This window comes from Sorangium sp. So ce327 (assembly GCF_051530205.1).
GTDB classification, from domain to species: Bacteria; Myxococcota_A; Polyangia; order Polyangiales; family Polyangiaceae; genus Sorangium; species Sorangium cellulosum_B.
Genome location: NZ_CP150330.1, coordinates 4,795,413 through 5,718,158, shown reverse-complemented (window position 1 = coordinate 5,718,158; position 922,746 = coordinate 4,795,413). Strand labels below are relative to the sequence as shown.

The following is a 922,746-nucleotide window of genomic DNA, read 5'->3' as shown; positions in this document are numbered from 1 at the left end:
GCGCGCTCGGCATCGCGCAAGCCACGTACGGTCCGGATCACCCGGTCGTGGCGAGCATCGTGAACAACCTCGGGCGCGTCTTGCAGGCGCTCGGCGATCTGTCGGGCGCGTGGCAGCAGATCGAGCGCGCCTTGGCGATCGCCACGAAGGCGCTCGGGCCGTCGCACCCGTCCGTGCAGATCTTCTCGCGGAACCTGGCGCGCCTCGGCGACGCCCTGGGGAGCAGCGCCGAGGCGACCTGAGCTAGCCGATCAGGATCTGCGTCGGGTGCTCCAGGAGCTGGCGCAGGACCTTGAGGAAGGTCGCGCCGACCGCGCCGTCGACGACGCGATGATCGCAGGAGAGCGTCATGCTCAGGCGGCGGCCCGGCACGATCTGCTCGCCGCGCACGACGGGCTCCCGACGGACCTGGCCCACGGCGAGGATCGCTCCCTCGGGCGGGTTGATGACGGCGCCGAAGTTGTCGATCCCGTACATGCCGAGGTTCGAGATCGAGAACGTGCCGTTCGCCATCTCCTCGGGCCGCAGCTTCTTCGCCTTGGCGCGCCCGGCGAGCTCGCGCACCTCGGCCGCGATGTCGAGCACCTGCTTGCGATCGACGTCGCGCACCACCGGCGTGACGAGGCCCTCGGGGACGGCGACCGCGACCGAGATGTCGACGCGCTGGTGAACGAGGATCGCGTCCGGCGTGAACTGCGCGTTGCACTCCGGGACGCGCACGAGCGCGATGGCGCACGCCTTGACGAGGAGATCGTTGAAGCTGACCTTGGCCGGCTTCTCCCCCTCGGCGGCGGTCGCCGCGAGATCCGCGTTGATCTGCTCGCGAAGCGCGTTCAGCGGATCGGCGTCGACGTCGATCGACAGATAGAAGTGCGGGACCGTCTGCTTGGACTCGGTGAGGCGCCGGGCGATCGCCTTGCGCATCATGCTGAGCGGCCTCACCTCCGGCGCAGCGAGCTCGCCGGGGGCGATCGCCTTGGCCGCCCCGGCGGCCGGCGCCGGCTTCAGCCCATCGAGGTCGCGCGCGACGATGCGCCCGCGCGGACCGCTGCCGGCGACGCTGCTGAGGTCGAGCCCGCGCTCTCGGCCGAGCTTCCGCACGTAGGGCGACGCCTTCACGCGTCCGTTCGACGACGGCTGCGGCGCGGCCGGCTGCGTGGGCGGCGAGACCGCCTCGCCGCGCGCCGCGGGCGGCGGGCTCGTCACGGGCGCGTCGCCGCCGGCCGGCGGCGCGGGGCGCTCTCCCTTGGGCTGAGCCTCCGCCGCGCTCGGCTTCGCCGCGGCAGCGCCGCCACTCCCGCCGGCGAGGGCGCTTACGTCCTCGCCCGGGGTGCCGATGATCGCGACAGGCTGGCCGAGCTGAACCACGCTGCCCGCAGGCACGAGGATCTTGAGCAACGTCCCTCGATCGAAGGACTTGTACTCCATGGTCGCCTTGTCGGTCTCGACCTCTGCGAGCAGATCGTCGATGTCGATCGCGTCGCCTTCCTTCTTGTGCCAGGCACTGATCTGCCCCTCCTCCATGGTCGGGGACAGCTTCGGAAGTTCCAGAACCTTCGCCATGGGTCTATCAACCTTGATCGGGGATGTGGGTCCGCTCAGTCAGCTTTTGTAAAGAACGCGGTGAACATTTTCGATGATCCGCGACGCCTGCGGGATCACGTACTGCTCCAGCCGCGCGTTGTAGGGCATCGGGACGTCGAGCGTCGTCGCGCGCAGCACGGGCGCGTCCAGGTCGTCGAACGCGAGCCGCTGGATGCGATCGGCGATCTCCGCGCCGACGCCGCCGTACGGCCAGCCCTCGTGCGCCACGACCGCGCGGTGCGTCTTCGTGACGCTCTTCACGATCGTCTCCTCGTCGAGCGGGCGCAGCGAACGCAGGTCCACGATCTCCGCGCTGATGCCCTCTTTCTCCAGCTCCGCAGCCGCCTCGAGCGCGACGTGCACCATCCGGCTCCACGCGATGATCGAGACGTCGGTCCCCTCGCGCACGATCGAGGCGACCCCGATCGGCACGATGAAATCAGGGTCGTCGGGCACCTCGCCCTTCACGCCGTAGAGCGTCTCGCTCTCCATGAAGAGCACCGGGTTGTCGTCCCGGATCGCCGACTTCAGGAGACCCTTGGCGTCCGCCGGCATCGCGGGCGCGAGGACCTTGAGGCCGGGGACGTGCGCGTAGAAGTGCTCCATGGAGTGCGAGTGCTGCGAGCCGACCTGCTTCGCCGAGCCGTTCGGCGCCCGCAGCACGAGCGGGATGCTGAGCTGCCCGCCGGACATCTGCCGGAGCTTCGCCGCGTTGTTGAGGATCTGGTCGAACGCCACGGCGGAGAAGTTCCACGTCATGTACTCGACGATCGGCCGGAGCCCGACCATCGCCGCGCCGATCGAGATGCCGGTGAACCCGCTCTCGGTGATGGGCGCGTCGATCACGCGCTTGCTCCCGAACTTGTCGAGCATCCCCTCGGTCACCTTGTAGGCGCCCTGGTAGTGCCCGACCTCCTCGCCGACGAGGTACACCCGCTCGTCGCGCTCCATTTCTTCGACCATGGCGGCGCGAACCGCCTCACGGAATCTTAGGACGGTCATCGCGCAAAAGGTCCTGCATAGGTTGTGGGCTCGAGCACCTCGGGCCCGGGTTCGGGGCTCTCCTCGGCGAAGCGGATCGCGTCGGTGATCTCGTCTTCCACCTCTTTCTCGATCGCCTCGAGGGCGGCCTTGTGGCCCTTCTCCTCGAGCTCGATGCGCGAGCGAAGGAGCACGTCCTTCTTCTTGCGCTCGTCGAGCTCCTCCTTCGTCCGGTACTTGCCGGGATCGCTCATCGAGTGGCCCCGGAAGCGGTACGTCCTGATCTCGACAAGCGTCGGCTCCGAGTTCGTGCGCGCCCGCGCGACGGCCTCGGCGAGGCGATCGCGCACCTGGAGGACGTGCTCGGAGTTGAAGCGATCGCGCTCCATCCCGTAGGCGAGCGCCTTCAGCGAGACGTCCTCGACCGAGAGCGTCCGGGAGAGCGGCGTCCCCATCGCGTACTCGTTGTTCTCGCAGACGAACACGATCGGCAGCTTCCACAGCGCCGCGAGCGACATCCCTTCGTGGAAGTCGCCGATGCTCACCGCGCCCTCGCCGAAGAACACCATCGAGACCCGGTCCTCGCCGCGGTACTTCGACGCGAACGCGGTCCCGACGGCGATGGGGATGTGCCCGCCGACGATGCCGTAGCCGCCGAGCATGTTGTGCTCCTTGTCGAAGAAGTGCATCGAGCCGCCGAGCCCCTTCGAGCACCCGGTGACCTTGCCGTAGAGCTCGGCCATCGCGGCGCGCGAGCTCATCCCGCGGGCGAGCGCGAGGCCGTGATCGCGGTAGGTGGTCATCACGTAGTCGTCGGGGCGGAGCGCCGCGGAAGCACCGACGGCGATGGGCTCCTGACCGATGTACAGGTGAAGGAACCCGCCGATCTTGCTCTGCGCGTACGCGCGGGCCGCTTCTTCCTCGAAGCGGCGTATCTGGAACATCTTTCGGTAGAGCGACAGATGGAGATCGTCGCCGTTTGTCAGGGTAGTCATCGCGGGGATCTCAAGGGGCAGAACAGCAATTCAGACAGTCGCTAGGGCAGCGATCGGCGTGATTCCAGGGCCTCTCCGGAGCTTGCGACGGACCCAGCGAGGCGCTTGACGTCGGCCGTGCAGGACAGCGACGGTGCTTACTCGGGCTCCTTTACGGGAGTTTTTTCCGCGTGACAACGCATCCGCGATGTCACCCGTTCAACGCGCAGCAGCATCGGCACCACCGGCGTCCTGCGTGCCGGGCTCTGTGGTCTCTGGCACGTCGAGATCGTCGGTCTCCGGTGTTCCGGCGTCCGCGCCTTGCTCGTCCTCGGGGAGCGCGGTCGGCGCGGGCGAGGTCGTGGCGCTGCCCGGCGCGCTTGCGCTGGGCTCCGCGCTGACCGTCGCGCGCGCCGTGGTGTCGGCGGGGTCGTGCTTCGGGCGCGCAGGCCGCGTCGACGGCACAGGGCGCGGTCGGGGCGCGGTGGCGGCCGACGAGGCGATCGGCGCTGCTCCGACGGCGGGTTCCTCGGCGGGCGCGTCTGCAGATCGCAGCGCGGTGTGGAGGAGCAGCGCGGCCGTGGCCACGACCACGGCCGCGCCCACGGCGATCTGCCCCGCCTTCCGCTCGCGGGGAGGGAAGTCGGCGTCGAGCGGATCTGCGCGCACCGCCGCTGGCTCGGCGGGCGGCGCCGGCGTCGCCGTGACGGCGCTGTCCAGCATCCGCCTCGGCATCTGGCTGGAGGCGGCCCACTCGAGGCTGTTCGCGAACGCGGCGCCGAACTCGTCGCAGCTCGGGTACCTGTCCTCGGGTCGCTTCGACAGCCCGCGCGCGAGCACCTGATCGAGCGACGGCGGGAGGCCGAGCTCCTTCGCGATCGGCGGCGGCTCGTCGCTCGCGATCTTCGAGGCGACCGAGACCGCGTCGTCGCCCGGGAACGCGCGGCTCCCGGAGATCGCCTCGTACATGACGGCGGCGAGCGAGAACTGATCGCTCTCGGGCGAGAACTTCCCGACGCGGAACGTCTCCGGCGCGCTGTACGCGGGCGTCCCCATGAGCCCTCCCTGGTGCGTCAGCGTCGAGTCCGGGATCCGCGCGATGCCGAAGTCGGCGATCTTGCCGCCGTTCGCGGAGAGGATGATGTTCTCCGGCTTGATGTCGCGGTGGACGATGCCTGCCCGGTGCGCGATCGTGAGCGCCTCGCCGAGCTCGCACGCGAGGCGCGCCGCCTGGGACGCCGAGAGCGGCCGCTCGAGGAGGTGCTGCTTGAGCGTCGGCCCCTCGACGTACTCGAAGACGAGGTAGAGCCCGAAGTCCGGGTCCTCGCCGACGTCGTGGAGCGTGACGAGGTTCGGGTGGGTCACCCGGGCGGCGGCGCGCGCTTCGTGGCGCATCCTCACGATGAGCTGCTCGCGGACGTCGCGCGGGATGCGCAGGTCGTCGCGCAGGTGCTTCAGCGCGACGTCGCGATCGAGCAGCGGATCGTGCGCGAGCAGCACGCGCCCCATCGCGCCCTCGCCGAGGAGGCGCTGCACGTGGTAGCGGCCGAGGGCGGCGGGCAGCACGGAGCTATCGCTCGGCTGTGCGAGCGCGCCGCCGCCATCGGAGGACGAGGATCGAGGCACGTCGCGTCGGTTCTATCCGGCCGGCGGCCCCGGCGGAAGGCCTGGCCGGCGTCTCGCTTCCGGTTATGCTCTGCCGCAGCGCGCCCCGGGTCCACGAGCGGCGCTTGTGGTTCTGCGGAGGCGGTTCCCGCAGGGGCCTGGCGGCGCGCGGCATCCCAGAGAGGGCGCAGCGAGCACAGATGAGCACCGAGAGCGCGTCGAAGCCGGTCCAGGTCGCCGGAGCTACGAAGAAGCGAGGCAAGGCCAAGTACATCGTGCTCGTCGGCCTCGTTCTCATCATCGTCCTCGCCCAGCAGACCGGGCTCCTCGGCTTCGGCGTGGCGCACCTCCGCGCCGCGACCTTCCCGAGAGACGAGTCGCTGCTCGAATATGTCCAAGGCAACGTCCCCGGCGTGGTGATCGTCGACCCTCACCAGATCGACCTGCAGGCGCTCGGCGCGGAGGGGGGCGCGGTGCGCCTGCACATCGAGCGCACCCGTGACGACATCAAGAAGGCGACGGGCATCGATCTCGGGTTCGACGTCGACAAGCTGGTCGTCGCCCCGTCGCTCGTGGTCGCGCGCGGGCGTTTCAACGAGCAGAAGCTCGCGGAGCGACTGGCGACGCACAGCTACGTCCAGGCAGAGTACAAAGGCGTGAAGTACCTGCTCCGCGCCGGCGAGGACGCGATCGCCGTGCGCGACGGGTCGATCCTGCTGTATGGCGCCGAGCCGGACATCCGCGCGAGCATCGACGCCGAGGAGGCGGGGACGTCGCTGGCGAGCCGGGACGAGGCGACGTCGCGCCTCGCGCACATCGGGTGGGATCGTCCCCTCCTGGGCGTCGCCCTCCTTTCCGAGAGCAAGCCGAGCCTCCGCGCGATCCTGACCGGCTCCACGGGCCCGCGCGCCGTCACCGTCGGCGTCGCGACGAAGGGCGGGCTCTCGGCGACCGTCGCGATCGACGCCGCGTCAGCCGAGGCGGCCGAAGAGCTCCGGAAGCTCCTCGAGGAGAAGCGCGCGAACGTCGATGCGCTGAAGGCGCTCGTTGGCCCGGAGTCCGGGGCGGCGCTCGTCGAGATCGCGAAGCGCGCCACCCTCGCGGTGGAGCCGGGCGCCGGCCGGCTGACGGTGCAGGTGGAGGTGCGCCCCGAGGAGCTCGAGCTGCTCGCGAAGGCCGGCCATGCGGCGGCAGGCTCGCTCGGGGATATGTACAAAAATGTGCGGCTGCTTCAGCTCCTCGCGCCGGGCCCGTGAGGCCGTCGTCTGAGCGGAAGGCGCGCTCGGCCCGTATCGAGGTGGGCACAGCTGTGCGCGACGGCAGCGCCGCTCATGTCGAGCTGGAGCGGACGGCGGTGCGTCCCTGGTCGAGGCTCAGGGCTCGGCGCAGCGCGGGCACCGCGCCTCGACCCGGTCTGTCGCGCTCTTGACCCGGGCGCGTGCGGAATCGCACCGCTGGTCCGCATCGCCGGCGAGCCCGCAGAGGTGCTGCGCCGCGCGGCTCATGGACGCGAGCGCGCGGCACGCGGTTTCGCACGGCGGCGCGGACGTCGGCTCGGCCTCGATCTTCTTGGCCGGGGGCTCGCCGCCGGCGGCCGTCGCCCGCGGTGACGGCGCGGCGCGGCTGTCGGGTACGCTCGGACTCGGCGGTGAAGCCGCCGGCGGCGGCGCTCCCGGCTGCGCCGCTTCCGCCACGGCCCGGCCCTCGTCGCGCTGCGCGGGCGCGCCGATCGCCTGATCGAGCTCGTCCTCCGCGCGCTCGAGCTCCGCGAGCGCATCATCGGCGGTCTCGACGGCGCTTCCCTTGTGCGGCGACATCGAGGTCGCACTGGCGGGCTCCGGCGCCACCGGGGCTTGCGCGACGGAGGCCCCGCCGCAGCCAGAGAGCGCGGCGGCGCTGATCCACAGGGTGGCGGCGGCGGCAGACCAGGCACTGTGTCTGTTCATCGGTCCTCCTGCGCCTGACGCCCGGCGCCCGGCTTTCGGCTCATCGCGGCGCCGCGGCGTGCGCCACGGACCGCGACCGCGCAACGAGATCTTGCGCGCGGTGCGACGAGGTTGACCCCCTCGCCGTGCGCTATGCTCGCGGCGATGAATCTGCTTCGACCGATCGGCGCCCTCGTTCTGGCTCTCGGACTGGTCGCAGGCTGTCAGCGAGGCAGCTCGCGCCGGCCTGCGTCTCAGCCGTCGTACGGCCAGGCCTATCCTCCGTACGGCGCGCCCCAGCAGGGTGCTCCTCCACAGCAGCCCGGGTACCCGCAGCAGCCCGGGTACCCGCAGCAACCCGGGTACCCGCCGGCGCAGACCGGGCCTGTGTCGGCGCCTACCTTCAACGTGCCCACGATGCCGGGGCTGCCGGTGCTTGGCGATCCCATCAACGACATCAACGTCAGCTGGCTCCAGTCCGAGGCCGGCGTCGTCATGGGCGCGTTGATCGGCGCGCTGCCGGCGGCCTCGCAGCAGAAGGTGAGGGGCATCCCCTTCATCGCCGATCCGACGGTGGGCGAGGTGAACGCGTTCGCCGGCTGTGACGACCAGCGGATGCCGTTCATGGCGATCACCGACGGGCTGCTCGAGGTCGAGGCGCAGATCGCGCAGTTCAAGGCGACCGACGAGGTCTTCGGGACGAGGAAGCTCGACGAGTTCCTGCGGATGCTCGCGCAGCGACAGCGGCCTGGGCAGCCGATCGTCCGGCCGCCGGTGGGCTTCGTCGATCCGGTGCAGCACACGGACGCGCGCAAGGTCGAGCGGCAGCGCCAGCTCTACCACGAGCAGCTCGCGTTCGTTCTCGGCCACGAGCTCGGCCACCATCACCTCGGGCACACCGGCTGCGCGAACGGGCAGGGGGGGAGCCGGGGCGTCACGCCCGCGGATCTCGGGCGGATGCTGTCGCGCACGCTCCCCATCTTCAACCAGCCGAACGAGATCGCGGCGGACGTGGCGGGCGTGAACAACCTGCTCGCCGCTGGCGCGCGGCAGCAGGGGTACCGATGGACCGAGGGCGGCGCGATGCTCACGCTCGGCTTCTTCGCGTCGCTCGATCAGCTCACGCCCGCCACGATCCTGTTTGCCTTCGAGCAGACGCACCCGCACCCGCTGCTGCGGCAGCCCGTCGTCCAGCAGACCGCCAACACCTGGCGGATGACCGGAGGCGCGCCCGTGTTCACGTTCCCTGGTTTCGGCGGCTGAGCCACGATTCCCCGGGCGTCTTTGCGCTCGCGGGCGCTCGCCCGGAGGGCTCATCTGCTGCTTCGGCTTGACGCGACCGTGCAGCGCTCCTCCCATCGCGCCGAAAGGAGTCGACCATGCAAGCAGAGCTCGGGATCGAGGACCTCAAGGAAGGCACAGGCGCGGAGGCGAAGCACGGCCAGCTCGTGACGGTGCACTACGTCGGCACGCTGACCAACGGCGACAAGTTCGACAGCTCGCGCGATCGCGGCCAGGGATTCTCGTTCAAGTTGGGGGCCGGGCAGGTGATCAAGGGATGGGATCAGGGGGTCGCCGGCATGAAGATCGGCGGCCTCCGCAAGCTGACGATCCCGCCGGAGCTCGGCTACGGCGCTCGCGGCTTCCCGCCCGTGATCCCGCCGAACTCGACCCTCGTCTTCGAGGTCGAGCTGCTCGCGGTCAAGTGATCTGCCGCGTCGGCCCCGCTGCGTCGGCCGCTGCTCGCGACCGGCGCGCAGGCCGACGCCGCCGGCGCTCAGGTCGATGCCGATGCAGCCGCCCCGAGCGCGCCCGCGGCGCGGCTCACGGCTTGATGGGGGCGCCACACTCGACGCAGAACCGGTTGCCGATGAAGAGCTCGTGCTTGCAGTGCGCGCACCGCGCGACCCGCACCTCGGTCGCGCGTTTTGCGGGCTTCGATGGCGGGGCTTCCTTCGCGGGAGGCCTCGCCGCCGTCGTCACCGCGGTGTAGCGACCGGAGCCAGCGGCGGCCCGCGAGCGCCGATCCGTGAGCGGCGCGGCGGCCATGCGCGCCACCGTGCCTGGCGCGCTGTGGGCCTGGCTCCGCAGGCTGCTGTCCGCGATGGAGTGGACCTGCTGCGCCGCGACGTCGCGATCGACCTCGTCGACCTGGAGCTGTCCCTCGTGGACCGCCGCGGGCGGAACCGTCTCGCCGAACTCATCGACGTGGAGGGGCCGGGTGTCGTCGAGCTCGGCGCTGTTCGGTTGCCGCTCGTCCTGCGCGTCGAGCTGGATGCGGACGATCAGCGCCGAGATGTTGTCGGTCCCGCCCGCCTCGTTGGCCATCTCGATGAGGAGCTCACAGGCCTCGTGCGGATCCTGGGTGACGTCGAACACATCGAGCATCTGCTGCTCCGAGATCATCCCGCTCAACCCGTCCGAGCAGAGCAGGAAGACGTCGCCGGGCTGAGTGTGCTCCGAGCGGATGTCGACCTTCACGGCGTCCTTCATGCCGAGCGCGCGCGTGATGATGTTCTTCGGGAGCCTCGCCAGCTCGTCCTGGCTCAGGTCGGGCTTGAGCGCGAGGGCGTCGTTGATGAGCGAGTGGTCCTTCGTGAGCTGCTCGATCTCGCCGTGTCGGATCCGGTAGCAGCGGCTGTCGCCGACGTGCCCGACGTGGATCTGCTCCGTTTCGCACGACACGTAGGCGGCGACCACCGTCGAGCCCATGCCCTGGTGCTGGGTGTACGTGTTCGAGATGACGAACACATCGTGGTTCGCCTTGCGGATCGCCGCGACGACGCGCCGTGCTTCCGGATCGAGCTCCTGTTCGTCGGCCGGGACGGGGCCTGGCAAGCTGCCGGCGCGGGTCGCCTCGAAGAAGTTGTCGAGCGACTTGGTCGCGAGCGCGCTGGCAACGTTGCCCGCATTGTGCCCGCCCATGCCGTCCGCCACGACGAAGAGGCCGAGCTCGGACTTCACGAGGACGTTGTCCTCGTTGTGCTTTCGCTGGCGACCTACGTCGGTCACGGCAGCCGCGACGGGTCGGGTGCGGCTGCTCGTCCTGAACTCGCCCATTCGCGGCAGATTATACCTGCCCCTCGCTCTGGACCGCCCACATTCCGGCTGCTTTAGCGGCGGGCTGCTCCCTGGGAGCCGGTCGCTTGAGCGGCGATCCTCGGTGACGTACCTGCCGAGGCTGCCGGTGGTCGCGTGCCCCGGGGTAGGGGATCCAGCGCGAGGCGCACACCGAACTGGAAGAATCCGTAAGCCGTGGGGTCGGAACCCTCGTCAGGGCGGGAGAGGTAGGTGCCGGCGTCGAGCTGGGCGAACACGCCGACGCCAAGGATCGGGGCCGGGTAGAAGTCGGCGCCCAGCGCGATGCGGGCGACATCGAGACCGTGGAACATACGATCGGTCGCTGTCGAGCCGGCCGCCGAGGCCTCCGGCGATGTGAAGACCGTTCGCCGGTACCCCACGCCGTAGCTGATCCAGGGGTCTACCGCGATCCCCTGGGCGACGTGGTAGACGAACCCCAGACCCAGATCGAGGCTTCGGCCGGAGCAGTCGCTGCAGCCTGCCGCTGCCGGGAGCAGGGTGTAGGAGCCGCTTGCTTCCAGGACGGTCACGCGGCTCAAGCCGATGCCGAGGTTGGCGCCGAAGGCGAACCCGCCCGAGACCGTGTCGGTGACCGGTTCACCGGCGGCCATGCCGCCGAAGGGCTGGCTGTACCCGGCCCGGCCCTGGAGCAGGAGGTGTCCGCTTCGCTCGTCGGGCCCGGCGGGGCGCTTCACCCCGGCTTCCGGTCCGGACTCCTCTTCTTCCTCGGCTGCGGCCGTCTCCTCGGCTGCGGCCGTCGTCTGATCTGCGGGCTGGGCGAGGGCCTGGTTGGCCGAGAGCACCCAGCCTGCTGCCGCCACGCCGAGCATCGGCGCGGTCCACCTTGTCGAGCGCGATCTCACGAACGGCCTCTAGAACAGCGCGGTCCAGAGCGCAAAGGGGGCGCGTGCCGACGAGCAGGAATGTCGTCCGGGCGACGCAACTGCGCCTCGCGTGCCGACGACAAACCTCCTGGACATGGACGACGCACAGATCCGCAGCGACCACGACAGCCCTTTTAGACCCCTCACCTCGGCTCACGGCGATAGGGTGGCGTCCGCGCCGCCTGCGACGCCGGCCGCGCCCCTCGTGGCGCTGCCGGGAGCGCTCGTCGGAGGGCCCGGCGGTCGATCGGACCCCGGCGCGCGCGGCGGTGAGCCCCTCTCGATCCGGGACGTCACCGTGGAGATCGTGGACGATAGCGACGCGCTCGCCACGGTGTGGCTCCGCTGCGAGCATCCCGGCGGAGGCGCTCCAGTGCGCATCGCCGTCGCGCCGGGGGCCGAGCTCATCCTGGGCAGCGCTCCGGCTGCCGACGTGAGGCTCGACGATGCCGCGGTGAGCGCCCGGCACTGCCGCGTCGCGCACCGCGGCGCATCGATCGAGGTGACGGACCTCGGCTCTCGCAACGGCGTTCGCGTCGGCGGCGTCCGCGTGCGTCAGGCGATGCTCGTTCCTGGCGGCTGCTTCGAGATCGGTCGCACGGCGATGTGCGTCGAGGCGGCCCGAAAAATCCCGGTGATCGAGGAGGATGGGCCGCCGCTCCCCGGGCTCATCGGCCGCTCGCGGCCCATGCGGCAGCTCGCCGCGGCGGTGCGGCGGGTGGCGCCGCTCCAGCTCCCCGTGCTGCTGCGCGGCGAGTCGGGCACGGGCAAGGACCTCGTGGCCCGGGCGATCCACGCGGAGAGCACCCGGGCCGACCGGCCGTTCGTGGTCCTCAACGCCGCCACGATCCTGCGGGAGCTCGCCGAGTCCGAGCTGTTCGGCCATCGTCGGGGTGCGTTCACCGGCGCGGTTCGGGAGCGTCAGGGGGCGTTCGTCGAGGCCAGCCATGGGACGCTCTTCCTCGACGAGATCGCGGCGCTCTCGCTGGAGGTCCAGGCGAAGCTGCTGCGCGTCGTGGAGGAGGGGATGGTCCGCCCGCTGGGCGCGGAGAGGGCGACGCAGGTCAACGTGCGGCTCGTCGTCGCCACCTGCGAGCCCTTGGAGACCCTCGTCAGTGAGCGTCGCTTCCGCGCGGATCTCTACGAGCGCCTGGCGGTGTGCCGTCTTCAGCTCCCCGCGCTGCGCGATCGGCCCGACGACATCCCGCTCCTGGCCGAGCACCTCCTGGCGAGCTCCGAGATTGGCCGGCGCCAGCTGTCCCCTGGGGCGCTCGCCGCGCTGCGGGCGCACCGCTGGCAAGGCAACGTCCGAGAGCTCCGCAACGTGCTCATCCAGGCCGCGCTGCGCGCGCATGGTCGTGTGCTGCCCGAGCACATCACGGCGGTCATCGCCGATCGCGAGCCCCCGGTCCGCCGGAAGATCACGCCCGCCGATGCGCTCCGCGCCTTCGAGGAGGTGGGCGGCAACGTCAGCGCCGCTGCGCGGCTCGCGGATGTCCCGCGCTCGACGATGCGGGATCTGCTTCGTGCCGCGAGGGATACGTGAGCTCGATCCGCGGCGCGAGCGCACCGGACCTCAGCGCTAAAAGGCGCCTGCGACGCTGAGCGTGGCCTGACCTGGCGCCACGAACGGCGCGATCGCGGTGATGCGCGGCCCGTCGGCCGCGGTCTGCTGCTTCTGCGGGTACCAATCGATCATGGCGTAGGTCGCGGTGCCGACGACCCCGACGCCGAAGAGGACCCACCCTGTGATCGCCAAAGGGACCGCGCCGTCAAAGCGGTCGAGCTTCTCGCGGAGCTTTCCGCACGCGTTCCTGAAGTCGGGGAGGTCGCCCGACGGATCTTCGCGCGCGCCACAGGGCTGAGACCTGCGGTTCACGGGGATCGCGCTCTGGTGACCCGCGACGTACGTCTCGATCTGCTGCCCGATGTCGTCGGCGCTGCTGCGCGCGTCCACCGTGATGGCCGAGCCGACGATCCCCATGATCAGGCCGACCCCGGCGACGCCGGTCCCTGCCCAGGCGAGCGGCTTGCGAGCGTACCAGTGGAAGAACGGCTCGCGTCCGCCGGAGGCCTGCGCCGAGCTCATCGAGCCCATCGTGCTGCTCGTCGAGACGCTGACGGCGCCCGAGCTCGTCGGCGCTGCTGGTGACGGTGAGGGGCTCGGCGCGGCGGCGCCCGGAGCCATCGCGCCGGGAGCGGTCGCGCCCGGCGCTGGCGGCGCGGTGTTCGTCGCCGGAGGCTGTGCTGGCGCTGGCGGCGCGGCGCCCGGGGGTGCTGATGTGGGCGCAGCGGTCGGCGTCGCCGGGGTGGGCGCGCCGACAGGCGGCGTCGCGGGCGTCGCACCGGTCGTTCCGAGGGTGAGCGTCGCGGGCGTGGCTGTGCCGATCTTCGCGTCCACCTGCGTGGTCGCTGATCGGTCGAGGTAGGTCGCGAACAAGGTGTGCTTGCCGGGCGTCACGAACACCGGATCGAGCAGCGGCGCCTTGCCGATGAGGACGCCGTCAACGCTGATGTCCGCGCCATTCGCGTCAGCGGTCACGACGAGGAAGCCGGTCTTCCGTTTCACATCGGCGATCGCCTTCTCCGCTGCCGCGCGCTGCTCCGGCGTCGCCGCGGCGTGCTCGCGCAGGAACTGCTGCAGGTGCTTGCCGGCGTCTTGGAGGTGATTGGAGCGAAGCTCGCTCTGGCCGAGGTTGAGCAGCACTGCGGGGTGTCGCTTGAGCGCGTAGACCTGAAGGAACGCGGTGCGTGCCTCCTCGAACCGACCGGCGTCGTACGCCTTGACCCCTTCCTCGTAGCGCTGGCGCGCGACCTCGGTCACGGGATCGGACGGTTGCGCGAAGCTCAGCGGCTCGCTGAAGAGAGAAGGGGGGAGCCCGGCCTCCGTGAGCACGGCGGGAGCGATCAGCGAGAGCAGGAGGACTGGGGCGCAGGCGCGTGTTTTCATGGCTCCTCAGATCGGGCTTCGCCTCGTCGGCGTCCGCGAAAGGATACGATTGCAGCAGGCCTCGCTGCCGAGGCGAGAGAGAGGTGCGCTTCAGAACGGCGCATCGCGGATGATGCCGCCGCCCTTGCTGCCTCCTGTCGAGCTCGTGCCACGCTGCGCGGGTGCTGGAGGCGCGGGCCTCTGTGCAGGGGGGGCTGCCTTCGGGCTGGTCGCTGGCACCGCGGGCGTCGCTGCGCTCCCGGCGGAAGCAGGCGCCGTGGCCGATGCAGGCGCCGTGGCCGCAGGAGGCGTCGTGACAGAGGGAGGCGCCGCCGCGGCGGCAGATGCTGTCGCCGTCGGGGCCGGAGGCGATGCTGAGGCGCTCGGCGCCGGCGAGGCGCCGTCGTCCTTAGCGGTGGCGGCCGTCGCTGCCGCGGGAGGCGCATGCGAGGCGGCAGGGGGCGTGGTCGCTGCGGCGGGTGTCTCCGCCATCGACGATGCCGCTGGGGGCCCTGGATCCTCTCCGGCGTCGTCTTGACGCAAGGTGCGAACGACGACGAGCAGCAAGGCCACGCCCGCGAGCGCGAGCACGACCCGCAGCGCCGTCTTGTTCGGCGTGGACACGGGGATCTCGATCGGATCTTGGTCTTCCGTGCGGACGCCGGACGCGGCCACGGAATCAGCGCTCTCCCTCGCCGGATGCGCCGCGCGGGAGCCTCTGCGCGCCGGCCGTGCCGACGGCGGTTCGTTCTCCGGGGGCGGGGAGGGGGACCGGTCCACCTGCGGCTGCGGCTGCGGCTCAGGGGCGTGCGCGCCGGCCGCGGCCGCCGGCTCACCCATTCCTACCTGTGTTTTCCCTGCCGGCGCGGGCGGCTGGTTCCGCGTCACCGCGCCGCTCTCCTGGGCAATCGGGGCGCTCGCGTCCGCGGCGCCGCCGGCCGTCCGGGCGTCGATGAGCGGCTGAGGCGAGGGGCTGGCCTGCTCACCGGCCCCCGCCGCTCCCGCGTCGCGGGAGTTGGCCCCCGCCGCGGGCGGCCCCGGCGGGTCCTCGCCGATCGCGATGGTCGGGACCCCCTCGATCACGGTGTCGGACACGCCGGACGCGCCGGCTGGTGGGGCCTCGATGACGCGCGTCGTGGGCGCCGCAGGTGCAGCAGGAGAAGGCGCCACCGCGGGTCCAGGCTTCACCGCCGGCGCTTCGGCGGGGGAGGCCGCCTGGGCTTCCGACGATTTCGCAGCGGATGCGCCGGGCTCCTGACCAAGGGCGCCGCCGCGCGCGTCGCCTCGGGCGCCCGACAGCTCGTCGAACCCCTCCCAGGATGGCCGGATCGACGACGCGATCCGTTCCGCCTCCTCAGCAGAGAGGGAGCGCTCACCAGGTTCCGCGGTCGTCGGTTGCTCCCCCGCAGTCATCGCGGTGAGGAACTTACCACCCGCGTCTGCTGCACCGCAATCTCGCGACGGATCGGCGCATCACCAGCTGCCGCGTACGGCGGGAATGAGCACCCCCCTGGTGCCTCCGGAAACCATCGCGAACGGGTCATCCGCCGCGCGCCTCGCGCAGCAACGCGTCATCCCAGGTGTCGGCGACCTGGCTCACCGTCGTGACGATATCCTCGAACTCTTCGTACTCGAGCGCGCTGAGGCGCCGCAGGCAGCGTACCACGACCTCGTTGCGCGACTTGTCGATCGCGAAGGCCGCGTCGGAGGTGATGACGAAGCTGAGCTCCAGGAGACGCCTGTAGAAGGCCTCGCGCCCGCTCAGGGGGACGGCCATGATGGGAGAGAAGACCATCAGGACGCCCTGCGCCTCCAGCACGTTGACGCCGATCGTCGCGCTCCCGTGCTGAAGCTGCGCGTAGCCCGTCTCGTCGAGCGTGCTGTCGCCAGCGCCGCTCGGCGATCTGGCACCGCCTTGAGAGCTCGCGTTGTACCGGGCGAGATACGCGTTGACCATGCTCGTCGCGTCGGCAAACCTCTCCCCCGACGCGCGGTCCGCGTAGAGGGGTCCTGTGGATGAAGTGGGCGTGAGGTCGGGCACGTGAAACCTCCTGGACGCATCGCCAGTCGCTCGGCGCGCGGGGCTGAACTGGCGAACCGACAGCACACCAGCCCGGCGTGGTTGCATCGTAGCGCTCCGGCGTTCGCGGTGATCGCGCTTTTTGCAGTGGTGGCGCACGCCACCCTCGGGTGCAGCGCGGAGGGCAGCGCGCCGGCTGCGCCCGCCGGCGTCTCCGACGAGGAGCGCGCCGCCGCGCTGCTCGATCCGGCTGCCCTTCTCCCACCCCGCGCCGAGACGGTCGCCCTCGCCGATGCCGTCGCCATCGCGTCATCGCGGGCCGGGGCGCCGGCGCAGGCGGCCTCGCTCGCGGAGCTGGCCGGCGATCTTCGCGTGCGGCTCTTCCGCCTCGATCAGGCGGTCACCGACGCGCGCGAGGCGATGGAGCTCTACAGCGCGGCGGCGACGGCATTCCGCGCCTCGGCCGAGCCGGCCAACGTCGAGCGCGCGTGCCAGGCCGAGCGCCGCCGCGCGCTGCTCGCCGGCGAGCTCGCTCACGACGCGGCCGTCGCGTACCGCGAGCTCTACCTGGTCTCGCGGCGCTACGCGGCCCTCGCCCCGCCCGCGCCGTCCGGCGGCGCGCCGCGCTCGCAGTGCCTGGGCGCGCTCGCGCTCGCGCTCGCGCAAGCCGCTGCCTACCGGCCGAGCGGGGATGCGCTGCGCGCGCTGGAGCAGGAGGGACACCGCGTCGAGGGCGTCGCGCTCGCGCTCGCATCGAGCCCGGCGCCGGGCTCCTCCGCCGCGCCCGCCAGCTCCGCGGGCGCGGCGCCGGTGCAGGTGACGACCGCCGAAGCCACCGGCGATGTCGTCGTCGCCCCCCGTGCGCCGGCGGCGCCCACCGGCCCGGTGAAGATCACCTCGATCGAGCGGCACGGCTCGGACAAAGGGGCGCGCGTCGTTGTCGAGCTCTCCGCGCCGACGACGTTCGACGTCGGCACGCTCGCGGCGGACGAGAGCGCCGGCAAGGACGCGCGCGTGTTCGTCGACATCGCGAGGGCGACGTCGCGCGGCATCGCGAGGGAGATCGAGGTCGGCGGCGTCCTGCGGCGGGTGCGCGTCGGCGTCCAGCCGGATGGAACGCGCGTCGTCCTCGATCTCGCCGCCAACCTGCACCGCCGGATCTTCTACCTCCCCGATCCGTTCCGGATCGTCGTCGACGTGAGCACCCGCCCTCCGTTGCGCGATGACAAGGACAGCCCCGGCGGCGCGCGAGAGGTCCGGCGCGTCGCGATCGACCCGGGGCACGGCGGCAACGACACCGGCGCCGTCGGCCCCACCGGGTTGAAGGAGAAGGACGTGACGCTCGACGTCGCCCACCGCGTCGCCCCGCTCCTCGCGCGCGAGCTCAAGATCGAGACGCTCCTCACGCGGGACAGCGACACCTACGTCCCGCTGGAGCTCCGTACCGCGCGCGCGAACGCGTTCCACGCCGACCTGTTCGTCTCGATCCACTGCAACGCGAGCGAGAACGGCCGCGCTCGTGGGGTCCAGACGTTCTCGCTCGCGGCCCCTCACGACGGCGAGGCGACGTCGGCGCAGCTCGCGGCGCGCGAGAACGCCGCCCGCGCAGGGCGGGGAGGGCAGGGCGTGGACCCAGGTGATCCCGGCGCCCGCCTCGAGGTGGCGGCGATCCTGTCGAACCTCAACGTCGGCGACATGGCGGCCCGCTCGCGGCACTTCGCCGAGCTCCTCCAGCGGTCCTCGCTGGCCTCGCTCTCGCCCCGCTACCCCGACACGAAGGATCAGGGCGTCAGGGGCGCGGGCTTCTTCGTCCTCGCGGGCGCCGACATGCCGGCCGCGCTGTTCGAGACCGCGTTCATCTCGAACCCCGAGGACGAGGCTCGCCTCGCGACCGCCGACTTCCGGCAGAAGATGGCGGACGCCATCGTGAACGCGATCCGCGCCTACCGCGAGGGCAAGTGAGGGGCGCCGCTGGCCTGCGCGGGCGTCGCCCGCGCAGGCGTCACCCTCGCTCGAGGCCCATGAGCCGCTCGAGCGAGTCGCGCAGCTCGCCGGCCTCGCCCTTCTTGATGAAGTCGTAGGCGCCGGCCTCGGTCGCGTTCTTCTTCATGTCCTCGTGGTTCGAGTACACGATGCAGCGGATGTGCGAGGTCGCGTCGATGGAGCGGAGCCGCTCCAGGCAGCGCACGCCGTCGAGGCCCGGCATCATGATGTCCAGGATGAGCGCGTCGGGCTGGAGGTTGCCCACCGCGACGAGCGCGTCGAACGGATCCTGGAACGTCGTCAGGTCGAACCTCCGCGACAGCGTCTTGCGGAGCGCGGCGAGGACGGAGGGGTCGTCGTCGACCACGACGACCTTCGGCTTGCCCATCCGGAGGATCTCCGGGATCGGGTAGCCGTACTTTCGGAGGAAATCGAGCACGTCCAGCCGCCGGAAACGGAGGTGCCGTCCGGGCGTGCGGAAGTGGCGGATCTCCCCCTTGTCCGCCCAATTGTGGATGGTCTTGAGGTCCACCTGACAGAAGCGCGCGACGTCGCTCGCGGTGAACAGCTCGGGCTGCGTCGTGTTCTCTTTCGGGTTCGTTTCCATGGCTCACTCCTCGAGATCAGGCGTCGCCGGCACGGAGGGGGCATTCGTCTGGGGGGCGTCGAAGCTGGTCGGCACGGGTGGATCTGGCTCTCGTTCCTGTTTGATGTGGATCAGGGATCCATGTGCGCAGCATTCTTCGGCGACGAAGCGCCCGTTGCGCAGGACATAACGGGTCGGACCCTCGGCGCGCCGATCGCGCGTCTCGTGCGAAGGGTCACCTGGCAGCGCCAGGTAGGGCGGCTCGGCCCCATCGCCCGGGACGAAGCGCGGACAGATCGGCAAGAGCGACTGGCGTTCCGCGAGCGCCACGGCGCTGCGCACGTCCAGGGCCGCGGTGAGGAGCTCGAGCGTGCGTGAAGTCGGCGGAGCGAGAAGGATCTCCCCACGCGCGGCGCGCTCCAGGACCTCGGACGGCGCTGCCCAGAAGCTCATCGTCGTCTCGTGCCCGTCGTGTCGCCCGATCTGGCCTGGCGGTAGCGGTAACAGGAAGAAGCGCGCGTCGAAGCGCCGCTCCTCGGCGAGGGGCGTGATCCACCGCGCCCACGGGACGAGCGCCGCGAGCGCGAGCTTCAGGCCGCGCCGCGCGAGGACCGCATCGAGCGGCGCCCCGGCGGCGAGCTCCCGCCCCACCGCGTCGACCTCGTCGCCGGACAGCGGAAGATCGGTCGGCAGGATGCCCCCTTCCTCCAGCGTCTCGCGGCACGCGGCCACGCACAGCGCTCGCGCCGGCGTCTCGCCCGTCGCGAACGCAGCGGAGCGCGCCGGTGGCTCGGTCGCCCGATCCCTCCAGACTTCCGCGCCGTCCTGCGCGTCCACTTTCCCACCAGGGAACACCACGGCGCCCCCCATGAAGCTCGAGCTCGCGTGGCGGCGAACGCAGAACACCTCGATTCCAGCGCGACCGTCACGGAGGACGATCACCGTGGAGGCATCGCGGGGACGGACCGGGGTTCGGTTCTGATCGAAATCCAGCAATATGGGATAAATTTGTTCCACGTGAGCTGCCTTTCGTCAAACCGTCCGCTGCGTCTCATTTCCGGCGTGCTCTGGGGTGAGCATGCGGGTTTGAGGCCAAGTCCGCCGTCTTTTCCGGCGGCTCGGGGACTTCCCGCAGATGCTTTCCACGCTGTCCCGACAACCGATGCCGATTGATGCCGCAGCGTCCGGTCGGTCGCGGGCGTGATGGCGTTTGATAGCGACCGAGGGTGAATCGAGAGGCGTCGGCCGCAGTGAATTCGGGCGATCTCTGCCTGCGACGGAGGCGTCGTTGACGGGCTCGGCTCCCACGCCTAGAATCCCGCGCCTCGCAATTTCGGGGGGCTGTCTGGCCTCTCCGGACATGTCGCGGAGCCGTAAGTCCCGGCAGCCGGGGTCAGCGCCCCGCGGCTTGCATGCGCCAGGGAGCTCAGACGGCAGCGCCGAACGGCGCATTCGACGCGAGAGGACCTATGAACAAGGCCCAGCTGAAGAAGTTCAAGACCCTGCTTGAGACGAAGCGCGACGAGATCGTCAAGAAGGCCAAGCAAACGCTGACCGAGGACATGATGCTCGACGCGAACGATCTCCCTGACGAGATGGACCTCGCGTCGAGCGAGTACCTGCAGTCGTTCACCTTCCGGCTCCGTGGCCGCGAGAAGTCGTTCCTCGACAAGATCCAGAAGGCGCTCGTGAAGATCGAGGACGGCTCGTTCGGCAAGTGCGAGGAGTGTGAGGAGGAGATCTCGGCGAAGCGCCTCGAGGCGCGCCCCGAGACGACCCTGTGCATCCGCTGCAAAGAGGATCAGGAGCGGGTCGAGAAGGACTACGGCTGACGCTGCGCCGCGCGAGGAGGCCGGCCGCCGGTCGCCTCCTCGCGCGAGGGTGCCTCGGCGCCGTCGGGCGTGCGCTCCTGCTCCCGGTCCACGTCGCCCGGACCGGCAGGGGCCACGCCCGTTCTGCTATTTGCGGGCGGCCGCGCGGCTGCGCGGCTGCTGCGGGGTGCGACGCTTCGACGCCACGAGCACCTCGCGCAGGTACGCGCCGGTGAATGACGCCTCCTCCTGCGCGATGTCCTCCGGGGTGCCAGCGGCGACGATCGTCCCGCCGCGCTCACCGCCCTCGGGGCCCAGGTCGATCACCCAGTCGCTGCAGGCGATCACGTCGAGGTTGTGCTCGATCACGAGGACGGTGTTCCCGGCGTCGCGCAGGCTCATCAGGCTCGCGGTGAGCACCTCGATGTCGGAGAAGTGCAGGCCTGTCGTCGGCTCGTCGAGCACGTAGAGCGTGCGGCCGGTGGCCTTGCGCGCGAGCTCGCGCGCGAGCTTCACCCGCTGCGCCTCGCCGCCCGAGAGCGTCGTCGCGGGCTGCCCCAGCGTGATGTAGCCGAGGCCGACGCGCGCGAGCGCGGCGAGCCGCTCCCGGACGCGGGGGAGCGCCTCGAACTGGTCGATCGCCTGCTCGACCGTCAGGTCGAGCGCGTCGGCGATCGACATCCCGCGGTAGAGCACCTCGAGCGTCTCGCGGTTGTACCGGCGGCCGCCGCACGTCTCGCACGTCACGAAGATGTCGGGCAGGAAGTGCATCTCGATCCGGAGCACGCCGTCGCCCTGGCAGGCCTCGCAGCGACCGCCCTTCACGTTGAACGAGAAGCGGCCCGCCTTGTACCCGCGCGTCCTCGCCTCCGGGAGGCCCGCGTAGAGCTCGCGGAGCAGCCCGAAGACCCCCGTGTACGTCGCCGGGTTCGAGCGCGGCGTGCGGCCGATCGGGGCTTGATCGATCGAGATGACCTTGTCGATGTGCGAGAGGCCCTCGATGCCGTCGCACGCGCCGATCGGGGCGGAGCTCCTGTACAGCTCGTTCTTCGCGGCCGGCAGCAGCGTGTCGACGATGAGGCTCGACTTGCCCGAGCCCGACACGCCGGTGACCGTGCAGAAGAGGCCGACGGGGATCTCGGCCGTGACGTTGAGGAGGTTGTGGGCCCGCGCGCCGCTCACGCGGATGAAGCGCCCGTCGGGGCGCTGGCGCTTCGTGGGGATCGCCAGCTGCTTCTTGCCGCTGAGGTACGGGCCGGTGATCGACGCCGGATCGGCGCTCAGCTCCTCCGGCGTGCCCTGCGCCACCACGTTGCCGCCGTGCACGCCCGCGCCCGGGCCCATGTCTACGATGTGGTCGGCCGCGAGGATGGCGTCGCGGTCGTGCTCGACGACGACCACGGTGTTGCCGAGGTCCACGAGCCGCCTGAGCGCCTCGAGCAGGCGCGTGTTGTCGCGCGCGTGCAGGCCCACCGAGGGCTCGTCGAGCACGTAGAGCACGCCGACGAGCGCGGCCCCGATCTGCGTCGCGAGGCGGATGCGCTGGCCCTCGCCGCCGGAGAGGGTCTGCGCGGAGCGGTCGAGCGTGAGGTAGTCGAGCCCGACGTCGATGAGGAACCCGAGGCGGGCGATCACCGCCCGGAGCAGCGGCTCGGCGATCGCGCGCTCGCGCGGCGCGAGCGCCCCGTCGACGTGGGCCTCGCCCGCGGCCTGCCCATCGGCGGGGGCCCGCGGCGCGCTTCCCTTCGCGGCCAGCGGCGCCCCTTCCTTCGGCGGCATGAGGCCCTCGAGGAAGACGCGCAGCGTGCGCAGCGGCAGGGTGCCGACGTCCGCGATGTTGCGATCCCCGAGGCGCACGGCGAGCGCCTCCGGGCGCAGGCGCCTGCCGTCGCAGGCGTCGCACACGCGCGTGATGACGAAGCGGCCGATCTCGTCGGAGAGCGCGGCGCTGTCCTCGTCGGGATCGGCCTCCTCCTCGTCGGCGAGGGCGGGCTCGCCGCTGCTCAGCAGGCGCTCGAGCCGCGGGATGATCCCCTCGTAGGCGGCCTTCTTCTTCCCCCGGCCGCCGGCGCCCTGGGCGTCGCTCCCCTCGAGGATCGCCTGCCGCACCGCCGCCGGCAGCTTCGCCCACGGGACGTCCGGATCGCAGCCGAGCGCGCTGACGGCCCGCTCCGTCTCCGTGGCGAGCGAGAGCGAGCCGCGGCGCCCCCAGGCCACCACCGCGCCCTCGCGGAGCGTGCGCCGAGGATCGGGGACCACGCGGTCCGGATCGATGCGGGTCCTCGCGCCGATGCCGTCGCAGGCGGGGCACGCGCCGTGCGGGCCGTTGAAGGAGAACATCCGCGGCTCGATGGGCGGCAGCGAGATGCCGCAGTCGATGCACGCGAAGCGCTCGCTCATCCAGAGCGGCTCGATCTTCATGCCGTCGCTGGAGATGTCGACGAGCAACCTGCCCTCGCCCAGCTTGAGCGCGAGCTCGACGGAGTCGGTGAGCCGGCCCTTGATGCCGTCCTTGACCACGATCCGGTCCACGACCACGTCGAGGTCGTGCGCGCGCGTCCGGTCGAGTACGATCTCGTCGCCGAGATCGACGATCTCGCCGTCGATGCGCGCTCGCACGAAGCCCTCCCGGCGCAGCCGCTCGATGTCGAGCTTCAGCTCTCCGCGGCGGCCTCGCGCGATGGGCGCCATGATCGTGACCCGCGTCTTGTCGCCGAAATCCAGGATGCGGTCGACGATCTGCTGCACCGTCTGGGCCTCGATCCGCTTGCCGCACGCGGGGCAGTGCGGGGTGCCGACGCGCGCGAAGAGCAGGCGGAGGTAGTCCGAGATCTCGGTCACCGTGCCGACGGTCGATCGCGGGCTCTTCGCCAGCGCGCGCTGCTCGATGGCGATGGCGGGCGAGAGGCCCTCGATCGACTCGACGTCCGGCTTGGACAGCTGCTCGAGGAACTGCCGCGCGTAGGCGGAGAGCGACTCGACGTAGCGGCGCTGCCCTTCCGCGTAGATGGTGTCGAACGCCAGGGACGACTTGCCCGAGCCGCTCGGGCCGGTGATCACCACCAGGCGGTCGCGCGGAAGCGACACGCTGACGTTCTTGAGGTTGTGCTGCCGGGCGCCTCGAACGACCAGTCGATCCATAGGGGGAACCGGAGAGCTATCACACACGGAAGCGGGCGTGGCGCCGCTCCTGCTCGCCGCTCGCTGCTCTGTTGGCTCTGTTGCCCCCTGTTGCCCTCGTGGCCCCGCCCCGTCGCGCGTCGCGCGCCGCGCGCCGCGACGCGCCGCGCACGGCGCGCGCCAGGTCTTCCGGTTGTCTTGCAATTCTTCTCACGTCGCTGCGCTGCGAGCTGGACTATGAGAGGGCGCGCAGGTGGAAGCGCGTGCAAGGAGTGTCCTGATGGCGGTCGGCGCCGGCGCTGCGCTCGGCGTGGTCGGGCTCCTTGCGCGGTACGCCCCTGAGCTCGACGCGCTGCTGCTCGAGCCGCCCTCTCCGTCCGGGCGCTCCGAGCCCGGCCCCGCTGCGGCGCCTTCTGTCGGGCCCGCGGCACCAGCATCGTCCACGCCTGCACCCGCCACGGCCGCTGGTCAGGGGGAGGCAGCAGCGCCCGCTCCGGGCTCGCCTCCCGGTGCGGCCCCGGTTCCGCGAAGCGCGAGCCAGCAGGCCGCCGCGGCGGCCCCGCTGGTCGATCCCTTCGCGGAGGATCCGGCGGCGCGCGCTGCGTGTCCCGCCGACATGAGCCTCGTGGAGGGCGATTTCTGTCCATCCCTCCCGTATGTCTGCACCCGCAGCGGCGATGGAGCCGGCCATGGCTGCCCCGAGTACGGGCGCGGCGCCCGCTGCCGGGCTCCTTTGGATCACCGGCGCTTCTGCATCGACCGCCACGAGTGGCCGAACCGGGTGGGCGAGCTCCCGCGCGTCTACGTCGACTGGTACGAGGCGAAGTCGCTCTGCGCCTCGATCGGCAGGCGGCTGTGCCGGCGCTCCGAGTGGATGCTCGCTTGCGAAGGACCGAAGCGCCTGCCGTATCCTTGGGGCTTCGTGCGCACGCCCAGCCCTTGCAACATCGACCGCGCCGCGATCGAGTTCGACATCGACGCCATGGTGGACGAGGCGACCCGCGAGGGCGAGATCGCCCGGCTGTGGCAGGCCGATCCCATCGGATCGCACCCGAACTGCATCAGCGCCTACGGGGCGTACGACCTCTCCGGCAACGTCGACGAGTGGACCGACAACCTCGCCGACGATCCGGGCACGTCGCGCCCGGCCACGCTCAACGGCGGCTACTGGGGTCCTGTTCGGAACACCTGCCGCCTCACGACCGGAGGGCACGGGCCGACGTTCAAGTTCTACCAGGTCGGCTTCCGTTGCTGCGCGGACACGGTCGACGGCGTCGTCACGCCGCCGCCGCGGCCCTTCATCGAGCGCGACCGCGAGAAGGACGGCGTGTACGACTGACATGCGCGAGCGCATCGCCTTCATCGCCGCCCTCGTCGTCGCCGCCCTGGTGAGCGCGCTCCTCTTCGCCCCGCGCTTCCAGAGGTCGCCTGGGCCGCTCGACGCGGCGAGCGCGGCCCCGGCTGCGAGCATCGCCCCGCCGGAGCCGGCCCCGCCCGCGCCCGCGCTGGCGCCTCCGGCGCCTCCGCCGCTGCCTGCGTACGTGCGCGTCGACCCGGAGAGCCGCACGGCGTGCCTCGGCGGGATGGTGCTCGTCGACGGCATCTATTGCCCGTACGTCGGGCACCACTGCGCCGCGTACATCGACGAGGAGAAGGACATCTGCGCCCGGTTCGAGCCGGAGGTCCTCTGCGAGGGGCGCCTCCAGCACCGGCGCTTCTGCATCGACGTCTTCGAGTACCCGAACATCGAGGGCGTCCGCCCGGTGGTGATGGTCAACTGGCTGGAGGCGAAGCGCGCCTGCGAGATCGAGGGCAAGCGGCTCTGCTCCGGCGAGGAGTGGGAGTTCGCGTGCGAGGGGCCGCAGATGTGGCCCTATCCTTACGGGATCGCTCGCGATCCTGACGCCTGCAACATCGACAAGAAGATCTCGATGCCGGTGCTCGAGACGTTCGCTGACCCATGGAAGATCTCGGCGGAGGTCGAGCGGCTCGATCGCCGGGTTGCGTCCGGGGAGATGCACCGGTGCGTCAGCCCCTTCGGCGTGCGCGACATGACCGGCAACGTCGACGAGTGGGTGAACAATGAGCTCGGCACGCTGGACGAGAAGCCATTTCGATCGACGCTGAAAGGGGGCTACTGGGGGCCGATCCGCTCGCGATGCCGCCCGGTCACGTCGACGCACAACCGGTGGTTCCGCTTCTATCAGGTCGGGTTCCGGTGCTGCTCCGACGCGCTCGACGGGGGCAAGGCCGTGACCCCGGCGGCCAAGACAGCGCGCATCCCGCGCCGCAGCCCGATGGTCGATCCGGGCGGGCGGCAGGGGCCGTGAGGGGCCGCAGCCCGCGCGGGCCTGTGGCGAGGCCTCCGGCGTCGATTGACCGCGCACGCCGGCGCAATGTCCGTGCGCCATGCCCGGCGAGGCCTCCCTCGCGCTGCGCCCCGTCTGCGAACGGGCTTCCCTCACGGCCGAGCCACCCCCGACCGCCGTGGCGCCATCGTGGAACCCGGTCCGGCCGAACCGCTCCCCTTCCAACTGCGCGCCGCTTGGACTACGTTGTCCGCCGGTGCGAAAGTGGGCGGACCCGATCGGGGGTTCGCCCTTGTTCCAGGGCCTATAGCTCAATCGGTCAGAGCCCCCGGCTCATAACCGGGCTGTTCCTGGTTCGAGTCCAGGTGGGCCCACGAAAGCCACGAAACAGAAGGAGACAAGGAAGCACGTGAGCATCCGCGAGCAGATCGCATTCCTCGAAGAGCTGTCGGCCATCGACAGCGAGATCCGCCGCATCGATGAGCAGCTCGACAAGCAGCGCGGCAGCCTGGAAGGGATGCGGTCGGACCTGAAGCGGCTGGAGGAGCGGCTGAAGGGCGATCGGGAGACCCTGGCGGCGATGGAGAAGACGCGCTCCGAGCTCGTCGTCGAGCTCCGCCAGATGTCGAGCCAGATCGAGCGCTCGCGGGAGAAGCTGCAGCGCTCCCGGAACGAGCGCGAGTCCAACGCGGCGCAGCGCGAGATCGAGGAGCTGCGCAAGCTGCACCGCGATCGCGAGGAAGAGATCGAGCGGCTGAACTCGGCCTCCGAGGGGGCGCGCTCGGCGATCGATGTGGCGGAGGCGAAGCGCGTCGAGCTGGCGGGGGCGATCGACGGCAGCGCGCCGGGGACGCAGGCGTCGCTGGCTGCGCTCGAGGCCGAGCGCGCCCAGCGCGCCGAGGCGCGCGAGCAGGTGGTCGGCAAGCTGCCGGTCGTCCTGTACCGCCGCTACGAGTCGATCCGGACGCGCAGGCCCGTCGCGATCGCCCGCACGTACGACGGCACATGCCTCGGCTGCCACCTGTCCGTGCCGCCGATGATGTTCCAGAAGATGCGCCGCCAGGATGAGTTCGAGCGGTGCCCGAACTGCAACCGGATCCTCTACTACATGCCGCCGGAGCCCGCGTCGGGCAGCACGCCGGCCGCGGACCCCTCCCGCGCCTGATCCCGGGTGCGGCTTGAAGACGTGCTCCGCCTGTTTCAGGCTCTTCTCGCACGACAGCGGCTTCTGTCCGGTCGACGGGCAGCGCCTCATCCCGGTCGCTGAGGTAGCGCCGCCGGTCCACCCGGAGGACAGGCGCGTCGGCGCGACCCTCTGCGGCGGGCGCTACCAGATCTGGCGGATCGTCGCCGACGGGGGCATGGGGCGCGTCTACCAGGCGCTCGATCTTCGGACCGGCCGCAGCGTCGCCCTGAAGATCCTCCACCCCGAGGTCGCGCTCGACGAGGTGAGCGTCGAGCGCTTTCACCGCGAGTTCGAGGTCAGCGCGTCGCTGCCCCACGAGCAGATCGTCGACGTGCTCGCCTTCGAGAAGACCGAGGACCACAGCTTCGCGCTGGTCATGGAGTACCTCGAGGGCGAGGAGCTGCGGACGGTCCTCAAGCGCGACAAGGTGCTGCCCCCCGAGCGCCTGGTGCGGATGCTGTCGCAGATCGCGCTCGGCCTCGAGGAGGCGCACAAGCGCAAGGTCGTGCACCGCGATCTCAAGCCGGACAACATCTTCCTGGTCGGCACGCACGACGGCGACAGGGTGAAGATCCTCGACTTCGGCAGCGTGCGCGACAACAGCGAGGGCGCGAAGAAGCTGACCGTCGTCGGCACGACGATCGGGTCGCCCTTCTACATGTCCCCCGAGCAGGCGCAGGGGCTGCTCGCGCTGGACCATCGCGCCGACGTCTGGTCGGTCGCGGCGATCGTGTTCGAGTGCGTCACGGGGCAGGTCCCGTTCCACGCGCCGACCGGTCCGATGATCCTCGTGGCCATCATGGGCAACAATCCGCTGCCTCCGAGCGTGGCGGGCAAGGCGTACGGGGCGCCGGCCTCGCTCGATCCGGTGATGGAGGAGGCCTTCATGAAGAGCCCGGAGGCGCGCCTGCCCTCCGTCGGCCTGCTCGCCGATCGCGTGGGCCAGGCGTACGGCCTCGCGGGGTCGCACCGCGACTGGGCGCACCTGCCGCAGAAGGAGCTCGCGGCCCGGATCCGCGCCGCGCTGCCGTCGGTCCTGGCCCGCCGGCCGCATGCCTCGGCGAGCGTGGGCGCGGTCCCCGCCGGCGCGAGCGGCGGGTCGAGCGCCGCCGCGGTCATCGCGCCCTCGCCGGACGCTTCCGAGACGTTCGCCGAGGACATCGTGATGGGCGTGCCACAGCGCTTGCCGCGGTGGGTCATCCCCGCGGTGGCCGGCGCGGCAGTCCTGCTCTGTGCGCTCGTCGCGCTGCTGATTTCGCGCTGACGGCGGCGCCGGGCCGTGCGCTCGTGCGACGTTGCGCCTTACGCGCCGCAGCGGCGGAGGCGGCGGCGTATGGCGCGCGCGCTCCGGTTCAGTGCGCCATCGTCCTGGGCGCCGGGGCCCCGCGTTCGCGCTGGCGCTGCCGCTGTGTTATTTGTGTTGACCATGAGCACTCATCCTTCAACTCGGACCGGCAAGCCCCTCTCCGCCGCGATGTGCCTGATCGCGCTCTCCGGGCTCCCCGTCCTCGGCTGTAGCCAGAGCGAAGCGGCGACCTCTCGCGGCGCCACCGAGGCGGCACCTGCGGCCCCACCCCAGGGCGGAAAATCGAAGGTCGAGGATGCGGTCTACACCCTCGAAATGAAGCCGACAGGAACGTACAAGGCCGGCCAGGAGGGGCTCGTGGAGGTGTCGCTCCTGTCCAAGGGCGATTACCACATCAACGACAAGTACCCGATCAAGTTCAAGGTCACCGAGGCGGCCGCCGAGGGCGTTTCGTACCCGAAGCCCTTGCTCAAGCGCGAGGACGGCGCGTTCGAGGAGACCAAGGGCCTCCTCAAGGTCCCGTTCGTGGCGGCCAAGAAGGGCAAGACCAAGGTGGCAGGCGTGCTCTCCTTCAGCATCTGCAGCGCCGCGAATTGTTTGATGCAGAAGCAGGAGCTCGAGGCGGTCGTCGACGTGCAGTAGGCGGAACGGTAAACTCAGCCTCACGTGAACAACGACACCTCCGGTTGCCGGGGGGGCCAGCCCAGCGAGGTCGGCCCCAGCCAGACGGTCCAAGGCAGTGCGGCTGAGCGGGCTCGAAAGGCCCTCTCCGAGCTCGATGCCATCGCCTCCTCGATGGCCAGGCGCTTCAACGAAGAGCAGCGGGTCCTCTCGTTCCAGCAGTACCTGGAGCTCTTCGCTTCCAATCCGGTCCGCTTCGGACGCGACGCGGCTCGCTACGTCCGCGACATGTTCGACCATTTCGGCACGCGGACGATCAAGAAGCCCTGGGGGGAGCTGACCCGGTTCCAGCTCTTCGATCTGCCGTGGGAGTTGCCCGCAGCCGAGCCCGCACAGCAGGGCGCGCCGGCCGCGGCCTCCTACCACGGGCGGGACTTCGCGCTGATCGGCCACGAAGAGCTGCAGTCCGAGGTCTACCGGGTGCTCTGCAACTTCGTGCGCGAGGGCAGGGCCAACAGGCTCGTCCTGATGCACGGGCCGAACGGCTCGGCGAAGAGCACGCTCGCCGCCTGCATCCTGCGCGCCCTGGAGCACTACTCGACCCTCGACGAGGGGGCCGTGTACCGCTTCCACTGGGTGTTCCCGAGCCGCAAGACGATGCGCGGCTCGATCGGCTTCGGCGGCGACGTGAAGGCGAGCGCCGCGGACGGCACGAGCTACGCCCACCTCGAGGACGATCAGATCGACGCCCGGCTCGTGATCGAGCTCAGGGATCACCCGCTGTTCCTGCTCCCGGTGCGAGAGCGGCGGGCGCTCATCCTGAAGCTCTACGAGGACGCCGGCGCGACGGAGCCGCCACCCGAGTGGCTGATGAGCGGCAAGCTGTCCCACAAGAACCAGCAGGTCTTCGAGGCGCTCCTCGTCGCGAGCGGCGGCTCGCTCGTCGAGACATTGCGGCACGTACAGGTCGAGCGGTACTTCATCTCCCGCCGCTACCGCGTCGGCGCCGTCACGATCGGCCCGGAGCTCTCGGTCGACGCCGGCGAGCGGCAGATCACGGCAGATCGCTCGCTCGCCTCGCTCCCGACCTCGCTTCAGGCGACGACGCTCTTCGAGGCGCACGGTGAGCTGATCGAGGCCGCCGGGGGCGTGCTCGAGTTCAGCGATCTCCTCAAGCGACCGCTCGACGCCTTCCGGTACCTCCAGCTCACGCTGGAGACGGGGGAGGTCAGCTTGCCGCAGCAGACGGTGCAGACGAACGTCGTGATGATCGGCAGCGCCAACGACGTGCACCTCAACGCCTTCCGGGAGCACCCGGAGTTCCCGAGCTTCCGCGGGCGCTTCGAGCTCCTGCGCGCGCCCTACCTCCGGAGCTACCCCGACGAGCAGGCGATCTACGACACGCAGATCGTCCCGTTCGTGACCCGCCACGTCGCCCCGCACGCGACGCGCGTCGCCGCGCAGTTCGCCGTGCTCACCCGCATGCGGCAGCCGGAGGCGAAGCGGTACCCCGACGCGCTCGCGCCGCTCGTCTCGAGCCTCACGGCCGTCGAGAAGATGGAGCTGTTCGCGACGGGCACGGCGCCGGAGCGGTTCGACGCCGAGGCGCAGAAGGTCCTGCGCGCGGGCATCGAGGCGATCTACCACGAGAGCGATGCGTCCGTGGACTTCGAGGGGCGCCTCGGCGTCTCGCCCCGTGAGGTGCGGACGCTCCTGCTCGACGCGGCGCAGAGCGAGGATCACGCTTGCCTCTCCCCGTTCGCGGTGCTCTCGGAGCTCGACGCGCTCTGCAAGCGGCAGGCGGAGTACGACTGGCTCAAGGAGAAGCAGCTCGCGGGTGGCTACCACGATCACCGGCTCTTCCGCGAGGTCGTGCGCACGCGCCTGCTCGACACGACCGAGGAGGAGATGCGGACGGCCAGCGGCCTCGTCGACGAGACGCGCTACGCCGAGCTGTTCGATCGGTACGTCTCCCACGTCGGCGTCTGGGTGAAGGGGGAGAAGATCAGGAACCCGCACACCGGCGACTTCGAGAACCCGGACGAGCGCATGATGCGCGAGGTGGAGGGGCTCCTCGGCGTCCGCACGAAGCACGACGATCACCGGCGCGGCCTGATCTCGGCCATCGCGGCGTGGGCCATCGACCACCCTGGCCAGAAGATCGTCAACGCGGTCGTGTTCCCGCAGCAGATCCGCAAGCTGCGGGAGGCGGTGTTCACGGAGCGGCGCAAGGGCGTGGCGCTCCTGGTTCGCGATCTCGTCGCGCTCCTCCGCGACGCGCAGAGCGACGGCAAGTCCGAGAAGGGCTGGGGCGAGCTGCGCGAGGAGGAGCGCAGGAACGCGACGCGCGCGCTCGAGCGGCTGCGCGGGATGGGCTACTGCGACCGCTGCGCGCTCGACGCCGCGAGCGCGCTGCTCCGCGCGCGCTTCGCGGAGCTCGTCACCTGAAGCGAAGCATGCTCATCGACTCGCACTGCCACGTCGATCCGCGTCATTTCCGCGAGGGAGCCGACGCCGTCCTCGACCGCGCGCGGGCCGCCGGCGTGGACGCGTTCGTGGTCGTCGGCGTCGACGCGGATCTCTCCGCGGCGCGCTTCGCCGCGGATCTCGCGGCGCGGCGCGCTGACGTGCACGCCGCGGTCGGCGTCCATCCGCACGATGCCTCCGCCTTGGACGACCGGATGCTCGCGGAGCTCGAGGTCCTCGCGCGCCGGCCCGAGGTCGTGGCCGTCGGCGAGATCGGCCTCGACTACCACTACCTGCACTCGCCGAAGGACACACAGCAGCGCGTCTTCGCCGACCTCGTCGCCCTCGCTCGGAGGGTGGAGAAGCCCATCGTCATCCACACGCGCGAGGCGCCGGAAGACACGCTCGCGATCCTGGAGCGCGCCCAGGCGAGCGACGTGGGCGGTATCATCCATTGCTTCTCCGAGGATCGCGCGTTCGCCGAGCGAGCGCTCGCGCTCGATTTCGACCTCTCGTTCTCGGGCATCGTGACCTTCAAGACCGCGCGCGCGATCCAGGAGGTCGCCGCCTGGGCTCCGGGGGATCGGATCCTGGTCGAGACGGACAGCCCTTACCTCGCGCCGGTGCCGTTCCGGGGGAAACGGTGCGAGCCAGGGCACGTGCTGCACACGGCGCGCTTCGTCGCGGAGCTCCGGGGCGAGCCCTTCGAGGCGCTGGCCGCGCGCACCGCTGAGAACACCCGCAGGCGGCTGCGGCTTCCGCGGGACGGCGCGCTCGCCGGCTGAGACGAGCGCGCGCGGTTCGCGCCTGTGGGCTCGCCCCAGGCACGTTTCGAGGCATAGTGACAGCACGATGGCGCAGAGGTCTCGCGACGGCCGCCGGATCGCATCCGCGTGGGCGCTCTCCGTCGCAGCCCACGCAGGGCTGGTGGGCGCAGGCGCGCTGGTCGTCGCAGGCTCGTTCTCGGGGCGAGAGGTAGCGCGCGCGCGGACGGTCGGATCGCCAGCCGCGATGAGCGCGCCGATCGAGATCGAGCTGCCCGTCGTCACGGACGGCACGCTCGACCGCGCGGCGGCGACCGCGTCCGAGCTGGGCGTCCGCGTTTCGCGCGGCGGAGGGGAAGACGCACCGCGGCCGGACACGGGGACGAGCGGGCGTGGAGGTACCGACGCGGCGGAGCTGCCTGCGTTGAACCTCGCCGACAGGGACGACGCGACCTTTCTGTCTCCAGAGATCCGCTCGCGCCTCGACAGGAGCCAGATCCAGCGCATCCGCTCGTCGTCCCAGCGGGCATCGCGCGAGGACTGGCGCGCCAGCCGGGAGCCCATGGAGCTCACGTTCCTCGCGGGGGGGCGGATCGGCCGTCGGGCCGAGCGACGCACGTCGGCCGAGCGCGATCCGTCGCTCGGGGCGCGCGATGGCGGCGCGCCCGAGCGTCGCGGCGGTGTGCTCGGCGCTGCGGCCCAGCCTGCAGGCATCGACGGCGCGACCGACGTGTCCGCTGCGCGCGACGCGACGCTTTCCCTGGGGGCGAGCCCGCGCGCCGCCGGCGGCGCCGTGGAGGGAGGCGAGCGCGCGTCGGCGGGGCTGGGCGTTCGCGACGGGCGGCCCGGCGAGGATCATCGCGAGAGCGCGGCGGTTCCGCTGGCGCGGCCGATGGTCGCGGTGGGCACGCCATCCGTCCCCGCGGACGCCGTGGGGCGCCCGAACGACACGGTGGACAGCGAGCAGGAGGTGGCGACGGCGATCCAGTCGCTCGTTCACGCCAGCTCGGCCGGAGGGGCGCGTGGGCTCGGGCCAGGCGGACAGGCAGGACCGGGCGCGACCGGCGCGGGCGGCGTGGCGGGCCGCGGTGCGCGCTCCAGCGCGCTCGGTTCAGGGCGCGGCCGGCTGCTCGACAACGATCCGCTCGATGGCAGGCGCAGCCACTACATGAGGCAGGTCATGGCCAAGCTGCATCCGCTGTGGGCCGACGCGTTTCCCAAGTGGGCCGCAGGCGAGGGGCTTCAGGGGACCGTGATCGTGACCTTCGTGATCCGCGCGGATGGGACCGTGGGGAGCGCGTCGGTGACGCGGCCGAGCGGCATCCCCGAGTTCGATGAGAACTGCCGGCGCGCGGTGCTGCGCGGTTCGCCGTACCCCCCGGTGCCGCCCGAGCTCGGCGAGAGCTTCCGTTGGTCGATGCCGTTCGAGGCGAGGAACCCCGCGGTCCTGCCGAAGCACCGACAGCGCGAACGGTGATCCCGAGCAAACTTTGGGGATGACTGCGATGACCGGGATGACCGGGATGACCGAGGAGGCGGAGATGAGCGCGACGATCACGCGTCGTAACGCGCACGACCTCGCTTGACAGAGTGGAGAGGGAGCGGTACTAGTCCGCCCTCACTTTTGCCGAAGTAGCTCAGCTGGCTAGAGCAGGCGTTTCATACGCGCCGGGTCGGGGGTTCGATTCCCTCCTTCGGCACCAGCAATGGTGACAGTCGGCCGCTGGCCTCCCTCGGAGGGCCAGCGGTGGCTGCGTGAACATCAAGGCCGCACGTGGACGAGGGTTCCTTCCTCGTCGTTGCTGTACACAGCGTGCCAGCCTTCGGGGAGCTCCGGCTCGGCCCACAGGAAGATGCGCCGCGCATCGATGGGCGTCAGCGCGATGTCGTGGAAGCCTTGCGCTTCGCCGACCCCGGCGGCCCAGTACATGCCGGTGATCGCCTGGCCCGGCGCGAGGTCCATCACCCACGGGGCGTCGGTGACGTCGAAGCTGTCGGCGACCTCGCGCGGATCGATGTTGCGCGTGACGTGCTTGCTCCGAACGCGGAAGGTGCCGCGCGCGGTGGACGCGGTCGATTCAGGGTCGCGCAGCTGGTCGCGTCCGGACGAGATCAGCGTGGCGTAGATGGGCTTCTGCCCCTCGTAGGCCGTCAGGGTCTGGTTCACCAGGCTGACGTCGAGCCAGCGCTGCGCGCCTTTGGCGAAGTCGGGGAGCTTGGTGCGACGCACGACGACGACAAGGTCCTGCGCGCGCAGCCAGAAGCCGTCGCGCGCCTCCTCGAAGCGGACGCCGTCCACCGTCCTGAACCTGCCCGTGAGCGGCACGCCCGTGTGGCGCTCGAGCTCCTCGTCGTTCTCATTCGCCTTACCGCGGCCGAGCGACCACGTGTGAACGTCGTAGCGATGGACGAACGCCACAGGCAGTCCGAGCTTCTCGACATCGAGGCCGTGCCACGGTGATCCGAGCGCGGCCTGGAGCCGGTCGGTCGGGATGAGCCGTCCCTCCGGCGTCACGCCGAACCTGCGTCCGTCGGTCGCTCCCGAGGTGAACGTGCGGGTGATCGCGACCCCGCTGCCTTTGCGCAGCGCCACCGTCTTCAGCGCCGCGCGCAGATCGACGCGGGCGCCGTCCTTTCCGCCGATGTCGATGCCGAGCGCGGCGACGGGCGGGAGCGGCGCGATCACGTCGGCGATCGGGAAGACGAAGTATCCGGCCTCGGTCCTGCGCCCGTCCTCGCCGATGCCGTCGCCTCTCGGCAGCAGCACCGGGGGCCCGGAGGAGACGCCGCGCGCGTCCAGCGGGACGTCGTTGGCTGACGCGCCGAGCTGCGCGTCGCTGCGCTGCACACGCTCGAGATGGCGATCGAGATCCGGCTCGGCGTGCTGCAGCTCCTCGCGGCTGGGCACCCCGAAATACACCGGGGCGCCCTGGGTTCGCGCGCGGCCATAGCGGTAGGGGAGGGGCCGCGATGTGTCGGGCAGAGCCGGCAGGAGCGCGAGCACGTCGGTGTTCAGCGTCGCGCCGTCGCCCGCGCAGACGAACCCGCGAGGGCGGATCGCATACCAACCGCCGCTGCACCCCGCGCGTCCGTACGGCTCCGAGGACCTCACGACGGCGGCGCCAGGATAGAGCTCGCCGAGCTTGCGTGCGCCCGCCTGCGGATGCGCGAGCACCGGCGTCCCTGCGCGAAGCGCGACCAGCTTGGGGCCGTCCGCTGGCAGCGCGGCGACCTCGATCGCGTCGTCGCTCGCCCCCTCCTTCGACAGCTCCACCGCCGCGCCTCCCGGCTTGCATCCGCACACGGTCAGCGCGACGAGCAAGGTTGCGAGCCGCCCATCGACGCGTCGCGAGCGGGGGCCGCGGTCGGGGCGCCGCGGCGCGCAGGGCAGCGGCGTCCGGAGGCGCGGAGGCGAGGCCGAGCGGGAGAGATCCGTCGGCAAGGAAGCGAGCGGCATCTGCCGACGCATGCCCGGTTCGCGCGCGCTGGGCCAAGTTCCGTGGCGTCGCCTGCGCATCGTCGGTGCGCTCGGCGCGCGTGTCGTGGGCGCGCGTCGTCGGCGCGCGTGCCGCCCGGCCGCTGGCGTGAAGCGAGCGTCGACGCCATGAGGTGCGCGTGCGCTTTCGCCCTGCGGTGGTGTTCCTCCTGCTCGCGCCGTATGCCCTCGTTTTCTATGCATTCCTGGTGTTACGCCGCGCCTCCGCGTCGCTCCGGCTGCGGCACCCGTGGCGCACGTGGGTGAGCCCGAACCTCCTGATCGGGGGGTTCCTTCTTCCAGGCGACGTGGTCGAGCTTCGTCGCCTCGGCGTCCGCGCCGTGATCAACGTGTCGCGCGAGCTGTACGATCCGGTGCTCGCGCTGCGCGCGGCGGGGGTCGAGTACCTGCGCGTCCCCTGCTGGGACATGTGCGCTCCCACGCTCGAGGAGGCCGCGCGCGGCGTGGCGTTCCTCGAGCGGCATATCGTCGCTGGCCACCGTGTCCACGTCCATTGCGCGAGCGGCGTGGGCAGGAGCGTCACGCTCGCGCTCTGCTACCTCGCCACCCGCGGCGGTATCGAGGTGGGCGAGGCGCTCGCCCTGATCGAGCGACGGCGCCCGCGCGTCGCGCTGCGCCCCGTGCAGCGCGCGTTCGTCGAGCGCTACGTCGCGTGGCACCATGCGCACGCGGAGGGCCGTGCGCGCGCGGCGCCGCCCATGATCACCTCCGGCGCAGGAGGGACTTCAGGCTGAAGAGCCCGAGCGCCGGCGCCGCAACGGCGAAGGCACCGCCGCACGCAGCGAGGATGAGCGCGGCACCCCACGGCGTCGCGGCCACCGCCTCGGGCAGCGCCGCCTTCAACGCGGCGCCGCAGCCGACCGATATCGCCGCGAGCAAGGCCACGCGGCCGATCCGGAGCTGATCCAGCCCGAGCCCGCCGATCTCGCGCCGCACGCGGTACCCGAGGGCGATCGCCTCGACCCACCCTGCGATGACGGCGCCGAGCACCACGCCGAGCACGTCGAGCCACTGCATCAGGAGGAGCGCGACGGCGGTGCTGACGACCACGCGATAGAGCGCGTAGCGGGCCGGGGTCCTCGTGTCCCCCAGCGCGAACGAGGCGGTGATCAGCACGCGCCCCGCGGCGTTCCCGAGCAGCGCGAGGCCGTAGGCGCACACGAGCGGCTCGACCCTCGCCGTCGATTCCTGGTCGAACGTCCCGGTCTGCAGCAGCAGCGTGATGAGCTCCCGCCCGAGCACCATGAACACGGCCGTGGCCGGCACGGTCAGCACCGTGATCCGCGCGAGCGACGCCCCGAGTCGGCGCGACAGCGCCTCGTTGCGCCGCGCAACGTCGGCTTCGGCCGTGTCGCGCGCCATCTCGGGCAACGCGACCGCGGCCTCGCCGACACCGAGGATGCTCATCGGCAGGAGGTAGACCGTCTGCGCGTAGCTGAAGGCCGCGTTCGCGCCGGCGCCGAGGAAGCTCACGAGGAGCGTGTCGACGAGCCCGGACACCTGGATGATCCCGCGGCCGAGCAGCGCGGCGGGCAGCTTGCTGCCGGCCTCTCGGACGCTCGGGTCGCTCGTGTCGAGGCGCGGCGTGAGCCTGCCGAGCAGCGAGCGCGCCGAGGGGAGCAACAGCGAGAGCTGCAGCGCCGCGCCCGCGAGCGCGCTCCACGCGAGCGCCTCGGCGAGCGGCTCCCCGCGCATGCCGAGCCACGCGCCGCACGCGAGCAGCCCCACGATCTGGGCGGCGCTCCACGCGACGGGCGCCGCATACGGGAGGAAGAACCGCCGGTGCGCGTTGAGCACGCCGAGCCCCCACGCGGACAGCACGAGCAGGCCGGTCATCGGGAAGATGATCCGGACGATCCGGGTCGTGCTGGCAAGCTTGTCGTCGTCGAAGCCCGCCGCGACCAGGAAGGACAGCCACGGCGCCGCGAGCACGCCGGCGAGCGACGCGACCGCGGCGGCGACGAGCAGGATCCCGAGGGCGGAGAGCGCGAAGTGCGCCGCGCGTCGCGCGTCGCCGGCCGCGCGGAGGCGCGCGTAGACGGGGATGAAGGTCGCGGAGAGCGTCCCCTCGCCGAGCAGGTTCTGGGTGATGTTCCCCGCGCGGAACGCCGCGGCGAGCACGTCGGCGAGCTCGGATGTCCCGAAGAAGTGCGCCGTCACCCGCTGGCGGAGCAGCCCGACGAGCCGCGAGAGGATGATCCCAGCGGTGACCATCGCCGACGAGCGCGCCGCGCTGGTCGCCTTCTCCTGCCCGGCCGCCGGCGGGCCTGCGCTGGTCGCCGGGGGCGCGCCCGGGGCTGCGCTCGCCGGCGTGGTCCCCGCCTGTAGGGCGGCGGGCGGATGGAGATCGGGCGGCACGGCGGCGCTTCTATCAGACCTCCCGCCCCCGGGCGACCTCGGCGCCGGCTGGCCGGCGCCTCAATCCCTGAGCCTCGCCGTGCCGAGCCGCTCCGCGTGCGCCAGCACCCGCCGGGCGATGGCCGGACCCTCGTCCCGGCGATCGAGGTGCCGCGGGATGAGCCCGCGTTCAGCGGCCTCCCACAGCTCCGGATGAGAGATCCCGGACTCGGTGCGCGAGCGCAGCCGCGAAAGGGAGATGTCCATCTCGGGCAGCAGGATCGGCTCCTGAGGATCGCGGAGGAGCGCCGGATCGATGCAGCATGAGAGATCGTTCGCGCCGGCGGAGCGCGCGTTCAGCGAGGGGAGATCGAAGCGCGCTTCCAGCGTGCGGATCACCGACGCGTGGTCGAGCACGGTGCTCACCGCGCAGCCCCTCCGGACGAACGGGCCTGCCACGAGCGACGGCACCCGGAACCCGAGCTGGGTGAACAGGGGGTCGTCGTCCGTGGTCGACGGCGGCGCGACGTGGTCGAAGAAGCCCCCGTGCTCGTCGTAGGTGATCACGAGGAGGCACTGGCCCCACTGGGGGCTCTTCGCCAGCGCGTTGTAGATGCTGGCGATGAGCACCTGCCCGAGCTGCACGTCGTGGTCCGGGTGATCGTCGTTCGCGGTGGCGCCGAAGAACTGGGGATCGATGACGGAGAACGAGGGGAGGATCCCCGCGGCCGCGTCCTCGAAGAAGCGCTCGATCCCGGAGACGCCCTTGAATTTGAAGTACGCACCCGAGCACCACGGGACGTCGTGGAAGTAGTTCCTGCTCGAGATCCCTGCGTCGCTCAGCAGCTCGAACACGCTCGTGAAGCCGGTGACCGGCACGTTCCTCGAGACGCCCCTCGACGTGGCGCCGTGCAGGTAGAACCGGTTCGGCCAGGTCGGGCCGAGCACCGAGGAGAACCAGCGCTCGCAGATCGTCGACGCGTCTGCGAGCGCGTAGAGGACCGGCAGATGCTCCCGCACGTGATAGCCCATGACGTCGCGCTGGTGCGGCCCTGCGTGCGCGATGACGAACCCGTCGTTCATCCCTTGATTCCACTGCGTGTGGGCAGCGTCCCAGCTGTGCGGCGGGTCGGCGGGCGTGAAATTGTCGAGCTGGAAGGGCGAGATCCGCGTCCCATCGAGCGCTCGGTTCGACTCTGTGCCTGTCAGACCGTCGATCTGCCGGCCTTCTTTCAGCAGCAGCGAGCCGAGATAGTGGTCGAAGGAGCGGTTCTCCATACAGAGAACGACGATGGTGTTGATGGGCGCCAGCAGCTCCGCCGGGCTCAGACCTCCCGTCTCCGCGCAGCGATCCGGAGCGCCGCCGGCCTCGCCACCTTCCGGCCGTCCTGCGCCGACCGCGCCTTCTGAGCCACCCGCACCGCCGGCTCCGTCGCTCTCGTCAGCGCTGCCCGCGCTCGGCGGGGCGTTGCCGAGCAACATCGCGCCCTCTGGGGTGCTGCATCCGAAGGCCGAGGCGCCGAGCGCAGCGCCGAGCCCGGTCAGCACATGGCGGCGGGTCAGAGGATCACGGGTCGAACCATTCCGTTTGTTCATCACGCACAGGATTCCCACGAACGCGGGTCCGAGGAAGGAGTTTTGGTTTCCTCCAGAAGGTGACGAATCGTCCGCTGCGTGATCGATGAAGCGGACGTAGCGGACGTAACCGAAGCTGATGTAACCGCTGTAATGGACATACCTGGTGTGATGGACATAACAAGCGCTACGGATGTGACAGACATGACGGATGTGACGGATGTGGCTGACGTGAACGTAAAGGGATCAGCCGATGAAGTTGAAGTAGCGGGAGCAACCGGCGTAACGGGCGTAACCGGCGTAACCGGCGTAACCGGCGTACCGGAGAAGACCATTCTTTTCGCGAGGTCAGCGGGGTGGTATGGGTAAAAAACGTGGGGGTCTACGTCCGCAAACTGCCACCTTCCGATGAGCTCCAATCCACTTCCACCTACTCCCGGCCGGCAAGCTACCGTCGCGAACGGCCGGCCGCTGCGGTTGTGCATCGTGGACATGAACAATGGCCACGTGAACCAGGCGATGCGCTGTCTACGCGGGCTCGCCGCGGGGTTCTTCGAACGCGTTCAGGCGCGCAATCCGGGCCTCTCCTGCGAGGTCGTCGAGGTGTCTCCCAGAGACACCAACGCACCCATCCCTACGGACTGCGATCTGTACCTCGCGTCAGGGGGGCCCGGCTCTCCCTTTGATGGGGAGGGCGAGCCCTGGACGTGGGATTTTGCGCGCTTCGTGGACGGCGTGGTCGAGTCGGCGATCCAGGGGGGCGCGCACCGGCGTGCTCTCTTTGCGATCTGCTACTCGTTCGAGCTCGTCGTCCATCACTACAAGCTGGCCGACGTCGTGCCCCGCGCCGATCGCAAGTTCGGCGTCATGCCGATCTACACGACGCCCGTCGGCCAGCAACACCCGCTGCTGGCGCCGTTTGGGGACCGTCTCTTCGCGTTCGAGCACCGCAACTGGGAGGCGGTGAACCTCGACGAGCGCCAGCTGAGCTCCCTCGGCGGCCAGCTCCTCGCCCGCGAGAGCCGTGACGGCATCTCCAAGGGGCGGGCGATCCTCGGGTTGCAGATCGCGCCCGGCGTCGAGGCGGTCCAGTTCCACCCGGAGGCGGATCGCGCCGGCGTCATGAGCTGGTTGGCGCGCCCTGAGCAGGCGGCTGCCTTCAAGGCGACCTATGGAGAAGTGACCTACCTTGCGATGCTGCGCACACTGGACGATCCTCGACGGCTTGCGCGCACCTACGCGCTCGTCATTCCGGGCTGGCTCGGGCGCTGCTTCAACGAGATCGCCGGTCCCCGCGGTTATGCGGAGCTCCCGTCGCTCGAGGACCTCCCGTGCTCTCGCTTCAGCGCACACTGCAGCACCGAGCCATCCGCGCGATCGCTCGCCTCTGACGAGCGCGTTGTGCGCGAGATCTGAGCAAAGCGCCGAGGCAGCCTGCAGAGGATGCGTCCGAGGGCTACACTGCAGAAACGGAAGAGAAAGGACTGGGATGTAGAGGCAGCAAAGGCAAAGGCAGCGAGGGAGGGGAGGAAGCGGAAGCGGAGGAAGCGGAGGAAGCGGAGGAAGCGGAGGAAGCAGAGACAACAAAGCTTGCCGCCGCAGCGCCGACGAAGTGCTGCTCGCGCCTTGCGCGCCGGGCAACCTCTGGCTTATGGTCATAGGATTACGGGACGAGCGCGAGCAGGGCTCGCGGGCCAACATTTGGAGCCGGAGGCTCCTCGGGCACGCATGAGAGAGAACGCATGAATCACTCGCGTCCGGCCGCTCCGACGAGTCTATCTTCGCCGGACGTCCGCGCGCCGGGCGCGTCTGAGGAAGGCCACGCTGGCGTCGACTTGCCTGTGGAGCCCAAGGGCGTACGGCCAGCCATGCCGCACGACGACCTCGGAGCACAGGAGGTCCAGGTTGAGTCGCAGCTGGGCGTGACGGACCCGATGGCCATGTCGCAGGTCCGTGATGCGTTGACGCAGCTGAGCCGCGAGCGCGGGACGCAGCCGAACGTGCTGCTCATCATCTACCACCGGCAAGGCGCCGAGACGGTGCGGCTGATCGAGGGGGTCGGCGTCGTCATCGGCCGCGATCCGAGCGCCGATGTCGCGATCCCCGAGCGCAGCCTGTCGCGACGCCACGCGCGCTTCACGTTCCAGCGCGGCGACGTGCTCATCCAGGATCTCGGCTCCACGAACGGCACCTTCCTGAGCGGGCAGCGCGTCGAGCACGGCGTCTTGAAGCCCGGCGACGAGGTGATGCTCGGCGAGATCACGGCGTCGCTGCGCGTGATCGCGAGCGCCGAGCTGCCGGTGCTGAACCTCGACGCGCTCGACGGGCGTCGCGGCGCCTCGGGGCGGAGAAAGATGCCGAGCATCGAGAACCTGGTGGGCGGACCCACGCCGGTGGGTGGGCTGCGCACGGTCGGCAACGAGGGACTCGTGATGCGCAGCCCCGCGATGCGCCCGGTGCTCGAGACCGCGATGCGCCTCGCGCGCTCGTCCGCGCCCGTGCTGCTCCAGGGCGAGACGGGGACCGGCAAGGACGTGCTCGCGCGGCTGATCCACGAGGCTGGCCCTCGCCACAAGATGCAGATGATCCGCGTCGGATGCAGCGGCGTGCCCGCCCAGCTCCTCGAGAGCACGCTCTTCGGTCACGAGGTCGACGCCTTCCCCGGCGCGGTCCACGCGCAAGAGGGCGTCTTCGAGACGTGCGCGGGCGGCACCCTGGTGCTCGATGAGGTCGGCGACCTCCCGCCCTCCTGCCAGGCCGCGCTGCTGCACGTCCTCGACACCGGTCGCATGGTCCCCGTCGGCTCGACCAAGGAGATCGAGGTGGACGTGCGGATCGTCGCGACCACGTACCGCGATCTCGAGGCGATGTGCGAGGCGGGCACGTTCCGTTCGGATCTGCTCTACCGGCTCAACGCGGCGCCGCTGCGCATCCCGCCGCTCTGCGAGCGGCGGGAGGACATCGGACCGCTGGCGCAGCGCTTCCTCCGGCAGGCGAGCGAGCTGCACCGCCGGAACGTGCGCTCGCTCGATCCGGAGACGCTCGCGCTCCTGGAGCAGTACCCCTGGCCGGGCAACGTACGCGAGCTGCGCAGCGCCATCGAGCGCGCCGTCGTCATCGCGCGGGGGCATGTCATCACCCCGCTCGACCTGCCGGAGAGCATCCACTCGCTCTCGGCGCCCAAACGCTCCACGCCGCCGCCCGATCGGACCCCCGTCGAACTCGCAGGGCCGCCCAGCTCCGCGCCGACGATCGGGCTCAAGGCGCAGATGGACCGTCTGGAGACGGAGATCATCCTCGATGCCCTCCGCGGCACCAACGGCAACCTGGCGATGGCCGCTCGGCGGCTCAGGATGCCGCTGCGCACGCTCCAGGAGAAGATCGCGAGCCACGGCCTGAAGCGCTCCGACTACCGGGACGGCCCGTCGTCGCGGTCGAAGTAGCGAAGCGCGCTAGCCTTCGTCCTCCAGCACCGCCAGGGCTGCATTGCGCCCGCACGCGCCGTGGACGCCGGCGCCGGGGTGCGCATAGGACGAGCCCAGATACAGACCGCGGAGCGGCGTGCGGTAGCGGAAATAGGGGAACACCGGCCGGAAGATGAGCTGGTGCCGGATGTCGGCCGAGCCTCCGCCGAGATCGCCGCCGATGAGGTTTGCATCCATCGCCTCGAGATCGTCCGGCGCCCAGATCGTCCGGGCGATGATCCTCTGCCGGAAGCCAGGGGCGAGCTCCTCGATACGCGCCTCGATGCGATCGGCGAAGCGCTCGCGCGAGCCCGCCCAGCCGCCCTCAATGGTGGAGGGGACGCGGGAGTAGGCCCACAGGGTGTGGCGGCCGGCCGGCGCGCGCGTCGGATCGACCAGCGACTGCTGCCCGATCACGAGATAGGGGTGCTCGGGGAGCGCCCCGGCGCGCACCTGCCGCGTGAAGGCCGAGAGGTCGTCGAGGCTGTCGCCCGCGTGCACGACCGCCGCGCGCGCGGCGTCCTCGTGGGACCACGGCGTCGGACCGTCGAGCGCCCAGTCCATCTTGAAGGTGCCGAACCCCTGGCGGAACCGGCGCATTGCGCGCTGCACCCGCTCGGGAACCAGCTCTGACGCGAGCAGGCGGAGGTAGAGCGTCGGCGCGGCGAGGTCGGCGACGATCGCGCGGCGGGCGCGGAGCTCCTGGCCGTCCTCGAGCCGGACCGCGACCGCCCGTCCCTCCCTGGCGATGATCTGGTCGACGCGGGCGCCGCAGCGGAGGGCGCCCCCGCGCTCCTCGACGCGCCTGAGCAAGGCGCTCGTGATCGCGCCGGCGCCGCCCTCGGGCACCGCGAAGCCGCCGCTCGAGGCGAGCACGGTGAGCATGAAGCCGACGATCGCTCCGCAGGGATCGTCCGGGCCTACGTCGGTGTGGAGCGCGAGCCCGGGGACAACGCGCCGGGCCGCCTCTGTCCGGAAGGTCCGCGTCGCGAAGCCACGTCCGCTCGAGAGGGCCACCTGCGCGAGGCGGAGCAGGTTGAGGGGCCCGAGCCGGAGCAGCGGCCCGAGGGCGGGCGGCGTGGACAGGAGCGCGTTCAGCAGCCGCTCGCGGGTGGCCGCGTGCCAGCCGGCGATCCGGCGCCACGCGGGGCCATCTTCGCCGAGCGACCGCGCCGTCGCCTCGACGTCCCGCGCGATCGAGGCGCACGTCCCGTCGGGCGCCGGGTGAGCGCTGTCGATCGGCGCGTGCCGCCACACGAGGCCGGCCCCCGGCAAATCGAGCGGCACCAGCGCCGGGCTCGTCTGCCCGAAGGGGAAGAACGCCGCGCCGAGATCGTGGCGGAACCCCGGGAGGGTCACCTCGCGCGTGCGGACCGCGCCGCCCGGCTCTCGCTCGGCTTCCAGCACGAGCACCGAGAAGCCCGCGCGGGCGAGGTACGCCGCCGCCGTGAGGCCGTTCGGTCCCGCGCCCACCACGATCGCATCAGGGTCTCCACTTTGCATCGTCGTCTGCGGCTCCTCAGCCCACGAGCTGCGCGCTTGCCATGGTGCGGTTCGAGGCGATCGCCTGGCCGCTCCGCCCCACCACGAGCACGCCGACGGCGAGCACGTCGGGGAACATCGCGACGCCGCGCTGCGCGGCCCGCGCGGGCGCCACGCCATCGGCGAGCCAGTCATAGACTGTCCGCGCGAGGAAGCGGCGCGCGATCTCCTCGCCGACGCCGGTCGCCGCCACGGCGCCGTGCGGGCCGGCGTAGATCCCTGCGCCCAGGAGCGGCACGTCCCCGACGCGGCCGCGGAGCGAGTAGGTCGATCCGCCCGTCGACGCCGCGGCGGCGAACCGGCCGTGCGTGTCGCGCACGACGGCGCCGACGGTGTCGCACTCGATCGGCTCGGCGTCGAAGTTCCAGAACCGCGTCGCCGTGAGCGCATGGAAGCGCGCCGCGTCGTTCGTGGTCTCGTCGTCTCCGCCCTCGCCGCGCAGCGCGGCGAGGGCGCGGGCGTGCTTCCGGCGGGCCTCCTCGGTGACCGGATCGTGGTCGGCGAACCCCAGCCGGCGAGCGAACGCCGTCGCGCCGGCGCCGGCGAGGAGCAGGTGCGGCGTCTCCGTCACCTTCGCGGCGACCAGGACGGGGTTCTTCACCCGCTCGATGCACGCCACCGCGCCGAACCGTCCGTCGCTGGCCATCACGGCCGCATCCATCTCGACCGTCCGCCCATCGAGGCGGAGGTTCGAGCCCGTCCCGGCGTTGAAGCGCGGGTCGTCCTCGAGGCGCACGGTCGCTCCGATCGCCGCCGCGAGCGCCTCTCCGCCCCCGTCGAGCGCGCGACGCGCCTCGTCGGCGGCCTTGGCGCAGCTCTCCGAGCCGCTCTGCGGCGCGGTCACCCCGCCGTGCGTGAGGATGACGTAGTTCACGTCGTTCTCCTGCGCGTACCACGACGGCGCGCCGCCGCGAAGGCAGCCTGGCGCGCGGCGGCCGGCGAGGCGAGCGGCATCGCTCCAGCCAGCGGGAGGGCGGCGCGGCTCCGGCGCTGGGACCGCTGCGCTCGACACCCTGCCGCGCTCCTGATACGTCGCGCGCTCAGCCCGGAGCGGGGCCGGCGCCAGCCGACCGTCCGCAGCGGGACGAAGGCGGCCCGGTCGAAGGCCGCCGGCCAAGCCGCCCATCGAGGAGAGCAGAGACCGTGGCCAAGAACGAAGCGCAGAAGACCGCCATTACGCCCACCCGCAACGAGGACTACCCGGAGTGGTACCAGCAGGTCGTGCGCGCGGCCGACCTCGCGGAGAGCTCCCCGGTCCGCGGCTGCATGGTCATCAAGCCGTGGGGCTACGCGATCTGGGAGAACATCCAGCGCGAGCTCGACAGCATGTTCAAGGCGACCGGGCACAAGAACGCGTACTTCCCGCTGTTCATCCCGAAGTCGTTCCTTGAAAAGGAAGCGGAGCACGTCGAGGGGTTCGCGAAGGAGTGCGCCGTGGTCACCCACCACCGGCTCGTCCCCGGCCCTGGCGGCGGGCTCATTCCCGACCCTCAGGCCCGGCTGGAGGAGCCGCTCATCGTGCGCCCCACGTCCGAGACGATCATCGGCGCGGCGTTCGCGAGCTGGGTGCAGAGCTACCGGGATCTCCCCTTGCTGATCAACCAGTGGGCGAACGTCGTGCGCTGGGAGCTCCGGACGCGCCTGTTCCTGCGGACGGCGGAGTTCCTGTGGCAGGAGGGGCACACGGCGCACGCGAGCGAGGCCGAGGCGCGCGAGGAGACGCTGCGCATGCTCGGGGTCTACGCGACGTTTGCGCGCGACTTCATGGCGATGCCCGTCCTCGAGGGGCCGAAGACGGCGAGCGAGCGCTTCCCCGGGGCGGTCGACACCTATGCGATCGAGGCGATGATGCAGGACCGGAAGGCCCTGCAGGCCGGGACGAGCCACTTCCTGGGGCAGAACTTCGCGAAGGCGAGCGGCATCAAGTTCCAGACCAAGGAGGAGACCGAAGAGCACGCCTGGACGACGTCCTGGGGCGTCTCGACGCGCCTCGTCGGCGGGCTGATCATGACCCACAGCGACGACGACGGCCTGGTGCTCCCGCCGCGCCTCGCGCCCGCGCACGTCGTGATCCTGCCCGTTTACCGGGGCGACGACACGCGCGCCAAGATCGACGAGTACATCGACGGGCTCGCGAAGGAGCTCCGGGCGCAGCGCTTCGGCGAGCGCCGCGTCGAGGTCGAGATCGATCGGCGGGACATCCGCGGCGGCGACAAGCAGTGGGAGTGGGTGAAGAAGGGCGTCCCCCTGCGCATCGAGATCGGGCCGCGCGACGTCGACGCCGGCGTGGCCATGGTGATGCGCAGGGACCGCTCGCCGAAGGACAAGTCGAGCATGGCGCGCGGGGAACTCGTGGGCCGCATCACGGAGATCCTTGGCGACATTCAGGCGACCCTCTACGCGCGCGCGCTCGCCGTGCGCGACGGCAACACGCACGTGATCAACAGCCGCGCAGATTTCGACGCGTTCTTCGCGTCGACCGGGGGCAAGGAGGCGCAAGGCGGGTTCGCGCTGGCGCACTGGTCCGGTGATCCGGAGATCGAGACGGCGGTGAAGGATGCGCACAAGGTGACCATCCGCTGCATCCCGACCGGGGGGTTCGAAGGGGCGCCGTGGGCCGACGCGCTGACGGGTGAAGGGCAGTGCATCTTCACCGGCAAGCCCAGCCCGCGGCGCGTGGTGTTCGCGAAGTCGTACTGAGCCGCGGCGGTTCACAGGGCGCGCGCCGACGCGTCGGCGCGTTCCCTCACCGAGAAGGCGCCGCGCGCTTCTCGCAGCAGCGTCGCCTCAACGGCGAAGGGCGGGGAGCACGTGCTCCGCCAGGATCGCGGGGAGCAGCCGCAGCTGCGCGCAGTGCTCCCCGGGGCCCGCTCCGGCGTAGCCGCGCACGTAGAGGCTGCCGCCGTCGTACATCCGGGTGAGCCGCAGCGCGTCTCCTGCCTCCGCAGCGCGGTCGCCCGGCGCGCCGGGCGCAGCGGAGGGGGCCTCGTCCCCGCTCGAGGTCACCGCGATGGGGGTGGCTCCCAGCTCGCGAAGAAGGAACGTGGCCGCCTCTTTCGTGGACGCGTAGCCGCTGGTCGGGATGTCGGTGTGCGTCAGGTAGAAGACCGGCGCGCCGCGCGCGGCGGCGTTGGCCAGCGCGACGTACGGGGCGAGCTGCCCCTGCGCGAGCGACGTCTGCCCCGGCATGTAGGAGCCATAGAGGGAGTCGAGCAGGATCAGCGCATCCACGTGGCTGCTCCCGCGCTCGATGATCCTGCCGATCGCGCCGGACCCAGCGCTCCAGGACGACAGCACCAGGCGGCGCACGCGCGCGCCCACGCTCCCGGATGCGCTCTCGACCTCGCGGTCGATCGCCTGGAGCAGCGCGTCCCAGCTGCCGCCCTCGATCGCGCGCGCGTATTCGCTCGAGCGGGTCCCCACGTCGACCCCGGCGATGACCAGATCCATGCCCCTGGGAGCCAGCACCTTCCGGACAGGCTCGGCGCCGTGGAAGTGGATCAGAAGATCGTAGCCGCCATCCGAGCGAATCGCGTGCGCCGGCGGGACGAGGAGCTTCCCCAGCGGAAGCGGGCGCCATCGCTCGTAGACGCCGAACCCTTGGTCGGCAAAGCCGCACCCCGCTTGCGCTTCGTGCTGATCAAGCGCCGCGCGTTCGGGCTCACCGCCCCTGGGCAGGGGCGACGGTTCCGCGGGCGCGCTCGCCTGCGCCGGGGTCGGCGAGGCGCTGGACGTTCGGCTCCGCCGCAACAGCAGGGCGCCGCCCACGACGCCCAGGCTTGCTGCCAGGAGGAGCGCGTCGCGGAGCTGCCGCGCCCTGCGGCCGCTCAGAACCCGGGGTTGGTCACGGTCGGTACCCACTTCGTCGAGGGACGCTTGCCCGGGGTTGTTCTGCGCGCGCTGGGGGCGCTCGATCCTGCAGCCGTCGCGCTCGGCGTCGCGGCGGCCGTTGTGCCTTTGGCCGTCGGGTCCGGAGCGCTCGCCCCGCGCTCCTCCGGGTCGCTCGCCTCGGGGGCGGACCGAGCGCCCACGCCGCCGTGGTCGGCCAGGAGCGAGGGCGCGCCGTCCGGCCTCGGCGTTGCGCCCGTCGTGGCTTCGGTCGCCGCCGGGCCGGCGCCGTGGGCGTGCACCGTGAGCTCCTCGGACATGCTCTGCTGCGGCGCGGGCCGCCGGATCCACATCACCCCGGCGCCCAGCAACGTGATGAGCGCGAGCGCAGCGGCTGCCACCCGCGTCCCCGCGCGGCGGCGCGCCGCCGGGACCTCGATAGGGCCCAGCTGAGTGTCCTGGCCAGGCGAGCTCGGGATCAGCGACTCGGATGGCAGCGATGGCAGCGCCGGTCGCGAGGGCGCGGGGGTTCTCCGGCGGGGCGCGGGGAGCTGGGCGCTCGGGTGACCAGGAGGGAGCTGCGTGAAGAAGAGCTCGCTGATGCTGTCGCGCACGAGCATCACCTCGGGCGGGTGGGAGGCGCGCTCGTCGAGCATGCGGACCGTGTCGCGCAGCGCTGCGCGCCGGCGCTGGTTGCGCTCTCCCAGGAGCCCGCGCACGAACGCCCCGACGTCGTGGTCCGTCACCGTCGGCTCCTTGGCCAGCACGGCCTCCAGGGCGCTCTCCAGCTCGAGCATCGTCTGGTATCGCCGCTCCGGCTCCTTCTGCAGGCACTTCATCAGGACCTGGTCCAGCTCGGGCGGGAAATCCGGGTTCTTCAGGCGAGGCGAGAGCGCCGGTCGCGAGGTGATGTACTTGAGCGTGAGGAGGTCGTTCTCTGCGGCGAAGGGGTGCTCTCCCGTCGTCAGCTTGTAGAGCACGATCCCCATCGCGAAGACGTCGGTGCGCCGATCGACCCGCTCGCCTCGCGCCTGCTCCGGGGACATGTACGGCACCTTGCCCTTGATCTGTCCCGCGGTCGTGTCGTTGTGCGTGCGGTTGGTGGCCTTGGCGACCCCGAAGTCCACGAGCTTCACGTGGCCGTCGTACGTCACGAGGATGTTCTGGGGCGACACGTCGCGGTGCACGAGCCCGAGCAGCTGGTCGTCGTTCTGCGGGTCCCGGAGCTCGTGCGCGGCGTGCAAGCCGAGGCAAGCGCGGCCGAGGACGCGGAGCGCGATGCGCAGCGGGATGGCCACGCCGCTCTTGTTCGCCGCCTTCGCGATGACCGACAGCGCCTCGCCGTCGACCCACTCCATCACGATGTAGAGGACGTCGTCCTGCTCGCCGAGGTCGAGGATCTCGGCGACGTTCGGGTGATGGATCCCCGAGGCGAGCCTCGCCTCCTCGAGGAACATCTTCTCGAACTGGGGATCATCCGAGAGCGACGGCAGCATCGTCTTGATGGCGACCGTCTTCTGGAAGCCACGACGACCCTTGTGGCGCGCGGCCCACACCGTAGCCATTCCCCCCTGCGCGATGGGCAGGAGGAGCTCGTAGTGCCCGAGCTCCTTTCCCGGCAACAGCTGGGGTTGGGGGATCATGACGTCGTGCGGCGCGCTCCTGACCGATACGCGTGGACCTCGGAAGCTCGATCAAGTCTAGCCATCCGGACCCTGCGGTCACGATATGTGGTACTGATTACAAATTTTCCCAGCGGAGCTCCTCGCCGCGGGAGGGGATCACGCGCCGGGCGGGACCGCCTGTCCCCAGAGCTGCTGGTAGATCTCGCTCAGCTTCTTGTGGGTCTCGGCCGAGAAGCCGTTGGTCGCGTAAGGCCAGCGGAAGCCGTCTCCCATGGCCTGGTTGCACGAGAAGGAGATGAGCAGGTCGACAGGCGTGGGGTTGTTCGGCCGCACCATCGAGATGCCCAGGCCGGGATAGAAGCAGTTGCCGCGATCCGCGGTGAAGCTGTCCTCGTCGCCGAAGACGTCGAGGATCTGGTCCGTGAGCTCCGCGTCGGCGTCGCTGGTCGTGAGCTGACGCTGCTGGAGGATGACGAAGTTCTTGAAGCGCGGCTGCGCGGGCAGGACCGGCGTGCTGGCGGTCTGCCCCGGGATGAGGTTGGGCGGGATGAGCCCGGGCAGCGCCTGCTGCAGCCCCTGAAGGGCTGCCTGCCCCATCTGCTGGAGCTCGGGCGGGATGCCCGGGATGAGGGTGGGGGCCCCGGTCGTCGCTACGGGCGTCGGGGCCAGCTCCTGCCCCTGGAGGCGGAGGACCGTGATCTGCGCCTTGTCCATCTCGTCGAACGGCGCCGTACGGGCCGCGCAACCGAAGACGAGGGGGGCCAGCAAGGCGATGCCTGCGAATGTTCGGGTGGTGAGGTTCATGTTCACTTTGACGGTCGTCTAGCACGGCTATGCGCCGGAAGGTGAACAGCGACCGCACACGGCAGGCGCTCGGACCAGCGCCGCCCCCAGGCGGGCTTCACATGGTGCTTGCGCCGAACTCGTACAGCGCCCGGATCTCGGTCAGCCGCGCCGCGATCTCGGATCGAGTGACCGTCGCGATCCGCCGCGTGCCAACCGCTTCGACGCAGAACGAGGCCGTCGCCGTCGCATGGAGCATGCCGCGCCGGAGCGCGAGCGGCGTGATCTCGGGCTGGCACGCCAGGTAACCGATGAGCCCGCCGGCGAAGGCGTCGCCCGCGCCCGTGGGGTCGATGACGTCCTCGAGCGGGAAGCCGGGCGCGGCGAACACGCCCTCCTCGTCGAAGAGCAGCGCGCCGTGCTCTCCGCGCTTGATGATCAGCCGGCGCGGACCACGGGACAGGATCTCCTTCGCCGCGCGGCGGATATTGTATTTGCCCGAGAGCTGGCGCGCCTCCTCGTCGTTGACCACGAGCGTGTCGATGCGGCGCAGCATCGCCGCGACCGCCTTCGGCTCCCCCTCGATCCAGAAATTCATCGTGTCGGCGAGCACGAAGCGCGGCGCGCGGACCTGCTCGAGGACGTCGAGCTGGAGCGCGGGATGGATGTTGCCGAGCAGGAGGAAGGGCGTGTCGCGGTAGGTGTCCGGCAGCTTCGGCGCGAACGACGCGAACACGTTGAGCTGCGTGTCCAGCGTCGTGCGATGGATGAGATCCACGTCGTAGCGCCCGGCCCAGCGGAACGTCTTCCCGGGAGCGCGCTCGACGCCCTCGATCGAGATCCCTCGCGATCGCATCGCCGTGAGGGTCTCTTCGGGGAAATCATCGCCCACCACGGCCACGGTGCGCACCGGAGCGAAGCACGAGGCAGCGAACGCCGAGTAGGTGGCCGAGCCACCGACGACGTCTCTTTCGTTGCCGGAGGGGAGCTCGAGGTCGTCGAACGCCATCGAGCCGATGATGAGGATCGCGGATGAGGTCGTCACAGGACGCCTCTTAGCCAGGTTTGTGCGTAGCCGCTAGCCGCGCGTTTCGTTTCTGCGACAGCGCCGGTGCGCCGCGGCCGTACCCGACGCCAGCAGAGCCCGCCTTGCTCCTCGCGCCCGTCGCGCCTCCTCCCGCCCGCTGCGCCCCCCGCGCCCCCCTCGTGCCCGCTGCGCCCCCTCGCGCCCGCTTCGCGGAGGAGCGGGCGCGCCGCCGAGGGGCCCTGAGGTCAGCTCAGTCGGCCTTGCGCCGAGGGCCGATGAGCCACTCGAGCCGCGCCTCTGCGTCGGGCGATGACGCGCCGGCCGTGGTCATGATGCACTTCTCAAGCGCATGACGGGCCGGGCTCTGAGACACGTCGGGGAGATTACGGGCGAGGGATTTCGCGACGTCCCGCGCATACCCGATATTGCGGTTGAGTACGGCGATGACCGCCTCGACGCTCACCGCCTCCTCGCTGACGTGCCAGCAATCGAAGTCGGTGGTGAGCGCGAGCGTGGCGTAAGGGAGCTCCGCTTCGCGGGCGAGCTTCGCCTCGGGCAAGTTGGTCATCCCGATGACATGCGCGCCGAACGTCCGGAACATGCGGCTTTCGGCTCGCGTCGAGAACTGAGGGCCCTCGATGCAGACATAGGTGCCGCCGCGGTGGACGCGCGCGCCGGTGGCGAGCGCCGCGTCGTGGACCGCGCTCGCCAGGATCGGGCACACCGGATCGGCGAACGGCACATGGGCGACGAGGCCTTCATCGAAGAACGTCGAGATCCGCCGCTTCGTGAAATCGATGAACTGGTCGACGACGACGAGGTCGCCAGGCACGATGTCCTCACGCAGGGAGCCGACGGCGCTCACGCTGAGCACGTGCGTGGCGCCGAGCATCTTCAGCGCGCAGATGTTCGCGCGGTAGTTGATCGTCGACGGCGAGAAGCGGTGGCCGCGGCCGTGGCGCGGCAGGAAGAGCACGGTCGCGTCGCCGTCCTTGACCCGCCCGCGGAGCACCACGTCGCTCGGCAGCCCGAAGGGGGTGGAGACCGAGACCTCCTCGACGTCCTCCAGCCACCCCATCTCGTAGACGCCGCTGCCGCCGATGATGGCGAGTACGTCGCGCGTCGCGCCGGCGCTCATCGCTCGAACCTCCGCTCCGAGAGCAGCCGCTCGCAGAGGGCCGCGCGCCGCTGGCGGCGGCACCGCTCGGCGAAGACGAGCGACCGCAGCTGCTCGTAGGCGCGGTTGATCTCGTCGTTCACGATCACGTAGTCGAAGAAGCCGTAATGCTCGATCTCGCCCTTCGCGTTGCGGAGGCGGCGGAGCGTCGTGGGCTCGTCCTCGGTGCCGCGCCCGCGCAGGCGCCGCTCGAGCTCGGCGAGCGACGGGGGAAGGATGAACACGGCGACCGCCTCGGGCAGGCTCGCCTTGATCTGCCGCGCGCCCTGGTGGTCGATGTCGAAGAGCACGCCGCGCGCGGTGGCGCGTGCGATCTCGATCTCCTTCAGGCTCGTGCCGTAGAGGTGATCGTGCACCCTGGCCCACTCGGCGAACGCGCCGATGCGGATCATCTGCTCGAACGTGTTCGGGTCGACGAAGTGGTACTCCCGGCCGTCGACCTCGTTCGGGCGCGGGCGCCGAGTCGTGTGGGAGACCGAGAAGCGCAGGTCGGGGAACTCGCTGCGCAGCCTCCCGCAGAGCGTCGTCTTCCCCGCGCCGGACGGGGACGACACGATGAGGAGGAGGAAGTCGTCACTGAGTGCTTCGGTCGACATGCTCTCCTGTCACTCGATGTTCTGGACCTGCTCCCGCAGGCGTTCGAGCTCCACCTTCATCGCCACGACGTGATGGGAGATGGCGGCGTCCTGCGCCTTGGAGCCCAGCGTGTTCGCCTCGCGTACCATCTCCTGAAGCAGAAAGTCGAGCCTCCTTCCGCAGGGGTCGCCGCTCGGGGCCGCGAGCGCGCCGCCGAACTGGTCGAGGTGGCTCCGGAGGCGGGTGACCTCCTCGGTGATATCGCTGCGCTCGGCGAGCAGCATCACTTCCGCCTCGATCCGCGTCGCCTCGAAGCCGGCCTCGACCCCCTGGAGCAGGCGCTCGACCCGCTCGCGCAGGCGGCGCCTGAGCGCCTCGCGCGCCTCGTCCGCGCGCGCCACGACCTCGGACGACAGCGCGCGCAACGTGGCCACCCGCCCGCGCATGTCGCTGGCGAGCGCCTCGCCTTCGCGCAGGCACATGCCCTCCATCGCGTCGATCGCGCGCTCGATGGCCAGCTTGAGCGCCGCGCGGACGGCCGCGATCTCGTGGCCGCCGGCGGGCGCGAAGAGGTCCGGCACGGCGCAGAGCAGCGAGAGCGGCACGTCGGCGCCCGGCGCGAGCTCGTCGCGGAGCTCCGCCAGGGCGCGGAACGCCGCGCGTGCCTTCGATTTGTCGAGCGTGCTCGGGGCCAGCACCGCGCCCTCGGTGCGCACGATGATCTCGATGCGTCCCCGCCGCAGGCGCTCGCGCGCCACCTGCTCGGCGAACATCGTCAGATCGACGAGCTCGCGCGGGAGCCGCGCGCGCACGTCGAGGAAGCGCTGGTTCACCGAGCGGATCTCGGCGACGACACGCCCATCGGTGAGCGAAGCGTCACCGAGCCCGAAGCCGGTCATGCTCCGCACCAGCCGCCCCCGCTCTACCTAGCTCGCCTTTGGTCCGCCGTCCGAGGCCCCTTGGGCCTTGGGCAGCGGAACCTTGCCACAGGTCACCGTGGCCGACGCGGCCGCGGGGCCCTTCTCACGGAGCGTCCGCAGGTACGTGACCGTGGGGACGATGCCGTCCTCCCAGCGTACGCGGGGCTCGTACCCGATGAGCTCGGCCGCGCGCGAGATGTCGGCGAGCGAGTGCCGGATGTCCCCGGCGCGGGCGGGGAGGTGCTCGACCGCGACGTCCCGCCCGAGGGCCCGCGAGATCTCCTTGCAGAGCTCATTCAGCCCGATCCTGCGTCCGCCGGCGATGTTGACGACCTCACCCTTGAACTTCTTCGGCGACGTCGCGCCGAGGAGGTTCGCGAGCACGGTGTTCTCGATGAAGCAGAAGTCGCGCGTCTGCTCGCCGTCGCCGAAGATCGGGATCGGCCGGTTCTGCAGGGCGGCGTCGACGAACCGCGGGATCGCCGCGGCGTAGGCGCCGGCCGGGGTCTGGTTCGGCCCGAAGACGTTGAAGTAACGCAGGCTCAGGGTCTCGATGCCGTAGATGCCCGCGAAGACCTTCATGTAGTGCTCGCAGGCGAGCTTCGTGACCGCGTACGGCGACAGCGGCATCGGCTCCATGCCCTCGTGCTTCGGGAGGACGGGCGTCTCGCCGTACGCGCTGGACGACGCGGCGAAGAGCACCCGGCGCACGCCCTGGCGGCGCGCCACGTCGAGCACCGTGACCGTGCCGCCGACGTTGACGGAGTTCGACTCGATGGGCGACTCGACGCTGCGCGGGACCGAGCCGAGCGCGGCCTGGTGGAGGATGACCTCGACCCCCTTGGCCGCCGTCGCGACCGCGGCCGCGTCCCGGATGTCCCCCGTGATGCGCTCGATCAGCGACTGGTGGGGGAGCCCGTCGAGGTTCTCCCATCGCCCAGTCGCGAGGTTATCGAGGACGCGGACCCGCTCGCCGGCGGCGGTCAGCGCCGCGACGAGGTTGCTTCCGATGAACCCGGCACCGCCGGTGATCAAGTAGCGAGGCGTGGACATGTGCGTGCTCCCCCAGCGGGCGCCTACTTCTTCTTGAAAAGGTTGTCGAGCTTGGAGCGAGAATCCGCGATGCGCTTCGAGTTGTCTTCCGGTACGCCGTTCTTGAACGTGAAGAAAGTACAATAATTCGCTCTCTCCCGATCCGGGATGTACTCGGCGATGTGCTCCTTGCACTGGTTGTGCGCGGCCGGGTCCCAGTTCTCGCAGTTCCTGCAGCAGTGGAGGTCGACACCGCAGTGGGGACAGGTGTCCGCGCGCTGGAGCTTCACCTCGAAGATGAGCTCGTTCTTGCATTTATGACAGAAGTGGCGCTTCGCCTCGACCTTCGGAATCCAGCTCATGATGTCCTCCGGTACCACGACGACGCCCGATCTGGCAGAAGGAACGCTCCGCAGCGGGCATGGTCGCAGATGGTGCGCGTTTATCCCACAGGCGATGTCCCTGCGGATCGGGCGCCGAGGCCATGGGCAGACGGCGTCTCGCTGGACCGGCAAACGCCGCAGACGGTTCGCTTGCTCGGCTGAGAGCCCGCCTGCCTGGCGGCGATTACAGCAGCCCCTTGCGCCGCTGGATCTCGCCCATGACCCGCTGGTATTCGATTTCCCAGGTGCGGGATCCCTCCTGCACGTGGCGGAGCTTGCCGCGCACCTCGGTGTCGAGCGCCTCGTCCATCTCGAGGTACTTCCGAAGGATGGGCCTTATCCGGCGGCGCAGGTCGTGGTCCTCGACGAACACCTCCTCGACGTTGTTCGAGTGCATCAGCATCTCGAGCAGCTGGTCGAGGAGATAATCCATGGTTTCCTCGCCTGTCTTGATCCCTTTCTGCTCCGCGGCCAGGCGCTTGACCCGGTTGAACTCGCCCTGAGGCAGTCCGCGTGCCTGGAGGATCTCTTTCGCCCGCTCGGTCGCTTCCCGCTCTGCGTGCAGGTAGCTCGTGAAGACCGACTCGACGTCGAGCGCGACCTCTTTCTTCGATTCGCACTCGATATCGCGGTTGTCCACGAGCGCGCGGACGAGTTCTTCTGTGAGGGGAGTAATTTTGCCGCTAAAGAGGCGCATCCAACGTCCGTAGCTGGAGGAGCGGTCGAACTGGCTCCCCCGTGCAGGGGTTCATTCACGGGGCGTGCCCGGCTCGAACCGAAAGGTACGGGCCGGGTATCCAGGATGTCAACGCAAGTGGGAGGTTCCGGCACAAGTCGGGCCCCCCCCAGCCGGTGGGGCCCCCCGGAACAGTAGGACCGCGACACCGCAAACCGCAGGAGCAGCCGCGATGATGATGGGTAAGGATGCGATGGCACGGAGCGTCAGGGTCCAGCCTGGCGCGCTCGGGAACGACGGTGGACTCGACCTGGACTCCCGCAAACGGCGGGTTGTCCGGCGCGGCGCGATCGGCAACGCGGCCTCCCCGGCCACGCAGTCGGCGCTGGCGGACGGAGGGACGATCCAACGCGTCGCGAAAGGGCGTCACCTGGTGACGCAGGGCGACGCAGCGACCGCGCTTGCCATGCTCAGCCTCGGCCGAGTCCGGCTGGTGCGTGGGATGAGCGACGGGCGCAGCCTGTCGCTCGGCTACAGAGGGGCCGGCGACGTGCTAGGCGAGGCTGCGCTCGGGGGCGTCACGGCCCACCGGGAGAGCGCGATCGCCACGGAGGACGTCGAGGCGCTCCTCGTCCCCCTCGCGACGGTGCGCAACCTGATGGCGAGCGACGCCAACTTCGCCGCCGCCATCGTGACCACGCTGGTCGAGCGGCACACGGACACCGAGGAGCGCCTGGCGTCCATGCTCTTCCGCAATGTGGAGGCCCGCCTCTGTGAGTTCCTGCTCAAGGCCGCGACGCGCTGGGGCATCCCCGATCCGCGCGGCGTGCTCATCTCCGCGCCGTTCACCCATCAGGAGATGGCGAGCATGATCGGCTCCACGCGCGAGACCGTCACGCTTACCCTGGGCGATCTCCGTCGCAAGGGGGTGATCGAGATCGATCGCCGCCGGATCGTCGTCCTCGATCGCGACGCGCTGAAGGGCCGCATCTGAGCCCGCTCGTCCGGCGGTGTCGTTGAGGGGCCGGCAGGCCTCCTCGATCGAGCGCCGTCGGTCACCGTCCAGGCTGTTCGCTCGGCGGCCTCTGCTCCGATAGCCCGACTGCTCCCGGCGTCGCAGCGGCGTTCGCCGCCTTGCTCACGCGTGCCGCTCTCCGGGGACCCACCCCGGATGTCTCGCGGATCTCTCCCGTCTGCCCGCTCGATTACGGCGTCTGGAAGGCGACCCGCGCCGACCGCGGCGCCTAGCGATCCCGCTTGGGTCCGCCGCTCGCCGGGTCACGGGTGGAGCGGACCCCGAGCTTGAGCCTGCGCATGACGGCCTGCTTCTGCCGTTCCTTGTACCTGGCGTGGCTGGCCTCGCCGACCTCGTTCGCCGCCTCGGTCTCGCGGTCGATCAGCTGGAACTCGCACAGGACGAAGATGATCGGCCCGAGCGCCCAGGCCGCGGGCGGCGCCATGTCGAGGATCTCCGCGGGGAGCCGCACCGGCAGATCGACGACGAAGTGGATCACGCGGTAGCTCCGATCGCTGAAGCTGTTGTCGCCTGCCGTGAGCCCGTCGTCGACGTCGGTCTGCAACGCGTCGAGCATCGGCTGAAGGAAGGGCCGCGTCTCGCAGTAGCTCCGGAACCGCAGGATCGTGTTGGTGCTCTCGCCTGGCACGACGTAATTGAACGGAAACAGCCGCTCGGACAGGTACAGGAGCACCGGCAGCAGATCGTCCACGGTGCGGCAGACGATGCGGAAGCGGAGCTTGTCGTAGATGGCCGCCGCGGTCGTATCGGTCTTCGACAGGAGCTTCGTGTAGAGCGAGTCCTTGTTCTTCCGCCCGCCGATGAACTCGGTGATCGGGAAGCCCGCCGCGAGCATGCCGCCGATCACCCGGTACACCTTCTCCTCGACGAGGTGGAAGACGTCCTGGTCCGACATGGGGATCGAGAAGAGGAGCTCGCGCCCGGCCAGGTGATGGATGATGTGCATCGCCTTGAGGATCGTGCAGGCGCAGAGCTGGCGGTGGCCCTTGCCCGAGGCGAGCAGCAGGATCTCCTCGACCGAGGCGCGAGCGACCGGGCTCGGGATCGGGAACTCGAAATGGCGGCGCAGGTACGCGATCGCTTCGTTCTTGACGCTCTCGAGGTGGGCGCGATCCCCCGGCTCGTCCGGGCGGAACTCCTGCGCCAGCAGGAGGTCCCGCGCCGCCTGCTCGCCCTGCAGGTTGAGCCTCCTCCAGTCGATGACCGAGTCGCCGCGCAGGATGAGGTGCACGGACTCGAGGTCCATGAGCGTGAACTCTTCGAGCCGCTTGAGCCGGCCGACCGAGGCGTCTTGCGTCATGACCTCACGCTCTCCGAGCGTAAGCTCCAGCGCTGTCGCGCGCTCGGGAAACCCTCGCGTCGAGGTGCAGCAGGCGGCAGCTGGGCGAGAAAGTCAGGAGACAGGGGCGTTCGGCGGGGCCGGGCTCGAGCTCGGCGTGCGGCCGAGCGAAAGGGTCCCGAGGAAGATGCCGATCGTCAATGCGACGACAGCGGCGTGACCAAGGTACGCGCCACTGCAACCAATGGCGGCGAACGGGGCGAGCGCAGCCAGATACCACGGGGTGATCCTCATCGGTTCTCCTTCTCCGCCTCCAGCGGCACTGTACAGGCCGCATGGTCGCTCCCTCCGGGGGGGCACCACGATGCACCACGGTCGTCCCAGTCAGAGCGTGTAAGTGGTTGTAGGATAAGGTGCCACGCTCTGCTTCCGCGGGCCAAGAAGTAGCGGTTTCGGGGGGAACGCATCAAGGGAATTCGTTCTCACATTCCATTCCCACCCGAAACGCTGCCACTGGAATAAGAAAAACTTCAATAATAACAATGACTTGTATTTAAGTGCGAAGGTTTTTCATCAAGGGCTGCGTGCGGCTTGCCGGACGCGAGGTGGTACCTGAGGGACACGCCTCCAACTCACGGCGCTGCCTTGCTTGTCGGTTTCCGGGCGTCAACGGTCTCATGCGCCGGGCGACCGCAACGAGCACCAGCAGGTCTCCGGCAGATCCGGCTGCTGTTGGGCTCGCTCCAGGAGCGCCGGCCGAAGCGCGCTCCGCGAGGCCGGCGAGAACGCGCGGGGCGCCGTTCAGTGCACGAACAGCGTGATCCGGGACTCGTCCGCGAGCGTGATGGCCCGGCTCGTCACGTCGTGCCCGCCCTTCCTGCCGACCGTGATCTCCACCTGGTAGAGGCCATCCGGGAGCGACACCTTCGTGAGGACAGCCCGCGGGGCCGTGCCCTCGGCGAAGCGCCATGAGCTGTCGATGACCGTCGCCGTGTCGTCCGCGCGGTCGCTCGAAGAAGAATCCGTCCACGTCACGTCGAGCTGCACGACCGTCGCTGCATCGTCGAGCCGCAGCTCGATCTCCCGCTCTTCGGGCAGGCGCTTGACGAGGATGCTCCCCGCAACCAGCGCACCCAGCAGGAGGATCGCTGGCGCGAGACGCCGGAGCCACGGCGGCCGGGCCTCCGGCTCCGCCGGCCTCTCCTCCGGCGCCTCATCGAGATCGTGCTGCGAGGTCGAGCTCATCAGGCTTCAGCGCGCTCGGTTGGTGCGGACGCGCTTCACGAGGCCCTCGATCACCGGCTGCGGCAGGTCGAACGCGGGCATCTTGTTCTTGCCCTTCCTGATCGTGTCGGCCATCTGGGCGTCGGTCACTCGATCCTGCCATGCCGCGTCGGTGAGGTCCGGGGCGCGGACCATCGGGCCTTGCGGGCCGTCGCCTCGCCCGGCCCTGCCGTGGCAGGTGGAGCAGTTTCGCTGCCAGGCGAGCTCGATCAGCCCTGGATCGGTCTCATCGGACGCGACCGGCCGAGCGGCTACCTTGCCGCCCTGGCCCTGCCCCTCGCCGGGGTTCGGCGGATCGTGGTCGTCCCGCGTCCACGGGCGGACGTCGCCCGCCCCGGAGTTGCAGCCGAAGAGGCCGACCGAGAGGAGGGCGATGGAAAGGAGGCGACCCAGGGACCTGTCGTGACGTCTCCGCATGTCGTGGAGACGTACCGATAGTGAAGCTGGTGGGGGAGGCAAGAAAAGAAGGATCGCAGGGCGACGTCGGCCGCCGGCGCGCGGAGAACGCAGCGGCTCCGGCGGCCGGCGTGCGCCGGCCACTGAGCTCCGCCGTCAGCAGAAGGGGAGCGCCCCGACGTGCCCGGGCCCGCGGTGATCGCGGCGCGCGTCACGAAGCGCGCCCGGGCGCAGCGGCGTCACTTGCAGGCGTCGCCGGCGACCTTGCCGCCGCCGTCCACGGGCTGCTTGTCGACCGCCTTGCCCTTGATGGCCGCGATGAAGAACCCGGTGCGGCGGTTCTGGGCCTTGCCCTCGGGCGTGTTGTTGTCGGCGACCGGCTTGGTCTCGCCGAACCCGACGGCGATGAAGCGCTTGCAGTCGTTCCCCTTCGCGACGAGCCAGCGAGCGACCGCCATCGCGCGCTTCTCGGACAGCGTCTGGTTCGCGGCGTCCTCACCGTCCGAGTCGGTATGGCCTTCGACGCGGAGCAGGCTGACATCCTCCCGCTGCTTCAGGAAGTCGTCGACGAGGTTGAGGACCTCGTCGCTCTCGGGCAGGAGCTTGTCGCTGTTCGTCTCGAAGACCACCGGGCCGGGGAGAGAGACCTCGTTGCCCTTGAGCTTGAACGTCAGCTTGAAGCGCGGGCGGGGCTTCTTCTCCTCCTTCGGCTCGGGCTTCGGCTCCGGCGGGGGCGGGGGCGGGGGCTCGGCCACCGGCTCCTTGCCGGCGTTGAACGAGGCGCTGGCCGTGCAACCCGCCGTCGCGGCGGCAGCGCCAATCATCATCACGGCGCACAGAACGGAAGCGACGTATCTACGCATGGACCTTGTTCTCCTCTGAGGGGCACGAGCCAGAGCTCGCATCGGCGACCCGCCGGGCTGACGCCCTTGGACGGCAGCTCGCCATGAATCTTCACCGCCATCGGGTACTTGCGTGGTGGACGCTCGAAGCGATGCCGACTTCTAGCGAAAAGTCAGGACGAACGAAACCAGGAAGAGGGCGCCTCGCGGCCCGCCCACCAGCGGGCGGACCGAGAGAGCGCGCTGGCAAGACGTCCCTTGCCTCAGCGCGTACCCTGGACGGGTGGGGTCGCTCCTTGAGACGCTCGCGGGGGGCGCGACGGCTCAAGCGCGAGCACGATCTTCGCGGGTGGCCGGACCCAGCGGAGCAGGTTGCACGTCGCAGGCTGTGGGGATTGCGGCGGGCGCGGGCACCCGGGAGGTGCCCCCGGAGCCCAGGAGGCGTGCGCGACGCGGTGGCCGCCGGTGGATGCGAGTCGCGCGGCGATCAGCCTTCGTCTGCGGGCGCCGGCTGGCACGGCACGCCGGTCGTCTCGGCAGGCGGCGCGATCTCGCCCAGCTGGACCGCTTTCGCTGTGAACCCGATGCCGATGGAGATGGCGTCGCACTGCTTGCTCGGGTCCTGGCTGCCATCCTTCATGATGTCCGAGGCGCGGCGGACCTGGTCGAGGATCGTCTCCAGCGCGGGGCCTTCGCAGAAATTCGGCTGTACGGCGCCGATGACGCCGCGGAGCTCCTCGACGAGGACAGCCGTCTCGAGCACGCCCGCAATGGTCCCTTTGACCACCGATTTGTGATCGGGCGCGAGATCCATCGCGATCCTCACGTTGCGGATCGTGAGACCGATGATGGTGTCCGAGACCGTCAGGTTCAGCTGGAACGTGACCTGTGAATCCGGGCCCGAAACCCATGTGTCGTCGACGACGTAGCTGGCCGGGAACACCACCTTGGAGCTCTCGACGTCCTGAGCGTCGTCGAGGAGCTCCGGTACGACAGGCCACCGGTCGGCGCCATCCCACGTGGGCGCCTCGCCCAGCGTGGCGCCGCCGTAGAGCTTCGCGGTGAGGGGGTTGTAGGACGACCGCTCGCCGAGCCCGTCGACCTTGAAGATCACCGTGAAATCGCCCTTGCCGATGGCGTCGCTGACCCGGGTCGACGGGTCGGTCAGGAGGTTGGAGATGAGGCCGACGAGCTTGCTGCCAAAGGCGTTGTCGATCCCATCGGCGCCGTCCGGATAGACCTCCGAAGGAGCGGTGTCATCCACCGGCTTGCACAGGTCCTGTGATACGGTGCTGGACACCTTGCCGTCGAGGTTGAATCCGTACTGCTTCCAGCTGCCGGCCACCTTCTTCCCATCGCGATCCGTATCACCGAGGAAGAGCCGGTCGATCGCGAACGCGACGCCCTCGCCATCCCCCGCCTGCTCCGGCCCCGGCGCGGGCGGCTGACCGAGGTCGACGTCTTGAACGACAGGCGCCGTGGCCTCGGAGCCACAACCGGCAGCGGACACGAGCGCGGTCGCCAAATACACCGCGACGGCGATACGGGATTGACGCATCATCGACCTCACTTTCTGGAAACCCCACCCCGGATCAGGCAAGTGCTCTCGGACGGGCGCACATGCTAGCGCCGGCCTGCGCGGCTCATCAAGGGCGATCCCCGCTGCGCAATGCGCTATATGTGAGCCCGCCGGTGAGCGCTGGTGGATTGTCCCAGCGCCTCCCGATCTCGCTCTCCGCGCCCTCTCCCCGATTACCGGTCTTTCCCGACTACCACCACGATGAGAAGCCCCCTGGAAGCCCGCTGTGACAGCTGAGTTCATCCACCTCCACGTGCATTCGCAGTACTCGCTCCTCGACGGCTCGCTGCGCGTCAAGGACCTCGCCGCGCGCGCCAAATCGCTGGGGATGCGCGCCGTCGCTCTGACCGATCACGGGAACATGTTCGGCGCCATTCAGCACTACAAGGCCTGCAAGGACCAGGGCATCGGCGCGATCATCGGCTGCGAGGTCAACGTCGCCCGCAGCTGGGGCGCGGCCGCGGGGCAGGTGTCGCGCTCCGGCGTGGACGAGACGCCCGTCGATCACCTCGTGCTGCTCGCCGCGTCCGAGGAGGGCTACAAGAACCTCGTCCGCATCGTCTCCCAAGGGCACGTCGATCCCGCGAGCGGGCTCGCGCCGAGCGTGCGGCTCGACACGGTGGCGCAGCACAGCGCGGGGCTCATCGGCTTGACCGGCTGCATGGGCGGCGTCGTCGCCCAGCGGATCCTCGAGCAGGGCGAGGGGGAGGGGCGCGAGGCGCTCAGCCGGCTCAGGGACTGCTTCCAGCCCGGGAGCCTCTACGTCGAGCTGCAGGACCACGGGCTCGTCGAGCAGTCGGTGCTCAACGGCATCCTGGCGCGGGCGGCGGGCGATCTGGGGCTCCCGCTCGTCGCGACCAACGACGCGCACTTCGGCGCGCGCGAGGACGGCGAGGGGCAGCTCTACCTGTCGTGCATCGCGGCCAACCGCACGTTCGCGGAGGCGAGCGCCGCGCACCACGGCAGCTTCGAGATGTTCCTCAAGCCCGCCGACGAGATGATGCACCTGTTCCGCGACCACCCGCAGGCGGTGCGGTCGACGCTCGAGATCGCCGAGCGGTGCTCGACGCTGAAGCTCAAGCTCGGCAAGCCGATGCTCCCGACGTTCCCCCTGCCGAGCGGGTTCTCGGACTCGGCGTCGTACTTCCGGCACGTGGCGCACGACGGCCTCACGAAGCGGCTCGCCCAGATCGCGCAGACGGGCAGGAAGGTGGACGAGGCGACCTACCGCGCGCGGCTCGACGTCGAGCTCAACGTCATCGTCCAGATGGACTTCCCGGGCTACTTCCTCATCGTCTGGGACTTCATCAAGTACGCCAAGGACCACGGCATCCCGGTCGGGCCGGGCCGCGGATCGGGCGCGGGCTCGCTCGTCGCCTACGCGATGGAGATCACCGATCTCGATCCGCTCCCGTACAACCTGCTGTTCGAGCGCTTCCTGAACCCGGAGCGCGTGAGCATGCCCGACTTCGACGTCGACTTCTGCATGGACCGGCGCGACGAGGTCATCTCCTACGTCACCAAGAAGTACAGCAAGGAGGCCGACAAACCCTCCGTGGGGCAGATCGCGACGTTCCACGAGCTCAAGGCGCGGAGCGTGATCAAGGACGTCGCGCGGGCGATGGCGTTCCCCGCGAACGAGGCGCAGAAGATCGCGAGCCTCATCCCGCAGAAGAGCCCGGGGATCATGTACACGATCCCCGAGGCGCTCGAGATCGAGCCGAAGCTCAAGGCCCTCAAGGAGAGCGACCCCACGGTCGCGGAGCTCCTGAAGCAGGCGCAGAAGCTCGAGGGCCTGACGCGGCACGCGGGCATGCACGCCGCCGGCGTCGTGATCAGCGAGGGCCCGCTCTGGGACCACGTCCCCTGCTTCAAGAACGGCGAGCAGCTCGTCACGCAGTACTACAAGGACGACGCCGAGCTGGCCGGGCTCGTGAAGTTCGACTTCCTCGGGCTGAAGACGCTCACCGTCATCGACATCGCGGTGCGGCTGGTGAACGCGCGGCCCGACCTCGCGGGCAAGGAGGGCAATCGCTTCGACGTGAACACGGTGCCGCTCGACGACACCGCCACCTACGCGCTCCTCCAGTCGGGCGAGACCACCGGGGTGTTCCAGCTCGAGTCGAGCGGCATGCAGCAGCTCTTCAAGGACCTCAAGCCGGACGCCTTCGAGGACATCGTCGCCGCCGTGGCGCTCTACCGGCCCGGGCCGCTCGGCACCGGCATGGTGAAGGACTTCGTCGACTGCAAGCACGGCCGCAAGCCGATCGAGAAGATGCACCCGCTCGTCGACGAGCTCCTCCAGCCGACGTACGGCGTCATCGTCTACCAGGAGCAGGTCATGCAGATCGCGCAGAAGCTCGCGGGCTACACGCTCGGCGGCGCCGATCTGCTCCGGCGCGCCATGGGCAAGAAGAAGCCCGAGGAGATGGCGAAGCAGAAGGCGACGTTCGTCGACGGCTCGCTCAAGAACGGTGTGAAGGGCGAGGACGCCGAGCGCATCTTCGGGCTCCTCGAGTACTTCGCGGGCTACGGCTTCAACAAGAGCCACTCGGCGGCGTACGCGCTGCTGACCTACCAGACGGCCTACCTCAAGGCGCACTACCCGGTCGAGTTCCTCTGCGCGCTGATGACGGCCGACCGCGACAAGATAGAGAAGGTCGTCCGGATCATCGCGGAGGGGCGCGCGTGGGGGGTCGAGATCCTCCCGCCCGAGATCAACGAGTCCAAGACCGACTTCACCGTCGTCTACAGCGCGAAGCCGGCGACGAACGGCAAGCGCGTGACCGGCACCCGGCGCGGAGGCTCGCGGGTGAGGGACCCGTACGATCCGAAGATCCGCTTCGGAATGGGCGCGATCCGCGGCGTCGGCGAGTCGGCGCTCGAGGCGATCCTCGAGGCGCGCGACGCGGGCGGCGCGTTCGCGGACCTGTTCGACTTCGCCGAGCGGGTCGATCCGCGGCGGGTCAACAAGGGAGTGTTCGAGGCGCTCGTGCAGTGCGGCGCGTTCGACGCGAGCCTCAATGCGCGGGGCATCTCGCGGGCGCGGGCGTTCGCCGGCATCGACAGGGCGCTCGAGCGCTCGCGCTCCGCGAGCAAGGATCGGAACAGCGCGCAGATCGGCCTGTTCGCGGCGGTGGCGTCCAAGAGCGAGGTGAGGCTGGACGATTACCCGACGGCCGAGGACTGGGATCTGCGCGAGACGCTCTCGCGGGAGAAGCAGTCGCTCGGGTTCTACGTCTCGGGGCACCCGCTGGATCGGTACGGCGTGGATCTGAACCGCTTCGACGTGACCGCGGTGAGCGCGCTGGCCGGCATGGATGCCTGGGCCAGGGTGCGCGTCGGCGGGATGGTCGAGGGCTACCGAGAGCGCATCTTCAAGGGGGGCGGCGGCAAGATCGCGTTCTTCGTGCTCGAGGACACGACGGGCCGGGTCGAGGTCAAGGTGCGCGAGAAGCAGATCGAGAGCTACGCGGACCTCTTGAACCGGGGGGAGCCGGTCCTGATCTCGGGGAAGATCAGCTTCCCGATGGTGGACGAGGGGGCCGAGGAGGCCGAGGCCGCGCCGCGCGAGCCGACCCTGCTGCTCGACGAGGTGCAGCCGCTCGCCGACGCCATCCTCGCGCAGACCCGGAGCGTGGCGATCACGCTGAAGTCGCGCAGCGCCAGGCGCGAGCACATCGATCGGCTGGGGGCGCTCCTGCGGGCGAGCCCCGGGGTGTGCCCGGTGCAGCTCGTGATCCAGCTCGATGATGGTGCAGAGGCGGTGCTGTCGCTGGGGCGTGATCTGCGCGTCGAGCCGAACGACGCCATGCTCGGGCGGCTCGAGAAGCTGTTCGGCGAGAAGGTGGCCGAGCTCAGGTAACCGGCTCGTCCGCGCCCGCGTGCTCGGCGGCACGCACGAGGGTGCCGAGCTTCGCCTCCGCGTCGCCGCGGTCGCTCTGGTGCTTGAGCAGGACGCCGAGCGTGTCGCGCGCGAGCTCCGGCGTCACCGCGCGCTTGCCGAGCAGGAGCAGCGCGCGGGCCCAGTCGATCGTCTCGCTGATCGCGGGAGATTTCCGCAGATCCATGGCCCGCAGGGCGCCGACGAACGCCACGATCTGCGCCGCGAGGCGGGGCTCGATCCCCGGGAGGGCGACCCTCAGGATGGCGAGCTCGCGCGACGGAGGCGGGTAGTCCAGGAACGCGTGCAGGCACCGGCGGCGCAGCGCCTCGGTCATCTCGCGCGTCGCGTTCGTCGTCAGCAGGACGAGCGGCGGGTGCGCGGCGCGGATCGTGCCGAGCTCGGGGATCGTGACCTGCATGTCGGAGAGCACCTCGAGCAGGAACGCCTCGAACTCAGGGTCCGCGCGATCGACCTCGTCGATGAGCAGGACGACCGGCGCGGCGCTCCGCAGCGCCGCGAGGAGCGGGCGCGCGATCAAGAAATGCTCGCTGAAGAACGACGCCTCGCTCCCCGCGATCGCGCGCGCGGCCGCGGCGAGGCTCGCCGCGCCGGCGATCTCCTTCGCGACGGCGTCGCGCAGCAGCTGCGTGTAGAGCATCTGCTTCGCGTAGTCCCACTCGTAGAGCGCCTTCGCCTCGTCGAGGCCCTCGTAGCACTGGAGCCGTATGAGCCCTCGGCCGAGCGCCTCGGCGGCGGCGCGGGCGAGATCGGTCTTGCCGACGCCGGCCGGCCCCTCGAGCAACAGCGGCCGCTCCATCCGGAGGGCGAGCCAGAGCGCGAGCGAGGTCGCCGGATCGGAGATGTAGCGGGCCGCCGAGAGGCGGGCGTCGAGCTCGGCCGCGGTGGCCGGGGTGTCGTCGCGGGCGCCCCCATCGTCGAGCGCGCCGCCGTCGTGATCCGGAGGAGGCGTCACGGCGGGACGGTAGCACGCCGCGCGCGGGCTATCGGGCGTCGCGGCGCGGCGCGGCGCGGCGTGGCGCGCCAGAGCCCGCTAGCCGCGCGGCTCGGCGAGGATCTCGGCGGCGAGGAGATCGATGCGCGGCGCCGCGCGATCGGGGCAGGGGAGACCAGCCTCGCCGCGGAGCGGGCACAGCTCGCAGCGGCGTCCATCCATGACGAGGCCCGCCCGCATGCCCGCCGCGCGCGCGGCCGCCACGTCGCTCGCCGCGTCGCCGATCATCCAGCTCGCCGCGACGTCGAGATCGAGGTCGCGCGCGAGCGCCGTGAGCATGCCCGGCTTGGGCTTCCTGCAATCGCACGGGCCGATGAGCGCCGGATCGCCGCCCGGCCCGCCCTCGGGGTGGTGAGGGCACACCGCGAGCGCCGCGATCGCGACGCCGGCCTCGCGGAGGCGATCGACGAGCGCGCGGTTCGTGCGCTCGATCGCCCCCCACGGGACCTGGCCCTTCGCCGCGCCCGGCTGGTTGGTCGCGATCGCCAGCAGGAACCCCGCGTCCGCAAGGCGCCGCAGGCCCTCGATCGCGCCGGGGAGGAGGCGGATCTGATCCGGATGAAACGCCGTCACGACGACGCCGAGCTCGTGATCGCGCACCACGTCCATGAGCGTACCGTCGCGGTCGAGCAGGATCCCGCGCCTCGCCACGCGGGGCTCAGCTCTCGGCCACGAGCTGGAGGAGCCGCTCGCAGATGAGGTGGTGGTAGACCTCGTGGAAGCCCTCCACGTGCGGCGTCGACGTGTAGCCCGCCCGCGTCCTCGGCACGATCACGCTGGCGTCGGCCATCTGGCGCAGGGCGCCGCCGTCGTAGCCGACGAGCGCGACCACCTTGGCCCCCGTCTTCTTCGCGAAATCCGCGGCGGCGACGAGGTTCTGCGACCATGGGCCGGCGCGATCGGCGCCCGAGCCGCCGTGCACGCTCAGGCACACGAGCACGTCGCCCGCGACCATGCGGCCGTCGAGCTGCTCGAGGAAGATCCGGTTGAAGCCGACGTCGTTGGTGAGGGCGCTGAGGAGCGCTGCGTTGTCGCAGAGCGAGGTGCACTTGAAGCGCCGCTTGCCATCGACCCACGTGAACTTGGCGATGTCGCAGGCGAGGTGGCTCGCGTTGGCCGCCGAGCCGCCGTTGCCGCACGTGTAGATGGTGCGATCGCTCCGGTACGCATCGAAGAGGATCTCGATGACGCGAGCCATGTCGTCGGGGCTCGTCGCGAGGGCGATCTCGGACGTCTCGCGGAGGTACTTTTCGACGAAGTCGTGCGTGCTCTGAGGCATAGGGCCGATCTATAGCCAGAGTCCCGCTGAAATGCCCAGCAGGAGGGGGGCGCCGGCGCGCCCGCTCACGATCGGTGCAGGTTCGCGACGATGCGCGCGCCGTCGAGATCGAAGCGGAAGCGCAGGACGCGCAGGCCCTTCGCGGCGAGCGCTTCCAGCACCCGGCGCCGCTCCGCCGGCCGGACGTAGAACATGAAGAAGCCCCCGCCGCCGGCCCCCATCAGCTTGCCGCCGAGCGCCCCAGCGCCTCGAGCGAGCTCGTAGATCTCGTCGAGGACCTCGTCGGTCATCTTGGACGCGAGCTTACGCTTCTGGGTCCAGTGGGCGTGGAGGAGCTCGCCGTAGTCGTCGAGCCTGCCCGTGACGAGGATGCGGTGCACGTCGCGGCCGATCTCCTTGATGCGGTGCATCCGCTCGACCACCGCGGGCTCCAGGTCTTGCAGCCGCCGGCCCTGCTCCGAGAGCACAATCCTGGCCGGCCTTTCGACGCCGCTCCACACGATGAGCAGGTTGCTCTCGAGCTCGTCCAGCACCTCGTCGCGGACCGGGACGGGCTCGACGTGCACCGAGCCGTCCGGAGAGAACGTGAACGCCGTGACGTTGCCGTAGGCGGCGATGTACTGGTCCTGCTTGCCGATCGGCTCTCCGAGGCGCTCGATCTCGATGGAGCAGGCCTCGCGAGCGAGCTGCTCGGACGACACGAAGTCGCGCTTGTACGTGTGCAGGGCGTTGAGGAGGGCGACCGTGAACGAGCTCGACGAGCCGAGGCCCGAGTTCGCGGGGAGATCCGCGACGCTCGTGAGCTCGATCGAGTGCTCGATTCCCAGCATCCGGAGCGCTTCCCGGAAGATCGGGTGCTCGATCGCGTCGACCGAGGGGACGATCTCGGTCTTGGAGTACGCGAGGCGGATGTCCCGGTGGAAGCGCTTGTTGGCCGTCACATAGATGTACTTGTCGATGGCGGCCGACACGAGGTAGCCGCCGAAGCGGCCGGAGTACGCGGGCAGATCGGTCCCGCCGCCGCCGAGGGAGAAGCGGACCGGGGCGCGAGAGACGATCATCCCCGCTCCTCCGTCGCGGCCGCGGTCGTGAGGGTGGCCTCGAGATCGCGGAGGCCCTGCTCCGAGCCGATCTCGTGGAAGCGCGCCGCGACCGCGAAGGCCCGGAGGAGGCCGCGCGCCGCGAGGTCGCGCTGCACCACCTCGAAGCCGAGCGGCGCGTCGGCTGGCAGCGCCTCGACGACCTCACGGCGGAGCGCGGTGGCACCGTAATCGATGTGGTCGAGCGCAGGGTCGGGCGCCGCGCCCGCGCGCCGCTTCTCGTAACGCACCACCAGGTCGCCCGAGACCGCGGCGTTCGACGCATCGAACCGACCCTCGTTCCGGTACACGGCCATCGTGCCGAGCGCGCCGGGGTGTGTGCAGAGGTCCCGGAGCGGGGCCAGGTAGTCGAAGGGGAGGTAGGAGTCGCCGTAGGTCATGAGGAACACAGGAGCCAGCTGGGGCAGCGCGCGGCGCAGCGCGCCGGCCGTGCCCAGGAGATCGGGGCCGTCGTCGGCATAATGGAGCGGCAGGCCCGCGAACCGATCGCCCATCGCCCGTCGAACGGCGTCGCCGAGGTGACCCACGCAGAGGACCACCTCACCAAAGCCCGCTGCGGCGAGCCGCTCGAGGAGCCACGCCCCGAACGGCCGCCCGGCCACGGGCAGAAGGAATTTCGGGGTGCGCTCCGTCCGGGGGCGCATCCGGGTGCCGAGTCCGCCGGCGAGGATCACGGCTTGAGGAGGTGAGGCGTCGGCGTGCACGGGGAGGGCCTACCATAGACGACGGTCGCCTTCGGGGCGTCTCCAGCGCTCCCCGCAGGCGACCGGGAGAAAAACGTCGCCACAAACTGTACGGCCGTTCAGGAGGCGGTTTACGGTGCGCGCCATGACCAACAAGGACCTCGCTCCGCATCTCCTCCGGACGCTGGTTGCCCTCCAGAGCGAGGGCAAGACGGTGAACCTCGACACATTGACCACGGCCCTTCAGGTGCGTCGGACCGACGTTCGCCGGGCGATCACCGCCCTGCACCGCGAGGGATATCTCGACGTCCTTTGCACGCGGCTGACGCTCCGCGGGCTCGCCCTCGGCGCGGCCTTTGCGGCGTCGCAGCTCCGCCCGTTGCGCCGCGCGTCGCTCCGCGCCGTCAAGGCCGCTTGAGCATACCCACAGCGCCGCCACCCTGGCGCGGCCGTGAGCGGCGAGTCGACCTCTGCCCGAGCGCGAGGCCCATGCGTGCAGACGGAGGGGCCCGACATGATCTCTCGATGCGTTTCAGATCTTGCCAGCATTTCATTTGATAAAACGGCAAATTCACACTGGACGCGCGCGGCCCCAGCCAGGGATCCGGCGCCCGGTCGCGAGCGCCGACCGGCGCAGGAACACCTGGTTTCTACGGCCGGTGCGGGCCACTGTGCGTGGAAGACGTTGACATTCCGAGGGATTCATGAGACGGCGGCAGCGTGATATCCGATGTCGAGATCGAGAATGAGATTCGTGCTTCCGTGGCCGAGTTCCTGGAGGGCCTGAGAGCGCTGGTCCGTAAGGACGTTCTCCGGACCGCTGGGCGGTACCTGCAAGTCGACATCAGCGCCGCTGGGATATCGACCGGGCCGGCCGCGACTCCCGCCAAGCCGGTCCGGAAGGGCGAGCGCGCTCCGGCGCCGAGCCGCCCGGCCGCGCCTCCCCGCAGCGCCCCGTCGCCCAAGAAGCCGACGCGCGCTGCGCCGCGCAAGAAGGCAGCCGCGCCGCGGGCGAGCGGAGGTGGCGCGCGTGCGGCCGTCGCTGCGCCGAAGTCGCGCGCCGCGCGCACCCCGGCGCCCGCCGTCACGGCCCCCGCGAAAGCCGCCGAACAGGCCGCTCCGCCGAGCCCGGTGAACCCCGCGAGCCCGGCGAGCCTGTCGTCCGGGAGCTCCGGGGACGAGATCGCCGAGGCGCTGCTCGCCCATGTGGAGATCGAGCCTGGGCAAGGGATCGACGACCTTGCGCTGGCGATGGGGACCCCTGCGGCGGAGCTCCAGGAGCCGCTCAAGAAGCTCCTTGCGGAGAACAAGATCACCGAGGAGCTGCGTCAAGGCCAGGCGTCGTACTACCCGGCCTGAGCGACCACGGTGGGCCGGTCAGCCAGGCACGAGCGTTGCTTGGAGCCGGCCGTAGGCCGTCCGGTCGGCGCGGGCACGGGCCGGTCGACGCCCTGCGCGATGCGGGTGATGGACCGAGCGAGCCCTGCTGGCGCTGTCCGGCCGGAGCTCGGCGGTTTCCGCCTCACAGCTGGCGAACCCGGCGATGCCGTCGCCGCGCACTCGACGCGGACCCGGGGCCCCGGTACCCTGCCGGTCCAGGCGCTTTCCGGATGACTCCCGCGCACGAACAGATTCTCAACGTCCTGCTCGGCTATCTCTCGGCGATGAACGCAGAGGGAGTCCTGCTCCGGGCCATGCGGGAGGCGGAGATCCAGCCCGAGGCGTTCTCGCTCGACGACCTCCCCGACATCCTTCCGAGCATCGAGCGCCGAGCCCGCCTCTATGTGGATCCGACGCGACTCGGTCGGCTCCGGTCGGAAATTTCGGCGATTGGCGGCGAACGACCTTCGCGGCGCTCGAAGGTCATGGTCATCAACGTGGAGGCCGACATCAGCGAGGCGCGCCTGAGCGCGAAGGCCGTTTGCGATGCGGCCGGCGCAAAGAGCTTCACGTCGCACAAGGTCGCGACCATCGTCAGCGAGCTCGCGCGAAATATCGTCCATTATACCCCTGGCGGGACGATCGAACTCGCGGTGCAGCGCGACAGCCCGGTCCGCTTCCTCATCGTCGCCGTGGATGAGGGTGCAGGCATCCAGAACCTGCAGGAGATCCTCGCCGGGCGCTACAAGAGCAAGACCGGTATGGGGCGCGGCATCATCGGGGTCAAGCGGCTGGCCGATCGCTTTCATATCGACTCGGGGCCGAAGGGCACGCGGGTGGAGATCGAGGTCCACCTGTGAAGCTCTCCGTGGAGTACGCGATCCTCCCCAAGGACGGAGAGCTCGTGAGCGGCGACGCCGCGTTCGTGCGGGCCGGGGAAGACGGCGTCCTCTTCGCGGTCATCGACGCCCTCGGCCACGGCGAGCACGCGGCGGCCGCGGCGAACGTCGCGCTCAAGACGCTCGCCGACGCGCCGAGCGGCGAGGACGTCCGCGCCCTCATCGATCGTCTCCACGTGCGGCTCCGCGGCACCCGCGGCGCCGCCGGCATGATCTGTCGCTTCCGGGAGGGGCGGCTCCAGGGCTGCGGCATCGGCAACGTCGAGCTGATGTCGTACGGCACGCGCGTGCAGTGGCTCCAGAGCCCGGGCATCCTCGGCGCATCGCTCAGCAAGGTCCGGATCTTCGATGCGCAGCTCGCGCGGGGCGACCGGCTCGTCGTGTTCACCGACGGGGTGTCCCCTCGCTTCGATCTATCGCTGTTTCGTGGAATGAAGGCCGCGGATGCCTGCCGCGCCCTCATGAGCCGACACCGGCGCTCGCACGATGACTCAACGGTCTTGATCGCCGACATCGAACCTTAGGATGACCATGGAGCTCAAGCGCCTTCCCATCATCAACCTGTGGGACCGGATCCTGGTGCCCATCCAGGGGGACGTGACCGATGACCTCGCGGAGCAGCTGAACACCGAGGTGCTGCGGGCCATCCACGAGAGCGGCGCGAAGGGGCTGGTCATCGATCTCACGGCCGTCTGGATCATGGATAGCCACCTGTGCGCGGTGCTCTCGAACCTGGCCTCCGCCGCGCGGCTCATGGGCACACCGACCATCCTGTCCGGGCTGAGCCCCGAGATAGCGATGACGCTCCAGGCCATGGGGGTCGAGCTCGAGGCCGTGAAGACGGCGCTGACGCTCGAGCAGGCGCTCACGATGCTCGGGCTCGAGGTGCGCCGGGCCGAGGCGCGCGACGAGGACGACGACGACGAGGACGACGACGACCTGTTCGACGACGAGGACGAGGAAGACGAGGAAGACGACGGGTGGGAGGCGGACGACCGCGGCGACTCCCGCCGAGCGCCGACGAACGGGCGGTCCGCGCGGCCCACGACGAGCATCGATCGGCGGCAGAGCGCGAAGAGCCGGCTCAGGCGCCGCTGAGGACGCGCGTGCGCGTCTACGTCTACGACGACATCGACACGCCGAACGCGCCCTCCTGACGGCGGGGTGACGGTGATTGTCCGGGTGGGCAACGCCGTGGGTCCCTGGTATGCCTCACGACCGCTCTCCGGGCGATCACCATGGACAAGCTGGATTGCCTCGCCGCCCCGCCGCCCAAGCAGCGGGGGATCTTCTGCAACCGGACGCTGAATCTCCGTTCGATCAAGGCGATCGGATACGACATGGATTACACGCTGATCCACTACCGTGTGGAGGCGTGGGAGCGTCGGGCCTATGAGCACCTCCGGCATCTCCTGGAGAGCGAGGGCTGGCCGGTCGGGGACCTGACGTTCGAGCCGGACCTCGTGATCCGAGGGCTCATCCTGGACACCGAGCTCGGCAATCTGCTCAAGGTGAATCGGTTCGGCTACGTGAAGCGGGCCTTCCACGGCACGAAGCCGATCGACTTCGAGACCCAGCGCGCGACCTACGCGCGGACGATCGTCGACCTCGCGGACGGGCGCTACGTCTTCCTGAACACGCTCTTCTCGCTGTCGGAGGGGTGCATGTACGCGAAGCTGGTCGATCTGCTCGATCAGCGCCGGCTGCCCGAGGTGCTCGGCTACAGCGACCTCTATCGCCGCGTGAAGGATCGCCTCGACGCGACGCACATGGAGGGGCAGCTGAAGGCCGAGATCATCGGGGATCCGGAGCGGTTCGTGCTGCTCGATCCGGAGATCCCGCTCACGCTGCTCGACCAGCGGGAGGCGGGCAAGAAGCTCGTCCTGATCACGAACTCGGAGTGGGTCTACACGCGCGCGATGATGAGCTACGCGTTCGACCGCTTCCTGCCGGGGGGCATGACGTGGCGCGACCTGTTCGACGTGGTCATCGTCTCCGCGCGGAAGCCGGAGTTCTTCTCGAGCCGCAGCCCGCTCTTCGAGGTGGTCACGGAGGATGGCCTCCTGCGCCCGGCCGGCCGGTTGCGCGTGGGCGGGCACTACCTGGGCGGCAACGCGGGGCTCGTCGAGCACCACCTGGGGCTGTCCGGCGACGAGATCCTCTACATCGGCGATCACATCTATGGGGATGTGCATGTGTCGAAGAGCGCCTTGCGGTGGCGGACGGCGCTCATCATCCGGGAGCTCGAGGACGAGATCCTCGCGATCGAGGAGGCGCGCGGGGCCGAGGCGCGCCTCGATCTCTGGATGCGGGAGAAGGAGGACGCGGAGCGCGTCTATGCCAGGCTGCGCCTGGAGCTCCAGCGGATGCGCGCCGGCTACGGGCCGGTGGCCGGGGCGACGGAGGGCGAGATCCAGGCGAAGATGAACGAGCTCAAGGCGAGCCTCGCGGCGCTCGACGCGCGGATCGCGCCGCTCGCGAAGGCGTCGGCCGAGACGTTGAACCCGAGGTGGGGGCTGCTCCTCCGCACGGGCAACGACAAGAGCCACCTGGCCCGGCAGATCGAGCGCTCGGCGGACATCTACACGTCCCGCGTCTCCAATTTCCTCCTGGCAACGCCTCACGTGCTGCTCCGCTCGCACCGCGGGAGCCTGCCGCACGATCCCATGGGCGCGCCTCCGGGCGTCGAGCGGCAGAACGGCGAGCCCGCGCCGGTCGACGACGCGACGCCCGTGGGCATGTAGGCGGCGCCGCCGCCGGCCTGCCACGCCTCAGGCTGCCGCGCCTCAGGCCGCGAGCCGCTGCGCGGCGCTGTCGAGGATGTCGAGGCACCCCGACAGGCTGTCGCAGAAGAGCAGCTCGCGCCGGAGGGCCGACGCGCCGGGGAGGCCGCGGAGATAGCCGGTCAGGTGGCGCCGGGTCACGCGCACGCCGTGCAGCTCGCCGCGCGCCTCGGTGTTCGCGATGAGGTGCGCGCGGCACAGGGCGAGCCGCTCCTCGGCTGTCGGCGGCGGGAGGTGCACGCCGTCGTCGAGGAGGGCCCGGGCCTCGCGGAAGATCCAGGGGTGGTCGATGGCGGCGCGGCCGACCATCACGCCGGCGCAGCCCGTCTCGCGGAGGGCGCGGGCCGCGTCGTCGGCGGTCTTGATGTCGCCGTTCACCACGACAGGGATGGACACGACCTCGCGCGCCCGGGCGGCCCAGCTCCAGTCGGCAGCGCCGCTGTGCCCCATCTGGGCCGTGCGGCAGTGGATCGTGAGCGCGGCGACGCCGGTGTCCTCGAGGCGCCGCGCGAGGTCGACGATCGGCATATGGGACTCCGGTCCCCAGCCGATGCGCGTCTTCACGGTGACCGGGAGCGCGACCGAGCGCGTCACGAGGCGGGCCATCGCCACCATCGCCTCCGGATCGCGGAGCCAGCCCGCGCCCGCGCCTCGTCCGGCGATCTTCGGCACCCAGCAGCCGCAGTTGATATCCAGGAACGCCGGTCCGGCCTGCTCGGCGACGCGCGCGGCCTCGGCGAGGCGCTCCGGGTTGGCCCCGTAGATCTGGATCGCCGTCGGCTGGTCGCCGTCGGCCAGGTCGAGCTTGCGCCGCGCGGTCTTGCACCCGCGCAGCAGCCCCTCGACGTTGACGAACTCCGTCACGCACAGCTCGGCGCCGAGCTCCCGGCCGATGCGGCGGAACACGGCGTCCGTCACGTCCTCCATGGGCGCGAGGACGACGGGGCGGCTTGCGAACAGCCGGCGAAAGCTTTCGGGCGAGAGCGGCACAGTGGCGAGCTTTCAAGCATGGATCCGGCCGGTTGACCAGGGCGACCGCCGCGGCCCGAGGCGTAGGGGGCCCGCTGAGCTCGAGCCCGCGGCGCCGAGGCGCGAGCGGCGCCTTTCGCCTGACCGGCGCCGCGGGCCGGCGGCCAAGGCGACGAGCGAGACCCGAGGCCTCAGCCGCCCCGGTCACCTCGCCGCGCCTCGGCGTGCCGCCACGCCGCTCCCCCGAGGCGCTGACAGGATTCATGACCTCACGGGCATGTGTGTGCACGGCGGACGAACACGGCATGTGGGGCGGCGAACGGTCATGTTGGTACGACATCCGGGGTGGGAGACGGCGGGCAGCGCAGCCCGGCATCGTGGCCGAGGAAACCTGCCGCACGAGAAGCCAACAACGCTCGCTTGACGTTCGGCGTGGCTCTGGCGACCCTCGAGATTGCCATGAAGCGTGCGCTGCTCCGAGAGGCTCTCCGCGCTGAGCGCTCGGCCGCGGCGCGCACGCTCAGAGAGCGCGAGACTCGCCCGCTCGGCACGCGGCGCACCGCCCCGGGCGCCCACGACACGGAGAGCGTCCGGCGCGCGGTCCGGCGCGCTTTCCGGGTCGCGCTCTGGATATGGCCGGCGTTCACGCTTGTCGACGTGTTCATGGCGACCGTGCTGTACCCCGCGGCGCCGGTGTGGCGCTGCATCGTCCTGCGCGTCGTCGAGCAGGCGCTCTCCCTCGCCGTGTACCGGCTCTCGGGGCGCCCGACGCTCTCGGGGCGCGTCGTGCTCCTCGGGTACGAGGCCGCGTTCCTCACCGCCGCGATCTTCATCTCGCTGATGGCGCTCGATTTCGGCGGCCTGACGAGCGCGTACATGCACGGGCTCTCCATCGTCGTGCTGCTCCGCACGGCGCTCGTGCCCGCGCCGTTCAGCAAGGCGCTCCTCGCCTCTGCGACGATGTTCCTCGCCTTCCCGGCGACCATGGGCATCGCCGCGATCTTCTCCCCGTCCATCCAGGCGGCGTGGCTCGATCCGACGACGCTGCTCACGGCCGCGAGCCATTACATCTTCGTCCCTGCCTCGGGGGTGATCGGGGCGCTGTCGAGCCACGTCGTGTGGGCCGCGCAGCAGCAGGTCTATCAGGCGCGCAAGCTGGGCAGGTACCGGCTCGAGGCGCCGATCGGCAAAGGGGGGATGAGCGAGGTCTGGCTCGCGTGGGACGAGACGCTCCACCGCGACGTCGCCCTCAAGCTCCTGAGGACGCGGGACGCGCCGGACCCGGCGGTGCCGAAGCGCTTCGAGCAAGAGGCGCACGCGGCGAGCAAGCTCAGCGATCCTCACACCATCCGGATCTTCGACTTCGGAGCGAGCGACGACGGCATCTACTACATCGCCATGGAGCACCTGCGCGGGGCCGATCTCGCCGCGATCGTGCGTAGCTACGGCCCCATGCCCGTGGCGCGCGCCCTGCGCTTCGCCCTGCAGGCCTGCCGCTCGCTCATCGAGGCGCACGAGGCCGGGATCATCCACCGGGACATCAAGCCGCAGAACCTCTTCGTCACCCGCGTTGGCGACGATCACGACTTCCTCAAGCTGCTCGACTTCGGCGTCGCGCGGATGGTCGAGGGCGGCCGCGACGCCGAGCTCACGAACAGCGGCATGCTCTGCGGGACGCCCGCCTACATGGCACCGGAGGTGTGTCGCGGCGATCGGGCGGATGCGCGCAGCGACATCTACTCGCTCGGGGGCACGCTCTACTTCCTGCTCACCGGGGAGCTGCCGTTCGAGGGCTCGTCGTCGGGGCAGCTCTTCGCCGCCCACATGACGAAGGCGCCCCTCGCGCCGTCGGTGCGGCGCGGCCCGACCGTCCCTCGCGCGGTCGACCGCCTCGTCCTGCGGTGCCTCGCCAAGGACCCGCGCCACCGTTTCCAGAGCGCGCGGGCGCTGTCCGATGCGCTCCTCCCGCTGCTCGACGAGTCTGCCTGGACCGCGGCCGACGCGGAGCGCTTCTGGGTGACCGAGCGCGCGGAGAAGCTCGGCCGCCCGGAAGCGCCGCCCGAGCGCCCCACCGCGGCGCGCGGGGGCTCGACGCGGACGGCCTCCGCTCGATAGAGCCAGCGCGCCGTCGCGCCGCGCGCGCGGCCTCCTATCTCACCTGCATGGGGGGCACGTGGTGGTGCTACACGACGACTCGCTTCCTCGTGAGCCGCGTCCCGAGCCTCGCCGAGGCCGACGCCTGATCCCGGGTGCCCCGGGACCGCTCGCAGACCCGTGCGGGCGATCCAGGGGCACCGCGGTGGCGGTCGAGACCCCCTCCGCGGCCGCGTGAGGGAGCCTCGACCCGTCAAGGGGGCCCGAAGCGTCATCGTCCGCTCATGACCCCTTGCCAGCGTCTGCCGTGGCGAGGACCGAGCCGCGGCGGCGCCGCACCAGGGGCGCGAAGCGGGCGTCAGCAGGGCCTTCTCAAGCGAACCGTGCTAGCGCGGCGTCCTACCAGCCGCAGCCGCCGCCCCAGCCGCCCCAGCCGCAGCCGCCGCCCCAGCCGCCCCAGGGCCGGAAGCCCCAGCCGCCCCAGCCCCAGGGCCGGAAGCCCCAGCCGCCGCCCCAGCCCCAGGGCCGGAAGCCCCAGCCGCCGCCCCAGCCCCAGCCGGGCCGACCCCAACCCCAGCCGCCGCCCCACCAGCGCGCCGCATCGGGCTTCTCGCCGACGCCCTCCTCGCCAGTCGGGGTCGCCGAGCCGGGGTCCACGGCGCCGACATCGGGCGCGCCGGGGGCCGGCGCGCTGGCGCTTGCTGCGCTGGGGTCCGTGGCACTCTCGTCCATCGCCGGATTCGCGGTCGACTCCTGATCAGCGGAATCCGTCTCTTCGGCCTGGAACGCCTGCTTCGCCTCGTCGGTCTCGCTCATCACGTCGTCGGTGGGCGCGCCCGACGTCGTCGCCTCGGCCATGCAACCGGCCGCGGAGAGGGCCGTCGAGAGGGCGATGAGCGATGCGAACTTCGTCAATTGGCTCATGTTCCCGTTCTCCTGTGCACATCAATCCATGTCGAATGGAGTCATCGCCCGTCATGGCGACGAGCTTTGACACGCGGGGACCTGAGATCCCCCGCCGCACGATCATGTGTGGTGTTCGGGAGGTGATGTCGATTACCGCAGAAAGGACACCTGAGACACCATGGACGCTTTCTGCGGGGCCGTGCGCGCCGCGAGGGAAGCGTCACGCGCTCCTTCCGGGAGGGAGCGAGCCGCGGCCGCTCGAGAGAGCGCAAGCCGCGGCTGCGCGGCGCTCGCCGGCCTCCCACGTGCTCCGGGGGCTGCGCGCGCTCTTCGCAGATGCAGGGCGCCGGACGCGGCGCCGTCGCTCTGGTTGGCCAGCGCGGAGGAGCGCGAGCGCGCCGGACTGCGATGCTGGCGAGGACCGGGCGCGGGAAGGCCTGTCCTTATGAGGCTTCGGGAGCGGTGCCTCGAATGCGAACAGCTCGATCAACGGAGATGAATCGGATGGAGCGGAGCACCCAGGCGTCGGCCGCGAGCGTGGCGTCCCGCGGCGCAGGATGCTTCATGAAGGCGCGCGCGATCGTGTCGTTCGCCAGGATCTCCAGCGTGGAGCGGGATGGGGGGAGATCCACGCGATTGCGTCTCCTGAGCCCATGCTCCCGCGGTTCGACCAGAGATCGTCAGGGCCACCCTCGGACCCGTCCACGACACATATCGTCCCGTCCTGGTCGATGGCCGGAGGCGAAGAGCGATGGATTCGAGCGAGGAAAGCGGTGGACTGGACAGCCTGGGAGCAACGCGTAGGAGCGGCCCGCGAAGGGGCCTTGTGTCCACGCGTCGATGGCCGTGCAGGGAAGGGGGCGAGAAGAGCGCGATCGCGCCGTCGAGCGCGCCGTAGATCGCGCGCGGCGAGCCCCGGTGAGGGGCTCGCCCGAGGCCGCCTGGAGGGGGCGCTCAGCCCGCGAGCTTCGCGCGGACCGCCTCGCCCATCCCCTGGGTCGACAGCTTGCCGCCGAGGTCCGCCGTCCGTGCGCCGCCGGCGATGGCTTGCGCCACCGCGCGCTCGAGCACGGCCGCCTCCTTGTCGAGCCGCAGCGAGTGCCGGAGCAGCATCGCGGCGCTCAAGATCGTCCCGATCGGGTTGGCGAGCCCCTTGCCGGCGATGTCGGGCGCCGAGCCATGGATCGGCTCGTAGACCCCGCGCGTCCCATCGCCCAGCGACGCGCTCGGGCAGAGCCCCAGCGAGCCGGCGAGCACGGCGGCCTCGTCGGTCAGGATGTCGCCGAACATGTTCTCGGTGACGATGACGTCGAACGCCGCGGCCGCGGTGATGAGCCGCATCGCGCACGAGTCGACGAGCTGGTGCTCGATGCGGATCTCCGGGTGGCGGGCGGCGACCTCGGTCGCCACCGTGCGCCAGAGCCGCGACGACTCGAGGACGTTCGCCTTGTCGACGGACGTGACGAGGCGCCTGCGCGACGACGCGAGGCGGAACGCGAGCTCGACGACGCGCTGGATCTCCTCGTCCGTGTACTCGAGCGTGTCGACCGCGCGCCGGCGCCCGTTCACCTCCTCGCGGAGGCGCGGCTTGCCGAAGTAGAGCCCGCCCGTCAGCTCACGGACGACCAGGATGTCGACGTCCGCGAGCCGCTCTGCCTTGAGGGGAGAGGCCTGGATGAGCTCGGGGAACAGGCGGATCGGCCGCAGGTTGGCGTACAGGCCGAGCCCCTGGCGCAGCGCGAGCAGCCCCTGCTCGGGGCGGACGCTCGCGCTCGGGTTGTCCCACTTGGGGCCGCCGACGGCGCCGAGCAGGACGGCGTCCGCCGCGCGGCACGCGTCGAGCGTCTCCTGCGTCAGCGCCGTGCCGGTCGCGTCGATGGCGCACCCGCCGATGAGGTGCTCCGAGTAGCTGAAGCTGTGGCCGAACTGGGCGGCGACAGCGTCGAGGGTGGCGCGGGTTTCGGCGACCACTTCGACGCCGATGCCGTCGCCGGGCAAAAGAACGATATTGGCCTTCATGCGACCTCGCTGGCAGGCAACGTGGATGTGTACTGCTGTGGCTCTCTCGCTGCGAGCGTGAGCCCATACTCGATCCCGTCCGCGAGCGCATGCCAGGACGCATCGATGATGTTCGTCGACGCGCCGACGGTGCTCCACTGGCGGTGCGCGTCGCGGCTGTTGATGAGCACGCGCGTCGTGGCTGAGGTGCCGTCGCGCCCGTCGAGGATACGCACCTTGTAGTCGACGAGCTGGATGTCACGCACGGCCGGGAACACGGGCGCGAGCGCCTTGCGGAGCGCGCCGTCGAGCGCGTTGACAGGGCCGGACCCCTCGGCCGCCGTGATCACCACCTCGTCGTCGACCGCGATCTTGATCATCGCCTCGGCGAAGGTGCCGACGCCCTCGCGCTGGCCCGCGATGACCTTGAAGTCGAGCAGCCGGAACGGCGGCTTGTAGCCCGGCGCGCTCCGGCGGAGCAGCAGCGCGACGGACGCCTCGGCCGCCTCGAACGACGAGCCGCGCGCCTCGCGCTCCTTGATCTGCTCCAGCACCTCGACCTCGGCGCCCGTCGGCACCTCGAGCCCGAACTCCTCGGCCTTGCTGAGGAGGTTGCCGCGGCCCGACAGCTCGCTGACCACGGTCCGCATCGCGTTGCCGACGAGCGCGGGATCGATGTGCTGGTAGGACGCAGGCTCGCGCCGCATCGCCGCGACGTGCACGCCGCCCTTGTGCGCGAAGGCGCTCCGCCCGACGTAGGCCATGTGATCGTCGGGGGAGAGGTTCGCCACCTCGGCGACGTAGTGCGAGAGCTCGGTGAGCCCGCGGAGCGCCCCGTCCGGGAGCGCCCGGAGGTCGAGCTTCAGCTCCAGGTTCGGGATGATCGCGCAGAGGTTCGCGTTCCCGCAGCGCTCGCCGTAGCCGTTGATGGTGCCCTGGACGTGGCGGGCGCCCGCGCGCACGGCGGCGATCGAGTTGGCGACCGCGCACTCGCCGTCGTTGTGGGCGTGGATGCCGAGCGGGTGGCCCAGCGCCGCCTTCATCTCGGCCACGATCGCCTCGATCTGCCAGGGCATCGAGCCGCCGTTCGTGTCGCAGAGCGTGACCACCTCCGCCCCGCCGCGCACGGCGGCGCGCAGCGTCTCGGTCGCGTACGACCGGTCGAGCGCGAACCCGTCGAAGAAGTGCTCGGCGTCGTAGATCACGCGGCGGCCGTGCGCGCGCAGGAAGGCGATGGTCTCCTCGATCATCCGGAGGTTCTCGTCGAGCGTCGTGCGCAGCACCGCCGTCACGTGCTGGACCGAGCTCTTGCCGAAGATCGTGCAGACGCTCGTCCCGGCGGCGAGCAGCGCGCGCAGCCCGGGGTCGTCCTCGGGGGCCAGCGAGGCCCGGCGCGTCGAGCCGAACGCGGCGATCTTCGCGTGCTTCCACTCGATGTCCTTCGCCCGCTCGAAGAACTGCGCGTCCTTCGGGTTCGAGCCGGGCCACCCGCCCTCGATGAAGGCCAGGCCGAACGCGTCGAGGTGGCGCGCGATGTGCAGCTTGTCCTCGCACGCGAGCGAGATGCCCTCGCGCTGGGTGCCGTCCCGTAGCGTTGTGTCGTAGACGTCGACGCGGTCCGAGGGGCGGGCGCCCTGCTCCGCGCCGTTATGAGGCGGATTCATAAGGTTCGACTTCCTTGTGCAGCGAGATCGGGTCGCCGAGCTCGTCGCCCCCCTGGGGGGCCTCCTGCGCTCGGCGCACGGCCCTACCTCGCGGTCTCGACGGCGGCGCCGTGGCCGCTCTGGTTGCTCTCTGACGCCGCCGCGTCGTCCTTGGGCTCGACGCCGTAGGTCGCGAGGAGCCGGTTCAGGGCGGTGAGGTACGCCTTCGCGCTGGCCACCAGGATGTCGGTGTCAGCGCCGTGGCCGTGGAAGACCCGCGCCGCGGCGTCGTGCTGCGGGTGCCGCTTGCTCGACGTCGCGTCCGCCCGGACGCGGACGCTCACCTCGCCGAGCGCGTCGATGCCCTCGGTCACCGCGTGCACCGAGAACTCGAGGAGGCTGCTCGGCACGCGGACGATCTCGTCGATCGCCCGGTAGGCGGCGTCCACCGGTCCGGTGCCGATCGCGGCGCGGACGTGCAGCGCCCCGTCCGGCCCGCGGAGGCGGACGGTGGCGGTGGGCATGCCAGTGCTCCCGCAGGCGACCTGGAGCGCGTCGAGCGTGTAGAGATCGTCGGCCTGCGCCCGCGTGGTCGAGACGATCGCCTCGATGTCGGGATCGGTGACGTGCTTCTTCTTGTCCGCGAGCGCCTTGAAGCTGGCGAACGCCGCCGCCAGCTGGGCCTCGTCGAGGTGGTAGCCGAGCTCCTCCAGCCGGTTGCGGAGCGCGTGCCTGCCCGAGTGCTTGCCGAGGACGAGCCGGGTCTGCGTCACCCCGACCATCTCCGGCCGCATGATCTCGTACGTCTCCTGGTGCTTGAGCATCCCGTCCTGGTGGATGCCCGACTCGTGCGCGAAGGCGTTGGCGCCGACGATCGCCTTGTTCGGCTGGACGTTGAAGCCCGTGGCCGCGCTGACGAGGCGGCTCACGGTGGCGATCTGGGTCGTGTCGATCCCGGTGCGCAGCCCGAAGACGGCCCGGCGCGTGGCGAGCGCCATGACGATCTCCTCGAGCGCGGTGTTGCCGGCGCGCTCGCCGATGCCGTTGATGGTCACCTCGGCCTGGCGCGCGCCCGCGCGGATGCCCTCCAGCGCGTTGGCCGTCGCGAGCCCGAGGTCGTTGTGGCAGTGGACCGAGACGATGGCGCGGTCGATCCCCGGGACGTTCTTGCGGATCCCGGCGATGAGCGCGCCGAACTCGCTCGGGATGGTGTACCCGACGGTGTCCGGGATGTTGAGCGTGGTGGCCCCGGCGGCGATCGCGGCCTCGAGCACCTGGTAGAGGAACTCCGGCTCGCTCCGGCCGGCGTCCTCGGGGCTGAACTCCACGTCGGCGCACAGGTCGCGCGCGTAGGCGACCATGGCCCGCACGCGGTCGAGCACCTCGGCCCGGGTCATCCGGAGCTTGTGCTTGAGGTGGATGTCGCTCGTGGCGAGGAAGGTGTGGATGCGGGGGTGCGCGGCCCGGGCGACGCCCTCCCACGCCTTGTCGATGTCGACCTTGGTGGCGCGGGCGAGGGCGCAGATGATCGGCGGGGTCGCGGCGGGGCGGCCGGGGACCGCGGCCGCGCCCACGCGCTCGGCGATCGTCTGGACGGCGAGCAGATCGTCGGGGGAAGCGGCGGGGAAGCCCGTCTCGATGACGTCGACGCCGAGCTTCGCCAGCGCGAGCGCGATCTCGAGCTTCTCCGACGATGTCATCGTCGCGCCCGGCGACTGCTCGCCGTCGCGCAGCGTCGTGTCGAAGATGCGGACGTAATCGGACGGGGGCATCGCTTGATTCGCAATCATCTCAGGCATGGTGTTCTCCGCCGCCTCCCACGAGTGGAGAGGCTCAGTCGCCGGGCTTGATGGTGACGGGATCGATGAACGGCATCATCTTGCGCAGGTTGGCGCCCACGATCTCGAGCCGCTGCTCCCGCTCCTTCGCCCGCGTCGCCTCGAACTTCGGCCGGCCCGCCTCGTTCTCCGCGATCCACTTGCGCGCGAACTCGCCGCTCTGGATCTCGGCGAGGATGCGCTTCATCTCCTCGCGCGTCTTGTCGGTGATGACCCGCGGGCCCGACACGTAGTCGCCGTGCTCGGCGGTGTCGCTGATCGAGTACCGCATGTAGTTGAGGCCGCCGCGGTACATGAGGTCGACGATGAGCTTGAGCTCATGCAGACACTCGAAGTACGCGATCTCCGGCTGGTAGCCGGCGTTGACGAGCGTCTCGAAGCCGGCCTTCACGAGCTCGCTCGCGCCGCCGCAGAGCACCGCCTGCTCGCCGAAGAGGTCGGTCTCGGTCTCCTCCGCGAACGTCGTGAGGAGCACCCCGGCGCGCGTCGCGCCGATGCCCTTCGCGTAGGCGAGCGCCTGGGCCTCCGCCTTGCCGCTCGCGTCCTGGTGGACGGCGAGGAGGGCCGGGACGCCGCCGCCGGCCTCGAACGTCTCGCGCACCCGGTGGCCGGGGCCCTTCGGGGCGATCATCGACACGTCGACCGACGGGGGGGGCGTGATCGTGTTGAAGCGGATGTTGAACCCGTGCGCGAACATGAGCGTCTTGCCCGGGCCGAGGTGCGGCGCGATCTGCTCGTTGTAGATGCGCGCCTGCGACGTGTCGGGGGCGAGGATCATGATGACGTCGGCGGCCTTCGCGGCCTCGGACACCGTGGCCACCTGCAGCCCCGCGGCCTGCGCCTTGGGCCGGCTCTTGCTGCCCTCGGGCAGGGCGACGATCACCGTGACGCCGCTGTCGCGCAGGTTCAGCGCGTGCGCGTGCCCCTGGGAGCCATAGCCCACGATCGCGACCTTCTTGCTCTGGATGAGCGAAAGATCCGCGTCGTTATCGTAAAAAATCTTAGCCATCTCTCTCTCCTTACAACCGGGACCCGCACCTCGCGGCTCCCGTCCTTCACGTCGTTCACGTCTCGCGCGCGCTATTTACACCGTCTCGCGCCGTCAGGTGGCGCCGTTCTCGGCCGTGCGCACGGGGATCGAGTCGAACCTGGCCTCGGCCTCCTCGGCGCCGCGGGTCATCACGATCATCCCTGTCCGCACCATCTCGATGATCCCGAACGGGCGGAGCACCTCGAGCAGGCCCTCGATCTTGTCGCCGGTCCCGGTGATCTCGATGGTCAGCGCCTCTGGGGCGACATCGACGGTGCGCGCGCGGAACACCTCGCAGAGCTGGAGCACCTGCGCCCGGCTCGTCGCGTCCGCCTTCACCTTGATGAGCGCGAGGTCGCGCGCGACCGAGGCGGTGTGGGTGACGTCCCGGACCCAGAGGGTGTTGACCAGCTTGTAGAGGTTCGCCTCCAGGCGCCGCGCTCCGTCCTCGTCCGCCTCGAGGACCAGGGTCAGGCGCGAGATCCCGGCGATGTGGGTGCGCCCGACGCTCAGCGACTCGATGTTGTAGGCGCGCCGCCGGAAGAGGGACGCGACGCGGTTGAGCACGCCGGGGCGGTCTTCGACGTAGGCGATGAACGTGCGCAGGATGGGTCGATCCATGGATGCCTCTTGAAAGTCCCTCTTGTCTGTGGTGCGCCCGGCTCCGGCCGCGGCGCGCTCGGGCGCGCCCCGCCCGTCCGACGGGCGCACGCTCACGCTGGAGCGCGCGCCCAGGGCGCGTGGGTCTGCTGGCGCGTTCACGGGTCCTCCCCGGTCTCCACGATGGGGCTCGGGCGCCGGATCATGTCGTTCAGGTCGGCGCCGGCGGGGACCATCGGATAGACGCTATCCTCCTGCTCCACGCGGAAGTCGACGACCACGGTGCCCGGCGTGGCGCGGGCGCGCTCCACGGCCGCGGCGATCTCCTCGCGCTTCGTGACGCGGATGCCGGTCAGCCCGTGGGCCTCGGCGAGCTTCACGAAATCCGGGCTGCGCATCGGGGTCGCCGAGTAGCGCCGGTTGTAGAAGAACTCCTGCCACTGCCGCACCATGCCGAGGTAGCCGTTGTTGATGACGGCCACGTGGACCTTGAGCCCCTCCTGCGCGCAGGTCGAGAGCTCGCACGCGGTCATCTGGAAGCCGCCGTCGCCCACGACGACCCAGATCTCGTCCTCCGGCTTCGCGAAGCGCGCGCCGATCGCCGCCGGCAGGGAGAAGCCCATCGTGCCGAGCCCGCCGGAGGTGATGAGCTTCCGCGGGTGATCGTGCTTGTAGTACTGCGCTTCCCACATCTGGTGCTGGCCGACGTCGGTTACCACAAGCGCCTTGCCGTCGGTGAGCCGCCAGAGGTCGTGCATCACGTGCGCGGCGTACAATTTGTCGTTGTACGGCAATTGTTGAATGTCACGGACCGCCGAGTCGCCCTTCAGCAGGTTGATGCGCTCGACCCACGGGCCCCGGTTGCGCTGCTTGCACCCGGGGATGAGCGACAGCAGCGTGTCCCGGACGTCGCCGATCAGGCCGACATCGATCTTGACATTCTTGTTGATCTCGGACCGGTCGATCTCGACGTGGATCTTCTTCGCTTTGACGGCGTAGGTCTTGAGGTTGCCGGTCACGCGGTCGTCGAAGCGCATCCCGAGCGCGATGAGGAGGTCGGCCTCCTGGATGGCGGTGTTCACCCACGCCTCGCCGTGCATCCCCATCATGCCGAGGCTGAGGGGGTGTGTCGCCGGGAAGCCGCCGAGGCCGAGCAGCGTGGAGGCGACGGGGATCCCTGTCTTCTCCACGAAGGCGAGGAGCTCGCGCGTCGCCTCGGCCCTGACGATGCCCTGACCGGCCAGGATGAGCGGCCGCTCGGCCTCGTCGATGAGGTCGATCGCCTTCTCGATGTCCGTCTGGACGGCGTGGTGCGAGGGGCGGTAGCCGGGCAAGCGGACCTCGCCCTTCGGCGGCTCGAAGTCGATCGACGCCTGCTGGGCGTCCTTGGTGATGTCCACGAGCACAGGGCCCGGCCGGCCCGAGCGCGCGATGTAGAACGCCTCGCGCAGGGCAGGGGCGATGTCCCGGACGTCGGTCACGAGGTAGTTGTGCTTGGTGATGGGCAGGGTGACGCCCGTGATGTCCGTCTCCTGGAACGCGTCGGTCCCGAGCAGCTTGGACGGCACCTGCCCGGTGATACAGACGATCGGCGAGGAGTCGAGCATCGCCGTCGCGATCCCGGTGACGAGGTTCGTCGCGCCCGGCCCCGAGGTGGCGACGCACACGCCGACCTTGCCCGAGGCGCGGGCGTACCCGTCTGCCATGTGCGCCGCGCCCTGCTCGTGCCGGACGAGCACATGGCGGATCGGGTAACCGAGGATCGTGTCGTAGGCGGGCATGATCGCGCCGCCCGGATAGCCAAAGACCACGTCCACGCCTTCGCGGACGAGGACTTCCCAGATAATCTGTGCACCGGTTCGTTTCATAATTCCCGACTCCATCGAGTCACGCGGGTGAAGGTGGGGCCCATGGGGGCGCCTTGGCCGCGGGGTTCCGCCGTTTCTCAGAGGCTCAGCAACTTAGGCGATCGCGCGCTGCAGATCCTCCCGAGGGCCGCCGCCGCTGCTCTCCTCGCGGCGGAGCGCGTCGAGCACCCTGCGCGCGTCGTCGAGCGACACGACGCGCGAGCTGCCCGGCGCGCTCGCCGGCTTGGCGCGCTGATCCACGTCGGAGCGCGCGGAGGGCGGGTCAGCGTGGAACTCGAACGAGGCCTCCGCGGCGTCGCCGTGCGGGCGCGCGCCCTTGAGGTGCGTCGAGGATCGCTGGGGCGCGCGGACGGCGCCCCCGCTGGCTCGGGCGCGGATCTCGTCGACGAGCGCCTCGAACTCCTCTCGCACGGCGCTCGACGCGACGGGCACCCCACATCCCGCGGCGACGAGCTCGGCGAGCTCCGCGATGCGCTGGCCGACGGCCTCGATCGAGGCGTCCTCCCGATTTTTCCTCGAATGTTCCTTGCTCACTGATCCTCCTTCGACGACGGCTGCTCTCCGTGAACCCTCAGGCCGAAAAAAACGAAAGCCCCCGGACCATCTCGGTGCGGGGGCCTATCTCCATGCTGTCTCAGCTCAGAGCGGCGGCCCGCAACCGTTCCCGACGCGAATCAGCCCGACGACGTCAACTAGGCTGATGAGCGCAGGAATGGCTAGGCCCGCTAGGAGCCCGACAGACACGCCGCCTTCGACGACGACGAACGAACGCGCCGTCGAGGACGCCAACGAAGCATTGTGCACAACCTTCTCAGCGAGGGTCCCATCGCCGGAGGCGTGGGCGCTGGCGGTGTACATCGACTTCTGCATGGCGTAGATGCTTCTACCCTACAGAGCTGCTGCGTCGCGTCAAGTTGTTTCTTTACAGATCGCTTGTTTCTGCGGCATTTCGTGCAGTTTTTTGTTCGAGCGCGCGCACGTGAACCGCGTGATGTTCAGCACGGACCGGCGCTGTCCGGGAGGTCGGTCCGCGGTGGATCGAACGGCGATGCACTGCGCTCGATGTGCACGGCTGCGTCGCTCGAGCGCGACGCCGGGCGAGTCGAGCGAAGCGCGCCGAGCGCGTCGCATGGAGCGCGCGCAAGCGAGGGCGCGGCCAGGATGCTGGGGTGCCAGGGGAGAGGTGCGCAAACACCGGACGTCGGCTCATGCGCCCCCGAAGTGCAGACTGCTGTCTTGAACTGACTGTCGCCAGATCGCGCGACACACCCATGAACCCGGCATGCAAGCGCATCGCGTCGCGCAGGCGCGCCCTGCCGATCGGACGGTCTCGCCCTGGGGTCTGAAGCGCCGTCGCGTGGCCTCTCTCGGCACGGTCGGGCTCCTCGCGCTGAGCGGCGCCGCCGCGGCCCGCGCCGATCCTGCGCAGCCTGGGGATCCCACGGCGCTCGCCGGTGCACAGCCCGCGCGGCCGTCGCTTCCACCCGCGCCGCCTGCGCAGCCACCTGCTGCGCCGGAGCGGCCCGCCGCCGCGGCGCCCCGGACGCAACCGAGGGCGGCCGCCAACTTCAGCACGTTCCTCGAGCTCCGGGACGACTACTCGAGCGGCAAGAACGGCTTCTTCAACGCTGCGGTGCTCCGGGGGGACTACGCCTTCACCAGGACGTTCTCGCTGCGCGCAGACCTGCCGCTCGCGTACGCGGGTGACATCGAGGGCCGGCGCGACGCGGGGCTCGGCGACATCCTGATCCGGCCGCTCGTCCGCGTTGTGGGCACGCCGCGGTTCGCGCTGGTCGTCGGCACGGATCTCGTCCTCGACTCGGCGACGAAGCGCGCGCTCGGCGCGGGAAAGAACCAGGTGGCGCCCCTCGTCCAGGCGTACTTCCGCGTGGCGCGGCCCGCGCGGCTCGGCGCCCAGCTGCAGCACGCCGTGTCGTTCGGCGGCGACCCGGGGCGGAACCCCATCCAGAAGTCGACGATCAGGGAATTCGCGATCATCGAGCTGCCGCACGGGTTCTGGGTGAGCCCGGACCAGGCGTTCTCGATCGATCACCGCGGCGCGCACCGCGTCGTGTCGACGAGCGTGCTGGAGGTCGGCGCAGAGCTCAGCGAACGGGTGCAGGTGTACGTCGATCCCGGCATCCAGGTCGATGACCGGGGGGCGGTCGACTGGCTTATCACCGGGGCGGTGCGGTGGGCCTTCCCGCAGCGAGCGCGGGCGCGCGCGGTCGCCGCCGCGCCGGTGCAGCGCGCGGGTACGGAGCAAGCCGCGGGCGCGGGGCAGGCCGCGGGCGCGGAGCAGGCCACGGAGGAGTAGGCGGCTCGCGCCTCCGGCGTCCAGAAGGACGCCCGGCGAGGGCCGCGCGCGGCTCGCGCCCAGGATGGGGCGGGGGGCGATCGACGGATCCGGGGTGGCGGACCCTTGACCTGGGTCGTCGTCCCGAGCCTGATCCTCGGTCGCACGCATGCTGTCACGAGATCCGCTGCTCCTGCTCTCCGCGACCCGGCTCGCCGCGCTGATCCGCGAACGCGCCGTGACGTCGGCCGAGGTCGTGGAGGCCCATATCCGGCACATCGAGCGCGTGAACCCGACGCTCAACGCGATGGTGGCGGACCGGTTCGAGGCCGCCCGCGCCGAGGCGCGCGCGGCCGATGCTCTCCTCGAACAGGGCGGGCCCGCGGGCGCGCCGCCGTTCCTCGGCGTCCCGTGCTCCATCAAGGAGAGCTTCGCCGTCGCCGGCATGCCGAACTCCGCGGGGCTCGTCGCCCGCGCCAGCGTGCGCGCGGAGGAGGACGCCGTGACGGTCACGCGCCTGCGCGCGGCCGGCTTCATCCCGCTCGGCGTCACCAACGTGTCGGAGCTCTGCATGTGGATGGAGACGAACAACCGGCTCTACGGCCGGACGAACAACCCCTACGACCCGGCGCGCACCGCGGGCGGCAGCTCGGGCGGGGAGGCCGCGGTGATCGGCGCGGGCGGCGCGCCGGTCGGGCTCGGCTCGGACATCGGCGGATCCATCCGCATGCCCGCGTTCTTCAACGGCGTCTTCGGCCACAAGCCGACCGGCGGGCTCGTGCCGACCTCGGGCCAGTTCCCGCTGCCGGGCGAGCGGGGGCTCCGCTTCATGACGACGGGGCCGATCGCTCGGCGCGCCGAGGATCTCATGCCGGTGCTCCGCATCCTCGCCGGCCCCGACGCGCGCGATCCGGGCTGTGCGCCGCTGCCGCTCGGCGATCCGGCCTCGGTCGATCTCGGCACGCTGACGGTGCTCTCCGTCGAGCACGACGGCGTGCGCCGGGTGAGCGCCGATCTCGTGGCCGCGCAGCGGAGGGCGGCGGAGGCGCTCGCCGCCTGCGGGGCGAGGGTGATCGAGGCGAAGGTCGATCTCCTCGCGCGGGCGCTCGACATCTGGACGGCGATGGTGGGCACGTCCGGGGGCGTCACGTTCCGGGCGTTGCTCGGTGATGGCCGCCCGGTCAGCCTGCCGCGCGAGCTCGCCCGCTGGTCGGTCCGCCGCTCGCCGCACACGCTGCCGGCGCTGGGGCTCGCGTTGCTCGAGGACGTCGGCGGGCTGCTGCCGGCGCGCGTCGAGCGCGCCCTGGAGCTCGGCAAGGCGCTGCGCGCCGAGCTCGTGTCGCGCATCGGCGAGCAGGGCGTGATGCTCTACCCGTCCTATCCGAGCCCCGCGCCGCGGCACTACGCGCCGCTCCTGCCGCCCTTCCAGTGGACATACACCGCGGTGCTCAACGTCATGGAGATGCCGGCGACGCAGGTGCCGCTGGGCCTCAACGGCGAGGGGCTGCCGCTCGGCGTCCAGGTGGCGGCGATCCACGGCAACGATCACGTGACGATCGCCGTGGCGGAGCACCTGGAGCGCTCGTTCGGCGGCTGGGTGCCGCCGTCGCTCTCGTGGTGCCGGCGCTGACGTTCCCGCCCGCGGTCGTGGTATCAAGGCTGCCCCCATGACCAGCGACCGCGCGTACGACGTGATCGTCTTCGGAGCGACCGGCTTCACAGGTCGCCTCGTCGCCGAGTATCTCGCCACCAAGGGCAAGGACGCCTCTGCCCGCGGCGCAGAAGAGCGGCCCATCCGCTGGGCGATCGCTGGCCGGAACGCGGGGCGCCTCGCCGAGGTGAAGGCGGCGATGGAGGCGATCGATCCGGCGTGCTCCTCGCTGGGCGTCATCGAGGCGGCGTCGGACGACGCGGCGTCGCTCGAGCGCATGGCCCGGCAGGCGCGCGTCGTCATCACGACGGTCGGCCCTTACACGGCGCTCGGCGAGCCGCTCGTCGAGGCGTGCATCCGCGCGGGCACCGACTACGCGGATCTCACCGGCGAGCCCGGGTTCGTCGACCGCCTCATCGAGCGCCACCACGAGGCTGCCCGCGCGCGGGGCGTGAGGATCGTCAACTGCTGCGGCTTCGACAGCATCCCGCACGACCTCGGGGTGCTCTTCACGGTGACGAAGCTCCCCGCGGGCGAGCCGATCGTGGTGGAGGGCATCGTGCGCGTGCACGGCAGCTTCTCCGGCGGCACCTGGCAGTCGCTGCTCGAGATCATGGCGCGCCCCGGCCCCAGGAAGGGCGCCGCGCGCGGCGAGGACGCGCGCGGGGCGCGCAGGGTGCGGGGGCTCAAGACGCGCATCCGCTACGAGAAGGGGCTGCGCGCGTGGCTCTGTCCGATGCCCAGCATCGATCCGCTCGTCGTGCTGCGGAGCGCGCGGGAGCTCGACGCCTACGGCCCCGACTTCCAGTACAGCCACAACGTGCAGGTCAAGTCCGGGCTGCAGCTCGTGATGGGGATCGCCGGCTTCGGCGCGGTCACGGCGCTGGCCAAGGTGGGACCGACGCGGGAGCTGCTCCGCAAGGTGCGGAGTCCGGGGGAGGGGCCGAGCGCGGAGGAGCGGGCGCGCAGCTGGTTCCAGGTGACCTTCCAGGGGAAGAGCGCGTCGCGCAAGGTGGTGACGCGGGTGAGCGGCGGCGATCCCGGTTACTCGGAGACGGCCAAGATGGTGGCAGAGTCGGCGCTCTGCATGGCGTTCGACCGCGAGCGGCTGCCGGCGCGCGCCGGGGTCATCACGCCGGTCGTCGCGATGGGGGAGCGGCTCATCGAGCGGCTTCAGGCTGCGGGGATCCGGTTCGAGCTGCTCGAGGGGTGAGCTGCGGCGGCTGGCGGCCGGCGCGGTTTGGTACAATCGCCCCGTGCACCGCGAGACGTGGATCTTCGGTTACGGCTCGTTGATCTGGCGGCCTGCCTTCCGCTTCGAGCAGATGGTGCCCGGGTACATCACGGGGTGGGCCCGCCGCTTCTGGCAGGGGTCCACCGATCATCGGGGCGTCCCCGGGGCGCCTGGGCGGGTGGTCACGCTGATTCCGTCGCCTGGCGCGCGCTGCTGGGGGATGGCCTATCGCGTTGGCGTGGCCGAGCTCGACGAGGTGCTTCGCGCGCTGGACCACCGCGAGAAGGGCGGCTATGCGCGCCACGACGTGCCGCTCCACCTGGCGGACGGGGCGTCGGCGCGCGCGGAGATCACGGCCCGATCGGCCATCGTGTACCTGGCCACGCCCGATAACCCCGATTATCTGGGCGCCGCGCCGCTCCCCGAGATTGCCGCTCAGGTGCTTGCGTCGCACGGCCCGAGCGGCTCGAACGTCGAGTATGTCCTTCAGCTCGCCGACGCGCTCGTCGCGATGGGCGCCCACGACGAGCACGTGACCGAGCTAGCGGCCCTCGTCGGCCATCGAGCTCCCCGTCCGGTCGACCCGACAACCACCGTAGGCCCCTAGCTCCCCGCCCGGGGTCGACCTCTAGTTGACCTCGCTGACCTCGCTGCTCCCGTTCCCGCCCGCGTGATCCGCGACCCCGTTGGTCCCGTCCACGCCCGCTCCCGGCGGCGTCGACCCGCCCTCCTCGGCCTCGGCCGCGTCCGCCGCGAAGGCCTCGACGGCGACGACCCGCTCGTCCTGGCCGACGTGCATGATCCGCACGCCCTGCGCGTTGCGCCCTGTCTCGCGGATCTCGCTCGTCTTGGTGCGGATCATCTGCCCGCGATCGGTCACGATCAGCACCTCGTCGCTCGGGCTCACCATGGCGACGCCCACCACCGGCCCGTTCCGCTCGCTCGCGTCGATGAGGATGACGCCCTTGCCGCCGCGGCTCTGGAGCCGGAACTCCTCGAGCGGCGTCTGCTTGCCGTACCCGCGCTCGCACACCGCGAGCACCCGGTCGCGCCCGTCGCCGCTCACGCCGAGGCCCACCACCACGTCGCCCTCGTCGAGCTCGATGCCCTTCACGCCCATCGTCGCGCGGCCCGTCGGGCGCACCTGGTCCTCGGGGAAGCGGATGCTCATCCCGCTCCGCGTCGCGATCACGAGCTCGCGCTTGCCGTCGGTGAGCGCCGCCGTGAAGAGCTGATCGCCCTCCTCGATGCGCACGCCGATGATCCCCTTGTCCCGGTAGTTCTCGTACTCGTTGAGCGCCGTCTTCTTGATCTGCCCGCGGCGGGTCAGCGTCACAACGAACGTCTCGCCGTCGAAGCTCGGCACCGGCGTGATCGCCGCGACCTTCTCCCCCGGTTCCATCCCGACGAAGTTCACGATCGCCCGGCCCTTCGCGTTCCGAGGCGCCTGCGGGATCTCGTAGACCTTCTTGACGAAGACCTTGCCCTTGTCGCTGAAGAAGAAGACGTACGAGTGCGTCGACGCCACGAAGAGCTGGCTCACCCAGTCCTCCTCGCGCGCCTCCATCCCGACCATCCCCTTGCCGCCGCGGCGCTGCGCCCGGTACGTCGAGGTCGGCGTCCGCTTCAGGTAGCCGGCGTGCGAGATGGTCACGACCATGTCCTCTTCCTGGATCAGGTCCTCCATCTGGATCTCGGCCTCGGCCGGCACGATCTCGGTCCGCCGCTTGTCGCCGAAGCGCTCCTTGATCTCCTCGAGCTCCATCACGATCACGTTCATGAGCAGCCCCATGTCGGCCAGGATCGCCCGGAGCCGCTCGATGGTCTGCGACAGCTCGCCGTACTCCTTCGCGAGCTTCTCCCGCTCGAGGCCTGTCAGGCGCGACAGCCGCATCTCGAGGATCGCCTTGGCCTGCCGCTCCGACAGGAAGTAGTCGCCGCGCGTGTCGGCCTCGGCGCACTCGGGCTCCGGCCGGCCGGCCCGCCGGAGGAACTCGCCGAGCCCCCGGAGCGGCAGCTTCTGCAGGTTCTCTCGCGCGTCGTCCGGATCGCTCGAGGCCCGGATCGTCGCGACGATGCGATCGATGTCGCTCGTCGCCATCCCGAGCCCCTCGATGAGCTCGCGCTGCGCCTCGGCCTGCCGGAGCTCGAACCGACAGCGCCGCGTCACGACCTCGCGCCGGTGCTCGATGAAGTGCGAGAGCGTGTCCTTCAGGCTCAGCACCGCGGGGCGCCCGTTCGCGATCGACAGGTTGATGACGCCGAACGTCGCCTGGAGGTCCGTCAGCCGGTAGAGCTGGTTGACGACCACCTGCGGGAAGATGTCCTTCTTCAGCTCGATGACGATCCGCATCCCCTCGCGGTCGCTCTCGTCGCGCACCTCGCTGATCCCCTCGATGCGCTTCTCCTTCATGCACTCGGCGATCTTCGCGACCAGCCGGGCCTTGTTCACCTGGTAGGGGATCTCGGTGAAGACGATCTGCTCGCGGTCGCCCTTCATCGTCTTCTCGACCTGGTGGCGCCCGCGCATCGTGATCGAGCCGCGGCCGGTCGTGTACGCCTGCACGATCCCGCTCTTGCCGTAGATGAGGCCGCCGGTCGGGAAATCGGGGCCCGGGACGAGGTGGAGCAGCTCCTCCAGGGTGATGTCGGGGTTGCGGATGATGGCGATCGTCGCGTCGATGATCTCGCCGAGGTTGTGCGGCGGGATGTTCGTCGCCATGCCGACGGCGATGCCGCCGGAGCCGTTCACCAGGAGCTGCGGGAACTTCGCCGGCAGGACGCTCGGCTCGAGCTCCGAGTCGTCGTAGTTCGGGACGAAGTCGACCGTGTCCTTGTCGAGATCGGCGAGCAGCTCGACGGCCATCCGCGACAGGCGCGACTCCGTGTACCGCATGGCCGCGGGCGAGTCGCCGTCGACCGAGCCGTAGTTGCCCTGCCCGTCGATGAGCGGGTAGCGCAGGCTGAAGGTCTGCCCCATCCGGACGAGCGCGTCGTAGACCGCGAGATCGCCGTGCGGGTGGTACTTGCCGAGGACGTCTCCGACGACGCGCGCGCACTTCTTGTGCGAGCCGGAGGGGCCGATCTTCTGCTCGTTCATCGAGTAGAGGATCCGGCGGTGCACCGGCTTCAGGCCGTCGCGCACGTCCGGGATCGCGCGGCCGATGATCACGCTCATCGCGTAGTCGAGGTAGCTCGTCCGGAGCTCGTCCTGGATGCTGACCGGAACCTTCTGCTGGATGTTCGACGTCTCTTCCATGGGGGACCTGCACCCGAGGCGCGGGGGGCGGGCGCGGTGCGCGCTCGGCCCCCGTCGTAGAGGCCCATCCCAGCGCGGCTCGAGCGTCGAGCGGAGCAGCAGAAGCGGCCCTGACCTCGAACGACGAGCGACGAGGTGGAGTCCGGCCTTCGCCGCCCGCCCTATGACCCACGCTGTTCAGGGGATGCGACGGATGCGTTCAGGTACTCCAAGGGGCAGGCCGGCGCAAAGGGTTTGCCGGCCTCAGAGGGCGTTCCTGCCCGCGCGCGCGGGCGCGGATCGCGGCCTGCCGCCCGCTCCTCGGCGGACGCCGCGAGGCGCCGGCGAGGGCGCATCAGGGGCCGGACAGCGGGCGGGATCGCGGGAGCGTCCTGGGCGGGGGCGCTGGACAGCGCGGCGGGAGCGTGAGGCGGCGCAACGGGAGCGCCGGAAGGGTCAGGGCTCGACGCGGGTGGGCTTGGCGCACGTCCGGACAACGATTTCCACGTCCTTCTCTGCCACGATCGAGCCGGCGCCGCCCGGGGGGTCGGAGTCAGGGCCGGGGCACTCCCACGTCCAGGTCGGGTCGGCCTTGTCACCGTTGGGGAGCAGCATTTCGGGGTTCCCGGAGGTCTCGCCACCCTTGGGCGTGAGCTGATCGGCGAGCTCCCCCCCGTAGCCGTCGATCCTGACCGTGTACTCGTGCCCCTCGACGACGGAGGTGAACGACACGCTCCACGCACAGGAGATTGGCGGCGATGAGGCGAGGGGGGACGGCCCGCCCTCCGCGCTGTTGTCGGTGAGCGTGGCGACGTAGCTGCGGATGGCCTCCGGCTCGTCCGAGCCCGAGCACTGGACGTCGCCGCCCAGGAAGGCGAGCGGGTCGATGGTCACCGACGTCCCGAGCTGCAGGTCGTCGTCGCTGTTGGACCCGTCGGCGCAGGCCGTGAGCGCGAGGACGGCGAGCGCCAGGGCGCACCGGCCGGCCCGGGGTCGCGGGGAGCGCCCGCGCGCGCGATCCGCGGCGAACAAGGTTCCGAAACCAGCTCGAGCTCGGCCCATCGGCAGGGGGCACTAGTCCAAGCCGGAGAACGGCGCCACATGAAACGCGGCCCAGCTGCGCGCGCGGCGCGCGGCCGAGCGAGACCGGCCAGAGGGGACGCCGCTGGCGGCGGCGCTCGCGGGCGAGCTGCCGGATGCGCCGCTCGCGCTCGCGAGGCGGTGATGAGCTCGCGGAAGCCGCGGGCGCCCGCCCTCTACGGGAACCGACCCCGCAACGCCTCTTCACGTCGAATCTCGATGACGAGAGGCCGATTCATCCGGAGCAGCGCGACCGTGGCGCGGCCTGTCGGTGTCTTCCCGGCGATCGACAGCTCGCCCGTGACGTCGAAGTGGTCTTCCCAGCGACCCCAGCGAGGGTGGAAGAGGCTCGCGTGGTCGCCCGTGGTCGGGTCCTCTCCATGGGTCCGCGCTCCCTTGCGCAGGGAGCACGACACACAGGCGAGCGCCAGGTTCTCCAGGGCGGTCAGGCCACCTGCGTGCCGTGGCTGGATGTGATCGACATGGAACGTGGCCTCCTGGCTGACCTGGGAGAGCCGGCAATACTCGCATCGATCGGCAGCACGCTTGCGGACGCGACGCTGGAGCGGCGCGGGCACGCCGTCGCCGCTCATCGCGTCAGCGCAGGCTCCTTCCGCGATGCGCGGAGGCGCAGCAAGCTGAGCAGCTCGGCGAGATCGACGAGCCCCTCGGCTTCGATGGCCTCATCCGCCGATAGCTTCTCCCCGCGATCCTGCTTGTCCAGGAGCGCCTGCAGCCTGCGATCGACCCCCGCCGGGAGGCGGAGCTGTGCGAGATCGGAAGGGAGCTCCACATCAACGTGGACTGTTGCCGGCGTAGCCATCGTCGAAGTCCTCCCTGAACCTAGCAGGTTGGTGCGAGGCGGGCGATCCCTCAGTCCGAGGGAGCTTCCCGCAGCTGTATCAGGGACCGTCGGAGCCGCCGTTGCCCGCGCTGCCGCCGCCGGAGCCGCCGCTGCCTGCGTTGCCGCCGCCGGAGCCACCGCTGCCCGCGCTGGCGCCGCCGGAGCCACCGCTGCCCGCGCTGGCGCCGCCGGAGCCACCGCTGCCCGCGCTGGCGCCGCCGGAGACATCGCTGCCGCCGCCGTTGCCCGCGCTGCTGCCGCCGGAGCCGCCGCTGCCCGCGTTGCCAGAGCTGCCGCTGCCGGCGCCGCCGCCGTTCGGGGCGACGAACGCGCAGGCTTCGAGCGCCTCCGCCTGCGCGGTGATCACCTCGCAGGGGGTGATCGCGCGGTCCACGCCCGCGGCGAGCGGCGCTGCAGAGCACTCCGCCATGGACGCGACCTTGGCGCTGGCGCAGGCGCGCGCCTCACCGACGGCGGCAACGCAGGCATCGACCTCGACGGTCGTCGGATCTGCCACGGTCTGGCCGCCGCCGGCGCCGTTCTCGAAGCCGTGCAGGCACTGGTCCCAGTAGAACTCGACGCAGGTGTTCACCCGCTCTTCGGCGTCCCCGGAGCCGATCCACTCCGGGCACACGGCGGCCGCCTCGCACCGGGCCTGCTCGATCCGCCGGCAGGCGTCGACGCCCACAGCGTCGTTGCCGCAGCTCGGCGCTGTGATGAGGGTCACGGCGCCGAGGCCGAGCAACGCGGCCGCGGCCCAAAGCGCGGAGCTCCGCCTCGCGGCGGAGAGGACGGCGAGCGCAGACGAACCCACCCGGCGGAGCTACCACGCGGCCGCCGGAGGCGTCGAGTTTTCCGGCACACCAGCTGCCCGCCCCACCTCGGGAGGCGCGAACGGCGACCGGACAAGGCCGGTCCGATCTATGCTCCCAGGGCCGCGATCACCCCATGGATCCGCCGAGCCTCGCGCAGCTCCGACCCGACACGCCTTTCCATGGGCGGTACCGCGTCGTGCGCCCGATCAAGACGGGCGGGATGGGGGCGGTGTACGAGGTCGTGGACGTGGTCACGGACCGCCGCCGAGCGCTCAAGGTGATGCTCCCCGGCTCCATCCAGGACCCGGCCCAGCGCGCCCGGTTCGCCCAGGAAGCCAAGATCACGGGCGGGATCGAGAGCGACCACATCGTTCACATCTCCGATGCCGGCATCGACGCCGACTCGGGGATGCCGTTCCTCGTCATGGATCTGCTCCAGGGCGAGGAGCTCGCGAGCCTGTCGGCGCGCCGCGGCCCGCTGCCGCCGGCCGAGGTGGTGCTCTACCTGGGCCAGGTCGCGCGCGCGCTCGACAAGATGCACGCGGCCGCCATCGTCCACCGGGACCTCAAGCCGGCGAACCTCTTCCTGACGAGGCGGGATGACGGCTCCCCCTGCGTGAAGGTCCTTGATTTTGGGCTGGCGAAGGTCGTGGCGCACCGCAGCATGGCGGACCGCACGGCGATGGTCGGGACGCCCCTCTACATGGCGCCCGAGCAGATCCGCGGCGACGTCGCGGTCGGGCCGAAGACCGACATCCATGCGCTCGCGCATGTCGCCTTCGCGCTGCTCGTGGGCAGCCCGTACTGGCTGACCGAGGCCAACGTCCTGCCGTCGGTCTACGCGCTCCTCCAGCGGATGGTGGCGGGGTTGCCCGAGCCTCCGAGCGCCCGCGCCGCGCGGCGCCGCAGCAGCATCCGGCTGCCGCCCGCCTTCGACGCGTGGTTCCAGCAGGCGACCGCGATCGACCCGAAGGACCGCTTCGAGCGCGCGACGGCGGCCGTCACGCTGATGGCGGAGGCGCTCGGCGCGCCCGCCCCGTCGACGCCGCCCCCGCCCGAGCGGCCCACGAACCCGCCACCGTCGTCTCGCCGCGGGGTCGAGAGCCGCGGGGGCGAGGCGGACGACCGGCGCGCCGCCGACGACCGGCGCGCCAGCTCGCCGTCGGACCCCGGGCCGAAGCCTCCGGAGCCAGGGCCCAAGGCCGGCGAGTCACGCCAGCGCGACGACGACCTCGCCGCGGTCGTCCACGAGGAGCGGCTCCGGGCCTTCCTGAAGAAGGAGGTGCAGCGCGCCAAGGAGCAGCGGACGAGGAGGCTCTCGCTGCTGCTGCTCAGCGTGGAGGGGCTCCAGGACGTCGAGGAGACGCAGGGCCGAGCCGGGGTCGATCGCATCCTCGGCGATCTCGCGCGCATCGTCAGGATCTACGTGCCGGAAGGCGGGCTCCTCGGGCGCTACCGCCGCGACACCCTCGCGATCGTCTGCCCCGGGATCGGCCGGACGCGGGCGTCCGCGTTCGCGAAGGTGCTCGGCGAGAAGGTGCGCCAGCACCGCTTCCGGCGAGCGGCCACGAGGCCTTTTCGGATGACCCTCCGCATCGGCGTCGCGCACGTCGAGGAGGGGGACGCGACGGGGCACGAGCTGCTCGAGCGCGCGTCGCGGGGGCTGCTCGAGCGGGGGGAGTGAGCTGAACGAGGGATCGGGCCGATGGCCGCGATCTCCGCTGGCTCCGTCGCACGGCTGCGCGGTCGCGCCGTAGCGACCTCGATTTCTTGAACGTTCCCCGTGAAGGGGTGATCCTCGCGGCCATGGCCTCTGCCATGATCCTCGCGGCGGGGCTCGGGACCCGGCTCCGCCCGCTCACGGACGAGATGCCGAAGCCGCTCCTTTGGCTCGGCGATCGGCCGCTCATCGCGCACATCGCCGAGCGGCTCGCCGCGGGCGGGGTCGTCCGCGTCGCGGTGAACAAGTCCCACCTCGCGGAGCGATTCTCGCTCGATCTGCTCGCGGCGTTCCCGATGCCCGTCGAGGTGCTGCACGAGCCGGAGCCCCTCGGCACTGCCGGGGGCCTCGCGAACGCGGCGGGCGCGCTCGGCGAGGGCGACGTGGTCCTCTGGAACGGCGACATCCTGATCGATCTCGATGTGGCGGCGCTCTCGGCGGCGCACGGCCATCACGGCGCGGGCGCGACGCTCGCGGTCGCGCCGCGGCCGGCCGGGGAAGGGACGGTCGGCGTCGGCGCGCGGGGCGAGGTGGTGCGGCTCCGTGGCGAGCGCTTCGGCGACGAGGTCGCGGGCGGCGATTTCGTGGGCGTGCACGTGGTCGGCGGGGCGCTCCGGCGAAGGCTGCCGCCGCGCGGGTGCATGGTGGGGGACGTGTACCTGCCGTGGCTGCGCGAGGGGTGCTCGCTCGCGACGTTCGCGGCGCCCGCCGTGTGGCACGACATCGGAACGGTGGCCGCGTACCTGGCGGCGAACGCGCGCTGGCTCTCGCAGCGCGGCCTGCGGAGCTACGTCGGCCCGGGGGCGTCCGTCGCCGAGGGCGTGGACGTGGCAGGCAGCGTCGTCGGGGCGGGGGCGCGGGTCGAGGGGGTCGGCGCGGCACGCGGGTGTGTGGTCTGGCCGGGCGCGCAGGTGGTCCTCGGCGTCGGCGCCCCGCTCGAGCGGGCGGTGGTGACGGCGAAGGGGACGGTCGCGCGCGCGGCCGGGTGAGCACGTGGGTGGAGAGGTCCGGAGAGGTCCCTGCGACCAGGGAGGGGCGAGCTTCACCGCGCTGGTGCATCGGGGCGATTCACGTACTCGGTCGCAAACCTGCGGATCTCGTCCGCCTTCCGGTGCTCGGACAGCTCGGGATAGACACCCCAGAGGACGTCCTTGATGAAGACGCCATACGCCGGAGTGCCAGGCCGGATGGCTGGATGATGTCGCTCCAGATACTCGCGCAGGAGCACCTCCGCCTCGCTGATCGCCGGCGCACCCGGCGGGCCGCCTGGAGACGGCGGCTCCCTGCTGCACCCGGCCACCACGGCGAGCGCTCCCATCGCCACGAGGTGCCGCTTCATCTGCCGAGGTCGGCGAGCGCGGCCTTCGCGGCGTTGTGCCCCGCCGCGCCGATGACCGACCCGGCCGGGTGCGTGCCCGCGCTGCACGAGTACAGCCCGGCGAGCCCGAACCGGTAGGGCACGCGGTCGGCGAAGCCGAAGCTGTTGTCGATGTGGTGGATGTGCCCCTTCGTGATCCCGAAGTGCCGCTCGATGTCCGGCGGCGCCAGCGTGAACGTCTCCAGCACGAGATCGCTCATCCCGGGCGCGAAGCGATCGCAGATCGAGAGGAGGTGCTTCACGTAGCGCGGCGCAGCCTGGTCCCACGTCTCGCCGCCCGCGAGCGCGTAGGGCACCCACTGCACGAAGAGCGCCGCGTTGTGGTGGCCCTCGGCGTCGCGCAGGCTCGGGTCGATCGGCGTGTGGAAGTACCACTCGATCGCGGGGAACTCCGGGAGGCGCCCGCTCATCGCGTCGCGGTGGGCCTGCCGCAGCGTGTCCATCACGACGTCCTCGTCCGGCAGCAGGTGGATGGTCGGCCCGAACTGACCGCGATCCTGCGGGAGGCACGTGAACGTGGGCAGACCGGTCAGCGCCATGTTCACCTTGAGCGTCGAGCCGTCCTTCGCGAGCGCGTCGAGCCGCGCCGAGAGCGAGGCCCCGATCGCCGCCTCGCCGGCGAGCGCGCGGGTGCGGTACGGATCGGCGTTCGAGACGACCACCTTCGCGGCGATGCGCGTGCCGTCCTCGAGGAGCACGCCGGAGACGGCGCCCCCGGACGCCTCGATCTGCGCGACGCGGGCGCCGGTGAGGATCGTCGCGCCCTCGGCCCTCGCCTTCTCGGCGAAGAGGCGGGAGATCGTGCCCATGCCGCCCTCGACGATCATCCAGGTCCCGTCGGCGCCGGGGAGGCGGCACATGTTGTGGATGAGGAAGTTCATGCCGGTGCCGGGCGATTCGAAGCCGCCCGCGAGCCCCGAGAAGGCGTCGGTCACGGCGTACATCGCCTTGAGGAGGTCGCTCTTCCAGCCGAACCGCGCGAGGTAATCGGAGATCGTGCCCCGGCAGAGCGCCACGAACGTCTGCCGGAGGGCGGGCCGCACGTAGCGCTCCGCCGTCTCCTCGATGGAGAGCGGCTCCGCGAGCCACGTCGGGGCGATGTCGTCCCGGAGCGCGGCGAGCTCGGCCTGGAGCGCGCTGTTCGCGTCCCAGTCCGCCTGGGAGAAGAACTCGAGGAACTGCCGCTTCATCGCGGCCTGATCCGAGCCGAAGAGCAGGTAGCGCCGGTCCGTGGTCGGCAGGAAATAGTGCGGATCGCGCCGCCGGAGGGGGAGGGCGACGCCGACCTCGCGGAGCAGCTCGGGCGGGGCGAGCCCGAGCAGGTAGGCGCCGCTCGAGACGCCGAGGCTCGGCGCCTTCCGGAAGGGGTGCTCGGTCTTCACCGCGCCGCCGACCGCGTCCTTCTCCTCGAGCACCACCACGTCGAGCCCGCGGCGGGCGAGGAGGACGGCGGCGACGAGACCGTTGTGGCCGGCGCCGACGATGACCACATCGGCGCGGGCCGGAGCTTCACTGCGTTTCACTGGGCACCTCCAAGCGCTGTGCGCGTCGTCTGCCGCGGCCGGCGCGCCGGCGCTCGGGCCATGGCGCACGAGGTGTTGCACGGATGGTGGGGCGAGGAGAGCCCTTTTCGCGCGCGGTAGCGGGGAGGGGCGCGCCGCGCCGGCCCCGAGGCCGCCCGCACGGCGACCCTTTCCAGCCTGTCCTCTCCGCGGCGCTGGCGCGCGCGTCGCGCCGGCCCGCTCCGTCCTGCCCTGGTCGGGCTCACCCGCCGGCGGTCGTCGTGGGCGCCGTGGGCGCGCGCCACGCCGCGGCGACCTCCTCGGCGATGGCGCGCACGGTCAGGGGTGCCGAGCCCTCGGCCTTGTTGTTCACGAGCGTGAAGCTCTCGATGCGCAGCGCCGCGGCCTCGCAGAGGATCCGCGCGACCTCCGCGCGCATCTCGGGATCCGGCTCGACCACCCGGTTGAACGGGTGGAACCGGCGCTTCTCCGCCTCGTAGCGGCGACCGGGCTTGAGCGAGAGCCGGACGACCGCGAACGGGGCGTTCGAGACGGGCACCACCTCGGCCTGGGCGCCGGGAGACGGCATGTTGCGCCAGTAGCTGTAGGCGTGGGCGACGCCGTGCGCGCCAAGGATCTCCCGGTACTCGCCGGTGAAATAGGCGCGCTCCCTGAGCTCGACCGCGCAGGAGAGCTCGCGCGGCAGCGCGCCGAGGAACGCGTCGAGCCGCTCGAAGAACGCGCGCGGCGGGAGCCGGTGCGGCGGGCCGACCGGGGGAAGCTCGAGCAGCACCGGCCCCGCGTGCGCCCGGAACACCGTGAGCAGCGGCGCGGCGACGCGCGAGAGGAAGAGCGGCACCGAGAGGAAATCCGGGTTCGGCTCGAGGCGAGCGGGGCCCGCGCTGCGCCCCTCGTCCTCGTTCGGCGGGGTCTGCGATCGCTCGAGCGTCTGGGACACGACGGCGTGCAGCGCCTTCGATACGCAGCGGAAGCCCTCCGGCAGCTGCGCTGCGTAACGGCGGAAGTCGCTGTCGGGGACGGGGGCGTAGAAGCTGCGGTCGATTCCGACCGTCGTGAGCAGCGGGTGCCGGGCGTACTCGGCGAGGCCATCGCGCGCGAGCTCCTCCGTGCTCTGCCGCGCGGCGTAGACGAGGCCCTGCCAGCCGGGGAAGCTCCACGAGCTCGTGCCGAGGTGGAGCCCCGGCGGCAGCCGCGCCGCCAGGCGGGCGGCGTCGTCGTAGACCGCCACCATCGCGTCGCGCTCGCGCGCCGCCTCGGCAGCGGCGGGCTCCGGCGCTGGACCGAACAGCGAGAGCTGCGATGGGTCGGGGCCACGGCGCCCAGGGGAGCGGCTCACCCGGTCGAGTCTACTGCTTCCGGCGCCCTCCGCGACACCGGCCACGCGGCCGGGGACGGCCGCCGCGCTGGCCATGCGCTTCCGCGGGGAGCATCCGGCCGGCCGTGCGGTACAAGCACGTGACGTGCTGCGCCGCTTCGCCCTCGTCGTGCGCGTCCTGGTCTCGACGGCCGGGAAGGACGCCTTCGCGCGCGCCATGCCGCTTTACATGGGCATGGGCCTCGTCGCGGCGGTCGTGTTCGGCGGCAACGGGATGCACCCCTCGCAGCTCACGGGCATCGCGGGTGAGTCGCCCCTGTTCCGGGTCGCGCTCTGGGGGGCGTGGTTGCTCGTCGGGACGCCGGCGGCGCGCGCGCTGCTCCGCGCTCCGGCGACGTTCTTTCTCCGCGCGCTGCCGGTCCCGCGCCGGGAGCTGCTCTCGGCTCACGCGCTGCTCCTCGCCGTCGCGGAGCTCCCGTGGGTGGCGCTCTGGACGGTCGGCGCCGGCGCGCTCGCCGGATGCGCCGCCGGCGCCGCGGCGCTCGCGGCGCGCTGCATGCTCCTCGCCCGTCCGCGCGGCGCGCGCGAGCTCTCGGCCCTCGCGCTGCTCGCGGGCGCCATCGCGCTCGGGGCCCCGGCGTCGGTGCTGCTCGCGTGCGCCGCGCCCACGCTGGCCGTCGGGCTGCGCGCGGCCGTCGCCCGCGCGCCAGAGATCCCCGCCGGCCGCGAGCGCTCGATGATCCCACCGGCGGCGCCCGCGCTCGTCGCGCTCGCGCTCGTCTACCTGGCGGCGCTCGTCCGTGGCCACCGCGCGGTGCTCGTGCGGGGCCTCGCGCTCGCGGCGATCGGCGCGCTCGCCGCGGCGGCCTGGGCGCGGAACAGCGGGCGGCTCGGCGGCGGGCCGCTCGCCGCGGCGTCGCTCGTCGCGCTCGCGCCGGTCGCGCTCTGCGCGGGCGCTGGCCTCGCTGGTCCGGTCCTGCGCGAGGAGCGGCGGCTCGCGTGGCTCCTCGACGCGTGCGGCGCGGCGGCCGGGCTCCGCGCGGGCGCCGTCGCCGCGGCGGTGGCCGCGCCGCTGGTGGCGCTCGCGCTCGGGCACGGCGCGGTGGTCGGCGCGCTCACCGGCGCGGCCCCCTCGGTGACGTTGCGCCTGGTCGGCGGCGCGGGGCTCGCGGGGCCGCTCCTCGCCGCGATCGCGCTCGGCTGCGTCCGGTGGTCCGCGCGGCAGGACGGCCGCGACAGCAGCCGGGTGCTGCTCTCGGTGCTCGCGGCGATCGTGGCGTCGACCGCGGCCGCGTGGACGCTGGGCGATCTCGCGCTCGCGGCCTTCGCTCCGGCGGCCGCGCTGCTCGCGGGGCCCGCCGGGGCGCGCTGGCTCTCGCCGGGTCGCGGGCGCGGCGCGGCGGCAGGAGTGGGGAGGGCGCTGTGACGCTGGAGGCGACGGGGATCCACAAGCGGCTCTCGGGCAGGGACGTGCTCTCGGGCGTCGAGCTCCGCTGCGGACCTTCGGAGGTGGCGGTCGTGATGGGCGAGAACGGCGCGGGCAAATCGACCTTGCTGCGGGTCGTCGTCGGGTTGCTGGAGCCCGATCGCGGCGCCGTGACGCTCTCGGGGGAGGCCGTCCACGGCGCCGCGGCCTCGGCGCGGCGCCGGCTCGGCTACGCGCCCGACGCGACCGATGCGCTGCCCGATCTCCAGGTCGCGGAGCTCTGCGCCCTCGTGCGCGCGCTCAAGCAGGCGCCGCCGCTCGACGGCGCGTGGCGCGCGTGGATCGAGCGGCTCGGCGCGGCCGCCTTCTACCGACAGCGGCTCTCCGGGCTGTCGTTCGGTCAGCGCAAGCGCGCGCTCCTTCTCGCGGCGCTGGTGGGCGATCCTTGGCTGCTCGTGATCGACGAGCCGACCAACGGGCTGGACGCCGAGGGGGCGCGCACGGTGCTGGAGCTCATCGAGCAGCGCCGCGCGGAGGGGAAGGCGACGCTCCTCACGACGAACGACGCGGCCTTCGCGGCGGCGATCGGGGGGCACGTGCGCCGGCTGAACGGAGGGCGGCTCGGCGCGGAGTAGGCGGCGCCTCGGCCCGTGAGGCGCCACGCCTCCGGACGCCGCCTACCGGCCGGGCTGCCCCTCGTCGCGGCCCGGAGGGTGCGGCAGCAGCCGCAGCACCCGCGTCTCGCGCTGCTCGCGACCTTCGAGATCGAGCGACGTGGGGACCTGGTACCGCGCGAGCTCCTCGACCGCCTCCGAGGGGCAATAGGCGCGCCCGGGATCGCCGACGATCACCGCGGTGGCGCGCGCGGCCTTCTGGCGCAGCCACGGGAGCACGCGGTCGACCATCGCGCGCTCGTAGCAGACGTCGCCCGCCACGATGACGTCCCACGCGGCCGTCGCGGCGCTCGCCGTGAGATCCTCGGTGATCACGTCGACGGTGACGCCGTTCAGGGCCGCGTTCAGCCGGAGCGCCGCCGCGGCGAACGGATCGATGTCGGCGGCGCTCACGCGCGCGGCGCCGGCGAGCACCGCGGCGATCGCGACGACGCCGCCGCCGGAGGCGAGGTCGAGGACGCGCTTGCCCGAGACCGTCGCGGGATGATCGAGGAGGTACCGCGCGAGCGCCTGCCCGCCCGCCCACGCGAACGCCCAGTACGGCGGCGGCACGCCCGCGCGCGCGAGCGCCGCCTCGGTCGCGTGCCAGAGCGGCGTGACCTCGGTCGCCAGGTGGAGCTTGACCTCGGGGACGAACGGCGGGCAGGCGACGGCCGTCTCGCGCGCGACGAACGCCGCGGCGCGCTCGGGGGCGGAGGCGGCGTCCCCGTCGGCGTCGGGCTGCGGCGCGGGCGCGAGCCCCCTCGTCACGGCCATCGTCACCGCTTCGCGACGCGCGCCTCCGCGGCGCGCAGCGTCGTCTCGAGCAGCGAGGCGATCGTCATGGGGCCGACGCCGCCGGGCACCGGCGTGATCCAGGCGGCCCGCTCCCTGACGGCGTCGAAATCGACGTCGCCCACCAGCTTGCCCGCGTCGTCGCGGTTCATGCCGACGTCGATCACCGTGGCCCCTTCCTTGATCCAGTCGCCGCCGATGAGCTTCGCCTTGCCCGCCGCCGCCACGAGGACGTCGGCCTCGCGGCAGAGCGCCTTCAGATCGCGCGTGCGCGTGTGGGCGATCGCGACCGTCGCGTTCCGCGCGAGCAGCAGCTGCGCCATCGGCCTGCCGACGAGGTTGCTCCGCCCCACCACCACCGCGCGGGCGCCGGCGAGCTCGACGCTCGCCTCCGCGAGCAGGCGCATGCAGCCGACCGGCGTGCACGGCGCGATGCCGCCCGGGCGGCCCATCGCGAGCAGCCCTGCGTTCACCGGGTGGAGGCCGTCGACGTCCTTCGCGGGATCGATGGCGTCGAGCACGGCGTGCGCGCGGACGTGCGCCGGCAGCGGCAGCTGGACGAGGATCCCGTCGACGGTGTCGTCCGCGTCGAGCTCCGCGATGCACGCGAGCAGCTCGACCTCGGTCGTCGCGGCCGGGAGCGCGCGGAGCCGTCCTCGAATGCCGACCTCGTTCGACATCCGCTCCTTGCTCCGCGTGTGCGTCACGCTGGCCGGGTCCTCACCGACGAGCACCACCTCGAGGCCGGGGGGCCGACCGTGGGCGGCCACGAAGCGCGCCACCCCCTCCCGCACCTCGTCGCGGACCTTCTGCGCGATCGCCTTGCCGTCCAGGATCTTCGCCGCCATGGCCGCGGAGCTTAGTCCAGCCGCGGCCGTCGCGGGGGGGCTGCCCGCAGCGGCCCGGGGAACGATCGTGAGGATGGCCGTCGCACCGCCTCACGCCACGCGATCTTCCGGTTGACCCGTACGTCCAGCGTCTCTAGCCATGATCTGTGGACGCGCTGCACACCGATCTCTACCAGCTGACCATGGCGGCGGGCTATTTCCACCGCGGCATGGCCTCGCGCGTCGCGACGTGCGAGCTCTTCGTTCGCCGCCTGCCCCGGCACCGGCGCTTCCTTGTCGCGATGGGCCTCGAGCGGGTCGTGCGCTACCTCGAGGAGCTCCGCTTCACCGAGGAGCAGATCGCCTACCTGAGCGCGCTGCCCGCCCTCGCGGACGCGATGACGCCGGCGTTCTGCGGCTACCTGCGGGACTTCCGCTTCCACGGCGACGTCTGGGCCATCCCCGAGGGGACCGCGTTCTTCGCGAACGAGCCGGTCCTGCGCGTCACGGCGCCGCTCATCGAGGCGCAGCTCATCGAGACGTTCGCCCTGTCCGCCATCAACCACGCCACCGCGATCGCGTCGAAGGCCGCGCGTGTCGTCCTGGCCGCCGGCGACGCGGGGGTCATCGAGTTCGGCAGCCGCAGGGCGCACCCGGAGGCGGCGATCGACGCTGCGCGGGCCGCGTACGCGGTCGGCTGTGTCGGCACCTCCAACGTCGAGGCCGGGATGCGCTTCGGCATCCCGGTGCTCGGGACGGCCGCGCACATGTGGACCATGGCTCACCCGACGGAGCAGGCCGCGTTCGAGGCCTACGTCGCCGTCTTCCCGAGCGCGGCGATCCTGCTCGTCGACACCTACGACACGCTCGTCGGCGCGGCGCGCGCCGCGGCGATCGCGCGCGACAAGCTGAAGGGGGTCAGGCTCGACTCCGGCGACCTCGCCGCGCTCAGCGTCGCCGTGCGGAGGATCCTCGACGACGCAGGCTGCGCGTCGGCGAAGATCGTCGCCTCGGGCGATCTGAACGAGCACCGCATCGCCGAGCTCCGGCGCGCCGGGGCGCCCATCGACCTCTACGGCGTCGGGACGGATCTCGTGACGTCGATCGACGCCCCGGCGCTGGGCGGCGTCTACAAGCTCGTGGAGATCGGCGACGTCGAGCGGGGCGCGGGCGGAGAGCGCACGCCCATCGCGAAGTTCTCGGAAGGGAAGGCGACCCTGCCCGGCGCGCACCAGGTGCACCGCTTCCGCGATCGAGCGGGGAAGCTCGCCCGCGACGTGATCGCGCTCGAGGGCGAGCCGATGAGCCCCGACGCCGAGCCGCTGCTCGCGCCCGTGATGGCGCGCGGCGCCCGGGTCGCGCCGCCCGAGGGGCTCGACGCCGTCCGGCTGCGCGCGCGCGCGCAGCTCGCCGGGCTCCCGGACGCGCTCCTCTCCATCGACGACGAGCCCGAGCAGGGTGCGCCCTTCGCGGCCGACGTGTCGCCGCGGCTCGGCGCGCTCGTGGAGGCGGTGCGCGCCCGCGTCGTCTCTGGCGCAGGACAGCGGTAGCGAGCGAGACCCCTGGCGAGCGCGGCCGCGAGAGGCCGCGCGCCCCCCACGACAGGAGACGACGACATGGCGAGCGGTAAATGGCCCCGACAATCTTCGCCCCCGAGGGTGTTCGTCGACGTCGACGTCCAGCGGGACTTCTGTGACGAGACCGGCGCGCTGTACGTGAAGGGCTCGCCGAACGCGCTGTTTCGGCGGCTCACCGAGCACGCCGTCGCGCACGGGATCCCCATCGTCGGCTCGGTCGACTCGCACGCGTGGGACGCGTGGGAGTTCGCGTCGAACGACACGCCGGCCCCCGAGGGCGGCAAGCCGGGCTTCCCCGACCACTGCGTGAAGGGGACGCCGGGCTGGCTGAAGGTCGAGGGGACGCTGCCGCCGCGCTACCGCTTCCTCCCCAACGTGGAGCGCGCGCCGATCGACGCGGCGGTGCGCGAGCTCGCGGCGCGCAGGAGCCACGCCGTCTACTTCGAGAAGGAGGTCTACAGCCTCTTCGCGAACCCGCTCGCCGAGGCGTTCCTGCGCGAGCTCGCCGCGGCGCTCGGCGACGCGCCGGAGCTCGTGGTCTACGGCGTGGCGACCGACTACTGCGTCCGCGCCGCCGCCCTCGGCCTCGCCCAGCGCGGCTATAGCACGGTGCTCCTGACCGACGCCGTCGCCGGCATCACCGAGGCCGGGGTCGCCGCCGCGCTCGCCGAGATGCAGGCCGCCGGCGTCACGCTCACGACGTCGTCAGCGCTTCTCTCCTAGGTAGGCGCCAGCGGATCGCGCGGCGAGCCCGCGCGGGCTCCCGCCCCGATCGCGTCAGCGGCCTTCCGGCGAGCCTGTCGTGTCCGGGATGCTCGGCTCGCCCTGGGCGCGCAGGGACCCGCAGAGGTCCACGAGCGGCTGCGGCTTGTCGAAGTGCCACCCCTGCGCGTAGTGGATGCCCATCGACGTGAGCAGCTCGGCGATCTCCTGGTTCTCCACCTGCTCGGCGACGGTCTTGATGCCGAGCGTGTCGCCGATGCGGTGCACCGACTCCACGATCGCGCGGTGGAGCGAGTTGTCCTTCAGATCGCGCACGAACATGCCGTCGATCTTGACGTAGTCGACCGGCAGGCTCTCCAGGTAGCCGTACGACGCGTGCCCGCTGCCGAAGTCGTCGATCGCGAACCGGCACCCCATGGCGCCGAGCTCCTGCATGAACCACAGCACCTCGCCGAGGTTGGCGAGCGCCGCCGTCTCGGTGATCTCGAAGCAGATCTTGCTCGGCGGCACCTGCGCCCGGTGCAGCTGCTCGACGATGAAGTCGAGCAGGCCCTCGCGCAGCAGCGACACGCCCGACAGGTTGATCGAGCACGTGTCGAGGCGCCTCAGCGCGTGCTGCGGCAGCGCGCCGATGAGCCGGAACGCCTGGCGCGCGACGTAGCGATCGATCACGTGGATCAGGCCGCTCTGCTCCGCCGCCTGGATGATGCCGACCGGCGAGTAGAACCGGCCGTCCTCGCCGAGCTGCCGCACGAGCACCTCGAAGTGCGCGCCGCGGGGCGTGTGCGCCGCGCCCGGCTTGATGAGCGGGTGGATGCCCTGCGAGTAGAGCCGGAGCCGCCCCTCGGCGAGGTGGCGCTGCAGGCTCGCGACCCACTGCATCGAGCGCCGGCTCGTCGTCATCTGCTGGTCGTCGAGGTAGACCTGCAGCCTCCCGCGCCCGTTCTCCTTCGCGATGCGGCACGCGTGATCGGCGGCGCCGAGCACGTCGACGGCCCGCTCGAAGTGCGGGGTCAGCACCACGAGCCCGATGCTCGCGCCGATCGAGAACGTCTTCTCCGCCCACCCGAACCGGAACTCGAGCAGGCAGATCTGCAGGTCGCGCGCGATCCGCTCCGCTTCCCGCTCATTCTTGTCCGCGAGCAAGAGGACGAACTCGTCGCCGCCGATCCGCCCGGCCGCGTCCTTCGGGCCGACGATCTCGTGCACGCGCGTCGCGACCCACTGGAGCAGATCGTCACCCGCCTCGTGCCCGCACGTGGCGTTCACGAGCCGGAAGCGATCCAGGTCGATGTAGCAGAGCGCGTACGGCGTGTTGTTCGCCCTGCAGTCGTTCAGCGCCTCCTCGATGCGATCGATGATCGCGTACCGATCGAGGAGCCGCGTCAGCGCGTCGTAGCGGGGCTTGGCCGGGTGGATCGGCAACGGCCCCGGCGCGCCGAGCTCGCGGAAGAGGACGAGCTGCCCGGGGGCGGGCGGCGGCGGCCTCGAGTCGCGCTGGCTCTCGCGCGTGGGTCGCCCCGCGAGCGTGCCGATCGTGTGGACGACGGGGATGACCGAGCCGTCGCGGCGCTCGAGCAGCGCGGTGTACCGCGCGGACGTCGGTCGACTCGCCGTGGCCGCCTCGGGCGCGGCGAGCGGCGCGCCCGGCGTGCGCAGCGCGCCCTCGTCGATGATCACCGGCGCGAGCGGCGCCACCGGCTCGCGCCGCGGCGTGAGCGCGGGCGGCGCAGCGGCCTTCGCCGGCGCGCCCTCGTCGAACAGCTCGGTCATCTCTCCGACGTCGATGTCCGGATCTCCGCTCGTCGTCCCCGCCGCCGGGATCAGCCGGAGCACGCGATCGAGCAGCGCGCCGCGCGCCTCGACGATCGACCAGCCGGTCAGCCGCTCCGCTGCACCGTTGACGCGCACCACGCGCTGCTCGGCGTCGACTTCGATCACGCCGACGTCGAGCTCGGACAGCCACGCGGCGACTTGCTTGTCCGGCGAGCCGCGGTGCGCGTCCGAGCGATCGAACGCGGCGTGCAGGCTCGACTCCGGCCGGTCATCGATCTTTGCCACCACCCCGTTATGGTAGTTGCATTCCCGGAGAAGCGGACTTCTTAAGCGCCGACGGCGAGGAAACTCGACGGTCGCAGACCCCCCTTGGAGGTAGGCTCGGGTCGTGGTGGTCACGAGGCGAGCAGGCGCTCCGGGCAGACGTGGGCGCCGGCGCAGGTCGCACCCTTCTTCCGGCGCCGGCCGCGCTCGACCGCAGGTGCGACAGAGGCAGGTGTTAACGCAATGCGTTGTGATGCTGGGTCGAGATCAGGCAGCGGAGAGGCGTGCTGGTCGCTCCAGGTAGGGGGTTGAGGCGGCCATGGGGATCGTCCTGTTCGGGCTCACCGGCGGCCTGGGCTCCGGCAAGAGCACGGTGGCGGCTCATTTTCGCGCGCGGGGGCTTCCGGTCATCGACGCCGACGCGCTCGCCCGCGAGGTGGTGGCGAAGGGAACCGAGGGGCTCGACGCGGTGGTGCGCGCCCTGGGCCCGGAGGTGGTCTCGCCGGACGGCTCGCTCGATCGCGCGCGCGTCGCTGCGGTGGTGTTCGCCGATCCGGACAAGCGCCGCCAGCTGAACGCGATCGTGCACCCGCGCATCACGGCGCTCACGCTGGAGCGCGCCGCCGAGCTCCAGGCGCAGGGCGAGCCGCTGGCCTGCTACGAGGCGGCGCTCCTCGTCGAGAACGGGGTCGCCGATGCGTTCCGCCCGCTCGTCGTGGTCGCTGTGCCCGAGGCGGTCCAGATCGCCCGCGCGATGGCGCGGGACGGCGCGGCCGAACACCACGTGCGCGCCCGGCTCGCCGCGCAGCTCCCGCTCGCCAGCAAGGTCGCGGTGGCCGACTACGTCATCGAGAACTCCGGCGATCGCGCCGCGACCGAGCGGCAAGCCGACGAGGTGCTCGCCTCGATCCGGGCGAAGCTCGGCGTTGGCCCCAGCGCCGCGCGGAAGGGGTCGGGCCAGGATCCCTGACGCGGCCTCCGCTGGACCACTGACTTGATGCGCAGTGCCCGGCGTGGAAACCTCGTGACCGGCCGATGACGTCGTTCAAGTCGAAGCTCGCGCGGCTCGGACCGCTCCCGGCGGAGCGCCGCGGCGCTCCGCCGCTCGCCCCCGCGCAGGCGTCGCTCGATCGCGGTCCCGCCGTGGACGGCGTCGGCCCCTCCGAAGCTCCTCCCGCACCGGCGGCCGCGGCGCCTGCTCCGACCGACGCGGCGCCGGCCGCGGCGTCTGCATCGCCCTCGACGGGCGTCGCTCGACCGTCGCTCGACGATCTGCGCGAGCGCATCTCCCGCATCGTCGCCCGGGGCGCGCCGCCGACCCCCAGGGCCGATCCCGCGCGCGGCGAGCTCCCCTTCCATGTCGAGCAGACGCCGGGGGGGCCGCTCTATGCGAGCCGCACCCGCTCGCTCGCGGCGGCCCGCGTCGGCCGCGCGCCGCTCGTCGCCGCGCGCGACGCCGACCCGGCCATGCTCGCGCTCCTCTCGCTCGATCCGGGGCTCGCCGGCTGCGACGTGCGGCGGGCGCTGTTCCTCGATACGGAGACCACGGGCCTCGCGGGCGGCACGGGCACCGTGCCGTTCCTGATCGGCCTCGCCTGGTTCGACCCCGGGGCGGACAGCGCGGGGCCGCTCGGCGAGCCTTCGTCCGACGGCTTCGTCATGGAGCAGCTCCTCCTGCGCCGCCTCGGCGAGGAGGAGCCCATCCTGCGCCGCCTCGCCGAGCGCCTCGCCGGCGCCTCGATGATCGTCACGTACAACGGCAAGGCGTTCGACATGCCGCTCCTGCGCACGCGCTACGTGATGAACCGCCTGCCGCCGCCGCCGGAGCTGCCGCACCTCGATCTCGTCCACGTCGCGCGCCGCATCCACAAGGCCCGCCTGAAGAGCCGTACCCTTATCGCCCTCGAGCACGACGTGCTCGGTCGGGTGCGCGTCGGGGACGTGCCCGGCGGCGAGATCGTCGCGTGCTACGCCCACTTCCTGCGCACCGGCGACGAGGAGGCGCTGATCGGGGTCGTCGAGCACAACGCCGCCGACGTCCTCGCGATGGTCGCGCTGGTCGGCCTCTACGGCGAGCCGCTCGGCAGCCTCGCCGCCGGCGATCTCGCCGGGGCGGCCGCGACGCTGCGGCGGGCGGGCGCGCTCGAGCGCGCGGCCGAGCTCGCGGACGCGGCCGTCGAGCGCGGCGGCGGCGCGGTCGCGTGGCGGGCGCGCGGCGACATCGCGAAGGCGCGCGGGGACAAGGCGCGGGCGCTCGCGGACTACGAGGCCCTCGCGGCCGAGATCGACGATCCCTCGGTGCGCCTCGAGCTCGCGAAGCTCTACGAGCACCACGTGCGCTCCTTCGCCCGCGCCCTCGAACTGGCCGACCAGGGCACCGCGGAGCCCGAACCTGCGCAGGCCCGCCGCCGGGCCCGCCTGCAGCGCAAGGTCGATCGCAGCGCCGCGGCGCTCGCGCTGCCGTTCGGGCAATCCGTTGGCGCTGGCGCTGGCGCGGTCGACGGCGCTCCTGCGCGCCCGTGCTCCGAGCCAGCGGCGCCGCGGCGCCGCGGCGCGAGGGGGAGGGAGGAGTGAGCGGGCATGCACTGCCTCCACCACGTCCTCACGCCCCCGCGTCGTTCGGGCGTCCAGGCGAGCCGATCGAGAAATCCATCGGTCTGGCTTCTCGCCAGCGCGCGCGTGGGCTAGGGTGGGGGCGATGATTACCGTCGGCTGCGCCGGTTTTCCCGTCCCAGCGACGCGCTATTTCCGCGAGTTCATGTTCGTGGAGGTGCAGGAGACCCATGTGTCCCTCCCGGGACCTGGAACGATCCGGCGCTGGCGGCGCGAAGCTCCAGGCGGCTTTCGCTTCGCCCTCCTCGGTCCGCGCGAGATCGGGCAGGAGGGTTTTCGGGACGGCAAGGTGATCGAGACGGCGCTCAAGAGCATCGAGGCGGTCGCGGATGAGCTCGAGGCGAAGCTCGCCGTCTTCGTCGGCCCCCCGGAGTTCACGCCGACGCGCGCGAACAAGGCCATCCTGCGCGAATTCCTCGTCAACGTGAAGAAGCGCTTCGAGCGCGTCGTCTTCGAGCCTCCGCCCGGGTGGGATCCGGACGAGTGCGACGAGCTCACCCAGGAGGTCGGCGCGCTCGCCGCGCGCGATCCGCTGAACGCGGGGCTCTCGCGGCTGAAGGTGGCCTACTACCGCCTGCACGGTCCCGCGGGGCACAAGTCGCGCTACGAGGATCCGGCGATCGAGCGGCTCGCCGAGATCGCGCGCGGCGCGAAGCACGACGACGCGACGTACGTGTTCACGAACGTCGACATGTTCGCCGACGCGAAGCGCTTCAAAAAGGCGATGAAGCTCTGAGCGACGGTCGCCCGCTTCGGATACGGACCCATCTCGACGTTTTCTGTGCTCAGCGTACGTGAGTACGCTTCCGCGCAGAAAACGCCGATCTGGGCCCGTCTCCTGTGCGGGCGACCGCCGCTCTTTGGGTGCTCCAGCGTCAACCGCGCTGCGCGCGCGCGGCGTCGGCGTGTGCCACGCGAATGCGCTGGCAGCTCAGCCTTCGGCGCGCCCGAGCCGCCAGCGCTTCGGCCGCGTGAACAGCGCCATGGCGGCGCTCGCGGCGGCGGCGACGTACCACGGGATGTCCTTCACGGTCCCGTAGACGGTCTTCGCGCGCATGAAACGGGCCTCGCCGAGGAGCGACTGCTCCTTGAACGTGTCGCTGTGCGTGACGACCCGCCCGACCGGGTCGACGATCGCGGAGACGCCGCTGTTCGTCGCGCGCACGAGGTAGCGGCGGTGCTCGATCGAGCGCATCTTCGCGAGCGCGAGGTGGATCCAGGGCTCCGTCGAGTCGCCGAACCAGGCGTCGTTCGTGAGGTTGACGAGGAGGTCGGGGTCGCCCTGGGCGACCAGCTTGTTCACGAAGTGCGGCAGGATGTCCTCGTAGCAGATCATCGTCGCGAGCCTGTGGCCGTCCCACTCGAGCGGAGCGAGCGACGTGCCGGAGCTGAAGCGGCCCGAGTTCGGCGACAGCTTGTAGAGGTACGGGAACATCTCGCCGAACGGGAGGTACTCGCCGAACGCGAGCAGGTATTGCTTGTCGTATCGACCGAGGATCTCGCCGTCCTTGCCGGCCATGAGCGCCGTGTTGAAGCTCACGCCGCGCTCGTTCCGGTCAGCCGGTAGCCGGTGGATGACCGTGCCGACCACCGTGGGGACGCCGAGGCGGCTCGTGAGCGACCGCTGGACCTCGCGCTGGTAGGCCGACTCCCGGAACGCTTGCGGCACGCCCGCCTCGCTCCACACGACGAGCTCCGCGCCCTGCTGCGCGAGCTCCCGGGTCCGGCTCACGTGGATCTTGAGCGCGTTGCGCCGGTCGAAGAGCGCGAGGTTCGGCTGGACGATCCCGATCTTGATCGGCTCGGCCGCGGCGGCGGCCGCGTCCACGGCGCGGATCCGGAGGACGCCATACACGGCGGCGAGGGCGGGGGCGGCGATCCCCACCGCGACGACCGCGCGGTTCAGCTGGCGACCGCGTCGCGGCTGGCCGGCGTCGCGGCCGGCTTCGCCCGGCGCGAGGCTCGCGCGATCCAGCCGGAGCATCACGAGCTCGGCGATCGCGAGGTTCGCGGCGACCAGCACCAGGCCGACGAGGTAGGGGCCGCCGAGCTCCGCGACCTGGCCCATCACCGGCGCGTTGTGGACCGAGGCGCCGTAGTACCAGGGGAAGAGGAGCGGAAAGACGAGCTCGCTCGTCACGAACGCGAGCGCGAAGGCCACCGGGCCTGGCCATCCGCGCGCCTCGGCCCGCCCGTAGAGCCAGCCGCACAGGGCGATCCTCCCGGCCTGGTAGCCGCAGAGGATGGCCATGAAGAGCGCGCAGAGGATCGTGGGGAATCCGCTGAACACCCGCAGCATCTCGAGCAGCCAGTAGAAGCCGGTCATCGTCATGACGAAGCCGGCGATCCAGCCGAGCAGCGCCGCGCGCCTGGGCGTCTGTCCGCGCAGCGCGACGATCAGCGGGACGAGGCCGAAGAACGAGATCGGCCAGAGATCCATCCCAGGAAACCCGAGGAAGTAGAAGAGCCCGCTGAGGGCCGCGAGCGCACAGGCGAGGCGCGCGGGCAGCGCGCGCGCTGCTCTTCCCGCGCTCGCCGGGGAATCTCCCGCGCTGCGCGGCGCGTCCGGCAGCGGGAGGCTGGCGGTCTCTCCACCCCCGGCGTCTGCGACGGCAGCCTCGCTCTCTTGCTGATGCGCGGTCGTCATCGGGAGCGCCCGAGGAAGGGAAGGCAGCGCGCCGTCGTGACGGCGTCGCGGTGGAACCTGGAAGGGCCGAGCATGGCGGCCCCCGTATTGAAGGGACGCTGTCGCTCCGTCAACCCGCTCGGCGCGAGCCAGGCAACCCGCTCGGCGCGAGCCAGGCAACCCGCTCGGCGCGAGCCAGGCAACCCGCTCGGCGCGAGCCAGGCAACCCGCTCGGCGCGAGCCAGGCAACCCGCTCGGCGCGAGCCAGGCAACCCGCTCGGCGCGAGCCAGGCAACCCGCACCGCAAACGAGCGCTCCGAGCGGACGACCCCGGCGCAGGACGCGCCCGCGCAGCCTGGCCGGGCGGTGGAAGTTCGCGCAGAACGTGCCTGAACCCCCACGATCGCGACTACTATGCGCCCGCAGAGCCCATGTCGAAGATCCTTCACATCGAGGACGATCCCGCGAACCGCCTGCTCGTCCGCAAGCTGCTCCAGAACGCGGGCTACGAGGTCCTAGAGGCCGCCGACGGGCTCGAAGGGGTACGTCTCGCCTGTACGCAGCACCCCGACCTCGTCCTCGTCGACCTGAACATCCCCGGCCTCGATGGATTCGAGGTCACCCTGCGCCTGCGCGGCGAGGCGTCGCTCGCCGGCGTCCCCATCGTGGCGATCACCGCGGAGGGCGACCGGGACACGAGCCTCGCCGTCGGCTGCGACGGCTTCCTCCAGAAGCCGATCGACGCGCGCTCCTTCCCGTCGATCATCGCCCGCTACCTCAGCGGCGCGCGCGAGGAGCTCCCCGCGTCCCAGGGGCCGCTCCGGCTGCGCGAGCAGAGCCAGCGCATCGTCGCCCACCTGGAGCAGAAGGTGGCCGAGCTCTCGCGCGCCAACGCCCGGCTCCGCGAGCTCGACGCCGCGCGCACCGAGTTCTACCGCAACATCTCCCACGAGCTCGCGACCCCGATGACCCCGATCGTCGGGTACGTGAAGCTGCTCGCCGACGAGGAGCTCGGCCCGCTCAACAAGGCGCAGAAGAAGGCGCTCCTCGCGATGGAGGACTGCGTGCGCAGGCTCCGCTCGCTCATCGACAACCTCCTCGACGTCACCGGCATCGAGACGGGTCGGATGCGCTTCATGCACTCCGAGTACGATTTCCTCGACACCACCCGGCGCGCCCTCGCCCAGGTCGCCGACCGCTTCGCCGAGGGGAAGGTCCAGCTCGTCGAGGATCTGCCGCGCGGCCCGCTCCCCGCGTGGGGCGACGCAGGCCGCCTGCAGCGGGCGATGATCCAGCTGTTCGAGAACGCGGCGAAGTTCACGCCGGCCGGCGGCACCGCGGGCGTGCGGGTCACCGTGCTCCAGTCGGGGCACTACGAGCTCTGCGTCGCCGACAGCGGGCCCGGGGTCAAGGCGGACCGCCAGTCGCGCATCTTCGAGCCGTTCTATCAGGTCGACGGCTCGGCCACGCGCGCCTACGGCGGCGTCGGCGTCGGGCTCGCGATCGCGCGGCGCACCGCCCGGGGGCTCGGCGGCGACGTGCGCGTCGCGTCTCCCGGCAACGAGATCATCGAGGGGGAGACGCTGACCGGGGCCGCGTTCTACCTGACGGTCGCCCGGCGAGCGCCCTTCCAGGACGACGGCAGCTCCCCCGGACGGCTCGGCCCGCCCTCGTCGCCTCCCACCGATCCCTCGTCCATCTGATGCACCCGGCCGCTCGCGCCATCTACCTCGACTGGAACGCCACGACGCCGCCGCACCCCGAGGTCCTGGCCGCGATGCAGTCCGCGGCGGAGGTGGCCTGGGCCAACCCCGCGAGCGTCCACGGACCCGGGCGTCGGGCGCGCGCGTTCATCGAGCAGGCGCGGGAGGCGGTCGCCCGGCTGACGGGCTTCGACGCGCGCGACGTGATCCTCACCTCGGGCGGCACCGAGGCCAACAACCTCGCGCTCTGCCACGCGTTCGACGAGCGATCCGGGGCGCTCGTCGTCTCGCGGATCGAGCACCCGTCGGTGACCCGCGCCGCCGAGGCGCTCGCCGGCCGCGGCGTGCACGTCGCGTGGATCGATCCCGAGCCGTCCGGCCGGGTCGCGCCGGAGGCGATCGCTGCCGCCGTGGATCGAGCGGCGGCCGTCGCGCCCGTGCGGCTCGTGAGCCTCCAGGCGGTGAACCACGAGACGGGGGTCGTCCAGCCGATCGCCGAGGCGGCGGCGATCGTCCACGCCCGCGGCGCGCGCCTCCATGTGGACGCCGTCCAGGCGGTGGGACGCCTCCCGCCGGAGGCGTGGGCCGGGGCGGATCTCGCGTCGATCGCGGCCCACAAGATCCGCGGGCCGAAGGGGATCGGCGCCCTCGCGGTCCGGCCGGGCATCCGCCTCCGGCCCGTCCTGCTCGGAGGCGCCCAGGAGCGCGGGTTGCGGCCCGGGACGCAGGACCCGCTCGCCGCGGCCGGCTTCGCCGTGGCCGCCCGGCGCGCGATCGGAGGTCCTGCCCGCTACGCAGCGCTCGCCCCGCTCCGCGATCGCCTCGAGGCCGAGCTCGTCGAGATCGGGCGCGCGGCCGGCGCCGCGCCGATCCGCAACGGAGACGGCGACCGCGCCCCCCACATCACGAACCTCTCCTGGCCCGGCTGGCGCGGCGACGAGCTCTGCGCCGCGCTCGACCTGGAGGGCGTCGCCGTGTCCAGCGGATCGGCCTGCAGCGCCGGGACCGCCGAGCCTTCCCCGGTCCTCACGGCGATGCTCGGGCCAGAGCGCGCGGCGTCCGCCGTGCGCTTCTCGATCGGCGAGGACACGGCCGAGGCCGACCTCATCGAGGCCACGCGCCGCGTGGCCCGCGTGCTCTCCCGCCTGCGATCGCTTCGAGCCGGAAGCTGAGCCGATCCCGTCGCTTACCGGGAACCCGTCGATTCTTGAACCATCCCTCGAGCCATTCGGGATTAGCGCGCAGAGAAGGGTGAGTCCACAGGGGTATCTCTTCGCAGTGATTGAGCTTTTTGAGGGGGCTGTGGATTCTTTAGGTCGATCCATTGAATGGATCGAATCGGTCATCTCGCTGTGAGCCTGTTCAGCGTTCGGCGAGGTGCTCGACTTCGCTTCAGGTTCTGATTGTATCCATTCGAATTTATTGTCAATTTTGTTGATGTAAGGAGTCGGCCTGCGGCGCTGCCCGGCGATCTCGCGGCGCGCGATAACGCCGGCTCCGGACGCATCGATCGAGGGCCGTCCAGGCCAGCTCTCGGATGAGCTCGCGCTCGACGTGCGGTGGTGCTGCCAGGCCACGTCGCGGCGCGCGAGCGCGCCGGTGACCGGACCAGCGAGGCGCGCCGCGAGAGGCCGAGCGCGCTGTCCGGCTACGTGCTCGATGCGCGGCGCTGCCGGACGACTTCGTAGAGCGCGATCGCCCCTGCGACCGAGGCGTTCAGCGAAGAGATGGGGCCGGTCATGGGGAGCCGGGCGACGTGCTGGCAGGCGCGGCGGACCGAGCGGCGTGTGCCCTTGTCCTCGGCGCCGATGACGATCGCGACAGGGCCGGTCAGGGGCAGCTCGCCGAGCTCCACCGGACCCTGGGCGTCGAGCGCTATCGCGGCGACGCCTCGGGCGGCGAGCGCCTCGAGGGCGTCTGGCAAGGAGGGGACGCGGCACAGCCTCGCGTGCTCGATCGCGCCCGCGGACGCACGGAAGGTCGCCGGGGTGAGCGGCGCCGAGCTGTGCTCGGGCCACAGGATGGCCCGGGCGCCCAGGGCGACGGCGCTGCGGATCACCGCGCCGAAGTTCTGCGGGTCCATGACGCCGTCGAGCGCCACCGTGATCGTGCCGGCGCCGGGCTGGCCCTCCTCGACGACCGGGATCTCGTCGACACCGACGATCTGGAGCTCGGGCGCCGAGGCCACGGCCCCCTGGTGACGCCCGCCGGCGCTGCGGCGATCGAGCTCGTTGCGAGGCGCGCGCTCGGTCGGGATGCCCTGGCCCTCCGCGAGGCGCGCGAGCGCGTCGAGCTTCGGGCCGCCGTCGCGCTGGACAAGGACCCACCCGACGCGCGCGCCGTGCGCGCGGATCGCCTCACGAACCGGCTGGAGACCGTAGACGAGGCGGCTCACGGGCGCGGAGGGTGGAGCGTGTGCGCGATCTCCTGGACGATCGAGCGCGCCGTGGCGAGCGGATCGGCCGCGTCGCGGATCGGCCGGCCGACCACGAGGAGATCTGCGCCGGCCGAGATCGCGGCCGAGGGCGTGGCGATGCGCCTCTGATCATCGCCTTGTGCGCTGCCTTCGCCTGCACCGAGGCGGATGCCGGGCGTCACGATGAGCTCGCCCCGCCCGAGCGCCTCCCGCAGCACGGGCACCTCGTGCGGCGAGGCGACGAACCCGTGGACGCCCGCGCCGCGCGCGAGCTGCGCCAGCCGGACCACGTGCTCGGACGCGCTCCCTTGCACGCCCTGCGCGGCGAGATCGCCGTCGTCGAGCGACGTGAGCACGGTGACGGCGAGCAGGATCATGTCCTGGGAGCGCGCCGCCTCGCTGGCCGCGCGCCTCAGCATCTCGGCGCCGCCTGCCGCGTGCACCGTCAGGTACCGGACCCCGAGCGCGGCGGCGCCCGCCACCGCCCGCGCCACCGTCTCGGGGATGTCGTGCAGCTTCAGATCGAGGAAGACGTCGAGCCCGAGCGAATTGCCGATCTCGACCGCCTTCGGTCCCTCGCGGACGAACAGCTCCAGACCGACCTTGAGCACGCCGATCGAGGGGGCGATGCGGGTCGCCGCCGCCCTGGCGTCGTCGAGGTTCGCGTAGTCGAGCGGGAAGACGAGCCTGCGGCGCGCCTCGTCGAGCGAGCCGCTGCCGAGGCTCGTTCTCTGCCTGACGGAGCTGAAGTTGGCCATTCAGGGACCCTGTTCCGCGTCAGAGGCAGCTGCAGAGCGGATCGCCAGGGGCACAGTTGCAGGGCGCCTTGGCGCCGCCGCCGCTCGCCGGCGCGCCGCCCGCGGCCGGGCGTCCGCCGCCGCCGCGGCGCAGCTGCTCCTGCTTCTGCTGCTCGGCCTCGAGCTGCTTCTGCAGGGCGAGGCGCGTCGCCTCGTCCTTGGCGGTCGCGAGCTGATCGCGCAGCCCGGCCATCTTGCCCTCGGACTCCTTGAACTGCGCCTCGAGGCGCTTGTTCGCCTCCTCGAGCTCGCGGGCCCTCGCGGCCTCGGCCTGGATGCGCGCCTCGTTCTTCTGCGCCGAGTCGACGGCGACGACCGTGACGATGCCGATCACCAGCACGCTGGCGATTGCGCCGCCGATGAGGAGCTTGCGCAGCTTCTTCTTCCCTTCGTCCTGCTGCAGCGCCGCGAGCGAGCGCTCGTGGTGCTGCTGCGCGGCCATCGCCTCGAGCCGCGCCTTCTGCTCGGCCTCGACGCGCGCCTTCTCGATCTCGGCCTGCCGGATCGCCTCGAGCCGCGCCGCCTCCTCGCGGGACCGGCGCTCCTCGTTGCGACGGCGCTCCTCCTCGGTGCGGATGCGCTGCTCCTCGGCATCGCGCGCGGCGCGCTCCGCCTCGACGCGCGCCTTCTCGGCGGCGGCGGCGGCGGCGGCCTTCTGGGCCTCTTCGCTCTTGATGCGATCCTCCTCGAGGTTCATCAGCTCCTTGAGCGAGAACAGGACCGAGCTTTCCTTCTGTTCCGACATGACCTCGTGGCTCCTTCGATCGAGCGCGTGCGGTTTGGCTACCAAGGGGCGGTGCGGGGACCTGCAGGTCGCCCTCGGAGGGCCACCGAGCAGGACGATTCTGACCCGCAGAGCGGCTTTGACGCAATTATTCGCGAACGCCACGACCCTCGTGATGTCGAGGCGCCGCGGAGTCGCCAGCCAGAGTATCGCCGTGGTGCACCGCAGGTACCAGCGGAAATCGTTGCGCTCCGTCCCTTCCACCTCACCTCCACGTGTTCACCTCGGTCACCTCGGCCACCTCGGCCACGTCGGCCACCTCGTTTACCTCGCGTGCCCTCCGTTCTCCTTGGTTCGCCTCCGTTCCCCCCGGTCGTCACCGCGCGCCTGCGCCGCCGGACGAACTGGTCCGTCGCCGAGGGCGCCCAGGGCATCACGGAAGAAGGTGCCGCCCGAGGGCGGGCTCCTTCGCTCACCACGGCCCCGTTGGATTCTCGGTGGCTCTCCGGTAGCGTCGCGCGCCCATGGCGAAACTCATCAAGGCGCACATCACCGGTACGGTCTGGAAGATCGAGGTCAAGCCGGGCGACGAGGTCGAAGAGGGGACCGTCGTCGTCATCCTCGAGTCCATGAAGATGGAGATGCCCGTCGAGGCTGAGGAAGCGGGGACGGTCGAGGAGATCCTCGTCACCGAGGGGGCCGCCGTCACGGAAGGCGCCCCGCTGGTCAGGCTGACCTGATCGACCGTCAGGGCCGGCGGGGACCCGACGGCCCACGGACGTACATCGCGCTCACGCCCGGATCATCGGCCCGGCGCGCGGGGCGCGGTCGTGCGCCCTCGCAGGACGCGCGCGGCGCCGCTCACTCGCGCCAGAAGAACTTCCAGGGGTTGTGCTTCAGGTCGCGTGCGAGCTCCTGCAGGTCGTCGAACAGCTGCTCATCCATCACGAGCGCGCCGACCGTCCCCTTGCCGCGCTTCACGTGGGCGAGGACCGCCTGGGCGTCGGCGGTCGCAGCCCTCGCCCTGCCCGCGATCTCGGCGATGTCGTCGAGCGTCTTCCTGATCTTGACCTGCTCGGTCTCGCCGCCGACGGTCGTCGAGAGGCGGCGCGCGTTCGCCAGCGTCTCGCGCGCGTCCGCCATGAGCGGCGGCAGATCGCGCGCGGCCGTCCCGGTCAGTTGATCGGTGTTGGCGAGGATGCGGTCGATCTGCGGGTTGTTCACGTACCGCTGCCGGGCGTCCTTCACGAGATCGGTGCCGTCGACGCTCATCTGCTCGACGTTCTCGGCGATGCGATCGAGCCGATCCTGGTTTCGGTGCATGAAGTCGCCGGTGCCCTTCAGCGTCTTCCGGAGCCCGTCGAACGCCTCCCCGACCTCCTCGCGGTGCTCGCGCATCGCCGAGACCGTCGCGTGCAGGAGCTCGTAGCCCTCGGCGAGCAGCATGTCGAGGCGCGGCGGATCGAGCCCCCGGACGACGGCGTTCGGCGGGATCACCGGCCTGTCGGTCGAGCCGGGCTCGATCGCGAGGAACTGCTCGCCGAGCACGCCCTGCGTGGTGACGTAGAACGTGGCGTTGTCGTGGATGCTCTGCTGGTAGCGTTCCTCGAGGCGCACCTGGATGCGCACGAGCGGCTCGCGCTTGCCGTCCTTGCCGAGCTTGCCGCCGCTGAAGTGGATCGCGCTCAGCTTGCCGACCTCCACGCCGGCGATCTTCACCGGCGCCCCGGTCTGTAGGCCGCCCGGGTTGTCGAACTCGACGTAGATCGAGTACTTCGGCTGGAAGTTGACCCCGCCCATCACGAGGATGAACGTGGCGAGGAGCCCGAGCGCCGTCAGGATGAGGATCCCGACCTTGACCTCGATCGATCGCGGGCTTGCCATGAGTTCGTTATCTTCTCCGATCTGGCGGCGGCCGGGTGAGGGAAATAGGCCAGGATCCACCTGCCGCAGCGCGATATTCCAGCGGGCGGCGTGACGCTTCGCGCAGCCATTGCTTTGACGCAACCGCGCTTCTCGCTTCTTCTCTCGCCTCTTCTCTCGCTTCTTCTCTCACGTCTTCCCGGAATTGCCAGGTCCCGATGATTTCGTTCCGAAATGTCCGAAAATCCTTTGGCCCCAAAGATGTCCTCAAGGATGTCTCGTTCGACGTCGAGGACGGCGAGGTGTTCTTCATCATCGGGCAGTCGGGGGTCGGGAAGAGCGTGCTCATCAAGCACCTCGTGGGGTTGCTCTATCCGGACGGCGGGGAGATCTGGCTGGACGGAGAGGAGGTGAGCCGCTTCGACGAGGCCCGGATGTACCCGGTGAGGATGAAGTGCGCGATGGTGTTCCAGCACTCGACGCTGTTCGACTCGATGACGTGCGCCGAGAACGTCGCGCTCCCGCTCCGCAAGCACAAGGGGCTCAGGCCGAAGGAGGCGCTCGCGGAGGCGCGGCGGCGGCTCGAGCAGGTGCATATGCGCGAGTTCGGGGACCGCTTCCCGCCGGAGCTCGGCGACGGGATGCGCAAGCGCGTCGCCATCGCCCGCGCGCTCACGCTCGACCCGCGCTACGTGCTCTTCGACGAGCCGACCACGAGCCTCGATCCGGTGAGCGCGCGGCGCGTCGACAAGCTGATCCGCGAGCTCAGCGACACGCTCGGCGTGACGAGCATCGTCGTGAGCCACGATCTCGTGAGCATCTTCACGATCGCCGACCGCATCGTCATGCTCTATCAAGGTCTGGTGCGCCTGCTCGGGGATCGCGCGGCGTTCCAGGGCTCGCCGGATCCGGTCGTGCAGCAGTTCATCACCGGCAGCGCCGAGGGGCCGATCGAGTGAGGCGCCGGCGCGGCGCGGCGGGGCCGCCCGCCTAGCGGAAGATCAGGAAAGCGGCCGCCGAGATCAGCATGTTGAGCACGATGACCGCGAGCGAGGAGTTCACGACCGCGCGCGTCGTCGCCCAGCCAACGCCCTCGCTGCCGCCGAAGGTCGACAGCCCGGAGTGGCCCGAGACCACCGGGATCGCGGCGCCGTAGGCCACGCACTTCGCGAGGCCGGTCGCGAGATCACCCGCGTCGACGAGGCTGACGTTCATGAACGTCTCGGGGCTCACGTCGAACATGCTGTACGCGGTGACCATGCCGGTGGTGAAGGAGACCGCGGCGCTCCAGACGATGAGGCACGTGGTCATGAGGAGGCTCGCGATGAACCGCGGCTTGATGAGGTAGTCGATCGGATCGGCCGCGCACATGCGGAGCGCGTCGACCTGCTCGGTCACCACCATCGAGCCGATCTCGGCGGCGATGCCCGCTCCGACCCGCGTGGCGAGCATCAGCGCGGCGATCGACGCGGCGAGATCGCGGACGAGCAGCTCGAGGTACGTCGCCCCGAGCATGGTCAGATCCGGGATGACCCGCTTCGCCTGCTGGCCGGCCTGGAAGACCATGATCATCCCGATGAAGCCCATCACGACCGTCAGGAAGAACAGCGATTTGTTGCCGATCTCGTACATCTGCTGGAGCACCGCGCCCGGCTCGCGGCGCCCCTTCGCGCAGTAGTAAAGCGTCCTCACAAATACCGAGTAGAGCTCGCGCGCCGACTGGAAGAGGGACAGCGCGGCGGCGCCGATCGCGGCGACGCCGGACGCCTCCGGCGCGACATCCCTGAGCTCGCTCGAGGGCGGGCCGGCGCTCGGGCGATCGGAGGAGCTCTTGTCCGGGGAGGGCATGCGCGGCGCCGCCGATCAGTCGAGCGTGAAGGAGACGAAGTAGTCGAGGATGAAGATGCCGGCGGCCGAGGCGACGACGGTCGCGTTGACGGCGCGGCCGACGCCGGGCGCGCCGCCGGTCACGCCGAGGCCGTACTGGCAGCTCGAGAGCGCGAGCACGACGCCGAAGACGACGCTCTTGACGAGGCCGCTCATGACGTCGCCGATGTCGAGGAGCCCGCTCGTGAGGCCGTTGTAGAAGACGGCCGGGGCGACGCCGAGGAGGAGGTCGCCGGTCAGCGCGGCGCCGAGCAGGGCGAGCGCGTCGGCGAAGATGACCGAGAGGAGCAGCGTCAGCACCATCGCGAGGAAGCGCGGGGCGATGAGGAAGCTCACCGGGTCGATCGCGAGGACGCGGAGGGCGTCGATCTGCTCGGTGACGACCATCGTGCCGAGCTCGGCGGTGTTGTTGGCGCCGACGCGGCCGTTGATCATGAGCGCCGTGAGCAGCGGGGCGATCTCGCGGAGCGTGCCGAAGCCGGCGCCCCAGCCGAGCAGGCCGTGCGCGCCGAAGCGCTCGACCAGCGGCGCCGCCTGGATGACCATGATCGCGCCGGTGAAGAGGGCGGTCACGACGACGATGGGCATCGACTTGACGCCCATCCTGTAGAGGTTGCGCATGAACTCGGCGCCGTCGACGCGGAGCGTGGCCACGCGCGCCGCGATCTTGCCCGCGAGCACGGCCATGCCGCCCACCGTGGCGGCGATCTGGAGGAACGAGCCGCCGAGCTGGTGAACGCCGGAGGGCTCCTGCGGGATCGGCGCCCGCGGCCGCTTCACGGGGGGCGCGGGCGGCGCGCCGGACGAGGCGAGCGCGCCGCCGCCGTGAGCGCGCGCGGCGGTGCCTGGGCCAGCAGGAGACGTCATGGGAGACGGGAGCTTAGCCCAAGGCTCCCGGGGAGCGCGGCGCGATCTGGCGTCCCCAGAGGCCGACGCCCGAGAGGTCGAGACCGCTACCCAAGCAGGAGATCGTCCTCTACCTGAAATGTGCCCGCCTCACTTCGAGGCAGCCTCGTGCGGTGGCAAACGCGCGCTCCTGCGCGCAATGCCGGCGCGCCTCCCGCCGGAGGAGCGCGCCGGCCCGGAGGCGGGCTGTCGGCGACGATGTCCGGTCCCCTGGTGGAGCGAGCCTGGTGAAGAGCAGAGAAGCAGATGGGATGTCCCCTCATGAGGGCGTGGGCGCGTTGACGGGCGAGATCCGGGCTGGCCTCCTCGACGACGGCCGGACGTTCGCCGTCCTCTCGGCGGCGACATTCGCGCTCAAGGCGATCTTCGTGAAGCTCGCCTACGCCGCGCACCCCGTCGACGCGGTGACGCTGCTCGCGCTGCGGATGGGCATCGCGCTGCCGTTCTTCCTGTGGCTCGCCCGGAGGGAGCGCGGCGCGGTCGAAGGGCCGCTGACGCCTCGCCTCTGGGGAGGTGTGCTGATCGTCGGGTTCATCGGATATTACCTCTCCAGCCTGTTCGACTTCATCGGGCTCACGTACATCAGCACCGGCCTCGAACGGCTGATCCTGTTCGTGTATCCGACGCTCGTCCTCCTGATCGGCGCGGTGTGGCTGAAGCAGCCAGTCCACGGGAAGGCCTGGGGAGCGCTCGCCGTGTGTTATCTCGGGCTCGGGGCGGCCGTCTGGCACGATCTCGAGCAATCCGGGGACGTGCGGGCCGTCGCCATCGGCGGAGCGTGGGTGTTCGCGAGCTCGGTGACTTACGCGCTCTACTACATCGGCGTCGGCAAGCTCGCCTCCAGGGTCGGCTCGACGCGCCTCGCCGCGTATTGCGGGGCGGCATCGTGCCTGATGGTGCTCGCGCACTACGCGGCGACGGGGAGCCCGGCGAGGCTGGGCGAGCTCCCGGCGTCGGTGTGGGGGTACGCGGCGGCGATGGCGACGATCAGCACGGTGCTCCCCATCGTGCTGCTCGCCGCCGCCATCCGGCGGCTCGGCGCGGGCCGCGCGGCGACGTTCTCGACGCTGGGCCCGGTGCTCACGATCGCGTTCTCGTGGGTCATCCTGGGGGAGCCGGCCACGTGGCAGCAGGTCGTCGGGCTCACGCTGGTCGTGGGCGGGGTGACCTGGCTCGGCAAGTCGAAGTGAACCTGCGCCCCGCTCGGGAGCGCCGGGGCCGCGGGGCGCATGCCCGCCGCGAGGTCAGGCGTCGTGCACCGCGGGGCGAGGCCCTGGTGAGCCGCTGCCGAAGAGCTCGCTCCGGACGCGATCGCGCTCGCGTTCGAGCTGCTCGGACGTCGCGCCCAGCCGCACGAGGAGGCGCTCGGTCATCGAGAACGCGACCTCCGCCTCGCCGGTCACCACGACGTCCGCGCCCGCCTTCTTCAGCGCGGTCACCTCGCGCAGGTAGAAGGCGCGGGCGAGGACGAACAGCCGCGGGTTCACGCCCTTCGCCTGCTCGATCACCCCGTCCCCGGGCGCGCCGGCCGCCGTGAACAGCAGGCTGTCCGCCGTCCCGACCCCGGCCCGCTCGAGGATCTCCCGCTGCGTGGCGTCGCCGTAGATCGCGCGGATGCCCTGGTCCTGCAGCTGCTTCACCGTGTCGAGGTTCAGCTCGACGACGGTCGGCGCGATGCCGTTCTCACGGAGCAGCCGCGTCAGCGTCTTCCCGACGGGGCCGTAGCCCACCACGACGGTGCGGTGGGCGTGCTCGTCCAGCGAAGCGGCCTCGGCCTCCGCGAGGGCGGCGTCGCGCTGCTGGAAGAGCGCGGACGTCCACCGCGCGAGGCGATCGCGGAAGCCGAAGAGCATCGGGTTCAGCGTGATCGACACGATGGCGGCGACGACGAGCGCCTGCTCGGCCTCGACGGGGAGCACGCCGAGCTTCTTGCCGAGCGCCGCGAGGATGAACGAGAACTCCCCGATCTGCGCGAGCGAGAGGGCCACGGCGAAGCCGGTCTGGAGGGGGCGGCGGAGCAGCGTCGTCACCACGAGCGCGGCGAGCGGCTTGCCGATCAGCACCACCGCGAGCGTCGCCGCCGCCAGCTGCCAGCCCACGGCGAGCTGCGCCGGGTCGAGGTGCATCCCCACCGAGACGAAGAACAGCACGGCGAACGCGTCGCGCATCGGGAGCGCCTCCGAGGCGGCGCGCGAGCTGAAGTCGGACTGGCCGACGACCAGCCCGCCGAGGAAGGCGCCGAGCGCCATCGACGATCCGAAGAGCATGGCCGAGCCCACGGCGACGCCGAGCGCGACGACGAGCACCGTCAGCGTGAAGAGCTCCCGCGAGCCGGTCTTCGCGACGTACCCCAGCAGCGCGGGGATGACGCGCTGTCCGACGATGAAGATGAACGCCACGAGCCCGGAGAGCTTCAGGACCGCGACCCCCACGGATACGGCGACGCCCGCCGCGCCCGCGCCCGCGGCTTCGCCCATCACGGCGGGGAGCAGCACGAGCACCAGCACGGTGAAGACGTCCTCGAGCACGAGCCAGCCGATGGCGAGGTGGCCAGCGGGGGTGTGCAGGACGTCGTTGTCGCTGAGGACCCGCGTGAGCACGACGGTGCTCGCCACCGAGATGGCGACGCCGAAGACGACCGCCGCGCCCCACGTCCAGCCCGCGGCGCGGCCGACCAGGGCGCCGAGCGCTGTGGCGACCGCGATCTGGATGAGGGCGCCGGGCACGGCGACCTTGCGCACGGCGAGGAGCTCGCGGACGTGGAACTGCAGGCCGACCCCGAACATCAGCAGGATGACCCCGATCTCCGCGAGCTGGTCCGCGAGCCGCTTGTCCGCCACGAACCCCGGGGTGAAGGGGCCGACGAGGATGCCGGCCAGCAGGTAGCCCACGATGGGGGACAGCCTTAGGCGCTGGGTGACGAAGCCGAGCGCCAGGGCTCCGGTGAGTCCGCCCGTGATCGTGAGGATAAGATCGAGTTCGTGCGGCATGTCCCCGTCTAGCGCTTTCCGTCGCCGTCCGCCGCGTCGCGGTGCGGCGCCGTGGGTGATCCCGAGCGCGGCGTGGGCCGCGCTCGCCTCTATTTACTTGTTTACGTGTTACACGCCCACGACGCCGATGGCCTCGTACTCCTCGATGATGTGTGGCTCGTCCTTGGCCTTCGCGATCCACGCCTGCATCGCGGGCAGCGCGAGGATCGACGCCACGTAGCGCCGGGAGACCGCGTCGAGCTCGACGCCGTACGTGTCGAACCGCGTCGCGACCGGCGCGTACATGGCGTCGGCCACGCTGAAGCGCCCGAACAGGAACTCGCCTCCCTGGCCAAAGCGCGATCGGCAGTCGTTCCATATCGCCTGGACGCGCGCGACGTCCTGCGACGCCGCGTCGGTGAGCGCCACGCCCTGGATCTTCCGCCGCACGTTCATCGGCAGCGCGGTGCGGAGCGCGGTGAAGCTGCTCGCCATCTCGGCGCTCACCGATCGCGCGACGGCGCGCGCGTCGCGCGCCTCCGGCCAGAGCTTCGCCGCGGGGAAGAGCTCCGCCGCGTACTCGGCGATCGCGAGCGACTCCCAGATCGTGAGCGCCCCGTGCTGCAAGGCCGGCACCTTGCCCGACGGAGAGTAACGCTGGATCTCCAGGGTGCGCGTGCCGGGCGCCTGGAGAGGGATCACCACCTCTTCGAAATCGGCGCCAGCCTGCTTCAGGACGAGCCAGGCCCGGAGCGACCACGACGAATAGGTCCTGTTCCCGAGGTAGAGGGTGAGCTCAGACATGCGCGGACTCTACCACCGCGGCCGACCCGCGCGGCGGCGGCCGCGCCGACGGCGCGCTCACTGCGCTCGTCGCGCCAGCTCGCCCCCGAACACCTCGCTCGCCAGCGCCTCCACCGCCCTCCGGACCGCCTCGTCGCTCGTGTGGCGCACGCGGAAGCCCAGCGCCGCCAGCTTGCCAGGATCCATCCGCGATCGCGGCACGTCGCCAGGCCAGCCGCGCTCGCCTCCCTGATACCGGATCACCGCGTCCGGATAGGGCGACGCCGCCACGCACAGCTCCGCGATGCGCGAGACGCTCGTCGCGTCCTCGGGCGCGAGGTTGTGGATGTTGAGCCGCTCCCTGGCCTGGTCGAAGCCGAACAGGATCCCCTCCGCGCAGTCCCGGACATCGAGGTACGGCTTCGACTGGCGCCCGTCGCCGAGCACCTCGAGCTCCGTCCGCCGATCGCGCAGCTTCTTCAGGAAATCGAGCGCCGCGCCGTGCGTCCCGCGCGGCCCGACGACGTTGCCGAAGCGGTAGATCCACGCCGTGAGGCCGAAGCACTCGACGTAGGCGCTGATGAGCGCCTCGCCCGCGAGCTTGCTCGCGCCGTAGAGCGAGATGGGAAGGGCGCCGAGATCGCCCTCCGCGCACCGACGCGCGGTGTCGCCGTAGACCGTCCCGGAGGACGAGAAGATCAGCCGGCTGACGGCCGTCCGCCGCATCGCCTCGAGCACGTTGTACGTCGCGATGGTGCCCTGATCGAGGTCGAGCCGCGTCCGCGCGAGCCCCCAGCGCGCCTCGGGGTTCGCCGCGAGGTGCACGACGAGGTCGTGGCCCGCCATGGCCTCGGTGAGCCGCTCCAGATCGAGGGCGTCGGCCTCGACGAGCGTCGCGCGCCCGGAGGCGAGGTGCGACGCCACGAACGCGCGGCGCCCGACAGAGAGGTTATCGTAGATCGTCACGGGGCCGCGCTCGACCAGGCGATCGATAAGGTGGCTCCCGATGAACCCGGCGCCGCCGACGACGAACGACCTGAGCTCCGTCATCGCGCGTCTCCCGTGGTTCCGGTGATCTCCGCGGCCAGGCGCTCGATCCGCGCCGCGAACTGGAGCCGATCCTGGGTCACGAGGCGGAACGGCAGGTCGTGGATCCGGAGCGGCCACTCGAGGCCGGTGATGCGCCCGCCCGCGCCGCGCGCGAGCGCGACGAGCTCGCCCGGCGTGAAGTACGTGCCCCGCACCTCGACGTCGGGCGCGGCGTTGCCGGCGAGATCCATCCAGAGCAGCACGCGCTCCGAGACTGGGCCGAACCGGAAGTGATCCTTGAGCGCGACGACGCGCGACGCGACCCGGAGCGCCTCGGCGAGCAGCGCGTCGGGGCGCGCGGCGTGGTGCAGCACGTCGGAGAGGAGCACCGCCTCGAACGCCGCGTCGGGGAAGGGGAGGCGCTCGCCGTCATAGCCGATGACCGGCAGCGCCGCCCCGGGGCGCGCCTTCACGTCCACGCCGACGACGCGGAGCGCCCCGACCAGGCGCGCGACCTCCAGCGCGACCGTGCCGTCGCCCGCGCCCACGTCGAGCAGCGACGCCGCGGGGCCCACCTGCGCGGCGAGCGCCCGCGCGACGCGGCCCACGCGCGGCACGTGGACCAGGCGATGGTGCAAGGAGAACAGGGCGCGCTCGAGGACCGTCATCGTGCATCCGAGCCCCGGCGCGGCCCGCGCCGGAGAGCCGCGCCACGCTAGTCGAGCGCTCGAGGACCGGCAACGTCCGGGGCCGTCCCCGCGCCGCCGGAGGCCGAGGCGGCGTCCTGAGCGCGACGAGCTCGTACGCCGCGGCATGGCAGGACAGCGACGACATCGCGAGATAACGACCTCTCGAGGGCGCCTCTCATGGCGCCCTGGGCTCCGTGGTCGTCGCGCCACCGCGCCACCGCGCCACCGCGCTCCGTCGCGCGTGGCAGGGCCGCACAGCGCAGCTCTCGTTACGCCCTACCCGAAAGGGCGGCTGCTCTGAAACAACCACTCTTCCATGGTCTGCGACAATGACGGTCTGTGGCGCGCGCCGCCCTCCGTTCTCGCGCCGCTCGCGCTTGACCGATTCGCGTCATCGAACATAGCTGAATCGATGATGGGAGCGCGCGGGAAGGGGCGTGTGAGGTGCGGTGGTTGTCGGCTCGTTCTGGCATCTCTCTGGTTCGCCATTTCAGGGTGCAGCGGAGAGACTGGAGACAAGGAGGCGGGCCAGGACACTGTCCCTCCGGACGACTCGGAGCCAGGTGAAGCGACGTTCGCGCCGGAGGAGGCCACGGAGCTCTGGTTCGTGGAGTTCGAGCGAGCGCCGGCCGCGAGAGGCATCGGTGGCGCCAGCGTCAAGGGCCTTATCGACCAGGAGCGGGATCTCTTCCGGCGAGCTGCCGCGGCCCGGGGGCTCCGGTACAAACAACGATTCTCGTTCGAGGAGCTCTGGAACGGCCTCTCCGTCCGGGTCGCGCAGGAGAGCTCGGCTGCGCTCGTGGACATGCCCGGGGTCAAGGCCGTCTACCCCGTGGCGCCGGTGGAGCTCGACACCACGCGCGCCGCGCCGACGGTCGACCCGGACCTCGCCGTCGCAGGCGAGATGTCGGGCGCGGACGTCGCGCGCCGGGAGCTCGGCGTGACCGGCGAGGACATCCGCGTCGGCGTGATCGACAGCGGCGTCGACTACCATCACCCCGATCTCGGAGGCTGCTTCGGCCCGGGCTGCCGCGTGGCGTTTGGCTACGATTTCGTCGGCGACGATTTCGTCGCCGGTGACGCGACCAAGCCGCCCGTGCCCGACGGAGAGCCGGACGATTGCCTGGGCCATGGCACGCACGTCGCCGGCATCATCGGGGCGAACGGGGTCGTGCAGGGCGTGGCCCCGGACGTGACCTTCGGCGCGTACCGCGTGTTCGGCTGCCGCGGCGGCTCGCGCGCCGACATCATCCTCAAGGCGATGGAGCGGGCAGCCAGCGATGGCATGCACGTCATCAACATCAGCATCGGAACGCCGTTCCAGTGGCCTGACTACCCGACGGCCACGGCGGCGAGCGCGCTCGTCGCGCGCGGCGTCGTGGTCGTCGCGTCGATCGGCAACAGCGGAGAGAAAGGGCTCTGGGCCGCGGGCGCGCCCGGCGTGGGTGAGGCGGTCATCGGCACCGCGTCCGTCGACAGCACGCGCGTCACCACCCTGTCGTTCACCGTCGCGCCGGGCAACGCCGTGATCGGCTACACCCGCGGCGCCGGGAGCCCGCCCGCGCCGCTCTCGGGGAGCGCCGCCCTCGCGCGCACGGGGACGACCACCAGCGCCCGCGACGCGTGCGCCGAGCTCCCCGCCGGCAGCCTCGCGCGCCAGATCGCGCTCGTCCGGCGCGGCGGCTGCTCGTTCCACCAGAAGGCCGCGCACGCGCAGGCCGCGGGCGCCGCCGGCGTCCTGTTCTACAACGACCGGTCCGGGGCGATGAGCCCGTCCGTGGAGGGCGACCCTCCGATCACCATCCCGGTCGTGGGGATCGCGCAGGCCGACGGCGAGCTGCTCAACGCGCGTCTCGACGCGGGGCCCGTGACCCACAGCTGGACGCACCAGGCCGTGGCCGCGCGGAACAGCACCGCGGGCCTCGTCTCCCGCTTCAGCTCGCACGGCCTGAGCGCGGCGCTGTCCTTCAAGCCCGATCTCGCCGCGCCCGGCGGCACGATCTACTCGACGGTGCCGATCGAGCAAGGTTCGTACGACACGCTCAGCGGGACGTCGATGGCGGCGCCGCACGTGGCCGGGGCCGTCGCGCTCCTGCTCGCCGCGCGCCCTGAGCTGTCCGCGGCGCGCGTGCGCGACGTCCTCCAGAACAGCGCGGTCCCCGCGCCGTGGAGCGGCGATCTGGGCGCCGGCGTGCCGGAGAGCGCGCACCGGCAGGGCGCAGGGGTGATCCGCGTCGACCGGGCGATCCGCGCGACCACCGTGATCAGCCCCGGAAAGCTCTCGCTCGGAGAGAGCGAGGCCGGCCCCGCCGCGCGCACGCTGACGCTCGAGAACTCGAGCGGGCACGACGTCACCTACGACCTGTCACACACGCCCGCGGCGTGCGCGACCGGGGGCGACCACTGGGCGCCGGCGAGCGCCACGACCGGCGCCGCGCGCGTCGATTTCAGCGCCGCGAGCGTGACGGTGCCCGCGGCCGGGAGCGCGACCGTCTCCGTCACCGTCACGGCGAGCGACGCGCTCGCGGAAGGCGGCCTGTTCGGCGGCTACCTCGTGTTCACGCCGCGGGGCGGCGCGGCCGACGGCCTGCTGCGGGTGCCGTATGCGGGCTTCAAGGGCGATTACCAGAGCCTGCCCCTCCTCAAGCCGTCGGGTTTCGGCGCTCCGTGGCTCGGCAAGCTGAGCGGGACGCGCCTGACCCAGCAGCCGCGCGGCGCGGTCTACACGCTGGCGTCGGACGACACGCCGTATGTGGTCGTCCACCTCGATCACGGCGCGGAGCTCCTGACGCTGGACATCGTCGACGCCGCCACGGCGAAGCCGTGGGGGCGCGCGTTGATGCTGTCCCACGTCGGTCAGAGCGCGTCCGCGACGGCGGTCACGCGGTATGGATGGAAGGGCACGACGAAGCTCGACGGGAGGCACACCGTCGTGCCGGACGGGGATTACCTGATCAAGCTCCGCGCGCTCCGGGCGCTCGGCGATCCGGACAACGAGGCGCACTGGGAGACGTGGACGTCGCCCGTCGTCACCCTCGACCGGCCGTGACGGGTCCGCTCATGGCGCCTTGTAGACGAGCACCGGCCAGAGCCGGCGGACGACGCGCACGAGGTCGCGTTGCGCCCGCATGACCGCGCCGATGTCCTTGTAGGCCGAGGGCGCCTCCTCGCGCAGCCGGTCCGCGAGGCGGTGATCGAACCACACGCCCTCGGCCTCGCGCAGCAGCTGCCGCGCGCCGATGCGGCGGCGCGCCTCGCCCCGCGGCAGCGCGCGCCCGGCGCCGTGCGCTGACGAGCCGAGCGCCTCGGGGTGGCCGCGCCCCTCGACGTGGAAGCTCGGGCTCCCCATCGACCCGGGCACGACGCCGGGCTCCCCCTCGCGGAGCCCCATGGCGCCCTTGCGGTGCACCCACAGCGCGCGTCCGCCGTGCTCCTCGCGCCGGACGTGGTTGTGATCGATCTCGATGCGCGACGACGCGTCGGCGTCGACGCCGAACAGCTCGGCGAAGAGCGAGAGGGCCTCGGTGACCATCCGCGCGCGGCTCGCCCGCGCGTACCTCGCTGCCCAGGCTGCATCATCGAGGTACGCGCGCCCGGCCTCGCTGTCGGCGTCGAGGAAGCGGACGCCCGACGGATCCCGCGCCGCGAGCGCCTCGTGGTGCTGCCGGATCGCCGGGCCCATGGCGCGCGAGCCGCTGTGGAGGAGCAGCCACAGCGCGCCCTCCTCGTCGCGCTGCACCTCCAGGAAATGGTTGCCCCGGCCGAGCGTACCCAGCTCCATCCGGCCCTCGCGGTGCTTCATCGCCTCGAGGCGAGGCGCGCCGAGCCGCGCCTCGGCGAGATCGCCGGGCAGCGGCGGGGCGCCGGCGGCCGGGCGCAGCAGGTGCGGGACGCGGCCCCGCAGCGCGGAGAGGAGCTGCGCCGCGCGATCGCGATCCGCGAGCAGATCGGCGTCCGCGCGGAGCCGCAGCGCGACCATGCCGCAGCCGATGTCGCCGCCGACCGCCGCCGGCAAGAGGCGACGGGTCGTGGCGGTCACCGTGCCGACGCACACCTCGTCGGCCACGTGCGCGTCGGGCATGACCGCGATGTGCGCGACGTCGTCGGTGCGCGCGAGCCGCGAGAGCGACGCGCTGAGCGCCGCGCTCGCGCCGTCCGGGAGCCACGCGGAGATGCGCGCGCTCACGGCTCTCCCTCCGGCGGCAGCACCTGAAACGCGAGCGTCGGCGCGCGCTTGCGGGTGATCGCCCCGGCGACCTCCGCGCGCACGTAGCCCGTCACCTTCTCCAGCCGCGCCGCCGCCACCTCCGGCGGCGTGCCAGGCCTGACCTGCACGACCACCGCGAGCCGGCTGGCGTCGGGCGCCGGCTCCACACCCATCACCCAGACGTCCTGGAGGACGTCGTCGCGCAGCGCGGCGAGCGCGTCGCTCACCGCCTCCTGCACCTGACGGCAGAGCTGGCGCTCCTTGCGCTGCGCGCTCCGCGCCGCCGTCCCACCGAACAACGAACCTGCATCCACGACGGAGCGCGCGCGTTCGCGGCTCCGCGATCGATCTTTGCCCATGCCATGCTCCCGAGAGCGCAGCGACGCACCTACGCGTCGGCCGCGCAGTTCCAGCGACACGCGAGATGAACTCGGGGATGTGAGCCTCGCCGGCGCGCTCAGCGGCGCGTCAGGCCGAGGCTCGTCGATGCAATGGGGTGCATGGCGGGCCTCCTTCGCCGCGTAGGGTGCACGAGCGAGGGCCGCGGTGCAAGGCGCGCCCGGGCAGCGCTCCCGGCGGGGGCGCTGCCCGGGCGCCCGCTCGTGGCCGGCGCGCGGCCTGCGGCCCGCGCCCGGCACACCGAGGGGATTACGTGGCCTGGCGGTACGTCGGCTCGGCGCACTGGCGCTCGGCGGCCCTCGCGACGTCGCGGAGCATCTGGGGGATGAGGAACCTGTTGAGGGGCCTCATGAGGGCGTCCCAGAAGAACAGCCCCCGCCGCGTCCGCGTGTCGGTCGCGCGGATACGCAGCTCGTACGAGAGCATCGTCCGACGCTGGCCGTAGGGCGTCACGATGTAGCCCCCCACCATCTTGATGTGCCCGGGGCAATCGAACGCCTTGAACTCGGCGGGCGTCCGCCTCGTGAACAGGCTCTCTGCGTTCTTCAGACGCCCGATCGAGCCGATGGCGATCTCGGAGCCCTCCTTCTCTGCCAGCTTGATCTCGCCGTAGTCCTCGACGTTCAGGAGCGTCATCCGCGCGCGCGCGGGCAGCGGCGTGAGGCGGAGCCGGCGCCGGGCGCGCCGGATCTCGGCCACGCGGAGCGCGAGGGCCGCGCGCAGCAGGAAAGAGCGGCTCCTCGCCAGATCCAGCCGCTTCAGCGCGGCGTACGTCACCTCCGGCGTCGCCATCACCACGATCTCGTGGTTCGCGACGATATCGGCCTCCGGCAGGAAGTACTCGAGCAGCGTGGGGCACGCCCCGGAGCGCTGCTGGCCCTGGGACGAGGCGCCCGTCATGGACTGACCCGCTCCCTGCCGGAGCTCACCCTGTTCTCTCGATATGCTTTGCATGGCGAACTACCCCCTGCGGTGATTCATTGGGGTAGTCTCGACGGATCGCCAGTGATCGCGCTACGTGGCCTGCTGGCGATGATGATGCGCCGGCGCCGCGCACTGGTAGTTGGCGACCCTGGCGACGACGCGGAGCATCCGGCGCATGACGAGCCTCCCGAGCGGCGCCGTCAGCGCGTCCAGGAGGAACAGCCGCCGCCTCGTCCGCGTGTCGGTCGCGCGGATGCGCGTCTCGTACGCGAGCAGCGTCCGGCGCTGTCCGTAGGGCATCACGACGAAGCTCGCCGCCGCCTTGAAGTGACCCGGGCAGTCGAACGACTTGAACTCGGCGGCGGTCCGCCTCGTGAACAGGCTCTGCACGTTGAACAGGCGCGCGATCGAGCCGATGACGATCTCGGAGCCCTCCTTCTCGGCAAGCTTGGACTGGCCGTAATCCTCGATGTTCTGGAGCGACATCCGCGCGCGCGCCGGGAGCGGCGCGAGGCGGAGTCTGCGCCGGGCGCGCCGCACGGCGGCCAGGCGGAGCGCGAAGACCGCGCGCAGCAGGAGAGAGCGGCTCCTCGCGAAATCCACCCTCTTCAGCGTGGCGTACGTCACCTCCGGTGGCGCCATCACCACGATCGCGTGGTTCATGACGATATCGGCCTCAGGCAGGAAATGTTCGAGCAGCGTGGGGCTGGCGCCGGAGCGCTGCGGGCACTCGTGCGAGGCATCCGTCGCGGCTTGCTCTCCGCCCTGTCGGCTCTCACCCTGTTCCGTCGAGATGGTCTGCATGGCGAACTACCCCCTGCGGGTGTTCATTGGGCAGTCTCGACGGAACGCCAGCAGGGGACTCCTGCCTTCGACTCAGCCCTTCGCGCGCCGGGAGGCCTCCGCCATGCGGTGGGCGATGCGGAACGCCATCTCGAGCGACTGGCGGTAGTTCAGCCTCGGATCGCACAGGCTGGCGTAGCGCTGGTCGAGATCGGACTCCGTGAGCCCCGCCCCGACGCACTCGGTGACATCGTCGCCCGTGAGCTCGAAGTGGACGCCGCCGAGGTGGGATCCCATGGATTCGTGCACCTCGAAGCTCGCCTCGATCTCGGTGAGGATATCCTCGAAATTCCGTGTCTTGATCCCGCTGGACGTCGTCTGGGTATTGCCGTGCATCGGGTCGGACATCCAGAGCACCTTGCGCCCCGCGGACCGGACCGCCTCGATGAGCGGCGGGAGCCCGTCGCGCACGCGGCCCGCGCCCATGCGCACGATGAGCACGATCTTGCCCTGCTCGTCCGCCGGGTTGAGCCGATCGAGGAGGCGGATGACGTCATCGCGGAGCGTCTTCGGGCCGAGCTTGATGCCCAGCGGGTTCTCCACGCCGCTGAAGAACTCGACGTGCGCGCCGTCCGGCTGCCGTGTGCGCTCGCCGATCCAGGGCAGGTGGGTCGTCAGGTCGTAGAAGCCAGGCCGGCGCGCGACCTTCCGCGTCTGCGCGGACTCGTAGTGCAGGTTGAGCCCTTCATGGCTCGTGAAGAACTCGACCCGAGAGAGCTCCCCGACCGGCACCTCCGCGAGCGCCTCCATGAACCGAAGGGCCTCCCCGACCTGCTCCGTCATCCGCTGGTATCGTTCGCGCAGCTCCCCGGGCAGATCCGCCCGCTCGAGGAAGCTCAGGTCCCAGTACTCGGGGTGGTGCAGATCGGCGAAGCCGCCCTCCGACAGGGAACGGATGAAATTCAGGGTGATCGCCGCGTGCTGGTATCCCGCGATCATCAGGTTTGGATCGGGGCGCCGGGCGGAGGCGTCGAAGGGAGCGCGATTGATGAGATCCCCGAAATAGCTGGGCAAGCTCACGTCATTGCGCGTCTCGACGGGGCTGGAGCGCGGCTTGGCGTACTGCCCGGCAAAGCGCCCGAGGCGCACCACCGGCCGGCGGGCGCCGTGCACCAGCACGAGCGACATCTGGAGCAGGATCTTGAGCTTGTTCGTGACGATGTTCGGGCGGCAGTCGTCGAGCGTCTCCGCGCAGTCTCCCCCCTGGAGCACGAACCGGCGGCCGAGCTGCGCTTCGGCCAGATAGCCTTTGAGTCGCTCGACCTCCCACGAGGTCACGAGCGGCGGCAGCGCCCGGAGCTTCTCGACGGCCACCTGGACGGCGTCGGGATCGTCATAGGGGAGCGGCGCAGCGTTGAACCGTTCACGCCATGAATCTGGAGACCAGGGTTGAGCAGGAACGTACATGAGTTGAGCCCTATTATGGCAAGGCTCCCACCTGCGCAACCCTCGGTCAACGTCATCGATTCGAGCGTGAGGCGATGGGCTCGCAGGCGCGGTCATCGGCTCGCAGGCGCGGTCATCGGCTCGCAGGCGCGGTCATCGGCTCGCAGGCGCGGTCATCGGCTCGCAGGCGCGTCGGCCGCCCGGGGCGATGGCCCGGTGCGCGCCTCGATCGCCTGGATCGCCGCCTTGATCTCTCCCGCGATCGAGGCGCACGCCGCCGCGCACCGGCTCATGCCCAGAAAGCCGCAGCCCTTGCCCTTGCTGGTGACGAGGGGCGCGAGGACATCGACGGCGCGCCGATCGCCATCGGTCGTCGCGCGCGCCAGCAAGGCCTGCCTCGCCTTGCAGGAGGGCGCGATCCGGAGCTCGTGCGCGATGCGCAGCGCGGGCGTCGCCCGCCCCAGGACCGCGGCCTCCGCGAGCCGCTTCGCGGCGCGCTCCTTCAGCGCGGAGCTGCCCACCGCGAGCTCGTAGAGCAGATCCGCCCCGTGGCTCCCCATGCCGCTCGCCATCAGGTCGAGCGCGGCCGAGGCCGCCTCGGGCGGTCCGCCGGCGGCGCTCGAGACGATGCGCTTCACGTCGTCGTCGGCCGCCGCCCCCGGATCGAGCTCCAGCAGCCGCTTCGCCGCGGCGAGCGCGGCGGCGTGGTAAGGCGGCGGGAGCGCGTGGCGCAGCATCAGCGCGCGGAAGATCACCGGATCCTTCGGGTAGCGCGAGGCGAGCGCCTCCAGCGCGAGCACGCCGCCCGCGGTCGCTGTGGCGAGCTCGTCGGCGGGGACAGCATCGGAGGGTCGCGGCGCGACCGGACGCCGGAGGCCGGAGCTCGACGGCGGCGCGCGCTCTGCGAGCGAGGCCGCCTCGAGCCGGGAGAGCGAGACGCCGTCGCGCAGCAGCGCCGCGGCGAACACGACGGCGACGAGCGCAGCCGCCCCCGTGACCAGCCAGAGCGCCGCGGGCGGCGTCCGCGCCAGCAGGGAGGCGCGCGAGCCCGAGGCGTTGCCGCCTGCGCCGAGCACGGTGGTTGTTCCCGCCTGTGTGCCCGCCCTGTCGGGGCTGCTGGCCTGGCGGGCGCTCGTCCCAGGTGCCTGCGCTGGCATGGCCTGCTCCCCCTAACACACGCCCGGACAGCGGCCCATGGCCCACGTCCGGCGGCCCAGCCGCGGGCTCATCGCCGCTGTCCTCGCCACTGGAACAGGGCGGCAGCGCCCGCGGCGAGCACGCTGATGAGGAAGAGCAACGCGTCCCAGATGGGCCATGCGATGCCGATGGCGCGCTGCAGGAGCACGGCCTCGACGAGCCGCACGAGCAGCGACGCCGACCCGTAGGCCACGAGGGCGATCACGACGGGCGTCGTGAGCCGCGGCGCGAGCGCGCTCATCCGGGCGTCGTCCCGCCAGACACGCCGGAAGACATAGAAGCCGCCGAGCAACCCGACGCCGAACAGGGCGCACAGGATCCCGAGCGTGAGCAGGGTGGCGCCCTGGCCCGACAGCGCGGCGGCATCGCCGCGCGCCGCGCGCGCGAAGCCGGCGAGGCAGCTGACGAGGCCCGCGCCGAGCCACCCGAGGCCGAGGCTCACCGCGAGGAAGACCATCTGCCGCGTCAGGTACGCCTCCGACGACGCCGAGCCGGGAAGGCCGAAGGCGTGCGAGAGCGCGTAAGGCCGCCCGAGCACGACCGACGCGCGGGCGAGCGACGCGCGAGCGCTGGGCGGCCCGGGCGCGGCCGCTTCCTCGTAGGGCGCGAGCTCGCTGGCGAGCTCGCCCATCGAGGCGTGGCGGCCCTCTCTCTCCTTCGCCATGGCGCGCTGGACGACGGCCTCCAGGCCCGGCGGGATGTCCGGGTTCAGCGATCGCGGCGGCGGGGGCTCCTCCGTCATGACCGCGAGGAGCACTGCCGTCGGGTCGCTGCGCTCGAAGGGGCGCTGCCCGGTGAGCGCGTGGTAGAGGACCGCGCCCACGGCGTAGATGTCGGCTCGAGGGTCGATCTCGTCCCCCTTCGCCTGCTCCGGGGCCATGTACGCCGGCGTTCCGAGCACCATGCCCGTCCTCGTGAGCGTGGACGGCGCGGAGGTCTTCGAGATGCCGAAATCGAGGACCTTCACGGTCGGACACGCAGGGTCGCCCGTGAGGAAGATGTTCTCCGGCTTGATGTCCCGGTGAACGATGCCCGCTGCGTGCGCGGCCGCGATGCCGTCGCACACCTCGCGCGCGATCCGCACCGCGGCGCCGGCCGGCAGCCGCCCTCCCGACCCCGCGAGGAGCTCGTCGAGGCCCTTGCCATCCAGGTACTCGGCGATGATGCACGGCCGGCCGTCGCTCAGCCGGTTCACGTCGAAGATCTCGACGACGTGCGGGCTCCGGATCGACGCTGCGGCTTCTGCCTCGCGCTGGAACCGCGCGAGGACGGTGGGCTGCTGGGCGAGCTCGGGGTGGAGCGTCTTCAGCGCGAACCGCTTGCCCGGGATGCGGGTGTGGTGCGTCTCGTAGACGCGGCCCATGCCGCCTTCGCCGAGCAGGCGGATGACGTGGTACGCGCCCGCCACCGTGGTGCCGACGAGCGGGTCTGCCTCCGCCGGCTGCCCGTCCGCCGCGCTGTCCGCAGGGCTCGCCGCGCTCGCCGTGGGAGGAGCGGGTGGACGGACCGTGTCGGCGGTCGCGTCGTGCGCAGCCGCCGCTGCGAGCCCCTTGGGGAGCGCAGCGGGGCGGACCGTCTCGGCGGCCAGCTCGTACGCCGCCGCGCCCGACGCGGAGGGAGGGGGAGCCCCCGCGGGAGGAGGGGGCGGCGGAGGGCGAACCGTCTCCGCGGTCGTGGAGGTGACCGCAGCGGCGGCGGCCGCGGCCTGCGCTCCGCGCACGGCGGCAAGCGCGGCCTGCCGCTCCGTGTCGCTCATGACGCGGGTGGGTCCGTCGCCCTCCTCGCCCCCTGCAGAGCGAGACGAAGGCACGGCAGGAGTGCCCGAGCGACCGGGCGAAAAGCTCGAATCCGACACGCTCAGGGCCTCGCTCCCATGGATCCGGGTCGAACCTCACCAGAGGCGAGGATCGACGAGTCGTCGCCAACGCGCGGGCGAACACCGCGAGGCGACGCTACCACGGATCGCGCCGCGCGAGGGCGCCGACCTGCGGAACCGCGATCGGCACGTGATGTCGAGGTGTTCGCGCGGCCGGGCTGGCAAGTGTCGCGCGGTGCGTAACGGTGGTCAGCCGGTCAGCTCGCGGGCTGCTCGACCTGGACGGGCTTCTGCTTGGCAGCCTTGCGCTGCTCCGCATCGAGCAGGCCGATCCGCGCCTTCTGGCAGCGCTTCAGGCGCTTCTTCTTGAGCGGGGTGGCGAGCCATTCGTGACGCAGACGGACATTCCACTTCGGAGTATTGGCCATGATCGTAGGACTTTCTCTGCGAGGGCGGCGGAGACTACACAAACGTGCGGGGGCGTCAAGCTGTCAGTGGGGTCGCCCGCTTCGTATTTTTCGCTCTTGTCTTGCCGTTTACCGTGTGTGCCGTCCGCCGTCGCGTGGTCGCGTGGTCGCGTGGGTGTGTGCGGCGCCGTGTGTGTTGCGTTCTGTCCCTATCGTCTGTGCGTTGGTGGCGCTGGCCCGCAGCTCCTTACCACGGCGCCGGCGGGGCGGTCCTGGCAATGGCAGCGCGCTCGTCGATCCGCTGCTGGAGGTGGCGCCAGAGCGCGCGTGCAGCGGGCGCGGGGACGGGAGGGAACGCGCGCACGGTGTGGAGCATGGTTGCGGCGCTCGTGTGGAGGGGGCGCTCCGACGCGGTGAGGGCGCACAGGGCGCTGCGGCGCTCGGCCGACTGACGCGCGACGGCGGCGCGGAAGTCCTCGCGGGCGAGGCGCAGGCGGGAGCGGACCGTGTTCTCGTTGAGCGAGAGCTCGCCGGCGATGTCGGCCACCGCGACGCCGAGGAGATCGTACATGACGAGGATCACGCGCCGCTCGGGCGCGATCTTCAGCAGCAGCGCCGTCACGATCTCGGCGCGGTCCGCGCCCGCGAGCGACTGCTCGGGCGTCGGCGCCGGGGCGCGCCCGTCGAACGGCCAGGACACGCCGGCCCCGGAGGGGATCTCGCGACGCCGGTGAGCGCGCGCGTGGTAGTGGCTCGTCTTTCTCCATGCGATGCCGAACAGCCATCGATGCAGCGCCGCCTCGGGCGTGATGCGAAGGGGTGGCGGTCCTTCCGCGGCGAGCCCGCCCGCAGGGGCCGCGTGGAAGCGCCATGGCTCGTAGCTGGCCAGGCCACGATAGGCCGCGAGGAAGACCTCCTGGAGCATGTCGTCCAGATCGTTCACCGAGACACCCAGCCAGCGGAGCGCGTGATGAAGGAACGGCAAGCCCACGGCGTAGACCGTCTCGAACGACGGGCGCGCCGGCGCGGACGGCGAGGAACGCGGCGGCGTCATCCGGAGCCTCGTGGCGCCGGGATCTCCGCGCCGGCGCAGGTGGGGTAGGGGCGCGGCGCAGGCCGTCCGGATGGCACATCGAACGCCGGCGTCGGCCGGAGCCAGCGCTCGACCGGCTCGAGCTCCACGAGCATGTCCAGAGAGGTCCGGAGGGAGAGGCGGAAGTCGTCGTCCTCGGCGGCTCGAGCGCTGTGGAACGCGACATAAAACAGCACGGTGCCCAGCTGCATCGCCCGCGGATCTCCCCGGCGTTGCAGGAAGCGATCGGCGAGATCGCACAGGGCGTGAAACAGGCGGCCTCCCGGACGACAGCTCTCGGGGCCGCACACCTCGAGGGTGGCGCACCGGCGGGCGCGCCGAGCTGATTTGTTCATCGAAGGCGCGCGCGTCTTCGTCACGCGCGCCTTCGGACTGCTCCGATTCGGCATGATGCGGTCCCCCGTAAAGTGGAGATCGGGATGGATGCCGCGTGCATCCACCCCATGGATTACGGAGACCGCGTGGAGATGATTTCGTCCTGTGCTCTCGCGCGTGCGCCCCGGTGAGGGGGCGGCTGCGCCAGGCCCAGCCGGCGCCAGCCCCGCGAGATCGTCAATCCGGCACGGGCGTGAGCTGCACCTGGAGGTGGATCGGCGGGGCGCCGCTCCTGGCCTCGACAAGGCGGTCCCAGGCGAAGTAGCCGGCCTTCTCCACGGTGATCCGGTGCGCGCCGGGCGGCAGCGCGACGCCGTGGGCGGCGACGTAAGCGAGCGCGCCGATGTACTGGTCGTCGATGGTGACCGACGCGTCGGGCACGTTCCCCTTCACCCGCAGCGAGACCGTCGCCGGAGCCCGCGCGACGCACGCCGACAGCCCGAGCATCAGGAGCGCCGCCGTGGCGCGCGTCCGCTTCGCGCTCGCGCTGGCCATCGTCACTCCCACTCGATCGTCGAGGGCGGCTTCGAGGACACGTCGAGCACCACGCGGTTCACGCCGCGCACCTCGTTGATGATGCGCGAGCTGGCCCGGGCGATGAGGTCGTAGGGCAGCCGCGCCCAGTCGGCCGTCATCCCGTCGGTCGAGTGCACCGCGCGGAGCGCGATCGCCTCGTCGTAGGTGCGCTCGTCGCCCATCACGCCCACGGAGCGCACCGGGAGGAGCACGCAGAAGCTCTGCCAGAGCGACTCGTAGAGCCCGGCGGCGCGGATCTCCTGGTCGAAGATGGCGTCGGCCGCCCTGAGCACGCGGAGCTTCTCCGGCGTCACCTCGCCGAGGCAGCGCACCGCGAGCCCCGGGCCGGGGAACGGCTGGCGGTACAGGATGTCCCGCGGCATGCCCATCGCCTCGCCGGCGGCCCGCACCTCGTCCTTGAACAGCTCCCGCAGGGGCTCGATCAGGCCGAGGTTCATCCGCTCGGGCAGGCCGCCGACGTTGTGGTGGCTCTTGATGACCGCGCTCGGCCCCTTGAACGAGACGCTCTCGATCACGTCGGGGTAGAGCGTGCCCTGGACGAGCCACTTCGCGCCCTGGACCCGCTTCGCCTCCTCCTCGAACACCTCGATGAAGAGGCGGCCGATCACCTTGCGCTTCTGCTCGGGATCCACGACGCCGCGCAGCCCCTCGAGGAACCGCGCCGACGCGTCGACGGCGTCGAGGTTCATGTGGAAGTGGCCGCGGAAGGTCCGCTCGACGCTCTCCGCCTCGCCCTCGCGCAGCAGGCCGTTGTCGACGAAGATGCACGTCAGCCGGTCGCCGAGGGCGCGCTGGCAGAGCACGGCGGCGACCGAGGAGTCGACCCCGCCCGAGAGGCCCAGGATGACGCGGTCGCTCGGCCCGGCCTTCTCGCGGACCGCGGCGATCGCCTCCTCCACGAACGACGCGGGCGTCCAGGTCGGCGACAGGCCGGCGACGTCGAACAGGAAGGACTGGAGGATCTCCTTGCCGCGCGGCGTGTGGACGACCTCGGGGTGGAACTGGAGGCCGTAGAGCTTGTCGCGCTCGCGGGCGACGGCGCAGAGCGGGCTGCCGGTCGTGGTGCCGAGCGACACGAACCCCTCCGGCATCGCGGTGAGCCGATCGCCGTGGCTCATCCAGACGTCGATGGAGTCGCCCTCGGCGAAGCGCGAGAAGATGCCCGTCGGGCGCTCGACGCGCACCGCCGCGGGGCCGTACTCGCCCCCGGTGTGCGCGCGCTCGACCTTGCCGCCGAGGTGATACGCCATGAGCTGGAGCCCGTAGCAGATGCCCAGCGTCGGGACGCCGAGCTCCAGCACCTCCCGGGAACAGCGGGGAGCGTTGTCTCCGTACACGCTGGCGGGGCCGCCCGAGAGGATGAGCGCCCGCGGGGCGAGCCGGCGCAGCTCGGCGACGGGCACGTCGAAGCGGTGGATCTCGCAGTAGACGCCAGACTCGCGCACGCGCCGGGCGATGAGCTGCGTGTACTGAGAGCCGAAATCGAGGATGACGACGAAGTCCCGCCGGGGTGAGAGCATGGCTGCCGCTAGCATGGCGGGGCTGGATCCGCCAGAGTCGCGCGGCCCAGGCGCTCGCCGCACGCCCGCTCGCGGCGCCCTGCGCTACGGCTGCGTGGGCGGCGGCGGCGGCGTGGTGGGCGGCGGCTGCGTGGACGCGGGCGGCGCGCCCGGCGACGGGGCGAGCAGCGGCGCGCCCGGCGTCGCGTCGGTCGCATCCGGCTCGTCCGGCGGCGCGGCGGGCGCGTCGCCGACGCCTCCGTCGTACTCGCGCGGGCGCTCGTACTCGGGCGGCGGACCGGGCGGGAGCGGCTTCGGCGCGGCGGAGGAGCACGCCGCGGCGAGGTGCGCGGCGAGGATCGCGGCGAGCGCGGCGATCGGCGAGGCGTGGCGGGCGCGTGTCATAGCTCCACTCCGCTCCCCCCGGTGTTCCCGGGAGGAGCACGATACGGCGGTATTTCGGGAGGGCTGGCCGGATCGGGCGGGACCTGGAGCCCCTCCGGATCGGCGAACGGCAAGGAGGGGACGGAGGGGGCCGCCGGCGGCGCGTCGAGCGGCGCCCCCAGCGCGCCCGGCGCCGCGAGCGGGATGCCGGTGCTCGCCGTGGCGGGCGCGTCCGCGCCTGCGTCCGAGCCCCTGCACGCCGGCGCGATCACGGCGAGGAACGCCCCCGCGAGGAGCGCCGCGCCGCGCCGCGGGCGGGCAGCGGCGCTCCCTGTGCGGGCGCGGCGGGCGTCTCGGGAGCGGGGTGCGAACGACGCCTGGCTCGAGCTTCGGAGATCGCCGGACACGGCGGGTACGCTAGCATGGACGCGCAGGAGAACGGTTGGCCCGCGCAGGGAGGCGAGCTAGGTTCCCGCTGTGGAACAGAGCAACATCGATCTAGAGGGCACGCTTCGCGCGCTCTGCCAGCGCGCCCGGACGGCTGCCCGCGCCCTCGCCCCGCTGGACAGGGCCCAGAAGGACCGCGCGCTGCGCGCCATCGCCGAGCGGCTGCGCGCCGAGGCCGGCGAGGGCAAGCGCTCCCCGGTGCTGGCCGCGAACGCCGAGGACGTGGCCGCGGCGCGCGCCGCCGGCGTCTCCGAGGCGCTCGTCGACCGGCTCGTGCTCGACGAGGCGCGGCTCGCGGCGATCGCCGGCGCGGTGCTCGAGGTCGCCGCCGCCAGCGATCCGGTCGGGCAAGTCGTCGGGATGGAGCGGCGGCCGAACGGGCTCCTCGTCGGGCAGGTGCGCGTCCCGCTCGGCGTGATCGCGATGATCTACGAGTCGCGCCCCAACGTGACGGTCGACGCCGCCGTGCTCTGTCTGAAGAGCGGCAACGCCGCGATCCTCCGCGGCGGCAAGGAGGCGGCGCGCTCGAACGCGGCCCTCGGCGAGCTGATCTCGGACGCGCTGCGCTCGGTCGGGCTGCCGGCCGACGCCGTGCAGAGGGTCCCCTCGCTCGACCGCGAGGCCACGCGGGTCCTGCTCGGGCTGACCGGCATGATCGATCTGGCCATCCCGCGCGGCGGCGAGGGGCTCATCCGGTTCGTCGCGGAGAACGCGCGCGTCCCCGTGATCCAGCACTACAAGGGCGTGAACCACCTCTACGCCGACGCCGGCTGTGACGTCGAGATGGCCTGCCGCCTCGTCGAGAACGGCAAGCTCCAGCGCCCCGGCGTCTGCAACGCGCTGGAGTGCCTGCTCGTCCACGAGAGCGTCGCGGCGCCGCTGCTCGGGCGCGTGGCCGCGCTCTCGGAGCGCGGGCTCGAGCTGCGCGGCGACGCCGCCACCTGCGCGCTCGTGCCGTCGGCGCGCAAGGCCGCGGAGGACGACTACGGGCGGGAGTTCCTCGCGCCCGTCCTCGCGGTCCGGGTCGTGCGGTCGCTCGACGAGGCGATCGAGCACATCGGCCGCTACGGCTCGATGCACACCGAGGTGATCTGCACGCCCCGCTACGATCACGCGCAGCGGTTCCTGCGCGAGGTCGACGCGAGCTGCGTGCTCGTGAACGCGTCGTCCCGGTTCAACGACGGCGGCGAGCTCGGCCTCGGCGCGGAGATCGGCATCTCCACGACGAAGCTCCACGCCTACGGCCCGATGGGGCTCGCGAGCCTGACGACGCTCAAGTGGATCGCGTACGGCGAGGGCCAGACCCGCTGACGCGGGCGAGACGAGTGGCGCCGGTCATCGACCGGGCGCAAGAAAGCGAGAGAACGTTGGCGAGCAAGAAGGACGCAGGCGAGGGGAGCAGGAAGCCGCGGGCGAAGTCGGGGCCTTCGGCGAGCGAGGGCGCGGAGCCGCGCGCGCCGGCGCGGAAGAAGGCGACCACGGCCAAGGCGGGCGCGGCCGGTCGAGCGTCGTCCGCGGCGAAGCCGAAGCGGCCGGCGTCGCCCCGGATCCGCGCCTCCCACGCGGGCGTCGGCGAGCCCGGCGCGAAGAAGGTGGTCCGCGCGCGCCGCGCGGGCGGCGAGGCGGAGCCGCTGGAGCGCGCGGCGCGGCCGATCCCGGCGGATCGGCCGGCCTCGAGGGCGCGGCGTCCGTCGCGCGACGACGGCGACGCGCCGGCCCCGCGGGCCGCGCGTGGCGGCGGCGAGGGCGGCGCGAAGGCGGCGCTGCCGCTCGCGGGGCGGTCGCCCGCGCGCGCCAAGTCGCCGCTCGCCGGCCCGAAGCGCGCCGGCTCGCGCCGGAGCACGCCGCCGCCCGTCCCCGAGCCTTCGGCCCCCGCGCGCGAGCTCGCGCTGACGCTGGCCGCGGCGGGGCTCGACAAGAAGGCGATCGGCGTCGAGATCCTCGAGGTCGTGGGGCGCGTCGACTACGCGGACTACCTCGTGATCATGACCGGCCGCTCCGACAGGCACGTCCACGCGATCGCGACGGGGCTGGAGGAGGCGGTGCGCAAGCAGAAGCTCGCGCCGCTCTCGATGGAGGGCCTCGCCGCGGCGACCTGGGTGCTCATCGATTTCGGCGACGTGGTGGTGCACGTGTTCCAGGAGGAGACGCGCCGCCTCTACGACATCGAGGGGCTCTGGATCGACGCGGGGCGCGTCCCGGTCCCGGAGGAGAGCCTGCCGCCGGGGGCGCAGCCCGCCCCGCGGTTCGATCCGAGCTGAGCGCGCCGTGCGACTCGTCGTCGCCGCCGTCGGGCGCGTGAAGGACAAGCCGCTGCGCGCGGCGATGGACGAGTACCTCGGCCGCATCCGCCGCTATGTGGCGTGCGACGAGATCGAGATCCAGGACGGCCCGCCGGCGAAGGTCGGGCCGCTCCTTGCGCGCGCGTCGGCGGGGGCGAACGTCATCGCCATGGAGGTGGGCGGCAAGGCGCTCGGCAGCGAGGCGTTCGCGGCCGGCGTCGAGCGCTGGGGCTCTCGCGGCAAGGGCGTGGTCGCGTTCCTGATCGGGGGCGCGGACGGGCTGCCGCCGGACGTGTCCGCCGCGGCGGACGACCGGTGGAGCCTGTCGCCGCTGACGTTCCCGCACCGCCTCGCGCGGCTCGTGCTGATCGAGCAGCTCTACCGCGCGATGACGCTGCTTCGCGGCGAGCCCTACGCCCACTGAGGCGGCCGCGCCGCCCCTGCGGCCGCCGCCCCGGTCACTCCTTGGGCCAGTCGGGGCACGCGAGCTCCATCGGGCCGTTGAACCAGCTCGCATAGGCCGCCTCGCCGGCCCTGTTGTACCGGCCGAGGTGCCGCTCGAAGTACTCGCCCCAGTGGGGCCTCCGGCCGTCGGCGTCGGCGAACCCGTACTCCCTCGCGAGATCCCACGAGCTGAACACGCGGCCGGACTTCGCCGCGACGCGCGGATCGGCGGCGAGCGCCGCGACGGCGCGGCCCACGTAGAACGGGGTCTCCGATTCGATGAAGTGCGGGTCCTTCTCGGCGGCGTCTCGCCAGTTCGCCTCCGTGACGCCGAAGTGGTCGAGCATGGCCTCCGAGCGCAGGAAGCCGGGCGTCACCGCGAGCGCCGTCATGGCGGGGTGGCGGCGCAGCTCCCAGGCCATGGCGAAGGCCAGGCGGATGACCGACATCTTCGCCAGGTCGTAGAAGAGGTTGCCGCGGTAGCCGAAGTGGTCGCCGTCGGTGATCTCGACGATGAGGCCGCGATCGCGCTCGAGCATGAGCGGCACCGCGTGGCGGCTCGTGATGATGTGCGAGGTGACGGCCCGCTCGAGCAGGACCTTCCCGCTGGGCAGGGAGAGCTTCCAGAACGGCTGGCCGAACTCGGTGAGCTCATCGCCGCCCCACACGTCGTTGACCAGGACGTCGAGCCGCCCTTGCTCCTGCCGGATCCGGGCGCAGAGCGCCTCGACCTGCTCCTCGACGGTGTGGTCGACCTGCGCGGCGAGGCCGCGCCCTCCCGCCGCGCCCACGAGCTCGGCTGTCTCCTCGATGGTCTCGGGGCGCTGGCCCGTGGCGGGCCGGCCGCGGACGCTGCGTCCTGTGCAATAGACCGTGGCGCCGGCCTCGCCGAGCGAGCATGCGATGGCGCGCCCCGCGCCGCGCGTGGCTCCGGCGACGAGGGCGACCTGTCCTTCGAGCGGTCTCATAGGGTGTCTCCTCCTTGGGGACCGGCGGCTCGGCGGGCGCGCGGGCTCCTGCGATGCGCGCGCCCTTGCATTCCGGCCTGCCCCGGTCGTCCTGCGACGCTACGGGACAATTCCTGACGTCTCCTGTCATGAATTGCGCGTAGCCTTGCGGGCAGGTCATTTCGGGGTCGGGAGCCACGGACGGTCATGCGCGCGGATCGGCTGCTCAGCTTGATGTTGCTCTTGCAGCGGGCGAAGAGCCGGCAGCTGACGGCCGAGGACCTGGCGCGCCGCCTGGAGGTCTCGGCGCGGACGATCTACCGGGACCTCGACGCGCTGTCGTCGGCGGGCGTGCCCGTCTATGCGCAGCGCGGCCCGAGCGGCGGGATCTCGCTGGCGGAGGGGTGGCAGACGAGCCTGACCGGGCTGACGCAGCCCGAGGTGCAGGCGCTCGCGGCGGTCGCCGCGCCCGGGGCGCTGGCCGACATCGGGCTCTCGGCGGCGCTGGAGAGCGGGCTGATCAAGCTCTCGGCGGCGCTGCCGGCCGTGCACCGGTCGCTGGCCGAGCACGCGCGGCAGCGGCTCCACGTGGACGCGTCGGGGTGGTTCCAGGGCAGGGAGGTGGTGCCGCACCTCGCCGTCCTGCGGGAGGGGGTCTGGCAGGATCGCAAGGTGTGGCTCGCGTACCGGGACTTCGACGGGGAGGCGAGCGAGCGGGTGGTGGAGCCGTATGGGCTCGTGATCAAGGCCGACCGCTGGTATCTCGTCGCCGGGACGGAGCGGGGGCCGAGCATCTTCCGGGGAGCGCGGGTGGCGGGGGCGCGGCTCCTCGACGCGGCGTTCGCGCGGCCTGAGGGGTTCGACCTGGCGGCGTGCTGGAAGGCCTTGAGCCGGCGGTTCGCGGAGCAGAGGGCGAGCTACGTGGTGACGTTGCGCGTGACCGGGGAGGGGGAAGAGGCGCTCCGGCGGGTCCGGCCCGGCGGCGAGCACGAGCGGTGGGGGCGGGGAACGTGCGGGCGCGAGGGGACGAGCGTCGTGACGGTCGACTTCGAGCGGGAGTCGATCGCGATCTCGCAGATCGTCGGGCTGGGCAGGGGCGTCGAGGTGCTCGAGCCGGCGGCGCTGCGGGCGCGCCTCCGGGAGATCGCGAAGGATCTACGAGCGGTCTACGGGGCGCGCCGCGCGGCGGCGCCTCAGCGTGGGGGCGGGAAGAGGTGAGCCGACACCGGAGGGATCGCGAACGTGTCCAGGCTCATTCCACGTCAGGACACGAATACCCGATCTCCCAGTCCTGCACCTGGACTCCGCCCGCGCCGTCACTCGTCGGATTCAGCGTCACCTGGAGCTCGAGGTAATCCGCTTGCGCTCCCGGCAGCGCGCCGAGATCGACGGCGCACGGCGGCGTCGAGGTGTCGTCGCACACCTGGGTATCGGCCGGCGTCGCGTGGGCGGTCGCGGCGAGCGTCACGGCCGCTGCGCCGAGATCGGCGGTGTCGTCGGCCGATCGCACGAAGAACTCGACGCTCGAGTCGCCCGGCGTGGTCGTGCTGTACGTGAGGTATTCCCACCGGGCCTTGGTCCCCGGCGGGCAGACGCCGTCGTAGCGCACCCAGCTCGTGGTGATGGGCGAGAGGGCCTCGTCAGCGCACGGCACGGTCGCCTGGACCTTGCTCCCGGGGTTCTCGCGGAGGGCGGAGCAGGTCTCCGGGCAGAGCTTCACGTTCGTGTTCCCGGAATCGAAGTACCAGCCCCCCGCGCCGCAGCTGCCGATACCGGCCCGGGGCGTGAGCGTCGTCTCCACGCCGGCGGCGTTCTCGTAGACGACGGACACCGACGCGGGATCGGAGACGCCCGCGAGGGGGACGGCGACGTCGCAGGGCAGCGCCTCTCCGCGGATCGAGACCAGCGCATTGAGGAGGTTACCTTGCAGCGTCGAGCCGGCGCTGAGGTTGTGCGCCTGCCCTCCGCCTTGAGCGGCGATGAGGTTGATGATCTCCGCGTTCGAGTTGCCGAAGCCCAACGCGTGCACGCGAACGCCGTGGTTCACGAAGGCGTTTCGCGCCAGGTTCCCGATGGCGTTGGGGATGGTGTTGCAGCTCGACGGGACGCCGTCGGTGATGAACACGACGGCGACCTCCTCCTCGGGATGGGCGTCCTTGTAGTTGTTCGCCCAGGTCGTGGCGCCGTCCAGCGCCGGGTACATCGGCGTTTCGCCGTTGGGCGTCGGAAAGTGGATGAAGGCCTGCATGAGCTTGATCTCTTGCTGGTCCCCCATCGCCGCAGACTCCTCGGTCAACCTGTCGGCCGCGGCGCCGTTGAACGGGACGAGCGGCAGCGCGCAGCCGCCGCCGCCGGCAGGCGGACAGGAAGGGTTGTCGTTGCAAGGGCCAGGGTTGTCGTGCGGCCAGAACCGGAACGCGACGCCGAGCCCCGCCGACGCTGGATCCTGGAAGAAGGACTTGAGCGCGTTCGTGGCCGGAATCCATCGATCCGCGCTCACGTCCACCCCCGACACCGTCTGCCGCATCGAGGTGGACCGATCGAGCGCCACGAACAGGGTGACCGGCCTCGACTGCGTGGCGCTGGCCGTGGCGGCGCAGGCGGGCGACCCGCACTCGCCCGATTGATAGACGCTCCCGTTGTTGCCGCACTGGCACTCGGCGACTTGCCCCGCGCCCGGCGGATTCACGATGAGCTCCATGCCGTCGGTGACGCCGGTGCAGCCCGCCACGCTGATGCACTCGCCCGGCTCGATCGGCTCCGCCGTCGTGCAGGCGAGGGTGCCGCCGGTCGGGCTGCAGGCGTCGAGGATCCGGCTCGGGGCGGAGGAGGGGAGCTGGCCCGCGCCAGCAGCATAGCGGTGGATGGCGATGCCCGCGGGCGCCTGCGTGGTGCCGCGGTTGCAGACGGGGATCGTCCCGCCGCAAGGAACGCCGATCGTGAGGTCCGGGAGAGAGCATTCGGGGTTCGTCTCGCCCGGCAGGTAGGCATTGCAGCTGCCCTGCTCCGGGCAGGTCTCGCCGCAGACGCTCTCCACGAGGTCGACGCAGCTCTGTGTCCACGCACCGCCCGGCGCGCAGCAGCTCGGCGACACCGCGCAGATGTCCGCCACGCACGAGTCGCAGCCCGCGTTCAGCCGCTCGCCCGTGTAACACTTGTCGTGCGCGCAGCCCGGATCGGTCTCGCAGGTGGTGCCGCACAGCTGCTCGGTGAGGGCCGCGCACGTCGCGTCCCAGACGGGGGAGGCCGCGGCGCATGTCTTGGGGGCGCACTCCGTGGCGACATAACCCGCGCAGGTCGCGTTCCAGGTCCCGACGCACCTGCCGCCTGAAAGCACCGTCCCGGCGGGACACACACCGCCGGGCGCCGTGCACCGGCCGGGGAAGACGCAAGTGCTGCCCGCGCCGATCATCGCAGTGCACTGCGCCGTCGTGCTGCACGTGATATCGCAGCAGCGCGGATGGTTCGCGCAGATGGTCGCGATGCACGCGTCGCCGCAGGTCGTGTTCATGTTGGTCGCCGGGCCGGGAGCCGCCACGCAGGCGTCGTGCGCGCAGTCGCCCGGTACGGTCGTCTCGGTGCAGCAGCTCGGCCGAGCGTCGCAGACCTTCGTGACGCAACCGCTGCACGTCGACAGCAGCGGGGTGCCCGTCGCGCAGGGAGCGTGGGCGCACGCGCCCTGCGCGGGGTTGTCGCAGTGCTGGTCGAACTGGCAGTCCTCGCCGGTCGTGCACGGCTCGTTCGTGCCCTGCGCCGCGATGGCCTCCGGCAGCTCGTCGAGATCGCCGACCGACCAGCCATAGGTCGCGCCGGTCCCCTCGAGGTCGACGGGGCTCCCGCCCGGCGGCCCCTCGAACGACGCGCCGCCGCAGGGCGCGCACGGGCCCCCGCAATCGACGCCGTTCTCGCTGCCGTTCTGGATCCCGTCGTCGCACGTGACGTAGCAGACGTCGAGCTTCGGCCGGCTCGCGATCTCCGGCCGCTCGCTGCTCTTGAACTCGCTCCTCACGACCGGATCTTCCTCGATGAGGACGCCGTGGTTCTCGGCCTCGCCGCTCACCCACGCGCGCGCGAGCGCGGTGAGGTCGGAGGAGCGGACGCCGGCCGCGCCGCCGCCGGTGAACGACGCGACGATCGCTGGATCGAAGGACTCTCCGAAGCTCCCCCAGGTCGCGGTGAACTCCGCCCAGGCGCTCGTGACGCGGTGGACGCGGACCGTGCTGGTGTCCGCCTTGTAGATCTGCGAGAGCGACAGGTTCGCCGACACGACCTCGGCGTTCGATGGGAGGCCGGAGAGGTCGAACCGGAGCAAGCTGCGCCGGATCCCGCCGCTCGCGCTCGTCCCCGAGCTGAGCGCCACGTTCGCGCCGTCGTTCCACGTCGGCGCGTTCTGCCAGAGCACGACGTCGGCCACGCCCGCTGGTCCGGCGCCGCGCTGGACGGTGGTGCACACCTGTCCTTCGGTCGATAGTTCCTGCGCGGCGCGCGCCACGCTCTCGTCGCCGTCGTCGCCCGCGCCGCCGGGATCGGCGCCGCACGAGGCCGCGAGGGCGCTCGCCAGACCAGCGCACAGGGCGCTGAGCATCTTCATTTTATCTCTCATGCAAAGGTTCTCCGTGACAGGTGTTGTGGTTCGCCGCGCAAGGCTTCGCCGCGCGCAAGGCCAGAGTCGTGTGGCCCCACGGTCATGAGCGCTGGGTACGAGGCGAGGTGCGGCGTGAGTCGCTGCAAAAGCCCAAGACAAATATCCATCCATGGTCCGCCGCTCACGCATGCATGTCAAGACGTGAAGGCGACGATTCCTTGGTTCGGACATGGGATGCGGGCTGCCGGCAGCGCGTTCATCGTTGAGGTTTTTGCAATTGTTTGCGTGGTCCGCAACAACTGCGTCACACACGGATCGGCCGAAAAATTTTGCGAATTGAATTGTTTGCGCGGTCTGCATCGACTGCATCGCATCTGCATCGCTTGCAACATTTTGCGAAGCTGTCATCAAGGCGGCGGCGGATGAGCCACGTGCGAGTCTCACCGGCCGGTCAATGCCGATCGATGGCCGGCCGGAAGGTCGGTTGTCCTTGGAACAGGCAATTCACGGCTTGGCCGTTCGCCAGGCACTGCATGGAACCTGGAGGGCAACACGGGGAGACACGAGCCGTGGGGGGCGCTGCCGCTCGGTGCGCGAGAAGGCGGGTCGCAAAGAGTGCCAGCGGCCACGCCAGGGCGGTTACGTTGAGAGTCAATTCCAGGGGCTCAGGTCGGGGCGAGCCGTACGAACCGGCGAGGACGGTGCGAGACGCGGGAATCGTGCGAACCGTGCGAACCGTGCGAACCGTGTGAGCCGTGCGAACCCGTGCGAGACCACCGCGCGGGCGCGACGATGGGCTTGACTTCCAAGGGGTCGTTTGCTCTTCCTAGTAGATTCCCCTGGTCGACTCGCCGCATCACGCGCCTTCCCGGCTGGCACCTCGGACGACCGTGCAGAAACCCATCGACGTATTCATCTCCTACGCGCGCAGGGATGAAGCCGCTCTCCGGGAGCTCGTGTCCCACCTGGCGCCCATGCAGCGACAGGGGATCCTGCGGGCGTGGCACGACCGGGAGCTCGAGGCCGGCGCCCGATGGGAGGAAGAGGTGCGCGAGCGCCTCGAGGCGGCGCAGCTCATCTTGCTGCTCGTGAGCGCGGACTTCATCGCCTCGCCGTCCTGCTGGGACGTCGAGATGGAGCGCGCGATGGCCCGCCACGCGGCCGGCTCGGCGCGCGTCATCCCGATCCTGCTCAGGGCGTGCGACTGGAAGGGCGCGCCGTTCGGTCGCCTCGCGGCGTTGCCGGACAACGAGCGCCCCATCCAGGGCCGGGCCGATCGCGACGAGGCCTGGACCGACGTGGCGCTCGGCATCCGCGCCGCGCTCGAAAAGAACGAGAAGAGCGACAAGAGGCGCCCGCGCGGGCAGAGCCACAGGCCGATCTACCCGGACGCCGAGACCCGCAGGCTCGCCCAGGAGCTGGAGCGCGCGCGCGTGCGGCTCGGGGCGCTGCAGCTCGCAGGCGGCGACACGGCCGAGGCGCAGCGCGAGGTCCTGGAGCTCCGGCGGCAGCTGCGCGAGGGAGGCCAGCTCCGCGCCGGCGACAGGCTGGGGCAGCGCGGCAGGTACCTGCTCCTCGATCGCGTCGGGCGAGGCGGCTTCGCGAACGTGTGGCGCGCGCGCGACGACGAGCAGGGCCACGTCGTCGCCATCAAGGTGCTGCACTCGAGCCTCGCGGAGGACGCGCTCCGGCGCGAGCGCTTCTTCCGGGGGGCCCAGCGCATGGCGGGGCTCGATCACCCCGGCGTCGTGCGCGTGATCGAGCCGCACGGCGAGGACGGGGGCTTCCACTTCTTCGTCATGGAGCTCGTCAGCGGCGGCGACCTGCACCAGGCGGTCCTCCAGCAGCGCCTCCCGGCAGCGCAGGTGATCCCCCTCGTCCTGCGCGTCGGTGACGCCCTCCGCGCGGCGCACGCGAAGGGCCTCGTGCACCGCGACGTGAAGCCGGCGAACATCCTGCTCGAGCCGTCGGGCGAGCCGCGGCTCACGGACTTCGACCTGGTCGCGGCCGCGGACACGACCGGCGGGACGCGGACGGGCGCGCTCGGCACGTACGTGTACAGCGCGCCCGAGTCGATGGACCGGCCCCAGGACGCCGACGTGCGAGCCGACGTGTACGGCCTCGGGATGACCGCGCTCTTCTGCCTCCACGGCGCGCAGCTGCCGGCCGAGGCGGTGCACGACCGGGCGGCGTTCCTGCGGGAGCTCTCGTGCGACGGCACGGTCAAGGCGGTCCTGGAGCAGGCCGTCGCGTGGAAGCGCGAGAAGCGGTACGCCAGCATCGACGACCTCTGCGCGGCGCTCAGCATCGCGAGCCGGCCGCGGGGCTCGCTGCAGCCCCGGCGCGGCCCGTCCGAGTCCCCTCCGGCCGCGGCGCCCGTGGCGGTGGTGCCCTCCGCCACGGCGACGCCGGCGACCGGGATCCCTGCCGTCGGATCCGCGGCCTTCACCGCGCCGGCGGGGAGCCAGGGGGCCTTCGTGGCCCGCGCCGTGGACGCCGAGGATGACGCCGGCCGCGCCGCGAGCGCGCCCAAGATCGAGATGGCCGTGATCGTGGGCGGGCGTTTCTGGATGGGCAGCGCGGACGAGGACGTGTTGGCGAAGCCCGATGAGCGCCCGCGGCGGCAGGTGCTGGTCGCGGCGTTCAGGATGGGCGTCCATCCGACGACGCAGCGGCTCTACCGCGAGGTGATGGGCACGAACCCGGGGCTTCCCGCGAGCGACGAGCTCCCGGTGAACAACGTCAACTGGTGGGACGCGATCGAGTTCTGCAACCGTCTGTCCGCGTTACGAGGGTTCGGTCCCGCATACCAGCTCGAGGGAGAGGGCGTGATCTGGAATCGCGAGGCCAACGGCTATCGGCTCCCCACAGAGGCAGAGTGGGAGTACGCGGCGCGGGGGACCCGCGGACGCATGTATCCGTGGGGTGATGAGCCGCCATCGGACCAGCTCGCCTGGAGCGACGCGCGCATCAGGAGCCCGGTGCTCGCCATGCGGGCCGGACCCAGCCCCGTGGGGTACTACCCGAAGGGGGCGTCGCCGTTCGGGATCCTCGATATGGCGGGCAACGTCTGGGAGTGGTGCTGGGACTGGTACGGCGATTACCAGGCCGTCGAGGGGCCGGTGAGCAATCCGGTCGGGCCTTCCATCGGCTACGGGCGCGTGCTCCGCGGCGGTTCGTGGCGGGTGGTCGCGAAGAACCGGCTGCGGGCCGCGGCGCGCCACTTCATGTTCGCGAGCGCGAAGAACGCCGACGTCGGCTTCCGCTGCGTCCGCGGCTCGATGCAAGCCCACAGCGCGAAGCCGCCGGCCGGGCAGCCCGCCCGCTGACGGCGGCGCCGCCCGCGAGGGCCCCTCGCGCCGGTTGCTGTCCGCGCCGACGGGCCGCGCCGGGAAGAGCTGCGCCAGAGCGATCGAGCGAGGCCTGCGCAGCGCCCGCGAGATCGTCCTGAAAGCGCCGCACCCTCCGGCGGACCGCTCACTCCGGGAAGAACGTCTCGATCGTCAGCGCCGGCGTCCCGTCCGCGTGGACCCCGCCGAGCAGCGCGAGCGTCCCGTTCGGCGCGGGCACCACGGCCGCGCCGCGCCGCGGCTCCCGCAGCGGCAGCTCCTCGACCTGCGCCGACGCGACGTCGACGAGGAAGCTCCGCGTCAGCCCGTCCTCGCCGGCCTCGGAGCCCACCGCGAGGATGCGCCCGCCGGGCAGCGCGAACGCGGCGACGCCCCCGATGGCCGCGGTCAGCGCGGCGCCCTCGACCTCCACGGCCGCGCAGGTCGCGGCGCTCGCGGCGCACCCCGGCGCGAGCCGCCGCGTCGGCGCCGCGGCGCCGCCCTGGACCCCGCCGACGAGCGTGATCTCCCCGGGACCGGTCACCGCGGCGCCCGCACCCTCGGAGGCGTCCGGCGGAAACGGCCTCGGCGAGAACTCGGTCGCGCCGTCGCCGAGCATCTCCAGCCCCTCGCCGTCCGCGCTCCCGCCCGCGACGACCAGGCCCAGGCCTTCCACCCACACGGCCGCGGCGCCGGCCCGCGCGTGGCGGAGCTTCGCCACCGAGAGCGCCCCGTCCGCGCCGACGACGAGCACCTTGTCCGAAGGCGCGCCCGCCACCCCCGCGGCCGCGCCCGTGCGCGTCGCGCCGACAACGAACGAGCGCCCGTCCGAGGCCTCGACCGTCCGGCCGCCCGCCACCTCCGCGAACGAGCCGAGCCCCTCGGGGAGCGACGCCTCGGCGCTCTGCCCCGCCGCGACGTCGGTCCAGCTCGCGCCCTCGTCGTCCAGCGTGAGCAGCAGGTCTCCCCGGACCACGAGCGACCGCGCCGCCCGCGGCAGCGCGCCGCTGGAGGCGCTCCCGCCCCACGCCGCGAGGTCGTACGCGTCGAGCCGCGCCGGGTCCACGTCTCCCGCCGCGGCGCCCTCGGCCGCGGCCCCGCCGGTGAGGATCAAGTAGCGCTCCGCGAGCGCCGCCCCGGGCGCGCCGACGCGCGACGCCGCGAGCTCGCCCGGCGGCCGCGCCCACCGGCCGGCGCGCTGGGCGAAGAGCGGCAGCACGTCGCCCGTCACCGCGGCGAGGTAGATGCCCGCCGCGGAGCGCCCCCGCACCACGGTCGCGCCGCCCGCGTCGAGGCCGCGCACATCGAACGTGTACGCCCGCTCCGCCGGGATCTCGCCGAAATCGAGCTCGCCGCCCGGCGCCGCCGCCGCCGACACGGTGACGTCTCCCTCGGCCGCCGTCGCGGTCACCTCGATCCGGGCGACGGGTGGGTCTTCCTGGAACGCGGTCGCCTCGTGCCCCGGCACGACCTCGACCGTGAGCGTCCGCGGCCCTTCCGCGCAGCCGAGGAGCGACAGGCCGAGCGCGGGAAGGACACGGCCCAGGAGCGGGATCTTCATGAGGGCCGAGTCATAGCGCCTCGAGCGCGCGAAAGCCCAGCGGAGGTGGGCCGATCGCGCCGAGCGCCGATCTCCACCGAGCGCTACAGGTCGACCTGCACGCCGATCTCCACCACCCGCTCCGGCGGCAGCCTGAAGTAGTCGGGCACGGCGCCGGCGTTCCGCGCCATCACCGCGAAGATCGTCTCCGTGATCCTGCCCATCCGGCCCCTGTCGGTGGCGAGGATGGTCTCGCGGCCGAGGTAATACGCCACGTCCGCGAAATCGATGGGCAGCGCGTGCGCCGCCGTGGCCCGCCGCAAGAGGGCCGGCACGTCGGTCGACTGCATGAAGCCGGATCGGATGACGACCTGGTGAACCCCCTTGTCGAGGCTCGTCACGTCGAGGCGCTCCCTGTCGGCGACCCGGGGGACGTGCTCCGTCACCACGGTCAAGATCACCACCGTCTCGTGGAGCACCTTGTTGTGCTTGAGGTGGTGCGTCAGCGCATAAGGCGTCTTGCCCGCGCGCGAGCTCAGGAACACCGCCGTGCCCGGGACCCGCGCGCGGCACTTCGCGTCGAGATCGCGAACGAAGGTGTCGATCGAGGGGGCCGCCCGCGTGAAGCGCTCGGCGAGGATCGCGCGGCCTCGCTTCCAGATCACCATCATGGTGAACAGGACCGCGGCGATGACCGCCGGCACGTACCCGCCGTCGAGGAACTTGATCAGGTTGGCCCCGAAGAACGGCAGATCGAACGAGAGGAACAGGATCAGCAGCGGCAGCGCCTTCGCGAGCGGGGCGCGCCACGTGTGCCGCATCACGACGAAGAAGACGATCGACGTGATCCCCATCGTGCCGGTCACCGCGATGCCGTACGCCGCGGCCAGCCGGCTCGACTGCTGGAAGATCAGCACGAGCGCGAGGCACCCGGCCGCGAGGGCCCAGTTCGTCAGGGGGATGTAGATCTGCCCCGCGGCCTCGCTCGACGTGTGGCGCACCTGGGTCCGCGGCAGGTACCCGAGCTGGATCGCCTGGTGCGTGAGCGAGTAGGCGCCCGAGATGAGCGCCTGCGACGCGATCACGGTGGCCATGGCGGCGAGCGCGACCAGCGCGTAGGTGAGGGGACCCTTCGGCACCATCGCGAAGAACGGGTTCGCGGCGGCCTCGGGCTCCTGCAGCAGGAGCGCCCCCTGGCCGAAGTAGTTGAGCACGAGCGCCGGGAGCGCGGCCGCGTACCAGGCGAGCCGGATCGGGCCGCGCCCGAAGTGCCCCATGTCCGCGTAGAGCGCCTCGCCCCCCGTGATGACGAGGACGACCGACCCCAGGATCGCGAACCCGTGGAAGCCGTGGGCGGCGAAGAAGCGCGCCGCGTACACGGGGTTCAGCGCGGCGAGCACCGCCGGGTTCCTGGCGATGAACACGAGCCCGAGCGCGGCGAGCGCGGTGAACCAGAGGACCATGATGGGGCCGAAGACCTTGCCGACGCGCGCCGTCCCCCAGCGCTGCACGCTGAAGAGCCCGACGAGGATCGCGCAGGTGAGCGGCACGACGAACGGCTTGAGCCCGCTCGTCGCCACCTCGAGCCCCTCCATGGCGCTCAGCACCGAGATGGCGGGCGTGATGACCCCGTCGCCGTAGAGGAGCGCGGCGCCGAGCACCACGAGCCCGGCGAGCCACCCGACGCCCTGCGTCCCGCTGGCGCGCAGCCGCTCCGGCACCAGCGCGAGCAAGGCGAGGATGCCGCCCTCACCGTCGTTGTCGGCCCGCGTGATGAAGGTGACGTACTTGACCGTGACCACCATCATCAGCGACCAGAAGAGGAGCGAGAGCAGCCCGAGGACGTTGTCGGGCGTCGGCGGGACGCCGTGCGTCGCGCTCACGCACTCCTTGAGCGCGTAGAGCGGGCTCGTGCCGATATCGCCGAAGACGACCCCGAGCGCGGCCAGGGCGAGCGCTGCCTTGCCGCCGTGGTGGCCGTGCGCCGCGGCAGCGTCGGCGCCACGGCGAGCAGCGCCGTGCTGCGTGGGACCATCGTCCGCGCGGGTCACCGCCCGCTGCGTCGCTCCAGGAGGGACCGGCAGAGCGCCGGGGGGAGGCTCGGCAGAGGCCGGGTCGTTCATGGGGCGGAGTCATAGCGCTCGCCGTCGTGAAAGCCCACCGCCGCGCAAATGGAGCCGAATCAGGCCCGGATCCTGGAGGCCATGGATGCGCTCGTCAACCGCGCCGACGCGAACAAGCAGAAAGGGCGGAGCCCGCGGAGGTGTAAGTCTCCTCCACAGCGGCTCGCGGAGGCTGGCGCATGATGCATTGAGGAGGTGAAGCGCTCGTCGCGAGACGGAGCTGGTCATCTTGGCTCAAGCTGCGCTCGTGGTTGAAGCTGCCACCGCGCTCGACGTTCTTCGTCCGGGCGCGGTGACATCGCGCGGCGCACGAAGACCAGGAACTATTGAATCGACCGGCGCCGGACCGGGAGAGGCCCCCGCCAGGACGGTCGCGCTCCGCGCGGGTCAGGCGGTGGGCTCAGCCAGAGGGCAGGCGATGGCCGGCGCGTAGAGCGCGCCGCTTTCGGAGCACGCCGAGGGCCAGCGGTGCGAGCAGCCAGAGGGAGGTCGATGCGCTCGACCTCGTCGTTCCGATGTAGGCGCACGAGCATCCTCCATCGTCCGACGGGTCCGCGTCGGCTGAGCCAGAGCCGCTCGAATCGGGGGGCGCGCCGCCTGTAGAAGCTCCGCCACCACCAGCCGAGCTGTTCGACCCATCCGTTGTGGCGCTGCCGCTCGTCGACGCGCCTTCCGCAGACGTTCCAGCGCCACCTGTGCTCGCAGCGCCGCTGCCCGCGCTTCCGCCGCCGCCGCTCGCGCCACCGGCGCCGCCGCTGGTCACCGCGCCTGCCGTGGCCTTTGTTTTGGCGCCCCCAGCGCCGCTCTCTCCGCCTGCGCCTGCGCTGGTCACCGCGCCTGCCGTGGCGCTTGTGCTGGCGCTGCTGGCGCCCCCAGCGCCGTTCTCTCCGCCGGCGCCGCCGGTGTTCGCACCTCCGGTGCCGGCGGCGCCCGCACCGCTCTCGCCGCCGCTGCCGCCGCTGCTCGCGGCGCCTGCCGTGACGCTCGTGCCGCCGCTGCCGGCTGCACCGCCGGTGCTCGTGACGCCCGTCCCTGCGACGTCACACGAGCCCTCGATGCAGATACCGCTTGCGCCGCAGCTGTTGCCGTTCGTGGGACCACAGATCCCGTCGACGGCAGCGCCCGCCGCCACGCTGCACGCAAAGCAGTCATCCGTCGCCGCGCTGCAAGTCGTTCGGCAACAGACACCATCGACGCAGTGCCCGCTCTTGCACTGGATGTCCAGCTCGCACTCCTGTCCTTGCGACGCGGCGTCCATTTGATTGGCATTGACGCGATAGTTCTGAACGCCAGTCGTCTGGTCACCGAAGACGTACGTGACGAGCGAGCTGCGTCCGTCCCCGACCGCTGCCACGGTCGGCGAGTGGTACGCCCCGGTCGACGACGACAGGAGCGTCGTGCCGAGGACCACATCGCCCGCCGGTGAGAGCCACGCCCCGTGGATCTTCTTCTCTGTGATGCCTCCGGGCCACACGATGAGCGTGTCGACGCCGTCGAAGGCGAGCTCCGGTCCCTGCCGATACCACGCGCCGGAGTACCCTGCGATGCTCGTCGCGGAGAGCTGGATCCAGCTCGGATCCAGGACGTTGCCCGTGCTCGGCGACACGCGGGTCGCCCACATCCGGTAGGTCGTCGAGCTGACGCTGCTGCTGGCGACCCGTCGCGCCGCGACCACGAAGGACGTGCCGTCGTAGGCGACCGCGGGGAACATGCCCGTACCCAGGCTGAGACCTGGGCTCGGATCGAGGCGCGCGCCGTCGGACAGGACGCGCGCGCCTCGCGTCCCGCTCGGCAGGAGGCTCGTTCCAGGCGTGTGCCAGACGATGAAATATTGACCTGCCCCATAGGCCATCGTGACGTGGCTCGCGCCCGTCCGCTGCGCCACGAGCAGCGGCGGGTCGTCGAGCACCGCGCCGTCCGCGCCGATACGCGACGCTTCGAGCTTGTCGTTGTCACCGCCAGCCGTATCCTGCCAGGCGACGAGGTACCCAGAGCCATCCGAGGAGACCGCCGGAGTCTTATCGGAGCCTCCCACCGAGATCGCGATGCCGTCCGGATCGAGCACCTGTCCGTCCGGCGTCACGCGCGCTCCAACCACGTCGCGGCGGGTGTAGTTGCTGCCGCTCCTGCGTCCGTCGAGCCACACCACGAAATAGCCGCTCTCGCTCGCCGCGAGGCGAGGCTCGCGCTGATCGTACGGCGCACTGTTGATCAGGATTCCGGCTGGATCAAGGACGGTGCCCGCCTCGCTGACCCGCGCGCCATAGAGGTCGGTGCGCGTCCCCTCGCGGTAGTCCTGCCAGACCACGAAATAGTGTCCATCCCTGTAGGCGATGGCGGGCATCGACTGTTCGCTCGCTGCCCGGCTCAGGTGCAGGCCTCCGGCGTCGAGGGCGGCGCCGTCCGCGATGCGGGTGCCAAAGACCTCCCCGTCGTCGTCGCCAGCAAAGCTTCCATTGCCGAACCGCCCATCCTCCCACGCGGCGAGACACCCGGCCGCGCCGCAGAACACGGTGGGTAGCGCCTTTCTCCCGCTGGCCGTGACGAGCGCGCTCCCGGCGCCGCCCAGGACCGCGCCGTCGGGGCTCACCCGGTTCACGAACACGTCCTGAGCGCTGCCGGAGCTCCAGACGACGACGAAGCTCGTCCCGTCGAACGCCGCCGAGGGGGCGACGTGCGTGCCGGGCTCAGCAGAGAGCTTCTGGCTCACCGCTCGGGCGACGCGAGCTCGCCTCCGCCGCACGGGAAGCCAGACGTCTCGAACGCGACCTGGACCGACGGGGCCGCGCCTCGAGCGGCTTTGCCGGCAAGGCCCAGCTCCACGCGCTCCTCGGAGACACGCGCCCGGTAGGCGCCAGAGCCGCCGCTGAAGGTGCTTCCGGGCGTCCGGCGAAAGGCGAGGCGCGCTCGACGCATCGTCTTCTCGAGGTCGAAGGGCACGGCATGAGGCGACCTGGCGCCGCTCTGGGCAGCCTTCGAGGCCTTCGCCTCGGCTCCCGGCTCCGGCGCGGAAGAATCGGAGCAGGCCGCCCCGCCGAGCGCCGCCAAGGTCGTCAGCAGCAGCGCGCTGGTCACCCAGCGGCTCGCGCCTAGCCCGGGGTGCGAAGGCCTTGTCGTAGGGTGCGAGGTGCGAGCGCAAGAAGGCATGTGCCCGCAATTTCTCACGCTCGAGCTCGCTCGCCCATGGAAAGCCGCCGACCACCCCGGAGAAAGTCGCCGCGTCTGGCGTTGGGTCGCCTCGAGCGTGCTCTTCACTCGGGGATCGTTGGAGGCTGGTTTGTGAGAAAATTTACGCCACTCGGCCAGCGCATCCAATGCGCCATGGAGGCGACGCCCGGAAGAAACGAGCGGGCTCTCCCCAGCGGGGCCAGGCTCGCCGACCTCCGCCTTCAGTCACATTGGTACTTCCACATGCAGAAGCCCTGTTCGTCCCGGAGGCCAGGCCCGTGGAACATGTGCCAGCACTCCATGCCGCTCGGGCACGTGGTGTTCGCGTCGCAGGGCAACTCGCAGACCGAGTTGCACACCGGCGTGGCGGTTCCGCTCGGCGGCCGCGGGCAGTCCTCCGCCGTTTCGCACTCGTAGTTGCATTGCGCCGCCAGATCACACCAGTTCGATCCATCGTCTTGTTTCTCGGCCACGTACGCGGCCCTGCATGTGCGCTCTGCGCCGTCCGGTTCACGATCCGGGCATTGCATACGGCCGAAGTTCCCGTCCTCGGGGGGGATGCAGGGAGCCCACGGCCCTTCGGTGGGCACCTCGACGGTGGTCGCCAGGTGGACTTCCACGATCGGATCGACATGGCGGTCGCCGCACGCCGCCTGTGCGGGCGCGAAGGCCGCCGACAAGCCAAGAGCCCAGAGCTTCGTAGCCGTGATCTTCATTGGGTCCTCCACGCCGCGCGCCGACGCGCCCGGCGTCAAGATGGTCTGCGCTGAGGTCACGGAAGCTGCCCATTTCGGCTCACGGCAACACGACCTCCACGCCGAGAGACGCGCCAAGGAACGGGCGACCCCACGTGTCGGTCGCGCGACCTGCGGCGTCGATCACGAGGCGCGGCACCGCGATCCCGGCGAGCAGGTGCTCGCTGATCCGCAGGTGTGGAGTCGGCGCGAACGAGAGCCCTGCGCGCAGGTACGTCGCGACCGCGTACGCGTCCTCCGACCTGCTGGCGTACCGGGGCGAGCGGCCTTCGCCCTCGACATGCAGCCAGGCGGCGGCGAGCCCTGCGCCGGCCGATGGCAGCCACGCGGCGTCGGTGGGGCCGAGCGGGACGCGCACCCCCAGGGCGGCGAGCGCTATTCGCGTGTGCCGCGTGCCCTCTTTGCCCTCACGGCTCGCGCTGGCGAGCGGGATCTGGACGAAGGTGGAGAGCCCCAGACGAGACCGGATCATCGCGTACCCCGACACGTCCAGCATCGGGGTGGCGGGCACGCCGCCTGCGCTCCACAGGATCGCCGGCGCCGCCCCGACGCCGAACGTCATCGGTGTGCTTCGGATTGCGCCTGGCCCGGGGGCCGGGGGAGGGGGCGGGCGGGAGGTGCCGTCGGCTCGCGGGCGCGCGGCGGCGACGGGCGCGGGCCTGGCGGGCGGTGGCTCTTGCATGTCGACGACGGCGCGAGCCTCGGGATCGGCTTCGACCTCGCCCTGCGACGGACGGGGCGAGCGCGCATCCAGGAGGCTCGCGCGCAGGAGCTCCACCGCGCGAACCGCGACCGTGGCTGGATCGTCGGCCATCACGGCGCTCTGGACCGATCGACCGGTCGCGCCACGGGCGATCGAGATCTCGACGCCACCCGGCACCTCCGTCACCCGGATCTCCGCCGCCGCTCCGGCCTCGCGCGCGCTCGTCTCGATCGGCCCCTGGGAGGGCGGCTCGGCGCCGCCCCTCACGACCACCACGGTGAATCCGAGCGTGGCGAGCTCGGCATACACGCGGGCCATGATGGAATCCGACCGGCGATCGGCGATCAGGACGACCTTCGTGCGTGGAGGCTCCGGCGGTGGATCCGGCGGCGCCGCGCGCGCTTCGGGTGCGACGAGGAGGCAGAGCCCGAGCGCCCAGCCTCCGCCGTGCGCCGCGCGATCCGGCCTTCGAGGCGGCATTCACTCCCCCTCGAGGAGATCCCTGGCGTGTGCGGCGTGGGGACCCGCCGGATACCGCGCCAGGTAGCGGCGCGCGGCGTCGCGGGCCTCGCTGGCCGACCCCATCGACTCCCGGCACTCGATGACCCTCCCGAGCGCTTCCTGCGCAAAGGAGCCGCCCGGTTGCTCTTCGAGGTACACGAGGAACCAGCGCTCGGCCTCGGCGTACGATCGCCGCTGGTCGAACGCCATCCGGCCGAGGTGGAAGGCGGCCTTCGCCGCCTCGCCCGAGCCCGCGAACCGGCTCCGCGCCGAGGTGAGCGCCGCCGCGGCGCGATCCGGCTTCCCGGAGAAGCGCGCGACGTCCGCGAGCGTCAGCAGATCCGCCGCGCTCGCGCGGGCGACGAGCCCGTCGAAGCCCTCGGCCTCGGCCGCCGTCATGGCCTCATGGTACCTGTCGCTGGCCACGAGATCGCGCCAGCTCGGCCGGCGAGGGGCGGCGTCCGCGGCCTTCGCCACGATCGCTCGCTCGCTGGCGCCGGTCGCCGCGGGGGCCGGCTCGGAGGCCGCCTGATCGATGCGCGTGGCGGACGGCGCAGGCGGCGCGGCGGCGCGCAGCTCCCCGCGCGTGAGCTCGAAGCGCTGCTCCTTGCAGAAGACCTCGAGCGTCTCTCCCGCGGCGACGGTGCGCCGCCCCCCCACGAGCGGCCCCGACACGGCGACCGATCCTTCCCGCAGCACCAGCTTGAGCTGCTCGCTCGCCGGGGACCAGCTCAGCTCGAAGCGCGTGCCTGTGACCAGCACGTCGAACGGGCCGACGTCGAAGCTCCAGGCGCTCGTCGCGGTGTGCGTCACCGTCGCGGTCAGCCGGCCGCCTTCCAGCAGCACGCGCGCGCCATGTGCGTCGGCGGCCACCACGCGCGCCCGGGCGTTCGCGTCCAGCGCCAGGGAGGTGCCGTCCGAGAAGGCGACCGCCAGAGGAGCATCCGCGCTGGCGGCGATCCACGCCCCGACCCGACCTCGCGCCGAGCCCACCGCGAACGAGAGCGACCGCGACGAGGGGAGCAGCACGAGGAGCAGCGCCGCACAGACCCCCGCCAGCGCCACGAGGGCCGCGGGCGCGATCCACCGGGGACGCTTGGGGCCGATGCGCGCGGCCCTGGGACGGGAGGATCCGCCGGCCGCGATCTCCAGGAACCGTCGGCGCGCGCCGTCGAGATCCTGCGCCGCGAGCTCCTCATCCTGGGCCCGGCGGAGCTCATGAAGACGATCGAACGGGGGACGATCGCTCATGACGCGCCTCCCTTCAGCCACCCCTCGAGGGCGGGCTGCTCCCGCGCCGCCTCGAGGAAGTGGACCTCCGCGCGGGCCAGCCTTCGCTTGATGGTCGCGAGCGAGACGCCGCACGCGTCGGCGACCTCCTGGAGATCCATGCCCTCGATGCGCCGCAGCGCGAACGCGATGCGCTCGTCGGCCGGGAGCCGCTCCAGGGCTCGATAGGTCGCGCGCAGCGCCTCGTGGGCCTCACCTTCGTACGGGGGCTCCACGAGGGGTGGGAGCTCGTCGGGGGCGAAGAAGAGGAGCCATTTCCGGCGCGCGCGTCGCTGGATGCAGGTCCGCGCCGTGAACACGGCGACCGAGGTGATCCACGCCTTCAGCGCCGCCGGATCGCGCAGGGTGTCGAGCGAGGACAGCGCGCGGACGAAGGCGTCGTGATGCGCGTCGGAGAGGTCGCGGCTGCCGCCGAGCACCCGGCCGAGGACGCGGAGCACGTGCCCGGAGAAGCGCTCGTGGAAGGCGGAGAGCGCGGCAGGATGCCTCGCGCGGAGGCCCTCCACGAGCGCCTCGTCGCTCGCATAGGCGACCACGCCGAGCCTTCGCGGGGGCGCGAGCGCGCTGGCGCGCATCACCATGATCGTGGGGCTCCGCTGGGAATGACCGAACGCCTCCTGCCGCCTCGTGATCCGATCGGCCCCCTTGAGTCACGGCAGCGCCGCGAGACGGCTCACAGCGGACGAATCTCACGGGGATCGGCCGGCCAGCGCCCGCCCGGCGCCAGCCGAGAACTTTCTCCGCGCGCGCCGCGCATGCGAGGCTGCCCGGCCCCGCCGAAGCGCGCGCTCACCCGAGAGCGCTCGTCCAGAGACCGGACCCATCCGGGAGATGTGGGATAAAGTAGCACACGAAAGTTGTGGGTCGCCGGCCGGGCAGGGTAGACGGGGCGAGGAGGACGCATGAGGCGCAGCAAGGGCGAGAGCATGGACACCGGGGCGGTGCGGAACCTCGAGGAGATCCAGGAAGAGGATCCCGGGGCTCGCCCGTCGCGCGCGGGCGCGCTGGTGCTGGCCTCGCTCGGCGGGGCGTGCATCGTCTTCGCCGCGGTGGCGCTCCTGCGCGCCCCGCAGCGCGAGCGGCCGGTCACCGCCGATCCGCTCGGCGATCTGGTCGCGCGCACCCACCCGGCCGGCGTGAAGCCGGCCCCGCGCCCTGCCACGATCGGGGAGGACGTGACCTTCCCCGCGGTCCTCTCGGACGCGGAGCACCCGACGACCGCGCTCGAGGCCGTGCGCGATCCGCGGGCGGCCAAGGCGGCCACCTCCGCCGAGGCGCCGGCCGCGGAGCCCCTCCCGCCGCCTGCCGCGGACCGGCTGCCCGTGGTCCCGCTGCCGGCGCAGCACGTGCTCGGGCCCTCCGGCGGCGAGGCCGCACCGAACGACACGCTCACGGCGATGGCTCGCCACGTGTCGCGCGAGGAGGGGCCGGAGACCGAGCGGGGAGGGCCTGGCAGCTACCAGCTCCAGGTGAGCTCGTTCAAGGACCCCACCGACGCCGAGAATTTCGCGGCGGCCCTGCGCCGGCGCGGGCACAAGGCGTACGTCGAGCCGGCGTACGTCAAGGGCCGCGGCCTCTGGCACCGGGTGCGCGTGGGCCCCTTCAAGTACAAGCGCTCGGCCGTGATCTACCGGCAGGAGTTCGAGGCCAAGGAGCGCCTCGTGACGTTCATCGTCGACCCGCCCAAGACCACGGTCAAGGTGGCTGACAGCTCCGGCGACGACGCGTAGATCGGGCGCTCTGGAGAGCCCTCCTCCATCGGCGCGCCGCCCCTCGCTACCGGCGCGCCGCCCCCGGGAGCGCCGCGGCCGGCGTGAGCGCGCAGGACAGGACCCCCTTGGCCCCGGCGAGCTGCCCGGCGAGCTCGGACAGCTCCTGCCCGCGGCCCTTCAGCACCATCACCTGGAGCAGCCGGGCCGCGTCGAGGCGGACCAGCAGGCTGGAGACCAGAGACCCGGCGCGCCGCTCCTCCAGCTCGGAGATCCGCAGCACGAGCTCCCGCACCTCGGGCTCGTAGACGAGCGTCAGCGTGGCCGCCACCTCGGCCCCCTCGTCCAGCGCGGCGCGCGTCAGGTCCGCGCGGACCAGATCCCGCAGCGCCTCCGAGCGGTTCTCGTAGCCCTGCGCGGTGATGCGCCGATCGAACTCGGCCAGCAGCGCGCGATCCATCGCCACGCCGAAGCGGACCAGGTCGCTCATCGCTCGTCCCCCGTTCAGCTCTTGCGCCGCTCGAGGTGCCGCCGCGCGGCGTCCTTCACCGGCGACGTCACGTTCTTGCTCTTCGCGATGCCCCGGAGATCGGACTCGCGCAGGTGCTGGACCAGCCGCGTCGCGACGAGCACCGGCGTCCTCGGGTTCTCGACGAGGTTCCGCTTCACCGTGTAGCTCTTCAGCCACTCGGGCGTCGTCGAGATGATCCGCAGCACCTCGTCCGAGATGTTCCGGTTGCGGCTGATGAGGACGACCTCCTCCTCCTGCATCTGCGGGCTGCGCACGGCGGCGCTGGCCACGAGGCGGTTCGAGTCGCGCACGAGCAGCATGCGCTCCTCGCGCGAGCCGAGCATCGCCCGCCGGATCCGCTGCGACATGGTCATGTCGGCGAGCCGCTTGTAGAGCGGGACGTACTGCTCCTTGATCGCCTCCTTGCCCTCCTCGTCCTCGACGTGGGTGTCGACCGGCTCGTCCGCGGCGAGCGCCTCCGCGAGCGCCTGCGTCTCGCTGAACAGCACGTCGTCCGGCGTGGGCTCGGGCGACGGCTCCGCGATGAGCTCGTCCTTGATCGCGACGCTGACCTCGCGCCACGCCGGGATGCCCGTGAGCTCGACCCCGTTGCGGGACGCGAGATCGACGAGGCGGTCGGCGGTCGACATCCGCGTGTTCTTGTTGAGGTAGAGCTTCTCGATGACGCGCGGGTTCTTGAGCAGCCGCTCCTCGTTGACGGCGATGAGCTCCGTCACCGCCTCGTCCCCGGTCCGCGCGAGCTCCTCGAGCGTCTCCGCGGCGACGCCCGGCATCGCGAGGAGCCTCTCGACGACCGGGAGGCGGTCCGCGTACACGCGGGCCAGCCGGTCGATGACCGGCGGCTGCAGATCCGCGCCGAGCGCCCCCTGGAGCAGCGGCTCGGGGAGCGCCGCCAGCGTCTTCTCCGCGGCCTCGCGGGCCGGCTCCTCCTCGCGCGACGCGAGCAGCACGAGCACCGTCACGACGTCGCCCGGCTTGAGCCCGGGGGCGATGCCGCGCGCCGCCATCTCCCTGAGCTTCTGCGGCGCGCCCGGCTGCGCCAGCTTCTGCGCGGGCGCCGAGAGGGCGCTGACGTCGATCGGCGCGGTCATCGAGGCGCCCTCGCCAGCGCGGCCCCGTGCCAGGAGGACGAGCGCTTCGGCTGCCGAACGGCGGAGCTCGGGATCCCGGAGGACGCGGGCGACGCAGGGGACTCGGGTGACTCGGATGACTCGGGTGACGCCAGCGGCTCGACCAGAGCTAGCAGAGCAAGCGGAGCAACGGGCATACGGTCCTCCCGGCGGGCATTGCTGCCCTGCGATCTGCGGATTATCCTGAGGCCGCTGTGTGCCTGAAAGGCGCGGCGATCGTCAACGGAGAACGAACGGCGCGGGCCCTGCGCGCCGTCTGCCGGAATGAAGCCCGAGCCCGGGGGGCAGGGGACCGGCAGGTCCGTCACACCCAGCACACCGAAGAGGAGCGCGACATGGGGATTTTCGATTTCGTGAAGAGCGGCGTCCGCGAGATGATGATCGCGCGCCCGGACGCGGCGAAGCATCTCATCGTCTACAAACATCCGGACCAGAACATCCCCTTCTGGTCGCAGCTGACGGTCGACAGCGATGAGTGTGCCCTCTTCTTCAAGGACGGCAGGTACATGGGTTACCTGCCCACAGGGCGCCACACGCTCCAGACCCAGAACATCCCGTTCCTGAACAACCTGGTCAACAAGTTCACGGGCGGGGACGTCTTCATCGCCGAGATCTTCTTCGTCAAGACGCAGCCGGTCCGCGGCGTGCCGTTCGGCGGGCCGCTGGAGTCGATGGAGGACCCTACCCTTTACGAGTTCGTGACGCCGCGCATCTTCGGTGAGTTCTCGCTGGTCGTGGTCGATCCGGTGCGGTTCGTCGTCGGGTACCACGGGCAGTGCGGCGGCAGCGGGGACAACGACGTCGTCCTGAGCTGGATCAAGGGCAAGTTCTTCATGAGCGTGAAGACCGTGATCGGTCAGGTCTGCGCGCAGCAGCAGAAGAGCCTGCTCAACCTCGGCGGCATGAGCATGGAGCTCGGCGCCCGCATCGTGCAATCCGCGCCGAACCTCGAGGAGATCGGCTGCAAGATCCTCGAGATCGGCAACTTCAACATCAACTTCTCGGCCGAGGACCAGAAGCTCCTCCGCGAGGCGAACAAGGCGCGCGGCGAGGCGCGCCGCGGCATCGGGGTCGCGCAGGACACCGCCCGCGCGAAGCAGTTCGAGCTCGATCAGCGGTTCCAGCAGGACGCGCGGTACGTGCAGCAGCTGGCGGGCAACTGGCAGAACTACGCCGCCGGCCAGGCGATGATGGGCGCCGGCCAGGGCATGGCGCAGGGCGGCGACGGCAGCGGCGTCGCGGGGCTGGGCGCCCAGGTGGCGATCGGCGCCGGCCTGGCGCAGGCGATGAACCCCGCGCTCGCCGCGCAGGGCCAGCCCCAGTTCGTGCCGCCCCACATGCAGCAGCCGGGGGCGCCGCAGGGCTACCCGGGGGCGCCGCAGGGCTACCCGGGCGCGCCGCAGGCTGCCCCCGCCGCAGCCCCGTCGATCGAGCAGCGCCTGGAGCGCCTCGGGGAGCTCAAGAGCAAGGGCCTCATCACCGACGAGGAGTTCCAGGCCCGCAAGGCGAAGATTCTCGAAGAGATCTGAGTCCTTACCAGGCGGCGCCGGCCGCCGCGCGCGGCGACCCGCGGGGGGGGCGCTCCACGGCGGTCGCCAAACTGGCGCCATCTGATCCGAACCACTGAGCGCGCTTTCGGCTAGACTCGATGGGGTGCCAGTGACGCTCCGCATGGCCGGGGATGCTCAGCCCGAGATGACCGCCGGCGAGTCCGAGGCTGCCGAGCTGTTCCATCGGGAAGACATCCCGCGGCTGCACGGAGACGACTCATTTGCCCAGCCTCCGGCGCGCAGCGATGTGCCACCAGCGCGCAGCGACGCGCCGCTGCGCAGCGACGCGCCGCTGCGCAGCGATGCGCCGCCGCGCAGCGAGTTGCCGCTCCGCAGCGATGTGCCGCCGCGCGGGGAACCACTGCCAGCGCACGTCGACGCGCGCCCGGCGCTCCCGCCGCTGCCGGCGCTCCCGCCGCTGCCGGCGCGCTTCGACGGACCGGCCCGCCGGGGGAAGGTGAAGCAGACCCCCCGCGCGCGGCGCTGCCCGACCTGCAAGCAGACCTTCTCCGGCGACTCCCGCTTCTGCCCGTTCGACGGCGATCCGCTCGCCGACGCGCCCGACTGGAATCCATCGGCCGATCCGATGCTCGGGCGCACCATCGACGGCCGCTACGAGGTGCAGGCGGTGGTGGGGGAAGGGGGGATGGGGACGGTGTACGAGGTGCGCCACAAGTCGCTCGGCCGCCTCTTCGCCCTGAAGGTGCTCCGGCACGACATCGCGCAGGACGCCGAGCTCGTCGCCCGCTTCATCCAGGAGGCCAAGGCGGCCGCGGCGATCGGCCACCCCAACATCGTCGCGGTGAGCGACTTCGGCGCGATCGAGGTCGAGACGGGGCAGGCAGAGCTGCCGTTCTTCGTCATGGAGTTCCTCTCCGGGACCTCCCTCGCGTCGCTGCTGCGCACCGAGAGGACGCTGCCGGCCGACAGGGTCGGGCAGATCATGCTCCAGTGCGCCGCCGCGCTCGGGGCCGCGCACTCGGCGGGCGTCATCCACCGCGACCTGAAGCCCGACAACGTGTACCTCGTCCGCAACGGCGATCAGGAGTTCGTCAAGCTGCTCGATTTCGGCGTGGCGAAGGTGACCGGCGGCAAGCGGCTCACGCGCATCGGCATGGTGTTCGGGACGCCGCACTACATGAGCCCGGAGCAGGCGGAGGGGAAGCGCATCGACGCCCGCGCCGACATCTATGCGCTCGGCGTCCTCATGTACGAGTGCTTCGCGGGGCGCGTCCCCTTCGAGGCGGACACGTACATGGGCGTGCTGACCAAGCACATGTACATGTCGCCCGAGCCGCTCGAGCAGGTGATGCCCGACGCCACCGCGCTCGGCGCGTTCGGCCCGATCGTCATGCGCTGCCTCGCGAAGAACCCCGAGGAGCGCTTCTCCTCGATGGCCGACCTCGTCGAGGCCATCGAGCTCGCCCTCGATCCGCCGGGCCGCGTGACCTCCGTCGCGCCCCCGGGCGAGCTGCCTCGCCACGAGTCGGTACGGCCGCGCGCGTACGAGTCGATGCGGCCGCGCGCGACCGAGTCGATGCGGCCGCGCGCGACCGAGGAGATGCTCGCCCCGGTCCAGGCGCCCGCGGAGCCGTCCGAGCCGCTCTCGATGGCCGCGCGCGTGGCGATCGCGCTCGCGGCGGTCCTCGTGCCCATCGTCATCGCCCTCGGCGTCCGCGCCTTGCGCGCCTCGACGCCCGAGGAGCTGCCCGAGGTCGCCGCCGCCGAGGCTCCCGGCGGCGCCCTCCCGGCGGAGACGGCGCCCGCCAGGGCGATCGACGAGCCGCCCGCCGCGCCCGCGGCCGCGACGGCGGCGCCCGCGCCGACCGCGCAGGAGCCGCCCCGCACCCAGGGCACAGCCGCCCCGATCCCGGCGAAGCCGACCGCGGCGACGGCCCGTCCGTCGGCGACCGCGGCGCCCACGGCCTCCATGGTAAGGCCGCAAGCAACCGGCGATATCGTCGATCCCTGGAAGCGCTGATCGCCCGATCGGCGCGCGACGAAACCTGGCCTTCCCAGCCGTCCTGTGTGCACGATGGACGACGTCGATCACCGGGCCCGCGGCCGCGGGACAAGCGATCGACGGCAGCGGCGACGCTCAGGGCGGAGCGCTTGACAGCGTCCGTTCGGGCTCGCCATCCTTCGCGAGGCGGAAACCTCTAGTGGCCAAGCAACAGCTCCTCCTGGTCGACGCGGATCCGCGCAGCGTTCGGGTCCTCGAGGTCAGCCTGAAAAAGGCCGGTTACAGCGTGACCACCGCGAAGGACGGAGCGGACGCTCTCGCGAAGCTCGAGGTCTCCACGCCGGACCTCGTCCTCAGCGACACGCGCCTCCCCAACGTGGACGGATATGCCCTCGTCCGCAAGATGAAGGAGCGCGCCGACTGGGCCTCGATCCCGGTCGTCTTCCTGACGAGCCAGCGGTCCATCGAGGACAAGATCCGCGGGCTGGAGCTCGGCGTCGAGGACTACCTCACCAAGCCGATCTTCGTGCGTGAGCTCATCGCGCGCGTGACGCTGCTCCTCGCGCGGCGGACGCGCGAGGGGATCACGACGCGCCACTTCTCGACGACGGGGCGGACCAGGTTCTCCGGGTCGATCCTCGACATGAACGTCGTGGATCTGCTGCAGACGTTCGAGGTGAGCCGGAAGAGCGGGATCGTCCACCTGTCGCACGCGGACAACGAGGCCCAGGTCTACTTCCGCGAGGGCAAGGTCGTCGACGCGACGCTCGGCCGGCTCTGCGGCGAGGAGGCCGTCTACCGCGCGCTGCTGTGGAACGAGGGGACGTTCGAGGTCGAGTTCTGCAAGGTCGACAACCCCGACGGGATCGAGACGTCGACGCAGGGCCTCCTCATGGAGGGCATGCGCCGCGTCGACGAGTGGGGCCGGCTCCTCGAGGCGCTGCCGTCGCTCGCGACCGTGTTCGAGGTCGACAGCGAAGAGCTGCTGGAGCGGCTGAACGAGATCCCCGACGAGCTGAACGGGATCCTGCGCCTGTTCGACGGCAAGCGCACGCTGATGCAGGTGGTCGACGCGTCCCCGTTCGAGGATCTCTCGACGCTCTCGACCATCTCGAAGCTCTACTTCGAGGGGCTGCTCGTGCCCGCCGCCGCGCTCCCGCCCGACGACGTGGTGCCGAGCGAGCCGGAGGCGGCGTTCCACGACGAGTTCTCGCCGCTCTCGTCGCCGTCGAGCGCGCGGCGCTCCAACTCCAACTACCCCGAGGGGAGCCCGGGGAACGCCGGCCCCGACGACCTCGAGGACGCCGCCGTGGTCCCGGCGCCGCTCTCGAACCGGGTCTCTCCGGCGGTGCTCCCGCGCTCCCGGCCCGGTCACGAGCTGCACGCGCCGGCGGGGGACCCCGACGCGGAGTCCCCCGGGCGCCCCGTGACGACCCGCAGCGCGGTGCACGGGCCAGGGGCGGTCGGCCGAGCGGCCAGCGCGAGCGCCGCCGTGGCGCGATCCGCGCCGGAGGGGGCGCGCGCGCCGTCGGAGCCGCCGCGGAGCGCCGTGTCGGCCGCGACGGCGCGCTCCGGCGCGGCGGGTGGCCGCGCGCCGTCGGAGCCGCCGCGGAGCACCGTGTCGGCCGCGCCGGCGCGCGCCGGGGCGACAGCGGGCCGCGCGCCGTCGGAGCCGCCGAGGAACGCCGTGGCGCGCCCTGTCGCGGCGGGTGGCCGCGCGCCGTCGGAGCCGCCGAGGAACGCCGTGACGCGCCCTGTCGCGGCGGGTGGCCGCGCGCCGTCGGAGCCGCCGAGGAACGCCGCATCGCCTGCCGAGGCCGCCCGGGTCACGCGGCCGCGCGCCGAGGTCGATCTCGACAAGGACACCACGCTCGCGAGCAGCGATGAGGCCCCGCTCACGCGACCGCTCGTGACGCCGCGCAGCTTCGCGCAGAAGCAGCGCTCCACGAAGAGCGACAGGCCCGTGGCCGCGGCCGGTCCCGCCGAGCAGCGCGTTCGCTCCACGCCCCCCGAGGCGCCCGCAGCGGCGCCTCCCGAGCCCGCGGCGCCACCCGCGCCTGCGGCAGCGCCGCCTGCGCTTGCGGCGGCAGCGGGCGTCGCGCTGCCCGCCGGAGAGGAGCGCACCCCGGCGGCGTCGACGAGCCCCACGCTGCGCCCCCGCCCGCCGAGCGACGCGCCGCCGCCTGTCGCCGTCCCGCGCGCGCCGGAGCGTGCGCAGGCGCCGCAGCCCGTCGAAGCGAAGGCCGGGGAGGCGCGCCCGATCGTGGCCCCCCCGCCGCTGCCGGACGCCGCGCCGGCCGGCGCGGCCCCGGCGGCGAGCCTCGCGGCGGCGCCGGACGACGCGCCTCCTGGCGACCGCGGGCCGATCAGCGAGAGCGAGCGCTTCTTCCTCGGCGGCGGGGTGGACGCGCCGGAGGGGATCGCGGCGCAGGAGCATCCCTCGGCCGAGGACGCCGACACGACCGCCGGCGCGGTCGAGGCCACGCTCTTCGGGCCCCGCCACGAGGAGCGCCGTGCCCGCACCGCGCGGATCGTCGCCGGCCTGGTCACCGCGCTCGCGCTCGGGGCCGCCGGCGTGTGGCTGGTCGGCCAGACGGGGCGCCCCGTGCCAGCGGCCCCGGTCCATGCGCCCTTGCCGGAGGAGGGACCGGCGGGGCAGCACTCCGCGGCAGTGCCTGCAGCGGCCATGGCCGCGTCGGAGCCGGAAGGAGAGCCGGCGGCCGCCGCCGCGGCGGGGCTCTCCGCAGCGACCCCCGCCGACGCCCCGGCTGGCCAGCCGGCCGCGCCGGCCTCCGCGAGCGCGCGGGCGAAACCTGCCGCGGCGAGCCCCGCGCCGGCCGGAGCGCCCTCCGAGCGCGCTTCGCACGCGCCGACCACCGACGCGGCGCCGCCGAGCGCGGCGGCGACCGCGGGCCAGCCGGCCGCACCGGCGCGGGAGCCGGAGCCCTCGGCTGCCCCGCCCGCGTCCGCGCCTGCCGCGCCTGCGCCTGCCGCGCCGGACGAGGGCGGGCCCCTCTCGACGCGCGTGATGCGCGCCCTGGAGTCGGGGCAGACCGGCAAGGCGGTGCAGCTCGCGCAGCAGCTCACGGCCGCCTCCCCGGGGAGCGCCGCGGCGTGGCACCTGCGCGGCGCCGCAGAGCAGGCGGCCGGGCGCGGCGGGCGGGCCTCGTTCCGCAAGTGCGCCGAGCTCTCCTCGCCCGAGTCCTCGCTCGGCGCCGAGTGCCGCGCGCTCGCCGGCATGCCGTGAGCGTGAGGTCCGCGCTCAGCGCGACCGCGACCTGAGCCGGGGATCGAGGGCCAGGGCCGCGAGATCGAGCGCCACGGTGGCGAGCACGATGGCCGCCGCGGAGAAGAGCACCGTCCCGACGATGAGCGGGCCGTCCCGGTTCTGGAGCGCCTCGACCGCCATGCTCCCGACGCCGGGCCAGCGGAAGAGCTTCTCCGTGACGATCGCGCCGCCCGCCAGCGCCCCGAGGTCGAGCGCGGCGAGCGTGGCGAGCGGCAAGAGCGCGTTGCGAAGCGCATGGACGACGAGCGCGCGCAGGCGAGAGGCGCCCTTGGCCCGCGCGGTGCGGATGAAGTCCTGGCGGAGCAGCGTCCGGAGCTCCTCGCGGACGATGCGCGCGTAGAGGGCGCTGCCGAACACGCCGAGCGTCAGCGCCGGCAGGACGAGGGAGCGCAGGTGATCGGCCGCCGTGACGCCGTACCCGTCGTAGGGCAAGAGCTGGAGCTTGTAGGCGAGCACGTACTGGAGCGCGGGGCCGATCACGAAGGTCGGCGCGCTCGCGCCGAGCAGGGTGGCGCCGAGCGCCGCGTCCTCCCAGGCCGTCCCGCGGCGGATCGCCGCGACGATCCCGAGCGAGAGGCCGAGCAGGAGCTGCACCAGCAGGGCGGCCAGCGCCAGCTCGACGGATCGCGGCACCTTCGCCTCGAGCAGGTCCACGACCGGCTTGCGGTAATGGAAGCTGTAGCCGAGGTCGACGTGCAGGCCGAGCGGCCCCGCCGCGCAGCTGCGGTGCTCCGGATCGGCCCGCGCGCCCGCGCGGGCGCCAGGGGCTCCGCCGTCGCCTACCCCCGCGGGGCCGACGTGGACGAGCCGCCGGACGAACCGCGCGAACTGCACGGGGACCGGGCGATCGAGCCCGTGGATGGCCCGCGCGCGCTCGAGGTCCGCCGCCGAGGCCTGCGGCCCGACGAGCATCCGCGCGGCGTCTCCCGGGAGCAGGTACGCTATCCCGAACGAGACGGCGGTGACCCCCGCGATGACGATCGCGGCCCAGCCGAGGCGCCGGAGCAGGCGCGCGAGCGCGGAGCCCACCGCGGAGGCGCGGCCCGGGCGGGGCGTGGAGGCACGGCGCGCGCGCGTGGTGCTCATCGGGGGAGGGCCGCGCGCGCGAGCAGCGCGCGGAGCGGCGTCGCGGTTCGTGGCGCGGCGGCGCGCGGCCCTCCGCCGGCCGCGGGCCGCGCGGACGGGTCGAGCCAGACCTCGTGGAGGCGGGACATGAGCGCGGCGGCGCCCTCGTGGCCGCGCACGTAGGGGTGCCAGAGCTCGAGCTGCCGCGCCGTGTACGTGGGCACCCACGGCGCGCGATCGCGGACGATGCGCTCGGCGCGGTCGTAGAGCGCGAGGCGCCGCGCGCGATCCTGCTCGGCGTGGGCGGCGTCGAGCGTGCGATCGAGCTCCTCGTCGCTGAAGAAGGCGTAGTTCTGCGAGCCCTCGTCGCGGATGGCGCGCGTGGAGAGCGTCGGCTCGAAGACGCTCGCCGGGTCGGGGAAATCGGCCTGCCACCCGACCCAGCCCATGGGGACGGCGCGGCGCCGCGAGGCTTCGGCGAGGTAGGTCGCCCAGCTGACGAGCCGCAGGCGGACGCGGAGGCCGATCCTGGCGAGCTGCTGCTGGACGATCTCGCCGATCGCCTGCTCCAGCGTGTCCGGGACCGCGATGTAGTCGATGACGCCCGGGTAGCCGCCCCTCCCGGTCGCCGGGTCGTACGGGTAGCCGGCCTCGGCCATCTGCGCGAGCGCGCGCGGGAGGTCGTGCTGCCGCATCGGCGCGTCGCGCGGGGGGCCCGGGATCGACGGCGGCAGCACCCGGTCGAGCGCGAGCAGATCGGGGCGCACCTTCTCCAGCACGGTGGGGTCGAGGGCGAACGCGACGGCGCGCCGGACGGCGATCTGGTCGAACGGCGCGAGCTCGGTGTTGAGGAAGACGGCGTTCGTCCTGTCCCGCGTCACCCAGCGCCTGCGCCCCTCCCACCCGGGCGCGGCGCGGTAGGCCGCCGCGTCGATCGCGGTCAGATCGCGCAGGACGTCGAGCTCGCCCTCCTCGAACTTGTAGCGCTGGGTCGTCGCGCGCACGCCGGTCTGCCACGCGATGGCGTCGAGGTACGGCAGGCCCGGGCGGAAGTACCCCTCGTGGCGGGCGAGCCCGATGCCGCCGTCCTGGTCCCACCGCGCGACGCGGAACGGGCCGGCGCCGCACGGCGGCGGCGGGCTCGCCGCGTCGACCGTGGCCCCGGACGAGGGGCACACCGGCGCCATGAACGCGAGCGTCATGAGGGGCAGGAACGTCGCGTCCGGCGCGCGCAGATCGATCGCGACGGCGTGATCGCCGAGCACCCGCACGCCGGCGAGGTGCGGCGCCGCGCCCGCGTGGTACTCGGCGAAGCCCTCGATCATGTCGTACTGGCTCGCGCCCGGGCTCGGCGTCCTCGGGTGGAGCGTCCGCTCGATCGAGCGCTTCACGTCGGCGGCGCGGAGCTCTGCGCCGTCGTGGAACCGCACGCCCTCGCGCAGCGTGAAGACGTACGTCCGCCCGCCGCGCTCCACCTCGATCGCGCGCGCGAGATCGGGCGTGATGCGGCCGCCCTCGTCCCACGTGACGAGGCGGGCGAAGACGAGCTCCGCGACGGTGCTCGAGAGCTCGTCGTAGGCGATCGCCGGATCGAGCGCGCGCGCGTTGACCGTGGTCGCGAGGCGCAGCGTCCCGCCGCGCACGGGCGCGCCGGGCGCCGGCTCGCCGCCGAGGGGCGCGCGGACGCCGCCCGTCGAGCCGCCCGAGAGCAGGAGCAGCGCCGCGCCCGCGACGAGCAGATCGACCGGCAGGCGGCGGCCGCGCGGGAGCGCCGCGCCGGCCGGATCGAGCGCGTCGCGGAGCCCCTCGCTCGCGCGGTGGAAGCCGAGCACGGCGAGCACGATGGCGAAGCCCGGCGCGGCCACAAGCAGCGGCCTTACCCCGAGGTACGGCTCGGCCTCGTGCAGCATGCGGCCCCAGGTCGCGGTCGGCGGCTGCGCGCCGACGCCCAGGTAGCCGAGGGCGGCCTCCGCGAGGATCATCTGCCCGGCGCTGATGGTCGCGAGCGCGAGCAGCGTCCCGCCCACGTTCGGCAGGACGTGCCGCCGGACGATGTGCAGCGGCCCCGCGCCGAGCGCGCGCGCCGAGGCCACGAAATCGCGCTGCGCGAGCTCTGCGGTCTTGGCCCGGACGACCCGCGCCGCCCCGGTCCACCCCGTGAGGCCGAGCACGAGCAGGATCGTCCCCACGTCCGCGCGCCCCACGGCGACGCCGATCGCGGTCACGAACAGGAGGTACGGCAGGGCGAGGATCACGTCGACGAGCCGCATGAGCGCGCCGTCGAGCGCGTCCGCCCGCGTGCCGGCGGCCATGCCGGCCGTGACGCCGACGAGCGCGCCGAGCCCCGTGGCGAGGGCCGTGGACGAGAGCGCGACGGCGAGGGAGAGCCGCGCCCCGTGCGCGAGGCGCGCGAGCAGGTCGCGGAAGAGCGGGTCCGTCCCGAGCCAGTGGGCGGCCGACGGCCCGGGCGGCGCGCCGGAGGCGTCGCGGGCGAGGGTGAAGTCGCTCGCGTTCGGGTCGTGGGGGATGACGGCCGGCCCCACGGCGGCGAACAGCGAGAGCAGCGCGACGATCCCGAGCCCGAGCAGCGCCGAGCGGTCCCCGAGGAACCGCCGCGCCGCGTCCTCGCCGAGGACGGCGCGCCCCGCGCGCCCGGCCGCTCGCGCCGCGCCGCGCGAGAACCGAGCCCAGCGCGCCGCCGCCGTCACCGCTTCCCTTCGAGGAACTGCGTCACGAGCGCGACGAACTCCCCCGGCCGCTCCTCGTGGGGCGAGTGCCCGGCGTCCATGATCTCGAGCATCGCGCCGGAGATCTCGCGGGCGAGCCGCTGCGCGCTCGCCGCCGGGAAGATGCGATCGTCGCGCCCCCACACGACGAGGGTCGGCGCCGTGATCCGGGTAAGGCGCGCCACGACGGGGCGCGCGTCGAGCACCGCGCGCATCACCGCGTGGGCGCTCTCGCGCGCCGAGGGGGCGTTGAAGAGATCGTAGTGCCGGTCGACGCGCGACAGCGGCACGGCCGCGTCCGCCCGGAACACGTCGTCGCGGAAGTACGACCGGAACGTGCCGCGGCCGTGGAGCTGCTTGAAGACGATGCCGCCCACGACCGGCAGGAGCGGGAGCTTCATCTTGAAGCTCATCGGGAACGGGTAACAGAGCGCGTCCTCCAGGACGAGCCGCTGCACGAGCTCCGGGTGGTTGGCGGCCAGCGTGATCGCGACGGCGGCGCCCATCGCGTGGCCGACGAGGTGCGCGCGGCCGACGCCGAAGGCGGCGATGAGGTCGGCCACGGCCTCGGAGAACGTCTCGATGCCGTAAGCGTACCGCGCCGGGCTCGGCTTCTCGCTCTCGCCGAAGCCCGGGAGGTCCGGGGCGATGACGTGGAACCGCTGGGCCAGCGTGTCGATCACGTCATCGAACTCCAGGTGGCTGACGAGGAAGCTGTGGATCAGCAGCAGCGCCGGGCCGTTGCCCGCGCCGGCGACCAGGACCCGCATCCTGACACCCCGGGCGGTGACGTCCCTGATGACGCGTTCGACGGGTCGGGGGGCGGCGGGAGAGGCCGAGCCCCGACCCTCGCTGGCGAGGGCTTTGGCCATGGTGGCGGCGAGACTATCAGCCCTTTTGTCTGAAAGGACCGATGTGTGTCAGGGTACGGGGCATGCCGCTGCACGAGCCCCGCTGGGTGTCGGGCGCCCCCCTGCTCGCACCCATTGCACCGCGCGTCGTTTTTTTCCCACCCCGGCCCCCGACCCGCGCCGTGCCGGGCGGGCCGACGCGTCGCTCCTACGGACGAAAAATGTCCGAGGTATGTCAAGAACCCCGGCAAAGCACCGCGTCTCGCGACAGCCACACAATAATCGTAGTCGCGTCAATTGACTGTATTCCATTCAGTGGAATAGAGTCGCCCGCGTCGGTTGGGTAGGGCCTCCGGCGATCGATGGGAGGACCGGTGCAGAGGATCCCTGAGGAGGTGCTTGATCGCATCGAGCGGGAGCACGCCCAGGGGATCACTTCGAGCGATATCCTCGAGCTGTTCGCGGCTCATGGCATCAAGTTCAGCGAGGCGACGCTCCGGAAGTACGTGCAGCTCGGCTTGCTCCCGCGAAGTGTGCGGGTGGGGCGCAAGGGCAAGCACCAGGGCTCGCAGGGGATGTATCCGGCCACGGTAGTCCGCCAGGTTCAGCGCATCAAAGAGATGATGGCCCAGGACTACACCATCGAAGAGATCCAGCGTGAATTCCTGTTCGTGAGAGGTGATATCGAGGAGCTCGAGCGCACGATGACCAAGGTCTTCAATGCGCTCAGGGATGCCGCCAAGGAGAGGCGGAGCGAGACGAGCGGCAGGGCGATAGCCCAGGACCTCGCGAGCGCAGAGTCGCTCGCGCGGGAGCTCGTCTCCAAGCTGGCGTTGATAGAAGAGCGCTTGATGGCGCAAGCGCGGCTCACGAAACAGGCGGCTTCCTCTTGAGGGGCCGAGTCGCGGGGCTTTCGTCGTCGTGAAGTACATGGGGCCGCGGGCGCGGCCCCACCTGGGTTTGATGCGATCGACGGGACGGGCATCGGCTCGTTTCGTCGCAATTTTTTAGGGACGGCATCCGGCTTTACGTCGGGCTAAAGAGCGGATCCCTCTGCGTTCGAGCTGGGACTCGGACGTACGGGGAGAGACGCGCGCGCTTGAGAGCGGAGACGCTACCAAACGGAGGCAGCGCATGGCGACGGTGTCTGACAGCGAGCTCGAGATCTTCGGCCTGGACGGTGCGGATGCGGCGGAGGGCGATCGCGACCCAGCGGGCTCAACGGAGCCCGTCGTGGAGGGCGCGCTCGCGCTCCAGGCCGACCCCGCGGAGTCGGGGAACGCCATCACACGCGAGCAGCGCAGGTCGCGGCGCAAGCGCGAGATCCGGGCGCGGACGATCAGCGTCAAGCGCATGACCAAGCGCGAGCTCGAGATCGGCCGGATGCTCTACCCCGAGACCGACTATTACAAGCCGCGGGCCCGCGCCGAGTGCGTCGACGGTCCGAGGCCGTGCCCGTACGTCTCGTGCCAGCACCACCTCTATCTCGACGTCTCCGCCAGGACGGGCGCCATCAAGCTGAACTTCCCCGATCTCGAGGTCTGGGACATGAACGAGACGTGCGCGCTCGACGTCGCGGATCGCGGCGGCACGACGCTCGAGGACGTCGGGGCGATCATGAACCTGACCCGCGAGCGGATCCGCCAGGTCGAGGTCAAGGCGCTCGCGAAGCTAGAGGCGCTGAAGGACATGTCGGCGCTGCGCGATTACGTCGACGAGGGTCCGGTCGGCAAGCGCCGGCTCCCCGTGCTGACCCAGCCGGACGACGACGACGACGAGGATGAGGTCGACGAGGACGAGGACGAGGCCACGTGCGCGGACGGCGACGCTGATGACGAGGGCCTCGACGCGACCAGCGCCGGGCGGCCGGCCGAGCTCGAGGACGCCGGCGACTTCGACGGCGGGGAGTGATCAGTCGGGCCGGGCCTCGACGGTCACGATAGCGTCCGCGCCGAGCGCGCCCGCCAGGAAGGCGCGCCATGCGGCCAGCGTGATTTTCGGGGCGGCCGCGCGGGAGGGGCGGCCGTTGAACAGGTGGATGAGCCGGCGCCTGGGCTCCGCGAGCGCGTCGCGCTCCCGCCGGGTGAGGTGGGCCTCGGCGCGGCCGAGATCGGCGTCGGTCACCCGCTGCGCCAGGCCGGCGAGGAGCTCCTTCACGCGGGCCGAGGCCTCGCTCAGCTCGCCGGCCTCCGCCCTGAGCTCGACGGCGAGCGCCGCGGCGCGTGTCCCGCCGAGGACGCGCGCGCTCGCGCGGGCCGCGAGCGGCCGCTTCGCCGGCGCCGCGCTGGCTGGAGCCGGGGACGCCGTGCTCGCCGCGGGAGAGAGCGCGGCCGCGAGCAGTCCGCCTTCGCCGTTGAGGGCGAAGGCCGTGAGCTCGGCGAGCTCGCGCGCCGTGGGAGAGGCCTCGCGCGCCGCAGGGAGCCGCGCGCCGACGACGGCCTGCGACAGGGCCGCCCCGGCCGGCAGGCGGGCGTCGTGGTGACCGGGCCGGGGCACCACCGCGCCGTCCGGTGAGCCGCACCCGCGCGGGGTGAGCCGCGGCGCGAGCCAGCGCTCGGCGGCCTCCGCCGCGGCGGCCGCCTGGGAGGCGTCGGCGTTCGCGAGGACGGCGAGCCGGAGCGGGCCGGTCGCGAGGGCCTGCCAGCGGAGCTGCACGGTCTCGAGCGCGCCGCTCGCCACCCGGTCCCAGACGCCGAACGGCTCGATCCAGGACGGGTGGTCGGGCGCGATCGCGGAGGCGAAGGCCTCGAGCGCCGCGGCCCGCCCTCCGGAGAGGTGCTCCAGGTGCTGGAGCGCCGCGGCGCGCGCCAGCGTCAGCGCCTCGGGGCCCAGCGTCGTCGCCGCGACCGTGCGCGCGGCGGCGTTCGCCACCCGGCGCCCGAGCTCGGCCGGGGTCTCGCGCTCGTCGCGGAACGGCGCGTGCGCGATCACGCCGACGGCATCCGCCGTGACCCACGGCTCGATCGTGACGTCGAGCTCGCGCCGCCGGGTCTGCACGGCGGCGAGCGCGGCGAGCGCCGTCGCGCCGGCGTCGTACAGCCCTTCCTCGGCGACGCCGCACGGGCTCCCGAGCAGGACCCAGACCTCGCCTTGCCCGCGCTCGACCAGCGCCCGCCGCTCCAGGGAGGGCTGGGCTCCCGGCGCGAGCGCGCGCGAGAGCTCGGCCTCGAAGCGCCGAGCGCCGGCCTCGCCCGGCGCCGCGGGCTTCGGCGGGTCGGCGCTCGGAGGGAGGCCGAGCGCCGTCGCCCACCGCTCCGGCGGCGCGCCCGGGGCGCTCCCCGAGAGCGCCCACCACGCGGCGCGCGCGCCGGCGTCGCGAGGGTCCTGCGCGGTGAGGACCTGACGCGTGGCGACGTCGGGGTGCGCCGGCGCCGAGAGGCCGCGGCGGATCTCCTGCCGCGCCACCGCGGCCGCGAGCGCCGCCGAGGCCTCGAGGGGCGGGGCCGTGGGCAGATCGGCGGCCTCGATGGTCACGCTCACGCAGCCGCCGCGCGGGCGGGCGACCCCGAGCACCTCGACGGCGCGAAACGGGGAGGGGAGCGCCGAGAGGCGCGCGCGGAGCGGGGACCCCGGCGCGCCGAGCCGCTCCGCCGCGGCGACGGCCGCCTGGGGGCTCGCGACGCGCGCGGCCACGGTCACGCGGGCGGCGCGCCCTCCGAGCTGGTTCGTCGTGTACACGCCGACCGTGTCCGCTGCGGGCCAGGGGTCCGTGGGCGGGCCGCCCGCCGGCCAGGCGTCGATGCCCTCCGCCGCGCGCGCCGCCTCCTCGCAGAACGCGGCGGGGCCGACGGCGGCGATCGAGGTGCGCCCGGCGTGCAGCGCCGCGGCGCGCCACCCCTCGAGCTCCCGCGCGCCCGCGGGCGTCGCCAGATCGACCACGGGCTCGGCGCCCGCGAGGCCCAGCTGGCCGGTGCAGGCCGCGATCGGCGAGAGCTCCGGCGCGTCGAGCGGGCTCGATCGGAGCGCCTGCGCCCGCTCCGCGGCCCGGGCGACCTCCGGGCTGCCCGACGCGATGGGCTGCGTGAACGCCGCCGACAGCGCGCGCAGGAACGGCGCGACGCGCGCCGCGTCCCTGACGAGAAAGCGCACGCGGAAGGCGCCGCGGTCGATGCGCGCGTCCACGTCGAAGCCGGCGGCGAGCAGGCGCGCCTCGACCACGCTGGCGAGCGCCGTCGTCGCGACCGAGCCGAGATCGGTCGCGACCGAGGCGACGAGCGCGGGCGCGGGATCGCCGTCGCGCGAGACGAGCGCGAGCCGCGGACGGGCGTCGAGGTGGCGCACCTCGATGCGCCCGACGCTGCCCTCGGGCGTCGAGGCGAGGGCGTGCCCCGGCGCCGACGGGCCGCCGGGCGCCGCGCCTTGGCAGGCCGCGAGCAGGACGAGCGGCGAGAGGAGCGCGGGCCTCAGGGAGCGCATGCGTCGTCGGAGGGCAGCGGCGCGCCTTCCCGCTGGAAATCGGCCGGGCAACGCGGGGCGATCTTGAAGCCGTAGAAGTAGGTGAGCACGCCGGTGACGGACCGGAAGGAGGCGCCGTCCGCGAGCGGCGGCCCCTCGCGCTCGAGATCGTAGAGCTCGTTCGAGAGGCGCGGGACGTCGGCGGGGCGCACGCCGGTCCCGACGTCGATCGACGCCGCGTAGCGGCCGTCGCGGCTCGAGGGGTCGCCGGCGATCCTGACGCCCTCGACCCGCACGAGCATGCCGATGTACGGGCGCGCCGACGCGTAGCCCCTCAGGTCGTCGAGCGGCACGTGGATCGGGACGGCGGGGCGGTCCTCGAAGCGGAAGCTCATGGTCCCGCCGAGCTCGGGCAAGGTGCGGCAGCCGCCGAAGCGGCCGGCGGAGGGGCCGAGGAACTCGGTGAGCTCGCCGAGCACGTCGACGACGTCGCCGGGGATGAGCCGCAGATCCGGGGGGTCGAACGCGGGCTGGAAGACCGTCATCCCCGAGTAGGGGACGGGCTTGTCGGCGCTGTCTTGCACGTAGTGGTTGCCGCGCGCGCCCTCGCCGGTCTCGTCGAAGCGGTCGATGGCGACGAGGGTGGCGCCGGTGACGTGGGCGCGGCGAGCGGGCGGCGCGGCGCAGCGCCGGCTCTCTTCGTCCTCCGGGTCGAGCCAGCCGGCGTCGCCGACGATCTCGGCGACGCGCGCGCCGCCGCCGCGCTCGTCGGCGAGGGGGATCGCGGGGGCATCTCCGTCGCCGCCGCCGCACGCGCCGAGCAGCGGGGCGGCGGCCGCGATGAGCGGGAGCGCGGAGGAGGTGCAGGGCGGGCGAGCCATCCTCCCCGGCTCATACCACAGGGCCGACGGCCGCCGAGCCCCCTTCGGGGGAGGGACACGTCACGCCGCGAGGCTGACGCTGGACAGCATCGCCTCCAGGCGGCTCTGGATCTTGTGGCGCTTCGAGTACACCGTCTTCACGCTGATCCCCATCCGCGCCGCGATCTGCTCCGGGGGCAGGCCCTCGGCGAAGTAGAGCGCGACGAACTCGCGGTCCTTGTTGGAGAACGCGTGGAGCACCCGCCCCACGAGCGCGGCGCGCTCGCGGCGCTCGGCGTGCTCCTGCGGCGACGGGCGCTCGCAGGGGAGCTCGACCGCCGCGTCGTCGAGCGGGGCGCAGCGCGGCGCGCGCCTCCTCGATCGCAGATGGTCGTACGCGCAGTGGACGGCGAGCGTGCCGATCCAGGAGCTCAGCCGCGCGCCGCGGCCTGCGTCGAAGGTCCTCAGCTTGCGCATGTCGTTCGAGAGCAGCTGCACGAGCAGCGTTGCGTGGATGTCGCGGATGTCGTCCTGCGCGACCACAGCGGAGAAGCGGGCGATCACGCCGCTGATGCAGCGGTGGACGAGCCGATCGTAGCCGGCGTGGAAGGCGCGCCAGGCGCGCTCGTCCCCCGCGATCATCGCCTCCACCAGCGCACCTTCGGCGAGGTCGCCGAGGTCTTCGGAGCGTCCGTTGTCGCAGAGAAGCAAGTCGTTGGGCATGCCTCGCTCCTGTGCACCCGACGTGCCAGCGAGGACCGATGCGCGACGGCGCGGCGTCGCTGCGCGGCGTCCTCGCCCGGCGGCGGCCGTCGTCGCGCGATCCGCCGCGGAGCGCCGGCGCGGCGCGCGATCTCCGGAGCCGCGGAGCTCGGGCGACGAGCGCGCGTCGCAGGGGTCATCGCAGCGGCGGCGGGTCGCCGCGGACCTGCGCGTGCCCGAGGCGCTGTTAACGCGGGTTCACGCGCCCGGCGCCGATCTGGAGACCCCGCGCGCATCGGCTCGGCGCGCGGGCCTGTTTCGGGTTATGGACGGATCGTGCTCTCCGGTCGTGCCCTGGCCCTCGCGGTCCTCGCGTGGTCGTTCCTCAAGGTCGCGGTGCGCCGTCTCTTCGACGACGGTCCGAGCGGGCTCGCGCTCTTCCGCGAGAACTACGACGCCGATGGCCTGCCGCCGCTCTCGCCCGCCGAGCGCGCGGCCCTGCCCCGCTTCTCCCGCTGCATCGCGTGCGGGCGCTGCGACCTCGGGGAGGCCGAGCGCATCGCGGCCTCCAGGGGGGCCTACCGCGGCCTCATGACCGTGGTGCTCGCGTCGTCGCGGAGCATGCCGGACTTCGACGCCGCGGCGCTCGCGCTCGCGCACGTGCCGGAGGAGGTGCTCGCCGAGAAGGAGAGGATCTGCCCGACCGGCGTGCCGTTCCGCGAGCTGGCCGGGTTCGTGCGGGCCAAGGCCAGGCCCCAGGCGGCGCCGTCCGCGGACGGGGCGGGGAGCGGCGAGCCCTCGGCCCTGGCCCTGGTCGCCGCGGTGACCTCGCCCGCGGCCGACCTCGACCCCTCGTCGGCCGATCGCGCCGCGCCGGAGGCGACGTGATGACGCCCGGTGGACGCCGCGGCGTGGCGAGGACGCTCGCCTTCCTCCTCCTCTTTTGCACCCCCGCCTGCTCCGCTCACCAGCCTGCAGCGCCCCGCACGGGAGCCGACGCGCCGATCGCGCTCGGCGTCGCGCCGAGCACCCCGCCGGCGCCCCCGCGGCACCAGGCCGAGGACGACGATCCGGACGACATCGACGGCGTCTCCACGCCGATCGCGCCCGCGAGCGCGCGGAGCGCGGCGAAGGGGACGCCGATCCAGGGCGGGCGCGCCACCTACTACGCCGACAAGTTCACCGGCCGCCGCACCGCGAGCGGCGAGCGCTACAACCCGCGCGCGCTCACGGCCGCGCACCGGACGCTGCCCTTCGGCGCCGTGGTCGACGTGGTCCGCCGGGACGGCCGCCGCGTGCGCGTGCGGATCAACGACCGCGGCCCGTTCAAGCGCGGCAGGATCATCGATCTGTCGCGCAGGGCCGCCGAGCGGATCGGGCTCATCGAGGACGGCGTCACCCAGGTGACGCTCGAGCTCATCTGGAAGCCGGCGCGGCGGCCGCGCTGACGCGCGCCGCCGCGGCGACCGCTACTGGACGAGGCTGAGCCGCGGGGCCGCGGAGAAGGCCGCGAGGTGGCCGCTCTCCTCGGCCACGTAGACGTCGCACCGCTCGTCGACCCGCAGGAGATCCGGGATGAGGTCCGTCGGCACCTTGCCGAGCAGCGCGCCGTCGCGCGGCCGGACGACGTGCACCTCGCTCTGCGGCACGAACAGCGCGCCCGAGCGGAGCACCGGCTCGAGGCGCCGCGGCCTGTCGCCCTCGACGCCGCCCGCGATGACGTGCCGGTACCGGACCGCGCCGTCGTGCGCGCCGACCCCGACGATCTCGCCTGCCTCGCTGTTCACGACGACCACATCGTCCACCATGAGGCACGAGGCCGTCGACGCGCACGCGGTCAGGTCGAAGCGCGTCGCCCCGGTGCGGCGATCGATCCCGACGAGCCCCGTGCCGCGCCGCCCGTGGGTCACCACGCACACCGTCTCGGGCCCGAGCAGCGGCGCGCCGACCGGCGCCACGTGCTTCGGCAGATCGACCGTCCACCGCGCCTCGCCGGACCACGGGTCGAGGTGGTGCAGCCGCGCCCCGCCGCGGCCGACGAAGGCGCCGTCGCCCGCCAGCGCGAAGAGCGCGTCGTGATCGACCGCCACCGGCGACGCGAACGGGAGCCGGTCGCAGAAGCGCCACACGACCTCGCCGCTCAGCACGTCGAGCGCCGCGAGGGCCGGCTCGCCGCTGCCCACGAGGACGAGCTTGCCCGCGCGGCGGAGCCGGAAGTTCTCGCCGCGCCGCGCGGCGTAGCGCCAGCGCACCTCGCCGGAGTAGAGGTCCACGGCCGCGAGGTGGCGCGTCCCCTCGCTCACGATGAGCATCCGCGGCAGCCCGGGGCCGCTCACCACCGCGCCCGAGGCGTTCGCGCCCACGCGCGGCGAGAGCCGCGTCGACCAGGCGACCTCGCCGCTCGACAGATCGTGCAGCTGCAGCGTGCCGTCGGGCAGGAGCCGCCCGAGGCCGACCGGCGTCATCACCGAGACCGCGCGCGGCGCGGGCTTGCGCCACAGGCACTCGCCGGTGCGCCGATCGATGCACGTCAGCTCGCGCGTCGAGCCCACCACGAGCACGTCGCCGCAGAGGAAGGTGGCGCGGAGATCGAGCGACGGGATCGCCGCGATCCACCGGGCCGTGAAGCGCAGGCGCGTCCGCCCGAACGTGTCCTCGGCCGCGGCCTGCGGGCGCGCCGCGGCCGCGAAGGCGCGGTACGTCTCCGGGGCCACGTTGATCTTCGCGTCGTTGCGCGTGAGCTCGCGGAGCCGCTCGGAGAGCGCGCGGACGCGCGCCCGGAACTCGAACAGGCGCAGGTTCGACGTCTGCCCGCGATCGCGGCGCACCAGGCTGCGCGCGAGCGCCCGCCCGAACGCGACCACGCCCTGGGCGAGCGCCGCCACGTCGACGGCCGGGAAGGTCCAGGTCTGCGCCCGCTCCTCGGCGGCCGCGAACGAGGGGACGCGGCCAGCGCCGGGCGCTCGGGGATCCGCGGAGGGGACGCGGCCCACGCGGGGCACGCCGAGCGTGAGCGACAGCGCCCCCTCGCTGTGCAGCCGGACGCCGAGGATCGCGCCGCCGACGGTCAGCCGGCGGTGGTAGGGCTGGCGCCGCGCCCACGCGTCGAGCGACTCGAGCGACAGCGACGCGAGCTGCTCGGCGAACGGGAAGACGAAGACGTCGGGCAGCTCCCGCGCCTCCTCGCCCACGAGCACGCGGATCTTGCCCCGGAAGAGGAGCGAGAAGAGGTCGGCCCGGAGCACGGCCGGCTGCGTGAGCGCCGCGCCCTGCGACGTGCGCAGGAGCGCCTCGGCCGCGATGGCGATCGGGATCTCGCCGGTCGGCTCGACGCCCACGATCGCGGGCTCTCCTCCCGCCTCGTCGGGCGAGAACGGCAGGGAGGCCGCGAGGCACCGCCGCGCGGCCGGGAGCCGCTGCTCGCCGATCCCGCCGAGATCCGCGTCGTTCTCGGCGAAGGCGGCGTCGCGGCGCGCGCCCGGGCCCCTGCGCGAGGCGAACCGGTCGATGGCCGCGAGGAGGCGCGCGCAGAGCGCTTCGCCGTCGAAGCGCCGCTCGTGCAGGGCGACCTCGGGCACGTCCCCGCCCTGGAAGACGGTGACGAGGAGGTCGCGGCCCACGCGCTCCAGCCCGAGTTCCCAGGGGTCGGGCTCGAGGCACAGGCGCACGACCGCGCGCGCGCGGCGTCCGGAGGCGAGCTCCGCCGCGGCCTCGGCGAGCTCGCAGAGCAGCGGCAGCGCCTCGGTCTCGGCGCGTAGCGGCAGCGCCGCTCCATCGAGCGGAGGAGGCGCGTTGCGCGCCCCCTCCAGGACGAAGTCGAGCACATCGTGCAGCGACGTGCGCTCGGGCTCCGATGAGCAACGGGTGTTGTCGGCGACAAGTGACAGTCCGGGCATCCGCCGACGGATGCTAGGCAGCGCGCGGCCCGGTCCTAAGTTTTGTGCGCGGATCGCCGCGGAGTGGACAAGCACGTGCCACCTGGCTAGACGGCGCCGGCGCCGGGCGCGCCGCGGCCCCGAGGCGCCCCGCGACGCGAGGATGCGCTGCGAACGGCGACGCGCGCCGCGCAGAATGGTTGGCAATCGAACCGGACGTGCGACACTGCGCTCCCCGAGCGCCATGCCTGCCGAGAGACCGCCCCATTTCTCGATGCTCCGGTCGTTCGCGCTCGCCGACTTCGTCACGCTGGCGAACGCGGCGAGCGGCACGCTGAGCATCCTGCTTTGCCTGAACTACGTGGCCGAGCGCGAGCGCATCTATATTTGGGTGGCCTTCGGGCTCCTGCCGTTCGCGCTGGCGTGCGACGTCCTCGACGGCACGATCGCGCGCTGGCGTCGCAAGCACTCGCCGCTCGGGGCCGATCTCGACTCCCTCGCCGACGTGGTCTCGTTCGGCGTCGCGCCCGCGGTGCTCGGCTACGCGCTCGGCCTGCGCGGGCCGTGGGACGCCGCCGCCCTCGTCTACTTCGTCGCCTGCGGGATCAGCCGCCTCGCGCGGTACAACGTGACGGCGGCCGAGCTGTCGGACGAGCGCGGAAAGGTGCGTTACTACGAGGGAACGCCGATCCCCACGAGCCTGCTCATCGTGCTGCTCTTCGGGGTGCTCTTCGCCAAGGAGCGCGTGCACGAGCAGCTCTGGCTCGGGTCCATCGCGCTCGGCCCCTGGGCGTTCCACCCGCTCAGCCTGGTCTATGTCGTGAGCGGCAGCGCGATGGTCAGCGGCACGTTGAGGATCCCGAAGCCGTAACGGGGAGGGGCAGGCGCGCGCCACGCGCGCCGGGGAGGGGCAGGCGCGCGGCGCCGCGCGAGCGTCCAGGTTCGGCGCGCCACGCGCCTTGCCTCTCCCTGGGCGCCCAGGCAGGCTCCGGACATGGGCCAGCCCGCCGAGAAGCAGCCGCGCGCCACGTACGCCGACCTCGAAGCCGTCCCGTCGAACAAGGTGGCGGAGCTCGTCCGCGGCACCCTGCACGTGTTCCCCAGGCCGGCGCCGCGGCATGCGCGAGCCGCGTCCAGGCTTGGGGGGAAGCTGTCCGGCCCCTTCGACCTGGGCGAAGGCGGGCCCGGCGGCTGGACCATCCTGGTCGAGCCTGAGCTGCACTTCCCCGACCCGCACACGGCTGGTGAGTTCGACGCGCTCGTGCCCGACCTCGCCGGCTGGCGGATCGAGCGCATGCCCGAGCTGCCCGAGACGGCCTTCTTCCCGCTCGCTCCCGACTGGATCTGCGAGGTCCTGAGCCCGTCGACCGAGGACGTCGATCGCAGGGAGAAGATGCCCCTCTATGCGCGCGAAGGCGTGCTCCACGCGTGGCTCGTCGATCCGATCCGGCGCACCCTCGAGGTCTTCTCGCTCGTCGCGGGCAGGGGTTGGGAGCCCGGCCCCGTCCACCGAGACGCGGCGCGGGTCCGGGTCGTGCCCTTCGAGGCCATCGAGCTCGATCTCTCGGTGCTCTGGGCGAAGTAGCGGAGGCGAGTCCCCGGTCCGGCGGGCCGCGCACGGTGGCTCTCGATCACGGGTACCCGGCGGCGATAGACTGTCCGGATGCGGCCCTGCAGGAGCTGTGGTGCCTCGCTGGAGGCAAGTCGTGATGGGATCGCATGCCCGCGCTGCGGCGCTGACGCCCCCGGCGTCGCAGGCGCGGCCGCACCGCGGGCTGCGCCCGCGCCTGGGCCATCCCGGGCGACGAAGGTGCTCCTCGCCGCGGCGATGGCCGTGGTCGGGATCGGCTTCGCGGTGATGTTCTTCGCGCGCGTCGACCCGCCGCAGGAGCCCGCGCCGCGCGCGCGCCCGCTCTCCACCCAGCTCGACGCCCTCTGCTTCGTGGACGCGAACGGCGACGACGCGCCCGACCCGGTGCTGTGGCAGGACGGCAAGACCCGCGGGCGCGTGGTGGCCGTCGACGGGCGCAGCGGGCAGGGGATCTGGGCGTCGCTGGAGATCGAGGAGCCGGACGCGCTCGCCTGCGCGGACGCGAACACGGTGCTCGCGGGCGGGGGCGACGCCGCGCTGCGCGCGCTCGACGCCCGCACCGGCAAGGAGCGCTGGGTGGCGAACCTCCCCGGGGTCCCCGACGAGATCGCGGGGGGCGACGGCTGCGCGACCGTGGTGATGAAGGACGGCACGGCGACCGGGATCAAGCTCGAAGGGGGCGCGGCGGACGACTGCCCGACGGCGCCGCAGCCGTCGGCGATCACGGGGCACTTCTGGGAGCGCAAGAAGAACCCCCAGGTGGTCCAGGCCGGCGGCGTGGAGGTCGTGCTCACAGCGCCGGCCGGGGGCCCGCCGCGGCTCACCGCCGAGGGGCGGCGCGGCAGCGAGTCGCTCTGGAAGAAGGAGCTCGCCGCGCGCGCGCCGCTCTCCGGCGGGCGGCCCGACCTGTTCCTCGTCGCGAGCGGCGGCGCCGCCGTCGTCGTCGGCGTCGACGTGGTGAACGGCACCGAGCCGCGGATCATCGCCCTCGATCCGGTGTCCGGGGCCGCGCGGTACGAGCGCGCCGCGGCCTACCTCGGCGACCGGCTCACGGCGGCGAAGGCGTCCGGCCCCTACGTCTACGTCATCAGCGGCGCCGCGGTGAGCGGCGCTGCGCTGCGCGCGATCGACCCGGCGACCGGAGAGACCGCGTGGCGCGCGACCACGCCGCCGTGAGCCTGTCGCCGGCGTGGCCCGCGGCGCGCCCTCAGCAGAGGCAGCCCACGAACGTACCCGAGAACAGCGGTCGCTCCATCACCGCGGCGCCGCACGTCGGGCACGTATCGCCGAGCTTGAGCTCGCGGGGCTGCGGCGCCGGCTTCGCCGGCTGCGCGGAGGGGGACGTCCCCGCGACGGCGAGCGGCTGGAACTCCACGATCGACACGCGCGAGAACCCCTGCCTCGGCGTGGCGCTGCGCTGCGGCGACGTCAGGAGATCCTGCTTGCTGCGGACCGGCAGGATGGGTCGCGACATGTTGATGTAGGCGAGCTCGATCGTGTAGAGCGCCGGATCGAGCATGCGCGGGTCCTCCGGCTGGACGATCCCGTGCTGGAAGGCCTCGATCAGCATGTCGACGTCCGTCCTCGCGTTGCGGTTGCGCGCGGCGTCGACCAGGAAGAGGCCATTGCCGTAGTAGGCGGCGTTGAGCCAGAAGCCGGTGCCCGCGGTGTGGTAGCCGCCGGTCGCCCACTTGTACCCGCGCAGCGAGCGCACGTGGGTCGTCAGCGCGTTCGCGAGCGCGTACGACGTCATGCCGAGGGGCAAGAGGCTCACGAGCGCCGCCGGGTGGAAGTTCAGGCAATCGCTGCAACAGACAGGCACCGTCGGCACGAGCGCCTGCGCGGGATCGATGCAGACCTGGACTTCCGATTCGCTGCGATAGCAGCCGGTAAAACACGAATGCCGCTCGACGGCGGCCAGGAGCGCGGCAGGAAGTGCCATGCGGGGAACTATACCGTCCACGAGGGCGCATGGCTGCCACGAGGCGCAGCGCCGCCGCCGTTGTCCGAGGCGTGCGCGCCGCGGCGAGCCCAGGTGTTCGCGACGTTCGCGCGCACGTGTCCGCGTGGTCGCGTCTCGCATCTCGCCTGCTCGCACGATTGCGAGCAGACGAGCGCAATTGCGTCCTTCGTGCGCCTGTCACAGGATCGCTGCGTGCTGATCGCCGTACACCCTGAGCGCTTGCTCCGCTGCCCGTGCGTCCTCGATGGAGATCGCGCGGAGCGGCGTGGGCTCCGGTCCAGCGCGGGCGTCAGCGCCTCGTGTCCATCGGCGTGCCGCGCGGACGCACGGGCGGCGTGACGGGGCGGGAGCGTTCGGTGCTCGTTGCGCTCGCCGGCGCGCTCTCGGCGCTGCTCCCGGCGCTCGCGCTCTCGGGGTTCACGGTCGACGACGCCCTGATCACGGCGCGTTATGCGCACCACCTCGCCCGGGGGCTGGGCTACCGCTTCAACGCGGCCGGCCCGGTGACCGACGGCGTGACGCCGCTCGGGTGGGCGTTCGTGCTGGCGCCGTTCGCGGCCGGCGGGCCGCTCGCCGCGCTCGCGGCCGCGAAGGCGCTCGGCGCCCTCGCGTGGACGCTCGCCGCCGGCGTCCTGGCGCTCGCGATCGATCGGGCGTCCGATCGTCCCATCCGGTTCGCGGCGCTCGCGCTCGTGCCGGCGTCGGCGCCGCTCGCCGCCTGGAGCGTGGCGGGCATGGAGACGGGCGTCGTCGCGGCGCTCGGGGCGCTCGCCGTCGCGTTACCGACGCTCGGCCGCACGCTCGCCGGCGCGGCCTGCGCCGGGGCCGCGGCGGCGCTCCGGCCGGAGCTCCTGCCGTTCGCGCTCGTCGTCGCGCTCTCGGCCCAGGCGGCTCCGCGCCGCGACGCCGCGGGGGGCGCGCCGCCGCGGCCCGCGTGGGCGCGAGCGCTCGCCGCGCTCGCGCTCGCGGGCCTCCCCTTCGTCGCCGTGGCCCTGGCGCGCCTCTCGATCTTCGGGCGGGCCGCGCCGCTCGCCGCGCTCGCGAAGGCGCCGGACGCGGCGCTCGGGGCCCGGTACGCGCTCGCGTGTTTCCTCCTGACCGGGCCTGCGGCGCTGATCGCGCCGGCCGCGTGGCGCGCGCTCCCCGCGTGGCCGCGCGGGCTGCTCGCGGCGGTCGCTGTGCACTTCCTCGCGGTCGCGGCGGCGGGCGGCGACTGGATGCCGCTCTCGCGGCTCGTCGTCCCGGCGCTGCCCGCCGTGGTGCTCGCGGCGGCCCACGTCGCCTCGGTGGCGGATGCGCGCGCCACGGCGCTCCGGCTCGCGCTCGCGCTCGCGGGGGAGCTCTTCGTGATGGTCCGGGTCGGGCCGATCGCCGCGCGGGTGGGCAGCGACCGGCTGCGCATCGTCGAGGAGCTCCGCGGCGCGCTCGCCGGGGCGGAGGTCGTCGCGGCGCTCGACATCGGCTGGCTCGGGGCGGCGACGGGCGCGACCCTCGTCGATCTCGCGGGCGTCACGGATCCGGCGATCGCGGCGCTGCCCGGCGGGCACACAACGAAGCGGATCCCCGGGGCGCTGCTGGACGCGCGCCGGGTGGACGCGCTGGTGCTGCTGCTCGCCGAGGGCGAGGCGCCCGCGTCGCCGTGGCCGGCGTCGCGGTTCGCGCGCGGGGTGGAGCAGCGCGTCGCGCTCCTGCCCGGCGCTGGCGAGGCGTTCGCTCCCGTGGCGGTGAGCGGCCTCCCGCACCTCCGCTACGTCGTGCTGCGGCGGCGCGCAGGCGACGCAGAGGCAGGCCAAGCGCCCCCTGACGCGGGCGCGCAGCGCGACAGGTAGGTGAGCCGGCGAGGCGCGCCGGTGCGCCAGCGTGTGCGACGCGCCGACGCGAGCGCCTGCGCCGCGACATGGGTCCCTGCGGGGTGGCTCGGCCAGGGGATCGGCCGCGGTGAGCCGGCGCGCACGCCGCGCGGCGTCGAGCGAAGTGACAGTGGACGGACGGCGCGCGCCGCTGGCACGCTGTGCAATAGCGGCAGAGCGCCCGCCAGGAGCGCGTCAGCTCGATGCAGGCAGGAGAGGTCGTCGACGACCGGTTCGAGATCGAGGAGCACGCCGCCTCGGGCGCGACGGCGCGCGTGTACCGCGCGCGCGACCTCCGGTCCGGCGAGCTCGTCGCGCTCAAGCTCCTCCAGACCGCCGCGACCGCGTCGCTGAGCGCCCTCGCGCGCGAGCACCTCGCCCTCGCGACGCTCGCGATCCCCGGCGTCGCCCGTTACGTTGCGCACGGAGCGACGGGCGGCGGCCGGCTCTACCTCGCGATGGAGTGGCTCGATGGCGAGACCCTCTCGGAGCGGCTCGATCGCGGCGCGCTCACGCTCGCCGAGGGCCTCACGCTCGCCGCGCGCATCGCCGAGACGCTCGCCGCCGTCCACCAGCTGGGGTTCGTGCACTGCGACGTGAAGCCGGGCAACCTCATCCTCGAGGGCGGCGACCTCCAGCGCGTCCGGCTCATCGACTTCGGCGTCGCGCGCTTCTCCGGGGATGACGAGGAGGAGTTCCCGACGCTCGGCGACATCCGCGGCACGCCCCAGTACATGGCCCCGGAGCAGGCCCGCGGCGAGCCGCAGATCGACGCGCGCGCCGACGTGTTCGCGCTCGGCAGCGTGCTCTTCGAGTGCCTCACCGGGCGCGCCGCGTTCGGCGGCAGCGACCCGCTCTCGGTCCTCATGAAGGTCCTCCTCGAGGAGCCGCCGCGGCTCAGGGAGCTCCGCGACGACGTCCCGGCCTGGCTCGATCGGCTCGTCGCGCGGATGCTGTCGAAGGCGCGGGAGTCCCGGCCGCGCGACGCGGGCGTCGTCGCGGCGGCGCTCGCCTCGGAGGCGCTGGATTCACGCCTCGACGCGGGCCCGCCGTCGCTGCAGCCCCCGTCGTCCCACCCGCCGGGGCAGCGCGGCCGCGAGATCACGACCAGCGAGCGGAAGGTCATGTGCCTCCTGCTCGCCCGGGAGGGCCAGGCCGACGCGGAGGCGACGCTCTCCGACGTCGAGGACGAGGCGAGGGCGCGGGCGATCCGCGAGATCGTCGAGCGCCACCGCGGCCGGATCGAGCTCCTGGAGGCGCGGTGGCTGCTCGTGACGCTCTCGGGATCGGCCGCGCCCACCGACCTCGCGGCGCAGGCGGCCCGCTGCGCCCTCTCGCTCAGGGAGCTGCTCGGCGGCGCCCGCCTCTCGCTCGTCATCGGTCGGGCCGAGGTCGCCGCGCGACTGCCGGTCGGCGCGGTGATCGATCGCCTCGTGCAGCTCGTCCAGGGCAGTCGAGAGCCCCTTCATCCGGCGGCGATCCGCATCGACGACACGACCGCGGGCTTGCTCGGCGCGCGGTTCGACGCCACCCGGGACGCGTCGGGGTGCTGGCTCCACGGCGCGCGCGAGGAGCCCGAGACGCAGCCCTCGCTCCTCGGCCGGCCGGCGCCCTACGTCGGGCGCGAGCGCGAGCTCGGGCTGATCGAGGCCGAGATCGACGCCTGCGTCCGCGGGGCGGCCCCGGGCGCGGTGCTCGTGACGGGCGCGGTGGGGTCGGGCAAATCGCGCCTCTGCTACGAGCTCGTCCGCGCGCTCCGGTCGCGCAGCGAGCCCCTCGCGGTGTGGCTCGGCCAGGCGGACCCGATGAGCGCCGGCTCCGCCTTCGGCCTGCTCCAGCGCGCGCTCCGCCGCGGGCTCGGCCTGCGCGACGGCGAGCCGATCGACTCGAAGCGGCGCAAGATCCGCGCGCGCGTCGAGCGCCGCTGCGGCGCCGCGGCGGCCGCGCGCGTCGCGCCGTTCCTCGGCGAGCTCGCGGGCGCGCCGTTCCCGGACGACGACGACGTGCAGCTCAGGGTGGCGCGGCGGCACCCGCTCCTGATGAGCGACCAGCTGCGCCTCGCGTGGGAGGATTTCCTCGACGCCGAGTGCGCCGCGCAGCCGGTGCTCCTCGTGCTCGACGACCTGCACTGGGGCGATCTGCCGACCGTGACGCTCGTCGAGGCCGCGCTGCGCAACCTGAAGGGCAGGCGGTTCGCGGTGCTCGCGCTGGCGCGGCCCGGCGTGCACGAGCTCTTCCCGGGGCTCTGGGGGCCTCACCTCGTCCGGGAGGTCCGCCTCTCTCCGCTCGCGCCGTCGGGCGGAGAGCGGCTCGTGCGGGAGGCGCTCGGCGCCCGGGCGAGCGCGGAGCTCGTGAGGACGCTCGTCGAGCGCGCCGACGGCAACGTGTTTTATCTGGAGGAGCAGATCCGCGCCGCCGCCCGCGGCCGGACCGCGGCGCCGCCGGAGACGGTGCTCGCGATGGTGCAGGCCGGGCTCGACGCGCTCGACCCGGAGGCGCGCCGCGTGCTGCGCGCCGCGAGCGTCTTCGGCGAGGCGTTCACCGAGGCGGCGGTCGCCGCGCTCGTGGGCCGGTCGGAGGTCGCGCGCGAGGTCGACGAGCTCGTGCGGCACGAGGCGATCGTGCGGATCGGGCCGCGGAGCCCGGCCGGCGACGCCGCGCTCCGGTTCCGCCACGCGCTCATCCGCGAGGCCGCCTACGGCATGCTGACCGAGGGCGATCGGCGGCTCGGCCACGCGCTCGCGGGCGGCTTCCTCGCGCAGCGCGGCGAGGCCGATCCCATGGCGCTCGCCGAGCACTTCGAGCGCGGCGGCGAGCCCGCGCGCGCGGCCACGGCGTACCTCGCGGCCGCGCGGCAGGCGCTGCGGGGCAACGACCTCGGCGCGGTGCTGGCGCGCGCGGCGCGCGGCGTCGCGTGTGATCCGGCGCCCGCCACCGTGGGCGAGCTCCGCCTGCTCGAGAGCCAGGCGCACTTCTGGCGCGGCGATCTCGCGCTCGCCGAGGAGCGCGCCGCGGCCTCCGCGGAGCACCTCGCGGAGGGATCCGCCGCCTGGTTCGCGGCGCTGACCCGGATCATCATCGCCGCGGGCGCCACGGGCGGCCTCGAGCGCGTCGAGCGCTGGGCCGCCGTCGCGCGGGACACGCCTGCGCCCCTCGAGGACGGGAGCTCCGCCAAGAGCGCCTGCCTGAGCTCCGCCGCGCTCATGTTGATCTTCGGCGGCCGCTATGCGCTGGCCGACGCGCTGCTCGAGGGCGCGGAGCGCGCGATCGAGGGCGCCCCGGCGCCGGATCTCGAGGCCGTGGCGAACCTCCACGAGGCGCGCGCGATCCGCGCGCACGCGGGCGGGGACCCCGGCGCGAGCCTCGCGGGCATCGCGGCGGCGCTCGCGGCGTTCGAGCAGGCCGGCGACGTGCGGCGGGCGTGCATGGCGCGCATGAACCTCGGCTACTCGTACGGCCAGGTGGGCCAGCTCGAGGCGGCCGAGGCGGCGCTGAGGCAGGCGCTCGCCGAGTCGGAGCGCATGGAGCTGCGCGGCACCACGGCGTACGTCCTCCAGAACCTCGGCCTGGTGCTCTCCTACCGAGGCCGGCTCGACGAGGCGAGATCGGTCGAGGAGACCGCGTGCGCGATGCTGGAGCGCCACGGCGACGTGCGGATGGAGGGCTGCGCGCGCGTCTACCTCGCGAGCATCCTGCTCCTCGCGGGCGATCCCGAGGCGGCGGCGCGCGAGGCGCGGGCCGCGGACGCGATCCTCGAGCGGGCCCCGCCGATGCGCGCCTACGCCGTCGCGGTGCTCGGGCGCGCGCTGCTCCACCTCGGCAGCCCTGGCGACGCGCTCGCCGCCGCCGAGCGTGCGCGCGCGCTGCTCGACGAGGTGGGCGTGGAGGAGGGCGAGTCGGTGGTGCGCCTGGTCTACGCCGAGGCGCTGTCGGTCTGTGGGCGCGGCGCCGAGGCCGCGCAGGCGATCGCCGAGGCGCGCGATCGCCTGCTCGCGCGCGCCGAGAAGATCAGCGACGGCGCGTTCCGGGCGCACTTCCTGGAGCGGGCCGTGGACAACGCGCGCACGCTCGAGCTCGCGCGGGCGTGGCTGGGCGAGGCGGCGGAGTAGCCGAGCGCGCTCGCCGCTCCAGGCGAGGAGCGCTGCGCGGTCCGCGCGCCCGCGCCGCTGCGCCGCCGGGGTGGCCTGCGCCGTCGTTCTCCGGTCGATCCTACCGCGAGCGAGCGGGCGGCGTGACCTCCTGACCGCGAGCGAGCGGGCGGTGCTACGCCCCGTCGGAGGGCGGTCGGCCAGGTCGTTTACACTGCGAGGCGGCGATGAGGAGCCGCCCTTTCATCACGCTGCGCCTCCCCAGGGTCGTTCATCCGGGCGAGGCGTTCGACGTCGGGCTCTCGCTCGAAAGCGCCGCGAAGACGCCCATCAACTTCGTGCGCGTGGCCCTGCGGCACACGCACGAGCAGCTGGTTCCGGGCGAGGGGACCTTCGAGGTTCGCGACCTGCTCCTCCTCAGCGAGGAGGTGGCCGGGGAGGGGCGGCTCGGCGAGGGGATTCACCGCTACCGGGTCTCGTTCGCGCTGCCTGGTGATCTCCCGCCGACGTTCGCCGGCGCCTTCCAGGCGTGCCGGTGCGAGGTCCGAGCGCACGTCTCCATTCCGTGGTGGCTCGACGCCCGGGAGAGCCAGGAGGTGGTCGTCCGGCCCAGGTCCGCTCAGCGGCCGGAAGACGGGCCGTTCATCGACGCGAGCCGCCGGGGGCGCGGCGCCTTCGTCGAGGTGTCGCTCCCGGGCCGGACCCTCACCCCGGGCGCGATCGTGACGGGGGCCGTCGCCTTCGGGGGTCTCCCGGGGCGCTACCCCTTCGGGCTCCGCGTCGCGCTGGTCGGCAACGGGGTGGAGCAGGTGAACGCGCGCAGCGGTTCGTACGAGAGCTGCCCGAACGTGTTCTTCCAGGATGTCACAGGGATCGCCGAGGGAACGGAGGTGCCTTTCCGCATCTCTCTGCCGGGCGATCTCGCGCCGTCCTTCCGCCTCCGCGAGGTTGCCCTGGAGTACGCGCTGGAGGTGACGATCGAGCACCTGGCGGGTGGGGAGCTGGTGCGACACCGCGTGCCGGTGATCGTCGGCCTGTTCGAGCCGCGGACCGGGCGCGATGGAAAGCGGCCCCGGATCGGCGCGGATCGCTGGCGCGCGGTCTGGGCGCGCGCGGGGCGGCGGGTGGGGCTCTCGCTGGAACGGGGGCTCCGGCTCCGCGGCGTGCGCGCGGGGTGCACCGTCGAGGTGGCCTCTGCCGTGAAGGGGCTGAGGGCAGGCCTGGGCGCGACGGTGCGGTTCGCGGAGCCCTGGGGGTTGCGCCTCGACGTGCAGTGGCGGCGCGTGCTGGAGCTCGATGGGCTGGAGACGGGGGACGAGGGCTTCGATCGGCGCTTCCGGGCGGCGGGACGGGAGGAGGCGCAGGTGCGGGCCGTGCTCGGGCCTGCGCTCCGGCGTGCGCTGCGTGCTTTCCATCGGGCCGACGTGGACGACAGGGAGGCGTGGGTGTGGAGCGCCGCGGAGGCGTCGGATGAGCAGGCGCTCGGCGCGTTCCTGGCGCAGGTCAACGCGCTCGCGCAGGCGCTCGCGGAGGCTGGCGCGGCGCTGCCGCCGCCGGCGGCGATGGCGGCGTGGCTGCCCGCGTGGCGCCGCTTCGCGGAGGAGAGCGACGGGGCGCTCAGGGCCGGTTCGATGCGGCTCTCGGGGACGCTCGAAGGGGCGCGGTTCGAGCTGGAGACGCTGTTCAAGGGGGCCGTTCCTGCGAGGACACGGGTCTCGTTGCGGCTGGATCCGCCGATCGAGGGCGCGGCCAGGCCGAGGAACGCGGCGGAGCAGGGGATCGCAGCGGCGATCCTGGAGCAGGCGGCGCGCCTCGGGGCGGGTGCGGATGCGGAGGAGGGGGTCGCGGTGGCGCCGGGCGCGATCGCGGTGGTGATCGGGGCGCCGCTCGCGGATCCTGCGGCGGCGCGGGAGGTGCTGCGTCCCATGCTGGCGCTCGCGCGGCAGATGCGGGGGGAGGGGCGGGGTGGGCCGTACCGGTGAGGGGGATCGAGGGCGGGGGCGAGACATGGCCGGGGGCTGGCCAGCGGGGCAGGCGGGGAGGTGGTGAGATGGCTGGCGGCTCGTCGGCGGGGCGAGCGGGTAGGTCGCGATCTGGGCGGCGGCTCGTCGGCGGGTAATGGTCAAGGTGCCAGTCGGTTGATCAACGTGAGCAGTTTGCGATAGCGGCTGTCCGATGAGGAGCTCGATGACGCCGAGGCTTCGGTCAGCGGAGAGCACGAGGCCCAGGCCGCGAGGGGACAAAGCCCCGCCGGAGTCGTCGCTCTCCGCCACCTCTCCGCGGCCTTCGACCGTGACAGGTACGAGCTGTTCAAGGGAATGGAGGAATGCTAGAGGACCGATCAGTTTGATTTTGTGATAATCCCGAGCGTTTCGATGGAAGGCTCGACGGTCTCGCCGAGCCATGATCTCGTCCGCGCCCGGAGGTGCACGGATGGAACGATGGTCGCCGCCGGTGGAGCTGTCGCGGCAGGAACAGGCGCTCATGAAACGGTTGACCCGGGTGCGAGCCCTGTTCGGCTTTCTCAGGCTGCACCGGCACGAGCTATTCGACGAGACGTTCCAGGAGCAGCTGGAGAGCATGTACCGGACCACGGGAGCAGGTGAGCCGCCGCATCCGCCGGCGCTGATGTGCATGGTCACGCTGCTCCAGGGATACGTCGGCGCATCGGATGCCGAGGCGGTGGAGCTGTCGATCGTCGACCTTCGCTGGCAGATGGTGCTCGGCTGCCTGGGGGCGGCCACGCCCGCGTTTTCGCAGGGCGCGCTGCAGGCGTTCCGAGAGCGGATGGTCGAGCATGAGATGGACCGGGTGCTGCTGGAGCGGACCGTGGCGCTCGTTCGGTCGGGCGCGATGACGGAGAGCGAGAGGCGTGCGGTGTCCAAAGCGCTGCGCGTGGCCATCGATAGCCGCCCTTTAGCGGGAGCCGGGCGGGTTGAGGACACGATCAACCTGCTCGGCCATGCAGCACGCACCATCGTCCGCGTCGTGTCGAAGATCACGGAGCGCCCGCCCGAGGAGATCTGTCGCAAGGCGGGCATCCCGCTACTTCTGGCTCCCAGCATCAAGGCCGGGCTCGACCTCGATTGGAGCGACCCGAAACAGAAGGCGGCGGCGATTCAGATCCTGGAACGGCAGGTCTCGTCCCTGCAGCAGTGGGTGGACCGCCATCTGGACGACGTCGTCGAGCAGCCGCTCCGCTTCTATATGGATGCGGTCACACAGGTTCGGGACCAAGACCTGGAAACGGCTGAGGATGGGACCGTTCGCATCCGTCAAGGTGTTGCACCTGACCGCCGTGTCTCCATTGAGGACGCTGAGATGCGCCACGGAAGAAAGAGCCGCTCGAAGAGGTTTGATGGCTACAAGGAACACATCGCACGCGACCTGGACCTTCCCGTCATCGTCGCCTGTGCGGTCACGCCAGCGAATCGCCCCGAAGAAGAGGGGGCCGCACCGATCGCCAAGGACATCCAACGTCAACGGCTGCGCCTCGGCGAGCTCCACATCGATCGCGCCTATGTGAACAGTCCCGTCGTTGACGACGTGATCCGCGACGGTGGCCAGGTGTTCTCGAAGCCTTGGGGACAGCGTGCTCGCAGCCCCAACCTGTTCAGCAAGCGCGACTTCAAGATCGACCTGCGCGCCAAGACGATCACCTGTCCGGCAGGACAGGTCGAGGTATTCGAGCCCGGCGACACGGTCGAGTTTGATCCTGAGGATTGCGGCGCGTGCCCCCTCCGAGCCAGGTGCACCCAAGCCGCCTCGGGACGGGGGCGGACCGTGTCCATTGCGGAGGACGAGGCTCTGCAGCGCAAATTCCGGAAGCTGCAGCAGACGGGGGCAGGTCGCGCCGTGCTCCGCCAGCGGGTGGCTGTAGAGCATGCGCTCGCCCACATCGCGGCACGGAAGGGCCACACTGCACGCTACATCGGCGCCAGGAGAAATCTGTTCGACCTCCGGCGCGCAGCAGCGATCCAGAATCTCGAGGCAGCCCAACGCCTGCTGCAGCAGGCAGCGTAAGCTGCCGGAATTAAATGGTTTTCAATATGTTTGTCACTCTAGAGCAGCGCGTGCCCAACTTCCTCCGCGAAGACTCAGAAGCATTGCTCTTCCTGCCCGGCGCAGGCGGTGACACGACGATGTGGAAGCCGGTCAGTGACGGCCTCTCGCACCGAGGTCGGCGGAGATTTTTCAGCTGGCCGGGGCTTGGTGGGGCAGCTGCAGATCCGGCGGTGCGTGGGATGTCCGACCTCGTCGAGCGCGTCGTGAACGAGATCACCGGCCCGGTGGTGCTTTTTGCGCAGTCGATGGGCGGGCTGATCGCATTGCGTGCGGCAATGGCGCGGCCGGAGCGTGTTCGAGCGATGGTTCTTTCCGTGACGTCCGGGGGCATTGATGTCCGTGCGTTGGGCGCGGTCGATTGGCGTCCACAGTTCGAGCAGCGGAACCCCGGTGCGCCACGCTGGTTCTTGGACGCGCGGGACGATCTCTCCCCGCGGCTGCATGAAATCTCCACGTCGGTGTTGCTGCTTTGGGGGGATGCTGATCCGATCAGCCCGGTGGCTGTGGGTCGTCGGCTCGCGGAGCTGCTGCCACGAGCCGAGTTGATCGTCGTCCCGGGCGGCACGCATGATCTGGTTTCCGAGCGCGCGGGCGAAGTCTCTCCGCATATCGAGCGGCACCTCGAACGAGCGCTGAAGTCCCCGGCGGGGTGACGCGCCGTTCGGCAAAATGATAATTGCCGGCTCGCGCAGGAGTCAGACCCTGCCGGCCTGGAAATGTCCCGCATGCGGCCGCACGTTTGCTCGCAAGGGCCAGCGTCACGCCGGCGGTACCGGGGGATCGTAGCTGCCCTCTCCGCATGATCCGGCGTGGGCCCGCGCACGTCACCGCGCCCTGGCCAGCTTCAGCGCGTTGTTCTTGAGGGGGACCTGCGCGAGCAGAACCGGGCCGCAGCAGAGCTCCCAGACGTCATCGGCGCTCGGAATCGGCTCCGCGGGCTCGCCGGCCATGCCGTGTGGAGACGTTGGACTGCGAGCCTCCGAACAGCATCCGTCCTTGCGCGTCAAGGCGTCGATCCCAGGGCAGTCTCTCGCTGTGAGGCGAGGTGGGGGCGCTACCTGCTCGAAAGAAAATGACCCCTAGAACAACGATCACGTTGAAACCCGGAGAATTTTCACAGGGAGACGGGGAGGGTGCGACCAGGCAAGGCTGGTCCCGAAGGAAAGGAGTGAGCGGTAGCTTCTGAAATCGGGTTTGCTGTCCAGCGGGTGCGAATCCCGCCCGGCCAAGGTCACGCCCGACCAGCCGGAAGCCAGCCTTGCGACGGGTCCCGTGAGGGGCTCGGCGATGCGTAGGCAGGCGAGCGAGCGAGCCGCAGCGTGTCAGCCACGAAATCCTCCAACGTCCGGGTGCCCAGGGTGTTCTTCCGCCTGAAGGCAACAGCGTCCTACCTCGCAAGGGCGGGAGGGGGACGCACCCGGCGGGGTATCTGGCTGCGGCGCGCAGCAAGAGGACGGCCCAGGCACCTGGGAGGCCCTCGTCTCTCCACGAGAAACGCCGGTACGACGGGGAGCCGGTGATCCGTCCCCGGGGCGAGACACGCCGCGGATGCCCGTGTCTCGCAGCCGAGCCCCAGCGGGCTCCGCAAGGAAAATGCGCATCCGCCTCGCGGTAGGCCCACAGCAAGGGGAACCGGAGCCGAAGCCGAAGGAGACGAGGGAGTCGGAGGGTCCCATACGAGCGAGGACGCGGGCGAACGGAGGGCACCGGAGCCCGTCAAGCAAAGGGGACCCGTGTCGAGAGGAACTTCAGGAGGGAACCATGAGCGCTGCCACGACGGCGAACACCATGTCACCGGGACTGTTGAAGGTAAGGGAGAGAGCGGAGCGAGACCCGGAAGGGGTCCTCCTCGCGCTGGCGCACCTCATCGACGAAGAAGCGCTGCAGCGTGCGTACCGCAGCCTTCGTAAGGACGCTGCGGTGGGCGTGGATGGCATCACGAAGGAGCAGTACGGGCAGGACCTGGAGCGCAACGTCGGCGATCTGCACGCGCGGATGAAGTCGATGCGCTACCGGCACCAGCCCATCCGGCGGGTGCACATCCCGAAGGAACGGGGCAAGACACGACCGATCGGCATCTCGTGCACCGAGGACAAGATCGTCCAGGCCGCGGTGCGGGAGGTGCTGGAGGTCGTCTACGAGCCGGTCTTTCGAGACGTCTCGTACGGGTTTCGGCCCGGTCGCAGCGCGCACGACGCGCTGCGAGCTCTGAACCGGATGCTGCTCGGCGGGGTGGAATGGATCCTGGAGGCCGACATCGAGTCCTTCTTCGACAGCATCGACCGCACGAAGCTGATGGAGATGCTCCAGGCCCGGGTAGCCGACAAGTCGCTGCTGCGGCTGATCGGCAAGTGTCTGCATGTGGGGGTCCTCGACGGCGCGGAGTTTTCGGCGCCGGAGGACGGGACGGTGCAGGGCTCGGTCCTGTCGCCGATGCTGGGCAACGTCTACCTTCACCACGTGCTCGACCTGTGGATCGAGCGCGAGGTCCAACCGCGGCTCGCGGGCAAGGCCACCCTGATCCGTTACGCCGACGATTTCGTCATCGGCTTCGACAGGGAGGACGACGCCAAGCGGGTGATGGAGGTGCTGCCGCGGCGTTTCGAGCGGTACGGACTGAAGCTGCATCCGGACAAGACCCGCCTGTTGCCCTTCGGCCGCCCGGACAACGGGGGACCTGGGAGCGAGGGGCCGGCGACCTTCGATTTCCTCGGCTTCACGCACTACTGGCGGCGAAGCCGATCGGGTCGATGGATGCCGAGCATGAAGACACGCAAGGCGCGCCTCCGACGGGCCATCACGGCCGTCGTCGACTTTTGCCGACGCCATCGGCACTTGCCGGTCAAGGAGCAGCACGCCGCGCTCACACGACGCATCGTCGGGCACTGCAACTACTTCGGCGTAAACGGAAACATCCGGAGCCTCGCGCTCTTGATCCGTGAGGCCGAACGGGCATGGCACAAGTGGCTATGCCGGCGGAGCCAGCGTGCGTACCTGAACTGGGAGCGATTCAAGGCCCTGCTGCGGGATTTCCCGCTGCCCAGGCCGAGGATCCGCGTCCAGCTCTGGGCGTCCCCCTGAGCCCTCTCGGCGGAAGAGCCGGATGGTGGAAATCTCCTTGTCCGGATCTGGCGAGGGCCCCCCGGACCCGTCGGTCCGGGGGGCTACTCTACAAGAAAAGAAAATGAACTTCTCCCTCTTGCCGTCTCTCACTCCCCGCCTCCCCGCCTCCCTGTGAAATTCCTGCTTTTTCTCGTGGCTTCAACCCGTTTGTCGCTCTAGAAGCCGTCCGCTCGCCTCGCAACCCCGCCCAACAACCCGGATCTAGGGCAAAGCCTGTCGGATATGGTGCGGCGCCTGCTCGGCACGGCAGGCAGGCATATCGCGAGTTGGCCGGGAGGCTGGTCGGCAGGGCGGGCGGGTATGTCGGGAGTCGGCCCGGAGGAGTTTATCCGAAGCGGGCTCGGAGCTCCGAGAGCGCGCGCCGGATGCCCTTCACCACGTCGGTCCAGGCTTCGTCGCGATTCTCCCAGAGGGTGACCGGCTTGCCGTTGTTCGGCAGCGCCTGGAGCCTGGCGAAGGGCGCGCTGTGCCAGTCGGTCGGCCGGAGAAGGACCGGGATGACCCGGGCCTGGCCGGCGTCGTGGCGTTCGAGGGCGCGCCTCATCTCGTGGTCGATGCAGGAGTCCGAGGCCAAGAAGCTGGCGCTGACGAGGAGGAGGACCACATCGGCCTCTTCGAGGTTCCTGTCGATCCGGTCGGCCCAGGCGTCGCCCGCGGCGACGCGGCGGTCGTGCCAGCTATCGAGGAGGCCCTCGCGTTCGAGGAGGGCGAGGTGGGTCTCGAGCTCGTCCCGGAGCGCCTCGTCCTTGTGGGAGTAGCTGAAGAAGAGGCGGGTGGGCCTGGGCGTCGCGGAGGCGTCCCGGGACGGGGTGGATGCGGAGCGCTCGATCAGCCAGAGGTTGCCGCTCGCGTCACCGGCGCAGACGAGCTCGCGCGACGCGGCCACGCACGCAAATGGGCCCATTCCATGCGCTGTGTCCGCGCGTGCTCCTGTCGCGGCGTCCCAGAACCTGAGCTTTCCGTCGTTGCCAGCAGCGATGATGTGCTGACCGTCGGAGCTCACTGCGCATGCGTTGACGCCATCGGCGTGGCCTTCGAGGGTGAAGTGGAGCTGCCCGGTCGCGAGCTCCCAGACCTTGAGCGTACCGTCCAGGGACGCGGAGACCACGCGCTGCCCATCGGGGCTGATCGCGCAGGCGTTGACCCACTTGGCGTGGCCTTCGAGGGTGGAGAGGAGCCGTCCGGTCGCGAGCTCCCAGACCTTCAGCGTCCTGTCGCCGGACGCGGAGACGATGCGCTGCCCATCGGGGCTGATCGCGCAGGCGTTGACCCAATCGGCGTGGTCTTCGAGGGTGGAGAGGAGCTGCCCGGTCGCGAGCTCCCAGATCTTCAGCGTCGTGTCGCCGGACGCGGAGACGATGCGCTGGCCGTCGGGGCTGATCGCGCAGGCGTTGACCCCATGGGCGTGGCCTTCGAGGGTGGAGAGGAGCTGCCCGGTCGCGGGCTCCCAGATCTTGAGCGTGCTGTCGTCGGACGTGGAGACGATGCGCTGCCCATCGGGGCTGATCGCGCAGCCCCTGACCCACCTGGAGTGGCCTGCGAGGGTAGCGAGGAGCCGTCCGCTGGACACATCCCAGACCTTGAGCGTCTCGTCGTCAGACGCGGACACGACACGCTGGCCGTCGGGGCTGATGGCACATGCGTAAATCCAGCCCGAGTGGCCGTGGAGTGAGGGGAGGAGCTGCCCGGCCGCGAGGTCCCAGACCTTGAGCGTCCTGTCGCCAGCGGCAGAGATGGCGCGCCGGCCGTCGGGGCTGACGGCACAGGCAGTGATCCAGTCGGAGTGACCTTCGAGGGTGGAGAGGAGTCGTCCGGTCGCGAGCTCCCAGATCTTGAGCGTCCTGTCGGCGGCGCCGGAGACGATGCGCTGGCCGTCGGGGCTGATCGCGCAGGACCTGACCCCCCTGGCGTGGCCGTGGAGCGTGGCGACGGGCTGCCCCGTTGCGAGGTCCCAGACCTTGAGCGTCCTGTCGGAGGAGGCGGAGACGATGTGCCGACCGTCGGGACTGACGGCACAGGCGTTGACCCAGTCGGAGTGACCTTCGAGGGTGGAGAGGAGTCGTCCGGTCGCGAGCTCCCAGACCTTGAGCGTCCTGTCGGCGGAGGAGGAGACGATGCGCTGGCCGTCGGGGCTGATCGCGCAGGACCTGACCCCCATGGCGTGGCCCTGGAGCCTGGCCAGGGGCTGACCCGTTGCGAGGTCCCAGACCTTGAGCGTCCAATCGGCGGCGGCGGAGACGACGCGCTGACCGTCGGGGCTGATCGCGCAGTCAGAGACCCCGTGGACGTGGCCCTGGAGCGTGGAGAGGAGCCGCCCGGTCGAGAGCTCCCAGACCTTGAGCGTCCCATCTCCTGAGGCGGAGACGACTCGCTGGCCATCGGGGCTGAGCGCGCAGGACTTGACCCCTTTGTTGACCCCTTTGGCGTGACCCTGGAGCGTGGAGAGGAGCCGCCCGGTCGAGAGCTCCCAGACCTTGAGCGTACCGTCGTCGGAGGCGGAGACGATGCGCTGGGCATCTGGGCTGATCGCGCATGCATTGACCCAATCGGCGTGACCGGAGAGCGTGCGCTCCTCGCCGGTCCACATCCGCACCGGATGGCGCAGCCGGAGCTTCGGCAGGCCGCGCGGGAACCGTACCGCCATCGCGATTCGGTGGGCTTCCCAGCCGGCCGAGCGCAGCCGGTTGTAGACCAGCTCTGGCAGCGCCTCCGGTGACTCACGGAGCCAGTGCGACTCGGCCCGCACCGCCCGGTAGAGCAGATCGAGCTCGCCGTCGTTGAGAACTCTCGCCGCCAGGCGCAGCGCATCCTCGATCGCTGCAGGTCCGTCTTCGCGACAGAGCGCCTCCAGCAGCCCGAGATCCCTGCAGAACCATCGCGCCTTCTCTTGCTCGCCCGCCGTGAGCGCGTGCGGGATCGCATGACGCACGGCGTATCGCCTCTGAAAATCGCTCGCATCTCCTGCGAGCGGCCACCGCGCCGTCGTCTCCAGGAGCCGCCGGTGCAGCTCGGCCATGCGCTTCGGCCCGAGCTTGTCCGCGACGAACGCGCGGAACGCCTCGTGGTACGGCCGGTACGCCCGCGCGCCGCGCCACGACGCTGGCTCCTCCAGGAGCAGCGCCCGCGCGGCGTGGAGGAAGTCCTCGCCGGCCTCCATACCCTGCCATCCCCACGCCGCCTCGATCTCCTCGAGCGGCAGCGCCTCGCGCGCCGCGCAGACCAGGCCCAGCCCGTTCGTGACCAGCCCGAACTGCTCGCGCGGCAGGCCCCGGAGCTGGCGCCAGATCTGCTCCAAGAACCCGCTCAGCCCGCGGGGCAGGCGCTCCACGCGGCGCTGCGCGATCGGCTGCTCCTCGAGCCATTCCCTGAGCTTCACCGCATAGAGCAGGTTCCCCTCCGCCCGCGCGACCGCCTCCTCGACGAGCCTCGGGTCGAGTCGCGGCGTGAACCGCGGCGCCTGATCGCCCCAGAACGCGCGGCAGGCCTGCTCGTTCGAGCTCGCCCACGCGGGCGCGTCGAGGTCGACGCGCCGCACGTTGCCGCGGCTCTCCAGCCAGTCGAGGTGCGGGTACTGCGGGCGCGAGGCGCAGAGCGCGTGCACGCGCGGCGGCAGCGCGTACGGCAGGAAGCCCGGCAGCGGGTTCTGTCCGGCGCCGTCGCTCCGCGCCTCGTCGAGGCCGTCGATGACGAGCACCAGGCGCTCTCCGCGGGGGGCGAGCTCGTGCTTAGAGACCTTCGCCAGGAGCTCGATCAGCCGGCTCTCGGGCCGCGCGTCGGGGTCCTTCTGCGCCGGGAAGAGCGCCTCGATCTGCGCCGAGAGGGAGCGCACGACCGCCTCGGGGCGATCCCAGTCCATGACGTCGCGCCGGAGGAAGTGGTGCGGCGCCCCGCGACCGCGCTGCTCTTCGGCGTCGAGCCATCGGGAGAGGATCGCGCTCTTGCCCATGCCGGGCCCGCCCGTGACGAGCACCCAGCGGCCCGACGCGCCGGCGCCGTCGAGGTGGCGATCGATGGCGGCGAGCACGTCCTCTCGACCGAAGAAGTGCTCGTGGCGGCTGCGCTCGATGCCGAAGTCGATGAGCTCTCTCGCCACCGCGGCAGTCTACCAGCGCGCATGCGCCGCCCGGCGAGCGCCGTGCGGCGCGGACCAGGGATTCGAGCGGCGTGTCCGCGCTCCCGGCCCCCGCTCCTCAGTCCCAGCGGTCGAGCTTGTAGGTAATCTGCCCGTTCTTCGTGGTGACGCGGAAGAGGTAATCCCACTTGCCGGCGCTCTTCTGGAGCTTGATGCCGCAGGCTGACGCCTCCTTGGCTCCCGCGATGGTCGCGTTCTTCGCGTACGCCTCCATGGTGGCGCGGATGCCGTGGTACTCGCTTCGCAGGTCTTCCGGAAAGAAGCCACCGCTGCGCTCGTGGTTCACGTCTCGCGCGCCGTCGAGGAGGAAGAAGACCGACTGGCCCTGGTGCGGGTACTTGTCCGGGCCGTCCCACATCGTCGGCTGCAGCGCGATCGCCGTGACGTCCTGGAACTGCCCGGCCTTCAGGTTCCACGCGCTCGCCAGCGAGCCCTTGACGTAGAGGTACCAGCTCACCTGGTTCCGCTTTTCTTCGCGATCCCACTGGAGGATGGGCGGCGAATCAGGGTTCGCGGCCGTCACCAGCGCCGCGTACGACGCGTTCTGCTCCGGCACGAAGAACTCGATGCGCTCCGCGCCCGCGAGCACGGTCCGCTGGAACTTCTCCCAGGTCATGACGACCGGCGGCTGCTCCACGGACGCTGCGGCCGTGGCGATCTTGGCCTTCAGGTGGCCGAAGACGCCGCCGCCCTGCTGGGGCGCACCCGCCTTCGGCTTCCACAGCGCCTGGATGTCTTCCAGCCTGGCGAACCGGCGTTCCAGCGCGCCGGCCGAGCCGAGCTTCTGCACGATGGCCTCGGCCTGCGCGATGTTGCCGGCGCTCGGCGCCGCCTGGGGGCGCTGGTAGAGGAGCGGGTGCATCTTGGCGTCGAACTTCGCCTTGATGTCGGCGAAGCCGAGCCCGGCCTGGATATCCTCCAGGAGGGTGCCGATCATGCCGCTGCGCACGTGGCAGAACCCGGCCGGCGCGGTCGCCGCGGCGAGCCATGTGATGTTGTCGCGGGCGACGGGGTTCTTCGTCGCCGCGCGCGCCTCATGCAGATCGACAAGCCACTTCGCCACGCCGATGCACTTCTCCGATCGGTAGAGGTTCCCGGTGGTCAGGAGGGTGTGCGCCTGCCTCACGACCTCGAGCGGGAACTCGGCGAGCCCTCGGCAGAGGGTGCCGTAGTCCTGGAGCTTCTCGGCCACGACCTGCGAGGTGGTCTGCACGGCGGACGGCTTGAAGACGAGCTCCCGCCCGGGCGCGACAGCCATGTGCTTCCAGGAGAAGGGCGGCTTCTGGCTCTTGTTGCTCGGCATCCCCCACGTGCGCTCGTCGGAGAGGAAGACGCCTGTCACCTTCGCGCGCGCGACGAGGAGCGCCATGGCCTCGACGGAGGCCCGGAAGAACGGCGGCGCTGCATCGGGGGCCCACGCGATTGACGTCGCGGTCCCATCGGGCGCGACCTTCACCAGCCCGCCGAAGCGCTCGACGAAGCGGCGGCACGCGCTGCATGTGTAGTGCTGGCGCCGATCCGCGCGGAGCCCGTCGAGGAACGCGTCGAAGAGGCCGGCGGCATCCGTGGTGAAGAGGCGCGCGCCGCCGGCGGTGACCTCGCCGAAGCGGGCGCGGATGGCTTCGAGGAAGGCCGGGTACCGTTCGTCGTCGATCGGCTCAGCCTGAGACGTCGTGATCGCGTCGGACATCGCGTGCTCCTTGAAGGGCGTCGATGCGCCCATCGTATCTCGGTCCGCTCCGTTTCCAGCGCCGTTCACGGCGGCGCTGTGGAGGAGGGCGAGTCGGTGGTGCGCCTGGTCCATGCCGAGGCGCTGTCGGTCTGCGGGCGGCGCGCCGAGGCCGCGCGGGCGATCGCCGAGGCGCGCGCGCGGCAGCTCGAGCGCGCGGCCAAGATCCGCGACGAGGTGTTCCGGGAGCACTTCCTGGAGCGCGCGGCCGACAACGCGCGCACGCTCGAGCTCGTGCGGGCGTGGCTGGGGGAGGCGGCGGAGTAGGGGCGCTCGCCCAGGGCGGCTGCGACGGCGGGAGCGCGCTCACGGTGCGCTTCGCGGAGCCCTGGGGCTGGATCTTCAGGTGCGGCCGCGGCGTTCCCTGGAGCTCGTCGGTGTGGTCACCGGGGATCCCGCGTTCGACGGGCGTTTCCGGCTGCGGGGGCGCGAGGACGCGCAGGTGCTGGCGGCGCTCACGCCTGCGTTGCGCGCCGCGCTGACGGCGTTCCCCAAGGTGGAGCTGGACGACGCGCGGGCGCGGGTGCGGAGCGCCGTGGGGGCGTTCGACGGGTCGGTGCTCGAGCTGTTCCTGCAGCAGGTCGAGGCGCTCGCGCAGGCGATCGCGGCCGCCGGCGCGGCGCTGCCGCCGCCGCCGGCGTCGATGGAGTCGTGGCTGCCCGCGTGGCGCCGCTTTGCCGAGGAGAGCGGCGGTTCGCTCCAGGTTGGCCCGATGCGGCTGACGGGTTACCTGGAGGGGGCGCGGTTCGAGGTGGCGACGTTGTTCAAGGGGGCAGCGGCGGTCGGGACGCGCGTCGCGCTGCCGCTGGAGCCGGCGATCGAGGGCGCCGGCGGCGGTGCGGCCGCGGCGGAGGCGCTTGCGGCGGCGCTCCGGGAGCAGGTGTCGTGGTTTCGCGATGTCGAGGGCGCGGTGCTCTCGGTCGGGCCGGAGGAGATCGCGGTGAGGCTCGCGGCGGTGCTTGGGGCTCCGGCGGCGGCGCGGGAGGTGCTGCAGCCGATGCTGGCGCTCGCGCGGGCGCTGCGGGGCGAGCGGCGAGGGGGGCCATACCGGTGAGGGAGGGCGGGCATGTCGCGACACGGCCTGCGGCCGGTCCGCAATCCACGTCGCTCGCGTGGGGTCCGGGATTCTCTGGACCGCGGTTCGCTGTGTTCGCGCGGAAGCGACCGCGGTGGACCCCGCGGCGCCGACCCTCCGCGGCGCCGCGAATCCTTGGCGCCAGGCCGCGCGTCCGGGCGATATTGGCGTCTTCTCACCCGACGGACGCCCATGAAAGACATCCTGTCCGCTCGCCTGGAGTCAGGCGCCTTCTCCGCCGACGCGGTCGAGCTGTACGAGCTCACCGGGTGCGAGGTCATCTCGCAGCTGTTCGAGTTCCAGCTCCACATCGTGTGCAAGAGCCCGGAGGGGCTCGACGAGGAGGCGCTGCTCGCGGAGCCCGCCGCCCTGGTGTTCCTCCGGGGCGACCGCGAGGAGCGGCGGCTGTTCGGCGAGATCGCGGTCGTGCGCGACGCGCTCCTCACCGAGGCGTCGCACATGGCATACACCCTCACGTTCGTGCCGCGCGCCTTCCGCATGACGCTCACCGAGACGTCGGAGATCTTCATGGACCTCCCGGTCCCGGAGATCCTCAAGAAGAAGCTCGAGCGCGCGGGCCTGTGCGAGGGCGACGACTTCGAGCTCCGCCTGGTCGGGTCGTATCCGCCCCGCGAGTACGTGGTGCAGTACCGGGAGACGGATCTCCAGTTCGCCTCGCGCCTGGCCGAGCACCTCGGCATCTCGTTCTTCTTCGAGCACCGGGACGACCGCGACGTCATCGTCTTCACCGACGCGAACAGCGGCTTTCCGCCCATCCCCGGCGGCGGTCGCGCGTACTTCCATCCCCGGGGCGAGCACGTCGGCGTCCACCGGATCGAGGGCACGACGCGCAAGGTCCCGGGCCGCTACGTGGTCAAGGACTACAACTACCGCACGCCGCACGTGCCGCTCATGGCGGCCGCGGCGGTCTCCGACGCGGCCGGCGGCGGCATCGTCGAGTACGGGGCGCACTTCAAGACGCCCGACGAGGGCGAGCGCATCGCGGCCATCCGGGCCGAGGAGCTGCGCGCGGGCCGCAAGGTCTTCGAGGGGGCGAGCGACGTGCAGGCCCTCGGCGCCGGGGCGCGGTTCACGCTCGAGGGGCACCCGCGCGGCGACATCGAGCTCTTGCTCGTCGAGGTGCGCCACAGGCTGCAGCAGGCGGCGATGAACGCGGGGACCGGCGGCGAGCACGCCTACGCGAACGAGCTGCGGGCGATCCCCTTCGCCACGACCTACCGCCCGCCGCGCGTCACCCCCAAGCCCAGGGTGCACGGGGCCATCACGGGGGTCATCGACGCGGCCGAGAAGGGCCAGTACGCGGAGGTCGACGAGGCTGGCCGCTACCGCGTGCGCTTCCAGTTCGACACGAGCGGCGCCGAGGACGGCAAGGCCTCCAGGCTGGTCCGCATGGCCCAGCCGCACGCCGGCGCCGGCTACGGGTTCCACTTCCCGCTCCGGAGCGGCGTCGAGGTCCTCCTCACCTGCATCGACGGCGACCCGGACCGGCCCATCATCACCGGCGCGGTGCCCAACCCGCAGACCCCGAGCACGGTCGGGGCGAAGAACGGGCGGCGGAACGTCATCCGCACGGGCGGCGGCAACGAGATCAACATCGACGACACCGAGGGGGAGGAGCGCATCAAGCTGTCGACGCCGTTCGGGGGCGCCACGTTCCAGCTCGGCTCGCCCAACACGCCCGAGGCGGGGGCGGCGCTCACGACGACCGAGGCCTTCACGGCGGTCGGCGCCGCCGGCGTCAACACGCTCACCTCGGTGAGCACCACGCTCACGGACGTGGCGTCCCTCTGGGCCTCGTCCAGCATCACCCAGTTCGCCAGCGGCGCATCGAGCATCGGGAGCGCGCTGCTCGGGGATAAAGGCGTGAAGATATTCAACGGGATCGCGAGCGTCGCGAAGGGCGCGCTCGACGGCTTCAAGAAGTGGGACGCCTACCAGCAAGCCCAGGCGGATGAAGCGGCCGTCGTCGAGGAGGAGCACATGAAGAGAGCGCTCGCGGAGGCCCAGAAGAAGGATCCCTATCCCGAGCTCGATCCGCCCATGAGGTTCGATCGTTACGGCGTCCCGAGGTCGATGACGAAGGAGGAATGGGAAACGGAGCGGCCCGCGTACGCGAAGGCGATCGAGGGGACCAAGCGCTTCACCGAGGCGAAGAAGCAGGCCGAGGATCTGAAGAAGACGCTCGCCGAAGAGGACCTGACACGGCGGCAATGGGCCGCGGGGGTCGATGTGGCCTCGGAGCTCGGCAAGGGCGCGAAGGGGCTCATCGATGGCTACAAAGCACGCGAGGACCTCATCAACAACAGCGCGCAGCGGGCCGGGAAGGCCGCGGACGCCGCGAGCGTGGCCACGGCGAAGAGCATGGCCGCGGCGGCCACCTCCTTCGCCGGCGTGGCCCGCTTCGCGGGCGTGGTGCCCGGCATGGGCTCCCCCCATTTCCTCGGCGGCGCGGTCAACTCGGCCGTGCTGATCGGCATGGTCGACGCCTTCGTCGGCGGCACCACGTCCGCCGCCCTGTCCTCGGGCGGGCAGGCGATCGTCGCTGGGGGTGCGGTGGCGATGCTGAAGTCGCCGGCCACCGTCTCGATCGGAGCGGGCGCCAGAACGCTCATCACAGCCGGAGAGAAGATCGACCTTCTCTCGCTCGGCAGCTACGTGTCCAAGTCGAGCGGCCCTTCACACACGCACAGCGAAGGGCCCATGCAAATTACGACATCCTCCGCACTCAATATCAGCGCCAAAAACACTCAAGTTAAGTCCAGCGGAGCCATCACAATCCAGTCCACCGACAAGACAACTATAAACGCTTCTGCAGATCTGGATGAGACGGGCGCCAACATCCACCTCAGAGCAAACGCCAAAGCGGAGGTCAAGGGCGGGAGCTCCGTGGAGGTCAAGGGCGGCGACTGGGGAATGAAAGCAGAGGCCAGCAAGGTCACCGTAGGTCACGGCGCCGATGGCCTCGAGGTCACCAGCGGGATGACCGAGATCCGGAAGGGCGCCTCCAAGTGCACCGTCACCGCGGGCGTCGCCAGGCTGGCGAAGGGAAACAACAGTGTCCAGTGCTCGTCGTCGAAAGTAACGGTGAACGGCAACCGGATCGACCTCGGTTAGCGCTCAGCGAACCATCAGCGAGACGACGAGCGCGAAGATCGCCACCATCACGAGCCCAAGGCAGAAAAGAAAGATGTTCCCAACGAGCATGTCCCTTCTTATCTCGAGATCAGTCCGCTTCTTGACGCGCACTCCCAGCGATTCCGTCGATTGCATCAAGAGGTCTTGGTGGCTCGGCTTCTCGGGTCTGGGCTGCTTTCCACTGTCGAAGAGCAACGCTCCGCCCGGATCGAACTTCCAGGCGAGCCCTTCCGTGCCGAAGAGCCAGAACGCGCCGTCGGGGCACACGGCGAGGCTCATCTCGGGTCGGGGCAACCTGTCGCGCTTCGATTCAAGGACGACGCGCTGCTCGCCACTCGCGTTGATTCGCACCAGCTGCTCGCAGCGAAGCACGTAGACATTGCCGCGAGCATCGGCACCAAAGATGCAGAACCCTGGCTCCGGCGGCTCGGAAGAGAACGCCACGCCGTAGCTCTTCCGCCCGCTTGCATCGAAGCGAGCAATCTCGTCCCGGCTCATCAGATAGATTGCCCCGTCCGGACCGCCATGAACGCGTGTACCGGCAGTACACATCCTCTCGGGGTGATCGGCGAGCTCGCACGGGGTCATCAGGGTGCCATCCGTGCGATCCCGTGAATCGCCGTGCGGCCACACGAGCGCCTCCACGCCGTTCGAGGCAGTACGCCGCATCTTGTCCTTTGTCAGGAACAACAACGATCCATCCGCGCAGCACGTCAGATCGTCGCAATCGCGGAGGAGGTCAACGATTCCCGATGACGAATGGTCCGCGACCTCCGTGGGTGTGCCGGTCTCGGAAGAGAGCCAGGGTTGCGGTGACTTGCCGGAGTCTGTCACGAGGAGCGCGCCCCGGGGGGAGAGCACGAGGCGCGCAGCCTTCAATCGGCCGCGCTGGATCCAGCGGACGTTCAGCGAGGGATCGATGGACCAGAGGATATGATCGCGCTTCTGGGACACGATGAAGGGCTTGCTTGCGACCCAGTGCGCTTGCGTGGCTGCGCAGTAGAGATTGCCCTCCGCGTCGACGGCCACCTGCGGCGGCTCTTCTTCCCAATCGAACAGCCCCGCCGAGACGGCCTCCGCGGCAGGGGCGCCGTCCGTGATCGACGGATCGAAGCAAAGAAACCAGCTCGCCGCCACCTTCCTCCGCCCGCGGAACACGAAGTCGTCCGGCACGTGCACGCTCGCGTTGCAGAACCTGCACACGCACGCGCGCGTCACGCCATCGAACGGCACCGGCGATCCGCACTGCGGGCAGGGAAACGTCGCCGCCTCGGCCGCACCTTCCGGCGCCATGGCGGCCGGATCCGGGTCTTCGCCGACCAGGTGCGTGATGCTCGGGAGCGCTCCGGCGAGCTCTGCGGGAACCGTTCGCACCCAGGTCCGCGTCGCGCACCGCGCGCACGTGACCGTCGCGTGCTCCCGCACCTCCCGGATGTCCTCGATGGGAATTTCCTTTTCGCAGCCCTGGCAGGAGGGCGCGCGCCGCGTGTAGGCAGCCGAGAGCTTGCCCGCGGACGTGGACCGCCCCTCCTGCAGCAGCATCTTCGGGCCGTCGTGGATCGGATGGCGGAGCAGCGCCTTCCAGAGATCATCGGCGAGCGCCGCGGGCCTTCCGCAGCTCGCGCAGCTCACCTCGCGGGCCAGCGTGTTCACCGGCATCGGCAGCCGGCAGGTGCCGCACTCCGTCTCCACCTTCACCGCGACGCAGATCATGGGTGTCTTCCGCTCCCCGATGCCTCTCGATCACCAGAGGGGCTCCCTCGGGCGTGCGCCGGCGAAAGCGCACCGGACGCGAGGCTATCGTGCCCGTTCTGGCGGGTCCAGCGCGGGGCCTGCCGGCCCGAGCGCGTCCAGGTGTCGCGCTGTCTCTCGATCCGAGCCTCGTGACTGCGGACAGCCGCCGCGCAGCGTGTGCGGCTGGTCGGCGAGGCGGGCGGGCATGTCTGGACATGATCGCGTGCTGAGCCTGAGGGTTGGAGCGGGACGTCGAGCGGAGCGCCGCGTTTACTCCCGGCGCCGGTCCTCGCGGCGGCCGCCGATCGCCACGGCGACGGTCGCGGCGATGAACACGATCTGCAGCAGCGTCCGCGGCACGAGCGGCGTCACCGGGCTGCCGCCCAGGGTGAGCCCCGCGCGCGCGGCAACCACGTTCGCAGGGAACATCGCCAAGAGCAGCACCGTCAGCCCCGCGGCCGCCCACGGCGCGAGCCTCGGGACGAGGAGCGCCGCCGCGCCGGCGATCTCCAGCACGCCCGTGGCGGTCACGAGGAGCTCGGGATACGGCAGCGCCGGCGGCACCATGGCGACGAGCTCGGCGCGCCGGCTCCCCCAGTGGGCCGACGCGGTCAGCAGGAACATGGCCGCGAGGGCGTACCTCAAGCACGTCACCCAGCGCGCGAGGTGTCTGACGCCGAGGCGCCCGAGCAGGAGGAACACCGCGAACGAGACCGTGAGGACAAGGACAGGTGCCATGCGTGCACCATGGCAATCTGCCCTTCACCGGTCTTGAACGAGCTGGCTACGGCGTCTCAGATCGGAGGGGCTCACCCCGAACATCCGGCGGAAGGTCCGGGTCATGTGCGCCGCGTCTGCGAAGCCGGCCGCGCTGGCGGCCTCCGAGAGCGCCGCGCCGCCGGCGATCGCCGCCCCGGCGCGCTCCAGCTTGAGCCACAGGAGGTACGGCCGCAGCGGCACACCGACGCTCTCCGTGAAGGCGTGCATGAACCGCCCCGGCGAGAGCCGCGCGATGCGGGCCAGGGCCTCGAGCGACGTGTCCGCGTCTCCGGCGCCTTCCCGCAGATGGCGCAGCACCCGCCGGACCCCCGGGTGCCTCGGCCTCGGCGAGGAGGGCGGGACCGCGATCCCCAGCGCCTCGAACACGCCGGGCAGCGCCGCCGAGAGCCCGGCCTCTCCACGCTCGGCGACGCACGACCGCAGCCGATCCGCGGTCTCGCTGCCCATGACCTCGATGGGCGACGCCCCGAACGCCTGGGCGAGCCCATCTCCGACGTCGCTCTCCGGCTCGATGAACACGATGAGCACACGGGCACCCGACGCGTCGATCGCGTGCGCGGTGTCCGGGGCCGTGAGGACGGCGCCTCCCGGCTGGAATGCGCCCCTGTCGGCCGTCTGGATCTGGAGCTCCCCGTCGAGCGCCAGCACGAGGTGCCAGCAATGGTGGGCGTGCAGCGTGCTCCGCTCTCCAGCGCCCCACGTCGCCAGCACGGAGGGCCACGGGCGCAGGACGCCCGCGGGCGCGGCGAGGCCTGTCGTTCTCGGCGGGAGGAGCATCGGTCCGGAGTCTACCCGGACGCAGCGGATGCCTTGGCTGGGCGCATCACGCAAGCGCCGTGCCCTTCGGGGGCGCTGCGCTGCTGGGCGTGGTCCGCAGAGCTGCCGCGCTACCGTCCGATGCGCGCGCGGTCGGCGGCGCACGTCTCCGCCGAGAGCGTGCCGAGGTACGCATCGGACAGGGGCGCGGCGAACCTCCGGCGCGCGCCGCTCGGAGACGAGCCACCCGCGTCCGCGCGACCACGCCCCGCTGGACAACCATCGCCGTCCAGGATTCTCTCGTCGCGCATGACAGCTCGCCGGTTCAAGCGCGGCAGCCCGGAGCGCGCCGTCGCCTACGTCCGCGTCTCCACGGACGCCGCGTGCGCCTCGGCTCCAGAGCAGCGCCAAGCGATCGAGGCCTGGGCCAGCCGGGAAGGCGTCGAGATCGCATCCTGGCACGAGGATCGCGGGGAGGACATCGGCGACCGGCCCGGCTTCGCGGCGGCGCTCGAGGCGCTCACCCTCGCCGGCGCCGGCCTGCTCGCGGCCGCGAGCGAGGACCGCGCCAGCATCGCGGGGCTCAGCGGCCCGTACAGGTCCGCCGCAGGCGAGCGCGGCGCGCGCCTCGTGACCGCCGACGGGAGCGGGATGCCGGACGGGACGCACCGATGCCCGATCTGCGGTGATCCCTTGGAGCTGTGGCCACGCCACCCGCGCGCGGTGTGCGGGCTTTGCAAGCATGAGGCCACGGACGAGGCCGGGCGGCCTCTCGAGTTCTTCAACACGTCGTTCGAGGGCGGCTTCGGGGCGCGCTACGCGGATACCGGCGAGCCTCGGGACAGCCACGCATGCGTCATCCGGGGCGTGAGGTGCCGCGCCGACGAGGGCCGATTCGGCGGGATCGTGATCGAGGCGATCGACGAGGCGCCGTAATGGATCGGGCTGGCAGCTCGGCAATCCGCGCTCAGCCCCGGCCGAGCGCAGGCCGCAAGGGGAGCACCGGCTCGTCGTCCGGGATGCGCAGGCCAGGGACCAGCACCTCGAGCTCGCCCGGCTCGAAGCGGCAGAGGTTCGCGGCGTGCCAGAAGCCTCCCGCGACGTTGCCACCAGCCTTGTAGCGGCCGTCGGGGCGGAAGGCGACCCAGCCCTCGGGGAGCTTGAGGAGCACGGCGAGGCAAGCGCCGGTCAGCACGTCCCAGAAGCGGACGGTGCCGTCGGTGGAGCTGGAGAGCAGCGTCTCGCCATCCGGCATGAAGGCCACGCTCACGACCTCGCCGGTGTGCCCCTGGAGGACGCGCGCCATCTCGTCGGCGGACACGCGCCAGAGGAGAACGCTGCCGTCGTCGGATCCCGATGCGAGCCAGGTACCGTCGGGGCTGAAGGCCAGGCCCATCACCGGGCCGGCGTGGCCGCGCAGCGCGCGTGGCTCGCGGCCCTCGGCGAGGGGCCAGAGCCGCACGGTCGTGTCGTCCGATGCCGAGGCCAGCGTCGATCCATCAGGGCTGAACGCCACACTCCTCACGGCGTGGCCATGACCTTCCAGCACACGCACCGCTCCTTCGCCGTCCGCCTGCCAGAGCCGGATGGTTCGATCGACCGATCCTGAGGCCAGCGTCGATCCATCAGGGCTGAACACCACGCTGCTGATTCCATCGTCGTGACCTTCCAGCACGCGAAGCGGCTCCGCTGTCTCGGTGCGCCAGAGTCGCACTGTCCTGTCGAGCGAGCCTGACGCGATCACGCCCCCGTCATGGCGGAAGGCGATATCCGTGATGCCATGATAATGCCCGCTCAAAACGAGCTCCGTGCGGTCTGCGCCGAGTCTCCGGAGCCGGATCGTGTGGTCGTAGTGCGCGAACGCCATCGTCGTGCCGTCAGGGCTGAAGGCTAGCGTCACGGTGGGGAGGCGGCGATGCATGGGCGGCGGCAGCGCATTCCATGTCGACATCCGCCAGAGATGAGCGCCAAAGTCCTCGGAGGCGAGCGCGAGCGTCGCACCATCGCTGCTCAAGGCCATGGCGATCGCCACGCTCGGCTGTCCTTTCAGCACGCGCAAGGCGCCGCCGCTCGACACTTGCCACAGCCGCACCGTGTTGTCCTTCGATCCCGAGGCGAGCGTGGCGCCGTCAGGGCTGAACGCGACGCTCGTCACGCCGGCAGCGTGGCCCTCGAGCGCGTGTAACGCGACGCCTGATCGATTCCACAGCTGCACGGCCCCATCTCCCGAGCCAGAGGCGAGCGTGGCGCCGTCAGGGCTGAACGCGACGCTCCTCACATGTCGCGCGTGGCCCTTCAGCATGTGCAGCATCTCGGCCGTCGATACGCGCCAGAGGCCAATGTCGTAGTCAAGGGAGCCGGAGGCCAGCGTCTCGCCGTCGGGGCTGAACGCAACGCTGAGGACGCCACCCCGGTGGCCGCTCAAGACGCGGAGCGTCTCGCCGGTCGCGACCTTCCAGAGCCGGATGACGGTGTCGTGGGCTCCGGAAGCCAGTGTCTCGCCGTCGGGGCTGAACTTGACGGCCATCACTCCATCCAGATGGCTGCGGAGCACGGCGATCTGCTGGAAGGTGGCCACCTGCCAGAGCCGGACGGTGCGATCAGAAGACCCGGAAGCCAGCGTCTCGCCGTCAGGGCTGAACGTCACGCTGTTCACGTTATGAGCGTGCCCCTTGAGCACGCAGAGCACGTTGCCAGTCGAGACGTCCCACAGCCGGACGGTGCAATCGTCCGAGCCGGACGCGAGCGTCTCCCCGTCAGGGCTGAAGGTGACGCTCGTAACCCAGGCGACGTGGCCGTTCAGCCTGCGCAGCGCGCTCCCTGTCGCCATGTCCCACAGCACGATCCCGTGGGCGTGACCCGATGCGAGCAAGGTCCCATCGGGGCTGATCGCCACGGCGTTGCACCGGCTGCCGTGCATCCAGGCCGGCTCGAACCTCGCCGCCTCCGGCATCGCCGCGCCGAACGTGTCGCACCCATCGAACCGCGCCCCCCGCGCCCCGACGAGCTTCGCTCCGCGCAGCCTCGTTGAAGCGAGCGTCGCCCCCGTCAGATCCGCGCCCACGAGGCGCCCCCGCACCGCCGTCACCCCCGTCAGATCCGCCCCGCGGAGCGCCGCGCCGGAGAGGTCCGCCCCGTCGAGCAGCGCCCCTGCCATCAGCGCGCCGCTCAGGTTGGCCCCCACGAGCTTCGCCTCCCTCATGTCAGCCCCGCGCAGGTCGCACCCGCTGAGGTCCTTCCCCGAGAGGTCCTGCCCCCGCAGGTCCGCCCCCGCGAGGTTCATCCGCTCGCCCACCCCGAGCCGCATCCGCCCGTCGATCCGCAGCGCGTTCGCCGCCGCCACCGTCCCCCACGCCCCGCCGAGCGCCGCGCGTACCCACGTCGCCGCCGCCTCCCTTCCCGCGAGCGCGCCGAAGAAATCGGCCATCAGGTCGCTCACCTCTCGCTGCGCGAGCGCCGCCGCCTCGCCGGCGCGCTGCACCTCCTCGGCGGCCTCCCGCGCCACGAGCCACTCGAGCACGGACTGGTGGATGAACCGGAAGTTCTCCTGGTCGTCCCACACGAGCAGCGTCCCCGATCCGATCTGGTGCGCCGTCACCCCGACATCGAGCTCGTGCCTGCCGAGCGCCTGCAGCGCCGCGATCAGCTCCGCCGGCAGCTCGCGCACGTTCACGCTCTGCTCCGTCCGCTGCCACAGCCGCGTCGCGAGCTCCGTCACCGCCCGCCACCGCTGCGCCACCGACAGCCCCGGCTGCGCGCCCTTCGGGTGCGCGCGCTCGTACTCCCAGACGAGCCACCGATCCAGGAGCAGCCTGTACAGCCCCGCCGAGGTGATCTCGCCGTCGCCCGACTTCGCCTGCCGCAGCTGCGCCTCCTCGATCTCGGCGATGAACCCCAGCATCCGCGGGTTCGCCGACAGGCCGAGCAGGTCCTTCACGTCCGCGAGCAGCCGCATGCGCGCGTCCGCCGCCTCCTCGCTGCCGAGCCGATTCACCAGGAACCGGTGGATCTGCCCCTCGGTGAACGGTCGCAGCCGCGCGAGCCGGTAGCCGGGCAAGAGCGCGGCCTTCTCCGCGAGCGCGGACCGCACCTGTTGCTCCGAGATGAAGTGCTGGCTGCGGCTCGTGACCACCACCTTCGCCGCCTTGCCCTGCGCCGCCTGGATCAGCGTGTCGAAGTGCTCGACCGCGCGGTCGTACGTCACGCGGAAGGCGAGCTCGTCGAAGCCGTCGAACAGGAGGGCGATCCGCCCCTCGCCAAGCATGTGCCGGAACGCGGGCAGATCGATCTTGCCGAGCCCCGCGAGCGCCAGGTGCTGCGCGATGAGCGCGTTCAGGTCGCGCGCCTTCTCCAGCGCGCGCATCTCGATGAGCACCGGCGTCAGCGGGCCGCCCGCCCTGCCCAGTCGCCGCGCGAGCTCGTGAAGGAGGAACGTCTTGCCCGTGCCGAAGTCCCCGAGCACCAGCACGAACCGGCTGTGCTCCGAGTCGAGCAGCTCTGCGACGGCGTCGAGCGCGCGCTCGTGCAGCACCTCCTCCTGGCCCATCGTGAGCGCGATGCGCTGGTCGACGTAGAGCGCAGGCGGATACGTGAGATCCCGCTCGAGGCCCGCGTTCTGCCACGCCAGGTAGCCGCGGAAGTCGATGAGGCCCTGGTACTCGAGGAACCGCACGAGGCGCACGCGCCGCGCGCTCGCGTAACGCACGAGCTCCTCCGGTGCGGGCTCGCCGCCGTAGACCAGCGTGGACACGAGGCCGGGATCCTCGCGCCGGTACGACGCGTCGATGCTCTCGATGAACGCGGAGACCGCCTCGGTCGAGATGCCGCTCTCGAGCGCCGCGAGCGGCGCGATCCGGACGATGCCGCCCTCGTTGACCGAGACGCGGAGGTAGACGCCGAAGGGGAGGGGCGCGTCGAACCACTCGATCTTCACGCCCTCGGGCTCGCGCAGCCTGCACACGCGCTCGACCCGCGAGAGGAAATCGTCGCTGCGCCCTTCCCCCGGCAGGAGGATGTCGTCGCCGTGCGGATCCGCGTGGCCGCCCCGCACCCGCGCCGGGAAGCGGCGCAGCCTCGGGCCTCGCCCGGCGTGATCGGCGCGCGCAGGCGCAAGAAAGCGCCTCAGAAAGGCGACGAGGAACTCCGCCGAAGCGCGGCACGCGAACGCACGGAAGCTGTCGTCCTTGTCGTGGTCGGCGTGATCCGAGACCGCCTTCGCGATGATCGACCGCCGCCCGAGGCGCTCCGCGACGTAGCCGATCGCCGCGGCCTCCATCTCGACGCCGAGCACCTTGCGCCCGATCGGCTTCAGCCGCTCGAACAGCCCCGCGTCCTCCTGCACCGCCTTGCCTGTGGCGATCGGGCCGATGTGCACGCGGAACGGCCGGGCCGACGGCGGGCCGTCCGGGTGGAGCAGGCGATCCCGGCGGACCTGCGCCACGCCCGCATCCGTGAGCTCGAGGCCGCCGTCGCCGATGCGGAGCGCGCCCGCCGCCTCCAGCTCGCCGATGCGCTCGGTCCAGCCCGGGCACCGCGCTGCGCGCTCCGGCCGCGAGACGGGCGGCGGTCCCCCCTCCACCTGGCTCGCGTAGAGCGCGTGCCGGAGCCACCACGCCTGCGAGGGCTTCGACGGCGGGCGCTCGGCCGCGAACGCGGTCTGCCGCTCGAACTCGCGCGCGAAGAGCGCGGCATCCATGTTCCACGTGCGCTCGAGGTTGTACGTCTCGATGTCGTGGAAGAACGCGCCCTCGCCGCCGTGGGCGACGCGCTTGCCCTCGTCGTAGCTGTAGACCCGGTCGGCGACGATGACGTCGCCGAGCGACACCTCGCCGCGCTTGCCGGCGCAGATGCCGCACATCGCGAGGCACCCTGGATCGAGCTCCTCGATGAGCCCCTGCGCCCTCGCCGCCGCCGCGCTCTCGCCCATCCGCCCCGACCACGCCGCGGCGATGCGGAGCGGCTCGCCGCGGTCGTTCGGGAGGTCGCGGACGAAGTACGGGAACCCGCCTGGATCCCGCGCCTCCCGCCAGCCGTCTCGACCGCCCTCGCCGAGCGCGAGGACCGCCTCGAGCTCGTCCTGCAGCGCGGTGACGATCAGCGCGTCGACGCGCCCTTTAACGATGTCTGCCGGCACAGGTCCACTCTAACAACAGGCGCTCACGTTCCGGGCTCGGTCCGATCGAGACCTGGCCGAGCGCTTGTGGTCAGATCCTGAAGGGGCCCAGACCTGACGGTCCCCCTCGTTTTCGAGGCACCCCCCAGGTCGAGACCTCCAGCGAGGCTCCCCGGGGGAGCCGCCGGCCAGATCGGAGCCCGGCCGCCCGCCGCTCCAGCGTTCGCTTCTTCCTGGACGACCGCCCTCCCGGGAGGCTTTCATCCCGCCCATGGCCAGGCTCGTCGAGGCGCTGAACCGGTTCTTCGGGCGGGTCGAGATCCTCGCCCTCGGCCTCGAGAACGAGCGCAGCGCCGCCGAGGCCGCGCTCGCGAAGGGCATGCCCCTCGAGGCCCGCGAGCACGCCCGCACCATCCTCTCCGTGCTGCCCGACTCGGCCGTCGGGCTGGCGCTCTGGGCCGACGCGGCGGAGGACGCGTGGCTCGACCAGGAGGTCGTCGCCTCGCTCACGGATCTCGCGAAGCGCGTCCCGTGGCGCGCCGACGTGTGGCTCCGCCTCGGCCGCGCGGGGCAGCGCATCGGCTGGGACGGCGCGCGCGACGCGCTCGAGCGGGCGACGTCGGCGCCGGAGGAGCGCGACGCGGCGCGCCTCGCGCTGCTCGATCTCTCGGACCTCGACCTCGCCGCGGGCGACCCGGCCCGCGCGCAGCGCTGGCTCGACCGCATCCCGGCGCCGCTCACGACCGTGCCCGACCGCGACGTGGCCCTCCGCCGCGCCGAGTGCGCGCTCGCGTACGGCGATCTCGACGGCGCGCGCACCGCCGCGGAGATCCTCGGGGAGCCCACCGCGATCGAGGGGCGCGCCGCCCTCGTGCTCGCCCGGCTCGCGCTGGCCGAGGCGAGCGCCGCGGCGGGGTTCCCCGCGGCGGGCTCCTCCGCGGCGGCCCTGCCGCCCGCCGTGGTGGGGCGGGCGCTCGACCTCGGGCTGCGGGCGCTCGTGCTCGACGTCCCCGGCGCGGCCGAGCTCTGCGCCGCCCTTGTCGCCGCCTCCCGCGACGTGCTCGTCGTCGACCGCGTGCGCCGCGTCGTCCGCGCCGCGGGCGCGCTCGACGAGCCGACCTGGGCCGCCGCGTTCGCCTTCGCCGAGGGGCGGCGCGACGACGCGCGGCAAGCGCTCGCGCGCGGGCTCTCCGCGGGCGACCGCTCGGCCGCCGCGGCGCTGCTCCGCATGGCCGTCGAGACCCGCGACCTCGGCGCGCTCGACGCGCTCGTCGCGCGTGGCAACGCCAAGGACGACGACAAGGCGCCGCGCGGCGCGGCCGCGCCCCCGCTCCCGCCCGACCTCGTCCGGCTGCGCGACGCCGCGGCGATGGCGTCCGCGGGGCAGGGGAGCGGCGCGCTCGACGCGCTCGACGCGGTGACCGGCGAGGGCGCGGCGTGGGCCGACGACATGCGCCGCGCGATCGCGCAGGCGTGGGTCCCCCCCGCGGGCGGCCCCGCCGGGGCCCGCGCGGCCGCCGCGTGGGGCGACGTGCTGCGCGAGCTCGCGCGCACGGCCAAGCTCCTCGACCGGCTCGACCTGCTCGCGGCGATCGAGGCCCTCGCGGTGGAGCGGGAGCGGCCGCTCCGCGCGGCCGTGGTGGGCGAGTTCAACGCGGGCAAGAGCACGTTCCTGAACGCGCTGCTCGGCGAGGACGTGGCGCCGACCGGCGTCCTGCCGACGACCGCGACGCTCCACTGGGTCGCCTGGGCGCCCGATCCGTTCGCGCGCGTCGTCGTGCGCGGCGGCCAGGACCGCGTCGTGCCGCACGCGGCGCTGAAGGACACGCTGCGCGCGCTCGCGGCGGCCGGGGACAAGGTGGCGCGGGTGTTCATCTACGCGCCGATCGAGCGGCTCAAGCGCGTCGAGATCCTCGACACGCCCGGCTTCAACGCGCCCGACCCCGATCACATCGCCGAGGCGCGGCGGGCGTTCGACGAGGCCCACGTCGCCATCTGGCTGCTCGACGCGCCCCAGGCGATGAAGGAGTCGGAGCGGCGGGTGCTCTCCGAGATCAGCGCGCTCGGCGTGCCCGTGCAGATCCTCGCGAACAAGGCCGACCGGCTCAAGCCCGACGCCCTGGAGACGGTGCTCGCGCACGTGCGCGACAGCCTCGCGGCGAGCTCCATCGCCTCGCTCACACCGCCGATCGGTTTCTCGGCGAGGCTCTCGCTGAAGGGGCGCCTCGGCGACGAGGCGGCGCTCGCGGCGTCGGGGTGGGCCGAGGTCGAGGCGCTCTTCGCCGAGCAGATCGTCGACGCGAGCGACGCGCTCCGCGAGCGCGCGCTCCGCCGCAAGGCGGGCCGCATCGCGGCCGAGCTCGCCCAGGCGGCGTCGGCGCGCGCGGCCGAGGACCGCGAGGCCGGGCGGAGGGCGCGCGCCGAGGCCGACCGGCTCCGCGCGAGCGCGGCGTACCTGCGCCGCGAGCGGCGCGCGCTCGCCGCGGCGATCGACAAGGCGCTCGAGCCGGCGCGCCGGGAGCTCGCGTCCGACCTGCGCCCGATCGCGGCGCTGCCCGAGGAGCGCAAGCGCACCGACGCGAGCGTCCGCGCCTACGTGCAGGAGCGGCTCGTGGCGCGGCTGAGCTGGCCGCTCTCCGCCGAGATCGCGAGGGCGGCGCGGGCCGGCGCCGAGCCGGCGGCGCGCGGCGCGCGCGGTGCGAGCGGCGCCGACGAAGCGGGCGCCGCGCCGTCGCCGCGGGCGGCGGCCCACGTGCGCGCCGTCCTGATGGGCATGGTGGCGGTCCACGACGCCCCCGACGAGCTCGCGGCGCGCCCGATCGAGGGCGTCGTCGAGGCCGCGATCGACGCGTTCGCGATGGCGCTGTCGGCCGAGGCGGAGGCGCCGGTCCCGCCGCCCGCCTCGGCGGCGGTCGAGCTGCGCGCGCAGGCGCTCCGGGCCGCCTTCGAGGCGCCGGTCACGCCGGCCAGCGCCTGAGGCGCGAGGCGTCAGCGGCTCAGGAAGAAGGCGAGCACCCCGAGCGCCAGCCCGATCACCAGCGCCAGCGGCACCACGAGCTTGACCATCCACAGGTCCGTCGGGCGCGCGGGCGGGCGGCGATCGCGCCGGACCGGCGCCGGCGCGATCTCGATGACGTTCTCGGCCGAGGACCGCGACGGCGGCCGCGCCGGCGCGGCGGCGGCGGGCGCGCCGGCGCCGCGCGGCGCCTCCGGCCTCGGGGACGGCGCGCGGGCGCCCGCGGCAGGGAGGAGCGGCCCGAAGTCCTTGCGATCGTGGATCACGACGTCGCTTGCCGGCGGATCGCTCGTCGGCGCGACGAGCCGCCGCACCGCCGGGAGCGTGCGCGAGAAGTCGTCCGACGTCGGTCCGGCCGGCGCCTCGCGCGGGAGGGCGATGCCGGGGAGCGTCGCGGCGAGCGACAGGATCGCGCTCGACGGCGGCCCGTCCGTCAGCGACGCCTCGCGGAACACGGACTTCGCCAGCACCTCGCCCCGCTGCGCCGGCGGCGGCATGTCGCCCTCACGCAGCGGCGGCGCGGCCGTCATGGAGCTCCGGAGCGACGGCGGCATCGCCACTTCGAGGGTCGGCGCGTCCTCGGGCGCGCTCGTCCGGGCGGCAGGGAGCAGCGCTTCCGACAGGTGGGGGAGGAGCCGCTCGAGCTCGTCGCGCAGCTCGGCCGCGCTCTGCTGGCGCTGGTTCGGCCATTTCGCGAGCGCGGTGAGGATGATCGCCTCGAGGGCAGGGTGGATCTGCGGCAGGAACTGACTCGGCGCGGGCGGCGGCTTCCGGAGGTGATCCATCGCCACCTCCCACGCGACGGGCGTGGGCGGGAAGGGGAGCCGGCCTGTGACGAGCAGGAACAGGAGCACCCCGCACGCGTACACGTCGCTGCGCCCGTCGATGACGTCGCCGCGGCACTGCTCCGGGGACATGTACGCGGGCGTGCCGACGACCACGCCGACCGTGGTGACCGAGCCCCAGACGCTGATGGGCGCGCTGTTCGGCCCGTCGTCGCCGCCGCCGCGGGTGTTCCTCTCGACCATCTTCGCGATCCCGAAGTCGAGCACCTTCACGCGCTCGACCGACGGATCCGCCGGATCCCGCATGACCATCACGTTCTCGGGCTTGAGATCGCGGTGCACGATGCCCCGCGCGTGGGCGGCGGCGAGGGCGTCGGTGATGCCGATCAGGAACCGCGCGGCGCGGGCCTCGGAGAAGCGGCGCTCGGCGAGCAGGACCTCGAACAGGTCCTGCCCGGCGACGAGCTCCATCACGATGTACGGCAGGTGCCCTTCCACGCCGGAGTCGAGGATCTGCACCGTGTTCGGGTGGTGGAGGCGCGACGCCGCCTTCGCCTCCCGGTAGAAGCGGGTGACGAACGTCTCGTCGCCGAGCAGCTGCGGGTGCATGATCTTGATGGCGACGTCGCGCGGCTCCGCGTCCTGCTCGCCGCGGTAGACAGCCGCCATCGCGCCTTCGCCGATGAACCCGGTGACGCGGAAGCGCCCTGCGATCGTCTTGCCGATGAGTTGCGGGCCCGCGCTCATGAGCGAGACTTCACCATAAAGTCCACGGAAAGAGCTACCCCGGCCTTCGCGATCTACGGCTTCGCCGGCGCGGGGCGGGGCGCGCCCTTCGCCCCGAGGATCGCCTCCAGGATCGGCCGCGACCCCTGCACGGCGGTGCGCTGCGAGTAGAAATGGAGCCCGCGCAGGCCGCCGAGCTCCTCGCCGCCGCCGGCGCGGCCCGGGCCGCCGTGGATCGTCTGCGGGAGGACGGTGCCCGGGCCGGGCGCCTGATCGGCGATCTTCTCGCTGCCGAGCAGGACGCGGCCGTGGTACGGCGCGACGCCGAGCAGCACCTCCGCCGCGAAGGCGCGGTCGTCGCTGTAGACCGAGCAAACGAGGCTCCCGCGGCCCCGGCGCAGGAGCGCCACCGCGTGCGCCGCGCCGCCGTCGTACGGGAAGAGCGTGGCGACGGGGCCGAAGACCTCGTGCTCGTGCGCGGCGGGCGCGCCGTCGGGGCCGCTCGCGACGAGCAGCGTCGGCGGCACGAAGTACCCCTTGCCCGGGGGCACTCCGATCGCCTCGAAGGGCCCAGCGCCGCCGAGCGCCACCGCAGCGCCCGCCGCGAGGCGCTCGATGCCCGCGCGCACGCCGCGGAGCTGATCGGACGTGGTCAGCGGACCCACCGTGACGCCCTCCTGCCCGGGATCGCCGACGCGCGCGTCGCGGAGGCGGTCGACGAGGTCGTCGCGCACGGCGTCGACGACGGCCGCGGGCGCGAAGATGCGGCGGATCGCTGTGCACTTCTGGCCGGCCTTCTGGGTGATGTCGCGCACGACGTCGCGCAGGAACATCGCGTACGTCTCGGAGCCGGGGACGGCGTCGGGGCCGAGGACGGCGCCGTTCAGGCTGTCGGCCTCGACGTTCACGCGGACGCCTTCCCGCACGAGGCCGGGCGAGAGCCGGAGCGCGGCGCCGGTGGCGCTCGATCCGGTGAAGGCGAGGACGTCCTCGCCGCCGAGGTGCGCGAGGAGATCGCCCGGCGGGCCGGCGACGAAGGAGAGCGCGCCGCGCGGCAGCGGGGCGCGCTCGGTGAAGATCTTCATCAGCCGGAGCGCGACGAGCGCGGTGCTGGTCGCGGGCTTCGTGATGACGGGCATGCCCGCGAGGAGCGCGCAGGCGGCCTTCTCCGCGAGCCCCCACGCGGGGAAGTTGAAGGCGTTGATGTGCACCGCGACGCCGGGGCGCGGGACGAGGATGTGCTGGCCGAAGAAGCGCGGCGAGCGCCCGAGCTGCACGCCGTCGCCGTCCGTGAGCAGCCGCGCGTCGCCGAGCTGGGCGCCCAGGTCGGCGTAGTAGGCGAGCGTGCCGATCGCGCCGTCGATGTCGAACTTGGCGTCGCCGCGGGTGTTGCCGCCGTTCCGGATGGCGACGTCGATGAGCGCGTCGCGCTCGGAGTGCGCGGCGCGCGACATGGCGCGGAGCACCTCGCCGCGCTGCGCGAACGTGAGCGCGCGCAGCGCGGGCCCGCCCTCGGCGCGCGCGAACGCCACCGCGGCCGCGAGGTCGAGGCCGTCCGTGCTCGTCTCGGCGAGCGGCTCCTCGGTCGCGGGGTTGACGAGCACGTGCGGCGCGCCCTGGCCGGCGCGCCACTGCCCTTCGACGTAGCTCTCGAGCCGCTCCATCGGGCGCGTAGCCTACTCGCGCGGTCGCTCGGCACAACCCCCGCGCGAGGTCGCGGCCGCGCTCGGCGGGCGCACGTCCTGCGCGCACCTCATTTGCACGAGGCGGACGCGAGCAGCGCGGTGATCTTCGCCTTCACCACCTGGAACTCCCGCACCGCGAGATCGAGCTCGGCCTCGCGCTGCCTGCGGCCGGACTCGACGAGATCGAAGCTCGTCGCGGTGCCGGCCTCGAACGCGACCTGCGTGAGGCGCGCGGTCTCGCGCGCGAGGTCGCGCGACTGCTCGGCGACAGCGCGCGACTGCTCGGCGACGGCGACGCCCCGGACCGCCTGCGTCGTCTCGAGCCCCGCGGTGCGCTCCACCGCCCCGAGGCGCACCCGCTGCTGCTCGACCGCGGCCCGGCTGATCTGGAGATCGCCGTAGCGCGCCCCGCCGTCCCAGATGGGGACGGTGAGCACGGCGCTGATGGACCACCCCCAGGACCGCGCCCTTCGGGTGGACTCGTCCCCGATCGAGGTGCGGGCGCTCAGCGTGCTCGACAGATCGACGTACGGGGCGAACGCGAGCTTCGCGTCGGTGAGGTTGCGCTCCGCGATCTCGAGCTCGGCCTGGGCGGCGCGGACGTCCGCGCGCTGATCCGAGCGCGCCTCGGCGCACTCCGACTGCACCTCCGCCGCGATCGCGTTCAGCGAGAAGCCCTGCGGGACGCCGACCTCGCCGCGCTCGCCCAGCACCGCCCCGAGCGTCTCCCGCGCCTTGCGCAGCGCCTCGTCGCCGGACACGAGCGTCGCGCGGGCGAGGGCGACGTCCTGCTCCGCGCGGACGACATCGAGCTTCGTGCCGGTGCCGAGGCGCTCGCGCCGCCGGGTCAGCTCGAGCCGCTCGAGCGCGCTGCGCAGCCCGACCCGGTTGATCTCGCTGACCCGCTCGGCCGTGACGATCGAGACGACGGCGTCCGCCACCGCGCCGACGGTGACGCGGCGGCGATCCTCCAGGCTCAGCTTGGCGACGTCCACCGAGCGCCTGGCGGTGCCGATGCCGTACCAGGCGCGCGGGGCGAGGATGGGCTGGCGGAGCGTGAGCGACGCCGACGCGGTCGTCGGCGCGTCCTCGATCGCCCCCGCGCCCGGCTCCCCGGGGGCGGGAGCGATGCCCGGCGGGAACCTCACGGCGCCGCCGCCCGCCAGCTCGTGCGTCACGTCGCCGCGCGCGTCGAGGCTCGGCAGCGCCGCGGCGAGCGCCCGCCGCGCGACCCCCTCGGCGCGGGCGACCTCCTGCACGGCGATCGCGAAGTCGACCGACCGCTGCTCGATCATCCCGCGCGCGTCGTTCCAGCTCGCCAGCGTGCGCGCGGGCGGGGGGACCGGCGCGAGCGCCGGGTCGTTCACCTCGATGCGCTGCGGCATCGCCGGCGGCGCTGCGGCCGCCGTCGTCGGGGCCGCCGCGGGCGCCTGCTGGCCCGGCCGCGGCTGAGCCTGCTGGCCCGGTCGACCCTGGGGAGGCGCCGGCTGCGCGAGGGCGACGCCTTGGCACAGGGCGAGGACGGCGAGGTGGCTGACAGCGACCATGCGGAGCCGGCGATGGGGCATGCGCGACTCGATGCGCCGGACAGGGCGCGACGACAAGCCCGAAGCGGGCAGAGGCGCGCTCACGCCCTGTGCGTGTGTGCGAAACCGTGCGCGCGGCGAGCGCGCGCCGTGGGTCAGGTCGTGGCGACGAACCGAGGATGCGCCACTATTCTGGACCACCGATGCCAAGCCGGTTGCCCCCGATCGACATCTGCCTCGGCTGCGGGACGCGGCGGCGATGCGGCGCCGCGGACCCCTGCGCTCGCTGCGGCGAGCCGCCTCACCGCGCCGTGTGGCGGCGGCCCGAGCCGCGCGGCGCGTCGCCGAAGATCGAGCTGTTCCTGAGCGCGATCACGAGCGGGCTGCTGCTCGCGTACACGGCGCTCTACGGGCTGCTCCTCTCGGGCCTGGCCGCAGCCGCGGACGACTCCCTCGCGGCCGCCGCGCTGTTCGCGGCGAGCGTCCTGCTCGGCGCGAGGCTCGCGCGGTGGATCACGCGGTCGCTGTTCGATCTCTGGGGCACCACGTGGGCGTACTGCTCGGCCGACGGCGCCCGCCGGGGGACCGTGCGCACGCTCCTCGGGTGGTACGGCGCTGGCGAGGGCGTGAGCCTGACGGGGTTCCACCCGACGAGCCCGGGCTCGACGCTCTTCTGTTCCTCGGACGCGATCGAGGCGGGGCTCCCCGTCGTCGCCGCGAACCTCTCGCGCATCGCGGGGGCGAAGGGCGGCGACGCGTTCTCGCCGTTCGAGGTGCTGATGCTCAGCGCCTTCACGGGCCTCGTCGCGCGCGGCGAGGCGACCATCAGCAGGGCCACGGCGGTGCGCTGGCGGAAGGGCTGGCTCGGCGCAGCGCGGCGCGGCGCGGCGACGCCGATCTTCACGATCGAGCGCTCCGGCGATCGCGAGGAGGGCAGCGCGATCGAGCGCGAGATCCTCTCGGCGCTACAGGCGAAGGCGGACGGCCTCGCGCTCCTCGCGGAGCCCTCGCCGCCGGGGGGCTACCGCGACGCCGCGTGGCGGCCGCCGCCCGCGCGGCTCTGCATCGAGGAGGTGCTGTGCCCCCGCGCGCTCGCGCTGGCGGCGAGGGCGCTCCGGAAGGAGCCCCGCGGCGGCGCGCCGGTCGCGGTCGCCGCGGCGCTCGACGAGTTCGGCAAGCGCGACCCCGCCCGGATGAGCCACCTCCGCGTGCTGCTCGCGGAGCAACACCGCCGCGCGCTGTCGGCGTGAGCGGCCGCGCATCGTCGGCGTGAGCGGCCGCGCGTCGTCGGCGTGAGCGGCGCTGGGGCGCTCAGTGCCAGACGCCGATGCCGGCGCTCACGCTGTCATAGCGAGGCGCGAAGTCCATCGACGCCTGCAGCGTCAAGGCGGTGTCTGGGATCAGGCCCCAGAAGGTCGTCGAGAGCACGCGGACGTCCGCGCCGAACGTGAAGTGCTGCCGGCCGACACGCCCGCTCCCCAGGCGGCCGAAGCGGTTCGGCTCGTAGTAGCTGCCGAACCGCGTGTGCACGCGGCCCGGGATCGGCTCGGTCTCGATCCCGAACCGCGGCGAGAAGCTCACGTGCGCGCCCGAGGTGCCCACCGCCGACGGGCCGTGCTCGCTCCCGGGCTGCTTCTGCGCCAGGAAGCGCTCCAGGCTCACCCCGTTCGACACCGGGCCCGTGACGAGGAGCTCCGCCGTGATGAGCAGGTGCTCGCGCGGCCAGTTCCAGTACCGCGCGCGCCGCTCCGCCTCGAGCACGGCCGGCCCCGCGGCGAGCTCGCGCTCGTCGTCGGCGCGCTCCCGCGCCCTCTCCGCCGCGAAGACGCGCTTGCGCCGCGCGCGCTCCTCCGGGTCGTCGATGGCGCCGAGCTCGCGCTCCCTCCGCTCTTCCCGCGCGGCCCGCCTGCGCGCGACCGCCTCGCGCAGCTCCCGCTCCTGGACGTGCGGGTCGATCCACGCCGGGTTGAGCGGGCGCGGTCCGACCTGCACGGCGAGGCCGATCTCGAGCTCCCAGGGGAGGACGACCTCGTCCGGCAGGATCAGCCCGCCGGCGCGGCGGACCTGCCCGTCCATCACCACGCCCTCGCCGAGCAAGCGGCCGCCGTTCACCGGGAAGCGGAACGTGGCGCCGAGCCGGTAGGACGCCCAGTCGGGGCGCACGAGCACCCCGAGCTCCGGGGAGATGCCCGCCATGGTCAGGTCGGTCTGCTCGGCCTGGAGGTTGAGCGTCACCGCGCGCGCGCCGGCGCCCAGCACGAGCGCGTCGCCGAGCAGGCGGACCCCGCCGAGGAAATGGTACTTGCCGATCACGACCGTGGTCTCGGCGCCGGCCTCGTCCGTCAGGGAGTACCGTTGCAGCTCGGCGTTGACCCCGGCGCCGAAGTCGCCCGCCTGGAGCTGGCCGCCGAGGGTCAGGTACACGAAATTCGAGTAATCGAGATCGATGTCGCCGCTGTTGTCGAAATCGTTGTTCTCGAAGAGCTCGATGGGCAGCGAGATCGAGGCGGCCACGTCCCACTCGAACCAGCGCATGCTGAACGGCTCGCGGAGCGCGGGCGCCGCGGCGTTGGCGACCATGCCGGCGATCCCCTCGGCGTAGCCGGCGTAGGCGCCGGCGATCCCGGTCACGCGCAGCGGCGCCAGGATGGGCCCCTGGAAGAGGTCGATGGTGTAGGCGTTGTCCTGGAGCGGCTGAGCCAGCGCGGCCCCGGGCGGGCCCAGGACGAGGGCCACCGCGGAGAGCGCCGCAGCGGATCGGCGGGCGATGATGCGGAGCGCCGCGGTCCTGTCGGTCACCTCGCGCTGCTCCCGTCCAACAGCATCTCGTCGCGCCCGCCGCGAGGTGATAGCACTGGCCCGCACGGAAGGGACCGTGGAAGCGGAGCCCGACCGTCGGCGGCCGCGCACCCCTGCCCGCCCTAGGAATCGCAGCTCCCATGCCCGCTCAAGCTCCCGCGCCCATCGCTCACCCCCCGGCCGTGCCGGGGACCGGGGCGGGAGCGCGCCCCCTTGGAGCGCCGCGCCGCCCGGGCGGGCCTCGCGCCCGTGGCCGGCGCATCGCCCTGGTCGCGTACTACAGCTTCGCCGCGCTCATCATCACCTCGTGCACCCTCCAGCTGATCCGGCAGGTCTTCTTTCTGCCGGCCGCCCCGTCGCCTTACGCGAGCTGCGAGGAGGGCCTCCTGGCGCTCGTCCGGGCCGTCGAGCGCGCCAGGGAGGCCGCCCCCGGGACCGACGGGGAGGACGCCGCCCTGGCCCGCTTCAGGAGCACGCTCGCTCCGGCGTGGACCTACCGGGACGGAGTGGCCGCCTCGTGCCGGGGCTCGGAGGACAACGAGCGCGCTCTCGACGCCATCGAGCGGCTCCGCTATGCGGAGGAGCACGCAGCGCGGCGCGAGGCAGGCGATCTGGCTCCGCTGCGGCGGCGGGTCCGGGCGATCGTCGATGGCCAGCTTGGGCCCGCGTCCCCGAGATAATACCCCGACGCGGCGATCACGCAGGACGATATGACCGACATGACCGTTCCTTCTCCCCCTGCCGCAGTGGCGGGTGAAGCGCAGACCGGCGACAAGCCCCAGCCGCCGCCTACCTTCGATGTGCTCCCTCTGTCGTCCGAGCTGCGCGAGACCCTCGCGGAGATTGGCTACGTCCACCCGACGCCGGTGCAGCTCGCCGTGTGGGAGCCGGTGACGCGCGGGCGCGACGCGGTCGTGCAGGCGCGCACCGGCACCGGCAAGACGGCGGCCTTCGGGCTCCCGATCGTCGATCATGCCGTGAAGCGCTCGCTCGCGCAGGCGCAGGTGCTCGCGCTGTGCCCGACGCGGGAGCTCGCGCTCCAGGTCTCGGCGGAGGTCGAGCGCCTCGGTAAGCGCAAGGGCATCAAGGTGGTCGCCGTCTACGGCGGCGCGCCGATGCAGCGGCAGATCGACGCGCTCGCCGCGGGCGCGCAGGTCATCGTCGGCACGCCGGGCCGCGTGCTCGACCACCTGCGCCGCGGGACCATCGTCGCCAAGCACATCCGGCTGCTCGTGCTCGACGAGTGCGACGAGATGCTCTCGATGGGCTTCGAGCGCGAGCTCACCGCGATCCTCGCCGAGCTGCCGCCGGAGCGGCAGACGCTGCTGTTCTCGGCGACGCTCCCGCCCGACATCGAGCGCATCGCGCGCAGCAAGCTGCGCTCGCCCGAGTTCATCACCCTCTCGGGCGACGCCGTCGGCGCGCTCCAGATCCAGCACTTCGTCTACCTGATCACGGGCGACAAGCTGACCTCCCTCGTCCGCATCATCGAGGTCGAGAACCCCGAGAACGCGGTCGTCTTCTGCAACACCAAGGACGAGACCGAGGCGGTCGCCGGGGCGCTGAAGCGCCAGGGGTACGACGCCGACTGGCTCAACGGCGATCTGCCGCAGTCCGATCGCGAGAAGGTGATGAGCGCGACGCGCGAGGGGCGCCTGCGCTTCCTCGTCGCCACCGACGTGGCCGCGCGCGGCATCGACATCTCGCACCTCACCCACGTCATCAACTACGATTTCCCGCAGGACGCCGAGGCGTACGTGCACCGCACCGGCCGCACCGGCCGCGCGGGCCGCACCGGCACGGCGATCGCGCTGATCACGCCGCAGGACGTCGGGCCGCTCTACATCCTCCGGCTGACGTACAAGATCCGCCCGCTCGAGAAGCAGCTCCCCACGGAGGGCGAGCTCAAGACGCGCGCCGAGGCCGATCTCGTCGCGATGCTCGCCGAGGCGTTCCTGTCGAAGGGCACGCACCGCGACGATCTCTCGCTCGCGCGCCGGCTGCTCACGCACGACCAGGCCGAGGCGATCGTGGCAGGACTCCTGCGCGATCACCTCGGCGCGCGGCCGACGGCGCAGGAGGAGGCGAGCGCCGCGCGGCGCGCCCAGCAGCCGCAGCGCGCGGCGGCGCGCGAGAGCGAGGGGCGCGGCACGGATCCGTCGACGAAGCCCGAGCCCGCGGCGCGCGGGCGGGCGGCGCGGGAGGCGCGGGAGGCGATCCCCCGCGCGGCCGACTCGGCCGAGCCGCGCTCGCCCGAGACGGAGCGCAGCGAGCGCGAGCGCGAACGCGAGCTTGCGCGCGAGGGCGATCGGGACCGCGGGCGGGAGCGCGATCGGCGATCGCTGCGCCTCCGCCGGGACGAGGGGCGGCGAGGCCCTCGCGGCGCGGACGCGCCCGGGGGGGAGGAGCCGCGCCGGCCCGAGGGGGCGCGGGCGCGCGACGACGGCCCCGTCTCGGTCGAGCCGCTCACGCGGCCGGAGCCGCTGATGCGGATCGAGCCGCCGCGAGGCGAGGGCGGGTCGGGCCGCGGCCCGGCGGAGCGCCTGCGCGATCGGCCCGCCGCGACGCTGCTGTCGGCGCGCCGCGGCGCTGGCGCCGCTGGCGCCGCGCCGGGCAGGCCCCAGGGCGGCGCGTCGGGACAGCCGTTCTCGCGCCACGCCGACTTCACCATGTGGCAGCCGCCCGAGGAGGAGGGCGACGACGAGCCGATCCTCGGCGAGCCTCCGTCTCCGGCGCCCGGCTCGCCGGTGTCGCGCGGCGGCGAGCGCGAGCGCGCGGGCGGCGCCCTGCCGTCGGCCACCGGCGAGGCCGCGGTCGAGATCGAGAGCGGCGAGGCCGGCGAAGCGCCGCGCGCCGAGCCCTCGCGCGACGAGGCGGACGGAGAGTTCGTCGAGGTCTTCATCAACCTCGGCCGCCGCGACGGCGCGCGCGCGGCCGATTTCCAGCGCGCGCTCATCGAGCGGGGCGGGATGGCCAAGGGGGACATCCGGCGCATCCGGGTGCGCGAGCGCAACGCGTTCGTCAGCGTCCCGAAGGCCGAGCTCGCGCGGGTCGTGGCGACGCTGAACGGCGCGACGATCGCGGGCAAGGAGGCGCGCGCGGAGCAGGCTCGGGAGCGCACGTCAAGCGCCGAAGAGGTGGCGGAGGACGCCTGAGCGCGGGTCGCGCGGACCGGCGCAAGAGCGTCTGTCCGCTGCCACATGGCGGCGGAGCGGGCTCCACGCGGGCGTTTCAAGCGGTTCCGCGCGGCGCAAGACACCGCCTGGCGGCGCAGGTCGATGGTACGTCGGTGGGGGCTTGCGTGCGACGTCGTCCAGGCGTCGCCGCTCGGCGCGCAACGCGCTAGCCAAGCTCGCCCACTGGTCGTATCACGGAAGGGATGGGGCGCAGTGGAGCGGAGGACATCGACCGGCTTCGACGGGACATCGATCGAGCGCTTGCTGACAAGCTCGATGCGGACAGGGTGCTCCCGCTGCTCGCGCGCTTGGCCCGCGCGACGGCGCCCGGGAGCGAGCCGTGGCTCTACGCGCACCGCCACCTCGCGGAGATGGGCGTCGAGCACGATCCGTGGCGCGCCGCGCTCTTCGCGCGCCGCGTGCTGCAGTTCCACGAGGAGGACGACGGCGCCTGGGCGGTGCTGGGCCTGGCGCAGTCGCTGCTCGGCAACTACCGCTACGCCGCGCGCGCCTACGAGCGCGCGCTGGCCATCGCGCCCGAGAACCCCTGGTATGCGCACAACCTGGGCCACCTCTACGACGTCGCGCTGAACCGCCCGCACGACGCCTTGCCGCTCCTGGCGCAGGCCACCGAGGCGCAGACGGGCGAGGCCGACATCGCCGCGAGCTACGCGCACGCGCTCGCCCGATGCGGCAAGCTGGTGCTCGCCAAGAAGATCTTGAAGCGCGCCATCCGTCACGGCGCGACCGCCGACCAGATGGCGCTGTGGCGCTGGCTCGACGCGGGCGCCCCGACCACGGGCGAGAGCGGTCCAGACCCTCAGCGCCCGGCCGACTCGAAGCGCAAGGCCAAGCGACGGCGCGCTCGCGAGCGTCAGAGCCTCGGCGATTGAGGTGGAGCGACCCGCGCGCGGCGGTGATCACGCAATCCGCGCTGGTGACCAGCGCGCGTCGCATGGGGGGAACCTCACGTGAGCTCCGGCCCTCTCCATCCGCACATCCGAGGAGCGGAAGCAGGAGGTGCGCGCCGACCGAGCTCGGCTGCGCTGCGGCGCGGCATAAGCTGCTGCTGGCGTGCTCGATCGTGACGCGGGGCACGGGCGCGGTTGTGCGGGCACGGGCTACCTCGGCTGGGCGACGGTGGATGCCGTCGCCACAAGCGACACGCATGGCTGACGCGAAGCTTGACGGTGGGTTGCCCGGTTGGCGATAAGCTGTGTTTCTCGACTGGTGCTGGACACGGTCCCCGCTTGGGACAGGGCACCCTGCGAGGAGAAGAAATGAGCGTCACGAGCGTGCAAAGGACGGACAGGACGGCGAAGAGCCACGCGCTCTCCGCGGCCGTCTCGTTTCGCCCGCGCGGCTCATCCTCCCGGCGCGCGCATCTGGAGCAATCCTGCGAGGGGATTCGCCGCGCCGCGCACCGGAGGGACGCGCTGCCTGGCGCCACGCACGGCGCGCGCGGGCTTACGACGGGGAGTTCGCGATGAGCGAAGAAGCTCTGCGGCAAGAGATTGCGAGGCTCACGGAGCGCGTCGCGACGCTCGAGCAGCAGATCGAGGGGCACGAGCGCGCGGCGAAGGAGCAGGCCGCGCAGCTCGACCGGGCGACGCGCGAGGCGCGCGAGCGCGGCGAGCAGCTGGCCCGAGCGGACGAGGAGCTGCGGCGACAGGCTGGCATCTTCAAGCTCGTGCTCGACAGCATGGCGGACGGCGTCGCCGTCGTTGACGACAGGGGCGAGCTCCTGATGCGCAACCCGGCTGCGGAGCACATGCTCGGCCGCGCGCCGCTCGACCTCACCTCGGCGGACGACGTGGGGCCCGGCGACGCCACGCTGTTCTTCCCCGATCGCGCGACCCCCTGGCCGATGTCCGAGCACCCGCTCTCGCGCGCGCTGCGCGGCGAGACGGTCGATCAGGTCGAGCTCTTCGCGAGGAAGTCCGCCGACCAGGACGCGCGGGTCGCCCGCCGATCCAACGGCATGGCGGGCGGCGCGATGCCGACGCTCGCGCCCACCGCGGGGCCGCAGGGGGACGACGTCGAGCCGCGGTCGGTCCGCGTGCCGCCGGTGTTCTCCGAGCCGCGCATCGAGACCGGCCCGGTGTCCGGCCTGTTCCTGACGGTGAGCGCCAGCCCGATGCGGGGCAAGGACGGGGCGATCTCCGGCGCCGTCGCCGTGTTCCGCGACGCGACCGAGAAGAAGCGCCTCATCGAGGATCTCGAGGCGAAGAACCGCGACCTCGTGGAGAGCGAGAGCGCCAAGGGCGAGCTCGTCGAGCGGCTCCGATACGCGATCGACGAGATCTCGACGCCCATCCTCGAGCTGTGGGACGACGTCCTCGCGCTGCCGATCATCGGCGTCGTCGACTCGCGCAGGAGCGCCCAGATCATGGAGCGGCTGCTCGACGAGATCGTCCGCCGCCAGTCGCGCTACGTCATCATCGACGTGACGGGCGTCGAGGTGATCGACACGCGGACGGCCGACCATTTCATGAAGCTGATGAAGGCGGTCGAGCTGCTCGGCGCGCGGTGTCGGATCACCGGGGTCAGGCCCGCCGTCGCGCAGACGATGGTGGAGCTCGGCATCAACCTCGGCACCGTGCGCGCCGCGCGCAACCTCAAGCATGCGCTGCGCGAGAGCATGGCGCTCGCCGGCCAGAAGCCGACGCCCGCGTCCCTCATGGGGACCCGCCGCGGCGCGGCCAAAGACAACGAGAAGCAGACAGGACAGCCGTTCACACCTGGCGGCCCTCGGGCCGCCTTCGATCCGTCGGGCAGCGGTGCAATGACCACGACACAGCTGCAGCTCAGCGCGAGGAAGGAGACGTCCACTTGATGCAAGCGGGTAGGGTCCCCATCGTGGGCCTCTTCGGGAACTTAATCGTCTCGGTGCAGGGCGGGCTCACCGACGGCCAGGTGGAGCAGCTGCGCGACGACGTGACCGGGTCGATCGAAGCGCGATCGCCCCGCGGCCTCATCGTCGACCTCTCCGGTGTCGAGATTCTCGATAGCTATCTCACCCGCGCCATCCGTGACATCGCGCTCACGGCCCGGCTGATGGGCGTCCGGACGGCGGTGTGCGGCTTGCGTCCCGCGGTCGCGATCGCGCTCGTGGAGATGGATCTCGAGATCCCTGGCGTGGTGACGGCGCTCAACCTGGAGCGCGCCGTCGAGATGCTCGCGCCGTCCGCGGAGGACGACATGATGCCGCCGGAGCTCACGAACGAGGTGTCGCATGAAGATCCCTCCTCGTGACGGACCGCCCTCCAGCGGCGGCGCCACGGGGCCGCCGTCGAGCCGGTCCAGCGGACCGGTGTCGACGCGCTTGCCGGGTACGCCTCAGTCGGGGCGCGGCCCCGTGCCGTCGTCTCCGCAGATCGTCGGCCGCTCGATCACCGATCAGATCGAGACGGTGCTGGCGCAGTTCCTCTCGCCCGCGGTGAGGAAGAGCGTCATCGACTGCGGGATCCGGCAGGCGAAGGTCGATCCGCTGGTCGCGCGCGAGGGTGATCTCCGGCGCCTCCTCGTCGAGGTCAAGCGCGGGGTGAAGCTGTTCGTCCGCGACCAGGCGCAGCTCGATCGGTGCATCTCCGAGCTCGGTGAGCTCGATCACGCTGCCCCTGCGCCGCGCGAGATCACCATCGATGTGCGCAACGAGGAGGACGTGCTGCGCGCGCGGTCCGCTGGCCGCGAGCTCTGCATCGAGCACCTCGTCAGCGACGTCCTGCAGACGAAGATCGTCACGGCGATCTCCGAGCTCGGGCGCAACATCGTCAGGTACGCGGGCAGCGGGCAGGTCGTCGTCCGCTCGCTCACCTCGCCGATGCGCGCGATCGAGATCGTCGCGCAGGACAACGGGCCTGGGATCACGAACCTGCCGGAGATCCTGAGCGGCAAGTACCGCTCGCGTCACGGTATGGGCGCGGGCCTCCGCGGCACGAAGGCGCTCATGGATGCGTTCGACGTCAAGACGGCGCCCGGCGCCGGGACGACCGTGACGGTCAGGAAGTACCTCGGATGACGGTCGCCATCGGGACCGCGTGCTGCGTCGCCGCCGGCGAGGAGATCGCCGGCGACGAGGTGGTGGTGGTCCGACAGTCCCCGTGGGTGCTGATCGGCCTCGCCGACGGGCTCGGTCATGGTCCCCACGCCGCGCAGGCGGCCTCCGCGTTCTGCCGCTACGTGGAGGACCACGCGTCGATGCCGCTCGAGGATCTCTTGACCGGGGCAGGGGAGCAGCTCGCGTCGACGCGCGGGGCCGCGGCTGCGCTCCTGCGCATCGACGAGAGCGTGGGCGAGCTCGAGTTCTCGGGCGTCGGCAACATCGCGATGAAGGCGATCACGCGGACGGCCATGCCGAGCTTCTGCTCGGCGGGGATCCTCGGGCGGCGCGTGCGGCGGCTCCGCAGCTTTCGCTTCCCCATATCGCCTGGCGACGTCGTCCTGCTCCACTCCGACGGGATCTCCAGCGGCTTCGATCTCGGCGCGTTCCGCGACTTCGATCCAGAGGAGATGGCGCGCCGGATCGTCGACGCCCACAAGAAGTCGTTCGACGACGCCACGTGCGTCGTCGCCGTGGTCCGCGACAGGGGCGCGGCGTGACCCAGCGGTCCCCGCCCGCGTTCAGCATCCCCGTCACGCGCGAGGAGGATCGCTTCGCCTGCGCGGCCGAGGGCGCGCACATCGCGCGCTGGGCAGGGCTCTCGGAGCGCGCCCAGCACGAGCTCGCCATCGCGATCGCCGAGCTCGTGTCGAACGCGGTGCGCCACGGCGGCGGCGGGAGCATCAGCATCCGCGCGATCCGCGATGACACGCAGACGGGCGGCGGTCGGTGGGGCGTCGAGGTGATCGTGCGCGACTCCGGCCCAGGCCTGGACCCGAAGCTGGCGCTGCTCGAGGACGTCGGGCCGAAGAGCGATCGCGGCCCGTCCTCGTCGAGCTCTGCGCGGCTGACGCCGAGGATGCCCGGTCAGGGGCTCGGCGTCGGGCTCGGCGCCGTGCATCGGCTGATGAGCTCCGTCATCATCCGTTCGTCGCCCGGCATCAGCACCGAGATCATCGCCGTCAAGTGGAAGTGAGCGGCGCCCCGCGCGCCCACGCAGCGCGGCGGTCGTGGTGAGGAGCGCCTCGCTCGATCAGTTGAGCTCTTTCTCGGTCCGCTCGTTCTGCTCGGCTTCGAGGAACGTCGCGGTGATCTCGCGCTCGAGCGCCAGGTTGATCTCGCGCTCCAGCGCCTCGATGCTGCCCGCGAGGCGGGCGACGTTGAGGGCGTAGACGAAGACCCGCGCGCACGGGTGGATCTCGGCGCTGCCGCGGAGGCCCCGCTCGCGCTCGTCGGCGTTGAGGCCGTCCAGGAGGACCAGCGCGCGGGGATCGACGCCCTCGGCGACGAGCTCCATCCCGGGCACGTCGGAGATGTAGAGCTCCGCGCCCTCGACGTAGCGCCGGAGCACGGGGTTGAGCGCGGCGACCGTCTTCTGGGCCAGCGTCACGAAGCCCTCGCGGCTCGGCGCCCAGGGGGGCATGCCGAGCTCGACGTCGAGCTCGCGGGAGCGCAGGAAGGCCTGCGTCGCGCCGCGGACATCGCCCCGCTCGTCGCGGATGAGGCCGAGGTAGTAGTGGGCCTCGGCGTGCCGCGGGTCCTTGAGCGCCGCCTCCTCGATGAGGGCGGCGGCCTTGTCGGCCTGGCCGATCTCGTAGAACGCGCGGCCCACGAGGAAGGTGTGGTTCGGGTTGTCGTAGGGGCCCTCGGGGATCCTCGCCGCGACCTGGGCCGCCTCGTCGAGATCGCCCTTGCCGAGGAGCGCGTCGAACTTCAGGAGGAGCGCGTCGATGATCTCCTCGTCGACCTCGGCCAGATCCAGCGCCTGGTCGCACATCTCGATCGCCTGGTCGAAATCGCCGAGCGGGTGGATGTACACCTCGGCGGCGTTGAGCATCGCCTCCAGGTAGGTGTCATCGAGGGCGATCGCCTGGCGGTACGCCTCGATGGCCTCCTCGCCCTCGCCCTCGAGGGCCGCGACGAAGCCGAGCAGGTTGTGAGCCTCCGGCGAGTTCGGATCTAGCTCGAGCGCCCGCCGGGCCGACGCCTCTGCTCCGCGCGTGTCCCCGCGCTGGACGAGATCCCACCCGCGGTCGAGGTGCGCCGAGAACTGGTCCATGGCGGCTCCACAAGTGTGCGAAGGGGAGCCCCGAGTCAAGAGGGAGCCCTGTCAAAGCGACCGTTCGAGCTGTTCCGAGCACGGCCCGCCCGGATTTCCAGCAACTGGCGCAGGCACGACGCCAGGCGGCCAGGCCCGCTAGGCAGGTCCAGGCGAGGCGAGGCGCGGCTCCGGCGCGCGCGGCCCGCTCACTCGTGGATGGACACGAGCGTGCCGCGGTTCTCCGGCGTGGCCCAGACCCCGTGCCAGCCGCGCGGGAGCCTGGGCTCGCTCCAGAAGAAGACCTTCTTCGCGTCGAGCGGCGAGAGGTTCACGCAGCCGTGGCTCATCTCCCGGCCGAAGTTTCCGTGCCAGAAGGCGCCGTGGAGGGCGTACGAGCCGTCGTAATACGCGACGAACGGCACGTCCTCGATGCTGTATGGCAGATCGCCCGCGACCGTGCCGTCGCCGTCCATCGTGGTCGCGATGTGCTTCTCGCGGATGCGGAACACCCCCGCGGGCGTGGGATGGTCCTTCTTCTTGTCCTTCGAGCGCCTCCCCGGCGAGACGAGCGCCGCGAAGACGGGCTTGTCGCCCTCGATCGCGACCAGCGTCTTGCGCGACAGGTTCACGTCGATCCACTTCTCGCCCGGCGCGAGATCCGGCGGCGGGGCGCCGAGATCGGTGTACGTCCCATCGGCGCCCTTCATCCACCAGCCCTCGGTGGTCTTCCGGTACACCGTCGACTTGTGGGTGTGGCTCTCGCCCGTGAGGCCGAACGCCGCGAAGCGCTCGAGCGAGCCGGCCACGGAGACGGACTTCTTCTCGGCGTCGAACTGGTACTTGCTCGCCGACTTCGCGAGGATGAAGCCGACCGACTTCGCGCCCTCGGGGAAGTCGATGCCCTGCGAGGCCGGCGGCTTGATGATGTACATGCGGTCGCTCGGCGCGACGAGGCCCGCGGTCGTCTTGTACCAGCTGCGGCCGTTCCAGCCGAAGGTCTTGTCGACCGCGACGAAGAAGCCCTTGACCATCCGCTTCGCGACCGTCGAGTCGGCGTCCTTGTCGAGATCGGCGAGCGTGACGTTGAGCGGCCTGCCCTTCTCGTCGACGTTCTCCCACCAGGGCTTCTCGGGCTCCTCCTCGACCGGCGCCGGCGCGATGCCGAGCGACGCGGCCGCGGCGACGGCCGCCGCCTTGTCCTCGACTGCAGTCGGATCCGCGGCGACGGCGGCCACCGGCGCGGGGCTCGCGGCGGCCTCGGCGCTCGCCGCGGCGCGAGCGGCGGCCGCCGCGGCGACCTCCTTCTCGGTCTCCTCGTACAGCGCCTCGGCGCGCTGCTTCTCCTCTTCCTTCCGCTTGCGCTTCGCGGAGTCGAGGTACGGCTCGTAGCGCATCATCTCGTCCTTCGAGGGGACGGAGCGGTAGAGCGGCGTGCCGTGGGTCGTGTTGAAGGCGTACTTGTACGGGAGGACCTCGTCGAGGTTCGGCGGCGTGATGCCGAGGCGGACCTGCGGGTTCGACAGATCCGTCGTGGCCGACCTCCCGCAGACGTAGCCGCCGTCGAGGAGGCGGTACCAGCCCTTGGCGCAGCTCCCGCCCTTGAGCGGCTTCGGATCGACCGGCACCTTGCCGCCGAGCCGGATGTAGCCGAGCCGCTGCTTGGAGAACTCCATCGTCGGATAGACCGACGCCTGCGGCATGATCGAGCCGAGCAGCGGCCCCGTGTACGGCGTGTCGGGCGCGGGCGGCTCCGGGGCCTCGAAGGGCGCGGCGGCCGGGGCCTCCTTGGGCGCCTCGGCGGGCGCGGCGGCGCGCGCCGAGGACGCGGGCGCGGGGCGGGGGAGGGACGATGTCCGCTCGGGCGGCGAGTCGCCTTCGGTGGAGGGGCCGGGAGGGGCCTCACCCTGGCAGCCGCTCGCCCACGCCGCGGTGCCGGCGAAGGCCGCCGCGGCGACGAACCCGAGCACGCTGGACACGAGCGAGGTGCGCGCGACGCCGGCGCGTCCGGCGCCCGGCGCCGGTTGCGGGTTCCGCAGGTCGTCGGTGCGGACATTGCCGCTGCCGTGCGATCGTGCGGGGTCCTTCTGCCCGCGGGGGCCGGGCGCCTGAGAGCGGTTCATCGCATCCACAGCGTTGGGCGAGGACCGGCCTTCCCGATCCTCGCGGTCTGATGATCGACCCGTAGGGTCGGGTCGGCTCGGCGGTCTTAGTACCTGGTCACTCACGTGTCGATCCACTTCTCTGCGGAGCGCGCGCCCATCGAGCTGACGACGGCGGACGCCGGGGCAGGCGGCATCGCATGACCATCGCTGTGAGCGAACGACGTGCCACGAAGCCGCGACGCGCGGCGCGGGCGCGCTCCGGGGCATGGATGCCGTTCGGACGGCTGCTGCTAGGGTACCGCCGTGGCGGAACGGACCCCGGGGCGTGGCTTGAACAACACGACGGAGGCCCAGCGCGTGGGCCGTGGCACCGCGGTCGTCCCGCTCGTTCGCGCCGCATCCAGGCGGGCGCTCGTCACCGCGGCCGTCGTCGCGGCGCTCCTGCACCTGCCCCTGCTCCCGACCCCGCTGTTCGCGTGGCTCGACGCGATGTTCGCGCTCCGGGGCGAGCTGGCCGACTACGACGCCGGTGAGACGATCGTGCCGATCGATCTCGATCTCCTCGCGGACGACCCCAGCGCGGTCGCGGCGGCGCCCTCCGCGAGCGGCGGCGAGGGGGCGTCTTCCGCGGCGGGCGCCGCAGCGCCGGCGACGCCGTCGCCCGCGACGCCGCCCGCCGCGTCGGCGAGCGCCTCGCCGGAGGCGCCGGACGCGGGCGCGCGCGGTACACCCGCGCCGCGCCGGAAGCCGCCGGGCGACGCAGGACCGGACGCGTCTGGCGATGGGGGCACGGAGAACGACGGCGACCACCCGAACCTGCGGACCCCGCTGAGCGCCGCGGGCGCGCCGGGCAAGCTCGCGTCGAAGGACCCGAACGTCCAGGTGCTCATCGCCGGCGACCGGCTCCGCAACCACGAGCTCGGCGCGTGGTTCGGCCGGATCCTGACGACCATCCCCCAGTGGCAGTCCTTCTTCAGCGACACCGCCGTCGACCCGATCCGGGACATCGACCACCTCCTCATCGCCGGGCCGCAGCTCCGCGACTCCAGCAAGGTCGTCGCCGTCATGGACTACCGGGCGCCCGAGGAGACCATGCGCGCGGCCGTCGACGTCATCGTGCAGCGGTCGAACGGCGCGTGGATCGAAGACGCCCCCGTCCCCGCCGCCCGGGCCACCGCCGACCGCAGCAAGCGCATCTTCGCGATGGTCCCGGACCGGCGGCTGCTCGTGGTCCTTCCCGCTGCTGAAGAAGATCAGCTGTCCAAGTTGAAGTCCATGAAAGGATTCAACAAATCTTCGGCGGCGGGCATCGTCATCTCGATGCTCACGCCCGCGAACGCGTTCCGCGGGGTCCAGGCGGTCCCGCGCAGCCTCGCCTGGATGCGCCTCACCGTCACGCCGACCAAGGACGGGGGCGCGGACCTCGCGCTCACGGCGGGCGATGAATCCGCTGAAGATGCGCTGGTTCACGCGCAGGAGCTCACGAAGACCTTGAACGCGATCCGGACCATCGACCTGGGGATCACGAGGATCGATGTGGTGGATGAGATCGCCTTCAACACCGACGGGAAGGTCATCTGGTCGAAGCTCCACGTCACGAACCGGCAGCTCAAGCTGATCATGGGCTTCGTGGAGAAGGCGCTCCTGGAGCAGGGCGGCGCGCGGAAGCCGTAGCGCGCGGGGCGAGAGCGGCTGCGCCGGGGCGAAGGCGGCCGGGCCGGCGCCAAGGGGGCCGGGCCGGGGCGGAGCGCGGCCCGGGCCGCGCGGAACACTAGCCAAAGCGGCGGCGTTCAGTTAATCCGACCAGCCCGCGCCGATGACGCCCGAACACTCTCCGTACGCCGTGCTCGATGAGCTTGCCGGACACCCCCGCGGCGACGACCTCGCGCGCGTCGTCCACACCGCGGCCTTCGCCGCCGCGGACGAGCGGCGGACGACCCTGGAGGGCGGCCTCGCGGAGCTCGTCGACCGGGCGGGCCTGTCGATCGCCGACGCGGAGACCCGGTTCGGCAACGTGGTCCGGGCGCTCGAGCGCGGCACGAGCGAGGGCGCGGGGAGCGCGACCCGTGTGCTCCTGGCCACGCTGCTCGCGCGCGGGGTCGCGCTCTCGCCGCCCGACGGGCCGGAGGCGGAGGGCCGCGTCGCCGAGGCGCTCGTCTGGCTGGCGACGTACACCTCCGTCGACGCGCTGACCGCGCTGGACGCCGCGCTGGGCGAGCGGGCCGCGGGCCTCTGGCGGTCGATCGCCGCGCTGGTCCGGCGCGCTGACCAGGGCGCGCTGCCGCAGCTCGGCCGGGCGGGGGCCATCATCGCCGCGGCGGCGCTTCGGGGGAGCGCCTCGCCCGACGCGCGCGCCGAGGCCGCGGCGCTGGTGGACGACGTGCGCGATCCGATCGTGCGCTCGCTGCTGCGCGACGCGCTCTCGCCCGGCAGGCGGCCGAGCCGCGCGCCGAGCGCCAGCGGGGCCGCGCAGGAGGGCGCCGGGGCCGCCGGGGACGAGAGATGGGCGCCGGAGCGCGACGGCGGGGCGACGGCGCGGCTCGCGGGCGAGCTGTCACCGCCGCCGCGCGGGCCGGTAACGCTCGTGCTGCTGGCGGCGACGGGGATCCTGCTCGTGATGCACGTCCTCCGGCTCGCCGGGCGGTTCCTTCTGCGGTACCGCCGGCCCGCCGCGCTGGAGGTCGGCCCGAAGGGCGTGACCGTCCGGAGCCGGACCGAGCTGTTCGGCCGGACGCTGAAGGAGCGGGAGACGTACATCCCGGTCGAGGCGCTCCTCCGGGCGACGCGCGAGGTGCGCTACCCGCGGCTCGCCCTCTACGCGGGGCTCGTCGCGCTGGGGCTGGGGACGTACCTGGGCGTGTCGCTGCTCGTCGACGGCGCGCGCGCGGGCTCCCCGGAGCTGCTCGGCATGGGCGCGCTCGTCTTCGCCTTCGGCGCGGCGCTCGACTTCGGGCTGTCGCACCTGGAGACGGCGACGCGAGGCCGCTGCCGCGTGGTGCTCGTCCCACGGAAGGGCCCGGGGGTCGCGCTCGCGGGGATCGAGCGCGACGCTGCGGACCTCGCGCTGGGCAAGCTGCCGCGCGCCTGAAACTTGGCCGGATCGCGCCGCCTCCGCTAGGCCGATCGGGCGAGGTGATGGCGATGCGCTCGAAGACCGAAGCGATGGCGGGGCTCAGGCGGATGCTGCACGACATGCTGACCGCGCGGGAGGGCGGGGAGAGCGCTCCCCGCCTGGCGCGGGTGAAGGGCTGCGTCGACGGCGCGATGCGCGCGCTGCTCGACAGCGGGCAGGTGACCCGGCAAGAGCTCCTCGATCTCGTGGCCGCGGAGCGCGCCCGCGTGAGCGGCCCGGCGACGGCGGAGATCCGCGCGGTGTCGCTGAGCGCCTGACGGCGCGGCGGCGCCGATCACGGCTGCGGGCAGCTCTGGTTCGTGGCGAAATCCCAGCAGGCGCCGCTCACCCCGGCCGCGCCGTCGCTTCCGGGGGAGCCACCGAGGCCGGCGGAACCGCCGTTGCCAGCCGTGCCTCCCGTGAACGGCACCTCGGCGGCCGCGGGGCTCGGCGTGACTTGGTAGGCGATGCCCACCGCGTGGCCGCCTCGGCCGCCGCCGCCAGGGCCGCCATCGCCGCCCGCGCCGCCCTTGCCCCCCATGCAACCCGCGAGCGAGCCGGCGCCGGAGACGCGACTCCCCCCCTTGCCCCCCATGCCGCCCTCGCCGCCGGGGCTTCCACCTCCGCCCTCACCTCCATGGCCCGCCTTGCCGACGGCGATGGTCACATCGGTCAGCGCCAGCTTGGTCCCCAGGCTGAGGATCCCGATGCTCGACCCGCCGGCCTTGCCACCGCCTCCTCCCGTCCCACCGCAGCCGCCGGCCCCGCCGCCGCCGCCGCTGGCGCCCGCGCCGTCGATGTAGCTACCCCCGCTGGACATGCAGAAACGTCCTGCTTTCGCGCCGCCGCCGCCGCCTCCGCCTTGACCGCGCGTCCCGCCGACGCCTGCGCCGCCGTCCCCTCCGGTGATGCTGGCCAGCGTCAGCGTGGTGCCGTTGCCCGCTGTGCCAGCGCCGCCAGAGGCGCCCCTCGCGCCGCTCGCGCCGTCCCTGCACTCCACCGTCTCTCCCGTCTCTCCCATCTGCCCGTGTCCGATGCCGCCGACGCCGGATGCGGGCGGGGAGGCCGCACCCGGCGTCCCGTCGCTGCCGCTCTGCCCGCGCCCTTCATCTACAGCGGGCTGTCCACCCAGGCCGCCGGCGCCGCCGCTCGTCTCGCCATCCGCGCACGTCGTTACGCCGGGCTGGCCGCTGTAGACCGCCACGAGGCACGCGCTCGAGACGTCCTCCAGCGCGTCCGCTCCATCCTGCACGACCGCCGTCGTCTCGCCGCTCGCGCCGTTCACCCCGTTCCCTGCGATCACGTCGACCTGCTCGAGCTGCGCGTCGATGTCCGCGACCGCCACGCCGATCGACGACCCGCCCGGAGCCGTCGCGCTGGCCGCGCTGATCGTGAAGCTCCGCACCCGTGTCCCGCCAGCGTCCTCCGTCAGCGTGAGCGCCACCTTGTTCGCGGGCCCGTCGATGGCGCTCCGCGCAGCCGGGCTCCACGTCCAGCCCGCGCTGCAGTCGAAGCCGCCGATCACCTCGACGGCCTCCCGGACCGTGACGCTCTCCTCGAATACTCCGCTCGAGCACGCCAGCACCCGCTTGCCGTTCGCTTTCGCGAGCGCCTCCGAGAGCGACGCGTACGGGTTGGCCTTCGTCCCATCTCCTCCGGACGCCGCCCCCGCGCTCGCGAACACCGCGCACCGGTCCACCGCCGTGCTCGCATCCTGGGTCGGGTCCGGCTCGCACGTGGGGCCAGGACCCTCGCCGCCGCCCGTCGTTTCGGGGGGGCAGTACCTCGAGTCTTCCTTGCAATCCTCGGCGTAGGACAGCGGCCAGCACCCGGCGAGGTGCAGCGCCACGACAGCCGACGCGGCGGGGAACAGCCACAGCGAGAACGGGACGCCGATCCGCCGCCGCGCGGCGCGCCGCGCGGGCGCGCCGGCCTGATGCTGCGCTCCACCGGACGGCGCAGGGGATGCGTTGCTCACCGCGTTGCTGCTCGTTCGTTCCGTCGCTCTCATCGTCCCAAGCCTTTCCTGTGACGCTTCGCTCTGCCTGCAGATCCTCGCAGAAGACGCACCCGCGTCCTGGCCGCGCCGACCCAGGAGCATACCCAGTCGGCGGATCGCCTGCTCAACGGCGATCCGTCGGCCGAGTGCTCCAGGGGGACGCCGCATGCGGCGATCCCGTCGTCTCGCGGCCCAGGCGCTCGCGCTCCGGCGCGCGCTTCAGGGGGCGACGAGCGCCACGTCTCCCTTCGTGGTCTGTCCGCCGACGCGCCACCAGTTCGCGATGAGCAGCCGCCCGTCCGCCTCCACGATGCGCGAGAAGGCGCCCGCGAACCCCTCCTGCTCGATCTCCTGGATGAGCCAGCTGTGGCCGTCGCCGCTCTTCGTCCCGATCGCGAGCCGCAGGGTACCGCTCGTCGCGTCCTGGTAGCTGATGCGCACCTCCCCGGCTGCCGTCACGAACACGTTCGCGTCGTCGCCGATGAGGTGCTGCCCGTCCTCGAAGGGGACGCCCTCGATCCCGAGCCCGTCGTCCGCCACCTCGGAGGGCTCGACCTCCGTGCCTCCCTTCACCCGCGCGTACCGCAGCCCCTCCGAGCGGCCGTCCGCGTAGGCGAGGTGCCAGTCGCCGGCGCGATCGATGAACAGCGACGTCCCCATGCCCACGTCGCCCGTGTCCGTCCCGTCAGGCGCCGCGCCGTCCACGATGCGGGTCTCCCACGCGCCCATCGACCTCGACGCGATCACCACGTCGCCGTGGATGCGATCGTAGAACGCCAGCCCGAACCCGCCCGCATTGTCGGGCGCCAGCGCGACGTAGTCGCCGATCGCCTCGGGGTACGTCTCGAGCCGGTTGCCGTCGGAGGTCGCGGCGCACGCCGGCGAGCCGCCGTCGTCGATGCATGCCTGTCCGGAGGCGCACCCCGGCTCGCAGTCGCCGGCCGCGAGCGGCGTCGCGCAGCGCCCCGTGCTCCGGAGGCACTTCGCCCCGGCGCCGCAGAGGAACGCGCGGCACGGCGTCGCCTCGTCCTTCGCCACGTCCTCGAACCGCCACGCGCCCTCCCCGGGTGTGGCGCTCTCGCCGGTCGCGATCCGGACGCTCGACGTGACCGCGCCGCCCTCGCCCGGCTCCATCGCGAGGTAGGCGATGACGGGCAACCCCTTCACGAAGAGCAGCTTCGCGTAACGGCCGATGTCGCTGCTCGGCGCTTGCTGCACGAAGCTCACCGCCCACGTGTCGCCCTGCCGCTGCGCGAACTTGAGCGCGCGGTTCGTGCGGTCGTAGTAGGCCACCGCCGGCTGGCCGTCCGGCCCGACCGCGATCGACGTCCAGAGGCCGACGTCGTCGCCGGGGTCGGTCTGGCCCCCGCGGAACCCGCTCACGTCGAACCGGGCCGGGTCGACCGGGGGCTCCGCGGGCACCCCGTCGATCGCCTCCCACGCGACCGCCTCGCCGTCCCACGTGCCGACCACGAGGTCACCCCACGCGAACGCGTTCCGCCAGTCGGCCTCCGCGTAGCCGGCGACCCAGACCGTGCGCTTGTCGGCGGCGACCGCGACCGAGGTGTACGCGCCGATGAGCCCGTGCTCCAGCGTCATGCAGTCGGGCGCGACGCATCCAGGCTCCACCTGCTCCGGCTCTTCGCTGCACGAGCATCCGGCGTGCGAGCCGAGGAGCGCCATGACAGCGATCCCGGCCAGCGCGCCCTTCGCGCCGCGCGCGCCTCGCCGCGCAGGGGGCCGAGGCGACGAGCCCCGGTCGCCGCGCCGCGCGAGCCGCAAGACCGCCGCCGCGACGGCGAGGCCGAGCCAGCGGACGCCCGACGGCGTCTCGCCGGCGCCGCCGGCCACGACGCAGCCGCAGCCCGCCGACGGGTCGACGGGGACCCGGCCGCGGAGGATCGCCTGCCGCGCCGTGCCGAGGTTCCCCTCCTCGTCCACGGCCTCGACCTCGATGTCGACGGCGTCACCGACGTCCACCGACGTCGTCTCCGCCGCCGTCGACCAGGGGGACCACGCGCCGTCGTCGAGCCGCACGCGCACCTTCGCGCGCGCGGCGTCCGAGACCCGATCGCGCACCTCGAGCGGCGCCCGGCCGTCCACCGCGGCGCCGACGGAGATGACCGGCGGATCGACGTCGACCACCATCTCGACGGTCGCCGGCGTGGGATCGAGCGACAGGGGAGCGCCCGCGATCCGCGATCGCACCGAGATCACGTGACGCCCCGGGAGCCGCAGCCAGTCGTCGCGCAGCTCGACGATGCGCTCGCGCGTGAACGGGCGCCACACGCCGCTGTCGATGCGGTACGAGTACTCGACGGCCCGCGTGCCGTCGTCGAGCGGCGAGCTCATGACGAGCCGCGCCGTCGGCCCGTTGTCGCGGGTCATCGTGGGCAGGCGGAGCCCCTCGGCGCGCACCTCCTTGCGGCTCAGCTCGGCCTGCGTGTCGCTCCTCGCCGAGCGCTGCTGCGCCGTCGTTCCGAGCGCCGCGAAGATGCCGAGGTAGTTGTCCTGCCCCTTCGTGAGCTTCCGCAGGCCGGGGGAGCCCGCGCCCTCGGCCGACTCCGGGATCACCAGCGAGAGCCCGAGCGCCGAGAGCGGCCCGTCGAGATCGATCGCCGGGATGCCGCCGCCGATCAGCTGCCCGAGCTGACCGCCGAGGAGGCCGCCCAGCGCGTCGGCGATGGACTTGGGGTTCTCCCGGAGCAGTCCATTGTTCGTCACCTCGCCGTTCTCGACCCTGAGCGCCTCGATCACCGGCGTGAGCCCCTCGGGGGTGACCGAGAGGTTCATCGGCACATCCACGTCGAACGTCGCCGTCATGAACCGGATGAACCTGTCGAGCGACCAGACGTAGAAATCGAAGCTCGCCCGGTCCAGCTGGATGCGGATCAGCGGGTCGTCGCTTCCGTTCGTGCCATTGCCAAACGTGAGCCGAGGGGGCGCCTGCGGACGGATGACGACCGCGACCTGCTGCGACTCGCGCTGGAGCGCGAGATCCTTTGCGGAGGGGGCCAGCAGCCCCAGCGTGCCAGAGTTGAGGAGAGGCACCGTCTCCGTGGAGATACCGAGACAGAGCAGGCCGCTGTTGTAGAGACCGTTCATGGCATAATTCGCGAAGCGCTCGGAGAACGCGAGACCGACGTGGGGGCCGGGAAGGTCCGCTGGCCAGTCGGAGACGGTGTTGGCGACGAGCTCATCGGGAATCGGGATGCCCGCCGGGAGCGCCATGTTCGACAGCGGCACACATTTCGATGTCGGCACCGGCTCGGCGCCGCCGTAGAGGCCCAGGGTGAGCCCGTTGCCGACCGGGTTGAGGTCGCCCCACGCGAGATCGGAGCCGTCGTCCCGCTCGCTCGTGCCGCCGCCGGCGAGCAGGAGGTCGAACCCGCCCTGCGTACCCGGGGAGATGCTCGCGAGCAGCCGGCCGAGATCGATGTGGCCCTCGACGCCGAGCAGGATCGAGGCGCACTCGTCGTTCGCGTGCGTGCCGTAGCGGCAGACGCCGCCGATGTCGTTCGTGCCGTCGGGGCAGGCTGGGTCCTGCGTCGGCTCCGCCTTCAGACAGAGCTGCTGGTCGAGCTGGGCCTTCAGCGTGTCAGCGAGCGAGCCGGTCAGGAGGGGGAGGACGATTGGGCTCAAGAAATCGAGGATGTCGCCGGCGACGGAATCGCCGCAGTCGAGCTGCAGCCTCGACTCGAGCTGATCCTCGTCGATGCCGAGCCGGACGATCTTGACGCGGGAGTAGCCCTGCCGCGAGTGCTGCGGATTCACGTCGATCTCGACCGAGAGCTCGACGTCGAGGTTGATGTTCGTGAAGGTCTGGTCATCGGGCGGGCACGCGTCGTTGCCGTTGAGGGTGGCGATGACCGTGCTGTCCGTGACGAGGAAGTCGATGAGGATCGGGAGGTTCTGCAGGCGCACCGGCAGAGACCCCCGGATTCGCAGGTTGTGCGGGGTCCGCGGTTCGAGATGAAGCGCCGCGCTTCCCACGTCGATCTCCGCTGCGCACCTCGGCGGGCTCGCGTTCGGGTCGGCTCCACCAGGACAGACGGTGTAGTCGACCAGCGCGGACCCGGAGGACCGGGGGATCGGGAAGGTGATGATTCCACCGTCCCCGCCCCCGAGGAGCGCGCGCCCGAGGACACCCAGGTTCTGCTCGAGGAACTCGACGCCCGACTGCGTGAGCCGCGCCGCGCCGGCGTTCTCGATGCGGTCCGCGGGCTTGAAGCCGGCGGGGAGGGGGGTCATTCCACAGCCGGCGCACCCGCCTCCCGAAGCGGCACATCCGGCGATGACGAGGAGAACAAGGATGGCGGAGAAATGCTTGATGACGCGGGGCATAAGGAACCCTCCGGGGGAGCACGACCCGCAGCGCCGCGCCCGCTGGGCGCGGGCTTCAGGACGCCACGACAGATCGTACGCTCCCCGGAGAGCCGCCCGCAAGCGCTACTGGGGACAGAGACCGGCAATCTTGACGGCGGTCGCGGCATACTCGCCGCCGAGCGCATAGGCGTCGGCGCACTCGTCCGTCGCGGCCGAGTTCGTCGCGCTGCACCAGTCGCCCTTCAGCACGATCCCGCCGCTCTCGTCGCGCTTGCACGTATTGGGCGTCTCACCGGTGCCGTACTCTCCAATATCGCCCGAGAGCACGACACAGAGGCTCTGCTCGATCCCGGGGATGATCACCCGGTCGACCTCCTCCAGCGTGATGAACGCGGTGAGCTTGCCGCCGTTGATGAACGCAGGGGGATCGCCGTCCGGGCCTGGGAGGCAGGCCTCCATCGGGCTGAGCGCCTCGTGATTGTACCGTCCGATGCAGTTCTTGTCCGCCGACACCTTCGCGTCGGTGAGCTGCACCTGGTGCATGGGCAGGACGATCGGCTCGGTGGCCGCGTCCCCCGCGCCCGTGTCCAGGAAGATCGGGACGTTCAGGATGTCGGACGCGCCGCTCCACGCGCCGTCGGTCAGGGGGGCGTCGAGCTCCTTCGGCGCGATCTCGAACTCGCCTGCAGACATGTTGGCGAAGCAGTAGCCCGCGAGCGGGTCGCTCGTGGGCATCGCGCCGCCGGTGCGCAGCTTGCCGGTCGCCGTGTCGAACTCGAGCAGCCAGGAAAAGGTCCCGGTGCCATTCAAGTTGCACACGGGCAGGTTCATCGTCAGGCCCTCGGCGACGAGGCGGGCGATAAAGCCGACCGCGAGCACGTCGGGCTTCGTGATCGTCAGCTGCGCCATCCGCAGACCGAACTTCGTCGCGCCCTGATTGTCGTGGACGGCAATGCACTCGGAAGCGACAGCCGTGCAGACCGGGTTCGTCGGTGAACAGTCGCCTGGAGCCCCGCCGCCGGTCCCTCCCGCTGAGCTCGAGCTCGAACTCGAGCTCGTCTCGCCGGCGTCGTCGCCCCCGCACCCCGCTCCCGCCGCCGCGCCCATCAGCGCGGACACACCTAATACGCAAAAACCCTTCAAAAACCGCATCTCTTGCCTCCTCCGGTGTTGCAAGGTGCGGAGTATAGGCGGCAGAAATGCGATGACCACGCGGTCGAGGTGACGCCGCGCCGCGTCGCTATAGCCACATTCACGTCACACGCCGATGAGCCCGGCGCGCTTCGTCCGCGTCGCCGTGCGGCGTGACGCCTAGCGGCGCTCGTAGCGGTCGCCGAGCCGGGCGCCGACGGGGAGCGCGCGCAGCAGGCGAATCATGGTCCACACCGTGCCAGCCAGCTTGCGCAGCTTCGAGGTGCCGACGCGCTCGTTGTACTCGATGGGCATCTCCACCACGCGATAGCCGCACTTCGCGGGGAAGAGCAGCGTGTCGATGGGCAACGCGTCACCCTCACCGTCGAAATCGAACGCGCGAATCACCGAGCAGCGGTAGGCGCGCATTCCGCTGTGGACGTCGGTTGTCGGGATACCATGCATCGCGTGTGTCATGGCGGCAAAGGCGCGGTTGGCGACGTAGTTCGGGACCGGCATGGCCGCCGGCCTCGTGCGTGTGCGCGCGCAGTTCACCACGTCGGCGCCCTCCTCCTCGATGAGGCGCCTGAGCATGGGGATGTTCTCGGCCGGATAGGTGAAGTCGCAATCGAGGTAGATGAGCAGATCGCTCCGGGCGGCGGCGCTGTACATGAGGAGCTCCATGGCCGGCCCGTGGCCTCGGGGCGGCACCTGCCGGAGCACGCGCGCCCCGAGGCCGGCCGCGATCTCGGCGGTCCTGTCCCGCGTGGAGCTGTCGACGCAGAGGATCTCCGCGTCGGGCGCCGCCTTCCTGATCTCGCCGATCATGGCGCCGACGCTCTCCTCTTCATCCATGGTCAGCATGCCGACGGTGAGCCGCATCCGGCGCGGGCGCGGCGGCTTCCTGGCGACGATCACGTGCTGGAACGCGAGGAGGCCGGGCGCGCGGTCGGCGACCACGTCCTCCAGCGGGCGGACGAGCGCGTGATACGCCTTGTAGGGGAGCGAGCTGGCGAGATCGCCGGGGTCGTCTCCTGCGCCGAGGCCGCGGAGGATGAGCCCCTTGGCGGCCCGGACGAGCATCGGGTTCTGCTCGACGCGGAGCACCTCGAGCCCGGCGCGCTCGATGAGCCGGACCGCCGACGCGCGGGTGAAGAAGCGGAGGTGCGTGTCGTCCAGGATGCCGCTCGGCTCGTAGTCGAACCGGCCGGCGAGCAGGCCGATGCGCACCGGCCAGGCCGCGACGTTGGGGAGCGAGACGATGACGTGGCCGTCCTCCTCGAGGTGGGGCAGGAAGCGGCAGAGCACGGCGAGCGGGTCGGCGGTGTGCTCGAGGACGTCGGCGAACAGGAGCAGGTCGAAGCGCCGGTCGCCGAGCGCCTCGCGCACGGCGGCGTCGCTCGTGATGTCGGCGGCGAGGACCTCGTCGAGCGCCGCGCCGGCGCGCGCGAGCGAGCCGGGCGCGATCTCGATCCCGGTCACGCGCGCGCCCGTGCGCTTGACGGCGGCGCCGTTGAGCCCGATCCCGCAGCCGACGTCGAGCACCGTCCGCGGCCGGCCGGCGGCGGAGACGAGGGCCCGGTTCACCTCTTCGACCGCGTATTTGCGCCCGGCGAAGGCCTCCGGCGCGGCGCGGGGCGGCGAGCGCCGACCCGGGGTGTCCCCGTTACCGAGAGGGCGCGGCCCGCAATCTTCGCGGCCTTCCCTGTCTTCCCCGTCTCCTCGCGCGTGGCCGGGCTCGGCGTTCACGCGCGGCTACTTAGCACGCTTCTCCCAGGCGGCGTTGAATTCGCGGATCGTCTCCTCGGTCTTCGGGTTGTGGAGCATCTTCCGCAAGATGGCGGGAGGCACGGTCACGATGTGCGCGCCGGCGTCGAGCGCCTCGTTCACGTCCATGAGGTGGCGGATCGAGCCGACGATGATCTCGGCGCCCAGCCGCTCGCGATCGAGCCTCGCGCGCGTGCGCTCGATGACCGGGGTCGCGGCGTAGCCCATGTCGCGGATGCGCCCGCTGAAGATCGAGACGTACGCGCCGCCTGCGAGGGCCGCGAGGTAGGCCTGGTTGAAGCTCATCACGCACGTGACGTTGGTGCGCACGCCGCGCTTCGCGAGGGCGTGCGTCACCTTGAGGCCGACGTCGCTGAACGGCACCTTGACGCAGATCCGCTCGGGCGCCCACGCGTGATAGCCGCGGGCCTCGTCGAGCATCGCCGCCTCGTCCTCGCTCGTCAGCTCGACCGACACGGGCCCCGCCGACACCGCGAGCACCTCGCGGATGCGCCGCTCGAGATCGACGCAACCCGCGTCGCGCGCGAGGATGAGCGGGTTCGTGGTCACGCCGGAGAGGACGCCCCAGGAGAAGAGCTCCTTGATCTCGGCCGGGTTCGAGCTGTCGAGGAAGAACATGGAGCGCTCCAGCGGGCTCGCTCGAGCCCCGGCGCGGTCTAGGCCAGTTCGATGCAATAGAGAAGGGGGATAGCGAAGGGGGATAGCGAAGGGGAATAGCGAAGGGGAGAAGGGGAGAAGAGAGAAGGGGAGAAGAGAGAAGGGGAGAACGAGACACCGTCCACGCTGCGCGGCTCGCCGCGCCGCCCTGCAGTGACGTTCGCGGTGCGGCCGGTGTGAACGACGTTGCAAAGACGGAGAGTCCGCGCTTCAGTTCTGGTTGTCGGAGATGTCGCTCCGGCGGAACGTTTCTCCACGGCCATGCGTCGATGAGCAGCGGACGATCGTCGAGGGATCCGGTGGCGCACAGCCCGCTGCTCGCGGCTTGCTCGCCGGCGGGGCTCTACGTCGCCGCGCCCGACGGCCACCTCGTCGACTGCAACGAGGGGCTCGCCCGGCTGATGGGCTATGGCTCGCGGGAGGAGGCGCTCGCGACGGGCGAGCTCCACCTCGGCGGGGGCGCGGCGGGCGCGACGCCGCAGCCGGCCGGCGCGGTCGAGGGCTTCCTCACCCGCCGCGATGGATCGGCGGTCCGGGTGATGAGGACCGAGACCATCGCGGAAGCGCGCGGCGAGCGGCTCGTGGTCGGGGCCATCGTCGATCTCTCCTCCGCGCGCTGCACCGACGATCGCCGGCGCGAGCTCTCGGAAGGGCTCGGCCAGGCGCAGAAGATGGAAGCGGTGGGGCGGCTCGCGGGCGGGATCGCCCACGACTACAACAACCTGCTCGCGATCATCCTGAACTACACGAGCCTGGTGATAGAGGAGCTCGACGAGCAGAGCCCGGTGCAGAAGGATCTCGCCGAGATCAAGCGCGCCGCGCAGCGGGCCGCGTCGCTGACGCGGCAGCTGCTCACGGTGAGCCGGCGGGGGCTCGCGCAGCCGGTCGTGCTGGATCTGCGGGACGTCGTGCGCGGCATGGACGGCGCGCTCCGCGCCGCCGTCGGCGGCAGCATCGATCTCGCGATCGCGCTCGGTCCGTCGGCGTGCCGGGTGCTGGCGGACGCGGGGCAGCTCGAGCAGGTGGTGATGAACCTCGCGCTGAACGCGCGCGACGCGATGCAAGGCGGCGGCCGGCTGTCGATCGAGACGCGCGCGGTCCGCGTCGACGCTGCGGGGAGCCTGCACGACGCGCACCCGGCGGTCCCGCCCGGCCGGTACGCGCGCCTCGTCGTGAGCGACACCGGCAGCGGGATGTGCGACGACGTGCGGACCCGCGCCTTCGAGCCGTTCTTCACGACGAAGCCGAGGGGGAAGGGGACCGGCCTCGGGCTCGCCACCGTGTACGGGATCGTCAAGCAGTGGCACGGCCACATCGAGCTCGCCTCCCAGCCCGGGCAGGGCACGCGCGTCGAGATCTACCTGCCGCTCTCCGCGCGCGCGGCGTCCTCGCGGCGAGCGCGCGCGGGGCATCCGCGCCGCGCAGCGCCGCGCCCGGGCGAGGGCGGGACGGTGCTCGTCACCGACGACGAGGACGCGGTGGTCACGCTCGCGAGCCGGATCCTGGGGCAGAACGGCTACACGACGCTGACGGCGCGCGGGCCGCGCGAGGCGCTGCGCGTCTGCGAGGCGCAGCGCGGGCGCGTCGACCTGCTGCTCACCGACGTGCTGATGCCCGAGATGTCCGGCGGCGAGCTCGCCGCTCGCCTCGTGAAGCTCAGGCCGGACATGAAGGTGCTCTTCATGTCCGGCTACACGGGCGACGCGCTCGACGGCCCGTTCGCCGTCCGCCCGGGCGCCGCGGTGCTGGGGAAGCCCTTCACGGCCGAGTCGCTCCTCCGCGCCGTCCGCAGGGCGCTCGAGGGGGCCGCGTAGGCGGGACGCGCCGGCCTTGCTTACGGCGCCTCACCTCGCTTGATGCCGTACGCGCGGATCTTCTTGTGGAGGTTCGTGCGCTCGACGCCGAGCAGGACGGCCGCGCGCGAGATGTTCCAGTCGAGGCTGGCCAGCACCTCGACGATGTAGCGGCGCTCGGACCGGTCGCGGAACTCGCGGAGCGTGAGGCGAGGGCGCTCCGGCTCGTGGCGGGCCGCGCCCGCGGGCGGCTCGGCCGCGCCGGGGGCGGGGGGCGCCGCCGCGCCGTCACCGGCGGCCCCCTGCGCGTCGTCCTCGAACGGGTTCTCGTGCGGATCCTCCGGGAGATCGGCGATCGTGACGACATCGCTCGAGAGGATCGCGGCGCGCTCGATCACGTTCTTGAGCTCGCGGACGTTGCCCGGCCAGCTCCGGCGCTCGAGCGCGGCGTAGACCACCGGATCGATGGCCTTCTGCTTGAGGCCGTTCTCGTTGCAGAACGCCGCCATGAACGCGTCGGCGAGCGCGCGCAGGTCCTCCATGCGGTCGCGCAGCGCCGGGCTCTTGATGGGGAACACGGCGAGGCGGAAGAAGAGGTCCTCGCGGAACCGCAGCGCGGCGACCTCGCGCGAGAGGTCCTTGTTCGTCGCGGCGAGCACGCGGACGTCGACGTACCGGCTGTGCTCGCTGCCGACGCGGCAGATCTCGCCCGACTGCAGCGCGCGCAGCACCTTGGCCTGGGCGGCGAGGTCCATGTCGCCGATCTCGTCGAGGAACAGCGTGCCGCCGTGGGCCTGCTCGAAGAAGCCCCGCTTCGGTCCGCTCGCCCCGGTGAACGCGCCGCGCTCGTGGCCGAACAGCTCGCTCTCGATGAGCTCGCGCGGGATCGCGGCGCAGTTGACCCGGACGAAGGGGCCCCGCGCCCGCGGCGACAGCCGGTGGATGGCGCGGCTGACGAGCTCCTTGCCCGTGCCGCTCTCGCCCGTGATGAGCACGCTCGCCTTCGTGGGCGCGACGCGGTCGATCTCCTTGAACAGCCGCTGCATCGCCGCGCTCTGGCCGATCATCTCGTAGCGCGCCTGCACCTGCGCCTTGAGGTCCTCGACCTCTCGAGCGAGCCGCGAGTTCTGCAGCGCGTTCTTCACGCCCACGAGGACGCGCTCGCGGTTCAGCGGCTTCTCGAAGAAGTCGCTGGCGCCGAGCTTGATCGCCTTCACCGCGTCGTTGACGGTCGCGTGGCCGCTGATCACGATCACCGGGAGCTCGCGGGTGGCGTCGTCCTGGCGCACGCGCTGGAGGAGGTCGAGGCCGTTCATGCCGGGCAGGAGCAGGTCGACGAGGGCGAGGTCGACGGGGCTGTCGCCGTGCGCGAGCAGCTCCAGCGCCGCCTCGGCGCTCGGCGCCTCCGCGACCTGGTAGCCCTCGCCCTGCAGCACCAGCGCGAGGGTGCGGCGGATGTTGCGCTCGTCGTCCACCACGAGCACGGTGGGCGCGGCGGCGCCTCCTGGCGGGGCGGTGGCCGCTGGGGCGAGCGGCGGAGAGGAAGCGGGCATGGGTCGACCATACCCCAGCTCAGCCGTGCGCTACGATGCGGGGAGCGAAGGAGCACAGGCCCGCCCCCGCGGCGGAAGCCCTGGCGCGCCGGCGCCGGATTGGGTACGAGGCCTGCTCGATGAGACCCTCCGCCGCTGTCCTCGCCCTCGCCGGGTGCCTCGCTGCCCTCGGCGGGCTCGCGGGCTGCGATTTCGAGCTCAACGACGGCCGCACCGCGACCCTCACGTACACCGAGGACGCGCGCGCCGCGTACAACGAGGCGATGGCCGCCTTCCAGGCCAAGGACTGGGAGGACGCGCGCGCCCTCTTCGGCGAGGTGAAGCGGCTCTTCCCTTACAGCCGCTACGCCCGGCTCGCCGATCTCAGGATCGCGGACCTCGATTTCGAGCAAGGAAAGTACCCGGAGGCGATCTCGGAGTACCGCGCGTTCATCCAGGAGCACCGGACGGACCGGAACGTCGAGTACGCGAAGTACCGGATGGCGAAGGCGCTCTACCTGGACATCGACGACACGGTGTTCCTGCCGCCGGCCGAGGAGCGCGATCAGGCGACCACGCTCGAGGCCTACAAGGAGATCCGGACGTTCCTCCGGCAGTACCCGCGCAGCCGGTACCGCGAGGACGCGGCCTACATGCTCGAGGTCGTGACGGGGCGGCTCGTGCGCCACGAGCTCTACGTCGCGCGCTACTACCTCAAGGAAGACGCGTTCGACGCGGCCCTCGCGCGGATCGACTACGCGCTGCGGACCTTCCCTGGCTCCGGGCTCGATCCGGAGGCGCTCGTCCTCAAGGGCGAGACGCTCCTCAAGATGAAGAAGCCCGACGAGGCGCGCGCCGTGTTCGAGTCGGTCATCCGGGACTGGGGCGGCCCGTTCGCCGTGACCGCGCGCCGGTTCCTCGACGAGATGGGCGGGCCGCGCGGCATGCCTGCCAAGAAGGCGGCGTCGGGCCGCGCCCCCGCGGGGCCGCGGCTGTGACGCAGGCCGTCGGGCGGCCGTCCTCCGGCGCTCGCTACGTGCTGGAGCAGGCCGACGCCGGAGATGCGCCAGGGGAGTTCGTGTACCGGGGCCTCGTGCGGCTCCCGGACGCGGACGTCCCGGTCGAGGTGCGGGTCGCCGAGGCGACCGGCGCGGCCACGGCGACGGTGGACGCCGCGGCCGTCCCGCACGGCGGACCGCACCCCGAGGAGCTCTCCAGGACGGCGGCGGCCCTCGTCCGGAGCGCGACCAAGTCAGCGGACGCCCATGCGCGGCGGCCGCCGCGGAAGATCGTTCGCTGGCGCGGCTAGGCGAAGGCGGCGGGGGCACGCGCTGCGGTCCGGGCGCCCGGCGCCTCGGGCGATCGGCGCGCCCAGGGCCGTCGTCTCCCGGCCGGGAGCCATGCTAAAAGCGTCCCACCATGTCCGAGAAAGTACCGATGACGCCCGAGGGGCAAGTGCGGCTCCGCGAAGAGATGCGACGGCTGAAAGAGATCGACCTGCCGCAGGTCGTCAAGGACATCGGGACGGCCCGGGAGCACGGCGATCTCTCCGAGAACGCCGAGTACCACGCCGCCAAGGAGCGGCAGGGCATGATCGTCGCCCGCATCAGCTACCTCGAGCAGACGCTCTCGCGCGCCGAGGTGATCGATCCGTCGAAGCTGAGCGGCAGCAAGGTCCAGTTCGGCGCCAAGGTCAAGCTCGCGAACGTGGACACGGACGAGGAGCAGAGCTTCCAGATCGTCGGCCCCGAGGAGGCCGATCTCAAGGTCGGGCGCATCTCCATCGCCTCGCCGCTCGCGCGCGCGCTGCTCGGCCATGAGGTCGGCGAGGAGGTCCGCGTGAACATGCCCGCCGGGCCGCGCACGTACGAGATCCTCGAAGTCTCCTACGCATGACCGAGCGCAACGGGGCCGCTCCGATGCGCCCGCGGGGCCATGGGGGCGCCAGCCGGCCTCCTGGGGGGCCCGCGCCCTCCGGGCGGCCCCTCCTGGGGAGCCGGCCTGACACGACGGCCGCCGGGGAGGGGATCGCCGGCGTCGTGCCGGGGCCGGCCGGCCACCGGGCCCCGGCGGCGCCGCGCCCGCACGCCGGGCCGGCGCGCCCGTCCACCCCGGCGCCCGCGCCGAGCCGCGCCACCTTCCCGAGCGGGAGCTCCGACGCGCCTCCGAGGAAGCTGGAGACGGAGATCGGGTGGCGCATGGCGGACGCCTACCTCGCGATCGCGGCGCTCGCGCTCGCCGAGCTCCTGGTCGTCGGCGTGTGGCGGTGGCGAGAGCTCCTCGGGCCCTACGAGCTCGGCCGCGCCCTGCGCGACCTCTTGCCGCTCGCGCTCTCGGCCGCGGCGCCGTGCGCCGCCGTCCTCGGCGCGGTGCTCGAGATCGTCATGCGCGCCGAGCGCAAGGCGTTCCGCGCCGCGGCCGCGCTGATCGCGGGCGCGTTCGGCGGCGTGGTGGCCTTCGGGGTCTCGACGGGGCGCATGCTCGAGGGCGGCCGGCGCGCGCCCTTCATCGCGGCGCTCGCGCTCGTCGCCGCCGCGGCGACGTTCGCTGCGGCGCCGCGCGCCGCGCGCGCCCTGAAGCGAGCGCGCGCCGCGGCCTCCGGCAGGTGGCTCCTCCTCGCGGCGATCTGCGCGATCGTCCTGCTCGAGGTCGCGAACGTGCGCGTCTTGCCGCGCCTCTACGCCGCCTTCCACCTGGGGCTCGCGGCGCTCACCCTCGCGGCGGCGACCTTCGCGACGCCGGCGCTGCCTGCCGGCGCGGCGCGCCTGGAGGACCTGCACGGGCGGCGCTCGCCCAGGCTGGTGCGCGCGGCGCTCGCGCTCGTCCTCTTCGCGTTCGGCGCGGCGCTCGCGCCCGGCGCCGCGAACAGGCTCGCGTCGGCGGACAACATCCGGCTGATCTACGCGACGCACGGCCCGCTGCTCGGCCACGTGGTCGAGCTCGCCGCCGTGCTGTCGCCGCCCGAGCCGCTCGACGCCGCGCCGCTCGACGAGCGCGCGAGCGGGCACGCCATCGATCTGCGGGGGCGCGACGTCGTGCTGATCAGCGTCGACGCCCTGCGCGCCGACCACGTGGGGGCGTACGGCTACGACAGGAAGATCACCCCGAACCTCGATCGCCTCGCGGCCGAGGGCGTGCGCTTCGACGCGGCGTACACGCCGACGCCGCACACGTCGTACGCGGTGTCGTCGCTCATGACGGGCAAGTACATCCGCCCGCTCGTGCTGCAAGGGCTCGGGGACGACTCCGAGACCTTCGCGCAGCACCTCCGCCGCTACGGCTACAAGACGGCGGGCTTCTATCCGCCGGCGGTGTTCTTCATCGACGGCGAGCGCTTCGGCGCGCTGCGCGACCGGGCGCTCGACTTCGAGTACCGGAAGATCGAGTTCGCGAGCGCCCAGCTCCGGCTGGAGCAGGTGCGGAGCTACCTCGCCGGGCTCGGGCCGGAGCAGCGCGCGTTCATGTGGGTGCACCTCTTCGAGCCGCACGAGCCGTACGAGGCGCACCCGGAGCACCCGCTCGGCGACCGCGACATCGACCGCTACGACGCGGAGATCGCCGTGGCGGACGCGGGGGTGGGCGCGATCGTGGACGAGGTCCGCAAGGGGCGCCCGGACGCCGTCGTGATCGTCACCGCCGATCACGGCGAGGAGTTCGGCGAGCACGGCGGTCGCTATCACGGCACGACCGTGTACGAGGAGCAGGCGCGCGTGCCGCTCGTCGTGAGCGCGCCCGGCCTGCTCTCGCCGCGCGTGGTCCGGGCGCCCGTGCAGCTCGTCGATCTCCTGCCGACGGTGCTCGCGGGGCTCGGCATCCCGAGGCCGGCGCGCGTGCGCGGCGCCGACCTCGGGCCGCTGCTCGCCTCCGGCGACGAGGCGGCGGAGCAGGGCAAGGCGGCCCCGCCGGGCGGGCCGCCCTCGCTCCCGGGCTTCGCGTTCGCCGAGACGGACACGCAGACGCTGCTCGCGAAGGGCACGCTGCGGCTCGTCTGCGCGCGCAAGATCGGCGCGTGCGCGCTCTACGACGTGGCGACCGATCCGCGCCAGCAGGAAGACATCTCCGCGCTGCGCCCGGCGGAGCTCGGCGCGATGCGGTCGGAGCTGCGCGCGATCGAGGCGTCGCACGGGCGCTACGAGGTCCGCGGCCTCCGGCAGGAGGGCAAGGGCTGGCCCGACGCGCTCCGCCGCGGCATCGCGGGCGACGCCGACGCGGTCGTCGAGGTCGCGGCGCTGCTCGACGACGCGGACGTGGCCATCCGGCGCAAGGCGGGCGAGGTGCTGTTCGATCTGCGCCGCTCCGAGGCGGCGCCCTCGCTGCGCCTCGCGCTCGTGCGCGACGAGGACGACGAGGTGCGGCGCTGGGCGGCGCTCTCGCTCACGCGGCTCGGCGAGGGCGCGCCGCTCACCCGTGATCTCGTCGTCGATCGCGATCGCAAGTGGCGGCGCCTCGCGGCGCTCGCGCTGGCGGAGTCGGGCGATCGCCGCGGCGACGACGTGCTCGTGGCGTGGCTGCGGCACGTGGTCCGCGGCCCCGAGCAGGACGGCGGCGCCGACGCGGGCGAGGTGACCTCGTTCGAGCGGGCGCGCGAGATCGTGGACGCGCTCGCCAAGATCCGGGTGAAGGCGGCGCTGCCGCCGCTCATCGCGGCGCTCGGCGACGTGCGGCTCCGCCCGTACGCCGCGGCCGCGCTCGCGGCGATCGGCGAGGACGCCGCGCGGCCGGCGCTCGCGGAGCGGCTGAGCCAGGAGCCGTACCAGACCGCGCGGGTCGCGATCGCGGAGGCCCTCGTGAAGCTCGGCGCCGGACCCGAGCTCCGGGCGCCGCTCTTGCGCATGCTCGGCACGCCCGATCCGCTGCCGGGGGGGCTCGGGTTCGCGCTCCGGGCCGACATCCTCGACCTGCTCGGCGGGCCGCGCGAGCGCGATCTCGGCCGCCTGCGCCGCTTCGCGAAGAGCGGGGTGGGCCTCGGCGTCGTGATCCCGAAGGCCGGCAACGGCAAGGGCGTGCGCGTCCTCTGCCGCGCGCGGACCGACGACGGCCGCGCCGGCGAGGTGCGGTTCGGCAGGCCCACGCGTGGCTGGCGCCCGCCGAAGCGGGACGGCGCGTCGCTCGTCCCGGCCAGCGCGCCGGAGCTCGATCCGGAGCGCGCGGTCACGCTCGCGATCCCGCCGGGGAGCGAGCCGACCGAGGCGTTCGCGACGCTGCCGCCCGCGGCGGGCGCTCAGGCCGGCAATTACGGCGATTTCGTGGTGTACGCGACCCAGAACGTCGAGGTGTCCGCGTGCGCCGTCGTCCCGCTCAGCGACGAGATCCCGCCCCCGCCGCCTGCGCCCTGGTCGCCCGAGGAGGCCGGGGCGCCGCCGCGCTCGGACGACGAAGCGCCCGCCGCTCACCGGCCAGATTGACGCCGCAGGCCGCGAGACTAGAGTCCGCCGCGTGTCGGACAAGGACCGAGAGCAGGCCGAAGAGAAATCCGCGCGGAGCGACGGCGATGTCGCCACGCGGAGCGATGGCGACGAGGACGGGGCCGCGGAGGCGGCCCCGGCGAGGCCGCCGCGCGGCGCTCCGGTGAAGGACGCCGGCGGCGACGACGGCGACGGCGAGGCCGCGCAGCGCGTGGCCGAGGCGCTCGGCGTCGGTGAGGCGGAGGAGGCTCCCGCGCCGGAGGCGGCGGGCGAAGAGGCGGCCGAGGCGGCGCCGAACCGCGCGGCCCGCCGCCGCGACGAGGCCACCACGCGCCGTCGCAAGAAGAAGGCGACCGGCGAGGAGCTGCCCAAGGACAAGAACGCCCGCGCGAAGGAGCTGCTCGCTCGCCGCAGGGAGCAGGCCGAGGGGCGCCGCCCGGTCCAGCTGTTGCCGGGCGAGATGGTCGAGGACGCGCTCAGCCGGATGAGCAGCGGCGCTGGCCGGTGGATCAAGGCGAACTTCCACATCCTCCAGTGGGGCGCGCTGGCGGCGATCGTCGCGACCGGCGGCGTGCTGTTCTACCTGTCGCGGGCCGAGAAGAAGGACGCCGTCTCTTCGTCGGCGCTCGTCTCGGCCGTCGCCGCGGACCGGGGCAGGGTGCTCGCCGAGGACACGCGCACCGAGGAGGAGAAGGAGCTCGACGTCACGAGGACCTTCAAGACCGCGGACGAGCGATCGGCCACCGCGCTCGCCGAGTACAACAAGGTCATCGACGAGCACGCCGGCACCGGGGCGGCGACGCTGGCGAAGCTCGGGCAGGCCGGGGTGCTGCTCGACAAGAAGGACTACGCGCACGCGCTGGACGCGTACAGCGTCGTGGTCTCGTCGCCGCTGGCCGGGGCCGATCCCGACGTGAAGGGGCGCGCCATCGAGGGCATCGCCTTCGCCCGGGAGGGCAAGGGTGATCTCGACGGCGCGCTCGCGTCGTTCAAGGAGCTCGAGGCGATCGACATGAAGGGCTACAAGGAGCTCGCGCTGTACCACCAGGCGCGGCTCCACCTGGCCAAGGGCGACACCGACAAGGCGAAGGAGCTGCTGAAGAGCGCGCACGAGAAGCTCCAGGCGCCGTCGACGGAGGGCCGCCCGTTCCAGTTCCTCGAGGCGGTCGTCGAGGAGATGCTGCGCAAGATCGATCCGGCCGCCGTGCCGCCCCGCGCCGCGTTCGGCGGTCCGAAGGGCCAGTCGATGACGCCGGAGGAGATCGAGCAGCTGCTCCGCCGGGCGCGTGAGAACGCGGAGAAGAAGGCGGGCGATGCGCCGCAATAGCCGCGCAGCGGGCGTCGCGCTCGTCTGGCTGGGGCTCGCGTCGCTGAGCGGCTGCGGCAACCTGGGCGTCGCAGCGGCGCCCGACGCGCCGCTCTGGCTCCACCACCCGGGCGGCGCCCTCGGCATCACCATGCGCCGCGAGCTCACCGCCGAGACGCGCAAGGTCGGCGAGGCCTACGAGCGCGGCCGCCCCGAGATCGACGTGGCGCACCGGCGTGTCTTCGTCGGATCGAGCGATCACGGGCTGTACGCGCTGCGCGCGGACACGAGCGACGTCCTCTGGCGCTTCGAGACGCTCGGCCCGGTGCAGTGCGAGCCGCTCTACGACGCCGCGTCGGACACGGTCTATTTCGGCTCGGACGATGGCGCGCTCTACAAGGTGCGCGCGTCCGATGGCGCGCTGCTCTACCGCTTCATGACCAACGCGAGGGTCGCGCGGCGGCCGGTGTTGCGCGACGGCGTGCTCTACGTGACGAACTCGAACGACACGCTGATCGCGCTCGACGCGGCGACGGGGGCGATGCGCTGGCACCAGCACAGGACGCCGGCGGGCGGGATGGAGATCTCCGGGCACGCGGGGCCGGCGCTCGGCCGGGACAAGGTCTACACCGCGTTCTCGGACGGGGTCGTGATGGCCTACGACCTCAAGGACGGGTCCGAGCAGTGGGCGCTCGTCGACCTGGCTGCCGAGGCCGAGCAGAGCGCGGGCGGCCAGACGCCGAAGTACCTCGACACGGACACCACGCCGGTCCTCGGGAAGATCGCCTCGGGCGATGTGGTCTTCGTGGCGGGTTACGCGGGCGGGGTCTTCGCGCTCGACGCAGAGAACGGGACCCGGGCCTGGATGAACGAGGCGGCGGTCGGCGTGACCGAGCTCCTCCTGTGGGAGCAGCCTGCGCACCAGCCTCGGAGCGGAGGCGGTCCGATCGTGCCCGCGCGGAAGGTGCTGCTTGCGTCCTCCGGCATGACCGGCCTGTGGGCGCTCGATCCGGAGGATGGCCGCACGATCTGGCGCCGGGACCTGCCTGACGGCGGCATCTCGGCCCCCGTGCCGTTCTCGGGGGCGCTGCTGGTGACGACCACGCGCTACGGGATCTTCCTGTTCTCTCCGCTGGACGGGGCCGTGATCGACGGCATCGAGACCGGCGGCGGCATCGCGATGACGCCGGCGGCGTACGGCCGGCGCGCGTTCGTCCTGACGAACGGCGGCTCGCTGCTGAGCCTCGACGTCGAGACGCCCCCGGTTCCGAAGGGCTGAACACACGTACAGATTGAGGCGCGGCGGCTCGATGCTGGCGGGCCGAAGGGCGCGCTCGGCGTTGCGGACGACGCCTTGAGGCGCGTTGCGGGGCTCCGTGGTGCATCCGGCCAGGTCTCGTGGCGGGCAGAGCCAGGGGTGGCGGCCGACCGTCCGTGGGCGAGGCCGACCGACCCAGGTTGCGGCGACCGGTGCGGCCGACCCAGGTTGCCGCGGGCGAGGCCGACCGACCGACCCAGGTTGCGGTGCAGCCGACCCAGGTTGCCGCGGGCGAGGCCGACCGACCCAGGTTGCGGTGCAGCCGACCCAGGTTGCGGCGATCGCGACCGCCGCGGGATGCGGCCCGATCGGCCCTCAGGTGCATGGATTTGCTCGTGAAATCGAGCCGAGCTCCCCTGCCGGCCGCACCTGCATTGGATCGCATAAGAAACATTATGTCAACTCGCGCCGCCGGTCGGTTTTCCGGGCCCCACGGCTGGCGCGGGCGCAGCCAGGCGAACCCCGGCACACGACGGCCCCGAGCGAACGGTCCGCCCGGCCGGGCTCAGCTCTCGCTGCGCTCGTCGCCCCCGTCGCCCTCGTCCAGCGCTTCAGGGCGTTGCGGCGGGATGGCCGCCCACAGGATGACCTCGCCGGCTCGGGCCGGCGGGCTCCCGGAGGCTTCCTGCTCGCTCCACCACGCGCGGACCTTCGCCGGCGCGCCCTCGCCGAGCGGCTGGAAGCCCTTCTTCTCGTAGAAAGCCTGGGCCCAGCTCGCCTTCGCCCTGGAGCGCACCACGACCTGCTCCATGCCGAGGTCGCGCGCTCGATCCTGGAGGTCCGCGAGCAGCCGCGTCCCGATGCCGCCTCGCTGGTGGTCCGGGTGCACCGAGAGCTCCTCCAGGACTGCGACCCCGGGCGCCTCGTCGCGCCACGCCAGGTAGCCGGCTACCTCGTCGTCCGCCTCCGCCACGCGCACGTCGTGTCGCCGCGTCAGCGCGGCGAGATCGGCGAGCGTCCGCGCCTCGATCTCCGCCGCCCCAGGGCCAGCCTCGCGCTGCGTCGCCGTACAGGCCTGCTCCAGCGCTACGAGCGCCGGCAGCTGGGCCTCCTGCAGTCCTGTCACGCGGATCCGCTTCGGGGCTGTCCGTTCGTCATGCATCCCCCGAGGCTACCGTCGATGCGCGGGATGCCCCACTTCTTGCCGAACGTGTCCCCGCGGCGCCGCGCAGCTCAGCTGCGCAGCTGGAGCAGCCGCGCGATCGTCTCGCCGTCCCCGGGGCTCAGCGGGACGAGGATCCCGAGCGCCGCGCCCCGGGGCGGAGCGTTCCTTCCGTCCATCGGCACGAGCCGGAGCTCCCCGGCGCTCGAGATGCCGATCACCGCGATCCGCAGCGCCGGCAGCGGCTCGATCTGCGACGCGGGCAGCCGCGGCGGTGGCGCCTGCCATTCCCCTTCGTACGGCGGATCGCTCCACGACGAGTCCTCCGACGAGCCCCCACGATCGTCCGTGGCGTCTCCCTGCGACCAGGACGCCGCATCTTCCGCGCGCTGCCCCTGCACCGCGTCCGAGGGCTCCCCCGCCAAGGTCGGGTCGCCCTGATGATCCGCAGAGGCGATGCCGGCGTCGGCTTCATCCGGCTCGGCCTCGGTCCAGTCGGCGCGGTCGTCGGACGCGTGGTCCGCCTCCGGTGCGGCCGCGGGCGGCTTGCCGTCGCCCGCCAGCTGCTCCAGGGCGAGCATCGGCGTCTCCTCGTCCAGATCCTCGATCCGGAGTTCCATCAGCACCCGCTGCTCCTGCGGGGTCAGGGGGCGGCGCGCGGTGCCCTCATCGTCCGAGCTCGGCCAGAGCCCCGGGCGCCGCTCGGTCGCCTCCTGCGAAGAGCCCGCGCCGAGCGGGACCGCCGGCCGCCGCGCCAACGCCGCGGCCATGGCCGTCGGCGTCGGCACCGTCGCGCGCTGATCGGCCGGAGGATCCGCGTCGGCCGGCAGCTGCTCCCCGCTGGCACTCTCGCGCGCGGCGTCCGACGCGCCCTGCCCCGGCTCCTGGCCAGCGAGCGCCCCCGCGGCCGGGAGCTTGACCGCCGGGACCTCCTCGGTCACCGCGGTGGTCGACGACACCCTCCCGTGGGGCGACGCCGCGAAGCCGGTGATCGCACGCGGGTTCGCCGGGACAGCGTGGCCAGGCGATCCGGCCGCCCCCGGCGGGGCGCCGGTCTTCGTCGCCGCGGCAGGGCGCGCCGGGAGCCCTGGCGCGTGGCTCGGCGTGCGCGCCGCGGGCGACAGCTGGGTCGGGGTCACCTCGCGCAGGGCCGCTGCGCTCACCGGCGCAGGGGCGCGCCCCGGCACCACCGACGCCGGCCGGCCCGGCCCCGCCGCGGGCCTGGGCACGGCGCCGTCGCGGAACATCGCCGCCGCGGACGGGATCGGCCCTGTCGGCGCATCGCCGGCGGGCGCGCGGACCGAAGGCGCCCGCATCGCGGCGGGCGGCGCGCTCGTGCCCGCGCCGCCGCGCTCGGCTCGTCCTGCGTCCACGCCCGGCGGGTGCGACGGTCGCGCCAATGCCCCCGGCGCGCTCGGCCTGGGCGGCGCCGCGCTCGCCGTCGCGGGAGGCGCGCCGGACGCCTGGGGAGGCGCGCTCGCGGCCGTATTCGGCGGCGCGCTCGCGGTCGTGGGCTGCGAGGCCGTGGCCGTATCCGCATCGAGCGCCGCGATCTTCTGCGCCACCTCCGCGGCGGCCTTGAAGAGCTCGAGGGCGCGCAGGTCGGCGTTGGCATCCGAGGCCTGCTCCGCGGCGCGGCGCAGCCATTTCAGGGCCTCGTCGCGCTCCCCGCGCCCCCACAGCGCGGTCGCGGTCGACAGCGCCCAGTGCACGTCTTCGTTGTCTTCGTCGTGAGGCGGTGGGATCGGGCGCAAATTGGCTTCCATGAGGCCTCGTCGAGCAGGTCGCTCACCGTGTATCACGACTCCAGCGCCCGCGTCTTCAACGCGAGCTGGCGCACTTTTCGCACCTTTGCGCGCACTTTTACACGCGTCTTTACACGCAACGAATCATTCCCTTTCGCCGCGCTCGGTTCCCCTCGGTTCCCCTCGGTTCGCATCCGTTCCGATCTCCTCGCGCGCCACGTCGATCGCCCCGGCCGCGCTCGCCGCGTCCTCATCTTCGGGCCGCGCTCGCCTACCCTCCGCTGCGATGCGTCCCTCCGAGGCGCCTTCGCCCCCGAGCTTGAGGTCGGTATACGCTTCGTGGCACCCTGGCTTTGCGGGACCTCCTTCGTGACGTGCAGGCGCGATGGCGCTGCGTCGCTCCGGCAGACGTCGAGGCTACGGGCCTCCACGAACGTAACGGTGGCACTCGAGCCCTACCCCTCCAAACTCCGCCTCCCCATCTAGTAGGACCACCGCGTGCAGATCCTGTCGGACCTCAAGCCTGGAGACACGCTGGGCCGCTACGAGCTCCTCATGCCGGTCGCCCGTGGAGGGATGGCGGCCGTCTGGGCGGCGCGCCTCGTGGGATCCCGCGGCTTCCAGAAGATCGTCGCCATCAAGACGATGCTGCCGGAGTTCGGCGACGACCCGGCCTTCGAGGCCATGTTCCTCGACGAGGCGCGGCTCGCGTCCCGCATCCGGCACCCCCACGCGGTCGAGATCGTCGAGCTCGGCGACGAGAACGGCGTGCTCTACATCGTCATGGAGTGGGTCGACGGCGACACGATCGCCTCGCTGAACAAGCAGGTGAAATCGACCGGCGGCGTCCCCCTGCCGATCCTCCTGCGCATCGCCTCGAGCATCTGCGCCGGCCTGCACGCCGCGCACGAGCTGCGCGACGACGAGGGCAGGCTCGTCGACCTCGTGCACCGCGACATCTCCCCGCAGAACGTGATGGTGTCGTTCGACGGCATCGTGAAGATCGTCGACTTCGGCGTCGCCAAGGCCACGGGCCGCCTGCACGAGACGCACGTCGCCGGCCAGCTCAAGGGCAAGATCCCGTACCTCTCGCCGGAGCAGCTCACGTCGGGCAAGGTCGATCGGCGCGCCGACATCTTCTCGCTCGGGGTCCTCCTCTACACGACCCTCAGCGGCTACCACCCGTTCCGCGGCAAGACCGACGCGAAGACGATGGAGAACATCATTCGCTTCGCCCCCGTCCCCATCCGCGAGCTCGTGCCGGACATCCCCTTCGATCTCGCGCTGGCGATCGAGCGCGCGCTGGCCAAGGATCCGGCGGACCGCTGGAGCGACTGCGCGTCGTTCCAGCGAACGCTCGACCAGATCGCGATCTCTCTCGGCACCCCGGTCACGGAGGGCGACGTCGGCCGCTTCGTCCGCGAGACGCTCGGGGACGCCGTGACCGAGCGCCGGAAGAAGCTCGCGACGGCGATCCAGCTCGCGGACAGCCGCTTGTCGGCGCGGGGGGAGCTCCGCGCCACGTCCGGGCGGCGAGGCGAGCCGCGCAGCAGCAAGCGGCCGCCCGCCGGGAACACGCCGCTGCCCGCCACGTTCGCCGGCATCCTCCCCGTCTCCCTCGACGAGCCGCCGCCCAAGTCCTCCTTCCCGCCGCCCTCCAGCCGCAAGCTGCCGGTCAAGTCCGCGCCTCCGGCCCTGATGACGCCGGCGCCCCGCCGACGGCGGCGGTGGCCCCGCCGCATCTTCCTGGCCCTGGTCGTGGTCCTGCTGCTCGTCTCGGGGGCGGCGCTCGCCGCCCGCGCGGGCCTCCTGCCCGTGCCCGGCGAGGTCCACGACGCCCTTCGCGACGTGCGCGCGCTCCTTCGCGGCGCGCGCGAGCTGCTCCGCGGCGTCCTCGAGCGGCTGAGCGCGCTCCTCGCGGACTAGCGCGGACTAGCTCCGCGCGGCCGTCACTTGATGCCGGCGGACGGCTCCGGCAGGCAGACGCCGAGCGCGCAGAGCAGCAGGTTGACGTCGCCTGCGGCGCAGTACACCTGCCGCGCGCAGTAGTCGTCGTAACCGCAGAGCTGATGGCAGGACGCCTCGTTCCCGAGCGCCCCGGTGAACGTCATGCAGGACCAGCCGCTCGACAGCCAGAGCCCCTCGGGCCGCTTCGTGTCGAAGAGGCACGCGTCGGCGCGCGTCTCCGGGTCGAACACCTCCGCGGTGCAGGCGTCGCCTCCGGACAGCTTGCCCCGCGCGGCGGACATCGTGTTGAGCAGGTAGGTCACGTCGCACGCCTGATCCGAGGCCGAGTCCCGCGCGATCCGGGCGCGCAGCTCGTCCTTCCTCGCCGCGTAGGATCGGACCGCGCGGATCGCGCCCGTGACCTGGTTGTTCCCGCCGTCGGGCTTCGTCCCTTCGGCGAGCGCCGCCAGCACCTTCTCGACCAGCTGCTCCGTCTCCGGATCGGCGCCCGCGGAGCCGTCCTTCGCGTAGCCGAGCCGGATGGTCGAGGGCGGCGTGCGCGACGTGCACGGCTTCGCGTGCGCCCAGAGCTCCTCGCTCACGATGGGCGGCCGCTTGGTGAACGGCTGCTTGCAGACGCCCACCGATCCGGGAGGCAGCGAGCCGGAGGCCCGCGGCGTCGGCTGCCCAGGACCTTCGTTGACGTACTCGGTCGACGCGCAACCCGCGGCGCCCGCGGTGACGGACAGCGCGAGCAGCCAGCCCACCGAGAGAGCTGCGACGCAGCGATGCGGAGCGTTTCCCACGGCCGCACGGTAGCAGAGCCGGAGCGCGAGCAGAAATTCTCGCACGGAGGCGCGCCTCGGCCGGCGGCCGCCTCTCGGTGCACCCTGCCCTCCCCGCCGCCCCCGCCCCGCGGCCGGGAGGAGGGCTCCTCCCGGCGCGCGGCCTCCCCACGGCGCCCACGGCGTCCTCCGCCGCCGGGCAGCTCTTACAGGCCCAGGCTCGACTGCTCGATCAGGTCGTCGACCACGGCGTGGAAGCTCTTCGTCCTGGCGTAGACCGCGAGCTGGCGATCCGCGCTCGTCCCTTCGTGGAGGATCCTCCGGATCCGCTCGAGCTCGCCCTGCGATCCGAAGATCTCCGCCGACTCCTGCACGAACTCGAGGAGCTCGCCCACGAGGTGGCGGACGGGGACCTGCTCCTGCTTCCCGAAGTCGATGAGCTGCCCGTCGAGGCCGTAGCGCACGGCGCGCCACTTGTTCTCCTCGATGAGCTCCTGCCGGTACTCGCGGAACCCGAGGTTGCGCCGGTAGAGGAGGTAGAGCTTGCCCATGACGGCCTGGACGAGCGCGGCCAGCGCCACGGTGTCGTCGAGGCGCGTGGTCATGTCGCAGATCCTCACCTCGACCGTGTCGAAGAACGGGTGCGGGCGGACGTCCCACCAGATCTTCTTCGCGTTGTCGATGCAGCCCGTCTTCACGAGCAGATCGACGAAGCGCTGGAAGTGGCCGTACGACTCGAAGAGCCCCGGGATCCCGGTGCGCGGGAAGCGCTTGAAGATCTCGCTGCGCGTGCTCTTCAGCCCCGAGGGGCGGCCGAGCCAGAACGGCGAGCTCGTGGAGAGCGCGAGGATGTGCGGCAGGAAGTAGCGGACCTGGTTCGCGAGGGCCATCGCCACCTCGCGGTCCTTGACGCCGACGTGGACGTGCAGCCCGAAGATGAGGTTGGCGCGGGCGACGTCCTGCAGGTCCTCCACGATGCACCGGTAGCGCTCGCCGTCGGTGATGTCCTGCTTCTTCCAGTCGCTGAACGGGTGCGTCCCGGCCGCGACGATCCGCATCCCCCCTCGCCGCGCGAGCGCGTTCAGGCTGCCGCGCAGCTCGACGAGCTCTCCCCTCGCCTGCCGGATGTCCCGGCAGACCCCGGTGCCCGTCTCCACGACCGACTGGTGCATCTCCGGGCGGGCCCGGCCGCGCAAGAGCTCGTGGCCCGGCCCCCCCTCGAGCAGCTGGCTCACGTACGACCGCAGCTCGCGCGTCTCCGCGTCGACGATCTGGAACTCCTCCTCGATGCCCAGCGTGAACTGGCCGTCGAGGAGCCCCTCGACGTCGGTCATGACGAGGCCCCGAGCCGGACCTTGCCCACGGAGGGCCGGACGAGCCTCGACCACGCGTAGCCGTCCCTCGTCCGCCGGTCGCCCCTCGAGCACTCCACGGCGAACGCGACCATCCAGTCGACGGCGATGTTGAAGTACCGCTCCCGCAGGTGCTCGATGTGCATGTCCGGCGCCGGGTTCGTGAAATCGATCGCGTACGGGACGCCATCGCGGATCGCGAACTCGATCGAGTTCATGTCGTAGCCGAGCGCCTTGTTGATCTTGATCGCGTCCTCGATGACGCGGTCGTGCAGCGCCTTCGGGAGCCACCGCTCGTTCTCGTGCTGCACGTAGCAGCCGCGGAGCCCCGTGGGGCCGATCGCCCTGGGGTCGTACTGGATCGGGAGGACGCGATCCTTCCCGACGCAGATGCAGCGGACGTAGTCGTCGAAGTCGATGAACTCCTGCAGGGTCATGACGTTCTGCCCCGAGGCGTTGTAGGCGGCGAGCAGCTCCTCCTGGCTGCGCACCACCGACACGTCCTTCCACCCGCCGCCGTCCGCGGGCTTGAGGATGGCCGGGAAGCGCACGTAGTCGATGATCGCCTCCCAGTTGAGCGGATACTCGAGGTTGCGGAGGCTGCGTTCCTTGACGATCGCCGGGATGTAGTCGCGCTGGGGCAGCATGACGGTGCGCGGCGTCGCGATGCCGATCTGCGACGCCAGCGAGTAGCCGAAGAACTTGTCATCCGCGCTCCACCAGAACGGGTCGTTGATCACGTACGCCCCGCCGAGCGCGGCGGCCTTCAGGTAGAAGCGGTAGTGCTTCACCTCCTGGCTGATCCGGTCGATGAGCACCCGGTACGGGCTCTCGAACCGCTCGGGTGTCCCGCCGAGCTTCGCGATCTCCGCCCGGACGCCCGGAATCTTGTTGCACCTCTCGAGGAAGGCCTGAGGGAACGACTGTTCCCAGCCGACGAGGATGCCGATCTTCTCCGCCATACGTTGCTTGCTCCTCCACTACGCGACCACGCGGCTGGCGCCGCTGACGCACAGCGTAGCGCGGACACATGGGAATTTTACGCTGGAAGTGTGTCGATGAGTCAGGTTGTCACACGGTCCAACAGCTCTGTTCGCACGTCTGCCAGGCGCGTTCGTGACAGCGCTTGCCGTCGCAGCAAACGAGCGACGCGAAGCGCGGGCGCGGCGCGGCACGGATCGCGAGGGCGGAGACCGGGGGCGGGCCCGCGCGACGGCGGGCGGCGCGTGGCGAACGCCACGGAGATCCAGGGGCAGGCGCGGGCTCGATCAGCCAGGGACGGAGGCCGCGAGAAATAAATCTTGACGGACTCCGTTCGGCGAGTACAGTCGCGCACCTCTCCGACGGGGCGGGTAGCTCAGCGGCAGAGCGTCGGCCTTACAAGCCGATGGTCGCAGGTTCGACCCCTGTCCCGCCCACTTCCTGGGTTCAGGGGCCTGGGTGATCTGTAGTGATGTCAGTCTGGGGTGGTAGTTAAGTTGGTTATAACGCCGGCCTGTCACGCCGGAGGCCGCGGGTTCGAGTCCCGTCCACCCCGCCAGCTTTCTTCCCTGTCATCAGAGTCGATGCTCGCCTGAGCCTCCCTCGGTTGGCTTGCATCGCTCGGTGCATGCCAGGCGAGGAGGTTGGCTCATGGCGAGCTTGCTCATGGGAAGCAAAGCCGAGCTGGCTCGGCGCTCGCTGAGCGATCGTATCCCTGACGTCTGGGGTGGTAGTTAAGTTGGTTATAACGCCGGCCTGTCACGCCGGAGGCCGCGGGTTCGAGTCCCGTCCACCCCGCCAACGCTTCTTGAATCGCCGCCGCGCCGCCGTCCGCCGTCGCACTTCTGACAGGCCGGGCGCTTCAGGCGTGGCGCACGTGGCGCGCAGCGCGCCTCAGTCGCCGCGCTGCGAGAGCGTGAGCAGCGCCTTGACCTTGGCGTACGAGATGTAGGGGTTGTCCTCGGCGCCCCCGAGATCATCGGCGTCCTCGCCCGTGCCCTGGGCCCGGACCGGGATCCAGAGATAGTCCGGGTGGAGCTCCTTGCCGTTGACCCCGTTCACGATCGAGGGGTTCTTGATCCACTCGCCGCCCAGGATGGTGAGGTTCTCGTCGAGCTCCAGCACGTAATGCAGCTCCGACACGGAGAGCGGCACGGTGCGCTGCTCGGGCGGCGTGAGCAGCGTCTCGCCGGTGACCGAGTCGGAGATCATCCAGAAGCGCGCGGCGACGCGGACGAAGCGCGTCGCGCCCGGGTTGAACCTGTAATTGTAGCAGTCGGCGCCCGCATACGCGCCGCCGCACAGGAGCCGCGCGGCCTGCCGGACGTCCACCTCCTCGATGACATCGATCGAGAACTGCTTCACGGGGAAGCTCCACACCTCGACGTCCCAGGTGTGGTCGACGATGAACATGAGCTTCTGTCGCTGGGTCGAGTCGCCGTGGAGCGGCTTTGCTCCGACCCCGAGCAGCCCGGTCATGGCCACGTGCATCGTGGCCGGGTTCAGGTCGCGGCAGGCGGGGTCGACGGGCCTGCCGTAGACGTCGCGCATCGTCCGATCCGCCCGCGTCTCGCAGCGGCGCCCCGAGAAGGTCACCGAGTCGCTGAAGTAGAGCTCGCTCATCAGCGCCTCGATGTCCGCCATGCGGAACAGGACGCAGCCGGTCTCCGCCGCGGCGCACTCGGTCACCTTCGCGCCGGAGAGCTTCACCCGGACGTCGCGGCGCGGCCCGGCCCCCTCGGCGGCGACGTAGGCCGACCACCCGTTGCAGTGCCCCCACCAGTACTCCGGGTAGACACCCTGGTAGAGCCCGTGATGCTGTAGCTCCCAGCGCGTGGCCGGGCCGGCCACGACCACCGTCGGCTGGATATACGGAGGATTGCGCAGGTAGGGAGGCCTCCTGAGGTCATCCATGCTCCACGAGGCGATGGCCCCGAGCGTCTCCATCTGCCCCGAGTGGAACAGGACATCGTATTTCTCGACGGGAGAGATGTTGTCCGGGTCGGAGATCCGGTCGGAGTAGTTCTTGTTGGCCGAGTTCCAGCGATCGGCGATGCCGTTCTGCCGCTGTGGCCACCAGTTCGAGGCGAACGCGGTCGACTGCGCCTCGCCTTCCCGGAGCGTCGAGTTGAGCTGGAGCAGGGAGCCCCGGAGCTCGGGGTGCAGGTGCGAGGGCAGGTTGGCGCCGTCGAGCGCCTCGCGGCCGCCGGTTCGAGGGATGAGGAGCTGGTGCGCGCCGCCGAGGATCTGGCCGGTCTCGGGCGAGAAGCCGAGCACATACGGCAGCTCTCCGCCTTCCATGAAGCGGAAGGCCGAGACGTTCAGGCTGCTCGCCGCGACGGCGACGCTCTCTCCCGGCGCCGGGTCGAGCTCCGCGCAGCCCTGGACCAGAAGCACCGAGCTCACGACGCTCGCCCTCATCCACGTCTTCATCGACGAACCCCCCGGAGACCGACGCCCGCCGATCTCTCGCGCGTGCTCTGCAGAGGGCGCGCCACCGAGCCCGGCGGTAAAGAGCGCAGCCATTGCACGGCGCGGCGGCCGGACGATTCACCGTGCGCCGATGCGCCAGAGCACGACCTTCACGGTGTCGATGAGGATGGAGATATCGAACCAGAGCGAGAAGCTCTTCATATAATAGAGATCATACTGGAGCTTCTCCAGCGCGTCCTCGGCGGACGCGCCGTAACGGCAGCGCACCTGTGCGTGCCCCGTCACTCCCGGCTTCACGAAGAGCCGCTGCCGGAAGAAGGGGATTTGCTTCTCCAGAGCGGCGATGAACTCGGGGCGCTCGGGCCGCGGGCCCACCATGCTCATCTCGCCGACGAGCACATTCCAGAGCTGCGGCAGCTCGTCGAGGCGCGTCTTCCGGATGAAGCGCCCGACGCGGGTCACGCGCGGATCGTTCTCCGTCGCCCACGCCGCCCCGTCCTTCTCGGCGTCGGTCCTCATCGAGCGGAACTTGTGGATCCTGAACGGCTTCCCGAGAGCGCCTGTCCGGATCTGCGAATAGAGCGCCGGCCCCCTGGAGTCGAGCTTCACGAGGGCGGCCGTGAGCGCCATCAGCGGAAGCGCGAGGACGAGCCCGGCGGTCGCGCACGCGACGTCGAAGATCCGCTTCGCGATCCGCGTCCGCCGCCGCACGCTGAACCCGTGAGAGAAGATGATCTGGCTCGGCTTCAGCTCGCGCACGCAGATCTTGCCGGTCACGCGCTCGTAGAAATCCATACCCTCCTCGATCTCGACGCCGCGGAGCTTCAGATCGAGCAGCTCTTCCAGCGGGAAGGCGGCGCGGCGATCGGACGTCGCCACGATCACCACCGCGACGCCGCGCTGCTCGACGAGGCGGCGGAGGTCACGGTACCTCCCCGCGATCTCGGCCTCGTCGATCGGCTCCTCGTCTCGGACGAGCCGGCCGGCGAGGCGCAGCCCGAGGACCTGTCCATCCTTCCGGATGAGGGCCGCGCACGAGCGGGCGAGCTCGCCTGAGCCCAGCACGACCGCGCGCTTGGAGAAGCTCTCGCTCCTCATCACCCGATCACACGCCGCGCGCCACGCGGGGAGCACGAGCGCCGCCGCCCCGAGCGACGTCAGGATCACCCGGTCGCTGATCTCCGCGTCCGGCACGAGCCAGAACGCGAGCCACAGCACGGCCGCCGCCAGGCCGAGCGCCCGGAACGTCGTCAGGACCAGCGCCCGTGCTCTGGGAGGCTCGGGCCCGTAGAGGCCGTGATAGTAGAGCGACACCAGCGCAACCAACGAGATGCTCGCTGTCCGTCCGAAGCGCTCCCCATCGAGCATGTGCTCCCAGCCCACGAGCACGCCCGGCGCGCAGCACACCAGGAGCGAGAGCAGGCTGGCCTCGACAAACCACACCATCGCCCGGCGCGGCGACCGGAACAGCTCCAGCATCGTCCCTCCACTCGTCGGCCCCGGGCGGTCGCACATCACGGCGCGTCGCCTCTGACGGGGCACCTACGGTTGTAGTTGAACCTACACTAGAGCAGACCGGGGCAGATCGCCAGATGCCTCCGACGAATCTCATTTCATGACGGCGGACTGAGCCGCCGCGCGCGAGGCCGGGCCCGGCGAAATTGGGGCTTTTGCGGCCGGGTCGCGGCGATGACGTGCGACCTGTCGTGGGGAGTCGCGGCGCGAGAACGCCATCGACGGATTGCCTACGTCGAGTCCTTAGCGTCACGTGGACCGAGGCTGAGCCGCCACGCGCCACGCGCCACGCGCCACGCGCCACGCCAGCCACGCGCGCGCCGCCCGGTGCACGGTCGTCTCGCCGGCTCTCCGGCGGCTGAGCCGTCGCGCGGGTGGGCGCGCCGCCTCCTGCGGGGGAGCGATTGGCGTGTCGCGGGGGCTTATCGCGCGTCGCGCGTCGCGCGCGGCCCGGCTTGCGCGGCGCGCGCGGGTGGGGCCTCGCCGGAGGTGTCGCCGCCGCCGTCGGGCTCGCGGCCTGGCTCGGGCGCCTGCCAGCGGCCGGAGGGCATCCCCTGGATCATCGCGCCGCGGCGCTCGTCGTCCCATGCGCCGTCGGGATCGCGGCGGAGCGTCCGGTGTCGATCCGTCGATAGCGTCCCCGAGATCCCGGCGCTGACGATGCTCCTCAGCGAGCCGCCGGCCTCACCTGCGCTCGGCGCCGGATCGAGCGCGGCGCGCATGTACTCCAGATCGACGCCGCCGCTCAGCGCGAGCCCGCGCCAGAGGGGATAGGAGATCTCCGCGCCCGCGAGCGCGGTGGTCGTGGACAGCGACCCTTCCCTCGAGGGCGCCGCCGCGCCGGGGGTGAGGTGGAGCGGCGGATTGGCGGCGACGGGGGCGCTGCCGGTCGAGAAGCGGGCGACCCCGGTCACGATGAGGTCGCGGGTCGCGCCGCCCCGGGCGGGCCGAAAGCTCGCTTCGAGGGACGCCTCGTGCTCGTGTCCGAATCCGATCCTCGGCCCGAGCGACGTGTAGGAATAGGCATAACCCGCCGTCAGCCGATAGCGCTCCTCCACGTAGGTGAGCCCGAGCCGCGCCGCCGGCGAGATCACGGCGTCGCGCGACGACAGCACCGGAGGCGGGCTCGCGACGGTCACGCCGCCGGCGACGCGCGTCGAGAGGTTCCGCGTGAGCTCGTGAGACTCGGAGAGGAGCGCGGCGCCGGCGTGGACGCGGGCCGCGCCGCGCGTGAGATCGGTGTCGAGCAGCGCGTGATGGTACCGGGTGACCTCGTACCGGAGCTCGGGTGTGAGCGTGTCCTGCGCGCCGAGGTCGAACGAGGTGCTCACCTCGGCGCGCCCCGTGTGCGCGTCGATCCCGACCGCGGCAGGGTCGTCCGCCGAGAGCGCGCCCGCCTGCTCGTAGCCGACGCCGACGCGCACCGAGGAGCGCCGCGACGCCGTGATGGAGAGGGCCGGCGCGGCGGAGAGCGTGTATTGCAGGCGATCGCCGGACAGGAACGGATCGCGCGCGGCGAGCGCGTCGTCGGCGCGCACGCCGAGGCGCGTCGCGAGGTAGCCGGCCGCGGCCATGGAGAGATCCGCGAGCGGCGAGAGCGCCCAGCCCGCTCCCCCGCCGAGCCGCGCCGAGGCGCTGTCGGAGGGCGTGAGTCGAGCCGGGTCGAGCGAGACCTGAAATACCCGCTCGTAGCTTCCATCGACGCTCACTCCATAACGAGACACCTCGCCCCGGAGAGAGCCCTCGAGCGAGCCAACGACGCCAGCCATCAGCGCTCCCGAGCCCACGTCCCCGACGTTCGACGCCACGCTCTGCTCCAGCGCCGCCCGCGCCGTCACGTCGGAGTCCCACATCGGCAAGACGAACGAGAACACGCGCCCCCTCGCTGTCGAGCGGCAAGCCCCGCGGCACGGAGCGACCCGAATCGGCCGCCCTTCCCTCCCCGGCAGCACGCCCGGCGCCCGGAGCGTCCCACGTTCGATGATGTTTGCAACATTACAAATCTGGTCTCGGCGTGCGCGTGCGCGTGCCATCGCGTGCAGCGCGTGCAGCGCCAGGGGCTGAGCGGCGCCGCCGGGGACGCTCCTGAAAGCGCGCCAGGCCGTGCAATGCGCGCGCTCGCGGTGTGGACGTGCGCCGACAGGGCAGGACGTACCCCGAAGTCCATCGCTGCCCCGCTGAGGGCGGACCCATCGAATGTAACAAATATTACACCATGAAGTCTGGTGTGAACGTGGGCATGAAGGAGGCGGCCGGGCCGAGGCCGCTGCGCGTCCTCTGGGTGACACGCATCTTTCCGAACCGGGTTGAGCCGCTGTCGTGCGCGTTCCAGCGGCAGCAGCTCGCGGCGCTGTCGCGCCGGTGCGCCGTGGAGGTGCTCGCGGCGATCCCGTACCACCCGGGCGTATCGCTCCTGGGCGATCGCACACGCCCGGGCCGGCTGGTGGCGGTGCCCGCGCGCGACGAGATCGACGGCGTCCCGGTGGTCCACGCGCGCGCGCCGTACCTCCCCGGGGCGGGCCGGGTGCTGGCGCCCGTGAACGCGCCGCTCTACCTGGCGGGGCTCCTGCCGTACGTCCCGCGGCTGCGGGGGCGGTTCGACGTCGTGCTGGGGGCGTGGCTCTACCCCGACGCCTGCGCCGCGGCGCTGCTCGCCCGGATGCTCGGCCTCCCTTATGCGGTGAAGGCCCACGGCACGGACGTGAACGTCGTGGCGCGCTGGCGCTCGGTGCGGCCGCTTGTCGGCAGCGCGCTCCGGTCCGCCGCATGCGCCATCGGCGTGAGCCGGCCGATGGTCGAGGCGCTCGTGGCGCTCGGCGCGCCGAAGGAGCGCGCGGTCCTCGTCCGCAACGGGGTCGACCGCGCGCTCTTCCACCCTGCCGACCGGCGCGCTGCCCGGCGCGAGCTCGGGCTCCCCGCGCGCGGGCGCATCGTCACCTTCGTCGGGCACGTCAGCCGGGAGAAGGGGATCCACGAGCTGCTGCGCGCGTTCGAGGCGCTCGGCAGGGACGGCCGCGACGGAAGCGAGCCTGTCCATCTCGTGATCGTCGGCGACGGTCCGGAGCGGGCTGCGGTCGAGCAGGCCGCCGCGCAGCGCGATCGCGAGCGCGCGCCCGCCGATCTGAGCGAGGGGCGCGGCCGGATCATCGCGGTCGGGGCGAGGCCGCTCGCCGCGGTTGCCCGCCACCTCGCCGCGACGGATCTCCTGGCGCTTCCGAGCTGGGCGGAAGGAACGCCGAACGTGGTGCTCGAGGCGCTCGCGGCTGCGCGTCCTGTGGTGGCCACGCGCGTCGGGGGCATCCCGGATGTGGTGACGCCGGGGCGCACCGGCCTTCTCGTTCCGTCGCGCGACGCCGGGGCGCTCGGCCGGGCGCTCCGCGAGGCGCTCGCGCGAGCGTGGGACGAGGACGCGTTCGCCGAGGCGGCGCCGCCGTCGTGGGAGGAGAGCGCCGAGGCGCTGCAGCGGCTGCTCGCGCGGGCGGCGTTCGGGGACGACGGGCGGGCCGCCGCCTAAGGGGGGATCACCACGAGATCGACCAGGTGCACCGAGGCGCCCCGCGGTGCCTGCAGGCCGTGTGCTCGACCGCGCTGCGCCGGCTGCCGAGGAGCGCGAGTCCCGCCTCGACCCAGCCCGAGATGCCATGGCCGCACATGTAGAGCGGCAGGCCGCCGCCCGAGAGCGTGGCCCTCCCCGCGGCGTCGCCGGTGGCCGTCACGCTGAAGTCGCCGTACTTGAAGTAGGTCTTGTACATGAGGCCGAAGCGCTTGAAGAGCACCGACGGCGAGCCCACCACCGCCATCGTCTTGTAGGTCGTCGTCAGGTCCTTCCGGGCGATCTCCGCGCCGAGGAGGCGCATCTTCTCCATCCTGCCGCCGAAGAGCCCGTGCAGGAGCGCGCAGTCGATCTCGAGGAGCGGCGCCATGTCGTGCCAGGCCAGAGGCATCGGCGGATCGTCGAGGTAGCGGGCCGCCTGCGGCGAGAGCCGACGGCTCAGATCCGCCACGGCCCGCTCGCCATAGCTCTGCCGCAGGGCCTCGGCGCGGGAGCCGATCAGGGTGCCCTTCACGAGATTCCCCTCGCGCAGGACCCGAGGATCGCCAAGGAACTGGGAGGAGTCTGGCGTCGGCATGCTGCAGAGCGCTCCTATCTTCGCCCAGTATAGCGACAGATCCGCGCGGAGGTGTGGCGGATTCGCGTCATGTGCCCTCGATCCTCGATGCGCGTGTCGTCCGAGGTTCCGAGGTGTCCGAGTCTTCCGGGGCCGCGGACGGGCGCGGAGGCGAGGGCTCACTCCGCTCGATATTTCGATTGCGCTCGCTATTTCGACGTCGCCACCGTGCTGCCCCACGAAGCGTGAGCGCCACCCCGGCCGCGATGGCGTCGCCTCACCAGGTGAATGGTATGCAGTATTACCACCGACGCGGCTTGCATGGGCGCCGTCCTCCGCCGGTCCAGCACAGGGAGGAAGCGCGCGTCTCGGCCCGAGGGTTGATGAGGTCGCCACGCGCGAGCCGCTCGGCGGTGCCGTCGATGTTGGCCATGTGACGCGGACGCACACCGCTCATTCCCCGTGACGCGCGGCGCGCGGCGCGCACGCAAATACTCGGCACGACGCGTGCTGTTCAGCGTGGGTCAACGCTGGCCGGCGCGGCTGTTCGCGCCCAGCGATACCGAGAACCAGCATGCGACCGATTCACCACATCCTCACCGCCGCGGCGCTCTCTCTGGGCCTTGTCGGGGCGCCGGTGCGCGCCGCCGCGCAGCCTGTCACCGGTCACCCGCGACTCTGGCTCACGAACGAACACCTCCCGAGGCTGCGCGGGTGGGCCGCGGACAGCCGAAACCGCATGTACACGGAAGCCATGTTGCCCGCGCTCCGGGGCGCGATCGCAGCTTACGAAGGCCGGTTCTACCCGAATGGACGGCCGAACCCGACGTGGCCGGACGGCGGCACCAACGCCTACGAGCAGTATCCGACCGAGGCGTATGCCGAGTTTTTCGCGTTCATGTCGCTCATCGACGCCGACGTCACGGCCCGCCCCACCCACGCCGTCAGGGCGCGCAACCTATTGATGGTTGCCATCGAGGAGGCGAGCAAGGGGAGAGCCGACGGCCAGCCCTTCCGCCGCCCGGGGTTCGCGACCGGCGATCGCTCGCGCTGGTGGGGTGAAGGGTTCCCGCTGACGGTCGATTGGATCTATGACGCGACCGACAGCGGCGGCCGTCCGGTGCTCTCCGCCGGCGACAAGGCCAAGATACGGCAGGTCTTCCTCAGGTGGATTGACGACAACCTCCACGCCTCGACGGCGGGCAACGAGCACCCCCACCCCGTCGGCGTCATGAACGATCCGGCGCTGCTCCGCGATCCGCTCCAGCTCAGGTGGGCTGCGAACAACTTCTATCTCGGCCATCTGCGCCAGGTCACGCTGATGTCGCTCTCGATGGACGACGCGGACGACCCGCCGCTCGATCCGAGCGCGCCGGCGGGGGCGCTCGGCAACACGCTGCGCAGCTATCGCGCGAACGCGACGGGCGCGTGGCTCTACCAGGCCTTTGCCGTCTTCGAGGCCTCCGAGACCGCGGCCAAGCAGCTCGGGGTCCCGTCCGACGGGCTCGGCGTGGCCAGCGGCGGCCTGCCCGTGGAGGGCTTTCTCTACGGCGGCGGCGTCGCGACCCTCCACCACGCGCTGCTCGGGCTCTATACGGCCGGCTACGGCACCCAGGCCCAGTCAGGGCCTCAGATCGGGCTTCTGCGCAGCGGAACCTGGGACCGCTTCACGGACGGGTTCCTGCACTCGATCGCGCCGGGCCCGGTCACGTACCCGTCGAGGCGCGACCTCGGGCCGGTCTACGAGATGGCGAATTACGGCGACGCGCTGCAGGTCTGGGTCGAGCCGCGCTTCGCGGAGCTGTTCGGCTCGCTGGGCGTCTACGACCAGCTCACGGGCAACACCGCGCGCTTGCAGAGGTCGCGCTGGATCGTGGCCAACACGATCGCGGGCGGCGCGCCCGAGCTCTACGTGCGCACGTCCAAGATCTGGGGATCGCCCGCCCCGAGCCGGGCGATCCTGAGCTTCATGCTCTTCGACCCGGCCGCGCCGCTCCCGGCGGATCCTCGCCCGGCGATGCCCACCGCCTTCTTCGAGCGGGCGCAGGGACGCGGCTCCCTCCGCGCGCGCTCGGACTGGACGGCGGGCGCGACGTGGTTCACCTGGCGGTGCGGCTGGGTGACCATCAACCACCAGATCGGCGATTGCAATCAGATCGAGCTCTACCGGAAGGGAGAGTGGCTGACGAAGGAGCACACGAGTTACTCGAACAACCTGATCGGGGCCACGACCGACTACCACAACACCCTCTCCCTGCAGAACGACAAGCCGTCGAATATGCGCTGGTTCGAGAAGGAGATCGTCGCGCGAGGGGGCCAGTGGCGCGAGGGGCGCGCCGCCGGCGATCCGATCACGCGCATGACCCGCGGCGCCGGCTACGTGTTCGCCGAGGGGATAGCGACGGATCTGTACAACACCCGCGAGAACGTCTGGACGCCCACGGACGCCGCACGCGACATCGTCCATGCGAGCCGGTCGGTCGTCTGGCTGCAGCCGGATCACGTGGTCGTCTACGACCGCGCGACGTCGCGCACCGCCGGCCGGTTCAAGCGGTTCAACCTGATGACCACCTCGGCGCCGCGGATCGCCGGCCGGACGGCGAGCGCCGTGACCCCGCGGGGGCAGACGCTGTTCATCCAGAGCCTCTTGCCGCGGAGCGCCCGCATGGCGGCCGTGCCGGTCGAGAACGTCGACAAGCCGGCGGCGATGGAGCCGACGACCCACCGCCTCGTCGTGGAGGACCAGACCGCTCCGACGGACGTCCGCTTCCTGCACGTGCTGCAAGGCGCGGACGCGGGCGCGGCGATGGATGCGGCGACGCGGATCGACAGCGCGCAGGGCTCCGGCTTCGACGGCGCGCTCGTGGCAGGCACGGTCGTCCTCTTCCGCTCGGATCTGCGCTCGGAACCGCGAGCGAGCTCGGGGCCGCTGTCCTATCAGGTGCCTCGCGCGACGCGCCGGCACGTGATCACCGGTCTCCTGCCGAAGGCCGGCTACGACGTGGCCGTCGTCTCCCGGGAGCCGGAGCTCGCGATCCGCATCACGCCGGGCGGGCGCTACAGGACGGACGACTCGGGCGTGCTCTCGTTCGACACGCCGTAGCGCGCGGCGCGGTTCTCGGCGCGGACGGCGTCGGCGCGATGAACGGCGGGGCGCTCCCGTCAGGGCTTCGGGGCGAACACCCTGTCGAGCTCCTCCTTTCCGAACACCGGCGCCCAGGGCAGGAGCTCGTACTGCGCCAGCCCCTTCGCCGTGAAGGGATCGCCGTCCCGGATTTGATCCAGCGTCGCCGCGGCCGCCTCGTCGGGCACCCGGAGCAGGAGCGCGCCGCCGAAGCGGGGATCGAGCGGCCCTGACACGAGCAGCAGTCCCTGCTCGATGAGCCCCTTCAGATAGGCGCGGTGGGCGTCGACGGCCGGGAGCACCTCGTCGAGCGGTCGCCTGTAACGAATGATCGCAATCGCGTACATGATGTCGTGAGTCCTCGCGCCGCAATCTACCAGAGCACAGCGCGCCCGGCCGGAGAGTCTGTTCGCGCCAGGGCGCCCTCCGGCCGAGCCTCCGGCGGCAATCGCGCGGTCCCCCTTTCCCTTCGCGCTTCTGTCTGGCAGTGTGCGCGCCCTCCGCTGGAGACACCTGTATGGCGAGACCCCCGAAAGCAGCACCTGCTCCCGTTCTCCCGTCCTCGCCGGCCGCCGCGCTCGCTGCGTACGGCCGCGTTGAGCCGAAGCTCCTCGAGCTCGGCCCCGACGATCTCGTGACCGTCTACGTCGAGGTCCCCAGGGCCGTGAGCTCCGTGCTCTCCGCCCTGCCCCACCTGCGCGAGATCCGCGACGAGATCGTCCGGGATCTCCCGAACCATCCGATCGCGATGCTGGACGAGCTCGAGGATTACGCCCTCGCGGCCTGGTACGCCGATCTTCTCTACAGCACGCCCGCGAGCGAGCTCGACGCGAAGAAGCTCACCGAAGACGCCGGCACGCTGCGCGAGGCGCTCCTCGTCGCCGCCGAGGCGCTCGGTCACAGGAACCTGCTCGACAAGCAGCGCGTCGCCGACATCCGCAAGGGCAAGGGGCACGCAGATCTCGCGAGCGATCTCATCGCCCTGGCCGAGCTCTTCCGCGGCTCCTGGGACAAGGTCCGCGCCAAGACGGCGGTCGAGGACGAGGAGCTCGAGCGCGCCGCGGATCTCGGCGTGCGCCTCCTCGCCGCGCTCGCCGCGAAGCCCGGCAAGGGCTCGTCCGCGGCGCCGAAGATCACCGACGCCGGCGATCGCCGCGCCCGCGCGATCTCGCTGGTCGCGAAGGCGTACGAGGAGTGCCGCCGCGCCGTCGCGTACCTGCGCTGGCACGAGGGCGGCGACGGCGACCTCGCCCCGTCGCTGCTGCAGAAGCCGCGCGGCCGGCGCCCGAACGCCGAGAAGGCCGCCGCGGCCGCGAGCAGCGCCTCGTCCGAGGCGCCGGCCAAGGCGCCCGACGAGGAGGCGTCCGCGGCAGAGGGCGGCGAGCTCTCGTCCCCCGAGCCGGCGAACGACGCCGCGCCGGTCGCGGGCGCCTGATCACCCGCGCCTCGCGGGCTCGAAGCGAGCCCGCAGGCGAGCGCACAGCAGAGGCAAGGCGCGGGCAGCGCGGAGGCTCCTCTGGGCCTCCGGCTGCTCCGCGACCTCCCCTGCCTCGACGCGCCTCGCCGACCTCGATCTGCCGGCCTCGACGTCCCGGTTCCGGCTACCGGCTCCGGCTCGACTCCTCGATGAGCTCGACCTTGTAGCCGTCCGGATCCTCGACGAACGCGATCACGGTCTTGCCGTGCTTCATCGGGCCCGGTTCGCGCGTGATCTTCCCGCCCGCCGCCCGGATGCGGTCGCAGGCCCCGCGGATGTCGTCGACCCCGAGCGCGATGTGCCCGTACGCTGTGCCGAGCTCGTATCTGTCCACGCCCCAGTTGTGCGTGAGCTCGAGCTCGGCGTGCTCGGGGTTCTTCCCGTAGCCGAGGAAGCAGAGCGTGAACTTGCCCTCGGGGTAGTCCTGCCGCGACAGGAGCTGCATCCCGAGCACGTCCCTGTAGAAGCCGATCGAGCGCTCGAGATCGCCGACCCGAAGCATCGTGTGCAAGATCCTCATGCCGATTCCCGTCTCCTTCTCCGGCCCTGGCGCCAGCGCGGCGCTCAGCCGTAACGCACCGAGATGAGCTCCATCTCCGCCTCGCCCGCCGGGCGGCGGACCGTGATCACGTCCCCCGCGCGCTTGCCGAGGAGCGACCGACCGACCGGAGAGCGCCAGCTGATGCGCCCTGCGGCGCTGTCGATCTCGTCCTCGCCCACGATCTGGTACGTGCGGCGCGCGCCGTCCTCGTCCTCGATCTCGACCGTCGCGCCGAAGAAGACCTTGTCGCCGCGCTGCTCGGCCGGATCGACCACGACGGCCTTCTCCAGCCGCTTGGTCAGGTAGTGCATCCGCCGGTCGATCTCGCGCAGCTTCTTCTTGCCGTAGATGTACTCGGCGTTCTCGGAGCGGTCGCCCTGCGCCGCCGCGTCGGCGACCTCCTGGACGATGCGGGGCCGCTCCACGGAGCGGAGCCGCCCGAGCTCTTCGGACAGCCTCCTGGCCCCGCTGGGCGTGATGTAAGCCGGGTCGGACATGGTCGATCGCGAGCGAGCCTACGCTGCGCCGCTCGCCAGTTCAACGCCGTGGATCCCGGCGCGGGAGCCCCGCCGAGGACCCGCCTCGGATGCCCCGATCTTCACGGATCTCCACGAGATTCTTCACATGTTGCGGACGGTTGTTGACGCGCCGCGGCGACATGCTAGGCGAATGCAGAACTGTGCCGCAGCTGCGCGGAAGACCGGGAAGGGAACCGGCTGCCAGCGCCTCCCTGCCGCGGCAACGAGGAGGTCTCCCATGTCGAACGCTCAAACCCACCAGAACCGCTACAAGGCCGACCTCCGCGAGATCCGCTTCCTCCTCTTCGAGCAATTCCGCCTGGACGAGCTGCTCGGCAGCGCGCCCTACGACGCCTGGGGGCGCGACGAGGTCGGGATGGTCGTCGACGAGGCGTACAAGTTCGCGTGCGATGTCTTCGGCCCGCTCAACGCGGTCGGCGATCGGGTCGGCTGTCGCATCGAGGGGGGGCAGGTCAAGACCCCGCCGGGGTTCAAGGACGCGTGGGACAAGCTGTATGAGGCCGGGTGGAAGTCGGTCTCGGTCTCGCCCACCTACGACGGTCAGGGCGGTCCCTTCACGCTCTACACGGTGGTGGAGGAGTTCCTCTGCGGCGCGAACGCGGCGCTCAACATGTACCCCGGGCTGACGTACGGCGCGGCCGAGGTGATCGAGCACTTCGGGACGCCGAGGCAGCGCGACCTCTTCTTGAAGCGGATGTACGGCGGGCAGTGGAGCGGGACGATGTGCCTGACCGAGCCCCAGGCCGGGTCGGACGTCGGCTCGTCGCGGACGAACGCGGTGAAGCAGAAGGACGGCAAGTACCTCATCCGCGGCACGAAGATCTTCATCTCCGGCGGCGATCAGGACCTCACCGAGAACGTGGTGCACCTCGTGCTCGCCCGCGTCGAGGGCGCGCCCCCCGGCACGAAGGGGCTCAGCCTCTTCGTCGTGCCCAAGTTCCGGGTGAACGACGACGGCTCGCTCGGCGGGCCGAACGACGTCGTCGTCGGCAACATCGAGCACAAGATGGGCATCAACGGGTCGTCGACGTGCGTGCTCAACTTCGGCGAGAGCGACGCCTGCCTCGGGGAGCTCGTCGGCACCGTCGAGCACCAGGGCATGCCGCAGATGTTCCGGATGATGAACGGCGCGCGCATCTCCGTCGGCCTGCAGGGCGTCTCGGTCGCGTCCTCGGCGTACCTGAACGCGCTCGAGTACGCGAAGGATCGCAAGCAGGGCTCGTCGATCCTCCAGTGGAAGGACGCGACGGCGCCGCGCGTGCCGGTCATCGATCACCCGGACGTGCGGCGGATGCTGCTCGACATGAAGAGCCGCGTGGAGGGCATCCGCGCGCTCATCATCAAGCTCGCGCGCCACCAGGACGCGGTCGCCGTCTACCAGGGCAAGGACGACCGCGCGGCGGCCTACAACCAGGGCCAGGTCGACCTGCTCGTGCCGCTCGTGAAGGCCTACTCGTCCGACCAGGCGTTCCGCGTCTGCGAGACGGCGATCCAGACCTTCGGCGGCGCCGGGTACACGAAGGATTACCCCGTCGAGCAGTACTGCCGCGACGCGAAGGTCTTCTCGATCTACGAGGGCACGAACCACATCCAGGCGATGGACCTCGTCGGGCGCAAGCTCGGCCAGGGCGGCGGGGTCAACCTGCAGGCCTTCCTGAACGACGTGGCCGAGTTCGTGAAGGCCAACGAGAAGCACCCCGTCCTCGCCGCGAGCATCAAGGAGCTCCGCGAGGCGCACGAGGCCGTCGCCGGCACCGCGATGCGGCTGCTCTCGTGGTTCCAGCTGGGCAAGATGCCGATGGTGCCGCTCGCGGCGAACCGCTTCCTCGAGATGATGAGCGAGCTCGCGATCGGCTGGCTCCTGCTCGACGGCGCGGTCATCGCGCTCAAGGCGATGGAGGGCCTCCAGGCCGGCGACGCCGGCGCGAAGGACCGCGCCTTCTACGAGGGCAAGAAGCACGCTGCCCTCTACTTCGCGGCCAACGTGCTGCCGCACGCGAAGTTCTCCGCCGAGATCCTCGGGCGCGAGGACTCGTCCGCGCTCGACATCCCGGCCGACGCGTTCGCGACCGTCTGACCTCCCTCCCCGCGCCGCCCCGCCTCCGGGCGGGGGCGCGGCGCGGGCTCACGCGGGGACCGTGAGCCGCTCCGCCAGGTCCCGGACGGGCACGGGCATCGTCGGGTCGCGCGAGACGGCCATGATCTCGGCGCGGAGCGCGCGGACCTCCGTCAACCGGAGCCACGAGAGCGCGAGCCGCGTCATGCTCGGCAAGCCTCTCGTGAGCACCGCGCGGACGACGTCGGCCGCGGGGAACGAGAAGGCCACCTCCTCGGGGGGCAGGCCCGCGGCCTTCGCCGCCGCCTCGATGCTCGCGTCGAAGTCGTCCCGCTTCGTCTCCAGCACCTCGAAGAAGGCCCGCCCGCCCTCCGGCGCGATGGCCTGAGGCGCCCCGCCGCCTTCGGGCGCGAAGACCCAGGCGCCCGAGCCGTCCAGCCCCACCCGGGCGCCGGACTCCAGCGTGACGAGCGGCAGGAAGCGGCCGCCTTCGATCGGCTCGCCGCCGCCGGCCTCGATCAGCTCGCGCACGAGATCCCTCAGGTTCGCGCTCATGGGCCGATGTTCGCACGGAACACCCGGCGATGGGCAACTGGGCCGGCACGCCAGCGCCGGCAGGCGCGGGGCCGGCGCGGCGCTCGCGCCGGTCGGCACGCGCAGGTCGCTTTGCTTGGAAAACGCGCAGGGCTGACCGGAATAGGAATAGTATGAGGATTCGATTCAAGGTTGATGCATGGGTAGTGGGGTTCATTCCGGTCGCGATGGCGTTGAGCGGCTGCTTTCACGAGTCAAACGTCGTCGGGATCATCGGAGACGAGCTGTCCGACGAGGACTGCACTCCGAGCAAGCACGATCCGGTCCCCCCGACGTGCGGGGTGTGGGTCTCGAGCACCCTGGGGAACGACGGCAACGCGGGGATCCAGAGGGCGCCCGTGAGGACGATCTCGGAGGCGTTGCAGCTCTCCCCGGACAAGGGAAGGCGCATCTATCTCTGCGCCCAGACGTTCGATGAAGCGGTGATCGTGCCCGGGGGACACAAGCTCTTCGGCGGGCTCGATTGCGACGACCGCTGGCGCTGGATAGGCGACAAGAAGAAGACCACGCTCACCGCTCCCGAAGGCGAGACGCCGCTCTCGTTCGACAACGGCGAAGGCGCGGCGGTGATCGAGGATCTCCACGTGAGCGCGCGCTCGATCCCGGTGACCCACACCGAGCTGGCAGGCCGATCGGCGATCGCCGCGAACAGCTCCGGGGTCCCTGTCCATTTCACGCGGTGCATCCTCGAGGCGGGCGACGGGGCGCCGGGGGCGAGCGGCGGGGCGTTCGTGGACGGCGCTGCCGAGAAAGGGATGACCGGCAACTTCGGCAACGCCGCGTGCTCGGCCACGACGGTCACCGGCGGGCTCCCCGTGAACAACACCTGCGGTACCCCCGACGATCGGTCGGACGACTCGCGCGGCGGCACGGGAGGGACGGGTGGCCTGGAGTCCGGGGGGGATGGAAGCAGCGGGTTTCCGAGCGATGGGATGAACGGCGGCAAGGGTGAGACCAGCACCCAGCGCTGCACCGCGGGGCAGGAGGGCGCGGACGGGGTGGACGGGAGTCCGGGCGCCGGTGCGACGGGCTTCGGCGATCTGTTCCTGAATGGGTACACTGGCCCGCTCGCTGGCGACGGGACGCCGGGCACGCGGGGCCAGGGCGGCGGAGGAGGCGGCGGTGCGAAGGGCGGCACCGGCGCGCAGATGTGTCCTTTCGAGGCCTCTGCGGCCGGCGCTGGCGGAGGCGCCGGGGGCGCGGGCGGGTGCGGGGGGCTCGGCGGCCGCGGCGGAGGCGCCGGCGGGGTGAGCATCGCCCTCTTCGTGGGGAGCGCGTCCATCGACTTGAACGACGTGGTCCTGAAGACCGGCCGCGGCGGCAATGGCGGCGACGGGGGCGAGGGCCAGCCGGGCGGCGAGGGCGGCGACCACGGGGCAGCCGGGACCCGAGGCGAGGCCACGGGGCTGAATGCCGCCTGCCCTGGCGGTCGCGGTGGCCGGGGCGGTCAGGGCGGCCGGGGCGGCGGCGGGCTCGGCGGCCACGCGATCGCCATCGCGTACGCGGGCATCGAGCCCTCGCTCACGAACACGACCATCGAGCTGGGTGAGGCCGGGATCGGAGGGCGCGGGGCCAGCCGAACCCATGACGGAGCCGACGGCGTGGCGGCGGAGATCTACGATATCGAGCAGCGGTTCCGGCAGTAGCGCGGCGTGAGGTCCGCGCCGCGACAGCGCCCCGCTCTACGCCGGCGCCGCGGGCGCGGGCCAGCTCCGATCCTCCTGCATGCAGCGGAGCTGCGTCACGCGCCGTCCCTCGGCGGTGGTCACCACGATCTCCCGAACGGGCGTGTCGCGCCGCGCGCGTCGACTCAGCTTCTCGACCACCAGGAAGCCCTCCCGCGCGCCCGCGAGGCGGAGGAACTCGTCGAACAGCGCGATGTGCGCGCTGCGCGTGCCCTCGTCGGCCGTCGCGATGCGCCGCTGGGTGGTGACGCCGATCGCCAGCGCGCCGCCCCGGGCCCGTACGACCATCGCAGGATCGAGCCCACGCTGGCTCTCGTCAGGCACCGTCCAGATGTCCGCGACCCCCGCCTCGGTGAGGCGTCGCTTCATGTAGTAGAAGGAAGACTCGAGCGTGTTGTTCCGGTACGGGATCGCCTTCGACTCGATCGGATCGACGTGATTCCGCCAGAACGCGATCAGCGCGCGCGCCCAGCGCCCGCCGTCGAGCCGGCGATCCTGGAACGGCCAGTCCTCCGCCATCGCCTGCGCGCACACGCCGCGCAGCGCCTGCTCGTCGATGCCGCGCGTCGCCAGGCAGGGCGCGCAGTGCATGTAGGCCGTTCCCCTGTCGAGGAGCGCGCCGCACATCGAGCAGATGTCGTTGCCGTAGCCGGGGCCCATGTACCGGAGCCAGCCGGCGCTGAGCTCCTCGTGAGCCGCGCGGCGCTCCTCGTTCCGCTCGATCTCCCGCAGTCCGTCCCGGAGGGCCTTCGAGGCCGCGCGCCGCTCGTCATCTCGCTGCTTCATCCGCTGTCCTCCAGCGTGAGCCCGTCCGCGCCGGCTCGCGCAGTGTAACGCCCGAGCCTCCGCCACGCTTCGCAAGGAGGTGGGATCCGCCCGCGCGCGATCCGGCACACCAGCCCAGCGAGCGCGCCGCCGGGGGTTATTGACGCTGACTTTCATTTACGGCTACGGTTCCGGTCGACGACATGTCACGATTTGCCCTGTTTCTTGCGCTCCCGCTGGTCTTCAATGTGGGTTGCGGCTCGGAGTCCGCTCCCGACGATCCTCTGGCTGGCATCACGCTGATCGGTGATGACCTCACCGACATCCCGCTGCACGACGCTTCTGCCGAGCAGGTAGCTCGGTTCAAGGACGGCGACGCGCTCTTCGATTTCGTCTTTCGCGAGCGCGATGGCCTCGGGCCGCTCTACATCCGGGCGGCGTGCGCCGGCTGTCACGACGGCGCCGCGCGCGGCCCGGGCGCGGTCCAGAAGATGGCGCTCGTCGAGGACGACGGCGTGACGCCGGCGGCGGATCAGGGGGGGCTCCCCTACGGACACACGTTGCGGCCCTACGCCGTCGGGGGGGCGACGACGCTCTCGCAGCCCGAGGCCGAGGCGACGATCAAGGTCTCGAAGCGCCTCGGCCCGCCGGTGTTCGGGCGCGGCTACATGGAGGCGGTCGACGACGCCGAGATCGAGCGGGTCGCGGCCGAGCAGGCCGCGCGCGGCGACGCCATCCGCGGGCGCATCAACCGCGTGGTGTTCCACTCGAAGAAGAGCGGGGACGAGTCGTTCTACGCCTTCGTCGAGGGCGACGAGAACCTCATCGGCCGCTTCGGGTTCAAGGCGCGGGTCGCCACGCTCGACGACTTCACGGCCGACGCCTACCAGGGCGACATGGGCATCACCTCGCCGCTCCGGCCGGACGAGCTGCCGAACCCCGACGGGCTCACGGACGACGCCAAGCCGGGCGAGGACGTGGTGCTCGACACGGTGAACGCCGTCGCCGACTACATGCGCTTGCTCGAGATCCCGAGGCGCGCGCCCGCCGACGCGCGCGGCCAGGAGCTCTTCGCCGAGGCCGACTGCGCCGCCTGCCATGTCCCCTCGCTGAGGACGCGCGCCGACTACCCGATCGCGCAGCTCGCGGACATCGACGCTCCGGTCTACACGGATTTCCTCCTGCACGACCTCGGCCCTGATCTCGCCGACGGGCTGGCCGACGAGTCGGCCAGCTCCGTCGCCTGGCGGACGGCGCCGCTCATCGGCGTGCGCCACAGCACCTCGTATCTCCACGACGGCCGCGCCAGGACCATCGAGCAGGCCATCTTGCTCCACGACGGCCCCGGCTCGGAGGCCGCCGCTTCGGTCGCCGCGTTCCGCGCGCTCTCCTACGAGGATCGCGGGGCGCTCATCGACTTCGTGCGCTCGCTCTGATCGACGTCCACCGAGACGCACACGCACCCGTCCACATCGCGCGCTCGCCCCACGCGAGCGGTGACAAGGAGCTCGAACATCATGCACATCCCCGCCCGCCTGCGGTCCGGTCTGGCCATCGCCGCCGCCGCCCTCTCGCTTCCTGCGTGCGGAAGCGACAACGAGACGCTGCTCACCGACGCGGAGTACGAGCAGCAGGCAGTGCTCGACGTGAAGGCCTTCATCCAGGACAACATCGACGAGTTCGCCGCCGCCACGGCCGCGCTCCAGGCCGCCGCGCCCGCGCCGGACGCCGACGGGTGGAGCGCGACGAGCGACAAGGAGGCCGTCGATGCCATGAAGGCCGAGTGGAAGAAGGCACGGCAAGCCTACGAGAGCGTCGAAGGAGCCATCGCGGTCGTCTTTCCGGATCTCGACTACTCGACGGATGCCCGCTACGACGCGTTCATCGAGGAGCAGGCCGACGACAACCTCTTTGATGGAGTGGGCGTGACCGGCGTACACGCCGTCGAGCGCATCCTCTGGGCCGACGCGATCCCGGAGCCCGTCCTCGCCTTCGAGTCTGAGCTCGATAACTACAGCGAGGCTGCCTTCCCTGCCACCGAGGCCGAGGCCGCGTCGTTCAAGGACGAGCTCTGCGCGCGCCTCGCGGCCGACGCGGCGAAGATGCGATCGGATTTCGGCTCGCTCGCGCTCGACGCGCCGTCCGCCTACCGCGGGGTCATCGCCTCCATCGCCGAGCAGGTGGAGAAGACCAGCAAGGCGGCGACCGGAGAGGAGGAGTCCCGCTACGCCCAGTACACGCTCGCCGACATGCGCGCGAACGTCGCGGCCGGCGTGGCGACCTACGAGGCCTTCCAGCCGTGGATCCTGACCAAGGGCGCCGAAGGCGCGGAGGTCGACGAGGCGGTGCGCGACGGCTTCGAGCGGCTGTCGAGCGCGTACGACGCGATCGAAGGCGACGCGCTGCCACCGCTTCCGGAGGGGTGGAGCGAGGCGGAGCCGACCGACGAGCAGCTCGCGACGCCGTTCGGGAAGCTGTTCTCGCTCGTGGAGCACGAGAGCGACGACGCGACCCCGGGCACGCTCGCCAGCGACATGACGAGGTCCGCCGATCTGCTCCGGATCAAGACGCTCCCGTAGAGCGGGGCGCGTCCTCGTGCGCCGAGGCGCGGCGCGCTCGGCCGCGTCAGCCGCCGGCGTTCCACCGCACGAGCACGCACGTGACGTTGTCGGGGCCGCCGTGCTCGTTGGCGCGGTCGATGAGGGACCGCGCCGTCGCGGCGAGGTCGCTCTCCTGCGCGAGCAGCTCGGCGATCTCCAGCTCGGGGACCGGGCCCGAGAGCCCGTCCGAGCAGATCAGCAGGAGGTCTCCGGCCTCGGGCCGCTCGACGCGCGTGGCCACGTCGACCGTCTTGCCCATCCCGAGCGCGCGCGTCACGACGTTGCGGGCGAGCAGCGGATCCACATCGTCAGGCAGCTGCTCGCCGGTGTTCAGGTGCTCGTTCCAGAGCGAGTGATCCTCGGTGAGCCGCTCGAGCCGGCGCCTTCGGTAACGGTAGACCCGGCTGTCGCCGACGTGCGCGATGCACGCCGAGCTCCCGTCGACGTAGACGCCCGCGAACGTCGTCCCCATGCCGTAGCAGAGCGGGTCGCGCTGCCCGACCTCGAAGATGCGCTCGTTGGCGCGCCAGATGGACGAGACCAGGCGCAGCTCGAGGGGCGTCACCTCGTCGTACCCCGTCGGCTGGGTGATCTCGCCCTCGCCGTCCTTGCAGAAGGAGCGCACGATGTCGACCGCCATCCGCGACGCGACCTCCCCACCGGCGGCGCCGCCGATGCCGTCCGCGACGACGAAGAGGCCGAGATCCAGATCGACCGCGAAGCTGTCCTCGTTGTGCTCGCGCTGGTGGCCGACGTGGCTGTCACCGGCGGCTTCGATGTGGAGCGGGGGGTTCACAGAGCTTCCTCGTCAGCGGGACGCGTGTCGTGACGGGAGCATCCAGCGGCGGGGCGCCTCGCGCAAGTCAGGAAGGAGCCCAATTCGAGTGAAGAGCGCCGGCCTGCTCGGGTACGTACGTGACGCGCGTGACGCGCGTCACGTGCGCAGCGCCGCGGTCGCTGGCGACTGGAGAGGCGGATGGGCGCCGTGCAGCTCGCTGCGCTGCCCGGCGGGGGGCGGGACGCTGGCCGTGAGGGCCTCGAAGCGGCCGTTCTTCCAGGTCACGAGGCCTCCCGAGAGGCGCGCGGCGCTGCCCGCCCCCGGCTCGGACCTCAGCCAGACCAGGGGACGCGCGGCGAAGACCGGCTTGGTGCAGGCCACGTCCTCGAAGGCCGCGGACCACGAGCCGGTGTTGCCGAAGAACAGCCCGCCCTCCCAGGTGCCCTCGGGCGTGTGCGTGTGGCCGAAGACGACCGCTCTGGCGCGATGGGCGCGGGCGACGTGGCGCGCGGCGCGACTGACGCGCTGCCACGTCGCGTCGAGCGGGAGCTTCGGCACGAGGCGCTCGTAGACGATGAGCGCCGCCGGCGCGACGAGCGCCCCCGGCGCGAGCCAGAGCGGAGCGAGCACCAGCCACACGAGCGCCACCGCGACCGCGAGCAGCGCCAGCGCGGCCCGGTCGAGCCACAGCTCGCGCGCGACGAGCCCCAGCCGATCCTCCGCCGGGGGTGCGAACAGGCGGGCGTGACGGGCCACGGCGCGGAGCGGGGCGCCCGTCTCCTGCGCCGCGGCGGCGAGGCTCTCGCGCAGGCGAGCGCGCCGCTCCGGCTCGCGCCGACGCACGAGCTCGACGAGCGTGCGGAGCGCGCCGAGCGCCCACGCCCCCGCGAGCGAGCGGCTGGAGAACATGTAGTAACGCGCCCAGTGCGCGAGGTACCCGAACGCGGACAGCATGAACGAGGCGTCCACGTGCGGGTTGAAGTAGCCCATGCGCGACACGAGCAGCCGGCACACGAGCGAGCCCATGGTGGGCTGGATCTCGCCCGGTTTACGCCCGAACGGGACCATCGGGTAGCGGTAGCTGCAATACGCGTCGTACTGGTTGCCGTGCTCCACGATGATGCCGTCGGGCGTCTTGTGGAACCACGCGCGAAACACGACGCGCGCGCCCAGCGCCGCGCGCGCGTGCGGGGCGCTGGAGAGCGGCGCGTCGCCCAGCGCGGCGAGCGCCGCATCGACGACGCGGGCCCGGACCAGGTCGCGCACCTCGGGCAACGTGAGCTGGACGTCGTGGTTGCCGGAGATGAACACGACGGTGTGCCCGTCCGCGACGACGCGACCGAGCGCCTCGATGAACACCGGGTGGTCCGCGAGGATCGCCGCCATCGCCGGCACCGCGTGCTCCGCGCTGCGGGGGAGATCGTGAAAGACGCTCTGCTGGTCGATCACGCGCGGCGCATCGAAGTCGAACACATCGCCGTTGAGCACGAGCGTGAGCTCATCGCGCCCCGCGCCGCGCGCCGCGCCCTGCCTCATCTCGTCCCGGAGCGCGTCCAGCATCGCCGCGACCTCGCTGTCGGGGGAGTAAGGAGCCTGACGGTAGCGCATCCACAGGCCGTCACCCGGCTCGAGCTCGCAAAGATGGATATCTGAGATCGCCACCGTATGGAGCATTCGATAAGGTGACACACTCGCCTGTCCACGGCCGTCAGGGAACGGTCACGGCCAGGGGTCGGGCGGCGGCGGAGGCGCATGCGGGCGCGGCGCAGCATGACGTGCCGCGGCGCCGCGATCGCCCTGGACTGCGAGGTATCGGCGTCCGCGCGTCTGGGCGTCTGTCGGGATTTGTGGTGTCTTGGGCGTTGTGTCGCTCGTGGTCGAGCGTGTTGCGCCGCGACGTCGGCGCTTGCTCGCTAGGGCTTTCCCTTGCGCTTGACGATCACGAACTGCACACGGCGGTTCTTCTGGCGCCCTGTCTTGACGCGGTTGTCCCCGACCGGCTGCTCGAAGCCGTAGCCCTTGGCGACGAGCTTCTCCCTCGGAACCCCGGCGGCCACGAGCCACGAGAGGACCGCGTCCGCGCGCTGCTGCGACAGGCGGAGGTTGTACTCCTCGGTCCCGTTGTCGTCGGTGTGGCCTTGCACCTCGACGAGCTCGATGTCCGGGTTCTGCTGGATGGTGTCGCGCACCTCGTACAGGACCTCGTCGGAGATGGGATCGACCGTCTCGGCGCGCGACTTGCCGTAGACGACGAACTGGACCGGCTTGGACGTCTTGATCTCGTCGGCGTTGACGCGAACGAACCTGGGGCAGCCGTTCTGTCGTGGATCGGGGTCGGAGGGCCCCCGCTCGTTCGGGCAGGCGTCCGCGGCGCCGCGCACGCCGTCGCCATCCGGATCGTCCGGGCAGCCGTTCTGCTTCGGGTCCCGGTTCGCCGGCCCCTTGGCCTTGGGGCAGGCGTCCGAGGCGTCGGCGATGCCGTCGCCGTCCGCGTCGCCAGGGCAGCCGACCTTCTTCGGGTCGTCGCTCGCCCCGCCGCGCACGCTGGGGCAGGCGTCGATGCCGTCGTGGAAGCCGTCGTCGTCCGAGTCCTCGGGGCAGCCGTTCTCCGTGGCGTCGGCGCTGCGGGCGCCCGGGGTGCTCGGGCACGCGTCGTCGATGTCGAGCACCGTGTCCCCGTCGCGATCGGCCGGAGGACATCCGTCCTTCGCGCGATCGGGCGAAGGATCGCCCTTCACGTCGGGGCACGCGTCGATCTCGTCGTTGATGCCGTCGTCGTCCCTGTCGCCCGCGACGGCGGCGGCCTGGGCGCGATCCGGGGCCGGCTTCGGGAGCGGCGTCCAGCCGACCATGCCGACGGCGCGGACCGGCGGTGTGCCGATGGCGTTCGTCAGGCCCGGGCCGACCGCGGCGCCGAACGTGAGGCCGTCGAGGACGCGCAGCTTGGCGCCGAAGAGCAGCTCGGCGTTGACGCCCGCCTCGTCGCGCTGCACCGGCGTGCTGGAGAGCAGGAGCTCGTTGCCGAGCGGCGCGCCGCCGTACGCCTCGGCGCCGAGCTGGAGGAGATCGTCGGCGATCAGGAGCCCGGCGGCGCCGCCGAACGTGAACAGCTGCGGCCGGTTGCGGCCGCCTCCGAGCTCGACGCCGCCGCTCGCGCTCCACAGGAACCCGAGCGACGAGCTCGCCGAGCCGACGCGCCCGCCGACGCTCGCGTGGACGGCGCCGCGGGCCTCCGCGTCGCCGGTGTACTGCGCCGGCGCGCCGGTGGGCGCGAACAGGTATCCGCCGATCCCGAGCTGGAACGGGCCTGCGTCTTCCCCGAGCAGGCGGACGCGCGCGCCGAAGCGCAGGTCGCCGAGCTCGGGCGCCGTCAGCTCGGTGAACTCGACGCCGGGGATGCCCGGGTCGTCGCCCCCTTGCGCGACGGCGAGGGGCGCGTCGATCGAGAGCAGGAGGCGGTCCCAGAGCGCGAGCGAGGCGTCGAGGCGGAGGAACGTCTGCGAAGAGACGAGGTCGACGGGGGTCTCACCGCTGGTGTGGATGGGGCGGTGAGCGTAATCGAGCATCACGTAGGCGCGCGGCGCGAGGTGGCCGGGAGCGGCCGGAGAAGGCACGCCGAAGAAGGCGTCTCCAGCGGGCGCCGGCTCGAACCGGTCGAGGGAGAACCCGCCGGTGGATTGACCGCGCGAGGCGCCGGCGAGCGTCATGAGGACGGCCGTGGACGCGACCGCTGCGACGGAGGAATGCCTCATCGGCCGGGCACGATAGCGGGGGCGCGTGGCGGGGGGCAACATCCGCATTTCTTCCCTGGCCGCGGCGATCCTGGGCGAGGTCCAGGAGGCGGCCTGCGACCCGCCCGCGCCGCGTTCGACGTGGCCACGACTCTGACCACAGGGCGACGGTGCGCGGAGGGCGCGCCGCGCCAGGGACGATCAACGGCTATGGAATGGCCGAGCGCGGCGCGTCACGGACAGTCGCCGAAGGCGCTGTTGGGAACGACGCTGCGCATGATATCCGCCGTGACGGTGGGGATGTCCTGTGTCCAGACGTGATCCGTGGGGGCCGCGTCGCAAGTCCCATTCTGCGAAAGGTCCACGTACCAGTGCATCTTGTACGCCTTGTCGCCGGGTATCTGCCCCGTCACGCTGAACGTGCCGTCGGCCTCGATCGCGTCCGACGCGCTCAGGGCCGGCGCGGCATCGCCGGCAGCGACGACGGCCACGTAGACCATGTCACCAGCGGTGTAGGCGGGAACGTAACCGGTGCCGCGGAGGGTGAAATTGAAGCTCTCGCCCGACGTGCCGCCAGCGCCGCCGGAGCCGCCTGCTCCCGCGCCGCCTGAACCGCCGGCGCCCTCGCCGCCCGTTCCCGTCCCGCCGGCGCCGCCCGTTCCCGCGCCGCCTGAGCCGCCCGTTCCCGCGCCACCAGCGCCGCCCGCTCCTTCGCCGCCAGCGCCGCCCGTTCCTGTGTTGCTCGTGCTGCCCTCACCCGTGGTGGTGGTCGTCGAGCTCGAGGTCGTCGCCTCCCCCGTGGCGTCGTCAGCTCCGCATCCCGCGCCCGTACCGGCGATGACGAGCGCGCCCATCGCCATCCACACCGCGATCCACCGAGATGCCTGCATGAGGGTCCTCCTTGAAGCTCCGTTATGGCGGGGCGCATCTCCGTGCGCCGCGGGCTCGTCCGCGCCGTTCGGCTCGCTGCGGCGTACTTTCGTGCGCCTCGCTCGCCTGCCTGGCGGCTGAGCCCGTATCACACGAATCTGCACCTCGCTATCCAAGATTGACGGTATCGGACGGCTGCGCCGACGAGGAGCCGCCGCGCTCGCCGGGTGTCGCTCTCAGGTGATCGTCAGAGCCCAGTTTCCGCGGCGTGGAATCATGCCGCCCGTCGCGGTTGCAGCCGGCCTCGCCGCCGGAGCACGGCGGCGAGGATCAGCAGCATGCCCCACGCCTCCCGGGGCATCGGCCCACGTCCCATGCGGCAGTCGCAGCCGCCTTGGAAATCCGGCGACGCCGCGCCGCCGCTGGTCGCGGTCGTCGTCGCGGCCTCACCGCCGGCGCCGCCCATGCCGCCAGCGCCGCCCGTCCCGCCGGCCCCTCCGCCGCCGCCGCTGCCGGTCGGATCCGGCGGCTCGCAGGCGTCACCCTGGCCGTCCTCGTCGGTGTCGGTCTGCTCGGGGTTCGCCACGCTGGGGCAGTTGTCGGCGTCGGTCACCACCCCGTCGCCGTCGGGATCGCAGGCATCGCCGAGATCATCGCCGTTCGCGTCTTCCTGCCCGGCGTTCGCCAGGCTCGGGCAGTTGTCGCAGATGTCGCCGTGGCGGTCGCCGTCGGCGTCCGCCTGATCGGCATTCACGATCTGCGGGCAATTGTCGTCCGCGTCAGGTATCGAGTCGCCGTCGGCGTCGTCATCGCAGGGATCGCCGAGGCCGTCGCCGTCGATGTCGGCCTGCGGCTCGCCCGGCGCAGGCGGCGGGTTCGCCGCGAAATCGCAGTTGTCGTCCTCGTTCGTCACCCCGTCGGCGTCCGGATCGCCGTCTGGATCGCACGCGTCGCCGGTCCCGTCGCCGTCGGCGTCTTGCTGCCCGGCGTTCGCCAGGCTCGGGCAGTTGTCGTCGACGTCGAGCGTGCCGTCGTTGTCCGAGTCGCCGTCGCACACGTCGCCCTTGCCGTCGCCATCGGTGTCCACCTGCGGCTCGCCCGGCGCGGGCGGCGGGTTCTCCATGAGGCGGCAGTTGTCGTCGCCGTCGAGCACGCCATCGTCGTCCGAGTCGGTGTCCCGGTAGTCCGGGGTCCCATCGCCGTCTGTGTCGATCGCCGGCGTATTCAGCAGAGCATCCCCGGCCTCTTCGGAGTCGAGCACCCCGTCGCCGTCGCTGTAGCGGTCCACGGCGTCGATGAACGCGTCACCGTCGGTGTTGTTGGCCGGATCGGCGGGATTGTCGCGGTTCAACACCTCCTCGAAGTCGCCGATCGTGTCGCCGTCGGAGTCGACGCTGGTCGGGTCGGTCCGGAGCGCCGCCTCCTCCGCATCCGTGAGGAGGTCGTTGTCGTCGTCGTCGTCGCAGACGTCCCCGTCGCCATCGCCGTCGGTATCGAGCTGGTTGGTGTTGATGTCGTATCCGCAGTTGTCATCTGCGTCGAGGACGCGGTCGTTGTCGTCGTCGTCGTCGCACGCGTCACCGAGCGCGTCTTCGGGCCCGGTCTTCGGGTTGTTCTCCTGCCCCGGGTTCGGCGTGGTGCGGCAGTTGTCGCCGCCGTCCGGCACCCCGTCAGCGTCGTCGTCGTTGTCGCACGCGTCGCCCTGCGCGTCGCCGCCCGCGAGGCTCTGGTCGGTGTTGATCTGCGTGCTGTTCGGCGCGAACTGGCAGTTGTCGGCGGCGTCGAGCACGCCGTCGGCGTCGTCGTCATCGTCGCACGCGTCGCCCAGCGCATCGCCGCTTGCAAGGTTCAGATCCGTGTTGGCCTGGGCGCTGTTCGGCGTCGTGATGCAGTTGTCGTTCACGTCGGGCACGCCGTCGGCGTCGTCGTCGTCATCGCAGGCGTCGCCGAACCCGTCGCCGTCGGTCAGGTCCTCGTCCGTGTTCGTCTGATCCAGGTTGCGCTGGAGCGGACAGTTGTCGGTTGCGTCGGGCACGCCGTCGGCGTCGTCGTCGTTGTCGCACGCGTCGCCCAGCGTGTCGCCGCCGGGCAGGTTCCGGTCCGTGTTGCGCTGGCTCGTGTTCGGCTCGGTCGGGCAGTTGTCGGCGGCGTCGAGCACGCCGTCGGCGTCGTCGTCGTCGTCGCACGCGTCGCCCTGCGTGTCGCCGGTGGCGGCGTCGGTGTTCGTCTGGTTCGCGTTAGCCACGTCCGGGCAGTTGTCGCAGGAGTCGCCTCTCTGGTCCCCGTCGCTGTCGCCCTGGTCGTTCGTGTCGTTCGGCCCGTTCGGCGTCGAGGGGCAATTGTCGCAGACGTTGCCGACCCCATCGTGGTCATCGTCGATCTGGCCGGCGTTGGCGACGCTGGCGCAGTTGTCGCAGGCGTTGCCGAGGCCGTCGCCGTCGCTGTCGACCTGGGTCGTGTTGGCGACCTCGGGGCAGTTGTCGCAAGCATTGCCGACGCGGTCTCCGTCGCCGTCGGCCTGGTTCGCGGTGATGAGGCGCGGGCAGTTGTCGCAATCGTCGCCGAAGCCGTCGCCGTCGGTGTCGACCTGGGTCAGGGTCGCGACGTACGGGCAGAGGTCGCACGCGTTTCCGAAGGCGTCGCCGTCCTCGTTCTGCTGATCATTCGCGCGGTCCGCGCAGTTGTCGCACGCGTCGCCCACCCCATCGAGGTCGCTGTCCGACTGGCTGGGGTGCGACGTGGCAGGGCAGTTGTCGCACGCGTTGCCGAACGCGTCGCTGTCCCCGTTCGCCTGGTCCGCGTTCGCGCGGCTCAGGCAGTTGTCGCAGGCGTCGCCGACCCCATCGCTATCCGCGTCTTCCTGACCGCTGTTGGGCGTGCCAGGGCAGTTGTCGCACGTGTCACCGTCCCCGTCGCCATCGCCGTCCGCCTGGTTCTCGTTCGCGCGGTTCTGGCAGTTGTCGCAGGCGTTGCCGATCGTATCGCCGTCGGTGTCCGCCTGGTTGTTGTTGGCCGTCCCAGGACAGTTGTCGCAGACGTCGCCGAAGAGGTCGCCGTCAGGGTTGCGCTGATCGGTGTTCGGCGCGTTTGCGCAGTTGTCGCAGTCGTCTCCAACGCCATCGTTGTCCCTGTCCCGCTGATCGTTGTTGTGTGCAGTGGGGCAGTTGTCGCAGGCGTCGCCGTAGTTGTCGCCATCGGCATTGGCCTGGTTGGCGTTCGAGACGTTGAGGCAGTTGTCGTTGAAGTCGGTGTCGCCATCCGCGTCGTTGTCGGTCTCGCAGATGTTCCCCCGCCCGTCGCGATCGCTGTCGAGCTGATCCTCGTTGCGATCTCCATCGCAGTTGTCGCAGACATCCGGGACGCCATCGCCATCGTCGTCGAAGTCCGGATCCGCGGCCAGGGGCGTGGGAATCGTCGGACACTTGTCTGCGGTGTCCGCTATCCCATCGCCGTCGTCGTCGAGATCCGTGTCATCCGGGGTGCCGTCGTTGTCATCGTCATCGTCGCAAGCGTCGCCCTGACCATCGCCATCGCCGTCGTACTGGCTCCGGTTGCTGACCCCAGGGCAGTTGTCGACGCCGTTCGCGACCTCGTCATTGTCCGTGTCCCACAGCGTCGCGCTCGCCGGCCGGGGCGCGAGCGCCACGAGCGTGAGCAGGCCCGCGATCAGCGGCAAGAGCCCGCGTCGCGCAGCGCCGGCGTGCGCGAGGTGGCGGGACATCCAGGGCAAGGCGGGGAAAGTCATCGCGGCTCCTCCAGACAGATCGCGCCGTACGCGACAGCGCCCCCGTAAGCCTACCCAGTTTCGCCCGCCTCCTGGGGAGGTTTTCCTCGGCCGCGCGCTCGATCGAGCGGCGATCGCCCGCCGCCACGTCTCCGTGTCGGAGGCCACGTCGGAGGAGCCCCCGCCTCTCTCGACGCGCCGCCTCACTTGTTCGGCGGCGGGCCGCCTTCTGTTAGGATGGCCCAGATCCGCCCTCTCACGTCGCGCGCGCCGCGCCGACCACGGAACGACCCTTGCGAAACCACCGCGTGCTGCGACTCGGCTTCAGGCTGCGAACGGCTGCGCTGCTCTCTGCGTGCGCCATTCTCCCCCAGGTCCTTGGCTGCTCCGACGAGGGCGCCTCGCGCCGCTCCCCCCCGGCCGGCCCCGGGTCGCCTCAGGCGGCGCCGCCCGGAGCGCGCGCCCGCATCGCCGCGATCCGCGCGCGCTTCGCCAACGCCATCGCCGCGAGCCCCGTCAAGATCGTCGCGGCGACTCCGGCCGGCGCCCTGCGCGCGGCAGCCCCGGAGGCCGCCGCGGCGTCCGTCGAGCTCCCGGCGCGCGCCGCCGGTCCGGTGCGCCTCGCCGATGGCGCGTCCCGCGTCTCGATCGCCTTCTCCCTCGTCGATGCCGCGGACGTGCCTGCCGCGGTCGACAGCGGCCTCGTCCTCTACGCAGGCGCGCTGCGCGCCGAAGGCGGCGGCGCCCGCGACGTCCTGCACCGCGTCCTCCCGCACGGCACCGAGGACTTCGTCGTCTTCGAGCAGGAGCCCACGCGCAAGGAGCTCCGCTACCGGGTCGACGTCACCGCCGTCTCGGGCCTCCGCCTCGTGGAGCGCACGCTCGAGTTCCTCGACGCCGGCGGCTCGCCCCGCCTGCGCGTCGCGCCCCCCTACCTCGTCGACGCGAACGGCGCGCGCGTTCCGGCCTCGCTCTCCGTCGAGGGCTGCGCCGTCGACACGAGCCCTCGCGCCCCGTGGGGCCGGCCGGTCACCCCGCCGGGCGCGCCGGATTGCACGGTGATCGTCGGATGGCAGCCCGCCGGCGTTCGGTACCCGGCGCTCGTCGACCCGCAGTGGATCGCCACGACAAACCAGATGATCACGCCGCGCGCCCGTCACACGGCCACCGTGATCGACCCGGCGAACCCTGCGAGCCCCGTGCTCTTCGCGGGCGGGTTCGACGCGTCCGGGGGCGCGCTCGCGACGGCGGAGCTGTACTTCCCGCTCGACCGCACGTTCGCGAGCACCGACGCGATGGACGTCGCGCGCGGCGCCCACACCGCCACGGCCGTCACGAAGCTCGCCCCGGCCGCGCCGTCGGATCCTGCGCCTCCGCCGCCGGCGGTCGTCGTCGTGGGCGGCAGCAGCCAGCGCACCAGCGGCACGCCGGTCGCCGCCGTCGAGGTCTACAACCCGGCCACCGGCCAGTTCGTCAGGGACGCCGGGGCCTCTCTGGGCCGGTTCAATCACTCGGCCACCCTCCTCGATCCAGGCGTGGTCCTGGTCGCAGGCGGCCTCGCGGATCCGCTCAACCAGCCCACGAGCACCGCTTCCCTCTACACCTTCAGCGCCTTCGGACCGAACGGCGGCGCGCCCGTCGCGAGCACGCTCGCCTCCGTGGGCAGCATGGCGACCTCGCGCCACGCCCACACGGCGGTCCGCCTGAAGGCGGGGAACGTGCTCGTCGCAGGCGGCTTCGTCCTCTCGGGCGCGGCGCTCACCTCGGCCGAGATCTTCCACGAGGACGAGGGCGTCTTCCGGCCGATCTCCGTCCTCTCACCCTCCGCGACCCCGATGACGGCGCAGATGAGCGCCCTCCGCGGCTTCCACACGGCGACGCTCATCGACCGTACGGAGGCGCTGGGCGGCCAGGCAGCGACGACGCTCGATTCGGGCGAGGTGATCCTCGTCGGAGGCACCACCCGGGTCTCTGGCGGCGCTTACGTCCGCACCCTCGACATCTACCACGACGGCGTGGCCGATCCGACGAAGCGGGGCTTCGAGCTCCAGCCGACGCCGATCTCCATGGCGAACGCGCGCGCCAACCACACGGCCAGCCTGCTGCCGACCGGCGACGTCCTCATCGCCGGCGGGTTCGATGGCACGACCTCGCTCTCGAGCGCCGCCATCTACGATCCGCTGACCAGGAAGTTCAGCGCCCTCACCCTGCCGGCCGGCTCGCTTGCACAGGAGGCTCGCCGGGAGCACGCCGCCGTCGTCGTCAACGCCGGCACCGACCGCGTCGCAGGCCGGGCGGTGCTCGTCGCGGGCGGCATCGGGGCCACGAGCGCGCAGCCGCTCGCCAGCGCGCAGCTGCTGATCAAGGCGAACGGCGAGGCGTGCGTGCACGATCAGGAGTGCGCTTCAGGGCATTGCTCCGATACGGAGAACGTCTGCTGCAACGAGGCGTGCGATCAGGAGTGCTTCTCGTGCACGGCGTCGGGCAAGGGGACGGGCAGCGATGGCACGTGTGGTCCTGCGAAGCCCGACACGGAGCTCCCGGTCGTCTGCGTCAACCAGATCGAAGTGCACAACCGCTGCGATGGCCAGGGGCGCGCGCTGGCTCATGAATCCACGAAGGACTGCAAGCCGGGCCGCTGCGGCAGCAACAACAGGTGCATCCTCTATTGCCTGGACGACTGCGGTTGCGACGAGAGCGGTTGGTGTGACGTCGGCGTCGGCGATCCGGACGCCTGCGGTGAGGCCGGCGGCGCCGGAGGTGCATCGTCCGGAACGGGTGGTGGTGGTGCGGGCGGCGCGTCCACCGGCGCGGGTGCAGGCGGCGCAGGCGGCGCAGCCGCCGGAACGGGTGGCGCGGGCGGTGCGTCCGCCGGAACCGGTGGCGCGGGCGCAGGCGGCGCAGCCGCTGGATCGGGGGGCGCTGGTGCCGGCGGTGCAGGCGGCGCGTCCGCTGGATCCGGTGGCGCCGGTGCCAGCGGCGCCTCCGTTGGATCGAGTGGCGCGGGTGCCGGCGGCGCAGCCGCTGGAGGCAGCGGAGGTGCGGGTGGCGCAGGCGGAGCGTCCGCGGGATCGGGGGGCGCACCGCCCGGGTCGGGTCTGTGTCTCGATCGACTCGCCAACGGCGCCGAGTGCACGCGTGATCGCCAGTGCGTCTCGGGCCATTGCGTCGACGGTTTCTGCTGCGATTTCCGGTGCGATGGCCAGTGTCAGGCATGCGACGTGGTGAACAACGTCGGCAGGTGCACGAACGTCGGGACGCCTGTCGAGCACGAGTCGCCGCACCCCAACGAGGGCGGCACCTTCCAGCGTGAGGCCTGCCCCGGTGAGGGCGCGTGTGCCGGTTACTGCGGCGGCGCCACCGACGCGAAGTGCATGTTCCCTGTGGAAGGGGCGGTCGCGAAGACCTTCACGTGCTCCTGCCCGGACGAGGGCTGCATCGTGGGTCCCGCGACGCTCACGCGCTTCTTCTGCGCAGGAGACGGCCGCGAGAACGAGCCGGTGGTCGAGCGCTGCGGCGGGTTCAAGTGCGCGGACGAGACCGCCTGCAAGACCTCCTGCGCCTCCGACGACGACTGCATCCAGGACTTCGTCTGCCTCGACGGCGTCTGCGCCGACCTCGAGGAGATCGGGCCGCGCTGCGACGGCGAGCACACGCTCCGATCCCCGGGCGTCGACACCGACTGCACCCCGTACAGCTGCCCGCCGGGCGGCAGCGCCTGCGCCTCACCGTGCAGATCGGTGGCCGACTGCGTCGATGGCATGGTGTGCAACCTCGCGAACCAGTGCGTCCCGCAGATCGATCCGTCGGAGGTCCCGTCCTGCTCCTGCAGCGTCGTCGGCGCCCCCGCCGAGCGCACCGCCGCAGGCCTCTCCGTCCTCGTCGGCGTCGCCGCGGCGCTGGCCGCCCTTCGCCGCCGGCGCTAGAGCGGCGGTCACCCGCTTCGGATACGGGCCCACCTCGACGTTTTCGGTGCTCAGCGCACGGGAGTGCGCTTGCGCGCCGAAAACGCCGATCTGGGCCCGTCTCCTGTGCGGGAGACCGCCGCTCTGCTCGGCATGGTGCTGAGGGGGCGGAAGATCGCGACGCACGCAGCGCCGCGCGGCCGCGCACCGTGGACCGGCGCGGGTCTCGTCAGAACTGGTAACGCAGGCTCGCCCCGGGCGAGAACATCAGGACGAAATCACCCATGAGCGACTCTGGCTCGTAGGTGCCGATCCCGTCCGTCGAGGCGGACAGCTCGATCGTCCTGTCCCACTTCGGCTTGCTGAGGCCGATCAGCAGCAGCAGCTTCAGGCTGCCGGACACCTCCCACCGCTCTCCGAGCCGCAGGCCGAGGCGCAGATCAGGATCCGCGTAGAAGTAGGTCGCCGAGGCGAAGTCGACCACCGGGAACGTGTTGAACCACTCCCCCCCGGTCGTCCTGAACCTGCCGGTCCGCTCGTCGCGGACCTCGCCGACGAGCACCCCCGCGCCCAGCCGGAGCAGCGCCGGGAAGCGGTCGCTGATGTCGAAGTGGTACCCGAACGTCGCGCCGGCCAGGAAGCCGCCCAGGCGGAGCGTGTCGCTCGCCGTGCCGTCGAGCGGATCCCGGTAGCCGACCGGCCTGAGCGTCGCCGAGCGCTCGTCGAGCTGCTGCGCCGCGAACAGGCCGCCGAGCTCGATCCCGACGCCGATCCCCGAGCCGAGCTCGTAACCGCCGTGGATCATGCCGAGCCCGCCGAGGCCGAGCGAGCTGGAGCAACCCGAGCCGCAGCCGTCCGTGATCTCGCCGCCCAGCGTCGGCGCCAGCAGGAACGACGCGCTCACGTCGAGCGTGATCTTCGGCGGCTTGCGCCAGATATCGGCGTCCTCGTCGCGCTCGAGCCCCATGTCGAGGCTCTGGCGCTGGCCCTTCAGCAGCGTCACCGTGCGCGTCCCCGTGACGAACCCGTCGGCCTTCACCTCGACCCGGTGCGTGCCGGCCTTGAGCCGGCCGAGCCAGACGCCGTTGCCCACGTTGACCGAGTTGATCCACACGCTCGCGCCGGGCGGCGTGGGGTCGACCCGCAACGAAGCGTCGAGATCCTCGGCGAGCAGCGACAGCGTCGTGAGCTCCTGCGGCTTCACGGGCGCCGCCGTCGGCTGCGTCCCGAGCTTCCCCGCGCCGCGCAGCGCCACCATGTGATCGCCGACCGACAGCGCGCCGATCCACGGGGTCTGCCCCACGACGACGTTGTCGACGAGCACGTCGACCGTCTTGCCGGCGCGCTCCACCACGCGCAGCCGGCCGGAGCGGGTCAGCCTGCGGAGCTTCGCGTTCACCGTGGCGGTCTGCCCCCCGGCGACGTCGACGCGCGTCTCCACCGGCTCGTAGCCCTCCTTGAAGACGCGGACGACGTGCGCGCCCGCCGCCACGCGGATCGGCTTGACGGGCGGGTACTGCCCGCGCTCCTCGCCGCTCACCACGATGGACGCCCCGGGCTCCGCGTTCGTGATGTCGAGCGTCCCCACGAGCGCCCGCAGCTCGGCGATCTCCCGCTGCGCGGCCGCGCGCTCGGCGGCCGACATGGTGAAATCGCGGAGGAAGGTCTCGAACATCTCGAGCGCCTCGTCGTAGCGCTGGAGCTTGCGCAGCGCGATCGCGGCGTTGTTCGTGGCCACGCGCGTCGGGAAGAGCTTGCGCGAGAGGAGGAACTCCGCGAGCGCAGGGCCCCACGCCTCCTCGCGCAGCAGCGTGAGCCCCTTCTCGAAGTGGAGCCGCGCCACCTGCCGGTCCGTCTCGGAGACGGGCGCCTCCTCGACCGGCACCGCAGCCCCGGTGGCCGGCGCTGCGCCTTCCCTGGCCGGCGCGCCGGCTTCCGCGGCGGGCGCGGCGCCCTCCTTGACCGGCGCGGCGGCGTCCGTGACCGGCGGCGCCGGCTGCGCGAGCACCGGTCCGGCGGCGACCGCGACCGCGACCGCGGCCGAGAGCGCGCGCAGCCGCGGCGCTGCGCGGGGACGCCGCGCGAGGGAGAGAAGACGAGAGCCGCCGCGCCGCGTACGCAGATCCATTCGATCGAGCACCGTACTCAGCCTGTCGCTCCGCTGCTACTTTCCGAACTCGTCGGTGTTGTCGATGATCCCCTTGGGGGTCGTGGGCGCGGGCGGCGCCGTCGCCGGCGCGGCCGAGGTGCTCTTCGCCGACGTCGCAGGACCGCCCTTCCCCGACGTCGGCGTGAGCTCGACCTTCGGCGGCAACGCGCCGGTGTCGGTCACCACGACGTCGGCCATCGCCTCGCCGCCCCCCTTCTTGAAGACGCGCACCCTGTGCACGCTCCCGGGCGGCCCGGTGATATCGAGGATCCCGTTGCGCGTCGTCACGCGCTTGCCTTCGACCTCGACCGAGGCGTCGGCGGGCAGGATGACGACCTGAACGCGCTTCGGCTGCGGCTCGACCGCCGCGACCACCTCCGGCGTCGTCGGCGTCGCGGCCGGCGACGGCGTCGGGGCGGTCGACGTCAGCGTGGCCGCCGCAGGCGGGAGCGTCTCGACGGTCGCCTTCGCCTCCGGCTGGGCGACCGGCTCCGGCGGCGGCCGGCTGATGAAGTACACGCCGGCCGCGATGACCGCGGCGGCGAGCGCGGCGCCGGCCACCACCGGCACCCGCGGCACGCCGGGCTGCGTGCCGCGGTGCGACTGCGTGAGCGCCCCCGTCGTCGCAGCGCCAGCGTGGTTGGTGGCCGGAATGATCGCCGCCGGCGGCCCGCTCTGGAGCGGGGGAGGCGCGAACGACGAGTAACCTCCGCGGTGCTCCTGCGGGACCGCGGGATACCCGCCGCTCTGGTTCGCCGGCGCGGTCGCGGCGTACGCGCCGCCATGATTCGCCGGCGAGATCGCGGGGTACCCGCCGCTCTGGTTCGCCGGCGAGGCCGCTGCGTACGCGCCGCTCTGGTTCGCGGGCGGCGCGTTCATCGCGAGCCGCGGCGCGGACTGCCGGTGCACGGCCTCCGGCAGCGGCACGAGCATGCTCTCGTGGATGCCCCAGCCGTACGGAAGGAGCGGCCGGATGGCGCCGAACATCTCCTGCGCGCTCTGGTAGCGCTGCCCGGGGGCCTGCAGGAGGCATCGGTGCACGATCGCCGCGATCTCGGGCGCCACCCACGGGGCGAAATCCTGCACCTGCGGCGGAGGATCCGAGCAGATCGCGATGATCAGCTCACCGAGCGCGGTGATGTGATGGTACGGCGTCCGCCCGGTCAGCAGCTGGTAGAGCACGGCGCCGAGCGACCAGATGTCGGTGCGGTGGTCGATCTCCTTCTGGCCGCGCGCCTGCTCGGGCGACATGTAGAGCGGCGAGCCGATCAGGTTCCCGGTGCGCGTCAGATCGGCGCTCTCGGTCTCGTTCGCCCGGTCCATCTTCACCTTGGCGATCCCGAAATCGAGCAGCTTGACGAGGATCTCGCCGGCGTCGCGGCGCGCGAGGAACAGGTTGTGCGGCTTGATGTCGCGGTGGACGACGCTCGCCTCGTGCGCCTTCTGGAGCCCGATGCACGACTGCGCGACGATGCGCAGCGCGAGGTCGGGCGCGAGCGGGCCGACGCGCTTGATGAGCTCGTGGACGTCCTCGCCCGCGAGGAACTCCATCGCGAGGAACGGCAGGTTCGAGCCGCGATCGACGCCGGCGTCGAGCACCTGCGTGATGTGCTGTGTGTCGATCGCGCCTGCCGCGCGCGCCTCGCGCTGGAAGCGGCTCACGACCTTCGGGTCGCGGGTGAGATCCGCCGAGCTGATCACCTTCACGGCGCAGCGTCGGCCGGTCCCCGTGTGCTCGGCCTCGTAGACCGAGCCCATGGCGCCCTCGCCGAGGAGCTTGCGAATCTGATATTTGCCGTCGATGATCGTGCCGATCACAGCGTTAGCGCCACTCTAAGGGATCGCTCGCGGCGTAGCAACGCCCGTGAAGGCGGCACATGCCGCCGGCGCGGACTCGCTGGACTCAGGTGTAATTCCGCGCGATTCGCGGGATTCGCGCGATTTCGCGGGCCGCGCCGCGCTCCCGCGGCGCAGCGCGTCTCACCTCACCATCATCGCCGGCCCGGCCACCATCCCGCCATCCCGCGCGAGCCGCGGGGGCACGGCCCTGTGGCGCCGTCCCCCTGCGTCCGCGACCCGCGCTGGCGGCGACGACCTCACCTCACATGGGTCGCCCCCGCCGGCGCGGGCCCAGCCTCTGCCGTTGCGACCGTTCGAGCGCTGCCGTCACGTCCCCGCCGTCCGCTGGCCGCCGAGGTGGTCAGCATGAGGCGGCGCTGGTGAAGCCCGCGCGGGAGAGCGGCGACGATGGGCCGACCCGAGATCGGCCATCGAACGCGATCGACTCACGCGCTCCCGTGGCGGCCGGCGCGCGGCGCCGGGCGTTTCGCCTCCGAGCCCCGCGCCCTCTCCGCGGCCGGCGCGACCGGCCGAGGTCCGAGGCCCGTAGTTACCAGATGCCGCAGCCCGGCCTGAACCCGGCGTTGCCGCCGCAGCCTCCGGCGAACCCGGCGTTGCCGCCGCAGCCTCCGGCGAACCCGGCGTTGCCGCCGCAGCCCCCGGCGAACCCGGCGTTGCCGCCGCAGCCTCCCGTGAACCCGCCATTGCAGGGGCCCTGGAACCCGCCACCGCAGGGGCCGGCCGAGAACCCGCCGTTGAGCGGGCCGCCGATGCCCGCGGGATTGCAAGGGTTGCAGGGCCGGGGGCAGCAGGGGCTGCACGGAAAGCAGTCGGGAGCGAACACGGTGTTGAAGGTGGTGCAATTCGAGATGAACGCGGCAGGCACGCCGAAGCCGCCGAAACCACCGATGCCACCGAACGGCATCCCGCCGAACGGCACACCACCGACGCCCGGCACGCCACCCGGCACGCCCACGGGCCCCTGCCCGACCGGCCCCTGCCCGACCGGCCCCTGGCCGACAGGCCCCTGCCCCATCTGGCCGATCGGCGCCTGCAGGCCGGGGCCCGCCGGTCCCTGCACGCCGACCGGCCCCTGGCCGAGGTCCATGGGGCCCTGCGCGCCGATCGGCCCGCCCTTGCCGCCGTACGGCCCCTGATACCCGCCCCTCGCCGACGCGCCGGCCTCGAGCGCCTCGGTGGTCGAATCGACCTGCTCGACCTCGTCGATGCTGGCCTCGTCGAGATCCGCGTCGTTCACCGCGTCAACGGCGCACCCCGTGCCCAGCGCCGCCATCACCACCGCGAGCCCCAGCACCTTGCCATGAATCGAGAGCATGTGTTGTCCTCCTCAATATCCCGTGATGGCCGGAAGGTCCGAGCCACCGTGGGCTCATCGAAGAGCAGGCTGTGTGCCTCAGCCCTCGTGTGCAGACACTGCCGCTGCGAGCTCGTGTCACCAGCCCTGACGCGTCCGCAAAAAGGCATTCTCTGGATCGACGCCGGCCTTGGTTTTCCGGGTTCTCAACGCGGAGACCGGCGGGACGGCCCCCGATCGGAGGGCCTATCGCCCGCGGGCCGCGCGCCCCATGCTGGAGATGACGAACTCAACGCCTCGGCGGCAGGCGCCGCGCGCCGCGCGCAACGCCTCTCTCGCGGGCTTTCGAGCAGAGCCCCTGCGCTCCCGCCCGCACCGCGGCCGTCGTGAACGAGAGCCGTCGAGGCCCGATCGAGGCCCGCTGGCGACGGCGCGCGGCGCCTCCCCGCCGCTCGTCTGACCGGGCCGCAACCCGCGCGCGACGTCGGACCCTCTGCGCCTGACGTGCTCAGGCTGCGCCGTTTGTGCCCCAACGGAGGCACGACACGAGTCGATCGCCTCGGGCCGTAATCGTCTGCCTCCGCCACCGCAACTTCGCGGCGGGCGCTCGAAACGAGCCGCGTCAGCGAGATCCTGCGCCCATGGACCACCCAATGCGCGTACGTGGGCTCATGTGGTCAAATCTATGTGGATGGATTCATCTGGCGCCCTGGGGGGCGACGCCCCCGTCTCGCTCGGCGCCGTCCGCCGGCGTGATGTCCTTGCAGCAGCGGAATCCAAGGTGGTAGTTCGCGTGGCTGCCCCTGCTCATGAGGCGCGTCGCGTGCCAGTCGGGGGCGCGAAAGCGGCAGTCGTCGGCGTGGACCTCCATCGACGAGAACGCGAACCAGCTGCCCTTCATCTCGGTGAAGCCCCGATCGCCGTGCCGCGCGAGCTCTTCGGGCAGGATGGGCAGGCTCATGTGCTCGGCCACGTTGCCGTGCAGATCGAAGACACCGAGGCTGCTCCGGCAGGCGGGGAACGCGCCGGCCGGATACGTGTTGGAGCCGCAGCGGTCCCACCCGCCGCCTGGACAGCCCGGCGTGCGGGAGCTCCCCGTCCCGCAGAGCGCGTGGTTCTTCGCGGGGCCGTAGCTCCACACCTTCTCGCGCAGGAGGTTGTGGTGCCAGCTCGCCTCGTTCCGGGGGCGCGCCCACTCGTACTCGACGTCCGGATCCCGGAGGGCGCCGGCGCACGCCCCTTCCCACTCGTGCGCGTCGCAGATCCGTTTCCCTACCGCCCTGCACAGGAGCGCCGCCTCGCGGGCCCGGACGTGCACCACGGGGTACTCGCAGGGCACGTTCGGGAACTCGAGCTGATCGATGCACGCGGGGGCGTCCGCCGCGGTCTGACCGCGCGTGGGATCGAAGAGCGGCACCATCCCCGGCGCGCCGCAGGCCGGCTCGCGCGCCGGCTCGACGCCCGAGCGCGCTCGAGTGCGACGGCACTCGGATCGTGACATCGGGTGCCGCGTCAGCGCGGGGTTGCCCTGGCCGAGCACCGTCGACGCCGCGAAGATCGCCTCGACCTGCCGCATCGCCTCGTCGGGGAGCGCGAGCTCGCGCCGCATCCGCGCGAACAGCCGGAGGCGCTGCTCTTCCAGCGTGCCGGGCTCGGCGTCCTCGTCATCCGCCGTGAGCGTCACGCGCTCTGGTGGCGCCGTCGGCGCGCGCTTCGTCAGCGTGCTCGCCGCGCTCGCCACGAGCGGCGCCGCGCTGCGCGCCGCCGTCGCGGGCGCCCCGGTCCACACGGCCACGGCCGCGCTTGTCCACACGGCCGCTCCCGCGCCGGCGGCGCCCGCGGCGACGAGGGCCGCGGCCCTGCCACGCCGGCGCGCAGGCGCCGCGCGCGCGCCGGTCGAGAGCGCCGGCGGCGGATCGCTCGGCGCGGGTGATCGCAGGGCGCAGGCCGGCTCTATCGGCGTCTCGGTGCAGGACATCAGCGCGCGAGCTCGCGCTTACTGCTACGAGCATCCATCGATTCCGGCAACTTTCGGGGCGCTCGCGGCCCGAGCGGCTCCTTGACGGTCCTGCCCGGGGCACGTCAAATGAGGCATGGCGCGAAGGGCGGCCCTCCGAGTCCTCTACCTGGCGCTCCTGCCGGTGCTCGTCCTGCTCGCGCTGGTCATCACCCCGGCCCTCGTCGTCTCCAGCGTCGCGAGCCAAGGCCGGGTGTGGCGGCCGGAGACATGGAAGAAGATCTCCTACGGGAGCCGCTACTTCCGCTCGTCGTTCCGGGGGAGGCTCGGCGAGGTCGTCGACGTCATCGACGTCGTCCGCGATCGCCTGATCCTGCTGTTCGTCCTCCTCGCCGCGGCCTGCGGCGCCGGCGGGCTCGCCGTGTACGCCCTCGAGGTCGGCGTCCCCGCTTGGCTCTCCTCGTGGCTGGACGGGTCGTTCCTCTCCTTCCTCGCGACCTGGTTCCCCGCGGGCGGCAGGCTCTCCTTCGGCGGCGGGGCCGCGCTCGTCCTGGCCGTGTGCACGGCGCTCGCCGCGCTCGCGCTCGGGCTCTCGCTCTATGCCTGGCTCGCGTCCGCCCTGGGCGAGGCGACCCGCGTGATCCTGCGGTATGGCGGCGCGGCGACGCTCTTCCCCGATCCTGGCGACGCGATCCCCGGCGGGCGGCTCGTCCTCTGCCAGATCTCCGATCTCCACATCACGGCGGGCGGCAGCGAGCCGTACGAGATCGAGGAGGGCTCCGCCGCGTGGCCGGAAGGGGCCCCTCGCCCCGACACCGCCGAGCTGACAGGCCGCCTCCGGCGGCTCGTGGCGGAGATCGCCGCCATGAAACCGCCGCTCGTCGCGCTGACGGGCGACATGACCGATCTCGGGGAAGAGGCGCAGTGGGACGAGCTCGAGGCGGCGCTCTCCGGTATCCCGGCCTCCTCGCAGGTGCTCATGGTGCCCGGCAACCACGATGTCGCCATCAACCTCGGCACGTCGCCGGACCCCTACCTCACGAAGCGGGCGGAGCGCGAGCAGCGCTTCATCGAGGTGCTCACCCGCGTGGAGCGCGGCCCCTTCCAGCCTCCCCTGCACGTCCCGGCCCGCAAGCGCGCGCGGCGGCGGCTGCGCGCGATCGCCGGCCTGTATCCGAGGCGGCTCGATCTCGGGGGCGGTATCCGGATCTTCGGCCTCAACTCCAACCGTTACAGGTCGCGGTTCGTGGGGTCGAACGCGATCGGGCAGATCGGCGGCGCTCAGCTGCGTCGCCTCGCCCGCGCGCTCCGGCGGGGGTCCGGCCCGGTCATCGTGCTGCTCCACCACCACGTGGCGCGCCTCGCGGGGCCGATCTCGCTCAACGACACGTTCATGATCGCCATGGATGGCCCGCGCCTCCTCGAGATGCTCGCGGCGTATCAGCAGAAGAACCCGAAGAAGAACAGCGCGCTCGTGCTCCACGGGCACAAGCACCTCGCGTTCTTCGGCCATTACCGCTCGAAGAGCGGCGGCCGCGTCAGCGTGTACGCGCACCCCTCGTCGACGCTCGGCCACGAGACCGACGGCCACCTCGACGGCGTCGCCAGGTTCGCGGCGATCCGCCTGACGGACGACGGTATCTGGCGCGTCGAGACGCACCCGCTCCGCCCCGCGCGCTCCGCCGCGCCGGCGCCGCCGGCCCCAGCCGAGGCCGAGGTGTCTTGACCGGCCCAGGTCGGGTCAGCCCGCCCGCGCGCGTGGACGCGGATGCCCGCGCGCCTTGCGGAGCCCGGGGAGACCTCGGCCGATGAGGATGTAGCGCAGCGCGTTCTCGGCCGCGTTCGCGATCAGGAAGGGTGCACGATCCATGGCCTCGGACAGCGTGCATGGGGCCTCGAGGATCGACGAGAACGAGTCGATGCCGCACGCGTAGTTCACGCGCGCATCCTCGTCGATGGTCCCTGCCAGAGCGATGACCGGCAGCCTGAAGTGCTTTGCGCGTCTGGCCAGCTCCGCCGGCATCTTGCCGCGCGAGGTCCGGGCGTCGAGCCCCCCCTCGGCGGTGACGACGAGATCCGCGTCGCGCAGGAGGCCGTCCAGGTCCAGGTAGCGGACGAGGACATCGTAGCGAGGCAAGAGCGTCGCCTTCAGCAGGGCATGGAGCCCCGCGCCGAGGCCTCCGGAGGCGCCTCCTCCCGGCATGGTTCTCACGTCCACGCCCACGTCGCGCGCGATGAGGGCGGCATAGCGCTCCAGGGCCGCCTCCAGCCGCGCGACCATCTCCGGCGAGGCGCCCTTCTGCGGGCCGAACACGCGCGCCACGCCGCCAGGACCGCAGAGGACGTTGCGCCAGTTGCAGGCCACCTCGATCTGCACGCGGGGAATGCGGGAGTCCCTGCCTGAAGGGTCGATGCGGTCGAGCTCCAGCAGCGCTCCTCCTCCCGCTCCGATCTCGATCCCCGCCGCGTTCAGCAGGCGGATGCCCAGCGCCTGGGCCATGCCCGCCCCGCCGTCGTTGGTGCCGGAGTCGCCGCAACCGAGGAGCAGCCGCTCCGCGCCCGCGTCGAGCGCGGCGCGGATCAGCTCGCCGACGCCGCGCGTCGTTGTGGCCATCGGGTTGCGCGCGTGACGCGGGACGAGGCGAAGCCCGGCGGCAGCGGCCATCTCGATCACCGCCGTCCGTGGTCCGGCGCCGCCGAGGAAGCCGAAATGGGACGCGACAGGCTGGCCCAGCGGGCCTGTCACGATCGCTGGGTGCAAGGAGCCGCCCGTCGCCTTGACCAGCGCCCGGGTGAAGCCCTCGCCGCCGTCCGTGAGCGGCGCCTTCAGGAGGTGCGCTTCCGGCAGCGCGCGCCGGATGCCCGTCGCGATGGCCTCGGCGACCTGCTCCGCATCCATGCATTCCTTGAAGCCCGACGGAGCGATCAGGATGCGCAGGGGGCTCGTCATGGCGCGAGCCCCATCCAGCGCCAGTAGGTGAAGTAAAAGACGGCGATCGACGCCAGGTGGATCGGGAGCATGACGGCGCTGAGGAGCAGGAGATCCGCCGGGCGGAACGTCTCTCCGTCGAGCCCCTGGAACATGAGGAGCGCCTTGGAGCTCACCGGGAACGTCAGGCAGTAATCGATGCCGACCGTGCCGATGAAGATGACCGCCGCGGGGTCGAGATCGCGATCGGCGGCGAGCTGCAGCAAGACGGGGCCGAGCGCGACGGTGCGAGCGACATGGGAGGTGAGGTAGAGGTGGGACGTCAGCGACATCACGCCGACCGCCATCACGAAGAACAGGTGCCCTCTGGCGCTCTCGATACCGCTGTTGCGGAGCAGCGCCTGAAAGAGCCAGCCGGATGCGCCCGTGTCGATCAGCGCTCCTCCCAGGACGAGGGCTGCTGCGACGAAGAGGAGGAGGTTCCAGTCGACCGCCTTCACGCCTTCCTTCCAGCGGAGCGCGCTGCCAGGCGCCGTGAGCGCGAGCGCGCCGGCCAGCGTGACCGTGGCGCTCTCGTAGCCGTGCCACCGCTCCGAGAGCCAGAGCACGACCATCGTCGCGCCGACGGCCAGGGTGATCCGCTCCGATCGCGACAAGGAGCCTCGCGGGCGCCGGGGAACCCGGATGCATCGCCCGCGGCGCTCGCCGTCGAGGAAGAGCGCCAGGATGACCGCGCAGGCGGCGCCGCTGGCCACCACGCCGAACGGCATCCCGTAGAGGACCCACTCGCCGAAGGACAGCCGACGGCCGGTGACCTGGCTCAGCAGCTGGTTCGCCACGAGGTGAGACCCCGCGCCGACCAGCGAGCCGATGGTGCTGACCAGGATCACCGCGGGGAACAGCAGCGCGAGGGCACGGGTGATGTGCGGATCCGCCGTGATGGAAGAGATGCTGCGGAAGATGGGAATGGCGATCACGGCGCGGCCGGAGACCGACGGGACGAAGAGCGACGACGGGATGAGCACGGCCGTCAAGCACCAGAACACGCCGCGCACGGTGCGAGCGCGCTCGACCACGCGCTGCGCCAGCCGCATCGCCAGGCCAGACTGCTCGACCGCGCCGCCCAGGATGAACGCCCCTATCATCAACCAGATGACGTCGGACGCGAGGGAGTCGAAGAGCCGTTCCTGGGGGCTGACGCCGGTCAGGAGGAGGAGCAGCGCCGCGCCGAGCCCGACGTACGCCACGTCGAGCGACGTGGTCGACCAGAGGATGATCGCCAGCAGCACGGCGAAGAGCGCGATCCGGACGGGCGCCGGCAACGTCGCCGGCAGGACGACGGCGAGCCCCGCAGCGATCGTCAGCGAGAGGGGCAGGAGGACGCGAACCCGAGCGGCAGGGCGCGGCGAGGGCGGCGGGCGGGCGGCCACCGCATTGCCGCCGTCCGCGGCGCTTTCGAGGTCGGGCGCATCCTCATGATTTGCGTCGCTCGATGACATGAAGATCGCCCGCCTGGAGGAAGGCATGGTCCGTGCCCCATCCTGCAACCGTGCTGACGAGACAGGCTGCTTGCGCGCCGCGATCACGGCCGCGGATGCGCCCGACCCAAGCCCGGCGCGGCGCCGTTCTCGTTCGGCGCCAAGGTCCGCCTGGTCGACAACGTTGCCCACCAGAGCCGGCGCTCTCAGCCCCTTCCATACACCGGGCGTCGCGCACCGAGCTGTGGTGAGAGAGGAGACCACACTTCGAGGAATGCTGGGCCGCGGCAACCCATTGCCGGACCGCGTTGGCCGAAAGCAGCATTTCTGATCCGCGCGTCGTCCGGCTGCCATGTTGGTCAGCTATGCTTCCCGGATGGCGAGCACCGGGAGCGAGCTTCAAGGCCGTGTCTGCTCCGGGTGTCTCACGCAGAATCGACGGCTTTGGCGCCGGCGACACGCGCCCGGCCGCGCTTCATGGAGGGTTCGACTTATGAGATTGCCCACGATGGCCATTGCGTTGCTGACAGTGGGTGCGATTGGCGTTGGATGTGGGGGCAATGGTGCCAGCGACGGCGACGGGAGCTCGCAGAGCGGCGGCCCGGGGAGCGGGGGCTCTGGCCAGGGGAGCTCCCAGAGCACGAGCGGCGATTTCGGATCGGGTGGTCCGGGCGCAAGCGGCTCCTCGGGGCAAGGCGGCTCCTCGAGCAACGGCAGCTCCTCGGGCCAAGGCGGGGCGTGCGCCACCCAGTCGGCCAGCGCCGACCTCCAGCCCGTGTACCTCGCCTTCGCGTTCGACGTGTCCGGCAGCATGGGCATGGGCGACGAGCCCTGGTATGACAGGGAGCTCAAGTGGGAGCCGGTCGTTGCGGCGACGAAACAGTTCTTCGGTGATCCCCTCTCCGAGGGCATCAACGCGTCGCTCAGGTTCTTTCCGAGCGAGGACGAGGACCGCGACGAGAAGTGCGCGGCCGACACCTACGAGACACCGGAGGTCCCGATGACGGCGCTGCCCTCTACGCGCTTCGCCGAGGCGATCGACGACGTCACGCCGGCGCCCGGCGCCGACTGGCGCGGCGGCACGCCGACGCTGTTCGTCATGCAGGGGACGATCTCGTTCGTCGAGGCACAGCGGCGGGCCACGCCTGGCAGGTACGCCATCGTCCTCGTCACGGACGGTTATCCTGCGGGCTGCGGCACGGAGGCCAACAGGATCCAGGGCGTGTCCGACGCCGCGGCCGGCGCGCTCGCGGACGGCGTCCCGACGTACGTCATCGGCGTCGATAACCCCCCGATCGAGGGCGCGCCGCACGACCTCGACAACCTGCACGACATCGCCGACGCGGGCGGGACGGAGCAAGCCTACCTGATCGACACGGGCAATCCCGGGGCGACCTCGGCCGCCTTCAAGGCGGCGATCGACGCGATCCGCGGCGCCGCGGTCTCCTGCACCGTCGAGATCCCGCCCGCTCCCGACGGGCGGAGCTTCGACGCGCAGCGGGTCCGCGTGACGTACCAGAGCGGCGGAGGTGACCCGACGGCGCTCTCCTACGACCAGGAGTGCGCGAGCGAGAACGCCTGGCGTTACGACAGCGCCGCGAACCCGACCCAGATCGTGCTCTGCGACAGCACGTGCGCCACGATCCAGTCGGACCCCGAAGCGGCCCTGGGGGTCGACTTCACCTGCGAAGACGTGATCGTGATACCGCAGTGAAACGCGGACGACGCCCAGCACCTGCGCTCGGCGTCGTCCGTCTCGGCGGTTCTTGACACCCTGCGACATTCCCGCCCACGATGCCTCGGTGACACCTCGCTCGCCGAAGTCGCCCGCGTCCCTCGCTGTCCGCTCGCCCGCCGTCCTCACCATCGCGCTGTCGCTGCTGGCCGGCGCGTGCCAGGGCTCCTCGACGAGCACGAGCCCGCCGTCGGAGAAGACCTCCGGCCCCAGCGCCGCGGCGCCGGCGAGCGCTGCGCCCGCGGCGCCGGCCGCCGCATACAAGGTCGGCATGGTGCTGGTCGGCCCCTACAACGACAAAGGGTGGAACCAGGCCCATCACGACGGCATCCGGTCGGTGCTCGCCAAGATGCCGGACGTCGGCTTCGAGTATGTCGACAAGGTGAACCCGGCCGATCGCCCGAACGTGAAGGGTTCCCAGGTCGCGGACGATCTCATCTCCCGGGGCGCGCGGTTCGTCGTCTACAACTCCGACGATTACAAGGACGACGCCCTCGAGACCGCGCGCAAGCACCCGGAGGTCACGGTCATCCATATCTCCGGCGATTACGCCTGGAAGGAGGGCAAGAACCACAAGCCCCAGCCCAACCTGGGCAACCTCATGGGGCGTATCGAGACGGCCCAGCACGTCGCCGGGTGCGCCGCGGCGCTCGGCACCGAGACGGGGAAGATCGGGTATGTCGGCCCGCTCGTGAACGACGAGACCCGCCGGCTGGTCACCGCGGCGTACCTCGGCGCGCGGTACTGCTGGGAGAAGTACCAGAAGAAGAAGCCGGAGGACCTCACGTTCAAGGTCACGTGGATCGGCTTCTGGTTCAACATCCCGGGCGTCACCCTCGACCCCACCAAGGTGTCGGACGACTTCATCGGCGGCGGCTTCGACGTGCTGATGACCGGGCTCGACACGCCCGAGGCCGCGCTGCAGGCCAAGAAGGCGAGCGGCGCGGGCAAGAAGGTCAAGTACGTCCATTACGACCACAGGGCCGGCTGCGACCTGGCGCCGGAGAGCTGCCTCGGCGTCGCGTACTACAACTGGGCGCCGCTCTACCGCGACGCGATCGAGAAGGCGCGCGCGGGCAAGTACGCGAGCGAGTTCGTCTGGCAAGGGCCGGACTTCCGCGACCTGAACGGCGAGTCGTCGGTCGTCGGCTTCGGGCCCGGCGCCGCGCTGGGAGAGGCGCAGGCGCCGCTCGGCGCGTTCGTCATCGAGCTCGCCAACGGGCTCGACCTCTTCAAGGGGCCGCTCAAGTTCCAGGACGGCACCGAGTTCCTGAAGGACGGCGAGGCCGCGACGCCCCAGCAGATCTGGTATCTGCCGCAGCTGGTCCGGGGGATCACCGGGCCGAGCAAGTAGCCGTCTCCGGGCGGTGATCCATGCGGATCGAGATCGAGCGCGTCGCGAAGCGGTTCGGCCCGGTCAAGGCCAACGACGGCGTGTCGCTGACGATCCAGGCGGGCGCCGTCCACGGGCTGCTCGGCGAGAACGGCGCCGGCAAGAGCACGCTCCTCCGCATCCTGGGCGGGCTCCTCCGCCCGGACGCGGGCCGATTGCTCTTCGACGGCCGCCCGGTGGCGCTCGCGAGCCCGGCGGACGCGCTCGCCGCCGGCGTCGGCGTGCTCCACCAGGAGCCGCTCGATTTCCCGCCGCTCACCGTCCTGGAGAGCTACCTGGTCGCCCGGCCCCGCGCGGCCGGCGCGGGCGGCGGCGCGCGGTCGCTGCTCTCCAGCCGCGGCCGCGCCGCGGGCGTCTTCCTTCCCCGGCGCGCGGCGCGCGAGGAGCTGCTCGCGCTCGCGGCGCGCTTCGGCTTCTCTGTCGACCCGGACGAGCACGTCGCCCGGCTCACCCTCGGGGAGCGCCAGCAGATCGAGCTCTTGCGGCTCCTCTCGCTGGGCGTCCGCGCGCTGCTCCTGGACGAGCCCACGACGGGGATCTCCGGGGCGCAGCAGGAGGCCCTGTTCGCCGCGCTGCGGCGGCTCAAGGCGGACGGCAAGGCGATCGTCCTCGTGTCGCACAAGCTCTCGGACGTCGAGGCGCTCTGCGATCGCGTGACGGTGCTGCGGCACGGCAAGGTGGCGGGAGAGGCGGAGATGCCGGCCGGGGCCGACCACCTCGTCGCGCTGATGTTCGGCGAGGCGCGTGCGCCTCAGGAGCGATCCCCTGAGGAAGGCGCGGCGCTCGCGCCCCTGGAGCGCCTGCCCGAGCCGAGCGGCGGCGCGGAGCCGGATGGCGGCGCGGCGCTCGCCCTCGAGGGCGTGGCGTTCGGCGATCACCGGCTCGACGTGCGCATCGCCCACCTGGCCGTCCGCCGCGGCGAGGTGATCGGGCTCGCGGGCCTCGAGGGGAGCGGCCAGCGCCTCCTGCTGCGCGCGTGCGCGGGGCTGCTCCGGGCGCGGCGGGGACGCGTCGTCGTGGGCGGGGCCGACCTGACCGGCCGCCCCTACCCGGCCTTCCTGCGCGCCGGCGTGGGCTACCTGCCCGCGGATCGCCGTCGCGAGGGCCTCATCGCGGGCCTCTCCATCGAGGAGCACGTCGCGCTGCGCGCGCCGCGGCCCGGGCTCTTCCTGCGCCCGCGGGAGATCCGGCGCGCCGCCGAGCGGGCGATCGAGGCGCTCCGGATCCGGGGCCGGCCCGACACGCCCGTCGAACGGCTCTCCGGCGGCAACCAGCAGCGCACCCAGCTCGCGCTCCTCCCCGCGGGCCTCGCGCTGCTCCTCCTGGAGCAGCCGACCCGGGGGCTCGACATCGCGTCGGCGCGCTGGGTCTGGGAGCAGCTCCTCGCGCGGTGCCATGCCGGCGCGGCGCTCCTGTTCGCGTCGTCCGATCTCGACGAGCTGATGCGCTACAGCGATCGAATCCTCGTGTTCAGCGGCGGGCGCGTCTCGCCGCCCGTCGGCGTCGCCGACCTCACGCTGGACCGGCTCGGGCGGATGATCGGCGGCGAGCTCGACGGCGCCGCCCTGCCCTCGGCGCCTTGTGCACCTGCGCCGCCCCCGGCGCCTGCGGGGTCCGACCGATGAGCGCCGAACCGAGCGCCCCGTCCGAGCCCGCCGCGCGCCGCGCGCCGCGCCGCGGGGCCGTAGCCCTCCTCCTTCGCCTCGCGCCGCTCGCCCTGGCGTTCGCGCTCGTGGCGGGCCTCTGCGCGCTCCTCGGCGCCTCGCCGGCGGCGGTGGCCGCGGGCCTGTGGCAGGGCGCGTTCGGCTCCACGGATCGCGCCGCGCGGGTGCTCGTCACGCTGGCGCCGCTGCTCCTCTGCGGGAGCGGCCTGCTTTTCACGTTTCGCGCCGGGCTGTACCACCTCGGCGTCGAGGGGCAGCTCGTCCTGGGCGCCGTCTGCGCCACGGGCGCGGCGCGCGCCCTGTGGCCGCACCTCCCGGCGGGCGCCGTGGTCGCTCTCTGCGTCGGCGCGGGCGCGATCGGCGGGGTGCTCTGGGGCGCCCTCACGGGCGCGCTGCACACGCGGGTCCGGGTGAGCGAGATCTTCGCGGGCCTCGGCATGAACTTCGTGGCCCAGGGGCTGGTCCTGTACCTCGTCTTCGGCCCGTGGAAGCGCCCTGGCGTCGCGTCCATGGCCGGCACGGAACCGCTCGACGCCGCGCTCTGGCTCTCCACGCTGGGCGGCACCGATCTCAGCCCCGTGGCGCTCCTGCTCGGGGTCCTCTCGCTCCTCGGGACCGCCGTCGTGCTCGGGCGGACCCACCTCGGGCTCCGGCTGCGGGCGGTGGGGCTGAGCCCGCCGGCCGCGGAGGTGCTCGGCGTGCTCGCGGCGCGGCAGGTGCTCCTCGCGTTCGCGGTCTCCGGCGCGCTCGCCGGCGTCGCCGGCGCGCTGCAGGTGCTCGGCACGTTCCACCGGCTCATCCCGAGCATCTCGAGCAACCTCGGCTTCCTCTCGCTGCTCGTGGTGATGCTCGCCGGGCGGCGCGCCGCGCTCGTCGCGCCGATCGCCCTGTTCTTCAGCGCGCTCAACGTCGGCAGCCTGGAGCTCCCGATGACCCTCGGGCTGGAGTCCTCGCTGTCGGGCGTGCTCCAGGGCGCGCTCGTCCTGTTCGCGCTCCTCTCCCCCCGGGCGGCGCGCGGCGGCGGCCGGCCGGAGGTGGCGTGATGGCACGAGGCCCGAAGAGGACGAGGCCGATGGGGGCAGGCCTGATGGAAGGACGCCTCGGATGGAAGGAGCAGCCCTCATGAGCGACGGCGGCGCCGAGCTCCTCTCGCTGCTCGCGACCGCGCTCGCGGCGTCGACGCCGCTCGTCTACGCGGCGGTCGGCGAGACGCTGACCGAGCGGGCCGGGGTCATCAACCTCTCGGCCGAGGGCGCGATGATGCTCTCGGCGATGGTCGGCTTCGCGGCCGCGCTGTCGACCGGGAGCGTCCTCGCCGGCTTCGCCGCCGCGGCCGCGACCGGGGCGCTCGTCGCGCTCGTCGTGGCGATCGGCGGGATCTACCTCGGCCGCTCCCAGATCGCGGTCGGCTTCGTCCTGGCGATGCTCTGCGCGGATCTCTCGTCGGTGCTCGGCGGCCCGTACGTGCGCGTCCCCGGGCCGACGGTGCCGGCGGCGTCGATCCCGGTGCTGCGGGACGTGCCGCTCGTGGGGCCGCTGCTGTTCCAGAGCGATCCCCTGGTGTATGGCAGCTACGTCCTCGTCGCCTGCGCGTGGCTCTTCCTGTATCGCACGCGCGCGGGGCTCCTCCTCCGCGCGGTGGGCGAGCAGCCGGCGGCGGCGCACGCGCGCGGGGCGCATGTGACGCGGGTGCGCACGGCGGCGACGCTCGTGGGCGGGGCGCTCGTGGGCATCGCCGGCGCGGCGTACTCGCTCGATTTCAAGGCGGGATGGAGCCACCGCCACACGGCGGGTTACGGCTGGATCGCGCTGGCGATCGTGATCTTCGGCGGCTTCCACCCGGTGCGGGCGGCGCTCGGCGCGTACCTCTTCGGCGTGCTCTCGTCGGCGGCGAGCCTCGGCCAGAGCGCTCTGCCATCGGTGCCGACGCAGGTCTTCAGCGTGGCGCCGTTCGCGCTGATGATCGCGGTCCTCGGGCTCACCTCGAGCGGGCTCCTGGAGCGCGCCTCCGCGCTGCTGCCGAGGGCCGCGCGCCGCCCGCTCCTGCGCGCGTTCGACGCGACGCCTCCCGCCGCGCTCGGGCAGCCCTACCCGGCGGACGACGGGGCGGAGGAGCGGCCGCGCGGGGTGGATCAGAGCGCCGAGGAGCAGTCGTGTGGTCTGGAGGATGGGGCGGAGGGGCGGCCGCGCGGAATGGATCAGCGGGCGAGATAACAGACCTCGAGCCAGGGGCGGTCGCTCTGGAAGGGGTGATCGCTCGAGCGGTACGACGTGCGCCCCTTCGGCCCTTCCTCGACGAGGAAGCCGTAGTTCGGTGTCGTGCCGTCGACCCACGCCTGGACGAGCCCGGTCAGATCGGCGCTCATGGCATAGGGGCTGACATAGGTGAGCTCCGCCGCGGTGGTTTTGTCGTAGCCCGCGGCGAAGCTCTGCCAGGTCACGGTGTCCTCGCGCCACGGCGCGGTGATCCGGTGAGCGCGGACGGTCTGGTCGCTCGATCCGAAGGCGACGACGCCGAACTCTGCCGACGTGACGGTGGCCCCGGCGGGGATGCCGTCGAGCCCGAACCGGTAGAGCGCCTGCTTGCGCGCGCCGTTGGAGTCGCCCGAGTAGTTGTAAGGGATGTGGCCGTCGCTGTAGCGGGGGAAGGCCTCCCAGATATCGGCGTCCTCGACCGCGCCGAAGGCGCCTCGCTGCAGGGTGACGCACACGTCTTTGCATGCGTCCCCGAGGCCGTCAGCATCGCTGTCGAGCTGGTCTGGATTCGCGGCGGCGGGGCAATTGTCGCAGGCGTCGCCGATCCCGTCGAGGTCGCTGTCGGTCTGGTCCCAGTTGGCGACGCTCGCGCAATTGTCGGTCGCATCACAGAACGTATCGCCGTCGCCATCGCCGAGCGGACACGGATCGCAGGCGTCGCCGATGCCGTCTCCGTCCGCGTCGGCCTGGTCCGGGTTGTCGTGGTTGGCGCAGTTGTCGCAGGCCGCGCCCAGGCCCGGCGCGATGTCGTCGCCGTCGTCGCTCGAGAGCGACGACAGCCCGAGCTCGTAGCCGTCGCAGACGTCGCGATCCGCGCAGGGGATGGGGCCGGAGACCGCATCGTACAGGCAGAGGAGCGAGGCGCCTTCGGTCGCCTCGACGTACACGCGGGCGAAGCCGACGGCCATCGACCCGCCGCCGACGACATCGACCTGGAGGTCATTGCACGCCGCGGGATTGTAGAGGGCGAGGACGTCGGGCTCGGTGAACGTCCTCTGGAGCGTCTCTGAATTGCAATCGCAGCTGTTGGTGCTCGCGACCGTGTCGAGGTGGACCCCATTCAGGTACAGCGAGAACGCGCCGGCGCCGCAATCGGCGTGGTTGACGGTGAAGGTGATCGCTGTCGGTGCCCCCAACGCCGTCCCGGGGATCCCTGCGAGCACGAGAAGAGTGAGGCATGCGCTAGCAGCGCTCGTATGGAAGTATCGCATGATTCTTCTTATATTCTTAGTTTGGACAACATACAATGACCCTGAGAGGTTTTTGGTTCGCTGGTGTGCGCGCGTGCAGCTGTCGCGTGTCGCCGTGTCGCGTGTGGCGCGAGGCGCAGTGAACAGCCGGGTACACGACGCGCAGTGAACAGCGGGATACGCGCCGTGGGGTGAACAGCGGGGTACACGACGCGCAGTGAACAGCGGGATACGCGCCGTGGGGTGAACGGCGGGGTACGCGCCGTGGGGTGAACAGCTGGGTACACGCCGCGCAGTGAACAGCGGGATACGCGCCGTGGGGTGAACGGCGGGGTACGCGACGCGGGTTACGCATCGGGCGGTCAACTCGTCGGGGGCGGGCGGCCGGGCAGCGCCTCGACACCATCGCCGTCCGCGTTCGTGGTGACGCCGGTGGTGATGATGCCGGTTTCGAGGGACGTTTCGGGCGTTCAGGCGGCTTGCCGCATTGTCGATTTCTTACGGCGCTCCGCGGCGAGCGGCGGGCGCGTGGGTACGGCCGGGACGCTGGCGCGCAACCGGCGGCTGGGATATAGCGTTACGATCGGGCAAACATCGGCGTTCGCTGCGATTTGGCCAGGACGAGAGGCAGGCAGGAGAAGGACCTTCTCCGCCGTTGATCTGGTGCAGCTCCCAAAGCTGAACGCGCCGTCCGCCCAGGCGCTGGCCACGAACGAGGTGACCGCCGCGAGGGCCTTGCTGGGGAGGAGACCGCGGTCAGGAAAATTCGCCGAGGGGTGATCGAGGCGCTGCAGACCTACGCGGTCCGCGTGTCGGGCATGATCAGCAAACGGGATCCGCGGAAGACGGAGATCGTGCGGCGGCTGCTCGTGCCCCATCGAGACCTGGCGGCCGGCGGCGGCGCGGGGCAAGGCGGCGGAGAAGGCGCCGGGCATGGCGGAGCCGAGCCGGGTGGAGGCCGGCGCGGAGCTCGACGCGCCGTAGGGCCAGGAGGGCGGGCGATGTCCGGGTCGATCGGGGATGGTCCGGACCAGGCGGGCGCGACCTGCGGCTCGGTCGAGCCCGCGTCCGCGCGCTGGAGCAGGTAGGAGGCGCGCAGCGGCTCGGTCGACAGCGGCACCTCGCGCCGCACTTCGAAGCGGCGTCGGCCCCGCTGGACGAGCCGAGCCGCGAACAGCGCGTGCCAGGCCGTCCGGGTCGAGCCCATGGGGCGTCTCTAACGGACTGGGCAAGCGGGGCCAACTATCCGCGCCGCCAGCGCGCCGGAAGCTTCGCAAGCGAGGAGTCCCCGCTGGTGCGCTCGATCCCGGAGGACCGGACCGTGCGGCGTCGCGAGAGCTCAGGAGCGGAAGTCTTGGTCCAAACGGGCGATCAGGTCGTTCCGATCGATGCTTTGCCATGCGGTGCGCGCGGCCTCGACGTGCCGGCGTCGGATGGCAGAGTCGGGCGCGATGGTCGCCAGACGATGATGGGTCCGGCCGATCGAGCAGGGCTCCGGTATGCGCTGGTACAGCGCGAGGGCTTCCTCGTAGCGAGCACGGGCTGTGCTGGCAGCGCTGTGGGCTTGCGCGATCTCTCCAAGGCGCTTGATGCAGTCGGCTTCGCCGCGTACAGACCCCACCTGCCGGTAGAGCGGCAGTGCCTCCTCGTATCGCGCCCTCGCCTCATCGTGATGTGAACGCTCGAGCGCGATGTCTCCAAAGCGCTTGATGCAGTCAGCCTCGCCGACCACTGCCCCCACCTGCCGGTAGACAGGCAGCGCGTGCTGGTAGCGTGCCCTCGCCTCGTCATACTGCGAACGCTCGAGTGCGATGTCTCCAAAGCGCTTGATGCAGTCGGCTTCGTCGCGCATAGACCCCACCTGCCGGTAGAGAGGCAGCGCCTCCTCGTATCGCGCCCTCGCCTCATCGTGCTGCGAACGGCTCAGCGCGATGTCTCCAAGACTCTTGATGCAGCTGGCTTCGCCGTGCACAGACCCCACCTGCCGGTAGAGAGGCAGCGCCTCCTGGTATCGCGCCCTCGCCTCATCGTGCTGCGAACGGCTCAGCGCGATGTCTCCAAGGCTCTTGATGCAGTTGGCCTCGCCGCGCACAGACCCCACTCGCCGGTAGAGAGGCAGCGCCTCCTGGTATCGCGCACTCGCTTCGTCGTGCTGCGAACGCTCGAGTGCGAGGTCTCCAAGGCGCAGGATGCAGTTGGCCTCGCCGTGCACAGACCCCACCTGCCGGTAGAGAGGCAGCACCTCCTGGTATCGCGCCCTCGCCTCGTCGTGCTGCGAACGGCTCAGCGCGAGGTCTCCAAGGCGCAGGATGCAGTTGGCCTCGCCGAGCACAGACCCCACCTGCCGGTAGAGAGGCAGCGCCTCCTGGTATCGCGCCCTCGCCTCGTCGTGCTGCGAACGCTCGAGTGCGATGCCTCCAAGGCGCAGCATGCAGCTGGCTTCGCCGTGCACAGACCCCACCTGCCGGTAGAGAGGCAGCGCCTCCTGGTATCGCGCCCTCGCCTCGTCGTGCTGCGAACGGCTCAGCGCGATGTCTCCAAGGCGCTGGATGCAGTTGGCCTCCCCGTGCACAGACCCCACCTGCCGGTAGAGAGGCAGCGCCTCCTGGTATCGCGCCCTCGCCTCCCCGTGCTGCGAACGGTTCAGAGCGATGTCTCCAAGGCGCTCGGCACACTGCGCCTCTCGCCGCCTCTCTCCGGTGCGCTGCGCTACCTCCAGCGCTCGACCTAGGGGCGACGGCGCAATGTGCCCGGAGAAGCGTGCGAAGTCCGTCAGCGCCACCGCGATATCGATCCACCGCGTGGCCTCACCGCCATCCAGCCCGCGCCGGATCACCGCGTCCAGGTTGGCGGTCTCCGGCGCGAGCCGCGCCGCTGCCTCGGTGCCGCCACGGCGGCCAGGTACCGGCCCGAACCTGAGCGCGAGTTCCCCGTAGTGATCCATCGCGCGCCCGAGATCCTCGGCCGCCGGTGGGTGCGCCGCCTCCACGTACTCGCGCACAGGCGAGAGCATCTTGAGCCGGCCGCCCTCGAAGTAGGCCAGCCCTACCTGCGCGAGCGCGCGCGCCGCCGCAGGCCCCGCGGCCGGGAGCACCGCAGCGAGATCCTGCTGCGCGACACCGTCCGGCAGCACCGCGATCACCGCGAGCAGCCGGCGGGCTCCGGCGGTCATCCGTGGCGATCTAAACGACAGCTCCAGCGAAGTCTTCCAGCTCCGGAGCCGATTGCGCGCTCCGCCCTCGCGCTCCAGCACCTCCGTCCGGCGCGCCTCCCACTCCTCCTTCAGGTTGACCAGATCGTTTCCGTGGGCCGCGTGCGCGAGCAGCGTGATCGCCAGCGGAATGCCCTCCATCAGGGGAAGAAGCGCAGAGAGCGCCGGCTTGCCCCGGTGCTCCTCGCCTGCGATCGCGCAGAACACCGACTCCGCTTCAGCACGCTGCAGCGGCCGGAGCTCGACGGGAGAGCTCCAGGTCACGCGCCCCGGCCGGCCCGCACCCCGCACCGACGCCACGAGAGACAGACCCGGCACGGCCGCGAGCTCCGCGAGCAATGCCTCGGTCCCGGACTGGTCGTCGCCATCCCAGGGCGTCTCCAGGTTGTCCAGCACGAGCACGGCCGGGCCTGCGGCGAGGACCGACAGCGCTCGCTGCCACAGATCCGGCCCGGAGATGACGCGCAGCGCGCCGGCCAACGCCAGGGCCGCGGACTCGGCATCTGGCGCGGCGTCGAGCCGCGCAAAGAAGCGCCGCTCTCTGAAGCGGGCCACGACCTCCGGGCGGTGCAGGACCGCCAGGCTGACCGTGCTCTTGCCGACGCCCGCCGCGCCGAGGAGCAGCACCCGTCCCGGCGGCTCGCGCACCAGCGCCGCGACGATCGCCTCCACCTCCGGGCTCCGGCCGATGCACAGCTCCGCCGGTGGCAGCCCCGCGGCTAGAGCGCTCCGTCCTCCCGGAGCCGCCCGCCGGCTCATCACGCCCTCGACCACGGCGCGCAGGCCGTGCACCACCTCGGTCCAGGCCTCGTCCCGAACCGTCCAGCCCTCGACAGGCCGGCCACCCGCGGGGAGCGGAGCGAGCTTGCCGAACTCGGTCCAACCCCAGTCGCAAGGTCGCACAGGCACGGGCACGACCACCACCTCGCCGGCGGCGCGCCGGGCGAGAGCGCGCGCTGCCTCCTCGTCGAAGTGACGATCGGAGGCGAGGAAAGCGGGGCTCACCAGCAGCACCACGACCTCGGCTGCCTCGATCTGCGCGCGCGCTTCCGCCGCCGGCTCTCCCCCCGCAACGCCCCGGTCGTCGTGCCAGACCTGGATCAGCCCGCTGCGCTCGAAGGGCCTCAGGTGGACTTCGAGCTCGGCGCGCAGCGCGGCGTCTTCCGGGACAGAGGAGATGAAGAGACGAACCGGCTTCCGCATGCGCGCCCAGGGCTGCAGTCTGCTCCGGCGAGCTTACAGACCTCGCGATGGGCTGGGTAGCCCACGACGCCCGCCGGATCGCATGGGCGGCCAGATGTCGGCGGGCAGAGGTGCAGGACAGCAACTATGTCGGCGGGCAGAGGTGCAGGACAGCAACTCCGCTCGCCGCGCGGAAGTGGCTGCAGTAGACGTTGCGGTCGATGCGCCACCAGGGACGGCCGCCGGCCAAGCGCCCCGCCGCGCCGCTCCTTGCCATCGCCCTGACGCTCGCGCCGAGCACGACGATCAGCCGCGGCGCAGCGCCGCGCATGCCCGGACCCGAGCCGCCCCGGAGCCTCGATGCCGTGGCCGTGAACCGCGATTGCGAGCGGTGCCACGCGGAGATCGCCCGCGAGTGGCGCGGGTCGAAGCACCAGCGCGCCTACGTCGACGGGCCCTTCCAGGCGGCGCTCGCGAAGGAGCCGCTGCCGTTCTGCCGCGGCTGCCACGCACCCGAGGCGCGCTCTTCACGGCCTCCTCCGCCGGAGCGGGCCGATCTCGGCGTCGCGTGCGTCACCTGCCACGTGGTGGACGGCGCGCCGCTGGCCGCTCCCGCGCTGGCCGATGAAGACCAGGGCTCCCCCTCCCCGGCTTCCCGATCTTCCCCGCCTGTTCCCCACCCGGTGCTGCGCGATCCGCGCTTCGCGTCGGCCGCGGCGTGCGGCGGGTGCCACGAGTTTGCCTTCCCAGACCACGCTGCCCGCCGCGCGCCAGAGCCGATGCAGCTCACGCTGACCGAACACGCCGCGTCGCCTTACGCCGACGTGCCCTGCGCGCGCTGCCATATGCCGCTCGCCGGAGACGGGCCCTCGGCGCACCGCTCGCACGCGTTCGCGTCGTCGCGCGACCCCGAGGCCGCGCGGCGCGCGCTCCGCGTGCAGGCCGAGCGCGCCTCGCCGACCGCCGCGCGCCTCACGCTCCGCACAGCGCGCGTGGGCCATGCCTTCCCGACCGGGGACCTCTTCCAGCGGCTCTTGGTGCGCGCCGAGGTCCTCGGGGAGGACTACGCCGTCATCGCGTCGGCGCGCCGCTTCCTGGCGCGCCGCTTCGCAGAGACGCCCGGTCCGCTCGGCGCCCGCGCGCGCACCACGGTGTCCGACGATCGCCCCGGCGCACCCGCGCTCGCCGGGGCGCCGGTCGTCATCGAGCTGGATCTCGGCCCCGCGGCTGCTCGGCTCCCCATCCACTACGAGGTCGTCTATCAGCGCGTCGCACACGCGAGCGACGGCCGTGAGGAAGACGCGATCATCGAGAGCGAAGTCTCGCTCGTTCGAGGTACCTTGCCGAGGGACACCCCATGAAGAAGCTCGCCCTGCCGCTGCTCCTCCTGCTCCCGCTCGCCCTCGCGGCGTGCAAGCGGGGCGAGACCGAGGCGCACCGCGATCCAGCGCCTCCTGCGCCGGCGTCCGCGCCGCCTTCGGCACAGGCCCCGTCGGCGTCCGCTCTGGCGTCATCGCAGCCCGGCTCAGCCCCGGTCGCCGCCCCGCCGCCCGCGCGCATCGCCGACACCACCGTCGCGCTGCACGTCGTCGCGGAGGACGTCCGAGAGGTCGCCGAGATCGTGCCGTGGAATCAGCTGCCGTCCGACGTTCCCCGCCCGTTCTATCTGCACCCGCTGCGCGATCGCGTGCTGGTCACGCTCAAAGGCACCTCGATCTACGCGCTCGCGGACGGCAAGCTGACGGAGGAAGACGGCATTCCGCCGTATAGCCTGCGCCTCGGCGCCTCCACGTCCGAGCTGCCTTTCATGGCCTCGGACGTCGATATCGTGTCCATCGTGGGCCGATGGCCCTCCGACGTGTGGATCCGCGTGGACGGGTTGTTCTCGGACGGCGCGCGCCTGAACAACTTCGCCAGTCCGCTCTACCGGAAGCAGGGCGACCGGTTCGTCGAGTCGCCGCTCCCCGTCGCGGCCACGGCCTGGACGCAGGGCCGCACGCTCGTGCTCTCGGGCGACCAGTTCTCGCTCGCCCAGCCCGGCGGGGCAGATCTGCCGCGGCGGGCCGCGGGAGCGAAGTGCCCCGTCCGCGTCCGGGCCGAGGCGATGGCGGCCCTGCCGGACGGCGAGGTGCTCGTGGTCGGCCGCGATTGCGACCAGAGCGACCGGCTCGCGGTCGAGCGCTGGGCGCCCGGTCGCGCCGACTCCGCGGTGATCCCCCTGCCCACCTGGGACGGCAAGCTGCTCCACGCCATGGTGCTCGCCACCGAGCGCGATCGCTACGTCGTCGCGCGCTTCGAGGCGGCGAGCGCCCTCGCGCGCATCGACGTGGCGGAGGCCGGGGCGACCGCCGTGCCGCTCTCGCTCCCCTCGAGCAAGCCGGTCACGGACGCCTCGCTCGCCGCCGATGGTTCGCTCTGGATCCTGCTCGGTGAAGGCGATGGGGTGGAGTTGTTCCGCTGGAACAAGGAGGGGGTCTATACGCGCGCGACGTTCCCCAAAGGCCAGGGGCTCTCCTCCACCGGGATGGCCGCCGCGAGCGCCGACGTGGTGTACCTCGCGGGATCGACGTCCAACGTGCGCTCCGTGATCCTGTCGTCTCGTCCGGGGAAGCTCTCCTTTCCCTCGGATGCGCCGGGCGCGGCAGGCCCCGACGCGGGCGTCCCGGCGGCGCAGGACGCCGGGGCCGCGAGCGCGCCGCCGGCCGCGCTCTCCTCGATCTGCGCGTCGCCGTTCGTGATCCTCTTCGCCGTGAGCAAGTCAGCGCCCCCGGACTACGACTATCCCGCGACCCGCGACGCGCTCTCGGGGTGGGCCGACGGCTCGAAATACCGCTTCATCGAGTACAGCCATCGCGGCCAGCGCATGCTGGGCGCGAGCGCGCCGGACGCGGCCCGCGCCGAGGCGCTCGCGGCGAGACTGCGGGAGCGCGTCAAGGGGGCGTCGCCCGCCGTTGCCTGCTTCAGCCCCGCAGAGGTCCTCCGCGAGGTGAGGCTGGCGAGCGCGCCGTGAACGGGTGGCGAACGCCGCTCGATCAGCGCACCGCCCGGTCAACCACTCTCCCGCATCAGCCCGGCCAGCCGCCGTTCGATCGACAGCGAGTCGAGCAGCTCCTGCAGCATCTCATCGCGGCCTTCGAGCTCCTTCACATCCCGCATCGCGGCCGCCTTCGGCCTCACCCGCCGCGCGCTCACGCCTAGAGGACCGATCAGTTTGATTTTGTGATAATCCCGAGCGTTTCGATGGAAGGCTCGACGGTCTCGCCGAGCCATGATCTCGTCCGCGCCCGGAGGTGCACGGATGGAACGATGGTCGCCGCCGGTGGAGCTGTCGCGGCAGGAACAGGCGCTCATGAAACGGTTGACCCGGGTGCGAGCCCTGTTCGGCTTTCTCAGGCTGCACCGGCACGAGCTATTCGACGAGACGTTCCAGGAGCAGCTGGAGAGCATGTACCGGACCACGGGAGCAGGTGAGCCGCCGCATCCGCCGGCGCTGATGTGCATGGTCACGCTGCTCCAGGGATACGTCGGCGCATCGGATGCCGAGGCGGTGGAGCTGTCGATCGTCGACCTTCGCTGGCAGATGGTGCTCGGCTGCCTGGGGGCGGCCACGCCCGCGTTTTCGCAGGGCGCGCTGCAGGCGTTCCGAGAGCGGATGGTCGAGCATGAGATGGACCGGGTGCTGCTGGAGCGGACCGTGGCGCTCGTTCGGTCGGGCGCGATGACGGAGAGCGAGAGGCGTGCGGTGTCCAAAGCGCTGCGCGTGGCCATCGATAGCCGCCCTTTAGCGGGAGCCGGGCGGGTTGAGGACACGATCAACCTGCTCGGCCATGCAGCACGCACCATCGTCCGCGTCGTGTCGAAGATCACGGAGCGCCCGCCCGAGGAGATCTGTCGCAAGGCGGGCATCCCGCTACTTCTGGCTCCCAGCATCAAGGCCGGGCTCGACCTCGATTGGAGCGACCCGAAACAGAAGGCGGCGGCGATTCAGATCCTGGAACGGCAGGTCTCGTCCCTGCAGCAGTGGGTGGACCGCCATCTGGACGACGTCGTCGAGCAGCCGCTCCGCTTCTATATGGATGCGGTCACACAGGTTCGGGACCAAGACCTGGAAACGGCTGAGGATGGGACCGTTCGCATCCGTCAAGGTGTTGCACCTGACCGCCGTGTCTCCATTGAGGACGCTGAGATGCGCCACGGAAGAAAGAGCCGCTCGAAGAGGTTTGATGGCTACAAGGAACACATCGCACGCGACCTGGACCTTCCCGTCATCGTCGCCTGTGCGGTCACGCCAGCGAATCGCCCCGAAGAAGAGGGGGCCGCACCGATCGCCAAGGACATCCAACGTCAACGGCTGCGCCTCGGCGAGCTCCACATCGATCGCGCCTATGTGAACAGTCCCGTCGTTGACGACGTGATCCGCGACGGTGGCCAGGTGTTCTCGAAGCCTTGGGGACAGCGTGCTCGCAGCCCCAACCTGTTCAGCAAGCGCGACTTCAAGATCGACCTGCGCGCCAAGACGATCACCTGTCCGGCAGGACAGGTCGAGGTATTCGAGCCCGGCGACACGGTCGAGTTTGATCCTGAGGATTGCGGCGCGTGCCCCCTCCGAGCCAGGTGCACCCAAGCCGCCTCGGGACGGGGGCGGACCGTGTCCATTGCGGAGGACGAGGCTCTGCAGCGCAAATTCCGGAAGCTGCAGCAGACGGGGGCAGGTCGCGCCGTGCTCCGCCAGCGGGTGGCTGTAGAGCATGCGCTCGCCCACATCGCGGCACGGAAGGGCCACACTGCACGCTACATCGGCGCCAGGAGAAATCTGTTCGACCTCCGGCGCGCAGCAGCGATCCAGAATCTCGAGGCAGCCCAACGCCTGCTGCAGCAGGCAGCGTAAGCTGCCGGAATTAAATGGTTTTCAATATGTTTGTCACTCTAGAGCAGCGCGTGCCCAACTTCCTCCGCGAAGACTCAGAAGCATTGCTCTTCCTGCCCGGCGCAGGCGGTGACACGACGATGTGGAAGCCGGTCAGTGACGGCCTCTCGCACCGAGGTCGGCGGAGATTTTTCAGCTGGCCGGGGCTTGGTGGGGCAGCTGCAGATCCGGCGGTGCGTGGGATGTCCGACCTCGTCGAGCGCGTCGTGAACGAGATCACCGGCCCGGTGGTGCTTTTTGCGCAGTCGATGGGCGGGCTGATCGCATTGCGTGCGGCAATGGCGCGGCCGGAGCGTGTTCGAGCGATGGTTCTTTCCGTGACGTCCGGGGGCATTGATGTCCGTGCGTTGGGCGCGGTCGATTGGCGTCCACAGTTCGAGCAGCGGAACCCCGGTGCGCCACGCTGGTTCTTGGACGCGCGGGACGATCTCTCCCCGCGGCTGCATGAAATCTCCACGTCGGTGTTGCTGCTTTGGGGGGATGCTGATCCGATCAGCCCGGTGGCTGTGGGTCGTCGGCTCGCGGAGCTGCTGCCACGAGCCGAGTTGATCGTCGTCCCGGGCGGCACGCATGATCTGGTTTCCGAGCGCGCGGGCGAAGTCTCTCCGCATATCGAGCGGCACCTCGAACGAGCGCTGAAGTCCCCGGCGGGGTGACGCGCCGTTCGGCAAAATGATAATTGCCGGCTCGCGCAGGAGTCAGACCCTGCCGGCCTGGAAATGTCCCGCATGCGGCCGCACGTTTGCTCGCAAGGGCCAGCGTCACGCCGGCGGTACCGGGGGATCGTAGCTGCCCTCTCCGCATGATCCGGCGTGGGCCCGCGCACGTCACCGCGCCCTGGCCAGCTTCAGCGCGTTGTTCTTGAGGGGGACCTGCGCGAGCAGAACCGGGCCGCAGCAGAGCTCCCAGACGTCATCGGCGCTCGGAATCGGCTCCGCGGGCTCGCCGGCCATGCCGTGTGGAGACGTTGGACTGCGAGCCTCCGAACAGCATCCGTCCTTGCGCGTCAAGGCGTCGATCCCAGGGCAGTCTCTCGCTGTGAGGCGAGGTGGGGGCGCTACCTGCTCGAAAGAAAATGACCCCTAGAACAACGATCACGTTGAAACCCGGAGAATTTTCACAGGGAGACGGGGAGGGTGCGACCAGGCAAGGCTGGTCCCGAAGGAAAGGAGTGAGCGGTAGCTTCTGAAATCGGGTTTGCTGTCCAGCGGGTGCGAATCCCGCCCGGCCAAGGTCACGCCCGACCAGCCGGAAGCCAGCCTTGCGACGGGTCCCGTGAGGGGCTCGGCGATGCGTAGGCAGGCGAGCGAGCGAGCCGCAGCGTGTCAGCCACGAAATCCTCCAACGTCCGGGTGCCCAGGGTGTTCTTCCGCCTGAAGGCAACAGCGTCCTACCTCGCAAGGGCGGGAGGGGGACGCACCCGGCGGGGTATCTGGCTGCGGCGCGCAGCAAGAGGACGGCCCAGGCACCTGGGAGGCCCTCGTCTCTCCACGAGAAACGCCGGTACGACGGGGAGCCGGTGATCCGTCCCCGGGGCGAGACACGCCGCGGATGCCCGTGTCTCGCAGCCGAGCCCCAGCGGGCTCCGCAAGGAAAATGCGCATCCGCCTCGCGGTAGGCCCACAGCAAGGGGAACCGGAGCCGAAGCCGAAGGAGACGAGGGAGTCGGAGGGTCCCATACGAGCGAGGACGCGGGCGAACGGAGGGCACCGGAGCCCGTCAAGCAAAGGGGACCCGTGTCGAGAGGAACTTCAGGAGGGAACCATGAGCGCTGCCACGACGGCGAACACCATGTCACCGGGACTGTTGAAGGTAAGGGAGAGAGCGGAGCGAGACCCGGAAGGGGTCCTCCTCGCGCTGGCGCACCTCATCGACGAAGAAGCGCTGCAGCGTGCGTACCGCAGCCTTCGTAAGGACGCTGCGGTGGGCGTGGATGGCATCACGAAGGAGCAGTACGGGCAGGACCTGGAGCGCAACGTCGGCGATCTGCACGCGCGGATGAAGTCGATGCGCTACCGGCACCAGCCCATCCGGCGGGTGCACATCCCGAAGGAACGGGGCAAGACACGACCGATCGGCATCTCGTGCACCGAGGACAAGATCGTCCAGGCCGCGGTGCGGGAGGTGCTGGAGGTCGTCTACGAGCCGGTCTTTCGAGACGTCTCGTACGGGTTTCGGCCCGGTCGCAGCGCGCACGACGCGCTGCGAGCTCTGAACCGGATGCTGCTCGGCGGGGTGGAATGGATCCTGGAGGCCGACATCGAGTCCTTCTTCGACAGCATCGACCGCACGAAGCTGATGGAGATGCTCCAGGCCCGGGTAGCCGACAAGTCGCTGCTGCGGCTGATCGGCAAGTGTCTGCATGTGGGGGTCCTCGACGGCGCGGAGTTTTCGGCGCCGGAGGACGGGACGGTGCAGGGCTCGGTCCTGTCGCCGATGCTGGGCAACGTCTACCTTCACCACGTGCTCGACCTGTGGATCGAGCGCGAGGTCCAACCGCGGCTCGCGGGCAAGGCCACCCTGATCCGTTACGCCGACGATTTCGTCATCGGCTTCGACAGGGAGGACGACGCCAAGCGGGTGATGGAGGTGCTGCCGCGGCGTTTCGAGCGGTACGGACTGAAGCTGCATCCGGACAAGACCCGCCTGTTGCCCTTCGGCCGCCCGGACAACGGGGGACCTGGGAGCGAGGGGCCGGCGACCTTCGATTTCCTCGGCTTCACGCACTACTGGCGGCGAAGCCGATCGGGTCGATGGATGCCGAGCATGAAGACACGCAAGGCGCGCCTCCGACGGGCCATCACGGCCGTCGTCGACTTTTGCCGACGCCATCGGCACTTGCCGGTCAAGGAGCAGCACGCCGCGCTCACACGACGCATCGTCGGGCACTGCAACTACTTCGGCGTAAACGGAAACATCCGGAGCCTCGCGCTCTTGATCCGTGAGGCCGAACGGGCATGGCACAAGTGGCTATGCCGGCGGAGCCAGCGTGCGTACCTGAACTGGGAGCGATTCAAGGCCCTGCTGCGGGATTTCCCGCTGCCCAGGCCGAGGATCCGCGTCCAGCTCTGGGCGTCCCCCTGAGCCCTCTCGGCGGAAGAGCCGGATGGTGGAAATCTCCTTGTCCGGATCTGGCGAGGGCCCCCCGGACCCGTCGGTCCGGGGGGCTACTCTACAAGAAAAGAAAATGAACTTCTCCCTCTTGCCGTCTCTCACTCCCCGCCTCCCCGCCTCCCTGTGAAATTCCTGCTTTTTCTCGTGGCTTCAACCCGTTTGTCGCTCTAGCGACACTGGACGGCCCTCGTGTACCATCGCGCCAGACGGCACCCGAGGCGGATCCACGACATGTCCGACGTGTCTCATCGGACCTGATCCCATGGTCGACCCAAAGCAGCAGCCACCGTCGCTCGGCGGGGACGAGGAGACGGCGAGCCGTACGCCGCCGCCGCCCAGGCTGCAGGACACCGCGCCCGCGACAGGCCACGCCGGTGCGCCCGGGGAGGAGCACCGTCAGGGTACCACCGGCGCCGCGAGCGATCAGAGCACCGTCCGCCGCGTGCGCATCGCGGTCGCCGCCGAGACGCGCTCGCCCGCTTCGGCGGACGAAGCGACCCGCTTCGCAGGCCACGCCCCGCCGAGCTCCAGGGCCGCGCCGAGCACGCAGTTTGGCCCTTACCGGCTGCTCGGGAAGCTCGGGCAAGGAGGGATGGGCGTCGTCTACCGCGGCAAGCACGCAGAGACGGGCCAGACGGCGGCGATCAAGACCATCTTCAGCGCGAGCGAGCTCACCATCGCGAGCATCCGGCGCGAGATCTACGCGCTGGGCCGCCTCAGCCACCCCGGCATCGTGCGGATCGTGGACCAGGGCGTCTCGGAGGGACTGCCCTGGTACGCCATGGAGCTCCTCGAAGGCCGTACCCTCCAGACCTGCATCCAGGAGATCTGGCACGAGGTGCGATCCGCCGAGACGGCGCCGGTGAGCGCGCCCGCTTCGCAACCCGCGAGCGCCGCCCCGCGCTCGCTGGCGCCGCGCGACGCGATCCGCCCCATGCTCACGCTGCTCCGCCGGCTCTGCGCGCCCCTCGCGTACCTCCACGGTCAGGGGCTCGTGCACCGCGATCTCAAGCCGGCCAACGTCTTCCTGCGCGACGGCGACCTGCCCGTCCTCGTGGATCTCGGCATCGCCGGGAGCTTCGGCGGCGCAGAGGGCCGCGAGGAGCTCGCGGTCGACCGGGAGGTCATGGGGACGCTCGCGTACATGGCGCCCGAGCAGATCTTGGGCAAGCTGACCGACGCGCGCTCCGATCTCTACGCGCTCGGCTGCATCCTCTACCAGTGCCTCACCGGCACCACGCCGTTCCCTGGGATCCCCGACTCGGAGCTCGGCCGGTACCACCTCAAGGCCGCGCCGCAGCCTCCCTCCAGCCTCGCGCCCCACGTCCCGCCGGAGCTCGACGCGCTCGTCCTCCGGCTGCTCGCGAAGGAGCCACGCGACCGCCTCGGCTACGCGGAAGACGTGGCGCGCGCGCTCGAGGCGCTCGGCGCCGACCCGCACGATCCAGCGCCGCTGCCCCGGCCATCGCCGTACCTGTACCGGCCCCAGCTGACCGGGCGCGACGCGACGCTGCGCCGCCTGGGGCGGGAGGTCGACGCGCTCGTCGACCGCCGGCGCGGAGGCAAGGTGCTCGTGGGCGGCGAGAGCGGCGCCGGCAAGACGCGCCTCATCATGGAGGTCGCGCGCGACGCCAAGGCGCGCGGCGCCGCCGTGATGACCGGGCGCTGCGTGGCGATCGGCGCCGACGACGGCGCCGTCAAGGCCGCGCCGCTGCACCTGTTCCGGTCGTGCCTGATCGAGGCCGCCGATCGCTGCCGCGCCCTCGGGACGGCGGAGACCGAGCGCATCTTCGGCGAGCGCGGCACGGCGCTCGAGCCCTACGAGGCGTCCCTCGCCGACCTCCCCTACGCCAAGCAGCGCCCGCCGCTGCCGCCCCTGCCCGCGCAGGCCGCGCGCGCGCGGCTCTTCCGGTGCATGCGCGAGGTCCTTTTCGCCATGGCCGAGGCCGCGCCGCTCCTCCTCCTGCTCGACGATCTGCAGTGGGCCGACGAGCTGTCGCTCGACCTCCTGGCCGAGCTGTCCGCCGGCTCCCTGAAGGCCGCGGGCGTGCTCGTCCTCGGCGCCTACAGGATGGACGAGCCGCGCCCCGAGCTCGACGCGATCGCGCGCGCCCCGGAGGTCGTCAGCGTGGAGCTCGGCCGGCTCTCCCAGGCGAGCGCCGGCGCCATGGCCCGCGAGATGCTCGCGCTGCCCGAGTCGCCCAGGCACTTCGACGAGCTCTTGTTCCGGCACTCGGACGGCAATCCGTTCTTCATCGCCGAGTACCTGCACATGGCGATCGACGCGGGGCTCCTCGCCCGCGACGCGACGGGCGCGTGGCAGACGGAGGCGCTCGAGCAGGCGATGGCGATGCCGATGCCGCGCTCGCTGGAGAGCCTGATCCGGCGGCGCCTGCTCGCCTTGCACCCCGCCAGCGCGGAGCTCGTGCAGCTCGCCGCGGTGCTCGGCCGCGAGCTCGACGGCGCGCTGCTCCTCGGCACGGCCGGCATCGGCGAGGAGGCGTGGATGGAGGCGCTCCGGGAGCTCCGCGTGCGCCAGATCTTCGAGGAGGCCGGCGAGGGGCGGCTCCGCTTCGTTCACGACAAGATCCGGGAGATTGCCTACAAGCAGATCCCGGAGGGGCGCCTGCGCGAGCTGCACCGGCGCGCCGCCGAGCGGATCGAGGCGACCCTCTCCGAGGGCGCCGCCGACCGTGCCCCGGTGCTCGCGCACCACTTCTCGAGGGCCGGGGTGCACGACAAGGCCATCGCCCACCTGACAGAGGCCGGCGATCGCGCGCGCTCCGTCTACGCGAACAGCGACGCGATCGCGCTCTACCGCGCGGCGATCGCCGAGGTAAGCCGGCGCGCGGAGGCGCCGGGAGCGCCGGCCGTGGACGACGACGCGCGGCGCGCGACCCTCGAGGAGCGGATCGGCGACGTGCTCGCCATCACGGGCAAGCAGGACGACGCGCGGCGGGCCTACGTCGAGGCGCTCTCGCGGCTCGACCAGGCCGCGCGGGTGGACCGAGCCCGGCTGCACCGCAAGCGCGGCAAGACCTGGGCGACGCACCTCCAGCACGGGCAGGCGCTCGCCGCCTACGCCGAGGCCGACGCGAGCCTCGGCCCCGACGAGCCCACCGCGAGCCGCTCCGAGGCGTGGTGGCACGAGTGGATGCAGGCGAAGATCGACCGGCTCGAGGTCTACTACTTCATGGGCCAGCTCGACGCGCTGAGGGCGCAGGTGGAGGCGATCCAGCCGATGGTCGAGCGGTACGCGGGGCCCGTCCGGCAGGCGCAGTTCTTCTACGGCCTCATGCTGATGCAGATCCGCAGCGAGCGGTACCAGGCCTCGGAGCTCGCGGTGCGGCACGTCCGCTCGTACATCGCGGCCAGCGAGGCCACGGGCGATCCGCAGCTCATCGCGTCCGCGCACTTCTCGGGCGGCTTCGTCAACCTTTGGCACGGCGCGCTCGACACCGCCGAGGCGTACCTCGTGAGCTCGCTGAGCGCCGCAGAGCGGATGGGCAACGTGATCGTGCAGTCGCGCGCGCTCACCTACAGGACGATGATCCGCCGGCTGCGCCGCCAGCGCGCGGAGGTGCGGTCCATGGCGCTGCGGAGCCTGGAGGTCGCCGCTCTGGGGCACATGCGCGACTACATGGGGGCCGCCGAGGCCCACCTGGCCTGGTGCGCGTGGTCCGAGGGCGAGCCGGAGGAGGAGATCGTGCGCCGCGCCGGGGCCGCCCTGCACTCCTGGACGGAGCTGGCGACGCCGTTCCCGTTCGAGTGGACAGCGCGCCTCGTGCTCCTCGCGGTGCACCTCGAGCGCGATCGCCTCGCCGCGGCCGTGGAGCAGGCCGAGGCGCTCCACGACGTGAAGCAGCACCGCTTCCCGGGCGCGCTCGATGAGCGGCTCGATCGGGTCGTCGCCGTGGCCCGCGGCGGCGGGCCGCCCGAGCTGAGCCGGGCTGTCCTCGAGGCGCTCGTCGCCTCCGCCCGGGAGCACGGTTACCTCTGACGCAGCGAGCGCGCCCGCTGCCCCTCCGTTCGGCCTATGCTGCGGGCCTGCGAGCGAGAGGAGGAGCGATGATCCTGATCGTCGGGGCAACAGGGGTTCTGGGTGCAGAAGTCTGCAGGCGTCTCCGCGAGGCCGGGCGCCCGGTGCGAGGTCTCTACCGGGAGGGATCGGACCCGGCGAAGGTGGCCCGGCTTCGGGAGATGGGGGTCGAGCTCGTGCGCGGCGATCTGAAGGACCGCACGTCGCTCGATCGGGCGTGCCAGGGGGTCAGGGTCGTGATCGAGACGGCCAGCTCGACGCTGTCGCGGCAAGAAGGCGACTCGATCGAGAGCGTGGACCGGGACGGCTCGCTCGCGCTGGTCGCCGCGGCGAAGGCGGCGTCCGTCGAGCACTTCATCTACATCTCGTTCCCGGAGATCGCCGACGAGTTCCCCCTGCAGGACGCGAAGCGCGCGGTGGAACGGGAGCTCCGGGCGAGCGGCCTGCCCTTCACGATCCTGCAGCCCACCTACTTCATGGAGATCTGGCTGAGCCCGGCGCTCGGGTTCGACGTGGAGGCGGCCAAGGCGCGCATCTACGGCAGCGGAGACGGCCCGATCAGCTGGATCGCGCTCGGCGACGTGGCCGACGCGGCGATCGCCTGCATCGACAACCCGCGGGCGCTGGGCCGCTCCCTCGAGCTGGGTGGCCCGGAGGCGCTCAGCCACAACCAGGTGATCGCGGTGTTCGAGGAGCTGACCGGCCGCGCCTTCTCCGTCGAGCGCGTCGGCGAGGCCGACCTGCGGGAGCGCCGCGCCGCGGCGCGGGACCCGAAGCGCGGCGTGGACTCGCTGGCGCAGTCGTTCGACGCGCTGATGCTCCACTGCGTGGAGGGCAAGGTCATCGACATGGGCCCGGTCCTGTCGGCGCTGCCCATCGCGCTGACGCCGCTCCGCGCGTACGCCGCGCGGTCGCTCGGGCGCCCGCGCGCGTGAGCGGTCAGCCGTCGGCCGTCGGCCTTTCGCCGCGCCGCCGGTGCTCGTACTCGCGGGCGAGGACGAGGAGCAGCTCGTCCTGATCGTCGAGCCCCAGCGCGGCCGCGTAACCGTCGAGGTAGGCCGGGAGCGGGCGGCGGGCGATATCGGTGAAATACCACTCCAGCAGCGCTTGCCGCGTCAGGCCGAGGTCCTCGAGCGCGGGCGCCTCGACGCCCGCCGCGGAGAGGACCTCCTGCTTGTGAAGGGCCCGCGCGGCGAGCTCGCCGTAGCGGCCCGTCATGCGCAGGTGGTCGACCAGGAGCCGCTCCACCTCGATCCCGAACACGGCCTGCGCCCACCGGAGGCGCGCCTCCCGCTGGACGAGCAGCGTGAGGCCCTCGACGTCGAGCGCCTGCTCCGTGAGCCAGGCGAGCGTGCTCTCCGGCGTGAGCAGCCCCCGCTCCCGCCGGACCTGCGCGAGGATCTCCTCGAAGAGCTCGACGGGGACCTCGACCCCGTGGCGCCGCGCCTCGCTCAGGGCGAGCGCCCGCGCGAGGGCCCCCTGGACGGCGTTCGTATAGGAGAGCGGCCCTTCCAGCCGGAGCTCGTCGAGGAGCAGCTCCGGCTGCAGCCCGCCCTGCGCGCGCCGCGATCGCGCTGCGGCCGGCTCGGCGCCCGGGCGCGGGCCCGGCGCGTCCCCGGCGCGGGCGCCCTGCGTGGCGGCCACGCTGCCACGGCCGGCGCGCCGGCACGCCTGGTCCCAGACGTCGGTATAGGCGAAGTGGAACGTCACCCTCAGCGGGCCGGGGTCGCGCGCGCGCAGCGCCGCGATGGCCTCCAGCATCGCGACGGCGTCGCGCCGCTTCTGATCCACGCGCCCGTCCGGCAAGAAGCGCCGGAGGGCGTCGAGCTCCTCGGGGCTCGCGCCGACCGCGGCGCCCTCCGCGAGCAGCCGCGCGAAGCTCCGCTGCGCGTAGAACGTACGCTTGGCCAGCGAGATGAGCCCCGCGGCGGTCTCCTCCCGGAGGATCGACGCCCCGACCGCGGCGGCGAGCGTGGCGCGGATGTTCACCATCGCGTCGGAGAGCGGCCGGAAGCCGTCCTCGGCGGCGGCGTGGGCGATCGCGACCTCGTCGTCGTCGGTCAGCGCGCCGCTCTGGAACGCCTCGAACACGGCGCCGACGCCGGTCATGCCGAACGGGTGGAGCTCGGCGGCCCGCAGCGCGCCCATGCTGGCGCTGCCGAAGACGTGGACGCCGTGCGCCATGGCCCAGAGGATCTCCTTGTGCCAGACCGAGGGCAGGCGCTCGAAGTAGCCATCGACGATCCCGATGGCCCACGGCTTCTCGAGCGTGGCCCGGTACACGTCGCCCTGCGCGACCGGCGGCAGGAACACGGCGCCGTCGAGCAGCGCTGCGCCGTCCGCGGCCGAGAGCGTGGGGCCCGTGAAGACGATGACGCTCACGCGGTGGCCCCGCTCCTCGCCGCGGCCGCCGCGCGTGCGGCCGCGCGCGCCCGGGCCCGGGGCCCCGGGACGAAGCCGGGGACGTCGTCGATCGACTCCAGGCCCGGGATGATCACCCGGACGACGGAGATGCCGAGCCCGGGCTTGCTCACATCGACGACGACGACGCGCTCGACGCCCGCGCGCCGGAGGCACGCGAGCTCCGCGGCGATGTCGTCGTCGAAGGTCTCGCCCTCGATCGACGGGACGTCGTGGAAGCCGCGGAGCGGGCCGCGGACGTCGGCGATCTGCTCGCGGGCGCGCTGGATGGCGTCTGCGTGGCGTGCCCGTTCGAAGCGATTGCGGTCGCCGTCGTCGCGGGAGCCGGCGATGAACGTGAGCCGGCTCTGCGCGGCCTCGGTGAGCGCCCGGAGCAGCGCGACGCTCCGGCTCGGGTGACAGCCCATCCCCTCGGTCGCATAGAGGCGGCGGAACGGATCGGGCGCGCGATCGACGATCAGGCAGAGGAACGCGGGGAGGCCGACGTCGCTCGTGGTCTCCCAGACGCCCACGGCGACGCCGGCGGCCTCATAGAGGTCGAGGACGTGGCGGCACCCGGGGTCGTCGACCGTGGCGAGATCGAGCCGGGAGCCAGGGATCTCGGCCTCGCCGCCGGCGCGGAAGAGCGTGGTCGCGTCGCGCTCGACGACCTCGCAGATGCCGTGGCTCACGGCCTCGAGCAGGTGATTGCCCGAGGCGAGGCCGTTCGAGCTCATCACGAACGAGCCGCTGCCCGCCGGCAGCGGCAGGGTGTAGTTCGTGTGCACCATTTCATAAGGGACCCACACGGCCTCGTCGCGGAGGAGATCGCGCCCCTCGATCCAGAGCACCCGGTGGTGCTCGCGGGCGGCGCCGACCGAGAGGCGCGGCAGCGCGGAGACGTCGACGACGGCAGCGGCGCGCGCGAGATCCCGGTGGCTCGCGAGCCGGAGCGGCAGGTCGACGTGCTCGGCGTGGTAGGACTCGATCGACTCCATGAGGCCCGAGGCCCGCGCCGCGTCGAGCGTGAGCCCCTTGCCCTGGGAGACCGCGAGCGAGGCTGCGTTGGGCCGGCAGACCATGACGACGGGCAGGCCGATGACATCGAGGCCGGTGACGTCGGCCACCCGGGTGATGCCGAACGCGGACAGGTGCGGCGCGACGCGCGCGATGGTCTCGGCGGGCGGGACGAGCCGGTGCGTGCCCTCCCGGAACCCCTTGGCGGCGCGGGCCGCGGCCCGCTCCGACGAGGGGCCCGCTGCCGCGCTCACTTGCCCTTGTCGCCCGAGACGAGGTGCTCGATGGCCGCCTGCGCGTCCTTGACGCTCTGCTCCGCGGCATGGAGCGTCTGCTTGGCCGCGATCAGGGCTTCGCCCGGCTCGCCAAGCTCGCGCGCCAGGGCGGCCGCCGTGGCGTGGGTGGCCGCCTGGTCGGCCCACTCGGAGGCCGCCAGGAGGTCCTGCATGGGGTCCGGCCCCTCCTGTTTCCACGTCGCTGGCTCGAACGGCGTCACGCGGCGCAGGCTCGCCAGGTTGACCAGGTAGCAGGCCTGGTTGCCCGGCCGGGGCCGGATCCAGCCCAGCGCGACGCCCTGCTTGAGGAGCTCCATCGCCCGGTCGTAACAGTGCCCGCAGTTCTCCGCGGTCAGCTCGTTCTCGGGCCGGATGTAGTCCTCCCGGCGCAGGTAGTAGAGCTTGCCGTTGTCCGCCGCGAGGATGACGTCCTCGTACTTGTGATCGCCTCGCGGCGCCTTGGGACAGCGCTCACCATGTTGGTCGGCCATGTGGACTCCTGTTCGACAGCGCGTCTGGACCCGAGAAACCGGCCCGTGCATATCACGCTGGCGCGGCGGCATTCAACGTCCTGGGGTCCTGCGGCGGGTCTGTGCGCTCGCGCGGGGCCGGGGCGTGGCGAGCAGGCCCGGCGGTTCGGCCGCGGAGCCCGGCGGGCCGGGAGGGCGAAGGATCAGCTGATCCCCATGGGGGCGCCGCCTTCGGCGACGAACCGATCGGCGATGTCGACGAGGAGCGCGTCCGTGGCGGGCTTGCTCTTCACGGTGACCTGCGTCTCGTCGGGAAGGAGCACGAACGAACCGACCACCTTGCCGTCGAGCCGCACCTCGTGGCTGCCGCCGGGCGGAGCGGGCGCGACCTCGTAGACCTTGCCGTCACGTGCCTTGATCTTCATGCCCTAGCGGTAGCATGCAGCGACCGCGCGCGGGGTGCGAGCCCAGCTCGCCGCCTCGGGCAAGAGGCCCTCCACCGCGGGCGGATTGCGCGGTAGGATGCGGCTGCGCGCTGAGCGCGAGGAGTGTTCACCGTGCCGAGATTCGATCTGGTCCCGAGCCCGTTGCTCGCGTCGACGACGGCGCGGGAGCGACCCGGGGAGAGCGTCATGACAGCGGCCTCCGCGCGCGCCATCGAACCACGGACCTACGCCGCGGGCCGCCCGCTCGACGCCGATCGCTGATGCTGACGCCAGAGCCTGGCCAGCCCCTCGAAACCGGCGGCGGCGGATGGATCGTCCTCGGCGTCCTGAACGAGATCCTCCTCAAGCTCGCCAACCAGCCGGACCTGCGGTCGCTGTGGGAAGAGGTCTGCGCGAGCGCGCGCTGGATCGTCCCGTCCCAGCGGCTCTGCGTCGTGCTCGCCAACGACGGCGGCGGCGCCAGGATCGCGGCCAGGTACGAGCGCGGCACCTTCCTGTACGGGGCGCCCGAGGGCGGCGGCGTCGTCGTGGACGCCTGGATGGTCGCGGCGCTGGAGGCGCAGCGCCCCGCCTGGTTCAGGGGGCCGTGGGACGAGGCGCGCGAGTCGGATCGCGCGCGCGCGTGGCTCCTCGCGGACGACCCCGACGTGGTCTTCCATGTGCCGATCCAGGTCTACAAGAAGACCATCGGCACGATGCTCTTCGCCCTGGAAGACCAGCGCCAGATCGACCGGAAGGCGCTGGCGAGCGCGACCACGTACGCGCTGTACGTCGGGGCCACGTACACGACGCTCAAGAACTCGCTCGACCTCGCCGCCGCGAGCGCGCAGCTGCGCGAGCAGAACGACGAGCTCGAGCGGGTCCAGATCGAGCTGCGCCTGCAGCTCGACCGGGTCCGCGCGGCGCACGAGGCGATGCTCGAGATGTCGACGCCGATCATCCAGGTGTGGGACGGCGTGCTCACGCTGCCCGTGATCGGCACGATCGACAGCGCGAGGGCGGCCCGCATGATGGAAGAGGTGCTCGACGCGGTCGTCCGGCACGGCGCCCGCTTCATGATCGTGGACCTCACCGGCGCGCAGGCGACGGACGCCTCGACCATCGATCACCTGCTGCGGATCTTCGCGGCGACGAGGCTGCTCGGCAGCCGGTGCATCGTCTCCGGCGTCCCGACGGCGATGGTCGGGCGCATCCTGGAGTCCGGCGGCAGCCTCGACGGGATCCCGGTGTTCAGCACGCTGAAGAGCGCGCTCGAGCACGCGGTGGGCGCGATCCGGCAGCAGGCATAGCCGGCGCGCCGGTAGCCGCCGCAGCAGGAGGAGCGCCCGGACCGGAGCGGCGTCGACCGCGCGCCGCCCGCTGTGATACGCCCGCGATCCCAGACAGGAGCGTGACGGATGAAGCTCGCGATGATCGGACTCGGCAGGATGGGCGCCAACATGGCGCGCCGGCTCATGCGCGGCGGCCACGAGGTCGTCGCGTTCGATCTGAACCAGGACAGCGTGAAGCGGCTCGGTGAGGAGGGCGCGGCGACGGCCTCCTCCCTGGGCGACGCGGTGGCGCAGCTCGCGTCGCCGCGCGTGGTCTGGGTCATGCTCCCCGCGGGCGCGCCGACCGAGCGGGTCGTCGAGGAGCTCGGCGAGCTGCTCGGCGCCGGCGACGTGATCATCGACGGGGGCAACACCTACTTCAAGGACGACGTCCGCCGCGCCAGGGCGCTCGCCCCGAAGGGCATCCGCTACGTCGACGTGGGCACGAGCGGCGGCGTGTGGGGGATCGAGCGCGGCTACTGCCTCATGGTGGGCGGCGCCCCCGAGGCGTTCGCCCTGGTGCAGCCGATCCTGCGCACGCTCGCGCCGGGGCCGGGGGACATCCCGCGCACGCCGGGCAGGCAGGAGGCCCAGGGCGGCGCGCAGAGCACGTCGGAGGAGGGCTACCTGCACTGCGGCCCGGTCGGCGCCGGGCACTTCGTGAAGATGGTCCACAACGGCATCGAGTACGGCCTGATGCAGGCCTACGCGGAGGGGTTCGACATCCTCAAGAACGCGGCGGGCGAGCGCCTGCCCGAGGAGCACCGGTACGCGCTCGACCTCGGCGAGATCGCCGAGGTGTGGCGTCGAGGCAGCGTGGTGGGGTCGTGGCTGCTCGACCTCACCGCGATCGCCCTCGCCGAGAGCCCGGAGCTCGCCGGGTACAGCGGCTTCGTGCAGGACTCCGGCGAGGGCCGCTGGACCGTGATGGCGGCGATCGAGGAGGCCGTCCCCGCAGAGGTGCTGTCCTCGGCGCTCTACGCGCGCTTCCGCTCACGCCACGATCACACCTTCGCCGAGAAGGTCCTCTCCGCGATGCGGCACAAGTTCGGCGGGCACCTGGAGCGCCCGACAGGCGGCTGAGCGGCGTCCCTGCCTGCCGATCGAGCGAGGCTCCGGGAGCGCTGCCTGCGCGCCCGGCGCGCGGCGCCGCGGGGGAGAACCTCATCCTCTTGAAGAGGCTCACGAACGGGATTCAAATTATTGAATTTATTATGTTTTATCCTCGCGCTCAGAGGATCTCCGACGAGTCGCGTTCGTCGGGCTGCGCGCGCTGGCCGGCAGCGAGGAGCGCCTCGGCGAGGAGCATCGCGTCGACCGGCCAGAGCTCGGGTGGACGCCGGTGCTTCGCCCCTGCCTCGGGGAGCGGGCGGCAGCTGAGCACGAGGCGGCGGAAGCGGTCCGGGACGGCGTCCCGGCCGTGCGCCGCGCCGAGCAGCGCGCCGGCGATCGCGGCGTTCGTGTCGGTGTCGCCGCCGGCCATCACCGTGTCGACGAGGCCCCGCTCGAGCGAGGGCGCGTGGAGGAGCTGGTAGAAGGCGTTCTGCAGGGCGATGAGGACCCAGCCGGCCTGGTGCGAGAAGCTCCGGGGCGGGGCGCCGCGCGCGGCCGTGAGCGCGGCGACGACCGCGCGCTCGCCGCTGCGCTGCGCCTCGTCGAGGGCGGCGGCGCAGGCGCCCTCGACGCCGGCGCCGCCCACCGCCGCGGCGATGGCCGCGACGAACGCGGCGGAGGCGGCGCAGCAGACCGGGTGGGGGTGCGTGAGCGCGCTGTCGTCGCGCGCCCAGGCCGCGGCCTCCCGCGGGCGGCCCGCGCCGAGGACGCCGAGCGGCGCCGCGCGCATCACCGAGCCGTTCGCCTCGCTCGTCAGGCTCGCGGCGGCGCGGGCGCGCTCGCGGCGCGCGCCGGGCAGCGGCGCGCCCGCGGCGGCCCTGAGCGCGGCCGCCGTGGTGTTGCCGATGTCGAACGGGCCGGAGCCGTACCAGTGCACGTAGGCGTCGAGCGCGGCCTCGGCGACGAAGCCGCGCTTGCGGACGATCGAGCGCGCGAGCATGAGCGCCATCTCGGAGTCGTCCGTCGGCTGCCCGGCCAGCGTGCCCCACGTCCCGCCGTCGGCGAGGTCGCGGACGCCGTCCGGGTAGAGCGGCGCGATCGCCTCCGCGGTGCGGAACTCGACGAGCGCGCCGAGCGCGTCGCCCGCGAGCTGGCCGAGCAGGCAGCCCTGCGCGCGCGCGAGCGTGCCAGCGCCCTCGACGAGCAGGCTGCGCGAGGGGCGCAGGAGCCCGTACGTGCCCTGCGGCGGCGGGATGCGGCCGTGGATGACGGCGTTCCACGGGCGGCGCGCGAGCTCGCGCACGACCGCGGGGGCGCCGCCGAAGAGGCGGCAGACCTCGCCGTCGCCCTGCGCCGTGTACGCGATGGGCGCGCCGTCGTCGTCGACGAGCTCGCCGCCCGCGGCGCGCACGAGCGCGTGCCCGGCGGCGTAGTCCCAGCTGCGGGGCCGGCTGAGCGAGACCGCGGCGACGCCCTCGCCGGCCGCGGCCAGGGCGAGCCGGTAGGCGAGGCTCGGGAGGGCGAGGAACCGCGCGGGGGCGACGCAGCGGGCGTTGCGGGCCGGGAGGTAGTCCGCCGACTGCGAGAGCAGCACGACGGCGTAGCGATCGAGCGCGCCGCCGGCGAGCGACGTCGAGACGGCGGCGCCGTTGCGCCGGATCGGCCCGGCGCCCTCGGCCCAGGCGATGAGATCACCGTCGTCGTCGGGGTAGGCGTACGCGAAGACGACGCCCAGCACCGGGGTGCCCTCGCGGAGGAGGCCGATGGAGACCGAGGCGCCGCGGTAGCCGTGCAGGAAGGACGCGGTGCCGTCGTGCGGATCGACGACCCAGCGGTGCGACGGGTCCACGCCGTCCAGGGCGCCGGTCTCCTCCCCCAGGAACGCGTACGGGGTGGCCCGGGTGAGCGCGTCGCGCAGCAGGAGCTCGACCTCCACGTCGACGTCGGCGCTCGTCCCGGCGCCGCGTGGGCCGCCCGGGCGGTGGAACTCCGCGCGGAGGAGCGCGCCCGCGCGGCGCGCCGCGTCGACGGCCAGCGCGAGCTCAGCGTCGTAGCCCATGCCGTTCCCCTGGTTCCACGCGAGGCACCCTACCCCAGGTCGGCGCGCTGGCGGTGGCCGGCGTCGAGATCGCCGGGGGGCGGCGCGGCGCCGTAGCCGCGCACATCGGCGACGGCCGCGTCGACCTGGGCGACGATGGTGCGGGCGTGGTCGAGGAACGCCGCGCCGGCCGGCAGGAGCCGCATGCCCCGCGCGGTGCGCTCGAACAGCTGCGCGCCGAGCTCGTCCTCCAGGCCGCGGATCTGCCGGCTGAGGGGCGGCTGCGCGATGTGGAGCCGGCGCGCGGCGCGGCCGACGTGGCCCTCCTCGGCGACGGCGATGAAGTAACGGATCTGCGAGAGGCTCACGCGGCCGATTCTAGCCCGAACCCCGCGCGCGGGGAGCCGCGCGCGAGGGCCCGAGATCAAAACGGTATTGGATGGGCGCTCGCTGCCCGCGCATACGCCTCGTATGAACGTGGACATCCTCAGGCCTCACGCGTGGGAGGCGATGCGGCGCGCAGGGCGCGCGGCGGCGGCGACGCTCTCGGCCGTCGGGGCGCGGCTCCAGCCCTTCGTGACGACGGCGGACATCGATCAGTGGGTGCGCGAGGACACGGCGCGGCGCGGCGGCCGCCCGAGTCAGCTCGGCTACAAGGGCTTCCCTGCGGCGGTGTGCACGAGCCGGAACCACGTCGTGTGCCACGGCATCCCGCGGCGCGACGAGGTGCTCCTGCCGGGCGACATCGTGAACGTCGACGTGACCACGGAGCTCGACGGCTACCACGGCGACACCTCCGCGACGTTCTTCATCGGGGAGCCGAGCCCCGAGGCGCTGCACGTGGTGGACGTCGCCAGGCGCTGCCGGGACGCGGGCATCGCGGTCGTGCGCGACGGGGCGCGGCTCGGCGACATCGGCGCGGCGATCGAGGAGATCGCGCGCGCGGAGGGGTGCGGCGTGGTCCGCGAGGTCGGCGGGCACGGCATCGGACGGAGGATGCACCTGCCGCCGCACGTCGCGCACACGGGGGTGCGCGGGTCGGGCATGCGGCTCCGCGCCGGGATGGCCATCACGATCGAGCCGATGGTCAACCTGGGCTCGCACCGCATCCGCACGCTCGACGACGGGTGGACCATGGTCACGGAGGACGGCAGCCTCTCGGCGCAGTTCGAGCACACCGTGCTCGTCACGCGGGGCGGCTGCGAGATCCTGACGCTCTGAGGGCTGCCCAGGGGGCCTGCGCCCGCGCGCTCGCAGGCCGAGGATCCGGGGAAATGCTAGGATGAGGGCCCATGCGACAGGCGCTCGAGCACGGCTACGCGTTCGATCCCGACGATCCGCGCGCCCCCTCCGAGGCGACGTGGGAGCGCATGACCGACGAGGAGCGCGCACGGGTCGTGGACATGCTTCCGTCCGAGTTCGAGCTCGAGCCGCCCGAGGGCGATCCGCACCGCGTGGCGGCGGCGCAGGTGATCGCGACGCTCGACGCGTATTTCCGCCGGAGCGGGCGGAGGATCTACCTGTCCTCGAACCTCGCGGTCTTCTATCCGGACGAGCCGGCCTTCGCGCCGGATCTGCTCGCCGTCCTCGATGTGGAGCCTGGCGAGAGGATGAAATGGGTCGTCGGCGCGGAGGGCAAGGGGCTCGATCTGGTCCTGGAGGTGGCCTATGCGGGCAACCTGACGAAGGATTTCGAGACCAACGTCGAGCGTTATGCCCGGCTCGGCATCTCCGAGTACTTCATCTTCGACCGGCGCCGGCTGAGCCTCCGCGGGTACCGACTCCCGCCGGCCGACGCGGCGCGCAGGACCCGGAGCTACCAGCCCGTCATGCCCCAGGCAGGCCGGTTCGCGTCGCAGGTGCTCGGGCTGGAACTCGCGGTGGAGGGCTCGAAGCTGCGCTTCTTCAGCGGGACGGCGAAGCTGGAAGAGGCGGATGAGCTGATCGCGCGGCTCGGCGTGATGCTGGACGACGTGCTCGCGCGCAAGGACGATGCGGAGCTGCGCGCAGCGGACGAGGCCAGTCGCGCCGAGGAGGCGGAGCTTCGCGCCGAGGCGGAGGCCAGGCGCGCCGAGGCGGAGGCCAGGCGCGCGTCGGACCTGGAGCGCCAGCTCGCCGAGGCGCTGGCCGAGATCGAGCGCCTCCGCCGCAACTGACTGCGCCCGCGCCGCGCGCGAACGCGGCGGCGTCACACCCCCTTGGTCACCCAGGCCCAGACGAACTCGCACTCCATCGGCGACGCGCCGCTCTCGTCCGTCACCGTGACGGCGACCGCCACGTCCCCTTTCGGCTGGTCCAGGAAGGACTGGCGCTGCTCGGGCGTGAGGGTCGCGACCGCGCGGAGGCCGCCTTGGGCGCGGCGTTTGTAGTCGATCTTCATGCTGCGCAGGAGCGGCAGCTTGTCGTCCGGCAGGTTGACGGCGACGACGAAGCCGGTCGCCGTCTCGGCCAGGAGCCCCGCCGCGGCGGCGTGCACCCCGCCGATGTGGTTCCGCACCCTGGGACCGTTGGCGAGCCGCAGTGCCACCCGATCCGAGCTCACCTCGTCGAACTGGATCCCGGCGGTCCCGGTGAACGGCACGAGGCGCCGGAACAGCACGGTCTGCGCGCGCGTGCGCAGGAAGGACGGGAGCGCCTGGAGCGGCGCGAGCGAGCGGGCGATGAAGTTCAGCTGGGACATGGAGCCTCCGAAGGACCGCGAGCTTAGCGCATGCCGGCCCGGCGCCTTGTCAGGCCGTGGGCGGCGCGGCTCCCACGTCAGCGCCGCCGCCGCTGGGGCTCGTTCACCGCGACCGAGGCCTCTTCTTCCGCCCGCTCCGCCCGTTCCGCCCGCTCCGCCGTGGAGCGCGCGGTGTCCGTCTCGACGCGCAGCTTGCCCCGACGGTCCCCCTCCTCCGCCGCGCCGATGCGCTGGCGCGGGGCCGCCGCAAGGCGCCAGTCCTTGCCGATCGCCCTCGCCATGGCCACCTCGTGCCTGCGGCGATGGTGCTCGTGCCACCACTGCATGCGCTCGGCCTCCTCGGCCCAGTCGTCCTCGTGCGCGGTGAACGCGACAAGCCCGTGGATGGCGACCCCGATGGCCCAGCCCAGCGGGATGATCGCTGCCCAGAGCACGACGCCGAGCGGAAAGGCGAGCGTGAGGAGCGCCGCGTTGACGATGAGGTAGACGCCGAGGTGCCGGTAGAAATCGCGGCGCTTGCGCCGGAGCCACGCGGCGCGCTCGGCGGCGGTCGTCGCGCTCGACCTCCGCTCCACGCCATCGCGCTCGCGCGCGCGAAGCGCGCGGCTCGCCTCGCGCAGCGCCTCGGGGCCCACGCCCACCTCCTCCGCCGCGGCGAGCAGGTCATCGAAGCCGAGGCGCGCGTCGCCCCGCTGGGCGCGCGCCTCGCCTCCGTCGGCGGATGCCTGGCGCTCGATCGCCTGCGCGAGGACGTCGCGGACCTCCTCGGTCGAGAACCGCTGCGCCGCGGTCTCGCCGCCGCGAGGCGCCTCGCTGCCCTTCACGCCGGGCGCCTGCGCGGGCGGCGCGGACGTCGCGGCTGCAGGCGCGGCGGGCGCCTCGCCCCTCCCGGCCGCCTCCAGCGCGCGCAGGAGCTCGTCCATGGACGCGAACCGATCGTCGGGGCGCTTCGACAGCGCGCGCAGCACGACCGCGCTCACCGCCGGCGGAACGGCGGCGGCGTCGAGCAGGGCGCGGTCGGCGTCGTCGGTGAGGATCGACGCGACGACGGCGAGCATGTCGCCGGCGCCGCGCCAGGGCAGCCTGCCGGTGAGGAGCTCGAAGGCGAGCACGCCCCACGCGAACTGGTCCGCGCGCCCGTCGAGCTCGGCGCCGCGGATCTGCTCCGGGGCCATGTAGACCGGCGTCCCGAGCTTGACGCCGAGCGCGGTCAGCGTCGGCAGCGCAGGGGCCTCGGTGGACGCGTTCGGATCGGCGTCGCCGGCGGCGCGGCGCGCGATGCCGAAGTCGAGCACCTTGATCACCCCGTCGTCCCGGACCATCACGTTCTCCGGCTTGATGTCCCGGTGGACGAGCCCCCGCCGGTGCGCCGCCGCGAGCGCGCGGGCGACGTCGGAGAGCCAGGCGACCCGCGTCGAGGCCGGCGCGTCGGCGCCGCTGATGGCGCTGCGCAGGGTGCGGCCCGGGACGAGCTCCATCACGATGAACGGCGTCCCCTCGAGCTCGCCGACGTCGAAGATCGAGACGGCGTTCGGGTGATCGAGCGCTGCGGCGGCGCGCGCCTCGCGGAGCAGGCGCGCGCCGGCGTCCTCGTCCACGGCGCCGCCCGCGATCACCTTGACCGCGACGCGCCGCCCGAGCCGCGCGTCGTGCGCCCGGTAGACGCAGCCCATCCCCCCCTGCCCGATGGCGGCCTCGATCGTGTACCGCTCGAACGAATCGCCCGGCTTCAGCATTGCCGGCCGGGAGCCTAATGGATCCGCGTGGGCTTGGACAGGCGGCCCTTGGCCCGCGAACGGCGCGTGCGGAGGTCGATCCGTGCCCGCAGGACGCCCCGTTGGCCGTGGAGGGCCCGGGGGCGTGGCGTCAACTCCGCGGATCGCGGCGCCGCGGCTTGTGTAAGGTGGCGCCATGTCATCGCATCGAACGATGCTGCTCGGCGTCGCGGTCGGGGCAGCGGGCGGTCTCACGGCGAACGCTGTCGCGGCAGGGCACCCGGCGCTCACCTGGATCGTCGATCACATCACCTACCCGGTGGGCCAGATCTTCCTGCGCCTGCTGTTCATGCTCGTGCTCCCGATCCTGTTCTCGGCGCTCGTGATGGGCGTCTGCGAGCTCGACCTGAAGCACGTCGGTCGGCTCGGCCTGCGGACGCTGGGCTACACGGCCGTCGTCTCGAGCATCGCGGTGCTGATCGGCCTCGTCCTGGTGAACCTGATCCGCCCGGGCGACGGCCTGCCCGAGGCGGTCCGGAGCCTCGCGCACGGCGGGGGGATCAAGGCGGCGACCGCGCCGGCCGACACCTCGCCGGTGGGGATGATCATCGCGATGGTGCCGGACAACATCTTCAAGGCGGCGGCAGGGGGCGACGTGCTCGCGGTGATCACGTTCTCGCTGCTCTTCGGCATCGCCCTGTCGCTCACCCAGACCGACGCGGCGGCGCGGCTCCGCGAGTGCATCCAGGGGCTGCTCGACGTCTCGATGCGGCTCATCGAGGGGGTGCTCCGGTTCGCGGCGATCGGCGTGGGCGCGCTGCTCTTCACGATCACGTCCCGCATGGGCATCGGCATCATGCAGCAGCTGGCGGCGTACGTGCTCACGGTGCTGCTCGGCCTCGGCCTTCACATGTTCGTTGTCTATTCGCTCTCGGTCCGCTTCCTTGGCGGGATGTCGCCGGTCACGTTCTTTCGCGGGAGCCGGACGGCGATCGTGACGGCGTTCTCGACCGCCTCGTCGAACGCGACGCTGCCGACCGCGCTGAAGGTGGCCGAGGAGGAGCTGAAGCTGCCGCCGTCCGTGGCGCGCTTCGTGCTGACCGCCGGCGCCGCGATGAACCAGAACGGGACGGCGCTGTTCGAGGGGGTGACCGTGCTTTTCCTGGCCCAGGTCTACGGCGTCTCGCTGAGCTTCGGGCAGCAGGCGACCGTGATGCTCATCTCGGTGCTCGGGGGGATCGGCACGGCGGGCATCCCGGCCGGCTCGCTGCCCGTCATCGCGATGATCCTCGGGCTGCTCGGCATCCCGCCCGAGGGGCTCGGCCTGGTCCTCGGGGTGGATCGGTTCCTCGACATGTGCCGGACGGTGATCAACGTGGTGGGGGACCTGGCAGCGGCGGTGTTTGTATCGCGGGATCAGCACCCGAAGCCGCAGGAAGCAGCCGGCGCGTGACTGGACGGGGCGAGCGCCCGCGCGCGACGCCTCGCAGCGGAGGCGTCGCGCTGCGCAGGTCCGGAGCGCCCGCTCCCGACCGTCGGGGCTGAGCCGCTCGCCGACGTTCCTCGGTTCAGGCCGCCATCTTCATGCCGGGCATCATCATGCCCATCATGTTCGGCATCATCATCGCGGGCATCATCATGCCCATCATGTTCGGCATCGTGCCGCCCATCATCGGCATCATGCCCATCATGTTCGGCATCATGCCGCCCATCATGTTTGGCATCATGCCGCCCATCATGTTTGGCATCATGCCCATCATGTTCGGCATCATGCCGTTCATCATCGGCGTCATGCCCATCATCGGCATCATGCCCATCATGTTCGGCATCATGCCGCCCATCATCGGCATCATGCCCATCATGTTCGGCATCATCGGCATCATCGGCATGTTCATCATGGCTCTCCCCTGCGTCAGTCGTTGCGGGAAGTGGAGTAACTCCCTGACCGGATCGGAGCAATGTTGAAGACTTGGAGCGCCGTGTTTTCCTCCACGGGAGCGGACAGGGCTTCGGACGGAGCGGATGGACGGCCGAACCAAACAGAGGAACATCCACGATAACGGCAGCCATCGCTGCCGTGCTGGTCGAAACAGGGCCCCCTGAGGCGGGCGCGCTCAGGATGGGAGTCTCGGAGAAGATGCGCCGGAAGGCCGTTCCGTCGCGGTCGAGGTGCGCGCGGGACCGTGGAACCGGGCGCAACCGTGGCGCGCAGGGACACCGGGTGGACGGTACCGCCCTCGGTCACTCCAGGGTGAACGTCGCTCCGGTCACCGGATCGCACACCAAGATCGGCACGTCCTCGCCGGCGCTCTTCAAGCGCGCCCGCGCCTCCTCGATCGCCTCGTCCACGGCTGCCTCCGCCGCCTTCTGCGCGGCCTCCCCTGCCCCCTCGCCGCTCGCGCCGAGCTGGGCCGCCCGCTGGTCCTCCTCGGCCCGCTGCGCCCGCTCGCGGTTCGCCTCGGTATCGAGGGCGTCGCTCGTCTCACCGACGGGCACCACCTTCACGAGGAAGTCACCCACCCGCAGGCTCATCGGATCCGGCTTCTTCGGGTCGCTCACGGCGTCTGTCCTCCCGCCACGCATGAGCTTGCCGCAAATCCGCGCGATCCACCACCCCCTCGACCGCCGGGTTGATCGCGAGGCGCACGCGCACGACCCTCAGGAGAACGACCGGTGCTCCGGCCGGTAACGCGCGCTGGCCGTCGTCGTGGCATAGGAAGAACGGTAGTCCGTCGCGAGCCAGACCAGGCCGACGGCCACGCCCGACACGAGATAGAAGCTCCTCGCGGCGGGCTCCTCATCGAAGCCGAACAGCCACGGCGCCGCGACGAGGAGCACGGCGACCGTGGCCTCGATCGCTCCGTGGACAGGGAACGGGATGAGCTTCGCGGCGCCCAGCGGGAACGCGGTGAGCAGCGTCATCCCGAGATGCGCGGCGCCCAGGATGTAGCAGAGCGTTTCGGGGAGCCCGCCGAAGCCGAACAGCGACGGGGCCAGCAGGAACAGGGCCGCAACCGCATAGTCCACAAACCCATGAGCTCGAGGCGACAGCATCTTCATGACCGACTCCTTGCAAAATCGATATCCGGATTGAGTGACTTCGTCGGTCCGGAAATTTGCAAGGGATATGCCGCCCAGAGGCTCTCGGGAGAGAGCTTGTCCTCCCGGCGAACTCGGCGGCCATTCGATCATCCATCGGCCAGGAAAGGAAGAACAGCGGGCGTGCGCCTGGAGGCGCCGGGCGCTTCGAGGGCGGAACCCGAGCCACGTTTCCGCCCGGGGGAGCTCAGCCACGAACGCTCTTCGTGTGGCACATTGCCCCGCCGTGCGTCACTTCGCGGCGGAGATCAGGAGCTCTGGATCGACGCGTGTCTCGAAGAGATTCATGCGCCAGTCGAGGTGCGGTCCGTTCGTGCGGCCGGTCATCCCGACGGTCGCGATGACCTGCCCCTGCTTGACCTCGTCGTTCACCTTCACGGCGAAGCCGTGCAGATGGATGAACGTGGAGGTCAGTCCCTGCCCGTGATCGATGATCACGGTGTGACCGCTCAGCGGGAGGTCCTTCTCGACGAGCACGACCTTGCCGCAGGCAGGCGCGCGCACCGGCGTACCGACGGGCACCGCGATGTCCACGCCCCAGTGGATCCCGCCGTCCGTGCCGTTGAGCAGGCGCGGCTGGCCGTACCGCGAGGTGATGGGGCCCTTGGACGGCCAGATGAAGCCGTTCTTGTAGCAGTTCCTCTTCGTGTACTTGCTCCGGAGCGCGTCGAGCTTCTTCTCGGCCTGCGTGAGCTTCACGCGCGTCGCCATGTCGAGCTTGACCATGTTCTCCGGCAGGTGGTCGACCTTGTCGACCTCGAACTTGCGAGGCTCCACGTCGAAGATCTTCTCGAGCACCTGCCCGTCGTCGAACGTGATGGTCAGCTTCTCCTGCGCTGGCGCGTTGCGTGAGAAGGCGATCAGGAACTCCCCTTCGTCGCTGACGGTCACGCGATGGCCGGGGAACGCCATGCGGCGCAGCTTGCCGTTCAGCTTGGCGCGCAGGAGCCCTCCCTGGACGGCTCGCCCTTCCACCGAGAGGCGGCTGTCGTCGGCCGCGGGCGGCCCGGCGTCGGCCGCCGCCGCGCTCGCCGCGGGCGCGGCGGCATCGGCGGTGTCGGCCGCCGCGGGAGCGGCGCTGGCGTCGGGCGCCTCGACCGGCGCGCTGCTCGCGGAGGCGACCGGCGCGGCGGAGGCGATCGGCGCCGGATCGGCGGAGGCCTGGGCGCCCGTGGTGGACGAGCTCGAAGAAGGAGCACCGCGATCGCAGGCAGCGATCGTGAGCAGGCTTACAACGATGACGGGAACGCGCATGAGGGCGATCGTGCCAGAGTTTCCGTACATCGACGAGATAATGTCGAAGTGCGTCATTCTGGCATGGTCGGGTCGCAAGCGACCTGAGCGCCTTGCAGACGACCTGCGCGCCTCGGCGCGGCGCCCTCACCCTCGTTGGCGCGCGGCGAGCGCCAACGAGCGCGGGGCTCGCGACGCCGCGCGCATCAGGCGATGCGCGGCGTGACGGATCGAGCGCGGCGGGCAGCGCGGTGAGGATCAGTTATCGACGCGAGGGGTGTCGTGCCGCGGCTGCGGCCGCGCCGGGGGCTGCGCCTGCGCGGAGGCCTGCGCCTGCGGGCGAGCTTGCCCCTGGGGGTGCGGGCGGCCCTGTCCCTGCGGGCGAGCTTGCCCCTGCGGCCGGCCCTGCGCCTGCGGGCGAGCTTGCCCCTGGGGGTGTGGACGGCCCTGTCCCTGCGGCCGGCCCTGTCCCTGCGGGCGAGCTTGCCCCTGGGGGTGTGGACGGCCCTGTCCCTGCGGCCGGCCCTGCGCCTGCGGGCGAGCTTGCCCCGGCGCCTGCGGCGCGGGCCTGGGATCGATCTGGAAGGCGGGAACCCCGGGGTCGGCGAGGAGGGGGAGGCGCTTCTGGATGAGGCGCTCGATGTCGGCGAGATAAGCGCGCTCCTCGCTGTCGCAGAACGAGAGCGCCACCCCGGACGCCCCGGCGCGCGCCGTGCGGCCGATGCGGTGCACGTAGCTCTCCGGGATGTTCGGGAGATCGTAGTTGATCACGTGCGAGATGTCGTCGATGTCGATGCCGCGCGCCGCGATGTCGGTCGCGACGAGCACGCTCGTCGTCCCCTGCTTGAAGCTCGCGAGCGCCCGCTCGCGCGCGCCCTGGGACTTGTTCCCGTGGATGGCGACCGCCTCGATGCGCGCACGGCTGAGCTGCTGGACCACGCGGTTGGCGCCGTGCTTGGTGCGGGTGAACACGATCGCCCGGCGGAGCGCGGGATCCTTGAGCACGTGCTCCAGCATCGCGCGCTTGTCGGACCGCTCGACGAAGACCACCCGCTGGTCGATGTTCTCGGCCGTCGTGGCGATCCGCGCGACCTCGACGCGCACCGGGCTGCGCAGGATGCTGTTCGCGAGCTTCAGGATGTCCGGCGGCATCGTCGCAGAGAACAGGAGCGTCTGCCGGCGCTCGGGCAGCATCGCGAGCACGCGCCGGATGTCGTGGATGAACCCCATGTCCAGCATCCGATCGGCCTCGTCGAGGACGAGCGTGTCGAGCCGACCGAACGGGGCGATGCCCTGCGAGCAGAGATCGAGCAGCCGGCCCGGCGTCGCCACGAGCACGTCGACGCCGCGGCGCAGCGCCTCCATCTGGGGGCGCTGCCCCACCCCGCCGAAGACGACCGCGGTCCGCAGGCCGAGGTTCTTGCCGTACGTGGTGAAGCTCTCGGCGACCTGCGCCGCGAGCTCGCGCGTCGGGGTGAGCACGAGCACGCGGAGCCCGCCCTGCCTCGGCCCGCCGCTCTGCGCGAGGCGCTGCAGGATCGGCAGCGCGAACGCGGCGGTCTTGCCCGTGCCGGTCTGCGCGCAACCGAGGAGGTCGTTGCCCTCTAGGATGGGCGGGATGGCCTGCTGCTGGATGGGCGTCGGGGCGCTGTACCCCTCGGCCTCGATGGCGCGGAGAAGCGGTTCGATGAGCTTGAGATCGGCAAATTGCATGGACATCGGGCTGGAATCGGGCTGGAGCACAGCCCCTCCTGAGCAAGGGCGGAAAGTACGCCGCGGCACCGCGCCCTCCTTGCGAAGAGGGTTCGATCACGGAGAGCTGCCGCCTCGCGCCCCCTTGAGCGGGGGCTGCGAGGACCAATGACAGCGACCGAGCACCGCGACCCGTGCCAGGTCAGTCCGAGGCGGCGACTCTAGTACGGCGTGGTGAGGAAGTCGAGCCGCTCCGCTCGCGGTGCGCGGAGCGCCCTCCGCGCGCGCGGCGCGCCATGCTAGACCGTCGCCCGAGCGGAGGGCCCGCTTCTCGTGCGCTCGCGCTCGCAGGTCGCCCCGCGTCGCCCGCGACCTCCTGCGTCTTCCCGCCCCTTCGAAGCAGAGCAGCACGCCATGGCCGAAACCGCCGAAGCCTCGAAAACGCCGGCTCAGGTCGGGCACTCCGCTCCGGAGCGCCCCGCACTTCGGTCGCCCCGATCCCGGCTTCGGCGCTGGGCTCTCGGTGCCGTCGCCGTCCCGGTGCTCTCCGGGGCCGGGTTATGGATCGCGGTGCACCGCATCCCATGGATGGGCCCGCTCGTCGCGAACGGGCTGCGTTCGGTGATCGGGGCCGAGAACGTGACGGCCCTCGAGGAGACCGCCTACGCCCTGGAGGATCGCGTCCACCAGCTCTGGCGCAAGGACGAGCCGCCGAAGACGTACTGGGAGGTGCCCGAGCCGCCGGGCCCTGCCGCGACCGCCTCACCGTCGGCGGCTGCAACGCCGAGCCCGGCCGCGGGGGGCGCCGGCGCGGCGGCGTTCCGGCCGACGGACGTCGGCCCCTCGCACGCGGCCTGGTCGGCTCCCGGCGACGGGCGGTGGGTGCCCATCGCGGATCACGCCCATCCGAGCGACGCGCCGCGCCTCCACAAGACGCTGCTCCACCCGGATCCGAACCGCTCCTGGGCGGAGCTGTTCATCGTGGCGGTGGATCTCGCGCGGGTCGATGTGCACCTCATGGCCGGCTCCCGGGAGCCGGCGGCGACGACCGAGGAGGGCAAGCCCTACGAGCGGCCCGCGAAGATCCCGGAGGCGGACCACGGGCGGCTGCTCGCGGCGTTCAACGGCGGCTTCATGACCGAGCACGGCCAGTGGGGGATGCGGGTCGACGGCGTGACGCTTGTGCGCCCCCGGGACCAGGGCTGCACGCTCGCGCGGCGCGGCGACGGACGGCTGCAGATCGCGCCATGGACCAGGCTTTCGGCGGGAGAGAGCGACATGCCGTGGTGGCGGCAGACGCCGAGCTGCATGGTCGACGAGGGCGAGCTGCACCCGCTGCTCCGCGCGCCGCAGGTCCGCAACTGGGGCGCCACGCTGGACGGCAACACGGTGATCCGCCGCTCCGCGGTGGGGCTCGACCGCGACGGCAAGGTCCTCTACGTCGGGATCAGCAATCACACGACGGCGCCCGCCATCGCGCTCGGCATGCAGCACGCCGGCGCCTCGGCGGTGGCGCAGCTCGACGTGAACTGGTCGTACCCGAAGTTCCTCCTCTACGAGCCGGGTGAGGGCGGCGCCCTCGCGCCGGTCGCGCTGGCGAGCGGCTTCGAGTTCTCGGAAGACGAGTACATCCGCAAGCGCTCCCTGCGCGATTTCTTCTACCTGACCCGCAAGACCCCGGCGCCCTCGACCGCGACCCCGTGACCTCGTGATGCCTCGCAGCGGCCGGCGGTCCCCTCCGGACCGGGGCTCGCGCCCGCGCGTGTAGGTTCGGGGCGAGCATCTCTTGCCACACGGGCGAGCCCGTCGAACGGCATTGCATCGAGCGAGCGCCTTTTGCCACAGGACAAGGACTCTCACGCATCGCAGCGCATTGCGATCAGCCTACCTCAATTTCCAGCCATATTTCATCGAGATTGCTGGTATCCGCGATTGACAGCGCGAGGGAGCTCGATAGGTAAACGGCACCTCACGGCGGAACACCATGCGTTTTTATGCAGACCTCCATGTGCACTCGAAGTACTCCCGCGCGACGAGCAGCGATTGCGATCTCGCGCATCTGAGCTACTGGGCTCAGCGCAAGGGCATCGCGGTGCTGGGCACGGGGGACTTCACCCATCCAGCGTGGATGGCCGAGCTCCGCGAGCACCTCGTGCCCGCCGAGCCCGGGCTCTTCCGCCTGCGGGACGATCTCGGCCGCGCGGTCTCGGATCGGCTCCCCGGGGCCTGCCGCGGAGAGACGCGCTTCGTCCTCTCGGTGGAGATCTCGACGATCTACAAGAAGGGAGATCGGACGCGGAAGATCCATCACCTCCTCTACGCGCCCAGCTTCGACGCGGCGGAGCGCATCGTCCGCGCGCTCGCCAAGATCGGCAACCTGACCGCCGACGGGCGGCCCATCCTCGGGCTCGATTCGCGCCACCTTCTCGAGATCGTGCTGGAGGCCGGCGAGGGCTCCTACCTCGTGCCGGCGCACATCTGGACTCCCTGGTTCTCGGTGCTGGGCTCCAAGGCGGGCTTCGACGCGGTCGAGGAGTGTTATGGCGATCTCGCGCCCCACATCTTCGCGCTCGAGACCGGGCTCTCGTCCGATCCTGCAATGAACTGGCGGATCTCCGGGCTCGATCGGTACCGGCTCGTCTCGAGCTCGGACGCGCACTCGCCCGCGAAGCTCGGGCGCGAGGCCACGGCCTTCGACGCCCCGCTCGACTACTTCGCGATCCGGCGCGCCCTGGAGACCGGTGAGGGCTTCGGGGGCACGGTGGAGTTCTTCCCGGAAGAGGGCAAATACCACCTCGACGGCCACCGTAAGTGCAATGTCGTGCTCTCGCCCGCGGAGACGCGGGCGCTCGCCCTCGCCTGCCCCGTGTGCGGGCACCCGGTCACGGTGGGCGTGCTGCACCGGGTCGAGGAGCTCGCCGATCGCGACGAGGGCGTGCGCCCCGAGGGCGCGAGCGAGTTCCGCAACCTGGTGCCGCTGCCCGAGGTGCTGGCCGAGCTCCACGGCGTGGGCGCCGCCAGCAAGGTGGTGCAGCGGAGCTACGACGGGGTGCTGTCGCGCATCGGCCCCGAGCTGTTCCTCCTCGGCGACGCCCCGCTCGACGAGATCGAGCGCGCCGGCACGCCCCTGCTCGCCGAGGCGATCGCGCGGATGCGCGAAGGGCGCGTGATCCGCGACGCAGGCTACGACGGCGAGTACGGCGCGATCCGGGTCTTCCAGCCGGAGGAGCTCGCGCAGCGCCGCGGGGGCGGGCTCCTCTTCCAGCCGGAGGCCGCGGCGCCGCAGCCGCCTCCCTCGGTGGCGCGCGCTCCCGCGGCGTCGCGCCCCCCTCCGCGCCGCGGCCGGGCCGACGCGGCGCCTCGCCCGGCCCCGGCCGGCGAGGTGTCCCGCGGCGCGCCGCCTGCGCCGCCCGGCGCAGCGCCGCTCGACGCGCTCGACCCGGAGCAGCGGGCCGCGGCGGAGATCACGGACGGCGCGCTGCTCCTCCTCGCGGGGCCAGGCACAGGCAAGACCCGCACGCTCACGCACCGGATCGCGCACCTCGTCCTCGATCTCGGGGTCCCGCCGGAGCAGTGCCTCGCGATCACCTTCACCCGCCGCGCCGCCGACGAGCTGCGGGAGCGGCTCGGCGCGCTGCTCGGCGAGGCCGGCGGCCGCGTGCCCGCCATGACCTTCCATGCGTTCGGCCTCTCCCTGCTCCGCGAGCACGCGCAGGCCGCGGGGGCCGCGCCGCCCGCGATCGCCGGCGAGCGCGAGCGGACGGCGCTGCTCGCCGCGGCGCTGGGCGTCCCGGACCGGCGGGCGTCCCGGTTGCTCGCCGACATCGCCGCGCTGAAGCGGCGCTGCCCGCGCCACGCCGACGCGCACGGGTCGCCGGCCGCGGGCGGCGAGATCGACCGCCACGTGGACCGCGCGTGGAAGGTGTACGAGGACGAGCTCGCCGCGCGCGGGCTCCTCGACCTCGACGACCTGATCGGGCACGCCGTCCTGCTCCTGGAGCAGGAGAGCGGAGCGCTCGCCGCGGCGCGCGAGCGGGCCCTGTATCTCTCGATCGACGAGTACCAGGACATCGATGAGCGCCAGTACCGGCTGGTGCGCGCGCTCGTCGCTCCCGGCGGGAACGTCTGCGCCATCGGCGATCCCGATCAGGCGATCTACGGATTCCGCGGCGCGGACGTGGGCTTCTTCTTCCGTTTCCAGCAAGATTTCCCGGCGGCCCGCGTGGTGCGGTTGAAGCGGAACTACCGCTCGTCGCACCCCATCGTCGAGGTGGCGCTCCAGGTGATCGCACCCTCACCGACGCTCGGCGCGCGGGAGCTCCTGCCGAGCGCGGGCGGCGTGGAGCTCGTGGCCTTCTACGAATCGCCGACGGAAGCCGCCGAAGCCGAGCGCGTGGTCCACACGATCGAGCGGATGCTCGGCGGGTCCACGTTCTTCTCGATGGATAGCGGGCGGGTGGGCGATCCTGCCGGGAGCGGCGACTATTCCTTCTCGGATTTCGCGGTGCTCTACCGGACCGAGGCGCAGTCCGAGCGGCTCCGGGAGGCGTTCGCCCGCTCGGGGATGCCGTTCCAGCGGCGCTCGGATCGCCGCCTCGCCGAGCGCGCGGGCTCGGAGGCGCTCGCGCAGGCGCTCGCCGCCGCACCGCCGGGGCCGCTCGCGGGGCGCCTCAAGGCGGCCGCGGCGCGCCTCCGCGAGGAGGTGGCGCAGCCCGGTCTCGCCGGCGCTCCGCCCGAGGAGGGCGCGGCGAGCGCGGCGTGTCTGCGCGAGGCCGACGTGGACGCGGCGCTGGAGCTGCATCTCGCGCTCGCGGAGCGCTGCGGCGGCGACGTCGATCGTTTCTTGATCGAGCTCGCGGTGTGCTCCGAGATCGACGCGTGGGATCCGCGGGCCGACCGCATCTCGCTGCTGACGCTGCACGCGGCCAAGGGGCTCGAGTTCCGGGTGGTCTTCCTCGTGGGGTGCGAGGACGGCCTGCTCCCGCTCCGGTTCCCCGGCAGGGACGAGACGGACGTCGTCGAGGAGCGCCGGCTCTTTTATGTGGGCATGACGCGGGCGCGAGAGCGGTTGTTCCTCACCCGCGCCATGCAGCGCGCGCGGCACGGCAAGGTGGTTGAGACCGAGGTGTCGCCGTTCGTTCGCGAGGTGGAGGAGCGCCTGCTCCTTCGGGCCGGCCCGTCGCCCGAGGCGCAGCGGGGATCACGCGCCGGGGCCGATCGTCAGATGAAGCTGTTCTAGAGCGGCGGTCACCCGCACAGGAGACGGCCCCAGCCAACACAGAGCGGCGGTCACCCGCACAGGAGACGGGCCCAGATCGGCGTTTTCGGCGCGGAAGCGCACTCCTGTGCGCTGAGCACCGAAAACGTCGAGATGGGCCCGTATCCGAAGCGGGTGACCGCCGCTCTTAGTGCGGCGCGCCGCCGAGCCGCTTCTGGGCTGCGCACGCCGCCTTGTCCTGCGTCCGCATGCACTGGTCTGCGTAGAACGTCCGAGCCCGCTCCTTGTCCTTGCGCTCCAGGAGCGGGCCGAACGCGTCGCACGCCTTCTTCTCGCCCCACTGCGTGCAGGCCTTCTCGTAGAGCGAGTAGGCCCGCTCCGGATCGGCCGTCACGCCGTCGCCGCGCTGCCAGATCTCGGCGGCCCGCAGGCAGCCGCCCGTCCCACACACCTTCTCGTAGAGCGCCGCGGCGCGCGACATGTCCTTCGGAATGCCGTTCCCCTTCTCGTACATCCCGGCGAGGCTCAAGCACGCATCCGCCCCGAACCCCTTCTCCGGACAGCCCCTCTCGAAGAACGAATACGCCTTCGCGACGTCCTTCGGAACGCCGTCGCCCTGCGCGTAGACCGAGCCGGCGGCGTTGCAGGCGCGCATGTCCCCCAGGCTGCAACCGTGGCTGTACGCCGCGATCGCCTTCACCCCGTCCTTCGGCGCGCCCTGCCCCTTGCGCAGGATGTCGCCGAGATCGACGCAGTCCTCGGACTGGCCGCCCTGGCACGCGCGCTGGAGCACGCCGACGGCGACCCCCACGTCCTTCGCCGCGAGCTTCCCCTCGACCAGCATCTTGCCCAGCGCGCTGCAGCTCGGCCCGTGCCCGAGATCGCAGCCGCGCCGGAGGAACGCGACCGCGCGCGTCGGGTCCTTCGGGAGGACCGCCTGCGGACCTTCGCTGAGGTACCACTCGGCCACGCTGAAGCACGCCCAGCCGTCGCCCATCTCGCACGCCTTGTCGGCGAACTCTCGCACCTTGGCCCGCCCCGCGGCGTCCGGGGGGACCTTGGCGCTCTTCATGTCGCGCAGGAGCTGCTTCGCCCTCGCATAGCAGGCCTGCGTGACGCCGGCGCCGCACGCCTTCTCGAACAGCTCCGCCGCCCTCGCGTCATCGCGCGGAAAATCCTTGCCGCCCAGGTACTGAATCCCGAGGTGATAGCAGCTGCCGACATCACCCTTCCCGCACTCCGCCGCGCAGGAGCGGGCGTCGTTGGGCTCGCACAGGTGCGCGGGCGCGAGCGCAGGCGGGGAGCACTTCGCCCCGCTCGGCACCGTCCCGAGCGGGCACAGGCTCGACAGCTTCGGGAACTCGTCTTCCGCCTGCTTCACGGGAGCCTCGGCCGCCGCCGCCTTCTTCGTGAGCAGCGGGACGAGCTCCAGGCGCAGCGGCGCATGGCAGCGCTCCGTCGGCGCCTGCGCGTCGGGCTTCGCGGCCCGGCAGGCGTCGAGCTCCCCTTCCTTGCTCGTGGTGCCGCCCTGGCCCGCCGTCGCGGCCGCCCCGAAGACCTGATCCACCGTCCGCGCCGTGCCCCGGCTGCCTGGCGTCATCGCGAAGGCCCCGAGCAGCGCGGCGCGCACGAAGTGCGTCGCGCCCTCGCAGCTGCCCGAGAGATCCTGCGCCGAGGAGGAGGCCACCGTGGTCGCCATCTTCCCCGTCGGCACGAGCGCCACGTCGATCGCGGCCGAGCCGCCGCCCTCGATCGCGGTGCTCAGCGCCGGGGCCCCGAAGGGGACGTTCGCCTGCATCTCCGCAGGGTTTGTTAATTGTATTACTTTTTCTGCCCGGGTCACGCCAGCGAAGGAGTAGCTCCCCGGGAGCTTGCACTGCGTGAGGAGCTTCAGCGTCGTGCAGTCGTAGGAGACGACGGCGATGCCGTCTTTCATCGCGAGCCCGAGATCGGAGCGGCGTGTCGTGAGCCAGTCGACGATGAGCGGCTCGGCGTGGCCGATGGCCGGACACCCGCCGCTGGTCGTGCTGGCGGTGCTCTCCGGCGAGACAGTGGGCCGGGGAGGATGCACGACCACCTCGGGTTCCAGGCCCGGTCCACAGGCCATCGCTCCGAGCGAGAGCCCAACCACGCACAAATCGAACGCGCGCTTCATCGGGCCGACAGAACCATGAGCCATGGGGTCTGGTCAATACGGCGAGCGCGACCGCACGCGGCATACGACCGGCCGCGCGGACCCGGGCTATGCTCGGCGCGCCCCCGCGCCCGGAGCCGCCATGAGCACGCCCAGGTCCCAGGAGAAACTGCAAGAGAGCCTGAGCCTGGTGACTACCCTGCTCGAAAAGCAACGCGTCATCGAGACGCTGACGCACAAGCAGGAGAGCAAGAACAAGGAGCTCGTCGAGGCGCTGGTTCACCGGCAAAATCTCGCCCTGCTGCAGAGGAAGCTCAGGGATCTGCACCCGGCGGACCTCGCTCACATCATCGAGGTGCTCCCGCAGGCGGATCGCCTTGTGGTGTGGGCTGAGCTCGAGCCCTACCGCGCCGCACAGGTGCTGCTCGAGTCCTCGCGGTCGGTCCGCGACTGGCTCGTCGCGGAGACGGAGCGCCCTCGCCTCGTCGCGCTGCTAGGCCAGCTCGATCCAGACGATCTGGCGTACATCAACGAGTCGGTCGATCCGGAGATCGTGGCGGAGGTGTACCAGTCGCTCGACGCGCGCGAGCAGTCGCTCTTCCAGTCGACGATCGCGTACCCGGACGGCTCGGTGGGCCACCTGATGAGCCCGGAGCTCGTCTCGGTGCGCGAGGGCCGCGACATCGGCGGCGCGCTGGAGGACGTGCGCCGGCGGGGCGAGCTGCCGCCGCACACCGAGGCGCTGTTCGTTGTCGACGCGCGCAACGTGCTCCGCGGCGCGCTGTCGCTCAAGGACCTGCTGCTCCGCGAGCCGCGCGCGCAGGTGAGCGCTGTCATGTCCACGGACGTGGTGAGCTTCACGCCGCAGGAGCGCGCGAGCGACGCGGCCAGGGCGTTCGAGCGTTACGACCTCATCGCCGCGCCGGTGGTGGACGAGCGCGGCAAGCTCGTCGGCCGGCTGACGGTGGATGTGATGATGGACTTCCTGCGGCGGCAAGCCCAGAGCGAGGCGCTCTTGCGCGCGGGCCTCGCGGGAGAGGAGGACTATTTCGCGCCCGCGTGGACGAGCGCGAAGAACCGCTGGCTCTGGCTCTTCGTCAACCTGCTCACGGCATTCCTGGCCTCGCGGGTCATCGGCATCTTCGAGAGCACCATTCAGGATCTCGTGGCGCTGGCGGCGCTGATGCCCATCGTGGCGAGCGTCGGCGGCAACACGGGCAATCAGACGGTGGCGCTCGTGATCCGCGGCCTCGCGCTCGACCGGCTCACGCGGGTGAACACGGGGCACCTCCTGAAGAAAGAGCTCTTCGTCGGCCTGATGAACGGCGCGGTCTGGGGCACGGTCGTGGGGCTCGCGGCCGCCGCCCTCTACGGCAGCGTCCCGCTCGGTCTGGTGATGGCTGCGGCCATCCTCCTGAACCTCGTGGTGGCGGCGATGGTCGGGTGCGCGGTGCCGCTCGCGCTCCAGCGCATGGGCCGCGATCCGGCCCAGGGGTCGAGCGTCCTGCTCACGTTCACCACGGACAGCATGGGCTTCTTCATCTTCCTCGGGCTCGCCAGGGCGTTCCTTGTCTGAGCCCGCCCGCGCGCCGCGCGCTCGCGCTACGATCCAGCCATGGATACCGCCCCCGCCCCGCAACGGCCGCTCGTCGCGATCCGGTATTGCCCCAAGTGCCGCTGGCTCACGCGCGCGGCCTGGCTCGCTCAGGAGCTGCTGATCACCTTCCCTGACGAGATCGACGTGCTCCTGTCGCCGGGCGAGAGCGGCATCTTCGACATCACGCTCGACGGCGCGCCGCTCTTCTCGCGCTCCGTCGAAGGGCGCTTCCCCGAGCCCAAGGAGCTCAAGCAGGCGATCCGCGACCGCGTCGCCCCGGAGCGCCCTCTCGGCCACTCCGATCGATGAGGCGCGCCTGGCGCTCTGCAGCGATCTCCGCCCGCCTCTGCGCCATGCAGAGCAGAGCGGCGGTCTAGATGTCGAAATCGAGGATGCTGTCCGGATCGGAGCCGCCGACGGCGGGGGTGCCGTGGGGCGGCGACGCGACCCGCAGCCTCGGGGCCTCGAGCGCGACGCGCTGGCCGCCGGCGACGCTCTTCGTGAGGAACACCGAGCCGCCGACCACGCTCCCCTGCCCCAGCACCGTCTTGCCGCCGAGGACCGTGGCGTTCGCGTAGATGGTGACGCTGTCCTCCACGGTGGGGTGGCGCTTCAGGCCGCGCGCGCCCCGCGAGTGCTGCGGCAGGGACAGGGCGCCGAGCGTCACGCCCTGGTAGAGCTTGACGTGCTCGCCGATGTCGGTCGTCTCGCCGATCACGACGCCGGTGGCATGATCGATGAAGAGGCTGTCACCGATGTTGGCGCCTGGGTGGATGTCGGCGCCCGTCCTCGTGTGCGCCCACTCGCTCATGATCCGGGGCATGAGCGGCACGCCGAGCAGGTACAGCTCGTGCGCGACCCGGTGCACCGTCACGGCGAGGAGGCCTGGATAGGCCAGGATGATCTCGTCCATCGACGCCGCCGCGGGATCGCCGTCGTAGGCCGCCTGCACGTCGAGCAGGAGGCGCCGCCGGACCTCCGGCAGACGGGAGATGAACACCCGCGCCACGTCGCGCCCCCGCTGCCGGCACCTCGGGACGTCGAGGCGGTCCGCGTCGACGGTCTCGTCCTGGAAGCACAGACAGCGCTCGATCTGCCGCTCCAGCTTGTCCCGCAGCGTCGAGACCAGGGTGCCCACGTGGTAGAGCAGGTCCTCGTCCGACAGGTCCTGCCGCCCGTGGTAGCCCGGGTAGAAGATCTGGAGCAGGAGATCGATGATCTCGGTGATCTCCTGGCGCGACGGGGTGAAGCGCTTGTTGATGTGATGCCCGCGCGTATCCGCCCGGTAGCTCGCGATCAGCGCGTCGACGATGCCGTGCAGGTCGGCCGACGCCTCGGAGGGGGCAGCATCACACTTCTTGCTCACGTCGACCTCACGAGGCCTTCATGGCCTCGACCTCGGAGAACATTCCTTCGAAGAGGGGCCCCGAGAGGTACCGCTCGCCGGCGTCCGGGAGGATGACCACGATGGTCTTTCCTTCCCACTTCGGATCCTTCGCGAGCCGGCCCGCCGCGACCATGGCCGCGCCGCAGGAGACGCCGCAGAGGATGCCCTCCTCGGACGCGAGGCGTCGCGACATGGCGATGGACTCGTCGTTCGAGACCGTCTCGACCTGGTCCACGAAGGAGAGGTCGAGGTTCTTCGGGACGAAGCCGGCGCCGATGCCCTGGATCTTGTGCGGGGACGGGGTGAGCGGCTGGCCGGCGAGCGTCTGCGAGATGACCGGCGAGTGGACCGGCTCCACCGCGACGGAGTGGAGGGCGCGGCCGCGGCCGCGCTCGAAGTAGCGGCTGACGCCGGTGATCGTGCCGCCGGTGCCCACGCCCGAGACGAGGACGTCGACGTTGCCAGCGGTGTCGTCCCAGATCTCGGGGCCTGTGGTGGTCTCGTGGATCGCGGGGTTCGCCGGGTTCTCGAACTGCCGCATCAGCACGTACCGGCCGGGGTCGGAGGCGGCCAGCTCCTCGGCCTTGGCGATGGCGCCGTTCATCCCCTTGGGGCCCGGCGTCAGGAGCAGCTTGGCCCCGAGGGCGATGAGCACCTTGCGCCGCTCCATGCTCATCGTTTCGGGCATGCTGAGCACGCACTCGATCCCCCTCGAGGCGGCGGCGAAGGCCAGCGCGATGCCGGTGTTGCCGCTGGTCGCCTCGACGATCGCCTTGCCGGGGCCGAGCACGCCCCGCTGCTCGGCGTCCCAGACCATGGCCGCGCCGATGCGGCACTTGACCGAGTACGCCGGGTTGCGCGCCTCGATCTTCGCCAGCACCGTCGCGCGCGCGCCTTCGATCACGCGGCGGATGCGCACGAGCGGCGTGCGGCCGATGCTCTGGGTGTTGTCTTCGTAGACGCGGGGGAAGCTGGTCATGGGGGGCCCGTGCGGGTGAGTGGGGAGGAAAGAGGAGATCCAGAGGCGCCCCGCGCTGTCAAGGTCCACGTGCGCCGCACCTGGGTCGCGCCGTATTTCCAGAGCGCAGCGAGGCGTCGTCCGTCGCTGACGTCGGGGCGACGCCTGTAGCGCCAGCTCGCCCGGCGCGCGCGCCGCGCTCAGCGCGCCCCCTCGTCGGTGAACCGTTGGACGTGCAACGGTCGACGCGCAGGGCCGGCGAGACACCCCGGTGCATGGAGGTCAGTCCGGCCATGAGCGGTCGTGCGGTGGACGGCGCGAAATCGATTACGCGCTCTGCGCGAAACGCAGGAGCCATCCAGATCCTCCTCGGAGGGCGGACTGGCTTGCTTCGGCGCGGCCTCGGCCTCACCGCGCCGGCGCTCGGGTGTCCCGAGTTCCCATGAGCCACAGGGCATGACGCAGCGCGACCAAGGTGACGGGGAGAGCGGCCAATTCATGAGAGATTTTGCCGGATTGCGTCATTCCTGATCTGCTGACGCTTGAACATTCACGTCGTACCACGCCGTGCCACGTCGGAGCACCGACGGCTCAGAGGTGCTCACGAGCGCTCACGAATCCCGGAACCACGGGGCTACTACGTGCGCGAGCAAGGTGCTTCCCTGGGCAATCGATGAACCACCATGGGACTACGTCGGACCAGGTCCACTTCCTTGACGCATGCGCATGCGAACCTATCATGTAGAATTTTAGCTCTTGCCATGAGTGGCATAGGCCTCGCATCATCGCTGACATGTTCCCCGCTGAGCCCCCTTGCGCGGAGGTCCAACTGCCGCATGACGAGGATGAGCCCACTTTAATTTTCCGTCGTCCGCCGGCGTCGATTGGGGGCATGGCGATGCCGTTCGAATCGCCGGCTCCGGTCATGGCATCTCCGACGCGGCGTTCCACGTCGCGCCTCATCGCCTTGAGCGCGGGTGCCGGCCTGGCCTTCGCGGCGGTGGTGGGCGGGCTCGTCTCGATGCAGCTCGGCGCGGCGGGCTTCGATCTCCGCGCAGGCTCGGCGCTCCAGCCTGCCGCGGCCGCCGCGGCCGTCCTGCGGTCGACGGGGGTGGCGGCGCGGGTCGAGGCGAAGGCCGAAGCGGCCGCGCCGCTCCAGGCAACGCCAGCAACGGCGGCGCCGGCCCTCGCAGCCGCGGATCGGGCCGACGCGACGCTCGATCGAACGGGGGTGATCCCCATCCCTGACGGGATCATCACGATCCCCGCGTCGTTCGCCTCGGCGGATGGGGCGTACGATCTGGTCATCCACTTCCACGGGGTCAACGACGTTGTGCAGGCGGGGTTCGATCGCGCCCGGCTCAACGCGGTTGTGATGATCATCAATCTGGGCATCAGCTCTGGCGCGTACGAGACCCAGTTCTCGATCCGCTCCTATCTACCGGCGTTGATGGCGAAGGCGCAGACGGCGCTCGAGGCCCGTGGGCTGCGCGGCGCCCGGCTCCGGCGCGTCGCGCTCTCGGCGTTCAGCGCCGGGTACGCCGCGGTTCGCGGGCTCCTGAACCAGCCGGGGTTCACCGACAAGGTGGACGCCGTGCTCCTCCTGGACGGCATCCACACCGGCTACATGCCGCTCGACCACAGCCTGGACATGGAGCGCCTCAAGCCGTTCAGCCGCTTCGCCGAGCTGGCGGCCGCCGGCAAGAAGATGATGTCGATCACCCATTCGGAGATCACCCCGAACGGCGATTACGCCGGCACTCACGAGAGCACGGACGCTCTCCTCAAGCTCACGGGCGCGCAGCGCTCCCCGGGCGCTGGCGCGGACGAGCAGGCGATCTACGACCTGACCGGAGAGGCGAGCGAGGCGAAGCTCCGGTTCGCCCCCCTGTCCGAGGCGCACAGGGGCGCGTTCCATGTCCGCGGCTACGCGGGCACCCAGAAGCCAGATCACGTGAGGCACCTCACCCGCATGGCGGAGACCGCGCTGCCTGATCTGGTGCGCCACTGGAGCGAGCCGCCCGCGCAATGATGGGTCGCGCGTCGGGGGCGCGCGAGCCGTCGTACGGAGAAGCGTATTACGGAGACCGGGGCGTCTTCATTTGAGAATTCGTCGCGGGGCGGCCTTGGGGGGATAGAGTGCGAGTGCCGGTGAGAAAGCCGGTCAGCGGATCCCGCTGATCTGCGTTTGACCCTGGCTCCAGCGATCGTCCTCTGCTACCGCGCAGCGCGATGGGTCAACCGGACCTGTTCGCCAAGCGAACGTTCGCCGAAGAGACGGAGCGCCTCACTGGAGGTGCCATCACCTGGCAGGATCCACCGGAGATCCGGCTCGAGAAGGTGCAGTGTGATGGCTTGCTCCTGATCCACCGCCCGGCTCTCCTGGTGGAGCTGACCGCGCCTTGGCCCGAGGCGCGTGGCCACGAGGAGGTGATGGTCGAGCTGAAGCTCGCCGGGGATCACGTGGATCGGAAGGCGATAGAGCGGGCCCTCTTGCGGCGGCAGGCGAGGCAGCTGCAGCGGGTCGAGCAGGAGGAAGAGGCGCCGCCCTGGGTAGGCCACGAGCCGCTCTGGCTGGTCGCTCCTCACGTGCCGGAGTGGCTGCAACGGGTGTACGCGCCCACGCGCTTCGCGCCCGGCTGCTACCGCGTGGAGCCGCTCGGGCACTGGGTGCTGTGGGTCGCGGCGAACGAGCTCCCCCTGCGTGACGAGCTGATCGCTTTCCTGGTCGCCCGTTCCGGGCGAGCCCTCGACGAGTTCGGTCGGTGGGTAGCCGGACGCCGGCCCATCGAGTGGGTGCTGGCCATGCTAGAGTACCTGGCGATGTCAGCGACGACCCGAGAGGAGCTCCTGTGGAGGTTCGGCAAGGCCGAGGACCCTGAGGTGGAGGCCCGGCGGCAGCGCATCCTCGAGGTGTTGCTCGAAGCGAGCCCGCAGGTCCAGGAGCGGCTCATCGACAAGGGCATCGGCAAGGGACGTCTGGCCGAGGCCCGCGCCGCCCTGCGACGTGTGCTCGCTCGCAGGCAGCTCGCGCTGAGCCCGTTGGACGACGCTCGCATCGAGGCGTGCGTCGAGCTGGCGACCCTGGAGCGGTGGCACGACCAGGCCATCACAGCGACGAGCGTCTCCGAGGCACTGCAGTAGCTCGGTCCGGCACCGGGCGTATCCCTGTCGCTCGCCCATCACGGCAGCGCTTGACCCGTTCACGCCGTCCGGAACGACCATCCGACGATCACAGCGGCGGGCAACGCGCAGCACCATCGTTGCAGCGTGTGTTCTATCCCCGATTTCCTCGAGTCCGTCCTTCCTTGATCTAAACCGCCCCGCGCGGTCCTGCGCACCTGTTCATTCCAGGCGCCGTGGCAGACGTGGGAACTCGGATGTTGCGCGGGAGCCTGTGCGCCAGGATCCGAGGAGCTTTGCTGCGCAGAGCCGCGGTTGGTGCGCCACGGGTCGCGTGCGTGGCAGATCGCCGCATTCTGGGGCGCGCGTGTCGAGCTCAGCCGGCCGCGCCACGGCTTGAAAACAGGAAACCACCGGCAGGCGACGATGCCATTGCGGTATCGGAATTGCTTTTTCCATCAAAAGCGACGGTGGCATGATGATGGCCGGACAAAGACAGGCACAAGGCGCGGCGCGGCGGACTCAAGCGGTGCGACAAGCAACCCTGACCGCCCGTCGCAAACGCGGGGGAACGGCGGCCGACGTGGACAGCCAGCGCTCGCCCGCGGCGACGGGAGAGGCGGACACCACCGCAGCGATCCCGCGCCCGACGCTGACCTACGCGGACGCGCTGGAGGGCGCCCGGAAAGGGCCGTTCCCGGGCGAGATCGAGCCCCAGCTCGCGACGCTCGTCACCGAGCCACCCCCGGGCGAGGGGTGGCTCTACGAGGTCAAGCTCGATGGCTATCGCATGCTCGCGAAGCTCCGCGGGGGGCGCGTGACGCTCCTGACCCGCCGCGGCCAGGACTGGACCGAGCGGTTCGCTGGCGTGCGCGACGACCTCGCCCAGCTACCCGCGCGGGAGGCCGTGCTGGACGGCGAGATCGTCGTCGTGAGGCCGGACGGCGTGACCGACTTCCAGGCCCTTCAGAACGCGCTCAGCGACGGGAATGGCATGCGTGAGGGGCGCCTGATGTACTTCGTCTTCGACCTGCTCTACCTCGACGGCCGCGATCTCCGCGGGTGCACACAGGTCACCCGCAAGCGGGCGCTCGAGGCGCTGCTCGCGGAAGCGCCCGAGGATGGGCACCTGCGCTACACGGAGCACGTCGCGGAGGACGGCTCCGCCGTCGTCCAGCACGCGTGCGAGCTCGGGATCGAGGGCGTCATCGCGAAGCGCCCGGAGGCGCCCTACCGGAGCGGGCGCGGCGACAGCTGGCTCAAGGTGAAGTGCGGCCGGCGCCAGGAGCTCGTGATCGTCGGCTTCACCGAGCCGTCCGGCGCCCGGAAAGGGCTGGGGGCGATCCTCGTCGGCGTGAACAGATCAGGCAAGCTCGCCTACGCCGGCAAGGTGGGCACGGGCTTCACGAGCAAGACGCTGACGACCCTGCGCAGCCGCCTCGATCCGATCGTACGCGCCACACCGGCCTGTTCAGGGGCGCCGCGCATGCGGGGCGCGCGCTGGGTCGAGCCCAGGCTCGTCGCGGAGGTCCGCTTTTCCGAGTGGACGCGCGACGGACGGCTGCGACACCCCTCCTTCGAAGGGCTCCGCGAGGACCGCACCCCGGAGTCGGTCACCGTCGAGCGCGAACAGCCGCCGCCGCAATCGCCGCCCGGCGAGGCAGCGGGCGCGGCGCCAAGCAGAGCGGCCGGCGCGGCGCCGAGGAAAGCCGCGAGCACGACGGGGAGCAAGGCCCCGCGCGGGGGCCGGAGCAGGCGCGGCGCGGAGCGGGTCGAAGTCGCCGGGGTGCCGCTGACGAACCCCGACAAGGTGCTCTATCCCGCGCAGGGGATCACGAAGCTCGCGCTGGCCCGGTATTACGAGCAGATCGCCGAGCACATGCTGACCCACGCCGAGAAGCGGCTGCTCACGCTGGTCCGCTGCCCCGCAGGCCAGGGCAAGCCATGCTTCTTTCAAAGGCACGAGGCCGAGGGGCTGTCCGAGGCGATCCAGCGGATGGCCGTCGAGGAGGACGACGGCGAGCGCACCTATCTTTATATCAAGACCACCGAAGGGCTCGTGTCGCTCGTCCAGATGGGGGCGCTCGAGGTGCACCTCTGGGGGAGCCGCGTGGACCGGATCGAGCAGCCCGACAGGATGGTGTTCGACCTCGATCCAGCGCCGGATCTCCCGTGGGAGCGCGTGGCGGACGCGGCGAGGACGACGCGGCGCCTCCTTTCGTCGCTGGGGCTACAGAGCTTCGTCAAGACGACCGGCGGCAAAGGCCTGCACGTCGTGGTCCCGATAGCGCCACGCAGGGGCTGGGACGAGGTGAAGGCGTTCACGAAGGCCGTGGCCGACGCGCTCGTGCGCTCCGATCCGGCGCGGTACACCGCGACGATGTCGAAGGCGAAGCGCGCCGGCAAGGTCTTCGTCGACTACCTGCGGAACGGGCGCGGCGCCACCGCGGTGGCGCCCTACTCGACGCGGGCTCGCCCCGGCGCGGCCGTCGCGACGCCGCTCTCGTGGGACGAGCTCGACGCGCCGCTCGATCCCGCCTCGTTCACCATCGACACCGTGCCGCAGCGGCTCGCCACGATCCGGGACCCATGGGCAGAGCTCACGAGCGTGCGCCAGTCGATCACCAGCGCGATGCTGAAACAGGTCGAGCTCTGACCCTCTTCCCGACGCCCCCGACAAACTCGGGAGCCGGTGAGCTCACCGAAGAAGAACGACACCAGCGACACCGGGAATGGCTCTCACTGACGTTCCGTTCAGCGTGGTCGTAATGACGCAGAAAGGTGCCGGGCGCTTGGTTGACGGCGCTGCGCGCGCGCTGCATCGTCCCCTGGGTCGGCCATGGCCAAGGATCGGGACTCCAGCGCTCTTTCGGAAATTGCAGAGCGACTCCAGCAGTTCGATGGTGAACCGCTGCGGGTCGCGTTCCTGGCGCGCGGCATCGACGCGCTCACCCAGGTCGCGGAGCGGCTCGATCAGAGCGAGCTTGGCGAGGTGGACGCGTCGCCCAGCAACGCGGACGCGCTGGTGACAGCGCTCACGCAGCCGAGCGCCGTCGGCCTCTTCTCCGCTGCAGATCCGCTCATGCCGGCCCGCCTCCGCGGCCTTCAGGCGAGGGACGCGCTCCTCGCGGCCGAAGGGGGCACGCTCACCGCCGAGGAGGTCGGCGAGGGGCTGCACCTCTCGCCCCAGACGATCGAAGCGCGGCGCGCCGCAGGAAGGCTGCTGGCCGTGAGCATCGGCGCTCGTGGCCACCTCTACCCCGCATGGCAGTTCGCGGACGAGGGCCTGCTGCCTGGGATGGAAGAGATCCTGGCCCTCCTCGAAGAGCACCCCCCGCTGGCGAAGGTCCGCTTCTTCCTCTCCGGCAACCTCCGCCTCGACGGCGAGCGGCCGCTCGACTGGCTCCGCCGCGGCGAGCTGGACGCCGTGCGGCTCGCCGCGCGCACCTTCGGTGAGCAAGGCGCGGCCTGAGAACGCGCCGCGATGACGACGACGCTCGGGGCGCATCCGGACCCGCCCCTCGACCTCGCGACGTCGCCGCTCCCCATCGCGATCTACCGGCGGAGCTGGTTCCGGATCCACTGGCTCACGCGTGAACCGCTGCACTTCGGTCGCTCGGGCGACAACCGCTTCGACGCGCCGGACGGCGAGTTCGGCGTGCTGTACGCCGGGAAGGACGCGCGCTGCGCGTTCATCGAGGTGTTCGGCCACGCGACCGGCGTGCGCTTCGTGGAGCAGAGCGAGCTCGCCGCGCGGGGGCTCGCGCGCATCGCGCCGCGGCGGCCGCTGCGGCTCGTGAACCTCACGGGAGAGGGGCTGGCGCGCCTCGGGGCCGACGCCCGCCTGACCTCGGGGGAGTCCTATCGGGCCGCCCACCGCTGGGCGCGCGCGATCCACGACCACCCGAGGCGACCCGACGGCATCGCGTACGTCGCGCGCCACGATCCGACCCGCGTCTGCGCCGCCCTCTTCGAGCGCGTCAGCGCGGAGCTCGAGGTGACCCGGCTCGGCTCCCTCGCGGATCCGGCGCACGCGGCGCTCCTCGCCAGGCTCCTTGATACCTACAAGTTCGGGCTCGTCTGAGCCTTGACGAGCGGACGGCGGCGCGGCGGCGCGGCGGCGCGGCGGCCGACGACGCTCCGCCGAGCGCGATGGCGGAGCAGGGCGCGCGTGCGGGCTCCGCGCGCGCGCGCCGGCACAACCGGTGCTTCTCGTGGAAGCAGGCGCGCCGCCGCGGCGCCGCGATGGGCGGAGATCGCGGGGCGCAGTGCCGAGAGGCGGGGGTCCGATGAAAATCAAGAATCTGCGGCTGGAAACAGGCTATCTCGTGGAGCCCATCCCGCTCCAGAAGGGGATTGCGGTTCATCAGATCCAGATCATCTCGGTGAGCGAACAGGGGTCGCCTCGGGTCCGGATCTCGCTCGACCCCAACCGCTGCACGGTGGACAGCTTCGGCGAGGCCAAGGCGTGCACGCGGGTGGCGCCGGTCCAGATCGAGGCGGACGTGGAGCTCCTCGAGGAGTGCGACGAAAAGCAGCTGCTCGCCCTCAAGTTCGAGGGAGGCAACGGGCCAGCGGTCCGGCTCGCGCTCCTGCCCCTGTGCGGCACGGGCAAGGAGGCCATCGTCGCGCGGCTCCTGATCTTCGGGGAGACCGGGGAGATCCTGGCCATCGTGCCGATGCAAGGATCGTCGGCCGGCTGCCTGATGGCGTGAGCGAGCCCGGCGCGGCACCGCCGCGCCAGGCTCGCCGGGCGCCCTGCCGACCTCAGGGACCGGGACAGGGGCGGAACACGAGGCCGTACTCGATCCGGACCTGGACGTCGGTCGTGTCGTTGGTCAACACCCCGGAGCTCGACGGCGCGAGCCGGTTCGTGACATAGAGGCTCGTCTTGATGTTGAGCGGCCGCACGGTGCCGCACTCGGACCAGACCGAGGTCGTGAAGGTGTCCGTGCGGGAGAAGTCGCTCGTGAACGGCCCGATCATGCTCCACGTGAGCGGCCCCGAGGTGAGCGGCGACCCCGAGAAATAATACGATGTCTCGTGGAGCCCCTGGACGCCTGCCTCCAGGTCGGCGAACCCCCGGTACGTGGCGTCGAAGACCGCGACTTGCCACCCCGGATCGAACCGGAGATCCACGGCCAGCTGGCAGAACGCGCGATTCGCGGCGCGGCCGATGCCCGGGCCGGCGTGCGCCTCGAACTGGTCGAAGATGACTGTCAACGCCTTCTGATCAGGCGAGATCACCCCCACAGCGGAGCCGACAGGGCAGCCGCTGCCAGCATAGGTGAAGTTCGCGATCCGCGTATTCTGCGCCAGCGCAGGAAAGGCGAAGAAAAACACCGAACAAAAGCCGAACGCCCATCGCAGGAACATCGTCCCCCCCTTTCGCCGTCAGGCGACATCACGTCGCCGTGCGTCGTCGTAGGCGCGCGCGTCACCGCTATCGCACGCCGGCCGACATGTCGTGACGAGCATGCGATCGCGGCGCGCTCCGCGCAACCCGCGCCCAGCCCCCCTCGCACGGCACGGCGCCGCAGACTGGCCGGAATCCATCGAATGATGTGAGGCCTGTGGGGCTCACGGACATTCGACCAGAGCCGGAGTGCAGACGAAGCAGACGAAACGAAGGAGAGGCCTGTCACGGCGGCGCGGCGACGCGGAATACCGGGACGAGATTCACGCGCTCGTCCCAGGACGGATGGCGCCTGTAGAAGAAATCGAGGCGAGCCTTCGCGTCGTTCGCAAACGCAGGATCGCGCAGGCGCGCATTGAACTCGTCGCGCAGCGCCGGATCCGCGGCGAGCATGCTGCGGGCCTCCTCCTCGGCGACGTAGGCTTCCATGTACTCCTTGCGCTCGAAGGAGGCGTTGAAGAAGCCCCAGGCGACGAGGGAGTCGGGCGCGAGCGGCTCGAGGAGGTGCAGGACGAGGGGCGCCCGCGGCTGCGCGATGGGAACGAACAGCGAGCCCGCCGGAAGATCCTGCCGCTCCGACCGGAAGGCGCCCTGGAGCTTCACGCGCGTCCGCCCCTCGAAGGGCCGCTCGAACGTCACCGCGTCGGCCCGGAACGCCTCGACGGCGAAGCCGGGGCGAGCCCCGGGGAGGATCTGGTAACGCACGCCGTGCAGGCGCAGCTTGTCGGCTACCCAGGCCGCGTGCGCCGCCGGGATGACGTAGCCGGCCTCGGGCGCGGTGACCGTCAGGTCCGGCTGGAGGCGGTCGAACAGCGGCACGCGCCAGATCTCCGGGCGGGACTCGTCGTAACGGGTCCACGTGCCGCCCGAGATCTCCGAGGCGCGCTTCTCGTAAGCGAAGCCGCGGAACGGGAAGATGCGCGAGACCGGCCCCGCGCGGTGCGTGAGGGCGAAGGGGACGCCGGCGAGGCGCGCGCTCGCGGCGTCCGCGCGCTCGGCCGCGGCGCGGAGGGCGCCCGCGCCGGAACCGGAGGAGACGCGCTCGAAGAGCGCCGCGAGGAGGTCGTGGACCGCGCGCACGCGCTCGGCGTGGGTGGCCCAGCTGTGCGTCTCGACGAGCACGCCGATGCGGTTGCGGGCGGCGCTGTAGGACTGCGAGAAGCGCGGCGGCCCCGGCTCGGTGGAGATCCCCGACGAGGGGTCGTCGTCCTCGCGGAAGGCCGGGTAGAACGGGAGCGGCAGGTGACCGAGCGCGGAGAGGCGCGCCTGGAGCTCCCCCGAGAGGGCGCGCGCCACGGCGTCGAGCCCGCCGGGGTGAGGCGCCGAGGGCTCCACGACCACCGCGATGTCGTGCTGGAACTTCGCGCCGTCGGTCGTGTGCAGGTCGACCTGGACCACCGGATCCCAGGCGTCGAGCAGCGCCAGCATGGCCCGCATCTCGGGCGCCTCGGCCTTCATTGTATCGCGGTTCAGGTTGAGGTTCTGCGCGGTGGCGCGGAAGCCCATCTCCTCGGGGCCGCGCTGGTTGGGCCGCTGGTTTCGACGGAACCGCTCGTGGCCGTCGACGTTGAACACCGGCACGAACACCGCCGTGGCCGCCGCGAGGGCGCCGGGCGCCATCGCGCCGTCGAGCAGCTCGCGGAGCGCCCAGAAGCCGCCGTCCTTGCCGTCGATCTCGCCGGCGTGGATGCCGCCCTGGAACAGGATCACCGGGCGCCGCCTCGCCCGCGCCGCCGCGGGGTCGAGCGTGCCGTCGTCGGAGGCGGCGATCGCGAGCAGGGGCCTGCCCTCGGGCGTCGTGCCGAAACGGACGCAGCGTGCGCGGCCCGGATAGGCCTGCTCGAAGTCGCGGCATAGCCGCTCGACCTCGGCATAACGACCCGTGCGCCGGAAGCCGGTCCGCTCGGCCTCGGTGACGAGCGAGGGCGGCTCGGGACGCGCCGACGGCTCGGGACGCGCCGACGGCGCGGGCCCGCCGTCGGCCGGCGCGCCGCGCGCCGGGGCCTGGCGGGGCGCGAGCAGCGCGGCCAGCGCGATCCCGAGGGGGGCGGTGCGACGAAGGAGCGCGGCGGGGGGGTGAGACATCGCGGGAGTCGAGCAAATTTCGTGTCGAACGGCAACGCGCGATCGTCCTGGCCGGCGTCGGGCGAAGCGCGATGGCGGCCCGGCTCAGGCGTGGTCTCCCCGCAGGGCGTCGATGGGCTGTGTTTCAGCGGGCGCGCGATGTCGCCGACGGTGGTGCTGGCCAGGCCGCCATGGTTCCTGGGAAGCGCTCGCCGGAGGCGGGCGGCAGACTTTGCCACCCAACGCCCCCGGGCCCTTCGGAGCGTTCACCGACGACTTCCGCCTCAACGCATGATCAACGCCTGAGCCCGGCTGCTGCCGGCTCTCGTCCCTGTGGGGTGCTTGGCTGCCACGTGCTGAGGAAGTGCGTTCTGGCAGCGGGGAGGGCTGTGAGGGCGTTTGGTGCTAGGTGTCAAAGTCCTGCTGCGTCTCGAGGAGACGCCCCGTGTCCGCGTCGACGATAAAAGTCCAGGGCAGTCTCCCCTTCTCGACATGGACCGCATAGGCGAGGACCAGCCGCATCGGATCGCCTGCGCCCTGGGGGTAGTGGACGAAAATCGTGAGCGAGGTCGAGCGGATGTCCCCTACCTCGACCTCGCCAGCCGAGTGAGACAGACCCCCGAAGTCGTAGAACGAGAGCGTCCGGCCGATCACCTGTGCATGGATCCGCGGATCCGTCGGCGCGAGCAGGGGCGTCGTGCAGAGCTCGAAGGGTGGCACCTCTTGCGGGCGGCCCCCCACAAACCTGGCGCGCCCATCGTTGCTGAAGGCGACGATGGTAAAGACACTCTTCGCCACGGAGTCGAACGCCTCGTAGCCCGCCCGTGGGATCGTTCCGCTGAGCTCCACCCTCCGCGCTTCCGGCTCGCCCGTAACCGTGACCGTGAGCGCGTCAACCTCGGCGGATGACAGGCCGAACAAGTCCGCATTCCGCTTCACGAGCGCAATGGCCAGCGTCCGAGCCTCGGTTTCGTCCATGCGAACAGCCGGTTGCTCCGCATCGACGCTGCGCGAAGCGGACGACACGGTCCTGCCGAGCCGCGAGAGCTCCACGGCCCACTCGGCGCCGTTTCGCCGCTGGAATTCCTCGATGAGCCGGCGGCGCTCCTCGGCGGGCGCGGCAGGGATCTCGACCGGTCCTCGGCGCGCGCAGCTCGCCTCCGCGTGCGCCGGGGCTGCCTCGGCCTCGTGGACCAGCGCGTCGCCTCGCGGGAGCAGCCCGTGGGAGCTCCGGCCCGATGCCTCCGCACCGCCCTGCGCCAGTGTGATCGCCAGCGCGAGCACCGGCGCGCCGTACACCATGTCCACTTTCATGAATCGAGCCTTTTTCAATGCCTGCGCACTCCGGGGAGCGCCAGGCAGCCGCCCTCTGTCACAATCCTCATCGCTCCCTGCTCGACCTAGCAATCCTCGATCCAGCGTTCGGAGCAGGGATGAGCTCTTGCGGCGTTCGCGCGTGTGTAGCTACGAGCCGCTCGCCGAGCCGCAGTCCTTTTTTTTCGCGGCTTGCGCGGTTGACGCCAAAGCGGCCCAGCGGAGCACGCCGGCTGGGAAGCACCTGTCAGCCATCGAAGGAGGGCGAGAGCCCTGAAGATATTCGTTCCTGCCCGCCAGGGAGGCTCGTTCCCCTGGCACCAAGCGCCCTCACGGCCCTTGCCGCTGCCAGAACGCACTTCCGCAGCACGTGGCAGCACAGGCCGTGCATCTGACGGAGGCTGGCCTCTGGCGGCGAACCCCATCACGACGTGGGGTGGTGGCCTAATTTGAACATGAAGGCGGTAAGGCGGGAAGAAAAGATCAATGTTCTTCCCGCCTTACCGCCTTCATGTGAATCACTCCGGGGCAAATTAGGCCACCACCCGACGTGGCGGCCGCTGAGCCACGGCAAGGCCATCTCGGCCGCATTGAAGCGCTGGACGAGGGGGTGGAGCCAGGCTCGACGCGGCAGGAAGGCCAGCACGACGAGCAGGTGCGAGGGCGTGAGGAAGAGCAAGAGAGATTCAACAGGGAGACGGGGAGGATATATATATACAGACCAAGGTGGAGAGGCGAGAGTTGGGACCATCGTTTGATCCCCGTCTCTCGCCTCCCCGCCTCCTCGCCTCCCTGTGAATCTTTCCTTCTTCCTCTCGGCCCACATGCGTCGAGGCGGAGGTCGTCGGTGAACGCTCCGAAGGGCTCGGAGGCGTTTGGTGCTAGCCGGTGGGCGGCGCGCCGTTCGGCGCAGCGGGGGTGGCCGTGGGCGCCGCCGTGCCGTTCAGCGCAGCGGGGACCGCAGCGCCGGACGGCGCCGGCGCCGCCGGGGCAGCGGGGGCCTCGTCCGCCGGCACCGCGGCGGTGTCGCTGGACGACGCCGCGCGGCCCGTGCGGCCCTTGTAGAGAGACGGTGCGATCGAATCGGCGTCCCCCTCGTTCCAGCGCAGGTACGCGACGGCGCGGCGGGTCTGATCGTAGGCGTGAACGAGCAGCGAGAACGCCCGCGCCCTCCTGTCCGCGGCCTCGGTCGGCCCGGGACCTTTGCCGTGCTCCCTCACGCCGAGGGCCGCGAGGATCTGCGGCCCGATCTCCCCGGCGCGCTTCACTTCTTCCTCGGTCGCTGCCGTCTTGCCGATGACCTCCGACCAGCTCGCAGCGAAGAGCGCCGAGAGCGCGACGAGGTCATTGGCCGTGTCGATGTACCCCTGTCCGGCCCGGATCTCCGCGACCGTGTCCGCGTCGAGCAGGCCACGGCGGGCCAGCGCCTCGGCGTCGCTCAGCAGGTTCTCGCGCAGCGGGGCCGCCTCCGCGAGCAGTGGCTTCAGCGCGTTCTCGGCGCCTCCGCTCGACAGCCACGCGAGGTGCGCGTACCAGGCCGCGAGCGCGTAGGTCTCGAGCCGGTCGAGCGACGCGAGCTCGTGCGTCGGCAGGCGCTCCGCGATGGCGGAGCGCAGCGCGAGGAGGCCGGGCAATACGCCCAGCACCTGGGAGACCACACGGGGAATATCGAGGTTGATGGCGATGAGCCGATCGGCGCTGAGCGCCTCGATCTCGGGCAGGGTCTCGTCGAACGCCGCCGCCGCCTGGGGCGGGGCCGCGGGCTTCTTGGGAGCGGGCTTCTTCTTGAGCGGAGAAGGCTTCGTCATGAGGGGATGACCTCTCGTTGTTCGTCGTCGCGGAGCAGCGGAGAACAGGTACGGTGCGCTCCTCACCCCCGCGCGTTGGACGTGTCGAGAACGTCAGGCGCACACCGGACGTTCCGGGCAGGGATAATCACCCTCACCAAGCCGTCAATCGACCTCCCGGCTGATTTTCTGACGGCGTGCCGCCGAACGTCGTAATCTTGCGCCACGGCGCTCGGGCCCGCGCGGGGCTGGATAGCGACGTCGCCCTGCCAGAAGGGAGCCCGGCCCTTGCGGAGCGCGAACCAATGGCTCGGGTGCCGCTCGCTCCGTGACAGGCGCGCTGCATGTGACGATGGTTGGACAACACGTGCTGTGCCATGAACCAGAGAGCACAGTTACGGCCCACCGTCTCCCGTGCCACGAAGGCCGCGGGGAGCCTCCCCTGGACCGTGTCCGGTGCCATGAAGGCTGCCGGGAGCCTCCCCCGGACCGTGTCCGGCGCCACGAAAGCTGCGGGGAGCCTCCCCCGGACCGTGTTCGGTGCCACGAAAGCTGCGGGGAGCCTCCCCCGGACCGTGTCCGGTGCCACGAAAGCTGCGGGGAGCCTCCCCCGGACCGTGTCCGGTGCCACGAAAGCTGCGGGGAGGTGGTGGCCTTCTTTAAAGAAGACTGGCCCTGTTTGACTCCGGGCCTCGCGTGAGCGGCTAAGTTCGGCGCAAGTGACCCCCGCGTGCGTTGGCGCGCACCGGGGGTCGTGGCCGAAACCTCACAGCGCGAGGTCCCGACAGTGCAACTGTACTTGATCCCCCCGGACGGTGGGCAAGGGAGCGGTGCGTCTAAGCGCCGCGGTCCCCGTTCCACGTCCTTGACCGATGCGGAAGCGATGCGCCTCCGCGCCGCCCTGCGCCACATGCGCGGGCTGTTCGGCAGCTGGGCATGCCTCGCCGCCGCGATGGGCGTCCCCAAGACGACCCTGACCAACTTCGTGTACGGCGCGACCCGATCGACGCACGGGCTCGCGCTGAAGGCTGCCCGCGCCGCTGGAACCACGATCGAGCGCCTGCTGGGCCGTCCGGTCGCAGCGGACCGCTGCCCCCACTGCGGCCGAGGTGCCCCATGAGCCCCTGGGGCCCGAACGCTGGCCCCGCTCGCGTCCTGCACATCACCGAGATCGCCGCGCAGGAGCCGCTCATCCGCAGCGCCCTGCGCGGCCTCGGTGTGCGCGCCGTCGACCTCGACGACGTGGTTCAGGACGTGGTGCTCGGGGCATGGATGAGCTCCCAGGCCGGGCGCTACAGACCCGACCGCGCGCGCGAGCCTCTGGACGCGTTGAAACGCTGGCTGTTCGGAGTGTGCCGCTTCCACTGCACCCACTACCATGAGCGCGCCTTCCGTCGCCGCGAGGTGCCCGTCTTCGACCCCTGGGCCGCCACGGGTGAGGAGCGCGTCGACCCCGGGCACGTCGGCGAGCGCATCGACGCGGCCCAGGCGCTCATGGCGATCGCCGCGATGCCGCTCTGGGCTCGCGAGGTGCTGGTGCTCGCCGCGCTCGGGCACGGCGGCACCGAGATCGCCGACATCCTCCGCATCCCGCTCGGCACCGCGGGCAGCCGCCTGCGGCTCGCGCGAGCCCGACTTGCTCGGAAGCTCCGGAGGCGCCGATGAAGCCCCGCGACCCGAAGCGGCGCGTGCGCGTGACCGTGCCCGGCAAGCCCGTCACGCGCTCGGTCACGCCTGAGCAGATCGACCGCTACCTCAACGCGACGGGATGGGTGGACGACAGCCTACTCCCCGCCAGGACCGACCGCAGCGTCCCCCTGACCCGCATCATCGCCATGATCGCGATGCGCGAGCGTCGCTCCCCAGGCGAAGTCCTCGCCGACATCGCCGCGGGCAAGGGCCCGAAGCGCCGCCGCTCGCGGCGGGTCTGGCGAACCTGGGAGTAGCCAGGGCGCCGCCAGCAACGAGGACCGCACGCGGACCGGCTCAGCATCACTCGCGAGGCGCTGGCGCTGCGGCTCAAGAGGTGGCGGCGCTGAGCAGGCCCATCCTTACAAAGAACGACCTGGCCGTCCTCGTTCACCGAGCCCCCGTGCTCGGCCCGTTCCCCAGCGCGCCAGTAGTACAAATTACTTGGCGTGTCAAGGCCGTGCACGGTACCCTTCACACGGTAGCCATGGCCGGTCATCAAAAAGGCTCCATCCAGTTGCGACTGCCGGTGGCATCGACACCAGAGCGTGTGCTGCTCGCAGCGTCGCTGTTTGACAGGATAGTCAAGACGGCATACCCAAGCCTCCCATCAGGGACCATCACGATGGTGGTTTCCAACCTGAACATGACCGCCGGGCTAAGGCACTATGGTACGCCTGCCAGGAAGGCCATAGACAGGCTGATCCAATTCGTTATCGATCCAGAAACGGAGACGGCCAGGCATCCAGATTCATGGTCTATAGCGGACGCATTTTCCGATTTCGCGGACGACTTAGCTTCGCTCGGGGCAGAGATGTGGACCCCAAAGCGCAAGAAGCCGATCGCCGTGTTCGGCCCGACGTTTGCGATGGAGATCAAAAGGCTGGCTAGGGAGAAGAAGCCAGCGCCGGCGCTACGTGGTACCACCATCGTGTACAGCGCGATATACAAGGTCGGGCGCGCCAGTGAGAAATCACGATATGAGACGGCAAGGATAGAAGTCGACGGGCAGACGTACGACGTCCAGATAAGAGCGTCGAAGTCCGGACCATTCTACGACGCTGCCAAGTCAAAGAAGGTGTTTTCGGTACACGTAGACGCAGCCTGGTTGCGCGCAGCGGACGGCCGACTGTTCTTTGACAAGAGCAGAAGCAGGCTCACGCACATCGAAAGCTGGAGCCCTATAACCGGCGCGAATCTAATGCAGGAGCTCGACGCGCTTCCGCCGGACATGTTTGCCGACTTTGATTACCTCATTGACGACGAGCTTGAGAGCCACCAATGACGGCGATGATCGATACGATGGTCCTTGCATATGCCTTTCAAGCAGAGGGCCGCAGCCCGACGTCAAAAAGGCAGCAGAAGGAGCATAACGCTGGGCTGGATGGCATGGCGGCGCATCACGCAGCCAGTCGACTTGTTTTGTCGAGGTTGGCCACCGTGCGCATTAGTGCCATCACAGTGGTTGAGTTTCGTCGTGGCATGCGAGAGAATGAGATCGCGTGGTTCGACAACAAGCTTTCCGGCTTCGAGGTCCTTGATATATGCGGGCCTGTGGCCACCAAGGCATCGGAACTACTCAGGCTCCGCCTAAACGGTGACGGCGAGAGCTCTTGCTACAAATGTCTTGGCACAAAGGAAGAGGCAGTATGTGGCAAGTGCGGGCTCAGAGTGTCCGCTCAGCGCAAGCTGAATGATGCCATAGTTGTGGCGACTGCTGAGCTGTCCGATAAGGTACAGGTCCTGTACTCGTTCGACGGCGGCGTACACGCATTCCAGAAACACCTAAAGCAGTGCTTGATCAGAAATCCGTTAGAGCTGCTTGACGCTTCCGAGCGGAAGGCCGTCGAAAAGCCGTCTGAGCAGGCGAAACAGGGCGCCGCGCCAGCGACGGGCAAGCGCGGCAACCTCATGCTGGTGGACAAGGAAGGCAACCCAATATTGCCCGGCTGACGCTCGCCGAGTTGCTTGTCGGAGACTGTTCAGTCCAGTTGACTGTCGGGCGCTTGGTCAAACAAGCTCATCTACACCATCCTGCGCGGCTCTGACGGCGGGCGCTGGGCTTACGCGTGCGCCCACCCAGGACCGGGTGCGACGTTAGACGGGTACTTGGCGGGCCTCGTTTCTCAGCACTTCCTGAACCCGCTGAATGAAGTCCTGGTCGGACGCGTAATCTTTGCGATCCACGCCCAAGACGATCGTGTTCCAAGTGCCGCGGCTCGCGAGCTTCTGGAACACAGTGACGGGAATCCGCCGGCCATCGAACGTCACAGAGAACCATCCCTGCACGCGGCCGTGTGCATCCTCCAAGAAAGCTCCGGATGCCGACAAGGGCCGGTCGCCGACGTCGCGCCTGTGGCGCGGCTTTGAGACTTCTTCCAAGTTCGTTGCACCCGCGGCGTTGAGGATCCGCGCGGCTTCCGACCTGACGCGTGTCACGTGCTCCTCGTAGCTTACTCCAGTACCCATCGTCTGAACCTCCTGCTGGTTCACTTCCGCGTGTGCGGTCTGCAGCCGTGGGACACGGCACCGCCGCGCCTCTGTGTAGAAGCGTGGACGCCATCCCGCCGAGAGGTCAAGGAGATTGTTGCCCGAAAATCAAGCGGACCATTGAGTGACCAGGTACAGAACTGCTCCACCACCCAAGCATTGCCGCGTGCTCGGCAGGGTTGGCTGAGCTCGACGCGGCGGATGCCCCGCCCCGTGCTGTCAGGCTCGCCGAACAGCGACAGCTGCGCCGGCGTCCTCGGCTTCGGGCGCCACGCGAACAGGTCGGGCTGACGGGATGGCTCCTGGGGAGGCGCAGCGGGCTCGACGGCGGCAGGCGTCGCGGCTGCGACGGGCGCGAGGTCCTGCAGAGGGACCACCGGCGCAGGCGCGATGGGAGGCGGCTGCGGGGCGGATGGCGCTGACGGCGCTGACGGCGCGGAGCCGCCCGGGAGCTCCAGCGCTCATACGTCGAGTTTCTAGATCCCGTATTTCATCCTATCCGTGAGTTCCTTGGCGTACCGATCCCGCTTCTGCTGCACAGTCTCAGGCTGTGGGCCGACGCGCAAGTCGTCGAGGAGGTCGTTCTCAGCAACGAGCCACTGACCTCGCAGCGCCTCTACCTCCTCGCGCGAGTTGGCATGGGAAAGCGCGTCAAGGTACGCGCGACCGCGTTCCTCCGCCTTGAGGCGGAGTTTTATACGTGTGGAATGGTTTGTGCTCATCCGATCTCGCTCCCACGCGGCGCGGGATTGGTCAAGCGGGTGCAAGCAGAGCCGCGAAGATTTCGCAAAAGAGCCTTCAAATAGGCTGCAAACGCGCACGTCGGCTGCGACATACCTCGTCCTGTCGGCATCTGCCGTGCACCGATCCGAGCGGTTTTCCTCGGCAAAACCGCTATAATCATAGGACCTTAGACAAAAACGCCCCGCTCCCAGCTGCGAACTGGAAGCGAGGCGGCAGAAGCCGAGCGGTGCGACCCGTCCGACGTCCTGGCAGACCGGATCGTGGGCCCTCCGCCGGGGAAAGGCAAGGGTCCCGTGGCGAACGTGCTCCCGCGCGAGCGGCAGCTTGCCGTGCTCGCGGCCTTGGTGGACGGCAACAGCGAGCGCGCGGTCAGCCGGATGACCGACGTCAGCCGAGCGGCGATCAGCCGCTTCGGGCTCGCGCTCGGCGCCGGTGCGCAGCGCCTGCATGACAGGCTCGTGCGCGGGCTCCGGTGCGAGCTGATCCAGGCCGATGAGGTGTTTTCTTATGTGGGTAAAAAGCAAGCCCGCGTGACCGAGAAGGACGCGCCCGGCATCGGCGAGACGTACTCCTTCACGGCCTTGGACACGGCATCGCGCCTCGTCATCGCTTGGCGCGTCGGCAAGCGCGACATGGAGACGTGCGGCCCCTTCATCGCCGATCTGCGGTCGCGCCTGCTGGTGATGCCGCAAATCACCACGGACGGATTCGCGCCGTACATCGCCACCGTCGCGGAGCACTTCGGGCTCAGCGTCGACTACATGCAGACTGTCAAAAACTACCGCACTGGCTCCTACCGCGGGCCAGACCATCGGTACGAGCCGCCGCGCGACCCGTTCATCACGAAGCACACGATCTACGGCGCGCCGGACGCGAAGAAGGCGTCGACAGCCTACGTGGAGCGCCTGAATGGCACCACGCGTCACCTGCTCGGTCGCATGCGAAGGCTCTGCTACGCCTTCAGCAAGGCGCCGGAGCACCACCGCGCCGCTGTTGCCTTGCACTACACCTACTTCAACCTGTGCTGGGCCCCGCGCACGCTGCGTGTCACGCCCGCGATGGAGGCCGGGCTCACCGGACACGTGTGGGACCTGGAGGAGCTCCTGGACGCCATCCTGACCGAGCCGGCCGGCGAGAAGCCGCAGCCGCAGCCCCTGGAGCACCGGCAGCCGGAAGCGCCCTCTAGGCCCCTGCCCGGCGGCCGTGGCTTCCTGCGGCTCGTCACCGCGCCGACGCCCGCACTCCGCCGTCCGACCGTCCAGCCGCCCCTCGCACCGGTCACGCCTGCTCATGACGCACCTCCGCCCGGCCCGGTGCAGCTCGATCTGCTGTCCTGGCGACCGAAGCCCCGAGCCCCCGAGCAGCTCTCCCTGTTCCCGGAACCCCCGCCCGAATGAAGGCCAGTTTTGAAGACTGGCCTTTGAAGGCCACCACCTGCGGGGAGCCTCCCCCGGACCGTGTCCGGTGCCACGAAGGCTGCCAGACTGCCCGGTTTCTCCTAAGCTCCGCCAGAGATGAGCGCGCTTCCTTCCCGCCGTGCGCTGACCCTGGGCGCGGCCCTGATCGGCGCCGCGGCGCTCCTCACGCCGCTCGGCATCGCCTCACTACGCCACGCTTCGGAGGAGCGGGTCGATGCCCCCGCAGCGGCGGCGCCCGCGCCCCCCGGTGCAGCGACGGCGCTCGCGGATGGCGGGGACGGCCCTCTGGACGGCGACGCCGGCGCGCCTGCGCCTGCAGACGGCGGCGCCGGCCTCCTGGACGGCGGCTGGGACGCGGGCGGCGCGCGGTTCGAGCTGCCCGCGTGGTCCGCCTCGTCGCGCGCGGCCACCTACGGGGCGCTCTCGGCCGACGCTTGCGACAGGGAGATGAAGCGCCGGGGGATCCCGCACGCTCCGGCGCGCGGCGCCCCGCTGGTCGACCGGCCGATCAGGATCACCGGCCCGCTGCGCGGGGTCACGTTCCGCGGCGACGGCGTGGCGAAGCCCAGGTCGGCCTCCCCGTTCGACATCGCCGATTGCCGGCTGGTCCTCGCGCTCGACGATCTCGCCGCCTTCCTGGCGACGCGCGGGATCGTCGAGGTGGTGCACTTCAGCATGCACCGGCCCGGTCCAGCCGGCGCTGTGGCGCCGACGAAGGCGCCCGCGAAGCCGCCGGCAGGCAAGAAGACCCTGCACGGCGCCGGCAAAGCCGCGAAACCGGGTGAGCGCGCCGCGAAGAAGCCGGCGGCGGCGCCCGGGCGCCCCAACCAGCACGCCCTCGGGCTGGCCATCGACGTGGCCGCCTTCGTGAAGGCCGACGGCGCCCGGTTCGATGTGAAGGCCGACTGGCTCGGCGCCATCGGCGCGCCGCCGTGCGGCCCCGGGTCGGAGCCGACGGCGCCCAGCCCCCACGCCCTGGAGCTCCGGGAAATCATCTGCGCGATTTCCACGAGCGGGCTGTTCAACGTCGTCCTCACGCCCAACGCGAACGAGGCGCACGCGGACCACTTCCATTTCGATATCAAGCGAGACGCACGCTACTTTCTGCTGGAGTGAGCGCGTGTCACGGCGCGGTGTCGCTCCGCTGCACTGGACGGATCGAGCGCCCGCCCGAAGCGAAAGGCCCGCACATACCGCTGACCAGCGGGTCGCATTGCGTTATCGAGAGACATTTTCCACGGGCAAATGCGCCTTGTTGCGGTTCCTGCTGGTTGACGCTGCGCGGCTGGCGCAACTACCGTGCACGCGGAATGCGGAACGAGCGCAAAGCGACCAGGCGAGTATCCGTTGTGGCTGTTGTGCTCTGCGCGTGGAGCGCGAGCACGTTGACCGCGTGCCGTTATTCCGATGCTTGCTGGGAAGGGCTGGACTGCGCCCCCGATCCGGAGCCCTCGCCCGGACCGTGCGAGGGAGAGCCCGGCAAGGCGCAGGCGCTCGACGCGTGCGGGATCTTCGCTAGCGAGCACGGCGACGACGACCACGCCGGCACGAAGGACGCGCCGGTGAAGACGCTCCAGCGCGCGGTCGAGCTGGCCACGACTGGACGAGGCGGCGGCGAGGCGCCGACCCGGCGCGTGTACGCCTGCGACGAGGTGTTCGAGGAGGCGATCTCCCTGCCCTCGGGCGTCGATCTCTGGGGCGGCCGACGCTGCGACGGAGGCGACTGGTCGTTCGGCGGGCCCGCTCAGCGGACGACCATCGCGCCGCCCGGGGGGGTCCCGCTGCGCGTCATCGAGGGAGAGGACGCGACGTCGACGATCTCCGGCGTGCGCGTTGTGGCGGCGGACGCATCGGCGATCGACGGCAGGTCGTCGATCGCCGTGATCCTGAGCTACGGCGCCAGGGTGAAGCTGGTGTCGAGCGTGGTCATCGCGGGCAACGGCAAGGACGGGGAGCCCGGTGAGGACGCGCCGAGCGCCCACGCGCAGAGCGGGCAGTTCGGGAACGACGGGGCGGACGCCTGCACGGCGGAGGCCGCGACGGGCGCCCTCCCGGTCGTGACCGCCTGCGGCGAGGGTATCGAATCGACGGGCGGGTACGGGGGCGACGGCGGGATCGAGCGGGGCGGCGACGGCGCTTCGGGACAGCCCGAGCCCGCACCGAACCCCGAGGGCAAGGGCTTCGGAGGAGCCGGCGCGGGCAGCATGGCGTGCAGCGACGGGACAGATGGCGCGCCCGGCGTGGACCGTGGCCGCGCCAGCGGCGCGGCCGGCATGGGCTATCTCGCCGACGATGGGTGGATCGGCGTCCGCGGTGACGACGGGGACCGGGGCGGCGTCGGCCAGGCCGGGGGCGGCGGGGGCGGAAGCAAGTCGCGCGACGGTGTGAGTCTCCCCGTGTGCCCGGCCTCCGGACCCCAGACCGGGGCTTCCGGCGGATCGGGGGGCGGCGGCGGCTGCGGTGGCCTGGGCGGCAAGGGCGGCGGGTACGGCGGCGCGAGCATCGGCATCGTGGCGCTCGAGGGCACGGAGCTCACGATCGAGGCCACCGAGGTGTTCACGGGCCGTGGTGGGAACGGGGGGACGGGCGGAACGGGTCAGCCAGGCGGCTTCGGCAGGCACGGCGGGAAGCGTGGCAACGGGTTCGTGGCCGGGATGTGGAACGCCTGCCATGGCGGCAGCGGCGGCAGCGGCGGCCGCGGGGGCGACGCCGGCGGTGGGCTCGGCGGCCCGTCCGTCGGCATCGCGTACGTGGTCCCAAACCTGGCCCTCCGGCCCGGCGTCGTCATCAAGTTCGGAGCGGCTGGCGAGGGCGGCCTCGCGGGGAACGCCGCCACGCTGGATGTGGCTGGCAAAGGCGGTTCCGGTCCTTCGGCGGAGACCCAGGCGTTCAGCGGGCCGAACGAGCTGCCCCGTTAGCGCCTTGGATAGAGTGCGTCCCCAGGGACGCTTTCGGTGAGGCATGCCCATGCGCGTGAAGTCCGTGTTCCTTCCGTTCGTCGTCCTGCCGCTCGCCATGGCCGGTTGCGGGAACTCTCCGGAGGTGAACGAGCCGGGCGGCGCACCGCGGTGCGACGCTCCGTCCGCCTGTCCGGGCGATGCCGTCCCGGAGTCGGCGTGCCTCGAGGAGCTCGCCGCGGATCGCGCGATGGACGGCTGCGGGGTGTTCGTCAACAGCGAGATCCTCGACGGCAACGACGCGAACCCCGGCACGAAGGACCGGCCGGTTCGCTCGGTCCAGCGGGCGATCGAGCTCGCTCGCACCGGGCGCGGTCGCGTGTTCATGCCCACCGATAACTTCGTGGGGGCGATCAGGCTTCCTTCCGGCGTGGACATCCATGCCGGCTTCGACTTCCTCGAATGGCGGCGCCGGAGCAGCGACAGCCACGGCCACATCAATTCCGAGACCGATGCGCGGATCGCGGTGATCGTCGAGCCGGCACGCCCCGGCGACACGGGGGCCGCGGACGGGGTCTCGACGCTCGATCACGTGTGGGTCCGGAGCGGGGTCCAAATCGGGGTGCTCGTTCAGTCCAACACCGCAGTGGAGATCGCTCATAGCGAGATCAGGGCGCTCTACGTCGGCAGGGCGGGCGACGACGGGGAAGAGTGGCGGCCGAGCCGAGCGGCGGCCGGCCCCGATGGCCTGTTCGGTGAGGACGGGTGTTCCGCCGCCACGATCCCCGGGGGCGCGGCGGTGACGAACCCGTGTGACGACGGAACGTCGAGCACCGGTGGCAAAGGCGGTGATGGGCTTCCCGCGCGGGCCGAGGACGGGGACACCGGTGAACCGGTGCCGGCGTCCGACCCGTACTCAGGCCTCGGCGGCGATGCGGAGCGCGAGGACAGCGCCTGCGAGAACGGCCGGTCCGGGCTCTCCGGGTCCCCGGGAACGGTGGGGGCGGCCGGCCAGGGCATCGGGCGCCTCACCGAGTCGGGATGGGAGGGCGACAAGGGGACGGACGGCGGCAGGGGCATGCCGGGCCAGGGCGGAGGCGGGGGCGGCGGCCGGCGCGGCGGGCTCGCCGTGTGCACGACGGCGGACAAGGGAGGGGCCAGCGGCGGCTCCGGAGGCGCCGGCGGTTGTGGCGGTCGAGGGGGTCGAGGCGGCGGGAACGGCTGGCCGTCGATCGGCCTCGCTGTGCTGCACGCCAGGGTGACGGTCCGGGACAGCGTCATCGAGGCGCCCGCCGGCGGGCGGGGAGGCCACGGAGGGCCGCCCCAGCAAGGTGGCGAACCTGGACGAGGCGCGCCGGGCGGCGACGGCCGCGACCGAGCGCGGGCCTGCGAGGGGGGCCGCGGCGGTGACGGCGGCGACGGCGGCTACGGCGGCCCCGGGCGCGGCGGCGACGTGATCGGGATCGCCTACCTCGACGAGGACCAGCTCACGCTGGAGGGGGTCACCTTCGAGCTGGGCCTGCCGGGCCCAGGCGGCACCAGCTGGCGCCACGACGGCACCATGACGACCGGAGAGGATGGCGTCGCGGCGGAGACGCTGCGCTTTCCTGAGTAGGCAGTGTCGCGAGCGAGCTCTTACGCTGGCGGGCGCCTCGTCACTTCTGCGTATCAGGAGCAGATTCGGTGCCGCGACGATCGAAGATCTTCAAAATAGACTCGATCATCGTCCGCAGCTCTTGTGGAGGCTGGCGCGTAGTCGTCCACTCCAGCACCAAGCCGACCAACCTTCGCACGAAGTCACAGTCAGCCTGCCGCACGACTAGCGTCGTCGTCACCTCTCTAGATAGAATCGCATCGAAGGCGTCTCCCATCGCGCACAGAGTCCCCAACCATTCATTCGTCGGGAGCTCGGACACCGACGCACCGACGTCGAGCGACTCCACGATCGCAGAGAGACAGTTAAGCCCCTCAGAGAGCGCCTGCGCCACTTGCCGCTCACGCGTCATTTTCCCGCCCTCTACTTGTCAAACTGATATCGACAAAGCCAAGTTCCAATTGGATTGATGACGGTGCAGTTGTCTCCATTTGAATACTGATAAGAGCATGTCCACGTGGGTTTGCCACCTTTGCACCAGTACAGATCGCCAACCCCGCTGCTCGGGCTGTACGGATGCGAAGCGTGATGAACGCAGTAGGCACCGATCGCCTCGCACTGGTCTACGCACGTATTGCTGCCGGGGGATGCGCAATTCACCTGGGCTGCTGCCTCAACGGCTTCACTGCACTCGGAACGCTCCAGCTCGTCTTGCGGATCCGGTGGCGCATCTCCGAAGCCTCCGGCCCCACCCGGGGTGATGACGCCTGCGCCGACGCCCTCACCACGATCATCCCGAAGGTAGCACTCACCCATGTCGTAGTTGCACGCAGCAACGAAGCCACAGATCAGAATTACACTGGCCTTCATGTCGCCTCCAGTCGCAAAACTGGTCCGACGGTTGAGCTGACCGCCATATCGTCAGGGAGCATCTGCCCGCATGGAGACGACGCTATCATAGGGAGCCTCTGCATGGTGCAATGCCCACCTTAACACTATTGCTGGAGGTTGCCCCAGATCAGCCGGCAGGCCGCCATGACGCCAAGGCCGCCAAGAGGAGATAGTAAGGGCCGTCCCGGCATTTTCGCCTCCTATTTCCCTGGTTCCTTGGCGTCATGGCGGTTTGCCTCGCAGCTCGACTTCCCGCAGTAGAGTTAAGCTCACGCCCCGCGGCTCGCCGCAGGTTCGCTGACGAGCCGCACCACTCGAGACTCTTCTCAGTCGAGCGTGGCGTCAATGGGCAACCAGGCGTACAAGTTCTGTCCGTGCGCCAGTTGGGGCGGCCGGCCGAGGCATCGGGCGCCTGACCGAGACGGGATGGGAGGGCGACAAGGGGACGGACGGCGGCAGGGGCACGCCGGGCCAGGGCGGAGGCGGGGGCGGCGGCCGGCGCGCGGGCGTGCCGCGGTGGCCGCGGCGGCTCCGCGGTGGCCACGGCGGCTACGGAGGCCCCGGGCGCGGCGGCGACGTGATCGGGATCGCCTACCTCGACGAGGACCAGCTCGCGCTCGAGGGGGTCACCTTCGAGCTGGGCCTGCCGGGCCCAGGCGGCACGAGCTGGAGCCATGACGGCACCATGACGACCGGAGAGGATGGCGTCGCCGTGGAGACGCTGCGCTTCCCGGAGTAGGCCGGGTTGCGGGCCAGCTCGATCGACGGAGCGGGCCGTCTTCCCCATCGCGACAGAGCTCGCCCCCGGCGCCGTCCTCCGCGCCCACGCCGCCCTGGTCCGACCGCAACCGGCCGACGCCTCAGCGCGACCGAAGAGAGATTCTGCACCGATCTCGATGAGCTACGGACTCGCCGGCGCATCGACCCTCTCGCCGAGCCTGCGCTTTATCCAAGCTGGAGCACCTCGACGTACTCTGATCGCCCCGTCTGCTTCACGCACGAAGTCGTGCGCAAAGACGATTACGGACTTGGTTGGTCGAAACGCGGCAGGATCGGAGCGTGGTCCAGCATCTGGCCCGGCATACCATCCGATCTCTCCGCTTGGGAGCTTTCGTCCGATGATGATGCCGTCGCCGTCGATCGGCCAATCGTCGGGTTTATGGATGCCGATCGTTCCATCCGCCTCGTGAACGATCACAGCCTCGGGTAGGCTGTCCAGACGACCGTGATAGCTCCTGATCTCTTCGGCGATGATCTCTTGGACGGTCGGTTCGACGTTGGAAGCTGGAGGCTCGGGTTCGGGGGTCTCAGGAACGCTGGACGGCGCGGCCTCTGGCTCCGCCGTGTCAATGGCCATGCACACATCCAATTTTTGCCTGGTCGAGGCCAGGGCGCTTCGTTCGGCCTCGCACTCATCGTCGGCAGGCGTCGTGCCCGGAGACGTGGGTGACCCGCTAGCATCCGCTGCGACACCTGGCGCATCGTGGGGTACGGCGCGTCCGAGGAAGACGCCAAGGATGCCAGCCCCGGCAATGATGACGAACCCGAAGGCGCGAGAACTTGTCATGGCGCATTCTCACTGCGGCGGCTTCGACGGTTGTTCGATCTTTCCGCCGAACATGAACTGCACGCCAGGGCTCGCAGGCTTTCCGTCGATTGTGATCGTCCCATCCGGTTCACGCTTCCAGACGCGTCGCGGAGGGATCGGAGGATCCCAGGGCCGGAATGCGTCGGGATCTGTGCGTGGTCCGGCGTCTGGCCCTGCATAGTATCCGAGCCGTCCGCTGGGCAACTTGCGCGCGACGATGTACCCATCGCCGTCATCCGGCCATTCGTCAGGTTTGTAGACACCGGTTCTCCCATCATGGTGCTGGACGACCACGGCCTCGGAATAGCTGTCCAAGAGCCGGCGATTCCGACGGATCTCTTCGACCTTCGACATGCGCTGGTCGAAGGGCTGGGATTCCGGAGGATCGACCTCGGATGGATTGGCAACGCCAGATGGCTCGGCCTCGGGAACCCGCGAACGAAGAGCCATGCAGAGTTCCAGTTGTGCCCTGGTCGAGGCGAGACCGGCGCGTTCCTCTTTGCAGCCACGGCCGGGAGAGGGCGCAGTCGAACTCTGGGGCGATGCGCTCGGAAACGCTTGTGCGCGTGGCGCGTCGCGCATAGAGACCCGTCCAATGAAGGCGCCAGCGACACCGGCAACAAGCGCGAACACAAGGCAGCTGCGAGTTGTCATCGCGCCTTCCGCTACCACGCGCAGCCCGGGGGCACGGGACGACGTTCTCTAGCGGCTCCCTCCGGCGGCGGCTCCTTCCGGCCGGGCGAGGGGGAGCGTGAAGAACAACGTGGCGCCAGCGCCGAGCTCACTCTCCGCCCAGATCCTCCCGCCGAGGGCCTCCACGAGCCCCTTCGCGATGGTGAGCCCCAGCCCGGTCCCCAGACGCGCGGTCTCCGCCACCTGCCAGAAACGATCGAAGATGTGAGGGAGCTCGTCGGCGCGGATCCCCGCCCCCGTGTCCGCCACGGCGAAGAGCGCCTCGTCGCCACGTGGCTCCGCTCGGACCGTGATGGCCCCTCCCTCCGCGGTGAACTTGATCGCATTGCCGATCAGGTTCGCGAAGACCTGGAGGACCCTCTCGCGATCGCAGAGCACCTCGAAGCCGCCCCCGCCGCGGATCTCGCCCTCCAGCACCAGGTGCTTCTGCGTCGCCAGCGCCTGCTCCATCTCGATCGCGTCGCGGACGAGCGCGCCCGCCGCGTGCCCCCGCTTCTCCATCGACAGCCGACCCGCCTCGATGGCGGCGACGTCGAGCAGATCACCGATGATCCGGAGCATCCGCTGCGCGGCGAGGAGAATGACCTCGGCCTTCCTCCTGTCGAGCGCTCCCTGCTCGTCGGCCGGCAATGTCCGCATGAGGAGAGCCGCGGCCGTCAAGATGGCGCTCAACGGATTCTTGAGGTCGTGAGAGACGATGGCGAGGAAATCGTCCCGCGTGCGAATGGCGCGCTGCGCGTGCTGGTACAGGCGCGCATTCTCCACGGCCGTGGCGGCCCGGCGCGCCACCTCCTCGGCCACCGCCAGATCAGCGGCGGAGTAGCGGCGGCTCGGCTCCGTCGTCACGAACGTGAGCGTGCCGAGCGTCCGCCCGCGGGCCACGAGCGGCACCACCATCACCGCTCCTCCCGAGCCTCCTGCGCGGAGGGACCCTCGATGGCCCGGATCGTGGGCGGCGGCCCCCACGGCAGACCCGGTGATGTCAGGGATGAGGAGCGGCTCGCCGGTCCGCATCACCTTCGCCTGCGGGGTCTCCCTGCCCGGTCGTTGAGCGAAATCCTCCATCCGCTCGGTCAGCCGTTGCTTCGCGGGATCGGCGGACGTCGGCGCGAGGCGCTCGACACGGCCGTTCTCGTCGACAAGGTCGACGAAGTAGAGATCGGCCAGGGCGTGCACCGACAGGCGCGCCACCGTGGAGACCGTCTCCGCGTAGTCGAGCGAGGAGGCGAGGACCGCGCTGACCTCCGCGAACAATCGCTGCACCTGCTCGGCTCGCTTCACCTCCATGATATCCCGGAAGACGAGCACCGCCCCCGAGACCTGCCCCGCTCGCTGCAGAGGGGCGAACGTGCAGCTGACGTGCAAGGCCGCTCGGTCCCGGCGTGAAACCACGTCCTCGTCGCTCCGGACCGGCTCGCCCGTGTGGATCGCCCGCAGCGCGGGGTGATCCTCGTCGGGTACGGACGTCCCATCCGCGCGTCGAATCTGGACGACCTCCTGGACGCGCCGCCCCACGACCTCCTCCGTCGTCCAGCCGAGCAAGCGCTCGGCCGCGGGGTTGAAGAAGGTGATCCGCCCTTCGCGATCCATCGCGAGCACGCCCTCGCCGATGCTGCCGGTCACCGCCCGCGTGAACTCGAGCTGCTCACGGACCCTCGCCTCCACCTCCTTCGCGGGAGTGACGTCCATCGAGACGCCTTGAAGCCGAGGCGCGCCGGCGCTGTCCTTCACCAGGTGCACGCCGCTGTGGAGCCAGAGCACGCGACCGTCCGCCGTCCGACAGCGATGGTCGCAGCGCTGGTCCCGCTCGGCGGCCAGCGTCCTCCGGAGCGCCTGATCGAGCTCGCCGCGATCGTCCGGCTCGGTGCAGCGGCTCCAGAAGTCGGGCTCCGCGAGCCACCGCGCGCGCGGATAGCCGAGGAGCTCCTCGGCCTGCGCGCTCACGTAGAGGACCTGGAGCGTGCGCGCGTCGGCCTCCCAGACGAACGATCGAGCGAGGTTGTCCACGAGCGCCTCGTAACGCTGCCGCATCGCCTCGGCGAGGGCCCGCTGCTCGTCGGATTCGGCCTGCCTCCGCTGGGCAGCTTCTCGCGCCGCCTCCGCGGCCGCCTGCTTGGCGTCGATGACCGCCTGGCGATCGAGCGCTATCGCGAGCTGGTTGACCACCGCGCTCATGAACACGAGATCCGGCTCCTCCAGACGGGCGGCGCCCTCGATCTGGAGAGCGCCGAAGATCGGCCGGCGGTCGATGACGAGCGGGAGGACGACGAAGCACCCGCGCTCCTCTGCCTCGGCCCGCGGGGCCCCGGCAGGCTGTCCGGAGGGCGCGCTCGTCGCGGTCGGCCCGCCTTCCAGGTCGGCCGGCTGCGCGGCCTCCGATCCGGTGAGGTAAGCGTACGAGGTCGCGGCATGGGACCTCGCTGCCTGGAGTCGATCGGCGCCGGCATCTTCGGCGCTCCAGACGATGGTCTTGACCCCGGGGCGACCCGGGACCTCCAGGAGGACGAGCGCGGTGCGGAGGGGGAGCGCCCGCGCGAGGGTCGCGAGGACCGACGGGGCCGTCCGCTCGGCGCTCTCGAAGCGCGTGAGCTGCTTGCTGATCTCGTAGAGGTACAGGACGCGAGGGGACGCGCGCTCGAGGCCTCCGGCGGCCGGATCCTCGCCGCCGCGCCGCGCCGGCTCCTGCTCGCCGCGCGCGTCGTCGCTCCTCGCCTCTTTCTGGTGCGCTCTCGGCGGTTCCTTCGTCCGGCGGCCAGCGCTCATCCCCTCCCCCTATTTCTTCGTGCGCCTCCGGCGCTCGATGTTCTTCGCCGCCAGAGGATCACCCAGGTCAGCGCGCCGCCCGATCCGGGCGCCGCCCTTCTCCACGGTGAAGTGGTAGGCGCCGAAATCGTGCTCGCTGCCGCGCGTCTTCACGACCATGAGGGTCGGCCTGATCTCGCCCGGCATGGGCGTGTACCGGAGCACGACGAGGTTGTCGGCCACCGGAGAGAACCTGCGGTCGGTGATCGTCTGGCTGGAGTACATCACGCTCGATTCGAGCGTGAGCAGGGTGGTCACGCCGAGCGCCTTGAACCGCGTGATCAGCGCGAAGAGGAGCTGCCGCAGCTCGTCGTCCGAGACGCCCTCCGTCGCGAGGTGGCTCACGCTGTCGAGGACGAATCGACGCGTCTTCTGCGTGCGGATCTTGTCGGTCAGGAGCGAGAGGAGCTGGCTCGGGCGGACGCGCTCCCGCGAGAGATAGATGACCTCGGCGAGCCCCTTCTCGATCGCCTCCTGGAGCGGCAGCCCCAGCGCCTCCGCGGTCCTGACGAGCTGTGCGGGCCCCTCCTCGAGGGCGACGTAGAGCCCCGGCTCTTCGCGGCGGCAGCCTTCGATGAGAAACTGCATCGACAGGGTGCTCTTCCCGATGCCCGCGCTCCCGGAGAGGAGCGTGACGCTGCGCTCGAGCAGCCCTCCGCCGAGCAGCCCGTCGAGCCCGGGCACGCCGGAGGGCAGGCGCCGCGCCGTGTCCAGGGGGGGCGGCGGCTCGCCGAACGCCGCCTCCGCGTTGTAACGGGGATAGACGATGAGCCCGCCCGGGCCGATGTGGACGCTGTGCCGGCCCCTGAGGTGGGCGGTGTTCCTGAGCTTGTAGATCTCGATGTAGCGCTGGCGCTCGAGCCCTTCCTCCGTCGAGGAGAGGAGGATGACCCCGTCGACCACGGTCTCCTCGACGCCGAAGCGGCTGATCTGGTTGGTGCCGTAGGGGATGTCGGTGGCGAGGAAGCCGACCGCCTGCGCGTTGTGGATGACGCTGGCGAGCTGGAAGACCTTCTCTCGGTCTACCTGCGGGTCCCTGACCTTGTGCAGGAAGACCGAGACCGAATCGACGACCACGCGCCGCGCCTTCATGCCGAGGATCCGCTCGCTGAGCATGAGCAGGTGCCCCTCCACCAGGATGTCGGGCTGCGGGATGAAGACGATCTCGACCATCCCGCGCTCGATCTCGGCGTCGAGGGCCCAGCCGAGGCCACGGGCGGTGGCGCGCAGCCGCGCCTCGCTCTCCTCGAAGGAGAAGAAGATCCCCTTCTCGCCGGCCTTCGCGCCGCGGTAGATGAACTCGAGCGAGAGCACCGTCTTGCCGGTCCCCGCCACGCCGGCGATGAGGAGGGTGGAGCCACGCGGGATCCCGTCTCCGAGGAGCTCGTCGAGCCTCGAGATGCCCGTCTTGAGGCGCGGCTCCTTGCCCTCGACGGCCGCCCGATGGATGGTGAGGCGGGGCGCGAACACGTCGATGCCGGCCCGCGTGATGGCGAACGAGTGCTCCTCGCGGCTGTGGTCGGTGCCGCGCATCTTGACGATCTGGATGACCCGCCGCTGCTCGCCGGACTCCTGGCGCTGGTTGATCATGATCAGCCCGTCGACGATCGAGAACAGGGGGTTGGTCTCGATGTCGCTCTGCCCGAACTCTCCGAGGAGGAAGGTGGTGGTCTCCCACGCCATGAGGTTGATCGCGAGCTCGTAGCCGAACTTCCGGAGCTCTTCCTTGGACTTGGCGAGGTCGTCGAAGACCTTGAAGCTGTCGATGACGACCATGGACGGCTTGACCTTCTTGACGTGATCCATGACGAGCCGAAAGGCGCCGTCGAGGCCCTTCGTGCGGAGGATGGCGCCGAGGTCGACGAACTGGATTCCCCCGTCGATCTTCCCGGCGTCGAAGAAGTCGAACTGATTCAGGTAGCGCAGCGTCTTCGCCGTCGGCTCCGAGAGCGTGCTGAAGTAGAGGACCCGGGTCCTGGCCGAGGCGTTGTGGAAGCAGATCTGCTGGGTGAGGATCGTCTTGCCCGCGCCCGGCGGGCCGGCGACGACGACGATCGACCCTTTCGGCAGCCCCCCCCCGAACAGCGCATCCAGGTTTCGCACCCCCGTCTCGATGCGCGCGATGGCCGTCTTCTTCGTCATGGCTCCACTTCCTCGCCGTCCTCGCCCTCGGAGATCCCGGGCGCGTTCTCCGACGCTCTGTCGATCCCGCCCGCCTCCTCCTGCGCGACCTTCGAGAGCTCCGCGTGGAGCGCCGGCGTGAGGATCTCCGCCGTCAGGTTTCCGAGGACCGTGAGGAACTCCACCAGGATGAACCGGAGCCCCTCGTCGATCTGGTCGCGACGCACGCCCGCGGCGCGCTCCTGGAGCGCCACGCAGCAGATCCCGGCCGACTCCATCCTGAGCGACGAGAGGACCGAGTATCGCTCGCAGGCATAGTAGAACACGCGATCCACGATGGCGCCGAGCGTGACCTCCCCGAGGGTGACGTGGGCGCGTCGCCACAGGGCGTTGAACGCTCGTTCGAAGAGCTGGACGAGGCGGTCGGGCGGCGCGCCCCGAGCTGCCCGCGCCAACCAGGCGTCCACGCAGGCGCTGTGCTCGTTCGCGTCACGCATGGGCGCTATGTGGCCTCGACGGTCGCCGGGGAGGGGCAATGTTCATGCCGGTGTCGCATCGCGCCCTCGATTTGGGCGTCGCGCGCGGGCAGCGTCGCCATGGCGCTCGCGCTTCAGGCCGGACGGTCGCGGCGTTTGCGCTCAGGACGCTCACCGGATCCGTCGATGGTGCGAGCTGTGCCCGCCCTTCAGCTCGGCGCGGTCGCGGGCTCGAGTCCGCGCTCGATCGCCGGGCGACTCCCCGCCGAGCGCGTGGAGCGCGCCGTCCGCGGTGCGCTGCGCCGCACGCAACGAGATGCCCGCCGACCTCCGCGCGGCGCGAAGATCGTCGACCAGCTTCCGCACGCGATGAATGTCCTGCGCGCTTCCGGCGGAGGCGCGGAGCGCGATGATGGATTCGAGCCCCTCGAGGACGTGACGGACGGCGCGGCGCGCGGAGGTCGCCGCGTCAGCCGCCTCGAGCAGCATCGCCCGCGCATCCTGTGAATCTCTCTCGAGGTCTCGCATCTCGGTCATCTCGTGCAGTTCGCGAGGGGAAGGGCCGCGCGGTCCATCGCGATGCCGCTGTGGGAGGGCTCGCGGAGCGAGCCTCGTCGCGCTCCACGCCCGCTCGCGGCTCGATCTTGCGCGCTTGCGCGGCCCGACACCGCGGGGTTCAGGCTGGCACAGCGGCGGCCCCACGTCTCTCGTTATCGCCCGGTGGCGGCGCCTTGTCCCGATTCGGGCACGCGAGACGGTCGAGCGCTGCATGGAACTCCTCTTCTTCTTGCCCCGTCCTCTGGGACGAGGGGCGCTGCCGCGGCGGTCGAGCGCGAGGTTGGCCCACGAGGAGCGCGGCGGGCTGGCCTTGCTGCCCGTTCGACGGCGGCGTTGATGAGCAGCCGCACCTGGGCGGCCGCCTGTGCGCTCGGCGCGTCGCGCGGAGCGGCACGTCCAATGAAGGCGCCAGCGACACCGGCAATGAGCGCGAACACAATGCAGCCACGAATTGCAATCGCGCCTCTCGCCACGATGCGCAGCCTGGGGGCGCAGGCTGGCAAATCGCATCATGTCGATTCGGCCCCTCCTGGGGAATGATGCCCATATCTACGGAGTCACCCAGCGCGTCGGATCTGGCGCAGGGCATACCTGTATTCCCTCAGCCTCCAGATCCGCTCCCCGCGGCGCGCGTCGAAACAGCGTTCGCTCTCATAACAGAGCAAGCGCGCCAGCGTACGTCTTCCGATGCGGCGAGACTCGTCTCAAGTAGAGCGCGATGTCAACAAGTAACCATGAAGTTTAATTCTGTCCGTGCGTCAGCAGGGGGGCCCGGCCAGGGCATCGAACGCAGCACCGAGGTGGGATGACAAAGCGGCCGACTGCGGCAAGGACACGCCGAGCCAGCGAGGAGGCAGGGCGGCCGCCCTCCGGGGACCACTCGAATGTGCCCAGTACGGCGTACGCTGGCGCTGCAAAACCTACACTGGGCGCGAAGCACGCTTCGCGGCGTCCCGAGCTCCCCATCGAAGCCGTGCAATCTGGACAGACGCGGCACTTCGTGCGAACTCTTGATGAAGAACATGTCGGTCACGTGTCGCAGCCATGTTCGTGTCCTTTCTGCTGGTGAGGTCCACTGGCAAGAATGGACCCCCTCCCGGAACGGCGGCGCGGACCAGCGCCCCGTGGTCCTGGTACACGGCCTGTCCGACAGCTGTCGGACCTGGAACCGCCTCGCCCCCGCGCTCGCGGCGGCAGGGCGCCGGGTCGTCGCGCTCGACCTGCCCGGCCATGGCGACTCGGCCCGGCCCGACGCGCCCTATACGGTCGCGTGGTATGCGGGCGTGGTCGCCGAATGGATCCGTGCCCTCCGGCTCGGCGATTTCGATCTGGTGGGGCACTCGTTCGGCGGCAGCATTGCAATGTGCGTGGCCACCGAGCGGCCAGGGCGCATCCACCGCGTCGGGCTGGTCGCCGCGGGCGGCATCGGGACCGAGGTCGCGCTGCCGCTGCGCCTCGCCGCCGTGACCGGGCTGATCGAGCTGGCCGCGCCGGTGCTCATGGGCGTCGGCACGCACGCGGGCGTGCTGGTGCTCGGCGGCGATTTCAACGCGGAAGAGCGCAGGCACCTCGCCAGGATGAACGCGCGGCCCGGCACGGCCCGCGCCCTGTCGCGCACGCTCCGCCACGCGATCGATCTGCGCGGACAGCGCCATCACCTCATGGACATCGCTCATCGGCTCCCGGAGATACCGCCGCTCGCCGTCTACTGGGGCGAGCGCGACCAGGTGATCCCGGCGCGCCACGCGGCGGACATCGACCGCTACATCGAAGGCGCGGCCGTGCGGCGCTTCGCCAAGGCGGGGCACTACCCGCACCGGGAAGCGGTGGGCGATCTCGCCCCCGATCTCCTCCGGTTCCTCGACGAGCCGCGGCCCGCGCCGCGCCTGCGCGCCGGGGCGCGCGCCCCGCGCGCATCCGCCGCGGCGGCCCGCTCACCGCAGGCCAGCGCCCGCTGGCAGCCCTGGCCGGACGCCGCGGTCAGGCGCTGGGCGCGGAGCTCGCTGTCTCCGCTGATGCGGCAGACACCGCAGCAGGACGCCGGCGACTCGGCCTCTCCCGCCGACCTCGGAAGCCGCCCGCCGCCGGTTCCCTGTTGACGCCGTGCCCCCCGGTGCGGTTCTCTCGGGCGCCGGTGCAACTCGAATGTGAGACCTGCGGCGCCTCGCTGCGCGTTGAAGCGGACCAGCGTACCGCGGTGTGCCCGTACTGCGCGTCGCCCTCGGTGGTGGAGCGGCCGCCCTCCCACGATCGGCCGTTGCCGCACTTCGTCGTCGGGTTCACAACGACCCGGGAGAGCGCGCAGGGCGCGGTCAAGGCGTGGCTGGGAAAGCGGAGCTTCTTCGTGCAGTCCAGCGTCAAGACGGCGACGATCGACGCGATCCGCGGCGTCTACACGCCCGCCTACCTGTACTCGGCGATGGCGCAGACGCGCTACGCGGCGCAGATCGGCGAGGACTACCAGGAAACCGAGACGTACACGACGACCGACGACAAGGGGAACAGCGTCACCCGGACACGCGTCGTCACAAGGACCGAGCACCGGCACCTCGAAGGCCAGCATGCGACCTACGTCATGGACGTGCTCGTCGTGGCGTCTCGCGCCGTCCCGAACGCCGAGCTCGAGGCGATCGAGCCGTTCGACCTCCGCACGATGCGGCGCTACACGCCCGCGGTGCTCAGCGGCTGGATCGCCGAGGAGCCGACGATGACCCAGGCCGAGTGCTACGGCCTCGCGCGGCGGGAGGCGCTGGAGAAGATCGGCCGCGACCTCTCGGGCTTCATGCCCGGGGACAGCCACCACGGCCTGACGCACGAGACGCACCTCGACCGCGAGACGCTCGAGCTGCTCTATGTGCCCCTCTGGGTGCTCGCCATCCGGCACGACCCGCAGAAGCCGCCCTTCCGCGTCCTCATCAACGGCCAGACCGGCGCGATCCACGGCAAGGCCCCCATCTCCTGGATCAAGATCGCCCTCGCCGTCGTGCTCGTGATCGCGCTGATCGCGGCGCCGTTCCTCCTCGCCGCGGCGCGCGACCGGGGCCGCGATCCAGCCGAACGGCGCGGCGCTGCGCGGCCGCCCGCCCCCGCCGCCGCCCCCGCGCCGACCGAGCGCGTCCGCCCCGGGAGCAGCCCCGCACCGACCGGAGGGGCGCGATGAGCGCGAACATGGACGTCGCCTCGGCCACCACGAGCGCCACGGGGCCGTGCTGCGCGCGCTGCCAGGGGCCGCTGGAGCCGGGGGACCTGCGCTGCGCCGTCTGCGGCCTCGCCGCGCCGCAGGGCCGCGCCCAGGCCCCGCAGGCGGTGCAGGTGCTGCGGTGCACCGAGTGCGGCGCCGCGGTCTCGTACTCGGCCGAGGCGCAGGCGCCGAAGTGCCGCTTCTGCGGCGCCGTCACGCGGATCGAGCAGCCGGTCGACCCGATCGATCAGGCCGACTGGCTGCTCCCGTTCGGGGTGCCCCCCGATCAGGCCGATCAGGCGCTGCGGCGGTGGATGTCGACGCTCGGCTTCTTCCGACCGTCGGATCTCGCGCGCGCGGCGACCGTCGAGGGGCTGCGCCCGATCTGGTGGGCGGGCTGGCTCGTCAGCGCGGACGCCGTGGTGAGCTGGACGGCAGACTCGAACGCTGGCGCCCGGCTGAGCAGCTGGGCCCCGCACGCCGGACAGACGCAGCTGCCGTTCCGCAACCTGCTCCTGTCCGCCTCACGCGGGCTCTCGCTCGACGAGGCCCAGGAGCTCGCGCCGTACTTCCGGCTCGACCTGGCGGTGCCCGCCGCGCACCGGACACAGCAGCAGCTCGGCCCGCCCGACGCGGTGCTGGAGCAGTTCGACGCGCAGCGCTCGGCGGCGCGGAAGATCGTCAGCGAGCGGATCGCCGCCAGCGCGGAGGACGCCCTGACGCGAGGCGTGATCCCGGGGTCCACGTTCCGCAACGTGCACGTGGCGGTGCTCTTGCACGCGCTCGAGACGCGCCGGCTGGCGCTGCCATCGTACGTGCTCGCCTACCGCTACAAGGGGCGCAGCTACCGCGCCGTCGTCCACGGCCAGGACGCGAGCCACGTCACAGGCACGGCGCCCATCGCGTGGGGCAAGGTGGCGCTGGTGGTCGCCGGCGCGCTCGCGCTCGTCGTGCTCGTGATCGGGGCGCTCGTGCTCGCCCGCGCAGCGTAGCTTCGCCCGCCCTCGGTCCTCTCCCCTTCCCCCCTCCCCGCTCCCCCAGCTCGAGCGCAGCGCGGGCGCGGCGGGCCGCGCCTGCCGCTGTGGCGGAATGCCGCGAGCGCACGCCCGGTGCGGCACAGAAGAGCCATGATCCGCGCCCTCCACCGCCCGCCCGGCCATGGTCCGGATCTCGCACTGAGGCCGGAGCTCGATGGAGGAAACCATGGAAACTGGATCGCGGGAGAAGCTGCTGGAGATCCTCAAGAAGTTCCGGACTGCCATGCTCGTCACGCACGCCAGCCAGGGGGCGCTGCGGGCGCGTCCGATGGCGCTCATGAAGGTCGACAGCGACACCGGAGACGTCTGGTTCATGACGAGCATCGACTCGGGCAAGGTCGATGAGATCGAGTCGCAGCCCGAGGTGAATATGACCCTCCAGGAGGGGCGCCGCTTCCTGTCGCTGTCGGGCAGCGCCTCGATCGTGCGGAGTCGGACGAAGATCGAGGCGCTGTGGTCGGAGGAGGCCAAGGTGTTCTTCCCGCAGGGCAAGGACGATCCCTCCCTCGCGCTCATCCACGTGAGCCCGCGCGAGGGCGAGTACTGGGACAACGAAGGCGCGGCCGGGCTCAGGTTCCTCGTCGAGGCGGTCAAGGCGTACGTCACCGGGACGACGCCGAAGACCGACGCCGCCCAGCACGGCGCGGTGCCGCTGAACGGCGGGCAAGCCGGCGATGCCCGGGTGTCCGCGCGATAGCGATCCACGCCGTCGCGCCGCGGCTCGGGCGGGACGGAGCGTGGCGCACCCCTTGCTCTTACTCGAGGAGACTGCGCCGCGCTCCGCTCCACCGGAGCGGAGGTGACGCGAGAACCCGTCAGCAGCGAGGTTGGGCATGGGGATCTTCACGATGTCTCGTCGAGCTCAGATGGTCGTGGTCGCGGCGGCGGCGGTCGTCGTCATCGTCGGGCTGCGCTACGCGGAGCCGTTCCTCGTGCCGGTGCTGTTCGGCGTCGCGCTCGCGGCGATCTCGTCGCCCATCGCGACCTGGGTGACCCGCCGCGGGCTGCCCGCGGCCCTCGGGGCGCTGGCCGCGCTCGTGGTCGATCTGGCGATCCTTGTCTTCGTCGGGGCGGTGGTCACCATCGCCGGGGTGGAGCTCGAGGAGAAGGTGCCGGTCTACCTGGTCCGGATGTCCTCGATGACCGAGGCGCTCGCCATGACGCTCACGGAGCGCGGCTTCCCGGTGAACCCGGAGTTCCTCTCACGCACGCTGCACACGGCGTCCCTGGTCCCCCTCCTCGGCGGGGCCGCGGTCACGGTCGCCAGCGCGGCGTCGAGCCTCGGGGTGGTGCTCCTCGTCGTGTTCTTCGCGCTCTGCGAGGGCGCCGGCGCGGGCGCGAAGGTGCGACGGCTGCTCTCGACCCCTTCGCGCGGGCTCGAGCACGTCGATCGCATCGTCCGGGAGGTGAAGAAGTATCTCGTCGTGAAGACGCTGACGAGCCTGCTCGTCGCCGTCCTCGCCTATGTGCTCCTGGTCCTCCTGGGCGTGGACCTGGCGCTCCTCCTGGCGTCGAGCCTGTTCGTCCTGCACTTCATCCCCAACATCGGCGCGGCGGTCGCGACGATCCCGGCCGTGCTCGCCGCGCTGGCAAGCCAGGGCCCCGGCACCGCGGCCCTCGTGGCCATCGGGTACCTGCTGATCAACCTGCTGGTGGGCAACGTGCTCGAGCCGCGCGTGCTCGGGCGGACCCTGGGCCTGTCGCCGCTCGCCGTCCTGATCGGCATGCTCTTCTGGGGCTGGCTCTGGGGGCCGGCGGGCGCGCTCCTGTCGGTGCCCATCATGATGGTCGCGAAGATCACGCTGGAGAACGTGGAAGGGCTCTCGTGGGTCGCGCGCATCATGGAGCCCGCGCCCGAGGAGCCAGAGACAGCGCCCGTCAGCGGCGAGCCGGCGCCAAGCTCGCTGCTGCGTCCGAGCGTCGCGGGGGCGCGGAGATCCGGGTAGCGATACGTGGTCTCGTGCACCAGGTCTTCTCTCGAAGATCTGGTCATGTCCATGAGACTCATCGCAAGCACGGAGCCGCAACAGCGTTCGGAGAGCGAGCAGGCGCTGCCAGCAAGCCCCGATTTCCGAGCGATCTTCGAGGGGCTCCCCGCCTGTTACTTCGTACTCAATCCGGACTTCACCATCGTCGCGGTGAGCGACGCCTTTCTCCGGGCCGCGAACACCCGGCGTGAGGACCTCCTGGGTCGCCACCTCTTCGATGCCTTCCCGGACAATCCGGACGATCCGAACGCGACCGGCACGAGGAACCTGCGCGCCTCGATCGAGCGTGTGCTCGAGACGCGCGCCCCCGACACCATGGCCGTGCAGAAATACGATATCCCGCGCCCCGAAGCGGAGGGAGGCGGCTTCGAGGAACGGTACTGGTGCCCCATGAACTCGCCCCTCATGGGGCCGGACGGCAGGGTCGCGTACATCATCCATCGCACCGAGGACGTGACCGAGTTCGTCCGCCTGAAGCAGCGCGGGATCGAGCAGACCCGGCGCACGGAGGAGCTGAAGATGCGTGCGGAGCGGGTCGAGGCCGAGGTCTTCCTCCGGGCGCAGGAGATCCAGCGCGCGAACGAGCAGCTCCGCGTGGCGAACGAGCGGCTCAGCCGGCTCGACGAGCTCAAGACCAGGTTCTTCTCGAACGTGAGCCACGAGTTCCGGACGCCGCTCACGCTCATGCTCTGCCCGATCGACGAGCTCCTGACCGGCGCGCCCGGCGGCCTCACCGGCAGGCAGCGCGAGCTCGTCGAGCTCGCGCGCCGCAATGCGCGGCGGCTCCTCAAGCTCGTGAACACCCTGCTCGACTTCGTCCGGATCGAGACCGCCCGGATGCAGATGGTCTTCGAGGCGCTCGACCTCTCGGCGCTGACCGCGGAGGTGGCGAACGCGTTCCGCGGGGCCATGCAGCGGGCGGGGCTCCGGCTCGTGGTGGACTGCCCGCCGCTTCCGGAGCCGATCTACGTCGATCGCGAGATGTGGGAGAAGATCGTCCTCAACCTCATCTCGAACGCGTTCAAGTTCACGTTCGAGGGGGAGATCACGATCTCGCTCCGGTGGGGCGGCGACCACGTGACCCTCGAGGTCCGCGATACGGGGACGGGCATCCCCGCCGACGAGCTCCCCCGGATCTTCGAGCGCTTCCACCGGGTCCACGGGGCGCGCGGGCGGAGCCACGAGGGCTCCGGCATCGGCCTCGCGCTCGTGCGGGAGCTCGTCCGGTTCCACACGGGCGACGTCCAGGCGACGAGCAAGGTCGGTCGTGGCAGCTCGTTCACCGTCCGCATCCCCGCCGGATCAGCGCACGTGCCCGCGGCGCGCATCGGCGCCGACCGGGAGCTCGGCATGACGGCCGTGACGGTCCAGGCGTTCGTGGAGGAAGCGTCGCACTGGGGATCCGTGGCCGCGCCGTCGGCGGAGCTGCCGGTCGGGTCACCGGCCAGCGCATGGGACACACGCCCGGCGGAGGGCCCGGTCGGCCACGTCCTGCTCGTCGAGGACAACGCCGACATGCGGAGCTACCTCAGGGACGTCCTTGCGACGCGGTGGACCGTGGAGGCCGTCGAGAACGGCGAAATGGCGCTCGGCGCTGTGCGCTCGCGTGTACCCGATCTCGTGCTCACCGACATCATGATGCCCGGGCTCGACGGGTTCGGCCTCCTCAAGGCGCTGCGGGCCGAGCCGAGGACGAGGCTCGTCCCGGTGGTGTTCATCTCGGCCCGATCTGGCGAGGCGTCGCGCGTGCACGGCGCCGAGGCGGGCGCGGACGATTACCTCGTCAAGCCGTTCTCGGTCCGCGAGCTGCTCGCGCGGGTCGGCGGTCGCATCGAGATCGCCAGGCTGCGCCGCCAGGTCGCCGAGGATATCGAGCGCCTCCGCGAGAGCGAGCAGCGCTTCCGCTCCCTCGCCGACTGCGCCCCCATGATGATCTGGATGTCCGGGCCCTCCGGCGGGTGCGAGTACGTCAACACGACGTGGCTGCGCTTCACGGGGCGCTCCCTCGAAGAGGAGCTGGGGGACGGCTGGCTCGACGCGGTCCACGCGGACGATCGCCCGCTCGTCGCGGGCGCGTGCGCCGAATCGATGGAGACGCACGAGCCGTTCATGCTGGAATGCCAGATGCTCCGCCGGGACGGCGAGAGCCGGTGGGTCGTGACGCAGGGCGCCCCGCGCTTCGGCGCCGCCGGAGCGTTCCTCGGGTTCGTCGGCTCGTCGCTGGACATCACCGAGCGAAAGCGCGTCGAGGACGCGCTGGCCGACGCGGATCGCCGGAAGGACGAGTTCCTGGCCATGCTCGGGCACGAGCTGCGCAACCCCATGGCGCCGATCTGCGTGGCCGTGGAGCTCCTCCGGCGGCGGCGCCGCGGCGGGCCGCCGGATCAGCACGTCGAGGTGATCGCGCGGCAAACGAGGACCTTGATGCGCCTCGTGGACGATCTGCTCGACGTGTCGCGCATCACCCGGGGAAAGATCGAGCTGCGCAGGGAGCGGATCGACGTCAAGGCCGCCGTGACGCGCGCCGTGGAGTCGACGCGCGAGCAGATCGAGGCGCGGCGGCACCAGCTCCGGCTCGCGCTGCCGGCGGCCGCCGTCCACGTCCTCGGGGACGCCGTCCGCCTCGAGCAGATCCTCGTCAACCTGCTCACCAACGCGTGCAAATACACCGACCCTGGGGGCCACATCGGGGTGACGGTCGAGCAGCGCGGCGACCAGGTGGAGCTGCGCGTCCGCGACGACGGGATCGGGATCGCCAGGGAGGTGCTGCCCCATGTCTTCGAGCTGTTCCGTCAGGCGGATCGCAGCCTCGATCGGGCGCCCGGCGGCCTCGGTATCGGGCTGACCATCGTCCGCGATCTGGTCGCCCTCCACGGCGGGAGCATCGAAGCGACGAGCCGGGGGCCAGGGCAAGGCAGCGAGTTCATCGTGCGCCTGCCCGTCGCGGCGGACGAGGGCGTGCCCGCGGCGGCGGACGAGGGCGTGCCCGCGGCGGCCGTCGGGGCGTCGTCCGCGCCCTCGAAGAACGCGGAGCAGCCGTCTCCGGCGGCGAGGAAGCTCCGCGTCCTCATCGTCGAGGACAACGTGGACGCCGCGAGCACCCTCGCCGACGCCTTGCTGGCCCTCGGGCAAGAGGTGTGGATCGCCGGCGACGGCCCGCGCGCGTTGAAGGCCGCGGCGGAGCATCGGCCCGATCTCGTGCTCCTCGACATCGGGCTTCCAGGAATGGACGGCTACGAGGTGGCGCGGCGCCTGAGGGAGGCCGAGCTGTGCTCGGGCGCGCTCATCGCGCTCACGGGGTACGGGCAGGCGTCGGACCGCCGCCGCGCCGAGGCGGCAGGGTTCGACGCCCACTTCGTCAAGCCGATGTCGCTGGACGCGCTCGCCGGGGTCGTCGACGCTGCCGCGGCGTCCGGAGCCCGTCAGGGCGCCGCGGACGGCGCCTGCGCGAGCCCGAAGACGCGCTCGTGACGGGCGCTCACGTGGCAGCCCATGCACGAGGCGACCCGGCCGGCGGAGGTCACCTGGCCTGCGGCCGTGACCGTGCCGTAGACCCAGCCCGCGTCGGTGCCGGGCGTGTCCGGCGCGACCTTGAGCACCACGTAGGCGCCCGCGAGGCGCGACGCGCGGTAGACGCGATCGCCGTCGCGCAGGATGGGATCGAAGTGATCCGCGGACTCTGGCGGCGTGGCGCCGGCGCCCGGGAGGGCGGCCGCCTCGCCGTCCTCCACCAGCTCAGGGACATAGCTCTCCTTGACCAGGACCTGCCCGACCGGCTGGGCGACAGGCGCCTGTCCCGCGACGAGCGGATAGCGATCACGGTGCTTGGCGAACACCGAATAGAGCTTGCGGGCGTGGCCGCCGTCCTCGGCGACGCTCATGCGGACGCGGCCGGGCAGCGGCATCCGGCACAGCCAGGGCGCCCAGCGGAGCTCGTCGTCGACGCGCCCCCAGGGCTTGTAGTCGCGAAAGGCGGCGGCGATGAGCGGGGCGAGGCGGGGGTCGATCTCGGCCTCGGCGGTGCCCGTCGCGGGCGGCGAGCCCGGCGGATCCGCCGAGGAGGAGGAGACGGGGGCCGGAGGGGGCGTTGCGCTCCCGGCGTCGTCCGGGGTGACGGGCTCGTCCAGGGCGTGGCTGCACCCGGGCGCGAGCGCGAGGATCAGGAGCAGGGTGAGGCGCATGGAGCGGATCGTACGATCGGAGCGCCAGAAAGGTCTGCCGGACAGCACGGTTGCGCGCGACGCGCGATCGCTGGGAATCGCCGGCGTCCTCGCGCGCGCCGCAGCGCGCCCCGCCGGCGGCCGAGTTCACGGCGCGGACGGAGCAGGCCCAGCCGGCGGCGGCGCGGTGCGGGTCGGCTGGCAACGGGGACAGAAGTAGGTCGACCGCATCATCGTCCCCTGCCGGAGCATCTGGATCGCGGCGCCGCAGTCGTAGCAGGCGTACCCCTCGCGGCCGTACACGCTGACCGGCCTCCTGCGGTCTCCTCCGGCGCGCGTCGTGCGTTTGGTCATGTAATGTGCGGTCGGCCCACGGTACGCGCTGGCGGCGTCCCGCGGCTCGACGTTGGCTTGCAGGAGGCGGCGGCCGACGTCGAGCATCGCTGAGAGCTCCTCGTCGGAGTACGCCCGGACGGGGGCGAAGGGGTCGAGCCGCGTCCGGAAGAGGAGCTCGCTCTTGTAGATGTTGCCGATGCCGGCGACGACGCGCTGGTCCATGACGGCGACGCCGAGCGGCACCTCGTCGAGGGCGCGCAGGCGGCGGAGCGCCTCGGCGGCGTCGAAGGCGTCGCCGAGCAGATCTGGGCCGAGGGCGCCGAGGAGGCGGTCGCCCCGCAGGGCGCTCGCGCGGAGCAGCCGCGCGACGGGCGCGCGGAAGCAGACGGCGACGTAGCCCGGGACCGCGAGGATGGCCGACGCCGTCGCCTCGGACCGCTTCCAGCGCTCGCCCTCGCGGTAGAGGTGCCAGACCCCGCTCATGCGCAGGTGGGTGTGGAGGACGGTCCCCTCGTCGAAGAAGATCAGGAGGTTCTTGCCGCGCGCCTCCACGCGCTCGACGCGGCGGCCGACGAGCCGACGGCACGGCTGGTCGCTCCGGGGCAGCTCCAGCGCGACGACGGGCGCGCCCGTGAGCGCGGGGCCGAGGGCGGCGGCGATGCGGAAGAGGGTGTCGCCTTCAGGCATGAGCGGTGTCCGGAGGCTCTGGTGCGGACCGGCCGGATCGCAAGGGGCACGAGCGGAAGAGCCAGGCCCTCACCGCATCGCCGGCCTCGCTTCGCGCTCGCCGGAACATGTATGCTCGCATCCTCGGTTCGCGGCAGTTCAGCGTCGCGACCCTGGAGAGCTGCTCGATGCCTCACCCGACCTGGTGCCCCATCGCCCTGCTGGCGGCGTCGCTCTGCGCGTGCGCCGCGCCTGCGCCCCCGCGCCCGCCGACCGAGCGTCCGATCGCCGTACCCATCGCGCCCGCGGCGCCGCCCGTCGCTCCGGACGCCCCGCCCGACGCAGCCTCGCCGCCGGAGGTCGAGATCCGAGGCCACCAGATCCTCCTGGACGGCCGGCTCGTCGGCGACGCGAAGCGCATCGCCGAGCTCGGCCAGCTGACCAAGGTCGATGAGCTGTTCGTGCAGCTGGAGGCGCGCCGCGCCCGCGAGAGCGACCGCGGCGCGCCCGCGCAGGGAGAGATCGCCGTCGTCGCGGACGGATCGGTCGCCTGGATCGTTATCGAGAGCGTCTCCCGCACGGCGGCCTTCGCGGGCTACCCCGTGGCGCTGCTGCGCACCGGCGTGGGCGGGCTCCGTTTCCGCGTGCCCACGCCGGGCGCTCCCGAGGAGAGCAACTCGGAGCCGCCGTGGTTCGAGATCGCCGTCGATGTCCGCGAACGCGACGTGGAGGTGAGCCTCTTCGAGCTGACCGTCGCCCCGCCGAGCGCCTCGGAGGGCGGCGGCTTCGTCCGGACGCTCGTGAAGCGCGATGTCGTGGGCCCGCAGCGGGAACGCGCCTCCGCCGCGCTCGCGGAGCTCGCCGAAGCCGCGTGCGCGAAGGCGCCGCGGACCTGCCTCGACCGCATCGGCCTGCGCGCCGTGCCAGGAGCCAGCTTCGCCGACATCAAGGAGGTCGTGTCGACCACCCTGGGCCGCGCACGGCAATGGAAGGAGCGACCGCCGGGCTCGAATCCGGAGATCCTCATGATCCGAGCCCTCCCCCGCGAAGGCCGGTTCACCGGCCCGCCAGGATCGCCGCCCTCGTTTCGCGCGCTCTCGATGGAGGTCTCGGGCCGCCTGCACCCCGAGGAGATCCGGAACGTCGTGCGCGCGCGCTTCGGCGCGCTGCGCAGATGCTACGAAGCCGGGCTGCTCCGCGATCCCAACCTCGCTGGCCGGATCGCGGTGCGCTTCGTCATCGGCAGGGACGGCAAGGTGACGGCCGTCGCCGAGGACGCTCCGCAGCCGAACAGCCCCCCGCCGCCGCCCGCGATCGCGTCCATGCCGGATCGCGCGGTCGTGAGCTGCGTGCTGCGCGAGTTCGAGAAGTTCACGTTCCCGGCGCCCGAGGGCGGCGTCGTGACGGTGGTGTATCCCATCATGTTCTCGCCAAGCTCGTGACGCCGACGCGGTGGCGCGAGCGGCCGTCTCGCGCGGCGCGGACGGCTCCGTCGCGCTCAGGCCTTTCGATCCGCGCGCGCGCAGATCACATACCCCTTCCGCGCCAGCGCATGCCGGAACCCGGCTTGCAGGTCCCGGTGCGTCGCGAGCTTGCCGAGCTCGATGCCGAGCTCGATCACGGTGCGGGCGATGCTGGGCGACGCGCCGACGACGCTGCACTCGGCCCCGAGGAGCCCCGCGGCGCGCGTGGCCTGGAGCAGGTGGTTGGCCACCGCGCTGTCGACCGACGTGACGCCGGTGATATCGATGATGACGAACTCGGCGTGGTGCCGCTCGACCGCGGCGACGAGCGACTCCACGAGCTGGGCGCCGCGCGAGCTGTCCATCTGGCCGACGAGCGGGACGACGAGGATGCCGGGGTGGATGGGGATGCTCGGCGTCGAGAGCTCCTGGATGAGCTCGATCAGCCGCCGCTGCGTCTCCAGGAGGATCGACTCCTGGCGCTTCGCGTCCTCGATCTTCTTGCGCTCGGTGATGTCCTCGACGAGCCCGAGCAGATAACGGCCCTTGCCCCTGGCGTCCTCCATGGGGATGAACCGGGCGCGACCGATGCGGTCCCCGAAGCGCTTCGAGGGGACGCGGAGCTCCGGGAACTCGACCGGTACGCCCCCCGCAAGGACGTCGCGGCTCTCGGCGTCGATCTTCGCGGCCAGCGCCTGCGGCAACAAGTCGCTGGCGCGCAAGCCGATCAGCTCCCCCGGCGCGTGGCCATGGAACTCCTCGAACTTCCTGTTCACCCGCACATAGCGGAGCTCCGCCGCATCCTTGACGAAGAGCATCAGCGGGAGGTGCTCGATGATGCCGTCGAGGAGGAGGCGCGCGCTCTCGAGCGACGCCTCCGTCGCCCTGCGCTCGGTGACATCGTCGTAGACCACGGCGACGCACTCATCTCCCACGGGGAACGACCACGTCGTCATGACGCGCGTGCCCGCTTCCTGGGGGAGGATCACCTCGCTCTCGTCGGTCCCGCCGGTGCGGATCAGCTCCGCCAGGCGCTGAGGAATGCCGATCTGCCGGAGGCTGGGGACGCTCTCGTCCATGGTCCGGCCGAGCATCGCCGCGGTGGGCCGGCTGGCGATCCGCTCGGCGGCGCGGTTCATGTAGACGTACCGGAGCGACCGGTCATCCTCCGGGGCCTCGAGGGCGAGGAAGGTGCAGCCGAGGTGCATGGACTCGACAACCTGCGCGCAGCGGCGCTGGTGCTCCCGGATGCGGCGCTCCCCTCCATCGATGAGGCGGAGCAGGGCGCCGCGGCCGCCGCCGATCGTGCAGGCGAGCCCGCGGAGCACCCACCGCGGCGCGCCGCGGCCCTCGTCCGGGAGGTCGATCTCGGCTCGATCGACCTCGCCCGAGAGGAGCGCCTGGATCCGGGCGACGTCGGCGGCCGCGGGCGCCAGCGACAGGAGCACGCGATCGCCCTCCGGCGACAGCGGCAGGCTCGGCGCCCCGAGCCCCGAGAGGAGGCGATCGAGCTGCTCGTTCTTGCACAGGACGGCGCCCCGCGCGTCGATGACGAGCGCGGGGTCGTCCAGGGCCTCGATCAGGAGACGTGGATCGATGTGAAGAGTCTCTGCGCGATCTTCGGCTGTCGTGTGCACGCACCCACCCCGTGAGCCCAGTGCGAGGGCCGAGCGCGGCCCCCGCTGCTGAACGGTCACAACCGGGCGCATCATCGCCCCGTTCTCGCGCTGCTGCACCCTCCGGATGAGCAGAGTCGCCGAAAAAGGGAGGCGGCGTTCGCGCCGGAGGCGCTCTCCGGCGCCGGAGCGAGCTCGACGGCGCGGGGCCGCCGCGCGTGAAGCCCTGTCAGCTGGCGCGGCTCTGCTGCGGCGGCTGCGGCGCCATCCGCCGGATACAGTAGCTGAGGGCGGCCCGGAGATCGCGTTGCGTCGAGATCGTCGAGAGATCGAGCCCCAGCGCGACCATCGTCTGCGCGACGTTCGGCTTGATGCCGGCGACGATGCCTTCGGCGCCGAGCAGGCGGATCGCCGCCACGAGCTCGATGAGATGGCTCGCCACCTTCGTGTCCACCATGTCGACCCCGGTCAGATCGAGGATCGCGAAATGGGCTTGTTTCTCCGTGATGCGCGCGAGCAGCGCATCCATCACCTCGGCCGTCCGCACGCTGTCGACCACGCCGATCATGGGGAGCGTCAGCACCCCGTTCCACACCTCGATGATCGGCGTGGAGAGGTTGCGAATCACCTCCTGCTGCTTCTCGATCTGAGAGAGCCTGGCCCGCAGCTCTTCCTGCGCGCGCTTCACCGCGGTGACGTCGAGCGAGAACCCGAGCACCGCGTCGACCTCATCGCGCCTGTCGAGCACGGGGACGACCCAGCTCTCCCAGTGGACGCCGTGCGCCGTGGTGTGATCATGGACCATCGTGCCGGCGATAGCCGCCTGCAAGGCGGCGCGCTCTCTCTCGGGATAGAGCTCGATCAGGTTCTTCCCGAGGAGCTCGCCCCTCGCGAGCCCGGCGGCGTCGAGCCCCTTGCCGTCGTGGTAGATGACGGTCCCCTCGGTGTCGATCGCCCAGATGACGACCTGGAGGTTGTCTGCCAGGCCGTCGAGGAGCCGCTCCTTGAGGCTCGGCTCTGCAGGGCTGCTCTCGCCGTCGGCGCCGGCCTGCCGCAACGATCCGTGGATCGTGCCTCCTTCGGGCGCCCGGCTCGCGTTGCACGTCAGCCGCCGGTAAGCGCCCTGGGCGTCCATCAGGCGCACATCGATCTGCACCGGCTCTGTTTGCTCCTTCAGCCGGATCCACGCAGCGGTGAAGTCGGCGCGATCTTCCGCATGGACGAGCGCCGTGAGCGAATTGCCGTGCGCTACCCCGGCCCCCAGCGCCTGACGGAGCGCGCCGCTCGAGTGCAGCACATCCCCGTCGATCCCCGCGATGAAGAGCATCTCTGGACAGGATGCAAGAAATGTATGCAGCAGCCCCGAAGTGGCGTCCGGTTCGTTCGCCATCGTCTCCCTCCCGTATGTCCCCCCTCAACAAGATGGCTTGTATCAGAAGCGCATCGCTGTTGGGAAGCCGCGCTCGCCACGTGATGATGTTGGTGCGATGGACGACGGATCGCGTCCAGCGTCGAGGCCCGGATGAGCTCTCGCGGAGTGCTGCGGTCAGCGGCGCGGCCGCACCTTGAACCAGAGCTCGAGGTCCACGCGGCCGTCCTTCGGCTCGTCCGTGACGTAGTGGTCGTGGACGGTGAAGTCGTCGGGCGCGAGGCTGCTCTCCCTGAACCAGCACGAATAGATGCTGCGATACGCCTCCGAGATCCCGGACACCTCGCCGGCATAGCGGAAGACGGCGTAACGGCCCTCGCTCATCCGGCCGCGGAAGAGCGGGGGCGGCAGCGGGACGGTCTTCGGACAGGGCACGCAGGCGTGGTATCGGCACAGCTCGGGGGCCGTGATCTGCGGGCTGTCGTGCGGGATACCCCAGGCATCCACGGCGTCTTCGCAGAGCCCGAGCTGCCGGGCGGCGTCGATGAGGTCCGACCAGAGCCGCTCGAGGGCCGAGACGTCGTACCCGCCCGGGCTGGCGAGGCATGCGAAGTCGAGCCCGCTCGTGGTCTCGAAGCGGACCCGCGCGCTCCACGCCGCCGCCTCGAGGCGCCGCTCGTCGACCCCGCGCTCGGGCGGGAGCGTGTAGAGCTCTTCCGGCCGAAAGTCCTTTCCGTAGAGCGACGTCAGCTTCCCGATCGCCACGGGGAGTCCGCGCTCCGGGCTCCGCACCTGCGACGGGCTGCAGCCGAAGTGCGCCGCAAACGCCTTCGAGAAGTTCGAGGCGGACGAGTACCCGGACGAGAGCGCCACATCCATGATGCTGCGGTCCGGCTCGTACGCGAGCCGCAGCGCCGACTGCTCGAGCCGCCTCCGGGTGATGAACCGCCCGATCGGCTCGCCGACCGCTGCGTGGAAGACCCGGTGGAAATGGAACTCGCTGAGGCGCGCCGCGCGCGCGACGTCCGCGACCGTGATGGGCCTCTCGAGGTTCGCGGCGATGAAGCGGAGCGCGCGCTCGATCTCGGGCCGGTGGGCGGACTCCGTCACGAGGACCTCGGCGAGGCGGCCATCGGGGCTGCGAGGGGCGTGCCCAGAGCCCGCGGGCCTTCGGCGAACCGCATGCCCTAGTCTACGACGGATCCGGCCGGCACGGCGCTCTCCGGTGGGCTCAGCGGGAGCTCCACCACGAACGTCGCCCCGGCGCCCGGCTTGCTCTGCACCCGGATGGACCCGCCGTGCGACGCGACGATCGAGCGCGCGATGTAGAGCCCGAGCCCGATGCCGCCGAAGTTGCGCACCGACACCGCGCGCTCGAAGCGCTCGAAGATCCTGCCCTGATCGGCCTCCGCGATCCCGATCCCCTCATCCCGGATCACGAGCTGCGCGCGATCCGCCTGCGGCCGCACGCCGATGAAAATAGGCCCGCCTGCGCCGTACTTCATCGCGTTCGACAGGAGGTTGACGACGACCTGCTCCAGGCGATCCGGATCCCAGTGCCCGACCACGGGCGCTCCCAGATCCAGCTGCGTCGGGCAGCGGGCGTCCGCGAGCTGGGGGCGCATCCGCTCGACGACCTCACGCACCAGCGCCGCCAGATCGACCGGCGCCCGCGTGAGCGCCAGCCGCCCGGCGTTCATCCTCGTGACGTCGAGCAGCTCGTCGATCAGGCGCCCGAGCCGCGACGTCTGGCGGCCGAGGATACGGAACATCGCCTCGATCCGCTCCGGGGGAAGGCCTGCGAGCGAGCGGCGGTGCAGCAGGCGCTCTGCCGCCTGCACCTGCATCTGCATCGAGGTCAGCGGGGTCTTGAGCTCGTGAGACGCGACGACGAGGAACTCGTCCCGCCGCGCGATGGCCTCCTGGGCCTCGGTGTACAGGCGGGTATTGTCGAGCACGAGCGCCGCGCGGCGCCCCAGCTCTTCGGCCAGCCGCAGGTCGGCGGGGCCATAACGGCGCTCGGGCGCCGTCGCCAGCAGGGTCATGACGCCGAAGTACCGGTCGCGCGCGAGCAGCGGAACCCGCAGGAACGCGTGGACGCCGAGCCGCTCCCAGGGCGGCCTGACCCGCGGGTCGAGCGAACGCACCTGCTGCAAAAGCGGCGCGGCGCGGCCATCGACCCCCTCGGAGCCGGCCGGCGGCGCTTCTGCCAGGGCGCGCAGCGCGTCCTTCAGCGCTTCCAGCTGCTCGCCGGGCACCCCTGCGACGACCGTCGGGCCCGGTGTCCTGTCCGCCGAGAGCACCTCGACGACACACTGATCCGAGAGCTCGGGCACCGGGAGCTGCGCCACGCTCTCGAAGGTCGCGCTGTACCCCAGCGTCATCAGCTTGCGGCTCGCCTCGGCCAGGAAGCGCTCGGCCTGCTCGGCCCGCTTGCGCTCGGTGATGTCGGTGGAGATGCCGCAGAGCACGCCGGGCATGACCCCCTCGTCGAGGGGGAATTTGATCGACAGGAACGTGTGCAGCCCGTCCTCCAGCGGCACCGTCTCCTCCCACTCCATCGGCGCGCCCGTCTCGAGCACCTTCCGCTCGTGCTCGCGGACCATCTCGGCGAAGGGAGCCGGGAAGAGGTCGGCGTCGGTCCTCCCGAGGAGCTGCTCGCTCGGCATGCCCAGGAGGGCGCCCACCTGCCGGTTGGCGAGCAGGAATCGACCCTCTCGATCCTTGACGTAGACGCTCGCCGCCGAGTTGTCGACGATGGCCTGGAGCATCTTCTGATTGGCCTTGAGCGCCTGCTCCGCCCGCCGCCGCTCGGCGTTCTCCTGCTCCACCTCGGCATAGAGCGTCGCGTTCTCCAGCGAGAACGCCGACTGCGAGGCGAGCAGCTCGACGACGCTGAGCCGCCCGGGGGTGAACGCCCCGGTGGCGAGGTTGTTTTCCAGGTAGAGCAGGCCGATGAGCCGGCCCTGGCGCACGATCGGGAGGCACAGCACCGATCTCGGGCGCTTGCGCCGGAAATACTCATCCTCCACGAAGGGGTGCCGGCCGGCGGCGTCGTCGAGCAGCACGCGATCGTGGCTCCGGCGAACATAGTTGAGGACCGACTGCGGCAACGCAGCCGAAGGCGCCTCGTCCGCATCCAGCAGCCGCACCGCGCCCCCTGGCGTCGCGATCGCCGCGAGCCACAGCTGCTCCTCCCGGACCAGGAGGATACAGCCCTCCTCGGCGCCCGCGTGCTCGACCACGATGCGAAGCAGCATCTCGAGCAGCCGCGAGAGCTTGAGCTCGCCGGAGATGCTCTGCGCGGCCTTCACCACCGACAGGACGTCGAACTGCTCGGCCCGTACGGCGAAGGTGACGGTGGGGGCGATCGGCTTGCGCTCGACGAGGTGAGGGTGGCGCTGATCGAGCTGCTCCACCTTGGCGTGAGCGCCCCAGCGGAAATAGCCGGCGCGGGCGCTTCGCAGGTAGCTGTCGGCGGGCGTCGGGAGGCCGCGCGCGCGGTAGAACTCCGCGGCGAGCTCGCAGGCGATGGCCTCATGCTGGACGAAGCCGCCCTCGCGCGCCGCCGCGATGGCCTGCTCGTAGAGCCGGCTGGCCTCCGGCTCGCGCCCCAGGAGCCGGGCGATCTCGGCGCGGACCAGGGCGTGCTTGTGGAGGAAGTTGTCCGGGCCGCTCCTGGCCCACGCGCCGAGCTGCCGCTCGCACTCGATCAGCTCCTCCAGCTCCTCGGGGAGCACCGGCGGCGGGGACGGCTGCGCCTCGCCCGCGCCGCGCGGCGCGTTGAAGAGGGCCGCGAGCGCGAGCGCGCGATAATAGAAGCTCTCGGCGATGAGCGCGTGCGGACCGACCCTGGGGGGGTGCTCGGCGATCGCGCGGGTCGCCGCCGCGAGCGCCTCTCGGGGAGAGCCGAGCACGAAGAGCGCCTGCGCCTTCAAGCTGTAATAGAAGTCGCGAGCGGCCTCCAGCTCTCCCCCCTCCTCCAGCCGCGCCTCGAAGGCCGGCGGATCCAGCTCGGACCCGTCCGGCATCGAGAAGCGGACCGGCCTCCCGCGCAGCGTCTGGATCATGGCGTGGCCGCCGAGGAGGGCGTTGTGCGCGAACGTGTAACCGACCCTGCGCACGAAGCCGAGGCGCTCCTCGACCTCGTGGAGCACGTCCTCCAGCGGCTCGCCGGAGAGCAGCGGGAACAGCGCGGCCCAGATGCAGTTGAGGCACGCGTTGTTCAGATTGCCGGACTCGACCGCGGCGCCGAAGCCTTCTCGCGTGTACGGATACGTCTCTCTGTAGTGGCGTGTCCAGAAGACGACGTAGTGTCCGAAGAGGATGACCACCACCGATTTCGTGGTGAGGAGGCCGCTCTTCTGCGCCAGGTCGTGGCCGAGCTTGCCGAACAGGTGAGCCTGCTCATATCGCCCGAACCTCGAGCTGATCACCATCGCGAAGGCGGCGTACGCGACAGCGGAGTGCTCGGCGTTGCCGTGGCGCAGGCTGAGCTCGACCATGCGCATGACGCCGAGGTTGTACAGGTTCGGGTCCACGAAGAACGCAGGGAGGGAAACGCTCTGCAGCACGCCCATCGTGATCTTGAACCCCGGGTGCGTCATGGGCGGCAGGTGGATCAGGTCCTCGATGGCCCGATGGCCCAGGGCCTTCCAGACGATCTCGGTCTCCTCCTCGACCTGCGCGTCGGTGGGGTGGAGCGGCAGATCGACGTCGCACGCGCGGAGGCACAAGAGCCCGATCTCCACCGCGCGGGCGTATTGCCCGCGGGTGACGTTCAGCGCGACGGCGAGCTCGACGACGGTCGCCGTCTCGTGCCGGGTCCTCGCGCGATCCATGAGCTCTTCCACGCACCGCTCGGCTTCCTCGAAGCTGCCGGTGATGTACGCGATGTGCGCGCGCTCGAAGGTCAGGCCGTAGGTCAGCTCGTGGCGCGTCTCCCACGAGGCCGGCGCGAGCAGCGCGAGGCCAGCCGCGAAGAGCGCGGCGGCGGACTGGAAGGCCGCGGCCGCCTTGGCCTTTCTGCCGGCGCGGAGGTTCAGCGCGGCGACCTCGTCCCGCTCCGCCTGGCAACGCAGGAGCGCGGCGCCGCGGTTGAGGTGGCCGACGACGTCGAAGAGCGCGTCGTCGCGCTCCTCCGCGCGTCGCGCCCCGAGGAGCAGCCGCCCGATCCCCAGGTGCATCTCGGCGAGCTGTCCCGCCGGGATGAGCGAGTAAGCGGCTTGCTGCACCCGGTCATGGAGGAATCGATAGGCGCCGTCCTGGCGGAGCAGCAGCCCCTCCCGCACGGCCTCCTCGAGCGCGTCGCGGAGCTCCGCCGCCGGGCGGCCCGCGACCACCGCGAGCGTGTCGAGCTCCAGGCTGCTGCCGAGGCACGCGGCGAGCGTGAGCGCGTCCCGCGTCGGGCCCGAGAGCCGCTTCAGCTTGCCCGCCATCAGCTCGACGACGTTGTCGGTGAACTCCTTGTCCCGGATCGCGGCGATGTCCCAGCGCCACCTGCCCTCCTCCGCGTCGAAGGTGATGAGCCCCTCCTGGTGCAGCGCGAGGAGGAACTGGAGCACGAAGAACGGGTTGCCGCCGGTCTTCTCATAGACGAGCCCCGAGAGCGGCTCGGCCTGCTCTGCCGGCGCGTGCGGCGCGTGGACCGTCTCGGCGACGAGCGCCCCGACATGGGTGGCCGAGAGCGGATCGAGGACGAGCTCGACCACGGCGGCGCCGCGCTTCCGCGCCTCGGCCAGCGTGAGCCGCAGCGGGTGCGCGGGGCCGACCTCGTTGTCGCGGTACGCGCCGATCAGCAGGAGGTGCTCGGACCCGGCGTAGGTGGCGAGTTGCTCGAGCAACTGGAGGCTCCCCGCGTCGGCCCACTGCAGATCGTCGAGGAAGAGCGCGACGGGGTGGTCCTTCTGGGCGCACGCCGAGACGAAGCGCTGGAGCGTCGCGTGCAGCCGGCTCTGGGCCTCGGCGGGCGGCAGCTCGGGCACGGGCGGCTGCGGGCCGAGGAGGAGCGTGAGCTCGGGGAGCACGTCGGCGAGCAACCTGCCGCTCTCGCCGAGGGCCTCCCGGAAACGCTGTCTCCAGCCCTCGACCTGCTTCTCGCTCGCGCAGAGGATCTCCTGAAAGAGCGCCCGGAACGCCTGATGGAAGGCGCTGTAGGGGACGTCCCGCGCGGCTTGCTCGAACTTGCCTGACAGGAAGAAGCCGCGCTCCCTCACCACCGGCCGGTGCAGCTCGGCGACGAGCGACGATTTGCCGATGCCCGAGTAGCCCGACACGAGCACGAGCTCCGGCCGGCCGCTCGCGACCACGCGCTCGAACACGGCGAGCAGCGCCGTGAGCTCGCGCTCGCGCCCGTACAGCCGCTGCGGGACCTGGAACCGGTCGGAGAGATCGCGCCCCCCGAGCGCGAAGGGGGGAATGGAGCCGCTCTCCCGCCATCGGGCGAAGCACTCGTCCAGGTCGTGCCGCAGGCCCGCCGCGCTCTGATAACGCTCCTCGGCGGCCTTGGAGAGCAGCTTGAGCACCACCGCGGAGAGCTGCGGGGGAATCGAGGGGACGAGCGCGTGCGGCGGCCGCGGCGCCTGGGCGATGTGGCAATAGACCCACGCGACGGGATCGCCGGCCTGGAACGGCAGCGTGCCCGTCAGCATCTCGTAGAAGACGACGCCCAGGGAGTAGAGATCGGTCCGCTGGTCGATCCAGCGGTTCATCCGGCCTGTCTGCTCCGGGGCCATGTAGGCCAGGGTCCCCTCGATGAGCCCGATGTGCTCGAGGTGCTGGAGCTCGCGGGGTATCCGGGACGCAATCCCCAGGTCGGTGATCTTCACCTCGCCGGTGGCGGGGTTGAGGAGCACGTTCTGCGGCTTGATGTCCTTGTGGACGACGTCGTGCCGATGCAGCCCGGCGAGCGCCTCGACGAGGCGGATGGCGAGGGGGAAGAAGCGCTCGAGCGGGGTCGGCCCATCCTGGAGCCGATCGAGCGACACGCCGCCGAAATCCTCCAGGACCAGCGCCGGCTGTTCGCAGAGCATCGCGAGCCCACAGGGCTTGACGATGGCCGTTGTGTCGAGCGCCCGAGCGATCTCGTATTCGTGGCGAAGCCGCTCGGCGGCGCGAGGGCTCGCGTGATCGCGCCGGAGGACCTTGAGCACCACGGGATGGCCGTCGTCCTCGCGTACACCCCGGTAGAGAACGGTGTCTGAGCCCTCGTAGAGGGTCTCGATGATGGCGTAACGGGACGAAGACCCGTGATCGGACGAGACGGGATTGGTGCCCACGTGAGCCCTGATGCGGGGGATGCGCTGCACATGCTGCCATGGTCGGCGCGCGTCGCCAGCGCTTTGAGCGGGCGGCGCGCCGGCTCTCATCCGTCCTCCGCGAACCCCCAGCGCGCCTCGCCCCACACCGGGCCCGCCCTGTCGATGACATCGTGGCAGGACCTCTGCCCCGCGCGCTGGATCGGGGAATGTCCGCTCATCAGCGGCGCACGAGCGCCTCGCTCCCCGCCAGCGTGCCGCCCAGGGTCCCCCATCGCCCCGCGAGCTGCCGGCCCGCGATCGCATAGCTGACCACGCCGACCTGCTGGCTCGGCGACCAGCCCACGACGAGCTGATCGCCCGAGCGGATGCCCACCCCCTTGAGCGCGCCGGTGCTCAGCGCCCACGTGACGGCGTACGTCTCGCCCGTGGGCACGATGACGACCGTGCCCTTGCGAGCGCCGTCGACGATCCGGTAGCTGCCGACCAGCCCTTCAGGGCCCTCCAGCTCCTCGGAGATCACCTGGCCGGGCCGGTCCGTGGCGATCCACTGCCCGTGGAGGCGGCCGCCGTCGATGCGGTAGGCGGCCGCGCCGTAGGGCCCGCCGCTCGCCCATCCCACGGCGAGCGTCTGCCCCTGCACGAACGCGATCCCCTCGTAGCCCGCGCCCTTCGTGATGATCCAGGCGATGCGGTACGTGTCGCCGCTCCGGGAGAGGAGGACGTTGCCCGAGTAGCTGCCCTGCCCGCCCGGGTTGCGCGACGATACGATGTCGTAGGTGCCGGCCAGATCGACGTCGCTGCTCGCCGCGACGCTCGATGGCCTGGCCGGCGGCGTCGGCGCGCCGCCCGTGGCCGTGGCCGCATCGCCGCTGCCGTACAGCGGCGCCGTCGGCGCGCCGTCGGCCGCGCGGAGGCGCTGGAAGGCCATGAAGCCGAAGGCCATGAGCGCGGCGACGGCGACCACCCCGCCGCCCGCGATCGCGAGGAGAAGGCCCCAGGGGGCCCTGCGCGGGGGCAACGCCGGCACCGGGACGAGCGTACCGCCGCTCATGCCGCCGACGTCGGTGCGGTAGACCCCCGGCTGGGTCGGCGCGGTGATCGGCCCGGAAGGGCCGGAAACCACCGGCGGCGTGGGCATGGAGGGCATGGAGGGCACGGCCGGCAGCGGCGCGGATCTGTGGGCGGCCGCGGCGAGCACGGGGTCGAGCGCCGCCATGGCCTGCGCCGCGTCGGCGAAGCGAGCGCGGACGTCGCGGGCCAGGCACCGGGCGAACCAGGCGTCGAAGCCGGGGGGGATCAGGTGCGCGCAGCCGAGCTGCGCGGCGCGGGAGGACGGCGGATCCAGCGGGCCGAAGAGCACCTCGCGCATGAGCGACATGACCGAGGCGCTCTGCCCGCGGCTCGGCTCGACCCAGTAGAGGCGCGCGGTGAGCAGGTAGAACGCGAGCAGCCCGAGCGCCCACACGTCCGACGCCGGGACGACCTGCGCGGCGAGCTCGGTCTGCTCGGGCGCCATCCAGAGCGGCGTCCCGACCGACGCGGTGATCGACGTCGTCGCCCGCGCCTCGGCCACGATCTTCGCGACGCCGAAGTCGAGCACCTTCACCTTGAAGCGGACGTTCTGCTGCCGCGGCCGCGCGATGAAGATGTTCTCGGGCTTGAGATCGCGGTGGACGACGCCCGCGCGGTGCGCCGCGCCGAGCGCGTGGCACAGCTGCCCCATCAGCTCGCGCACCTCGTCGGGCGGCAGCGCGCCGCGCTGCGCCATCACGGCCGAAAGATCGGCCCCGTCGAGCAGCTCCATGGCCAGCCAGGGCGTCTGCGTCGCGGGATCGACCCCCGCGGCGACGACCTCGACGACGTGATCGCTCTCGATCCGCGCCCCTACCCTCGCCTCCTGCTCGAAGCGCTCGCGGAACCGCGGCTCCTGCGCGAGCTGCGCGTGCATCAGCTTCACCGCGCGCGGCTTGCCCGTCGAGAGCTGCTCGGCGACGAACACGGCGCCCATGCCCCCCTGGCTCAGGGGGCGGACGACGCGGAAATCGCCCCCGAGGACGGCGCCAGGGGCGAGCGGTGCGGCTGTCGTGGGGTCGGCCATGGCGAACGGGAACCCTCCAGGCGACGTCGGGCGACGCGCTCCGGCAGCGTACCCAAAGACGCGCGATCCAGGGGCTCCGCAGAGCGCCGGCGCGGCGGCACGCGCCATCGCGGGCGTGGGGCCGCCCCCCGGGCGCGGGGCGGGCGGCGCTCAGCCCCCGCCGCCCTCGATCCGCACCAGGATCTGGTTCGTCGCGCTCAGACGGACGGGATAGGTCTTGAGCCCCTCCTCGCCGCTCAGGGCCTCTCCCGTCTCCAGGTTGAACTTCTTGGCGTGCAGCGGGCAGATGAGCGTGCAGCCGCCGAGCAGCCCGTCGACCAGCGGGCCGCCGCGGTGCGGGCAGCTCGCCTGCGTGGCGAACACGCGGCCTTCGCGCGTGACGAACACCGCGATGCGCTCCGATCCGACCTCGAACGCGCGCCCCTCGCCCGGCGGGATCGCCGAGAGAGGGCCCAGGGTGATCTCCATCTCTCGCCCCCTCATTGCACGATCGGCAGGACCGATCGGAACTGGTTCGCCGTCTTCGGGGAATTCGCCTCTCGCCACGGATCGCGGTACGCCTCGACCGTCTTCCGCATCTCCTCGTCGAGGCGCGCAGCGATACCCTCGCTGTCGTCCACGATCACCGCCCGGATCTTCTGGATGCCGACGCGCTCCACGAAGCCGTACGTTCGCTCCAGGTACCTGGCGTTCTCGCGGTAGTACTGGATGAATCGCCCCATGAGCTCGAGCGCGTCCTCGTGCGTCTCGACAACACAGAGCACGTCGCCCTTGCGCACGTGGGCGCCGGCCGCGCCGCCCACGTAGATCTCCCACTTGCCGCCCTCCACCGCGACGGCGCCGACGTCCTTCACCATCGCCTCCGAGCAGTTGCGCGGGCAGCCCGCCGTCGCGAGCTTCAGCTTGGCCGGCGTGTCCATCCCCTGGAAGCGCTCTTCTATCTTCAGCGCGAGCGCGATGCTGTCGCCGAGCCCGTATCGACAGAAGTCGCTCCCCACACAGCTCTTGCACGTGCGGTACGATTTGCCGTAAGCGAACCCCGAGGGCATGTCGAGGTCGCGCCATACGGCCGGCAGGTCCTCCTTCTTCACGCCGAGCAGGTCGATGCGCTGGCCGCCCGTCAGCTTCACGAGCGGCACACGGTATTTGTCGACGACGTCCGCGATCTTCCGGAGCTGCGCGGCCGACGTGATGCCACCGGCGATCTGTGGGATCACGCTGAAGGTGCCATCCTTCTGGATGTTGGCGTGCACGCGGTCGTTGATGAAGCGGGCGTCGCGCTCGTCCTCGTAGTCGTGGTGCCATACCGTGCGGAGCAGCGACGCGAGCCCCGGCTTGCTCCCCGGGTCCTCGTTCCCGCCGGCAAGCTCGCGGAAGACGGCGGACACCGACCGTAGCCTCCTCTCGCGGATCGCCTGGACGAGCTCGGGCTTGCTCAGCGGGACGCCAGGCACGTAGTAGCTGGCCGAGGGGTCCTGCTCCGCCGCGCCCCCGCACGCCCACGCCACGACCTCCGAGACGAGCTGCTTGCAGGCGCCGCAGCCCATGCCCGCGCGCGTCGCGTCCATGATGGTCCGGAGCGTCCGCTTGCCGGAGCGCACGCACGCGACGAGGCCCTCCTTGCTGACGCCGTTGCAGTTGCAGACCTGCATCCCTGGCGGCATCTCCTCGATCGTGGCCTGCGGCGAGGGCGCCCCGATGTCGAACAGCAGCGACAGCCGCTCTTCCGGGAGCGGTGTGCTCTTGTCGAACGCCTGCATCAGGTACGCTGCCTTGCTGACGTCGCCAAGGAGGATGCCGCCGAGCAGCCTGCCGTCGCGGATGATGAGCTTCTTGTACGTGCCCTTCTTCGGCTCGAGGAACTGCACGATCTCGTCGCGGTCGTCGGCGGGCTCGGTGATGCCCATCGAGGCGAGCTGGATGCCCATGACCTTCAGCTTCGTGGCGACCTTCGAGCCGGCGTACGAGGCCTTGTCGTTGCGCTTCGTGATGTGGTCGGCCAGCACCTTGCCTTGCTCCCAGAGCGGCGCCACGAGCCCGTAGACCTGCCCCCGGTGCTGCGCGCACTCGCCGACGGCGTAGATCCTCGGGTCGTCGGGCGAGCGCAGGTGGTTGTCCACAACGATCCCGCGCTCGACGGTCAGGCCGGCGCGCAGCGCGATCTCCACGTTTGGCCGGATGCCCGCGGAGATCACCACGAGATCGCAGGCGAGCGCCTCGTCGTCGGCGAAGCGGAGCCCCGTCACGCGGTCGTCTCCGAGCACCTCCTTCGTGCTCTTGTTGAGGTGCACCGTCACGCCGAGCTGCTCGAGCGTCGTCCTCAGGATGCCGCCCGCCGTGGCGTCGAGCTGCTGCCCCATCAGGTGACCGCTGATGTGGACAACGTGGACGTCGAGACCGAAGTTCTGCAGCCCGCGCGCGGCCTCGAGCCCGAGGAGCCCGCCGCCGATGACCGCGGCGCTCCGCTTGCCCCGCGCGTACTGGGCGATCTTGTGGCAATCGTCCAGGCTGCGGAACACGAACACACCGGGCTTCTCCCTGCCGCCCTCCAGACGAACTCCCTGGATCGGCGGGATGTACGGAGAGCTGCCCGTCGCGATGATCAGGTTGTCATACGGTGCCACGACCCCGTGATCGCCGGTCACCTGGCGCGAGTGCCGGTGGATGGCCCGCGCGCGCACGCCCGCGTGGAGCTGGATGCCGTTCTCCCGGTACCAGGCCAGGGGGTTCAGGAAGATCTCGCTCGGATCCTGGGAGCCGTTGAGCACCTCCGAGAGCAGGATGCGGTTGTAATTGCCATACGGCTCGTCGCCGAAGATGGTGATCTCGAACTGGTCGGCGCCGCCCCGCGCGAGGATCTCCTCGACGGTGCGGACGCCGGCCATCCCGTTGCCGATCAACACGAGCTTTCGCTTCTTCTGCATGGCTCAGATCTCCGCCAGGCCGATGTCGATCGTCGCGAGCCCGCGCGCGCCTTCGGGCGCGCCCACGCACAGCTCGATCACGCTCTCCGGGTGGATGTCCTCCACGATCACGAGGGGCACGTGGATCGCCGCCTTGGCGCCGATCGGGAAATAGCGCATCGGGTGGCCGTCGCGCTTGAGGAGCAGGTAGATGAGCTCGGACGTGGAGTTGCCCGCGCGCAGGTAGATGAGCTGAGCGCGCTTGTCCCGCGGGACGGTGTACCCGACCGCCGGACGAAGGGGCACCGGCTGCTCCAGGCCCTGCCCCTCGAACGAGTAGACACCCTGTATGAACCTCGGTGTTTCCAATGTGGCCTCCCGGGCGGATCCATCGGACCCTCGGATGGGCGTGCGCGCCGTACGCCGCCCGGCGCGCGCCGCGCGGCGCTCTGGCACCGCACCACGTTCATACAGCGAGGACAGTTTCGAGGGTTCGTTGCCCGGCGGCGCGATCCCGTGTAGGTCGAGTTTCCAAGGTGTTTCGATCGTCACTGTCCTCTTCGCCCCGCCCGGCCGCCGCCGCTGAGCTCGTCGTCGTCGGGGCCGGCTCGGCGGGCGCCGTGATCGCCGCGCGTGTCACCGAGCGCGCGGATCGCGAGGTCCTGCTGCTCGAGGCCGGCCCGGACTACCCGGACCCGGAAGGCCTGCCCGCGGATCTGCGGGACGGCACCCGCAACTCGTGGCTCGCGCACGACTGGGGCTATCGCCACCGGCCGACGCCCGGGCAGATCATGTTCCTCTTCCCGCGCGGCAAGGTGGTCGGCGGCTCGTCGGCCGTGAACACGTGCATCGCGGTCCGCGGCCAGCCTTACGACTACGACGAGTGGGCGGCGCTCGGCCTGCCCGAGTGGGGCTTCGACGCCTGCCTGCCCTATTTCAAGCGCCTCGAGGACGATCTCGACTTCGGCGAGCCCTGGCACGGCAAGGGCGGCCCGGTGCCCATCCGCCGCGCCCGGCGCGAGGAGCTCGTGCCGTGGCAGGCGGCGTTCGTCGACGGGTGCAGGGCGCTCGGCCACCCCGAGTGCGCGGACACCAACGATCCGCGCGCGCCCGGCGGCGTCGGGCCGCACGCGATGAACAAGATCGACGGACAGCGCATGAGCGCGGCGCGCTGCTACCTGACCGCCGAGGTGCGCCGGCGCGAGAACCTGCGGCTCCGGCCGCGCACGACGGTGCGGCGGGTGCTCGTGCGGAACCGCCGGGTCGAGGGGGTCGAGATCGAGACGGACGGGCGCGTCGAGGTCGTCGCGACGCGGAAGGTGGTGCTGAGCGCCGGCGCGATCGCGACGCCGGGGATCCTCCTGCGCAGCGGGATCGGGCCGCGGGCCGAGCTCGCGCGCCTCGGGGTCACGCTCGTGTCCGACGTGCCCGCCGTGGGGGCGCGGCTGCTCGATCATCCGGGCGCCGTCATCGGCCTGTGGCCGCGCCGCCGCGGCCTGATCGACGTCCTGCGCCAGCCGCTCGTCCAGACGATGCTCCGCTACACCTCGCGCGGGAGCCCGTACCCGAACGACATGATGCTCCAGCCGGGCTCGTTCTTCCCGCTGCACCCGCGCCTCACGGTGCCGGCGTTCGCGCTCGCGTGCTGCATCGGCAAGCCGCGCGGCGTCGGCCGCATCGAGCACGTGAGCGCCGACCCGCACGCGCGGCCCCGCATCGTCTCGAACATGCTCGTCGACCGGGACGACCTGTCGCGCGCTGTCGACGCGCTCACGCTCGCGTACGAGATCGCCCGCACCGCGCCGATGCGCGAGCTCGGCTGGTTCGTCTGGCCCACGGAGCGCACGCTGATGCGGCGGGAGGCGCTGGAGCGGTGGATCACCCGGAGCTGCGGCTCGGGCTACCACCCGTGCGGGACGGCCCCGATGGGGCCCGAGGGGGACGTCTCGGCGGCGGTCGACGGGCGCGGGCGGGTCCGCGGCGTCGAGGGCCTGGTCGTCGCGGACGCGAGCATCATGCCGACCATCCCGAGCGTGAACACGAACCTGACGGCGCTGATGATCGGCGAGCGGTTCGGCGAGTGGCTCCGCGACGGCGCGGTGTAGCCGCCGCCCGGGGGCGAGAGGCCCGCTGACAGCGTTCGGCGCGCGCTCGAGGGTCGACCGGCGTTAAGGTCGCGCTCATGACGTCCACCGTGACCCGCAACACGGGCTCCACCATCAAGTACGCCGTCATCACGGCGGTGCTCGTCGGCCTCTCGTTCCTCTGTTTCCGCGCGATGATCGGCCGCTCCGGCCTGCTGTGGGTGCTCTGTCTCGCCGGCGGCCTCGGGTTCGCGGTGTTTTCGTTCGGGTCGCTCCTGGTCGCCAAGGACCTGGCCGGCACCGCGACGTGCCCGCGCTGCCGGGCGACGCTCGAGGAGATCGAGCTCAACCATACCGACGACCCGGCGTTCTGCGACAAGTGCCAGGCCGCGTACCTCGTCGACAAGCGTGTCCTCACCGTGCTCGCCGACGACTACGTCCACCCGACGCCGGGCTTTCCGGCGCCGGTGACGAGCGAGACGATCAGCTGGCCGGCCGGCTGCTGCGTGTGCGCGAGGCCGGCGACCCGCGGCGTCGAGGTGAAGGCGCACGACGGCGAGACCGGGACCAACGCGGCCGTCGCCGCGGCCGGGCTCGCGCTCGGGAGCATCGCTGTGCGCACCGGCGGCGGCACGACCTACACGCTGCGCATCCCGCACTGCGCCGAGCACGACGACGGCGCGAAGATCGAGATCGAGAGCAACAACAAGCCGCCGCTGAAGATCCGCTTTCGCTCGTACGCCTACCAGCGCCGCTTCCTCGAGCTGAACCCGAAGCCGGCGAAGGCCGCGTAGATCCGCTTCAAGGCGCCGTCGCGCAGCCGCGACCGCGGAAGACGACAAGACCGTCGAGCTGGACGCCCACGACGTCAGGGCACCCGTTGCAGTCAAAATCGGTGATGCCGATGCCAAAACCGTCGATGTTTTCGAAGGTGCCGGGGAATGGAGCCGCCTCCGCTTCGAACGTGCCCTCCTGGGTCTGGAGGAACGACCACATCTCGGCGGTGTTTCGGCTGACCGCGACGAGATCGCTCCGCCCATCGAGGTTGAGATCGGTGATCTGCAGGCCTCCTGAGACGAAATACTGGTGATCATCGATGGTGAGCAGCGGTTGCGGCGCCGTCAGGTGGCCGAGGTCGTCTTGCAGCAGGATCCAGACCCGCATCGGCCCGTCCGAGTACTCGTGCGTGACGGCGGCGACGTCCTGGCGTCCGTCGTTGTTCACGTCGCCCACCGCGATCGAGACGAACGAGACGCCTGAGCTCGGCGGCGTGGTCTCGAAGAAGACCTGCTGTCCGGTCGTGTCGAACCCGCGCTCGACGTCGTGCGGAAAGACGGCGATGCCCGCGCCCACGCCGGTCATCGCGATCACCGCGTCGGGTTGGCCGTCCCCGGTCACATCGCCGGTGACGATGCCGGACATGAACACGCCGGCCGGCAGCTCGTGGGCCAGCTCGAATCCGCCGCCGCCGTCGCCCCGGTAGATGAGGATCTTGCTGTGATAGCCGAGCCCGACGATGTCGAGGATGCCATCCCCGTCATGGTCCACGGCGGTCGGGGAGAACGTGGTTGGCGCGGCGATCATCCTCGGGGGCTCGAAGGCGCCGCCGCCCTGGTTACGGAGGAAGGCGAGCCCTTCCTGCTGCGCGACGACGACATCGAGCGCGCCGTCGTGGTCCGCGTCGAGCAGCAGCGTGTCCTCGACCGAGTTGGCCGGCGTGGAAGGGGTGTAGATGACTTCGCCGTTCAGCTCCCGTACCCGCGGATGCGTCTGCACGTACAGCGCTCTGCGATCCGTGCTCACGAAGTCGAAGCGCCTGTCCCCGTCGATGTCGCCCAGCGACAGCTGACCCATGTACACGCCCGAGGACTCCGCGGGATAGAGGAGGCCGGGCTTCAGGTAGTAGCCGCTGCCATCGCTCGGCTCCGCGCCGGGGAACGGGCCCGCGCATCGATCGCCCGCGCCGCCGCCGTTCGGCTTCGGCACATCCGCGCCGCCGCCGTTCGACACATCGACGACGCGCTCGGCCGTCCCCCGCCGAGCAACGGGCCTGTCCGGCGAGCCGACGTCAGTCGCCTCTTCGTCCCGCGGCGAATCGACCGAGTCGTCGTGGGGAGATGGCTCGGGAAGGACAACCGAGCTCTCGCACCCCGAGCTGAAGCCAACAAGCAAACAACAAGCTACCACGATGCGTCCGCTGCTGCGTCGCGCAAACCTCATAGATTACCTCCGCAAGACAAGTGAAACCCACGCACCTGAACGTCTCCGGGACATGCCCCTCCCCCACGCCATCGGCGGCTCGGCGACTACGATGCAATGAGCGGGCTGCGCATTCATTGGAGCAGGAAAATCGCGCGTCATCCGGGACGCGGCCGCGCGTTCTTGCCCGGCGCATCGCGTCGCCGAGCCGGTCACGACGGTCTTCCCTGCCGGCAACGCGTCGTGGTGTAATTTTCTACCGCGGCGCGCGTCCAGCGCCGTGAGCCCCCCCGGAGCACCTCTTCCGCGAAGGCGCAACCAAGGACAGACACCTTGCTTTTTGGCGTCTTTGCGCTCTTGGCGTCTTTGCGTTGAACATCTCTCCGCCCGCGCGGAAGAGCCCTGTCAGGATCTCTGACCCACGGGTTCAGCAGATCATCCCCTGGCCGCGCATCTCGGCGAGATCCTCGTCGCTCGGCCGGCGGTGCCGCCCGAGGAGCAGGTCGCCGAGCCAGAGGAGGTTGTAATTGCAGTGCATGTACCGGTGGTGCAGGTAGTGATGCCGGGAGATGAAGCGCACGTAGCGCGTGCCGAGCAGCCACCGCATCGGCCGCGACGCGCGGGCCATGGCCTCGGCACGCGGCATGTGCAGGTACGGGTGGAGGACGAGCGACGAAAGCGGGTAGATCACGAGCGGCAGCAAGGCGCCGACGACCACCGCCGCCGGGAGGAAGATCGCGTACAGCGCGAAGAACGGCAGCACGGGGGCGGCGAACGCGAGGATCCCCAGGCCGGCCAGCGAGACGCCGTATTGCTCGCGGATCATCCGCCGGTCGCCCTGGGTCTCGACGATCCAGCGATCCAGCCGCTCCTGCTCCTCGCGGCTCTCGAACTGCCGCACGTGACTCACGCGGTAGGTCTTGCCGTGATGCACAACCGAGTGACTCGTATGTGCGCGCAAGAGCGGGTGGCCCACGCGACCGAGCCGCTTCGCCGCGCTGCGGACCTTGAGGGTCGCGTGCAGCGCGTTCCGGTGGAGAAACGACTCTGCCATGGAGACCGTGAGATAACCGATCACGACGCCCGCCACGATCTGGACAGCCCCTGTAGACATTGCCACGGGATTCATGGGTATGCTCCTTCGCGCAGACCTCGGGTCTGCAAGGGACGCTGGCGCGGCCGGCGAGCAGCGCGGCCGGGATGCCTTCGTCGATGCCGGTTCGTGCATGGCAACCGCGATGCCAGCCCGCTCCGGCGCGACTCCGCCCGTCCGGCGCGGCGGTTCGGCGTCCGGAGCCCTCACGCCGCGCCGCGGGGGCGCTCCTCACATGGAGGCCCGGACCTCCAGCTGGCGGCTGGCCCCTTTACCCCGGCTGGCCGCATGCACCGCCGGCGGCGCGGCGCGTTGCTCGATCGAGCAAGCGGGTGTCCGCGCCGAACCAGCCTGGGCTCGCTGAAGCCCCGAGGGCGCGTGATGCGCCCGCGTCCGGGCGGAGGGCGGCCCACGAGGCCAGCTGGAGACTGGCATCCTTGCTGCAATGACGCCTCTCGCCGCCGCACCCACGCCGCCCCGTACCGGCCGTGGCCGGCTGTCGCTCGGCCCGGCTCCTCGGCGAACACCCGCGGATCAGGAGCTCGTGCCGGACAGCGCGCCTCGCGGCGGAGAGGAAGAGGTTGAGGACCCATGATCGAGCAGAACGCCCTTCATCGCGCATCCTTGATGCAGCGTCCCGAGCCCCTCACCGCGCAGCAGGGAGAGCGCGCGCCTCTCGTGCGCCTCGCGCGCGGCCACGCCGCGACCATCGCGGGCTTCGTCACGAGCAGCCTCACCCCGGAGCTCACGTCCGCGGTCCCCTGGCGATTCCGCGTCCCTGGCGGGCCGTACGGCGCGGCGACGCTGACCGGCCTGTACTTCCCTTCCCCGGGCAGCCGCGACCTTGTCGTCCTGCTGCACGGCATGGGCGGCGACGTGCGCTCGGCCTACCTGCGCGCGGCGACGGCTGCCCTGCGCGCGCAGGGGCTGTCGGTGCTGCGACTCGGCCAGCGCGGCTCGTCGTGCGACCCGGAGGATCTCCACCACGCGGGGCTCTGGGAGGACCTCGCGGCCGTGCTGAGCGGCGATCCGGTCGTCGCGCGCCACGAGCGGATCTTCGTCGTCGGCTTCTCGATGGGCGGACACGTGGCGCTCCACCTCGCCGCGGCGGGGCACCCGCGGCTCGCGGCCGTGGCCTCGATCTGCTCGCCCCTCTACCTCGATCGCGCCGTGAGCCACATGGATCGCCCCGAGAGCGTCGTGTACCGGCGCCACGTCCTCGGGGGGCTGAAGCGGATGTACCGGGAGATCTCGCGGCGGCGGCGGATGCCCGTCCCGCCGTCGGCCGTCGATCGGGCGGCGACGCTGCGCGAGTGGGACCGCCTGACGGTGGTCCGCCGCTTCGGTTTCCGCGATCCCACGGCCTATTACGAGGCCCAGGGCGCCGGGAGGATCCTTGGCTCGCTGGCCACCCCGGCGCTGCTCCTGTACTCGCGCCAGGATCCGATGGTGCCCCCGGCGACGCTCGCCGGCCTGGCAGCGCGTGGGGGGCTCTCGTCGCCCGTCCGCGTCGTCTGGATGGACGGCGGCGGCCATATCGCGCTTCCCCGCAGGCTCGATCTCGGCCTCGACCCGGCCGTGCCTCGGACTCCGTACGAGCAGATCGCCGCCTGGTTGCGGCGGCACCAGGCCCCCGGGGGCGCGTCATGAGCGCTCGAATCATCACCATGGCCATGACACGCCTCGCTTCGCTCGAGACGCAGAGGACGGAGCTCACGATGAAGACCGATGATGTGTTCTCCCGCGCCGCGCCCGCAGCGACCGACACGGCCCCTCGCATGACCTCGCTCTCGGCCGACGATGCCCGGCGGCTGATGGCGGGCATCAGGGCGATCCGCGCCGGCGCCTCGGCCCGGACGGGCGCGGAGGATCTCCGCCATATCAAGCGCCTGTCCCTGCTGGGCCGCGTCTTCTCCGCCCTCGGGTACGCGACGTCCGCGCTCGGGCCCAACCCGATCTCGATGATCCTCATCGCCCTTGGCCGGTTCGCCAGGTGGGTCGTCGTCGCGCACCCGGTCCTCCACAAGGCGTATGATGGCGTCGCCGGCGGCGACCCGGCCTGGAACAGCCGCACGTTCGCGCGGGGCCGGCGCAGCCTGTGGGACTGGTTCGACTGGCTGGACGCCGACGCATGGCAGGCGCAGCACAACGTCTCTCATCACTGCTACACCGGCGACGAGCGGGACCCGGACCGCGTCGCCGTCAACATGGCGTGGCTGAAGCGTAAACCGAAGCTCGTCCGCGCGCTCGCGCTGTTCGTGACCGCGTGCACCTGGAAGTGGCTCTACTATGGCCCGGCCACCCGGAGCGCCCTCCGCAAGCGGCGCGAGCGCGCGGCCGAGGCCTCGACGGAGGGGCGCGAGCGCGCGGCCTGGTCGCCAGGCGTGCTGCTCGACCGCGAGATGCTGCTCCGCTCGTACCTGCCGTATGCGCTCGTGCACTTCGTCGTCCTGCCGCTCGCGTTCCTGCCGCTCGGCCGCTGGGCGGCGCTCGGCGTGCTCGTCAACAGCGTCGTGGCGGAGCTCCTGTCGAACCTGCACAGCTTCGCGGTGATCGCGCCGACCCACACCGGCCTGGATATCCCCATCTTCGAGGGCGCCGCGCGCAGCCGCGAGGAGTATTACGTCCGGCAGATCGTCGGATCGGTGAACTACGAGAGCCCGAGCAGCGCCGCCGACTTCCTGCACGGCTACATGGGGTATCAGATCGAGCATCACCTCTGGCCGGACCTGCCGCTCCGGCAATACCCTGAGGTCGCGCGGGAGGTCGAGGCGCTGTGCAGGGAGGTCGGGCTCCCGTACCGCAGGGACTCCGTCTGGAGGCGGATCGCCGAGATGGTCCGCGCGGTGATCAGCGACGAGGAGGTGCAGGCCGCGCGCGTCGCGATCTCCGGCGCGCGCCGCGCCGAACGGAAGGACATCGGTGGCCTTGAGCTCGCTTCCTTGCACGGATAGGCTCCGAGGCCCATCGATCGCGGGCTCGCGCGGACGTCACGGACGTCACAGACGTTACAAACGTCAGATTCAGGAACACGGAGAGAGGGAATCATGACGACGAATCAGGAACGACAGCTGGTGGTGACGTGGCAAGATCCTGCGCCGGCGGTGGAGAAGGTGAGATCGATGTCCGGCCTCGCCTACCTCACGGCCATGATGAACGGCGAGCTGCCGATGGCGCCGATCGCGAGCTTCCTCGGGCTGCGGGTCGCGGCGGTGGAGGCTGGCCGGGTCGTCATCACCGGATCTCCCGGCGAGCAGCACCAGAATCCGATCGCGATGGTCCACGGCGGTTATCTGAGCACGATGCTCGACTCCGCGATGGGCTGCGCCGTGCACGCGTCCCTGGAGGCGGGGGTCGGCTACTCGACCGTCTCGCTCCAGGTCAGCTTCGTGAAGGCCCCGCGCGCCGGCGGGCCCGAGCTCATCGCCGAGGGCCGGGTCGTCCACCTCGGCAAGCGCCACGCCACCGCCGACGGGACGCTGCGCGACGCCGACGGCACCCTCTACGCCCACGCCACCACGACGTGCCTGATCCTGCGGTGAGCGCGGGCGCGCCCGTGAGCCGGCGCCGCTACCGGAGGATCTCCTCGTCTGCGGCGTCTTCCCGGGACGCGGGACTCGGCATCTCCTCTCCATGAAGGGGAATCGCAGCGGCGCCGAGGACTCCGAGGGGATCGCAGAGGATCGCTGTGCGCTCCTTGCCCTCTGTGCTCACTGCACCTCCCTGCCCCGGATCCCGGGCGATCGAGCGACGGGGGCGAAAGGCATCTCCCGGAGGAGGCCCGTGGCTTGCTCTCTCCAGCGCAGGTGCGTCGATGGCACCGGGAGGGGCGCATGTGGACTTCGAAGACAGGGAGAACCAGCGGTAGGTCAACAAGGGGGAAAGGCGTCGTCCAGGGGCTCGCCGGGCTTCTCGGGATCGGCCTCTGTCTCGGCATCTCCAGCGCTTCCGCTGCTGACCCGACTCAGGCCATCTCCCCTCAGGCCCCGGCGCAGGGTCGTGTCGCGCCGCCGCAGCAGACCGCGACCATCACGCAGCGCGCCCCGCAGCGGGTCGCGACCGCCACCTACGTCGCGAACCCGCGGAGGGCGCGCTGGATCATCGCGGGCGCGTCGACCCTGGGCGGCTTCTGGGTCGCGTCGGCCGTCCGCGGCGCCGCGCTCTCCCTCGCGCAGCCGGAGGTGCGGATCCGGCTGGTGCCGCAGTGCTCCCAGGGCGCCTGCTTCATCCTCCGGCGCCAAGAACGCACCTCGGCCAACCCCGCCTCGCTGCTGATCCCCCTCGCGGGTCCGTGGATTCACCTCGGCACGGGGCGGCCGACGGCGGCCAGCGCGGTCGGCCTCTCCCTCCTCGGCGCCGGGCAAGCCGTCGGCCTTGGGATGCTGCTCGGCGGCATCGCCATGCCCCCGCAGGTGCGCGTGCCGCTGCAGCGCGGCCAGGTGCTCCAGGTGGGCGCGGCCCCGATCGTCACCCCCGGCGGGCTCGGGCTCTCGATCAGCGGATCGCTGTAGGCGCTCCCGTCACCGCGGGAGGCGCGAGGTTGAGGATCGCCCGCACGCGCAGCCGCTCCTCGGGCGTGAACGAGCCCTCGAGCAGCGCCTCCTCCTCGGCGCGCCGCGCGTCGGGATCGGCCACCGTCGCCTCGATGTCCGCGCGCGCGCCGGCGAACGCGTCGAGGCGCTGCTGCCAGGCCGCCCGCTGCCGGTCGAGCTCCGCGAGCCGGTCCGCGGCCTCGGGGCCCACCGTCGCGACCCGGTGCTCGCGCAGCTCCTCGTCGGACGCGCCCGCGTCCCGGAGCGCCTGCTCCTCGGCCTGCTGCGCGAGCGGGCGCGTCGCCGCCTCCCGCGCCTCGCGGACGGCCTCCGGCAGCGCCGCCTCGACCTCCGCGATCCGCGCGTCGCGCTCCTCCGGCGACAGGGCCTCGTCCGCGAGGATGCGGGACTCCTCGATCGCTGCCTCGATCTCCCGCTCCTCGTCGCCGAACAGCCGCGCCGCGGCCGTCTCGCCGAACCATGCGCGCCGGATCGCGCGCAGCGCGGCGAGGCGCGCCGCCGGATCGGCCTCCTGCGCGACGCGCGCCGCGCCGGCCGCCTCGCGGTAGCCGAGGTACCGGTCGAACAGCGCGATCGCCTGCTCCGCTCCGCGCCCCGCCGCCCGCTCCCGGATCGCCGCCACGACGCGGGCCCGGATCGCCGGCGCCGGCTCCTCGCCGGTGGCGCTCAGGAAGTAGTCGAACAGACCGAGCAGCTCCGGGCCGACGACCAGATCGCCGCGCTCGTCGACGGTCACCGCGCCGTCGACGTCGGTGCCGCGGAGCGAGGGCGGCGCGGCGCTCGCCGGCGGGCGCGGCGCCGCAGGGGGCCGCGGCGATACCGACAGCGCCTGCCGGACGCGCGTGGGGGCCGGCGCCACCGACAGCGCGGGCAGCGCCTCCTTCCGAGCGGGGCGCGCGATCCCGTTCGATCGGACCGAGGGCGCCGCCGGCCGTGTCCGCTCCCCCGAGAGGAGGCGCCCCACGCCGACCGTCGCGACGAGCGCCATGGCCACGAAGAGAGCGGTCCTGCCACGACGCGCCACGAAGAGCCCTCCAGGAGGTCAGAGGCCGACGGCCTTCAGCCGGCTCGCGTGCGACCGGAACACGGACTTCGGGTTCGGGCCAGACAGGTTGATAAACCCGAAGATCTGATTGACCTCGTCGAGGTGGTTCATCGCATAGTCGTCGCGGACCACCTCCCCGAAATGGGAGCTGCACCTGCCCACCATCCCGTCGTTCGACTCCGAATACAGGGTGGAGATGAGCTTGAGCGTCAGGTCCGTCGGATCGATGAGGCTCGTGACGACCGCTGTCCCCGACCACGAGAAGAAGCGCACGCCGCCCTCCTCGGCGGGGCCCTGCCCGCACCGGCCGTCGGGCAGCCCGGCGGGGTAACGCGCGTTGAACTCGCGCATCCCGGCGGCGGACAGCGATCTGACGGCGGCGATCGCGTCCTGAGGCGCCGTGTGCCCGCTGAGCAGGCTGAGCACCGCGCCGAGGCCGTTGGCGAGGAGCGAGAGCGCCCCCTCCGCGAGCCCGCCCTCTCGCAGGTTCTCCTGGAGGAAACTGGCGAGCTCGGCCCCCTGATGCGGAGACCCGATGGTGGTCACCGACGCAATGAGATCCGGCCGCACCGCGGCGACATACCGGGCGTCGAGCCCGCCATGGCTGTGCCCGACCAGGTTGACCTTCCCGCTCCCGGTGCGCGCGACGATATCCTCGACCTGCGCGAGCAACGCCTCCCCCCGCGCCTCGGTGCTGTCGAACTGGGGGACCTCGGCGGCATACACCTCCGCTCCGCCGGAGCGCAGCGCCGACGCGATGCCGCCGAAGTAGTCGATCACCCCGAACATCGCCTTGAAGCCGGCCATCCCGTGACAGAGCACGATCGGATACCGCGTCTGCGCATAGCTCTTCATCGCCAGCGCGGCCTCGCCGACCTCGGCGCGCTCCACGTCCGCCGGCTCGTCCATCGACGCGACGCATCCTGGCGAGAGCAGCACCACGACAGCTCCCGCCGTGCACCGCAATGCGTCAATCCACGTCCGGCGCCCGGCCCATCGTTTTCTCTCGACTCTCTGATTTCGAGCGGGTGTGACGGCGGTGGGTCGTGCAGCGCGCATGCTGGAGGAATGAGCTCGTCTGATCACCTGTCACCTCTGATAGAGTATTTGTTTAATTCGAATCAAGCAGAACTCACAGGCTCTCAGCGCGACAAGCACCTCGCGTATCCTGGACAATCGGAAGGCCGGTGTCCTCCCCTTCACGGGTCACGTCGGTCCAGGCGGCGCGACAGGGCATCAGCGCGGGAGCGCAGAGCCGCCCATGTCGCGGCGAGGCCCGGGGGCACGCGGACGGGCGAGGCGGAGGGCGCGAGCCCTCGGGGCGGCTAGGTCGCCGTCGCACCGCGCGCGCCGCGGACGATGCTCGCGTTCTCGGGCACCGCCGTCAGGAACCGCTCGCGCCGCCGCGGGTCCGCGATCCGCCGCGCCCGCGCGAGCAGGAGCTCCCTGGCCTCCGAGAGCACCGCGGACGCCTCGCCGTGGGCGCCGGACGCCGCGAGCGCCTCGGCGTAGGCGAGCCGCACGAGCGACTCGCCTTCTTCCAGGGATCCGAGCGCCGCGAGCTCGCCGAACGCCGCCCGCGCCGCGCCGAGCGCCGCCGCGACCTCGCCCGCGGCGAGCAGCGCTCGCGCGCGCACCGCCACGGCGGCCGCGCGCAGCCGGGGGGCCACGTGCAGCGCCGCCTCGGCCGCGCGCGCCTCCCGCTCGGCGGTCGCGGCGTCGCCGGAGAGGAGCGCGATCTTCGCGAGGTAGGTCCGCGCCACGCCCTCCATGCGGAGGTCGCCCCGCTGCTGGAACGCCTCCACCGCGCGCCGCTCGACGAGCTGCGCCTCGTCGAGCTTGCCGAGCAGCCCGAGCGCGTGGCCGAGGTTGTGCAGCGCGACCGTCTCGAGCTCGCGCAGCCCCATCCGGTCGGCGGCCTCCAGGGCGGCGCGCAGGACGGACTCGGCCGCCCCGAGCTCGCCGAGCTCGGCGTAGATGAAGCCGAGGTTCGCGCCGATGACGCACGCGCTGCGCCTGTCCCCGGCCTGCTCGAAGGCGGCGAGCGCCGCCTCCAGGCCCTCGAGGCACGCCTCGGGATCGCCGCCGGCCGAGGCGCGGATCGCGCGGAGCTGCTGCGCCATCGCGACGAGCTCGGCGTCCGGCGGCGGATGCGCGCGGAGATCCTCGTCGATGCGCGCGAGCAGCGCGTCGGCCTCGGCGTAGCGGCCGCCGAAGACGAGCTGCGCGCCGCACTCGCAGAAGCACGCGATCCGGGCGCGGCGCAGCGCGGCCGCGCCGGAGGACAGCGCCGCGGAGGCCGCGGATGCCGGCGCACCGGGCGCGAAGTGCGCAGCGGAGGGCGGCGCCGCGGACGCAACGGTGGGAGGCGCCGCGGACGCGAACGTGGGAGGCGCCGAGGACGCGAAGGAGGGCGGCGCCGCGGACATCCCCTCGGCGACGGCGGCCCACCGCGCGACGCGGTCGACCGCGCCGAGCTTCCCGGCCGCGGCGGCGATCTGGGTGACCGCCCGGAACCACCCGGCGCAGCCGGCGGGGAGCAGCTCGGCCGCGGACGCGCCCAGCTCCTCGGCCGCCGCGAGGTCGCCCGTCCAGACGTTGACCTCGGCCGCGACCAGGCGGAGCGCGCCGAGATCCTCGCCCTCGGCGCCGCACGCCTCGCCGCACGCGGCGCGCTCGATCGCGGCGCGCAGGTCGTTCGCCTCGAGCGACTGCTCGGCCGCGCGGCGGTACCAGCGCACCGCGCGGCCGGGCTCTCCGCCGCGGCGGAAGTGCTCGGCCACGCCCCGCGGATCGGCGGAGGCGCTCCGCTCGAGCCACGCGCCCGCGAGCCGGTGGCCGAGGGCGCGGTCGCGCTCGGTCAGCATGGCGTACGCCGCCTCGCGGACGAGCGTGTGGCGGAAGACGTAGTCGGCGGCGTCGGCGAGGCCCGCCGACGCCGAGGCCGGCGCGACGAGCTCGCGGTCGGCGAGCGCCGTCAGCCAGGCCTCCACGTCGGCGAGGCGCTCCTCGCCGCCGAGCAGCGCCGCGACGCCGCGCTTCGAGAAGCGATCGCCGAAGATGCTGGCCGCCCGGAGCACGCGCTTGCCCTCGTTGCCCTCGGCGTCGAGCCGCGCCTCCACCGTGCCGAGCACCGAGTCGGGCAGGAGCTCCTCCTTGCCGCTCGCGACCGCGCGGATGAGCTCTTCCAGGTAGAACGGGTTGCCGCCGGCGCGCTCGACGAGGCGCGCGACAACGCCCTCGGGCACGGGCTCGCCGAGCGCGGCGCGCACGAGCTCCGCGCTCGCGCGGCGCGGCAGCGGGCCGAGCTTGATCGTCTGCACCTCGCGCTCGGCCCACAGGCTCGGGAACAGCCGGTGGACGTCCGGGCGCGCGAGCGCGAGCAGGATGAGCGGGAGCTCGCGGAGGTTCCGCAGCGTCGCGTCGAGCAGGCGCACGGTGGCGGCGTCGCCCCAGTGGAGGTCCTCGAGCGCGAGGAGCACCGGGCGCGCGGCGCACTCGGCGGCGAGCCAGTCCTCCCAGGCGGCCCCCACGCCGTCGCTCATGCCGGTGGCGCTCTGGCGCGCCGCCCGCACCATGCGGGCGTGCTCCGGCGACGGCGCGCCGCTGATCTCGCCGAGGAACGCCGCCGCGCGATCGAGCGCCGGGCCGCCCAGGTGACGCCCGAGCCGCTGCTTCAGCTTGCGCTGCCGCGCCCACGCCGGGTCGCGCGCGCGGAGGCCGGCGGCCCGGCAGAGCACGTCCGCGATCATGCCGAAGGGCGAGCCGGGAGAGCCTGAGTCGGCGCGGCCCCAGAGGATCTCGATCGGCTCGTCCCGCTGCCGCAGGGCGGCGAAGAGCTCCAGGCGGAGCCGGGACTTGCCGGCGCCGGGCGGCCCGAGGACGAGCACCGCGCTCGCCAGCGACTCGGAGATGCAGCCGGCGAGCACGCCGTGGAGCATCGAGAGCTCGCGGGCGCGGCCGACGCACGGGGTGCGCTTCCCGAGCAAGGCGGGGGCGATCTCGTCCACGGCGCGCTCGCCGTAAAGAAAGAGCGGCCCGCCCGGCGCCGAGGGCGCGGCGTGCGCGACGATGAAGCGCGGGCCGAGCATGTCGGCGGTCGCGCCGTCGATGCGCACCGCGCGCACCTCGCGCTCATCGAGCGCCACGCGGAGCTCGGCGAGGCCGCGGTCGATCACGTCGCCCTCGGCGAGGCCCGCGGAGAAGACGCCCCGCCCCGTGATGACGCAGAGCGGTGCGGCCGGGAGCTCGGTGCGGAGGGCGAGCGCGCACTGGGCGGCGCGCTCGGCGCGATCCACGGCGCTGCCAGGGCCGGACATCATGACGATCTCCACGCCCGGGACGAGCTGCGTGAGCCTGCCGCCGTGGAGCTCGACGAGCGAGCGGATCTCCGCGGCCCGGGCGCTCGACGTGGACGGCTGTAGCCTGCTCGATCCGGGCGGCAGCTGCGACCTGCGCGAGGCGGGCGGCTGCGACCTGCGCGAGGCGGGCGGCGGCTCGCCAGGGGCCTCCTGGGCCTGCGGGGCGGGCTGCGGCGCCCGGGCTGCGCCGTGGCCGGGCTCGCCGAGGAGGACGAGGCTCACGACGCGCTGCTCGCCCAGCGTGAGGGCGGCGCGGTCGCGCGGGCCGAGGCCGTGGGCCGGCGCGTCGGGCGCCGCGCCGCCCGCGAGCGTCGGCGCGTCGGGCGGCGCGGTCCACCCGCCCCGCATCGCGGCGATCCGGTCGAGCTCGGCCGCGACCTCGGCGCCGTCGCGCGGGCGGTCGCCGGGCTGCCTGGAGAGCATGCGCGCGACGAGCTCGTCGAGCGGCGCCGGCGCGTCCGAGCGCACGTCGCGGAGGCGGGGCGGGCTCATCAGCAGCACCCTGCTGAGCGCCGCCATGGGGCTCGCGCTCGCGAAGGCGGGCTGGCCGGCGAGGCACTCGAAGAGGACGCACCCGAGGGAGAACACGTCGCTGCGCGGGTCGGGCACGCTGTGCGCCTCGACCTGCTCCGGGGCCATGTACCCCGGCGTGCCGAGGACGCCTCCGGTGACGGTGACGCGCCCCGCGTCGCTGCTGGGCCGCGCGATGCCGAAGTCGACGAGCTTCACCCGCCCGGCGTCCCCGCCCGGTAGGAAGAGGTTGCTCGGCTTGATGTCGCGGTGGACGATGCCGCGCGCGTGCGCGAACGCGAGGGCGTCGGCGGCCCGGCGCACGAGCAAGAGCCCCTCGCTCGCCGGCAGGACGCCGCGCGCGAGGCGCGCGGCGAGGTCCTCGCCGTCGAGCCACTCCATGGCGAGGTAGCGATCGCCTTCCGGGGTGCTGCCGTGCGCGACGTAGCGCACGATGCCCGGGTGGACGAGCGCGGCGAGGAGGGCGGCCTCCCGCTCGAACCGCTCGATCTGGATCTCGTTCCTCAGCCGGACGATCTTGAGGGCGACCGCCGCGCCGCCGAGGCGGTCGTACGCCTTGTAGACGGTGCCCATCCCTCCGGAGGCGGCCTCGCCCTCGACGACGAAGCGCCCCGCGATGATCTCCGCGTGGCCCACGTCAGCGCAGGAACACGGTGACCGAGCCGGGGTTCGGCGTCTTCTCGACGATGAGCTTGCCCGAGCTGTTGCGGACCTTGCCGCGGCAGTTCGGGAAGCTTCCGTCGCTGTTCGGCTCGTCGCACAGGCTGTCGCACGAGCCGGCGACCTTGATCGCGCACGTCTCGAGCGAGGGCCCGCAGGCGCGCGCGAGCGACGAAGCCTCGGGGGGGAGGCACGCGTTGTAGCGAGGCAGCGGCGCGAAGATGTCGCCGTAGTACGTGGCCTCGCGCCTCGGATAGGCCGAGCGCTCGACCTTGTCGGCCCGGAGCTCCTCGCGATCTCCGCGGACGGAGATGTTCACCTTGTGCCCGAGGTAATTGACGCGCGCGAGGACGCAGCCGCTGACCCAGGACCGGCACGCTTCGTCGCAGGCGCCGCCCTCCTCGCCCCAGCTCGCCGCGAGGCCGAGCTCCCCTGGAAAGGAGAACTCGTCGCCGTCCACGGCGACGGTGAAGCCTTCACCCGCGGGCAGCGCGCAGCCCGCGACGTACTTCAGCAGGGTGCGCGCGGCCGGGTCGCGGAGCGCGTCGGCCGTGCGCGGGTTGCCCGAGAGCGCCTCGGCCCTGAGCGCGTTCGACGTCAGCGCCTTCGACGTGAGCGCGTTCGACGTCAGCGCGTTCGACGTCAGCGCGTTCGACGTCAGCGCGTTCGCCGTCTGGGCGGCGTTGGAAGCTGCGTCCCCGGCGTCCTCGGCCGGAGCGTCCGGATCGAGCGCCACCGCGCACGCGCTCGCGAAGAGCGCCGCGATGGCCAGGAGGAGTGCAGCTAGCTTCGGCGAATGCTCCATGGATAACGCCCCCCTGGGATGCCCATGAGCGCATGGCCCACGAGCTCCCGAAACGACCGGCGCCGAGGCGCGGGCCAAGGGGTACGCGCATCGAACACCGGTGCGTGATCTTGTTCAGATGCACGAGCCGCGAAGAAGCCCACGAGTCGGAGCGGCCGATGGGGCCATCTCCGCTTCAGAGACAAATGGAAAGATGTCACTGATACCCCGCTGGGCAAAGACCGACGCGCACGCAATGATCTCTTTTTTTGTGTCGCGGCGCGATCGCTCTGTCGACGCTGTCGGCGCGAGACTCCTGCTCTGTCCAAGGCATCATGGACAGCGATGCTGGCACCGGGGACGGAGGGGCGATGGGGTGCGGTCGAAGTGCGATGGTGGCGACAGGATGGCCTGTCGCTGACAGCCAACCTCCTCGCCGGGAGGCGCCCGGCGGGCTCGATCCATCCGAGCGGACGACGTCCTGGGCCTGCGCCTCCCGGGCCCGCCGTCGACCTCCTGAGCTCCCCCGGCGTGCCCGTAGGCCGCCGCGGCGGTCGGCAGGGGGCGCCGAGGTCGGCCGAGCGGGCCGGTGCGATCGCCCCTCGGCCGTCCGCAGCGGTCGCGCGACGGAGGGCGTTGGGCGGGGGCGTTGCGGAAGGACGGCGGCTGGACGGGCTGCTCGGCGCGGTGCGTTGACGCCCTTGACGTCGCTGCGTGTTGATCATTACATGCCCGGACCATGAAGGGCCATGCGCGCAATCTGATGACCGAGCGCGTTATCGCTTTGGAGCAGGGCACGCCGGTCGCCGACATGCTGCAGCTGTTCGCCAACCATCACCTGAGCGGCGCGCCGGTCATCGACGGGGGGCACCACATCGTCGGGTTCGTCAGCGAGACGGATCTCCTGGGCGTGCTCCTGCGCAAGGAGTACGCGGGCATGACGGCCGCGGACGTGATGAGCACCCCGCCCATCTGCGTGGACGAGTTCATGCCCACGGACGAGGTGATGACCCTGCTGCGCGCGAACCGGATCCACCATCTGCCGGTGGTGCGCGAGGGGCGCCTCGTCGGGATCATCACCCCGCAGGACATCCTGCGCTATTTCGTGGAGTGCGTGATGCCGCTCCCGCCCAGCTCCGCCTGACGCTGCGCGCCTGCCGGCGCGAGGCGTCCAGTCGGGCCGAGGACGCCTCCCCGCTCCGGGCGCCGCCGCTGGCCGCGCATCAGTGGTGGCGAGAGGTCACGAACCACTCCGGGGAGATGTATCCGTAGGGGCTCGAGATGGGGATCGTGCATGTCCCGTCGAGCGCGGTATACGACTCGATCCGCGTCTCCGTGTCGAGGTACCCGACCGCCGACGCGGTGTTGCACTCGTCGTACCCGGGCGGCGCGCCGCCCCCGTCGTCGAAGCGCGCGCACTCGGCGTGGGACAGCACCGTGTAGTGCAGGTGCGAATTGCCTGGGTCGCAGGGGAAGCTGTCCTCCGCCGGGCACTCCGTCCACTTGTTGTCGCAATAGAGGTTGTGTTGCCTCGGGATGTCGTCCCAATAGGCGATCTTCCCGAGCGGCGTGTCGGTGCCGATGTCCTGTCCCACGAGGGTCATCGCCAGCTCATCCACGTCGAGGTGCCCGTAGAAGGAGCAGAACCGCTTCTCCTCGCCGTTCTCCTTGAAGCGGTGCTCGACGAGCGCGATGCCGAGGTACTGCGAGCAGTTGATGCCCGCCCGGAGGAGCTTGCCAGGGGCGATCGGGAAGACGTAGGTGCCCTCCGTCCTGCCGCTCGCCTTGCCGATGTCCTCGCCGAGGTGCCGGCCCTCATTCCAGTCCGGCTTGTGGCCTATGTTCTGGATCATCTTGTGGTCGGGGAACGGGAACTGGAGCTTCCCCGTGGGCGCGATGCACGCGTCGTTCACCCGCTCGTTGATCATGCACCCGAGCGGGCAGTAGGTCGCGTGCTCGAAGCGGTAGACCCGCGTCCTCTCTCGCCCGTTCCGGCCGTCGCCTTCGCGCCCCTCGCACGGCACCGGGCGCGTCGCCGCGCCGTCCTCGCGCTCGCAGTACGCCTTGCAGGTGTAGAGCATCGACGGGTCACCCGCGGCGTGCAGGCCGGGGTTGTGGCCGCAGTAGGCAGGGTCGTTCAGGAGGACGTCATCGCTGTTGTTGCACAGGATCGCCGCCGGGTCGGCGGTGATGTCGCTGCACGTGTTGCCGAAGAACTCCGTGATCGATCTGCAGAACGAGCTCTGGACCCCGTACGGATCCGGGCCGCAGATCCCGCACGCGGTGCCGCACGAGATCCCCGTGGCGTGCCAGCCGTCGGGGCGGTAGAGCTGCCGATCGCGGCACTCGAACACCTGCCCGCCGCGGCCGCAGACGCTCGCGCCCCGCCGCCGCGACGCCGGAGGGACCACTTTGTCCTGGTAATCGCGGATGGCGTCGCAGCGCGACGACGGGCTCGACTCGGGCGCCGGATCCGGGATCCCGAACGGCTCCTGAGGATCCACGGAGGAATCGCACACGTCGTGATGCCCCTTGGCGTCGCGCGGCATGCACGCCGCGGAGCACTGCTCGTAGGGCACCGGACGGCCCACGACGGCGCGCGTGGACTCCGCCGACGGCGGACAGTACGTCCAATTGTCGTAGGCGCACTGGTACAAGGTCCCGACGCGGCCGGTGATCCCGTGTTGACCGCAGAACAGATGGCGGCAGAAGCCGTTGTCGTCCGGCCCCACCCTCGTGTACACCGCGTCGGTGACCGTGGGGCACGCCTCGTCGCAGCGGTCCCAGTCGCGGATCGTCTTGGCGTCGTCCTGGGGCTGCGCGCCGGTGACCTCGTGGTAGTGCATCGCCGGCAGCTCCCGCACGGTCTTGCACTCCCCGGTGCCGCCGAGCGCGGAGCAGTCCCGGTAAGGCACAGGGCGGGCGCCCGGCCCGGGGCAGGCGAAGAGCTGCGTCGCCTTCCCCTTGATGTGGATCGAGGGCTCGCCGAAGCTCCGCGCCAGGTCGTTGTTCCAGGGGCTGCGAAAGACCTGATCACCGCAGAAGGTCTGGCCTTGCTCGACCGACTTCCATTTCCCGTCCTTGTCCTGGAACTGCTCCGGGCAGCGGCCGAACTCCGCGTCCTCCTCCTCCGGCTTGCCCGGCTCGCACGGGCGATTGAGGTCGAGCCACCCCGCTTCTCCGCAGATCCATTCGCTGCGGTTGCCGTGCCCGAGGCCGCAGATCGTCTCGCCGCACGCGGTCGTGGTGACCTCGTTGTCGAAGCTGTCCTGCACCCCGCGGCAGGCGCTGCAGGTGCCCGCGCGCTGCGTGCACGAGAGCCCCAGGCTCTGCCACCCGTCCGCCGTGCACACCATCTTCACCCCGTCGCTGCCAGCGCCGGTCGGGAAACACACGCGTTGCCCGCAGGTGCGCGGGATGTGCTCGCCGCCGGCGACGGGCGGTACCTCGCACGGGCACTCGCTCGTCGCGGCGTCGGTGCACGCCCTGCCGCGGCAGCCCCCCTCGCAGATCGTCCACTCGAGCGGGATCTGCCCTGCGCCCGCGCACTGGTACAGGGCCGCGGGCTCGCCGTTCACGACGTCCGCGCCGCAGAAGGTCCCTGCGTCACGACAGGAGAGATCACCGCACCTGTTCCCCGGGAAGCTGCGCCAGTTGTCGTTCGCGCCGAGGTCGACGCAGTGATAGGCGATGAGGTCGCGCCCGCACACGAAGCTGTCACACCGGGTGTCCTCGATCGGGATCGCCTGGCCGTTGTAATAAACGCCGCCGCTGCACGCGCACGCGTCGTCGTTCGCCTGCGCGCCCAGGGGCGGCGCCGCGACGGCGGGAGGGGGCGGCTCCTGGCCGCAGCCCATGCCGGCCACCACCCCGGCGGCGAGCAGCACGGCGAGCGTCCCGAGGAGGCGCACCGCCGGCGCACGCCGGCGGCGGCTCGAGACAGGGCTTCGGTGCGACGGACTGCCCTCGACGCGATCATGCATGCGCTGCATCTCCCGGCTGCTCTCCAGCTCACTTCGCGATCTTGCGGACGTCGCCCGCCCGGGTCGCCCAGTAGACGAACGCCTCGTCGACGGCGATCGCGATCGCGTCGAGCTGGCCGACGGCGAGCGTCGTCACGGCGCCGCCGGCCTTCGGTACCTTGCGGATCGAGCCGACGCGGTTGGCCCAGTAGACGGCGCCGCCGTCGCCGGGATCGACGGCTATCCCGGCGGGGTTCGGCTGATCGTCGGCGAGCACCGTGAGGCCGGCGCCGTCCTTGGCGAGCCGGAACACGAACCCGTTCGGGCTGCTCCAGAAGAGGTGACCGGCGTCGACGGCGAGGGTGTGAGGCGTGAGGTTCGTCGTGTCCACCACCTGGCCGGACGCGATCTGGCGCCGCTCCGTGCCGTCCTTGCGGAGCTTCACGACGGTGCCGTCGGTCCGGGACCAGTAGAGGTGCTCTGCGTCGCTCGCGAGCGCGCCCCCTGGCTCGGAGAACACGCCGGTGATCTCCTGCGCGCGCTGGCCGCTCGTGAGGGCGTCGACGCGGTAGATCCCGCCCTGAGAGAGCGAGGTGAACCAGACGTCGCTGCCGTCGGTGACGACCGCCCAGGGGTCGGGGATCGCGGTGGTGAGGGGGATCGCGGCGCCGCCCGACAAGGGGTACCGGAGCACGCCGGAGGACCCGGTGACGATGGCGTCGGCGCCGAGCAGGGCGATGTCCTCGAAGCGGTCGGCGCTGCAGCCCACGACCCCGGGAGGAGCGCCGTTGGCGAGGCACGTCGCGCCGCCGGAGAGCTTGTCGACGCGGACGGCGATGCCGCCGGCGTGCTGGAAGCCGACAAGGTAAAGAGCGCTGCTGTCGACGGCGAGGGCCGACGGCACCGCGAGGCCCGAGGCGAGCGACGTGGCGCCCGGGGCGCACTCCCCGGCGTCGCAGAGGCCGCCCGCGCAGTCGTTGCCGCACGCGCCGCAATTGAAAGGATCCGAGGCGAGCGCGACCTCGCAGCCGTTGAAGGCGTCGCCGTCGCAGTCGGCGTACCCGGCGTCGCACGCGACCTCGCAGGCGCCCGCGACGCAGGTGGCGGCGCCGTGGCGCGCGCTGCAGGTGTTGCCGCAGGCCCCGCAGTTGTCCGCGTCGCCCTCGACGTCCGCCTCGCAGCCGTTCGCAGGCTCGCCGTCGCAGTCGGCGTGGCCGAGGTCGCACGCGAGCGAGCACCTGCCGGCCGCGCACGAGGGCGTCGCGTGCTGGTCGCCGCAGACGTTGCCGCAGAACCCGCAGTTGTCCACGTCGCTCGACGTGTCCCCGCAGTCGTCGCCGCCGCCCCCCGCGCCGTCGCTGTCGAGGCAGAGGCCGAACGCGCGGATCGAGCCGGTGAACGCCTCGCAACGGGCATGGACGCCGGACATCGCGGCCAGATCGCACTCGTACGCGAGCTCCGGCTCGAGCGTCCCGCAGCACGTATCGAGCAGCGCCTCGCACGGGGCCGCGCTGAACGGCTCGTCCGGGGCGAGCCTCGGACAGCGGCCCGCGTCCGCCGCGCCGCCGAGGTAGTCGAGGCACCGCGCCGCGTCGGACTCCCCCGCGAGGGCGGCGCAGCGCTCGCGCGCCCCCTCGGGCAGCGAGGGACAGCACCGCTCCGACAGATAACCGCAGCTCCCGGCCGCGGGGTCGACGTCGGCGCAAAAGCCGTTCTCCTTGGCGTCGCTCTCCAGGAACCGGTGACACAGCTGCTCATTGCCCCGGAATCCGGTCGCGTGGCACGCTTCCCTGAGCTGCGCCGGCAGCGCCGCGCAGCACGCGTCGAGCAGGCCGGCGCAGCTCGGACCGTAGGGGACCACCGGCGCCCCACCCTCGCCGGCCCCTCCGGTACAGAGGTCGACCGCGTTGGCGCTCGCGAGGAAATCGTCGCACGCGGCGTCGTTCGCCTGGCTCGCGGCGGCGTCGCAGCCCGCGACGAGCTCTTCGGGGAGCGCCGGGCAGCACGCTTCGCCGAGGTGTTCGCACCCTCGTCGAGACCCGCTCGCCACGGGGGCACACGCGCCGAACCCGGTGCCCTCCGCGTTGCACTGCTGCGCGCCGAGCGACCCGTCGGCGAGGAAACAGGCGGACAGGGCGCCTGGCGAACAGATGGCATCGTCACCGCAATCGGCGCCGAACAAGGCAAGTGCGAGGAGGAGCGCGGGGCGGAGGCGTGAGTCGTCGGGACGCATGAGGGGCGGAGTTAACGCTAAAGCGCCCCGGAATGAGCTGTCAATTGGCGTTCCGAGCCGACGCACGCCTGAAACCGACGATCGGAACCGGGCATTGGAGTGGAGCGGAGCTGTCGGCCGACTCCCGACTTCAATTCCCCGCTCGGGCGCTCTCCGGCCCCTACCGCCGGTCGAACTGGTACCGTGCCCGCTCCGCGCCCTCGATCTCCACCACGATGCGCTTCGGGCCGAGCCGCACGACCGCGTGCGCCGCGGCGGGGCGCCCCGGCGCGTCGTCGTCGAGGTTCTCGATCAGGCTCTGGAGCGTCACGTACGGGATGCCGCGGATGACGTCGAGGTGGTTCCAGTGCAGGTGGCCATTGAAGACGGCGAGCACGCCGTGCTCCTCGAAGATCTTCCGCATCGCGCGCCGCTCGCGCACGAGGCAGATGTGCGGGCTCCCCTCGAACCAGCGGTTGCCCCGGAGATCCTGATCGGCCGCGCTGTGGTGCATCAGCACGATCTTGGGCAGCGGGGAGGCCGCGAGGTCCTCGCCGAGCCAGGCGAGCTGCTCTGGCCCGAGCGAGATGTCGTGATCCTTGCGCTCGCGCGTGTGGAGGACCGTGAAATGGAAGCCGCCGCGATCGAACGAGTAGTGGAGCCGTGTCGCCTCGGGCCTGCCCCAGGCGGACAGCAGCTCGGCCTCGCTCAGGTGGACCACGTCGTGGTTGCCGGCGACGTGGAAGAGCTCGGCCTTCAGGCCGCGGAGCGCGGCCATGCAGGCGCCGTAGCGCTCCCGGTCGGCCTCGGGCCCCTCGTCCTCGATGTCGTCGCCAAGGTTCACGACGAGATCGGGCCGCGTGACCTCGTTCATCCGCTTCACGAAGGCGCGGGTCAGCTCGGGCGCCTCGCCCGTGAGCTTGCGCAGCTTGCCCCCGAACGACGCCTCCGGGCCGAAGTGCAGGTCCGAGACGAGGGCGACGACGAGCTCCATGCGCGCCTCGCCGCTCAGCCCGACTTGGCGCCGGGCTCCGGCTCCGCCTTGGAGCCGCCCAGGCACGGGGGAGATCGGAAGTCCGCGCCCCCCTGCCGCTCCCACTCGTCCGGCGTCATCGCGCGGATCGTCAGGGCGTGCAGCCCGGAGCGGAACTCCTCGCGCACCACGTCGTTGACGCGGCGATGGCGATCGAGCGGGCTCAGGCCCCGGAATGCCTCGCTCACCACGAGCACCTTGAAGTGGGTCTCCGAGCCCACCGGCACGCTGTGCATGCGGCTCTCGTTCTCCACCTCGATGTGCACGGGCTCGAGCGCGCGAACGAGCTTGCCGTGGATCGACTCCTGCTTCGTCCCTGTCGTCATGGCCGCGCGAAGCTTACCCTCCGCCGCGCCGCCGGTCACCCGTGGGACGCGGCCCTCGCCGGCAAAGGGATCGCCCGGCGCCCCCGCCAACGGATGAGCCGCCCGGCGCGCCCCGGCCGAGCGTCACTTCGCCTGCGGATCGGCGCGCGGCAGACCTCGCTCATCGAACAGGAGAGCGATGTCGACGTGGAACTGCGCTCTGCGAGAGGACGGCGGCGCTTGATGGGAGCTCGGCGGCGCGCGGTGGGAGCTCGGCGGCGCGCGATGGGAGCTCGGCGGCGACGCGGAATGACCGCCGTGCGCCTCGCCGTCCTGCGAGCCCATCGCGAGCGCCTCCCGCTGCGGGGGGGCCGCGCCTGGCTGCGGGCCGATGTTCTCCTCCCACGGCTGCGCGTCGCGCTGCTCCCACGGCTGCGCGTCGCGCTGCTCCCACGGCTGCGCGTCGCGCTGCGCGGCAGGCGACGGAGGCACCTGCCGCGGAAGCGCATGCGTCGCCGGCGTATCCCGACGCGGAACCACCCCGGCCTGCTGCCGCGAGCTCGGAACGGCCCGTTGCGACAGCGGCGCCGACGCCTCCCGCCGTGCCGACGTCGCGGCCGGCGCATCCCGACGCGCGTACGCCCCGGCCTGCTGCGAGCCAGCCATCGGCGTATCCCGCCGCACGTAGGCCTCGGCCGGATGCGAGCCGGCAAGCGGCGTATCCCGCCGCACGTACGCTCCAGCCGCCGGCGATGCCTGCACCGTCCTGGACGCGTCCCGGCGCGCAACCACCGGGCCAGCGGCCGGCGGCGGCGGGAGCGGCGTCGGAGCGGGCAGCTCACGGCGCGCCCGCGACGAGGGCGGCCCCACCATGACCCCCAGGCGCTCCGAGCGCGGCACCGGCGCCTCGCGCGGGCGGTACGCCGCCTCCCCCGGCGCCTCCGCGCGTGAGCGCTCCGGCCGCTGCGCAGCCACGGCAGCCGCCACGCGCTCGCGGTACGCGAGCTCCTGCGCTCCTGCGCTGCGCGGCGCCTGCGCGCCCGCGCTGCGCGGCCCCGAGCGCGGCAGCGGCGTCGCCTCGGGGTCGCGCCGCGACGCCGGGTCCGCCTTCATCACCCCGATGGTCAAGCGCTCCGACCGCGGCACCGACGCGCTCTCTTCCGCAGGCATCATCGAGTAGCGGCCGGGCGTCTGCTGCCGCGAGCGCTGCTTGCGGCTCTCGCGCGCCGCCGTGGCCAGCAGCGCCCCGAGATCGTCGTCCACCATCGCCTCGTCGACCCGCACGAGCGTGCTGACCACGTCGCGCGCGATCTCCTCGAACGCCTCGGGAGCGAGCGCGTAAGTCGACGACGTGACCACGATGACCACCGGCCGACGCTCTTCCGCGAGCGCGGCGGCCATCGATACCGGGCACGCCTTGACGATGATCCCCACATCCATCGCCGCCGTCTGGCAGCGCTGGAGCAACGCCTGATCGCCGCCGATGAGAAGGGCCGTCGGGATCTGGGCGCGAAGCGTGGCGTCAGAGATTCGCGGCATCGGTCCCAGGATCCTAACCCCGCTACTGCACGCAGAGGTCAGGAAAATCCTGTCATCGGACATTCCACGTCATGTCTGGACAACGAGCTCAGCCGATGTGGGGTAGTGCGCGCCGCCGGAACACCTCACGGATGCGTAGGTGCCGTGGGCAACTCCGTGAGATGGCAGGCGGCCCAGTGCCCAGGGCGACGCTCCTCCAGCGGAGGGGCCTCGGCGCTGCACCGGTCCATCGTATAGGGACAGCGTGTGTGAAAATGGCACCCTGACGGCGGATTCAGCGGACTCGGCACCTCGCCGACGAGGGGCAGGCGGCGGCGCGTGCGCTCCACGTCGGGATCCGGGATCGGGATCGCCGAAAGCAGGGCCTGCGTGTACGGATGTTGCGGTGAACGGAAGAGCTCGTCCGGGCGAGCGCGCTCCACGATCCGGCCGAGGTACATCACCGCGATCTCGCTTGACAGGTGGCGGACCACGGCGAGGTCGTGCGCGACGAACACGTACGTGAGCGAGAGCTCGCGCTGGAGCGACGCGAGCAGGTTCACGATCTGGGCCTGGATGCTCACGTCGAGCGCGCTGACCGGCTCGTCCGCGATCACGAGCTTCGGCTTCAGGGCGAGCGCGCGGGCGATGCCGATCCTCTGCCGCTGGCCGCCGGAGAACTCGTGCGGATAGCGCCGCATGTACGAGGGCGAGAGCCCGACGAGCTCCATGAGGCGCGCCACCTCGCGCAGCGCCTCGTCGCGCGACGAGACGAGGCCGTGGGTGGAGAGCGGCTCCGCGATGAGATCGTGGACCGTCATGCGCGGGTTCAGGCTCGCGTACGGGTCCTGGAAGATCATCTGCATCTCGCGGCGCGCCTTCCGCAGCGCGCCCGGCTCGAGCGTCAGGATCTCCCGGCCGTCGATCTTCACGCTCCCCGACGTGGGCGGGACGAGCCGGAGGATGCCCCGGCCCGTCGTCGACTTGCCGCAGCCGGACTCGCCGACGAGGCCCAGCGTCGCGCCGCGCTCGACGTCGAACGAGACGCCGTCGACCGCGCGCACCGTGCCGACCTGCCGCTGGAGCAGGCCGCGGCGCACCGGGAAGTGGACCTTGAGATCGCGCACCGAGAGCAGCGGCGGGGGGGTTCGGGCGGTGGTCATGGCGCTCGTCCTGCGACGTCCTCGACGTGGCACCGCACGACGTGCAGCGCCTTCCTGTTGCCCTCGCCCGAGACGACGCGCGGCGGCGGCGCCTCCTCCCGGCACGCCGCGATCGCGTGCGCGCAGCGCGGGTGGAACGGGCAGCCCGGCGGCAGGCGCGCGAGCGAGGGCGGCATCCCGGGGATGGGGACGAGATCCGCGCCGCGCGCGTCGTCGAGCCGCGGGATCGAGCGCGACAGGCCGATGGTGTACGGGTGCCGGGCCGCGTGGAAGATGGCGCCGACGGGGCCCTCCTCGACGATGCGCCCGGCGTACATGACCGCGACGCGATCGGCCATCTTCGCCACGACGCCGAGGTCGTGCGTGATGAGGAGGACGGCCGCGCCGAGCGCCTCCTTCCGCTCCCCGATCAGGTCCAGGATCTGCGCCTGGATCGTGACGTCGAGCGCCGTCGTCGGCTCGTCGGCGATCAGCAGATCGGGGTCGCACAGGAGCGCCATCGCGATCATCACGCGCTGCCGCATCCCGCCCGAGAGCTGGTGCGGGTAGTCGTCGATCCGCGACGCCGCCGCGGGGATCCCCACCGCCTGAAGCATCTCGACGCTGCGCCGGCGCGCCTCGGCGCGGCCCATGCCGCGGTGGAGCTCCAGCACCTCGATGAGCTGCTCGCTCACCCGGAGGTAAGGGTTCAGCGACGTCATCGGGTCCTGGAAGATCATCGCGATCCGGTCGCCGCGGACGCGCTCCATCCGCGCCTCGCTCGCCTCCACGAGGTCCTCGACGACGCCGCCCTCGGACTCGAGGAGGATCTGGCCGCCGACGATCCTGCCCGGCGGGTCGGGGATGAGCCGCAGGAGGGAGAGGCTCGTCACGCTCTTGCCCGAGCCGGACTCGCCGACGATGCCGAGGACCTCGCCGCGATCGAGGCTGAAGGAGATGCCATCGACAGCGCGGACCACCCCCTCCTCGGTGAAGAAGTGGGTCTTCAGGTTCTTGACCTCGAGCAGCATGGTCCGTGCGGTCGCGCGCGTGTCCCGGAGATGGAGCGCGGCGCCCTTCAGTCCTTTCGGATGCGAGGATCCAGGGCGTCGCGGAGCCCGTCGCCGAGGAAGTTGAAGCAGATCAGCGTGAGCGCGAGCATCAGCGCCGGGAAGACGAGCTGCCAGGGGAAGAGGTCCATCGCGTCGGCGCCGGTGGACGCGAGCAGGCCCCAGCTCGACAGCGGCTCCTGCGTGCCGAGGCCGAGGAAGCTCAGGAACGCCTCGGTCATCATCACCTCGGGGATGGTGAGCGTCGTGTAGACGATGATCGGGCCGACAGCGTTCGGCACGAGGTGCCGGAAGATCAGCGCGGCGTGCCCGACGCCGATCGAGCGCGCCGACTCGATGAACGGCTGGCCGCGCAGCGCGATGACCTGGCCGCGGACGATGCGGGCCATGGTGAGCCAGGAGATGCCGCCGAGGGCCGCGAAGACGACGACGATCTGGAAGATGGGGAAATAGCTCGGGTCCGACGGCTCCTTGACGAAGACGCCGAGCGCGACCTTCCAGGCGCGGTAGAGGACCGTCTGGTCGTTCGCGAAGAAGACCATCAGCAGGATGACGAGGATGAGGAACGGGAACGTGTAGAGCACGTCCACGATGCGCATCATGATCGCGTCGACCTTGCCGCCGAAGTACCCGGCGACCCCGCCCCAGCTCACGCCGATGACGAAGCTCACGAGCGTCGCGACGATGCCGACGGCGAACGAGATGCGCCCGCCGAAGAAGACGCGGGCCATCAGGTCGCGGCCGAAGTAGTCGGTGCCCATCCAGTGGGCGAGCGACGGGGGCTGCGCGCCGAGCTTGAGATCCGCCTTGTCGTACCGGTAGCTCGACAGCTCCGGGACGAGGATGCAGGCGAGGATCATCGCGATGAGCACGACGCCGCAGGCGACCGCGGCGCGGTTCTTCCGGAGCCGCCGCCACGCGTCGCGGCCGAGGCTCGATCCCTGCTCCAGCGTCTCGAGCCGCAGCGGGCCGGCCGGGCTCGGCGCCGCGCCGCCCGCGCCGCCAGGGGCGGCGGGCGGATCGCCGGGAGCGGCGGGCTGCGGGAGGGCGGCGTGGAGCATGGTCAGCGCAGCTCCACCCGCGGGTCGATGAAGGCGTACGCCACGTCGACGATCGCGTTGAAGAGCATGAGCAGGAAGCCGTAGACGAGCATGACCCCCATCACGAGGTTGTAGTCGCGGTTCGTGGCCGCCTCGACGAAGTAGCGGCCCATGCCGGGGATGTTGAAGATCTTCTCGACGACGAGGGAGCCGACGAGCAGGCCGCTGAAGCCGGGGCCGAGGAAGCTCACGACCGGGAGCAGCCCGCCCCGGAGCGCGTGCTTCAGGACGACCTTGCGCTCGGAGAGCCCCTTGGCGCGGGCGGTGCGGATGAAATCCGAGCGGATCACCTCGAGCATCCCGCCGCGCGTCAGCCGGGCGATGTAGGCCGCGACCGGGAGCCCGGCGCAGATGACGGGCAGCACCATGTGCCGCCACGTCTCCCAGCGCGCCACCGGGAACCAGTAGAGCTTGAGCGAGAAGACGAGCATGAGCAGCGGGGCGAGCACGTACCGCGGCACGCTGAGGCCGACCATGGCGACCCCCATGGCCGCCGTGTCCTTCCAGGTGTTCTGGCGGATCGCGCCGATGATGCCGAGCGGGATGCCCGTCGCGAGGGCGAAGAGCATCGCCCAGCACCCGAGCTGCATCGACACGGGCAGGCTGAGCGCGATGATCTCGTTGACGGTGCGGTTCGGGTACTTGAACGTCGGGCCCAGGTCGCCTCGGGTGACGAGCGCAAGGAGCCAGTCGCCATACTGCTTCAGCACCGGATCGTTCAGGTGGTACTTGGCGTCGAGCTGCCGCTGGACCTCGACGGGCACGGCCCGCTCCTGGTCGAACGGGCCGCCCGGCACGATGCGCACAAGGACGAACACCAGGGTGGCGACGAGGAAGAGCGTGGGGATGATGGAGAGCAGCCGCTTGATGGCGTAGGAGCTCACGGCGCGCCGCCTCCCGGCCGTCGGGCCGCGCCGTCATCCCGCCGCCTTCCGTGGATCCCGAGCGATGTCACGAGGTGCCTCCGAGCTGCCTTCCTTCAGCGCGGCGACCGCCGTGATCGCCGCGAGCGCGCGCCGCGACCTCCCGCATATCACGGAACCGCCGGTCGACCGCGGCGTTTCGCGCGGCACGCCGCGCCGCGCGAAGCGCAGCGGCCGAGGCGGCCTGCGCGCTGTGTCCCGCGTTCATGCGCGCCCGTTCACGTCTAGCTCACGGCTAGCCCTTGAGCTTGCCCTGGTCGCGGAGCTTCACGAGCTCCGCGTAGCCGCCTTCGAGGACCCCGCCGACGAACACCATCGGGAACGTCGGAAAGCCCGCCCATAGCTTGATGGCGAGCCGCTCCTTCCACCTGGAGAGGTAACTCCCGTACTCGAGGTAGGTATATTTCACGCCCTCTCCGTCGAGCAGCTGGCGCGCCTTCTTCACGAAGGGATTCTGGGCCATCCCGACGACGACCACCCGGTCGCGGCTCACCGCCGCCGCGACCTCGTCGATGATGGACCGATGAAATCCGGCGATCTGCGACTTCACCGTGTCCGAGATCTTCTCGGGAGCAAGCGTGGGACGTTCGGCCATGGAATGAGCACCTCCGGGCCGGGAGCGTACCGGCCCGAAGACGACACGGTCAACGGCCGGATTGGCCGGAGACGGCTCGCGTACAGCGCGCGTCTGCACGCCTGAGCGAGAAGCAGAGAGACAAGGAGCTCCCGCCGCGGGGCCGCACTCCCCAGCTCCTCCGTGCCTCGAATCGCGCCTCCGCGCGACGATTCCGTCCGTTACGGGATGAGCAGCACCTTCCCCGTCGTCGCCCGCCCGGCGAGCGCGCGGTGCGCCTCCGCCGCGTCGGCGAGGGGATACGTGGCGCCGATCGAGATCGTGAGCTCGCCGCGCGCGATCGCGCCGAGCACGTCGGCGGAGCGCTCGAGCAGCTCCTCGCGCGTCGCTGTGTAGTGGCCGAGGCTCGGCCGCGTGAGGTAGAGCGACCCCTTCTGGTTCAGGATCTGCGGGTCGAACGACGGCACCGGGCCGCTCGACTGGCCGAAGAGCACCATCGTGCCGCGCAGGCGGAGCGCGCCCAGGCCCTTCGCGAACGTGTCGCTCCCCACGCCGTCGTAGACGACGTGGACGCCGGCGCCGCCCGTGAGCCGGCGCGCCTCCGCCTCGAAATCGGCCTTTGTGTACAGGATCACCTCGTCGGCGCCCGCGTCTCGCGCGAGGCGCGCCTTCTCCTCGGTCGAGACGGTGCCGATCACGCGCGCGCCGAGCCGCTTCGCCATCTGGCACAGGAGGAGGCCGACCCCGCCAGCGGCCGCGTGGATGAGGCACGTGTGGCCGGGGCCGAGCGGGAACGTGGAGCGCACGAGGTACTGCGCGGTGATGCCCTGGAGCATCGCGGCCGCGGCGCGCCTCGCGCCGACGCCCGCGGGCACCGGGACGAGCTTCGCGGCCGGGATCCGGACGTGCGTCGCGTACGAGCCGGGGCCGCCGGTCCACGCGACCTCGTCCCCTTCCCTCACCTCGGTGACGGACGGCCCCACCGCCTCGACGCGCCCCGCGCCCTCGAGGCCGAGCGGGATGGGCGGCTCCAGCTTGTACTGGCCGCTCCGCTGGTAGATGTCGATGAAGTTCACGCCGGCGGCCTCGACGCGGACCACGGCTTCCCCCGGGCCCGGCGCGGGCGTGGGGAGCTCCTCCAGCGTCATCACCTCGGGGCCGCCTGCGGCTTTCGGTCGGATCGCGAGCATGCCGCCCATGTTGTCGAGCCGCGCTGGGCCGTCAAGCGACCGGCGCGATCACCGACGCGCATCGAAGCCGACGCGCATCGAACCCATTGCTGTCCCGCGCGCGCCGTGGATGATGCCTCCATGGCTCTCCATCCTTCCGAGTCGCTCCCCGCGAGCAACGCCTCTCCCGCCTCGCCCTCCTCCGCGCCCCCGCCTGTGACCGCCGCCTCGGCCGGCACGGGCCGAGCAAACGCGACGGCCGCGCCGTTTCCCGCGGACTTCCTGTGGGGCACGGCCACCGCGGCCTACCAGATCGAAGGCGCCGCCAGCGAGGATGGCCGGACGCCCTCCGTGTGGGACGTCTTCTCGAAGACCCCTGGGAAGGTCTTCGAAGGGCACACGGGAGACGTCGCCTGCGACCACTACCACCGTTACAAGGAAGATGTCGGGCTGCTCGCCGAGCTCGGGGTCAAGAGCTACCGCTTCAGCGTCTCGTGGAATCGGGTCCTCCCGGACGGCACGGGCAAGGTCAACCCGAAGGGGCTCGACTTCTACGATCGCCTCGTCGACGAGCTCCTCCGCGCCGGCATCGTGCCCATGTGCACGCTCTTCCACTGGGACTTCCCCCAGGCGCTCCAGGATCGCGGCGGGTTCCTCCAGCGCGACGTCGCCGACTGGTTCGCGGACTACACGACCGTCGTCGCCCGGCGGCTCGGCGATCGCGTGCCCTGGTGGGTGACGCAGAACGAGCCGCAGGCGTTCATCGGCAACGCGCTCCTCAACGGGGTCTTCGCCCCCGGGCTCAAGCTCCCCTACCGGGAGTACCTGACCGCCGCCCACAACCAGATGCGGGCGCACGGCAAGCAGGTGGACGCCCTGCGCGCCGCGGCCACGGCGGCGAAGATCGGCTACGTGCTCGCCACCCAGGTGCAGCGCCCGGCGACCGAGGACCCGGGGGACATCGAGGCGGCGCGCGAGGCGATCTTCTCGGTCTATGACAAGAACCCGTGGAACAACGCCTGGTGGATCTGTCCGGTGCTCGAGGGGCGGTATCCGGAGAGCGGCCTCCGGCTCTTCGGCGACGACATGCCCGAGTTCCCCGCCAGCGACTTCGACCAGATCAAGCGGCCGATCGACTACCTCGGGCTCAACATGTACTCGGCGGGCACGTGGCGGCAGGGCAAGGACGGCAGGCCGGAGCGCGTCGTCTCCCCGCCGGGCTACCCGCGCGGGACGCTCGACTGGCTGCAGATCGTCCCCAGCACGCTCTACTGGGGATCGAGGTACTTCTGGGAGCGGTACAAGCTGCCCATCGGGATCACCGAGCACGGCCTGGCGACGCGGGACCAGGTCTTCCTCGACGGCAAGGTGCACGACCCGAAGCGCATCGACGTCATGCACCGGTACCTGCTCGGCCTGGCGCGGGCCGTCCAGGAGGGCGTCCCGGTCGTCGGGTACTGGGCCTGGTCGCTCCTCGACAACTTCGAGTGGGCCGAGGGCTACAAGGATCGCTTCGGGCTTGTCTACGTCGATTACGCGACGCAGCGACGGATCCCGAAGGACTCGTTCTCCTGGTACCGAGAGGTCATCGCGAGCGGCGGGCGCTCGCTCCTCGGGCCGACGGCCGTCGCGTGGGACAACGTGACCGGCTGATCCCGGCGGCCCGCGGCCCGGTCCCACCCCGGGCCGCGCGGCTCGCCGCCGCGCTGCGCCGCGGCTCGTCACGCTCGCGATCGAGGCGCGTCACTCGCGCGCACCGGCGTCGGGTTCCGGCTTTCCCAATCGCCTCATCCGTGCTCCGCCTCGAGCGATGATATCGTCGCGGCGAGGGAGGCAGCGATGAACGGAAGAGCGTCTTGCTTGAGGCATCTTTCTCTGGCGGCTGTGCTGGCCACGCTCGGATGCAGCGTCAACGTCAGCGTGGACGACGGGGAAGCGACGTCTGGGACCGGCCCGGAGGCAGGGGAAGGCGGCGCTGGTAGCAGCAGCAGCAACGCCAGCAGCAGCAACACCAGCAGCAGCGGCACCGGCGGTAGCGCTCCCGTGTGTGATGCGGGGTGCCTCGCGCTCGATTTCGCTCGCCAGTTCGACAACGTTGAGCCCTACGCCCTCGCCGTCGACGCCGACGGGAACATCCTTGTGACGGGAGGCTTCGATGGCACCGTCGACTTCGGGGGCGGTCCTCTCGTGGGCACGGGCAATATCGACGCGTTCGTCCTCAAGCTCGATCCGGTCGGCAACCACCTCTGGAGCCGGCGGTTCGGCGATCTCTCCTCCGTGATCGAGGCCCAGATCGGGTTGGCCATCGCGACCGACGCGTCGGGGAACATCGCGATCGGGGGCCGATTCGGTGGAACGACGGATCTCGGCGGCGGCCCCGTGACGAACGAGGGGGACTCGAGCGGCTTCGTCGTCGTGCTCGACGCTTCGGGACAGCACGTCTGGAGCAAGCACTTCGGAGCGGTGTCCGTGGCGGTCCGCAGCGTCGGCTTCCATCCGGCGGGCGGCGTCGTCGTCGCCGGTGACTACGGGCGAACCATGGATCTCGGCGGCGGGCCCTTGGCCGACGCGACAGCAGCGCTGAAAGCCTTCGCCGCCAGGCTCGATGCGTCGGGCGGCCACCTCTGGAGCAGGAGCTTCGGCGGGCCGGGAGGCGCGAGCGCCGAGACCCTCACCATGGATGCGGCGGGGAATACCACCCTCGGGGGGAGCTTCCATGACGTCATCGACTTCGGCGGCGGCCCGCTCCACGTCGCAGGGCCTTCGGGGGAGAACGGGCCGGCCGACATCTTCGTCGCCTCGCTCGATCCAGACGGCGAGCACCGATGGAGCCAGAGGCTCGGCGGCGTCGATGGTGACGATCACCTCGCAACGGTCCTGGACGGGGCAGGCGGCGTTGTCACGCTCGGCTCCTTCTTCACGACGTTCTCGGTCGGCGACACCACCCTGACGGGCGACGGGAACAGCGTGTCCGTGAGCAGGCTCTCCGCCAGCGGCTCCGCGATGTTCGCCAGGAGCTCCGCGAGAGCGCAGGCGCTCGCCACCGACGCCGCCGGCAACACGTGGCTCGCCGGCACCTACCTCGATGGCACGGACCTCGGTTGCGGTCCGCTCACCACGCAGCTCGTGGGCATGTTCGTCGCCGGGCTCGACCCGAGCGGCGATGACTTCTGCAACGTCGCGTTCGAGCCGTCCGAGTACGGAGGGCTAACCCATATCGCTCTCGGCCCCAACGGAGCGCTGGTCGCCGTCGGGAAGCTCAAGGGCACGATCGATTTTGGCGCCGGACCGATCTCGAGCCCCGGTGAGAAGGAATCGATGATCGTCGTGAAGCTCACCCGGTGACCGCGCCGGGCTCGGCGCCGGCCAGGGGCGCCCTTCCCCGTGGACAGCTGCGCGGCCCGTCAGGCGTCGCGTCGAGAAGGAATGCAGCGCGATCCGACAGGACGGGCCGCGCTGCGTTCCTCGGTCAGCGGGGTTTGCGGCCGATCGCGATGTTCGCCGTCACGGGGACACGCACGGCCCCGCCAGGTTCGGCGAAGGACGCGATGGCGGCCCGCAGCGGTCCGCGTAGCCGAGCGCGCCCATCGCCGTCCAGCGCGACGTAGAGGGGCATGAAGCGCAGGATCTCGTCGAGATCCGCCATGACGTGGTCCACCGAAGCTCCGCCCCATGCGCCTTCGACCGCGTGCACGGCGACCTCGCCGCACCCGGCCCCGAGCATCTCGGCCTTCAGGCCCTCCAGTGAGCACAGCACCGTCATGCCCTGGGGCGGCGGCTGGATCGGCGCCTCCGGGAAGGTGCGGCGATAGGCCTGCAGGAAGAGCGGCGCCGGGCCTGCCCCCTCCGCGCTCGACCAGGCCGCCACGACGACCCGGCCCCCGGGCCGGGTCGCGCGGACGAGCTCGGCCATGCCGCGACGCCAGTCGGGGAACATCATGACGCCGAACATGGAGCAGCTCACATCGAACGTCGCGTCCTCCACGTCCAGCGCCTGCCCGTCCATCACCCGCGCCTCGCTCCCGGCGAAGGGCTGCAGTCGCTCGCGCAGGCGCGCCGCCATGCCGCGCGACAGATCGGTCGCGAGCACGCGCGCGCCCGCCTCGGCCGCGGCCAGCGCCAGGGCGCCCGTCCCTGCGGCGACGTCGAGCACGCGCTCGCCGTGCCCGATCCCGCCCGCCAGCGACAGCGCCGCGCGCGCGAAGCCCGCCGTCAACGGCTCGGCCCAGCGCTCGTAGCTGGCCGCCATGGCGGTCCAGTGCGCTTCGTCGCTGAAGTTGAGTGGCTCAACGCGGTTGGTCATCGGCCATTCCTCCTGTCATCGTTCATGGGAGAGGAGCCTGTCACCGCCCGAGGAGCGCGGCACTGGCGGCGCTTTCGGTGGATCTGGCCTCCTTTTCGATCGCCGCACCTCTCCCGCGGCCAGGCCACGGCGACGGCGGCGCGCTCCGCAGGATTGTCGCTGGCGCCCTTTCGTGCTCCCCTGTGATCGCGGAGGAGCCCCGTGGCATCGGTCGCTCCCTCGCCGGCGCGACGCGCAGCTCGGGGTCCTCCCTCACGCTCTGCCGACCGCCGGCCCGTCAACGCAGTCGTGTGGAGGCTCCCATGTCGATCGCCGGTCCCCTCTTAGGAATCGTGATCACCCTCGTCGTGCTGGGCGTCATGGCCGTGGTGTTCGTCACCGTCTTTCTGCCCATGATGAAGAACGCGAACAAGATGCTCGCGGGCGCGAACGAGATGATCCAGGCCCAGACGGCGGCGGCCAACCTGCGCATGACGGGCCTGCCCGCGCAGGCCCGCGTGCTCGTCGTCCAGCCCACCGGCACGATGATCAACTACCAGCCGCAGTGCCGGGTCGACCTCGAGGTGTATCGCCCGAACGCGCCGCCCTACCGCGCGGCCATCCTCGCGGTCATCCATCAGATGGCGATCCCGCGCGTGCAGCCGGGCCTGGTCGTGCCGGTCAAGATCGACGCCGCCAACCCCAACAACATCGCGCTCGACGTCTGAATCCGGGCGGTGGGGGGATTCCCCCACCTCGCAGGAAGGATGGAACCGCCAAGGCGCCATGAGACGCCAAGATGGATGTCGGGCTCACGCCTGCGAGAGGGCGCGGGGCGAGCCCGGACGCCTCACAGCGGGATGTCGACGGGCACGAAGCAGGAGATGTTGGTCGTGACGCGGAAGTTCGACCCGTCGGTGTGGCGCTCCGCGTGGAAGATATCCATCGCGTAGTTGTTGCCCGGGAAGATACCGAGGTCGTCGGCCATGGCGTCGAAGTCGATGATGCCTGTCTCCGGCCCGTGCATGCTCCCGAGGTCGACCGCGAGCTTGCCGTTGATGAAGATCCAGATGTCGTCGTCGCCAACGAAAGTGAACTTCTGACCGGCGACGTAGCCAAACATCAGGTGGATCTCGGTGGTGAAGAGGAAGTTCCGGTCCCTGCCTGCCGGGGAGATCCCGAACCCCTCGTCCGGCGCCAGCGGGAAGAACGCCGCGCTCTCGAACACGAACTGCCCCGATCCGGGCGGCGATTCCTCGAGCGCGAGCTCCTTGGTGAACGTCATGTTCACGCCCGGCACGTCCCGGTACCACTGGTTGAAGGATTCCTCGCTCGTGATGGTTTTCTGGGTGCCGACCCCGTCCCTGCAGCCCAGCTGGGTCTCCCTGTCTGCGAAGCAGCCTACCGAGTCGAGGAACACCGGCTTCCGATCGCCGTCGAGCGTCGGCTCGATGAGCTTGCGGCGGGGCTCGTCGCCCCTGAAGGTGGGCATCTCGAAGTCGGGGTGCGTTTCCTTGAAGTCGCGATACGTGACATCGAGGACGCTCTTGCAATCGCTGCCGCCTGCGCCGCCTGCGCCGGCGCTCGTGTTGCCCCCCGTGATGGTCCCGAAGTCGTCGCCGGTCGAGCTGCTAACGCCGCTCGTCGGCGTCCCGCTGCTGCTCGCGGGCGTCCCGCTGCTGCCGCCGGACCCGGAGGTCGGGCCGCTGCTCTCGTCGGGCGTCGAAGAGCACGCCAGGGCTACCGCTGCGAAGGTCAGAAGAAAGAAAGAACGAGGGTACATGGTGCACTCCTAGGGAGCAGAAGAACAACCATATTTCGCGGCTTTTGTCAACCACGTCTCATGGCGATCGCGCGGTGAAGCGTTGCGGCAAGTGTGCCGGCAAGCTCGGGAAACATGCCTTGTTCGATGGGCCAGGCGGCTGCGGCGCGCCTCCCTCGCTCCCCGCGGTTTTCTTGCTTCCCTCGCTTGCCGTCTCTTGTTTCGTGTTGCGCTCGTGTTGCGCTCGCGTTGCGCACCTGTCGAATCCGGCCACCACCCTGGGCGGGCTCTGGCTCAGACGAGACGGTGTCCCCCGTCGACGCGCAGCACCTCGCCCGTGGTGAACCCGCTTCCCATGAGGAAGAGCGCGGCGTGGGCGATGTCCGCGGGCGCGCCGACGCGCCCGACCGGGAGGCGGCGCGCGTGCTGCGCGAAGCGCTCCTGCTTGGCGCCGCCCGCGAGGGAGTCCCAGACCGGCGTGTCGACCCAGCCCGGCGACAGCGCGTTCACGCGCACCGGCGCGAGCTCCACGGCCAGGGCGCGCACGAGCGCCATGAGCGCGCCGTTCACCGCGGCCACGACCGCCCCGCCGGGCCCCGGCCGCTCCGCCGCGATCCCGGCCGTGAACGTGAGCGAGCCGCCCGGCTCGATCCGCGCGTGCTTGGCGACGTGCAGGGCCGCGACGAGCTTCGCGTCGATCACGCGGCGCGCCGCGGCGATGTCCAGCGCGCGAATCGGCTGATAATGCGCCTCCACCGCGGTCACCACCACATGGCGCGCCGGCGGATGCTCGTTGAACAGACTCCGCACCTCGGCCTCCTGCGTCGCGTCGGCCGCGAAGGTGCGCACCCGGCGCGGCTCCCCGAGCTCGGCCGCGGCGCCCGCGAGGCGATCGCGCGAGCGGCTCACGAGGGTCAGAGACGCGCCGCGATCGAGGCAGGCCCTGGCCACGCCGAGGCCGATGCCCGACGAGCCACCGATGACGACGACATGCTGATCTTCAAGGTCCATGAGCGAGGCGTAGCGCGCGCGCCTCGGGCAAACCATGGGATGCTGTGGCATGCTCCGTCCCATGAGCGGGATGATCTCCCTCGAGGACGTGCGCCTCTTCGCCGTCGTCGCTCACCACCTGAGCTTCGTGGAGGCGGCGCGCCGCACGGGGGTGCCCACGAGCACCGTGAGCCGCCGGGTGGCGCAGCTGGAGGAGGCGCTGGGGGTGCGGCTGCTCCAGCGCACCTCACGCCGGGTCGGCCTCACCGGCGAGGGGGCGCGGCTGATCGAGCGCGCCGGGCCGCTGCTCGACGAGCTCGGCTCGGTCCTCGACCGGGCCGCGGATCGAGAGGACGAGCCCGCGGGCAGGCTCCGGGTGACGGCGCCCGTGATGACGGGCGCGCAGCGGATCGCGCCGGCGCTGTTCTCCTTCGCCGCCCGGCACCCGCGCCTGTCGCTGGAGCTCACGCTCACGAACGCGGTCGTCCCCCTCGTCGAGGAGGGCATCGATCTCGCCTTCCGCGCCGGGCCCGTTCAGGACGCCGACCTCGTGGCGCGGCGCCTGTGGTCGCTCCCGTACGCGCTGGCCGCGTCGCCGCGCCTCGTGCGGGACGCGCTCGAGGGCCGCTCGCGGCTCGCGCGCGCGTCGCTCGGGTCCGTGCCCGCGGTCCTGAGCCACCCGGGCGCCGCATGGCGCCTTCGCCGGCGGGACGGATCCATCGAGGAGGTCCGGCCGCGCGCGCAGCTCTGCGTGAACGATCCGCGGGTGGCGATCGCCGCCGCGGCGCAGGGGCTCGGCGTGGTCTGCGCGCCCCGCGAGGTGATCGAGCAGCAGGGCAAGGCGCTCGTCGAGCTCACGATCACGGGGCGCACGGTCGAGCCACGCGAGCTCTTCGCGGTGTACCCGTCGCGGCGGCTGCTCTCCACGCGGGTGCGGCTGGCGATCGACTGGGTGATGAAGCACCGCTGACCGCCCCGGCGCGCGGCGCCGCCGCGATCAGGACACCTTGAATTCAATCCGCTGCCAGTCCGCCGCGACCTCGATCTCGACGCCCCCGTCGATCGCGCGGTGCGATCTGGCCCCGACCACGGAGCGCGGCGCCGGCACGCCGTGGACGCGGATCGTCTCCACCTCGCGCGCGAGCGGCAGATCGCCTGTCGCGCTGCGCTCGAGCGCGAACGTGGCGCCGTCGAGGACGCCCTCGATCCGGGTGGCGCGCGACGCGCCGTGGCCGTCGCCCTCGTCCTCATGGAGGCGGCCGCTCACGCGCTCCGCCGCGTGGACGTGCCATGTGATCTCCTCCCAGCTGGCGGTCGTCGTGTGCATCCGAGGCGCGGTGAGCGCCACCGCGCCTCCGGCGCGCAGCCACACGGGGACCACCCCGAGCGGCGCATCGGCGATCACGTGGCGCCCGCCCTGGTCCACGCTCCCCGCGCGCTCCAGGTTCGCGAAGTCCATCCATGCGCCGGCGGGCAGGTACACGAGCCGCTTCGACTGCCCTGGCCGCACCACCGGCGCCACGAGCAGATCGCCGCCGAACAGGAGCTGATCGAAGGCGTGGAGCGCCTCGGGGTCGCCCGGCGCCGCGAAGGACAGCGCCCGCAGGACGGGTATCCCCGTCTCCGCCGCCTCGTGCATGAGCGTGTACAGGGTCGGCAGGAGCCGGTAGCGCCGCTCGAGCGCCGCGCGCGCGAGGCCGAGATATGGTTCGCCGAAGCGCCAGGGCTCCTGCGCCGGCCTGCCCCTCGCCGCGTGGTTGCGCATCAGCGGATAGAACAGCCCCGCTTGCATCCAGCGCACGAGCAGCTCGCCGTTCGCGCGCCCCGTGAAGCCCGGGATGTCCGCGCCCACGAACGGCACGCCCGAGAGGCCAAGGCCGATCAGCATCGGGATGGACGCCTCCAGGTGCGTGAAATTGCTGGCGAAGTCGCCGGTCCACACCGCGGCGTAGCGCTGGATGCCGGCGAAGGCGGCGCGCGTCAGCACGAAGGGGCGCCGCTCCGGCGCGTGGCGCGCGAGGCCCTCGTGGGCGGCCCGCGACATGCCGAGTCCATAGACGTTGTGGACCTCGAGGTGGCGCCGGGCGCCGTGGCGCGCGTCGTCGGGGAGCGTGCTGCCCTCGATGGCGCCGAGGCCGGCGGTGCGCCCGCCGCTCGGCGCCGGCAGGCCCCTGTCGGGGCGGACGGAGAAGCACGCCGGCTCGTTCATGTCGTTCCAGATGCCGGCGATGCCCGCGTCGACGAAGGGCTTTTGCAGATCACCCCACCAGCGCTGCACCTCCTCGCGCGTGAGATCGGGGAAGACCGCCGGGTCGGGCCAGACCTCTCCCACGAGGGGGCCGCCGCGAGGCAGCCGGACGAGGTAGTCTCGCGCCCTCGCCTCCTCGTAGACGGCATATCCCTCGTCGGCCTTGATCCCCGGGTCGACGATCGTCACCAGCTTGACGCCCTCGGCCGCGAGCTCGCGCGCGAGCCGCGCCGGGTCGGGGAAGCGCGAGCGGTCCCAGGTCCAGACCCGATAAGCATCCATGTAATCGATATCGAGGTGGACAACGTCGAGCGGGAGGCCGCGCGATCGGTAGCCGCGGACGACGCCGCGCACGTCGTCCTCGGTCTCGTAGCCCCAGCGCGACTGGTGCGCCCCGAGGCTCCAGAGGGGCGGCATGGCCGGGCGCCCGGTCAGCGCGGCGTAGCGCCGGAGCACGTCGGCCGGGTGCGGGCCGGCCAGGAGGTAGACGTCGAGCTCGGGGCCCCGCGACTCCCATTCGATGCGGGTCGGATCGTTCAGGGCGATATCGACCTCCGAGCGCCACGGTTCGTCGAGGAAGAGGCCCCAGGCCACCCCGCCGCGGAGGGCGATGAAGAAAGGGATCGAGGCGTAGAGCGGGTCGGACTCCACGTGCGGCGGGAAAGCGTCGGTGTTCCAGAAGGTGAATCGCAGGCCGCGCTTGTCGAGCGGGCCGACCTTCTCGCCGAACCCGAGGTAGGCCTCGCCCGGCGGCGCCGCGAGCGAGAGCCTGGAGCGGAGCTCGTCGACGGGGAACGCCGGCCGGACCTGCCCCGAGACGGCCTCGCTGCGCGCGAGGATGCGGCCCGCGGCGTCGCTGAAGATCCATGTGCCCGCGGCGAGCGAGATCTCGAGAGAGGCGCCCTCGGCGCTCACGTGAACGGCGTCCCCCTCGCGGCGCGCCGAGAGCGGCAACGCGCCTTCGGCCACCACGGCGAAGGAGCGCTTGGGAGGCAGCTCGGGGTGCGTGAAGCTCGTCACGGCGGACGAGGGGGCGTGGCGCACGCGCAGGACGCCGGGGCCTGGGCAGCGGATCTCGACCGCGGCGCGGGCGCCCCCGAGGAGCACGCGCGCCGCGCCGATCGAGGCGTCGGAGAGGAGCATGCGGCGACTCTACCCGGGCGCGCGCGTCGTGACCACGAATCGGGCGAGCGGCGCTCGACTGCGCCGCCGCAGCTACCTGTCAGAACGGGTTGAGCCCCGTATACAGCACGTTGTGCTGATGGAGCTTGATGTTCTGATCCACGCGGAACTCGTAATTGTTGAGGCGCCGGATCGGCAGGCCGATGTCGAGCTGCAGCACCAAGAGGTGCGAGGCGCGACCGCTATGGGTCGTGGCGCCGATGAAGATGTTCGTGTGCGCCTCCGCCTGCGTCATGGGCTCCTGCGTCAGGTACACAACGCCATTGTGGTTCGGGCGGATCACGCCTTCGTGCAGGATCCCGCTCAGCCCTGCCTCGTCCGTGTAGTGAAGAAAGACGGAGTACTGGGAGAGGATGGCTTCAATGATCTCGTCGCCCGTCATGGTCACCGATCCTATGGCTGTTCTTCTCGTCGTGTCCATAGCCGAGGCGGCGATCTCGTAAGGGTGGGCGCGTCGTGTTAATGTACACGGCCGCCGCAATGCCGGCGGCGAGGTGGCGAGGTGGCGATCTACTTCTATCTGCCGCGGGACGCGTGGGGCTGGATGTCGAACTTCTCGCCGCACGGCATCGCGCTCGATGGCGCCTTCTGGCCGACCGTGGAGCACTTCTTCCAGGCCGCCAAGTTCACCGCGACCGATCCGGCGCACGCGGACGCGATCCGGCGCGTGCCGAGGCCGCGCGACGCGGCGCGCATGGGGCGCGACCGGAGCCACCCGCTCCGATCCGACTGGGAGGCAGTCAAGGACGACATCATGCGGCGCGCCGTGCGTTGCAAGTTCGACACACACCTCGATTTACGGCAGATGCTGCTCGACACAGGAGACGACGAGATCGTCGAGGCGTCGCCGATCGACTTCTACTGGGGGTGTGGAGGCGACGGCTCCGGCCTGAATCGGCTGGGCCAGATCCTGATGGAGGTACGTGCGGCGCTGCGGGCGGCTCCCCCGGCCACCGCGCCGCCGCGGAAGCGCGGGCGCTGATCGCGGTTTCCGCCCACCTCTGCTACACGCGTCGCCGAGCGGCGGTCACCCGCACAGGAGACGGGCCCAGATCGGCGTTTTCGGCGCGCAAGCGCACTCCGGTGCGCTGAGCACCGAAAACGTCGAGGTGGGCCCGTATCCGAAGCGGGTGACCGTCGCTCACCCCCCGAGCCGCCCCGGCGGCGGCAACTCCAGCACGGGCGGCGGCTCTCCGGCCGGTCCCTCCTTCTGCTTCTGCCAGTCCGGGTCGATCCAGAGCCATTTGATGAGCTGCGTGTTCCGCGCGTTGGGGATGAACCCCCTCACCCACGGCTTCACCAGGGTCGGCTTCTCCTCGAAGTAGAGCGGTATCCTGCTCATCCCGTCGAGCGCCCGCCGCTCGGCCGCCCGGAAGCGCCGGATGCTGTCCCTGGGATCGGCCGTCGCGGCCGCCTCGCCGACCGCCTTGTCGAACTCCGCGTCTGCCCAGCCGGTCCGGTTCTGGGGGCTCTGCGACAGGAACGTCCCGAGCCACGTCTGCGGATGGTTGTAGTCGGCCAGCCAGCCCAGCCGGATCACCTGGAAGTTGCCGTCGCGGAGGTCCTTGAGCATCACCCGCCACTCCTCGCTGCGCAGCGTCGCGGAGACCCCGAGGTGGCGCTTCCACATGTCCTGGATAGCCACGGCGACCTGCGCGTGCCCCTCCCCCGTGTTGTAGAGGATCTCGAGCGGCGGAAACCCCTTCGCCCGCAGCTCGTCTCCCTCGCGGGCGACCTCGTACCCGGCCTCGGCGAGCAGCGCGCGGGCGCGCGCCGGGTCGTGGCCGACCTCGGGGCTCGAGAACGGATCCACGCCGCGCGCCCTGTCCTCCGCCGCCTGCTCGGCGTAGCCGGATCCCGTGATGTCGGGCACGTAGTGGGTCGCCGGCTTCCCGAGCCGCGTGATCTTCTCGACGAGCTCCCGCTTGTCGATCGCGAGGTTCAGCGCCCACCGGACGCGCGGATCGTCGACCGGCGGCTTCCTCGTGTTGAGCTCGTAATACACCGTGGAGAGGAACTCGGTGCGCCGGAGATCCTTCTTCCCGGACAGCCAGCTGCGGTGGTCGTACGGGAGCTCGCAGTTGTCTCCCAGGTAGTCGATGTCCCCCGCCTTGTAGAGCTGCAGGGTGGCGTTGTGCTGGGCGATCTCCATCCAGACGATCCGGTGGATCCTGAGCGCGTCGTGGCCCCAGTACGCCGGGTTCCGGTTCATCGTGATCTCGTACCGGAACTTCCACTCGTCGAGCCGATAGGGCCCGTTGACCACCATGTTCTCGGGGCGAAACCAGAGCTCCGGCTCGCCCCGCGCCTCGAACGGCTCGACGACGTCGCGGCGCACCGGGAACAGGGTGACGAAGCTCGTGAGATCGGTGAAGTACGGCGCCGGCTGCTCGAGCTCGACGTCGAGGGTCAGGTCGTCGCGGGCCCGCACGCCCACGGCGGTGTCGTCCTCCACGAGCGAAGACGTGGCGACGAACCCGGTCGCCCCTCCGGAGCCGGAAGGCGGCGCGGCGCGAGCGCCCGGGGCCGCGGCGGGGTCGTACGTCGGGAGGCTCGCGTGGGGCGCGACCAGCGCGTAGGCGGCGGCCTCCACGGGCGCGAGCAGGCAGCCCGGGAGGAAGCCGCGGCCCGCTGGCCCCTCGATCTCGAACCAGCGATCGGCCGCGCCATTGCAGGCGATCGGCGGGCCGGCCGCGAGGAGCGCGACCTCGGCGCCCCGCCACCCGCCGCCCGGGGTGGCGTCGCGCGCCGCGGGCGGCGGGGTCGCGCCGGCCGCGTCGAACGAGAGCCGCTCGCCGGCGCCCTTCGCCTCGTCGGGCTCGGCGTAGGTCACCGAGGTCACCCCGGCGGGCGGCGCCGGCAGGGGCGCCACCGCCGACGTCACCCGGGCGGGCGACTGGCCGAGCACGACGACGAACGCCCCCTTGGGCAGATCGAGCGCGGGCGCAGCGTCGGGACGAGGCGCGCGGCGCAGCGTCGCGCCCTCGCGCAGCGCCTTGAGCTTGCCCAGGTTGAAGAGCTCGCCGTTCTTGAGGACGTGCAGGTTCGTCGCGGCGAGCGACGCCGTTGAGGGGCGCAGCACGCGCTTCCACGCGTACTCGAAGTCGTGCGCCGTCACCGGCTTGCCGTCCGACCAGCGCGCCTCGGGCCGCAGGTGGAACCGGAAGAGCCGGTTGTCGTCGCTCCGCTCCCAGCGCGCCGCGACCCCCTGCGTGGCGTGGAGATCGCCGGGCGCGTAGCTGGTCAGCCCCTCGAACATCTGGTGGAGCAGCGTGATGCTCACGGAGTCCACGGCCTTGCCGGGATCGAGGTACTCCGGCTCGTCGCCGTTGTTGACGTAGAACGTCGTGACGTCCTTGCCGACGCGCGACGTCGTCCCGACGTAGCCCTCGGTCTCGCCCGCGCAGGCCGCGAGCAGGCACGAGAGGGCCGCGAGCAGGAGCGCCCTATCGCGCCTCAGATCCGCGGCCCTAATCGGCGAACCCCTTCGGGTTCTGCTCTTGCCAGCGCCAGCTGTCGCGGCACATGGTCTCGAGATCGCGCTCCGCGCGCCAGCCGAGCAGCTCGATCGCGCGCGCGGGGTCCGCGTACACCGAGGCGACGTCCCCGGGGCGGCGCGGCACGATCTCGTGGGCGACGCGCCTCCCGCTGACCTTCTCGAACGCGGCCACCATCTCCAGCACCGAGTGCCCCCGCCCGGTGCCGAGGTTGACGGTGAAGCTGTCGCCGACGGTGAAGATGCGGTTCAGCGCGGCGAGGTGCCCGAGCGCGAGGTCGACCACGTGAATGTAGTCGCGCACGCCCGTGCCGTCCGGCGTCGGCCAGTCGCCCCCGAACACCCGGAGCTTGTCGCGCCGCCCCACGAGGACCTGCGTGATGAACGGCGTCAGGTTGTTCGGGATCCCGTTCGGATCCTCCCCGATGAGCCCGCTCTCGTGGGCGCCCACGGGGTTGAAGTAACGCAGCGACCCGAGCGACCAGCCCCCGGTGGCCGCCACGTCGCGCAGGATCTGCTCCACCATGAACTTGGACTGCCCGTAGGGGTTGGTCGGTCCGAGCCGGCTCCCCTCGTCGAGCGGCACGCGCTCGGGATCGCCGTACACGGTGGCGGACGAGCTGAACACCAGCTTCCGCGCGCCCCGCGCGTCGAGCGCCTTGAGCAGGCACACGGTGCCTGCGACGTTGTTCTCGTAGTACGAGAGCGGCTTCTCGACCGACTCGCCGACGGCCTTCAGCCCCGCGAAGTGGATGGTCGCGTCGATCGGGTGCTCGGCGAGCAGCCGATCCAGGAGCGCCGCGTCGCGGATGTCGCCCTGGATGAACGTGACCTGCTTCCCGGCGATCCGCTCCACCCGCTCCACCGCCGCCTTGCGGCTGTTGCAGAGGTTGTCGAGGATCACCACCCGGTAGCCCGCGTGGAGGAGCTCCACGCAGGTGTGCGAGCCGATGTAGCCCGCGCCTCCGGTGACCAGGATCGTCTTGCTCATGTCGTTCTCCCGAGAGGGTCTATGCCGCGCTCCCGTCGATGAGGCCACGGCACAGGCCGGCGCGTCAACGGGGACCTCGGGGCGCGGCCAGCCGGCCCAGCGGCGCCGTCAGGGCGCGCCCAGCCGCCCCGGCGCCGGGAACTCGAGCTCCGGAAACGCGGTCTCGTTCGACGGGTTGTCGCGCCAGCTCGGGTCGTTCCACAGCCACTTCACGAGCTGCACGCCGCGCGAGTTGCCCTTGAACCCCTTGACCCACGGCTTCACCAGCGTCGACTTCGTGTAGAAGTAGAGCGGCAGCTTGGGCATGCGATCGAGGGCCCGCTTCTCCGCCTTGCGGAACGCCCGGATGCTCTCCTTCGGATCGGCCGTCGCCGCGGCGGCGCGCATCAGATCGTCGAACTCCTGGTCGGCCCATCCGGTCCGGTTCTGCGGGCTGTACGAGAGCAGCGTGCCGAGCCACGTCGCCGGGTGGTTGTACTCGCCGATCCAGCCGAACCGCACGACCTGGTAGTGCCCGTCGCGCACGTTCTTGAGCATCACCTTCCACTCCTCGTTCCGCAGCGTGACCGAGACGCCGAGGTGGCGCTTCCACATGTCCTGGACCGCGACAGCGATCTGCTTGTGGCCCTCGCTCGTGTTGTAGAGGAGCTCGAGCGCCGGGAAGTTCTTCGCCCGGTACCCGTCGCCCTCCTGGACGACCTCGTACCCTGCCTCGGCGAGCATCGCGCGGGCGCGCTCCGGGTTGAACGCGACCTCCGGCGACGAGAACGGATCGACCCCGAGCTTCCTGTCCTCGGCGACCGCCTCGTCGTAGCCCGATCCGGTGTAGTCCGGGACGTAGTGCGTGGCCGGCGTCTGCCCCGCCCGCGTGACCTTCTCGACGATCTGCCGCTTGTCGACAGCGAGGTTGAGCGCCCAGCGGACGCGGGCGTCGTCGACCGGCGGCTTCTTCGTGTTGAACTCGAACCAGTAGATGGAGAGGTACGGATACCGCTGGAAATCCCGCTTGGTCGACAGCCAGTCCATGTGCTCGGCGGGGAGCGAGGTGTTGTCGCCCAGGTAGTCGAGATCCCCCGCCTTGTAGATGTTCATCGTGGCATTGTAGAGCTCGACCTCCAGCCACACGACGCGGTGGATCTTCAGCTTGTCGCGGTTCCAGTACATCGGATTCCGCTTCATCGTGATCTCGTAACGGAACTTCCACTCATCGAGCGTGTAAGGGCCGTTGACCACGATGTTCTCGGGGCGGAACCAGAGCTCGGGCTCGCCGCGCTTCTCGAACGCCTCGATCACGTCCTTGCGCACGGGGAAGAGCGTCACGTAGCTCGTGAGATCGGTGAAGTAGGGCGTGGGCTGTTCCAGCTGCACGTCGAGCGTATGGTCGTCGCTCGCCCGGACGCCGACAGCCCTGTCGTCCTCCACGAGGAGCGCGTCGGGCACGAAGCCCACGGGGGGCTCGCCCTGCGCGGCGCTGCCGGAGGGCGGCGCCGCGGCGTCGTACGTGGGGAGGCTCGTGTGCGGCGTGACGACGGCGTACGCCTCCGACCGGGGCGCGCCGCCCGCGCTCTCCTTGCCCGGGTTGCCGGCGTTGCCCGCGGGGGGGACGAGCGCGCAGCCCGGGAGGAAGCCGCGCGCGCCGCCCCGCTCGATCTCGAACCACCGGTCGGCGGCGCCATTGCATTTGCACGGCGGGCCCACGCGGACGATGTCGACGACGGCGCCCTGCCAGCCGCCGCCGGGCGCCGAGCCGAGCGGCGCCGCGCCGCCAGCGGCCGCGTCGCCTCCTGCCGCGCCGCCTCCTGCCGCGCCGAACGAGAGCCGATCGCTCGCGCCGCCCTTCGCGTCGCCCTTCGCGAAGGTCACGGCGGCGGAGCCCTCCGGCAGCGCCGCGAGGGGCGCGATCGCGGTGTCCACCTGGATCGGCGAGCGCGCCAGCACCACGACGAACGCCCCCTTCGGCAGATCGAGCGCGGATGGCGCGTCGGGCCGGGGGGCCGCGCGGAGCGGCGCGGCCTCGCGCAGCGCCTTGAGCTTGCCGAGGCTGAACAGCTCGCCGTTCTTGAGGACGTAGAGGTTCGTCGCGGCGAGCGAGGCGGTGGAGGGGCGCAGCACGCGCTTCCACGCGTACTCGAAGTCGTGCGCCGTCACCGGCTTGCCGTCGGACCAGCGCGCCTCCGGCCGCAGGTGAAACCGGAAGAGCCGGTTGTCGTCGCTCTGCTCCCAGTGGGTCGCGACCCCCTGCACCGGGCGGAGGTCGCCGGCGCCGTAGGTCGTCAGCCCCTCGAACATCTGCTGCACGAGCGTGGAGCTCGCCGAGTCGTTGGATTTTCCTGGATCCAGGTACTCGGGCTCGCTGCCGTTGTTGATGTAGATCGTCTCTGTGTCCTTGCCGACGCGCGCGGTCGTCCCCGCATACCCGCCCTCGCCCTCGCTGCACGCCGAGAGCGCGAGGATCGCGAACCCGAGCGCCGCGGAGGCGCCGCGCGCCCCGCAACCGGCGCTCCCGCCGCCCCCCGCGCCGCCGGCACCTCGTCGCTCCGAAGCCCGTCGCATATCGCGCGCGTAGCACGGCGCTCCGGGGGCAGGAAGACAGGGGTGGTTTCGTGTAAGGTCGCGCGCGCGTCATGCTGCACGATCGCGTGTCCTCCTCGCCGCGCGCTCTCCCGCTCTGCACCGCGCTGCTCCTCGCGCTGCTCGCCGCTGGCTGCGGCGGCGCGGCCTCCCCGGGCGCCACGCCCCCACAGGCCGCCCAGTGCGATCCTGCGCACCTCGACGCGTGCGAGCGCGCCCTCGCCGCGGCGCTCGCCGAGGGCCGGCCCCCGCGCGAGCTCGCCCTCGGGTACGTCGCTGCCCGCGCCGCCCGGGACGCCGACGACCCTTGGGCGCTCTTGCTCCGCGACCTCGACCGGCGCGCCGGGCGCGCGCCGCGGGCCGCGGTCATCGTCGAGGCGGGCGCAGAGGCCACGGCGACCGCGCGAGCGCCTGCGGCCGCGGCGGAGGCGAAATGGATCCGCGCCGCGCCGCTGCCGCCCCCCGGGGCCCTGGGCGCGGACGCGCTGCTCCTCGCGCTCGGCGAGGCCCTCGGGTACGAGCACCTCGTCCACGCGCGCGCCCGCCACGGCGCCGTCCAGCTCTTTCCGGCCGATCCGCTCGCGCCGTTCATGGCCGGCCTCGCGCCGATCGCGCGCGGCGACGCGTCGCTCTCGCGGGTCGCGGACGACATCGCGCTCGCCGCGCTCGTCCGCCGCGCCTTTGGCGCCGCCGGCCGCTTCCGCTACGTCGAGGCCGCGGCCGCGGCCGACGCCCTCGCGGCCGCGATGAAGGGGCGCGACCCGAACGACGAGCCGGTCCTGCGCGGCCGCTACGCGCTGCAGCTGCTCGCGACCGCCGGGGTCGCGCTCGAGGAGGCCGAGGACGACGCGACCGGCACGCCCTCGGCCCCCCGGCTGGACCCGCCGCCCGCGCCGGGCGACACGCCTTACGGCGACCTCCTCCGCGTGCGCACGGCCCGGGACGGCCGCGCCGCGTGGCGCGCCCACGGCGCGGCCGTGCTGCGGGCCGTCCCCGCGGACCGGCGCGCCGCGCTCGACGACCTGCTCGGCAAGGCCCCTGGCTGCGGCCGGGACGTCGCGCCGCCCATGGAAGGTCCGCGCGACCTCGTGTTCGCCGTGGCGCTCGCCGGCGCCCTCGCCCAGGGCGATCCTGCCGCTGCGCCCGCCGCGCCCGCGAGCACCGCGGCGTCGCCGGGACGGCGCCTCCCGCTCGACGCATGGCTGCCGCGCTACGAGGCGCTCGTCCGCGCCGTCGACCAGACGAGCACCACGTGGGCCCTCGCGCCCAGCCTGCTCCACGAGCGCGGCCCCGCGCCCGCCGCGAGCCAGGCGGGGAGCGCCGTCCACCGCCGCGCCACCGAGCTCGGCCTCGCGCACCTCGCCGCGCTGCGTGCCCTCGCGGAGGCCGAGCCGCGCCGCTACCGCGCGCTCGCGCTGATCCCCCTCGCCTACAGCCCCGGGGTGCTCGCCGACGAGCCGCTCCGCGACGCCATCGTCGACCTCACGCAGATCGCCGTGCAGCGCCGCATGGCCGAGGCGCACGACCCGGAGGCCGTCCTCGGCGCGGCGCTCGCCGGCGTCTTCGCGGGCATGGCGTACCCGCCCGAGGTGCAGCCCCCGCACTTCCTCGCCCTGCAGGGCGCGCTCACCGCCAAGCTCCGCGGCGAGCTCACCGAGCAGGCCGGCTGGGGCGTCGCCGGCCTCTACGCCGCCGACGCGCTGTACCGGCTGGCCTCCGGTCAGGCGCCGGATCTCGCGTTCTCGTCCGCGCAGATCGAGCGCGCGCTCGCGCCGGCCCCGGCACTGCCCTACCCCGGCCTCGCGGCGCTCGCCGCGAGCCTCTCCCGCTACGCCGCGCTCGGCGCCGCCGGCGCGCTGGATCCGCAGGCGACCGACGCGGCCAGGCTCCCCCCGGAGCGCCGGCAGGCGCGCGACGCGCTCCGGCGCGCCGTCGCGGGGCTCGCGGCGGGCGATGCCGACGCCGGCGCCGCGGAGGCGCCCCCGCCCGAGCTCGTCGAGGACGTCACCGCGCTGGCCGACGGCGTCCTCGCCGTGCTCCTCACCGAGCGCTCGCGCAAGCCGCCGCCGGCCGGGGCCGCCTGCGCCGCCGGGCGCGGGCCGAGCCCCGAGGCCCGCCGCGCCCTCGCGCGCCTCGGCGACGTCCGCCGGCGGATCCTGCGCGCGCCGCGGTACAGGCAGGGCGACGGCCTGTGGGCGCGCCGCGCGCGGCTCCTCGTGACGCTCCTCTCCGACGCCATCGATCTCCTCTCGGCGCCGCCGCGCGCCGCCGGCGCGCCGGCGCGCGTCGCTCCGCCGCGCTTCACCCTCCCGACCGCGGACGCCGAGGCCGCCGTCGCCGCGGGCCTCTCCGGCTGGGTCGACCACGACCTCGCCGACGCGCTCACCGGAGGTTATGCGCTCGCCCGCGCGCTCCTCGAGTCGTCCACCGCGGAGCGCTTCGCCGAGCGGAGCGGCGCCCCGCTCGGCCGGGTGCTCCGCGGGCTCTCCGCGGCGTTCCGCGACGATCCGGCGCGGCGCGGCGGCGTCGGACGAGGCCCCGCCGGCGGCGCGCTGCTCGACGCGCTCGCGTCGCTCCCCGCCGCGCGCGACGGCGGCGGCGGCGGCGATCTGCGGGGCCTGTTCGTCGGCTACGCCCGCGCGTTCTCGGCCCTCGGGCTGCGCGACCAGGCCGATCTCGCGCTGCTCGCCTCGCTCCTCGGCGCCGCCGTGCTGGGCGGGCCGCCGTCGCCGGACGCCATCGCGCTCGCGAACGACAGCGGCAGCCGGGTCGCCTGGGCGCTCTCGTACCTCGGCGAGATCGCGAAGGCCCGGGCCGGCATTGCCCCGGATCCGTCGGCGTACGCTGCCGCCATGAGCAAGGCGTCCGACGACGCCTGCCAGGCGGCGGACACCGGCGACGTGCTCGCCCTCGTCGGCGCCGTGCGCGACTTCGCCGGCGGCCGGCGCGCCGAGGCGCGCGACGCCCTCGACCGCGTCCTCGCCGCCGCCGACGCCCGCGGCCTGCGCGTGCCGCGCATGACCTACCGCTACGAGGAGAAGACCGCGACCCGCGTCTTCTCGCTCAGCTTCGACGTCTCGTACGGCGCAGGGCTCCTCGAAGGGGCGAACAGCTTCCAGCTCGGCCTCGGGCTCCGCACCCGCGGCGAGCCCGAGGGCTCCCTCGCCGCGGCGCTCGCGCCCGAGGGCTCGCCCCGGAGCGACGAGGACGCGGCGCGCGCCTACGTCAGCGCCGCGGCGCTCGCGGCCGCCTACCACTTCCTCGAGGGCGACGCCGAGCGCGGCACCGCGGCGGCGCGCCGGGCGATCGCCGCGCTCTCGTTCGGCCTCCGGCTCGGGCGGCGGGCGCTGCGCCCGGACCAGCCGCTCGCCTGGGGCCGGGACGCCCGCGCGCTGCTCGCGATCGACGCCCAGCTCGCGGCCGAGGCCGGTCACCCGTTCCTCGCCGGCGACCTCTGGACGCTCGTCCGCGGCCTCCTGCCGCCGGACGCGGACGACGCCGCGGTCGCGGCGCTCCTCGATCCGCTCCCGGCCGGCCTCGCCGCTGTCCAGGGGCTCGACCCGCTCGTCGCGAGGACCGCGCGCTCGCTCGCCGCGGTCGCCAGGCCGCTCGCGTGCACCGAGGCCAGGGTCGAGCTCGGCGGCTACGAGGAGCCCGCCTGCGACGCCTACCCGCTCGCGCTCTCGCTGCGCATCGCCGACGTCCTCGGCAAGCTGCCGCACCTCCAGCGACGGGCGCGCGCGGGCAGCGCGGCCGCGTGCCCTGCCCTGCGCAGCCTCGACGGCTTCCTCACGGCGGCGGAGCGGGGGACGTACGACCCCGACGCGTTCACGGCCGCCGTGGAGGCGCTGCGGCAGAGCGGCCGGCTCTACGACGCCGGCGTGATGCTGGCGCGGCAGCGGCGCGAGGGGCACTGCGGCCCCGTCGTGCTCGCCGCCGCGCGCGCGCTCGGCCGCGCTCCCTCGCTCGGCCCCGCCCTGCGCGCGGATCTGCTCAGCGTCGCGGTACGCTGCGCGGCCGCGGCGCTCGACGCGAGCGTCGTCGATGACCTGATGGCGCTCGACGGCGAGACGCGCGCCCTCCCCGACCTCGGCCGCAACCTGAAGGTCGTGCTCTTCGCGACGGAGCTCGCCGTGCGCGAGCAGCGCTGGGACGTCCTCTCACGGCTCTCGAAGCAGCCCGACTTCGTCGGCCGCTTCCGGGGCGCGAGCGAAGACGCGGCGGCGACCGCGCGCCTCATCGAGGCCGCGGCGGCCGTGCTCGCCGGCGAGCCTGCGCCGCGCGACGCCCCCGGAGACGGCGCGTGCGGCGCGCCTCTCGCCGGCGATCGCGCCGCGCTGTGCGCCGAGATCGAGCGCCTGCGCCCGGGCGCGCTGCCCGAGCCGCAGCGCCGGCAGGCCGCGCGCGAGGCGCTCACGAACCTGCTCGCGGCCGCGCGCGGACAGGCTCGCTAGCCTGCCCGCTCGCGCGGCGCCGAGCGCCTACTTCACGCTGGCGGGCTTCGTCTCGGCCGGCTTCGTGTCCGCGGGCTTCGCCGCGGCCGGCTTCGTGTCCGCGGGCTTCGCCGCGGCGGGCGCGGCGGGGGCAGGCGCGGCGGCGGCGGGCTGCGCTGCAGCCGGCGGCGCGGCGGCGGGCGCCGGTGCGGCAGGCGCTGCGGCGGGCTTCGCGTCCGCGGGCTTGGCGGCGGCCTTCGGGTCCACCGGCTTCGGGTCGGAGGCCTTCGTGGGGCCCTTCGGCGCTGTCGCGGGCACGCCGGCCGGCTTGAGGCCCTTGGCGGCGACCGCGGCGCAGGCGAGCTCGACGCCGGTGTCCTTGCCGTCGAGCCGCATGATCTTGATCTCGACGCGGCGGTTCTTCTCCTTCGCCTCCTCGGTCTCGCCCGGATCGGTCGCGCAGTGCGCCCCGTAGCCGGCGGCCCGCACGCGGTTCTTCTCGACACCGAGCGCGGTGAGCGCCTTCACCACCGCCTCGGCGCGCTTCTTCGTGAGCGTCACGGTGGCGGCGTCGTTGCCGACCTTCTCGGAGTAGGCCGCGACCTCGACGAACTGGATCTGCGGATGGTCCTTGAGGATCTGCGCGACGTTCGCGAGGAGCCCCTGCGAGGCGGGCTCGATATCGGGCTTGCCGGCGACAAAGGCGATCTTCTCGTTGAGCTTCACCTCGTTGCCGTCCAGCGCGACCGGCGGGACGTCGGGACAACCGTCCTCGTCCTTGTAGCCGTTCTTGACCTCGGCCTCGGTCGGGCACTTGTCCGCTTCGGCCACGAAGCCGTCTCCGTCCGGGTCGGTCGACTTGCAGCCGTCCTTGGCGTCGGGCGGCAGGCCGTCCTCTTTCTCGGCGACGCACTTGTCGGCGCCGTCGTCGAGCACCCCGTCCGCGTCCGCGTCAGGGGGCGGCGCAGGCGGCGCAGGCGGCGGCGGCGCGGGCGGCGGTGCCGGCGCCTTCGCGGTCTGCTGCTGGGGCTCAACCGCGCAGCCGGCGCTCGCCGCGAGCAGCGACACTGCGAATGCCATTCCAAGCCATCTCGTCGTTCGCATCTCCTGGGCTCCTCTCCTTGGCGTCGTTGATGGCGCCGAGCGCCAGCGTGTTTAGACGACTACGCCGGAAACTGCGAGATGGATTCGTACGGCGGCGCGCGCCGCTCCCCCTCGGAAGCGCGTCGGCCCCCCCGCTCCGGAGGCGACGGCGAGCCGTCGAGTTCGGCTCGATCTCGGCGCGTCGTTCGCCCCTCGGCGCGAGCAGCTAGAGTTTCCCCGACGGGAAATCCAGCTCGTCGACCTTCGATTTCGGCGCTGCTTTCCTCGACTTGAGCATCTGTTCCTTGAGCATCTGCTCCGCGCGCACCGACGAGGTGGGCTTCTGTGCGGGCGGCGGCGCCACCTTCGGGCGAGGCTTCGGCGCGGGGCGAGAGTTGCTCTCGTCCTTCTTGTCGAGCTTCTCGTTGACGGGCGCCGGCGCCTTCTCCGTCGGCGCGCGGAGCGCCTCGAGCGCGCGCTCGCGCGCCGCGGCGATCTCCGGCGCGTCGCGGCCCGCCGGGTCGAGCCGATCGGCCTCGTCGAGCTGGTCCAGGCACCGGCGGAAGGCCGCTTCGTCGCAGGCGCGCAGCGCCTCGGCCCGCAGCGACCGCGCGCGCTCCAGCGCGTCGAGCGGCGAGGGCGGCGCGACGGGCGGCGAAGGCCCGTCGGGCGGCGCGCTCGGCTGCGGCTCGGGCAGGGGCGCGATCAACGGCGCGTCGCTCGTCGACCGCAGGAGCCGGGCGACGATGATCGCGAGGATGGCCAGCGCCGCGACCGCGGCGAGCTCGGCCATCCAGCGCTCCCGCATCCATCGCCGCATCCGCGACACGCGCTGCCGCACCCGGGCGGCGGGCACCTGCTCCTCGGCGGCGATGTTCTCGAGCTTCTCGCCTTCCCCTTCCCGGGCCATCCACGACAGCGTCTGCCGGGCGTCGCGGCTCGCGGAGGCCTGCTCTTCCGCCCAGCGCGCCAGCTCGCGCGCCTCGACGGGCGGCGGTCCGACCGGCAGGTCGGGCAGCTCCGTCGCGGCCTCCCGCGCCGAGCGCCGGTGGTGGTCGGCCACCTTGTGGCGCGCGATCCCGAGGAGCCAGCGCCGGAGCTCCGTCGGGTCGGCCGGGCGCCCCGACGACGCGAGCGCGTCGCAGAGGACGGTCTGCACCACGTCGTCGACCTCGCCGCTCGGGACGCGCCGCCGCACGAAATCCTCGAGGGCTCGGCGGAGCCCCGGCTCTGCCAGGGGGTTCGTCGCGGGGGTGCGGTCCTCGGTGGTCATCGGCGTGCTCATCGACCCTGCATCGCGCCGCGGCCGCGGAGTGTGACGCGCCCGATCGAGAATACTGCAGGCCCCGGCCGGGCGTCACACTCTCCAGCCCGGCGCCGACGGTCGGGCATGCTCCTCAGGCCCCCTCTCGTCCTCGCCGCGGCGTTGCTCGCCGCTTCCCTCACCCACACGGTCCCCTCCCTGACCGCCGCCCGGGGCGGTGCCCCGCCGGTCACCGAGATCCGGATCGACAAGAGCGAGCACACGCTCGATCTCGTCGCGGGCGGCAAGATCGTCCGGTCCTACCGGGTCGCCCTCGGACCGGGCGGACCGGGGCCGAAGCGCTACGAGGGCGACAGGCGCACCCCCGTCGGCACGTACCGCGTCTCGGGCCGCATCAACGGCCTGTTCCATCGGTTCCTGATCGTCAGCTACCCGAACGAGGAAGACCGCGCGCGCTTCGCCGAGCTCAAGCGGCGCGGCGAGGTCCCGCCGGGCCGCGGCGTCGGGCACAGCATCGGCATCCACGGCGTGGGGAGCGCGCAGCTCGCCGGCGTGCACAAGGAGAGCGACTGGACGCTCGGCTGCATCGCCCTCGACGACGACGAGATTGACGAGATCGCGCGTCGAACGCCGGACGGCGCCAAGATCGTGATCACCGACTGAACGGGCGGTGCTAGGGTAGCCGGTCAAATCGACGGGCTGTCCGTCGAGGATGAGAGCGCGACGGCGAGGCCGGCGCCGCCCTCGCGCCTGCCCTGGAGATCGTGCATGTCTCGCCGTTACTGGCTGATGAAGAGCGAGCCACAGAAATATTCGTTCGCGCAGCTCGTGCGCGACGGCCAGACGATGTGGGACGGCGTCCGGAACTTCGAGGCCCGCAACAACATGCGGGCCATGAAGCAGGGGGATCTCGTGCTCTTCTATCACTCGAGCGAGGGCAAGGCGGTCGCGGGCGTGGCGCGCGTCAAGCGCGAGGCGTACCCGGATCCGACGGCCGACGCCGACGAGGACTGGAGCGTGGTGGACATCGAGCCGGTCGCGCCGTTCAAGGTGCAGGTGAGCCTCGACACGATCCGCGGCGACGAGTCGCTGGCCGAGATCTCGCTCTTGAAGCGGTCGCGGCTCAGCGTGGTGCCCGTCTCGAAGGAGCACTTCGATCGGGTGCTGAAGCTGGGCAAGACCAAGATCGCTTGACGCGCGGACCCGGGGAAACGACTAATCCCGTCGTGAACCTCCGCCCCGGAGCCCGACCCCTCGCCGTCTTCTTCCTCGGCAGCTTCCTCGCCAGCGCCGCGTGCGGCGGCCCGCCCACGCCGTCCCCGATCGACGGGGAGCCGATCTGCCCCGATTTCGAGATCGGCGCGACGCGCGCGCACATGCGCGGGAGCCTTCGCTTCCCGGTCACGCTGACGGTGCGCGAGGGCAAGGAGCCGATCACCCGGACGACGCTCACCGGGCGCCGGTCCAAGGACGATCCGCCGAGCCGGATCCTCCTCTCCGATCAGGACGCCGAGTACGAGATCGAGTGGGCCCAGTGCGAGAACCAGCGCGCGCCCCGGACGCGCGTGGTGGCGCGCGAGTCGAAGGACGCCGCGGAGTACGCGTGCGGCAACGCGACCGTGTACAAGACCGACAAGCTCGTCACCCGGAAGGGCGACGCCGCGTCGCGCACGGTCCACTTCGCGGCGCCCCCGAAGTCGGAGTGCTGGGAGAGCGAGCTCCCGCCAGCGCCCGCGCCTCCCGCGCCTCCCGCTGCGCCCGACCAGCCGCCGCCGGACGCGGGCGCCGAGGCCGACGCGGGCGCCGCGCCGATGGACGCGGGCGCCACGCCGGTGGACGCCGGCGCGCCCCGCGACGGGGGCTCAGGCGGTGCTGCGAAGCCTCGCCGCGCGGGGGCCGCGGACGCCGGCACGACCCCGCCGGGCCCGTAGTTCCGCTAGAACATCGATTCACGTTGAAACCCGGAGAATTTTCACAGGGAGGCGGGGAGGCGGGGAGGAAGAAAAAAAATGAAGTTCTCCCTCTTGCCGTCTCTCGCTCCCCGCCTCCCCGACTCCCTGTGAAATTCCTGCTTTCTCTCGTGGTTTCACCCGTTTGTCGCCCTAGGGGCTGTTCCTCTACCTCATGAGGCGATCGGTCGGCGGGCTTGGCCGCCGGCGACACCCTAGCTGCCTTGACCCGTGTGCGACGCGGCCAAGCCTTCTCAGGCTCCCTCCGATCGCGCGATGCCCCCGGGAGAGGCGTCGTAGGCGAGCGGGCTCGGCACGAGAGGCACGCCCGGCGCCCATCCTCGAGGCAATGACGCCGAGAGCCGGCCTCGAGCTCCCGGCAGTGCCGCCTTTTCGCGCCCGCGATGCGGGCGATCTCGTGACCGATCAGGCGGCGCACGAGATCGTCGTTGCGCATCCCGAACACCGCATCATGGTCAGCGGGGCCGTGGGAGCGCCCATGGGCCCGGCGCGCCTCCATGGCCGCCTGGACCTCGGCGGCGCGCCGTCGCCGCGCCGCACACGACCGCTGTTCTCCGGGGCTCCCGTTCCCTAGAACGTGGTCCACCGGCGCTTTCACTCCGGCGCTTCCACCGTCCTTCCAACGTCCCTTTCCGCCCCGGATCCACACACCGTCTCATGTCCGCTCCGCCCATGCCACCGCCTCCGGCGCCCCGCCCGTCTCCTTCCGCTGATTCACACGAAAGCTCCGGTGACCCCCCCCGCGAGCCCTCTCCCCGCCTCGCGCCGCCCTCGTCGCGCGGCGGAGGGCTCGCGTCGCGCCTCGCCGAGCTCCAGGTGAAGCGGCCGGCGCTGCCGCTGCTCGCGACCGGGATCCTCACCGTCATCGCCCTCTTCCTGGCAACGCGGCTCCATGTGCTGACCGGGTTCGAGTCGCTGCTGCCGGCGTCGCGGCCCAGCGTGCAGGAGCTCGACCGGGTCGCGGCCAAGACGGCCGGCGTCTCCACGCTCTTCGTCGTGCTCCAGGGCGGCGAGGGCACGCCCACGGCAGCGCTCCAGCGGGCCGCGGACGCGCTCGTCCCGGAGATCGAGAAGATCGGCCCGCCGTGGGTCGGCAGCGTCGAGGACGGGGTGCACGAGGCCTACCGCTTCCTCTCGCCGCGCGCCGGGCTCTACGTCGACCGCGACAGGCTCACCAAGCTCAGGGACGACATCGAGGCGCGCTACGCTTACGAGGTCAACAAGGCGACGGGCGCGCTGCTCGACGACGACGAGCCGCCCCCCGAGGTGAGCGCCAGCTCGATCGAGCAGAGCCTCGGCCTCCAGGGGGTCGACACGGGGCGCTACCCCGACGGCTACTACCAGTCGAAGGACGGCAAGACCGTCGTCGTCGCCATCCGCTCGAAGGTGATGGCCAGCGATTTCGCCGCCGGATCCGAGGCGATCCGGCGCGTGAGCGAGGTCGTCGAGCGCGTGCGCCCCGCCTCGTTCGAGCCCGGGATCACCTACGGCCTCGCCGGCGATCTCCAGACCGGCATCGCCGAGTACGCGGCGATCAACGAGGATCTGACCGACGTCGGCGTCTCGGGCGCGGTGCTCATCGCCGCTGTCGTGTTCCTCTACTACCTGCGCCTGCGCACGCTCGTCGCCATGCTGATCACGATCGGCATCGGCGTCGCCTGGACGTTCGGCGCCACCCAGCTCGCGCTCGGCCACCTCAACATGGCCACCGGGTTCCTCTTCTCGATCGTCGCCGGCAACGGGATCAACTTCGGGATCATCTACATGGCGCGCTACCTCGAGGCGCGCCGCGGCGGCGCGAGCCTGCTCGAGGGCGTGCGCGTAGCCCACCGCGAGACCTGGCTGCCCACGCTCACCGCCGGCTGCGCGGCCGCGGCCGCCTACGGCTCGCTGCTCGTCACCGAGTTCCGCGGGTTCCACGACTTCGGCCTCATCGGCAGCGCCGGCATGGTGCTCTGCTGGGTCGCCACGTTCGTCGCGCTGCCGAGCATCCTCGCGGTGATGGACCGGATCGTCCCCCTCGAGCAGGAGTCGCCGGGCCTCCTCGGCAGGCTGCGGCGGCGCGCCCAGGGCGGCGTCGCGTTCGGCGCGCCGTTCGCGCGGCTCGCGTCGCGGAGCCCCGTCACGCTCACGCTCGCGGGCCTCGCCCTGGCCGCGGCCGGCCTCGTCGCCACGGTGAGCTACGTGCGCGCCGATCCGATGGAGTACAACCTCCAGAACCTCCGCAACGACGAGGGGGCCCGCGCGGCGCAGATCCGCCTGAGCTCGCTCGCGGAGGACATCACCGGCTACGTCGGCACCGACGGCATGGCGATCCTCGTGGACCGGCCCGAGCAGGTCGATCCGCTCCGCGCCGCGCTCTACGCGAGGCGCGACGCGGCGCCCGAGGGCGAGAAGCCGTTCAAGGAGATCTACGCGCTCCAGGATCTGGTCCCGCGGGATCAGGAGGCGAAGCTCCCGCTGCTCCAGGAGATCAAGGATCGCGTCCTCAGGGCGCGGAAGCGCGGCCTCGTGGGCGACGAGGACTGGCGCCGCATCCAGGCGGTCATCCCGCCGGACGATCTCGCGCCGTTCGGGATCGACGATCTGCCGGCGGGCGTGGCGCGCGCCTTCACCGAGACCGACGGGACGCGCGGGCGCATCGTGTACATCAGCCCGATCACGCCCGAGAGCGTGCACGACGCGCACTACCTCTTCCGGTGGGCGGACGCGTACCGCGAGACGCGGCTCCCCGACGGCAGCGTCGTGCGGGGCTCGGGGCGCGCGGTCATCTACGCGGACATGTGGGCGGCGATCATCGACGACGTGCCGCCGGCGGTGCTCTTCTCGCTGGCCGCGACGGTCCTCGTCGTGCTCGTCGCCTTCCGCGGCGGCCGCCCGGCGTTCGCGGTGCTCGGCGCGCTGCTCGTCGGGGTCTCGTGGATGGCGGGGCTGCTCGTGCTGATGGACGTGAAGCTCAACTTCCTGAACTTCATCGCCCTGCCGCTGACGTTCGGCATCGGCGTCGACTACGCCGTGAACGTCGTGCAGCGGTACGCGCGGGAGGGCGCCGGCGGCGCGCTCACCGCGGTGCGCGAGACGGGCGGCGCCGTGATCCTCTGCAGCCTCACGACGACGCTGGGCTACCTCGCCCTGGTCCGCTCGCAGAACTACGCGGTGCGGAGCCTGGGCGTCGCCGCGGTCATCGGCGAGCTCGCGTGCCTCTTCGCGGCCGTGCTGGTCTTGCCCGCGGCGCTCGTCTGGCGCGACCGGCGGCGCCCGAAGGGCGAGGAGGCCTTCCTCGCGGTCGGCCGCCCCACGACCTGAGCGCGCCCGGCGTGTGGTGCGCTCGGGCTGCCGCCGTGCCGCGATGTTCGCGGCGCGGCGGCAGGATCATGCAGCGCGGCGGCGCTTCGCGAAGTACGCCTTGATCGCCGCGACCTCCTTCGCGGTCAGCGCGACGATGGCCGGGACGACCTGCGCGGGATCGTGACCTGCCGCGACCCCGAACTCCCGTGGAAACTCGAGGAAGGTCTTGCCCGGCTCGGTCGTGACGCGCCGGAGCCGGTAGGTCCCGGTGTACCGTTCGATGCCGAAGATCTGCCCGTGGATCCGGTAGGTGACGGCGTGCTCGGTCTCGGAGCGCGCGACCACCTCCTCCAGCGAGCTCTCCCCCGAGACGAGCGTGAACGCGAACCGCGACGGCACCTTCTCCGCGGAGCCGCCCTCCACGTAGCCGTACTCCTTGACGTTGTCCCCGAAGACGACAGGGATGAGCTTCGTGATGTCACGGACCTCTTGCCAGACCTCCTCGATGGGGGCGTCCAGCACCGCCGAGTCGTAGACGTGATAAAGCGCGTCGATCATGGCTCCCTCCTCCCGATGCCGCGGGCGCGACACCGCCATGCGCGGCGGAGCGATGCTATCAGGGGATGTCGCGGCCTCTCGAGCGCGCCCTCATCACGGCGACGCGCGCTCGGAAAGTGCGAATCGCGCCGACGTGGACGGACGGCCCGGTGGTCGCGCGGCAGCAAACCCGAGCCCTGGCCGCCCTCAGCGGAGTCAATCCGTCGCGTACCAGTGGCTCGCGCGCGCTCCAGCGCACGCGATCCGTCGCAGACCCCCGTCGGCGGGCCCCTCGCGCTCACTCGACCCGTCGCAGACCCCCGTCGGCGGGCCCCTCGCGCTCACTCGATCCGTTGAAGACCCCCGTCGGCGGGCCCCTCGCGCTCACTCGATCCGTCGCAGACCCCCGTCGGTGGGCCCCTCGCGCTCACTCGATCCGTCGCAGACCCCCAGCGGCAGGCTCCTCCCAACGGTTGCGATCCGTTGAAGACGCCCGGCGGCGGGCCCCTCGCGCTCACTCGATCCGTCGCAGACCCCCGGCGGCGGGCCCCTCGCGCTCACTCGATCCATTGAAGACCCCGGCGGCGGGCCCCTCCCAACGGTCGCGATCCGTTGAAGACCCCCGGCGCCGGCTCCTCCAGCGGTTGCCGTCGGACTCAGGCAACCTGCTGCCATCCCATGCGGAGCCGCGGGGGCTCCACCTCGGCCCCGTGCGCTCGGCCGATGCCGCTCGCATCACACCGAGCGGCGGCGCTTCGCGAAGTGCTCCTTGATGGCGACGATCTCCTTCGCGGTGAGGGCCGCGACCGACGGGACGACCTTCTCGGGCTCCTGGCCCGGCGCGACGCCGAACTCCCGGGGCCACTCGAGGAACGTCTTGCCCGGCTCGGTCGTGATGCGACGGAGCCGGTACGTCGCGATGTACCCCTCGATGCCCAGAACCTGCCCGAGCAGCCGGTACGTGACGGAGTGCTCGGTCTCGGATCGCGCGACCACCTCCTCCACGGCCTTGTCTCCCGACGGGTGGAGCGTGAACTCGAAGCGCGACGGGATCTTCTCCGCCGAGCCGCCGTCCACGTAACGGTGGTCCTTGACGCCGTCACCGAAGACGATCGGCAGGAGCGCAACGATATCGCGGAGCTCTCTCCATGCCTCCTCGATGGGCACGTCGAGCACCGCTGAATCGTAGACGTGATATCTGGCTGCGAGCATCGATGGTCCTCCCGGCGGTGTCGCACGAGCGCGACGTCCTCCGGCGCATCGGCCGATGCTACCAGATCGTCCCGCTCCGCCGCGATCGCGCGCCCGTCACGGCGGCGCGCGCACATCCGCGCAGCAGCGGTGCGCTGAGCCTCACGACGACGCTGGGCCTCCTTCCCCTCGTCCGCGCAGGGCCGTGCCGTGGAGCGTCGCTGGCTCCAGCGCCCCGGCGGCACAGTGGAACGGCTCGTTCCCCCGCGGCGCCGCGCGGTCGGACGGAGCCCTGCGGGAGCGGCTTTTCTTGCCTTTTCCCGCGCGACCCAGCAGATCACGCGTTGCCATGGTCATGACGCAGCCGATGGAGCTCCTCTGCAAGAAGGTCTGGCACGGCTTCCGCGCTCCTCCGCTCGCGACCCCCATCGGCCACGGCCCGAACGAACCACGGGCGACCGAGAGGGGCCGCGATGCTTGAGAGGCTGGAGCTGCACGACACCGGACCGGCGCCCGCGATGGAGTTCGAGCTCGCGCCGCGGCTGAACCTCTTCGCGGGCGACAACGGGCTCGGCAAGACCTTCGTGCTGGATGTCGCCTGGTTTGCGCTGACGGGGACGTGGCCAGGGTACCCGGCCGCGCCGCGACGTGGCCCAGCTGTCAAGCCACAGATCGTCCGGGAGACGCGTGACGGGGAGGTCGTGCACCGCGTCTCATCGTCGTTCGACTTCGAGAAGCAGAACTGGCACACCGTCTATCCACCCGGTGCCTCCAGGCGCTCCGGTCTCGTCTTCTACGCCCGGGTCGACGGCAGCTTCTCCGTATGGGACCCGCTTCGACCCGCGGGGCACCTGCGATTCCCGCTCGGCGTGAAATCGTCGGGCCCCGTGCCGGGCTTCCACTTCACGCCCAGCCAGATCTGGAACGGGCTCACCGCGGACGACAGCGACGGCTCGGTGCTCTGCAACGGCCTGATCCGCGACTGGACGACATGGCAGCTCCGGCGAGACAGCACGTTCGATCTACTGACGCGCGTGCTGGAGGTCCTGTCACCGAGGCCAGGGGAGACCCTCCGCCCCGGGGCGATGACGGCCCGGGTCTCTCTTCACGACGTGCGCGACATCCCCACCCTCGACATGCCCTACGGCAACGTCCCCGTGGTGCTCGCGTCCGCCGGGATGAAGCGGATCCTCTCCTTCGCCTACCTCCTGGTCTGGATGTGGCGCGAGCACGTCGAGGCGGCGAAGCTGCGGAACACTTCGCCCGAACGGAGCATGATCGTGCTCGTCGATGAGGTGGAGGCGCACCTGCACCCCCAGTGGCAGCGTGTGATCCTGCCCGCGCTGCTCCGGGTCTCCCGCGAGCTCGAGGCATCCATCGAGACGCAGCTCTTCGTCACGACGCACGCGCCGCTGGTCCTCGCGTCCGCCGAGCCGCACTTCGACGAGGGGCACGATGCGCTCTTCCTGTTCGATCTCGACGGGGCGGAGGTCACCGTGTCGAGGCCCACGTGGAAGCCACGCGGGGATGCCTCGTCGTGGCTCACGTCCGATGTGTTCGACCTCGCGCAAGCGCGGTCCGTCGAGGCGGAGAAGGCGATCCTCGACGCCATGGCGGCGATGCGGCGGCCGGATCTGCCGATCGAGGACGCGAAGCGGATCCACGAGGAGCTGCACGACGTGCTCAAGGACACCGATCCCTTCTGGGCGCGTTGGCTCGTCAGGGCGCGGCAGGCCGGGCTCACGCCGTGATCCACGTCCCCCTCCGGCCCGAGCCCGCGCGCTTCGACGCGCTGGTCCGGCAGCCCGGCTTGCGCGCCCTCGCCGCGAACGCGGAGCCCCTGCCCCCAACCTGGCGGGAATGCCTGGACGATCTCCGGGACAGCTATCGCAGCGTCTGCGCCTACCTCTGCGTGCTCGTTCCGCGAGGCACCGGGGCACGATCCGTCGATCACGTCGCGCCGAAGTCGAAGCGTCGCGAGCTCGCCTACGAGTGGAGCAACTACCGCTTCGTGTGCTCGCTCATGAACGCGCGCAAACGCGATTTCGACGACGTCCTCGACCCCATGGAGATCCCTGACGGGTGGTTCGTCCTGGAGATGTCCTTCCTTCAGGTGCTCCCAGCGGAAGGCCTCCACGACGAGACGCGTGCGCGTGTTCAGGCGACCATCGAGCGACTGAAGCTCAACGACAAGGAGTGCATCGCCGCACGGGAGCTGTACTACACGGCCTACCTGGACGGCGGACTGACCCTGCAGCTGCTCCACGAATGGAGCCCGTTCGTCGCCCGAGAGGTGGTACGGCAGGGACTCGCCAGGCGGGAATGAAGCGCGGGCTCCGCGCGCCCTCACGGGGCCGCGCGCAGATCCGAGCAGCAGCGGACGCCTGTCGAGTAGTCGAAATACGTGAAGTCGTGCGACGCGACGCGCGCCATGCACCCCTCCCGGGTCGCGCGCGCGTAGAACCCGCCGACGAACGTCCCCTCCGGATCGTCGATCCACTCGTCCAGGTTGCCGACCATGTCGGCGATCGCGTCGTCCTCCCACGCGCTCGCGCACGTCGCGGTCTCGCCCGTTCGCCGCAAGAGCGGCGCCCCGGCGACGCGCACCAGGTTGAGCCGAGGGTCGCTGTGCCCGAGCGACACGTCGCGGTGGAGCACGCCGGCCGGGTGGTGCTCGCGGAACACGTTGCACCGCCCGTCCGCGTAGGTCGGCCCGTACGGGAACTGCTCGTCCCGCTCGCCGCGGCACGCCGTCCGCCACTCGTCGAGCGAGCAGAGCCGCTTGCCCGCGTTCCGGCACGCGAGCTCCGCCTGCGCGCCGGTCGTGTAGCCCTGCGGGAGCACGCCCCTGCGCGACACCGCGCGCGGCTCGAACTCGCGCTGCTTCTGCCAGCCGGGCAGGAGCGGCAGCTCCATGCGGCGCGCCTCGTCGTCCCCGAGCTGTAGCCGCATCTTCGACCACACGCGCTCGACGGACGCGGCCGCCTGGCGCGACGGCGGATAGAACGCCGAGATCTCGAGCCCCGTCTCCTTGTCGAGCAGCACCGCCTCGTAGCGATCGACGCAGAACCGGCGCGCGACCCGCACCATCTCCGGCGGACAGCGCGGCTCCACCGGCGGCGCGAGCGCCCTCGGCCCCGGAGGCGCCCCCACGAGCGGCGGCGCCACGTCCGGCGCCCCGGCCCCGGCGTCCGCCGCGCTGGTTCCCGCGTCCGCCGCGCTCGGCCCCGCGTCCGCCGCGCCGCGCTCTGGCTCCGAGCGGCAGCCCGCGAGCGCCGCGGCAGCGAGCGCCGCGGCAGCGAGGCGCCGGCAGGCGCGGGGCCGCGTGGAGCGCTCGGCGGATCGCGCCGGCATCGGGTCAGCAGATCGCGCCGGCATCGGGTCAGCGGATCGCGCCGGCATACGGGTCGATGGACGCGGGCTCGCGGCAGAAGAAGCGGCGGAGCACGAGGTAGTGATGGATCGGCAGGAGCCGCGTCTCCTCCTTCATCGACAGCCCCATCCGGCTGATCTCGGCGCCCGGGAACGGCGTCTTCGGATAGCAGCGGACGATCCCGGAGAGCGCCTCGTACTCGTCGAGCAGCCCGAGCACGTGCCCCACCTCGTGGGCGAGCACGGGCAGCGACCAGCCGGCCCGCATCGCGCTGAAGTACGGCGTCCTGCCGCACGTCGGCGAGAGCGGCACCGCGAGGTCGACCCGGAGCGCCCGCGCGCGCGCCTCGTCCGCCAGCACGAAGTCGAAGTCGTAGCGCACCGGCAGCCCGAAGGCGCGCGCGTCGCGGTTCCAGTACCCCTCGGCCTCGTCCGACCAGCGCGCGAGCAGCGCCCGGATCGCGGCCGGCGTCGCCCTCGCCGTGAACACGCCGGACCCCGGGCAAGCGTCCGTCGATCCCGAGCGCGCGTACGGCGTCCCGCGGCACGCGATCGCGCCCCCGAGCCGGGCGGAGAGCCCGCAGTCGGGCAGCTCGAGCCAGCCCGCGCCCTCCGGCGGGTCGACCGCGATGCGCACGTCGACCTCCCAGGCGCCGCCGCGCCGCCGCACGAGGTAGCTCATCGGGCCGAAGAAGAGGCCGTAGTGCGGCATCACCCCGGCGATCCGCCGCTCCCCCTCCGGCACGTCGCCGCGCGCCCCGGAAAAGACGCGGCGCGGAGCCGGCTGGCACAGGTACGCGTCCTTCGCGATCGCGTCGGCCAGGATGTCCCGGAACGTCGCTTCCCGCCCTTCGAGGACCGCGCCGCTCATCACCTCGAGCTCGGCGGCGATCGCCTCGACCGGGATCTCGCGCCCGGCGGCCGCATCACCCGCCGCGCTGCCCGCCGCGCGCGGAGCCCCCCCGCAGCCGGACGCCCCCAGCGAGAGCGCCGCGAGCACGGGGAGCGCCCCGCGACGCGGGTGGACGAGGACGCGCCACGGCGCCGGCGCGCCGCGCTGGACGCTTTGTCTTGCGCGTACCGTCCGAAGCGAGTTACGTCGTGCATGGAACGCTGCACGCTGGCCGCGCGCCCCAGCCGCAGAGGCTACGCCGCCGGACGCCGTGCGCGCAGGGGGGGCTCGCGTGGGCGTGGAGGTCAACCCCGCTCACTTACGGGGAGTTGAATGAAGAATCAACGCGTCCGAAGTGAAACCGTGGAACCGGCCGGGCGTAGTGACGCGTAGCCGATGGGCTCAGCGCGGTCGAGAGGCCGGCGAGACCCGACGGGCTCCAGCGTGCGGGCGCGCCATTCGGGCGAGGCGCGCGGTGGGCTCGGTGATCGCGACGAAGACGAGCGTGGAGGATCAGATGACGATCGACATGGGCAAGACGTTGGCGTTGACGGCGGTGTCGGGCATGGTGGCGGGCCTCGCGGGCTGCGCCTCGGCGCCTCCGCCCGCGCCCGAGACGGGCGCCGCCCCCGCGGCCGACGCGCCTCCGGCCGCGGCGCCGGAGAACGCCGCGAAGGCGTGCTGTGCCGGCAAGAACGAGTGCAAGGGCAAGGGCGGCTGCAAGAGCGACAGCCACGCGTGCGCCGGCCAGAACGAGTGCAAGGGCAAGGGCGGCTGCAAGCCGGCCGACTGCTCGTCGTAGGTTCGGCGCGCCCGGCCCGGCGGAATCCGGCGGATCCACGCGGATCCGCCAGATCCGCTGGGCCGTCTGGCCATGCCACGCGGAACCGCCGGATCGGCTGGATCGTGAGGCGCCGCGGCGCACCCCTCCACCCCTGAGCAAGGCTCGCGGTGAACCATGGTGAACCTCGAACGGATGCGGCTGGGACTCCCCGACCTCGGCGTCGGCGTCGGGCTGCGCATCCCGCACTACCGGCACATCTTCGAGCACCGGCCCCGGGTCGACTGGTTCGAGATCATCAGCGAGAACTTCATGGTCGACGGCGGCATGCCGATCGCCAACCTCGAGCGCGTCCTCTCGAGCTACCGCCTCGTCCAGCACGGCGTCTCGCTGTCGATCGGCAGCACGGATCCGCTCGATTTCGATTACCTGCGCCGGCTGAAGGCGCTGCTGGCCAGGGTGGGCTCGCCCTGGGTGAGCGATCACCTGTGCTGGACGGGCGCGCACGGGATCAACCTGCACGACCTGCTCCCCTTGCCGTACACCGAAGAGGCCGTGCGGCACGTCGCGGCGCGGGCGCGGGTGGTGCAGGACTTCCTCGAGGTCCGGCTCGCGCTCGAGAACGTGTCGAGCTACCTGACCTTCACGGCCAGCCGGATGAGCGAGTGGGAGTTCCTCTCGGCGATCGCAGAGGAAGCCGACTGCGGCATCCTGCTCGACGTCAACAACGTCTACGTCTCCTCGTACAACCACGGCTTCGATCCGGAGGCCTACATCGATGGCGTGCCGCACCACCGGATCGTGCAGTTCCACCTCGCCGGCCACACGCACCAGGGCGCGTACATCCTCGACACCCACAGCGATCACGTGGTCGACGCCGTGTGGGCGCTCTACCGGCGCGCCGTCGCCCGCGCAGGCGACGTCTCGACGCTGATCGAGTGGGACGACGACATCCCCTCGTTCGATGTCCTCGCCGCCGAGGCGGAGAAGGCGCGGGCGATCCGGCAGGAGGTGGCGCGTGCGCGCGCCGCCTGACCCCGCGCCCCCGGCCGGCCTCGCCGCCCTGATGCGCCAGCTCACCCGCATGTTCACGGCGGGCGCGCCGCTCCCGGACGACGCCGAGCTCGCCGGCCTGTGCCGCGAGCACGTCGCCGGGAGCGAGCGGCTCGCGCCCGCCGAGCAGGCCGACATCTACCGTCGGCAGTTCTGGCTGCGGCACAGGGACGCGCTCCGCGAGGACTACCCCGCGCTGGCGCACGTCCTCGGCGACGACGGCTTCGACGCGTTCGCGAGGGCCTACCTGGCGGCGCACCCGCCCGCGAGCTTCACGCTGCGCGACCTCGGGCGATACGTCGCCGATTTCGCGGGCGCGCACGAGGGGTTCCCCCCTGCCCTGCGGGATCTCGCGCGCGACGTGGCGCGGTACGAGCACGCCCTCGTCGATCTGTTCGACGGCGCCTCGCCCCCTCCGCTCGATCCGGCGAAGGTGACGGGCATGCCGGCGGACGGCTGGTCCACCGCCACGATCGTCCTTCACCCGCTGCTCGCGCTGGTGCGGCTCGGCCACCCGGCGCACGTCCTCCGGAGCGAGCTCAAGCAGGGCCGGTCGCCCGCGCTGCCCGCGCCCCGCCCCGTCCACCTCGCCGTGTTCCGCGGCGCGGATCTCACGATCCGCTTCGAGGAGCTCGAGCCGCCGGCGTTCGCGCTCCTCGAGGCGCTGGGGCGGGGGGTACCGCTCGTCCCGGCGTGTGAGGAGGTGGCGGCCGGAGCCCACGGAGCGGAGGCCTCCAGCGAGCCGCCGGGCGCCGGAGAGGGGGCGGGCGCGGCGCTGGCCGAGCGCGTCGGCGTGTGGTTCCAGCGATGGACGAGCTGGGGGCTCATCGTCGACGTCGTGCCGGGCGCCCGCGCTGAAGGCGGCTAAGATGGCGCGGTGACCACCATCGTCCAGCGCACGCTCGAGATCCGCACGAACGGCCGGGGTTTCGTCGATATCACGCGCGAGGTCGCGCGCGTCGTCGCCGACGCGGGCGTCGACGTCGGGCTCTGCGCCGTGTTCCTGCAGCACACGTCCGCGAGCCTCATCCTCCAGGAAAACGCCGATCCGGCCGTCCTCCGCGACCTGGAGCGCTGGATGTCCCGCCTCGCCCCGGAGGGCCGCGAGTACGAGCACGACGACGAGGGCCCCGACGACATGCCGGGCCACCTCAGGAGCGCCGTCACCCGCTCGAGCGAGGTGATCCCGATCTCCGGCGGCCGCCTCGCGCTCGGGACCTGGCAAGCCCTGTATGTCTGGGAGCACCGTAGTTCTCCCCACGCGCGCCGCGTGGTAGTGACCGTGACCGGCACCACAGCCGGGGGTTGAGTGGTATACTTTGCGGCGTTCGCGTACGGACGAGTACTGGATGAGCCCTGGATGAGCTCGGCGCCCCTCGGGGGTTGCTTGCCCGCCGCGTAAGGCAGGGCCTGCCCGGTCGCCAGCGCGCCACGCGATCCCCTCACCTTTCAGCGGAATCAGCGGGAAGAGAGCGATGAGCCTTCAGACGACGTTCATGGGAATCTTCGACACTGCCCGGATCTGCTTTCCGACCGTGGTGGACGCGATGATCGGGCGTGTGACCCTCGAGCGCTGCGATGAGCGGCTGGACTGGTGGGCGCGCAAGGTGCTCGAGGACGCGGACGTGGATCTGGTGGTGCGCGGGCGCGAGAACGCCTCGGGCACACGGCCGTTCGTCGTGATGTCGAACCACCAGAGCCTCTTCGACATCCCGGTGGTGTTCCGCGCGATCCCCGGCCGGCTCCGGATGATCGCCAAGAAGGAGCTGTTCAACGTGCCGATCTTCGGCCAAGCGATGAAGGCGGCGGGGTTCATCCGGATCAACCGGAGCGATCATGTCCAGGCCAGCGCGAGCCTGCAGGTCGGCGCGTCCATGCTGCAGGACGGGACCCGGGTCTGGATCGCGCCGGAGGGGACGCGGAGCAAGACCGGCGCGCTCCTCCCGTTCAAGAGCGGCGGCTTCCGGATGGCGATCGAGACGAACACGCCCATCCTCCCGGTGGCGATCGACGGCACGCGGCACGTGCTCCGGGCCAAGGATTTCGTTGTGCAGGAGCACCACCGGGTGGTGGTCACGATCATGCCGCCGATCGATCCTGCGCCCTACGGCGCCGGGGGCCGCAACCGGCTGATGCGCGACGTGAGGGCGGCGATCGCAGGGGCGCTCGGCCACGATCCTGGGCTGATCCACCGCGGCGCGGGCGTGGCGACGTCGGCGGCGTAGGGCGCCGGCCGGTCAGCTCGGAATCACTCCGCCCGCCGCTCGGATGCCTGCTCGCCTCGCTGGGCGGCGCTCTCCGGGGCGTCCGCCTGGGAGCGGTGCTCCTCGGGCGGAGACGGCCGGAGCGCCCAGGGGCTGTGCGCCGGCGCCGCCTCGCCGGCCGGAAGGTGCTCCGCCGTGAGCCAGCTCCAGAAGGCCTCGGCCCAGCGCGCGCCGCCCACCTCGTTGGGGTGGATCTTGTCCTTCTGGCGCGGAAGAGGGCCCGGCACCAGCGCGTCGGAGTCGAAGAAGCGGCACGGGGCCGAGTTCGTCCGGATCACATCGATGATGCCGGTGTCCTTGCGCCAGAGCGGCGGCGACACCCACACGCACGGGCGACCGCCGATCGCCTTGACGATGCGGCGGATCGCGCCGGCGTGGGCAGGCGGGTTGACGTTCTCCACCTCGTTGGCGCCCAGGCTGATGATCACGAGGTCCGGCTGGTAGTTCGCGACCAGGAGCTCCATCCTGGAAGCCCACGTCACCGTGTACGAGCTGGTCTCGGCCTTCACCGCGTAGCGCACGCGGTGCTCCTGCATCCGCGGGCGGAGCGCCTGCGCGAAGCCCGCCACCGCGAACGAGTCGCCGACGTGGAGGACCGCCGTGTTGGGCGGAACCTCGAACGCGGGCGGCACGACGGCCGGCGGCGCGGCAGCGGCCTCGGCCGGCGCGGAGGCCCCGGGCGAGCGGGCGGCGGCCGGCGCTGACGCCTCGGGCGGCGCCGCAGGCGCCGGCGCGGCCTCGGGGGATGGCGGCGGCGCCGGTGCGGCGCCGCACGCCATGCCCGCCGCGGCGACCCCGGCGAGCGCCCATCTCCTGACCCAGATCTCCCTGCCCATGCTCGCTCCCGACGCCGCGCGCGGCCTGGAAGAAGGGGCGCGGCGCGTCCTCTGGCGCTCCACGCGCGCCGCGCTCCTGCCTGGCCGCACGCAACGCCGCGCACTCTACGGCCGGCCGCGTCCGTACGGCAATCATTGAGCGAACGGCCCGCACGGCTTATTACATGCGCATGAGCTTCCGTCTGTTTGGAGTCTCGGTCGACGTCCAGCTCTGGTTCTGGCTCTCCGCCGCCCTGCTCGGGTACGGGATCCTGGCCAGTCAGCAGTACCAGCTGTTCCTCGTCTGGATCCTCGTGGTCTTCCTGTCGGTCCTGATGCACGAGTTCGGCCACGCGCTCGCCATCAAGCGGTACCGGATCGAGCCGGAGATCACGCTCCACTTCATGGGCGGGACCACGACCTGGCGCTCGCTCCTGCCCCTCGGGCGGCTCCAGCACGTGCTGATCAGCCTGGCAGGCCCCTTCGCCGGCTTCCTCGTCGCCGGGGTCCTTCACCTCGTGCTCAGCTATGTTCCGGCGCTCTACGCCCTCCCGACCCTGGTGCTGAGCGGGATGGAGATGCTCATCAAGGTCAACGTGTGGTGGGGTCTCCTCAACCTGATCCCCGTGCTCCCGTTCGACGGCGGCCACGTCCTCGAGCACGCGCTCGGCCCGAAGCGGGCCCGGCTGACGGCGGCCATCTCGGGCATCACCGCCGTGCTCCTCGCCATCTTCTTCCTGAGGGCGGGGTTCTTCTTCTTCTCGTTCATCCTCGTCATGTCCGCGTTCCAGAGCCTGCAGCGGTTCCGCAGCGAGCCGGCGGCGCCGTCGCCCTCCATGAACCGCCGGCGAGCGGAGTTTCAGGAGGAGCCGATGCCGCCCGAGACGGCCGTCCTGCTCCAGCGGGCGCGCCGGGCCGTGGAGGACGAGCGGACGGGCGAGGCGATGGCGCTCTCGGCGGAGGTGCTCGCGCAGTCGCCGGCGCCGCCGAAGCGCGCGCTCCGGGAGGCGCACGAGCTCATCGGCTGGTCGCACCTGCTCCTCGGCGACGCGAAGCGCGCGGGGGAAGCGCTCGCGCAGGCGCGCAAGCAGGGCGAGCCTGACCCGGCGCTGGTCGGGGCGGTGCACCTCGCGCTCGGGGAGCTGAAGCAAGCGCGGAAGGTGCTCGAGGCGGCCCGGGAGGCCGGCGACGACCGGAAGGAGGTCGCGGGCCCGCTGATCCGGGTGCTCGTGGAGCAGGGCGAGGTGGCGCGGGCCGCGGCCGTGGCGCTGGACATCGTGGAGCAGCTCTCGGAGGACGACGCGCGGAGGATGGCGGAGATCGCGTTCGAGCGCGGCGCGTTCGACTGGTCGGCGCGGCTCTACGAGGCGATCTTCCGCCGCGTGGGCCTCGGCCAGGACGCGTACGACGCGGCGCGCGCGAGCGCCAAGGACGGGAACCTCGAGGGGGCGCTCGAGCTGCTCCGGCGCGCGGTGGAGGCCGGGTTCTCGGATCGGGCGCGGGCGTGGTCGGACTCGGCGCTCGAGGCGCTCCGGGGCTCGGCGCTCGAGGCGGTGCTGCCGCGCCCGTGACCGGCTAGGCTGCGCCGCGTGCGCATCCAGGTGCCTTTCCTTCGCGTGGGGCCGATCGAGGTCCCTCCCCCCGCCTACCAGTCCGAGGGAGCCGTCGGGCTCGATCTCTGCGCGGCCATCGAGGCGCCGGTCACGCTCGCGCCCGGGGAGCGGAAGCTCGTGCCCACGGGCTACGCGGTCGCCCTCCCCGATGGCCACGAGGGGCAGGTGCGGCCGCGCTCGGGGCTCGCGCTGCACCACGGCGTCACCGTGCTGAACAGCCCCGGGACGATCGATCCGGACTACCGCGGGGAGATCAAGGTCGTCCTGATCAACCTCGGCGCAGCGCCGTTCACGGTGCACCGCGGCGATCGGATCGCCCAGCTCGTGATCTGCCCGGTCGCCCTCGCCGACGTGGTCCTGGTCCCCGCGCTCGCGCCGACGGCGCGCGGCGCGGGCGGCTACGGATCGACGGGCGTGCGGCGCGAGGAGCCCTAAAGCGACAAACGGGTTGAAACCCCAAGAAAGAGCAGAAATTTCACAGGGAGGCGGGGAGCGAGAGACGGCACGAGGGAGAAATTCATTTTCTTCTTCCTCCCCGCCTCCCCGCCTCCCTGTGAAATTTCTCCGGGTTTCAACGTGATCGGCGCTAGCGGTCCGATGAGAACAGCCGGAACACCGCGATCCCGATGCCCAGGACCACGAGGCCCACCGCGACGTGGAAGAGCCCGATGGGGCCCACGCCGCCGATGGGGCCCACGCCGATGCGCTGGCCGCCGAAGAGCAGCGAGGCGGCCGCGAGATCGAGGAGGGTGATGACGACGCCCGCGCCGGCGAGCCGCACCGGCAACGCGAACATCGCCATGAGCTCCCCGGTGCTCAGGCTGGGGCGCGCTGGCGCGCGCTCCATCATCGGGGGCGGCATCCTCGACGGCGCATAGGACGGCCGCGCGAAGGGCGCGGGCGCGGGAGGAGACCAGTCCAGCGCGAGCGGCACGACCGGCTCGGTGGGGAGGCTGTGCGGCGGCAAGCGGCCGCCGCCGCGCTCCGGCAGGTGGAGCTCCCGAGCCGTCGCCTCCGCGAACGCCGTCGGCGCCGCGAGGGCGGTGCCCTGGAGGAGATCCTGCGACCGCGTCGATCCCGGCGACGAGGGCGATGCGGGCAACACCGAGGAGCGGCCGCGGGCGGCGGCCGGCGTGTGGCTCCGGCTGGGCACCGCGATCGGCGGAGCGCTCCGCGGCAGCCCGAGCGCCTGCTCGACCTCGTCCCAGAACGCCCCGATGTCCCGGAAGCGCTCGCGCGGATCCACGGCCAGCGCCCGCCGGAAGGCGGCCTCCAGCGCGTCGGGCACGAAGATGCCCTCGCTCCTCGGGGTGGGGCGGCGCTTCTCGTCGAGCACCGTGCCCATCATCGCCACGTGATCCCCGCCGATGATCTCACGGCCGGCGAGCGCCTCGACGACGGTCACGGCGAGCCCCCAGACGTCGGTCCAGGGGCCCGTCTTGCCGAAGCGCTTCGGCGCCCACTGCTCGGGCGCCCCGTAGGCGGGCGTGAACGCCGTCGAGAGGCCGCCCGACGTGGTGGCGGTCTGGCCGGCCATGACCGTCGCGGCGTCGCGGGCGCGGGCGATGCCGAAGTCGAGGATCTTGACGACCTCCGCGCCGTGGATCTGGGCGAGGAAGATGTTCGCCGGCTTGAGATCGCGGTGCACCACGCACGTGGGGCCGCTCGGCCCGGGGAAGTGGTGCGCCGCCTCGAGCGCGCGCGCGACCGGCGCGAGCAGCCGGATCACCTCCCCCGGCGCGAGCAGCGGCGCTCCCATCGCCGCGCGGGAGGCGATGTGGCTCGCGAGCGTGCGGCCCTCGAGCCACTCCAGCGCGATGAACGGCACGAAGGCGCCAGTCGCGGTCGAGATCACGTCGTGGTGCAGCGGCCTGACGACGGCAGGGATCGCGGCCGACAGGCGGAACAACAGTTCCGCCTCCTCGCGAAATTTTTCAAGAAACTGCACGCGCAGCTGCTCGGGCAGCGTCGCCGGGACCTTGAGGCACTTCAGCGCGACCGGCGCTCGAAACGCCTCGTGGTACGCCCGATAGACGACGCCGAACCCCCCCTCGGCGACGACCCGCTCTACCTTGAACGCCCCCTGGGTCGTGCCGACGATCCCGAACACATCATCGGCCATCCGCCGGAGGGTACACGAGCTCGACGAGGCTTCGAAAGGGCGCGGATGAAGGGGCGATGCACGGACCGTGCTCGCACCCCCGCCCACCCGCCCAGGTCCCGAGGCGCGCCACCCGCCCCGGCGCCACCTCACCCCCGGCGCCACCGACCGTCCGCCCGGGCCACACTCGGTGGTCCGTTTTACGCCGCATCGCGCTAGGCTGGCGCCCATGCCGCCGCGTCGCCGCGAGGTCGATCGACCTCTTCGCAAAGAAGTTCGCCTGCTTGGACGCCTGCTCGGGGAAGTGTTGATCGAGCAGGAGGGAGAAGAGCTCTTCGCCATCGAGGAGCGCATCCGCACGCTCGCCATCCGCCGGCGGCGCGGCCCCAACGACGGCCGCGCGCACGCGGCCGCGGAGCTCAGCAAGCTGCTCGCGGAGCTGCCCCACGATCGCCTCGAGCCCGTCATCCGCGCGTTCACCGTCTACTTCCGGCTCGTCAACCTCGCGGAGCAGCACCACCGCATCCGCCGCGCGCGCGCGTACGCGACGGATCCCGGCGCGCGGCCGCAGCGCGGCTCGCTCGAGGCCGCGATGCACACGCTCAAGAAGGCCGGCGTGCCCGCGGAGCGCGTGCGGGCCGCGCTCAGGACGCTCGACGTCACGCTCACCTTCACCGCGCACCCGACCGAGGCGGCGCGGCGCACCGTCCTCGAGAAGCTCTACCGCATCGCGAAGAACCTCGAGCAGCACGATCGCTGCCAGCTGACGCCCGACGAGTCGGCGAGCAAGCTCGCCGAGATCCGCGAGGAGATCACCGCGCTCTGGCAGACCGACGAGGTGCGCCGCGATCGCCCCACCGTCGGCGACGAGGTGAAGAACGTCGCCTGGTACATCGAGGAGATCCTCTGGGATCTGCTCCCCGATCTGCCCGCGGCGATCGGGCGCGCGTTCGAGGCCGCGTACGGCGAGCCGCTGGACGCCGAGATCGTGCCGCTCCGGATCCACTCGTGGGTCGGCGCCGACATGGACGGCAACCCGTTCGTCGTGCCCGCCGTGCTCGAGGACGCGCTGTTCGCCTACCGCATCCGCGGGCTGCGCCGGCTCATCCGGGCGGCGCGCGACCTCGGCGGCGCGCTGTCGCAGTCGGTCCGGCACGTCACGCCGCCGCCCTGGCTGCTCGCCTCGATCGAGGAGGACGCCGCGGCGATGCCCGAGGTGTCCGCGCACTTCGGCCCGCGCACCGAGGGCGAGCCGTGGCGCCGCAAGCTGCACTTCATCGAGGCGCGCCTCACCGCGACGCTCGAGCACGCGGAGAACGGCCGCGCGGAGGCGCGCGCGCGCTCCGGGCAGGGCCCCACGCGCGAGGGGCGCGCCTTCGTGCGCCCGGAGGAGCCGACGCTCGCGATCCCCTACCGCGAGCCCGCGGAGCTCGAGCGCGATCTCGCGGTCGTCGCCGACAGCCTGCGCGCCGCGCGCTGCGCGAGCTCCGGCGAGCGGCGCGCCCGCGGGCTGCTCTCGCAGGTGCGCGCGCTGGGGTTCGCGCTCGCGGAGCTCGAGATGCGCGCGCCGGCCGAGGACGCGCGCGCTTCTGCCGCCTGCCTCGCGGAGGGCCGGGTCGAGCCGGCGCAGATGACGCCCGAGGCGCGCCGCGTGTTCGAGGCGCTCCAGCGCATCGCCGCGGCGCAGCGCGACGGCGGCGAGTCGTCCTGCCGCACCCTCATCCTGTCGATGACCCAGAGCGAGCACGACGTGCTCGCCGCGCTCGCGAGCGCGAAGGCCGCCGGGCTGTGGGACGAGGCGCGCTCGTGCGCGCGGATCGACGTCGTGCCGCTGTTCGAGTCGCTCGGCGCGCTGAACGACAGCGCGAGGATCCTGCGCGCGCTGCTCGCGCACCCGGAGTATCGCCCGCACGTCCTCGCCCGCGGCGTGCAGGAGGTGATGATCGGCTACAGCGACTCCGGCAAGGAGGTCGGCCTGCTCGCGGCGAGCGCGGCGCTCCGGCGCGTGCAGGAGACGCTGCCGAAGATCGCCGCCGAGGCGGAGCTGCCGCTCCGCGTCTTCCACGGCCGCGGCGAGTCGGTGGCGCGCGGCGGCGGACCGGCGCACCAGGCGCTGCTCGCCCTGCCGGCCGGCAGCGTCGGCGGCCGCTACAAGGCGACCGAGCAGGGAGAGGCGCTCGACCACAAGTACGCGCGTCCCGAGCTCGCGATGCGCACGCTGGAGATCATGCTGAGCGGCGTGCTCCTGCACACGCTGGGCGCGCAGCCGCGGCCGCCCGCCGCGTCCGAGCTGCGCTTCGCCGCGGCGTTCGACGAGCTCGCCGAGACGGGCCGGCGCGCCTACCGCGCGCTCGTCTGGGAGGAGCCCAAGTTCGTGGAGTTCTTCACGGCCGTGACCCCGATCGACGAGATCGCGCGCCTGCCGCTCGGCTCGCGCCCGAGCAAGCGGCGCGCGGGCGGCCTGGAGTCGCTGCGCGCGATCCCGTGGGTCTTCGCGTGGACCCAGAACCGGGCCATCCTCCCGGGGTGGTACGGCGTCGGCAGCGGCCTGGAGGCCATGGGCCAGCGCCCCGAGGGCGCGGAGCTGCTGAAGGAGATGATGGCGTCGTGGCCGTTCTTCCGGGCGGTCATCGACAACGTCGAGATGGTGCTCGCGAAGGCCGACATGACGATCTTCGCGGGCTACGCGGAGCTCGCGCCGGCCGCCGCGCGCAAGGCGGTCGCGCCGCGGATCATCGCGGAATACAAGCGGACGCGGTCGTGGCTCAAGCGGCTCACGGGCAACCGGCGGCTGCTCGAGGGCAACCCGACGCTCCAGCGGTCCATCTCGCTGCGCAATCCTTACGTCGACCCCCTTTCATTCCTGCAAGTCGAGCTCCTGCGGGCGAGCCGCGGCGGGGACACGGGGCGCGATCGCTCGCTCCTGCTCACGCTGAACGGCATCGCCGCCGGCATGCGCAACACGGGGTGAACGGCGCGCCTTCGGCGCCGCGCGCTCGCTCGACGCCGCGCGGCGCGGCGCGCTCGCTCGACGCCGCGCGGCGCTGTCGTCCAACGCCCGGCGTCGTCAAACAACGAGCGCGAACGCGTGACAATCGCTCAGCCAACCTCGTCGTCGCGTGGTAGAAGGCCGGCGCCATGACCAGCATCGTCGAGTTCGGACGTCCCGACACCCTCCCGGCATCGGACAAGCGCCTGCTGCTCGTCTTCGACGGCGGCAACGCCCCTGGCTACTCCTCGGTCGCCGTCGCGCTGACCGAGGAGGCGGCGCGGCGAGGCTACGAGGTGTGGGCCGCGACCGAGGGCTTCCGCTCGCTGACCGCGGACGCGCGCGCCCAGCCCCAGTTCGAGCGCCTCATCATGAGCCGCCGCCAGCGCTACGATCTGCTCGCGCAGGGCATCCCGGCGCGCTCGATGGGGCGGCGCGTGCTCGACGCGGGCAGCGATTTCCGCAGCGAGCGCTACTCCGGCTTCCTCGATCGCGAGAAGCGCAAGCAGGCCGCCGCGACCTTCAAGGCGCAGGGGTTCACGCACCTCATCTGCGTCGGCGGCAACGGCACGTTCGAGGGCATCAAGGCGTGGCTCGACGAGTTCGAGGTGCGGCCGCAGGCCGGCTTCGTGAACGTCTCCATCGACAACGATCTGGAGGGCGATCGGGCGATCGGCTTCCTGTCCGGCGTGGAGACGGGCGCGACCATCGCGCGCGGGCTCTACGAGGACGCTTATACGCACAAGCGCATCTACATCCTCGAGATGATGGGCAACCGCAGCGGGCGGCACGCGCTGCACTGCGCGGTGGCTGCCCGGGCGCACCTCATCGTGCTCCCCTTCTTCCGCTTCCCGCAGGACGTGCTGAGCGAGCTCGCCGACGGCCTCAAGCGCGCCGACTACGCGCTCGTGGTCGTGGCCGAGGGCTACGAGGCCGAGCGCCGCCGCAAGGAGCACCCCGGCATGTCGGCGAGCGAGTTCCTGAAGAAGCAGCTCGAGGGCGCGGGGCTCCGCGACTCGCCGGACAAGCGCGTGATCGCGGAGCCGTTCAGCCGGTATATCCGCGGCATCCGCCCCGCCTTCCTCGACGTCTCGGCCGCCTTCCTCAAGGGGTCGCTGCTGCTCGCGGCGTTCGACGAGGGGCGCACCGAGGTGATGCCGTACGTGCTCGCCGCGAACGACGTCGGCGTGCTCGACTTCGCCTCGATACGCCGCGAGGACGGGGTGGAGCGGGCGTTCCTGCCGCTGCTCGACCGGCTCGACCTGAACCGCTTCAAGACCTGGATCCTCGACCACTTCATCAGCCTCGGGGCGGCCCGACCGAGCCGCGCGCCGTCGCACGTCGGATGAGCGCCGCGCCCGCGCGGGCCGGGTGAGCCCGGCGCGCGGGGCAGGTGGACCGGCGGACCGCGCGCCGGATCGACGCGACGCCCTCGCAGGCTCACGCGACCGCTCGGGTCAGCGCGCCCGCGAGGTGCTCGCGCGCCCAGTCCTCGAAGCGCCGCCACCCGACCTCCGGGTAGGCGGCGCGGAGCGCCCCGAGGTCCACGCCGTGACCTTCGCGCGTGAGCCAGCGGAACATGGCCGCGAGGTCCTCGCTGCGCGCGTGCACCTCGGCGAGCGGCACCTCGGCGTAGCGGATCTCGCGGCCCGCCACGCGGGAAAGCGCCGACACGGCCTCGGCGCCGGTGAGCTCGTCGGACGCGAGCTCGATCCGGTGCCCGAGGAAGTCGCGCTGGCGCTCGAGCACGAGCGCCGCGAACCGCCCCACGTCGTCGGCCGCGATCTGCTGCAGCGGGCAGCCCGCCGGGAGCGGGGCGGCGTACACGCCGCGCCGGAGGCCGAGGCGCGCCGCGGGCGTGAGCAGGCTCTCCATCAGGCACACCGGGGCGAGGATCGTGCAAGGCACGCCGAGCGCGGTGATGTGCCGCTCGACGGTCGCCTTGCTCTCGAAATGGGGGACGCCCGTGCCCCGGTCGGCGCTCGCGACCGAGGTGTACACGAGGTGCGCGCCGCCCGCGGCCCTCGCGCCCTCGGCGGCGGCGAGGCCGAGCCGCAGCTCCGCCTCGACGGCCGCGAGCCCGCCCTCAATGGGCGAGCCCATGGCGAAGACCGCGTCGACGCCGGCCGCCGCGCGCGCGATCGAGCGGGGCTCGTCGGCGCTGCCCTGGACGACCTCGACGCCGAGCTCGATGAGCCGCGCCGCGGTCGGATCGCCAGGCCTGGCGGAGAACGCCCGCACGCGGTGCCCGCGGGCGAGCAGGGCCCGCGCGACCGCCCCTCCCGGCGCCACCGTCGCCCCCGTCACGAGCGCCCGCATGGTCGCGCTATGGAGATCGGCGGCGCGCTTCGTAAGTCCCAGGGCAGGCCGCGCGAGCGAGGCGCCTGCTCGCCTGCGTGGCGTCATGCGGCGCGGCGCCGCGCTCGCCTGCGCGATCAGGGCTGGCCGCTGATGACGTTCGCGATGGTGTAGGCGATCGCGGCGAGGACGGCCGAGGCGGGGATCGTGAAGATCCAGGCCCAGACGATGCGCCCGGCGACGCCCCAGCGGACCGCGGAGAGGCGCCCGCTCGTGGCGCCGACCCCGACGATCGCGCCCGTGATCGTGTGGGTCGTGCTCACGGGGATGCCGAGCGCCGTGGCGCTGAACAGCGTCGCCGCGCCGGCCGTCTCGGCCGCGAAGCCGCCCACCGGCTTCAGCTTCGTGATCTTCATCCCCATGGTCTTCACGATGCGCCAGCCGCCGGAGAGCGTGCCGAGGCCCATCGCCGCGTGGCAGACGAGCACGACCCAGAGCATCGGCTCCGGCTCCTTGCCGCCCTCCTGGAGCCCCGCGGAGATGAGGAGCGCCGTGATGATGCCCATCGTCTTCTGGGCGTCGTTGCCGCCGTGCCCGAGCGAGTAGGCGGCCGCGGAGAGCAGCTGCAGCCGCCGGAACCGGGTGCTCACCTTCTTGGGCGTCCAGCCCCGCGCGAGCCACCGGATGGCGTGCATGAGCGAGAACCCGATGACCGCGCCGAGCAAGGGCGACACCAGGATGAACGCCGCCGTCTTGCCGAAGACCGTCGCGTCGAGCACCGACAGCCGCCCTGCGCTCTTCACCGCGGCCCCGGCGAACGCGCCCATGAGCGCGTGCGACGACGACGACGGCAGCCCCCACCACCACGTGAGCAGGTTCCAGATGATCGCGCCGAGCAGGCCGCCCAGGATGACGTTCGGCGTGATGAACCCCGGCTCGACGCCCTTCGCGATGTTCCGCGCCACCGTGGGCTCGAACAGCGCGAACGCGATGAAATTGAAGGCGGCCGCCCAGAGCACCGCGGTGCGCGGCGACAGGACGCGCGTCGAGACGACCGTGGCGATCGAGTTCGCGGCGTCGTGAAAGCCGTTGATGTAATCAAACACCAGCGCGATGATGAGGATGGCGAGGATGTAGGTCGTCATGCGTGCTCGAGCACGATGCCCTCGATGATGTTCGCGACGTCCTCGCAGCGGTCGGTCGCGTGCTCCAGGAGGTCATAGATGTCGCGCCACTTCATCACGAGGAGCGGGTCGTTCCCCTTCTTGAAGAGCGCCGCCAACCCGTTGCGGTAGTGCGCGTCCGCCGCGTTCTCGATCTTGTTGATCTCGACGCAGAGCTCGAGGAGATTCGGCTGTTTCTTCAGATCCCTGAGGGACTGGATGGCGGAGCTCATGACGGTGCACGCGTCGACGACATCCTGCGCGAGCAGCCGCGCGTCCGGCAGGGCGCTCGTGATCTCGAAGAGCACGAGCCTCACGCTCGCCGCCTCGATGCAGTCGAGCACGTCGTCGAGGCGGGTGATGAGCGCGTGGATCTCCTCGCGATCCAGCGGCGTGATCCACGTCTGGTGGAGGGCGGCCAGGCACTCGTGGGTGATCTTGTCGGCCTCGTCCTCGAGGTCGGAGATCCGCTGCACCAGGGCCGGGGCGTCGTCGAGCCGGTCGAGCATCTCCAGGAGGAGCTCGCTCGCTGCGACGCTCTTTCGCGCATGGTTGGCCAGAGCGTCGAAGAAGACTGCGTCACGGGTCAATCCCATGGGGCCGGGCGTTTACCCCGTTTCCCCACATCACGTCAACGAGTCGTCATGGAACGGACAAAACCAGGTAACGTAAGGATCTTCGCCCACGTCGCGCGCGGCGTGAGCCCGGCGCGCTGGTGACATGGGTATACGAAGCAAGCTCATCGCGTTCGCGGTGGGGATCGCGATCCTCGCGGCGCTGGTGTTCGACGGCTACGTCCTGAAGACGCTCGGGGCAGAGCTCTCGGCGCACACGGAGGACGACCTGGCGACGCGGACGGCGCTCGTCACCGAGGTCGCCGCGAGGTCACGAGACCTCGCGGCCGAGGCGCCCGCCCTCGCGACGGCGCTGTCGAAGCTCGCAGGAGGGCGCGTCACGTTCATCGATCCGCAGGGCGCGGTGCGGGGCGACTCGTCGGTCGCGCCGGAGGGGCTCGGCCAGCTCGACACGCACGCGACGCGCGACGAGGTCGCCGACGCGCGGCACCAGGGTACGGGGCGCAGCGAGCGCGTGAGCAAGACGACGCGGATGCGGATGCTCTACGCCGCGCAGCGGCTCGATCGCCCGGACGGGCCGTGGGTGGTGCGGGTCGCGTTCGAGCCGGTCGCGATCGACCGCAGCCTGTCCGCCGCCCGCACGCGCGTTGTGGAGGGCACCCTCCTGGCCCTCGCGCTCGCCGTCGCCGCGGCGCTCGCCGGGGCGCGCGCCCTCTCCGGGCGGCTCGTCTACCTGACGGGCGTCGCGCGGGAGATGCGGGCCGACCTCGGCCGGCGCGCGCGCATGCAGGGGCACGACGAGATCGCCACCCTGGGCGGCGCGCTGGACGACCTCGCCGAGAGCCTGGAGCTGTCGCGGCGCGAGCTCGGGGGCGAGGGAGAGCGCTTCGGCGCGGTGCTCGAGTCGATGCGCGAGGGCGTGCTGGTCACGGACGAGAAGGGCGACATCACGCTGGTCAACCCGGCGCTCTCGCAGCTGCTCGGCATCCGCAGGGACCCGGTCGGTCGCCCGCCGCTCGAGGTGCTGCGCTCGTCGAGCCTGCACGAGCTGCTCGAGGAGGTCGCGCTCGCGCGCGCGGCGGCGACGCGCGAGATCGAGATCGCGCCCGCGGCGCCAGGCGTGGCCGGGCCTCCGGGGCGCCGCGTCCTGCTCGTGAACGCCGCGCCGCTCGCGCTGCCGGCGCAGAGCCGCGGGGCGGCGGGGGTCGTCGCCGTCTTCTTCGACGTGACGGAGCTCCGGCGCATCGAGGGCCTGCAGCGCAACTTCATCGCCAACGCGTCGCACGAGCTGCGCACGCCGGTCGCGTCGATCCGCGCGAGCAGCGAGACGCTGCTCGGCGGCGCGCTCGACGACCCGGAGGCGGCGCGCGATTTCGTCGAGGTGATCGATCGGAACGCGACCCGGCTGCACCGGCTCGTGGACGATCTGCTCGACCTGTCGCGCATCGAGGGCGGCGAGCGGCCGCTCTCGCCGGGCACGCTCGACCTCTCGGTGCAGGCGGAGGCAGCGGTGGCGCTCCTGCGCGGGCGCGCGATGGAGAGGCACACCGACGTGAAGATCGACGTGGCGCCGGGCACGCTCGTCGCGGCGGATCCGCGCGCGCTGGACCAGATCTTGACCAACCTCGTCGACAACGCGATCCATCACACGCCGAACGGCTCGCACGTGGTGGTGCGCGCGCGGGCCGCGAACGGGCGCGTCGTCCTGGAGGTCGAGGACGACGGTCCGGGCATCCCTGCGGTGCACCAGGCCCGCGTCTTCGATCGGTTCTACCGGGTGGATCCGGGCCGCTCTCGCGCGTCGGGCGGCACCGGGCTCGGCCTGTCCATCGCGAAGCACCTCGTCGAGGCGATGAGCGGCGACATCACGGTGACGACCGGCGCGGCCGGCGGCGCGCTCTTCCGGATCACGCTGCCGAGCGCGCCGGCCGGCGCCCAGAAGAAGTAGGCCCGGCGGCGCTGGAGCCGGCCTCGCCGAGGCGGGGCGGGAGCTACGGCGCGCAGGCGGTGCGGCAGGAGTCGAACGAGCCCTGGCACGCCGCCGGATCGGCGAGCGCGGGCAGGCCGCCGTCCGCGGGGAACTTCGGCGTCAGGCAGGTCTGGAGGATCGACTGGCACTTCGCGGCGCACGCCGCGAGCTTGGTCGAGAGCGCCCCCGCGTCGGCCGTGGTGGCGGTGCCGCCGTCCTTCGGCGCGCCCGCGTCCACCGGCGCGCCCGCGTCCGGCTTCGGGGTCGCCGGGGCGGCTGGGGTCGGGGCGGCGGTCGTGGTCGCTGGAGGCGCGGCCGGGGTCGGCGTCGCGGCCGGCACGGCGCCGGTCGCAGCGGGCGGCGGCGCCGTCGCGGTCGGCGCGGTGACGGCGCCCGGCGCCGGGGCGACCTCCTCCGGCTCATCGCTGGATTTGCATGCCGCGATCAGCAGCGCTGGCGAGGCGATCATCACGGCGAAGGCGGCGAGGAGCTTGTGAGCGCGCATGGGTGCTTCATGCTGCGCCTCCGCCGGGAACGCAACCCTTGCGCGCGCGGCCCGCGAGGCGCCGTGACGATGCGAGGCCCGAGAGGCGAGGCGTCGCGCGGGCAGGCAGAGAGGTCTCCGGCGGGAGGCTCGCTCTGGGCAGGAGGGCTATTCCGTCCTGAAGATCACGTGGAAGCCATAGCGGGTCTCCACGACGTCGCTGAGCTGCTGGACATCGAGCTCGAACGCCGCATCGGCGAAGGGCGGCAGGACGTCGGCGCGCTCCACGGTGCCGAGCGAGCCGCCGCGCGACGCCGCGCCGGCCTCCTCGCTGTACTGCGCGACCACCTCGCCGAAGTCGGCGCCGCCGCGGATCTTGTCGCGCGCCTCCATCGCGCGCAGGCACGCTTCCTCGCGAGTGCGCGTCGTGCCCTCGGCGCGATCGGCGCCGGCATGGCGGACGAGGATGTGCTTCACGCCGATCCGCGGCGGCTCGTCGGGGCGGGCCTGCCGCGCTGCGCTGGCGGCCGCGAGGCACGCCGCGGCGCTCGAGGCGCTCTCCTCGGCAGGGGCGGCGCTGTGCGGAGGGGCGTGCGGCGCCGGCTGAGGCGCGCTGCACGCGGCGGCGAGCGCCGCGCCGAGGAAGGTGAGGAAGCCGAGAGGAGCGGATCGCTCGATCGGGCGCATCGACCGCGAAGCATATCCAGGCGTTCACGAGATCGGAACGCTGGATGGGGCGGTGGATGGGACAGTGGCAGGGGGGTGTGGCGGCCCGGTGACGGGCACGGCGTCAGGAGCCGATCCACCCGCGAGCAACCTGCGAGAGGCGGCGTGCCGCCGGGTCGGCTGGCGTCCCTGGCGCACGTCGGCTGCGTCCATGATGCACGGGGTTTGCATCGCGCGTCGCATCGCTGGTAAGAAGGCAGCATGCAGCGCCTCCTCCTCTCGGCGGCCCTGGGTGCCGCGCTGATCGCCGGTTGCAGCACTCCTTTCCGAGACAAACGCACGCCTTCGGGCGAGTTCTGCAGCGACATGCACGTCGTGCCGGCGGGCCAGCTGCCCGATCGCGAGTACCATCGCCTCCAGCCGATCGCGAGCGATCCGACGGCCCGCACGGAGGCGGAGCGCCTCGAGTCGCTCCGCAAGGCCGCGTGCGCTGTCGGCGGCGACGCGGTCATCGAGGCGGTCAACGAGGAGGTCCGCACCGAGGACGGCCGCTATGCCAGCGTGGCGAGCGGGACGGCGGTGATCTGGGTCCGCCGCACCGAGGGAGAGGCGAAGCCGTTGACGTTGCACCCGGCGACGCCGCCCGCCGACTCGGCGGCGCCTGTCGAGCCGGAGGCGCCGCCGGCGGACCAGCCTGCTGCTCCTCCGGCTGCATCCGACGAGCCGTACGAGGACTCGCCCGCTCCCGCGACCTCGGCCAAGCCAGGCAAGCCGGGGGCGAAGCCCGCGTCGCCCACGCCGCTGTCGTCGGCCAAGCCGGCCTCCTCTGCCCCGCCGTCGTCGCTCCCCCCGTCGTCGTCGGCCAAGCCCGCCACGTCATCGGCGCCCGTGAAGCCGGCGCCGAAGAAGTAAGCGCAGCAGAAGACGTAGAAGACGTCAGCGTCGCGCGGTTCCTACCGCTGTGACGCTGACGTCCGGTTGTCCTCTCCTCCCCTCGCAACACGCGCTCGACCGCCAGCGCGCCCCTTCCATCCACCCCTCGGGCCGGGCCCCCGGATCGACGCCCTCCTAGCGACTCCCCCCGCCTCCCGGAGCAGGCGGCTGGCTCGACGAGGACGGCGCCGGTGCCGGCGGCGCGGGCGCGGGGGTACCGGATCGCGGCAGCACGCCCGTGTTGCTCGGGAGGCCGCCCGCGTTGCCGCGGTTCGGCAGGGGGGCCGCGCCGCCGGGCGCCCCGCCCGCAGGCGGGAGAGAGGATCCGCCGCTCGGCAGCACGTTCGACTTGAGGACCCCCTGCCCCGGCAGCGTGCCCTGATTGGGCAGCGTGCCCTGGGTCTTCTGCGGCAGCACCCCGCCGGACGGCAGGAGCTGCTCGCCCCCGTCGGGCGCGCCGGTGAGCGGCTTCGCCCCCGCGGCGCCGTAGCGCAGGATGCGGAAGACGACGCGCCGGTTCTTCGACGTCATGAACTGGCAATCGGGCGACAGCTGATCGTCGGGCCCCTGGCAGCCGGTGTCGTCGTAGATCGGCTGCGTGTGCCCGTAGCCGACCGCCTGGAGCCGCGAGGATTCGACGCCCTTCGCGATCAGGTACGCCATGACGCTCGCCACGCGGCGCTGGGACAGCGCCATGTTGTACAGGTCGGTCGCGCGCACGTCGGTGTGGCCCTCGATCCGCACCTCGCGGATGTCGGGGTTGTCGATCAGCACCTGCGCGACCGCTTCGAGGGTCGAGTTCGAGTCCTCGAGGATGATGTCCCTGTCGGTCGCGAAGTGGACCTGCTCGGTGATCACGATCTCGTCGCCCCGGATGAAGGCGAGCGGACAGCCGTCCTTCCCGTGCGGACCGGCGGGCTTGTCGGGGCACTTGTCGTCGCGATCGAAGATGCCGTCGCCATCGGTGTCCAGGTCCGGACAGCCGAAGTTCTCGGGGCTCCCGGGCACGTCGGGGCAGCGGTCCGCGGCGCCGATGAGGCCGTCGCGATCCGGATCATCTTGTTCGCGCTGCTGCAGGCGGTTGATCTCCTCCTGTTCCTGGGAGGTCTTCGGCTGCCACGTGATGACGTTGAAGAAGCGGATCGAGGGCGCGCCGAAGCCGCACGCCGCGCCGAAGCTCCCGCCGAAGGTGATCGTGATGCCGTGCTTGGTCTGCCAGCGCAGCCCGAGGAGCGCCTCCGCGGGGATCTGCCCCGGGTCGTCGGGGTAGCTCGTGAGCGAGGGGTACCCGTACACCTCGCCGATGACCGACAGGCCCCAGCTCTGAACGACGTACTGCTCGGCCGCCACGCCGAACTGCGCCATGTCGCCGACGCGCACGCCCGCGAACTGGTTGTCGGGCCGCAGCCAGATGCCAGCGTTCGCGGCGAGGAGCAGCCCGAAGTTGAACCGGTAGTCGCCGATGAGCGTCGCGCCGCCGCTCAGCGCGCCGTCGCTGGTGAACGCGTTCTGATCGCCCGTGGGGAAGTTGAGGTTGCCCGCGATGGCCATCCCGAACCCCTCCTTGACCTGCTCCTTCCGGTTCAGGTACGGGAGCGAGATCTTCGTGGACAGGCGGAGATCGCCGACGGAGGAGCTCTTGACCGACCCCTCGGTGCCAAAGCGGCGGAGGTTGCCGCCCTCCTGGAAGAGGACGAGCGGCATGGCCATCGTGACGTCGAACACGTCGAAGAAGCCGATGCCCGCGAGGAGGGCGAGCTCGAGCCGCCCGGAGATGGCGTCGACGGCCTGCCTCGTGTCGTCGCCCGCGACGAGCAGCACGAGCGGGTCGGCCGCGATGTCGCTGTAGAGGCCGACGGTCGGCGAGAGGTTCCCGATGACCTCCGACTTCTGGACCATCACGAGATCACGCGGGGCCGCGGCCGGGCGGAAGACCTGGGCATCGAAGCGCCCCTCCTCGGCGAGCGCGGGGCGCCCGGCGAGGAGCGCGGACAGCGCGAGGAGCGGGGCGAGGAGCGGACGCGTTCTCACGAGGCACCTCCGGTGCGCCGGCGGCGTGTTCGCTCGATCAGGGCCAGCGCCGCGAGGGCGACGAGCCCGGCGGCCCGCGGATCGGCGCCCTTCTGGCCGACGACCGAGACGCTGCAGATCTCGGCGAGCGTGCCGCCGCACGCGACGTTGTCGGGCATCGGGCCGAGCGCGCACTCCTTGGCGTCCGCCTCGTCGGTCCAGCGGCAGTGCTCGTTGCCGAGGCAGTCGAGGTTCGTCTTGCAGGAGATGTCGCAGGTGTTCGTCGCGAGGTCGCAGGTGTTGCCGCACGGACACTGCGTGTCGGCGTAGCACTCGACGCACTTCTTGCCGTCGCAGTGCGGGGTGTCCTCGGCGCAGGTCGCCATGCACCCCGGGTCGCACTCGTGGGTCTCGCGGTTGCACGTCGTGCCGGCGCATTGCTCGTCCGACGTGCAGCGCACGCAGACCGCGAGCTCGGAGAAATCGCCGAGGCAGAACGGCGTGTCGCCGCCGCAGCTCTCGCAGCGCGGCCCGCAGCGCCGATCCTTGACGCACTCCTTGCACTCGCCGCTCAGACAGTACTGCCCGTCGGCGCAATCCATGTCGTTGCGGCACGCGGCGCACGCCGTCCCGACGGGCCCGGGGAGGCAGAACGGCACCGGGGGCGACTGCGGGTCGTTCGGATCCTCGGGGTGCATGCAGTCGACGCAGCCCTCGCCGCAGCAGTTCGGCTGCGCGTTGCTCGGGATCTCGTCGACGCAGTGGCCCGTCGGGGTGTGGCACTTCTTGCCGTCGGGGCACTCGTCGTCGACGAGGCACTCGACGCACATCGCGACGCCGCCCGGCTCGACCGCGGCGCAGTTCATCTGGGCGCCGTTGATGCCGTTCGGACAGCAGTTGCAGGAGTTGCCGGCGCACCGATCGGCCGTGTCGCACGGGACGCAGGAGTGCTCGACGCAGATCTCGCCCCGCGGGCAGTCCGGGTCGATGTTGCACTCGTACTCCTCCTTGCACTCGTGCGTCTCGGGGTCGCAGACGAAGCCGCCGCGGCAGTCGGCGCTTGTGCGGCACTCGGCGCACGCGCGGTTGCCGTTGAGATCGATGCAGAACGGCGTGTCGTTCAGGCAGCGCGAGCACGACTCGCCGCAGTGGAGCGCCGTGTCGCACGGGGCGCAGAGGGCGGCCTCGTTGCAGTAGTAGCTCCCAGGACAGCCGTTGTTGTTGGGCAGGCCGACGAACCTGCGCTCGCACTGCTGGCACTGGTCGAGATCCGGGAACGACGGCGAGCCGGCCAGCGTCTGGAAGAACTGCGCCGGCCGGAAGAGGGTGAAGCCGTTCTCGCTCAGCTTCTCGACGGGCGGCGACTCCGCGGCGCGGTGGAAGTCCTCGAACTCCCCGACGAAATAGGACATCTCGAGCGCCGCGTGCTCGGCGATCTCCGCGTAGTTGATTTCGAGCGGATACAGGCCTGGCTTCTCGAAGGTGACGGTGTTCGTGAGACGCCAGACCGGCAGGCCGAGCTCCGCCGGCTGGAGAAGGACCACCTTCTCGCTCGTGACTCCATCGTAAAACGCGAGGCTCACGGCATCGTCGGCGTACAGGCCTAAATGGACCGGCCTGCCGGCGAGCTCCTCCGTGACGGCCAGGAACCCGCGAACACGGGAGCCGTAGACGATAGCCGTTTTGTCAGGGCGATCGTCCCACGGGAAGCTGCAGCCGCCGACGCCGCAATCCGGCGACATCCGCTTGAAGTCACCGAAACTCCGCGGGTCGTTCTCGTCCGCGGGGTCGTTGTCGTTGTCGTTGTTGTTGCTCAGATCCAGAAGCGTTCGAATGGTGTACTCGAGGCGATCTTCCTTGTGATCGTCGATGAGTTTATTGGTTCCTCCGATGAAGTCGTTCATGAAGAGGTTTGCCGGCGTCTCCTGCGGCCCGGTCGGGATGACCGACGCGGCGCAGAGCCCAGTGCCCTCGACCTCCGGCAGCTCGTCAAAGGCGGGCGCTGCAATCACGACCGGCCGCGGCTTCGGCTTCTCCACCTGCGCATGCACGGGCAACGGCAAAAGCGCACACAGGGCGGCCGTGACCAGCGCGACGTGTCGAACGCGCACGGCTCGCTCGCGGGTCCTCAGCATCGCCCGCGGGTCCTCAGCACCCCAAGTCGGAAGCACGCTTCACAGGCTAGCCGCTGCGCCCCGCGTCCTGCAAGAGGTAGGCGGCGAAACGCCCGCTCCGATGTAGGGGACGGTCCTCTACCCCCCGATGCTCCGACGTCCCCTTCGCGCGGGACGGCCGGCGAACCGCGCGGGCGATCGACCGCGCCGCGGTGGGGCGCATGAGCCCATTGTGACGAGAACGCCACGAGATCGACCTCTCGCGCGGCGTCGGGGCGCCGCCCGCGCTGGATGATGTACGCATGGCGTTATCACCGTCGTGGCGCGGTGCGGCGAGCCATCCGGCGGTAACGGCCATGGCGCGCCCGTACGCCAGGACCAACAGCCCGCTCGCGATCAAGGGCGGCGCGGCGTAAAGGATAGCGTCCATGATCATGACCTCGGGCCTCGCCATCGTCACAGGCGCCTCGTCCGGCATCGGCGCGGAGATCGCACGGCAGCTCTCGGCGCGCGGGCAGCCGGTGCTCGCCATCGGCCGGCGGGCGCACCGGCTGGAGGAGCTCTCCGCGCAGGCGGGCGCCGCCGGGTACGCGCCGATTCACCCGCTCGAGCTCGACGTCGCCACCGAGGGCGCAGCCCTCCGCGTGCGGGATCGGGCGCGTGAGCTGGGCGGCGCGGCCTGGCTGGTCAACAACGCGGGAACGACGCGGCTCGGGCCCTTTCTGGCGGGCGACCCGGCGGCGCTGGCGATGCTGGTGCGGCTCAACTGCGAGAGCGTCGTCGCGCTCTGCGCGGCGATCGTCCCCGACCTGGTGGCCCGCGGCGGAGGGCGCGTGCTCAACGTCGCGTCGCTCGCCGCGTTCCAACCGACCCCGGGACATGCGGTGTATGGAGCGACCAAGGCGTTCGTGCTTTCGCTCTCGGAGAGCCTGGCCGTGGAGCTCGAGGGGACCGGCGTCACGGTGACGGCGCTGTGCCCAGGGCCGGTGACCACGGAGATCTTCGACGTAGGCGCGCCCGGCGTGCCGCGCAGAAAGCTGCCGTTCGAGCTCACGGCCGAGGGCTGCGCGGCCTACGCCATCGCGGCAGCCGAGCGCGGCAACGTGGTCGCCGTCCCGACCGCATTGAGCAAGGCCACGGCCCAGCTCTCGCGCGTCCTCCCTCGCGCGGCGCTACGCCGGCTCTCGGCACGAATAGGGCTCTCGGTCCTCGGCTATGGTGCTCGGGCGCGAGGCGTCCGAGGCTAGGACGAGAGCCCGGCTCGTCCCGGCGACGATCGAAACCAGGCTCCTGCGCGCCGCGTCAGTGTGATATCCTCCGCGCTAGCGTCGGGAACCTCGCCTTAGGGCTTCCGGGCGCGCACGAGCCCATGCAACGACAAGCACGACCTTACGCGCTGGCTTCCCTCCTCGGTCTGGGCCTGTGCGCCAGCGGGTGCGCGCAACTCCTCGGTCTCGACGAGTTCTCCGACCAGACGCCGGGCGGCACGGGGGCCGGCGGTCTGGGGGGTGCTGACCCCATGGGCGCCGGCGGCGCGGGAGGCGCTGAGGAGGAGGCGCCCACGTGCACGCCGGACGTGTCGGAGGTGTGCTACGCCGGCCCACTGGGCACCAGGAACAGGGGCGCCTGCCGGGAAGGGACGCGTACCTGCGGCGCCGACGGGACCTGGGGCGCCTGTAACGGCGAGGTCGTCCCCGCGGTGGAGCGCTGCGATGCCGCGGACGACGAGAACTGCGATGGATTCCAATGCATCGTCTGGGCGACCGGGTTTGAGCAAAATGGCAGCGCCTGGCCTTTGGCCGTCGAGAGTGACGCTGAGGGAAACGTGTTCGTCAGCGCAAGTTTTTCAGGAACGATCAAGATCGCAGGGGAATTCTTCTCCTCTGCCAGCGGGTCGAGCGATGCGCTGATCCTCAAGCTGAGTCCGACCGGCATCCCTCTTTGGGCGAAGAAATTCGGCGATTTCGGCGTGGACAGTGTCACGGACCTCGCCATCGACGCCAAGGGAAACCTCGTTCTGATCGGCGAGAGCCCTCAAGGAGGAGTCGACTTCGGCGGTGGACCGCTTCCGGAGGGTCCGTACATCGTCCGACTTGACGCATCGGGCAAGCATGTCTGGAGCAACGGCCTGGGAGGCCGCGGCACACTCACCGGAATCGCCATCGACTCGAGCGACGACATCATCGTCACGGGGAGATTCAGCCTGCCCATCGATCTTGGCGAGGGCCCGATCACGCCCGATGGCGAGGACATCCTCGTGGCGAAGCTCGACGGTGCCAACGGGCGCGTGAGCGGCCCGGGCTACTGGGTGCGCACGTTCAATGGCTCGTCATGGTATGAAGCTGCCACTGCGGTTGCGGTCGATAGCTCGAAGAACATCTTCTTTCTCGGCTGGTCGGATGAGACGATCAATTTCGGCACTGACAATGTGCCGCTCCGAGTCGATGGCACCCAATTTGTCGTCAAGCTGACGCCGGCCGGGAAGGCCGTGTGGGCCACAGCGCTCAACGGACCTGGCTCAGGCCACGCGCAGCCGATGGGCATCACGGTGGATCTGTCGAGCCGTCCTGTGATAGTGGGCTCGTTCTCTCAGAAGATGCAACTTGGCGAGCACACCGTAACCGGAGGAGCCGGAACCGACCGCAACGTCTTCGTGGTGCAGCTCGAGGCGACCGGGATGCCCCGATGGTTGCGCGGGTTCGGAGAGGCTGCCAGCGAACAGCACGCGTATGGAGTCACTCGGGATCCTTCTGGAAATCTCGTCGTTGGCGGCACTGCGGCGGGAGAGATCGACTTCGGCAGCGGCCCATTGAAAGCACAGGGACTTCAGAACGCCTTCGTCGCCAAGTTCACGCCCGATGCAGAGCTCCTATGGAATCACCTCACGGAGAACACGGGCGAAGACATACTGCGCGTGGTCGCCACCTCACCGGACGGCGAGACGCTCATCGCGGGCACGACGACCGCTCCGCACGCCGACTTCGGCACGGGACCGCTGCCCGGCACCGGCGACGGGAATCGGACGCGCCTCGTCATCGCGAAGCTGGGCCGGTGATGTTGTTCCGGCAGCAGGCAGGGCTCGGTGCCTCGCGCGGCAGCGACTGGAACGCTTCGCGCAGCTCGCGCAGGTAGGTCGTCGCGAAACGCCCCACTGTGGCGCGTACGCCGCTGTGCTTGCCGCCCTGCAAGCCAAGTCATCGCCTCTCCACGGGAAGATCTCGCCCCGCCGGAGCCCGCAGGATGTGGCACCCACGTTGCTTCGCTCGTCGAGCACCCCGACACGGGGCCGGAGGTCATTCGATGAGCAAGATTCTGCGTGGGATCGCGGCAGGCTACGGCGCGAAGAAGCTCGGCGGCGGGTGCTTCAGCACCATCCTCATCTTCGTCCTGCTCTGGTGGGCGCTCGGCCACTTCGGCATCTTCCGCTGAGCGCCGCCCGCGCGCCGCTCAGCGCGACCGGCCCTTCTTCCGCTGCGCCTTGCGGGCGAAGAACGCCCTCCGCGCGTCCGACGACTTCGCGCTCTGCCGCTTCTTCACCTTCGGCGGCAGCTTCGCGAGCGGCACATCGCTCACGACGTCGCTCGCGCCGCGCGGCCCCCCGAGGAGGCCGCGCGACGTGAGCGACGCGCGCTGGTACGTGATGAGCTCGCCCGCCTTCTCGAACGAGTCCTCGCGCACGCAGACAAGGCCCGCCCGCACCAGCCCGCCGAGGAGGTGCTCGAAGTCGCGCCGCTCGAGCGACCCATCGGCGAACGCCTCGCGGTAGAGCCGGCCCGTCGGCTGCTCGCTCTCGCGAAGCGCCGCCAGGATCTTCGCGATCGCCTGCGCCTCGTCGCGGCTCGGCGCCCGGAACTCCCGCGCGGCGCACGCGGCCGGCGCGCAGACGTCGCACAGGCCGCAGGGCTCGCCCGTGTCCTCCTGGTCGCCGAAATGGCGGACCAGGTGGAGCATGCGGCAGCCGTGGCCCTCGGTGAACCGCGCCATCTGCACGAGCTCGGCGAGCTTGTGGCGCCGCTGCGCCTCGTAAGGCCCGCGCCAGCCCGGCTCGCCCAGGGCGACACCCCCGTCCGGATCCACGCGCGCGCCGCCGTGGATCCAGAGCTTCTCGAGGGCCTTGTCCGCCACCTCGGGATCGATGCCGAGATCGCCCAGGATCGCCTCCTTCGGGCGGGGCTCTTCCGACAGGACCTCTTCGATCCGCTGGAGCATCGCCGGATCAGGGTAGTCGCGCTCGTGGAAGAACTCGTGCATTCGCCGGTCGACATACGAGTGCATCAGCACGGCCCGCGAGGGGAGCCCGTCACGGCCAGCCCGGCCGATCTCCTGGTAATACCCCTCGACGCTCCCGGGCAGCCCGGCGTGGATGACCGTGCGGACATCGGGCTTGTCGATGCCCATGCCGAAGGCGATCGTGGCGACGATGATCTCGGTGCTGCCGTCCAGAAAGGCCGCCTGGATCCGGTCGCGCACCGGGGGGGCGAGGCCCGCGTGGTACGCCTCGGCCGGGAGATCCTCCGAGAGGCCGGCGGCGAGCGCCTCGGCGTCCTTCCGCGTCCCGGCGTAGACGATGGCCGGCGTCCGGCCCTCCTGCCCGAGCAGCGCGCGCACCCGGGCGAGGCGCTCTCCCGGGCTGACCTCGAGGATCTCGATACCCAGGTTGCTCCGCCTGAAGCCGTGAATGAACCGCGCCGCGGACGCGAGGCCGAGCTGCTCGACGATATCGTCCTGCACGACCGGCGTGGCGGTGGCGGTCAGCGCGATGACCGGCGCCGGCCGGAGCGCCGGGAGGCGCTGACCGAGCATCCGGTAATCAGGGCGGAAGTCGTGGCCCCATTTCGAGATGCAATGGGCCTCGTCGACGGCGACGAGCACGGGCTTCCGGCGGGCGAGCATCTCGGGGAACCCGGGCACGCGGAGCCGCTCGGGGGCGATGAAGAGGAAGTCGAGCGCGCCTTCGAGGTAATCGATGCAGGCCTTCCGCGACTCGGCCCGGCTCCGGCCGGAGTGGATCCGCTCGGCGGCAAAGCCGCACGCCCGGAGCTTGGAGGCCTGATCCTCCATGAGGGCGATGAGCGGGCTCACGACGAGCGTCGTGCCGCCTCGGGCGATGCCGGGGAGCTGGTAACAGAGCGATTTGCCGGCGCCAGTGGGCATGACGAGCAGCACGTCGCTCCCCGCGGCCGCCGTCCGGCAAACGGCCTCCTGGTAGGGGCGGAACGCGCTGAAGCCGAAGCATTGGTGGAGCAGCTCGACGAGATCCTCCGGCCGGCGCGCTGGAGACAGGGCGACCGCCGGCGAGGACGCCGTGCCCGCCCCACGCGCCGGAGAGGACCCGATGGCCGCCGCACGCGCGGGCGACAGCGCTGCCGCCGCGGATCGCGCCGGCGGCGACGCCGCTGCCGGCGGCCGCGCGGGCGTCGGCGCTACGGCCACACGTCGCGCCGTCCCTGCCGCCGCGGGTCGCGCTGGCGCCGTCACCGCCGCACGCGACCGCGCCTGCGCCCGAGCCGGCGGCGATGCTGCAGCCGCCGCCACCGCATGCAGCGCGCCAGCCGGTGCATCGCCCGGCTCGGCCCCTGCGCTGCTGCCCGGAGCGCGGCGAGGCGTCGCCTCGCGGCCTCGACCGGTCGCCGGCGCTGCGGCCGCGCCGCGGCCACCCTTCGCGCGCGACCGCGCTTCGCCGCGCTCCTGAAACGGCGACGCCCCAGCCTCCGGGGAAAGCGCACCGTCCCCGGCCGCGCGCCGCCCCGCGCTCACCTCCGCCACCACCTGGCGCACGTACGACTCGATGCCCGCCATGAACGACGGCAGATCGCCCCCGCCCCGGGCCATGCGGGCGAGCTTCGCCTCCCAGGCGCCCGTCATCGCGGGGCTCTTCACGTCCGCGTGGACGACCTCGATCAACCCGACGCCCTTGTCGGTCGCGTGCAGCAGCTTGCCCTGGCGCACGATGTACTCGCGCCGGAGGAGCGTCTCGATGATCGCGGCCCGCGTGGCCGGCGTGCCGAGGCCCGAGTCCTTCATCGCCTCGGAGAGCTCCTTCTCTTCGAGGCTGCTGCCCGCGGTCTCCATGGCGGTGAGCAGCGTGGCCTCGGTGAAGCGGGGTGGCGGACGCGTCTTCTTGGCCTGCGCCTCCGCGTCGAGCACGAGCTGCACCTGCCCCCTCGCGAGGCCCGGCGGGAGCCGCTGATCGGCGGTCTCGCGCTCGCCCTCCCCGCCCTCCCCGTCGCGCGCGTCGCGCGCATCGCGTCCGTCACCGTCCGATTCGCCCTTCTTGCGCGGCTTCGCAGGCGCCTTGCCGAAGCCGATGTCGAGCACCTTCCACCCGACCTTCTCCACGACGCTGCCCGCGCTGTGGTAGCGGTCCACGATCGGCTCGCCGCCGCGCGCGCCCGCGCCGCCGCGCGTGGTGATAGCGGTGATGACGGTGGTGATCGACGTGACGTGATCCTCGTGCCACGCCGAGAGGAGGCGCCGGCAGATGAGATCGAAGATCTTCTGCTCGTCGGTCGAGAGCTCCGCGCGCGAGGACCGAGCCCCCGTGGGGATGATGGCGTGGTGATCCCCGACCTTGCCGTCGTCGACGAAGCGCTTGCCGAGCGGCCGAGCCCCCGTCCCCTGGGCGAGCATCCCCCGATACGAGCCCTCGATCGCCTGCACCACCGCGCCGAGTGTGGCCGCCACGTCCGTCGAGAGGTGCCGGCTGTCGGTGCGCGGATAGCTGATGAGCTTCCTGCGCTCGTACAGCGCCTGGGCCACCTCCAGCGTCTTCTGCGCAGAGAAGCCGTAAAGGCGGTTGGCGTGCCGCTGGAGCTCGGTCAGGTCGTAGAGCAGCGGCGGCGGGAGGCGGCGAGACTCCGACCGGACCGCCTCGATGCGCGCCTCGCCGCGCCGGGCCCGCTCGACGATGCGCCGCGCCTCCTCGCCGTCCGGGGGCAGGCGCCTCCGCGACGGCGCGGTCTCGGGCCGCTCGCCGGCATTCGGCCGCTCGCCGGCATTCGGCCGCTCGCCCGGGAGCGGTTTGTCGTTGAAATACGTGCCCTTGTAGGACTCGTCGGCCGCGCCCGAGCCGTCCTCCCGGAGCGGGCAGAAGGTCGCGACGACCTCGAGGTACGGCTCGGGGACGAACCGCCGGATCGCGAGCTCGCGCTCGACGACCATGGACAGCGTTGGCGTCTGCACGCGGCCGACCGAGAGATCCTGGTCGAAGACCAGGCTGTAGGCGCGCGAGAGGTTCATGCCGACGAGCCAGTCCGCCCGGCTGCGCCCGCGCGCCGCGTCGGCGAGGCCGTCGTAGCTGCGCGCGTCCCGCAGCCGCCGGAGCCCGTCGCGGATGGCGTCGGGCGTGAGGGACGAGATCCAGAGCCGCTCGACCGGCTTCTTGCACCCTGCCGCCTCGTAGAGGTACCGGAAGATGAGCTCGCCCTCGCGGCCGGCGTCCGTGGCGCAGACGACACGCTCGACGTCCCTCCGGCCCAGGACTTTGCGGACGATCTCGAACTGGGCCCGCGTCCCGGGGAGGACGACGAGCGGAAACTGCCCGGGCAGCATCGGGAGGAGGTCGAGGCGCCAGCGCTTCCAGGCGGGGTCGATCTGGTGCGGCTCGGCGATGGCGACGAGGTGCCCGATCGCCCACGTGACGACGTAGCCGCCGCCCTCGAGGAAGCCCTCGGCGCGCTTCGAGGCCCCGAGCACCGCGGCGATGTCACGGGCGACGGCGGGCTTCTCTGCGACCACGGCGATCATGCGGCGATCCTGTGAACCATGCGAAACGCGCGAACCATGCGAAACGCGCGAGAACCGAGGGCGGCGGGCGTCGCCCGCGCCTCGCGCAGGTGCGTTGATAGCGCGAGCCGCGGGCGGGCGGTATGGGGAAGCGAGCGGGCAGCGAGGCCCGCGCCCGACCGGCGCCTTGACACGCTGGCGCCGAGCGGGTTCACGTAGTGCCTGGACGCTCGCCGCCGCGCGAGGGCGCGACGGCTCAGGGAGAGGGGCATCGAGATGCGAGACCTGAAGGGGATCGTCGAGGTGGAGCTGCTCGTCGAGGAGAGCGGCGCGCTCACGCCGACGCGGGAGTACGTCCATCGGGATACGACCTATGTCGAGGGGCGGTCAGGCCAGCGCTATGCGCTGCGCGTGCGGAACCTGACGGGCGCGCGCGTCGAGGTGGTGCCCACCGTCGATGGCCTCGACGTGCAGAGCGGCAAGGACGCTTCCTTCGATGCCCGCGGCATGGTGATCAGGGCGCACGAGTCGTTCGATTTCACCGGATTCCGGATCAGCCAGGAAGATGTCGCGACGTTCCGGTTCGGGAGCATCGAGCAGTCGTACGCCGCGCAGATCGGCAAGCCCCGCAACGTGGGTGTCATCGGCCTGGCGGTGTTCGAGGAGCTCGCGCCCCCGCCGCCGCCACCCCCGCCTCCCTTCATGCCGCCCCCGCCGGCGTTCGGCGGGCCGCAAGGCGGCGGGCTGCCGCCGCCGGCGCCGGGGTTTGGACCGCCCGCGCCCGCGCCCGCTGTTCCGCCGCCAGCCCCCGCGCCGGGCGCCGCGCCGGCCCCCGCGGCGCCGAAGGGGCTGGGCACGACCTTCGGCGAGCGGCGCGAGTCCCGCGTCACGTCGACGCAGTTCACCCGGGCGACACCGAAGCCCGCCGCCGTGCTGGTGATCCGCTACGAGCAGCGCGACGGGCTGAGGGCGCTCGGCATCGACGTGGACGGGCTGCACCAGCGCGAGACAGCCAGCCCCTTCCCCGCCGAGACCGGCTTCGCCAAACCGCCGCCCGGCTGGAAGGGCTGAGCGCCGGCGGAGCTCGCGGCAGACGGCTGCCGGTCAACGCGCGGTTGACACGGGAGCCGTCCTTGCTGTCAAGCACGTCAACCCGTGGTTGACGTCGCGGCGCCACGACGCGCCGCGACGAGGACATCCACGCCACGAGCGCTGCGCAGCCCCCCGGCCACACACGTGAGCCGCCGGCATGCGGGTCGGGGCAAACGGCATTGTCGTTGCTTGTCTCGCGGGGCGCGGAGGAGGCGCGGCGCCGGCCTGGTTCGGCGGCCGCCACCTCACGCGCGACCCGGACTGCGCGACGGCCTGGGCTCGAGTCGCCTCGTGCGTGCATCCAACGCAACGACGGTGAGCCGCGCCATGCGTCGTTGTCGCCCGCGGGAGCTCGGCGCCTTCAGCGTCCACGCGAGTTCTCTCGATTCGAAAGGAATCATCTGATGAAGGCCGCTGTCCTCTCGTTCGTCCTCCTCGGTTGCACGGGGTGCACGTTCCTGGCCGGTTGCTCCGGCGCAGCGAGCTCGCCCGGGCCGAGCGATGAGGCGGCCGGACAGGGCGCCGCCGGAGGTAGCACTCCGGGCGCGGGCGGCCACGGCGGAGGGACTGCAGGCGCCCAGACCGGAGCCGGCGGCTCCGCCACCACAGGCTCCGCGGGCAGCACCGGCGCCGCCACCACCGGCTCCGCGGGCGGCGCCGGGGCCGCCACCGCCGGCTCCGCGGGCGGCGCCGGCGGCTCGGGGCCCGTCGATGGCGTGGGTACGATCCTCAAGGTGACGAACCTCGACGCCGACGGCCCGGGATCGTTGCGCGAGGCGATCGAGACGCGGGGGCCGCGCACGATCGTGTTCGAGGTCGGCGGGATCATCGACCTGAACAAGACGCGCCTCGACATCACCGAGCCGTTCGTCACGATCGCCGGCCAGACAGCGCCCTCGCCGGGCGTCACGCTGATCCGCGGCGGGATGAAGATCCGCACGCACGACGTGCGGATCCGGCACCTCCGCTTCCGGATGGGCGACGCCGGGGCTGCGCCGGCGTCGGGGTTCGAGCCCGACGTCACGACGGACGGCGCCTCGGCGTACAACATCGTGATCGACCATTGCTCCGTGGCGTGGGGCGTCGACGAGAACCTGTCCGTCTCGGGCCCTCGCTTCGACGGTCCCGACGGCACCTCGCGCCGCGTCACCCTCAGCAACAACATCATCGCCGAAGGGCTCCTCGAATCCATCCACGAGAAGGGCTCTCATTCGATGGGCACCCTCGTGCACGACCGCTGCACCGACGTCACCGTCGTCGGCAACCTCTACGCCCACAACAACGAACGAAACCCCTGGTACAAGGGGTTCGCGACCGGGGCGATCGTGAACAACGTCGTCTACAACCCCGGCAAATGGGCGATGCGCCTCGGCCCCGTCCTCAAGGAGTGGGAGAGCTCGGGCGTCACGCCGGAGCCGCCGAGGGTCAGCATCGTCGGCAACTACATGCGGCACGGCGCCAACACCTTGCCGGGCCTCCCCATGATCGGCACCAACTCGCTGGGATCCGCCTACCTCGAGGACAACATCGCCGTGGACGCCCTCGGCGCAGCGGCGCCCATCGCCTCCCCGGACATCATCGTCCTCGCCGAGAAGCCCGCGTGGCCCGACGGCCTCGTGGCGCTCCCCGCAGCGTCGGTCCTCGACGCGGTGCTCGCGCACGCGGGCGCGAGGCCAAGAGACCGCGACGAGGTCGATCTACGCATCGTCGAAGACGTCCTGTCCGGCGATGGAATGTTCGTGAACAGCCAAGACGAGGTAGGGGGCTACCCGACGGCAGCGCCGACCTCGCGACCGCTCGACGCCCCGACCGAGGACATCGAGGGCTGGCTCGATCGCCTCGCCGACGAGATCGAGTAGCGACCGTCGCCCGCGCCGTCGCCGAGCCCCGCTGCTCGTGGCCCCTGTTCGTGGCCCCTGTTCGTGGATCGAGCGCAGGCCCCGGAGCGGTGCTCGCGATGACGTCGCCAGGATTCAGCTTACAGGAGGCATCATGTTGAGAGCATCATCGATCTGTTCCGTCGTCGTGCTGGCAGCGCTATCGGGCTGTACGTCGAGCGATGAAGCCGGCAGCGGAGCGCCGGGCGCCGGCGATCCCCCCGGGTACGGCGACGTCGGCGGTGGGGCCGGAGAGCCGGGCAGCGTGCCCGGAGACCTCGGCTCCGACGGCAGCGCCAGCAGCGCCGGCGACGGCGTGGACTGCGGGCGGCAGAACTTCGACGTCGAGCGCAAGCCGGCCAGCATCCTGCTGGTCCTCGATCGCTCGGCGTCTATGCAGGACGATCCGAACGGAGACGAGGGCACGCCGTCGAAATGGGATATCGTCGTGCCCGCCTTGCAGGAGGTGATCGCGGCGACGAACGAGGCGGCCTCCTGGGGCCTGAAGGTGTTCCCCCAGGGCGACAGGACGGGGAGCTGCACCGAGGAGAGCTTCCCGCGCGACATCCTGATCCCGATCGCGGCGAGCAACGCGCCCACGGTGAACCAGGCGATCTCGAGCACGACCCCCGAGGGCGACGGCACGCCGACCGGCGACGCCATCAACAAGGCGGTCGACTACCTGCAGACGATCCAGAACGACGACCCCAAGTACATCCTGCTCGCGACCGACGGAGATCCGTCGTGCCCCAAGAGCGACTCGGACGAGCTCGCCGTACAGGCGGTGACGGACGCGGCCGCCGCCGGCTTCCATACGTTCGTGGTCGGGATCGCCGCGCAGGCGAGCAAGATCAAGGCGCTCAACGGCCTCGCGGTCGCAGGGCTCGAGCCGCGCCAGGACCCGGATCCGCTCGCGCCGAGGTTCTACCTCGCGGCGACGCAGGACCAGCTCGTGACATCGCTGCTGGCGATCACGGGAAAGGTCTCGACCTGCCTGTTCCCGCTCAGCGAGCCGCCGCCAAACCCGGACCACGTCGGCGTGTTCGTCGGGGAACAATCGATCATGCAAGACACAACAGGCACGGATGGATGGAATTACACGGGGCCCGACATGATGACCATCCAGCTGCACGGCGCTGCGTGTGAGCAGGTCGCGAGCAGCGGCGCCGGCGCCGTCAAGGTCATCTTCGGCTGCAAGGACGACCCGATCTTCTGAGCTGCGGGGCGCAGCCTGCCGAACGCTGCGCTCGGCAGGCTCGCGACGCCGATCGCGGGGTCGCCGCCGCCCAGGGCACGCCCTCCCCCCGGAGCACCTGCGCGTCAACCCGTTCGTCAACCGGTGTCGACCGCGCGTTGACACGAAGGCCCCAGCGCGCCTCCACGCGATGCGCGATGTCCCGCCGCGCACCCTGGATCGCCGCTTGCATTCACCTCGACGAGCTCGACGTAGAAGCCAGCTGAACGGCGCGAAGCGCGAGTTCGTGGTTGCCCCCTCGACGGGTCGCGTCGAGGAGTCGACAGCGCCGTGCACGCGCTTCCGGGCCGCGGGTCGCCCATCATGATGCCGGAACGAGAGGTAATGAGATGAGATCTGGAATGAAGTCAGCCTTCACTTTGCTGTTCGTGATCGGCGCCGTCGGAGCCATCCAGCTCGGCTGTTCAGACGACGCGGCGACGCCGGACGACGGCCAGGGAGGCAGCAGCTCGAGCAGCAGCGCCGCCGCGACCGGGGGGAGCACCAGCAGCACGGGCGGCGCCGGCGGCGGCAGCACCGCCACGAGCAGCTCAAGCACCACGGCCGCGAGCACCACGAGCAGCTCAAGCACCACGAGCAGCGCGACCACGAGCAGCTCCAGCACGACGGCCGCGAGCGCCACGAGCAGCGGCACGGGCGGAGAGGAGCCGCTCGGCGACGAGCTCCCGATGGTGATCCCGACGCCCACGAACGGCAACGGCGAAATCAGGAACCAGACGACGGTGCTCAAGAACGCCGCCCACGGCGGGCAGGACGTTTACGACTTCAACAACCAGAAGATCGGCGTGAACAACACGGAGGACTGCGACGACGGCGAGGGCCAGAAGACCGTGTTCGAGGTCGAGGACGGCGTCACCGTGAAGAACCTCATCATCGCCGGCGGCCTCCCCGGCGGCAACGGCATCGTCTGCAAGGGCGACTGCACGCTCGATCACGTCTACTGGGAGGACGTCTGCGAGGACGCGGCGACGAACAGCGCCGACGGGGCGACGATGCACATCAACAGCTCCATCGCCTTGCACTCGGCCGACAAGATCTTCCAGCACAACGCCAAGGGCGGCTCCACGACCATCGTCACGAACTCGTACATCGCCGACTTCGGAAAGCTCTGGCGCTCGTGCGGCGACTGCACCGCGAACGGCGGGCCGCGTCACCTGATCATCGACAACGTCAGGGTGGACCGCGTGAAGACCACGGTCGCGGGCGCGAACCAGAACTACGGGGACACGGTCACGATCACGAACCTCTACGTCAAGGGGGGCTACGACGCGGACGACGACAAGCCGAAGATCTGCCAGGAGTACAGGGCCGTCACCGATCACATGGGCGAGTCCGAGAAGCTCCACGGCGGCGCGAGCCAGTGGGACACCGCCACGTGCCGCGTGAGCAAGAGCGACGTGAAGAGCTGGTGATCGCGCGAGGGGCAGCGCGCGCCAGCGTCGCCGCCCCCCTGCACCCCGGCGCGGGCCGGGGGCGCGGACCGCCGCGCCCGTGACGACCGCGCCGTCCACCGACGACCCCCGTCCCCGACGACCCCCGCGCAGCGCCGCTACGCGCCCGCGTCGAGCTTCCGGCGCAGGTTGTCGCGGGCGCTCGCCTCGAGGCGGGCGTGGAAGTACGGCGAGAGGAAGATCCGCTCCGCCGCGAGCAGCTTCTCGAAGAAGCGCCGCCGGCCCGCGGCGTAGAGCTCGGGCGGCACGGCGCTGTACTCCGCGGCGATCGCCCGGTCGTACGCGTCGAACGCCGCCTCGTCGCTGCCCAGGATGGCCATGTCGCAATCGAGGAAGAGGGCCTCTTCCTCGCCGACGTCCGCCGGCCCGAGGGCCCCGTGGCGCGCCGTGAGCAGGATGAGCCGCTCGATGAGGCCCTCGTCGAGCCCCTCGCCGGGCAGCCAGCGCGCCACCGCCTCGCGCGCGAGCTCCGCGCTGCGCGCCTCGTTGTCGTGGCGGCCAGGCACGTACACGGCGTCGTGGAAGAGCGCGGCCAGGAACACCTCCCGCGGCCTCCGCCAGCCGACGTCGCGGGCGACCTCGCCCACCCGGCGGAGCACCTCGCGCACGTGCGCCAGGTCGTGGTACGCGCGCCCGGGCTCGCCGTAGGCCGCGCGCACCGTGCCCCACAGCGGCTCGGGCAGGACCAGGCCGTCCGGGGCCTCCGGCGGCGCCTCGCCCGCCGCGATCCCGCCGTCCGGCCTCACGCGAGCACCAGATCCTCGGGGCGGAACAGCTCCCCGTCGTACGTGGCGACGCGGCCCTTCTCCGTGGCCTTCGCGTGGTTCTTCGCGAGGTTGGCGCGCCCCTGGATCTCGCGATCCGTCAGGAAGCAGTCGACGTCGGCGACGCACAGCCCGGCCGAGATCGTCGGCGACCGCTCGACGCGGCGGTAGCGGCGGCGGGCGAGCCGCTCCTGGAGCGCGCGCAGGAAGTCCACCGCCCAGGCGCGCGTCGCGTTGGGCAGCGTGATCATGTACTCGTCGCCGCCGAACCGGTACGCGTGCCCGTGCGCGAAGACGTGCGCCTCGATGCTCTCCATGAGCGGCGGGAGCACGTGGAGATCGACCGCGGTCTCGGTGTGCTGGACGTTGAACGCCTTGAAGTCGTCGATGTCGATGAACGCCACGGCGATCGAGGCGCCGCGCAGCGCGCAGCGCGCCCGGTAGTGCGCCAGATCCGGCAGGAAGAGCCCGGGCGCCTCGAGGATGTGGAACTTCTCGTCGTACTCGCGCGGGCGGAGCGGCGGCGCCTCCGGCGTCACGGCCTCGGCGTGCCGGATCGACATGTAGTCGGTGAGCTGAGGCACCTTGAGCGCGCGCGTGGCCGCGAACCAGGGCGCGGCCATCAGCTGCTCCAGCCCGTGGACCTCGCGCCGGAGGTGCCGGATCGTCTCGGCGTTCACGGCCTTCTGCAGCGGCTCCTCGATCGCCGTGGCGCTGTCGCGCCGGAGATCGATCAGGATGCGCTTGAGCAGCGGGCCCTGCGTGTCGTGGATCTGCGCGTGCGGCGGGCGCAGCTCGAGCTGCCGCCCGAGGAGGCTCAGCTGTCCGATCAGCTCCGTCACCTCCGGCGGCTCGTAGCCGCGGAACTCCTGCCGGATCACGTCCGCCACGTCGCGGCGGAACGCCTCCGTGAAGCGGGTGACGCACTGGGACAGGATCTTGGCCTCGGACTGCGTGAACTCGAGCACCTCGCGAGGATATCCTGACGGCGTGCGTCCAGCGCCCCGGACGCACCGCGCGCTGGAAATCCGCCGGAAATTCGGAGATGCTGCCCCGTCCCCCTCCCGCGCGATCCATGCACGACCCCACCCGGACGATCACGACCCTCCGAAGCGACGCGGTCGAGCTCCCGGACCTGCGCATCCTCGTCACCCCGCAGAAGAGCCCGCCGATCGAGGCCGCCCTCGGCGTCGCGCCGCTCGTGCTGGGAACGAGCGGCGAGTGCGACGTCATCATCCCCGACTCGCGCGTCTCGCGCCGCCACTGCCAGCTCCGGTTCTCGCCGCGCGGGGTCGTCCTCACCGATCTCGGCAGCAAGAACGGCACGTTCATCAACGACGTCCTGATCGTCGAGGGCTTCCTCACCCCGGGCGCCGTCGCCTCCCTGGGCGGCGTGCCCCTCACCGTGCGCGTCGGCGGCGCCCCGGTCGTCGTCCCGCTCTCCACCTCGGCCCGCTTCGGCGAGGCCCTCGGCGGCAGCGTCCCCATGCGCGCGCTCTTCGCCCGCCTCGAGCGCGCCGCGGCCACCTCGGAGACGATCCTCCTGCTCGGCGAGTCCGGCACCGGCAAGGAGGTCCTCGCCCGCGCCATCCACGCGGCGAGCCCGCGCAGCGGCGGCCCCTTCGTCGTGTTCGACTGCAGCGCCGTCGCCCCGAACCTCATCGAGGCCGAGCTCTTCGGCTACACGAAGGGCGCGTTCACGGGCGCCCAGGGCGCGCGCGCCGGCCTGCTCGAGGAGGCGAGCGGCGGCACGCTCTTCCTCGACGAGATCGGCGAGCTCCCGCTCGATCTCCAGCCGAAGCTCCTGCGCGCGCTCGAGGCCCGCCAGGTGCGGCGCATCGGCGCCGCGGCGTACACGTCCTTCGACGCCCGCGTGATCGCCGCCACGCACCGCGATCTCCAGGGCCGCGTGGCGTCGGGGGCGTTCCGGGAGGATCTCTATTACCGGCTCGCCGTCGTCGAGACCGTCGTGCCGCCGCTGCGCGAGCGCAAGGAGGACATCCCGTTGCTCGTCGAGCGCTTCCTCGCGGCGCAGGTGCCGCCGCGCTCGCTCGCCGACCTGCCGCCGAACGCGCTGGAGCTGCTCCGCGGGCACCACTGGCCGGGCAACGTGCGCGAGCTCCGCAACACCGTCGCGCGGCTCATGCTGTTCCCGCACCTCGCCGAGGAGGCGATCGTCAAGGTGGCGCCGCGGCCCGCCGACATGGGCGTCGGCCAGCTCGTCGCGCTGCCGCTCCGCGAGGCGCGCGACATGGTCGTCGAGCAGTTCGAGCGCACGTACATCGCGATGAAGCTCCGGGAGAGCGGCGGCAACGTGGCGCGGGCCGCCGCGTCGATGGGCGTCTCCCGGCAGCTCGTCCACCGGCTGATGGAGCGCTACGGGATCCGAAGCAAGGGCTGATAGCAGGCGCGACGCGCGTGGCTCGGCATTCGCGGCATCGGGAGCCGCGGGCGGAAGCCTACGACCTGGTTGATGTTCTGGGGTTCACCACCAGAGCGAGCCCCTTCCGGTTGAGCAGCAAGCCGTCTCTCGTCGGGAAAGGTTTGCGCTTCCGCTCCCGCCAGGTGCGGAGCGCCGCAGAGCGTTGGTGCTGCGCCCAGGTCACGGGGACGGACTCCATGCATCGCAGAAATCGGGTGCGCCCGCCGGCGTCCATGGCGTCACGCAACATGAAGCGCCGGATGGGCTGCGACACGAGCAAGTATGGTCCGAGGTGATACAGCGCCAGGAGGAGCAGGCAGGCCTCGCCGAGACGCCGGAGGGCGGCGTCGAGGTCCCGGGCGCGCTCCGCATCCAGGTCGATCGAGCGGATGTTCCAGTAGAGGTTCCGGTAACGCGCGGTGGAGCCGTGTACGAAACGGCTCGACTGCTGGTAGGCGTGCTCGATCTCGGAGAACAGGAAGGCGCTTTCGGCGGCGTCGCCGAGCGCGGGCTGGAAGTGTGGAAGGCGCTGGATCTCCTTGAGCAAGTCGGCCCAAACGTCTCTCACATCCTCCTCGGGGAGGACGGAACGCGAGACGAACAGCGAGGGGCGCGAGTCGAAGTAGCAGTGCCGGACGAGGTTCTCCAGGAGGCTCCGGGCGTGAACATAAGCGGTGCGCTCCACCCCGAGCACGCCTGCATGCAAGATGGCGACAATGTCCGCTCGCGCCGCGTTCAGGAACGCCGGGACCGTCGCAAAGCCGCTGCAGTGCCACGCGAGCCAGTTCAGGTAGGCGAGGGTCTGCTGGGAGGCGGCGAGCTCCGAGCCGGAGGCTCCGAGCCGGCGCTCGACCTGTCGGCCGACCTCCGTGAGCAGCCTCTCGCGGGGTGAGTCGCGGCGCTGTCGCCTACTCGCCATGGGCCTTCTTCACGTTCCTTCTGCGTGTCTCCGAGATGGCCCGGTCGGCAGGGCCGCGCAGTCCTTCCGCCAGCAAGCGGGTCGTGATGTCATCGATTTTGTCGGACGCAAGCCGCTCAGCGTCCTCAACAAGCCTCTCCGCGAGGTGCTGGCGCGCCTCCTGAGCCTTGTAGGGCAGCAGACTTGGCGCCCAGATGGTTCGGAGCTGCGCGATAGAGTGCAGCGTCGGCAGCACGATCACGTTCTCCGCTATTGCCGAAATCGCGAGCCTGCGAAGAAGGGACTCGATCCTTTCACGATGAGGAGGTCCCGCGTTAAACGACGCGATACGGAGCAGATCTACGAACCTAAACACCTTTTCAGCAGTAGCGGAATATCTGTTATCCAGATAAAGCAGGGCTTGTTCGACGGTGTCTTCGATAGTTGAATTCGGTAGTGTGACAATAAGTCGATGGAACGAGGCACGGATCATCGGCTCGATCTCGGCATGGGCGCTGGCAAGCTCGATGACTTCTTTCCTGACGATCTCGCGCAACCTTTCGATCGACACAGGCTCCTGATCCTCGGGACGTTGCTGCCGCTTGAAGTCCCGGAGCAGCTGGAGGACCTGCGCCAGCTCCTTCTGCCCGGCGAGGATCGCCTCCGCGGCCTGGAAGTCCTCCGCAGAGTGCTCTTCGACCAAGCTCAGCAGCGCTCGCGCCGCCCGTACTCCGTCACTGCCCGTACGCTCGCGACTCGTCACGGCGCACCTCCAAGAAGACCCACCTCCTGCGCGACGGCTTCAAGCTCGTCGACGAGCCGTACGTGGCCCGGATCGCCAGAGAACGGCAGCGGCTCGTTCCGCTCGAACGAGTCACGATAAGCTTCATTCCTGGAGATCACCGCGGAGAGGCAGCGAACCGCAGGCTTCTGCGCCGCGCACAGATCGCTGATTCCCTTCAGGTATTGCTCTGCCTTGGCTCGTTGAGCGGCGTCGCTCGACGGCGGGAACATGCTGAGCACGACCCCGGCGACCTTCGCCTTGATGTCCAGAACCTTCTTGTACTCCTTGAGCGCTTTCATGAGGAGCGGGAGCCCGTGGAGAGAGAACTGATCTGCCGTCATCGGGACCAGGATCTTGTCCGCCGCCTTGAGCGCCGCCAGGCTGACGCTGCTGATGCTCGGCGGGCAGTCGATGATGACGTGGTCGTACGCATCGCCGGTCCTGGGCAGCCATCTCTTGATTCGCGACACGACGATCTCCGCTGCGATCTCCTGCACCTCGAATAGCCTCGCGCTCCCGCACACGAGCGTGAGCGACCCCCCGCCAGCGCACGTCCGCACGAGCTCCTGGTAGTCGCTCACCTTTCGCAGCGGGCCGTGCGGCTTCCCGCTCACCACGTCGAAGTACCGCACATCGCCGTGAAACAGATCGTGGAGGTTGCCTTCCCGGCGCTCCTTGTCCTCGCGCGTCCTCGCCTCGAAGCGCTGATCGCTGAGCAGGTACAGGCTGGCGTTGCACTGCGGGTCGGCGTCGATCAGAAGGACGCGTTTGTGGTGCCTTTCGGCGAGGAGCGCGGCCAGGTTGACGGCGATCGTCGTCTTGCCGACCCCTCCCTTGATGTTCTGCACCGCGAGGACGCTCTGTTTCGGCCGATCCGGCATGCCGGTGGGAGCATACGCCACAGCCGTACCGCTCGGAAGTTTCAGCGGAAACCAGGAGTACGTCCGGAAGCGGAGCGGCCGAGACCGCACGCCTCTCACGCAGAGCTCACCTGTGCGGGTCCACGTTGGGCCACACCGGGAGACGATCCAGCCACGCGCATCCCGTGAACCTATGAAGATTGTTCACCTTTCCGCCGTTCGCTCCGCCCCAGCGACGCCGTATCGGCGGCTCGGAAGCGTCCCGGCGTCCGGCGCGAAGGCAGACGGGCCTCGCGCCGGCGCTCAGAACGAGCCGCGCAGCGAGAGCGCTGCGCCGTCCGGAAGCAGGGCGGAGCCCGCGGCCGGCGTCGCGGGGACGATCGGATCGAGCTGGAAGTACAGCACCGTGCCCAGCCCCGCAGCGACGAGCCCCGCTCCAGCGCTGATGGCACCGACCTTCCAGACGGTGTCGATCGCGTCTACCTCGTCCGCCCGACACCCGGGCGCGCACCTGCTGCGGAGCTCGCTCCGGTCGAGGTGCCCCTTGATGCCGAGGAACGCGCCCACACCGAGCCCAACCACGCCGGCGCCGGCGAGCACGAGCGGCCAGCGCTGCCGCACGGGCGGCGCATCGGCGCCGAACGCAGGGCGCGACGGCGCCGACGCAGGGAAGCGCACCGCGATCGGCAGCGCCTTGTCGCCCTGCGCCACCGTGACCACGGTGACGACGCGCGTCCCCGCCGCGTCCTCGAAGGTGAGCGTATGGCGCCCGGGATCGAGCTCGATCGGATCCTTCGGGAGCGCGTCGACCAGCGGCGCGCCGTCGAGGAGCACCCTGACCCGGCCCGGTGCGCGGCCGTCCGCGGACGTGGCCGACAGCGCGACGCTGGGCACGTCGCGTTCGACCTGCTCGCTCCAGCTCTGGCAATCGCGGGCGAGCGTCGCCGGGCACGAGCTCACGCAGACGCGAAGCTCGGCCCGCGCGCGCAGCAGCGCCCGGTCGCGAACGAGCTGCTGCGCTTGCTCGTACGAGGCCGCGCACGTCTCACCCACGCCCTGAGCACGGGCGCGCGAGCTGGCGACGAGCGTGACGGCCGCGCCCAGGGCGGCGAGGAGGCCTCGTTTCATCGCGGCGTAGGCTACACGCTTCCACCGTTCACAGGCACTCACGCTTGATCCGCCGGATGCCGCTGGCATCGACGTAGTACGGAGGCACGCAGCGGGATCGCGGCCGCGCGGTGCGCGCGGGGGCCGCGGCGCGCTCCTGCGCGGTGGCGGGCGCGACCGGTTCCGGCGCCCCCGCGGTGCTCGCAGGCGCCGCAGCGGCGCTCGCAGCGGCCGCAGGCGCGGCCTCGGACGCCGCCGGAGCGGCCGCGCTCGAGGCGAGCGCCGCAACCCCCGGCGCCGGGGCGACGGCCAGCGGAGGCGGCTCGCCGGCTCCGGCGCGCTCGGCCTGCGACGCATCGGGCTCTGGACGCACGCTACAGCTCCTGCCGAGGGCCACGGCGAGCACGAGCGCGCTGGCCCCGAGCGCGAGCGTGGAGGCGCGGACGAGCTGCGCGCTCGCCAGCCGCGGCGGCGCCGCCGCGGCGACCGGCGTCGCGAGCGCCGACGCCACGGGCCGCGCCATGTCCTCGACCGTCCTCGTCATCGTCGGAACCGTCACCGAGGTCCGCATCGCGCGCCCGCGGCCGCCCGACGGCTGCGCGAGGCGCGCCTCGAGGTCCCGCGGCGGCGCGTCGTCCACGGCGGCAGATCTCGGCGGCGGCAGCGCTGGGGCCGCGCTCCGCTGCGACGTCTCGATCGCGGCGAGGCTCTTCGCCCGCGCCTCGAGGAGCGTCCCCGCCGTCGCCTCGACCCACGCCCCGACCGCCCGCGGGCTCGCCGGCGGCAGCGCCTCCTCCAGCGCGGCCGCCATCTCCAGCGCGGTCGCGTAACGCCGGGAGGGATCCCTGTCGAGGCCGCGGAGCACCACCTCGTCGAGCGCCTTCGGCACGTCGCCGTAGACGCTCGGCGGCTGGACGACGCCCTCGAGGATCCGCCCGAAGATCTCCGCGTCGCACTCCCCCGTGAACAGCCGCCGTCCGGTGAGCACCTCCCAGAGGACCACGGAAGCGGCGTAGATGTCGGCGCGGCGGCTCAGCGGGGCTCCGCGCAGCTGCTCGGGCGCCATGTAGCTGAGCTTGCCCTTGAGCTGCCCGACGCGGCTCACCTGGCTCCGCACCGCCGCCCGCGCGATCCCGAAATCGAGCACGCGCGGGATGCCGTCCTCGCCGACGAGGATGTTCTGCGGCGAGACGTCGCGGTGGACGATCTCGAGCGCGGCGCCCTCCTCGTCGGTCGCCTCGTGCGCCGCGTGCAGGCCCGCGAGGGCGCCGGCGATGATGGCCGAGCCGATCGGCTGCGGGACCTGGGCCCCTCGCCGGCCGGCCTCGCGCAGCAGGCTCGAGAGCGACTCCCCCGCGATGTACTCCATGACCACGAAGAGCTCGTCGTCGGCCTGCACGCTGTCGAGCGTGGTGACGACGTTCGGGTGGCGGATGCGCACCGCGAGCCGCGCCTCGTCGAGGAGCATCGACGAGAACTCGGGGTCCCTGGCGAACTGCGGGTGCAGGCGCTTGATCGCGACCGTGCGGGCAAAGCCATGGGCACCCACGAGCCGCCCGAAATGGACGGACGCCATCCCCCCGGAGGCGATCACGCCATGGAGCGTGTACCGATCGAGGGTCCGCCGCTCGCGCTCCTGGGCAGGTGCCATGGTGGCTCTGTTCTACAACATCTCGGCAGCGTTGCCGGACGGTAACCTGCGCGCCGCGCTCGCGTCAGGCGGCCAATGACGCCGGGCAGCGGTGAGGGCGCTCGACGCGGCAGATGGGTGTCTGACCGCCCCTGCCGAGGTGGGACCGATGGAGAAGCAACTGCGTGTGTCCACAGTGTCAACTCACGGTTGACATGGATCGGGCTGGCGGCCCGCGCCGGTTACTTCAGATAGGAGCCGCAGCGCCCGTCGCCGGTCTCGACGTCCTTCGCTGTCGCCTTTCCTGGAGGGAACGCCCCGCGATCGCAGAGGGCCGCCAGGATATCGAGGAGCTCCTGCGCCATCTCCTTGCCTGTGCTCCCGCGGACCTGACGGCCCATGGGCGAGCCCGGCTGCCCGTTCAGGATCTTGTGCCAGTCCTCGTACGCCTTCTGCCGCGCGTGGGAGCCGAGAGAGTAGGCGCCATCGTCGAAGAGCACCTTCGTCCCATCGTCCCCATGGCACGACGAACAGCGCTCCTTGATGTGCGCCTTCCCGCGGGCGGCGTCGCCGCCTGGGAGGAGCGCGTAATGTCCCTGAGCCGGCGGCTTGATCGTGAAGATCTGGTCAGGATGCGGGAGCGCGCCGTCACGGACGCCTATCACGAACGCGGCCACGGCCTCGATCTGAGGGGGCGTGAGCACGTCGCCGTACGCGGGGATCTCGCGATCCCCCTTCGTGAGCAGAAGGACGAGATCCTCTTGCGTCTCGCGGCCCCCGAGGAGGCTCCGCGAGACGGCGTACCCCTTCGCCATCGCGCCTGGTCCATAGATGCCCTCGCGCCCCTTGAGATCCCAGCCGAAGAGATTCTTGAGACGATAATCATGGCCGGCGTCGTTGCTCATCGCCTCCCCGGATCCGAGCCTGAGCGTCCCATTGCCCGAGGGACCGCCTTGACCATCCAGGGCCCCTTTGGTCTTCGAGCTATCGGGGACAAAGGCCGAGAACGGGGGCTCTTTCCCATAAAACTTGTCGAAGAGCCGGCCGCCGAGCGCCGTGTCGATAACGGGCGTCGCCGGCGCGGGCAGCGCAGGGGCGGGACTTGCGGGAACTGCGGATGGCGTGGGCGGCACCTCTGCCGGCGTGGCAGGGCCGCAGGCCGCTGCGGCGGCGAGGAGCGCAGGGAACGCGGCCGAGAGGGGAGCGCGACCTACAGCGAGCGAGCGGGATCGGGCACAGCGGAGCAAGAAAGCCTCCTGGCGATGGGGGTCACGCGGCCACTGTATTCAACTCTGACCCGGCGCCGCAACCACGACCCGTCGACCACGCCGAACACCCGATCTTCGCGCTCGCGGTGCGCGGCCATGAGCCAGACGAAGTTGAGCTGTTGCGCGCGCCGCGCGCAGGCGGAGCCGCGCAGCGGGAGCGGCGAGGCATGCCCGCCGCGGTGGTGGTCGTCGAGCCTCCGGCTCACGCGTGCGGGCCGCGCGCTGCCTGGCGCGAGCACTTGGGGGGGCGGCGCGGGAGGTCAACGTCTTGCGTTGCCATGGCCTTCGCGGTAAGGGGGCGGCAATGAGTGGTCCCGAACTCGGCCGCCTCATCGACGAGGTCGATCGCACGGTGGACGTCCAGTTCGCCGCTGCCGGCGATCTCGATGAGCTGAACCGCCTGTATGCCAGCCTGCTCGGGCGCCGCGGGTCGCTCAATGCGCTGATGAAGCAGCTGCCCGGCGCGGCGCCCGAGGAGCGCAAGGCGCTCGGCCAGCGCCTCAACGCCGTCAAGGGCCGCGTGGAGCGCGCCCGCGAGGAGGCGACGGCGAGGATCAAGCGCGCTGCGCGCGATCGCGAGCTCTCCGCGCCGCCCCTCGATATCACCCTGCCCGGCCGCTGGCGCGCGCCCGGGCGGTCGCACCCGATCATGCGGACCCTCGACGAGATCGTCGATATCTTCGTCGGGCTCGGGTTCGACGTGGCCGAAGGGCCGCAGATCGAGCTCGCGCGCTACAACTTCGATCTCCTCGGGTTCCCGGCGGATCACCCCGCCATGGACATGCACGACACGTTCTACATGGCCGGCGATCCTGGCCAGAACGTGCTCCTCCGGACGCACACGAGCCCGGTCCAGGTGCGCGAGATGCTCTCCCACCCTCCGCCGGTGATGATCGTCGCGCCCGGGGTCGTGTACCGCCGCGACGACGACGCGAGCCACAGCCCCATGTTCGTGCAGATCGAGGGGCTCGTGGTCGACCGCGACGTGTCGCTCGCCGATCTGAAGGGCCTGCTCGAGGTCTACAGCCGCCGGATGTTCGGCGAGGCCACGAGGACGCGCTTCCGGCCGAGCTACTTCCCCTTCACCGAGCCCAGCGCGGAGCTCGACGTGTCCTGCCTCGTCTGCTTCGGCGAGAACCGCGCCTGCCCGCAGTGCAAGGGGACGGGCTGGCTGGAGGTGCTCGGGTGCGGCATGGTCCACCCGACGGTGCTCCGGAACGTCGGGATCGACCCGGAGGAATACACGGGGCTGGCGTTCGGCATCGGCGTGGATCGCACGGCCAACATGAAGTTCGCCGTCGACGATATCCGCGCCTTCTACGAGAACGACGTCCGCTTCCTCGGAAGCCTCTAGGCCACTGCCCCTCGCCCGCAGGCCCGATTCCCCATGTTGATATCCTACAAGTGGCTTCAAGAGATCCTCGGCGCCGATCCCGGCGTCGACGCGGTGACCTCGGCGCTCGGCCGCGGCGGGCTCGAGGTCGACCGCGTGACGCACGTCGGCGCCGCGCTGCGCTCGGTGGTCCTCGCGAGCGTCGTCGCGACGCGGCCGCACCCGGCGGGCAAGAAGGGCCTGACGGTGGTCCGCGTGGACGCGGGTGATCGAGAGGTAGAGGTCGCGTGCGGCGCGCCGGTCATCCCGGCGGCTCCGGCGCTCGTCTGTTATGCGCCCGTGGGGGCGCAGGTGCTCGACCGCACCGGCGCGCTCGTGACGCTGACCGAGAAGGCGGTCGCCGGCTTCACGTCGCCCGGCATGCTCTGCGCCGAGGACGAGCTCGGGCTCGGGTCGAGCCACGAGGGTCTCCTGACCGTGGAGGGCGGGCGTCCGGGGCAATCGCTGCTCGACTGGGAGCCTCGCCTCGAGGACTGGATCATCGAGCTGAGCGTCACCCCGAACCGGCCCGACGCGCTGGGGCACCTGGGCGTGGCGCGGGACGTGGCCGCGGTGCTCGGCCTACCGTTCCACCCGCCCGCCGTCGCCGCGGCTCGAGCGAACGGCGCCGGAGCGCCCGCGGCCGTGGAGGTGCGCGACGGGGACCGCTGCCCCCGGTATGACGGGCAGGTGATCGAGGGCGTCGGCGTGGGCCCGTCGCCGCTCTGGGCGCGGGTGCGGCTCGGCCGCCTCGGCGTCCGGCCGATCACCAACATCGTCGACGCGACCAACCTGGTGATGCTCGAGCGGGGGCAGCCGCTCCACGCCTTCGATCTCGACACGCTGCGGCTCCCGATCGAGATCCGGAGGGCCAAGGCGGGCGAGGCGTTCGTCGCGCTCGACGGGCAGAAGCTGTCCCTGGACGAGGACGATCTGGTCATCGCCGACGCGGACCGCGTGGTGGCCCTGGCGGGCGTCATCGGCGGCGCGGACAGCGGCGTCACCGCGACGACGCGGCGGGTGTTCCTGGAGTCGGCGTACTTCGAGCCGCGCGGGATCCGCAGGTCGGCGCGCCGGTACGGCTTCCACACCGAGGCGTCGCACCGCTTCGAGCGGGAGGTGGACCTCTCGGGGGTCCCCCTGTCGCGCGACCGCGGTAGCGCGCTCATCTGCGAGCTCGCCGGCGGCGAGGCGGCGGGCGAGCCGATCGACGCGTACGTGGCGCCGCGCGCGCCGCGCCGCCTGACGCTGCGGCTCCCGCGGTACCAGCGGATCATCGGGGCCGAGGCGCCGGCGCGGGCGCGGGAGATCCTGGAGACGCTGGGGCTCTCGGTGCTGGAGCAGAAGGCGGACCGGCTCCTCGTCGAGGTGCCGGAGCACCGGCCCGACATCGCGGAGGAGATCGACCTCATCGAGGAGGTCGCGCGCATCGCCGGCTACGACCAGATCCCGAGCCGGCTGCCGCGCGTCGGGGCCGCGCCGGCGGGCGCCCGCGGCGATTACCGGCTGCGGCGCAGGGTGCGGCAGATCTGCACGGGGATCGGGCTGCACGAGGCGGTGACGTACTCGTTCCTTTCGCCCCAGGAGCTGAAGGCGGCGCGCTACGACGACGGGTCGCTCCTGCGGCTGCTCAACCCGCTCTCCGAGGAGAAGTCGGTGATGCGGCCGTCGCTGGTCCCTGGGTTGCTCACGGTGGTGCAGCGCTCGCAGCGGTACAACGTGCCGCGGGTGCGGCTGTTCGAGGTGAGCCAGGTGTTCCTGCCGTGGCAGGGCGAGGCGGGCGGCGCGGGCCAGCTGGCGCGGGTCGAGCGGCCGCCGGTGAACGAGCCGACGCGGCTCACGATCTTCCTCGCGGGGCCGCGCGACAGCTACCTGACGCGGCCCGAGGACGTCGATTTCTACGACGGCAAGGGCGCGGTCGAGGCGGTGATCGCGGAGCTCGCGGGCAGCGTGACGCCGGCGTTCGACCTCTCGGGCGAGGCGCCGCCGTGGGCGCACCCGAAGAAGGGCGCCCGCGTCCTGCTCGACGGCCGCGAGGTCGGGTACGTGGCGGAGCTGCACCCGGACGTGCGCGAGGCGCTGGAGATCACGAGCGGGGCCGTCGTGGCGGAGCTGGATCTCGCGGCGGTGGCGGCGGCGTACAAGGCGCCGGTGGCCGCGAAGCCGAGCCGGTTCCCGGCGATGCGGCACGACGTGGCGCTGCTCTTGCCGCTCGACGTGCCGGCGGGAGAGGTGCTCGAGGTGCTGCGGACCACCGCGGGGGAGCGCTGCGAGAAGGTCGAGATGTTCGATCGGTACCGCGGCGAGGAGCTGCCGGCGGGGACACACTCGCTGGGGTTCGCGCTGTGGTTCCGGTCGGCCGAGCGGACGTTGACGGACGACGAGGTCGACAAGTGGACGAAGGCCGCGGTGGACGCGGCGAAGGCGCGGTTCGGGGCGCAGCAGCGCTGAGGGCCGGCGGCGCGCTTGCTCCGCAGCGCCGCCTCGGCCGCTTACCTCGCCTTCTGCTCCTGCTGGGTGGCCTTGACCTGGGCGTGGCGCGCGTCGGCCTCGGGCCGCTGCGCCGTGTCCCGCGCCGTCATCGCCTCGCCCGCCGCCACGCGGGCCCGCCCGGCCTCGGCCTCCGCGCGCTCGCGGGCCTCCTCCGCCTCGCGCTGCATGCGCTCGGCCCGCCTCCTCTGCGCCTCGCTCTCCTGCTGCGCCCGCTCCGCCGCGCTCCGCTGCGCCTCCTCGCTCGCCAGCGCCTTCTTGAGCGTGTCCTCCGTCCTCCGGATCTCCTCGAGCTGCTCCGTGATCACCGTGTTCTGGCGGGTCAGCTTCACGATCCCCGCCCCCGCCGCGACCACCAGCAGCGACAGCGCCGCGATGATCCCGGACACGAGGCGCCGCCTCCCGCGCTGCAGCTGGTCGGCGAACCGGAGCACCTCCTCCAGATAGAGCCTCTCCCGCTCCGGCAGCGCGCCCCGGTAGCGCTCGCGAAAGCCGCGCGCCTCCTCGGCGACCTTGCCCCGCCAGAGCGTGTCCGCGGCGCGGCCGCTCGCGTCCCAGAGCCTCGCCGCCGCGCGCAGCCGGTCCAGGAACGCGGCGTCTTCCTGGTTCTCGTCCAGCCAGCGCCGCAGCGTCGGCCACCGCTCGATGAGCGACTCGTGCACGATCTCCACCGTGCTGCCCGCGCGATCGCTCCCCGTCTCGATCGCGAGGAGCCGCGCGTCGGCGAGCAGCTCCACCACCCGCTCGATCTCGCCCCGCTCCCCGGGCAGCTCGCAGAGCTCGCCCAGGCTGGCCACCGCCCGTGTCCGCTCCGGCGTCACAAGGCGCTCCAGGACGGCCCGCGCGAGCTTCGCCCGGCGCTCGCTCATCCCGGCCAGCACCGTGTCGGCGTGGCTCGCCAGCGCGCCCGCCACGCCCCCGAGCGCCTCGTAGCTCGCGATGGTGAGCATCCGGCGCTCCCGATCGCGCATCTCCCACAGCCGGGCCGCGGTGAACTGCAGGAGCGGCAGCGCGCCGCGCGTCGTCGCCAGCGCGTCGAGGATGCCCTCGATCATCGCCGTGTCCTCGATCTCGTGCCGCGCCGCCTCGATCGGCCTCATCAAGGCCTCGCGCAGCCCCTCGCGCCCCATGGGGCGGAGGAACACGAGGCCGCGGATCATCGCCGCCATGAACTGCTCGTGCTCGGCCATCCGCTCGAGGAAATCCGACCGGACCGACAGGACGACGCGGAGCGGTGAGGAAGCATCGTCGGCGATCCCCTCGAGGCACGCGAGGAACGCCGCGCGCTCACCGGCCGGGGCGCCGAGCGTGAAGAGCTCCTCGAACTGATCGATGAACAGCACGAGGCGCCGCTTCGCGCGGCCCGCCCCCCCGCGCAGCGCGGCGCCGAGCAGGCCGGGCTCGGCGCGCAGCCGCTCGACAAGGGCCCCGCGCATCGCCGCGCCGCCCTGCGGGGAGAGCGCCTTCACGTCGGTGTTGAGGGTCACGGCGGGGTGGTCGAACAGGTCCGCCATCACCGCCATCGGCTCGCGCCCGGGCCGCACGACGAGCGCCTCCCAGCCCTCGCCAGAGCGCTTGAGCGCCGGGATCACCCCTGCCCTCACGAGCGACGACTTCCCCACGCCCGAGGCGCCGGCAATCGTGAGCAGCGGCTGGCTCCGGAGGCGCGCCACCGCGCCCGCGAGGTCCTGCGCGCGGCCGAAGAAGCGGTCGGCGTCGGCCTCCTGGAACGACGACAGGCCGGCGAACGGGCTCTCGTCGCTGCCGAGGAGGATCTCCCGGCGCCCAGGCAGCAGCGGCAAGAGCTCGGTCAAGAGCTCCTGCGCGGAGGCGAACCGGTCGGCCTTCCGCTTGCAGAGGCAGCGATCGATGATCGCGCCGAGCGCGCCGGCCTCCGGATGGCGCGCGCCGACGGTGGGCATCGGCTCGTCGAGGATCGGCACGGCGAGGAGATCCATCTTGCCGCACGGCGCCAGCGGGTGCGCGCCCATCACGAGCTCGTGCAGAATGATGCCGACGGCCCAGACATCGCTCGACGGATCGATGTCGATTCCTCTCCACTGCTCGGGGGACATATACGCCAGCGTGCCGATGATCCCGCCGTCGCGGGTCAAGCCCGTGTCCCCGGCGACGGCGCGACCGGCCGAGAGGACCGCCTCGTCCTCGCGCAGCTTGGCGATGCCGAAATCGACCACCTTGATCGCCCCGGATGCCTCCAGCATGATGTTCTCCGGCTTGAGGTCGCGGTGGACGATGCCGGACGCGTGCGCGCTCGCGAGCGCGCGCACGACGGGGACCACCATGTCGACCGCCAGGCCGGGCGGCACCGGCGCCGTCGACACCTCCTCCCCCGCGTCCACGGGCCTGCGCCGATTCATCCAGGCGCGCAGGCTCTGCCCCTCGATGTACTCGAGCACCATGTACGGGAATCCGTCGTGCTCGTTCACCTCGTGGATCGTCACGATGTGCTCGTGCTTGCAGCGCGCGGTGGCCTGCGCTTCGACAAGGAAGCGCTGGACCCCGGCGCTGCTCAGCATGTTGAGGAGCTTGATGGCGACGAGGCGAGCGAGGCGGGTGTCGCGGGCCAGGAAGACAACGCCCATGCCGCCCCGGCCGAGCTCGCGCAGCAGCTCGTAATGGCCGATGCGGGTGCCGGCCGCAGGCGCCGGCCTGGCCTGCGCCAGCAACGAGGGCGGCGGGTCGAGCGTCTCGGGCTCCTCGTCGCGCTGCGCCTCGCGGGCGCCCGTGACCAAGCGGTCGGCCCCGGCCCGCAGCGCGGGGGTGGGGGGCGCTGCGCCGGCGATCGCCGTGTTTGCGTAGCCCGCGTCCTCCGGCGAACTGCCGCTCATCGCAGGACGCTTCTCGTCATCATGGGGTGCCGCACCGGCCTGGAAGCATAGCCGTGTCCGAGTTCACCAGCACAGCCTTTGCGCGCGGCGGCTCAGGGCCCCCTGCACCGCGACCTCCTCGTGCGGAGTGAAGATCGAGATCCTCCCCGCTGCCTTGCTCGACGCTGCGATGCTGTGGGCCCGTTGAGACCCGGCGCGGGGCCTTCCCAAGAGGAGGTGCCCCGCCGTACGCTCGCGCCGCGGGCGCCCGGCGCTCCGCGGCGACCTGGGCGAACGGTGGGTTGGTTGGACGAGCTGAGGAGCGAGCAGAGGATGCGCGGATTCACCCGGAGATGGGGCGTCGAGCGGAACGGGGACGCCGCGGGTCGCCGGCACGGCGGCAGAGCGCTTTGCCATGCGGCTGCGCTGGCGTCCCTCATCGCGCTGACGGCCCCCCTCGGCGCGTGCTTCGACACCGGATCCGCGTGCGGCGCGAGCTTCTGCCCGACCGGCTATGTGTGCGACCCCGACCGCGAAGGCAACCCGACGTGCTTCGCACAAGCCACGGGCGAGCGCTGCGACGTCCCGATCACACCGGACGGCAATTCCTGCTTGAAGGAGGACCTGCAGAGCGTGTGGGGGAGCGGACCGAACAACATATTCGCCGTTGGCAAGGAGGGCACGATCCTTCACTACAACGGCAGCAGCTGGAAAGTCATGCCGCTCGACCCGATCCCACGGAATCCGCTGAACGCCGTGTGGGGGAGCGGGCCCAAAGACGTGTTCGCGGTGGGCGAAGAAGGCGCCATCCTGCATTTCGACGGCGAACGCTGGAGAATCGTGGAGCACGAGTCGATCCCACGAATCACATTGAACTTCGTGTGGGGAAGCGGGCCGGATGACGTGATCGCCGTCGGCGACAAGGGCACCATCCTGCGCTTCAAAGACGGACAATGGAAGGCCGCGACCCACGAGTCGGCCTCGCAAGCGTCGTTGAACGCCGTGTGGGGAAGCGGGCCGCAAGACATGTTCGCAGTCGGCGAAAACGGCACCATCCTGCGCTTCGAGGGCGAGCGCTGGGAAGCCGTGAAACACGGGTCGATTCCGCCGAGATCATTGAACTCCGTATGGGGAAGCGGGCCGCAGGACGTATTCGTCGTCGGCGAGGGCGGCACCATCCTGCACTTCGACGGCGCCGACTGGACGGCCATGACATCGGCGCCGACAGCACAGAGAACGTTGAACTTCGTATGGGGAACCAGGTGGGACCTCAGCCAACATATCGTCTACGTCGTCGGAGACGATGGCATGCTCTTGCGTTACGGCAGCCTCGGCTGGAGTCACCGCCTTCCAGCGGACGCTTCGCTCAATGCCATATGGGGCGACCCCCTGAAATTCCATATCGTCGGCGACAACGGCGTAGCCATCTCCGAGAGCGTATCCGTGTCACCGTGGTAGCAACAGCGCACCTCCCGTTCAGCAGAAGCGCCCGGGCCACGCGCGGCGCCTCGACGAGGTGCGCCGCCGCATCGGGCTCCGCGCGCGCCTGGGCAAGCGGAAGCCGCATCCGTGACCTGACGCGGCGACCAGCGCGCTCCTCCCCGCGGCGCGCTTCCCATGGAGCCCCCGCTACTTCAACGTCGCGTCGATCTTCCCCACGGCGCGCTCGACGAGCAGCTCCAGCTCGCTCTTGCTCCGCAGCTCCGCCTCGACGGCCCTGGCCTTCTGCTCCTCCGCGGTGGCCTTGACCTCGGCCTTCCGCGCCTCGGCCTCGGCCTTCTGCGTCTCATCCCGCGCCATCCGCGCCTGGTTGGCCGCGACGCGGGCCCTCTCGGCCTCGGCCTCCGCCCTGTCCCGGGCCTCCTCGGCGTCGCGCTGGAGCCGCTCGGCCCGCCGCCGCTGCGCCTCGCTGTCCTGCCGCGCCGCCTCGCTCTCCTGTCGCGCCCGCTCCGCCACGCTCCGGGCCGTCTCCTCGCGCGCGAGCGCCTCCTTCAACGTGATCTCCGCGGTCCGGATCTCGTCGAACTGCTCCATGATCACCTGGTACTGGCGGGTCACCTTCACGTATCCGCTCCCCGCCGCGAAGGCCAGCAGCGACAGCGCCGCGATGATCCCGGACGCGAGGCGCCGCCTCCCGCGTTGCTGCTGATCGGCGAACCGGAGCACCTCGTCCAGATAGAGCCTCTCCCGCTCCGGCAGCGCGCCCCGGTAGCGCTCCCGAAAGCCGCGCGCCTCCTCGGCGACCTTGCCCCGCCAGAGCGTGTCCGCGGCGCGGCCGCTCGCGTCCCAGAGCCTCGCCGCCGCGCGCAGCCGGTCCAGGAACGCGGCGTCTTCCTGGTTCTCGTCCAGCCAGCGCCGCAGCGTCGGCCACCGCTCGATGAGCGACTCGTGCACGATCTCCACCGTGCTGCCCGCGCGATCGCTCCCCGTCTCGATCGCGAGGAGCCGCGCGTCGGCGAGCAGCTCCACCACCCGCTCGATCTCGCCCCGCTCCCCGGGCAGCTCGCAGAGCTCACCCAGGCTGGCCACCGCCCGTGTCCGCTCCGGCGTCACAAGGCGCTCCAGGACGGCCCGCGCGAGCTTCGCCCGGCGCTCGCTCATCCCGGCCAGCACCGTGTCGGCGTGGCTCGCCAGCGCGCCCGCCACGCCTCCGAGCGCCTCGTAGCTCGCGATGGTGAGCATCCGGCGCTCCCGATCGCGCATCTCCCACAGCCTGGCCGCCGTGAACTGCAAGAGCGGCAGCGCGCCGCGCGTCGTCGCCAGCGCGTCGAGGAAGCCCTCGATCATCGCCGTGTCCTCGATCTCGTGCCGCGCCGCCTCGATCGGCCTCATCAAGGCCTCACGCAGCCCCTCGCGGCCCATCGGCCGCAGGAACACGAGGCCCCGGATCATCGCCGCCATGAACTGCTCGTGTTCGGCCATCCGCTCCAGGAAGTCGGCTCGGACCGCGAGGACCACCCGGAGCCGCGAGGAGGCGTCGTCGGCGACCCCCGCGAGGCACGCGAGGAACGCCTCGCGCTCGCCGGCCGGGGCGCCGAGCGTGAAGAGCTCCTCGAACTGATCGATGAACAGCACGAGGCGCCGCTTCGCTCGGTCCGACCACGCGCGCAGCCACGCGCCCAGGAGGCCGGGCTCGGCGCGCAGCCGCGGGGCCAGGGCCGAGCCCGCCGCGCCGCCCTCCGGGACGGGCGTCGGCGGAGCTGCGCCCAGCATCGCGGCGGCATGGCTGGACAGATCCGCGAGCGCTGCCATCGGCTCACGCCCGGGCCGCACGACGAGCGCTTCCCAGCCCTCGCCGGAGCGCTTGAGCGCAGGGATCACCCCCGCCCGCACGAGCGATGACTTCCCCACACCCGACGCCCCGGCGATCGCGAGCAGCGGCTGGTTCCGGAGCCGCGCAACCACGCCCGCGAGGTCCTGCGCGCGGCCGAAGAAGCGGTCGGCGTCGGCCTCCTGGAACGACGAGAGCCCCGCGAACGGGCTCTCGTCGGCGCCGAGGAGGATCTCCCGGCGCCCAGGCAGCAGCGGCAAGAGCTCGGTCAAGAGCTCCTGCGCGGAGGCGAACCGCTCGGATTTCCGCTTGCAGAGGCAGCGATCGATGATCGCGCCGAGCGCGCCGAGCTCCGGGTGGCGCGCGCTGACCTGGGGCATGGGCTCGTCGAGGACCGCCACGCCGAGGAGCGTCCCCTGGTTGACGGGCGCGAGCGGGTGCGCGCCGATCACGAGCTCGTGGAGCATGATGCCGACCGCCCAGATATCGCTGGCTTGGTCGATGTCCGTTCCCCTCCACTGCTCGGGGGACATATAAGGCATCGTTCCGATGAGCGCGCCTTCGCCGGTGAGGCGCGTATTCTTGTGCTCGGCGGCCTCGCGCTCGACCGCGAGCGCGAGGCTCGCCTCGTCCTCGCGCAGCTCCGCGATGCCGAAATCGACCACCTTGATCGCCCCCGACGCCTCCAGCATGATGTTCTCGGGCTTGAGGTCACGGTGGATGATGCCGGACGCGTGCGCTCGCGAGAGCGCGCGCACGACAGGGACCATCATGTCGACGGCCAGGCCGGGCGGCACCGGCGCCGTCGACACCTCCTCGCCGGCGTCCGCGGGCCTGCGCTGCCTCATCCAGGCGCGGAGGCTCTGCCCCTCGATGTACTCGAGCACCATGTACGGGTATCCATCGTGCTCGTTCACCTCATGGATCGTCACGATGTGCTCGTGCTTGCAGCGCGCGGTGGCCTGCGCCTCGATCAGGAAGCGCTGTAGTCCGCTCCTGCTGAGCCTTGTGAGGAGCTTGATCGCGACGAGGCGAGCGAGCCGGATGTCGCGCGCAAGGAAGACGGTGCCCATGCCACCCCGGCCGAGCTCGCGCAGGAGCTCGTAGTGGCCGATGCGGGTGCCGGCTCGGGGCGGATCGGTCCGGGGAATCGACGAGGACGGCGGAGCGCTCGCGTCGCTCACCGCGTCGCGCCTCGCCCCATGAACGCCGGCCGGCACGACGCTGACCGTCGCCCCGGAGACGGCGAGCACAGCCCGCGGGAGCGCTCTGCCCGCGAGCGCCGCGCCGGCGCAGGCGACGTCCACGAGGCTCTCGGTGCTCATGCCAGAGCGCCCTTCAGGCTCGATCGGCGCCACGCCGGACGATCGACGGACCGATTCCAGGGTGATCCGCTCGGTGGGCACCGTCCCTCCTGCCTGTAAAAAGACACGTCTATCGAAACCGTCGCCTCCGCGACGGCTGGAGCCATGGCGAGAGCATAGGCGCCCAGCGGAGCCGTGTACACACAGACCCGCCGCCAGAGCGCTTCACACAGCACATGCGCGGGCATATCCTGGCCCGCGGAGCTCGCTCATCGGCCCGGCGAGCCCGGCGAACGCTCGATGTGGCATGACGGGCGAGCCCGAGGCGAGCGCTTGGCTTTCATGACGACGACCCGTAGACGACCTGTTCACGCCTCCCTTCCGCTGGCGAAGCTCCTCCTGCCCATCACCCTCACAGCCCTCTGCGCCGCTCCTGCGCTCGCCCAGGCGCCGCCGCCGTCATCGTCCTCATCGCCGCATCCTCCGGCGACAGCGGAGTCGCCGTCGCCCCCGGCAGCGTCGGCGCCCCCATGGCATCAGGGCATCTCCGAAGATCGAAAGCAGATGGCCCGCGCGCTCTTCGAGGAGGCCCGGAATTTTCACCGGCGCATGATGTTCGCCGAGGCGCGGGCCAAGTACGAAGAGGCGCTGGCTTCGTGGGAGCACCCCGAGCTCCGGCTCTATCTCGGGCGGGTGTTGAGGAGCCTCGGCCTGCCGGTGCTGGCCTATGACAACCTGCGCCTCTCCCTGCGATGGGGGCCCGGCTCGCTCGACGCCGAGAAGGAGCAGGAGGCGCGCGCGACGCTGCGAGCGCTCGTGGAGCAGGAGCTCGCCGTCATCGATATCCGCTGCGACGAGCCGGGGGCCACCGTGCTGATGGATGGCAAGCCCTGGTTCGTCGGACCCGGCGCCCGGCGCCAGATGGTCACGCCCGGAGAGCATGTCCTCACAGCGAGAAAGGACGGCTACTTCACCGTCGCCAAGACCATCTTCATGGTCGCGGGCAAAGAGGCCTCCGGCCAGCTCGTCCTGAGCGCCGATACCGTCGTCGCCAGGCAGCGCTGGCCCGCCTGGCTCCCCTGGGCCACGCTCGGGGCTGGGGCGGCCATCGCCCTCATGGGCGGCCGGTTGATGTGGCAGGCCGACGACCTTCATGGATATGCGCAGGAGCGGAGCGTGCGCGAGTGCGGTCGGTCGTGCGCTCCGTCCCCCGGCTTCCAGTACGACGCCAGCGTCAACGAGAGCTGGCTGGCCGCCGGCACCCTCCTCGCCGGCAGCGCGACGGTGATCACGGCGACGGCCATGCTCTTCACGAACAGGCCACAGATCTACCGCACCCAGGACCGAGGTGGCGTGAAGGTCGAGATCCGGCCCGCCGCGGCGCCCGATGCCGCGATGGTGTCAACCTGGCTCGTGTTCTGATCCGGTGGAGGGGCGCCCGACGCCGGCAGGATCGAGCGGCGCGCTCACCCGCAGATGTCGATCGCCGTCTTGCACTTGCCAGACTGGCAATAGCCGTGCCTCCCGAGCGCCGGGTCCGGACACTCGACATCTGGACAATCGTCGCTCGTCGTGCACGCCTTGCCCGTCGCGGGGGTCGTCGCGAGCTCCATGGCCCTCTCATAGAAGAAGACGCACAGGGCCCCTGTGTCGGGCTCGCGACGCTGATCCCCCACCTCCTGCAAGGCCCTCTTGTAGCTCTCGTTCTCCTCGAAGCACGGGTGATCCTGCGGGAGATCGGCGGCCGCCATACCGACGTCGCTTTCGCAACCCTCCTGCTGCGCCGCACAGGCGATGAGGCTCTCGATCCGTTGGAAGACCGGCGTGCAGACGTCCAGCTCCTTGACTGCCTGGTCGTGGAGTAGCCCCATCGTGACCGCGCACTGCTCGGCCTCCACGCCCTCGCTCAGCTTCCCGCACTCGGCCAGCTTGTCGCAGCGGATCTCCTCGGGCTTCGCCGGCGCTGCGGGCTCGCTCAAACAACCCGCCAGGGCCACCACGACGACGGAGACGAAGGGACCGCAGAGGAGGATGTTCTGGATCGTTTTCATGATATTTTTGCCTTTCGCTGTCATCTCCGGCGAGCCGGGTCGGCAGAGCGTCATCGCATCCGGCGTGCCGCCCCTGCGCACGAGGGGCATCGGCGGGAGATCGGCCGCGTGATCGAAGAGGATCAGCCGCGGAATCGAGCGATCAGCCCGCGGCGGCGCTCGCGCCCTGGGCCAGCGCGAGGGAGGCAAACTTTGCCGTCGTGGCAAAGCTTGCCAGCCCTCGGGGGAAGACGCGGCAAGGATTGCCATCGCTCTCCGCCCCCGCGCTCCGGAGGCGCCGAGCCCCGGGTGGCATGCCTCCAGGGTGCGAAGAGGGCTCGGCTCGTGTCCTGAGCCCGAGCCTCACGGGCTCCGCTTCCCCTCGCGCGCCGAGATACCGAATTGCTTGAGCTTGAAGGTGAAGGTGCGGACAGGCATCCCGAGGAGCGCCGCCGCCCGCTTCTGGACTCCATCCGCGGCGTCGAGCGCCTGACGCATGCGCGTGCGCTCGATTTCCCGGAGCTCCTCGGCGATGGGCTTGAAGCGGGCGGGCGCCGCGGCGGGCGGGGCCGAGGTGTCCACCGCGGCCCGCGGCGGGACATCGAGCCCGGCGATGCGCTCGGGCAGCCCCCAGGGCTCGAGCGTCGGGCCGTCCGCCGTGGCGGCCGCGTACTCCATCGCGTTCTTGAGCTCGCGCACGTTGCCGGGAAACGGGTGCGCGAAGAGCGCGGCGAGCGCGGCTTCCGAGAGCTCGAGCGCGGGCCGCCCGGTCCGAGCGCACGCCTCGGCGAGGAACAGACGGGCCAGGATCGGCAGCTCACGCCGCCTGTGCCGGAGCGGGGGCAGCTCGACGACGGCGGCGCTCAGGCGGAAGAGCAGGTCTTGACGGAAGCGGCCGGCGTGGACCTCGGCCTCGAGATCGCGGTTCGTGGCAGCGACGATGCGGATGTCCACCTCGCGATCGCGGACGTCGCCGAGGCGGGTGATCCGCTTCGCCTCGAGCGCCCGGAGCAGCTTGGCCTGCGCGCCGAGGGGTAGCTCGCCGATCTCGTCGAGGAAGACGGTGCCGCCGTGCGCCCGCTCCAGCAGGCCGGGCTTGGGCGCCCGCGCCTCCGAGAACGCGCCCTTCTCGTAGCCGAAGAGCTCGCTCTCCACGAGCGCCTCCGGGAGCGCGGCGCAGTTGAGCGTGATCAGCGTCTTCTGCGCCCGCGCAGACCAGTGGTGCACGGCCGCGGCGGCGTTCTCCTTGCCCGCCCCCGTCTCGCCGAGGACGAGGACCGGCAGATCGCTCGCTGCGAGGCGCCGGATCAGCTCGAACAGCCGGATCATGGCCGAGTCGGCCACAACGATGGTGCGATCGCCGATGACGTGCCGGACGGCGGTCTGCGAGGCGAAGGCGATCGCCCCCGGAGCCGCGATCGACGCAGCGGTCCGCGCGCCCGCGAGGAGCGTCTCGGTGTCGCCGCCGTCGAACGGGTAGGAGGCCAGTCCGCCGCGCGCCTCGGGGGCCAGCGGCGCGATGGCCTCGAGCACCTGGAGCACCGCGGCGCGCGCCGCCTCTCCGCCGAGCTCGGGAAACCCGATCGCCAGGTGAGAGGCGCCGTCCCAGGCGACGATGTCCACGAGCCGGAGCGCCGAGAGCGCCCGATGCGCGAGCATCGTGCGCATCTGCACGGACCCGAGGGACACAACCGCCAGGCCGAACGGCCGCGCCGAGTCGGCGGCGCGCTCGATCTCCTCCTCCACGCGCCGGCGCAGCCGGCCCATCTCGATGAGGGCGCTGCCCCGGGGCGGCGACTCGCGCCGGAGGATCAGCGTCGTATCCCCCATGGTGATGACATCGCCGGAGCCGAGCGCGCGCGAGCCCTCGATGCGCTCGCCGTTGACGAGCGTCCCATTGTGGCTGCCGAGATCGGTGATCCGGATCTCTCCTCTGGAGAAGACGAGCTCGGCGTGCCGCCGGGAGACCGCCGCGGTGTCGAGCCTCACGTCGGCCTCGTCGCTGCGCCCCACGACGAGCACGCCGTCGTCGGGCAGGACGCGCCTGTACGATGAAGAAGCGCCGATGACGAGGAGGTAGGAGTAGATTCCCGGGCTGTCCGGGGACTGCCGCAGATCGAAGGTCTGCGTCGTCAACGGCGAGCTCTCGGGGCCGCTCATCAGCCCGAGGCTATAGTCGAAGCCCGCGCGCATGCAAGCATGCGAGCCTCTCGGGTCAGCGACGCGCCACAGCGCTTTTCGCGGCTCAAGCGTAGATGGTGAGTCGCTCGACAACGCGGCTAGGCGCGATGCGCGGCAGCGAGCGCGACGCGCCGCTCGATCCCGAGGAACAGCAGCGGCAGCGCGATCGTGAACGCGATCGACAGCCCCGCGACGACCGGCATGCCTTCAAGACGGTGGTCCGGCAGCTCGTGGAGCATCCTGGCCGCCGCGAACGCCGCGATCGCGGACGCCATGTGCTGCACGGCCGACTGCATCGAGGTGAAGCGCGCCCGCTCGGCGGGGCGCGGCACCTTCGACGTCAGCGTGTTGTACGAGACGTTGCGGAACGTCATGCCCAGCATGAAGACGATGAAGATGGCGAGCACCGGCAGCCCCGGCGTATACGAGACGAACCCCGCGTAGAGGACGCTCGCGAGCACCGCCGCCCCCACCGAGCCCGTCTGGAACGCGCCGAAGCGGTCCACCAACGGTCCCACGGCCCGCATCGCGGCGAAGCTCACCAGGCCTCCCACGAAGTAGAGCAGCCCCAGCCGCTCGCGCGGATACCCGAGGTTGTACTGCACGTAAGCCGAGATGTTGGGGATCACCAGGAACGACGCCACCGTCAGGATCGCCGTCGTCGCGTACGAGAGCAGCACGATCGGCCGGGCAAGGAGCGCGCCGAGCTCGCCGAGCGCGCTGCCCGACGGCGGCGCGCCGGTCAGGTGATCTCGCATCGGCGGCAGGAGGAAGATCGCGAGCCCCGCGACGAGCAGCCCGAGCGCCGCGACCGCGAAGAACGGCAGCGGAAAGCCGCCGCGGCGGGCGAGCTCCAGCCCGGCGGGGACGCCGAGCACCGAGGCGACCGAGAACGAGCCCATCACGACGCCCATCGCCTTGCCGCGCCGCTCGGGCGGGATGACGTCGGCGACGATCGAGAACGCGACCGAGGTCGCGGGCCCGCCGAACGCCCCGGCGAGCACGCGCGCCGCCATGAGGCTCGGGAGCCCCGTGGCGAAGCCCCCGGCCGCCGTGCCGGCGACGAGGCCGAGCATCGCCACGGCGAGCGCGCTGCGCCGGTCGAAGCGGTCGAGGAAGAACGCGCCCGCGAGGCCCGAGACCGCGGCCGCGGCCGTGTAGCTGCCGCCGATGAAGCCGATGCTGGACATCGGGATGCCCAGCGCGACCGCGAAGTCGGGCCCGAGCGGCATCACCATCACGAAGTCGAGGATGTTGATGAACTGGACCGCAGCGACAAGGAAGATGATGCTCGATTCGGAGCGCCGTTTGGACACGAGGGTCGACTCTAGTCGACTCCAGGCGCGCCCGCCCCGCCTCCGCACGAAAAAGCGCCGCGACGCGGCGCGCTCACGCCCGGACGCGCGCCCTCACCGCTCCCCTGCTCTACGCAGCCCGCGCGGCGGCTCGCACGTCGCGCGCGTTGCTCCCGGCGCAACACCACGTTGCGCGCTCGCACCGTTGTCCCTCCATGAGGTCCATCTTACGATGAGACGATGAGCCCCATGGATCGCCGCACCGCCCTCGGCGCCCTCGCCGCAACGCCCGTCGTCGCCGCGTGCGACCCCGCCGCGCCCCCGCCCGGTCGCACCGACGAGGCCGCGCTCGCCGCGGAGGACGTCGTCCGCGACGTCGCGCCGCTCGGGTTCCCCTGGGAGACGCTCGATCCCTTCCTGTTCTGCGTCCACCACGACGACGCGTACCCGGCCGGCGACGAGCGGATGGGGCCGGCCGCCTCGCTCGCGGGCCGCGCCATCGGGCGCGACTTCGCCGGCAAGGACGGCTGGCGCATGTACCACGGTGACGTGGTCCCCGGCTTCCCGCAGCACCCGCACCGCGGCTTCGAGACGGTGACCGTCGTGCGGCGCGGGCTCGTCGATCACGCGGACTCGCTCGGCGCGGCCGCGCGCTACGGCCGCGGCGACGTCCAGTGGCTCACGGCGGGGGGCGGCATCGTCCACGCGGAGATGTTCCCGCTCGTCGAGAAGGACGGGCCCAACCCGCTCGAGCTCTTCCAGATCTGGCTCAACCTCCCGCGCGCCGACAAGCTCGCCGAGCCGCGCTTCGTGATGATGTGGGGCGACACGATCCCCAGGCAGATCGCGCGCGACGCCGCGGGCAGGACGACCGAGATCACGATCGTCGCCGGCCGCCTCGGCGAGCTCCGCGCGCCGGCCCCGCCGCCGAGGTCGTGGGCGGCGCGCGCCGCGTCCGACGTGGCGATCTGGACGCTCAAGATGGCCCCTGGCGCGCGGTTCACGCTGCCGGCCGCCTCCCCCGGCACGAACCGCGCGCTCTACTTCTTCCGCGGCGCCGAGCTCCGTATCGGCCCCCGGCGCGTCCCCGCGGCCCAGAGGATCACGCTCCGCGACGGCGTAGCCGCGCTGCTCGAGAACGGCCCCGACGAGGCCGAGCTCCTGCTCCTCCAGGGCAAGCCGATCGGCGAGCCCGTCGCGCAGCAAGGCCCCTTCGTGATGACCTCGATGGCGGAGGTCCAGCAGGCCTTCCTCGACTACCGGCGGACGGGCTTCGGCGGATGGCCGTGGCCGAGCGACGGCCCGGTCCACGGGCGCGCGGAAGGCCGCTTCGCGCGCTACCCCGACGGCCGCATCGACAAGGCGGGCTGAGCCCCTCACCTCCGCGTCCCGGCGCGCCGATCCCTCACCTCGCGTCGAGCTCGGGCTCGTCGCTCGAGCAGTCGTTCGCGCTCGCCCGGTGCCGCGCGCGGTACTCCGAGGGGCTGACGCCCTCGGAGCGCCGGAACTGCTCGGCGAAGCGAGACGCCGAGTCGTAGCCGCAGGCCGTCGCGACCTCCAGCACGCCGTGGCGCCCCGAGCGCAGGAGCCCCTTGGCGAGATCGAGGCGCTCCTTCCACAGGAGGGCCCTGAACGAGACCCCCTTCGCGCCGAGCCGGCGGCGCAGCGTCGCGTCGCTCACCCCGAGCGCGCGCGCGACCTCCGGGGCCGCCCACGGGCGCGCCGGATCGCGGCGCACCAGCGCCCGCACCGCGAGCGTCGGATCGAGCGCCAGCGTCGAGGAGGCGGCGCGCGCCTCGTCGAGCTGCTCCCGGTGCTGCAGGAGCAAGGTCAGGATGAGATCCTCCAGCCGGTGCTCGATGAGCAGCGCGTGCGCGCCGGGCAAGAGGAGCGTGTTCACGAGGTGGATCAGCGCCTGGATCGACGGCATCGCGGAGCGCAGGAGGTGCGGCCGATCCGCCTCGAAGCCGCCGAGCCCCCGCTGGACGCAGAGCGTGGGATACCGGCGCTGGAGCCGCTCGTCGACCTCGCTCAGGAGCTCGATCGTGAACGAGCGGTAGGCGCCGCGCTCGGGATCGGGCTCGTTCACGAGCTCGAGGGGGATGCCCTGCGGCACGAGCAGGATCTGCCCCTCCCGGGCGACGAGGCGCGTGTTGCCGTCCGGGCCGTCGAGGAAGATCCGCTTCGCGCCGTCGAGGATGAGCACGACGAGCGGCCGGGAGAGCCGCTGAATCGTTATCCGCTCGCGCGTCCGGGTGAAGACGCCGATCCACCGGGCCAGGCCGGCGCCGCTCGCCGAGGACGAGCGCTCCAGGCGGGAGATGGCCTGCCTGAGCGCGCCCCAGGCCTGGGCTTGATCGGTGGGTTCGAGCAGTCGGGTGAGCTGGGTCTTCATCGTCGCTCCTGATGGAAAAGGGCGCTTCTCTCGCCGCGCAGACGCAGCGCGGGGCCGGCCGGGGCGACGCAGCGTAACCGCGCCGCCCCGGGGCCCAAAGCGCTGTTCCACCGGCTCATTTCACGTCGAGCAGGACGATCTCGCCGTCGTTGAAGAGCGGGACGAGCAGGCGATTTCTCGCGCGGTCCCAGCCGAGATCGGCGGGGCTCGGGAGATCCGCCGCGAGCGTGGAGACGCGCGGCGCCGCGTCTCCGGCGGGGTCGATCTCGAAGACGGCGCCCGCGTCCCAGCTCGACACGAGGAGCCGGCCGTCGTCGAGGCGCACGAGGCCGTCCAGCGTGCCAGCGGGCAGGGTGATCTCGCGCCGCGGCTGCGCGGAAACGTCGAGCACGTCGAGCACGTCGAGCGCGTCGACCCGCGCCGCGCCGAGGTAAGCCACCCAGATCTCGCCCTCCGCGCACGCCACGCCGTTCGGGTGCGGCAGCGCGGGATCCGCGATCAACCGGGAGACCTCCCCGCCCGGATCGACCGCGACGAGCGCGTCGGTGCCGATCGAGGTGAACCCGCCCTCCCCGATGGCCACGCCGGAGTCCGAGACCACGATCGACCCGTCGGGCATGGCCGCGACATCGTTGAGCAGGCCGGCGCCGGCGACCTCGATGTCCTCGATGGGCGCGCCGTCGCTCGCGTCGAAGACGCGGATCACGTCGATATCGGCCACATAGAGCCTGCCGCCCGCGATGGCCATGCCCTTCGGGGCGCTCAGCGTCACGCCCTCCGACGCGCCGTCGATCCAGGTCAGGTCGAGGATCTCGCCGTCCGGCGAGACGCGCGAGATGAACGCGCGGTCGTCCTTCTCGACGGGTGAACCGACGATGTTCGAGACGAGGTAAACGTCGCGCTCCTCGTCGTGGAGCACCGACTCGGGCGTGCTGAAGCCGCCGACGCGGCGGAGCTCCGGCGCGGCCGGGGCCTCGCTCTCGGCGCAGGCCGGGAGGACGGCGGCGAGGCAGGCGAGGACCGCGGCGAGGCGTTTCGGTTGCGTTTTCATGGTGCGCTCTCTCGTGGTAACGGGCCGGCGACGCGCCGGCTGGTGCGCCTACCCTGCGCCCGCTCGCCGCGCGGCGCGCGCCCGCGGCGCTCATTGGTACGCCCGAAACGCTCACGCGCCGCGGTTAGCGCCGCTGCCGGCCGAGACGCAACGCCTCGAATCGAGATGCGCGAGACAACGAATCTCACGTCCACGCCGCTTTATCGGCCACGCGCAACGCACAACCATCGTCCGCGTTGTACGAGGCAGATTCCCGCCCTCCGCACGGGCGAGGAACGTCTTGGTCGACATCCACGGGACCTGCCGGCCCCACCGGCGACACGCCGTGAGTCGACAACGGACATCGAGCGCTTGACAAGTGTTGCGCCCCCGACAATCATGCGGTCACCGTGGCCCGGCCAACACGTGGTACCCTGTAATGCAGTGTCTTTCAGACCCAGAGAGCGAGACGTCGCTGCACGAGCAGGTCGCGGCGCTCCGCAGGCGCGTCGCGGACCTGGAGCAGGCTCTGGCCGAGGCGCAGCGGCCGAGCTTGGCCGTGCGCGAGGCGCGGCCCGCCGCGCGGGAGCACGAGCTCCTGGCCAGCTTCTTCGCGGCGGAGGCCTCGGGGTACGCCGCGATGCTCGACGCGATCCCGGCGATGGTGTTCTTCAAGGCTCGGGACCACCGGTACCTCGCCGTCAACAAGGCCTATGCGGAGCACTATCGCCTCTCGAGCGACAGGATCGTCGGGAAGCGCGACGAGGAGATATTCGTCGACGAGGTCGCGCGCAGCTACCGCGAGAACGACGAGACCATCATGTCCGAGGGGATCCCGCGGCTCAACGTGGAGCTCCGGTGGAAGCTCGAGGACGGGAGCGACGGCTGGACGCTGGAGAACAACGTCCCGTTCCGCGACGCGAGCGGGCGCGTGATGGGGATGGTCGGGGTCGTGGTCGACATGACCGCACGAAAGAGGACGGAAGAGGCGCTGCGGAGCACCGAGGCCGATCTCCTCGCCATCCAGTCGCGCCTCCTCGAGACGATAGCCGCGCTCTCGACGCCGGTCCTGCCCATCGACCACGGGGTCATCGTCGTGCCGCTCATCGGCCATCTCGACACGATGCGGGGCACCCAGCTCATGGAGGCGCTCCTGCAAGGCGTGGAGCGCCACGACGCGGAGTTCGTGATCGTCGATCTCACCGGCGTCCCGATGATCGACAGCGCCGTCGCGCTCCACCTCCTGCGCGCGGTGCAGGCCGTGGGCCTGCTCGGCGCCGAGAGCGTCCTCGTGGGGATGTCGGCCAGCACCGCCGCGGCGCTCGCGGCCTTCGGGGAGACGCTGGAGGGGATCGTCCTCCTGAGAGATCTCCGGGCCGGCGTGCGTTACGCGATGACGCGGCGGAAAAGGAGATGACCGGCGTGCAGCGGAGGGCGCCGCCGTAGACGTCAGGCGGCGCCGCTCGGCGCCGAGAGACCTCTCCCTTTCTCGCACCTTGTTCCACGCAGCGGGCGACCTCACGCCCTCTCGAAGTGCTCACGCATCCAGGTCTCGCTTGACCCTCCGGCGAGGCACCGGCTAAATTCCGTTCAGCCTTTTAACGCTGCATTCCCGGCTGATGTAGAGACGGTCGGTTCACCACTTCACCCCACCTCAGCGAGCTCGACGCGCCCGGTGTCCCCTGCGCGCCGAACGTCCAGACCAGCGATGACGCCGCGTATCCGCCCGTTGCCCCTCGACCAGGTCCGCCCCGCCACGACCGCCCTCCTCGTCATCGACATGCAGCGGGACTTCGTCGAGGAGGGCGCGCCCTGCGAGGCGCGCGGAGCGCTCGATATCGTACAGCGCGTCAACGCGCTCGCCGCGTGGGCGAGAGGGCACGGCCTGCCGGTCATCTTCAGCCAGGAGATGCACAGGGCCGATCGGTGCGACTTCGGCATCGAGCTGGAGTTCGAGCCGCCGCACTGCCTCGAGGGATCCCGCGGCGCCGAGCTGGTCGATGGGCTGCGGATCGAGCCGCAGGATCATCGGATCTTCACCAAGCGGCGCTACGACTGTTTTCTGGGCACCGACCTCGACCTGCTGCTCCGGAGCAAGCGGGTGGAGAACCTCATCTGCTGCGGCGTGTGCACCAACATCTGCGTGCTCAGCACCGTGCTCACCGCGAGGAACCTGGATTACCGCGTGCTGCTCCCGGTCGACGCCGTGGCCGGGACCACACGAGAGCTCCACGACGCCGCGATCCTCTGCATGAGCAACGCGTTCGCCTACGTCACCGAGAGCGCCGCGGTGATGCAGCTCTTCGGCTGACGGATGCCCGGCGACCGAGCGCCGCGGGCCCCGTCGCGACAGTGCGAGCGACCGCCGCCGCGCTGGCTCGCGCTCGGCCGCCCCGTCTCCGCCCGGGTCCGTCTCGCGCTCGGCGCGGCGAGCTTCCTCGCCACCCTCGCGGCGTACGCCGGGCTCGCGGGCCGCGACGGGGTGAACACCGCCCTCGCGCCCACGCTCGCGAGCATCGGGCGGGCGACGGCCGACGCGCTCGGCTCGGCGGAGCTCTGGCTCGACGTCCGCTACAGCTTCCTGCGGGTCACGGCCGGGTTCGTGGCCGCCGCGCTCCTCGCGGTCCCGCTCGGCGTGCTCGCCGGCGCGTTCCGATCGATCGCCGCGCTGATCGAGCCGCCGACCGAGTTCCTCCGCTATGTCCCCGTGCCGGCGCTGATCCCGCTCGTCATGATCGTGGCGGGCATCGGCGAGGGCGCGAAGGTCCTCCTCGTCTTCCTGGGGACCTTCTTCCAGCTGCTGCTCATGACCGCGGACGAGGTACGGCGGGTCCCGGCGCCGCTGCTCCAGGTCAGCCAGAGCCTCGGGGCCACCCGGCGGGAGATCGTCTGGCGCGTGCTGGCCCCGGCCGCCCTCCCCGGCATCTGGAGCGCGCTGCGCATGTGCAACGGGTGGGCGTGGAGCTACGTCGTCGTCGCGGAGCTCGTGGCCGCCACCGAGGGCCTCGGCTTCCGCGTCCTCAGGTTCTATCGCTTCATCCAGACGCCCAGCATCTACGCGTACCTGGCGGTGCTGGGCGCGATCGGCCTGGGGCTCGACTGGGCGTTCGGCGCAGCGCACCGCCGGCTCTTCCGCTGGGCCAGGGGGCGCGACGCGTGACGCTCTCCGTGCGCGGCGTCAGCAAGGCGTACGGCGGCCGCGGCGGCGAGACGAGCGCCCTCTGCCCGCTCGACCTCGACGTCGGCGAGGGCGAGTTCGTGAGCCTCGTGGGCCCCTCCGGGTGCGGGAAATCGACGCTGCTGCACATCGTCGCGGGGCTCGAGCCGGCGACCACCGGGACCGTCACGCTCGGCGGCGAACGCGTCCTCGGCCCCGGCGCCGAGCTCGGCGTCGTGTTCCAGCAACAGACGCTCTTCCCGTGGCTCAGCGTGCGGGAGAACGTCCGCTTCCCGCTGACGCTGGCCCGCCACCGCGGCCGGGCGCGGCAGGCCGGCTCCGAGCGAGAGGCGGACCGCGTCGAGCGCCTGCTGCGCCTCGTCGATCTGTGGGACTTCCGCGACAGCGCGCCCGCGGAGCTGAGCGGCGGCATGCAGCAGCGCGCCGCGCTGGCGCGGGCGCTCGCCGCGCAGCCGGAGGTGCTGCTGATGGATGAGCCGTTCGGCGCCCTCGACGCCCAGACACGTGAGGAGATGCAGGGGCTCCTGCTCCATGTGATCCGACATCACCGGATCACGACGCTCTTCGTCACGCACGACGTGGAAGAGGCCCTGATCCTGTCCGATCGCGTGGTGGTCTTCTCCGAGCGCCCCGGCCGCGTCGTGGCCACCATCGACGTGCCCGTACCCCGGGCGGATCGCTCGCCCGATCTCAAGCTCGACGAGGCGTTGCTGCGCCTCAAACGGGATATTCTCTCGCTCCTGCGGGGGAAGGCCCGCCCCGAGGAGCAGCGCCGCCGCTTGCTCCTCGGGCTCACGAATACGCCGAGGGGAGAGGATCCATGAACCGAAGGACCGTCGTGCTAGAGCTCGGGGCAGCGCTCGCCTGCCTCCTCCTGTCGCCAGGCTGCTCGAAGAAGGACGAGCCAGCGCGCGAGATGCCCGCCGCCGCCGCGCCGGGCGAGAAGCCCGGGGCCGCGGCGAACGCGCCGGTGAAGCTGACCGTGGGACACGACCTGTGGATCGGCTATGCGGGCGTGTTCATCGCGAACGAGCTCGGGCTGTTCAAGCAGGCTGGCCTCGACGTCGAGCTCAAGCCGTTCTCGAACCCCGGGGACACGCTGCCGGCGCTGGCCGCGGGCAAGCTCGATATCGGCCTGACGACCCTGCAGAACCTGGCCGTGCTGAGCGGCAACGGCGACACGGACGTCGTGGCCATCGCGCTCATCGACAGCTCGAACGGGGCGGACGCGGTGGTGGCGAAGGAGGGGGTCGCGTCCATGGCCGATCTCAAGGGCAAGACGGTCGCGCTCACCCTCGGCGAGGTCAATCACATGCTGTTCCTCGCCGGCCTGAAGAAGTCCGGGCTCTCCGCGGACGACGTGAAGGTCACGAGCATGAGCGCAGACGACGCCGGGGCCGCGTTCGTGGCGGGGAAGGTCGACGCCGCGGTCACCTGGGAGCCGTGGATCACCAAGGCGACCAAGGGCGGCGGTCGCGTGATCTTCTCGAGCGCCAGCGTCCCCGACACCATCATGGACGCGGTGGCGGTGCGCCGATCGCGGCTCGCCGAGTCCGGTGACGCCTGCTCGAAATTCATCGGCGCCATCGATCAAGGGGTGCGCGTCCTGCGCGGCGAGCCCGACAAGGCGATACCCATCGTCGGCAAGTACTTGAACGCTCCGCCGGAGGACGTGAAGGGCATGTTGAGCGGCGACAAGATCTACGACCTGGCCGACAACAAGCAGCTCTTCGGCACGGCGGAGAAGGCCGGCCCCGTGTACGCCTCGATGAAGGCGGTCGTCGACTTCGCTGTCGAGTCCAAGCTCGTCAAGAAGGCGCCCGCGCCGGAGTCGCTGCTCGACCCGAGGCTCGTCCGATGAGCCGCGACGAGGCGCTCATGGGGCGCGCTCTGGAGCTCGCGCGCGGCGCGCAGCGCGCGGGCGAGCCGCCGTTCGGCGCCCTGGTCGCCGCCCCCGATGGCGCCGTCGTCGCCGAGGCGACCGACGAGGTGAACGGCCAGCGCGACTTCACGTACCACGCCGAGGTCGGCGCCGTGCGCCGCGCCTGCGCGGCCGCTGGGCCGGACTTGCAGGGATACACGCTGTACACGACCGTGGAGCCCTGCCCGATGTGCTTCACCGCGGCCTGGCTCGCCCGGATCAGCCGCATCGTCTATGGCTGCACGATGCGGGAGGTCACGGAGGCGACTGGCGGCGCGCAGCGCGAGCTGGCCGTCCCGGCGAAGTGGATGAACGAGCGCTCCGGCGCGCCGCTCGATCTCGTCGGCGGCGTCCTCGACGCGCAGTGCCTCGCGCTGTTCGGCCCGGCGTGACGCGCTCGCCGGCGCTCCGCTGCCATGACCCGCCCGCGGCGCAGGTCGAGCGAAATCCCGTCACAGATCTCGGCTGTCCCATCACAGCCTGAAAGAGGCCAGAGCGGCCCGGCCTTCCGGTGGCGGTCGGGGCGCCAGCAAGACTTGCTTACCTGAGCAAGCCCTGCGTTCTCCACTCGCCCCTTCTACGCAGCCGTTGCGTACCCGAGGTCGAGGCGCCGCTCGCGCGGCCCGAGGGGCGCCGCGGATGTCTGGCATGCGGGGTGCTCATGGCACGTGACGGGACGCGGACCGCGCGGCGGGGCTTGAAGGGAGACGGCCCTTCCCCGCTCCGGGGCGGAGCTGCCCCGGCGAGACGCTCGGCGCCTTCCCTGGCCGCACGTGGCGGCTCGTTGGGTGAGCTCTGCGCACCGAGCGCGGTCCTCTCTGCGCTGCATTCCGAGAAGGAGACACTTGCAATGAAACGATTCTTTTATCCGTTGGTCCTCGTGGCGATTCCGGCAGCTCTCTCTGCCTGTGGCGCCGGCCATTCGTCGGAGTCGGACGAGCTCGCCGCGCCAGACGAGCTCACCGGGACGGCCGAGGGCGCCCTCGCGTGCGGCGGGCTCGCCCCGGGGGAGTCTCTCGATCGAAGCCAGTCGATCCGGTCGTGCAATGGCCGGGTGAAGCTCGTGCATCAGACGGACGGCAACGTCGTCGCCTACGACGAGACCGGCGCGTCCTGGGCCACGCACACGGCGCCCCGATCGGACACGACGAGGTTCATCATGCAGACCGACGGGAACCTGGTCCTCTACGCCGGCACCCGCGCGCTCTGGAGCTCCAGGACCGCGGGAAACCCAGGCGCGCGTTTCGCCCTCCAGGACGACTGCAACCTCGTCATCTACAACACCGCCGGCAGGCCCATCTGGACGACCTCGACGTCCTGCCGGACCTCCAGCGTCGTCGACCTCTTCGACTACATGACGCCGGGATGCAGCGCGAGCGGCCCCCAGTACACAACGCAGGTGACCGGAGCTCGATGGTACGTCCCGCAGGGCAAGGACCCCTCGGGCCGCAGGCAGTTCGTGTACGTGAAGGGCAGGAACGGCGCCGATTACGAGTCGTACACGGCTGACGACCAGTGGATCCGGCTGTGGAAGGACACCTCGTGGGCGTACTTCGACACCGGCATCCAGACGTACTGCGATGAGCAGTGCGGCGCGCTGAACAGCCCGACCGACTGCAGGCACCAGTGGCGCGGAGACCCTGTCGCGGGCGGCTACGCCTACCAGGCCCCGAAGGACACCACCGACTGGGGAGGAGCGAAGGTGCTGCCGCGCTATTTCGACAAGTCACGCGGCGTCCAGACCTACACGTTCGACATCTACGTCGACGCGCAGAGCGAGACCACCTGCGGCGCCTGCGACTCGTGGCACGAGGGCTCGACGTGGCAGCGGTACACGGTCGAGCACCTGTCCTCCGTCACCGCTCCGAACGGTCAAGTCTACGCGGACGTGATCAAGAAGGTCATCATCGACGGCGCCGGGAAAGACGAGGTGTACTACTTCGCCAAGGGGACCGGCTGGATCGGCTACGAGGTGCAGCACTCGACCTACAAGGACTGGATCAACGGGACCACCACCGGCGTCAGCCTCCCGACCATCTGCCCCGGCGGTGGCCCGGCGAGCAGCTGCTAGCTTGCGCTTCGTCCGGGTGTTGCTGAGGAAGCAGCCGCGCTGAACCGCTGCTCGGATCCGAGCAGCGCGCGCGGCGAGCGCGCCGGAGGGGCGCCGAGATCCACGGTCAAGGGCGCAAAACCCCCCGGCGCCGGCGCCGGGGCACGCGTGTTGCGAAGAGCGTGTTGCGGCGCGGCCCGCAGCCGGGCGCGAGGGGCGACGTTCTACCCGGCAAGCCGGTCGAAATACGCGCGTAGCGCCGCCCCGTCGAGCCCCGCCCCGAGCGCGAACATCAGCGCGAGCCTCGCCTTGGGCCCCGAGAGCGCGCCCGCGGCGATCACCCCGAGATCCCGGAGCCGCCGCCCGCCGCCGGGCGCGCCGTACGTCGGCGTGACCCGCCCGCCGGGGCAGCGCGAGCTCAGCACCACCGGCGTGCCCGCCTGCACCAGCGCGCCGATCGCCCCCTCCCAGCTCCCGCAGACGTTCCCCGCGCCCGAGCCCTCGATCACCACCCCGCGCGCGCCGGCCTCGAGGATCGCGCGCAGCAGGAGATCGTCCATCCCGGACGCCATCTTGACGAGGTAGACCCGCGGCTCGGGCTGCGCGAGCGGCAGCGTCGGCGTCCTCGCGGGGCGCGCGTGGACGCGGACTCCCTCGCCATCGACCCAGCCGACCGGCCCCACGCCCGGCGAGGCGAACGTGCCGAGCGCGGTCGTATGGGTCTTCATCACGCACCGGGCCGCGTGGAGCTCGTCGTTCAGCGCGACGAGCACGCCGAGCCCCCGCGCTGACGGCTCGACGGCGATCCGCGCGGCCGAGACGAGGTTGCGCGGGCCGTCGGTCCCCGCGGTGCTCGCGTCCCGCATCGCGCCGGTGAGCACCACCGGGGTGTCCCCGTCGAGCAGCATATCCAGCGCGAACGCCGTCTCCTCGAGGGTGTCCGTGCCGTGGGTGACGATAATGCCGGTCACCTCGGGATCGGCCTGGAGATCGCGCACGGCGCGCGCGAGCGCCGCGACCCTGTCCGGGCCGAGGTTCCAGCTGCTCTCGAGGCAGAACTCGGTGACCGCGATCTCGGCGACGCGGCCGAGCGCGGGCACGTCGGCGACGAGCTCCTCCGCGCGGACGGCGGGCACGGCGGCGCCCGTCTTCGGGTCGACGCGGCTCGCGATGGTGCCGCCGGTGGTGACGAGGTGAACGCGAGGCATGGATGGTTGTTGGCGTGAAGCCGATCAGCGCATGTGCGAGAGCGGGAGCCCCGCGACGGGCGCGCGGAACGTGAGGAGGTGGGGCATCGCCAGCGACCCCATGTAACACGTGCGGAGATCGGGGCCGCCGAACGCGATGCTCGTGGGCAGCTGCAGGGTGTTTCCCGCGCAGGCGCCGAGATCGGCCGGCTCGATGGCGCCGTTCCTCTGCTTCAGGGTCATCGTCTCGAGGACGGCGGGGCGCGGATCCTCGAAGACGGTCTGGTAGCTGCCGTCGGGGAAGATCACCCCGAGGCCGTTGCGACAGACGGCCACCACCCAGATGTTGCCCTCGGCGTCGAAGGCGAAGCCATCCATGTACCCGCCGATGCCGAGGCTATCGGGCCCGAACTGCTCGGGATCGCCGAGGCTGCCGTCGTCGCGCACCGGGAACCGGAGGAGGCGGCCGGGGACGGTCTCGACGGCGTACAGGAACCGCTCGGCGGCGTCGAGGCGCACCTCGTTCGTCAAGCTGAGGCCGTCGGCCACGATGCGGGCGCCCTTCTCGTCGACGAGCACGATGTACCCGTCGCGGATGCCGCCCGCGACCGCGGGCCACCACGGGAGTTGCCGTGTCGTGACGGAGATCCAGAGGCGATCCCGCGAGTCGATGAAGCAGAAGTTCACGGCGCCGAGCGGCTTGCCGTCGACGGAGTCGAGGAGGACCTCGGACCGGCCGTCGCGGTGGAGCTTGTGGATCTTGCCGCCGGACATGCTGGCGACGATGAGGTTGCCCTGCCGATCCATCGCCATGCCGTTCGGCTCGGGCACCTCCGGGCCGAGGGTCGCCTGCCTGCCATCCGGCTCGATGCGCGTCGCGATGCCGCGAGCGTCCGAGGTCCAGAGCGTGCCGCCTGGCTCGACGATCACGCACTCCGGCCTGACAAGGCCTTGCCCGACGTACTCGATCCGAGACAGCTCGAGGGTGAACCCCCTGACAGATGACATCCAGCGACCTCCCGGCACGGCGCCGCGCCGCGCATTCTCGACGCGCGCGAGCATAACACCCCCCTCGCCGACGGGGACATCTCGAGCAGCCGCGCCGCCCGCGGCCGGCGGCCCGGGAGCGAGATCGCTCAGGAGTTCGCCTTGAGCGCGGTGAACTCGCCTGGATCGTGGATGGTGGGGGGATTGACCCCGCCGCCGATGAAGTCCTCGGTCCTGTCGTACCTGCCGAAGTGGGTCACCGGCCCCGAACCGCCCGGCGCCGGGAAACCATCCGCGCCTGCCTTGACCCCGAGGGCGTTCATCAAGCTGCAGAAGTACTTGTTGATCGGCGCGTTGGCGAGCGACGGATCGGTCCCCGTCTCCTGGGAGATCGCGTCGACCTGGTTCGAGGTGCCTTCGGTACAGGTGAACTCGCTGTTGCCGGTCGTGAGATCGGGCGAGCCATCTTCGACGTTCACGGCCCAGCCGGTCTTGAAATAGCCGCCGGCGCTGCCGGCCTGGATGATCGGCAGGTTGTTGAGGTTGCGGGCGCAGCCGTCCGACACGTCCTGGAACCAGACGGCCGCGCAGCTGTCGAGGAGCGTCCCGTCGCCCTCCTCGAGGCGGCTCAGCTGCTCGACCAGGTGGGCGAACTTCCTTGCATAGTAGTCGTCGATCGTGAGGAGCATGTCGATCGCCCCCGGAACGCAGGTGCCCGTCATGTTCGCGCTGTCCAGGCGGCGCGAGAGGCTGGCGCTCTCGTGGTTCACGCCGAGCCCCTTGAAGATGTAGTTCCCGGGGTATTTCAGGAAGATGACGGGGTTCGCGTTGCACGCCGCCGCGAGCACGGCGAGGTTCGAACAGAGGTCCGCGCCGTCCAGAGTGTCCGAGATTCGCCGCGTCAGCCTGTCGTCGCCGGTCGGGGACGTGCCCCACAGGTTGATGTTTTCTTGCGTCGCGCCGAGCGCCGTGGCGAGGGCCGTGTTGCACTGCGCAGAAGCCATCCCATTCCCTGTCGCGTGGATGAGCTCCTTCCAGGATGCGAGCTTCTGCTTGTCGGCGCGGCTCATGTCGAACCGCTCGAGCCTCTGCAGATCATCCTTCACGATGTCGAGGACGCTCTTGCCGCGCATCGCCGCGTAGGTGTCCGGAGACGTCGGCTTCCCCGGCTCGAAGATGCCCGTGAGGCTGCTGAAGACCTGCGACGCGTTGAGGCCCCTGAAGAGGGTCTCGGCGGCGGAGTAGGAGATCGCCGACTGAGGGCTTTCATTCTGACCCGCCATGTTCAAGAGCAACGGAGTGCCTTGCGGGCTGAGCTGTCGTGCGATGACGTGGTCCAGCGAGGGACCGGTCGGCTTGGCGTTGAACTTCGTCGCGGAGTCGAAGCTGAACGGGTCGTCGCTGTTGGGAGTCACCGGCTGGCAGGTGAAGTACGACCCGAACACCTGCGTGTGGGGATCGTTCCCTTGCCCCCGCGCCAGCGTCGCCGTCCACTCGTTCATCGCGCGGATGCCGCGGGGCATGAGGAGCTTGTCGGCGTGAGGCGCCAGGTGCTTGAGCGTCGTCGACTGGAGGTCCGCGGCGGTGAGCGGGCCGTGCGACTTCTTCGGGAACCACCTTGTCGTGATGCAGCCATAGGGCGTGAACATCACGATCAGCCGCTTCGGCGGCGTGGCCGGCTGCGCCATCACGGATCGGTCGAGGATCGAGCCGAGGAACGGCGCCGCGACGCAAGCTCCGCCCAGCCCCCGGAGGAAAATTCTTCGGTTCATGTGCTTTGACATGGTCGTATTTTTCCCGCCTCAATGAAGACAAACGCCCGGCTGCCCCTCGGATGCCCGAGTTTGCCGCGGCTCCATCCCCCCTAATCTCCGCGGGTCCGTGAACGTATTTGGAATTCGCTCGGCCGGGCGCGTTGGTCGACCGAACGGTCACGTCGGGCTGCGCGAGCGGTTCACGCAGCGCCGCGGATCCTCGGGGAGCGCCGGCGCACGCGCAGGGCAGCGAGCCCTCCGGCGAGGACGAGCCATGTGGGTGTCCCCTGGATTCCGGGCCCCATCTGGCAATGCCAACCACCGCTGCCGCTGCTGGGCGAGCCGCCGCCAGCGCCGCTCTGCGCGCCGGTGTCACCGGCGCTACCCCCCTCGCCCGTCCCGCTGTTGGCGCCGGCGCTCGTGCTCGTGGTGCCGTCGCTACCGCCAGCACCGCTGGCATCGCCCCCGCTGCCGCCAGCACCGGTGGCAGCGCCGCCGGTGCCGCTCACGCCACCTCCGCCGCCACTCGCGCCACTTCCGCTGGCATCGCCTCCACTGCCGCCAGCACCGCTGGTAGCGTCGCCGCTGCCGCCGTTGCCGCTGACGCCACCGCCACTGGCAGCATCGCCGTTGCCGCCGGCGCCACTCGCGCCACCTCCGCTGCCATTCGCGCCACTTCCGCTGGCATCGCCCCCGCTGCCGCCGGTGCCAGCCGCGTCACCGCCGCTGCCTCCGGCGCCGTTCAGCGCGCCCCCGCTGCCGCCGGTGCCACCCGCGTCACCGCCGCTGCCGCCAGCGCCGCCCTCTCCGCCACCGCTGCCGCTCGCGTCACCGCCGCCGCCTCCAGCGCCGCCCTCTCCACCTGCGCTCTGCAAGCACACGCCAGCCTGGCACACCCCTCTGCTGGGGCGCTGCCCAGGAACATAGAGGTGAACGAGGGGGGACGGGTAGGAGATACTGCCGAGCTCGCCGCCCACCATCAGAACGCGTCCGTCATCCAGCCGCACGGGCACGTATTCCGTGATCGGGAGGTCCATCGCAGGCCCCAGCGACCAGATGTCCGTCGCCGGATCGTAAAGCTCGACAGTATAATCGAGCGAATACTGAACACCCAGGTTGCCCGCCAGGAGCACCCTCCCGTCGGCAAGGAGCACGGTCTTGGTTGCATACCGCCGGGCGACCATCTCCGCCGCTGGCGTCCAGATGTCGCTCGCCGGATCGTAGAGCTCGGCCGTCGCGAGGGCGATGCCCTCGGAGTTGCCCCCCACCACGAGCACCCTGCCGTCGGGGAGCAGCGTGGCCTTATGACTCCCGCGTGCCTGGCTCATCGAAGCCACAGGCGTCCAGACGCCGGCCGACGGGTCATACACCTCCGCGCCCGCCACTTCGTCGCCGCCCGCCACGAGCACTCTGCCGTCCTGGAGCAGCGTCGCTGAGTGATGGTATCGCTGCGTATTCGTGGGAGCGACCCAGGTCCAGGCGTCCGCGGCGGGGTCATACACCTCCGCGGACGCGTCGCTGCCGCCCGTGACGAGCACCCTCCCGTCCTGGAGCAGCGTCGCGGTGCCGAGCCCGTGAGTCCGGAGCATGGGCGCGGCGCCCTCCCATTCGCCTGTGGCCGGGTTGAACCGGTCCACGCGATCGTGGCTGGTCACGAGGACCGTGCCGTCGTGCAGCCGTGTGACGTGGAGGGTGACGCTCGACCGCACCTGTGGAATCCCCCCGACGAGCTGCCATCGGTCCATGCTCGGGTCGTAGCGCATCGCCCTCAAGGGCGCGGCGGAGCTGTTCTCCACCCCGATGACCAGCACCGTGCCGTCCTCCAGCAACGTGGCCCTGAGCGCCCGCTTCATCTCGCTCGGCATCCGCGCCGCGGCCTGCCAGGCATCCGGCGTCCCGGCGACATCGCAGAGCGCGCCGTCCGGCTTCTCCGGCGCGGGCCCCGAGCACCCGAGCGCAGGATCGCAGGCGGGAGCCTCGTGACAGCCGTCCGGCGCCTGGCAGCTCGCCGGGCTCGCTCCGACGCAAGCGCCCCCCTCGCATGTGCTCGTCGCGGAGCACATCTCGGCGTCGACGCACGGGGTTCCGTCGGGCGCAGGGGTGCCACCGGCGCAGGTCCCCGCCTCGCAGACGCCCCCCTTGAGGCACGCGCCCGTGTCGTCGCAGGGCGTGCCCGAGATCGGCGTGCAGGCGCCGTCCTTCGTGGCCCCCGCCGAGGCCGCGCACACGTCGCACGGACCGGCACAGGCCGCATCGCAGCAGACCGAATCCGCGCAGAAGCCGCTCGCGCAGTCGCCGCCGGCCTCGCAGGCCGCGCCGAGCGGGGCGCGCTCGTGGAAGAGCAAGGCAGAGGCCGTCGGCGCCGGCGCACCGCGGGGCGAGCCGGACGCGACGAGCCCGCCGGCGATCAGCACGCTGCCGTCGTCGAGGCGCGTCGATGTGTGGTACGCGCGCGCCATCGTCTCCGGCGGCTCGACGTCGAGGGGCCGCCAGACAGCCCAGGCCGGATCATACAGCTCCAGCGCGCCGCCGAACTCGCTGTAGCGCCACTCGTTCAAGATCTGGCCATTTTCGTCGGGGTACCCGCAGATGTACGTCACCATGCCTCCTGTCAGGAGGACCCTTCCGCTGAGGAGCCGCGAGACGCCCAGGCCCATGTCGTAGTCCCACTCCGGGAAGCAGTCGGGATACGGGTCGTAGAAGGGGTCATGCCCCGAGATCGCCACCCAGAGGTTCTCCTCGGGGAGGTAAAGCTGCGAGGGATGCGTGCTCATGAACGGATATCCGCCCACGAAGAGGACGTCGCCGCTGGCGAGCCGCGTCGTGGCGTACGAAGTGGACCCAAGGACGACCCTGGCGGTCGGTGTCCAGGAATCGGTCTCCGGATCGTAGATGTTGGCGCGGCCGTTGCCCGTCACGAGCACGCGGCTGTCGCGGAGCACCGTCGCGCTCCTGGCGATCGCGCCGCTCAGCGATCGGATGGGCGTCCATGCGCCCGCGGCGTCATCATAGATGCTGCCGGCGAGGGAGCCCGACGCCTGGCCGAGCATCATCAGCTTGCCGCTCGGGAGGGCCACGGCGCGGGGAGCCGTGAGGGCCGGCGTCAGGGGCGCCGCCGCTTGCCACTGATCGAGATCCGGCGAATAGACCTCGACATGCTCGCCGTCCGTCGAGAGGGCCAGCCCGCTCGGCAGGATGGCCGTCGCGGCGACCTCGCGGAGCGGGCTGCGGAGCGGCGCGGCAGGCGCCCACGTCTTGCTCGCCGGGCCGTAGATCTCGACCTCCCGGAGGGGCGTTATCCTGTCGCTGCCGTAGCCCCCCGCCACGAGCACCCGGCCATCCTGGAGCAACGTGGCCGTATGCCCGCTGCGCGGGGTGATCATCGCAGGCAACTGCTCCCAGGACGGCGTTCCGTCGGCCCAGACCTCTCCCGCTGGCAACACCAGCGCCGCGCAGGCCAGGGCAACGCCCAGGTACGAGCTCGTTTGCATTCAATTTCTCCTTCGCCGCCGTCTGATGCCTCCCGGTCACGCGACGTTCAGCTCCTGGAGCACCGTCGGGACCAGGGGGCGCAAGCACGCTTCCAGCATCTTGAATTCTGTTGACGAAGCACTCCGCGCGGCCCGGCGGTGTGCCTTCGCGCGCGTCCACGACCACGACCCGGGTACCGCGGGCCTCCCGGGCACGGCGAGCGGGCCGCCGGGGCGGACCGCGTGGCGGCCTGCCTCTCGCGCGGCGCCCGGGCGGCCCAGGCGCCCCTGCGCGCGCTCGGCGTCCACCGGCCGCTCGAGCTCGTCATGCTCCCAGCGCAGCACGCTACGAGGCCCATTCCCCCGAGCCACAATCTTTTTCCACGAGATGTTCTCCAACCCTTTCGATCAGAGGTTTCAAACAAATTCTGGCAATTCGCAGCCATCACACGCAATGGGCTAAACCCGCGGTTCAGCGGGAGCGCTCCCGTCCGGCCCATCGCTTTTTTGGCTCACGACGCGGGAAGCCCCCTTTTCGCCGTCGCCGGCTGTGCAATGGATCTGCGCGTCGATGCCGCTCGTCTTTCTGCCAGGCGATCTCCGCTTCTTCCTCTGGGACGACACGGCCGTGGATCAGCTCGCGGCCCGGTCGCTCGGCGCGACGACCTCGGCGGAGGCGGTCGTGGTCTCCAGGGCGGGCCGCGCCGTGAGGAGGGCTGGGCAGGCCGCGCCGCTCCTCGACGGCCTGTCCGCGCTCGCGAGCATGGCCCAGGACGACCTCGGGCGAGCTCCGCCGTCCGTCGCCGCGTGGAGCCTGGCGAGCAAGCTCGCGCTCGATCTCGTGGTGCGCGAGCGGGTCGTGCCCCGCGTGGTGCCGGCCGGCGCCGCAGGGGGGGCCACAGAGGCCCGCTGGGCGGCGTCGCTCGCCGCCCCGGAGGACGCCGCGCGCGTCGCGGCGCTCGCCCGGGCCATGCCGCCCGCCGCGCACGCGGTGCCGGCGGGCGCGCAGGCCGCCCCCGCTCACGAGGGCCGCGGGCGCTCCCGGGCGCCCGCCGCCGTGGAGGTCTGGTCCGCGGAGGCCCTGCTGCGCGCCTTCCTGGACGCCGCGGCCGACGCGCTCGCGCGCGGAGGCGCCACGGATCGCCCGGCGCGCCCGCCGCACGCCCCGTGGGAGCGCCGGCTGGTGCTCGCCCTGACGGGCCCGCGGCGTGCCTTCGCCGCGGAAGGGCTCGCCGAGCGCGCGCTCGTGACCGATCTCGACGCGTGGGTCCGTCCCGCGCTCGGCGCGTGCGACGCGCTGCGCGCCTGCTTCCGGCTGGAGCTGCCCCAGGGCGACCGCGGCTTCGTGCTCCGCTTCCTGCTGCAGGCGACCGACGATCCCAGCCTGCTCGTGCCCGCCGCCGACGTGTGGAAGACCCAGGGACGCACGCTGAAGGCGCTCGGGCGCGCGTTCTCCGGGGCCGAGGAGGTCCTGCTCGGCGCGCTCGGCGCAGCCGCGCGGCTCTTCGCGCCGATCGCCCGGGCCCTCGGCGAGGCGCGGCCGGAGCACGTGGACATCGCTCCCGCGGAGGCGTGGGACTTCCTCGCGCAGGCCGCGCCGGCGCTGGGCGAGGCCGGGTTCGGCGTGGTCGTGCCGGGCGAGCTCCTTGCCTCGGGGCAGCGCCGCCTGCGCCTCCGCATGCGCGTCGGCGCGGCGCGCCCCACCGCGGGCGTCGTCGCGGGCAGCGCCGGGCTCGGCCTCGACGAGGCGCTCGATTTCGCGTGGGAGGCGGCGCTCGGCGACGAGGCGCTCTCGGCGCGCGAGCTCGCCGCCCTCGCGCGGCAGAAATCGCCGCTCGTCCGGCACCGCGGGGCGTGGGTGGTCGTGGTCCCCGAGGAGCTCGCCGAGATAGCCCGGCGCCTCGAGGCCGGCGGCGGCCGCATCTCGGCGCGCGAGGCGCTGGAGGGCGCGCTCGCGGGCGAGACCCGCGTCGACGGCCTGGCCGTCCCCGTGGTCGCCGAGGGCGCGCTCGCGCGCGCGATGGAGCGGCTCCGCTCCGGCGCCGAGCGCGCCGCCGCGCCGCCCGCGGGGTTCGTGGGGACGCTGCGCCCGTACCAGGCGCGCGGCGTCGCCTGGCTGCAGACGATGGCGAGCCTCGGCCTGGGCGCCTGCCTGGCCGACGACATGGGCCTCGGCAAGACCGTCCAGCTGCTCGCGTTCCTCGTCGGCCGGCAGGCGGCGGCGCCCGGGGACGCGCGCCCGACGCTGCTCGTCGCCCCGACGTCGGTCGTCGGCAACTGGGAGCGGGAAGCGGCGCGCTTCGCCCCTGCCCTGCCCCTCGTGCGGCACTACGGCGAGGGGCGCGCCCGCTCGGCCGAGGAGCTCGCGTCACGGGCGTCCGCCGCGAGCGAGCGGCCCGCCGAGGAAGGCGACGGCGTCGCGCGCCGCGCGGGCGGCGGGCTCGTCCTGACCACGTACGGCCTGCTCCGCCGCGACGCCGCGGCGCTCGCCGGCGTGGACTGGGCCGCGGTCGTGCTGGACGAGGCGCAGAACATCAAGAACGCCTCGTCGCGCACCGCCCGCGCCGCGCGCGCGCTCCGCGCCCCGCACCGCGTCGCCCTGACCGGAACGCCCGTCGAGAACCGCCTCGCCGAGCTCTGGTCGATCCTCGAGTTCGCGAACCCCGGCCTGCTCGGCCCGCTCGAGGCGTTCCGGCGCGCCTACGCGGTGCCCATCGAGCGCTACGGCGACCGGAAGGCCGCGGAGCGGCTCCGGCGCGTCGCCGGGCCGTTCTTGCTGCGACGCATCAAGAACGATCCCGCCGTGCTTCAGGACCTTCCGCCGAAGGACGAGGCCAGGGTCTTCTGCACGCTCACGCGCGAGCAGGTGACGCTCTACCAGGCGGCGCTCGACGAGGCGATGCGCCGCATCGAGGAGGCCGAGGGCAGCGAGCGGCGCGGGCTCGTGCTCTCGCTGCTGACGGTGCTCAAGCAGATCTGCAACCACCCGGCGCAGTGCCTCGGGGAGGCGGGGCCGCTCGCGGGCCGGTCCGGCAAGCTCGCGCGGCTCACCGAGATGCTCGAGGAGGCGCTCGCGGTCGGCGATCGCGCGCTCGTGTTCACGCAGTTCCGCGAGATGGGCGACCGGCTGGTCCGGCACCTCGCGCCTTCGCTCGACACGGAGGTCCTCTTCCTGCACGGCGGCACGCCGAGGCTCGCGCGCGACGCGATGGTGCGGCGGTTCCAGGACGATCCGCGGGGGCCGCGCGTGTTCGTCCTCTCGCTGAAGGCCGGCGGCGCGGGGCTCAACCTGACGGCGGCGAGCCACGTGTTCCACTTCGATCGCTGGTGGAACCCCGCGGTCGAGGACCAGGCGACGGACCGCGCGCACCGGATCGGGCAGCGGCGCGCGGTGCAGGTCCACAAGCTCGTCTGCGCGGGCACGGTGGAGGAGAAGGTCGACCGGATGCTGGAGCAGAAGCGCGATCTGGCGGCGCAGGTGGTGGGACAGGGCGAGGCGTGGTTCACCGAGCTCGACGACGCGGCGCTGCGCGAGCTGTTCGCGCTGTCGAGGGACGCCGTGACCGGCGCGGGCGAGCTCGACGATCGCGAGGAGCCCGAGCCGGGACCTCGGGAGGAGCGCGGCGCCGCGCTGGACGGGCGCGGCGCGCAAGAGGGCGAGCGCGGCGCGCAAGAAGGCGGCCGGGGCGACGCGCCGCGCGCGCGGCAGGTGCGCCGCGTGGAGAGCCGGCGGACGGGCGCGAGGCGCCAGGTGGACCGAGCGCGGGGAGGAGCGCCCACATGAGCCCGCCGGCGCGATGGGCGCCGTTCCCCCGGGAGGCCGGGCCGAAGCCGCCGCCGCCGGCGCGAGGGATCCGGATGAAGCGGGCCGGCGCGACCTGGTGGGGCAAGCGCTGGGTGGAGGCGCTGGAGCGGATGGCGCCCGACGACGCGGGCCGCCTCGCGCGCGGGCGCACGTACGCGCGCACCGGGAGGACGCACGATCTCACGGTGAAGCCCGGCCTCGTGACCGCGCGCGTGACCGGCTCGCAGCCGAGGCCGTACAAGGTGATCCTCACGATCGCGCGGCTCGACGACGCCACCTGGGCGAAGGTGATCGCCGCCATGGCGAAGCGGGCGAGCTTCGCGGCGGAGCTCCTCGCCGGCCAGATGCCGGAGGACATCGAGACCGCGTTCCAGAGCGCCGGGACGAGCTTGTTCCCGGAGCGGCCGGAGGACCTCACCACGGCCTGCTCGTGCCCCGACATGGCGAACCCCTGCAAGCACGTCGCGGCGACGCACTACGTGCTCGGGGAGGCGTTCGACAAGGACCCCTTCCTGCTGTTCGAGCTGCGCGGGCGCACGCGCGAGCAGGTGATCGAGGCGATCCGCGCCGCGCGTGGCGCCCCCTCGCGCGCGCAGGCCAAGCGAGCGGGCGCCGGCAAAGGCGCCCCCTGCGCCGGAGACGCGCCGGCGATCGCGACGGTGACGCCCGGCAAGATGGCGGCGAAGGACTACGACGCCTGGCGCGAGGCGCCGCCGGCGCTCGACGTGACGCTCGAGCCGCCTGCGACCCACGCGGCGCTCCTGTCCCAGCTCGGCGAGCCGCCGGGCTGGACCGAGGAGCGCTCTCCGGCGGATCTCTTCGGCCCACTCCTCCGGGCGGCGTCGGAGCGGGCGCGGGAGATCGCGATGGCGGAGGGCGCGCCGCGGGGGCGAGGGCGCGGCTGAGCCGCGCGTCAGCAGTTCCGCGCGGCGGCGGCGCCCGACCGGGACGCGGCGGCGGCGCGCACGGCCGCCCGCTCCGACTCGGAGAGCACGACGTTCAGCTCGAGCACGTCGCAATCGCCGCTCCGCTCCACGTTCACGCTCACCTGGTCCAGGTCGATCCGCTCGTACTTCGAGATGACCTGGAGCAGCTCCTGCTTGAGCCGCGGCAGGTAGTCCGGCTCGCCCGTCGGGCGCACGCGCTCGCGCGCCACGATGATCTGCAGACGCTCCTTCGCCACGGACGCCGACTTCGGCTGCGACTTACGGAAATAATCCATGATCGACATGGCAGAACTCCCTCAGACGGTCGCCGCCTGGCCGCCAAAGATTCGGCTGAAGAACCCCTTCTTGGCTGGCTCCAGGAAGCGGTGGGGGCGCTCCGCGCCAAGGAAGCGCTGGACCACGTCGAGGTAGGCCTGCGCCGCGTCGCTCGTCGGATCGAGCACAACGGGCGTCCCGGCGTTCGACGCCTGGAGCACCGCCGGCGACTCCGGGATCACGCCGAGCAGCGGGATGCCGAGGAGCTCCAGCACGTCCTGGTGCGCCAGCATCTCGCCCTTGGCGACGCGCGCCGGCGCGTACCGCGTGAGCAGGAGGTGCGTCTTCACCGGCGGCTCGCCGAGCTCCGCCCTGCGGGTCTTCGCGTCCAGGAGGCCGAGCACGCGATCCGAGTCCCGCACCGAGGAGACCTCGGGGTTCGTCACCACGATCGCCTCGTCGGCGAAATACATCGCCATCTGCGCGCCCCACTCGATGCCCGCCGGCGAGTCGCAGAAGATGTACTCGAAGCCCGCGCCCCGCAGCTCGTCAAGGATGCGCCCGACGCCGTCGAGCGTGAGGGCGTCCTTGTCCCGCGTCTGCGACGCGGGGAGCACGTAGAGCGAATCGAGCCTCTTGTCGCGGATCACCGCCTGACGGAGCGTCGCCTCTCCGCGGATCACGTTGACGAGATCGTAGACCACGCGCCGCTCGCACCCCATCACGAGATCGAGGTTGCGGAGCCCCACGTCGAAGTCGATGGCGATCGTCTTGCAACCGACGGCCGCGATGCCGGACGCGAGGTTTGCGGTCGTGGTGGTCTTGCCGACTCCGCCTTTGCCCGAGGTGACGACGACTACCTTTGACACCAGAAACCTCCTTAAGATGGTTCGAGAGACGTGGCCTGTCCTACGGCCGAGCCCGCGCGGATGCCCGCCTCCCGGCGTTGAGGGGGCGGCGTCGACGTGATGGGAGCTCGGCGCCCACCCGATTCCATTGAGGCCGGGGACGCGCTCGACTGGGTACGTCATCGCGAACCGAACGAACAACTTTTTCGCGACGAAACTTGCAGCGTAACCCGGCCGGCGATCTGGATCCAATTTACCTACATGTAGGTGCGCCCTGCCGGCGGCAGGTTCGCGCCGAGCGCGGGGCGATTCGAGGCGCTGGCGCACGTCGTGGCGTTCTTCCTTGTTCATCGCCTCGAGCACGAAGTCGTCGAGGAGGAGCACGAAGTCGTCGAGGAGGAGCACGAAGTCGTCGAGGAGGAGCAGATCGACGGTCGTGAGAGCGATCACCTCGGCGTCGCGTGAATTGATAGGCGGTTGCAGCCAGGAGCGCCTGAGCGCATAAAATGAACCATGGGTCGATTACTTGGTTATCATTCTTACGGGATCATGCTGGCGACCACGCTGGCAGCGGTCGCCGGATGCACGGGAGACGTGGGAGATCCCGACGCCTCCGGGTCGGGCGGAGGCGGCGTCACGCTGCCCGATGGGACGGAGAGCGCGAGCCTCCTCCCAGCGCGCATCCGCCGGCTCACCAACGCCGAATATGCCGCCTCGGTGCGCGCGCTGACGGGGACCACCAAGAACCCGAGCGAGGGGTTCGCGCCGGATTCGCGGCAAGACGGCTTCACGGTCAACGACGCGCAGCGCGTCGATCCGGTGCTGGCGAAGCAGCTCGCCGCCGCGGCGGAGGCGCTCGCGGCCGAGGTGAAGGGCAAGGTCTCGGAGCTCGCCCCCTGCGCCGATCCGGCGACGCTGGCGGAGAGCTGCGCCAGGACGTTCATCACGTCGTTCGGCGGGCGCGCCTACCGCCGCCCGCTCGACGCGGCGGAGGCCGACGCGCTGCTCGCGGTCTATCGGATCGGCGCGAAGGGCGCGACCTACGCGGACGGCATCGAGCTCGTCGCGCGCGCGGTCCTGCAGTCGCCGGGCTTCCTCTACCTGACGGAGATCGGCGATGGATCCGGCGGAGACGCGCTGGCGCTGACTCCGCATGAGCTGGCGAGCTCCCTCTCCTACCTCATCACCGCTGGCCCGCCCGATGATGCGCTGATGGAGGCCGCCGCCGCGGGCGCGCTGTCGACCCCCGAGGGCCGGGAGGCCGAGGTGCGCCGGCTGCTCCAGACGTCGGCGGCGCGCGAGCGCATCGTGCGTGTCGTCCGCGAGTGGCTCGGCGTCGACAGGATCGCGATGACGGCGAAGGACTCGAACGTCTACAAGCAGTTCGCCGACGCCAGGGCGTCGATGGAGCACGAGACGGAGGACTTCGTGACGGAGGTCCTGATGAACTCCACCGGGACGGTCGGCGAGCTCCTGGGCGCCGACTGGAGCATCATCGATGAGCCGCTCTCGAAGGTGTATGGCGTCACCGGCACAGGGCGCGTGTCGCTCTCCGACCGGCGGGGGCTCCTCAACCAGGGCGCGTTCCTCTCCGTGTATGCGCACGCCACGGAGACCGCGCCCGTGCTGCGCGGGGTGACCGTCCTGCGCCGCGTCGCCTGCGTCGGCATCCCGTCGCCCACCGAGCTGAACATCAACGTCGTCCCGCCGGTGCCCGATTCGAGCAAGACGACGCGGCAGCGCTTCGAGGTCCACTCCACCGACGCGGCGTGCAAGGGGTGCCACAACAGCATCGATCCGATCGGGTTCTCGTTCGAGCGGTTCGACGGCATGGGCATGCTCCGTGAGCTCGACAACGACCAGAGGGTCGACAGCGCGGTCACCGTCGCGATCGGCGCCGACTTCGACGGGGCGTACGCCGACAGCAACGCCCTCGCGCAGGCCCTGTCCACGAGCCCGACGGTGCGCTCGTGCTTCGCCCGCAACGTGCTCCGCGCCTCGGTTGGCCGCAGCGGCAAGGCCGCAGCGGAGAGCGAGGAGGCGTTCTTGAAGGCATGGAAGGCCGTCCCCGAGGCAGAGCAGGGCAAGCTCGTCGAAACGCTGATCACCTACGTCAAGAGCAGTCTCTTCAGCCATCGGAGGCCCCAGTGATGCGCCGGTCGACCCGCCGTACCTTCCTTCGCGCCGTGGGGGCGAGCCTCGCGACGCTCCCTTTCGTCAACATGCTCGCGGACTCCGTCGCCCGGGCGGGCGGCGAGGACCTGCCGCTCAAGCTCGTCGCCGTCTACCACCCCCACGGCGTCGCCGCCGAGTACTGGGCCATGCGCGCGGGGGACACCGAGACGAGCTTCGACATCGCGTACGAGAACTGCTCTCTCCAGCCGTTCGATGACGCGGCGACCTACGGCCGGAGCTTCAAGGACAAGATCCTCGTCGTCGAGGGCATCGACCACCTGTCGAACGCCAACGGGCACGACTCGGCCGGCACGATGCTGACCGGCAGCCGCATCGACGGGAAGATGCCGCTCAACCTCTCGCTCGACCAGTACCTCGCCGTGGAGAAGGGGTTCGGCGCGGACACGCGCATCACGAGCGTCGCGCTCGGGGTGGGCATGGATGGGACGGAGTCCGGGCAGACGCTGTCCTTCGGCGCGGGCGGCGCGCCGCTGCCGAAGATCATCCACCCGGTGGAGGCGTTCAACCTGCTGTTCGCTGGCCTCGTCGTGGGCGACGACCCCGAGGCCCAGGCCCGCGCGGCCCGGCAGCGCGAGCTCGGCCAGAGCGTGATCGACTTCGTGAACGGCGACATCAACCGCCTGCGCACGCGCCTCGCGCCCGCCGAGCAGCTGAAGCTCGACCAGCACCTGACGTCGCTCCGCGAGCTGGAGAAGCAGTACGCCGCGCCTTCGGCCGGCGGGCCGTCGTGTGTCGTGCCGCCTCAGCCCGACGCGTCGAGGTTCCCGTCGGTGAAGCAGTACAACGGCGGCGAGCCCTATTTCGACGCCATCACCGACGCGCACGTCGACCTTTTGGCGCAGGCGCTCGCCTGCGGCGTCACGCGCTTCGCCACGCTGTTCATGAACGACCTGTCCTACGCGGACAACCCGCTCGGGTTGCCGACGGACAACCACGGCTCGGTCGCGCACACGTACGACGCCTCGCCGGTCGGCAACAACGGTCGCCCCGGCGCCGGCAAGCCCGAAACCTGGGTGCCGCTCGCGAAGTTCAACCGGTACAGCTACTCGAAGATCGCGCGCCTCATGCAGCGGCTCGACGAGCTCGGCGCCCTCGACAGCACGCTGATCTACGCGTCGAGCGACATGGGGAACCCCGCCCTGCACAGCACGCGCAACGTGCCGACGCTGCTGGCGGGCGGGGCCAACGGGAAGTTCAGGATGGGCCGGCGCATCAAGCTCAAGGCGGATTGCCCTGCCGACGCGCCGTGGTGCGGCGAGACGGACACCACGTTCACGCCCGTCACGAACAGCCGGATCCTCGTGTCGATCGCCCAGGCGTTCGGCGTCGAGATCGAGTCGTTCGGCTCCCAGCCCGACCCGGCGCTCACAACGGGCGCGCTCAGCGAGCTCACGTAAGCCCTTGCACCCGCGCTCCGCCCGCCGGCGGAGCCTCGCCCGTGACGCGCCGTCGGCGCGACGCGTGGAATCGCGCTTCGATGGCGCCCCTGCGCGTGGTGCCTTCGGCCGAGAGCTCCCACCTCGCCTTCACGCCATTCCTCATCGGCGATTTTCCGTGCCTATTGACAGTCACTTCGTCGACGTCGTATCTCAAAATTGCAAACATGGGTTTCAGGACGCCCACGACGTTGCAATGCGCCCGTCGAACCGACATGGTGCTCGCTTATCGCCGATGTCGGCTGCGCTGTATGGAAACCAGGATGCTTGTGGGACTCGCGTCCCAGAACTCGGCATCGTGCTCGCCGGCCGCCGAGGAGGGAATGTCATGAAGATGACAGGACGATGCTGGATGACGGCTCTCGGGCTCATGCTGATGACGGCGGCGTGCGCGGCAGAGGACGCCCCCTGGTCGGACAAGCCGACCGAGGAGGTCCTGCAGATCAGGCGAGAACGGCTCCCGGTTACCGAGTTCATACCACAGGAGATCGAGGCGACGGTCGACCACCTCATCGGCGCGATCAACCAGAACGGGCTCAAGCCGATTCAGATGGTGGTCCTGCTGAAGCACCTCTCCACCTTCTTCGAGCCGATCGCCACCGGCGCGAACCGAGCCATGGGGGAGCTCGAGGCCGTGGGGAACGTGCTCGGCCCCAGCAACCAGACGGGCACGGACAGCGGCACGGAGTCGCAGAACCTCCAGAATCAACAGATCGCGAACGCGATAGAGGATGGCGCCCAGGGCATCGGCGTGTCGCCCTACGATTCTTTCAACGAGGCCTCCATCAAGTTAGCCGTGGCGGCGCAGCTCAACGTGGTGACGTTCGACACCGACCTGAAGGACTCGGGGCGCACGCTCTACGTCGGGGCCACACCGAAATCCGCCGGCAAGTTGACGGCGGAGACCCTGATAAAGATGATACCGAGAGGGCCAGGCACGGTGCTGGTCCACGGCGACGCGTCGACGCAGTGGTACGACGGGTCCCAGCGAACGTTCGGCGCCCTGGAGGCGCTCGGGGCGGCCGGCCTCACGACGCAGGTGGTCCAGGCCGTCTTCATCAACGGCCAGGAAGGCTTTGACGTCGATCAGTTGAAGACCCTGATCCTGAACGCGGACCCGCCCGTCGTGGGCATGATCGGCGTCTTCAACATCTCGTATCGCTGCGTGCTGGCCGCAGAGGCCGCCGGCAGGCCGGAGATCCCCATCGTCGCGTTCGACTTCGATCCGAAGACCGCCGAATACATGCAGAAGAAGCTCATCAAGGCGACGGTCGTCCAGCGGCAGTACTACGAGGGTTACCTCGTGCCCTACATTCTCTATGGCATCCAGCACCTCGGCCTCGAAGCGACGAAGCAGATCCTCAGTCCGCTGATGATCGACGAGAACCAGATGCCCGACGAGCACCGGGTCAACCTCGGCGTCGACGTGGTCCCCGCGGATCGGGTCGACGCCTACAACGACTTCCTCGACCGGATCGGCTCGATCCAGTAGCGGCGCGGTGGACCGTGACGGCGACGGCGGCGGGCTCGCGGCGAGGTTCCACCCCGGCGCCGCGGGGGCCGTGGGGTAGACTGGGCTCATGACCGTCATCCGCTTCTATCGCTCCGGCGACGCTCACGGGTGCTTCTCCAACTTCTCGCGCCACCCGGTCACGCTCAAAGGCAAGGTGTGGCCCACGAGCGAGCACTACTTCCAGGCCCAGAAGTTCCCCGGCACCGAGCACGAGGAGGCGATCCGCAACGCCCCCGGCCCCGGCGAGGCGGCCCGCATGGGCCGGCAGCGGAGCCGCCCCCTGCGCCCCGACTGGGAGCAGGTCAAAGACGATGTCATGCGCGAGGTGGTGCTGGCGAAGTTCACCCAGCACGAGGATCTCCGGCGCGCCCTGCTCGACACCGGGGACGCGGAGCTTGTCGAGCACACAGCGAACGACGCCTACTGGGCCGACGGCGGCGACGGGAGCGGGCGGAACATGCTGGGCATCATCCTGATGGAAGTCCGCGCACAGCTGCGCCGCTGACGCGTCAGGGCGGCTCTCTCTCCTCGGACGGCCCTGGATCGCCGGCGATGAGCAGGACGCGCGTGGCCACCGGGGCACGCGCTTCCCGGCCGCTCAGGCGCTTTGGCGGAGACGCCTGCGCTCGGCACGGTGCTCGCGGCGACGGACCATGCCGCCGTGGCGAAGCTGCCCCAGGGGGCGCTCGTGACGTTCGGGCTGTCCCTTCAGCGGTCGCCGGGAAAGACGGTGAGCGACGTCCTCGGCGCCTTCGACAGGCTCGCCGGCGAGCCCACCGCGGCGTCGGCCGCGGCCGCCCTCGCCCAGGTAGGGCTCGAGCTCGGCGATGTGGACAGGGCGCTCGGCGGCGAGGCCGCGGTCGGGATCTACCGCGATCCGAAGCACAAGCTCGGCCTCGCTGGCGCCGGGCGCGCCGAGACGCTCAGGCACAGCGCCGTGCTGATCGCGCTGGCGACCGCGGATGAGGCAGCGCAAAAGAAGGTGTTCGGCGCGGTCGCCGCGCACATGAAGCGGACATCGAAGAAACTCAGGGCCCAGCCTGGGTCGCTCGCGCAAGATCTCGAGGACGGCAACGAGCTGAGGGCCGAGACCCGGCCCGGGTTCATCCTGATCGGCGCGGGCGACCGCAGGTACCTCGCCCAGGTCGCCGCGCGCTTCGGGAAGGACAAGGAATCGCTGGCCGCGACCCCGTCGTTCGCCGAGGCCCGGGCGCTCGCGAAGGGCGCCTCGCATCTGCAGCTGTACATCGACCGTCAGGCGCTCGCGGGCGTGCTCGACGGCCCTGCGGCGGCGAACTTCGGCGCGCTCGGCGCATCGCCCACGCTGGTCTCGCTCGCGCTCGCGCCGAGCGACCGCGGGCTGGATCTCACGCTGAGCGGCCATGGCGGGGTCGAGATCCTCGGCGCGAGCGCCGCGCTCGCCGTCGCCGGCGTCAGGCGCTACATCAACTCCGCGAAGGCAGCGGCGGAGAAGCTGGAGTAACGCGCCGGGGCCGCGCCCGGCGGGCGTCGCCCTGGACAGCGAGGCTCCGCTGAAGATGGCTGTCGTGCGACCTCGGCGCCGCGCTCAGAACTGCGCCACGCCGAACGGCTTCCCGGAGACCGACCCGTCCGGCCCGCTCCCGGTCGGGTGGCTCTCGGCCATCCCGCTGATCGTGCCGGAGACCGCGCCGCTGCTCAGCGCGCCGCTCAGGTGCACGGTGACGGCCTTGAACTCCGCGGGATCGACCTCGGTGACCTCGTACGAGCCCTGGAGCGCGGAGACATCGATCTTGTAAAAGAAGCTGGCAGCGTCGACCTGCGGCACCCTGAGCGTGACCGCGAACGACTCGTCGAACGCGCCGTCCTCGGTCGAGAAGGCCAGCGGGACGTCGATCTGCAGGTGATCCGCGCAATCCACGGCGAGCGCCGGCTCCTCGCCGCTCGAATCGCCCTCTGCCACCGTCGATCGCACGAAGCGCGCGGCGACGAGCTCTCCCACGGAGACGGTCGCCGTCGTGCTGCCGCCCTTCGCCCATGTGAGCGGGACGGAGCGCTCTCCGGAGATCGCCGTGAGCGCCGCTCGCGCCGAGAAGCCCAGCGGGGAGACGTCGTCTTCGCCGATGTCCTCTTTCTCCTCGTCGCACCCGCCCTCCGCGACGTGGACTCCGCCGATCTGGCCGCCCTGCGGCCCGCCGCTCACGCCATCGACGCAGCCGAAGAGCCCGACGCTCGTCGCCGCCACGATCACCCAAGTAAGCCAACGCCGCTCGCGCATGTTCACGACCTCCTGCGGCGTACCTTGCGTTCGCGGTCGGCGCGACGCCAGGTCAGCTTCGCACATTCCATAGGGCAAACTGGCCTCCACATGTGCGAATCTGCGGTACGTGGACCATGAATCCCTTGCAAAAGAGCTGATCCGCGCCCTGCGCGGCCGGCGCTCGCAGCTCGCCTTCAGCCGCCGGCTCGGCTTCCGCACCAACGTCGTCTACACGTGGGAGTCCGGAAGGCGCTGGCCGACGGCGGCCACCTTCCTCGTCGCCGCGCGGCGCGCGGGGGTCGACGTCGCGGGGGCGGTGAAGCGCTTCTTCCCGTCGCTGCCCGCATGGCTCGCGCGCACCGATCCTGCGTCGGCGGAGGGCGTCGCGGCGCTCCTCTCGGAGATGCGCTCCATGTCGCCCATCGTCGACGTGGCGCGGCGCGCGGGCAGGAGCCGCTACGCGGTCGCGCGCTGGCTCTCGGGCGAGGCCGAGCCGCGGCTCCCGGACTTCCTGCGGATGGTCGAGGCCTGCTCGCTGCGCCTGCTCGATTTCGTGGCGCTCTTCACCGACCCGGCGGCGCTCCCGGCGGCGAGCGCGGCGTGGCGCACGCTCGAGGCCCAGCGCCGCGCCGTCTACGAGGAGCCGCTGCTCCCCGCCGTCCTGCTCGCGCTGGAGCTGCCGGCCTACCGGGCGCTGCCGCGCCACGAGCCGGGGTGGATCGCGCGGCGGCTCGGGTTCCCCGTCGAGGACGAGGCGCGCTGCCTGGATCGGCTCGCGGAGGCCGGCCAGATCCGGAGGAGCCGCGGGCGGTGGATCGTCGCGCCGATCCGGACGGTGGACACGCGCCCCGATCCGGACGCGGAGCACCGGCTCAAGTGCTTCTGGGCCGGCGTCGGGCTGGCGCGGCTCACGCGCAAGGCCGAGGGGCGCTTCTCGTTCAACGTCTTCACGGTCTCCGCGGCCGATCTCGAGAAGCTCTCCGAGCTCCACGTGAGCTATTTCCAGAACATGCGCGCGGTGATCGCGGAGTCGCGGCCGCCCGAGCGCGTCGTCGCCGTGAACCTGCAGCTCTTCCCGCTCGACGGAGGCTGAGCCGGCTGCGAACACCGCCGCGCCGCGCCGCCGCGCCCGGCAAGCCAAGCAAGCGACTCACGCGCTTCCACCGAGCGGCCTGCGCGGCTCACACGATGGCGAACGCCCGGACCGGGAACGTGCCGAAGGCGCGGACCTTCACCGGGACGGCGAAGAGGCGGGCCCCGGCGGCGGGGAGCTTGTCGAGCCCCGTCATGTGCTCGCAGATGGGGATATCCGCTCCGAGCAGGAGGGAGTGGACTGGCCGCGCGGGATCGGCCGTGTCGTCGATATTGTAGGTGTCGACGCCGACGAACACGGCGCCTGCGCCGGCCAGGAGCCGCGCCGCGTCCCGCGTGAGGTACGGGTGTCCTTCGAAATAGCGGTCTGTGCGCCAGTGTTCGCTCCAGCCCGTCCGCACGAGGACGGCCTTCCCGGCGAGATCGAGCCCGTCGAAGGCGTCGGCGTCGATCGCCCTCCCGGACCGGCCCCGCGCCTCGACCACCACGCTCTCCAGATCGGCCAGCGATTCGAGCGGCAAGCCGGCGAGATCCTTGCCGTTCGCATAGCGATGAAACGGGCTGTCCACGTAGGTGCCCGTGTTGGCGACCATGTCGATTCGGCCGATGTGGAATTCGACGCCTTCCGCGTAAACGCCGCGGGACTGCTCGCGCGAGAGGAAATCGCAGACGACGGGCGCCGGAATCCCCTTGTACGTCGTCATGCCGTGCTCGACGTCGTGGCTCAGGTCGACGAAGGTTCGTGAGGCGGGGGTGGTCACGGTCGGCTCCTTGGAAGGGGCTCCGGGCGGTGGAGCCTCCTCTTGCGCCCGGTCGGGGCCCCGAGCCGCCGCCAGTTTCGCGGGAGGGCGCGAGGAGATCCAGAAATCGGGCGCGGGCCGGTCGAGTTGACATGTGCTCACATGCGCCGATACAGTGCGAGCGCGGCGACACCTGGTCCGATGGTTCACGGGGGCGAGCGTCGTGCATGGGTGCCTCGGCGAGGGCCGGGCGTCGTCGCTGGAGTGGTCACGGGAACGGAGCGTCGCGGGGGGTCGAGATCGCCCGCGTGGAGAGGTGGATGTCTGGGATGAGTCGAACCATGCCGCGCCGCGCGTTCGTCCTGTCGGCGCTGCTGCTGTCCACCTTCGCCGCGGCGGGCTGTCGTTCGAAGAATGGCACCGAGAACCCGTCCGCCGCGCCGGAGCGGGCGGCGGCGCCGGGGGGGTCGGCGCAGGCGGCGGCGGCCGCCTCCGCGCAGCAGCCCCCGACGAAGCGGGCCGCGATGGTCACGATCGCGAGGGAGCAGCAGGCCACCTGGGTGCGCAACTTCAACCCCCTGCTCCCCGAGGGCAGCGTGCGCTTCCCGACGGTCGCCGGCATCTACGAGCCGCTGCTCGTCTACAACACGATGCGGAGCGACTACACGCCGTGGCTCGCGACGAGCTACGCGTGGAGCGACGCCAACAAGAAGCTCACCTTCACGACCCGCTCCGGCGTCAAGTGGTCGGACGGACAGGCGTTCACGGCGAGGGACGTCGCGTTCACGTTCGCGCTCATCAAGAAGCACGCGGCGCTCGATCTCGCCGGGGTGTGGCGGTTCCTCGGCGCCGTGACGGCGATCGACGACACCACCGTCGAGTTCACGCTGCGGCGGCCCTATGTCCCCGGGCTCAGCTACATCGGCCACCAGCCGATCGTGCCGGAGCACGTGTGGAAGGACGTCGTCGATCCGGTCACGTTCGCGAACGAGAACCCCGTGGCGACAGGGCCCTTCACCGAGGTGAAGGTCTTCCAGAACCAGGTGTACGAGCTCGGCAAGAACCCGCGCTACTGGCAGGAGGGCAAGCCGGCGGTCGACGGGCTGCGCTTCCCGGCGTATCCGAGCAACGACCAGGTCACCCTGGCGCTCGTCAACGGCGAGATCGACTGGGCGGGCGCGTTCGTGCCGGACATCGAGCGGGTCTTCGTCGCCAGGGATCCGGCCAATCATCATTACTGGTTCCCGCTCGTCGGGGGCACCGCCACGCTGTACCCGAACGCCACGAAGAAGCCGTTCGACGACGTGCGCGTGCGCAAGGCCATCAGCATGGCGATCGATCGCGACCAGATCGTCAAGCTCGCCGCGGACAACTACACCCATGGCGCGGACGCGACGGGGCTGGACGACTCCTACGAGCGGTTTCGCAGCGAGAAGGCGGTGGAGGCGGGAGACTGGGTGAAGTTCGATCCGCAGCGGGCGAACCAGATCCTCGACGAGGCGGGCTATCCGAGGGGCGCGGACGGCATCCGGACGAGGCTCGGCAAGCCGATGCGCTTCGAGATCAACGTCGTCAGCGGCTGGTCCGACTGGGTCCGCGCGGTCCAGATCATCACGCAGAACCTGGAGAGCGTGGGCATCGCCGCGTCGATGAAGACCTACGACTTCAGCGCGTTTTACGCGGCGCTGCAGAAGGGCCTGTTCGATCTGTCGATGGGCTGGACCAGCGTCGAGCCCACGCCGTACAATTTCTACCGCGATCTGATGAGCGCAGATCTCGTGAAGCCGCTCGGCGAGGTGGCGCCGCGCAACTGGCACCGTTTCGGCGCCAGGGAGGCCGACGTGCTGTTCCACGCGTTCGAGTCCGCGACGTCCCCTGCCGATCAGAAGCGCATCCTGGACGGGCTGCAGATGATCTTCGTCCAGGCCGCGCCGGTGATCCCGCTCTTCAACAACCCGTCGTGGGGCGAATACAGCACGAAGCGGTTCACCGGCTTCCCGACGATGGAGAACCCGTACGCGAAGCTGACGCCGAACAACCCGCCGGAGTACCTGCTCGTTCTGACCGAGCTCCGGCCCAGGTGACGCGCCTTACAGCGGTTTCCGCACACCTCTGCACCGTGCAGAGCAGAGCGGCGGTCTCCCGCACAGGAGACGGGCCCAGATCGGCGTTTTCGGCGCACAAGCGCACTCCGGTGCGCTGAGCACCGAAAACGCCGAGGTGGGCCCGTATCCGAAGCGGGTGACCGTCGCTCTAGAGACGTGTGATCACGAGCCCATCGTTCTGCACCGAGATGCGGGCGGGCTTGCCGCGGTGCTCGTCGGGGATCTCGTCGGCCATGAGGTATCGGCCGGCGATCGAGACGAACTCCGCCTCGAGGCTCATGCAGAAGATGCTCGCGTCCGCGTTGTTGTGGGCGCCGGCCATGGCGCGGCCGCGGAGCGGCGCATAGACATGGACGTTGTCGTTCGCGATGAGCTCCGCGCCCGAGCTGACCGGCGAGAGGACCACGAGGTCGCCGTGCGGCACGTAGATGACCTGCCCGCTGCGCACCGGCTGCCGCACGGTGAGCCCCGCCGGCGGCGGCTCCCCGGCCGCGTCCGGCGGCGGCGCGGCGTCCCTCGGGCGGCGGGCGGGCCCCGCCGCGCCGCGCTCCGCCGCGGCGGCCGCTGGCGCGCCGCGGTCCGGCGCGGGCCCCACCGCCACGGGCCCCGGCGTGGGGGTGCTCCCCTCGGCCGGCCCGGCCTGGCGCGAGCGCGTGAGCGGCGTCCGCAGCACGCCGAGGCCGGCGGCGACGGCGCGCTCGCGCTGGGCGTCCGTCGGGTTGCGCACGGCGATGGGCACGAGGTTGTGCTTCCTCAGCAGCCCGGCGAGGGCGCCGAGGTCGACGGGCTCGTCGCCGAGCTCCGCGAGGTCGAGCAGGATCGGCAGGTGCAGGAAGAAGTGCGGCATCTGCGAGATGTGGTCGGCGAGCTGACGCTCGACGGCCGAGACATTCGCCGTCTTCAGACAGAGCATCGTGATCGCAGGCATCGTGCCCTTGAGCGCAAACGCCTGCTGCTCCTGCCGCTTCTCCCCTCGCCTGCCCGACACCATCGCTGTCCTCGCTCGCAAAAAGGTGCTTCCGCGGCGGCACTCTACCCCGGATCCGGGGGCTCGCGCGGGAAAAACCGCTGGGGTTCCGGGCCTCGCCGCGCGGCCGGCGCGTCGCCGCCTGCGGCCGGCGCGCCGCTGCTTGGCTGGCCGCCTCGCGCGGTGCTAACGGTGGTTTGGCCATGCCGACCGCGCGCCGCGCCTCCGTACTGCGGCTCGATCCCCCTCCCGCATCGTCCTCTCCCTCTCCCGCGTCCCCGCGCGCGACGCCCCGGCCGGTCGACGCGCTCGATCGCCACTTCGCGCTGGAGGTCCCGCGCGTGTTCTCCGAGGCGGAGCGCGCCGCGCTCGTCGCGGGCGTCCACGCGGCCCGCGCCGAGTGGACTGCCGACTTCGGAGGCGAGCAGTTCTCGCTCGGGCGCGCCTTCTACACGCACCTGGAGCAGGGGCGCTCCCGGGTCTATTTCGCCGACGCGGCGGCCTCCGACGCCCGCGTCGAGCGCCACCTCCCCGGGCTCCAGCGCCGGATGCGGGAGCTCGTCGCGGCGCTCACCGGCGGGCTCGCGCAGCCCCGGCGCGGCTTCTGCGGGCCAGGCGTCCACATCTTCCCTGCGGGGGAGAAGGTCGCGCGTGAAGGCGGCGTCATCCACTTCGATACGGAGGGGCTCTCGGACTACCACCTTGCCCGCCGGCTCCGCGCGATCACGGTCGTCGTGATGCTTGAGCTCCCCGACGCGGACGGCGGGCTCAAGCTGTGGGACGTCCTCTACGACGGGCGAGACGACCCGGGCGACGAGGCGCTCTCCGCGAGGAGCCTCGTCGCCGGCTACAGCTCTGGCGGCGCGCTGGTCATCGACAGCTACCGCCTGCACCAGATACAGCCGTTCCCGGGCGAGCGCGACCGCATCTCCGCGACGGTGCACGCGGCCGAGATCGACAGCGGCCGCTGGGAGACGTGGTTCTAGCACCACGGTGTCACAGCCGGAGGGACTGGAGCCTGGAGCCCTCGGCGGGTCGACGACGGCAGCTGGTCACCCAGTCACCCAGGTCGGGCCACGAGCCCCGGGCTCTGCGGGCGTTCAGGCGGCGCGGGGGCGCACGTCGTAACCGGCCCCGCGCACGGCCTCGACGAGGGCGTCCACGGGCGCGCTCGCCGGATCGTGCTGCACCACGACGATGCCCTCGCGCAGGCGCACGTCGACCCTGGCCACGCCGCTGCCGAGCTCGCGAAGCGCGCTGTCGATGTGGCGAATGCAGGACGGGCAGCTCATCCCGTCCACCTGGAGCATGGTCTCTTTCATGACGTCTTCCTTTCGGCGACCCACGGGCCGCTCATCCCCGAAGACGCGGCCATCGTGGTTCATTACACCGCAGGAGCCGCCACGTTCGTCGGGGGCGCCGAGCGAAGCCCTCGGCGCCCCGGACATGCCGGCCGCGCAGCCAGCTGCGCAGCGAGCTCCAGCGCTCTCGCCGTAATCCGCGGGGTGGCCCCGCGTCTGCGCCGGTCGACAAAGAGGTGATCATGTCGACCGCATCCGTCTCCATTCCCGCCCCCCAGGACACCGACGAGGGCGCCATCTGCCACGTCGATCTGCCCGTGGAGGGCATGACCTGCGCCGCCTGCGTCCGGCGCATCGAGCGGGCCTTGTTCGCGATCCCAGGCGTCAGCGACGCGAAGGTCAACCTTGTGACCCGCACGGCCACAGCCACGTTCGATCCGTCGGCCGCGTCCACCAGGACCCTCGTCGCCGCCATCGAGGGCGCGGGCTACAGCGTCCCGGAGCGCAGCGCCGCGCCGGGCAGCACCCCCCTTGCTCCTGCCGATCGAGCAGCCGCCGCCGAGGAGAGCCTCGACGGCGAGCGGCGCGTCCTCCGGCGGGACTTCGTGATCTCGCTCGTCCTGTCCGTCCCGCTGCTCGTCCTCGGGATGTCGCACGGCCGCATCCCGGGAGCGGACGGCACGATCGGCCGGTTCGTCCAGCTCGCCCTCGCGACCGCGGTGGTCGTCGGTCCCGGCCGCAGGTTCTTCCGGCTCGCCTGGGCCGCGCTGCGGCACCGGGCGGCCGACATGAACACGCTCGTGGCCCTCGGGACCGGCGCCGCATGGGTCTACTCCGCGATCGCCGTCGTCGCCCCGCAGCTCTTTCCCCACGCCGAGCACGGCATGCGGCCCCATGTCTACTTCGAGGCCGTCGGGGCCATCATCAGCTTCGTCCTGCTCGGCAAGCTCCTCGAGACGCGCGCCCGCAAGCGCCTCACCGACGCGGTGCGTGGGCTCGTCGCGCTCCAGCCCAGGGCGGCGCGGCGCCTGCGCGGCGACGTGGAGGAGGAGATCCCGGCCGCGGATCTCTCGCCCGGCGACCTCGTCCGCGTTCGGCCTGGAGAGCGGATGCCGAGCGACGGCGAGGTCGTCTCCGGCACCTCGGCCATCGATGAGTCGATGCTCACGGGCGAGAGCCTCCCCGTCGACAAGAGCGCCGGAGCGCCTGTGTTCGGCGGTACGCTGAACCAGAGCGGGCAGCTCACGGTGCGGATCACGAAGACCGGCGCCGACACCGCGCTCGCCCACATCGTCGAGGCGGTCGAGCAGGCGCAGGGCTCGAAGGCGCCGATCGCGCGCCTCGCCGATACCGTGAGCGGCATCTTCGTCCCGGTGGTCCTCGGCATCGCCACGCTCGCGTTCGTCGCCTGGGTCGCGATGGATCCGAGCGCGGCAGGGTTCGCTGCCGCGGTCGAGCGGTTCGTCGCCGTCCTCGTGATCGCCTGCCCTTGCGCCCTGGGCCTCGCGACGCCTGCCGCCGTGGCCGTGGGCACCGGGCGCGGCGCCGAGCTCGGCGTGCTCGTGAAGGGCGGTACGGCGCTCGAGGCGGCCAGCCGCGTCGATACCGTCCTCGTCGACAAGACGGGCACGCTCACGGCGGGGCGGCCGCAGCTCGCGGCCGTGAAGGCGCTGGCCGCGGTCTCCGAGGACGAGCTCCTGCGCCTCGTCGGGTCAGCGGAGCTCGGCAGCGAGCACCCGGTCGCGAAGGCGCTGGTCGAGGGCGCGCGCGCCCGCAACCTCCCGCTCTCCGCGCCCGAGGACTTCCGCGCCGACGCCGGACGCGGCGTGGTCGCCCGCATCGACGGCCGGGAAGTGCGCATCGGCACGGCCCGGTACCTCGCCGAGCTCGGGATCGACGCCACGCCGCTCGAGGAGCTCGCCCAGGGCCTCGCCCGGCACGGAAACACCCCGTCGTTCGTCGCCGTCGACGGCCGCCTCGCTGGCCTGGTCGCCGTCGCCGACCTGCCGACCCCCGAAGCCAAGGAGGCCGTCGCCGCGCTGCACCAGCTCGGCGTGCGCGTCGCCATGGTGACAGGGGACCGCGAGGCGACGGCGCGCGCGGTGGCGCAGCAGCTCGGGATTGACGAGGTCTTCGCCGAGGTCCGCCCCGAGGACAAGGCGCGCATCGTGCGCGAGGAGCGGGAGCGCGGGCGCATCGTCGCCATGGTCGGCGACGGCATCAACGACGCGCCCGCCCTCGCCGGCGCCCACGTGGGGATCGCGGTCGCGAGCGGCACGGACATCGCGGTCGCCGCGGCCGACGTGGCGCTGCTCCGTGGCGGCATCGCCTCCCTGCCCACGGCGCTCGGGCTCTCGCGCGCGACGCTGCGGACCATCCGCCAGAACCTCTTCTGGGCGTTCATCTACAACGTGGTCGGCATCCCGATCGCCGCCGGCGCGCTCTACCCGCTGACCGGCTGGCTCCTGTCGCCGGTCCTGGCGAGCGCGGCCATGAGCCTGTCGAGCGTCTCGGTGCTCCTCAGCTCCCTCCGGCTCCGCCGGTTCCGGCACGCGAGCTGAAATCGGCGCTCGACCGTAATGCGGCGGAGGCCCGCGCGTCTTCCACCCAGAACCTCACAGGAGATCCTCTCATGAAGATCACGCACGCAATTCTCTCGATCGCGCTCGGCATCACCTCGGTCGCCTCCGTGCTCGGCAGCTCGCAGCCCGCGAGCGCCGAGCCACAGAAGGCCCAGCGCGTGGTCGAGATCATGGTCCACGGCGCCTTCGTGCCCGACAAGATCGCCGCGGTCGAGGGGGAGCGCCTGCAGCTCAGGCTCGTCCGTCACGACAGCGGCGGCTGCACCAGGGAGGTCGTCTTCCCGAGCCTCGGCATCCGCAAGGAGCTGCCGACCGGACAGCCGGTGACCATCGACCTCCCCGAGCTGAAGGCAGGTGAGCTGCAGTTCGAGTGCGGCATGGGGATGATCAAGGGCACCATCGCCGTCGCACCGAAGAAGTGAGCAGCGGACGGAAGCGGTCCCTGGCTCACGGCGAGCGAGCCTCTCCAGCGGGCGCGAGCCGCGTGCTCGCGCCAGCGCACCGGCCGCGGATGGCGACAGCCTGGTCGTTCGGATAGATGAAAGTGACCGTGCAGGTCACATCGATCCCATCACCCCTCTCGAATCCCATCCGCCCAGATCTGTTCCAAGCATCGCCCTGTGAGCAGCCCAGACGCATGGGCGAGCAGGATGGCACGACACACGCGCGGCGCCGGCGCTGGTTCAGCCTCCATCCGAGCCGTGAATGCGGAGCGCTCCGACATGACGAGCCTGGTGAATTCGACAAGTCTCTCGCCCTGCCCGTCGGACTCATCCCGTGCGCGCGCGAGACGAGCTCACGAGGCATCGAGAAACATCATCGGAACAAGGGAGGGACACATGGCCCACAAGGGGTTCACTCTGAGCACGGCTTTCGTGAGCACGGCCAGCCACGCCCAGAGCTGCGAGTCGATCTGCGTCCAGACGATCCAGCACTGCCTCCATATGGGAGGCTCGCACGCGGAGCCTTCCCACATGCAGCTCATGCAGGATTGCGCCAAGATCTGCGAGACGACCGCGACGTTCCTGATGCGCGGCTCGCACCAACACAGCCAGGTCACGGCCGCGTGCGCGAGCATCTGCGAGCTCTGCGCCCAGAGCTGTGACAAGTTCGCGGGTGACGCGCAGATGAAGGCCTGCGCCGACGAATGCCGCCGCTGCGCCGCCGCGTGCCAGCAGGTCGCGCAGATGCGGCCGGGCGGGGCAGCCGGCGCGGGGCACCAGAGCGTGCCCTGAGACCGGCCTGGGCGCCGCGCGGGGCGGCGTTGAGCAGGACGACCGCGCGCAGCGCGGTCAGCCCTGCGCGGCCTCCTCCGCCGCGGCCAGCGCTGGAGCCGCAGCCGGCGGCGCCGCGGGCGTGGCCCGGCGGAGCTCGAAGCTCCTCCACACCACGTACATCGCGGGGATCACCAGGAGCGTCAGCAGCGTGAGCGAGACCAGCCCTCCCCACATGGGCGCGGCGATGCGCTTGGCCACGTCGGCCCCGACGCCATCGTCGAGCAGCACGGGGAGCAGGCCGAACACGTTGGTGAGCACCGTCATCAGGAGCGGGCGGACGCGCTTCGCGCCCGCCTCCAGCGAGGCCTGGATGAGGTCATCGACGCTCGCCAGCGTGCCGGCTTCACGCCCGCTCGTCCAGGCCTCGTCGAGGTAGACGATCATGACGCTCGCTGTCTCGGCGGCGACGCCGAGGAGCGCGATCATCCCGACCCACACGGCGATGGAGGTGTTGAAGCCGGCGGCGTAGAGCGTCCATATCGCGCCCACCGCGGCGAAGGGCACGCCGGTCATCACGAGGAGCGTCTGCGCCGCGCCGCTGAAGTTCAGATACAGGATCACGAAGACGATGCCGATCGTGAGCGGCAGGATGTACGCGAGGCGCTCTCGCACGCGCTCGAGCAGCTCGTACTGGCCGGTCCACTTGAGATAGTACCCCGCGGGGAGCTCGACCTCTCGCGCGACGGCCACCTTCGCCGACTCCACGTAACCGCCGACGTCGCTCGTGGAGGTGTCGATGTAGATCCAGCCCGTGAGCGAGCCCATCTCGCTCTTGATCATCGGCGGCCCCATGACCGTCTCGATCCTGGCGAGCTGCCCGAGCGGGACGAACGCCGCGCGCGCCGGCCCGTCGGCCTGGCCTCTCGCCATGGCTGCGCTCCCGCCCATCGCGCTCCCGCCCATCGCGCCGCCCCCGCCGGCGGCGAGGCCCGCGATCTCGGCCGGCGAAGGCGCACCTCCCATCGCGCCGCCGCCCATGGAGCTCGCAAGCATCCCTCCTGCTGGGCTCGTGGCCGTCGCGCCCCCCATCGGCGCCGGGGCGCTCCCGATCGGCAGCGGGCGCGGCGACAGCGGGGCGACCGGGACCGGCACGTCGCGCAGCGCCTCGATGTTGTCCCGGAGCTCCCGCGGATAACGCACGCTCACCCGGTAGCGCTCGCGCCCCTCGAAGGTGGTGTCGACATCCATCCCGCCTATCGCGCTCTCCACCACGTCGAGCACGTCGCGCACGCTGAGGCCGTACCGGGCGATCGCTTGCCGGTCCGGCGTGATGTCGAGGAAGAAGCCGCCGAGCTCGCGCTCCGCATAGACGCTCCGCGTTCCGGGCACGTCCCTGAGCACGCGCTCGAGGTCGCCGTCGATCCGGCTGATGACCTCGAGATCGGGCCCGAAGACCTTGACCCCGATCGGCGTCCGGATCCCCGTCGCGAGCATGTCGATCCGCGCCTTGATGGGCATGGTCCACGCGCCCTGCACGCCTGGGGTCGCCGTCTTCTGCTCGAGCTCGGCCACGAGCTTCTCCTGGGTCATGCCCGGCCGCCACGCGCTCTTGGGCTTGAGCTGGACGACGGTCTCGAACATCGAGAGCGGGGCCGGATCGAGCGCGGTCTCGGCGCGGCCCGCCTTGCCGAACACGCGCTCGACCTCGGGCACGGTCCGGATCTGCGCGTCCTGCCAGGCCAGGAGGCGCCGGGCCTCGGCGATGGGGATGCCCGGCACCGTGACCGGCATGAAGAGCAAGTCGCCCTCCTCGAGCGGCGGCATGAACTCCGATCCCAGGCGCGACATCGGGTAGACCGTGGCGCCCATGAGCCCGAGCGCGGCCGCGATGACGAGCCCGCGGCGGCGCAGGCACGCCCGCAGCACCGGCCGATAGGCCGCGATGCAGACGCGGTTGATCGGGTTCCGCCCCTCCGGCGTGATCCGGCCCCGGAGGAACGTCACCATCAGCGCGGGCACCAGCGTGACCGCGAACAGCGACGCGAACGCCATCGAGAAGGTCTTGGCCAGGGCGAGCGGCCGGAAGAGCCGGCCCTCCTCGCCCTCGAGCGTGAAGACGGGCAAGAACGCGATGGTGAGCACGAGCAGCGCCCCGAACATCGAGGGCCCGAGCTCGCGCGCGGCGCCGATGACGATCTCGGCGCGAGGGATCTCGCGCCCTTCCCTCTCCGCAGCCTCGATCTTCCGGTGCGCGTTCTCGACAAGCACGCAGGCGGAGTCGACCATATCGCCCAGCGCCAGGATGATCCCGGCGAGCGACATGATGTTGATCGACAGGTCGAGCGCGTAAAAGGCGATGAACGTCGCGGCCGTCGCCACCGGGAGCGCGATGGCGGCCACCAGCGCGGAGCGCAGGTGGAAGAGGAAGACGAAGATGACAAGGATGACCACGCCCAGGATCTGGACCAGGTTGGTCGAGAGCGTCTTCACCGAGCCGGCGATGAGCTCGCTCCGGTCGTAGACCGGCACGACCTTCACGCCGGCCGGGAGCGAGCCCTTCACCTCCTCGAGCCTGCTCTTGACCCGCTCGATGACGTCGAGCGCGTTCTCCCCGTGGCGCATCACCACGATGCCGCCCACGACCTCGCCGCGGCCGTCGAGCTCGGCCACGCCGCGGCGGAGATTGCCGCCCACGGTCACGTCGGCCACGTCGCCGACGCGGATCGGCGTGCCGCGCGCGTCGGTCGCGACGACAGCGTCCTGGAGATCCTCTATCGCGCGCACGTAGCCACGGCCGCGCAGCACATACTCGTGCTGCGCCATCTCGATCACGCGCCCGCCCACCTCGGTGTTCGCCCCGCGGACGGCCGCGGCGACCTGCCCGACGGACACGCCCCTCGCCTTCATGCGCGGCGGGTCGACCTGGATCTGATACTCCTTCTCGAAGCCGCCCACGCTCGCGACCTCGGCGACGCCCTCCAGGCCCTGGAGCCAGTAGCGCAGGTGCCAGTCCTGGAACGAGCGCAGCTCCTGCAGGTTGTGGGCGCCGCTCTCGTCGACGAGGGCATATTGATAGACCCATCCCACGCTGGTCGCGTCCGGGCCGATCTGCGGTGTGACGCCCTCGGGCAGGCTGTCCTTCACCTTGGCGAGCTGCTCGACGACGCGCGATCGCGCCCAGTAGATGTCCGTCCCGTCCTTGAAGACGACGTAGACGAAGCTCATCCCGAACATCGTGAAGCCGCGAACGGTCTTCACGCTGGGCGCGCCGAGGAACGATGTGACGACGGGATAGGTGACCTGATCCTCGATGAGCGTCGGGCTGCGGCCCATCCACTCGGTCGCCACGATCACCTGGGTGTCGGACAGATCCGGCAGGGCGTCGAGCTGGGAGCGCCGCGCGCTGAACAGCCCGAACGCCGTGAGCGCCGCGGCGATGAGGAAGACGAAGAACCGCTTGCGGGCGGAGAAGTCGATGAGGCGCGCGATGGCGCCCGTAGGCGCCTCCGGCGCGTCGTCGCGGCGCGGCGGCTCAGTGGACATGGCCGCCCTTCGGAGCGCTGGAGGCCTGGAGCCGGCTCTCGGAGTCGAGGAGGAACTGCGCCCCTGTCGCCACCTTGTCTCCCGCGGAGAGGCCGGCGTCGACCCGGTAGCGATCGCCGATGAGCGGACCGAGCTTCACCTCGCGCGGCTCCGCCCGGCCGCCCTGGACCACGAAGACGATGGCGCGCGTGCCGGTCCGGATCACCGCGCTCTCGGGGACCGAGAGCCCCTCGCCGAGCGACAGGTTCATGGTCACGGAGACGAACGCGCCTGGCCGGAGCGAGCCGTCGCTGTTGTCGAGCTCGAACCGGATCTTCATCGTGCGGGTGGCCTCGTCCACCGTCGGCGGGACGAACGCGACCGGCGCGTGGAGCGCGCCTTCGCGCCCCTCCACGGTGAGGTGCGCGTGCTCCCCGGCGCGGACATACGGCACGTCGCGCTCGTACACGTCGGCCAGCACCCAGACGCGGGACAGGTCCGAGAGGGTGTACAGTTCCAGCGAGGGCTCCACGAACATGCCCTCCACGGCCTGCTTCGCCACGACGACGCCGGCGCGGGGCGCGGTGAGGGCGAAGGTGCGCTGCGGCTGCCGGGTGGCCTCCAGCCGCGCGATCTCCGCCTTCGGCACGTCCCACAGCGAGAGGCGCCGGCGGGCGGCGCCGAGGAGCTGCTCGTGGGCGCGCCGCTCCGCGGCCCCGAGCTCTCCCGCCGGCACCGGCCCTCCCGCGGCGCGCTCGATCAGCGCGACGAACTCCAGCTCCGCCGCGAAGACCTCCTGGCTGTAGAGCGAGCAGAGCACCTGCCCGGCCGAGACCTTGCGGCCTACGAAGTCGACGGCGACGCGCTCGATGAAGCCCCGGACCTTGGCGTGCACGTGCGCCGAGCGCGTCTCGTCCAGCGCGACGACGCCCACCGTGCGCAGAGGCCTCTTGAGCTCCCGCGCTTCGACCGTGGCCGTGCTGAGCGAGAGGCCGCCGAGGCGCGCCGGGTCCAGCGCGACCGGGGCGTAGCCCGCCGGGGTCATGGGCGCGCCGGGGCCCTCGTCGGTGCGGCCTCCGGCGGGCTCGGCCCCCTGCTGCGCGCCGTGACCGGCGTGGGCGTCGCCTCCGGCGGGCTCAGCCGCCTGTGCCCGGTGACCGGCGTGGGGGTCGAGCGGCGCCGGCACCGGCGCGGCGGTCGGGGCCGCGTGCCCGGCGTGCCCGTCGTCGGTCGCGGGCGAGGGAGCGTTGCACCCGAGCAGCGCCACCGCGGTGGCGAGCACGAGGGAATGAGTCCGCTTCATTGTCCATCTCCACCGAGCGGTCCGCCAACGGCCCGCTCGATCTCTGCGAGGGCGATCTCGCGACGCACCACGGCCTCTGCGACGGCGAGTTCCGCGCTCTGGAGGGCGCGCCGCGCGTCGAGCACGGCCACGAGGTCCGCGGCCGCCGTGCCGTAGCCCGCGATCGCGGCCTCGAAGCTCTCGCGCGCCTTCGGCAGCGCCACCGCGCGCAGGAGCTCCATCTGCCGGGTCGCGGCCTGCGCCCGGTGCCAGGCGCCGGCGACCTCGGATGCGATCATCGCGCGCATCTCCGCCTGGTCCTCCGCGGCGCCGTCCGCCCGCGCATCGAAGGCGCGAGCCATGTGTCCCTGCTTGGCGGCGCCGAAGAGCGGGATCGTGCCGCCGATCATCGCGCCGAACGACGGCGCAGCGCCGATGTTCTGGTTGAGCCAGACGCCCGTCATGAGGTCCGGATACGGCTCCTTGCGTGCCCCGGCCGCCATCGCCTGCGCCTCGGCGCGCATCGCCGCCATCCCTGCGAGCTCAGGCCGCGCCGCGCCGGCCCGGCCGACGAGCGCCGCGAGCCCGACCGAGGGCATCGGGGAGAGCGCGCCGGTCGGATCGGCGATCGCCGTGTCAACGGGCCGATTCCTGAGCGCGTTCAGCATGGCCACCATCGCGGCGCGCTCGCCCTCCAGGTTGACGAGCTCCACGTCGATCGCCGCGACCTCCACCTGCGCGCGCGCCACGTCGTGGTGGCCGGTTTGGCCCGCGGCATAACGCCCGAGCGCCGCGCCGGCGATCTGGACCGCGAGGCCGCGCCAGGCGCGGGTCACCTCGCGGCGCTTCGCGTTGAGCAACAGCATGAAGTAGGCGCGCTTTGCCTCGAGACGCAGCTCGATCCGGCGCACCGCGAGCTCCGCGGCCGCGCTCTTCTCCTGCTGCTCCACGGCCCGGCGCATCAGATCGAGCTTCCCGGGCCAAGGGACCATCTGCGAGAGCTCGTACCGGATCATGGGCATCTCCTCGCCCATCGGAACGCGATCGAGCATCACGCTGACCGTGGGATCGGGCCACGCCCCCGCCGCCGCCGCCTCGTCCTGGAACGCGCGCCGCCGCAGCGCGCCCGCGCGCAGCGATGGGTTCCGGGCGAGCACGTCGGCGACGATGGCCGTCAGCCCGGCTTCCTCCGCCTGGGCGGCCTGCGCGCCGCCGAGCGACGCCAGCGCGAGCACGGCGGCGAGCAGTCTCGACTTCATGCCGGGGCCCACAGCACACGTCGTGCCGCGCGCTCACCGCCTGTCGCCGCGGGCGATCCCGCCGGCGCGCCGGCGCAGGGCTTGCGCGACACGCGCAGATGGCGCCCCTCGCCCTGCTGCCGGTGTCGGGCTCAGCGGGCGGTTGTGACCGATCCAGTCACTTCCCCATGTCTGATGTGGCCGTACCTGCTGCTCCTCGTCGAGGCTCGCCTCGGCCCGGCGCCACCCCCTGCGATGCCGAGGGCGCCGCCGGCGCCGGCCCGCCGGAAGGCAGGCGCGGCCGCTACTCTTCCGGATACCACGCCGCTCGCCACGCCTTCATCTGGTCGATCTCCCTCTGCTGTGCCTCGATGATGCCGTCGGCGAGCGTCCTGATCTCGGCGTGCTCGGCCTTCTGCTGGGCCATCTCGGCGGCGTCGATCGCCATCTCGTGGTGCGGGATCATGGCGTCGATGAACGCCCTGTCGAACGGCTCCGCCGTCTTCAGCTCCTCGTTCTCCCTCGCCATGTCCATCGTGGCGTCGTGCTCCATGCCGGGGAGCATGGGCATCTCGTCCACGGGCGGCGTCTCGCCGCTTCCCTACCCCTGTTCGCGCCAGCTCTTCAGCTGGCTGATTTCCTGGTTCTGGGCGGAGACGATCTCGTCGGCCATCGCCTTGAGCTCCGCGTGCCCCTCGGAGCGAAAGCGTCTGGACGAGAACCGTCCGTGCGCCGGCATGCAACATGCCATGCAACTTGGTTGATCGACTTGGCATCCCAACGTGCTGATGGGCTATCGCTCGGGCCGGGTCGCCATGCCCCCACGGTGCTCCCGGCACGCACATGTCCATGAGATTTGCCGTCGACGGCGAGGAGATGGCGCCCGACTCGTGCCATCAGGACGGTCCTGGGCTCACGTGCTCAACCCCGCAGAGGGGTCCCGGCTGCGGACACCGGGCGCCGCTGTCTCCGAGCGAGCCGGCGTACGCTGCGTGGTAAAGCTCATGATGCTCGCGGGTGTGCTCGCGGCGGTCCGTCCCCCGGTCTCTCGTGCGGGGAACGACCTGGACCGCGATGCTGCCCGACGCGCTCTCCCGTCGCCTGGCGTGGCGGGGCAGAGGGCGAGCGACGGAGCCTGGCGTGTCTTACAAGGCGACTTCAATGGCGACGGCATGACGGACGTGCTCTGGGTCGATACCACGAGAGGCTCACTGGCCGTATGGCTGATGAACGGGACCCAGGTCCTCTGGTCCGGGCCGGAGCTGCCGGGGCTGAGCGGCGACGGCTGGCGACCCATCAAGCCAGGTGACATGAACGGTGACGGCCTGCGCGATGTGGTCTGGAACAACTCCGAGAGGGGCTCGCTGGCCGTGTGGCTGATGAACGGGACCCAGGTCCTCCGGCCCGTGCCGGAGCTCCCGGGGCCGAGCGGGGACGGCTGGAACGCCATCACCGTGGCGGACTTCGACCGCGATGGCCTGCCCGACGTGCCCTGGTACAATGCCGGGAGGAACTCGATAGCCGTCTGGCTGATGAATGGAACTCAGGTCCTCTGGCCTGGGCCGGAGCTCCAGGGGCCGAGCGGCGGGGGCTGGGAGGCCACCGCGACTGGAGACCTCAACTCCGACGGCATGGCGGACATGCTCTGGCTCAACTCCGGCGAGAGCGCCATCGCCGTGTGGCTGATGAACGGGACCCAGCTCCTCGCTCCGGGGCCGGAGCTCCGCGGGCCGAGCGGCGGCGGCTGGAAGGCTACCGTCGCTGGGGACTTCAACTTCGACCGCATGGCGGACGTGCTCTGGAGCAACCCCGGCGAGAGCTCCATGGTCGTGTGGCTGATGAACGGGACCCAGCTCCTCGCTCCGGGGCCAGTGATCCCGGGGCCGGGCGGCGGCGGCTGGAGCCCCGCGACGTCCGGGGACTTCAACTTCGACGGTATGCTGGACGTGCTCTGGTATAACCGCGAGAAACACGCGATCGCCGTGTGGCTGATGGCGGGCTCCCAGGTCCTCTTGCCAGGGCCCGAGATCCCGGGGCCCGGTGACCGCCCGTAGGGTTGGCCGCGGGTCACGCGCGTGCGCCGCTTTCGCCGACATCCTCGAGCACGTCGCGCGGCATGATGGGCGAGGTCCACGTGGCGAGCCGATCCCGGCCGACCCTCGATGGATCGAAGTGGCCTCCGGAGCGTGGCATTCCTGATGCACCCCGCGAGCTTTTCATGATTCCGTATATTCCCCAGCCCACCCTCGAGCTCGGCCCGCTGCACATCTATTCATTCGGCGTGCTGGTCGCATTCGGGATCTTCGTGGGAGCACAGGTCCTCAAGAGACGCTCGGTCCGCGAGGGGCTCGATCTCGACATCTCCGGACGGCTGCTCGCGTGGGTGCTCGTCGGTGGCTTCCTCGGCGCCCACCTGGTCGACCGCCTCGTCTACTTCCCGGCCGACACGCTGGCCGATCCCTGGAGCCTGCTCCGCATCTGGGAGGGGCTGTCGTCGTTCGGCGGCTTCCTCGGCGCGGTCGTGGGCGCGGCGCTCTTCCTCCGCCGTCACCGCGCCCGGCTCGGGGGCCGCGCGTGGCGCTACGTGGACGCCATCGCCTTCGCCCTCCCGTTCGGCTGGACCGTGGGTCGGCTCGGCTGTTTCCTGGCCTTCGATCATCCCGGCAAGGTCACGACCTTTTTCCTCGGCCAGCAGTACACGGATGGGCTCATCCGGCACAACCTCGGCCTCGAGGAGGCGCTGTACATGATCCCCGTCACGGCGGTGATCGCCGCGCTGGGGCAGAGATCGCGGCCGCCGGGCTTCTTTGCGGGGCTCCTGGCTGTGCTGTACGCGCCCGTCCGGCTTCTGCTCGATTTCCTCCGTATCGTCGACGTGCGCTACGCCGGCCTGACGCCCGGCCAGTACGGCGCGATCGCGCTGTTCATAGCAGGGATCGTCCTGCTGATCCGAAGCAGTCGTGTTCGGCCGGCACCCGATCGGGCGCGCGAGGACCTCGGCCAGCCTCGGCATTCGCCGGGGTGCGCGCCGCGGCCGTCCCGGTGACACCCGCGGTCACCGCGCTGTGACCCCACAGGTCACAACTCAGGAGCGCTGAGCGGCGCTCCGGTCGACGAAAACTGATGCCGCGTGACGGTCCTCTGTGACCGTGGAAGGCACAACGAGTCGGCCGCTTCGCTCCTCCATCGGGGCGATCGAACCGGGTACGGGGACTTCCGTCCTCCCGGCGGCCTTGAAGCCCTGGTATGGCGCTTGCGTGGCCCTCGCGCAATCATGGGGTTTTGGCCCGGATCGGCCGAGCAAGGAGCTCACGATGTTCATCCCTCCATCTATTCAAGGTTCTCTCCTCCTTTTGTCCGCCTCCTCCGCCCTCGCGGCGGGCTGCGTCGCCGACGCGTCGTCCAATGCGGGCGAGCCCGTCGCTGATACTTACCAGGGCTTCGATGAATGGAAGGCCAGCCTCCCGCGCGATCCGAACGACGGCGCTTATCTCGTCGACGGCGACATCGGCGTTCACGACGACGTGACCCTGAAGGAGCTCTCCGCCGTGCGCCGGCAACCGGGGGCGCTCATCGTCAACAAGCGCGACGACGGGAGCGATGACCGCTGGAGCGACGAGCAGAAGATGAATTTGACGTATTGCGTCTCTCCGCGCTTCGGCGACGATTATGACGCGGTGGTCGCCGCGACGCGGTCGGCCGAGTCCAGCTGGGCGAGCGCCGCCGCCGTGCGCTTCGTCTACCAGCCCGACCAGGACGAGGCCTGCGAGTCCGAGGAGCACCCCGTGCTGTTCGAGGTGGTCCCCGCCAGCGGCACCACGTACAACGGGCGAGCTTTCCTTCCGAGCATGGTCGCGCGGGGGTATCACCAGGTCTTCATCGATCTGGAGAACATCGCCCGCTCCGCCTCGAAGACCCTGACCGGGGTCCTCCGGCACGAGCTCGGGCACGTCCTCGGCTTCCGGCACGAGCACGCCCGGCCGGAGGGCAACGGCGCCTGCACCGAGCGTCCCGGCTGGCGGGCGCTCACGCCTTATGATCCGGGGTCGGTGATGCACTACAACGCGGAGAGCCGGTGCGAGGGCACCAACGGGGGAGACTACATGCTGACCTGGCTCGACGTGGCAGGGGCGGCGAAGCTGTATGGCGAGCCTCGATGAGCTCCTCCGCGACGGGTGACCGACGGCGGCCGGTCTCCACGTGGCGCCGCTCGCGGCGCGAACGATGTAACTAATAGGGTTACAGTTCATGTGACCGATGCAGTTACCTGCAGTGGCTCGGGGACCGAAATTCGCGGGGAATTTCGCTGAAACGGCCTGGCATGCACGTTGCGCTCACGGCTGCAAGACTGAATAGAGCAGCCGGAGACTGGATGAGAGGCAGCAAGCGAATGGACAAGACGCACATGCATCACGGTCGTGCCTTGATCCCGACCGCCCGTAACAAGAGGACGCGAGCGCCGTCGATGGCGGCGCCGGCCTTCGAGCGCGCTGAGCCCAGGCCACCGAGCGTCGCGCGCGAGGTGAGGAGGCAGGGCACGCGAGCGCCCGCCTTCGCGCTTCGCGAGCGCAGGCTTCGCGAGCGCAGACCGCGTCTCGCCCGCGACGTGACCGAGGCCATCGGCCATGTCCCGTTCGTCCGCCTGAACCGCATGGGGGAGGTCTGCGAACGACACGACCTGTTCCTCAAGCTGGAGTCGTGCAACCCCGGCGGCAGCATCAAGGAGAAGAACGCCGCGTACCTCATCAAGGAAGCTGAAGCGAGAGGGCTGTTGCGTCGCGGCGGAACGATCGTCGAGTCGAGCTCGGGCAATTTCGGCATCGGTCTCGCCATGGTCGGGGCGGCCCGGGGCTACCGCGTGATCATCGTCGTTGATGCCAAGACCGCCCCGCCCATGCGGCGTATGCTGGAGGCCTACGGCGCGGAGCTCATGGACGTACCGCTCTCTGCGATGGATGCGCACGGATCCATGCAGGTGGCTCGCATGAGGAAGGCGGCCGAGCTCGCCGGAGAGATCCCCGGCGCGTGGTACCCTTGCCAGCACCTCAATCCTTCGAACCCTGAGGCCCATGCGCTCTACACGGCGCCCGAGATCGAGGAGGCCTTCCGCGGCCCGCCGGACGTGATCGTGCTGGGCATCAGCACGGCCGGCCAGCTCGCTGGGGTCGCGAAGTTCTTCCAGCGCTGGTACGCCGGCACCAAGCTCGTCGGCGTCGACGTGGCCGGCTCCGCCATCCTCGGAACGCCGCGCCATCCGTACAAGATGACCGGGCTGGGCCTCTCCTTCGTTCCACCCAATTTCACTCCGGTGGCGCTGGATGCCGCGTATTCCATTTCAGACCAGATGGCCTTCTCCGTCTGTCACGCGCTGGCCAAGAAGGAGGGCCTGCTCCTGGGAGCGTCGACCGGCGCGATCGTGGCCGCTGGCGTGGCCTACGCAGCGCACTTCGCGCGGCGCCAAGAGGTCGTGATCATCAACCCTGACCGCGGCGATCGATATCTGGAGACCGTCTACAACCGGGAATGGCTCGCCGCGCAGGGCATCGAGATCCTGGAGGACGACGCCCTCATGGCGGCGATCCGGAGGCTCGAACCGGTGTCCCGCGAGAAGATGATGGAGAACGCGCGGCATGAGCGAGCCTGAGGCGACGGAGATGACGGTTCGGTCGCTCTGGGCGCAGTTCCTCCCGCTGTCGCTGAGCGAGGTGACGATGGCGGCCGGCGAACCGCTCATCACGACGACGCTCGCCCACCTGCCGGAGGCCCAGGTGAACCTGGCAGCCGCCGGTGTGGCGAAGTCGCTCGCAGTGTTCTTCGAGAGTCCGATCATCATGCTCCTGCACGCCTCGAACGCGCTCTCGGCTGCCGTGGCGTCCCGGAGGGCGCTCTTTCGCTTCATGATGATCGCCATAGCGGTCCTTACGGGCGGCCTCATGCTGTTGGCGTCGCCGCCCGCCTTCTCGTTCCTGGGGCGGCATGTCTTGCGCCTCGACGGCGCAATCGGTGAACGTGCGCAGGTCGTCCTGCTCCTCTTGATCCTCTGGCCGGCCGCGATCGGATGGCGGCGCTACTTCCAGGGCCAGCTCATCCGCGCCGGCCACGCCAGGCAGGTGGGCCGGGCGGGTCTGGCTAGGCTCGCCGTCGTCGCCGCCGTGCTCGCGGTCGGGTTCGCGACCGGCATGCCAGGCGCCTGGCTCGCGGGCACGGCGCTCCTCCTGGGCGTGATCTCCGAGGCGCTGATGGTGACGGCAGCGGCCAGGAAACTCGGCACAGCTCACGCGCCGCAAACCGCAGACGCGCGCGACCTCCCGACGGATGTCGCCGGCGTCTGGCGGTTCTACTGGCCGCTCGCCAACTCCATGCTCGTGGTCTGGGGGGGACGCGCGATCCTCGTGGCGCTCGTGGCACGCGCCGCAGATGCGCCCGTCGCGCTGGCTGCCTGGCCCGCCGCGTGGGGCTTCGTGCTCTTGATCGCGAACACGACGCGCATGGTCCAGCAAGTCATCATCCAGAGCCGCGGCCAGGCGTCGGACGGCCTCCTGGTTCGGTTTGCGCTGAGCGTCGGAGTACCCTGTACGCTGCTTCTGCTCGGCGTCGCGGTGACGTCGCCTGGGCGGCTCTTGCTGAGCGCCTTCCTCGGACATGACTCGTCCCTTCTGGCAGGAGTATTGCCCGTCGTCCTCCTTTGCTCCATCGTGCCGATGGTCATCTCACTTCAAAACGCGGTTCAGGGGTTCCTGATCAGCGAAGGTCGCACGAGCCGGGTCAATGTTGCGACATGGCTCGGAACAACGGTCCTCCTGGGCGCTGCTGCCCTGGGGATCCGAGCGAAGATGCCCGGCGCCACGGCGGCCGCGGTGGCCATGCTCGCCGCCCTCGCCGCCGAGGTCCTATGGCTGAGTCTCGGGCTGCGCCAGCGTGCCGAGCGGGCTCAAGCGCACTGACCGGGAGGCTCTCTTGCCCCCATGCCACGGGCGAACCCGCCCGCCGGCATTCCCGATGCTGCGTGGTCCGTTCTTCGCGGTGCGCGCTTCCGGCGACCTCTGTCAGCTTCGAAACCGATGAGCGACATCCACCAGAGCACTCGCCAAACGATTGACGTCATCGACCGATGTATACAAGGCAGGGGTCACCCGCACGCAGTCACCTTTCGCGAGCCCGCCGCGGCGCACCGTGAAGATCCGGTGCGTGTCCATCAGATAATCGGCGATCGCCACGTTGTCGGCCTCCGAGGTTCGCCCGGCTATCCGGAACGACGTGATCGCCCCGTACATCTCCGGGTCGTCCGGGGTCAGCACCTCGACGTTGCCAATCTGTCTCGCCCGACTGACCCAGCAATCCCGCAGGTAGCGTAGCCGGGCCTGCTTCGCCGCAGCGCCCAGCGCGAGGTGACAGTCCAATGCGACCGGCAGGGTAAGGAAGGGGGCGATGTCGAGCGTGCCCGAGTGAACCCGCGAGCGCACGTCGTCTGCCGGGTGGACCTCGTCGGCGAGGAAGCGGTCGATGTCGGCGGTCCGACCCTTGCGGATATAGAGGAAACCGGCGCCGAGCGGTGCATTCATCCACTTGTGCAACGAGAACCCAGCGAAGTCCGCGTTCAGGTCGCCGATCGCGAAGTCCAGCTGACCCCAGGAGTGGGCCGCGTCGACGATCACGTCCACGCCGGCGTCCCTGGCCATGGCGACGACCTCGCGCACGGGCACGACGAGGCCGGTGCGATTGTTGATATGGGTGAGCAGAAGCAGCTTGACCCGCGGGTGCTCGTGCAGCGCCCTGGCATAGGTGTTGAGGACGACCTGCCTGGTCGGCGGCTCCGGGATCGAGATGGTCACGACGTCCACGCCGCGCCGATCGCGCAGCCAGTTGAAGGCGTACTGGCAGCTGTAGTAGTCGACGTCGGCGTACATGACAGCGTCCCCGGGGCGCAGCCGGTTATAGCCCGCGATGAGGTTCTGCAGCGCCTCGGTGCCGCCCCGGGTGAGCGCGATCTCGTCCTTCGACACGCCCGCCACAGCGGCGAGCCGCTCGCGGACCCGTTCCTCCTCGCCCTTGTAGGTGGTGCGCAGCAGGTACGAGCTCGAGTCGTTGAGCCGCCTGGTGTTGCGCAGGTACTCACAATACACCGGCTCAGGCATGATTCCATAGTAGCCGTTTTCTAGGTTGGTGAAGTCTGGACTCACCTGGTACTGGCGAGCGATCCTGCGCCAGAACCGCTCGTCCCGCGCCAGGGCCATCGGATCGCTCCCCGCCGGTGCGGCCACGGGGGTAGGGTCTTCCACCTCGGGATGAGCTGCCCGGCAGGCTCCAAGGGCAGCGGCGACCGTGGCGATTTCAGCAAACAAGCGACGCCTGGATAAGGTCATCCAGTTCCTCCATCAAATCCGGCATGGCTGGGTGTCCACCCGTCAACTGGCGAGCTCGCCCCTCTATCGCGCACGTCCTCGTGTACCTGGCGAGGTCATCAGGCATGGCGGCGCCAGGTCCCACGGCCGCCGGTATACCCGGCACGTCCTGGCGAGATCGTTAGCTGATCATCTTGGGACCGACCACCGTGAAGTATCCGCTCGGCGCCCCCCTCAGGCCAGTGGACGGGCGCTCGCGTCGGGCTGCGCCGGGCCTCTCACGAACGGGGTGATCCGAGCAGCGTGGAGGCGAAGTCCAGGAAGACCCGCACCTTGGGGTGACGTGCCGCGGGCTCTGGCAATGCGATCTTCGAGATCACGGGTATCCTTCAGGTCATCCCGGCATGGGTCGCCGCCGCGGCGCTCGCGCGACGCCTGCTCGACCTCCGGAGGTGAGCGGGTCCTCAGGGCTCGACGTGGATCTCGCCCATCATGCCGCGCTCGGTGTGCTCGAGGATATGGCAGTGATACATCCACATGCCCGGCTCATCGAAGCGCGTCACGATGCGCACGGTGGACCGCTGCGGCAGGATTACGGTGTCCTTGTTGGCGAGCTCCTCGTCGGCCACCGGCACATCGTCCCTGGCCAGGACCTGGAAGAAGAAGCCGTGCAGGTGGAACGGGTGGTCCATCTCGGCGTCGTTCTTCAGGTCATAGACATGGACCGATCCCTCCTGGACGTCGATCGGCGGCACGTCCGGAAACGCCTTGCCGTCGATCGTGAACGTCAGCTTGCCGTCGACATACCCCTCGTCGAACGTGATCGTCGCCTCCGCCGGCCCGCCCGGCAGCCGCTCGATGGCGGGGCCCGTCTCGGGGAGCGTGCGCCCGGACAGCCCGGGCCCCTCGCCGATCCGCACCCTGGCGAGCGGCATCGGCTCGGCCAGTCCGGTGTGGTGCCCGCGCTCGTAGGGCTCGTTCATCAGGGTGAGCTCCGTTCCCGGCTCGCCGCCGGCGATCAACAGCACGTCGTAGCGCTCGCCGGGAGAGACCAGGAGCCTCTCGGTATCGTACGGCTTCGGGATCAGCCCGCCGTCGGCGCCGATGACGCGGAACGTGTGGCCCGGGAGCGCCAGGTTGAAGAAGCGCCCGTTCGCCACGTTGACGATCCGGAGACGCGTGAGCCCGCCCGGATGCACATCGAGCGCTGGCATCACGTGGCCGTTGACGAGCACGACATTGCCCTCGCGGCCCATCATGATCGTGTCGTCGTCGAGCTCTTCATTGAACGTCCCGTCCTTGTTCAGGAACACGTCCCCGAGCACGGCGATCTTCTCGACATCGGCCTCCGGCTCGTTCGGTCCACGCACCCGGATGAGGCCGAAGAGCCCCTTCTGGATCTGCTCCGGCTCCATCACGTGCGGGTGGAACCAGTAAAACCCCGCGTCCCGCAGCGTGAACTCATACGTGAACGTCTCGCCGGGCGCTATCGGCTCCTGCACGGCCATCACGCCGTCCATCTCGTTGGGCACCCGGACGCCGTGCCAGTGGATGGTCGTCTCTTCCGGCAGGCTGTTCTTGAAGTGGACGATCAGCGTGTCGCCCACGTTGGCCTCGATGAGGGGCCCGGGGACCGTACCGTTGTAGGACCAGACCGCGGTGGTCGTGCCCTCCAGGTAGGTCTTCTCTGCCTCCTTGGCCTCGAGGTCGACCTCGACGATCCTGGGATCGGGGTTCGTGTCGGGCGCGGCGGCGGGCTCGCCCCAGGCATCGTGGGCGGGCGGCTCCTCTACCCGATCGGCGGCACACCCGGCCGCGAGCAGCGACAGCAAGGCGACGCCCGAAAGAGCTCGCGAAAGCCGTATCAATGTTCGCTCTCCTCGTCGGTGGGGTTGCCGGACATCTCGTTGGAGTACCCGGAGTAGGCCTCGCCCTCCTTGCAGCGAAGACGGTACGTGTACTCCATGTCCTCCGTCGCCTCGGAGTCCATGTAGGCCTTCTTCGATCCTGCGACGGTGAAGGCGACGGCGTAGTCGTGCATCGGGTCCTTGCGCTCGGCCTCGATCTGATCGCACTCCGGCTGCGGCACCCACTCGACGTGAAGCACCTCCAGCATCGGCATCACGAACGACAGCACCGGCGCGTCGGGCGCCATCGCCAGAGGCCCGCCGCCGCTCCCGCCTCCCTCTCCCGTACCGCCGTGCCCCCCCGTGCCGCTCGCTGCTCCCGCGCCGCCGCCCCCTCCCGTGGCGCCGGCGGAAGAGCTCCCCGTCTCCGAGCCTCCGCAGGCGGCGAGGGCGAGGCTGACGGCGGCGAGGCCGATGAGTCGAGCGTAAGCCATGACGGTGTCTCCTTGCTGGTTCCTGGTGTCCCCCAAATGTAACCCATCTGGTCACAGCGGCGAGGTGTAACGGGACGTCGCCGCTTGTTCTAGGCACCAGCGGGCCAGGCGTGACGCGCGGACACGTTTTTTTTCGCCCGCGGCGCCCAGAGGCGGATGCCCGCCACGTTCTTCGATCCGTCCGCTCACCGGCAGGGCTGGCCTCCGAGCCTGTCGCGGGGTCGCGCAGTGGTGGAGGAGCTCGCTCCCGAGGCAGGCGAGCTGAGCCTCGGCGCTCGACATGTAATGACGCGGAGGCTCGCGCGTCGTCCAAACAGGGATGAAAGGAGAACCCATCATGTGCTACGCAACCGGCCGCTGGAACGACACCCCCGGGGTCGGCTTCCACGAGCACCACGGAACGTGAGCGGAGGGACACGAGACGATGGCAACCGCGTCGCAACGGGTTCGGCTGATCATCGGCGCGACGCTCGTCACGGGGATCGCGGCGGCGTTGCTTCTCCGGTCCCATCCTCCCTGGCGCGCGCCGGAGCCCGGCGCCGCGTCGGCCGGCGCCGTGTCCGCCGGCGGCAAGCCGCTGAGCGCCCAGGTGCGGGAGTTCGAGGGGTCTTACCCGGAGGCGGCAGAACCGACCGGAGTCGTCCGCGACGTCGCGCTTGAGGCCGGCCCGGTGACCCTGCCGTTGCTCGACGGGCAGCCTCTGGATGTCTGGGCCTACAACGGCCAGGTCCCCGGGCCGACAATCCGCGTCCGCCTCGGCGAGCGGCTCCGCGTGACGTTCACGAACCGGCTCACGCGGCCGACCACCGTGCACTGGCACGGCGTGCGCCTCCCGAACGCGATGGACGGCGTGCCCGGCGTCACGCAGCCGGCTGTGCCGCCGGGAGGGACGTTCGTCTACGAGTTCGCCCCCAAGGACGCCGGCACGTTCTGGTTCCACCCGCTGGATGGGGCGCCTGGATGGTGCTCGGGGTCGGCTCGGTCGCCGCCCTTCGATGCAGCGCGCTGCTGTTCGGCGAGGCGGCCGGGCTGATCGGCGGGCTCGTGGCAGGTGTCGTTGCGGCCAACCTGGCGCGCGCATGGATGGACCGGGGACAGATCGGGGCCCGCAGCTAATACGTTATCGATAACTTATCTATGGTTCGAAGGGGCCGCCTTCACCCCACAGCCTGCGTGGCGACCGGTCACGTTCCAGGAAGGCGACCGCACAATGCCTCATGGGACAGGCCGTGCGGGCCAGCACGGCGAGGGGGCACTCTGATACGCTGCGCTGGACCATGCAACGCGTCCCCTCCGCCATGCCCTCGTATCACAAGCGCCCCTTACCACCGGGCTGCATCGCGTTCTCCTCCGAGGAGGGGCGCGCGGTCTTTCGCGAAGCGCTCGCCCTGGGGACGATGGAGAGTTTCTTCCCTCTCATCGAGCAGTTCCACACTCAGGCTGAGCCTGCCTTCTGCGGCCTGGGGACGCTGGTCATGGTCCTCAACGCGCTGGAGATCGATCCGGGGCGCGTCTGGAAGGGACCCTGGCGCTGGTTCTCGGAGGAGCAACTCGACTGTTGCCGCTCCCTCGACGACGTTGCTCGCGACGGCATCACGCTGACGCAGTTTGCGTGCTTGGCCCGGTGCAATGGCGCCCGGGCCGACGTGAGCTTCGCGGAGACCTCCTCGCTGGAGGCGCTCCGCGCCGCGGTCCGAGAAGCCACCTCGCGCGCCGAGGACAACCACGTGGTCGTCGCCTATGACCGCCGGACGCTGGACCAGACCGGGAGCGGCCACTTCTCGCCGGTCGGTGGAATGCACCCGGACCGCGACCTCGCGCTCCTGCTCGACGTGGCGCGCTTCAAGTACCCGCCTCACTGGGTCCCGCTCGAAGCGCTTCATCGCGCCATGCTGCCTGTCGACCCCACCTCCGGGCGGTCCCGCGGGTTCGTGACGATCCGGCGCGAGCACGCGGTGGCGCCTGCGGCTGCGCTGCACGAGGCCAACTGGGCCGAGGTCGAGCGCTTTCTCCGCGATCTCGACGGCACCGACGTTCTGGTGCTGACCGGCTGCCTGCGCGAGGGAGTCTCCAGCATGCCGCGTCTGCTCGAGCTGCTGCGGCGCCCCGACCTGCCCCAGACGGTCAAGCAGCACCTGGCGCGGTTGCGCGCCCAGGTGGCAGCTCTCGACGCTCGCCCACCGCCGCTGTAGCAGGTATCGAGCTGGCCGTGGTCGTGCTCGTCAACGTGGGGTGCCCCAGTGCGGGCCCAGCCGCACGATGTCTTCGGCACCTGCGGCGCGCCCGGCGGATCCGGCACCGGCGACGCTTGCCTGCGCCTGGTCTCGCCGTCAGCAGCGACGATCGCGGCCAACGACGACGGCGCCGGATCCAGTGGAGCGCCGCTCTACACCACGTTCAGAGGCGTCACTACGGACGCCAGTCGAAGGGGAAGTGCTTGCTGGAACCGCCCTTGTAGGCGTGGGAGAAGTCGAAGCCGGTGGCGAGGTCGTCCTCGACCACGCCCCAGGTGGCCACCTGCCCGGGGCCGACTTCGGCGCCCGGGGCGTTGATCAGCTGCACCCGGCGGTTGGGGTCCGCGGTCGGTCCGGTGAGCGCTCGCGCCCCCACCTTGACCCGCCCCGGGATCTCGGCCCTCCAGTGCGCCAGGTCGGCGGGGGCTTCGAACCTGATGGGTGCGTACTCGATGCTGCGCACCTCGCTGATCAGGGAGCCGAACTTCCCGGGCCAACCACCCTCCTTGCCAATGAAGATGCTTTCCAACGCACGCCGCTGGTCGGAGTCGGCCTTGGCATCGATGTAGAACATCAGCTTCATCATGGCGTTCGGGTCGCCGACCCACATGTTCCCCTTGAACTCGCCGATGCTGACGACCCCGAGCCCCGAGAGGTCGACGCCTGCGTAGTGACCCTCGTGGATCTGCCAGACCAGCGTGAAGAGGCACTCCCCGCGAACAACGCGGCTGTGCGCCTCTTCCGCGCCCGGGAGGCCCTGCGCAAGCAGGTGGTCGCGTCGTGCGGGGCCTGCGCCGACGACGGGTGCGTCGACTGCTCGTGCAGTGCGCCGCCGGCGAAAGGCGATCCCGAGAAGAAGCGGGGTTGCGGGCACGGCGCGGGGCACTGAGCCTCCGCTACCGGGCCGACACATCGACCGGGCGGGCGCGTCGGTTACGGCTCTCTCTCATCGCTCGCCCGGGCGCAGTCCGGCGGATCGAGCTGGCGGTGTAATGCCGCCAGGTTCCCCGCGTCTGCGAAGTGCAGCCCGGAAGCAGAGCGCTCACGGCCGTCCGCCTGGAACCAGGCGCGCGTTGACGATCTGTCTACCTGGGCGACCGAGCTCCCGGCGATGAGCTCTTCAGGAGGAACGACCATGTCGTGGTGGAACGCTCTGACAAACACATCAAGTATCGAGAGGACACTCGCTTTCGTATTGCTGCCGGCCGTCCTCGCCGGCTGTGCGCCGCGCAGCGTCCCGGCGAGCTTCCCGACGTCGTCCCCCTCCTCGCCGGCGGGCGCGGAGGCTCCTGCTCAGCGGGTCGCCATCGCCCTCGCCGAAGATCCGCCGCTGCCCGGCGAGCCGAGCGGCGGGTGGGTTGGGCTCGCTCCAGGGGCGGCGACAGGCACCCAGCCTGCGCACGGCCATGGTCATCACCACCACGGCGCGGGTCACCATCCCGCCGGTGCCGCTGATTCCAAGCCCGCCGGTGCCGCTGATCCCAAGCCCGCCGTCGGCGATCACAGCCACCATCACGGCCCTACGCCGCCCAGCACCTCGGAGCCGAGCCATGCGCATTGATCCCTGGCGCTCACTCCTGCTCGCGGCGGGGCTCTCGCTCTCCGCAGCGGCCGGCTGCGCCGCCCCGTCGGCAGCCTCCGATCTCGGCCGCATCCGCGAGCTGTCCCGTCTGGACCTTCCGTCGAGCACCGCTTCGGAGGACGTCGAGCCGGCGACCACCAGCGACGCGCGGCCGCTGCTCTCGCGACCGCTCACCGCGGACGCCGCCGTGCGGGTCGCGCTGCTCAACAACCGCGAGCTCCGCGCCACGCTCCGCGAGGTCGGTGTGGCCCGGGGCAACCTGGTGCAAGCAGGTGTCTTGCCGAACCCCGAGCTCGAGGTCGAGGTGACGCCGCGGCAGGGGACGCTCGAGCACACGCGCGTCGAGCTCGGGGTCGAGTTCGATCTGACCTCGGCCATCCTGGCGCCGCTCGGCGAACGGGCGGCGCGGGCGGATCACGAGGCCGCGCGCTACCGCGCTGCGGGCGCGGTCGTCGAGCTCGGCTACGCCGTGCGGGCGGCGTTCTATGCCGCGCAGGCGACCCAGCAGCGCCTCGCCCTGGCGAACAGGGCCCTGGATGCGTTCGCGGCTGCCCGCGACGCCGCCCGGGCGCTCTTCGAGGCGGGCAACGTGCCGGAGCTCGACGTCGCGACGCAGGAGGCGGGGTATGAGGCTGCCCGCGTCGCCGTCGCCGGGATCGAGCTGGAGCTCCTCGAGCGGCGCGAGCAGCTCCAGCGGCTGCTCGGGCTCTCCGGGGCGGAGATCTCGTGGCGTATCGCGGACGAGATCCCGCGGCCGCCCGAGAAGCTCGTCATGTCGCCGCGGCCTGAGGCGCGCGCGCTCTCCGCGAGCCTCGAGCTCGCCGAGCTGCGCAGCCGGCTCGAGGCCGCGGCCGGCCGCGCCGGCCTTGCGCGCACGGCGGGGTGGTTACCGGACCTGTCCGTCGGCGTACGCGGCGAGCTGGAGGACGAGGCGTGGCAGGTCGGCGCCGGGCTCCGGCTCACGCTGCCGATCTTCGATCGGAAGCAGGGCGCCACGATGGCGCATACGGCGGAGTTCGACAGCCTGCTCGAGCGGTACCACGGGCGCGCGATCGACGTGCGTTCGGCGGTCCGCGCAGCGCAGAACCGGCTGGCGTCGGCGCACGCGCGCGTCCTGCATCACCAGCGTGTCCTCGTCCCGGCCCGGACGCGCGTCGTGGAGCAGACGCTGCTCCAGTACAACGCGATGCAGGCCGGCGTCTTCGAGCTGCTCCAGGCCCGCCGGGAGCAGCTCGATGCGGAGCTCGCGCAGGTGGACGCATTGCGCGACTACTGGACCTCACGCGCCGCCTTTGACGCCATCCTGGCCGGGCGTCGCGTGGAGGTGATGGGCACGATCGCTCCTGCTCCGATGTCCGGAGCCGCAGAGAGCGGAGGAGGACACTGAGATGGACCGACGTTCTTTCATCCATGTGGGCGGCCTCGCCGCCGGAGCCGCCCTCCTCACGCGAGGCTTGGCCCGTGCACAGGAGCGCCCCGAGCAGACCGCGGGGCAGCCCGCCGGCGCTCGGATCGCGAGCGCGGGGAATCAGCCTGCGGTCGTGACGCCCAACGGCAGCACGCTCCCCTGGCGGGTCGTGGATGGGGTCAAGGTGGGGCACCTCATCGCCGAGCCGATCCAGCACGAGTTCGCCCCCGGACTGAAGACCGAGGCCTGGGGTTACAACGGGAGCACGCCCGGGCCGACGATCGAGGCCGTCGAGGGGGACCGGCTCCGGATCTACGTCACGAACCGCCTGCCAGAGCCGACGTCGGTGCACTGGCATGGGCTCGTGCTCCCGAACGGGATGGATGGAGTGTCGGGGCTCAACCAGCGCCCGATCCCGCCCGGGGAAACGTACGTCTACGAGTTCGTGGTCCGGTACCCGGGGACGTACATGTACCATTCCCATTTCGACGAGATGACCCAGATCGCGCTCGGCGGCGTGGGGATGTTCATCGTGCATCCGAAGAAGCCTCGTGGGCCGCGCGTGGACAGGGACTTCGTGCTCATGACGCACGAGTGGCTGATCAGGCCGGGAGCGCGCCGGCCGGACCCGAACGCGATGAGCGACTTCAACGTGCTCACCTTCAACGGCAAGGCGTTTCCGGCGACGGCGCCGCTCGTGGTCGGCCGCGGCGAGCGCGTGCGCATCCGCCTCGGGAACCTGGGGCCGATGGACCACCACCCGATCCACCTGCACGGGCTCTCGTTCCAGGTCACGGCGACGGACGGCGGGTACGTCCCCGCGTCCGCGCAGTACCCGGAGACCACGGTCCTGGTGCCGGTCGGCAGCACGCGGGTCATCGAGTTCGTGCCCGAGGAGCCGGGCGACTGGGCCGTGCACTGCCACATGACCCATCACGTGATGATGCAGATGGGTCATGGGCTGCCGAACATGGTCGGCGCGAACACCCGCACGCTCGACCGGCGCATGAGCCGCGTGATGCCCGACTACATGACCATGGGGACCACGGGCATGGGCGGCATGGGCGAGATGCCCATGCCGACGCCGCCGAACAGCCTGCCGATGAAGGGTGGCGACGGGCCCTTCTCGTACATCGACATGGGCGGGATGTTCACGGTCCTGAAGGTCCGCGACGAGCCGGGCAAGGCCGACCCGAACGGCTGGTACACGCACCCGGCCGGCACGGTCGCCGGACCGGCCGCCGCAGAGAAGATGCGCGCGGACGGCATCGATCCGAGCGCGCGGAAGTAGCGCGACGGACGAGCACAATCCGCGCAGCATTCATCCCTGATGTTCTGGCCGATCAGCCGACGAGCCGTACTTCCGTGACACCGTGCTGGTCCACGGGCGTGAGACCGTCGATGTCGGCCTGGTTCCTCTCGACGAGGGGCGCTGGATGCTCCATTGCCACATCCTGGAGCACGCCGAGGCCGGCATGATGTCGCTGCTCGACGTGAAGTCGATGTGAACGCGTCGCCAGCCCGAAAATCCGTGGTGCCTTGACGTGCTGGCGCGGTCGCGCCTCACTCCTTCCGCGTCCGTCCGCTCGCCGCGGCCCGCTCGTCCGCGAGGACCCGCTGCAGCAGCGCCGTGCTCTCCTCCGCCATCCGCTCCGGTGAGCACGGCATTCCCTTGTGGACCCAGCTCGTCATCAGCCGCACCAGCGCCGCCGCCGCCGCCTCGCAGCGGAGCATGAACAGGGCCCCCTCCTCCGGCGCCATCCGCGGAGCGTACAGACGGCAGATGCTGCCCTGCAGGATGTCCTCCAGGGAGCGCGTCAGCACCCGCTCGCTCTTCTCCGCGGACAGGAGCTTGTGCACCAGCTCGTGCATCTCGGCGAGGTGGCGGTAAAACGGCAGCAAGTCGAGCGGACGTCCCGCATCCCGCAGGAACAGCGCCCGCAGGTGCTCGTGTCCGAACAGCAGCAGCTGCTCCTTGTTCTCGTAGTGCGCGTAGAACGTGGACCGCCCGACGTTGGCCCGATCGATGATGTCCTGGATCGACACCTCGTCATAGCCCTTCTCCAGGATCAGCGCGACCAGGGCGTCCGAGAGCAGCTTCCGGGTCTTCTGCACGCGCCGATCCTGCACGCGCCGATCCTGCACGCGCCGATCCGCGATCTTGCCGGCGGCCCGCGCCCTGTCGCCGCCCCTGTCCCTGTCCTCGTTTCCGGACTTTTTCGAGCTCTTGTTCATTAACGTTCAATCCGCGGTCCGTGTCGCTGGGTGGAAGAGGCGCCCAACCTCAGCATCCATCGCATGCGAGGAACGCTGATCTGGATGACGAGCCGCCTGCTGTACCCGCTGCTGCTGGCGGTGACCTTGTACATCATCTACGCCGCCGTGACGCAGGGCTGGGACCTGAGCCGCGCCCTGTGGGGCTACCTCCTGGGCCTGATCGTCTTTCTCATCACCGTCGAGCGCCTGCTGCCGCTGTCGCCGGACTGGGGCATGACCCGCCAGAGCTTCTGGCGCGACCTCAAGTACCTGCTGGCCTCCGGCGTCACCATCGCGGTGGTGCGGACCGGCTTCGGCACGCTGGCCCTGTGGCTCAGCGAGCGGCATCAGGGCCCGCTCGCCAGCGCCTCCGTGCCCCTCAGCGTGGGTGTCTTCCTTGTGGTCTTCGAGCTGCTGCAGTACTGGTTCCATCGCCTCAGCCACGAAGGCAACGGAGCCCTGGGGCGCTTCTTGTGGAAGATCCACCTGGCGCATCACCTTCCGGATCGCGTCTACGTGGTGATGCACGGCGTGTTTCACCCCCTCAACGCGCTCATCTCGGCGGTGCTGATCCAGTCGACCCTGCTGTTCTTGGGGCTGTCGCCGCAGGCCGTCTTCGCGGTGATGTTGCTCATCGATCTGCAGACGATGATTTCGCACTTCAACGTCGACATCCGCGCCGGATTCCTGAATTACGTGTTCATCGGCACCGAGCTGCACCGCTATCATCACAGCGCCGACATCGACGAGGCCCGGAACTTCGGGACCGTACTTCCGCTGTGGGATCTGGTCTTCGGGACGTTCGTGTACCGGCCGGACGCGGCCCCGCGCCGCCTGGGGGTCGACCCCTCCGCGGGCTATCCGCCGTCGCAGCAGTTCTGGAAGGTGCTGGCCCTGCCGTTCCGACGCTGACCTCTTCGCGCCTTCGATCAGAGGTCGACCCGGCGCAGCCGGAGGGCGTTGCCGATGACGGACACCGAGCTCAGGCTCATCGCCGCGCTGGCGATCATGGGGCTGAGCAGCAGCCCGAGGACGGGATAGAGGACGCCCGCCGCGACCGGCACGCCGAGCGCGTTGTAGACGAACGCAAAGAACAGGTTCTGTCGGATGTTGCGCATCGTCGCCCGGCTCAGCTTCCGCGCGCGCAGCAGCCCGCGGAGGTCGCCGCGCACGAGCGTGATCCCGGCGCTCTCGATGGCGACGTCGGTCCCGGTGCCCATGGCGACGCCGACGTGCGACTGCGCGAGCGCGGGCGCGTCGTTGATACCGTCGCCCGTCATCGCCACGATGCGGCCTTCAACCTGGAGGCGCTTCACGACCGCGGCCTTCTGATCGGGCAACACCTCGGCCTCGACGTGCTCGATGCCGAGCTTCCGCGCGACCGCCTCCGCCGTCGTGCGGCTGTCGCCGGTGAGCATGATCAGGTGGATGCCCTCCTCGCGGAGGAGACGGACGGCCTCGCCGGTCGAGGCGCGCACCGGGTCGGCCACGCCGACGATGCCAGCCGCCTTGCCATCCACCGCCACGAGCATCGCCGTCTGGCCTTCTTGACGGCGCTCCTCGGCTCGACGCGGGAGATCATCCGGCGGGATACCGAGCTCCTCGAAGAGCTTGAGGTTGCCGAGCGCGACCGAGCGCCCGGCCACCGTGCCCACCACGCCCTTGCCCGTGATCGACCGGAACCCTTCTGCCGGCAGGAGCTCGAGCTCCTGCTCGAGGGCCCCGGCGACGATCGCGCTCGCGAGCGGGTGCTCGCTCCCGCGCTCCAGGCTCGCCGCGAGCCTGAGGATCTCGTTCGTCGGGAGGTCGCCCAGCGTCGCCACGGAGGCGAGCTTCGGCTTGCCCTCGGTGAGGGTGCCAGTCTTGTCGACCACGAGGGTGTCGACCTTCTCGAAGGTCTCGAGCGCCTCGGCGTTCTTGATCAGGATACCGGCCGTCGCGCCGCGCCCCGTCCCGACCATGATCGAGATGGGCGTGGCGAGGCCGAGCGCGCACGGGCACGCGATGATGAGCACGGCCACCGCGTTGACGAGCGCGTGGGAGAGCCTGGGCTCCGGCCCGACGAGCAGCCAGACCACGAAGGTCAGCGCCGCGATCGCGATCACGGCGGGCACGAAGTACGCGGCGACGGCATCCGCGAGGCGCTGGATGGGGGCGCGGCTGCGCTGGGCCTCGCCCACCATCTGGACGATCCGGGCGAGCAGGGTGTCGCGCCCGACGCGATCGGCCCGCATCACGAAGCCGCCCGTGCCGTTGACGGTGCCGCCGACCACGCGGGCGCCGGGCGTCTTCTCGACCGGGATGGGCTCGCCCGTGACCATCGACTCGTCGACCGCGCTGCTCCCCTCGAGGACCTCGCCGTCGACAGGCACCTTCTCCCCCGGCCGCACGCGCAGCCGGTCGCCTGGCTGCACGAGCTCGAGAGAGACGTCCTCTTCGCGGCCGCCCGCGCCGATGCGCCTGGCGGTCTTGGGGGCGAGGCCGAGGAGCGCCTTGAGCGCGCTGCTCGTCCGGCTGCGGGCGCGGAGCTCGAGGACCTGGCCGAGCAGCACGAGCGAGACGATGACGCTGGCCGCCTCGAAGTAGACCGGGACCGCTCCGCCGTGGCGGACCGAGTGGGGGAAGACGCCGGGCGCCAGCGTGGCCACGACGCTGTACGCGTAGGCGGCGCCCGTGCCGAGGGCGATCAGGGTGAACATGTTGAGGTGCCGAGTCCTGATCGAGGCCCAGCCGCGCTCGAAGAACGGAGCGCCGCACCAGAGCACCACGGGCGTGGTGAGGGCGAGCTCGATCCAGACGAGCCAGCGGCCGAGGAGCTGCTGTACCGGCTGGCCCGGGATCATCTCGGACATCCCCAGCACGAGGACAACGAGGCTCGGCGGGACGCTGATCCAGAAGCGCCGGGACATGTCCGCGAGCTCAGGGCTCGGCGCGTCCTCGAGCGTCACCGCGCGCGGCTCGAGGGCCATCCCGCAGATCGGGCAGGAGCCCGGCTCCGTGCGGACGACCTCGGGGTGCATCGGGCAGACGTACTCGACGCGCGTCGCCTGAGCCGGATCGAGCGGCTCCAGGGCCATCCCGGGGACCGGATCCTTCGTCTGCGCTCGGTCCAGGTCGGCAGGAGCAGGGCGGCCGTGCTCGTGAGGGTGGCCGTGGTCGTGGTGATGCCCGTGGTTCATGTCGTCTCCCTCCCCCGCCGACGTTCGCGGTTCGGACTTCTTACATCCCGAGCACCCCGCGGGCGCCGCTCGTCGCTTCGCGCGGCCGCCCGGCGCTCCCGCAGCAGGCGGTGCCCAATGACGCCCGCGATGGCGGGCGAGCAGGTCAATGGGTCTCCGGCGTTCGAGGCGCCGGCTCGCCCATGTTTTCGCGGTGAATGCCCCGCTCAGTTCTTCGAACCGTCCGTGCCCCGGCGCTCCTCGCGGAAGTCGTCGGCGGAGAGGCCGCAGCGGCGGAGGAGCCGGTAGAAGCTCTCCCGCTCGACGCCCGCGTGGGCGGCGGCCTTCAGCACATCGCCGCGAAAGCGGCGCATCACGGCCTCCAGGTAGCGCCGGTTCATCTCCTCGCGCGACGCGTCGACCGCCTCCCGGTACGAGAGCTGAGCGAGGTCCACGTCGCTCGAGCTCGTGAGCCGGAGCGGGCTCGCCCCCTGCACCTCGGACGGCAGCGACTCGAGGCGGATCTCGCTCGTCGTCTCGATGACCAGCGCCCGCTCGACGGCGCTCTTGAGCTCCCGCACGTTGCCAGGCCACCGGTACATCTGGAGCGCGCTCATCGCCGCCGCCGAGAACCCGGTCGCGGACGAGCGCGACTGCGGCGCTCGCTCGGCGAGAAACCGCTGCGCCAGGTGCGGGATGTCCTCCGCGCGCTCGCGCAGCGGGGGCAGCTCGACGACGCAGACGTTGAGCCGGAACCACAGGTCCTCGCGGAGGGCGCCCGTCTTGACCATGGCCCGGAGGTCGCGGTGCGTTGCGCTGATGAGCCGCACATCCACCTTGCGCTCGCGCGACTCGCCGATGCGCCGCACCGCCCGCTCCTCGAGCACGCGCGTGAGCTTCGCCTGGACCGTCGGCCTGAGCTCGCCGATCTCGTCGAGGAACAGCGTGCTCCCGTGCGCCTCCTCGAAGAGCCCCGCTCGATCCGTGGCCGCGCCCGTGAACGAGCCGCGCGCGTGGCCGAAGAGCTCGCTCTCGATGAGCGAACGGGGGATGGCCGCGCAATTGACGGCGATGGGGCGGTGCGACGCGCGGGACGAGTGCTCATGGATGGCGCGCGCCACGAGCTCCTTCCCGGTGCCTGTCTCGCCGAGGATGAGCACTGTCGCGTCCGTCGGCGCCACGCGCTCGATGAGCTGGTAGAGCGCCCGCATCGCGGGCGAACGCCCCGTCATGCCCGCAAAGCCCTGTGCGTCCGGCGTCTCCTGCTCGCCCTTCAGCACCACGGCCTGCGCCATGGCCCGCTCGACCAGCGCGCGCAGCTCGTCCGGGTCGAACGGCTTCGTCACGTAATCATAGGCGCCCTCGCGCATGGCCTGGACCGCGGTCGGGACCGACGCATACGCGGTCATCAGGATGAAGGGCACTCCGGGCCAGCGCGCGCGCACTGCCCGGAGCACCTCCAGCCCGTCCCCGTCGTTCATGCGCAGATCGCAGACGACGGTTGTGACCGGCTCGGTTTCAAGGATCTGGAGCGCCGTTCGCACGCCCCGCGCCGTCAGGACCTTGGCGCTCTTGCCGAGCACCTTGGAGAGCAGCGCCAGCATGTTCGCCTTGTCGTCGACGACGAGCACTGTCGGCTTCATGCGCGCTCCTGGCTCTCCCTTGCTTCCTCGATGAGGACGCCCGGCAAGTCGATCACGAACTGGGACCCGCCTCCCGGCCTGGGCTCCGCCCGGATGCTCCCGCCGTGCGCGGTCACCAGACCATAGCAGACCGCGAGGCCGAGGCCGGTGCCGTCGCGGCGGGTTGTGAAGAACGGCTCGAAGAGCCGCTCGCGCGCCTCCTCGGGAACACCGGCTCCCCGGTCCAGGACCTCGATCCGGTAGCCATCGTCCTGCCGCCTTCCGCGCACGAGGATCTCATCACGTTCCGAGGGTCCAGAGGTCGCCTCGCGCGCGTTGGTCACGAGGTTGACGATGACCTGCCGGATCCGGAGCGGATCCACGTTGATGAAGGACGGCTCGGCGTCCACGAGCGGGCCCTGGTCGCGCCGCCCCGGCCCGCCGTCGCAGTGCGAGGCAGCGTCCCTGAGGAGCTCCTCGGCCTGCACCGGGCGCGGCGAGAGGATCGGAGAGCGCGCGTACATGAGCAGCTCCTCCGCGATCCGCTGGCAGGCCGCCGCTTCCTCGTCGAGGATCGAGAGCTCCTCGCGGAGCTCGGGCTTCTCCGCCTCCTTCGCCATCGTCTTCACGTAGCCGCGGATCACGGCGATGGGGTTGTTGATCTCGTGCGCGACGCCCGCGGCGACGCGGCCGACCGCCGCCAGCCGCTCCGAGGCGACCAGCTCGGCTTCGGTGCGCGACAGCGCGTCCAGCATGCGGTTGAACGCGTCGGCGACCGCCACGAGCTCCACGGCGGCCACCGGCTCGACGCGGGCGCTGCGATCTCCAGCGGTGACGCGCCCGGCGACGCGCTCGAGCGAGGAGAGCGGGGTGGAGAAAGAGCGCCAGAGCCTGCGCCCGGCGATCAAGGCGAGCGCCGCGGCGAGCGCGCAGACGGCCGTCGCGAGGATCAAAGCGAACCGGATGAACTGCTCGGCCCGGCGCTCCGCGGCCATGGCGCGCTCGTCGAAGTGACGCGCCAGGCTGTCCGCATGTTGCGTCATCCGGTCGACGAGCGCGTTCGCGCGGTCGTGCGCGTGGTGGACCTCGTGCGAGTCCTGCCGATCGATGGCGGGGAGGATGACCGTGGAGAAGAGCTGGCTGAGCTCGCGGCTCGTCTTCTCGATGTCGTCGAGCTTCGTGGCCGCCTCGGCGTCGAGGCCGGGCCGCAGCTCGGCGAGCTTCGCGCCGAGCTCGCTCACCCAGACGTCGTGGTGCGCGACGTGGGAGCGGTCGCGCAGGATGATCGTGTGGGCCTCGTGGATGTACTGCTCGCGCGCGGTGACGCTGAGGAGCGCAGCCCGGCGGGAGGCCACCTCGAGGTCGTGGGCCTCCAGGATCGCGCGGCGGGACGCGAGGCCCGTGAGCACGGTGGCGACGCCGCTCACGGCGACCAGGGCGACGAGGAGGCTGATGACCAGGAGCAGCCGGCGGCGGAGTCGATACGGGCGCTGTGGAGCGGGAGGCGGAGCCATGGACGGGTGCATCCTCGCAAGCTGCGTACCGGGGCCGCAATCAGCGCTGACCGGCGCGCTGAGCCGCCGATCAGGCCCGGCCGACGCGGTCCCCGCCCCGGCGGGGGACAGTTTGTGACTGAAGCGGTCACACGATCGTGACCGTCGAGGTCACCGCGGGGACCGGACGTCGCGCAGAAGCCCGGAATTCCGGGCCGCGGCCGCTTGGCGCGGTGATTGCTGAGGACCCCGCTCGCCAGGGCAACAACCTCGGCTCCAGGAAAGCACGATGCGCCAAATCCTTCTCTCTCTGCTCGTCTCGATCCCGCTTGTGGCCTGCTCCACGAAGGAGACAACTGGCCACCACCACGAAAGCGCCGCCTCGACACAAGCTCCCGCCGCGGCGCCGCCCCCCACGAATGCGCCCCAGGACCGCGCCGCGAGCACGCGCCCCCACGCGGATCACAACGCTCGTCACGGAGGCCTGGTCACCATGGAGGGCGACAACCACGTCGAGGTCGTGGTCGGGGCGGACGGCGCCATCGACCTCTACGTCAGCGACGCGATCCGGACGCCGATCCCGCCGAAGGACGTCTCCGGCACCATCACGATCGAGCCCAAGGGCAAGGGCGAGAAGCAGACCCTGACGCTCGCGCCGAACGAGGCGAAGGGCTCGCTCTCGGCCAAGGGCCCGGCGCCGGACAACGGGGATTACACCTGGGATCTGAAGGTCCGCGGCGCGCCGATGAAGATGACGCTCACGGTGCCAGCCAAAGGAACGGCGGCCTTCGCCGACGCGGCCGCCGACCACCACCCGGCGGGCGACCACGCCCACGGCTCGCCCCACGGCGGCGTCGTCCAGTCGCTCGCAGGCGGCCATGTCGAGGTGAAGCTCGAGAAGACCGGCGACATCACGGTCTGGATGCTGGATTCGGCCGAGAAGCCTCGCTCCGCGAAGGGCGTCACGGCGAGCCTCCGGCCCGTCGTCGCGGGGGCGAAGGAGACCCAGCTCGCTTACGACGAGAAGGCCGATGTGCTCCGGGGCAAGATCGACCCGATCAAGCAGGATCACGTGGACGGGGTGCTCAGCATCACGCCGGCCGGAGGGACCGCGACCTCGCTCCGGTTCGCGTTCCACCTCGAAGGCCACGCGGGGCACGACGGCCAGAAGGGGCACGACCACGCAGGGCACGACCACGCGGGGCACGACGACCACGCGGGGCACTGAGATGACGACCCGGCGGCCGCACCGGACCCGATACGCGATGTTCGCGGCCCTCGCTGCAACGCTGACGCTCGTGCCCGCGCCGGGCGCCCGCGGCGAGACGCTGACGTGGGCCCAGGTGAAGGCACGCGCCGCCGCGCGGTCCCCCGCGACCGTGGAGGCGAGCCAGGGGGCGCGCGCTGCACGCGCGGAAGTGGCCGGCGCGGGGCGCTGGCCCCGCACGAACCCCGTGCTCACGGGGGGCGTCGATCTCGGCGCCCCGTTCGGACACCCGGAGGACCGGACCTTCTCGGTGGGCATCGAGCAAGAGCTCGACGTTGTCGGGGTCGCGGCCACAGCGGCGCGCGCCGGCCAGCAGAAGGTCGCCGTCGCGGAGCTGGAGGGGGCGGTGCTGAAGCTCGAAGGGCTCGCCGAGGCGGCCGAGGCGTTCATCGAGCTCGAGCGAGCGCAGCGCGTGCTCGCCGTCTGGACCGAGCTCGACCGGGTGTTCGAGGGCATTGCCGCTGGCACCGCGGCGGCCTCCCGCGCCGGTGAGCGGTCGGATCTCGACGCGATCCTGGCCAGCGCCGAGAGCGCCGGCGCGACGACCGAGCTCGCCGGCGCGAAGGCCGAGCTCGCGCGCGCGCAGGCGCGGCTCGGGGTGCTCATCGCCGCCGCGGAGCCCTCGTCCCTCCGCGTCGCGGAGGCGCCGGTCCGGCCGCCAGACGCCCGCGGCCGCGACGTGCTCGTGGCCGCCGCGCTCCGCAGCCGGCCCGAGGTTGGGCTCTGGCGGGCCCGGATGGGAGAGGCCGAGGCACGGCGCGCGTTCGCCATACGGGCCGCGCTCCCGGAGCCCACGCTGGGCCTCGGGGTCGAGATGGGGCGGGAAGAGCGCGATGCCGCCCTGGCCGGCCCGGACGGGGCAACCGGCGTCCGGCAACAGCGCACGCAGCTCCAGATCACGCTGTCCGTGCCGCTGCCGTTCTTCGACCGGAACCAGGCCGAGCGAGCCCGCGCGCTCGCCGACGCGAGCTCCGCCAGCGAGCAGGGCGCGATCGCCGCCCGGCAGATCAGCGCAGCGGTCACACGCGCGAGGTCCGCGGTCGACGCGAGCTGGGCGGCCCTCGCGCGGTGGCAGGCCATCGCTCCCCGGCTCGACGAGGCGCAGGCGATGGTCGAGAAGGGCTACGCCGCAGGGCAGATCGATCTGTTCGACACCCTCACCCGCGCCGAGCGCGTCGCCCGCGCGCGCGTCCAGATCCTCGAGGCGCGCGCCGCCTACCTGAAAGCCCGCGCGGAGCTGTCCCGCGCGCTCGGAGAAGAACCATGATGCACAAGAAGCACCTCGCGTGTGCCGTGGCGCTCGCCATCGCCATCTACGCGTCGGCCCCGCGTGCCTCCGCGCACGGCGGCGAGGATCACGCTGCGCCCGCCGCGCCGACCGCCGCGAGCACCGGGACAGAGCACGTCGTGTCCGGGGAAACGGCGGTGTTCTCGGTCGTCATCAAGTACCCGGCCAAGAAGGCAGAAGGGCCGTTGCCCGCGCGCCTCTACGTCGCTCGGGCCGACTCCAGCGCGCCGGTCGAAGGCGCGCATGTCCGCCTCGAGCTGAAGGGCGGGCTGACGTTCGCCGCGGACGCGGGGAAAACGGCGGCCGCCGGCGTTTATGAGGTCGCGCTCCCCGCTGCCCCGGAAGGAGCAACGGCCAACGGGGTCGTGTCGGTCGAGGCGGGGGACGCCTTCGACCTCGTGCTCGTCGGGGACCTGCGCTTCGGCGCCATCGCGCCCGCCGCCGCGCCGACCGGGATGACGCCGGGCCGGGAGGTGCCCCTCGGCGGTCTGGCGGCGGCCGCGGGAGCGCTGGCCGTGCTCAGCGGCGGGATCGGGTATGCGCTCGGGCGTCGCTCGAGGCGGAAGCCGCCTGCCGCTACCCGTCGTCCCGAGGATCCCTCCGCGCTCCCGCAGGGGGCCTCGTGAGCCGCGCCCGATCCCTGTCCATCACCGCCGCGCTCGCGATCGCCTCGGCCCTCGCGGTCACGGGCCTCGGGGAGCGCGCCGACGCGCACGGCGGCGAGGACCACAGCGTGCCGGCAAAGCCCGCAGCCAGCGCCGCGGCAGACCCGAACGCGGCCCGGGTGCCGATCGAGACCCAGTTCCTGCTCGGGCTGCGCACCGGGCGCGCGAAGCGCGGCGCGCTGGCCACGAGCCTCGGGCAGATCGGCACCGTGGTCGCGCGCCCCGCGGGCGAGCTGGCCGTCGTGGCCCCGACGTCCGGACGGCTCTTCCCGCCCGAGGGCGGGTTCCTCCGGCTCGGCGACGACGTGAAGAAGGGGCAGCTCCTCGCGACGCTCCGGCCGAGCCTGGGCGGCGCGGAGAGCGCGCAGCTCGGGCTGTCGCGCAGCGACGCCGCGTCCCGGGTCGCCGCAGCCGAGGCGCGGCTCGGCCTGGCCGAACGCGAGCTCGCACGACGCCGCGAGCTCAAGGGGATCGTCGCCGAGAAGGACATCCAGGCCGCCGAGGCCGAGGTGGAAATCGCCAGGGCCGAGGTCGCGCGCGCCCGGGCGGACGTCGGGGTGCTCTCGGGCGGGGCGGGCGCGCAGCGGCTCAGCGCGACGATCGACGGCACGGTGGTCTCCGGCCGCGTGAGCCCGGGCGCCCAGGTCGCGGAGGGCACCGAGCTCTGGCGCGTCGTCGATCTCGCGACGCTCTGGGTCGACGTGCGCATCCCGGAGGCGGACGCGGCGCGCCTCGCGGGCGATCGAGCGGAGGTGACGCTCGTCACGGATCCCGCAGCGCGCTTCGAGGCCAGGCGCCTCGCCGTCGCGTCGCTGGTCGACCCGGCGACCCGCACCGTCCAGGCGCTCTTCGAGTTCGACAACAAGGACCGGCGCGCGCGCGTCGGCGCGCTCGTCAACATCGGCATGGCGGGGAGCGCGCCCGTCGAGAGCGTCGTGGTCCCGGGTTCGGCGCTGCTCGATCGCAGCGGCACACCCACCGTCGTCGTGAAGACCGGCCCCGAGACGTTCGAGCTGCGCGCGGTCGCGATCGGGCCGAAGTCCGCCGGCGCGATCGGGATCACGGCGGGCGTGACAGCGGGAGAGCGCGTGGTCGTCGACGGCGCCATGGCCGTCCTCCTCGCCGCCGGGGGCTAGCAGAAACGATGTTCGACACCCTGATCCGCTTCTCCCTCAGGAACCGCCTCTTCGTCATCGCCGCGGCGGCGCTGGTGCTCGTCTACGGGACGTACTCGCTCCTGACGCTCCCGATCGACGTCTTTCCCGATCTGAATCGGCCGACGGTCACCCTCATGACCGAGGCTCCCGGGCTGGCGCCCGAGGAGGTGGAGACGCTGGTCACGGTGCCGCTCGAGCGGGTGATGAACGGCGCGCCCGGGGTCGAGCGCGTGCGCTCCACCTCGGGCGTCGGCCTGAGCGTCGTGTACGTCGAGTTCGGCTGGTCCACGGACATCTACCGCGACCGACAGCTCGTCGCCGAGCGCCTTGCCACGGTGACGGAGCAGCTCCCGGAGGGCGTCACGCCGCAGATGGGGCCCGTCGCCTCGATCATGGGGGAGATCCTGCTGATCGGGGTGCAGGGCGATGGGGTCTCGCCCATGACCCTCCGGACCCAGGCCGACTGGGTGATCCGGCCGCGGCTGCTCACGATCCCGGGGGTCGCGCAGGTGATCCCCATCGGCGGCGAGGTCCGCCAGATCCAGGTCACCGTCGACCCGGCCAGGCTCGCGGCCGCGGCGGTGTCGCTCGACGAGATCTCGCGCGCCCTGACCGGCGCGAACGCCAACACCACCGGCGGTTACGTTGACCGGCGGGGGCTGGAGTTCCTCGTGCGGACGCTCGGCCGCGCCCGGACCGAGGCGGACATCGCCGCGACCGTCATCGCCCTGCGGAACGGGACGCCGGTGACCCTAGCGCAGGTCGCCACGGTGAAAGAGGCCGCGCGCATCAAGCGCGGCGACGGGTCGATCGACGGCAAGCCCGCCGTGATCCTCTCGGTGCAGAAGCAGCCGGGCGCCGACACCGTCGCGCTCACCGGCAGCATCGACAAGGCCGTGGCCGAGCTGCAGAGGTCGATGCCCGCGGGTGTCACCATCAACCCGCGCCTCTTCCGGCAGGCGACCTTCATCCAGAGCGCGGTCCACAACGTGGTCGAGGCGCTGCGCGACGGCGCGATCCTGGTCACGATCGTCCTCTTCCTGTTCCTGCTCAACTTCCGGACGACCGCGATCACGCTGACCGCCATCCCGCTCTCGTTCATCGCGAGCGCGCTCGTGTTCCGGGCCTTCGACCTGTCGGTCAACACGATGACGCTGGGCGGCCTCGCGGTGGCGATCGGCGAGCTCGTCGACGACGCCATCGTGGACGTGGAGAACGTGTTCCGGCGCCTGCGCGAGAACAGGGCGCTCGCCTCGCCGCGGCCGGCGATCGACGTCATCCGCGACGCGTCGAGCGAGGTCCGGAGCTCCATCGTCTTCGCGACGATCCTGGTCGTCCTGGTCTTCGTCCCCCTGTTCGCCATGAGCGGCATCGAGGGGCGGCTCTTCGCTCCGCTCGGGGTCGCCTACATCGTGTCGATCCTTGCATCGCTGGTTGTATCCCTGACGGTCACTCCCGCGCTCTGCTCGTATCTCTTGCCGTCCATGAAGCGCATGAGCCACGAGGACGGCTGGCTGGTGCGCAAGCTCAAGGCCGCGGACCGGCGCGTGCTCGCGGCGTCGCTGCGGCACCCCGGGGCCGTGATGGTGGCTGCTGGCGCGCTGGTCCTCGCCGCCGCGGCGACGGTGCCGTTCCTGGGCGGCGAGTTCCTCCCGCCGTTCAACGAGGGGACGCTCACCGTGAACGTCATCGCCAGGCCGGGCACGTCGCTCGCCGAGTCGGGTCGCCTCGGCACGCTCGCCGAGCAGCTGATCCACGAGGTCCCCGAGGTCGTGTCGACCGGGCGGCGGACCGGCCGAGCCGAGCTGGACGAGCACGCGGAGGGGGTCCACTACACCGAAATCGATGTCGACCTCAGGGCGTCGGAGCGTGAGCGGGAGGCGATCCTCGGCGACATCCGCGACCAGCTCGACAAGATCCCCGGCGTCGCGATCAACGTGGGCCAGCCGATCTCGCACCGGCTCGACCACCTGCTCTCGGGCGTCCGTGCGCAGGTGGCCGTGAAGATCTTCGGCGAGGATCTCGGCGAGCTGCGGCGCCTCGGGAAGGCGGCGCGCGACGCGATGCAGGGCGTCGCCGGGGTGAAGGACCTGCAGATCGAGCAGCAGGTGCTCATCCCGCAGATCGCCATCAAGGTGAACCGGGAGCGCGCGGCGCAGCTCGGGGTGAACGCGGGTCAGCTCTCGGAGATGCTCGAGCTCGCCCTCGCGGGCGGCACCGTCACACAGCTCCTGGAGGGGCAGCGGACCATCGATGTGGTGCTGCGGTACCCGCCGGAGCTCCGCGAGGACATCGACGCCTTGCGGCGCACGCTCGTCGATACGCCCAGCGGCGCGAAGGTGCCGCTGGCCGACCTCGCCGACGTGACGGAGAGCATGGGGCCTAACCAGATCAGCCGCGACGACACGCAGCGGCGCATCGTGGTCTCGGCCAACGTGGCGGGACGCGATCTGGAGCAAGTCGTGAGCAACATCCAGCGCGCCGTGGACGCGATCCCGAAGCCGCCGGGATACTACGCGACGTACGGTGGGCAGTTCGAGAGCCAGCGCTCGGCGTCGCGGCTCATAGGGCTGCTCTCGATCGCGAGCCTCGCCGGGATGCTGGTGGTCCTCTACTCCCAGTTCCGCTCGTGGAGCGTGGCCCTCCAGATCCTCTTGAACATCCCGCTCGCTCTGGTCGGCTCGGTGCTCGCCGTCGTTCTGACCGGCGGGGTCCTGTCGGTCGCGACCCTCGTCGGGTTCATCACGCTCTGCGGCATCGCCTCGCGCAACGGCATCATGATGATCTCGCACTACATCCACCTCATGAAGGAAGAGGGCGAGTCGTTCGGTGAGGCGATGATCGTCCGCGGCTCGCTGGAACGCCTCGTACCGGTGCTGATGACCGCGCTCACCGCCGCCCTGGCGCTCGTGCCCATCGCGCTGTCCAAGGGTCAGCCGGGCAAGGAGATCCTGCAGCCCGTCGCGGTCGTGATCCTCGGCGGCCTGCTCTCGTCGACGCTGCTCGACATCGTCGTCACGCCGGCGGTGTTCCTGAAGTTCGGCCGCAGCTCCGCTGAGCGCCTGGCGCGCGCCCGGGACAGCGCGGGCGGCGCCCAGGACGACCTCACCGGTGCGGCGCAGCATGAATGCGGGAGCGTCGCCGTAAAGCGTGGGGTCTGCGCCGGAGCGCCTTGAAATGCTCGCGTGGTGCGGGAGCTGCGCCGACCACGGGGACCTCGACGGCTCCTGCACTGCGCCGCTGGCGTATGGCAGTCGACGTCCCGGGGAGCCCAGGCGAGGCCGACGCGCGCGCGCCCGCAAGCCAGCGCCGACGTCGGTGGTCACGGACCATCAGCGCCCGGGCGAGGCGGCTTGCGTCTGGACCTCACGGACACGACGCTGGCAGCGCTCGTGGTCGGCGCGGGACTGATCCTCCGGGAAGCCGAGCAGGCGCTGCCGGATGTCGAGCGGCATGCAGTAGTTGGTCGCGGTCCACAGCTTCGGGTCGTCGGCGCCCGAGAGCGGCTCGAGGTCGCTCCACACGATCACCGTCTTGTCGTCCGAGGCCGTGACGATGCGCCTTCCATCGGGGCTCCACACCGCCGTGTTGACGGCATCGTCGTGCCCAAGGAGCACGAGGGGTTGTCCCGTGCCGTCGACCTTCCACACGCGCACAGTCTTGTCCTGCGACGCGGAAACGATGCGCTGGCCGTCTGGGCTAAACGCCGCCGCGTAGACGCGGTCGTCGTGTCCAAGGAGCACGAGGGGCTGGCCCGAGCCGTCGGCCTTCCACACGCGCACCGTCCTGTCCTCGGACGCGGAGACGATGCGCTGGCCATCGGGGCTCCACGCCGCCCTAAAGACGTCACCGTCGTGACCACGGAGCACGAGGGGCTGGCCCGAGCCATCGGCGTTCCACACGCGCACCGTCTTGTCTTTCGACGCGGAGACGACGCGCCCGCCATCGGGGCTCCACGCCGCCCCATAGACGACAGCGTCGTGACCACGGAGCACGAGGGGCTGGCCCGAGCCATCGGCGTTCCACACGCGCACCGTCCTGTCTTGGGACGCGGAGACGATGCGCTGGCCGTCAGGGCTCCACGCCGCTGGATTGACGCCACCGTCATGGCCACGGAGCACAAGGGGCTGGCCCGAGCCGTCGGCCTTCCACACGCGCACCGTCCCGTCCCACGACGCGGAGGCGATGCGCCGGCCGTCGGGGCTGAACGCCGCCCCAACAACGATATGGTCGCAACCACGGAGCACGAGGGGCTGGCCCAAGCCGTCCGCCTTCCACACGCGCACCGTCCTGTCAGAAGCGGCGGAGACGATGCGCTGGCCATCGAGGCTGAACGCCGCCGCGTTGACGCAGTCGCTGTGACCACGGAGCACGAGGGGCCGGACCGAGCCGTCGGCGTTCCACACGCGCACCGTCCTGTCTTCGGACGCGGAGACGATACGCTGGCCGTCGGGGCTCCACGCCGCCGTAGGGACGCGGTCTGCGTGACCACGGAACACGAGGGGCTGGCCCGAGCCGTCGGCGTTCCACACGCGCGCCGTCTTGTCAAAAGACGCGGAGACGATGCGCTGGCCGTCGGGGCTAAACGCCGCCCCATAGACGCTACCGTCGTGACCACGGAGCACGAGGGGCTGGCCCGAGCCGTCGGCGTTCCACACGCGCATCGTCCTGTCTTCGGACCCGGAGACGATGCGTCGGCCGTCGGGGCTCCACGCTGCCGTAAAGACGAAATCGTCGTGACCACGGAGCACGAGGGGCTGGCCCGAACCGTCGGCGTTCCACACACGCACTGTCTTGTCCATCGACGCCGAGACGATGCGCTGACCGTCGGGGCTGAATGCCGCCGCATAGACGCGGTCGTCGTGACCACGGAGCACGAGGGGCAGTCCCGAGCCGTCACTGTTCCACACGCGCACCGTCTTGTCCCACGACGCAGAGGCGATGCGCTGGCCGTCAGGGCTAAACGCTGCTGCATAGACGACAGCGTCGTGACCACGGAGCACGAGGGGCAGTCCCGAGCCGTCAGCGTTCCACACGCGCACTGTCTTATCTGCCGACGCGGAGACGATGTGCTGGCCGTCGGCGCTGAACGCCGCCGCGAAGACGTGGTCCTCATGACCACGGAGCACGAGGGGCAGTCCCGAGCCGTCACTGTTCCACACGCGCACCGTCTTGTCCCACGAAGCGGAGACGACGCGCTGGCCGTCGGGGCTGAATGCGGCAGACCAGGCCAAATCCTCGTGGAGGAGCACCATCGTGGCGACGCCTGCACCCCGTGCCCACCGCGCAAGCTCGCCCCATCCCGGCGGCGCCGGGCCCGGCTCGATCTCGCGGAGTAGCGCGAGCATCGTGGTGGGGTCTCCCTGGCACTCGCGGGCCGCGGCCATCCGCGTGGCATTCCGGGCGCTCGCGGCGCTGCGCTCTGCCTCGGCCCTCTCCGCCTCGGCCCTCTCCGCCGCCCGCTTCGATTGGACCGCCAGAGCGGAGACCAGGAGCACGACCAGGCTCAGGGCACCGAACAGCACCGCGACGACCTGCCTCCTCCTCCGTCGTTCCCGCTCCCCCAGCGCCACCACCGCCGCGAGGTAGCGCGCCTCCCGCGCGCCCTGCTGCGCGCCCGCCGCCGGGCCCTGCCGCTTCTGCCAGCGCCGGGCTTCCTCCGCCGCCTCGCCTCGCCAGAGCAGGCCGTCGGCGCAGCCGCTCGCCTCCCATTGCTTGGCCGCGGGGCGCACCCGCGCGAGGAACTCCGCCGCCTCCTGGTTGTCGTCCAGCCATCGCCCGAGCTTGGGCCAGCTCTCGATCAGCGACTCGTGCACGAGCTCCACCGTCGGGAACGCGCGCTCTTCGGCGGTCTCGATCAAGAGCAGCCGCGCCTCGCAGAGGCGGAAGACTACCCGGTCCACGGCGTCTACCTGTTCGTCGAGCTCTCGCAGGTCGGGCAAGCTCACCACGGCGCGCGTCCGCTCGGGTGAGACCAGCCGGAGGAAGATCGCCCGGCAGAGGCTCTGCTCGATCCCCGAGAGACCTGCGAGCACCGCGTCGGCATGGGTGGAGAGCGCCCCTGCGACCCCCCCGAGCTTTTCGTAGCTCTCCTGTGTCAGGAGCCGGCGCCTCCGATCGCGCGCCTCCCACAGCTTGGTCGCGGTGAACTGCAAGAGCGGCAAGGGGCTGCCGGCGCTCTCCAGGGCGCGGAGCATCGCCAGGGTCATCTCGGCGGTCTCGAAGCGATAGCCGAGAGCCTCGACCGGCCGCATCAGCGCCGCCACGAGGCCGTTCGGGTCGAGGGGCGGCAGGAACCAGAGCCCGCGGGTCACCTCGGTCATGAGCCGGCGATCTTCGGCCAGCCGGTCGAGGAAGTCCGAGCGCATGCAGAGCACGACGCGGAGCGGGGACAACGCGTCGTCGGCGACGCCCTCCAGGCACGCGACGAACGCGGCCCGCTCCGCCGGATCGATGCCCTGCGTGTAAAGCTCCTCGAGCTGATCGACGAAGACGAGAATCTTGTGCTCGGCGCTCTGGCTGCGGCAACGCGCGCGCAGCCGGGCGCCCAGGAGGCCGGGCTGGGCGCGCAGGGCCGCGATGAGCGCATCGGGATCGCTCGCCGAGGAGAAGGCGTGCGAGCTCGACGCGTCGGGTGGAGCTCCCGTCGTCACCGGCGTGGCCGCGATCTGCGCGAGCAGGTCGGCGAGCGCGTGGAGCGGCCTTCGCCCCGGCCTGCGCGTGAACGCCTCCCAGGGCTCGCCCGAGCGCTTCAGCGCCGGGATCACGCCCGCGCGCACGAACGACGATTTTCCCGCGCCGGACGGCCCGGCAACCATCACGAGCGGCTGGCTGCGAAGACGTCCGACGAGCGCGGCGACGTCGTGATCGCGCCCAAAGAAGCGCCCGGCGTCCACCTCCTGGAACGCGCCCAGCCCGGCAAAGGGGCTCTCGTCCTCGCGGAGCGCCGGCGCCTTCGCGCCCGGCAGCAAGGGCTCGAGCGCCGCGATGAGCTCCTCGGTTCCGCCGAAGCGCTCGTCCGGGCGCTTCTTCAGGCAGCGATCGATCACGTCGCCCAGCGCGCCCAGGTCGGGACGCGTGTCGCTTGCGCGCGGCATGGGCACGTCGAGACGCCGAACCTGCCCGAGTTGCCCCACCGCGAACGGCGCGAGCGGGTGCGTCCCGGTGCAGAGCTCGAAGAGCATGATCCCCACGGCCCACAGATCCGTCCTGGGATCGACCTTCTCCGCCCGCCATTGCTCCGGCGCCATGTACGGGACGGTGCCGACGAGCGCTCCTTCCTGCGTCAACGCCGGTAGCCAGCGCGAATTCGCGCCCTGGGCCGCGAGCCGCTCGATCTCGTCGGCGTCGAGCTGCTTGGCGATACCGAAGTCGAGCACCTTGATCGGCCCCGCCTCGGTCAAGAAGACATTCTCCGGCTTGAGGTCACGGTGCACGATCCCGAGCGCGTGGGCGCAGCCCAGCGCGCGCACCACCGGGAGCATCAGCTCGACCGCGAGGCTCAGCGGCAGCGGCCCTCCTCGCTCGACCAGGAAGGCGCGCAGCGTGCGGCCCTCCAGGTGCTCGAGCACCATGTAAGGAACGCGGTCGACCTCGTCCACCTCGTGGATCACCACGATGTTCTCGTGCTTGCAGCGCGCGGTGGACCGCGCCTCGGCGAGGAAGCGCTCGGCGCTCCGGCCGTCGGACTCGAGGAGGACCTTGACGGCGACCAGTCGGCCCAGCTTGGTGTCGCGGGCCAGGTAGACCACGCCCATGCCACCCTGGCCCAGCTCGCGGATGATCTCGTAGTGCTTGAGGGTGGAGTCCACCTGCGGAGCCGCGACCGCCGGGTGCAGGGGTCGCGACCGCAGGGCTGCGGTGGCGATCCGCGCGAGACCGAGGGCGCCCGTCGCGTCGTCCTGATCGCTGGTCTGGAGGACCTCCCCCGGCGGCGATCCCTCGGCGACGCCACGCAAGGATTCTCCCGGAGGCACCGCCACGCTCCTGAACTCCAGCTCGGCCAGCCGAGCGACGATGACGCGGCAAACCGCACATCCGTCGATGTGGTGCGCGATCGCCTCGAAACCTGATGGATACGCGGCGTACTCTGCGAGCTGGTTGTCCGTGGGGCAGTCCGACGTCGGCTCGATGGTGCCCGACTCTTACCACACGGAGCGGGACTGTCAGGCGACACGCCTTCTTGACGGCGCGCCGACATCAGCCATTCTCCGCAGGTGGATCGAGCGAGCGGTCTCTCCTCTGCGTTCGCGGCGGGCCTCGGCGGGGGCGGGGTGATGCCCGAGGCCGATCCCGGCGCGACGATCGCGGCGCTCTTCGAGGCGGGGCAGGCGGCCTTCCCGGCCATCGCCGTCGAGGCGACCGCGCTGGCGCGCTACCTCGGCGAGCGTTGCTCGGCCGCGGGCGGCGCGCTGCCGCCTCCGTCGCTCGCGGCGGACGTCTACCTGGCGTGCGCCTGCGTCCTCGGGGTACCGGGTGCGCACGCCGCGTTCGAGCGGGAGTTCTCCGGGGTGATCGCGCGCGCGGCGGCCCGCGTCGAGCCGTCGCCCGCCTTCGCCGACGACCTCCGGCAGGTGGTCCTCGAGGGCCTCTTCAGCGCGCCGCCCTCGGCCACGCCGAAGATTGCCGGGTACGCGGGGCGCGCGCCGCTCCGGACTTTCCTGCGCGTGATCGCGGTACGCACCGCGATCAACCTGCGGCGGCGCAAGGCGGACATGGCGAGCACCCCGCTCGACGAGGAGCGGGAGATCGCCGCCTCCGTCGACGTGGAGGCCGCCTACCTCGAGGCGCGCTACAAGGCCGAGTTCGAAGAGGCCGTGCGCGTCGCGATGGGGCGCCTCTCGCCGAAGCAACGCGCGCTGCTTCGCCTCCACCTGCTCGACGGCCTGAGCATCGACGTCCTGGGCGCGCATTACCAGGTCGGGCGCGCCACGGCGGCGCGCTGGCTTGCGGCCGCGCGCGAGGCGCTGCGCGAGGGCACGCGCGCGGAGCTCGTCGCCAAGCTCGGCCTCACCGAGTCGCAGTACGCGAGCCTGGCCAGGTTGATCCGGGGCCGGCTCGACGTGAGCGTCGCCTCGCTCCTCCGCGAGTAGAGCTCCTTTCGCAAACGTACGGCGGGAGGGCTGCGCTTCGCGTAGCGCACGTGGGGTGCCGCCTTGTCTCGGGAGACAAAAGCTAGCCCCGCGCGCGCGAAGGACGTTTGCGGCCGTCGGGGTAGCCATGCCCTCGCCAAACTATTTTTGAGACTCCGTCCACGTCGCAGTGACCTTCAAGTGGGCAGAGCGATGTGGGCCCCGGTCCTCCTCCCGAGGGGAGGGATCTGGCCACACCGCGGGGGGGAGCGCTGTAGACGAATCGGCGAAATCGCCGAGAAAAACAACGATAAGCATCATGCAATCGAAGAGCATCAAGAACGACGCAATCACCCGCGCGCCGCGTTCTCCTCGCTGGGTACCGATGGGCACGCCTTCACGACCTGCTCGCCCTCGCTTCGCCTCCTTCCTCGCCACCGCCGCCCTCCTCGCGTCGGCGCCGCTCGCGTGCTCGCCCGCCCACGATGCGACAGGATCAGATAGCTCGGACGCCGCGAGCGCGGCGCCTTCATGCAGTCCGGCGGAGGCCTCGTGAGCGCCGGCCTCGCCTGGTGGTGGGGCACTTCGCACACGCAAGCCGCCGAGAACTACCCTGGCAACAAATACCTGCGCACGGCGGTCGCTGAATACGATCCGCTAGACAGAAACGTCGCTGAAATGGATTTGAACAGCGTTGAACACCGTTGGACAGCGCCAGGCAGCGCCAAGCAATGACGATGGAAGCTCTCGCCTCTCGGCCAGCCGTGATTGCCCACGCGAGCCCTCACATCGTGCGAGAACACACGCCTCGTAAAGGAGACACCATGAGAAATACATTCGCCTTCGCCATGTTCGGAGCCACGCTTCTCGCCGCCACGGCGAGTGCCCAAGCGAGCACAAAGAGTGTTCGTGTCCTCTACGTCGTGCCGAGCGACGCGCAGCGAAGTGACCGCGCCGCTCTCGTCGCGAACGCCGTCGAGCACAACCGTCAGACATGGCAGAACTACGGCGCCACGATGACCACGGACGACGTCGTGACGGTTCAAAGCCATCATGACACGAGCTGGTTCCTGACCAACCCCGACGGCTTTCACGGCGGCCTGGCAGAGTGGTACTGGCTCGGAAACGCCTGCAACGCGGCCAGGGACGTGTACCCTGACGCCTGCACGGGGGACGCCAACCACAAGTACATCATCTTCCTGGAGGCCGACATCTCGAGCGTGAACGGCAACGGGGCGGCCGCCGGCTTCGGCGCAGCCGTCATGCCCGAGTGGATCATCGATGGAGCCGAGCAGGGGGACCTGGGCAGGATCGGAAGCATCGGCCACGAGCTCGGGCATACGTTCGGCATGCCGCATTCCGACTGCGCGTCGCAATGGCCTACGAAAAACATCATGTGCAATAGCGACTACTACCCGCACAACCGGCTGAACCACCTCGACTACCCCTACCTGTTCAGCGCTGAGCACAGTGCCTATTTCGAAGAGACTCCATCTGATCTGTTCGACGTCGGCCAGGGGAAGGTCCTCGCCGGAGAGATCTGGAAGACCCAGCTCGGGCTCGACCTCGAGGAGTGCGCGCTCTCCTGCCTGAGCGACCCTGACTGCAGCTCCTTCGTTCACTTCGGCACGACGTGCGAGTTCAAGGGAGGTCGCCTGAGCGAGGCCTGGGATGTCTCTGGGTATACCTCGGCTCAGATCAAGATACCCGCCGACGGCGCCGTCGAGAAGAATGTTGCGCCGATCTGGGACCCGAATCACGCGACGCAGGTGTGCCGGCAGGTGTGCGACATCTGGAGGAACGTCCCCTGGACCGAGTCGAGCTGGACGGGGACCTCGTGGACCCCCCCGGAGAATGAATACTCAGTTTGCCTCTGCGACTACAATCCTGACTACAATCCGTGAAGCGATACGCCGGGGCATGCGCTCGCGCATGCCCCGGCGGTGGCCGAGCTCGGCGCGAGCGACGTTGGTATGAATCCCGCTATCGACCCCGGTCCGCCCTACTCCACAGGAGTGTTCATGCACCTTCGTTATGCCTCCAGGTTCCCGTTTGCCGCGGCGGTCATGTGCGCCGCGGCGTCCGCCTCTCTGGCCGCGTGCGGCGACGCGGGCGCGCCCGGCGAGGTCGCCGGCATCGACGCCGAGGAGCGCGCCTCGGAGCGCCGGCAGGCGCTGTCGGCCCCGCTGGATATCGAGCCGCTGCGATCGCTGATCCTCACGAAGGTCACCGACCCGCAAGCCATGACCCGGTTCCCGCTCCAGTTCGTCCTCAATCAGCTCATCATGAGGGCGGAGACCGGGGGTGAACAGACAGCCCTCGATCTCTACCGGCGCTGGTGGGACTTCTTCAACAAGTCCGTGGCGGCTCAGTTCCCCGATGCCGTCCATTGCGACGACGTGACCGACAGCGAGGATTGGGCCACGCTCAACGGCTACCGGATCTCGTGCGGCCGGAGGGAGGGCCGCCTCGCCACGAGCGATCCGTTCGACCCGAATTCGCCGGACTTCGTGGAGCCGATCGCGGTCGTGAACCGCTTCGATCTGGCGCCGCTGGACGGTTCGCACTGCGGCGAGTACCGGATCGTCTACGCCAAGAAGACGGCCGGCATCGCCGACCGCAACCTGTTCATCTTCGAGGCCCAGCTCCCGAACCCCCACCCCGAATGCGGCCTCGCCGCATGCCTCCCGGTGGCCGAGTTCTGGGCGCGCCTCTCGACCCTGGACGCGGCCGAGCGCGCCAACGAGCTCGAGACGTTCTTCACCGTCGGCCTGCTCGACGCCGGCTTCGGTCCGGTGCTCCACCCGGACAACTTCGCCGACGCGGTCCACGGCCCCGGAGGCCGCCGCGGCACGGGCCAGATCCGCACCAACCAGTTCATGGGCAACCCCGGCGCCCCCGGGCAGGTCCAGCCCGGCCAGATCTGGCAGCTCCGTGAGTTCAAGATCGCGAAGACCCCCGACGGGCCGAACGGCGGAGATCGGCTCACCTTCAAGCCGGTCACGGTGAAGGAGAACCCCTTCGGCGAGCTGTTCGGCACGGACTTCGACCAGAGCGACTTCCGCTACACGTGGTTCATGGACGACTTCCTCGAGTCGGTCGACAAGCTCACGACCCTCAGCGGCGACATCAACGACATCCAGCTCAAGAACTCGAGGGAGGCCCTCTACAACGCGGGCCAGAGCACCGTCGACGACAGCAACGACTACCTGAATCAGCTGCTGCCGGAGTTCAATTCGCTGCCGAACCTCGATCTGCGCGACCGGATCCAGGCCGAGCTCGTGCGCCTCGGGCGGGACAGCGTCTTCACGCCCGCGGACGTGGCCAACCGCGCCACCACCCAGTCTTGCGCCGGGTGCCACCAGCTGAGCGCCGGCGACTCGCTTGGCAACAACGTGACGTGGCCCGTGGAGGATACGGCGCTCCGGTTCGTCCATGTCCGGGAGGACGGGGATCTCTCGACGGCGCTCACCGATTTCTTCCTCCCGCACCGCGAGGGCGTGCTCGAGGATTTCCTCGCGGCGCACGCGGACGGGAACACGTGCTCCACGCCGACGACCTCGGCCCCGCTCGCGGTGGAGAGCGACGAGGCGGTCCCCACGCTCGGCGGCGCGACGACGCACTGAACGCTACGCGCGTGTCAGCGCGACGACGAACTCCAGGAACGCGCGGACCTTGACCGACATGAGCTGCGCGGAGTGATGGTACACGTAGAGGGGATACGTCTCTTCGGCCCACTCCGGGAGCACTTGAACCAGCCGTCCGTCGGCCAGGTGCTCGCGCACGTAGAGCTCGATCACCTGCGCGATCCCTTGGCCTGCGAGGCACGCCGCGAGGAGCGGAGCGCGTAGGTAAAAGAAGCCGGATCGCAGCGCGAAGAAGTGGTGCGCAGCAAACCGAAAGGGTGGGACCGCGAGCGTCGTGATGGCTCGGTCCTGGGTCGAAAGAGCGTGGTCCGGGCGGCGCCGAGCGCGCTAGGGGCGCATCGGCGTGCCGCGGGCACACGTGTCCGTCCGGGCGTTGGTCTGGCCCGGGAGGCGCGTCGCGAGACGCTATGCGGCGTCACCGGGCGCCTTGCGGCGCAGAACGGTGCTCTTCAACGCTCGGGGCTCCGGGTCGCCTGCGGCGCCCTGCGCCCCGAACCCCCAGTACGGCGGCCCTCGGTTGGGAGAGCGTGCTGGAACATCGGTCGGCTCGCCGAGCGCGGAGAGGAAGCGGGCGATGTTCCTTGGCTCGGTCACCATGGCGACGAGCTTCATCCGCCCCTTGCAAGCTGGGCACTCGAGGACGTCGATCGCAAATGTGCGGCGCATGCCCGTGCCGCCGAAGGTAACGGAGCATCCGCCCGACGGCGTGCTCTAGGACCTGACCGACCTCGCGTGTTCGCAGGTGACCGAGTTCGTTCCACACGAGCTCGGTGCCGTGTTCGTGATAAGCCCCGTCGAGGAAGACCACGTGCAGATGCGGATTGAGCCGCATGTCGCCGGACGTGCGTTGCACGGCGGTCACCGCGCCGCTCTTGACCGCGCCGCACGCGCCTCGGCGCGCGGCGCGTTTTTCGTAGAACCGCTCCACGCTCTCGACGAAGAGGCGGGTCAGCACGCCGAACAACGCCCCGTCCTGGGCGAGCCTGCGCCGCCACGGAAACGGAAACGTCAACACCCACGGACGGTGCGCCACCTCGGGCAGGATGTCCTCGATCAGGTTCGCCGCCGTGGAACACATGCGTCGGCCCAGACACGACGGGCAGAAACCGCGTCCGTTACAGCTGAAGGCCACCAGCCGACTCTCTTCGCAGCGCTCGCACCGGAGCCGCGCGAACCCGCGGCAGAGCAGCCCGCAGTCGAGGTAGGCTTCGATCTCCTTCTTCGCGTGCTTGGGTATCCGGACCGCGATGGCGCCGTCGTCGATGGCCCCGTACAGCGTCTCCACGTTGTCGCGCACAATCTCGTAGAGCGTCGTCTTCTCGGGGCGACGGCGCTCGTAGACGACGCCCGTGGTGCGAGCCGCGCTGGCCACACGGCGCCGACACCGCACGCCGCACGCCACGCGGTGAGGGCGCGTTTTCGCCGCGAATTTCGACAACCCGCCGGGCTATCGCCCATGGCGGCGCCATGGCGGAGCGGCGGGCCGGGGGGCGGCGGGCCGCGACGCTCGCTGCCGCGGCGGCGGAGGCGCTCGCCGAGCCCCCGCCTCGCGCTCGATATGTCGGCGCGCGAGAACGCGAGAGCGCGAGCGCGCAGCGTTGCAGGAGGAGATCATCCGGGTGCAGCAGAGCCGGCTAGCGGAGCTGTCCACGCCGATGATCCCGATCACCAAGCAGGTGATGGTCATGCCTCTCATCGGGACCATGGATGAGCCGTGCCAGGCTCGTGCTTGACGACCCGCGCCGCCGGCACCGGCACGGGCGCGCCCATGGCCCCGTACAGCTCCCCCGGCCTCCCCGCGCCTGCCACGCAGCTGTCGGGCACAGCAGCCAACATTTCGAAACTATTCAGGTTTATTTCTGCTTCTCCGAATTGTTTTCCCCTTGCAGATGGGCGGCGTCACGACGCAATGCCGTGGCGTCCGATCCGGGCTTCGGCGTTGCTCCTCCCCTCGACCCGGGCTCTCCATGGCAGGATGAGCTCAATTCGACTGGGAGGGTGGCCGGGGGCGGGAACGGCGGTGGGGAGCGGCCGCGGTGTGCGGCTCCTCCTCGTCGCAGCGCTCGGCGTGCTTGTGATCCTGTTCACGGTATCCTACGCGCTCGCGGCGCCGGCCGTGACGATCCAGGCCCCGGTGAACGACCACGCGGGCGTGCTCACGCCGAAGGAGCGAGACGACCTCGCGCGCAAGCTCCTCGCGCACCGCGAGAGGACCGGCGTGCAGATCGCCGTTCTGCTCGTGAGGACCACGGGCGGCGTGCCCATCGAGGATTACTCGCTGGAGATCGCCGAGGCCTGGGGCGGGGGCACGGAGAAGCAGGACAACGGGGTGCTGTACACGCTGGCCATCGACGACCGGCGGATGCGCATCGAGGTGGGTTACGGCCTGGAGGACATCCTGACCGACGGCGTGTGCCGCGCGATCCTCGACGCGTCCCGCGACGACCTCCGGCGCTCGCAGTACGGCAGCGCCGCGGGCTTCGTGGTGGGCAGGCTGGTCGCCCTCACGGCGGACCAGAAGATGGGGCCGGGGGGGACGCTGGCGCTGCTCGGGTCACCGTCGACGCACATCGAGGCGCGCTACATCGCGCATTACGCGCTCGGTGCGCTGTTCGGCGTCCTGCTCGGCTTCGTGGTCCGGCGCGCGCCGCGCTCCCCTGCGACGCTGGGCGATCTCGAAGGGCACATGGCGGGCCGGCGAGGGAAACTGCTTATCGCCGCCACGGCCGTCCTCGCCTTCCTGGTCGTCCCGGGGCTCGCGGCGTTCGCGTCGGTATCGGCTTACGGGGCGCTCTCCCAGGCCGCCGCATCGACCTACCTGACGAACCAGGCAGGCCCGCTCCTCGGCGTGATGCTCATCGCGACGCTGATGGGCCTGGTCGCCGGACGGAGCCTGTTTCTGAAGAGAGCGCCGGAGGAACCCTTCCTACGGCGCGTGAGGTTATCTGCCATCGCCATCGCCATCGTCGTCCCGTTCGGCGCCGGTCTGTTCGGGCTCGTCAGCTCCATGGACGTGTCGCTCTACCTGGCGCTCTTCATGTGCTTCGTGTTCGGCCTGGTCCCGGCCATGACGCTCCTGCCCGCCAGCGGCCAGGCCGCGCCGTCGGGCTCGTCTTCCGCCTCGAGCTCGACCTCGTCGTACTCCTCGTCCTCGTACTCCTCGTCCTCCTCCTCGTCGTCGTCGTCATCATCGAGCAGCGGTTACAGCGGCGGTGGCGGATCATTCGGGGGCGGCGGCGCGAGCTCGAGCTGGTAGGAGGAACGTCGATGAACGAGCGTGCGACAGAGCTCGAAGCGGAGCAGGCGAGGAAGGTCGATTACGAGGACGTCGACGAGGTGATCGCGCTCGCCGCGCGCCTCGCCGAGGCGGACAAGGATCGGCTCCGCATCGAGGATCTCGAGCGCGTCGGCGCCGAGCTCGAGATACCACCCCACCACGTGCGCCGGGCGGTGGAGGAACTCGCGGCGCGGCGGCAGCGCGAGGCGGCGCGGAGGGACGCGGCCCGGCGGCGGCTCCGCTGGGCGGGCGCCGCCCTCTCGGCGATCGCCCTGGTGCTCGGCGGTCTGCTCCTCTCGGCGCGCGCCTCGCTGGAGCAGGGGCGCGCCGAGGTGGAACGCAGGAGGGCGCAGGTCGAGAACGTCGTCGAGCGCCGGGAGCGCACCCGCGCGCGCCACGAGGGCGCGGCGCCCTCGCCCGAGCGCGACGCGGAGCTCGCCGGCGCGGACAACCGGGTGAGCATCGAGCGAAGGCGCTATGACGAGGACGCCAGCGCGTACAACGCGCTCGCCGCGGGGCTCTCCGCGCAGCTCGCCGCGCGCCTCTTCGGCCTGCCGGCGCGCGTGCCGCTCTCGAACGAGATCGACACCTGGTAAGGCAGCGGCCGACTGCTGCTCTCACCTCCTCGTCCCGTGGGATCAGGTAGATGACATCCGACTTCACGCTGGCGAAGCTCACGTGATCGAGGTTCTGGAGGAGTGGCCAAACACGTCGCGGCGCCCAAGGCGGTCCTTGGAACACCCCTTTTCGATGGCGTGCAGATTGGACAGCAGCGCCATCTGCGCCCGAGGGCGGCCCCTCAGCGCCCGGCCGCCCGGCGTGCCCGCAGCGCGTGGTCGATGCCGCTCTCGAGGGTGCTGCGGACGACGACGCCGTGGAGGCTCTCCTCGATGGCGGCGATGACCCGGGCCATCTGCGGCTGGACGCCGGTGAGCACCACCTCGGCGCCGAGCAGGCGCACGGCCTTGGCGATCTGGACGAGCCCCTGGGCGACCTCTTGCCCGGCGCCGGTGACGCCGGTGACGTAGAGGATCGCCGTGCGGGCCCCGCGCTGGACCACGCCGTCGAGGAGGGTCTCGAGCACTTGGCGGGCGCGATCCTTGTCAAAGTCGCCGACGAGGGGCATGGCCAGCACGCCTTCGGCGATGGGGATGAGCGGCGTGGAGAGGGCGCGCAGCGCGGCCTCCCGCGTGCGCTGTATCTCCTCCTGCAGCCGCCGGTTCTCCTCCTCGGCCGCCTGGCGCTCGAAGAGCTCGAGCTGCTGCCGGGTCACGTCGCGGTGCGTCTCGATGACGTATCTTGCGCCGGCCTCGTCGGTGACGGGGAAGAAGAGCGTGTCAATCCATAGCTTGATGTCGTAGGCGCCCGGCAAGCCCACGCGGGATACATCAACGAGCTTCGGCTCCAGCTCGACGATCTCGCCCTGCGCCGCGCGCAGGAACCCGGCCGCGAATCCCCCCTCGACGGCCTGCTCGTCGTGGAGGATGTTGTGCAGCTTGGTCTCCGGCGTCGGCGGCTCGACCCCCGTGGCCGCGTAATGTAGCCGGTTGGCGCCGATGGACGCGCCATCCGCGCGACGGACGACGATGCCGATGGGGAAGTGCTCGACTATCTGGCGATATGGGAGACGAAACGAGAGATCCGGGTCGTCGCTCCCGCGCTCCCTCTCGAGCTCGGCGACGCGCTGCCTGAGGCGGTCGTTCTCGCTCCGGAGCGCCGCGATCGTGTCCAGCTCGGTTTCCTCCATCACGCATCGACCTCGCTCGACCCACCAGACAACGACGGGCGACTCGCCGGGTTACACGGTGTTACACGATCTTCCGCAGGTAGTGGAACTTGGGATCCGTCAGATCGTCGGCCGTCAGCGCCCAGCCCTCGTCCCGCGGGATCAGGTAGATGACATCCGACTTCACGCTGGCGAAGCTCACGTGGCCGAGGTTCTGGAGGATGTGGCCAAACACGTCGCGGCGCCACAGGCGGTCCTTGGGGATGTCGCAGACCGTGCGGAGCATCCGGTCCGTGGGTGAGCCCTGGATCAGCAGGAACGCCATCGTGAAGGTCAGGTAGCGAGGCTGGCCGCGGTACGGGTCCGGCGTCCCCGACGGCCCCTTGCGCGCGCCCTCCTCCGTGATCATGCCGCGGGACCACATGCCGTAATCGTTGAGCGCCCGGGAGTCGTCATCGAAGTAGTCCCAGCACCCCTTCTCGAGGGCGTGCAGGTTGGACAGCAGCGCCATCTGCGCGCGGCGGTACTGGTACCACTTGTATTGCAGGCTCATCTTCTCGAACTGGACCTGGACGGCATCGTGCAGCGCGCGCTGCAGCGTGCTCCCGGGGTCCATGCGCGCGCACACCTCCATCGCGAAGATCGAGTGCTCCACGGTCAACCTCCGTATCCGCCCGAAGCCCGGTTCCACGAGCCGCTCCGGCTGAGGGCCGCGCCGAGGATCACGCCGGTGCCGAGCGCCACGACGACTGGCACCGTCCCGAAGCCGTCCGGGCCCGGCGACACCCCGCTCGACGCGGTGCCGCTCGAGAACGCCGTCGCGCGCTGCGCCGGCACGTACGATTTGGCGGGCCTCGGCGCGCTCGGCTCGACCGGCGCAGGGCGCGGGGGCGGCCCCCACGGATAGTCGATCCAGAACCAGCCGTGCGACGCGGCGCGGCCGCCATAGTAGTAGGGAGGCCAGTCCTCCGTCTCGTTCGCGGGCTTCGGCTCCGCCGGGTCGGCGGCAAAGACGTTCGCGGCCATCAACCCGACGTCGAGCCGGCGCGACCGGAACGCAACGAGGTCGTCGTTGAGGTCGTCCGACTCGGTCGTGTCCCTCTCCGTGGGCACCACGACCAGCACATGGCGAACCCCTCGGTCCCAGAGCGCATCGGCGGACGGCAGCCTCGCGACATGCCGGTTGTCGAACTGCGTGGCGTCGTCCGAATAGGGCGAGAGCCGCTGTCGATCGAGGACGAACATCGTCGCGCGGGGGCCGGGAACCGAGCGAGCGAAGAGCGGCTGGTAGTACGCCGCCGCGGCGAGCGTCAGGTGCGCCTTGACGACGCCCCGCGGGTGCGGCCAGTTGTCGAACGTGAACACCGCGTCGAACGCCTCCGCCGCGCCCGCGGCGAAGGCCACCGACTCGGGGCCATCGAGATCCACGATGACCGCGATATCGCGGGGCAGCCCGCTATCCGTCCGGGCGGCGAGGAGGAGCGACGCGAGCGCCTTACCGCTCCGGTAGGCGCGGTCCATCGCCGGCGTGAAGATCGGCCGGAGCACGTCGCCGAGCGGCGTGATGGGCGCAGGATCCCCCTCGGCGACGAGCGTGGGCACGGCCGACGGCGACTCGAACAGCGCGGGCACGTAGTAAGCGCGCGCGCCCTCGTCCGCCGGCCTGAGGTCGGTGGACATCCTCACGAGCGCGGCCCGATCGAACGGCTTCTTCGACTCGCCGTCGAACGTCACGCTCTCCTGCGCGGCGCCGAAGCTCCAGCCGAACGTCCGCTGCATGTCGAGCGCCCGCTTCCTCTGCACCGCGGTCTCGTCGTCCGAGCACCCGTCCGCGGCCACGGCGATCGCGGCCGCCACGCCGACGAGCCCGACCGCGCCGAGCGCGGCCAGGATCGCGTTCCGCCGCGACGCGTCCTTCGGCGCGTCGGCCAGGCCCTTGTGCCACCAGCGCGCCCCGACGATCCCGGGCTTGTCGAGCACCTCGGCGCGCTCGAACGGCTCGTCCATCTGGCTCACGCGGCGGCCTCCCCCGCGCCCTGCGGCGCGCGCTCGGCCTGCGCCGGCGGCGCGGGCGGCGCGACCCCTGCCGCCCTGGCGTGGTCGCGCCGGAGCACCTCAATGAACTCCGGCGTGAAGGTGCCGTCGATGCGCACCGAGTACCTGAAATACGGGTCCGCCTCGACGCCGTGGTAATCGTGATCGTTGAACCAGTAGGCCCGGCCGGCGACCGCCGTCTTCCGCCGCGCCCGCTCGTCCCACAGGAACAGGCGCTTGTTGCCCGCGGGACAGAGCGTGATGAAGTGGTCGGGCTCGCTGTCCGGCGCGCTCCGCTTCCCCGGGGCCCTCCCCTCCCCTGGCGTCCCCTCCCCGTCGTGGTGCACCGTGCCGTGATCGTTGGCCTCGAGACCCATGATGTTGCAGCGCCCTATCGACGAGAACGGCAGGCGCTTCACGTAGGCGATCGTCCTCGGAAAGAACGACCTCGCCAGGCGGGTGAAATCCTTGCCTTCACTCCGGCTCTTGTCGCTCCAATAGCGGTTCGGGATGAGCTCGACATAGACCTTCCAGGGGAAATAGACCCCATGACGGAACTTGAGCCACAGCATCTGCCGCCGGGAGAGCGGGAGCTCGCGCTCCTCGCCGAACTCGAGCGCGTCGCGCGCGGCGCGATCGATCGACGAGGGGTCGTCCGAGAGGCGCTGGAATGTGGCGAACTCGTCGTCGCCGAGGCCGCGGATCACCTCGCCGTAGTCGGCGAACGCCTCGCCGCTGCGCGAAGGTGGCATGATGCCCATCGCGCGGTGGCTGCCGCCTGTGTAATCGATCGGCACCTGCGTGAGCCCGAGGCAGATCTCCTCGTGGATCTCGTCGAGCGGGGCGAGGTCGAGGTACGGCTCGAGATCGATATAGGGTCGCGCGAAGATGCCCTGGATGCCGGAGTCACAAGGAGGTTCGACCATGGGTCCGCCGCCGGAGCCGGGGCGTCACAGCCCGGCAGGCCTACCCATATCACAAAGCCCGGGGCGCCCCGCAAACCCCGAAACCCGCCTGCGCCTCGCGGCGGCGTGACGCGAGGCTCGGGCTTGTGAGGACGCGGCGCGTTCTGTAGCGTGCGTCCCATGGATCTGTCCTACGTCATGGGGTTCGGGCTGGGCACCACGCTCGCTCTGCTCGCCCTGCTGCGCATCGGGCAGAGGGTCTTCTCACCGGCGCACACGGTCGCCCGCGATCTCACGGAGAGCAACGCCGCCCGCCGGCTGCTCACGGTGGGCCAGGTCCTCGCGGTGTTCCTCGTCGCCGCGAACGCCGTGAAGAACTGCCTCGAGGGGGAGGGCTTCGCGCGCGACCTCCTCTGGGTGAGCGCGTTCGCCGTCGTGGGCCTGCTCCTCGTGCTCGCGACCGGCCAGCTCGGGATCCGCCTTCTGCTCAGGGCGCGGCTCCCGGCCGAGATCGAGCGCGGCAACGCGGCCGCGGGGCTCGCGGCGGGCGCGCACTACGTGGCGACCGGGCTCATCACCTCGCGCGCGATCGCGGGCAAGGATCTCGGCGATCTCGCGATCTCCCTCGGCTTCTTCGTCCTCGCGCAGATCACGCTGCACGTGTTCATCTCGCTCTTCCGGGCGCTCACCACGTACGATGACGCCGAGCAGATCCAGGGAGAGAACCTCGCCGCCGCGCTGAGCTACGCCGGCGCCTCGATCGCGGTGGCGATCATCATCGCGCGGGCGCTGGAGGGCGACTTCGAGGGTCTCTTCATCTCGCTGAAGGGCTATGGCGGGGTGCTGCTCTATCTGTTCGCCCTCTACCCCGTGCGGCAGCTCCTTGTGCAGAGCGTGCTGCTCGGCGCGCCGCTCGCGCTGCGCGGCGGCCGCCTCGACGCGGGCATCGCGGCCGACCGCAACGAGGGGCTCGGCGCGCTCGAGGCGACGACCTACCTCGCGACCGCGATCGCCATCGCGCGCCTCCTATGACCTCCGCTGACCACGCCTACGACGCCTTCGCCGCGAAGATCGTCGACACGGGCCTCATCACCGACCCCTGGTTCGACGGGGCCCCGCGCTTCCGCGAGGAGCCGGTGTTCGTCACGGCCGCCGAGCAGCGCGCCCTGTACCGCGCCGCCGAGGAGGTCGCGGCCGTCTACAACGAGCTTTGCCTGATCGTCGCGGACGAGCCGTCGCTGCTCGACGACTTCTTCTGTCTGACGCCCTGTCAGAAGGCGATGTGGCTCTCGTCACAGCCGCTGTGGCACGGCATCGCGCGCGCCGACGTCTTCCTGACGGACGAGGGCCCGGCGATCGCCGAGCTGAACTGCGACACGCCGACGGGCGAGGCGGAGGCGGTCGTGCTCAGCGCGCTCGCGGCGCCGGACCACCCGGGCGCGCGCGACCCCAACGGCGAGCTCGGCGCCCGGTTCTGCGCGATGGTGGACGAGGTCGCCCGCGCGCTCCTCGGCGAGGCCGCGACGCGGCGCCTAGGCTTCGTCTATCCGACGGAGTTCACCGAGGACCTCTCGGTCATCCGCCTCTACCAGCGCTGGCTCACGGAGCGCGGGTATTCCGTGCTCCTCGGCTCGCCGTACAACCTCGGCCACGACGAGCGCGGCCTGTCGCTCTTCGACGTCCCCTTCTCTGTCCTCTTGCGCCATTACAAGACGGACTGGTGGGGAGAGCGCTCGAGCGTGTGGACCGACGAGCAGATCCCCGACGCCGAGCCGCTCGCCGGCCCGCTCGGCGCCGTGCTGTCCGCCGCGGCCGACGGGCGCGCCGCGATCCTGAACCCGCTCGGCGCCGTGCTGCCGCAGAACAAGCGCTCGATGGCGTTCATGTGGGAGCACCTCCATCGCTTCTCGCCGCACGCGCAGTCGGTGATCCAGCGTCACGTCCCGGTGACGTCGCGGCTGGAGACGGTGCACCCCGAGCTGCTCCTCGCGCAGCGCGAGGAGTGGGTCCTCAAGAGCGATTACGGCGCCGAGGGAGAAGAGGTGATCCTCGGGCGCCACACCCCCGACGAGGCCTGGCGCGCGTCCCTGGCCAAGGCCCGGGAGGGGCGGTGGATCGCGCAGCGGTACTTCTCCGCGCTGGAGAACGCGCGGCGCGAGTCGGTCAACTACGGGATCTACCTGATCGCCGGCGAGGCGTGCGGGATCTATGCGCGCGTCCAGGCCGGGATGACGGACGTGGCCGCGCTGAGCGCGCCGGCGCTCGTGCGGTAGGCGCGTTCGCGGGGCGGACGCGCCCGCGGGCGGCTACTGGGCGGCTCGGGCCGGGGCATCCATGGCGCGCACCGCGCGGAACGCGTCGGCCGTGGCCTGCGTGTTCTGCGTCGTCACGATCTGGAGCCGGCCCCCCTCCGGTCGCGCCACGTGCACAAGGATACCCTGCATGTCGGGCACGGGCTGGCCATCCGGGGTGACGACGCCCGTCAGCTCCCATGCCCAGCGGACGACCGCGAGATCCGGCGCGACGAAGCGTGTCTCGACACGCACGCTGGCGAGCCGGCTCTTTGCAAAGACGGTCTTGTGAATGCCAACGTGATTCGCGCGGATCTCCTCCCGCCCATGCCACCACATCCCGAAGATGTTCACGAAATCGGCGTCCTCCGCTTGAAGCGCGGCGAACGCATCCATGTCGTGCCGGTTCCAGGCGTCGTTGAAGGCGGCGACGAGCTGCTCCCCCAGCGCCCGCTGCTCGCTGGCGTCGGGCGCCGCCGCCGCGATGGCCGGCGCTGGCGCCGCCGGCGCGACGGGCTGGGGCGTCGCGGGGGCGCACGCGAGGACCAGGAGCGGGAGCGCAGCCAGGGCGAGGGCTCTATGCATGGGACGCCACTTACTGCGAACCGGCGCGAGACGTCAACCAGCGGCGCGCTCGATCCTGGCTGCGGGTCAACCTGCTGTCCTCGGGGGCGGTAGAGGTGCCTCGATCACGTGGAACAGGCGTCGACCCGCTCGCACCGTCATCGAGGATCAGCGCTCGGCGGAATCGTAGATTGCCAGGGCGGCCGCGGATAGGTACGTTTGGTTGTCCGCTGGGTCCGCCGCGCGCGCTGCCCGGCCGTGCTGTTGAGGCGATGAGCTGCGCTTGCGATCACAGGTTCTTGAAGGAGCTCGCGTTCACCGCGCACCGCGATGTCACCCTGACGTCATGATGTCGATCGCCGGACTGAGCCGACGCGCGTTGCGAGCCCGGTTCCTGGAGTCGAGGGCGTCCGCCTTCGTGGACGGCCGGCCGGTGCCCTTCGAGTCGTTGTCGGTTCGCGCGATGAACTTCGGCCAGCATTGGCGCACCCCGGACGTGCCCCTGATTTCCTACTCCCTGGAGCTCCCCGGCGCATACTTCGTTGCTTTCCTGGCAGAGCCCGGGCAGCTTCCAGCGCTCATCGAGGATACGAGGCGCTTTCCCGAGCCGACGGAGGCGCTCGACAGGGCGCTCATCGACGCGGACTTCCCCGGCGCGGCAGACGCAGTGAGGAACCCCGTCCTCGCCAGGGAGCTCGCGCGCTTCTTCGCGCACGAGGCGCTCCTCCGCTGGCTCGGCGATGGGCCGCCGGAGCTGGAGCCAGGTTTCGTTCTCAATTCGGTCGACAAGGTTCTCCTTGGCCCCACCGGCTTGTTGCTCGAGGGCCAAGGTCGGACGTCCGGTATCACGGTCGCGTACCAGGATGTCTGAGGAACCCGCCCCAGGTTGGCATTCCCACGACCGGGGCGCGACGACCCGGCCACCCAGGTTGACGGATGAGGAGAGAGATGCATCGATTTGTCTTCAGGACGTGCGGAACCCTGGCCACGATGTGCCTGCTCACGCTCGTGGCTTGCGGTGACGACGAGGGCTCCGACGAGACGTCGGGGAGCGGGGGCGCCGGCGCTTCAGGCCCGGCGGCCTCGACAGGCTCGGGCGGCGCTGGCGGGTCTGGTGAGGGAGGCGGGGGCGGCGGCGCGACGGGCTGTCCAGAGCTCGTTGGCCGCGTCCCCATGCCGGAGCTCGGTCCGTGGATGTATGGGCCGCATCCCGGACCGTGCGCCCAGACGGAGACGGACACGGGACTGGAGATATCGTTCGTTTACGAATACGATGGCCAGCGTCTCGTCGGAGCGGTCGAGACGCTGGCCAGCGAAACCCACACACACACCTTCGACTACGAGGGCGAGCGCATGGTCCGCATGACCCGGACCGGCGCGGCCGACACCCGTGTCCTCGAGATCGACTACGACGACGACGCGCGGGCGATCACCTATGGGAACGACGACTACTTCGTCCGATACGACCGCGATGACCAGGGGCGCCTCACGCAGCTGACGTTCGACCGCTTCACGGATGCTCTGCCGACCATCACGACGGAGATCGTCTACGAGGGTTGTCGTCTCCTCCGCCGGGAGCAGGGGGTGAACCCGCTCGACGGCATGCCGACCTCATCGATCCCGGCCTTCACCTACGTCTTCGACGGCGATCTGCTGGTCGAGCGCCTCGGGGAGACGTCGCGCACGGTTTACGACTACAGCTGCTGGTGATCAGCTCGGCGGGCTCGTCGGCGCGTGGCCGCCGAGCGCGCGCACGTCGTCGGCCGTATCGACGTCGATCGCCCCGCCCGCCCAGTCGATCGCCGCCACGTCCTCGACGCGCAGCAGGCGGCCGGCGCCCTGGTCGCCCTGGAGGCGCGAGAGCGCGTCCCAGCGAGATCGGTCGAACACCGCCGGCGCGCCCACGACGCCGCTGAACCGCGACGCGGCGATCGGCGCGCCCGCGAGCCAGGCGTCCCGCAGCGCGGTGACGTGCTCGACCGTGAGCAGGGGTTGATCCGCGAGCGCGATCAGGAGCGCGTCGGCCTTCGAGGCCTCCGCCCACCGGACCGCGGCGCGGACCGAGGAGGCGATGCCCTCTTCCCAGCCATCGTTCGCGATGTGCGCGACCTCCAGATCGCCGAGCGCGCGCGCGACCGCGCCGGCGCTCGCGCCGAGCACGACGCCGACCGGTCCGGAACGCGCCTCGACGCACGTGGTCGCCACGCGCCGGACGAGCGGCGCTCCGTCGAGCTCGACGAGCTGCTTGGGGCGACCGAGGCGACGTGAGCCGCCGGCGGCGAGCACGACCAGCGCCACGCGCGCGTGCAGAGGCCGGGCGCGGGCGCGGAGCTTTCCCCCCTGCGCCCGGCGCGCGACGGCCTGGAGCTCGCCCACGATCGAGAGCGCGATCTGCTCGGGCGTCTCGGCGCCGAGATCGAGGCCGATCGGCGCGTGGAGCCGCGGATCGTCGCCGGGGTGGCCGATCTCGGCGAGGAGATCGCGCGTGCGGCGCGCGGGCCCGAGCACGCCGATGTAGCGGGCGCGCGACGCGAGGGCGACGGCGAGCGCGTCGCGATCCGGCGTGACCTGATGGTGCATGATCACGACGTACGGCTCGGCCGCGGCGTCGATGAGCGCGCGGAGGCGATCCGCCGCGCCGCCGGTCGAGACGACGCGATCCGCGGCGCGGAACCGGGCGCCCTGGCGGATCGTGGGACAAGCGACCGTGACCCGGAACCCCACCGACGTCGCGAGCGTGACGATGGACACCGCGTCGTGCCCGCCCCCGAGCACGAAGAGCTGCGGCGACGGCGCGATCTTCTCGACGAGCACGGTGATCCCCAGCCCGTCGAGCTCCACGACGCCGGCCGGCCCCCGCGCCGCGGCCTCGATCGCGGAGCGCGCGGCCGGATCGGTCACCGGATGCGCGAGCGCGCACGGCGGACCGAACGCGAGGCGCGCGCCGACCCGGACCACGCCGGCCGTCGAGCGGATCACCGTGACCAGCGTGCCGGCGGTCTCCTCCGCGAAGCAGGCGGCGGCGAACGCGAGCGCGTCGTGGGTCGCGCCGGCCGCGACGTGCTCGAGCAGGACATCGACGACGCCGTTGCAGCCGAGCCCCACGCCCCACGTCTCCCCATCTTCGGTGGTCGAGTCGTACGTCACCACCACGGCGCCATCGCGGCACCGGTGCTCTCCGCGGAGCATCACGTCGCCCTCGAGGCAGCCGCCGCTCACACACCCGGATACCCAGCGATCGCCGGCGACCAGCATCCGCGCGCCCGGACGCCGGTACGACGACCCCGACACCCGCACGACCGTCGCGAGGAGAAACGGTGACCGCTCTGCGACCAATGTCGCCGCTTCGCGCACGATCCGCTCAAGCTCGTTCATGCGCTCGGCATCATTCACCCTTCGTGGCGCTCCCGCCAGGGCGTTCATCCTCGCTGGCGACGCTGGCGACGCTGGCGACGCTGGCGACGCTGGTGACCGATCGCCCTCCACGCCGCTCGGCCGCTCGCGGTCGGGGGGTGCGAGCGTGACAGAGCGCGGGCGAGCCCCGGGCCGATGACCGATGGTAAAGAAATGATAAGAACATGTGCAGTCGCTTGACGGCGCGCCGGCCCAAAAGTATGGCCTGAACGGCCATGAAGCTCGATGTCAACGGCGTTGTTCGTGACGTGGATGCCAGTCCAGAGATGCCCCTGCTCTGGGTGCTCCGCGATCTGCTGGGATTGACCGGCACCAAATACGGCTGTGGCATGGCCCAGTGCGGCGCCTGCACGGTCCACCTCGACGGCAAACCCACGCGGTCGTGCGTCCTGCCGGTGTCCAGCGTCGGCACGCGCAAGGTGACGACGATCGAGGGCCTGTCGCCCGACGGGTCGCACGCGGTGCAGCAGGCGTGGGCGCAGGCCGACGTCGTCCAGTGCGGGTACTGCCAGTCCGGGCAGATCATGACCGCGGTCGCCTTGCTCGAACAGAAGCCGGATCCGAGCGACGCCGACATCGACGCTGCGCTGTCCGGCAACGTGTGTCGCTGCGGGACGTACGTTCGCGTGCGCGAAGCGGTGATCCTCGCGTCGAGGCTCAAGCGAGGTGGCAAGTGACCGTCTCCCGGCGTGACTTCTTGCAAGCGGCCGCGGGCTCGGCGGCCGGGCTGCTGATCAGCTTCTACGTCCCGCAGGGGGTCCGCGCCGCGCCGAAGGCGGCGCAGCCGCCCCCGCTCTCGCCGAACGCGTTCGTTCGCGTCGGTACCGACGAGTCCGTGACCGTGGTGCTCGCGCACTCCGAGATGGGCCAGGGCATCTGGACCGGGCTCGCGATGCTGATCGCCGAGGAGCTCGAGTGCGACTGGTCGAAGGTGCGGTCGGAGCACGCGCCGGCCGCGCCGGTCTACGGCCATCCGGTGATGCAGTTCCAGATGACCGGGGGGTCGACGACGACGAACAGCGAATTCGAGCGCTATCGCACCGTCGGCGCGATGGCGAAGGACATGCTGCTGCGCGCGGCGGCCGCCCGGTGGAAGGTCTCGCCCGCGGCGTGCACGGCCGCGAACGGCGTCGTCACCCACGGCAAGGACAAGCTGACCTTTGGCCAGCTCGCCGAGGAGGCGATGAAGCTCGCCCCGCCGGCGAAGGTGAAGCTGAAGGACCCCAAGGACTGGAAGCTGATCGGCACCCTCGTGCGCCGCATCGACACGCCGGAGAAGATCACGGGCAAGGCGCAGTTCGGGCTCGACGTGCACTTCCCCGGGCTCCGCACCGCCGTGGTGCTCCGCCCGCCGGCGTTCGGCGCCAAGCTCGTCAAGTTCGACGCCGCCGACGCCCTCAAGGTGCCCGGCGTCGAGAAGGTCGTCCCCACCGCGAACGGCGTCGCCGTCGTCGCCGCGCATTTCTGGGCCGCCAAGCTCGGGCGCGACGCGCTCCGCGCCGAGTGGACGCAGCCCGAGGGAGGCGGGGCCGACAGCGCCAAGCTGCTCGCCGAGTTCCACGCGAAGGCGCGGACGCCCGGCACCGTCGCCGCCAGCGTCGGCAAGGTGGAAGACGCGCTCGCCGCGGCCAAATCCCGGATCGAGGCGGAGTACGACGTGCCCTACCTCGCGCACGCGCCGATGGAGCCGCTCAACTGTACGGTCAAGATCGACGGCGATCGCTGCGAGATCTGGACCGGTACGCAGTTCCAGACCGGCGACCAGATGGCCGCGGCGAAGATCCTCGGCACGACGCCCGACAAGGTCCAGATCCACACGACGTTCCTCGGCGGCGGCTTCGGGCGGCGCGCCAGCCCCGTGGCGGATTTCGTCGGGGAGGCCGTGATCGTCGCGAAGGCCGCCGGCGTGCCGGTGAAGGTCGTGTGGACGCGGGAGGACGACATGCGCGGCGGCTTTTACCGCCCCGCCTTCGTCCACCGGATCCAGGTCGGCGTCGACGCGCGCGGCATGCCGTCGGCGTGGGATCAGGTGGTCGTGGGCCAGTCGATCGTCGCCGGCACGCCGCTCGAGGCGTTCGTCACGAGGAACGGCGTCGACTTGACCTCGGTGGAAGGGATCGCCGAGTCGCCCTATGTCGAGCGGACGCCCGCGCTCCGCGTGTCGCTGCACTCGCCGAGGACGCCGGTCACCGTGCTGTGGTGGCGCTCGGTCGGCAACACCCACACCGCCTTCGCGGTGGAGAGCATGGTGGACGAGCTGGCGCACGCCGCAGGGCAGGATCCGCTCGCGTACCGCCTCGAGCTGCTCAAGGACAAGCCGCGGCACGCGAACGCCCTGAAGGTCGCCGCCGAGAAGGCCGGCTGGGGCACCGCGCCCGCGCCGGGACGGGCGCGGGGGCTCGCGATGCACGAGTCGTTCGGCTCCATCATCGCCGAGGTGGCCGAGGTCTCGATCGAGAAGGGGCGCATCCGCGTCCACTCGGTCACCTGCAGCGTCGATTGCGGCACGGCGGTGAACCCGCTCGGCATCGAGGCGCAGATCCAGGGAAGCGTCGCTTTCGGCCTCACGGCCGCGCTCTACGGCAAGATCAACATCGCCGAGGGGAAGGTCCAGGAGAGCAACTTCCACGACTATCCCATGCTCCGGATGTTCGACATGCCGCGCATCGCCGTCCATCTCATCCCGAGCAAGGCCAAGATGGGCGGCATCGGGGAGCCCGCCACCGCGCCGATCGCGCCGGCCGTGGCAAACGCAGTGTTCGCGCTGACCAAGCAGCGGCTGCGCTCCCTTCCGTTTCGCCTCGCGTAGGAACTGACCATGATCCGATCCTCTCTTGTCCTCGCCTCTCTCCTCGCCGCGTGCGGGGGACAGACGCCCGGGGCCTCGCCGGCGCCCTCGCCGTCGCCGGTCAGCCGCGAGACGGCCCTCGCCGCGTTCGAGACCGTGCGCGGCGTGCTCCAGCACCCTCGCTGCCAGAACTGTCACCCTGCCGGCGACGTGCCGCTCCAGGGCGACGAGGGCCGCCTGCACACGCAGTTCGTGCTCCGCGGCCCGACAGGCCACGGCATGCCAGGCGCGGAGTGCACGACGTGCCACGGGCCGACCAACCCGCCCAACAGCTTTGGCACGCACGTGCCGCCGGGCGTCGCGAAGGGCTGGCACATGCCGCCTCCGGAGATGCCGATGGTGTTCGTCGGTGTCGCCCCGGGCGCCCTGTGCGAGCAGATCAAGGATCCGAAGCGCAATGGCGGCAAGGACATGGCGGCGTTGCGCGTCCACCTCGAGGATCCCCTGGTGACCTGGGGCTGGAACCCTGGCGCTGGCCGCACGCCCATCCCGACGCCCTACGCCGAGTTCGTCGCTGCGTGGGAGACCTGGGCCCGCGCCGGCGCGCCCTGCCCGGGTGGATGATCGACGGTCACGCGCTTCGCGGTCGGGCAGCGCCTGCTCCATGATGCGGCGCATGGGGTCGTGTCCCGCCTCGACATCGGGTCCGTGTCGGAGCGCCGGCGGAGCGCGACGCCCCTTGGCCCTGACGCCCCTGCCGACGAGGGCGGGCGTCAATCGACGCTGACGCTTGTCACGGCGGTCCAGTCGTTGCGGCCGTCGGCCGAGACGAAGTGGAAGCGGAGCGTGTCCTCGTGGCGAGCGGTCGAGACGACGGCCGCGCAGGCGCCGACGAAATCGTCCTCGCGGCAGGTGTCGCGGAGATCGCCGCCGTCGTCGAGCACGCCGACGCGCACCGGAGCCGCGTTCTCCCGCAGGTACGGCGCAGCGATGAGCTCGGCGGGCGCCTGCGGTGCGGGGACAGGCGCGTCGAGGTCCCAGAGGCGAAGGTGCTTTGCGTCGGTGAGGTGGGCGTAGAGCCGCTCGACTTCCTTGCCCGCGTCCTCCTCGACGGCGAGGGCGAGAAGCAGGACGCGGTCGTCCTCGCGGGCGCGAGCGCGGGCCTTGAACGAGAGCGGCGCGCGCAGCGTGACGACGGCGGGGAAGCGGCCCTCCGGCGGGCGGAAGCGGACAAGGGTGCGGCCCAGCGGACGAGGAGGCGTGAGCGCCGCCGCGCCGCTCGGGTCATGGGGAACGAGGAGGTACGCGGCGAGGAGGAGGACAGGCTCGGGCGCGCCGCGGAGGAGGCCGTCGTGGCCGGAGGCGAGCTCGAGGGCGGTGATGTCGAGGCGAAGGCGGAAGGAGCGCACGCGCCTCACGGGCGGCGCGGCGGCCGCAGGCGACGCGGGAGACGCCGGGCGAGGAGCGGAGGACGCGCCGCCCTTGCGGGACCTGCCTTTGCGCTTTCGGGCCATCGGGGGAGCCGGGAGATACCACGACCGGCGGCGCTCGGGCGATCGGCCCGCGCGGCGCCGACGCTGAGCGGCGCCGCTACCGGCCGGCCGGGTCCTGGCAGTAGAACGCCTTCAGCTGCTCGTAGAGCTCCGGGTGCTTCGCCCTGAGCTTCCGAGGCTTCTCGAAGAAGGCCTCGGTGACGACGGCGAAGAACTCGGCCGGGTTCGTCGCGCCGTACGGGTCGATCACCGTGCGCTTGAGGCTCGCCTCGTCGCGGAGGAGGCGCTCGTACTCGCGGCCGAGGATGCGCGCCCACGCCGCGTACATCGAGCGCTCGGGCAGCTCGGGCGCGCCGTCGGCGGGCCCTTCCTCCTGGTCGAGCTGGTGCGCGAACTCGTGCAGCACGAGGTTGTGACCGTCGCTCATGTCCGCCGCGCCCGCGAGCACGCCGTCCCACGCGAGCACGACCGACCCCCGCGACCACGACTCTCCGAGCCGCGCGTGATCGCCCTCGACGACGACGCCCCCCTCCCGCACCTCCCGGCCGCGGGCCACGTAGGTGCTCGGGTAAACGAGGACGACCTCGAGCTCAGGGTAGTAGTCGGTCTCGCGGTGCAAGAGGAGGAGGCACGCCTGCGCCGCCACCGTGACCCGGATCTCGTCTGTGATCTCCAGGCCGCCGCACCCCTCGAACGGCTTCTCGTCCAGAAAGACCTGGATATGCCCGAGGAGCTCCTGCTGGTCCTCGGCCGGAAGGCGGCCGAAGCAGGGCACGTTCCGGTCGAGGATCTCGCGCCACGCGGGAGGAAAGGGCTCACGGCGGACGGCGTCGCGCCGCCGCTTCCTGAGAAAGGCCAGCATCGACGACCACCTTACCCGCTCGCGTGGCGCTGTCGGAAGAGCGGTGAGCGGCCCTCGCGGAGTGCCCGTGCCGCAGCTGCGGATCAGCAGCGAATCCCCACCGGCTGCTGCCATGGCAGCAACGAGGGGCCACGGCGCCGGGCGCCCCCGCAATCTGCATCTGCGGAGTCTGCAAGCGGTGCGCCAAAGGCGGGCCAGGCGGAACGCCGCTTGACGCCGCCGCCCCTCGCAGAAACCCTGGCTCCTCCTCCGTGACCCCGCGCCCCGCGACCCAGCCGGCCACGGTCTTCGCGCAGGCGCTCGGCATCGCGGTCGTGACCGCCTCGCAGCGCGACGGCGTCGCGCCGCCCGAGGTGTGCGCGCGGATCGGTATCGATCCCGCGGTGCTCGGCCGCGCCGACGCGCGGGTGACGCACGACGAGCTCTGCCGCGCGTGGGCCGCGTTCTCGGCCGCGGACGAGTCGTTCGGCCTGCGCGCCGCGGTGCTCGTCGACGCCGCGCCTCAGTCGCTCGTCGAGTACACGTTCGCGAGCGCTGGCGACGTGTGCGGCGCGGTGCGGGCGTTCCTGCGCTTCCAGCGGCTCATCCACGACGCCGCCGCGCACACGTTCGAGGAGGGGCCGGCCCACGTGACGTTCCGCTTCGCGCTCGCGCCCGGCCACACGGCCCCGAGCGCGGTGTGGGACTACCTCGCGGCGACCACCGTCCTGCGCTTCCGGCGCGCCGCGACGCCCCCGCGCGAGCCCACGGTCGTCCGCCTCGTGCGCCCTCCGCTCCTGGACGACGCGCTCGCGCGCAGCGTCTTCCGCGCGCCCATCCGCTACGGCGAGCCGCGCGCCGAGGTCGAGTACCCGAGGGCGCTCCTCGACGCGCGGATGAGCACCACCGACCCGATGCTCTACGCGCTCCTCGCCCAGCAGCTCGAGCGCGCGCTCGGCCTGCCCGCGGGCGAGCACCGCGTGCTGCCGCGCGCCGAGGAGGACGTGCTCGCGCGCGTGCGGCGCGAGCTGCGCACGGCGATCCCGCAGGGCGAGGCCACGCTCGACCACGTCGCGCGCGCCGTCGGCCAGAGCGCGCGCAGCCTCCAGCGCCGCCTCTCCGAGCGGGGGACGAGCTTCCAGGCGATCGTCGACGACGCGCGGCGCGCGATGGCCGAGGAGCTGCTCGCGGCGCACCGCGCGACCGTGACCGAGGCGGCGTTCGCGGTCGGGTTCACCGACGTCGCCGCGTTCACCCGCGCGTTCAAGCGCTGGACCGGCGTGCCTCCCGGCGCGTGGTCCCGCCGCCGCTGAGCTGCCCCGGCGTGGGCGCGGCGTCGAGCGACCCCCGGCGGCGCAGGCCCCGAACCACCGCGACGGCCGACGTTCCCCCTCGGGACGCCCGTGACCACGGACCTAAAGGTAAATTTTTCTTATCCCCCTACACAACGCTTCGATAAGACCTTACACAGCGGCGGCGGCGGCTGCCCGGCGCGAAGCGCCCCCATCGAGCGTCACGCGCTCGTGCTAGGATGCGCCCGCCCGCCAAGAAAGGTTCATGATGTGGCTCGATCGGGTCATCAAATCGCTCTTACCTCGTGAAGAGCACTTCTTCGACTTGCTCGAGCGGGGCGCCGACTGCGCGCTGCAGAGCGCCAACGTCCTCTCGGAGTGCTGCAGCGCCCGGAGCGCGAGCGAGAGGCAAGCCCTTGTCTCGCGCATCACCGACATCGAGCACGCCGCCGACGCGGTGATCCGCGATGTCTACGACGCTCTCAACAAGACGTTTGTCACGCCGCTCGATCGCTCCGACATCTACGCCCTGGCGACGGACCTCGAGAACGTCTCGGATCGCGTCCACTCCACGATGATGCGGGTCGTGGTCCACGCCATGGAGGATCTCCCGCCGGTGAGCCAGGAGCTCGCCGCGAAGATCCTCGAAGGGTGCTCCGAGATTCACAGCGCCGTCAAGCTGCTCCGGGGGATGAAGCGGGTGACGGAGATCAACCGGCATTGCAAGGCCATCGCCAAGCTCGAGCACGACGGCGATCAGATATTCCGCTCGGCGATCGTCGAGCTCTTCAACACCGAGAAGGACGCCATCCACCTCATCAAGCACAAGGAGTTCCTCGAGGGGCTCGAGAACACCCTGGACGCCTGCGATGACGTCGCCAACGCGCTGGAGGCGCTGGTGATCAAGAACGCCTGAGGGGCGCGCCATGAACACTCTCCTCGTCACGCTGACCCTCGTGATCGTGGTCGCGCTCGTCTTCGACTACATCAACGGCTTTCACGACACGGCCAACGCCATCGCCACGGTGGTGAGCACCGGAGTCCTCCCCATCCGCACCGCCGTGCTGCTCGCGGCGCTGTTCAATTTCGGGGGCGCGCTCACCGGCACGGCGGTGGCGAGCACCATCGGGAAGGGGCTCATCGTCCCATCGGCGGTGACCCAGGTGGTGGTGCTCAGCGCCCTCGTCGGCGCGATCTTCTGGAACCTCTTCACCTGGTATTTCGGTATCCCGTCGTCGTCGTCTCACGCCCTCGTGGGCGGGCTCGTGGGCGCGGGCGCCGGGCGGGCGGGCGCAGCGGCCGTGCAGGGGGCGGGGCTCCTGAAGGTGATCAAGAGCCTGATCATCAGCCCGCTCGTGGGCTTCGCGATCTCCTTCCTCGGGATGATCGCCATCTTCTGGATCGTCCGGCGCACCCGGCCGGCGGTGGTCAATCGGCGCTTCCGGATCCTGCAGATGGTCTCCGCTGGCTTCATGGCGCTCTCGCACGGGAGCAACGACGCCCAGAAGACCATGGGCATCATCACGATGGCGCTCGTCGCGTACGGCGCGATCCCCTCGGACCATGGCGACTTCCACGTGCCGCTCTGGGTGGTCTTCGCCTGCGCGACGGCCATGGCCCTCGGCACGGCGGCGGGCGGGGTGCGGATCATCAAGACCATGGGCACCAAGATCATCGACCTCAAGCCGATTCATGGCTTCGCCGCCGAGACCAGCGCGGCGGCGACCATCTTGACCTCGTCGTTCATGGGGATGCCGGTGTCGACGACCCACGTGATCACCGGCTGCATCATGGGCGCGGGCGCGAGCCAGCGGGTGAGCGCGGTGCGCTGGGGCGTGACCACGCGCATCCTCTGGGCGTGGGTGCTCACGATCCCGGTGAGCGCCGTCGTGGCCTGGGCCTGCTATCTCGGGCTCTCGTCGATCCTCGGCGGTTGAGCGTCGCCGCGCCGCGCCGTCATCGCTGACAGCTGACCGCTCACCACTCACCGCTGACGCTTCCCAAGGAGGCCCTCCGTGCACCGTCGCCATGCGCTCTGGATCTTCATGCTCTGCCTGGCTCCCCTGCTCGCCGCGTGCGGGCACCCCTGGAAGACCATGCGTGAAGCCGTGCCGAACCCGTTTTACGGCCAGGGGCGCTTCGGGGTCGTCCCGATCGTCTTCTACGGCCTCCAGGTCGGCGACGGCTCCGAGGCCGAGTGGATGGCGGAGAAGGACGCCGAGCAGCAGCAGAGCTGGCAGGAGGACAAGGCGGCGATGAACGAGGAGTTCACCGAGGCGCTGATCGCGACGGCGGCGTCGGAGGGCGTCGCCATCGTCAGGGCGAGGAGCGCAGCCGACGCGCCGTTCTTCCTCCGCGCGAACGTGACGTTCTACGAGCCCGGCATCTTCGCGGTCGTGCTCAACAAGAACACGCGCCTCAAGGCGATGGTGCAGCTCACCGATCCGGCCGGGGGCGTGTTCGACGAGTTCTTGATCGACACCGCGGTGCCAGCCTCGTTGACCAACCCGTCGAGCGGAGGGCGCGCGCGGACCGCGGCGAGCCAGCTCGGGAAGCTCGCCGCGAGGTACATCATCCATCGCGTCCAGGGCGAGGACTGAGCGCCGCGGGGCGCGGTCAACGCGCGATCTGCGCGAGCGCCGCCTCGGCCGACGGCGCGGCGAGCCCCAGCTCCGTCGCCCCGTAGCGCGCGAGCGCCCGGCGGTCTGCCGGCGAGAGCGGCCGCGCGTGGAGCGCCTTCGCCGCCGCGGCGGCGCCCTCACCGCAGGACGCCGGTACGCTCGATCCGTAGCGCAGCGCCCGGTGCGTCCTGATCATCGCGAGCACGTCGAGCGACGCGCCCGCGTAGTGCGCCACCTGATCGAGCAGGAACGCCGCCAGGGGCCGCGGCACGGGCACGCTGTCGAGCGCGTCGGTCACGCGGAGCTCGTAGACGAAACGCTGCTTCGACGGCAGGAACGTGGTCCGGTCGAACGTCGCGTCGCACGAGAGGAAGATCTGCGACGTCGGGACCAGCACGCGGACGGACGGGGCCACGTCCCACGCGGCGATCGTGTGGTTCCACGTCGGCCAGAAGAGGCCGACCCCGCGGACGTCGAGCCGGCGCGCGAGCCCGGCGAAGAGCGCCGAGAGCTCGTCGCACTCCGCCGTCGCCGAGGGCCCGGCCGACGACGCGAGCGGAGGGCTCTGCCTCCACGCGGCCCAGATGTGCCAGGCGGTCGGGTTGCGATCGGTGATGCTCCAGCGCAGCCGGAACGGACCGCCGTCGCGCGTCATCTCGAAGAGCGTCCGGACGCGCACGTAGTCGCGGACCCGCCCGGCGCCGCACTCGAGCCCGTGCTCCGCGCAGAAGCGCTCGGCGTCGGGGCGCCGCGCGTCGGCGGCGCACGCGTCGATGCGCTCGCCGAGGCGGGCGGCGAAGTCGCGCATCGGCAGCGCGTCCGGGAGCGCCTGGCTCTCGGTGGCGGCGCAGGCCTCGGCGCGCGCGGTGGCAGCGGGCGCGGTCAGCGCCGCGGCCAGCGCGAGCGCGAGCAGGTGATGCGGTCCGGGGAGCGAGCGGCGGTTCGGCATCCCCCTTCATCGCGCGGCGGCGGCGGAGTGTGACCGGATGCGGTCACGGCCGGGCGCCCGCCCTCGGCGCGTGCTCCGCCGTCGCGGCGCCGGCGGCGCCCACCGGGCCCTACCGGCCGCCCTCACTCGATGGTCGACGCCGTGACCATGATCGGCGTGTCATCGTGGTTCGAGATCTGCGGATAGGTCGGGTACCACGACCCGCCGATGTTGTTGGTGATCACCGACCGGTCGATGACGATGTTTCCGGTGTGATCGTTGCTCACGAAGAAGATCGCGCTCCCGTGGGCGTTCACCTCGTTTCGCTCGATCCGGGTCCCGCAGAGCGTGAGCGTCATCGTGGTGCCGTCGTTGTAGATGGCCCCGCCGCTGCCGCCGCCCGGCGTCCCGGCCATCGGGGGGTTGCCGCCGTTGCCGAGCGCGCGGTTGTGGGAGAACAGGCTGTTGATGACCGTCCACGAGACGCCGATGCTGCTGATGCCGCCGCCGTTCGCGCACTCGTTCCCGTAGCCTTCGGCGCCGCCGAAGGTGCTGTTCACCACGTGGAGCGGAAGGCCGTTGTACTGCATGAACGCCCGGATCCCGGCGCCGCCGATGTCGGGGCCGGTCGGATCACACGTGTTGTTGAAGAAGCGTGAGTTGACGACCTTCAGGCGCCCGCCTTGCGCGAAGATGGCTCCGCCGCCCTCGTCGTCATCGTTCGTCGAGTTGCCCCCGAAGAACGTGAGGTTCTGGACCGTCAGGCGCGGGTGGTCCTGGTTGTCGCAGTTCGGCGTCGTCCAGACTTGCGCCTCGTCGCAGGTGTTCATGTAGAGGATCCGCCGCTGCCCGCCCCCGCTCAAGGTCACGAGCCCGCCGCCGTCGATCACGATCTCGGGACCCGTATCGTTGAAGATCTTCGCCGTCTCCTCGAGCGTGATGGTGATCGGCTCCGGGCCGCAGTCGAACGTGATGATGCCGCCGGCCGCGACGGCGCTGACGACGGCCTCCGAGGTGCAGCTCTCCGGCGTCCCGTCGCCGATCACCGTCGTCGGTGACGAGGTGTCGGCGGCCTGGGCCTCGGCCGGAACAGCGCAGCTCCCCTCCGGGTTGCCTGCCGCGGGGCCATCCCCCTCATGCACCGGAGGCTCCGGCGTCGAGCCGCCCGAGCCCGGGCCGGCTCCCGAGGAGCTCGTCGCTCCGGCGCCGCCCGTGCCTGTCCCCCCGTCACCCCCATGCGGGTCGTCCCCGCAAGCCGCAACTACGGTCGCCATCGACAAGCACAAGATCAGCCCCAGCGATCGCCGCATCACGCCCTCCTCGATCCGAAAGGTTTTGCTCAGCGGCGTGGACACCTCTCGGGCCGCTCGCTCCTCGCGTGGCCAGTCGCCAGCATCATCGCAGCGTACCTCCGTCGTGCGGCGGTCCGCTCATCGATCCCACAGCGACCGAAGAGCCCATGGCACACCCGCGACACGGATGTCCCCCGCGATCAGCCGCTGCGCCCTGTGAGGTTGGGGGCACACACCAGGCACACACGTTGCTATGAGAGCTCACCGGAGGGACGAGATGCACAACATGGCGTGGACGGTCGCGGCGCTCCTGGTGGTCGGCTGTGGAGGGGCGGACTTGCCCGCGGGCTGGGAGGATGCAGAGGCGATCGAGGGCCTCACCCAGAGCGAGTGCAAGGCGGGCGTGTCCGAAGACACGGTGCAGGAGGCGCTCGTGGCGACGCCCGAGCGCGGCGCTGTTCACATCGAGTACCGCGCCGCGCATTTCCGCTGCGACCAGGGAGTGGAAGGGTTCGTCCGGACCGCCGGCGGCAGGGTGGATGTGCTCGTGCAGCCCGTGGACATGGACCCCGGGGCCGTGGCCGGGTGCGACTGCCGCTATGATATCGACATGGCCATCAAGGGCCTGAGCAAGGGGGCTGTCGCCGTCGAGCTATACCGCCGCTGGGACAACCTCAACGAGCCGAACGATCCGAAGAAGATCGGGTCCGCCGAGGTGCAGATCCCCTGAGATCGCCGCGTCCCATCGAGGGCGAGGCGGCGCCTCGCGCCGTCGGAGGGGTGAGCGGCGGCGTCCCTGCACGCCTGCGCTGGAACATTCAGACGTCGCGCGGGCCGGACCGCTCGCCCTCGATCTCCACCTCGAGCCCACCTGGCTCCGACGGCCGCAGGCTGAGGCGGAAGCCGTGGAGCTCCGCCGCACGGTAAGCGATGTGCAGCCCGAGCCCCTGCCCGTCCGGCGCGCGCGTGCGCGCCTGATCCGCGCGCGCCCCCCGCTCCACGAGCCTCGACAGCGCGCCGGGATCGATGCCCGGTCCATCGTCGAGCACGCGCAGCGAGAAGCGATCGGGCGCGGTCGGCTCCAGGATGACGGCGACGTGCCCGCCCGGCCGGTTGTAGCGGATGGCGTTGTACGCGACATTGCTCACCGCCTGCTCGATCAACGTCACGTCCGCCTGGATGATGAGCGGCTCGGGGGGCACGGCGCCCTCGATCGCCACGCCGACCTGGCGCGCGATCGGGCGGTGGCGGCCGATGACCCGCAGCACGAGCGCGTTGAGGTCCACGTCGCTCCGCTGGAGCGCCGCCTCCGCCGCGTCGAGGCGCGCCACGGTCGCGAGGTTGTGCACGAGCGACGCCATGTAATGCGCCTCGTCCATCGCCGAGACGAGCACGCCCACGTCGACGGGCTGGCCCTCGGCCGCGCGCTGCCGGAGCGTCGCGAGGTGTCCCTGCAGCACGGTCAGCGGGATCATCACGTCGTGCGTCGTGTTCGCGAGGAAATGGCGAAGCGCCTCCTCGCGCCGATCCTTCTCCTTGAGCTGCGCGCGGATCTCGCCGCCCGCTGCGTTGAACGCCCGCGCGAGCTCGCCGATCTCGTCGCGGCCGGCGACCTCGACGGCGCTCCCATAGCTCGTGGAGGCCGAGCGCCGCACGGCCTCGGTGAGCTTGCGGATGCGCCGCACGACGGGGCCCGCGGCGAGGAGCACCGCGCCGAGGACGACGGCCATCGGGAGGAGCCAGAGCTCGGTCGCGGGGAGGATGGATCCCCACGCCGGATCGGTCGTCCCGCGCGCCAGGACGAACGCGCACGGCCCCGCGCTCCAGGGCATGCGCACGAGCACCTCGACCTCGTTGCTCCCCCACGCGAACGGCTGGACCGCGACGTCGTCCTGCTGGATCGTCGCGGCGAGCGTCTCGGGGATGACGGGCGCGGCCGGGTTTTGAGCGCGGAGCTGCGCGTCGTACGCGAACAGCACGGCCGGCCGCGCGCGAGGTCGCTTCCCGAACCCATCCTGCGAGGGTGGTGGCGGGGGCGGGAGCCCGGCGGGCGGCGGGCCCTCAGCGTCCGGGCGCTCCCCCGGCGGAGGCCCACGACGCGGTGGAGGTCCACCCGGCGGGCCAGGGCGGCCCGGGCGCGCGCCCGGGCCGGGGCCGCGCGGGGTCTCGCCGCCCCAGGACGCCGGAGCCGCCTCGCATTCCTCGCGCCCCGTGGCCATGCGCGCGTGGACGAACTCGGTGAGGATCCGCTCCGCGGCGCGGTGCTGCAGGACCGCGTCGTACCAGGAGAGCGCGAGCATCACCGGGAGCACCGCGGCGATGGTCGTGACCGCGAGCCGCTGGCGGAGCTTCACGCTTCCTGCTCGGCGACCAGCCGGTAGCCGATCCCCCAGACGGTCTCGATGAACGTCCCGCGCCCGAGCTTCTTGCGCAGCCGCGACACGTGGACGTCGAGCGTGCGCTCGGTGCCGTCGCGCTCCGGATCGAGAGCGCGCTCCACGAGCCACCGTCGCGTCGCGGCCGCTCCCGGCCGCTCCGCCAGCGCGGCGAGCAGGCTGAACTCCACGCGCGTGAGGTCGACGCGCTGGCCCCGCACGTGGACCTCGCGCCCCGCGCGATCGATGCGCAGCGGACCGACCTCGATGACGTCGCCGCGCTCGAGCGCCGGGCGGCGGAGCCGCGCGCGCACGCGCTCGACCAGCTCCTCGGGCCAGAACGGCTTGGTCATGTAGTCGTCCGCGCCGAGCTTCAGCGCGCGGACCTTGTCCGCCGTGTCGTTGCGGGCGCTGAGCACCAGGACCGGCACATCCGAGCGCTCGCGCAGGTCCTTGAGCATGTCCATCCCGTGGGCGCCCGGGAGCATCAGATCCAGCACGACGAGCTCGACCTCCGGCAGCGTGCCCGGCGGAAGGCGGCGGCCCTCTCTCCACCACGTCGGCTCGTACCCGGCGTCCCGCAGGCGCTGGACGACCTGCGCGCCGAGGTCCTGATCGTCCTCGATCACCAGCACACGCTTCGACATACCCTTCCTCGCGCCCCGCGCTCGTCCGGAGCGCGGACGATCCTAGCGCGCCAAGGCCTCCTGCGCGGCGCAACGCGCGTGCACATCACAGATGTGACGTTTGCGACCGGCGCTTCAGAGTTCCTTAAGAGATGAGTTCCATGCTGCGGAGGTGTCGAGGAGCGGCGCACGCAGCGCGCACGCTCGGACACCGACCATCGAAGAAGGAGCCAGGATGACGAGCGACGCGATGAACGACCCCTCACCTCACCCCCTCACACGCCGGACCCTCCTGCGCGGCCTCGGCGCGGGCCTGGCGCTCGCGCCGCTCGGCGCGCTCCCCGCCTGCGGAGGCGCCGACTCGACCCCGGGGACGGGCGGCGCAGGCGGAGCGGGCGGCGGCACCGGCGAGGCGGGTGCCGGCGGCCAGGCGGGCACCGGCGGCGGGGGTGACTGGGCTTCGGGTGGCACGGGCTCGATATCGGACGATTACCGGGATCCGTTCACCGATGGCCGAGGCGCCGCCTGTGCTCTGACGTGCGCGATGACGCTGGGTCCCTGTTACGCGCAGACGATCGAGCGGAAGGACATCAGCGAAGGCTACCCCGGCTTGCCCGTCCGGCTCGCACTGCGCGTCGTGGACGAGGCGTGCGCTCCCATCGAGGGGGCCACCATCGACATTTGGCACACGCGCAACACCGGCCTCTACTCAGGGGACGACGCGGTGGACATGTGCACGGGTGGGGATGAGGACGCCCTGAGCCACAGGTACTTCCGAGGCATGCAGCCGACAGACGCGCAGGGACGGGTCGATTTCGACACCTGCTATCCGGGCTGGTACTCCGGTCGCGCCATCCATATCCACTTCACCGTGCGCGTCGGAGGCGAAGAGTACGTGACGTCTCAGCTCTTCTTCCCGGAAGAGCTTACCGCCGAGCTCTTCGCGGGACACCCCGATTATGCGGCGCTCGGACAGCCGGATACGACGAACGCGAGCGACTCCATCTATGGCGGCGAGGAGTACCTCCTCTCGACCGAAAAGCAGGCGGACGGATCTCTGCTCGCGTGGAAGACGCTCGTGATCCGCTCCTCGCTCGCGGACGAGCTCTGCTCGACAGGCGGTATGGGAGGGCCGCCCGGCGGCGGCATGGGCCCGCCACCCGGCGGCTGATCCAGGCGCCAAGACCGCCTGGGCGCAGCCCACGACGCCGGGCGAGCCCGACGTGGACCGCTTGCACCCGCGGGAGCGGCCATACAGACTGGTCCGCGCACCATGGTCGAGCTGAGCCATCAACAGATCGAGCGCTTCATCGCCGATGGATTCGTCCGGATCGATGAAGCGTTCCCGCGGGTCCTCGCCGACGAAGGCCGCGCCATCCTGTGGCGTGACACCGGGATGGATCCGCAGGATCCGAAGACCTGGACGAAGCCGGTCGTTCGACTCGGGATGTACGGCCAGCGACCGTTCGCTGACGCCGCGAACACGCCAGCGCTTCACTCCGCGCTCGATCAGCTGGTCGGCCGCGGGCGCTGGCAACCGCAGAAAGCGCTCGGCACCTTCCCAGTTCGCTTTCCGTCTCCCGACGATCCAGGGGATACCGGCTGGCACGTCGACATGAGCTTCGGCACCGAGAACCCCGACTTCATGTCGTGGCGCGTGAACGTCGCGTCGCGCGGCCGCGCGCTGCTCATGCTGTTCCTCTTCTCGGATGTCGGCGAATCCGACGCGCCGACGCGCATCCGGGCAGGGTCCCATCTGGACATCGCGAGGCAGCTCGCGCCGGCGGGCGAGCCGGGGCTGACGTTGCGAGAGCTGGCCGCGAACGGCTTCGCCGAGACGGCCCACCGACCGCAGGTGCTCGCGACCGGCGAGGCGGGGACGGTCTACCTGTGCCACCCGTTGCTGGTCCACGCAGCGCAGCCGCACCGCGGCACGCGCCCGCGCTTCATGGCCCAGCCGCCGCTGCTCCCGACCGAACCGCTGCGGCTCGATCGCGAAAGCGGCGAGAGCTCACCGGTCGAGCAAGCCATCCGCACGGCGCTGCGCGGGGATCCGTGAGCATCGGACACGCCTCGACACACCGGCCGCGCGCGTCGGATCACCGTCAGCCCGCGGCGGCGCGCGCCCCGCGCGCTCGCCGCACCCGGTCGACCGCGACGGCGACGACGATGATCGCGCCCGTCGCGATCTCCTGCACCCAGCTCGGCAACCCGAGGTGGACGCCGCCTGTCCGGATGACCGTGATGAGCAGCGCCCCGATCACGCTCCCCGCGACGCTCCCCTCGCCGCCCGAGAGCGGCGCGCCGCCGATGACCACCGCCGCGATGACCTCGAGCTCCAGGCCGATCGAGTCGGTCGGGTCACCCACCGTCAGCGTCGAGAACTCCATCACCCCCGCGACGCCGGCGAGGAGGCTCGACAGCGTGTACACCGCGATCTTCACGCGCCCCGTGTCGATGCCGCACAGGCGCGCCGCGGCCTCGTTGCTGCCGACCGCGAACACGTGCCGCCCGAAGCGCGTGAACATGAGGACGGCGAAGACCAGGATCGCCAGCGCCGCCGTCATCCACAGCCCGGGCGCGGTGAGGTCGGACGACAGCAGCGCGTCGAGACCGCGCGGATCCGCGTCGATCTTCTGCTCGGACGCGAGCCCCTTCGCGGCGCCGCGCAGCGCGCTCATCGTGCCCAGCGTCACGACGAAGGGCACCATCCGCGCCCGCCCCACGAGCGTCCCGACGAGGGCGCCCACGAGGCCCGCCGCCGCCGCGGCGACGAGCGCCGCCGGGAGCGCCGGCACCCCCGCGCGCAGGAGCTTCGCGAGGACGACCGTCGTGAACGCGACGAGCGAGCCCGTGGAGAGGTCGATCCCGCCGGTCGCGATGACGAGCGTCATGCCGACGGCGCAGATGCCGACCACCACCGTCTGCCGCGCCATCGTGAGCAGGTTCTGGCTGCGCAGGAACGTGTCGGGCGTCAGCGCCGCGAAGAGCGCATAGACGAGCAGCAGCGCGACGAGCGGCCCCACCCACGGCGGACGCTTCTTCACGAGGATACCTCCAGGAGGAGCGACGCCTCGGTCCATGACGACGCGGGCCGCGGCGGGTCGAGGGTCCCCCGGCGGAGGACCGCGATGCGATCGCAGGTCGTGACGAGCTCGTCGAGCTGGCTCGACACGAGCACGATCGCCTTGCCGGCGCGCGCCAGATCCCGGAGCAGCGCCAGCACCTGCGCCTTGCTCGCCACGTCGATGCCGCGCGTCGGCTCGTCGACGAGGAGCACGTCGAAGTCCTCGCGGAGCAGCCGCGCGATCTGGACCTTCTGCTGGTTGCCGCCCGAGAGCTCGCCGGCGCGCTGCTCCGGCCCGCGTGCCCGGATCGCGAGCTCCTCGATCCAGCGCGCGCCCTCCGAGAGGACCGATCTCGGCCTGGCGAAGCGCGGGGCGCGCGGCGAGAGCCAGACGTTCTCGGCGAGCGAGCGGCCGAGCATCAACCCTTCCCCGCCGCGATCCTCGCTCAGCAGGCCGATCCCGCGAGGAGCGCGCAGCGCGACCGTCCCGCCGCGCCTCGGATCGAGCCCCGCGAGGATGCGGAGGAGCTCCGTCCGCCCCGAGCCCACGAGGCCGGCGATGCCAAGGATCTCCCCCCGGCGCAGCGTCAGCGACGCGCGCTTCGGCCGCTTCACGCCGGAGACGCCCTCGGCCTCGAGCACCACCTCGCCGCCGTCCGGGCGCGCCGCCTCGGACACCGCGCACGCGCGCGTGTCGGCGCTCGCGCGCGTGTCATCGAGCGCGCGGCCCAGCATCTCGCGGACGATCTGCGCCGGCTCGATCTCGCGCGGATCGCCCTCTCCCGCGACGCGGCCGTCGCGGAGCACCGTGTAGCGATCGGCGTGCGCGCGCACGTCCGAGAGGAAGTGGGTCACGAGCAGCACCGCGAGGCCGGCGTCGCGCAGGGCGCCGACGCGCTCGAACAGGCGCGCGGCGTCCGACTGGCCCAGGCTCGATGTCGGCTCATCGAGGACGAGGAGCCGCGCCGTGAGCCGCCCGTCCTCGCGGAGGCCGCCCTGCGCGAGCGCCCGCGCGATCTCGACGAGCTGCTGATCGGCGACGCCGAGCTCCCCGGCCCGCGCGTCGAGCGGCACGCGGCCCGGATCCGCGGTGACGAGCGCGATCGCCGCGCGCGCCACGGCGCGCGCGCGCGGGCGGTCCCGGATCTCTAGCCCTAGCCGCGCGCGCGCGAGCGGCTCGATCCCGAGCACCACGTTGTCGACGACCGTGAGGTGGGCGCAGAGCGTCCGCTCCTGCGGCACCAGGACGACGCCCGCGCGGCGCGCCTCCTCGGCCGACGCCGGCGCGTACCGCGCCCCTCCGAGCAGGATCGCGCCCGCGTCCGCGCGCTCCATGCCGAGCAGGACGCGCGCCAGCGTGCTCTTGCCCGCGCCGTTCTCGCCGAGGAGCGCGTGGATACTCGCGGGCGCGACGAGCAGCGAGACGTCGCGCAGCACCGGGTTCGGGCCGAACGCCTTCGCGAGGCCGGTCACCTCGAGGAGGGGCGCGCGCTCTCCGCCCACGGGCCGCTCACTCCCCGAGCCACCTGGCGAGGTCGGGTCTCACGATCTCCTGCACCGCCGGATCGTCGAGGTCCTGCCTCGTGACGACGCGCGAGCCCGTGTCGATGCGCGCCTCGACCTTCTCTCCGTGGAGGTGCGCCACCATCGTCTTGACCGCGACGTACCCCATGTTGAACGGGTTCTGCACGACGAGCGCCTCGATGTCGCCGTCGCGCAGCGCGCCGAGGAGCTTCTCCGACGCGTCGAAGCCGACGAACTTCACCTTCCTCGCGACGTTCGTCTTGCGGAGCGCCTGGAGCATCCCGAACGTCGTCGACTCGTTCGGCGTGAACACCCCGGCGATGGCCCCTTCCGCCGCCCTCTGCGCGAGCAGCAGGCTCTCGCTCTTGTGGAACGCCGACTCCGTGGTGGCGCCGCCATACTGGTTCTCGCTCGCGATGGTGACGCCTGGACTCGCGCGGATCGCGTCGAGGAACCCCTTCTCGCGGTGCTGCGTGCTCGCCGAGCCCTCCTGGTAACGGAGCACGACGACCTTGCCGTCCTCGCCGATCGCCTTGCCGAGGTGCTCACCGGCGAGCCTCCCGGCCGCCTCGTTGTCGGTCGCGACGAAGCTCACGTGATCGTCGCTGGCGAGATCGGAGTCGAACACGACCACCGGGATCTTCGCCTGCCTCGCCGCCCGCACCGGCGCCCTCAGCGCCGCGGCGTCGAGCGGCGCGAGCACGATGCCGGACACGCCCTGCGCGACGAAGCTCGAGACGACATCGACCTGCGCCTTGAGGTCGTCCTCCCGGAGCGGCCCTTTCCACACGACGTCGACGTCGAGCTCGCGCGAGGCCTTCACCGCGCCTGCGTGCACGCTCTTCCAGAACTCGTGTGTCGTCCCCTTCGGCACGACGGCGATGCGGAGGCGCGCGCCGCCCGTCGCGCCCGGGCCCGCGTCCGTCGACGTCGTCGCCGATGACGACGTCTTGGAGCACGCGGCGAGGACGGCAATCGCGAACGCGCACACGACGACATGGACGCTCATGGGCGCGAGAGGATAGTCGACGGATCGCGGCCACGCTCGCGCGGGCGAGCATGTCGTCGGCGGAGATCCGTCCGACAAGCACCATGGGAGTTCTCGGCTGCACCCGGCGCAGGCAAGCTCATCCCGGCGCCACGCTCGCCTGCAGCTCGTCATTCACCCGGGTCGAACCGGCGAGCGTGCGCGCAGGTCGAGCCGGGTCGGACGGCGCCGCTCAGTCAGCTCGGCGGCGCCGCCTTCGCCTCACAGGCCGAGGAGCTCCTGGAGAAACACGCCGCCCTTCCCGGCCCCTGCGTGCGTGAAGAACAGGCGCCCCGACGCGAAGTCGCCGCCCTCCGCGACCCACTCGGCCGCGTGAGCGCGCAGCCGGGCGACGGCGCGCGGCGGGAACGCGAACGGCGAGCGCGAGCGGTAGACGAACGTGGCGTCGTAGTCGACAGGATAGCTAGTGAGCGTCAGGTAAAACCACCCTTTCCGCTCGAACACGAACGGCGACTCGGTATAACCGCTGTTGCGCATCGCCGTCTCCGGCCCGAGCGTGAGCGCCATGGCCGGCGGGCTCCAGTGGAAGAGATCCAGCGACGTGCGGTAGGCGACGCCGCTCAGGGGCGACTCGATCGACGCGCAGCGCGTATAGTACACCACCCACAGATCGCCGAGCCGGGCGAGCATCGGATCGCGGGCGACGCAGATGTCCTCGAACAGCGTCCCTCCCTCGCGGCTCCAGGTAAACCCGTCGCGCGAGCGCGCGATCCGGAAGCCGGATCGGTCGGGGTCGTGCGTGCCCACGTGAAAGATCATGACCAGGCTGCCGTCCCGGTCCCGGACCATGTGCGGGGCCCAGATCCAGCGCTCGTCGGAGAGGGCGCGAATCGAGGAGCGCTCCGGCGCCAGCGTGAGGCTCGGTGAGACGGATTCCATCCAGCTCACCGGCCCGGGGCCAGGCGCGGTGGCGAGGACGAACTCACGCTCGGCGTCCGGTCGATAAGGCTCGAGGTGAAAGATCCCGCTGAGGATCCAGCGGCCGTCGGCGAGCTGGATCATCGAGTGATCGTTCACATAGAACGGCCCTCCGGGGATGCTCTCCGAATCGAAGATCTTCACCGCGGGCCCCTGCGTGAGCTGAGGCGTGGGAGGTCCGGAGAAGAACCGCAGCGTGTAACCCCGCTCGCTCCAGGGCGCCGGGGAGCGTGTCGCGTCGATTTCGAGGACCGGGCGCCTGCCTGCGCCGCACTGTTCGGGGAGGAGGTCGATCCAGAGCGCGTCCTCGGCGAGCGACCGGACAGGGTTCGCCTGCATCTCGTGGAGCACGCCGACCTCCCGCCCGTCGAGCCTCACGCGCGCCGTCTGCGGGGCGTTCGCCGCGGAGTACGCTCGGAGCAGCAGCAGGCCGCGCGCATCGGACGGGCAAGCGACCTCGATCCGGGTGATCCCGCGGCCCTCGCTGGACCAGGATCGCCGCCGGAGCTCCAGCCGCTCGGCGTCGACGGCCGAATGCACGAGCCGCCGCCGCCCGGCCGCACGGACCTCCTGCTCACCGATCACCTGAACTTCCGGGAATGCGTAAGAGAGGCCCAGCGAGCGCACCCGCAGCGGCGTGTAGGCGCCGGTCGGCCCGGCCTCGATGCCGAAGCGCAGACCGGAGCGGCTCACGATGGGATCGGCCACGTGCAGGCGGTACAGGGAATGGACGAACGTGGCGTTCTTCCATCCATCCTCGGGATCGACGACGAGGAAGCGGGGCAGCCCGCTGAAGGGGTTATGGTGCGCGCCCAGGAAATAGAAGCCTCCATTGAAGTAGTCCTCGGTGCCGGTCCCTATCTGCAGCGGGTGCGACATCCCGTCGGTGCGGATCATCTCGTCGCCCTCGAGGTACGTCCGATCGTTCGGCCGGCCGCCGCTGATCTCCTCGAGAAGCGCGACGAACTGGAGCGGCTCATCGCTCTCGAAGAGGGGCATCGTCGTCTCGCGTCCGGGGGCCATCTGATCGCGGTATTGCGCGATCAGCCGCACGCCTCGGCGGGCGGGCGCGAGGTCGACGGCCGCCTCGACACCCGCGATCTCCTGCCCGGGCGCGGCCTCGAGCGAGAGCACCTCGCCTTCGGCCAGCGGGATCGGCAGGCGCGTCGCGAGCCTGCCTGCCCCTCTGGCGTCGGGCGTCCAGGCGGCGTGCAGCGCGCTCCGGAAGGTCGTCCATCCGCCGTCGGCGTCGGTGCCCGAGCTGGCGAGGCCGAAGAAGAACGACGCTGGTATGGGCGGCTGTCCGCCGATCCTCACTGAGAGGTCGTTCAAGCTCCCCGCCGGGATGTGAACGTCGATCCCTGATACGGTCGCGGGGCCTGTCGCCAGGACGAGCGGCGCGCTGGCGCTCAGGCTCTCCCGGCGCGGCGGGGCAGGCAGGGTGGCTGTCCAGTCCTCCGTCATGAATCGCGACAGCTCCTCGGGCGTCGGTCCCGACGCGGCCCCGGGGCCCTCGCGGTACGTGATCTGGTAATAGATGGGAACGCCCCGGAAGCGGACCTTGGCCTCGCTCGACCAGGCGAAGGGGACGTAGCTGGTATACGCGCCCGAGCTCGCGTCCACGTCGAGCACGAGAGGCGATCTCCAGGGGCCCCTGCCTCCGAAGAAATCGCCCGGCGACCCGCGGAACGCCGTGTGTCCGTCGATCTCGATCCAGATCTCCTGGTCCTGCCTCTCGAGCTCCGCGCGGGGGGCGGTCATCCAGATGCGCGCGATTCTCCCCTCCCCGCGGGCGTGAAACAGAACCCGGTGGTCCCCCTCGAGCGCGACCCCCGGGCGATATCCATCATCGTTGCCCCCTGCCGGGTCATGCGTTGTCACGCTCCGTGTCATCCACCCGGGATGAAAGGAGAGGAGATCCTCCAGCACCGGCGTGATCGACGCGGCGCCCGGCGCAATGGCGAGGGACGCGCCGAGGAGATGGCGGGCCGCGCTCGAGACAAGGCGGTCCAGGAGCGCGCCGCGCCCATCGAGACTTCCGGCGTTCATGATCGAAACCTAATGGCGCGAGCGACGCCAGGGGAGCGGGCTCGGCGAGGCATTACGCTTGCACCGCCGCGAAGCGAGGACATGCGCGACGCACCGATCGCGCACTCGAGGGGGGGGTAATTCATGCGCACCCGCCGCGATCGACGCCCTGTCGAAGGCTCGCCCAGCGTCGGGCCACGCGCATGCGCGCGCGGCCTCCTGCTCGCGCTCCTCTCTCTATCGCCGCTCGCGGGCGCCGGCGACGCGCCGCGCCGCGCGCTCGCCGCTCCCATGGAGCAACGGGACGCCCCGGGAATGTCCCCGAGGCCGCGGCTCCAGCTCGATCGCGCAGCCTACGCCGAGCGGCTCCGCGCGATGTGGATTGGCGCGTGCATCGCCAACTGGACAGGGCTTCGCACGGAGGGCGTCCGCATCGAGCGCCCCTTCTTCACCGACGCTGACTGGGGAAAGCCCCTGGGGCGCGACGGGGCGCCGATCGACTTCGTCCTCCTCGACCCCTGCCCGGCCGACGATGACACCGACATCGAGTATGTCTACCTCCACCTCATGACCGAGGCGGGGACGCTCTTCCTCTCCCCCGAGCGGATCCGGGACGGATGGCGCGCGCACATCAACGACTTCATCTGGGTCTCCAACCGGAGGGCGCGCGATCTCCTCGAGCGCGGCCTGCTGCCCCCCGCGACGAGCGATCCGGCGCTCAACCCGGACGCGCTCCAGATCGACGCCCAGCTCACCACGGAGATCTTCGGCGCCCTCGCGCCCGGCATGCCGGAGTTGGCGCTGCGGATCGCCGACCTCCCCATCCGGACCACCGCGCGCGATCACGCCGCGCACGCCGCAGAGTTCCATGTTCTCCTCTTCTCGCTCGCGACGACCGTCGATCTGGAGAAGCCGCGGCGACAGGAGATCGTGCGGATCGTCCGTGAGGCCAGGAGCTACCTGCCGGCGGAGTCCAAGGCCGCCGACGTCATCGACTTCGTGCTGTCCGCCTATCTATCGACCAGCGATCGCGCCGAGGCTCGCGACGACTGGGAGCGCGCCCGCGACGCCATTGCGGATCGCTACCAGGAGCGGGCCTCGGCGCATGGCTTCGTCTATCGGGGGTTCACGGAATCCGCGATCAACCTGGCGACCGCGACGCTGGCCCTCCTGTTCGGTGAGGGGAGCTTCCGGCGCACCGTACAGATCGGTACCCTGTCCGGCTGGGACTCCGACAACGGCACGGCGACCATGGGCTCGCTCGTTGCGCTCATCGGCGGGATGGAGGAGCTGCGCCGCGCCTTCCCCGGCGCGCGCCTGTCCGACCGATATCGTATCCATCGCACGCGCCCCACCCTGCCGGACCGGCTTCCGCAGGATCGCGAGGCCGAGGACACCTTCACGGAGGTAGCGACGAGGATGGCCACGCTTGTCGACCTCGCCGTGCGGGAGGGAGGCGGCCAGGTCGAGCCGACCCGATGGGTCGTCCCGCCTCGCGCCCGCGACGGCACAGCACCCGGCGCGCGCGCCGCGCCCGGTTCCGAGCCGCGGCCTCGCGCTCCTCGCCCGGCGAGATGACCTGGCGCTCAAGGCGCCTCGGGCCATCCGCGAGGTAGCGCCGGTGGCCGGTACCGATGCATCTTAATCGGTCCAGCGGTCTTCCAGAGGCCCTCTCCGGTCGGCACCTCCTCGGTATTCTCGGTGTACTTTGCGAACCCGAATCGCATCTGTTCTCTCCCGGCGCGCCGCAGCGCCGCCGGGGCAATTCAACACGTGGATGAATCTTTGCGTGGGGTCGATTTTCCAGAAGGCGACCGGCGCACGCGAGCTGCTCTTGACGACCAACGCGTGCAGCGTCGCTGCACGATGAAGACGTTTACCGCAAGGAGCTCCGCCAGACCGTATCCCGCGCAAAGATCAGCGTCATCGATTATACTCGTCATCGATCCCGGGGCTCCGGCGAGGCATGCACTGGAAAATTCCGCCTCTGGAGACCTCTCGTCGCGAACTAACTTCGTGCCCGCGGACCGCGCTGGCACGCGTTCCAGAAGGAGTCGGCTCATGAGATTGCCTAGGATAGCCATTGCATTGCCAATGGTGGCTTTGATCGGCGCGGGGTGCGGCGGGGCCAACGACGGCAACGGGGACAGCGCCGGCTCGCAGAGCAGCACCGGCACCGGCACCGGCAACGGCACCGGCAACGGTTCCGGCTCTGGCTCCGGCAATAGCACCAGCACCAGCACCGGCTATGACGACACCTTCGGCAACGGAAGCGGCGCGGGCTCGGGCGGGGGCTCCGGCGCGACCGGAAGCAGCAACGGGAGCTCGACGGGCGCGGGGGAAGCGTGCGCCACCCAGTCGTCCCAGGCCGGATTTCAACAGGTGTACCTCGCGTTCGCGTTCGACGTATCGGCCAGCATGACAGCGAGCGACGTGGAGTGGCGCAGGAAGGATCTCAAGTGGGATCCCGTCGCGATCGCGACGAAGCAGTTCTTCGTGGATCCCTCGTCCGCCGGGTTCCAGGCGTCGCTCACGTTCTTCCCAGGCGCGCAAGCGGCGCGTCAGGCGTGCCAGGCCGACATCTACTTGACCCCGCATGTCCCGATGACGCCGCTGCCCTCCCCGGCGTTCGGCATGGCGATCGATGCCATCGAGCCGGAGATCAGCAGCTCGAGAACGTGGCGCACCACCACGCCGACGGTATTCGCGGTCGAAGGCACCCTCGCCTTCATCGAAGCGCAGCGCCAGCAGAACCCCGGGAAATATGCGATCGTGCTCGTGACCGATGGCTATCCGCAGCTGTGCGGGGGCGCGGCGGACACGCTCGAGGCCGTCGTGACGCAGGTCAACGCGGCGCGCGCCGCCAACATCCCGACCTTCGTGATCGGGGTCGACAGTCCGCAGGGGGAAGCAGACGCGCCGCCTAGCCTCACCAACCTGCACCAGATCGCCGAGGCGGGCGGCACGGGAGAGGCATCCATGCTGAACACCGGCAACCCAGACGAGACGATCGCCGCGTTCAAGACGGCCATCGAGAAGATCCGCGGCGCCGCCGTCTCGTGCACGATCCCGATCCCGCCGCCGCCCGACGGGAGGAGCTTCGACAAGCAAAAGGTCAACGTGACCTACACGAGCGCCACGAGCAACATGCCGACGACCCTCACGTATGACCAGGCCTGCGCGGCCGCGGGGACGTGGCGCTACGACGACCCTGCGAACCCGACGGCGATCGTCCTCTGCGACGATACCTGCGCCGTGGTTCAGGCCGACGTCGAGGTCTCGCTGGGCGTCGACTTCACCTGCGAGGACGTGATCCAAGTGCCCCAGTGATCGACGACGCTCGCTGACCGACACGGGTCTTCGCGAGGAGGCGCCAACCAGCTGCTCGCCTCGCGATACGCAGCCAGCGAGCGGGTTCACGATCCAGGATCGGATCGTGAACCCGGCTCAGGCCAGAGAGACCGACGCAGACCTGGAGGGAGCGCGCCCGCATCCGTACGAGATACGAGCGCGCCCGAGCTCATCCGGTCGAGGAGCTCGTCCAGCTCAGCGCGCCGGCTCCGCGTCAGCCACCACGGTCCAGGAAGTCCATCAGCCACTGCATCGCCGGCCGCATGGTGCCGTTCTCCTGCTGGAGGCCTGTGCCGTTCCTCCACGTCTTGCCGACGATGTAACCCCACAGGGTGATCCCCGGGATCTTGGGGTGATTCCAGAACATGGTGAACTGCTCCTCCATGATCTGCTTCTGCCGGTTGTCGTTCGCTTCGCCGATGTCGTACTCGGTGATGTACACGGGCTTGCCCAGCTCGGCGAGCGAGTCGATGTATCCCTTGACCGTATTGGTGTTGATCTTGAAGGCGTCGTGCGCCTGCGCGCCGAGGGCGTCGACCGGGGCGCCCGCCTCGATCACCTTCTTCGCGATGTCCTTGAAGTGCCTGTGCTCGTTCTCGTACTCGATGTTGTTGTAGTCGTTGAGGATCAGAACGGCGTTCGGGCAGAACTCGCGAGCCCACTTGAAGGAGTTGACGATCCAGTCCCAGCCGCTGGCGCCGTTGCCGCCGAGGCCGGCCGTGTACGAAGGCGTGGTGTGGGGCGGCGGCTCGTTGACGACGTCGATGTACTTCGTGTCCGGGTAGCGCTTGCAGAACTCCTCCATCCAGCTCCGCACAGCCTTCTTCTGCTCATCCGGCGAGAGGCTCCCGAGCCAGGAGGGTTGCTGGCTGCCCCACACGAAGACGTGGTGCTTGAAGATGATCTTGTTGTCCTGCGCGTACTTGTAGGTCCTGTCGAGCGAGCTCCAGTCCTTGTTCCCGCGGGAGCTCTCGACGGAGCCCCACTTACCCTCGTTCTCGGGCGTGATCTGGTTCCAGTACTTCGCGAAGCCGTCGCGCACGGCGCCGCTCGTCGTGATGTTGCCGACGAACTTCCCCTCGGGCTCGGTTCCGCCTGTTCCGGTCGACGCGCTGGTCGACGCGCTGGTCGAAGCGTCCCCGCCGCCGGCCCCCGTGGTCGCGGCGCCGGAGGTGGCGCTGGTCGTCCCCTGATCGCCCGAGCCGCTGCTGGTGGCGGGGCCGACGCCGGCCGTCGTGCTGGCGCTGGAGCTGCTGTTCGTGCCGTTGCTGGAGCTCGTGCCGGCGCTGGTGCCGGTGCTCCCTGCCCCGCCCGAGCCGCCCACGCCGTCGTCAACCCCGTCGCCCCCATCGCCACATCCAAAGAGGGTCGCCATTCCGAGCGCGATCCACGCCGTGCTGCACAGCAATCGAGAAGAAAGCTTCTTGTTCATGTTGGACTTCCGGAAGTCGGACGATTGTCGTTGGTGAAGCGGGGAGCGAGAAAGCCGGGGGGCAGCGGCACGAACGGCGGCGCCCACACTTAGCGATACGCACGCCGTGCAACTCGCGACGGATGATTCCCGCCACACCTGGAAGTGATCACGACACGCGCGCGAAGCTTCCTACATTTGCAGTTCCTGGCTGACAGGAAACGTGCATCGACAGCGCATGTTGCAATCGCGAGGCAACTTTGCGATTCAAGCGGCAGCCCAGCTCGGTACCCATGACTTAACCGATAAAGTCCCGGTCCGTGAACACATCACGGAGCTGGTACGGCAGAGCGCGCACGGTCTCACCGGCGCCGGGGGACGGCCGTGCTCTTGCGCACGACGAGCTCGGTCTCGACAACGACCCGCGACCACGAGCGCTGGCCGCTCTCGATCTGCCCGAGCAGGACGTGGAGGCACCGGCGCCCGAGCTCGGAGAAGTCCTGGCGCACCGTGGTGAGCGGCGGCGTGAAGTAGGCCGCCTCCGGGATGTCGTCGAAGCCGACGACGCTGAGGTCGCGCGGCGTCTCGCGCCCGTTCTCGTGGAGGAAGCGGAGGAGGCCGAGCGCCATCTGGTCGTTGGCCACGAACACGGCGGTGACGCCCGGCGTGCGCGTCAGCTGCGGGGCGAGCTCGTAGCCGGAGCGCGCGCTCCAGTCCCCCCGCAGGAGCGGCGGGACCTCGGCGCCGGCCGCCTGCAGCGCCGAGCGCCAGCCGTCGATGCGCTGGTCGGCCTCGAGCCAGTCGGTCGGGCCGGCGATGTGCCACACGGTCTTGTGGCCCAGATCGAGCAGGTGGCGGGTCGCGGACACGGCCCCCCCGAGCTGGTCGACCGCGACCACCGGCACCGAGTCGTCCGGACCGCCCTCGACCGCGACCACCGGCACATCGGAGGTGACGTGGCGCAACGCGTCCACCGCAGACCGCTGCGGGGCGATCACGACGATGCCGTCGGCCCCCTGGTCCCGCAGCCGCTGCACGGCCTCCAGCACCGGCGCGCGGCTGAACGATTTCAAGCTGGAGATGCTCACGCCATAACCTGCGTCGTGCGCCGCCTCCTCGAGCCCCAGGAGCGTCGACGCCGGACCGTAGAGCGTCGTGTCGAAGCTGACCACACCGAGCGTCCGCGACCGCCCTGTCACGAGCGCCTGCGCCACCGAGCTGGGCCGGTAGTCGAGCTGGCGGATCGCATCCAGCACCCGCTCCCTCGTGTCGCGGCGCACGTGGGGGCTGTCGTGCAGGACGCGTGAGACCGTCTGATACGAGACGCCAGCGAGCTTGGCCACGTCGACCATGACCGCGGCCCGCCGCCCGCCGCCCCTTTTGACGCGGCGCTCCGGAAGAGATTTCTCAGCCATCGGCGCGGGAGGATAGTCGCGGGCCGCTCGATTGGAACGGAGTTCTTCAATGTGAGCGTTCACAAATTGTTCGGGATTCTTCATTTCACTCGGCTTTCGCGTCACGGGGCGGGTGCGCGCCGGGGATCGTCGCCATCGGACTGGAGCGCGGCACCGACGCTGGTCGTTCGTCGTCGTAGATGCCATTCCCGGTGGAGCCGCGATCGATCCCGCAGATTTCACGCCGGCTGTCAGATTTGGCCCATGCGAACGGCGTGCCGACGGCTGCCGGCCGGCCTGGCCACGTCGACAGGGTCCGCGGCCAGGCCTCTCCTCCCCACGAGGGCGGCGCTCCGGAGGAGCGCCGCCGGCCCTCGTACTCAACCGGTTCAGAAATCGCTGGGCATCGGTCGATTCTAGTTGACATTCGATATGTGAACGTTCACAATCTGGGAAACATCCTTAGGCATTGCGCCGGTCAGGTCGTCGTCGTACGTCATACGCACCGGGGCATTCGTCATTGATGTCAGCGCGAGGAGAGGCGGCGGGTCTAACCTGCTGCGCGGTGCGCTCGCCTCCCGCGCCACCGACCCATTGGGGTCGGCCGCGCGGCAGCGGCGGCTCGTGTAGGTGTTACGCGGCGCGGCGCCAGCTCATCTACCGCAGCCCCGGACGTCAGGAAGGCACTTTTTCACACAGCAGGGCGGACTCACAGGAGGGATCGTGTGAAATTATCTTCTTTATTGGTCGCCGCCTTGAGGCGCGCGCCCCGCAAAGCGCCGAGGTGGCTCGATGGCCGAGGTCGCGCAGCCGGAGCCATGAAATCTTCCCACGATAGCGGTCCTGACACCGCGTGTGATCGATGGAAGGTGGAAACATCCATTCACAGCGGGATAGCCTCACGGCTGCTCCGAGCGGCCGCGTGCACTTCGCTCCTCGTCGCAGGGTGCGTGGGCGACATCGGCGCCGGCGGCTCGGGCTCCTCGGGCTCCTCGAGCGCCGGCGCGAACCCGACGGGCGGCGGTACGAGCTCCTCGGGCGGCGGAGACGCCGTGTGCAACCCGCGGCTCGAACGGCGGGTCGTGCTGCTCGCCGACCTGCAGTTCATGAACGCCATCCGGGATCTCCTGGGGGACGAGGCCATCGAGGCGGAACAGGCGCCGGACGCGCGGACGAAGCCGTTTGCCAAGAAGGGCCTTGTCGTGGGGACCTCCCTTGTGCATACGCGGCTCGCGAGGGCTGCCTACGCGGCCGAGAGCATCTCGGGGCGCTTCGAGCAGGTGACGGGGTGCGCCCCCGACGGAGACGACGCCTGCGCCAAGACGTTCCTGACGAAGTTCGCGCAACGGGCGTTCCGCCGGCCCGTGGACCAGACGGAGCTTGACAACCTGTGGTCGGTCTACGCGCTCGGGAAGGAGCAGAGCTACGAGCGGGGCGTCTCGCTCGCGCTCGAGGCGCTCATCGCGTCCCCCTCCTTCTCCTACCGCACCGAGCTCGGCGGCGCCGCGGACGGTGACGTGGTGAAGCTCGCCGCGCACGAGGTCGCGAGCGAGCTCTCGTTCTTCTTGACGGACAGCCTGCCGGACGCGGAGCTCGCCGCCGCCGCCGACTCCGGCGCCCTGAACGATCCGGAGGAGCTGGCGCGCCAGGCCGAGCGCCTCCTCGATAAACCCGAGACGCGCAGCAGCCTGAACACCACGCTGATCGCGGCGTGGGGGCTCAGCAACCTCTTCGGCACGGAGAAGGATCCAGGGCTCTTCCCCGAGTACACCCCCGCGCTCCAGGGGAGCATGTTCCACGAGACCGAGCTGCTCCTGGAGGACCTGCTGTGGAGCCGCGAAGCCGACGTGTCGGCCCTGCTGACCACGAGGGAGACGTTCGTGAACCGCGTGCTCGCGGAGGTCTACGGCGTGGAGCACACGGGCGCGAGCCCGGAGGAGTTCACGAAGGTCGAGCTGCCGGCCGACGAGCGCGCCGGGATCCTCACGCAGCCCGGCCTGCTCGCGGCGCTGGCCCGGACCGACAACACGAGCGTCGTGGCGCGAGGGCTCTTCGTGCGCGGCGCGCTGCTCTGCCTCGGGAAGATCCCGTCGCCCCCGGAGGAGCTCTCGGACGCCATCAAGGAGCTGCTCGAGGCCGACATGACCGAGCGCGAGCGCGCCGACGCGCGCGCCGCGAACTCCACCTGCGCCGCGTGCCACGCCCAGTTCGACGCGTTCGGCCTGCTGCTCGAGAACTACGATCCGGTCGGCCGGTACCGCGACACCCTCGACGGGGAGCCGATCGACGCGCGCGTCAACCTGGGCAACATCGCCGAGGTCGCGGGGAGCTACTCGAGCGCCGTCGAGTTCGCCGAGGCCGTCGCGCAGAACGACGGGTTCGCCGCCTGCATCACCCGGCATCTGCTGACCTACGGCACGGACGATGAGGCGCTCCAGACCCGTGACTGTCAGGTCGAGCGCGTGATCGAGGCGCTGCCTGAGGGCCAGCGGACGCTGACCAACGTCGTGAAAGCCATCGTGGCGTCGCCCGCGCTGACCGAGCGCGCCAGGGAGGAATGACCGTGGGCTACAACCTTTCTTACGGATGGTCTCGCCGCCGCTTCCTGCAAGGCATCGGCGCCGCCGCGGGTCTCATGACGGTGCTCAAGGGCCTCGAGTCGGCCGCCGAGGGCGCGGCGCCCCCGAGGCGCCTGTTGATCGTGCAGCGCCCGGTGGGCACCGTGTACGAGAACTACTGGCCGCAAGGCAACGGGACCAACTTCACGCTCTCCCGCATCCTGACCCCGTTCGAGGCCATGAAGTCTCGGATGGTCGTGATGCGCGACCTGAAGCTGCCGCACGAGGGGTCTGTCGGCGGCGGCCACGAGCGCGGGACGGTGCTGATGTGCACGGGGACGCGAACCAAGCAGCTGTACCCGGGCAACGGCGGCGACGATCCGATGGCCGAGGCGCCCAGCATCGACCAGCTGCTCGTGAAGCAGGCGGCCGAGCTCCAGGGCACGCCCATCGCGTCCCTCCAGGTCTCCTGCGACAACCGCGCCGACACGCCCGAGGTGTCGACCCGCCACATGTCCTACTCGGGCGCACGCGCGCCGATGAAGCCCTACTACCAGCCGCAAGAGGTGTACCGGCGGGTGTTCGGCACGCTCATGCCGGGCGGCCCGACGGACGACAACCTGGACGCCCTGGCGCGGGCGCGCCTGCAGAAGAAGAGCGTGCTGGACTTCGCAATGAAGGACCTGAAGCGCCTTCAGAGCCTCGCGCCGAGCTCCCAGCGAGACGCGCTGGAGGGGCACGCCGCCGCCATCCGCGAGGTGGAGGCGGAGTTCGACGCGGACCCGAGGGATCCCGCGACCTGCGGCATGCCCCAGGAGCCCGAGGTCATCCAGGTGAGCGGGCACATCGATCCCTACGGCAGCTCGCACGTCGTGAACGAGCGCGACGACGTGAAGCACGCGCGCATCGGCGCCCTGCACTTCGCCGTGATCAAGGCCGCGTTCCGCTGCGACCTGACGCGCGTGGTCACGTTCCAGTGGTCCCCTGGCACGAACCACGTGAGCTTCGGCGAGCTGTGGCCGCCCAACTCCGCCATCTTCAAGGTGCACCACACCACGAGCCACGATCCCGATACGCCCGACACGCTCGAGTTCCTCACGCGGGTGGAAGAGTTCTACGCCGGCTACGTCGCCGGCTTCCTGAAGGAGCTCGCGGAGACGAAGGACGTGGCCGGCGGGACGCTGCTCGACACCACGCTGGTCCCGTACATCACGGAGGTCGGCACGCGGCATCACAACTGGGACAAGATGGCGTGGGTGCTGTTCGGCGGCGAGGGCACCAAGCTCCGCGGCGGGCAGGTGTGGACCAACGGCAACCGCGGCGGCCGCTCCACCAACGACCTGTGGATGGCGATCGCGGGCTCCTTCGGGGTCCCGGATCTCGTGATGGGGGACAACGACACGCACACCACGGCGATCGAGGGGCTGTTCGGGTGACCGTGGGCCGGACGTAGCCGTCAACCTAGCCTCGCGCCGAGTCCTCCCACATCCCAACGTTTACGTGAACGTTCACGTGGTTGTGGTCGTCAACGGTTGGCCGTAAACGACCACGACCACGTGAACGACCACGACCACGACCACGTAAACGTTCACGTTGGTGAACGAGGGTGGGTGAAGGGGGCGGGTTTCGTGCCCTGCGTGACCGAACGGGCTTGGTTGACGCCTGGGGAGCCTCGGGGATGGGATACGGTGGAGCTCGGCGTGGACGTCGCCTGCGAAACGTCGTGAGGTGAACATGATGAGGTCGAGCTTCCACCTGCACCTCTTGAGCGTCGTGGCGCTCTGCGCCTGCGGAGAGGCGTCGGACAGCCCCGCGGCGACGACCGACGGCGGGGGCCCGTCGGAGGGCAGCACCTCCTCTTCCGGCGGCTCTGTGAGCAGCGGAGCAACAGGCAGCGGAGCTCCGGGCTCCGGCGGCGCAGGCGGCGCGGCCCAGAGCGGCTCGACCGGCACGGGCGCAGGGGGGAGCTTCGTGCCCGGCGGCACAGGAGGAGGCGACTCCGCTTACGTGCTCGATTGCGGCGCGAACGGCGTGGCCATCGAGAGCGCGGGCCCACCAGAGAACCGCATCAACTACGTCATCGTGGGCGACGGCTACGACGCCACGACCGTGAACACCACGTACCTCGAGCACATCGAGGAGGCGATGGCCAAGCGCTTCAGCAGCCCGATCGGCGAGCCGTACGGCAGGTATCGCAAGTTCGTCAACATCTGCGCCGTCAAGCTGGTCAGCCGCTCGAACGGCATCCCTGGAGCGCTCGGCTGCACGGGCGACGACGAGAGCCGCCTCGCGGAGTGCGACACCCGCGCGGCGGATCAGGCGCTCAAGGCGAACCTCCCCGAGGACTTCGAGGTCGACTGGCACGCCATCGTGTTGAACAACGATCGCTGGTGGAACACCGGCTCGGCCTGGATGCTCTGGTCCGGCGGGCATGAGGAAGCCGCCGGAGCGGCGCTGCACGAAGGCGGCCACGGCTTCCATCAGCTCGCCGACGAGTATTGCGCCAAGGCGACGGGCTCTGCCTGCGGCGCGAACACGTGCAGCGGCGGCGGCACGGAGTACGTCGAGGTGAACACCACGGGCAACTGCACGACGACGGCGGGCAAATGGGACAAGTGGCTGGAGTACGACGCCACCGACGCCACGGGTGTCCAGGGCACGTTCATCGGCAGCCGCTACGTGGATAGCGGACAGTACCGCCCGTCCTCGAACTCGATGATGAACAGCCTGTTCGGAGACAACAAGGACACGAGCTTCAACCCGGTCTCGCGCGAGAAGATGATCATGGACATCTGGATGCGCATCAGGCCGATCGACTCGGTCGAACCGCCCGCAGGGGCCGTCACGGATCCGGCGACGCTCGCGGTCAAGGTGATCGATCCCGACGTCATCAGCGTGGATTGGACGCTCGACGGCGAGGTGATCGCGACGGACGGCGGCCCCGTCTACAACGTCGCCGCGGCGGGCCTCGCTTCGGGCACCCACACCATTGTCGCCAAGGCCTACGACAACGCCGGCGAAGAGCTCGTGCGCTACCGCAGCGGCGAGTGCCTCGACCCTCCTCCCTCGACCAATCCCCGCTACTACGATCCCTGCTGGGGTCGCGACAACTGGCCCCGCTCGCAAGAGACGGTGACGTGGACCGTGACGATTCCATGAGGTCGGCGCGCACGCGCTGGTCCGTCGCCGCGCTGCTGCTCCTCGGCGCGGCGCTTTACCTCGTGCATCGCTCTCGAGAGCCCGACGCGCGACGGCTGCCTTCCTCTCGGCAGGAGACGTCGCGAGAGGAGGCGCCGCGCGAGGCAACGTCGCGCCGTGGGTCGAACGAACCACGGGCGTCGGCCGGCAGCACCGTGCTCGCCGCGGCGATCGACGACCTGCCCGTCATCGGGCCGAGCCCTGACGACCGCCACGAAGGCCCCGCCCACCCCCACCCCATCACGCAGCGCCACGTCGAAATCCAGCATGAGAACGGCCTGATCGGGCTGCTCAACGACGCGATGAGCGCGCGGAACGGCGCGCGCATGCGGGAGCTCGTGCACGAATATCGTCGCACGCATCCCGGCGACCCGAACCATCTCCAGGACGGCTACGAGATCATCGCAAACTGCCTCGACGCGCCGGGCGAGGCGTCGAGAGCGGCCGCGGATGGCTACTACGCCGAGCATCGCGCCTCGACCGTGAGGCGCTTCGTGCGCAGGATCTGCCTCGAAGGCGGCTGAGCCGCTTCCCCACAGGCGTTCGCCAAGCTCGTTCGATCACGCTCAGGGCGCGAAGCCCCCCTCCACCACCATCGGTCACCAACGTGAACGCTCACGTGGTCGTGGTCGTGGTCGTGGTCGTCGCGTGAGCCGGCGGACCATCGCCCCCTCCCGGCCTCACCGCACGAGAAGAGAGTTGCAGCCTGGTTCATCCTCCGGGACGGCAGAAGCGTCGCGATCCAGCAGATTGTGATTGACAGTCACATTGTGAACGTTCACATTTAACCCGGGGCACATCCTTACTGGCTTAGCTCGGTTTACGGGTCGTCATGCGCAAGGGAACATTCGTCATCGGGATCGATTTCGGCACCGACTCCGTTCGGGCGGTCGTCGCGGACACGCGGAACGGCGAGCTCGCGGGGGCCTCGGTCGCGCCCTACCCGCGCTGGGCGCAGGGCCTCTATTGCGACGCGCGCGCGCACCGGTTCCGCCAGCATCCGCTCGACTACCTGCATGCCATGGAGGCGTCCATCCGCGCGGCGCTGGACCAGGCGGGCGGCGACGTCGCCGCGCAGGTGCGCGGGATCGCGGTCGATACGACCGGGTCCACGCCGGTCCTGGCCGACGCGAAGGGCAGGCCTCTCGCGCTCAGCCCACGCTTCGAGGAGGACCCGGACGCGATGTTCATCCTCTGGAAGGACCACACCGCGGTGGCCGAGGCGGCGCGGATCAACAGCGTCGCCCGGACCTGGGGCGGCGTGGACTACACGAAGTACGAGGGCGGGGTGTACTCGTCCGAGTGGTTCTGGGCCAAGGTGCTCCACGTCCTCGAGACCAACCCGGCGGTCGCGCGCGCTGCGGTCACCGTCCTGGAGCACTGCGACTGGATCCCCGCCGTCCTGACCGGCACCGACGACCTCCGGCAGATCAGGCGGAGCCGCTGCGCCGCCGGGCACAAGGCGATGTGGCACCCCGAGTTCGACGGTTATCCCTCGAACGAGTTCCTGGCGAGGCTCCATCCGCGCCTGCCCGCGCTCAAGGCCACCCTCGGCTCGCAGACCTGGACCGCCGACGTGCCCTTCGGGACGATCTCGGCCGGGTGGGCCACGACGCTCGGCATCCCGGACGACGTCGTCGTCGCCGTCGGCGCCTTCGACGCGCACATGGGCGCGGTCGGCGGCAACATCCAGCCGAACCGCCTGCTCAAGGTCATGGGCACGAGCACGTGCGATATGCTCGTCGTGCCGAAGACCGGCGCGCCGGAGGTCCTCGTCGCCGGGATCTGCGGCCAGGTCGACGGCTCGATCATCCCGGGTGCGATCGGCTACGAAGCGGGGCAGTCCGCCTTCGGCGACGTCTTTGCCTGGTTCAAGCAGCTCCTTAGCTGGCCGCTCCTCGCCATCCTCCCTGCCCTGCCCGGCGAAGGCCACTCGCTCCGGACGACGGTCGCCGACGTGACGCTCGCCGATGCGGCGATCGAGCGGATCATCCCCGAGCTGGAGCGGGCGGCCGCGGAGATCCCGCCGGCGCGGAGCTCCGTGCTGGCGCTCGACTGGCTGAACGGGCGCAGGACCCCGGACGCGGACCAGCGGCTCAAGGGCGCCATCGTCGGCCTCGATCTGGGCACGGACGCGCCGCGGATCTACCGCGCGCTCGTGGAGGGGATCGCCTTCGGATCGCGCGCCATCGTCGAGCGGTTCCGATCCGAGGGGCTCCGCATCGACGGCATCATCGGTGTCGGCGGCGTCGCCCGCAAGAGCCCCCTCACCATGCAGGTCCTCTCGGACGTGCTCGACATGACGGTCGAGGTCCGCGCCGGCGAGCAGCCGGTCGCGCTGGGCGCGGCGATGTTCGCCGCGACCGCCGCCGGCCTTCACGCCACCGTCGAGGACGCGCAGCGCGCGATGTCGCCTGGAACCGAGGCCCGGTATCTGCCGGATCCCACGCGCGCCAGGCTCTATGACGCGCTGTACCGGGATTACGTCGCGCTGGGATCGTTTGTTGAGAGGGAGTTGACGCAATGAGCGGGATCGCCATGCAGGATCTTCGAGAAGGCTTCGAGGTATGGTTCTTGACCGGCAGTCAGGACCTCTACGGTGAGGAGGCGCTGAAGCAGGTCGCCGAACACGCGCGGGAGATCGCCGCGTCCCTCGACGCCTCGGGCAAGCTCCCGGTCAGGGTCGTCTGGAAGCCGACGCTCAAGAGCCCCGAGGCGATCCTCGCCGTCTGTCGCGAGGCCAACGCGTCGCCGCGGTGCGCCGGCGTGATCACGTGGATGCACACGTTCTCGCCCGCGAAGATGTGGATCGCGGGGCTCAAGCGCCTGGAGAAGCCGATCGCGCACCTGCACACGCAGTACGGCCGCGAGCTGCCCTGGGACAGCATCGATATGGACTTCATGAACCTGAACCAGTCGGCCCACGGGGACCGCGAGTTCGGGTACATCGGCGCTCGCCTGCGCATCGACCGGAGGGTCATCGTCGGCCACTGGACGGACGACGACGTCCTCGCCAAGCTCGACATCTGGGCGCGCGCCGCCTGCGCCATCACCGACGCGCGGCGGCTCAAGATCGCGCGCTTCGGCGGCATGAACATGAGAGAGGTGGCCGTCACCGGCGGCGACCGCGTCGAGGCGCAGGTCAAGTTCGGCTGGTCGGTGAACGGCTACGGCGTGGGCGATCTCGTGGGGCGCATCGCAGAGGTCGACGAGCGCGAGGTCGATCGCCTGGTGGCGGAGTACGACGAGGCGTACACCATCGCTCCCGCCCTGAGGAGGGGCGGAGATCGCCACGGGGATCTGCGGTACGCGGCGAGGCAGGAGGCGGCGATGCGCTCCTTCCTGAAGGAGGGCGGCTTCGGCGGCTTCACCACGACGTTCGAGGATCTGCACGGTCTCAAGCAGCTCCCCGGCCTCGCCGTGCAGCGCCTCATGAACGACGGCTACGGCTTCGGGGCGGAGGGCGACTGGAAGTCCTGCGGCCTGGTCCGCGCCCTGAAGGTCATGGCGACGGGGCTGCGCGGGGGCGTCTCCTTCATGGAGGACTACACGTATCACCTGGTCCCGGGGCACGAGCGCGTCCTCGGCGCCCACATGCTGGAGATCTGTCCGTCGATCTCCGCCGGGAGGCCGTCGCTGGAGATCCACCCGCTCTCGATCGGCGGCAAGGGGGACCCGTGCCGGCTCGTCTTCGACGCCGGGATCGGGCCCGCTGTGAACGTTGCCATGATCGACATGGGCGGCCGCATGCGGATCGTCGCCAACGAGCTCGAGTCGGTGGCGCCCGACAAGGCGATGCCGAAGCTGCCCGTGGCGCGCGCGGTGTGGATCCCGAAGCCCAATTTCAGGCTCGCCTGCGAGGCGTGGATCCTGGCTGGGGGCGCCCATCACTGCGCCTACAGCCGCGCCGTGAGCATGGCGCACGTGGAGGACTTCGCCTCCATCGCCGGCGTGGAGCTGGTCCGCATCGGCGAAGGGACCGACATCCGCTCGCTCAAGAACGAGCTCCGCTGGAACGATCTCGCCTACCGGCTGGCGCACTGAGGGCCACGACGTGAGCGCGACCTATCGAGAGCTGCGCGAGCGCGCCTTCACGGCGAACATGGAGATCCCGCGCCGAGGGCTCGCGATCTACACGTTCGGCAACGTCTCGGCGTTCGATCGAGATCGGGGCGTCCTGGCGATCAAGCCCAGCGGCGTCCCTTACGATCGGCTGTCGGCCGACGACATGGTCGTGGTCGATCTCGAGGGGAAGGTGGTGGAGGGACACCTCCGCCCCTCCTCGGACACCAGGACGCATATCGTTCTGTACGCGAGCTTCCGCGGGTTGGGTGGCGTGGTGCACACGCACTCGACCTACGCGACCGGATGGGCGCAGACAGGCACGCCGATCCCGATCTACGGTACGACGCACGCGGATCACCTGGCCGAGGACGTACCCTGCACCGAGGTGATGCGGCCGGACGCCGTGGAGGGCGACTACGAGACGGAGACGGGGAAGCAGATCATCGAGTGCTTCAGGGATCGTAACCCGCTTCACACACCCATGGTGCTGGTGGCGGGACACGGTCCGTTCGCGTGGGGAGAGGACGCCGAGAAGGCCGTGTACAATGCGGCGGTGCTCGAGGAGATCGCGAGGATGGCGTTCATCACCCGCACGATCCACCCGGGCGCCGCGCGCCTGCCGGACGCGCTCGTGCGCAAGCACTTCGACCGGAAGCACGGGAAGCAAGCGTATTACGGGCAGAAGTGACGCCGGACGTCGGGGGACGACGGCGAGGATGATTCAGGTGCCTCATGGAACGAGGCGATGGACGAGAGGAGACGAGCTGCGCCATGAAGAGGAGAAACTTTGTCACCACGGGGATGGTGGCGCTGGCAGGGCTGGCGCTGATCCTGGTAGGGCCGGGCTGTCAGAAGGAAAATAAGCAGATCACGCTCGGGTTCTCCCAGATCGGCGCGGAGAGCGAGTGGCGGACCGCGAACACGAAGTCGATCGAGGAGTCCGCCAAGGCGGCCGGGATCGATCTCAAGCTCTCCGACGCGCAGCAGAAGCAGGAGAACCAGATCAAGGCCATCCGGTCGTTCATCGCGCAGAAGGTCGACGTCATCGCCTTCTCGCCCGTGGTCGAGACCGGCTGGGAGCCCGTCCTGCGCGAGGCCAAGGAGGCCAAGATCCCCGTCATCCTGACCGATCGCGCGGTGGACACGAAGGACGACACCCTCTGGGTCAGCTTCATGGGGTCGGACTTCGTCGAGGAGGGCCGCCGCGCCGCGAAGTGGCTGGTCGAGAAGACGAAGGACCAGAAGGACCCGGTCAACATCGTCGAGCTGCAGGGCACCGTCGGCTCGGCCCCCGCGATCGATCGCAAGAAGGGGTTCGAGGAGATCATCAAGGACAAGCCCCAGTTCAAGATCATCCGCTCGCAGACGGGCGACTTCACGCGCGCCAAGGGCAAGGAGGTCATGGAGGCGTTCCTCAAGGCGGAGGGCAAGAACATCAACGTCCTCTACGCCCACAACGACGACATGGCGATCGGCGCGATCCAGGCCATCGAGGAGGCGGGGCTCAAACCCGGCAAGGACATCCTCATCATCTCGATCGACGCGGTGAAGGGCGCGTTCGAGGCGATGATGGCCGGCAAGCTCAACGTGACGGTCGAGTGCAGCCCCCTCCTCGGGCCGCAGCTGATGACCGCTGTGAAGGACCTGATGGCGGGCAAGCAGCTGCCGAAGCGCATCGTCACCGAGGAGGGCGTCTTCCCGATGGAGACGGCCGCCCAGGAGTTCCCGAAGCGCAAGTACTGAGCGCGCGTGACGGCGGCGCCGCGAAGGCCGCCGGGGAGGACGTGAGCGATGCAGAGCGGAGCCGTGCCCGTGCTCGAGATGAAGCGGATCTCCAAGGGATTTCCTGGCGTACAGGCGCTCTCTTCCGTGGATTTTCGGATGCTGCCCGGGGAGGTGCACACGCTCATGGGGCAGAACGGCGCGGGCAAATCGACGCTGGTCAAGGTCCTGACCGGCGTCCACCCCCCGGATGACGGGCAGATCCTGCTCGAGGGCCGGGAGATCAGGCCCTCGAGCCCGCAGGACGCGCAGGCGCTCGGCATCAGCGCCGTGTTCCAGGAGGTGAACCTCTGCCCCAACCTCTCCGTGGCCGAGAACATCTTCCTCGGGCGCGAGGACGCCGGCGTCTTCGCGATCCGGTGGGGGGAGATGCGCCGGAAGGCGAGCGCCCTGCTCTCGGACCTCAACATCCACGTCGACGTCACCGCGCCGCTCTCGACCTTCTCGATCGCCGTGCAGCAGCTCGTCGCGATCGCCCGCGCGATCTGCGCCCAGGCGAAGATCCTCGTCCTCGACGAGCCGACCTCGAGCCTGGCCGAGGACGAGGTGAAGACGCTCTTCTCGGTCATCCAGCGGCTCAAGGCGCAGGGGATGGCGATCCTGTTCATCTCGCACTTCCTCGACCAGGTGTTCGAGATCTCCGACCGGATCACGGTGCTGAGGAACGGTCAGCTGGTCAGCGAGACGCCGGCCGCCGAGCTGTCGCGCATGGAGCTCGTCACGCGGATGGTCGGGCGCGAGGTCGCGGAGGACGGTCCGACCCGGGCCGAGCGCGCGCGGGCGCCGTCGGCGGGCGGGCAAGCGCCCCTGTTGCGGGCGCGAGGGCTCGGCAAGAAGGGCTCCGTCAGCGATGTCGATCTCGACGTGCAGCGCGGCGAAGCGCTCGGCCTCGCCGGGCTCCTAGGCGCCGGAAAGACGGAGACGGTGCGGCTCTTGTTCGGGCTCGACGGGGCGGACCAGGGATCCATCGAGATCGACGGGGAGCCGGCGCGCATCGGCTCGCCGCTCGACGCGATCGCGCGCGGCCTCGGCTTCTGCCCCGAGGACCGGAAGGTCGAGGGGATCCTCGGCGACCTCTCGCTGCGCGAGAACATCGTCGTCGCTCTCCAGGCCAAGCGCGGCATCTTCCGCAACCTGTCCCGGGACGAGCAGGACGACATCGCCAGCCGCTACATCGAGCGGCTCGGCATCGTGGCCGCCGACGCGGAGGTGCCCATCTCGAAGCTGAGCGGCGGCAACCAGCAGAAGGCGCTCCTGGCGCGCTGGCTGGTGACCGATCCGCGCATGCTCATCCTCGACGAGCCGACCCGCGGCATCGACGTGGCGGCCAAGGGCGAAATCATGGGCAAGGTCATGGAGCTTTGCGATCGGGGCATGGCGGTGGTGCTCGTCTCCTCGGAGATGGCCGAGGCGCTGCGCTACTCGGACCAGGTCGTCGTCCTGCGCGACCGGCGCAAGGTGGCGGAGCTCGCCACGGACAAGACCGACGAGCAGGCGGTCTACCAGATCATCGCGGGAGGTCAGCCGTGAGCGCGGCCGCCGCCTCCCTGCGCCGGCTCGCCAGCGGGAACGCGTTCTGGCCGCTGGCGATGCTCGGCTCCCTCCTTCTGTTCAACCTCGTCAGCAATCCGCAGTTCTTCGCGATCACGGTCAAGGACGGCCACCTCTACGGCAGCGTCATCGACATCCTGAACCGCGCGTCGCCGCTCATGATCATCGCCATGGGGCTCACCCTGGTGATCGCCACCCGCGGCATCGACATCTCCGTCGGCGCGGTCGTGGCCATCTCTGGCGCGGTCGCGGCGGTGCTGATCGGCGGCGAGCTCTCGCCGAGCGGCGGGACCGGCATGGTGGACGCGACGCGTGTCCCGCTGCCGATCGTCCTCTGGAGCGCGCTGGGCGTGGCGCTGGCGCTCGGCATGTGGAACGGCACGCTGGTGTCGATCTTCGGCATGCAGCCGATCATCGCGACCCTGATCCTGCTCGTCACGGGGCGAGGCATCGCCCAGCTCATCACGGGCGGCCAGATCATCACCATCTACTACAGCCCGTATCACGTCATCGGGAACGGCTTCCTCCTCGGGATCCCGGTCTCGCTGTTCATCGTGGCGGGCGTGAGCGCCGTCGTCTGGCTCTTGACCCGCAAGACCGCGCTCGGGATGTTCATCGAGGCGATCGGCGTGAACCCGGTCGCCTCGCGGCTGGCCGGGATCCGCGCGCGCACGATCACCTTCGCCTGTTACGCCGTGTGCGGCCTGTGCGCCGGCATCGCCGGGCTCATCGTGAGCTCGAACGTCAAGAGCGCCGACGGGAACAACGCGGGCCTCCTCTTCGAGCTCGACGCCATCCTGGCCGTGGTCCTGGGCGGGACGTCGCTCTCCGGGGGCAAGTTCACGCTGGCGGGGAGCGTCGTCGGCGCCCTGATCATCCAGACGCTCACCACCACCATCTACTCCGCCGGCGTGCCCCCGGAGGTCAACCTGGTGGTGAAGGCGCTCGTCGTCTTCCTGATCACCATCCTGCAGTCGCAGAAGGTCAGGGATCTCATCGCAAAGCAACGGACGAGGAGGCTGGTCACACCATGATCGACACCGCCGCCGTGACCGGACGGAGCGGCACCATCGCCGCGCCCGGACGGAGCGGCACCACCGCCGCGACCGGGCGCGCCGTCCGGATCGACCCGAGGCACCTGCCGCTCGCGGTCACCAGCAGCCTGTTCGTGCTCATGTTCGCGGCCGGGTCGTACCTGTTCAACGGGTTCTTCTCGCTGCAGGTGTTCCTCAACTTCTTCATCGACAATGCGTTCCTCTTGATCACCGCCATCGGGATGACCTTCGTCATCCTCTCCGGCGGGATCGACCTCTCGGTCGGCTCGGTCATCGCGCTGACCACGATGGTCTCGGCGTCGCTCGTCGAGAAGCACGGCGTGAGCCCTGCCGTGGTCATCCCGCTCGTGCTGGCCATGGGCTCGGCCATCGGCCTCGTGATGGGGGTCGTCATCCAGTACTTCAAGGTGCAGCCCTTCATCGTCACGCTGGCGGGCATGTTCCTGGCGCGCGGGCTCTGTTACCTCATCAGCATCGACTCCATCACGATCCGCAACGGTTTCTACGTCGACGTCTCGTCGCACCGCATTCCGTTCCTGTTCGACACCTCGATTACCTGGAACGTGGTCATCGCGCTCGCGCTGTTCGCCGCGGCCATTTACATCGCCCACTACACGAGCTTCGGCCGCACGGTCTACGCGATCGGCGGCAGCGAACAATCCGCCCTGCTCATGGGCCTGCCGGTGCCACGGACCAAGGTGCTCATTTATACCTTGAGCGGGTTCTGCTCGGCGCTGGCGGGCGTCGCCTTCACGTTCTACATGGTGTCCGGCTACGCGCTGCACGCCGGCGGAATGGAAATGGACGCAATCGCCGCCGTCGTCATCGGCGGCACCCTGCTGACCGGCGGCCATGGTACGGTCGTCGGCACCCTGTTCGGTGTGCTCATCTACGGCACCATCCAGACCCTCATCATGTTCGAGGGCACGCTCAGCTCCTGGTGGACCAAGATCGTCATCGGCCTGCTCCTCCTGGTCGCCTGCCTGCTCCAGCGGCTCTTCGAGCGGCGCGCCCGTACGGCGTGACACGACGGGGATGAAGTGCATTCCGCCAGGGTCCGAGTGGCTCCGATAGGCACTTTCGTGCCCGTTCATTGATCATTTCGGACGCCCTCGGGAATTCAAGGGTCCACAACAAGGAACTGAGAGGTCATCGTGCGCTCTTATGCAGCAGGGATTGTCACTTTCGTTGGATTGATCGCGATCGGGTGCGGCTCGGACGAGCCCAATCCCAGCCCGGCGGGATCTAGCACCTCGTCCGGACCTACCTCGACAAGCTCCTCAAGTCAGGGCGGATCGGGAGGTGGAACTGGCGGCGACGGCGGCGGCGACGGCGGCTCCGGCGGCGACGGCGGCGCGGGTGGCTCTCCGAACGCCGGCGGCGGTGGGGCGGGCGGCGACGGCGACGCGGCCTTCGAGGTGACGACCTACCAGAACCCCGTTCTGCCCGGTGATCACCCGGACATGAACATTTACCGGGAAGGCGACTACTTCTACCTGGTCGGGTCGAACTTCCACATGATGCCCGCCTTCGAGATCCTGCGCTCGACGGATCTCCTTCACTGGGAGCGCATGAACCGGGTGGTCCACTCCACCGCTCCCGCGCTGGAGGCGCAGCTCGGCCCGGGCCAGGGCACCTGGGGCGGCTTCATCGTCAAGGCCGGCGATGTGTACCGGGTCTATTACTCCATCGGGGCCACCCAGCATTTCTCCTCGGCGCCGAGCCTCGAGGGCCCGTGGTCAGAGCCCACCAAGGTCGACATCTTCCCCTACACGCCGCCCGGCAGCGAGATCTCGTACGAACGAGGGACCGGCTCCGACAATTCCGTGTTCGTCGATCCCGACAGCGGCAAGACGTACATGATCATCAAGAACGGTCTGTGCAAGTGGGACGCGGAGCACCCCAACGACTTCGGCATCAACCTGGTCACGGAGATCGATCCCAAGACCGGGATGCTGCTGCCCGAGTCGAGCATCGACATGAGCTTCATCAATTGGGATCAGGAGACCGGCGGCTGCGGCGACTTCACGAATCCTGACTGGAGCAAGTGGGCCGAGGGGCCGACGATGGCCAAGCGCGGCGACTGGTACTACTACTTCGTCTCGACGCACACGGCCTGCGGCGGCCAGCTGCACGCCTGGGCGTCGAAGAAGCTGGTCGGCAGCACCCCCGAGGACTGGACGTGGCTCGGCTACGTCCTTACCGGCGAGGAGCCGTACGCCGGCGTCCAGCACACCACGTCGCCGATCGCGCTGGAGGACGGCTCGTGGTGGGCCTTTGCCCACTCGTACGACTGCAGCAACGTGGGCACCGACGACACAAAGACCTCGAAGAACGGCGACTGGCAGGGGCTTGGCCGCGAGGGGCTGCTGCTGGAGGTGACCTGGGTCGACCAAGAGGTGGACGGGAAGACGATCCCGGTCCCGCACTACCCGACCAAGAAGGGCGATCTGCCCGCGCCCAAGCTGCCGCAGAGCGGCGTGCCCTTCCTGCTGCCCGTGAACGACGATTTCTCGTCGGCCACGATCGACCCCGCGTGGACCACCTACGGCGCGTCGGAGGACAAGTACTCGGTGGTGGATCGCCCGGGGTGGCTGCGGATCACGCCGGGTACCGGAGAGACCACGTGGGTCGTTCAGAAGGACGCGCTGCACTCGAGCAGCATGGTCGCGAAGGTCGAGTTCGCGCCCGCGGCCGACGGGGACGCGGCCGGCATCCGCGTGGGCAACGGCTACTGGCAGGACGAGCAGGTGCTCTCCTGCCCGACGTGGATGAACGACAGCGAGAAGTTCAGGCTCCCCGCCATCATGGACGTCTCGGTGGCGCGGGTCATGGAGGGCGAGGAGGACATGATTCGCTTCTCCTTCCGGTCGCGCTCGGTGCAGGCCCCGGCCGAGGCGGGGGCTGCGTACACCGAGCTTGCCGAGCCGGTCGTGGTGGGCGCGTCGGTCCCCGCACCCGCCGGGAAAGCGGTCTGGCTGAAGCTGGTCCGCTCCGAGCACAAGGCCACGGGCTGGTTCAGCACGGATGGAGTCGAATGGACCCAGGTAGGCACCGAGATCGACGTCTCCACGCTCGACGGGTTCTATGCCATGGCTCACACCTGGATTGGCAACCAGGCCGGCATGTTCGCGACCAATAGCCGTGCCTACTTCGACCTGTTCACCTATCGTGACGGATTCACCCCGATCCCGGCCGCGGAGGCGGACCAGCAGTCCGGCGCCCAGGTCGTGTCGAGCACGTCGGCGGGACCGGTGCTGGGTGATCTGGAGAACGGCGACTGGGCCATGTTCGGGAGCGTCGACCTCGGCAGCGGGGGTGTGAAGTCGAAGGCGATCGCGCTGGAGGCCTCGAGCGCCGGGGCCGGCGGCACCGTGGAGGTCTGGATCGATCCGCTGGCAGGCGGCGAGAGGATCGGCACCTGCGCCCTCCCCGGTACGGACGGCTGGGAGAAGTGGACGACGACGACGTGCAACGTGGCGCCCACGTCGGGCACGCACGAGGTCTACTTGAAGGTGAAGGGCGGCCAGGGCGAGCTCGTGCGCCTCGCATCGCTGCGCTTCGTGCCCACCAACTGACCTTGCCCGCCACCGGGTGGCAAAGCCGCCGGCGGAGTCGCCGGCGGCCGCCCCCTTCCCGGCCGGCCTGACGGCCGCGAGCAGCGAGGAAGCTGCGGCTGGACCTGAACCTCCAAGAAGTGTGGCGCGGCCCCGTACGCCCGCCGGAGCCGGCGCGCTCGGGGCCGACGGGCCTGCCGATCTCGCCGTGCCAGGCAAGCTCGTGGTGGACACGGGCGGGCTCAAGCCGAGCTACCTGGGGCCGCCGGAGAGCTACCGCGCGACGACGTAGCGAGGCGCGCGCAGCAGCAGTGCAAGCGCCGGGGAGGCGGGGGGTCGATTCCCAACCCGGGTCGGACTGAAGCGCTCAACCTGGGTCGGGTCGCCGGCATTGTTGCCACACCGAGACACTTCGCGACGTCCGTCCACGGCACGTTAGGTCCTGCCCGTGTCGCGAGCGCCGAGCCAGAAGCCTGGCATACAACTTGCGAAGCTTGCGATCGTGAGCTGAGGCCGACACGATCGAGGCCGCTCAACCCACCATGACCAATCGCTTTGACAGTCTGATCGCGCGCCTGCGCAGCGCCTGGAAGCGGACCAAGCAGCCCACCGCCCCGCGCGCTTACCGCTGCCAGTGTCAAAGGCCGGTGTTCTTCCGCAACAGCGAATGCCTCGCCTGCAAGACGCCGCTCGGCTACGAGCCCGATCGCGCCCAGGTCCTGCCGCTCAAGGCCGGCCCGACCGAGGGTACGTGGCAGATAGGGCACGACACGGCGGACGCGCCGCAGCTCTACAGGCGCTGCGGCAACTTCGACCTGGCGTCGGGCTGCAACTGGCTGATACCGGCGGCGGCGGAGGCGCCCGCGCTCTGCGCCGCGTGCCGGCTCAACCGCACCATTCCAGATCTCTCCGTCGCCGAGCACCAGGCGCAGTGGCGGCTGCTCGAGACGGCCAAACGACGGCTCGTGTCGCAGCTCCTGGCGCTGAACCTGCCGGTGAAGTCCAAGATCGGCGAGGATCCGGAGCGCGGCCTCTGCTTCGACTTCCTCGCCTCGCCGCCCGACGGGCCCAGGGTGATGACCGGCCACGCCGACGGCGTGATCACGCTGAACATCGAGGAGGCGGACGACGCCACACGCGAGCGCACCCGCGCCGCGATGCGCGAGCCTTACCGCACGCTGCTCGGGCATTTCCGCCACGAGGTCGGCCATTATTACTGGGACCGCCTGGTGAAGGGCACCGGGTGGCTGGCCCCGTTCCGGGAGCTGTTCGGCGACGAGCAGCAGGACTACGCCGCCGCGCTGAAGGCCAACTACGAGCAGGGGCCGCCGGCGGACTGGCCCGAGCGCTTCGTCAGCGCCTACGCCAGCATGCACCCGTGGGAAGACTGGGCCGAGACCTGGGCCCACTATCTCCACATGGTCGACACCGTCGATACGGCCCTCAGCTTCGGCATCGAGGCCGATGATGTGGAGCTCGACGTCGAGCCATGGGGCGCGGACGCGCTGTGGCGGCCGGACGACCGAGGGGCCGAGACCTTCCTGGGCTTCTTGAACGCCTGGGTGGAGCTGACGGCCGTGCTCAACGAGATGTCGCGCAGCATGGGCCAGCATGACTTTTACCCGTTCGTGCTGCCGCGCCCCGCCGTGGCGAAGCTGCAGTTCATCCACCTCGTGGTGAACGGCGCTCCCCCCGCGGCTGCCGCTACGCCGCCCGCGGCTGCCGCGGTGCCATAGAAGATCCTATCCCGGCACGGCTCCCGCAGCCGAGCGACCCCTGTGAGGTGCGCCCGGTGCCACGCTCGTGCTAAGCTCCACAGTGCACCATGTCGCAGCATGAGAGCGATCTACTGGCCAAGATCCTGCGGCTCCCGCCATCCGTCCGCGCACAGTTCGCGCACGAGATCCTCGCCAGCCTGGACGACCCGGCAGAGACGGAGGTCGAGGGGCGCTGGACGGCTGAGATCGAGCGTCGGGCGGACGAGGTCCTTTCCGGACTGGCCGAGCTGGAAGACGCGGACCTCGTCCATGAACAACTCGCCGCGCGGCTCGCCGCCACTCGCCGGTGAAGGCGCACTACCACCGCGAAGCGCGCGAGGAGCTCACGGCCGCGGCGGAGTGGTACGAGGGCCGGCAGCCGGGATTGGGGCTGGACTTCGTCGCCGAGGTCGCCCGAGCGGTAGCATCAATCCGCGAGCATCCCGAGGCGTGGCCCCGCTGGCAGGGGCTCACGACCTCCGTCCCGATTCGCAAGTTCGTCCTGCAACGATTCCCCTTTTCTCTTCCGTACCTGGTGCATGACAAGACCCTTGTCGTGCTCGCCATCGCGCACGGACAGCGAAGGCCGGGATACTGGCGCGCGAGGCTGCCCAGCCTGGAGGCGCCCTGAGGCCGCCTTCCAGGAAGCGGTTGGCAATGCGCCGCGCTTCGCGGCGGTATGTTCCCGTCGCCTCCGCCACAGGCTCGCGGTGGTACGCGGCTGCTCCCTCGCCCGCACCTACCGCCCGTACAGGCGCTGGAGCTGCTTCACGAACTCCGGCTTGAACACGCCGTCCACGCGGATCGAGTACCGGAAGAACGGGTCCGGCTCGACCCCGTGGTAATCCATGTCGTTGAACCAGTAGATGGGCGCGCGGACGACCGTGCGCTCCTCCCCTGCCCTGTCACAGACATAGAACCGCTTGTCGCCGCGCGGGTCGAACGAGATGGACTGCGCCGCGCCGATCGCGCTCCCAGGCTCGGTGTCCCGGTGCGCGGGCGCATGATCGTTCGCCTCGAGGCCGAAGATCACGCACCGCCCGATCTCGACGAACGGCAGGCCCCGGATGAACTCGACCGTCCGGGGGAACGTCGCCCTGGCCTCCGCCGAAAAGTCCTTGCCCGCGCCAGAGTGCTTGTCTTCCCAGCGATCGTTCTCGAGCAGATGATAGCAGACCTTCCAGGGGAAATAGACGCCGTAGCGGTACTTCAGGTACAGCATCTGCGCCCGCGTGAGCGGGTGATCCGTCTCGTCTCCGAACGTGTACTCGCGCCGCCGGTCGGGATCGAAGGCGGACGGGTCATCGCCGAGCGCGATGAAGTCGCAGAACTCGTCGCGCGAGAAGCCCCCGATGACCTCCCCGTAATCCACGTACGGGTCGTCGCGCACCCAGGGCGCGACCACGCCCATCCATTTCAGGCTGCCGCCGGTGTACGAGGGCTCGACGCGGCAGAGGCCGCGCACGATCTCGCGATCGAGCTCGGGGAAGCACGCGGCGTCGATCAGCGGCGACAGGTCGATGTAGGGGCGGCCCCACAGGCCGCAGAGCTTGCTCATGCCGTCCTCGCTCCGAGCGGTACCCGCGCGCGACCATGCCGTCAAACGTGTGGGCGCCGTCCTCCACCAGGGCGCAGGTCGACGGGGCGCGGCCCGGCGCGCGGATCCCGCGCTGCCGGCGCGCGCAGATGGCGCGGTCCTCCCGGTTCGCGGCGTCCCAGGAGGCGCCCACGTGGCCCGGATCGAAGCCTGGCGTGAACCAGCACGGGCGGGGAGCCGGGCTCGGGCGTGGAGCGCTCGGGACCGAACGCCTCGGGGGCCTCCCAGAAGGATGGGCCGTGGCGCAGACACCGAATTCGACTCTCGCCCGAATTGTTCAATCCACCAATATGGCCGTGACGTCTCGCATCGAGGCATAGGCGAGTATGCCTATACATCGCGTCAGCCGGCTTGGGTACGACGTCGTGGCAGTCACCTGCATCGGTCGAACGCGGCCCTTCGATGCATGGCTGAATCGTCAATACAAGGCAATGAGTGGCTTTCGCCGCTTGAAACCTCGGCGCCAAGCGGACACTGGAGAAAAAAAATGAGGTCGACACGTTCCTACGTCGCTACGAAACTGAGCGTTCTCGGTCTCCTGAGCATCGGCATCTGGGCCTGCGGTGAGGCCAATGACGGTGGTACGTCCTCGGCCGGCGGAGGCGCCCCTGACGAGACCACCTCCAGCAGCGCGGAGACCACGGCCACGGTCGGCTCGGGCGGTGCGGCCACGACCGGCGCCGGAGGCGCGACAGCCGGGAGCACCTCGAGCAGCAGCAGCAGCAGCAGCGCAAGCACCGCGGAGGCCAGCAGCTCGGCCAGCGGAGGAGAGACGGTCGGCACGGGCGGTGAACCGGGCGAGTGCGTCAAGGGCCAGACCAAGGGGAATCAAGTCGCGGTCATCGGAGAATCGTTCATCGCCGCGACTCACGGCATCACGCAGCAGATCGAGAAGCAGGCCAAGGCCAACGGCTCCCTCGCCCAGAACGACCGCTACATCGACAACTCCGTCAGCGGCACGACGCTCGCCAACGATCAGATCCCCAGCCAGTACCGCAAGGCCGCGGAGAACGGCATGATCAAGTACGTGCTGATGGATGGCGGCGGGAACGACTGCTTGTTGAGAGGGGACGGCGACGGGGCCCTCGCGGCGGCGCAGTCGCTGTTCGAGACCATGGAGAAGGACAACGTCGAGAAGGTGGTCTATTTCTTCTATCCCGACCCCATCGGAAACAACTTCTCGTCGCTCAAGAGCTGCCTCGACACGCTCCGGCCGAAGATGAAGGCGTTGTGCGACGGGCTCACGGCGCCGAAGTGTTACTGGTTGGACCTTCGTCCGACCTGGAACGGACACAACGAGTATACGCAAGACGGAATCCACCCCACCTCTGCCGGTAGCATCGCCACCGGAGATGCAGTCTGGGAAGTGATGAAGGAGAACTGCGTCGCGCAGTAACCGGAGACCGATCTACCGGCGACCACGCCGGCCGCAGCGCTCGCTCACGCCGTCCCCGCGCGGAGCGCCGAGAGGTACCTGCGCGCGACCATGCCGTCGAAGGCGTGGACGCCGTCTTCCACCATGGCGTAGGTCGACGGCGCGTAGCCGGGCGCGCGGATCCCGCGCTGCTGCCGCTCGCAGATGGCGCGGTCTTCCCGGTTCACAGCGTCCCAGAAGGTGAACACGTCGCCCGGATCGAAGCCTTTCGTGAACGCCGCGGGGTGGAAGTATGTGTCGGCGATCACGAGCGTCCGGTCGGGCGCGCGCGGGGCGAGCCGGTACGTGAGCAGGTAGTCGGGCTGGAGGCTCGTGAGCAGGCCCGGGAAGAGCATGGCGTCGCGCACGCGCCGCCGCTCCGCCTCGGGGACGATGAGCGGCCGCGCGCCGGGCGCCGCGCTCGTCGAGACGGTGTCGGCACCGGGCGCGAGGTCCATGACACCGCCGAGCCACGGGCCGCCCCGGCCCCAGGACACGGCGTCGTCGCACGGGGTCAGCCGCTCCAGCGCGGGGTGTACGCGCGGGAAATGGTGAGACTCCTGGAAGTTCTCCGCGCAGAGCTTCCAGTTCGCGGCGACCTCGTACTCCACCCGCCTGCCCCGCCGGAGCGAGCGCAGCCCGGGGCGCGAGAGCCAGGGAGGCGCCTCGCCGATCGCGCTCTCGAGCGGCGGCGCGCCGGGATCGAGCGTCACGAAGAGGAAGCCGAAGAGGGCGCCGGCGCGCGCCGGGAGGAGCCCGTGCGCGCCGCGGTCGAAGCCGGGCGGCGCGTGGGGCGCGGCGCGCAGCGCGCCGGAGAGCTCGTAGGTCCAGCCGTGGTACGGGCACTCGAGGTGCGCGAGGCGGCCGCACGGGCCGTCGAGCAGCGTCGCCGCCCGGTGGCGGCAGACGTTGTGGAACGCGCGGATCTCCAGATCGGCGCCGCGGAGGACGACGACGCCCGCCGGCGTGAGGGGGGCGAGCAGCCACTCTCCCGGGCGGGCGATCTCGTCCTCGCGGCCGACGCAGAGCCAGGAGCGCCCGAAGATCTCGGCCTGCTCGAAGGCAAAGACGTCCTCGTCCCAGTACGCGCGCGCGGGCAGCGGCCGGGCGCTGGGGAGCGGCGCCAGCACCGCGTCGAGATCGGCGGGGGTGAGAGGGAGCTCCGGCAAGACGGGCGATGTTACCAGAACGAGGGCGCGGAGGGCGGCGCGGGCCGAGAGCCCGCGAACGGTCCGTCGATCAAGCAGGCTCATCCCCCCGCAGCGCTGGGATGAGCCCCGGATCAGCACCCGCGGATGCTGGCGTTGCCGCACGAGTAATAACACTCATCGCAGTTCACGCATCTGTCGTAGTTGAGATAGAGCTCCGCGCCATCCGGAGTTTTGTCGATGCACGCGGTGAAGCAGGCGTCGTCCCCGTCCCTGCAGGTCACGGCGCACTGAGCGAACCGGGGGCACTCGTCGTCGAGGGTGCACGCATCGAGCTCATCGGCGCAGCTCCCCTGGACCGCGCATCCGATGCACCCGCTCGTGTCGCTGCCGCACTCGTCGAGGTCGTCGCAGGCCATGGTGGCGTTGCAATCGGCGAGGTCCGTGCCCTCCTCGCAGAGACCGGTGCCTTCGGGCTCGTCGCACTCGCCGTTGTTCGTGGAATCGCACGGCTCGCCCGCCGCGCAGTCCGCGACGTCCGTGCCCTCCTCGCACTCGCCCGTGCCCTCGGGCTCGTCGCAGACGCCGTCCTGCACGCGGTCGCACGGCGCGAGCTCGCAGTCGTCGACGTCCGTGCCCTCCGGACACCGGCCCGTGCCCTCGGGCTCGTCGCAGGTGCCGTTGCCGGTCGAGGGACAGTGAGAGAGGCAGTCGGCGCGGTCGGTCCCAGCCGGGCAGTTGCCGGTGCCCTGGGGCTCGTCGCAGGTGCCATCACCCGCGCTGGGGCAGTGGTCCGTGGGATCGAGACAGCCCATCAGGGCCGCCGCATGGACGTCGCAGACCTCCGCCAGGTGATGACCGTCCACGCACCGGCCCTCCAGCCTGACACAGTCGATGTACGCCGTGTGCTCGTCCTGGCAGCGCTCCTCGGCTCGCCTGGCGATGGCTTCCTCCTCGGCCTCACACAGGCCCTCTTCGTCGCCAGAGCAGTCCTCGCAGGCGCAGCGGGCCTCGCAGACCGTCCCGTAGACCGGCTGCTCGGTCTTGCCACCATCGCTCCCCGAGCTGGCGCAGGCCGCGAACAGACCGGCGATCGCTGCTGTGATCATCACGTGTCGGACACGCATGGGGTCTCCTCATCCTCTGGCTGAAATGAGAGGTCGTCCGCCGAGGCGCAGGGCGCCGACGCGACGCGGCAAAGGCAAGACGACATGGCTGGCACTGGAAGCACCAGGGCACCCTTCACCTGCGCACACCGCGCTCGACCGCCTTTCGCTTCGACTGTGACTGAAAAATTCAACTCAAAGAAAACGGCTACCTATACCAGCCCCGGCGGCGACCGGTCAATCATCGCAAGGCGAAGCTGGGGCCGACAACGCGTCGCGAGGCGACGCTGGGGCCGACAGCGGGCGGGGCAGCGGCCGCCGCTGCGCTCGTGGCGACAGGGGCGGAATGGCCAACGCTTCACCGAACTCAGGAGGTGCGCTCGATGCGCTCGGGCTTGCCAACGAGCTGAGGAGCGGACGCCCGAAACCTCACGGACATCGGGAGGTGCACTCGGGCTCGGGAAGGTGCTGAGAAGCGAAACGCGCTGGTCGGCAAGGACGGCTCGCCGGACGGGTGCAACGGGTGAAAACGAGTGGAGAAGAGAGCGTCGCGACCTCCAAAACGCGCTCCACAAACGTGGAGCGGACGCGACAATCGCGCGCGCTCGGCCGTCGAAAAGCTGCTGCGTTCGTCGTTGGCCCGGGGCGAGGATGAGCGTGGACGAGGTAGGACGCGGACTGCGCGGGCGCCCTCCGCCCGAAAGCGCCGTGAAGGAGTAAAGAGGCGTTGGCATCCGCATCGTTTCGACAGAAGATGCGTGCGCGCGGTTCGCGCTGCGGCTCCTCGCCTCCGACGGCCGGCGCCGCGTCACTGGACCCCTACCGGCTGGAGAGCAGCGGATGAAGATGCGATCTTTGGTGTGTCTCTTCGTTCTTGGACTGATGACGACGGCGTGCGGCGACGACGACGCGACGATCATCGGGACTGGGGGCGGCGGGGGTGCGGGCGGCGGCACCGGCGGCGAAGGCGCCACCTCGGCCAGCAGCACGTCAGGAAACGGCGGCGGCGATACGGGCGGCGGCGGTACCGGCGGTACCGGCGGCGACGGCGGCGGCGACACGGGCGGCGGCGGTACCGGCGGCGACGGCGGCACCGGCGGCAACGGCGGCGGCGACACGGGCGGCGGCGGTGCAGGCGGCGACGGCGGCAACGGCGGCGGCGACACGGGCGGCGGCGGTGCGGGCGGCGGCACCACCTCGAGCTCGGCCTCATCGAGCAGCGCGGCCTCGACCTCGGCCGCGGCCACCACCGGCGCTGGCGGCGACGGCGGCGGCAGCGCCTCGTCGACCTCGGCCGCTGCCACCACCGGCGCTGGCGGCGACGGCGGCGGCAGCGCCTCGTCGACCTCGGGCGCTGCCACCACCGGCGCTGGCGGCGACGGCGGCGGCAGCGTCACCTCCACGACCTCGGCCACCACCGGCGCTGGCGGCGACGGCGGCGGCAGCGTCACCTCCACGACCTCGGTCACCACGGGCGCTGGCGGCGACGGCGGCGGCGGCGTCACCTCCACGACCTCGGTCACCACGGGCGCTGGCGGCGACGGCGGCGGCGGCGTCACCTCCACGACGGCGGTCACCACCACCGGCGCCGGCGGCGGCGAGCTCGGTGGCCCCGGCGCTGCCTGTGCCAGCGATGCGATGTGCGCCAGCGACATCTGCCTCGAGGAGGACGATACTGGCTGGCCTTCCGGCTACTGTACCGCCGGCTGTCTGTCGGACGACGACTGTGGCGACGGCGTCTGCACCCAGGTGAGCCAGACACTCGCCATCTGCATGGCCGCGTGCGAGACGTCGGCGGACTGCCGCGACGGCTATGCGTGCGACGACGGGGTCTGCTGGATGGGCTGCACCAGCGATGATCAGTGCACGGAGGTGGGCTCGTGCCACGAGGCGTCCGGCGGCTGCTACCTCCCGGACGGCAGCGCTTGCGAGACGGACGCCCAGTGCGGCGGCTACCTCTGCGCCACCGAGGCCGTCGACGGCTATCCGGGCGGCTTCTGCACGGGTGAATGCGAGGATGACAGCGACTGCGACGGCGGCACCTGCATCGACGCAGGCTTCTGCCTCGTCGAGTGCGGCACGGACGCCGACTGCCGCGACGGCTATGGGTGCGACCAGGGGCTCTGCGCTCCGGCCTGCACCAGCGACGCTCAGTGCACGGGCGAGGGTGCAACCTGCCTTGTGGACGTGGGTCGCTGCGCCCCGCCGCCCGGCGAGGGCGCCGACGGTGACCTTTGCACGGCGGACGGCGACTGCGCCGGCCTCTTCTGCGTCCTCGAGGAGTGGGGCTGGCCCGGCGGCTACTGCTCGGGCTACTGTGACGCATCGAGTCCCTGCGCCGGCGGCGGGATCTGCGCATCGGACGACACCTGCAACAGCGCGTGCGAGACGGACACCGACTGCCGCGAGGGCTATATGTGCACGCCGGAGGGCTGCCTCCCGGCGCCCCCGGCGCCGGCCGAGAGCGCCGACGGCGACGCTTGCACCGCCGACAGCGAGTGCATCAGCGGCATGTGCTACGGCGGCTGGCCTGGCGGCTCCTGCACGGGCGACTGCGAGACGGACGCCGACTGCGCCGAGGGCGGCATCTGCGCCGCAGTGGACAACACCTGCAACCACGCGTGCGACACGGACGCCGACTGCCGCGACGGCTATGGGTGCACGGAGGCGAACGGCTGCGTCCCGCAATGATGACCCGATGACCGGCAGGCTCGCATGCTGGTCCGTACGACCTGACGACGGACCCCTGCGGCTCCCCTGAAGCGATGAGCCTCCGCGTCGCCGTGAGGCGACGACGAGGCCTCTCCCACGAAGCGCGGCGCGGCTGCTCCACCACTCCTGGCGCAGCCGGCGCGCGCCCCCTCCCCGCTCCACCAGCTCTCCACGAGGCGCCGCTCGGCGCTCAGCCCTGCCCGTACCCGCGCGAGCGGCGGCGGCGCAGGCCCGCGAGCGCGACGAGCGCGAGCGCTGCCGCTGCCCCGGGGCCCTGGCCGGCGGCGGTACGGCAGCCGCAGCCGCCGGCGCTCCCGGGCGCGACCCCGCCCGAGCTGGCCGCGGCCTCGGCGCTGCCCGTCGCCGCCGCGCTCCCGCTCGATACGGCCGTGGCGCCGCTCCCGCCCTCGCCTTCGCTCCCGGCGCCGCCCGCCGTCGCCGTGCTCCCGCTCGATACGGCCGTGGCGCCATCTCCGGTCGCGCCGCCTCCCGTGGCGCCCCCTCCCCCTGCGGCCGCGCTCCCGGCGCTGCTCGCCGACGACGCGGTCGACGAGCCCTCCTCGCGGACGAGCGCGAGGTACGCCTCGGCGAAGCGCTCGCCGAGGAGCTGGTACGCGGCGGAGTCGAAGTGATACGCGTCGTCGGGCGCTCGCACGGTGAAGTCGTCCGTGTCGACCCATGCGGCCCGCGGGTCCTCCTCGGCCACGGTCACCTGCGCCGCGCGCACCGCGTCGATGTTCGCCTCCTTTCCGGCGGCGATGGGCCCGCCGTTCGCGGGGTAGAGGTTGTCGCTGACCCTGCCGAGCACGACCGGGAGCCCGGGGACGCCGAGGTCCGCGCGGATCGCCGCGATGAAGCCGCGCAGCGTATCGCCGTAGGAGAACGCGGCCGACCACCCCGCCTCGTTCTCGCCCTGCATCCAGACGAGCGCGGCGATCTCGTACGGGTGCCCCTCCGACTCGAGCCTCGCCAGGGCGCCGTCGAGCCGCGTCACCTCCTCGGGATAACGGAGGGCGCGGTCGCCCTCGTACGTCGCGGAGTCCAGCTTGCCGAGGAGCGCGTGGTAGAGCTGCGATTTGTAGAGCACCTCGGGATCCGGCGCGAGGCCGCGCCCCCAGTGATCGACGAGGTTGGTGCCCCCCTGGGCCATCTTCACGATCGCGATCCGGTGCTCCGGGTACGCCGCGGCGATCGCGCGGCCGAACGTGATCTCGGGCCCGTAGCGGCGGGCTTCGCCCTTCGGCTCGAGCGGCCCCCAGTCGGCGCTCGTCGCCGCGGCGTACGGCCCTCCCTCGCGCGCGTCGGGGTTGTAGTGGTCGTACCAGACGTCCGGCTGGCTCTGGAGCTCGACCGGGAGCTGGCGGCCCACGCCGTAGCCGACCATGTTCGACTGGCCCGCGAGGACGAACACCTTCACCGGCTGCGCGATCGCGGGAGCGGAGAGGGACAGCACGAAAGCCGCCAGGGCGATGCAAGACCGCTTCATGGCGCTGTGTATCCCCCGCGCGCGGTGGAACGTCAACGAACGTCAACGAGCGTCAACGAGCGTCAACGAACGTCAACGCGGCGGGATCGCGCTCGCCTCGCGTCCTCACGGCGCGTATCGGGCGCTTGTGTGCATGACAGACGCGCGGCCCCGTCGAGCTCGCCGCGCGATCACGTCGCTTCGGGCGTCGACTGGTAAGCCGCGCTCGACGCCGCGTAGACCCCGTTGGTCGCATACGAGTAGCGGTGCGGCCGGACGTGGTGCTCCGAGTGGCGCGCGCACCAGAGCGCTGCGCCGCCCGTCTCTTGCCGGTGCCTCACGCACTCCGGGCAGGGCGGCTCGATCTCGGGGACCCGGCCGGCGGTCGCGTGATCCTTCGGCCGGACGATCCACACCGGGCAGCGCGCGAGCCGGGAGACGCGCTCGGCGACCGAGCCGAGGAGCAGCCGTTCGAGCCCGCGGTAGCCGTGCGAGCCGACGACCACGAGGTCGGCGTCCAGGTCGGCGGCGAGCTGGGCGATGTTCTCGGCCGCATCCCCGCGGCGGAAGTGCACGACGACGCGCTTCAGCCGCCCCCCGTCGAGCTTGTTGCCCATGGCGCTCACGCGCTCGCTCGCGCGCTGCTGGAGCTGCTGGAGCGCCACGTCGGGCCTGGTGGCCACCATGGGCGCCCGCGAGAGCCCGACGCCGACCCAGCTCTCGGGCTCGACGTAGACCCCGTGCACCTCGGCGTTCTCGCGACAGCAAGCGGACTCGAGCGCCTGATCAAGCGCACGGTTGCTCGGCTCCGAGAAGTCGATCCCGACGACGACGATGAACCGATTCGTTGCGTTTGCGCTCGACATGACAGCCTCCTCAGCCTCCATGCGAGGCCCCGACCCGCGGTCGCCTCGCTCCACCCATCTGCTCGTTTGCCCAATACTCAGCACGCCGCATGCCAGGCGTTCCGGGCGCCGGAGAGGAGGGTTTCGCGCGCGCTGGCTCCCTCGCGCGAGCGGGGCTCTCCCCGCGCGCTGGACGCTTCGCGCGGGCCGGGAGCGAGCTCCTCGCGCCGCGAGCTGCGGGCGGGCGCCTCGCGAGGGAGCCGGCAGCCGTTTGCGCCGCGGCGCAAACGGCGCGCGGAGGCGCAGACGCGACCGCGGCGTACCAGGGCCGCCGCCGCACGCCCGGGATCTCGAGTGCATGGCACGAACGGTGCTCATCCCACGGCACACCTCGAGCGAAGGACGCAGAGGCGAACGGGAGACGACGATGACAACCCTTGGACCTACCGGCGGAGAGCACCAGCTCCGGCACCACACGATCCGCAGCACACGCATCGTTGGAGACGACGGCGAGGAATCGGTCGTGGCGACCGTCTACTGTCCGGTGCGGGAGCGTTCGATGGCGGCGCGCGAGTGCGAGTCGTGCAGCCGCTTCCATGCGCTGCACTTCGACAAGAGCTCGCGCACGACGTCGGTCGTCTGCCACACCAGCCACGCGGCGCCGGGCACGGGGGAAGCGGCTCCGCTGCGCAGCGTGGGCGCCGACGTGGCCGTGAATCCGGAGGCGCCGCTCGCGGAGATCATGACCAAGGACGTCATCTGCATCCGATCGGAGGTCTCCCTCGACGACATCACGGCCCTGCTCGTCCGCCACGAGATCAGCGGGATGCCGGTCGTGGACGCGGCGGGCAAGCCGGTCGGCATGGTGTCGCGGGCCGACGTGCTCCGCGCAGCAGAGGAGCGCGGCGACACCGAGGAGTCGCGGCGGGTGGCCTCGCGGTCGGACGAGGTCGCGCCGCTCGAGATGGATCAGGGCTTCCATGTCTACGAGCCCGTCAGGGTCACCGCGCGCGACGTGATGACGCCCGTCGTGGTGCAGCTGCACGAGAGCGCCAGCATCCGGCAGGCCGCGTCGCTCATGGCCTACGAGGGCGTGCACCGGCTGCCGGTCGTCGCGGACGACGGCAAGGTCGTCGGCATCCTGTCGTCGCTCGACGTGCTGCGGTGGTTCGGGCGGTGCTGCGGGTACCTGATCCCGCCGGCGCGCAAGCGGGCCTGAGGAGATGTCGTGGCAAACCGAGCTTGATCGAAGGGCGCCGGTTCGCTCGGCCCGACTCGTTCATCGCGGACGTCCAGCGCCAGGGGAAGCACCATGAGCTCTTCCACCATTCGCATCCAGGACTGCATGACCCGGAGCCCCCACTCGATCGGCGCCGATCAGAAGGTCGGCCTCGCCCGCGCGCTCATGCGCGGACATCGCATCCGGCACCTGCCGGTGCTGAGCGGCGGCCGGCTGGTCGGCATCCTCTCCGAGCGGGACATCTACTGGATAGAGACGCTCAAGGAGCGAGAGGGGGACGATCTGCTCGTCAGCGAGGCCATGTCGCCGTGCCCCTACGCCGTCGCGCCGAGCGCCCCGCTCTCCGAGGTGGTCCGCGAGATGGCCGAGCACAAGTACGGATCGGCGGTGGTGCTGAGCGGCGCGCAGGTCGTCGGCGTCTTCACGACGACCGACGCGCTGGCCGTGCTGGCCGCCCTGCTCACCGAGAGAGAGATCTCCTGACCCGAGGCGCGACCTGCGTGACGGCGCGGCCGGCCGTCGCCCGCCCCGACGCCGGCAAACACGCTCCGTCCATCCACCCAAGAACACCGGAAGAAGGCACACGATGCAGCAGACGATCACGGACTGGCGATCGCGCTTCGGCGACAAGATCAAGACGGCCGAGGAGGCCATCCGCGCGATCCCCCCGGGGCGGCGCATCCTCGTCGGCTCGGGCGCCGCGGAGCCGACCGATCTCGTGAACGCCATGGTGGAGTCCGGCGACCACCTCGCCGGCAACGAGATCGTCCACCTGATGACCGAGGGCCCCGCGCCGTATGTCCGCCCCGGCCTCGAGCGGCGGTTCCGTCACACGGCCTTCTTCATCGGCCAGAACGTCCGCGAGGCGATCCACGAGGGGCGAGCCGACTTCATGCCGGTCTTCCTCTCCGAGATCCCGAGCCTGATCCTCTCGGGCCGGGTGGGCATCGACGTGGCCCTCATCCAGGTGAGCCCCCCGGACGCCCACGGCTTCGTCAGCCTCGGCGTCTCCGTCGATATCGTCCGCGCCGCCGTCGACTCGGCGGCTGTGGTCCTCGCCGAGGTCAACCCGCGGATGCCCCGCACCCACGGAGACTCGTTCTTGCACGTGGATCGGATAACCCACCTCGTCCCGGTCGACCGCGAGCTCCCCGAGCGCGCGAGCGAGCCGCTCGACGACGTCGACCGCGCCATCGGCCGCAACGTGGCGGCGCTCGTGCCCGACGGCGCGACGCTCCAGACCGGCATCGGCAAGATCCCGAACGCCGTGCTCGCCGCCCTGGGAGGCAGGAGCGACCTCGGCGTGCACACCGAGATGCTCTCCGACGGCGTGATGGATCTCGTCCAGCGCGGCGTCATCACGAACCGCAGGAAGACCCTCCTGCCGGGGAAGCTCGTGACCTCGTTCCTCCTCGGCAGCCGCGCCCTCTACGCCTGGGCCCACGAAAACCCCGTCATCGAGATGCGCGGGTCCGCCTTCACCAACGATCCGCTGACGATCGCGAGGAACGACAGGATGATCGCGATCAACGCGGCCCTCGCCGTCGATCTGACGGGCCAGGTCGCCGCCGACACGCTGATGGGCCGCTTCTTCTCCGGGATCGGGGGGCAGGTCGACTTCATCCGGGGCGCGGCGCGGAGCGCCGGCGGCAAGCCGATCATCGCGCTCCGGTCCACCGCGAAGGACGGCACGATCAGCCGGATCCAGCCGGTGTTCGAGCAGGGCGCCGGCATCGTGACGAGCCGCGGGGACGTGCACTACGTGGTGACGGAGCACGGCGTCGCCGATCTCTGGGGCCGGAACATCCGGGAGCGCGCGCTGGCGCTCATCGAGATCGCCCACCCCGATCACCGCGCCGACCTGCTCGCCGCGGCCAAGCAGCGCCGCTATGTGTTCGGCGATCATGTCCTCTCGCGCGCGGATTGCCCCTGACGGGCGCCGGGCTCAGCCACGCATGACTCGCCGCGTCCAGACGGAGAGCGCCGCGCGAGCCGGTCGAGGTGGCCGCGGCGACCCGGCCCAGCACCCCGTGCCGCGCCCCACATGCCGGCGCGCCCCACATGCCGGCGCGCCCCACATGCCGGCGCGCCCCACACGTCGGCGCGCGCCTCGCCGGGCGCGCGAGGTGCGCCCCCGGACCCTGCCATGACCATGATATAGAGCGCCTCGCCCGTCCATGAGCCCTCTTGATCACAACGATGTCGCCGTGAATCCCTCCGCCCTCGTGCCCTCGCTCGACGATCCGCTCGACGAGGGCGCCTCGGCGCCGGCCGCGCCCGCCTCGGCGTACGACGCGGCGCTCCGGGAGGCCGAGGAGCTCCGCAGGCGCCCCTATGTCTCCGCGGGCCCGGAGAGCATCATCCGGCAGCACGGCAAAGGCCGGATGACGATCTGGGAGCGCATCCGGGTGCTCACGCCCGAGCCGCCGCGGGTCGTCTTCGAGAACTGGGGGCCCAACCTGGACGGCGCCTCGCTGGTCACCGCGATCCTGCGCATCGGCAGCCGCGACGTGGCGCTGTACGGCCACGACTTCACGGTCCGCGCCGGGTCGATGGACGCGACGAACGGCCGCAAGCTCGCGCGGCTGTTCCAGCTGGCGGGAGAGCGGGGCATCCCGCTCATCGGCCTCAACGACAGCGCCGGCGCCTACGTGCCCGCGGGCGTCGGCGGGCTCGACGGCTACGCCGAGGCGTTCGCGGCGCTGCGCAAGATCAGCGGCGTGGTCCCGAGCATCATGTGCATGTTCGGGTTCAACGCGGGCGGCGGCTCCTACCTGCCGCGGCAGGGCAGCTTCGTCATCCAGCCGGGCGGCACGTTCTTCGGCCTGACCGGGGCGGCGGTCGTCAAATCGGTCCTCGGTGAGGTGGTCTCGCCCGACGACCTCGGCGGCCCGCGCGTCCACGGCGCCTCGGGGGTGGCCGATCTCACGGTGCCAGACGAGGTGGGCGCGCTGCGCACAACCGTCCGGCTGCTCGGTTACCTGCCGAGCAACAACCGCGAGAGCGCGCCTTTCCAGCGGACGAGCGATCCGGTGGGCCGGGAGACGACCGAGATCGACACGCTCCTCCGGAGGACGATCTCGTCGCCGACGGGCTACAACACGCCGCTCGATATCAACATCATCATCCAGCGCATCTGCGATCACGGCGACTACTTCGAGGTGCAGCCGCAGCGCGCGCGCAACACGATCACCGCGTTCGGGCGGGTCGGCGGGCGCGTCGTCGGCTTCGTGGCGAACAACAGCGCTGTCGCGTCGGGTCAGATCGACGTGGCGGCCGCTTACAAGAACGCGCGCTTCATCCGCTTCTGCAACCTCTACAACATCCCGCTCCTCTTCATGGAGGACACCACGGGGTTCCTCCCGGGCAGGGAGCAAGAGGCGATGGGCATCGTGCAGGCCGGCCGGGCCATGCTCGACGCGATCATCGACGTGCGCACCCCGCGCATCCTGCTGCTCGTGCGCAACGCGTTCGGCGGCGCCTATGCCTCGTTCAACAACTACGCGACGGGCGCGGACGTCGTGCTCGCGCTCCCCACGACGCGCGTCGCCGTGATGGGCCCCGCCGGCAAGGAGTTCGTCTACAAGGACGAGCTCCGCAAGGTGCGCGCGCAGGCGAGCGCCAGGGAGAAGGCCGGCGTCAAGGAGCGGCTCGCCCGCGGCCTGGACGAGGCCAAGGCGAAGGCGGAGGCCCGCGACGAGGCCGCGGCGTGGCTGAAGGCGAGAGAGGCCGAGTTCAGCGCGCGGTACGAGCGGGAGCTCATGAACCCGCGCGAGGGGCTCAGCCTGGGCTCCATCTCGCGGCTCGTGATGCCGCGCGAGCTCCGCTCGGTGATCGCAGAGAACCTCGAGTTCCTGCTGCGGCACTACCAGCCAGGGCCGTTCACCGGTGTTCAGCGGGAGTTCCATTGATCATGGACGGATTCGAGACCAAGCGAGGTTACGACCGCAACCCGAGGGTGGTGCGCGACCGCAGGCTCGGCCGCTCGAGCTCGGCGTGGGCGCGCTCCTTCGCCGCCGACGACGTGCGGCCGCTGATCGTGTGTCGGGGCCCGATCCGGAAAGAGGCGATGGATGTCTTCGCCCAGATGGGGATCGAGCATTACGGCATCCTCCTCTCGGAGAAGGACTCGATCGTCTACACGCACGCCCTGGCGCCGGAGCTGCGCTGCGTCCACCCGGCGCACGTGCACCGCGTGAAGGACTATACCGGCGCCACCAAGGACGAGCGCGTCAAGCTGATGCAGGAGATCGTCGCGATCGCCCGGGCCGGCGGCTACACGCACGTGTTCGCGGGCTACGGCTTCATGGCCGAGGACGGGGAGTTCGTGCGCACGCTCGAGGAGGCGGGGCTCGTCTTCATCGGCCCGCGCTCGTCGGTGCAGCGCGCCGCCGGGCTCAAGGACGAGGCGAAGCGGACGGCGCTCGCGGCCGCGGTCAGCGTGACGCCCGGCATCGACGACGCGACCCGGCGGATCGTGCTCCGCAAGTGGCCCGATCACGCGGCGCTGCGCGCGGCCGCGGCAGAGCGCGGGCTGCTCGGCGCGGGCGCCGCGGGCGCGGGGCTCGCCGACGGGATCCCGCTCGCCGAGGCGGCGGACGCCCTGCTCGCGGCGGCGTACGCGCAGCGCGTGGATCTCTACACGACCGACGAGCTCTGCGAGGAGCTCGAGCGGGGCGCGGCCGAGCTGCTCGCCCGCCACCCGGGGCGGCGGATCCGGCTCAAGGCCATCGGCGGCGGCGGCGGAAAGGGGCAGCGGCTCCTCGCCGGCATCGCGCCCGACGCGGCGGAGCCCGAGGCCTCGGCGCGCGCGCGGGCGACCAAGGTCCCCGCGCTGGCGCGCGAGGTCCTCGCGGAGGTGAAGGCCGCGGGCGTCGGCGACAACAAGAACATCGTGCTCGAGCTCAACATCGAGGAGACGCGGCACAACGAGATCCAGCTGATCGGCAACGGCGCGTGGTGCGTCGCGCTGGGCGGGCGCGACTGCTCGCTGCAGATGCACGAGCAGAAGCTGCTCGAGGTGGCGATGACGCAGGAGGGGCTGCTCGAGGCGATTGAGCGGGCGCGCGCGGCCGGCGAGGCGCCGCGCGCGGCGTCGCTCGAGCGCGAGCTCGCGTCGCTCGCCCGGATGGAGGCCGAGGCGGAGCGGTTCGGGCAGGCGGTCGGGCTGAACTCGGCCTCGACGTTCGAGTGCATCGTCGAGGGGGATCACCACTACTTCATGGAGGTCAACACCCGTATCCAGGTCGAGCACCGGGTGTCGGAGCTCTGTTATGGCCTCCGCTTCGAGAACCCGGCCGATCCGGCCGACGCGTTCGAGGTGACCTCGCTCGTCGAGTGCATGGTCCTCCTCGCGCGCCACGGCGAGCGGCTGCCCCGGCCGATCCGCGTCCGGCGGGAAGGGTCCGCGGTGGAGGCGCGCCTCAACGCGACGAACGGCGCGCTGGAGCCCCACGCGGCCGGCATCATCGTGTCCTGGAGCGATCCGCACCCGCACGAGATCCGCGACGATCAGGGCATCTGCGTGAAGAACCCCGACACGGGGGTGTTCATGCATTACCGGGTCGCCGGCGCCTACGACAGCAACATCGCGCTCCTCGTGACCTACGGCGCCTCGCGCGAGGAGGCCTACCAGCGGATCTGCGAGATCCTGCGCACGACCACGCTGCGCGGCAGCGATCTTCACACGAACCTCCTGTTCCATTACGGGCTCGTGCACTGGTTCCTCGCGCGGAGCGTGTGGACGAAGCCGACGACGCGCTTCGTGGTCCCCTACATCACGCAGGTCGGCCTGCTCGCGGTGGAGCTCGGGGAGCTCGATTTCGATGCGATGTGGGCCGAGCTCGGCGCCCGTCACGAGCGCCGCCTCGCGGCGCGGGCCGGGGCCGCGGAGGCGACCGGCGCAGGCGCGTTGAAGAAGGTCTTCACGCTGAAGGACACGCTGGTGCGCCGTCCCGTGGAGAAGATCTGCGCGGAGCCGCACCTGCTGTCGGCGTGGCTCAGCCGGAACATGGGGTCGTTCGAGATCCGGTCGGGGCGGGTGCGCTGGCTCAAGAACCCGATCGAGGTGCTCGCGGACACGTACTGGCTGCTCAACATGACGCCGCAGCCGCAGGCGCCCGCGGCCCATGTGATCTGGGATCACGACCAGGAGGTGCTCTCGCGGGCGCTCGGCTTCTACCGGCGCGTCGGCGAGCGGATGGGCCAGGCGGGCGGCGCGCCTTCGTGGCCCGAGCTGCGAGCGCACCTGTCCCGGGATACAGCGCCTCAGGGCTACGACGCCGAGCTGTGGCGGCGGGTCCGCGGCTCGCACCTCGGCTTCCAGGCGGGCCTTGAGCTCCTCGACGCGCTGGTCCTCGCGGGCGACGCCGCGCGCTTCTTCGAGCTCCGCGCGCGGGAGGACGGCACGGTCGACATCCCCGAGCGCCTGCTCGATCGCGAGCTCTCGGCCCGCATGCGCAAGGTGCTCGCGCCGCCGCCCGCCATGCGGGCCAACGAGATCGTGGCGGTCACCGGCGGCATGTTCTATGCGCAGGAGGCGCCGGATCGGCCTCCGCTCGTGACGAAGGGCAGCCATTTCGCCGCGGGCGATCCGCTCTACGTGATCGAGGTCATGAAGATGTTCAACAAGGTGCTCGCGCCGTGCTCCGGCACCATCGAGGAGGTGCTCATCGACGGCGGCGAGGGGACGATCGTGCAGAAGGGCCAGCCGCTCTTCCGCGTGAAGCCCGACGAGGTGCTCGTGGAGGAGGACTCGGCCGAGCGCGCGCGCCGCCGGCGCGAGGCGACGCGGCGGTACGTCGACGCGATCTTCGACGCCGAGGGCCCCTGAGGCCGCGCGTGGGCTGAGGCGCCGCGGGCCGCGTCGGCCCGGTCAAGGAGCCCGAGGCCCCGGCGCGGCCGTCGAGGACCGGTGAGCGGCGCGCTTCACGGCGTCGCGCGCCGCGGCGAGCCCATCGAGCAGGCGCGCCACGGCCGGCTCGGGCAGCTCCCGGTCGGCCCACGGATACAGCCCTTCCTCCTCGTGGGCGGCGTGCTGCCGCAGCGCCCGGACGAACGCCTCCACCCGCTCTTCCCGCAACGTGTGGAGCTCGATCGCGACCCCCATCTCCGCGATCAGCTTGCGGATGCCGAGGTGCTCGGCGCGAACGGTGCCCGCCTCCTCCGGATCGAAGCGATCGAGCACCGGCAGGAGCACCGCCTCCTCCGTCTCCATGTGCGCCGAGAGGTCGCGCTCGAACGCTCCCCACATCTCGCGCGCCGCCTCCGCGTCGCCGGCATGCATCCGGTTGAGCAGGCCCTCGAACACCTCGTCCAGCCGCTGATGATCCAGGCGCAGCGCGTCGTACAGCCCCTTCTTCATGATGTCCTCCGATCCAGGGACCGAGCATGAGACGTACCAGCGCCGAGCCCCGCCGGCAGCGCGGCGCCGCGCGGCAGGAGGTGCAAACGCCGCGCGTCGGCGCAACGCGCCCGGCGCTCGACCTCGAGAGGGAGCGGCACAGGGGATCGTCGCGAGCAGGACAGCCCGCTCACGCCGCCGGAGGCGGGGGCGCCGGCCCCGCGCAGGGGAGCTCGACGATGAAGGTGGCGCCGGCGCCGGGCTCGCAGTTGCACCGGATCGAGCCGCCGTGGTCCTCCACGATCTTGCGGCTGATGTACAGGCCGAGGCCCAGCCCGCCGTAGTGCCGCTCCGAGACGGCGCGCTCGAAGCGCTCGAAGATGCGGCCGCACTGCGCCGGATCGATGCCGATGCCGTGGTCCCGGACCGCGAGCCGGGCCACGCCGTTCTCGACGCCCACGACGATCTCGATGGGCTTGCCGGCGCCGAACTTGATCGCGTTGCCGAGGAGGTTGGTGACGACCTGGTCGAGGCGGGACCTGTCCCAGCACCCCACGACCGGCCCGTCGCCGCGGATCGAGATCGCGCAGCGTGCCCTCGCCAGATCGGCCTCGAAGCGCAGAGCCACCGCGCGGACGAGGGCCCCGAGGTCGACGTCGCCGAGCTCCAGCGCGCGCGGCCTCGACTCGATGCGCGAGACGTCGAGCAGATCACTGATGAGCCCGGTCAGCCGGGTTGTCTGCCGCGAGAGACGCTCGAGCCGCTGATCCATGACCTGCGGATCCACGGGGCGCCCCGCGCCTACCGCGCGGCGGAGGGACTGCACCAGGAGCGTGAGCGAGGTCAGCGGCGTATTCAGCTCGTGGGACGCGACGGAGAGGAACTCGCTGCGGGCGCGGACGGCCTCCTGAGAGGCGCGGTAGAGCCGGGCGTTGTCGATCGCGATCGCCGCGCGATGCGCGATCTCCTGCGCCAGATCGAGGTCGGCGCGCCCGTAGCGGCGCCCCGGCTCGCCCGAGGAGAGGGTGAGCGCCCCGAGCCTCTGCCCGCGCACCACGAGCGGCACCGAGAGCCGGGTGCGCGTACCGAGCTCCCGGAGCAGCCGAAAGTGCTCGTCGTCAACACACATCGTTCGCAGGATCTCCTCGGGCAGCTCGGACATGAGGAGCGGCGCGCCGGTGCGGAGGACCTCGACCGACGGGTCGAGTGAGCCCCAGCGCGGCGGATACCGGAGCTGAAGCTCCTCGAGGACAGGCGCCTTCTCGGGGTCTCCGTGCGCGCCGGCCAGGCGGCGGAGCTCTCCGTCTTCCACGATATCGATCGAGCACCAGTCGGCCAGGGTCTGCACGCAGAACTCGCCGAGGCGGGCGAAGGTCACCTCGTACTCGAGCGATTCCGACAGGACGACGCCGGCCTCGGCGAGGAACGCGGATCGGCGCTCGGCCGCCTCGGCCGCCGTCCTCGCCGTCCGCTCCCTGGCGAGGAGCCGCGCGTTCTCGAGGGAAATCGCCGCTTGCGTGGCGAGCAGCTCCAGGGCGGCGAGCCGATCGGGGGTGAAGGCGCCGGCGAGGAGGTTGTTCTCGAGATAAAGCAGCCCGACCGCCTGGGCCTGCCTGAGGATGGGCATGCAGAGGACCGACCTGGGCCGGCTCCGAGCGAAGTAGCCGTCGCTCGCGAACTTGCCCGCGTGGGCGGCGGCGTCGCTCAGGATGACCCGCTCCTTGGTCCGGCTCGCGTAATGGATGAGCGACGCGGGAACGCGGAGCGAGCCGTCCAGCGGCTCCGAGCCGAGGAGGGTCGTCGTCGCCCCGCGCTCTCCGAGGGCCGCCTCCGCCTCGATCGAGAGGCCCTGGTCCTGGCACAGGAGGAGGCAGGCCCTCTCCGCACCTCCCTGCTCGAGCACGATCCTGAGCAGCGTGCGGATGAGCTCGTCGAGCACGATCTCACCGGAGATGGTCTGCGAGGCCTTGGTCACCGAGGAGAGGTCGAGCTGATCGGAGCCCACCGCGACGGTCGCGGTGGGCGGGGGAGACCGCCGCTCGACGAGGTGGGGTGTCTGCAGGTCGAGCTGCCTCACCTTGCCGTGGGCGCCCCAGCGGGCGTAACAGGCACGGGCATTGCGGAGGTACAGATCGGCGAACTCCTCGAGCCCTCGCGCCCGGTAGAACCGGGACGCGACCTCGTAGGCCACGGCTTCGTTGTGCGCGAAGCCGTTGTCGCGCGCCGAGCGGATGGCCTCGTCGAAGAGGCGCTCGGCGTCGAGAGGGCGGCCCTCGATCCGCGCGACCTCGGCCTGGACGAGGGCGCGGCGGTCCTGGAAGTTCGCGGGGCAGTGCTCTGCCCAGAAGGACAATTTTTGCAATTGCACCTCGAGCAGCTCCGCGAATCGACGTTGTTCCACGGCAGGCGCATCGGCGTACATCGCCGTCAGCGTGAGCGCGTAGTAGACGTGGTGCGTCGCCTCGTTCGCCAGGGACATCACTTCGCGCAGCATCGGCGCAGCGCGGGCCGCGGCCTGCCGCGCCTCGGCAACTCGTCCATCGATGAACGCCGCGACCTGCTTCATGATGTGAAAGAAGGCGACCCCGATCCCGAAGCCGGCCTTCTCCATCGCGAGGACACACTCCGCCTCGTCATAGGTATCGTCGTTGAAGCTCGTGGACGCCTGCGTCACCCCCCTCAGGCTCGCCGCGAATTGCTCCTCGGTCCGGAGGAGACGGCGCGCCAGGTCGTGGTGGCTCTTCTCGGCCAGCGACGCGTACTTCCGCGAGGCCTCGATGACTTGCTCGATCGAGCCGCCGCTCTCCACGACGAGCCACACCAAGTTGAAGGAAGCGTAGCCGGCAAAGATGAAATCCCCGACATCGAAGCAAGCGACATGAGCCTGCTCCATCATGGGAAGGAGCGTCGCGAAGCGCATGCGCCAGACGCTGACGAGGGCCGCGTGGTGAAAGAGCAGCCTCCCCTTCAGCGCCAGGCCGTTGAACCTCTCGTTCAGCCTGAGCGCCATCTCCGAGAATTGACACCCCCAGGAGATGTTGCCGTACCTCGACACCAGCAGGGCTGCATAACAACTGTAGACGAAAGCGGACTCTTCGCAGTTTCCATGCTGCAGGGAGAGGCTCAATGCCTTGGCGATGACCAGGGGCCAGTACGCCGGTCGCGTGCTGTACGTCGGAGCCATCGCCTCGACGAGCAATCCGACGACGGCCCGCACGCGCTCGTCCGTGGTCGTCGGCGCGAGCGCGAGGTCGGCGATGGCGCGCCCGCCCAGGAGGATGGGGACCGTCTGGAGCTCGGCCTCCACCGCGGCCTGGATCTCGCCTTCGGACTCCGGGAAGGTCACCCCGAAGAGGCGCACCGCCTCGAACATGGTGCTCACGGCGTCACCGAGCCGTCCGGCGATCTGATAGAGGCGCAGGCGGAGCCGATGGGCCTTGGCGCGGTCGAGCGGTGAGCGTGCGCGCGCGAGGATCAGGTCGAACAGCGCGTCGGCCCGCTGGAAGTCGCCGAGGAGGCACTCGCATTCGGCGAGATCCAGGTGGATCGCGAGCGTCTCCTCGTACTTTCTGCTCCAGGCATCCTCGGGCAAGAGGGATAACGCCTGGGCGAGGTAGCTCCGCGCAGACGCATGGGCGATCGCGGCCTTCGCCTTCGTCCCTGCGAGGAAGTCGAGCCGGCAGAGCGCCTCCTTTTCGCGCGGATCGGTGAGGAGATGGGCGCCGCGGTTCCACTGGTTCGCGACGTCGAAGATCCGCTCCGCGACCGCCTCCTCGGGCAACCGCGACGCGAGGAGCCGGCCGATCCGGAGGTGCTCTGCGGCCCGCTGCTCCTCCGGCACCAGCGAGTAGGCCGCTTCCTGGACGCGGTCATGGAGGAACTTGCACGTGCCGTCCAGGTCGAGGACCAGCCCCGCCCGGACGGCCTCCCAGAGGTCCGCCCGCGTGCCCTCTTCCAGGCCGCCGTGGACCATCGCGAGCAGAGCGATCTCCGCGGTGTTCCCCAGACATGCGAGCTGTTTCAGCGCCTCCTGCGTCGCCGGGGCCAGCCTCCGGAGCTTTGCGACCATCAGGTCGACCACGTTGTCCGTGAAGCCCTTCTCGCGGATCCTCGCGACGTCCCACCGGAACCGGCCGCTCCGCTCGTCGCGCTCGATCAGGCGCTCGTCGTGGAGCTCGGTGAGGAACTGGATGGCAAAGAACGGATTGCCCGCCGTCCTGTCCTGGATCAGCGCGGCGAGCGGAGCGACCTCGTCGACGGCGCAGCGCAGGGCCTCACCGACGAGCGCGGCGAGCGCCGCGGGCGGGAGGGGACCGAGCACGATGTCCGAGACGCGGGCGCCCGCCTGCCGCACCTCGGAGAGGCTGCGCATGAGCGGGTGAGAGGCGGACACCTCGTTGTCGCGGTACGCGCCGATGACGAGGACGTCCTGCACCTCCGCGTGGGTCAAGATCTCCTGGAGCAGCCCGAGGCTGGCCGAGTCGGCCCACTGCAGGTCGTCGAGGAACAGCGCGAGGGGGCGCTCGTGGCGGGCGAACACCCCGATGAAGCGCTGAAACACCCTGCGGAAGCGGTTCTGCGCCTCGACCGGCGGCAGCTCCGGCGCCGGCGGCGGCCGTCCGATGGCGAGCGCGACCTCCGGGATCACGTCGACGATGAGCTGGGCGTTGATCCCGAAGGCCTCGAGGAGAAGCCGCCTCCACGCGGCGATCTGCTCCTCGCTCTCCGCGAGGATCCAGCGCACGAGCTCCCGGAAGGCCTGGACGAGCGTGGCATAGGGGATGTCGCGCTTGTACTGGTCGAACTTCCCCGAGATGAAGAAGCCCCCCTGCCGGACGACAGGCGCCTCGATCTGGTGGACAAGCCCGCTCTTGCCGATGCCGGAGTACCCGGAGACGAGCACGAGCTCCGGTGTCCCCGTCGCCGCCACGCGGCCCCACGCCTCCTTCAGGACGGCCATCTCCGCGTCCCGCCCATAGAGCTTCTGGGGGATCTGGAGCTGATCGGACGCGTCGTGCTCCCCCGGTGTGAACGGTTTGATCGTCCCGCTCCGGGTCCACTCGGCGAGGCATCTCTCCAGATCGCGCCGGAGGCCGCGAGCGCTCTGATAGCGATCCTCGGGCGTCTTGGAGAGGAGCTTCAGGACGATCTGCGCGACGGCGCCGGGCACCTCGGGGGCGACGTCCGAGGCGCTCGGCGGGGCGTGGGCGACGTGACAGTGGACCCACGCCACGGGATCCTTCGCCTCGAAGGGGAGCCTCCCGGTGAGCATCTGAAAGAAGGTGACGCCGAGCGAGTAGAGATCGGCGCGGCTGTCGATCGCCCGGTTGGTCCGCCCCGTCTGCTCCGGCGCGAGGTAGGGCAGCGAGCCCTCGATGAGGCGCGCCGGCTGCGTTGGCCGGTGTTCCCGGGGGAGACGGGACGCGAGGCCGAAGTCGGTGATCTTCACCTCGCCGCTCGCGGGGCTCACGAGGATGTTCTGGGGCTTCAGGTCCTTGTGGATGATGTCCTTGCCGTGGATCTCCGCGACCGCCCCGGCGATGCGGATGGCGACCGGGAGGAACCGATCCATGGGCATCGGCTCGCCGAGCAGGCCATCGAGGGAGTCAGCGCCCTCGTCCTCGAGGACGAGGGCGTGCATCCCCTGGTACGTCTCGAGGGCGAGCGGCCGGACGACGGCGGGGGTGTCGAACAGCGTTCCGAGCTCATACTCGCGCCTGAGCTGCTCGAGCTCCTTCGGTCCGCTGCGCCGCGGGTCGAGCACCTTGAGGATGACCGGATGGCCATCGGCGTCCCTCCGCGCGCGATGAACGACCGCACTCCCCTCGCCGGAGAGCGTCTCGAGGATCGTGTACCGGGCGGCGGGAGTCATGGGTGAGGGCCTGAGGGGCGAAGCGCCACGTCGCTCGGGGCCCGCGCGGGGCCATGGCTGCGCCTGCCGGCCCCTCTGAGCTCCTCTCCAGCGTGGTGGCCCGGTTGGGCGGGGCCATCCGCAGGGCGGGCCGCGCGAAGCTCGAGCGGCTCAGGCTGCACCATGCAGGAGGCGATTGTACTCTTCAATGCCGGTGTGGAGGGCAACAAAATCGGACATGCCAGCCAGCCTCACGTTGATGCACGGTGGCCGAGACGCGGTAGTCATGCTGCCGATGCTCGCCGCTCGACCAGGCCCGCAAATGCTCAGGCCGCCAGGCCATCCCCGGACACCCGGCGCTGCATCTCGCCCGAGCACGCCGGGCAGCTCGGCTCGCCGCTCCATGATGGTCGCTCCGACCGGCGCTCCCTGAAGAGATGATGCGCCCCTCTGTGTCATTGCTCAAAGCGACGCTCGAATCGGCGGCGGACGGGATACTGGCCGTCGATCTCGCCCGGCGCATCGTGCTCTTCAACCGCCGCTTTGCGGAGATTTTCCTCATTCCGGACGAGGTCTTGACCCGCGGGGACGACATGTACGCGCTGGATTTCGTGCACGATATCATGCGAGATCCCGATGGGTTCCGGAGCAGGATCGAAGCCATCTACGCTCACCCGGACGCGACCAGCTTCGATCTCTTCGAGCTCAAGGACGGGCGGCTCATCGAGTGCTACTCGCTGCCGCAGTACCTGGCCGGGGCCGTGGTCGGGCGGGTCTGGAGCCACCGCGACGTGACGGCGCGCGTGCGCGCGGAGCAGCAGCGCGACCGGCTCCTCCTGGAGGAGAGGCGGGCGCGCGCCGAGGCGGAGGAGGCGGTCCGCGTGCGCGACGAGTTTGTCGCCATTGCCTCTCACGAGCTCCGAACACCGCTCACGAGCCTGCAGCTCGTCATGCAGGGCCTGGAGCGGCGGCTCGCGCCGGGGATGGACGTCGGGCGCGCGCGCTCGGCGCTGCTCCGATGCAACCGGCAGATCCGGCGCCTCGCGGCCCTCGTGGACGGGCTCCTCGATGTCTCTTGCATCCAGGCGGGGGGGCTCGATCTCAGGCTGAGCGAGGTCGATCTCCGCACGGTGGTCCGCGACGCCGCCGCGCGGGTCGCGGACCAGCTCGCGCAGGGAGGCATCGAGCTGATCATGCAGGCGGAGGGGCCCGTGGTCGGCCGCTGGGACGGCGACCGGCTGGAGCGGGTGGTCACCAGCCTGCTGACCAACGCCGTCAAGTTCGGCGGAGCGAAGCCGATCCAGATCGCGCTCGCGTCGGATGGTCGAACCGCCCGCCTGTCGATAACCGACCACGGGATCGGCATGGATCAAGAGACCCAGTCGAAGCTGTTCGAGCGATTCGGGCGCGGCGTTTCGGTGAGGCACTACGGAGGGCTGGGGCTCGGCCTCTACATCGCCCGCTCTGTCGTCGAAGCGCACGGTGGCCGGATATACGTGAAGAGCGAGCTCGGGCAAGGAGCGACCTTCACGGTCGAGCTGCCGCTGCCGCGAGCTGCGCCTGAGTCGCCCTGAGGCGGGCGCGTCACTGCAGCGTCCCCCGAGGCCGCGCGCGCGCCGAGGCGCCGCCTCGGCCGGTCAACGGTCAAGGAGCCCGAAGCCGCGGTTCGCGCCTGCCCGGGCCCGTCGCTGCCACCCTGGGCGCTGGCCTGCCCCCGCGGGATGCGGTACCCTCCTTGCCGAGCGCGCTCGCGCGATGGGATGACCGACGAACCGAAGGTCAAGGGGGTGGCGTTTCGCTCCGTGGTGGCGAGCTTTGGCAAGCTGCGCGGCGAGCCTGTCCAGAAGCGCAGCCTGGATGAGATGTGTGAACCGCTGCGCAACGGCATCCGCTACGGAAGCCTCGTCTCCACCGGCTGGTACCCGATCGCCTGGTACAAGGACCTGTTCCAGGCCATCCGGCGCACGACCGGCGAAGGCAAGGAGCTCATCCACCAGATTGGCCGCCAGTGCACGCACGACGACATGAGCGGCATCTACAAGGTCATCGCGAACCTCATCTCCCCTTCCACCCTCTTCTCCCTCGGCCAGCGCGTCTTCTCCAACTACTATTCCGCCGGCCACGTCCGTGTCCTCGAATCCCGCCGCGGCTTCACCCGCGCTCTCTGGATCGGCTGCCAAGGCTTCGACGAGAACATGTGGACCGAGGTCATCGGCTCCTGCGAGCAGCTCCTCGTGATCGGCGGCGCCGACCACGTCCGCCAGCGCATCATCTCCGGCGGTGGCGACAACGACGATCACCTCGAGTTGACGGCTCACTGGAGCTGAGGCTCCGCGCGGGGCGCCGGTGAAGCGATCGCGGCCACGCGAGCGCGACGTCGCGCTCCGCATCCACGAGCCGGAGCGCTGCGACCCGGGAGCCCGGCGCTGGGTCAGCCCCGGTGAGGGCGCGCGCCTCGCCGTGCGCGTGGTCGGTCCGCTCGCTCTTCGGTGGAGAGCCGGGATCGCGTTTTGATGAAGGACCCGTCGGATGCCGGCATTCAGACGAGCGGGGCACATGAGCGAACCGAAGCGGTGGATCGAGGAGGAGGGAGGCGCCCCGGCCGGGGCGCGCGAGCTGCTGCGTTTGGCCGCGCGCCCGCGGCCGATGACGCCCGTCGGGTGCGCCGCATTGGCAGGGCCCCTTCGGGCGCCGCCCCTCGAAACGACGCGTTCACATGAGCTTGCCTGCCGGACCGGCAAGCTCGGAGGCATCCATGCGACAGGAGACGATCTCGATGAAGCTAGCCCAGCCCACGGCGGCCACCCGCGCGGGCACCCCGCGATTCCTGGCCGTCCTTCTCTCGACGGGCACGGCGCTCGCGGGGTGCACCACCGAGATCGCCGTCATCGGTCGCGACCTCGGCGCCACGACGTCGTCGTCGCCCGCCTCGTCCTCGTCCACCGCCGGCGGTGATGACCCCGGCATCCTCGATCCCGGCGCTGGCGGCGGCTCTCTCCAAGGCACCGCCGGCGCTGGCGGGGACGAGCGTTGCGAGCCGAAGCTCGCGGGGGTGGTGCGCGACTTCAAGGCCTTCAGCCCTGACGGCGGGCACCCCGACTTCGAGACCTTCGTGGGCGACGGCCTGAAAGGCATCGTCGAGCCCGAGCTCGGCCCCGACGACAAGCCGGTCTATGCCCATGAGGGCGGGACGGAGCACACGACCGGGCCCGAGGCGTTTTATCAGTGGTATCACGACGACCCCACGGTCAACGTACCGATCCGGTACGACGTCCCGCTCCAGGTGAGCGAACGCGGCCTCGGGCTCTTCTCGGGAGACCAGTTCTTCCCCATCGACGATCAGGGGTGGGGCAACGAGGGGCGGGAGCACAACTTCGGCTTCACGTACGAGCTCCACATGACGTTCGACTACCAGCGCGGCGGCGTCTTCTTCTTCAACGGCGACGACGACCTCTGGGTGTTCATCAACAGGCGCCTCGCGATCGACATGGGCGGGCTCCACGTCCCGACCTCGGCGCTCCTCGAGCTCGACGCGCACGCCGAGGAGCTCGGCATCGAGGTCGGCAAGGAGTATCCGCTCGACTTCTTCTACGCGGAGCGCCGCGGCAGCAGCGCGGTGTTCACGATGATGACGTCGTTCAAGTTCACGAACTGCGACCCGATCCTGAAGTAGCATCGACGGTCTTCATGCGATGGAACCCAGGGAAGCGGGCACCTATGCCGCACAAAGTCTGCGTCGCCACGCCGTTCGCGCTGGCGTCCGCCTTGCTCCTCCAGGCCGGAGCCGCGCGCGCGTCGGGCGCGCTGGAGATCACCGGCGCTCCCACGAGCGCCAACGGGCTGAACGCACGGGCGCTCGCGCGGGGCCCGGAAGCCGCGTTCTTCAACCCGGCGCTCCTGCCGTACGCGCCCGCGACGACGCAAGCGGGCTTCTTCGTGCTCGTCACCCACGGCGACATCACCCTGGCCCCGCGCCCCCCGGGCGTCGACGTGCCCGAGTCGGTGTACGATGGCCAGATCCGGAATCCGGACGGCTCGACCTCTCGGCTCACCCACCGGCCCTTGCCCGGGTCGAAGCTCCCGAGCCCGCGGGGCGACACGCGCGACCGGCAGATCAACAGCTACGCGACGCTCGGGTTCGTGCGGCCGCTCTACGAGGACCGCCTCGTCCTGGGCTTCTACGCCCTCTTGCCGCTCAGGAGCTTCCAGGAGCAGCGGGCCTTCTTCGCCGACGAGCGCGCGCAGTACTTCTCGAATCGGCTGGAGTTCGAGCTGCTGGGAGATCGCTTGTCGGTCACCAGCCTGGCCGTGTCGATGGCTGGCCGGATCACCCGTTGGCTGTCGGTCGGGGCGGGCGTCGACGTCACGATCGGCACCAGCGCGCGGACCGCCGTCCACGTGCCCGACGCCAGCGACCAGCGGACCGCCCTCATCAACCCCGACGTGGAGGTCGAGAGCGTCTTCGCTCCTTACTTCGCCTTCGCGACCAGCCCGGCCCCCTGGCTGCGCCTCTCGGCCACGCTCCACCTCGCCTCGGCGTCGGACACCGACGGCGAGAACAGGATCCGCTTCTGGAACACCACCTATCCGGAGGGCGAGACCTCGGTCCCGCAGGCCTATCGCTTGACGCTCGGGCACCAGCCGACCCGCGTCGGCGTCGGGGCCTCGGTCATGGGCCCGCCGAGCGAGGACCGAGGGGCCGAGCGCGCAGCGCGCTCGAAGAGCCCGGCGCCGCCCGCCTGGGAGATCGGCGCGCACGCGCTCCTGACGCGGTGGTCAGAGTACCGCGATCGGCACGCGGAGACTCCGCCCGACCCGTGGTCGAGCGCGGTGTCCGTGGGGCTCGGCGGCGCGGTCGTGCTGGGGAGCCGCAGGCTCTCTGCCGACGTTGCCTTCACGCCGTCTCCCGTGCCCGACCAGACCGGCAGGACCAACTACGTCGACAACGCGCGCCTCGCGGCCAGCGCCTCGTTCGAGACGCCGGTGTCGCTCTTCGGCGCCGACTTCGGCGTGGGGGCGTTCCTCCACGGCCAGCTGCTCCTGCCACGGGAGGTGTCGAAGAGCCCGTCCGCCAGGAACCCCGTGTTCGACGAGGTCCCCGACAACCTCGTCGACATCGTGAGCGGCGAGCCGCTCGACGGCGTGGAGGGGCTGCAGACGAACAACCCTGGTTATCCCGGCTTCTCCAGCGGCGGCTGGCTCGCCGGCGCCGGCTTCGTCCTGCGGCTGCCCGAGTGAGCAGCGCAGCGAAGCCGGTGTCCTCTCGATGGGAGGCCCGGTGGCGCTCGGTCACGCGGAGCGCCGCGACCGCCGGGAGGGGCTTCACTGGAAGAGCGTGTCGGCCCTTTCCTTGATCCAGGCGCAGTCCGCGTCGTCAGTTGTACGGACCATCACGAAGGTGCTGTTGCACTCCTCCGGATCGGGATACGTCCTCGAGGCAGCCATTGTCGCCTTGAGGCTCGGAGGATCCGTTTCGAGCACGCTCTGCTCCGACACGAAACCGAGCCGACCCTCGATGCGATCGGTCGCGACCGCCACGCCGTCGAGCTCGGTCCGCGCCCGCTCGGCCACGTACACCGACCCGTCGATGAGCCCCTGGAGCTGAACCGTCATCCCCGGGTGCCCATCCTCGTCCTGATCGACGACGCGAGCGTCCGCCGGATCCGTGGGCAGCTCGTCCTGCGCCGGATCGCCGAGCGCCGCGCCGATCACCTCGTGGAGGGGCCCGAGCTTGTAGCGGAGCCCGCCTTCGCTCGCCGCAAACGTGCCCTCACGGGTCACCGGCGCGAGCGCCTCGCGGAAGCTGTCCGGGATGACGGCGTGCACGATCGCGTCCGGGTCCTCGGTGTAATGGTCGCAATACGTGCCCTGCAGGGAGATGGCGTCTCCATTCTGCTGCTGCGTGATGAGCATCACGCTGACGATGCGCGTCTGGAACGGCGGGAGACCCTGCGCCTGGGTGAGCTGCGACCCGACGGCGCGGTACGCCCACGTGCCGGAGACATCGGTGACGTCCGGGGCCGCGGCCTGCGCGCAGCCCGGCGACTCCCCGCCCGCACCTCCCGTCCCCGCGGAGCCCGTGCTCGTCGTCGCGCCCGTCGTCGTCGCGCCCACCGTCGTCGCGCCCTCGTTGTCAGCAGGATCCGATCCGCAACCCAGGAGGGGCAAGGCAAGCAATCCAGCGAACAGGTTGTACCTCATTCAAAGCTCCATGCATCGCCGGCCCGCGCGTCGAGGCGGCCGTGAGGAGGACCGCCTTCGGTCGTCCATGGCCAGCTCGTCTGCGTTCGGACGACCGGCGCGGTTGTTAGCATGAGCGCGCGCGGTGGAGGTGCGCCGACGCGCCGGCTCCTCATCTTTTTTTTCCGCCGCATCCGAAGCGCACGGCGAAGAGCAACACAAGGAAGGCTGCGTAGAGCAGAGGCCCCGTCGCGTCCTTTTTGCGCCGGGGAAGTCCCGAGCACCTTCACAGCGCCACCCCGCCACGGAGTCGTGTTTCTGGCAGGGACCGCGCCAGAGCTTCGCATGCGACACCGACCCGCGCATCCGCCTGGCCTCCTGAGGCGCATGGCTCGCGTGCTCGGCCTTGTATGTGGCGGTCGCCGTCGTCCTGATACGTGCGCTGCTCGAGGGTCTCGACGTCCCCGGGCGCGACGACTGATTCGAAGAGCTCCTCGCTGCGTTCGACAGAATCGTGGCCGATCTTCGTACTTCTCGCGAAGTTTTCGCGGGTATTTGAGGGGATCTTTCTCGAGCTCGTTCCCCGCGTCGGAAATCCCGCCAGAGATACCGGTCGATGACGAGCGGCCGCCGAAGAACAGCAGCGATCGCCGTGGTTTCCGTCTGGTTCGCTACCGAGGGCGACTCCGGTGTGGCCCAACGGGGCGCCCATCGCCGCCTCGCCCGCGGTAAAGGGCCGCGGCATCACCGGTCCCACCGTACAGCCACGCTGCACGCGCTGGTTGACATAGAGAACCCTATGCGGTCCGGCCCTCCTGGAGAAACGACGCTATAGCACCAACTTATCCATGCATCGATCAAAGAGGCCGCCTTCACTCCACAGCCTGCGGGGAATCACGGGCCGATGGCCCGGAGTCGCCGCTGCAACAGCGCTTTCACCGCAGGAGTGGGCGCGGATTTGACCGCCACATCCCGATAGCGCCGCGCCGCATCGTCATTTCCGCAGCGCCGATGCAAGTCGGCGAGCACCGCAGCCCACAAGTATGAGCCGGTCAGCCAAGTGGGCGGCTCAAGGCCTTCGAGAACCGCGAGCCCCGCGGCAGGCCCCTGCCACTCCGCCGTTGCGACCGCGCGATTCAGCCGGTGTATCGCGGAGGGGCCGAGCCGCTCCAAGAGGGCATAGCAGTCCACGACCCTTTCCCACCGGGTTTCTGCGACAGACGGCGCGAGACAATGCTCCGCGGCGATGCCGGCCTCCGCGTGGTACCTGGAAAACACATCACCCTGCGCAGATTTGGCCAGCCACGAAAGCCCAACCTGAATTTCCTGCTGGTCCCAAAGAGATCGGTCCTGCTCTTCCAGGAGCAGCAACCCGCCGGAGGCATCCTGGCGAGCGGTCATCCGTGCCGCGTGCAGATGCATCAGCGCCAGCAGGGCAAACGTTTCCGGAGTCCGGCCTACCGGGTGTTCCGCCAGGATGGCCGCCAGCCGCATCGCTTCGTCGCAGAGCTCTCGGCGGATCGCCGTCTCCGCGTAGGAAGCGAGGTAGCCCTCCGTGAACAGGAGGTAGAGGATTGCGTGCACGGCGGGGAGCCGCGAGGCGCACTGCTCTCCCGTGAGCTCGTCGCGGAGCAGCGGAGATTCCCGCAAGCGGCTGCGGGCACGACCAAGGCGCTTGTACACATTGGCTTCGCTGGCAAAGAGCCGCTCCGCGATCTCGCGGACATCGAAGCCGCAGAGGGTCTTCAGGGCAAACACAAGCTGCGATTCAACGGGGATCGCGTCGTCGCAGCAGACGAACAGCATCCTGAGCAGATCGTCTCGCACATCGCCCGCGAGGAAAGGGTCAGGACCGTTCTCCGGCGCACCGGGGTCGTCCAGGGCGTGCTGCTCCGCCTTGCGATCGCGGCGCGCTCGTCGGCGCATCTCTCCCACAAGGTGGTTGTGCGCCACGCGGAAGAGCCACGCGGATGGATTGTCCGGCAAGCCGGCAATCGTCCACGATTCAAGGGCAGCCATAAGCGCCGACTGAACTGCGTCCTCGACAGCCTCGATGTGCTGCAGTCCTACGCGGCGCGAGAGCATGGCGACCAACCGGCCGTATTCGTGCCGGAAGGAGTGCTCAAGCAGCCGAGGTGCGCTCAAGGAGCGTGGATCTCGATGACTTCGACGCCTGAACCGGGCCGCACGAGCCCTGGACATTCACGGGCCACTTGGATTGCCTCTTCCAGCGTCTGCGCCGAGACGATCATGTAGCCGCCGACCAGCTCTTTGACCTCCACGAAGGGCCCGTCCGGCGCAGGCTGCGTGGTGACGAGCCTTCCCGCGCCGAGCTTGCCTCCCATATCAGGCAGGTTCTTCTGGAACTTCTCCCTCCAATCGTTGAACTTGACGTACATCGCTTGCATTTGGGCAGGCGAGGGTTTCTCGCCATCTCCACCGGGCAGCGCTCGCTGCAAACACAGATATTTGGGCATGGTTTCTCCTTTGAGAGCTCCGCCGGTCACCTCGACCGGCACCCCCATGACGCTCGCGCGTCGGGGTTTTGGACACTCCCGGTCGTTTTTTGTCGAGGGCCCTCAGGTAGGCGGCGACGTCTTCCCGGGAGCAGGTCCCGGATCGCCGCGGCTCGCTGCGATCCCGAGGCGCTCGATGAAATGCGGCCATCCGATGGCGTGCTTCGCCGCTTCGGCCGGGATGAGACCGCTGTGCGCTCCACAGTGAGTACTTCTATACTACTGCACCGTCTGGTACACTACAAGCACTCACTTGTGGAGATGTCACGACGACGCTTCATCACAATTTCCACACCTGCCTGCCCGAGCTGAACCGCGACTTCGCGCAGGTGGTCGCCACGCTGGAGCGCGAGGCCGGTGTGACGCGCGGGAAGATGTTCGGCTCGGAGGGCCTCAAGATCGGAAAGAGCGTCTTTGCCATGGAGATGAAGGCTAGCGGCCCGGATTTTTTCTGAGAGGGACCTGTCGTGGCGCGACCCGCTCGAACGTCTCGGTGTTGGCGCCCAGGGCCCAGTCGGCGCGGGGGCGCAGGGGGTCACGCTCCTCCAAGCGAGCGGCGGGCTCGACATTCGGCCCAAGCTTGCTCACCCCTCCGGTGCCGCCGACAGCCCGAGCAGCCGACCGAGCGCCTCGTGAACGACCCGGACCGCCGCCTCGTCCCCGAGGGCGACAGCGCGGCTCAGGGTGCTGGCGAGCGAGGCGACCACGGCCGCCCGAGGCGACGGATCGTTCACGGCGAGCGCCCAGGCCCTGGGCTAGACGCGAGCCCCCGGATCCGCGCCACCCCGCGCGCCCCGGGCAAGCGCATCTGAAGCCGTGGAGCCGCCGGATTCACGTGCTCGAGCACGATCCACTCATCGCCTTGCAGGAATGTGATCCGCTGGTCCTCGGGCGCCGCCTGGAAGTACGACCAGTCGAAGCCCGCGAGGATGTCGGCGTTCGGCCCCTCGAGCGCCTTGCGAGGCGTGCTGATCGGTCCGCCACATCACCGCATCGATCGCGAAGGCGAAGCTCGCCTTGGCGATGACGGTGACGTAGTGCCGGCCCTGCGTGCGCCAGGCGATCGCGGCGGCCGCGGCGCCTTTCAGCGGCGTCACGGCGCCGCGCAGGAGCGCGCTCATGATCGTGCTCTCCGACGGCCGCTCCCGGCCATGGCTCGCCTCGGCACCATGAATCGCCTCCCTCGCTGAGTGCCCTCGCTTGTGTGAAGAGCGCGCGGCAATCTCGCGATCTATGTGTGACTAAAATTCTGGCGTCTTTTGTCGGGGTTTGGCGTCTTCTGGCGTCCCAACTTCTCGCTGTTTGCGTGCGGCTTCAACCCGTTTGCCGCTCTGGCGGTGATCGATGAGGACGATCCCCGCGCTGCTCACCATGACCAGGCGATCGGCGTCTTATCACGAACATAGCAGCCGTCGCCGTGGTTGTAGCAGCGCGCGACCCAGTTCTGGCAGGCCCATAGGGCATCGTTGGGAGTATGGCCCCACCAGATCTTGACATGGCCGACGTCAACCCATTTGCCCCACCATTGCCAGCAAATCCATTCGCTTTGGGTCACCGCTTGCTGCGCGCTTCCAACCGCCTCCACCGCGTCGGGGTCGATCGCGTCCGCTGACTCGGGATCAGCCTCCGCCGTCTGGGTCTCCTGCTCGTCGTCGCCTTCGAGGGAAGCGTCGCCAGCGCAGCCACCGAGCGCGGCTGCGGCACCGAGGAGCGTGAACGGGAGGACCCTCTTGCTGAACAAGCTCATCTCTTTACTCTCCTGAGATTTTTCCAGGAAGAGACCGTTCGCATCTCGGTCTCTCTCACGCCTGATGGATGCTGCGATGGCGAGCCATCCTTCACGCAATCGGGTACGGCCATCTCTTTTTTGAAAAAAACATCCTGTCGCGCTGGCGATCTCGCTCTCTCCAGGCCGGAGCTCCCGGAGATCATCTCTCGTCGGGCCCCCTCCCCGCCTTGAAGCTACGATGACAGCGCCGTGAAATTTCAGGGGCATCAGGCCAGGGCGAACAGGGCAAGCGGAGCGATCGGAGTCCGCGTCCGGCGCGCGATGTTGGCCGGCAATGGCGGCTCGCCAGCGGAGCGCGCCTTCGGTCAGGCCTCCACGCGCCGAGGACGCTCCGCGCTCGCGGGCTCGCGGCGCGGCGGCCGACCCTCCCTGGAAAAGACCATGGTGCCGTCGTCCACCGGACCGAGCTTCATCGCGAGCAGATCGAGCACGTAGTTCTGGCGGAAGTACCACGGCGCCTTCGATCCTTGCTTGGGCAGGTGGTCCACCGAGCGCCGCACGTAGCCCGACGTCAGGCCGAGCAGCGGCCGAGGATCGAGGATGGATTCGTCAGGGCGCGGCAAGCACTGCCGGTAGCCGTGTCGATCCATGTGGTTGAGCAGCCGGCAGACGTACGTCGAGGCCAGCTCGGCGCGCAGCGTCCACGACGCGTTAGTGTAACCGAGGCAGAGCGCGAAGTTCGGGACGCCGCCCAGCATCAACCCCTTGTAGATGAACGACCTGCCGGGCTCGAGGACGTCACCGTCGACGGCGAGCCGGATGCCGCCGCAGAGCAGGAGCTCCAGGCCCGTCGCCGTCACGATGATGTCCGCCTGGAGCTCCTTGCCCGACTCGAGCAGGACGCCGCTCTTCGTGAAGGTCCGGATGCTGTCGGTGACCACCGAGGCGCGCCCCTCCTTCACCGCACGGAAGAGATCGGCGTCCGGCACGAGGCAGAGGCGCTGATCCCATGGATCGTAGCGAGGGTTGAAGTGTGTATCGATGTCGAAGTCGGGCGGCAGATGCCGGGCGACGCCGCCGCGGAGCATCCGCCGGGCCAGCTTCGGCGCGCGCTGACAGACCTGGTAAATCAGCAAGCTGAGCGCGACGTTCTTCCAGCGGGCGACGCGGTGGGCGATTTGCTCCGGCAGGTGCTCGCGGATCGCGTTGGCTATCGGGTCCTCCGAGGGCAGCGAGGCGATGTACGTCGGCGAGCGCTGGAGCATCGTCACATGCGCCGCGTCGGCGGCCATCGCGGGCACCAGCGTCACGGCCGTGGCGCCGCTGCCGATGACGACGACGCGCTTGCCCCGGTAGTCGAGATCCTCCGGCCACTGCTGGGGGTGCACGAGCTGTCCCTGGAAGTCGTCGCGGCCAGGGAAGCTGGGCGTATACCCGCTCTCGTAGCGGTAGTAGCCGCTGCAGACGTACAGGAAGCTGCAGGAGTAACTGGCGCGCTCCTCGCCTGGGCCGACGTCCACCTCGACGGTCCAGCGCGCCTGCTCCGACGACCACGACGCGGCTCGAACCCGGTGATTGAACCGGATGTGCCGGTCGATGCCGAGCTCCCGGGCCGTGTCGCGCACGTAGTCGCGGATCGACGACCCGTCCGCGATCGCCTTGGCCTCCTTCCAGGGGCGGAAGGAATAGCCGAGCGTGAACATGTCCGAGTCCGAGCGGACGCCTGGGTAGCGGAACAGGTCCCAGGTACCGCCGATCGCGCTGCGCCCCTCGAGGATCGCGTACCGCTTGCCGGGGCAGCGCGTCTGGAGGTGGTAGCCGGCCGCGATGCCGGAGAGGCCGGCGCCTACGATGAGAACGTCGAAGTGCTCGGTGGACATGCTGGGTTCCCGGGGGCGAGCGCCGTGGCGCTCCAGGACCCGAGCATAGCGTGGCGGATCAGGGCTGGGCTCGACGCCACGCGCACATTTCGGGGCGCCGCGCGGCGCTGCGGCGAGGAGGCGCGCCAGCGCCCGGCCGGGCGCTGGCGCGCGGGTGCTCAGACCGCCGGCGCGCCGCTCGCAGCCGGCGCGGCCATCCCTGCCGCCTCACCTTCGGGCGCGGGCTTCGCCGAGGCAGCGCCCGCCGGCCTGCGGGTGAAGAGCCCCGCGACGAACCCGACGAAGGCCAGGACGCCGACGATGAACAGGGTGTCTCCGACGAGCCGCATCCAGCGCAGCGCCTCGAGGACCGGCTGCTGCATGAACTCCGCGCTCCGCGCATACCACAGCCCGCGCTCGACGCTGGCCCACGCCTGCGCCAGCCCGATCGGCAAGAGGCTCAGGAGGATCATGAGGCCGAGGCCGCCGTTCATCCCCCAGAACGCCACCCGGAGCCGCGCCTCGTTCCACACCGCGTCGGGGCGCAGGCGGCGGAGCATCACCAGCACGAGGCCGAGGGACAACAGCCCGTAGACGCCGAAGAGGGCGGCGTGCGCGTGCACGGGGGTCGTGTTGAGGCCCTGCATGTAATAGAGCGCGATCGGCGGGTTGATGAGGAAGCCGAACACCCCGGCGCCGACGAAGTTCCAGAACGCGACGGCGACGAAGAACTGGATGGGCCAGCGATAGGCCTGCATCCACGCGCTCCGGTGCTGCATCTGCCAGGTCTCGTGCGCCTCCATCCCCACGAGGACGAGCGGCACGACCTCCAGGGCGCTGAAGCTCGCGCCGACCGCCATCACCGAGACCGGCGTGCCGCTGAAGTAGAGGTGGTGAAACGTGCCGGGGATGCCCGAGACGAGGAAGATGCAGGTGGACAGGAGCGCCGCCCGCGCCGCGCTGTCGGGCCGCACGAGCCCGAACCGGGTGAACAGGAACGCGATGGCCGCGGTGGCGAACACCTCCATGAACCCCTCGACCCACAGGTGGACGACCCACCAGCGCCAGTACTCCATGACCGAGAGGTGCGTCTTCGCGCCGTAGAACAGCCCCACGCCGTAGAACATCCCGATCGCCACCGTCGCGCCGGTGAAGAGCAGCACGATGTGCCGGCTCATGTCGCGCCGCGAGAGCGCGGGCCAGAGCGCGCGCAGCATCAGGAAGAGCCAGAGCGCGAGGCCGCCGAAGAGCGCTATCTGGAAGGCGCGGCCGAGGTCGACGTACTCGTACCCCTGGTGCCCGAACCAGAACGAGTGCTCGAGCGCGAAGCGCTGCTTCACCGACAGCCACTCTCCGGCGAGCGAGCCGAAGACCACGAGGACGAGCGCCCCGAAGAGGACGTTCACGCCGAGCCGCTGCCCCTTCGGCTCGCGCCCGCCCACCGCCGGCGCGAGGAACAGCCCCGCCGCGAGGAACGCGGTCGCGATCCAGAAGACGCCGAGCTGGACGTGCCAGGTGCGCGTCACCGCGTACGGCAGGTAGTCCGCGACAGGCAGGCCGAAGACCTCGTGTCCTTCCACCGTGTAGTGCGCGGTCAGGGCGCCGAGCGCGACCTGGAGCACGAGCAGCGCGACGACGACGAGGCAGTACTTCCCGACGGCCCGCATCGACGGCGTGAGCACCCACCCCGAGAGCGGGTCGCTCGCCGGGGCGGCGACGGCCGGCTCCTCGCTGCGGCGGAACGCGTGGTACCAGACGAGCGCGCCGATCCCGGCGAGCAGCAGCACGATGCTGACGATCGACCAGATCACGTTGGCGGCCGTGGGGACGTTGCCGACGAGCGGCTCATGAGGCCAGTTGTTTGTGTAGCTGGCGCCGGTGCCAGGGCGCTCCGCGGCCGTGGCCCACGAGGTCCAGAAGAAGAAGGCGGTCAGCTTGTCGCGCCGCCCGGCGTCGGGGACCGCGCCCGTGTGCAGCGCGTAGCTCTCGCGCAGCCCGGTGAGGCTCGGCTCGTCGCCGAAGAGCGCGCGATAATGCGCCGCGGTCTGCTCGATCGCCAGCGCGCGATCCTCGGAGACCGTGAGCGCGCCGGTCGCGGCGTCGTAGCCGTTCTGGCGCATCGTCCGCTGGAGCCGCGCCTTGAGCGCGGCCTGCGCCTCGTCCGGGAGCGCCGCGAACGCCGCGCCGTGCTCTCGCTGGCTCCAGAGCGCGAGCTGCGCCTCGGCCTCGCGATGGAGCCAGTCGGCCGACCAGTCCGGCGCCTGGTAAGCGCCGTGCCCCCAGACGCTGCCGACCTGCTGCCCGCCGATGCTCTGATAGACGAGCTGCCCGTCCAGGATATCGTCCTTCGTGAGCAGCACCCGGCCGGCCGGCGTCTGGACCCGCTCGGGGATCGGCGGGGCCTTGCGGTACACCTCCCGACCCATGAAGCCGAGTATCAAGAAGCCAGCGGTGATGACGGCGGCGAGCGCCAGCCAGAGTCGTCGTAGGTTATGCATAGCGACCTCGTTGTTCGCGTGAGCCCCCGGCGCGCCCGCGCCTCCGCGGCGCGACCTCGAGGGCTCCGGTCGTGACGCCCGGCCCTGAAGCAGCCGGCGTGCCGCTGCCATGCGCCCCCTCGTTTCGTGCCTCCAGGCGGGTGGTGTTGCGATTTTCGCAACATCCGTACGTTGTCAAATCGACAACCACGTTGTACGATCGACAACATGGCGAAGCCGAACCTGGAGGCGCTGCTGTCGGTCGCGCTCGATCTCACGACGTCGCTGGGCGCCGAGGATCGGTACCGGCGCCTGCTCGAGGCGGTGCGGCACGTGGTGCCGTGTGATGCGGCGTGCCTGATGCAGTATCAGGACGGCGTGCTGGTGCCGCTCGCGGCGCACGGGCTCGCGCCGGAGGCGCTGGGGCGCACGTTTTGCACGAAGGCGCACCCGCGGCTCGACCTCCTCTGCCACGCGGAGGCGCCGGTGCGTTTCGCGCCGGACACCGAGCTGCCGGATCCGTTCGACGGGCTGCTCGCGTCGGACGCGACAGCGCTGGCGCACGTGCACGCGTGCCTTGGCTGTCCGCTGCGGGTCGAGGGCGCGCTCATCGGGCTGCTGACGGCCGACGCGCGCGACCCGCGGGCCTTCGAGGGGGTCGACGCGGCGACGCTCTCCTGGCTGGGCGCGCTGGCCGGCGCGGCGGTGCGCACGAGCCAGCTCATCGATGCGCTCGAGCACAGCGCCGAGCGGCTCGGCCTGGTGGCCGACGATCTCCGGCGGGCGGCGGAGCGGGAGCGGGGCGCGAGCCTGCTGGGGACGAGCCAGGCGATGCAGCGGCTGCGCGACGAGATCGCGCTCGTGGGGCCGTCGGATCTCACGGTGCTCATCACGGGCGAGACGGGCGTGGGGAAAGAGCTCGTGGCGCGCGCCGTCCACGCGGCGTCGGGGCGGCGGGGCGAGCCGCTGCTCCACGTGAACTGCGCGGCGCTGCCCGAGTCGGTGGCGGAGAGCGAGCTGTTCGGGCACGTGCGCGGCGCGTTCACCGGGGCGGAGCAGAGCCGGCCGGGGAAGCTCGAGGTGGCGGACAAGGGCACGCTGCTCCTCGACGAGATCGGCGAGCTGCCGCTGTCGATCCAGCCGAAGCTGCTACGGGCGCTGCAGGAGGGCGAGGTGCAGCGGGTCGGCGCCGATCGGTCGCTGCGCGTCGACGTGCGCGTCGTGGCGGCGACGAACCGCGATATCGAGCGGGAGGTGGCCGAGGGGCGCTTCCGGGCCGACCTGTTCCACCGGCTCAACGTCTACCGCCTCGCGGTGCCGCCGCTGCGCGAGCGGAGGAGCGATATCCCGCTGCTCGCCGGCCACTTCTGCGACGAGGCGCGCGCGCGGCTCGGCGTCGGGCCGGTGCGGCTGACGAAGGCGGCGCGAGAGCTGCTCGCGGGCGGCGCCTGGCCGGGGAACGTGCGCGAGCTGGAGAACACGGTGTTCCGGATGGTGCTGCAGGCGTCGCGGGGCGTGCCCCGCGGGGCGCCCGTGGTCGTCAAGCCGGCCCACCTGGGGGTCGACGTCGCCGCGGCGCCGGAGCCCGCGCCGCGCGAGGACGACGCGGAGAAGGCGGCGCCCGCCGCGGCGGCGGCGCCGCTGAACGAGCAGGTCGACGCGTTCCAGCGCGGGCTCATCGAGCGGGCCGTGGCGCAGGCCGACGGCAACTGGGCCGCCGCGGCGCGATCGCTCGGGATGCACCGCAGCAACCTGCACCACCTCGCGAAGCGGCTCGGGCTGCGCTGAGGAGAACGGAGACGGCGAGGCGCCGCCGTCGCGCCGGGGCCTCCGGGTGGGGTATCCTCGGCGGCGTGCGCCGCTCCCCTACCCCGGCGCCGTCGCGGAGGCTCTCCCCATGTTCACACGCATCGCGCACGTCTGTCTCAACGTGAGGGATCTGCAGCGCTCGGTCGACTTCTACGGCAAGCTCGGGTTCGCCACCAAGTTCAGCTTCACCCGCGAAGGCGCGCCGTTCGGCGCTTACCTCGAGATCGCCGACGGCAACTATATGGAGATGTTCGAGGACCGGAACCTCGGCGAGGTGGTCAATACCGGGATCGCCCACTTCTGCCTGGAGACCGACGACATGGACGCCGTGATGGCGACGCTGAAGAGCCGCGGCGTCCCGTTCACCGAGAAGAAGCTCGGCTGCGACAACACGTACCAGATCTGGCTGGCGGACCCCGACGGCAACAAGTTCGAGGTGCACCAGTACACGCCGACCAGCACGCAGTACACCGGAGGGGTGATCGAGGCGGACTGGTAGTCGGCGCAGGGGCGGCAGCCGGGGCTGGATGGAGGGGCGCTCCCCCGTCTGCTCATGGCGAGAGGCGAGGCGATCGGCGGGCTCATCGGTCCAGAGAAGCGGTGGAGCGGTGGACAGAGGAGCAGCCGAATGGCAACCCGAGTCCATGGACAACCGAATCTCAGGTCGCCTGTGGCGCCGGCGTGGGGTGGCTCAGGTGCTCTTGGTCGGCGCCGGCGCGGGCGCGCTGGCCTCCTGCTCGCCCAAGCGCGCCGAGGTCACGCCGCAGCCGGCGCCCACCGACAGGATCCTCACCGGCGCCGACGCGCTGGGCGACTGGACGACGGACGCGCCGGGCGTGAAGCGCAAGATCACCGTCGCCGACCTCCCCGCGCCCAACGAGGGCGAGTCGGTGACCAACAGCCCGAACAGGGCAGATCGTCCAGCCGGTGCGTTCCCCAAAGTCCCGTCGGGATTCACCGTCACCGAGCTCACCACGGGTCTGGAGAAGCCGCGCGTGGTGCAGGTGGCGCCGAACGGCGACGTGTTCGTGGCCGAGAGCGCGGCGGACCGGGTTCAGGTGCTCCGGGACACGGACGGCGACGGCAAGGCCGATGTCCGCAGCGTCTACGCCGAGGACCTGAACCGCCCCTTCGGCATCGCCTTCTATCCGAGCGGGACCGAGGCGCCGACGCACGTCTACATCGCGAACACCGACAGCGTTGTGCGGTTCCCTTACAAGGCGGGTGACACAAGGGCCAGCGGCCCGGCCGAGGCGCTGGTCACCAACATCCCCTCGGGCAGGGAGGCCGTGGGCGGCGGCGGCCACTGGACCCGCGATATCGTCTTCAGCAAGGACAACCAGCGAATGTTCGTGTCCGTGGGCTCCCGCTCCAACGTCGATGACGACGAGGACGAGATCCGGCGCGCCTGCATCCTGGCCTTCACGCCCGACGGCAAGAACGAGGTGCTCCATGCGTCAGGCATCCGCAACCCGGTCGGCCTGGCCATCGAGCCGGCGACGGGCGCGCTCTGGACCAGCGTGAACGAGCGCGACGAGCTGGGCGACAACCTGGTCCCCGACTACGTGACGCGCGTGCAAGAGGGCGGCTTCTACGGCTGGCCCTGGTACTACCTCGGCGGGCATCAGGATCCGCGGCACGAGGGCAAGCACCCCGAGCTCCGGGACAAGGTCATCGTGCCGGACGTGCTGATCCAGTCGCACTCGGCCTCCCTCGACCTCTGCTTCTACACGGGCCAGCAGTTCCCGGCCGACTACCAGGGACACATCTTCGCGGCGGAGCACGGCTCGTGGAACCGGTCGCGGCGCACCGGATACAAGGTGATCCGCGTCCCGGTCAAGGACGGCAAGGCGGCGGGATATTACGAAGACTTCATGACCGGCTTCGTCACGAGCACCGGTGACGTGTGGGGTCGCCCGGTCGGCGTCGCCGTGGCCAGGGACGGCGCGCTGCTGGTGACCGACGACCAGAGCAACACCGTGTGGCGGGTGGCCTACGGCAAGTGAGACCCTGGTCTTCCCGTGCGCTCAGCGCGGGCGGCGCTTCGGGCGACCGAGCAGCAATCCCAGCGCCGCGAGGAGGAGACCCGCCTGGGCGCCAGAGTCGCTCGCGTCGCTGCCCACGGCGCAGCTGCAGCCGGAGCTGGAGCCTTCTCCTTCTGTCGAGTCGCCGCTTCCCGAGCTGGCGTCCTGTCCGTTCGCCCCCCCGGACGCGGTGTCCATCGCGCCGCCGCTGCCTGAGCCACTTCCCATGACCCCGCCCGCGCCTCCGGTCCCGGGCTCGCCACCTGCGCCTCCGGTTGCGGCCTCGCCACCCGCGCCTCCGGTTGCGGCCTCGCCCCCCGCGCCTCCGGCTCCGGGCTCGCCCCCCGCGCCTCCGGCTCCGGCCGCGCCGCCCGCTCCTCCGGTGTCGTTGCCGCCGGGGACAGCGCCGGGACAAGCCGCCGTCTCTGGATCCTGACCACCGGCCCTGTCGAGTCCGAAATAGGCGGCGACGGCGGGTCCATCGAACGGCACGGCGTGCCCGACGCCGTCCATCGAAAAGGCCTCATAGACCGTGTAGCCGCAGGAGCTCTTCCAGGACTGGCGCGTGGTTCCGCGCTTCGGCGTGTCGGTCCCACTCGGGGTTTCGCTCAACCCCAGGAGGTTCGTCCACTCCTTGACGTCTTCAGCCATGTTCTTGTAGCTGAGGATCGTGTCGGCGGTGCCATGCCAGTGCTGCAGGCGCGGGCGATGGCCGGTGTAACCGGGAAAATACGAACGAACGAGGTCTCCCCACTGCTGCCCGGTCTTCGTGACGTTGCCGCCCCCGCAGGGCCCGCTCCACTGGGCCGAGCTCCCCGTCCCGGTGACGTCGTTGTAGCCCTCGGCCCAGCAGCCGCACGGAACACCCATGAGCGACACGCCGGCCATGAACACGTCCGGATACACACCGAGCAGCGCCTCGGTCATGATGCCGCCCGACGACCCGCCGACCGAGTACACGCGGCCCGCATCGCCGCTGTACTTCGCGAGCGTGTATTTCACCATCTGGACGATGGCCCCCGTGTCGCCGCCGCCGCCGTGGTTGAGCGATCTCGTCGATCCCGCGTCCCAGCAGTTCTGCCCGGTGGCCTCCGGGAAGATCATGATGAAGCCGCTGGTGTTCGCTATGGACACCAGGCTCGACATCTCGCTGAACGTGCCCTGGCCATTTCCCTGGCAATGATGGGGAGCGACGACGATGGGAGGCTTGGCCGCCAGCTTGTCAGGCACGTAGATGTACATGTTGACGTAGCTGGGCAGGCCGTCCGCCCCCCATTCGCTCTGGTTGACTTTCTGCAGCGATGCCCCGCGCGCAGGCAGCGCAACGAGCAGCGCCAGCGAGAGCGACGCGAGCCCGAGGACGTGACTTTTGAATTGGTCCATCGAACAGAGACTCCCTATCAACGACAACCTGGCACGCGAGCCAGCGCCGCTTTGTTTCGCGCACTCTAGAGCGACAAGCGGGCTGAAACCCCGAGGAACAGCGGGGATTTCACAGGGAGCCGAGGAGGCGGGGAGCGAGAGACCGCGGGTAAGGAGAGCTGCTTCTCTTCTTCCTCCCCGCCTCCTCGCCTCCCTGTGAAAATTCTCCGGGTTTCAACACGATCGGTGTTCTAGAACTGACTCAGGAACGTCCACACTTCCTGAGGCATCCATGACATCTGCTGCCCGCCGTCGTTCGGCGACGGGGTATGACCGCCGTCGTAGTCACACCAGCGGGTGGGGTGCCCCGCGGAGCAGCCCTTGTAGTCCGAGCAGGCGTGGCCACCTCTGGGCGCCTTGGCCAGGGACTCCACCATGCATCCATTTTGCTTGGCGAAGAAATCGCTGTTGGAGGTCTGTCCGGCTCCGCCGCTCTCCTGCTGACCGAGCGAAGACATGAAGGCGACCGGCTGACAGCTCGCCGGCCGGGGGAGACCGCCGCCGGAGTGCACGACCGCGGCGCGGTAAACGTCCGGACGCGCGCAGGCCAGCGTCCACGCCATCGCCCCCCCCTGGCTGAAGCCTTCGAGCTCGATGCGCGAGGTGTCGATGCAGAGATCGCCCGTGACCTGCTTGAGGATGTCGTCGACGAAGGTCACATCGTCGGCTGACCAGATCCCGCCGACAGCGTCGGGCGCGATGAAGATGGTGCTCCCTTCGGAGAGCGACCAGAGCCCGAAATAAGAGGGCGCAACCTGGCCGCTGTTGCCCGTGGCCCCGTGGAAGGAGAGAATGAGCCGGTACGGGTGGTCGCTATCGTAATCATCGGGGGCGCGCAGGGCGTATTTGCGGCTCTTTCCGCCGCTCTGCACGGTGCCAGCGCCGTTCTGGAGCGTGCGCATCTTGCCGCAGCCTGCGGACTTCACCGCGTCACCTCCACCTCCGTCACCGCCGGCCCCGCCTGTCCCGGCGCCGCCCGCGCCGCCCGCGCCGCCCGTTCCACCCGAGCCCGCTCCACCGGCGCCGACGGTCGCTCCGCCGCTACCGGCGGCTTCGCCGCTGCTCGTGCCACCGGAAGCGCTGCTCGACCCAGCGGTCACGCCGGTCGACGCCCCGCTGGCGGCTGACACGCTCGAGCTGCCCGCGCCCGCAGCTTGTGCCGCGTCGCCGCCCTCATCGCCGCACGCCAGCATCGCGACGCTCGAGAGCAAACAGAAGACATGGATGCGACTGACGGCTTTCTTTTCGTGGTGCACAATGCCCCTCTGGTTGCGTTGCGCCTGCGCGAAGCGCTCACTTGAGACCGACGACGGCGAACTGCGAGATTGGCAGACAGTGGTTGCCAGATGTTCCGCGCTTGGAGTGCGCCCTGGTGTCATCCCAGCCGAGCCCGACCGCTGCTCCTCCTTTCCCCCGGCATGCGCCTCGTCCGGGGCCATGGCGCGACCGTCGAGGTGAACGCGCACGACGCAGGACCCGGTGCGCCTGGCGGCCCATCCAGGGGAAGGCAAAAGAATATTCGGAGTGCCGAATGTGAACGCTCACATAGCCGGCGTCAATCACAAACTGGCGCGGCGAGCGCGAGGCCCGCGCCTGGGGAGGACCGGAGCTGGTGGCGCGGGGTGACCGCGCCTTCGAGCCTCACGCTCGCGTCGCTGACGGCAGCCGCACCGACGCGTTGCGGCGCGGGCCTGCCGCGCCGACGCCGCTCGAGGGGCGAGCCGCGGCGGGTCCAGGGCGCTGCGGCGTGGTGGTCACGGCGGGAGAGCGCGCAGGCGACCGGCCTGCCCGCCGCGTCACGCTCACTCCGTCGAGGCTCCGCACGCGTGCTGCGGCGCGCTGACGTAGGCTTGACCGAGCTCGTTGAGCTCGCCGTCGTCGCCGAGCAAGCTCGCGTGCCGGACGTTGTCGGCGCGGCCCGAGAACCACGCGTACTTCGCGATCCGGGGCTCGTTCTCGAGGTACGCCAGCGCGTCGACGAGGAACTCCTTCTGCTCGGCGAGGGAGCCCGCGCTGTCGCACGCGAACTCGGTGAGCCAGAGGGGCTTGTCGAACCGTGACTTGTACGTCTCGACGTGGTTGATGAGCCACTGAGCCTGGTTGTCGCCTTCTCCCTTGCAGCCGGTGTAGATGTGGATACCGATGTAATCGACCCGGCACCCCCTGCACGCGGCGAAGAAGTCGTCCAGGTACTTGAAGGGATCGGTCTCCTGGCAATCGCCGCCGCAGAAGTTCACGGCCGGCGACACGAGCGCGAGGCCGCGCGCGTCGGCCACCGCCTCGACGTGCGGCCAGAGAGCCGCGGCTTCGGCCGCGGAGAGGTCGGCCTGCGCCCCGAAGTTCGGCTCGTTGAACCCCAGCAGGAACCTCGCCCCCTCGGGGATCTCGGAGGCGATGCGGCCGGCGGCGGCGCTGTCGAGGTTGCCCCCGCCCCACACCATCGGTACGTACTCGACGCCGAGCGTCCTGTAATAATCGGGCCGGACACCCTCGTCCGGAACATGAGTCCAGTTGTACCACCAGGACACTGCCGGGGAGAGGACATCCATGTCGGCCTTCGAGTGATAGCCATACGCGAGGCCGCGCTTGCAGCCCGCCGGCGCAGGGCCGCCGCTGCCGCTCGAGCTTGCGGCGCCGCTGCTGCTGCTCGAGCTGCCCGCGCCGCTGCCGCTCGAGCTTGCGGCGCCGCTGCTGCTCGAGCTGCCCGCGCCGGCGCCGCTCGAGCTTGCGGCGCCGCTGCTGCTGCTCGAGCTGCCCGCGCCGGCGCCGCTCGACCCCGACGACGCCTGTGCCTCGTCGTCGCTGCTCGAGCACGCCGGCACCGCGGCGAAGGACGCGATAGCGGCGATGTAGACCCACCGCGCCGGAAGCTGACGGAGATTGTGCATGGTGTTCCTCGGTTTCATGGGGCTCACTCCGGCAGGCGCATCGAGATCATGGCGTCGATCGAGCCGCGCGAGAGCCCGCCCGGCAGATCGGGGAGCATCTCGGCCGCGGCGGAGGGGATCCTCTCGGGGTGGATGACCGCGACCTGGATCGTGCGCTGCGCCTCATCGAGCAGGATCATGAAGTAGCGATCGCCGCTGGGCCGGCGCCATGTCGGGCAGCCGTCCGAGGGCCCGCCGGCCTCGATGACGGGCCCCTTGTCGTAGGCCTTTTGCGCGCACGCATCGACCACCTCGACGTCCTCGGCGAACTCGTCGCGATCACAGCCGGTCCCGCAGACGCTGCCGCCGATGTGCCCCTCCTGGTACGAGCGGACACCGGTGCTCATGAACTCGCGGTTGCTGTACTCGTTGTTGTCCATCACGACCTCGAACACGTTGATCTCGCCGCAGCCGTCGCCGACGGTGCCCGTCTTCGAGTAGCAGTTGCAGAGCCCGTTCCACTTGCGGCCGCCGTCGCGAATGAGCTCGGAAGCGACGAACGCGACCCACGGGCCGGGGTGGCCCTGCCCATCGCCGTCGCATTTCTCGACGCCCGCGTCGTCGAACGTCATCGACGCCAGGAAGACCACGAGCTTCGAGCCCGCCCAGCCGAGGTGCATGATGCCCGGATCGTCGGGACAGTAATAATCCTTGCCGTCACCGCACGCGAAGGGCTTGTCCTGCGTGAAGTACGTGACGCAGTCCTTCTTCGTGAGGTCGCCCGTGAAGTCGGCGGAGGTGGTCTGCCCTTCCGTGACGAGCAGATTGGAGCCTGCGCCGTTCTTCGCGTCCCACGACGAGACCATCTGCCATGCGGCCGGGTCGCTGCCGGGCTGGTAGACGGCGAGCTGCTTCACGCGGATGGCCTTCATGATGAGGGTCATCTCTTCATCGAACGGGGCGAGCCTGTCGCTCGTCGTCTGATGCTCGGTCATGCAGCAGTGCCCGCCCCAGGTGTCGTCGCCGTCCTTGTAGTCGCACGCCGGGTCGCCCGGCTCGCGGTCGATGCGGCGGGGCCACCAGCCGGGCGCGCCGATGTTCGTGAACGTCATCGTCCCGCCGCGCGTGGGCGTGCTCGGCTCGGGGACGTGGGGGCCGAGACCTCCGCCGGCGCCCGTCGTGCTGCCGGACGGGCCTTGGCCGGCGCCGGTGGTGCTGGCGGACGAGGCTGCGCCGGCGCCCGTCGTGCCGGTGGAGAGACCTCCGCTCGCCTGGCCTCCCTGACCGCCCTGCCCTCCGACATCGCCTCCGTCACCGCAGGCGCACGCGAGGAGGACGAGGGCAGCCTGCACCATCAACGAGGAGCGCTTCATGCCCGTGACTGTCTCCGGAGCGCGCGCGTTCCGTGATGGAAAACGGAGGGGTCGGAGCCGATTGGTCATCGAGAGGCCCACATGGGCGCCGCTCGGGCCCGAGCCGATCGAGCGCGGTCTCGCAAATCGGACCGACGGGCGGCGGAGACAGCAAAGTCGACTCCCGAGTTCTCCCGCGAGAGGGGCCATCCGGCGGTGGGGTATTTTGGCCGAAGGTGGGGTCTTTTGAACCGAGAGGACGTGCGATCGTCAGACGCGTCGTCTGCTAGAGTGCGCGCGGGAATATCGGTCTCGCGATCCACCCGGCTCGGGCAGTAGGGGGAAGTGAGGACGGAATTCTTGTGCTGTGAATTTTCTTGCTGAGCAGGAGGCCTATGAACCAGCATGTCCGATGCGCCCTTTCGGCGTTGCTTGCGGCGGTGTCAGTGAGCGTGGCAGTGCCGGTCCGGGCGGATGTGACCATCTCGGACGATGTATTGCCCTCGAGCCCGTCGGACCCGTGGGACCTCGGGGAGAGCCCTCTGCTGGTCGGCGGCACGATACGGGGCATGCCCCGTTCGGGGGGCGTGCGCGTCTTCAACAAGGGGAGGATGCTCAGCCCCGGCGCCCTCATCGGCGGGCCTTACGAGGGCTCCGGTAAGGTCGAGGTGGTCGGGTACGGATCGCAGTGGACCAACAATGGCTCTCTCGCGGTCGGCGCGGGCCACTTCGCCTGGGGCTGGCTCATCGTACGGACCGGCGCCAGCGTCATCACCGACGATCTCCTGGTCAGCGGGCCGTACTTCCACGCCTACGGCGACGTGCTCGTCGAGGGCTACGACGCGACCCTGACGAGCCGAACCAACGCGTACATCGGTGACCTGTGGGGCGGCAGGTTCGAGATCCGAAAAGGAGCCAGCTTCTTCTCGCACAACGTCTATTTCGGTGCCAACGCCCCGGATGGCCCTTTCCGCCCGATCGAGGCGTTCATCACAGGCTCCGCGACGAGGTGGGTGAGCACGGGGGAGTTCGTCGTCGGCGCCGGCAGGGCCGCGCAGCTGACCGTCTACCGGGGCGAGCTCTCCACCGTGAACGCGCAGGTCCTCGGCAACGAGCTCGAGAACAGCGTTGTCAGCGTGAGCGGCTGGGGCGGCACCTGGACGAACGCGGGGCTGCTGTCGGTGGGGGGAGACGATGGAATCGGCGGGATCGCCCTTGGAGCGCTGGGGACCCTGGCCACGGAGGAGGCCGAGATCCGCTCGCGAGGCGGCGCGGCGTACGTCTACGTGACCGACGTCTATGCGTCGTGGATCAACAGCGGTGACGTCACGATCCTCGCGTCCACCGACTCGTCGGTCTATCCGGCGCTGCAAATCGACGGGGGAGGATCCGTCCGCATCGGCGGCCTCCTCCGGCTCGCGCCGCTGCCAGGCGCTCCCGGCGGCCCGATGTGGGCGGTGCGGCTCGCGGACGGCGAGCTCATTGCGGGAGAGATCGAGGTCCAGGCCGGCTACGTCATCGATTTCTACCGGGGGCGCCTCGAGACCAGCAGCTTCACGGGCGATCTCGCGAACCCCTCGCTCGGCACGCTGGTCGTGGGCGAGGTGTACCCCTCGACGAGCGTCGCCGGGAGCTACAGTCAGGGCTCGTTCGCGAGGCTGAGCGTGACCGTCGCCGGGCCGAGCGCCGCGCCGCTCCTGTTCGTGGACGGGGACGTGACCCTCGACGGGGCCCTGGAGATCCACGTGGAGGACGAGGCCATGCCCTTCCAGGCCGGCGACACAGTCGCCGTGCTCGGCTGGAGCGGCGCCCTCCTGGGGACGTTCTCCGAGGTGAGCATCGATGTGCCGCTCGCCCCCGGGCTCGCCTGGGACACCTCGGCGCTGTACACGACCGGCGAGATCGTCGTCGTGCCTGGTTGATCTAAAAGCGCCCTCGAACACCTGCTGACAGGACGCCCACCGTGAACTCCGCATCCATGCCGGGATCCCGCGGCGGCGGCGCAGCGGGAGCGGCGGCGCCAAGGCCCTTCGGCTCGTCGAACGCGAAGAGCCCGAACCCCACGGCGGCGGCCAGGAGCGACACCCCGCCGGCGACGGCCGCCGCCGCGCCGAGACTTCCGCGCGCGTCGACCGCCGCGTTGTAGCGATCCCGCTCCGACGGCGCGAGCGAGCCCGCGTCCTTCCTGTCCCGCAGCTCGACCGCCTCGCTCTGGCTCGCGAGGGCGAGGCCCCCGAGCACGCCGGTCGCGACGGCGCCCGCGGCGCCGACGCCGAGCACCGTCCACGCGGCGACGCGGCGGGACGTCATGCGGAGATCGGCGTCGAGCCCCACGGCCTGCTCGCGCGTCACGCGGAGCCCTCGCCGGAAGAGCTCGTATCCAGGCAGCGAGACCTCGACCACATGAACCCCCGGCTCGATCGCGATCGCGCCCGCCGTCGGCACCGTCCCCCTCACCTGCCCGTCCACCGCGATGCGCGCGCCGCCCGTGCCGGTCACCCGCAGCTGCGCCGGCTTCACGCGCAGCACGACGTGCCGCGGCATCAGCTCACCGGCGACCGCGACGACCATGAGCTCTTCGTCGTCGTGCCCCGCCGCCTGCACCCGCACGCGGTGCGGGCCAGGCGCGACCGGCGCCACGAGCGGCGCCGCGACGAACGGCTGGCCATCGACCGACACCCGGGCCCCCTCGGCAGGCGACGACAGCAAGAGCCGCGTCCCGCCCGCAGCCGGCCTCGCGGCCGCCGCGGCGCCGCCGCCCGCCGCCGTCGCGCCCTCGCCGCCCGGCGCCTCCGCGCCGTCGCCGGGGAGCCGCGCCTCCAGCGGCACGAGCGACCCGAGGGCCGTCACCGCCTCCTCGCGGCGCGCCGCCTTCGGATCCTGGCGCAGGTACTCGCGGTAGAGGGCGATCGCGCGGCGCAGCGCGTCCGGCGACGGCTCCGTGAGGTACTGCCGCCGGAACGCCTGCGCCGCCGAGAACAGGAGCGACGGGCTCGGCACGCGCTCGTGCGCCTCCAGGAACGCCTCCGCGGCGACCTGGTACTGGCCCGCCTCGTAGGCCTGCGCGCCGGCGTTGAAGTAGCTCTCCGCCTGCGCCACCTGCTCGGGCGTCGGACGCGCGTCCGCCTGGGCCGCGGCGGGCGCCGCGGCGAGGCTCAGCGAGGCCCAGGCGAGCAACGGGCCGAAGCAACGCACCGCCGCCCTCATTGCAGCACCGGCTTGCCGCGGAACACCTTCAGGAACGCGGAGCTCATCCCCACCGCGAGATCGGCGACGCCATCCCCGTCGACGTCGCCCGCGACCAGCGCGACGAAATCGCTGCCGGCCTCCGGCGGAGGCCCGGGGAACGCGGTGTCGATGCGGCGCAGCGCCCGCGCGCCGGCGTCGAGATCGTAGAGCTCGAGCCGCCCGGGCCCGGCCACGGCGACCTCGAGCGCGACGTCGGCGTCGGCGTTGAGCAGCGCCACGGCGAGGCCCGCGCAGGCCCGGTCGCCCTCGCAAGGCTCCGGCGCGACGAGCGCCGTCTCGTCGAAGCCCCCGCCGGCGCGGCCCCAGAGCGCGACGATCTCGCCGCTCGCCGCGCGGGCGAGGAGATCCTGCCGCCCGTCGCCGTCCAGATCCGCGACGAGCGGGCGCGGCGCGTACTTCGGCGGGTTCACGTCCTCCACGATGGCCTTGAACACGTGCGCCGTCTCCTGCCGGGCCGTCTCGACCAGCTTCTCGCCGTCGGCCGCGTACAGCGCGAGCTCGCCGTCGTTGAGCCACACGAGCTCGTCCCGGCGGTCGCCGTCGGTGTCGATCGGCGCGAGCACGCACGCCTCGCACGGCGGCGCCCCCTCGCCGGGCCGGCCGGACGCCTCGGCGCGCAGGTTGTCCCCCTCCGGTGAGACCGAGATCAGCCAGATCTGCGTGCCTTCGGGCACGGGACCGGGCGCGCCCTCGACGGCGAGCTCGGTGATCGCGGCGAGGCGCTGCTGGGGTTCGCCGGCGGCCCCGACCGCGAACATGCCGCCCGCGACGCCGAGGAGCCGCACGGGCAGGATGGAGCTCGGCGCGCCAGGACCAGGCGGCATGCCACCCGGCGCTCCGGGAGGCGCGGCGAAGTAGAACGGCGCGCGGATGAGGCGATCACGGCCCCCCTCGATGAGCGCCAGCCCGGAGCCGGAGCCCACGGGCGCGTCGGGCGGCCGCGGGAGACCGCGCAGGGCGAAGAGCTGCGCGCCCGTGGCCTCCTGGAGCACGCGGCCCGCGACGAGGCCGCTGGCGAGATCGAGGCGGCCGTGCCCGGCCGGCGCGGAGGGCGCGGCGAAGGCGTTGCCGTAGGCGATGTCGAGCCGGGTCGAGGGCTGCGGCGACGACGGCCGCGCCTGCTGGTCGAAGTAAGCGATGTCATTCACCCGATCGCCGTCGAAGTCGCCGACGGCGAGGTAGTGGGGCGGGCACTGCGTCGCGACGCGCTGCGTGTAGAACGCGCCGTCCGAGGCGCCGGTGTACACCGTGATGTCGGGCCGCTGCGTCTCGGTGGCGACGATATCGAGGTGGCCGTCGGCGTTCACGTCGGCGGCGATCGCCTCGCACCCTCCGCCGATCGAGCCGCAGACCGGAGACTGGAACGGCGCGCTGGGGCGGCAGTCGAGCGGCACGAGCTCTGGCCCGGGACGGTCTTCGTCGAACTCGCCGGCGACGAAGATCCGGTCCGGATCGGCGAGCGCAGCCTCGAGCCCCGCGTCGTCGAGCGAGAGCGCGCCCGTGCGCTGGTCGGGCAAGCCGCCGGGCGGAAGGCCCGGCGTCGCGTGGAAGCGCCCGTCGCCGAGGCCGTACGCGACGTGGAGCTCGCCGCGGTCGGCGCGGACGGCGTTCACGACGATGTCGAGGAAGCCATCGCGGTTCTGATCGTGCACGGCGAGCGACGCGTTGACGTCGCGGATCCTCGCGCCGCCGCCGAGCTGCACCTCGGGCAGCGCCGCGAGCGCGCTCGAGCCCGCGGGGCCGCAGACGGCGTAGATGCGGATCCGATCGTCGCCCCGCTTCGCCACGATCGCCTCGTCGCAGGCCTCCGGGTCCGCCGCGGCGTCTCCGTCCAGATCGGCGGCGACAGCGGCCGCGATGTCGCCGGGGGCCACGACGTCGCCGTCGAGCGTCTGCGGCGTCGCGGCCGGGTCCGACATCACCGCGATACGGCCGGGGCCGCCGCTCGCCGGCGGCTCGCCGCCCGTACCGCCGCCGCTCGATCCCCCCATCGCGGCGGCTGCTCCGAGGAAGATCAGCGCGGCGTCGCGGCCGCGCAGCCGCGCCGACAGGAGGCGCGCGGACTCGCTGTCGAGGCGCGTCGTCGCGTAGAGCGTGGGCGCCATGGCCCCGCTCTCCGAGGCGGAGAACACGAAGAGGCCGTTCGCGGCGCCCCCCGGCGCGGAGACCACGTCCCCGCGGCCGGCGACGATGAGCTCGAGCTGGCCGTCGCTCGTGAGGTCGCGCAGGATCGGAGCGGGCGACGTCTCCTCGCTCGACGGCGCCCGGGCGATCGGGAGCGCCTGCTCCGCCTGCGCGCACAGCCCAGGCGCCTGGCTGGGGAGCGCCGTGATCGTCGTGCTCTCGAGCGTCGTGTGCACGAGCTCGTCACAGCCGTCGGCGTTGATGTCGCCGGCCGAGAGCTCCATCGCCGTGACCATGGTGCGCGCCGAGAGCTCCTCGAACACGCCCGTGGGGCGCCGGCAGACGCCGTCCGCGCCGCACCCGTAGCCGCCGGGGCACACGAACCCTTCGGCGCCCCCGCAGAGGTAGCGGCACTGGTGCGCGCTCCCGGGCGCGCCGCAGCCTTCCTGCCCGTCGCAGGCCTCGTCCGGCGCCTCGACGACGCGGTTGCCGCAGACGTCCTCCTCGAGCAGCGAGAGGTTCGCGCAGCCCGCCGCCGCGATCGCCAGGACGATCGACGCTCCGTGAGATGCCTTCATGGTCAGGGTGCTCCGCGGAGGCTGTCGAACGCCGGCTTCTCCAGATCGGTGTGGTGCTTGCGCGGTCGGGTCCCCCGGACGCCCGAGGGCGCCGAGGTCGACGCCGCGCTGGCCGGCCCGGCGGCCGGTGCGGGCGGCGCCGGTCCATCCGCGGCTGCGCTCGGAGCCGCCTGGGGACCGAGGGGCGCGGCGCCTGCGACGGGCGGCGCCCCGGAAGGATCCGCGGCGCCGGACGGCACGCCGGTGGCGCCCGCGCCGGCCAGCGGCGCGCCGAGGGGGCCCTGGGTGCTGGACGGCCCGCCGGTGGCGTCTGCAGCGCCGAGCGGCGCGCCCGTGGCCGCTGCCGGGGCGGCATCGCGGGTCGAGGCAGCGTCGCCGCCAGGGCGGAGCCACGCGATCGCCCCGGCCACCGCGCCGCCGAGGAGCAGCGCCGCGAGCACCCCTGCGCGGCGGGCCTCGGCTCTCGGCGCACGCGCGGGCTCGGTGGGCGGTGCGAATGCCACCGTCCGGCCGATCTCGGCGGGCGCCACCGAGCCCGGCGGCATGGGCTGCGTGCGCCCCACCGCGACGGCCCCGCTCTCGCCAGGGCTGCGCAGCGTGCCGGAGGAGCCGCCGTTCCCGGAAGCGCCGCTCCGGGACGCGCCGCCCCCGTCCGCGCCGCTGCCCTCCTCCGGATCGAGCGCGTCCACCACGTCGGTCGCCGCCTCGGAGCTGACGTCCTGCGAGCCGACGGACACCACGCGCGCGCTGCTCCTGGGCCGCGCGGCGCCCGCGCTGTCGAGCCCCTCGAGGCCGAGCTTGCGCACCTGCTCGACGAACGCCTGGACCGCCGCCCCAGCGGAAGGCGGGCGATCCTCGGCGAGTTTCCCCAGCATCGCCGTCACCGGGGCGTCGAGCTCGGGCGGGAGGTCCGCGCACACCTCCGACGCGCGCGGCGGTGGGTGGAGGAGGTGCATCATCATCACGTCCATCATCGACTCGCCCTGGAAGACGAGCGTCCCCGTGAGCACCTCGTGGGCGATCACGCCGAGGGCGTAGATGTCCGAGCGATGGTCGACGCCCTTGCCGCGGACCTGCTCGGGCGACATGTACGCGGGCGTCCCGACGGCGACCCCCGTGGCCGTCTTGTGGGCGAGCGCCTCGTCGGCGAGCTTCGCCACGCCGAAATCGAGCAGCTTGGGGAAGTAGCGGCCGCCCTTCTCGATCGCCACGAAGATGTTCTCGGGCTTCAGATCGCGGTGCGTGATCCCCGCCGCGTGCGCGGCGTCGAGCGCGTCGGCGATGCCCTCGAGGATGGGGACGGCGCGGCCCGGGGAGAGGCGCCCCTCGCGCCGGATCAGCGCGCCGAGCGTGAGCCCGTCGAGCAGCTCCATGACGAAGTAGTGCCGCCCGTCGACGACGCCGAAGGAGAAGATGTCGATGATGTTGCGGTGCCGGATGCGGTTCACCGCGCGCGCCTCGCCGACGAAGCGCGAGACGACGGTCGGATCGGACGCGAACCGCCGGTTCAGCACCTTGATCGCGACCCGCTTGCCGATGAGGGGTTGCTCGCCCGCGTAGACGTCGCCGAACGTCCCCGCCCCGAGCAGCCGCTCGACGCGGTACTCGCCGAGCATCGTGCCCGGCGCCAGCTGCGCGTCCTCCTCGAGGAAGGCCTCGTCCGGCAGCAGCGCGTCCCCGTGCTCCGGACAGGTCGCCACATCCTGCGGATAGACCGAGCGACACGCGGGGCAGGTGGCCATCGACCGTCACGCCAGTCTAGGAGCCATCGGCAATCATGAACAGCGCGGCGAAGCGCGCGCCCGCGCGGGCCCGGCTCGCTCGCACCGCCGGGCGACCACGGCGCTAGGGTGAGCCCGTCGCGCGCGGCGCTCGATCTGGCCGCGGCTCACGCTAGCTTCCGGGCCGAGCCCCCCTGCTCCGGTCCGACCCATGCGCCCCTCTCTCCTGGTCCTCGCGCGCCACGGCCACACCGCCGGTAACGGCGCCGGCCCCGCGACGCCGATGAGCGGGTGGACCGACACGCCGCTCGACGCGCGAGGGCGTGAGGAGGCCGAGGCGCTGCGCCGCCGCCTCGCCGGAGGCCCGGCGTTCGACGCCGTGTATTCCAGCCCGCTGAGCCGCGCGCTCGAGACGGCGCGGATCGCGGCCGGCGCGTGGGGCCCGGTCCGCCCCCGCGACGGGCTGCGCGAGATGGGCTGCGGCGACGTGGACGGCCTCCCGATCGAGGAGGTCAAGGCGCGCCACGCCCCGCTCTGGGCGGCGCACCTGCGCCAGGCCGACGACGATTTCCGCTGGCCAGGCGGGGAGAGCTACCGCGAGCTGCGCGCGCGCTGCCTCGCGACGATCGCGGCGATCGCCGCGGCGCACCCGGGGCAGCGCGTGCTCGTGGTCACGCACGCGGGCGTCATCGGCCAGATCCTCGGGGCGCTGCACGGCGTCCCGCCCGCGCGCTGGGAGCCGTTCCGACCGGGCAACGCCAGCCTCACGTCGCTCTCGTGGCAGGGCGAGCGCGGCGTCCTCTTGCGCTTCGACGACCGCGAGCACCTCAGCTCCAGCACGCGTCGGCCCGGCGGATGACGCGCAGCCAGTCCGCCGCGTTCCGTGCCGCGGCCTCGAGCGCGCCGGGCGCGCTCGCGCCGCAGGCCACCGCGAGGTGGTGCCCGAGCGCGCCCGCGAGCGCGTTGGACGCCGCCGCGAACCAGTAGACGTCGCGCAGCGGCCGGGTCAGCGCGGGGGCGAGCCCGCGCGCCGAGAGGTAGCCGGCGAGCAACGTGTCGTGGCGGCGCCGCGCCTCCGGCTCCCAGTACCCGAGGGCCTGGAGCCACGAGCTCACGTCCTCCAGCGGCGAGCCGATCCGCGCGCGCGCCCAGTCGAGCAGCACCGGCTCCACGACGCCGTCGCGCCGGCGGACCATGACGTTGCCCGGGTGCACGTCGCCGTGGATCACCGCGCGGCCGAGCGGCTGGAACGCGAGGAGCTCGCGGCGCATCGCGGGCAGCGCCGAGACGACCCGCCGCAGGGCGGGCAGCGTCCGGGCGAGCGCCGGGACCTCGCCGCGGGGCAGGCGCTCGGCCAGCGAGAGGGTATCGCGCGCCATGGCCAGGTTCTCGGCCTCGTAGTCCCAGGCCGGCAGCGCTGCGCCCTGCGCCGTCTCCTCGTGGAGGCGCGCCAGCCGATCGAGCACACGGGCCGTGTGCCCGCTGTCGGCCCAGGGCCAGGCATGCGCCGGCTCGATCCGCTCGAGGTAGAGCAGCCAGCGCCCGCGCCCGAGCCGCTCCGCGCCGAGCAGCTCGGGCGAGAAGCGCCGCCCGACGGACATCGAGAGCCGCCGGTACACGGCCGCCTCGCGCGCGGCGGTGCCGTGCACGAGCTTGGCCACGAGCGTGACCCGGCGAGCCCGCGCGCCGCCGCGCAGCCGCGCGGTGACGAGCGCGACCTCCGAGCAGAGCCCGCCGGGGAGCGGGCGAATCTCGATGGCCGAGTCGCAGACCGCATCGCCGTGGCGGGCGACCAGAAAGGCCGTCACCGCGGCGCGCTCCAGGGCATCTCGCGTCATCCGCCACCTCCCGGCCCCGACGATGCGCCGAGGCCAGCTCACGATCCACCCTGCGCCTCGAATCCCCTCCAGACGCCTGGCCGTGCCGGAGCGACGCGCCCGGCCCGGCGCGCCCGTTCGCGCTGGATCCAGTCGCCTGAACGAGTATTCTCCCGCGCGGGTGTCGCGGCCGTGGAGCGCCGCGACAGGTCTTCTTGGGATGGTCGGGCCGCCTTCCCCCCTCGCGCGACGTCGCTCGCGCCTCGGTGGTTCATTGCGTCGATCCCCCTCTCAGGAGCTTGCCCCCGGAACCTGGGCCCCCGCGCGCCGCATCGCCGAGCGCGTCCTCGGCCCGATCGAGCGCTTCTTGCACGTCGAGGCCGCCAGCGGGATCGTCCTGCTGATCGCGTCCGCCGTCGCCCTCGCCTGGGCGAACTCGCCGTGGGGCGACGCCTACGAGCACCTCTGGCACGTCCCGATCACGCTCAGCGCGGGCTCGCTGGCGTTCACGCAGCCCCTCCACTTCTGGATCAACGAGGGGTTGATGACGATCTTCTTCTTCGTCGTCGGCCTGGAGATCCGGCGGGAGATGCACGAGGGGGAGCTCTCGGATGTCAAGCGCGCGGCGCTGCCGGTCGCCGCGGCGGTGGGCGGCATGATCGCGCCCGCGCTGCTCTACCTGTCGCTCAACGCCTCGCCGGTCTCGCGGCACGGCTGGGGCGTCCCCATGGCGACCGACATCGCGTTCGCGGTGGGCGTCCTGGCGTTGCTCGGCAAGCGCGTGCCCCCTGCCCTGCGCGTGCTCCTCCTCGCGCTCGCCATCATCGACGACATCGGCGCCATCATCGTCATCGCGCTGTTCTACTCGTCCGGCGTCGCGTGGAGCGGCCTGCTCGTCGCGGCCGGCGGGGGGCTCGCGGTGCTGCTGCTCCAGCGCTTCGGCGTCCGCTCGCCCGCCGCCTACGTGGCCCCCGGCGCCGTCCTCTGGTGGGGCATGCTCCGCGCCGGCGTCCACCCCACGATCGCCGGCGTCGCCGTCGGGCTCCTGACGCCGGTGCGCTCCTGGTTCGGCACCGAGGGGTTCGTCGCCGCGGCGCGCGACGCGGTGGACAGGGTCGCCGCGCTCACCGAGCGCGACGGCCACCGCGCGGACGAGCTGCTCAAGCCCCTCGGGCGGATCCGGCAGGCCCAGCGTGAAGCGCTGCCGCCCGTGGTCCGGCTCCAGGCGGCGCTCCACCCGTGGGTCGCGTACGGCATCATGCCGCTGTTCGCGTTCGCCAACGCCGGCGTCCGCATCGATGCTTCCTCGCTCGGCCACCCGGCCTCGGGGACGATCCTGCTCGGGGTCACGCTCGGCCTGGTCGCCGGCAAGCCGCTCGGCGTCTTCCTCGCGAGCTTCGCGATGGTCCGGCTCGGCGTCTGCGCCTTGCCGCGCGGCGTCGGCTGGCGCGGGATCGCGGTCGTGGGCTGCGTCGCGGGCATCGGCTTCACGATGGCGATCTTCATCGCGGGCCTCGCGTTCGGCGACGCCGCGATGCTCGCCGCGGCGAAGCTGGGCGTCCTGCTCGCCTCGGGCGTGGCGGCCGTGGTGGGGCTCCTCGTCGGCAGGCTCGCGCTGTCCGAGGCCCCGGCGCCCGGCGCGGCGCTGACGCTCGAGGAAGCCGAGACGTCGACGGAGCAGTAGCCGCCGCGAGCGACCGCCCCCGCGGCGGGCCTCAGCGGATGCCGGAGCCCGCGCCGGCGTCCGCCGGAGCGCCGGCGTCCGCAGCGGCGTCGGCCGGCGCCGCTGCGGACGCCGGCGCGCACGGCGAGGTCGAGACCAGCGCCCGCCATCGCGCGCCCTGACGGACGTGCACCCGATCCGAACGGAGGGCCGGCAGCGACCGGAGCGCCACGAGGACCGCGTCGAGCTCACCGCTCGGCTTCTCCCCGGGGTTCGGGGGCACCTCGACGCAACCGTGGAGCGCCGCCACGTCGTCCACCCAGGCGAGCGCGCGCCCGGCGGCCTGGAGCCAGGACCATCCGCCCGGCGGCTCGGCGACGATCGGCTCGGGCGAGATGGCGCGGTCCTGCACCGCGACCTCCGCGCCGAGCTCGCGCGAGAGCGCGCGCCCGAGCAGGTCCGCCGCCGGGGCGCCTAGCTCGGGACCGACGTGCACCACCTCCACGACGGCCGGCTCGTTCTCCGGGAACCGGAGCCGCCACGCGACGAGCGGCCCCGCCGCGTGCGGCCACGCGCCGGCGAGCGACTTCGCGAGCTCCTGGCGGACGAGCGCGAGATCGGGCTCCTTGGGCGCCACGTCGATGGGCGCCGAGCTCGCCCTGACCGACGCCGCCACCTCCTGCAGCGCGCTCGCGTCGAGGACGGCGATCACGTCGACCTTCGGGGTGATGCCCGCGACGGCGGCGATCTGGTCGCGCAGGTCGCGCTCGATCCGGTCCGCCTCGTCCGCTCGGCCGAGCATGACGAGGCGCACGGCGACGCTGCCGTGATCGACCGAGACGTTCGACCGCACCGCGCTCTGCGGCAGCGCGTCCAGCATGCGCACGATCGCCGTGCGGACGCGCACCTGCCACGACACCCGCGCGAGCGCCTCCCGGAGCGGGAAATACACCGCCCCGAGGAGCGCGAGCGGCATGAGCACGCGGAAGATCCACCCGTGGCGGAGCTCGAAGAAGACCTGCAGCGCGCGCGCCACGCGGCGGATCGCGCCCGGCTTCTGCTTCGCGAGCTCCGCGTGCTCGAGCTCCGCGGTGCTGACGGCGCTGTAGCCGAGGAGCAGGAAGGAGAGGATGGCGAACAGGAGGATCGCGCAGAGGTTCGCCGTGAAGAGCAGCGCGGCGCCGCTCGCGACGCTCTTCATCCGCGTGCCGATCCCGTAGCCGATCACGCAGAGCGGGGGCACGAGCGCGATGCCGATCGCCGTGCCCGCGGCCGTGGAGGTCGTGTCCGAGCCGGGCCGCGCGGTGGTGTAGGCGGCCGCGATCGCGCAGAAGATCGCGATGAGCAGATCGAGCGCCGTCGGCGACGTGCGCGCGGCGATCTCCGAGGTCACCTCGTAGAACGGCAGCATCAGCGTGAGGACCGTGGCGCTCGTCACGACCATGACGACGCTGAAGGCGACGCGCGTGAAGGAGCGCAGCGCCAGGAACGGCGAGCCGATCGCGAGGCCCATCCCGAGCTCGACGATGGGCCCCATGAGCGGCGAGATCAGCATCGCGCCGATGACGACCGCCCCGCTGCCGAGGACGAGCCCGAGCGAGGCGATGCCCATGGCGAGGAAGAGCTGGAGCCAGTAGCCCGCCGCCCCCCGGGCGCTCCGCTCCAGCATGCTCCGGACGATGGCCTCGCGGGCCTCGGGCTCGATGCCGAGCGCGGCGGCGATGCGGTCCTGCAGGGGCGCCCCTGCGGGCCGCCCGGACGGCCTTTCTTCGGGCCGTTCACGGCCGGGATCCTGATCCATGGCGCGCGTTATAACGCGCCTCTCCGCCGCGCTCGCCCCGCGAAACGCGGGCCGGTGCTGGACAGCGCCGCGCCGCGAGCGGCGGCGGCTTCGGGCCGGGAAGAAAGGCATGAATCAGGCGTAGAACGAGCGTGGAAAGCGCGTGGACCCCGGCGCGGGTCAGGCGTGGATCCCGGCGTCGAGCCCCGCGGGGCCGGCGTGGCCGGCGGGGCCGGCGTGGTCAGCGTGGCCAGCGTGGCCAGCGTGGCCAGCGTGGATCGAGCGCAGGAGGCGCCGCACCGCGCCTGCGTCGGGCAGCCGGTAGGCGGCGCGGCTGCTCTCGTTGCCGACGTGGATGGTGTACGCGGACGGCGGCAGCGCCGCGAAGATGTCCTCGTCCGTGCGGTCGTCGCCGATGGCGATCACCGCCGCCCTCGCCGGGACCTGGTCCAGGATGAGCGGCACCACCCTGCCCTTGTGGACGCCGCGCGGCCGGACCTCGACCACCTTGGCGCCGGCGAGCAGCTCCAGGGTATCCATGGGGAGGCGCTCCTCGAGGCGCGCGCGCAGCTCGCGCACGTGCTGGCTCGCCAGCTCGGGCTCGGCCGTGCGGTAGTGCCACGCCAGGGTCACCGTCTTCTCCTCGATGAAGCTGCCCGGGGTGCGCCGCGTGAAGCCCTCGAGGATCGCCCGCGCCTCGCCCTTCCAGGCGGCGGCGTCCGTCTCGATCGCGACCCAATCGCCGCTCGCCTTGGGCCGCGACCAGAAGCCGTGCTCGGCGTGCAGGTGGAGCGGCAGCGCGCCGAGCCAGCGCTCGAGGTCGGCGCGCCGGCGGCCGCTCACGACGTGCACGCGGTCGCGCTCGGACAGCGCCCCGAGCAGCGCGAGCAGCTCCTCGTCCGGCGCGGCGAGGTCAGGCACCGGCGCGAACGGGACCAGCGTGCCGTCGTAGTCGAGGATCCACACGCGCTGAGGCGCGAGGCGCATGCGCTCGACGACGCCCTCGGGCATCCCTCGGCGCGACGGCGCGGCGACCCCCGCGGGCTCCGGCGCCGCGGCGCGGCCGAGCTCATCGAGGAACGCCTGCGCCCAGGCGTGGACGTCGTGCGTCGCCACGCGGCGGCGCAGCGCCGCCATCCGGCGCTGCTGCTCGGCGGGCGGCATGGCGATCGCCTGCTTCACGGCAGCGGCGACCGAGCCGATGTCGTACGGGTTGACGGAGATCGCCTCCGCGAGCTCGGAGGACGCGCCCGCGAACTCGCTCAGGATCAGGGCGCCGTCGTCGTCGACCCGCGCGGCGACGTACTCCTTCGCCACGAGGTTCATGCCGTCGCGCAGCGGGGTCACGAGCATCACGTCGGCGGCGAGGTAGAGCGCGACCACCTGCTCGAGCGGCAGCGAGCGGTGCATGTAGTGGATCGGCGTCGCGTACGTCGTGCCGTGCTGCCCGTTGATGCGGCCGACCATCTCGTGCACGAGCCGCCGGAAGTCGGCGTACGCGCCGGCCATCTCCCGCGTGGGCACGGCGAGCTGGAGGAAGCGGACCTGATCGCGCAGCTCCGGCTCGCGCTCGAGGAACCGCTCGATCGCGAGCAGGCGGCGCGGGATCCCCTTCGTGTAATCGAGCCGGTCGATCCCGAGCACGATCTTGCGGCCGCGCGCCTCGGCGCGGATGCGGGCCACCTCGTCCCGCACGCCGGGGTGGCCCGCGAGCCGCTCGATCTCGGCGGCGTCGATGCTGATGGGGTGGACCCCCAGCGCGACCGCGCGCCCGTCGTGCTCGATCACCGCCTCGCCCGGATCGACGCCGAGCACGTGCGCCGCCGACGCGGCGAAGTTCCTGCGGTAGGCGGCCGTGTGGAAGCCGATCAGGTCCGCGCCGAGCAGGCCGCGGACGATCTGCTCCCGCCACGGGAGGATGCGAAAGACCTCGGCGGACGGGAACGGGACGTGGAGGAAGAAGCCGATCCGGGCCCCGGGGAGGCGCAGCCGGAGGAGCGCCGGGAGGAGCAGGAGCTGGTAGTCGTGCACCCAGATCACGTCGCCCGGCGTGTACTGCGCGGCGACGACGTCGGCGAAGCGCTCGTTGACGCGCTGGTAGGCCTCCCAGTCGAGCTCGGCGTCGAGGTTCACCTTGTCGAGCAGGTAGTGGAGCAGGGGCCACAGGACGCCGTTCGAGAAGCCGTCGTAGAAGCGGTGCTGCTCCGCGGCGCCGAGGTGCACGGGCACGGCGCGCATCCCGGCGAGCGCCACGTCGGCGTCCCGCCGCTGCTCCGGGGAGAGGCTCGCGACGCTGCCCGGCCAGCCTATCCAGATCGCGCAGTGCCGCTCGTGGGGGCCGCGCATGGCGGCGGCGAGGCCGCCCGAGGAGCGCGTGAGGCTGAGCGCGCCGCGGTCGACGCGCACGCTGATCGGGAGACGGTTGGAGACGATGAGCAGTCGGGCCATGGAACTCCCCTCCTCTGCGGCGGCCCGGCGCCGCCCGCCGGGCGCGAGGCGCGGCACCTCCCTCATCCCGCCGGGCGCGCGCCGGCGCGGCGCCGAGAGCTGTCGGAAACGAACAGGGCGCGACGCCCCCCCGGGATCGCCGCGGGCGAGCGGCGGAACGAATCCTTTGAACTCAAAACATATTGCGCGGCGTCGCGCAAGCTGATCCGGCACGCCGGAGGGCGTCGCGCGTCGATCGGCCTCCGACGTCGCGGCGCCCGTCGCGGCCTACCCAGTGCGCGCAGGCGTCATGATCGGCCAGGCGAGAGATTGCCCACCAGATCGCCTCCCCCTCGACGGATGGGCGCGAGCGCTGCGGGGCGCAAGAAGCGGCGCACGGCGGAGATGCCCGAAAGGCTGGGGATCTCGCCGCGCACGCCGACGCCTTTGACCACGGCGATCACCGCTCTAGGTGTCCACCCGGGGGTGACGCGTGTCGCTGACAAAAAGGCGCCTGCGCGCGCGGCTGCCGCGCTGGATTCCGTACGTGCTCGCGCTCGTCTCCGCGCTCGTCGCCTCGATGGCGCGTGCCGGGGCCGCGCCGATCGTCCATGTCGCGCCGATCCAGGGCGAGATCGACGCGGGGCTGTCCGCCTTCGTCCAGCGGGCCATCGACACGGCCGAGAGGGCAGGAGCGAGCGCGCTGATCCTGCCCACGAACACGCTCGGCGGCCGCGTCGACGCGGCCATCGCCATCCGCGACGCGCTGCTCGCGACCCCGCTCCGCACCGTCGTCTTCGTCGATCAACGGGCGATCTCGGCGGGCGCGCTCATCGCGCTCGCGGCAGAGCAGATCGTCATGGCGGAGGGCGCGACCCTGGGCGCCGCGGCGCCGGTGCACGCGGGGCCGGAGGGTGCGGAGCCCGCCGGGGAGAAGGCGACCTCGTACGTCAGGAAGGAGTTCCGCTCGACCGCCGAGCGCCGCGGCCGGCCGCCGGAGCTCGCCGAGGCGATGGTGGACGAGGACGTCGCCGTCGAGGGGGTCGTGGGGCCGGGGAAGCTGCTCACGCTCACGACCGCCGAGGCGCTGGCGCTCGGCGTCGCGGACGCCCAGGCGGACGGCATGGATGCCGTGCTCGCCCGGCTCGGCCTCGAGGGGGCCGAAATCCGCCACCTGTCGCCGAGCTGGGCAGAGCGCGTGCTCAGGTTCCTGACGACGCCTGTCGTGAGCTCGCTCCTCCTGAGCCTCGGGATGATGGGCCTGCTGATCGAGCTGCGCACGCCGGGGTTCGGCGTCCCGGGCCTCGTGGGCGCCGCCAGCCTGGTGCTGTTCTTCTGGGCGCATTGGCTGCTGGCCCTCGTCGGCTGGGAGGAGATCGCGCTCGCCGTGGCCGGCGTGCTGCTCCTCGCCCTGGAGGTGTTCGTGATCCCCGGCTTCGGCGTCGCCGGCGTCCTCGGCACGGTCGCGCTGCTCGCCGGCCTGAGCATGAGCCTGGTCGGCGCGGGCGTGACGCTCGGGCGCGCCCTCGAGGCCGTCGCCCAGGTCACGCTGTCCATCGCGCTGGCGCTGACCGGCATGCTCATCGCGCTGCGCTTCCTGCCGCGGCTCCCCTTCGGGCGGCGCCTGGTCCTGTCGACGAGCCTCGGCGCGGGCGTCGACGGCGGCCCGCCAGCCCAGGCCGGAGGACCGCTGGTGGGCGAGCGCGGCGTCGCCGCGTCGCCGCTCCGGCCTGCCGGGATCGCCCGCATCGGGGGAGCGCGGATCGACGTGGTCTCGGAGGCTGAGTACATCGCGGCCGGAGAGGCGGTCGAGGTGATCCGCGTCGAGGGCAACCGCGTCGTCGTGCGCCGGCCAGCGGCGCAGGGGATGGAGGGATGAGGGGATGATGGGGTTCGATCTGGGCCTGTTCGGGCTCGTCCTGCTGCTGCTCGCGGCGATGTTCATCGGGCTCTACATGATCCCGATACCTCTCTGGATCGCGGCCTGGGCCTCGGGCGCGTATGTCGGGCTGTTCACGCTCGTCGGGATGCGGTTCCGGCGCGTCCCGCCGGGCACGGTGGTCACCGCGCGCATCAGCGCCGTCAAGGCAGGGCTCGACATCTCCGTCAACGACCTCGAGGCGCACTTCCTCGCCGGCGGCAACGTGGTGCGCGTGGTCAACGCCCTCATCTCGGCGGACAAGGCGAACATCCCGATGCCGTTCAAGCGCGCCGCGGCCATCGACCTGGCCGGCCGTGACGTGCTCGAGGCGGTGAAGATGTCCGTGATCCCGAAGGTCATCGAGACCGCCCGCATCGCGGCGGTCGCGAAGGACGGGATCCAGCTCATCGCGATCTCCCGCGTGACTGTCCGGACCAACATCGATCGGCTCGTGGGCGGGGCGGGCGAACAGACCATCATCGCCCGCGTCGGGGAAGGCATGGTGAGCACCATCGGCTCGGCGGCCACGCACAAGGAAGTGCTCGAGAACCCCGATCACATCTCGAAGAACATCCTCTCGCGGGGGCTCGACGCGGGCACGGCGTACGAGATCCTCTCCATCGACATCGCGGACGTCGACGTGGGGGCGAACATCGGCGCCAAGCTGCAGATCGACCAGGCCAACGCGGACAAGCAGATCGCCCAGGCCAAGGCGGAGGAGCGGCGCGCGATGGCGGTCGCGCTGGAGCAGGAGATGCGGGCGCGGGTCGTCGAGGCCGAGGCCGAGGTGCCGCGCGCCATGGCCGACGCGTTCCGCCGGGGGAACCTCGGCATCATGGATTATCATCGGCTGAAGAACGTCCAGGCGGACACCGACATGCGCGGCGCCATCGCCTCGGACATGACCGGCGCCGACGGGACCACGGAGGTGCTCCGCGAGCGGAGAGGGCACCCGTGACGCTGGCAGACCTGCTGCTGCTCGCGCTCTTCCTGCTCTTCGCGCTGATCTCGTGGCTCGGCGCGGCGCTCGGCAGGACGCGAGAGCGGCCTCAGGAAGGCGGGGCGCTCCCGCGCGCGCCGCGTGGCGGGGTGCTGCGTGCACCGTACGACGAGACAGCGACCGGCCGGCCAGCGCGCGCCGCGCCGCCGCCTGCGGCGCAGAACGGGGCGCCGCCGCCGACGGGCGTCTCCGACGCGGGCGCCGGGGCGCGCGTGTCGCGGCGCGCGAAGCTGCGAAGCGCGCTGCGCCATCGGGGCAGCTTGCGACAGGCGTTTGCGCTGGCGGAGATCCTGGATCGCAGGCTGGACCGCGACGGCTGAGCGGACGAGCTGCGCTCGCCGCACGTGTCTGCCGTCGCCGCAGCTTCGTGTTGGTGTGGAGGACGGGCGCGCCGCGCCGTAGGTGACTATCCGGCGGAAGACGGCGACACGGGCCGGCCGGCGTTCGAAGCCGCCGACGCGATACGGGGCCGCTGTCATAATGCCTCCCATGCCCGCGAATCATCAGCGCCCGCCCGACGATGGACAGCCGAGGTCGGGCGCGGAGGCGGGCGGGGCGAGCCTCCGATCCATCGTTCGGAGCATGATCGCGCTCATGGCCGTGCTCCTGTTGCTCTCAGCAGCGGGAATGGGCCTGCTCACCACGTTCGTGCACCGGACGGCGCTCCTCATTGACGACAGCGTGGAGAGCGTACGACTGGCGATGGATCTGCAGCAGCAGATGACGCAGTACAACCGCCTCAGCAACCTCGCGCTGGCGTCGGCGGAGCGCGCGCCCGCGTCCGCCAAGGACGCCCGCCCTGCGCTGGGGGCGATCGTCGCCGGCGCGGAGCGGCGCCTCGTCGAGGTCCGCAAATACGTCGGCGGCCGGGAGGAGGAGCTGCTGCTGCACGAGGTGGAGCAGCGCATGCACGACTACTTCGCCTCCCAGGGAGCCCTCCTCGAGCGCGGCGTGACGCCGGGCGAAGCCATCCGGACCGCCGGGCCCCTGCTCGACGCCGCGATGACGAGCCTCGAGGACTTCGTCGACCAGAATCGCCGGCAGGCCCAGGCCGCGATGCGCCAGGCCGTCGCCTGGGACACGACGGCGAACGTGCTGAGTATCGGGGTCTCCCTGTTCGCCGCGATCGCGATCGTGGCGTCGCTCGTCGCCCTGGAGCGCTTCATCCATTCCCCGCTGTCGGAGCTCGAGCGGGCCATCGAGCGCTTCGCGCGCGGGGACAAGACCGCGCGCGCCCGGGCCACGGGGCCCGCGGAGCTGCGCTCGATCGCGGGCGTGTTCAACCGCATGGCGGACACGCTGGTCTGCCAGGAGGAGAATCAGCTCACCTTCATCGCCGGCGTCGCCCACGACCTCCGCAACCCGCTGACGGCGCTCCAGATGAAGGTCGGCAGGTTCGACCCGACCGGCCCGGCGCCGACCGCGGAGCATGCCCGGCGGGCGAACGATCTCGTCGCACGGCAGGTCGCGCGGATGGATCGGCTCGTCGGCGACCTCCTGGACGCCACCCGGATCCACGCCGGCCGGATCGAGTTGAAGCTGGAGGCCTGCGATCTGCGCGAGCTCGCGCGCGAGGCGGCGGAGCTCTTCCAACCTCTGTCATCGGCTCATGAGATCATCGTCTCGAGCGCCGCGGGACCGGTGGTCGCCCGCTGTGATCCGTCGCGCATCGCGCAGGTGCTCAACAACCTCATCAGCAATGCCATCAAGTATTCTCCTCAGCGAGGAGAGATCACCGTCTCCGTGGGAGAGGACGGCGATCGTGCCTTCGTCACGGTCGCCGATCAGGGCATCGGCATCGAGCCGGAGGACGTCGAGCGGATCTTCGAGCCGTTCCGCCGCGTCGGCGCGTGCCGCGAGCTGGTGCACGGCGTGGGGCTCGGGCTGTGGCTGGCGCGGCGGATCGCCGAGGCGCACGGCGGGTCACTCGGCGTGAGCAGCGCGCCCGGCCAGGGATCGGTGTTCCGCCTCGAGCTACCCCTCGCGGAGGGCGAAACGGGCGCGATGTCGCCGAGCGCTCGGGGTGGCTGCTCGGTCGATTGACCAGCGGGCGAGCGCGCAATCGTCGCACGCCGCACAGGCAGGCACACCTTTCGCTGCTCCACGGCAGTCCATGCCAATCGTCTGCGACACCGACTTCTCTCCAGCCGCACAGCAAGCTGGGCGGGCCGCTGCGTCCCTCGCCCAGCGGCTCGGCGAGGAGTTGCATCTCGTCCACGTCGTCGACGAGCTCGGCTCCGAATTCCTGATCGGCCACGAAGAGAACGCGCTGCTCGATCCAGAGCGCGACATGCTCGATCGGCAGACTGCAGCGCTGCGGCAGCTTGGAGCGCGGGTCGAGGCGCGGCTCGTCGCCGGGCTCCGGCACGTCTGGCTCGCCGAGATCGCGAGCGCCTGCCGAGCCCGCCTGATGGTGATCTCGCGCCGCCCCGGGAAACGGCTCGAGAGGCTGTTCGGGGACAGCGTCGAGAGAATACTCCGGAGCTCGCCCGTCCCGGTGCTGGTCACCGAGGGCTCCGATCGCCTGGTCGATTGGCTGCAAGGCGAGCGGGGGTTGCGCGTCCTGGTAGCGCTCGATCCCTCTGACGCTTCTCGAGCCGCTCTGGGCTGGCTCACCGAGCTCGACGGCGCGGGGCCGCTCGAAGCGCTCGTCGCGACCTTTCACCGGGAGCTCGGCCCCGTGAGCTTCTGGACGCGGGTCGTGTCGGCCGCGGCGACCCGAGGCGTCGTGCATCCCTACCGCGACAGGCCCCTGGCCGGGGCTCGCAGCACGGTTGAACCGCGCTCGCTCGACGGGCCGACCTCACAGATCGAGATTGTCACCCGTCATCCAGCCGCCGAGCTGCTCCGCCTGGCCTGGCGAGAGCAGGTCGATCTCCTGATCCTCGCTCGCGATCCGTCGCAAGGTCGCCCGTGGCGCGCGCCCGTCTGGCGCGCCATCCTCCAGCCGAGCCTGCCGTGCAGCGCCGTGTGCGTGCCCGCGACCTATGCGCCGGCAGAAGCCTCGAGCTCGCGCAGCGAGCCCGCGGCGCACCGCATGCGGCGCCGGCGCCCACGGGCGCGATGGTCTGCGCGGAGCGCGCGCGGAGATCGGAGAGCCCATCGCGGCACGCAGGGCAGAGCGTAGCCGCATGCCAGGGGGGGCCTACCCCGTTCGGCAACAGGGGTTCTCGCATGCTACCGACCCTCGCATGGACCATCGCTATTCCCTTCCTGGGCGCGGCGCTCGTGCTGTTTCTCTCGCCGCGGTGGGCTGGACGCGTCGCGCTCCTCCCCCCTGTGCTCGTGCTCTTCCTCATGCTTCCGCGCTGGCCCGAGGTGTCCGCGGGTGCATCGACGACGATCCCGATCGCGTGGCTCCCCTCCGTCGGGATGACGGCGAATTTGCGCCTGGACCGCCTCGGCGCCTTCTTCGTGCTGCTCGTCGCCGGCGTGGGCCTCGGCGTCGTCCAGTACAGCCGCGCATACCTCGGACCGAAGGGCAAACCCGCCTACTGGGCGACGCTCCTCGCGTTCATGGGGGCCATGATCGGGGTCGTCCTCTCGGACTCGCTCGTGCTCCTCTACGTCTTCTGGGAGCTGACCACCATCGCGTCCGCTCTGCTCATCGGGATGGACTTCACCGATCCGGAGGCGCGGAGCGGCGCGGTCCGCGCGTTCCTGGTCACGGGCGCAGGGGGCCTCGCGATGCTCGCCGGCGTGGTGTTGCTCGGGCAGCTGGCCGGCACTTACAACCTGTCCGATCTCGCCCCGCGCGCGGGCGAGATCGTGGCGCACCCGGCCCATGTCCCCGCGCTCCTCCTCCTGCTCGTGGGGGCATTCAGCAAATCGGCGCAGTTCCCGTTCCATTTCTGGCTCCCGGGCGCCATGGCCGCGCCCGCGCCCGTCAGCGCGTATCTTCACTCCGCCACGATGGTGAAGGGCGGCATCTTCTTGATAGGCCGCCTGTTCCCGGTATTTCATGCGTCCCCCGTCTGGCAACCCGTCCTCGTCACCGTGGGGCTCACCACCTTCGTCGTGGCCGGATGGGACGCCGTCCGGGCCTGGGACCTGAAGAAGCTCCTCGCATACAGCACGGTGGCGTACCTCGGCGTGCTGACCGCGCTCTACGGCCTCTATGCGAGGGCGGGGACGCGCGGTGAGCTGCTGAATATCGCGAACCACGCGCTGTACAAGTCCTCTCTGTTCTTGCTCGTCGGCTGGATGGAGAAGGTGACGGGGACACGCGATCTTTCGGTGCTGAAGCGGGAGCACTGGTTCCGGCGCGAGCCGGTCGCCGGGGTCTCGATCGGGTTCGGCGCCGCTGCCATGGCGGGCTTTCCCTTCGTGTTCGGCTTCATCAGCAAGGAGGTCCTCTTCGAGGCGCTGCTCACCGATCGCTCCCCGGCCGGCGTGGTCGCGGTCGTGGCGGCCGTCGTGGGCGGGGCCCTCGCGGTCGCCTATGCGCTCAAGCTCTTCGTCGGCTCGTTCTGGGGCCCCGACATTCCGCCCGAAGATCGCGGCCATCCGAGACACCAGCTCTCGCCATGGCTGCTGGTCGTCCCCCTCCTCCTGCTCGCCCCGCAGGTGATCGGCGGCGTGGCTCCCGGGCGGCTGGGTTCTCTGCTCGAGCCCGGAGCCGAGCGGCTGGGGTGGCTGGCCGTGTGGCACCACGCGGACGCCCTCTTCGCCCTCAGCTTGATCACGATCGCGCTGGGGGCAGGCGGTTATCTGCTCTGGAGGCGGCACGCGGAGCCCCCCAGCGAGCCGGAGACGCAGATCCTCTCCGACCGCATCTCCGGGGTCGTCCTCCGCCTCTCGGGCTGGGCCGGTCGAGCCGTACAGGCCGGGGGACTGCCACGTCACCTGGCGGTGATGCTCCTCTTCGCCGCCGCGGCGTCGTGCGCCGCCGCCGCGCTGGGGGATGGGCGCGGCGCCACGGGGACGTGGGGCCCCGATCTCGGGGTCGCCTGCCTCCCGGCGTTCATGATCGTCGCCGGCGCCGCGCTGACGCCCTTCGGGACGAGCCGCGTCGCCAGGATCGTGACCATGGCGGTCGCGGGGTACGGCGTCGCGGTCTTCTACATCCTCTTCCGCGCGCCCGACCTCGTGCTCACGCAGATCCTGGTCGAGACCGTCTCTCTCATCCTGCTCCTGCTCGTCTTTCGCAGGCTCCCCAGGCTCGCTCCCGACGCGCGGCCTCGACGGGTGCGCATCGCCCACGCCGCCGTGGCCGGCACCGTGGCGGCCCTCGCGGCGAGCCTCGCCTGGGACACCGGTGTCCATCCTCCGAGCGCCCCTGCCGGAGCGGATCAGCGCGCGCTGTCGCTCCCCGAGGCCCACGGAAGGAACGTCGTCAACGTCATCCTCGTGGATTTCCGGGGCGCCGATACGCTCGGCGAGATCACGGTGCTCGCCGTCGCCGCGCTCGGCGTGGCGGCGCTGCGCCCGCGGCGCGAGCCGGCGCCGGCGTCCAGGCCAGGGGGGTCCGGATCATGCGATCGCCCTTCCTGAGCTACGTCGCCACCGGGGTGCTCCCGTTGATCGTCGTCTTCGCCCTCTTCCTGCTGCTCCGCGGGCACGACGCGCCGGGAGGCGGCTTCATCGCCGGGCTCGTCACGACCATCGCCTTCGTCCTGGCGGCCCTGGCCTTCGGCGCGGGCACCGTGCGGGCCGCGCTCCCCCCGCTCGCTTGCCGGATGCCCTGGATCGGCCTGCTCGTCGCCGCGGCGTCGGGGCTGCCAGCCGTCGCGCGCGGCCAGAGCTTCTTGACCCATTACCACGTGCCGATCGGCGCCGCCGAGGCGCCCGCGCTCCGCCTCTCGACGACGCTGCTCTTCGACGTCGGGGTCTATCTCACGGTGGTAGGCGCTGCGATCCAGGTGCTCGACGCCTTCGCCGCGGAGGCGCCGCCGTGATCGGAGCCGCCGCGATCGCCGCCGGGGTGCTCCTCGCTGCGGGTCTGTATCTCATGCTGTCCCGCGACGTGCAGCTCGTGGCGATCGGCTTCTTCCTGCTGTCCAACGGCGTGAACCTCTTCGTGCTGACCGCCTCGGGGATGCCCGCGGGCGCGGCGCCGCCGCTGATCCCGGAGGACGAGCCGGCCGCCGCCCTCGCCCGCCCCACGGCCGATCCGCTCGCGCAGGCGTTCATCCTCACGGCGATCGTGATCGGCTTCGGGATGGCCGCCTTCCTGCTCGCGATGGCCGTCGACATCCACCGGAGGAAGGGGGGCGATGAGCCGTCCGGGAGGGACGACGCATGAACGCCGCGATCGTGGCGGTCCCGGTGCTGCTGCCCCTGTTCACCGCGGTGCTCCTGGCGCTGTTCTCCGGGCGGCCTCGGCTGGAGCGGTGGCTGTCGCTCGCCAGCGGCGCCCTCCTCTTCACGACCGCTCTCTCGATCACCGCCCGGACGGCCCGCGGCGCGATCCTCGTGCTCGCCATCGGGAGCTGGAGCCCGCGCGTCGGCATCGTGTGGGTGGCGGACGCGCTCTCCGCCCTCATGCTGCTGTTCGCGTCGATCGTCGCCCTGGCCGCGCTCGCCTACGCGCCCGGATCGCTGCGCGGCGCGCGCGAGCGGCGGTATTTCTATCCGCTCCAGCAGCTCATGATGGCGGGGGTCGACGGCTCCCTCGTGACCGGCGATCTCTTCAATCTCTTCGTGTTCTTCGAGCTCATGCTCCTCTCGTCCTTCGCGCTGCTCGCGCTGGGCACCCGGGCGGAAGCGCAGCGGCATGCGCTCGCGTATGTGGTGATCAACCTCGTCGCCAGCGCGGCGCTCCTCGGCGGCGTCGGCGCGGTCTACGGCACGGCCGGCACCGTGAACATGGCCGAGCTCGCGGTGCGCGTCCGCGAGGGGGGCCTGCCCTCCGCCTTCTGGAGCGCGGGGGCGCTGGTGCTCGTCGTCTTCATGGTCAAGGCGGCCCTGGCGCCGGTGTTCTTCTGGCTGCCCGACGCGTACCCGGAGGCGTCGGCCGTGGTGAACGGCCTCTTCGCCGGGCTCCTCACCAAGGTGGGCGTCTACACGCTGTTCCGCGCCGTCCCGCTCCTGGGCGACGCCGCGCCCGGCGCGCTCCGCCCAGCGCTCCTGGTCATCGCCGCCATCACGATGGTCATCGGGGTCGTGGGGGCGCTCGGGCGAAGCACGGTGCGCGGCATCCTGTCGTTCCACATCGTGAGCCAGGTCGGCTACATGATCTTCGGGCTAGCGCTGTTCAGCCCCGTCGCGGTGGCAGCGGGGCTGTTCCACACGCTCCACAACATGGTCGCGAAGACAGCGCTCGTCTTCGCAGGAGGCGTCGTGGAGAGCATCGGAGGGCCTGGGGCGCTCGGCCGCGCCCGCGGGCTCGCGCGCACCCACCCGTGGGTGGCCGCGGGCTTCCTCGTCCCTGCCCTGTCGCTGGCCGGACTGCCCCCGCTCAGCGGGTTCTGGGGCAAGCTGCTCCTCGTCGTCGCTGGCTTCCGGGCCGGAGCCGTCGTCGCCACCACGGTATCGCTCGTCGTCGGTCTCCTCACGCTCGCGTCGATGCTCAAGATATGGACGGCCGTCTTCTGGGGAGCGCCCACCTGCCTGCACATGCCTCGCACCGGCCGCGACCGGGGCATGCTGGGCGCGACGCTCGGCCTCGGCGCGCTGACCGTGATCCTGGGCCTCGCGGCGGCGCCGCTCTTCGCGCACCTCGAGCAGACCGCGACCGCGCTCCTGGAGGTGACGCCGTACGTGGACGCGGTCCTCAGGGAGCGACGATGAGCCGATGAACCACCTCGCGTTGAACCTGCTCCTCGCGATCGTCTGGGTCCTGCTCCAGGTCGAGTTCTCCCTGGGGCGCCTGGTCGTGGGCTTCCTCGTCGGCTTCGGCGCGATTGCGCTCACCGAGCGAGCGCTCGGCAGGAGCTTCTACGCGCGCGCTGCGGCGGGCGTGCTCGCCCTGGCCTGGAGCTTCGTCAAGGAGCTCGTCCTCTCGAATCTCACGCTCGCGCGCGACATCCTCCGCCCGCGGCCCGTGTTCCATCCGGCGTTCGTCCGCCTCGATGTGCGCGCCCTGAGCCCCGTGCAGACGATCCTCCTCGCCAGCCTCATCTCCCTGACCCCGGGCACGCTGACGGTCGACGTGGGCCTGGAGGAGCAGGCGCTCTACGTCCACTCGCTCTACGCGCGCGATCCCGCGGAGCTGCGCGGCCGGCTGCGCCGGTTCGTCCGTCTGATCCAGCGCGCCGCAGGCCGCGGGCTACCGCAATCGCTGGAGGAATGACATGGGAGGCGTCGATCCGCGGTCCGCCGTCCTCTTCGCCTCGCTCTTCGTGCTCGGCGTCGGCATCGGGCTCTGCACGATCCGCGTCGCGCGCGGGCCGACGAACTTCGATCGATTGCTCGCGTTCGATTGCCTGTTGATGAATGTCGTCGGCGTGGCGCTCGTGGCGTCGATGCTGCTCGCCACGGACGCGTTCATCGACATGGTGCTGGTGACCGCGCTGTTCGGGTTCATCGGCACCATCTCGCTGGCCGCCTACCTGGAGGGCTCCCTTGCTCGCTAGCGCGCTCGAGATCGCCGCCGCCGTGGCGGGGACGTTCTTCATGTTCGTGGCGTCGCTCGGCGTCCTGCGCCTGCCGGACTTCTATGCGCGCATCCACGCGCCGACCAAGGCCGCGACGCTGGGGCTCGCGTTCCTGCTCGCCGCGCTCGCGCTGCACTTCAGGGAGCTCTCGAGCGTGACCAAGGCGGCGCTGGCGCTGCTCTTCGTGGCCGTGACCGCGCCCCTCGGCGCGCACATCCTCGCGCGAGCGGCGTACCGCAGCGGCGTGCGGGCGCCCGGAACGCGGGTCGACGAGTACGGGCCTTCCGTGCAGCGCCTGCGCAGCGAGCCCGAGCGTGACGAGGAGGTGAAAGGAAAGGAGGACGGGTGAGCCAACGCCGACCGGAAGACGCGGTGACGAGGTCAAGGCGCGCCCCCGTCGGTGCACGCCCTCCACGCTCCGGAGCGCCTCCAGGATGAGCGCCCTGGCGCGCTCGACGTCGTCGCCGTAGCCGATGCCCACGTCGTATTCGAGCCTGCGCACCTCGAAGGCCGTGTTGACCACCACCGAGTTCGTGAACAGCTCCGAGTTCGGGATCACGACGCGCCGGCCGTCGTACGTCTTGAGGAGCGTCGCGCGGGTCTGGATCTCCTCGACCGTGCCCTCGTAGCTGCCGAAGCGGATCTGGTCGCCGATGCGGAACGGCTCGGTCAAGAGGAGGAGGATGCCCGCGAGGTAGTTCTGGAGCACGTCGCGGAACGCGAAGCCGATCGCGACCGATCCGATGCCGAGGAACTGGAGGAGCGAGGCCGGCGTGAAGTTCGGGAAGACGATGACGCAGCCGACGAGGGCGCCGAGGATGAACATCGCCCCCTGGGTCAACCGCCCGAGGACCAGCCCCAGGTTCTGGTTCCGGCGCCGGGACCGGCGCATCCTCCCCCTGGTTCACCGTGGTGTCGCCCAGCACGCCCTCGACGTAGACCCGCTTCGCGAGCACGACAATGACGACCAGGATCGGCGTGGCGAGGACGACGCCGAGACCGCCGGTCAGCGTGCCCATCAGCACCTGCGTCACCAGGATGAGCCCCGGCGGCAGCGACACCGTGCTCCGCTGGATGAGCGGCGTGATCAGGTAGCTCTCGACGACCTGGATGCCCAGGTAGAGCGCGATCACGTAGCCTGCCATGGCCGGGCCTTGCAGCAGGCCGAGCAGCGCGGCGGGGACGGCCGAGAGCGCCGGTCCGACGTAAGGAACGAACGTCAGCACCGCCGCCAGGATCGCGAGCGTCAGCGCCAGGTGGATGCCGAGGAGCGCGAGGCCGATCCAGGTCATGACGCCCACGACGGCCATGGAGAGCAGCCTCCCGAGCAGCCATCGGCGGAGGAGGTGCCCCATGTCATCGAGCACCGTCGACGCCTGGGCCCGCCGCGCGACGGGGACGAGGCGGAGCAGGCCCTTGCGGTAGGCCGCGGGCTCGGCCGCGAGGAAGAGGCCCAGGAACAGGACGACCACCGCGCCCGCAAGGGCGCCGAGCGTGGTCGAGAGCAGGCGTGTTGCGCCGAGGAGGGCCTGCCGCGCGTGCGGGAGAACCTGCACGTCCGAGAGGCGCTCGGCGAGCTCACGGCCCCAGGCGTACCGCCCGGCGTGCTCGGCCGCGCGGCGCGCCGCCTGGGGCAAGCGCTGCGCGAGCTCGTCCACCTGCGCCGCGAGCGACGGCGCGATGAGCCAGGCGCCCGCCGTGACGGCGGCGGCGAGCGCGGCGACGGTGACGGCCAGCGCCCAGCCGCTCGAGAGAGGGGAATGGCGGCTCAGCCAGTCCCCGATGCCGCGCAGAACGATGGCCAGGAGGAGCGCCGCGAAGACGAGGAAGACCACGTCGAACACGGCCCCGAGCACCCAGAGGAGCAGCCCGCTCACCGCCACGATCGCGACCGCGGCGATAGCGCTCGATCGCGCCTGCCCGAGCCTGTCGGCGTCCGAAGCCGGTTTCCGCTCCACCATATCGGCTCCGCGGGCGCGCCGCTGCGCCTCTGCACACGCCTATTCCGCCGGCGGGGTCGCACGTCAAGCCACCGAGGGCGCGCTCGTGCCAGCCTGGCGTGCGGCGGGCGTGCGCCGGGGCTCTCGAGTCCAGCTCACGAGTGCGCATGACGGTGACGGCGCTCGGCCGTGCCCGGCGCCGCTCCGGGAGCACCGTCGCTTGCAGGCTTGCCCGTCGCTGGACGGGCGCGGCGTTCCCTTGCGGGCACCGAGGCGTCTGCGGCAGCGCACGTCGAGCCTGTGGCGGCGCTGCCGGCCCGGCGTCTCGCCCCGGCCGATCCCTGCCGGCGAAGCGCTCCGCGGTGTCCCTGGCGTGCGATGGCCGAGCTCGGCGTCGGCAGAGGCACGCCAATCGCAAGATGTCGGGGCATGTTGCGAAGAACCAGCACGCGGATGCTCTGGTCGGGGACGCTTCTGATCGTGGCCGTCGCCGGCTGTCGAACCGATGAGCCGCGCGGAGAGGCCCTCGGGGAGAACGTGCAGAAGGAACCTCCGGCGCAACAGCAGCAGCGCGGCGCGCAGGAGCCTCGGGAGAGCGCAGCGCGGCAGGCTCCTCCGGCCGACGTCGAGGTTGGCGGCGTGCTGTCTTGCCGCCCCGAGGCCGAGATCGAGGCCACCATGACCCGCCTCATCGCGCTGGCGGACTCGAACGAGGACCGGGCGCTCTCGAAGGACGAAGCGCTCGGCCTGACGAACGTCGTGGTCGGCGGCTTCTTCTTTCGCGCCGACGAGAACGGCGACGGGGTGGTGACGCCCGAGGAGGGCCGGAAGGTGCGAGCGGAGTTCATGGACCAGAACCCCGCGGCCGCCGCGCTCTTCCAGGAGGCGCGCAAGACGACCGGCAAGAGCCCCTTCGCGACGCTGGCCCGGCTGTTCGACGTCGACTACGGTAAGCCGCTCGCCATCGCCGAGGCGCGCGACGCGGCCCGCGGCGCGGTCGAGGATCTGTACCGCGCGGCCGATCAGGACCGCGACGGAATCCTCTCGCGCGCCGAGGCCAACGGCGTGGCGTGGGAGGGCGCGCGGGCGCTGGGCCGGTCGGCGTTCGAGGCAGCCGACGGCGACCGGAACGGGCGCCTGACGTCGCAGGAGTTCCAGGCAGCGCTCCAGGGGCCGGCCAAGGTGGCATTCACCATGGCCGATACCAACAACGACGGACAGCTCACAGAAGAAGAGGCGGCCAGGGCGATGGGGCAACTCGTGCAGCGGCTCGGCGTCCAGCCGCCCGCGGCGCGGTAGCAAGTGACGCGCTCGCCACGGCCGGCGTGCCCTGCTGGCGCCCGCCTGGATCGCGATGGCGCGGCCCGATAACGCCGTCCAATCCGGGATGTCGCCATCGAGGTGGATGTACGCCGGCCGAGAGGCACCACCATCGCGCGTTCGCCGCGCGCTGGACAGCGCCCGATCTGCGCGATCGGGCTGGTTGGGGAGGAAGAGATGATGCGAACGAACCATGGGACATCGGTAGTAGGCCTGGTCCTCGCGGCGGCGGCGACCCTGCTCGCGACGGGATGTGATCGAGAAGAAAGGGCGCTCGGGACGACGCGCCCCCCGGAGGGCTCCCAGGTCCAGGCGCGGACGGCGGTCGCCAGCGCGGTCGATAGCATCGTCGCGGCGCGGTGCGACCGCGAGGCGCGGTGCAACAACGTCGGCCAAGGCCGCGAGTATGCGAGCAAGGAAGCCTGCGCCACCAGGATCCGAGCCGAGTGGCGCGACGAGCTCAACTTCGTCGAGTGCCCGGGCGGCATCGATTCCAAGGAGCTGAACGAGTGCTTGCAGGAGATCCGCAACGACGACTGCAACAATCCGTTCGATACCCTCGGCCGGATCGTCGCCTGCCGCTCCAGTGATCTCTGCCGAGCCACTCCCTAGCCGCGCTCTCGCGGCACGGCAATCGCAAGGTACGTAAGGCGCGTCAAGCGTACGCAACGGAGCGCGATGCGAGCTCATGAGGTGCGCGGGCTCACCGTGGCAGACGGCCGCGTCGACCTGGACCTCCGCAGGGCTGGAGGCGACAGCGTCGAGGTCGACGTGCTCCGGGTCGAGGACAACATCGATGTCGTGGTCGAGGAGCGCTGAGCCGCACCGGCCGCTGCGCTCCATCGCTGATGTGACATGTGACGAGAAAGAGAGAGCGAGAGAGGGGGAACCATGCAGATGATCGTTGGGAGACCGGTGGTGGGCCTGATCCTGGCTTCGGGGATGAGCCTGTTTGTGGCGTGTGGCGGAGAGGACGGTTCTCAGGGGGCGCGAGCCCCGGACGGCGCCCGGCGCGAAGCGCCGGTGCCGGTCGGCAGCGCTGTGGATAGCATCGTGGCAGCGAGGTGCGAACGCGAGGCGCGGTGCAACAACATCGGACAAGACCGGGAGTACTCGAGCAAGGATGCGTGCTCGAACGAGATCCGATCCGAGTGGCGCGACGATCTCAACTTCACCGAGTGCCCGGGCGGCATTGACGCCGAGGAGCTGAACGAGTGTCTGGAGGGGATCCGCAACGAGGAGTGCGGCAATCCGTTCGATACCCTCGGGCGGGTCGTCGCCTGTCGCTCCAGCGATCTCTGCCGCGACACGCCCTAGAACCGATCACGTTGAAATCTGGAGAATTTTTCACAGGGAGGCGGGGAGGCGGGGAGGAAGAAAAAAAAATGAATCTCTCCTTCTTGCCGTCTCTCGCTCCCCGCCTCCCCGCCTCCCTGTGAAATTCCCGCTTTCTCTCGGGGTTTCAACCCGTTTGTCGCTCTAGGGGCTGGTCGGACCGGGCGCCGCTCCGGTGATTGTTGTGAAAAGGGGAAAGCGGACATTCCGCCGCTCTGCTGCGCCCGGGAGAGGCTCATTCTTCACGGGCGAGCGCAGTGTACAACGCGACGAGCGCCCGCTCGGCAGCGCGCAGCGCGATCAGGATCTGCTGGTCGGACACGGGTACGCGGTCCGCGGGGTGAAGGCGCGCCGCCTCCGCCCGAAACTCCCGCACGGCAGCGGACACGCGGCTCGATCCACGGTACGGACCGGCCGCGAGCGCCTGCATGCCGGACGCTGCGTCGCGGAGCGCGCGCTCCGTCGCGGCGCGGAAGCTCGCGTGCCGGGCGGCGACATCGAACCAGGCTGCAGCGGTCCGGCGCGCGTCCGGCCGCCCGCCGTCCGACCGAAGCCGCAGGGCACCTCCCGCCGATCAAGGGTATCGTTGCTGCCAGCGCAGGAGGGGCGGCAGCTGCAGAGCCGCGGTGTGACCTTGCAATCCAGCCACATCGGCTCTCTCGGCCATCCCTGGACTTTCACGGTCCGACCGTCGGGTCTATGGATGTGGTTGACGTCACGCGGCCACGCCCGGTCCGCTCAGGACGGGTCCGGCCGCGCCGGGTTCTCTCCCTCCGATAAGCGTCGCGGTGGAGCTGCGCTGCAGGCTGCCGCCCCATGGATCACGGAGCATGTCGCGTGTTCTTCAGCAACTGGAACAGCCTGGGTCGGATCGTGCTGGTCGGCGGCCTCGCCTACGTGGCGCTGGTCGTGCTCCTCCGGGTCTCCGGGAAACGCGTGCTCTCGAAGATGAACGCCTTCGACCTGGTCATCACCATCGCGCTCGGCTCGACGCTCGCGACCGTGCGAGCGCCCAGTCGACCTTGAAGACCCCGGGACCGTAGCGATAACGCTCCAGGCGGCGGACATAACGCGCGGGGAGCCGGTCCCCGGCGATCCTCACGATCTGGCGAGGCGTCAGATCGAACAAGATCGCCTTCGCCGCCGGCAGCTCGTCGACGGACACGACGCGCCGCCCCACCTCGATCTCTCCGCCGAACGAGCGAAAATAGGCGGAGAGCGCTGCCGTGATCGCCTGCGAGCCGCCGCGCGCGCAGGGCCAGCCGCGCGCGTGGCCGGCCACCGCCAGCGCCAGGCCGATCGCCGACGCGCCGCGTTCACCAGCGCGACGCGCGAGAGCGCCTGCGGGAAGCCCCCGAGGAGCCTCTTATCACGCGGATGGTACTCCTCGGACAGGACGCCGACGTCGTTCTTCAGGGTGAGGAGGCCACCCAGGGCGCTTGCCTACCGCGCTCGCGTGGTGAAGAGGGACGTGATGGAGTCCAGGATATCCTGGATCGACAGGGCAGGAGGCGGCTTGTCCGGGTTGTCGAGGGCCCTGTCCACATAGTGCCCGAGGTACTCGGTCGTAACGAACGCCGTGATCGCGTTCGTCACCGCGCCGGCCAGCGGGATCAGCCCCAGCGTCATGGTGACCACGACCGGGCGCGGGCTCTCGATAATCGGCGCGAGCAGCCTGAAGGACGCGCGCTCGCCCGCCGGGCCGAGCGCCTCCAGCCACCGTTTTGCCGCGTCCTCTGTCTTCACGGAGATCTCCTGTTCATCGATGGCACGCCGCGCGGTGCCTGAGCCGCGCCTCACTGGATCCGGAGATCGATCGTCATGTCCTTTCCCCCCCGCTGGAGGGAAATCGCGAGGTTGTTCGCCGAGCGCAGCCGGGCGTAGGCTTGAAGCGCGCTCTGCGGGTCGGTCATGTCGAAGCCGTTGATCGAGCGGATCGTGTCCCCCCTGCGCAGGCCGACCGCGGTCAGCAGCGAGTTGGGCGCGACGCGGGCGAGGCGGACGCCGACCACGCGCTCCCCCTCCCGCGCAGGTACGATCCGCGCGGAGCGCATGAGCTCCCCCTGCTTCTCCAGGACCAGCTCGATCGCCGTCCGATCGACCACGAACTCGCGGTCGCTCACCTTCCGGATCTTCGCCGCGATCTCCGGCGGGAGCGCGCCGGGCTTCGGCCGCGGCGCCGCGGGCGGCGGCGCGGGCGCCGCGCGCGGCGCGCCCCGGTTGTCGCCGATGCGGAGCTGACACCGCGCCCCCGGCTCGGCGAGCCAGACGCGGTCCCAGCCGATCGCGACGACCGAGCGGCCCTCGACCGCGTCGCCCTCCCGGCGCAGGAGCGGCTCCCCTCGCCCGGCCGCGATCGTGGCGAAGGACCAGGAGGGATCCTCCGAGGCGGCGATCAAGAGGACGCGCGCGCCCTCGCAGATCGGATCCAGCAGAGGATCGCCGCCCACGGCGGACACCTCGTCGTCGTCCTCCTCCTGGCTGGCAGGCTTCGGCGTGAGGGGCCCTGTCACCGAGTCGAACGGGTTCCGCGCCACGATGGCTGCCGCGCTGGTCGTGTGATCGCCGTCGTCCAGGAGGGGCCGCGGCTGCGACAGCGGTTGCGGTCGCGCCGGCGGCAGCCCGGAAAGCCACGCTTCTTCCACCAGGTACGAGATCCCGGAGGCCTGCTGGTACGCGGCGATCATGATCATCCCGCCGAGGATCACCGGGAAACATCGCTTGATGAGGAGTTCCGGAATCACCGTCGCCTTCCAGAGCGAGCGTGCACGCGAGCGTCGGTGCGCCCCGCAGCCCGCCAGCAATCGTCGCCAGCACACCTTGACGGAGCGCGGAAGCCCCTCCGGGCGGCCGTCGCGCGCCGGGGCCCTCGCGCCCGAGAGCAGCATTGCCCGTGCCCACGCCGGAGCAGCATCCGTGCCCAGGTGGCTCGGGAGTTGCTGCCCGCCGATGCATGAAGAAAAGGACGGACGCCGCCCCGCTCGCCCTGCTCGCCGCGCTCGCCGCCACGGCCGGTTCTGCGGCGGCGGGCTGCGCTCCGGACCCGCGCGGCGTGGCCTGCGCCGACGACAGCGAGTGTCAGCGCCCCGACGGGGGACTCGCGTACTGCATCAACTCCCGCGGCGTCGAGTGCGTCTCGAGCTCGCTATGCAGCGCGGAGGACCGGTGCATCGGGGGTCGATGCGCGCCCCGGTGCCGGGACACGCGCGACTGCCGGTCCGACGAGCTCTGCCGCGAGGGAACCTGCGAGGCCCGCTGAGATGCGACATCGTGTCGCATCTGGGACAATGGATCGCATGAACGCGCACAGCCACGAGGGACGGAGCGCGATGGGGCTGACGCTCCAGCTCTGGCTCGTGCTCCTCGTGCCGATCGTCCTGGCCGTTGCGCTCTACGGGGCGGCGATCCACACGACGCGGCATCAGTTCCTCCGCAGGCAGGCGTCGGCCGAGCTGCGCCACCACGCGAGCCTGGTCGAGGCGGCGATCGGCGGGGCCGTCGAGCGCGGCCAGGTCGAGCTGCTCAAGCAGCGCATCGAGCGGCTCGCGCAGGCCGAGCGCATCCTCGGGATCGCGGCGTTCGACGAGCGCGGGGGCCCGATCCTCGTGACGGATCCCATCGCCGGCGAGTCGGCCGAGCTCGCGGCGCTCGCGCGCAGGGCGCTCGCGACGGGCGCGGAGATCGAGGAGGAGCAGACGCTCGGCGGAGGGCCGGCGCTCGTCCGCACGGTCACGTTCTCGCAGCGGGGTCTGTCGGTCGTCGCCGTCGTCGTCCGGGAGCTCCGCTACCTCGACGCCTTCGCGCGGAGCTCGAACCGGGGCCTGGCGCTCGCCGGGGCCGGGCTGCTCGCCGCCGTGGCGGTGATCGCCGCGTTCGCGAGCCGGGCGACGGTCGGGCGCCCGGCCGGCGCGATCGTGGCGGGCGTCGAGCGGGTGGCGCGCGGGGAGCTCGAGGTGACGGTGCCCGAGGCGGGCGCCGAGGAGCTCCGGCGGCTCGCGCGGGCGTTCAACGCGATGACGGCCTCGCTCACCGAGGCGCGCGCCCGCCTGGAGCAGGAGCAGGCCGCCCGCGCCGCCGCCGAGCGGAAGCTGCAGCAGGCGCACGCGCTGTCGGCCGTCGGGCAGGTGGTCGCCTCGATCGGCCACGAGATCGGCTCCCCGCTCAGCGTCATCCTGGCGCGCGCCCGCCGCCTCGCCGATCAGCCCGGGTGGCCCGAGCCGGCCCGCGGCGAGCTGGAGACGATCGCGACGCAGTCCGAGCGCATCTCCCGCGTGGTGGCGCGGCTGCTCTCGGTCGCCCGGCCGCCGAGGCTCCTCGGCGGCGGCAGCGACGTGGCCCGGGTCGCGCGCGAGGTGCTCGCGTTCCTCGGGCCGGAGTGCCGGCAGCGCGGGATCGCGACCCGACTCGAGCACGACGGGGCGCCGCTGCACGCGGTGCTCGACGCGGACCACCTGTTCCAGGTGGCGTTCAACCTGTGCCTGAACGCGGCGCAGGCGCAACCTCGCGGGGGCGAGATCACGGTGCGGCTCCAGACCGTCGACGCCCGCAAGGCGGCCCTCGAGGTCGAGGACCGCGGGCCCGGGATCCCTCCCGAGGTCGCCGAGCATATCTTCGAGGCGTTCTTCACGTCGAAGGGCGATCGCGGCGGCACCGGCCTCGGCCTGGCGATCGTCGAGGGGATCGTGCGCGAGGCGGGCGGCTCGGTCGAGCTCGTCCCGACGGACCACGGCGGCGCCTGCTTCCGCGTCACCCTGCCGCGCGGCGTGTCCGCGCCGCTGCCCGCGCGCGCGGAGGCTCGACCGTGAGCGCCCGCGCGAAGGTGCTCATCGTCGACGATGAGCTCGAGATGGTGAAGCTCGTGGCCGACATCGCCCGCGACGTGGGCCACGAGCCGGTGACGCTGACCGCGCCGCTGCTCGCGCTCCCGCTGCTCGAAGAGCGGGAGTTCGACCTCGTCGTGACCGACGTGCGCATGCCCGAGATGGACGGGATCGAGCTCATCGAGCGGATCGCGCGCTTCGACCCCCGGACGGCGATCATCGCCATGACCGCGTTCGGCTCGATCGACACCGCGGTCCGCGCCATGCGCGCCGGCGCGTTCGACTACCTGCCGAAGCCGTTCCAGCCCGCGGACATGGCGCTCCGGATGGAGCGGGCGCTCGGGCAGCGGGCGATGACGGTGGAGCTGACCGAGCTCCGCTCGGAGGTCGCGCAGCGGTTCTCGATCGCCGGGATGGTCGGGCGCAGCCGGGCGATCGAGGAGGTGATCGCGCTCGTGCGGCGCGTGGCCGACAGCCGCGCGACGGTCCTCGTGAGCGGCCCGAGCGGGAGCGGCAAGGAGCTCGTGGCGCGCGCGCTCCACGGCGAGAGCCGGCGTCGCGGGAGGAAGTTCGTGGCGGTCAACTGCGCGGCGATCCCGGAGTCGCTCATCGAGGCGGAGCTCTTCGGGGTGCGCAAGGGCGCGTACACGGACGCGCGCAGCGACCGGCCCGGGATGTTCCAGGAGGCCGACGGCGGGACGTTGTTCCTCGACGAGGTGGGCGAGCTCGCGCTCCCGCTCCAGGCGAAGCTGCTGCGGGCGCTCCAGGAGCGGGAGGTCCGCCCGGTCGGCGCGGTGTCCTCGGAGCCGGTCGACGTGCGCGTCATCGCGGCGACGAACCGCGATCTGCGCGCGGCGGTCGCCGAGCGCAGCTTCCGCGAGGACCTCTTCTACCGGCTCGCGGTGATCGAGATCGCGATCCCGTCGCTCAGGCACCGCACGGACGACATCCTGCCGCTCGCCGAGCACTTCCTGGCCCGCGCGGCCGCGCACGCGGGCAAGCCGATCGCCGGGTTCTCGGGCGCGGCGGTGAAGCGCCTGCTCGCGTACGACTGGCCCGGCAACGTCCGCGAGCTGGAGAACGCGATCGAGCGGGCGGCGGCGCTCTGCGACGGCGCGCGGATCTCCCCGGACGACCTCCCCGAGGGCGTGCGCGCGCGGCGAGGCGCGCCGGATTTCCTCGATGCCGCCGCGGATCGGCTGATGACGCTCGACGAGCTCCAGCGCGAGTACGCGCAGGTCGTCCTGCGGCGCGTGGGCGGCAAGAAGCAGCGGGCGGCGGCCCTGCTCGGCGTCGATCGGCGGACGCTCCAGCGCTGGTTCGGCGGGAGCGACGGCGAGCAGGAGCCCTGAGGGTCGCCCTGGAGCGCTGCGTCCACTCCCCGCTGGCGGCGCTCGAGCGGGCCATCGAGCGCTTCGCGCGCGGCGACAAGACCGCGCGCGCCCCGGCCAGGGCCCGCGGAGCTGCGCTCGATCGCGGACCTGCTCGATGGCCTCTTGCGCATCACGGAGGGGGCATCCGAGTCGGATCACGTCGAGATCATGGACCTGTAAGCGCGCGTCCCGCCGGAGCTCACTCCTTCGACAGATAAGCGATCACGAAGCACATCTCCTGATTCGTCCCTTCCCCCCAGGGCACGTCCACTGGCGGGAGCGAGAACTGCCCCTCGCTGTCCACCGTGTTGTCCCATGTGCACTCGGTGACGAAGCGATCCCCTGTCCCCCAGCGCATCGGCTCATCGAACATGTAGAGCGCCTGGTGGTGGAACTCGAACTCGCCGCGCGCGGCGCACTCGTTCTCTCCGCCGTCGCGCTCGATCCAGGCCCGGTAGGAGCGGCCGAGCACGTGCATGTGCGGCATGACGCCGTACACGAGCAGCGGCGGGCCCTCGTTCGGCGCGGAGCTCTGCTCGGTGTGCGCCTCGGCGCCCGCGGGGATCGTGAAGGGGACCGGGCCGAAGACATCCATGTAGACCTCGGCGCGAGGCGCCTCGCGCGCGAGCTCCAGGCGGTAGCCGGACCGATCGCGCGCCTCCGAGTTCCTGCGCCCGAAATAGTGCATCTGCAGCACGAGCTGCTCGCCGGGCTCGACCCGGACCCCGGCGCCCTCCGGCAGCCGCGTCACCCCGACGCCGGGCGCCCAGCTGTGGAGCAGCTGCCAGTCGAGCTCGATGACCGGATCGCGGCACGGAAATGCGCGCGTCCCCGGCGCGACGCCATAACCGATGCCCGCGTCGCCGCCGAGATCCCGGTACACGGCCATGTGGTGCACAACGGCCGGATTGCCGACCTCCGCCTCGAACGCCGTGATCCAGGCCGGCTCGGAGAACGGATTGTCGATGATCGTGCAGAAGTACTCGTTGCCGTCGTCGTCGAGGGAGACCTCGTGCTCCTCGGGCATCCCGAGCGTGGCGTCGGGCACCTCGATGCTGTCCGCCCGGCCCCGCGGCGGCGGCGAATCGACCGGATCGCCGAGCGGGGCGCCGTCGCGCGCCCATGCCTCGAAGAGGAGGCGCTCCTCTTGGCTGAGGCTCATCCTCTCCGCGCCTTCGTAGCTGCGGCAGCTCGGGTCCAGCACCGGCGGCGGCATGTCCCCCGCGCTCACCCGCAGTGACATGAGCGCGGCCAGCCGCTGCGCCGTCGCCGCGTCCGTCAGCGCCACACCGCCGACGCCCGCGCCGTCATGGCAGGAGGCGCACGAGCGCTCCACGAGCGGCTGGATGTCCCGGTACCACGTCACCTCCGGCCCCGGCGACGCGGGCCCCTCCCCGTCGCCACCACACCCCGTCATCCCCACCGCCCCGAGCACGAACACCACCGCGCTCCGTGCCCTGCGCACAGCTTCGCCCCTCGTCATCCCAGGCCTCCTGTCGTCACGGCCGGCTCAGGAGCCGCATCTCCGCGAGAGCTCCCGTCAATCGACCGTTTCAAACGATTGTTTAATAGCCAGTCGGCGGTGTGTCAAGGGCTGGGCTCGACGATGGCCGCGGCGGTCCTCGAGCGGCGGCGACGTGAGAACGGAGCGGCGCGTGTCGGCGCGCGTGCGGATGCCGGCGCACATCCAGCACCGGGGGGCCGAGCCGCGCGCCCTCGGCTAGGATCGCCAGCATGCGCAACCCCCGCCTTCTCCTGCCGCTGGCGACGGCCCTGGTCCTGGGATCCTTGCAAGGTGCCGGCTGCTCCGGCGAGACGCCCGCTGAAGGGTCGTCGGGCCCCGATGGGTCACGCTGCGAGCCGTCGGGCGGCGGGCCGCACTGGCTCCTCGAGGGCGAGACCGTGACGTTCCCCGTGACGTGCGCGACCGGACTCGCGCTCCCGGACGGCGCGATCGAGGTCGGCCCCCTCCCCGACGGCGCCACCTACGACCCGGTCGCGCGCGAGGTGACGTTCTCACCCGGGCTCGACCAGGCCGCCGTCTACGAGATCGAGATCCGCGTCGCGCAGACGTCCGAGGTCGGGCGCGTGAAGATCGGCGTCGCCGACGCCTTTGCCGATCCGGCGAACGTGCCTGTCGTCGATCCGGCCCGCTATCCCGAGGAGTACGGCCTGCCGGTGCTCTTCCTCTCGCCCACCCCCGAAGCGAAGGAGTACGCGCCGGCCACGGTGGTCTACCGCGGCCACACGTACACCGCCGAGGCGGAGCTCCGCGGCGAGAGCTCGCTCGGGTATCCGAAGAACAGCTTCACCCTCAAGTTCCCCAAGGAAGACAAGTTCAACGAGCCCGACGAGGCCGGCGGGTTCACCGATCGCCGCAAGGTCGTGCTCATCACGACGTTCGACGACAACTCCTATGTCCGGCAGCGCCTTGCGTACGACCTCTGGAATCGCCTCGATCCGGAGCACATCCAGATCAAGACGTACAGCGCCGTCGTGTACCTCGACGGGCAGTACGCAGGGCTCTACACCGTCGCCGATCACGTCAACGGCTACCTCATGGAGGACCACGGGTACTCGCAGGACGGCAACCTCTACAAGGCGGTCAGCCACGACGCGAACTTCGCGCTGACCGCGCACGACGACGAGCCGAAGGAGACGCTGCACGACGGCTTCGAGAAGAAAGAGGGGACGCCGCCGGAGGGCGAGCCGGAGGCGTTCGCGGACCTGGAGGACCTCGTGAGCTTCGTCGCCACGTCCGACAACGCCGCGTTCGCCGCCGAGATCGGGTCACGGATCGATCTGCGCGATTACGAGGACTGGTGGATCTTCGTCACGTTCATCATGGCCGACGACTCGGCCGGAAAGAACAGCTACCACTACCGCGATCCGGTCGCAGACACCGTGTTCCGCTACGTGCCGTGGGACTTCAACGCGAGCTTCGGCCAGGCGTGGCAGACGGAGCGCCAGCCGGCCTCCGATCGCGTCGAGTACCTCGGCGTGAACCTCCTCTTCCAGCGCCTCCTGGAGGAGCCGTCGATCGGCGATCCGCTGCGCGCCCGCTATGGCGAGGTCCTGCGCGGCGCGTTCGACGAGGCCGAGATCCAGGCGATCGTGGACGGCTACGTGGCGCGCATCGACGCGAGCGCGCGCCGGGACGAGGCGAGGTGGGGCGAGGCCTACCGGACCTACGAGGAATGGAGCGGGCGCGGCGACTTCACGACGTACGAGGAGGAGATCGCGTACGTGAAGGCGTGGATCTCGGAGCGGTGGCAGCACCAGGACACGCTCTACTGATCAGCCCGAGACGAGCCGCTGGGCCGCGGCGGCGCCGGATGATAATGCGTCCCCGTGCTCCTCCACGCCACGCAGCTCCTCCTGGGCGGGCTCTTCCTCTATCTCGGCGCCGAGTGGCTGGTCAAAGGCTCGTCTGGCCTGGCGCTGGCGTTCGGGCTGCGGCCGCTCGTCGTCGGGCTCACCGTGGTCGCTTATGGCACCTCGGCCCCGGAGCTGACCGTGAGCCTCGCGGCCGTGCTCGAGGATCGGGGCGCCATCGCGCTCGGCAACGCGGTCGGCTCGAACGTCGCCAACCTCGGCCTCATCCTGGGGTTGACCGCGCTCATCTGCCCGCCCCGCGTGGAGGGCGGCCTGATATGGCGCGAGATCCCGGTGCTCGTGGGCACGGCGGCCGTGGTGCCGCTCCTGCTCCTCGACGGCGTGATAAGCCGCCTCGAGGGAGCGCTCCTGTGCGCGGCGTCGGTCGGGTACACGGCGTGGGTCATCCAGAGCGCCCGCAGGGGCGCGCCGGGAGGCGCCGCGGCCGTGGCGCGCCCGTCGCCGCCGTCCCCGGACGAGCGCGGCGCGTTCGCGGCCGCCCGCGAGATGGAGATCGACGCCGAGCGGGCCGGCGCCCCCGCGGGCCGCGGCAAGCGGCGCCTCGCGCTGATCACGGCGGTGGGCCTCGGCCTCCTGATCTTCGGCGGCAAGGTGTTCGTGAGCGGCGCCGTGGGCGTGGCGCTCGGCGTGGGCATGAGCGAGCGGCTGGTCGGGCTGACCATCGTCGCGGTGGGCACCTCGCTCCCGGAGCTGGCGACCAGCATGATCGCGGCCGCGCGCGGGCACTCGGACATCGCCGTCGGCAACGTGGTCGGCTCGAACATCTTCAACGTGCTGATCATCCTCGGCGCCGCCGCCCTGGCGCGGCCGCTCGCGGGCTCTCCAGCCGGCATGGCCGTCGATCTCGCCGCCCTCGGCGGGGTGACGGTGTTCGCGGCGATCGCGATGCGGACCGAGCGGGTGCTCCGCCGCGCGGAGGGCGCCGCGCTGCTGGTGATGTACGCGGCCTTCCTCGCCGCGCTGATCCTCGCCGCCTGATCGGCGCGCCCGCCCGGCGCCGGACCGCTCGCCGCGCGGCCGGAGCGGACGTTGACATCCTCCAGCGCGGCGGCGTGAATGCTGCGCGTGGATCCATCACCTCCCCCCTCGTCCTGGCCGCGCGCGCCGCGCGCCGACCTGCCCGGCAATCGCGGCGATCGCGCGGAGCCCTCGCTGACGGTCGCCTCGCTGGTCGCGCAGTCCGTGCCGCCGCCGCCCTCCGCGGCCGCCAGCGCGGCCGCGGTCGCGCCCCGGCCGCGCGCCGCGTGGATGCGGCCGGCGCCGCTGCTGGTCGGCAGCGCCGTCCTCCTGGGGATCGACCTGGCGTTTGCGATCACCCCGCGCGCCTCGATGGCGCTCACCGCGCTGGAGACGCTGCTCGTTCCTGCGTGGGTCGCGGCCGTGGTCTCGCTGGAGCGCCTGCGCAGGGCGCTCGCGGGCGCGAGGATCGAGGCCAGGCGGCCTCGGCTCGCGCTGTTCCTGCTCGCGTTCAGCCTGCTGCTCGTGTGCATCGGCGAGAAGTGGCTCCTCGTCTGGCAGCCGGCCGACGACCCGGGGAACCGCGGCGTCGTGCTCTACCGCGCGTACACCGTGCTCGCGTTCCTCCTGGCCATCGGCGGGCTGCTCGGGCGCCGGCCGCTCGAGCGGCTCCTCGCCACCGCCGCGGAGCACCCGGCGCGGCTCATGGCCGTGTCGTTCGGGGTCGCCACGCTGATCGGCAGCTTCCTGCTCACCCTGCCGCAGTCGCTCCGGAACATCGCCGACGCCTCGTTCATCGACGGCCTGTTCATGTCCGCGAGCGCGGTGTGCGTGACCGGGCTCGCCGTGCACAACGTCGCCGAGACGTACACGCCGTTCGGCCAGGCCGTCCTGCTCCTCCTGATCCAGATCGGCGGGCTCGGGATCATGGTGCTCTCGACGTTCTTCGCCATCCTCGCCGGCAGGAGGCTCAGGCTCCGCGACGCGGCCGTGATGGCCGAGATGATCGACGCCGAGTCGTTCGCCCGCCTCCGCCGCAACATCGCCGCGATCGTCCTGTTCACGCTCGGCATCGAGGCGGCGGGCGCGCTCGCCCTGCTGTTCAGCTTCCTGCCCCACCACGAGATCGCCTCCGGGCCCGTCGCCGGGGAGCCCCTCTCCGGCGCCGGCGATCACCTCTGGGCGGCCGTCTTCCATGCGGTCAGCGCGTTCTGTAACGCGGGCTTCTCGCTGTTCAGCGGGGGGCTCGTCCCGCTGGTCGGCTCGCCCGCGGTCTGCGGCGTGGTGATGGCGCTCGTGATCCTGGGGGGCCTCGGCTTCCCGGTGCACGACGAGCTCCTGCGCCGGCTCAGGCTCCGGCTCCGCGGCGAGCGGCCGCCGCGGTTGTCGCTGCACAGCCGGGTCGTCCTGCTCACGACCGCGGTGCTTCTCGTCGCCGGGGCCGCGGGCTTCCTGCTGCTGGAGCGGCGCCGATCGATGGGGGACCTGTCGTGGCCCGTGACGGTGCTGGCGAGCTTCTTCCAGTCGGCCATGACGCGGACGGCGGGCTTCAACACGATCGATCTGGGCCTCATGGGCCCGGCGACGTGGATGCTCACCTGCATGCTGATGTTCATCGGCGGCTCGCCGGGCTCGACCGCGGGCGGGGTCAAGGTCACGACCGTCGCCGCGCTGTTCGCGACGCTGCGCGCCGAGCTGCGCGGCGAGGAGGCGCCACGCCTCCTCGGCCGGACCCTCCCGGCGGCCACGGCGCGCCGCGCCCTGGGGGTCGCGTTCCTCAGCGTGGTGCTCGTCTCGGGGTTCTTGCTGATCATGCTCGCCCTGGAGCCGCACGACCCGATGGGCCTCGCGCTGGAGACGGTCAGCGCGTTCGCCACGGTCGGGCTGTCGGCGAACCTCACGCCGTCGCTGAGCGCGCCGGGGAAGGTGGTCATCACGCTGGCGATGTTCATCGGCCGCATCGGGCCGCTGACGCTGGCGCTGGCGCTCGCCAACCAGGCGAGGGCGCGGAGCTACCGGCTGCCGGAGGAGCGCGTCGGCATCGGGTGAGCGCGCGGCCGGGCGGCGGCCCGGCCCCGGCGCCGCCGCCCGGCCCGCGGATCAGTGGCGCTTGCCCCGGATCCGTGAGACGTTCGCGGCGCCGCGCCGCCAGGAGGCGGCGCGCGATACCGGACCATGAGATCGAAGAGCGTCCTCGTCATCGGGCTCGGCCGGTTCGGTACGTCGATCGTCGAGACCCTGTGGAAGGCCGGGGCGGAGGTCATCGCGGTCGACAACAACCCCGAGGCGGTCGACGCGGTGAAGGACAAGACCTCGGCCGCCTTCGTCGGCGACGCGACGGTGCACAAGGTGCTCGAGGGGATCGGCGCTCAGTACGCCGAGACCGCCATCGTGACGTTCGGCGAGCACTTCGAGCCGTCGGTGCTCTGCGTGGCCTCCCTGGTCCGGATGCGCGTGCGCGAGGTGATCGCCCGCGCCGCCACCGATCGCCAGGCCGACATCCTGCGCGCCGTGGGCGCCACCCGCGTGATCCAGATCGAGACCGAGATGGGCCGCCGCGTCGGCGCCGACATCACCATGCCGCTCGCCCAGGATCTGCTCGACCTGGCCAGCCACTACCGCGTGGTGCCCTGGAACGCGCACGGCCCGCTCGTCGGGCAGACGCTCGCCGGCTCGAAGATCCGGCAGCGGTACCGGATCAACGTGCTCGGCGTGCGGCCGCACACGAGCAAGCAGCCGGGCGACAAGCCGCGGCTCGAGGCGCCCACACCGGACTACGTGATCCGGGATGGCGACACGCTGCTGCTCGTGGGCGACGCCGACGACGTGAGCCGGTTCGTGGCCGAAGTCGGGGGCTGATCGGCCTCCGTGCCTCCGGCGTCGAGGCGCCCCGAACAGGCCACCCGAGCACAATCCTGGCCACCCATTCCCGCTTCTCCCCTCGTCCTCGATGTGCGAGAGCGCCAGGCACATGCGTTCTTTCAAAGCGCCCTCTGCGATGCGCCTCGCTGTCTCGGAAGCGCTGCTGCTCGCGGTCGCGGTGACCACCAGCGCAGCGCGCGCGCAGCCCGCCGACGAGCCTCCGCCTGAGGGAGACGTGGGCGGGGCCTCCGTTCCTCGCGGCGGAGCCGGCGCGGTCGTCGTCCCCCTGCCGGGCACGGCCCAGCCGGCGCAGCCCGCCGCCGTCAGCCCGCCGAAGCTGATCACGTACGCCCCGCCCGTGTATCCGGAAGAGGCCCAGCGCGCGGGCGTCGAGGGGAGCGTCATCCTCAAGCTCGACATCGACAAGACCGGGCGCGTCACCAAGGCCGAGGTCCAGACGCCGGGCGGACACGGCTTCGACGAGGCCGCGCTCGCGGCCGCGCCCGGCCTCGTGTTCGAGCCGGCGCGGCGCCCGGACGGCACGCCGGCGCCGGCGCGCATCCTCTACCGGTACGGGTTCACGCTCACCCCCAAGCCCGAAGGCACGGCGGCGCCGGCGCCGCCCGCCGACGTCGAGACGGTCGTCGGGACCGTCCTGTCCGCGAGCACCGGCGAGGGGCTCCCGGACATCGCGGTCAGCCTCCTCCGGCCCGACGGCGGCCGCGAGGACGTGAAGACCGACCAGCGCGGCAAGTTCCGCTTCAAGAACCTCCCTCCCGGCAAGTACCGCGTCGAGGTCGCCGCCGCGGGGTTCGAGCCGTTCACGGCCGACGAGGACATCGCGGAGGGCGAGGCGATCGAGGTGCGCTACCGCATCTCGCTCGCGAAGCCCAAGGACGGCGCGGCGCAGGGCATCGAGGTGACCGTGCAGGGCGAGCGCCCGCCGCGCGAGGTGACCCGCAGGACGCTCGAGCGCCGCGAGATCGACCGCATCCCGGGGACCGGCGGCGACGCGCTGCGCTCGCTGCAGAGCCTGCCCGGCGTCGCGCGCAGCGGGTTCGGGCTGCTCATCGTGCGCGGGTCCGCGCCGCAGGACACGCTCACGTTCATCGATCGCACCCCGGTGCCGATCATCTACCACTTCGGCGGCCTCTCCTCGGTCGTGCCGACCGAGATGCTCGAGAAGATCGACTTCTACCCGGGCAATTTCAGCGCCGTGTACGGCCGCGCCATGGGCGGCATCGTCGACGTCGGGCTCCGCTCGCCGAAGCAGGACGGCAAGTACCACGGCGTCGTCCAGCTCGATCTCATCGACGGGCGCGTGCTCCTCGAGGGGCCCGTCCCGTACCTCAAGGACTGGAAGTTCATCGCGGCGGGCCGGCGGAGCTGGGTCGACGCGTGGCTCGGGCCGGTGCTCAAGGAGGCGGGCTCCAGCGTGACGCAGGCGCCCGTCTACTACGACTACCAGTTCGTCCTCGAGGGCCGCCCCTCCGCCAGCGAGCGCGTGCGCGCGAGCTTCTATGGATCGGACGACGCCTTCAAGATCACCCTGGACAAGCCGCCGGAGGACGAGCCGGCGCTGACGGGCGACTTCGGGCTGCACACCGCCTTCCAGCGCTTCCAGGTCAGCTACGAGAACCGCCTGGGGAACCGGGACAGGATCCTCTGGTCGCTGGCCCTCGGCAGGGACGTCTTCGACTTCGGGATCGCGCCCTTCGCCTTCAACATCACAACGGCCTCGCTCGACCTGCGGCTGGAGTACTCGCACCGGTTCGCCAGGTTCCTTACGATGAACGTCGGCACCGACCTGACGAGCGGCATCGCGACGGTCAAGCTCCACGCGCCGACGAGGGTGCCTGCAGGCCACCCGTCGAACCAGCCGTTCTCGACGCTCCCCGCGCAGGACCAGTCGTTCGACGGTCCGTACTCCCGGCCGGCCGCCTACGCCGAGTTCGAGGTGGTCCCCTCGCAGCGCGCGCGGATCGTCCCCGGGGTGCGCGTCGACTACGCGCTCGACACGCGCACGCTCGACGTGAGCCCGCGGATCAACGCGCGCTACGACATCCGGAGCGGCTTCCCGCGGACGACGGCGAAGGGCGGCGTGGGCCTCTACTACCAGGCGCCCCAGTTCCAGGAGAGCGTCGAGCCGTTCGGAAACCCGGATATCAAGTCGAACCGATCCATCCACTACGGCCTCGGGGTGGAGCAGGAGATCACGCCGCAGATCGACGTGACGGTGGACGGGTTCTACAAGCAGCTCGATCGGCAGGTCGTCTTCTCGGCCGAGAAGGACGGATATGCCAACGACGGCACCGGGTACGCGGTGGGCGGCGAGGTGCTCCTGAAGTACAAGCCAGACGATCGCTTCTTCGGCTGGGCGGCGTACACGCTCTCGCGGTCGGTGCGCACGGACGGCCCCGGCGAGGAGGAGCACCCCACGCCATGGGACCAGACGCACGTGCTGACCGTGCTCGGGAACCTGCAGCTCGGCCGGGGCTGGGAGGTCGGCGCGCGCTTCCGCCTCGTGTCGGGCAACCTGGAGACACCCTATGTCTGCGATCCGGAGCAGAAGGGGTGTGATCCGAACCGGGTGAACGCGATCTACCATGCTTCCTCGGGCAAGTACTCGCCCTTCCCGCTCGGGGGCGACTACAGCGAGAGGATGCCGCTGTTCCATCAGCTCGACGTCCGCGTCGACAAGACGTGGCGATTCAAGAGGTGGCAGCTCGGGCTCTACCTGGATGTGCAGAACGTCTACAACCACCAGGCTGCGGAGGGCATCAGCTACAACTTCAACTTCACGAAGCGGGAGTACGTGACGGGGCTCCCCTTCCTGCCCACGCTCGGGCTGCGAGGAGACTTCTGATGAAACGGACCCGACTGCCCGCGCGCCGCGCGCTGCTCGCCGCGCTCTCGACCCTGGCCCTCGGCATCCCCTGCTGCTCGGGGAGCGACCTGGCTCCGTCGTCCGAGGTGGAGGGGCTCCGCATCCTGGCCGTGACGGCGGACAAGCCGTACCCGGCGCGGGGCACGCCCGTGACGTTCCAGATGACGTACGCCGACGCGCTGGGCGACGCCAACGGCGACCCGCGGAACGTCGAGGTCATGTGGATCGGGGGCTGCGTGAACCCGCCTGTCGGCGTGGACGCGCAGATCGGGTGCCTCGGGCAGTGGATAGGCACCTACATGGCGGCAATGGCCCGGCCGCCGGGAGGACAAGGTGCCAGCGGCGGCGCCAACGACGGCGGCGGTAACGGCGGCGGCGGCGGTAACGGTGGCAGCGCCGACGGCGGCGGCGGCGCCAACAACGGCGGCGGCGGCAACGGCGGCAGCGCCGACGGCGGCGGCGGCGCCAACAACGGCGGCGGCGGCAACGGCGGCAGCGCCGACGGCGGCGGCGGTAACGGCGGCAGCGCCGACGGCGGCGGCGGTGCCAACGATGGCGACGGAGGCAACGATGGTGACGGAGGCAACGGCGACGGCAATGGCGGCCAGGAGGAGCAGACCGCTCTCTTCAAGCGCCAGGAGCTCGAATCGGAGCTGAGCGGCAAGCCCAACGCAGCGTCGTTTACGTGGACGCTGTCCGGCGACATCCTCAGGCGGGAGGACGCAGGAACCACGGTGGCCGGAACGAAGTACTCGTCGGCCTACGTGTTGTTCGCCGTGTGCGCCGGCAAGATGCGGCCGACGCCGGCGCTGTCCGCGGCGCTGGAGGCGATGCTGGCAGGCGATGACCCGCTCGCGGCGATGTCCGCGGCGATATCCGCGGCGCTGGCCGGCGGCATCGAGATTCCACTGGAGTGCGTCGACGAGGACGGTAAGGTGCTCGGTCCGGACAGCTTCGTCGTGGGCTACACGCAGGTGTTCGTGTTCCAGGATTCGGATCAACGAACCAACACGAACCCGCCCATCGACGGCTTCACGCTGAAGCTGGACGACAAGGAGGTCGCGCTCGGCGAGAGCGGCCTGCCCGTCGTGGAACCGTGCATCCAGCCGGAAACGAAGGCGCAGGGATGCGGCCCGGCAGAGCCGGACGCCGACGACTGCACGACCTACGACATCGACGTGATCGTGCCGTCCAACGCCGCCGACGTGGACGTGGAGGCCGCGGGGCTCGGGGGGCCGCCCGCGCACGAGGCGATCTGGGTCGACTACTACACGGACGGGGGCGGATTCGACGGGGCGAGGCGCCTCGTGAGCGACGCGGTGACGGGCCCCGGCGAGCGCCACGGGACCACCTGGACGCCGCCCTCGAAGCCGGGACGCGTGTCGCTGTGGGCGGTCGTCCACGACACGCGGGGCGGATCGAGCGTGAAGCAGATCGAGGTCGAGGTGCGGGAGAAGGAGTAGTCATGCCGCCGCTCGATCTGCACGTCGCCCTGTTCGGCGCCTCCGGCGCAGGCAAGACGGTCCTCCTGGCGGCCTTCTACCGGGCGCAGACGCAGCCCTCGTTTCAGCAGGAGCACGCGTACAAGATCCAGGCGGTCAACAAGGCGCAGGGCAACCAGCTCCTCGGGCGCTTCTACCGCCTCGAAGAGGGCAGATTCCCGGACGGCAGCACGCGCTTCGACGCGTACGAGTTCGACTTCTTCCCGAGGGACCTGCCGGACGCGGCGGTCCGCATCCACTGGTACGACTACCCCGGGCGCTGGTGGGAGGACGAGCCGATCGACGCGGAAGAGCGGGAGGCGATGCGCCAGGGCCTGCTCAAGCTCGGCATGAGCCACGTCGGCATCCTCCTTGCGGACGGCGCGAAGTACCGGAGCGAGGGGACCGGCTACATCCGGTGGCTCTTCGAGCACTTCGCCGACGAGTGCGACCGGCTGCGCCGGACGAGCGCCGCCACGGGCGACGAGGTGAGCTTCCCCCGCGAGTGGATCCTCGCCCTCAGCAAGGCCGACCTGTTCCCGCCGGAGTACAGCGCGAGCGACTTCGAGCGCGAGGTCTGCCGCGACGCCGACGATCAGCTCGCGAAGCTCTGCGCCGTGCTCCGCGCCGAGCGCGCGTTCGGCCACCGCTTCATGCTGCTCTCGTCGGTCGCCGCGCCGCTCGACGCCGACGCGCCGGTCGACCCGGGCACCTCGCTCGGCGTGCGCACGCTCGCGCCCGCGGTCCTCGTGAGCACCGTCGAGGGCGCGGTCCGCGAGGCGCAGGCCACGCGGAAGGAGAGGTCGGCCGGAGAGACGTTCTTCCAGGGCCTGCGCGATCTGGTCACGTTCGTCGACTCGCTCGACGACTTCCTCCCGAAGCGATACCAGATCGTGAGCAAGATCCTGCGGTTCGTCTCGATCAAGGACTTCGCGACAACGCGGCTCGACAGGCTCCAGAAGACCCGCGAGGGCGCGATCCGGAGGGGCGACGCGTTCACGGCGGTCCTGAGCGCGATGGCCGCGGCCCTGCGCAACGACGAGGGGGCGCGGGCCTACCACCAGAACCAGTAGGACAGCCATGCTCGCGCCCGCGCCAGCGCCCGTCGTCGAGACCTCGCGCCTCCTCTGGAGGACGCGCGGCGAGCACTGGGATTACGAGTTCATCTGCGTGCCCGAGCACCCGGCGCTCCCCGCCTGGCTCACGGCGCTCGAGGCCATGATCGGCGACGCCGACGCGGGCGCCGGAGAGCTCCGTTATGGCCTGCTCGAGATCGACGAGCCCGGGCCGAGAGGCCCTCTCGTGTTTCCCTACGTGGCGACGCGGTTCCTCGATCCGGCGCGGAAGGACTGGACCGGAAGGCAGGTCCAGCACTTCGCCGTGTGGTTCCCGCCGATCCCGGAGGCGGCGATCGAGGCGCTGCCCGCGGCGATCCCCGCCGACTGGCACCTTCGCGTGCTCGAGGGCCTCGCGGGGACGTACGGCTCCGGCGAGGTGTTCGGGCTGCCCGAGGCGGCGATCCGCGCGTCGAGGCGGGGTGCTCCGGAGAGCCGGGCGGCGCGCGCGATGGGGATCGTGAAGCGCACGCCCCCGGTGGCGCTGCTCGAAGGCGAGGCCGCGCCCGCGCGGTGGAAGCGGGTGCCCACCGTAAAAAAAAAGTGCCCGGATCCTCCTGGCGCGGTGGGCCTGAAGGTGGCGGGAGCAGGCGATAGCGGCAAGCGCCCGGGACTCGGCTGCTTCGCGGTCAGCCTGCTGGTGATCCTCGCCGTCAGTCGACTGATGATCGGATGGGCGGCGGGCTGAGGCGGCCTCGCGGCGCGCGCGCCTGTCAGCCAGCGCGCATGGTAGGAGCGGCTGCGGTGACATGCAAGCCATCCGTGGAGGTGGCCACTTCACGCTGGATGGTCGTGGCCCTACCCGCCGGCGCCCACTATGCTCGCCCCGATCGCCGCGCCAGAGGCGGCGCGCCATCAACGCATGACGGAGATCTGCTGTGAATGACCATCCCGCATTGACACCTGGCCGCGCCGCCGTCGTGACCGGCGCCGCCAGCGGCATCGGCCTCGCGGCCGCCGAGCGCTTCGCGCGCATGGGCCTGAAGGTCTGTCTCGCCGACCTGGACGGACCGGCGCTTCACGAGGCCGCCGCCCGCGTCGCCGCCGCCGCGCCCGGCGGCCAGGCCGACGTGCGCGCGGTGCCGACCGACGTCGCCAGGCTCGAGGACGTGCATCGGTTGAAGCAGGCCGCCTACGACGCGTTCGGCGATGTGGCGGTCCTGATGAACAACGCCGGAGTCGGCGGCGGCGGCAAGCCGTGGAAGGACATCGATCGCTGGCGGCGGCTCATCGAGGTCAATCTGTGGGGCGTGATCCACGGCGTGCAGGCGTTCACCGAGGCGATGATCGCGCAGGGCACCCCCTGCGCCATCGTCAACACGGGCTCGAAGCAGGGCATCACCACCCCGCCCGGCGACGCTGCCTACAACGTCTCGAAGGCCGGCGTGAAGGTGCTGACAGAGCAGCTCGCCCACGAGCTGCGCAACGTGGCGGGCTGCAAGATCACCGCCCACCTGCTGATCCCGGGCTACACGTTCACCGGGATGACCGCGCGAGGCCCGGAGAAGCCCGCGGAGGCATGGACCGCCGATCAGGTGGTGGATCGGATGATCGGCGGCATGGCCCGCGGCGACTTCTATCTGCTCTGTCCCGACAACGCGGTGACGCGCGAGATGGACGAGCGCCGCGTGCAGTGGGCGGCCGACGACCTGATCCGGAACCGACCTGCGCTGTCGCGCTGGCATCCAGAGTACGCCGAGGCGTTCGCCGCGTTCATGGCGGGCGCCGCGAAGCCCTGAAGGGGCAGGCTGCCCGGAGCGCGCGCCGCCCGCAGGCGGGGCGGGGCTCGGCCCCGGGCAGCATAAAGATCCGTCGCTGTAACAGGAGAACTGCACAGGTTCTTTTCGGCCGCCCGAATTGAATGTTTCACTTCGCGTGATGGTCGGGCTTCTCACAACACAACAGCGCAGAGATCCTGGCCCGTTGCGCTGCTCCTCCTCTGGATGCAGATCGTGCGACGAGGTCCTCGACGAAGGGTCGCCCGCGGCCCAGTCTACCCGCCAGCTGTATGGTCCCGCTCCCTGCCCGCCCGCTTCAGACCCACTGGTGCAGCGAGGGCACGGTAAAGATCTGGTGTCCCGCGCCGGCGCTGATGGTCACGTGTGTCACCGGCGTGCTGGTGGAGGCGGGCGCCGCGGCGATCGAGGAGGTGATGTTGCGGCGGGTGGCCGCGGAGGGCCGAGTGCTGGTCTTCAATGACTGGGAGGCGATGACCGATTACGAGCACGTGACGCGCACGCGGCTGACCGCGGCGACGATTTCCGTCCTCCATGCGGTCGAGGGAGCTCACTTCCTGCTCCAATCCAGGGTGGTCATCTTCGGGGTTCAGATCGCGAATACCGCCATCCGGAAGCTGACCGTCCATCCGTCGCGCGCGGTGTTCGAGCGCGCGCTGGAGGACGCGCTCCGCCAGCGCGCGCCGGAGGGCACGCTCTAGTCCTCGGGTTGGCCCCCACGGCTGGCGGGAAGTTACGATCCGGATTGATCTTTATCTGTCGGCGTCCACGCGCTCCAGCGCGCCCCACCGCGTCGAGCGCTCGCCGCGGGGATCCCCGTTGATTTGGGGCATATTTTTTGGCAGCCCGACGGATTCGGTAGTAGGGTGTCCCGCCATTCACAGCCCACGATAAGATTGTCGGCGTATTGAAATCGCTTTGCGCGGACCATGCTCTCGGGAGACCCACGTGAACACCAACATGACAAGTGGCGTGGTCGACGGCGGCGCCGATGCGGCCCTCGTGGATGTCGGAACGTGAACCCGCGTGTCCGATTCACCGCCGTAGGAGATTGATCATGAGCACTTGGAAGACGCCCAGCGCAACCCTTGTCGTCACTCTCTCGCTGGCCGGGATCGCTGCGCCGGCCACGAGCAACGCGCAGCCGGCGGAGCCGGCTCAGCAGGCTGCGCCCGGCGCGGCCGCGCCGACGCCCGTGGAGGCGCCCCCTCCTGCTCCTCCTCCGCCGCCGGTCGAGCAGAAGAAGGCCGATGACAAGCCTCTCGTGCGTGTCTACGGGATCCTCAAGCCCACGGTCGTCGTGGGGAACGGCCTTGAGTCCTTCGGCAACCCGAACTACTCCGCCCCGACGGCCGCGGTGAACCCGCTGTTCCTCGCCGATCCGGACGCCGTGGGCCTCACCTTTCAGGCGCAGCAGACGCGCGTTGGCGTGGCCGTCGGGGAGGGCTCGCCCGTGAAGGGGCAGGTCGAGCTCGATTTCATCGATTTCGGCAAGTCCTCTCCGGCCCAGGGGATGAGCCTTCGCGTGCGTCAGGCGTTCCTGGATTGGACTCCCGCCGAGGGGCACAAGCTCACGCTCGGCCAGACCTGGGATCTGTTCTCGCCGCTGAACACGCACACGTACAACCTCGTGGGTGGGATGTTTCAGTCCGGAAACTCGGGCTTCATGCGCCACCAGTTCATGTACCTGGCGAACGTCGGCAGCCTCGAGGTGGGCGCCGCGCTCGGTCTGGTCAGCCAGAACGTCACGGCCATCCTCAACAACGTCGAGTACTCGCGCACGCCGACCGTCTCGCTGCGCGCGAGCTATCGCGCCGAGAAGACCGCGTGGGTGGGCGCCTCGGTGATCGGGACGCGGCTCGCCTTCGACGCGAACCTGCCGACCGAAGAGGGGCGGCTGGCGCTCGGCGGCAACCTGTTCGGCGAGATCACGAGCGGTGCTCTGAACGTGCGGGCCGAAGCGTACGGCGGGAAGAACCTCGCCAACCTGGGCCTCCTGACGCTCGGGCAGGGCTATCGCACGGACGACGTCGCCGAGGTGGGCGGCTGGGTGTCGGGGAAGGTCACGTTCGACAAGCACTCTTTGCACCTCGTCGCCGGGACCGCGATGGTGCTCAGCACGGAGGAGATGCAGCTCGGCTACACGCCCGGAACCCCCGCGGCGGGCGGCACGCCGGCGACCGCTCCCGCGCGCGTTGGCGCCAATGGTCCCGGCATCGAGCGCAACGTGACCCTGCGCGCGGGGTATGCCTTCGCGCCCCTGAAGGGGCTCTCGATCGTGCTCGAGCCTTCCCTGTTGCTCACGCGCCACAAGCTCGATCCGGCGGCCGCAGCGCAGCATGACGCCGACCGCACGGGCTTGGCCGTCGAGGCGGGCGGGCTCTACCAGTTCTGACAGCGCTGACGGCCCCCGCGAGGGGGCGCTCAACGTCGCCCGCTCCGCCGGCGCTCTCCCCGGCGCTGGGGCGAGGGTGGAGCGAAGATCTCCGCGAGAAAATCGACGAACACGCGCACCTTCGGCAAGAGGTGCCGGTTCTTCGGGTACAGCGCGTGAATCGGCCAGGTCGTCGTCGGGAACTCGTCGAGCACGGTCACGAGCGTCCCCTCGGCCAGCGCGTCCTTCGCCAGGAAGTCGAACATCGCGATGATCCCGCTCCCGGCGATCGCGAGGTGCCTCAGGACATCCACGTCGTTCGCGTGGAACGGCCCGGAGATGGGCACCTCGAGCACGGCGTCGCCGTCTCCGGTCAGGAAGCGGAACGCTGTGGGCCGCCCGTCGCGCAGGTACCCGACGCAGTCGTGGCCCGAGAGATCGGCCGGCGTCGCGGGCGCGCCGCGCCGCGCGATGTAGGACGGCGCCGCGCAGTGGACGATGCGGCTCGCGCCGAGCCGGCGCGCGACGAGGCTCGAGTCTCCGAGCGGGCCGATGCGCACGAGCAGGTCGAGCCCCTCGGCCACGGGGTCGACGTGCTGATCGCGCAGCGTCAGGTTGACCCGCACGTCGGGGTAGCGCGCCGCGAAGCGCGGCAGGCCCGGCGCGATCACGCCCCGTGCGAGCGCCACCGGCGCGTCGACGCGCAGGAGCCCCACCGGCTTCTTGCTCGCGCGCGCGATCGCCTCGGTCGCCTCCCCGAGCTCCTCGACGATGCGGACGCAGCGCGCGTAGAAGGCCTGCCCGTCGTCCGTCAGGCGGAGCGAGCGCGTCGTGCGCGCCAGCAGCGCCACGCCGAGCTCCTGCTCGAGGCGCATCACGCGCCGGCTCACCGCGGACGGCGTGACGCCGAGCCGGCGCGCGGCGCGCGAGAAGCTACCGGTCTCGACGGTGGCGACGAGCAGCTCGATCGCGGCGAGCGAGATCATGATCTGTGCTGAAATAGCACAAGTGACGTTCCCTCGCGCGGACTGATGCGCCCGGATGGCTCGATCCAGCCATTGGCTTAGCTGGATTCATTCTCTCGATTCTTGATACCATGCCCTGCGTTCCGATACGTTCCGAGGAGGCGCGGAATGTTTGCGAACGCCACACCCTATGCTGCTCTGGCCGTGCCCCTGCACGATGAGCGGGGTGTCGACGTCGTCATCCTTCTGGCCAAGGCCACCTTCGCCAGGCGCGGTCCCACGCTCGTGCTCCTGGACGAGCAGGCTCCCCTTCGCCTGAACGACGTGCCGACGGACGAGGCGGCCGTCCGGGACGGCCGTGAGTCGAGCATTCGCTATCCCAGCGACGTCTGCTGCGAGAAGCCGGGGGCAGACGTCGTGATCGTCGGCAGCGCGGTCTCCTCGAAGGCCGTCAGCAGCCTCGACGTCGCCGTTCGCGCGCCGGGCCGCTCGATGTCGCTCACCGTGCACGGCGAGCGGGTCTTCTACAAGAGCGGCCTCGGCATCAAGATCTCCCCGGCAGCGCCGTTCGAGCGCGCCGCGATCACCTACGAGCGTGCGTACGGAGGGACATCGAAGGACGGCACCGTCGTGGAGTGGCACAACCCCGTGGGGCGCGGCGCCCACCGATCGACCTCGGAGCTCGATGGATCCCCGGCCCCGTGCGTCGAGGATCCCGCTCACCCCGTCACGGGCACGGACGCGACGCCTCCGGCCGGATTCGGCGCCATCGCGATGTGGTGGCTGCCGCGGCGCGCGCTGTCGGGGACGATGGACGCGGCCTGGCAGCGCGAGCGCATGCCGCTGCCGCCGCTCGACTTCGATCGACGCTTCTATCACGTCGCTCATCCCGGTTTGCAGCTGGATCGGCCGCTCGCGGCGGGCGACGTCATCGCCACCCACGGGCTGTGTCCAGAGGGGCTGTTCGACGTGACCATTCCCGAGCTCGCGATCGTGGCGCACCTCCGCCGGGCGACGGGGCGGGCGGTGTCCCTGCCCCTCGCGCTCGACACGGCCGTTCTCGAGCCCGACACGGCGCGCGTCGAGCTCACGTTCCGGCGCGTCGTCCCGCTCGGCAGGGGCGACACGATGCTCCGGGAGGCGCGGCTCGATGTCGACGCGTGACGCCCTCCTGCTCTCCCTGCCCGCCGACGGGCGGATCCCCGGAGCGCTCCGCGCTCCCATCGAGGGGGTCTCCATCGCGCACTACCTCGTCGTGGAAGCGGCGCAGCTCGACGGGCTCCCCGTCCCCGCCGTGCTGGAATGGCTCGGCGTGCCGCGACGAGCGTTCGCGCGGGCCGAGGAGCTCTGGAGCGAACGTGTGGCCGACGCGCTCGGGGGCGAGGACGGCAGCTTCGACGCGCTGTACGAGGACGTCATCGGCCGAGCGCTCTCGCTCTGGGCGCGGGCCGTCGACCCGCTCGATCGGGAGTTCGGCGCCTGGATGACGTTTCAACGCCACGCGCTCGAGGCCGACGATCCGGGCGAGCTCGCCCGCCGCGCGGGGCTCACCCGGGGTGACGAGCTGCGCCTCGCGCGCCTCTGGCGCGGGCGGCTGGTCGAGGCCGAGCCCGAGATCGTCGCCCTGGCCGAAGCGGCGATGTCGGGCCCGCTCGCGCCCCTGCCCGCGCTCACCGTGTCTCCGTTCGTCTTCCCACCGGCGGAGGAGCGCCCGTGATCAACCAGGCAGAGCTCCGGCTCGATGGGCTCGAGGGCGCGGAGATCGTGCGGGTCCGCGGGCGTGAAGCCATGAACGAGCTCGGCGCCTTCGTCGTCGATATCCTGCACCCCGACCCGCACCTCGACCCGGCGGCGCTCGTCGACAAGGACGCGACCCTCGGGCTGGCCGACGCGAGCGGACACACGACGACGTTCCACCTGATCGCGCTCGAGGCCTCCCACGGCGGCCACTTCCGCGGCAGCGACCGCTATCACATCACGCTCGGGCCCGCGGCCGAGCGCCTCGCCCTGCGCGTGAGCCACGCGATCTTCCAGGACAAGACCACCCAGGAGATCGTGGCCGAGCTCCTGCTCCGCGCGGGCATCCCCGCCGCCCAGGTGAAGTGGCGCCTCGCTGGGCAGTACGCGAAGCGGGACTACACGGTGCAGTACGGAGAGAGCGAGTGGGCGTTCATCGCGCGCCTGCTCGCCGACGAAGGCATCAACCACTGGCTCGATCGAGAGGACGACGCTCCGCTCCTCGTCTTCGGCGATCACCCGAGCTCCCATGAAGGGATCGAAGGGCCGAGCCCCGTCGTGCCGTTCGAGGACGCGAGCGGCATGAGCTCGATGGCGTTCGCCTTCCATGCCCTGCGGCGAAGCTGGTCCATCACCTCGACAAGGGCGAGCCTGCGCGACATCAACGTGCAGAACCCCGGCGTGCCCGTGGACGGCGAGGCAGGCGAAGGCGCGCTCGAGGTCTTCGAGTATCCCTCGAACCTCATGATGCCGACGGCGGCGACCGCGCGGGCCAAGGTCCGCCTCGAGCAGCTCCGCCGCCATCGCTCGACGCTCGTGGGCGAGAGCGGCAATGCGCGCCTCCGCGCCGGACGGGTCGTGCAGATCACCGGCGCCGCGGACGCCTGCTTCTCGGGCAGGTTCCTGATCACCGCGGTGGAGCACGAGCTCGAGCAAGCCTCACGGGAGCAGCCCCGGGGCACGCCGTACCGCAATCGCGCCACCCTCGTCCCCTTCGCCCCGGACGCGCCCTACCGGCCCGGGATACCGCGCTCACGGCCGGTCGTGGCAGGAATCGAGAGCGCGGTCGTCACCGGCCCTGCGGGGGACGAGATCCACGTCGACGATCTCGGTCGCATCAAGGTGCGCTTCTTCTGGGACCGCTCGGGCGTGGGCGACGACAAGAGCTCACGCTGGGTCCGGGCGCTTCAGATGAACCTCACGACGCCGCAGATGCTGCCCCGCGTCGGATGGGAGGTCCCGGTCATCTACGAGAACGGCGATCCGGACCGGCCCTTCGTCCTCGGGCGCGTCTACAACGGCGGGGCCGCGCCGCCCTACGGGCTGCCGGACAGGCGCGCGACGAGCACGCTGCAATCGGCCACCTCGCCGAGCGACGGGACGACGCAGGAGATCCGGATGGGCGACGACGGGGGGAGCGAGCAGACCTTCGTCCACGCGACGAGGGATCAGACGGTATCGGTCGGCGGCGCTCACGCGATCGAGGTCGGGGCGAACCGGCTCGACACCGTGCAGAAAGGGCAACAGCTCCTCGTCGACGGCACCCAGACGACGACGATCGGGGGCAACCAGTCCATCGTCGTGGGCGCCGACGGGAACATCGTCGTCAAGGGGGCGCGCTCGGAGAGCATCGGCGGCAGCGAGAACATCGGCGTGACAGGCACCTACAAGACGACCGTCGATGGCGCTTACGTCGAGCTGATAGGCGCCCTCTACAGCCTGCGCTGCAACGAGTACAACGCGAAGATCCAGGGGGCGTTCACGCAGGTCATCGGCGCGGCGCTCTCGACAACGGCGGGGCTCGGGAGCAACCAGTCGGTGGCGGGCGCGCGGACCGAGGTCGTGAGCGGCGCCCGCAGCTTCACGGCCGGTCTCGCGTACGCCGACGGGACCATGGGTCGAAAGAGCATCACCGCCGGGGCGGCGAACGAGAGCGCGAACGCCAAGGTGGCCTTCAACGCGGGCGCCCGGGCGACCCTCCAGGCGGGCGGTGTCCTGTCGATCGAGGGCGGCGGCAAGGTCGTGTTCGAGGCGAGCACGATCTCCGTCAAGGCTGCGACGCTCACCGCGAAGGGGGGGAGCACGATGAGGCTCGCAGGGGCGATGAAGTCGACGTCCACCGTCAAGCTCGACGCGCCGACGGTCAAGAAGAACGACAAGGTCAAGGTGGGGCCGTGAGGGCCGCGTTCGATCTGACCATCGAGGGGGCCCCGCCGCTCTCGGTCCAGTCGTTCGATGCCCACGAGAGGACGCATGTCGGCGGCAGCGTGCGTGTCCTCGCGCGCGTCGCTCCAGGGCGGGACGAGGCGCTCGTCCCCGACGAGCTGCTCGGCAGGAAGGCGACGCTGGAGATCACGCCGAAGGACGCGCTGCGCGACGTCCCGCGCAGGTTTCACGGGGTCGTCGACGTCATCGAGAGCTCGGGGCAAGGCGCGCTGCTGACGATCGTTCCGCGCCTCATGCCGCTCGAGGACGGCTCGGATCACCGTATCTTCCTGGAGCAGGACTCGGTCGCCATCGCCGAGGGGCTGCTGCGCGAGGCAGGCCTCGCCCTCGACATCCGCGTGGCGACCCGACCCGAGCCGCGGGTCCAGTGCGTCCAGGCCTTCGAGTCCGTGCTCGCGTTCGTGCGGCGGATCCTCGCCGAGGACGGGATATCGCTGTGGGTCGAGCACCAGGAGTCGGAAGACGTGGTGGTGTTCGGCCAGGACGACTCGGCCTGCCACGATCTCCCGGGCGGCGCGCGCGTCACGGTGGCGCACGACGGAGGGCTGACGACGGGCGAGGTGGTCACGGATCTGCGGCTGCTGCACCGCGTGACGCACGACGGCGTCGCGGTCTCAGACTACGATCCCGATCATCCCGCTGTCGATCAGGCCGCGTCGGTGGGTGGGCAGCGCTTTCAGCGCTTCGCGTACCCTGGACACCATCGCTCGCCCGAGGCAGGCGCCTCGCGGGCGCGGCTCCTCCTGGAGGAGGAGCAGACCGAAGGCGTGGTCCTCCGGGCGCGCACGACCTGCCGGCATGTCGCAGTGGGGTACATCGTGGAGCTCGAGGGCGCCCCGCGGGACGATGAGAACGGGCGCTTTCGCGTCCTGGAGGTGCGACACCAGGGGCGCGACTTCGCCGCGAACGGCCCGGGCGATCTGCGTTATGAGGCCGAGTTCACCGCGGTCCCCGCGGCGCGACCCGTGCGGCCGAGGCGGCAGCCGGCGAAGGGGCTGGGCGGGCTCCAGACGATGACGATCATGGGGCCGCAGGGCGCGGAGATCCACACCGACCCGCAGGGGCGGGTCAAGGCGCGCTTCCGCTGGGATCGCCTCTCACCGGACGACGACACGGCGAGCGCGTGGGTCCGGCCAATGCAGCCGCCCTTGAGCGGTGGGTTCTTCCTGCCGCGGGTCGGCTGGGAGGTGCTTGTCGGGTTCATGAACGATCCTGCGCCGACGGGGGATACCCCGCTGTCGCTCGGGCGCCTCGACAACGGGCAGGCGCCCCCCGCCGAGAGCCTGCCGAAGCAGAAGGTGCGGTCGAACTGGGGGACCCAGAGCACCGGGGGGAGCGGGAAGCAGAACCAGATCCGGTTCGACGACGCCGCGGGCAACGAGGGGATGCACTTCGCGGCGTCGAAGGACGCGAACGAGAGGACAGAGAACGACAAGGTCGTCAGCGTGACGGCCGACGAGGAGAACGTCGTCGGGGGCAACCACACGAGCACGGTGACCTTGCAGCAAGTGACAGCGGTGAAATCTGCCCAGACGTACTCGGTAAGTGGCAATCGCGACGTGACGACGACGGGCGCGCTCGGGATCTTCGCCGCGAGCGAGAGCGTCAGCGTGGGCGCGACGCGGAAGCTCACGGTGGGGGGCGATTACGAGATGAAGGCGGCCACCGTCAGCCGCATCGTCGGGGCCGCGGAGAACGTCGTCGCGATCCAGGGGACGAACCGCCACGTGACCGGCGCCTCGACCATCGCCGTGGGCGGCACGTGGACGGAGATCGGCGGCATCACGGCGTCCACCGGCGTGCTCGGCGCCAGCACGCTGACCGCCGGCGGGCCCCTCTCGGTGAGCGCGAGGAGCGTGTCGATCAACGCGTCGGTGCTCTCGGAGACCTACGCGGGGCTGTACAAGGCGCACGCCGGCGCGGATTTCACGGTGGGGGCTCCCATCGTGAAGCTCAAGGCGGGCGGGGCCATCCGGGCCAAGGGAGCCGACGTGTCCTTCAAGGCGAAGTCGAGGATCGTGCTCAAGGCGGGCGGCGTCACGGTCACGATCACGCCGGCGTCGATCACGGTGAAGGGAAAGCTCAAGGGCGACTCGACGAGCGTCGTGACGACGAGGGAGGAGGTCAAATGAGGGCGACGAGGACCATGAACCAGGGCGCGAGCGCGCGGCCTGCGCCGAACAAGGGCGCCGCGCGCAAGGCCGGGCCGGGCAAGGTGGTGAAGCTCGGCCGCCGCGCGGAGGCGGCGCCGCCGCTCGGCGGAGGAGCCCATTTCGCGAAGCTGCTCAGGAAGCTCGCGGAGGGGCGGTACGAGGCCTCGCTCTTCGGCGGAGAGCCGCGCGAGGTCGGGGTGCTGCCCGAGGTGGATCTCGAGCTCGCCGACAGGTGCCTCGCCGAGCAGGGCATCGTCCTCGTGGGGATGGTCGGCGACGACGCGGTGATCTTCGGTGCGCTCCAGACGAGGGAGCGCAGGGCGGAGGAGATCGTCCTGGAAGCGCCGCGGAGGCTCGTGCTCAAGGCGGGCAAGTCGAAGCTGGAGCTCCTGGCCGAGGGCCGGGTGAGGCTGTCGGCCGACGCCGTGACCGTGGACGCCCCCCGCGAGGTGCGGCTGGCGAGCGCGCACGTGGAGATCCCGTAGGCGGGGCCGCCGGAGCGACGATGAGCAGCGTCGGCAAGAAGGAGATCGCCACCAAGAAGAGCGGCCACGGCGCGGTCGCGCCCGGCGCCATCAGCCCGGTCAGCCCGCCGGCGCCCCCCGTGCCGACGCCGTTCCTGTACACGGCGCGCAGCGCCAACAAGACCGGGACAGAGCACAACTCCAGCTACTGGATCTGGGACACGCAGGCGCTGGTCGAGGGCAGCCAGATGAGCGTCGACCCGCCCGCGAACGCGCCGTCGAAGACCGCCGGCGGCGACCTCGTGACACACGCCGACACGAAGATCGCCGTCATGAAGACCGGCTCGATGGTCGTGAAGGCGGCCGGCAAGAACGTGTGCGGGACCGGCGATCTCGTGAACATGAACGTGCTGACCGCCGAGCAGAGCATCGCTCAGATGGTCGTTCCCCTGCTCAACAAGGTCGATCTCGCCCGTGCATCGAAGTCGACAGCCCACGCGCACAGGGTCAACGAGGAGTACTATCGCGCGTTCCACCCCGAGCGCGCCAACCAGACGAACGTCGGCGATCCGATCGACGTCGGCACCGGCTTCGTTGTCGACGAGGGCACGGACCTGAGGCTGCCCGGACCGATCGAGCTGGTGTGGCGGAGGACGTACTCGTCGGGCTACCACAAGAGGACGACGGCGCTCGGCAAGGGCGGTTGGGTGCACTCCTTCGAGCAGTGGATACAGCCGAGCGAGCGGGTGATCCGGCTCCACGACGAGGAGGGGTTGCCTGTCGACTTCGCCGTCCCGCCGCCGGACGGGGTCAGCTTCCACCGGGGCCGGCGCCTGGAGCTCCGCGCCGTGGGCAAGCGCTACCAGGTCCGGAGCCTGAAAGACCGGCTCGTCCGGGAGTTCAGCGCGCTGCCGAACGGCCGCTTCGCGCTCGCCGCGATCACCGATCCGTACCAGCACCGGATCGAGCTCGAGTACCGCGGGAGCTCGCTCGTGCGCATCGCCGGCAGCTGCGGCCGCGACGTCCGCGTGATGAGCAACGAAAGAGGCCGCGTGGTCCGCGTCGAGGTCTGGGCGCGCGCCCCGGGGAGCGACGGGGCGCCTGCGCTCCAGACCTGGTTCGATTACGGCTATCATGTCGAGGGGACGCTCGCCTCCCACACCAACGCGCTCTCGCACGTCAAGCGATGGGAATACGACGGTCTGCACCGCATGGTGAAGACGACGGCGCGGAACGGGATCTCGTTCCGCTACGAGTACGACGAGGAGACAGGCCGGTGCGTGCGGACCTGGGGCGACGGGGGCCTCCACGACGTCCGCCTGGTGACCGACGACGACGCGGGCGAGGCGCGGACCCACGGCACGAGCCGCGCGCGGCGATATCACGTGAAAGACGGCATCGTGGTGCGCGAGGAGACGTTCGACGGCGGCTGGGCGTCGGAGCGCGAATTCGATGCGGACCGGCTCGTGATCCGCCGGGGCAACGCCGCCGGCGAGGCGATCACGTACGAGCACGACGCGCGCGGGAACCTGGTGAAGGAGACCAACCCCGCGGGCAACGTCACCGCGTGGGAGATCGCGGGCGACGCGCCGGTGCGGCGGGTCGACGCGGCGGGCCTCGAGACGCGCTACGGGTACGACGCCCACGGCGCGCTGGTGAGCGTCACGCTCCCGACCGGCGCGTCCTTCAGCCTGGCGCGCGACACGGACGGGCGCGTCGCCGGCGCCTTTGGCCCGAACGGCACGCTCGCGACGTTCACGTACGACGAGCACGGGAACGTCGCGTCCGAGACCTCCGGGCGCGGCGAGACGACCTGGTACCACCACGACGCGCTCGGCAGGCCCGTGGCGCGGATCGAGGCGTCGGGCCATGTCACGCGAACGGAGCACGATCGGCTCGGCCAGGTGCTGGCCAGGGTGCGGGCCGACGGGACGCGGCTGGCGGTGACGTATGATCCGGTGGGAAACGTCACCAGCACGACCGACGCGGCGGGCAGGACCACCCGCTTCGAGTACAGCGGAACAGGGCACCTGGCGAAGATCGTCCCGCCGGATGGGCAGGTGGTCGCCCTCCTGCACGACGCCGATGAGCGCCCGGTCGAGATCATCAACGCGCTGCTCGAGCGTTATCGCCTGGAGTACGACCGCGCCGATCGCGTGGTGTCGGAGCGGACCTTCGATGGCCGGCTGATCACGTACCGCCACGATCGTGGGGGGCGGGTCGCGCGGATCGACCATCCCGACGGAGAATGGCGGGAGTTCGCGTACGACAAGCTGGGCAATGTCGTGGAAGACCGCGGGCCCGACGTGCAGATCACCTTCGAGCGCGACGCGCTCGGGCGGATCGTCCGGGCGGTCTGCGCCGACGCGACGGCGAAAGTGGTGACGGAGCTCGAGCGCGACCGGTTCGGTCAGGTCGTCGCCGAGCGCCAGGACGGGCGCACCGTCCGCTACGAATACGACGCCTGCGGCCGGCGCACGGCGCGCGTGGCGCCGGGGGGCGAGCGGACGGAGTACCGCTATGACGACGACGATCTGCTCGTGGGGATCATGCACGAGGGACGAGCGGTATCCATCCAGCGCGACGCCGAGGGGCGGGAGCGGCGCCGCGATTTCGGCGCCTGGCGGATCGAGCAGGACCGCGACCCGCTCGGGCGCGTCGTGCAGCAACAGGTGATCTCCGCGGACGCGGCGGGCGCCGCGCGGCTGACCGTGAGACGGCGGTATGGCCACGACACGGCAGGCCGCCTGACGTCGGTGAGCGACGGGCCCGACGGGCAGGGCGGCATCACCACGACGTACCGCTACGATCGCGCGGATCAGCTGCTGGAGGCGGCGAGCAGCAGGCTGCGGGAGGCGTTCGCGTACGACCCGACGGGCTCCCTCGTGGGCGCGGTGCGCGGCGCCGGGTCACCGGATCTCGCGCAACGCTGGTCGCTCGGCCCGGGGAACGTGCTGAGAGCGGCGGGCGGCGCGCGCTATCTGGTCGACGGTCGCGGCAGGCGTATCCAGCGCATCGAGAAAGGCGGGGCCGGCGGCGGCGGCGAGAAGGTGACGCTCTACGGCTGGGACACCAGGGATCGGCTCAGGGAGGTCGTCCTCCCCGACGGCAGGCGGGTGCGCTTCACGTACGACGCGTTCGGCCGGCGGGTCCGGAAGACCGTCCTTTCGCCGTGGGATCGCGCGTCCCTCGAGGCGGGCCTCGAGGGCGGGGCGAGCGGGGGCGCGAAGGTGGAGGCGTCGGTCGATTTCCTGTGGGACGGCGACGTCGTCTGCGAGGAGAGACACCGCACGAAAGAGAGCGAGCGAACCCGGATGCATGTCCACAAGCCAGGAACGTTCGTTCCCCTGCTGCAGGTCGAGGCCGGAACGGTCTTCGGTGTGGTCGTCAATCAAGTCGGTACGCCGACGGAGCTCATTGACGAGCTCGGGCGCGTGGCGTGGCGGGCTCGTCATGGGGTATGGGGCGACATCGTATCGGTCGAGCGCGATCCGAATACCTTGCCTGTCGAGAGCCCGTTTCGGCTGCTGGGCCAGATCGCGGACGACGAGACGGGACTGTGCTCGACGAGGTTTCGGTACTTCGATGCGGCGCGCGGGCGGTGGCTGTCGCCGGACCCTATCAACATCGAGGGTGGGTTGAACCTGATGGCGTTCGACGGCGCGCCGACAGAGGTCGTGGACCCGTGGGGTCTGGCCGATAATTGGGAACCGCATTCGGCCGGTACCCAGGACTGGAGCGACGGGAAAGGCACGCATTTTTATACGCCCGGCGGCGGTGTCGAACTCGGGGTTCGAACCAACAGCAGTGGCGGGGTCATATTCAGCAGAGTCGCCGGGACGGAGTCCAGCACCGACGAGATAGACCGCAGGATCACCGCCGCGGACGACCGGTTGAAAAGCAACGCGGCCTGGCGGTGGCAGCTGCTCAGGAATCTCTCCGAGGGCATCCAGAGTGCTTCGACCGGGAGCGCGACAGCAAGGCGCACCGCAGCGGCGATGGAACCGGTGAGAGCCGCCCTGGCGAGGTTGATCGCCCACAAGGGCCACTGACATGCGTCTACCTCACCCGACGGTCGAATTCATGGATGACCTCGTTGTACGCCACGCGCCCGAGGTCGAGCTCTACGAGCGACTCGGATTTCCTGACTGGTTTACAGAGCTCAACATCGAAGCCCAGTGCCTGACCTATGGCCCCCCGGAGTGCGAAGTCACCGTCAAGGGGAGTCGAGTGCTTTGCCGTTCTCACGGCCTCACGATGGAGGAATCAGGCGCGTTCGAATGGGATGGCGTGCATCGGCCGACCAACTTCCGAGATTACCGCGCGCGCGTGCAGTTCCTTGCGCCGTCGGTCTCGCCGAGATCGCCCCTCGGTCGTGCGCTCCAGGACTTCCGGCCGACGGACTGGCGCGATCGGAGCGGAGAATGGCTCCGGCTGGTCGACTGGTGGGCGCTGAGCCGTGTGACGCGCGACCGGCACCTGGAGCCGCTGCTGAGGAGCGCGCTGCCGCAGGTCAGCGCGCTTCTCCATGGCGGCCGTTTGACCCCTCTCCGGCTCGCCGCGGAGCTGGTCGCGCCCGGCTTTGCCCGGGATACGCTCGTCGCCGCGGGCCACTGGCCGCCTTCGCGCCTCGGCGTCTCCACGGCACGCCTGGAGGCCGCGTTTCCGGCGCGCTACCCCGACCGGTACAGGGTCTATTGCCGCGCGACCGGGGAGCACCTCGGTCCCTTGTACAAGGTGCGGCCTCGGCTCGACCGCGATCTTCAGGAGGAAGAGCTCTTCGCGGAGGAGGATCGGACAACGAGCTGGCGGCTGGGTATCACCGGCTACGTCCTCACCGGCGATGGCAAGCTCTGGCGACGGGAGAAGCACGGATGGCGTTGCTTCGGCCCCGCGCTGGACGCGCTCCTCGTGCGGCCCCCGAAGACCGAACGAAGGCGCTCGGGCTGACTCCCATGCACGTCACGCTCTCCCTCGATCCCCCGGCGACGACCCGCGCCATCGCGCTCCGGGTCGCGAGCGCGCTCGGCGGCGCGACGCGCGCCGAGATCGACGTGTCCGCGCCGGAGCCGCTCGACTGCGAGGCCCTCACGGGGACGCCCGTGCGCATCGAGATCAGCGGCGACGACGGCGCGACCGCGGTGCACCACGGCATCGTCGCGGGCGTCACCGCGAGCGCCACCGTGGACCCGGGCGCGCAGCGGCTCTACACGCTCGACGTCCGCTCGGCCATCGAGTGGCTGACGCTGCGCAAGGACGCGCGGGTGTTCCGCAGGACGACCGCCGCGGCGATCGTGGAGGAGCTCCTCGCCGGTGTCGGCGTCCGGGACGACGCCTTCGTGAACGAGGCAGAGCCGCCGCCCGAGCGCGACCACGTGACCCAGTGGAACGAGACCGACGCCGTCTTCCTGCGCCGGATCTGCGAGGAAGAGGGCCTGTTCTTCCGGTTCGATCCGAAGGAAGGGTTCGACGCGTTCGTCCTGTGCGACCGGTCCGACGCGGCGCCCGACGGCCTGCCGGATCCCCTGATGTTCGTCGATGAATCGGGCCTGGTTCCGGGGCAGCGCGTGGCCTTCGCCGCCAGGCAGATCCGCAGGCGCCGGCCCGGCAAGGTGGCCCTCCGCGATCACGACCCGGCCAGGCCGGCCGTGAAGCTCGAGGCCAGGGCCGAGGGCGGCCTCGAGCCGGAGAAGGCCGTGGAGGTCTACCAGGCGCCCGGCCGGTTCCGGACCGACGGCGAGGGGCAGCGCGAGGCGACGCTGCGGCTCGAGGCGCTGCGGGCCGACGCCGATGTGCTCGAGTTCGACACGACGGCCCTCGAGCTCCGCCCCGGCGTGCAGTTCGAGGCGGACGCGACGCTCGCCGTGGGGCTGGCGCCGAGCGGCAAGTACTTCGTCGTCGAGACCTCGCTGACGTGGCGCGCGGGCGAGCCGGAAGGCCGGATGTCCGTGAAGGCGATCCCGCTCGGCGTGCCGTACAGGCTCCCGCGTGCCACCCCTCGCCCGCGCGTCCCGGGGATCCTGAGCGCCACGGTGACCGGGGCGAGCGGCGAGGAGATCCACACCGACGCGGCCGGCTGCGTGCGCGTCACGTTTCCCTGGGATCGCGGGGGCCCGAAGGACGAGACAGCGAGCCTGCCGATCCGCGTGATGCAGGCCCATCTCCCGGGGTCCATGCTCGTCCCGCGCGTGGGCTGGGAGGTCCTTGTGGGCTTCGAGGACGGCGATCCGGATCGGCCCTACGTGCTCGGACGCTCCTTCAACGGCCGGCAGCTGCCAGCGTTCGGGTTGCCCGCCAACAAGACGATGACGGCGTTCGGCACGGTGAGCTCTCCCGGCGGCGGCAAGGCCAACATGGTCACGCTGGAGGACGCCGCCGGGCGGCAGCACATGGTGTGGAACGCCGGCTTCGGCAAGACGACGACGGTCGGGGCCGACATGCAGAACCAGACCGTGGGGTTCGAGAACATCCACATCAAGGGAGCGCAATCGTGGCAGATCGGCGGCAATGAGACGCTGTCGCTCGAGAACGCGTGGACGGTCGGCGTCGACAGCCAGACGGCTTCTGTCGGTGGCAATCAGGACATCACGATCAACGCCACCGGCATGACGAAGGTGGGGAGCGAGACCGTCTCGATCGGCGCGAACCTCATCGAGCAGGTGGGCGATCCGATCAGCGGGCTCAAGGGTTTCGCGGAATCGGCGGTGCTGGCCGGGGTCGGCCAGATCCCCGGGGTCGGCGCCGCCCTCTCGAGGGGCTACACCTGGGGAAAGGCGCTGGGCGAGGGATACCGTCGAGGCGGGTGGAGCGGCCTGGGAACGGCCGCGGTGCGGACGGGCCTTGGCGAGATCGCCGGTCGGATCCCCGGCGGCGACGCCATCGTCGCGGCCGCGGACAGCGCCGGGCTCACGCCGTGGTCCGAGCAGGCCCAGCAACGCGCGGCCGAACGGCAGGGCGGAGGCGGCGCAGCGGGCCCCGGCGGCGCGGGCGCCGGTGCGGCCGCCGCCGCGCCGGGGCACCGGAAGCTGGTCGTGAACGGCACGACAACCGAGGTGATCGGCGCCGTCCACGCCATCCAGACGCCGGGGTCTCTCAAGTGGACGACCCTCGGCGCATCGAGCTTCGCCATCGGAGGGAGCCACGCCACCTCCGCCGTCCGCATCTCGCGCCTCACGATGGCCGCGTCGGCGGACACCGCGGCGGCGACCTCCCTCCGGGCGAGGGCCGGGCTCGGGCGCAACGTCAAGACCGCCCATACCCTCAAGGCGGGCGGCGCCATCCAGCTCGATGCCGGCGCGGAGTTCGCCGTGAAGGCCAGTGGCGCGCTGTCGATCCAGGCGGGCGGGGCCATCACGCTCGACGGCGGCACCGTGGTGTTCGACGTCGGCGACGGCGCGTCCACGGTCTCGGTGCACGGCGGCGGGCTCACCCTCGAGTCCGCGACGATCACCATCAACGGAGAGACCCAGCACACTGGCAAGGAGAACGCCGGCTGATGGCGCTCTCCGTCGCCGAGATGGCCCTTGTCTCGCCGCTCGGGTCGAGCCCGAGCGAGCACGTCTTCTTCCATCGAGCGGAGGTCAATCCGCACGCGAGCGGCGCGTTCACGACCCGCGACGGGGAGGCCCTCCCCGTCCACCACTGCCCGTGGATCGCCGCTTCACGCCCGTGGTCGTCGCGGATCCGCCTGCTCGCGAAGCAGGCCCTCGCGCGCGCGGCGCCCGGGTCGAGGAAGACACCCATCCTCCTCGTCGCGCCCCGCGAGGCGCTGGAGGGCGAGGCGGACGTCGCGCGGTTCCTGACGCTCGCGGGTCACGCCGTGGTGAGCCAGCGATCGGGGGCAGCGGGGTATGTGCTGGCCCTGAAGGAGGCGGAAGATGTTCTCCGGCAGGATCCAGAGGTGGTGGTGCTCGCTGTCGACTCTCGGATCCACCGGCCGGACATCGAGCGGTGGCTCGAGCTGCGCTATTCGGCCTTCACGCGCAATCCGCTGCCCCCCTCGGAGGGCGCGGCCGCGATGCGGCTCGTCGCGGGCGCGCAGGCGCCGCTCGCGGGCAAGGTGCACTCGTACGCCGTCGCGGAGAGCGAGGCGCGCGACGACAACGATCTGCCCACGGACGGCGCCGCGCTCACGCGCGTGTTCGCGGCGCTCCGGCTCCGTCCGACGGTGCCGCTGGTCGTCGGCCCTCGCGACGTGGATCCGCTCCGGATCCGCGATTTCCACCTCGCCTCCGTGCGTCACCACGCGAGGCTGGAGCGCGCGGAGATGCCGAGCTTCGAGGGGCAGATCGGCGCCCTCGGCAGCGCCGCAGGCCTGATGTCGGCGGTCTTCGCGCTGGCCTGGCTGCGGCACGGGCTCCCTCTCCCCGGGCCGGCGCGCGAGCGTGTCGCGCTGGCCTGGGCCCGATCGCACGATGGAACCGTGGGCGCCGCGCTCGTGGGAGACGAGCGGTCATGAGCGTCCGGCAGGCTTCTGCTGGGCTCCGGCGGGTGCTCCCCTCCCCGCCCCTCACCGAGCGAGAGCCGCCGCGCGCGGATCGGGATCTGCACGCGCTCGCGTGGCAAGGCGAGGTCCGCCTCGACGCCGAGCGGGCAGCGGGGGTCACCGCGGCGCTCTGGCAGCGGCACGTACGGACCGGTCTCCTGGAGCGGGCGCTGGTGCTGGGGGCCGATCACCGCGCGGGGCCGCACCTCGATCGGCCCGAGGCCGCGCGCCGCCTCCTCGCGCACATCGACGCGCTCGCGGAGGCCGGCCTGACGCCCGTCGAGCTCGCCGCGTTCGCGGAGGAGGCGGACCTCGAACACCCGGGCACTTTGTGGGCGCTGGCGCTCCTCTTCGGCTGCCTGGAGGTGCATGGCGTGGGGGACGCGTTCGAGGCGTGGCTCACGTCCCTGGACGGCTCGGCCTTCCCCACCTACCGAGGCATCGTCGAGCTCGCCGACGCGATAGCGACCCAGCCGAGCGCGGATCTGCGTGAGCGCGCGCGGCGCTGGGCGGCGCGCCTGGAGCAGCCGGTCCTCTCCGCGATCGCGCTCGAGGTGACGCCTCCCGGCGAGCTCCCGGGTGACGCGCTCGCCGCCCTGGCGCGGGCGCAGAGCCCCATCGTCCAGGCGGCCCTCGAGCGGCATCTCTCGCGGGCGCCGCGTGGCGCCGCGCTCGCCGCGCCGGGCCGCGCGTCGTGGCTCGACGTGGCGACCCCTGCGTTCGCCCACGAGGTGGCGCGCGCGCGCATCCTCCAGCGGGACTTCGAGCCGCTGCACCGGGTACGGAGCATGGATCCTCGCGCCGTCGCCGCGCTCGGCCCGTACGCGCTCGACGTGATCGCGCTCGCGGGGGATGCGGGCGATCAGGCCCTCGCGCGCGATCTCGCGGCGGGGTTTCCCACGACCCCGCGCGCGCTCGACGCCATGGGGCGGATCGGGCTGCCTTCCCTGTTTCCGCGCCTCCTCGCGGAGGTGGGGAGCGACGAGCTCCACGAGGACGCGCACGGCGCGCTCGTGACCGCGCTCGGATCGCGCGTCGCGTGGCCCTCCGTGAAGGCGTGGGAGGAGGTGATCGCGTCCCTCCCCGCGACCGCCGCGCCGGCGCGCCTCCGGGGGGGCGAGCCTCATTCTCCGCGATCGGTGCTCGAGGAGATGAGGCGCCCGGACCTGTCCGCCGAGGCCTTGCGCGTGCGCGCCGACGAGCTCGTCGCGTGGGCCGGCCGACCGGCGCAGGTGGCGTGGGACGCGTTCGGGGCGACATTGGAAGGAGCCTTGTCCGAACTGGCTCGCCTCGCGCGCTGAGGGCTTATGTCACAGGAGACGGTCATCTCGCTGGAATCGTACGCTGCCGTGATGGCCGGCCTCGGGGCGGGGCTCGACCTGCGGCGAGCCCTCGCGCACGCCGGCGTCGCTCCGGCGGCGTGGGAGCAGGCTTCCGAGCAGTGGCAGGCCAGGATCGACGAGAGCGCGGCGTCGGATCTCGCCGTGCTGGTGGCCTTCGACGCCGCCCTGCTGACCGCGAAGCGGCGGTTCGAGCCGACGTTCGAGCCCATCGAGTCGGATGTCCGCGCGTGGGCCCATTTCCGCCGGCACTTCGTGACCGCGGCGGAGCCGATCGCATTCCTCGCGCGCCACGACCTCGATCTCGGGACGTACGCGCGCATCGAGGCGGGCTGGGCGAACCGCGTCCTTCTGGATGAGATGCTCGCCGCGACGCTTCGAGGCCACATGGAGGGCGCTCTCGAGGACTGTCCTGCCCTGACGAGGACACCTTCGCCGCTGCTCGCCGCGACGGACGCGGAGCCGGCGCCGGCGATGGTCGTGGCGTCGCCGGCGGTCGTGGCGTCGCCGGCAGTCGTGGCGTCGGCCGTCGTGGTGCCGCAGGTCGTGGCGCAGCAGGTCGTGCAGCCACCCGCGGTGGTTCAGGCGCAGGTCGCGAGCGAGATCGTGGAGCCGCCTCGGTCGCCTCCGCCTCCGACGCCTCCGTCGATGCGCGACGCTCGTGCTGCCCCGGCGAGCATCCAGATGGGGACGACCGTGGCGGTTTCGGCCGTCCCGTTCCCGGAAGGCCTGCCGTTCCAGCGGCCCGCCCCGCCGGGTCAGGCGAAGGCGGAAGAGGCACCGCCGCCCATCCCGCTGGAGCGGTATGCGGTGATGCTCGCCGACCACACGCTCTTCGGCATGACGGAGGCGCAGCTCTGCGAGAAACACCAGCTGACGCCGGCGCAGCGGGCGCAGGCATTCCAGTACTGGAAGGGTCGAGTCGACTCGGACGCCGCGCTCAGGGGCCGCGTGAAGGTCGCGGTGGATCGTTATCAGGCAGCCCGCGCCAAGGCGGGACAACACGCTCCCGAGCGCTCGTCCCCACCACAGCCGGCCATCGCGCAGGCGCCCAACCCTCCGGCCGCCGAGCGGCGCGTCGACTTCAACAGGACCGTCGATCCGGGCGAGGTCGTGATGTCGCCCATCTTGCCGTTCGTGGCCGGTTCCTCGCCCGCGCCGAGGCCGACCGCGAGCGCGAGCGCCGAGCCGCAAGGCGGCGCCGGCGGGCCCGGTCAGCTCTCGCTGGAGCAATACGCGTCGCTCACCGTCGATCTCTCGCTCGATCCGGAGCGCACCCCGGAGACGCTCCGTCGCTACGGCCTCACGCCCGCGCAGAGGACGCTCGTGGACGCCACCTGGGCGGCGAGGCTCGCCCAGAACGCCGCCGAGCGCAGCGCGTTCGAGGCGGCCCGTGCCTCGTACCGAGCGTGGCGCCTCCGCAACACGAGCAAGCCGTGATCGTGCAGGCGCGCGGCGCGCGGTACGCGGCGCGCGAGAAGCTCCCGGTCTCGACAGTGGGCGGCGACGAGCAGCTCGATCGCGGCAAGCGAGACCATGATCTGTGCTGAAATGGCACAGGTGACGTTCCCTCGCGCGGACTACTGCACCCGGAGGAACGGATCTACGGATGGGGTGTCCAGGGAAGATTGGAGGACACGCCATGAAGACTGTCATCATTCGGAAGAACGCTTCGGAGTCCGACGCGTGGACGCTCGCCGAGCGCCCCGCACCCAGGCCCGGTCCGGGGCAGGTGCTCGTGCGCGTCCGCGCCGCGTCGCTCAACTACCGTGACCTCATGGTCGTGCGCGGCCTGTACGGCGGGGAGCGCAAGGACGAGCTTGTCCCGCTGAGCGACGCGGCGGGCGAGGTGGTCGCCGTTGGAGCGGGCGTGCGGCGCTGGAAGGAGGGAGATCGCGTGATCTCGACGTTCTTCCCGGCGTGGGCCTCGGGGCCGTTCCGGAGGGAGTACAGCGCTGCGACGCTCGGTGCGGGCGGGAACGACGGAGTGCTCGCGGAGCTTGTGGTGTTCGGGGAGGACGCGATCGTCCGCGCGCCGGCGCACCTCGGGTTCAACGAGGCGGCGACGCTGACGTGCGCCGGGGTGACGGCGTGGACCGCGCTGTTCGAGTCGGGGCCGCGGCCGGCGCCGGGGGCGACGGTGCTTGTCCAGGGGACCGGCGGGGTGTCGCTGTTCGCGGCGCAGCTGGCGCGCGCGGCGGGGCTGCGCGTGATCGCCACGTCGTCCAGCGCAGCGAAGATCGAGCGGCTGCGCGCGCTCGGGGTGACCGAGGCGATCGATTACCGGAAGCAGCCGGAGTGGCACGAAGAGGTGCTGCGGCTGACAGGTGGCGAGGGGGTGGACCGGGTGATCGAGGTGGGCGGCGCGGGGACGCTGCCGCGATCGATGCAGGCGGTGAAGACGGGGGGCGTGGTGAGCTTGATCGGGCTGCTCAGCGGGGTTGGGAGCCAGATCGATCCGATGCCGATCCTGTTCAGGGCGATCCGCGTCGAGGGGACCGTGGTTGGGTCGCGGCAGGCGACCGTGGAGCTCGGGGCGGCGCTCGAGCTGCACGGGATCCGGCCGGTGGTTGATGAGGTCTTTCCGATCGAGCGGGCGAACGAGGCGCTCGCGAAGCTCGCGGCGGGGAAGCACTTCGGCAAGGTGGTGATCGGGCTCGACTGAGGCGAAGCGGCGGTGAGGAGGGAGTGGCAGCGATGGCCGAGCCACCTCACCCTGGAAACGCCACCAGCAGATGCGCAGCGGTCCCGCGTACTCGATCGCCGTGTCCGAGAGCGTCAGGGGATGGTCGGCTCGCTGCGCAGGGGTTCACCGCGGCTCGTGGTGCACCACCTGCCGTCCGCTGCCCCTTCGAGGATGCCGAGCTCGCCCAGCACACGCAGAAGGCGGCGCGCCCGCTCCTCCGGCAGGCCACAACGCGCCGCCACTTCCGTCTCCGTCGCAGGCAACACATCGATGACGCCGAGCTCCACCGCTGCCGCCAGGGTCTCGGTCTTCCAGAGACCCACCAGATCCGCAGAGAGCGCCGCGAGCTCGCTTCGCAAAGAGGCCCGCAGCACGTTCACCGTGCGCCCCGTCTCATCGATGATCTCCAGCGATCCATCGAGGCGCTCGACACGCGCCTGGCCATTATAGAACGGCTCCACCATGGCGAACCGCTGAGCATACGCAGGCTGCCCGCGGCCATCCACGTGCATCCACCCCCGCTCGTCGCGGGCGCGCGCAAAGCCCTTGTGGAACACGTCCAGGTCGAGATAACGGCGACCGTGGACGAGCTCGCCGCGTGCATCGATATGCGTGGAGCGGCCATCCTCGCCCTGTGCGACCGCGATGCCATCGCGGTAATCGCCCGCGTAGCGCCACCGCGCCGCATAAACAGGACAACCGGCCTGATCGATGTGGCCATAGAGTCCCTCGCTGTCGCGGACCACGCACCGACCGTCCTGGTAGTTGCCGCACCAGGAGTACCGCTCTGGATAGAGCTCGGCGCCATCCGGCAGGATGTGATGCCAGCCCTCGGGAGCCGAGACGGCAGCGCGCCCTTCATAGAAACCGAAGGTCCTCTCGAACCTCCGCGCGTAGGCGGGCTCCCCGCGCGCATCGATGTGCCAGGCCGTGCTGCCGCACCGCACGGGCGAGAGGCCCGGGGCGTGGAACGCGAGCACCTCCTCGAAGCGTGCGGAGTAGAGCGGCTCGCCGTCCACGAGGTGGTGCGTCCTCTCCGGGGCGACCCGGGCACATCGCCAGTCGTTCATGGCTCACCGGCCGGCCGCCGCATGTTGCACCCAAGGCAGAGCGCACGGCTCCGGTAGGTCTTGAGCATCCGCAGGTAAGGCTCACCGTTCCATATCTCCATCAGCCCCGCCTCGTGGAGATTGCCGAAATCGCCGAGCGCCCTGCGCTCCGCGTCGGGTGCGCAGCACGGGTCGAAGCGTCCCTCGGCGCTGATCCACACCTCCTGGCCAAGAAACGGGCAGCGACCTCCCGGGGCCAGGTCTTCGGGGGCCGACTCGTCGAGCAGGAAGAGGTTCTCCAGCAGCACGTGCTTGCCGTTCGGCAATGCGCGCTCCGACGCCGCCTCTCGCGCGGCCAGCACGGCCTCGTTCCAGCGCCGGATCGCCGAGGCATCGCGGCGCATCGAGAGCGGCTTGATCTCCTCGAAGTGCGCCCACAGGTGATGTCCCTTGACGCGGTCCACGCCGAGGCGGATCGCGAGCCGCACGATGTCGGCGAGCTCGGCGACGTTCGCCTCCAGGAACGTGAGCTGGAACGTGACCCTGCAGCGGTTCCCGCCGTCGGCGGCGTGCGCGTCGCGGACGGCGATGAACGCCTGCACGTTCTCGAGCACGGCCTCCCAGCGGGCTCCAAGCATGATCAGCTCGTGCGTCTGCCGCGTGGCCCCGTTCCAGGAGATTTTCACGTCGGAGGTGATCGGCACGAGCCGTTCGGCCCATTCCCGGGCCCCCCGTCGCGGGAAGGTCCCGTTCGTGGTCAGGTTGAGCTTGACCCCGTGCTCCCGGCAGATGTCGACGATCTCGTCGAAATGGTCGTACAGGAGCGGCTCGCCCATGGTGGAAGGGATCACCTCGCGGAGGCCACGGCCGGCCGACTGGGCGATCACGCGACGCACGAGCTCGATCGGCATCAACCGGCGCGGCTTTCCAGCAGCCTTCCGCGCCTCCTGCAGAGGGCTGTAGGGCGAGTGCTCCTCGCACATGATGCAGCGGAGGTTGCAGGTGTCCGGGTTCGTGTCGAACGTGATGCGCCACGGCCCCTGGCCGGGCTCGATCCGAGCGGCGTCGCGGCGGGCGATGACCTCGGCGTAGATGCGCTCCATCGCCTCGACGTGGCCTGCAAGGTCGGGCACGTGTCCGGACTCGGACTGCGCATACCCGCGCTGGCCGAAGCGGCGGGCGAGCGCCGGATCGTCTGCGAGGCGCTGCATCTGGCGCGACATCGAGGAAGGGTCGCGGTGCTCGAAGAGGAGGCCGTTGACCTCGTGGTGCACGTACTCGGCCATGCCGCCGGCGTTCGCGGTGATCACCGGCACGCGCGCCTCAAGGGCCTCGTGGATGACGAGCGGCGAGTTCTCGACCCAGATCGATGGCACGACGATGCAATCGACCCTATCGAAGACGTCGCGCACGATATCCTCGTTGCGGTACTCGGGCAGCCACTCCACGCGAGCAGCCGCGTCGCCCGGCAGCCTCTGCGCGATCGCGCGGAGCGCCTCGGTGTCCTGCCCGCGCGGCCGACCCCAGATGCGGAGCCGAGCGTCTCCCCTCACCTGGCCAAAGGCCTCGAGGAGCTGGTGGATGCCTTTCGCGGGGATGTGCGTCCCGATGTACCCGAAGGTGAACGGCTCCCCCGGGGTTCGCGCGCGCCCGACGAGGCGGGAGAGATCGAAGCCATAGTCCAGGTAGACCAGCTTGCGCTCGGGCAGACCGAACGCCTCCCGGTACCGGCGCTCCAGGTAGCGCGCGGGCGCGATGAACAGGTCGACGAGATCGGCCATCTCGCGCGCGTGGCGCATCCGGCGCGCGACCCAGCCTGTCCAGTACGCGACGTCTTCCTCGCGCTCGTCCGGCGCGCCCGAGAAGAAGCGCGCGTAGCAGCGCTCGGCGCACTTCCGGTCCTCCTGGCCGTCACACGCCGCCCACAGATCGTCCGGGCTCGCTGGGTGCGTCTGCATGAACTGCCCGCGCGGGCACATCACCCAGTAGTCGTGCAGCGTGTACACGATGGGGATCCCTCGCCCGGCGGCCTCCGCGACGAGCGAGGTCGAGAGGTGATTGAGGTGGCCGATATGGACCACGTCGGGACGGAGGCGGTCGCAGAGCTCGGCGAAGCGCTGGTCGACACCGGCGTGCCGGTAGCCGTCTCGAACGCGCGGCGTGTTGACGAGGTGGAGCGAAATGCGCGGATCGCCGGTGTCCTTCTCGTGGCGGAGCGCGAAATCCGGCGCGAACGGGTCCTCCTCGCGCGTGAAGACGTGGACCTCGTGGCGGCCGGCGAGCCCGCGACAGAGCGTCTGCGTGTAGACCTCCGAGCCCGCGTTGTAGCGCATCGGGTAGCCGTGGATGACCTTCAGGATCTTCATGTATTCTCCTCTGCATCGCCACGCCCCGAGGTGCTACCTGGACGCCTTAGCAACAGCGTAAGGCTCTCGCGCGGGGGGTTCTCCGCCTGTCAGCAGCAGCCGTAGAAATGGAGTATGCCGGACTCGCTCGCCCGCGCTTCACAGAGCCATGCTCTGACACCCGAGATGTAAGCGGCCACAGCTGCAAGCTGGGCGATGGAGGTGTGCATGCCGGTGAGAAGTTGAATAGGAGAGATATTGAAGTACCCCAAAACCGGAAGTGTCGAGCGCGGACACGAGCGCGCTGCTGACCGACCCCTCAGAGCCGGCCACGGTAATGATTTGGATCACCGCATGCTCCGACAGGAATGGGGCGAGCTCCCCCACTCCGCGCGACGCGGCGGGAAGCTCCCCCTCGGATTGCCTACCGATGCTTGCCGCCAGAACGTCGCACGCTGGCGGGCCTCGCCTTGGGGGCGGACTGCGCCGAAGGCCGCGCAGACTCGGCCCGCGCCTCAGACGCTAGACGTTGCGCCGCTTCGGGCGAAGCGCCGCGCGAACGATGATAGTCAGGGTGCTGTTCGTTGAGCTGGTTAGCGTGGTTATCCAGCTCGTGCTTGGAGGCGGGATCCTGATTCATTGTGGGCTCCGTTCCGACGTTTTGTCGGGATTGCCCATCCCATCTACCATCTCCCCCATCATGGCCGCCCGGAGCGAGAGCACACGCCGCATCGTGCGACGTGGGAGAGGTATTAGGACGGCGGGTCGCGGAATACTTCCGGCACCGGTACATCCTCAGCCGAGCAAGCCCGGTCGCCCTGACCCAGAGGCGCATAGAGGTGTAGCGGCCCGCTCGTAACGTGGCGGAGTGACGGCGCCGCGTCAAGGGGGTCACACCCAGCCTACGAGACGAACGCGGCTGTAGCCGGCGCACAATCGTGCTCCTCCGGGCCAACGGTGCGGCTAGCGGAGATACGTTACCCTGGAGCAGGACTCATCCGGAATCCGTCCTAAGCGTCACCATCCGGCATTGAACGGGTGGCTCTCAGCCGACGAGTGCGATCCGCACAGCCTCAGCCAGAGACTGAACCGGCCGAATATCGAGCCGCGCCGCGATATCCGGCAGCCGTGCGAGCTCTGGCGCATTCGCGGCCGGCATCATCACGGTCCTTCGACCGTGCTGCAGAGCTGCACTGAGTTTCTCCGGAATACCACCCACGGGATTCACATTCCCATGGATGGACAGCTCACCAGTCACCGCGAGTGCCTTCGCTACCCGGCGGCCGGTCGCCGCCGACAGCATCGCCAACGCGAAGGCGAGGCCCGCGCTTGGCCCGTCCTTCGGCTGGGCGATGTTCACGAGGTGCACGGACATTCTCTTCGCCCGGAGCCGTTCGGGCGACAGTCCGAGCTCGGGGCCGAGGTTCAACAACGCGTCGTAGGCCGCCCGCACCGAGTGCTCCAGCACCGCCCCTCGCAAGCCCGTAACCGAGAACCCGGAGCCCTCCACGTGTGCACATTCCACGAAGCCGACGTCTCCACCGCCGCGCTCCGACACGAGCAAGATCGTGATCTTGCCGACGAGCTCCCGTTGGTTTGCTTCAACGTCCTGCTCCATGAGGAGGTGCGCTTGCGTGACGTCCGGCGCGTCGTGTGGCCGCATCCCCGGGAAGACGATCATCTTGGGGCGATACTCACCCGGGGCCATCTTCACGAGCTGCTCGTGGACGCGCTGCCGCAGCTCGACGGCCACCTGGAGCACCTCCTGTCTCCCCGCTTCCTCAATGCGGCCATCGGGGTAGATCATCTTAAGCAGCCCCGCGGCGACCCGATGGATCGCGGTCTGATCGCGAATCGTCGCGCCGTCCAGGGTGACGTGCTGTTTCATGTGGTCCTGAAAACGCACGTCCCCACGGAGCTCCCCCAGCACTTCGCCGAAGTAATCCGACACCAGCCCCATGCCGTCAGCGAGCACATCGTCGGAGATCTTGGGAAGTTCCCAGCCAGGTATGAACCCATGGATCCGGTCGGCGATCGCTGTATCGCAGAGGTCTCGCGGGAGCTCTTCGAACAGGTGCGTGTACGCGCGGCTCGGGGACCGGCCGTCGGCGTCTAGGTCGAGGTTGCCGGTGAACAGAAAGCTACAGTCCCCGACGAGCGAGCGGCCGCCCCGGGAGATGTGCCCGGACTCCATATAATCCTTCAGTGAAGCGATTAACGACTTGTCGGGAAACGCCGTGGCGCCGATCTCATCGAAGATCACGACTTTCTTCGTACCGACGATGCCCACGCGCCGACGCATGAGATCGTAGAGGAGGACGGCGGGCGTGGCGCGGGCGCCGGCGAGCAAGTACACGCGAGCGCTGAGATTCCTCAGGAGGTAGCTCTTGCCGGTGCCCCGGGGCCCCATCTCGATGAGGTTCACGTTTGCTTGGACCAAGGGGACGAGTCGGCTCAGAGCGAGCAATCGCAGGCGCGTCGTAGGGAACGCCTCGGGGCGATAACCCGCGCTCGTGATGAGTAACTCGATCCACTCCTCGAATGAGAAAGAAGCGCGTGCCCGGCGGAAGAGGTCCATGTCCGCGCGCGTGAGCTGATATGGCGTAAAATCCTCGACGAAGATGCGCGGCTTCGGGCCCTGGGTATCGTAGCGGAGCGCCGTGCTTCCCCAGAGACCGCCATAGAGCAGCTCGGGATACTTTTCGACGAGAGACGCTGGGATCTGGAGATCCTGACCGTCGAGCTGGGCGATGCGAGCGATGTGCTCGTTTCGCTCGGGCTTCGGTTCGACATCGAGCAATGCGATGAGCTTAGCCTGTCCTTCCCGCATGAGCCGCGAAATGAACTCCCCCTTCCGATCGGCGTCGACGCTGAAGCGGCGGATGCGATCTCGCACCTCGCCGACGCTGAGCGCAGCGTTCTGAGAGCGGGCTGTGGCTAGTAGAAATTCGGTAACGAACCGAGGCATCAGTTCGAAGCCGGCTTGAAGCGCCTGGCGCTTGTCGACGACTAGAGTTCCGAAGACGCCTTCAATTTTTTCGCGCAGCGCTATGTCCATAGATTGCTCGTCGTTCCTCGCATCATCGGTCTACTTGAAGATATCGTCGAGCGCCCCGAGGTTGCGCTCGTTCACCGGCGTCTCGGCACGTCCGGTTCGTCCGGGCGCGTCTGCGGCGCGGACCGCAGGAGCGCCGGACGCGGTGGCCGACGGAGCGGCGTGATGCGTTGCGGGCGTAGGAGCGGTGGCGGATACTGCCGCGCGCGCATATCCCGTCGGTGCCGAAGTGTACATTGCACGTGCCGGGGTGACGTGTACCGACGCGCCGTGCAGGAGATCGAACACGTGGTGCACGATCATCTCCACCGCCTCGGCGACATCTTCGTCGGCGCCGGCTGCCTCCAGGTTGAGGCGCCGGAAATCCACGAGGAGCTCATCCCACTCGTGAGGGGAGAGCGTCCTCATGAGGCTTGCGATGGTCGCTTCCGGGCTCGAGCTACTGCGGGACCAGCCGCGCAACTGGAGCGCTAGCATATTCGCGTCCAGCTGACCGACACTGAGCCCACGCATTGCCGTCTGCAGATACGCCTCAGGCCAGCCCGGCGACCTGTCTCGATAGACGGACGGTGCCGCGGTCAGGAACTGAAGCCGCAAGGCCGCGAGCTCATAGTCCGAGATGCGGAGGCGTGGCGTAGCCGCCGGGGCAGCTTGTGGTGCGCTCGGTACGAAGATGATCGGCGTCAGCACGTCTCGAGCTGGAGACGCCGGGACGGCGCCGGTCCGACCCAGCGGCTTACTACCAGCACGCGGCGGCGTGGACCGGGCCGGGAGGGTCGCAGGCGGCTCCGAGGCGAGCCGGAGACGAACCTCTGTATAGATGCCAGGGCTTTCGTCCTCGAGCGTGAGGGGCTCCTCGGAGCCATCCAATGCCATTTCCAGGCCGACCTCGTTCAGCGCAGAGACCAGCGCATGGAAACGCGTAGTGCGGAGGCGTTGCGGGACGTCGAAACCGAGGCGTTCTAGCACGTACGCCATCGGGCGTGGGCTACTCCAGACGCCATGCCCTAGCCGATGAATGCGGAGCTGCCAGCGCGCGCGGGCGGCGGCGTCGCTTGCGCCCGGCGTGCCATCGGCGTCTTCGCGATTTCTGTCACTCTCCTCGCTCTCGCCATCCTCATCGTAGTTCTCGTCTGGGTCGTCGGCCTCGTCGTCCTCATCGGCCTCGTCCTCGTCACCATCGTCGTCTTCGTCAGCCTCGCCATCGTCACTCTCGTCAGTGTCACCCTCGTCTTCTTCCGACGCCTCCTCACCTTGATCGAGCGGTGCGGCTTGCACTCCGCGAAACGGCTTCGGGATGCAGTCGAGCGCCAGAACCTGGTAAGCCAGGCGCTCGAGCAGGTCCTTGTCGCTGCCGGTATGCCCCTTGATGTAGACCCACTCGCCCTCCACCTGGACCGGCTGAGCGAGGACCGTTAGGAGGTCCTCACGCCGCAAATTGCTTAGAAACGTATCCAGATCGCCACGGTAGGAGCGCGAGAGCGACGTTCGACGGTCGTCGAGCGCACGGGGGCAGCGTAGGCCACGGGTTTCGCAGAGCCTGGCGAGAGCCTTGCCATCCAGCCGATCGAGACAGAAGCGGATCGCAGACGCCATATCCTTCCTTCCGCGTCGGCACAGCCCTGGCCTGGCGCGACGCTCCCGAGCAACCCATGGTCGTCCTGCCGACACCCGTCAGCCGGCCGATCCTGGGACAGCATACGCGAACCACGTCGTTCGGGTGAAGGGATGACAACGGCTGCGACGGAGGGTCGCTCTCGGACGAATGGTGCCTGGTGACCTCGTCGCCGAAGCACTCCTGCCGTTCTAGACTCCGGCGGAGGCTGATTGCCTTCATTCTCACACCTCTCCGCCTAGGCACCACTGAGCGGCGCTGTGGAAAGAAGGGCCCGCCATCGCGGTAACAGCGTGTCGAGCGAGAGATCGTCCGGAGCTAGGTAGCGTCCGTCCGATCGCCGTCCCCGCGCCGGGAGCGTGACCGTCCCCATTGTTCCGCAGGGTTCCGCCCTGGTAGCCTCCCCACCACACGGTGGCGGCCATCCTCGGGGCTAGGCTCCGGGGCCGAGCTGCCCCTTCCCTGGTCCAGCCATGTCCCTCCGCCTCAGCCCCGCCCATCTCGACGAGATCCTCGCGCTTCAGCTCACGGTGGCGTGGGCCGGTGAGGCTGCCGGTGAGCCGCCTCGCCTCGGGTGGTGGAGGTCCGACCTCGTTGATCCCGAGGCCGGGGGCGATCTGTTTGTTCGACTCCTCCCCAAGACCGCACCCTGGGCGAGCCTCGCGCTGGTGCGCGAGGCCGCGCGACGCGTGGACGAGGCCGGGCGGGAGAAGCTCGCGCGGGGAGACGCGGTCTGGAGCCTGTTCCACCTCGGCTTCTCGGTGGATGAGCAGCTCGCCGATCGTCTCGCGCAGCACCGGCACCAGCGGCGCCCGCCCGCCGAGGTGCTCGGCGCGAGGTTCCTCGTCGGCCGGCCCTGGTCGAAGACCACCTTCGAGTCGATGCTCGCGAGCCTGGGCCAGCCGAAGGTGCAGATCACACCCGCAGGGCGGCGGCTCGACGTGACCGCGGCGTCGCCGGTCGAGGCCGCGGCGCTCCTCGCCGCGGCCCTGCTTCCGCTCTCGGCCAGCTATCCGCTGCCGTTCCTGGAGGCGGTCGCTTGAACGCCGGATCGGTCGAGATCCCGGTCCCCGCGGGGGCGGCCCCGCGAAACTCGATGCCGGATCCGACGCCGGGCGGCGCTCGCCCAGCGGAAGCGACGGAGGTTCACACACGGCTTCTGCGCTGCATGCTGGCCGTCGACGACTGCTACGCCTACTGGCAGCACGTCGATGCGGACGTCGCGCTCGACGCGGATCGGGGCTACGCGTCCGCGGGTCCTTCCGTCGCCGACCGCGCTCGCATCGCGTTCGAGCGCCGCTGGTTCGGTACGAAGAGCGAGGCGCGCGTCCGCACCATCATGACCGACATGATCGAGCGGTTCGACGCCTACCCCGAGGCGCTCGCGCTGTTCCGCCGGCTCGGGACCGTGCCGTCGAATCTGCGACCCTTCCTCTGCCACGTTCACACGCAGCTCGCCGATCCCATCTACCGCCGCTTCACCGGGGAGCTGCTCCCGACGCGCCGCGAGCACGGCCTCACGGCCATCGACCGCGACACGGTCGCCCGGTGGGTGGACGGGCTCCAGGAGGGGCGCTGGGGGGCGAGTACCTGCATCAAATTCGCCTCGAACCTCCTCGCGACGGCGCTGGATGTCGGGCTCGTCAGCGGGCGCCGCGATCCCCGCAAACTGCCCCCGCTCCACGTGCCGGACGAGATCCTCGGGTACGTGCTGTACCTCCTGCGCGACGTCCGCATCGATGGCTCGATCACGGACAACGCCTACCTCCGTTCCTTGGGCGTCACCAAGGCCGCATTCCACTCGTTCGCGGCGCGCATCCCAGGCATCCGATTCGCCGAGCTCGGAGGCGTGATCGACCTCGCGTGGCTCGAACCAAGCCTGACGGCCTGGGGGCTCCGCTACCTCGGGGCAAGCGCATGAGCGGCTACCAGCACCCCACCGAGCTCGATCAGGCACTCGACGCATTGCGCAAGGACCTCTTGCGCGACGAGGGCCCGCAGATCAGCACCGTTCGCAACTACAACTTCGCCATCCTGCCGTACGATCCCGAGGACGAGTTCAAGCTGCGCCGGGCCATTCACGAGCTCTCGGAGACGCTGCGCGACGCGGGCTGGAATACGGGTACCATTCCGCTGAACGCGCTGCTCCTCGCCCGGCTCCGCGCGCAGGGCAGCGATTTCCTGGAGTCGATGATCCAGCGGGAGAAGCGCCTCACCATGGCCAGCGATCCTGGACGAGGCCTGCGGACGCTCAAGGAGCGCGTCGTCACGCTGCTCGAGGGCCCCGAGGGCATCGCAAAGGACGTGATCCGGGAGATCGATCGCATCCTCAACGAGCGATCGAGCAACCCCGATCGCACGGTGATCTTCCTCGGGCGCGCCGGGGCGCTCTACCCGTTCTTCCGCACCTCCGCGCTGCTCAAGCATGTCGCCGGGCACACCCGGAACGTGCCGGTCGTGCTGCTCTATCCCGGCAAGGTCGTCGGCGAGACGGGGCTGTCCTTCATGGGCGTGCTCCCGGCCGACCGCGACTACCGCCCAAGGATCTACCGGTGACCCGATGCTGATTGGAGACCTGTTCGAAAGAGACGTCACCCGCACCATCCCGCCGGTCGTGTATTTTCACGAGCAAGAGCCGGCCGAGCTGAAGCGCGAGGTGGAGGAGTACATCATCACCGGCGGCTACCCGGCCGGCGACCCGCGCGCGACAGAGGGGGGGATCCACGAGCAGTTCGTTCGCCTCCTGTCCGCGATGCACCGCGAGCTCCAGAAGCCCGGGGGACCCGAGCTGCCCGCGAGCTGGATATCCGGCTTCTACGGCTCCGGCAAGTCGAGCTTCGCAAAGCTTCTGGGGCTCTCGCTCGACGGCCGGAAGCTCGCCGGCGGGAAGCCCCTCACCGAGGCGCTGCTCACCCAGGATCACTCCCCTAGCGCGCCCGATCTGCGCGCCGCATGGCAGCGCCTGGTGAGCGGCATCCAGCCGGTCGCGGTCGTCTTCGACATCGGCAGCAAGGCGCGGGACGACGAGCACATCCACGCCGTCGTGGTGCGTCAGCTGCAGCACCGGCTCGCCTACTCCACGACCAGCAATCTCGTCGCCGAGTACGAGCTGAAGCTGGAGCTCGAGGGGCTGCACGCCGCCTTCATGGACAAGGTGCTCGCGGTGCACCGCAAGCCCTGGGGCCAGCTCAAGGACAGCCAGCTCGTGGAGGACTACTTCTCCGCAGCGCTGCACGCGCTCCAGCCGGACCTCTTCACGCACCCGATGGCGTGGGTGGACAGCCGCACCGGATCCCGCTTCGAGGGCAAGCGGTCCGCGGACGAGGCGGTGCAGGCGATTCAGCAGATGATGGACCAGCGCTGCCCTGGGCGGACGTTGTTCTTCGTCGTCGACGAGGTGAGCCAGTACGTGCACGACGACGACGACCGGATGCTCGCGCTCCAGTCCTTCGTCGCCGCGCTGGGGCAGCGGATGAAGGGCAAGGCCTGGTTGCTCGCCACCGGACAGCAGAAGCTCGAAGAAGGCACCGGCGTCGCCGCGCCCATCCTCAAGCTGAAGGATCGCTTCCCGTCGTCCTTGCGCGTGCACCTGGGCGTCGCGAACATCCGTGACGTCGTCCACAAGCGCCTGCTCCGGAAGCAGAGGCTCCTCGAGCCGGACCTCAAGGAGCTCTTTCACGCACACCGCACCGAGCTCGCGCTCTACGCCTACCGCGGCGACGAGATCTCGGAGACGGATTTCGTCGAGGTGTACCCGTTGCTGCCGGGGCACATCGACCTGCTGCTCGACATCACGACCGCCCTCAGATCGCGCTCGGCGAGGACGCAGGGCGACGCGCACACGATCCGCGGCTTGCTCCAGCTCCTCGGCGATCTGTTCCGCGAGCGGGACCTCGCGCGCTACGAGATGGGCCGCCTCATCACCATCGACCTCGTCTACGACGTGCTCCACAGCGCGCTCGCCGCCGACGTCCAGATGACGATCGCCCGCGCGCTCGATCTCGCCGCCAAGCAGAAAAACCCGCTCATGGCGCGCGTGGTCAAGGCCGTCGCGCTGCTCGAGCTGGTGCAGGACCACCAGAAGACGTCGGCGGAGCTCATTGCGCGATGCCTCTACGAGCTCGTCGGGCAGGGCAACCTCCAGCCGGAGGTCCAGAAGGGGCTCGACGTCCTCGCCGGCGAGAGCCTGCTCGGTTACTCCGAGAAGACCGGGTACAAGATCGAGAGCTCGGCCGGGCAGGAGTGGCAACGCGAGCGCGAGAGCTACGAGCCAGGCGCGGAGCAGCTCTCGGAGCAGGTCGTCAAGGCGCTCGATCTGCTCCTCGGCGACGCCGAGCGCCCCTCGCTCCAGGGCCTTTCGCTCCCGTGGCTCGCGCTCTTCTCGGACAGCGTCCGGTCGAAGGACGTCCACATCAAGGACGAGCGCAAGTACACGGTGGTGACCGTGGACTTCCAGTTCACGAAGGGAGAAGGCGCCGAGCAGTGGGTGCCGCGCAGCGACACCCAGGCGTACCGCGACCGCATCGTATGGGTCGCGGGGGACGTGGACGCCGCGCGGCACGCCGCGAAGAAGCTCGTGCGGTCGGAGCGCATGATCGAGCGCTACGGCGGCCGTCAGAGCTCGCTGTCGGACGACAAGCAGCGCCTGCTCATCGAGGAGCGGAACCGCATGGATACAGCCCGGCGGGAGCTCACGGAAGCCGTGAAGGGCGCGTTCATGGCGGGTCAGCTCTATTTCCGTGGGCGCGAGAGGTCGCCGCGCGACGTGGGGGCCACCTTCACCGCGGCGCTCTCCGCGTTCGGCAACCTGGTCGTGAGCGAGCTCTACCCGCACCCGACGATGTTCTCCGTCTCCGAGAAGGACATCCTGTACCTCATCGAGAACGCGGAGCTGACGGCGCCCCCCCCGGTGCTCGGCCAGGATCGTCTCGGCATCCTCAGCCTGGACGCGGGGCGCTACGAGGTCACCTGTACCGGCCGCGTCCCCACGGACGTCCTCGCGTACGTGAGGGAGCACGGCGGCATCACCGGCGCCACGCTCCTCGCGCATTTCGGCGCGCCGCCGCACGGCGTGCCGCCGGACGTGCTCCGCGCCGCCGTCGTCGGCCTGCTGCGCGGCAGGAAGCTCCGCATCGAGATCGCCGGGGCCGGTGAGATCACGAGCCCGCGGGACGAGGGCGCGCGGGAGCTGCTCAAGGAGACGGGGCTCCGCAAGGCGAGGCTCACCGAGAACACGGTCGAGCTCCTCACGCCGCGTGACCGGACCGCCATCTGCGCCCTGTTTCGGGACCTGCTCGGCAAGGACGTGGCGCGGGACAACGACGCCATCGCCGACGCCGTGGCGGAGCGGTTCGCCCGCGTGCGCGAGCGGCTGACGGAGCTCGGGACGCGCTTCCGCCGCCTGCCGAAGAACGCCGTCTATCCGCCGGCCCTGACCCACCTCGAGGGCGCGCTCGAGACGTGCCGCCGGGATCGGCGGGTGGAGCCCACGGTCCTCGCCGTCAAGCGCTCGCTCAACGTGCTGAGGGACGGGCTCACCCTGATCCGCCGGATGGAGACGGATCTCACGGACCAGGCCATCGAGGTGCTCCGCCAGGCGGAGGACGTCCTGAACTACGCCTGGCCCGGCCTCGAGGCGCTATCCCCTTCGGAGGAGGCACGCGCGGCCGCGGGCGCCATCAAGGCGCATCTCCGCACCGAGCGCGCCTGGGAGGACACGGCGGAGCTCATGCCGCACGTGGAGCTCCTCCGCGGCGAGTACCGCGCCCGCCGGCGCGCGATGCTCGACGCGCACGCGAAGGAGGTCGAGCTCGCAAGCGAGCGCCTGAAGCGGAGGAACGGGTTCGAGCGCCTCAATCCGGACCAGCGGCACAGCGTCCTCCGCCATCTGAGCGACGGCGCCGCCGCGAACACGGACGAGCGCGCCGTCGTCCCGGCCCTCGACGTCCTCGAGGGCCAGCTCGCGATGCGCCGCCAGGCGTCCGAGGCGAAGGCCCTGGCCCAGCTGGACGCGCTGCTCGAGGGCCTGGGCGACACGCCCGTCGTCGAGGTGGCGCTCCAGCTCAGCGGCCGCGAGGTCGACACCGCCGCCGAGCTGGAGCGCCTGCTCGACGAGGTCCGCCGCCGCATTCTCCACGAGCTCGCCGCGCACCACCGCGTGCGACTGCGGTGAGTCCGAGGCAGCGTTCGCGCTCTCAGCCGTCCATCTCGCCCAGCTCGTTGATCTCCGGTGTGCGGGAAACCTTGTCTCCCCAGCTCGTGTAGAGCTTCGCGAGCTTGCCCTCCTTGGTGAGGATGCCGGCGCGCTTGAGCAGAGCGATGTCCTCGTCGACCGTCGTGGTCTGGAGAGCCTGGGTCAGGGCCTCGACCGTCCACTCCGGGCCAGTCGACGGAGGAGCGGCGGCCGGCCCCGGCTGCGTGCTCGCCGCCGCAGGGGTTGGAGCCTTTTTTCGCTTCGTGGTCTTTTTCAGCTTAGGGGCCTTTGCCATAGCGACCATCCTTTCGCACCGACCAGACAGCCAGGATGTTCCTGGGCTCCCGCACGCTGATCTGAATATGTCCGCCTTCGAAGACACCGCTCCGCTCCCACAACCTTGGCATACCACCCGCTCGTAGCGGGACGAACACCGCCCGGACGCTCTCGTAGTGGTAGCCGGCCTCATCGAGCTTCGAGAACAAGTACTGGAAAACCGCGCAATCCAGGTACTTGTGGGTGTTCGCGTTCCCGGGTGCCTTCTGTCCGGCTGCGGCAAGCGCGGCAAGTAGATTCGCGTGCGCCGTGCCGAGGAGCCGAGCGTTGGCAGGATCGAGCAGGTCGAGGCACCTCCCGAGGTGGATCATGGCGCCCACGACGGCCGCGTCATCCTCCCCGTACCGGCGGCGCGCCCACCACCAGGCTTGCTGGGGTGCGTACTCCCAGAAGTAGATCCCATGCCCCAGCCAGTCGTCGTCGTTGGTGCTGGCGGTGAAGGGGGCGCCGTCGACGAGGGCCTGCGCTGTGGACCGGCGCGTGCCGTGGTAGCCGATGACCGTCCGGTGGTAGTCGAAGAACGCCTGCGGCGTCGCCGGTGCGGAGGGCGTGGAGGGTGGCGCCGCGGGAGCCGTCATGCCCTCGCAGTTTAGCCTCTCACAGACGACGTTCCCACCAGCTCGGGCGGCGATTTTCTCGCACCGGCACGCTGGGAGGTACGCAAGAGGTCGTCTTTGACACCTGGCGAAGTTCGTCCGGGGTCCCTCACCTCCGTGGCTGTATCCTCCACGGGCTCGCCGCGATGCCGCGTGCCGTTGCGCTCACCATGACCCAGACCTTCCTGACCAGCGACGCGAAGGAAGCCCTTCGCAAGGCCGTTCGCGGGCTCCGCGCCCGCCTCATCGACCAGCTCACCGAGGCCGCCAGGGGCGAGTATCGCCTCGACGTCGCGCCCTCCAAGGCCCAGCTCCCCGAGGCCCGCCGCTGCCGGCGGGAGCGCCTCGAAGCGTGGATCGACGAGCAGGTGCGCAGCGCCCGCAAGCCGAAGGACAAGAAGGCCGGCAAGGGCGCGGACGCGGAGCTCCGCCAGCGGTTCCTGCAGCAGGCCGCGAAGGAGGCGGCGCACACGCTGCTCAACCGGCTCGTGCTCGTGCGCATCCTGGAGCACCACGGCGTGCTCCGCCCCGCCGTGGTGACCGGCGGCTGGAGCAGCCCTGCCTACGAGCAGGAGTTCGTGCACTATGCCGGTCCGCTGGCGAGCGACGACACGCGCGGTTACCGCGCGCTGCTCGAGGCCGTCTTCGCCGAGCTCGCCGTCGATCTGCCCGGGCTCTTCGGCCCCGTGGGCCTGACGCCGCTCTTCCCGGTGCCCGCCGCCGTGCTGCGGGAGGTGATCACCGCGCTGAACGATCCCGCGCTCGCGTCCGCCTGGGGCGACGACACCACGCTCGGCTGGGTCTACCAGTACTGGAACGACCCGGAGCGCGAGCAGCTCGACGCGAAGATCGCGGGCGGCGGCAAGATCGAACCGCACGAGATCGCCAGCAAGACGCAGATGTTCACCGAGCGCTACATGGTCGAGTGGCTGCTCCAGAACAGCCTAGGCCTCACGTGGCTCGCGATCTGCCGCAAGCCGGAGAACGGCTGGACACCCGAGGCCGAGGCCGTGCTGCCCGTGCTGGAGGCGCGCCGGGCCGCGTGGCGGGCGAAGCGTGAGGCCGGCGAGGTGGCGCTCGACGCGCTCATGCCGATCGAGCCGGGGCTCGAGAGCGCATGGAAGTACTATGTGCAGCAGCCCATCCCGGAGGATGCGGTGGCGAAGGCGCCGGCGTCGATCCGGGAGGTGAAGCTGCTCGATCCCGCGTGCGGCTCCGGGCACTTCCTGGTGATCGCCTTCGGCTTGCTGGCCGAGCTGTACCGCGAGGAGGCCAGGCACCGGGGCGAAGTGTGGCGCGATGAGGAGATCGCGGAGAGCATCCTTGCGAACAACCTGCACGGCATCGACATCGATCCGCGGGCCATCCAGATCGCGGCGGCGGCGCTCGCGCTGCGGGCCAGGTTGTTTGCCCCCGAGGCGCAGCTCAGCCGGATGAGCCTGGTCGCGCCGAGCTTGCGGCTCGGAGACCTCCCGGACGACGATCCGGCGCTGCTGGAGCTCTGCCGCGAGCTCGAGCGGGAGGCCGGGATCGCCGAGGTGCTCACGCGCAAGCTGGTCAAGGGGATCGCCGGCGTCGACTACCTGGGGTCGCTGCTCAAGGTCGACGACGCGATACGGGAGGCGCTGAACGAGGCCACGCGGCAAATCGAGCGCGGCAAGGCGGGCCAAGGAGACCTGTTCCGGGGGTTCGCGATGCAGCAGGTGCAGCTGTCGTTCGAGGCGGCCAGGGAGGCTGTGGTCGAGAAGCTGAAGCGCTTTCTGGAGGCGCACTCGGCATCGGAGGACCTGGGACTGCGGCTGCATGGGGAGCAGGTAGCCTCGGGCGTGAGGTTCGTGCAGCTTGTAAAGGAGTGGAGTTACGACGTGGTCGTGGGGAACCCGCCGTACCAGGGGATCAGCAAAACGGCGCAGTTCGAGTACGTGGCGAAGTACTATCCGCGGGGGAAGGCCGATCTGTATGCAGCATTCATGGATCGGGGGTTGGAGCTCGCGCGCGAGGGAGGAATCTGCGCTCTCATCACGATGCGGGGGTGGATGTTCCTAGGGCAGTACGAGGAACTGCGCAAATGGGTACTCTCGAAATTTGACCTTCGTTTGATCGGTGACTTCGATCGGGGTGCGTTTGACGAAGTGCCGAACGAGGTTCTCGCGGTCGCTGCACCGATCATTCGTCGTGCACGCCATCCAGGAGATCCGAGCCTCGGAGTGCAGCCAACCCCCTTCGGCGACAAGTCCTACGATCGGCAGCGCACAAACAGGAAGCGTGCCGCGGTGCTCGCGCAGGTGGGGCGCTACGAGTTTGATCCGAAGAACTTCGAGGTTATCGAGGGTGAGCCTATCGTGTATTGGTGGACGAAGGAGTTCCTCGAACGGTACGCCGCAGCGCCGAAGCTAGGGGGGGAAGGCCCCTCCAGGATTGGTCTTCGCACCTCCGATAATACACGTTATCTGCGGTGCCCTTGGGAACTTCTGCAGCATACTGTCGAACTATCCGCGACCGTTCTAAACAACGCGAAACCGAGACGCTGGCTGCCCTACATCAAGGGTGCAGCCGGAAAGAAGTGGATCGATCCAGTCGGAACTGCCATCAACTGGGGAACCGCGGGACTTGCTGTAAAGGTATCTCTTGATTTTAGATACAATGCCTACCCCCAGAGCTCTGAATTCTATCTGCGTCCGGGGGTGGCATTCACGATGATTGGCGCTCACTTCGGCGGGCGCACGCATCGAGTCCCGAGCATCATCGGCGACATGGGAGCCTCGACCTATCCACCGAACGTGGCGGACTGTGTATGTTTATTCAACAGTGCACGTGCGACATTCGTCCTGGAGAGCTTAAATCCCACAGTACATTTCCAACCCGGGGACACAGCTCGGTTGCCGATGTGGAGTGTACTTGGATCGGATGAAGTGTTCGGCACCCTAAATGGCGCCTTCACCGAGCACGAATCCCACCGTGAGCCCTCCGTCGAGTTCCGCCGCCCCGGCCCCTCCCCCTGGCGCCACGCCCAGGACTGGGCCCAGCGCGCCGTCGATCGCCCCGACGACGCCCCGCTCCCGCCCTACGAGCCCGTCCACGACCCTCCCGCCCCGGAGGCCCCCGTCTCCTTCGCCCTGGGCGTCGCCCTCGGCCGCTTCAGCGCCGGCGGGGAGGGCATCCTCGACGCCGCGCCCCCGGACGCCCTCCCCGCCGGCATGCTCTTCGTCGGCCCCAGTGATCACCTCCCCGACTCCCTCCCCCACCCCGCCGCCGCTCCCGTCCTCCGCGCCTGGGCCGAGCACCAGCACGCCATCTGCACCGGCAAGAAGCAGCCCTTGCGCGACTGGCTCCGCAAAGACTTCTTCGCCTACCACAAGGCCCTCTACGAGAACCGCCCCATCTATTTCCCGCTCAGCAGCGACAAGCGCAACTTCGTCGCCTGGGTGAGCATCCACCGCTGGGCGGACAACACCCTGCAAGCCCTGCTCGCCGATCATCTGCACCCGCTCCTGCGCAAGCTCGACGGCGAGATCGCCGACCTCAGCCAGGCCCGCGCCAGCACCGACAAGAAGACCGCCATCGCCGCCGAGAAGCAGTACGCCACCGTCAAGCGCCTGCGCGACGAGCTCGCCGACTTCATCGAGGCCGTCACCCAGTGCGCCGAGCGCGGCGCCCCGCCCACGGACCCGGCCTGCCCTCCCCGCGCGGCGGACGCGACCTTCCGCATGGACCTCGACGACGGCGTGATGATCAACAGCGCCGCCCTCTGGCCCCTGCTCGCCCCGCAGTGGAACGACCCCAAGAAGTGGTGGAAGCAGCTCTGCCTCGCCGACGGCCGCAAGGACTACGACTGGTCCCACCTCGCAGCCCGCTACTTCCCGGCCCGCGTCGACGACAAGTGCCAGAAGGACCCGAGCCTCGCCGTCGCTCACGGCTGCTTCTGGAAGTACCACCCCGCCAAGGCATACGCCTGGGAGCTCCGCCTCAAGAACGAGATCCGGCCCGACTTCACGATCGACGAGCCCGGCTCAGACGGCCACCGCAAGCGCTTCCTCCTGGAGCACGCCGCCGAGGCCCGCGCCATCGAGGCGGCGGAGCAGAAGCGCCGCGAGCGCAAGGCTGCCAAGACCGAGGCCGACGAACCCGAAGAGCCCGATGCGGGTGAGGCGGACGACGCGGAAGATGCCTAGAGCTGGGTGTCCGAAGTCGCTCCCGGGTGAAATGTAGTGTAGTATCCTGCGCCGCGACACAGCCGACTCGATGCCCTCCCAGATTCCTCCTCCGGACGATTGGAAAACGCTCGAGCGAACGATTGCCCGGTTCGCCCGCGATTACCTCGGGGATCCGCACGCCGCCCTTTACGGTCGACAAGGCCAAGGGCAGCACGGCCTCGACGTCCTGGCACGGGACAGACGACCGGCCGGCACCGGTCGGCTATGGGCCTTTCAGGCAAAGAACTATATAGCGAAGCGCCTGATACCGGCAGAGCTCGAGAACGTGGTCCGGTTACTCCAGAGCTTCCAGAACCGTCAGGACATCGACACGGTTGTGGTCGTGACGACCGCGCCGGTTTCGGCAAAGGTCCAGGACAAGGCGCGACAATTAAGTCGCAATCACCAGGTCGACCTCCAAGTCTGGGACTGGGAACATTTTTCCGAACTGTTGCTCCAGCACTGCGGCAGCGGTCCGTGGTTGTCGCAGCAGGACCGGACGGGGTTGCGGCAGGGATACTGCGCGCAGGCGTGCCGCGAGCTGCGGCAGGCCGGACCGCTCTACCCGCTCCCGCTCCGTCGTCCAGGAGCTGGTGATATCCGCCTCGAAGAGGTGCTGGTCCAGCAGGTCCTTCGGCTCGCGTCCCACGGCGGGGCGCTGCCTGCCGAGCCGCAGCGCGCGTCGGGCGATCGCTCGCCGGGCAGCACCCGGCCACCAAGGCATGAGGGAACGCTCGTCGAGTGGCTCACCCCTCGGAGCACCGGTAAGCCGCTCATCCTGGTCCTCGCGCCCATGGGTGCCGGAAAGACGGTCGCGCTCCTGCACGCGGCGTCGCAGCTGGCCGAGCGGGCTGCGAGCGATGAGGCTGCGCCACTCCCCTTGCGCATCCGAGCTGCCGAGCTCGCCGGAGCACAGCTCGACAGCCTCATCGCGCACATGCCGTTCGACGGCCTGGCTCGGCTCTGGGCCGATCCCCTGTGCCAGTGGATCGTCTTGGTCGACGGGCTTGACGAGGTCGAAGAGCGAATCCAGCACGCTGTGCTGCAGAAGATCACCGCCCTGCATGGCCGCCGCTCCGTCGAGGCTGTCGCCGTGACCTGCCGGACGTCTCACCTGCATCCGCTGCTGCTGCCGGAGGCAACGCAGGTCGAGCTTCCGGCATGGCGGGAACAAGACTGGCAGGAATTCTCGTCCCTGTGGGCACGCCACATGGAGAGGCAAGGGCGTGGGGCTCCCGCGAAAGCGGCCATTGCCTCATCGTCGATGCATGAGAACCCGCTGTGCAGCACGTTGATCGCTCTGCAGCAGCCGGAGCAGACGAGCGAGACCGCGGGAAGGGCGAGACTCTTCCGGCGCCTCACGGACGACCTCTTCCGCCGATGGGCGGAGGATCGGGATCCCTCCGCATGGCAACGGCTGACCGAGGCTTTCGAGCAAGTCGCCCTTGACGCGCTTGCGCAGGGAGGCCGCCCGCTGCCGCGGTCGGTTCTTGAGGCCGCCCTCGCGCAGGTCGTCCGGGTGGCGGAGGTAGAGCCGGCGATCGAGACCGCCGAGCTCACGCTCGGCCTGATCCGCCAAGTGCACGGGGATGCATGGGAATTTCCGCTGCGCCCCATGGCAGAGTACCTCGCAGCCGGGGCCCTGCTGCGCAGAAGCGACCAAGAGTTCATGACCACAGCCGGAAAGCCCTGGGCCGGCGAGGTGACGCGCCTGGCCCTGGACCGCTGCTGGGATACCGATCCAAGACGTGCGTTGAAATTGCTCTCGGGCCTCCTCGATCCCGTCCCCACGGATGCTGGCGACGCCCGCTTGCGGCGAACTCTTGTGGCGATCGAGGCGGCCCGGGATCGTGAGCGCGCCTCCGCCCCGATCGCGAGCAAGCTGGCTTCGGCCTTGTTCGTTTGGGTAACCGATGAGACCTCCGCGTGGCAGAGACGCCGCGTGGGCGCCGAGGTCCGGAGAATCGCGCTCGATGGCGGTCGGGTCTGGGAGGAACTGTGGCCGAAGCTGAAGCCTGTCCTGCTCGCCTCGGGCCACCGGGCCTCATGGCTCGCAGAGCACGGCCAAGGTGACGCCGAGGCGTGGGCCGAGAGGCTCTACGAGCAAGATCCGACGGTCCGCGCAGTGGCGATCTCGCGGCTGGCGCACTGGAAAGAGGAGGCGGAGGTCCGCGATATCCTGTTCTGGGAGGTTCAGGACGAAGGGTACTCTATGGAATCCTCAGCCTGGGGGCGTCCGGCCTTCGTGGCGGCCGAGGTGCTTCGTCATGCGCCTCGCAGCGACGGCGACCGCGAGTACCTGCAGGTGCTGCTCGCCCATGGCAGATGGCTGTCGTCCGAAGCTGCAGCCCTGGCATTGCTTCCTGGTGAAGCAGATACTCACGCGCTCCTGACGAAGCTGAAGGAGCTCGTGTCTCGCGGCGAACACCGGCCTTCGGCCTACCGGGCAATCGAAGCCCACGGGAGCATACCGGAGGGGCGAGCCTGGCTGGAGCGCCACTGGCCCGAGGCGCTACGACCGGATTTTGCGCCCTCGCGGCCCGCCGTCGAGCGCACCGCCGGCGACTCCTCCTTCGCCCCTCCATCGAGCCTCGTCAGACAGGAGCTGCTCCAGATTGTCGCCGAGGGCTTCCTGAAGCGCGATGTCCAGGAGGCGCTCGCCCTGATGCCCGCCTGGCCCAACGATCGGATGCACGCCCTCTGCCTGGCGGCTGAGCATGTTCCGGAGGCTGCCCTCCACCTGCTGGAGAGCTCCGGGAGCATCGCGATGCCGGCAGGCTCGCAGGACGCCCTGGGTCGCGCGGCCCTGCGACACCCTGAGATCAGCCGGGCTCTCGTGGCGAGATGGCGGAACGGCGTCGACGTCGAGGACCCCTCGTCTTTCCCTGGCGTGGCGCTCGAGCCGCTCGCCGCCAGGGGGGAGCCCGATGCCGTGGCGGTCTACGCAGCGTGGCTGCCTCACAACCCGTTCATGGCGCCGCTCATCCCGTGGTGCCCACCCTCTCAGAGAGCCCTGCATCACCCATCGATTCGGGCAGCTGCGATGGCTTCTGCCCGAGACGCATGGGACTACGCCACGCGCGGACGGCCCGATTCCGACGGCAAGATGGTGAAGCTGCACCCTGCAGGCCTCGGCCTCCGGTTGCGTGGCTTGTGGCCGGCCTGGGAAAACGATCGAGAGATCATGGAAGACCTTATCGCCTGGGCGCATGGAACAGATCGCGACAGGTTCGATGCGTCCTTGCAGGCCTGGATGGAAGGAGATTTCCCTGAGGAGGTGGCGTCGGAGCTCGAGAGGCGGATCTGCGACACGGCCGGGTGGCCCTCCGAAGAGCCGTTCTTCTCGTTCGATCTCTCACGCTGGTTGAGCGCCGCCGTGCGCGCGCGGATGTTGCCGAAGATCGAGCGAATGCTGGCCCTGCTCGTGGCGAGCACCGACCCGAACCCGCTGATCCATCAGGCCACCTCGTACCTCATCCTCTTGCACCCCGAAGAGGCAGCGCTGCTCGCAGAACGTGCGGCTTCATTGCGTCCGTTCCTGAATGACGACGATCAGGGCCTCGAGCCCGACGACGCGCAGCGCCTCCTGGCTGCAGCTCCCGAAGCGTGGGGAAGGGCCTGTCTGGAGGCGCTCCGGGACCATGATCAAGCTGTTGCGCTCCCCTTCCTCCGCATGGCGCGCCGCCTCTGGAGCCATCTATCGGACTCCGCTTTACGGGGCGAGCTCGTGCGGGCCACACGCAGGCTCACCGATGACGACTTGCCCTGGGTTTCGACCGACATCCGCTGGCCTTGCGTCCGTCTGAGCGATGCAGCCGAAGAGCTCCTTTTTTTCATGGGGGAATCCACTCCGAGCCTGCACGACGAGCCCTGACGCGATGGGCTCAGCACCGCGGCCTGGTGTCGGGATCCGGCTCACAGGGAGACCGCGCATCGCGAGCGATCGCGCCGTGGCCGCTGAGCCTACGACCTCCGTGCCGGCGCTCCGCCGCCTTCAGACATTGCGCGCAACGTGATAGCGTCACCGCAGGATCATGCCCAGCGCAGAGCCCCACCGAGGCGCGGCGAGCCGCGCGCTCGCCGCCGAGGTCAGCAAGAAGGTCCGCGAGCGTGGCCTCGTGGTGTGGGTCGACGCGGACCGGCAGTACACCCCGCTCGTCGACGCCCTCCGCGGAGGCGCTTTCGGGTTCTCGTACCCCGTGGTGGCGTACCGCGGCAGCTACCTCGAGCTGATGCTCGCGCTCGATCCGCACGGGAGCGCGCTGCATCCCGATCACGTCCTCATCCACCTCCCCGGCGTGAACAAGGAAACGGTCAAGGAGACCCCCGTGTTCGAGCTCTACAAGGCGGGTGTGGTCTTCGAGAAGAGCCTGAGTACGCTCGTCCGCGAGGCAGCCGTGGGGGCGGCGACGCTGGAGCAGACCGACACCTTCGTCCGCACGCCGGGGCTCAGCCTCGACAAGGCGGATCGCTGGCTCGAGGAGCTGCAGGCGCAGCCCAAGGGAGAGATCACGCTGCTCCTGGAGAGCCGGGGGCTCGATGACGTCGTCCTCGGGCTCTTGGCCGACGATCCGCGCCTCCGTGCCCACCTTCCCGAGCACGGAGAGCAAGTCGTCGCGTTCCTCGAGAAGGGCCTCGGGCTCAGCGCCGCCTGGCGAAACTACCGCATCGGCGAGGCGCAGCTCACCGCGACCGCCGTGGCCACGCTGGTCGCGAGCTGGCTCATGGCCGTGGAGTTCGTCCACGATCTGAAGGAGCCGCCGGTCACGCCGGAGCTTCAGGCCCTGACCAAGCTCGGCCCGCTCGAGAAGGACTGCCGCCGCCTCGCCGCACGCTTCCGGGAGCAGCACGCCGACGCCTACGAGCTCTTCGCCAACGAGCTGCAGGAGCACCTGCGGCAGGAGCGCACGAGCCACCACGCGGGCGCGCTCGGCGCCATCGACACGTTCCGCTTCGAGGAGGCCACGATGCGCGCCGCGGCGCTCGGCGCCCTGCGCCGCGGCGAGTGGGACGGCGCCGAGGAGCTGGCCGGTCCCCGGACGCCGGAGACGTGCTTCTGGGTCCGTCGCTCGCCCGCGCTGCAGCGCACCTGGGAGATCCTCCGCCGGGCGGCGATCACGGGGCGCGCCCTCGCGACGACGCGCAAGGGGCTGGACCGATGCGGCTCGCTCGACGAGGCGGTGGAGCGCTACGCGGAGAAGCTCGCCCCGGTCGACCGCCAGCACCGGCTGTTCGAGCAACGAGCCCACGCGCTGCTGGCCTCCGATCTCGACGACTACGACGCGCTGCTGGAGGTCCGCAAGGCCGTGCGCCGCGCGTACCGCGACTGGGCGGACGCGATCAACCGGGCCTTCTTCGAGCTCTGCGTCGCGCACGGCCCGTTGCCCGGACGCAGCTTGCGGCAGCGGGCCGTCTACGAGGACGTCGTGCACCCGCTCGTGGAGCAAGGGGGGCGCGTGGCGTTCCTCCTCGTCGACGCCCTCCGCTTCGAGATGGCGCAGGGCCTCGCCGAGGAGCTCCGGCGCGAGAAATACCGCGCGAGCCTCGGCGCGCGGCTCGCCGAGCTGCCGACCGAGACCGCGATCGGCATGAACGCGCTCGCCCCCGTCGAGCGGAACGGGCGGCTCCGCCCGGCGATGAAGGACGGCAAGATCGACGGATTCGTCGCCGGGGAGTTCAGCGTGCGCGAGCCGACGGAGCGCGTGCGCGCTATGAGCCAGCGGAGCCTTCACGGCCCGGGTCACAACGCCGAGGACATCGAGCTGGAGGAGCTCCAGGACCTGAGCCTCACGCAGCTCAAGCGTCGCCTCGGCGGGAAGCCGCCGCTCGTCGTGGTACGCAGCCGGGAGCTCGACACGGCCGGCGAGCACGGGCTGCACCTCGGCACCTTCGATCACACGCTCGCGCTGCTGAAATCGGCGATCTCGCTCCTGTCGCAGGCCGGCGTCGAGCGCTTCGTCATCGCCTCCGATCACGGCTTTCTGCTGCAGGACGCCACGGCGGCCAACATCCCGTTCGGCGCCAGCAAGCAGGTGCCCGAGCGACGGCACGCGCTCCTGTCAGAGCCCTCCGGGATGCCGGACGTGCTGGAGATCCGGCTCTCCGCGCTCGAGTACGAGGTGGAGGAAGATCGCTACTTGGTGCTGCGGCCGGACACGGCGCTCTGGCAGACGAAGGACAAGATCGCGCCGTTCGTGCACGGCGGCAACAGCCTGCAGGAGCGCGTGATCCCGGTCCTGGTCCTCGACCGGCAGGTCGTTCGCGGCAAGACGACCTCCCGGTACGAGGTCGTCGCGCACCCCGAGCCGGCGCACCTGGGGCGCCAGCGCCTGCGCGTGGCCGTGCGGCTGCAGAGCCGCGAGAACGCATCGCTCGGCTTCCTGGCACCGAAGAGCATCAGCCTGGCGCTGCGCGTGCCGGGTCGCCCCGACGTGCTCATCGGGCTGCTCGACGCAGGGCCGCCGGCCGCGCTGTCGGACGGGCGCGTCCTGATTCCGCCGAACCGCGATGAGGCGATCGTCGAGTTCGAGCTCGAGGGGCAGACCGACGAGAAGGTACGCATCGAGGTGTACCACCCGGATGCGGTCGAGGAGGTGACGTCGAAGGTGGTCGAGGGCTTCTTCGACGTGGCGCGGAGCCGGCACCTCCCGAAGCTCCGTGCCACCGGGGGCAGCGTGCCCCCTCCGGGGCAGAATCGCCCGCCCAGCGCGCCCCCTCCGGGGCAGAATCGGCCGCCCAGCGCGCCCCCTGACGCGCAGGCCCAGCAGCCCAGCGCATCGCCGCCGGTGCAGCCCGCGCCTGCCACGCCGGCTTGGGGTGAGCTCGTCGCAGACGACGCTTACCGGCGCGTCCTCGAGATCATCGCGGAACGCCGCACGATCAACGAGGCCGAGCTCGCGCAGGTGCTCGGCTCGCCGCGGCGCGTGCGCACCTTCGCCCGGCACTTCGACGAGCTCGTCCGGCGGCTGCCCTTCGAGGTGGAGGTGCTCACGGTGAATGGCATGAAGGCGTACGCGAGAAAGGACTGACCCATGGCATTCCGCGACGCGGCTCACATCTTTCAGCGTCTGCGCAACGGCACCGTGCCCGACCGGGGCCTGGAGGCGTTCGCCGTCGGGATCGAGCGGCACAGGAAAGAGCTCCAGCGGAAGCTCGACGAGGTGAAGAGCGGCGAAGGGGACGTGAAGTTCCTCCGCGGCGGCTACGGCTGCGGCAAGACGTTCATGGCGAACCTGGTCGTCCACGACGCGCAGAAGAGCGGCTTCGCGACGAGCTTCGTCGTGGTGTCCGACAACGATCTTCACTTCCACAAGTTCGACGAGCTCTACCGCAAGGTCGTCAGCGGCCTGAGCACGCCGGCCTGCGCTCAGGGGGCGCTGGGAGACGTGCTCGACCGATGGATCGGCGGCATCGAGGAGGGCCTCGTGGAGCTCGGCCTGAGCGAGGACGATCCGGCCTTCGACGAGCGGGTGCTCGCGAAGCTCGACGAGCAGCTCGTGGCCCTCACCGGCGGTCGGGCGCCCGCCGACATGATCCGCGTGATCAGGAAGGTGTTCGAGCTGAAGCAGGCAGGGCGCGTCCAAGAGGCTTCGGCCCTCGTGTCGTGGCTCTCCGGCAGCTCGAACGTCGCTGCCAGCCTCAAGAGCATCGCCGGCGTGAAGGGCGACATCTCCAGCAGCGACGCGATGGCGTACCTCCGCGGTATCCTGGAGATCATCAAGAGCGCCGGTTACACCGGGCTCGTCATCGTCATCGACGAGGCGGAGACGATCCTGCGCATGCGCGGCGACGTACGCGGCAAGTCGCTGAACGCGATCCGTCAGATCGTGGACGCCGCGAGCAGCTATCCGGGGCTGCTCTGGGTGTTCACGGGCACACCTACGTTTTTTGACGATCGGCAGGGCGTGAAGGGCGTCGAGGCGCTCTACGCCCGGATCAAGTACGAGGAATTCAACGGAGTTCCGAGCCTGCGGCAGCCTCAGCTCGCCCTGAGGCCGTTCGACCGCGAGCGCCTGCTCAAGGTGGCGCTCAAGCTCCGCTCACTGCACCCCGATCTCGCGCCCGAGGAGGCCGAGCGCCGACTACCCAGGGAGCTCGTCGAGCAGCTCGTCGACACGGTCACGGCGGGCTTCCGGGGAGACGTGGGCGTGGTGCCGCGCCAGTTCCTGCGGACGTTCGTGAATGTGCTCGACGTGCTCGCGGACGACCCGGACCAGGACGCGCAGGGCCTGCTCGGGTTCGAGCCAGCGGGGCTGACCCCCGAGGAAGAGGCCGTGCTGGCCGGACGCAAGCTCGAAGACCCGCCGCCGGACGACGCCTTCGGCGGCGCCGGCGTCGCGATGTGAGGCTGAGGCGACGATGAGTGTGTTCTCGCGCTTTCCGGAGCGACTGCAGCACGCCATCGCGCACCAGCTTGGCTTCACGTCCCTCCGTGCGGTCCAGGAGCTCGCGGGCGAGGCGATCCTGGACGGCAAGAACGCCGTGGTCCTCGCGCCGACGGCGGGCGGCAAGACCGAAGCCTCGGTCTTTCCCGTCCTCGCCGGGCTCCTGGCGGCGCCGCCCTCGGGCGTGGGGGCGCTCTACGTCGCGCCCATCAAGGCGCTCCTGAACAACCAGGAGGTCCGCCTCGGCGAGTACACGCAGATGGTCGGCCTGCGCCGGTTCGTCTGGCACGGCGACGCACCGCAGAGCCAGAAGGAGGCCTTCTGCCGGGAGCCCGCAGAACTCCTGATGACGACGCCGGAGTCCCTCGAGGTGATGCTCATGTCGCCGCGGGTGCCGGTGCGGCGGCTCTTCGAGGATCTGCGCTATGTCGTTGTAGACGAGATCCACGCCTTCGCCGGAACGGACCGGGGCGCGCACCTGATGAGCGTCCTCGAGCGTCTCGCAGCGCTCTCGCAGCACGACGTGCAGCGCATCGGCCTCAGCGCCACGGTCGGGAACCCGGAGCACATCGGCCGCTGGCTGGCCGGGAGCTCGGCGCGACCGAGCGTGGTCATCGATCCCCCTAGGCCGAAAGCTCAGCGCCTCATCAAGGTGTACCTTCGAGAAGAGACGAGTGACTTCGCGCGTGAGGCCGTCAGGGAGGGACGCGGCAGGAAGAGCCTGTTCTTCTGCCAGTCCCGGGCGCTCACCGAGGCCGTCGCCGACGACATGCGCGACGACGCGATCGAGGTCTTCGTACATCACGGGTCAGTCTCGAAGGAGGAGCGTCACGCCGCCGAAGAGCGCTTCGCCCGCGGCACGAACGCCTGCATCGTCGCCACGTCCACGCTCGAGCTCGGCATCGACGTCGGGGGCCTCGACCTCACGTTTCAGGCGAACGCCCCGAGCACCGTGTCGTCGTTCCTACAGCGGATGGGTCGCACGGGTCGGCGGCCGGGCACCGTGGCCAACATGACCTTTCTGTGCGAGGACGCGGTGTCCATGGTCCAGAGCACGGCGCTGGTCCTGCTCGCCGCGCGCGGGTGGGTGGAGAGCGTCAAGGAGGAGACGCGCGCTTGGCCCGTCGTGGTGCACCAGGTGCTGGCGATGACCCAGCAACACGGCGGCATCAGCGCGGAGCGCTGCTGGCAGATGCTCGAGCGGGTGCCGGACTTCCGGGGCATCCAGCGGGAGGAGTACCTGGCGCTCATCGAACACATGAAGCGCGAGGGATATCTGTTCGAGTCCGGAGGGCTCCTCGGCATGGGGATGACAGCCGAGCGTGTCTTCGGCAGGAAGAACTTCCTCGAGCTTTACGCGGTGTTTTCGAGCCCGGTCCTCTACAAGGTGCAGACCGAGTCGAAACGCGATCTGGGCAGCCTGGAGCAAGCGTTCGTCGATCGCCTCGTGGAGGAGATGAGCACGTTCCTGCTCGGCGGGCGCGCCTGGCTCGTCGTGTCGCTCAACCACGAGGAACGTCTCGTGCGCGTCCGCAGCGCTCCCCGCGGCAAGAAGCCGAGCTGGGGTGGGTTTGTCCCGCAATTCCTCGGATTCGAGGTGTGCCAGGCGATGAAGGACGTCCTTACCAGGGACGAGGAGTACCCGTTTCTTGACGCCAAGGCGAAAGCCGCCCTTGCCGAGTGGCGCGGCGACCTCGGCCAGCTCCTCCGGCGCAGCGGGGACGCACTCCAATTCGACGGTACGACAGTCACCTGGTGGACCTTCGCCGGCGGTCGGATCAACCAGACGCTCAAATATGCTATCGAGTGGAAGGGGGGATGGAAGGTTGTACCCGACAACTTCTCCATCAAGGTGCAGGGTGACGGTGTGAGCTTCGACACGGTGAGCCGTCTGTTCGACGAGTTGCGATCACCGAGCTTCTGGGAGTCCGCAGAGACCCGCCGCCGGCTTCTTGCTCTCGTACCCGAGTACCGTCTGAGCAAGTTCCAGCGCGTTCTTCCCGAGCCCTGGCAGGTCGAGATGGTGGGCGGATACCTGCTCGACTTCGAAGCAACGGCACGGTTCTTGGCAAGTGGAGCGGGGCCTACCGGTAACGTGGATGATGTCCGGCAGCGGCCGACCGTGGAGGTTCGCGAGACCAACGATGCAGATCCGACGTAGGTCTGGCTGCTGAGGCCAGCACTCCAACCAATCTCCACGATGGGGCAGGCGCCCAGGTGTTACTGTCGACCAACTCAAGACGGGCCAGCGATCACACCAGAGCCGCTAGCTGGGACAAGGATGGGCGGCTCGCGTACCATGGCCGGCCGGCGTCGAGCGCGCTCGCCGTAGCAGCTCGTACGCCAGGTGCCGTGTTTCCGCGATCGCTGTCACGATCTGCTCCACCCCTTCCCACAGGAGCTCACCATGCGACATTACATGCAATACCACAACACCGAGAGGATGGGGTACGGCTGCGCCGAAATCAGCACAGGACCAATCGGAATTGTCACACAGAAGCGCATACCAGATGTTCTTGGAGACGTCGTGTGGATCATCTGCGGCGAAGGCAAGCCGAGGAGGTACGGGCTCTGCGCCCGCTTCATCGCGGAAGAGATTCATTCGGAAGACGAGGAGCCCGAGACAGTCGTTCGTGGAGAGGGAACGCTGTTCACGCCGGACATTTCCCTGTCCGACGAGCCCTGGTTCAAGAACTTTCTGGCCGATTACCAGAATTTCAGCCTCGGTTTTCGAGAGATTAAGGAGCAGAAGTACATCGACCGTCTGGAGACCCTGGCCAGAAGCCAACTTCGCGCCGACTCGGGCACTGAGCCAGCGTTACTGCGACGCGCCGCGAAGAGGGCTGGCGATGGCGGCGGGGGGTTCGGGGAGCCAGAGGCCAACGCGGAAGTCGAGCGCCTCGCCATGTGGTATGCCACGGAGCTCTACCAGAAGGACGGCTGGAAGGTCGTGGACGTCTCAAAGGAGAAATGTGGCTACGATCTGAAGTGCCTCAAGCGGCGAGCGGAGGACCACGTGGAAGTCAAAGGCGTCCGCGGAGCGCAGGAGTCGTTCATCATCACGAGAGCAGAGGTGGCTCAAGCCAGGGAGGACCCGGCGTTCGTGCTGGTGCTTGTCACGAGCGCGCTCTCGAAGCGTCCGTTGTTGCGGCGGTACTCTGGTCGTGAAATGCTCGACAAGTTCGAGCTGAAACCGCTCGCCTTCCAGGCGAACTTGCGCCGCTCGTGAGCACGCAGCACGCTTTCGTGTACTCGTTCCGAGCGACGCCCCCGGGGAGCTCCCCGCGCCGCGCCTATCTAAAAACCTATCCCAATAGGCAGCATTCTGGAACGCGCAGCGCAAGCGGGCACTCCGTCCACAGAGCGGGCGCGATTCACTTCACGCCACCGCCGCGGCGAACGACGCGAACAGGTCCCCCGGCAGCGCATGCTTCAGCCGCCACGTGATCGCCATCGGCAACTCCGACTCGTGCCGCACATAGCTCGCCGGCCCCAGGAACCAGAAGGCCCGTTCGTCGCTGCGCAGCCGCGCGAACAGCATGACCGCCGTGCCGAGCTCCTCATGCTGCTGGTAGCGCTGCCCCGTCTCGCTCTCGGCGCGGGTGGTCGACTGGCTCTCCCAGTGGATCAGCTGCCGGTTGATGGCATGGTCGCGGTAGCGCGTCGTCGGCGAGAACTGCCCGTTCGTCTTGTCGAGCGTGAACGCGAGCAGGTCGGCGCGGGCGTCCTTCGCCCAGTACACGCCTGTCTGCCAGGGCGCGACCTTCGCGCTGCCCCCGACGCCGAACGCCGCCAGGATCTCGATGCGCGAGTAGCGCGCGTGCACCTGGAGCGGTACGTCCGGATGGGTCGCGAGCTCCCGGTGAACGTGATCCACGCGGGCAGCGAGCACGTCCATCACCTCGACGAGCTCCGCGCGCACCTGCGGATGCGCCCAGACGAGAGCGCACGCCTGCGCAAGGGTGGTCGCCTTGTCGATGGCGCGATCGGCCACGGTCGCGACGAGCATGCGCAAGATGCGGCGCTCCCGCAAGCTCATCGCCCCCGGATCGGGACACGCGTCAGACGCGAGCAGCCGGCGAACCGCCTCGATCCGCACGAAGTCGTCGACGTGGAGCAGCCGCCCGCACGCGCGCCGCAGCACCTCTTCGTGCGGGCCCACGCCGAGCGACGGGAGCCCAGCGTCACCACGGAGGTCTGACCACGAGCGCTGCCCGGCATAGACGTCCTCGAGCTCAAGCCCGGTCTCTTCGAGGAATCGCGCAAGGGTCACGTCGCCGCTGCGGGCGAGCCGCCGCAGCTCGTCGACCTTGGCCGTCCACCCCGACGGCACCGCTTGCCGGATGTTGTCGAGCACGAGCTCCGATGCCTTCTGGTCGAGCTCCATGTGGCAGCCCGCGGGCAGAAACGGGAACCCACCTTCGATCTGCTGAACGAGCGCCTTCCGGCTCCCGCCGAGCAAGGCTGCGAAGCGGCGATCGAAGCGGAACTCGCGCCGATGGTGCCCGACGAAGTCGAGCACCGTGCAAACGGTCTTGCCGGCGCTGCGCCGCAGGCCGCGCCCGAGCTGCTGCAAGAAGAGCGTCGGGCTGTCGGTCGGGCGCAGGAGGATCAGCGTGTCTACCGCAGGGACGTCGATGCCCTCGTTGAACAGATCCACGGAGAAGACAACGTTGATCCGCCGCGCGCCGAGATCCGCGAGGGCCGCGCGCCGCTCGTCATCGGGGCTGTCCCCCCACACCGCGGTCGCCGCGACACCGGTTTCGCGGAAGACGCGCGCCATGAACCGCGCGTGCTCGATGCTCACGCAGAATCCGAGCGCCCGCATCGTTCGCGTGTCATCGACATGCGCGGCGAGCTGGGCCACCACCTGCCGGGCCCAGACATCGTTGGCTGTGAGCAGCTTGGAGAGGCCATCGACGTCGTAGCCGCGCCCGCGACGCCAGGGCACATCGCGCAGGTCCAGCCCGTCGTGGATGCCGTAGTAGACGAACGGAACGAGCCGGTGCTGATCGATCGCGTCCCAGAGCCGCAGCTCTGCGGCGATCCGGTCATCGAACCAGCCGAGGAGCGGGAGCCCATCGCTCCTCTCGGGCGTGGCCGTGAGCCCGAGGAGCTCGACGGGACGCACGCGCTCCAGCAGCGCGCGGTACGACGGCGCGGCTGCGTGGTGAAACTCATCGATGATCACCACGTCGAAATGGGACGGATCCAGATCATCGAGCCCTGCTGCCGAAAGGCTCTGGATCGACGCAAAGACATGCTCGAAGCGCCGCGGGTGACGGCCGCCGACCCACAGCTCGCCAAAGGCATGATCGCGCAGGCCTTGACGAAAGGTCGCGAGGCTCTGCTCCAGGATCTCCCCGCGGTGCGCGACGAAGAGCAGGCGTGCGCGGGGGAGCGCCTCCCGGAGTCGGGCGTAGTCGATGGCGGCCATGACGGTCTTGCCGGTGCCGGTCGCCGATACCAGCAGGTTGCGGTGATGCCCGCGCTCGCGGGAGAGCGCGATCTGCTCGAGCAGACGCTCCTGGAACGGCTCGGCGCGGAGCTCGATCGGGCTGAGCATCACCAAGGGCGCCGCGTTCGTCGCCAGATCGACGCGCTCAAGGAACTCCGCGCGGTCGTACGGCACGAAGTCGCCGCTGTTCCAGTAGCTCTCGAAGACGGCGGCGACCTTGGCGATGACATCCGGGTTGCGCGCGCCGGACACGCGAACGTTCCACTCGAGCCCGCTCGTTTGCGCGGTGTGCGTCAGGTTGGAGGAGCCGATATAGGCGGTAGAGAAGCCCGACGCGCGATGAAACAGCCAGGCCTTCGCGTGCAGGCGCGTCGTCCCCGTGTCGTACGACACACACACGTCGGCGCCGATCTTGCGGAGCGCATCGAGCGCCCTCGCTTCGGTCGATCCCGTGTACGTGGTCGTCAGCACACGCAGCGCGCGGCCCGCCTGACAGTGCACGCGGAGCGCCTCGAGCAGCGGGGCGATGCCGCTCCGGCGGACGAACGCCATGACGACGTCGATGCGGTCCGCCGAGCGAACCTCGGTCAGGAGCTGGTGGCCCACCCTCGGCTCGCCAGGCGCGTTGGTGAGCAGCGCCGTGTCGAGGAGCGGGATGAGCGGCTCGGGGATCGTCTCCGGCCTGCCGTCCGGCTGGCGCCCGACGATGGCGTGGAGCACCGTCGCCGGCTCGACGGGCGCCTCGGGCTGAAGCTCCGCGCCGGCGATCACCCGATCGATCTGCTCGACGAGCCTCCGCGCCAGACCCACGCCGACGGCCACACGCTCTGCATCGGGCACGCCGGAGATGGCGCGCTGCACGAGGCGACCCAGGTGCAGTGCGATACGGTCGGCGGCCTCAGCGGCCCGGAGCCCCGCGGTGCGGACCTCCAGGCTGGCGTCGAGCTCGCGCAGGCCGGACGCCAGCGCCTCGGTGATAAGATCCTGGTAGAGACCGCGCCGGCTCGCCGTCATGGCCAGCGAGTCTACGGCAGGCGAGCGCACATCCAAGAGGCATCACAAGACAGGGGCTCGTCCACCGCCGAGACGGGTGCCACTCGTCTTTTGCTGGCAGATGGTGCTCGGCTGCCTGGGTGCGGCGACGCCGCCGTTCTCGGCTCGCGCTCGTGGCGGTCGAGCCATCCAGCGCTCGACGCGGCACATCTCGGTGTAGAACGCGCGCGCGAGGGGAGCCTCGAGCGGCAGCAGGAGAACGAAGTGGCTCCAGGTCAATTGTCGCGACAGCGCCGCGACAATCGGCTCCTCGGGGAAGGCCTCGGCGAACTGGACCATGCGCTCAGGGGGCCTTGGTAGACGGGGGAAAGCTGTAGACGAGGGGGCTCGTCGCAGGGATGCGGAGCTCCGAGCGCTCCTGATCGTCGAGAGGCCATTTGCTCTCCAGCAGCTCGAAGATCCGGCCGTGGTAGCTCCACAGCCAGATCCAGGCATGCGACGAGCGATCGAGGACGGTCGCAGCTTCGAGCTTGCGCGTCACGAGCCGGCGATGGTCCTTGAAGAAATCGAGGTACTCGGGCGGCTCATCCACCTCCGAGCTGATCGCCCACAGATAATCGACGAACCACAGGCCGTCCCTGTCCTGGCGGAGAAGCTTGCGAATGTAACCGAGCTCCTCCATGACCGAATGTTGCGGAGCGCGCAGGACGGCGTTCTGCTCGACCTCGCGGAGCAGACGGGGGTCGACGATGACCCGCGGGACGTGTGCGACCTCGTCGCGCAGGCGCTCGGCTTCCACGATGCCGCGGCCGATGACGAGATCGCCGTTCGCGGCGGCCTCGCCGAGCGCGATCGCGCCGCGCACGAGCACGCCGAGCGGCACGAGAGCCGCCTGGAGGTGGACGATGTTGAGCGCCTGCCAGAAGAAGAGCATCCCCGCTGGCCTCACCGGCGCGACGTGGAGCACGCGAGGGGCCGCGAGGAACATGTGGCTTCCCCAGAGCTTGGGTAGCTCGGAGTCGCCGAGGTGGCGCTGGACGATCGATAACGCCTGGCGCGCCCTTCCCTCGGGCATCTCGGGGTCGTCGACCCCGAGCAGCTCCAGCGCCGTGACGATGCACGGGCGCGGTCTGGGCAAGGGGGTCGCCTTCACGCAGGCGCCTCCGACAGCAGGCGGAGCGCGGCGGCCAGCGTTTCCAGCCCGACCCGATCGAGGAGCCCGCCCAGCTCTGGATCGGTGTCGTCGGTCACGAGCATGCACCCCTCGGCCCGGGCGTGCCCGCCGACGAGCCAGTCGACCGTGGCGCCGCAGGTCCGGCCGGTGCCGGGAGCCTCCGCGGCGCTCGGGGACAGCCCCAGGCACGAAAGGCAGCGGTCGCGCTTGGCGCGCTGCCAGGCCGCGTCGTTCGGATACCGCTCGCCGAGCCGCGCCGCCGTCTCCAGCGCGTGCCGGGCGTCGAACGACTGCACCTCGATCCCCTTGGAGCGGAGCCCGTCGAGGATGACATCGAGGTTGAAGGTCCCTCGCCATCGCTGCTTGAGGTCGAACAGCTTCTCGGCGTAAGCGACGGCGGAGATCACGAGGCGAACCGGCGCGCGGCCCTCGGCGGCCAGGCGGAGGTTGTGCCGTGCGATGCGGTCACAAAGATCGTTGAGCCGCCGGTCGCGGTACACCGCGTTGGTGTCGAACGCCAGCGTGACGGCGCCCTCGCGCAGCCGCGCCGCGAGCTCGTCGGCCGTCACTGCTGTGGCCCCCGCTCCTCGAACAGCTCGGCATACTGGTCGTTCGTCAGCATGCGATAATGCCCGTCGTTATCGCGCACGAAGACCACGCCGCCTCCGTGCGAGAGGCCGAGCTGCTGCTGGACCTCGGGCGGGACCTGCACCACCCCTTCCCTCGTCAGGTATCCGCGCGGCGCGCGCGCGCCCGAGGGCGGCGGCGGCGCCGCAGGCTGGGTGAACTCCCAGGCCTCCTCGGCAGACACCTTGTGGATCCGCGGCCCGTCCTCCGAGCGCGTGAGTAGGTAGAAGGGGGGCTGCTTCTCGAACTGCCCGGAGTGGCTCGTGATGAGGAGCTGTGACGGGGCTTCGGGGTCGGCGGCGAGCTCGTCGAGCACGTCGCGCAGCGCACGTTGCGCCGTCCAGCGCAGGTTCAGCTCCGGCTCCTCGACTGCGATGATGTCCGCGCCCGTCATCACGAGGCGCGCACAGAGGACCGCGATCTGCTGGATGCCAGAGCCCATCAAGCGCAAGGGCAAGAGCTCCGATCCGGTATCCAGGACCAGCTCCGCGCGATCGGCCTCGGTGTCGAAGCGCATGCGCCATTGCCCGGGGCCGACCAGATCCCCGAAGCGGCCGAGCGCCGCCACGAAACGCTTGAAGCGCTCGCGCGGTGCGCCGGTCGCGCTCTCGGCGTCGTGCAGCGCCTTGCCGAGCGCGCGGGGGAGCGGCTCGCGCGTCGCGAGCGGCGACGCGCCTTCCGATGCGTCGCGCGTGAGGGTGCGATCGGCGCGCACCAGCGCAAAGCGCGGCACGACCTCCTTCCGGCGCACGCGCTGCCCGAGCCGCTCCAGCACCAGCGCGAACGCGGCGTCCGTCGCCGCCTTGTCCCCCGCTCCGGCCGCGAAATCCGCGCCGTCCGTGGTACGCCGGAGCGTGGTGATCCGGACGGTCACCTCCTCCTCCCCGCGCTCGAGGCGGACCTGGGCGATGATCGGCTCATCGAGCCAGGGCGGATCGTCCTTCTCGCGATCGAGCTGGAGCTCCGCTTCGAGGACGATCGGCCCCGCGTCCTTCAAATTGAAGATCTCGGCCGGCGGGTACCCTTGCTGGGCGAAGTGCTCATACCCGCGCACGGCCTCGCGCGGCGGCCGCTCGTCCGGCGCGGCCTGGGGCGGCGGCGCGGTGCGCGCGTAGCGCTCCATGAGGCTCGGGCCGCCCCGCGCCTCCTCCCGCAGCGCCTGGATCGCCGCGAAGAACAGCCCGATGCTCTCCAGCAGGTTCGACTTGCCGACGTTGTTGTCGCCGTGCAGCACGTTGAGCCGGCCGAGATCGGCGAGGCACACCGGGGCGCGGAGGTTCTTGTAGCCCTGGACCTGGAACCGCTGGAGATGCATCGTCGGGTCCAGGGCATCCTAGGCGACGATCCTGCGAACGGCCAAGCCACGGCCGGGTAGGCCGCGATCGGACCGGCGGCGGTCCGGACGACCCCGCTAGATGCTCGTCGTCGGCCAGAGGTACACGAGCCCGACCGGCGCGAGCCGCTTCAGGCTCACGCGGTAGAGCGCCTCGAGCTCCGCCGGCTCGTCCCGGATCTCGTCCTTGATGGCAGAGCTCCGCGCGGAGCCAGCGCAGGAGCGCCGCCACCTTGGCGTCGGGCCGGTGGCGGTGCTGGCGGGAGAGGTCGAGCATGCGCTGGAGCAGCTGCCGGGCGCGCCCCTCGGGGGATGGGAGCGCGGTTGACGCGCGGAACGGCGCCTGGAAGAGATCGGCGCGCGTGGCCGTGACGCTGCTCCACTTGAGGGCGTGGAAGTAGGCCGCGAAGCGGCGCGGGGGGTCGCGCGAGGCGACCGCGCCGAGCCCCTCGGCCTCGGGCTGCAGGACCTTCGCGCCGAGCTCGATCTCCCAGAGCACCGAGAGGCGGACGCCCTGCGCATCGTCGTCGAGGCAGACGAGATCGACGCGGGTGGCCTCGCTCGGGGCTTCGGGCGTGATGACGTCCTCGACGAGGTACTGGCGCTGCCGGACGAGCGTGATGTCCCCCTTCACGGGCTCGTCAATGACCGACGACGGAGAGAGCCATCACCACGCAAGCGAGAATGAGCGCCGAGCAGATGGGCAACACGAGCCAGAAACCGAGGTACGGCGTGGAAGGGTGACGGACGCGAACGAGACTGACGACAAGGACGTAGAGCGCAGAGGTCAGCGTCAAGGCAAACGCCAACGGCTTGAGCATCTTCGTTCCTTCAATCGAAAAGACGTAGAGGAAAAACACAGTTGGCAGCGCGAGCAAAAGGACGATGAAAATCTTGAGGAACATGCCGAACGCTCGTCGTGCCGATCAGGGTTTCAGGTTCACAGCAACAGCAACGTTGCGCGGAATCCAAGTCTCAAGGTGGGCCGTCGACGCGTCCGCGCTCCGGCGGACACGGAGCCCTGCCGACTTCTACCACTCTACCATACCCGTCGCCCAGATTGGATCGCAGCGTGACATGTCACGATCACGGCGTGACATGTCACGGATCGCAGCGTGACATGTCACGCTCACGAACCACCGCCCGCCGGCGGCTCACGAGAGCCTGCGGGCGCTGGCGAGCGGCAAGGCTCGTGGAGCGTTCGAAAAGCTCGTGAACATGTTCTCGAGCGCGCGCCTTTCGTGCGCGAGCCTCGATCGGGATGGATCGCTGGGATAGCGTCGAACGGTCGGGCGACCTCTTCGAGGCCGGTCGTCGCAACCCCAGATGGGCGGATCGCGGAAGCCCGCTCTGCGCCGGAGCCAGATTCGATGAAGAATACCATGTTGAACACGAGAGCCGCAGCGATGCTGGCAGCGATCATCGGAGCCGGCACCATCGGCTCAGGCTGCGAGCAGCGCGCCGGCGAAGTTCCGGAACATGTGGTGTGTTACGCGTCGAGCTGTGGTGTCGTCCTGGCAGACGAGCAGGCCTGGCCCGGTTTCATTGCGCTCGACGGCGCCAATGTCTACTGGCTGAACGCCTCCAATGGCGAGGTCATGAAGTATCCTCTCGACGGCGGCGCGCTTACCGTCCTCGACGAGGGGGATATCTCATGGGGCCTGGCGGTGGACGCCACCCACGTCTACTGGACGAGCAACGTCTTCGTGTACATAAGCGCCGAAGAAGAGCGCCGGAGGACCCGGTTGATGAAGGCGCCCATCGGAGGCGGCGCCCCCGTCATCATCGCCGAATTGGACGAAGTGAGTGGCGACCCCCTCGATATCGAGGTCGACGCCCGCAATATCTACTGGACGGACGACGAGACGGTGATGAAGATTCCGATCGAAGGAGGCACCCGTGTCATCCTCGCGGACGGGCAGCGCTATCCAGAGGATCTCGAGGTCGGCGCCGACAGCGTTTACTGGACGAACGGCGTCGGCGACTCGGTGATGAAGGTGCCGATCGAGGGAGGCACCCCTGTCGTCCTCGCCGGCGAGCAGCCGTACGCAAGGCACATCGAGGTCGACGCCACCAGCGTCTACTGGACGACCGCGCAGAACCAGCATGAGGTCACGCACTCGGTGATGAAGATGCCTATCGAGGGGGGAACCCCTGTTGTCCTCGCTGACAAGCTGGCGCCGATCGCGGGGCTGGCGGTCGACGACGCCAGCGTCTACTGGACGGACCTGGACGGGGCGGTGATGAAGATGCCTATCGAGGGTGGCGATCCCGCCGTGCTCGCGCTCAGGCAAACGGACGCCGGGAGCATCGCGGTTGACGCGACGAGCGTCTACTGGACGAACTCGTACTACGGCGGCGCGGTGATGAAGATGCCGAAGTAGCGCTGCCGGGGGCGCTGCGCGTCGACGCCCGCTTCCGCCGGCGCCCGGGGGAGCGCGCGTGGTGCTAGGCGTGCGGCCGGCCATCGGTCGGCCCGCCGTCCTTGGCGAGCACCACGGTCGTGAAGCCGTACGCCTCGCCGAAGCGCGCGTGGGCGGCGACGAGCTGCCGGTAGTGCCGGGTCCCGCCGAACTGCTCGATCACCACCTGGGCGCGCTCCTCCTCCAGCGTCTTCATCCGCTGCACCATCGCGGCCCACTGGACCCGCGGCCGGCGCGTGATGAAGCGAAGCCCCTGAGCGCAATGCCCCGTCATGCTCCGCAACGGATTGCGCCGTTGCGCGACGCTCCCGCCGACGAGGTCGGCATGGAGGGCGTGGACGAGGTGGTCTCGAGGAGCGGTCACGTCGGGCATGCGCGCCCGCGTCCAGCTGCGCGAGACGGATCAGAGCTCGTCGCCGACGATGCGCTCGAACCGACCTGCTGATGCACCCCCGATCGAGTCCGGCACGACGCGGACGCTCCCTGGCCCCTGCTCGACCTTCGGAGGTCCGCCGTCGGGTGGGATCGACACAAGGACGTAGCAGTCGGGGAAGCCGGTCGTCGTCGGATCGAAGGTGATCGTGTCGTGCGTTCGCAGCTCGGTGAGCGTGCGGGCCTCGGCGCGCCCGGACTGCTCGGCATGCGGCCGCGGCAGGCCGGTGAGGTAGGACTTCCCGCCATGAGACACGACGCGGTGGGCCCCCTCCCCAGGATGAAAGCGCGGAAGCCGGCTAGATCCGTACGGTGTGAAGACCCGTAGCGGTTCGGGCACGCGGCTCCTCGGTCGCAACACCTCGTCGTGCAGCGCCTGGTCAGAACCATGATGCGGCACCTTGAACAGATCGTGATCGCCGAGCTCGGGCTCGAGCACGAGGGTGTTACTCCAACCGTAGCCGGGGCTCTCGACCAGATCCGAGCCGAGCAGGATGCGCCTCCCACGCCATGTGAGGAGCAGCGCGGTGGAGATGACGTTCCTGTCGAACGGCTGTCGCGTCCTCCACAGGTCGAGCTGCTGCTCGCGCACATCCGCGCGGGGGGAGAGCACACGCAGCGTGGCATCGCCGAGCAGCTCGAGGTCGGCGGCGTTGACATCCCAGCGGCATGCCGGTGATTCGCTCCAGCGCGACTGGACGGCAGCGATAGCCCGGCGCGTGACGCCGGCGATGAAGCCGGTGGACCGCGCGGCGATGTCGGCTCCCGGCGGAAGCACCATCCCGATGCGAGGCCACGTCTCCTTGCGATCGCGCGGCGTCGAGGCCTCAATCACCCTGGCGACACCCCAGCTATGATCGTCGTGCGGATGGGTGAGGAGCACGATGCGCGGGCGGGCTTAAGAGCCTCGGCAGGTAGCTCACGGCGTCGAAGGATGAGGCGCCGCGAGGCCACGTCCGCAATACCTTCGTGCCGTTCATGAACTCGATCCGCTCCACGAACGTGCCCACGCCAAACCAGGCCGGCTGCGCGTGCCACTCCGCGGACAGGGCGCGCAGCTCAACGATCACTGTGGAGAGCGTCACCTCCGACGGCTCAGCGAGGTGTTGCGCGATCCGGAGCACGACGCCTCTCGCGTCTCGACCTATCACCCGCCCAGGCTGCCAGCTCTTCACCTCGAGCGAATCCTGCTCCTCGGTCAGGTGCGGCCCCTTCCAGCGGTCCTCCAGCGCAACGGTCGGCGGAAAGACGAGCCGCTCGTCGCGATCCTCCTCGAGGCAAACGAGGAGCTGGCGCAGCGCTCGCCACCAGGGGGCTGCCCGAATCGCGTCGGGTACGTCGTCCAGCACGCCCTCTGCGAAGTCGAGCTCGCTCTGCGCCAGCAGATGCCGCGCCACCTGGCCATGGAGCTCCTCGTAGACCGCCGGCGTCGACAAGCCCCCTGTCGCCGCGAGATCGTCCAGCGCACGGTCCCAGGCCGCGCGCGCGTCGCTCATCCAGGCCGTCGTGATCAGAAAGCAGACGTACCGACCATGATACCAAGGATGCGCCGGGTCGATGTCCCGCGCCTCGGTGTACTCCCGCTCGACGCGCTCGGGCTCCGTTCCCAGAATATCGAGGTTGTAGGCGATGTAATGGTGGGCGTAGGCGTCCCGCTCATCGTGCTCGATGGCCCGCTCGTACGCCCGGACCGCGTCGCGGCGGAGCTTCTCCTCCTGCTCGCGCGGAGCGCGGAGCGCCTTCTGGCTGAGGCTCTTACCGAGCGCGTCGTATTGCTCGACGAACTGGAGAGAGCGGGAGAGCAGCGCCGCGGCGTCGCCTGCCTCCGTGAGTTGGTGGATCTCTTCCATGTCCTCCCGGACGGCGGTGACGACGTCCCCACGGTCACGAGCGGCCTGAAACCGCTCGCGGTGGTACGCGGCTGCGAGGTGGTGCGCATCTCCCTGCGGCTCATCGAGCGCCCAGGCTGAACTGTCGGTGAGGAGCGATGAACGGATCTCTCGCGCCAGAGCATCCGGGACGACCTTGGATCCATCGTCGAGCACCTCGATCAGCGGCTCGACGATCGTCCTCGTCCGGTCGGAGAGCGCCATGAACCCCGCGCGCTCGAGCAGTCTGTCCGCGAACGGGACGCGTAGGGCCGCGAGGCGTAGGACGACGCGCCTCCCTCCCGGGTCGTCCGAGAGCAGGTCTCCGAGCCTCGGGACCAGGCGATCCAGCCGGAGCTCACGCGCCGGGATGCGCTCCACGTCGATGCCTCCTGCCGCGAGCGCCTCGAGCACCTGCTGCACGACCGGCGGTACCGCAGGCTGGCGGCGGCGACCGCCGGACAGCCGGACGGTCGCGTCGCCCGCCTCTCCCAGGGGCGGATCCCGAGCCAGCGGGAGCCGGAAGCTCGCATCTTCGGCGATACCCTCGGGGATGCGTGGACCAGCGAGCACGAGCGTGCCGGCGCGTGTGCCGAGGAACGTCTCGGTCACCTCGACAGCGCGCCTTGTGAACAGCTCACTCTCGGGGCCCAGGGCCGTCGGGAATCGGGGCCCATCGAGGAGGAGCAGAAGATCGTTCCCTGCGCGAGACAGCGCCTCCCGTACCGAAGCGATCCTGTCGGCCCATGCAACGCGGGCGGGCTCGTGCCGGGGCACCACGCGATCCATCAGCGTCGCCCCGTCGAGCTGCGCGGCCGCCTCGACGAGCGCCACCAGCGCCGCGTCGTCGCCATCGGGCACCTCGATTCGGACGACGCGCCGGCTCCCGGCGAGCGCGGCGGCGAGCCCCCGGAGGACCGCCGTCTTGCCGAAGCCGGGCGGCGCCTGGATCGCGATCCTCGGCGCGCCGGCTTCGATGCGCTCCCGAAGCTGCTGGATCGCTTCCTCGAGGAGGACGGCCATGCGCCAGCTGATACCATGGCACTTCGCGCGAGCCAAGCTGGCGCCGGCCGGCGCGTTTGCCTCGGCCGCCTGAGGATATCCGCTCTCCTAGATGTCGAGCTTTCTCTGGCCGTCTGCTTCCCGCTTACGGCCGCCCTTGCGGGCCGGCATCGGGGGGCCGCGCTGACAGGCTCTTCAGGAGCTCGTGCTGTTTGGGCTGGACCATCATGACGCCGCCGCCTGATCCTCGCGGCCACTCCCCCTCCCTTCGTAGTCTATTGCTGCGAGCGCTGATAGGTATTCCCGAAGTCGTCCTGCACCACGACGGCGAGCCCGTCCACCGCCTCCACCTCGAGCTTTTCGTCGATCATCCGCGTTCGAAACGCCCAGCCGGCGGGAAGCGTCAATGTCTCGCCGAGCTTCGCGAGCGACGCCTCGTCCTGCTGCACCTCCTGCACGCTGTACGACTGCATGTCGTAGACCGCGCCCTCGGGATCGACGAGCTCGTAGACGCTCTTGCCCGCGTCGTAGCCCCACGTCGTGTCGCGCCGCACGGTGCGTGTCTCGTAGGGCTTCGCCTTGCCCGACGCCTCGGCGAGCGCAAGCGTGAGCGTGCCCGTCTTGCGCATCTCGATGCCGCCGAGCGTGCGCACCTCCGGATCGAGCACCTTCGAGCCCTCGAAGCTGTCGATCATCCAGTGCCGCGGGCCGTTCACGAGCACCACGTCCGCCATCGTCTCGGCCTTCACCTCCGCCTCGTCGACCGCGACCCACGCCGCCTCGGGGCACTCGTTCAGGCCCTGCGTGTTGTACACGTCGATCGTCACCGATCCCGCGACGAGATCCGCGTCGCCGAGCAGGATCTCGCAGTAACGGCTCCCCCGCAGGGCCTCCGGCGCGGGCACGGGCGTCTCGGTTTCGACGGGCTCCTCCTTTCCGCAGCCGGCCGCGGCCAGAAGGAGCGACAGGAAAACGGAGAGCGACGACGGCTTGTTCATGGCGTGTACCTCGGGCAGAAGGCGTTCGTGGAGCGCGCGGAGCGCGCCCTCTTTCCCCTACTCCCGCAAAAGGTCCCGCGGACCCGACACGGCCTCGGTCGATTTCCCCCCGCTCCCTCCCGTTGAATTGGCCTGGATCTCCAGGGAGCGAGGAGATCATCCCCTCTCCGCGGCCCAGCCACGCCCCCTCTCGCCGCCCCCTCGCTCCGGCAGCTCCGGCAGCTCCGATGGGCGCCTGTCATGGCGGCGCAACACCCGCTGTCCGCGCGGCGGTCACCTGTAACGCCGCCGTACCACCTCGCCGGGAGACGCGCGGCCAAATCCGCCGCCGCCGCGCCGCTCCCACGCGTGGCACGGCGCATGCTCCTTGTCCCCGGCACGCAGCGCGGCGATCATGGCCGCTTGTGTCCACGCTCGGCGAGCTCGCCGTGGCCGTGAACGAAGGCTCGAAACTCTCTTGACGAGGAGATCGCGATGAAGCGCTCTGCTGGTGCGCACGGTATGGTGATGGGCGTCGGGCTCCTCATGGCGGCTTGCGGGCCGGCGTCGGAGTCGGAGTCGGAGATCGAAGTCGAGGTCGCCGGGCCGGGGCTCGAGGCGACGGTGATGAAGCCCGGTATCCCGGATACCAACGGGACCCCGAAGCTCGCGTGGCACACCTGGAAGCACGCGGTGGTCACGGCGCTGCGGAGCCCGCTGCTCAAGGGCGACCAGATCCACCCGAACATCATCAGCACCAAGATCCTCGACGCGGCGCCCCCCGGGGGCGTGGACGGCAAGGAGGTCTTCGATCACACCGTCCGCTGCGCCGCCGCCGCCGGCACCGTCGTGCGCCACGGCGAGGAAGTCTACCTGGGGCGGGGCATGGTGAGCACCGCGTCGGCCTGGACGGAGGAGGGGCTCTCCGATCCTGTGATCGGCAACGTGCTGGAGTGCGTGATCGCGTACGTCAACGACGTGGCCGACAACATCCGCGTCCTGCTCACGGGCGAACACGTGACCGACGACGGGGATCCTCACGACGACTACATTCACCGCGAGGCGCTCTGGTGCGCGGTCCCCTCGACCGCGTTCGGCGCCGAGGTGTTTGTCTATGCGACGGCCCCGTTCATCGGCCACTGCGGTATCGACCCTGAGTCGGCGCTGGAGCAGCGGTACTGCTACAAACCGGAGAACTGCGGCCTCAACTACATGGGGCCCCTGGCGGACAGCATCGCTGACGGCACCTGCCGGCCCGTCAGGCCGCTGGGGCTCAGGCCCGGCCAGTTCATCTGCGACGGAAAGCCGTGCACGATGACGTGGCTGACGGACATCGAGCCCGACTGGTGCCGTGAGCCCGAGCGCGAGCCCGGGAGCGCGCTCTTCCCCCGGTGAGCGCCGCGGGCCGCGGGGGCGGTCAGGGCGCGGCGGGGTCGGACGCCTGGCCCGCGAGCCGCCGCGCCTCCGCGAGGCGCGCGCCCTCGGTCCGGGCGCGCAGCGGGTTCGCCCGGAGGGCCGCCTCGAGGGCCTCGGCCCCGCGCCCGGCGGCCTCCCGCCGGGCCGCCGCGCCGGGTGCGGCCGCGGCGCGCAGCAGCCAGAGCCCGCCCTGGGTCACGAGCGCCCGGTCGAACCGCGGGTGGAGCCCGAGCGCCGCGTCCACATGCCGGAGCCCCTCCGCGATGTCGGCGGCGGCGTCCCCCCCGTGGTCCGCCCGGTGGGCGGCGCGGGCCTCGTGGATCTCGGCCAGCAGCGCTGGGAGCCGGGGATCGGCGCGCTGCCCGCCGAGCAGGGGGTCGAGCACGGCGAGCGCCGCGTCGAGCCGCGCCGCGTCCGGCCGGCCGCGCTGCGCGCTCCACCGGTAGGCGAGCAGCTCCACCTCGGCGCGCTGCAGCCGGTCCGACACGTCCCAGGGCGCCACCGCGATCTGGCGATCGAGCGCCTCGCGCGCGATCCGGATCGAGGGCGACGGATCCTCACCCCGCGCGACCCCGACGCGCGCCTCGAGCACCGCCAGCATCGCCCGCAGCGACTCCGGGAAGGCCGTCGCGTCCGGCGCCACCTCCAGCGCGCTCGCCCGGACGCGGGCGAGCGCCGGGCCGGGATCCGCGCCCGCGTCGAGCGCATGCAGCGCGAGCGCGTGCTCCAGCCAGACCCGCCAGTAGGGCGCCCAGCCCCAGGAAGGGTCCTTGTGATGCATCGCCTCGATCACCTGCTGCGTCCGCTGGACCGCCTCCTCGGGGGAGCGGCCGGCGCGGACGAGGTGCTCTGCCTCGTAGACGCCGGTGACGAGCCGCGAGGTGCGCGCGCCGTCGAGGCCCGGGTCGAGCGCGAGGACCTGGTCGCAGCGGGCCTCCGCGCGCTCGAAGGAGCGGCTCGGGTCGCGGCCGTGCAGGGAGTCGTGGCGGCCGAGCTCGGCGTGGACGGAGCAGAGCTCGGCGAGGGCCCAGGCGAAGTCGGGCTCGCGCTGGAGCGCGGCCTCGTAGCCCTGGATGGCGCGCTCCAGGTCCGCGCGCTGGTCGCGGCCGAGCATGTCGGCGTGGTACGCCCGCGCGCGGGCGACCGCGGCGGCTACGTACCGGGCGAAGGCGTCGCCCGGGCTCCTGTCGAGCGCCGCCTCGGCGCGCGCGGTCGCGGCGCGCAGGGCGGCCTCGGCGTCCTCGCCCGGCTGCATGCCGCTCGCGGCCCACCAGGCGAAGCAGTTGTGGACCCAGGCGAGCTTGACCAGCGCCTCGGGGCTCCGCGGGCTCGCCTCGAGCGCCCGCTCGCAGGCCGCCCGCGCGCGCTCGAAGCTCGGGCGCATCGAGTCGCCGCGCTTGCCGGCGGCGTTCATGGTCTGGGTCCAGAGCTCGCACGCCGCGGCGTGGACCGAGGGGTCGGACCGGCCGTGCTCGGCGGCGATCCGGTACGCCTCGGCGGCGCTGTCGAAGTAGCCCTTCATCCGGTCGAAGTCGAAGGCGGCGGCGTCGTGGCGGTGGCGGCTCCCGAGGGCGAAGAGCACGTCGCCCTCCAGCTTCTTCGCCTCGTGGAGCCACGGCGCCGCCGCGAACGCCTCCCGGGCCCTCTCCAGCGCCTCGTCGTGCCTGCCCTCGGCGAACGCGAGCAGCCCTTCCACGTAGGCCGGCGCCTCGATGGCGCCGTGCGCCGGCGCCTCGCCGGCGCCGCCCAGCGCCGCGCGGAGGTGCCGGACCGCCGGGGCCTTGTACTCGGCCTCGAGCGCCGCGATCCGGGCCTCGCGCTGCGCCGGGTCGCGGATGCGGCGGGTCTCCTCCAGGGCGCGGCGGTAGAGCTCGGAGAGCGCCACGCCGGCGGCGTGGTCGAGCCCCGGCGATCGGTACCCGGCCCGCTCGGCCGCGTGGAGGTGGTCGAGCGCGGCGCGCGGCTCCTGGAGCGCGAGCAGGCCGCGGCCGAGCGCGTACTCGCCGGGGCCGCGGCCGACCTCGCCCGCGGTCGCCATCCGGGCCTCGACGGCCCCGAGCCGGGCGCGGACCACGTCGCGCTCGCGCTCGACGTCGTGGAGCGGCATCGCGTGGGCGGCGCGCAGGAAGAGCTCCATCTCCTTCACGGTCTCGCCGAGCTCGCGCGCGAGCTCCGCCTGCTCCGCGGCGGCGCGCCGGCCGCGGACGAGGAGGCCGGCGACGACCAGCGCCACGAGCAGCAGCGCGGCCGCGCTCGCGAACGCCGCCCGGTGCCGCCGCGCATGCCGGGCGAGGCGGCGGCCGAGAGAGGCGCGGCGCGCGAGCACGGGATCGCCGTCCAGGAAGCGCTGCAGGTCCTCGCCGAGCGCGCGCGCCGACTCGTAGCGGGCGCCGGGCTGCTTCTCGAGGCAGCGCATCACCACCGCCTCGAGATCCTGGGGGATGTCGCGGTCCAGGGTCCGGAGCGGCGGCGCGTCCTCCTCCAGCACCTGGCGGAGCACGTCCATCACGGTGCCCCCGGTGAACGGCGGGCGGCCGGCGAGCAGCGCGTAGAGCGTCGCGCCGAGGCCGTAGACGTCGGTCCGCCGATCGAGGGCGTGCACCTTCCCCGCGGCCTGCTCGGGCGCCATGTACGCGGGGGTTCCGAGCAGGGCGCCGGTGAGGGTGGGCCCGCTCTCCCCCGCCTCGCGCGCGATGCCGAAGTCCATGAGGTAGGGGCGGTAGGCGCCGTCCGTGCCCCGCTCCAGCATGATGTTGCTCGGCTTGACGTCGCGGTGCACGAGGCCGAGCCGGTGCGCCTCGTGGAGCGCGGCGGCGATGGCCCGGGCCACGCGCACCTTCTCCTCGAGGGTCAGGTCGCCGCGGGCGTCCTGGAGGGAGGGGCCGTCGATGCAGCGCATGACGAGGAAGGGCACGTGATCCGCGACGCCTGCCTCGTGGACCTCGCAGACGTTCTCGTGGCGGAGCCGCGCCTGGGAGCGCGCCTCGCGCAGGAAGCTCCCGTCGATCTGCGCGCCCGCCGAGAGGAGCTTGATGGCGACGCGCCGGCCGAGCCGGAGGTCCCGCGCCCGGTAGACGACGCCCATGCCGCCGCGGCCGAGGAGGTGGAAGTCCTCGAAGCGGGCGTGGAGCGAGGGCGGTACCGGCGAGGGTGGGATCGACGAGGGCGAGGGCGTGGACCCGCGCGCGTCGGCGGAGCGCCGGCTCTCCTCGCCGAGGCCGAGATCGGACGTGGCCTCGGGCGCGGCGGGCGTGGCCTCGAACGCAGCGGGCGAAGCCCCGGGCGCGGCGGGGGGAGCCCCGGGCGCGGCCGGGCCGGTGACGGTCGCGTCGTCGCGCCCGCGCCGCGGCCACGGCGGGGCGTCGACGCGGGGCTCGTCACCGTCCACGGGCACGATCATCGGGCCCGGAGGCCGTGGCGCTGGAGCAGCCGGTGGACGAGCTGGCGGGAGACGCCCATCGCGTCGGCCGCCTGCGAGATGTTGCCCCCGTGCTGCCGGAGCTTCTCGGTGACGTAGGCGCGCTCCAGCTCCTCCAGCACGACCTCCCGCGCTTCGGGCAGCGGCAGCTCGAGGAGCCTGCGGAGGCGGGCATCGCCGGGCCCTGCCGGCGGCGCGCCGGAGGGCGCCGCGCCCGACGAAGCCGCTCCGGAGGGCGCCGCGCCCGAGGGATCGGGCCGCGCCGCTTCCGCGCTGACGCTCCCCTGCGGCGCCGGCGGCGCGGCGCCGAGGATCTCGTGGAGCAGCTCGGGGAAGAGGACGAGCCGCGCGACGGTGTTCCGGAGCTCTCGCACGTTCCCCGGCCAGTCGTACGCCTCCAGCAGCGGGAGCGCCCCCGGCGGCAGGTCCGCGAGCGCGCGCGGCGGATCCCGCGCGACGAGGAAGCGCTCGACGAGGAGCGGGATGTCGTCCTTGCGCTCCCGGAGCGCGGGGACATGGACCTCGACCACCGAGAGCCGGAAGTAGAGATCGGCCCGGAACGAGCCGTCCTGGGCCTTCGCGCGCAGGTTCCGGTGCGTGGCCGCCACGATCCGCGCGTCGAAGGGGACCCACTCGTTCGAGCCGAGCCTCCGGATCTGCCGCCCCTCGATGGCGCGGAGGAGCTTCGGCTGAAGCTCGAGCGGGAGCTCGCCGATCTCGTCGATGAAGAGCGTGCCCCGGTTCGCCTGCTCGAGCAGGCCTGGGCGCGCCGCCGCGGCGCCCGTGAACGCGCCCCGGGCGTGGCCGAACAGCTCGCTCTCGACGAGGTTCGGGGCGATGGCGCCGCAGTCCACGACCATGAAGGGGCCGTCCTTACGGCGGCTTTGCGCGTGGATCGCCCGCGCCAGCACCTCCTTGCCGGTGCCGGACTCGCCCAGCAGGAGCAGCGTCTCATCGGTCGGCGCCGCGCGCTCCAGCCGGGCGAACATCGCGCGCATGGGGAGGCTCCGCCCCGCCGCCTCGCCGAACGCGTCCGCGGCGGAGAGCGGCAGGACGGCCGCGGGCCCCGCGGGGCCGACGACGATCTCGGAGCCGCCGACCGTGGCGGGGACGCGCGGCGGGAGGAAGGCCTCGCGGATCCGGACGTCGCGGATCAGCGTGCCGTTCTTGCTGCCCAGGTCGCGCAGGAGCACGCCCTGCTCGGTCAACCGGATCTCGCAGTGCCTGCGCGAGGCGCGTGGATCGGCGAGGACCAGATCGCAGTCGGCGCCCGCGCCCACGACGAGGGGGCGCAGATCGAGCGGCGCGGTGAGCGTGCGCCGGTCCGGGAGGGTGACGGCCACCGAGACGGCCGGGAGCCGGAGAGAGCGCCCCTCATCGAAGCTCGTGAGCGTGCAGGCCTCCCCGGAATCGTCGCCCATGATCGCCATGGTGCCCCTGGAGGGGGCCGCGTCAACCCGGAACCGGCGCGCCCGCGGGCCGCGCCCGCGTCTGCACCGCACGCGCACGCGCACGGGTGGAGCGCCTGCAGGACGGCTGTCACGCCGCCGCGACAGCGCCCGTCGCGCGCGCGTGACAGCTGTCCCGGCGGCGTGTCGGCGCGGGGCGAAGCGCTCGCCGGAGACGCGTGGATCCGCCTGGAAACGCGGCGATTCGCGCTGCTGACCGATCCCGGCACACGCGTTGCGATGCGCCCCTCGAACGCGGCGAAACGCGGATTGAGGAGGATGCGGACATGACGTCTCGAAACAGCGGCGCGGGCAACGTGGATCACCAGGGGATCGCCGGCGCGCGCCGATCGGCGCGGCTCGGGCTCGTCGCGCTCGCCGTGCTGGCGAGCGCCGTCTCGGCGAGCCGCCCTGCGGCCGCGGTGAGCGCCGAGCCCGGGCTGCGCGAGATCCAGCTCGACGCGACCGGCGCGACCTTCCGCGCCGAGGTGATCGGCGACGAGCACTTCGATTACCTCCGGATGGCGGACGGCACCGCCGTCGTGCTCAACGCCCTCTCGGGCGACTACGAGGTCGCCGAGCTCGGCTCGGACGCGCGCGGCGCCCTCAGGCTCGTCCCCTCCGGGGTGCTGGTCCGCGATCTCCGCGGGCACGGCGGCCCCGTGGATCCGTCGCTGCTCCAGCGCATCGACGACGAGGCGCTCGATACCCTCTGGGAGGCCGAGATCGCACATTCCCGGGGCGCGCTCTCGTTCGCGGCGAATCCGACCGTGATCTCCGGGATCCGGCGCCCCCTGCTGACCATCCTTCTGGAGTTCACCCAGGGGGGCGGGCTCGCCGCGCCGGGCGCGTTCACCGGCAACTTCAACACCGACTTCGCGTACTGGAAGCAGACGATGTACGGGAGCCTCCCTGGCTCGGTGAACCATTATTACGCCGACATGTCGCGCGGGAAGTTCTCCTTCACCCGCGCGAAGGAGACCCAGGGCACCGCCAACGACGGCATCGTCCGGATCAAGCTCCCGTTCGCGCACCCCAACAGCAAGAAGGATTTCTCCCTCCTCCAGCTCTACCTGAAGGAGGCGCTGGTGCTGGCGGATCCCTTCGTCAACTTCGCCTCTTACGACACCAACGCAGACGGCAAGGTCCGCGGCGACGAGCTCAACACGGTCTTCATCGTGGCTGGCTACGAGACAGCGAACACGAGCAAGACGCCCTCGATCTGGGCCCATGCGAAGGGCTTCGAGGACCCGATCACCCTCGACGGGAAGGTCCTTACCGGCTATGCCGCGCTCGGCGAACGGCAGGTCCACTCGGTCGGCGGCGTGCCCACGACGATGCCGGCCACGGTGGGTGTCATCGTCCACGAGCTCGGGCACTCGGCGGTCGGCCTCCCGGATCTCTACAAGGGCCCTACCCCGCTCGGGTCATGGTGCGTGATGGCGAGCGGGAGCTGGGGGAGCACGAGCGGCTCGCCCGCGGGCTCGGTGCCCGTGGCGATGGGCGCCTGGAGCAGGATCAAGGCCGGATTCCTGGCGCCGACGGTGATCGAGCCCGGGTCCCCGCCGCAGGACATTGCCATCGTCCGGACGGCCGGCGCGGAGTTCCTCGGGCAGGGCGTCGCGCCGACGATCTACAAGGTCGAGACCTCGGATCCGGACCAGTACTTCCTTATCGACAACCGCCAGAACGAGGGATACGACCGCGGCCTGCAGCGCTGGCTCGACTTCGATGACGTCTCCGGCGGCGTGGCCATCTACCGCGTCGACGAGGCCAGGAAGGCGGGCGCCGGGAAGATCGCGGTCATGGCGAGCAACCCGAGCTCACCGAGCTCCCTCGCCAACCTCTACAACGAGGAGGGGGGCCGCACCTTCACGCCGTTCACCGACCCCAGCAGCGACGACGCGGACGGCCAGTTCACCGGGCTCTCGGTCACGGACTTCAACGTCTCCGGGCCGATCATGCTCGCGCACGTCAGCTATGTCCCCTTCGCCTGCAACGCGATCACCGCGTCGGTGGCGGAGCACGAGATCCACGGTCGCGCCCACAAGCAGATCGTCGACCTCGGGGACGACCAGATCTTCCTTGGATACCGCACAACGGGCGTGCAGCAGGCGCTCGGGTTCGACGAGGACGAGATCGTCACGCTCCACGTCGAGGCGCCCGGGATGTGGAGCGTCGGGGAGTGCGACTGAGCGGCTTGGCCTCCTGCCCGCGGAAGCTCGTGACCGTCTCGATCAGCGCGCGGAGCTTCGGCTGCTCCTGCGTGCGCGCGGGGAAATAGAGGCAGAAGCCGGGCCCCTTCGTGATGAACGCCTCGAGCACGCGCTCGAGCCGTCCCTCGGAGAGGTCGCGCTCGATGGCCTGATCCGGCACGTAGGCGAGGCCCGCCCCCGCGCACGCGAGCGCGACCATGAGCCCGATATCGTCGGTGACGACGCCGCCGGGGACGTCGACCGTGATCGTCTTGCCCCGGCGCTCCAGCTCCCAGCGATAGACGACGCCGCTCGCGAGGAGGCGCTGGCGGATCGCGCGATGGCGGACGAGGTCCTCCGGCGAGCGCGGCCGCCCCGCCTTCGCGAGGTAGGCCGGCGAGCCGACGATCGACCACGACGAGTGGCTCGAGATCGGGACCCGCACCATGTCCTTCTCCACCGCGTCGCCGAGCCGGATGCCCGCGTCGAAGCCGGATGCCACGAGGTCGACGAAGGCGTCGTCGAGCGAGACCTCGATCGACAGCTCCGGGTACGCCTCCCGCATCTGCGCCACGAGCGGAGCGACGAGCCACGCGCCGCTCACGCGCGGCGCGGTGATGCGGAGGTTCCCGGAGGGGCGCCCGCGGTAGTCGCCGAGCGCGGCGAGCGCGTCCTCGACGTCGGCGATCGCGGGCCGCAGGCGCTGAAAGAGGCTCTCGCCCGGCTCCGTGAGCGCGACGCGCCTCGTGGTCCGCTGGAACAGCACAACGCCGCACCGCCGCTCGAGGAGCTTGATCTTCTGGCTCACGGCCGTGGGGGTGACACCGAGCGCGGCGGCCGCGGCGGTGAAGCTCTTGAGGCGGCCCACGGCGAGGAACGTCGTGAGCCCGTCGAGCGCGTCGGACATGCTGGATTATGAACCAAATGTTCATAAAGCATCAACCTCTTGGCGCATTCTCTTCATGCTCGGGATGTTGCATCTTCCGTCGTGTGAGGGGCGCAGCGCCCCGGCGACGAAGAGGAGATCCCCATGGAAACGAGCAAGCACGAGCGGGTGTGGTTCATCACGGGCGCGTCGCGCGGCATCGGCGCGGAGATCGCGAAGGCGGCGCTGGCCGCCGGAGATCGGGTGGTCGCCACCGCGCGCGATCCGAAGAGCATCACCGACCGCTTCGGGCGGCCCGAGGCGCTCCTCCCCGTCGCGCTCGACGTGACGGACGAGGCGTCGGTCGCCGCCGCGGTGGAGGCGGCCATCGCTCGGTTCGGCCGGATCGACGTCCTCGTGAACAACGCCGGCTACGGCGTCGTCGGCGCGATCGAGGAGACCTCGGGCGACGAGGTCCGGCGCGTCTTCGAGACGAACGTGTTCGGCCTGCTCGCGGTGACGCGCGCCGTGCTCCCGCAGCTCCGGAAGCAGCGCGCCGGCCAGATCTTGAACATCTCGTCGCTCGGCGGCTACCGGTCGGGCGCCGGGTTCGGCGTGTACTGCTCGACGAAGTTCGCCGTCGAGGGGATCTCGGAGGCGCTCCACACCGAGCTCGCGCCGCTCGGCATCGCGGTGACGATCATCGAGCCGGGCTACTTCCGGACGGAGTTCCTCGAGGCGAAGTCCGTCGTCGAGACGGGCAAGGTCATCGCCGATTATGCGGAGACCGCGGGCAAGGTCCGGAGCTACGCGAAGACGGTCAGCCTCCAGCAGCCTGGCGATCCGGAGCGGCTCGCGCGCGTGGTCGTCGAGCTCGCCCGCGCGAAGAATCCCCCGCTCCGCCTCCCGCTCGGCAGCGACGCCGTCGCCGCGATCGAGGCGAAGAACGCGCTCGTGGCGCAGGAGCTCGCCGCGTGGCGCGCCGTCTCGGAGTCGACGGACTTTCCGAAATGAAGCGAGGTTGACACCCCCGGAGGCGCGAGGGCGCAGGGAGAGACGGGGGTCACCCGCCCGCCCCCTCCGGGTCGTTCACCAGGGGCGCCTCGATCTCGGGCCATCCCGACATCGGGTCCGAGAAGTCGAAGAAGCGGATCTCGTACGGGAACGCCCAGATGCACCCCTCGACGACGAGCATCGCGGCCAGCGGCTCGAAGCGCATGTCCGCCCAGCAGAAGGCGATCCCGTCCTTCGCCTCGTCCGGCAGGTGGTCGCGGCGCCTCCCGGTATCGAGCTCCACCACGGTCTGGCCCTGGTAGTCCTCGCCGCACACCAGGTAGTCGTGGCCGTTCGGGTGCGCCTCGACGAACAGGAAAGGGAACCAGTCGAAGTTCCTCTGCACGACGGCGATGGGATCGGCAGAGGCGGTCCTGTAGACCTCGCCTTGGGCATAGTCCCAGGTGCCACGTCCGGTCGAGAAGCTCGACACCACGAGCCTGTACTTCCCCGTGGGGCTCGAGATCTCGCGGCGCGAGCCCTCCCGCTCGTTCTCCGGTCGGAAGAACGCCGCCTTGTCGGGCGCGCCTGCCGCGGATTCGTCCGTCATGTCTCCTCCGCGCCCACGGGCCTCGTCCGGCTGTGCTGCTCCGGGTGGTACAGGTACGCGATCAAGCCGTCTCCGCGCCAGCCGGAACGTGGAGTCTGGGCTCAGGCAGAGGTCAGCAGCTCAGGCGGAAGTCGTGGGTGAACGCTCCGAAGGGCTCCGGGACGTTTGGTGCTGGCTAGCAGCGTCCACGTCCGATGCGCACCCCGGGCGCCGGGCCCTTCGCTGTACCGGTCGCGCGACTGACACAGTGCTTTCGTGCGGCGCGTCCCCTGTGCCTTCACCGGCGAACACCGCCTCCTTACGCTCCGGTCCATCCCCGACCGGAGCGATCTGCGATGACCGAGCTGCTGCCCCTCCTGACCTATTGCTTCGTGATGTCGAGCACCCCTGGGCCGAACAACATGATGCTCACCGCCTCCGGCGCCAACTTCGGCTACCGCGGATCGCTGCCGCATCTCCTGGGCATCAGCGTGGGCGGCGCGGTCCAGACCTTCTTCGCCTGCCTGGGCCTGGGCGCGCTCTTCGCCGCCTACCCGGCGCTGCACGCCGTGCTGCGTGTGACCGGCGCGCTGTACCTGCTGGTGCTGGCGTGGAAGCTGACCGGCGGCGCCGCGGTCAAGGGCGCCGAGGTGCCTCGGCCGCTGTCGTTCGCGCAGGGGGCGCTGTTCCAGGCCGTCAACCCGAAGAGCTGGGTCAAGGCGATCACCGTGGCCTCGGTGTTCATGCCGGCGGGCATGGGCGTGGCGAGCGGCGCCCTGCTCGTGTCCGTCGTCAGCCTCGCCATCACCTTTCCGTGCACCTCCGCGTGGGCGCTGTTCGGCGTGGCGATCCGGCGATTTCTGACCGACCCGCGACGGCAGCGGCTGTTCAATGGCATCATGGCCGGCACGCTGGCGGTGCTGGCGCTCCTGCTCCTGCGTTGACCCATGTTCTCGCTCGACCGCGACTCCGCCGTTCCCCTGGCCGACCAGATCGAGGCGCGGCTGCGCGCGCTGATCGAGGGCGCGCAGCTGCCGCCCGGCGCGCGGCTGACGTCGATCCGCCAGCTGGCGGGTCAGCTCGGCGTGAGCCCCAACACCGTCGTGACGGCCTACGATCGGCTGGTGGCGGCCGGGCTGCTCGAGTCGCGCGGCACGGCCGGGTTCTTCGTGTGCGAGGCGGCCTCGGCCATGCCGAGCGAGGCGTGGCTCGAGGCCGGGGAGGAGCAGGAGCCGGTGTGGCTGGCGCAGCAGTCCAACGACCAGCGCGCCGGCGTGCTGCTGGCCAGCAGCGGCGCGTTGCCGTCGACCTGGCTGAGCGACGCCATCCCTGCGACGGTGCTCCAGCGCGCGCTCGCCCGCAACGACGCCGGCATGGCGGCGCGCTGTCCGCCGCAGGGGCTGCCCGAGCTACGGGAGCGCATCGCGATGCTGATGCGCTCCCAGGGCATCGCGGCCGATGCGGGCCGCGTGCTCACCACCTGGGGCGGCACGCACGCGATCGACCTGATCTGCCGGGGCTACCTCCAGCCAGGCGACGCGGTGCTGGTGGAAGACCCGGGCTATTTCCTGCTGTTCGGCCGCCTGCGGCAGGCGGGTTACCGCCTCGTGCCTGTAGCGCGAAGGCCGGACGGCGTGGATCTGGCGGCGCTGGAAGCTGCGTGCCGCGAGCATCGGCCCAGGCTGATGTTCCTCCAGAGCGTGCTGCACAACCCGACCGGCTGGGGATCGAGCGCCGCCAACCTGCACCGCGTGCTGACGATCGCGCACCAGCACGGTGTCCTCATCGCCGAGGACGACGTGCACGGTCACTTCCACCCCGGGCATCCCACGCGGCTGGCGCAGCTCTCCGGGCTGGACGGGGTCGTCTATTATTCGAGCTTCTGCAAGGCGCTGAGCCCGGCGCTGCGCCTGGGCTACATCGCGGCCGAGCCACGGCGGCTGAAGCCGCTCCTGCGCGAGAAGATCTACTCGGTGCTGACCACCGGCGCGCTGAACGAGCTCGTGCTCCTGGAGGTGCTGTCGGCCGGCAGGTGGCGCAAGCACATCGACCGGCTGCAGCAGAAGCTCGGCGCGGCGCGGAACGCGGCGGCGCGCCGGTTGCGCGACGCAGGCGTGCTGCTGGACCACCCGGGTGAAGGCGGGCTGTTCCTCTGGGGCACGGCGCCGCGCGGGGTGGACGTCGACGAGCTGGTGAAGGACGCGTACCTCAACAAGATCCTGCTGGCCCGCGGGGCGACGTTCATGGCCGATGGGGCGGCCGATCCGCATATCCGGTTCAATGTGGTGTTCAGCCAGGATGTGCGTGTGGCGGAGTACCTGGGGCAGCGGTTTGCGGCCGTGGCGAGCGCGCGGGGAGCGATGGCGAGGACGGGCGCGGTGGCATGACGGGTCGGGAGGCGACGCCATCGACGTCACGCCTGAGGGGTGTCACACGCCGTCGGCGGTGTTGGCGCTGGCTTGTTCGCCCTCGACCACGCGCGTCTCGCGGAGCTCGTAGTGCTGCGAGCGGGCGTCGAAGCGCGCGAGGACCTGGCGCGCCTTGGCTGGCACATAGGCGGTCTCGTAGTCCTCGCCGGCGAACGCCTTCACCGCCTCGATCGAGTCGAACCACATGATGGTGACGAACTCGACCTCGTCCCCGAGCGGGCGCCGGAGCAGCTCGATGCGGCGGAAGCCTCGCACCTGCTTCGCCAGGATCCCCGGGAAGATCTCCGTCTTCAGCAGTGCCTCGTACGTGTCTGCGTTCTCGGGGGTGGTCCAGCCGTGCCAGATCCGTCGAATCATGCGACCTCCTGCAAGAGAGCGCGGGGGGAACGAGTCCGTGGTCCGCGCTGCGGGCCACATCTGGTTATCAGGTCACGATGACTCGAGCGAACCAAGGATGCGCTCGAGGTGCGCGACCGGGGGGCTCGCCCGACGGACCCGGCAGCTCAGCGCACGAGCGCCGCCTCGCCTGCGTGTCCGAGTTCGCCGCCAGCAGCGAGCCGGCGCCCGAACCGCCGCGCGAGCAGCGCATCCAGCGAGAACCGTCCAGGTCCCGCGCCGAGGAGGAGGACCGCGAAGGCGATGAACAGCGACGCGAGCTCGGAGGACCCTGATCCCATGGCGCTCCGGCCGCCCGCGCGCACGAGCCACGTGGGCAGACCGCCGAAGGGGAGGCCGGGCCCCGCGTCGACGCCCTGCACGGTCAGACGGATGAACGGCTCGCCGGCGGGGACGTGAGCTATCGCGATCCCCACGATCATGGTCACCCCGATCCCGGCGGACGCGAGCGGCGTGGCCAGGCCCAGGATCCAGGCGATGCCGCCGCCGAGCTCGGCGAAGGCGGCGAGCGCCTGGAGCCATCCCGGCACGGGGCCCGGACCCATCCAGCTCGTCGCGGCCATCATTTTCGGCGCCCCGTGCAGGGCCATGGCGGTGCCGGCCACCAGGCGAGCGAAGAGCAGGCCCGTCGACGTGGAGCGATCGAGCGCGCGAGGGAGAAGAACTCTCAGCATCCGGTCCATGGTCATGATTCCTCCGCCGCCGGCGCTTGCCGGGATCGGCACGTCACCGCGGCTCAGGCGACATGGATGCACCCGATCCGGGCGCGTGATAACGCACCCCGCGCTTGAAGGACCTTTGCGCGATCCTGAAAGATGGTGGAGCCCGATGGACCGCTTGACCAGCATGGCCGTGTTCACGAAGGTGGTCGCGACCGGGAGCTTCTCGAAGGCCGGGCGCGAGCTCGGGCTATCCCCCGCCGGGGTGAGCAACCACATCCGCGCGCTCGAGGACTGGCTGGGCGCGCGCCTCATCCACCGGACGACGCGGCGGCTCAGCCTGACGGAGGCGGGCGAGGCCCTTCACGAGCGCTGCGCGCGCATCCTCGCGGAGGTGGAGGAAGCCCAGGCCGCCGCCGGCGCGCTCCACGAGGCGCCGCGGGGCCGGCTCAGGATCTCGGTGCCCATCACCTTCGGGATGCGCCACCTCGCGCCGGTGATCACCGATTACCTCCTCGCGTATCCGGAGGTGGCCGTCGACGTCTCGCTGAACGACCGCAAGGTCGATCTGCTCGAGGAGGGCTTCGATCTCGCCATCCGCATTGGCGCGCTCCCCGACTCGAGCCTGGCCGCGCGCCGCATCGCGCCGAGCCGCTCCGTGCTCTGCGCCTCACCGGCCTACGTCGAGCGCCGCGGCGCGCCGGCGGAGCCGGCCGACCTCGAGCGCCACGAGTGCCTCGAATACACGTACCGTGCGACGCCGGGCCAGTGGCGGTTCCGCGGGCCCGGCGGCGAGGAGGTGTCCGTGCGCGTCCAGGGCCGGCTCACGGCGACCAACGGCGAGATGCTGCGCGTCGCCATGCTGAGCGGGCTGGGCATCGGCGTCGCGCCGACATTCATCACGGGCGAGGACCTCGCCGCAGGCCGCCTGGTCCCGCTGATGCCCCGCTACGCGCTCGAGGAGGTCGGCATTCACGCCGTCTACCCGCAGGGGCGGCACCTCTCGGCGAAGGTCCGGAGCTTCATCGACTTCGTCGTGAGCCGCTTCGGGCAGGAGCCCGCGTGGGACGCCTGGGCCCAGCGCGGCGCGGCCGCCCCGGCGCAGCCGGAGCGCAGGAGGGAGCGGCGGCGATGAATCGGCGCGCTGCGGGAGCGCGCGCGGTGCTGCTGAGACGTTGCAGGATGGGCAACGTGGCTGCTGCGGAGATCTGGTATGATCCTCTGTTGCGCTCGTGGCGGGTTCCCACAGCGGACGGCCGCCCCCTCCCCCTAACTCCTGACGAGGTCCTACCATGTCCACCATCGGTCGTTGCCATCGCGGTCTGCGCGCGCTCCTGTCCTTCGCTGCGCTGACGGCCGCCGGCTGCGCTTCTGCGCCGGAGCCCGCGCCGCCCGCGGACGATCCGCTCGAAGAGGCGGCGCTCGAGGCGCACGCGGCGCCGTCGTCGGCCGACCATCACGCGAAGAAGAAGAAGTGCCGCCGCCACGTCGGTGTCCACGCGGAGTGGTCGTCCGTGGCGCCGCTGCCAGAGGCGCGAGAGCGGCACATCGCCCTGCTCATGCCGGACGGCCAGGTGATGGTCGCCGGCGGCAGCGGCGATTACCCCTACCCCACGACGGTCGACTTCTACAATCCCGCCGCTGACACGTGGACGACCCGTCACACGCTGCCCTACCCCATGTCCCCCGTGGGCGCGGCGCTCCTTCAGGACGGCAGGGTGCTCTTCAGCCCAGGCGGGCTTGTCTACGATCCGATCACGGGCACGACGGCGAGCGTCCCGCTCACGCCCGGCGAGGCGGCCCGTGGTTGGGAGTTCGCCTATACCGCCCTCACGCTCCTGCCGGACGGGCGGGTATTACGCACGGGCGGCAGCGACGACGACAGCACCCTCAAGGAGGCCGTGCTCTACGATCCTGCAACGAACACGTGGTCCAGCGCAGGGTCGATGTCGGTGACTCGCTACCTGCATACGGCGACGCTGCTCCAGGACGGGCGCGTGCTCGTCGTCGGCGGCTACACGTTGAACGGCAACGAGATGCCCCAGGGCCGCACCAGCGTGGAGATCTACGATCCCGCCACGGGCACCTGGACGGCGGCGGCGCCGACGAACCTGCCCCGCATGCAGCACAAGGCCACGCTGCTGCCGAGCGGGCGCGTGCTGGTGGTGGGCGGCGGCGGCAGGATCTACGGCGGCACCGAGGAGGAGATCGAGATCCTCGTCGATGCCGGCGAGACCGCCGAGATCTACGATCCCGCGAGCGACACGTGGACGTCGACCGCGCCGCCGAACTTCCTCCACACGTGGGCGTCCGCCGTCGCGCCGATGTCCCATGGCCGCGTGATGGCCGTCGGCAGCGACGGCGCCGAGATCTTCAAGGAGGCAAACGGCAGCTGGACCCCGATCGACGAGCCGATCCAGAGGGGCTTCCCCACCGCGACGACCCTGCAAGACGGCTCGGTCCTCGTCACGGGCGGGTATGACGCGACGTACTTCAGCAATCCGCCAACCCTCGCCAGCGTGGAACGCTACGGGGGCTGCAAGAAGAAGCATTGATGCGCACACGCCGCCGCGCGCTGCTCGCCTCGCGTGAGGAACGAGGCGGCCTATCTCACGCCTCGCGCTCGCGCCCGTCGCGGCCGTGCCAGCAGGAGACCTCCAGCCTGTCCCCCAGCGGGATCTCCACCGACCCGTAGCCGCTGCCCGCGCCGCGCACGTACTCCAGGTACGGCCGCAGGTCATCCGGCGCGATGTCGAGATCGTCCGCGACGATGAGCGCGCCCCTCCGCAACCGGGGCTCGAGCATCCGGAGCACCGGCAAATAAAGGTTCTTCCATCCGTCCAGCAGGACGAGATCGATCGGCCCCTCCACGTCCCGCAGCGTCACCAGCGCGTCTCCCTCGCGGATCTCGACGAGATCGCCGAGCCCGCTCTCATCGAGGTTCTGCCGCGCCCGCCGCACCTTCTCCGGGTGCAGCTCGCTGCCGATCACCCGCCCGCCGCCTCCGTCGCGGATGGCCGCGGCCAGGAACACCGTCGAGATCCCGAACGACGTGCCGAACTCCACCACCGTGCGCGCCCGCGCCGCGAAGGCGAGCAGGTGGAGCAGCCGCCCGACCTCGCGGGAGACCGGCAGATACGCGTCGGCGAGCGTGTGGGCGAGCGTCTCGGGGTCGGGTCTCGGGCCGAGGCGCTCCCAGTCGGCGCGGACGCGGGCGATGATGCCCGGATCGCCGCTGTCGGCGTCCTGGAAGAGGCGGTCGAGGGTGCTTTGAACGCGCGGCGAATCGAGCGTCGTGCTCATGATGGCATGTCTCCTCCGGGCAGGCGCGGCGATGGCTCCCCTGCCCTCGCGGCTGCCCTGGTCGACACCGAACTTGCGCCCGAACAGACATGACTTCCAGTGCATGTACGGTAAGTTATTGCTGCGTCCCATGCACTCCATGGATCTGAACCTGCTCGTCGCGCTCGACGTGCTCCTCGAGGAGGAGAGCGTCCTCCTGGCCGCGAAGCGGATGCACCTCAGCCCCTCGGCGATGAGCCGCACGCTCGCGCGCGTCCGCGAGGCCGTGGGCGACCCGATCCTCGTGCGCGCCGGCCGGCGGCTCGTGCCCACGCCGCGCGCCGCCGAGCTGCGCCCGCGCGTGCGCGCGGTGGTCGCCTCGGCCAGCGCGGTCCTCCGCGAGCGGGGCGCGCTCGACGTCGCCGCGCTCACCCGCAGCTTCGCCGTCCGGACCAGCGACGGCATGCTCGGGCTCGTCGGCGCCCCGCTCCTCGACGCGCTGAGGGCCGAGGCCCCGGGCGTCACCGTCCGCTTCCTGCCCGAGGGCGACGAGGACGTCGCCGCGCTCCGCGAGGGCCGGATCGATCTCGACCTCGGCATCATCGGCGACATGGGCCCGGAGATCCGCGTGCAGGCGCTCGTCAGGGACCGCTTCGTCGGCGTGGTGCGCCGCGGCAGCCCGCTCGCGTCCGGCAAGGTGACGCTGGAGCGGTTCGTCGAGCACGCCCACCTCGGCGTCTCCAGGCTGGGCAAGACCTGGGGCCCCATCGACGAGGCCCTCAAGAAGAAAGGGCTCGCCCGGACCACCGCGGCCGTGGCGTCAGGCCATTACGCGGCGCTGTGCCTCCTCGCCAGCTCCGACCTCGTCGGCGCGTTCCCGTCCAAATGGCTCGCGCACGCCGCCCCGCGCTTCGATCTCGTCACGTTCCCGCTGCCCGTGACCACGCCGGCCATCACCATCTCGCAGGCGTGGCACCCCCGCTTCGACGCCGACCCGGCGCACCGGTGGCTGCGCGACCGGCTCCGCCGCGCCTGCCGGTCGCTGGCGGAGTTCAGGGCGTAGCCGCGCCCGACCCGGCAGCGCCGATTCGGGGCGTGTGAACGTCGATCATGTCGACCGCGTCGACCCGTGAGCGAGCAGCGCTGTGACGTGAAGGCGATCCCCTTCGACACATGAAAAGATGCCGGGATCACGCGACTTTTCCAGAAGAGCCGGATCGCGGTTGTCACGGTGTCCTCTCACCCCGAGGCAGGCCCGGCAGTTGGGACTTGACGCCTCCGAGCGGTTGGATTTCCTTCTCACCCATCAGCGTCATCACGTGGACGTCGCCAGCGATGTTCACGCCGAGCGCCTCCTCAGAGGATGCGAGCTCGAACACGAGGATAGCGATGAACTTGCGAATGCTAACGTCTCCCGTCGCATCGGCATGGTTTGCGGTCACGGTGATCGCCTGCGCGCCCAGCAACCAAGGCACCCAGGTCGGCTCGCCCGATCCGGCGAGCTCCGCGAACCCGGCCGGCAGCGCCGCTCCGGCCAGCACCGCGACCCCGAGCGGCGCGGCCCAGGCGCCCGCCCCGGCGGAGCCCGCGCCCCTCGGTCCGCCGCTCAAGCCCGCTGCCAAGGGAGCGTTCGTCACGGGGGAGTACCGCAACCTGTTCGCCGAGCTGGGACACAAGCCCGAAGAGATCGACGCGAAGATCGCGAAGGCCTACGAGCAGCTGTTCCACGGCGATCCCAAGGAGCAGGCCGTCCTGTTCCCGGCGGGAAAGAACGCGAACGGCCCCAAGGCGTACATCATGGACATCGGCAACAACGACGTCCGCTCCGAGGGCATGTCGTACGGCATGATGATCGCCGTGCAGGTCGATCGCAAAGACGACTTCGACGCCCTGTGGAACTGGGCCAAGTCCCACATGTACCGCGCGGATCCGAAGCACCCCGGCTTCGGCTATTTCTCGTGGCAGATGCGCCCGGACGGCACGGCCATCGATGAGAATCCGGCCCCGGACGCGGAGGAGTATTTCGCCACCGCGCTGCTGTTCGCGTCCAACCGCTGGGGGAACGGCAAGGGGATCTACGACTACAAGAAGGAAGCCTTCGCCATCCTCGACGCGATGAAGAACCGGAAGCCGATCACCGGTCCGGTCAACAAGGACAAGCGCAAGACGACGCTGCACTCGCTCTTCAACGCCGAGCACAAGATGGTGCGGTTCACGCCCGACGCGGACAACTTCGCGAAGAACGGCGATCACACCGATCCGTCGTATCACCTGCCGGCGTTCTACGACGTCTGGGCGGCCTGGGGCCCCGAGGCGGATCGCGCGTTCTGGGCCGAGGCGGCCAAGGTGAGCCGCGATTACTTCGTCAAGGTGACCCATCCGAAGACGGGGCTCGCTCCGGATTACGCCAACTTCGATGGCACCCCCAAGCCTGCCTCCTGGGACGCGGGGACCGCCAACTTCCGTCAGGACGCGTTCCGCACCGCGATGAACTGGTCGGTGGACGCGGCGTGGTGGGCGAAGGATCCGCGGCAGACCGAGCTGAGCGATCGCCTCCTCGCGTTCTTCGAGGCGCAGGGCCCCAAGTACAAGGGCAACTTCACCCTCGAGGGCAAGCCCACCGTCGACTACGACTCGCTCGGGCTCGTGTCGGCGAACGCCGTCGCGGCGCTGGCCGCGACCCATCCGCGGGCCTGGCGCTTCGTCGAGGAGCTCTATCAGCGCGAGGCGCCCACCGGCAAGTGGCGGTACTACGACGGCATGCTGTACACGATGTCGCTGCTGCACCTGAGCGGGAAATTCCGCATCATCACCCCGCAGGCGCAGGCCGCGGCGCCGGCCGCCGCAGCGAAGGCGCCGGCCGCGGCGCCTGCTGCCGCGGCGCCTGCTGCTGCGAAGAAGTAGCTCGGCCGGCGTGGGGGCGCCCGGGATCACTCCGGTGATCGCGGGCGCCCGACGCCGACTCCCCTCGCAAGGCCTGTCCCGCCGGGAGGTAGCGTTCCCGGACCTGCACCGCATCGCCGCGGAGCCGGCCTGCGCCCCCGGATCACCGGGCGACGCCGCGGAGCTCCAGCTCGCCTCCCGGTGAGCGCGCCGCGACCACCGTGATCGTCGCAGAAGCGGACGGCCCGAACAGCTCGAACGCCGAGAGCCCGGGGACCTCGGCCGCGGGCGCCGAGAGATCGGCCGGCCTCCGCCGCAAGGACGCATTGCTGTCCGCCGGCCGCTCCACCCACTCGATGAGCTCGCCGCGGACCTCGGGGAGCACGTACGGCAGGCCCGACTGCTCGATGCTCGCGGCCAGGGCGTCGCCGTCCGCAGGAGCGGTGATGTCCCCGATCCGCAGATCGAACTGCTGGTACTTGGGCTCCGGATGAAACGGCGCCCATTCGAGATAAGCCACCACCCTCTCTCCGGCGCCGAGCATCGGGAAGGACTGTTTGCCTTCCCGGGATCGCGGGACAGCGCGCCTCGTGCGCCGGTCATAGACCACGATGTCCGCGAGATCGCGCTCGTCCTCGTCGAAGCGGCCGTCGGGATCCTCGGAGAAATCGGCGAAGGCGACGTGCGTCGCCGAGACGTCCGGGAAGCGCTGCTGCCCCGGGCCGGACGCGATCGGGACCGCCTCCGCCTGGCCGATCTCGTACAGGAAGACGTCCGTGTCGCCGCTCTCGTCCGCGGTCAGCCAGCCCGTCAGGACCACGGCGTCTCCCGCCACGCGCGGCTCGCCCGCGTGATCGAACGGGCCGCGGATCGTCTGCGTCTCGCCATCCCGGCGCACGCGCACCACGCGTGCTCCGTTGTCCGTCGCCTCCCAGACCACGACGTCGCCGGCGAGCGCAGGCCGGCGGG

At 71.4% G+C, this 922,746-nt stretch carries 694 protein-coding genes, 5 tRNA genes and 9 pseudogenes (2 of these 708 running past the window's edge); 357 read left to right on the top strand and 351 right to left on the bottom strand.

The features are described 5' to 3' along the window. Positions 1–242: the final stretch of an FxSxx-COOH system tetratricopeptide repeat protein gene (fxsT, locus tag WME95_RS21465; protein ID WP_437910335.1), read on the top strand. The gene continues 2,629 nt to the left of window position 1, outside the view; the window shows 242 of its 2,871 coding nt (coding positions 2,630–2,871); its start codon lies beyond the left edge, outside the window; its stop codon occupies positions 240–242. Position 243: 1 nt separating this feature from the next. Here the strand turns inward: fxsT and WME95_RS21460 are convergent, their stop codons facing one another. The 4 genes from WME95_RS21460 to WME95_RS21445 form a co-directional block, all read right to left on the bottom strand. Then, entirely contained in the window at positions 244–1,563 is a 1,320-nt protein-coding gene (locus tag WME95_RS21460; protein ID WP_437910334.1) for a pyruvate dehydrogenase complex dihydrolipoamide acetyltransferase, read from the bottom strand. A 39-nt stretch (positions 1,564–1,602) separates the two neighbouring features. Beyond that, the gene (locus WME95_RS21455; protein ID WP_437554261.1) at positions 1,603–2,586 is read right to left on the bottom strand and encodes a pyruvate dehydrogenase complex E1 component subunit beta; all 984 of its coding nucleotides are present in this window, start codon (positions 2,584–2,586) and stop codon (positions 1,603–1,605) included. After that, positions 2,583–3,560: a pyruvate dehydrogenase (acetyl-transferring) E1 component subunit alpha gene (pdhA, locus tag WME95_RS21450; RefSeq protein ID WP_437554259.1), complete on the bottom strand. Its 978-nt coding sequence runs from the start codon at positions 3,558–3,560 to the stop codon at positions 2,583–2,585. The genes WME95_RS21455 and pdhA overlap by 4 nt, the downstream gene beginning before the upstream one ends. Positions 3,561–3,758: 198 nt before the next feature. After that, positions 3,759–5,165, bottom strand: a complete 1,407-nt coding sequence (locus WME95_RS21445) for a protein kinase domain-containing protein (protein WP_437910331.1) — start codon at positions 5,163–5,165, stop codon at positions 3,759–3,761. A gap of 179 nt (positions 5,166–5,344) precedes the next feature. Here WME95_RS21445 and WME95_RS21440 point away from each other — a divergent pair, with 179 nt between their 5' ends. Then, positions 5,345–6,400 (top strand): hypothetical protein, encoded by a 1,056-nt coding sequence (locus tag WME95_RS21440; RefSeq protein ID WP_437910329.1) that lies wholly within the window; start codon positions 5,345–5,347, stop codon positions 6,398–6,400. A 117-nt stretch (positions 6,401–6,517) separates the two neighbouring features. On the opposite strand, the gene WME95_RS21435 is transcribed toward WME95_RS21440, so the two are convergent. Beyond that, entirely contained in the window at positions 6,518–7,090 is a 573-nt protein-coding gene (locus WME95_RS21435; protein ID WP_437910327.1) for a hypothetical protein, read from the bottom strand. A gap of 366 nt (positions 7,091–7,456) precedes the next feature. Here WME95_RS21435 and WME95_RS21430 point away from each other — a divergent pair, with 366 nt between their 5' ends. Together WME95_RS21430 and WME95_RS21425 are read left to right on the top strand one after the other, a co-directional pair. Then, on the top strand, positions 7,457–8,332 hold the full coding sequence (locus WME95_RS21430; protein WP_437910325.1) for a M48 family metalloprotease: 876 nt from the start codon (positions 7,457–7,459) through the stop codon (positions 8,330–8,332). Positions 8,333–8,448: 116 nt separating this feature from the next. Then, a complete protein-coding gene (locus WME95_RS21425; protein WP_012236426.1) occupies positions 8,449–8,778 on the top strand; it encodes an FKBP-type peptidyl-prolyl cis-trans isomerase in 330 nt (109 codons plus the stop codon). 115 nt (positions 8,779–8,893) lie between these two features. Here the strand turns inward: WME95_RS21425 and WME95_RS21420 are convergent, their stop codons facing one another. Both WME95_RS21420 and WME95_RS21415 read right to left on the bottom strand, forming a co-directional pair. After that, on the bottom strand, positions 8,894–10,129 hold the full coding sequence (locus tag WME95_RS21420) for a Stp1/IreP family PP2C-type Ser/Thr phosphatase (RefSeq protein ID WP_437910323.1): 1,236 nt from the start codon (positions 10,127–10,129) through the stop codon (positions 8,894–8,896). A 53-nt stretch (positions 10,130–10,182) separates the two neighbouring features. Continuing rightward, positions 10,183–10,980 (bottom strand): hypothetical protein, encoded by a 798-nt coding sequence (locus WME95_RS21415; RefSeq protein ID WP_437910321.1) that lies wholly within the window; start codon positions 10,978–10,980, stop codon positions 10,183–10,185. A 220-nt stretch (positions 10,981–11,200) separates the two neighbouring features. Between WME95_RS21415 and WME95_RS21410 the strand changes: the two genes are divergently transcribed. Next, on the top strand, positions 11,201–12,580 hold the full coding sequence (locus tag WME95_RS21410; RefSeq protein WP_437910319.1) for a sigma 54-interacting transcriptional regulator: 1,380 nt from the start codon (positions 11,201–11,203) through the stop codon (positions 12,578–12,580). 36 nt (positions 12,581–12,616) lie between these two features. Here WME95_RS21410 and WME95_RS21405 read toward each other — a convergent pair whose 3' ends face one another. The 3 genes from WME95_RS21405 to WME95_RS21395 form a co-directional block, all read right to left on the bottom strand. Beyond that, the gene (locus WME95_RS21405; protein WP_437910317.1) at positions 12,617–13,984 is read right to left on the bottom strand and encodes a hypothetical protein; all 1,368 of its coding nucleotides are present in this window, start codon (positions 13,982–13,984) and stop codon (positions 12,617–12,619) included. Between the two features lie 90 nt (positions 13,985–14,074). Further along, the gene (locus WME95_RS21400) at positions 14,075–15,151 is read right to left on the bottom strand and encodes a hypothetical protein (protein WP_437910315.1); all 1,077 of its coding nucleotides are present in this window, start codon (positions 15,149–15,151) and stop codon (positions 14,075–14,077) included. Between the two features lie 352 nt (positions 15,152–15,503). Beyond that, complete coding sequence (locus WME95_RS21395; protein WP_437910313.1) at positions 15,504–15,920, bottom strand: YbjN domain-containing protein; 417 nt, start codon at positions 15,918–15,920, stop codon at positions 15,504–15,506. A gap of 213 nt (positions 15,921–16,133) precedes the next feature. Between WME95_RS21395 and WME95_RS21390 the strand changes: the two genes are divergently transcribed. Then, positions 16,134–17,945 carry an N-acetylmuramoyl-L-alanine amidase gene (locus WME95_RS21390; protein WP_437910312.1) on the top strand — a complete coding sequence of 604 codons (1,812 nt, stop codon included), beginning with the start codon at positions 16,134–16,136 and terminating at the stop codon, positions 17,943–17,945. Positions 17,946–17,985: 40 nt separating this feature from the next. On the opposite strand, the gene WME95_RS21385 is transcribed toward WME95_RS21390, so the two are convergent. Together WME95_RS21385 and WME95_RS21380 are read right to left on the bottom strand one after the other, a co-directional pair. Beyond that, positions 17,986–18,573 carry a response regulator gene (locus tag WME95_RS21385; RefSeq protein WP_012236418.1) on the bottom strand — a complete coding sequence of 196 codons (588 nt, stop codon included), beginning with the start codon at positions 18,571–18,573 and terminating at the stop codon, positions 17,986–17,988. A gap of 3 nt (positions 18,574–18,576) precedes the next feature. After that, positions 18,577–19,569, bottom strand: a complete 993-nt coding sequence (locus tag WME95_RS21380; protein ID WP_437910310.1) for an NUDIX hydrolase — start codon at positions 19,567–19,569, stop codon at positions 18,577–18,579. A gap of 452 nt (positions 19,570–20,021) precedes the next feature. Here WME95_RS21380 and WME95_RS21375 point away from each other — a divergent pair, with 452 nt between their 5' ends. Then, positions 20,022–20,384 carry a TraR/DksA family transcriptional regulator gene (locus WME95_RS21375; RefSeq protein WP_012236416.1) on the top strand — a complete coding sequence of 121 codons (363 nt, stop codon included), beginning with the start codon at positions 20,022–20,024 and terminating at the stop codon, positions 20,382–20,384. Between the two features lie 126 nt (positions 20,385–20,510). Here the strand turns inward: WME95_RS21375 and uvrA are convergent, their stop codons facing one another. Further along, positions 20,511–23,504 carry an excinuclease ABC subunit UvrA gene (uvrA, locus tag WME95_RS21370; RefSeq protein WP_437910308.1) on the bottom strand — a complete coding sequence of 998 codons (2,994 nt, stop codon included), beginning with the start codon at positions 23,502–23,504 and terminating at the stop codon, positions 20,511–20,513. Between the two features lie 259 nt (positions 23,505–23,763). On the opposite strand from uvrA, the gene WME95_RS21365 reads away from it, so the two are divergent. The 10 genes from WME95_RS21365 (at position 23,764) to WME95_RS21320 (ending at position 33,838) form a co-directional block, all read left to right on the top strand. Continuing rightward, on the top strand, positions 23,764–24,822 hold the full coding sequence (locus WME95_RS21365; RefSeq protein WP_437910306.1) for an SUMF1/EgtB/PvdO family nonheme iron enzyme: 1,059 nt from the start codon (positions 23,764–23,766) through the stop codon (positions 24,820–24,822). Between the two features lies 1 nt (position 24,823). After that, positions 24,824–25,813, top strand: coding sequence for a formylglycine-generating enzyme family protein (locus WME95_RS21360; protein ID WP_437910304.1), 990 nt, complete (start codon positions 24,824–24,826; stop codon positions 25,811–25,813). Positions 25,814–26,092: 279 nt separating this feature from the next. Beyond that, positions 26,093–26,166 (top strand) — tRNA-Ile (locus tag WME95_RS21355). 35 nt (positions 26,167–26,201) lie between these two features. Further along, positions 26,202–26,957, top strand: coding sequence for a zinc ribbon domain-containing protein (locus tag WME95_RS21350; protein ID WP_437554222.1), 756 nt, complete (start codon positions 26,202–26,204; stop codon positions 26,955–26,957). 13 nt (positions 26,958–26,970) lie between these two features. After that, positions 26,971–28,242: a serine/threonine-protein kinase gene (locus tag WME95_RS21345; protein WP_437910302.1), complete on the top strand. Its 1,272-nt coding sequence runs from the start codon at positions 26,971–26,973 to the stop codon at positions 28,240–28,242. 162 nt (positions 28,243–28,404) lie between these two features. Continuing rightward, positions 28,405–28,926, top strand: a complete 522-nt coding sequence (locus WME95_RS21340; protein ID WP_437718717.1) for a hypothetical protein — start codon at positions 28,405–28,407, stop codon at positions 28,924–28,926. Positions 28,927–29,079: 153 nt separating this feature from the next. Next, positions 29,080–31,353 carry a PrkA family serine protein kinase gene (locus tag WME95_RS21335; RefSeq protein ID WP_437554216.1) on the top strand — a complete coding sequence of 758 codons (2,274 nt, stop codon included), beginning with the start codon at positions 29,080–29,082 and terminating at the stop codon, positions 31,351–31,353. A gap of 8 nt (positions 31,354–31,361) precedes the next feature. Continuing rightward, positions 31,362–32,156 carry a TatD family hydrolase gene (locus WME95_RS21330; protein WP_437910300.1) on the top strand — a complete coding sequence of 265 codons (795 nt, stop codon included), beginning with the start codon at positions 31,362–31,364 and terminating at the stop codon, positions 32,154–32,156. 226 nt (positions 32,157–32,382) lie between these two features. After that, complete coding sequence (locus tag WME95_RS21325) at positions 32,383–33,612, top strand: TonB family protein (protein ID WP_437910298.1); 1,230 nt, start codon at positions 32,383–32,385, stop codon at positions 33,610–33,612. Positions 33,613–33,761: 149 nt separating this feature from the next. Beyond that, a tRNA-Met gene (locus WME95_RS21320) sits at positions 33,762–33,838 on the top strand. Positions 33,839–33,897: 59 nt separating this feature from the next. Here the strand turns inward: WME95_RS21320 and WME95_RS21315 are convergent. Beyond that, positions 33,898–35,457 (bottom strand): L,D-transpeptidase, encoded by a 1,560-nt coding sequence (locus WME95_RS21315; protein WP_437910296.1) that lies wholly within the window; start codon positions 35,455–35,457, stop codon positions 33,898–33,900. Positions 35,458–35,750: 293 nt separating this feature from the next. Between WME95_RS21315 and WME95_RS21310 the strand changes: the two genes are divergently transcribed. Next, on the top strand, positions 35,751–36,365 hold the full coding sequence (locus WME95_RS21310; RefSeq protein WP_437910294.1) for a protein-tyrosine phosphatase family protein: 615 nt from the start codon (positions 35,751–35,753) through the stop codon (positions 36,363–36,365). Here the strand turns inward: WME95_RS21310 and murJ are convergent. After that, positions 36,334–37,989, bottom strand: a complete 1,656-nt coding sequence (murJ, locus tag WME95_RS21305; protein ID WP_437910292.1) for a murein biosynthesis integral membrane protein MurJ — start codon at positions 37,987–37,989, stop codon at positions 36,334–36,336. The genes WME95_RS21310 and murJ overlap by 32 nt on opposite strands. 60 nt (positions 37,990–38,049) lie before the next feature. Beyond that, complete coding sequence (locus WME95_RS21300; RefSeq protein WP_437910290.1) at positions 38,050–39,564, bottom strand: alkaline phosphatase family protein; 1,515 nt, start codon at positions 39,562–39,564, stop codon at positions 38,050–38,052. A 78-nt stretch (positions 39,565–39,642) separates the two neighbouring features. On the opposite strand from WME95_RS21300, the gene WME95_RS21295 reads away from it, so the two are divergent. The 3 genes from WME95_RS21295 (at position 39,643) to WME95_RS21285 (ending at position 42,986) form a co-directional block, all read left to right on the top strand. Continuing rightward, entirely contained in the window at positions 39,643–39,912 is a 270-nt protein-coding gene (locus WME95_RS21295) for a hypothetical protein (protein ID WP_437910288.1), read from the top strand. 123 nt (positions 39,913–40,035) lie between these two features. Further along, entirely contained in the window at positions 40,036–40,959 is a 924-nt protein-coding gene (locus WME95_RS21290; RefSeq protein WP_437910286.1) for a hypothetical protein, read from the top strand. Positions 40,960–41,285: 326 nt separating this feature from the next. Continuing rightward, entirely contained in the window at positions 41,286–42,986 is a 1,701-nt protein-coding gene (locus WME95_RS21285; protein WP_437910284.1) for a sigma 54-interacting transcriptional regulator, read from the top strand. A 9-nt stretch (positions 42,987–42,995) separates the two neighbouring features. Here the strand turns inward: WME95_RS21285 and WME95_RS21280 are convergent, their stop codons facing one another. Continuing rightward, on the bottom strand, positions 42,996–44,510 hold the full coding sequence (locus WME95_RS21280; RefSeq protein WP_437910282.1) for a phytoene desaturase family protein: 1,515 nt from the start codon (positions 44,508–44,510) through the stop codon (positions 42,996–42,998). Positions 44,511–44,526: 16 nt separating this feature from the next. Next, entirely contained in the window at positions 44,527–45,423 is an 897-nt protein-coding gene (locus tag WME95_RS21275) for an isoaspartyl peptidase/L-asparaginase (protein WP_437910280.1), read from the bottom strand. A gap of 269 nt (positions 45,424–45,692) precedes the next feature. On the opposite strand from WME95_RS21275, the gene proS reads away from it, so the two are divergent. Continuing rightward, the gene (proS, locus tag WME95_RS21270) at positions 45,693–47,249 is read left to right on the top strand and encodes a proline--tRNA ligase (RefSeq protein WP_437910279.1); all 1,557 of its coding nucleotides are present in this window, start codon (positions 45,693–45,695) and stop codon (positions 47,247–47,249) included. Positions 47,250–47,336: 87 nt separating this feature from the next. Here proS and WME95_RS21265 read toward each other — a convergent pair whose 3' ends face one another. From WME95_RS21265 to WME95_RS21220, 10 genes are all read right to left on the bottom strand, one after another. Then, positions 47,337–48,317 carry a hypothetical protein gene (locus tag WME95_RS21265; protein ID WP_437910277.1) on the bottom strand — a complete coding sequence of 327 codons (981 nt, stop codon included), beginning with the start codon at positions 48,315–48,317 and terminating at the stop codon, positions 47,337–47,339. A 59-nt stretch (positions 48,318–48,376) separates the two neighbouring features. Beyond that, positions 48,377–50,020, bottom strand: coding sequence for a serine/threonine protein kinase (locus WME95_RS21260; RefSeq protein ID WP_437910275.1), 1,644 nt, complete (start codon positions 50,018–50,020; stop codon positions 48,377–48,379). 138 nt (positions 50,021–50,158) lie between these two features. After that, positions 50,159–50,806, bottom strand: a complete 648-nt coding sequence (locus WME95_RS21255; RefSeq protein WP_437554190.1) for a hypothetical protein — start codon at positions 50,804–50,806, stop codon at positions 50,159–50,161. A 97-nt stretch (positions 50,807–50,903) separates the two neighbouring features. Continuing rightward, positions 50,904–51,830, bottom strand: a complete 927-nt coding sequence (locus tag WME95_RS21250; protein ID WP_437910273.1) for a PfkB family carbohydrate kinase — start codon at positions 51,828–51,830, stop codon at positions 50,904–50,906. A gap of 232 nt (positions 51,831–52,062) precedes the next feature. Continuing rightward, on the bottom strand, positions 52,063–52,950 hold the full coding sequence (gene mtnP / locus WME95_RS21245; RefSeq protein ID WP_437910271.1) for an S-methyl-5'-thioadenosine phosphorylase: 888 nt from the start codon (positions 52,948–52,950) through the stop codon (positions 52,063–52,065). Further along, on the bottom strand, positions 52,947–53,585 hold the full coding sequence (gene gmk, locus WME95_RS21240) for a guanylate kinase (protein WP_012236392.1): 639 nt from the start codon (positions 53,583–53,585) through the stop codon (positions 52,947–52,949). The genes mtnP and gmk overlap by 4 nt, the downstream gene beginning before the upstream one ends. Positions 53,586–53,594: 9 nt before the next feature. After that, positions 53,595–54,464, bottom strand: coding sequence for a YicC/YloC family endoribonuclease (locus WME95_RS21235; RefSeq protein WP_437555443.1), 870 nt, complete (start codon positions 54,462–54,464; stop codon positions 53,595–53,597). Positions 54,465–54,491: 27 nt separating this feature from the next. After that, complete coding sequence (locus WME95_RS21230) at positions 54,492–55,538, bottom strand: SDR family oxidoreductase (protein ID WP_437910268.1); 1,047 nt, start codon at positions 55,536–55,538, stop codon at positions 54,492–54,494. 23 nt (positions 55,539–55,561) lie between these two features. Beyond that, positions 55,562–55,879: a hypothetical protein gene (locus tag WME95_RS21225; RefSeq protein WP_012236389.1), complete on the bottom strand. Its 318-nt coding sequence runs from the start codon at positions 55,877–55,879 to the stop codon at positions 55,562–55,564. Positions 55,880–56,084: 205 nt separating this feature from the next. Next, positions 56,085–56,597, bottom strand: coding sequence for a DUF507 family protein (locus WME95_RS21220; protein ID WP_012236388.1), 513 nt, complete (start codon positions 56,595–56,597; stop codon positions 56,085–56,087). Positions 56,598–56,829: 232 nt separating this feature from the next. Between WME95_RS21220 and WME95_RS21215 the strand changes: the two genes are divergently transcribed. Beyond that, positions 56,830–57,570, top strand: a complete 741-nt coding sequence (locus tag WME95_RS21215) for a Crp/Fnr family transcriptional regulator (RefSeq protein WP_272099495.1) — start codon at positions 56,830–56,832, stop codon at positions 57,568–57,570. Between the two features lie 250 nt (positions 57,571–57,820). On the opposite strand, the gene WME95_RS21210 is transcribed toward WME95_RS21215, so the two are convergent. The 6 genes from WME95_RS21210 to WME95_RS21185 form a co-directional block, all read right to left on the bottom strand. Further along, positions 57,821–58,912, bottom strand: a complete 1,092-nt coding sequence (locus WME95_RS21210; RefSeq protein WP_012236386.1) for a TIGR04552 family protein — start codon at positions 58,910–58,912, stop codon at positions 57,821–57,823. A 93-nt stretch (positions 58,913–59,005) separates the two neighbouring features. After that, positions 59,006–59,185 carry a hypothetical protein gene (locus WME95_RS21205; RefSeq protein ID WP_012236385.1) on the bottom strand — a complete coding sequence of 60 codons (180 nt, stop codon included), beginning with the start codon at positions 59,183–59,185 and terminating at the stop codon, positions 59,006–59,008. A 507-nt stretch (positions 59,186–59,692) separates the two neighbouring features. Further along, the gene (locus tag WME95_RS21200; protein ID WP_437554180.1) at positions 59,693–60,136 is read right to left on the bottom strand and encodes a hypothetical protein; all 444 of its coding nucleotides are present in this window, start codon (positions 60,134–60,136) and stop codon (positions 59,693–59,695) included. Between the two features lie 6 nt (positions 60,137–60,142). Next, the gene (locus tag WME95_RS21195) at positions 60,143–60,592 is read right to left on the bottom strand and encodes a c-type cytochrome (protein WP_437554178.1); all 450 of its coding nucleotides are present in this window, start codon (positions 60,590–60,592) and stop codon (positions 60,143–60,145) included. 218 nt (positions 60,593–60,810) lie between these two features. Then, positions 60,811–61,434: an OmpA family protein gene (locus WME95_RS21190; RefSeq protein WP_437554177.1), complete on the bottom strand. Its 624-nt coding sequence runs from the start codon at positions 61,432–61,434 to the stop codon at positions 60,811–60,813. Positions 61,435–61,900: 466 nt separating this feature from the next. Then, a complete protein-coding gene (locus WME95_RS21185; protein WP_437910265.1) occupies positions 61,901–62,974 on the bottom strand; it encodes a hypothetical protein in 1,074 nt (357 codons plus the stop codon). Positions 62,975–63,218: 244 nt separating this feature from the next. Between WME95_RS21185 and dnaE the strand changes: the two genes are divergently transcribed. Next, on the top strand, positions 63,219–66,857 hold the full coding sequence (dnaE, locus tag WME95_RS21180) for a DNA polymerase III subunit alpha (RefSeq protein ID WP_437554173.1): 3,639 nt from the start codon (positions 63,219–63,221) through the stop codon (positions 66,855–66,857). Here the strand turns inward: dnaE and WME95_RS21175 are convergent. From WME95_RS21175 to WME95_RS21155, 5 genes are all read right to left on the bottom strand, one after another. After that, the gene (locus tag WME95_RS21175) at positions 66,850–67,851 is read right to left on the bottom strand and encodes an AAA family ATPase (protein WP_437910262.1); all 1,002 of its coding nucleotides are present in this window, start codon (positions 67,849–67,851) and stop codon (positions 66,850–66,852) included. The two genes, dnaE and WME95_RS21175, sit on opposite strands and share 8 nt — an antisense overlap. A gap of 78 nt (positions 67,852–67,929) precedes the next feature. Continuing rightward, positions 67,930–68,541, bottom strand: a complete 612-nt coding sequence (locus tag WME95_RS21170; RefSeq protein ID WP_437910260.1) for a D-glycero-alpha-D-manno-heptose-1,7-bisphosphate 7-phosphatase — start codon at positions 68,539–68,541, stop codon at positions 67,930–67,932. Positions 68,542–68,548: 7 nt separating this feature from the next. Further along, entirely contained in the window at positions 68,549–69,169 is a 621-nt protein-coding gene (locus tag WME95_RS21165; RefSeq protein ID WP_012236377.1) for a D-sedoheptulose-7-phosphate isomerase, read from the bottom strand. Between the two features lie 65 nt (positions 69,170–69,234). Further along, on the bottom strand, positions 69,235–70,230 hold the full coding sequence (locus WME95_RS21160; protein WP_437910258.1) for a GHMP family kinase ATP-binding protein: 996 nt from the start codon (positions 70,228–70,230) through the stop codon (positions 69,235–69,237). Then, a complete protein-coding gene (locus WME95_RS21155) occupies positions 70,227–70,973 on the bottom strand; it encodes a nucleotidyltransferase family protein (RefSeq protein ID WP_437910256.1) in 747 nt (248 codons plus the stop codon). The genes WME95_RS21160 and WME95_RS21155 overlap by 4 nt, the downstream gene beginning before the upstream one ends. A 124-nt stretch (positions 70,974–71,097) precedes the next feature. Between WME95_RS21155 and WME95_RS21150 the strand changes: the two genes are divergently transcribed. The 6 genes from WME95_RS21150 (at position 71,098) to WME95_RS21125 (ending at position 75,975) form a co-directional block, all read left to right on the top strand. Continuing rightward, entirely contained in the window at positions 71,098–71,370 is a 273-nt protein-coding gene (locus WME95_RS21150) for a hypothetical protein (RefSeq protein WP_437910254.1), read from the top strand. A 344-nt stretch (positions 71,371–71,714) separates the two neighbouring features. Continuing rightward, the gene (locus WME95_RS21145; protein ID WP_437910252.1) at positions 71,715–72,311 is read left to right on the top strand and encodes a hypothetical protein; all 597 of its coding nucleotides are present in this window, start codon (positions 71,715–71,717) and stop codon (positions 72,309–72,311) included. A gap of 251 nt (positions 72,312–72,562) precedes the next feature. After that, positions 72,563–73,192 (top strand): ATP-binding protein, encoded by a 630-nt coding sequence (locus tag WME95_RS21140; protein ID WP_437910250.1) that lies wholly within the window; start codon positions 72,563–72,565, stop codon positions 73,190–73,192. Further along, positions 73,189–73,755, top strand: coding sequence for a SpoIIE family protein phosphatase (locus tag WME95_RS21135; RefSeq protein WP_437554158.1), 567 nt, complete (start codon positions 73,189–73,191; stop codon positions 73,753–73,755). Before WME95_RS21140 ends, WME95_RS21135 begins: the two co-directional genes overlap by 4 nt. A 7-nt stretch (positions 73,756–73,762) precedes the next feature. Next, entirely contained in the window at positions 73,763–74,329 is a 567-nt protein-coding gene (locus tag WME95_RS21130; RefSeq protein ID WP_437910248.1) for an STAS domain-containing protein, read from the top strand. A 140-nt stretch (positions 74,330–74,469) separates the two neighbouring features. Continuing rightward, the gene (locus WME95_RS21125; RefSeq protein WP_437910246.1) at positions 74,470–75,975 is read left to right on the top strand and encodes an HAD-IG family 5'-nucleotidase; all 1,506 of its coding nucleotides are present in this window, start codon (positions 74,470–74,472) and stop codon (positions 75,973–75,975) included. Between the two features lie 42 nt (positions 75,976–76,017). Here the strand turns inward: WME95_RS21125 and dusB are convergent, their stop codons facing one another. Then, positions 76,018–77,004 carry a tRNA dihydrouridine synthase DusB gene (gene dusB / locus WME95_RS21120; RefSeq protein WP_437910244.1) on the bottom strand — a complete coding sequence of 329 codons (987 nt, stop codon included), beginning with the start codon at positions 77,002–77,004 and terminating at the stop codon, positions 76,018–76,020. 438 nt (positions 77,005–77,442) lie between these two features. Between dusB and WME95_RS21115 the strand changes: the two genes are divergently transcribed. Further along, positions 77,443–79,098, top strand: a complete 1,656-nt coding sequence (locus WME95_RS21115; protein WP_437554150.1) for a serine/threonine-protein kinase — start codon at positions 77,443–77,445, stop codon at positions 79,096–79,098. Between the two features lie 378 nt (positions 79,099–79,476). Here the strand turns inward: WME95_RS21115 and WME95_RS21110 are convergent, their stop codons facing one another. The 9 genes from WME95_RS21110 to WME95_RS21070 form a co-directional block, all read right to left on the bottom strand. Then, positions 79,477–80,001 carry a hypothetical protein gene (locus tag WME95_RS21110; RefSeq protein WP_437910242.1) on the bottom strand — a complete coding sequence of 175 codons (525 nt, stop codon included), beginning with the start codon at positions 79,999–80,001 and terminating at the stop codon, positions 79,477–79,479. 936 nt (positions 80,002–80,937) lie between these two features. Beyond that, positions 80,938–82,002: a 3-isopropylmalate dehydrogenase gene (gene leuB / locus WME95_RS21105; protein WP_437554146.1), complete on the bottom strand. Its 1,065-nt coding sequence runs from the start codon at positions 82,000–82,002 to the stop codon at positions 80,938–80,940. Further along, on the bottom strand, positions 81,999–83,645 hold the full coding sequence (gene cimA / locus WME95_RS21100) for a citramalate synthase (protein WP_437910240.1): 1,647 nt from the start codon (positions 83,643–83,645) through the stop codon (positions 81,999–82,001). The genes leuB and cimA overlap by 4 nt, the downstream gene beginning before the upstream one ends. An 83-nt stretch (positions 83,646–83,728) precedes the next feature. Further along, positions 83,729–85,423, bottom strand: coding sequence for a 2-isopropylmalate synthase (locus WME95_RS21095; RefSeq protein WP_437554141.1), 1,695 nt, complete (start codon positions 85,421–85,423; stop codon positions 83,729–83,731). A gap of 34 nt (positions 85,424–85,457) precedes the next feature. Beyond that, the gene (gene ilvC, locus WME95_RS21090) at positions 85,458–86,471 is read right to left on the bottom strand and encodes a ketol-acid reductoisomerase (protein WP_012236362.1); all 1,014 of its coding nucleotides are present in this window, start codon (positions 86,469–86,471) and stop codon (positions 85,458–85,460) included. A gap of 93 nt (positions 86,472–86,564) precedes the next feature. Then, positions 86,565–87,113, bottom strand: coding sequence for an acetolactate synthase small subunit (gene ilvN / locus WME95_RS21085; RefSeq protein ID WP_437554138.1), 549 nt, complete (start codon positions 87,111–87,113; stop codon positions 86,565–86,567). 137 nt (positions 87,114–87,250) lie between these two features. Continuing rightward, on the bottom strand, positions 87,251–88,960 hold the full coding sequence (gene ilvB, locus WME95_RS21080; protein ID WP_437554136.1) for a biosynthetic-type acetolactate synthase large subunit: 1,710 nt from the start codon (positions 88,958–88,960) through the stop codon (positions 87,251–87,253). 93 nt (positions 88,961–89,053) lie between these two features. Beyond that, positions 89,054–89,494 (bottom strand): hypothetical protein, encoded by a 441-nt coding sequence (locus tag WME95_RS21075; protein WP_437910237.1) that lies wholly within the window; start codon positions 89,492–89,494, stop codon positions 89,054–89,056. A gap of 105 nt (positions 89,495–89,599) precedes the next feature. Continuing rightward, positions 89,600–89,830 (bottom strand): hypothetical protein, encoded by a 231-nt coding sequence (locus WME95_RS21070; protein WP_437554133.1) that lies wholly within the window; start codon positions 89,828–89,830, stop codon positions 89,600–89,602. A gap of 412 nt (positions 89,831–90,242) precedes the next feature. Between WME95_RS21070 and WME95_RS21065 the strand changes: the two genes are divergently transcribed. From WME95_RS21065 to WME95_RS21050, 4 genes are all read left to right on the top strand, one after another. Beyond that, complete coding sequence (locus WME95_RS21065) at positions 90,243–91,277, top strand: hypothetical protein (protein WP_437910235.1); 1,035 nt, start codon at positions 90,243–90,245, stop codon at positions 91,275–91,277. 148 nt (positions 91,278–91,425) lie between these two features. Next, a complete protein-coding gene (locus WME95_RS21060; protein ID WP_437910233.1) occupies positions 91,426–92,886 on the top strand; it encodes an amidase in 1,461 nt (486 codons plus the stop codon). A gap of 37 nt (positions 92,887–92,923) precedes the next feature. Next, positions 92,924–94,120, top strand: a complete 1,197-nt coding sequence (locus tag WME95_RS21055; protein WP_437910231.1) for a saccharopine dehydrogenase family protein — start codon at positions 92,924–92,926, stop codon at positions 94,118–94,120. Positions 94,121–94,163: 43 nt separating this feature from the next. Next, the gene (locus WME95_RS21050; RefSeq protein WP_437910229.1) at positions 94,164–94,748 is read left to right on the top strand and encodes a gamma-glutamylcyclotransferase; all 585 of its coding nucleotides are present in this window, start codon (positions 94,164–94,166) and stop codon (positions 94,746–94,748) included. Between the two features lie 21 nt (positions 94,749–94,769). On the opposite strand, the gene gyrA is transcribed toward WME95_RS21050, so the two are convergent. The 5 genes from gyrA to WME95_RS21025 all read right to left on the bottom strand — a co-directional run bounded on the left by gyrA (position 94,770) and on the right by WME95_RS21025 (position 100,117). Next, on the bottom strand, positions 94,770–97,400 hold the full coding sequence (gene gyrA, locus WME95_RS21045) for a DNA gyrase subunit A (RefSeq protein WP_437910227.1): 2,631 nt from the start codon (positions 97,398–97,400) through the stop codon (positions 94,770–94,772). 435 nt (positions 97,401–97,835) lie between these two features. After that, a complete protein-coding gene (locus tag WME95_RS21040; protein ID WP_437910225.1) occupies positions 97,836–98,411 on the bottom strand; it encodes a hypothetical protein in 576 nt (191 codons plus the stop codon). 224 nt (positions 98,412–98,635) lie between these two features. Further along, on the bottom strand, positions 98,636–99,052 hold the full coding sequence (locus tag WME95_RS21035; protein ID WP_437910223.1) for an HNH endonuclease: 417 nt from the start codon (positions 99,050–99,052) through the stop codon (positions 98,636–98,638). Next, complete coding sequence (locus WME95_RS21030) at positions 99,049–99,282, bottom strand: hypothetical protein (protein ID WP_044965251.1); 234 nt, start codon at positions 99,280–99,282, stop codon at positions 99,049–99,051. The genes WME95_RS21035 and WME95_RS21030 overlap by 4 nt, the downstream gene beginning before the upstream one ends. Positions 99,283–99,361: 79 nt before the next feature. After that, positions 99,362–100,117, bottom strand: a complete 756-nt coding sequence (locus WME95_RS21025) for a hypothetical protein (RefSeq protein ID WP_437910221.1) — start codon at positions 100,115–100,117, stop codon at positions 99,362–99,364. 134 nt (positions 100,118–100,251) lie between these two features. Between WME95_RS21025 and WME95_RS21020 the strand changes: the two genes are divergently transcribed. Both WME95_RS21020 and WME95_RS21015 read left to right on the top strand, forming a co-directional pair. Further along, on the top strand, positions 100,252–101,802 hold the full coding sequence (locus tag WME95_RS21020; protein ID WP_437910219.1) for a protein kinase domain-containing protein: 1,551 nt from the start codon (positions 100,252–100,254) through the stop codon (positions 101,800–101,802). A gap of 122 nt (positions 101,803–101,924) precedes the next feature. Continuing rightward, the gene (locus WME95_RS21015) at positions 101,925–102,827 is read left to right on the top strand and encodes a sugar phosphate nucleotidyltransferase (protein WP_437910217.1); all 903 of its coding nucleotides are present in this window, start codon (positions 101,925–101,927) and stop codon (positions 102,825–102,827) included. Positions 102,828–102,880: 53 nt separating this feature from the next. On the opposite strand, the gene WME95_RS21010 is transcribed toward WME95_RS21015, so the two are convergent. From WME95_RS21010 to WME95_RS21000, 3 genes are all read right to left on the bottom strand, one after another. After that, positions 102,881–103,177: a lipoprotein gene (locus tag WME95_RS21010; protein WP_437554111.1), complete on the bottom strand. Its 297-nt coding sequence runs from the start codon at positions 103,175–103,177 to the stop codon at positions 102,881–102,883. Then, a complete protein-coding gene (locus tag WME95_RS21005) occupies positions 103,174–104,739 on the bottom strand; it encodes a phytoene desaturase family protein (RefSeq protein ID WP_437910214.1) in 1,566 nt (521 codons plus the stop codon). Before WME95_RS21005 ends, WME95_RS21010 begins: the two co-directional genes overlap by 4 nt. Positions 104,740–104,980: 241 nt before the next feature. Continuing rightward, positions 104,981–106,075: a DUF72 domain-containing protein gene (locus WME95_RS21000; protein ID WP_437910213.1), complete on the bottom strand. Its 1,095-nt coding sequence runs from the start codon at positions 106,073–106,075 to the stop codon at positions 104,981–104,983. Positions 106,076–106,199: 124 nt separating this feature from the next. Here WME95_RS21000 and WME95_RS20995 point away from each other — a divergent pair, with 124 nt between their 5' ends. Together WME95_RS20995 and WME95_RS20990 are read left to right on the top strand one after the other, a co-directional pair. Further along, the gene (locus WME95_RS20995) at positions 106,200–107,480 is read left to right on the top strand and encodes a hypothetical protein (protein WP_437910211.1); all 1,281 of its coding nucleotides are present in this window, start codon (positions 106,200–106,202) and stop codon (positions 107,478–107,480) included. After that, positions 107,477–108,115, top strand: coding sequence for an ATP-binding cassette domain-containing protein (locus WME95_RS20990; protein ID WP_437910209.1), 639 nt, complete (start codon positions 107,477–107,479; stop codon positions 108,113–108,115). Before WME95_RS20995 ends, WME95_RS20990 begins: the two co-directional genes overlap by 4 nt. 42 nt (positions 108,116–108,157) lie before the next feature. Here WME95_RS20990 and WME95_RS20985 read toward each other — a convergent pair whose 3' ends face one another. Both WME95_RS20985 and folD read right to left on the bottom strand, forming a co-directional pair. Next, positions 108,158–108,910 carry a class I SAM-dependent methyltransferase gene (locus WME95_RS20985; protein WP_437910207.1) on the bottom strand — a complete coding sequence of 251 codons (753 nt, stop codon included), beginning with the start codon at positions 108,908–108,910 and terminating at the stop codon, positions 108,158–108,160. Between the two features lie 2 nt (positions 108,911–108,912). Further along, the gene (gene folD / locus WME95_RS20980) at positions 108,913–109,776 is read right to left on the bottom strand and encodes a bifunctional methylenetetrahydrofolate dehydrogenase/methenyltetrahydrofolate cyclohydrolase FolD (protein ID WP_437910205.1); all 864 of its coding nucleotides are present in this window, start codon (positions 109,774–109,776) and stop codon (positions 108,913–108,915) included. 146 nt (positions 109,777–109,922) lie between these two features. Between folD and WME95_RS20975 the strand changes: the two genes are divergently transcribed. Both WME95_RS20975 and WME95_RS20970 read left to right on the top strand, forming a co-directional pair. Further along, positions 109,923–111,305, top strand: coding sequence for a nicotinate phosphoribosyltransferase (locus tag WME95_RS20975; protein ID WP_437910203.1), 1,383 nt, complete (start codon positions 109,923–109,925; stop codon positions 111,303–111,305). A gap of 66 nt (positions 111,306–111,371) precedes the next feature. Beyond that, on the top strand, positions 111,372–112,055 hold the full coding sequence (locus WME95_RS20970) for a cysteine hydrolase family protein (protein WP_437910201.1): 684 nt from the start codon (positions 111,372–111,374) through the stop codon (positions 112,053–112,055). A 54-nt stretch (positions 112,056–112,109) separates the two neighbouring features. On the opposite strand, the gene WME95_RS20965 is transcribed toward WME95_RS20970, so the two are convergent. Next, positions 112,110–114,116 (bottom strand): EAL domain-containing protein, encoded by a 2,007-nt coding sequence (locus WME95_RS20965; protein WP_437910199.1) that lies wholly within the window; start codon positions 114,114–114,116, stop codon positions 112,110–112,112. Positions 114,117–114,414: 298 nt separating this feature from the next. On the opposite strand from WME95_RS20965, the gene coaE reads away from it, so the two are divergent. The 3 genes from coaE to WME95_RS20950 all read left to right on the top strand — a co-directional run bounded on the left by coaE (position 114,415) and on the right by WME95_RS20950 (position 117,444). Beyond that, positions 114,415–115,065 (top strand): dephospho-CoA kinase, encoded by a 651-nt coding sequence (gene coaE, locus WME95_RS20960; RefSeq protein ID WP_437555441.1) that lies wholly within the window; start codon positions 114,415–114,417, stop codon positions 115,063–115,065. Between the two features lie 65 nt (positions 115,066–115,130). Next, positions 115,131–116,669: a ribonuclease H-like domain-containing protein gene (locus WME95_RS20955; RefSeq protein WP_437910197.1), complete on the top strand. Its 1,539-nt coding sequence runs from the start codon at positions 115,131–115,133 to the stop codon at positions 116,667–116,669. 124 nt (positions 116,670–116,793) lie between these two features. Beyond that, entirely contained in the window at positions 116,794–117,444 is a 651-nt protein-coding gene (locus tag WME95_RS20950) for a DUF72 domain-containing protein (protein ID WP_437554090.1), read from the top strand. Positions 117,445–117,639: 195 nt separating this feature from the next. Here the strand turns inward: WME95_RS20950 and lnt are convergent, their stop codons facing one another. Further along, positions 117,640–119,355 (bottom strand): apolipoprotein N-acyltransferase, encoded by a 1,716-nt coding sequence (gene lnt, locus WME95_RS20945; RefSeq protein WP_437910195.1) that lies wholly within the window; start codon positions 119,353–119,355, stop codon positions 117,640–117,642. Positions 119,356–119,765: 410 nt separating this feature from the next. On the opposite strand from lnt, the gene WME95_RS20940 reads away from it, so the two are divergent. Both WME95_RS20940 and WME95_RS20935 read left to right on the top strand, forming a co-directional pair. Beyond that, a complete protein-coding gene (locus WME95_RS20940) occupies positions 119,766–121,037 on the top strand; it encodes a hybrid sensor histidine kinase/response regulator (RefSeq protein ID WP_437554086.1) in 1,272 nt (423 codons plus the stop codon). Beyond that, positions 121,037–122,209 (top strand): cysteine desulfurase family protein, encoded by a 1,173-nt coding sequence (locus tag WME95_RS20935; protein ID WP_437910192.1) that lies wholly within the window; start codon positions 121,037–121,039, stop codon positions 122,207–122,209. Before WME95_RS20940 ends, WME95_RS20935 begins: the two co-directional genes overlap by 1 nt. Before the next feature lie 476 nt (positions 122,210–122,685). Here WME95_RS20935 and rlmB read toward each other — a convergent pair whose 3' ends face one another. From rlmB to WME95_RS20920, 3 genes are read right to left on the bottom strand one after another with little or no spacing between them, the layout of a single operon-like run. After that, positions 122,686–123,432 (bottom strand): 23S rRNA (guanosine(2251)-2'-O)-methyltransferase RlmB, encoded by a 747-nt coding sequence (rlmB, locus tag WME95_RS20930; RefSeq protein WP_437910190.1) that lies wholly within the window; start codon positions 123,430–123,432, stop codon positions 122,686–122,688. Continuing rightward, positions 123,429–124,211, bottom strand: a complete 783-nt coding sequence (gene pyrF / locus WME95_RS20925) for an orotidine-5'-phosphate decarboxylase (RefSeq protein ID WP_437910188.1) — start codon at positions 124,209–124,211, stop codon at positions 123,429–123,431. Before pyrF ends, rlmB begins: the two co-directional genes overlap by 4 nt. Before the next feature lie 19 nt (positions 124,212–124,230). Further along, positions 124,231–124,995 carry a hypothetical protein gene (locus WME95_RS20920; RefSeq protein ID WP_437554078.1) on the bottom strand — a complete coding sequence of 255 codons (765 nt, stop codon included), beginning with the start codon at positions 124,993–124,995 and terminating at the stop codon, positions 124,231–124,233. A 503-nt stretch (positions 124,996–125,498) separates the two neighbouring features. Between WME95_RS20920 and WME95_RS20915 the strand changes: the two genes are divergently transcribed. Further along, positions 125,499–125,714, top strand: coding sequence for a biotin/lipoyl-binding carrier protein (locus WME95_RS20915; protein WP_437554077.1), 216 nt, complete (start codon positions 125,499–125,501; stop codon positions 125,712–125,714). Positions 125,715–125,835: 121 nt separating this feature from the next. Here the strand turns inward: WME95_RS20915 and WME95_RS20910 are convergent, their stop codons facing one another. Beyond that, the gene (locus WME95_RS20910) at positions 125,836–126,858 is read right to left on the bottom strand and encodes an MlaD family protein (RefSeq protein ID WP_437910186.1); all 1,023 of its coding nucleotides are present in this window, start codon (positions 126,856–126,858) and stop codon (positions 125,836–125,838) included. 197 nt (positions 126,859–127,055) lie between these two features. On the opposite strand from WME95_RS20910, the gene WME95_RS20905 reads away from it, so the two are divergent. Continuing rightward, the gene (locus tag WME95_RS20905) at positions 127,056–127,796 is read left to right on the top strand and encodes an ABC transporter ATP-binding protein (protein ID WP_272099386.1); all 741 of its coding nucleotides are present in this window, start codon (positions 127,056–127,058) and stop codon (positions 127,794–127,796) included. A 31-nt stretch (positions 127,797–127,827) separates the two neighbouring features. On the opposite strand, the gene WME95_RS20900 is transcribed toward WME95_RS20905, so the two are convergent. Then, entirely contained in the window at positions 127,828–128,685 is an 858-nt protein-coding gene (locus tag WME95_RS20900; protein ID WP_437554072.1) for an MlaE family ABC transporter permease, read from the bottom strand. Positions 128,686–128,700: 15 nt separating this feature from the next. Then, positions 128,701–129,591, bottom strand: coding sequence for an MlaE family ABC transporter permease (locus tag WME95_RS20895; protein WP_437910183.1), 891 nt, complete (start codon positions 129,589–129,591; stop codon positions 128,701–128,703). Positions 129,592–129,881: 290 nt separating this feature from the next. Here WME95_RS20895 and WME95_RS20890 point away from each other — a divergent pair, with 290 nt between their 5' ends. Continuing rightward, positions 129,882–130,820, top strand: coding sequence for a DMT family transporter (locus WME95_RS20890; protein ID WP_437910181.1), 939 nt, complete (start codon positions 129,882–129,884; stop codon positions 130,818–130,820). 54 nt (positions 130,821–130,874) lie between these two features. Here the strand turns inward: WME95_RS20890 and WME95_RS20885 are convergent, their stop codons facing one another. The 4 genes from WME95_RS20885 to WME95_RS20870 form a co-directional block, all read right to left on the bottom strand. Further along, positions 130,875–132,620 carry a cation:proton antiporter gene (locus WME95_RS20885; protein ID WP_437910179.1) on the bottom strand — a complete coding sequence of 582 codons (1,746 nt, stop codon included), beginning with the start codon at positions 132,618–132,620 and terminating at the stop codon, positions 130,875–130,877. 108 nt (positions 132,621–132,728) lie between these two features. Beyond that, entirely contained in the window at positions 132,729–133,403 is a 675-nt protein-coding gene (locus WME95_RS20880) for a glutathione S-transferase family protein (protein ID WP_437910177.1), read from the bottom strand. 57 nt (positions 133,404–133,460) lie between these two features. After that, the gene (locus tag WME95_RS20875; RefSeq protein ID WP_437910175.1) at positions 133,461–134,432 is read right to left on the bottom strand and encodes an NAD-dependent epimerase/dehydratase family protein; all 972 of its coding nucleotides are present in this window, start codon (positions 134,430–134,432) and stop codon (positions 133,461–133,463) included. Then, positions 134,429–135,079, bottom strand: a complete 651-nt coding sequence (locus WME95_RS20870; RefSeq protein WP_437910173.1) for a class I SAM-dependent methyltransferase — start codon at positions 135,077–135,079, stop codon at positions 134,429–134,431. The genes WME95_RS20875 and WME95_RS20870 overlap by 4 nt, the downstream gene beginning before the upstream one ends. A gap of 628 nt (positions 135,080–135,707) precedes the next feature. Here WME95_RS20870 and WME95_RS20865 point away from each other — a divergent pair. Beyond that, entirely contained in the window at positions 135,708–138,149 is a 2,442-nt protein-coding gene (locus WME95_RS20865; protein ID WP_437910171.1) for a S8 family serine peptidase, read from the top strand. A 9-nt stretch (positions 138,150–138,158) separates the two neighbouring features. Here WME95_RS20865 and WME95_RS20860 read toward each other — a convergent pair whose 3' ends face one another. The 14 genes from WME95_RS20860 to WME95_RS20795 form a co-directional block, all read right to left on the bottom strand. Then, a complete protein-coding gene (locus WME95_RS20860) occupies positions 138,159–139,286 on the bottom strand; it encodes an RtcB family protein (RefSeq protein ID WP_437910169.1) in 1,128 nt (375 codons plus the stop codon). Further along, complete coding sequence (locus tag WME95_RS20855; protein ID WP_437910167.1) at positions 139,283–139,666, bottom strand: ribosome-binding factor A; 384 nt, start codon at positions 139,664–139,666, stop codon at positions 139,283–139,285. Before WME95_RS20855 ends, WME95_RS20860 begins: the two co-directional genes overlap by 4 nt. Positions 139,667–139,955: 289 nt before the next feature. Next, a complete protein-coding gene (locus WME95_RS20850) occupies positions 139,956–140,606 on the bottom strand; it encodes a hypothetical protein (RefSeq protein WP_437910165.1) in 651 nt (216 codons plus the stop codon). 114 nt (positions 140,607–140,720) lie between these two features. Further along, complete coding sequence (locus WME95_RS20845) at positions 140,721–141,434, bottom strand: hypothetical protein (protein WP_437910163.1); 714 nt, start codon at positions 141,432–141,434, stop codon at positions 140,721–140,723. Between the two features lie 72 nt (positions 141,435–141,506). Beyond that, on the bottom strand, positions 141,507–142,880 hold the full coding sequence (locus WME95_RS20840) for a 3-deoxy-7-phosphoheptulonate synthase class II (RefSeq protein ID WP_437910161.1): 1,374 nt from the start codon (positions 142,878–142,880) through the stop codon (positions 141,507–141,509). 152 nt (positions 142,881–143,032) lie between these two features. Beyond that, entirely contained in the window at positions 143,033–144,016 is a 984-nt protein-coding gene (locus WME95_RS20835) for a hypothetical protein (protein ID WP_437910159.1), read from the bottom strand. Positions 144,017–144,084: 68 nt separating this feature from the next. Further along, complete coding sequence (locus WME95_RS20830; RefSeq protein WP_437910157.1) at positions 144,085–145,812, bottom strand: serine/threonine-protein kinase; 1,728 nt, start codon at positions 145,810–145,812, stop codon at positions 144,085–144,087. Between the two features lie 317 nt (positions 145,813–146,129). Next, complete coding sequence (locus tag WME95_RS20825; RefSeq protein ID WP_012236312.1) at positions 146,130–146,300, bottom strand: hypothetical protein; 171 nt, start codon at positions 146,298–146,300, stop codon at positions 146,130–146,132. Between the two features lie 226 nt (positions 146,301–146,526). Then, complete coding sequence (locus WME95_RS20820) at positions 146,527–147,333, bottom strand: RNA polymerase sigma factor (protein ID WP_437910155.1); 807 nt, start codon at positions 147,331–147,333, stop codon at positions 146,527–146,529. Then, the gene (locus WME95_RS20815) at positions 147,330–147,707 is read right to left on the bottom strand and encodes a hypothetical protein (RefSeq protein ID WP_437910153.1); all 378 of its coding nucleotides are present in this window, start codon (positions 147,705–147,707) and stop codon (positions 147,330–147,332) included. The genes WME95_RS20820 and WME95_RS20815 overlap by 4 nt, the downstream gene beginning before the upstream one ends. A 217-nt stretch (positions 147,708–147,924) precedes the next feature. After that, positions 147,925–148,242: a PEGA domain-containing protein gene (locus WME95_RS20810; protein ID WP_437300722.1), complete on the bottom strand. Its 318-nt coding sequence runs from the start codon at positions 148,240–148,242 to the stop codon at positions 147,925–147,927. Between the two features lie 2 nt (positions 148,243–148,244). After that, a complete protein-coding gene (gene guaA, locus WME95_RS20805) occupies positions 148,245–149,819 on the bottom strand; it encodes a glutamine-hydrolyzing GMP synthase (protein WP_437554042.1) in 1,575 nt (524 codons plus the stop codon). Between the two features lie 69 nt (positions 149,820–149,888). Then, positions 149,889–150,188 carry a hypothetical protein gene (locus WME95_RS20800; protein WP_437910151.1) on the bottom strand — a complete coding sequence of 100 codons (300 nt, stop codon included), beginning with the start codon at positions 150,186–150,188 and terminating at the stop codon, positions 149,889–149,891. After that, positions 150,185–150,574 carry a hypothetical protein gene (locus tag WME95_RS20795; RefSeq protein ID WP_437910149.1) on the bottom strand — a complete coding sequence of 130 codons (390 nt, stop codon included), beginning with the start codon at positions 150,572–150,574 and terminating at the stop codon, positions 150,185–150,187. Before WME95_RS20795 ends, WME95_RS20800 begins: the two co-directional genes overlap by 4 nt. Positions 150,575–150,644: 70 nt before the next feature. Here WME95_RS20795 and WME95_RS20790 point away from each other — a divergent pair, with 70 nt between their 5' ends. From WME95_RS20790 to WME95_RS20780, 3 genes are read left to right on the top strand one after another with little or no spacing between them, the layout of a single operon-like run. After that, positions 150,645–151,925, top strand: a complete 1,281-nt coding sequence (locus WME95_RS20790) for a glutamate-5-semialdehyde dehydrogenase (protein WP_437910147.1) — start codon at positions 150,645–150,647, stop codon at positions 151,923–151,925. 56 nt (positions 151,926–151,981) lie between these two features. Further along, positions 151,982–152,875 (top strand): ribosome silencing factor, encoded by an 894-nt coding sequence (gene rsfS / locus WME95_RS20785; protein ID WP_437554034.1) that lies wholly within the window; start codon positions 151,982–151,984, stop codon positions 152,873–152,875. A gap of 7 nt (positions 152,876–152,882) precedes the next feature. Next, the gene (locus WME95_RS20780; RefSeq protein WP_437718623.1) at positions 152,883–153,320 is read left to right on the top strand and encodes a 23S rRNA (pseudouridine(1915)-N(3))-methyltransferase RlmH; all 438 of its coding nucleotides are present in this window, start codon (positions 152,883–152,885) and stop codon (positions 153,318–153,320) included. Between the two features lie 34 nt (positions 153,321–153,354). Here the strand turns inward: WME95_RS20780 and WME95_RS20775 are convergent, their stop codons facing one another. Next, positions 153,355–154,308: an SDR family oxidoreductase gene (locus WME95_RS20775; RefSeq protein ID WP_437910144.1), complete on the bottom strand. Its 954-nt coding sequence runs from the start codon at positions 154,306–154,308 to the stop codon at positions 153,355–153,357. A gap of 186 nt (positions 154,309–154,494) precedes the next feature. Between WME95_RS20775 and WME95_RS20770 the strand changes: the two genes are divergently transcribed. Further along, positions 154,495–155,505, top strand: a complete 1,011-nt coding sequence (locus tag WME95_RS20770; RefSeq protein ID WP_437910142.1) for a helix-turn-helix transcriptional regulator — start codon at positions 154,495–154,497, stop codon at positions 155,503–155,505. 34 nt (positions 155,506–155,539) lie between these two features. Here WME95_RS20770 and WME95_RS20765 read toward each other — a convergent pair whose 3' ends face one another. Next, on the bottom strand, positions 155,540–158,878 hold the full coding sequence (locus WME95_RS20765) for a DNRLRE domain-containing protein (protein ID WP_437910140.1): 3,339 nt from the start codon (positions 158,876–158,878) through the stop codon (positions 155,540–155,542). Positions 158,879–159,073: 195 nt separating this feature from the next. Between WME95_RS20765 and WME95_RS20760 the strand changes: the two genes are divergently transcribed. Together WME95_RS20760 and WME95_RS20755 are read left to right on the top strand one after the other, a co-directional pair. After that, on the top strand, positions 159,074–159,298 hold the full coding sequence (locus tag WME95_RS20760) for a hypothetical protein (protein ID WP_437910138.1): 225 nt from the start codon (positions 159,074–159,076) through the stop codon (positions 159,296–159,298). Between the two features lie 464 nt (positions 159,299–159,762). Beyond that, positions 159,763–162,201 (top strand): SUMF1/EgtB/PvdO family nonheme iron enzyme, encoded by a 2,439-nt coding sequence (locus WME95_RS20755; RefSeq protein WP_437910136.1) that lies wholly within the window; start codon positions 159,763–159,765, stop codon positions 162,199–162,201. Between the two features lie 148 nt (positions 162,202–162,349). Here WME95_RS20755 and WME95_RS20750 read toward each other — a convergent pair whose 3' ends face one another. The 8 genes from WME95_RS20750 to WME95_RS20715 form a co-directional block, all read right to left on the bottom strand. Continuing rightward, entirely contained in the window at positions 162,350–163,762 is a 1,413-nt protein-coding gene (locus WME95_RS20750; RefSeq protein ID WP_437910134.1) for a hypothetical protein, read from the bottom strand. A gap of 83 nt (positions 163,763–163,845) precedes the next feature. Beyond that, positions 163,846–165,864, bottom strand: a complete 2,019-nt coding sequence (locus WME95_RS20745) for a potassium transporter Kup (RefSeq protein ID WP_437910132.1) — start codon at positions 165,862–165,864, stop codon at positions 163,846–163,848. A gap of 400 nt (positions 165,865–166,264) precedes the next feature. Beyond that, positions 166,265–168,574 carry a hypothetical protein gene (locus WME95_RS20740; protein WP_437910130.1) on the bottom strand — a complete coding sequence of 770 codons (2,310 nt, stop codon included), beginning with the start codon at positions 168,572–168,574 and terminating at the stop codon, positions 166,265–166,267. Further along, on the bottom strand, positions 168,571–168,939 hold the full coding sequence (locus WME95_RS20735) for a hypothetical protein (protein WP_437910128.1): 369 nt from the start codon (positions 168,937–168,939) through the stop codon (positions 168,571–168,573). The genes WME95_RS20740 and WME95_RS20735 overlap by 4 nt, the downstream gene beginning before the upstream one ends. Positions 168,940–169,253: 314 nt before the next feature. Continuing rightward, positions 169,254–169,748 carry a hypothetical protein gene (locus tag WME95_RS20730; RefSeq protein ID WP_437910126.1) on the bottom strand — a complete coding sequence of 165 codons (495 nt, stop codon included), beginning with the start codon at positions 169,746–169,748 and terminating at the stop codon, positions 169,254–169,256. A 79-nt stretch (positions 169,749–169,827) separates the two neighbouring features. After that, positions 169,828–170,970, bottom strand: coding sequence for a hypothetical protein (locus WME95_RS20725; protein ID WP_437910124.1), 1,143 nt, complete (start codon positions 170,968–170,970; stop codon positions 169,828–169,830). Then, positions 170,971–172,242, bottom strand: a complete 1,272-nt coding sequence (locus WME95_RS20720; RefSeq protein WP_437910122.1) for a tetratricopeptide repeat protein — start codon at positions 172,240–172,242, stop codon at positions 170,971–170,973. It abuts the gene before it with no gap. Then, on the bottom strand, positions 172,239–172,862 hold the full coding sequence (locus tag WME95_RS20715; protein WP_437910120.1) for an RNA polymerase sigma factor: 624 nt from the start codon (positions 172,860–172,862) through the stop codon (positions 172,239–172,241). Before WME95_RS20715 ends, WME95_RS20720 begins: the two co-directional genes overlap by 4 nt. Positions 172,863–173,183: 321 nt before the next feature. Between WME95_RS20715 and WME95_RS20710 the strand changes: the two genes are divergently transcribed. After that, positions 173,184–174,011, top strand: a complete 828-nt coding sequence (locus WME95_RS20710; RefSeq protein ID WP_437910118.1) for an SPOR domain-containing protein — start codon at positions 173,184–173,186, stop codon at positions 174,009–174,011. 46 nt (positions 174,012–174,057) lie between these two features. Here the strand turns inward: WME95_RS20710 and nikR are convergent, their stop codons facing one another. Next, positions 174,058–174,480 carry a nickel-responsive transcriptional regulator NikR gene (gene nikR, locus WME95_RS20705; protein ID WP_012236284.1) on the bottom strand — a complete coding sequence of 141 codons (423 nt, stop codon included), beginning with the start codon at positions 174,478–174,480 and terminating at the stop codon, positions 174,058–174,060. 14 nt (positions 174,481–174,494) lie between these two features. Then, positions 174,495–175,613, bottom strand: coding sequence for a hypothetical protein (locus tag WME95_RS20700; protein WP_437910116.1), 1,119 nt, complete (start codon positions 175,611–175,613; stop codon positions 174,495–174,497). A gap of 374 nt (positions 175,614–175,987) precedes the next feature. Between WME95_RS20700 and WME95_RS20695 the strand changes: the two genes are divergently transcribed. The 3 genes from WME95_RS20695 (at position 175,988) to WME95_RS20685 (ending at position 182,412) form a co-directional block, all read left to right on the top strand. Further along, complete coding sequence (locus WME95_RS20695; protein WP_437910114.1) at positions 175,988–177,181, top strand: SPFH domain-containing protein; 1,194 nt, start codon at positions 175,988–175,990, stop codon at positions 177,179–177,181. Positions 177,182–177,323: 142 nt separating this feature from the next. Further along, the gene (locus WME95_RS20690) at positions 177,324–179,183 is read left to right on the top strand and encodes a protein kinase domain-containing protein (protein WP_437910112.1); all 1,860 of its coding nucleotides are present in this window, start codon (positions 177,324–177,326) and stop codon (positions 179,181–179,183) included. A 181-nt stretch (positions 179,184–179,364) separates the two neighbouring features. Next, on the top strand, positions 179,365–182,412 hold the full coding sequence (locus tag WME95_RS20685; RefSeq protein WP_437910110.1) for a response regulator: 3,048 nt from the start codon (positions 179,365–179,367) through the stop codon (positions 182,410–182,412). A 15-nt stretch (positions 182,413–182,427) separates the two neighbouring features. Here WME95_RS20685 and WME95_RS20680 read toward each other — a convergent pair whose 3' ends face one another. The 3 genes from WME95_RS20680 to WME95_RS20670 are packed head-to-tail and all read right to left on the bottom strand — an operon-like array spanning position 182,428 to position 187,015. Continuing rightward, positions 182,428–183,540: an ABC transporter permease gene (locus WME95_RS20680; protein WP_437910108.1), complete on the bottom strand. Its 1,113-nt coding sequence runs from the start codon at positions 183,538–183,540 to the stop codon at positions 182,428–182,430. Beyond that, a complete protein-coding gene (locus WME95_RS20675; RefSeq protein WP_437910106.1) occupies positions 183,537–186,227 on the bottom strand; it encodes an ABC transporter substrate-binding protein in 2,691 nt (896 codons plus the stop codon). Before WME95_RS20675 ends, WME95_RS20680 begins: the two co-directional genes overlap by 4 nt. Further along, positions 186,224–187,015 (bottom strand): alpha/beta fold hydrolase, encoded by a 792-nt coding sequence (locus WME95_RS20670; RefSeq protein ID WP_437553997.1) that lies wholly within the window; start codon positions 187,013–187,015, stop codon positions 186,224–186,226. Before WME95_RS20670 ends, WME95_RS20675 begins: the two co-directional genes overlap by 4 nt. A 476-nt stretch (positions 187,016–187,491) precedes the next feature. On the opposite strand from WME95_RS20670, the gene WME95_RS20665 reads away from it, so the two are divergent. Further along, entirely contained in the window at positions 187,492–187,989 is a 498-nt protein-coding gene (locus WME95_RS20665) for a MerR family transcriptional regulator (protein ID WP_437910104.1), read from the top strand. A 241-nt stretch (positions 187,990–188,230) separates the two neighbouring features. Next, positions 188,231–189,007, top strand: a complete 777-nt coding sequence (locus WME95_RS20660; RefSeq protein ID WP_437910102.1) for a sigma factor-like helix-turn-helix DNA-binding protein — start codon at positions 188,231–188,233, stop codon at positions 189,005–189,007. Here the strand turns inward: WME95_RS20660 and WME95_RS20655 are convergent, their stop codons facing one another. The 3 genes from WME95_RS20655 to WME95_RS20645 are packed head-to-tail and all read right to left on the bottom strand — an operon-like array spanning position 189,008 to position 193,074. Further along, the gene (locus tag WME95_RS20655; RefSeq protein WP_437910101.1) at positions 189,008–191,512 is read right to left on the bottom strand and encodes a hypothetical protein; all 2,505 of its coding nucleotides are present in this window, start codon (positions 191,510–191,512) and stop codon (positions 189,008–189,010) included. Beyond that, positions 191,500–192,372 (bottom strand): hypothetical protein, encoded by an 873-nt coding sequence (locus WME95_RS20650; RefSeq protein WP_437910100.1) that lies wholly within the window; start codon positions 192,370–192,372, stop codon positions 191,500–191,502. Before WME95_RS20650 ends, WME95_RS20655 begins: the two co-directional genes overlap by 13 nt. Positions 192,373–192,432: 60 nt before the next feature. Then, positions 192,433–193,074, bottom strand: coding sequence for an RNA polymerase sigma factor (locus WME95_RS20645; protein WP_437910099.1), 642 nt, complete (start codon positions 193,072–193,074; stop codon positions 192,433–192,435). 315 nt (positions 193,075–193,389) lie between these two features. Here WME95_RS20645 and WME95_RS20640 point away from each other — a divergent pair, with 315 nt between their 5' ends. Continuing rightward, entirely contained in the window at positions 193,390–193,941 is a 552-nt protein-coding gene (locus WME95_RS20640) for a hypothetical protein (protein WP_437553987.1), read from the top strand. Continuing rightward, complete coding sequence (locus WME95_RS20635; protein ID WP_437910097.1) at positions 193,941–194,501, top strand: septal ring lytic transglycosylase RlpA family protein; 561 nt, start codon at positions 193,941–193,943, stop codon at positions 194,499–194,501. The genes WME95_RS20640 and WME95_RS20635 overlap by 1 nt, the downstream gene beginning before the upstream one ends. A gap of 21 nt (positions 194,502–194,522) precedes the next feature. Here WME95_RS20635 and WME95_RS20630 read toward each other — a convergent pair whose 3' ends face one another. Next, complete coding sequence (locus WME95_RS20630) at positions 194,523–196,949, bottom strand: PQQ-binding-like beta-propeller repeat protein (RefSeq protein ID WP_437910095.1); 2,427 nt, start codon at positions 196,947–196,949, stop codon at positions 194,523–194,525. Positions 196,950–197,172: 223 nt separating this feature from the next. On the opposite strand from WME95_RS20630, the gene WME95_RS20625 reads away from it, so the two are divergent. The 3 genes from WME95_RS20625 to WME95_RS20615 all read left to right on the top strand — a co-directional run bounded on the left by WME95_RS20625 (position 197,173) and on the right by WME95_RS20615 (position 199,695). Further along, positions 197,173–197,799 (top strand): CDP-alcohol phosphatidyltransferase family protein, encoded by a 627-nt coding sequence (locus WME95_RS20625; protein WP_044965217.1) that lies wholly within the window; start codon positions 197,173–197,175, stop codon positions 197,797–197,799. A 123-nt stretch (positions 197,800–197,922) separates the two neighbouring features. Further along, positions 197,923–198,513, top strand: a complete 591-nt coding sequence (locus tag WME95_RS20620; RefSeq protein WP_437553981.1) for a Uma2 family endonuclease — start codon at positions 197,923–197,925, stop codon at positions 198,511–198,513. Between the two features lie 225 nt (positions 198,514–198,738). Further along, a complete protein-coding gene (locus WME95_RS20615) occupies positions 198,739–199,695 on the top strand; it encodes an outer membrane protein assembly factor BamB family protein (RefSeq protein WP_437553979.1) in 957 nt (318 codons plus the stop codon). Between the two features lie 31 nt (positions 199,696–199,726). Here WME95_RS20615 and WME95_RS20610 read toward each other — a convergent pair whose 3' ends face one another. After that, on the bottom strand, positions 199,727–200,461 hold the full coding sequence (locus WME95_RS20610) for a hypothetical protein (RefSeq protein WP_437553977.1): 735 nt from the start codon (positions 200,459–200,461) through the stop codon (positions 199,727–199,729). A gap of 377 nt (positions 200,462–200,838) precedes the next feature. Here WME95_RS20610 and WME95_RS20605 point away from each other — a divergent pair, with 377 nt between their 5' ends. The 5 genes from WME95_RS20605 (at position 200,839) to WME95_RS20585 (ending at position 211,138) form a co-directional block, all read left to right on the top strand. Beyond that, the gene (locus WME95_RS20605) at positions 200,839–202,311 is read left to right on the top strand and encodes a hypothetical protein (protein ID WP_437910092.1); all 1,473 of its coding nucleotides are present in this window, start codon (positions 200,839–200,841) and stop codon (positions 202,309–202,311) included. Between the two features lie 224 nt (positions 202,312–202,535). Beyond that, positions 202,536–206,441 (top strand): serine/threonine-protein kinase, encoded by a 3,906-nt coding sequence (locus tag WME95_RS20600; protein ID WP_437910090.1) that lies wholly within the window; start codon positions 202,536–202,538, stop codon positions 206,439–206,441. A 206-nt stretch (positions 206,442–206,647) separates the two neighbouring features. Further along, on the top strand, positions 206,648–208,402 hold the full coding sequence (locus WME95_RS20595) for a hypothetical protein (RefSeq protein WP_437910088.1): 1,755 nt from the start codon (positions 206,648–206,650) through the stop codon (positions 208,400–208,402). Between the two features lie 451 nt (positions 208,403–208,853). Continuing rightward, positions 208,854–210,443, top strand: a complete 1,590-nt coding sequence (locus WME95_RS20590) for an IS1182 family transposase (protein WP_437905279.1) — start codon at positions 208,854–208,856, stop codon at positions 210,441–210,443. Positions 210,444–210,493: 50 nt separating this feature from the next. Further along, the gene (locus WME95_RS20585) at positions 210,494–211,138 is read left to right on the top strand and encodes an alpha/beta fold hydrolase (protein WP_437909973.1); all 645 of its coding nucleotides are present in this window, start codon (positions 210,494–210,496) and stop codon (positions 211,136–211,138) included. 171 nt (positions 211,139–211,309) lie between these two features. On the opposite strand, the gene WME95_RS20580 is transcribed toward WME95_RS20585, so the two are convergent. Beyond that, positions 211,310–211,435 carry a hypothetical protein gene (locus WME95_RS20580; protein WP_437909972.1) on the bottom strand — a complete coding sequence of 42 codons (126 nt, stop codon included), beginning with the start codon at positions 211,433–211,435 and terminating at the stop codon, positions 211,310–211,312. Positions 211,436–212,246: 811 nt separating this feature from the next. Here WME95_RS20580 and ltrA (WME95_RS20575) point away from each other — a divergent pair. After that, on the top strand, positions 212,247–213,566 hold the full coding sequence (ltrA, locus tag WME95_RS20575; RefSeq protein ID WP_437909970.1) for a group II intron reverse transcriptase/maturase: 1,320 nt from the start codon (positions 212,247–212,249) through the stop codon (positions 213,564–213,566). Between the two features lie 367 nt (positions 213,567–213,933). Here ltrA (WME95_RS20575) and WME95_RS20570 read toward each other — a convergent pair whose 3' ends face one another. Together WME95_RS20570 and WME95_RS20565 are read right to left on the bottom strand one after the other, a co-directional pair. Next, positions 213,934–217,701: a beta-propeller domain-containing protein gene (locus tag WME95_RS20570; protein WP_437910086.1), complete on the bottom strand. Its 3,768-nt coding sequence runs from the start codon at positions 217,699–217,701 to the stop codon at positions 213,934–213,936. 97 nt (positions 217,702–217,798) lie between these two features. Beyond that, the gene (locus WME95_RS20565; RefSeq protein ID WP_437910084.1) at positions 217,799–219,430 is read right to left on the bottom strand and encodes a hypothetical protein; all 1,632 of its coding nucleotides are present in this window, start codon (positions 219,428–219,430) and stop codon (positions 217,799–217,801) included. A 96-nt stretch (positions 219,431–219,526) separates the two neighbouring features. Between WME95_RS20565 and WME95_RS20560 the strand changes: the two genes are divergently transcribed. The 3 genes from WME95_RS20560 (at position 219,527) to tssI (ending at position 223,679) form a co-directional block, all read left to right on the top strand. Then, positions 219,527–219,736 carry a hypothetical protein gene (locus WME95_RS20560; RefSeq protein ID WP_437910082.1) on the top strand — a complete coding sequence of 70 codons (210 nt, stop codon included), beginning with the start codon at positions 219,527–219,529 and terminating at the stop codon, positions 219,734–219,736. 79 nt (positions 219,737–219,815) lie between these two features. Next, positions 219,816–220,523, top strand: coding sequence for a hypothetical protein (locus WME95_RS20555; protein ID WP_437910080.1), 708 nt, complete (start codon positions 219,816–219,818; stop codon positions 220,521–220,523). 213 nt (positions 220,524–220,736) lie between these two features. Then, positions 220,737–223,679 carry a type VI secretion system tip protein TssI/VgrG gene (gene tssI, locus WME95_RS20550; protein WP_437910078.1) on the top strand — a complete coding sequence of 981 codons (2,943 nt, stop codon included), beginning with the start codon at positions 220,737–220,739 and terminating at the stop codon, positions 223,677–223,679. 3 nt (positions 223,680–223,682) lie between these two features. Here tssI and WME95_RS20545 read toward each other — a convergent pair whose 3' ends face one another. The 3 genes from WME95_RS20545 to WME95_RS20535 form a co-directional block, all read right to left on the bottom strand. Next, positions 223,683–225,413, bottom strand: a complete 1,731-nt coding sequence (locus WME95_RS20545; RefSeq protein ID WP_437910076.1) for a hypothetical protein — start codon at positions 225,411–225,413, stop codon at positions 223,683–223,685. Between the two features lie 291 nt (positions 225,414–225,704). Further along, positions 225,705–226,172 carry a DoxX family protein gene (locus WME95_RS20540; protein WP_437910074.1) on the bottom strand — a complete coding sequence of 156 codons (468 nt, stop codon included), beginning with the start codon at positions 226,170–226,172 and terminating at the stop codon, positions 225,705–225,707. A gap of 24 nt (positions 226,173–226,196) precedes the next feature. Further along, a complete protein-coding gene (locus WME95_RS20535; RefSeq protein WP_437910072.1) occupies positions 226,197–226,991 on the bottom strand; it encodes a helix-turn-helix domain-containing protein in 795 nt (264 codons plus the stop codon). A 288-nt stretch (positions 226,992–227,279) separates the two neighbouring features. Between WME95_RS20535 and WME95_RS20530 the strand changes: the two genes are divergently transcribed. After that, on the top strand, positions 227,280–227,906 hold the full coding sequence (locus WME95_RS20530; RefSeq protein ID WP_437910070.1) for a recombinase family protein: 627 nt from the start codon (positions 227,280–227,282) through the stop codon (positions 227,904–227,906). 31 nt (positions 227,907–227,937) lie between these two features. Here WME95_RS20530 and WME95_RS20525 read toward each other — a convergent pair whose 3' ends face one another. Next, the gene (locus WME95_RS20525; RefSeq protein ID WP_437910068.1) at positions 227,938–233,103 is read right to left on the bottom strand and encodes a pentapeptide repeat-containing protein; all 5,166 of its coding nucleotides are present in this window, start codon (positions 233,101–233,103) and stop codon (positions 227,938–227,940) included. A 250-nt stretch (positions 233,104–233,353) separates the two neighbouring features. Between WME95_RS20525 and WME95_RS20520 the strand changes: the two genes are divergently transcribed. Beyond that, entirely contained in the window at positions 233,354–236,059 is a 2,706-nt protein-coding gene (locus tag WME95_RS20520; protein WP_437910066.1) for a dynamin family protein, read from the top strand. Positions 236,060–236,070: 11 nt separating this feature from the next. Here the strand turns inward: WME95_RS20520 and WME95_RS20515 are convergent, their stop codons facing one another. The 3 genes from WME95_RS20515 to WME95_RS20505 all read right to left on the bottom strand — a co-directional run bounded on the left by WME95_RS20515 (position 236,071) and on the right by WME95_RS20505 (position 240,862). Then, the gene (locus WME95_RS20515; protein ID WP_437910064.1) at positions 236,071–237,630 is read right to left on the bottom strand and encodes a protein kinase domain-containing protein; all 1,560 of its coding nucleotides are present in this window, start codon (positions 237,628–237,630) and stop codon (positions 236,071–236,073) included. 53 nt (positions 237,631–237,683) lie between these two features. After that, entirely contained in the window at positions 237,684–239,273 is a 1,590-nt protein-coding gene (locus tag WME95_RS20510; protein WP_437910062.1) for a 3,4-dehydroadipyl-CoA semialdehyde dehydrogenase, read from the bottom strand. A gap of 89 nt (positions 239,274–239,362) precedes the next feature. Beyond that, positions 239,363–240,862, bottom strand: a complete 1,500-nt coding sequence (locus WME95_RS20505; protein ID WP_437910060.1) for a TolC family protein — start codon at positions 240,860–240,862, stop codon at positions 239,363–239,365. 173 nt (positions 240,863–241,035) lie between these two features. Here WME95_RS20505 and WME95_RS20500 point away from each other — a divergent pair, with 173 nt between their 5' ends. Next, the gene (locus tag WME95_RS20500) at positions 241,036–242,070 is read left to right on the top strand and encodes a hypothetical protein (RefSeq protein ID WP_437910058.1); all 1,035 of its coding nucleotides are present in this window, start codon (positions 241,036–241,038) and stop codon (positions 242,068–242,070) included. Positions 242,071–242,131: 61 nt separating this feature from the next. Here the strand turns inward: WME95_RS20500 and WME95_RS20495 are convergent, their stop codons facing one another. Beyond that, positions 242,132–243,619 carry a hypothetical protein gene (locus tag WME95_RS20495; protein ID WP_437910056.1) on the bottom strand — a complete coding sequence of 496 codons (1,488 nt, stop codon included), beginning with the start codon at positions 243,617–243,619 and terminating at the stop codon, positions 242,132–242,134. Between the two features lie 140 nt (positions 243,620–243,759). Here WME95_RS20495 and WME95_RS20490 point away from each other — a divergent pair, with 140 nt between their 5' ends. From WME95_RS20490 to WME95_RS20455, 8 genes are all read left to right on the top strand, one after another. Continuing rightward, positions 243,760–244,299 carry a hypothetical protein gene (locus WME95_RS20490; RefSeq protein WP_437553943.1) on the top strand — a complete coding sequence of 180 codons (540 nt, stop codon included), beginning with the start codon at positions 243,760–243,762 and terminating at the stop codon, positions 244,297–244,299. Between the two features lie 39 nt (positions 244,300–244,338). After that, positions 244,339–246,774, top strand: coding sequence for a DEAD/DEAH box helicase (locus WME95_RS20485; RefSeq protein WP_437910054.1), 2,436 nt, complete (start codon positions 244,339–244,341; stop codon positions 246,772–246,774). 224 nt (positions 246,775–246,998) lie between these two features. Continuing rightward, positions 246,999–247,688, top strand: coding sequence for a tetratricopeptide repeat protein (locus WME95_RS20480; RefSeq protein ID WP_012236244.1), 690 nt, complete (start codon positions 246,999–247,001; stop codon positions 247,686–247,688). Between the two features lie 593 nt (positions 247,689–248,281). Then, positions 248,282–249,631: an STAS domain-containing protein gene (locus WME95_RS20475; RefSeq protein WP_437553939.1), complete on the top strand. Its 1,350-nt coding sequence runs from the start codon at positions 248,282–248,284 to the stop codon at positions 249,629–249,631. 23 nt (positions 249,632–249,654) lie between these two features. Further along, entirely contained in the window at positions 249,655–250,050 is a 396-nt protein-coding gene (locus WME95_RS20470) for an STAS domain-containing protein (protein ID WP_157906757.1), read from the top strand. Continuing rightward, positions 250,031–250,816: an anti-sigma regulatory factor gene (locus tag WME95_RS20465; RefSeq protein WP_437300664.1), complete on the top strand. Its 786-nt coding sequence runs from the start codon at positions 250,031–250,033 to the stop codon at positions 250,814–250,816. The genes WME95_RS20470 and WME95_RS20465 overlap by 20 nt, the downstream gene beginning before the upstream one ends. Then, positions 250,813–251,397 (top strand): SpoIIE family protein phosphatase, encoded by a 585-nt coding sequence (locus WME95_RS20460; RefSeq protein WP_437910052.1) that lies wholly within the window; start codon positions 250,813–250,815, stop codon positions 251,395–251,397. The genes WME95_RS20465 and WME95_RS20460 overlap by 4 nt, the downstream gene beginning before the upstream one ends. Beyond that, positions 251,394–251,873, top strand: a complete 480-nt coding sequence (locus WME95_RS20455; RefSeq protein ID WP_437300662.1) for an ATP-binding protein — start codon at positions 251,394–251,396, stop codon at positions 251,871–251,873. The genes WME95_RS20460 and WME95_RS20455 overlap by 4 nt, the downstream gene beginning before the upstream one ends. Before the next feature lie 57 nt (positions 251,874–251,930). Here the strand turns inward: WME95_RS20455 and WME95_RS20450 are convergent, their stop codons facing one another. Further along, positions 251,931–252,956, bottom strand: a complete 1,026-nt coding sequence (locus WME95_RS20450; protein ID WP_437910050.1) for a tetratricopeptide repeat protein — start codon at positions 252,954–252,956, stop codon at positions 251,931–251,933. 188 nt (positions 252,957–253,144) lie between these two features. Further along, a complete protein-coding gene (locus tag WME95_RS20445) occupies positions 253,145–255,058 on the bottom strand; it encodes a L,D-transpeptidase (RefSeq protein WP_437910048.1) in 1,914 nt (637 codons plus the stop codon). A 285-nt stretch (positions 255,059–255,343) separates the two neighbouring features. Between WME95_RS20445 and WME95_RS20440 the strand changes: the two genes are divergently transcribed. The 3 genes from WME95_RS20440 to WME95_RS20430 all read left to right on the top strand — a co-directional run bounded on the left by WME95_RS20440 (position 255,344) and on the right by WME95_RS20430 (position 258,430). Beyond that, the gene (locus tag WME95_RS20440) at positions 255,344–256,714 is read left to right on the top strand and encodes a hypothetical protein (protein WP_437910046.1); all 1,371 of its coding nucleotides are present in this window, start codon (positions 255,344–255,346) and stop codon (positions 256,712–256,714) included. Positions 256,715–256,856: 142 nt separating this feature from the next. Continuing rightward, positions 256,857–258,128 carry a hypothetical protein gene (locus tag WME95_RS20435; protein WP_437910044.1) on the top strand — a complete coding sequence of 424 codons (1,272 nt, stop codon included), beginning with the start codon at positions 256,857–256,859 and terminating at the stop codon, positions 258,126–258,128. Positions 258,129–258,181: 53 nt separating this feature from the next. Further along, a complete protein-coding gene (locus WME95_RS20430) occupies positions 258,182–258,430 on the top strand; it encodes a hypothetical protein (RefSeq protein WP_437910042.1) in 249 nt (82 codons plus the stop codon). Positions 258,431–258,447: 17 nt separating this feature from the next. Here the strand turns inward: WME95_RS20430 and WME95_RS20425 are convergent, their stop codons facing one another. The 5 genes from WME95_RS20425 to WME95_RS20405 form a co-directional block, all read right to left on the bottom strand. Next, the gene (locus WME95_RS20425) at positions 258,448–260,130 is read right to left on the bottom strand and encodes a hypothetical protein (protein ID WP_437910040.1); all 1,683 of its coding nucleotides are present in this window, start codon (positions 260,128–260,130) and stop codon (positions 258,448–258,450) included. Positions 260,131–260,370: 240 nt separating this feature from the next. Then, on the bottom strand, positions 260,371–264,402 hold the full coding sequence (locus WME95_RS20420) for a hypothetical protein (protein ID WP_437910038.1): 4,032 nt from the start codon (positions 264,400–264,402) through the stop codon (positions 260,371–260,373). 198 nt (positions 264,403–264,600) lie between these two features. After that, entirely contained in the window at positions 264,601–265,386 is a 786-nt protein-coding gene (locus WME95_RS20415; RefSeq protein WP_437910036.1) for a hypothetical protein, read from the bottom strand. A gap of 402 nt (positions 265,387–265,788) precedes the next feature. Next, positions 265,789–267,195 (bottom strand): methyltransferase domain-containing protein, encoded by a 1,407-nt coding sequence (locus tag WME95_RS20410; RefSeq protein WP_437910034.1) that lies wholly within the window; start codon positions 267,193–267,195, stop codon positions 265,789–265,791. A gap of 168 nt (positions 267,196–267,363) precedes the next feature. Next, complete coding sequence (locus WME95_RS20405; RefSeq protein ID WP_437910032.1) at positions 267,364–268,014, bottom strand: transaldolase family protein; 651 nt, start codon at positions 268,012–268,014, stop codon at positions 267,364–267,366. A 308-nt stretch (positions 268,015–268,322) separates the two neighbouring features. Here WME95_RS20405 and WME95_RS20400 point away from each other — a divergent pair, with 308 nt between their 5' ends. Further along, positions 268,323–269,867 (top strand): ATP-binding protein, encoded by a 1,545-nt coding sequence (locus WME95_RS20400; RefSeq protein ID WP_437910030.1) that lies wholly within the window; start codon positions 268,323–268,325, stop codon positions 269,865–269,867. Positions 269,868–269,887: 20 nt separating this feature from the next. Here the strand turns inward: WME95_RS20400 and WME95_RS20395 are convergent, their stop codons facing one another. After that, positions 269,888–271,399 carry a sigma-54-dependent transcriptional regulator gene (locus tag WME95_RS20395; RefSeq protein WP_437553914.1) on the bottom strand — a complete coding sequence of 504 codons (1,512 nt, stop codon included), beginning with the start codon at positions 271,397–271,399 and terminating at the stop codon, positions 269,888–269,890. Between the two features lie 119 nt (positions 271,400–271,518). Between WME95_RS20395 and WME95_RS20390 the strand changes: the two genes are divergently transcribed. The 6 genes from WME95_RS20390 (at position 271,519) to WME95_RS20365 (ending at position 279,368) form a co-directional block, all read left to right on the top strand. Then, positions 271,519–272,376, top strand: a complete 858-nt coding sequence (locus WME95_RS20390) for an outer membrane protein assembly factor BamD (protein WP_437910028.1) — start codon at positions 271,519–271,521, stop codon at positions 272,374–272,376. Beyond that, positions 272,373–272,687, top strand: coding sequence for a hypothetical protein (locus tag WME95_RS20385; protein ID WP_044965207.1), 315 nt, complete (start codon positions 272,373–272,375; stop codon positions 272,685–272,687). The genes WME95_RS20390 and WME95_RS20385 overlap by 4 nt, the downstream gene beginning before the upstream one ends. Before the next feature lie 110 nt (positions 272,688–272,797). Beyond that, on the top strand, positions 272,798–273,274 hold the full coding sequence (gene greA / locus WME95_RS20380) for a transcription elongation factor GreA (RefSeq protein ID WP_437718555.1): 477 nt from the start codon (positions 272,798–272,800) through the stop codon (positions 273,272–273,274). Beyond that, a complete protein-coding gene (locus WME95_RS20375; protein ID WP_437910026.1) occupies positions 273,271–276,783 on the top strand; it encodes a sulfatase-like hydrolase/transferase in 3,513 nt (1,170 codons plus the stop codon). Before greA ends, WME95_RS20375 begins: the two co-directional genes overlap by 4 nt. 31 nt (positions 276,784–276,814) lie before the next feature. Further along, positions 276,815–278,110, top strand: coding sequence for a hypothetical protein (locus WME95_RS20370; RefSeq protein WP_437910024.1), 1,296 nt, complete (start codon positions 276,815–276,817; stop codon positions 278,108–278,110). Further along, complete coding sequence (locus WME95_RS20365; protein WP_437553906.1) at positions 278,097–279,368, top strand: outer membrane protein assembly factor BamB family protein; 1,272 nt, start codon at positions 278,097–278,099, stop codon at positions 279,366–279,368. The genes WME95_RS20370 and WME95_RS20365 overlap by 14 nt, the downstream gene beginning before the upstream one ends. A 544-nt stretch (positions 279,369–279,912) precedes the next feature. Here the strand turns inward: WME95_RS20365 and WME95_RS20360 are convergent. After that, positions 279,913–280,473, bottom strand: a complete 561-nt coding sequence (locus WME95_RS20360) for a GNAT family N-acetyltransferase (protein ID WP_437910021.1) — start codon at positions 280,471–280,473, stop codon at positions 279,913–279,915. 107 nt (positions 280,474–280,580) lie between these two features. Beyond that, a complete protein-coding gene (locus tag WME95_RS20355) occupies positions 280,581–282,275 on the bottom strand; it encodes a hypothetical protein (protein ID WP_437910019.1) in 1,695 nt (564 codons plus the stop codon). A 477-nt stretch (positions 282,276–282,752) separates the two neighbouring features. Between WME95_RS20355 and WME95_RS20350 the strand changes: the two genes are divergently transcribed. Then, positions 282,753–284,180, top strand: coding sequence for a serine/threonine protein kinase (locus tag WME95_RS20350; protein WP_437553900.1), 1,428 nt, complete (start codon positions 282,753–282,755; stop codon positions 284,178–284,180). Positions 284,181–284,203: 23 nt separating this feature from the next. On the opposite strand, the gene WME95_RS20345 is transcribed toward WME95_RS20350, so the two are convergent. The 3 genes from WME95_RS20345 to WME95_RS20335 all read right to left on the bottom strand — a co-directional run bounded on the left by WME95_RS20345 (position 284,204) and on the right by WME95_RS20335 (position 287,300). After that, positions 284,204–285,052 carry a hypothetical protein gene (locus WME95_RS20345; protein ID WP_437910017.1) on the bottom strand — a complete coding sequence of 283 codons (849 nt, stop codon included), beginning with the start codon at positions 285,050–285,052 and terminating at the stop codon, positions 284,204–284,206. 140 nt (positions 285,053–285,192) lie between these two features. Beyond that, positions 285,193–286,320, bottom strand: a complete 1,128-nt coding sequence (locus tag WME95_RS20340) for a carboxylate-amine ligase (protein WP_437553898.1) — start codon at positions 286,318–286,320, stop codon at positions 285,193–285,195. Next, entirely contained in the window at positions 286,317–287,300 is a 984-nt protein-coding gene (locus tag WME95_RS20335) for an ATP-grasp domain-containing protein (RefSeq protein ID WP_437910015.1), read from the bottom strand. The genes WME95_RS20340 and WME95_RS20335 overlap by 4 nt, the downstream gene beginning before the upstream one ends. A gap of 384 nt (positions 287,301–287,684) precedes the next feature. On the opposite strand from WME95_RS20335, the gene WME95_RS20330 reads away from it, so the two are divergent. From WME95_RS20330 to WME95_RS20320, 3 genes are all read left to right on the top strand, one after another. Continuing rightward, positions 287,685–287,756: transfer RNA gene (locus WME95_RS20330), tRNA-Val, on the top strand. A gap of 45 nt (positions 287,757–287,801) precedes the next feature. Then, positions 287,802–287,878 (top strand) — tRNA-Asp (locus WME95_RS20325). Between the two features lie 165 nt (positions 287,879–288,043). Continuing rightward, positions 288,044–288,120 (top strand) — tRNA-Asp (locus WME95_RS20320). Between the two features lie 93 nt (positions 288,121–288,213). Here WME95_RS20320 and WME95_RS20315 read toward each other — a convergent pair. The 3 genes from WME95_RS20315 to WME95_RS20305 form a co-directional block, all read right to left on the bottom strand. Further along, the gene (locus WME95_RS20315; RefSeq protein WP_437910013.1) at positions 288,214–289,725 is read right to left on the bottom strand and encodes a hypothetical protein; all 1,512 of its coding nucleotides are present in this window, start codon (positions 289,723–289,725) and stop codon (positions 288,214–288,216) included. Between the two features lie 144 nt (positions 289,726–289,869). Next, positions 289,870–291,267 (bottom strand): sugar transferase, encoded by a 1,398-nt coding sequence (locus WME95_RS20310; protein WP_437911005.1) that lies wholly within the window; start codon positions 291,265–291,267, stop codon positions 289,870–289,872. A 422-nt stretch (positions 291,268–291,689) separates the two neighbouring features. Next, a complete protein-coding gene (locus tag WME95_RS20305) occupies positions 291,690–293,141 on the bottom strand; it encodes a hypothetical protein (protein ID WP_437910012.1) in 1,452 nt (483 codons plus the stop codon). A 341-nt stretch (positions 293,142–293,482) separates the two neighbouring features. Between WME95_RS20305 and WME95_RS20300 the strand changes: the two genes are divergently transcribed. Then, positions 293,483–294,781, top strand: a complete 1,299-nt coding sequence (locus tag WME95_RS20300) for a glycosyltransferase family 4 protein (RefSeq protein WP_437910010.1) — start codon at positions 293,483–293,485, stop codon at positions 294,779–294,781. A 7-nt stretch (positions 294,782–294,788) separates the two neighbouring features. On the opposite strand, the gene WME95_RS20295 is transcribed toward WME95_RS20300, so the two are convergent. After that, positions 294,789–295,397 carry a hypothetical protein gene (locus WME95_RS20295; RefSeq protein WP_437553886.1) on the bottom strand — a complete coding sequence of 203 codons (609 nt, stop codon included), beginning with the start codon at positions 295,395–295,397 and terminating at the stop codon, positions 294,789–294,791. A gap of 553 nt (positions 295,398–295,950) precedes the next feature. On the opposite strand from WME95_RS20295, the gene WME95_RS20290 reads away from it, so the two are divergent. Next, entirely contained in the window at positions 295,951–298,479 is a 2,529-nt protein-coding gene (locus WME95_RS20290; protein ID WP_437910008.1) for a hypothetical protein, read from the top strand. Positions 298,480–298,538: 59 nt separating this feature from the next. Here the strand turns inward: WME95_RS20290 and WME95_RS20285 are convergent, their stop codons facing one another. After that, the gene (locus WME95_RS20285; RefSeq protein ID WP_437910007.1) at positions 298,539–298,847 is read right to left on the bottom strand and encodes a YciI family protein; all 309 of its coding nucleotides are present in this window, start codon (positions 298,845–298,847) and stop codon (positions 298,539–298,541) included. 170 nt (positions 298,848–299,017) lie between these two features. Between WME95_RS20285 and WME95_RS20280 the strand changes: the two genes are divergently transcribed. Beyond that, positions 299,018–299,935 carry a hypothetical protein gene (locus WME95_RS20280; protein WP_437553881.1) on the top strand — a complete coding sequence of 306 codons (918 nt, stop codon included), beginning with the start codon at positions 299,018–299,020 and terminating at the stop codon, positions 299,933–299,935. Positions 299,936–300,101: 166 nt separating this feature from the next. Here WME95_RS20280 and gloA read toward each other — a convergent pair whose 3' ends face one another. Continuing rightward, positions 300,102–300,497 carry a lactoylglutathione lyase gene (gloA, locus tag WME95_RS20275; protein WP_437910006.1) on the bottom strand — a complete coding sequence of 132 codons (396 nt, stop codon included), beginning with the start codon at positions 300,495–300,497 and terminating at the stop codon, positions 300,102–300,104. 44 nt (positions 300,498–300,541) lie between these two features. After that, a complete protein-coding gene (greB, locus tag WME95_RS20270) occupies positions 300,542–301,015 on the bottom strand; it encodes a transcription elongation factor GreB (RefSeq protein WP_437553877.1) in 474 nt (157 codons plus the stop codon). Between the two features lie 259 nt (positions 301,016–301,274). Here greB and WME95_RS20265 point away from each other — a divergent pair, with 259 nt between their 5' ends. After that, positions 301,275–303,134: an acyl-CoA dehydrogenase gene (locus tag WME95_RS20265; protein ID WP_437910005.1), complete on the top strand. Its 1,860-nt coding sequence runs from the start codon at positions 301,275–301,277 to the stop codon at positions 303,132–303,134. Positions 303,135–303,182: 48 nt separating this feature from the next. Here WME95_RS20265 and WME95_RS20260 read toward each other — a convergent pair whose 3' ends face one another. After that, positions 303,183–303,668 carry a hypothetical protein gene (locus tag WME95_RS20260; RefSeq protein ID WP_437910004.1) on the bottom strand — a complete coding sequence of 162 codons (486 nt, stop codon included), beginning with the start codon at positions 303,666–303,668 and terminating at the stop codon, positions 303,183–303,185. A 152-nt stretch (positions 303,669–303,820) separates the two neighbouring features. Here WME95_RS20260 and WME95_RS20255 point away from each other — a divergent pair, with 152 nt between their 5' ends. Continuing rightward, complete coding sequence (locus WME95_RS20255) at positions 303,821–305,353, top strand: PGRS family protein (protein WP_437910003.1); 1,533 nt, start codon at positions 303,821–303,823, stop codon at positions 305,351–305,353. A 36-nt stretch (positions 305,354–305,389) separates the two neighbouring features. Here the strand turns inward: WME95_RS20255 and WME95_RS20250 are convergent, their stop codons facing one another. Further along, a complete protein-coding gene (locus WME95_RS20250) occupies positions 305,390–306,178 on the bottom strand; it encodes a hypothetical protein (RefSeq protein ID WP_437910002.1) in 789 nt (262 codons plus the stop codon). Between the two features lie 182 nt (positions 306,179–306,360). Here WME95_RS20250 and WME95_RS20245 point away from each other — a divergent pair, with 182 nt between their 5' ends. Continuing rightward, a complete protein-coding gene (locus WME95_RS20245) occupies positions 306,361–307,593 on the top strand; it encodes a di-heme oxidoredictase family protein (RefSeq protein WP_437910001.1) in 1,233 nt (410 codons plus the stop codon). An 81-nt stretch (positions 307,594–307,674) separates the two neighbouring features. Beyond that, complete coding sequence (locus WME95_RS20240) at positions 307,675–308,736, top strand: EfeM/EfeO family lipoprotein (protein WP_437910000.1); 1,062 nt, start codon at positions 307,675–307,677, stop codon at positions 308,734–308,736. A gap of 46 nt (positions 308,737–308,782) precedes the next feature. On the opposite strand, the gene WME95_RS20235 is transcribed toward WME95_RS20240, so the two are convergent. The 5 genes from WME95_RS20235 to WME95_RS20215 all read right to left on the bottom strand — a co-directional run bounded on the left by WME95_RS20235 (position 308,783) and on the right by WME95_RS20215 (position 317,881). Next, the gene (locus WME95_RS20235; RefSeq protein WP_437553864.1) at positions 308,783–309,553 is read right to left on the bottom strand and encodes a PP2C family protein-serine/threonine phosphatase; all 771 of its coding nucleotides are present in this window, start codon (positions 309,551–309,553) and stop codon (positions 308,783–308,785) included. Between the two features lie 138 nt (positions 309,554–309,691). Next, complete coding sequence (locus WME95_RS20230; protein ID WP_437909999.1) at positions 309,692–311,197, bottom strand: hypothetical protein; 1,506 nt, start codon at positions 311,195–311,197, stop codon at positions 309,692–309,694. Positions 311,198–311,448: 251 nt separating this feature from the next. Further along, the gene (locus WME95_RS20225; protein ID WP_437909997.1) at positions 311,449–313,287 is read right to left on the bottom strand and encodes an OmpA family protein; all 1,839 of its coding nucleotides are present in this window, start codon (positions 313,285–313,287) and stop codon (positions 311,449–311,451) included. 212 nt (positions 313,288–313,499) lie between these two features. After that, the gene (locus WME95_RS20220) at positions 313,500–314,156 is read right to left on the bottom strand and encodes a hypothetical protein (RefSeq protein ID WP_437909996.1); all 657 of its coding nucleotides are present in this window, start codon (positions 314,154–314,156) and stop codon (positions 313,500–313,502) included. A gap of 254 nt (positions 314,157–314,410) precedes the next feature. Then, complete coding sequence (locus WME95_RS20215; RefSeq protein ID WP_437909994.1) at positions 314,411–317,881, bottom strand: thrombospondin type 3 repeat-containing protein; 3,471 nt, start codon at positions 317,879–317,881, stop codon at positions 314,411–314,413. Between the two features lie 272 nt (positions 317,882–318,153). On the opposite strand from WME95_RS20215, the gene WME95_RS20210 reads away from it, so the two are divergent. After that, positions 318,154–321,786, top strand: coding sequence for a Kelch repeat-containing protein (locus tag WME95_RS20210; RefSeq protein WP_437909992.1), 3,633 nt, complete (start codon positions 318,154–318,156; stop codon positions 321,784–321,786). Between the two features lie 208 nt (positions 321,787–321,994). Here WME95_RS20210 and WME95_RS20205 read toward each other — a convergent pair whose 3' ends face one another. From WME95_RS20205 to WME95_RS20190, 4 genes are all read right to left on the bottom strand, one after another. After that, a complete protein-coding gene (locus WME95_RS20205) occupies positions 321,995–323,893 on the bottom strand; it encodes a PEGA domain-containing protein (RefSeq protein ID WP_437909991.1) in 1,899 nt (632 codons plus the stop codon). A 36-nt stretch (positions 323,894–323,929) separates the two neighbouring features. Continuing rightward, the gene (locus tag WME95_RS20200; RefSeq protein WP_437909989.1) at positions 323,930–325,732 is read right to left on the bottom strand and encodes a serine/threonine protein kinase; all 1,803 of its coding nucleotides are present in this window, start codon (positions 325,730–325,732) and stop codon (positions 323,930–323,932) included. 571 nt (positions 325,733–326,303) lie between these two features. Then, positions 326,304–327,089, bottom strand: coding sequence for a hypothetical protein (locus WME95_RS20195; RefSeq protein WP_437909988.1), 786 nt, complete (start codon positions 327,087–327,089; stop codon positions 326,304–326,306). Between the two features lie 676 nt (positions 327,090–327,765). Beyond that, the gene (locus tag WME95_RS20190; protein WP_437909987.1) at positions 327,766–329,046 is read right to left on the bottom strand and encodes an SUMF1/EgtB/PvdO family nonheme iron enzyme; all 1,281 of its coding nucleotides are present in this window, start codon (positions 329,044–329,046) and stop codon (positions 327,766–327,768) included. Positions 329,047–329,161: 115 nt separating this feature from the next. Here WME95_RS20190 and WME95_RS20185 point away from each other — a divergent pair, with 115 nt between their 5' ends. Continuing rightward, a complete protein-coding gene (locus tag WME95_RS20185; RefSeq protein ID WP_437909986.1) occupies positions 329,162–330,751 on the top strand; it encodes a metallophosphoesterase family protein in 1,590 nt (529 codons plus the stop codon). 15 nt (positions 330,752–330,766) lie between these two features. Here WME95_RS20185 and WME95_RS20180 read toward each other — a convergent pair whose 3' ends face one another. Beyond that, the gene (locus WME95_RS20180; protein WP_437909984.1) at positions 330,767–331,975 is read right to left on the bottom strand and encodes a glycerate kinase family protein; all 1,209 of its coding nucleotides are present in this window, start codon (positions 331,973–331,975) and stop codon (positions 330,767–330,769) included. Next, entirely contained in the window at positions 331,972–333,480 is a 1,509-nt protein-coding gene (locus WME95_RS20175; protein ID WP_437909983.1) for an SLC13 family permease, read from the bottom strand. Before WME95_RS20175 ends, WME95_RS20180 begins: the two co-directional genes overlap by 4 nt. Positions 333,481–333,925: 445 nt before the next feature. Here WME95_RS20175 and WME95_RS20170 point away from each other — a divergent pair, with 445 nt between their 5' ends. The 6 genes and pseudogenes from WME95_RS20170 to WME95_RS20145 all read left to right on the top strand — a co-directional run bounded on the left by WME95_RS20170 (position 333,926) and on the right by WME95_RS20145 (position 340,438). Further along, positions 333,926–335,146 carry a vWA domain-containing protein gene (locus WME95_RS20170; protein WP_437909982.1) on the top strand — a complete coding sequence of 407 codons (1,221 nt, stop codon included), beginning with the start codon at positions 333,926–333,928 and terminating at the stop codon, positions 335,144–335,146. Positions 335,147–335,234: 88 nt separating this feature from the next. After that, positions 335,235–336,521 (top strand): BMP family lipoprotein, encoded by a 1,287-nt coding sequence (locus WME95_RS20165; protein ID WP_437909981.1) that lies wholly within the window; start codon positions 335,235–335,237, stop codon positions 336,519–336,521. 83 nt (positions 336,522–336,604) lie between these two features. After that, positions 336,605–337,081 (top strand): annotated as a pseudogene (locus WME95_RS20160) (ATP-binding cassette domain-containing protein); the annotation flags it as partial. Positions 337,082–337,255: 174 nt separating this feature from the next. Continuing rightward, entirely contained in the window at positions 337,256–338,185 is a 930-nt protein-coding gene (locus WME95_RS20155; RefSeq protein ID WP_437911004.1) for an ATP-binding cassette domain-containing protein, read from the top strand. After that, positions 338,182–339,267 (top strand): ABC transporter permease, encoded by a 1,086-nt coding sequence (locus WME95_RS20150; protein WP_437909980.1) that lies wholly within the window; start codon positions 338,182–338,184, stop codon positions 339,265–339,267. The genes WME95_RS20155 and WME95_RS20150 overlap by 4 nt, the downstream gene beginning before the upstream one ends. Positions 339,268–339,346: 79 nt before the next feature. Next, complete coding sequence (locus WME95_RS20145) at positions 339,347–340,438, top strand: ABC transporter permease (RefSeq protein WP_437909979.1); 1,092 nt, start codon at positions 339,347–339,349, stop codon at positions 340,436–340,438. Here WME95_RS20145 and WME95_RS20140 read toward each other — a convergent pair. Both WME95_RS20140 and WME95_RS20135 read right to left on the bottom strand, forming a co-directional pair. Further along, positions 340,423–341,616, bottom strand: a complete 1,194-nt coding sequence (locus WME95_RS20140; RefSeq protein ID WP_437909978.1) for a DNRLRE domain-containing protein — start codon at positions 341,614–341,616, stop codon at positions 340,423–340,425. The two genes, WME95_RS20145 and WME95_RS20140, sit on opposite strands and share 16 nt — an antisense overlap. A 1,393-nt stretch (positions 341,617–343,009) precedes the next feature. Beyond that, positions 343,010–346,084: a tetratricopeptide repeat protein gene (locus WME95_RS20135; protein WP_437909977.1), complete on the bottom strand. Its 3,075-nt coding sequence runs from the start codon at positions 346,082–346,084 to the stop codon at positions 343,010–343,012. Positions 346,085–346,284: 200 nt separating this feature from the next. Between WME95_RS20135 and WME95_RS20130 the strand changes: the two genes are divergently transcribed. Beyond that, complete coding sequence (locus WME95_RS20130; protein WP_437909975.1) at positions 346,285–347,424, top strand: multiheme c-type cytochrome; 1,140 nt, start codon at positions 346,285–346,287, stop codon at positions 347,422–347,424. Beyond that, a complete protein-coding gene (locus tag WME95_RS20125) occupies positions 347,421–349,073 on the top strand; it encodes a hypothetical protein (RefSeq protein WP_437909974.1) in 1,653 nt (550 codons plus the stop codon). Before WME95_RS20130 ends, WME95_RS20125 begins: the two co-directional genes overlap by 4 nt. A gap of 38 nt (positions 349,074–349,111) precedes the next feature. Here the strand turns inward: WME95_RS20125 and WME95_RS20120 are convergent, their stop codons facing one another. Next, positions 349,112–349,414 carry a hypothetical protein gene (locus tag WME95_RS20120; protein ID WP_437911139.1) on the bottom strand — a complete coding sequence of 101 codons (303 nt, stop codon included), beginning with the start codon at positions 349,412–349,414 and terminating at the stop codon, positions 349,112–349,114. On the opposite strand from WME95_RS20120, the gene WME95_RS20115 reads away from it, so the two are divergent. Continuing rightward, positions 349,362–350,951: an IS1182 family transposase gene (locus tag WME95_RS20115; RefSeq protein ID WP_437905279.1), complete on the top strand. Its 1,590-nt coding sequence runs from the start codon at positions 349,362–349,364 to the stop codon at positions 350,949–350,951. The two genes, WME95_RS20120 and WME95_RS20115, sit on opposite strands and share 53 nt — an antisense overlap. 50 nt (positions 350,952–351,001) lie before the next feature. Beyond that, complete coding sequence (locus tag WME95_RS20110; protein ID WP_437909973.1) at positions 351,002–351,646, top strand: alpha/beta fold hydrolase; 645 nt, start codon at positions 351,002–351,004, stop codon at positions 351,644–351,646. Between the two features lie 171 nt (positions 351,647–351,817). On the opposite strand, the gene WME95_RS20105 is transcribed toward WME95_RS20110, so the two are convergent. After that, a complete protein-coding gene (locus tag WME95_RS20105; protein WP_437909972.1) occupies positions 351,818–351,943 on the bottom strand; it encodes a hypothetical protein in 126 nt (41 codons plus the stop codon). An 811-nt stretch (positions 351,944–352,754) separates the two neighbouring features. On the opposite strand from WME95_RS20105, the gene ltrA (WME95_RS20100) reads away from it, so the two are divergent. From ltrA (WME95_RS20100) to WME95_RS20090, 3 genes are all read left to right on the top strand, one after another. Beyond that, positions 352,755–354,074, top strand: coding sequence for a group II intron reverse transcriptase/maturase (gene ltrA, locus WME95_RS20100; RefSeq protein ID WP_437909970.1), 1,320 nt, complete (start codon positions 352,755–352,757; stop codon positions 354,072–354,074). A 292-nt stretch (positions 354,075–354,366) separates the two neighbouring features. Then, positions 354,367–358,104: a serine/threonine-protein kinase gene (locus WME95_RS20095; RefSeq protein ID WP_437909969.1), complete on the top strand. Its 3,738-nt coding sequence runs from the start codon at positions 354,367–354,369 to the stop codon at positions 358,102–358,104. 68 nt (positions 358,105–358,172) lie between these two features. Then, a complete protein-coding gene (locus WME95_RS20090) occupies positions 358,173–359,078 on the top strand; it encodes an SDR family oxidoreductase (RefSeq protein WP_437909968.1) in 906 nt (301 codons plus the stop codon). Between the two features lie 4 nt (positions 359,079–359,082). Here WME95_RS20090 and WME95_RS20085 read toward each other — a convergent pair whose 3' ends face one another. The 4 genes from WME95_RS20085 to WME95_RS20070 form a co-directional block, all read right to left on the bottom strand. Further along, a complete protein-coding gene (locus WME95_RS20085) occupies positions 359,083–360,525 on the bottom strand; it encodes a TfuA-like protein (RefSeq protein ID WP_437909967.1) in 1,443 nt (480 codons plus the stop codon). Next, positions 360,522–361,814, bottom strand: coding sequence for a YcaO-like family protein (locus WME95_RS20080; RefSeq protein WP_437909966.1), 1,293 nt, complete (start codon positions 361,812–361,814; stop codon positions 360,522–360,524). Before WME95_RS20080 ends, WME95_RS20085 begins: the two co-directional genes overlap by 4 nt. Next, positions 361,811–362,326: a hypothetical protein gene (locus WME95_RS20075; RefSeq protein WP_437909964.1), complete on the bottom strand. Its 516-nt coding sequence runs from the start codon at positions 362,324–362,326 to the stop codon at positions 361,811–361,813. Before WME95_RS20075 ends, WME95_RS20080 begins: the two co-directional genes overlap by 4 nt. A gap of 182 nt (positions 362,327–362,508) precedes the next feature. Beyond that, entirely contained in the window at positions 362,509–362,730 is a 222-nt protein-coding gene (locus WME95_RS20070; protein ID WP_012236178.1) for a hypothetical protein, read from the bottom strand. 132 nt (positions 362,731–362,862) lie between these two features. Between WME95_RS20070 and WME95_RS20065 the strand changes: the two genes are divergently transcribed. The 3 genes from WME95_RS20065 to gnd all read left to right on the top strand — a co-directional run bounded on the left by WME95_RS20065 (position 362,863) and on the right by gnd (position 365,144). Further along, positions 362,863–363,012, top strand: a complete 150-nt coding sequence (locus WME95_RS20065) for a hypothetical protein (protein WP_437553814.1) — start codon at positions 362,863–362,865, stop codon at positions 363,010–363,012. After that, positions 363,012–364,040 (top strand): STAS domain-containing protein, encoded by a 1,029-nt coding sequence (locus WME95_RS20060; RefSeq protein ID WP_437909963.1) that lies wholly within the window; start codon positions 363,012–363,014, stop codon positions 364,038–364,040. The genes WME95_RS20065 and WME95_RS20060 overlap by 1 nt, the downstream gene beginning before the upstream one ends. Before the next feature lie 108 nt (positions 364,041–364,148). Continuing rightward, positions 364,149–365,144 carry a phosphogluconate dehydrogenase (NAD(+)-dependent, decarboxylating) gene (gene gnd / locus WME95_RS20055; RefSeq protein WP_437553810.1) on the top strand — a complete coding sequence of 332 codons (996 nt, stop codon included), beginning with the start codon at positions 364,149–364,151 and terminating at the stop codon, positions 365,142–365,144. A gap of 148 nt (positions 365,145–365,292) precedes the next feature. Here the strand turns inward: gnd and WME95_RS20050 are convergent, their stop codons facing one another. Both WME95_RS20050 and WME95_RS20045 read right to left on the bottom strand, forming a co-directional pair. After that, positions 365,293–367,173, bottom strand: coding sequence for an inositol monophosphatase family protein (locus WME95_RS20050; RefSeq protein ID WP_437909961.1), 1,881 nt, complete (start codon positions 367,171–367,173; stop codon positions 365,293–365,295). 29 nt (positions 367,174–367,202) lie between these two features. Next, positions 367,203–367,520 (bottom strand): LysR family transcriptional regulator, encoded by a 318-nt coding sequence (locus tag WME95_RS20045; protein ID WP_012236172.1) that lies wholly within the window; start codon positions 367,518–367,520, stop codon positions 367,203–367,205. A gap of 103 nt (positions 367,521–367,623) precedes the next feature. Here WME95_RS20045 and map point away from each other — a divergent pair, with 103 nt between their 5' ends. Then, positions 367,624–368,373, top strand: coding sequence for a type I methionyl aminopeptidase (gene map, locus WME95_RS20040; RefSeq protein WP_437553801.1), 750 nt, complete (start codon positions 367,624–367,626; stop codon positions 368,371–368,373). A 71-nt stretch (positions 368,374–368,444) separates the two neighbouring features. Further along, entirely contained in the window at positions 368,445–369,308 is an 864-nt protein-coding gene (locus WME95_RS20035; RefSeq protein WP_437909959.1) for a Uma2 family endonuclease, read from the top strand. Between the two features lie 32 nt (positions 369,309–369,340). Here WME95_RS20035 and WME95_RS20030 read toward each other — a convergent pair whose 3' ends face one another. Both WME95_RS20030 and WME95_RS20025 read right to left on the bottom strand, forming a co-directional pair. Then, positions 369,341–369,832: a hotdog fold domain-containing protein gene (locus tag WME95_RS20030; protein ID WP_437909957.1), complete on the bottom strand. Its 492-nt coding sequence runs from the start codon at positions 369,830–369,832 to the stop codon at positions 369,341–369,343. 77 nt (positions 369,833–369,909) lie between these two features. Further along, complete coding sequence (locus tag WME95_RS20025) at positions 369,910–371,568, bottom strand: protein kinase domain-containing protein (protein ID WP_437909956.1); 1,659 nt, start codon at positions 371,566–371,568, stop codon at positions 369,910–369,912. Between the two features lie 175 nt (positions 371,569–371,743). On the opposite strand from WME95_RS20025, the gene WME95_RS20020 reads away from it, so the two are divergent. Continuing rightward, positions 371,744–373,000, top strand: coding sequence for a dicarboxylate/amino acid:cation symporter (locus WME95_RS20020; RefSeq protein WP_437909955.1), 1,257 nt, complete (start codon positions 371,744–371,746; stop codon positions 372,998–373,000). Between the two features lie 115 nt (positions 373,001–373,115). Here WME95_RS20020 and WME95_RS20015 read toward each other — a convergent pair whose 3' ends face one another. The 5 genes from WME95_RS20015 to WME95_RS19995 all read right to left on the bottom strand — a co-directional run bounded on the left by WME95_RS20015 (position 373,116) and on the right by WME95_RS19995 (position 377,592). Next, complete coding sequence (locus WME95_RS20015; RefSeq protein WP_437909953.1) at positions 373,116–373,445, bottom strand: hypothetical protein; 330 nt, start codon at positions 373,443–373,445, stop codon at positions 373,116–373,118. A gap of 343 nt (positions 373,446–373,788) precedes the next feature. Then, positions 373,789–374,106 (bottom strand): hypothetical protein, encoded by a 318-nt coding sequence (locus tag WME95_RS20010; protein ID WP_437909951.1) that lies wholly within the window; start codon positions 374,104–374,106, stop codon positions 373,789–373,791. 99 nt (positions 374,107–374,205) lie between these two features. After that, a complete protein-coding gene (locus tag WME95_RS20005; protein WP_012236164.1) occupies positions 374,206–374,607 on the bottom strand; it encodes an SPW repeat domain-containing protein in 402 nt (133 codons plus the stop codon). A 270-nt stretch (positions 374,608–374,877) separates the two neighbouring features. Next, on the bottom strand, positions 374,878–375,900 hold the full coding sequence (locus WME95_RS20000) for a M23 family metallopeptidase (RefSeq protein ID WP_437553790.1): 1,023 nt from the start codon (positions 375,898–375,900) through the stop codon (positions 374,878–374,880). A gap of 237 nt (positions 375,901–376,137) precedes the next feature. Further along, entirely contained in the window at positions 376,138–377,592 is a 1,455-nt protein-coding gene (locus WME95_RS19995; RefSeq protein ID WP_437911003.1) for a DEAD/DEAH box helicase, read from the bottom strand. 549 nt (positions 377,593–378,141) lie between these two features. On the opposite strand from WME95_RS19995, the gene WME95_RS19990 reads away from it, so the two are divergent. Both WME95_RS19990 and WME95_RS19985 read left to right on the top strand, forming a co-directional pair. Continuing rightward, positions 378,142–379,275: a hypothetical protein gene (locus WME95_RS19990; protein ID WP_437909950.1), complete on the top strand. Its 1,134-nt coding sequence runs from the start codon at positions 378,142–378,144 to the stop codon at positions 379,273–379,275. Positions 379,276–379,555: 280 nt separating this feature from the next. Further along, positions 379,556–382,810: a UvrD-helicase domain-containing protein gene (locus WME95_RS19985; protein WP_437909949.1), complete on the top strand. Its 3,255-nt coding sequence runs from the start codon at positions 379,556–379,558 to the stop codon at positions 382,808–382,810. Positions 382,811–382,976: 166 nt separating this feature from the next. Here the strand turns inward: WME95_RS19985 and WME95_RS19980 are convergent, their stop codons facing one another. Continuing rightward, positions 382,977–384,587: an SEL1-like repeat protein gene (locus WME95_RS19980; RefSeq protein ID WP_437909948.1), complete on the bottom strand. Its 1,611-nt coding sequence runs from the start codon at positions 384,585–384,587 to the stop codon at positions 382,977–382,979. Between the two features lie 478 nt (positions 384,588–385,065). On the opposite strand from WME95_RS19980, the gene mgtE reads away from it, so the two are divergent. Both mgtE and WME95_RS19970 read left to right on the top strand, forming a co-directional pair. Then, positions 385,066–386,499: a magnesium transporter gene (gene mgtE / locus WME95_RS19975; protein WP_437909946.1), complete on the top strand. Its 1,434-nt coding sequence runs from the start codon at positions 385,066–385,068 to the stop codon at positions 386,497–386,499. A 39-nt stretch (positions 386,500–386,538) separates the two neighbouring features. Then, positions 386,539–386,829: a SelT/SelW/SelH family protein gene (locus WME95_RS19970; protein WP_437909944.1), complete on the top strand. Its 291-nt coding sequence runs from the start codon at positions 386,539–386,541 to the stop codon at positions 386,827–386,829. A 64-nt stretch (positions 386,830–386,893) separates the two neighbouring features. On the opposite strand, the gene WME95_RS19965 is transcribed toward WME95_RS19970, so the two are convergent. Next, the gene (locus tag WME95_RS19965) at positions 386,894–387,886 is read right to left on the bottom strand and encodes a serine O-acetyltransferase (RefSeq protein ID WP_437909943.1); all 993 of its coding nucleotides are present in this window, start codon (positions 387,884–387,886) and stop codon (positions 386,894–386,896) included. Between the two features lie 7 nt (positions 387,887–387,893). Next, positions 387,894–388,886 carry a cysteine synthase A gene (gene cysK, locus WME95_RS19960; RefSeq protein WP_437909942.1) on the bottom strand — a complete coding sequence of 331 codons (993 nt, stop codon included), beginning with the start codon at positions 388,884–388,886 and terminating at the stop codon, positions 387,894–387,896. 772 nt (positions 388,887–389,658) lie between these two features. Here cysK and WME95_RS19955 point away from each other — a divergent pair. From WME95_RS19955 to WME95_RS19930, 6 genes are all read left to right on the top strand, one after another. Then, positions 389,659–390,897 carry a hypothetical protein gene (locus WME95_RS19955; RefSeq protein ID WP_437909940.1) on the top strand — a complete coding sequence of 413 codons (1,239 nt, stop codon included), beginning with the start codon at positions 389,659–389,661 and terminating at the stop codon, positions 390,895–390,897. A gap of 200 nt (positions 390,898–391,097) precedes the next feature. Next, entirely contained in the window at positions 391,098–392,009 is a 912-nt protein-coding gene (locus WME95_RS19950; RefSeq protein ID WP_437909939.1) for a hypothetical protein, read from the top strand. 562 nt (positions 392,010–392,571) lie between these two features. Next, complete coding sequence (gene ligD / locus WME95_RS19945; protein ID WP_437909937.1) at positions 392,572–394,644, top strand: DNA ligase D; 2,073 nt, start codon at positions 392,572–392,574, stop codon at positions 394,642–394,644. A 183-nt stretch (positions 394,645–394,827) separates the two neighbouring features. Then, the gene (locus WME95_RS19940) at positions 394,828–395,460 is read left to right on the top strand and encodes a hypothetical protein (protein ID WP_437909936.1); all 633 of its coding nucleotides are present in this window, start codon (positions 394,828–394,830) and stop codon (positions 395,458–395,460) included. Positions 395,461–395,472: 12 nt separating this feature from the next. Continuing rightward, a complete protein-coding gene (locus tag WME95_RS19935) occupies positions 395,473–396,072 on the top strand; it encodes an RES family NAD+ phosphorylase (protein WP_012236151.1) in 600 nt (199 codons plus the stop codon). 205 nt (positions 396,073–396,277) lie between these two features. Continuing rightward, entirely contained in the window at positions 396,278–396,703 is a 426-nt protein-coding gene (locus WME95_RS19930; RefSeq protein ID WP_437909935.1) for a hypothetical protein, read from the top strand. A gap of 52 nt (positions 396,704–396,755) precedes the next feature. Here the strand turns inward: WME95_RS19930 and WME95_RS19925 are convergent, their stop codons facing one another. From WME95_RS19925 to WME95_RS19910, 4 genes are all read right to left on the bottom strand, one after another. Then, complete coding sequence (locus WME95_RS19925; protein ID WP_437909933.1) at positions 396,756–397,364, bottom strand: DUF4360 domain-containing protein; 609 nt, start codon at positions 397,362–397,364, stop codon at positions 396,756–396,758. Positions 397,365–397,629: 265 nt separating this feature from the next. Continuing rightward, positions 397,630–399,489: a M14 family zinc carboxypeptidase gene (locus WME95_RS19920; protein WP_437909931.1), complete on the bottom strand. Its 1,860-nt coding sequence runs from the start codon at positions 399,487–399,489 to the stop codon at positions 397,630–397,632. Between the two features lie 384 nt (positions 399,490–399,873). Next, entirely contained in the window at positions 399,874–400,782 is a 909-nt protein-coding gene (locus WME95_RS19915; RefSeq protein WP_437909929.1) for a hypothetical protein, read from the bottom strand. A gap of 881 nt (positions 400,783–401,663) precedes the next feature. After that, positions 401,664–402,590 (bottom strand): hypothetical protein, encoded by a 927-nt coding sequence (locus WME95_RS19910; RefSeq protein WP_437909928.1) that lies wholly within the window; start codon positions 402,588–402,590, stop codon positions 401,664–401,666. A gap of 862 nt (positions 402,591–403,452) precedes the next feature. On the opposite strand from WME95_RS19910, the gene WME95_RS19905 reads away from it, so the two are divergent. The 5 genes from WME95_RS19905 (at position 403,453) to WME95_RS19885 (ending at position 406,211) form a co-directional block, all read left to right on the top strand. After that, positions 403,453–403,689, top strand: a complete 237-nt coding sequence (locus WME95_RS19905; protein WP_437909926.1) for a transcriptional regulator — start codon at positions 403,453–403,455, stop codon at positions 403,687–403,689. Beyond that, entirely contained in the window at positions 403,686–404,234 is a 549-nt protein-coding gene (locus WME95_RS19900) for a sigma factor-like helix-turn-helix DNA-binding protein (RefSeq protein ID WP_437909924.1), read from the top strand. Before WME95_RS19905 ends, WME95_RS19900 begins: the two co-directional genes overlap by 4 nt. Continuing rightward, positions 404,231–404,515, top strand: a complete 285-nt coding sequence (locus WME95_RS19895; RefSeq protein ID WP_437909922.1) for a hypothetical protein — start codon at positions 404,231–404,233, stop codon at positions 404,513–404,515. Before WME95_RS19900 ends, WME95_RS19895 begins: the two co-directional genes overlap by 4 nt. Before the next feature lie 80 nt (positions 404,516–404,595). Then, entirely contained in the window at positions 404,596–405,543 is a 948-nt protein-coding gene (locus tag WME95_RS19890; protein WP_437909920.1) for a hypothetical protein, read from the top strand. Then, entirely contained in the window at positions 405,540–406,211 is a 672-nt protein-coding gene (locus tag WME95_RS19885) for a hypothetical protein (RefSeq protein ID WP_437909919.1), read from the top strand. The genes WME95_RS19890 and WME95_RS19885 overlap by 4 nt, the downstream gene beginning before the upstream one ends. Before the next feature lie 144 nt (positions 406,212–406,355). On the opposite strand, the gene WME95_RS19880 is transcribed toward WME95_RS19885, so the two are convergent. Both WME95_RS19880 and WME95_RS19875 read right to left on the bottom strand, forming a co-directional pair. After that, positions 406,356–406,697: a hypothetical protein gene (locus WME95_RS19880; protein ID WP_437909918.1), complete on the bottom strand. Its 342-nt coding sequence runs from the start codon at positions 406,695–406,697 to the stop codon at positions 406,356–406,358. Positions 406,698–407,224: 527 nt separating this feature from the next. After that, positions 407,225–407,470: a hypothetical protein gene (locus tag WME95_RS19875; protein ID WP_437909917.1), complete on the bottom strand. Its 246-nt coding sequence runs from the start codon at positions 407,468–407,470 to the stop codon at positions 407,225–407,227. 315 nt (positions 407,471–407,785) lie between these two features. On the opposite strand from WME95_RS19875, the gene WME95_RS19870 reads away from it, so the two are divergent. From WME95_RS19870 to WME95_RS19855, 4 genes are all read left to right on the top strand, one after another. Beyond that, the gene (locus tag WME95_RS19870; protein WP_437909916.1) at positions 407,786–408,889 is read left to right on the top strand and encodes an IS1 family transposase; all 1,104 of its coding nucleotides are present in this window, start codon (positions 407,786–407,788) and stop codon (positions 408,887–408,889) included. A gap of 117 nt (positions 408,890–409,006) precedes the next feature. Further along, the gene (locus WME95_RS19865; protein WP_437909914.1) at positions 409,007–410,026 is read left to right on the top strand and encodes an extensin family protein; all 1,020 of its coding nucleotides are present in this window, start codon (positions 409,007–409,009) and stop codon (positions 410,024–410,026) included. Positions 410,027–410,259: 233 nt separating this feature from the next. Then, complete coding sequence (locus WME95_RS19860; RefSeq protein WP_437909913.1) at positions 410,260–411,828, top strand: hypothetical protein; 1,569 nt, start codon at positions 410,260–410,262, stop codon at positions 411,826–411,828. A gap of 49 nt (positions 411,829–411,877) precedes the next feature. After that, complete coding sequence (locus tag WME95_RS19855) at positions 411,878–413,422, top strand: hypothetical protein (protein ID WP_437909911.1); 1,545 nt, start codon at positions 411,878–411,880, stop codon at positions 413,420–413,422. Positions 413,423–413,462: 40 nt separating this feature from the next. Here the strand turns inward: WME95_RS19855 and WME95_RS19850 are convergent, their stop codons facing one another. After that, entirely contained in the window at positions 413,463–413,813 is a 351-nt protein-coding gene (locus tag WME95_RS19850) for a hypothetical protein (RefSeq protein WP_437300576.1), read from the bottom strand. Between the two features lie 987 nt (positions 413,814–414,800). On the opposite strand from WME95_RS19850, the gene WME95_RS19845 reads away from it, so the two are divergent. Next, complete coding sequence (locus tag WME95_RS19845; protein WP_437909910.1) at positions 414,801–415,031, top strand: hypothetical protein; 231 nt, start codon at positions 414,801–414,803, stop codon at positions 415,029–415,031. Between the two features lie 162 nt (positions 415,032–415,193). Here WME95_RS19845 and WME95_RS19840 read toward each other — a convergent pair whose 3' ends face one another. The 6 genes from WME95_RS19840 to WME95_RS19815 all read right to left on the bottom strand — a co-directional run bounded on the left by WME95_RS19840 (position 415,194) and on the right by WME95_RS19815 (position 422,500). Then, the gene (locus tag WME95_RS19840; RefSeq protein ID WP_437909909.1) at positions 415,194–415,649 is read right to left on the bottom strand and encodes a hypothetical protein; all 456 of its coding nucleotides are present in this window, start codon (positions 415,647–415,649) and stop codon (positions 415,194–415,196) included. Positions 415,650–415,868: 219 nt separating this feature from the next. Next, a complete protein-coding gene (locus tag WME95_RS19835; protein ID WP_437909907.1) occupies positions 415,869–416,330 on the bottom strand; it encodes a hypothetical protein in 462 nt (153 codons plus the stop codon). A gap of 252 nt (positions 416,331–416,582) precedes the next feature. Beyond that, positions 416,583–419,336, bottom strand: coding sequence for a sensor histidine kinase (locus WME95_RS19830; RefSeq protein ID WP_437909906.1), 2,754 nt, complete (start codon positions 419,334–419,336; stop codon positions 416,583–416,585). 9 nt (positions 419,337–419,345) lie between these two features. Continuing rightward, positions 419,346–421,517 (bottom strand): ATPase domain-containing protein, encoded by a 2,172-nt coding sequence (locus WME95_RS19825; RefSeq protein ID WP_437909904.1) that lies wholly within the window; start codon positions 421,515–421,517, stop codon positions 419,346–419,348. Further along, entirely contained in the window at positions 421,514–421,993 is a 480-nt protein-coding gene (locus tag WME95_RS19820) for a hypothetical protein (RefSeq protein WP_437909902.1), read from the bottom strand. The genes WME95_RS19825 and WME95_RS19820 overlap by 4 nt, the downstream gene beginning before the upstream one ends. 150 nt (positions 421,994–422,143) lie before the next feature. Then, entirely contained in the window at positions 422,144–422,500 is a 357-nt protein-coding gene (locus WME95_RS19815; RefSeq protein WP_437909900.1) for a hypothetical protein, read from the bottom strand. A gap of 1,154 nt (positions 422,501–423,654) precedes the next feature. Between WME95_RS19815 and WME95_RS19810 the strand changes: the two genes are divergently transcribed. The 6 genes from WME95_RS19810 (at position 423,655) to WME95_RS19785 (ending at position 432,207) form a co-directional block, all read left to right on the top strand. Further along, positions 423,655–424,629: an alpha/beta fold hydrolase gene (locus WME95_RS19810; RefSeq protein WP_437909898.1), complete on the top strand. Its 975-nt coding sequence runs from the start codon at positions 423,655–423,657 to the stop codon at positions 424,627–424,629. After that, positions 424,626–425,690 (top strand): hypothetical protein, encoded by a 1,065-nt coding sequence (locus tag WME95_RS19805; RefSeq protein ID WP_437909897.1) that lies wholly within the window; start codon positions 424,626–424,628, stop codon positions 425,688–425,690. The genes WME95_RS19810 and WME95_RS19805 overlap by 4 nt, the downstream gene beginning before the upstream one ends. After that, positions 425,687–426,703, top strand: coding sequence for a zinc ribbon domain-containing protein (locus WME95_RS19800; RefSeq protein WP_437909896.1), 1,017 nt, complete (start codon positions 425,687–425,689; stop codon positions 426,701–426,703). Before WME95_RS19805 ends, WME95_RS19800 begins: the two co-directional genes overlap by 4 nt. A 211-nt stretch (positions 426,704–426,914) precedes the next feature. Next, entirely contained in the window at positions 426,915–427,445 is a 531-nt protein-coding gene (locus tag WME95_RS19795) for a pyridoxamine 5'-phosphate oxidase family protein (protein ID WP_437909894.1), read from the top strand. A gap of 151 nt (positions 427,446–427,596) precedes the next feature. After that, entirely contained in the window at positions 427,597–428,694 is a 1,098-nt protein-coding gene (locus WME95_RS19790; protein ID WP_437909893.1) for an AI-2E family transporter, read from the top strand. A 45-nt stretch (positions 428,695–428,739) separates the two neighbouring features. Next, on the top strand, positions 428,740–432,207 hold the full coding sequence (locus tag WME95_RS19785; protein WP_437909892.1) for an ATP-binding protein: 3,468 nt from the start codon (positions 428,740–428,742) through the stop codon (positions 432,205–432,207). On the opposite strand, the gene WME95_RS19780 is transcribed toward WME95_RS19785, so the two are convergent. Together WME95_RS19780 and WME95_RS19775 are read right to left on the bottom strand one after the other, a co-directional pair. Further along, on the bottom strand, positions 432,159–432,917 hold the full coding sequence (locus WME95_RS19780; RefSeq protein ID WP_437909891.1) for a hypothetical protein: 759 nt from the start codon (positions 432,915–432,917) through the stop codon (positions 432,159–432,161). The two genes, WME95_RS19785 and WME95_RS19780, sit on opposite strands and share 49 nt — an antisense overlap. Before the next feature lie 126 nt (positions 432,918–433,043). Then, on the bottom strand, positions 433,044–433,919 hold the full coding sequence (locus tag WME95_RS19775; RefSeq protein ID WP_437553731.1) for an Fpg/Nei family DNA glycosylase: 876 nt from the start codon (positions 433,917–433,919) through the stop codon (positions 433,044–433,046). A gap of 167 nt (positions 433,920–434,086) precedes the next feature. On the opposite strand from WME95_RS19775, the gene WME95_RS19770 reads away from it, so the two are divergent. Beyond that, a complete protein-coding gene (locus WME95_RS19770) occupies positions 434,087–435,340 on the top strand; it encodes an AgmX/PglI C-terminal domain-containing protein (RefSeq protein WP_437909890.1) in 1,254 nt (417 codons plus the stop codon). Between the two features lie 56 nt (positions 435,341–435,396). On the opposite strand, the gene WME95_RS19765 is transcribed toward WME95_RS19770, so the two are convergent. From WME95_RS19765 to WME95_RS19730, 8 genes are all read right to left on the bottom strand, one after another. Then, the gene (locus tag WME95_RS19765) at positions 435,397–436,998 is read right to left on the bottom strand and encodes a PAS domain-containing protein (protein WP_437909889.1); all 1,602 of its coding nucleotides are present in this window, start codon (positions 436,996–436,998) and stop codon (positions 435,397–435,399) included. Positions 436,999–437,206: 208 nt separating this feature from the next. Further along, a complete protein-coding gene (locus WME95_RS19760) occupies positions 437,207–438,304 on the bottom strand; it encodes a PAS domain-containing protein (RefSeq protein ID WP_437909888.1) in 1,098 nt (365 codons plus the stop codon). 219 nt (positions 438,305–438,523) lie between these two features. Next, complete coding sequence (locus WME95_RS19755) at positions 438,524–439,456, bottom strand: AraC family transcriptional regulator (protein ID WP_437909887.1); 933 nt, start codon at positions 439,454–439,456, stop codon at positions 438,524–438,526. 77 nt (positions 439,457–439,533) lie between these two features. Next, entirely contained in the window at positions 439,534–445,623 is a 6,090-nt protein-coding gene (locus tag WME95_RS19750) for an AAA family ATPase (RefSeq protein ID WP_437909886.1), read from the bottom strand. Positions 445,624–445,822: 199 nt separating this feature from the next. After that, the gene (locus WME95_RS19745; RefSeq protein WP_437909885.1) at positions 445,823–447,703 is read right to left on the bottom strand and encodes a serine/threonine-protein kinase; all 1,881 of its coding nucleotides are present in this window, start codon (positions 447,701–447,703) and stop codon (positions 445,823–445,825) included. A 150-nt stretch (positions 447,704–447,853) separates the two neighbouring features. After that, entirely contained in the window at positions 447,854–448,171 is a 318-nt protein-coding gene (locus tag WME95_RS19740) for a Rieske (2Fe-2S) protein (protein ID WP_437909884.1), read from the bottom strand. Positions 448,172–448,182: 11 nt separating this feature from the next. After that, a complete protein-coding gene (gene nirB, locus WME95_RS19735; RefSeq protein WP_437909883.1) occupies positions 448,183–450,627 on the bottom strand; it encodes a nitrite reductase large subunit NirB in 2,445 nt (814 codons plus the stop codon). A 3-nt stretch (positions 450,628–450,630) separates the two neighbouring features. Then, the gene (locus tag WME95_RS19730; RefSeq protein ID WP_012236117.1) at positions 450,631–450,975 is read right to left on the bottom strand and encodes a hypothetical protein; all 345 of its coding nucleotides are present in this window, start codon (positions 450,973–450,975) and stop codon (positions 450,631–450,633) included. Positions 450,976–451,142: 167 nt separating this feature from the next. On the opposite strand from WME95_RS19730, the gene WME95_RS19725 reads away from it, so the two are divergent. Together WME95_RS19725 and WME95_RS19720 are read left to right on the top strand one after the other, a co-directional pair. Continuing rightward, the gene (locus WME95_RS19725; RefSeq protein ID WP_437909882.1) at positions 451,143–452,711 is read left to right on the top strand and encodes a GMC family oxidoreductase; all 1,569 of its coding nucleotides are present in this window, start codon (positions 451,143–451,145) and stop codon (positions 452,709–452,711) included. A gap of 77 nt (positions 452,712–452,788) precedes the next feature. Next, positions 452,789–453,484: a hypothetical protein gene (locus tag WME95_RS19720; RefSeq protein ID WP_437909881.1), complete on the top strand. Its 696-nt coding sequence runs from the start codon at positions 452,789–452,791 to the stop codon at positions 453,482–453,484. Between the two features lie 7 nt (positions 453,485–453,491). Here the strand turns inward: WME95_RS19720 and WME95_RS19715 are convergent, their stop codons facing one another. Together WME95_RS19715 and WME95_RS19710 are read right to left on the bottom strand one after the other, a co-directional pair. Then, positions 453,492–454,862 carry an FG-GAP repeat domain-containing protein gene (locus tag WME95_RS19715; protein WP_437909880.1) on the bottom strand — a complete coding sequence of 457 codons (1,371 nt, stop codon included), beginning with the start codon at positions 454,860–454,862 and terminating at the stop codon, positions 453,492–453,494. A 454-nt stretch (positions 454,863–455,316) separates the two neighbouring features. Then, positions 455,317–456,018, bottom strand: a complete 702-nt coding sequence (locus WME95_RS19710; RefSeq protein ID WP_437909879.1) for a hypothetical protein — start codon at positions 456,016–456,018, stop codon at positions 455,317–455,319. Between the two features lie 555 nt (positions 456,019–456,573). Between WME95_RS19710 and WME95_RS19705 the strand changes: the two genes are divergently transcribed. The 4 genes from WME95_RS19705 (at position 456,574) to WME95_RS19690 (ending at position 460,493) form a co-directional block, all read left to right on the top strand. Further along, complete coding sequence (locus WME95_RS19705; RefSeq protein ID WP_437909878.1) at positions 456,574–457,632, top strand: alpha/beta fold hydrolase; 1,059 nt, start codon at positions 456,574–456,576, stop codon at positions 457,630–457,632. Positions 457,633–457,655: 23 nt separating this feature from the next. Beyond that, positions 457,656–458,936 (top strand): fatty acid desaturase family protein, encoded by a 1,281-nt coding sequence (locus WME95_RS19700; protein ID WP_437909877.1) that lies wholly within the window; start codon positions 457,656–457,658, stop codon positions 458,934–458,936. A 93-nt stretch (positions 458,937–459,029) separates the two neighbouring features. After that, the gene (locus tag WME95_RS19695; protein ID WP_437553700.1) at positions 459,030–459,524 is read left to right on the top strand and encodes a PaaI family thioesterase; all 495 of its coding nucleotides are present in this window, start codon (positions 459,030–459,032) and stop codon (positions 459,522–459,524) included. A 291-nt stretch (positions 459,525–459,815) separates the two neighbouring features. After that, the gene (locus WME95_RS19690) at positions 459,816–460,493 is read left to right on the top strand and encodes a hypothetical protein (RefSeq protein WP_437909876.1); all 678 of its coding nucleotides are present in this window, start codon (positions 459,816–459,818) and stop codon (positions 460,491–460,493) included. Here the strand turns inward: WME95_RS19690 and WME95_RS19685 are convergent. The 4 genes from WME95_RS19685 to WME95_RS19670 form a co-directional block, all read right to left on the bottom strand. Next, positions 460,477–461,559, bottom strand: a complete 1,083-nt coding sequence (locus WME95_RS19685) for a lipase secretion chaperone (RefSeq protein WP_437909875.1) — start codon at positions 461,557–461,559, stop codon at positions 460,477–460,479. The two genes, WME95_RS19690 and WME95_RS19685, sit on opposite strands and share 17 nt — an antisense overlap. Positions 461,560–461,577: 18 nt before the next feature. After that, positions 461,578–462,489 carry an esterase/lipase family protein gene (locus WME95_RS19680; RefSeq protein ID WP_437909874.1) on the bottom strand — a complete coding sequence of 304 codons (912 nt, stop codon included), beginning with the start codon at positions 462,487–462,489 and terminating at the stop codon, positions 461,578–461,580. 416 nt (positions 462,490–462,905) lie between these two features. Further along, the gene (locus WME95_RS19675; RefSeq protein ID WP_437909873.1) at positions 462,906–467,108 is read right to left on the bottom strand and encodes a serine/threonine-protein kinase; all 4,203 of its coding nucleotides are present in this window, start codon (positions 467,106–467,108) and stop codon (positions 462,906–462,908) included. 1 nt (position 467,109) lies between these two features. Beyond that, the gene (locus WME95_RS19670) at positions 467,110–467,937 is read right to left on the bottom strand and encodes a hypothetical protein (RefSeq protein WP_437553690.1); all 828 of its coding nucleotides are present in this window, start codon (positions 467,935–467,937) and stop codon (positions 467,110–467,112) included. 742 nt (positions 467,938–468,679) lie between these two features. Here WME95_RS19670 and WME95_RS19665 point away from each other — a divergent pair. After that, positions 468,680–469,060 carry a CBS domain-containing protein gene (locus tag WME95_RS19665; RefSeq protein ID WP_437909872.1) on the top strand — a complete coding sequence of 127 codons (381 nt, stop codon included), beginning with the start codon at positions 468,680–468,682 and terminating at the stop codon, positions 469,058–469,060. Between the two features lie 79 nt (positions 469,061–469,139). Here WME95_RS19665 and WME95_RS19660 read toward each other — a convergent pair whose 3' ends face one another. The 11 genes from WME95_RS19660 to WME95_RS19610 form a co-directional block, all read right to left on the bottom strand. Further along, positions 469,140–471,908, bottom strand: a complete 2,769-nt coding sequence (locus WME95_RS19660; protein WP_437909871.1) for a hypothetical protein — start codon at positions 471,906–471,908, stop codon at positions 469,140–469,142. 19 nt (positions 471,909–471,927) lie between these two features. After that, positions 471,928–474,111: a hypothetical protein gene (locus tag WME95_RS19655; RefSeq protein WP_437909870.1), complete on the bottom strand. Its 2,184-nt coding sequence runs from the start codon at positions 474,109–474,111 to the stop codon at positions 471,928–471,930. Positions 474,112–474,271: 160 nt separating this feature from the next. Beyond that, positions 474,272–475,084, bottom strand: a complete 813-nt coding sequence (locus WME95_RS19650) for a metallophosphoesterase family protein (RefSeq protein ID WP_437553683.1) — start codon at positions 475,082–475,084, stop codon at positions 474,272–474,274. 14 nt (positions 475,085–475,098) lie between these two features. Beyond that, positions 475,099–475,449, bottom strand: a complete 351-nt coding sequence (locus WME95_RS19645; protein ID WP_437909869.1) for a BolA family protein — start codon at positions 475,447–475,449, stop codon at positions 475,099–475,101. 123 nt (positions 475,450–475,572) lie between these two features. Beyond that, positions 475,573–476,967, bottom strand: coding sequence for a hypothetical protein (locus WME95_RS19640; protein WP_437909868.1), 1,395 nt, complete (start codon positions 476,965–476,967; stop codon positions 475,573–475,575). A gap of 125 nt (positions 476,968–477,092) precedes the next feature. Continuing rightward, on the bottom strand, positions 477,093–478,109 hold the full coding sequence (locus tag WME95_RS19635) for an ABC transporter ATP-binding protein (RefSeq protein WP_437909867.1): 1,017 nt from the start codon (positions 478,107–478,109) through the stop codon (positions 477,093–477,095). Further along, positions 478,106–479,119 (bottom strand): ABC transporter ATP-binding protein, encoded by a 1,014-nt coding sequence (locus WME95_RS19630; RefSeq protein ID WP_437300518.1) that lies wholly within the window; start codon positions 479,117–479,119, stop codon positions 478,106–478,108. Before WME95_RS19630 ends, WME95_RS19635 begins: the two co-directional genes overlap by 4 nt. A gap of 47 nt (positions 479,120–479,166) precedes the next feature. Then, positions 479,167–480,219 carry an ABC transporter permease gene (locus tag WME95_RS19625; protein ID WP_437909866.1) on the bottom strand — a complete coding sequence of 351 codons (1,053 nt, stop codon included), beginning with the start codon at positions 480,217–480,219 and terminating at the stop codon, positions 479,167–479,169. A gap of 2 nt (positions 480,220–480,221) precedes the next feature. Further along, on the bottom strand, positions 480,222–481,142 hold the full coding sequence (locus WME95_RS19620; protein WP_012236088.1) for an ABC transporter permease: 921 nt from the start codon (positions 481,140–481,142) through the stop codon (positions 480,222–480,224). Positions 481,143–481,416: 274 nt separating this feature from the next. After that, positions 481,417–481,776, bottom strand: a complete 360-nt coding sequence (locus WME95_RS19615; RefSeq protein WP_437553672.1) for a glutaredoxin domain-containing protein — start codon at positions 481,774–481,776, stop codon at positions 481,417–481,419. Positions 481,777–481,976: 200 nt separating this feature from the next. Then, on the bottom strand, positions 481,977–482,945 hold the full coding sequence (locus tag WME95_RS19610) for a quinone oxidoreductase family protein (RefSeq protein WP_437909865.1): 969 nt from the start codon (positions 482,943–482,945) through the stop codon (positions 481,977–481,979). Positions 482,946–483,065: 120 nt separating this feature from the next. On the opposite strand from WME95_RS19610, the gene WME95_RS19605 reads away from it, so the two are divergent. After that, positions 483,066–484,577 carry a GH1 family beta-glucosidase gene (locus tag WME95_RS19605; protein ID WP_437909864.1) on the top strand — a complete coding sequence of 504 codons (1,512 nt, stop codon included), beginning with the start codon at positions 483,066–483,068 and terminating at the stop codon, positions 484,575–484,577. A gap of 207 nt (positions 484,578–484,784) precedes the next feature. After that, entirely contained in the window at positions 484,785–486,269 is a 1,485-nt protein-coding gene (locus WME95_RS19600) for a hypothetical protein (RefSeq protein ID WP_437909863.1), read from the top strand. A gap of 124 nt (positions 486,270–486,393) precedes the next feature. On the opposite strand, the gene WME95_RS19595 is transcribed toward WME95_RS19600, so the two are convergent. Next, positions 486,394–487,227, bottom strand: a complete 834-nt coding sequence (locus WME95_RS19595) for a class I SAM-dependent methyltransferase (RefSeq protein WP_437909862.1) — start codon at positions 487,225–487,227, stop codon at positions 486,394–486,396. Between the two features lie 302 nt (positions 487,228–487,529). Here WME95_RS19595 and WME95_RS19590 point away from each other — a divergent pair, with 302 nt between their 5' ends. Continuing rightward, complete coding sequence (locus tag WME95_RS19590) at positions 487,530–487,934, top strand: hypothetical protein (protein WP_437553661.1); 405 nt, start codon at positions 487,530–487,532, stop codon at positions 487,932–487,934. A 122-nt stretch (positions 487,935–488,056) separates the two neighbouring features. On the opposite strand, the gene WME95_RS19585 is transcribed toward WME95_RS19590, so the two are convergent. Both WME95_RS19585 and WME95_RS19580 read right to left on the bottom strand, forming a co-directional pair. Further along, positions 488,057–488,989, bottom strand: coding sequence for a fibro-slime domain-containing protein (locus tag WME95_RS19585; RefSeq protein ID WP_437909861.1), 933 nt, complete (start codon positions 488,987–488,989; stop codon positions 488,057–488,059). 273 nt (positions 488,990–489,262) lie between these two features. Next, positions 489,263–489,979 carry an SDR family oxidoreductase gene (locus WME95_RS19580; protein ID WP_437909860.1) on the bottom strand — a complete coding sequence of 239 codons (717 nt, stop codon included), beginning with the start codon at positions 489,977–489,979 and terminating at the stop codon, positions 489,263–489,265. Positions 489,980–490,028: 49 nt separating this feature from the next. Here WME95_RS19580 and WME95_RS19575 point away from each other — a divergent pair, with 49 nt between their 5' ends. Next, positions 490,029–490,928: a LysR family transcriptional regulator gene (locus WME95_RS19575; protein WP_437909859.1), complete on the top strand. Its 900-nt coding sequence runs from the start codon at positions 490,029–490,031 to the stop codon at positions 490,926–490,928. Positions 490,929–490,955: 27 nt separating this feature from the next. On the opposite strand, the gene WME95_RS19570 is transcribed toward WME95_RS19575, so the two are convergent. Beyond that, positions 490,956–493,349 (bottom strand): glycoside hydrolase family 31 protein, encoded by a 2,394-nt coding sequence (locus WME95_RS19570; RefSeq protein WP_437909858.1) that lies wholly within the window; start codon positions 493,347–493,349, stop codon positions 490,956–490,958. Positions 493,350–493,428: 79 nt separating this feature from the next. Continuing rightward, positions 493,429–493,770, bottom strand: a complete 342-nt coding sequence (locus WME95_RS19565) for a hypothetical protein (protein ID WP_437909857.1) — start codon at positions 493,768–493,770, stop codon at positions 493,429–493,431. A 120-nt stretch (positions 493,771–493,890) separates the two neighbouring features. Between WME95_RS19565 and WME95_RS19560 the strand changes: the two genes are divergently transcribed. Then, positions 493,891–494,370 carry an NADAR family protein gene (locus WME95_RS19560; protein WP_437909856.1) on the top strand — a complete coding sequence of 160 codons (480 nt, stop codon included), beginning with the start codon at positions 493,891–493,893 and terminating at the stop codon, positions 494,368–494,370. Positions 494,371–494,529: 159 nt separating this feature from the next. Here the strand turns inward: WME95_RS19560 and WME95_RS19555 are convergent, their stop codons facing one another. From WME95_RS19555 to WME95_RS19545, 3 genes are all read right to left on the bottom strand, one after another. Beyond that, on the bottom strand, positions 494,530–496,671 hold the full coding sequence (locus WME95_RS19555) for a peptide ABC transporter substrate-binding protein (protein WP_437909855.1): 2,142 nt from the start codon (positions 496,669–496,671) through the stop codon (positions 494,530–494,532). A 187-nt stretch (positions 496,672–496,858) separates the two neighbouring features. Continuing rightward, positions 496,859–497,875 (bottom strand): UDP-glucose 4-epimerase GalE, encoded by a 1,017-nt coding sequence (gene galE / locus WME95_RS19550; RefSeq protein ID WP_012236077.1) that lies wholly within the window; start codon positions 497,873–497,875, stop codon positions 496,859–496,861. A gap of 108 nt (positions 497,876–497,983) precedes the next feature. Beyond that, on the bottom strand, positions 497,984–500,428 hold the full coding sequence (locus WME95_RS19545) for a peptide ABC transporter substrate-binding protein (protein WP_437909854.1): 2,445 nt from the start codon (positions 500,426–500,428) through the stop codon (positions 497,984–497,986). A 71-nt stretch (positions 500,429–500,499) separates the two neighbouring features. Here WME95_RS19545 and WME95_RS19540 point away from each other — a divergent pair, with 71 nt between their 5' ends. Further along, positions 500,500–504,900, top strand: a complete 4,401-nt coding sequence (locus WME95_RS19540; protein WP_437909853.1) for a hypothetical protein — start codon at positions 500,500–500,502, stop codon at positions 504,898–504,900. Positions 504,901–504,927: 27 nt separating this feature from the next. Here WME95_RS19540 and WME95_RS19535 read toward each other — a convergent pair whose 3' ends face one another. Beyond that, positions 504,928–505,959 carry an OmpA family protein gene (locus tag WME95_RS19535; RefSeq protein WP_437909852.1) on the bottom strand — a complete coding sequence of 344 codons (1,032 nt, stop codon included), beginning with the start codon at positions 505,957–505,959 and terminating at the stop codon, positions 504,928–504,930. 229 nt (positions 505,960–506,188) lie between these two features. Beyond that, on the bottom strand, positions 506,189–507,235 hold the full coding sequence (locus WME95_RS19530) for an RNA polymerase sigma factor (RefSeq protein ID WP_437909851.1): 1,047 nt from the start codon (positions 507,233–507,235) through the stop codon (positions 506,189–506,191). A 117-nt stretch (positions 507,236–507,352) separates the two neighbouring features. On the opposite strand from WME95_RS19530, the gene WME95_RS19525 reads away from it, so the two are divergent. From WME95_RS19525 to WME95_RS19510, 4 genes are all read left to right on the top strand, one after another. Further along, positions 507,353–507,889, top strand: coding sequence for a L,D-transpeptidase family protein (locus WME95_RS19525; RefSeq protein ID WP_437553637.1), 537 nt, complete (start codon positions 507,353–507,355; stop codon positions 507,887–507,889). A 105-nt stretch (positions 507,890–507,994) separates the two neighbouring features. Then, positions 507,995–508,420, top strand: a complete 426-nt coding sequence (locus WME95_RS19520; RefSeq protein WP_437282361.1) for an EVE domain-containing protein — start codon at positions 507,995–507,997, stop codon at positions 508,418–508,420. Positions 508,421–508,452: 32 nt separating this feature from the next. Next, the gene (locus tag WME95_RS19515) at positions 508,453–509,157 is read left to right on the top strand and encodes a hypothetical protein (protein ID WP_437909850.1); all 705 of its coding nucleotides are present in this window, start codon (positions 508,453–508,455) and stop codon (positions 509,155–509,157) included. Between the two features lie 855 nt (positions 509,158–510,012). After that, entirely contained in the window at positions 510,013–512,502 is a 2,490-nt protein-coding gene (locus WME95_RS19510) for an efflux RND transporter permease subunit (RefSeq protein ID WP_437909849.1), read from the top strand. Positions 512,503–512,568: 66 nt separating this feature from the next. On the opposite strand, the gene WME95_RS19505 is transcribed toward WME95_RS19510, so the two are convergent. Further along, complete coding sequence (locus WME95_RS19505) at positions 512,569–513,042, bottom strand: SRPBCC family protein (protein ID WP_437909848.1); 474 nt, start codon at positions 513,040–513,042, stop codon at positions 512,569–512,571. A 714-nt stretch (positions 513,043–513,756) separates the two neighbouring features. Beyond that, positions 513,757–514,233, bottom strand: a complete 477-nt coding sequence (locus WME95_RS19500) for an SRPBCC family protein (RefSeq protein ID WP_437909847.1) — start codon at positions 514,231–514,233, stop codon at positions 513,757–513,759. Positions 514,234–514,685: 452 nt separating this feature from the next. Here WME95_RS19500 and WME95_RS19495 point away from each other — a divergent pair, with 452 nt between their 5' ends. Then, positions 514,686–515,963 (top strand): AAA family ATPase, encoded by a 1,278-nt coding sequence (locus WME95_RS19495; RefSeq protein WP_437909846.1) that lies wholly within the window; start codon positions 514,686–514,688, stop codon positions 515,961–515,963. Next, the gene (locus WME95_RS19490) at positions 515,960–516,538 is read left to right on the top strand and encodes a hypothetical protein (RefSeq protein WP_437909845.1); all 579 of its coding nucleotides are present in this window, start codon (positions 515,960–515,962) and stop codon (positions 516,536–516,538) included. Before WME95_RS19495 ends, WME95_RS19490 begins: the two co-directional genes overlap by 4 nt. 20 nt (positions 516,539–516,558) lie before the next feature. Here WME95_RS19490 and WME95_RS19485 read toward each other — a convergent pair whose 3' ends face one another. Beyond that, entirely contained in the window at positions 516,559–517,566 is a 1,008-nt protein-coding gene (locus tag WME95_RS19485; RefSeq protein ID WP_437909844.1) for a hypothetical protein, read from the bottom strand. Positions 517,567–517,594: 28 nt separating this feature from the next. Then, complete coding sequence (locus WME95_RS19480; protein ID WP_437909843.1) at positions 517,595–518,584, bottom strand: hypothetical protein; 990 nt, start codon at positions 518,582–518,584, stop codon at positions 517,595–517,597. 376 nt (positions 518,585–518,960) lie between these two features. Here WME95_RS19480 and WME95_RS19475 point away from each other — a divergent pair, with 376 nt between their 5' ends. The 5 genes from WME95_RS19475 (at position 518,961) to WME95_RS19455 (ending at position 522,535) form a co-directional block, all read left to right on the top strand. Further along, positions 518,961–519,278 (top strand): hypothetical protein, encoded by a 318-nt coding sequence (locus tag WME95_RS19475; protein ID WP_437718391.1) that lies wholly within the window; start codon positions 518,961–518,963, stop codon positions 519,276–519,278. A 156-nt stretch (positions 519,279–519,434) separates the two neighbouring features. Then, positions 519,435–520,292: an MNIO family bufferin maturase gene (bufB, locus tag WME95_RS19470; protein ID WP_437909842.1), complete on the top strand. Its 858-nt coding sequence runs from the start codon at positions 519,435–519,437 to the stop codon at positions 520,290–520,292. Further along, the gene (locus tag WME95_RS19465; protein WP_437909841.1) at positions 520,276–521,178 is read left to right on the top strand and encodes an HvfC/BufC family peptide modification chaperone; all 903 of its coding nucleotides are present in this window, start codon (positions 520,276–520,278) and stop codon (positions 521,176–521,178) included. Before bufB ends, WME95_RS19465 begins: the two co-directional genes overlap by 17 nt. Before the next feature lie 9 nt (positions 521,179–521,187). Beyond that, a complete protein-coding gene (locus WME95_RS19460; protein ID WP_437909840.1) occupies positions 521,188–521,619 on the top strand; it encodes a secondary thiamine-phosphate synthase enzyme YjbQ in 432 nt (143 codons plus the stop codon). Positions 521,620–521,785: 166 nt separating this feature from the next. Further along, positions 521,786–522,535 (top strand): lysophospholipid acyltransferase family protein, encoded by a 750-nt coding sequence (locus WME95_RS19455; RefSeq protein ID WP_437909839.1) that lies wholly within the window; start codon positions 521,786–521,788, stop codon positions 522,533–522,535. Between the two features lie 23 nt (positions 522,536–522,558). Here WME95_RS19455 and WME95_RS19450 read toward each other — a convergent pair whose 3' ends face one another. Next, entirely contained in the window at positions 522,559–523,410 is an 852-nt protein-coding gene (locus WME95_RS19450) for an SGNH/GDSL hydrolase family protein (protein WP_437909838.1), read from the bottom strand. Between the two features lie 170 nt (positions 523,411–523,580). Between WME95_RS19450 and WME95_RS19445 the strand changes: the two genes are divergently transcribed. Together WME95_RS19445 and dut are read left to right on the top strand one after the other, a co-directional pair. Beyond that, a complete protein-coding gene (locus WME95_RS19445) occupies positions 523,581–524,960 on the top strand; it encodes a M50 family metallopeptidase (protein ID WP_437553612.1) in 1,380 nt (459 codons plus the stop codon). Between the two features lie 18 nt (positions 524,961–524,978). Next, positions 524,979–525,437 (top strand): dUTP diphosphatase, encoded by a 459-nt coding sequence (dut, locus tag WME95_RS19440; protein WP_437767805.1) that lies wholly within the window; start codon positions 524,979–524,981, stop codon positions 525,435–525,437. Positions 525,438–526,242: 805 nt separating this feature from the next. Here the strand turns inward: dut and WME95_RS19435 are convergent. Continuing rightward, positions 526,243–527,124 (bottom strand): annotated as a pseudogene (locus WME95_RS19435) (serine/threonine-protein kinase); the annotation flags it as partial. A gap of 208 nt (positions 527,125–527,332) precedes the next feature. Between WME95_RS19435 and WME95_RS19430 the strand changes: the two are divergent. Both WME95_RS19430 and WME95_RS19425 read left to right on the top strand, forming a co-directional pair. Then, positions 527,333–530,074, top strand: a complete 2,742-nt coding sequence (locus WME95_RS19430) for a phosphoenolpyruvate carboxylase (RefSeq protein ID WP_437553608.1) — start codon at positions 527,333–527,335, stop codon at positions 530,072–530,074. A gap of 167 nt (positions 530,075–530,241) precedes the next feature. Then, positions 530,242–531,441, top strand: coding sequence for a 6-phosphofructokinase (locus WME95_RS19425; protein WP_437553606.1), 1,200 nt, complete (start codon positions 530,242–530,244; stop codon positions 531,439–531,441). A 91-nt stretch (positions 531,442–531,532) separates the two neighbouring features. On the opposite strand, the gene WME95_RS19420 is transcribed toward WME95_RS19425, so the two are convergent. The 3 genes from WME95_RS19420 to WME95_RS19410 all read right to left on the bottom strand — a co-directional run bounded on the left by WME95_RS19420 (position 531,533) and on the right by WME95_RS19410 (position 534,149). Next, entirely contained in the window at positions 531,533–532,411 is an 879-nt protein-coding gene (locus WME95_RS19420; RefSeq protein ID WP_437909837.1) for an NmrA family NAD(P)-binding protein, read from the bottom strand. Positions 532,412–532,527: 116 nt separating this feature from the next. Further along, positions 532,528–533,535, bottom strand: coding sequence for an anion permease (locus WME95_RS19415; protein WP_437909836.1), 1,008 nt, complete (start codon positions 533,533–533,535; stop codon positions 532,528–532,530). Beyond that, positions 533,532–534,149, bottom strand: a complete 618-nt coding sequence (locus WME95_RS19410; protein ID WP_437872830.1) for a DUF47 domain-containing protein — start codon at positions 534,147–534,149, stop codon at positions 533,532–533,534. Before WME95_RS19410 ends, WME95_RS19415 begins: the two co-directional genes overlap by 4 nt. Positions 534,150–534,273: 124 nt before the next feature. Between WME95_RS19410 and WME95_RS19405 the strand changes: the two genes are divergently transcribed. Continuing rightward, complete coding sequence (locus WME95_RS19405; RefSeq protein ID WP_437909835.1) at positions 534,274–536,076, top strand: ATP-binding protein; 1,803 nt, start codon at positions 534,274–534,276, stop codon at positions 536,074–536,076. 43 nt (positions 536,077–536,119) lie between these two features. On the opposite strand, the gene WME95_RS19400 is transcribed toward WME95_RS19405, so the two are convergent. After that, positions 536,120–536,602, bottom strand: coding sequence for a hypothetical protein (locus tag WME95_RS19400; RefSeq protein WP_437909834.1), 483 nt, complete (start codon positions 536,600–536,602; stop codon positions 536,120–536,122). A gap of 147 nt (positions 536,603–536,749) precedes the next feature. Further along, positions 536,750–537,268, bottom strand: a complete 519-nt coding sequence (locus tag WME95_RS19395; RefSeq protein WP_437909833.1) for a peptidylprolyl isomerase — start codon at positions 537,266–537,268, stop codon at positions 536,750–536,752. A 240-nt stretch (positions 537,269–537,508) separates the two neighbouring features. Here WME95_RS19395 and WME95_RS19390 point away from each other — a divergent pair, with 240 nt between their 5' ends. Then, a complete protein-coding gene (locus WME95_RS19390; protein ID WP_437909832.1) occupies positions 537,509–538,159 on the top strand; it encodes a hypothetical protein in 651 nt (216 codons plus the stop codon). A 156-nt stretch (positions 538,160–538,315) separates the two neighbouring features. On the opposite strand, the gene WME95_RS19385 is transcribed toward WME95_RS19390, so the two are convergent. Further along, positions 538,316–540,211, bottom strand: a complete 1,896-nt coding sequence (locus tag WME95_RS19385; RefSeq protein ID WP_437909831.1) for an OmpA family protein — start codon at positions 540,209–540,211, stop codon at positions 538,316–538,318. Next, the gene (traA, locus tag WME95_RS19380) at positions 540,208–542,325 is read right to left on the bottom strand and encodes an outer membrane exchange protein TraA family protein (protein WP_437909830.1); all 2,118 of its coding nucleotides are present in this window, start codon (positions 542,323–542,325) and stop codon (positions 540,208–540,210) included. Before traA ends, WME95_RS19385 begins: the two co-directional genes overlap by 4 nt. 407 nt (positions 542,326–542,732) lie before the next feature. Here traA and WME95_RS19375 point away from each other — a divergent pair, with 407 nt between their 5' ends. The 3 genes from WME95_RS19375 to WME95_RS19365 all read left to right on the top strand — a co-directional run bounded on the left by WME95_RS19375 (position 542,733) and on the right by WME95_RS19365 (position 545,733). Next, the gene (locus WME95_RS19375) at positions 542,733–543,551 is read left to right on the top strand and encodes an SDR family NAD(P)-dependent oxidoreductase (RefSeq protein ID WP_437909829.1); all 819 of its coding nucleotides are present in this window, start codon (positions 542,733–542,735) and stop codon (positions 543,549–543,551) included. A gap of 122 nt (positions 543,552–543,673) precedes the next feature. Further along, positions 543,674–545,359 carry an SBBP repeat-containing protein gene (locus WME95_RS19370; protein WP_437909828.1) on the top strand — a complete coding sequence of 562 codons (1,686 nt, stop codon included), beginning with the start codon at positions 543,674–543,676 and terminating at the stop codon, positions 545,357–545,359. Positions 545,360–545,604: 245 nt separating this feature from the next. Beyond that, on the top strand, positions 545,605–545,733 hold the full coding sequence (locus tag WME95_RS19365; protein ID WP_437553583.1) for a hypothetical protein: 129 nt from the start codon (positions 545,605–545,607) through the stop codon (positions 545,731–545,733). 18 nt (positions 545,734–545,751) lie between these two features. Here WME95_RS19365 and WME95_RS19360 read toward each other — a convergent pair whose 3' ends face one another. After that, positions 545,752–550,050, bottom strand: coding sequence for a DNA topoisomerase 3 (locus WME95_RS19360; RefSeq protein WP_437909827.1), 4,299 nt, complete (start codon positions 550,048–550,050; stop codon positions 545,752–545,754). 255 nt (positions 550,051–550,305) lie between these two features. On the opposite strand from WME95_RS19360, the gene WME95_RS19355 reads away from it, so the two are divergent. The 3 genes from WME95_RS19355 to WME95_RS19345 all read left to right on the top strand — a co-directional run bounded on the left by WME95_RS19355 (position 550,306) and on the right by WME95_RS19345 (position 554,214). Further along, positions 550,306–551,100: a hypothetical protein gene (locus WME95_RS19355; protein ID WP_437909826.1), complete on the top strand. Its 795-nt coding sequence runs from the start codon at positions 550,306–550,308 to the stop codon at positions 551,098–551,100. A 425-nt stretch (positions 551,101–551,525) separates the two neighbouring features. Next, on the top strand, positions 551,526–552,980 hold the full coding sequence (locus WME95_RS19350; RefSeq protein ID WP_437909825.1) for a pectate lyase family protein: 1,455 nt from the start codon (positions 551,526–551,528) through the stop codon (positions 552,978–552,980). Positions 552,981–553,113: 133 nt separating this feature from the next. Beyond that, complete coding sequence (locus tag WME95_RS19345; protein WP_437909824.1) at positions 553,114–554,214, top strand: vWA domain-containing protein; 1,101 nt, start codon at positions 553,114–553,116, stop codon at positions 554,212–554,214. Positions 554,215–554,554: 340 nt separating this feature from the next. Here WME95_RS19345 and WME95_RS19340 read toward each other — a convergent pair whose 3' ends face one another. Next, a complete protein-coding gene (locus tag WME95_RS19340; RefSeq protein ID WP_437909823.1) occupies positions 554,555–554,887 on the bottom strand; it encodes a hypothetical protein in 333 nt (110 codons plus the stop codon). Positions 554,888–554,921: 34 nt separating this feature from the next. On the opposite strand from WME95_RS19340, the gene WME95_RS19335 reads away from it, so the two are divergent. Continuing rightward, positions 554,922–555,665, top strand: a complete 744-nt coding sequence (locus WME95_RS19335; protein WP_437553576.1) for a pectate lyase — start codon at positions 554,922–554,924, stop codon at positions 555,663–555,665. Between the two features lie 137 nt (positions 555,666–555,802). Here WME95_RS19335 and WME95_RS19330 read toward each other — a convergent pair whose 3' ends face one another. After that, positions 555,803–556,450, bottom strand: a complete 648-nt coding sequence (locus WME95_RS19330; protein WP_437909822.1) for an HD domain-containing protein — start codon at positions 556,448–556,450, stop codon at positions 555,803–555,805. Beyond that, positions 556,447–557,436 carry a diguanylate cyclase gene (locus tag WME95_RS19325; RefSeq protein ID WP_437718366.1) on the bottom strand — a complete coding sequence of 330 codons (990 nt, stop codon included), beginning with the start codon at positions 557,434–557,436 and terminating at the stop codon, positions 556,447–556,449. The genes WME95_RS19330 and WME95_RS19325 overlap by 4 nt, the downstream gene beginning before the upstream one ends. Positions 557,437–557,543: 107 nt before the next feature. Between WME95_RS19325 and WME95_RS19320 the strand changes: the two genes are divergently transcribed. Beyond that, the gene (locus WME95_RS19320; protein ID WP_437909821.1) at positions 557,544–558,869 is read left to right on the top strand and encodes a sigma 54-interacting transcriptional regulator; all 1,326 of its coding nucleotides are present in this window, start codon (positions 557,544–557,546) and stop codon (positions 558,867–558,869) included. Between the two features lie 58 nt (positions 558,870–558,927). Here WME95_RS19320 and WME95_RS19315 read toward each other — a convergent pair whose 3' ends face one another. The 6 genes from WME95_RS19315 to WME95_RS19290 all read right to left on the bottom strand — a co-directional run bounded on the left by WME95_RS19315 (position 558,928) and on the right by WME95_RS19290 (position 565,074). Further along, positions 558,928–559,809, bottom strand: coding sequence for a hypothetical protein (locus WME95_RS19315; protein ID WP_437909820.1), 882 nt, complete (start codon positions 559,807–559,809; stop codon positions 558,928–558,930). Next, complete coding sequence (locus WME95_RS19310) at positions 559,799–560,551, bottom strand: hypothetical protein (protein ID WP_437909819.1); 753 nt, start codon at positions 560,549–560,551, stop codon at positions 559,799–559,801. Before WME95_RS19310 ends, WME95_RS19315 begins: the two co-directional genes overlap by 11 nt. Then, positions 560,548–561,453: a ParA family protein gene (locus tag WME95_RS19305; protein WP_437909818.1), complete on the bottom strand. Its 906-nt coding sequence runs from the start codon at positions 561,451–561,453 to the stop codon at positions 560,548–560,550. The genes WME95_RS19310 and WME95_RS19305 overlap by 4 nt, the downstream gene beginning before the upstream one ends. Positions 561,454–561,735: 282 nt before the next feature. Further along, positions 561,736–562,560 carry a hypothetical protein gene (locus WME95_RS19300; RefSeq protein ID WP_437909817.1) on the bottom strand — a complete coding sequence of 275 codons (825 nt, stop codon included), beginning with the start codon at positions 562,558–562,560 and terminating at the stop codon, positions 561,736–561,738. A gap of 28 nt (positions 562,561–562,588) precedes the next feature. Then, the gene (locus WME95_RS19295) at positions 562,589–564,190 is read right to left on the bottom strand and encodes a protein kinase domain-containing protein (protein WP_437909816.1); all 1,602 of its coding nucleotides are present in this window, start codon (positions 564,188–564,190) and stop codon (positions 562,589–562,591) included. A 221-nt stretch (positions 564,191–564,411) separates the two neighbouring features. Next, the gene (locus WME95_RS19290) at positions 564,412–565,074 is read right to left on the bottom strand and encodes a hypothetical protein (protein WP_437909815.1); all 663 of its coding nucleotides are present in this window, start codon (positions 565,072–565,074) and stop codon (positions 564,412–564,414) included. Between the two features lie 667 nt (positions 565,075–565,741). Between WME95_RS19290 and pheS the strand changes: the two genes are divergently transcribed. Next, complete coding sequence (gene pheS, locus WME95_RS19285) at positions 565,742–566,791, top strand: phenylalanine--tRNA ligase subunit alpha (RefSeq protein WP_272098834.1); 1,050 nt, start codon at positions 565,742–565,744, stop codon at positions 566,789–566,791. 33 nt (positions 566,792–566,824) lie between these two features. Further along, entirely contained in the window at positions 566,825–569,260 is a 2,436-nt protein-coding gene (pheT, locus tag WME95_RS19280) for a phenylalanine--tRNA ligase subunit beta (protein WP_437909814.1), read from the top strand. Between the two features lie 41 nt (positions 569,261–569,301). Here the strand turns inward: pheT and WME95_RS19275 are convergent, their stop codons facing one another. Beyond that, positions 569,302–572,148, bottom strand: coding sequence for an nSTAND1 domain-containing NTPase (locus WME95_RS19275; RefSeq protein WP_437909813.1), 2,847 nt, complete (start codon positions 572,146–572,148; stop codon positions 569,302–569,304). 312 nt (positions 572,149–572,460) lie between these two features. Between WME95_RS19275 and WME95_RS19270 the strand changes: the two genes are divergently transcribed. After that, positions 572,461–573,585: a WD40/YVTN/BNR-like repeat-containing protein gene (locus WME95_RS19270; RefSeq protein WP_437909812.1), complete on the top strand. Its 1,125-nt coding sequence runs from the start codon at positions 572,461–572,463 to the stop codon at positions 573,583–573,585. A gap of 171 nt (positions 573,586–573,756) precedes the next feature. On the opposite strand, the gene WME95_RS19265 is transcribed toward WME95_RS19270, so the two are convergent. Further along, positions 573,757–576,723 carry an nSTAND1 domain-containing NTPase gene (locus WME95_RS19265; RefSeq protein WP_437909811.1) on the bottom strand — a complete coding sequence of 989 codons (2,967 nt, stop codon included), beginning with the start codon at positions 576,721–576,723 and terminating at the stop codon, positions 573,757–573,759. A 543-nt stretch (positions 576,724–577,266) separates the two neighbouring features. On the opposite strand from WME95_RS19265, the gene WME95_RS19260 reads away from it, so the two are divergent. Then, positions 577,267–578,124, top strand: a complete 858-nt coding sequence (locus WME95_RS19260; protein ID WP_437909810.1) for a hypothetical protein — start codon at positions 577,267–577,269, stop codon at positions 578,122–578,124. Positions 578,125–578,168: 44 nt separating this feature from the next. Here WME95_RS19260 and WME95_RS19255 read toward each other — a convergent pair whose 3' ends face one another. The 3 genes from WME95_RS19255 to WME95_RS19245 all read right to left on the bottom strand — a co-directional run bounded on the left by WME95_RS19255 (position 578,169) and on the right by WME95_RS19245 (position 582,229). Next, positions 578,169–578,753 (bottom strand): hypothetical protein, encoded by a 585-nt coding sequence (locus WME95_RS19255; RefSeq protein WP_437909809.1) that lies wholly within the window; start codon positions 578,751–578,753, stop codon positions 578,169–578,171. Between the two features lie 342 nt (positions 578,754–579,095). Next, a complete protein-coding gene (locus WME95_RS19250) occupies positions 579,096–580,925 on the bottom strand; it encodes a sigma 54-interacting transcriptional regulator (RefSeq protein WP_437909808.1) in 1,830 nt (609 codons plus the stop codon). 86 nt (positions 580,926–581,011) lie between these two features. Continuing rightward, a complete protein-coding gene (locus WME95_RS19245) occupies positions 581,012–582,229 on the bottom strand; it encodes an MFS transporter (protein ID WP_437909807.1) in 1,218 nt (405 codons plus the stop codon). Between the two features lie 219 nt (positions 582,230–582,448). Here WME95_RS19245 and WME95_RS19240 point away from each other — a divergent pair, with 219 nt between their 5' ends. Further along, entirely contained in the window at positions 582,449–583,579 is a 1,131-nt protein-coding gene (locus tag WME95_RS19240) for a pirin family protein (protein ID WP_437909806.1), read from the top strand. Between the two features lie 34 nt (positions 583,580–583,613). Here the strand turns inward: WME95_RS19240 and WME95_RS19235 are convergent, their stop codons facing one another. Continuing rightward, entirely contained in the window at positions 583,614–584,603 is a 990-nt protein-coding gene (locus WME95_RS19235; protein ID WP_437909805.1) for a helix-turn-helix transcriptional regulator, read from the bottom strand. A 115-nt stretch (positions 584,604–584,718) separates the two neighbouring features. After that, complete coding sequence (locus tag WME95_RS19230) at positions 584,719–585,654, bottom strand: SMP-30/gluconolactonase/LRE family protein (protein ID WP_437909804.1); 936 nt, start codon at positions 585,652–585,654, stop codon at positions 584,719–584,721. Positions 585,655–586,072: 418 nt separating this feature from the next. On the opposite strand from WME95_RS19230, the gene WME95_RS19225 reads away from it, so the two are divergent. The 7 genes from WME95_RS19225 (at position 586,073) to WME95_RS19195 (ending at position 592,803) form a co-directional block, all read left to right on the top strand. Next, positions 586,073–587,050 carry a PAS domain-containing protein gene (locus tag WME95_RS19225; RefSeq protein WP_437909803.1) on the top strand — a complete coding sequence of 326 codons (978 nt, stop codon included), beginning with the start codon at positions 586,073–586,075 and terminating at the stop codon, positions 587,048–587,050. Positions 587,051–587,341: 291 nt separating this feature from the next. After that, positions 587,342–587,944 (top strand): cysteine hydrolase family protein, encoded by a 603-nt coding sequence (locus WME95_RS19220; protein ID WP_437909802.1) that lies wholly within the window; start codon positions 587,342–587,344, stop codon positions 587,942–587,944. A gap of 3 nt (positions 587,945–587,947) precedes the next feature. Beyond that, the gene (locus WME95_RS19215; RefSeq protein WP_437553529.1) at positions 587,948–588,793 is read left to right on the top strand and encodes an ABC transporter permease; all 846 of its coding nucleotides are present in this window, start codon (positions 587,948–587,950) and stop codon (positions 588,791–588,793) included. Beyond that, positions 588,790–589,635, top strand: a complete 846-nt coding sequence (locus WME95_RS19210) for an ABC transporter ATP-binding protein (protein WP_437553527.1) — start codon at positions 588,790–588,792, stop codon at positions 589,633–589,635. The genes WME95_RS19215 and WME95_RS19210 overlap by 4 nt, the downstream gene beginning before the upstream one ends. Further along, positions 589,632–590,672: an aliphatic sulfonate ABC transporter substrate-binding protein gene (locus WME95_RS19205; protein ID WP_437909801.1), complete on the top strand. Its 1,041-nt coding sequence runs from the start codon at positions 589,632–589,634 to the stop codon at positions 590,670–590,672. Before WME95_RS19210 ends, WME95_RS19205 begins: the two co-directional genes overlap by 4 nt. Further along, positions 590,669–591,124, top strand: a complete 456-nt coding sequence (locus WME95_RS19200) for a nucleoside deaminase (RefSeq protein WP_437909800.1) — start codon at positions 590,669–590,671, stop codon at positions 591,122–591,124. The genes WME95_RS19205 and WME95_RS19200 overlap by 4 nt, the downstream gene beginning before the upstream one ends. 458 nt (positions 591,125–591,582) lie before the next feature. Continuing rightward, on the top strand, positions 591,583–592,803 hold the full coding sequence (locus WME95_RS19195) for a hypothetical protein (protein ID WP_437909799.1): 1,221 nt from the start codon (positions 591,583–591,585) through the stop codon (positions 592,801–592,803). 203 nt (positions 592,804–593,006) lie between these two features. On the opposite strand, the gene WME95_RS19190 is transcribed toward WME95_RS19195, so the two are convergent. The 4 genes from WME95_RS19190 to WME95_RS19175 form a co-directional block, all read right to left on the bottom strand. Beyond that, the gene (locus WME95_RS19190) at positions 593,007–593,990 is read right to left on the bottom strand and encodes an asparaginase (RefSeq protein WP_437909798.1); all 984 of its coding nucleotides are present in this window, start codon (positions 593,988–593,990) and stop codon (positions 593,007–593,009) included. 24 nt (positions 593,991–594,014) lie between these two features. Next, entirely contained in the window at positions 594,015–594,977 is a 963-nt protein-coding gene (locus WME95_RS19185) for an SMP-30/gluconolactonase/LRE family protein (RefSeq protein WP_437553507.1), read from the bottom strand. Between the two features lie 128 nt (positions 594,978–595,105). Continuing rightward, positions 595,106–596,728, bottom strand: coding sequence for a DUF1552 domain-containing protein (locus tag WME95_RS19180; protein WP_437909797.1), 1,623 nt, complete (start codon positions 596,726–596,728; stop codon positions 595,106–595,108). A gap of 182 nt (positions 596,729–596,910) precedes the next feature. Beyond that, positions 596,911–600,201: a kelch repeat-containing protein gene (locus tag WME95_RS19175; protein WP_437909796.1), complete on the bottom strand. Its 3,291-nt coding sequence runs from the start codon at positions 600,199–600,201 to the stop codon at positions 596,911–596,913. 550 nt (positions 600,202–600,751) lie between these two features. On the opposite strand from WME95_RS19175, the gene WME95_RS19170 reads away from it, so the two are divergent. Together WME95_RS19170 and WME95_RS19165 are read left to right on the top strand one after the other, a co-directional pair. Then, a complete protein-coding gene (locus tag WME95_RS19170; protein WP_437909795.1) occupies positions 600,752–603,964 on the top strand; it encodes a DEAD/DEAH box helicase in 3,213 nt (1,070 codons plus the stop codon). Further along, positions 603,961–604,890: an SWIM zinc finger family protein gene (locus tag WME95_RS19165; RefSeq protein ID WP_437909794.1), complete on the top strand. Its 930-nt coding sequence runs from the start codon at positions 603,961–603,963 to the stop codon at positions 604,888–604,890. Before WME95_RS19170 ends, WME95_RS19165 begins: the two co-directional genes overlap by 4 nt. 8 nt (positions 604,891–604,898) lie before the next feature. Here WME95_RS19165 and minE read toward each other — a convergent pair whose 3' ends face one another. Both minE and minD read right to left on the bottom strand, forming a co-directional pair. After that, positions 604,899–605,216 carry a cell division topological specificity factor MinE gene (gene minE / locus WME95_RS19160; protein ID WP_437909793.1) on the bottom strand — a complete coding sequence of 106 codons (318 nt, stop codon included), beginning with the start codon at positions 605,214–605,216 and terminating at the stop codon, positions 604,899–604,901. Positions 605,217–605,228: 12 nt separating this feature from the next. After that, positions 605,229–606,056, bottom strand: coding sequence for a septum site-determining protein MinD (gene minD / locus WME95_RS19155; protein ID WP_437553498.1), 828 nt, complete (start codon positions 606,054–606,056; stop codon positions 605,229–605,231). Positions 606,057–606,302: 246 nt separating this feature from the next. Between minD and WME95_RS19150 the strand changes: the two genes are divergently transcribed. The 6 genes from WME95_RS19150 (at position 606,303) to WME95_RS19125 (ending at position 612,663) form a co-directional block, all read left to right on the top strand. Then, positions 606,303–606,500, top strand: a complete 198-nt coding sequence (locus WME95_RS19150) for a hypothetical protein (protein WP_437909792.1) — start codon at positions 606,303–606,305, stop codon at positions 606,498–606,500. 48 nt (positions 606,501–606,548) lie between these two features. Further along, a complete protein-coding gene (locus WME95_RS19145; protein WP_437909791.1) occupies positions 606,549–608,186 on the top strand; it encodes a DUF1592 domain-containing protein in 1,638 nt (545 codons plus the stop codon). Beyond that, complete coding sequence (locus WME95_RS19140) at positions 608,186–609,628, top strand: DUF1552 domain-containing protein (protein WP_437909790.1); 1,443 nt, start codon at positions 608,186–608,188, stop codon at positions 609,626–609,628. The genes WME95_RS19145 and WME95_RS19140 overlap by 1 nt, the downstream gene beginning before the upstream one ends. A gap of 391 nt (positions 609,629–610,019) precedes the next feature. After that, positions 610,020–611,159 carry a sugar ABC transporter substrate-binding protein gene (locus WME95_RS19135; RefSeq protein WP_437909789.1) on the top strand — a complete coding sequence of 380 codons (1,140 nt, stop codon included), beginning with the start codon at positions 610,020–610,022 and terminating at the stop codon, positions 611,157–611,159. Positions 611,160–611,247: 88 nt separating this feature from the next. Next, entirely contained in the window at positions 611,248–611,685 is a 438-nt protein-coding gene (locus tag WME95_RS19130; RefSeq protein WP_437909788.1) for an NADAR family protein, read from the top strand. A 102-nt stretch (positions 611,686–611,787) separates the two neighbouring features. Beyond that, entirely contained in the window at positions 611,788–612,663 is an 876-nt protein-coding gene (locus tag WME95_RS19125; protein WP_437909787.1) for a hypothetical protein, read from the top strand. Positions 612,664–612,747: 84 nt separating this feature from the next. Here WME95_RS19125 and WME95_RS19120 read toward each other — a convergent pair whose 3' ends face one another. Beyond that, on the bottom strand, positions 612,748–613,437 hold the full coding sequence (locus WME95_RS19120; RefSeq protein WP_437909786.1) for a hypothetical protein: 690 nt from the start codon (positions 613,435–613,437) through the stop codon (positions 612,748–612,750). 109 nt (positions 613,438–613,546) lie between these two features. Here WME95_RS19120 and WME95_RS19115 point away from each other — a divergent pair, with 109 nt between their 5' ends. Next, complete coding sequence (locus WME95_RS19115) at positions 613,547–614,512, top strand: DUF4423 domain-containing protein (RefSeq protein ID WP_437909785.1); 966 nt, start codon at positions 613,547–613,549, stop codon at positions 614,510–614,512. Positions 614,513–614,600: 88 nt separating this feature from the next. On the opposite strand, the gene WME95_RS19110 is transcribed toward WME95_RS19115, so the two are convergent. Next, positions 614,601–615,272, bottom strand: coding sequence for a cyclase family protein (locus tag WME95_RS19110; protein ID WP_437909784.1), 672 nt, complete (start codon positions 615,270–615,272; stop codon positions 614,601–614,603). Between the two features lie 320 nt (positions 615,273–615,592). Here WME95_RS19110 and WME95_RS19105 point away from each other — a divergent pair, with 320 nt between their 5' ends. Beyond that, positions 615,593–617,335, top strand: coding sequence for an ABC transporter substrate-binding protein (locus WME95_RS19105; protein WP_437911002.1), 1,743 nt, complete (start codon positions 615,593–615,595; stop codon positions 617,333–617,335). Between the two features lie 169 nt (positions 617,336–617,504). On the opposite strand, the gene minC is transcribed toward WME95_RS19105, so the two are convergent. Continuing rightward, entirely contained in the window at positions 617,505–618,347 is an 843-nt protein-coding gene (gene minC, locus WME95_RS19100; RefSeq protein ID WP_437909783.1) for a septum site-determining protein MinC, read from the bottom strand. 179 nt (positions 618,348–618,526) lie between these two features. Between minC and WME95_RS19095 the strand changes: the two genes are divergently transcribed. Continuing rightward, positions 618,527–619,309 (top strand): hypothetical protein, encoded by a 783-nt coding sequence (locus WME95_RS19095; protein WP_437909782.1) that lies wholly within the window; start codon positions 618,527–618,529, stop codon positions 619,307–619,309. A gap of 114 nt (positions 619,310–619,423) precedes the next feature. On the opposite strand, the gene WME95_RS19090 is transcribed toward WME95_RS19095, so the two are convergent. Beyond that, a complete protein-coding gene (locus WME95_RS19090; RefSeq protein ID WP_437909781.1) occupies positions 619,424–619,645 on the bottom strand; it encodes a heavy-metal-associated domain-containing protein in 222 nt (73 codons plus the stop codon). Positions 619,646–619,866: 221 nt separating this feature from the next. Between WME95_RS19090 and WME95_RS19085 the strand changes: the two genes are divergently transcribed. From WME95_RS19085 to WME95_RS19075, 3 genes are all read left to right on the top strand, one after another. Next, the gene (locus WME95_RS19085) at positions 619,867–622,185 is read left to right on the top strand and encodes a heavy metal translocating P-type ATPase (RefSeq protein WP_437909780.1); all 2,319 of its coding nucleotides are present in this window, start codon (positions 619,867–619,869) and stop codon (positions 622,183–622,185) included. Positions 622,186–622,256: 71 nt separating this feature from the next. Then, positions 622,257–622,628: a cupredoxin domain-containing protein gene (locus tag WME95_RS19080; RefSeq protein WP_437909779.1), complete on the top strand. Its 372-nt coding sequence runs from the start codon at positions 622,257–622,259 to the stop codon at positions 622,626–622,628. Positions 622,629–623,081: 453 nt separating this feature from the next. Continuing rightward, a complete protein-coding gene (locus tag WME95_RS19075) occupies positions 623,082–623,441 on the top strand; it encodes a four-helix bundle copper-binding protein (protein ID WP_437909778.1) in 360 nt (119 codons plus the stop codon). 57 nt (positions 623,442–623,498) lie between these two features. Here the strand turns inward: WME95_RS19075 and WME95_RS19070 are convergent, their stop codons facing one another. The 5 genes from WME95_RS19070 to WME95_RS19050 form a co-directional block, all read right to left on the bottom strand. Further along, on the bottom strand, positions 623,499–626,966 hold the full coding sequence (locus tag WME95_RS19070; RefSeq protein ID WP_437909777.1) for an efflux RND transporter permease subunit: 3,468 nt from the start codon (positions 626,964–626,966) through the stop codon (positions 623,499–623,501). Next, positions 626,956–628,248 (bottom strand): efflux RND transporter periplasmic adaptor subunit, encoded by a 1,293-nt coding sequence (locus WME95_RS19065; RefSeq protein ID WP_437909776.1) that lies wholly within the window; start codon positions 628,246–628,248, stop codon positions 626,956–626,958. Before WME95_RS19065 ends, WME95_RS19070 begins: the two co-directional genes overlap by 11 nt. After that, on the bottom strand, positions 628,245–629,486 hold the full coding sequence (locus tag WME95_RS19060) for a TolC family protein (RefSeq protein WP_437909775.1): 1,242 nt from the start codon (positions 629,484–629,486) through the stop codon (positions 628,245–628,247). The genes WME95_RS19065 and WME95_RS19060 overlap by 4 nt, the downstream gene beginning before the upstream one ends. 283 nt (positions 629,487–629,769) lie before the next feature. Beyond that, complete coding sequence (locus WME95_RS19055) at positions 629,770–630,036, bottom strand: DUF305 domain-containing protein (RefSeq protein ID WP_437911001.1); 267 nt, start codon at positions 630,034–630,036, stop codon at positions 629,770–629,772. A 30-nt stretch (positions 630,037–630,066) separates the two neighbouring features. After that, positions 630,067–630,204, bottom strand: a complete 138-nt coding sequence (locus tag WME95_RS19050) for a hypothetical protein (RefSeq protein ID WP_437909774.1) — start codon at positions 630,202–630,204, stop codon at positions 630,067–630,069. Positions 630,205–630,253: 49 nt separating this feature from the next. On the opposite strand from WME95_RS19050, the gene WME95_RS19045 reads away from it, so the two are divergent. From WME95_RS19045 to WME95_RS19025, 5 genes are all read left to right on the top strand, one after another. Then, entirely contained in the window at positions 630,254–631,519 is a 1,266-nt protein-coding gene (locus tag WME95_RS19045) for an FG-GAP repeat domain-containing protein (protein WP_437909773.1), read from the top strand. A gap of 164 nt (positions 631,520–631,683) precedes the next feature. After that, positions 631,684–632,511, top strand: a complete 828-nt coding sequence (locus WME95_RS19040; RefSeq protein ID WP_437909772.1) for a prolipoprotein diacylglyceryl transferase — start codon at positions 631,684–631,686, stop codon at positions 632,509–632,511. Positions 632,512–632,818: 307 nt separating this feature from the next. Further along, positions 632,819–633,625, top strand: coding sequence for a hypothetical protein (locus WME95_RS19035; protein WP_437909771.1), 807 nt, complete (start codon positions 632,819–632,821; stop codon positions 633,623–633,625). 446 nt (positions 633,626–634,071) lie between these two features. Next, positions 634,072–635,109 carry a cysteine synthase family protein gene (locus tag WME95_RS19030; RefSeq protein WP_437909770.1) on the top strand — a complete coding sequence of 346 codons (1,038 nt, stop codon included), beginning with the start codon at positions 634,072–634,074 and terminating at the stop codon, positions 635,107–635,109. Positions 635,110–635,176: 67 nt separating this feature from the next. Beyond that, the gene (locus WME95_RS19025) at positions 635,177–636,409 is read left to right on the top strand and encodes a hypothetical protein (protein ID WP_437909769.1); all 1,233 of its coding nucleotides are present in this window, start codon (positions 635,177–635,179) and stop codon (positions 636,407–636,409) included. 102 nt (positions 636,410–636,511) lie between these two features. Here the strand turns inward: WME95_RS19025 and WME95_RS19020 are convergent, their stop codons facing one another. The 3 genes from WME95_RS19020 to WME95_RS19010 form a co-directional block, all read right to left on the bottom strand. Next, positions 636,512–637,828, bottom strand: a complete 1,317-nt coding sequence (locus WME95_RS19020) for an aminotransferase class V-fold PLP-dependent enzyme (RefSeq protein ID WP_437909768.1) — start codon at positions 637,826–637,828, stop codon at positions 636,512–636,514. A 443-nt stretch (positions 637,829–638,271) separates the two neighbouring features. After that, positions 638,272–639,675 carry a multicopper oxidase family protein gene (locus WME95_RS19015; protein ID WP_437909767.1) on the bottom strand — a complete coding sequence of 468 codons (1,404 nt, stop codon included), beginning with the start codon at positions 639,673–639,675 and terminating at the stop codon, positions 638,272–638,274. After that, positions 639,672–640,148: a hypothetical protein gene (locus WME95_RS19010; RefSeq protein ID WP_437909766.1), complete on the bottom strand. Its 477-nt coding sequence runs from the start codon at positions 640,146–640,148 to the stop codon at positions 639,672–639,674. Before WME95_RS19010 ends, WME95_RS19015 begins: the two co-directional genes overlap by 4 nt. Before the next feature lie 424 nt (positions 640,149–640,572). Between WME95_RS19010 and WME95_RS19005 the strand changes: the two are divergent. Together WME95_RS19005 and WME95_RS19000 are read left to right on the top strand one after the other, a co-directional pair. Further along, positions 640,573–641,091: pseudogene (locus WME95_RS19005) on the top strand (multicopper oxidase domain-containing protein); the annotation flags it as partial. Positions 641,092–641,425: 334 nt separating this feature from the next. After that, positions 641,426–642,340, top strand: a complete 915-nt coding sequence (locus WME95_RS19000; protein ID WP_437909765.1) for a phytochelatin synthase family protein — start codon at positions 641,426–641,428, stop codon at positions 642,338–642,340. A 217-nt stretch (positions 642,341–642,557) separates the two neighbouring features. Here the strand turns inward: WME95_RS19000 and WME95_RS18995 are convergent, their stop codons facing one another. After that, complete coding sequence (locus WME95_RS18995; RefSeq protein WP_437911000.1) at positions 642,558–643,151, bottom strand: DUF1326 domain-containing protein; 594 nt, start codon at positions 643,149–643,151, stop codon at positions 642,558–642,560. A 781-nt stretch (positions 643,152–643,932) separates the two neighbouring features. On the opposite strand from WME95_RS18995, the gene WME95_RS18990 reads away from it, so the two are divergent. The 3 genes and pseudogenes from WME95_RS18990 to WME95_RS18980 form a co-directional block, all read left to right on the top strand. Then, the gene (locus WME95_RS18990; protein WP_437909764.1) at positions 643,933–645,351 is read left to right on the top strand and encodes a TolC family protein; all 1,419 of its coding nucleotides are present in this window, start codon (positions 643,933–643,935) and stop codon (positions 645,349–645,351) included. A 1-nt stretch (position 645,352) separates the two neighbouring features. Beyond that, complete coding sequence (locus WME95_RS18985) at positions 645,353–646,663, top strand: multicopper oxidase family protein (RefSeq protein ID WP_437909763.1); 1,311 nt, start codon at positions 645,353–645,355, stop codon at positions 646,661–646,663. Positions 646,664–646,730: 67 nt separating this feature from the next. Then, positions 646,731–646,880 (top strand): annotated as a pseudogene (locus tag WME95_RS18980) (multicopper oxidase domain-containing protein); the annotation flags it as partial. A gap of 55 nt (positions 646,881–646,935) precedes the next feature. On the opposite strand, the gene WME95_RS18975 reads toward WME95_RS18980, so the two are convergent. Beyond that, positions 646,936–647,607, bottom strand: a complete 672-nt coding sequence (locus WME95_RS18975; RefSeq protein WP_437909762.1) for a TetR/AcrR family transcriptional regulator — start codon at positions 647,605–647,607, stop codon at positions 646,936–646,938. Positions 647,608–647,670: 63 nt separating this feature from the next. Between WME95_RS18975 and WME95_RS18970 the strand changes: the two genes are divergently transcribed. Further along, on the top strand, positions 647,671–648,540 hold the full coding sequence (locus tag WME95_RS18970; RefSeq protein ID WP_437909761.1) for a sterol desaturase family protein: 870 nt from the start codon (positions 647,671–647,673) through the stop codon (positions 648,538–648,540). Positions 648,541–648,557: 17 nt separating this feature from the next. Here the strand turns inward: WME95_RS18970 and WME95_RS18965 are convergent, their stop codons facing one another. The 3 genes from WME95_RS18965 to WME95_RS18955 form a co-directional block, all read right to left on the bottom strand. After that, positions 648,558–650,807 (bottom strand): copper-transporting P-type ATPase, encoded by a 2,250-nt coding sequence (locus WME95_RS18965; protein WP_437909760.1) that lies wholly within the window; start codon positions 650,805–650,807, stop codon positions 648,558–648,560. Between the two features lie 206 nt (positions 650,808–651,013). Further along, positions 651,014–652,429 carry a sigma-54-dependent transcriptional regulator gene (locus WME95_RS18960; protein ID WP_437909759.1) on the bottom strand — a complete coding sequence of 472 codons (1,416 nt, stop codon included), beginning with the start codon at positions 652,427–652,429 and terminating at the stop codon, positions 651,014–651,016. Continuing rightward, positions 652,426–653,922, bottom strand: a complete 1,497-nt coding sequence (locus WME95_RS18955; RefSeq protein ID WP_437909758.1) for a sensor histidine kinase — start codon at positions 653,920–653,922, stop codon at positions 652,426–652,428. Before WME95_RS18955 ends, WME95_RS18960 begins: the two co-directional genes overlap by 4 nt. A gap of 268 nt (positions 653,923–654,190) precedes the next feature. Here WME95_RS18955 and WME95_RS18950 point away from each other — a divergent pair, with 268 nt between their 5' ends. From WME95_RS18950 to WME95_RS18930, 5 genes are read left to right on the top strand one after another with little or no spacing between them, the layout of a single operon-like run. Further along, positions 654,191–655,129 (top strand): hypothetical protein, encoded by a 939-nt coding sequence (locus WME95_RS18950; protein WP_437909757.1) that lies wholly within the window; start codon positions 654,191–654,193, stop codon positions 655,127–655,129. Position 655,130: 1 nt separating this feature from the next. Further along, positions 655,131–656,435: a TolC family protein gene (locus WME95_RS18945; RefSeq protein ID WP_437909756.1), complete on the top strand. Its 1,305-nt coding sequence runs from the start codon at positions 655,131–655,133 to the stop codon at positions 656,433–656,435. After that, a complete protein-coding gene (locus tag WME95_RS18940; RefSeq protein WP_437909755.1) occupies positions 656,432–657,082 on the top strand; it encodes a hypothetical protein in 651 nt (216 codons plus the stop codon). Before WME95_RS18945 ends, WME95_RS18940 begins: the two co-directional genes overlap by 4 nt. After that, positions 657,079–658,257 carry an efflux RND transporter periplasmic adaptor subunit gene (locus WME95_RS18935; RefSeq protein WP_437909754.1) on the top strand — a complete coding sequence of 393 codons (1,179 nt, stop codon included), beginning with the start codon at positions 657,079–657,081 and terminating at the stop codon, positions 658,255–658,257. The genes WME95_RS18940 and WME95_RS18935 overlap by 4 nt, the downstream gene beginning before the upstream one ends. Before the next feature lie 8 nt (positions 658,258–658,265). Beyond that, positions 658,266–661,454: an efflux RND transporter permease subunit gene (locus WME95_RS18930; protein WP_437909753.1), complete on the top strand. Its 3,189-nt coding sequence runs from the start codon at positions 658,266–658,268 to the stop codon at positions 661,452–661,454. A gap of 156 nt (positions 661,455–661,610) precedes the next feature. On the opposite strand, the gene WME95_RS18925 is transcribed toward WME95_RS18930, so the two are convergent. Further along, on the bottom strand, positions 661,611–666,035 hold the full coding sequence (locus tag WME95_RS18925; RefSeq protein ID WP_437910999.1) for an nSTAND1 domain-containing NTPase: 4,425 nt from the start codon (positions 666,033–666,035) through the stop codon (positions 661,611–661,613). Positions 666,036–666,494: 459 nt separating this feature from the next. Between WME95_RS18925 and WME95_RS18920 the strand changes: the two genes are divergently transcribed. The 4 genes from WME95_RS18920 (at position 666,495) to WME95_RS18905 (ending at position 670,975) form a co-directional block, all read left to right on the top strand. Beyond that, a complete protein-coding gene (locus WME95_RS18920) occupies positions 666,495–667,370 on the top strand; it encodes a sigma-70 family RNA polymerase sigma factor (RefSeq protein WP_437284702.1) in 876 nt (291 codons plus the stop codon). Between the two features lie 531 nt (positions 667,371–667,901). Then, on the top strand, positions 667,902–668,084 hold the full coding sequence (locus WME95_RS18915; RefSeq protein ID WP_159397735.1) for a hypothetical protein: 183 nt from the start codon (positions 667,902–667,904) through the stop codon (positions 668,082–668,084). A gap of 89 nt (positions 668,085–668,173) precedes the next feature. Further along, the gene (locus WME95_RS18910; protein WP_437909752.1) at positions 668,174–669,253 is read left to right on the top strand and encodes a hypothetical protein; all 1,080 of its coding nucleotides are present in this window, start codon (positions 668,174–668,176) and stop codon (positions 669,251–669,253) included. A 117-nt stretch (positions 669,254–669,370) separates the two neighbouring features. After that, positions 669,371–670,975 carry a hypothetical protein gene (locus WME95_RS18905; RefSeq protein WP_437909751.1) on the top strand — a complete coding sequence of 535 codons (1,605 nt, stop codon included), beginning with the start codon at positions 669,371–669,373 and terminating at the stop codon, positions 670,973–670,975. A 3-nt stretch (positions 670,976–670,978) separates the two neighbouring features. Here WME95_RS18905 and WME95_RS18900 read toward each other — a convergent pair. After that, positions 670,979–671,188, bottom strand: a pseudogene (locus tag WME95_RS18900) (LysR substrate-binding domain-containing protein); the annotation flags it as partial. 223 nt (positions 671,189–671,411) lie between these two features. Continuing rightward, positions 671,412–672,368 carry a transposase zinc-binding domain-containing protein gene (locus WME95_RS18895; RefSeq protein ID WP_437909750.1) on the bottom strand — a complete coding sequence of 319 codons (957 nt, stop codon included), beginning with the start codon at positions 672,366–672,368 and terminating at the stop codon, positions 671,412–671,414. Positions 672,369–672,971: 603 nt separating this feature from the next. On the opposite strand from WME95_RS18895, the gene WME95_RS18890 reads away from it, so the two are divergent. Continuing rightward, a complete protein-coding gene (locus WME95_RS18890; RefSeq protein ID WP_437909749.1) occupies positions 672,972–674,252 on the top strand; it encodes a TPM domain-containing protein in 1,281 nt (426 codons plus the stop codon). Positions 674,253–674,263: 11 nt separating this feature from the next. After that, entirely contained in the window at positions 674,264–674,869 is a 606-nt protein-coding gene (locus WME95_RS18885) for a hypothetical protein (RefSeq protein ID WP_437909748.1), read from the top strand. Between the two features lie 203 nt (positions 674,870–675,072). On the opposite strand, the gene WME95_RS18880 is transcribed toward WME95_RS18885, so the two are convergent. From WME95_RS18880 to WME95_RS18865, 4 genes are all read right to left on the bottom strand, one after another. Then, the gene (locus WME95_RS18880; RefSeq protein ID WP_437909747.1) at positions 675,073–676,020 is read right to left on the bottom strand and encodes an STAS domain-containing protein; all 948 of its coding nucleotides are present in this window, start codon (positions 676,018–676,020) and stop codon (positions 675,073–675,075) included. A gap of 61 nt (positions 676,021–676,081) precedes the next feature. Continuing rightward, positions 676,082–676,654, bottom strand: coding sequence for a hypothetical protein (locus WME95_RS18875; RefSeq protein ID WP_437553421.1), 573 nt, complete (start codon positions 676,652–676,654; stop codon positions 676,082–676,084). Between the two features lie 2 nt (positions 676,655–676,656). Then, positions 676,657–678,006, bottom strand: coding sequence for a hypothetical protein (locus WME95_RS18870; RefSeq protein WP_437910998.1), 1,350 nt, complete (start codon positions 678,004–678,006; stop codon positions 676,657–676,659). 5 nt (positions 678,007–678,011) lie between these two features. Continuing rightward, positions 678,012–678,959: a hypothetical protein gene (locus WME95_RS18865; protein ID WP_437909746.1), complete on the bottom strand. Its 948-nt coding sequence runs from the start codon at positions 678,957–678,959 to the stop codon at positions 678,012–678,014. Between the two features lie 159 nt (positions 678,960–679,118). On the opposite strand from WME95_RS18865, the gene WME95_RS18860 reads away from it, so the two are divergent. Together WME95_RS18860 and WME95_RS18855 are read left to right on the top strand one after the other, a co-directional pair. Next, the gene (locus tag WME95_RS18860) at positions 679,119–679,970 is read left to right on the top strand and encodes a DUF350 domain-containing protein (RefSeq protein WP_437553418.1); all 852 of its coding nucleotides are present in this window, start codon (positions 679,119–679,121) and stop codon (positions 679,968–679,970) included. Further along, complete coding sequence (locus WME95_RS18855) at positions 679,967–681,211, top strand: glutathionylspermidine synthase family protein (protein WP_437909745.1); 1,245 nt, start codon at positions 679,967–679,969, stop codon at positions 681,209–681,211. Before WME95_RS18860 ends, WME95_RS18855 begins: the two co-directional genes overlap by 4 nt. Before the next feature lie 33 nt (positions 681,212–681,244). On the opposite strand, the gene WME95_RS18850 is transcribed toward WME95_RS18855, so the two are convergent. Continuing rightward, on the bottom strand, positions 681,245–681,814 hold the full coding sequence (locus WME95_RS18850) for an SgcJ/EcaC family oxidoreductase (RefSeq protein ID WP_437909744.1): 570 nt from the start codon (positions 681,812–681,814) through the stop codon (positions 681,245–681,247). A 397-nt stretch (positions 681,815–682,211) separates the two neighbouring features. Between WME95_RS18850 and WME95_RS18845 the strand changes: the two genes are divergently transcribed. Further along, positions 682,212–682,664, top strand: coding sequence for a hypothetical protein (locus tag WME95_RS18845; RefSeq protein ID WP_437909743.1), 453 nt, complete (start codon positions 682,212–682,214; stop codon positions 682,662–682,664). Between the two features lie 77 nt (positions 682,665–682,741). Continuing rightward, positions 682,742–683,503: a hypothetical protein gene (locus tag WME95_RS18840; protein ID WP_437909742.1), complete on the top strand. Its 762-nt coding sequence runs from the start codon at positions 682,742–682,744 to the stop codon at positions 683,501–683,503. Here WME95_RS18840 and WME95_RS18835 read toward each other — a convergent pair whose 3' ends face one another. Continuing rightward, complete coding sequence (locus tag WME95_RS18835) at positions 683,504–685,168, bottom strand: NTP transferase domain-containing protein (RefSeq protein WP_437909741.1); 1,665 nt, start codon at positions 685,166–685,168, stop codon at positions 683,504–683,506. A gap of 254 nt (positions 685,169–685,422) precedes the next feature. Between WME95_RS18835 and WME95_RS18830 the strand changes: the two genes are divergently transcribed. The 3 genes from WME95_RS18830 to WME95_RS18820 are packed head-to-tail and all read left to right on the top strand — an operon-like array spanning position 685,423 to position 688,619. Further along, positions 685,423–685,884 carry a (2Fe-2S)-binding protein gene (locus tag WME95_RS18830; RefSeq protein ID WP_437909740.1) on the top strand — a complete coding sequence of 154 codons (462 nt, stop codon included), beginning with the start codon at positions 685,423–685,425 and terminating at the stop codon, positions 685,882–685,884. Continuing rightward, positions 685,881–688,016, top strand: a complete 2,136-nt coding sequence (locus WME95_RS18825; RefSeq protein WP_437909739.1) for a molybdopterin cofactor-binding domain-containing protein — start codon at positions 685,881–685,883, stop codon at positions 688,014–688,016. Before WME95_RS18830 ends, WME95_RS18825 begins: the two co-directional genes overlap by 4 nt. A gap of 9 nt (positions 688,017–688,025) precedes the next feature. Further along, positions 688,026–688,619, top strand: coding sequence for a hypothetical protein (locus WME95_RS18820; protein WP_437909738.1), 594 nt, complete (start codon positions 688,026–688,028; stop codon positions 688,617–688,619). 149 nt (positions 688,620–688,768) lie between these two features. Here WME95_RS18820 and WME95_RS18815 read toward each other — a convergent pair whose 3' ends face one another. Continuing rightward, positions 688,769–689,404, bottom strand: a complete 636-nt coding sequence (locus tag WME95_RS18815; protein ID WP_437909737.1) for a hypothetical protein — start codon at positions 689,402–689,404, stop codon at positions 688,769–688,771. A 181-nt stretch (positions 689,405–689,585) separates the two neighbouring features. Next, positions 689,586–690,350: a zinc-dependent peptidase gene (locus tag WME95_RS18810; RefSeq protein ID WP_437553398.1), complete on the bottom strand. Its 765-nt coding sequence runs from the start codon at positions 690,348–690,350 to the stop codon at positions 689,586–689,588. Positions 690,351–690,601: 251 nt separating this feature from the next. On the opposite strand from WME95_RS18810, the gene WME95_RS18805 reads away from it, so the two are divergent. The 4 genes from WME95_RS18805 (at position 690,602) to WME95_RS18790 (ending at position 694,221) form a co-directional block, all read left to right on the top strand. Next, positions 690,602–691,642: an AraC family transcriptional regulator ligand-binding domain-containing protein gene (locus tag WME95_RS18805; RefSeq protein ID WP_437909736.1), complete on the top strand. Its 1,041-nt coding sequence runs from the start codon at positions 690,602–690,604 to the stop codon at positions 691,640–691,642. A gap of 244 nt (positions 691,643–691,886) precedes the next feature. Continuing rightward, positions 691,887–692,537 carry a DUF47 domain-containing protein gene (locus WME95_RS18800; RefSeq protein WP_437909735.1) on the top strand — a complete coding sequence of 217 codons (651 nt, stop codon included), beginning with the start codon at positions 691,887–691,889 and terminating at the stop codon, positions 692,535–692,537. A gap of 10 nt (positions 692,538–692,547) precedes the next feature. Then, positions 692,548–693,558 carry an anion permease gene (locus WME95_RS18795; RefSeq protein WP_437909734.1) on the top strand — a complete coding sequence of 337 codons (1,011 nt, stop codon included), beginning with the start codon at positions 692,548–692,550 and terminating at the stop codon, positions 693,556–693,558. Between the two features lie 78 nt (positions 693,559–693,636). Further along, positions 693,637–694,221 (top strand): hypothetical protein, encoded by a 585-nt coding sequence (locus WME95_RS18790; RefSeq protein WP_437553389.1) that lies wholly within the window; start codon positions 693,637–693,639, stop codon positions 694,219–694,221. A 16-nt stretch (positions 694,222–694,237) separates the two neighbouring features. Here the strand turns inward: WME95_RS18790 and WME95_RS18785 are convergent, their stop codons facing one another. Together WME95_RS18785 and WME95_RS18780 are read right to left on the bottom strand one after the other, a co-directional pair. Continuing rightward, entirely contained in the window at positions 694,238–695,191 is a 954-nt protein-coding gene (locus tag WME95_RS18785; protein WP_437909733.1) for a hypothetical protein, read from the bottom strand. A 122-nt stretch (positions 695,192–695,313) separates the two neighbouring features. After that, the gene (locus WME95_RS18780) at positions 695,314–696,444 is read right to left on the bottom strand and encodes a hypothetical protein (protein WP_437909732.1); all 1,131 of its coding nucleotides are present in this window, start codon (positions 696,442–696,444) and stop codon (positions 695,314–695,316) included. 295 nt (positions 696,445–696,739) lie between these two features. Between WME95_RS18780 and WME95_RS18775 the strand changes: the two genes are divergently transcribed. Continuing rightward, the gene (locus tag WME95_RS18775; RefSeq protein WP_437909731.1) at positions 696,740–697,192 is read left to right on the top strand and encodes a hypothetical protein; all 453 of its coding nucleotides are present in this window, start codon (positions 696,740–696,742) and stop codon (positions 697,190–697,192) included. Between the two features lie 88 nt (positions 697,193–697,280). On the opposite strand, the gene WME95_RS18770 is transcribed toward WME95_RS18775, so the two are convergent. Continuing rightward, positions 697,281–698,816, bottom strand: a complete 1,536-nt coding sequence (locus tag WME95_RS18770) for a sensor histidine kinase (protein WP_437909730.1) — start codon at positions 698,814–698,816, stop codon at positions 697,281–697,283. Beyond that, positions 698,813–699,484, bottom strand: coding sequence for a response regulator transcription factor (locus WME95_RS18765; RefSeq protein ID WP_437909729.1), 672 nt, complete (start codon positions 699,482–699,484; stop codon positions 698,813–698,815). Before WME95_RS18765 ends, WME95_RS18770 begins: the two co-directional genes overlap by 4 nt. A 214-nt stretch (positions 699,485–699,698) precedes the next feature. On the opposite strand from WME95_RS18765, the gene WME95_RS18760 reads away from it, so the two are divergent. Together WME95_RS18760 and WME95_RS18755 are read left to right on the top strand one after the other, a co-directional pair. Further along, positions 699,699–700,634 carry a protocatechuate 3,4-dioxygenase gene (locus WME95_RS18760; RefSeq protein ID WP_437909728.1) on the top strand — a complete coding sequence of 312 codons (936 nt, stop codon included), beginning with the start codon at positions 699,699–699,701 and terminating at the stop codon, positions 700,632–700,634. Positions 700,635–700,736: 102 nt separating this feature from the next. Then, positions 700,737–701,522, top strand: coding sequence for a phytanoyl-CoA dioxygenase family protein (locus tag WME95_RS18755; RefSeq protein WP_437909727.1), 786 nt, complete (start codon positions 700,737–700,739; stop codon positions 701,520–701,522). A 46-nt stretch (positions 701,523–701,568) separates the two neighbouring features. Here WME95_RS18755 and WME95_RS18750 read toward each other — a convergent pair whose 3' ends face one another. From WME95_RS18750 to WME95_RS18735, 4 genes are all read right to left on the bottom strand, one after another. After that, positions 701,569–702,510 (bottom strand): ABC transporter permease, encoded by a 942-nt coding sequence (locus WME95_RS18750; protein ID WP_437553381.1) that lies wholly within the window; start codon positions 702,508–702,510, stop codon positions 701,569–701,571. After that, entirely contained in the window at positions 702,507–704,033 is a 1,527-nt protein-coding gene (locus WME95_RS18745) for a sugar ABC transporter ATP-binding protein (RefSeq protein WP_437909726.1), read from the bottom strand. Before WME95_RS18745 ends, WME95_RS18750 begins: the two co-directional genes overlap by 4 nt. Positions 704,034–704,040: 7 nt before the next feature. Further along, positions 704,041–705,063 carry an ABC transporter substrate-binding protein gene (locus WME95_RS18740; RefSeq protein ID WP_437909725.1) on the bottom strand — a complete coding sequence of 341 codons (1,023 nt, stop codon included), beginning with the start codon at positions 705,061–705,063 and terminating at the stop codon, positions 704,041–704,043. Between the two features lie 240 nt (positions 705,064–705,303). Next, a complete protein-coding gene (locus tag WME95_RS18735) occupies positions 705,304–708,069 on the bottom strand; it encodes a DUF2961 domain-containing protein (RefSeq protein ID WP_437909724.1) in 2,766 nt (921 codons plus the stop codon). 294 nt (positions 708,070–708,363) lie between these two features. Between WME95_RS18735 and WME95_RS18730 the strand changes: the two genes are divergently transcribed. Then, a complete protein-coding gene (locus tag WME95_RS18730; protein WP_437909723.1) occupies positions 708,364–709,626 on the top strand; it encodes an ADP-ribosylglycohydrolase family protein in 1,263 nt (420 codons plus the stop codon). 516 nt (positions 709,627–710,142) lie between these two features. Next, entirely contained in the window at positions 710,143–711,378 is a 1,236-nt protein-coding gene (locus WME95_RS18725) for a vWA domain-containing protein (RefSeq protein WP_437909722.1), read from the top strand. A 235-nt stretch (positions 711,379–711,613) separates the two neighbouring features. Here the strand turns inward: WME95_RS18725 and WME95_RS18720 are convergent, their stop codons facing one another. Then, positions 711,614–712,831 carry an endo-1,4-beta-xylanase gene (locus WME95_RS18720; protein ID WP_437909721.1) on the bottom strand — a complete coding sequence of 406 codons (1,218 nt, stop codon included), beginning with the start codon at positions 712,829–712,831 and terminating at the stop codon, positions 711,614–711,616. A 341-nt stretch (positions 712,832–713,172) separates the two neighbouring features. Then, complete coding sequence (locus WME95_RS18715; protein WP_437553365.1) at positions 713,173–714,225, bottom strand: LacI family DNA-binding transcriptional regulator; 1,053 nt, start codon at positions 714,223–714,225, stop codon at positions 713,173–713,175. Between the two features lie 848 nt (positions 714,226–715,073). On the opposite strand from WME95_RS18715, the gene WME95_RS18710 reads away from it, so the two are divergent. The 16 genes from WME95_RS18710 (at position 715,074) to WME95_RS18635 (ending at position 734,358) form a co-directional block, all read left to right on the top strand. After that, the gene (locus WME95_RS18710) at positions 715,074–716,765 is read left to right on the top strand and encodes a DUF1592 domain-containing protein (RefSeq protein WP_437909720.1); all 1,692 of its coding nucleotides are present in this window, start codon (positions 715,074–715,076) and stop codon (positions 716,763–716,765) included. Further along, a complete protein-coding gene (locus WME95_RS18705; protein ID WP_437909719.1) occupies positions 716,762–718,198 on the top strand; it encodes a DUF1552 domain-containing protein in 1,437 nt (478 codons plus the stop codon). The genes WME95_RS18710 and WME95_RS18705 overlap by 4 nt, the downstream gene beginning before the upstream one ends. A gap of 298 nt (positions 718,199–718,496) precedes the next feature. Further along, entirely contained in the window at positions 718,497–719,921 is a 1,425-nt protein-coding gene (locus tag WME95_RS18700; protein ID WP_437909718.1) for a M64 family metallopeptidase, read from the top strand. A gap of 194 nt (positions 719,922–720,115) precedes the next feature. Beyond that, the gene (locus WME95_RS18695; protein WP_437909717.1) at positions 720,116–720,484 is read left to right on the top strand and encodes a hypothetical protein; all 369 of its coding nucleotides are present in this window, start codon (positions 720,116–720,118) and stop codon (positions 720,482–720,484) included. Positions 720,485–720,792: 308 nt separating this feature from the next. Further along, positions 720,793–722,487, top strand: a complete 1,695-nt coding sequence (locus tag WME95_RS18690; RefSeq protein ID WP_437909716.1) for a ribulokinase — start codon at positions 720,793–720,795, stop codon at positions 722,485–722,487. 11 nt (positions 722,488–722,498) lie between these two features. Beyond that, a complete protein-coding gene (gene araA / locus WME95_RS18685) occupies positions 722,499–724,004 on the top strand; it encodes an L-arabinose isomerase (RefSeq protein WP_437909715.1) in 1,506 nt (501 codons plus the stop codon). A 10-nt stretch (positions 724,005–724,014) separates the two neighbouring features. Then, entirely contained in the window at positions 724,015–724,713 is a 699-nt protein-coding gene (locus WME95_RS18680; RefSeq protein WP_437909714.1) for an L-ribulose-5-phosphate 4-epimerase, read from the top strand. Between the two features lie 83 nt (positions 724,714–724,796). Further along, entirely contained in the window at positions 724,797–725,768 is a 972-nt protein-coding gene (locus WME95_RS18675; RefSeq protein WP_437553354.1) for an ABC transporter substrate-binding protein, read from the top strand. A 48-nt stretch (positions 725,769–725,816) separates the two neighbouring features. Next, the gene (locus WME95_RS18670) at positions 725,817–727,337 is read left to right on the top strand and encodes a sugar ABC transporter ATP-binding protein (protein WP_437909713.1); all 1,521 of its coding nucleotides are present in this window, start codon (positions 725,817–725,819) and stop codon (positions 727,335–727,337) included. After that, positions 727,334–728,392 (top strand): ABC transporter permease, encoded by a 1,059-nt coding sequence (locus tag WME95_RS18665; protein WP_437909712.1) that lies wholly within the window; start codon positions 727,334–727,336, stop codon positions 728,390–728,392. The genes WME95_RS18670 and WME95_RS18665 overlap by 4 nt, the downstream gene beginning before the upstream one ends. After that, positions 728,389–729,438, top strand: a complete 1,050-nt coding sequence (gene yjfF / locus WME95_RS18660; protein WP_437553348.1) for a galactofuranose ABC transporter, permease protein YjfF — start codon at positions 728,389–728,391, stop codon at positions 729,436–729,438. The genes WME95_RS18665 and yjfF overlap by 4 nt, the downstream gene beginning before the upstream one ends. 168 nt (positions 729,439–729,606) lie before the next feature. Beyond that, positions 729,607–731,991 (top strand): family 43 glycosylhydrolase, encoded by a 2,385-nt coding sequence (locus tag WME95_RS18655; RefSeq protein ID WP_437909711.1) that lies wholly within the window; start codon positions 729,607–729,609, stop codon positions 731,989–731,991. A 121-nt stretch (positions 731,992–732,112) separates the two neighbouring features. Further along, positions 732,113–732,262, top strand: a complete 150-nt coding sequence (locus WME95_RS18650; protein WP_437909710.1) for a hypothetical protein — start codon at positions 732,113–732,115, stop codon at positions 732,260–732,262. Positions 732,263–732,512: 250 nt separating this feature from the next. Continuing rightward, the gene (locus WME95_RS18645; RefSeq protein ID WP_437909709.1) at positions 732,513–733,706 is read left to right on the top strand and encodes a zinc-binding metallopeptidase family protein; all 1,194 of its coding nucleotides are present in this window, start codon (positions 732,513–732,515) and stop codon (positions 733,704–733,706) included. 89 nt (positions 733,707–733,795) lie between these two features. Next, positions 733,796–734,038: an addiction module protein gene (locus WME95_RS18640; protein WP_437909708.1), complete on the top strand. Its 243-nt coding sequence runs from the start codon at positions 733,796–733,798 to the stop codon at positions 734,036–734,038. After that, positions 734,035–734,358 carry a type II toxin-antitoxin system RelE/ParE family toxin gene (locus WME95_RS18635; protein ID WP_437909707.1) on the top strand — a complete coding sequence of 108 codons (324 nt, stop codon included), beginning with the start codon at positions 734,035–734,037 and terminating at the stop codon, positions 734,356–734,358. The genes WME95_RS18640 and WME95_RS18635 overlap by 4 nt, the downstream gene beginning before the upstream one ends. A 108-nt stretch (positions 734,359–734,466) precedes the next feature. On the opposite strand, the gene WME95_RS18630 is transcribed toward WME95_RS18635, so the two are convergent. Continuing rightward, complete coding sequence (locus WME95_RS18630) at positions 734,467–735,285, bottom strand: hypothetical protein (RefSeq protein ID WP_437553340.1); 819 nt, start codon at positions 735,283–735,285, stop codon at positions 734,467–734,469. A gap of 526 nt (positions 735,286–735,811) precedes the next feature. Between WME95_RS18630 and WME95_RS18625 the strand changes: the two genes are divergently transcribed. Further along, positions 735,812–736,720 carry an SGNH/GDSL hydrolase family protein gene (locus WME95_RS18625; protein ID WP_437909706.1) on the top strand — a complete coding sequence of 303 codons (909 nt, stop codon included), beginning with the start codon at positions 735,812–735,814 and terminating at the stop codon, positions 736,718–736,720. Positions 736,721–736,764: 44 nt separating this feature from the next. On the opposite strand, the gene WME95_RS18620 is transcribed toward WME95_RS18625, so the two are convergent. Then, positions 736,765–737,907, bottom strand: a complete 1,143-nt coding sequence (locus WME95_RS18620; RefSeq protein ID WP_437909705.1) for an aromatic ring-hydroxylating oxygenase subunit alpha — start codon at positions 737,905–737,907, stop codon at positions 736,765–736,767. 113 nt (positions 737,908–738,020) lie between these two features. Then, complete coding sequence (locus tag WME95_RS18615; RefSeq protein WP_437909704.1) at positions 738,021–739,013, bottom strand: latent transforming growth factor beta-binding protein; 993 nt, start codon at positions 739,011–739,013, stop codon at positions 738,021–738,023. A gap of 825 nt (positions 739,014–739,838) precedes the next feature. Between WME95_RS18615 and WME95_RS18610 the strand changes: the two genes are divergently transcribed. Further along, the gene (locus WME95_RS18610; protein WP_437909703.1) at positions 739,839–741,683 is read left to right on the top strand and encodes a hypothetical protein; all 1,845 of its coding nucleotides are present in this window, start codon (positions 739,839–739,841) and stop codon (positions 741,681–741,683) included. Positions 741,684–741,894: 211 nt separating this feature from the next. Here the strand turns inward: WME95_RS18610 and WME95_RS18605 are convergent, their stop codons facing one another. Next, positions 741,895–743,190, bottom strand: a complete 1,296-nt coding sequence (locus tag WME95_RS18605; protein WP_437909702.1) for a sialate O-acetylesterase — start codon at positions 743,188–743,190, stop codon at positions 741,895–741,897. A gap of 170 nt (positions 743,191–743,360) precedes the next feature. Continuing rightward, positions 743,361–744,035, bottom strand: a complete 675-nt coding sequence (locus WME95_RS18600; protein ID WP_437909701.1) for a universal stress protein — start codon at positions 744,033–744,035, stop codon at positions 743,361–743,363. 406 nt (positions 744,036–744,441) lie between these two features. Here WME95_RS18600 and WME95_RS18595 point away from each other — a divergent pair, with 406 nt between their 5' ends. The 5 genes from WME95_RS18595 to WME95_RS18575 all read left to right on the top strand — a co-directional run bounded on the left by WME95_RS18595 (position 744,442) and on the right by WME95_RS18575 (position 752,086). Next, positions 744,442–745,233: a CBS domain-containing protein gene (locus WME95_RS18595; protein ID WP_437909700.1), complete on the top strand. Its 792-nt coding sequence runs from the start codon at positions 744,442–744,444 to the stop codon at positions 745,231–745,233. 93 nt (positions 745,234–745,326) lie between these two features. Then, on the top strand, positions 745,327–745,737 hold the full coding sequence (locus WME95_RS18590) for a CBS domain-containing protein (RefSeq protein ID WP_437553323.1): 411 nt from the start codon (positions 745,327–745,329) through the stop codon (positions 745,735–745,737). Positions 745,738–745,840: 103 nt separating this feature from the next. Further along, complete coding sequence (locus WME95_RS18585) at positions 745,841–747,187, top strand: acetyl-CoA hydrolase/transferase family protein (protein ID WP_437909699.1); 1,347 nt, start codon at positions 745,841–745,843, stop codon at positions 747,185–747,187. Between the two features lie 244 nt (positions 747,188–747,431). After that, positions 747,432–749,165, top strand: a complete 1,734-nt coding sequence (locus WME95_RS18580) for an acyl-CoA carboxylase subunit beta (RefSeq protein ID WP_437909698.1) — start codon at positions 747,432–747,434, stop codon at positions 749,163–749,165. A 2-nt stretch (positions 749,166–749,167) separates the two neighbouring features. Further along, positions 749,168–752,086 (top strand): biotin/lipoyl-containing protein, encoded by a 2,919-nt coding sequence (locus tag WME95_RS18575; RefSeq protein ID WP_437909697.1) that lies wholly within the window; start codon positions 749,168–749,170, stop codon positions 752,084–752,086. 42 nt (positions 752,087–752,128) lie between these two features. Here the strand turns inward: WME95_RS18575 and WME95_RS18570 are convergent, their stop codons facing one another. Both WME95_RS18570 and WME95_RS18565 read right to left on the bottom strand, forming a co-directional pair. Beyond that, positions 752,129–752,617, bottom strand: coding sequence for a hemerythrin domain-containing protein (locus WME95_RS18570; protein WP_437909696.1), 489 nt, complete (start codon positions 752,615–752,617; stop codon positions 752,129–752,131). A 169-nt stretch (positions 752,618–752,786) separates the two neighbouring features. Next, on the bottom strand, positions 752,787–758,468 hold the full coding sequence (locus tag WME95_RS18565) for an AAA family ATPase (RefSeq protein ID WP_437909695.1): 5,682 nt from the start codon (positions 758,466–758,468) through the stop codon (positions 752,787–752,789). 431 nt (positions 758,469–758,899) lie between these two features. On the opposite strand from WME95_RS18565, the gene WME95_RS18560 reads away from it, so the two are divergent. From WME95_RS18560 to WME95_RS18545, 4 genes are all read left to right on the top strand, one after another. Further along, positions 758,900–760,021, top strand: a complete 1,122-nt coding sequence (locus WME95_RS18560) for an ATP-binding protein (protein ID WP_437909694.1) — start codon at positions 758,900–758,902, stop codon at positions 760,019–760,021. 186 nt (positions 760,022–760,207) lie between these two features. Further along, entirely contained in the window at positions 760,208–760,774 is a 567-nt protein-coding gene (locus WME95_RS18555; protein ID WP_437553313.1) for a hypothetical protein, read from the top strand. A gap of 428 nt (positions 760,775–761,202) precedes the next feature. Continuing rightward, positions 761,203–762,120, top strand: coding sequence for a fibro-slime domain-containing protein (locus tag WME95_RS18550; protein ID WP_437909693.1), 918 nt, complete (start codon positions 761,203–761,205; stop codon positions 762,118–762,120). A 44-nt stretch (positions 762,121–762,164) separates the two neighbouring features. After that, positions 762,165–763,685 carry a hypothetical protein gene (locus WME95_RS18545; protein WP_437909692.1) on the top strand — a complete coding sequence of 507 codons (1,521 nt, stop codon included), beginning with the start codon at positions 762,165–762,167 and terminating at the stop codon, positions 763,683–763,685. 84 nt (positions 763,686–763,769) lie between these two features. Here the strand turns inward: WME95_RS18545 and WME95_RS18540 are convergent, their stop codons facing one another. From WME95_RS18540 to WME95_RS18530, 3 genes are all read right to left on the bottom strand, one after another. After that, complete coding sequence (locus WME95_RS18540) at positions 763,770–764,648, bottom strand: hypothetical protein (RefSeq protein WP_437909691.1); 879 nt, start codon at positions 764,646–764,648, stop codon at positions 763,770–763,772. 873 nt (positions 764,649–765,521) lie between these two features. Next, positions 765,522–766,829 carry an RNA polymerase sigma factor gene (locus WME95_RS18535; protein ID WP_437909690.1) on the bottom strand — a complete coding sequence of 436 codons (1,308 nt, stop codon included), beginning with the start codon at positions 766,827–766,829 and terminating at the stop codon, positions 765,522–765,524. After that, positions 766,769–767,104 (bottom strand): YciI family protein, encoded by a 336-nt coding sequence (locus tag WME95_RS18530; RefSeq protein WP_437909689.1) that lies wholly within the window; start codon positions 767,102–767,104, stop codon positions 766,769–766,771. Before WME95_RS18530 ends, WME95_RS18535 begins: the two co-directional genes overlap by 61 nt. Positions 767,105–767,472: 368 nt before the next feature. Here WME95_RS18530 and WME95_RS18525 point away from each other — a divergent pair, with 368 nt between their 5' ends. Then, entirely contained in the window at positions 767,473–767,598 is a 126-nt protein-coding gene (locus tag WME95_RS18525; RefSeq protein WP_437909688.1) for a hypothetical protein, read from the top strand. Positions 767,599–767,727: 129 nt separating this feature from the next. Here WME95_RS18525 and WME95_RS18520 read toward each other — a convergent pair whose 3' ends face one another. From WME95_RS18520 to WME95_RS18495, 6 genes are all read right to left on the bottom strand, one after another. After that, positions 767,728–767,877: a hypothetical protein gene (locus WME95_RS18520; protein WP_437909687.1), complete on the bottom strand. Its 150-nt coding sequence runs from the start codon at positions 767,875–767,877 to the stop codon at positions 767,728–767,730. Beyond that, on the bottom strand, positions 767,874–768,011 hold the full coding sequence (locus WME95_RS18515) for a hypothetical protein (protein WP_437910997.1): 138 nt from the start codon (positions 768,009–768,011) through the stop codon (positions 767,874–767,876). Before WME95_RS18515 ends, WME95_RS18520 begins: the two co-directional genes overlap by 4 nt. Next, positions 767,998–768,264 carry a hypothetical protein gene (locus WME95_RS18510; RefSeq protein ID WP_437909686.1) on the bottom strand — a complete coding sequence of 89 codons (267 nt, stop codon included), beginning with the start codon at positions 768,262–768,264 and terminating at the stop codon, positions 767,998–768,000. The genes WME95_RS18515 and WME95_RS18510 overlap by 14 nt, the downstream gene beginning before the upstream one ends. A 245-nt stretch (positions 768,265–768,509) precedes the next feature. After that, positions 768,510–768,890 (bottom strand): hypothetical protein, encoded by a 381-nt coding sequence (locus WME95_RS18505; protein ID WP_437909685.1) that lies wholly within the window; start codon positions 768,888–768,890, stop codon positions 768,510–768,512. Between the two features lie 347 nt (positions 768,891–769,237). Further along, positions 769,238–770,752, bottom strand: a complete 1,515-nt coding sequence (locus tag WME95_RS18500) for a flavin-containing monooxygenase (RefSeq protein ID WP_437909684.1) — start codon at positions 770,750–770,752, stop codon at positions 769,238–769,240. A 158-nt stretch (positions 770,753–770,910) separates the two neighbouring features. Then, entirely contained in the window at positions 770,911–773,229 is a 2,319-nt protein-coding gene (locus tag WME95_RS18495; protein ID WP_437909683.1) for a nitric-oxide reductase large subunit, read from the bottom strand. A 207-nt stretch (positions 773,230–773,436) separates the two neighbouring features. Here WME95_RS18495 and norR point away from each other — a divergent pair, with 207 nt between their 5' ends. From norR to WME95_RS18480, 3 genes are all read left to right on the top strand, one after another. Further along, positions 773,437–774,996: a nitric oxide reductase transcriptional regulator NorR gene (gene norR / locus WME95_RS18490; protein WP_437909682.1), complete on the top strand. Its 1,560-nt coding sequence runs from the start codon at positions 773,437–773,439 to the stop codon at positions 774,994–774,996. A gap of 109 nt (positions 774,997–775,105) precedes the next feature. Beyond that, positions 775,106–775,516, top strand: coding sequence for a VOC family protein (locus WME95_RS18485; RefSeq protein WP_437909681.1), 411 nt, complete (start codon positions 775,106–775,108; stop codon positions 775,514–775,516). A gap of 196 nt (positions 775,517–775,712) precedes the next feature. After that, positions 775,713–777,023: a PQQ-dependent sugar dehydrogenase gene (locus WME95_RS18480; RefSeq protein ID WP_437909680.1), complete on the top strand. Its 1,311-nt coding sequence runs from the start codon at positions 775,713–775,715 to the stop codon at positions 777,021–777,023. A 21-nt stretch (positions 777,024–777,044) separates the two neighbouring features. On the opposite strand, the gene WME95_RS18475 is transcribed toward WME95_RS18480, so the two are convergent. From WME95_RS18475 to WME95_RS18465, 3 genes and pseudogenes are all read right to left on the bottom strand, one after another. Further along, the gene (locus tag WME95_RS18475) at positions 777,045–778,424 is read right to left on the bottom strand and encodes an extracellular catalytic domain type 1 short-chain-length polyhydroxyalkanoate depolymerase (RefSeq protein WP_437909679.1); all 1,380 of its coding nucleotides are present in this window, start codon (positions 778,422–778,424) and stop codon (positions 777,045–777,047) included. Positions 778,425–778,654: 230 nt separating this feature from the next. Beyond that, complete coding sequence (locus WME95_RS18470) at positions 778,655–779,593, bottom strand: alpha/beta hydrolase family esterase (protein WP_437909678.1); 939 nt, start codon at positions 779,591–779,593, stop codon at positions 778,655–778,657. Positions 779,594–780,265: 672 nt separating this feature from the next. Then, a pseudogene (locus WME95_RS18465) lies at positions 780,266–781,033 on the bottom strand (glycoside hydrolase family protein); the annotation flags it as partial. Positions 781,034–781,049: 16 nt separating this feature from the next. Between WME95_RS18465 and WME95_RS18460 the strand changes: the two are divergent. Continuing rightward, positions 781,050–781,316 carry a hypothetical protein gene (locus tag WME95_RS18460; protein ID WP_437911138.1) on the top strand — a complete coding sequence of 89 codons (267 nt, stop codon included), beginning with the start codon at positions 781,050–781,052 and terminating at the stop codon, positions 781,314–781,316. 58 nt (positions 781,317–781,374) lie between these two features. On the opposite strand, the gene WME95_RS18455 is transcribed toward WME95_RS18460, so the two are convergent. Then, on the bottom strand, positions 781,375–782,703 hold the full coding sequence (locus tag WME95_RS18455; protein WP_437909677.1) for a DUF2403 domain-containing lipoprotein: 1,329 nt from the start codon (positions 782,701–782,703) through the stop codon (positions 781,375–781,377). A gap of 548 nt (positions 782,704–783,251) precedes the next feature. On the opposite strand from WME95_RS18455, the gene WME95_RS18450 reads away from it, so the two are divergent. Continuing rightward, positions 783,252–784,604 carry a hypothetical protein gene (locus WME95_RS18450; RefSeq protein ID WP_437909676.1) on the top strand — a complete coding sequence of 451 codons (1,353 nt, stop codon included), beginning with the start codon at positions 783,252–783,254 and terminating at the stop codon, positions 784,602–784,604. A gap of 1 nt (position 784,605) precedes the next feature. Here the strand turns inward: WME95_RS18450 and WME95_RS18445 are convergent, their stop codons facing one another. The 3 genes from WME95_RS18445 to WME95_RS18435 are packed head-to-tail and all read right to left on the bottom strand — an operon-like array spanning position 784,606 to position 790,375. Beyond that, on the bottom strand, positions 784,606–785,877 hold the full coding sequence (locus tag WME95_RS18445; RefSeq protein ID WP_437909675.1) for a PEGA domain-containing protein: 1,272 nt from the start codon (positions 785,875–785,877) through the stop codon (positions 784,606–784,608). 8 nt (positions 785,878–785,885) lie between these two features. Then, positions 785,886–788,633 (bottom strand): FG-GAP repeat domain-containing protein, encoded by a 2,748-nt coding sequence (locus WME95_RS18440; RefSeq protein ID WP_437909674.1) that lies wholly within the window; start codon positions 788,631–788,633, stop codon positions 785,886–785,888. 2 nt (positions 788,634–788,635) lie between these two features. Continuing rightward, entirely contained in the window at positions 788,636–790,375 is a 1,740-nt protein-coding gene (locus tag WME95_RS18435; RefSeq protein ID WP_437909673.1) for a serine/threonine-protein kinase, read from the bottom strand. A 190-nt stretch (positions 790,376–790,565) separates the two neighbouring features. On the opposite strand from WME95_RS18435, the gene WME95_RS18430 reads away from it, so the two are divergent. Continuing rightward, positions 790,566–791,213: a histidine phosphatase family protein gene (locus WME95_RS18430; protein ID WP_437909672.1), complete on the top strand. Its 648-nt coding sequence runs from the start codon at positions 790,566–790,568 to the stop codon at positions 791,211–791,213. On the opposite strand, the gene WME95_RS18425 is transcribed toward WME95_RS18430, so the two are convergent. Further along, positions 791,182–792,192: a phosphotransferase family protein gene (locus WME95_RS18425; RefSeq protein WP_437909671.1), complete on the bottom strand. Its 1,011-nt coding sequence runs from the start codon at positions 792,190–792,192 to the stop codon at positions 791,182–791,184. The two genes, WME95_RS18430 and WME95_RS18425, sit on opposite strands and share 32 nt — an antisense overlap. Positions 792,193–792,445: 253 nt before the next feature. Between WME95_RS18425 and nhaA the strand changes: the two genes are divergently transcribed. After that, complete coding sequence (gene nhaA, locus WME95_RS18420; RefSeq protein ID WP_437909670.1) at positions 792,446–793,855, top strand: Na+/H+ antiporter NhaA; 1,410 nt, start codon at positions 792,446–792,448, stop codon at positions 793,853–793,855. 31 nt (positions 793,856–793,886) lie between these two features. Here the strand turns inward: nhaA and WME95_RS18415 are convergent, their stop codons facing one another. Together WME95_RS18415 and WME95_RS18410 are read right to left on the bottom strand one after the other, a co-directional pair. Further along, on the bottom strand, positions 793,887–795,635 hold the full coding sequence (locus tag WME95_RS18415; protein WP_437909669.1) for a DUF389 domain-containing protein: 1,749 nt from the start codon (positions 795,633–795,635) through the stop codon (positions 793,887–793,889). A gap of 159 nt (positions 795,636–795,794) precedes the next feature. Further along, the gene (locus tag WME95_RS18410) at positions 795,795–798,062 is read right to left on the bottom strand and encodes a bifunctional alpha,alpha-trehalose-phosphate synthase (UDP-forming)/trehalose-phosphatase (protein WP_437909668.1); all 2,268 of its coding nucleotides are present in this window, start codon (positions 798,060–798,062) and stop codon (positions 795,795–795,797) included. A 472-nt stretch (positions 798,063–798,534) separates the two neighbouring features. Here WME95_RS18410 and WME95_RS18405 point away from each other — a divergent pair, with 472 nt between their 5' ends. The 12 genes from WME95_RS18405 (at position 798,535) to mnhG (ending at position 809,848) form a co-directional block, all read left to right on the top strand. Further along, a complete protein-coding gene (locus tag WME95_RS18405) occupies positions 798,535–799,920 on the top strand; it encodes an NfeD family protein (protein WP_437909667.1) in 1,386 nt (461 codons plus the stop codon). A 7-nt stretch (positions 799,921–799,927) separates the two neighbouring features. Beyond that, positions 799,928–800,920 carry a flotillin-like protein FloA gene (gene floA / locus WME95_RS18400; RefSeq protein WP_437910996.1) on the top strand — a complete coding sequence of 331 codons (993 nt, stop codon included), beginning with the start codon at positions 799,928–799,930 and terminating at the stop codon, positions 800,918–800,920. Beyond that, positions 800,917–801,282 carry a hypothetical protein gene (locus tag WME95_RS18395; protein ID WP_437909666.1) on the top strand — a complete coding sequence of 122 codons (366 nt, stop codon included), beginning with the start codon at positions 800,917–800,919 and terminating at the stop codon, positions 801,280–801,282. Before floA ends, WME95_RS18395 begins: the two co-directional genes overlap by 4 nt. 169 nt (positions 801,283–801,451) lie before the next feature. Further along, the gene (locus WME95_RS18390) at positions 801,452–803,005 is read left to right on the top strand and encodes an ATP-binding protein (RefSeq protein ID WP_437909665.1); all 1,554 of its coding nucleotides are present in this window, start codon (positions 801,452–801,454) and stop codon (positions 803,003–803,005) included. A 70-nt stretch (positions 803,006–803,075) separates the two neighbouring features. Continuing rightward, positions 803,076–804,089: a universal stress protein gene (locus tag WME95_RS18385; RefSeq protein WP_437909664.1), complete on the top strand. Its 1,014-nt coding sequence runs from the start codon at positions 803,076–803,078 to the stop codon at positions 804,087–804,089. Positions 804,090–804,136: 47 nt separating this feature from the next. After that, complete coding sequence (mbhE, locus tag WME95_RS18380; RefSeq protein ID WP_437909663.1) at positions 804,137–806,455, top strand: hydrogen gas-evolving membrane-bound hydrogenase subunit E; 2,319 nt, start codon at positions 804,137–804,139, stop codon at positions 806,453–806,455. After that, positions 806,437–806,859, top strand: a complete 423-nt coding sequence (locus WME95_RS18375) for an MnhB domain-containing protein (RefSeq protein WP_437909662.1) — start codon at positions 806,437–806,439, stop codon at positions 806,857–806,859. Before mbhE ends, WME95_RS18375 begins: the two co-directional genes overlap by 19 nt. Next, the gene (locus WME95_RS18370) at positions 806,856–807,206 is read left to right on the top strand and encodes a sodium:proton antiporter (protein ID WP_437909661.1); all 351 of its coding nucleotides are present in this window, start codon (positions 806,856–806,858) and stop codon (positions 807,204–807,206) included. Before WME95_RS18375 ends, WME95_RS18370 begins: the two co-directional genes overlap by 4 nt. Further along, the gene (locus tag WME95_RS18365) at positions 807,203–808,693 is read left to right on the top strand and encodes a proton-conducting transporter transmembrane domain-containing protein (RefSeq protein ID WP_437909660.1); all 1,491 of its coding nucleotides are present in this window, start codon (positions 807,203–807,205) and stop codon (positions 808,691–808,693) included. Before WME95_RS18370 ends, WME95_RS18365 begins: the two co-directional genes overlap by 4 nt. Before the next feature lie 4 nt (positions 808,694–808,697). Next, the gene (locus tag WME95_RS18360; RefSeq protein ID WP_437909659.1) at positions 808,698–809,195 is read left to right on the top strand and encodes a Na+/H+ antiporter subunit E; all 498 of its coding nucleotides are present in this window, start codon (positions 808,698–808,700) and stop codon (positions 809,193–809,195) included. A 1-nt stretch (position 809,196) separates the two neighbouring features. After that, positions 809,197–809,478, top strand: coding sequence for a monovalent cation/H+ antiporter complex subunit F (locus tag WME95_RS18355; RefSeq protein ID WP_437909658.1), 282 nt, complete (start codon positions 809,197–809,199; stop codon positions 809,476–809,478). Next, complete coding sequence (gene mnhG, locus WME95_RS18350; protein WP_437909657.1) at positions 809,468–809,848, top strand: monovalent cation/H(+) antiporter subunit G; 381 nt, start codon at positions 809,468–809,470, stop codon at positions 809,846–809,848. The genes WME95_RS18355 and mnhG overlap by 11 nt, the downstream gene beginning before the upstream one ends. A 54-nt stretch (positions 809,849–809,902) precedes the next feature. On the opposite strand, the pseudogene WME95_RS18345 reads toward mnhG, so the two are convergent. Together WME95_RS18345 and WME95_RS18340 are read right to left on the bottom strand one after the other, a co-directional pair. Further along, positions 809,903–810,394 (bottom strand): annotated as a pseudogene (locus WME95_RS18345) (mechanosensitive ion channel family protein); the annotation flags it as partial. 112 nt (positions 810,395–810,506) lie between these two features. After that, positions 810,507–811,460 (bottom strand): annotated as a pseudogene (locus WME95_RS18340) (AI-2E family transporter); the annotation flags it as partial. 408 nt (positions 811,461–811,868) lie between these two features. Between WME95_RS18340 and WME95_RS18335 the strand changes: the two are divergent. The 4 genes from WME95_RS18335 (at position 811,869) to WME95_RS18320 (ending at position 814,076) form a co-directional block, all read left to right on the top strand. Then, a complete protein-coding gene (locus WME95_RS18335; protein WP_437909656.1) occupies positions 811,869–812,738 on the top strand; it encodes a hypothetical protein in 870 nt (289 codons plus the stop codon). Positions 812,739–812,936: 198 nt separating this feature from the next. Continuing rightward, positions 812,937–813,371, top strand: a complete 435-nt coding sequence (locus tag WME95_RS18330) for a DUF6184 family natural product biosynthesis lipoprotein (RefSeq protein WP_437909655.1) — start codon at positions 812,937–812,939, stop codon at positions 813,369–813,371. A 66-nt stretch (positions 813,372–813,437) separates the two neighbouring features. Then, the gene (locus tag WME95_RS18325) at positions 813,438–813,578 is read left to right on the top strand and encodes a hypothetical protein (RefSeq protein WP_437909654.1); all 141 of its coding nucleotides are present in this window, start codon (positions 813,438–813,440) and stop codon (positions 813,576–813,578) included. A gap of 234 nt (positions 813,579–813,812) precedes the next feature. Beyond that, positions 813,813–814,076: a DUF6184 family natural product biosynthesis lipoprotein gene (locus tag WME95_RS18320; RefSeq protein WP_437300276.1), complete on the top strand. Its 264-nt coding sequence runs from the start codon at positions 813,813–813,815 to the stop codon at positions 814,074–814,076. Positions 814,077–814,329: 253 nt separating this feature from the next. Here WME95_RS18320 and WME95_RS18315 read toward each other — a convergent pair whose 3' ends face one another. Next, a complete protein-coding gene (locus WME95_RS18315; RefSeq protein ID WP_437909653.1) occupies positions 814,330–814,524 on the bottom strand; it encodes a hypothetical protein in 195 nt (64 codons plus the stop codon). Positions 814,525–814,910: 386 nt separating this feature from the next. Between WME95_RS18315 and WME95_RS18310 the strand changes: the two are divergent. After that, a pseudogene (locus WME95_RS18310) lies at positions 814,911–815,099 on the top strand (hypothetical protein); the annotation flags it as partial. Positions 815,100–815,537: 438 nt separating this feature from the next. Here the strand turns inward: WME95_RS18310 and WME95_RS18305 are convergent. Both WME95_RS18305 and gspC read right to left on the bottom strand, forming a co-directional pair. Further along, positions 815,538–815,840, bottom strand: coding sequence for a hypothetical protein (locus WME95_RS18305; protein ID WP_437909652.1), 303 nt, complete (start codon positions 815,838–815,840; stop codon positions 815,538–815,540). 50 nt (positions 815,841–815,890) lie between these two features. Next, complete coding sequence (gspC, locus tag WME95_RS18300) at positions 815,891–816,838, bottom strand: type II secretion system protein GspC (RefSeq protein ID WP_437909651.1); 948 nt, start codon at positions 816,836–816,838, stop codon at positions 815,891–815,893. A gap of 209 nt (positions 816,839–817,047) precedes the next feature. Here gspC and WME95_RS18295 point away from each other — a divergent pair, with 209 nt between their 5' ends. Genes WME95_RS18295 through WME95_RS18285 form a run of 3 tightly spaced genes read left to right on the top strand, consistent with a single transcriptional unit; the run spans position 817,048 to position 820,266 of the window. Beyond that, positions 817,048–817,353, top strand: coding sequence for a hypothetical protein (locus tag WME95_RS18295; RefSeq protein WP_437909650.1), 306 nt, complete (start codon positions 817,048–817,050; stop codon positions 817,351–817,353). A gap of 37 nt (positions 817,354–817,390) precedes the next feature. Next, a complete protein-coding gene (locus WME95_RS18290) occupies positions 817,391–818,899 on the top strand; it encodes an ATP-binding protein (protein ID WP_437909649.1) in 1,509 nt (502 codons plus the stop codon). Beyond that, the gene (locus WME95_RS18285) at positions 818,896–820,266 is read left to right on the top strand and encodes a sigma-54-dependent transcriptional regulator (RefSeq protein WP_437909648.1); all 1,371 of its coding nucleotides are present in this window, start codon (positions 818,896–818,898) and stop codon (positions 820,264–820,266) included. The genes WME95_RS18290 and WME95_RS18285 overlap by 4 nt, the downstream gene beginning before the upstream one ends. A gap of 220 nt (positions 820,267–820,486) precedes the next feature. On the opposite strand, the gene WME95_RS18280 is transcribed toward WME95_RS18285, so the two are convergent. Then, positions 820,487–821,770, bottom strand: a complete 1,284-nt coding sequence (locus tag WME95_RS18280) for a hypothetical protein (protein WP_437909647.1) — start codon at positions 821,768–821,770, stop codon at positions 820,487–820,489. Between the two features lie 251 nt (positions 821,771–822,021). Between WME95_RS18280 and WME95_RS18275 the strand changes: the two genes are divergently transcribed. The 11 genes from WME95_RS18275 (at position 822,022) to WME95_RS18225 (ending at position 837,116) form a co-directional block, all read left to right on the top strand. Further along, entirely contained in the window at positions 822,022–823,584 is a 1,563-nt protein-coding gene (locus WME95_RS18275; RefSeq protein ID WP_437909646.1) for a CotH kinase family protein, read from the top strand. Positions 823,585–823,638: 54 nt separating this feature from the next. Further along, positions 823,639–824,661 carry a calcium/sodium antiporter gene (locus tag WME95_RS18270; RefSeq protein ID WP_437909645.1) on the top strand — a complete coding sequence of 341 codons (1,023 nt, stop codon included), beginning with the start codon at positions 823,639–823,641 and terminating at the stop codon, positions 824,659–824,661. 78 nt (positions 824,662–824,739) lie between these two features. Then, positions 824,740–826,689 (top strand): TrkH family potassium uptake protein, encoded by a 1,950-nt coding sequence (locus WME95_RS18265; protein WP_437909644.1) that lies wholly within the window; start codon positions 824,740–824,742, stop codon positions 826,687–826,689. Positions 826,690–826,815: 126 nt separating this feature from the next. Next, positions 826,816–827,499: a potassium channel family protein gene (locus WME95_RS18260; protein WP_437909643.1), complete on the top strand. Its 684-nt coding sequence runs from the start codon at positions 826,816–826,818 to the stop codon at positions 827,497–827,499. 139 nt (positions 827,500–827,638) lie between these two features. Further along, positions 827,639–830,368, top strand: coding sequence for a TonB-dependent receptor domain-containing protein (locus WME95_RS18255; protein WP_437909642.1), 2,730 nt, complete (start codon positions 827,639–827,641; stop codon positions 830,366–830,368). Continuing rightward, positions 830,368–831,852 (top strand): hypothetical protein, encoded by a 1,485-nt coding sequence (locus tag WME95_RS18250; protein ID WP_437909641.1) that lies wholly within the window; start codon positions 830,368–830,370, stop codon positions 831,850–831,852. The genes WME95_RS18255 and WME95_RS18250 overlap by 1 nt, the downstream gene beginning before the upstream one ends. Before the next feature lie 2 nt (positions 831,853–831,854). Then, entirely contained in the window at positions 831,855–832,943 is a 1,089-nt protein-coding gene (locus tag WME95_RS18245) for a hypothetical protein (RefSeq protein ID WP_437909640.1), read from the top strand. A 7-nt stretch (positions 832,944–832,950) separates the two neighbouring features. Beyond that, on the top strand, positions 832,951–833,673 hold the full coding sequence (locus WME95_RS18240; protein WP_437909639.1) for a hypothetical protein: 723 nt from the start codon (positions 832,951–832,953) through the stop codon (positions 833,671–833,673). Positions 833,674–833,863: 190 nt separating this feature from the next. After that, entirely contained in the window at positions 833,864–834,724 is an 861-nt protein-coding gene (locus WME95_RS18235; protein WP_437909638.1) for an SDR family NAD(P)-dependent oxidoreductase, read from the top strand. 269 nt (positions 834,725–834,993) lie between these two features. After that, positions 834,994–835,422, top strand: coding sequence for a hypothetical protein (locus WME95_RS18230; protein WP_437909637.1), 429 nt, complete (start codon positions 834,994–834,996; stop codon positions 835,420–835,422). Between the two features lie 356 nt (positions 835,423–835,778). Further along, positions 835,779–837,116: a hypothetical protein gene (locus WME95_RS18225; protein ID WP_437909636.1), complete on the top strand. Its 1,338-nt coding sequence runs from the start codon at positions 835,779–835,781 to the stop codon at positions 837,114–837,116. 29 nt (positions 837,117–837,145) lie between these two features. Here WME95_RS18225 and WME95_RS18220 read toward each other — a convergent pair whose 3' ends face one another. Continuing rightward, the gene (locus tag WME95_RS18220) at positions 837,146–838,081 is read right to left on the bottom strand and encodes a LysR family transcriptional regulator (RefSeq protein ID WP_437909635.1); all 936 of its coding nucleotides are present in this window, start codon (positions 838,079–838,081) and stop codon (positions 837,146–837,148) included. Between the two features lie 183 nt (positions 838,082–838,264). Here WME95_RS18220 and WME95_RS18215 point away from each other — a divergent pair, with 183 nt between their 5' ends. The 12 genes from WME95_RS18215 to WME95_RS18160 all read left to right on the top strand — a co-directional run bounded on the left by WME95_RS18215 (position 838,265) and on the right by WME95_RS18160 (position 857,130). After that, positions 838,265–839,224, top strand: coding sequence for a DUF2169 family type VI secretion system accessory protein (locus WME95_RS18215; RefSeq protein ID WP_437909634.1), 960 nt, complete (start codon positions 838,265–838,267; stop codon positions 839,222–839,224). Next, the gene (locus WME95_RS18210; protein WP_437909633.1) at positions 839,211–839,777 is read left to right on the top strand and encodes a hypothetical protein; all 567 of its coding nucleotides are present in this window, start codon (positions 839,211–839,213) and stop codon (positions 839,775–839,777) included. Before WME95_RS18215 ends, WME95_RS18210 begins: the two co-directional genes overlap by 14 nt. Further along, on the top strand, positions 839,774–841,975 hold the full coding sequence (locus WME95_RS18205) for a type VI secretion system Vgr family protein (protein WP_437909632.1): 2,202 nt from the start codon (positions 839,774–839,776) through the stop codon (positions 841,973–841,975). Before WME95_RS18210 ends, WME95_RS18205 begins: the two co-directional genes overlap by 4 nt. Beyond that, the gene (locus WME95_RS18200) at positions 841,972–844,155 is read left to right on the top strand and encodes a type VI secretion system Vgr family protein (RefSeq protein WP_437909631.1); all 2,184 of its coding nucleotides are present in this window, start codon (positions 841,972–841,974) and stop codon (positions 844,153–844,155) included. The genes WME95_RS18205 and WME95_RS18200 overlap by 4 nt, the downstream gene beginning before the upstream one ends. Further along, positions 844,152–844,661: a hypothetical protein gene (locus WME95_RS18195; protein ID WP_437909630.1), complete on the top strand. Its 510-nt coding sequence runs from the start codon at positions 844,152–844,154 to the stop codon at positions 844,659–844,661. Before WME95_RS18200 ends, WME95_RS18195 begins: the two co-directional genes overlap by 4 nt. Positions 844,662–844,681: 20 nt before the next feature. After that, positions 844,682–848,692: a DUF6531 domain-containing protein gene (locus WME95_RS18190; RefSeq protein ID WP_437909629.1), complete on the top strand. Its 4,011-nt coding sequence runs from the start codon at positions 844,682–844,684 to the stop codon at positions 848,690–848,692. Between the two features lie 31 nt (positions 848,693–848,723). Continuing rightward, a complete protein-coding gene (locus WME95_RS18185) occupies positions 848,724–849,590 on the top strand; it encodes a hypothetical protein (protein WP_437909628.1) in 867 nt (288 codons plus the stop codon). A 5-nt stretch (positions 849,591–849,595) separates the two neighbouring features. Further along, positions 849,596–852,136: a type VI secretion system Vgr family protein gene (locus WME95_RS18180; RefSeq protein ID WP_437909627.1), complete on the top strand. Its 2,541-nt coding sequence runs from the start codon at positions 849,596–849,598 to the stop codon at positions 852,134–852,136. Continuing rightward, complete coding sequence (locus WME95_RS18175) at positions 852,136–853,098, top strand: hypothetical protein (RefSeq protein ID WP_437909626.1); 963 nt, start codon at positions 852,136–852,138, stop codon at positions 853,096–853,098. Before WME95_RS18180 ends, WME95_RS18175 begins: the two co-directional genes overlap by 1 nt. Then, positions 853,095–854,426 carry a hypothetical protein gene (locus tag WME95_RS18170; RefSeq protein ID WP_437909625.1) on the top strand — a complete coding sequence of 444 codons (1,332 nt, stop codon included), beginning with the start codon at positions 853,095–853,097 and terminating at the stop codon, positions 854,424–854,426. The genes WME95_RS18175 and WME95_RS18170 overlap by 4 nt, the downstream gene beginning before the upstream one ends. Positions 854,427–854,432: 6 nt before the next feature. Continuing rightward, the gene (locus WME95_RS18165) at positions 854,433–855,905 is read left to right on the top strand and encodes a hypothetical protein (protein WP_437909624.1); all 1,473 of its coding nucleotides are present in this window, start codon (positions 854,433–854,435) and stop codon (positions 855,903–855,905) included. A 202-nt stretch (positions 855,906–856,107) separates the two neighbouring features. Then, the gene (locus WME95_RS18160; RefSeq protein ID WP_437909623.1) at positions 856,108–857,130 is read left to right on the top strand and encodes a zinc-dependent alcohol dehydrogenase family protein; all 1,023 of its coding nucleotides are present in this window, start codon (positions 856,108–856,110) and stop codon (positions 857,128–857,130) included. Positions 857,131–857,243: 113 nt separating this feature from the next. Here WME95_RS18160 and WME95_RS18155 read toward each other — a convergent pair whose 3' ends face one another. The 4 genes from WME95_RS18155 to WME95_RS18140 all read right to left on the bottom strand — a co-directional run bounded on the left by WME95_RS18155 (position 857,244) and on the right by WME95_RS18140 (position 865,196). Further along, positions 857,244–858,221 carry a methyltransferase family protein gene (locus tag WME95_RS18155; protein WP_437909622.1) on the bottom strand — a complete coding sequence of 326 codons (978 nt, stop codon included), beginning with the start codon at positions 858,219–858,221 and terminating at the stop codon, positions 857,244–857,246. Next, positions 858,218–860,566: a glycosyltransferase gene (locus WME95_RS18150; protein ID WP_437909621.1), complete on the bottom strand. Its 2,349-nt coding sequence runs from the start codon at positions 860,564–860,566 to the stop codon at positions 858,218–858,220. The genes WME95_RS18155 and WME95_RS18150 overlap by 4 nt, the downstream gene beginning before the upstream one ends. 1,024 nt (positions 860,567–861,590) lie before the next feature. Next, positions 861,591–863,603 carry a BREX system Lon protease-like protein BrxL gene (gene brxL / locus WME95_RS18145; RefSeq protein ID WP_437909620.1) on the bottom strand — a complete coding sequence of 671 codons (2,013 nt, stop codon included), beginning with the start codon at positions 863,601–863,603 and terminating at the stop codon, positions 861,591–861,593. 30 nt (positions 863,604–863,633) lie between these two features. Further along, positions 863,634–865,196: a hypothetical protein gene (locus tag WME95_RS18140; protein ID WP_437909619.1), complete on the bottom strand. Its 1,563-nt coding sequence runs from the start codon at positions 865,194–865,196 to the stop codon at positions 863,634–863,636. 492 nt (positions 865,197–865,688) lie between these two features. Here WME95_RS18140 and brxE point away from each other — a divergent pair, with 492 nt between their 5' ends. From brxE to brxC, 4 genes are all read left to right on the top strand, one after another. Continuing rightward, positions 865,689–866,258 (top strand): BREX-6 system BrxE protein, encoded by a 570-nt coding sequence (brxE, locus tag WME95_RS18135; RefSeq protein WP_437909618.1) that lies wholly within the window; start codon positions 865,689–865,691, stop codon positions 866,256–866,258. Positions 866,259–866,383: 125 nt separating this feature from the next. Further along, the gene (locus WME95_RS18130) at positions 866,384–867,136 is read left to right on the top strand and encodes a DUF1819 domain-containing protein (protein WP_437909617.1); all 753 of its coding nucleotides are present in this window, start codon (positions 866,384–866,386) and stop codon (positions 867,134–867,136) included. After that, on the top strand, positions 867,133–867,771 hold the full coding sequence (locus tag WME95_RS18125) for a BREX protein BrxB domain-containing protein (protein WP_437909616.1): 639 nt from the start codon (positions 867,133–867,135) through the stop codon (positions 867,769–867,771). Before WME95_RS18130 ends, WME95_RS18125 begins: the two co-directional genes overlap by 4 nt. Positions 867,772–867,775: 4 nt before the next feature. Beyond that, the gene (brxC, locus tag WME95_RS18120) at positions 867,776–871,387 is read left to right on the top strand and encodes a BREX system P-loop protein BrxC (protein ID WP_437909615.1); all 3,612 of its coding nucleotides are present in this window, start codon (positions 867,776–867,778) and stop codon (positions 871,385–871,387) included. A gap of 22 nt (positions 871,388–871,409) precedes the next feature. Here the strand turns inward: brxC and WME95_RS18115 are convergent, their stop codons facing one another. Then, a complete protein-coding gene (locus WME95_RS18115; protein ID WP_437909614.1) occupies positions 871,410–871,703 on the bottom strand; it encodes a hypothetical protein in 294 nt (97 codons plus the stop codon). Then, a complete protein-coding gene (locus tag WME95_RS18110; protein WP_437909613.1) occupies positions 871,687–872,322 on the bottom strand; it encodes a hypothetical protein in 636 nt (211 codons plus the stop codon). The genes WME95_RS18115 and WME95_RS18110 overlap by 17 nt, the downstream gene beginning before the upstream one ends. Before the next feature lie 188 nt (positions 872,323–872,510). On the opposite strand from WME95_RS18110, the gene pglX reads away from it, so the two are divergent. The 6 genes from pglX to WME95_RS18080 all read left to right on the top strand — a co-directional run bounded on the left by pglX (position 872,511) and on the right by WME95_RS18080 (position 888,146). After that, entirely contained in the window at positions 872,511–876,512 is a 4,002-nt protein-coding gene (gene pglX, locus WME95_RS18105) for a BREX-6 system adenine-specific DNA-methyltransferase PglX (protein WP_437909612.1), read from the top strand. A 70-nt stretch (positions 876,513–876,582) separates the two neighbouring features. Beyond that, positions 876,583–880,407, top strand: a complete 3,825-nt coding sequence (locus WME95_RS18100) for an NACHT domain-containing protein (RefSeq protein WP_437909611.1) — start codon at positions 876,583–876,585, stop codon at positions 880,405–880,407. A 160-nt stretch (positions 880,408–880,567) separates the two neighbouring features. Continuing rightward, positions 880,568–883,561 carry a BREX-6 system phosphatase PglZ gene (pglZ, locus tag WME95_RS18095; protein ID WP_437909610.1) on the top strand — a complete coding sequence of 998 codons (2,994 nt, stop codon included), beginning with the start codon at positions 880,568–880,570 and terminating at the stop codon, positions 883,559–883,561. A 3-nt stretch (positions 883,562–883,564) separates the two neighbouring features. Beyond that, the gene (gene brxD / locus WME95_RS18090; protein ID WP_437909609.1) at positions 883,565–884,878 is read left to right on the top strand and encodes a BREX system ATP-binding protein BrxD; all 1,314 of its coding nucleotides are present in this window, start codon (positions 883,565–883,567) and stop codon (positions 884,876–884,878) included. A 13-nt stretch (positions 884,879–884,891) separates the two neighbouring features. After that, positions 884,892–887,078, top strand: coding sequence for a DEAD/DEAH box helicase (locus tag WME95_RS18085; protein ID WP_437909608.1), 2,187 nt, complete (start codon positions 884,892–884,894; stop codon positions 887,076–887,078). 246 nt (positions 887,079–887,324) lie between these two features. Then, positions 887,325–888,146 (top strand): DUF3883 domain-containing protein, encoded by an 822-nt coding sequence (locus WME95_RS18080; protein ID WP_437909607.1) that lies wholly within the window; start codon positions 887,325–887,327, stop codon positions 888,144–888,146. A gap of 150 nt (positions 888,147–888,296) precedes the next feature. Here the strand turns inward: WME95_RS18080 and WME95_RS18075 are convergent, their stop codons facing one another. From WME95_RS18075 to WME95_RS18055, 5 genes are read right to left on the bottom strand one after another with little or no spacing between them, the layout of a single operon-like run. Next, complete coding sequence (locus WME95_RS18075; RefSeq protein WP_437909606.1) at positions 888,297–891,389, bottom strand: DUF3427 domain-containing protein; 3,093 nt, start codon at positions 891,387–891,389, stop codon at positions 888,297–888,299. Positions 891,390–891,431: 42 nt separating this feature from the next. After that, positions 891,432–891,707 carry a DUF1016 N-terminal domain-containing protein gene (locus tag WME95_RS18070; protein ID WP_437909605.1) on the bottom strand — a complete coding sequence of 92 codons (276 nt, stop codon included), beginning with the start codon at positions 891,705–891,707 and terminating at the stop codon, positions 891,432–891,434. A gap of 4 nt (positions 891,708–891,711) precedes the next feature. Further along, entirely contained in the window at positions 891,712–892,506 is a 795-nt protein-coding gene (locus WME95_RS18065; protein WP_437909604.1) for a hypothetical protein, read from the bottom strand. Between the two features lie 11 nt (positions 892,507–892,517). Continuing rightward, positions 892,518–893,111, bottom strand: coding sequence for a hypothetical protein (locus WME95_RS18060; RefSeq protein WP_437909603.1), 594 nt, complete (start codon positions 893,109–893,111; stop codon positions 892,518–892,520). After that, positions 893,108–894,484, bottom strand: a complete 1,377-nt coding sequence (locus WME95_RS18055; RefSeq protein ID WP_437909602.1) for an AAA family ATPase — start codon at positions 894,482–894,484, stop codon at positions 893,108–893,110. Before WME95_RS18055 ends, WME95_RS18060 begins: the two co-directional genes overlap by 4 nt. A gap of 208 nt (positions 894,485–894,692) precedes the next feature. Between WME95_RS18055 and WME95_RS18050 the strand changes: the two genes are divergently transcribed. After that, positions 894,693–894,830, top strand: coding sequence for a hypothetical protein (locus WME95_RS18050; protein WP_437909601.1), 138 nt, complete (start codon positions 894,693–894,695; stop codon positions 894,828–894,830). A 313-nt stretch (positions 894,831–895,143) separates the two neighbouring features. On the opposite strand, the gene WME95_RS18045 is transcribed toward WME95_RS18050, so the two are convergent. Beyond that, on the bottom strand, positions 895,144–895,407 hold the full coding sequence (locus WME95_RS18045) for a hypothetical protein (protein WP_437909600.1): 264 nt from the start codon (positions 895,405–895,407) through the stop codon (positions 895,144–895,146). Positions 895,408–895,872: 465 nt separating this feature from the next. On the opposite strand from WME95_RS18045, the gene WME95_RS18040 reads away from it, so the two are divergent. After that, positions 895,873–896,886, top strand: a complete 1,014-nt coding sequence (locus tag WME95_RS18040; RefSeq protein ID WP_437909599.1) for a hypothetical protein — start codon at positions 895,873–895,875, stop codon at positions 896,884–896,886. A 64-nt stretch (positions 896,887–896,950) separates the two neighbouring features. On the opposite strand, the gene WME95_RS18035 is transcribed toward WME95_RS18040, so the two are convergent. The 4 genes from WME95_RS18035 to WME95_RS18020 all read right to left on the bottom strand — a co-directional run bounded on the left by WME95_RS18035 (position 896,951) and on the right by WME95_RS18020 (position 901,225). Further along, positions 896,951–897,298 carry a hypothetical protein gene (locus tag WME95_RS18035; RefSeq protein WP_437909598.1) on the bottom strand — a complete coding sequence of 116 codons (348 nt, stop codon included), beginning with the start codon at positions 897,296–897,298 and terminating at the stop codon, positions 896,951–896,953. A 30-nt stretch (positions 897,299–897,328) separates the two neighbouring features. Continuing rightward, positions 897,329–898,192 (bottom strand): hypothetical protein, encoded by an 864-nt coding sequence (locus WME95_RS18030; protein ID WP_437909597.1) that lies wholly within the window; start codon positions 898,190–898,192, stop codon positions 897,329–897,331. 16 nt (positions 898,193–898,208) lie between these two features. Beyond that, positions 898,209–900,248 carry a hypothetical protein gene (locus tag WME95_RS18025; RefSeq protein ID WP_437909596.1) on the bottom strand — a complete coding sequence of 680 codons (2,040 nt, stop codon included), beginning with the start codon at positions 900,246–900,248 and terminating at the stop codon, positions 898,209–898,211. Between the two features lie 254 nt (positions 900,249–900,502). Next, the gene (locus tag WME95_RS18020; RefSeq protein WP_437909595.1) at positions 900,503–901,225 is read right to left on the bottom strand and encodes a hypothetical protein; all 723 of its coding nucleotides are present in this window, start codon (positions 901,223–901,225) and stop codon (positions 900,503–900,505) included. A 474-nt stretch (positions 901,226–901,699) separates the two neighbouring features. Here WME95_RS18020 and WME95_RS18015 point away from each other — a divergent pair, with 474 nt between their 5' ends. Continuing rightward, complete coding sequence (locus WME95_RS18015; protein ID WP_437909594.1) at positions 901,700–902,599, top strand: hypothetical protein; 900 nt, start codon at positions 901,700–901,702, stop codon at positions 902,597–902,599. Positions 902,600–902,621: 22 nt separating this feature from the next. Here WME95_RS18015 and WME95_RS18010 read toward each other — a convergent pair whose 3' ends face one another. Further along, positions 902,622–906,008, bottom strand: a complete 3,387-nt coding sequence (locus tag WME95_RS18010) for a protein kinase domain-containing protein (RefSeq protein ID WP_437909593.1) — start codon at positions 906,006–906,008, stop codon at positions 902,622–902,624. 8 nt (positions 906,009–906,016) lie between these two features. Then, on the bottom strand, positions 906,017–907,459 hold the full coding sequence (locus WME95_RS18005) for a sigma 54-interacting transcriptional regulator (protein ID WP_437909592.1): 1,443 nt from the start codon (positions 907,457–907,459) through the stop codon (positions 906,017–906,019). A 314-nt stretch (positions 907,460–907,773) separates the two neighbouring features. Between WME95_RS18005 and WME95_RS18000 the strand changes: the two genes are divergently transcribed. After that, positions 907,774–909,681: a M6 family metalloprotease domain-containing protein gene (locus tag WME95_RS18000; RefSeq protein ID WP_437909591.1), complete on the top strand. Its 1,908-nt coding sequence runs from the start codon at positions 907,774–907,776 to the stop codon at positions 909,679–909,681. On the opposite strand, the gene WME95_RS17995 is transcribed toward WME95_RS18000, so the two are convergent. Then, complete coding sequence (locus tag WME95_RS17995; RefSeq protein WP_437909590.1) at positions 909,629–910,588, bottom strand: LysR substrate-binding domain-containing protein; 960 nt, start codon at positions 910,586–910,588, stop codon at positions 909,629–909,631. The two genes, WME95_RS18000 and WME95_RS17995, sit on opposite strands and share 53 nt — an antisense overlap. 123 nt (positions 910,589–910,711) lie before the next feature. On the opposite strand from WME95_RS17995, the gene WME95_RS17990 reads away from it, so the two are divergent. After that, complete coding sequence (locus WME95_RS17990; RefSeq protein WP_437909589.1) at positions 910,712–911,560, top strand: oxidoreductase; 849 nt, start codon at positions 910,712–910,714, stop codon at positions 911,558–911,560. Between the two features lie 49 nt (positions 911,561–911,609). Here the strand turns inward: WME95_RS17990 and WME95_RS17985 are convergent, their stop codons facing one another. Then, positions 911,610–912,149, bottom strand: coding sequence for a hypothetical protein (locus WME95_RS17985; RefSeq protein WP_437909588.1), 540 nt, complete (start codon positions 912,147–912,149; stop codon positions 911,610–911,612). A gap of 335 nt (positions 912,150–912,484) precedes the next feature. On the opposite strand from WME95_RS17985, the gene WME95_RS17980 reads away from it, so the two are divergent. Continuing rightward, the gene (locus WME95_RS17980; protein WP_437909587.1) at positions 912,485–913,072 is read left to right on the top strand and encodes a LysE family translocator; all 588 of its coding nucleotides are present in this window, start codon (positions 912,485–912,487) and stop codon (positions 913,070–913,072) included. Between the two features lie 3 nt (positions 913,073–913,075). Beyond that, entirely contained in the window at positions 913,076–914,515 is a 1,440-nt protein-coding gene (locus tag WME95_RS17975; RefSeq protein WP_437909586.1) for a PLP-dependent aminotransferase family protein, read from the top strand. A 42-nt stretch (positions 914,516–914,557) separates the two neighbouring features. On the opposite strand, the gene WME95_RS17970 is transcribed toward WME95_RS17975, so the two are convergent. Beyond that, entirely contained in the window at positions 914,558–914,914 is a 357-nt protein-coding gene (locus WME95_RS17970) for an antibiotic biosynthesis monooxygenase family protein (protein WP_437909585.1), read from the bottom strand. 146 nt (positions 914,915–915,060) lie between these two features. After that, positions 915,061–915,627 carry a DoxX family protein gene (locus WME95_RS17965; RefSeq protein WP_437909584.1) on the bottom strand — a complete coding sequence of 189 codons (567 nt, stop codon included), beginning with the start codon at positions 915,625–915,627 and terminating at the stop codon, positions 915,061–915,063. A 154-nt stretch (positions 915,628–915,781) separates the two neighbouring features. On the opposite strand from WME95_RS17965, the gene WME95_RS17960 reads away from it, so the two are divergent. Both WME95_RS17960 and WME95_RS17955 read left to right on the top strand, forming a co-directional pair. Beyond that, positions 915,782–916,747, top strand: a complete 966-nt coding sequence (locus WME95_RS17960) for a LysR family transcriptional regulator (RefSeq protein ID WP_437909583.1) — start codon at positions 915,782–915,784, stop codon at positions 916,745–916,747. Between the two features lie 157 nt (positions 916,748–916,904). Beyond that, positions 916,905–918,167, top strand: coding sequence for a Kelch repeat-containing protein (locus tag WME95_RS17955; RefSeq protein ID WP_437909582.1), 1,263 nt, complete (start codon positions 916,905–916,907; stop codon positions 918,165–918,167). Between the two features lie 55 nt (positions 918,168–918,222). Here WME95_RS17955 and WME95_RS17950 read toward each other — a convergent pair whose 3' ends face one another. Further along, entirely contained in the window at positions 918,223–918,915 is a 693-nt protein-coding gene (locus tag WME95_RS17950; RefSeq protein ID WP_437909581.1) for an O-methyltransferase, read from the bottom strand. Positions 918,916–919,045: 130 nt separating this feature from the next. Here WME95_RS17950 and WME95_RS17945 point away from each other — a divergent pair, with 130 nt between their 5' ends. Next, complete coding sequence (locus WME95_RS17945) at positions 919,046–919,957, top strand: LysR family transcriptional regulator (RefSeq protein WP_437909580.1); 912 nt, start codon at positions 919,046–919,048, stop codon at positions 919,955–919,957. A 163-nt stretch (positions 919,958–920,120) separates the two neighbouring features. Here the strand turns inward: WME95_RS17945 and WME95_RS17940 are convergent, their stop codons facing one another. Further along, a complete protein-coding gene (locus WME95_RS17940) occupies positions 920,121–920,336 on the bottom strand; it encodes a hypothetical protein (RefSeq protein WP_437909579.1) in 216 nt (71 codons plus the stop codon). A gap of 1 nt (position 920,337) precedes the next feature. Between WME95_RS17940 and WME95_RS17935 the strand changes: the two genes are divergently transcribed. Continuing rightward, positions 920,338–921,798, top strand: a complete 1,461-nt coding sequence (locus WME95_RS17935) for a glycosyl hydrolase family 8 (RefSeq protein WP_437909578.1) — start codon at positions 920,338–920,340, stop codon at positions 921,796–921,798. A 142-nt stretch (positions 921,799–921,940) separates the two neighbouring features. Here WME95_RS17935 and WME95_RS17930 read toward each other — a convergent pair whose 3' ends face one another. After that, positions 921,941–922,746, bottom strand: the 3' portion of a protein-coding gene (locus WME95_RS17930) for a hypothetical protein (RefSeq protein ID WP_437909577.1). Its footprint extends 472 nt past the window's final position; only the last 806 of its 1,278 coding nucleotides appear in the window; its start codon lies off the right edge, out of view; its stop codon occupies positions 921,941–921,943.

Excerpts from the sequence above, each read along its gene's own strand:
- ilvN (WP_437554138.1), bottom strand. The coding sequence starts at position 87,113 with ATGGATCGACCCATCCTGCGCACGTTCATCGCCTACGTCGAAGACCGC.
- WME95_RS19790 (WP_437909893.1), top strand. The coding sequence starts at position 427,597 with ATGTCTCGTCGAGCTCAGATGGTCGTGGTCGCGGCGGCGGCGGTCGTC.
- WME95_RS19660 (WP_437909871.1), bottom strand. The coding sequence starts at position 471,908 with ATGCAGCGCATGCATGATCGCGTCGAGGGCAGTCCGTCGCACCGAAGC.
- WME95_RS19980 (WP_437909948.1), bottom strand. The coding sequence starts at position 384,587 with ATGCAGGCGAACGTCCCCTTCGGGGCCCCGGCGCTGAGCACCGCGATC.
- WME95_RS20105 (WP_437909972.1), bottom strand. The coding sequence starts at position 351,943 with ATGGCCGGCGAGCCCGCGGAGCCGATTCCGAGCGCCGATGACGTCTGG.
- WME95_RS19420 (WP_437909837.1), bottom strand. The coding sequence starts at position 532,411 with ATGCGGGCGCTCGTGACGGGGGCGACGGTGGCGCCGGGAGGGGCGGTC.
- WME95_RS18280 (WP_437909647.1), bottom strand. The coding sequence starts at position 821,770 with ATGACGAGGGGCGAAGCTGTGCGCAGGGCACGGAGCGCGGTGGTGTTC.
- WME95_RS20030 (WP_437909957.1), bottom strand. The coding sequence starts at position 369,832 with ATGTCCCAGCTGAACTTCATCGCCCGCTCGCTCGCGCCGCTCCAGGCG.
- WME95_RS18335 (WP_437909656.1), top strand. The coding sequence starts at position 811,869 with ATGTTGCGAAGAACCAGCACGCGGATGCTCTGGTCGGGGACGCTTCTG.
- WME95_RS19425 (WP_437553606.1), top strand. The coding sequence starts at position 530,242 with ATGACCAGCATCGTCGAGTTCGGACGTCCCGACACCCTCCCGGCATCG.
- WME95_RS19265 (WP_437909811.1), bottom strand. The coding sequence starts at position 576,723 with ATGAGCACCGAGAGCCTCGTGGACGTCGCCTGCGCCGGCGCGGCGCTC.
- WME95_RS19140 (WP_437909790.1), top strand. The coding sequence starts at position 608,186 with ATGCGCCGGTCGACCCGCCGTACCTTCCTTCGCGCCGTGGGGGCGAGC.
- WME95_RS19190 (WP_437909798.1), bottom strand. The coding sequence starts at position 593,990 with ATGCCTCGCGTTCACCTCGTCACCACCGGCGGCACCATCGCGAGCCGC.
- WME95_RS18155 (WP_437909622.1), bottom strand. The coding sequence starts at position 858,221 with ATGAACGACTGGCGATGTGCCCGGGTCGCCCCGGAGAGGACGCACCAC.
- WME95_RS19070 (WP_437909777.1), bottom strand. The coding sequence starts at position 626,966 with ATGTCCACTGAGCCGCCGCGCCGCGACGACGCGCCGGAGGCGCCTACG.
- WME95_RS19405 (WP_437909835.1), top strand. The coding sequence starts at position 534,274 with ATGGGTATACGAAGCAAGCTCATCGCGTTCGCGGTGGGGATCGCGATC.
- WME95_RS20800 (WP_437910151.1), bottom strand. The coding sequence starts at position 150,188 with ATGACACGCGCCCGCCACGCCTCGCCGATCGCCGCGCTCGCCGCGATC.
- WME95_RS18605 (WP_437909702.1), bottom strand. The coding sequence starts at position 743,190 with ATGAAGCGGTCTTGCATCGCCCTGGCGGCTTTCGTGCTGTCCCTCTCC.
- WME95_RS20915 (WP_437554077.1), top strand. The coding sequence starts at position 125,499 with ATGGCGAAACTCATCAAGGCGCACATCACCGGTACGGTCTGGAAGATC.
- WME95_RS19095 (WP_437909782.1), top strand. The coding sequence starts at position 618,527 with ATGCCGACCGCGCGCCGCGCCTCCGTACTGCGGCTCGATCCCCCTCCC.
- WME95_RS20745 (WP_437910132.1), bottom strand. The coding sequence starts at position 165,864 with ATGAACGACCCGGCCTCTGCCGAGCCTCCCCCCGGCGCTCTGCCGGTC.
- WME95_RS20000 (WP_437553790.1), bottom strand. The coding sequence starts at position 375,900 with ATGCGCGTTCCCGTCATCGTTGTAAGCCTGCTCACGATCGCTGCCTGC.
- WME95_RS17945 (WP_437909580.1), top strand. The coding sequence starts at position 919,046 with ATGCACTCCATGGATCTGAACCTGCTCGTCGCGCTCGACGTGCTCCTC.
- WME95_RS21395 (WP_437910313.1), bottom strand. The coding sequence starts at position 15,920 with ATGGTCAACGCGTATCTCGCCCGGTACAACGCGAGCTCTCAAGGCGGT.
- WME95_RS20255 (WP_437910003.1), top strand. The coding sequence starts at position 303,821 with ATGAGGATTCGATTCAAGGTTGATGCATGGGTAGTGGGGTTCATTCCG.
- WME95_RS19230 (WP_437909804.1), bottom strand. The coding sequence starts at position 585,654 with ATGAAAACGCAACCGAAACGCCTCGCCGCGGTCCTCGCCTGCCTCGCC.
- WME95_RS21130 (WP_437910248.1), top strand. The coding sequence starts at position 73,763 with ATGGAGCTCAAGCGCCTTCCCATCATCAACCTGTGGGACCGGATCCTG.
- WME95_RS20890 (WP_437910181.1), top strand. The coding sequence starts at position 129,882 with ATGTCCCCTCATGAGGGCGTGGGCGCGTTGACGGGCGAGATCCGGGCT.
- WME95_RS19815 (WP_437909900.1), bottom strand. The coding sequence starts at position 422,500 with ATGCGAGACCTCGAGAGAGATTCACAGGATGCGCGGGCGATGCTGCTC.
- leuB (WP_437554146.1), bottom strand. The coding sequence starts at position 82,002 with ATGAAGGCCAATATCGTTCTTTTGCCCGGCGACGGCATCGGCGTCGAA.
- WME95_RS21420 (WP_437910323.1), bottom strand. The coding sequence starts at position 10,129 with ATGGGCGAGTTCAGGACGAGCAGCCGCACCCGACCCGTCGCGGCTGCC.
- WME95_RS20070 (WP_012236178.1), bottom strand. The coding sequence starts at position 362,730 with ATGAAGATCAAGGCACGTGACGGCAAGGTCTACGAGGTCGCGCCCGCT.
- WME95_RS18125 (WP_437909616.1), top strand. The coding sequence starts at position 867,133 with ATGAGCGGCTACCAGCACCCCACCGAGCTCGATCAGGCACTCGACGCA.
- WME95_RS20690 (WP_437910112.1), top strand. The coding sequence starts at position 177,324 with ATGGCCGGGGATGCTCAGCCCGAGATGACCGCCGGCGAGTCCGAGGCT.
- WME95_RS19345 (WP_437909824.1), top strand. The coding sequence starts at position 553,114 with ATGTTGAGAGCATCATCGATCTGTTCCGTCGTCGTGCTGGCAGCGCTA.
- WME95_RS18830 (WP_437909740.1), top strand. The coding sequence starts at position 685,423 with ATGAAGCTCGATGTCAACGGCGTTGTTCGTGACGTGGATGCCAGTCCA.
- WME95_RS20195 (WP_437909988.1), bottom strand. The coding sequence starts at position 327,089 with ATGCTCTCGATTCATGGCAAGGTGCTGGGGCTCGCGGTGGTGATGGCG.
- WME95_RS20460 (WP_437910052.1), top strand. The coding sequence starts at position 250,813 with ATGACGGTCGCCATCGGGACCGCGTGCTGCGTCGCCGCCGGCGAGGAG.
- WME95_RS21435 (WP_437910327.1), bottom strand. The coding sequence starts at position 7,090 with ATGAACAGACACAGTGCCTGGTCTGCCGCCGCCGCCACCCTGTGGATC.
- WME95_RS18365 (WP_437909660.1), top strand. The coding sequence starts at position 807,203 with ATGAACGCCGCGATCGTGGCGGTCCCGGTGCTGCTGCCCCTGTTCACC.
- WME95_RS19665 (WP_437909872.1), top strand. The coding sequence starts at position 468,680 with ATGACCGAGCGCGTTATCGCTTTGGAGCAGGGCACGCCGGTCGCCGAC.
- WME95_RS20240 (WP_437910000.1), top strand. The coding sequence starts at position 307,675 with ATGCACATCCCCGCCCGCCTGCGGTCCGGTCTGGCCATCGCCGCCGCC.
- WME95_RS19180 (WP_437909797.1), bottom strand. The coding sequence starts at position 596,728 with ATGAACCGAAGAATTTTCCTCCGGGGGCTGGGCGGAGCTTGCGTCGCG.
- WME95_RS21280 (WP_437910282.1), bottom strand. The coding sequence starts at position 44,510 with ATGCAAAGTGGAGACCCTGATGCGATCGTGGTGGGCGCGGGACCGAAC.
- WME95_RS20820 (WP_437910155.1), bottom strand. The coding sequence starts at position 147,333 with ATGACGCCGCCGCGTTCCTCGCCGTCCGCGCCGGCGCGCCCGTCGTTC.
- WME95_RS19920 (WP_437909931.1), bottom strand. The coding sequence starts at position 399,489 with ATGTCTCACCCCCCCGCCGCGCTCCTTCGTCGCACCGCCCCCCTCGGG.
- WME95_RS20545 (WP_437910076.1), bottom strand. The coding sequence starts at position 225,413 with ATGATCTGCGTCGCGGTGAAGGTGGAGACGGAGTGCGGCACCTGCCGG.
- WME95_RS19895 (WP_437909922.1), top strand. The coding sequence starts at position 404,231 with ATGAAGCCCCGCGACCCGAAGCGGCGCGTGCGCGTGACCGTGCCCGGC.
- WME95_RS21230 (WP_437910268.1), bottom strand. The coding sequence starts at position 55,538 with ATGTCCACGCCTCGCTACTTGATCACCGGCGGTGCCGGGTTCATCGGA.
- WME95_RS20590 (WP_437905279.1), top strand. The coding sequence starts at position 208,854 with ATGGAACGATGGTCGCCGCCGGTGGAGCTGTCGCGGCAGGAACAGGCG.
- WME95_RS20955 (WP_437910197.1), top strand. The coding sequence starts at position 115,131 with ATGACGTCGTTCAAGTCGAAGCTCGCGCGGCTCGGACCGCTCCCGGCG.
- WME95_RS20005 (WP_012236164.1), bottom strand. The coding sequence starts at position 374,607 with ATGAAGATGCTGTCGCCTCGAGCTCATGGGTTTGTGGACTATGCGGTT.
- WME95_RS20870 (WP_437910173.1), bottom strand. The coding sequence starts at position 135,079 with ATGACGGTCCTCGAGCGCGCCCTGTTCTCCTTGCACCATCGCCTGGTC.
- ilvB (WP_437554136.1), bottom strand. The coding sequence starts at position 88,960 with ATGAAACGAACCGGTGCACAGATTATCTGGGAAGTCCTCGTCCGCGAA.
- WME95_RS17985 (WP_437909588.1), bottom strand. The coding sequence starts at position 912,149 with ATGACGGACGAATCCGCGGCAGGCGCGCCCGACAAGGCGGCGTTCTTC.
- WME95_RS19740 (WP_437909884.1), bottom strand. The coding sequence starts at position 448,171 with ATGGAGATCACCCTGGGCCCTCTCTCGGCGATCCCGCCGGGCGAGGGG.
- WME95_RS21030 (WP_044965251.1), bottom strand. The coding sequence starts at position 99,282 with ATGGCTACGCCGGCAACAGTCCACGTTGATGTGGAGCTCCCTTCCGAT.
- WME95_RS20580 (WP_437909972.1), bottom strand. The coding sequence starts at position 211,435 with ATGGCCGGCGAGCCCGCGGAGCCGATTCCGAGCGCCGATGACGTCTGG.
- pglZ (WP_437909610.1), top strand. The coding sequence starts at position 880,568 with ATGCCCAGCGCAGAGCCCCACCGAGGCGCGGCGAGCCGCGCGCTCGCC.
- WME95_RS19630 (WP_437300518.1), bottom strand. The coding sequence starts at position 479,119 with ATGCTGCTCGAGGTCAAGAACCTGAAGACCCACTTCTTCACCGAGGAG.
- WME95_RS20395 (WP_437553914.1), bottom strand. The coding sequence starts at position 271,399 with ATGCCCGCTTCCTCTCCGCCGCTCGCCCCAGCGGCCACCGCCCCGCCA.
- gnd (WP_437553810.1), top strand. The coding sequence starts at position 364,149 with ATGAAGCTCGCGATGATCGGACTCGGCAGGATGGGCGCCAACATGGCG.
- WME95_RS18140 (WP_437909619.1), bottom strand. The coding sequence starts at position 865,196 with ATGGCGTCTGCGATCCGCTTCTGTCTCGATCGGCTGGATGGCAAGGCT.
- WME95_RS21415 (WP_437910321.1), bottom strand. The coding sequence starts at position 10,980 with ATGCTCGGCGTGGCGGCAGCAGGCTGGGTGCTCTCGGCCAACCAGGCC.
- WME95_RS18455 (WP_437909677.1), bottom strand. The coding sequence starts at position 782,703 with ATGAAGCGCTCCTCGTTGATGGTGCAGGCTGCCCTCGTCCTCCTCGCG.
- WME95_RS18325 (WP_437909654.1), top strand. The coding sequence starts at position 813,438 with ATGCGAGCTCATGAGGTGCGCGGGCTCACCGTGGCAGACGGCCGCGTC.
- WME95_RS20035 (WP_437909959.1), top strand. The coding sequence starts at position 368,445 with ATGCGACAGGCGCTCGAGCACGGCTACGCGTTCGATCCCGACGATCCG.
- WME95_RS19065 (WP_437909776.1), bottom strand. The coding sequence starts at position 628,248 with ATGAAGCGGACTCATTCCCTCGTGCTCGCCACCGCGGTGGCGCTGCTC.
- brxD (WP_437909609.1), top strand. The coding sequence starts at position 883,565 with ATGGCATTCCGCGACGCGGCTCACATCTTTCAGCGTCTGCGCAACGGC.
- brxL (WP_437909620.1), bottom strand. The coding sequence starts at position 863,603 with ATGGACATAGCGCTGCGCGAAAAAATTGAAGGCGTCTTCGGAACTCTA.
- map (WP_437553801.1), top strand. The coding sequence starts at position 367,624 with ATGAACGTGGACATCCTCAGGCCTCACGCGTGGGAGGCGATGCGGCGC.
- WME95_RS18985 (WP_437909763.1), top strand. The coding sequence starts at position 645,353 with ATGGACCGACGTTCTTTCATCCATGTGGGCGGCCTCGCCGCCGGAGCC.
- WME95_RS17980 (WP_437909587.1), top strand. The coding sequence starts at position 912,485 with ATGACCGAGCTGCTGCCCCTCCTGACCTATTGCTTCGTGATGTCGAGC.
- WME95_RS20405 (WP_437910032.1), bottom strand. The coding sequence starts at position 268,014 with ATGTTCTTCCTCGACAGCTCGAACCCGGCCGAGATCAAGGAGCTCTTC.
- WME95_RS19195 (WP_437909799.1), top strand. The coding sequence starts at position 591,583 with ATGAAACGATTCTTTTATCCGTTGGTCCTCGTGGCGATTCCGGCAGCT.
- WME95_RS20335 (WP_437910015.1), bottom strand. The coding sequence starts at position 287,300 with ATGGCGGAGAAGATCGGCATCCTCGTCGGCTGGGAACAGTCGTTCCCT.
- WME95_RS18570 (WP_437909696.1), bottom strand. The coding sequence starts at position 752,617 with ATGAAGAAGGGGCTGTACGACGCGCTGCGCCTGGATCATCAGCGGCTG.
- WME95_RS18180 (WP_437909627.1), top strand. The coding sequence starts at position 849,596 with ATGCACGTCACGCTCTCCCTCGATCCCCCGGCGACGACCCGCGCCATC.
- WME95_RS19905 (WP_437909926.1), top strand. The coding sequence starts at position 403,453 with ATGCGCCTCCGCGCCGCCCTGCGCCACATGCGCGGGCTGTTCGGCAGC.
- guaA (WP_437554042.1), bottom strand. The coding sequence starts at position 149,819 with ATGCTAGCGGCAGCCATGCTCTCACCCCGGCGGGACTTCGTCGTCATC.
- cimA (WP_437910240.1), bottom strand. The coding sequence starts at position 83,645 with ATGAATCCGCCTCATAACGGCGCGGAGCAGGGCGCCCGCCCCTCGGAC.
- WME95_RS20970 (WP_437910201.1), top strand. The coding sequence starts at position 111,372 with ATGGCGAGCGGTAAATGGCCCCGACAATCTTCGCCCCCGAGGGTGTTC.
- WME95_RS20175 (WP_437909983.1), bottom strand. The coding sequence starts at position 333,480 with ATGCCTTCCTCCAGGCGGGCGATCTTCATGTCATCGAGCGACGCAAAT.
- WME95_RS18625 (WP_437909706.1), top strand. The coding sequence starts at position 735,812 with ATGAGGTCGACACGTTCCTACGTCGCTACGAAACTGAGCGTTCTCGGT.
- WME95_RS18025 (WP_437909596.1), bottom strand. The coding sequence starts at position 900,248 with ATGGCCGTCCTCCTCGAGGAAGCGATCCAGCAGCTTCGGGAGCGCATC.
- WME95_RS18375 (WP_437909662.1), top strand. The coding sequence starts at position 806,437 with ATGCGATCGCCCTTCCTGAGCTACGTCGCCACCGGGGTGCTCCCGTTG.
- WME95_RS21385 (WP_012236418.1), bottom strand. The coding sequence starts at position 18,573 with ATGGAAACGAACCCGAAAGAGAACACGACGCAGCCCGAGCTGTTCACC.
- WME95_RS18925 (WP_437910999.1), bottom strand. The coding sequence starts at position 666,035 with ATGGGCGTGGTCTACCTGGCCCGCGACACCAAGCTGGGCCGACTGGTC.
- WME95_RS20670 (WP_437553997.1), bottom strand. The coding sequence starts at position 187,015 with ATGCGGGTCCTGGTCGCCGGCGCGGGCAACGGCCCGGCGCTGCTGCTG.
- WME95_RS19885 (WP_437909919.1), top strand. The coding sequence starts at position 405,540 with ATGACGGCGATGATCGATACGATGGTCCTTGCATATGCCTTTCAAGCA.
- WME95_RS19525 (WP_437553637.1), top strand. The coding sequence starts at position 507,353 with ATGCTCCTCAGGCCCCCTCTCGTCCTCGCCGCGGCGTTGCTCGCCGCT.
- WME95_RS18640 (WP_437909708.1), top strand. The coding sequence starts at position 733,796 with ATGTCGCAGCATGAGAGCGATCTACTGGCCAAGATCCTGCGGCTCCCG.
- traA (WP_437909830.1), bottom strand. The coding sequence starts at position 542,325 with ATGCTGAGGACCCGCGAGCGAGCCGTGCGCGTTCGACACGTCGCGCTG.
- WME95_RS19690 (WP_437909876.1), top strand. The coding sequence starts at position 459,816 with ATGTGGACTTCGAAGACAGGGAGAACCAGCGGTAGGTCAACAAGGGGG.
- WME95_RS20845 (WP_437910163.1), bottom strand. The coding sequence starts at position 141,434 with ATGCAGACCATCTCGACGGAACAGGGTGAGAGCCGACAGGGCGGAGAG.
- WME95_RS21235 (WP_437555443.1), bottom strand. The coding sequence starts at position 54,464 with ATGACCGGCTTCGGGCTCGGTGACGCTTCGCTCACCGATGGGCGTGTC.
- WME95_RS21150 (WP_437910254.1), top strand. The coding sequence starts at position 71,098 with ATGACCAACAAGGACCTCGCTCCGCATCTCCTCCGGACGCTGGTTGCC.
- WME95_RS18450 (WP_437909676.1), top strand. The coding sequence starts at position 783,252 with ATGCCCCGTTCGGGGGGCGTGCGCGTCTTCAACAAGGGGAGGATGCTC.
- WME95_RS17970 (WP_437909585.1), bottom strand. The coding sequence starts at position 914,914 with ATGATTCGACGGATCTGGCACGGCTGGACCACCCCCGAGAACGCAGAC.
- WME95_RS19220 (WP_437909802.1), top strand. The coding sequence starts at position 587,342 with ATGACGCCGCGTATCCGCCCGTTGCCCCTCGACCAGGTCCGCCCCGCC.
- WME95_RS18950 (WP_437909757.1), top strand. The coding sequence starts at position 654,191 with ATGCGCCAAATCCTTCTCTCTCTGCTCGTCTCGATCCCGCTTGTGGCC.
- WME95_RS21330 (WP_437910300.1), top strand. The coding sequence starts at position 31,362 with ATGCTCATCGACTCGCACTGCCACGTCGATCCGCGTCATTTCCGCGAG.
- WME95_RS19205 (WP_437909801.1), top strand. The coding sequence starts at position 589,632 with ATGAACCGAAGGACCGTCGTGCTAGAGCTCGGGGCAGCGCTCGCCTGC.
- WME95_RS19760 (WP_437909888.1), bottom strand. The coding sequence starts at position 438,304 with ATGCTCTTCATCGCGGGGATCGACGGGGATGTGCTGCACTCGAGCGGC.
- WME95_RS20520 (WP_437910066.1), top strand. The coding sequence starts at position 233,354 with ATGGCCAGGCTCGTCGAGGCGCTGAACCGGTTCTTCGGGCGGGTCGAG.
- WME95_RS18530 (WP_437909689.1), bottom strand. The coding sequence starts at position 767,104 with ATGCCCAAATATCTGTGTTTGCAGCGAGCGCTGCCCGGTGGAGATGGC.
- WME95_RS20905 (WP_272099386.1), top strand. The coding sequence starts at position 127,056 with ATGATTTCGTTCCGAAATGTCCGAAAATCCTTTGGCCCCAAAGATGTC.
- WME95_RS21375 (WP_012236416.1), top strand. The coding sequence starts at position 20,022 with ATGAACAAGGCCCAGCTGAAGAAGTTCAAGACCCTGCTTGAGACGAAG.
- WME95_RS19830 (WP_437909906.1), bottom strand. The coding sequence starts at position 419,336 with ATGAGCGCTGGCCGCCGGACGAAGGAACCGCCGAGAGCGCACCAGAAA.
- yjfF (WP_437553348.1), top strand. The coding sequence starts at position 728,389 with ATGATCGACACCGCCGCCGTGACCGGACGGAGCGGCACCATCGCCGCG.
- WME95_RS20225 (WP_437909997.1), bottom strand. The coding sequence starts at position 313,287 with ATGAGGCATTCCTCCGTCGCAGCGGTCGCGTCCACGGCCGTCCTCATG.
- WME95_RS18195 (WP_437909630.1), top strand. The coding sequence starts at position 844,152 with ATGAGGGCGACGAGGACCATGAACCAGGGCGCGAGCGCGCGGCCTGCG.
- WME95_RS20895 (WP_437910183.1), bottom strand. The coding sequence starts at position 129,591 with ATGACGTCTCCTGCTGGCCCAGGCACCGCCGCGCGCGCTCACGGCGGC.
- WME95_RS18190 (WP_437909629.1), top strand. The coding sequence starts at position 844,682 with ATGAGCAGCGTCGGCAAGAAGGAGATCGCCACCAAGAAGAGCGGCCAC.
- WME95_RS19590 (WP_437553661.1), top strand. The coding sequence starts at position 487,530 with ATGTCGATCGCCGGTCCCCTCTTAGGAATCGTGATCACCCTCGTCGTG.
- WME95_RS19145 (WP_437909791.1), top strand. The coding sequence starts at position 606,549 with ATGGGTCGATTACTTGGTTATCATTCTTACGGGATCATGCTGGCGACC.
- WME95_RS20935 (WP_437910192.1), top strand. The coding sequence starts at position 121,037 with ATGCACCCGGCCGCTCGCGCCATCTACCTCGACTGGAACGCCACGACG.
- WME95_RS20355 (WP_437910019.1), bottom strand. The coding sequence starts at position 282,275 with ATGGAAGCCAATTTGCGCCCGATCCCACCGCCTCACGACGAAGACAAC.
- WME95_RS18645 (WP_437909709.1), top strand. The coding sequence starts at position 732,513 with ATGACCAATCGCTTTGACAGTCTGATCGCGCGCCTGCGCAGCGCCTGG.
- WME95_RS20830 (WP_437910157.1), bottom strand. The coding sequence starts at position 145,812 with ATGAGCGACACGGAGCGGCAGGCCGCGCTTGCCGCCGTGCGCGGAGCG.
- WME95_RS20250 (WP_437910002.1), bottom strand. The coding sequence starts at position 306,178 with ATGAAGCAGCGAGATGACGAGCGGCGCGCGGCCTCGAAGGCCCTCCGG.
- ltrA (WP_437909970.1), top strand. The coding sequence starts at position 212,247 with ATGAGCGCTGCCACGACGGCGAACACCATGTCACCGGGACTGTTGAAG.
- WME95_RS18870 (WP_437910998.1), bottom strand. The coding sequence starts at position 678,006 with ATGGACGAGCCGTTCGAGCGCGCCGAGGTGCTCGACAAGCCCGGGATC.
- WME95_RS18860 (WP_437553418.1), top strand. The coding sequence starts at position 679,119 with ATGGATCTGTCCTACGTCATGGGGTTCGGGCTGGGCACCACGCTCGCT.
- WME95_RS18610 (WP_437909703.1), top strand. The coding sequence starts at position 739,839 with ATGCGATCTTTGGTGTGTCTCTTCGTTCTTGGACTGATGACGACGGCG.
- WME95_RS19835 (WP_437909907.1), bottom strand. The coding sequence starts at position 416,330 with ATGGCTCTTCGTTCGCGGGTTCCCGAGGCCGAGCCATCTGGCGTTGCC.
- WME95_RS20940 (WP_437554086.1), top strand. The coding sequence starts at position 119,766 with ATGTCGAAGATCCTTCACATCGAGGACGATCCCGCGAACCGCCTGCTC.
- WME95_RS20415 (WP_437910036.1), bottom strand. The coding sequence starts at position 265,386 with ATGGCGCAGCTGACGATCACGAAGCCCGACGTGCTCGCGGTCGGCTTT.
- nirB (WP_437909883.1), bottom strand. The coding sequence starts at position 450,627 with ATGCAGAAGAAGCGAAAGCTCGTGTTGATCGGCAACGGGATGGCCGGC.
- WME95_RS19025 (WP_437909769.1), top strand. The coding sequence starts at position 635,177 with ATGGCGGCCGGCGAACCGCTCATCACGACGACGCTCGCCCACCTGCCG.
- WME95_RS19915 (WP_437909929.1), bottom strand. The coding sequence starts at position 400,782 with ATGAAAGTGGACATGGTGTACGGCGCGCCGGTGCTCGCGCTGGCGATC.
- WME95_RS21290 (WP_437910286.1), top strand. The coding sequence starts at position 40,036 with ATGAACAATGGCCACGTGAACCAGGCGATGCGCTGTCTACGCGGGCTC.
- WME95_RS19520 (WP_437282361.1), top strand. The coding sequence starts at position 507,995 with ATGTCTCGCCGTTACTGGCTGATGAAGAGCGAGCCACAGAAATATTCG.
- WME95_RS17950 (WP_437909581.1), bottom strand. The coding sequence starts at position 918,915 with ATGAGCACGACGCTCGATTCGCCGCGCGTTCAAAGCACCCTCGACCGC.
- WME95_RS19710 (WP_437909879.1), bottom strand. The coding sequence starts at position 456,018 with ATGAATCCCGTGGCAATGTCTACAGGGGCTGTCCAGATCGTGGCGGGC.
- WME95_RS20680 (WP_437910108.1), bottom strand. The coding sequence starts at position 183,540 with ATGAGCACCACGCGCGCGCGCCGTGCCTCCACGCCCCGCCCGGGCCGC.
- WME95_RS20280 (WP_437553881.1), top strand. The coding sequence starts at position 299,018 with ATGGCGAGACCCCCGAAAGCAGCACCTGCTCCCGTTCTCCCGTCCTCG.
- WME95_RS18910 (WP_437909752.1), top strand. The coding sequence starts at position 668,174 with ATGAGAAATACATTCGCCTTCGCCATGTTCGGAGCCACGCTTCTCGCC.
- WME95_RS18945 (WP_437909756.1), top strand. The coding sequence starts at position 655,131 with ATGACGACCCGGCGGCCGCACCGGACCCGATACGCGATGTTCGCGGCC.
- WME95_RS19050 (WP_437909774.1), bottom strand. The coding sequence starts at position 630,204 with ATGCCGGCGCACGGACGGTTCTCGTCCAGACGCTTTCGCTCCGAGGGG.
- WME95_RS18160 (WP_437909623.1), top strand. The coding sequence starts at position 856,108 with ATGAAGACTGTCATCATTCGGAAGAACGCTTCGGAGTCCGACGCGTGG.
- WME95_RS18430 (WP_437909672.1), top strand. The coding sequence starts at position 790,566 with ATGCGCCCCTCTCTCCTGGTCCTCGCGCGCCACGGCCACACCGCCGGT.
- WME95_RS20485 (WP_437910054.1), top strand. The coding sequence starts at position 244,339 with ATGACCGTTCCTTCTCCCCCTGCCGCAGTGGCGGGTGAAGCGCAGACC.
- WME95_RS20715 (WP_437910120.1), bottom strand. The coding sequence starts at position 172,862 with ATGGTGATGCGCGCCAGCGCGCTCGCGCCCCCGCGAAGGCTCGGCGTG.
- WME95_RS18075 (WP_437909606.1), bottom strand. The coding sequence starts at position 891,389 with ATGACGGCGAGCCGGCGCGGTCTCTACCAGGATCTTATCACCGAGGCG.
- WME95_RS19255 (WP_437909809.1), bottom strand. The coding sequence starts at position 578,753 with ATGAAAACGATCCAGAACATCCTCCTCTGCGGTCCCTTCGTCTCCGTC.
- WME95_RS18975 (WP_437909762.1), bottom strand. The coding sequence starts at position 647,607 with ATGAACAAGAGCTCGAAAAAGTCCGGAAACGAGGACAGGGACAGGGGC.
- WME95_RS18780 (WP_437909732.1), bottom strand. The coding sequence starts at position 696,444 with ATGGCGACCGTAGTTGCGGCTTGCGGGGACGACCCGCATGGGGGTGAC.
- WME95_RS18070 (WP_437909605.1), bottom strand. The coding sequence starts at position 891,707 with ATGGTCCAGTTCGCCGAGGCCTTCCCCGAGGAGCCGATTGTCGCGGCG.
- WME95_RS20765 (WP_437910140.1), bottom strand. The coding sequence starts at position 158,878 with ATGAAGATGCTCAGCGCCCTGTGCGCTGGTCTGGCGAGCGCCCTCGCG.
- WME95_RS21225 (WP_012236389.1), bottom strand. The coding sequence starts at position 55,879 with ATGAGCTGGATTCCGAAGGTCGAGGCGAAGCGCCACTTCTGTCATAAA.
- WME95_RS18835 (WP_437909741.1), bottom strand. The coding sequence starts at position 685,168 with ATGAACGAGCTTGAGCGGATCGTGCGCGAAGCGGCGACATTGGTCGCA.
- WME95_RS20655 (WP_437910101.1), bottom strand. The coding sequence starts at position 191,512 with ATGCGCTCCCTGAGGCCCGCGCTCCTCTCGCCGCTCGTCCTGCTCGCG.
- WME95_RS21455 (WP_437554261.1), bottom strand. The coding sequence starts at position 2,586 with ATGACCGTCCTAAGATTCCGTGAGGCGGTTCGCGCCGCCATGGTCGAA.
- WME95_RS20610 (WP_437553977.1), bottom strand. The coding sequence starts at position 200,461 with ATGGCACTTCCTGCCGCGCTCCTGGCCGCCGTCGAGCGGCATTCGTGT.
- brxC (WP_437909615.1), top strand. The coding sequence starts at position 867,776 with ATGCTGATTGGAGACCTGTTCGAAAGAGACGTCACCCGCACCATCCCG.
- WME95_RS18250 (WP_437909641.1), top strand. The coding sequence starts at position 830,368 with ATGAAACGGACCCGACTGCCCGCGCGCCGCGCGCTGCTCGCCGCGCTC.
- nikR (WP_012236284.1), bottom strand. The coding sequence starts at position 174,480 with ATGAGCGACCTGGTCCGCTTCGGCGTGGCGATGGATCGCGCGCTGCTG.
- WME95_RS19670 (WP_437553690.1), bottom strand. The coding sequence starts at position 467,937 with ATGGAGCATTCGCCGAAGCTAGCTGCACTCCTCCTGGCCATCGCGGCG.
- WME95_RS19000 (WP_437909765.1), top strand. The coding sequence starts at position 641,426 with ATGCAACGCGTCCCCTCCGCCATGCCCTCGTATCACAAGCGCCCCTTA.
- WME95_RS18475 (WP_437909679.1), bottom strand. The coding sequence starts at position 778,424 with ATGGACCAATTCAAAAGTCACGTCCTCGGGCTCGCGTCGCTCTCGCTG.
- WME95_RS19275 (WP_437909813.1), bottom strand. The coding sequence starts at position 572,148 with ATGAGCGGCAGTTCGCCGGAGGACGCGGGCTACGCAAACACGGCGATC.
- WME95_RS19615 (WP_437553672.1), bottom strand. The coding sequence starts at position 481,776 with ATGGCCGAACGTCCCACGCTTGCTCCCGAGAAGATCTCGGACACGGTG.
- WME95_RS18820 (WP_437909738.1), top strand. The coding sequence starts at position 688,026 with ATGATCCGATCCTCTCTTGTCCTCGCCTCTCTCCTCGCCGCGTGCGGG.
- WME95_RS20125 (WP_437909974.1), top strand. The coding sequence starts at position 347,421 with ATGAAGAAGCTCGCCCTGCCGCTGCTCCTCCTGCTCCCGCTCGCCCTC.
- WME95_RS21440 (WP_437910329.1), top strand. The coding sequence starts at position 5,345 with ATGAGCACCGAGAGCGCGTCGAAGCCGGTCCAGGTCGCCGGAGCTACG.
- WME95_RS20900 (WP_437554072.1), bottom strand. The coding sequence starts at position 128,685 with ATGCCCTCCCCGGACAAGAGCTCCTCCGATCGCCCGAGCGCCGGCCCG.
- WME95_RS18330 (WP_437909655.1), top strand. The coding sequence starts at position 812,937 with ATGATGCGAACGAACCATGGGACATCGGTAGTAGGCCTGGTCCTCGCG.
- WME95_RS20340 (WP_437553898.1), bottom strand. The coding sequence starts at position 286,320 with ATGACCGACGTCGAGGGGCTCCTCGACGGCCAGTTCACGCTGGGCATC.
- WME95_RS19850 (WP_437300576.1), bottom strand. The coding sequence starts at position 413,813 with ATGACGCGTGAGCGGCAAGTGGCGCAGGCGCTCTCTGAGGGGCTTAAC.
- WME95_RS19680 (WP_437909874.1), bottom strand. The coding sequence starts at position 462,489 with ATGGACGAGCCGGCGGACGTGGAGCGCGCCGAGGTCGGCGAGGCCGCG.
- WME95_RS18085 (WP_437909608.1), top strand. The coding sequence starts at position 884,892 with ATGAGTGTGTTCTCGCGCTTTCCGGAGCGACTGCAGCACGCCATCGCG.
- WME95_RS20390 (WP_437910028.1), top strand. The coding sequence starts at position 271,519 with ATGAGACCCTCCGCCGCTGTCCTCGCCCTCGCCGGGTGCCTCGCTGCC.
- WME95_RS18725 (WP_437909722.1), top strand. The coding sequence starts at position 710,143 with ATGGTGGCTTTGATCGGCGCGGGGTGCGGCGGGGCCAACGACGGCAAC.
- WME95_RS21335 (WP_437554216.1), top strand. The coding sequence starts at position 29,080 with ATGGCCAGGCGCTTCAACGAAGAGCAGCGGGTCCTCTCGTTCCAGCAG.
- WME95_RS18885 (WP_437909748.1), top strand. The coding sequence starts at position 674,264 with ATGAACGAGCGTGCGACAGAGCTCGAAGCGGAGCAGGCGAGGAAGGTC.
- WME95_RS20465 (WP_437300664.1), top strand. The coding sequence starts at position 250,031 with ATGAAGATCCCTCCTCGTGACGGACCGCCCTCCAGCGGCGGCGCCACG.
- WME95_RS20855 (WP_437910167.1), bottom strand. The coding sequence starts at position 139,666 with ATGGGCAAAGATCGATCGCGGAGCCGCGAACGCGCGCGCTCCGTCGTG.
- WME95_RS19320 (WP_437909821.1), top strand. The coding sequence starts at position 557,544 with ATGCACGACCCCACCCGGACGATCACGACCCTCCGAAGCGACGCGGTC.
- WME95_RS19605 (WP_437909864.1), top strand. The coding sequence starts at position 483,066 with ATGGCTCTCCATCCTTCCGAGTCGCTCCCCGCGAGCAACGCCTCTCCC.
- WME95_RS19430 (WP_437553608.1), top strand. The coding sequence starts at position 527,333 with ATGCCGCCGCGTCGCCGCGAGGTCGATCGACCTCTTCGCAAAGAAGTT.
- WME95_RS21060 (WP_437910233.1), top strand. The coding sequence starts at position 91,426 with ATGCTGTCACGAGATCCGCTGCTCCTGCTCTCCGCGACCCGGCTCGCC.
- WME95_RS20910 (WP_437910186.1), bottom strand. The coding sequence starts at position 126,858 with ATGGCAAGCCCGCGATCGATCGAGGTCAAGGTCGGGATCCTCATCCTG.
- WME95_RS20265 (WP_437910005.1), top strand. The coding sequence starts at position 301,275 with ATGTCGAACGCTCAAACCCACCAGAACCGCTACAAGGCCGACCTCCGC.
- WME95_RS18955 (WP_437909758.1), bottom strand. The coding sequence starts at position 653,922 with ATGGCTCCGCCTCCCGCTCCACAGCGCCCGTATCGACTCCGCCGCCGG.
- WME95_RS18015 (WP_437909594.1), top strand. The coding sequence starts at position 901,700 with ATGAAGCGCTCTGCTGGTGCGCACGGTATGGTGATGGGCGTCGGGCTC.
- WME95_RS20630 (WP_437910095.1), bottom strand. The coding sequence starts at position 196,949 with ATGCCCGGACTGTCACTTGTCGCCGACAACACCCGTTGCTCATCGGAG.
- WME95_RS20950 (WP_437554090.1), top strand. The coding sequence starts at position 116,794 with ATGATTACCGTCGGCTGCGCCGGTTTTCCCGTCCCAGCGACGCGCTAT.
- WME95_RS19495 (WP_437909846.1), top strand. The coding sequence starts at position 514,686 with ATGCTTGAGAGGCTGGAGCTGCACGACACCGGACCGGCGCCCGCGATG.
- WME95_RS19800 (WP_437909896.1), top strand. The coding sequence starts at position 425,687 with ATGAGCGCGAACATGGACGTCGCCTCGGCCACCACGAGCGCCACGGGG.
- WME95_RS18020 (WP_437909595.1), bottom strand. The coding sequence starts at position 901,225 with ATGAACAAGCCGTCGTCGCTCTCCGTTTTCCTGTCGCTCCTTCTGGCC.
- WME95_RS19585 (WP_437909861.1), bottom strand. The coding sequence starts at position 488,989 with ATGTACCCTCGTTCTTTCTTTCTTCTGACCTTCGCAGCGGTAGCCCTG.
- WME95_RS20815 (WP_437910153.1), bottom strand. The coding sequence starts at position 147,707 with ATGAACAAATCAGCTCGGCGCGCCCGCCGGTGCGCCACCCTCGAGGTG.
- WME95_RS19290 (WP_437909815.1), bottom strand. The coding sequence starts at position 565,074 with ATGAGCAACGACGCCGGCCATGATTATCGTCTCAAGAATCTCTTCGGC.
- WME95_RS20515 (WP_437910064.1), bottom strand. The coding sequence starts at position 237,630 with ATGAGCGCGGGCCCGCAACTCATCGGCAAGACGATCGCAGGGCGCTTC.
- WME95_RS18740 (WP_437909725.1), bottom strand. The coding sequence starts at position 705,063 with ATGAGCGTCCATGTCGTCGTGTGCGCGTTCGCGATTGCCGTCCTCGCC.
- WME95_RS18800 (WP_437909735.1), top strand. The coding sequence starts at position 691,887 with ATGATGTGGCTCGATCGGGTCATCAAATCGCTCTTACCTCGTGAAGAG.
- WME95_RS19120 (WP_437909786.1), bottom strand. The coding sequence starts at position 613,437 with ATGCGCGAGCGGCGTTGGCTTACTTGGGTGATCGTGGCGGCGACGAGC.
- WME95_RS19080 (WP_437909779.1), top strand. The coding sequence starts at position 622,257 with ATGAAGATCACGCACGCAATTCTCTCGATCGCGCTCGGCATCACCTCG.
- WME95_RS18295 (WP_437909650.1), top strand. The coding sequence starts at position 817,048 with ATGAAGAAAAGGACGGACGCCGCCCCGCTCGCCCTGCTCGCCGCGCTC.
- WME95_RS20220 (WP_437909996.1), bottom strand. The coding sequence starts at position 314,156 with ATGCAGGCATCTCGGTGGATCGCGGTGTGGATGGCGATGGGCGCGCTC.
- WME95_RS19500 (WP_437909847.1), bottom strand. The coding sequence starts at position 514,233 with ATGCTCGCAGCCAGATATCACGTCTACGATTCAGCGGTGCTCGACGTG.
- WME95_RS19185 (WP_437553507.1), bottom strand. The coding sequence starts at position 594,977 with ATGTCATCTGTCAGGGGGTTCACCCTCGAGCTGTCTCGGATCGAGTAC.
- WME95_RS18690 (WP_437909716.1), top strand. The coding sequence starts at position 720,793 with ATGCGCAAGGGAACATTCGTCATCGGGATCGATTTCGGCACCGACTCC.
- WME95_RS20635 (WP_437910097.1), top strand. The coding sequence starts at position 193,941 with ATGACGCCCGGTGGACGCCGCGGCGTGGCGAGGACGCTCGCCTTCCTC.
- WME95_RS18100 (WP_437909611.1), top strand. The coding sequence starts at position 876,583 with ATGCCCTCCCAGATTCCTCCTCCGGACGATTGGAAAACGCTCGAGCGA.
- bufB (WP_437909842.1), top strand. The coding sequence starts at position 519,435 with ATGGTGAACCTCGAACGGATGCGGCTGGGACTCCCCGACCTCGGCGTC.
- minC (WP_437909783.1), bottom strand. The coding sequence starts at position 618,347 with ATGGTGTCGGGCAGGCGAGGGGAGAAGCGGCAGGAGCAGCAGGCGTTT.
- WME95_RS21200 (WP_437554180.1), bottom strand. The coding sequence starts at position 60,136 with ATGAGCTCGACCTCGCAGCACGATCTCGATGAGGCGCCGGAGGAGAGG.
- WME95_RS19450 (WP_437909838.1), bottom strand. The coding sequence starts at position 523,410 with ATGGGCAGGGAGATCTGGGTCAGGAGATGGGCGCTCGCCGGGGTCGCC.
- WME95_RS19950 (WP_437909939.1), top strand. The coding sequence starts at position 391,098 with ATGGGTCAACCGGACCTGTTCGCCAAGCGAACGTTCGCCGAAGAGACG.
- WME95_RS18585 (WP_437909699.1), top strand. The coding sequence starts at position 745,841 with ATGCAGCAGACGATCACGGACTGGCGATCGCGCTTCGGCGACAAGATC.
- WME95_RS18290 (WP_437909649.1), top strand. The coding sequence starts at position 817,391 with ATGAACGCGCACAGCCACGAGGGACGGAGCGCGATGGGGCTGACGCTC.
- WME95_RS19610 (WP_437909865.1), bottom strand. The coding sequence starts at position 482,945 with ATGCTCGCGATCCGACCGAAAGCCGCAGGCGGCCCCGAGGTGATGACG.
- WME95_RS17995 (WP_437909590.1), bottom strand. The coding sequence starts at position 910,588 with ATGTCCGACGCGCTCGACGGGCTCACGACGTTCCTCGCCGTGGGCCGC.
- WME95_RS18165 (WP_437909624.1), top strand. The coding sequence starts at position 854,433 with ATGTCACAGGAGACGGTCATCTCGCTGGAATCGTACGCTGCCGTGATG.
- WME95_RS18630 (WP_437553340.1), bottom strand. The coding sequence starts at position 735,285 with ATGAGCAAGCTCTGCGGCCTGTGGGGCCGCCCCTACATCGACCTGTCG.
- WME95_RS19040 (WP_437909772.1), top strand. The coding sequence starts at position 631,684 with ATGATTCCGTATATTCCCCAGCCCACCCTCGAGCTCGGCCCGCTGCAC.
- WME95_RS19655 (WP_437909870.1), bottom strand. The coding sequence starts at position 474,111 with ATGCGTCCCGACGACTCACGCCTCCGCCCCGCGCTCCTCCTCGCACTT.
- WME95_RS21035 (WP_437910223.1), bottom strand. The coding sequence starts at position 99,052 with ATGAGCGGCGACGGCGTGCCCGCGCCGCTCCAGCGTCGCGTCCGCAAG.
- pheT (WP_437909814.1), top strand. The coding sequence starts at position 566,825 with ATGTTGATATCCTACAAGTGGCTTCAAGAGATCCTCGGCGCCGATCCC.
- WME95_RS19165 (WP_437909794.1), top strand. The coding sequence starts at position 603,961 with ATGAGCCCGCCGGCGCGATGGGCGCCGTTCCCCCGGGAGGCCGGGCCG.
- WME95_RS20720 (WP_437910122.1), bottom strand. The coding sequence starts at position 172,242 with ATGAGCGATCGTCCCCCGTTCGATCGTCTTCATGAGCTCCGCCGGGCC.
- WME95_RS17975 (WP_437909586.1), top strand. The coding sequence starts at position 913,076 with ATGTTCTCGCTCGACCGCGACTCCGCCGTTCCCCTGGCCGACCAGATC.
- folD (WP_437910205.1), bottom strand. The coding sequence starts at position 109,776 with ATGGCGGCGAAGATCCTGGACGGCAAGGCGATCGCGCAGAAGGTCCGC.
- WME95_RS19305 (WP_437909818.1), bottom strand. The coding sequence starts at position 561,453 with ATGCCGGATCGGCCGAAACAGAGCGTCCTCGCGGTGCAGAACATCAAG.
- WME95_RS18990 (WP_437909764.1), top strand. The coding sequence starts at position 643,933 with ATGCGCATTGATCCCTGGCGCTCACTCCTGCTCGCGGCGGGGCTCTCG.
- WME95_RS18275 (WP_437909646.1), top strand. The coding sequence starts at position 822,022 with ATGCGCAACCCCCGCCTTCTCCTGCCGCTGGCGACGGCCCTGGTCCTG.
- WME95_RS19700 (WP_437909877.1), top strand. The coding sequence starts at position 457,656 with ATGACACGCCTCGCTTCGCTCGAGACGCAGAGGACGGAGCTCACGATG.
- WME95_RS19010 (WP_437909766.1), bottom strand. The coding sequence starts at position 640,148 with ATGGCTTACGCTCGACTCATCGGCCTCGCCGCCGTCAGCCTCGCCCTC.
- WME95_RS21020 (WP_437910219.1), top strand. The coding sequence starts at position 100,252 with ATGGATCCGCCGAGCCTCGCGCAGCTCCGACCCGACACGCCTTTCCAT.
- WME95_RS19855 (WP_437909911.1), top strand. The coding sequence starts at position 411,878 with ATGCGCGTGAAGTCCGTGTTCCTTCCGTTCGTCGTCCTGCCGCTCGCC.
- WME95_RS19650 (WP_437553683.1), bottom strand. The coding sequence starts at position 475,084 with ATGGAGCTCGTCGTCGCCCTCGTCTCGGACCTGCACTTCGGCCCGGAG.
- WME95_RS20145 (WP_437909979.1), top strand. The coding sequence starts at position 339,347 with ATGAGCGACGGCGGCGCCGAGCTCCTCTCGCTGCTCGCGACCGCGCTC.
- WME95_RS20850 (WP_437910165.1), bottom strand. The coding sequence starts at position 140,606 with ATGACGGGCGCCTCGTCCCAGGGCCAGCAGCGCTCCGGGGCGTGCCCC.
- WME95_RS21185 (WP_437910265.1), bottom strand. The coding sequence starts at position 62,974 with ATGATGCGTCAATCCCGTATCGCCGTCGCGGTGTATTTGGCGACCGCG.
- WME95_RS19395 (WP_437909833.1), bottom strand. The coding sequence starts at position 537,268 with ATGCGCCCGATCGAGCGATCCGCTCCTCTCGGCTTCCTCACCTTCCTC.
- WME95_RS19505 (WP_437909848.1), bottom strand. The coding sequence starts at position 513,042 with ATGATCGACGCGCTTTATCACGTCTACGACTCGGCGGTGCTGGACGCC.
- tssI (WP_437910078.1), top strand. The coding sequence starts at position 220,737 with ATGAAAGACATCCTGTCCGCTCGCCTGGAGTCAGGCGCCTTCTCCGCC.
- WME95_RS18410 (WP_437909668.1), bottom strand. The coding sequence starts at position 798,062 with ATGGCCCGACTGCTCATCGTCTCCAACCGTCTCCCGATCAGCGTGCGC.
- WME95_RS20060 (WP_437909963.1), top strand. The coding sequence starts at position 363,012 with ATGCTGACGCCAGAGCCTGGCCAGCCCCTCGAAACCGGCGGCGGCGGA.
- WME95_RS18675 (WP_437553354.1), top strand. The coding sequence starts at position 724,797 with ATGAAGAGGAGAAACTTTGTCACCACGGGGATGGTGGCGCTGGCAGGG.
- WME95_RS18700 (WP_437909718.1), top strand. The coding sequence starts at position 718,497 with ATGATGAGGTCGAGCTTCCACCTGCACCTCTTGAGCGTCGTGGCGCTC.
- WME95_RS18425 (WP_437909671.1), bottom strand. The coding sequence starts at position 792,192 with ATGACGCGAGATGCCCTGGAGCGCGCCGCGGTGACGGCCTTTCTGGTC.
- brxE (WP_437909618.1), top strand. The coding sequence starts at position 865,689 with ATGTCCCTCCGCCTCAGCCCCGCCCATCTCGACGAGATCCTCGCGCTT.
- WME95_RS18840 (WP_437909742.1), top strand. The coding sequence starts at position 682,742 with ATGCATCGATTTGTCTTCAGGACGTGCGGAACCCTGGCCACGATGTGC.
- WME95_RS20150 (WP_437909980.1), top strand. The coding sequence starts at position 338,182 with ATGAGCGCCGAACCGAGCGCCCCGTCCGAGCCCGCCGCGCGCCGCGCG.
- WME95_RS21010 (WP_437554111.1), bottom strand. The coding sequence starts at position 103,177 with ATGAAGCGGCACCTCGTGGCGATGGGAGCGCTCGCCGTGGTGGCCGGG.
- WME95_RS20490 (WP_437553943.1), top strand. The coding sequence starts at position 243,760 with ATGCCCGCTCAAGCTCCCGCGCCCATCGCTCACCCCCCGGCCGTGCCG.
- WME95_RS20985 (WP_437910207.1), bottom strand. The coding sequence starts at position 108,910 with ATGGCCGTGACGAGGGGGCTCGCGCCCGCGCCGCAGCCCGACGCCGAC.
- WME95_RS20625 (WP_044965217.1), top strand. The coding sequence starts at position 197,173 with ATGCCTGCCGAGAGACCGCCCCATTTCTCGATGCTCCGGTCGTTCGCG.
- WME95_RS20260 (WP_437910004.1), bottom strand. The coding sequence starts at position 303,668 with ATGAGCGCGAACCTGAGGGATCTCGTGCGCGAGCTGATCGAGGCCGGC.
- WME95_RS18240 (WP_437909639.1), top strand. The coding sequence starts at position 832,951 with ATGCTCGCGCCCGCGCCAGCGCCCGTCGTCGAGACCTCGCGCCTCCTC.
- WME95_RS18535 (WP_437909690.1), bottom strand. The coding sequence starts at position 766,829 with ATGTCCAGGGCTCGTGCGGCCCGGTTCAGGCGTCGAAGTCATCGAGAT.
- WME95_RS18715 (WP_437553365.1), bottom strand. The coding sequence starts at position 714,225 with ATGGCTGAGAAATCTCTTCCGGAGCGCCGCGTCAAAAGGGGCGGCGGG.
- gloA (WP_437910006.1), bottom strand. The coding sequence starts at position 300,497 with ATGAGGATCTTGCACACGATGCTTCGGGTCGGCGATCTCGAGCGCTCG.
- WME95_RS21360 (WP_437910304.1), top strand. The coding sequence starts at position 24,824 with ATGCGCGAGCGCATCGCCTTCATCGCCGCCCTCGTCGTCGCCGCCCTG.
- WME95_RS19360 (WP_437909827.1), bottom strand. The coding sequence starts at position 550,050 with ATGATCGCCGTGGTCGCAGAGAAGCCCGCCGTCGCCCGTGACATCGCC.
- WME95_RS21165 (WP_012236377.1), bottom strand. The coding sequence starts at position 69,169 with ATGCCTCAGAGCACGCACGACTTCGTCGAAAAGTACCTCCGCGAGACG.
- WME95_RS19935 (WP_012236151.1), top strand. The coding sequence starts at position 395,473 with ATGACGACGACGCTCGGGGCGCATCCGGACCCGCCCCTCGACCTCGCG.
- WME95_RS20445 (WP_437910048.1), bottom strand. The coding sequence starts at position 255,058 with ATGAACCGCTCTCAGGCGCCCGGCCCCCGCGGGCAGAAGGACCCCGCA.
- WME95_RS21405 (WP_437910317.1), bottom strand. The coding sequence starts at position 13,984 with ATGAAAACACGCGCCTGCGCCCCAGTCCTCCTGCTCTCGCTGATCGCT.
- WME95_RS20400 (WP_437910030.1), top strand. The coding sequence starts at position 268,323 with ATGAGCAGCGGACGATCGTCGAGGGATCCGGTGGCGCACAGCCCGCTG.
- WME95_RS20450 (WP_437910050.1), bottom strand. The coding sequence starts at position 252,956 with ATGGACCAGTTCTCGGCGCACCTCGACCGCGGGTGGGATCTCGTCCAG.
- WME95_RS20480 (WP_012236244.1), top strand. The coding sequence starts at position 246,999 with ATGGGGCGCAGTGGAGCGGAGGACATCGACCGGCTTCGACGGGACATC.
- WME95_RS18185 (WP_437909628.1), top strand. The coding sequence starts at position 848,724 with ATGGATGACCTCGTTGTACGCCACGCGCCCGAGGTCGAGCTCTACGAG.
- WME95_RS18965 (WP_437909760.1), bottom strand. The coding sequence starts at position 650,807 with ATGAACCACGGGCATCACCACGACCACGGCCACCCTCACGAGCACGGC.
- WME95_RS18050 (WP_437909601.1), top strand. The coding sequence starts at position 894,693 with ATGGCAGAGCTCCGCGCGGAGCCAGCGCAGGAGCGCCGCCACCTTGGC.
- galE (WP_012236077.1), bottom strand. The coding sequence starts at position 497,875 with ATGAGCAAGACGATCCTGGTCACCGGAGGCGCGGGCTACATCGGCTCG.
- WME95_RS19645 (WP_437909869.1), bottom strand. The coding sequence starts at position 475,449 with ATGACGACAGGGACGAAGCAGGAGTCGATCCACGGCAAGCTCGTTCGC.
- WME95_RS19410 (WP_437872830.1), bottom strand. The coding sequence starts at position 534,149 with ATGGGATTGACCCGTGACGCAGTCTTCTTCGACGCTCTGGCCAACCAT.
- WME95_RS20295 (WP_437553886.1), bottom strand. The coding sequence starts at position 295,397 with ATGCCGACGCCAGACTCCTCCCAGTTCCTTGGCGATCCTCGGGTCCTG.
- WME95_RS19375 (WP_437909829.1), top strand. The coding sequence starts at position 542,733 with ATGATCATGACCTCGGGCCTCGCCATCGTCACAGGCGCCTCGTCCGGC.
- gyrA (WP_437910227.1), bottom strand. The coding sequence starts at position 97,400 with ATGGAAGAGACGTCGAACATCCAGCAGAAGGTTCCGGTCAGCATCCAG.
- WME95_RS20430 (WP_437910042.1), top strand. The coding sequence starts at position 258,182 with ATGCGCTCGAAGACCGAAGCGATGGCGGGGCTCAGGCGGATGCTGCAC.
- WME95_RS20540 (WP_437910074.1), bottom strand. The coding sequence starts at position 226,172 with ATGGCACCTGTCCTTGTCCTCACGGTCTCGTTCGCGGTGTTCCTCCTG.
- WME95_RS18760 (WP_437909728.1), top strand. The coding sequence starts at position 699,699 with ATGACGAGCGACGCGATGAACGACCCCTCACCTCACCCCCTCACACGC.
- WME95_RS17990 (WP_437909589.1), top strand. The coding sequence starts at position 910,712 with ATGGAAACGAGCAAGCACGAGCGGGTGTGGTTCATCACGGGCGCGTCG.
- WME95_RS18435 (WP_437909673.1), bottom strand. The coding sequence starts at position 790,375 with ATGGCCACCTGCCCCGCGTGTCGCTCGGTCTATCCGCAGGATGTGGCG.
- WME95_RS20285 (WP_437910007.1), bottom strand. The coding sequence starts at position 298,847 with ATGTACGCGATTGCGATCATTCGTTACAGGCGACCGCTCGACGAGGTG.
- WME95_RS20050 (WP_437909961.1), bottom strand. The coding sequence starts at position 367,173 with ATGGGCTACGACGCTGAGCTCGCGCTGGCCGTCGACGCGGCGCGCCGC.
- WME95_RS18735 (WP_437909724.1), bottom strand. The coding sequence starts at position 708,069 with ATGAACGCCGGAAGTCTCGATGGGCGCGGCGCGCTCCTGGACCGCCTT.
- floA (WP_437910996.1), top strand. The coding sequence starts at position 799,928 with ATGGGGTTCGATCTGGGCCTGTTCGGGCTCGTCCTGCTGCTGCTCGCG.
- WME95_RS18005 (WP_437909592.1), bottom strand. The coding sequence starts at position 907,459 with ATGGGCGACGATTCCGGGGAGGCCTGCACGCTCACGAGCTTCGATGAG.
- WME95_RS19415 (WP_437909836.1), bottom strand. The coding sequence starts at position 533,535 with ATGACGACCTACATCCTCGCCATCCTCATCATCGCGCTGGTGTTTGAT.
- norR (WP_437909682.1), top strand. The coding sequence starts at position 773,437 with ATGGCGAAGCCGAACCTGGAGGCGCTGCTGTCGGTCGCGCTCGATCTC.
- WME95_RS20130 (WP_437909975.1), top strand. The coding sequence starts at position 346,285 with ATGCGCCACCAGGGACGGCCGCCGGCCAAGCGCCCCGCCGCGCCGCTC.
- araA (WP_437909715.1), top strand. The coding sequence starts at position 722,499 with ATGCAGGATCTTCGAGAAGGCTTCGAGGTATGGTTCTTGACCGGCAGT.
- WME95_RS18505 (WP_437909685.1), bottom strand. The coding sequence starts at position 768,890 with ATGAGCTTGTTCAGCAAGAGGGTCCTCCCGTTCACGCTCCTCGGTGCC.
- WME95_RS19635 (WP_437909867.1), bottom strand. The coding sequence starts at position 478,109 with ATGACCACCGCCCGAACCCCCCCGCCGCTGCTCTCGGTGCGCGATCTC.
- WME95_RS18360 (WP_437909659.1), top strand. The coding sequence starts at position 808,698 with ATGAACCACCTCGCGTTGAACCTGCTCCTCGCGATCGTCTGGGTCCTG.
- WME95_RS18045 (WP_437909600.1), bottom strand. The coding sequence starts at position 895,407 with ATGTTCCTCAAGATTTTCATCGTCCTTTTGCTCGCGCTGCCAACTGTG.
- WME95_RS20730 (WP_437910126.1), bottom strand. The coding sequence starts at position 169,748 with ATGAAGATCACGGCTACGAAGCTCTGGGCTCTTGGCTTGTCGGCGGCC.
- WME95_RS18765 (WP_437909729.1), bottom strand. The coding sequence starts at position 699,484 with ATGTCGAAGCGTGTGCTGGTGATCGAGGACGATCAGGACCTCGGCGCG.
- WME95_RS19775 (WP_437553731.1), bottom strand. The coding sequence starts at position 433,919 with ATGCCTGAAGGCGACACCCTCTTCCGCATCGCCGCCGCCCTCGGCCCC.
- WME95_RS19105 (WP_437911002.1), top strand. The coding sequence starts at position 615,593 with ATGCCGCGCCGCGCGTTCGTCCTGTCGGCGCTGCTGCTGTCCACCTTC.
- WME95_RS18390 (WP_437909665.1), top strand. The coding sequence starts at position 801,452 with ATGCCCGCGAATCATCAGCGCCCGCCCGACGATGGACAGCCGAGGTCG.
- WME95_RS20435 (WP_437910044.1), top strand. The coding sequence starts at position 256,857 with ATGACGCCCGAACACTCTCCGTACGCCGTGCTCGATGAGCTTGCCGGA.
- WME95_RS19930 (WP_437909935.1), top strand. The coding sequence starts at position 396,278 with ATGAAAATCAAGAATCTGCGGCTGGAAACAGGCTATCTCGTGGAGCCC.
- WME95_RS19250 (WP_437909808.1), bottom strand. The coding sequence starts at position 580,925 with ATGCGCGCGGGCTTCGACTATAGCCTCGGGCTGATGAGCGGCCCCGAG.
- WME95_RS19940 (WP_437909936.1), top strand. The coding sequence starts at position 394,828 with ATGGCCAAGGATCGGGACTCCAGCGCTCTTTCGGAAATTGCAGAGCGA.
- WME95_RS19090 (WP_437909781.1), bottom strand. The coding sequence starts at position 619,645 with ATGAAAGAGACCATGCTCCAGGTGGACGGGATGAGCTGCCCGTCCTGC.
- WME95_RS19720 (WP_437909881.1), top strand. The coding sequence starts at position 452,789 with ATGACGTCCACCGTGACCCGCAACACGGGCTCCACCATCAAGTACGCC.
- WME95_RS20215 (WP_437909994.1), bottom strand. The coding sequence starts at position 317,881 with ATGACTTTCCCCGCCTTGCCCTGGATGTCCCGCCACCTCGCGCACGCC.
- WME95_RS19545 (WP_437909854.1), bottom strand. The coding sequence starts at position 500,428 with ATGCGACGGGCTTCGGAGCGACGAGGTGCCGGCGGCGCGGGGGGCGGC.
- WME95_RS21125 (WP_437910246.1), top strand. The coding sequence starts at position 74,470 with ATGGACAAGCTGGATTGCCTCGCCGCCCCGCCGCCCAAGCAGCGGGGG.
- WME95_RS20700 (WP_437910116.1), bottom strand. The coding sequence starts at position 175,613 with ATGACCGCGCCGATCGACGTCAGCGCCCTCTCGGCGCCCGCGCAGAAG.
- WME95_RS19135 (WP_437909789.1), top strand. The coding sequence starts at position 610,020 with ATGACGGCTCTCGGGCTCATGCTGATGACGGCGGCGTGCGCGGCAGAG.
- WME95_RS21285 (WP_437910284.1), top strand. The coding sequence starts at position 41,286 with ATGAATCACTCGCGTCCGGCCGCTCCGACGAGTCTATCTTCGCCGGAC.
- WME95_RS19875 (WP_437909917.1), bottom strand. The coding sequence starts at position 407,470 with ATGAGCACAAACCATTCCACACGTATAAAACTCCGCCTCAAGGCGGAG.
- WME95_RS18795 (WP_437909734.1), top strand. The coding sequence starts at position 692,548 with ATGAACACTCTCCTCGTCACGCTGACCCTCGTGATCGTGGTCGCGCTC.
- WME95_RS18705 (WP_437909719.1), top strand. The coding sequence starts at position 716,762 with ATGACCGTGGGCTACAACCTTTCTTACGGATGGTCTCGCCGCCGCTTC.
- WME95_RS18580 (WP_437909698.1), top strand. The coding sequence starts at position 747,432 with ATGAGCCCTCTTGATCACAACGATGTCGCCGTGAATCCCTCCGCCCTC.
- WME95_RS20840 (WP_437910161.1), bottom strand. The coding sequence starts at position 142,880 with ATGTACGTTCCTGCTCAACCCTGGTCTCCAGATTCATGGCGTGAACGG.
- WME95_RS18590 (WP_437553323.1), top strand. The coding sequence starts at position 745,327 with ATGAGCTCTTCCACCATTCGCATCCAGGACTGCATGACCCGGAGCCCC.
- WME95_RS18930 (WP_437909753.1), top strand. The coding sequence starts at position 658,266 with ATGTTCGACACCCTGATCCGCTTCTCCCTCAGGAACCGCCTCTTCGTC.
- WME95_RS21140 (WP_437910250.1), top strand. The coding sequence starts at position 72,563 with ATGACTCCCGCGCACGAACAGATTCTCAACGTCCTGCTCGGCTATCTC.
- WME95_RS21015 (WP_437910217.1), top strand. The coding sequence starts at position 101,925 with ATGGCCTCTGCCATGATCCTCGCGGCGGGGCTCGGGACCCGGCTCCGC.
- WME95_RS19705 (WP_437909878.1), top strand. The coding sequence starts at position 456,574 with ATGATCGAGCAGAACGCCCTTCATCGCGCATCCTTGATGCAGCGTCCC.
- WME95_RS19060 (WP_437909775.1), bottom strand. The coding sequence starts at position 629,486 with ATGAAGTCGAGACTGCTCGCCGCCGTGCTCGCGCTGGCGTCGCTCGGC.
- greB (WP_437553877.1), bottom strand. The coding sequence starts at position 301,015 with ATGTCCGACCCGGCTTACATCACGCCCAGCGGGGCCAGGAGGCTGTCC.
- WME95_RS19400 (WP_437909834.1), bottom strand. The coding sequence starts at position 536,602 with ATGCGCGCTCACAAGCTCCTCGCCGCCTTCGCCGTGATGATCGCCTCG.
- WME95_RS20920 (WP_437554078.1), bottom strand. The coding sequence starts at position 124,995 with ATGTCGGAACAGAAGGAAAGCTCGGTCCTGTTCTCGCTCAAGGAGCTG.
- WME95_RS19900 (WP_437909924.1), top strand. The coding sequence starts at position 403,686 with ATGAGCCCCTGGGGCCCGAACGCTGGCCCCGCTCGCGTCCTGCACATC.
- WME95_RS18775 (WP_437909731.1), top strand. The coding sequence starts at position 696,740 with ATGCACAACATGGCGTGGACGGTCGCGGCGCTCCTGGTGGTCGGCTGT.
- WME95_RS18755 (WP_437909727.1), top strand. The coding sequence starts at position 700,737 with ATGGTCGAGCTGAGCCATCAACAGATCGAGCGCTTCATCGCCGATGGA.
- pheS (WP_272098834.1), top strand. The coding sequence starts at position 565,742 with ATGAGTGGTCCCGAACTCGGCCGCCTCATCGACGAGGTCGATCGCACG.
- WME95_RS21110 (WP_437910242.1), bottom strand. The coding sequence starts at position 80,001 with ATGAGCCAATTGACGAAGTTCGCATCGCTCATCGCCCTCTCGACGGCC.
- WME95_RS18495 (WP_437909683.1), bottom strand. The coding sequence starts at position 773,229 with ATGCATAACCTACGACGACTCTGGCTGGCGCTCGCCGCCGTCATCACC.
- WME95_RS18720 (WP_437909721.1), bottom strand. The coding sequence starts at position 712,831 with ATGAACAAGAAGCTTTCTTCTCGATTGCTGTGCAGCACGGCGTGGATC.
- WME95_RS18040 (WP_437909599.1), top strand. The coding sequence starts at position 895,873 with ATGAAGAATACCATGTTGAACACGAGAGCCGCAGCGATGCTGGCAGCG.
- WME95_RS19260 (WP_437909810.1), top strand. The coding sequence starts at position 577,267 with ATGGCCCGCGCGCTCTTCGAGGAGGCCCGGAATTTTCACCGGCGCATG.
- WME95_RS18150 (WP_437909621.1), bottom strand. The coding sequence starts at position 860,566 with ATGAAGATCCTGAAGGTCATCCACGGCTACCCGATGCGCTACAACGCG.
- WME95_RS20095 (WP_437909969.1), top strand. The coding sequence starts at position 354,367 with ATGGTCGACCCAAAGCAGCAGCCACCGTCGCTCGGCGGGGACGAGGAG.
- WME95_RS18055 (WP_437909602.1), bottom strand. The coding sequence starts at position 894,484 with ATGCATCTCCAGCGGTTCCAGGTCCAGGGCTACAAGAACCTCCGCGCC.
- WME95_RS18115 (WP_437909614.1), bottom strand. The coding sequence starts at position 871,703 with ATGGCAAAGGCCCCTAAGCTGAAAAAGACCACGAAGCGAAAAAAGGCT.
- WME95_RS21365 (WP_437910306.1), top strand. The coding sequence starts at position 23,764 with ATGGCGGTCGGCGCCGGCGCTGCGCTCGGCGTGGTCGGGCTCCTTGCG.
- WME95_RS20310 (WP_437911005.1), bottom strand. The coding sequence starts at position 291,267 with ATGTGCGACCGCCCGGGGCCGACGAGTGGAGGGACGATGCTGGAGCTG.
- mtnP (WP_437910271.1), bottom strand. The coding sequence starts at position 52,950 with ATGAGCGCCGGCGCGACGCGCGACGTACTCGCCATCATCGGCGGCAGC.
- pyrF (WP_437910188.1), bottom strand. The coding sequence starts at position 124,211 with ATGGCCAACTTCAGCTCCGTCAGGCAGAGAACGAGCCTCGGCAGCGGC.
- WME95_RS20420 (WP_437910038.1), bottom strand. The coding sequence starts at position 264,402 with ATGACCCCCCTCCCCGCCGGCTTCAAGCCCGCGGACCGCATCGAGAAC.
- WME95_RS19540 (WP_437909853.1), top strand. The coding sequence starts at position 500,500 with ATGCTGCACGATCGCGTGTCCTCCTCGCCGCGCGCTCTCCCGCTCTGC.
- WME95_RS19580 (WP_437909860.1), bottom strand. The coding sequence starts at position 489,979 with ATGGACCTTGAAGATCAGCATGTCGTCGTCATCGGTGGCTCGTCGGGC.
- WME95_RS20180 (WP_437909984.1), bottom strand. The coding sequence starts at position 331,975 with ATGACGAGCCCCCTGCGCATCCTGATCGCTCCGTCGGGCTTCAAGGAA.
- lnt (WP_437910195.1), bottom strand. The coding sequence starts at position 119,355 with ATGACGACCGCGCATCAGCAAGAGAGCGAGGCTGCCGTCGCAGACGCC.
- WME95_RS18225 (WP_437909636.1), top strand. The coding sequence starts at position 835,779 with ATGAGCACTTGGAAGACGCCCAGCGCAACCCTTGTCGTCACTCTCTCG.
- WME95_RS20725 (WP_437910124.1), bottom strand. The coding sequence starts at position 170,970 with ATGCCGCCTCGAAGGCCGGATCGCGCGGCGCACGGCGGAGGCTGGGCG.
- WME95_RS18035 (WP_437909598.1), bottom strand. The coding sequence starts at position 897,298 with ATGCCCGACGTGACCGCTCCTCGAGACCACCTCGTCCACGCCCTCCAT.
- coaE (WP_437555441.1), top strand. The coding sequence starts at position 114,415 with ATGGGGATCGTCCTGTTCGGGCTCACCGGCGGCCTGGGCTCCGGCAAG.
- WME95_RS20825 (WP_012236312.1), bottom strand. The coding sequence starts at position 146,300 with ATGGCCAATACTCCGAAGTGGAATGTCCGTCTGCGTCACGAATGGCTC.
- WME95_RS18245 (WP_437909640.1), top strand. The coding sequence starts at position 831,855 with ATGCCGCCGCTCGATCTGCACGTCGCCCTGTTCGGCGCCTCCGGCGCA.
- WME95_RS18500 (WP_437909684.1), bottom strand. The coding sequence starts at position 770,752 with ATGTCCACCGAGCACTTCGACGTTCTCATCGTAGGCGCCGGCCTCTCC.
- WME95_RS19365 (WP_437553583.1), top strand. The coding sequence starts at position 545,605 with ATGAGCAAGATTCTGCGTGGGATCGCGGCAGGCTACGGCGCGAAGAAG.
- WME95_RS21190 (WP_437554177.1), bottom strand. The coding sequence starts at position 61,434 with ATGCGTAGATACGTCGCTTCCGTTCTGTGCGCCGTGATGATGATTGGC.
- WME95_RS18415 (WP_437909669.1), bottom strand. The coding sequence starts at position 795,635 with ATGGATCAGGATCCCGGCCGTGAACGGCCCGAAGAAAGGCCGTCCGGG.
- WME95_RS18865 (WP_437909746.1), bottom strand. The coding sequence starts at position 678,959 with ATGGTCGAACCTCCTTGTGACTCCGGCATCCAGGGCATCTTCGCGCGA.
- WME95_RS19130 (WP_437909788.1), top strand. The coding sequence starts at position 611,248 with ATGACCGTCATCCGCTTCTATCGCTCCGGCGACGCTCACGGGTGCTTC.
- WME95_RS18615 (WP_437909704.1), bottom strand. The coding sequence starts at position 739,013 with ATGCGTGTCCGACACGTGATGATCACAGCAGCGATCGCCGGTCTGTTC.
- WME95_RS19640 (WP_437909868.1), bottom strand. The coding sequence starts at position 476,967 with ATGCCGCGAATCTCTGACGCCACGCTTCGCGCCCAGATCCCGACGGCC.
- WME95_RS18545 (WP_437909692.1), top strand. The coding sequence starts at position 762,165 with ATGCCGCACAAAGTCTGCGTCGCCACGCCGTTCGCGCTGGCGTCCGCC.
- WME95_RS19455 (WP_437909839.1), top strand. The coding sequence starts at position 521,786 with ATGAGCCTTCAGACGACGTTCATGGGAATCTTCGACACTGCCCGGATC.
- WME95_RS18565 (WP_437909695.1), bottom strand. The coding sequence starts at position 758,468 with ATGACTCCCGCCGCCCGGTACACGATCCTCGAGACGCTCTCCGGCGAG.
- WME95_RS18260 (WP_437909643.1), top strand. The coding sequence starts at position 826,816 with ATGAGATCGAAGAGCGTCCTCGTCATCGGGCTCGGCCGGTTCGGTACG.
- WME95_RS17965 (WP_437909584.1), bottom strand. The coding sequence starts at position 915,627 with ATGCTGAGAGTTCTTCTCCCTCGCGCGCTCGATCGCTCCACGTCGACG.
- WME95_RS21340 (WP_437718717.1), top strand. The coding sequence starts at position 28,405 with ATGAGCACTCATCCTTCAACTCGGACCGGCAAGCCCCTCTCCGCCGCG.
- WME95_RS19240 (WP_437909806.1), top strand. The coding sequence starts at position 582,449 with ATGAGCCCCATGGATCGCCGCACCGCCCTCGGCGCCCTCGCCGCAACG.
- WME95_RS19570 (WP_437909858.1), bottom strand. The coding sequence starts at position 493,349 with ATGCTCCTCTCCGACGCCTCGATCGGCGCGGCGCGCGTGCTCCTCGGG.
- WME95_RS18855 (WP_437909745.1), top strand. The coding sequence starts at position 679,967 with ATGACCTCCGCTGACCACGCCTACGACGCCTTCGCCGCGAAGATCGTC.
- WME95_RS20015 (WP_437909953.1), bottom strand. The coding sequence starts at position 373,445 with ATGATGAACATGCCGATGATGCCGATGATGCCGAACATGATGGGCATG.
- WME95_RS21460 (WP_437910334.1), bottom strand. The coding sequence starts at position 1,563 with ATGGCGAAGGTTCTGGAACTTCCGAAGCTGTCCCCGACCATGGAGGAG.
- WME95_RS19235 (WP_437909805.1), bottom strand. The coding sequence starts at position 584,603 with ATGAAGACCCAGCTCACCCGACTGCTCGAACCCACCGATCAAGCCCAG.
- WME95_RS19955 (WP_437909940.1), top strand. The coding sequence starts at position 389,659 with ATGTTCCCCGCTGAGCCCCCTTGCGCGGAGGTCCAACTGCCGCATGAC.
- WME95_RS18175 (WP_437909626.1), top strand. The coding sequence starts at position 852,136 with ATGGCGCTCTCCGTCGCCGAGATGGCCCTTGTCTCGCCGCTCGGGTCG.
- WME95_RS18555 (WP_437553313.1), top strand. The coding sequence starts at position 760,208 with ATGACCGACGAACCGAAGGTCAAGGGGGTGGCGTTTCGCTCCGTGGTG.
- greA (WP_437718555.1), top strand. The coding sequence starts at position 272,798 with ATGTCCGAGAAAGTACCGATGACGCCCGAGGGGCAAGTGCGGCTCCGC.
- WME95_RS20810 (WP_437300722.1), bottom strand. The coding sequence starts at position 148,242 with ATGGCCAGCGCGAGCGCGAAGCGGACGCGCGCCACGGCGGCGCTCCTG.
- WME95_RS20565 (WP_437910084.1), bottom strand. The coding sequence starts at position 219,430 with ATGTCCGACGCGATCACGACGTCTCAGGCTGAGCCGATCGACGACGAA.
- WME95_RS20245 (WP_437910001.1), top strand. The coding sequence starts at position 306,361 with ATGTCACGATTTGCCCTGTTTCTTGCGCTCCCGCTGGTCTTCAATGTG.
- WME95_RS21325 (WP_437910298.1), top strand. The coding sequence starts at position 32,383 with ATGAGCGCGCCGATCGAGATCGAGCTGCCCGTCGTCACGGACGGCACG.
- WME95_RS20510 (WP_437910062.1), bottom strand. The coding sequence starts at position 239,273 with ATGGAGCGGCTCGAGAGCTACGTCGAAGGGCAGTGGCGCGCCGGCCAG.
- WME95_RS21215 (WP_272099495.1), top strand. The coding sequence starts at position 56,830 with ATGGCACGGAGCGTCAGGGTCCAGCCTGGCGCGCTCGGGAACGACGGT.
- gmk (WP_012236392.1), bottom strand. The coding sequence starts at position 53,585 with ATGTCGACCGAAGCACTCAGTGACGACTTCCTCCTCCTCATCGTGTCG.
- WME95_RS20075 (WP_437909964.1), bottom strand. The coding sequence starts at position 362,326 with ATGGCCGACCAACATGGTGAGCGCTGTCCCAAGGCGCCGCGAGGCGAT.
- WME95_RS19625 (WP_437909866.1), bottom strand. The coding sequence starts at position 480,219 with ATGCTCCACGCCGCCCTCCCGCAGCCCGCCGCTCCCGGCGATCCGCCC.
- ilvC (WP_012236362.1), bottom strand. The coding sequence starts at position 86,471 with ATGGCTAAGATTTTTTACGATAACGACGCGGATCTTTCGCTCATCCAG.
- WME95_RS20300 (WP_437910010.1), top strand. The coding sequence starts at position 293,483 with ATGAAGTCTGGTGTGAACGTGGGCATGAAGGAGGCGGCCGGGCCGAGG.
- WME95_RS20290 (WP_437910008.1), top strand. The coding sequence starts at position 295,951 with ATGCGACCGATTCACCACATCCTCACCGCCGCGGCGCTCTCTCTGGGC.
- WME95_RS17955 (WP_437909582.1), top strand. The coding sequence starts at position 916,905 with ATGTCCACCATCGGTCGTTGCCATCGCGGTCTGCGCGCGCTCCTGTCC.
- WME95_RS19085 (WP_437909780.1), top strand. The coding sequence starts at position 619,867 with ATGTCGACCGCATCCGTCTCCATTCCCGCCCCCCAGGACACCGACGAG.
- WME95_RS21070 (WP_437554133.1), bottom strand. The coding sequence starts at position 89,830 with ATGCAGAAGTCGATGTACACCGCCAGCGCCCACGCCTCCGGCGATGGG.
- WME95_RS19820 (WP_437909902.1), bottom strand. The coding sequence starts at position 421,993 with ATGCGTGACGCGAACGAGCACAGCGCCTGCGTGGACGCCTGGTTGGCG.
- WME95_RS18600 (WP_437909701.1), bottom strand. The coding sequence starts at position 744,035 with ATGTCGAGCGCAAACGCAACGAATCGGTTCATCGTCGTCGTCGGGATC.
- WME95_RS20600 (WP_437910090.1), top strand. The coding sequence starts at position 202,536 with ATGCAGGCAGGAGAGGTCGTCGACGACCGGTTCGAGATCGAGGAGCAC.
- WME95_RS18220 (WP_437909635.1), bottom strand. The coding sequence starts at position 838,081 with ATGATCTCGCTCGCCGCGATCGAGCTGCTCGTCGCCACCGTCGAGACC.
- WME95_RS21095 (WP_437554141.1), bottom strand. The coding sequence starts at position 85,423 with ATGCCTGAGATGATTGCGAATCAAGCGATGCCCCCGTCCGATTACGTC.
- WME95_RS19295 (WP_437909816.1), bottom strand. The coding sequence starts at position 564,190 with ATGGCACCTGCCCAGGAGCGCGAGCGGCGGACCCTCGATCGGTACACG.
- WME95_RS21205 (WP_012236385.1), bottom strand. The coding sequence starts at position 59,185 with ATGAGGATCACCCCGTGGTATCTGGCTGCGCTCGCCCCGTTCGCCGCC.
- WME95_RS18905 (WP_437909751.1), top strand. The coding sequence starts at position 669,371 with ATGCACCTTCGTTATGCCTCCAGGTTCCCGTTTGCCGCGGCGGTCATG.
- mgtE (WP_437909946.1), top strand. The coding sequence starts at position 385,066 with ATGAGCACGCCCAGGTCCCAGGAGAAACTGCAAGAGAGCCTGAGCCTG.
- WME95_RS19865 (WP_437909914.1), top strand. The coding sequence starts at position 409,007 with ATGAGCGCGCTTCCTTCCCGCCGTGCGCTGACCCTGGGCGCGGCCCTG.
- WME95_RS18000 (WP_437909591.1), top strand. The coding sequence starts at position 907,774 with ATGACGTCTCGAAACAGCGGCGCGGGCAACGTGGATCACCAGGGGATC.
- WME95_RS19780 (WP_437909891.1), bottom strand. The coding sequence starts at position 432,917 with ATGCGCCTCACCCTGCTCCTGATCCTCGCGCTCGCGCCCGGGTGCAGC.
- WME95_RS19055 (WP_437911001.1), bottom strand. The coding sequence starts at position 630,036 with ATGCCCATGCTCCCCGGCATGGAGCACGACGCCACGATGGACATGGCG.
- WME95_RS18880 (WP_437909747.1), bottom strand. The coding sequence starts at position 676,020 with ATGGAGGAAACCGAGCTGGACACGATCGCGGCGCTCCGGAGCGAGAAC.
- WME95_RS20115 (WP_437905279.1), top strand. The coding sequence starts at position 349,362 with ATGGAACGATGGTCGCCGCCGGTGGAGCTGTCGCGGCAGGAACAGGCG.
- WME95_RS20505 (WP_437910060.1), bottom strand. The coding sequence starts at position 240,862 with ATGCCCCATCGCCGGCTCCGCATGGTCGCTGTCAGCCACCTCGCCGTC.
- WME95_RS20535 (WP_437910072.1), bottom strand. The coding sequence starts at position 226,991 with ATGCTCCTCCCGCCGAGAACGACAGGCCTCGCCGCGCCCGCGGGCGTC.
- mbhE (WP_437909663.1), top strand. The coding sequence starts at position 804,137 with ATGCTACCGACCCTCGCATGGACCATCGCTATTCCCTTCCTGGGCGCG.
- WME95_RS19925 (WP_437909933.1), bottom strand. The coding sequence starts at position 397,364 with ATGTTCCTGCGATGGGCGTTCGGCTTTTGTTCGGTGTTTTTCTTCGCC.
- WME95_RS18550 (WP_437909693.1), top strand. The coding sequence starts at position 761,203 with ATGCGACAGGAGACGATCTCGATGAAGCTAGCCCAGCCCACGGCGGCC.
- WME95_RS20190 (WP_437909987.1), bottom strand. The coding sequence starts at position 329,046 with ATGTCCTGCACCGAGACGCCGATAGAGCCGGCCTGCGCCCTGCGATCA.
- WME95_RS18255 (WP_437909642.1), top strand. The coding sequence starts at position 827,639 with ATGCGCCTCGCTGTCTCGGAAGCGCTGCTGCTCGCGGTCGCGGTGACC.
- WME95_RS19595 (WP_437909862.1), bottom strand. The coding sequence starts at position 487,227 with ATGACCAACCGCGTTGAGCCACTCAACTTCAGCGACGAAGCGCACTGG.
- WME95_RS20650 (WP_437910100.1), bottom strand. The coding sequence starts at position 192,372 with ATGGCTCGCCCGCCCTGCACCTCCTCCGCGCTCCCGCTCATCGCGGCC.
- WME95_RS20020 (WP_437909955.1), top strand. The coding sequence starts at position 371,744 with ATGTCATCGCATCGAACGATGCTGCTCGGCGTCGCGGTCGGGGCAGCG.
- WME95_RS19270 (WP_437909812.1), top strand. The coding sequence starts at position 572,461 with ATGCGCGGATTCACCCGGAGATGGGGCGTCGAGCGGAACGGGGACGCC.
- WME95_RS20120 (WP_437911139.1), bottom strand. The coding sequence starts at position 349,414 with ATGAGCGCCTGTTCCTGCCGCGACAGCTCCACCGGCGGCGACCATCGT.
- WME95_RS20475 (WP_437553939.1), top strand. The coding sequence starts at position 248,282 with ATGAGCGAAGAAGCTCTGCGGCAAGAGATTGCGAGGCTCACGGAGCGC.
- WME95_RS19170 (WP_437909795.1), top strand. The coding sequence starts at position 600,752 with ATGCCGCTCGTCTTTCTGCCAGGCGATCTCCGCTTCTTCCTCTGGGAC.
- WME95_RS20090 (WP_437909968.1), top strand. The coding sequence starts at position 358,173 with ATGATCCTGATCGTCGGGGCAACAGGGGTTCTGGGTGCAGAAGTCTGC.
- WME95_RS19200 (WP_437909800.1), top strand. The coding sequence starts at position 590,669 with ATGAGCCGCGACGAGGCGCTCATGGGGCGCGCTCTGGAGCTCGCGCGC.
- WME95_RS21300 (WP_437910290.1), bottom strand. The coding sequence starts at position 39,564 with ATGAACAAACGGAATGGTTCGACCCGTGATCCTCTGACCCGCCGCCAT.
- WME95_RS18130 (WP_437909617.1), top strand. The coding sequence starts at position 866,384 with ATGCTGGCCGTCGACGACTGCTACGCCTACTGGCAGCACGTCGATGCG.
- WME95_RS19020 (WP_437909768.1), bottom strand. The coding sequence starts at position 637,828 with ATGACCTTATCCAGGCGTCGCTTGTTTGCTGAAATCGCCACGGTCGCC.
- WME95_RS19370 (WP_437909828.1), top strand. The coding sequence starts at position 543,674 with ATGCAACGACAAGCACGACCTTACGCGCTGGCTTCCCTCCTCGGTCTG.
- WME95_RS20695 (WP_437910114.1), top strand. The coding sequence starts at position 175,988 with ATGGGGATTTTCGATTTCGTGAAGAGCGGCGTCCGCGAGATGATGATC.
- WME95_RS18970 (WP_437909761.1), top strand. The coding sequence starts at position 647,671 with ATGCGAGGAACGCTGATCTGGATGACGAGCCGCCTGCTGTACCCGCTG.
- WME95_RS19575 (WP_437909859.1), top strand. The coding sequence starts at position 490,029 with ATGCTCCGTCCCATGAGCGGGATGATCTCCCTCGAGGACGTGCGCCTC.
- WME95_RS19350 (WP_437909825.1), top strand. The coding sequence starts at position 551,526 with ATGAAGGCCGCTGTCCTCTCGTTCGTCCTCCTCGGTTGCACGGGGTGC.
- WME95_RS20880 (WP_437910177.1), bottom strand. The coding sequence starts at position 133,403 with ATGTCTGAGCTCACCCTCTACCTCGGGAACAGGACCTATTCGTCGTGG.
- WME95_RS19565 (WP_437909857.1), bottom strand. The coding sequence starts at position 493,770 with ATGACGGGCGACGAGATCATTGAAGCCATCCTCTCCCAGTACTCCGTC.
- cysK (WP_437909942.1), bottom strand. The coding sequence starts at position 388,886 with ATGACCAGCTTCCCCCGCGTCTACGAAGACAACACCCAGAGCATCGGC.
- WME95_RS20595 (WP_437910088.1), top strand. The coding sequence starts at position 206,648 with ATGAGGAGCCGCCCTTTCATCACGCTGCGCCTCCCCAGGGTCGTTCAT.
- WME95_RS20365 (WP_437553906.1), top strand. The coding sequence starts at position 278,097 with ATGCGCCGCAATAGCCGCGCAGCGGGCGTCGCGCTCGTCTGGCTGGGG.
- WME95_RS20155 (WP_437911004.1), top strand. The coding sequence starts at position 337,256 with ATGCCGGCCGGGGCCGACCACCTCGTCGCGCTGATGTTCGGCGAGGCG.
- WME95_RS21210 (WP_012236386.1), bottom strand. The coding sequence starts at position 58,912 with ATGACGCAAGACGCCTCGGTCGGCCGGCTCAAGCGGCTCGAAGAGTTC.
- WME95_RS18440 (WP_437909674.1), bottom strand. The coding sequence starts at position 788,633 with ATGAAGGCATCTCACGGAGCGTCGATCGTCCTGGCGATCGCGGCGGCG.
- WME95_RS19840 (WP_437909909.1), bottom strand. The coding sequence starts at position 415,649 with ATGGCCATTGACACGGCGGAGCCAGAGGCCGCGCCGTCCAGCGTTCCT.
- WME95_RS18230 (WP_437909637.1), top strand. The coding sequence starts at position 834,994 with ATGGTCCCGCTCCCTGCCCGCCCGCTTCAGACCCACTGGTGCAGCGAG.
- WME95_RS20770 (WP_437910142.1), top strand. The coding sequence starts at position 154,495 with ATGCGCGCGGATCGGCTGCTCAGCTTGATGTTGCTCTTGCAGCGGGCG.
- WME95_RS19535 (WP_437909852.1), bottom strand. The coding sequence starts at position 505,959 with ATGGCATTCGCAGTGTCGCTGCTCGCGGCGAGCGCCGGCTGCGCGGTT.
- WME95_RS20750 (WP_437910134.1), bottom strand. The coding sequence starts at position 163,762 with ATGAAGATCCCGCTCCTGGGCCGTGTCCTTCCCGCGCTCGGCCTGTCG.
- WME95_RS20620 (WP_437553981.1), top strand. The coding sequence starts at position 197,923 with ATGGGCCAGCCCGCCGAGAAGCAGCCGCGCGCCACGTACGCCGACCTC.
- WME95_RS18510 (WP_437909686.1), bottom strand. The coding sequence starts at position 768,264 with ATGAGCGCGCTCCTGCGCGGCGCCGTGACGCCGCTGAAAGGCGCCGCG.
- WME95_RS20135 (WP_437909977.1), bottom strand. The coding sequence starts at position 346,084 with ATGCGGAAGCCGGTTCGTCTCTTCATCTCCTCTGTCCCGGAAGACGCC.
- minE (WP_437909793.1), bottom strand. The coding sequence starts at position 605,216 with ATGTCGATCATGGATTATTTCCGTAAGTCGCAGCCGAAGTCGGCGTCC.
- WME95_RS19315 (WP_437909820.1), bottom strand. The coding sequence starts at position 559,809 with ATGGCGAGTAGGCGACAGCGCCGCGACTCACCCCGCGAGAGGCTGCTC.
- WME95_RS18960 (WP_437909759.1), bottom strand. The coding sequence starts at position 652,429 with ATGAAGCCGACAGTGCTCGTCGTCGACGACAAGGCGAACATGCTGGCG.
- pdhA (WP_437554259.1), bottom strand. The coding sequence starts at position 3,560 with ATGACTACCCTGACAAACGGCGACGATCTCCATCTGTCGCTCTACCGA.
- WME95_RS21255 (WP_437554190.1), bottom strand. The coding sequence starts at position 50,806 with ATGAACCTCACCACCCGAACATTCGCAGGCATCGCCTTGCTGGCCCCC.
- WME95_RS18210 (WP_437909633.1), top strand. The coding sequence starts at position 839,211 with ATGTCGACGCGTGACGCCCTCCTGCTCTCCCTGCCCGCCGACGGGCGG.
- WME95_RS18940 (WP_437909755.1), top strand. The coding sequence starts at position 656,432 with ATGATGCACAAGAAGCACCTCGCGTGTGCCGTGGCGCTCGCCATCGCC.
- WME95_RS19485 (WP_437909844.1), bottom strand. The coding sequence starts at position 517,566 with ATGCCGGCGCGATCCGCCGAGCGCTCCACGCGGCCCCGCGCCTGCCGG.
- WME95_RS18670 (WP_437909713.1), top strand. The coding sequence starts at position 725,817 with ATGCAGAGCGGAGCCGTGCCCGTGCTCGAGATGAAGCGGATCTCCAAG.
- WME95_RS19795 (WP_437909894.1), top strand. The coding sequence starts at position 426,915 with ATGGAAACTGGATCGCGGGAGAAGCTGCTGGAGATCCTCAAGAAGTTC.
- WME95_RS19300 (WP_437909817.1), bottom strand. The coding sequence starts at position 562,560 with ATGAAACGAGGCCTCCTCGCCGCCCTGGGCGCGGCCGTCACGCTCGTC.
- WME95_RS18575 (WP_437909697.1), top strand. The coding sequence starts at position 749,168 with ATGGACGGATTCGAGACCAAGCGAGGTTACGACCGCAACCCGAGGGTG.
- WME95_RS18170 (WP_437909625.1), top strand. The coding sequence starts at position 853,095 with ATGAGCGTCCGGCAGGCTTCTGCTGGGCTCCGGCGGGTGCTCCCCTCC.
- WME95_RS18540 (WP_437909691.1), bottom strand. The coding sequence starts at position 764,648 with ATGAGGTACAACCTGTTCGCTGGATTGCTTGCCTTGCCCCTCCTGGGT.
- WME95_RS19530 (WP_437909851.1), bottom strand. The coding sequence starts at position 507,235 with ATGACCACCGAGGACCGCACCCCCGCGACGAACCCCCTGGCAGAGCCG.
- WME95_RS18385 (WP_437909664.1), top strand. The coding sequence starts at position 803,076 with ATGCCAATCGTCTGCGACACCGACTTCTCTCCAGCCGCACAGCAAGCT.
- WME95_RS21220 (WP_012236388.1), bottom strand. The coding sequence starts at position 56,597 with ATGCGCCTCTTTAGCGGCAAAATTACTCCCCTCACAGAAGAACTCGTC.
- WME95_RS19825 (WP_437909904.1), bottom strand. The coding sequence starts at position 421,517 with ATGACGAAGAAGACGGCCATCGCGCGCATCGAGACGGGGGTGCGAAAC.
- WME95_RS20710 (WP_437910118.1), top strand. The coding sequence starts at position 173,184 with ATGAGGCGCAGCAAGGGCGAGAGCATGGACACCGGGGCGGTGCGGAAC.
- WME95_RS20185 (WP_437909986.1), top strand. The coding sequence starts at position 329,162 with ATGGCGCGAAGGGCGGCCCTCCGAGTCCTCTACCTGGCGCTCCTGCCG.
- WME95_RS18595 (WP_437909700.1), top strand. The coding sequence starts at position 744,442 with ATGACAACCCTTGGACCTACCGGCGGAGAGCACCAGCTCCGGCACCAC.
- WME95_RS21160 (WP_437910258.1), bottom strand. The coding sequence starts at position 70,230 with ATGATCGTCTCTCGCGCCCCGGTCCGCTTCTCCCTCGGCGGCGGCGGG.
- WME95_RS18890 (WP_437909749.1), top strand. The coding sequence starts at position 672,972 with ATGAGCTCAATTCGACTGGGAGGGTGGCCGGGGGCGGGAACGGCGGTG.
- ltrA (WP_437909970.1), top strand. The coding sequence starts at position 352,755 with ATGAGCGCTGCCACGACGGCGAACACCATGTCACCGGGACTGTTGAAG.
- WME95_RS18850 (WP_437909744.1), bottom strand. The coding sequence starts at position 681,814 with ATGCATAGAGCCCTCGCCCTGGCTGCGCTCCCGCTCCTGGTCCTCGCG.
- WME95_RS19390 (WP_437909832.1), top strand. The coding sequence starts at position 537,509 with ATGCAGCGCCTCCTCCTCTCGGCGGCCCTGGGTGCCGCGCTGATCGCC.
- WME95_RS20375 (WP_437910026.1), top strand. The coding sequence starts at position 273,271 with ATGACCGAGCGCAACGGGGCCGCTCCGATGCGCCCGCGGGGCCATGGG.
- WME95_RS20530 (WP_437910070.1), top strand. The coding sequence starts at position 227,280 with ATGACAGCTCGCCGGTTCAAGCGCGGCAGCCCGGAGCGCGCCGTCGCC.
- WME95_RS18315 (WP_437909653.1), bottom strand. The coding sequence starts at position 814,524 with ATGCAGGCGCTCGCGGCCGGTCCGTACCGTGGATCGAGCCGCGTGTCC.
- WME95_RS18810 (WP_437553398.1), bottom strand. The coding sequence starts at position 690,350 with ATGCTGGCCTTTCTCAGGAAGCGGCGGCGCGACGCCGTCCGCCGTGAG.
- WME95_RS18485 (WP_437909681.1), top strand. The coding sequence starts at position 775,106 with ATGTTCACACGCATCGCGCACGTCTGTCTCAACGTGAGGGATCTGCAG.
- WME95_RS19785 (WP_437909892.1), top strand. The coding sequence starts at position 428,740 with ATGTCCATGAGACTCATCGCAAGCACGGAGCCGCAACAGCGTTCGGAG.
- WME95_RS20645 (WP_437910099.1), bottom strand. The coding sequence starts at position 193,074 with ATGCCCAACGACTTGCTTCTCTGCGACAACGGACGCTCCGAAGACCTC.
- WME95_RS19225 (WP_437909803.1), top strand. The coding sequence starts at position 586,073 with ATGCAGTGTCTTTCAGACCCAGAGAGCGAGACGTCGCTGCACGAGCAG.
- WME95_RS18730 (WP_437909723.1), top strand. The coding sequence starts at position 708,364 with ATGTCCCCGAGGCCGCGGCTCCAGCTCGATCGCGCAGCCTACGCCGAG.
- WME95_RS20875 (WP_437910175.1), bottom strand. The coding sequence starts at position 134,432 with ATGACGGAGCTCAGGTCGTTCGTCGTCGGCGGCGCCGGGTTCATCGGG.
- WME95_RS21260 (WP_437910275.1), bottom strand. The coding sequence starts at position 50,020 with ATGATCCCCCAACCCCAGCTGTTGCCGGGAAAGGAGCTCGGGCACTAC.
- pglX (WP_437909612.1), top strand. The coding sequence starts at position 872,511 with ATGACCCAGACCTTCCTGACCAGCGACGCGAAGGAAGCCCTTCGCAAG.
- WME95_RS21195 (WP_437554178.1), bottom strand. The coding sequence starts at position 60,592 with ATGCGGAGACGTCACGACAGGTCCCTGGGTCGCCTCCTTTCCATCGCC.
- WME95_RS20835 (WP_437910159.1), bottom strand. The coding sequence starts at position 144,016 with ATGCCAGCGCAGGCACCTGGGACGAGCGCCCGCCAGGCCAGCAGCCCC.
- uvrA (WP_437910308.1), bottom strand. The coding sequence starts at position 23,504 with ATGGATCGACTGGTCGTTCGAGGCGCCCGGCAGCACAACCTCAAGAAC.
- WME95_RS19745 (WP_437909885.1), bottom strand. The coding sequence starts at position 447,703 with ATGGCCGACCCCACGACAGCCGCACCGCTCGCCCCTGGCGCCGTCCTC.
- WME95_RS18355 (WP_437909658.1), top strand. The coding sequence starts at position 809,197 with ATGGGAGGCGTCGATCCGCGGTCCGCCGTCCTCTTCGCCTCGCTCTTC.
- WME95_RS17960 (WP_437909583.1), top strand. The coding sequence starts at position 915,782 with ATGGACCGCTTGACCAGCATGGCCGTGTTCACGAAGGTGGTCGCGACC.
- WME95_RS21425 (WP_012236426.1), top strand. The coding sequence starts at position 8,449 with ATGCAAGCAGAGCTCGGGATCGAGGACCTCAAGGAAGGCACAGGCGCG.
- WME95_RS19175 (WP_437909796.1), bottom strand. The coding sequence starts at position 600,201 with ATGCAAACGAGCTCGTACCTGGGCGTTGCCCTGGCCTGCGCGGCGCTG.
- WME95_RS21065 (WP_437910235.1), top strand. The coding sequence starts at position 90,243 with ATGCAAGCGCATCGCGTCGCGCAGGCGCGCCCTGCCGATCGGACGGTC.
- WME95_RS19355 (WP_437909826.1), top strand. The coding sequence starts at position 550,306 with ATGCGAGACCTGAAGGGGATCGTCGAGGTGGAGCTGCTCGTCGAGGAG.
- WME95_RS19770 (WP_437909890.1), top strand. The coding sequence starts at position 434,087 with ATGCCTCACCCGACCTGGTGCCCCATCGCCCTGCTGGCGGCGTCGCTC.
- WME95_RS20885 (WP_437910179.1), bottom strand. The coding sequence starts at position 132,620 with ATGCCGCACGAACTCGATCTTATCCTCACGATCACGGGCGGACTCACC.
- WME95_RS18080 (WP_437909607.1), top strand. The coding sequence starts at position 887,325 with ATGCGACATTACATGCAATACCACAACACCGAGAGGATGGGGTACGGC.
- WME95_RS21115 (WP_437554150.1), top strand. The coding sequence starts at position 77,443 with ATGAAGCGTGCGCTGCTCCGAGAGGCTCTCCGCGCTGAGCGCTCGGCC.
- WME95_RS19215 (WP_437553529.1), top strand. The coding sequence starts at position 587,948 with ATGCCCGGCGACCGAGCGCCGCGGGCCCCGTCGCGACAGTGCGAGCGA.
- WME95_RS19445 (WP_437553612.1), top strand. The coding sequence starts at position 523,581 with ATGAGCTTCCGTCTGTTTGGAGTCTCGGTCGACGTCCAGCTCTGGTTC.
- WME95_RS18785 (WP_437909733.1), bottom strand. The coding sequence starts at position 695,191 with ATGCCGAACCGCCGCTCGCTCCCCGGACCGCATCACCTGCTCGCGCTC.
- WME95_RS19995 (WP_437911003.1), bottom strand. The coding sequence starts at position 377,592 with ATGCAATTTGCCGATCTCAAGCTCATCGAACCGCTTCTCCGCGCCATC.
- WME95_RS18110 (WP_437909613.1), bottom strand. The coding sequence starts at position 872,322 with ATGACGGCTCCCGCGGCGCCACCCTCCACGCCCTCCGCACCGGCGACG.
- WME95_RS18265 (WP_437909644.1), top strand. The coding sequence starts at position 824,740 with ATGCTGCGCGTGGATCCATCACCTCCCCCCTCGTCCTGGCCGCGCGCG.
- WME95_RS20660 (WP_437910102.1), top strand. The coding sequence starts at position 188,231 with ATGGCGACGGTGTCTGACAGCGAGCTCGAGATCTTCGGCCTGGACGGT.
- WME95_RS21055 (WP_437910231.1), top strand. The coding sequence starts at position 92,924 with ATGACCAGCGACCGCGCGTACGACGTGATCGTCTTCGGAGCGACCGGC.
- WME95_RS19335 (WP_437553576.1), top strand. The coding sequence starts at position 554,922 with ATGGTGATCCCGACGCCCACGAACGGCAACGGCGAAATCAGGAACCAG.
- WME95_RS20025 (WP_437909956.1), bottom strand. The coding sequence starts at position 371,568 with ATGCTGAAGCCGGGCGATTCGTTCGAGCGGTACACGATCGAGGCCGCC.
- WME95_RS19985 (WP_437909949.1), top strand. The coding sequence starts at position 379,556 with ATGCGTTTTTATGCAGACCTCCATGTGCACTCGAAGTACTCCCGCGCG.
- WME95_RS20205 (WP_437909991.1), bottom strand. The coding sequence starts at position 323,893 with ATGGATCTGCGTACGCGGCGCGGCGGCTCTCGTCTTCTCTCCCTCGCG.
- WME95_RS19695 (WP_437553700.1), top strand. The coding sequence starts at position 459,030 with ATGACGACGAATCAGGAACGACAGCTGGTGGTGACGTGGCAAGATCCT.
- WME95_RS20775 (WP_437910144.1), bottom strand. The coding sequence starts at position 154,308 with ATGAGACCGCTCGAAGGACAGGTCGCCCTCGTCGCCGGAGCCACGCGC.
- WME95_RS20170 (WP_437909982.1), top strand. The coding sequence starts at position 333,926 with ATGAGATTGCCCACGATGGCCATTGCGTTGCTGACAGTGGGTGCGATT.
- WME95_RS19910 (WP_437909928.1), bottom strand. The coding sequence starts at position 402,590 with ATGACGAAGCCTTCTCCGCTCAAGAAGAAGCCCGCTCCCAAGAAGCCC.
- WME95_RS19045 (WP_437909773.1), top strand. The coding sequence starts at position 630,254 with ATGGGCTATCGCTCGGGCCGGGTCGCCATGCCCCCACGGTGCTCCCGG.
- WME95_RS19970 (WP_437909944.1), top strand. The coding sequence starts at position 386,539 with ATGGATACCGCCCCCGCCCCGCAACGGCCGCTCGTCGCGATCCGGTAT.